This window comes from Aeromicrobium sp. A1-2 (assembly GCF_003443875.1).
Classification (GTDB): Bacteria; Actinomycetota; Actinomycetes; order Propionibacteriales; family Nocardioidaceae; genus Aeromicrobium.
Genome location: NZ_CP027482.1, coordinates 1,135,115 through 2,050,429 on the forward strand (window position 1 = coordinate 1,135,115; position 915,315 = coordinate 2,050,429).

Below are 915,315 nucleotides of genomic sequence, written 5' to 3' on the forward strand. Positions count from 1 at the left end.
ACAGCAGCAGGAACTCGATCAGCTCGGGCTCGCTGAGCTGCGCACTGAGGGCGGACCAGGTCGCGTCGTCGATGAACTTGTCGTCGACGAACTGGTCGGCTGCCGCAAACAGCGCCTGGTCGCGAACGGACCACCCCGACCAGCTCTCGTCGGCCAAGTGGTCGATCTGCGCCGGTGTGACCCCGACCTTGCGTCCGATGCGGACATGGTGTCGTCGCTCGTACTCGCACTCACGGATCGTCGCGATGCGCAGGATCACGAGCTCGCTGTCGCGGCGGGGGAGCCGACCGCCCGGCATGAGCCTGCCGCTGTAGTAGAGCCAGCCGCGGAACAGTCTGCGGTTCCGGCCCAGTGTCGTGAACACATTGGGTCGTTGGCCTCCGATGACGCGACCGGCCAACGTGCTGAATCCGTAGTTGAGGAGTCCCAGCTCCTTGAGCCCACCGGGCGGGATGCGGGGTTGTTCCATCGGATCAGTCTAGGGGAATTTGGACAGGTGTCTCAGAACGCCCGGATGTCTCGGCCAGCACCATTGCGGTCAGCACGAAGGACCCGCCGAGCAGCAGCCTCCAGCTGACTCCCTCGGTGCCCAAGGTGATCGCAAATGTTGCGGCGAACACGGGTTCCATCGTCATCAGCAGCGCCGAGCGAGCGGCGTCCAGCTGGCTCTGCGCCCACGTCTGCAGGACCATCGCGAGGGCCCCGGCTGCGAGCGCCATGTACACGACCGCGATCCAGTCGTCGGAACGATGGGGGATCGTCACCCCGCCGGGCGCCGCGGCGACGAGACACAGCGCGGCGATGACACCCATCTGGATCGTCGCCATGGCGTAGGCATCGGCCGCGGTCGACCACCGGGACAGAACGATGATGTGCACCGCGTAGAGGATCGCGCAGACGAAGGTGATGCTCTCGCCGAAACCGACAGAGAAGCCGCGGAGGGAGAGGATCGCCAGGCCCACCGTGGACAGTCCCACAGCGATCCACACGGTCCGGGACACGCGTTGTCGGAAGGCCAGCGACGCAAGCACAGGTGTCGCGACGACGTACAGACCCGTGATGAACCCCGACACGCTCGCGTCGGTATGCCCGAGGCCCACGGTCTGCAGGATCTGTGCGACGCCGTAGATGCCGCCGGCGTACGCGCTGCGGCGCCGCACCTCGGGGCTGAGCCGAGAGATCGCCTGCGGCGCCAGAAGGAACATCGCCGCGAAGGCGATCGCAAATCGCACCGCCAGGAAGTCGGTCGCCGGAATCCGATCGAGCAGATCCTTGATCAGGAAGAACGTGGAGCCCCACACCGCCGTGACGGCGAGCAGTGCGGCTGCGGCAAGCCGGGTCCGCATCAGGGGAAGGGCACCTGCGAGATGGTGATGGTCGAGCCCTTGGACTTCTTCGTGCCGCCGCCAGGGTTCTGACCGCGGACCGTGAAGTTGCCACCTCCGAGCGACAGCGCCTGGACCTTGAAGCCGGCCTTCTCGAGGATCTTCTCGGCGTCGTCCCGCTTCTCGCCCACGACGTCGGGGACCTTGACCTGCTCGGGGCCCTTCGACACCGTCAGCGTGATCGTGTCGCCGCGGAACTGGGTGCCGTCGTTGGGTGTCTGGGAAACGACATTGCCCTCGTCGATCTTGACGCTGAACACCTCGCTCGAGCTGACCTTGAACCCGACGTCCTCGAGCCCGGCCTTTGCCTCGGCGAGCGGGGTGTCACGGTAGTCCTTGACCTTGATCGGCTTGCGGCCCTTGCTCACGGCGAGCACGACGGTCGATCCGCGCTTGAGCTGGTCCTTGACCGTGTAGTTGGTGGCCCCGACGACTCGGTCCTTGGCGACATTCTCGTCAAAGACGCTCTTCTGCTCCGGGTCGACCTTGAGGTCGATCTCGGCGAGGGCCTCCGTGGCCGCGGCGAGCGTCATGCCCTTGAGGTCCTTGGGGATCTGGACGCGGTCGGGGCCCTTGGAGATGTCGGCGTTGATCGTGGCGCCCGGCAGGATCTTGTCGCCGGGCCCTGGATCGGTCTGGATGACGGCGCCGAGCGGCGCAGTCTCCGAGAACGATCGCTTCTGGACCTTGAAGCCGAAGCCGAGCTTCTCGGCGTTGTCCTTGGCCACGGTCTCGGACTGGCCGATGAGGACCGGGGTGTCGGTGTAGCGCCCGACGCTGAGGTAGTAGCCGATTCCAAAGGCCAGGAGGGCCATCACGATGGCCATGATCAGCAGGTTGCGTCCGCGGCGCGAGGTCTTCGAACCGCCCTTGGCCGTCTTGTAGTCGGTCGGCGACATCAAGGGGTGCAGGCCGGACGGGCGATCCGAGCCCTCGACGAGTGCCGGCGGCCCGCCGTCGGACGACACAGTGCCGGGCCCGGCTCCGTCCGGTCGGGAGGACCACTGCATTGTGGCTTCGGGAATGCTGACCGCCTCGGTCCGGGCGGACGCGGACGCGGACGCGCCGAACGCGGCGCGTGGCACCGACACCGTCGGTGCGTCGTCGTCATCGGCGACCCGCCCGCCGGGACGGAGGTCCGAAACCAGGTCCGGATCGTCAACGAGCCCCGCATCGAGCGCGTGCCGTACCGAACGCACCTGCTGGAGCATGACTCGAGCGTCGGTCGACCGCTGGTCCCGGTCGCGGACCGTCGCCCGTGCGACGAGCGCGTCGACGTACGGCGGGATGCCCGGCCGCACTTCAGAAGGGGCTCCGATGTCCTCGTGCACGTGCTTGTAGGCGACCTGGATCGGCGACTCGCCGGAGTGCGGCTTGAGCCCGGTGAGCATCTCGTAGAGCATCGCGCCGCATGCGTAGACGTCGGACCGGGCGTCGGCGCCATCGTTCGTCACGATCTCGGGTGCCAGGTAGGAGACTGTCCCGATCAGCGTGCCCCCGGTCGCGGTCGTCGCTGCGCTCACAGCGCGCGCGAGGCCGAAGTCGGCAACCTTGACCTCGCCGTCGGGTGTGATCAGGACATTCTCGGGCTTGACGTCGCGGTGGATGATGTTTGCTGCGTGCGCTGCAGAGAGCGCGACGAGCACCTGCTCCAACAGCTCCAGTGCGCGGTGTGGCGGCATCGGCGCCTCTTCGCGCATGACGTCGCGCAGGGTGTGTCCTGGGACGAACTCCATGACGAGGTACGTGACCTCGCCGTCCTTGCCCTGGTCGAAGACCGACACGACACTGCGGTGGTTGAGCTTGGCGGCCGACTTGGCCTCACGGACGAAGCGGGCGGTGAACTGCTCGTCGTCGCCCAGTCCGTGGTGCATGACCTTGACCGCGACCTCGCGATCGAGTCGGCGGTCGGTGGCCCGGAACACGCTTGCCATGCCGCCGCGCGCGATGCGTTCGCCGATCAGGTAGCGGTCGCTGAGGACACGCCCGACCAGGGCTTCGTCGCGCGTCAGTGCCACGCCACCCTCCTCGACCTGCGCGGATCCTTGTGACCCGTGGGTTGATTCTAGTGACTGTTGCACAGGCTGGAGGCCACGCCGGGGCGTGTCCCGCGACAGTCGTGACGTTCGCCACGCCGTCGATGCGTCACGATGGGGTCATGCATCGGCGTAGTTGGGTCGGCTTCCTGCTGCTGCTGGGCGTGTTCCTTGCAGTGCTGAGCATCACGGATCGCGAGGCGTCGCAAGCGCCGGGCGCGGGATCGACGAGCCAGGTTCCGAGCGAGACAGGACGACCCACCGCGAGCCCCAGCGATTCCGTCCGTGCGGACCAGGGCCTGCCACGCGAGGCGCTCGAGACAATCGACCTGATCGAGGCGGGGGGACCGTTCCCGTACGACCGCGATGGCTCGGTCTTCATGAATCGTGAGCGATTGCTCCCGCAGCACCCGCGTGGCTACTGGCGCGAGTACACGGTGCCAACGCCGGGCGCGTCCGATCGGGGCGCGCGTCGTCTCGTCGCCGGGCAGGGTGGCGAGCTCTACTACACCGGCGACCACTATCGATCGTTCACACGGGTGGAGGTGGCATCAGGGTGACCGCAACGTACGACTCCCTCCTGACCGGCGAGACGGCACCGGGCCTGTTCAGCTGGCGCGGACGAACCGACCGCGACCTCGGCGGCGCTGCCGCGGAGGCCGGCTGGCTGGCGCTGCCGCTCGACACTCGACACGTGATGTCGGTGGATGCATTCTGGGACGAGGTCGTGACCTCGTGGAGTCTGCCGGAGTGGTTCGGTCGCAATCTGGACGCGCTTTTCGACACCCTCGCAGAGCTGGCTTCCCGGCCGACCGTGGTCCTCTGGGAGGGCCTGGTCCAGTTGGCTGACGTCGACCCCATCCACACGAGCGCGGTCGTTGACGTGTTCCGTGATGCCGTCGGTCAAGCGCCTGCACTGGCCGTGATCGTGCGGGACGACCTCGGGGTCAGCGGTTTCGACGGGTTGTTGTAAGCGCGAGAGGTCCCAGCACGACTCGGGCCTGCGGGCCGAGACGGTCGATCGCGGAGTCGGCCTGGTCCTCGAGGCGGGCGATGTCGTCCTCGACCGCCGCGAGCGCGCCCGAGTCGACGATCAGCTCACGCACCGCCATGACCCCGTCGGAGGTCCCGAGAGACGTGCCGAGCAGTGCCCTGCCGGCGTCGTCAGTGAGCTCGGCCGCGCGGGCCACCAGAACGGTGCGCTTGCCCTCACGGAGGTCATCGCCGGCCGGCTTCCCGGTGAGCGCGGGATCGCCGAACACGCCGAGCACGTCGTCGCGCAGCTGGAAGGCCTCACCCAGTGGCAGGGCTACCTGCGACAGTGCGGCGATCAGGTCGGCATCTGCGCCAGCAAGCGACGCGCCGATGTGGAGCGGGCGCTCGACGGTGTACTTGGCCGACTTGTAGCGCACGACGGTCATGGCCTGGTCGACCGAGAGGGACGCGCGGGTCTGTCCCGTGACGTCGAGGAACTGTCCGGCGACGACCTCGGTCTTGCACCGATCAAGGAAGTGCCGAGCGGCCATGACGTGGGGGCGCATGGATTCGGATCCGAGGACCGCGGCGGTGAACATCTCGTCGCACCACGACAACAGCAGGTCGCCCAGCAGGACGGCCGTGGAGGCGCCGAAGCCGACGGCGTCGCCGTGCCGCGACTCGCGCCGGTGCCGGGACTCGAAGTCGCGATGCACGCTGGGCCGCCCACGCCGGGTGTCCGAGCCATCCATCAGGTCGTCGTGCACGAGGGCGCTGGCCTGCAGCCACTCCAGGGCGGCCGCGGCCGTCACGATGCCACGGTCCTGCGGGTCACCTCCCGCGATGAGCCACCCGGCGTAGCAGAACTGCGGGCGGAGTCGTTTGCCCCCGCCGACGAACGCCACCGAGACGTCGGCGAGATCCTCCACCTCGGGCCCCAGCTCGGCGAGAACTGGACGTTGGTCGTCGACGAAGGCGACCAGACTGTGATCAACACGTGTCCGGAAGTCTGGATCATCGGCACGTGAGGTCACGATCTGGACGATACCGTTGACCCATGCCTCCCGATCACCAGTCCCTCGTCGACGCCCTTCGCGGGTCGGTGCCGAGCTACTCGTTCGAGTTCTTCCCGCCCAAGGACGACGCGGGAGAGGCCGTCCTGTGGCAGACGATCGCGGATCTCGAGCCGCTGGAACCGACCTTCGTCTCGGTGACCTACGGCGCGGGCGGCACGAGCCAGGAACGCACGGTCCGCATCACGGCTCGGATTGCCGAGCAGACCAGGATGCGGCCGGTCGGCCACCTGACGCTCGTCGCGCAGACCCGGGGCGAGATCGAGTCGGTGCTCAAGCAGTACGCCGCCTCAGGGGTCGACAACGTCCTGGCGCTCCGCGGCGATCCCAAGGGCGGCCCGCGCGCGCCGTGGGAGTCACATCCTGACGGGATGGACCACGCGCTAGATCTGGTCGAGCTCGCGAGCGGCCTGGGCGGATTCCGGATCGGTGTCGCCGCGTTCCCAGAGGGGCACCCTGACGCCAAAAGCCTCCAGCACGACGCCGAGGTGCTGGTCGCCAAGGCCGAGGCGGGTGCCGAGTACGCCATCACACAGCTGTTCTTCCGCGCGACGGACTACTTCTCGTTGGTCGAGCGTGTCCGAGCGATGGGCTGCGACATGCCGATCGTTCCGGGAATCATGCCGATCCTGAACTTCGCCCAGGTCGCCCGGATGGCTGAGCTGTCCGGCGCCGAGTTGCCACGCGAGGTGCTCGACGAGGTTGAGCCCATCCAGGACGACCAAGCCGCGGTGCGCTCGAAGGGCATCGAGCTGGCCACCACCTTGTGCCGGGACCTGCTTGCCGGTGGCGCGCCAGGCCTGCACTTCATCACCTTGAACCGCTCGAAGGCGACTCGGGAGATCTTCGACTCGCTCCGTTCGGACGGCTTGGTCTAGCGAGGCGCCGGCCCGATCGCCTCGGCGATCGCGGCAGTGGCCATGCCGATGGCCTCGAGTGACGCGCCGGAATGCGCGTGCGCCCCGGCGAAGTGGACCCCGCCACGTGGTGCGACACCGGGCAGCTCGAACGCGCTGGTCCAGCCGCGCCAGGCCCAGCCCCAATGGCCCAGACCGACGAGATCGCTCGGGCTCAGGTCAGTCCGATCCACGACGTAGGGCCGTAGGTCGATCCCGAACCTCACCAGCGCCCGGAGTGGATCCTCGCCGCTGCGGTGCTCGATCGTCCAGACACCGCCGCCCCCACTCCACAAGCGGATCGGGGGGTTGGCGTGGACCAGGATCTCATCAGGCATCGTAGGAGTGTCCGCCGAAAGTGCGACCAGGGTCCGCGACGCCGGAATGACCGGCATGAGCCGGACCGGCGGCAGGGGAGCGGGCCAAGTGGGTGCGCACCACACCACGAAGTCGGCAGGGAGCGTGCGTCGTGCCGTCACGACACCCCGGAGCTCGCCGTGCTCCAGCACGAGCTCGTGGGCGGACTCGGCCAGCTCGATCGTGACGCCACGCTCGTCGAGGCGAGACTCCAGGGCTGACGCGAGCGCGGGGAGGCCGCCGGCGAATCGCCAACGACCGAAGGAGCGTTCGACGTAGTGCGAGACCGCGACGAACCCCGGCGTGGCCTGCCGGTCCTGCCCGGCGAGCCGCGGTGGGTCGAGCACGAGCTTGCGCAGCCGGTCGTCGTCGAGATCCTTCTCGGCGAGTCGGGCAAGGGTGCGGCGTGGCTGCAACGATGCACGCACAGCACGGTCGACGGCCGGACGACCGGCGAACACCTGGTCGAGCGCGAGGCGGCGGACGAGGTCCCAGGTGTCGGCGAAGGTGTCCACCCACGGCGACCACTCGTCCGCTCCGAATGCGTCCAGCACCGCTGTGTGCTGGTCGCCCCGATTGCCCAGCGGCAGGTCGAGAACCGACTTGTCCTTGTACACGTGTCGTCGACCCTCGGTCATCGTGAGGTCGAGGACACGGTCGAGTGGTCGACCGGTCTTGTGGAACAAATCGCGAAACACTCCTGGAAGTGTCACGCTGTCCAGCTCGGTCGACCAGGTGCGACCACCGGAGGTCACGCCGTTGAGACGGCCACCGACCCGGTCGGAGGCCTCGAGGATCGTGACGTCGTGCCGGAGCTTCGCAAGCCGCGCCGCGACCGACATCCCGGCAAAGCCGCCACCCACGACCACGACCTTCGCCATGCGCGCAGACTACGGGGTGCCCGACTCGACCCGGTCCCGCGCCCCACGGGTCGGCAGGGCGAGGGTGCGGTCGAGGAGAGGCGACCCGCGCTGTGGCACAGTGTCCGTCATGGGTCCGGTCCGCACCGAGTTGATGTGGCAGTCCGTCGTCGATGCCGTGGATCTGACCGGTTCAGGCGATCGACTCGACGTGCTGGACCTCGGCGGTGGCACGGGAGGTGACGCCGTACGCCTTGCGGCACTCGGTCACCGGGTCACGGTCGTCGACCCCAGCCCCGACGCGCTTGCGTCCCTGCATCGACGTGGAGTCGACGCCGGGCTCGCCGAGGGCGTCACTGGCGTGCTGGGCGACGCGGACGACCTGCTTGATCACCTCTCACCGGCCTCGTTCGATCTGGTCGTGTGCCACGGCGTCATTGAGTACGTCGACGACCCCGGCCAGGCCTTGTCGATGATCGCCACGGTGCTCCGGCCAGGAGGCCACGTCAGCGTCGTGGCAGCCGGCCGCAATGCGGCTGTCGCGGCCCGCGCACTGGCTGGTGACTTCGTGACAGCGCAGGCGCTTCTGGGTCGCACGTCCGACACGTGGGACGTGCGTACGATGGGCCCGCGCCGCTTCGTCGTGGCCGAGCTGGCCGACCTCCTGACCGCTCACGGATTCGCGCCGGTGTCGACGACGGGCCTGCGGATCTTTGCCGATCTTGTGCCCAGTGCGCTGGTCGACACCGAGCCCGGCGCGAGGGATGCGCTGTACGCCCTCGAGCGCCTCCTGAGCACCTCAGCGGACTTCACAGCACTTTCGGCTGGTCTGCACACGATCGCGCGCCTAGACTTGTCATCAGCAACATCCGATCCAGGAGGCAAACGTGCCGCTATCTGACGAAGAGGCCAGGCTGCTGCACCAGCTCGAGCAGTCGTTGGCAGCCGAAGACCCCGACTTTGCGTCGACCCTTCGCGGGTCCAAGTTCATGGCACGCAACCGGCGCGTCGCAGTGCTGGCCATCCTCGGCTTCCTCGGCGGGATCGTTCTGCTGTTTGCCGGCGCGGTGTCGGCGATGACCTGGCTCGGTGTCGTGGGATTTGTCGCGATGCTCGGCGCGGCCTACTTGTTCATGAATGCCTGGAAGCGCGGCATCGGCGGGCGCGACGAAGAACCAGCCGCTAGCTCACCGAGCAAGCCCGGCAGCAGCAAGCAGGCCGGGACGTTCGTCGATCGCATGGAAGAGCGCTGGCAGCGTCGCCAGGACGGCGACGACCGCTAGATCTGCCCCACTTCCCTCCACTTCCACCTGAACCGCCCCCTCGGGGGCGGTTTTTCTTTGCCCTGACGGGGATTCCTCGCTCCTCCATGTCGTGGGGCGCCGGCATCATATTCGGCCGAATCGTGCTCATTTGGCGTGCCAAGTGGGGGATCGTGGGGTATGGTGGGGCGAAATGGAGGACCTGACCGGCGGTGAGGAGAAGCGAGGTGAACCCGGATGTCTCAAATTTCTTCGGCACCTACACCCCGCGCCTGGACGACAAGAGTCGGTTGTTCCTCCCGGCCAAGTTCAGGCCGCGCCTCGAGAACGGCATCGTGCTCACCCGTGGGCAGGAGAACTGCATCTACGGCTGGACGACCGAGAGCTTCAACGCCTTCACCGACCGGGTGCGCGACACGCCGTTCACCAACCAGGCGGCTCGCAACTTCACTCGCATGTTCTTCTCCGGCGCCTCGTCGGAGGTGCCGGACAAGCAGGGCCGAATCTCGATCCCGCCGGTTCTGCGGGACTGGGCCCAGCTCGACCGCGACTGCACGGTCGTCGGGGCGATGGACCGCATCGAGATTTGGGACTCGGGCCGATGGACCGAGTTCTCGAATGCACAAGAGGGTCCGTTCGCGGACATGTCAGAGGAAGTGATGCCCGGCATCTTCTGACGTTCGTGCGGCGAGATCTGCGCCCGCACGGTTCTGACATCACTTCCCCGGTGTCAGACCCGGCGGTCGCGGATCTGGCCACACGACACCAGCCGGGCACCAACACGATGAGGACGAGGGACATGACGATCGACACGAGCCGCAGGCGCGTACGGCACGAGGTTGCCGACGGCATCGCGCTCATGGCGTTCTCACTCGGCACGTCGATCGCCCTGGCCGTCGTGACAGCGCTCGTCCTGGGCCTGCTGTGAACGAGGCAAGTCACGTCCCGGTGCTGCTGGATCGAGTCCTTGACGTCCTCGCGCCAGCCGTCACGGTCGAGCGGCCCGTCGTGGTCGACGCAACTCTTGGCCTGGGTGGGCACGCCGAGGCCATGCTGGAACGGTTTCCCGACCTGCACGTCATCGGCATCGATCGCGATCCGGAGGCGCTTGCCCGTGCCGCCGCGCGCCTGGCTCCCTACGGGGATCGGGTGACCTTCGCCCACGCCGTCTACGACGAGATCACCGAGGTCGTGGCCGATGCCGGCTTCCGGCGCGTCTCGGCAGTCCTGTTCGACCTCGGGGTCTCCTCGATGCAGCTCGACCTCGCCGATCGTGGCTTTGCCTACTCCCAGGACGCACCGCTGGACATGCGGATGAACCCGGAGGACGAGCTCACGGCCGCAGGCATTCTCAACACCTACACGTCACGGGAGATCTCGAAGGTCCTGCGGGAGTACGGCGAGGAGAAGTTCGCCAAGCGCATCGCCGATGCCGTGGTCGCCGAGCGTGCACGCGAGCCGTTCACCAACAGCGCCCGACTCGTGGACCTGATTCGTACGTCGATTCCGGCCGCTGCTCGTCGCACTGGCGGCAATCCTGCCAAGCGGACGTTCCAGGCGCTGCGCATCGAGGTCAATGACGAGCTTGGTGTCTACCGGCGTGCACTGCCTGCTGCCTTGGAGGTGCTGGCTCCCGGCGGACGAGTCGTCGTGCTGGCCTACCACTCGCTCGAGGATCGGATCACCAAGCGTGCGCTCACCGAGATCACAACGACCGATGTGCCACGCGACCTGCCGTTCGTGCCCGAGGGGCACGAGGCCCGCTACCGGCTCGTGACCCGCGGGGCCGAGATGGCCACCGAGGCCGAGATCGAAGCCAACTCCCGCGCCCGGTCGGTCCGGCTGCGTGTCGCCGAACGGATCACGCTATGAACGTCCCTTCGAACAGTGAGAGGGACGGGGCATGAGCCCACAGCTGGCCCGTACGGCCACCACCTCAGCAGCCCCGCGCTTCTCTCCCGAGAGCGCGAAGCAGGCCGGCCTCCGACTGGTGCGGCCGGTCCGCAGTCGGGCCCGCAAGGCCCCGTTCGTCGTCGTGGTCCTGGCGATCTTGTCGGCGGGGCTGGTCGGTCTCATCCTCATGAGCACGGTCCTGCAGGCACAGTCGTTCGAGGCCCAGAAGCTCAATCGCCAGGCCGCCGAGCTGGAGACCCAGCAGCAGGCCCTGTCTCGTGAGGTCGACAAGTTGCAGAGCCCGGCGAATGTCGCACGGCGCGCCATCCAGCAGGGGATGGTGCCCAACACCAACCCCGCATTCATCCGACTCTCTGACGGCAAGGTGCTCGGCAAGCCCGTGCCGGCCGCGGCAGGCAGCAGCAACATCAGGAGCGTGACGCCGTGAGCCCCAGCAAGTCCGTGTCCCGACGTCGCCTCCGGGTGTGTCTGGCCATGGTGATCGGTGTCTTCGGTGTCTTCGGGGCCCGGCTCTTCCAGATCCAGGGGCTCGACGCGAGCGCGTACGCGGCGATGTCGGTCGCGGCCGGCACGGCCAAGAGCACGGTGCCGGCGCCGCGCGGAGCGATCCTCGACCGCAACGGTGCCGAGCTGGCATCGAGCGTCGACGGCCTGACGTTGACCGCGGACCCCAAGATGACTGCCGAGAACGCTCCACAGATCGCACGGATACTGAGCCAGAAGCTCGGCACCGAGATCGACTACTTCGACACGATCGACAAGCTGCGCACCCCCGACTCCCGGTTCGTCTACCTGGCGCGCGATCTTCCGGCCTGGACCGGGAAGAAGGCGCTGACAGCGATCTCCGACGCTGGACTGACGGGTGTCTTCAGCGAGAAGGAGACGCTCCGGACCTACCCGGGCGGCCGCCTCGCAGCGAACCTCCTCGGCTACGTCAACGGCGCGGGCACGGGTGTTGCCGGCGTCGAGGCGAAGTACGACAAGACCCTGACCGGTACCGACGGCTCCAGCACGTACGAGGTCTCTCCCAGCGGCCAGCGGATCCCGATGGCCGACAGCGCCGTGACCGAGATGGTGCCCGGCAAGGACGTCACGACCACGATCGACCGCGACCTGCAGTGGTACGCCGACCAGCGGCTGGCCGACGCGGTACGCGAGTCGAGCTCGGACTGGGGGCTGGCGCTCACGATGGACACCAAGACCTGCCAGATCGTGCAGATGTCCCAGGCGCCAACGTTCAACCCCGACGACCGCACCGACATGCAGGACTCGAAGACCGTGTCGCGGGCCGTGCAGACCGTCTTCGAGCCCGGCAGCGTCATGAAGACCATCACGATGGCCGCGCTCGCAGACCAGGGCAAAATCACCTCGGACACTCCGATCGTCGTGCCGTCGGGCATGAAGATCGACAACTTCAACATCGGCGACTACTGGGAGCACGGGACGCTGCACCTCACGGCCGCCGGCGTCATCGCGAAGTCCTCCAACCTCGGCACGATCGTCGCGGCCCAGCAGATGAGTGACTCGACGATGTACGACTACCTGCGCAAGTTCGGCTTCGGGGAGACCTCGGGCGTCAGCCTTCCGGGCGAGTCCAAGGGCATCCTCAGCAACGGCAAGGACTGGACCAAGGCCAATCACGCGACGATCTCCTTTGGTCAGGGCATCTCGGTCACCGCGATGCAGATGATGCGGTCCGTCGGGGCGATCGCGAATGCCGGCAAGATGTGCGAGCCATCGGTCGTCAGCGGCACGGTCGACGCCGACGGTGACACGACTTCCGTGCCCAGTGCGCCGAGCAAGCGGGTCGTCTCCGAGGACGCCGCATCGACCGTGACCCGCATGATGGAGGCCGTGACGGCACCCGACGGCACCGCACCCGCGGCGGCCATCGAGGGCTACCGGGTGGCCGGCAAGACCGGAACCGCGTGGCGGGTGGACCCGGCGACCGGGCGCTACATCCGCGGCCAGAACACGGTGTCGTTCATGGGCTTCGCCCCCGCCGACAACCCGCGGTTCCTGACCTACATCGTGCTCGACAAGCCGTACAGCAACGCCGGTGGTGGCTCGACCGCCGCGCCGGTCTTCCACGACATCATGTCGATGGCACTGGAGCGTTTCGGCGTGGCGCCGACCGGTTCCAAGAGCCCCAAGGTCGAACAGACCTGGTAAGAGGTGCGTGCTTCGCACGCGCGCGGACTCGTTCCTCGTCCGCTTCCGCGGCTTCGCCGCGGTCTCTTGTCCGGCTGCGCCGGACCTGTGGTCGCGAAACATCCGGCGGCCGGGTCGCTAGGGGTTTCTGGGTCGGTAGGGTCGGGGGGTGACCGAGCAGATGCGCGTACGCCCGACGCAGACCCCACGGTGGACGCTGACCGCACTGGCCGCAGAGCTCGATGCGACGGCCACGGCGGAGGCCACGGTCACGGGGATCTCGCTCAACACCCGACACCTCGAGCCGGGTGACCTCTATGCGGCGCTGCCGGGCGCCACGGCACACGGAGCATCGTTCGCCGGGGTCGCCCGCGAGCTCGGCGCCAGCGCGGTCCTGACCGATCCCGAGGGTGCTGCGATCGCCGAGGGGCTCCCCACGATCGTCGTCGAGGACCCGCGTCGAGCCCTGGCCAGGCTCAGCAGCACGTTCTACGACGATCCCAGCAGTTCCTTCACGACGCTGGGGGTCACCGGCACGCAAGGCAAGACGACCACGACGTACCTCGCCGAGGCGGCGCTGGGTGAGCACGTGTCGGCGATCGTCGGCACGATCGGCACCCGGATCGGTCGGGTCCCTGCCGCATCGACGCTCACGACGCCGGAGTCTCCGCAGCTCCAGGCGCTGTTCGCGGTCATGCGGGAGGAGGCCGTCGAGCTGTGCGCCATGGAGGTCTCGAGCCATGCCCTGGTGCAGGGCCGGGTCGACGGCTTCCTGTTCGACGTCGCAGTGTTCCTCAATCTCGGGCGTGACCACCTCGACTTCCACCACGATCTCGAGGACTACTTCCTGGCCAAGGCCGCCCTGTTCACGACCGAGCACGCCCGGCAGGCTGTCATCAACGTCGACGACGCCCACGGACGACGCCTGCGTGAGCTGACGCCGCTGCCCGTCACGACGTTCTCGACCGATGGCAACGCGGCCGACTGGCGAGCGGTCAACATCCGCCCGCACCGCCTCGGCACGGATCTGGAGGTCCTGGGGCCCGGTGACCTGGCGCTCGAGCTCTCGGTGCCGTTGCCCGGCGTCTTCAACGTCTCGAATGCCCTGGCCGTGATCGCCGGGCTCTCCGCGGCTGGCTACGACCCCGTGGACCTGGCGGCCGGCATCGCGGCAAGCACCGGAGTCCCGGGACGCATGGAGCGAGTCGAGGCCGGACAGGCGTTCACCGCCATCATCGACTACGCACACAAGCCTGACGCCGTCACCGCGGTCCTGAGTGCCCTGCGGCCGGTCACCGCCGGACGACTGATCGTCGTGATCGGCGCCGGGGGCGACCGCGACCACGGCAAGCGTCCGCTGATGGGTCAGGCCGCAGCCCTGCACGCCGATGTCGTGATCGTGACGGACGACAATCCCCGCACCGAGCCGCCCGCTGCGATCCGCGCAGCGGTCCTCGAGGGCGCTGCGGCCGGTCCGGGAGTCGCCATCGAGGTGCCGGGACGCCGTGAGGCCATCGCGCACGCTGTTGCCATGGCCCATCTCGGTGACACCGTCGTGGTGGCGGGCAAGGGCCATGAGCTCGGCCAGGAGGCTGACGGAGTCGTCGCGCCATTCGACGACCGCGAGGTCCTCGTCGGGCTGATTGGTGAGTCGGCATGATCCCGCTCTCGCTCCGGGACATCGCCGTCGCGACGGGCGGCGTCGTGAGCGGCGACGAACGCATTGTCGTCGACGCACCCGCGACGGTCGACTCGCGTGCGATCGAGGTCGGCGGCCTGTTCGTCGCGGTGGCCGGAGACCGCGTCGACGGTCACGACTACGTCGAGCAGGCCATGGCAGCGGGCGCCGCAGCCGTTCTCAGCAGTCGTGAGGTCGGGGTTCCATCGGTCGTCGTCGCCAACGTCACCGAGGCCCTGGGCCGCCTGGCCCGTCACGTGCTCGACCTGGCCGAGGACATCACGGTGGTCGCGATCACCGGCTCCAGCGGCAAGACCAGCACCAAGGACCTGTTGGCACAGGTGCTCGAGCCCGAGGGGAGCACCATCGCGACGGTCGGCAACTTCAACAACGAGCTGGGAGTGCCCCTCACAGTCCTGCACGTCGACGAGCTGACCCGATTCCTGGTCGTGGAGATGGGCGCTCGTGGCATCGGTGACATCGCGGCGCTGTGCCGCATCGCCCCGCCGTCCGTCGGGGTCGTGCTCAACGTCGGTCGCGCGCACATCGGCGAGTTCGGCTCGGCGGAGGCCATCGCGCGCACCAAGGGCGAGCTGGTGGAGGCCGTCAACCAGGACGGCGTCGCGGTGCTCAATGCCGACGATGCGCTGGTGCTGGCGATGGCGGAGCGCACCGATGGCGCGATCATGACCTTTGGTGTCGCAGGTGACGTCGAGGTGGCCGATGTCCGCGTCGACGAGTCCGGCTCCCCGCACTTCACTTTGCGCCACGGCGGGCGCAGCGTCGGGGTCCAGGTTCCGTTGATCGGGGAGTACCACGTCGCGAATGCGGCTGCCGCCGCGACGGTCGCGCTGGCCCTGGGGGTCGGGCTGGCCACGATCGCCGGACGCTTCGCCACAGCGCTCCCGCGATCGTCGATGCGGATGGAACGTCATGTGCGCGAGGACGGCGTCGTGATCGTCAACGACGCGTACAACGCCAATCCGGAGTCGATGGCCGCAGCGCTGAGGGCCGTGGCCGCGATCGGCAACGGGCGGGCGGTCGCTGTCCTGGGGGAGATGCTCGAGCTGGGGGACGGCAGCCATGAGGCGCACCGGCAGATCGGCCTTCTCGCCGCCGAGCTCGGTTTTCTCCGTGTCGTGGCGGTTGGCGAGGGAGCTCGGGGGATCGTCGAGGGGGCTGGCGGGATCGCCGTCTCGGTCGACACGGTCGATGTGGCCGTCCACACACTGTCCGCGAGCCTTTCCGGGGACGAGGTCGTACTTGTGAAAGCATCGAGGGGCGGCCGGCTCGAGCGGGTCGCGGACGCCCTGCTGGAGGGCTGACGGCATACTCGTCCGAGCATGCCGAACTGCCCGGGGAAAGGACTCGCGACCCGATGAAGGCCATCCTGATCGCTGGAGCGCTCTCGCTGCTGGGGACCCTGATCGGCACCCGTTTCGCGATCTCGGTGCTGGTGAAGAAGAACTACGGACAGCTGATCCGCGACGACGGACCGACGTCGCACCACACCAAACGCGGCACGCCCACGATGGGCGGACTGGTCATCATCGTGTCGGTGCTGGCGGCGTACTTCATCGCCAAGCTCGCCACACAGACGCAACCCAGCGCCTCGGCGCTGCTGCTGCTGTTCCTGTTCACAGGTCTGGGCGCGATCGGCTTCCTGGACGACTACATCAAGGTCTCCAAGCAACGCAATCTCGGCCTGCGCTCCAAAGCCAAGCTCATCGGTCAGACCCTGGTCGGCCTGATTTTCGCCTGGCTCGCGATCGGCTGGGAGGACGGCACCGGGCGAACGCCGATCACGAACGCGATCTCGTTCACCCGTGACCTCGGGGGCTGGGAGCTGCCGACCTACCTGCTCGTGGTCTGGGTGCTCCTCATGATCGCGGGTGCCAGCAACGGTGTGAACCTGACCGATGGCCTCGACGGACTGGCCACCGGCGCATCGGTCATGGTGTTCGGCGCGTTCGTCATCATCAACATCTGGCAGAGCGGCCAGAACTGTTCCTTCAACCCGGGTCCCAAGTGCTACGAGGTGCGCGATCCGCTCGATCTCGCCGTCGTCGCCTCAGCGTTGACGGGTGCTTGCTTCGGCTTCCTGTGGTGGAACGCCTCGCCGGCCAAGATCTTCATGGGCGACACCGGCTCGTTGTCCCTCGGCGGTGCGATGGCTGGCTTCGCGCTGATGACTCGCACCGAGCTGCTGCTGGTCGTGATCGGTGGCCTGTTCGTCGTGATCACCGCCTCGGTGATCCTGCAGGTCGGCTTCTTCAAGCTCAGCGGGGGCAGGCGTATCTTCCGCATGGCACCCCTTCAGCACCACTTCGAGCTCCTTGGCTGGGCGGAGATCACGATCGTGGTCCGGTTCTGGATCATCGGTGGACTGTGCGTCGCGGCAGGGCTGGGCATCTTCTACGCCGAATGGGTCACCGGAACATGACCCGTCCTGATCCGTTCGCCCTCGGCCGCGAGTCGTCCTGGGCGGGCGTGCGAGCCGTCGTCGGCGGACTCGGCGTGAGTGGCTTCGCCGCCGCGGACACCCTCCAGCATCTCGGCGCCGAGGTCGTCGCGCTCGACGACGGCGACGACGACGCGTTGCAGGAGAAGGCGACCCTGCTCGAGATCCTCGGGGTCGACGTCCGCCTGGGCCCCGGCTCGACGGCCACGCTTCCTGACGGCATCGACCTGCTGGTGACGTCGCCGGGCTGGTCACCCAGCACGCCGATATTGACCGAGGCGATGCTGCGCGGCACGCCGGTGTGGGGTGAGGTCGAGCTCGCCTGGCGCCTGCGCGGCGAGGGCGCGGCCCCATGGCTCGCGGTCACGGGCACGAACGGCAAGACCACGACCGTGCAGATGCTCGAGGCGATCCTGCGTTCGGAGGGTCTCAACGCGCTAGCTGTCGGTAACGTCGGCACGCCCGTGCTCGAGGCAGTCATGAACCCCGACCCCTTCGACGTCCTCGCGGTCGAGCTGTCGAGCTACCAGCTGCACTGGAGCTCGTCGATCTCCGCGCAGGCGAGCGTCGTGCTCAACGTGGCTCCCGACCACCTCGACTGGCACGGTGGTCTGGAGGCATACACCTCGGACAAGGCACGGATCTACGACCGCACGCAGCTCGCGTGCATCTACAACGTGCAGGATCCGGTGACCGAGCACCTGGTCGAGGAGGCTGAGGTCATCGAGGGGTGCCGGGCCATCGGCTTCACGGTCGGCATCCCCGCGCCCGGCATGATCGGGCTGGTCGACGATGCGATCGCCGACCGGGCGTTCATCGCCGGCCGCATCTCCAATGCCGCCGAGCTCGGCAGCATCCACGACCTCTCGCAGGTCGACGGCGAGCTGCCCGCACCCCACACCGTCGCCAACGCGCTTGCCGCTGCGGCGTTGGCCCGGACCCATGGGGTGTCCCCGCGGGCGGTGCGCGACGGGCTTCGCTCGTTCCGTCCCGACGCGCACCGCATCGCCGACGTGGCCTGCGTCGGTGGTGTCCGATGGGTCGACGACTCCAAGGCGACGAACCCGCATGCGGCGACCGCTTCCATCCAGGGCTTCGAGCGCGTTGTCTGGGTTGCCGGTGGACTCGTCAAGGGCGCAGCCTTCGACGAGCTCGTCCTGGCGGTCCGCGACCGGTTGCGGGCCGTGGTGCTGATCGGTGCCGACCGAGCAGTCATCGCCGAGGCGTTGGCGCGACACGCGCCTGACATCCCCGTCGTCGAGGTCGACACCGGGGACACTGATCCCATGGATCGCGTCGTCGAGACTGCCGCATCGCTCGCCTGTGAGGGCGACACCGTGCTGCTGGCTCCCGGTGCCGCGTCCATGGACCAGTTTCGCAACTATGCGGCGCGAGGCGACAGCTTCGCCGCGGCGGTGCACCGGTTGCGCGACGGGGCCTAGACCTTCCTTCCCCGAGGCAGAGGACGACCCATGACGCGGACCGCGACATGACGGCAACCGCCGAGCGACGCTCGCCGGCGATAGTCGAGGCCGCTCGCCGTACGCTCGAGCGCCCGCTGGCGTCGTACCAGCTGGTCCTCGGCACCACTGCGCTCCTGCTCGGACTCGGCCTGATCATGGTGCTCAGCGCGAGCTCGGTGTTCGCGCTGACCAACTACGACAACTCGTTCGCGATCGTCGAGCGGCAGTTGTTCTTCGCCGTGCTCGGTCTGATCGGTGCGTACATCGCTTCTCGGATCCCGCTCAAGCTCCTGCGCAAGCTGATTCTGCCGTTCCTCCTGATCTCGGTGGCGCTGATCGCCGCGACCTTCGTCATCGGCGTCGACGTCAACGGCAACCGCAACTGGCTCGCCCTTCCGGGCGGTTTCCAGCTGCAGCCCTCGGAGTTCGCCAAGCTCGCAGTGGTGCTGTGGATTGCTGACCTCTACGCACGTCGGCAGAAATACCTCGGCACTCCGCGCTTCATCCTGACCCCGATGGTGCCGATCGCTGGTGCCGTGGCGGCGCTGGTCGTCGCGCAGCACGATCTCGGCACGGCCCTGGTGCTCTTCGCGCTGATCGTGGGGATGCTCTGGGTCGCCGGGCTGCCGGCCAAGCAGATGAGCGCGGTCGTCGCGGGCATCTTCGTCGTCCTCGTGTTCTTCGTCGCGACGGCCCCGCACCGCGTTGCCCGGTTGCTCAACTTCACCAACCCGTTGGCCGATCCTGACAATGCCGGTTTCCAGTCGATCCACGCCAGCATGGCGCTGGCCCGGGGCGGCTTCTGGGGTGTGGGCCTGGGCGGCAGCCGACAGAAGTGGGGATCGCTCCCCGAGGCGCACACTGACTTCATCCTCGCGGTGATCGGCGAGGAGCTGGGGCTGCTTGGCACCTTCGTCGTGCTGATCCTGTTCGTCGTGCTGGCTTTCGCGGGCATCCGCATCGCGAGCCGCACGAGGGATCCCTTCGTCCGGTACACCGCGGCCGGCATCACGATCTGGCTCATGGTCCAGGCGGTCATCAACATCGGCATGGTGCTGGGACTGCTTCCGGTGATCGGCCTCCCGCTTCCGCTGATCTCGTACGGCGGCTCAAGCCTGCTGGTGACCCTCGTCGCCTTGGGCGTTCTGATTAACTGTGCCAAGACCGAACCCGGAGCCCGACGCGCACTTGCCGCCGGACGCGCCAGCCGCGCACGGGGCCGGGTCCTACGGAGGAGCTGAAGGTGCGCGCGTTGCTTGCCGGCGGCGGGACCGCGGGGCATACGTCGCCCCTGCTGGCCACTGCCGCAGTCCTGAGCGAGGCCGGGGTCGAGATCACGTGTCTCGGAACCCCCCGGGGCCTCGAGGTGACCCTGATTCCTCAGGCCGGCTACCGGCTGGAGCTGGTGCCGCCGGTCCCACTGCCGCGCCGGCCGGGCAAGGCGCTCGTCCAGGTTCCGGGCAAGCTGCGGGCCGCAGTCAGGGCGACCGGCGAGGTGATCGACCGGGTACGTCCCGACGTCATCGTGGGTTTCGGTGGATACGTGTCCGTCCCGGCCTACCTCGTGGCACGGCGTCGCCACATCCCGCTCGTCGTGCACGAGGGCAATGCCATCCCTGGCATCGCCAACAAGCTTGGCGCGCGATTCACCCAGCACGTGGCGACCAGCTTCCCCGACACCGACCTGCCGCACGCGCGCTACATCGGCCTGCCGATCCGGCGTGAGATCTCCGGGCTCGATCGGGCCGCGCTGCGTGCCGAGGCCCGAGCCCACTTCGGGCTGGATCCCGACCGCCCCACCGTCCTCGTCACAGGTGGGTCGCAAGGCGCACGTCGGATCAACCAGACGCTTTCTGCCGCCGCTCGCGACCTTGCCGAGGCCGGGGTGCAGGTCCTGCACGCTGCCGGTCGGCCCGATGAGGTCGCGCTGCACCCGCGCGCCGGCGATCCGCCGTACGTCGTGCTGCAGTACATCGACCGGATGGACCTTGCGTATGCCGCGGCCGACCTGATCGTCTGCCGGGCCGGCGCCAACACCGTGACGGAGGCCGCAGCCGTCGGGCTGCCGGCCGCCTTCGTGCCCCTACCGATCGGCAACGGTGAGCAGGCCCACAACGCGCACGCTGTCGTGCAGGCCGGGGGAGCGCTGCTGATCGACGACGCCGCGTTGACCCCGGCGTGGATCGACAACGTCGTGATCCCGTTGGTCTGCCACCCGGGTCGGCTCGCCGCGATGTCGAGAGCCGCCGCTGGCATCGTCCCGCGGAACGCCGACGAGCTGCTCGCCGAGATGGTTCAGAAGGCGGCGCGATCGTGAGGATTCCATTCCCCGATGACGTGCCACCGGCCCGATCGCTGGGCTCGGTGCACTTCATCGGCGTCGGCGGGGCAGGGCTGTCGGCCATCGCCCGCATCATGGCCCAGCAGGGGATCGCCGTCAGTGGCAGCGATGCCGCCGAGTCCGCGGTCGTCGAGGCGCTCCGCGCCGAAGGCATCACGTGCTTCGTCGGACATGACGCCGCACACCTGGCCGGCATCGACACCGTGATCGCCTCGACAGCAGTCCGCGAGGACAACCCCGAGGTGGTCGAGGCGCAGCGCCGCGGCCTGCGGCTCTGGCCACGATCTGCCGGGATGCGGTCGCTCATGGCGGACCGACGCACCATCGCTGTTGCCGGCACGCACGGCAAGACAACGACGACCGCGATGCTCGCGTGCGCCCTCATCGCCGCCGGCGCCGAGCCGTCCTTCGCGATCGGGGCCGAGGTCGCCAGCCTGGGCGCCAATGCCCGGCTCGGACGCAGCGACCTCTTCGTTGCCGAGGCGGACGAGAGCGACGGTGCGTTCCTGCACTATTCGCCCCACGCGGCGATCGTCACGAACGTCGATGCGGACCACCTCGACAACTACGGCACCGTCGAGGCGTATGCCGCCGCATTTGATGAGTTCGTGACCTCGATCGACGGCTTCCTCGTCCTGGACGCCGACGACCCGGGCGCTCGGGCGCTGATCGAGCCGGCGCGGGCCCGAGGGATCGAGGTCCTGCGCGTCGGCTTCGGCGAGGACGCCGATCTGAGAGGACGCGACCTGGTCGTCGAGGGCTCCTCCTCGACCTTCTCGGCGTCCCTCCATGGTGTCGACCTCGGACCGGTGCGGCTGGCCGTTCCCGGTGCGCACTATGCCAAGGATGCGTTGCTGGCCCTGGGTGCTGGACTGCTCGACGGCCATCATGGCGACCTGCTCGTGGCCGGGCTTGCGGCCTACTCCGGCGCCAACCGGCGCATGCAGCCCCTCGGCACCGCCGCGGGCGTACGGATCTACGACTCCTACGCCCATCACCCGACCGAGATTCGCGCAGACCTGGCCGCGGCAAGGTCGATCGCGGCGGGGGACCGGCTCGTCGTCGCCTACCAGCCGCACCTGGTCAGTCGGACCCGGCTCTACGGGGTCGAGATGGGCAAGGCCCTGTCGACAGCAGACCGCGTCTTCGTTGCGGACATCTACCTGGCTCGCGAGGATGCCGACCCGGCGGTCACGGCGGCGCTGATCGTCGATGCAGTCGACGGGCCGCCAGCGACCCTGGGTGGTCCCGTGAGCGGCTTGGCGCAGGTTCTCGTGCCGGAGCTGCGATCGGGTGACCTGCTGCTGACCCTCGGGGCCGGTGACATCACGACGGTCGGACCCGCCGTTCTGGCAGCGCTGGGCGACGCCGGGTGAGCGATCAACGCTTCGTGGCTCGTGCCACGGCGCTGCGACAGCGACGCTGGAAACAGGCGGCGATCGCGGTCCTGGGTCTCATAGTCGTCGGGACCCTGGTCTGGATCGTGATGTTCTCGAGCGTCCTCTCGGTGCACAGGGTCGCGGTGGACGGCGAGACCTCGCTGGCGGAGGCCGACATCCGTCGAAAGGCCGATGTGCAGATCGGCCAACCGCTTGCCCGCATCGATGTCGCGACGATCGAGGCCCGCGTGGCGTCGATGGAGCGCGTCCGCACCGTGACGGTGTCCCGTTCGTGGCTGCACACCGTCAAGATCACCGTGGTGGAGCGCAAGCCGGTCGCCTGGATCGCCGTAGGTGGCGCGATCAGGGGGCTGGACCGAGACGGGATCGACTTCCGCACGTACGACAAGGCGCCCAAGGGACTCATCGAGGCGACCGTCACCGAGACCGACACGCGCGGCCGCCAGCAGACCCTGGAGGCCGTCGCGAGCGTCGTCGAGGTCATCGACTCCGAGGAGCCGGCGCTGCGCAAGGTCATGCAGGGCATCAGTGCCGCCAGCAAGGACTCGATCGAGCTTGACCTGACCAAGGGACGCACGGTCGTCTGGGGGAGTCGGGCCGATCCGGGCCACAAGCTCAGCGTCCTCCGGGCGCTGCTGCGCATCGACGCGGTTCGCTACGACGTCAGTGCACCCGACCAGCCGACGACCCGGAAGTAGTCCGCGGTGACGCGCGGCGTGTCGGACCGGGAAGCCCGGCCCGCGCGCGTACCGTTTCACATGAGTCACAGGTTGACATAACTATAAACCTCCACCTCAGGGTTAGAGTTTCCAAATCCCCGGAAAGGGACACACGATGGCGGTACAGAACTACCTCGCCGTGATCAAGGTCGTCGGCATCGGCGGAGGCGGCGTCAACGCCGTCAACCGCATGATCGAGGTGGGGCTCAAGGGTGTCGAGTTCATTGCGATCAACACCGATGCTCAGGCGCTCCTGATGAGCGATGCGGACGTCAAGCTCGATGTTGGGCGCGACTCCACCAGGGGGCTCGGCGCAGGCGCCAACCCCGAGATCGGCAAGCGTGCAGCAGAAGACCACGCCGAGGAGATCGAGGCGGCCATCAAGGGCGCCGACATGGTCTTCGTGACGGCAGGTGAAGGCGGCGGCACAGGCACCGGCGGCGCGCCCGTCGTGGCACGTATCGCCCGCTCGCTGGGCGCGCTGACGATCGGTGTCGTGACCAGGCCGTTCAAGTTTGAGGGCCGCAACCGCTCGGGCCAGGCCGACGCCGGCATCCAGGCGCTGCGCGACGAGGTCGACACCCTCATCGTGATCCCCAACGACCGACTGCTGTCGATCAGTGATCCGAACGTCAGCCTCCTCGACTCCTTCCGACAGGCCGACCAGGTCCTGCACTCGGGCGTCTCGGGCATCACTGACCTGATCACGACTCCCGGCCTGATCAACCTCGATTTCGCCGACGTCAAGTCGGTCATGTCCGACGCCGGGTCCGCACTGATGGGCATCGGCTCGGCCCGCGGTGAGCACCGTGCCGCGGTCGCGGCGGAGAGCGCGGTTTCCAGCCCCCTCCTGGAGGCCTCGATCGAGGGTGCCCGCGGAGTGCTGCTGTCGATCGCCGGCGGCTCTGACCTCGGACTGTTCGAGATCAATGAGGCTGCCGGTCTCGTCGCCGACGCGGTGCATCCGGACGCCAACATCATCTTCGGAGCGGTCATCGACGATGCGCTCGGCGATGAGGTCCGCGTGACTGTCATCGCGGCCGGCTTCGATGGTGGCGAGCCGATGTTGCGTGACGCGACCAAGCCCGCGTTGCTCAAGGAGGTCGAGCGGCCGGCACCTCCCGCTGCCGCTCCGCCGACTGCGCAGACGTTCCTCGCGCCCGATCCGCACCTGGACGGACCGAGGCGGCCCGAGGACGGAGCCGGCAACGTCACGATCCCGCCCGACCCGGTGTCGACCGGATACGGCGACGACCTCGACGTGCCCGACTTCCTCCGCTGAGTTGCTTCACCGTGAGGCGGTCGGGCGGGTCGAGCTGGCCTTCACCGACCGTGAGGGAGGGTTGAGCGAAGGACCGTGGTCCTCGCTCAACCTCGGGACGTCCAACGGCGACGACGCCGAGGTGGTCCAACGCAATCTGGCCCGGGTGGCCGAAGAGATCGGTGTCGACCGGCTGGTTCGGATGACCCAGGTCCACGGTGCGGACGTCGTCTGGGTCGACGAGGTGGCCGAGGGGGAGATCCCGCGGGCCGATGCGCTCCTGAGCGATCAACCCGGTGTGGGCCTGCTGGTGCGGGTCGCCGACTGTGTGCCGATCGTGCTGGTCGACCGGGACAAAGCCATGGCGGGAGTCGTTCACTGCGGCCGAGAGGGACTGGTCAAGGGAATCGTCCCGGCGGCGGTCGCCGCCCTCCGTCAGCGTGGCGCCGAGTCGCTCGAGGCCCGGGTCGGCCCTCGGGCGTGCGGGCGCTGCTACGAGTTGCCGGTCGAGATGGCGGACGCAGTCGGTGCCCTCGTGCCCGAGGCGCGCTCGACGACGTCGTGGGGGACGCCCGCCGTGGATGTGGGTGCTGGCGTCCTGGCACAGCTGCGGACGCTCGGCGTCCCGGCGACCGATCTCGGCGCTGGCGAGTGCACGATCGAGGACGAGCGCTACTTCTCCTACCGCCGGCAGGGGCAGAACTCCGGCCGGTTCGGCGCAGTGGCGGTGGTCAGATGAGCCGCCGAGACGAGATCGCTGCTGGGCTGGCGGAGACCGAGCAGCGCATCGCCGCGGCCTGCGAGGCCGCCGGCCGGGACCGGTCGGAAATCACACTAATCGCCGTCACCAAGACCTATCCGGCCTCCGACGTCGAGCTGTTGACCGGACTCGGGATCACCGACATGGGGGAGAACCGCCACCCGGAGGCAGAGTTGAAGCTCGATGAGCTGCGGGCCGGACGCCAGACTGGCGCCCCGCCGCTGCCGAGGTGCCATTTCCTGGGCGGGCTGCAGACCAACAAGGCCGGCGCCGTCGCGCGGTATGCCGACGTCGTGCACAGCGTCGACCGGGTCAAGCTCGCGAACTCTCTCGCCCGAGGAGCCGAGGCCGCCGGTCGCACCCTGACCTGTCTGGTCCAGGTCGACTTCTCCGCGACGGACCCAGGCCGCTCGGGTGTCGTGCCCGCGGGCATCGCCGATGTGGCGTCGGCCATCGCCGGATCCGCGCACCTCGAGCTGGGTGGCCTGATGACCGTCGCGCCGCTCGGCGAGGACCCCGCGCCACACTTCGCGCACCTCGTGCGGCTGTCCCAGGACCTGCGCGCAGAGCACCCCGAGGCCACGATCATCTCCGCCGGGATGAGCGGGGACTTCGGGGCGGCGATCGACGCCGGCGCGACACACCTGCGTATCGGGCGTTCGATACTCGGTGAGCGTCCTCCGGCGGGGTAATCTCAGTCCTGTCACAACCGATTCACACGACGGAGTTCTCATGGCTGGCGCAATGCGGAAGGTCGGCGAATATCTCGGCCTCGTAGAACAGGCTGACTTCGACGACGAGTTCGATGATGAGATCGACGACCCCACGCCCGTGAGCCGGCAGCCTACTGTCGTGCGCCCGGCGCCCGTGGCGAGCATCGACGACCACCGCCGTTCCGAGCGTCGGCCCGAGCGTCGCGCGTCGACCGCCTCCGACCTCGCGCGCATCGAGACCGTGACCCCGCGCACCTACAACGACGCCCGCACGGTTGGCGAGCACTATCGCTCGGGTGTGCCGGTCATCATGAACCTCTCGGAGATCGATGACGACGACGCCAAGCGCCTGGTCGACTTCGCTGCCGGGCTCGTATTTGCCGTCCACGGGTCGATCAACCGTGTCACCGCCAAGGTCTTCCTCCTGTCGCCCGAGAACATCTCGGTGACGGACGAGGACAAGCAGCGCATCGCTGCCGGCGGCTTCTTCAACCAGAGCTGACGCATGGAGCTGGTTGGCGGCATTCTCGACTTCATCCTCCTGCTCGCCATCATCTTCCTGATTGCCAGGTTCGTCCTGGACTGGGTGCAGATGCTGGCCCGCAGCTGGCGTCCCCGAGGGCTGGTGCTCGTGTTCTGCGAGGGCCTGTACTCGGTGACCGACCCGCCGTTGCGCTCCGTGCGCCGGCTGATGCCGCCGTTGCGCCTCGGCGCGGTCATGCTCGACCTGTCGCCGATGATCCTGTTGATCGCGATCTACATCCTGCGCGCGATCGTCCGAGCCATCTTCTTCTGAGAGTCCGCCAAGAGTGTTCGGCGCCACCCGCAGACTTGGGGGACTCCTGTGGCAGAAGTGATGATCGGCAGAGTACGGTGGAGACTCAAAGTCCCTAGGACTAACCCCAACCCCGAGGTGTACTCATGCCATTGACGCCAGAGGACGTGCGTAACAAGCGTTTTACGCCTGTCCGTCTTCGCGAGGGCTATGACATGGGCGAAGTGGATCAGTTCCTCGACGAGGTCGAGGCAGAACTCGAGCGTCTGACGGTCGAGAACGAAGAACTTCGCGCCAAGGTAGCTGCCGCATCAACCGGTGAACCCACTGGTCTCATCCCTGCAGTCTCGGCGGCCGCCCCGGCCCCGCAGCCCGCTCCGACCCCTGCCGTGCAGGAGCCTGTGCAGCAGTACACGCCCCCGCCTGCACCCGAGCCCGAGCCTGAGCCCGTCCAGGTTGCGCCTGTCGTCGCCCCGGTCCCTGTGCGCGCCTCGATGGGCGATGCCTCGTCCGCTGCGGCGCGTCTGCTCGAGATCGCTTCCACCAACGCCGACCAGCTCATGGACGCGGCCAAGGAAGAGGCCGACCGCATCGTGGGTGAGGCTCGCGCCAAGGCTGAGCGTCTGACCAACGAGTCCCGCGGCAAGGCCGATCGCCTCGAGACCGATGCTCGCATCCGCGCGCAGAAGCTCGACGACGAGACCAACGAGCGCCGCCAGCAGGCTGTCGCGACCATCGAGCGGGATCGCTACGAGATCCAGCGCGAGGTCGAGCACCTGCGGGCCTACGAGCGTGAATACCGCGCCCGGCTCAAGAACTACTTCCAGAGCCAGCTCGACCAGCTCGCGGCCAACGAGAGCACGTCCAGCTCGCAGCCGGTCCAGACACCTGCGGAGGCTGGCCCGCGCCGTCTTCGTTCGCTGCTGGGCGACGACGAGACCTACTGATCGTCAGGCAGCACCCGCAGACAGCTTTGACAGAACGGCCCGCCTCCCAGGAGGCGGGCCGTTCTGTCGTGTCTCACCCAGCCAAGTGTGCACTCGGCGGGAGGTGAAGCTCAGACCTTGGCGAGGTCGAAGGCCAGGCCTAGGTCGGTGTCGACCGACTGAGCCGCGCCGGCCGTCTCGGCGATCGAGGTCGCCAGGACCTCGTCGGCGATCAGCGTTTCGTGGGTTCGCAGGGCCTCGGCCAGCGGCCCGGTGGCCGACCACGCAAGCGTGATGCGGTCGCCGACGTCAAGGCCTGAGCTCTTGCGTGCCTCCTGGATGACCCGGATGGCCTCGCGTGCGAGACCAGCCATCCGCAGGGCATCGTCGAGCTCGAGATCGAGCGCGACGGTCTCACCCTGGTCGTTGACGACCGACCAACCCTCACGGGGCCGCTCGGAGATGATCACGTCGTCCGGCCCGATGTCGACCGGCGAGCCGTCGACGTCGACCGTGGTCGTGCCGCTGTCCGCCAACGCGGTGGCGATCGCGCCAGCGTCTGCGCCGGCGATCGCTGCCGCGACCTGCGGGGTGTCCTTGCCAAAACGCTTGCCGAGATTGCGGAAGTTGGCCTTGGCCGAGTGTTCGACGAGTTCAGCTCCGGCGTCGGCCATCGACTCCAGGGTGCCGACGTTGAGCTCTTCGCACACCTGACCGCGCAGGTCCTCGCCGAGCTCGTGCCAGGCGCCGGAGGCAACCAGGGCGCGCCGCAGCGGCTGGCGGGTGCGGACCTTGGCCTCAGCACGTGCTGCCCGGCCGAGCTCGGTCACCCGGCGAGCCAGATCGACACGCGCTCCCAGCCCCGTGACGATCAGTGACTCGTCGGCGACCGGCCACTGCGCGAGGTGCACGGATGCCGCGGCACCCGGGGTGACCGGCACGATGACGTCTTGCCACACCCGCTCGGCTATGAACGGCGTCAGGGGAGCGAGCAGCCTGGTCAGCACCTCGAGGGTCTCGTGCAGCGTCGCGAAGGCCGCGGTGTCGCCGCGCCAGAACCGACGGCGGGAGCGACGGACGTACCAGTTGGACATGTCGTCGATGAAGCTCGCGAGCCGGGCGCCGGCGACCTGGGTGTCGAACCTCTCAAGGGCAGCCGTGACGTCGCGGGTCAGCGTGTGGAGCTCGGAGAGCAGCCACTGGTCGAGGACCTCACGCTCCGCGACGGGCGGCACCTCTCCGGTCGTGGGCGTCCAGCCCTCGGTGCCGGCATAGAGCACGTGGAAGGCCGTCGTGTTCCAGTACGTCAGCAGGACCTTGCGCACGATCTCGCTGAGGGCCGTGTGCCCGATCCGGCGAGGTGACCACGGCGAGCCAGAGCACGCCATGAACCAGCGCAGCGCGTCGGCGCCGTGCTCCTCCATGAGTGGCATCGGCAACAGGATGTTGCCGAGGTGCTTGCTCATCTTCTTGCCGTCCTCGGCCAGGATGTGGCCGAGGCAGACGACGTTCTCGTACGAGCTCTCGTCGAACACCAGGGTGCCGACGGCCATCAGCGAGTAGAACCAGCCACGGGTCTGGTCGATCGCCTCACAGATGTATTGCGCAGGGTAGGCCTGCTCGAACTTCTCCTTCGAACCAGGCGCGTGGGGGTAGCCCCACTGTGCGAAGGGCATCGAGCCGGAGTCGAACCACGCGTCGATGACATCGGGCACCCTGCGGTAGGTGCCGTCCTCGCCGTCCTTGGTGAACGTGACGTCGTCGATGTACGGGCGGTGCGGGTCGAGGTCGGCCAGGTCGCGGCCGGTCAGCTCCGAAAGCTCGGCAAGGGAGGCGACGCACACGAGCCGGCTGGGATCGGCGTCATTGCGCCAGATCGGCAGCGGTGTTCCCCAGTAGCGGCTGCGTGACAGCGACCAGTCGATGTTGTTCGTGAGCCAGTCGCCGAAGCGTCCGTTCTTGATCGTCTCGGGGAACCAGTTGGTGTCGGCATTTTCGGCCAGCAGCCGGTCCTTGACGGCTGTCGTCCGGATGTACCAGGCCGGCAGGGCGTAGTACATCAGCGGCGTGTGGCAGCGCCAGCAGTGCGGGTATGAGTGCTCGTACGCCAGCTCGTTGAACATCAGGCCGCGGGCCGTGAGGTCGTCGGCCAGCACTCGGTCGGCGGTCTTGAAGAACTGTCCGCCGACGAGCGGCACATCGGCCTCGAAGTGCCCGTCCGCCGTGATCGGGTTGACCACCGGCAGGTCGTACGCCTTGCAGACGGTCATGTCGTCCGCGCCGAATGCAGGGGACTGGTGCACCAGCCCGGTGCCATCCTCGGTCGTCACGTAGTCGCCGAGGACCACGATGTGCGCGGGCGACGGGAACTCGATGAGCTCGAATGGGCGCTGGTAGGTCCAACGTTCCATGTCACGGCCGATGAAGGACTCGCCTGTCGCGGTCCACGCCTCGCCGAGGGCCTCGGCCAGCAGGGGCTCGGCGACGATCAGGGTCTCGTTGCCGTCGGTCGCCAGGACGTACGTGACGTCGGGGTTGACCGCGACCGCGGTGTTGGAGACCAACGTCCACGGCGTCGTGGTCCACACCAGCATCGACGCCCGGCCCGCGTAGGGGCCCGAGGTCAGCGGGAAACGTACGTAGACGGACGGATCGGTGATGGTCTCGTAGCCCTGGGCCAGCTCGTGGTCGGACAGCGTCGTGCCACAGCGCGGGCAGTAGGGGGCGACCCGGAAGTCCTCGGTCAGCAGGCCCTTGTCAAAGATCGTGGACAGTGCCCACCAGACGCTCTCGACGTACGACGGCTCCATCGTGCGGTAGGGGTGGGCCATGTCGACCCAGTAGCCCATCCGGTCGGTCATCTCCTCGAACAGGTCCACGTTGCGGACGACTGCTTCGCGGCACTTCTCGTTGAACGCCGCGATGCCGTACGCCTCGATGTCGGGCTTGCCGTTGAAGCCCAGCTCCTTCTCGACCGCGATCTCGACCGGCAGGCCGTGGCAGTCCCAGCCGGCCTTGCGGTCGACGTGATAGCCCTGCATGGTCTTGAACCGTGGGAACACGTCCTTGAAGACTCGAGCCTCGACGTGGTGCGTCCCGGGCGTGCCATTGGCCGTCGGGGGGCCCTCGTAGAACGTCCAGCGGGGGGCATCTGCCGGGGTGTCGAGGCTCGCGGCGAAGGTGCCCTGCTCGGACCAGAGCTCGAGGATCTGGTGCTCCAACGCCGGTAGATCGACATGGGCAGGTACGGGGCGATAGGACGCGTGCGAAGTCACACGCTCAATTCTACGGGTGAGGTTGGTCCGGCCCGCGGCGGTGCGAGTTGTCTTTGACCCACGGGGGGTCTAATCTCCCTGCATGCCAAACACGAAGCTCGCCGTACGAGCTGACGAGACCCCTTGGACCGCCGCCGAGACCAAGGCGGTGCGGGTCGAGCTCGAGGCTGACCTGACCCGCCTGCGCGGAGAGCTCGACCAGTCCGCCCGTGAGCTGCAGGACTTGCTGCGCGACGGTGTCGACGGAGCCGGCAACGACCAGGCCGATGTGGGCTCGAAAGGACTCGAGCGTGACTCGGAGATGTCGCTCCGGGCCAACCAGAGCGAGCTGCTGCGGCAGACCGAGAAGGCCCTCGACCGGCTCGACAAGGGCAGCTACGGGCAGTGCGAGGTGTGCAGCGAGGCGATCGGCAAGAATCGTTTGATGGCGTTCCCGCGTGCGACACTGTGCATGACATGCAAGCAGCGCGAGGAGCGTCGCTGAGCCCTGGCGACGACCACGGCGCGGCCGCCACACACACATACGTCCGTCTGTTCACGGTCGTGGCGGCGGTGACTCTTCTGGCCGATCAGGTCACGAAGGTGCTCGCGGTCGAGAAGCTGCAGGGTCGTGAGTCGATCGAGCTCATCCCGCACGTGCTGTCGTTGACGTTCTTGCGCAACGGTGGTGCTGCCTTGGGCACGGGTGCCGGATTCACGATTGTGCTGACCGCGATCGCGGTGGCTGTGGCGATCGGCGTCATCCGGGTCGCGCGCCGCCTGCGCGACCGGTGGTGGGCTGTGGGTCTGGGACTGTTGCTAGCGGGCGCCGCGGGCAACCTCATCGACCGCATCCTCCGTGAGCCCGCGCCGCTACGGGGCCACGTCGTCGACTTCATCGACTACGGCGTGTTCGTGGGCAATGTCGCCGACATCGCCTTGACCCTCGCCGCCGTGCTGATCGTGTGGCGCACGTGGCGCGGTGTCGGACTTGACGGAACACGCCAGGAGAAGACATGACCACCGGTGAGACCGAGCTCGAGCACAAGGTGCTCCAGGTACCCGAGGGGCTGGCTGGCGAACGCGTCGACAGCGCACTCGCACGACTCCTGGGCCTGTCCCGTACCCGAGCCAGCGAGCTCGTCGCCGAGGGGCTCGTCATGCTCGACGGCGCTCCGCCGGCGAAGTCCGACCGGGTCACCCCCGGCTCGATCCTCGAGGCCTCGATCCCTGCGCCACGTCGCGCCGTGGTCGTCGCGAACGAGGTCGCGGGCATGCGCATCGTGTTTCAGGACGATGACTTCGTCGTGGTCGACAAGCCAGTCGGCGTCGCCGCGCATCCCAGCGTCGGCTGGTACGGACCGACCGTGCTCGATCACCTCGCTGGCGCCGGCATCCGGATCTCGACCTCAGGAGCGCCCGAGCGACGAGGCATCGTGCACCGTCTCGACGTCGGCACCAGCGGACTGATGGCGGTCGCCAAGTCCGAGCACGCCTACACGGTCCTCAAGCAGGCCTTCCGCGACCGCACGGTCGACAAGACGTACCACGCACTCGTGCAGGGCCACCCTGACCCGCACATGGGAACGATCGACGCTCCGATCGCGCGCCATCCCAAGCACGACTTCAAGTTCACGGTCAAGGACGGCGGGCGCGAGAGCGTCACGCACTACGACACGCTCGAGGCGCACCACTACGCGAGTCTGCTGACGATCAAGCTCGAGACGGGCCGCACTCACCAGATCCGTGTCCACATGAGTGCGCTCCATCATCCCTGCGTGGGTGACCTGATGTACGGCGCCGATCCGACGCTTGCCAAGAAGGTCGGGCTCGACCGGCAGTGGCTGCACGCCAAGAAGCTTGGCTTCATCCACCCGCGCACCGGATCGTACGTCGAGTTCGACTCGGACTACCCCGACGACCTCACCGAGGCGCTCGAGGTCATCCGCGCCCTCGACTGACTCACTCTCAGCGGGTTCGGTGGGGACGGGGCGGGTGAAGTTCGGCGTCGTGGACAATGTGCGCATGAGTCGTGTCGTGCGTCAGTCCGAGAAGCTGAGAGATGTCCTGTACGACATCCGCGGTCCCGTCAGCACTCGTGCAGCGGCACTGGAGGCCGAGGGACACCGCATCCTCAAGCTCAACATCGGCAACCCGCAACCCTTCGGTTTCGACGCGCCCGCCGAGATCCTGCAGGACGTGATCGCTGCGCTGCCCGGCTCCGCCGGCTACTCCGACTCCCGGGGGATCCAGTCCGCCCGGCGCGCCGTCGTGCACCACTATCAGCTGCAGGAGGGCTTCCCGACGATCGACATCGACGACGTGTGGATCGGCAACGGCGTCTCTGAGCTGATCCAGATCGCGCTGCAGGCTCTCCTGGACAACGGCGACGAGGTGCTCGTCCCGATCCCGGACTACCCACTGTGGACCGCCGTGACCAACCTCGCCGGGGGAGTGCCGGTGCACTACCGCTGCGACGAGGACAACGGCTGGGACCCCGATCTGGAGGACCTGGAGTCCAAGATCACCGACCGCACGCGGGTCATTGTCGTGATCAACCCCAACAACCCGACCGGCGCGGTCTACTCGCGCGAGACCCTGGCTGGCATCGCTGATCTCGCGCGCAAGCACGATCTGGTCCTGATGGCTGACGAGATCTACGACAAGATCCTGTACGACGACGCGGTGCACATCCCGATGGCCAGCGTCGCGCCGGACGTCCTGACGCTGACCTTCAACGGTTTGTCCAAGGCGTACCGGGTGTGCGGCTACCGCGCGGGCTGGCTGGTCGTCACCGGACCGCTGGAGCGCGCCGGTGACTACCTCGAGGGCATCACCCTGCTCGCCTCGATGCGGTTGTGCCCCAACGTCCCGGCGCAGAACGCGATCCAGGTGGCGCTGGGTGGCTACCAGTCGATCAAGGAGCTCATCCTGCCCGGCGGCCGGCTGCTGGAGCAGCGCGACACCGCGGTCGACGAGCTGCGCAAGATCCCCGGAGTCAGCGTCGTGACCCCGAAGGGCGCGCTGTACGCATTCCCGCGGCTCGATCCCGAGGTGCACCCGATCAAGGACGATCAGCAGCTCGTGCTCGACCTGCTCCTGCAGGAGAAGATCCTGCTGACCCAGGGCACGGGTTTCAACTGGCCCGAACCCGACCACCTGCGCATCGTCACGCTCCCGTGGGCGCGTGATCTGGCCGAGGCGATCCAGCGGCTCGGCAACTTCCTCAGCACCTACCGACAGGTCTGAATCCGGCCTCGACGAGCGCGCCGCAGATCCGCCGGGTAGCCTGCCTCCGAGACTGAGGGTTCGGGGGAATCGGTGAACGGTATGGATCGGCGCACGCTGCTGCTCGGCACGGCAGGACTTCTCGTGGCCGGGTGCGGTGGCGGGGGCACAGCAGGGCCCGAGGCGACGACCAGCGGGCCCAACATCGTCAAGCCCCGTACGGGGACAGTTGTCACCGAGGCCGACATCGCTGCCCTGCGGGGTCGCCTCAATCGGGCCATGGGCACGGGTGACGTCACAGAGCTCCTCAAGGTCATCGACCCCGGGGACTTCGACCGCGAGACGTTCGAGAAGCGCTGGAGCCGGCGACTCGAGAACTTCGAACGACTCGGATTCATCGACGGTGAGTGGTACGTCGGCCTGCCGGGGGGCCGCACCCGCAACGCCGCCGGCGGCAAGGTCGAGTACACCGGGGAGCTCGTCTTCGCACACACCGTCAAGGGCTGCGACGGCCAGCAGGTCGTCGAGAGCATGCGGTCAGCGTTTCGCAAGAAGTCCCAGGACGCCCCGCTCGAGCTGATGCACGTCGGCGATGTCGACGAGAGCTTTGACCCGTCGATCTGGGATGTTGCCGATGTCGACGCGATCGAGACCAAGAGGGCCTGGATCGTCTTTCGCAAGGAAGACGCCAAGCGCGCGAAAGCACATGCGGCCAGGATCGAGGCCGGCGCGAAGCGGGCATTTGAGGTGATGCCGAAGCCTCAGGGTGTCGACAAGATCTTCTACGCTCTCACGTGGCCCGCGATCGACGGGAAGCTGTGGGGAGGTGTGGCTCTCGGCGACGCGGATGCCCATGCGTACTACCACCCGTTCCTGGACCCCGACGAGCTGGCCCGGGGCCAGAAAACCCCATCGGGGAAGAAGGGGCTCCCGCTCGCGACCGGGCGGGTCGGTCTGCATCAGGAGTCGTTCTCGCGGCCAGATTTCCAGACGGTGGCGGCCCACGAGGGCGTGCACGTCCTGGCAGATCAGTGGTTGGTACGCGGTGGGACGCCCACGTGGGTAGTCGAGGGACTGGCCGAGTGGGGGGCAGTCGGATCGAAGACGCTCATGGCACGCAACGGCGCACGCATCCGCTCGGCGTTCGGCGAGTTCTCGTCGGTGGCGCTGAAGGACTACGACGCGTTCCATTCATCGCCCAGGGAGTACGACTTCTATCAGTGCTCGGCAGCGGTCTACGCGTACCTCGAGGACCAGAAGGGTCGGGACGCGGTTCACGAGACGGCTGAGGCGTTCTACTCCGCGGAGTCCCGCAAGGACGGTGGGTTGAAACTGGGGCGCAGCGAGAAGGACCTGCTGGCCGCGACACGGAAGTGGCTGGGCGTATGAGGCGGACAGCGGCATTGCTCCTCGCCGTCGGCGTCGTCCTTGCTGGATGCAGTGGTGGAGGCGAGTCCAAGAAGGACGGCCCTTCTCTGCCCCTGCCGGCGAAGGCGCCGACCGCTCGAGGGCCGGCCCTCGGTCCGGCGATGGCGCCCAAGGTGCTGCTCGCGTCCTCCGACGAGCTGGAGGAGACCACCGGCTCGCTCGACACGTCACAGGTGCAGCGGCGGTCCGGGGCGTTCGTGAGCGGCAAGACCGTGGTCGGCTACTCCGTCGACGACATCTCCGGCTACGACGTCGGCTCCGGCAAGCAGCTGTGGACCGCCAAGCTCGACCTCGGAGGCGGCACTGTCTGCTATGTGTCGCAGCCCGACCGGGCAGTCAAGACGTTCACGGTCGCGCACGGGGAGCGCGGCTACTGCCCCAACCTCGCCACGATCCGGGTGTCGGACGGCAAGGTCATGGCGAAGTCCGACAAGCTCAACGACCCGGAGAAGTACGAGGGCGGGAGCGCCGGTGGCACCGTCAACCACTTGTTCACGGTCAAGGGCAAGGACTACCTCGTGGACATGAATGGCGTGGTCTGGAAGATGGTCAAGGGTGAGCCCGAGCCGGTCGCCCGGCTCGAGACCAGGACCTACTTCGACCTGTACGCCGCACCCGAGGGCGACGTCCTGATCGGATCGCGGCATGGCGACGGGAAGCGTTGCCGGGTCGACGGGTACGCGTTGCCGTCGTTCAAGAAGGTCTGGACGCAGGACACCGAGGCGCTGTTCCCGGACGTACGCGAGGACTGCATCATCTCTGCGTCAGAGGGCAACTCAGCCTGGCTGAAGCAGGAGACCGCGGACAAGTACTACATGGTCCAGGTCGATCCGGCCACCGGCGAGGTGCTGGGCCGTGCCGATGCGGCGAAGGACTCCGGTGGGCAGGCCGACGTCGGGGAGTTCGACCTCGCGAGTGCGTCAAACCAGTTCGACCGTGCCCTTGGCATGCCGGGTGGGGACACTGTCTTCGCGCAGGTGCGCGGCATGACCCGCTACTCGCTGGAGTCCGGCAAGGTGATGTGGGACCTCGATCTCAGTCAGATCCAGCTCGACTCGGACGAGGAGTATCCGCTGACGACCGTTTTGCCCCAGGGCGTCACGGACGACGGATACCTGGTTGCCACGGTGAGCAACGACACGTCGGCAGAGATCCTCGCGGTGGAAGCCAAGACCGGCAAGCTGGTGGCCCGATGGGGCCTGCCGGAGGAATATCGCAACGGTTTTCAGGTGGAGCCCGGCATGACGCTGTTCGGTGACGGTGTCGTCCTGACCCGCAACTTCAAGATGTGGGAGTTCACGTTCGCCGACTACAAGGACCTCAAGGAGCCGAAGGGCGACCGCTACGACATCGGGGTCTTCACGTTCCCCGAGCCCGGCAAGTCGACGCCGGCGGCCGTCCCGACCGCCGGACCTGCTGCTGCCGAGACGAAGTCGATCGGCGGCCTCAAGACCCCCAAAGGATCCGACGAAGACCGCCGCGCAGGCGCCTTCAGCACCGGCGGTCAGGTCATCGCCTACGCCGGCAACGCGGTCACGGGGATCGATCCGAAGTCCGGCAAGGAGCTGTGGTCGACCGACCTCGACGATGACGCAGGCGCCCGGGTCTGTGCGGCCCCCGAGCCGGACCAGAAGGTCAAGACCTTCACGATCGCCTATCGCGGCGGCGCGAAGGACGACGGGTGCAACACCCTGCTCCGGGTCAATGCGTCCAAGGGCACGGTGATGGACCGGGTCGAGCTGTCCAAGACGGCCCGTACGGTGTCGCGCATCGAGGTCCACCAGGGCGCGGTGCTCGTCATCACGGGTGATCAGAAGGTCAGTCGCCTCACGGACGGAGCGCTCGTCGAGCAGGCCGAGCTGGCGCGCCGGCCCTACTACCTGGAGCACACGCCTCAGGACCCGTCGTTGGTGATCAGCGCGGCCCCGGTCAAGGACGGCCGCGACTGGGCGATCGACGCCTACCGGCTGCCCTCGTTCGAGCGGGTCTGGTCGACGACCGCCAGCAAGGTGCTCTCGAAGGTCGAGCGCTCCAGCCCGGTCACGGTGTGGCGCGGCAACGGCCTGTGGATCTCGACGTCGTACGGCGATTCGTCCGACCCCGAGGCCCAGGTCAAGGACTCGCTCGTGCAGCTCGATCCCGAGGACGGGCGGGTGGTGGCACGGACCGGTGCCGTCAAGCGGGACTATCTCGCGAACGACCTGGGTCAGTTCGCACTGACCGGTGCGATCTCCGCGGCGCACGTCACGGTCGGGTTCGACGACGGCGACGTCGTCCTGCCGCAGTCGACGGGCGTCATGCGGTACTCGCTCACTGACGAGAAGGTCCGCTGGGCCGTGGACACCAAGTCGATCGAGGACTCCATGGAGCGTGACCGCAAGGCCTCCACGGTCTCCCAGAGCTTCGACCTGGTTGACGGCGGCAAGACCGTGCTGGTCACGCTGAGCAACGGCATCTCGTTGGAGGTGATGACGCTGAATGCTTCGAGCGGCAAGATCACGGGCCGGTGGAACGTGCCGGCGAAGTCTCGCAACGGGCTCCAGGCCATACCCGCGGTAACGCCCTTCGCCGGCGGCGTCGCTCTGTCGCACGACGACTACGGGTGGGACTACGCCTTCAATCAGACCGGCCGGAAGGTGCCTTCGACGCAACGGCACGACGTCGGCGTGTTCAGGCTGGTCAAGCCGGCCGCCTGACGGCGCAGGCTGCGCCTACTTCCCCGAGTGCTTACGGGCCGCGTACTCGGCGGCTTCCTTGGCGCGGAAGGCGGTGATGGCCGTGATCAACTCGGTCGGGAGGGGCTCGTCGAGCGGGAACCTGACTGCCGACTTGCTCGTCCGGTAGGGCGTGAGCTCATCGGAGAACTTCGCGAAGGTTGCGCCGGAGGGGAAGAAGTTGAGCGAGGTGTGCTCGGAGTAGCCCGCGAACTGGACCACGACGACGCCGTCCTGCTTGTACGCCGGGATGTTGTAGCTGATCGTCTCCTCGGCGCCGGGGATCGCCTCACGGATCGCGCGACGCGTCTCGACGAGCCGTGGCTCGACGTCGTACAGCGCGGCCTCGAGGTACTCCTCGACCGTGCTGAACTTCTGTGGGTCGCCGTCTTCGCTCGCTGGGGTCATGTGCCCAGTAGAGCCGATCATGGTGCCGATGGGCCAGCCGGTGCCGGTGTGCCGGCGGTTTGGTCCCGGTGTCTCGACGACACGGGGTCGATTGGTTCGATGAGTCGGAGCCCTCGACTAGGCTGAGGCCCTTCCCCCCAGATCGTGCCGAGGAGGCCATTTTTCGATGTCGAGCGACTCACCATTCGTGCACTTGCACGTGCACACGGAGTACTCGATGCTCGATGGTGCGGCCCTGCTTGACGGGCTCTTCGACCGGACCTCTGAGCTCGGCATGCCTGCCATTGCGATGACCGATCACGGCAACCTGCACGGCGCCTTCGACTTCTACAGCAAGGCCAAGGCGCACGGGGTCAAGCCGATCATCGGCATGGAGGCCTACCTCACGCCCAACATCCCTCGCACCGAGAAGAAGGCCGTGCAGTGGAACAAGGGCGCCAAGGATGCCGATGTGGCCGGGCGGGGTGCCTACACCCACATGACGCTGCTGTCGGAGACGACCGAGGGCATGCACAACCTGTTCCGTATCGGCTCCTATGCGAGCCTCGAGGGGCAGTACCGCAAGCCGCGTGCCGACCGTGACCTGCTGCAGCGATTCGGCAAGGGGCTCATCGCGACGACGGGCTGCCCGTCCGGCGAGATCCAGACCTGGCTGCGCATCGGCAACTACGAGAAGGCGCGGGCTTCGGCCGCCGAGTTCCAGGACATCTTCGGCAAGGAAAACTTCTTCCTCGAGCTGATGGACCACGGGCTCGCGATCGAGACGCAGGTCCGCGATGGCCTGTTGCGGCTCATGAAGGATCTCGACCTGCCACCGATCGCGACCAACGACTCGCACTACACCGCCCCCGAGGACGCCGAGGCGCACTCGGCACTGCTGTGCGTGCAGTCGGGCAGCACCATGACCGACCCCAACCGGTTCAAGTTCGACTCCAACGACTTCTACATCAAGTCGGCCAAGGAGATGCGTGACCTGTGGGAGGACCGATTCGACCTCAAGGCCGCCTGCGACAACACGCTGCTGATCGCGGAGCGTTGCGAGGTCGAGTTCGCCGAGTCCAACGGCGGATACATGGCCCGCGCCGACGTCCCCCCGGGCGAGACCGAGGACTCCTGGTTCACCAAGGAGGTCTGGCGAGGCGTCGAGTCCCGATACCCGGGTGAGGCGTTGACCGACGCGGTGCGCGAGCGGACCGAGATGGAGCTCGGCGTCGTCCGGAGCAAGGGCTACTGCGGCTACTACCTCGTGGTCGCCGACTTCATCAACTGGGCCAAGGACAACGGCATCCGGGTCGGGCCGGGGCGTGGCTCGGGAGCCGGGTCGATCGCGGCGTACGCGCTGCGCATCACGGACCTGTGCCCCCTGACACACGGCCTGATCTTCGAGCGTTTCCTCAACCCCGAACGTCCGTCGATGCCCGACTTCGACATCGACTTCGACGAGCGTCGACGCGGCGAGGTCATCCGCTACGTCAGCAACAAGTACGGCGAGGAGCGGGTCGCGATGATCGCGACCTTCGGCCGGCTCAAGTCCAAGGCCGCGATCAAGGACGCCGCGCGGGTCATGGACTACCCGTTCACCCACGGCGAGCGCATCACCAAGGCGCTGCCGGCCGACGTCATGGGCAAGGGCGTCACGCTCAAGGGCCTGTTCGACAAGGACGACAAGCGCTACGGCGACGGCGCCGACTTCCGCAAGATGCATGACGAGGACGCCGACGTCCGCAAGATCTACCAGACCGCCCTGGGGCTCGAGGGCCAGATCCGGCAGTGGGGTGTGCACGCGGCTGGCGTCATCATGTCGAGCGACCCGTTGATCGACATCGTCCCGATCATGAAGCGCGAGCAGGACGGCGCGATCATCACGCAGTTCGACTACCCGATGTGCGAGGCGCTCGGGCTGGTCAAGATGGACTTCCTCGGCCTGCGCAACCTCACGGTGCTCGATGACACCTTGATCAACATCAAGCGCAACCGGGACATCGAGCTGGTCCTGGAGGATCTGACGTTCGACGATCCGGCGACGTACGACCTGCTGGCGCGCGGCGACACCCTCGGGGTGTTCCAGCTCGACGGTGGCCCGATGCGGGCCCTGCTGCGCAGCATGAAGCCCGACAAGTTCGAGGACATCTCGGCCGTCGGCGCGCTCTATCGCCCGGGGCCCATGGGTGCGGACTCGCACAACAAGTACGCCCGGCGCAAGAACGGCCGCGAGCCGATCGACCCGATCCACCCCGAGCTGGAGAAGCCGCTGGAGACGGTGCTGGGGGAGACCTACGGCCTGATCGTCTACCAGGAGCAGGTCATGGAGATCGCCCAGGTGCTGGCCGGGTTCTCACTCGGACAGGCTGACAACCTGCGGCGCGCGATGGGCAAGAAGAAGAAGTCCGAGCTCGACAAGCAGTACGCCGGGTTCCAGGGCGGCATGCTCGAGCGCGGCTATTCGCAAAAGGCCATCACGACACTGTGGGAAGTTCTGCTCCCGTTCTCGGACTACGCCTTCAACAAGGCGCACTCCGCTGCCTATGGCGTCATCTCCTACTGGACGGCCTACCTCAAGGCCAACTTCCCGGCCGAGTACATGGCTGCGCTGCTGACCAGCACCCGCGGTGACAAGGACAAATCGGCGATCTACCTCAACGAGTGCCGACGAATGGGCATCAAGGTGCTGCCGCCGGACGTCAACGAGTCGGTCTCCAACTTCGCCTCGGTCGGAGCCGACATCCGCTTCGGACTCGGTGCGATCCGCAACATCGGTGAGAACGTCGTGGCCGGCGTCGTGGAGGGGCGCACCAACAATGGCCCTTACACCGACTTCAACGACTTCCTCGACAAGGTGCCGACGCTGGTGTGCAACAAGCGGGTGCTCGACTCCTTGATCAAGGCCGGCGCCTTCGACTCGATGGGTCACCGCCGTCGAGCGCTGACGACGGTCGCCGAGGAGGGCGTCGATCTCTACATCGACCTCAAGCGGCAGGCCGCGATCGGGCAGGACTCGCTGTTCGGAGGCGCGGACGACGCGTTCACCGGCGGCAAGGTCGAGGTGCCCGTGTCGATGCCCGAGTGGGAGAAGACCCAGCTGCTGGCGTTCGAACGCGACATGCTGGGCCTGTACGTCTCGGACCACCCCCTGCAGGGACTCGAGCACGTGCTCCGCGCGAGCAGCGACAGCACGGTCGGCGAGCTGCTCACCAACACCGACATCCCCGACGGCACCACGATCCGCATCTGCGGGCTCATCACCGGCGTGCAGCGCCGGATGAGCAAAAAGGGCGACAGCTGGGCCTCGATCACGATCGAGGACCTCGAGGGCGGCATCGAGGTCATGGTCTTCCCGGGGGCCTATCAGCTCGCGGTGCCGGTCCTGATTCCCGACACGATCGTCGTGGTCAAGGGCCGGGTCCGCCGCAAGGACGACGGCATCGAGCTCAATGCGCTCGAGGTCACGATGCCGGCCATGAGCACGGGGGGCCCAGATCGCCCGCTGGTCGTGAGCCTGCCCGTGGCTCGCTGTACGGCAGACACGATCGGCACGTTCAAGCAGGTCCTGGCCACCCACCCGGGTGTCTCCGAGGTGCACCTACGACTGATCGGCAATGGATCGACCAAGGTCATGCGACTCGACGACAGCCACCGTGTGGCACAGTCGTCCTCGCTGATCGCCGACCTGAAAGAGCTGTTGGGCCCACATTGCCTCTCCTGAGACGAGCACTCCTGTCCACCGCCGCGATGCTCCTCCTGGGCATCGCGGCTGGCGTCGTGTGGCAGCAGCTCGCGAGCCCCGCGCAGTGGCAGGTCCGTGAGACCGGCATCGTCCTGACCGAAGCCGCCTCGACCGGCAGCTTCTCCGTGATCGTCACGTTTGTCGCGGTGGGTGCTGTGGCCTCGCTGCTGCTCGGCTGCTTCCTTGCGGTGACGCTGCGAGAGCTGGGCTGGGTCACGACGCCTGTCCTGATCGCAGCGACTTTGGTCGCGGGTGTCGTGGCCTGGCGGGTCGGCGTGCAGCTCGGCCCACCCGACCCCGCCACGGTGCGCGGTCTGTCCGTCGGCGACCGCGTCCCCTCTGAGCTGGCCGTCGACACCGTGTGGCCCTTCCTGATCTGGCCGATCTTCGGACTCGTCGGACTGATCGTCACGACGATGCTTGCCGCGGCGCGCGACGAGCAGCACCCACGGGAGTGATCTGCCCGCGGAGCGTCAGCGGGCGATGCGGGCCACGACGGCGCTCGTGACGATGACGAGGTCGCTGGGGTGGAGCTCGGCTTCCAGGCCGCGACGACCGCCCGAAACGAAAATCGTGGGCCACTGCTGCGAAGACCGGTCGATCACGGTCGGATGCCTTTTTTTCTGGCCCAGCGGGGAGATCCCGCCGATGACATAGCCAGTCGCGCGCTGGGCCTGGGCCGCATCGGCCATCTGGGCACGTTTGCCGCCGAGTGCGTCGGCCAGCGCCTTGAGGTCCAGCGAGCCCATGACGGGGACGACACCCACGCACAGGGCGCCGTCGACCTCGGCCATCAAGGTCTTGAAGACGCGTCCCGGCTCGACGCCGAGCGCCTCGGCCGCCTCCATGCCGAACGACTCCGCGCGGGGGTCGTGGACGTACGAGTGCGGTGTGAAGGGGACGTTGGCCCGATGCAGCGCGATGAAGGCGGGAGTCGCGTCGGTGGACTTCTTGTTGGCGGCCACCTGTCCACCGTAGTGCGTCCGTAGACTTGCCGTTGTGATGCGACGACTTGACCTGACAAATCTGCAGCCCGCTGAGCACGATCTGCAGCGCGTCTACGGCGCGGCGGTCCCGCGCGCCGAAGTCGACGTCGAGCAGGCGATGGCCGCAGTTCGACCGATCTGCGAGGACGTCCGATCCCGCGGTGTCGAGGCGGTCCTGGATGCCGGTGAGCGGTTCGACGGCGTACGCCCCGCCGAGCTGCGGGTGCCGACTGCCGCGATCGCGGCTGCGCTGGCTGATCTCGCCCCCGACATCCGGGCCGGGCTCGAGGAGTCCATCCGCCGGCTGCGGCACACCAGCCAGGCCGAGCTGGAGCACACGCTGGTCACCGATGTGGCTCCCGGTGCCACGGTCGAGCGGCGCATCGTTCCGATGCAGCGGGTCGGACTGTACGTGCCGGGCGGCCTCGCGCCCCTGGTCAGCACCGTCATCATGAACGCCGTGCCGGCCCAGGTTGCCGGGGTGCCGGGCATCGCCCTCGCGAGCCCACCCAACGCGGAGTTTGGCGGCCTGCCCCATCCGACGATCCTCGCCGCGTGCGGCCTGCTCGGCATCGACGAGGTCTATTCGGTGGGTGGCGCCCAGGCGTTGGCGATGTTCGCGTACGGCGCAGGGGAGTGCCGTCCGGTCAACCTGATCACCGGACCGGGCAACATCTACGTCGCGGCCGCCAAGCGCTACCTGCAGGGCACAGTCAGCATCGACTCCGAGGCCGGTCCGACCGAGATCGCGATCATTGCGGACGACACCGCCGATGCCGGGTTCGTTGCGGCCGACCTGATCAGCCAGGCCGAGCACGACCCCATGGCTGCCAGCGTCCTGATCACCGACAGCGCGGCTCTGGCTGACGCGGTCGACACCGCGCTCGATGACCAGATCGGCTCGGCCAAGCATGCCGAGCGCATCCGCACCGCGCTCGAGGGCCGGCAGTCCGCCACGGTCCTGGTCCGCGACATCGACCAGGCTGTCCAAGTCGCCAACGGCTATGCCGCCGAGCACCTGGAGGTCCAGACCGCCGACTCGGCCGCCGTTGCGGCGCGGATCGTCAACGCCGGAGCCATCTTTGTCGGACCGCACACCCCGGTGTCCCTGGGTGACTACGCGGCGGGGTCCAACCACGTCCTGCCGACGGCGGGATGCGCGTGCCACTCCTCCGGACTCTCGGTCCGCGCATTCTGCAAGAACATGCATGTCGTGACCTACGACGAGGCTGCCCTGCGCGAGGTCGGGGGCCACGTCGTGACTCTCGCCGAGGCCGAGAACCTGCCTTCGCACGGAGCCGCGGTGTCGATCCGGACGTCCCGCTGATGCCGCTGCCCTCCTGGGTGCCGATCCGCGAGGACCTGCGCGGCTTCGAGCCGTACGGTGCACCCCAGATCCCGGACGTCATCAATCTCAACGTCAACGAGAATCCCTACGGCCCCAGCGATGGCGTGGCGGCGGACATCGCCGAGGCCGTGCGTCTCGCGGCGACGACGCTCAACCGCTACCCGGATCGCGAGGCACTCGTCCTGCGGGCCGGGCTGGCGGATTATCTGGGCCACGACCTCACGGCAGAGCGGGTCTGGGCGGCCAACGGGTCCAACGAGGTCATGCTGCAGATCCTGCAGGCCTTCGGCGGTCCGGGCCGGACTGCGCTGTCGTTCGCTCCGACGTACTCGATGTATCCCGAGTACGCGCGGGACACTCACACCCGATGGGTTGCGGGCCGGCGAGAGCAGGACTTCTCGGTGGACCTCGAGCGGGCGCTTGCGCTGATCGAGGTGGAGCAGCCCGATGTCGTGCTTCTGACCTCGCCCAACAACCCGACCGGAACGGCGCTGCCGCTGGAGACCGTGCGGGCCGTCGTCGAGGCGGCTCCCGGCGTCGTCGTTGTCGACGAGGCCTATGCGGAGTTCCGCCGACAGGGCACGCCGAGCGCCCTCGATGTGCTCGACGAGTTCCCTCGCCTGCTGGTGACTCGCACGATGAGCAAGGCGTTCGCGCTGGCCGGCGGCCGTCTTGGCTATGTCGCCGCAGATGCCGCGATCATCGATGCGCTGCGCATCGTGCGACTTCCCTACCATCTGTCCGCCGTGACGCAGGCCGCCGCGAGCGCCGCGCTGCGCCACCGCGACGAGCTGCTGGCCCGGGTCGATGAGCTGCGCGCCACCCGCGACGACCTGGCGGCCTGGTTGAAGGAGCAGGGCTTCGAGGTCGCGGACTCGGACGCAAACTTCGTCCTGTTCGGCCGTTTCGACGACCGACACGCGATCTGGCAGGGCCTCGTCGACCGCGGTGTGCTGATACGGGAGACTGGACCCGACGGATGGCTCCGCGTCTCGGTCGGGACCCCCGATGAGATGCAGGCTTTCTACACATCACTCCTGGAGGTGACCCGATGACCCGTAGCGCCCGCATCGAGCGAAAGACCTCGGAGTCCCATGTCGTCGTCGAGATCGATCTTGACGGCACCGGAGCCAACGACATCTCCACGGGAGTTGGCTTCTACGACCACATGCTGACGGCGTTCTCCCGGCACTCGCTGATCGACCTCACAGTCCGGTCCGAGGGCGATCTGCACATCGACGCGCACCACACGGTCGAGGACACCGCGATCTGCCTCGGCGAGGCGATCCGCGAGGCGCTGGGTGACAAGGTCGGCATCCGCCGGTACGGCGATGCGCTGGTGCCGCTCGACGAGTCGATCGCGCAGGCCGTCGTCGACGTGTCCGGCCGTCCCTACTTCGTGCACTCCGGCGAGCCCGAGCGGCAGATCACCGCGATCATCGGCGGGCAGTACTCCGGCTCACTGACCAGCCACGTGTTCGAGTCGATCGCGCACCACGCAGGGATCACGATGCACGTACGCCTGCTGGACGGCCGCGACCCGCACCACATTGCCGAGGCCCAGTTCAAGGCGGTCGCGCGGGCACTGCGCGACGCCGTCGCGATCGATCCGCGTGAGTCAGGTATTCCCAGCACGAAGGGTGCTCTGTGACCCGACCCCGCGTTGCGGTGCTGGACTACGGCTCGGGCAACCTGCGCTCGGCAGTGCGCGCGATCGAGCGTGCGGGCGCCGATGCCGAGCTGACGAGTGACGCGAAGGTCGCTGCGGAGGCTGACGGGCTGCTGGTGCCCGGCGTCGGCGCGTTCGAGTCCTGCATGCGCGGTCTGGTGGACGTCGATGGCGTGCGCATCATCGAGCGCCGGCTCATCGCCAACCGGCCCGTGCTCGGCATCTGTGTCGGCATGCAGATTCTGTTCGGCGAGGGCATCGAGCATGGCGTGCGCACCGAGGGCTGCGGTGAGTGGCCCGGCGTCATCGAGCGACTGCAAGCCCCGATCGTGCCGCACATAGGTTGGAACACCGTCGAGGCCGGCGAGGATTCGAAGATGTTCGCCGGGATCGAGGAGGAGCGGTTCTACTTCGTGCACTCCTACGGTCTGCGTAGCTGGGAGCTGTCCCGGCCTCCCGCCCTGCCTTCTCCGGCCGTCACCTGGACCGACTACGGCGGCGACCGCTTCGTCTCGGCCGTCGAGGACGGTCCGTTGTGGGCGACCCAGTTCCACCCTGAGAAGTCTGGCGACGTCGGCATCGCGCTGCTGCGCAACTGGCTCGCCACGCTGTAGCGCACGGCCGTGGGGTGACCCAGATCGCCCCGCGGGGTGACCCGGGCCGGACCGGCGACAGATACGATCGGCTGCGTGACCCTAGAACTTCTCCCCGCCGTCGACGTCGCCGATGGACAGGCCGTGCGCCTCGTCCAGGGTGAGCTCGGCAGCGAGACCACATACGGCTCCCCGCTCGATGCTGCCCTGCAGTGGCAGACCGACGGTGCGGAGTGGATCCACCTCGTCGATCTCGACGCGGCATTCGGCAAGGGCAGCAACCGCGAGCTGCTCGCCGAGGTCGTCGGCCGGCTCGACGTCAAGGTCGAGCTGTCCGGCGGCATCCGCGACGACGCCTCGCTCGAGGCCGCTCTGGCGACCGGCTGCACCCGGGTCAACCTGGGCACTGCGGCGCTGGAGAACCCGGCCTGGTGCGCCAAGGTCGTCGCTGAGTACGGCGACCAGATCGCCGTCGGCCTCGACGTTCGCGGCCGGACCCTTGCGGCCCGCGGCTGGACGCAGGAAGGTGGTGACCTGTTCGAGGTCCTCGACCGGCTCGAGCGCGACGGCTGCGCCCGCTACGTCCTGACCGACGTCACGAAGGACGGCACGCTGACCGGTCCCAACCTCGAGCTGCTGCGGGAAGTCTGCGCGATCACCAAGAAGCCTGTCGTGGCCTCGGGTGGCGTCTCGAGCCTGCAGGACCTGCGCGACATCGCGACCCTGACCGGGATCGGCGTCGAGGGCGCGATCGTCGGCAAGGCGCTGTACGCAGACGCCTTCACGCTCCCCGAAGCACTGGCCGCCGTCCGCGAGATCTGACCGTCGGTCGTCGAGCCCGGCGCGGAACGGCCTCCAGCTCGACGGTTTACCAGGATCTCCTGGTATCGCGCACTTACCCGGGCAAATTCGCCCGGGTAAGTGACCGCTTGCCTGGGTCTCCTGGTAAACCGCGAGATCGGTGGGCGCCGCAGGAAGCGGCCTCTCGGCAGGCAGAAGGGGCGGCACGGGATGGGCGCCGAGGAGCATTCCTCTAGGCTCGTGCGGTGAGCCTTTGCGTGCGTGTCATCCCATGCCTGGACGTCGATGCCGGACGGGTCGTCAAGGGTGTCAACTTCGTCGACCTGCGTGACGCGGGGGATCCGGTCGAGATGGCCACGGTCTACGACGCCGAGGGCGCCGACGAGTTGACCTTCCTTGATATCACGGCGTCCTCGGACAGCCGTGCGACGACGTTCGACGTCGTCGGTCGCACCGCGGACCAGGTGTTCATCCCGCTGACCGTCGGCGGCGGTGTCCGCACGCCCGAGGACGTCGACCGGCTGCTCCGGGCAGGAGCCGACAAGGTCGGCATCAACACCGCGGCGATCGCCCGGCCCGAGGTCATCGCCGAGATCGCCCAGCGGTTCGGCAACCAGGTGCTGGTGCTGAGCGTCGACGCTCGGCGCAACCCGAACCAGCCGAGCGGCTTCGAGGTCACGACCCACGGTGGCCGCACGTCGTCGGGTCTGGACGCCGTCGCGTGGGCGCGGACCGCGACGGAGCTCGGGGCGGGGGAGATCCTGCTCAACTCGATGGACGCCGACGGCACTCGCGACGGATTCGACCTGGAAATGATTCGGGCGGTCCGTGACGTTACACAGGTGCCGCTCATTGCGAGTGGCGGCGCCGGCCGGCTGGAGCACTTCCCGCAGGCCATCGAGGCCGGAGCCGACGCGGTGCTCGCCGCCAGCGTCTTCCACTTCGGCGACATGACCATCGGACAGGTGAAAGAGACCTTGCGAGCAGCTGGACACAGTGTCAGGTAGCCCCGTCGTGGAGGAGCAGGACGACCGCGACCTCGGCACGATGAACACTGCCCGGATCACGCGGCGCGGTTTCACCCTGCTCGGACGCGGCATCCGCGAGCAGCGCCTGCTGTTCTGGATCTCGGTCATCGGGAGCGTCCTGTTCGGCTTCATGACCGTCGCCGACGCCCGTGTCCTGGGCTGGGCGACCGATCACGTCATTCGCCCGTCGTTCCAGAGCGGCGAGGTCACGAAGGGAGCGCTGGTCGGTGCCGTCCTGCTCTTCCTGGCGGTCGCGTTGCTGCGTGCGCTCGGCATCGTGGCTCGCCGGCTGATCGGCGGCATCGTCTACTACCGGCTCGTTGCGGACTACCGTCGCCGGGTCACCCGCCAGTACCTCTCGCTGCCCATGGCGTGGCACCACCGGCACCCGACCGGACAGTTGCTGTCCAATGCCAACGCAGACGTCGAGGGTGCGTGGGCGGTCTTCATGCCGTTGCCCATGGCGATCGGCGTCATCGCGATGCTGGTCGCAGCGATCTTCGAGATGGTGCGGGCCGATCTCGTCCTGACCCTGGTCGGTCTGGTCGTCTTCCCCGCGCTGTTCGGCATCAACGTGTTCTACCAGCGTTGGCTGTCGCCCAGGGTCGCCCACGCGCAGTCCCTGCGCGGCTCCGTCAGCGCCGTGGCGCACGAGTCGTTCGACGGAGCACTCGTCGTCAAGTCGCTGGGTCGCGAGGCCGACGAGACGGATCGTTTCCGCGACGTCGCCGAGGAGCTTCGCGACGCCAACATCGCGGTTGGCCGCATCCGCAGCATGTTCGACCCGCTGCTCGAGGCGCTGCCCAACTTCGGCATCCTGCTGGTGATCCTGCTCGGCATCGGTCGGGTCAGCAGCGGAGCCGCAGATCCCGGTGATGTCGTCTCGGTCGCCTACCTCTTCACGGTCGTGGCATTCCCGGTCCGGGCGATCGGCTGGGTGTTGGGCGAGCTGCCACGCAGTGTCGTGACGTGGGACCGGGTTGCGTCGGTCCTGGACGAGCGCGGCTCGATGCCGTACGGCACCGCTACGCTGCCGGGTGCCGGTCCAGTGCGGCTCGACGTGGACGACCTGACCTTCGGCTACTCCGGCTCGGACGTGGACGTGCTGCGCGGCATCGACCTCAGGGTTGCCCCCGGCCGGGTCGTCGCGGTGGTGGGTGCGACGGGCAGTGGCAAGAGCACACTGACCTCGCTGCTGACCCGCCTGGTCGACCCCCAGACCGGGGCGATCCGCGTGGATGGCGTCGACATTCGCGAGCTGACCCATGACGAGCTGGCCCGGGCGATCGCGGTCGTGCCGCAGGGCACCTTCCTGTTCGACGACAGCGTGCGCGAGAACGTCACGCTGGGTGGCGACTTCACCGACGACGATGTGTGGGCCGCCCTGCACACGGTCCAGGCCGATGAGTTCGTCGCCAACCTCCCGGGCGGACTCGATGCAGAGCTTGGCGAGCGCGGCACGACCCTGTCGGGCGGCCAGCGTCAGCGTCTGTCGCTGGCGCGAGCCCTCGTGCGTAGGCCCCGCCTGCTGGTCATGGACGACGCGACCAGTGCGGTCGATCCTGAGGTCGAGCAACGCATCCTCAAGGCACTCGCGGCGCACACCTCGGATGATGACGGGCCGACCGTCATGGTCGTCGCGTATCGCAAGGCCACGATCGCACTGGCGGACGAGGTCGTATTCCTCGACGAGGGAGCGATCGCCGACCGGGGCAGCCACGGGGAGCTCGTCGAGCGCTCCCCGGACTATCGCAACCTGGTCAACGCCTACGACCAGGCGAGGGAGGCGCTGTCATGAGTGAGCAGGTCGAGGACGACGCACGCCTGGGCGGCATCGCGATCATCCGCCGCGGCCTGTCGATGTCCCCGGCGATCAAGGACGGGATCGGTCTGACGATCCTGTTGGCGGTCCTCAGCACGCTCGGCGGTTCCGCTGTGCCGATCCTGATCCAGAAGACCGTCGACTCCGGGCTGGGCGACGGGCGACGGACGACGGTGTCGGACATCGCGACCTTCCTGGCCATCGCGACGGCGCTGATCGTCATCACCGCCGGCATCGGCTACTGGATGCGGATCCGGTTGTTCGTCGCCAGCGAGACCGGGCTCGCCCAGATGCGGGTCAATGCGTTCCGGCACGTCCATGACCTGTCAATGCTGACGCAGAACTCCGAACGGCGTGGCGTCCTGGTCTCCCGAGTGACATCCGACATCGATCAGGTGTCGCAGTTCCTGCAGTTCACCGGCATCCAGATCGTCGTGAGTATGGGGCAGATAGTGGTGGCGACGCTGATCATGAGCTACTACTCGTGGCAGCTCACGCTGGTCGTGCTGATCTGCTTCCTGCCGCTGTTCATCAGCCTGCGCTTCTTCGCGCAGCGCCTCAGTGATGCCTACGACATCGTGCGGCGCACGGTCGGCGAGATGATCGCGGTCATCGCCGAGCCCGTCGTCGGCGCATCGGTCGTCCGCGCCTACGCCGTCGAGCGCCGCACGCAGGCACGGGTCGACGCTGGCATCACCCGCAATCTTGACGCCAACGTCAGTGCCCAGAAGCTCGTGGCGGTGACCTTCGCGGCTGCAGGGATTGCTGGCGGTCTGGCCAATGCCGGAGTCATCACGTTCGGCGTCATCATCGGGGTGGCCGGGGGGCTGTCGATGGGCACCGTGATCGCCTTCGCCTTCCTCGTCGGGCTGTTCGTGGGGCCCGTGCAGACCGCGACCCAGGTGCTGACCGATGCGCAGAACGCAATCGCCTCGTGGCGCCGGGTCATCGACCTGCTCGACACCCCGGCGGACGTCATCGACCCCGGGGTGGGCGGCACGAAGTTGCCCGAGGGCAACCTCGGCGCCCGATTCGACCATGTGACGTTCGCCTATCCCGGCGGTCCTGACGTGCTCAAGGACATCGACATCAAGCTCGCTCCACGCCAGCGGGTCGCGGTGGTCGGCGAGACCGGCTCGGGCAAGACGACCTTCGCCAAGCTCCTGACCAGGCTCATGGACCCGACTGACGGCGTCGTCCGGCTCGGCGACACCGACATCAGCACGGTGCCGTTCGACGACCTACGCCGGCACGTCCTGATGGTCCCGCAGGAGGGATTCCTGTTCGACGCGACACTGCGGGACAACCTGCTCTACGGCAAGAAGGACGCGACCGACGCCGAGCTCATGGAGGTGTTCGACCGGCTCGCGCTGAAGGACTGGTACGCAGCGCTGCCCCGCGGCCTGGACTCGCAGGTCGGCCAGCGTGGCGAGTCGCTGTCGGCAGGGGAGCGCCAGCTCGTGGCGCTCGTGCGCTCGGCGCTCGCCGACCCGGAGTTCATCGTGCTCGACGAGGCGACCAGCGCGGTCGATCCGCAGACGGAGCTGCGGGCCACCCGCGCACTGGACCGGCTGCTCGACGGGCGATCGAGCGTCACGATCGCGCACCGACTGTCGACCGCGGAGAATGCCGATCGGGTGCTGGTCTTCGACGCGGGCCGGCTCGCCGAAGACGGAACGCATGCCGAGCTGGTCGAGCTCGGTGGCGTCTACGCGCGGCTGCACGCGAGCTGGGTCGCTCAGGCCTCCTTGTCGAGCCATCAGGCCATCGTCGATCCGGCGTGAACGGGCCTGAGACAATGGATCCCGTGAGCTCCCTTGATTCCGCCATCGCGACCCGTCTCAAGCACGATGCGGAGGGTCTCGTGCCTGCGGTGGTCCAGGACGCGCAGAGTCACGACGTGCTGATGGTCGGCTGGATGGACGACGAGGCCCTGCACCGCACCCTCACGACGGGTCGGGGGACCTTCTGGAGCCGCAGCCGGCAGGAGTACTGGGTCAAGGGCGAGACGTCTGGCCACACCCAGGCGGTGCGCGAGGTTCGGCTCGACTGCGACGGTGACACACTGCTCGTGCTGGTCGACCAGACCGGACCGGCCTGCCACACCGGCGCCCGCACGTGCTTCGACGCGGATCGACTGTTGTGAACACCCGCCGTCTGCTGGCCCCGACCGTGCTGGGCACCGTGGCGGCCGGCGGGCTGGCCTTCTTTGCCGCGTCCCGGACCTGGGCGCACGTCCGGGTCGCGACCGACGGCCTGCCGTCCGACTCGGTCGACGTGACCGGCACCGACGCCCAACCGCTGGTCTCCGCGCTCGCACTGGTCGTGCTGACGGCGGCTCTCGCGGTGCTGGCGGCCTCCCCGCGCGTGCGTAGGGTCGTCGGCGGATTCACGGTGCTGGTGGCCGCCGCGGGCGTCGGGATCGTGCTGTTCGGCTCCTCGGCGCTCGACGACGCGGTCGGCCGGGCGGTCGAGGCATCGCCGGCGTTCACCGGTAGCACCGCCCCAGACTTCTCGACCTCGCCGTGGGCCTACGTCACGGTCCTTGGATTCGTTCTCGCCGCCGTCCTGGGTGGAATCACCGCGAAGTTCGGGGCGACCTGGCCGACGATGAGCAGCCGCTACGATGCCCCGGCGGCTCGTCCGGTGGTCGTCACACCGCAGTCCGACAGCGACATGTGGAAGGCACTGGACGAAGGTCGCGATCCGACCCAGTAGTCTGAGCGGAGTTCGCCACCCCGAGGAGACATCACCCCATGCACGGATCATCGCCAGCCGCCTGGACCGCCGTACTGCTGTGCCTGACCGGCATCACGATCGGTGGCGTTGCACTGATCCCCAACCCGAACTGGGTGTGGTTCACGGTCGGATGCGTCGTCGCGCTGGCCTCGGGCCTGGTCGGCCGGGTCATGTCGTCGGCCGGCATGGGCGCCAACTCCGCCGAGCACTGAGTCGTTCCTCGCGATGAGCGATCAGCCGCAGTACCCCAGCTATCCGGACTCCGGCGAGCCGCACAACCAGCAGCCGCCGGCCTACGGCCAGCCCGCGTACGGCCAGCAGCCGCCGCCGGGCTACGGCCAGCAGCCGCCGCCGGGCTACGGCCAGCAGCCGCCGCCGGGCTACGGCCAGCAGCCCCATGGCTATGGCTACCCGCCGCCGCGCACCAATGGCAAGGCCATGTGGGGCATGATCGCGGGCATCGTCTCGATCGCCTTCTGCTACTTGGGACTTCTGATCGGACCGGTGGCGATCGTGCTGTCGATCCTGGGCAAGAAGGACATCGCCCGCAGCAATGGCACGCAGACCGGAGGCGGCATGGCGACCGCGGGCCTGATCACGGGGATCGCCGGCACCGTGGTCTGGGCCGGTGTGATCGCGCTGATCATCGTCGGGACCGCGACGGGATGGTGACGATGCTGCCGGGGCTGGAGCCAGTGCGCCGCGTGACCGCGGCAGACCTGTACGCCCCCGCTGCAGTCGGGGCGGCCGGCCTGGCCGCAGCGACCCTGCTGCACCTGTACGACCCGCACCAGTCGGGTTCGTACGGTTTCTGCCCGTTCCTGGTCATGACCGGCCTGCCCTGCCCGGGTTGTGGCGGCCTGCGCGCCGTCAACGACCTGAGTCGCGGCGACCTCGTGGGCGCGATCAGCAGCAATGCGCTGGCAGTTGCGCTGGTCGGCGTCCTGGCCGTGGCATGGGTGCTGTGGATCGGCCGCCGGCTGCGCGGCACCCGTGGCCAGATGATCGTGCTCAGCTCACGGGTCGGCTTCGGTGCGATCGGCGTCCTGATCGTGTTCGGCGTCCTCCGCAACACCCCCTGGGGCGCCTGGCTCGCTCCCTGAGCCGCCCGGCCCTCAGCCCGTGAGCCCGCTCAGGGCCCACGAGGCGAGCGCAGTGATGATCGCTGCGACACCGATCATCATCCCGATGACGGCGGCCGAGTCGCCCCCCTCGGCGCCTTGCGAGGCCGCGATCTCCCTTCGGCCGTGCACCCCGGTCGTGACCGACGGAACGCCGAGGATCGCACCGAAGGGGAACACAAAGACGCAGGCGAACGCGGCAATGCCGAACAGCACGCTGTAGATCGCGTTGCGGTTCGTCGGGGCCGCGGAGCCGTCGCTCACTCGATCGTCGGGCGACGACTCCGGACCCGGGCTCATGGTGCGACCGGTAGGTTCTGGAACCGCTTGTAGGCGTACGCCGCTGCGAGCGTGACGATCGGGATCGCGGCGAGCAGACCAACGAAGCACAGCAGCAGTCCGGCCATCAGGACCAGGAAGGCCAGCAGGCCGGTCAGCAGGCCATTGCCGAAGTTGCGGCCGACCAGGCCAAAGCTGGACCCCAGTGCCTGGGTCGGCGACTGATCGGTGTCGACGACGAAGTAGATCGTGAAAACCGAGAAGACCAGGAACACCAGGCCGGGCAGGACGCACAGCAGGATCCCGACGGTGCTGAGAACGCTCAGCAGCAGTCCGGTGAGCAGCACACGGGTCAGGTCGAGCTTGCCGAAGGCCACGCCGATGTCGAACCGCTGGCCCTCGGTCACGTCGAGGGCGCCTCGGGCCAACATCGCCGTGAGGATGTAGCCCACGGTGCCGGCGATGGTCTGGGCGATCAGTGAGGCCACGATCCCGGAGCCGTCGAACACGAACGAGCCGCCCGATGTCATGAAGGACGGTGACGGCGCGACGATCTCAGAGATCGCGCCGAGTGCGAACGTGGCCACGGCAACGATCAGGGTCGCCAGGATCAGGGCCCCGGCGTTCTCCTTGAACTTGCGCCAGCCATAGCTGATCGCATCGGCCGCGCTGTAGGGCGCTGCGTAGCCGCCCGGTGCTCCGGGTGGCGGATATCCACCCGGCGGCGGTGGTGGGTAGTCACCCTGTGGCGGTGGAGGAAAGCCACCCTGCGGCGGCGGGACCGATCCATAGGCGGGGAGGTCGTTGGTGTTCGGCTGGTCATCACCGGGATACGGCGGCGGCTCGTTCGTCGTCATCCGGCGAGCATAGTGATTTGTGCCACCGGGGGAACCCCCGCGGGGGACACACGTTCGCCGGGATACCCTTGAATCAGACCATTGTGCGTGAGGGGAGGAGTGTCCGTGTCCGTGCTCGACGAGATTCTTGCTGGTGCAGCCGCTGACCTCCAGGACCGCATGGCGCAGACGCCCCTCGACGACCTGAAGGCCCAGGCCGCTCGCCAGGACCCGGCGCTCGATCCGATGCCGGCATTCCGCGCTGACGGGGTGTCGGTCATCGCCGAGGTCAAGCGTTCCAGCCCCAGCAAGGGCGAGCTTGCCGCGATCAAGGATCCCGCCGCACTCGCCGAGGACTACGCCGCCGGTGGAGCCGCCGCGATCAGCGTCCTGACCGAGCAGCGACGTTTCGGCGGCACGCTCGACGACCTGCGGGCCGTACGTGCCACGGTCGACGTCCCGGTGCTCCGCAAGGACTTCATCACGACTTCCTACCAGCTCTGGGAGGCCCGGGCCGCTGGGGCCGACATGGCGCTGCTGATCGTCGCTGCGCTGGAGCAGATCGTGCTCGAGAGCCTGATCGAGCGAGCCAGGTCGATCGGCCTGACCCCGCTCGTCGAGGTGCACGACGAGGAGGAAGTCCGTCGCGCGGTCGGCGCCGGAGCCGACCTGATCGGTGTCAATGCCCGCAACCTCAAGACGCTGGAGGTCGACCGCGGCACGTTTCAGCGGTTGTCGCCCGGTATCCCCGACGGAGTCGTCAAGGTCGCCGAATCCGGTGTGCGTGGGCCGCATGATGTCATCGAGTACGCCAAGTCCGGCGCGCACGTGGTCCTCGTCGGCGAGACGCTCGTCCGTGGCGACGATCCGCGCGCGACCGTTGCCGACCTCGTCGCAGCCGGTGCCCATCCGGCACTGCAGCACCGCTGGTAGTGGCGTCATCGTCCGCACGGTGACGCGCCCCGCCCCTGTCGCTTCCACCTCCTGAGGACCCATGACGTACGCCCAGCCCGACCCAACCGGCCACTTCGGACGCTTTGGCGGCCGTTTCATGCCCGAGGCGCTGATCGCCCCGCTCGACGAGCTCGATCATGCGTGGACCGACGCCAAGGCCGATCCGACCTTCATGGCCGAGCTCGACCGCATGCTGCGCGAGTACGCCAACGTGCCCAGCCCGCTCTACGAGGCGCACAGATTCTCCGAGGTCGCCGGCGCTCGAATCCTGCTCAAGCGCGAGGACCTCAACCACACGGGTGCCCACAAGATCCGCAACGTCATCGGCCAGGCCCTGCTGGCCAAGCGGATCGGCAAGCCGCGCGCGATCGCCGAGACCGGTGCCGGACAGCACGGTGTGGCCGCTGCCACGGCATGCGCCTATCTCGATCTCGACTGCGTCGTCTACATGGGTGAGGTCGACACCGAGCGGCAGGCACTCAACGTCGCCAGGATGAAGATGCTGGGCGCCGAGGTCGTGCCGGTCACGACCGGCAGCCGCACCCTGAAGGACGCGATCAACGAGGCGTTGCGCGACTGGGTCTCCAGTGTCGACACGACCTCCTACCTGTTCGGCACCGCGGCGGGGCCACACCCGTTCCCGACGATGGTCCGCGACCTGACCCGCGGCATCGGTGACGAGGCGCGCCGCCAGGTGCTCGAGCTCACCGGGTCGCTGCCCGATGCGGCCGTCGCCTGTGTCGGTGGCGGGTCCAATGCGATCGGCCTGTTCACGGCGTTCATCGACGATGCCGACGTCATGCTCCGCGGCATCGAGGCCGGTGGTGACGGCGTCGGAACCGGCCGGCACGCCGCGACGATCACGGGTGGTGAGGTCGGGGTGCTGCATGGCGCACGCTCGTTCCTGTTGCAGGACGAGGATGGCCAGACGTTGGAGTCGCACTCGATCTCGGCGGGGCTGGACTATCCCGGCGTCGGACCTGAACACTCGTTCCTGGCCGATATCGGCCGTGCGACGTACGTGCCAGCGACCGATGACGAGGCGATGTCTGCCTTCGACCTGCTGTGCAAGACCGAGGGGATCATCCCCGCGATCGAGTCGGCGCACGCCCTGGCCGGGGCGCTCGAACTGGCCAAGGAGCTCGGGCCGGACTCGACGATCCTGGTCAACCTCTCGGGGCGCGGCGACAAGGACGTGCACACCGCGGCTGAGTACTTCGGACTGATCGACGGGCCCGTCGTCCTCGACCAGGGGGTGGAGGAATGACCGAGCGTCAGCACACCACCCATGCCGGTCTGACCCGCATTGACGAGCTCTTCGTCCGCACACGCGCAGAGAACCGTGCGGCCCTGGTCGGCTACCTGCCAGCGGGCTTCCCGACCAAGGAGCTGTCGATCAAGGCGATCGAGGCGATGGTCGAGGGCGGGGTCGATCTCGTCGAGGTGGGACTCCCGTACAGCGATCCGGTCATGGACGGCCCCACGATCCAGGCCGCCGCCGAGCAGGCCCTGCGTGCTGGCACCCGGACGACCGATGTGTTCGACGTGGTCCGCGCCAGCGCGGCGACCGGAGCCCCGACCGTCGTCATGACCTACTGGAACCCGGTCGAGCGGTTCGGCGTCAACCGGTTCGCCGAGGCCCTGGCCGACGCCGGCGGCGCTGGCCTCATCACCCCCGACTTGATCCCCGACGAGGCGACCGAGTGGGTGGCCGCGTCGGAGCAGTACGGCCTCGACCGGATCTTCCTGGTCGCGCCCTCCTCGACCGACGCACGCCTGGCGATGACGGCCGAGGCAGCCAGCGGCTTCGTCTACGCGACCGCCGTGATGGGCGTGACCGGGGCGCGTGAGCAGACCAGCTCGCTGGGCCCTGAGCTCGTCGCCCGGTTGCGCCAGGTCACCGACAAGCCAGTCGGTGTGGGTCTTGGCGTCAGCAACGGAGAGCAGGCTCGGGAGGTCGCCGAATTCGCCGATGCTGTCATCGTGGGGTCCGCCCTCGTACGCTGTCTGCTGGATGCGCCGGACGAGTCGTCCGGACTCGAGGCCATTCGCCGGCTGGCGCAGGACCTGCGTGCCGGCGTCGAGAGGAACCAGACCACGTGAACATCACGACCTTCATCCCCAGCCCCTCCCAGGGCGTGTGGGAGCTCGGACCCATCCCTTTGCGGGCGTACGCGCTCGGCATCATCATCGGCGCGCTCGTCGCGATCTGGATCGGTGAGAAGCGCTTCCAGGCTCGCGGCGGCCGTGAGGGCCTGATCGGCGACGTCGCCATCTGGGCGATCCCGTTCGGCATCGTGGGTGCCCGCATCTATCACGTCGCGACCGATCCCGAGCTGTATTTCGGCGAGGGCAGGCACGTCGTCGACGCGCTCAAGGTCTGGCAGGGCGGTCTCGGCATCTGGGGCGCGGTCGCCGGCGGAGCGGTCGGTGCGTACATCGCCTGTCGCCGCTACGGTGTCTCGTTCTCGGCGGTCGCGGACGCACTGGCCCCCGGGCTGCTGGTCGCGCAGGCGATCGGTCGAATCGGCAACTACTTCAACCAGGAGCTGTTCGGCCGGCCGACGACCAAGCCGTGGGGCCTGGAGATCGCGATGGAGAACCGCCCGGACGGCTACGCGCAGTTCGCGACGTTCCACCCGACGTTCCTCTACGAGTTGCTGTGGAACCTCGCCGCGGCGGCGCTGATCATCGCGATCGACCGCCGGGTCAAGCTGACCGGCGGGCGGGCCTTCGCCCTCTACGCGATGCTCTACACGTCGGGGCGAGTCTGGATCGAGGCCCTGCGGATCGACACGGCCAACCACATCGGCCCGTTCCGTCTGAACGTCTGGACCTCGATCATCGTGTTCGCGGTGGCCGCGACGTACTTCTTCGTCAGCCGCAGACGGGCGAGGGTCGCAGGGTCGACCGAGCTGCCGGTGTCGGACGACCCGGCGGAGCCGGCAGATGCGGCTGACTCCGACCCGGCGTAGGAAAGCCAATCCTTCGATGACGAAATCGGCCGGTCGACGTACCTTCTGATCATGACCGAAGCTGTCGACCGTAGTGAGCCCCTGCCCGATCCCGACGCGGTCGAGCACGAGCACCCCGACGTCACGGGTGGTTGGCTGCGCCCCGCCGTGTTCGGCGCGATGGATGGTCTGGTGTCGAACTTCGCCCTGATCATGGGCGTGGTCGGCGGCACCAGCGCCAACGACACCAAGCCCATCGTGCTGGCTGGGCTGGCGGGCTTGGCCGCCGGAGCGTTCTCGATGGCAGCGGGGGAGTACACCTCGGTGGCCAGCCAGAGCGAGTTCGCCCTCGCCCAGGTCGAGATCGAGCGCGAGGAGATCCTCCGCAACAAGGCGGGCGAGGAGGCTGAACTCGCGGTGATGTTCGTCGAGAAGGGCGTCGACGAGGATGTCGCGCGCGAGGTTTCGGCACAGATCCATCGCGATCCGGAGAACGCCGTGCGGGTCCATGCACGTGAGGAGTTCGGCGTCGACGTCGACGATCTGGCGTCACCGATGCTGGCAGCGTTGTCGTCGTTCTTCGCCTTCGGGCTGGGCGCGATCATCCCCGTGCTGCCCTACCTGCTGGGCGTGGAGTCGCCCTGGACCGCAATCGCGCTGTCCCTCATTGGCCTGTTCGCCTGCGGTGCGATCGTCACGCGCATCACCGCCCGGTCGTGGTTGTTCGGCGGCGTGCGTCAGCTCGCGCTGGGCGGGGCCGCGGCTGGACTGACGTATCTCGTGGGCGACGCGGTCGGCGGTGTGATCGGCTGATGCGGCACCACGGCTTCCCGCCGTGTAACCTTGACTCGCTGTCCGAGGCCAATGTCGTCCCCGGTACGAACTACTCGTAATCCCAGATGACATGAAGGCAGGCACCTCGTGCGCAGTCCCAAGTTCTCGACCCAGCCTCCTGCTCAGGGTCTGTACGACCCGCAGAACGAGCACGACGCGTGCGGGGTCGCCTTCGTCGCGACGTTGACCGGCATCCCGAGCAACGACATCGTCGTCAAGGGGCTCACGGCGTTGCGCAACCTGGACCACCGCGGAGCGGTCGGCGGCGAGCCCGACACCGGCGACGGCGCCGGCATCCTGCTGCAGATCCCCGACACCTTCCTGCGCGCGGTCGCCGGCGTCACGCTGCCCGAGCTGGGTTCGTACGCCGCGGGCATGGCATTCCTGCCGATCGACGAGTCCGAGGCGGCTGAGGCGCGCACCCACATCGAGGCGATGGCGCTCGAGGAGGGCCTGAAGGTCCTGGGTTGGCGTGACGTGCCGGTCGACCCGGAGATCCTCGGCTCGATGTCCCGCGGCGCGATGCCGTCGTTCTCGCTGATGTTCGTGACCTCCGCGGGGGAGCCGCAGACCGGCATCGTGCTCGATCGCACGGCGTTCTGTCTGCGCAAGCGTGCCGAGCACGAGCTGCAGGTCTACTTCCCGTCGCTGTCGAGCCGCACCCTGATCTACAAGGGCATGCTGACGACCGAGCAGCTGGAGAACTTCTTCCCCGACCTGAGCGACCCGCGCATGGAGTCGGCGATGGCGATCGTGCACAGCCGGTTCTCGACCAACACCTTCCCGAGCTGGCCACTGGCCCACCCGTTCCGGTTCATCGCGCACAACGGCGAGATCAACACGGCCCGGGGCAACCGCAACTGGATGCGTGCTCGGGAGGCGCTGCTCGAGAGTGACCTGATCCCCGGCGACATGCGGCGGCTGTTCCCGATCTGCGATCCGCTCGGCAGTGACACCGCCTCATTCGACGAGGTCCTCGAGCTGCTGCACCTGGGCGGACGCAGCCTGCCCCACGCCGTCATGATGATGATCCCCGAGGCGTGGGAGAACGACGCCGACATGGACCCCGCCCGCCGGGCCTTCTATGAGTTCCACTCCTCGGTCATGGAGCCGTGGGACGGCCCTGCCGCCGTGTGCTTCACCGACGGCAACCAGATCGGCGCGGTCCTGGATCGCAACGGACTGCGTCCCGGCCGCTACTGGGTCACCGAGGACGGTCTCGTCGTGCTCGCGTCGGAGGCCGGCGTGCTCGACCTCGACCAGAAGAGCATCACCCGCAAGGGTCGTCTCGAGCCGGGCAAGATGTTCCTGCTCGACCTCGACCAGCACCGCATCATCGAGGACCACGAGATCAAGAACTCGCTGGCCGCGGAGAACCCGTACGACGAGTGGCTCTACTCCGGCCTGGTGCGCTTCGAGGACCTGCCCGACCTGGAGCACATCGTCCACACGCACGCCTCGGTGACGCGTCGCCAGCAGGTGTTCGGCTACACCGAGGAGGAGCTCCGCATCCTGATCGCCCCGATAGCGCGCTCCGGCGCCGAGGCGATCGGCTCGATGGGAACCGACACGCCCATCGCCGCGATCTCGGACCGTCCCCGGCAGCTCTTCGACTACTTCTCGCAGCTGTTCGCGCAGGTCACCAACCCGCCGCTGGACGCGATCCGTGAAGAGGTCGTGACCTCATTGGCCGGCACGATCGGGCCCGAGCGCAACCTGCTGGCCCCCAGCCCGGCGTCGTGCCGGATGCTGCAACTGCCGTTCCCGGTGCTCGACAACGACGAGCTCGCCAAGATCCGGCACATGAACAAGGACGGCGACATGCCGGGCTTCTCGGTGCACGTCGTCCGCGGGCTCTACGCCGTCGCGGGGGGTGGGGCGGCGCTCAAGGCCAAGCTCGACTCGATCTGTGCCGAGGTGTCGACCGCGATCGCCAAGGGCGCCCGCATCATCGTGCTGTCCGACCGGCACTCCAACGCCGATCTCGCCCCGATCCCGTCGCTGCTCCTGACCGGCGCGGTGCACCACCACATGGTTCGCGAGAAGCTCCGCACCCAGGCCGGACTGATCATCGAGTGTGGTGACGTCCGCGAGGTGCACCACGTGGCCCTGCTGATCGGCTACGGCGCGACCGCGGTCAACCCCTATCTGGTGCTCGAGTCCGCCGAGGACCTCGCCCGCGAGAAGATCTTCGTCGAGGGTGTCGCACCCGCCAAGGCACTGCGCAACGTCGCACACGGCCTGGGCAAGGGTGTCCTCAAGGTCATGAGCAAGATGGGTGTCTCGACCGTCGCGTCCTACACCGGAGCGCAAATCTTCGAGGCGGTCGGCCTGTCCCACGAGATCGTCGACGCCTACTTCACCGGCACGTCGTCCAAGCTCGGTGGCGTCGGCCTGGACGTGCTCGCCCAGGAGGTTCGTTCGCGACACCTCAAGGCGTATCCGACCAGTGGCATCGCGGGCCCGCGTCGTCACCTCGACGTCGGTGGGGAGTACCAGTGGCGTCGCGAGGGTCCGGAGCACCTGTTCGACCCCGAGACGATCTTCCGTCTGCAGCACTCGACCCGTACGGGCAGCTACGAGATCTTCAAGCAGTACACCTCCCGCGTCGACGACCAGTCCGAGCGGCTCATGACGTTGCGCGGCCTGTTCGACCTGCGCGAGGGCGAGCGACCGGCCGTCCCGATCGACGAGGTCGAGCCTGTCTCGGCCATCGTCAAGCGGTTCTCGACCGGGGCGATGTCGTACGGCTCGATCAGCCAGGAGGCGCACGAGACCCTCGCGATCGCGATGAACCGTCTCGGCGGCAAGTCCAACACCGGCGAGGGTGGCGAGGACCCCGATCGTCTGTACGACCCCGAGCGTCGCTCCTCGATCAAGCAGGTCGCGTCCGGACGGTTCGGCGTCACCTCGGAGTACCTCACGAACGCCGACGACATCCAGATCAAGATGGCGCAGGGCGCCAAGCCCGGTGAGGGCGGCCAGCTGCCCGGACCCAAGGTCTACCCGTGGGTCGCCAAGACACGCCATTCGACGCCGGGTGTCGGCCTGATTTCCCCGCCGCCGCACCACGACATCTACTCGATCGAGGACCTCAAGCAGCTCATCCACGACCTCAAGAACGCCAACCCGTCGGCGCGGGTGCACGTCAAACTCGTGTCGGAGGTCGGGGTCGGCACCGTCGCGGCCGGCGTCGCGAAGGCCAAGGCAGACGTCGTCCTGATCTCCGGTCACGACGGCGGCACCGGAGCATCTCCGCTGACGTCGCTCAAGCACGCGGGCGGCCCGTGGGAACTCGGCCTGGCCGAGACGCAGCAGACGTTGCTGATCAACGGGCTGCGCGACCGCATCGTCGTGCAGTGCGACGGCCAGCTCAAGACCGGCCGGGATGTCGTCATCGCGGCGTTGCTGGGCGCCGAGGAGTTCGGCTTCGCCACGGCACCGCTGGTGGTCAGCGGCTGCATCATGATGCGGGTCTGTCACCTGGACACCTGCCCCGTCGGAGTCGCGACGCAGAACAAGGCGTTGCGGGAGAAGTACTCCGGCAAGGCCGAGTACATCGTCAACTTCTTCGAGTTCATCGCCCAGGAGGTCCGTGAGATCCTCGCGAGCCTGGGCTTCCGCTCGATCGTGGAGGCCGTCGGTCACGCCGAGGTCATCAACGTCGCGCAGGCAGTCGATCACTGGAAGGCCGATGGTCTCGACCTGACGCCGATCCTCTACGTCCCGGAGCTGCCCGAGGGCGCCGCGCTCCACAACACGACGGGCCAGGACCACAGCCTCGACCGGGCGCTGGACAACGAGCTGATTGCGCTCAGCGCCGATGCGCTCGAGCGTGCCGAACCGGTCCGGGCGCAGCTGGAGATCCGCAACGTCAACCGCACCGTCGGCACGATGCTGGGACACGAGGTTACCAAGCGCTACCGCGGTGAGGGACTGCCGGACGACACGATCGACCTCACGTTCCTGGGCTCGGCCGGTCAGTCGTTCGGAGCTTTCGTGCCCAGGGGCATCACCCTGCGCCTCGAGGGTGATGGCAACGACTATGTCGGCAAGGGCCTGTCGGGTGGCCGGATCATCGTGCGGCCGCCGCGGGACGTCCTGTTCACCGCCGAGGCGCAGATCGTGGCCGGCAACGTCATTGGCTTCGGCGCGACCGGTGGCCAGATCTTCCTGCGCGGCAAGGCGGGCGAGCGTTTTTGCGTGCGCAACTCCGGTGCCAGCGCGGTCGTTGAGGGCGTGGGAGATCACGCCTGCGAGTACATGACCGGCGGACGCGTCGTGATTCTCGGCCGCACCGGCCGCAACGTCGCGGCCGGTATGAGTGGCGGATCGGCGTACATCTTGGATCTGGACGAGAGCCTCGTCAACCGGGACATGGTCGAGACGCGCCCCGTCGAGGGAGACGCCGCGACGGTCCTCCACGACCTGGTCCGCATGCACCGCGACGAGACCGGCTCCGCAGTCGCCGAGCAGCTGCTGGGCAACTGGGAGCAGTCGCTGGGCCGCTTCACCGAGATCATGCCGGTCAACTACCGGCTGGTGCTTGAGGCCCGCGAGGCCGCCGAGTCCGAAGGCTTGTCCGAAGAAGATACAACCGCACGCATGATGGAGGTGGCTGCACGTGGCTGATCCCAGAGGTTTCATCACAACGCCCCGCGAGGTCGCCGAACGGCGTCCTGTCGAGGAGCGGATCCACGACTGGAACGAGGTCTACCCGGGCGGTCCCGGTCGGGCCCTCCTGCCGATCATCACCAAGCAGGCCGGTCGTTGCATGGACTGCGGCATCCCGTTCTGCCACTCGGGTTGCCCTTTGGGCAACCTGATCCCGGAGTGGAACGACCTGGTCTGGCGCGAGGACTGGGACGAGGCACTCGACCGGCTCCACGCGACCAACAACTTCCCGGAGTTCACCGGGCGGCTGTGCCCCGCACCGTGCGAGACGGCGTGCGTCGTCGGTATCAACCGGGACGCGGTGACGATCAAGAACGTCGAGGTCGCGATCATCGACAAGGCCTGGGACGACCGCCAGGTCCGCCCCGAGCCGCCCGAGTGGCTGACCGGCAAGACCGTTGCCGTCGTCGGATCGGGACCGGCCGGACTCGCCGCGGCGCAACAGCTGACTAGGGCCGGGCACACCGTCGCGGTCTACGAGCGCGACGACAAGCCCGGCGGGCTGCTCCGCTACGGCATCCCCGAGTTCAAGATGGAAAAGGTCCAGGTCGAGCGTCGGATCAACCAGATGGAGCGCGAGGGCACGGTGTTCCGCACCGGGATCCAGGTCGGCGACACACTGACCGGTCATCAGCTCCGCGACCGCTACGACGCCGTCGTGCTGGCGATCGGCGCCACCGTGCCTCGTGACCTGCCGGTGCCGGGTCGCGAGCTCGGAGGCATCCACCAGGCCATGGACTTCCTGCCGCAGGCCAACCGGGTCGCACTGGGTGAAGAGGTCGATGACCAGATCGTCGCGACCGACAAGGACGTCATCATCATCGGCGGTGGCGACACCGGCGCCGACTGCCTCGGCACGTCGATCCGTCAGGGCGCCCGCTCGATCACCCAGCTCGAGATCATGCCGAACCCCGGCACGGATCGTCCCGAGGCGCAGCCATGGCCGACCTACCCGATGATCTACCGCGTCTCCTCGGCCCATGAGGAGGCGGGGGAGCGGGTCTACTCGATGTCCACCAAGGAGTTCCTCGGTGAGGGCGGACACGTCAGTGGTCTGCGCCTGGTCGAGGTCGAGATGGTGGACGGCAAGTTCACCGAGATCGAAGGCTCCGAGAAGGTCATCCCCGCGCAGCTCGTGCTGTTCGCGATGGGCTTCACGGGCCCTGAGGCCGAGGGGCTCGTCGACCAGCTCGGCGTCGACCTGGACGAGCGCGGCAACGTCAAGCGCGACAAGGCCTACATGTCCAGCGTCGAGGGCGTCTTCGTCGCCGGCGATGCAGGACGCGGCCAGTCGCTCATCGTCTGGGCGATCGCCGAGGGCCGCTCGGCAGCTGCGGGAGTCGACAAGTTCCTGACCGGCTCGACGACGTTGCCGGCGCCGATCCCGCCCCATGCGCGACCGTTGACGGCCTGACGACATCTCATCAAGGAATTTGTTGCACCAAACCACATAAGTGACTCGCCGGTAGGGGAAGCACTGGATAGGGTCGACACGTGAGAAGAGCCAAGATCGTCTGCACCCTCGGCCCGGCCGTGGGGAGTGCCCACAAGATCCTGCAACTGGCCGAGGCTGGGATGGACGTCGCGCGACTCAACATGAGTCACGGCGAACAGTCCGACCACGAGCAGAACTATGCCTGGGTGCGGGAGGCAGGTGACAAGGTCGGCAAGGCCATTGCGGTGCTCGCCGACCTGCAGGGCCCCAAGATCCGACTCGGCCGGTTCGCCGACGGTCCGGTGCACCTCGAGGCCGGATCGACGTTCACGATCACGGTCGACGACATCCTGGGCGACGTCACACGGTGCTCGACGACGTACAAGGGCCTCCCGGGCGATGTCTCGGTGGGCGACGAGATCCTGATCGACGACGGGCGCATGCGCCTGCGGGCCACCGAGGTCACCGCGACCGACGTCACGTGCCTGGTCGAGACCAGCGGTCCGGTCAGCAACAACAAGGGCATCAACCTGCCGGGTGTCATGGTCAGCGTCCCCGCGATGAGCGAGAAGGACATCGACGACCTGCGGTTCGCGCTGCGCCTGGGCGCAGACTTCATCGCGCTGTCGTTCGTGCGCTCGGCCGACGACTACGACGACGTCCGCAGGATCATGGACGAGGAAGGCATCGTCCGCCCGGTCATCGCCAAGATCGAGAAGCCCCAGGCGGTCGACAACCTCGATGGGATCATGGACGCGTTCGACGGAGTCATGGTTGCCCGCGGAGACCTCGGCGTTGAGATGCCGCTCGAGGACGTCCCGATCGTGCAGAAGCTCATCGTCGAGAAGGCCCGCCGCAACGCCAAGCCAGCCATCGTCGCGACGCAGATGCTGGAATCGATGATCTCGGCCCCGCGGCCGACCCGCGCCGAGGCGTCCGACGTCGCCAACGCCGTTCTCGACGGAGCCGATGCGGTGATGCTGTCGGGCGAGACCAGCGTGGGGGAGTACCCCATCCACACCGTCACCACGATGGCCCGCATCATCGAGTCCACCGAGGACCACGGACTGCCCCGCATGGCGGCGTTCACCTGGCAGGCCAAGACCAAGAGCGGCATCATCTGCCGCGCCGCGGCGGACGTCGCGGAGTCGGTCGATGCAAGCTTCGTGTGTGCCTTCACGACCAGCGGTGACTCCGCGCGGCGGATGACCCGATACCGCTCGCGCGTGCCCGTGGTCGCGTTCACTCCCAATCAGCTCGTGCGTTCGCAGCTGGCGCTGAGCTGGGGCATCGAGACCTTCCTCGTGCCCGAGGTGACCCACACCGACGAGATGGTGCTGCAGGTCGACAAGGCGCTGCTCGAGCGCGGCCACTGTGCCGAGGGTCAGCAGGTCGTCATCGTCGCCGGGAGCCCTCCGGGCATCCCCGGCTCGACCAACGCGCTGCGCATCCACAACATGGGCGATGCGATCAACGGAGTCGTCCCGGCGTACAAGGACACCCACGAGTAGGTCCTGAGAGCTGCCGGCACGGCGGCCGTCGGCCGGCAAGCCAGCACGGCGGCCTTCGGCCGGGGGTTCCTACGACGCGAGGGCGGCTCACCTTCATGTGTCGTCGAGATCCCGTGCCGGCAAGCCAGCACGGCGGCCTTCGGCCGGGGGTTCCTACGACGCGAGGGCGGCTCACCTTCATGTGTCGTCCAGTTCCCGTGCCGGGTGCGGGACTCGAACCCGCACGCCCTTGCGGACAACGGTTTTTGAGACCGTCGCGTCTACCATTCCGCCAACCCGGCTCGCGCTGCAGCGCGCCTGTGCCGGACCGGTCGAGCCAAGCCTGCACCAACGCGCGGGATAACCTTCTCACGTGACTGACCAGGCACTGGAATCGGGACGGCCCGCACCGCGTGTGGTGATCGCTGAGGACGAGGCGCTGATCCGCCTCGATCTCGCCGAGATGCTCGCGGAGGAGGGCTACGTCGTCGTAGGACAGGCGTCCGACGGGGAACAGGCCATCGAGCTGGCGATGCAGCATCGCCCCGACCTGGTCGTGATGGACGTCAAGATGCCCAAGCTGGACGGCATCGCTGCCGCGGCCCAGATCGCCCAGGCGCGCATCGCGCCGGTCGTGATGCTGACGGCCTTCAGCCAGCGCGAGCTGGTCGAGCGGGCTCGTGACTCCGGCGCGATGGCCTATCTCGTCAAGCCGTTCACCAAGTCCGATCTCGTGCCGGCGATCGAGATGGCGATGAGTCGATTCGCCGAGCTCAAGATGTTGGAGCACGAGGTCGGTGACCTCACCGCCCAGTTGGCCGCCCGCAAGACGACCGAGCGGGCCAAAGGCCTGCTCCAGGAGGCGCTCGGTATCACTGAGCCCGAGGCCTTCCGCTGGATTCAGCGCACCGCGATGGACCTGCGCCTGACGATGCATCAGGTGGCGCAGGGCGTCATCGACCATGGCCCGCAGCTCGGCTCATCGATGGGCCAGGACCCGTCCTGACCGCTGGGTTACAACTTGGCTACGTTACGGCCCTGCATGGCAACGTTGACCCAAATGACCCCGGGAAAGACTAGGTTCGGTCGTACGTACACGCCCCCTGGCTCGCGCCATGGGCTTTCTACATATCCGGAGGATTGATGAAACGCAGTACCCAGACGATCCGCATCGGGGCCGTTGTGGCCGCGAGCGCGCTTGTTCTCGCTGCTTGTGGCGGCGGCAGCGACAGCGACGGCGAAACCGCCAGTGGCTCCACGTCCAAGGGCGATGGTGTCCTGACGATCGGCTCGCTCCTTCCCCAGACCGGCAGCCTTGCGTTCCTCGGCCCCCCGGAGTTCGCGGGAGTCGACCTCGCTGTCAAGGACATCAACGAGGCAGGCGGCGTCCTCGGAAAGGACGTCGTGCACGTCCGTGGTGACTCCGGCGACACCGACTCGGGCATCGCCCCGGCGGAGACCGACAAGCTGCTCAAGGCCAAGTCCGACGTCATCATCGGCGCGGCCTCCTCGGGCGTCTCTCTGACCGTGATCGACAAGATCATGTCGGCCGGCGCGATCCAGTTCTCGCCCGCCAACACGTCGACCTCCTTCGACGAGGGTGACTACTCCAAGCCTGACCTCTACTTCCGCACGGCGCCGTCCGACATCCTCCAGGGTGCCGTTCTCGCCAACCTGCTGATCGAGGAAGGCCGACAGAACGTCGCCATCCTCGCCCGCCAGGACGCCTATGGCGAGACGCTGGCCACCGAGATCTCCAAGAACCTCGAGGCTGCCGGCTCCAAGATCGCCGCCAAGGTGCTCTACAGCGAGAAGACCGGTCCGGGCGACTCACAGATCACCGAGATCAAGAACGCCAAGGCCGACGCCGTCGTGCTGATTGCGTTCGAGGAGACCACGACGGTCATCCCGAAGCTCATCCAGGCCGGCACCGGTCCGCAGGATGTCGCGACGTACTTCGTCGATGGCAATACGGCCAACTACGGCAAGGGTGACTCGGCTTCGCTGCCCGACGGCACGCTTGAGGGCACCAAGGGAACCATCCCGGGCGCCGACGCGGGTGACGCGTTCAAGGATCGTCTGAAGACCGTCGACCCGAAGCTCAAGGACTACTCCTACTCGGCTGAGTCCTACGACGCAGTGATCGTCTCGGCGCTCGGCGCCATCGCGGCCAAGGACGACTCGGGCGCGGCCATCGCCAAGGAGATCCCGGGCGTGACCAAGGACGGCGAGAAGTGCACGACGTTCAAGGATTGCGCTGCTCTGCTCGCGGACGGCAAGGACATCGACTACAACGGTGTCTCCGGCCCGATCGAGCTCGGCGAGACGGGTAGCCCGACGGCTGCCTCGATCGGCATCTACGAGTACGACGCCAAGAACAAGATCTCGCCGGTTGACTACATCAGCGGCACGATCTGATCAACGCTGATCTGATCAGCTGATCGCGAGAGGGCCCCGGTGCTTCGGCACCGGGGCCCTTTTCTGCGCGCAGCATCTGGTCCACGGAGCAGCGGCGCCGAACGAGTGACCGGCCACATGGGTGCAGTGCCGTGATGGCCCCGGATGCAGGAACGCCCGGCACCGAGTGGGTGCCGGGCGTTCGTGAAGGTGGGGTCGTCAGTCGTCCTGCTGGCCCAGCGTGCCGAGGTAGAGCTGGATGACCTTGGGATCGTCGGCGAGTGACTTGCCCGTGCCGGAGTACGCGTTGCGTCCCTGGTCCAGGACGTAGCCTCGGTCGCAGATCTGCAGGCAGCGACGTGCGTTCTGCTCGACCATGATGACCGAGACGCCCGCCTTGTTGATGTTGCGTGTCTGCACGAAGACCTCGTCCTGGAGGACGGGGGACAGTCCGGCTGATGGCTCGTCGAGCAGCAACACCGACGGGTCCATCATGAGCGCCCGGCCCATCGCGACCATCTGACGCTCACCACCGGACAGCTGTCCGGCACGCTGCTTGCGCCGCTCGCCCAGACGGGGAAAGAGGTCGGTGACGAAGGCGAAGCGTTCGGTGAACCGCTTGGGATCCTGGTAGCAGCCCATCTCGAGGTTCTCCTCGATCGTGAGGCTCGGGAACACGTTGTTGTTCTGCGGGACGAAGCCGATCCCCTTGGAGACAAGCTGGTCGGCCCGCTGGTTGGTGATCTCCTTGTCCTTCAGCAGGACAGTCCCGGTGTGCACCTTGACCAGCCCGAACAGGGCCTTGAGCAGGGTCGATTTGCCAGCTCCGTTGGGGCCGATGATGCCGACGAGCTCGCCGGGCTGGCAGTAGAGGTCAGCGCCGTTGAGGATGTTGACCCCCGGCAGGTAGCCGGCGATCAGGTTGTCGGCCCGCAGCACCGCGCCGTCGGCGTTCGCCAGGTGGGTCTCGCGCTCGGTGTTCTGCTCGGTCTCGGTCATGACTTCTTCCCCTCGTCGAGCTCGGCCTCGGCCTCGGCATCGAGCTCCGCCGTGTCGACCTCGCTGATGTCGGTGTCGTGATGAGCACCCAGATAGGCGTCGATGACTGCCTGGTCGGCCATGACGGCCTGCGGAGTGCCCTCGGCCACGATCTTGCCCTGGGCCATCACGATGACCCAGTCCGAGATGTCCCGGACCATGTCCATGTCGTGCTCGACGAACAGGACGGTCCGACCCTCGTCGCGCAGTGACTTGACGTGTCCGAGCAGGGACTGCTTGAGCGCGGGGTTGACGCCGGCCATGGGCTCGTCGAGCATGATCAGTTCAGGATCGACCATCAGGGCGCGAGCCATCTCGAGGAGCTTGCGCTGGCCGCCCGAGAGCGATCCGGCGAAGTCCTCCCGCTTGGCGTCGAGCTTGAACCGCGCGAGCAGGTCGTCGGCCCGCTTGGTGTTCGCGGCCTCCTGCGCGCCCCATAGGGACTTGAACGGCGCAGACCAGAACTTCTCGCCGCGTTGTCCGGTCGCACCGAGCAGCATGTTCTGGATCACGGTGAGCTTGGACAGCACCTTGGTCAGCTGAAAGGTGCGGACCATCCCGAGGCGCGCGACCTTGTAGGCCGGCACCTTGCCGAGCGAGGTGCCGTTGAAGGCCCACTTGCCGTCGTCCGGCACGTCGAAACCGGTCAACAGGTTGAACAGCGTCGTCTTGCCGGCACCATTGGGACCGATCAATGCCGTGATCACACCGCGTTGGATCTCGATGTGATCGACGTCGACGGCCTTGAGACCGCCGAACGTCCGGACGATGTTGCTGCCCTTGACGATCGGATCGGGCTTGGGTGCGCCTGGTGTGTTGGGTACGTCCGCGAGCGCCGCGCGGGCATCACTGAGTTCAGCGGCCATCGATCGCAATCTCCCTTCGATCGCCGAAGATCCCCTGAGGTCGGTAGATCATCAGCAGCATGAGGCCCAGGCCGAGCAGGATGAAGCGCACGAGACTGGCCTGGGTGTTGGACATGATCCAGTCCGGGATGACGGGATCGCTTCCCTTGGTCGCCTGGCTGAAGAACGATCCGATGCCTGAGATCAGGAACCAGAACAGCATCGAGCCGACGACCGGCCCGAGCACCCGAGCGGCTCCGCCGATCAGCAGGGCAGCGTAGGCGTAGAAGGTGAACGTTGTGTTGAAGTCTGTCGGCACTGCCGAACCTTGCTTGAGGATGTGGAAGATACCGGCGACGCCGCCGAACATGCCGCCGAGCACGAGCGCCTGCATCTTGTAGGCGAAGACGTTCTTGCCCAGCGAACGGACGGCGTCCTCATCTTCACGGATCGACTTGAGGACGCGGCCCCAAGGGCTGCGCATGAGTGACCACACGATGAGGCAGCCCAGTGCGACAAGCGTCCATCCGACCGTGACCGACCAGAGATCGTTTCGACTGAACGAGAAGATCTTGAAGTCGATGCCCGAGTTGTACGGGTTGAGCTTCTGGTAGGGCCCCACGAATCCGTTGAGACCGTTGGAGCCGCCGAAGGTGTCCTTGAACTCGACCGCGCCGAAGATCAGGCGCACGATCTCCGCGGCCGCGATCGTCACGATCGCGAGGTAGTCCGCGCGAAGCCGGAGCGTCGGTGCGCCGAGCACGAGCCCGAGCAGCACCGCCGCGGACATGCCGACGATGATGCCGAGCCAGAAGGGAAGATCCCAGGTGACCACGGTGACCGCGAGGCCGAAGGCCGCGACTGCCATGAAGCCGGCCTGACCGAAGTTCAGCAGGCCCGTGTAGCCGAAGTGGATGTTGAGGCCGATCGCTGCGATCGCGAACACGATGGCCTGAGGGCCGAGTGCCTGTGACAACGCTGCGTCGAGAATTGTTCCGAAGTCCATGATCTGCCCCTATCCGATCCGCTGGGCTTTGCCGAGGATGCCTTGCGGCCTGACGAGCAGGATGAGGATCAGCACCATAAGCGCGCCGACCTCCTTGATCGACGCCGGCACACCGAACACCGGCCCGAGCTCGACCATCAGTCCGATGATCAATGAGCCGACCAGGGCGCCCCAGATCGTGCCGAGCCCGCCCAGCGTGACGCCGGCGAAGATCAGCAGCAAGATCTTGAACCCCATTTGGAAGTTGACCTGGTCCTGCACGGCGAGGAGCACGCCCGAGAGCCCGGTCAGCGCCGTGCCGAGGATCCAGACCGACGAGATCACGCCGTCTACCCGCATGCCGGACGAGGCCGAGAGCGCCGGGTTGTCGGACACCGCGCGCATGGCCTTGCCGAGTCGCGACTTCATCAGCAGGACGCACGTGACGGTGAGCGTGATGATCGAGATTGCGAAGACCGCGATCTCCTTGTCGGACAGGCCCACGGGTCCGTAGACCGTGCGGCTCTGGGCGACGTACTGCGATAGGGTCCGCGTCGAGCCACCGAAGCCGTACTGGAACAGGCTGCGCAGCAGGAGGGCGAAGCCGATCGAGACGATCATCATTGCGATCAAGCCCGTGCCGCGATTGCGCAGCGGCCTCCACAGCGCGCGGTCCTGGGCCCAGCCGAAGGCCGCCGAGAGCACCACTGCGAGGATGCCCGCCGCGATGACCGGCAGGCCGAAGCCACGGTTGAAGACGTAGGTGGCGATCCCACCAAAGGTGACCAGATCGCCATGCGCGAAGTTGGTGAGCCCGGTCGTGCCGAAGATCAGTGAAAGGCCGAGGGCGGCCAGCGCGATGATCAGGCCGGTCCTGAGACCGTCACGTGTGCCGGCGACGATCTTGCTGGACAGCGATGCCTTCTCGACGATGACTGCGCCGATCTGGTACTGCACGAAGTTGGACGAGGCGAGCTTGACCGCGACGGTCTTGTCGGTCTCGCCCTTGCCGCTGAGCTTGACGCCTTCGGGCAGGGTCTTGGGATCGAGGACCACGACGTAGGTGCCGTTGCTGGGGATCGCGATGCTGATGCGCCCCATCTCGTCGGTCACCTGGGTGCCGAGGGCCTGGCCGTCCTTGTTGTCCTTGTAGACGGTGAGTGTGACGCCGGGAATCGATTCCGGCTCGCCTTCACCGCCATTGAGGTTTCTGAGCGTGACCGTGATGTTCTGGCCCTTGACGATCGGGTTCGCGGTGGGCGTCCCGGGGCTGGCAGCAGTCGGGCTGGGGGTCGGGGTCGTCGCGGCGTTCGCGGCGGCCGGGCCCATCAGGATCAGACCGGCCAGGATCGCCATCAAGAGCGTCGCTGGTCGCAGGTGCACGGAGTCTCCTGTCGAGGTTCAACGGCCGACGGTGGTTCGACCTCCTGTGGACTATAACCACATGCGGGAGTCACGGGTGGGTCAAAAGCGATCCGTAGGTAACAGTTCGGTTTCGTTTGTTCGGACCGCGCTCAGTGCATCGCAATCGCGAGCTGGCAGAGCACCGGCGCGATGACGAGAGCCGGCAGAAGGTCCGCGACGGGAATCGCCTTGAGGTCGAGCAATCGGAACGCGACGCCGATCAGGATCAGTCCTCCGGTGGCGGTCAGGGCGGCCAGATGGGCGTCCGGCAGGAACGACCCGACGAGGACCCCGACCACCGTCAGCGAACCCTGGATGACCGCGACCGAGATCGCCGATGCCATGACGCCGATGCCAAATGATGCGGCGAAGGCGAGTGCTGCGAAGCCGTCGAGGGTGGCCTTGAGCAGCAACTGGTCGGCACCGTTGCCGAGTCCTTCGTTGAGCGAGCCGAGGATCGTCAACGGTCCGATGCAGAACACCAGCGAGCTGATCACGAAGCCCTCGATGAACCGCTCGCGCGACGCCCCGACACCGCCGCGGGTCAGCCGCCGTTGCAGCCAGCCGCCGAACTCCTCGAGCCGGTCCTCCAACCGAGCCCACGAGCCGATGATGCCGCCGATCACGAGTGATCCGAGCACGATCAGCGTCGGAGCCCCGCGGTCAACCGCACTGACCAACGCCGAGTCGCTGACCGCCATGGCCGCATCGGCCGCGATCAGCAGCGTGACGAGGCCCAGCGCAGCCGTCACGGTCGTGCGGATGCGCAGGTTCAAGCGGTGGCCGATCAACAGTCCCAGGCCGGACCCCGCGACGACCGTCGCGACATTCGTGGCTGTTCCGAAACCGACGAACATGTAGGGTCTCCTTGGACTATTGAGGATTCAACCGGGTACGTCTCCACGGCCAGCGCGTAGTGTGTCATTCCCACACTTTTGCGCCGTGCAGAGGAGTGTTCCGGACCGGAGACAGGAACCACATGTCGGGTCGACCGCACATCGTCCTCAGGGATGCCGACCGCGAGGACGCCCACGCGCTCGTCGCCTTGTGGAACGAGTGCGCAGGCGCCGGTCAGGACGAAGGCTCCGAGGCATTCACGCAGCAGTCGCTGTGGCGCGAGCCCGGAGTCGCGGAGGCCGCGTCGGCGCTTGAGCTCAACCTCGGTCGGCCGGACAAGCGCATTATCGTGGCGCTGATCGATGGCGAGATCGTGGGTGCGACGGTGTGCGACATCGGCACCCTCACTCCCATCACCCTGACCCGAGTCCTGATCGTCACCGAGATCCAGGTCTCGCCGCGGTTCCGTCGCAAGTCGGTCGCCTCGACTCTGCTGTCCGCGGCCGCGACGTACGGCGAGGAGCACAACTGCGAGATCGTCGTCGCGGCGATCCCCGTGCACTCACGTGAGCCGCACCGCTACCTGACCAAGATCGGGTTCACCCAGATCGCTGTCCTGCGGGCTATCCAGTCCAGCAAGCTGCGGTCCCGACTGACGACCAAGGCCACGAACTCCCGCGACACCGGCAAGCTCATCGCCGTGCGCCGCACGCTGCGCCGCCGCACCGAGGCGCGGGGCGCCACGCAGATCTGACGTCGGCGGATGCCCTCGCGGTTCGTCCGACCCGCCGACTAGAGTCGACCGGGTGGACCGCCTCCTGCTGATCGACGGTCATTCCGTCGCCTATCGCGCCTTCTTTGCCCTCCCTGTGGAGAACTTCTCGACCACGACGGGCCAGAGCACCAATGCGGTGTTCGGCTTCACGTCGATGCTGATCAACGTGCTGCGTGACGAGAAGCCGACGCATGTCGCGGTCGCCTTCGACGTCTCCCGCCAGACGTTCCGGCTCGAGCAGTACCCCGAGTACAAGGGCAACCGGGCCAAGTCCCCGCCGGAGTTCACGGGTCAGATCCCGCTGATCAAGCAGATCCTCGACGCCCTGCACATCGTGACGTTCGAGAAGGACGGCTTCGAGGCCGATGACATCATCGGCACGCTGGCGACCCGCGCCGAGTCTGCCGGGATGGACGTGCTGATCTGCACCGGCGACCGCGACGCACTGCAGCTCGTGACTGACAAGACGACGGTGCTCTACCCCCGCAAGGGAGTCTCGGACCTCGCGAGGATGACGCCCACGGCGGTCCAGGAAAAATATGGCGTCGCGCCGGTCAACTATCCCGACATCGCCGCGATGGTCGGCGAAACCAGCGACAACCTGCCGGGCGTTCCGGGCGTGGGCCCCAAGACCGCGGCCAAATGGCTGGGGCAGTTCGGCTCGCTCGACGAGATCATCTCCAAGGTCGACCAGATCCCGGGCAAGGCGGGCGAGTCGATGCGCGCCCACCTCGACGACGTCATCCGCAACCGCAGCATCAACGCGCTGATCCGCGATCTCGACCTTCCCGCAGGACCTGCCGACCTGGCCTTCGACACGGTCTGGGACCGCGAGGCGATCCACGCGGTCTTCGACGCGCTGGAGTTCAACGCGCTGCGGGTCCGGCTCTTCGAGGCGTTCGGCGCCGTCGAGCCGCAGGCCGAGGAGGGCTTCGACCTCGAGGGCGCCACGCTGGCGCCCGGTGAGATCTCGACCTGGCTCGCAGCCCAGTCGGCCTCCGGCGCCCGCCTGGGCCTGCACGTGCAGGGATCCTGGGGGCGCGGCACGGGTGATGTCGTCGGACTGGGGATCGCCTCGGAGGAGTCGGCTGCGTGGATCGACACTGACGACATCACGCCCGAGGACGATGCCGCGATCACCGCGTGGCTGGCCGATCCTGACCGGCCCAAAGTCCTGCACGACGCCAAGGGCCCGATGCTGGCCCTCCACGCCAAGGGTTGGCCTTTGCGCGGCGTCGCGGCCGACACGGCCCTGTCGGCGTACGTCGTCCGACCTGACCAGCGCTCCTACGATCTTGGCGACCTGTCGCTGCGCTACCTCAAGCGCGAGCTGCGCGACGAGTCCGACCATGCCGGCCAGCTGACCCTCGAGACCGACAACCTCGGTGCCGAGTCGGGCATGCTGCGTGCCCGCGCGACGCTCGACCTGGCGGTCGTGCTCGACGAGGAGGTCGAGCAGGCCAGCGGCACGGCGCTGATCGCCGATGTCGAGCTGCCCCTCGTGGCGACGCTCGCCCGGATGGAGCGCACCGGCATCGCGATCGACGACGACCACCTGATCGCGCTGGAGTCCGAGTTCGCGGCACGCGCCCAGAACGCCGCCTCGGAGGCATTCGCGGCGATCGGCGGCAAGGAGATCAATCTCGGCTCGCCCAAGCAGCTGCAGGTTGTGCTGTTCGACGAGCTCGGTATGCCCAAGACCAAGAAGACCAAGACGGGCTACACGACCGACGCAGACGCACTGCAACAGCTCTATGCCAAGACCGAGCACCCTTTCCTGCAGCACCTGCTCGACCACCGCGACGTGACCAGGCTCCGGCAGACCGTCGAGGGGCTGCGCAAGTCGATCTCCGACGACGGCCGCATCCACACGACCTACGCCCAGACGATCGCTGCGACGGGGCGTCTGAGCTCCAACGACCCCAACCTGCAGAACATCCCGATCCGCACGGCCTCGGGTAGACGCATCCGTGAGGCGTTCTGCGTCGGAGCGGGCTTCGACACGCTCGTCACGGCCGACTACAGCCAGATCGAGATGCGCATCATGGCGCACCTGTCGGAGGATGCCGACCTGATCGCGGCGTTCAACTCGGGCGAGGACTTCCACACGGTCATGGCGGCCAAGGTCTTCTCCAAGGATCCCGGCGACATCGACGGCGAGCTGCGGGCCCGGATCAAGGCGATGAACTACGGCTTGGCCTACGGGCTGTCGTCCTATGGTCTGAGTCAGCAGCTCAACATCACGACCGGCGAGGCGCAGGGCCTGATGGACGACTACTTCGAGCGATTCGGTGGCGTGCGCGACTATCTCCGCGGACTGGTCGACGAGGCTCGGCAGACCGGCTTCACCGAGACCATCATGGGCCGGCGGCGCTACCTGCCAGATCTGCAGAGCGACAACCGGCAGCGCCGTGAGATGGCCGAGCGGATGGCCCTCAACGCGCCCATCCAGGGTTCGGCCGCCGACATCATCAAGGTCGCGATGCTCGGCGTCGAGCGGGCGCTCGACGCCGCTGGCCTGACCTCACGGATGCTGCTGCAGGTGCACGACGAGCTCGTGCTCGAGGTCGTCGCGGGGGAGCGGGAGCAGGTCGAGCAGCTGGTCCGTGACCAGATGGCGTCGGCCGCCGACCTCTCGGTGCCGCTGGACGTGTCGGTCGGCGTGGGCCGCACCTGGCACGAAGCCGGCCACTGAACCCGGCCGGGCCGACCAGCTCAGACCACGGTCTCCGCGGGTCGTCCTGAGGGGGAGAAGAAGAACACGACGGTCGCGAGCGCGGCGGCGACCAGAGCCATCGTGAGCACGAGCCCGGTGATGCCGACCCCGATGCCGTACGCCACGGCGAGCACGGCGGCCACCGCGGCCCAGATCATCACGACGACGCCGTGGGCGTGCCGGGCGAGGGCGTCGAACACCAGCAGGTGGACGATCGCGAGGACCGAGCCGGCAATCGCGAACAGCCACAGCCGTCCGGTGATCTCGCTGTACTTGTCGCCGCCGACCAGGATCAGCGCGAGGTGGGGCAGCACGGCGGTCGCGAGCACGGCGACGGCGCCGAGGCCGGCGACCAGCGACACGGCCCGCAGGCGGGCGTGGTGGGTCGTGGCGCGGGCCAGGTCGGGGAACAGCACGACGCTGATGAACTGCGGGAAGAACAGCGCGGCCTTGGCCAGGATCAGACCCGAGGCGTAGAGGCCGCTCTCGTGGACGTCGAAACGGTTGCGGGCGATCAGCGAGTCCATGTTGCTGAGCACGAAGTACGCGAGCAGGGCATGGGTCGAGAACAAGGCCTCGGTCAGCAGCGGGCGACGGCTGATCGGGGTGCCCGTGCCGTGTCCGATCAGGAGGCGAGCACCCGCGAGCGCCGGAAGCCACGAGCCGATCGCGATGCCGATCATCGCGGAGTTGACGGTGGGCGAGATCAACAGCGCTATCGAGCCGCCGGTCAGTCGGCCGACGCCGTTGCCGATGTAGACAGCCGTCAGGGCGCCCCAGCGGGATGTGCCCTGCGCGATCCCGCACTCGGCGCCCATGACGGTCAGCGGGACCAGGGTCGCGCCGCACAGGATCACGGGCCAGTAGCTGTCGAGCTTGAGTGCGGGGGTCAGCACGACGGTCGAGGCTGCCACCACGAGCCCGACGAAGGATGCGACGAGCACCGTGACCCGTACCGTCGCGCTGATGATGTCGTCGCGGTGCACGGGATCGACCGCGAGCCGTCGCGCGGTCACCGCCTGCAGACCGAGCGAGGCGACGGCCCCGACGAGCAGGATGCCGAACAGTGCCGTGAGGGCGCCGAACTCGCGGGGGACCAGGATGCGTGCCGAGACGACGTTGAAGCCGTAGACCGTGATGTTCATGGTCATCATGCCGGCCGCCACGAGGGTTCCGCCGGTCATCGTCGCGCGCGTGGACCTCACCACGGCACAATAGCCGTGGGTGGGACCGATCAGGAGCAGGGGCGAACATGCGGCGTTTGCGCGAGATCGATCTTTACCATGCCCTCGTACCGGCGTGGTCGGCACTTCTGGTCCTCGCGATCGGGCTGCCTTGGCTGCGCGGCGGCTATCTGCTGTCGTACGACATGGTCTGGGTCCCGCACCTGGATCTTGACCGGCCCGAGATGTGGGGCCTGGGTTCGGGTCTGCCGCGGGCCGTGCCGTCCGATGCAGTGGTCGGCCTGCTCGGCACTGCGCTGCCGGCTGCGCTCGTGCAGCGCCTGTTGTTGCTGGGCGCCTTGTTCCTGCTCGCACTGGGGGCCGCGCGCCTCGTGAAGCAGCGGTTCATGATCGCGCAGCTGGCCGCCGCGACCTTCGCGGTGTGGAACCCCTACGTCGCCGAGCGGCTGGTGCTGGGGCAGTGGCCGGTGCTGATCGCGCTGGCCGGTGTCGTATGGCTCGTGGCAGCCCTTCACAGCACGGATGAGCCGCGCTGGGCGGTCGTCACGTTGGCGCTGGCTGCGACGGGGATCTCGCCGGTGACTGGTGTCATGGGCGTCGTCCTGGCGCTGGCCGTCGGGTGGCGGCACGGCCCGGTGCGACTCGTGCTGCTGGCCGGTGTGCTCAACGGTCCGTGGATCGTCGCGGGCATCCTGCACGCGTCGATCGCCCGCACCGATCCGGCGGCGGTCCGGCTGTTCGACGTGCAGTCCGAGGGATGGTTCGGCCGCCTCGGGTCGGCGCTGAGCCTGGGCGGCATCTGGAACACCGAGGTCGTCCCCACGTCCCGCACCCTCCCGATCGCGATGCTGATCGGTGTCGTGCTGGCGGGCGTGATGATCGTGGGCCTGTTCGCGCTGTGGCACGACGACCGCCGGTTGTTGTCCGGGCTCGCCCTCGCCGGCGCGATCGGACTGGCCGTGGCGCTGGCCGGCTGGCTCGCGCCGGACCAGGTCGCGCGAGTGATCGCGGACGTCCCGGGCGGAGGCGTCCTCCGCGACGGCACCCGCTGGCTCGCGCTGCTCCTCCCGCTCGAGGCGGTGGCCTTCGGTGCGGGCGCAGGCGCGCTGTTCGAGCGTGCCGAGTTCACGTCATGGGAGTATCCGACGATCGTGCTGGCCCTGATCGTGCCGTTGGCGGCCCTTCCGGACCTGGCGTGGGGCGTCGGTGGCCGGGTGGAGCCCGCGACGTACCCAGCGTCGTGGACCGACGCCCGGCGAGTCATCGCCAGGACTCCGGTGACCGGGGACGTCCTGGTCCTGCCGTTCTCGTCCTACCGGCGGCCTGCGTGGAATGACGACGTGCCGGTCCTGGACCCGGCTGGCCGGTTCTTCGACCGCACCACGGTCACGAATGACGCCCTGGAGGTCTCGGGGAGCACGATCGCGGGGGAGGACCCGCGTGCCGCACGCATCGCGCGCATCCTTGCCGACGGCAAAAAGGTCCCGGCCCAGCTGGTCGGCGCCGGGATCGGCATCGTGGTGGTCCAGATGGACGCGCCAGGTGCGAAACAGGCCGTCAAGCCGTTCCGGGACGCCCGCGAGCAGAAGGTCGTGGGCAACGACCTGCGCGTCTTCGCGCTCGAGGACGCGCGTCCGTTGCCGGTCGAGGAGCTGGACCGCAAGATCATGATCGGGACCTGGTCGGCGCTGGGCCTTGCGCTGCTGCTCGCCGGCCTGAGCCTCGTGCGCTCGGGGGTCGCGCGGCTACATCGGAAGGCGTCGAAAGACCGAACGCGGCAGGTGTCGAAGCCCTGACATGACTGCGCGCATCGTGCCGGGGACCCAGATCTGCTCCTTGCCGTCGCGCACCGCCTCCACGACCGCCTCGGCCACGGCCTCGGGTGTCGTGGCCAGGGGGGCTGCCTCCAGACCTTCGGTCATCTTGGACCGCACGAAGCCCGGTCGGACGACCAGAACTCGACCACCCAGCTCACGCACGGCCTCGCCGAGACCGGTGTAGAAGGCGTCCATGCCAGCCTTGGTCGAGCCGTAGACGAAGTTCGAGCGGCGGGGGCGTTCGCCGGCGACGCTCGACAGCGCGACGACCACGCCATGTCCCTGGGTCCTGATGCGGGCCCCGAGGGCGACGCCGGTCGTGACCGCTCCGACGAAGTTGACCTCGGCCAGCTCGCGGGCGACGTCGACGTCAGTCCAGGCCTGCTCCGGATCGCCGAGCAGGCCGAAGGCGACGACGGCGATGTCGATGTCGCCCGGGACGCTGTTGACGACGGAAGCGTGCGCCGCGGTGTCGGTCGCGTCGAAGTCCACGGCATCGGTGCTGCAGCCCAGCGCGTCGAGGCGGGCCACGGCCGCATCACGGCGTGGGCCGGGTCGGGCCGCGAGCGTGACGTGGAGACCCGGCGACCGGCCGGCGTACGCCTCGGCGATCGCCAGCGCGATGTCCGAGGTGCCGCCGAGCAGCAGCAGGTTCTGGGGGATGCCGAGGGCGTTGATCATCGGTGGGGCCTCACAGGTCGAGTCGTCGGGACAGGTCGGATCGGAACACGCCGTCGGGGTCGACTCGTCGGCGTACGGCAAGGAAGTCCTCGAGACGGGGGTACATCCTGCGCAGCGTGTCGGCGGTCGTGCGGGAGTCCTTGGCGAGGTAGATCCGACCCCCCGCGGCAACGACGAGAGCGTCCAGATGGGACAGCAGCTCGTCGAGGCCGGGTCGCACCGGCAGGTCCACGGCGAGCGTCCAGCCGGGCAACGGGAATGACAGGGGAGCGGCGTTGCCGGGACCGAATCGCTTGAGCACGTTGAGTGACGACACATGGCCCGACGCAGCGATGTGCTCGACGGCCTCCGTGAAGGCCGCCTCCTGGCCGTCCGGCACGACGAACTGGTACTGGCAGAAGCCGCGTGGCCCGTACAGCCGGTTCCACCGACCGATGACGTCCAGCGGATGGAAGAACTGGGTGATGTCCTGCACCTCACCGGTGCGGTGACGCGGCGACTTGGCGTACCAGAGCGCGTTGAACGCGCGGGCGGTCAGTCCGTTGACCATGCTGAGCGGCAGGTCCAGCGGCACCCGGCCGATCTGCCGGGCCGAGAAGTCCAGCGCACCGGGCCGCTGCGCGGGCTCGAGGTCGTCCAGGGTCGCGGAGTTGCCGCGGGTGATGACCGCCCGTCCCAGCGACGATCCGGTGCTCGCGGTGTCGAACCACGCGACTGAGTAGTCGTAGTCGGCATCGCCGGTCACTAGTCGGTCCAGCAGGGTCGCGAGATCGGGCGTGCGCTCCGTATCGACGACGAAGAACGACGTCTCGACGGTCTTGAGCCGGATCGTGGCCTCGAGCACGACGCCGGTCAGGCCCATCCCGCCGATCGTCGCCCAGAACAGTGGTGAGTCGTCGCCGTGGGGCGTCAGCGTGACGACCTCGCCGGACGCCAGCATCAGGTCCATCGACAGGATGTGATTGCCGAAGCTGCCGTCGACGTGGTGGTTCTTGCCGTGGACGTCCGCCGCGATCGCGCCGCCGATCGTGACCTGCCGGGTGCCGGGGACGACCGGCAGCCAGAGACCGTGGGGGAGCAGCTCGCGCAGGAGCTGGTCGAGGCTCGCGCCGGCCTGGACTCGGAGTGAGGGTGTATCAGGGTCGAGGGCGAGGATCCCGGCCCAGCTGGTCAGGTCGACGACCGATCCGCCGGCGTTCTGGGCTGGGTCTCCATAGCTGCGGCCCAGGCCGCGGGTGATGACGCCGCGGGGCCCGGCGCCGGTCACCTGGGCGCGCAGTGCCGCGATGTCGAGCGGTCGGCCGATCTGGGACACCGACGGACTCGTACCGCCCCAACCTGACAGGTGGCTGCGGCTCACGACGAGTACACCCCGATCGCGAAGATGGTGAGCCACAGCAGCCCGATGATCTGCAGCACTGGATCACGGAGCACCGCCTCCTCCGGTTCACCGGCCAGCCCGCGGTCGACGTCGACGGCATACCGCAGGAGTCCCATCACGAACGGCGCGATGGACACGGCCTGCCAGTTGATGCCCGAGCCGTCGGAGATCTCGAACGCCCACAGGCTGTAGGCCGTGATCGTGATGGCCGCGGCGAGGCTCCAGACGAATCGCAGGTAGGACTCGGAGTAGACCTCGAGCGTCCGGCGGGTGCGGGCTGCGGCTCCGACGCTGCGCAGCTCGGAATAGCGCTTGCCGGCGACCATGAACAACGAGCCGAACGATGCGACCAGCAGGAACCACTGGGACAACGGCACATCGACCGCGACTCCACCGGCGATCGCCCGCAGCAGGAAGCCCGCAGCCACGATCGACAGGTCGATCACGGGCTGCTCCTTGAGCCAAAGGGCGTACAGGACCTGGATCACGACGTAGACCGCGAGCGTCGCGGCGAGATCTGGGTCGATCAGCCAGCCGAGGCTCAACGCCAGGCCCGCACAGACAGCCGAGGCGAAGATCGCCACCGCCGGGGTGAGCTGCCCGGCGGCCACGGGACGCAGGCGCTTGCGGGGGTGGCGCCGATCGTCCTCGGCGTCGATAACGTCGTTGAAAAGGTAGATCGACGACGCCGCGAGCGTGAACGCGACGAAGGTGCCGAGCACCGCGAGGATCGTGCTGCCGTCCCACACGACGCCGGCGGCAAGCGGGGCCGCGATGACCAGGACATTCTTGGTCCACTGCCTCGGGCGGGTCGTCCGGAGGACGGCGTACGCAGTACGGGCGAGGCTGCTCATGGTGCGGCCCAGCGTAGCTGCGCGGGGGTGCGTCGGTGGTCCGCCGAGCACGCCGACGATGATGCAGCAATGACCCTGACTCGCTGGTAACCTAGGGGAGTATTGAGGGAGGGACTCAACGTGGGAACAATCACTGGCGGCATCGTCGCTTTCATCGCAGGCCTTGGTCTGGCCGGAGCCACCGTCGTGGGTGTCGTGCAGTCGCAGCAGAGTGCTGGCGAGCAGCCGATCACCACGACGAATGTGAGCTACGGCTCGAACAACTGACGATCGGCGCCCGGGCGCCAACATCAGACGAGGGCGGACTCCGTGTGGAGTCCGCCCTCGTGCTGTGTCCTCGGGTTGCTACCGCGCGGACAAGATCTGCTCGAACTGACGCTGGGACTCGGCCCAGCTAAAGGTGTGTGACTTCGTCAGGGCGCCGTCGCCGAGGAACCCGCGCCACTGGTCGTCCTCCACGAGCTGACGCAATGCGGCAGTGAACTCAGCGGGAGTATCGACCAGGACCCCGCTGTCCTTGTGGTCGATCGACTCGGTCGTGCCGCCGGCCGACTGATAGGCAACCGTCGGAACTGCATGGCCACCAGCCTCGCCTATGACGATGCCCCAGCCCTCCTTGAGCGATGGCAGGGCCATGACCCATGACTGCGCCAGCAGTTCGTGCTTGGTCGTGTCGTCGACGTAGCCGTGGAACACCACGCGGTCCGCGACCCCGCGATCGAGTGCGTAGGCCCGGAGCTGCTCGTCCCACCAGCCAGCGCCGATGATGTCGAGCACCAGGTCTGGATGACCGACGGCCATCTCGGCGACGGCGTCGATCGCGTGCTCGACCTGCTTGTGGGGGACGAGACGACCGACAACGCTGATCCTCGGCGTCGTAGAACGAACGGTCGACACCACCGGGGCCGGGTCGTTGCCGTTGTGGACGATGCTGATGCGATCTCGTTCGACGCCCAGGTCGATCAGCTCGAGCTTGGTCGCCATCGAGACCGCGACGTACTGGCTGTGCCGATACAGGCGCGGCGAGAGTCGGCTCTCGATCCACCAGCCCACCCGACCGATCAGGCCGGGGTAGACGACGGGCCACTGCTCGCGGTGCACGTGATGCACGAGCACGACGACCGGCTTGCGGGTCGCGAGGCGGGTGAAGAACGGCAAACCGTTCTGCACGTCGACGATGACGTCGAGCTTGCCGTAGCGTCCCAGCAGGAGTGCCAGGAAGGTGCGCACGTAGATGTCGAGCTTGGTGCCGCGCCGCACGAAACGGACGCCGTCGACGATCTCCTCGCGGGGGGCGTTGTCGTGCTCGGCACACGCGATCGTGACGGTGTGACCGTCCGCTACGAGCCCACGGGCCATGCTCTCGACATAGCGCTCGGAACCGCCGCCCTCGGGGTTCTGGGTGTCGCGCCAGTTGCAGAAAAGTATGTTCATGGTGCTGGCCGGCTGACGCCGACGCCTCCCTCATGTGCCGGCTTCGCGAGCCGGCTGCTCCCTCGTCACGTCCCTCAACGTGTCGATGCCGAGTCCCTCAACCCGGCACCCCCAGGATATCAGGGGAGCGGTCCACCCCTCGGGTATCGTGCACGCGTGCCTGCCACTCCCTTCCGTCCGACGTTGCGGCGATCGTGGCGGCTCTTCCAGGCATTCCGGGTCGAGCAGAGCGATCCCGACCACTTCTACGGCATGCTCGCGCAGGACTCAGTCGATCAGATCGGGAGCTATCAGGAGCTCGATGGGCGCCGGGTCATGGACGTCGGCGGTGGGCCCGGCTACTTCGCGAATGCATTCCGTGCAGCCGGTGCCACGTACGGCTCCCTCGACGCCGATCTGGGCGAGCTCTCCGGGCTCGGTGACCCTGAGCCGGGCACCGTGCTGGGCAGCGGTATGCAGCTCCCTTTCCGCGATGAGAGCTTCGACGTCACCTATTCGTCCAACGTGCTCGAGCATGTCAGCCAGCCATGGACGATGGCGGACGAGATGGTGCGAGTGACCAAGCCCGGAGGCCTGGTCTTCCTTTCCTACACGCTCTGGTTCGGCCCGTGGGGCGGTCACGAGACAGCGCCGTGGCACTTCCTCGGCGGCCACCGCGCTGCACGTCGTTACGAGGCGAAGCACGGGCACGAGCCCAAGAACCTCTTCGGCACATCACTCTTCGTGATCACCGCCGGGGGTGGCATCGCGTGGGCGGGGCGACAGGCTGACGCTGACATCGTCGCCGTCATCCCGCGCTACCTGCCACGCTGGTCGTGGTGGGTTCTGAAGGTCCCCGGTCTACGGGAGCTGGTGACGTGGAATCTTGCGATCGTGCTGAGGAAGCGGTGACCGGCGAGACCATCGAGATCGACCCGGTTCGCCGCGCGAGACTCCAATGGCGATTCCGGCTGGGTGTCTGCTCGCTGCTGCTGGGCGCAGTCGCCTTTGTCCAGTCCCCGGGACGCATCGTCACCGACACCAAGCTCGATCTTGCGGTTGATCCCGGTGGCTTCCTGGCCCGGTCGATGCATCTGTGGGACGGTCTGGGGGCCTTCGGCCAGGTGCAGAACCAAGCCTATGGCTACCTGTTCCCGATGGGCTCGTTCTTCTGGGTCGGCGATCTCCTGACGTTGCCGCCCTGGGTCGTTCAGCGGCTGTGGTGGTCGGTCGTGCTGATCGTCGCCTTCCTGGGCTTCGTCAAGCTGTGCTCGGCGCTGAACCTGGGAGCGCCGTGGGTGCGGGTGCTGGGAGGTTTTGCGTTCGCCCTGTCACCGCGCTTCCTGACGGTCATCGGCCCGTCCTCGATCGAGTTGTGGCCTTCAGCGGTCGCGCCGTGGGTCCTGGTGCCACTGGTCATAGGGCTGCGTCGCGGTAGCCCCCGCCGGATGGCGGCGATGAGCGCAGTGGCGGTTGCCTGCATCGGCGGCGTCAACGCGGCCGCGACCTTTGCCGTGATCCCGTTGGGAGCATTGTGGTTGCTGTTGGCCGCGCCGAGCCCGCGCCGCAAGCAGCTCATGCTGTGGTGGCCGCTGTCGGTGCTGCTAGCGACGGCATGGTGGCTTGTGCCGCTGTTCCTGCTGGGGCGCTACAGCCCCCCGTTCCTCGACTACATCGAGAGTGCGGCGAACACGACGATCGCGACCGATCTGTTCGATACGGTCCGCGGCACGAGCAACTGGCTCCCGTACATCGACTCGTATGCCAACGCCGGCAATCTGCTGCTGACCCAGCCTGTTCTCATCGCGAACGGGCTGGTCGTCCTGACTTTAGGTGTCCTCGGCCTGGCTCGGCGGGACCTGCCGCACCGGCAGTTCCTGGTCGGGGGGCTCTTCGTCGGTGTCCTGATGGTCTCCATGGGGCACGTGGGAGCCGTGAGCGGCATCGGTTCCGAGGCGGTGCAACACCTGCTCGACGGTGTGCTGGCTCCTTTGCGGAACACCCACAAGTTCGACGTCGTGCTCCGGTTGCCGTTGGTCCTGGGCCTGGTGCACGCCGTGAGCGTCCTCGTTCGAGATCCCAAGAGCCCGTATGGCCCCTCTGCGGTGCGCGCCACCGCGACAGGCATGGGCGTCGCTGTGCTGGCCTCAGTTGCGGTGCTCGGTGCGACGGTCCCTGCCTGGACGGCCGCCCTGGCCAACCGAGCCAGCTTCACCGAGGTGCCGGGCTACTGGAAGGACACGGCGGACTGGCTTGGCAGTCACCCCAACGGGACGGCCCTGCTTGCACCTGCGACCCCGTTCGGTGACTACGTCTGGGGCAAGACAGGTGATGAACCGATGCAGCCGTTGGCCACGACGCCGTGGGCGGTCCGCAACCTCATCCCGCTGGCACCGGGGGGCAACATCGAGATGCTCGACACGATCTCGCGACGATTCGCGACGGGGCAGGGGAGCGAAGGGTTCGGCGACTTTCTTCGGCGTGCCGGGATCGGATACGTGGTGGTCCGCAACGACATCAAGCGGGACCAGGACGTCGTCGACCCGGCACTGGTTTATGCGACGTTGACGAGCACACCCGGCGTCAGATCGGTCAAGCGTCTCGGCCCACTCGTCGGAGGGGGGCCGACGCTGACGAACGACGCGGGAAAAGAGGTGTTCGTCAACGGGGGTCGTCAGGTCTCTCGGCCCGCGGTCGAGGTGTTCGAGATCGGCGATGTGCGCTCCGGCGTCACTGCCCAGGACCGGGCGGGCACCCCCGTCGTGGTCGGCAGCACCGACTCCCTCCTGAGCCTTGACGACGCTGGCACGACGGCAAACGGTTCGACGATCTTCGCCCAGGACGCCGACCCGAAGAAGCGGCCCGAGCACCTCATCCTCACCGACGGCATCCGGAGGCAGGAGGCCTCTTTCGGTTCGGTCAACCACTCGCGGTCAGCCTCCATGACCGTGGACGAGCCCTACAGCTCCAACCGGCCGGTCAGCCGCTACGACCAGGATGCGGTCGAGCCGTGGACGTCTGCGCCGGTTCTGGACGGCGCCGACCACATCCGCGCTTCGTCCTCGCAGTCGGAAGTCGGATCGCTTCCACGCATCGAGCAATCGGCACAGCCATGGTCGGCGTTCGATCGAGACGATGAGACGACGTGGCGTGCCGACTACGCCGACGCAGGAGAGACCTCCTGGGTCGAGATCGGGTTCGCGGGCCGCCGGCTCGTCGGCACGGCCAGCATCACGTTGGGGCTTCCGCGCGGGCAGCAGCGAGCGCTCACGATCACGACCGAGAGCGGTGACCGGACCGTGCAGGCGACCGGCGGGCGCCCGGTCACGGTCGACGTGGGTCGGGTCCGCACACTGAGAGTCTCCGGACCGTCCACGGGGGCCCAACCGCTGGCGATCTCGGACATCACCCTGAGTGAGGTCCAGGTCAGCCGACCGCTTCGACTGCCGACGCTGCCGACGGCATGGGGCAACCCGGAGCAGATCCTGCTCGACTCGGGATCCGGCTACGACGATGGCTGTCTCGCCTATGACGGAGTCATGCGCTGCTCGGCCGCCGATCACGCGCAGGGAGATGACGGACGCAGCATCGATCGAATCGTTCCCCTTCAGGGTGCCGGTCGGTTCGAGGCCGACCTGGTAGTCGCCCCGCGCGGAGGTGCATCGCTGACTTCACTCGTGCAACAGGGCCAGGTGTCGACGATCGCGGCTAGCTCGCAGATCGTCGACAGTCCGCGGGCGAGCGCAGTGCGAGCGATCGACGGCGATGATCGCACCGGGTGGGTGGCCGAGGCCGAGGATCCTGACCCGACCCTGAGCTTGAACTGGGTTGGCGAACGGCGGATCTCACGACTGGCAATCAGGACGGACGCCGATCTGGCCGCCACCCCTCCGACCAAGGTGCTGCTGCGATTCCCCGATGGCACCTCCCAGCAGGTGGGCATCCGTGCCGGTATGGCGCGCTTCGACCCGGTTCGTACCTCGTCGGTCGAGGTGCACCTGCTGGGTGGGCCACGCCGCTTCTCGGTGGGATTCTCAGGAGGCGTCAGCGAGCTGCCGGTGGGCGTCAGTGAGATGTCGGTGCCCGGAACCGGGCTGTACCCCACAAGCCTGTCCTCCGAGAGTCTTCGCCTCCCGTGCGGATCGGGTCCCGACATCGTGATCGACGGCTCGGTCCACCGCACCGCGGTTCGGACCACCGCGAGCCGGCTTCTGGCCGGTGAGGAGGTGCCGGCCCGGACCTGTGGCTCCGATTCGCAGTACCTCGGGACTGGCGAGCATCGGGTCACTGTCGCGGGAAATGGCGCATTCCGGGCAGCTCGGCTGGTCCTGACCGAGGCAGACGCAGCCGCGCCCACCGCCCGATATGTCGGGGTCGACGGGGGCACCGTCGCGGTCCCTCCCTCACCGACCGATGCGTCGCAGCTCGTCGTGATGGGCCACAACCAGAACGTCGGCTGGCGGGCCAGTGTCGGAGGCCAGGACGTTCGGTCCGTTGTCGTCAACGGGTGGCAGCAGGGCTGGGTCGTGGGACCGGGCGGCGGGACGCTGAAGATGACCTTCGCTCCCGATCGTCTCTACCGTGGTGGGCTCGCTCTCGGGGCATTCCTCGTCGTGGCGCTGATCAGCATCGTGATCCGGCGAGGTCGTGAGTGGCCGGAGATCGCGGCGGCACCCCGGGTCGCTCCGCGCTGGGGCGGTTGGGCAACCCTGGGGGTCGGCATCGTGGCGATATCGCTGGTCGGTGGGGGAGTCGGCGTCGTTGCTGCGTTGCTCGGGTTCGTGGTGGGTCGGTGGGCCCACACGCGCATTCCTGCCCTGACCGGTGCGCTGGCCCCCGCGGCGGTCGCGGTGGCCGGGCTCTATTTCCTCGTCGAGCCGTGGGGCGGAATCTCCGGTTGGGCCGGCGTGCGTTCCACGCCAGCCTTGCTGGTCGCACTCGCGCTCGGATCGCTGCTCGAACGCCTGGTCGGCCAACGGGTGTCCTTCAAGCGCATTAAGGGCTTCTCGACCAGCTGATACAGCGCCTCGGACACCACGAGGCCGATGCCGAGAGTCAGAGCGAACAGCTCGATCCCGTGTCCGCGGAAGAGCCCGTAGCCGGTCCAGTCGGAGACGAGCTCGAGCACGATGAGATGGCAGCAGAACAAGCTGTACGAGATGTGACCGATGTGCCGCAGCGCGGGCAGCGCCATGATCTGGGCGTACGTCGAGCCCGGGTCCCCGAAGATGCTCGGCAGCACGACGAGCGTTGCGACGCCGGTATACAGCGCGGTGCGGACGACCGACTCATGCGGCGCCAACAGGAAGAGCCCTGCTGGACCGGCCAGGGGCGTGCTGGCGATCGCGTACAGCGCTATGGCTGCGGTCCAACACGTCGCCGGGCTGGAGGCGAACACCATGAGTGGCCGGGTCACCCGGGAGGCGCCCGTGCGCAGGTCGACCGCAACGACAGCCAGTGCCAGTCCGGCAGCGAACCAGATCAGGTACGACACGAGCCAGCGGTTGGCCCACCCGTCAAAATCCTTGAGGTGGCCCGTCGCAAGCCCGGCCCACATCAGCGAGACCAGGCCCAGGCCCGACAGCGCCAGCAGGATCCGGTCGGGCCGCCAGGTGCGTCGGCCCACGACGGACAGGAGGAACCACATGAGCGCGGGGAGCACGATATAGAACGAGGCCTCGGTCGTGAGGCTCCACATCTGGGTCAGGCCGTGCGGCAGATCCGGGGCCGTGTAGAGATCGATCAGCAGCAGGTTCGTGAGCCACCGGTGGAACGGTTCCCCGCGGTTCTCGCTCAACAGGAGGAAGGCCGCCACCACAACGATCCAATAGACCGGCAGGATGCGTAGGGCTCGCTTCCAGAAGTAGCGCCCGATCGAGTCGTGGGGCTGACCGGTCCGAACCGCCGCGACATAGGGGAAGCCGAGCAGGAAGCCGGACAGGACGAAGAAGATCGCGACCCCGACCTCCAGGCGTTGGGTCGCAGCGCCGAGTGTGCCGTTCCCGTAGTAGCCGGCCCAAAACGAGGTGTGCGTGCCGACGACGGCGATCGAGGCCACCGCGCGTAGCGTGTCGAGCCCGGGGAAGCGGGGGGTGAGGCGCTCGCTGGGCGTTGTCATCCGACCGGCACGATCTCGCCCACGGCGACCGTGTCGAGGCACACCGTCAGGTCAGGTGTTCGGGACGTGAACCTCATGGTCGCGAATTTCCCCTCGCCCTGCAGGTAGTAGGTATGGATACCACTTTGCACGCGGATCGTCCGGATGTCCTGCCCGGGGATCGTCAATGACAGTGACCCGTCCCCTGATGCGAGGTAGGAGATTGACGCCCACCAGAAGGGCGGGCCCCCGCTGACGTCGATCGTCGTCGCAGTGTCCCTCACCTGATAGCCGCACCCCTCGACCGGGCCGGGGCGTGACGTGGCCGCCGCTCGGATTCCGGCCTGTCGGTGCACACCCTGGTCATCGAGGATCCTGAGATCATTTCCATAGGTGGACGTCGTGAGGCTCGTCCCAAGCGGCCGCAGGAGCCGTGAGGGCAGGTTGTTCGGATAGCTGAGGCCGGACTGGACAAGCTCAGGCACCGGGACGTCGGCGATCACCGCCGGGTCGCGCTCGAGGCTGGATCGGGCGTTCTGCACAAACTCCCGGGCGGGATACGCGCCATGCCAGGGACGTATGAACTGTACGGTGCTGACGAGGCAGCCGGCTGCCGCAGCAGCCACGAGGACACGAGAGATCCGGATCATCCACGGGCGAGCTGGGCGGCTCGGCACGCGGGCCTGGAGCGTGCTGCCGACCATCGGAAGAACTGCGAGCCCCATGGCGAGGGCCGTGACCGGCAGTGAGTCGGCCAGGAATCGCATGAGCTCGCCGGCGTACGCACCCAGCTCGAGTCCACGCCCGAAGACCAGCCCGAGGTAGGCCACCGCGAGCTGCGAGAGCAGGACCACGGCGGCCGCGACCGTCGTGCGGGGTGATCGAAGCAGCGCCCAGGTGACCAGCCCGACGACAACGACCACGGCAGCGACGTGCAGTCCGACCGGCACGTCGGTGGCACCCATCGGGGGGTTGTCGGTAGTCCATCGCCATGGCCCGCCGACGAGACTGGTGACCCACGATGTGCCGAGCATCGTCCGCGCCACACCCACCGGATCCGGAGTGCCGCCGGAGGTGACCGGGGACGGTGTCCGAACGGCGTACACGACGAGGTAGCCGATCGAGAGCACAGCAGCCGGGAGCACCAGTCGCCAAGCGCGGGTGGACAGGTTCCACGGGCGGCGCCACAGGCTGCCGGGCACAAAGAAGAGCAAAAGAGTCATCCCGAGCACCAGCGCAATCTGCAGGCCGCGCGGATCCGCGGCGAGTCCGAGCGCGTAGCTCCCGGTGGCGGCAGCAGCGTTTCGCCAGCCAGGCTCTCGAAGATGCCGGACGGCGAACGTGACGGTGAGGAAGAACGCGATGTGCAGTGGCAGGACGTTGAGCGCCGCCGACCACCAGACGACGCCGTCAAGGTCCATGGTGGAGAAGAGGTAGAGCGCGAGCGGCAGGAGGATCGCCCACCGGCATCCGAACAGCGTGCGCAGCATCAGCAGGCAGCAGGCTGATGCGATGGCCTGGAGGACGACGACCGAGCCGCCAGCGACCAGCCAGTTGTACGCGCCGCTGTGCGCAACACCCCAGCTGATCAGGTTGCCCAGCGGCATCAAGTGGCTGTCGTGCGGGGTGAACAGATACGCCAGTCCAAGCCGGTGGTCCAGTGCGTCCTGCAGAAAGACGAAGTCATCGCTGTAGAACCACGCCGGGAGCACTGCCCAGGCCCGCCCGACGACCTGTAGGCCTATCAGCGTCCACGCCACCGTCAGGATCTCCTGCTGCCGCGAGAGTCCCGCGGGGAGGAGCCACCGCATCGACGGTGGCCGGCTGTCGGCTGTCACAACGTCCGATCATGGCACATCCGGGGGTCGTCTCGGCCCGGACGATTGCCTGGCGATATCGGTGTCAAACGGGACCAAATGAGCACAGATGTACTGCAGGGAGAGTGACCCTCTGCGGTGTTACGGTCAGGTGTTCACGAGGTGGAGGGAGCCCACTGTGGGAAAGAAATTGGGGACAGTCGCGCTGTTCCTGGGCGCATTTTTGCTGGCACTTGCCGCATTGTCCAAGTTTTACATGTACGACCAGCTGGCCGTCGTGCCATACAACACCGAGACGACCAACACGTCGTCGACGGCACCCGGCAACGACGCCGAGTACCTCGATGCCGCGGCCGGGCTCAAGATCACGACAGGACCGCTGAAGAACACCAAGGTGTTGAGCGGCAACGTCGAGCTCAGCAAGAAGGCCAGCAAGGATCTCGGCAAGGACGTCGCGGTGTGGGACTACATCAACTGCACGGCACCGGTCGACTTCAACTGTGGCAGTGGAGACACGCCGTTGAGTCTCAACGTTGATCGGGTCCCGTTCGACCGCAACACCGGCCAGACGGTCAGGTGGGACGGCAGCTACAGCGAGACGGGTGGCGAGAAGACCGAGCCCGCGAATTTCGAGGGGCTGTACTTCAAGTTCCCGTTCGACACCCAGAAGAAGACGTACAAGTTCTGGGACGACACGTTGCTCACGTCGACCGACGCCAAGTTCGTCGGCGAGGGCAAGGTCGAGGGACTCAAGGTGTACAAGTTCGAGCAGACCATCGCACCGATCAGCACCGGCACGATCGACGTGCCGGGCGATCTGGTCGGGTCGGACGAGTCAACCGTGACAGCCGATCAGATCTACTCGAGCACGTCCTACTACAGCGTCGAGCCGGTGACGGGTGTCATCATCGTCGGCCGGACGTCGCAGGACAGCTACCTCGAGGTCGACGGTGTCCGCAAGGTCACGACGACCAAGGCTGATCTGCAGTACTCGGACGCGACGATCAAGGACACCGCGGATGAGTACAAGTCCAAGGCAACGCTGCTGACGACGGTCAAGACGACCGTCCCGCTCGGCGGGGCGCTCATCGGCATCCTGCTGATCGCCGCGGGTCTGTGGACGCGGCGGGGTGGCGACACCTCGGGCAGCCGCAAGGCAGACAAGGACGAACTCATCGGCTCGCACTGATCTGTCACCCACGCACAGCGCGACGCCGCAGCCCTGCCGGGGTGCGGCGTCGCGCTGTTCTAAGGTGAGGGTCCTATGACCATCGCCTCCGCAGCCGATCTCTGCACCTTCGTCGACAGCTCGCCGACACCGTTCCACGCGTGCGCAACTGCCGCCGCCGAGCTCGACTCCGCCGGCTATCGCCGCATCCACGAGTCCGACGCCTGGCCGACCCGACCGGGACGACACTATGTCGTCCGAGGCGGATCGCTCGTGGCGTGGTCGACCGAGTCGAGCAGTGCAGCTACCGACCCGTTCCGTGTCGTCGGCGGACACACCGACAGCCCCAACCTGCGCCTGAAGCAGCACCACGACCTGGCAACGGAGGGTCTGGGCGTCGTCGCCCTCGAGCCGTACGGGGGAGCCTGGCTGCATTCCTGGCTCGATCGCGACCTGGGCATCGCTGGGCGCCTCGCGATGCGCGACGGCAGCGAGATCCTGGTCCACGTCGACGAGCCCGTGCTGCGGGTGCCGCAGCTCGCGATCCACCTGTCCGACCGCAAGCCGCTGGAGGTCGACCCGCAACGGCACCTCAACGGCATCTGGGCGACGAGCCCCGGCAGGTTCATGGAGCACGTCGCGCACCGAGCCGGAGTGGACGTCGCAGCGGTGCTCGGATTCGACCTGATGACGCACGACACGCAGCCGAGTGCCCTCACCGGCGCCCGCAACGAGCTCGTGTCAGCGCCTCGCCTCGACAACCAGGCCACCTGCTTCGCCGGTCTGCGTGCACTCCTCGCGGCCGAGTCGGTGCCGGGAATCCGTCCGGTGCTCGCGCTGTTCGATCACGAGGAGGTCGGCAGCACCTCGGAGCGCGGTGCTCAGTCCGACCTGCTCCTGACGGTGCTCGAGCGCATCGTGCTGGCCGCCGGCGGAACGCGCGATGACTACCACCGCGCGATCGCGGCATCGGTCTGCGCGTCCGGCGACATGGCGCACGCGACGCACCCCAACCATCCTGAGCGGCACGAGCCTCTGCACCACATCGCGATGGGCGGGGGACCGGTGCTCAAGGTCAACGTCAATCTGCGCTATGCCACCGACGCCGTCGGCGCGGCGCACTTCCAGCGGGCGTGCGACCAGGCAGGTGTCCCGTTGCAGCGCTACGAGCACCGTGCAGATCTGCCGTGCGGCTCGACGATCGGGCCGCTGAGCGCCGCTCGTACCGGCATGTTGACCGTCGACGTCGGCGCTCCGCAGCTCGCGATGCACTCCGCCCGTGAGGTCATGGCGGCGGCCGATGTCGCGCCCTACGCGCTCGCGCTGTCGGCGTTCCTCGCACCCGCCTAGCAGCCGCGCGACCCGGCTATCCCGCAAAGCGGGGTGTCCCGTACGATTGAGACTGCGCTGATGGCCTGTACGTACCTCGGACAGAGCAGGCCCGTGCTCGTGCTCGGTCGGGTGAATCTTCCCGGCACACGTCACGATCCAAGGGCCGTCAGGCGTGCCCGACAATTCCACCCATCCATCGGAGCAACTCCTATATGACAAGCAGCATCGCCCACGTGGCACCCCAGGTAGCGATCAATGACATCGGCTCTGAGGCAGACTTCCTCGCCGCCATTGACCTCACCATCAAGTACTTCAACGACGGCGACATCGTCGAAGGCATCATCGTCAAGGTTGATCGTGACGAGGTCCTCCTCGACATCGGTTACAAGACCGAAGGTGTCATCCCGTCCCGCGAGCTCTCCATCAAGCACGACGTCGACCCCAACGAGGTCGTTTCCGTCGGAGACAGCGTCGAAGCCCTCGTCCTCCAGAAGGAGGACAAGGAAGGTCGGCTCATCCTGTCCAAGAAGCGTGCGCAGTACGAGCGCGCGTGGGGCGACATCGAGAAGATCAAGGCCGAGGACGGAGTCGTCGAGGGCACCGTCATCGAGGTCGTCAAGGGCGGCCTGATCATGGACATCGGTCTGCGCGGCTTCCTGCCGGCGTCGCTGGTCGAGATGCGCCGTGTGCGCGACCTCGACCCGTACATCGGTCAGAAGATCGAGGCCAAGATCATCGAGCTCGACAAGAACCGCAACAACGTGGTCCTGTCGCGCCGTGCCTGGCTCGAGCAGACTCAGTCGGCCGTTCGCCAGAACTTCCTCACCGAGCTCCAGAAGGGGCAGGTCCGCAAGGGCGTCATCTCCTCGATCGTCAACTTCGGTGCGTTCGTGGACCTCGGCGGCGTCGACGGTCTCGTCCACGTGTCCGAGCTGTCGTGGAAGCACATCGACCACCCGAACGAGGTCGTTCAGGTCGGCGACGAGGTCACCGTCGAGGTGCTCGACGTCGACATGGACCGCGAGCGCGTCTCGCTGTCGCTCAAGGCCACGCAGGAAGATCCTTGGCAGCACTTCGCTCGCACCCACCAGATCGGCCAGATCGTGCCGGGCAAGGCGACCAAGCTGGTCCCCTTCGGTGCGTTCGTCCGCGTCGAGGAGGGCATCGAGGGCCTGGTGCACATCTCCGAGCTCGCCGAGCGTCACGTCGAGATCCCCGAGCAGGTCGTCCAGATCGGCGACTCGGTCATGGTCAAGATCATCGACATCGACCTCGAGCGTCGTCGGATCTCGCTGTCGCTCAAGCAGGCCAACGAGACCGAGGCCGCAGTCAGCGATGACTTCGACCCGACGCTCTACGGCATGACGTCGTCCTACGACGCCGATGGCAACTACATCTACCCCGACGGTTTCGATCCCGAGACCGGCGAGTGGCAGGAAGGCTTCGACGAAGCCCGCGCCACCTGGGAGAAGCAGTACGCGCAGGCGCACGAGCGCTGGGAAGCTCACAAGCAGCAGATCGTCGATGCCGAGAAGTCGAGCATCGAGGCTTCTGAGGCCGCGAACTACTCCTCCGACACCGCCGGCAGCGAGGGCGGCGACGCCCCGCAGCAGGAGGGCTCGCTCGCCTCGGACGAGGCGCTGCAGGCGCTTCGCGAGAAGCTCACGGGCGGCGAGGCGTAACAACCCGCAGCTCCAACAGAACCCTCGGTCCTTCTGGACCGGGGGTTCTGTGCGTCGGTGCAACCTGCGGACGGCGTCACATGACGCCGTGATGTGAAGTCGTGCTGGTCCTGACGCAAACCGACAACGGGCGATACAGTCACACGGTGCGTAGATCGGGCCTGGAGTTCAGCTCCGCGATCGCCGTGGCCACCGTGATCGCGGCGCTTGTCATGGCCGAGTCACTCGGTCTGGGCTTCCACGACCCCGACGGATCGACCGGCCCCACGTACATCCGGCTGCCCGTCATCGTGCTGCTCGCGCTGGTCCTGGACATCGTCCCGAGGGCCGCCTACCGCGCTCGGGCATGGCGGCCTCTTGGCGGAGCGGTCGTCGATGTCGTGCGCGAGCGGTGGACTCCGGCCAACCTTCGATTCATGCTGATCGGCCTCGTCGGGTGGTACGCGACGTACGCCTCGGTCCGCAACCTCAAGGGCTTCGTGCCCTTCGCCAATCATCACCTGTACGACGCCGACCTGACCCGGATCGACCGGGCGATGTTCGGCGGCCACTCACCCGCGGTGCTGCTTCACGAGCTGCTCGGCAGCGATGTCGCCGCGCAGGTCCTGTCGCTCTTCTACCTCGCCTGGATCGCTGCGCTGCCGGCTTCTCTGGCGATCGCCCTGGTGTGGGCGCGGCGCGACCGGATCAGCTCGTGGTGGGTGACTGCGGTGTCGGTCGACTGGGTCATCGGTGTCGCGCTCAACTACGCCTTGCCGACCCTCGGCCCGGTCTACGACCGACCGGGCGACTTCGCGAACCTCACGTCCACGACCACCTCGGCCCTCCAGCAGTCGATGTGGATCGAGCGCCTGCAGGTCCTGGCCGATCCGGCCAACACGCAGACCGTGCAGAACATCGCCGCCTTCGCCTCCCTGCACGTCGCGATCGCCACGACGGCGTGCCTGGTCGCCCACCGCGCGGGGCTGCATCGCGCGATCGTGTGGTCCTTGCGCGCCTTCCTCGCGATCACGATGGTCGCGACGGTCTACTTCGGTTGGCACTACGTGTCGGACGTCATCGTCGGGCTGCTGCTCGGCTTCGTCGGTGCGTGGGTGGGGGAGCAGTTTGCGGCGCCGGACACCGAACGGGATCGCTCGGCCGGTGCGGCGTCCGACGCCGAGGCGTCACAGCTCGGTTCGGCGGACCTTGCCGGTCGCGGTTCGCGGCAATGACGCCAACCGCTCGTACGTCTTGGGGCGTTTGGGCGGGGTGAGCCGCTCGGTGGCGAGATCGCGCAGGACCTGCTCGTCGACTTCTCCGACGTACGCGGCACACACCCGCTGCCCCCACTGCGGGTCGTCCCGGCCGAAGACAGCCAGATCGACCAGTCCCCGGGCCCCTTCGAGAGCGGCCTCGACCTCGGCCGGGTAGACGTTGACCCCGCCGCTGATGATCAGGTCCTCGCGACGCGAGTCCAGGAAGACCAGTCCGTCCGCGACCCGACCAAGATCGCCGACCGTGAACGCGGGGCCGGCGGGAGTCTCGCGCCAGACCTCCCGCGTCTTTTCGGGGGCGTTCCAGTAGACGAATCGGGCCCACTCCGGGACGGCGCACCACAGCTGCCCGTCGGCATCCGCCGTGACGACGCGGCCGGGTCGGGCGCGGCCCACCGTGCCCGGGTGTGCAATCCACTCCGAAGCCGGACACGCGGTGAACTGTCCCTCGGTCGAGCCGTAGAACTCCCAGACCGCATCAGTGCCGAACTGGTCATGCGCGCGGAGACGGATCGGCTCGGGGCACGTCGCCCCGGCGTGGGCGACGAGTCGCAAGCACGAGGTGTCCAGCGTGCGGCCCTCGTCATCGAGCCGAGCGAAGAGCCGTTGCAGATGTGCGGGCACGCAGAACATCGAGGTGGGACGTAGCACGTCGATCGCCTCGACGAGATGGCCGGCGTCGAATGACGGCAGCGCCGCGATCGAACCACCGGCCAGCAGCGTGCCCATTGCGAACCGCAGAGGCGCGGAGTGATAGATCGGAGACACGACCAGGTTGAGGTCGCCGGCGTGGAATCCCCAGAGGTCGCGCTCCTCCCGCACCAGTGACTCCGCGTGCGACTCGGTCAGCAGGCCCGACCACACGCCCTTGGGTCGTCCGGTCGTGCCGGAGGTGAAGTGCATCGGGCGGCACCGGGGCCAGGGGTCGAGATCGACCGGGTCTCCGCGCAGCAGGTCGGCGAGCGCCTCGGGCCCGTCGATGACCATGATCGGCTCGACGTCCGCGATGATCACGTCCCGCTCGTACGCCGTGAGTCGCGGATCCAGCGGCACTGGCACGACGCCGCTCCGGATTGCCCCGAGCACGGCGCTGACATAGTCCGCCGAGCCTGCGACGGACAGCACCACGCGGTCTCCGGGCCGTGCGCCACCCGCGGAAAGGGCGCCGGCGACAGCTGCCTGGTCGATCGCGCTGTCTGCCGCGGTGAGGACCTTCAGCACCCGAATCCTTCCAGATCGTGAGACTTCGGTCACAAGCCGCCGGGGGGACCCGGTTCTTCGACGTGATCCGACGTGCAAAGTATGCTTGACTCGAACGCTGAGACAGACAGCCGTCTACGCAACAAGGTGGTCCATTCGTGGCACACAGTCGCCACAGGCAAGTCCGCAAGGCGCCCCGCAGCCTCCGCGCGACGCACGCGATCCTTCCGGTCGCAGGTCTGTTGACCGTCGCCGCAGCCGGCGCCCTGGTCATCACCGACCAGGATGCGCAGCCCGCGGCGGTCGTATCGGCAGTCGCAGCCCCCAAGCAGGATCTGTTCGCAGCCTCCGCCGAGGAGCTGCCCACCGAGGTCAACCGCAGCGCCGAGCGTGCTCCACTGACCAACGAGGCAGCCGCCGAGGACAAGATCGAGGGCACCAGGTTCGCGGTCGTCCAGGTCGAGGTCCACGCGGCAGCCAAGGGATCCTCACCGGTCCTCGCCGAGGTCGCCTCCGGCAAGACTGTCGACATCACCGGCAAGACGTCCGGTGACTGGTCGCAGATCATCCACAAGGGACTCCCTCGCTGGGTCCCGACCGCGAGCCTGGCCAAGGAGATGCCGCTCGGCTCGTCGCCGTGCGCCTCCGGCTCGGGCTCGGAGAGCGGGCTCCGTCCCGACACCGTCAAGGTGCACCGGGCGGTCTGCGCCAAGTTCCCGTCGATCGTCCGTTACGGCGGCGTTGCCGGCCGCGGCGAGCACGCCACGGGTCAGGCGCTCGACATCATGGTCTCGAGCGACGTCGGCAACGAGGTCGCCGCATTCCTGATGGAGCACCGCGCCGAGCTCGGCGTGGAGTACATCATCTGGCGCCAGCGCATCTGGCGCCCGGCCACGTCGCCCAACTGGCGCGGCATGTCCGATCGTGGCGGTGCGACGGCCAATCACATGGACCACGTGCACGTCACGACCTACGGCAACGCCGCTCAGTAGGCGTCGGAGTGCTGCGCGTCGGACTCACCGGCGGTATCGGCTCGGGCAAGAGCAGCGTCAGTGCCCTGCTGGCTGGCCACGGGGCGGTGGTCATCGACTACGACCTGCTCGCTCGTCAGGCCGTCGACATCGGCAGCCCTGCGCTCGTCGAGATCGCGGCCCGCTTCGGTGACGCCGTGATCGCAGCGGACGGATCGTTGGACCGACCGGCACTCGGAGCTCTGGTGTTCGCGGACCCTGCCGCCCTGAGCGACCTCAACGCGATCACACATCCCGAGATCGGTCGGCTGGCGGCCGCCCGTGAGGCCGGGGCCGCCGCCGACGCGATCGTCGTCCACGACAATCCGCTGCTGGTCGAGATGGGCGCCGCGGACCGCTGTGACGTCGTCGTGGTGGTCGACGTGCCCGAGGACGTCCAGGTGCAGCGCCTCGTCAGCGACCGGGGCATGTCGGAGACGGATGCCCGAGCCCGGATCTCTGCTCAGGCGTCCCGACAGCAACGAACCGATGTCGCCGATCTGATGATCGACAACACCGGTCCGTTGGATGAGCTCGCCCGCATCGTCGGGGGCATCTGGGACGAGCTCGAGTCCCGGGCAGGCTAGGCAGCCAGGTCCGGATCCGCGATGCGGCGCAGGGTGGCCAGCGCCTCGCGTTCCAGCTGGCGAACGCGCTCCGCCGAGATGCCGTGCCGCTTGCCGATGTCAGCAAGCTTCTGCTGACGACCGTCGAGCAGCCCGTAGCGGGCGCGCACGATGTCGGCCTCGCGCTCACCGAGGTTGTCGACGAGGTTCGAGATCAGGTGCCGTGACTCGTCGTCGATCACTGCGAGGTCCGGGCCCGGCAGCGTCTCGCGGGCGATCAGGTCACCCAGCGAGGTGTCGCCGTCCTCGTCGACGGGGGAGTCGAGACTGACGTGGTCGCGTCCCCACGCCATCAGATCGATGACCCGGTCGACGTCCATCCCGAGCTCCAGGCCGATCTCGGCCGGCTCCGGGTCGTAACCCAGCTGCCGCTCCAGATTGCGGCGCGCGGCCGTCACCTGGTTGAGCTCCTCGACGACGTGGACCGGGAGGCGTACGACCCTGGCCTGCTGCGCGATGCCGCGGGTGATCGCCTGACGCACCCACCAGGTGGCGTACGTGGAGAACTTGAAGCCCTTGACGTAGTCAAACTTCTCGACGGCGCGGATCAGGCCCGTGTTGCCCTCCTGGACCAGGTCGAGCATCGGCATGGCCGAGCGACCGTACTTGCGGGCGATCGAGACCACGAGTCGCAGGTTGGCCTGGATGAACTCCTGGACCGCCTGGTCGCCCTCCTCGGCGAGCCACGTGAGCTCCTCCTCGGTGGCCGACTTCGGCGCTCCGCCCTTGCGACGGCCGATCCGGCCTTCCGCGAGGAGGTGCCGGGCGAACAGCCCAGCCTCCACGGACTTGCTCAGCTCGACCTCTCGCTCGGCGTCGAGCAGGGGAGTGCGGGCAATCTCGGCCAAGTACATGCCGACGCTGTCCTTGCCTTCGATGTTGGTGCTGCCGTTTCGTGCGCTCACCATGCGCCTCCCATCAGTGTCTGTACTGATGAGAACGCACGCGGTGCCCCAAGGATTCCGCTCTCAGACGCTTCTTAGGTGGTGCGTGCTACATCGATGATCCAGGCGAGCTCCCACGCCCGCTCCTTCCACGACGCGTAGCGACCGCTGACTCCGCCGTGGCCAGCGTGCATCTCGGTCTTGAGCAGGATCGGTGCGTTGCCGGTCGAGGTCGCACGGAGTCGGGCGACCCACTTGGCCGGCTCGACGAACATCACCCGGGTGTCGTGCAGGCTCGTGACCGCCAGGATCGCGGGGTAGTCGTGCGCGCCGACATTCTCGTAGGGCGCGTAGGACTTCATGTACGCGTAGACCTCCGGGTCGTCCAGCGGATTGCCCCACTCGTCCCACTCGATCACCGTGAGCGGCAGGCTCGGGTCCAGGATCGTGGTCAGGTTGTCGACGAACGGGACGCTGGCGATGACGCCGGCGAATGCGTCGGGTGCAAGATTGGCGATCGCGCCCATCAGCAGCCCGCCAGCACTGCCTCCCTCGGCAACCAGCCGATCGGGCGACGTCCAGCCCTCGGTGACGAGGTGCCGGGCGCTGGCGATGAAGTCCGTGAAGGTGTTGCGCTTGCGCAGCATCTTGCCGTCGTCGTACCAGTGACGGCCGAGCTCGCCGCCACCACGCACGTGGGCGATCGCGAACACGAAGCCACGGTCGAGCAGCGACAGCCGCATGACCGAGAAGCCCGGATCCATGCTGGCCTCGTACGACCCGTAGCCGTAGATCAGGCACGGCGCACTGCCGTCACGCGGCGTGTCCTTGCGGCACACGATCGAGACCGGCACCCGGACGCCGTCGTCGGCGATCGCCCAGCTGCGGTGCTGCTCGTACTGTTCGGGGTCGTAGCCGCCGAGCACGGGCGCCTGCTTGCGCAGGATCAGCTCGCCGGTCGCGACGACGTAGTCGTAGATCGATGCTGGCGTGATGAAGGAGCCGACTCCGACCCTGATCAGCGGCTGGTCCCACTCGGCGTTGGCGCCGACGCCGCTGGTGAACAGCTCTTCGTCGAACTCGATCTCGCGGAGCTCGCCGATGCCAGCGTCGTCGATCGGCATGATCCCGATGCGGGAGAGCGCGTCGCGCCGGTACGAGACGACGAGCTGGCTGGCGAAGACGTCGACGTCCTCGAGGCGGGTCGTGTCGCTGCCGGCGATCACGACACGGCGGTCCGTGACGTCGTCGACCGGAACCACCATGAGCTCGAAGTTCAGCGCGCCCTCGTTGTGCAGGACGACGAAGTGGTCGACACCGCCGATCACGGCATGCTCCAGCGCGTACTCCACACCATCCTTGCGGGGCAGGACGACCTGGAACTCTCCCTCCGGGTCGTCGGCGGCAAGCACCCGCACCTCGCTGGTGACCTTGGACGACAGGCCGATGACGAGATACTTGTCGGACTGTGTACGTCCGACGCCGACGAAATAGCTCTCGTCCGTCTCCTCGAGCACCAGGACGTCGGCGTCGCTGGAGCCGAGGGTGTGCCGCCACACCCGGTGAGGACGCCAGGCCCCGTCGACCGTCGTGTAGAACAGGTGCGTCGCGCCGGCGGACCAGGTGGCTCCGCCGCTGGTTGCGGGGATCTCGTCCGGCAGCACCTCTCCGGTGCGCAGGTCCTTGACCCGGATCGTGTAGCGCTCGTCGCCCTGTGTGTCGACCGACCAGGCCAACAGGGTCTCGTCGTCGTTGATGCTGAACGCTCCGAGCGAGAAGAACTCGTGGCCCTCGGCCTCGACGTTGGAGTCCAGCAGAATCTCCTCGCCGGCGATCTCGGTGCCGGCCTCGAGCGCCGGCGGATCCCAGTCGTCGGGGTCACCGATCGGGCATCTGCAACGGATCGCGTACTGCTGGCCCTCGACGGTGCGGGCGTAGTACCACCAGGCGCCCCGTCGCACCGGCACCGAGAGATCCGTCTCGAGGGTGCGGGCCTTGATCTCGTCGAAGATCTGCCGGCGCAACGGCTCCAGGTGAGCAGTCGCTGCGTCGGTGTGGACGTTCTCGGCCTCGAGATAGGCCAGCGTCGCGGGATCCTCCTTGTCGCGCATCCACTCGTAGTCGTCGACGAACTCGTCTCCGTGGTGGCTGCGGACGATGGGCCGGCGCTCGGCGATCGGAGGAACAGTCATACCCCGAACGTACCGGTGTGCCCAGTGCCGAGGGCAGGGTCGTCGGTGCGGAAGGTGTGCACAGGCCCCGGGGGAGTCCACCGGGTCTCGAACCGCACCGTGACCCGTCCCAGTCCCGAGCCCCAGACCCAGCCGTCGCCATGGTGCTCGTGGTGCACGTCCATGCCGGGATACCAGCGGACGGCGCGGCTCACGTCCTCCTCGACCGGATCCTCGTCGAGGTCATCATCGTCTTCGGAAGCGAACAGATCGTCCTGCACCCAGTCGGCCAGGCCGCTCACGCCGACGCCGAGCAGGCGCAGGCCGTTGCTGATGTCCTCGCCGGCCAGCAGACCGCAGGCAATCGTGGCGAGGATCCGGGCGTTGTCGGTGGGATTGGGCAGTGTCGAGGACCGGGTGTGGGTCTCGAAGTCGTGGTGCCGCATCTTGAGTGTCACGGTGCGCCCCGAGAGCCCGTTCTTGCGTAGCCGTGCCGAGACCGATCGGGCCATCCGATCGACGATGGTCTCGAGCTGGACCCGGTCGGAGATGTCCTGCTCGAAGGTGTCCTCGACGCTGACCGACTTGGTTTCTCGCGATGCCACGACAGGGCGGTCGTCGTCGGCACGGGCCATCCGGTGCAGCGAGCGGCCGGAGGCCTGGCCCAGCAGGCGCACCAACTCGTCCTCGCTGGGGGTGCGCAGGTCATCGACGGTCAGGATGCCGACCCGGCGCAGGCGTTCGGCTGTCGCGGGTCCGACGCCAGGGAGTGCCGTGGCCTGCATCGGGCCCAGGACCGCGGCCTCGGTGCCCGGCTGCACGACGAAGACCCCGTCGGGCTTGTTGATCTCGCTGGCGATCTTGGCCATGAGCTTGGACGACGCGACCCCCACCGACGCGGTCAGTCCGCCGGTGAGATCGGCGATGTCGGCGCGGATGCGGGCCACGACCTGCTCGACCTCCTGCGAGTCGAAGTCCGGGGCGGCCGCCAGGTCGACGAATGCCTCGTCGAGGGACAGCGGCTCGATCAGCTCGGACTCCTCGCGCAACCGCTCCATGACGAGCCGGCTGGCCTCTCGGTAGGCGTCGAAGCGACCGCCCAGGAACGCTGCGTGTGGGCAGCGGGCGCGAGCCTCGGCGGTGCGCATCGCCGAGCGGACGCCATGCACCCGGGCTTCGTACGACGCAGTCGCCACGACGCCGCGTGGGCCGATGCCGCCGACGATGACCGGACGGCCGCGCAGCGATGGCTTGTCGCGCTGCTCGACCGACGCGAAGAACGCATCGAGATCCAGGTGCATGATCGTCGCCGTGGACCGCATGGCACCAGTCTCTCGTGCCCGGCGGCCACGTCTTCATGCACACCCGCGGCCCGGGTCCCGGGTGTCCACAGTCGCCGAGAGGGAGGCTGACCGGCGGCTCCCCGGCGGCCAGCGTGGAGGCATGACACAGACCCCTTCGATCTACACGGCTCACGACATCCCCGACCTGCTGAATGCCCTGCCAACCCTGTTCGGCTTCCGACCGGCGGAGTCGCTCGTCGCCGTGGCAACCCACGGACCGCGGCGCCGATTCGGCTTCCGGCTCCGTGTCGACATCCCGGCCGGCGAGGACGTGCAGACACTCGCACGGGTCGTCGTGGGCCACCTGCGACACCAGGGTGCTGAGGGCGCGATCGTCCTGGCGGTGACCCGACAGCAGGAAGTTGCTCGCGACCTGCTGGCCGCGATCGAGCGCGAGCTCGACCAGATCGACGTCATCGTCTGTGCCCGGGCCGACGGGGAGCGCTACTGGTCCGACGAGCCGGGCTTCCCCGTAGCGGGCATCGCGTACGAGTCGTCGGATCATCACCTTTCGATCGTCCAGGCGGTCGCCGCCGGCCAACAGATCCTGCCGGACCGGGACGCCCTCGTGCAGCGCTATCGCGCCGTCGAGCAGCCCCGCCGAGCGTGGATGGATCGCACGACGGCCGAGGTGCTCGACGAGGTCGTCCGGGTGGTCAGCCGGACCCCGGACGAAGACCTCGCCGAGGTCGGGATGGGGCAGGTTCAGCCCATCCTCGCCCGCGGCCTCGCGGGGGAGCGGCTGACGGACGACGACTTGGCTCGGCTCTCGATCTGGGTCTCGGGAATCGCGGTGCGCGACCAGGTGTGGAGCCAGATCACGACCGAGACGGCCGACGGCATGCTCCGGGTGCTCGCCGAGGTGTCGCGCAGCGTCGTGCCACCGTTCGAGCCGGGAGTGTTGAGCCTCACGGCGTTCGCGGCCTGGCTGACCGGTGACGGCACGCAGTCGCTGATTGCGGTCGAGCGCGCCTTGGCGGCTGATCCGGCGTACTCGATGGCCGGGCTCATGCTGCAGATGCTCGAAGGGGGAGTGCCGCCATCTCAATGGAGCGCAATTCGCGCCGTTGGGCCTGCCTCGGCCTAGGGTGTGTGCATGGGACAGGATGTCGACGCCCGCGAGTTCAGCCGCGAGGACCGCACGCTCTATCGCGCCAAGGTGCGCCGGTGCCTGGATGTCTTCGCCCGGATGCTCAGCGAATACGACCTGTCGTTCGAGCACACGCACGTCGGCATCGAGATCGAGTTCAACCTGGTCGACGACCAGGGCGATCCGGCGCTCAAGAACGCCGAGGCGCTCGAGGCCATCGCGGACGAGGACTTCCAGACCGAGCTCGGTCTGTTCAACATCGAGATCAACGTGCCACCGGCCCGGATCGAGGGCACGGGACTCGACACCCTGCAGGAGTCCCTGCGCGACGATCTGAACGCCGCCCAGAGCAAGGCAGCCGAGGTTGGCGCGCACCTGGTCATGATCGGTATCCTGCCGACGCTGCAGGACGGCCACTTCAGCCGCGACTCGATCTCGGCGAACCCGCGCTACCACCTGTTGTCCGAGCAGATCCTCGCGGCACGCGGCGAGGACATCGAGATCGTGATCGACGGCGTCGACCGGCTCGACACGACAGCCGACACAATCGTCCCCGAGGCCGCCTGCACGAGCACCCAGCTGCACCTACAGGTCGAGCCCGACGAGTTCGCACCCATGTGGAACGCCGCGCAGGCGATCGCCGCAGTCCAGGTGGCGGTCGGGGCCAACTCGCCCTTCCTGCTGGGACGGCAGCTCTGGCACGAGACCAGGATCGCCCTGTTCGAGCAGGCGACCGACACCCGCAGCGAGGAGCTCAAGGCGCAAGGGGTGCGACCCCGCGTGTTCTTCGGCGAGCGGTGGATCACGTCGGTGTTTGACCTGTTCGAGGAGAATGTCCGCTTCTTCCCGGCGCTGCTGCCGATCGTCGACGACGAGGATCCGCTGGTCGAGCTCGAGGCTGGCCGCGTCCCCAACCTGTCCGAGCTCCGGCTCCACAACGGCACGGTCTACCGGTGGAACCGGCCGATCTACGACGTCGCCGAGGGGCGCCCGCACCTGCGGATCGAGAACCGGCTGCTGCCCGCCGGGCCGACGGTCGTCGACACGATGGCCAATGCGGCGCTGTTCTACGGCCTGGTCAAGGTCCTGGGCTCGAGCGATCGTCCGGTGTGGTCGCAGCTCTCGTTCCGCGCGGCCGAGGACAACTTCCATCAGGCCGCCCGGTCCGGCATCGACACCGACATCTACTGGCCGTCCGTCGGCACGGTCTCGGTGCGCGAGCTCGTGCTGCGCCAGCTCCTGCCGCTGGCGCATGCCGGCCTCGAGGAGATGGGCGTCGACACCGCGGTCCGTGACCGCCTCCTCGGCATCATCGAGCAGCGCTGCATCGCCGGACGCAATGGTGCGACCTGGCTGATCGGTGAGCTCGGGCACCAGCTGGGCGTGACGAACGACCGAACGGCTGCGATGCGCGCGACCACGCAGGCGTACGAGGAGCACATGCACGGTGGTGAACCGGTCCACACCTGGCCGATCCGCTCCTGAGAGGATGCCGACACGGGCCTGAGAAGACCCTGAATGGAACGCCTTGGCGTGGCGTGGCACACTTGAGCCAGAGGTTGACCACAGGCCTCATTGTTGCGCCCATCTACCGTTTGCGAGGTTGACGTGCCGGTGAATCCCGCATCTGCGAACCCCCTCAAGGCAGTCACAAAGGTCTTGGCGGCAGCAACAAAGGATGATCCTGCAGCACCCAGCAAGGCTTCGGCCGCCAAGGCCAGCACACCGTCCAGTTCCCCGGCGAAGACAGAAGCGACAGTGACCAACACCGCATCAGGCACGACCAAGAAGACCCCCGCCAAGAAGGCTCCGGCTGCGAAGAAGGCCCCGGCCAAGAAGGCAGCGCCCAAGAAGGGCGCTGAGAGCCAGGAGGGGTCGAACATCCCAGCGAACATCGACATCGCCAAGGTCCTTGAGGTCCCGGCCGTGCAGGTCGACGCGCAGGGCAAGAAGACCCTTCCGGACATTCCCGACGAGGAGTTCGAGAAGGACCTGGCGACGGACCCGACGCTCAAGGAGGACGAGAAGTCGTCCTACACGATCTCGGCGGCCGACGAGAGCGACGAGCCGGTCCAGCAGGTCATGGTGGCGGGCGCCACCGCCGACCCGGTCAAGGACTACCTCAAGCAGATCGGCAAGGTCTCGCTGCTGACCGCCGGTCAGGAGGTCGAGCTGGCCAAGCGCATCGAGGCCGGGCTGTTTGCCGAGGAGAAGCTCGCCAAGGGCGGTCGTATCTCGCCGAAGATGCTCGAAGAGCTCGAGTGGATCACGGTCGACGGCCGTCGGGCCAAGAACCACCTGCTCGAGGCCAACCTGCGCCTCGTGGTCTCGCTGGCCAAGCGCTACACGGGTCGCGGCATGTTGTTCCTGGACCTGATCCAGGAGGGCAACCTCGGTCTGATCCGCGCGGTCGAGAAGTTCGACTACACCAAGGGCTTCAAGTTCTCGACCTACGCGACGTGGTGGATCCGCCAGGCGATCACCCGTGCGATGGCCGACCAGGCCCGCACGATCCGCATCCCGGTCCACATGGTCGAGGTCATCAACAAGCTGGCCCGCGTGCAGCGCCAGATGCTGCAGGACCTGGGCCGCGAGCCCACGCCCGAAGAGCTCGCGATCGAGCTCGACATGACTCCGGAAAAGGTCGTCGAGGTCCAGAAGTACGGCCGCGAGCCGATCAGCCTGCACACGCCCCTGGGCGAGGACGGCGACTCCGAGTTCGGCGACCTGATCGAGGACTCGGAGGCCATCGTCCCGGCCGACGCGGTCTCCTTCACACTCCTGCAGGAGCAGCTTCACGCGGTGCTCGACACACTCTCCGAGCGTGAGTCCGGCGTCGTCTCGATGCGTTTTGGCCTGACCGATGGACAGCCCAAGACGCTTGACGAGATCGGCAAGGTCTACGGCGTCACGCGCGAGCGGATCCGTCAGATCGAGTCCAAGACCATGAGCAAGCTGCGGCACCCGTCGCGCTCGCAGGTTCTGCGCGACTACCTCGACTGAGGATCACGACCAGATACGAAAGAGCCGGCCAGATGATCTGGCCGGCTCTTTCGTTGTTGTGGTGCGGGTAGGCCTCAGACCTCGTCGTCGATGAGCGGCGAGCTGGGCTTGGCCAGTCGCTCGCTCTCGTCGTGGATCGAGGCGGACATCTCGCGGAGCTTGTCCTCGTGCTGCCGTGCGTGGTGAGCGCAGAACATCAGCTCACCACCGCCGCCGAGCGTCACGCGTACGTATGCCTGGGCGCCGCAACGGTCGCAGCGGTCGAGGGAGCTCAGCATGGGGGCTGTCAGTGTTGTCACGGTGACCTTCTCTCTGAGCGTTCGGCGGATCTGTTGTGGTCAACATCCAATCACGAGGCGGTATTCCTCGTAGCCGTTCGTGACCTACGACATACATACTCCCCGACCGACACAAATGGACGCAGGCGCGCGGCGGGCCGCGTGTCACGAGGAGAGCGCTCGGCTTCTCTCGATAGTCTTGGCGGAGGCCGAACAGCTCGAAAGGCACCTCATCATCGACAGCACGTACGACGCCCGCAACCTCCTGGTCCTCGAAGGACTCGAGGCCGTTCGCAAGCGACCCGGGATGTATGTCGGCTCGACCGACACCCGCGGTCTGATGCACTGCCTGTGGGAGATCATCGACAACTCGGTCGACGAGGCGCTCTCGGGCTACGGCACCCACATCAGGGTGGCCCTCAATGACGACGGCTCGGTCGAGGTGCAGGACGACGGCCGCGGCGTCCCGGTCGACATCGAGAAGAAGACCGGTCTGACCGGCGTCGAGGTCGTCTACACCAAGCTGCATGCCGGCGGTAAGTTCGGCGGCGGCTCCTATGTGGCGACCGGCGGCCTGCATGGTGTCGGCGCTTCGGTCGTCAACGCCCTGTCGGCACGGCTCGACGTTGAGGTCGACAAGGGCGGCGCGACGTGGGCCATGTCGTTCCGTCGGGGGGAGCCCGGCGTGTTCGCCGACGATCGGCCCGAGTCGGACTTCACCCCGACCAACGAGCTGCGCAAGATCGGCAAGGTTCCCAAGGCCAGGACCGGCACCCGGGTTCGCTACTGGGCGGATCCGCAGATCTTCATCAAGGGTGCCCGCTTCGCCTACGAGGAGCTCGTGGCCCGGGCCCGGCAGACCTCGTTCCTGGTGCCGGGCCTCGAGATCGTGATCAGCGATCGCCGCGGAGACGAGCCGCACGAGGAGAAGTTCCGGCACGACGGCGGCATCACCGAGTTCTGCGAGTTCCTGGCTCCCGATGCACCCGTCACGGATGTGCTGCGGCTGCAGGGCGAGGACGTGTTCACCGAGACCGTGCCGCTGCTGGACGACAAGGGGCACATGACCCCGCAGGACATCGAACGCACGCTCGGGGTCGACGTCGCGCTGCGCTGGGGCACCGACTACGGCACCGAGGTGCAGTCATTCGTCAACATCATCGCCACGCCCAAGGGCGGCACCCACCTGGGTGGCTTCGAGCGGGGCGTGACCAAGACCTTCAACGACGTCCTCAGGAACACCAGGCTGCTCAAGGCGGGTGATCCGGACATCATCAAGGACGACATCCTCGAGGGCATGACCGCGGTGGTGACCGTCCGCCTGGCCGAGCCGCAGTTCGAGGGTCAGACCAAGGAGGTCCTCGGCACGCCGGCGGTGACCAAGATCGTCAACCAGGTTGTCAGTCGCGAGCTCAAGGCGTTCCTGACCTCCACCAAGACCGCTCACAAGGCCAAGGCGCGCCAGGTCATGGAAAAGGTCGTCGGCGCGTCCCGTACGCGCCTGATGGCCCGTCAGCAGCGTGACACCCAGCGCCGCAAGAACGCGCTCGAGTCCAGCGCTCTGCCGGCCAAGCTCGCCGACTGCCGCAGCAACGACGTCGAACGCTCCGAGCTGTTCATCGTCGAGGGCGACTCGGCGCTCGGCACCGCCAAATCGGCCCGAGATTCCGAGTTCCAGGCCCTGCTGCCGATTCGCGGCAAGATCCTCAACGTGCAAAAGGCCAGCATCGGCGACATGCTCAAGAATGCCGAGTGCTCCTCGATCATCCAGGTCGTCGGGGCCGGTTCGGGCCGGACGTTCGACGTCGACGCGGCCCGCTATGGCCGGATCATCTTCATGGCTGACGCCGACTCGGACGGAGCGCACATCCGTTGCCTGCTGGCGACGTTGTTCTTCCGCTACATGCGCGAGCTGGTCGACGCCGGACGTGTCTACACCGCGGTGCCGCCGCTGCACCGGGTTGAACTGTCCAACCCCAAGAAGGGGCAGGACAAGTACGTCTACACGTACTCCGACGCCGAGCTGCAGCGCAAGCTCGCCGAGCTGCAGCGCAAGAACATCAAGTGGAAGGACCCGGTCCAGCGCTACAAGGGACTGGGCGAGATGGACGCCGGTCAGCTGGCCGAGACCACGATGGACCCACGGCACCGCACGTTGCGCCGGCTCACGGTCGACGACGGTGAGGAGGCCTCGTCGGTCTTTGAGCTGTTGATGGGCAATGACGTTCCGCCGCGCAAGGAGTTCATCGTGCAGGGCGCCTACGAGATCGACGCGGACAAGATCGACGCCTGAGCATGGACCCGGAGCAGGCTCGGACGATCGCGCTGGCGTTGGCTGGTGCGACCGAGCGGGACCATCACGGCTTCCCCTCCTTCCGGGCCCGGACGATCTTCGCGACGATGCCTGACCCCCGGACGCTGCGGATCATGCTGCCGGAGCCGAGCATCCGCGAGGCGGTCGCCGAGTTTCCGGCGTGGGCCTCGGTCGCGATGTGGGGCAAGCAGGTGGCAGCCATCGCCGTCGACCTGCCGAGCGCCGATGCGCGGGTCGTGGCCGAGTGGCTCGACGAGGCGCACCGGCACCACGGCTGACGGGGACGATCAGTCGACGCGGTTGAGCAGGCCCGTGTCGACGTCGTAGAGGAATCCGCCGACCAGGATGTCGTCGCCGATCAGTGGGTGGCTGCGGACCCGCAGCACATCAGCACGGACCGTGCTCCTCTGGTCGACGATTGCGCCCAGCGTCATCCACGAGGCGTCGGCGCCGGCGCTCGCTCCGATCTGCTTCTTGAGCTCGTCCTCGGTGGAGGTGGCCATGGCGCACCGGGTGTGCTCGACGACCAGGATGCGGTTGACCTTGAGCAGGTTGACGCCCAGCACGAGCGCGACGAGTGCCTGGTCGGTGACACGTCCGCCGGGATTGCGCATGATCTTGGCGTCGCCGGGCTCGAGCCCGATCATCTTGAGCGGGTCGATCCGCGAGTCCATGCAGGTCACCATGGCAATGCCGGCATGGGCGATGCCATCGAAACCGGACAAGCCGAAGTCGGCGGAATAGTCACTGTTGGCGGCCAGCAGGTCGTCGAATTCGGGCATGGGGCCGATACTAGCCAGCCTCCGCTCGGTCTCCGTCGGCGGTTGGGTACGACCTGCTGCCGGTGGCCGGTTCACGCAGCAGCACGGCTGCGAGCACCGCTGCGATCAGTGCGCAGACCGCCGCACCGACGAACACGGTGTGCAGCTGGGTGATGCCCGCGTCGCGGACCGCATCCTTGTACGCCTGACAGAGCGTCGACTCCCCGTTGCACAGCGTCGCTGCCGGAGGGATCTTGTCCGACGCGGTGTAGAACGCCCGCAGGCCGATCGTGGTCAGGGCCGAGATGCCCAACAGCATGCCGACCATGCGCGCGACGATCAGCAGGGCCGAGGTGACGCCGTGCACGGCGTCAGCGGTGTGGGCAAGCAGGGCAGCGTTGACCGGTGCGATCGCCAACCCGAAACCCAGACCGCCCAGGATCAGGGAGAGAGTCTCGGTCTGGTTGTCGAGGGACTGCGCGTCCCACGTCGACATGTGCCAGAACGCGACCGCACTCATCAGCATCGCGACGCTGGTCAGCGCTGACGCCGGCACCCTGCGCAGGAGCCAGCCACCGAGCAAGGCCCCGATCGGCAGCGCGACCAGGAAGCGGACGAGCACGAGTGCCGCGTCGAGCTGGGAGTCGCGATGCACGGTCAGACGGGCGAAGAACGGGATGTCGACCAAAGCCGCGATGAGTGAGGCGCCGACGAAGAACGACACAATCAGGGCGCCCCACGCGGGACGGGCCGACAGCGCGCCGCGCGGGATCAGGGGGCGGGCGGCGCGACGCTGCCGGACCGTGAATCCCGCGAAGGCGGCGATGGCGATCGGGACCAGCCACGGCGCCTGCTCCGAGACCGCGCCCTGCTCAGGCTGGGCGGAGGCGAAGGTGACGATGACGGCGCCCAGGCCCGCGGTCAGCAGCAGGGCGCCCCAGATGTCGGTCTCCCGGGCGAGGGCCGGCCAATCCCGCCAGCCGACGAGCGGCCGGGGGGCAGTGACCTGGCGAGCGAGGAACAGCACCAGGAACAGGGCCGTTGCCAGCGCGAGCGGGGACAGCCAACGAGATTCGCCGGTGACCGGCAGGTAGGCGCGACCGAGCTGGACGTCCTGCACCAGCGCGGTGGGTGCCGCCATCACGAGGGTCAGCCCGGTGAGGGTCAGGACCGCCAGCGCGGCACCGGAGGTGTCGAAGCGGCCGGCCCGGGCCGGCTCGACGGACTGCGCCTGGACGGCGTCACGTTGCGCGAACATCGCCGCGGTCAGGACAAGACCGATCGAGCAGTTGAGCCAGAAGATCAGGCGCCAGTCGCCGAACGCCAGCACCGCGGCACCGTAGAGCGGGCCCAGAACGCTGCCCAGCTCCTGGACGGCGCCGACGATGCCGAGCGGGAGCCCGCGCTTCTTGGGCGGCCACAGGTCCGCAACCAGGGCCAGGGTCGGCGGGATGAGCCCTCCGCCGCCGATGCCCTGCACCAGCCGTCCGAGCACGACGGTCTCGAGGTTGTACGCCGCTGCCGTGACCAGTGAGCCGATCGCGAACACGATGAGTGAGCCGAGCAACACCGGCACTCGGCCCCGCAGGTCGGAGATCCGGCCGATCAGGGGCAGGACCCCGACATAGCCGAGCAGAAATCCCGACACGATCGGGGCGGCTCGCTGGAGCTCGTCGAGCTCCAGCCCGGTCGAGGTCATCATGTCCGGCAACGCGAGCACCACGACGTACGTGTCTGCGGCGGCGAACGAGATCGCGACGGCTGCCAGGCCGAGCAGGATCTTGGACGCCGGGCTGATCGCCTCCCGGGTGGCCATCAGCGGCGTGCGGGCTTCTCGATCGTGACGGGTGTGTCGGAGGTGGTGAGCTTGACGGTGTACGTGACGTCTCCACCCTCGGGATAGAACGGCCCCTTGAGGGTCGCGTCGCGCAGGACGTCGTCGTCATCGAGCCGGTAGGAGACCGTGAACGTCTTGTCGGCCGCGGCGGACGGGATGATGTCGCGCACCAGGCTGCCGGGCAACGTACCCGTGATCGTCGTCAGGACGTCCTTGCCGTCGCGTGACTTGTCGCCCTGGGCGAGCTTTTCGGTCTTGGCGAGGATCTGGGTGATCCCGGTGTCCCGGGCCAGCAGGGATGCCGGATCAGGTGCCTTGAGCGTCGCCGGATCGATCGACAGGAAGACCGGTGCGAAGCTGGTCTTGGCAAAGACCTGCCCGCCGACCGCGATGACTTCGGCGCCGAGGCTCGTGCCCCCGGTCAGGACCGTGACCTTGCCGTCGAACGCGGGGGAGTGGTTTCCCTGGCCCTTGGCGGACAACAGGCCTGTGACGCCCGAGGGGAGACCCTTGGTCACCAACGAGATCGTGATCGTCTCGGCGTCGTCGATGGTCTTCTTGGCGGCCGTGAGCCGAGCCTGCAGCGCGGCGGGGTCGACCGTGTCGTCCGAGGAGCCGGAGCAACCGCCCAGGACCAGGGCCGCGGCGATCAGGGGAAGGATCAGGTGTCGGATACGCACGGAATCAGTCTCGCACGATTGTTGTCTCAGTCTTGGTTGGTTCCGGCCGGACCGGACACCGCGAGGATCGGCTGCGCAGCAGGGACACCGGAGCCGTCCCGACGGTCGGTCGGCTCGGGCAGGTCCACCGGCGATCCGCTCGTCGCGCAGGCCATCGGCCGCCCGTCGCCCACCCAGGCCAGCAGGAGGGCATCCTCGCCCTTGAGCAGGCGCTGGCAGCGGACGCCACCCGTCGCGCGACCCTTGGCCGGGTAGATCGCGAGTGGGCTGACCTTGACCGCACCGTTCTGGGTGCCGGGCAGGGCGTCGCCCGATCCCGCGATCGTCACGATGTGGGCGGTCTGGATGTCGCGCACGGCGCCGAAGGACACCGCCCGCTCGCCTGCCGCCACCTTGATGCCCGCGACACCACCGCCGGATCGACCCTGCGGGCGCACCAACGATGCCGCAAAGTGCAGGAGCTGCGCGTCCGACGTGACGAAGGCGAGTTCCTCGTCGCCCGATGTGAGCTCGACCGCGCCGACCAGGACATCGCCCTCGTCGAGCGAGATGATGTCCCAGGAGTCGCGGGAGAGCAGCTCGGGTTTGACCCGCTTGACGACCCCCGCACGGGTGCCGAGCGCGAGGCCGGGACCTGCGTCTCCGAGGCCAGTCAGAGCCAGCGCTGTGCCCTCCAGGCCGGGGATCTCGCGCAACGGCACGCCGCCCTGCAGGTTGGGGGACTGTGCCGTGGGCGGCAACGCCGGCAGCTCGAGGACCGAGACACGCTGGATGCGCCCGTCAGCCGTCACGACGCCGATGTCACCGCGTGCCGTCGTGCGGACGACCGACACGATCGTGTCGTGCTTGACCCGTTGGTCGACTTCGCCGAGCGGTGAGTCGTCGGAGGTGCGTGCCAGCAGGCCGGTGGCGGAGAGCAACGCCCAGCAGGGGTCGTCGGCAATCTCGAGCGGCGACGCGGCAGTGGCGGTCTGTCCGGAGGACTCCAGCAGCACGGTCCGCCGCGGGGTGCCGAAGGTCTGGGACATGACGTTGAGCTCGTCACCGACGACCTTGCGGAGCAGCTGGTCGTCCGCGAGGATCGCGTCCAGCCCCTCGATCAGCTCGCGGAGCTCGGCGATCTCCTTCTCGACCTCGATCCGGTCGTACTTCGTCAACCGGCCCAGGGTCAGGTCCAGGATGTAGGTCGCCTGGATGTCCGACAGATCGAAGACCGTCATGAGACGTTCCTTGGCAGCGCTGCGGTTGTCGCTGGCCCGGATGAGCTGGATGACCTCGTCGATGTCGACCAGGGCCAGCATCAGGCCGTCGAGCAGGTGCAGGCGGTCGGCGGCCTTGCCACGGCGGAACTGGGTGCGCCGCTTGACCACCTCGAGCCGGTGCCCGAGATAGACCTCGAGCAGCTCCTTGAGGCCCAGGGTGCGTGGCTGGCCGTCGACCAGCGCGACCGCGTTGATGCCGAACGACGTCTCCATCGGTGTGCTCTTGTAGAGCTGCTCGAGGATCGTCTCGGGAATGAAGCCGTTCTTGATCTCGATGACCAGGTTGAGGCCCTTGTGCCGGTCAGTGAGGTTCTTGATGTCGGAGATGCCCTGCAGCTTCTTGGCCTGCACGAGCTTCTTGATCGCCTCGATGACCTTCTCGGGACCGACGTTGTACGGCAGCTCCGTCACGACGATGCCCTTGCGGCGGGGCGTGACGCTCTCGATGCGCGCCGACGCTCGCATGCGGAACGAGCCGTTGCCCGTGGCGTACGCGTCGCGGATGCCCTCGAGCCCGACGATCTTGCCGCCGGTGGGCAGATCTGGGCCCGGAATGAACCGCATGAGGTCGTCGAGATCGGCCTTCGGCTTGGCGATCAGGTGACGCAGGGCCTGGACGACCTCGATGAGGTTGTGTGGGGCGATGTTGGTCGCCATGCCCACGGCAATGCCGCTGGCGCCGTTGACCAGCAGGTTGGGGAGTGCGGCGGGCAGCACGACGGGCTCTGTCTCGCGACCGTCGTAGTTGGGGCGGAAGTCGACGGTGTCCTCGTTGATCGAGGCAGTCATGGCCTCCGCGGCACCGTGCATGCGGACCTCGGTGTAACGCATTGCGGCCGGGGGATCGTCCTGCGAGCCGAAGTTGCCGTGACCATCGGCGAGCGGCAGACGCAGGGACCAGGGCTGGATCAGCCGGACCAGCGCGTCGTAGATCGAGCTGTCGCCGTGGGGGTGCAGCCGACCCATGACCTCACCGACGACGCGGGCGCTCTTGACGTGCCCACGATCGGGACGCAGGTTGAGGTCGTCCATCGTGTAGAGGATGCGGCGCTGCACGGGCTTGAGCCCGTCGCGGGCATCGGGAAGTGCGCGCGCGTAGATGACCGAGTAGGCGTACTCGAGAAAGCTCGAACGCATCTCGTCGCTCACGTCGGTATCGACGATGTGCTCCTCGAAATCCTCTTCGGGAGCCTGCTTGCTGCTGCGGGCCATGCATCCTCTCCTGATCTGCGGGTCGTGCGGGTCCATTCTCCCGGTCTGACCTGCGGTCTTCCCGCGCCACGCCGTGGACCACCCGATAGGTTGGTGACGTGACGAGTGAAGTGCATCCGGTCCAGCACTGGGAGGCCGATGTCCTGCTCAAGGACGGCGGCGTCGCCCAGCTCCGACCAATTCTCGCCAAGGACGCCGAACGGCTCGTCGAGTTCTACTCCCGAGTCTCGGAGCAGTCCAAGTACTTCCGCTTCTTCGCGCCCTACCCGACGCTCTCGGACAAGGATGTCACGAGGTTCACGACCGTCGATCACGATCGACGGGTCGCTTTCGTCGTGACGCTGCACTCGACGATCATCGGGGTCGGCCGGTACGACGCCGTGACCGACGACGAGGCCGAGGTCGCCTTCCTCGTGGAGGACGCCCAACAAGGCCGGGGCGTGGGCCAGCTGCTCCTGGAGCACCTCGCCCAGGCCGGCCGCGAGCGCGGCATCCGGACCTTCGTCGCTGACGTTCTGCCGTCCAACATGCGAATGCAGCAGATCTTCCGCGAGATGGGCTATCAGGTCGACGGCATGATCGACGGTGGCGTCACCCGGTTGACCTTCCGCATCGAGCCGACCGACCTCGCCGTCGGTGTCATGCGAGCGCGCGAGCAGCGTGCCGAGGCCGCGTCGATCGAGCGCATCTTCCGCGCCCGCAGCATCGCGGTCATCGGCGCCAGCCGCCGACAGAACTCGATCGGCCAGGCCATGGTCCGCAACCTTGTCCTGGGGGACTTCAGCGGCAGTGTCTATGCCGTCAACTCCCAGGCCGAGGCCGTGTCGGGTCTGCCGGCGTACAAGACCGTGCAGGACATCCCCGGTGAGGTCGACGTCGCGATCGTGGCGGTGCCGGCCGACTCGGTCAACGACGTCGTCCTCGACTGCGCGGCCAAGGGCGTGCACGGTCTGATTGTGATCTCGGCCGGATTCGCCGAGGAGGGCACTGAGGGCCGCCAGCGCCAACGCGCTCTGCTGGGCCTCAGCCGGTCCTACGGTCTGCGGCTGATCGGTCCCAACTGTCTCGGCATCATCAATACCGCCCCGGATCTGCAGCTCAACGCCTCGCTGTCACCCGCGATGCCCCCGCAGGGGCGGGTGGGATTCTTCTGCCAGTCCGGCGCCCTTGGCACTGCGATCCTGGAGTCGGTGTCACGGCGAGGCCTGGGCCTCTCGACTTTCGTCTCGGCCGGCAACCGCGCCGATGTGTCCGGCAACGACCTGCTCCAGTACTGGCAGGAGGACGACTCGACCGAGGTCATCCTGCTCTACCTGGAGTCGATCGGTAACCCGCGCAAGTTCTCCCGCATCGCCCGTCGGGTGTCCCGCACCAAGCCGATCGTCGCGGTCAAGTCCGGGCGCTCGACGCAGGGCGTCCCGGTCGGCCACACCGTCAAGCGCACCTCGGCGCCCCAGTCGGCCGTCGACGCGATGTTCCGGCAGGCCGGGGTGATCCAGGTCGACACGTTGGACGAGATGTTCGACGTCGCGCAGCTGCTGGCCCACCAGCCGTTGCCGCGCGGCAACCGTGTCTCGATCGTGGGCAACTCCGACGCCGTGGCGCTGATCGTCGCCGATGCGGCCTCGGCGGCCGGTCTGCAGGTCAACGAGCCGGTCTCGTTGGGCGCCGATGCCAACGCCGACGACTTCGAGGCCGCGATCGAGACCGCGATCGCCAGTCCCGACACCGATGCGCTCGTCGCGGTCTACATCCCGCCGCTCAACACCAGCGGTGAGGAGGTCGCCAACGTCCTCGCGGCAGTCGGGGAGCAGTCGGACAAGCCGATCGTCTCGACCTTCCTGGGCAGCGAGGGCGTCCCGGTCCTCCTGCGGGTGCCCGACCTCCTGGGCGGCTCCGCCGGCCGTGGTTCTGTACCGTCCTACGCGGCTCCGGAGTCGGCCGTGCGCGCCCTGGCCCGGGTCGTCAACTATGCCGAGTGGGCCGCTCGTGACCACGGCGAGTTCCACATCGCCCTGGACCACCGCACGGGCGACGCGCGTGCATTGGTCCGCCAGGTGCTCCTCGCGGCGCCTCGCGGTGCGATCCTGTCGACCGAGCAGGTGCATGCGCTCCTGGCTTGCTACGGCATCGACCTGTGGACCTGGATCAATGTCCACGACAGGGACGAGGCGATCGCGGCCGGGGAGAAGCTCGGCGGCGACGTTGTGCTCAAGGCCGGCAGTGAGCACCTGCGCAGCCGACCCGACCTGGCCCATGTGTGGCGCAACATCCGCGGAGCCGAGGAGATGGGCCGCGCGTGGGACGAGCTGACGAGCTGGACCGGCATGCGCAAGGACACCAAGTTCTTCGTCCAGCGCGCCGCCGCCGACGGCATCCACGTGTCGTTCAGCGTCACGGAGGACCCGTTGTTCGGCCCGCTCGTCTCGTTCGGCCTCGCCGGAGCACCGAGCGAGCTCCTGGGCGACCGTTCGTACGGCATCCCTCCGCTGACCGACCTCGATGCCGAGTCGATGATCCGCAACCTGCGCTCGGCGCCGTTGCTGTACGGCTATCGCGGTTCCGACGCGGTCGACGTCGATGTCCTGCAGGACATCATTGTGCGGCTGGCCGCGATGAAGGACGACCTGCCAGAGATCGCCGAGCTCGACCTCGAGCCAGTGCTCGTGCACGGCAAGGGATACACCGCGTTGAGCGCTCGTGCCAAGGTCATCCCGTCGGCGGATCGGCGTGGCGAGTGGTACGTCCGACGCCTGAGTCAGCCCGACTCGATGGGGGATACGCTGGCGTGATGACCACTGACGACACGAAGGCGCTGTTCGACGAGGTCTCCACCAGCGGCTACTACCCCGAGATCGTTGCCGAGGGTCTCAGCGACGCGTTGGCCGGGGAGCCGGTCGCGGCCTATGTCCTGCACCACGAGCCAACCTTTGACCACGACGAGATCCGCCGGCACATGACGGTGCTGGCCCTGACCCCGAGCAGGCTGGTGCTGGTCCACACCGACGAGCACCCCGGCGACGATCTGCTGCCCAAGCCGTACACCTCGACGACGTCGGAGGCGGTTGCGCTAGCGCAGGTGCGCTCGGTCGTCGTGACCCGCATGGTGACCTCGAAGTCCAAGCAGCTAGAGGAAGCCTTGATGACGGTCGGCTGGGGCGCGGTGTCGCGAGTTGACCTCGAGCCCGCTCGCTGCGCAGATCCAGAGTGCGACGCCGATCACGGCTATACGGGCTCCTTGACCGGCGACGACTTCTCGCTGCGTCTGGCTGCTGCTGCCGACGGTGGCACGGCGGTGGAGCGTCTGCTCGGCTTCGCCCGCACCCTCTCGGCTGCAACCGCCGGCCGCACCGCATGACCCTGGCCGGACTGGGCGGTCGCGCGACGATCGACCAGATCATGCCGTCGGTTGCGGCCGCGCTGGGGGCCCCCGGTTTCGCCAACAGCCTGGGCCTGCCCGAAGCGCCGCGCTACGTGGTGTTCCTGGTCGACGGACTGGGCCTGGACCTGCTGCGCGAGCACGCCGATGCCGCGCCGTTCCTGTCCTCGCTGCTGAACGTCGACGACGTGGTCTGCGGCGTGCCCTCGACGACCGCCACGAGTCTGACCTCGCTCGGCACCGGTGTCCAGGCCGGCTCGCACGGCATCGTCGGCTACACCTCCCGGGTTCCCGGGAGCGGGCAGCGGCTCAACTCCCTGAAGTGGGACCAGCCGATCGACCCGGTGATCTGGCAACCGCACCCCACCGTGCTGGAGCAGCTCCAGGCTGCCGGTGTCGCAGCTTCGTCGGTCAACGACGCGAAGTTCGTCGGGACGGGTCTGACGCTGTGCAGTCAGCGGGGGGTGCCGTTCCACGGCATCAACTCGGTCTGGGAGCGCCTCGACGTCGTCCTGGATGTCATCGAGTCGGCGCCCCGGTCCGTGACTTACGCCTATGAGTCACGCCTGGACCACACAGGCCACGGCAAGGGCTGCACATCACCGGAGTGGCGGGAGATGCTCACGACGATCGACGCAGAGCTCGCAGACCTGCGCGAGGAGCTGCCGCGCGACGCGGTCCTGCTGGTGACTGCCGACCACGGCATGATCGACCTGCCGATGGCGGACAGGTTCGACGTCGACTCGCTCCCGCAGCTGCTGGACGATGTGACGCTGCTGGCCGGTGAAGCCAGGTTCCGTCACCTTTACACTCGGGCCGGCGCCTCCGCCGACGTCGCGGCACGCTGGCAGGCCGAGCTCGGCGAGCGTGCCATCGTCCGGACCCAGGATGGCCTCGAGGATTGGTTCGGGCCGATCGCGCCGGACGTCCGCGGCCGCATTGGTGATGTCGTCGTGGCATCGCTCGGCGACTTCGCGGTGTTCTCGTCCCGTGAGTTCGGCATCGAGCTCAAGATGACCGGCTTCCACGGCTCGGTCACCGAGGCCGAGCTGCGCATCCCGGTCCTCGTCGCACCCTAGGCCGCCAAGCCGCGATCAGTCGGACGGTGGTGCCGCGCTCATCGAGGTGTCGGCCCACGCAGCCTCGGCGCCGCTGTGTCCGATGCGGGCCACCTGGACGGCGGTGCCCGCCGCGGCTGCGATCGCGAGCACCGCGACGGCCATCGTGAAGGCCCGGCGCACACTGCCCTCGCGCGCCGAGCGCCAGTACAGGGCGTATCCGATCGAAGCCACGACCGTCAGGCCGATCATCCACGGGAGCAGACCGTCTGCCAGGTGTGTGTGCTCACGCAGCTGTGCGGAGCGCTCCACGTGTCGCTCCAGTGTCTCGCCGGTCGACGTGGAGAGCGGCACCAGGATCAGGCCCACGAGGCTCGTCGCGACCGGCAGCGGACCGGCCCACTGCCGGAAGCGCGGCCAGAGCGCGGCCAGTAGGACCACGACGGCGGCGGTGGGGATGATGACCACGGTCGCGTGCACGATCAGCGGGTGCAGGGGCAGGCCGTAGAAGTCGTTGGGCATCGGGCTCCGATCAGAACGGGCTCCTACGCGGATTCGCGCAGGAGGCTCGAGCCTGAGACTAGGTTCGCCAACCTGACTGCCACCTGATCGGCCGTCGCCGGGGGAGCGCACCGACAAGAACGGCCTCGACTAGCCTTGTGCGGTGGCTGATCTGAACTTCTACTCCGGCACGATGGACTGCGGCAAGAGCACCCTGGCGCTGCAGATGGACCACAACCACCGCGCGCGTGGACGCGTGGGGCTGGTGTTCACATCGCACGACCGCGCGGGCACCGCGACGCTCTCGAGTCGGCTCGGCCTGGCGGTCCCGGCGATCGAGGTGGACGACGCGTTCAGCTTCTGGCAGCACACCGTCGACCAGCTGACCCAGGGCGGGCGCATCGACTACTTCGTGTGCGACGAGGCACAGTTCTACACCGTCGAGCAGGTCGACCAGCTCGCCAAGATCACCGACGAGCTGTCGATCGACGTCTTTGCCTTCGGTATCCTCACGGACTTCCGCACGCAGCTGTTCCCCGGCTCCCTGCGCCTGGTCGAGCTGGCCGACCACGTGCACACCCTCCAGGTCGAGGCGTTGTGCTGGTGTGGCGAACGGGCCACGCACAACGCGCGGACCGAGGACGGGGTCATGGTGACCGAGGGCGATGTCATCGTGGTCGGCGACGTTGAGGAGATCGGCCGGCCGACGCCGACGGTCGGCTACGAGGTGCTGTGCCGACGTCACCATCGGCGCAGGATGACCGTTGCGACGGCCAAGGCCGCCGCGATGTCGCCGGACGTCCTGCCGTTCGGCTGAGCCGAACGCGCTCAGTCGCGCTCAGTCGCGCTCAGTCGTTCTTGTCGCCGAACATGATCTCGTCCCAGCTCGGGACGCGACGGCGTTCGTGTCGCTTCTTGCGTGGGCCCATCGTGTCGGGCACCGCGACGTCGTGCTCGAGGGAGTCCTCGAAGTCGTCCGCCTCGTGCTCGACCTCCGTAGTGGTCTCGGAGTCCTCGGTCTCCTCGGCGTCGCCGATCGCGAGCTGCTCGAGCGCTTTGCGGTCTCGCGCGGCCTTGAGTGACGAGACGCCGGTCCGCACCTCGGGCTCGGCCTCGGGCTCCGCCTCGTGGAGCGTGTCGAGGACCTCGGCGGGTGTGGTCGGCCGTGCAGCTTCCGGCTCGGCGCGACGCTCGGAGCGCACGGCATCAGCGATCGCCATGTCGGCCGAGTCCGGCAGCGCCACATCGCCGACCAGGTCGTGCGCGAACTCGTCCGCGGGCACGACGTAGCGACTCTTGACGTCGAACAGGAAGGTGGCTGGATACTTGGCGGCATGGGGAGTCACCAGCACGGTCCAGCGGCCGTCCTCGCGACGCCAGGAGTCCCACGTGGCCGACTCGGGCACGCCGCCGTCAGCGAGAATGTTCTCGGAGACCAGGGTGCCGAGCAGGACGCCTGCCCCGCCGACGTGCTTGCGCCGGATCGAAGTCTTGCGGGCCTGCTCGCACATGAACTCGCGCTCGGCGAGGACCGGGCCGGCGAATCCGTTGATCTGCTCGACCGGCACGCCGGCCGAATCGGCAACCGACTGGGGCGACTCGCCGCGGCGGATGCGGGTCTGGATGTCGCGCGGGCTGAGAGAGCTTTCCATGCGGATCTCCAACTGGCCGGAGGTGTTCCCAGAGTGGGACGGCTTGCCGATCAGGGAAGTGAGGCGGTGATCAGCGGGGATGCGGAACTTCTCACCGGTGGCACTGTCGTGCGCGATGAGGAACCGTCTGTCCTCGCTCAGTCGGTCCAGACCGAGATCACGCATGTCATCGCCTCCAATGTGATGCCGGCTCCGCGTGGGCGTTCACCCGAAGCGTGTTCTCATCCTAGGCGGGCGAGCCCCGAACCTGCGGTGACGCGCCGACACCCGATAGCGTCGTCGCCGTGTCCGACACCCTTCTTCTGGTCCTCGATCTGGCCGGCATCGCAGTATTCGCCTCCACCGGCGCCCTGGTCGGGGTGCGCAAGGAGCTCGATGTGTTCGGGGTCATAGTCCTCGCGCTCATCACGGGCCTCGGCGGAGGCGTGCTGCGGGACGTGATGATCGGGGCCGTCCCGCCGGCGGCTCTCGACGACTGGCGCTACCTGGTGGTGCCGGCAGTCACGGCGATCGCGGTGTTCGTGTTCCATCCGACGTTCGGCCGGATGGAGCGGCAGATCCTGGTGCTCGATGCGGTCGGTCTGGCGCTGTTCTGCGTGACGGGCGCGGTCAAGGCAGACGCGGCCGGACTCGGAGTGCTGGCCGCCGCAGCCCTTGGGATGCTGACCGGCATCGGAGGCGGCATGATGCGTGACGTCGCAGCCGGCCGCGTGCCGGTGATCTTCGGCGGTGAGCTGTACGCCACCCCGGCCTTTGCGGGTGCACTGATCGCGACGCTCGTGCACCACCTCGAGCTCAATGAGTGGTGGTACGCGTTGGCCTTCGTCGTGTGCCTGGGCTGGCGGCTGCTGGCACTCAAGCGAGGCTGGACCGCGCCGCTGCCTCCCGGAATGGCACACGGTTGAACCGTTCGACGCTCAGTGCGGGCGGGGGAGGACCTGCTCGAACTCGGCGTCGTGGTTGCCGAACCGGTGGTTCGTGATCGAGATGGCCTGCTCCTGCAGGAACGGCAGCGCCTCGACCCGTCCCGAGGGCGTGACCTGCCCGCTGTAGATGGCCACATCAGGATCGCCGTCGACCGCATTGGCGACCTCACGCGGATCGGGCCCGATCAGGCGCAGCCGGGCCGGGCGGTTGGCCGAGACGTCCGCGAGCCACTCCTGGTGCGTCTGGACCGTGGCGTGGGGCGCGAGGCCGTCCGGCAGGGCGCTGCGTGAGCTGACCGTGATCGGGGCGTCGGTACGCGCAGCGACCAGCAGGACACGGACGAGCTCGGGCAGGAAGCCCTCGAACCGGATCGAGACCGGCACTGGCACGTAGCGGAAGACATTCCGCTCGACACCGAGCTTGGAGACGTCCTTCAGCACGCCGTACTCCCGCGTCCAGGCCGTCTGGTCAGAGCCGGCAGCTGCGATGAGCGCGCGGTGCTCCGCGGCGGTGACGTGACGTTCGCAGGCGTCGAGGATCTTGCTCACCGCAGGTGAGAGATCGGGGATCTCGGTCGGCCTGAGGGGGCGTGGACGCCACGTGCCCAGGTGAGTCAGGTAGTTGGGTCCGCCAGCCTTGGCCGTGGTGCCGACCGAGGATCGCTTCCAGCCGCCGAACGGCTGCCGCTGCACAATCGCGCCGGTGATGCCGCGGTTGACGTAGAGGTTGCCGGCCTGCACCTTGCTGATCCAGCTGTTGACCTCGTGCGGGTCGAGCGAGTGGATGCCCGCCGTCAGCCCGTAGTGGGTGGCGTTCTGCCACTCGATGGCCTGGTCGAGTGAGCGGGCACTCATGATGCCGAGGATCGGCCCGAAATACTCCGTCGTGTGGAACCGGCTGCCGGGACGAACTCCGGTGCGGACCCCGGGCGACCAGAGCCGGGAGTCGGAACCGAGCTGCTGCGGCGCGATGAGCCACTCCTCGTGATCACCGAGCGTCGTGAGGCCCTCGGCGAGCTTGCCGAGCGGCGGCTCGATGATCGGGCCCATCGTGACCTCGGGGTCCTCGGGGAAGCCGACCTTGAGCGAGGACACTGCGTCGACGAGCTGCCGGTGGAACCGCTCGGAGTCCGCGACGGAGCCGACAAGGATCGCCAGGCTCGCGGCCGAACACTTCTGACCCGCGTGGCCGAAGGCACTGCGGACGATGTCGGCGACGGCGAGGTCGATGTCAGCGCTGGGCGTCACGATGATGGCGTTCTTGCCACTTGTTTCGGCGAGCAGAGGCAGGTCGGGGCGCCACGAGCGGAACAGGTTGGCCGTCTCCCAACCGCCGGTCAGGATGACCCGGTCGACGTCGGAGTGCGCGATGAGGGTCTTGCTGAGCGGACCTTCGTCGATCGTGGCGTAGCGGAGGACGTCCCGAGGAACACCCGCCTGCCAGAGCGCCTCGACCATCACGGCCGCGCAACGGCGGGTCTGCGGAGCGGCCTTGATGATGACTCCGCTGCCGGCGGCGAGAGCGGCGAGCACGGAGCCGGCCGGGATCGCGACCGGGAAGTTCCACGGGGGCGTCACGACGGTGAGGGTGTCCGGGACGAACTCTGCCCCGTCGACCGCGTCGAGACGGCGGGCGGCCTCGGCGTAGTAGTGCGCGAAGTCGATCGCCTCGCTGACCTCGACATCACCCTCGGCGATCGTCTTGCCGGCTTCGGCTGCCATGACCGAGGCGAGATCGCCGCGACGGGCGCCGAGCGCGTTGCCAGCCTGGTGCAGGATCCAGGCCCGGACCTCCGAGCCCCGGGCCTGCCACTCGCGGGCGGCCTTGCGGGTGTCCTGCACGACGCTCTCGAGGCTGGCCGGCCCCGGGATCTTGTTGTTGCGGACCGTCTCGGCACCGAGCTGGGTGTACGACGAGCGGGACAGGACCAACCGGCCCCATTCGCGGTTGCCGGCGGTCGAGGGATCGGTGTCGGGGGTGTTGGCGAACGACCCTGAGCGCACGGGCGCGATCTCGGTCAGTCGGTTCTGTACACGGTGCGGCGCGGGGACTTCGTCGTCGAGGTCGTCGACGGCAGCGAAGAACCGCCGGATCTCGCGATTCAGCAGATCGGGCTCGTCTGCGAGCTCGAACGCCGCGGACATGAAATTGTCGCTGCTGGCGTTCTCCTCGAGGCGTCGTACGAGGTAGGAGATCGCGACGTCGAACTCGTCCGGGTGGACGACCGGCGTGTAGAGCAGCAGCTGTCCGATGTCGCCGCGCACGGCGTCGACCGGCCCGCTGTCCATCCCGAGCAGCATCTCGAAGTCCACGCCGTCGCGCACACCGCGATCGCCCGCGAGCAGCCAGGCGTACGCGATGTCGAACAGGTTCTGGCCGGCAACGCCGATCCGCACCGCGTCGGTGCGCTCGGTCGTCAGCGCCCAGTCGAGCACGCGCTTGTAGTTGGTGTCGGTCTCCTGCTTGCTGCCCCACGTCGCGAGTGGCCACCCGTGGACCGTGGCATCGACGCGTTCCATCGCGAGGTTGGCGCCCTTGACGACGCGCACCTTGATCGCGGCGCCGCCGTTGGCGCGCCGTGTGGTCGCCCACCCCTGCAGGTTCTGCATCGCACCGAGGGCGTCGGGGAGGTAGGCCTGCAGCACGATGCCGGCCTCGAGATCGGGGAACGACTCCAGGATCGTGGTGAACACCGCCACCGTGAGATCCAGGTCGTGGTACTCCTCCATGTCGAGGTTGATGAAGGTCGGCTCTCCGCTGGACGCCCGTTCATACAAGGGGGTGAGCTGCTTGACGACCCGAGCCACCGACTCGTCGAACGCCCACATCGAGAGCTGGCTGGCGACCGAGGAGACCTTGACCGACACGTAGTCGACGTCATCGCGCTCGAGGAGCTCCATCGTGCCGTCCCGGCGCCGGGCGGCCTCACCCTCGCCGAGGACCGCCTCGCCGAGCAGGTTGAGGTTGAGCCGGTCGCCGCCTGATCGCAGACGCTTGATCGTGCGACCGAGCTGCTTGGGCCGGGCGTCGACGACGAGGTGCCCGACCATCCGGCGCAACGTCCGGCGGGCGATCGCCACCACGGTGCCGGGAAGGACCACGGCGACGACTGCTCCGAGCTTGAGCAGAAGCCGCTGGCTCAGCGGCAGGAACGATGGCGTGTGCAGGGCGAGCGTACGCAGGTTGCGAGCGGCGACCCGGTGGTCGTCCGGACGGACGACACGGTCGACGAAGCCGATCGTGAACTCGAGCCCTTGGGGATCCTTCAACAGCATCGCCAGTCGTGCGGCGGCGGCATCGGTGTGCCGGCCCTGGGTACGTGTGGGAGCGATCCAGCGCCGCACGAGTTCGACGCTGCGCTCGGCCAAGGTGAGTTCGGTCATGTCGTGCCCAAGGTTAGTGCCACTTCGGCTCGAAGTTCACCTTGCGGCACGGTCTGTCTTCTTGCCGATCGTCCAGGCCACGACGGCGCCTGCGAGTCCCGCCACCAGGGGAACCAGGAACCCCGCCGCGGCGCCGTGCCCGTCGACGACCCATCCGGCGACCGCGGCGCCCGGCGCGACCCCGACGGCCATGCCCGTGCCGGTCCACGTCAGGGCCTCGGTGAGTCGAGACGGGGGCACCCCCAGCTCGATCAGGTTGACCATCGAGATCAGCGCAGGGGAGATCATGGCGCCGGCGAAGAACAATCCGGCGGCAAGCCACAGCGAGCTCGGGAGGAATCCGAGGGGGGCGAACAGCAGAGCCAGCACCAGCACGGCGATCCTGAATCGGCGCAGGGGGTTGCGGGTCTCGGGGAGAGCCCCGACCACGACGCCGGCCAGCAGGCTCCCGGCGGCCCAGACCGCGAGCACGGCCCCGGCGGCACCGGGGCGACCCTCCTCCTTCGTGAAAGCCACCACGATGACCTCGGTCGATCCGAAGAGGACACCCAGACCCACCGAGACTGCGACCAGCGGACCCAGCAGGCCCCAGCCGATGGGGATCCGTGGGGCCCCGGTCTGCTCGATACGCGGGGGAGCGGTGCCCCGCTGCAGCGCAAGCGCCCACGACCCCAGTGTCGCCGCCGCGCCGGCGAAGATCAGACCTGAGACGTCGGCGACCTGCAGGGTCAGGAAGGTCACCAGCACCGGCCCGACGACGAACACGACCTCGTCGATGACGGCCTCGATCGAGAACGCGGTGTTGAGCTGGCTGCGGTCGGAGACCGCGTGGGTCCACCGGGCGCGCACCATGCTGCCGGTCTGCGGGGTCGCGACGCCTGCGACGGCCGCGCACAGGTGAGGTAGCGGCGACGACCAGTCGAGGTCGATCGCGAGGATCGTCAGAGCGATCCCCACGGCGTAGAGGGCACCGACTGCCCACAGCACTCGGGACTGACCCAGACGATCGGCCAGACGGCCCTGCAGCGGTCCGAGAGCGGCGGCCGCCAGCACGTACGCCGCTGCCACGACGCCCGCTCGGCCGTACGAACCGGTGCGCTCCGACACCAGCAGCACGATGCCCAGCCCGGCCATCGACAACGGCAGGCGGGACCACAGGGCTGTGAATGAGAACAGCGCGGCGCCCGGGCGCGACAGCACAGCGCGATACGTCGTGATCATCCATGGCCTCCCAGCCTGAGCACCTTATCGACCTCGGTGAGAGAATGGAGCCATGGATGCCAGACCCTTCGACGCCCTGCTGCTCGTGTCGTTCGGGGGGCCGGAACATCCCGACGACGTCGTCCCGTTCCTCGAGAACGTGACCGCCGGACGCGGCATCCCGCGGGAGCGCCTCGAGGAGGTGGGCCAGCACTACTTCCTGTTCGGTGGCAAGTCGCCCATCAACGAGCTCAACCTCGAGCTGCTCGACGCGATGCGCAAGGATTTTGCCGACCATGGCGTGGACCTGCCGATCTACTGGGGCAACCGCAACTGGGACCCCTACCTGCGTGACGCGGCCCGTCAGATGGCCGCCGACGGCATCAAACGGGCGGCTTGCTTTGTGACCAGCGCCTACTCGTCCTACTCCGGCTGCCGGCAGTACCGCGAGGACCTCCACGACGCGGTCAGCGGACTCGACATCCAGCTCAGCCGGCTGCGCCACTACTTCAACCACCCGGGGTTCGTCGGTCCGTTCACCGAGGCCACCGCCGAGGCGCTCGCATCGGCGCCCGACGGTGCGCACGTGGTCTTCGTGACGCACTCGATCCCGGAGTCGATGAACGCGGCCAGCGGCGGGCCGGGGCGAGAGATGTACGTCCGGCAGCACCGGAGCGCTGCGGCGGCGGTTGCCGAGGGTGCCGGGGCGCAGAACTGGTCGCTGGCGTTCTGCTCGCGATCGGGATCGCCGCACGTGCCGTGGCTCGAGCCCGACATCAACGACCACCTGCGCGAGCTGCACGAGTCCGGCGTCTCCTCCGTCATCGTCGTGCCGATCGGGTTCATCTCCGACCACATGGAGGTCATCTACGACCTCGACACGGAGGCCAAGATGACCGCCGACGGCCTCGGGCTCCGCTACGACCGCGTCGACACTCCCGGCGCCCACCCGGACTTCGTCGCGATGGTGCGCGATCTGCTGCTCGAACGTGCCGCGATCGAGCGCGGTGAGGGGTTCGAGCGATGCTCGGTGGGCGACCTCGGACCTTCGCACGACGTGTGCCCGACGGACTGCTGCCTCAACCCGCGCTCGCCGCTGCCGACGATCTCATGAGCGAGTCGCTGCTGAGCCTGGCTCGGACGGTGGGTCGCGAGGCTGCCGCCTTCGTCGCGGATCGGCGTCCCGCGGGACGCGTCGACGTCGCGGCGACCAAGTCAAGCCCGACCGATGTCGTCACCGAGATCGACGAGGCCTGCGAGCGACTGATCCGCGAGCGCATCTTCGCAGCGCGACCCGATGACGGCTTCGTCGGCGAGGAGGGCAACGACGTGGCCGGCTCCTCGGGAGTCGAGTGGGTCGTCGACCCGATCGACGGCACGGTCAACTTCGTCTACGGCATCCCGACGTACGGCGTCTCGATCGCTGCGCGCCGGGACGGCGAGGTCGTCGCGGGGTACGTCATCAACATCGCCTCGGGCGCCGAGTGGGGCTCGGTCCGCGGTACGGGCTCGTGGCGCTACGACGGTGACGAGCGGCGAGTGCTCTTCGCCCCGGTCCCCGAGTCGGTCGCCCACGCGCTCGTGGCGACCGGCTTCAACTATGTCCCCGAGATCCGTGCCGCCCAGGCTGCGGCGATGGCGACTTTCCTTCCGCAGGTCCGCGACATCCGCCGGATCGGCTCTGCGGCGCTCGACCTGTGCGGTCTCGCCGAGGGCCAGTTCGACGCGTACCTCGAGCAGGGGCTGAAGCCCTGGGACCTGGCGGCGGGTGGTCTGATCGCCGCCGAGGCCGGACTGGTCCTGAGCGGTCTGGACGGACCCCCGGGTGAGCGTATGGTCATGGCAGCACATCCCGCGGTCGCGGAGGAATATTTTGCCCTCGTTCGCGCTTGTGGGTTCTGACTGTGAGCGCTACTTGAAGATGTGGCACAATCACGCCGGTTGTTCCGCACAGAGGGAGATTTGATGGCTACCGACTACGACGCACCACGCAAGACCGAGGAAGAGCAGTCCGAGGACAGCATCGAGGAGCTCAAGGCGCGTCGGCACGAGAAGAACTCGGGCAAGGTCGACGAGGACGAGACCGAAGCAGCTGAATCGTTCGAGCTGCCCGGAGCCGACCTCTCCCACGAGGAGCTGGCCGTCCAGGTCGTGCCCAAGCAGCTCGACGAGTTCACCTGCTCGTCATGCTTCCTGGTGCACCACCGCAGCCAGCTTGCTTCGGAGAAGAACGGCGCGCTCATCTGCCGCGATTGCGCCTACTGACCTTTTTCTTGGTCGACGCACGTTCGGGAGCCGGGTCCGCAAGGACCGGCTCCTTTTCGTTTCCCTTGGGCACCGTGACGATCGGCTTCATGCCCGGCGGCAGGTTTCCGGTCGAGCGAACCCAGTAGGTGGCCGTGCCGCGGCGCACGGCGACCTTGACGAGCTCGATGATCGCGCCACCTACGACGGCCCAGGCCACGGCCTCGCCGGTCGTGACCTCGGGGTGGCGACCGCTGGTGGGAGGCTTCTTGCCTGTGACCGCGCGCCAGGCGATGACCGACGCGCGTTGGGCGAGCAGGCCGGCGACGATGGCCGAGCCCTTGTCCATGAGTCGCCATGCGCCCTTGCCGGGTGACTTGGTCGCGGGTGTGGCTGCTGCCTCCGCCGCAAGCTTGTCGGCGTGCTCAGACTGCTTCTTCTTCTTCGCCACGGGGCGCCTCTCGTGTGGTCTCGTGCGCCGACGGCTGTGGCGCGCTCCCAGTGTGGCCCAACGCTGCCGCCAGCGCGTCCGGGCGTCGGCTCGACACCAGCCAGTACGGTGCCGGATCGCTGGTGTCGTCGATCGGCACCAGGACACCGCGGCCGAGGTAGGGCCGGGTGGCGAGGTACGCCCGGGCGTCGGCACCGATGCCGAGCCGGTGGCGGTAGGCCTCGTGGTGCAGCGGCTCGACGGCGCCGACGTGCGCCAGGTCGATCGACGCGCGGCCGACCTGGAGCCGGTCCGGCCCGACCGAGACAAGCAGCGATCCGTAGCGCCACACGGCGTAGACATCGGCAGCCGCAACAATGAGAAAGGCCGTGATCGCGATCGGCCAGGTGGTCACGACCAGCACGACCCAACCCCAGACTGCGGCGAAGGCCAGGGCGGCCATCCACCAGGAGATGGGGGCGGTCAGGCGCTCGCGGTAGGTGGTCACAGTTCAACCTTGCCTCATGCCGCCCCACATCGGGACGCAGGTAGGGTCGCAGCCATGTTCGAGGTGACCATCACACGGCTGGATCCGGATGTCCCGCTTCCGGGGTACGCACACCCCGGTGACGCCGGCGCCGATCTCGTCACGACGATCGACGTCGAGCTCGCGCCCGGGGCCCGAGTGCTGGTGCCGACGGGGGTGGCGATCGCGCTGCCGGACGGTCTGGCCGGGTTCATCCACCCCCGGTCGGGGCTCGCGCTCCGTCACGGCCTGTCGATCGTCAACACCCCGGGCACGATCGATGCCGGTTACCGTGGAGAGATCAAGGTCCTCCTGGTCAACCACGACCCGCACACGTCAGTGACACTGTCGCGGGGTGACCGGATCGCGCAGCTCGTGATCCAGCGGGTCGAGCGGGTCTCGTTCGTCGAGGCTGACACGCTTCCCGACTCGGCGCGGGGTGCCGGGGGATACGGTTCAACCGGTGGCCATGCGGCCGCTGTGACGCAGGGGGAGACGAGCTGATGGCACTTCGACGCAAGAAGGTCCACGCGGACGACCAGGCCGAGGAGCATCACGACCCGGTCGAGACTCCGCCCGCCTTGCGCGCGAACGGCCCGTGGGATGTCTCGGAGAAGGTCCCTGGCGCCGATGAGCCATACGTCGACCTGGGACCTCTGATCGTCCGCGGGCACGACGACTACGCGATCCAGCTGCCGACCGAGGGCGACAGCGAGGACATTGGTTCGGTCGTACTCGTCACGGCCGACGCCGCCCTGGAGCTGCGTGCCTTCGCCGCGACGCGATCGGGTGGATTGTGGGACGACGTGCGCGACGACCTGATCATCGAGGTCGAGCGCCTGGGCGGCCAGAGCGAGCAGATCTCCGGACCGTTCGGGCCCGAGCTGCACATCCGGGTACCGGTCGAGCTGCCCGATGGCGAGGAGGGCTTCCAGCCCAGCCGCATCGTCGGCATCGAAGGTCCCCGCTGGTTGCTCCGCGGCACGTTCCTGGGCGACGCTGGCCTCAACCCCAGCGACGAAGGTGTCCTGATGGACGCCCTCAAGAACGTCATCGTGGCGCGCGGCGACGAGCCCCGGATCCCGCGCGAGGCTTTGTTGCTGACACTGCCCGCGGACGCGGTCATGACATCGGAGCAGGAGTAGAATTCAGGCATGGGACGTTTCAGCAGGACGCTCGAGAGGCTCTCCACCGAGAACATCGAGGCCGGGGAGCTCAAGAGCGAAGCCGTCAAGGCAGGCTGCAAGCTCATCGTCTCCCACCAAGACCGTTCGTTCGTCACGATCCACGGAGTGCTTCGCTCGGTGACGCTGCGTCCCGTCGGTGAGGTCACAGCCCTTGAGGCCGAGCTCTACGACGGCTCAGACTGTGTCACGCTGATCTGGCTCGGACGCCGCAAGATCGAGGGTGTGTCGGCCGGTCGACAGCTCAAGGCCTACGGGCGCATCGGCATGCGGACGGGCGATCGGGTCATCTACAACCCGCGCTACGAACTCGAGGCATGACCGCCCCCGACGGCCCGCCGACCACCGACGCACATGACACCGTCGAACAGCTGGTCCGTGCCCAGCTGGCCAAGGCGCTCGGTGGGCGCCGAGGCATCGTCGAGAGCGCTGTCCCGACGATCCTGTTCACGTTGTCGTGGATCATCTCGCACGACCTGCGGGCGTCGCTGGTCCTGAGCTTTGTCGTGACCGTCGGGCTCCTGGTCCTCCGCCTCGCGCAGCGCTCGACCGTGCAGTTCGTGGTCAATGCCTTGTTCGGCATCGGCATCGCTGCCCTGTTCGCATCCCGGTCCGGCGAGGCCCGTGACGTGTTCCTGCCCGGCATCCTCTACAACGGTGGCTACGCGGTCGTCTTCATCGTCTCGATCGTGGTCGGCTGGCCGTTGCTGGGATTCATGATCGGCAGCGTCATGGGCGATCCGACGGCGTGGCACGGCGACCGCGGTCTGGTGAGGCTCTGCTCGCAGCTGACCTGGATCATGGCCCTTCCATGCATCCTGCGGGTCGTCGTGCAGTACCCGCTGTACGCCACCGACCACGTCGCGCTGTTGGGTACGTCCAAGATCGTCCTGGGCTGGCCACTGCAGATTGCCTCGTTCGCGATCATGGCGTGGCTCCTGGGCCGCAATCACACGCCGATCGATCCGATCGAGCCCCAGCAGGCCTGACCCGCACCTCCCCAGTCAGTGGGAAGGTGGCCGGCTCAGTGCTTGGGGGACAGGAGCTCGCCGAGGTTGTCCTCGGCGTCCTCGGGGGTCACGAACAGCAGCTCGTCGCCCGCCTCCAGCGAGCGATCGGCGTCGGGCGTCTCGATCGAGTTGTCCCGCAGGATCGCGACCAGCACGACGTCACCGGGCCACGGCACCTCGCTGACGCGCTTGCCGACGAACGGCGAGTCCTCGGGCATCGTCAGCTCGACCAGGGTCGTGTTGCTCTGGCGGAACGTGAACAGGCGCACCAGGTCACCCACCGTCACGGCTTCCTCGACCAGGGCTGACATCAGGCGCGGGGTCGACACCGAGACGTCGACGCCCCACGACTCGCTGAACAGCCACTCATTGCTGGGGTGGTTGACCCGACCGACCGTGCGGGGGACCGAGAACTCGGTCTTCGCCAGCAGCGAGCAGACCAGGTTGACTTTGTCGTCGCCGGTCGCCGAGATGACGACATCGCAGGACTCCAGCTGGGCCTCCTCGAGCGAGGACAGCTCGCACGCGTCGGCGAGCAGCCACTGGGCATCGGGCACGGCGTCAGAACGGATGGCTGAGGGCGACTTGTCGATCAGCAGGACGGTGTGGCCGTTGTCGATGAGTTCCTGGGCGATCGAGCGGCCGACCGCTCCGGCTCCGGCGATCACGACGCGCATCAGTCGGCCTCCGGCCCGGACTCGAGAACGGCATGCGCCTGCTGGGCGTTGTCTTCACGCATGAACACGCTCAAGTAGTCGCCCTCTTGCATCACGGTGTCGGGACGGGGGATGACGCCGCTGCCGAGCCGTCGCAAGAAGGCCACGCGAACGCTGGCGGCCTCCTCGAGCTCGGCGACCCGGCGACCGATCCACGCAAACGGGGCGTAGACCTGGTCAAGGCGTACCTCGCCGGACTGGTCGCGCCAGGCCGACTCGGAGCCGGCCGGCAGCAGCCGGCGGAGCACCTGGTCGGCGGCCCAGGGCACTGTGGCAACCGTGGGCACGCCGAGCCGCTCATAGACCTCGGCGCGGCCCGGATCGTAGATGCGGGCGACGACATTGTCGATCTTGAACTGCTCGCGCGCGACACGTGCCGAGATGATGTTGGAGTTGTCGCCGCTGGAGACCGCGGCGAAGGCGTCGGCGCGCTCGATGCCGGCCTTCTTCAACACCTCGCGGTCGAAGCCCACGCCGGTCACGGCGATCCCGGTGAAACCGGGGCCGAGCCGCCGGAATGCGTCAGGGTTGGAATCGATCACGGCGGTGGAGTGACCGCGCTCCTCGAGGCTCCGGCTGAGGGCCGAACCGACACGGCCGCAGCCCATGATCACGATGTGCACGCAGGCGACGCTACACCGCAGGCGCAGTCGTCGCGCACGGAAGGACCCCCCAGGTCTAGCATCGTCTCTCGTGGGTATCACCGAGGTTGCCAAACGTGCGTTGGTCGGCCGTAAGCTCCGCAGCACGCAGCTCGGCGAGACCCTTCTCCCCAAGCGGATCGCGTTGCCGGTCTTCGCCAGCGATGCGCTCTCGTCGGTGGCGTACGCGCCGGACGAGATCTTCCTGACCCTGTCGCTCGGCGGCCTGTCGGCGTACGCGTTCAACTGGAAGATCGGCATCGCCGTGGCACTGGTGCTGGCCGTCGTCATCGCGTCCTACCGGCAGAACGTCCACGCGTACCCCAGCGGTGGCGGCGACTACGAGGTCGCGACGGTCAATCTCGGACCCACGGCCGGACTGACGGTCGGTAGCGCGTTGCTGGTCGACTACGTCCTGACCGTGGCGGTGTCGATCTCCTCGGGTGTGCAGAATGCGAGCTCGGCCCTGCCGTGGCTTGACGGCCACGAGGCAACGGCCGCCAGTGCACTGGTGCTGCTGTTGATGGCGATGAACCTGCGCGGGACCAAGGAGTCCGGCAAGGCGTTCGCGGTCCCGACCTATCTGTTCATGTTCGCGATCCTGATGATGGGGCTGTGGGGCTACGCCCGCTACCTGACCGGCAACCTCCCCGAGGCGCCCAGCGCAGGGTTCACGATCGCCCCCGAGGACCAGTACGAGAACGGTGTCACCGGCATCGCGATGGTGCTCCTGCTGGCCCGTGCGTTCTCCTCCGGCTGCGCGGCCCTGACCGGTGTCGAGGCGATCAGCAACGGCGTCCCCGCGTTCACGAAGCCCAAGAGCAAGAACGCCGCCACGACGCTCCTGCTGCTCGGCACGCTGTCGGTCACGATGCTGATGAGCATCGTGGTGCTCGCGGACCTGATGAAGCTGCGCTACGTCGAGGACCCGGCCACCCAGCTGCTCAAGAACGGGAAGCCGATCGGTGCGGCGTACGAGCAGGACACCGTGATCGGCCAGCTCGCCAAGACGCTCTACAGCGACTTCACGCCACTGTTCTACTTCACGATCGCGTGCACCGGCGTGATCCTGGTGCTGGCCGCCAACACGGCCTTCAACGGCTTCCCGGTGCTCGGGTCGATCCTGGCCCGTGACGGATTTCTCCCGCGCCAGCTCGACACCCGCGGCGACCGGCTGACCTTCAGCAATGGCATCATCCTGCTCGCCGTCGCAGCGATCGTCCTGATCCAGGCATTCGACGCCGAGGTCACCAAGCTCATCCAGCTCTACATCGTCGGTGTGTTCGTGTCGTTCGTGCTCAGCCAGCTCGGGATGATCCGGCACTGGAACCGGCACCTGAGGTCCGAGACCGATCCCGACGCCCGACGTCGCATGCAGCGGTCGCGCATCGTCAACACGATCGGCCTGGGCATGACGTTCGCGGTCCTGATCATCGTGCTGGTCACGAAGTTCCTCGCCGGCGCGTGGATCGCGATCGTGGCCATGGTTGCGGTGTTCATGCTGATGCGCAGCATCGGTCGCCACTACGACCGGGTCTCGACCGAGCTCGAGATCGACGACACCGACGTCACGCTCCCGTCGCGGGTCCACGCGATCGTCCTGGTCAGCAGGTTGCACAAGCCGACGATGCGGGCCCTGGCGTACGCCCGTGTCTCCCGTCCGAACACGATCGAGGCGCTCACGGTGGAGTTCGACCCCGCCGCGACCGAGGCGCTGATGGCGAAGTGGGACGAGCTCGCGATCCCGATCCCGCTGAAGGTCATCGACTCCCCCTACCGGGAGCTCGTCCGCCCCGTCATCCGGTACGTCAAGGAGCTCCGCAAGCAGAGCCCCCGCGACATCATCACGGTCTACATCCCCGAGTACGTCGTCGGGCGTTGGTGGGAGCAGCTCCTGCACAACCAGACCGCTTTGCGGCTCAAGGGCAGACTGTTGTTCATGCCCGGCGTGATGGTGACCAGCGTGCCCTACCAGCTCAGCTCTGCGGGTCGGGCCAAGCAACGACTCGGCCGCAACCGACCGGCGCCCGGCGACGTGCGCCGTGGATACCGGGACCGCGGATGAGCGCCGACCCGATCGTCGACGTCGGCCCGATCGCGCACGGAGGCCACTGCGTCGCTCGCCTGGACGGCCAGGTCGTCTTCGTGCGGCACACGCTGCCCGGCGAGCGGGTCCGGATCCGCATCACGGACCGGTCGAAGTCGTTCCTGCGCGCCGACGCGATCGAGATCATCGAGCCGGCCGCGGGCCGGGTCGAGGCTCCGTGCGCGTACGCCGGGCAGTGCGGCGGGTGTGACTTCCAGCATGTCGACCCCGCGGTCCAGCGGGCGCTGCTCGGTGATGTCGTGCGCGAACAGCTGCGCCGACTCGCCAACATCGCATGGGACGGGGAGGTTGAGGCGGTCGAGCCTGCCGCGACGGGCTGGCGGACCCGCATGCAGTTCGCGGTCGACGAGCAGGGCCGTCCCGGTCTCCGGCGACACCGCTCGCACGAGATCATCCCGGTCGATCGTTGCCTGATCGCGCACCCCGAGCTGCCCCAGGTGCTCGGACGCACGTGGGACGCGGAGTCGGTCGAGGCCATCGTGTCGTCGACGGGCGACCGGCTCCTGGTCACTGACGCGAGCATCCCCGATGACGTCGAGGACGCGGTCGACGGTGTCGTCGCGGTCGACGGCACGGTCCGCGGTGGCAAGGGCTCGGTCGTCGAGCAGGTGCTCGCCGCCGACTTCCGGGTCTCGGGCTCGGGCTTCTGGCAGGTGCACCCCGATGCCGCGGCGACGCTCGTTGAGGCCGTCATCGAGGGTGCCCAGGTCGGGGCGGGGGACACCGTGCTGGATCTGTACGCCGGCGTCGGCCTGTTCACGACCTTCCTGGCCGACGAGGCCGGCGAGGACGGAGCAGTGCTGAGCGTCGAGTCGGATCGGGGCGCCTCACGCGACGCTCGACGCAACCTGCACGACCTGCCGCAGGTCCGGCTCGTCGGTGAGACGGTCGAGCGAGCGCTGGGCCAGCGGTTGCTGGGGGTCACGGCCGATGTCGTCGTGCTCGACCCGCCACGTACCGGTGCCAAGAAGGCAGTCCGCGGAATCGTCGACCTCGCGCCCCGGCGCATCGTCTACGTCGCGTGCGATCCCGCAGCGCTCGCACGCGACCTGGCGGCCTTCGGCGCGCACGGCTATCGACTCGACAGCCTTCGCGCGTTCGCACTCTTTCCCATGACGCATCACGTCGAGTGCGTGGCGGTCCTTGTGCAGCGGTGACGGCCAGTCCACAGTGAGGCCATGCGCTTCGCTAATCCTCATGCCTGCCCGGATTGTCGAGGCGCCATCGCCGGCCAGTCCTTCTGTCCGCACTGCGGCCTCGACCTGACCTCTCCGGAGGTGCGCCAGCTGTGGCAGACCCTCCTGCAGGCCGATGAGCTGCTGGTCAGCGCGACGCGCCAACGGGACGCAGCGGCCGCCGCGCAGGCCCCTCCAGGCTCGCCGCAGACTCCGACAGCGCCGGTCGCGGCGCCGGCGACACCACCGGTCGGCCCCCACGTCACGGTGCCGCAGCAGGACCCACCGGCCGCCCCGACAGCGGCCGCTGCGTACGTGAACTATCCGCAGACCGCGGGTCAGGTTCCCATTGCGCGCCCCGAGCGCCGCTGGTCGGTCGGGACCGTCCTGCTGGTCCTCGGCGCATTCGGCCTGATCGTGGCCGGGCTGATCTTCGTGACCCGCTCCTGGGGCGATCTCGGGCTGGCTGGTCGCACCGGGGTCCTCCTGGGCGTCACGGTGGTCATCGGTGCGCTCGGCGTGTGGGTCACGGCGCGCCCGCTCCGCGCCTCGGCCGAGGCGGTCTGGACAATCTTCCTTGCCCTCTTGACGCTCGACTTCTTCGCCGCTCGTCACGAGGGCCTCGCTGGCCTTGGCGGCATGGACGTCCCGTGGGCGTGGATCGTCTGGGGCGTGGTGGCGCTCGGTCTGGGGATGGCCATCGCGTTGTGGGCGCGACCTCACGTCAAGGCCGACCTGATAGCGCCGGCGATTTGCGGTGGACTCGGCATCACGCTCTCCGGGCTCGGTGCAGGCGCCGTGCCGGACGACCTCGATTTCGGCTGGCGAGCGATCGTGGCGCTCATCGTCGCAGGGCTCCTAGCCCTGGCGACCAGGCCTGCACGTCTGCGCCCCATGACCTTGCTGGCCCGTATCGTGTTCGCAGGGTTCTTCATCGCGGCCTATGTCGCGGCGTTCGTCGAGCTTGCCGACCACGCGTCCCTGCGCCAGCTCACCGTGGACGGGCACGGCTACGCCATGATCGTGATGGCGCTGGCCGCGTTGGTCGTTGCCCGTCTCGTCGAGCCCTTGCGGTTGCCAGCAGTCGCGCTCGCCGTGCTCGGAGCGGCAGCTCTGGTCATCGCACCGGCGTGGGAGGCGTGGGATCCCGAAGGTGGGTGGCTCGCTGTCGCCGCCGTGGCCACGGCCCTGACGCTCGGCGCGACGAACGGCACCGGCGCCTGGGTCCGGGGAGTGCGGCTCGGAGCCGTGCCGATCGTCGTCGCGGCGTTGGCCGTCCAGGTCGCGCTCCTGGGCGAGGCGTTCGCCACGATCGGCCCGATCCTCGAAAATCCGTGGAGAGCGAACGGGAGCAGCCGGCTGGACATCGCCTCTGTCGTCGACCACGCCGCGTGGGTCGCGCCCGTCCTGCTGGTCGCCTTCCTGCTCGTGACCTGGCTCGTGCTGCGCTGGCCCGAGCTGGACGGCGTTCGTCAGCACGGCCCGACGACGCTGGCTGCAGTCATCGCGCTCGGCTCGGCGGGTGCGGTCGTCGCGACCCGGCCACCGGTCTGGACCGCGGCGCTCGCGCTGCTGGTCGTCGCGGCAGGTCTGGCCGCCGCGCAGGTCCGCGGCCTGGCGCGTCTTGCCGGACCGTCCGCCGTGATCGCCATCATCGGCGCCTCCGGGGTGGCCGCGGCCTCCCAGGGTGTCTCGGGCGCCACGTGGCTCACCGGTGCGGCCATCCTCGGTGTCCTGGCCTTCGGTCGGGGAGAGGTGCCCGTGCGCCAGGTCCACGCGGCGCTCGCGGTCCTGCTCGGACTGAGCGGCGTCGCGACGATCGTGGACCTGCTCGATGTCGACGATGCCGTGCCGGCCCTGGTGACTCTCGTGGTCGCGCTCGGCCTGATCGCGATCGCGGGCCTGCGTACGGATGATGCCCTGCGGCTGCCGATCGAGGTATCCGCCGCGCTGGCGGGAGCCGTGGCGCTCCTAGTTCCCGGCTCGACCTCCGAGCTGGCGGTGCGATGGACGATCGTCGGCGTCGCGCTGATCGCCCTGAGCTTCGCGGTCCGGGACCGGCGCTGGTATCTCTGGCCCGGCGCCCTGGCGCTGGTCGTGGCGTACATCCTGCTGATCGTCGACAGCGGCTTCTCATTCGTCGAGGCGTACACGCTCCCGCTCGGGGCTATTGCGCTGTCCGCCGGCCTCTACGCCGCGCACCGCAAGCCTGACGCCGGGACCTGGCTGCTGCTGGGGCCGGGCCTGGCGCTGGCGCTCCTGCCGAGCCTCCCGCAGGCCTTGGTCGATCCGACCGACCTGCGTGCCCTACTGCTGGGTCTTGGTGCGGTCGTCGTGCTGGCCCTTGGTGTGCGGATGGGCTGGCAGGCGCCGTTCGTGACAGGCGTCGTGATCGCGACGTTGCTCGTGCTGTTCAACATCGGCCCGTACGCCAACGCGGCACCCCGAGTCGTGCTGATCGCAGTCGTCAGCGCGATCCTGCTGGGGTTCGGCATCACCTGGGAGGACCGGGTGCGCGATGGACGCCGACTCGTCGGCTACGTTCGATCGATGCGGTAGGAGGCAGCCCATGGCGAGTTACCGGACGATCAAGCAACTGAGACGAGCGGCTCTCGGGCACGACGCGCTGCTGTTCAGCGCCGCGTTCACCGCCGGCGCGCTGGCCTTCGCCGTGGTCGGGCTCATCGGCGAGCTCGCGACCGACAGCGCCAACAGGGACTTCTGGTCGATCAGCCTGTCCGACAACCTGATCCTGAGCGGACTGGTCGCCGGCGAGCTCTTCGTCATCTGGAACAACGGGCTGCGACAGGGCCTGCGGGGCCACAGCCTGGGCAAGCACCGGGTCGGCATCGCCGTCGTCGACGTCGGGGACGGTGCGCCCACCGGTGCGCTCCGTGGGGTGCTGCGCGGCGCGATCATGGCTGTCCTGCTGGATCTCGCGGCCGCCGCGATCCCGATCGGGCTGCCGACCGTGCTCCGGAGCTCGACCCCCGAGAGCTGGCACTTCGGCGGCGCCGCCTACCTCGCGCTGCTGGTCCTGCTCGTGCCCCTGGTGCTGTCGTCCGATCGTGGATTCGCAGACCGGATCGCGCGGACCAAGGTCGTCCGAGCAAGCGGTTCGGACGCCGTCACGTCGGTCCGCCGCAGCCGGGTGCTGGTCGCGATCGACGTGCTCGGAGTCGTGGGTCTGCTGGCAGTCGCGATCTCGTACATCGCCTACTTCTCGCCGCTCCTGCGCTTCCCCCAGCCGTTCTGACCCGTTGCGGCGGGGGAGTGGGCAATCTTCTCGATATCATGTATCTTGATGTCAAGAGACATTCGCCCAAGGTTAGGCCTACCTGACCGTGCGTCCCACAGCGATGCTGGGCAGGATGGAAGACGACGCGAAGGAGAAGACGATGGCCGTCGACAGCTTTGGATCCAAGGACTCCCTCACAGTCGGGGACTCCACCTATGACTACTACCGCCTGGACGCGGTGACCGGCGACGGGCTCGACGTGTCGAGCCTCCCGTTCAGCCTCAAGGTCCTGCTCGAGTCGCTCCTGCGCACCGAGGACGGCGCCGACATCACGAAGGGCGACATCGAGGCGCTGGCCGGTTGGGATGCCGACGCGCAGCCCAGCAAGGAGATCCAGTTCACGCCCGCCCGCGTGATCATGCAGGACTTCACCGGCGTGCCGTGCATCGTCGACCTCGCCACGATGCGCGAGGCGATGGCCGACCTTGGTGGCGACGCGACCAAGATCAACCCGCTGGCCCCGGCCGAGATGGTCATCGACCACTCCGTCGTCGCCGACGTCTTCGGCACCCCCGAGGCGTTCGCCCGCAACGTCGAGATCGAGTACGAGCGCAACAACGAGCGCTACCAGTTCCTCCGTTGGGGCCAAGGCGCCTTCGACGACTTCAAGGTCGTCCCGCCCGGCACCGGCATCGTCCACCAGGTCAACATCGAGCACCTGGCCCGCGTCGCCTTCACGCGCGACGCCGATGGAGGCACGGTCGTCTACCCCGACTCGTGCGTCGGCACCGACTCGCACACCACGATGGTCAACGGCCTGGGCGTCGTCGGCTGGGGTGTGGGTGGCATCGAGGCCGAGGCCGCGATGCTCGGCCAGCCGATCAGCATGCTGATCCCGCGGGTCGTCGGCTTCAAGCTGTCCGGCGAGCTGCCCCAGGGCGCCACCGCGACCGACTTGGTGCTGGTCATCACCGAGCAGCTTCGCAAGCACGGCGTCGTCGGCAAGTTCGTCGAGTTCTACGGACCGGGCGTCGCCGCTGTTCCGCTGGCCAACCGCGCCACGATCGGCAACATGAGCCCCGAGTACGGCTCGACCATCGCGGTCTTCCCGATCGACGACGAGACCACCAAGTACCTGCGCCTGACGGGCCGCAGCGAGGAGCAGATCGCCCTGGTCGAGGCGTACGCCAAGGCCCAGGGGCTGTGGCACGACGCCGACCGCGAGCCTCGCTTCTCGGAGTACCTCGAGCTCGACCTCGGCGATGTGGTCCCCTCGATCGCCGGCCCGAAGCGCCCGCAGGACCGGGTCTCGCTCGTCGACAGCAAACAGTCGTTCCGGGGTGCTCTGGCGGCCTACGTGACCCACGAGGGTGAAGCGAGCTCGGGCGAATGGGACGAATCGCTGGAGGAGTCCTTCCCGGCGTCCGACCCGCCGTCCAACGACTCGGCCGACGGGCAGACCCCGGCGCGCGACTACCTCAGCTGCGCCCCCGCCGATGGCGGACGTCCGAGCAACCCGCAGCACGTGACCCTCGAGGACGGCACCGAGTTCGATCTCGACCACGGCGCCGTCACGATCGCCGCGATCACGTCCTGCACCAACACGTCCAACCCCTCGGTCATGATCGGGGCGGCGCTGCTGGCCAAGAAGGCCGTCGAGAAGGGCCTGCAGCGCAAGCCGTGGGTCAAGACAACCCTTGCGCCCGGCTCCAAGGTCGTGACGGACTACTACGACAAGTCCGGCCTGACGCCCTACCTCGACAAGCTCGGCTTCAACCTGGTCGGCTACGGCTGCACGACGTGCATCGGCAACTCCGGCCCGCTGATCCCCGAGGTCAGCAAGGCCGTCAACGACGGCGATCTCGCGGTCACCGCGGTGCTCTCGGGCAACCGCAACTTCGAGGGTCGGATCAACCCCGACATCAAGATGAACTACCTCGCGTCGCCGCCGTTGGTCATCGCGTACGCGCTGGCCGGATCCATGGACGTCGACCTCTACACCGAGCCCCTGGGTCAGGACACCGACGGCAACGACGTGTTCATGAAGGACATCTGGCCGACCCCCCAGGAGGTAGAGGACGTCATCGCGCAGTGCATCGACTCGTCGACGTTCATCAAGGAGTACGCCGACGTCTTCGCCGGCGACGAGCGTTGGCAGAACCTGTCGACGCCCGACGGTGACGTGTTCGAGTGGGATCCCGACTCGACGTACGTCCGCAAGGCGCCGTACTTCGACGGCATGCAGATCGAGCCCTCGCCGGTCGAGGAGGTCAGCGGTGCCCGCGTCCTGCTCAAGCTCGGCGACTCGGTCACGACCGATCACATCAGCCCCGCCGGTGCGATCAAGAAGGACAGCCCCGCCGGGACGTACCTCTCCGAGCACGGCATCGCGCCGCGTGACTTCAACTCCTACGGCTCGCGTCGTGGCAACCACGAGGTCATGATCCGTGGGACGTTCGCCAACATCCGGCTCCGCAACCAGATGGCACCGGGGACCGAAGGCGGATACACCCGCAACCTGATCGACGGCGGCGAGGTCACCTCGGTGTTCGAGGCGTCGGAGGCCTATCAGGCAGCCGGCATCCCGCTGGTCGTCCTGTCGGGCAAGGAGTACGGCTCGGGCTCGTCGCGTGACTGGGCAGCCAAGGGCACGGCTCTGCTGGGCGTCAAGGTCGTCATCGCCGAGTCCTACGAGCGCATCCACCGGTCGAACCTGATCGGCATGGGCGTCCTACCGCTGCAGTACCCCGACGGCGAGAGCGCCGAGTCGCTCGGACTGACGGGGGAGGAGACGTTCGACTTCTCCGGCATCACGCGGCTCAATGATGGCGAGACGCCCGAGACCGTCCACGTCAAGGCTCTCCAGGCGGACGGAACCGCTGTCGAGTTCGACGCTGTGGTCCGGATCGACACGCCGGGTGAGGCGAACTACTACCGCAACGGCGGCATCATGCAGTACGTCCTGCGTAGCCTTCTCGGCTGACATCACCGCAGGTCAGGGGCATCACCGATTCGGTGGTGCCCCTTCTGCTGTCTCCAGGCCCGCACAAAGTTGTCCCAAACCACAATTTGTTGTCTGAAGCGCTGGACGTGACCCCGGTCACGCTATACGTTGTGTCAAACAACAAACGCGTCACGTGGACGAAACAATGTCGGCCGCGGCGCACTACTGGAGGATTAGGAGGCGGTCTGTGTGAAGCGGACACGCAATCTCGTACTTGCAACACTCATGGGTGCGACCCTCGCACTCAGTGCCTGCGGCAGCAGTGACAGCAGCGGTGGAAGCGACGGCGGCGGCGACAAGGCCAGCGGCAAGATCGGCGTCATCCTGCCCGACACGAAGTCCTCGGTTCGCTGGGAGAGCGCGGATCGTCCGGCGCTCGAGAAGGCGTTCAAGGCGGCCGGTGTCGACTACGACATCCAGAACGCCGAGGGCAACGCCGACAAGATGGCCACGATCGCCGACGGCATGATCACGGGTGGCGTGACGGTCCTGGCAATCGTCAACCTCGACTCTGACTCGGGTGCCGCAATCGAGGAGAAGGCCGCCAAGCAGGGCGTCAAGACGATCGACTACGACCGTCTGACCCTCGGTGGCTCGGCCGACGTCTACATCTCCTACGACAACGGCAAGGTCGGCGCCCTGCAGGGCGAGGGCCTGGAGAAGTGCCTCGGAGACAAGGACGCCAACATCGTCTACCTCAACGGCTCGCCGACCGACAACAACGCGACGCTGTTCTCGCAGGGCGCGCACAGCGTCCTCGACAAGCAGACGAAGTACAAGAACGTCGCCGAGCAGGCCGTTCCTGACTGGGACAACGACAAGGCCGTCACGATCTTCGAGCAGCTGTACACCAAGGTCGACGGCAAGGTCGACGGCGTCTACGCGGCCAACGATGGTCTCGCCGGCGGTGTCATCTCGATCCTGAAGAAGAACGGTCAGAACGGCAAGGTCCCGGTCACGGGTCAGGACGCCACGATCGAGGGTCTGCAGAACATCCTCGCGGGTGACCAGTGCATGACGATCCAGAAGTCCGCCACGGGACAGGCCGGCGCGCTCGCGGAGGCTGCGATCGCCATGGTCAAGGGCGGCAAGGCCGACACGACCGGAACCGTCACGGACGACACGGGCAAGCGTGACGTCCCGGCGATCCTGCTGGACCCCGTCGCGATCGACAAGTCGAACGTCAAGGCTGTCATCGACTCGGGTGACATGAAGGCTGCCGATCTGTGCACCGGCGACTACGCCAAGCTGTGCACTGACGCTGGTATCAGCTGATTGCCGCGGGTGCGGTCCTCCGGGCAGTCTCCGGCGGGCCGCGCCCGATGCTGTTGTGCATCATCGCCACACCGCACGATCCCTGGAGGGCCCCATGAGTCAGACCGCACCACTCCTCGAGCTGCGAGGAGTCAACAAGAGCTTCGGTGTCGTCCACGTCCTGCACGACGTGAACCTCGCCATCTACCCCGGACAGGTCACCGCTCTCGTCGGCGACAACGGCGCCGGGAAGTCGACCCTCGTCAAGTGCCTGGCCGGTATCTACCCGGCCGACAACGGTGAGTACGTGTTCGACGGCAAGTCCGTCAGCGTCCACGGCCCCAAAGATGCGTCGGCGCTCGGCATTGAGGTCGTCTACCAGGACCTCGCCCTGTGCGAGAACCTCGACATCGTCGAGAACATGTTCCTCGGACGTGAGAAGACCAATGGCATCGTCCTTGACGAGACGACGATGGAGTCCAAGGCCCGCGAGGCATTGACGTCGCTGTCGGTCCGCACCGTCAAGTCGGTGCGGCAGAGCGTCGCGAGTCTCTCCGGCGGACAGCGGCAGACCGTTGCGATCGCCAAGTCGGTCCTGTGGAACTCCCGAGTCGTGCTGCTCGATGAGCCGACCGCGGCCCTCGGCGTCGCCCAGACCCGTCAGGTCCTCGACCTCGTGCGTCGCCTTGCCGACTCCGGCGTCGGCGTGCTGCTGATCTCGCACAACCTGACCGACGTCTTCGAGGTCGCCGATCGCATCACGGCGCTGTACCTCGGACGTGTTGCGGCCGACGTGGCCACGAAGGACGTCACCTCGCGCCAGGTCGTGGAGCTCATCACGACCGGCCACTCATCCGACCTCGACGGGGCTGCAGCCCCGTCCACCACGGCCTGACACCGGAGACATCATGACCGACATCATCACCGACGCGGAGGAAGCGGGCTTCTCGTCCGACCTTACGCAGACAAGCACCCTCAGCTCGTCCATCCAGGGATACATCCGCCGGGTCCGGGGCGGTGACATGGGAGCCCTGCCGTCCGTCTTCGGACTCGTCGTGCTCTTCATCGTCTTCGGACTCGCGAACGACCGGTTCCTGTCGAACCTGAACATGGCGAACCTGGCCACGCAGTCCGGCTCGATCATAATCCTCGCGATGGCGCTCGTGCCGGTCCTGCTGCTGGGCGACATCGACCTGTCCGCCGGCGTGGCGGGCGGCGTCGCGGCCTGTGTCATGGGCGTGACGATGGTCGAGCACGGTCAGGCGTGGGGGCTGGCCGTCCTCGCCGCCCTGGCCACAGGAGCCTTCATCGGGCTGATTATCGGCTCGCTCGTGGCCAAGCTCGGCATCCCGTCGTTCGTCGTGACGCTGGCGTTCTTCCTCGGCCTGCAGGGCGTGACCCTCAAGCTGATCGGCGAGGGCGGCTCAGTGCGCATCAACCAGCCGGTCATCAGCGGGATAGCCAACACCAACATGAGCGTCATGTGGGGCTGGATCGCCGCGATCACGATCGCTGCTAGCTTCGCGGTCCTGAGCCTGCTTCGGCACCGGCGCAAGGTCGCCAAGAACCTGCAGCACCCGCCGATGTCCGTCGTGATCGCGCACATCGCCGCGGTCGCCGCGATCCTGCTGGTCGTGACGTACATCCTCAACCAGAACCGCAGCGTCAACCCCGACTTCCCGATCTCGGGCATCCCGTACGTCATCCCGATGGTCATCATCCTGTTGATCATCTGGACGTTCCTGCTGGGCCGCACGACCTGGGGCCGGCACGTCTACGCCGTCGGCGGCAACCCCGAGGCGGCTCGTCGCGCCGGCATCAACGTCGACCGCATCCGCATCTCGGTCTTCATGGCTTGCTCCAGCATGGCGGCGCTGAGCGGCATCGTGGCCGCCTCCTACGGCGGCAAGGTCTCGACGTCCTCGGGCGGCGGCAACGTGCTGCTGTATGCGGTCGGCGCGGCCGTGATCGGCGGCACGAGCCTGTTCGGCGGCAAGGGCAAGGCCAGCGATGCCGTCATCGGCGGCCTGGTCATCGCGACGATCGCCAACGGCCTGGGCCTGCTGGCCCGCGCGTCGTACATCAACTTCCTGGTGACCGGAGGCGTGCTGCTGCTGGCGGCGAGCGTCGACGCGATCTCACGCAGGCGGCGCTCCGCGACAGGCCTCTGACCATGGCATCAGCCGGGCGCACGGGTGTCGGCACCAACCAGGAGGACGTTCGCCGGCACAATCTCGGGACCGCGCTCGGTCAGGTGCACCGGGCCGGCCGGATCTCACGCGCCGAGCTGACCGCTCGGATGGGCCTCAACCGCAGCACGATCGCCGGTCTGGTCGCCGAGCTGGAGTCGCTGGGACTCGCCGACCAGGTGAAACCCTCCGGCACCCGCGTTGGCGCCGGGCGTCCGTCGGTCGACGTCAAGGCGCGCACGGGGGCGTACGTCCTGGCGGTCGACCTGCGGGTCGACGGCCTGACGGTCGCGCGGGTCGGCCTGGGCGGAGTCGTCCAGGCGAGAGCGACCGGTCCGGTGCCGGCCGATCACGACCCGCACGCCACGGGCGACTACGTCGTCGACCTGATGAAGCTCGTCGTCAAGGACGTCGAGCCGCGCGCTGCACTGGTCGGCGTCGGGGTGGGCGTTCCGGGCATCGTCCGCGCCGAGGACGGCCTCGTCCGGCTGGCCCCCAACCTGGGCTGGCGCGACGTGCCGTTCGCGCAGATCCTCGCGGACCGCATCGGCACCGCCGCGATGCCGGTGCTCGGCAACGATGCCGACCTTGGCGCGCTCGCCGAGCACCTGCGCGGCGCCGGCGTCGGCGTCCAGGACCTGGTCTATCTCTCGGGTGAGGTGGGTGTGGGTGCGGGCGTGATCGTCGCGGGCCGCAAGCTCGACGGCGCCGGGGGATATGCCGGCGAGATCGGGCACATGCCCTTCGTGCCCGACGGAAAGCTCTGCCACTGCGGTGCACGCGGCTGCTGGGAGACCGAGATCGGCGCTCCGGCCATCGCCCTGGCGATCGGTTGCCCGCCTGAGCGGATCGGTGCGCTCGGCGAGTTTCTTGAGGGTGTCCACGAGGCGACACCCGAGCTGCGCGCGGTGGGCCGCCACCTGGGTCGCGGACTGGCTGGCGCGGTCAACCTGCTCAACCCGCGGGTCGTCGTCCTGGGTGGCTACCTGCGCTCGTTGTTCCCGCTCGTGCACGAGGACGTCGACAGCGAGCTCGCGGTGCATGCCCTCACGGCCCCGCGGGAGCAGGTCCTGGTGACGTTGCCGGGACTGGGTGGCGACTCGGTGCTCCACGGCGCGGCGGAGCTGGCGTTCGAGCCGCTCCTGGCCGATCCGGTCGGGCGTCTGACCGCCGCCTGCCACGACGTCGAGGCCTCGTTGCTCGCGGGCTGACCACGAGGCCGCTGGATCACCCGGGCAGCGAGCCCGCGTAGACGTCCGCGAGGGCCTGCTCCGCGGCGCCCAGTGCCGCGCCGTGGATGCCCAGCGAGCTGAGCCTGATCTGTGGCAGGTGGATCGAGGCGGAGGGGAGGCGCTCGGCCAGGACCGCTTCGGCCGCCGGCACGACGTACGCACCGAGCGGGACGAAGTAGCCGCCCAGCACGATGGCGGCCGGGTCCAGCACGGCCGCGAGCGTCGCGACTCCCGTCCCCAGCGCCGTGCCGAGTCTTGCGAGCGCGGCGCGCACTTCGGCGTCCGTCGCTGCCCGAGCGGCCACGGTGAGGGCGGTCTGCACGGGGGTGGTGCCCTCTTCCATCCCGACGGCGGAGAGCATCGCCCGGAGGCCGACCGATGCCTCCCAGCACCCGGTGCGTCCGCATCCACAGATCGCCTCGGGGTCACCGATGGGCATGTGCCCGACCTCGCCGGCGAATCCGGCGCCACCGCGCAGCAGTGACCCGGCCTGCACGATTCCGGCGCCGATCCCGATCGTGCCGGTGATGTAGAGGGAGTGCTGCACGTCGGTCGTCACCCCGTGCGCAGCCTCGGCCAGCGCGGCGCAGTTGGCGTCGTTGTCGATCGTGGTCGGGCAGCTGCCGCCGAACGCGGCTTCGAGCTCGGTTGCCAGCTCGCGGCCGGTCCAGCCGAGGTTGGGCGCCCACGACACGGTCCGGTTGTCCTGTGCGACGAGTCCCGGCACGGCGACCGTCGCCCCGACCACGGTGTGACCCCCGTCGATCAGGGCGGTCCGCACGTCGGTCGCGAGCTCGACGAGCTCCCGTGTGCTCGGTGGGGTGCCGGCCGTGGCGAGCGCGCGGGTCTCGACGACCCGGACCGTGCCGGCGAGGTCGAGCCCGACGGCCGCGACGTAGTCGACGTTGACCTCCAGGCCGAGTCCGATGATGGCCTGCCCGGTCAAGGTGATCGGTCGCCCGGGGCGGCCGCGTCCCGAGGGGGTCGAGTCGTCCTCGTGGACGGCCTCGATCGCCTCGAGCTCACCGATGATGGTGCCGACCGTGGCCTTCGCGAGACCCGTTCGTCTGGCCAGCTCGGTGCGCGTCGCCGAGCCCTGCGCCCGCAACGAGCGCAGCACGAGCCCGGTGTTCTGGCGCCGGACGAACTCGGTCCCGGTCGGGACTCCGGTCAACGTCAAGCTCCGCGCACCCCGTACAGGTACTCGAGCGCGAGCTGGTCGAGGTGCTCGAATGCTGCACCGCGGGCGGCCAGCTGATCCGGGTCGGCGAGCGGCGCCTTCTCCAGCTCGGCCCAGCCCTCTCCTTCGGCCAGCGTCGGTACGGACAGCTCGGGCAGTTTGGCGGCGACCAGCGCCTCCTGGACCTCCGGATCTGCCCGGAACGCCTGCACCTTGTCCCGCAGGATGAGGTAGTTGGTCATGCACGCCTCGGCGGCGACCCAGACGCCCTTGTCGTCCTCGGTGCGGGGCGTCTTGAAGTCGAAGTGGACCGGTCCGTCATATCCACCCGACAGGATCGTGTCGACGACCCAGAACGAGCCTCGGACGTTGCCCGCGCCGAAGCGGAAGTCCTGGTCGTAGCGCGGACCGTTCTGGCCGTTGAGGTCGATGTGGAAGAGCTTGCCCTGCCACAACGCCTGCGCGTAGCCGTGGGCGGCGTTGAGGCCAGCCATCTCCTCGTGCCCGATCTCGGGGTTGACGCCGACGTTCTCGGAGCGGTCCAGGGTGTTGATGAACGCCAGTGCGTGCCCGATCGTCGGCAGCAGGATGTCGCCGCGCGGCTCGTTGGGCTTGGGCTCGATCGCGAACTTCATGTCGTAGCCCTTGTCGTGGACGAACTCGCCCAGGACGTTGAACGCCTCGCGGTAGCGGTCGAGCGCCGCCGCGACGTCCTTGGCGGCTCCGGACTCGGCACCTTCGCGCCCGCCCCAGCAGACGTAGACCTTGGCGCCGAGCTCGGCTGCCAGGTCGATGTTGCGCATGACCTTGCGGATCGCGAACCGGCGTACCTCGCGGTCGTTCGACGTGAAGCCGCCGTCCTTGAACATCGGGTGCGTGAAGAGGTTGGTCGTCGCGGTCGTCACGGCGAGGCCGGTGTCGGCGAGACCCTGCTTCCAGCGTTGGATGATCGCGTCGCGAGCGCTGTCGTCGGATCCGAACGGGATCAGATCGTCATCGTGGAAGTTGACGCCGTACGCGCCGAGGCGGGCCAGGTTCTCAAGTGCGTAGATGGGGTCCATGTCGGCGCGGGTCGGCTCGCCGAACGGGTCGCGGCCGGGATACGCGACGGTCCATAGGCCGAAGGAGAACTTGTCGGAGGGGGCAGGGGTCGGGATGCTCATCGTGAGCCTTTCGTCGGAGTCCAGTCGGAGGTGCGGTGGCGCAGCTGTGCGTAGGCCTCACGCACGAGAGGTGTCGAGGGTGCGTCGTAGGTCTCGGCGGTGGCCGTGGCCCACGTGGGGGGATCGGGGGTGCCCGCGAGTGCCCACGCCGCCTGGCGCGCTGCGCCCAGTGCGACGTACTCGCCGGGCGCCGGCACGCTGACCGGTGTTCCGAAGATCGCCGGGGCCAGGGCGTGGACCGCGGCGTTGCCGGCCGCGCCGCCGACCAGCAGGATGCGTCCCGGCGTGATGCCGGTGCGCTCGACCAGGTGGTCGACGGCATCGGCGAGGGAGCAGAGCAGTGCCTCGAACGCTGCACGGGCCAGGTCCTCGCGAGTCGTCGAGGAGGTCAGGCCGGTCCAGGTGCCGGTCGCGCCCGGTCGGTTGGGGGTGCGTTCGCCGTCGTAGTACGGCAGCAGGGTCAGCCCGTTGGCTCCGGCCGGGGCGGCGAGGGCGAGCCGGCCGAGCTCGTCGTGGTCGACGCCGAGCAGTCGAGCCTGCAGGTCCAGGATCCGAGCGGCGTTCATCGTCGTCGCCATCGGGAGGAAACGTCCGGTCGCGTCGGCGAACCCGGTGACCGACCCCGAGCCGTCCGAGATGCGGTGGGGGCTGACCGCGGAGGCGACTCCGGAGGTGCCGATCGACACCACGACGTCGCCGGGGCCCAGGTCGAGGGCCAGCGCCGCGGCCATGTTGTCGCCGGTCCCTGCGGCCACGACTGTGCCATCGGCCACCGTGGCGGCAACCTGCGAGGACGGCACGATGCGAGGGAGGTCCACGGCATGGCCGAGCGCCGACTCGGCGAGATCGGGCCGCCAGGCGTCGTCCGCCGTGGAGAAGTAGCCGGTCCCCGAGGCGTCACCGCGGTCGGTGAACGGATCACCGCCCGTGAGGTGGCGCGAGACGTAGTCGTGGGGGAGCAGGACCTGGGTCGTGCGGGCCGCAGCCTCTGGCTCGTGGTCGCGCAACCAGCGCAGCTTGGTCGATGTGAACGAGGCCACGAGCACGCTCCCGACCGCCTCGGCGCACGCGTCGGGGCCGCCGAGCTCGGCGATCAGGTCAAGAGCCTCGGCACTCGAGCGCGTGTCGTTCCAGAGAATCGCGTCGTGCACAGGTGTGTCAGTGGCGTCGAGCGCAACCATGCCGTGCTGTTGGCCGCCCACCGAGACCGCATCGGCGCGAGCCAGCAGCCCGTCGGTGGCCGCGTCGAAGGCGTCCAGCCAGGCCCGGGGATCGACCGACGTGCCCTGCGGGTGCCGTGCTGACTGCTGTGCCACGACCCGTCCGGTCGCAGCATCCACCAGCAGGGCCTTGGTCGACTGCGTTGACGAGTCCACACCGAGGACCAGGCTTGTCCTGCTGTCGTTGGCTCCCATGGTTCAGGTTTAGTACGAGTCTTGAATTAAGTCAAGGGCGCCGCGCTACGCTGGCGACGTGACGATTCATTCGGACCACCCGTTCGTGCCGGCCGAGGGCGACCGCGACCAGCTGCGCCGCATACGCGGCCGCATGCCGGCGCCCGTGACGGTGTGGACCGCCGGGGCCGGCCGTGACCGGCGCGGCCTGACGATGTCGTCCGTCCTGATCGCCGGCGGAGAACCGGGACGGGTCGTGGGGCTGGTCGACGCGGACTCCGACTTCTGGGAGTCGGTCCCGACCTCGTGGGTCGTGAACATCGTGGGGGTCGAGCACAGGTTCCTGGCCGATGCGTTCGCCGGCACTGCCCCGGCACCTGGCGGCCCATTCACCCTGGGCGAGTGGAGCGACAGCGAGTGGGGGCCTGTCCTGGCCGGGAGCGCAGGATGGATCGGCGTGCGCCTGGAGCCGGACAGGACCCGCTCGGTGGGGTGGAGCCTGTTGGTCGAGGGCGTCGTCGAGTCGGTCGAGGTGGGATCGGCCGAGACCCTCGCGCACCTGCGCGGTCGCTACCTCGAACTGGGCCAGAGTGACTAGTGGGCCTGCCGACTCGGCGTCTGCCAATGTCCTCGATAGACTGACCCTCATGGCTGATGAGGGTAGGAGGTATCGATGAGCGTTCTCGCGAACCTGACCGGACCCTCGGAGCTGCGAGACCTGGGTGAAGACCAGCTGATCGAGCTCGCGGCCGAGATCCGTGAGCTCCTGATCGCCTCGGTCGCGTCCAACGGCGGCCACCTCGGTCCCAACCTCGGTGTCGTCGAGCTCGCGATGGCGATCCACCGGGTGTTCGACTCACCGGTCGATCGTGTCGTCTGGGACACCGGCCACCAGGCGTACGTCCACAAGATGCTGACTGGCCGCGCAGGCCAGTTCGACAAGCTGCGCAAGGAGGGTGGCCTGTCGGGCTACCCCAGCCGCGCCGAGTCCGAGCACGACTGGGTCGAGAACTCGCACGCTTCGACGAGCCTGTCCTACGCCGATGGCATGGCCAAGGCCAATCACATCCTGGGCAAGGACGACCATGTCGTCGCGGTGATCGGTGACGGTGCGCTGACCGGCGGCATGGCCTGGGAGGCGCTCAACAACATCGCGGCGGACAACGACCGACGACTCGTCGTGATCGTCAATGACAATGGTCGCTCCTACACCCCCACCGTCGGCGGCCTGGCCAACCGGCTGACCGAGATCCGCACCAACCCGCGCTACGAGCCGGCGCTGGGCGCGATCAAGGATCGGCTCAATCGGACGCGTCGGGTCGGACCCGTCGCCTACGAGGCGCTGCACGCGATCAAGAAGGGCGTCAAGGACGTCCTGGCGCCGCAGGGCATGTTCGAGGACCTCGGGCTCAAGTACATCGGCCCCGTCGACGGGCACGACCGGCCCGCCCTCGAGCGGGCGTTGACGCAGGCCAAGAAGTTCGGCGGTCCCGTGATGGTCCACGTCCTGACCACCAAGGGTCAGGGCTATGACATCGCGGTCGCCAACGAGAACGACCAGATGCACCAGGCAAACCCCTTCATCCGGGAGACCGGCGAAGCGGTTGCCGTGCCGCCGGCGGGCTGGACCTCGGTGTTCCGCGACGAGATCGTTCGGATCGCCGACGAGCGTCCCGACGTCGTGGGCATCACTGCGGCGATGCTCTACCCGGTCGGCCTGGACGCCTTCGCGGACAAGTTCCCCGATCGGGTGTTCGACGTCGGCATCGCCGAGCAGCACGCTGTCACGAGTGCTGCCGGGCTGGCGATGGGTGGGCTGCACCCCGTCGTCGCGGTCTATGCCACGTTCATCAACCGGGCCTTCGACCAGGTGCTGCTGGACGTCGCCCTGCACCGCTGCGGCGTGACGTTCGTGCTGGACCGCGCCGGGGTCACCGGAGACGATGGTGCCAGCCACAACGGCATGTGGGACATGTCGTTGCTGCAGATCGTCCCGACCCTGCGCATCGCCGCACCCCGCGACGGCTCGCAGCTGCGCGAGCTCCTGCGCGAGGCGGTCGAGGTCTCGGACGCACCCACTGTCGTCAGGTTCGCCAAGGGCGCGGTGTGCGACGACCTGCCCGCGATCGAGCGGATCGGCACGACCGACATCCTGTCCCGCGACGACGACCGCGATGTGCTGGTCGTCGCGATCGGCTCCTTCGGGCATCTTGGTGCCGAGGTCGGCGATCTGCTGCGTGCTGCGGGGCACGGCGTCACGGTCGTCGACCCGCGCTGGGTCAAGCCGGTCGATCCCGCCCTTGTCGAGCTGGCTTCCGGATTCGGGTTGGTCGTCACGATCGAGGACAACGGGCGTCACGGCGGTGTCGGCGCTGCGATCACGCAGGCCGTGAGGGACGCCGGCAGCGACGTGCCGATCCGGGTGCACGGGGTCAAGCAGGAGTTCCTCGACCATGCCAAGCGCGACGTCATCCTCGAACGCCTCGGACTGACACCACAGGCCGTCGCCGAAGACACCCTGGCGACCCTCGCCCGGAATAGCGCTGCGCAGTGAGTGGTTGACCATGGCGATGAAGTGGATACCGAAACGCAAGGAAGAACCCGCCGACCGTGAGCGCAACGGGCCGGTGCTGATCCATGCCCTCGATGGCTTCCTGGGCGCCGGATCGGCCGCTCGGCTCGCCTCCGACCAGCTGCGTTCGGGCGAAGGTCAGATCGTGCACGAGTTCGACGTCGACGCGATGTTCGACTATCGGGCCCGCCGCCCGATGATCGCCTTTCGCGAGGACCACTACGCCGAGTACGACGATCCCCGCTTACAGGTCCTCCTCGAGCACGATCTCAACGGGACCCCTTACTTCCTGCTGGCCGGCCCGGAGCCGGACTTCCAGTGGGAGCGGTTCATCGCTGAGGTGCATGACGTCATCGAGGAGCACGACGTCCCGTTGACGCTGGGGCTCGGCGCCGTGCCGATGGGCGTGCCTCACACGCGGCCCGCGATGATCACGGCCCACGGCACACGTCCCGACCTCGTCGACCGGCAGAACCTGTGGTCCGCGCAGGTCACGGTGCCGTCCTCGGCCCAGTCCCTGTTGGAGTACCGCCTGGGCCAGTGGGGCCATGACGCGGCCGGCTATGTCGTCCACGTGCCGCACTACCTCGCCCAGATCGACTACCCGACTGCCTCGTTGGCCCTGATCGACGCATTGGTCGACCGCACGGGCCTCAGCATCGATCTGGACGGTCTCCGCGCCCGCCAGGGCGAGGCGCTGGCTGCGATCGAGGAACAGATCGAGGAGCAGGGTGGAGCGAGCCTGCTCGGTGGCCTGGAGGAGCAGTACGACGCCTTCACACGCGGCGCGGCCCAGTCATTGCTGGCCAGCGACGCGGACCTCCCCAGCGGAGACGAGCTGGCCGACCAGTTCGAGCAGTTTCTCGCCCGGCAGCGCAAGAACGACCAGGGCTGATCCGTCGTCCTGCCGCCCGCAGCGGCGGAGCGTGCTCACGACGATAGGCTGACCTCGTGCCCGCATCCCTTGACGAAGTCGTCGGCCTGCTCGATCTCGAACGCCTCGAGGTGGGGCTCTACCGCGGTTCGCAGCCCGAGGGCTCGTCGCTCACACGCGTGTTCGGCGGGCAGGTTGCGGCGCAGGCCCTGATGGCAGCACAGCTGACGGTCCCCGACGACCGCTTCGTGCACTCGATGCACTTGTACTTCATCCTGGGCGGCGACCCGAGCATCCCGATCGTCTACGACGTCGAGAACGTCCGCGACGGTCGGTCCTTCACGACGCGTCGCGTCGCGGCCCGCCAGCATGGCGAGATCATCTTCTACATGACTGCGTCGTTCCAGGTCGTCGAGGACGGCTGGGAGCACCAGGACCAGATGCCAACCGTGCCATCGCCCGACGAGGCGACGCCGATGCGCGACATCGTCGGGATGCAGGGTGAGGAGGCCAAGGAGCACTGGGAACGTGAGTGGTCCTCGTTCGACGCGCGATACATCGGCGACAACCGCGCCGCCGACGATCCGCAGCGGGCGCTGGTGCCCGCGGTCCAGCGACTGTGGTTCAAGGCCGATGGGACACTCCCGGAATCGCGGATCGTGCACAACGCCGCGTTCACCTACATCAGCGACCTGAGCCTGCTCGGCGCGAGTTTGGTCCCGCACGGCCAGTTCATCGGCTCCGCCGAGGTCCAGCCGGCCTCGTTGGACCACACGATCTGGTTCCACCGCCCGGTCGCCGCCGACCAGTGGCTGCTGTACGACCAGACGTCACCGTCAGCGTCGGGCGCCCGCGGGCTCGCGACGGCCCGGGTCTTCTCCGAGGACGGCACCCTCGTCGCGACCGTCGCGCAAGAAGGTCTGATCCGCCACATCAAGCCGCGGGACTGACTACCTGACGGTCGGCAGCGTCCCGACGCTGGGGAAGTTGATCGTCGACGGGTTCTTCGCGGACGTGTGCACTCGCATCACGGTGACGGTCCCGAGCAGGTCCGGCAGCGTCGGCAGCAGGTGGGGGACATCGAAGGCCTGGATCGCGATCCGCAGCCGGTGACCCGGCAGGATCTTGGCCCGGGTCGGGAAGATCTCGACGTCGATCGGCGCGATCTCGCCGGACGCGAGGTTCTTCTTCGCGGCCTTCGTGAACGGGTGGAATGGCTGGATCAGCACGCCGTCGAGGTAGCGCGAGCGGGCGGTGTCGAGCGACCGGTGCGAGATGACCTGCCAGCCGCCGGTGAGCCGGCTGACCGTCCCGTCAGGTGCCTCGTCCTCCAGCGTGACCGAGAGCATGCCGTCGCCGCTGACGCTCGACGTGAACAGGTGTGCGTTGATCGGGCCCTGCAGAGTCACGGCCTTGGTCAGCGGCTGGGTCGAGAAGACTGCGCCGGACGCATCGTTGAGGGCGTTGTTGGTGAAGCACGGCAGCGTCGGTGCGACGGTGTTGGCGATGCCGGCAGTCCACTGGTTGGCAGATCGGGTGCACAGGCCGGCGGCGGGGATCGGCAGGATGGCCGATGTGCCGCTCGTGACGGCGCCGTCGGTCAGTCCGCCCGCGGCGCCGAGCGGTGCCGAAGCGCCGCTGAGGCTGAGCTTGGAGCCCTTCAGCGACGAGCCGATCCACTTCGAGTCGGTGCGCCAGGCGTCCGTGCCCTGCTCGTAGTACGTCAGGTTGGGGATGTCAGACCCGAGCCGTGAGTCCTTGGCGCCCTTGAGGTAGCGGTCGAACCAGCGCAGCTGCAGTTCGGCGAGCGATCCGTATCCCGCGCGGCCGACCTCGGCGCCGCTGGAGCCCTGCAGGTGGTCCCACGGGCCGACGATCATCTTGGCCGGGATGCCGCGCTTGTTGAGGTTCTCGAACAGCAGGGGAGTGCCGCGCTGGAACAGGTCGTACTCGCCCGCGATGAAGAACGCCGGGACCTTGACCTTGTCGATGACGTTGATGACCGACCGCTCGGTGTAGAACGGTCCGTCGTGCGCCGGCTCGCCGCCCAGCAGGGCGTTGAGCAGGAGGGGAGCGGTGAAGGTCGCGGCGCCGTCCAGGTGCTGGAGCAGCGTGACGACAGCCGACTGCGGGTCCGAGCTGGCGACCGCCGGCGGGATCAGCCCGGTGCCGGTCACCAGTCCGAGCCACAGTGGGATGAAGCCCACGTCGAGCTGGCCGCCCGACGCCACGACGTCGCGATAGACGTCCGCGCCGGGAACCTGCGGGAAGATCGCCTTGAGGCCCGGCGGCTGTGCTGCGGCCGCCCAGAGCTGCGCGATGCCCATGTACGAGGGCCCGGTCATGCCGGTGCTGCCATTGCTCCATGGACGCTTCGACGAGTGCGCCCAGGTCATGATCTCGCCGCCGTCCTTGTTCTCCCGGGCGTCGAAGGCCCTCCACGAGCCCTCGGAGCTGCCGGTGCCTCGTGCGTCGACCGTGAGCTGGACGTAGCCGCGCTTGACCAGGTACGACGGGTTGGCGCCACCGAGCCCACCCGCCGAGCCGAGGATCGACTTGTTGTAGGCCGTGATCGTGACGATGACCGGAAGTCGCTTCGCGATGGCCTTGCCGCTGGCATCCGCCGGACGCATCACGTCACCGCGCAGGATGGTCCCGTCGGACATCGGGATCGCGACGTCCCGCTCGGTCACGGTGCCGGCGTACTGCTCGGCACGCGGCTGCCAGGTCGTGGCGGCCGAGACCGTGCTGAGCGAGAGCGAGGCACCGACGAGTCCCATGACGAGACCGACGACGGTGACCAGCCGGATGAGCGCGTGGCGAGTGTTCACGAGTTCCTTCCAGGGTCGTTGCTGGGGACAACGACGCCCGGTAACTCGAAGTTACGGTTGCGTGAGGACTCGCCCGACGAGGTGTGTCACGGGCTTCTTGGCACCCTTGACCCCGAAAACCAGATCGGCTCCCTTGGTTCGCGACCCGAAGACGACGGTTCCCGGCAGCAGGATTGGCTTGCGGAACTCGGCATCGACCGTGAACGCCCCGGGGAGCTTGTTCTGGATCGCCGAGAGGCTCCGCGCGAGCGTCCACATGCCGTGTGCGATGTTGCTCGGGAAGCCGAACGCCTTCGCGGTCAGCGGGTAGAGGTGGATCGGGTTGCGGTCGCCCGACACCGCGCCGTAGCGGCGGCCGAGGTCACCTCCGAGCTTCCAGTGCACGACGCCGTCCGGAGCCTCGATGCCGACCAGCGGCGCCGGTGAGGTCTCCGCCGAGCCGCCCTTGTGGCGGGAGAACAGCGTCGTGACCTCGTCCCAGACGAGCTCGCCGGCGATCGAGATCTCCGTGACGACGTCGACCAGCGAGCCCTTGGGGAAGGGGCGCAGGTCAGCGGCGCGGACCGACACGTCGAAGGACTCATCGACCCCGATCGGCCGGTGCTGCGTGATGGTGTTGCGCAGGTGGACCAGGCCCATGGGAGCGAACGGGAAGGCTGTGTCGGTCATCAGAGCCAGGTGGAGCCCGAATGCGGCCATGTGCGGGTACGTCGCCGGCAGGGTGTCGCCGCGCGGGAACCCGCAGACCTCGTTGTACGTCTCAAGGTGTGCGCGGTCGGTCTGGACACCCTTGCGCTCGAGCACGATCTCCGGGACCGAACCCTTGGCGTGCCGGACCCCCGGCAGACCCCCGACGAGGGGGATCGCCGGGAGGACGGCCTTGAGCATCAGCGGCGCGGTGGACGGCGCCTTGTCGAACGTTCGGGTGACCATGTCAGGCTCCGATCAGTGCCTGGCCGCAGACCCGCACGACATTGCCGGAGATCGCGGACGAGCCGGGGTTGGCGTACCAGGCGATGGCCTCGGCCACGTCGATCGGCTGGCCACCCTGCGACAACGAGCTGAGTCGGCGGCCCGCCTCGCGGATGCCGAGGGGCATGGTGTTGACCATGTCGGTCTCGATGAAGCCCGGCGCGATCGCGTTGACCGTGATGCCGTCCTTCGCGACCCGCTTGGACAGATCCTCCACGAAGCCGATCACGCCGGCCTTGGCGGTGCCGTAGCTCGTCTGCCCGTTGTTGCCGGCGATGCCGGCGATCGAGGAGATGCCGATGACGCGTCCACCCTTGCGGAGGAGCTTCTGGTCGAGCAGCTCGGCGGTGATGCGCTGCGGGGCGCCGACGCTGATGTCGATGACCAGGTTCCAGTTTTCGGTCAACATGTTCTTGAGCCGCTTGTCGCGGGTGATCCCGGCGTTGTGCACGACGATGTCGACACCGCCGTGGGCATCCTTGAGCGCCTTGGCGATGACCTTGGGTGCGTCCTCGGCGGTGATGTCCGCGGCGATCGCCGTGCCACCCAGCTCGGCCATGACGGCGTCGAGCTCGGCGGACAGCTGCGGGACGTCGAGACCGACGATCTGCGCGCCGTCACGGTGCAACGTGCGGGCCATGGCCTCGCCGAGTCCGCGCGAGGCGCCCGTGATCAGGGCGACCTTGCCGGCCAGCGGCTTGGCCCGGTCGGCCACGGGGTCGGCGGAGACCAGGTCGGTCAGGCCCAGTCGGATGACCTGACCGCCGACGAAGGCCGACTTGGGGGAGAGCAGGAACTCCAGCGTCGAGCCGAGCGCGTCCTCGGCGCCGGCGCCGACATAGACCAGGTTGGCGGTGCTGCCGTTGCCGCCGACCTCCTTGCCCGCCGAGCGCACGAAGCCCTCGAGTGCACGCTGCGCTATCGCGGCAGTCTCGGAGGTGGCCTGCTCGGGGAGGGTGCCGATCACGACGAGCCGGCCCGAGGCCGCCAGGCTGCGCAGCGCGGGGGTGAAGAACTGTTGCATGTCGGCGAGGCCCGCGGTGTCGGAGATGCCGGTCGCGTCGAACACGAGGCCCTTGTAGCGCTTGCCATCGGCGCGCACGCCGACCGCCGTGATGCCACTGGACTTCAGGGTGCTGTTGAGCTTCTTGCCTAGCGTGCCGCCCGTGGCTGCGCCGATCAGGACCGTGCCCTTGACCAGCGGCGCGCCTTCGGTCCAGCGCTCGAGCACGGGAGGGTTGGGCAGACCCAGGTTCTTGATGAGGAACTTGCCGATCGGGTTGTGAGCAAGGGACTGATAGCGATCTGCCATGACTTGGGTGTGTCCTATCTCTCGGATACCATTGGTATCTGGAATGCTGCTGAAACTGTAGCCTCATCAAACGGCACCAGTCCACCATCGTGGATGCGGTGCTCATCACGTTCAGAATCATCGTTCACGAAGATCGAGGAGACCGCCATGGCGGACACCACCCCAGCCAAGAAGACTGTCAAGAAGGCGCCGTCCAAGAGGGCCGCAGCTGCAGCCTCGCCGCAGCAGGTGCGCCGAGTCGCCGTCATCGGCGGCAACCGCATCCCGTTCGCGCGCTCCAACTCCGTCTACCTCAACGCGTCCAACCAGGACATGCTGACCGCGGCAGTCGACGGGCTCGTCGACCGGTTCGGTCTCGAGGGTGAGCGGGTCGGCGAGCTCGCCGCCGGTGCGGTCCTCAAGCACAGTCGCGACTTCAACCTGGCCCGCGAGACGGTCCTGGGCTCCAAGCTGTCGCCCGACACCCCGGCGTTCGACGTCCAGCAGGCCTGCGACACCGGCATCCAGGCGGCGGTGCTGGTCGCCAACAAGATCGCGCTCGGCAAGATCGAGTCCGGCATCGCCGGCGGGTCGGACACGACGTCCGACGCGCCGCTCGCCGTGGGCGACAAGCTCCGCAAGATCCTGCTCGACGCCAACCGCGCCAAGGACACCAAGGGTCGCCTCAAGGCGCTGGCTCGGATCCGACCGGCGGACCTGGCACCCGACCAGCCGCGCAACGCCGAGCCGCGCACCGGGCTCTCGATGGGCGACAGTCAGGCCTTGACGACCAAGGAGTGGGGCATCACCCGTGAGGCGCAGGACGAGCTCACCGTGGCGTCGCACCTCAACCTCGCCAAGTCGTACGACGAGGGCTGGCAGGACGACCTGGTCACTCCGTTCATGGGAGTCACGAAGGACAACAACCTGCGTCCGGACTCAAGCATCGAAAAGCTCGCGAAGCTCAAGCCGGTGTTCGGCAAGGGTGACGGCGCCACGATGACCGCGGCCAACTCGACTCCACTGTCCGACGGCGCGTCCGTCGTGCTGCTGGCGTCCGAGGACGAGGCCAAGAAGCATGGCTGGACCCCCGAGGCGTACCTCGTCGACTACGAGACCGCTGCGGTCGACTACGTGTCCGGCGCCGAGGGCCTGCTGATGGCTCCCGTCTACGCCGTGCCGCGGATGCTCGCGCGCCAGGGTCTGACGCTGCAGGACTTTGACTTCTACGAGATCCACGAGGCGTTCGCGGGCCAGGTCCTGACGACCCTCGCGGCATGGGAGGACCCGACCTTCTGCAAGGAGCGTCTCGGTCTGGACCTGCCGCTGGGCTCGATCGACCGCAGCAAGCTCAACGTCAAGGGCTCGTCCCTCGCCGCGGCGCACCCGTTCGCCGCGACGGGTGGTCGCATCATCGCCAACCTGGCCAAGCTGCTGCACGAGAAGGGATCGGGCCGTGGCCTGATCTCGATCTGCGCCGCTGGCGGTCAGGGTGTCGTCGCGATCCTCGAGGCGTGACCCCACGAAGCAGCTGAGCCACCCCTCCCGCTGAGCCTGACGCTTCTGTTGCGACACACCGGTGTCGCTCGACAGAGACGTCAGGCTCAGCGCGTTGGGGAGCTACAGGGCTGAGCCTGAGGCGTGCAGGACGTCCAGGCGGTCGCTGTGCGGCTCCTCGGCAGGTCGGTTGCCGCCGAGCGCCTGGTCCACCGCGGGATGGATGCGCTGGTCGAATGCATCGGCGCACTTCTGCTCGGACTCCCACACGTCGATATAGCGCAAGCCGCCATCGACCCGGCGGACGCAGAGGTGCAGGATGCATCCCTCCAACGGATCCGGGCCGAGGTTGGCGATGATCTTCTCGTACGTGGGTAGGTCGATCGGCACGTCCTGGGTGAATGCGTGAACCATGATGAACACTCTCCTGAATTGACCCGAACCATATTCGGATTAATTCTGGTAGCGTCGCACCGATGGACGAACCAGTCAAGACCCGCAGCTACACCTCGACGGTGCGCGCCGAGCAGGCAGAGAAGACCCGCGGCGCGATCCTGGCTGCCGCCCGAGCGCTGTTTGTTGAGCGGGGCTATCGCCGTACGACGGTGCAGCTGATCGCCCAGCAGGCCGGCGTCAACGTCGACACGATCTACCAGGCGATCGGGCGTAAGCCTGATCTGATGCGTGAGCTTGTTGAGACGTCGCTGTCGGGTCGCGCCGTAGCGGTGCCGGCCCGGCAACGGGAGTACGTCCGCCTGATCAGGGAGGCGCCTGCCGCGACGGACAAGATCGACATCTACGCCCGCGCGATCACCGACATCCACGAGCGGATGGCGCCAATCTTCATCGCGCTGCGGGATGCGGCGTCCACCGACGAGCCGTGCCGCGCCCTGTGGAGGGACATCAGTGCCCGGAGGGCACGCAACATGCTGGAGTTTGCGGCCGACCTGCGAGCGACGGGAGAGCTTCGGGATGACCTCGGCGACCAGCGCGTGGCAGACGTCATCTGGAGCATGAATGCCGCGGAGTACTGGGTCCTGCTCGTGCAGGAGCGAGGCTGGGCAGCGACAGAGTTCGAGCGCTGGATCTCCGATGCGTGGCGCCGCCTGCTGCTACGGGCGGACTAGACGGCGGCGCGGTGGCGGATCAGACCGTGCCGCGGGCCATCGCGACGGCGGCGAGGGTCACGAGGTGCTTGACCTCATCGAACGGGACGGCATCGACGGCGGGGAGGCCGGGGTTCTGCTCACGGACCGAGAGCTGCAACGTCGCCAGGTTCATGACTCCGAGCGACTGGGTGTAGAGCACGTTGGCCAGCAGGTAAGGATCGCGGACATGGAACTCGCCGGTCGCGGTCCCCGCCTCGAGCACCGTCACGACGTGCGACAGGCAGGCGGCCATGGCCCGTCCCAGGTCAAACATGACCCGCTCGCTGACCTCCTCCATGAGCTCCTCGCCGCGCCGCCGCAGGAGCGCCTGGGCGCAGTCGACGAACGCCGGCAGGCCGGCGCCGAAGTCGAGGAAGGTGTCGGACAGGGTCTGTAGCCGGTCGACCGGCTCGCAGGACGCGTCGTCGGCCGAGGCGAGGGCCGTGTCGAGCTCGTCGAGGTAGCCCACGAGAGTCTGGGCGAACAGCTCCTCCTTGCCGGAGAAGTGTCGATAGATGATGGCGCGGTTGATCCCCACCGCGCGTGCGATGTCCTCAATCTGGGCGTCGCTCACGCCACGTTCATCGAACAGGGACCTGGTGGCGTCCAGGATCTCCCTCTTGCGCTCTGCGCGGCGTTCAGAGACGGGCATGAGACCACTTTAAGGCCCTTTGTCGGAGGCGGGACGTAGGCTCGTCGTATGAGGTCAGTGTCCGAGCTGCAGCGCCAGGTGGCTCCCATCGAGGTCGTCTCCGAATACCAGCCCGCAGGTGATCAGCCGGCCGCGATCGCCGAGCTCGAACGCCGCATCAACTCGGGCGCGGTCGACAACGTCCTGCTCGGCGCGACCGGCACCGGCAAGACCGCGACGACGGCGTGGTTGGCCGAGCGGCTGCAGCGGCCGATGCTCGTGATGATGCCCAACAAGCTGTTGGCTGCGCAGTTCGCCAACGAGCTCCGCGAGCTGCTGCCCAACAATGCCGTCGAGTACTTCGTCTCCTACTACGACTACTACCAACCAGAGGCGTACATCGCGCAGAGCGACACCTACATCGAGAAGGACTCCTCGATCAACGAGGAGGTCGAGCGGCTGCGCCACTCTGCGACGTGGTCACTCCTGACCCGCCGCGACGTCATCGTGGTCGCGACGGTGTCATGCATCTATGGTCTCGGTTCGGCACAGGAGTACCTCGAGCGGATGATCGGGTTCAAGGTCGGTGAGGAGCAGCCTCGTGACGAGCTGCTTCGCACCCTCGTGCAGGCCCAGTACGTCCGCAACGACGTCAGCTCGACCCGTGGCACGTTCCGGGTCAAGGGCGACACGATCGAGATCTTCCCGGTCTACCAGGAGCACGCCGTACGGGTCGAGTTCTTCGGCGACGAGATCGAGCGGCTCATGACCCTGCACCCGCTGACCGGTGAGGTCCTGAGCGATGACCAGGAGCTCTACGTCGGCGCCGCGACGCACTACGCCGCCGGCCAGGAGACCATGAACCGGGCGATGCGCACGATCGAGGTCGAGCTGGAGGAGCGGCTCGCCGAGCTCGAGGGCGAGGGCAAGCTGCTCGAGGCGCAGCGACTGCGCATGCGCACGACGTACGACCTGGAGATGATGCAGCAGGTCGGCACGTGCGCCGGCATCGAAAACTACTCCCGCCACATGGACGGGCGCGGCCCCGGCACCCCCGGCCACTGCCTGCTCGACTACTTCCCCGACGACTTCGTGCTGGTCGTCGACGAGTCGCACGTGACGATCCCGCAGATCGGCGCCATGTACGAGGGCGACATGTCCCGCAAGCGCTCGCTGGTCGAGCACGGATTCCGGCTCCCGAGCGCGATGGACAACCGGCCGCTGAAGTGGCCCGAGTTCCTCGACCGCATCGGTCAGACGCTCTACCTGTCGGCGACGCCCGGCAAGTACGAGCTCGAGAAGGTGCAGGGCGACGTCGTCGAGCAGATCATCCGTCCCACCGGGCTGATCGACCCCGAGGTCATCGTCAAGCCGACCAAGGGCCAGATCGACGACCTGATCACCCAGATCCGCATCCGCACGGAGCGCCAGGAGCGCGTCCTGGTCACGACGCTGACCAAGAAAATGTCCGAAGACCTGACCGACTACCTCCTCGAGGCCGGCATCCGCACGCGCTACCTGCACAGTGAGGTCGACACCCTGCGGCGCGTCGAGCTGCTGCGTGAGCTGCGGATGGGCGAGTACGACGTGCTGGTCGGCATCAACCTGCTGCGTGAGGGGCTCGACCTGCCCGAGGTGAGCCTGGTCGCGATCCTCGATGCCGACAAGGAGGGCTTCCTGCGCTCGGGGCGCTCGCTGATCCAGACGATCGGCCGGGCCGCCCGCAACGTGTCGGGTCAGGTCATTATGTACGCCGATCGGATCACCGACTCGATGGGCTGGGCGATCGAGGAGACCAACCGTCGTCGGGAGAAGCAGGTTGCCTACAACACGGCCAACGGCATCGACCCGACCCCCCTGCGCAAGAAGATCGGCGACATCACCGACATGCTGGCCCGTGAGGACGCCGACACCGCCTCGCTGCTCGCCGCGACGGGTGACAAGCGCCGCAAGGGCGCCCCGGTCCCGCTGGGGAAGCACACCACTTCGCTGGCCGACCTGCCCTCGGGTGAGCTCGCCGATCTGATCGAGCAGCTCAGCGAGCAGATGCGAGGTGCCGCAGCAGAGCTGCAGTTCGAGGTCGCGGCCCGGCTGCGCGACGAGATCGGCGACCTCAAGAAGGAGCTCCGCAGCATGCTCCAGGCGGGTGTCTGACCCGCTGGTCCAGACTGGCGGGGTGACCGACGTCCTGGAGAACGACCGTGTTCGTGCCGTCATCGACCCGGGCCGGGGGGCTCGACTCGTGAGCCTCGAGCTCGACGGTCACGAGGTCCTCGGCCGAGCCACCGACCCGTCGGTCGATCCGGCCATCGCCGACGGCTGCTTCCCGATGGTCCCGTGGGCGGGCCGGATCCGCGATGGTGTCCTGCTCGTCGGGGGAGCGGAGCACCAGCTGCCCCTGGCTGACGATGGCAACGCCCTACACGGCCTGGCCCACGCCGCCGCCTGGCAGTCACTGGGCGAGGGCGCGTACGAGCTCGCGATCGGGCCGCCGTGGCCCACTGAAGGTGTCGCGACCCTGACCTACGCGCTGCTCGATGACGGCCTCCGCATCGAGCTGAGCTGGGACGACGACAGCGAATCGCCGTGCTCGGTCGGGCTGCACCCCTGGTTCCGACGTCAGCTCGATGTCGGTGAGCCCGCAGTGTGGCCACTGGACGCCGGGGCCATGGTCGAGCGCGGGAACGACGGTCTGCCGACCGGACGGCTCACGGCGCCACACCCCGGGCCGTGGGACGACTGCTTCCGACTTTCCTCGGCGCCGGTCATCACCTGGCCAGGCGCGTTGGAGCTGACGCTGAGCGCATCGACCCCGTGGTGGGTCGTCTACGACGTTCCGGAGACCACGGTCTGCCTCGAGCCGCAGACCGCGCCGCCGGATGCCTTCGGTCACCCCGGACTGCAGCCCACTGGCGGATGGCCCCGCGGGGTGTGGCTGGAGCTGCGCGGGCGAGCGCTCTAGCCAGCACTGACAACCGACGAGGCAGAACAGGGCTCCACCTGCAAGAATGGGTCGTGGAGGGGAGTATTCCCCGATCGCAACGTCGTCATCACGGTGGCTCCCAGCAGTCTCCCGGTGTTGCGGGCCGCTCGATGCGGCGGAAGAGACCTCCGGCGCCCTGACGACCGGAGATACACGCCGTGATGCTTCCCCTGGCCGAGAGGGCCGCCGACACCGTGAGCATGTCGGTCTCGCAGACCGAGTGGTTCGTGACGATCGGCGTGACGATCGCCGTCCTGCTGTTCGACGTCGTGATCGTGGCCCGGCGCCCGCACGAGCCGACGATCAAGGAATGCACGGTCTATCTGGCCGGCTACGTCGGTCTGGCGATCGCCTTCGGCATCTGGGTCATGGTCCACCACGACGTGCCCGAGAAGGGTGGCGATTTCGGGCTGCAGTTCTTCGCCGGCTGGCTGACCGAGTACAGCCTCTCGATCGACAACCTGTTCATCTTCCTGATCATCATGGCGAGCTTCAAGGTCCCGCGAAAGCTGCAGCAGGAGGCCCTGCTGGTCGGCATCATCATCGCGCTGATCTTCCGCGGCATCTTCATCGCGATCGGTGCCGTCGCGATCAACAACTTCTCGTGGATCTTCTACATCTTCGGCGCGTTCCTGCTGTGGACCGCGTGGACGCTGGTCAAGGACACCGACCACGACGACGACGGCGAGAACGGTGTCGTCCGGTTGGCCAAGCGCTATCTCAACACCAAGGACGAGTGGCACGGGCTGACGCTGTTCATTAAGGAGAACGGCAAGACATTCATCACGCCGATGTTCCTGGTGATCCTGTCGCTCGGCACGACCGACCTGCTGTTCGCGCTCGACTCGATCCCGGCGATCTACGGCCTGACCAAGGAGCCCTACCTGGTGTTCACGGCCAACGTGTTCGCCCTGATGGGTCTGCGCCAGCTCTACTTCCTGCTCGGTGACCTGCTCAAGAAGCTGATCTACCTCTCGCAGGGACTCGCCATCCTGCTGGCCTTCATCGGGGTCAAGCTCGTGCTGCACGCGCTCCACACCAACGAGCTGCCGTTCGTCAACGGTGGCAAGCCGTTCGACGTGCCCGAGATCCCGACGCTGCTGAGCCTCGGGGTGATCGTCGTGATCCTCGCGGTCACCGCCGTGGTCAGCCTCACGGTGTCATCGCGCCGCGAGTCGGCCGGCTGACCTCAGTCGGCGTCCTCGGGGTCGGACATCGTCATGTCCTCGCCGTGGGCCCGACGGTGCAGGTAGATCGGCACCGACAGGACGAGGCCAATCGCCAGCAACAGCCCACCCACGACGTACTGGTCGCCGCTGCGTCCCGAGAGTGGAGTCACCAGGTACAGGCACGCGAGCGCCCCGGTCACGGCGACGCCTGTGCGGGTGCGAAAGTGCGCGTGATCGACCCGATCGCGCCGGAGCACGAGGACTGCGACGTTGACCACGGCGAAGACCCCGAGCAGCAGCAGTGACGTCGTGCCGCCGAGGACTGTGACGACGTTCTCGCTGGCGTTGGCGACGTACGCGATCAGGACCAGCGCCAGCGCGGTCGTGAACGTGATCGCGGCCCACGGCGTCTGGTTCCGGCTGTGCACCTTCGAGAGGCTCTCGGGCAGGACCCCCTGCCTCGCCATCCCGTAGAGCAGCCGGCTGGCCATCATCATGTTGATCAACGCCGAGTTGGCGACCGCGAACATGGAGATGAACGGAAGGATGTCGTCGGCCGGCAAATTCGGTGCACCGGCGGCGACGACCTGCACCAGGGGTGGCGCGTTGTCGGGATCGGCCAGGTCGCCGACAGGGACCAGCGCGACGGCGCAGATCGAGACCAGGACGTAGATCACCGCGGCAATCCCGAGCCCGGTCAGCATCATCTTGGGGAAGATCCGGCTGGGCTCGTGGCACTCCTCGGCCATGTTGACCGAGTCCTCGAAGCCGACCATGGCGAAGAACGCGAGCGAGGTCGCCGTCGTGACCGCCAGGAAGACGTTCTTGTCGTCCGGGGTGTCGAATGCCGTGATCCGGCTGAAGTCGGCATCGCCACCGGCCATGGCGTAGAAGCCGATGACGATCACCAGCACGAGGCCGGAGATCTCTACCAGCGTCAGGACCACATTGGTCTTGACGCTCTCGCTGGCTCCGCGGAAGTTGACCGCGGCGACCAGCAGCATGAAACCCATCGCGGTCAGCATGATCTGGCTGTCGGAGGCGGACCAGCCGATGCCGGCCGCCAGATTGTCGGCGAACGCGTTCGACGCCGTCGCCGCAGACGTGATTCCCGAGCTCATGACGGTGAAGGCGACGATGAAGGTGACGAAGTGCACGCCGAAGGCCTTGTGGACGTACAGCGCCGCGCCGGCCGCCTGCGGATACTTCGTCACGAGCTCGAGATAGGACAGCGCCGTCAGCAGGGCTACGGCGAAGGCCACGATGAACGGCAGCCATGCTGCCCCGCCCACCTCGGCGGCGACCTGCCCGGTCAGGGCGTAGATCCCGGTGCCGAGGATGTCGCCCACGATGAACAGCAGGAGCAACCTCGGCCCCATGACTCGTTTGAGCGTCGTGCCCGATCTCGAGTTTGCAGCGTCCGTCGCCATGAGTCCCCCTCCATATGGGCCGATTTGAAGCGCCATCTTGCCTCAGCCTCAACCGAGTGGCTGAACCCCGCAACCGATCGGTGTAGTTTCGACCCGTGGTTGATGTGAGAGCGAGGATTTCTGGGTGGGCCGGCAAGCTGGTCATGCGACGCATCCAGCGGAAGGGCATCGATCTTTCCCGGATCTCGTTCATCCCCGAACCGACCAAGGTGCCACTGCAACGCCACGGCCTGGATCCGGTCCCGCGGCTCGCCGAGATCAGGGCGACCCAGCCCATGCACAAGCTGGACCTCCCGTTCAACTTTCGCGCTTACCTCGTGACGGGCCATGACGAGGCGCGGCAGATCCTGACCGACCGGGACTCGTACTCCAACGACATCCGGCACATGTTCCACGGCGACGGCCCAGCCACCTCTGATGACATCGGTGGGTTGGGCTTCACGGATGCTCCGCTGCACACGCGGTTGCGCAAGATCGTGACCCCCGAGTTCACGATGCGACGGCTGGCTCGGCTCGAGCCGATGATCAGCGACATCGTGGACCGCCAGCTCGATGCTCTCGCGATCGAGGGCACCGGTGCTGACCTGGCCAAGCATCTGGCCTTCCCGGTGCCGTTCCAGACCATCTGCGCGTTGCTGGGGCTCGACTACGAGGATCGCGACGCGTTCGAAAAGCTCGGCAGCGCACGCTTCGACGCGACCAACGGTGGTGCCGCGGCCTTCGGTGCGGTCTCCGAGCAGCGCGAGTTCCTGTTTGCAGCCGTGGCGAAACAGCGCAAGGAACCGGGCCCGGGCCTGATCGGGCAGATCCTGCGTGATGAGGGCGACTTGATCTCCGACGTCGACCTCGCCGGGCTCGCCGACGGAGTGTTCACGGGTGGATACGAGACCACCGCCGGGATGATCGCACTCGGCACGATCGTGCTGCTGCGTGATCCGGCGTACGCCGAGCTGATCCGTCGCGGCGAGCCGGCCGATGTCGAGCGGATCGTCGAGGAGCTCCTGCGCTACCTGTCGGTCGTGCAGGTCGCGTTCCCGCGATTCGCCAAGCGCGACATGGAGCTGTTCGGTCAGCGGATCAAGGCCGGCGACGTCGTGCTGGCCTCGCTCAGCGGCGCCAACCGTGATCCGCGGTCAGCTGGGGACCACCCCGACGAGTTCGACCCGTACCGCATCCCAGCCAGCGGACACCTGGCCTTCGGGCACGGCATCCACCGTTGCATCGGCGCCGAGCTCGCCCGCATGGAGCTGCGTATCGCCTTGCCCAAGCTGTTCCAGAAGTTCCCCGACCTCGCCCTCGCCAAGCCACAGGAGGAGCTGAGGTTCCGCGAGCTGTCCTTCGTGTACGGCGTCGACGAGCTCCCGGTCAGATTCTGACCGTGACAGACCACGCCGGCACGGCGGATGCGGTCAATGCCATGGACGTCATGCTGCCGCGGGTCGCCGAGGACTCCTAGGTCGGAGTGCCGGCCGATGTGCCATCTGATGCGCACTGGTTGAGCGTGATGGCCTTGTTGCGGGCGAAGTTCTCGGATGTCCGCGCGGCCTCGGGGTAGTCCGCGGGCGCGAGGTTGGCGTAGTACTCCACCGCATCCAGCAACGCGTCAGCCTCGGGCTCCTCGCTGATCGTGGCGTAGACCTTCGCGGTGACCTTGGCCTTCTCGAAGCTCGCAACGGTGCCCGCGTAGTCCTTCGCGTTGAACAGGTCGATCCCGGTGCGCACCTCGGCACACGTCTTGGTCTGGGCCTCGACGATCGACAGGGGAGAGGTCGTGGTCTCGTCCCCGGTCTGCTCGGAGCCGCCAGCGCAGGCAGACAGCGCGCCCAGCAGCACAACGGCCGCGATGATCCTCACCCTTCGAACAGTAGGCGCTGCTCGAGGGACCGCCACTCGAATCAGCTGTCGCTCACCAGCCCCGCTCGCGCCACTCCGTGAGGTGCGGACGCTCGACACCGAGCGTCGTGTCGGTCCCGTGGCCGGGATAGACGTGGGTGTCGTCTCCGAAGCGTCCGAAGATCTTGGACTCGACCTGATCGATCAGGGTCACGAAGTCCTCCGGTGCCCAGGTCTTGCCGACCCCACCGGGGAACAGCGAGTCGCCGGTGAACAGGTGCACGATGCCGTCGGGGTCGTCGTACGCCAGCACGATCGAGCCGGGAGTGTGGCCGGCGACCTCGATGACTTCGAGCTCGCACGATCCGACCCGGACACGGGCCCCCGTGCGGACGCGGGTCGTGACGGTGACCGGCAGCTCGTCGGCGTCGTCCTCGCCGGCGACAGTCTCGGCGCCGGTGCGCTCGACGATCGTCGGCAGCGCCTGCCAGTGGTCTCCATGTCGGTGGGTTGTCACGACGCGGGCCAGCCCGTCGCCCCCGATCAGGCCGAGCAGGGTGTCGGCCTCGTTGGCGGCGTCGATCAGCACCTGCTCTCCGGTCAGCACGCAGCGCAGCAGGTACGCGTTGTTGTTCATGTCGCCGACCGCGACCTTGGTGATCAGCAGGTCGCCTGCGGGCTGCACGTCGGCAGGACCGCCGACCTCGACTTCTCCGGTGTACGTCATGGAGGTCAGCCTGCCAGACCCGGACGGCGCCGGGTGTGACGAGCCCGACCACGCTCCCGGGAGGAAACTGTCGCACCCCGTCGTTACGATGAAGTGGGCGCGAGCTGTGCCCAAAACCACCACTCATTTCAGGGGAGCCTTGTGACCGACCGCCTCGTCATCCGCGGTGCACGAGAGCACAATCTCAAGGACGTCTCGCTCGACCTGCCGCGAGATTCGCTGATCGTGTTCACGGGCCTGTCCGGATCCGGCAAGTCCTCGTTGGCGTTCGACACGATCTTCGCCGAGGGTCAACGTCGCTACGTCGAGTCGCTGTCGGCGTACGCCCGCCAGTTCCTGGGCCAGATGGACAAGCCTGACGTCGACTTCATCGAGGGGCTCTCCCCGGCCGTCTCGATCGACCAGAAGTCGACCTCACGCAACCCGCGATCGACGGTCGGCACGATCACCGAGGTCTACGACTACCTCCGCCTGCTCTACGCCCGCGCCGGCCGCCCGCACTGCCCGGTGTGCGGCGAGCTCATCGCCAAGCAGACCCCGCAGCAGATCGTTGACCGCATCATGGCCGGCGAGCAGGGCGCCCGGTTCCAGGTCCTCGCCCCGATCATCCGCGGGCGCAAGGGCGAGTACGGCGAGCTGTTCCGCCAGCTGCAGTCCCAGGGGTTCAGCCGTACGATCGTCGACGGCGAGACGCACATGCTGTCCGACGAGCCGCCCAAGCTCGCGAAGCAGAAGAAGCACACGATCGACGTCGTGGTCGACCGCCTGCAGGTCAAGGACAGCGCCAAGCAGCGGCTGACCGAGTCGGTCGAGACCGCGCTCGGCCTGGCCGACGGCCTCGTGATCGTCGACTACGTCGACCTGCCGGAGGGCGACGAGCAGCGCACCCGCCGGTTCTCCGAGAAGCTCGCCTGCCCCAACGACCACCCGCTCGAGGTCGACGAGCTCGAGCCCCGATCGTTCTCGTTCAACGCTCCGTTCGGCGCGTGCCCCGAGTGTCACGGGCTCGGCACCCGCATGGAGGTCGACCCCGAGCTCGTGGTCCCCGACGACGCCAAGTCACTCAACGAGGGCGCCGTCGTCCCGTGGGCGTCGGCACATGTGTCGGACTACTTCTCCCGGCTCATCGGCGCGCTCGCCGACGAGCTCGGTTTCAGCGCCGACACCCCGTGGGGTGATCTGTCCGAGGAGGTGCAGGAGGCGATCCTGCGCGGCCACGCGACCAAGGTCCACGTGCGCTACAAGAACCGATATGGTCGCGAACGGTCCTACTACACCGAGTTCGAGGGCGCGATCACCTACCTCGAGCGCCGGCACGACGAGACCGAGTCGGACACCAGTCGCGAACGCCTCGAAGGGTTCATGCGCGAGGTTCCGTGCCGGGTCTGCCAGGGCACCCGGCTCAAGCCGGTGATCCTCGCTGTGACCCTGGAGTCCGAAAAGTTCGGCCCCAAGAACATCGCCGAGGTCTGCGCCCTGTCGATCAGCGAGGCGTCCGAATATCTCCAGACCCTCGAGATGAGCGACCGCGAGCTCCAGATCGGCGAGCGGGTCCTCAAGGAGATCAACGAACGACTGCGCTTCCTGCTGGACGTCGGCCTGGACTACCTCGCGCTCGACCGCGCGGCCGGCTCGCTGTCCGGCGGCGAAGCCCAGCGGATTCGGCTCGCGACCCAGATCGGCGCCGGCCTCGTCGGCGTGCTGTACGTCCTGGACGAACCGTCGATCGGCCTGCACCAGCGCGACAACCACCGGCTGATCGACACCTTGCTCCGTCTGCGCGATCTCGGCAACACCCTGATCGTCGTCGAGCACGACGAGGACACCATCCGCGCGGCCGACTGGGCAGTCGACATCGGCCCCGGAGCCGGTGAGCACGGGGGACAGGTCATCGTCTCGGGCCCGGTCGAGGAACTGTTCGCCAGCGAGGACTCGCTGACCGGTCAATACCTCTCCGGACGCAAGTCGATCCCGCTTCCGGAGTCACGGCGCGAGCGGGTCCCGGGCCGAGAGCTCACGGTGCACGGCGCCAAGGAGCACAACCTGCGCGACATCGACGTGACGTTCCCGCTGGGCATGTTCGTCGCCGTGACGGGCGTGTCCGGCTCGGGCAAGTCGACGCTGGTCAACGACATCCTCTACACCCAGCTCGCGCGTACGGTCTACGGCGCACGGACGATCCCCGGCCGGCACCGCACGATCACGGGACTCGAGGAGGTCGACAAGGTCATTCATGTCGACCAGTCCCCGATCGGCCGCACCCCACGGTCCAACCCCGCGACCTACACCGGCGTCTTCGACCACGTCCGCAAGCTGTTCTCGCAGACGCCCGAGGCCAAGATGCGCGGCTACCTGCAGGGCCGGTTCTCGTTCAACGTCAAGGGCGGACGCTGTGAGGCGTGCTCGGGCGATGGCACGATCAAGATCGAGATGAACTTCCTGCCCGACGTCTACGTCGCGTGCGAGGTCTGCCACGGCGCCCGCTACAACCGCGAGACGCTCGAGGTCCACTACAAGGGCAAGACCATCGCCGAGGTGCTCGAGATGCCGATCGAGGAGGCAGTCGAGTTCTTCGAAGCCATCCCCGCGATTGCACGCCACCTGCGCACCCTGGTCGACGTGGGACTGGGCTACGTACGCCTGGGCCAGTCCGCCCCGACGCTGTCCGGTGGCGAGGCGCAGCGGGTCAAGCTGTCCGCCGAGCTGCAGAAGCGGTCGACCGGCCGCACGGTCTACGTCCTCGACGAGCCCACGACGGGCCTGCACTTCGAAGACATCCGCAAGCTCCTCGGCGTCCTGCAACGCATCGTCGACACCGGCAACTCGGTCATCGTCATCGAGCACAACCTCGATGTCATCAAGACTGCCGACTGGGTCATCGACATGGGTCCCGAGGGCGGAAGCGGCGGCGGCCTGTTGATTGCGGAGGGCACTCCCGAGGACATCGCCAACAGCCCCGACAGCCACACCGGCACGTACCTCAAGCCGCTCCTGGTCACCTCGTAGGCTGGCTCGGTGGCAGATCCTGCAAGCTATCGGCCGGCCCCGGGCGAGATCCCGGCCGAGCCCGGCGTCTATCGGTTCCGTGATGCCGATCGCCGAGTCATCTACGTCGGCAAGGCCAAGTCGCTGCGACCTCGACTGAGCTCGTACTTCCAGGACATCTCGGGCCTGCACCCCCGCACGCAGCAGATGGTGCTGACGGGTGCCTCGGTCGACTGGACCGTCGTCAGCACCGAGGTCGAGGCGTTGGCGTTGGAGTACTCCTGGATCAAGGAGTTCGATCCGCGGTTCAACGTCAAGTACCGCGACGACAAGTCCTACCCGTGGCTCGCGGTGACCGTCGGTGAGGAGTTCCCGCGGGTCACGGTCATGCGCGGTGCACAGCGCAAGGGCGTCCGCTACTTCGGCCCGTACGGCCACGCGTGGGCGATCCGCGACACCGTCGACACGTTGCTGCGGGTCTTTCCGATGCGCTCGTGCTCGGCCGGCGTGTTCCGCCGGTCCAAGGCGATCGGGCGCCCGTGCCTGCTGGGGGACATCGGCAAGTGCGCCGCCCCGTGCGTGGGTCGGGTCAGCCCCGAGGAGCACCGGGCAATCGTCAACGACTTCCTCGCATTCATGGGCGGTCAGACGGCCGGGTTCACCAAGCGCATTGAGCAGCGCATGCGCGACGCCTCCGACAACCAGGAGTACGAGCTCGCTGCCAAGCTCCGCGACGACCTCGGCGCGCTGCGCCGGGTGCTGGAGAAGCAGACCGTCGTGCTCGGCGACGGCACGGATGCCGACGTCCTGGGCTTCGTCGATGACCCGCTCGAGATCGCGGTGCAGATCTTTTCAGTGCGCGGCGGCCGGATCCGCGGGCAGCGCGGCTGGGTCGCCGAGAAGGCCGACGAGGCCGACTTCCCCGAGCTCGTACAGCGGGCGCTGATGACGCTCTACCAGGACGCCAACGCCGCGGCGATCCCACGCGAGGTGCTGGTCCCGACGATGCCGGCGGACTCCGCGACCGTGACCGAGCTGCTGGCAGAGCGGCGCGAGGGGCCCGTCACGATCCGCGTACCCCGACGAGGGGACAAGCGCGCACTGATGGCGACCGTCGAGCAGAACGCCAAGCAATCGCTGATGCGGCACAAGATGAAGCGTTCCTCGGACCTGACGGCGCGCAGTCTCGCACTCGAGGAGATCCAGGAGGCGCTCGACCTGGAGACCGCGCCGCTTCGGATCGAGTGCTACGACATCTCCAACCTCGGGGCGACCGAGACCGTCGCGTCGATGGTCGTCTTCGAGGACGGTCTGCCCCGCAAGTCCGAGTACCGCCGCTTCACGATCCGCAACGAGGGCCAGAGCGATGTCGCCGCGATGCACGAGGTCATCACCCGACGCTTCAGCCAGCTGCTCAAGGCGCGCGAGGGCAACCATGATGAGGGCCCCGGTATCGACCCGGAGACCGGCAAGCCCCGACGCTTCGCGTACACACCTGCGCTCGTGGTCGTCGATGGTGGGCCGCCCCAGGTCGCCGCGGCGCACGCGGCGATGCAGCAGCTCGGCATCACCGACATCGCTCTGGTGGGTCTGGCCAAGCGACTCGAGGAGGTCTGGCTGCCGGAGGACGAGGATCCGGTGATCCTGCCCCGCACGAGCGAAGGCCTCTACCTGCTGCAGCGGCTTCGCGACGAGGCGCACCGCTTTGCCATCACCCACCACCGGGGTCGCCGCAGCAAGTCGATGATCGAGAGCGTGCTCGATCCCGTGCAGGGTCTCGGTCCGACCCGGCGCAAGGCCCTGCTCAAGTCGTTCGGCTCGGTCAAGAAGCTGCGTGCCGCGACGGCCGAGGAGATCGCCTCCGTGCCCGGGATCGGCGCGGCTACGGCACAATCCATCGTGGAGGCGCTCGCGACTGGCGAGCAGACCCCCGCCATCAACACCGCAACCGGCGAAATCCTGGAGGACCGTTGACGACCTTGACGCAGCTCGTGCTCATCACCGGCATGACCGGAGCCGGGCGGGGTACGGCCGCCAAGGTGCTCGAGAAGCTCGGCTACTACGTCATCGACAACCTTCCGCCGGGGCTCCTGTCCCAGGCCGTGTCGACGATCCGGCAGTCCGAGGACATCGATCGACTCGCGGTCGTGGTTGACGCACGCTCGCGGCACTTCTTCGGCGGCCTGGTCGACGCGCTGGAAGACCTGCGTGACTCCGGGGTGAACACCCGGATCCTTTACCTCGAGGCGGCCGACGAGGTCCTGGTCCGCCGACAGGAAGCAGCGCGGCGCCCGCATCCGCTGAGCCTCGAGGGGCGTCTGATGGACGGTCTCGACCGCGAGCGTGAGCTCCTCCGCCGGATCCGTGGTCGCGCCGACATCGTCGTCGACACCTCCAACCTCAACGTCAACCAGCTGGCCCAGCGGGTCCGCGGCGCGTTCGAGGACGCTGACACCGGCGGGCTGCGGGCCTCGGTGGTGTCATTCGGGTTCAAGTACGGCCTGCCGATCGACGCCGACATGGTCGCCGATCTGCGATTCCTGCCAAACCCGTTCTGGGTCGAGGAGCTGCGACCCCTGAGCGGGCTCGACGCGCCGGTACGCGATTTCGTTCTGCGGCAACCACGTTCCGCGGAGTTCCTCGAGCAGTACGAGTCGCTCGTCGAGCTCCTGACTGGCGGATATCTCAACGAGGACAAGCACTTCCTGACCATCGCGATCGGTTGCACGGGAGGTCGCCACCGCAGCGTGGCGATGTCGGAGGCGTTCGCGGAGCGGCTGCGGATGCAGGGTGTCCGGACCCTCGTGGTCCACCGCGACCTGGGTCGGGAGTAGTCGTGGCGACGATGCGACCCACGCACGTCGCCGGACGCGCCGAGGGGGATCTCAAGGTCGTGTCCCTCGGGGGCGGCCACGGCCTCGCCGCGAGCCTGTCGGCGTTGCGGCGCATCTCGACCAACCTGACGGGCGTCGTGACGGTCGCCGACAACGGTGGTTCGTCCGGCCGGATCCGCGCTGAGCTCGGCGGACTGCCTCCCGGCGACCTGCGCATGGCGCTGGCGGCCCTGTGCGGTGACGACGACTGGGGACGGCAGTGGGCGGCGATCCTGCAGCACCGGTTCTCGGGTACAGGGGAGCTCAGGGACCATGCCGTGGGCAATCTGCTGATCGCGGCGATATGGGACCAGGTGGGTGACCATGTCGCGGGTCTCGACCTGGTCGGGGAGCTGCTGGGTGCGCAGGGCCGGGTCCTGCCGATGGCTTCGGTACCGCTGGACATCGAGGCCGACGTCCACCTGCGCTCGGCGCCGGACCGGCTGACGCTCGTACGAGGCCAGGTCGAGGTGTCCAAGACCGATGGACAGGTCGTCACGGTGCGGCTCGACCCGATCGACCCACCCGCCTGCCCCGAGGCCGTGACCGCAGTCGAGGACGCCGACTGGGTCGTCGTCGGACCCGGGTCATGGTTCACCAGCGTCATGCCGACGTTGCTGGTGCCGGACCTGCGAGATGCGCTGACGACCACGTCCGCCAAGCGCATCCTGGTGCTCAACCTGATGGAGCAGGAGGGCGAGACCGAGGGCCTGACCCCGACCGACCACCTCGAGGTCCTGGCGGCGCACGCGCCCGAGCTTCGGCTCGATGCCGTGATCGCGGACAGCAGCCTCGTTGACACGCGTGGCACGCTGGAGTCGACCGCACGCGGACTCGGCGCCCGGTTGCATGTCGCGGACATCGCGGCCAGCCCAGGATCGGACCAGCACGACCCGGGGCGGCTCGCGGCCGCTTTCGGTCGAGTCATGAGACAGGCATAGAGTGACCACATTCTCGACACAAAGGGGTTCGGCCGAATGGCGATGACGGCTCAGGTGAAGGCGGAACTCGCCAACACCACCATCACGAAGTCGTGTTGCCGCAAGGCCGAGGTCTCCTCGATCCTGCGCTTCGCCGGTGGTCTGCACATCGTCTCGGGGCGCATCGTGATCGAGGCGGAGCTCGACACCGGTGCGGCTGCCCGGCGTCTCCGCAAGGACATCGCGGAGATCTATGGGCACGACAGCGAGGTGCTCGTGATGCAGAACGCAGGCATCCGCAAGGACACCCACTACGTCGTCCGGGTCTCCAAGGACGGCGAGGCACTGGCTCGCCAGACCGGGCTCATCGACGGAAGCGGTCGTCCCATCCGTGGGCTCCCACCGCAGGTCGTCTCGGGTTCGTCGTGCGACGCTGTCGCTGCGTGGCGCGGATCGTTCCTGGCCCACGGCTCGCTCACCGAGCCCGGCCGGTCCTCGGCACTTGAGGTCAGCTGCCCGGGACCGGAGGCTGCTCTTGCGCTGGTCGGCGCGGCCCGACGACTCGGCATCAGCGCCAAGGCTCGCGAGGTCCGGGGGATCGACCGCGTCGTGATTCGTGACGGCGAGGCGATCGGTGCCCTGCTGACCCGGCTCGGTGCGCACGAGTCGTTGCTGGCGTGGGAAGAACGCCGCATGCGGCGCGAGGTGCGCGCCACCGCCAACCGGCTGGCCAACTTCGACGACGCCAACCTGCGTCGATCGGCGCGGGCAGCGGTCGCGGCAGGCGCCCGCGCACAGCGTGCCCTGGAGATCCTCGGCGATGAGGTCCCCGATCACCTCAAGATGGCCGGCAGCCTGCGGGTCGAGCATCGGCAGGCCAGCCTCGAAGAGCTGGGCCAGCTGCACGAGCCCGCGTTGACGAAGGACGCCATCGCCGGACGCATACGGCGCCTGCTCGCGATGGCCGACAAACGGGCCGAGGAGCTGGGCGTGCCGGACACCGAGTCCACCCTCGGCGACGAGCGTCTCGCGGAGGGCTGATCCCACCGGGTGAGGTGACTCGCCGGTAGCGCCAGCAACTCGGTAGGGTGAACATGCCACCCACCCCGATCCAGCAGGAGACAGTCCCCGTGACCGTACGCGTAGGCATCAACGGATTTGGCCGCATCGGCCGCAACTTCTTTCGCGCGGCTCGTGCCGCCGGGGCAGACATCGAGATCGTCGCCGTCAACGACCTGACGGACAACAAGACCCTCGCGCACCTGCTCAAGTACGACTCGATCCTCGGCCGCCTCGACGCCGACGTGTCCTACGACGACAGTTCGATCACTGTCGGCGACCAGCGGATCGCCGCATTCGCCGAGCGCGACCCGGCAAACCTCGACTGGGCCAGCGTCGGAGTCGACATCGTCATCGAGTCCACGGGCTTCTTCACCGACGCGACCAAGGCCAAGGCCCACATCGACGGCGGCGCCAAGAAGGTCATCATTTCCGCCCCGGCGAAGAACGAGGACGTCACGATCGTCATGGGCGTCAACCACGACACCTACGACGCTGCGGCCCACACCATCATCTCCAACGCCTCGTGCACCACGAACTGCCTGGCGCCGATGGCCAAGGCCCTCAACGATGCCCTTGGCATCGAGCGCGGCCTGATGACCACGATCCACGCGTACACGCAGGACCAGAACCTGCAGGACGCTCCGCACTCGGATCTGCGCCGGGCGCGCGCCGCGGCGATCAACATCGTCCCGACCTCGACGGGCGCGGCCAAGGCCGTGAGCCTCGTGCTCCCCGAGCTCAAGGGCAAGCTCGACGGCTTCGCGCTTCGCGTCCCCGTGCCGACCGGATCGGCAACCGACCTGACGTTCACGGCATCGCGTGAGACGACGGTCGAAGAGGTCAACCAGATCGTCAAGGACGCGGCCGAAGGCGCGCTCAAGGGCTTCCTGACCTACACCGAGGACCCCATCGTCTCGTCCGACATTGTCACCGACCCGTCATCCTGCGTCTTCGACTCGGGTCTGACCAAGGTCATCGGCGACCAGGTCAAGGTCGTCGGCTGGTACGACAACGAGTGGGGCTACTCCAACCGCCTCGCCGACCTGGTCGTCCACGTCGGATCGTCGCTCTGAGCCGTGAAGACGGTCTCAGATCTGGGTGACCTGCGCGGCAGGCGCGTACTCGTCCGCAGCGACCTCAACGTGCCGCTCGACGGCTCGAGGATCACCGATGACGGTCGCGTTCGCGCGAGCGTCCCGACGATCAAGGCGCTCGCCGACGCAGGAGCCCGCGTCCTCGTGACGGCCCACCTGGGTCGTCCCGATGGCGTACCCAACCCGACGTACTCCCTCGCGCCGGTCGCCGAGCGGCTCGCAGAGCTCTTGGGCGCCCCTGTGCTGTTCGCGAACGACACGGTCGGCCCGGAGGCCCAGCGCATCTCTGCGGCGCTCCAGGACGGTCAGGTCGCGGTGCTGCAGAACGTTCGGTTCAACCCGGGCGAGACCAGCAAGGACGACGCCGAGCGCGGCGCCTTCGCCGACGATCTGGCAGCCCTGGCCGACGTGTTCGTCTCGGACGGATTCGGGGTCGTGCACCGCAAGCAGGCCAGCGTCTACGACATCGCGAGCCGTCTGCCGTCGGCTGTCGGTGGACTGGTCGAGGCCGAGGTTACGGTCCTCAAGCGGCTCACGGACGACCCAGAGCGCCCCTACGCCGTGGTGCTGGGTGGCTCGAAGGTGTCCGACAAGCTCGGTGTCATCGACAACCTGCTCGACAAGGCCGACAGCCTGCTGATCGGTGGAGGCATGGTCTTCACGTTCCTCAAGGCCCAGGGCCACGAGGTCGGCAAGTCGCTGCTCGAGGAAGATCAGCTCGACATCGCGCGTCGCTACATCCAGCAGGCGGCCGCCAAGGGCGTGGATCTGGTGCTGCCGACCGACATCGTCGTGGCTCCGGAGTTCAACGCCGACTCACCCGCCACGACTGTCGCTGCCGACGCGATGCCAGCCGACCAGCTCGGCCTGGACATCGGCCCCGACTCGGCGGCTCGCTTCGCCGAGATCATTCGTGGGTCCAGGACCGTGTTCTGGAACGGTCCCATGGGCGTTTTTGAGATGGCGGCCTTCGCTGCCGGCACCAAGGCGGTGGCGCAGGCATTGACCGAAGTCGATGGACTTTCGGTCGTCGGCGGGGGAGACTCGGCCGCGGCGGTACGTCAGCTGGGCTTCGCCGATTCGGACTTCGGTCACATCTCGACCGGCGGCGGCGCCAGCCTGGAGTACCTCGAGGGCAAGACGCTCCCGGGCCTCGACATCTTGGACCAGCTCGATCAACAGCGCCTCGAAGGGAACTGACATGGCCTCCGCACGCAAGCCACTGATGGCCGGCAACTGGAAGTCCAACCTCAATCACCAGGAGGCCGTGGTCCTCGTCCAGAAGCTCGCGTGGACGCTGCAGGACAAGAAGCACGACTTCGACAAGTCCGAGGTCGTCGTGATCCCGCCGTTCACCGACCTGCGCAGCGTGCAGACGCTCGTCGACGGTGACCACCTGGCGATCGGCTACGGGGCGCAAGACGTCTCCGAGCACGACGGCGGCGCCTACACCGGTGAGATCCCGGCGTCGATGCTGTCCAAGCTGGGCTGCTCGTACGTCGTGGTCGGACACTCCGAGCGTCGTGAGCACCACGCCGAGAGCGATGCGCTCGTCAACGTCAAGGCCGGCAAGGCGCTCGACGCAGGCATGAGCCCGATCGTTTGCGTCGGCGAGGGTCTGGAGATCCGCCAGGCCGGTGACCACGTCGCCTACACGCTCGCTCAGCTCGACGGCTCGCTCGCTGGTTTCACCGCCGAGCAGCTCGCTTCTGTCGTCGTCGCCTACGAGCCGGTCTGGGCGATCGGCACGGGCGAGGTTGCCACACCCGAGGACGCGCAGGAGGTCTGTGCGGCCATCCGTGCGCGGGTCGAGGAGACCTGGTCGCCGGAGGTCGCTGCGGCATTGCGTATCCTTTACGGCGGATCGGTGAAAGCGGCGAACATCGCCGCCATCATGGCGAAGTCGGATGTCGACGGTGCCCTGGTCGGCGGAGCAAGCCTCCAAGCGGAGGAGTTCGCCGGGATCGCCCGGTTCTACGCCATGCCGGACCTGTCCGGCGCCTGACAACGAAGGCCCAACGTGATCTTGACGTTCTCGCTACTTTTGACGATCAGCAGCCTGCTGATGATCGTCCTCGTCCTCATGCACAAGGGGCGCGGGGGCGGCCTCTCCGACATGTTCGGTGGCGGGGTCTCCAGCTCGCTCGGCGGCTCCTCGGTCGCCGAGCGCAACCTCGACCGGATCACGGTCGGAATCGCCGTCGTCTGGGTCGTGTGCATCTTTGCGCTCGGTCTGCTCCTGAAGGTGAGCAACTAGTGGCAGCAGGTGCCATCCGGGGCAGCCGTATCGGCTCGGGCCCCATGGGCGAGGCAGAGCGTGGTCAGGCCGCGCCTCGGCAGTTCGTGACGTTCTTCTGCATCAACAACCACACGACCGAGCTGCAGTTCGCTATCGAGGCGGAGGTGCCGGAGGCGTGGGACTGCCCGCGTTGCGGCATGCCAGCCAGCGTCGACGCTGACAACCGGCCGACGGCCAAGAAGATCGCGCCGTACAAGACCCATCTCGCCTACGTCAAGGAGCGCCGCTCCGAGACCGAGGCCACCGAGATCCTCAAAGAGGCCATCGACATGCTGCGCACCAAGCGAAAGTCCGGCGAAGTCATCTTCTGACGCTGGTGCGAACCGGCATCAGGTGTCGCGTCAGCGGGTGAGGTGCGAAGCGGCGGCCTCGTCGAGCAGCCAGGTCGTCTCGGTCAGCCCGTGGGCGCCACTCGCCGGGGTGTCCTCGAGCGTTCCGTCACCCAGCGCCCGGGCCACTGCCTCGGCCTTGCCCTCGCCGGCGACGATCAACCAGATCGCCTCGCTGTGGTTGATCGCGGGGAAGGTCAGCGAGATGCGGACCGGCGGCGGCTTGGGGGAGTCGAATACCTGGACTGCGCGCCGCTGCGACTCGTGCAGCTGCGCGAAGCCCGGGAACAACGAGGCGATGTGCCCATCGGGCCCGACACCCAGCAGCACGAGGTCGAACGGCTCGGCCGGCAGCGCCGCGGCGTAGTGGTCAGCGGCCTCGGCCGTGCTCACGTCGCACCCGTGCGCCGGCATGGCGTGCACGCTCTCCGCGGGCACTCCCAGGCGATCGAGGAAGGCCTCACGGGCCTGCCGGTCGTTACGATCGGCGTGACCCGCGGGGACGTAGCGTTCGTCGCCCCAGTAGAAGTCGACCTGGGTCCAGTCGACGAGCTCACTCTCGACCAGCCGGTATGCGTCGATCGCGATGGTCCCGCCGGTCAGCACGATCCGTGGGCGGCGCCCCTGGGCCTGGATCAGCGCGATGCGTCCGCTCAGTCGCTCCGCGATCGTCGCAGCCAGGGACGGAGCGTCGGGGTAGACCTCGATGTTCACGACTCGCCCAGCATGTGCGCGATAGTGGCGGCATAGACGTCGTCTGCGTCAAGCCGCCGCAAGTCCTCGGCGAGCAGCTCGGCCAGCGTTCGAGGGCCGAGCGGGACCTCACGGGGCGATGAGCCGGGCACGCTGAAGTGACAGGAGTGGGCCGTGATCCGCTCGATCAGCACGTCGCCCTCGGGCGTGTGGAGCGCGACGGAATGGATCTGCGGCGTGTCGCTGTGCTTCGTGGTGATGGAGACCTTGAGCCGGCTCTCGAGCCATGCCACCAGCAGAGTCGCGGCCGGGTTGCCCTTGCCCGCCACGACGGTGCCGCTGGTGACCTTGCCGTCGGACTGGTCGAGCGCGGCGGCCAGCAGGGCGCGCCACGGCGTGAGTCGTGTCCACGACAGGTCTGTGTCGCCGGGCTCGTAGTGCCGAGCGACGGCCTTGAGGGCCCGGATGGGTGAGTCCGTAGCCTCGGCATCGGTCAGTCGCCTGCGGGCCAGCCGGCCGATCGCGTCTTCGGACGGACTCGCGGGCGCCTTGCCCGGCCACCACACGACGACGGGGGAGTCGGGCAGCAGGAGTGGGAGCACGACGGACTCGGCGTGCTTGGTCAGCTCGCCGGAGATCCGCAGCAGGATCGACTCGCCGGAGGAGTTGACCCCGACCCGGACCTTGGCGTTGAGCCGCGCCGCCCCGCGGCCGTCGCCGAGGATCACACCGATGACCCGTGACGGATGCTCGCGCGACAGTATGGTCGCGGTCTTGAGCGCCTCCGCGACGTTGTCGTCGTCGGTCACGACCAGCAGCGTCAGCACCATGTCCATCGCCGGGCTGCCTGCGGCCATCCGGGCCTTGACCATCGCGCGGGCGATGCTCGACGAGTTGGTCTTCTCGAGTGCGATCTCCATTACGGGCGTCTCCAGGCTCTGCCGTCACGGGCGAGCATCTTGTCGGCCGTCTCCGGACCCCAGGTGCCGGACGGGTAGGTGTCGATGGTCTTCTGCCGGTCCCAGTGCTCGATGACGGGATCGAGGATCTTCCACGCCAGCTCGACCTCCTCGTGCTGCGGGAACAGCGGAGGATCGCCGAGCAGGACGTCCAGGATCAACCGCTCGTACGCCTCGGGGCTGCTCTCGACGAACGCACCGCCGTACGCGAAGTCCATGTTGACGTCGCGGATCTCCATCGTCGTGCCAGGCACCTTGGCGCCGAATCGCAGCGTCACACCCTCATCGGGCTGAATCCGCATGACGAGTGCGTTCTGGCCGAGCTCCTCGATGTCGTTCTTGCTGAACGGCTGGTGGGGGGCGCGCTTGAACACGACGGCGACCTCGGTGACGCGTCGGCCGAGGCGCTTGCCAGCCCGAAGGTAGAACGGGGTGCCGGCCCACCGCCGGGTGAGCACATCGATCCGCATCGCGGCGTACGTCTCGGTCATCGAGGACTGCGGGATGCCGTCTTCCTCCTTGTAGCCCAGCACGTGCTCGCCGCCGGCCCAGCCGCCGACGTACTGGGCGCGGGCCGTGTGGAGGTCCATGCGGGCCGGGGGACGGGCATTGGCCAGGATCTTCTGCTTCTCGATGCGCAGCGAGGAGGCGTTGAATGACACCGGCTCCTCCATGGCGATCAGCGCCATGAGCTGCAGCAAGTGGTTCTGGACGACGTCGCGGGCCGCACCGATGCCGTCGTAGTAGCCGGCCCGCGATCCGATGCCGATGTCCTCGGCCATCGTGATCTGCACGTGGTCGACGTAGTGGTTGTTCCAGATCGGCTCGAACATCCCGTTGGCGAAGCGGAACGCCAAGATGTTCTGGACGGTCTCCTTGCCGAGGTAGTGGTCGATGCGGAACACCGACTGCCGCGGGAACACCTCGGCCACGATCCGGTTGAGCTCCTCGGCGGACTTCAGGTCGTGGCCGAAGGGCTTCTCGATGACGACGCGGCGCCAGCCCTCGGACGACTCGGCCAGGCCGTGCTTCTTGATCTGCGAGACCACGACGGGGAACAGCCCCGGTGGAATCGACAGGTAGAACGCGTGGTTGCCACCTGTGCCCTGCTGCTCGTCGAGCTCGGCCATGGTCTGTCCGAGCCGCTCCCAGGCTGCGTCGTCGTCGAACTCGCCCGGTACGAACCGGATGCCTGCGGCCAGCTGCTTCCAGACCGTCTCACTCCACGACGTACGTGCGCCGTCCTTGGCCGCCTGCTTGATCATGCTGGCGAACTCGGTCGTGCCGAAGTCGTGCCGCGCGAAGCCGACCAGCGCGAAGCCGGGCGGCAGCAGGCCACGATTGGCCAGGTCGTAGATCGCAGGGACGAGCTTCTTCTTGGCCAGGTCGCCGGTCACACCGAACAGGATCAGGCTGCACGGCCCGGCGATGCGGGGGAGTCGGCGGTCCTTCGGATCTCTCAGCGGGTTGTCGGTCAGGCTCATCGGCCGGTCCCCAGAACCGCGCGCAGGGTCTCCAGACCACGCGGGACGTCACACAGGTGCAGACGCAGCACGGGACGGCCGTGCTCCCTCAGCACGGCGGCGTCGCCGGCGGCCTGGGAGTCGATGAACGATCCGAAGGTGAAGTCGCGACCCGGAACGACAAGGTCCTCGGCGGGGTCGCCGGTGATCTGCAGGAAGACACCATTGGGCGTGCCGCCCTTGTGGTACTGCCCGGTCGAGTGAAGGAATCGGGGCGCCCATCCGAACGTCACAGGGCGTCCGACGCGCTCGGCGAGCGTTTCACGGACGGCGGCGAAGTCTGCGTGTGCAACCCGGTCCAGGTAGACCTGCACCGCGAGGTAGCCGTGCTGGAGGTCGATCTGATCGAGGAGGGATCGCACGGCACCGTCGACCGTGGTTCCTTCGCCGAAGATGTCGATGCCGTCATCGGTCGCGTCCGCTGCCGGCGGCTCACCGCCACCGGAAAGCAGCTCGCGGGCCGCAGCCTTCGCGCTCTCGACATCGGGCTGGTCGAACGGGTTGATCCCGATGATGCGACCGGCGACCACGACGGCGACCTCCCACAGCAGCATCTGGGCGCCGAGATCGGACTCGATTGCCGCGGCGTAGCCTGACTGGGCCTCGGGCGCGCTGTCGCCGCCGACCGAGACCAGGATCGAGTCGGCCGTGCTGGGGTTGAAGTTGACCGCGTTCTCGAATGGCACGACGACCGGCAGGACACCCCGGCCGTGCTTGCCGGTCGACTCCGCGACGAGCTGCTCGATCCAGTCGCCGACGCCGTGCCGGGTCTGGTCGACGATCACGAGCTTGTCGACCTGGTGCCGATTGGCTGCGCCCATCAGGACGCCGAGCCGCAGGGCCGGGTTGTCGGGATCGTCGGCGAAGAGCGCCGCCGAGGCGGCTTCCGCAGAGTCCAGCAGAGCGCCGATGTCAGCACCCGCGAGGCCACTGGGCACCAGGCCGAAGGCCGTCAGCGCCGAGTAGCGGCCGCCGACGTGGGCATCGGCTCGGAAGACCCGGTAACCGGCTCCAGCCGCTTCCTCGTCCAGCGGTGAGCCCGGGTCCGTGACCACGACGATGCGGCCGGCGGGATCGATCCCGGCGTCCCTGAACGCCTGCTCGTACGCCCGACGCTGGCTGTCGGTCTCGACTGTGCCTCCGGACTTGCTGGAGACCACGACGACCGTGCGGTCGAGCTGGTCGGTGATCGCCGAGCGGACCATGTCGGGCTGCGAGGAGTCCAGGACGGTCAGTGGGACGCCGGCGTGGTCGCAGATGACCTCAGGAGCAAGCGACGAACCGCCCATGCCGCACAGGACGACGTGATCGAGGCCCTGCGCCGCGAGCTGCTCCCGCAGCTCGGCGATCTCGGCCACGAGGGGCCGTGAAGCGGTGGCGAGCTGTGTCCAGCTGAGTCGTACGCTCGCCTCGGGCTCCGCCGCAGGACCCCACAGCGTGGGGTCCTGCGCGGCGATCCGCGAGGCGACGCGGTCCTGGATCGCGTCCTGGAGCAGCGAGTCGAACTCGTTCTGGTCCGGGATGTTGAGCGCCAGCGCGATCACGGGTCAGGCCTTGTCGAGCTCGGCGTTGACGGTCTGGAGCAGCTCGTCCCACGACTTCTCGAACTTCTCCAGGCCCTCGACCTCGAGCTGCGCGACGACCTCGTCGTAGGAGATGCCCTGCGCTTCGAGGTCCGCAATGATCTGGCGCGCCGCGTCATACGTGCCGCTGACCGCGTCGCCGGTGACCTCACCGTGATCGGCGAACGCCTCGAGGGTCTTCTCCGGCATGGTGTTGACGGTGTCGGAGACAACGAGCTCGCTGACGTACATCGTGTCGGGGTAGGCCGGGTCCTTGATTCCGGTCGAGGCCCACAGCGGGCGCTGCGTGTTGGCACCCTTGGCCGCGAGGGCCTTGAAGCGCTCGGACCCGAAAATCTCTTCGTACGCCTCGTAGGCCAGGCGCGCGTTGGCGATGGCCGCCTTGCCGCGCAGCGGACTGTCGGCGTCGAGGCGGCCGTCGATCTCGGAGTCGACCCGGCTCACGAAGAACGAGGCGACGGAGTAGATCGACGACAGGTCGTGGCCGTTCGCTGCGGCCTGCTCGAGGCCGTAGAGGTACGCGTCCATGACGCCGCGGTAGCGATCCAGCGAGAAGATCAGCGTGACGTTGACGCTGATGCCGTCGGCAATCGTGGCGGCGATGGCCGGCAAGCCCTCGACGGTCGCGGGGATCTTGATCAGCAGGTTGGGCCGGTCGACCCGTTCCCACAGCCGCTTGGCCAGCGCCAGAGTCGCGTCGGTGTCCTTCGCAAGATCGGGATCGACCTCGATCGACACGCGTCCATCGACTCCGCCGGTGGCGTCGTAGACCGGTCGGAGGATGTCACAGCCCAGCTGCACGTCGGTCGTCGTGAGCTCGAAGACCGTGGTCGCCAGATCGGCGCCGGATGCCTTGAGGGTCTTGACCTGGTCGGAGTAGCGCTCGCCCTGGGCGATCGCCGAGGCGAAGATCGTGGGGTTCGTGGTGACCCCGACGACGCCCGAGTCCGCGACCAGCGCGGCGAGGTTGCCGGTCTCGATGCGCTCGCGCGACAGGTCGTCGAGCCAGATCGATACGCCTGCGTCGGCGAGGGCCTGCAGTCGGTCATTCATGGGTGTCTCCTCAGGAGGTTGGGTCGTGATGCGGTCAGTGGGTCTTCGGCGCGTCGGCGTTGTCGCCGGGGCCGACGGGCCCGGCAGGCCGGGCGTGGAACGGTGCGAGAGGCTCGCCCGCAGCGGCAGCGATCGAGTCCTTCGCGGCCGCGACGACGGCCTCAGCGGTGATCCCGAACTTGTCGTACAGCGTCATGTAGTCCGCCGAGGCGCCGTAGTGCTCCAGGCTCACGATGCGACCGGCGTCGCCCACGACATCGCGCCAACCGAGGGCGATGGCCGCTTCGACCGCGACGCGGGCCCGGAGTGCGGGCGGGATGACGCTGTCGCGGTAGGCGACGTCCTGCTGCTCGAACCACTCGCGACACGGCATCGACACGACCCGGGCGGAGATGCCTTCGGCCGCGAGCTGTTCACGCGCGGTGACCGCGAGCTGGACCTCGGATCCGGTGCTGACCAGGATCACGTCGGGATCACCGTCGGTGTCCAGCAGGATGTAGGCACCCTTGGCCGTGAGGTCCGCCGAGGCGTAGCCGTCGGTGTCACGAGGGAACGTCGGCAGGTTCTGCCGGCTCAGCGCGAGGGCGGAGGGCCGGTCGGTCAGACCGAGGACCGTCTTCCACGCCACGATCGTCTCGTTGGCGTCGGCGGGACGGATTACGTCGAGTCCGGGGATCGCCCGCAGGGCCGCGAGGTGCTCGACCGGCTGGTGCGTGGGTCCGTCCTCGCCCAGGCCGATGGAGTCGTGCGTCCACACGTACGTGACCGGCAGCTCCTGAAGAGCGGCGAGCCGCACGGCGGGGCGCATGTAGTCGCTGAACACCAGAAACGTTCCGCCGTACGGGCGGGTGAGTCCGTGCTGGACCATGCCGTTCATGATGGCGCCCATCGCGTGCTCGCGGATGCCGAAGTGCAGCACCCGGCCGTACCAAGTGCCGGTGAACTTCTCGGTCGAGTGCCCCGGCGGGAGGAACGAAGGCTCACCCTTGGGGGTTGTGTTGTTCGACCCCGCGAGGTCGGCCGAGCCGCCCCACAGCTCGGGCAGGTGCGGGGCCGCGGCCGACAGGAACGCACCCGACGCGACGCGTGTGGCAACACCCTTGGCATCGGCCTCGTACGTCGGCAGGTCGGCGTCCCAGCCAGCCGGGAGCTCACGCTTGGTCAGCCGCGCGAACAGCGCAGCGCCGTCCGGCGAGGCGGTGGCCCACGCGTCGAAGGCCTTCTGCCACGCAGCATGCGCCTCGGCGCCACGCTCACGCGCCCGGTGGGTGTGCTCGATGACGTCGTCGTCGACGATGAACGTCTTGTCGGGGTCGAAGCCGAGCAGCTCCTTGGTGGCGCGGATCTCGTCCTCGCCGAGCGCCGAGCCGTGCGAGCCGCCGGTGCCCTGGGCCGTCGGTGCCGGCCACGCGATGATGGTGCGAAGCTTGATGAAGCTCGGCTTGTCGGTGACCGCGGCAGCGGCCTGGTATGCCGCCCACAGGGCCGGGACGTCCTCGGCGTAGCCCGTGCCGCCATCGGTCCAGTCGACGGTCTGGACGTGCCAGCCGTATGCCTCGTAGCGGGCCGCGACGTCTTCGGAGAATGCGACGTCGGTGTCGTCCTCGATCGAGATCCGGTTGTCGTCCCACAGGACCGTCAGGTTGCCGAGCTCCTGGTGGCCCGCGAGGGACGAGGCCTCGCCCGATACGCCCTCCTGCAGATCGCCGTCGGAGCAGATGACGAAGACGCGGTGGTCGAACGGGCTCTCGCCGGCTGCGGTGGCGGGGTCGAGCAGGCCGCGCTCACGCCGAGCTGCCATCGCCATGCCGACGGCATTGGCGACGCCCTGGCCCAGCGGGCCGGTGGTGACCTCGACACCGGGTGTGTGGTTGTACTCAGGGTGCCCAGGCGTCTGGCTGCCCCAGGTGCGGAGACTCTTCAGGTCGTCGAGCGTCATGGGGTAGCCCGCGAGGTACAGCTGGATGTACTGAGTCAGGCTCGAGTGGCCGCACGAGAGCACGAAGCGGTCGCGGCCGGACCAGTGCGGATCAGCCGGATCGTGGCGCAGCAGGTGCTGGTAGTGCAGATAGGCCACGGGAGCCAGGCTCATCGCGGTGCCGGGGTGTCCGTTGCCGACCTTCTGGACGGCGTCGGCGGCCAACAGGCGGACCGTGTCCACGGCCTTCTTGTCAAGGTCTGTCCACACCAGGGCGGGGGATTCTGACGTCACAGTCGTGACTCCTGATCATCGTTCGTGGGTCGGGTTCCGGCGCCTTCGCAGGCCGCCACGTCGAGCCTACCCGCGTCCCTTAGACTGATGCATGTGACCGCCGTGGATGTGAAGACCTCCAGCACTGCTGACGTACCCACTTCGCCCAGCTTGACCGATGTCGTGAAGTCGTATGTCGCGCTGACCAAGCCGCGCATCATCGAGCTGCTGCTGCTCACCACCGTCCCGATCATGTTCCTGGCGGAGCAGGGCGTGCCCTCGGGCTGGCTCGTCGTCGCCACGGTGGTCGGCGGCACGCTGTCTGCTGGCAGCGCGAACGCGCTGAACTGTGTCGTCGACGCCGACATCGACCAGCTCATGCGGCGCACCGCGCGGCGCCCACTGCCGCGACACCAGGTCGGCAGCCGCGGAGCCCTGATCTTCGGACTCGTGCTCGGCGTCGTCTCGACGGTGTGGCTGTGGGCGCTGGTCAACCCGCTGTCGTCGATGCTGGCGCTGGCGGCCAACGTCTTCTACGTCGTCGGCTACACCATGATCCTCAAGCGCCGCACGTCGCAGAACATCGTGTGGGGTGGAGCGGCCGGCTGCTTCCCGGCTCTGATCGGCTGGACCGCCGTGACCAACGAGCTGGCCTGGGCGCCGGTCGTGATGTTCATGGTCGTGTTCTTCTGGACACCGCCGCACTTCTGGGCCCTCGCGATGCGCTACCGCGAGGACTACTCCGCGGCGAGCGTCCCGATGCTCCCGTCGGTCGCGACCTCGGCCGAGGTCGCCAAGCAGATCGTCATCTACTCCTGGGTCATGTTCGGCACCTCGCTGCTGCTGTGGCCCATCACGCCGACCGGCTGGTTCTACCCGGCCGTCGCGATCACATTGGGCATCGTGTTCCTCATCGAGGCGTACGACCTGAAGTCGCGGGCGCTGGACACCGAGGACCTCGCGGTCATCAAGCCCATGCGGCTGTTCCACTTCTCGAACGCCTATCTCGCCCTGCTGTTCGTCGCTGCGGCGGTCGATCCCTTCCTCCGGTGATCCGGGCCCCGTCGGTGCGCCGGGTCGGCTCCGACGACTGGGCTGACTGGAGGCTCCTGCGGCAGCGATCGCTGAGCGAGGACCCCGACGCCTTCTCGAGCTCCACCACGATGTGGACCGGGGACCTCGACACCGAGCAGCGGTGGCGTGACCTGCTCGAGCACGGTTCATGCTTCATCGCGTACGTCGACGGGGCTCCGGTCGGCATGGTGGCGGGCCGGCTCATCGGCACGGCGGCCGAGCTGATCTCGATGTGGATCGCGCCGGAGGCCAGGCGCCGTCACCTCGGTGCGGCGCTGATCGAGACGGTCGTCGCCTGGAGCGACGGACGGGCGCTGAGCCTGCGGGTCATGGCCGGCAACGTGCCGGCGATCGAGGCGTATCAGCGGCACGGCTTCGTGCTGCAGGATGGCTGCGTCGACGAGGAGGGCTGCCAGCGGATGCTCCGCCCCGCCTGAGTGCGTACGCTGGCCAGGTGACCGCCGCGGCCTACCGACTCGTCGCGGCAGTGCCCCGTCAACGGCTCGCCGATCGATTCTTCCGCCGATTCAAACGCGTCGGTCTGGGTGGGGTGCTGGCCGATCTCAACCGGACCGGCTCGCTGGCCGACGTTCCCGGCGAAGCGCCGGTCACCGGCATGGCCTGGCGCGCCGACGACCAGAGCACGAAGCGATGGTTCCCGCAGGGCATCACGACGTCCGCCGACGCGTACGGCGCCGAGCCCAGTGGGGGCATGTTCGAGGGCCGCAACGTCGTGATGGTCAGCTGGTACGGCCACGGCTGGTGGGGCTGGCTCACCCTGGGCGCCCGGATCTCGGTGATCGACTGGACCGACGAGGCACCGAAATATCGACACGTCCTGCTGGCCGACCCGCAGCGCGTCGGCTGGATCCACCGACTACGCCCCGTGCGCGTCCATGCCGGTGGGATCGTCTGGTACGGCGAGCACCTGTTCGTGGCGGGCAGCTCGCAGGGCATCCGGGTGTTCCGCCTCGACGACATCGTCCGGGTCCGCAACCGGCTCCGCACCAAGGGCTATCGCTACGTCCTGCCGCAGCACACGGTCTACCACGCCGAGCAGGACGAGGGCTCGGGTCGTATGACGTACTCGTTTATGTCGCTCGACCGGGCGGGGGAGGACCACCTCGTCGCCGGGGAGTACGGGCGCAAGGACGGCAGCCACCGGCTGATCCGATACCCCATCGACCGGGACACCCAGCTGCTCCGCACCGACGACCGGGGCTGGTCGGTCCCCACCGACCTGCACGACCGGCAGATCGCCCGCATGCAGGGTGCCGTCATCGCAGACGGCACGTGGTTCGTGACGTCCAGCAACGGCGAGGACGTACCGGGGGACCTCTGGGCTGGTCAACCGGGCCAATACACTCGGCACCGCCACGTGTTGCCGACCGGCCCAGAGGACATCACCTACCTGCCCCAGCGCCGACAGCTGTGGTCGCTCACCGAGTGGCCCGGGCGTCGATGGGTCTACGCCATGGACGCCGACCGCTGGCTCACCGACCGAAAGGACCAGACATGAGCATCAATCCCACCGGGGCCGACCTCAAGCGATACCTCCAGGAGGATCCCGGCGGGCCCGTCGTGATGCTCAACCTGGTGAAGTTCGTCGAGGGCGGGCAGCTGTCGTACAAGGAGTACGGCGAGAAGTTCGTCCCGTTCCTGGAGAAGGTCGGGGGTCATGTCATCTATCTGGGCGACACCTCGACGACCCTCGTTGCTCCGGACTCCCACGACTGGGACGCCGTGCTGCTGGTGAGCTATCCGAATCGGGCTGCGTTCAGCCAGATGGTCGCCGATCCGGAGTACCAGAAGATCACTCACCTGCGGACCGAGGCGCTGTCCGAGGCCGTGCTGCAGGCCACGACGCCCACCGGCTCCTAGACGATTCGCCAGCCGGCGACGTCGATCAGGAAGTGGGCCAGCACGAGGGCCCCGAGGTAGAACGTCGAGACGGCCAGTGCCGCGGCGATGCGGGTCGGCACACCACTCGTGCGCGTCGCGATGAAGGCCGTCGCGGCGGCCCAGCCGAGCGCGGCCTCGGCCGGCAGGACGTAGATCGCGACGCCCAGCAGCCGGTGGGTGTCACCGGCCGGCTCCCAGAGTCCGACGTACGGGGCGAGGATCTCGCTGCCGAGGAAGATGACCGCCGCCAGACCAGCGGCGCGAGCGGGCCGGTTGCCGCTCAGGGCCACTGCTGCGAACAGCGGAGCGATCCACATGCCTGCCATCGCCAGCGGGATGACGTCATCGACCCGCAGCCCGCCGGTGTCAGGGAAGCGCAGGGTCCCGACCAGGTCGGCGAGCACCCAGTCCGGCAGCACCTGGAAGACCGAGACCGCGGCGAGGAAGCCCGCCAGCGCGACCAGGTCGGGCCGACCGGCCCGGTGGCAGGCCCAGGGGAGGGCGACGGCGTACGCAAGGACGGTCGCCAGCACCGCCCAGCCCTTGGCCGGCGGGTCGAGCGACAGCGCTGCCACACCCGCGACGAGCAGTCCGACGTGGACGCCCACGACGGGTACGAGCACTGCGGGCACTCGGGCGGACGGGGTCACGGTGTCGACAGGCATCCGGACAACCTAGGGGCGGAGCGGGTCCGAGGCAACGACCTGATCCGTGTCAGCGGCTGCGGGATGCGTCTGAACTGTGCGATGTCGACGGAGTATCCCGGCGCGAGGGGTCCGACACGATGACGACCAGCAGCCAGGTGCCCGCCGCTACCAGCACCGAGGCGCCGACGAGGTGGACCGCAACGAGCGCGATCGGCAGGTCGGTGAAGTACTGGACGAAGCCGATCGTGCCCTGGGCCAGCTCGGCGACCAGCAGCACGACGGCCGCCGCCGCGGCAGGCGTGCCGCGCAGCCGCAGGCAGCACGCGATGGTCAGGGCCACCAATACGTAGACCGAGACGGCGTGTACATGGCTCATGACGTGCGGATCGAGCCCGTTGCGGGGTGCCGAGACATCGCCGGCGTGCGGGCCGCTCCCGGTCACGACAGTGCCGAGGTAGACCACGGCCCACAGGACGACGTACGTCGCGATCACGAGCTGCCTGGTCAGGGCGGGCCAGCTGGCGTGCGCGAATCCGCGTACACGCAGGACCAGCAGCACCGACGCCGAGACCAGCAGCATCGACAGGATCAGGTGCAGCGACACGATCCACGGGTTGAGGTCGGTCAGCACCGTGATACCTCCGATGACGCCCTGGAAAGGCACGCCGAGGGCGATCAGGAGCGCAAGGCGGCGCAGCTCGCGCGTCGTGCCGGACCAGCGCCAGACCGCGACGAGCGTTGCGATGACGACGGCGATCAGGACGTACGTCAGCATCCGGTTGCCGAACTCGATGACTCCGTGCACGCCCAGGGCGCGGTGCGGCACGAACGAGTCGTCGGTGCAGCGCGGCCAGGTCGGGCAGCCGAGGCCCGAGCCGGTCAGGCGGACGAGTCCGCCGGTCAGCACGATCACGGTGTTGGCCACGACAGCCGCCCAGGCCCACCGCTCGACGGCGGTGCGGCTGGGGGTCCGCAGGCTGGTCATCATTCCCACTTGAACGTCCTAGAGACTCCGAGGCCGCAGACCGCGGCCCATATGATCAGCACGACGATCGGCAGTACGCCGGGACCGTCACCGGCAAAGGTGTCCCGCAACCCCTGGCCCAGGGCACCCGAGGGCAGCAGCTCGAGAACGTTGCTGGCAGCCGCGGGATAGCGGCTCAGCGGTACGAGCAGGCCTCCGCCGACGAGCAGCAGGACGTAGACGAGGTTGGCGACCGCCAGGGTCGCCTCGGCCCGGAGCGTGCCGGCGATCAGCAGCCCGAGTGACCCGAAGGCGGCTGTGCCGAGCACTGCGAGCAGGGCCATCTGGCCGAAAGCGGTGACGCCGCCCTGCGGGTCCCAGCCCAGCCAGAGGCCCACGACCGACAGGAGCGTCAGCTGCGCGATCTCGACGATCGCGATCGCGCCAATCTTGCCGAGCATCAGGCCCCACCGTGGCAAGGGTGAGGCGCCGAGACGCTTGATGACGCCGTAGCGACGTTCGAAGCCGGTCGCGATCGCGAGCGAGGTGAACGACGTCGACAGGACCGCGAGCGCCAGGATGCCCGGCGTGATGATGTCGATCGACCGGCCGGGGCCCAGGTCCACGACTTTGTTGGAGTGGGTGCCGAGGACCAGCAGGAGCAGGGGGATCACGAGGGTCAGCAGGAGCTGCTCACCATTGCGGGTCAGCAGTCGCAGCTCCATCGAGATCTGCGAGCGAAGCATGGCCGTCGGGGGCGCTGCGCCGGGCCTGGGGGACAGGTCGAGGGGCGCGGTCATCGCAGGGCCCTTCCGGTCAGCTCGAGGAAGCGGTCCTCGAGGGTCTGCCGCTCGACCAGGACCGACTCGGTCAGGACGCCCTGGGCGGCGCACCAGGTCGACAGGGTCGCGAGCAGGGCGGGATCGACGTGGCCCGCGATGACGTAGGCGCCGGGGCTGACCTCGTCGACCTTGGCGTCTTGCGGGAGGGCCAGCATCAGGCTCTCCAGGTCTAGCCCCGCGCGAGCCGCGAAGCGGACGGTGTTCTTGGCGCCGGTCGCGGCGAGCGCCTGCGGCGTACCGGATGCTATGACGCGCCCCGCGTCGACGATGTGGACCTGGTCCGAGAGCGTCTCGGCCTCGTCCATGAAGTGAGTCGTGAGGACCGTCGTGACGCCGCTGTCGCGCAGCTCGGAGATCAGGTCCCACGTGCCGCGGCGGGCCTGCGGGTCGAGCCCGGCAGTCGGCTCGTCGAGGAACAGCAGCTCAGGACGTCCGACGACTGCCATGGCGAGGCTCAGACGCTGCTGCTGACCGCCGGACAGCCGTCGATAGGGCGTGGAGCCGTAGTTCTGCATGCCCAGGCGTTCGACCAGCGCGTCGATGTCCAGCGGGTGCGCGTGCAGCGAGGCGATGTGCCGCAGCATCTCGTACGCCCGGGCGCCGGACCACGCGCCACCGGACTGCAGCATGACGCCGACCCGCGGCTTGAGGAGTGTGCCGTCGGCGACGGGGTCGAGACCCAGCACACGGACCGATCCGCCCTGGGGGGAGCGGAAGCCCTCACAGGTCTCGATCGTGGTGGTCTTGCCGGCGCCGTTGGGGCCGAGGATCGCGGTGACAGTGCCGGGCTCGACCGTCAGGCTGAGCCCGTCCACGGCGGTGACTGAGCCATATCGCATGACGAGATCGACGACCTCGACGGCGGGCTGATTCACCAGATCAGTGTAGGTGGCGACGTTTAAGGTGTTCACCATGGATCTGCCCGTCATGCCCCCGCTGCGACCCATGCTGGCGAAGTCGGTCAAGGGCGTGCCCGCCGCCGACTCCGTCGAAGGGGGGCTCTCCTACGAACCGAAATGGGACGGCTTCCGCTGCATCGTGTTCCGAGACGGCGACGAGATCGAGCTCGCGAGCCGGTCGGCCAAGTCGCTGACGCGCTACTTCCCCGAGATCGTCGAGGCCATCCGCGCCGAGACGCCGCCGCGGTGCGTGCTGGACGGCGAGATCTTCCTGGCGATCGACGGGCGGCTCGACTTCGACGCGCTCTCCCAGCGCATTCACCCGGCAGCGTCCCGTGTCACGATGCTGTCGGTCGAGACGCCGGCCTCGTTCGTCGCGTTCGACCTGCTGGCCCTGGGCGACGAGTCCTACGTCGATGCACCGTTCTCCCAGCGACGTGCGGCGTTGGAGCGGGCCCTGGCGTCGGCCGCCGACCCGATACACGTCACCCGCACGACGACCGATGCGAGCCTCGCGGAGGAGTGGTTCGGGATCTTCGAGGGCGCCGGGCTCGACGGCGTCGTCGCCAAGCCGCTCGCCCGGGCCTACGTGCCCAACGGCCGGACGATGCTCAAGATCAAGCACTCGCGCACCGCGGACGTCGTCGTGGCCGGCTACCGGCTGCACAAGACCTCGACCGACGAGCGGCCGCTGCTCGGCTCCCTGCTCCTGGGGCTCTACGCCGACGACGGCCAGCTGCAGCATGTCGGCGTCGCGGCATCCTTCACCGAGGCGCGCCGGGCCGAGCTCATCGCCGAGCTTGCCCCGCTTGTCGTCGAGGCTTCCGACCACCCGTGGGGCCGGTGGCAGGAGGCCCAGGCGCAGGCCGGCTCCCGGCTGCCGGGTGGCCAGAGCCGCTGGACCGGCACCAAGGACCTGTCGTTCGTCACGCTGGCGCCGACCAGGGTCGCCGAGGTCGGCTACGAGCACATGGAGGGCGACAGATTCCGGCACACCGCCCAGTTCAAGCGCTGGCGCGATGACCGCGAGCCCGAGTCGTGCACGTACGAGCAGCTCGAGGAGGTCGCCAAGTACGACCTGGGGCAGGTGCTGACCTGACCCGTGTGGGTCAGAGGTTGAGGTGGCGGAGGCGTTCGACGAAGTCCGCGTCGGGTATCGCGCTGGTGTGGTTGGTCAGCTCGTCCTTCAGTGCATCGGGGAGCTCGCCGGCGGTCTTGACCTCGGTGTGCAGGCGTTCCATCGTGGCGTCGAGCTCGCCCGCGGTCTCGGCGGCTTGCTTGAGCCCGTCGAGGAGCGACTGGGGCACGTCCTCGCGATACTTGTAGTGGATTTTGTGCTCGAGGCTCGCCCAGAAGTCCATCGCGATAGTGCGCATCTGCACCTCGACGAGGACGGGCACCTCGCCGTCGCTGAGGAACACCGGCACCTCGATCAGGGCGTGCAGGCTGCGATAGCCATTGGGCTTGGGAGCGGCGATGTAGTCGCGCACCTCGACGACCCGTACGTCGGACTGGCCGGCCAGCAGGTCAAAGATCGTGTAGACGTCCGACACGAAGCTGCACGTGACGCGCACGCCGGCGATATCTGTGATCCGCTCACCGATCGAGGCGAACGTCGGCTCGCACTGCTTGCGGGACATCTTCTCGACGATCGACTCGGGATTCTTCAGCCGGGACGACACGTGCTCGATCGGGTTGCTGTCGTGCAGGTGGGCGAACTCATCACGCAGGATCGACAGCTTGGTGACGATCTCCTCCATGCCGAACTTGTAACGCATCATGAAACGGGTGAAGTCGTGACGCAGCTGCTGGGCGTCCTCCGGGGGGTCGTCGCCCACCGGACGCTCGAGAAGTCGTCCGAGATCCATCCGTGTCGGCGTCGGGTCCACGGAACCACTGTAGGCAGACGTCACCGATCCGCTCCTCGACCCTGTCCGCTGGAGCGGTGACTCAGTGGCTTGTCGAGCGACCGAGCGGTGGGCTGTTCGGCTTTCCGACGCCGGAAGGCCGAGTTACGCACCGCCACCTCCGGCGGGCTAGGACTTCTTGGCCTTGCTGGGCTGTACGCGTTTTGGCTCGCCCGGCATCTTGGGGTACTCGGGCGGATACGGCATCTCGGTGGGATCGGCCCGCCACAGGTCCAGCAGCGGCCCGAGTGAGTGGTGCACGTTGTCGATCTCGGCCCACGGGTCTCCGTGATCGGCGAGGCGCCGCGGCACGGTGTGCAGCGTGAACACCCGCGGGTCGTCGAGCCCCGCGAGCTCGTCCCACGTCACGGGTGTGGAGACCGTGGCGCCGGGGGAGGGGCGCAGGCTGTAGGCCGCGGCGATCGTGCGATCGCGGCAGTTCTGGTTGAAGTCGACAAAGATGTTGTCGCCGCGCTCCTCCTTCCACCACTTGGTGGTGACGCCTTCGGTACGTCGCTCGAGCTCGCGGGCGAAGGCGATCGCCGCGTGCCGGACGTCGGTGAAGGTCCAGCGCGGCTCGATCCGGGCGTACACATGGATGCCGCGCTTGCCGCTGGTCTTGGCGAACGCCCGTATGCCGAGCTCGGCGAACAGCTCGCGAGCCACGTCAGCGATCCGTACCGCATCGCCGAACGTCGCCGAGCCGAATGGATCCAGATCGATGCGCAGCTCGTCAGGGCGGTCGTTGTCGGCGCGACGGGTCGGCCACGGATGGAACGTGATGGCGCCCATGTGCGCGGCCCACGCAGCGACGGCGATCTCGGTCATGCAGATCTCGTCGGCGACCCGGCCCGAGGGGAACAGGATGCGCGTGCTTTCGACGTACGGGGGTGCGCCGCGCATCATCCGCTTCTGGTAGAACGCATCGCCGTGGCTGTCGGCGCGGGTCGCCATGACCATGCCTTCGCGCACGCCCTTGGGCCAACGCTCCAGGGCGACCGGCCGCTCGCGCAGCGCGCGCATCAGGCCGTCCTCGACCGCGACGTAGTACTCCGCGACCATGATCTTGCTGACCTCGGCGGAGAAGTCCGTTGCTTCGTAGATGACCCTCGTCGGGCTGGAGACCCGCACCGAACGCCCGCCGGCCTCGATCTCGACCGCATCACTCGCCATGACGCCACTCTAGGACTGCGGACGGCGCTCGACGCGATGTCGGCACCGGTTGCAAGGATGGCGGCATGGGACAGAACAGTCGGGAGCGGCGCGAGGCCAGGAGGCGATCGCATCCCCGCACGGCACATGTCGAGCCGCGCCCGAGCGCGGGAGCAGCCCGGGCCGAGATCAGTCGGGACGAGATCCTCGCGCTGATCGACCAGGCGTTGCGATATGCCGTGGCCGCTCCTCGTTCGGCCGGGCTGCGCATCGACCTGCTCAACGAGATCGGGGCGGCTGCGCCAAGACGCGAGCAAGACCCGGCGGGGCACGTCGTCGACGAGGTGCTCGCGAGGATCGGCGGCGCCTGGGAAAACGGCTGGCAGCCGCAGGACCTGGTACACGTCGCGCGGCGACGCGCGTCGGTGGCGGTCTCGACGTGGATTCGCCGCGCGGTCATCGTAGAGGCCGGTCGTGCGGGCGCGCCCGCACGAGCGCCCGAGGCATGGTCCGACCAGATCGCTGCGCTGACGAAACGGCGCGATCGGGTCGACGGTCCGGACGCGCTCCTGTCGCCTGGTGGCCGTGCCACGGTCCCCGACTGGACGATCGCGCTCATCGCCCTCGACCTGTTGCGCGGCCTGCCCCGCTCCCAGGTGCTGGTGCCGCCACCGTCCCTGTGGGGGCAGGCGCAACCGCCGAGGTCCACGACGCCGCGGCCCGGCGGCCCGGCCAGCAAGACGCTCACCAAGATCCGAGCGCTGCTGGCCAAGGCCGAGTCGACCGAGTTCACCGCCGAGGCGGAGGCGTTCACGGCGAAGGCGCAGGACCTCATGACCCGCCACGCGATCGACGAGGCCCTGCTCGCGGACGGGGCGGGCGGGTCGGTCGAGGTCCGGGGCGTCAGGGTGCTGATCCACCATCCCTACGCGCTGGAGAAGGCCGGTCTGCTCAATGTCATCGCCAAAGCCAACCGGACCCGCGCGGTGTGGTTCGAGTTCGGCTCCTCGGTGACCCTGGTCGGTGTGCCGACGGACGTCGAGCAGGTCGAGATGCTCTTCACCTCGATGTTGGTGCAGGCGACCAAGGCGCTGACCAGGGCAGGGGATGGCCCCGGCAGCCGCGGATCGGATCGTTCGTCGGCATTCCGTCGGGCCTTCCTCAGCGCCTACGCTGCCCGGATCGGTGAGCGACTCACGGCCTCGACCGAAGAGGCAGCCGCGACGTACGGCACCGACCTGGTCCCGGTCTTCCAGCGTCAGGGCGAGGCGGTCGAGGGAGAGTTCGAGCGACTCTTCCCACACGTCGCCGAGGGATCCCGCCGCGTCCAGCTGGATCTCCGGGGCTGGGAGGCCGGCACCGCCGCAGCCGAAGAGGCAATCCTTCCTGCGGGAATGGTCGAGTCCTGACGACTAAGGATGACCTTCGTTGTATGCCTTTGGCGATTAAAGGCACACTTGTCTTGTGAAATACGCCGGGTCGCCTGATGCGCCCACTGTGGAACCCACAGTGGACGATGCCCCGACCCGTGAGCGGGTGGCCACGACGATCCTCGAGAACGGCCCTTCGACCGCGGCAGACCTGGCGGTGCTGCTCAAGGTGACCCCGGCAGCAGTGCGTCGACACCTGGACCAGCTCCTCGCCGACGGAGTCCTTGAGGCACGTGACCAGCGGGTCACCGGCCAGCGCGGTCGCGGTCGTCCGGCCAAGGTGTTCGTCATCACCGACGCGGGTCGCGATCACTTCGCCCACGCGTACGACGAGCTTGCCGCCGGTGCCCTTCGCTACCTTTCCGAGACCGGTGGCGACGCGGCCGTCATGGCTTTCGCCCGACACCGCCTGACCGATCTCGAGGACCGCTACCGGCCACTGCTGGCCACGGTCGACCCGGCACAGCGCCCGCAGGCGCTCGCCGAGGCGCTCAGCGCCGACGGATACGCCGCCTCGGTCGGTTCCACCCCCGCAGGCGCCCAGATGTGCCAGCACCACTGCCCGGTCGCCCACGTGGCCGAGGAGTTCCCCCAGATGTGCGAGGCCGAGACTGAGATGTTTGCTCGTCTCCTCGGCACCCACGTGCAGCGACTCGCGACCATCGCCCACGGCGATGGCGTCTGCACGACTCACCTTCCCACGATCCCACCAGCAGAGAGGTTGCCCTCATGACCACCACGTCAGAGACCAACGCACCCAATGCCATCGAAGAGGCCAATCCGGGTCTCAAGGATGTCGGCCGCTACGAGTTCGGCTGGTCCGACAAGACCGACGCCGGCGCCACCTCCAAGCGTGGACTGAGCGAGGACGTCGTCCGCAACATCTCGGCGCTCAAGGACGAGCCGCAGTGGATGCTCGACATGCGCCTCAAGGGCCTCAAGCTGTTCGGTCGCAAGCCCATGCCGACGTGGGGCTCCGACCTCAGCGGCATCGACTTCGACAACATCAAGTACTTCGTCCGCTCGACCGAGAAGCAGGCGGCGACGTGGGACGACCTGCCCGAGGACATCAAGAACACGTATGACCGTCTCGGCATCCCCGAGGCCGAGAAGCAGCGTCTCGTCTCCGGTGTCGCGGCACAGTACGAGTCCGAGGTCGTCTACCACTCGATCCGTGAGGACCTCGAGGAGCAGGGCGTCCTGTTCCTGGACACCGACACCGCGCTCAAGGAGCACCCCGAGCTGTTCCGTGAGTACTTCGCGACGATCATCCCGGTCGGCGACAACAAGTTCTCCGCGCTCAACACGTCGGTGTGGTCCGGTGGATCGTTCATCTACGTCCCCAAGGGTGTCCACGTCGACATCCCGCTGCAGGCCTACTTCCGCATCAACACCGAGAACATGGGTCAGTTCGAGCGCACCCTGATCATCGCCGACGAGGACTCGTACGTTCACTACGTCGAGGGCTGCACGGCGCCGATCTACTCCAGCGACTCGTTGCACTCCGCAGTCGTCGAGATCGTCGTCAAGAAGGGCGCCCGCGTCCGCTACACGACGATCCAGAACTGGTCGAACAACGTCTACAACCTGGTCACCAAGCGCGCCGTCTGCGAAGAGGGCGCGACGATGGAGTGGGTCGACGGCAACATCGGCTCCAAGGTCACCATGAAGTACCCCGCGGTCTACCTCATGGGCGAGCACGCCCGTGGCGAGACGCTCTCGATCGCCTTCGCCGGCGAGGGCCAGCACCAGGATGCCGGCGCCAAGATGGTGCACGCTGCGCCCAACACGTCGAGCTCGATCCTGAGCAAGTCCGTCGCGCGCAACGGTGGACGTACGTCCTACCGGGGCCTGCTTCAGGTGCTCGAGGGCGCCGAGGGCTCGGCCAGCACGGTCAAGTGCGACGCGCTGCTGGTCGACCAGATCAGCCGCTCGGACACCTACCCGTACGTCGACGTCCGCGAGGACGATGTGACGCTGGGCCACGAGGCGACCGTGTCCAAGCTCAGCGACGACCAGCTCTTCTACTTCATGTCACGTGGCATGGAGGAGGACGAGGCCATGGCGATGATCGTGCGCGGATTCGTCGAGCCGATCGCGCGCGAGCTGCCGATGGAGTACGCGCTCGAGCTGAACCGCCTGATCGAGCTCCAGATGGAGGGCGCTGTCGGATGACCATCGCACCCGAAACTTCCAAGACCAGCTTCCAGGACCTGTCCCAGGCTCTTGAGCTGGCTCCCGTCGAGTCGCACCTGCACCCGGAGGGGTCCTTCGACCTCGCCGATCACGCGGTGCCGACCGGTCTCGAGGAGATCTGGCGCTTCACCCCGCTCAAGCGTCTCCGCGGACTGCACCAGGACACCCCGCTGGACGGTGACGACTTCACGATCGAGGTCGAGGCCGCCGAGGGCGTCACCGCTGTCTCGGTGCCTGCTGCCGACTCCGCACGTGGCGCGTCGGGTTACATCCCGGTTGACCGCGTGTCGGCCCGCGCCTGGGAGGCCACTCGCTCGGTCTTCGAGGTGACGATCCCGGCCAACGTCGAGGTCGACGAGCCGACGACGATCCGGCTGCACGGCGGCGGGTTGGAGAAGGCCGCGGCCGGGCACCTGCTCGTCCGCGCCGGCCAGTTCTCCAAGGCCGTCGTGATCGTCGACTACGACGGGTCCGCAACGTGGGCTGAGAACATCGAGGTCGTGCTCGAGGACGGCGCACAGCTGACCTTCGTGACGATCCAGGACTGGAACGACGACAGTGTCCACGTCGTCACCCAGCACGCGCGGGTCGGTCGTGATGCCCAGCTGCGGCACATCGCCGTCTCGCTCGGCGGTGACGTCGTTCGCGCCAGCACCTCGGCGGACTACCACGGCACCGGCGGCAGCGTCGAGATGCTCGGCGTCTACTTCGCTGATGCCGGCCAGCACATCGAGCACCGCTTGTTCGTCGACCACACGGCACCGCGCACCAAGAGCAACGTCGAGTACAAGGGCGCCCTGCAGGGCAAGGACGCCCACACGGTCTGGATCGGCAACGTCCTGATCCGCAAGGAGGCCGAGGGCATCCTGACGTACGAGAGCAATGACAACCTCGTGCTGACCGATGGCGCCAAGGCCGACTCGGTGCCCAACCTCGAGATCGAGACCGGTGAGATCGAGGGCGCGGGACACGCGTCCACGACCGGCCGCTTCGACGACGAGCACCTGTTCTACCTGCAGAGCCGCGGAATCGAGGAGGAGGACGCCCGACGCCTCGTCGTCCACGGCTTCTTCAACGACATCATCCGGCGCATCGGCGTCCCGTCCCTCCAGGAGCGCCTGATCGCCTCCATCGAGGAGGAGCTCGCCGAGCACGTAGGACGACTCGCATGAGCTTCGTCGCTGCCGCCGCCCTCGCGGACGTTCCCCAGGGCGGTGTGCTGGCGGTCGAGATCGACGGCACCGAAGTCGCGCTGATCCGCGACGGCGACGACGTCTATGCCCTGCATGATGAGTGCTCGCACGCCTCGATCCCGCTCTCGGAGGGTGACGTCGAAGGTTGCGAGATCGAGTGCTGGCTGCACGGATCACGCTTCGATGCCCGCACCGGCAAGCCGGTCAACCTACCTGCCACACAACCCGTACCCACTTACACGACACAGATCGAGGGAGACACCGTCATGGTCGACCTCTCGACACCCAGGAGCTGAAGACACATGGCAACACTTGAGATCAAGGACCTGCACGTCTCGGTCAAGACCGAGGAGGGCGACAAGGAGATCCTCAAGGGGGTCAACCTGACGGTCCGCTCCGGTGAGGTGCACGCCATCATGGGGCCCAACGGCTCCGGCAAGTCGACACTGGCCTACTCCATCGCCGGCCACCCCAAGTACGACGTCACCAGCGGGTCGGTGACCCTCGACGGCGTCGACATCTTGTCGATGACTGTCGACCAGCGTGCCCGTGCCGGACTGTTCCTCGCGATGCAGTACCCCGTCGAGGTTCCCGGGGTCTCGGTCGCCAACTTCCTGCGCACCGCGAAGACCGCGATCGACGGCGAGGCTCCCAAGCTGCGCACGTGGATCAAGGACGTCAACGAGGCGCTCGAGCGTGTGACGCTGGGCAAGGAGTTCGCTCAGCGCAGCGTCAACGAGGGCTTCTCCGGTGGCGAGAAGAAGCGTCACGAGGTCGCCCAGCTCGAGCTGCTCAACCCCACGTTCGCGGTGCTCGACGAGACCGACTCGGGTCTGGACATCGACGCGCTCCGCGTCGTCTCCGACGGCGTCAACCGCTACAGCGAGCAGGGCGATCGTGGAGTGCTGCTGATCACGCACTACACGCGCATCCTGCAGTACATCAAGCCCGACTACGTCCACGTGTTCGTTGCGGGCCGTCTGGCCGAGAGCGGTGGGCGTGAGCTCGCCGACCAGCTCGAGGCTGAGGGCTACGACAAGTACGTCAAGGCCGCGGCTCAGGCATGACCGTTGTCGAGGGCACCCAGACGTACGACGTCGCCAGGATCCGGGAGGACTTCCCGATCCTGGGGCGTCACCTGGCCGGCGACCTCCCGTTGGTCTACCTCGACAGTGCCAACACTTCGCAGAAGCCGCGCCAGGTCATTGACGCGATCGACGACCACTACCGGCTGCACAACGCCAATGTGGCTCGCGCGATGCACCAGCTCGGCACCGAGGCAAGCGCGGCCTTTGAGCTGGGTCGCGACAAGGTCGCGGCATTCATCGGCGCTCCGAGCCGCGACGAGGTCATCTTCACCAAGAACGCCTCCGAGGCGCTCAACCTGGTCGCCCGCACGCTGGGCGACTCGGGTCGGATCGGCGCGGACCACCAGATCGTGATCAGCGAGATGGAGCACCACTCCAACATCGTGCCGTGGCAGCAGCTCAGCCAGCGCACCGGCGCGAGCCTGCGCTGGTTCGGCGTCACGGACGAGGGTCGGCTCGACCTCGACGACATCGACACGCTGATCACCGAGCAGACCGCCGTCGTCTCGGTCACGTGGGTCTCCAACATGCTGGGCACGATCAACCCGCTCGACGAGATCATCGCCAAGGCGCACGCTGTCGGCGCCCTGGTCGTCGTCGATGCATCGCAGGCCGTGCCACAGATGCCGGTCGACGTGGCCGCGCTCGGTGCGGACTTCGTGGCGTTCACGGGCCACAAGATGGTCGGCCCGACCGGCATCGGAGTCCTGTGGGGTCGCTACGACCTGCTCGCCGAGCTGCCGCCGTTCCTCGGTGGTGGCGAGATGATCGAGACCGTCACGATGGCCGGCTCGACGTACGCTGCGCCACCCTCACGCTTCGAGGCCGGCACCCCGCCGATCGCGCAGGCCGTGGGCCTCGGCGCGGCAGCCGACTACCTGACGGCGGTCGGCATGGATGCCATCGCGGCGCACGAGCAGGAGATCACCGCCTACGCCCTCGGCGCGATGCAGGAGATCGACGGCCTGCGGATCGTCGGGCCCACCGATGCTGTCGCACGCGGGGGAGCGATCAGCTTCACGCTGGGCGACATCCATCCGCACGACGTGTCGCAGCTGCTGGACTCCCGCGGCGTCGCGGTGCGCGCCGGTCACCACTGCGCCAAGCCGGTGCACCAGAGGTTCGGCGTGCAGTCCACGACCCGCGCGTCCTTCTACCTCTACACGACCCGCGAGGAGATCGATGTGATGGTCGAGGCGTTGCACCACACGAAGAAGTACTTCGGAGGTTGAGACATGACTGATGCCACCAACGTCGATGCGCTGTACCAGGAGATCATCCTGGACCACTACAAGCGACCCCACGGCGCCGGACTTCGCGAGCCTTTCGAAGCCGAGGTCCACCACGTCAATCCGTCCTGCGGCGACGAGATCACCCTCCGCGTCCACCTCGATGGCGAGACCGTCGCGGACGTTTCCTACGACGCCCAGGGCTGCTCGATCAGCCGGGCATCGACCTCGGTGCTCAACGACCTGATCGTCGGCAAGAGCATCACCGAGGGCATGGCCGTCCTGGACGAGTTCAACACCTTGATGCACGGCAAGGGCAAGATCGAGCCCGATGAGGACATCCTCGAGGACGGCATCGCCTTCGCCGGCGTCGCCCAGTTCCCGGGGCGCATCAAGTGCGCCCTGCTGGGCTGGATGGCCTGGAAGGATGCCGTTTCACAGGCACTCGTCACGACTTCTTCGACCACCACAGCGTCAACCACAGGAGAGACCCCATGACCACTGATCACTCCGACTTCCCGAACGTCGACCTCGAGGCGGCGGTCCAGCCCAAGGGCGCCACCACGAAGGAAGACATCATCGAGGCCATGAAGGATGTCGTCGACCCCGAGCTCGGCATCAATGTCGTCGACCTCGGCCTGGTCTACGGCGCGGACGTCGACGAGCACAGCAACACCGTGCTGTCGATGACCTTGACCTCGGCGGCCTGCCCGTTGACCGACGTCATCGAGGACCAGACGCGCGCTGCCCTCGACGGCCTGGTCAACGACTTCCGGATCGAGTGGGTCTGGATGCCGCCGTGGGGCCCGGACAAGATCACCGACGACGGTCGCGAGATGTTGCGGGCGCTCGGCTTCAACATCGGCTGACCACCCGGCTCTGGAGCTTGTCGAAAAAATTCGTCGGCACTCGGCGCCCTTTCGACAGGCTCGAGGGCCGGTGTGTGCGGACGCACAGTCGATGCGGTCGGGAACAGGCCGGGCAGCCCGTACAGTGGAGGGGTGCCTTTCTATCAGCGGGAGTGACGCAGGCGTCTGTTCGCCTGCCCATTCGCACACCCTGATCTGAAGGAAATTCCCACCATGCTCACCATCTCCAATGTGGAGCTGCGCTTCGGCGCCCGCGTCCTGATGTCCGATGTCTCGTTCCGCGTGGACAAGGGCGACAAGGTCGGCCTCGTCGGCCGCAATGGTGCTGGCAAGACGACGTTGACCCGGATGCTCTCGGGCGATGGATTGCCTGCCGCCGGCTCGATTACGTCGTCGGGAAAGATCGGCTACCTGCCGCAGGACCCCAAGTCCGGCGATCTGGCCACGACCGCCCGCGACCGCATCCTCGGGGCCCGAGGGCTCGACGAGGCGCTGACCGCGATGCGCAAGGCCGAGATCGACATGGGCTCGCCCGACCCCGAGATCGCCGAGAAGGCCATGCGTGCCTACACCCGCGCGGACGCGACCTTCGGCGCTGGCGGTGGCTACGCGGCCGAGTCCGAGGCCGCGACGATCGCGAAGGCGCTCGGCCTGCCGGACCGGGTGCTGGATCAGCCGCTGTCGACTTTGTCGGGTGGCCAGAGACGACGCATTGAGCTGGCTCGCATCCTGTTCTCCGATGCCGACACGCTGCTGCTCGACGAGCCCACCAACCACCTGGACGCCGACTCCGTGGTCTGGCTGAGGGGCTTCCTCAAGACCTTCTCCGGCGGCATCGTGATCATCAGCCACGATGTCGAGCTGATCGAGGAGACCGTCAACAAGGTCCTCTACCTCGACGCGAACCGCGCCACCATCGACATCTACAACATGGGCTGGAAGTCGTACGTCAAGCAGCGCGAGGCCGACGAGCACCGTCGCAAGCGCGAGCGGACGCTCGCGGTCAAGAAGGCTGACCAGCTCACGAGCCAGGCCAACAAGTTCCGCGCCAAGGCGTCCAAGGCCGCAACTGCCCAGCAGATGCTGCGCCGGGCCGAGCAGCTCGTCTCGGGCCTCGAGGGCGAGCGCGTGCAGGACAAGGTCGCGAACATCAAGTTCCCCAAGCCCGCCCCCTGCGGCAAGACCCCGCTCATGGCGGAAGGTCTGTCCAAGTCTTACGGCTCGCTGGAAATCTTTACCGACGTCGACCTGGCGATCGACAAGGGCAGCCGGGTTGTCGTGCTGGGACTCAACGGTGCTGGCAAGACGACGCTGCTGCGCATCCTCGCTGGCACGCTCGAGGCCGACACGGGTGACATCCTGCCGGGCCACGGGCTCAAGATCGGATACTTCGCGCAGGAGCACGAGACCCTCGACACCTCGCGCACTGTGCTGGAGAACATGCAGGCGAACGCACCCCAGCTCACCGACACCGAGGCGCGCAGTGTGCTCGGCTCGTTCCTGTTCAGCGGCGATGACACGTCCAAGCCGGCCGGCGTGTTGTCCGGCGGCGAGAAGACCCGGCTGGCGTTGGCCAGCCTGATCGTGTCGAGCGCCAACGTCCTGATCCTCGATGAGCCCACCAACAACCTGGACCCTGCGTCCCGCGCGGAGGTCCTGCGTGCCATCCGGACGTACGAGGGTGCCATCGTGCTCGTCTCGCACGATGAGGGCGCCGTGCTGGCTCTGGAGCCCGACCGTGTGCTGCTGCTGCCCGACGGCGACGAGGATCTCTGGTCCGACGACTACGCCGACCTGGTCAGCCTCGCGTAGCGACTCCTGACGGGGAGCCAGCGCGGGTCGGTGGGCTATTCGGCGGTGTCTCGGTTCCACTGTGGGCCGGCTGCGGAGAAGAACAGCAGGACGGATCCGGCGGCGACTCCGGTCGAGGCAGCCGCAGTGGCGCTGTCAGAGGCCAGCGCAGGGATCGCGCCGACGACCGAGATGACGATCATGCTTGTCGCCAGCCACCGGAAGACCGGCATCGTGAATGCGCGGGCAAACGGCAGGAAGTGGGCGCCGACGACGAAGACCACCCAGACAAGGACTGTGTCAGGTCGGTCGAGGACGTTGCTGATGAATGCCGCACCGAGGGGGATCGCGACGATCATCACCGAAACCGCAACCCCATACGTGCGCAACGCCGAGCGGCTGGGTAGCGCCTGTTGCACCTCGGGGCCACGTAGGACGACGAACCAGATGATGACGGCGAACGCCGCGGCCGCACCGATGCGCCAGACCAGCGATGCGGGCACCTGTCCAGCGTTGGCGAGCACGAACACCAGACCGGCAATCGCGCCGATGATCGAGCCGATGGGTCGTGTGCGCATTGAGTCGAGTCAACACCATGGGTGTCGCCCACGCCACGCGTGACAGGTCTCGCCGGCCGGGGGTGGCTGGTCCGTGCGGTGGTGTCGAGAACCGCCCTTGTGGTTCGCTGGGCACGTGCCTGAGGATCGTCCGAACAGTGAAGCGCGCGCCCTCGGTGACGCGGATGACAGCCTGGCCGAGATCGTCGATGCCATCAAGGTGTTGGCCAGGCTGCATCCCGACGTGACCAGTATCAGTGTGACCAGCGGTCAGCGGTCGATCACGGTCGCCAGACCAGAGCACACGGCGCCGGTTGGCGGGCAGAGCCCAGCGGCCCGCGAGACCCCGACCCGCACTCAACCAGGCGCGACCACGGCACCTCCGGCCGAGGACGATCAACCCGCTGCGCGACACAGACGCGCCCCGTAGCCGGATCCGTCCCGCGGTCGGTGGGTCGGTTCTAGCGCGGGACCGTGACCTCGAGAGCTGCGCCGCCGAACCCGTTCTCGGTGTCCCTGCCCTCGACAGTCACGACATCGACGTCGTCGGGGATCTCAAGGTTGCTCTGGGTGCGTGTCACAGGCTGCTCGTCGGCGTGATCGTGGTCCAGCGTGTGCTCGCCGAGCACATTCCCGCTCGCATCCATGACCCGCCAGCCGTCGGCGTACCGCTGCGGGCTGTCGTACTCCGAGCTGAGGGTCACGTCCAGCGACCAGGATCCGTTGCTATCGCGCTCGAGCACGGCGCGGAGGACGTCTGGGTGGTCGGCGTTCTTGGTGTCGGGTTCCAGATCCGTGGACGCGCTGGCCGAAGCACCCGATGGTGCGCTGGCCTCGGAATCCGACGAGCTCGCACCACAGCCAGCCAGCATCAAGGCCAGACCCAGGGCAGCGCCCACGGCCAGCGCGACTCGATGCGGGATTTTGTGGTCGGCGTTCGCGGTGCGAGTCATGTCCTCAATCGTGCCAGCCGACCGGTCACCGGGCCCGTTTGGAATCCCCCGGATAGGCAGCAGATCGGCCACTGGCCGGGTCGTCAGCCTGGCTTGACAGGCTTGGACTGCTCGGCGAAACCGTCGATCCGGGTCGGACTGAGCCGTTCCTTGGCCTCGGCCCGGGCAAACCAGAAATAGCCGACGACGGCCAGCAACGCGAAGAACCACCACTGCAGCGCATAGAAGAAGTGCGGCCCCTGGCCCCGCTCAGGAGTGGGTTCGGCCGCGAGGGGTGTCGACGGCGCCGGACTTTCGGTCCGCAGGTTCAGGTAGCCATTGAGCAACGGCTGTGGGACCAATGAGGACATGGCATCGCTCGAGATCGCTCGGACCTGACCGTCGAGTGGTTTGACCGCGTTGCCGCCAGCCCCATTGTTCTGACGCAGCCAGCCCACGATCGTCACCTCGCCGCTGGGCGGTGGTGGCACGACCGGGTGTGCGACGTTGTTGGCAGTTTCCTGCCAGCCGCGGTCGACCAGGATCGCTCGGCCGGATGGCAGCACGAGTGGGGTCACTACGTCGACGCCGGGCGCCCCGTCGCGGGTCGTGAACTTGACCGTGACCTGGTGCTCGACGTCGTACGTTCCGGTGGCCCGCACCCGGGTGAACTCGGTGTCACCATTGACCACGTCGCCCGGCTCGAGTGCTGTCTCGATGTCGATCGGATCGGTCTTGAGGTGCGTCGTGATGATCTTGTTCTGGTCCAACCGATGCTCGAGTCGATGGAACTGCCACAACCCCAGACGGGTGCAGACGGCGGCGAGCAGGATGACGAAGATCGCGAATCCGATCCAGCGTCCACTCAACAGGAAGCGGTACACAGGTCGAAGGTAGTTGTCAGCACCAACTCCACCGCTGCCGGGTTGGTCGAACGCGCCTAGGATGGGCGACATGGAGTTGATCGATGGACATGGCCGGGTCGCCACAGACCTGCGCGTCTCGCTGACCGATCGCTGCAACCTCCGCTGCCAGTACTGCATGCCTGCCGAGGGTCTGGACTGGATGCCGACCGAGGAGACGCTCACTGACACCGAGCTCATGCGCCTGATTCGCATCGGTGTCGAGATCTTGGGCATCCAGGACGTCCGATTCACAGGTGGTGAGCCGCTGCTGCGTCGCAGCCTGCCCGACCTCGTCGCCGCGACCAAGGCGCTGCCTTCCAAGCCGCGCACGGCCATGACGTCGAACGGGCTCGGCCTCAAGCACACTGCCAAGGCGCTGGCCGCGGCCGGACTTGATCGGGTCAACATCAGCCTCGACACGACCGATCCGGCGACCTTCGAGAAGATCACCCGCCGCAACCGCCTGCACGACGTCATCGATGGCCTGGCCGCCGCTCGCGACGCCGGTCTCGTACCGGTCAAGGTCAACGCTGTGCTGCTGCGCGGGATCAATGATGGCGAAGCGCCCGATCTGCTGCGCTGGTGCATGAAGCACGACTACGAGCTGCGCTTCATCGAGCAGATGCCGCTCGACGCGCAGCACGGCTGGAACCGCGAGGCCATGGTCACGGCAGAGGAGACCCTGACCCTGCTGGGTCAGCACTTTGAGCTGACTGGTCTCGATGGCCGTGGTTCGGCCCCGGCTGAGAAGTTCCTCGTCGATGCCGGACCCCATACGGTCGGGATCATCGGATCGGTCACGCGGCCGTTCTGCGGCGACTGCAACCGCGTACGCCTGACCGCCGACGGCCAGATCCTCAACTGTCTGTTCGCCCGCGAGGAGTCCGACCTGCGTGCCGCGCTGCGTACCGGGGCCTCCGACGAGGAGATCGCCCGACACTGGGCGGCCGCGATGATGACCAAACTGCCCGGGCACGGCATCGACGACCCCGCATTCCTGCAGTCATCGCGCCCGATGTCGTCCATCGGCGGCTAGGCGGCCCTCAGGCCCTGTTCAGGGGCCTGCGGGATCGGGGGAGGGCGTGGTCTCCTTCCAGAAGCCACGGGCCGACAGGAACGCTCGGAGCGTCTTCTCGTGCTCGTCGCACGCCAGCCAGATCTTGCGCCGCTCGGGCGTGTGGATCTTCGGGTTGTTCCACAGCACCTGGTGCCGCGCCTGCTCGGTGCAGTCCTTGGCCGAGCAGGTCAGGCCATCACTCACGATCGAGCGGCGGGGTCTGCGGCGCCTCGATCTGGCCCTTGGCCTCGGGACCGAACGGCGACGGCCCGGAGCCCTTCTTGCGCACGCCTGCATTGGCCAGGATCACCGAGGTGTAGGGCAGGAACACCGCGCCGGCGAAAAGGATCCAACCGATGCGTGACCACGGGGATGGGACGGCGGTCAGCAGGATCACGCCACCGACGAAGCACAAGGTGCGGATCGCCATCGAGATTGCGTAACGCTTCTCACGGCGACCTCGGTCCTCACTCTGGGACTCGGCGGCCGTCGTGATCGAAAAGACCTGCTGCTTGCGCGGTTCGTTCGGCACAACTCCATGGTACGTCGCATGTCGCGACCTGTCGGATCGGAACGGGGTGCTCGCGGCCTGACGGGGGATGGTCGTACGCTCTGGACATGACTGATCGCACCTACCGAGTCACCGAGATCGTCGGGACCTCACCGGACGGCATCACCGAAGCCGTCGACAACGGGATCAAACGGGCCTCCAAGACCCTGCGCCACCTCGACTGGTTCGAGGTCACCGACATCCGGGGACAGGTCACCGACACCGACGTCTCGCACTACCAGGTCACGATGAAGCTGGGCTTCCGGCTCGAGGACGACGAGTGATCTAGTCGGTCGAGCCGAACCGGCGCAGCAGCGCCGCGCCACCCGACAGTGCGACGACCAGCCCGCCGTAGACGTACGTCGTCGCGGCCAGGCCGATGTGTGGGGCGGCGACGCCCGCAGCCACGGCCGGGACGCCGAACGCCACGTAGCTGACCACGAACACCGCGGCGAACAGCTCGGCGCGCTCGTGGGGGCCCACGGTCGACGTGATCGACCGCATGATGCCCAGGAACGCCGTGCCGAACCCGGCCCCAGTGACCACGGCCGCCGCGATGAAGCCCCACAGCGTCCCGCCGGCCAGCGCGGCGAGGGTCAGGGCCGTGCCGATCGACAGTGCGCTGGTCCCGAAGATCGTGATCCGCCGGGCGGACTGGTGGCGCGCCACGAAGCAGGCCAATGATCCGACTCCGGTCAGGACCGCGACCACGAGCCCCTGCTCGACGTGGTTGGTGCCGCCCAGCTCGATCGCGACGATGGGTGCGCCCAGGGACAGGTACAGCCCGCCGGTGGCCCAGCCGGCAACCAGGGCGGGGCTGCTGCGCAAGAACGCCGCTCGCGCTGGCGGAGGAACTCCCACCCGGGGACGGAGCGATCCGAGCACCCCCTCGTGTCGGGGGGACGTCTCGGGAAGCAGCCAGACGGCGGCCGCCAGCACGGCGTACAGCGCGGACAGCGACCCGAACACCACGACGAGTGGGGCGGAGACGTACTCGAGCGCGACGCCGGCTAGCAGCGCGCCCACCGCCAGCCCACCGAGCGGTGCGACGCTGTTGAACGTCGCGGCGGCGCCTGGCCTGCGCTCGGGCTCCAGATCGACGACCGCTGCCGTGAGCGACGACAGCAGCAGACCGCTTGCGACACCCTGCACGATCCTGGCCAGGAACAGCAGCCCGACTGAGTCGGCGTGCCAGAACGCGACCATGCTGGCGGCCAGCAGGACGAAGCCGACCGAGATGACCGGGCGCCGCCCGATGTGGTCCGACAGCGAGCCCACGAGCAGCAGCGCCACCAGGAGCGCGATCGCGTAGACCGCGAAGATCCCGGTCAGTGTTGCCGAGGAGAATCCCAGCTGCTCCTTGAGCACCGGATAGAACGGCGACGGTGCGCTGGCCCCGGTCATCATCGCGACCAGCGCAGCGAGTGCCAGCACGAACCCGCCGCCGCGGATCCGGCTTCGCCCGGGGGAGGCCGCCAGCGCGGTCGCAGTCATGTCGGTCCTAGATCGGATGAGTTCGGCAAGTTCGGAACTGTCAATGTACGTTCCCGCGCCTACCCGACCACGTCCTCGGCGCAGACGACATGGCTGCTGCCTAGTCGGCAGCGTCGGCGGCCTCGACCTCTTCGCGGGTGATGCCGAGCAGGTAGACGATGGCATCCAGGTACGGCACGTTGACCGAGGTCCGGGCCTGGTCGCGGACCAGAGGTTTGGCGTTGAACGCGATGCCCAGCCCGGCCGCCGCGAGCATGTCCAGATCGTTGGCGCCGTCACCGATCGCGACGGTGTTGCGGACCGGGATGCGGGCCTGATCGGCGAAGCGACGCAGCGCCTCGGCCTTGCCGGCGCGGTCGACGATCTCGCCGACGATTCGGCCGGTCAGTCGACCGTCGACGACCTCGAGCTGGTTGGCGGCGAAATAGTCGATGTCGAGCTCGGTCGCGATCCGCTCGATGATCTGCGTGAATCCGCCGCTGACCAGTGCGAATCGATAGCCGAGCCGCTTGAGGGTTCGGATCATGGTCCGTGCGCCCGGCGCATAGGTCAACGACTCGTACACCTCGTCGAGCGCGGACTCCTGGACACCGGCGAGCAGTGCCACGCGGGCGATCAGCGACTCGGAGAAGTCGATCTCTCCGCGCATCGCCGACTCAGTGACGGCGGCGACCTCGGCCTCGAAGCCGGCATGGGCCGCGATCATCTCGATGACCTCGCCCTGTATCAAGGTCGAGTCGACGTCCATCACGACCAGGCGCTGGGCGTGGCGGAGGATGCCGTTCTCCTGCACCGCGACGTCGACACCCTGCTCGTGTGCCACCGCGGCCAGGTCGGACTGCAGCAGGTCGGGATCTGCGCCGGAGACCTCCATCCGGATCGCAGTGACCGGATAGCGCGCCATCCGGACGATGCGGTCGATGTTGCCACCGTCGTCCTTGATGCGCTGTGCCAGCGCTGCCATCGCCGCGGGCCGCAGCGGCGCGCCGAGCACGACGACCTGCGAGCGACCGATCCGGCGGGGCCGGTTGTCGCCCGTGCCGTGCTCGACCGTGACCTCCAGGCCGAAGTCGGCACCCACGGCGCGCACGGTGCCGTCTAGTCCGGGCTGGTCCTCCGGGACGGTCAGCAGGGCACTCAGAATGAGCCGTCCACGGACGACGAGCTGTTCGATGTCGATGACTTCGACCCCGAACGGCTCGAGCGCGGAGAACAGGCGCGTCGTGACACCGCTCTGGTCAGGACCCGTGAGGGTCACCAGGACGGTGGGGTCGGTGAAGTGCAGGGTCGGCACAGGTTCGGTCATCGCACCCGAGGCTATCGCTGACCGCATCCGGCTCCGCGATAGGTTGACACCACCGCCACCAAAACACCACCTGGAGGGTGCATGCCTGCGGCTTTCGAGCTCTCGAAGGTGAGTGTCGTACGTCCCGGCAAGGTCCTGCTCGACCATGTCAGCTGGACCGTCGAGGAAGACCAGCGCTGGGTCGTGCTCGGCCCAAACGGCGCCGGCAAGACGACACTCATGCAGATCATCAGCGCGACGGCTCATCCGTCGAGCGGCAAGGTACGGATCCTGGGCAGCAAGCTCGGCAAGGTCGACGTCTTCGAGCTGCGCACCCGGATCGGGCACACCAGCACCGCGGTCGCCGACCGCATCCCCCCGGGCGAGTCCGTCAGCAACACGATCATGTCCGCCGCGCACGCCGTGCTGGGGCGTTGGCAGGAGCAGTACGACGACGAGGACCGCGCCCGGGCCAGGCAGATGATGGGCGAGATGGGCATCACGGCACTGGCGGACCGTACCTTCGGGACGCTGTCCGAAGGAGAGCGCAAACGCGTCCTGATTGCTCGCGCGCTGATGACGGACCCCGAGCTGCTGCTGCTCGACGAGCCCGCCGCCGGACTCGACCTGGGCGCTCGTGAGGACCTGATGAGCAGCCTCGAGATGCTGTCCAACTCGCCCGAGGCCCCGGTCCTGGTCATGGTGTCGCACCACGTCGAAGAGATCCCGGTCGGTTTCACCCACGTGTTGTTGCTGCGGGATGGCAAGGTGGTCAGCCAGGGTCCGATCGAGTCGACGCTGACAGGCGAGACGCTCAGCGCGACCTTCGGGTCGCGCATCCAGTTGACGCGGGACGGTGGACGCTACGCCGCTCGTCGGGCAGCATACGGACACCGGGCCGACAACACAGGGGAGGCACGATGATCGACTGGATGCAGGATCACGCGTGGGCCACATGGCTTGGCATTGCCGTAGTGCTGGCGTTGGTCGAGCTGCTCAGCCTCGACCTCGTGCTGTTGATGTTTGCCCTCGGGGCACTCGCAGCCGCCGTCGTGACCGGCCTCGGCGGTCCGCTGTGGCTCGCCATCGTGGTGTTCATCCTTGTCACGGTTGCCCTCGTGCTGCTGGTACGCCCGCCGCTCGTCGCGCGGCTGCACGATGGACCCACTCTCATGACGGGCCACCAGGCGCTGGTCGGCCACACCGCGATCGTGGTCGAGCCGGTCGACCACCGTCAGGGCCGGGTCCAGCTGTCCGGCGAGCTGTGGTCGGCGCGGACCCAGCTCGACGCTGAGTCGTTCGACACCGGAACCGAAGTACTTGTCACGCGGATCGATGGCGCCACCGTCATCGTCACCGCAGCAGCCACCACCAAGGAGTCCTGATGTCCGCAGCACTTGTCGTGCTCATCCTTCTAGCCGTCCTGGCGATCTCGGTCGTCTCGATGACGGTCAAGATCGTCCCGCAAGCCAGATCCGGCATCGTCGAACGTTTCGGCAAGTACCGCACGACGCTGTCGGCGGGCCTGAACATCGTGGTGCCGTTCATCGACAAGGTGCGCTACGTCATCGACCTGCGCGAGCAGGTCGTCTCGTTCCCCCCGCAGCCCGTCATCACCGAGGACAACCTGGTCGTCTCGATCGACACGGTCATCTACTTCCAGGTCACCGACCCGGTCGCGGCGACGTACGAGATCGCCAACTACATCCAGGCGATCGAGCAGCTGACCATGACGACGCTGCGCAACATCACGGGTGGCATGAGCCTGGAGCATGCGCTGACCAGCCGAGACCAGATCAACTCGGGCCTGCGCGGCGAGCTCGACAGCGCGACCGGCAAGTGGGGCATCCGCGTCAACCGGGTCGAGCTCAAGGGCATCGACCCGCCGCCCTCGATCATCGACGCGATGGAGCAGCAGATGCGCGCCGAGCGCAACAAGCGCGCGGCAATCCTGACCGCCGAGGGCGAGCGTCAGTCGGCAATCCTCATGGCTGAAGGTCGCAAGCAGTCCGCGATCCTGACCGCCGAGGGCGACCGCCAGGCACAGATCCTCACGGCGCAGGCTGACCGGCAGGCGCAGATCCTGCGCTCGCAGGGCGAGGCACAGGCCATCCAGACCGTCTTCCAGGCGATCCACGACGGCAACCCCGATCAGAAGCTGCTGTCATACCAGTACCTCCAGATGCTGCCGAAGATCGCCGAGGGCAACAACGCCACGACGTGGATCATCCCGGCAGAGCTGACCAAGGCACTCGGCACGCTGGGTGGCACGCTCGGCACGATCCCGGTCGACGGCGGCGGCAGCAAGACCCGAATCGACTTCGACGAGCCGATCGAGGACGACCTCCAGCCGGACGCCGCGACCAATGAAGCGGTCCAGGAGGCCCTGAACGCCGCCAAGGCCGCCGAGACGACCATGAGCAAGCCGCCGGCGGCGCCCGAGAGCGGGACCCCGGAGCCTCCTCAGGCGTGACCTAGGCAGAACGAAGGGCGGGTCGGGACCACAGTCCCGACCCGCCCTTCGTCGTCTCCGTGCAGGTGACCCTGCGCGGAGTCAGTCCTGCTCGTCCTGCGTGGCTTCCTCGACCGTCAGCTCGGCGGCCGGGTCAAACTCGAGCCGCTCCTCGGGGATCGGTTCGCCGCTGCGCACGGATACGCCGTACGTGCCGTCGGCGAGCCGCTGCTCGGCCCGCTTCACTGCCTCCAGGCGCAGCCGGAAACCCTCCGCCAAGGCGTCGTCGACACCCTCGGCGGTCAGCTGCTCGGCGCTGTCGTCCGACTCCAGGTCGTCGTCCTGGGCCTCGCGGTTCTGTCGGCCGTCGGACTCCGTCGAGCGCAGGAGCGCGGTGAGTCGTTCGGTCTCGGCCTTCAACAGTTCTTTGGCTCGCTGGGCGTCCATGTGGGTCCTCGTCTCGTGGTGCGTGTGGCTCACTGTCCTCCGTCGGACTGCGAGCGACACAGCGGGGTCAGTGAGCGTACGTACCGCTGATGATGGCGCGGCCCAGCGTCTTGAACGCGAGGTTGAATCCCACGACGGCGGGAGAGGCCGAGCCATCCACGCCGAGCCGGTCCTCGCCGACAGCGTGCACGACGAACATGTAGCGGTGGATCTGGTCGCCCGGCGGGGGAGCGGCGCCCATGAAGCCCATCCCGCCACCGTCATTGCGTACGTGAAAGGCGTCGCCGGGCAGCGTGTCGTCGGAGGCGCCAGCTCCGGTGGCCAGCTCCGTGACGTCGGCCGGGATGTCGACGGCGACCCAGTGCCAGAACCCCGACACGATCGGCGCGTCCGGATCGAAGCAGGTCACGACGAACGACTTGGTGCCCTCAGGTGCCCCGCTCCAGGTCAGGTGCGGAGAGGTGTCACCGAACTCGTTGACCTGGTTGTCGTTCAACGGCTGCCCCTCCGAGACGTCCGAGCTCGTCACGGTGAACGAGGCGGTGGACGGCAGCAATGGATAGGGATCGGGTGCGACGGGACGATCAAGGCTCATGCTGGCTAGGCTAGCCCGGTGGCCGAGATCGTACGACTTGACGACCTCGAGGATCCTCGACTCCGCGACTACGTCGACCTGAGGGACGTCCAGCTCCGTCTGCGGCTGGAGGCCGATCGCGGGCTGTTCCTCGCTGAGGGCGAGAAAGTCGTCAGGCGGGCGATCGAGTCGGGCCACCAGCCTCGCTCGTTCCTGATGTCGCCCCGGTGGCTCGAGGGCCTGGGAGACCTGCTGGCCATGACTGAGGCGCCGTGCTTCGTGCTCGACGACGCCTCGATCGAGCGGCTCACCGGATTTCACGTGCACCGTGGTGCGCTGGCCGCGCTCGAGCGACCCGTGGCGCGGTCCGCCAGCGACGTGCTCGCCGCGGCCACCCGCGTCGTCGTGGTCGAGGACCTGGCCGACCACACCAATGTGGGTGCGACGTTCCGTGCCGTCGCGGCCCTTGGCTTCGACGCGGTCCTGCTGTCTCCGCGCTGCGCCGACCCGCTGTATCGCCGGGCAATCAAGGTGTCGATGGGGTCGGTGTTCTGGCTCCCGTACGCCCGGGTGGACGACTGGTACGAGGCGCCCGCGCTGCTGCGTGAGGCAGGCTTCACGACGTACGCCATGACGCTGTCCGACGATGCCGTCCCGATCGACACCGTCCCGCACGACACACCTAGGCTCGCGCTCGTGGTCGGGTCGGAGGGGCACGGGCTGAGCCGGCACTGGGAGCAGTCCGCCGATCATCGAGTGACGATCCCGATGGCGGCGGACATCGACTCGCTCAACGTGGCGTCGTCCGTCGCCGTGGCCTGCTGGGAGCTGCGCAGACGATAGCGCCGGTCTACGCGAGGGTCAGCTGCCTCAGCCGCTCGGACCACGTCAGGACGGAATCGAGATAGCGTTCGGTGTCGTGGCGGGACGGTCGGAACGCGGTCGGGTGCGCAGCGGCGTCCCGGAGCCGCATCAGGCGCGCGACGTCAACCTCGTCGCTCACACTGAGCAGGTCGGCCTCGACGAGCAGGTCGATGAGCTTGCGACCGGGCGTCTGCAGAGCCAAGTCTGCGACGGTCCGACCGCGCCATCTGGGTCTGACAGCCCGGACGGCCGCAAAGTCGTCAACCGCCAGCCGCATCAGGGCCAGTGCGACATAGCCATTCCACGCCGAGACATGGGCCGGGCGCAGGGCACCGGCGTCAAAGCAGACGTGTGCGGCCTCCAGCTCGAAGGTTGCGGTCGACAGCAGATCTGACATCTCCTGGATCACGACATAACTGCGTCCGGCGATGAATCCGTCGTGCTCGAGCCGCTCCTCCTCCGCTGGCATCTCCAGGTGCGCGACCGCACACAAGGACAGGTAGCTCGCAACGGTCTGCCGGCTGGTCCGCTCGGGGTAGCCGGTGGCTCGCTCAACGAGAGACTCCAGGATCCGCATGTCATGAAGCTGCGGCTCGAGGAACGTCTCGTAGAGCGGCGCATATGCCTTGCGGAGCAACTGGTGCAGGATCCGGTTGCCGGCCTCGCTCATCTCATACATCGTCCACGCGGCGGTGGGGTGCCGCAGGTCGTCAAGGAATCCCACGGCGCGCAGGAATCGGACGAGCTGCGGGGCTTCTGGCCCGAAACCATTGGTCAACAGGTGATCCGCGGTGAACTTGCTGGGAGGGATCGTCGTCTGGACCAGTCGCAGCACGCGAGGAATCCACGCGACGTCCGACACGAATGGCATGTGTTGCTGCGGCACGGCCCCCCCTGCTCACCGATGAATGCTCATCAGAATCTAGCCCGTCCCGGGACGCTTGGCGACCCTTCGCGGGCTAGCGTTCGATGGCGGGATCGTCCACCAGGATCGTGATCGGCCAGTCGTCCGGATAGTTGTCAGCCAGGTCCTGGTGCTGCTTGTACAGCTTCTTGCGTGCCCTTTCGGGCAGTCTGTCTCCAAACACCGTACCGAACAGGTGGTCGGTCTCGTGCTGCAGGCATCGCGCGAGCAGGCCGTCGCCGACGAAGTCGACAGGTTGGCCGGACTCGTCGAATCCCGACACGTGGGCGCGGTCGGGACGTGCACAGCCGGTGAAGGCGCCCGGGAGCGACAGACAACCCTCGTCCTCGTCCTCCAGGTTGCGCTCCTTGCCCTCAGGCAGGTGCAGGACCGGGTTGCAGACCACTCCGGTCACCTGGTTGTTGTCATCGTCGGGGCAGTCGAACACGAAGACCTTGAGGTCCACGCCGACCTGGTTCGCGGCGAGGCCCACGCCCTTGGCGGCGTACATTGTGGCGACCATGTCGGCGACCAAGGTCGCGAGCTCGTCGTCGAAGACCGTGACGTCCTCGAGCTCTCGGTGCATGACGGGCGCGCCCCACCGGGTGATGGGACGCACGGATCCGCCTTCCGGCAGCGGACGGGACTGTGAATCGGACACGCTCTGGGCTCCTTCGCTCAGGACCTGCCACAGGTTACCGATCGGCCGACACGCGGCAACTGCTGGTCCTGCGATGTGAGGTCGAATACCATTGGTATGTCAAACTGCAACTCACAGTTACAGTTGGCAATGGGTGGGCACCTCAGTCCAACCCCAGACCTTCGAGGAGTTTCCTGTGGCCAGTCGCCGAGATCCCATGGGCATCGGACTGGCGGTGCTGAACCGCATCGCCAGCTCGCCGACCATCGACAAGCTCAAGCTGCGCAAGACGACCGAGCGGGCCGTGTACGAAGGCACCAAGGGCGGCTTCCGGGTCGCTGGTGCGACCGGCCGCGCGTTCAAGCGGGTCCAGGGCTCCGGTCGGCCCACACGGCTGTCCAGCACTTCAGACAGCGGCGTCTTCGACCTCGAGCCGACCGAGGACCAGCAGATGATCGTCGGCGTCATCCGGGAGTTCGCCGCCGAGGTGCTGCGTCCGGGCGCCACGGAGGCCGAGAATGCCAACGACACGTCCAAGGAGGTCCTCGCGCAGACCAGCGAGTTCGGACTGACGCTGCTCAACATCCCCGAGTCGCTCGGAGGCCTGTCCGAAGATCGGTCCGCCGTCACGGGTGTCCTGGTCGCCGAGGCGTTGGCCGACGGCGACATGGGTCAGGCCGTCGCGTGCCTGGCGCCCGCGGCGGTCGCCACGGCGATCTCGCTGTGGGGCTCGGACATGCAGCAACAGACCTACCTCCCGGCGTTCGCCGGCGACGACGTGCCCGCGGCGGCGCTCGCCGTCGCGGAGCCGCGTGCGCTGTTCGATCCGTTCGACCTCAGGACCACTGCGGTGAAGACCGACGAGGGCTACGTCCTCAACGGTCTGAAGTCCGCCGTCGTGCGTGGCAGCGAGGCAGAGGTGTTCATCGTCGCTGCCGACCTGGAGGGAAGTGGTCCGACGCTGTTCCTGTTCGAGTCCAGCGTCCCGGGTGTCACGATCGAGGCAGACCCCAGCATGGGTCTGCGTGCGGCGGGCCTGAGCCGTCTTGTGCTCAACGACGTGCATGTCCCGACCGATGCGGTCCTGGGCGACGGTGCGGCAGACGACTATCGCGAGTGCATCCGGCTCTCCCGTCTGGCGTGGGCCGGACTCGCGTTGGGTGCCGCCAAGGCAGTTTTGGACTACACCAAGGACTACGTCAAGACCCGATCTGCGTTCGGTGAGCCGATCGCACACCGGCAGGCCGTTGCGTTCATGGTCGCCAACATCGCGATCGAGCTCGAGGGCATGCGCCTGGTCACGCTCAAGGCCGCGTCGCGTGCCGAGCAGGGCATGGACTTCTCCCGCGAGGTCGCGCTGGCGCGCCGACTCACGGCCGAGTACGGCATGAAGATCGGCACCGACGGCGTCCAGCTGCTCGGTGGGCACGGCTTCGTCAAGGAGCACCCCGTGGAGCGGTGGTACCGCGACCTGCGGGCCGTCGGCCTGATGGAAGGAGCAGTCCTCGTCTGAGGGCGGAAAACACCATGATCAATCTCGAGACCCCCCGCAAGTTCCGGCCGTTCGTCAAGCAAGCGCACCAGGTCGCCGAGGAGTTCCTCCGGGCCAACTCCCGCAAGTACGACCTCGCCGAGCACGCGTACCCCAAGGAGCTCGACCTGCTCGCGTCACTCGTGGACGGCATGGGCGACTCCGGTCAGGGCCAGGGCGCCGGCGCTGCCGGTGTCGGCCGAGATGATGACGAAGCCGGCTCCAAGAAGGTCAGGAACGGCACCAACCTGTCATCGGTGCTCTCGATCATCGAGATGTGCTGGGCCGATGTGGGCCTGCTGCTCTCGATGCCCCGCCAGGGACTCGGCAACTCGGCGATCGCCGCAGTGGCCAATGAGGAGCAGCTCGAGCGGTTCAAGGGCACCTGGGCCTCGATGGCGATCACCGAGCCGAGCTTCGGCTCCGACTCCGCGGCCGTCACGACGACCGCGGTCAAGGACGGCGATGCCTACGTCCTGAACGGCGAGAAGATCTTCGTCACGGCAGGGGAGCGATCCGACTCCGTCGTCGTGTGGGCGACCCTCGACAAGGACCTGGGTCGCGCTGCGATCAAGTCCTTCCTGGTGCCCAAGAGCCTGCCCGGCATCCGGGTCGAGCGGCTCGAGCACAAGCTCGGCATCCGGTCGTCCGACACGGCCGTCATCGTCCTCGAGGACTGCCGGGTGCCAGCAGAGAACCTGCTGGGCAACGCCGAGATCGACACCAAGCAGGGCTTCGCCGGTGCCATGGCGACCTTCGACAACACTCGTCCGCTGGTCGCCGGCATGGCGGTCGGATGCGCGCGTGCGGCGCTGGAGGACACCCGGCGCCTGCTCGAGGAGGCCGGGGTCGTCATCGACTACGACCGCCCCGTCCAGTCACAGTCGTACGCTGCCGCAACCTTCATCGCGATGGAGGCCGACTGGGAGGCGGCGTTGCTGCTGACGCTCGAGGCGGCCTGGCTCGCCGACAACCGCAAACCCAACTCGATGGAAGCCTCGATGGCCAAGGCCAAGGCCGGTCGGGTCGGCAACGAGATCACGCTGCGGTGCGTCGAGCTCGTCGGCACGCTGGGCTACAGCGAGCACGAGCTGGTCGAGAAGTGGTCGAGGGACTCCAAGATTCTGGACATCTTCGAAGGCACGCAGCAGATCCAGCAGCTCATCGTTGCTCGGCGCCTGCTCGATCTCACCTCGTCACAACTGCGGTGATGCAGCGGGCGACCTGGCCGGTTCGTTAGGGTTCTGGCATGACCAGCGACCTGCCCAACGATCTCACCATCGACTACGAGCTGGCCAGGTTCCTGCGGCGAGTGCGTGCTCGGTCCATGCGGCAGCTTCCTGAGATTCATCCTGCGATGGACTACGGCATGTTGTTGTTCCTGCTGGCGATCTGTGACGCGCCCGACGGGATCCGGGGCTCGGAGCTGGCCGAGAGCCTTGACGTGCACAAGTCGACCGCAAGCCGGGCCGTTGCGGCTCTGGAGAAGATCGGGCTGGTCGCACGGGTGCCCGATCCCGACGATGGTCGCGCGCAGCTGCTGGTGGCCGAGCCGGCCGCGATCGCGAAGGTCGAGGCCTTTCGGCTGCGCGGGAGCGAGCGGCTGTCGACGCTGCTGTCCGACTGGACCCCGGACGAGGTCAAGGCGTTCGCGCGTAGCATGGCGCGGCTCAACGACACCGCTGACCAAATGCCGTGAGGATCTTCCACCTCGCCGTCGAGGAGGTCTGGTGGGCCGCCGAGGCCGCCGGGACGTACACCGTCTCGACGCTGGGCCTGGACCTGGCGGACGTGGGATTCATCCACTGCTCCCAGGCCGAGCAGGTGGCTGGCGTCCACCGTCGCCACTACTCCGCCGTCGTTGAGCCGCTGGTTCTGCTGACGATCGACACGGACCTGCTGACGTCGCCGTGGCAGCTGGACCCCGTCGAGGGTCAGGAGTTCCCGTTCCCGCACGTCTACGGCCCGATCAACACCGCTGCGGTCGTGGCGGCCGAGCCGTTCAGCTCAGCAGCATCGACTTGATCGCACGACGCTCGTCCATCGCCCGGTAGCCCTCGGCGACCTGGTCCAGCGGCAGGGTGAGGTCGAAGACGTCGCCGGGGGAGACGGTTCCGGCCAGCACGTCCGGCAGAAGCTCCTCGAGGTAGGCCCGGACAGGAGCGACGCCACCCGCGATGCCGATGTTGCGGCCGAACATCGACGGCAGATCGACGACCGCGTCGTGCGGGATGCCGACGTAGCCAATACGTCCTCCGGGACGGACACTGCGCATCGCCTGGTCCATGCTGTCCTTCGTGCCGACGCACTCCAGGACGTAGTCGGCACCGATGCCGTCGAAGATCTCACGCACGAGCGCGGCTCCGTCGCGGCCCCGCTCGGCCACGATCTCGTCGGCGCCGAAACGCTTCGCCACGGCCTGTCGGTCCTCGTGGCGCGACATCGCGACGACCTTGGCTGCCCCGAGTCGCTTCGCTGCGAGGACCGCGCTCAGACCGACTGCGCCGTCACCCACGACGACGACGTTGCTGCCGGGCGTGACACCGGCGGAGACCGCGGCGTGGTGTCCGGTCGGGAAGACATCGGAGAGCGTCAGAAGGTGGGCGACCATGGCCTGGTCAGGCTGGCTCGGCGTCGCCACGAGGGTGCCGTCGGCCTGTGGCACCCGGACGATCTCGCCCTGGCCGCCGTCGTTCTCGACACCCTGACGGTCCGAACGACCCCAGATCCCGCCGCTGGGGCAGGAGGTGTGGACGCCATGGCGGCACAGCAGGCAGGTGTTGTCGGAGTACATGAACGGGGCGATGACGAAGTCGCCGGTCTGGACTGTTGTGACCGAGGACCCGACCTGCTCGACGACACCGACGAACTCGTGGCCGATGCGTACGGGGCCGCCGCTCTTCTGGATTCCGCGATAGGGCCACAGGTCGGAGCCGCACACGCACGAGGCGACGACGCGGACGACCGCATCGGTGTCATGCAGCAGCTGCGGGTCGGGGGCGTTGTCGAGGCGGATGTCACGGGGGGCGTGGAGAACGGTTGCGCGCATGCACCCCATTGTGACAGCGACCCCATGTGACAGGATCGTTCGCATGACTGACAAGCCTGAGATCGACTTCATCGAGGGTCCTGCACCCACCGAGCTCCAGATCACCGACCTGATCGTCGGCGACGGCGCCGAGGCGGTGCCCGGCGGACTCGTCGACGTGCACTACGTCGGCGTCGAGTTCGACACGGGCGAGCAGTTCGACGCCTCCTGGGACCGCGGCCAGTCCGCGAAGTTCCCCCTCCCGCAGCTCATCGGGGCGTGGCAGCAGGGCATCCCCGGCATGAAGGTCGGCGGACGCCGCCAGCTCGTGTGCCCGCCCGAGCTCGCCTACGGCCCCGCCGGCGGAGGCCACCGCCTCTCCGGCAAGACGCTCGTCTTCGTGATCGACCTGCTCGGCGTCTAACCCCGTCCGTGGTTTACCAGGAGAACCAGGTAAACCTCACTTCTCCAGGCAAATTCGCCTGGAGAGCTGAGGGTCTACCTGGTTCTCCTGGTAAACCGTCGTGGGCTTGGGAGACCCCTCTCAGAGGGTGTCGACGAGCGCGGTGACGCGCTTGACCGAGACAGGGAACGCGGTCCGAAACTGTTGGGCGAGCAGACCCAGGCGGAGTTCCTCGAGTGCCCAGCGCACGTGCTGGACCTCGGGGGTCAGACGCGCCCAGGTCGACAACCCAGCCGTACGCTCGTGGAATTGCGCCTCGAGCTCCTGGGTCGCGAGCAGATCATCGGTCAGAGGTGTCGTGAGTCTGCGTCGCGAGGCCTCGAGGTACATCGGCAGTCGTCGCAGCTGCGCAACACCGGCGTCGCGAATGTAGCCGCGATAGACCAGCCACGACAACTGGACCCGGACGTCCTCGCCGGCCTCGGTCGGCGGCGTCGGCGTGACCTCGCCCCACGCTCGCAGCACTTCGACCACCGAGCGCACGGCTTGCTCGGTCTCCGCGTAGACATCGGCCCGGAGGGCCTCGCGCAGCGCCTCGAAGGACTCCTCGTCCCACGCTGGTCCGCCGTGCCGCACGACCAGCGCCTCGATTGCCGCCAGCCAACACTCCTCGATCACGGCCGCCGCATCCTTGTGCGGCCCGGTCGAGAGCAACAGCTTGGCGTGCAGGTCCAGCGCCCGCCCGAGCTGCGGCACGGGGGTCGGTAGCACGAACGACAGCAGCCGGGCCTGCCCCTTGATCATCGCCACGGCCTGCTCGGCGGGTGTGTCGAGGACTCGCAGCGCGACCGAGGCGCCCTCATCGACCAGCGCCGGGTAGCCCGTGACCTGGCCCGCGGTGATCGAGCGATCGATCTGGCCAACAGTCCAGGCCAGCAGGCCACCGCGTTCTTCCTCGCGAGCAGCGCGGGTGAGATCTGCGCGCAGATGGCTCGTCAGCTCCGAGCGCAACGCGGCGAGGTCCTTGCCGCGGGCCAGCTCGACGCCGTCTTCGACGACCCGGAAGGTCACGCGCAGGTGGCCGGGCAGCGAGGCGAAGTCGAAGTCTTCGGGCTGCACAACGGTGCCGTTGAGCAGCCGCATCTGCCGCGCCAGCTCACCGCTCAGATCGGCCGCGCCGGCGTCCATCGCCTCGACCAGCCGGGGCGCGAACTGGCCAGCTGGCACGAACTCTCGCCGCAACCGCTTGGGCAGCGAGCGGATCAGCTCGGTCACGAGCTCGACCCGGTGGCCCGGCACATGCCAGTCGAAGGCCCGGTCGTCGACGCTCAACAGCCTCTCGACCGGCAGATCGATCGTCACACCGTCGTCGTCCATGCCCGGTTCGAAGGCGTACGTCAGCGGGAACGCCTCACCATCGGAGTGCCACTCGCGCGGATACTCCTCGTCGGCTCCGTCCGCTCCATGGCTCAGCATCGACGGGTCGAAGGTCAAGAGCTCGGGCTCGGTCTGCCGTGCCTTCTTCCACCACGAGTCGAAGTGGCGAACTGATACGACATCGGCGGGCACCCGTTCGTCGTAGAACGAGTGCAGGGTGTCGTCGTCAACCCGCAGGTCGCGTCGGCGCAGCCGTTCCTCGAGTTCCTCGACGCCCTCGATCATCTCCTTGTTGCGGGCAAAGAACTTGTGGTGCGTCCGCCACTCGCCCTGCACCAGGGCGTGCCGGATGAACAGGTCGCGCGACACCACCGGATCGACCCGGCTGTACGGCACGAGCCGGTCGACGATCAGCGGGATGCCGTAGAGCAGGACCTTCTCGCGGGCCATGACCGCGCCACGCTTGGTCGACCAGTGCGGCTCGCTGTACGACCGGTTGATCAGGTGCTCGCCAGCGGCCTCGACCCACTCGGGGTGAATCTTGGCGGCCGAACGGCCCCATAGACGGCTGGTCTCGACCAGCTCGCCGACCATGACCATGCGCGGGGGCTTCCGAGCCAGGCCGGATCCGGGGAACACCATGAACTTGGCCTGCCGTGCGCCCAGGAATTCCCGCCCGTCGAGGTCGCGAAGACCCACGTGCGACAGCAGCCCGGTCAGCAGGGCCTGATGCACCAGATCGGGGTCTGCGCCGGGCGCGCCGGCCTTCATGCCGAGCTCCTTGGCGGTCCGTCGGAGCTGGGAGTGGACGTCCTGCCACTCGCGAATGCGTAGATAGTGCAGGTACTCGTCGCGGCACATGCGACGGAACGCCGAGCTCGAGAGGTTGTCGCGCTGCTCGCGGATGTACTTCCACAGCGTCAGCCATGACAGGAAGTCCGAGTCCGGCTCCACGAACCGGCGGTGCTTCTCGTCGGCGGCCTGTTGGTGCTCCAGCGGCCGCTCCCGCGGATCCTGGATCGACATCGCCGACACGATCACGAGGACGTCGGCGAGGCAGCCCAGGCGGTCGGCGGCCAGCAACATGCGGCCCAGCCGCGGATCGGTCGGCAGCGTCGACATCGACCGACCGACCTTCGTGAGCCGACGGCCGTGCATCGCGCCGAGCTCATAGAGCAGGTTGAGGCCGTCGGTCACAGCGCGGGAGTCGGGCGGGTCCAGGAACGGGAAGCTGCTGATCTCGCCGAGATCAAGGGAGGCCATCTGCAGCAGCACCGAGGCAAGATTGGTCCGCTGGATCTCCGGGTCGGTGAACTCAGGCCGACCGTCGTGGTCCCCCTCGGAGTAGAGCCGGATGCAGATGCCGTCCGCAACGCGCCCGCAGCGGCCGGCCCGCTGGGAGGCGCTGGCCTGCGAGACCGGCTCGATCGGCAGTCGCTGCACCTTGAGTCGCTGGCTGAACCGCGAGATCCGGGCAAACCCGGGGTCGATGACGTAGCGGATGCCCGGCACCGTCAACGAGGTCTCTGCGACGTTGGTGGCCAGCACGATCCGCCGTCCGCTGTGATTGCTGAAGATCTTCTGCTGGTCCCCGGCAGCGAGCCGTCCGAACAGCGGCAGGATCTCGGTGCGGGGGTACTTCTTGCCGAGCAGGTAGTCGGTCGCGTCACGGATCTCCCGCTCCCCGGACATGAACACCAAGATGTCGCCGTCGCGCGGCAGCTCGGAGATCGCCGACGCGATTGCGTCGAGCTGGTCGTCTGCGCCGGTCTCGGCCAGTGGACGGTAGCGGAGCTCGACGGGGAACGTCCGTCCGCTGACCTCGATCACGGGGGCGTCGAACATCTCGGCAAACCGCTCGACGTCGATCGTGGCTGAGGTGATGATGACCTTGAGGTCGCGGCGGCGGGGGAGCAGCTGCTTGAGGTAACCCAGCAGGAAGTCGATCGACAGCGAGCGCTCGTGCGCCTCGTCGATGATGATCGTGTCGTACCGCGACAGCAGGCGGTCGCGCTGCAGCTCGGCCAGCAGCAGGCCGTCGGTGACGAGCTTGATCGCGGTGTCGGACCCGGTCTGGTCGTCGAATCGCACGGCGTAGCCGACCTCGGCGCCCAGCTCGACGTCACATTCGTCTGCGATGCGCTTGGCGACCGAACGGGCCGCGATGCGGCGCGGCTGGGTGTGAGCGATCGATCGGCGGCCCAGCTCGTACGCGATCTTGGGCAGCTGCGTGGTCTTGCCCGAGCCGGTCTCGCCAGCGACCACGACGACCTGGTGGTCGCGGATCGCCGCCGCGATGTCGTCGTGGCGCGCCGAGATCGGCAGCGCCGGGTCGTAGGAGATCCTCATGTCAGTCCCAACGCATCGCCGAGCACGAGGTATCCCACGAACGCGACAAGATCGAGCAACGTGTGGGCAATCACCAAGGGTAGGACCCGCTTGGTCCGGTGGAACCAGTAGCCGAACACCAGGCCCATGACGAAGTTGCCGATTCCCGGACCGACGCCTTGGTACAGGTGGTAGCTGCCGCGCAGGGCCGCGGCGGTGACGATCGTGGCCCAGGTCGTCCAGCCGAAGCCCTTGAGGCGGGTCATCAGGTAGCCGACGACGATGACCTCCTCCACGATGGCGTTCTGCAGAGCGGCCAGGATCAGCACCGGGATGGTCCACCAGTACGACGTGTCGGGCGCTGGGATGATCTGGGTCGTGATGCCGAGCAGGCGTCCCAGGCCGTACAGCCCCAGCCCTGGGATGCCGATCGCCAGGAACAGCAGCACACCCCAGCCAAGATCGAGGCGCGGACGTCGTGCGTCGAGGCCCAGACGGCGCAGCACCGACTCCTTGACCGGGTCGAGCGACAGCAGGTAGAGCGCCAGCAGGACCGGCACGAGGGCAAATCCGATGCCGAGCACCTGGTAGATGAAGTCGAACGCCTCCCGGGTGTCTCGCGACCCGTTCAGTGTCGCGGTCTGCTCACGGAGCCCGCCCGGCTCGGTCGCCTTGCGGATCAGGCTGACCAGCGAGTAGACGCCTGACGCACCCAGCGACAGCCCCAGGACGATCCACGTCTCGGCCTTCAGCCTGCGGTCGGACACCACTCAGAGGTCGTCGGTGCTGAAGGTGTCGCACTGGTTGACGTTGCCGCCGCGGTAGCCGGCCAGGAACCACCTCTGGCGTGAGTCGCTCGAACCGTGGGTCCACGTCTCCCGGTTGACCCGACCGGTGGAGGCCTTCTGGATCCGGTCGTCGCCGACCGCCGAGGCCGCCGACAGCGCCGACAGGATGTCGTCGTCGGTGAGGGGCTTGAGCAGGGTGTTGCCGTCGGCGTCCTTGGTCGTGGCGGCATGATTGGCCCACACGCCAGCCATGCAGTCAGCCATCAGCTCGATGCGGACGCCGCCGCTCAGCGGGCCGGTCTTGCCGTCCTGCCCCTGGGCCAGGAAGCCGAGGATGTTCTCGACGTGGTGGCCGTACTCGTGCGCGATGACGTACTCCTGTGCGAGAGCACCGTCGTCCGCACCGTACTGGCTCGTCAGCTCGTCGAAGAAGGTCGCGTCGATGTAGATGCGCTGGTCGGACGGGCAGTAGAACGGTCCGGTCGCATTCGAGGCCGTACCGCAGGCGGACTGGGTCGATCCGGAGTAGATCACGGTCTTGGCTTCCTGGTACTGCCGGCTGACATCGGCCGGGAGGGCCTCGGTCCAGTACGCCTGGACGCTGTTGACCGTCCCGATGATCCGGCAGGTCGTGTCAGTGTTGGCGTCGGCGCCGGTCTTGCACTGCGAGAAGTCGGTGGCCGATGTGTCGCCGCCGCCTTGGATCTGCGAGCTGTCGAACGGGTTGGTGCCGCCACCGGTGAAGTTCTGGCCGAAGACCAGGCTCAGGATCAGCAGCACGATGCCGCCGGCGCCACCGCCGATGATCGCGCCGCCACGTCCGCTGCCGCCACCGGTGACCTGGCTCGTGTCGAGCGAGGCGCCCTCGTTGAAGCTCATGACGTCTTCTCCACGACAAACCCACGTTCGCTCATGGCCAGAAGTGTACGCAGGCGGGAGCGCCCGGTCGCGGATAGTGTCATGCCGTGACCTCGACAGATGCCAGCCAGAGCTTCCAGATGCCGGAGGGCCTCTCGACCGGGGACGCAGCACGTCTGCGGGGCCTGCGGCGCATGCGCGCGATCGCGCTGTCGCTGCTGCTTCTGGCCGCCGTCGTCTGGTTCTTGACCCGCGAACAGGACGGCTGGGTGGCGTACGTCAATGCTGGCGCAGAGGCGGCCATGGTGGGCGCGATCGCCGACTGGTTCGCGGTCACCGCGCTCTTCCGTCACCCGCTCGGGCTGCCGATCCCGCACACCGCGATCATCCCGAACCGCAAGGAGTCGCTGGGCGAGAGTCTGCAGGAGTTCGTCACGGACAACTTCTTGCGCGAGGACGTCGTCCGCGAGCGCATCCAGTCCGCCGGCGTCAGCAGACGTGTGGGGGAGTGGCTGGTCTTTGAAGGCCATGGCGAACGTCTGGTGGCCGAAGGATCCAGGGTGCTCGCGGACGCGTTGCAGCACGTCAAGGAGTCCGATGTTGCTGCAGTGGTTCAGGAAGCCCTGATCCCGCGACTTCAGGAGGAGGAGCTCAGCCCCGTCGTGGGTCAGCTGCTTGAGGAGGTTCTCCGTGACGACGCGCACCGCGGCCTGGTTGACCTCGCTGTCGACGAGCTCGCGCGGTGGCTCTCCCACAACGAGGGGGAGGTCGCGGCGCTGATCGAGAACCGCGCGCCGTCCTGGACTCCGCAGTGGCTCGACAAGCGGGTGGCCGGCTGGGTGCACGAGCAGGTCGTCGAGTGGGTCGAGGAGATTGGCCGGACTCCGGAGCACAACGCCCGCATTGCCTTGAACAGGTGGCTCAAGGAGCTCGCGCAGGACCTGCAGACCGATCCCGCCACCCGCGTCCGATTCGAACGGCTCAAGGTGCGAATGCTGTCCCAGCCGCGGGTGAGCGTGACCTCGGTGCAGCTGTGGGACGCCCTGCGTCGCGCCTTGATCGGCTCGCTGGGCGACGAGGCCGGCCTGCTGCGTCGTCGAGCGCTTGAAGAGATCGAACGGCTCGGTCAACGCCTGATTGACGAGCCCGAGCTGAGCCAGCGCATCGACGCAACGATCTCGGACGTGGCGGCGTACGCGGTCAACCACTACGGCAGTGAGGTCGCGACGATCATCTCTGCCACCGTCAAGCGATGGGACGGCAAGGAGACCGCCGATCGCATCGAGCTGCACGTTGGTCGGGATCTGCAGTTCATCCGCATCAATGGCACGGTGGTCGGCGGTCTGGCCGGCGTTGTCATCCACGCTGTCTCAACCATCCTCTGACCGGATTCGCGAACGCCGAACCGGGCTGACGTGTGGAAAACCTGTGCACAACAGGGGACGCCCTGTGGGTGACCTGGGTCACACTGTGGGTAACCTCGCCAATTGCCAAGAATGACCGACAAACTTCCAGAAAGCCCTTGCGCGGGCTGCCATCGGAGGCATACAAATGACCTACGCACTCCTTCGGGAGAGCAGGAAAGAATCCAGATTCGATTCCATGGTCAAAGGCGCAAGCCGGAGGCAGCCAGCCAGTGATGTGGCAGGTGGGAGAGCAGAAGGATTCTGGATGAGGGAGAGCATCACGCTCGCTCACCAAGAGGCCCCGGAAACTCATACTTTCCGGGGCCTCGACTAATTGTGCCAACGAATTCGCCGTGGTGCCAGCGCGGGCCCGGCCAGTTGCTCGGATGGATGGCCTACCCGATTCGGAACGCTGGCCGAGGTTTGCTAAAGTTCAGTGCTGCACCGCACCCCGTCTTGGGGCGCATGTCCGGGTGGCGGAATGGTAGACGCGCTAGCTTGAGGTGCTAGTGCCCTGTAAGGGGCGTGGGGGTTCAAGTCCCCCCTCGGACACGTTCGGTTCCCCCATGACCTTCGGGTTGTGGGGGTTCTGCGTTTCCCCTCGTATTTCAGCGATTGCTTGCAACGTCGCATCGTTTGAGGCAACGACCAGGCCGAGTGTCTTCGCCGAGTGTCTTCAAACAGAAGGTTCACGTCGCCGGGCTCCGCGTTAAGTCGTCGTACGCAACGTTGAGTCTCCGAACGCAGGGCGGGATTCACCCTGCTGGGGATGCGGGTGCGCTATCCGTGAAACCACGTGCGCGCAGCTGCGGGTTTGGCCGACGAGCCTGACCTTCAAGGTCACCTCAGAAGGCGTGCTGCCCAACTTCTTGACCGTCACAACGAATGTGCCTTTCAGAAAGTTGTTCTCCTTCGCGGCATCAAAAATGAAGCCGCCGCCGTCGTCGTCCGGTCTCATTTGAACGGTGTCGACGAGCCGCTTGGTTCCGTCGGCCGAGACCCGGGAGAGACTCAGTTCCACCGTCCCGGCGTGGGGTTGTCTCCTGGGCGGCCAGCGTTCGGCTCATCGTCGGACTGGCCGAAGAACAACGTCTGCTTGGTCTGGCTCGTCTGGAAGATGGACTATCCCTCTTCGGTCTGCGCGCCCGTGCCGCCGCAACCAGCGAGCATGACGAGCGCGAGCACGCACAGTATGGCGGGTCGGAAGACTTTCATGCTCGTCCTATGCGCGTGGAAGTGGTGACTGCTGTTGACGAGGGCACCCAGGGACTCGAACCCTGATCTGAGAGATCAAGAATCCCTCGCCCTGTCCGGTTGTGCTCAATGCCTGTGGAAGCGAAAAGCGCCTAACCACAATTGTGACCCGTCGTGCGTGCTTTCGGATCGGATCGCCGCACCGCGAGATTCGGCGAGACCGGCACGACGATCACAAGCGGCGGACGCGCGAATCAACTCGCCTGAAGGTCTCCGACGCCCGCCTCGGTGATTCGGAGCACCGGGAGATGCTGGCGCGCCGTCCTACCGTCTAGCCTGACTAGGACTGGAACCCACGCTTTCAGCGGAGCCGGACGAAGGAAGGCCACGATGCTGATAGCCGACGCTCAAGGCGACGTGCGCCGGCTCTATGTGGGCGGCTTCTACGGACAACTGGTGTCTGCTGTCGTGTGGCTACTGGCAGCGTCAGTGGCCCAGTGGGTCTCCACCGAGGGTGCCGTTATCGCGCTCTTTTTCGGCGGCAGCCTGATCTTCCCGCTCACCTGGCTCACGATTCGACTCACGGGACGCCCCGCGTCGCTGCCACCCGGGCATCCCATGGCGGCGCTGGCGATGCAGATCGCGTTCACCGTGCCCATCGGCCTCGTGGTGGTCCTGGCCATGCTTGCAGGCCGCGGCGAGCTATTCTTCCCCGCCAGCATGGTGATCGTGGGTGCGCACTACCTCCCTTTCGTCTTTCTCTACGGCATGCGGATGTTCGCCTACCTGTCAGCGGCCCTGGTGCTGCCCGGCATCAGCATCTTGTTGTGGATCCCCGTTCCTGTTGCTCTGGTCGGATGGGCCACCGGGGCAATCCTGGTGATATTTGCCTTCCTCCTGCGGGCAGCCGCTGACTCCCTGAACGACAACGGGCCTGCAGCAGCGCGCTGACTCGAGGTCTTCGGCACCGCGCCTCAGCCGGGCCCAGCGCTGAGTGCACCACCACAGCTAGGGCGGTCCAGAGGTTCCCCACGCTGTCGTCCAGGAGCGAACACCTGCGGGGGTACAACTCAGGTCGGTTCTGGGAGCGCAGCCGGGCTTGCTATCACCAAGTCAGTGGACGGTGAGATACTCGGCGAACTGGACACCAGAAAGCCGACTTATCCACCTCCGCCGGTGGGGTGTACAGAGTTGGCGGGAAGATCGGGGCGGCTGCCGGGCTCGAGCTCTCGGCATATGGAGCGGACGCGAGGATTTGAACCTCGACCCATTCCCTGGAAGGGAAGCGTGCTGCAACTACACCACGTCCGCGAAGCCAGCCTCAGTCGAGCCTGACCAGTTCGTAGTATGCACCACCAGCAGGCCTATCCGGGCGACCCACCGACTGGTGTCCCGGTTGCATTGTGTTCGCGGACAGCTGTCGTGTCGAGGCAACTGACTGAGGCGTCGGCGAAGTCGGCACCTGAACCGGCTCAGCCTCGGGGAGAGTCGGAAGACTTTGAATTGCGCTGCGTTCGAATCGACTTCTTCCGTAGGATGGGAGCCCGGTTTCCCTAGTGTCTAGGGTTCTACTTCTACCTCTGAGGGTTCCGGCATGGTGTTGGGTTCACGGATCAAGCTGTTGGCGAGGCCGATGGTGCCCGCTGCCGTGGGCGGTCAGCCTGCTGGCTCTTTGCCGGCGGCGGTTTCCACTCCGAGTGCAACGACACGTGGCTGACCACGTGGCACGGCGATTGGTTGTCGATGCCCACGCGCACGGCACGAAGCTACTGCCCCGGCCGGTCAAGTCGCTGCATCGAAGGCTCACTCGTGACCAACCTGCCGAGGTTGACTTCGGCCAACTGGCTGCGGCCGGAGTCGACGTCCTCGTGGCGGCTGCGGTGGGCGACGGCCTGGTGACCAGGTTCCGCCGGCCGTTGACGCCCTGGCGGGCCGTCGTCCGTCAGCTGGAACAGATCAAGGCGGAGGCCAGTGCGGGAGGTTGTGGGCTCCTGCTCACGAGAGAAGAGCTTCGTTCCGCCGGATCTGGACAACCGGCGATCATCCTCGGTCTGGAGGGAGCCGACCCGGTCGGTGATGATCTGAGTCGGGTGGAGGAGCTCGGCGCGCTGGGCGTGCGAGTTGTCGGGATCATGCACTACGCCGACAACAAGCTCGGCACCATTTGTATGAACTTCAGAGGTGGAGAGTCGGGGCACGAGGTCGCGGCGGGCCGGTCACGCGGCCTGACCGCTCTAGGGCGCGAGTGCGTCGGTGAATTGAACGCTAGAGGCATGTTGATCGATGTGGCTCACGCAGATGCCGAGACCATCGACGGCATTTGTGAGTACTCAGATGCGCCGGTCATCAGCTCCCACACGGGTGCGCGAGCATTGGACGACTTCGGCCGGTACCTTCCCGATCATTCGATACGATCCATCGCCGACACTGGTGGAATGATCGGATTGTGGCCCTATCGTGGCCCCGAACACGGCATGCCCACCTTCGACGATTTTGCCCGACATGCCGAACACATCGCCAACATCGTCGGTCCTGAGCGGCTCTGCATCGGCACCGACATGAACGGCGTAACGTCGTTGATCGAAGGCTATGACGGTCCTCACGACATCGGAAAGCTCTGGGACGCCTTGACGCGAATCGGATTCTCCAGCACTGACATCGATGGCATAAGCGGCACCAATGTTGCCCAACTTCTTTGACCCGTTTCGAAACGTTGGTGCGGCACCGGATGTCGGTCAGACCCCAGCTCCGGGTCGAGTCGCCAGCGACACGGCCTCGGAAGCGTTCTCCACAGTCCCGTCAGCCCGCGATTCAGCGTCGACAAGACCCAGCGCACGGCAAGTCACGCGCAGACACTCAGGTGCCCAGCATCTTTCGCCTTTGCTGGTGCAGCGGAACGTGACCGAGTATCTTCAGCGTCAGGCGCACCGGGGGATGTCGTCGCACGTCCACCTCTCGGAATCCACATGGAGCGCCCCATGACCTTCTCCACGGCAGACTGGGTCGGCTCCGAGACCATCGACGACGTTCTGGAACGCATGGACCAGATCGACAAGTCGCTGCCTTCGGCTGACGGGATCGCGACGTTCAATCGGATGTATCAGCACGTGACTGAACTGGTCGCGGAGTCCGTCGACTCGCGACTGTTCCTGGCCGGTGAGTTCCTCGAGCGACTCGACGTCCACTTCGCCAATCTCTACTTCTCGGCATACGCCGCATCGTTGGACGGCTCCGAGATCCCCCGAGCCTGGGCGCCGCTGTTCCAGGCTCGGAACAAGCCCGACACCGTGCCGATCCAGTTCGCACTCGCGGGAATGAACGCCCACATCTCGCACGACCTCCCTCTGGCAGTGGTCAGCACCTGCCGAGAGCTGGTCGTCGTGCCGAGCGAGGGCACTCCGCAGCACACGGACTACACCACGACCAACGAGCTCCTTGCCGAGGCCGCCGAGACCATCAAGGAGTGGTTCATGACCGGAAGCCTCGCGCGGATCGACCAGCTGGGCGGCCGGGTTGACGATGCCCTGGAGATGTTCGGACTGCACCTGGCGCGGATGGTTGCCTGGGACAGTGCTGAGATGCTCTGGAACCTCGCGGACAACCCCCGACTTGACCGGATCTTCCGGTCCGGGCTCAGCCGTACGGTCGAGCTCGCGAACCGAGGAATTCTGCTCTGAGGTGGTTCGGGCCGCGTCGTCAGCGCTTGATCGTGAACTGGTCGATCAGTCCGCCAGTGTGGTTGATGGCCCGGACTTCCACCCGGTCGTCGTACACAAGCAGATCCACGAAGTGCAGCGTGGAGGTGCTGACAGCAGTGAAGTCCGACCGGCCCACCGGCCGCAACTTGGCACCGGCACCTGACACGACGTAGGTCACCCCGAGCTGTGGGGTCGACCGCTCATAGTCGTGATCATGACCGGACATGACCAGAGGGACGCGCGCCTCGGCGAATAGCGGCACCCAAGCCTTCTGGACGCCCTTGTCTGAGCCGTGACTACCCGACGAGTACGCAGAGTGGTGCAGCGCGACGATCGTCCACGTGTTGCGAGGCTGTTTCTCGGCAAGCACTCCGCGCAGCCAGGCCGTCTGCTGCTCGTCGTCCACCCGCGTGGAGTCCAGGACGATAACCCTCAGCGGGCCGACCTCCTGGACGTACCACGAGGAGTCGCGGCCCAGCTCGCTCATGATCTGTTTCTCTTCGCCGGACTTGACGTCGTGATTGCCCACCACAGGAATCAGCGTCGCGTGCTCAAGGATCCGCGAGAACGGTTCCGTGACGACCTGGCTGGTGAGGGAGGAATCGCCATCTTCATAGACCAGGTCCCCGAGCAGTAGCAGCGCGTCGAACCGGTGGCCGGTCCGTTCGGATTCCAGCCGCATCCGCTCAGCTGTCGCAGCCTCGGCTGCGTCTCCGGTCCCGGTGTCTCCTGCCACCGCGATGCGTGCCAACGGTGTGTCTGAGATCGTCGGGACCGATTGACCCAAGCTGGTCGCTGGCTTTTCGTCGGATGAGGAGCGGATCAGCGACGAAGAATTGAGTCCGACGAAGACCAGGATGCTGAGAACCAGCAGCAGACCGGCGATAACGAAGAGCTTGCGTGAACCTCGGCCTCGACTGCGCTCGGCAGCGTGGGCGGGAGCTCCTCGATTGATCACTTCGTCCCATTCTGTCGGCGGGGGTCAACGTGAAACGGCTGCTTGGTTCCATCGGTCACGGAGAGGGTATACGTCGGAGTCGCGACGTCTGCGCGGTACTGGCGCGGGGTTCTTCCGAACCAGCGTCGGCACGAGCGGTTGAGGCTGCTCTGTTCGGAGTAGCCGATCAGACCCGTCACCTGGTTGAGGTGGAGGCGAGGCTCCGCGAGATATCTGATTGCGAGCTGCTGTCGCTCCTTGTCGATGAGTTCCTGGCAGGTGGCGCCCTCGACAGCCAATAGTCTCTGCAGGGTTCGGGGGTGGAGAGCAAGTTCCTCGGCGATCGCGTCGGCCGAACATTGCCCGGTCGGGATCAGTCGACGCGCGAGGTTCGCGACCTGTTGAAGCAGGCGTGCGTCGGGCGCTGGGAACTCCGTCTCGAGGTACCTGGTGGCTAACCGCCGGGTCTCCGGGTCAGCGGCGTCAATCCGTTTGGAGGCAAGCGACAGGGGGATGTCAAAGCCGCACCAGTCCTGCTCGAACCGGACTTCACAACCAAGCACGTCGGCGTACGCCGCGTCGGGTCCAACTTGGGCGTGCAGGAACGACACGGACAGGGGGCCGTCCCCACCGGTGAGCAGCCGGATGATCTGCGCAGCGTTGGCGAGGCTCAGCTCGTACGACTGCTGGAGCTTGATCAGGGGGAGTTCTGCGATCGCGAAGGTGAAGCGCACCACACCCGGGACGGTCGATGGCCCAACTGTCATGTTCAGCGCAGGGGAGTGCAGGTAGAGGTAGCGGGCAATGGCGCCAAGGCCCTCCTGCACGGTCTGGGCGTTTCGAGCGATCACGGCCACTGGGCCAAGGATGTCGAGTCCCTGCCATTGCGAGATCTGCATCCCGAAATCAGGGCATCCCAGCTCCTCAGCGCTGACCCTGAGCAAGCCGGCCACCGCCTCAAACGATATCAACGCATCGGGCTCACTCTCGACCTCGAGCGGGAGGTGGAACCGAGACAGGAGGGGCTCCGACTCGCCGCCAAGCTCCTTCACGAGCTGGTGGTAGCCGCGCAGGTTCGTGGCCCGAATCAGACTGTTCATCGTCACCACCTGTCGGGAAATGCCAAAACCCTGTCGGGTTCTGCCAAGACTATCGTCGTCCGGCGCTGTCACGCTGAAGTTATGAGCACTCAACATTTCGATGTCCTGATCGTCGGTGCCGGCCTCTCTGGCATCGGTACGGCCTGCCAGATCAGTAACGAGCATCCGGACCGCTCCATCGCAGTCCTCGAACGCCGCGAACGACTTGGCGGAACCTGGGACCTGTTCCGCTATCCGGGCATCCGCTCGGACTCGGACATGTTTACGTTCGGATACAAGTTCCGGCCCTGGCACGATCTCAAGGTGCTCGCCGATGGCGGCTCGATCCGCCGGTACATCGCCGATACTGCGACGGAGTTTGGGATCGACGAGAAGATTCAGTACGGCATCAAGATCGTGACGGCCGACTGGTCGAGCGCAGAGCAGCATTGGACTGTCACGGCTGAGCATGAGGCTAGCGGCGATGTGCGGACGTACACCTGCTCGTTCCTGATCAGCTGCACCGGCTACTACAACTACGACAACGGCTACCTCCCCGAGTTCCCGGGTGAGGAGACCTTCGAGGGCCAGTGTGTGCACCCGCAGCACTGGCCTGAGGACCTCGACTACGCCGGCAAGAAGGTCGTCGTGATCGGCAGCGGCGCCACCGCGGTGACCTTGGTTCCCTCCATGGCTGGCACCGCCGACCACGTGACCATGCTTCAGCGGTCACCGTCCTATGTCATGTCCGTGCCGGGGCTGGACAAGATCTCGAAGGGACTCGCCAAGGTGCTGCCGGACTCCCCGGTCTACCGATTCGCGCGGTGGCGCAACATCGCGATCCAGCGCGGCCTGTACATCGCGTGCCGCCGCTGGCCCAGGACCATGCGCAAGTTCCTGCTCAGCCAGGTGCGTCGCAAGGTCGGGCCGGACTTCGACATGAGCCACTTCACGCCGGCGTACATGCCGTGGGACGAGCGGCTCTGCGCCGTGCCCGACGGTGATCTCTTCAGGGCTCTTGCCGCCGGAGAGGCCTCGGTGTCCACCGGTCAGATCGACACCTTCACACCGAGCGGGATCAGGCTGACCTCGGGCGAAGAGCTTGAGGCCGACATCATCGTCACGGCCACCGGCCTGCGTGTCCAGATGCTCGGCGGGATGAAGCTGTCGATCGACGGTACGCGTTGCGAGCTGCATGACCAGATGACCTACAAGGGCGTGCTGATCGAAGGCATCCCCAACCTTGCGTGGGTCTTCGGCTACACCAACGCGCCGTGGACCCTCAAGTCCGACATCGCCGGCAAGTACGTCTGCCGGCTCCTGCAGCACATGGACGACAACGGTCACGCGGTCGCAACTCCTCGCGACACGGAGGGCAGCGCGCTAGACATGGGCATGCTCGACCAGCTGCAGTCCGGCTACGTCCAACGCGCCAAGGAGACCTTGCCGAGGCAGGGCTCCTCAGGGCCGTGGAAGGTCCTCATGCACTACGGCAAGGACTCGAAGATGCTGCTCGAGGAGCCGATCGGCGACAGGCACCTGGAGCTGAAGGGCCCTGTCCCGGCGAACCGGTACGTGGCATCGTGACCACGCATCAGCAGGTCACCTTCTTGAGTGACGGAGCTCGCTGCGCAGCAACGCACGTGGTTGGTTCGGGCACCGCCTTCCTGGGTGACCGCGGGCGACCCTGCGTCGTGATGGCTCACGGCTTCGGTGGAACTCGAGACACCGGGCTCGATGACTATGTCGAGGGTTTCGCAGCTGCCGGGCTCGACGTGTTCGTGTTCGACTACCGCGGCTTCGGTGACTCCGACGGCAGCCCGCGTCAACGAGTGTCGTACAGGGACCAACGTGACGACTACCGCGCGGCAATCGCGGCCGCACGGGACATCTCGGGGGTCGATCCAGAACGAATCGTGCTGTGGGGCACCTCCTATTCGGGAGGTCATGTCGTCCCGGTCGCGGCCCACGACCCTCGGGTAGCGGCGGTACTCTCGCTGACACCCGCCATGGACGGCCTGGCAGCACTCGGTGCGATCGCTCGCCGGCATCCGCGGATGCTGCTTGCGCTGGTCGGGCATGGTTTGCGCGACGGGTTCCGTGCGATCACGCGGCGTCGACCGCACCTGATGCCCATCGTGGGGATGCCGGGTACGACGTCGATGATCAGCGCTGCCGGTGCGTTCGAGGGGTATCACGAGCTGGCCGGTCCCACGTGGCGCAACGAGGTCTGCGCGCGGGCCGCCCTCGCGGTCGCGTTCAACCGCCCCATCCGCTCGGCATCAAGATTGCGCGTCCCCATGCTGGTCCAGATTGGTGAAACTGACGCCGTCGCGCCGCCAGCTGCTGCTCATCGCGCGGCGCAGCAGGCAGACGGGTTCGCCAACGTCTTGACGTACCCGGTCGACCACTTCGACGTCTATCAAGGTGTTTGGCAACAACAGATCCTCGCCGACCAGATCAAGTTCCTGTCCCAGCATGCTTCAACTCATCGATCGAGAGAAAGGTTGGCCCGCTGATGGCCCGCTACGACATCAAGGACAAGGTGGCGCTCGTGACCGGCGCTGCTCGCGGGATCGGTTTCGAGACCGCGAGGCGGCTGCATGAACGGGGCGCGTACGTCGTGCTGGTCGACCTCGATGCCGAGGCGACGATCCTCGCGGCCAAGCAGGTTGGCACCCGCGCGATCGGCATCGCTGCCGATGTCACGGACGCAGAGCAGATGCGCGGCGCGGTGGCTCAGGCCGTCACCAGGTTCGGACGCCTCGACGTCGTCATGGCCAATGCCGGAATCGCGCCGCAGCCAGCGACGATCAGGGCGATGGATCGGGTCACGTTCGAGCGGGTGCTGGAGGTCAATACCGTCGGTGTCTACCGCACGGTCCACGCAGCTCTGCCCGAGATCACCAGGAACAGCGGGCACGTCGTCGTCGTGGCCTCGGTCTATGCCTTCGTCAACGGTGCGATGCTGGCGCCGTACGCGATGTCCAAGGCTGCCGTTGAACAATTCGGTCGAGCCCTGCGTGGCGAGCTCGCTCTGCACGGTGCATCCGCCACCGTCGCCTACTTCGGGTTCATCGACACGGCGATGGTCCAGGAAGGCTTCGCCAGCTCGATCGCCCAGCGATTTGAGCGCACGTTCCCGGCCTTCCTGCGTGACCGCCTGCAGCCAGCCGACGCCGGCCGTGCTGTTGTCGCAGGGATCGAGGCACGTGCTCCCCGGGTCGTTGCGCCCAAGCGCTGGACGACCTACTCGATGCTCCGGGGGATCGTGAACCCAGTTCTCGACCGCAGGACCGCACGCAACAAGACCATCCAGGAGATCCTTCGCGACGCGGACATGCCAACCGCCGAGCGAGCTGAAGTCCTGCCCGAGTCGCGATCCCGGTAGCGCGAGCGAGGATTGCCGATGCGGACCCGGTCTCAGGTGAGCTTCTTGCGCGAGTCCAGCAGGGCGGTCCGCAGCTCCTTGTAGGCATTCTCGACGCCGGTGCGGAGGGTCTCTGCGACGGCAGACGTGGTGCTGCTCGCGTCCTCCATCTGCCGGCGAGCCTTGCTCCAGCGAGTCTGGAGTTCCGAGGTCAGCGCCTCGAGTCGGTCGGTGGCTTCGGTGGCGCCCAGATGGACCTGCAGCTCGAGATCGTCGATCCGTCCCTGCCACTGGTCAACATGCGCCTGGGCGAGCTGGCGGGTCACGGCCGCGTGGTCCTCGGAGAGCTTGTTGAGCCGTGATTCGAGTTGGGCAATTCGTTCGTCGGTAGTCATGCGTGGAGTCTGACCACTGTTTCGGCGGGACGATAGAGCCGAACGTCCCACCCTCGAGCATCGGTTGAGTCCCGGGGGTGCCGCGTGGGTGGGCAGCTACGCAATTGCCGTGCCGAACATCGCGCCGATGCCGTAGGTGAGTGCCATTCCGGCCGCCCCGCCGGCGACGATACGGATCACGGCGCGGCGCACGCTGCTCCCACCGATCCGCGCGCTGAGACCACCGGTGATCGCCAGAGCCACGAGCACGGCAAGGAAGGTGATCGGCACCCGGATGCCTGAGGGAAGCAAGAGGATCGACAAGAATGGCAGGAGAGAACCGAGCAGGAAGGCCGTGGCAGACGCCAGACCTGCGTGGGTCGGGCTCGCCAGCTCGTTGGGATTCAGGTGCAGCTCTGCCTCCGCGTGTGCGCCGAGCGGGTCCTGCGCCGTGAGCTCGACGGCGACCTGGTGCGCGGTGGTCTGGCTGAGCCCCTTGGACCGATAAATCATCGTCAGCTCGTGCAGCTCGGCGTCGGGCTCCTCGGCCAGTTCCCGGCGTTCCTTGTCGAGCAAGGCTGACTCGCTGTCGCGTTGGCTGCTGACGGAGACGTACTCGCCGAGTGCCATTGACACGGCGCCTGCCACGATGCCCGCCATCCCGGCCGTGAATATCGGTCCGCGGCCTGAGGTGGCCCCGGCCACGCCGATCACGAGTCCGGCGACTGACACGATCCCGTCGTTCGCGCCGAGGACACCGGCCCTCAGCCAGTTGAGGCGGCCTGCCTGACCCGGTTGGTGCGGCTCGTCGTGCAGGGGAGCGATGGAGCTTGGATCCTCGCGGCCACCCCGACGCCGTGCTGCCGGGTCCGGCGGGCTGTCTGACACTTCAATCTCCTTGGCGATGGCTTTGGCCGGTCATGGTGCTGTCGGTCTCGCGAACGCCGCGGCGAGAGCCGCCATGGCGGCGAGCTGGCGCGTGTGACGACGGCGGGCGACGAGAACGCGTTGCGCGTGGTGGGACATGGGGCTCCTGCAGGTCGGCGCGGGGTGCGGCACCGGTGAGTCCGGTGCCCTCGGGTGGTTAGGAGACGACAATCCGGATCTGGTTCGTGACTGACGTGACGTGGGGAGACGACCAAGCGGCGTGGCCAGCCTGCTGCTTCTCGGACCACGACGTGACGGTTCCCTTGAGAGTGACGTTCGTGCCATCGACCGTTGCGGTGATGGAGTTGGCATCCCGGGTCGCCTTGCGGACGACGGCTCGGCGCACGAGCGCCTCCGTGCCGTGAGCGGTGGGACGCTCCTTGAGCAGGATGTGGTTCTCGACGTGTGCGACGCCATCGATGTGCTCGACCAGGCGGTGCGCCGAGTGTCGTTGGTAGTCCCAATCCACCAGCCCGGTCAGTGTCACGACGTGATCCTTGACCTCGGCACGTACCTGGCCGGCTGGGACCACCGAGCTCCAGCGCAGTGAGTTGGACACGGCCTCCGCAACGTCGCTGTCGGTGTGGGCGGCCCCGACGAGGTGGACTGTCAGCTCGTTCGCGATCGCGATCACGCCATGAACGCTGAGGGCAGCCTTGGCTGCCGCGGTCCGCTCTGCCAAGGTGCGCACGTCGCCCGAAAGCGTGGCCACACCCTGGTGGACCGAGACACCCACATTCTCCGCGTGCACCTGTGGGGTCCAGTCCAACTCTTCGGTAACTGCCTTCTGGACGTCATGATCCGTGGTGAAGAAAGTAGGCGCAGGCATGTGTCGGCTCTCGTTCGGCTCGGAGGCAGATCCTCCTGGTCGTGAGCCTGCCGCGTGGTCCGTCTTCATGGCACTGGCATAGGCCACCACTTGGCGGGACTGAAGTCCTTCCTCGCCTCGGGGCCGACACGAGGCATGCCTCGCGTCAGGAGGGACGTTCGTCCCACAGGGTCCGGCCCTCGGCCCCTGGTGCGAGACGGGTGAAATGGCGATCATGGAGACATCATCGGGACATCAGGAGGCTCCATGAATTCGCCGCTCAATCCTGTCGTGGTTGGTGTGGTGGGCCAACAGCCCTACGCGCTGCAGTTTGCCGCCGACGAGGCACATCTTCGCCAGACCGCCCTGCGAGTCGTGCATTCGGCAGGGAACTCGGCGCAGGTCGCCGACTTCTACGCCGGCAACGAGATCTATGACGCGCTCCAGCAGGCTGGGCGCGAGATCCTTCAGGAAGCTCAGGAGGCCGTGGACGCCGATGGGCGGCTCAGCGGGACGACATACTCGCTGTCCGCACGCACACCGGTGGATTTGCTGGAGAGCGAGTCGCTCGAAGCTGCTCTCCTGATTGTCGGGTCGGACGAGATCAATTGGCTCGACCGTCTCCTGGGTGGGTCGGTCACGGGCCGCCTGGCATTCCACGCGCACTGTCCGCTCGTCGTCGTGCAGGAGCCCAACTTCACCCCCACGCCCACCGAGACTGTGGTCGTGGCCCTGGACGGCGAGGAGGCGGATGCGGCTCTGCTGACCTTTGCCTTCGAATGGGCCGACCTGCACCACCTGGATCTTCGGGTCCTGCATGCGACCGATCCCCGCTGGCTACCTGCCGATCTGCGGATCATGCGGGCCAACATCAGCGAGGTCCTCGCCGGGTGGCGGGAGATGTACCCCGAGGTGACGGTCCACCTGGAGTTCGCCTCGGCCGATCCCGAGGACGCGTGCGTCCGCGCCACAGGGACAGCGGACCTGATCGTGATGGGGAGGCCCAGTCGGCGGAGCCTGCCGTTCCTGTCCGCCGGCTCCATCGTGCCGCACGTCATCAGTGCGGCTCACTGTCCCATCGCCATCATTCCGGGAGCCTGACCCGTGGTCGGTCCGAACAGGCACCAACGTGTCGTGGTCGGAATCGCTGATACCGAGGACGGCGCGCTCGGCCTCGCGCTGCGTCGGGCCGAGCAGCACAAGTGCGGCCTGCGCGTCGTCCACGCCTTCGACGTGCCGGGATCGGGGCTTCACTCCACCTACACTCCGGCAGTCGTCGCGGGCTTCGAAGAGGGCGGGCAAGCGGTGCTGGACCGTGCTCGAGAGGTGATCAGCAGCCTCGACCCGAAGGTCGACGTCGAGTATGCGCTCGTGCGCGGGCGGGCCTCACTGATCCTGCTTGACGAGAGCTCGTCGGCGAGAGAGATCGTCATCGGTCCTGATGACTCCCCGTGGTACGTCCAGCTGTTCCAAGGACGCGTCGCGAAGTCGCTGGCCGCGCATGGCCGGTGCCCCGTCACGGTGGTGCCGGATGGCTGGTCGTCGGAAGGGTCGCCCGAGCTCGTGATCGTCGCGCTCGACGGGGAGTCCAATGCGCACGGCCCGGTCAGTTACGCGTTCGACGTCGCGCAGCTCGAGGGTCGGTCGCTGGAGATGCTGCATGTCGTCGAGCCGGACAAGAGCGGGGCCGCGGTGATGCAACGTTGGGGGGAGATGTCGCACCTGCTCGAGTCTTGGCGCCGACGCTTCCCACAGGTTCGCGTCAGGACCGTGGTCGTGCCGGGAGGGGCCGTGGCGGTGAGCCGGGAAGGCTCTGCCGAAGCTTCGCTGCTCGTGGCCGGCCGTTCGTCTACGCACGGCGTGGATCTTTTCGCGCGGCCCTTTGCCCAAGAGGTGATCCGCTCGTCCCACTGCCCCGTCGTCGTCGTGCCGACGGATTACCGCGCGTAGTACCGCAACTGCGAGGGAAGCAGAGCATGCCGCGATGCTCCGACCTATCGGGGCTCGACGACGGCGATCCGCTGACGGCTCTGGTGCGCCAACCCACGGAGGGCGACCAGTTCGTGAAGCAGTCGTCGGATCATCGTCCTGATTGCCACAAACTTGCCGTTGACGCGCTGATGGTCGGGCCGTAGGTAGCAACGCCGTGCTCGCGAATTGACGCACACCACAACGGCTGTGTCAGCGCGCGACGCGGGCCTGGTCCGAAGCGCGGCGTCCGGGGCTGCCGCCTCGACGCTCGACGGAGGCCGCCGGACGGCTGTCGCCTACCACCCGGGAGGGGCCGTCGCCGATCCGCTCGACCAGGCGAGTGCGCAGAGATGGCCGGAGCCAGAGCTCGAACAGGTCCTGGGTAGCCCGGTCCCGAAACACGTACCCGAGCTCGCTCGGGCAAAGGATGCCGCGGTCGGCCAAGAAGTCCATGCGGTCCTGGATGTGGAGGCGCCGCCGCTCGGTCCGTCGCTCGCTGCCCAGTAGGTCCATCACATCGGCGGGCAGGGCTGGCCGATCGGCGACCGCGAGGACCTGGCAGATCTCCATGTCCTCCGGGGCCAGCTGTTCGGCGAGGACGCGGAACGTCGCCGATGCCGCCGCCTGGGCTGCCGGTGCGGCTGATGCGTTCGCGAGCTCGAGACCCCGCGGCGTCGAGATGATCTGCCCGGTTGACACCCAAGCCTGCAGCGTGTCGACCGCTGCGCCGGCCAGACCGTCACAACGGCTCCTGAGCACGCCCATGAGTCGGGGGGAAGGCCGACCAGCGAGGATCGCCTCGGCGAGAGCGAACAGATCCTCGTCGTCGACCGGCGGCGAGTCCACGACGTGCACCCGGTAGCGCGCGTCGTCGTCCGCTTCCTCGGCGAGCAGTGAGGCGGCTTCTGGTGAGGTGATGAAGACCAGGACACGACCGATCTGTGGGTCGATCGTGGCGAGGACCTCGGCCATGGCGGCCCGCGCCCTGGCCGGGGTCAGGTCCACCGGCCCCATGACGGCGATGTCAGTGGCCGCCGACTCACTGGTGGCTCGCTGGATGGGTGCTCGCCGCGCGACCTCCACGGGTCGAACTGGGCGCAGGCGAACAGCGAGCTGGTCCGTCGCGGCGCGCAGCAGGGCCTGCCGACCCGAGGCAGTTGGTCCGATGAGACAGACGACATCACTGCCGTCGCCGTCGATGCAGTCCTGGATGGCCGTGGCCAAGGCCTTCAGGGGTGCGGTGCGACCGACGAACGACGGAGGTGCAGTCTCGTTCTCGGGCTCCCACGACAAGAGCTGGCGGTGCAGCGCCCGAGTCTGCGTCGACGGGGATGCGCCAAGATCTGCGAACAGGTTGCGTCTGCAACGGTCGTACGACCGCAGCGCGGACTCGATCTCACCGATCCCGGCGTACGCACGCATCAACGAACGGTGGGCACGTTCAAGGCACGGGTCGAGGCTGATCGACAGGGTCGACATGTCGATCGAGTCGCGCATCCACCCCAGCTCGAGCGCGCTGTCAGCGGCCTCGGCGAGCAGCGTGGTGCGCAGGGCGACCAATCCGGCGCGGACGTCGACGGCCCAGGTGCTGTCGTCGTCGTGAGCATGGAAGTCGTCGACGTAGAGCGCTTCGGCCTCCTTGACCAGCGCGACCACCCGGGCATGATCACGGGACTGGACGGCCGCGGCGGCCTGATGCGCAAGATCCTGATGTGCCTGGACATCGACCCAGCTGGCTGCGAGTCGCAGACCGTCGCCCTGCCTGGTCACGGCCTCCCGTCCGAGTGCGCGGCGGATGTTTGCCGTGGCCGTCCGGAGGCTCGCGACCGCCCGCGCCTCGTCGACTCCCGGCCACAGCCGATCCATCAGGCTCTGGCTGCTGACCGACTGTCCGGACGTGATGGCCAGGATGCGCAACAAGTCAGTCGTCTTTCCGGTCGTCCACCGGGACGACGGCACGATCTGCCCGTCGGCTGAACGCACCCAGAGGCGTCCGAACAGGCGAATCTCGATCTGTTCGTCCATGAGTTCTCCCGAGTTCCTCGCGACTGCCTGCCGAACAACGTACGGGACGCAGGGTCAGGCCGTCCTGCTGTCTAACCCTTCGAACCCGTCCACACCGACCCGGGTGCCGTGCGCCACACTGTGCCGAGGGTCGTGGCAGGCGGCTCGTCGAGGACCATCAGGAGCGCTTGTGACACTGGCCAGGAATCACACCGACGTGACCGGACTTGCGGGCGCGGTGATCGTCGGCACCGACGGATCGTGTGTGACGAATCCCGGCCCGACCGGTTGGGCGTACGTGGCCGACGACGGAACCTCGGCGTGTGGTGGGCTGCTCGAGGGCACCAACAACATCGGTGAGCTGCTTGCGGTCGTGAACGCCCTGCGGGACTTCGCCGACCGTCCGTTGGTCATCCAGGCCGACTCGTCGTACACGATCGGCTGCTCGACGACATGGGCTGCCGGATGGGCTCGCAACGGGTGGAAGAACTCCAAGAAGGAGGTCGTCGCGAACCTCGAGATCGTCCAGTCGATCTACGCGCTGATGCAGGCGCGGCGCGACACAGGCGCTCCGGTGTTCTTCCAGAAGGTCAAAGCGCACCTGGTGGACCTGTCGGTGTGGCCCCTCAACGTCGCGGCCGACGAGCTGGCCGGCCGAGCGTCTGCCCGCGCAGCCCGCGGTGACGTTGCCGAGCTGCGCACTGCTGCACGCCCCTGAGGTAGTCGGGTGGTCCCAGCAGGAACTACCGTCGGGTCATGACTGTCTCGAAAAAGATCGACGTGCATGGCGGTGTTCTGGTGGCGCACGACGGATCGCCGCACTCGCAGGCCGCCCTGCGGACCGCCGTACGGATGGCAGAGGCGCTGGGCCTGGATGTGACGGTCGTGCGCGCCTGGAGCCTCAGCACCGCCCCCCGTCCGGAGAGCTGGTCGGCGGGATACGTGCCGCCGATCGAGGAGTTCGCGGCCGCGACCGCCAGTGAGCTGGAACGGGATGTCGCATCCGCGCGTGCGGCGGCCCCTGGAGTCACGATCCGGACCACCGTGGTCCACGAAAGCCCGGCTCGCGCGCTGCTCGAGGCATCGGCCGATGTCGACCTCTTGGTCGTCGGCAGCCGTGGCCGCGGAGGGTTCACCGGGCTCATGCTGGGCTCGGTCAGCGAGCAGGTCGTGCGCTACGCCGCGTGCCCCGTGCTGGTCGATCGCGACCGCGGCGACCGACAGCGCGATGGCGGCAGCGATCGGGAGCAGATGGAAGGCGCGCTTGCGAGCGAGCTCAAGCTGGACTGACACCCTGCGCGCGTTGCGGAAGGTCCCGGCGTTCCCGTGCGTTGGCGCCCAAACGGCATGGGGGAGGGGTAGCATGGTTGACGTACCAACCCCTGCACTGCCGCTGACTGGCCGCGTTCTACTCGGCTGAAGGCGACGTGACATCTGGCCGAAGGTCGGTGTCGAGCGCGATGCAGGCGTTGCGATGTGTGTCCACCGCGTTGATCGGGTGGTCGATCGGTCGTACGGCATGCGTCGTGGAGCGGCTTCCAGGACCCGCTCCGTGGGGGCGCATTGACGTATGGGCTGTCGGCCGGGCCCGGCGTCACGGCACCGCCTCGGCCTTGTGCCGGGCACTTCAGAGGAGGAACACGTGGCCAAACGAGGCCAGAGCCCGTCGAGCACCACCCGCACGTCGCCGCGGCGGGTCCGCAACGACGGCATCATGTCGGTGCTCGCGCGCGCAGTTCGTGAAGTTGAGGCCGGCGCGCAACGCGGTCGTCTGACACCGTCAGCGCGCACCAAGTTCCAGGTCGTGGCGCTGCTGGCTCGTGAAGAGCGCTTGCGGGTCAAGGCCGACGCCACCAGCACCGAGTCCCACCGTGCGGAGCAGCTCAAGCGCCTTGACGGGATCGGCACGATCCTCGCCCAGACTGCTGCCCGCGACACCTCCCTGCTGTCACTCCTCGCCGAGGACTCCGAGGTCACCGACGCCGCGACGATCCTGAAGTCGGACATGATGCGGGCCGCCGGACGCGAGGAGGAGGTCAAGCCGACCGCCGCTCCTCCCGTGTCGACAACGATCGCGCCCGCCAGCGAGCGTCAGGTCGTGCCCAAGTCCGTCGTGGCCCGCCAGCTCGCCAATCCATTCCTCACGCCCGATTTCGCCGCCGTGGAGCGACGGGAACCGCAGTCGCGCCGACTCGCGACCTGGGAGCTGCTGGGACCGCTGTTCTCCTCGTTCGAGCGGGCCGCCGGCGGATCGTCGGCCTGCATGACTCTCCCTGAGCCTGCCGACACCAAGGTGCCGAAGGGACTCACCCTGATGCGACACCAGGCCGAGCTCGTCGCGGCCGCCGAGGACGGGCACCGGACCTTCCTTCTCGCCGACGAGCCTGGCCTGGGCAAGACCGCCGAGGCGTTGCTCGCGGCGCAGGCCGCCAACGCGTATCCGCTGCTGGTCGTCGTGCCGAACGTCGTCAAGACCAACTGGGCCCGCGAAGCCGAGCTGTGGACACCCGGGCGTCCGGCCACCGTGATCCACGGCAACGGTGACGCGATCGACGGCTTCGCCGACATCGTCATCGTCAACTATGAAGTGCTCGACCGGCACGTCGGCTGGCTGGGCGACCTGGGCTTCCGCGGCATGGTGCTCGACGAGGCGCACTTCATCAAGAACAAGAAGTCGCAGCGCTCCCAGCACGTGCTCCAGCTTTCCGAGCGCATCCGCGCGCGGACGCCGCGACCACTGTTGATGGCGCTCACCGGCACGCCACTGATCAACGACATCGATGACTTCCGGGCGATCTGGCAGTTCCTTGGATGGATCGACGACAAGAAGCCGCTGGCCGAGCTCATGCACTCGCTCGAGGACACCGGGCTCACCCCGGTCGACAACGGCTTCTACTCGGCCGCCCGCGGCCGGGTCATCGAGATGGGCATCGTGCGACGTCGCAAGGTCGACGTGGCTTCGGACATCCCTGCCCGCCGCATCGCGGACCTGCCCGTCGAGCTCGATGACGAGGTCGGCCGGTCCATCCGGGAGGCCGAGCGCGAGCTGGCTCGCCGACTGGTGTCGCGCTACGACAAGGCCCTCGAGACCCGATCAGCCGGGGTTGTGGTTGACGGCATCGACCACGAGCTCGTACGCCGGGTCGCGACGTGGGAGCGCGAGGACTCCTCGAGCAAGACCGACGAGAACGTATTCAGCATGATGCGCCGCATCGGCCAGGCCAAGGCAGGACTCGCCGCCGACTACACCGCCCAGCTGGCCCACAGCGTCGGCAAGGTCGTGTTCTTCGCCAAGCATGTCGACGTCATGGACACCGCCGAGGAGACCTTCAAGGCTCGCGGTATCCGCTACGCCTCGATCCGGGGCGATCAGACGACAGCGGTCAGGCAGCGCAATATCGACGCATTCGTCGACGACCCAGAGGTCGCGGTTGCGGTCTGCTCCCTGACGGCCGCTGGCGTCGGCATCAACCTCCAGGTTGCCTCCAACATCGTGCTGGCCGAGCTTTCGTGGACCGATGCCGAGCAGACACAGGCCATCGACCGGGTCCACCGCATCGGCCAGGCCGAGCCCGTCACCGCTTGGCGGATCATCGCCTCGCAGACGATCGACACCAAGATCGTCGAGCTGATCGACAGCAAGGCCGGCCTCGCCGCACGCGCGCTCGACGGTTCGGACGAGGAAATCGCGTCGAGCTCGGACATGCAGCTTGAGGCACTCGTACTGCTGTTGACCGAGGCGCTGGGGGAGAGGATCGCCGACTGACCTCAGGTCAGGTGGTCGAAGTCGCCGTTGACCCAGCCGGCATGGCGCTCGGCGAACCACAGCGTGATCTGCTTGGCGTCTGACGCGATGACGTTGTCGAAGTTGCCGTAGAGACGGTCGAACTCGAAGCGGTCGACGTGCGCCGCGATGCGGCGGACCACAGCTGCTGACAAGGGCAGCCGGTTGGGATAGCTCCGCATGAAGCTCACCGATGTTCGATCCGGATTGGCGAAGATCGTGTCGCCGCTGAGCAGGACGCCGCGACCGTCGGCGCCCGCGGCCCAGTGCGCCACGGCACTCCCGGCGAAGTGCCCGCCGGGCTGGCTGAGCGTCACGCCCGGCAGGATCTCCTGGTCGCCGGCCCACATCCGGATGACCGGGTCGGGCCGCGCCACCCACTCCCGGTCTGCCTCGGCGACGAGGACCGGCACCCCACCGAGCCGGCGGCTCCACTCGACCTGTACCCCGTACATGTGCGGATGGCTCGCGACCACGAATCGTACCTCGCCCAGCTCCAGAACCTGTCGGGCGATGTCGTTGTCGACGTAGCCGACCGGATCCCACAGCAGGTTGCCGGCCGGGGTGCGCAGGAGCTTGGACTGCTGCCCGATGCCCGTGCCGGGTGTCGTCGTGATGGCGAAGAGATCCGGCTCCAGCTCGGCGATCTCGGCCTGGTGCCCATCGGCGGAGAGCTCCTCCAGAGTGGTCCACTGCTGGCCGTGGGACGGCACCCACTGCCGTTCGTCGGCACAGATTGCGCACATTTCGATGCGCTCGGCGTGCTCGACGGCGCAGGTCCGGCAGATCCAGAAGGTCTCGTGCGAGGTGCTCACCAGCATCACGCTAGAACAACTGGAGGAGCGACGAAACCCCGATCTACACGCCTTCAGGAACCTTGAGCGCCACGAGGGCGAGGTCGTCGGTGGTGCGACCACGCTGGAAGTCAAGGACGTCCGCGAGGAGGCCGGCGACGACGGCGGCAGCGCTGACACGATGCGTTTCGATCGACGCGTGCATGCGCTCCTCGCCGAAGAAGTCCGTGTCCCGTCGCCCCTCGGTCACCCCGTCGGTGTAGAGCAGGAGCAGATCGCCAGGCGCAAGCTCGAGGTGAGCGTCGACGAAGACCGGGTCGTCCAGCACGCCGACCAGCGAGCTGATGGCCTGCTCGGCGTGCGGTGCCTGGCCCGGTTGCACGAGTACAGGGGCTGGGTGGCCTGCGGTGCACACGTCGGCGACCCATCCGCGGTCGGACTGGCGCAGGTACATCAGGACGATGGTGCAGAACCGATCCGTGTCGTGGTCAAGCACGATCCGATTGAGCAGGTCCATGGCGGCGGCGGGTGACTCGCGCTCGACGACGGCGGCACGCAGCGAGTAGCGGACCAAGGCGGTGACGACGGCGGCGTCAACTCCCTTGCCGCACACATCGCCGAGCACTACGACCCACTCGCCTGCGCGGCGCTGGAAAACCTCGTAGAAGTCCCCACCGACTTCCTCGCCATCGCCTGCCGGTCGGTAGGCCGCGGCGATCTCCAGCCCGGGAACCTGCGGAGGGCTAGGAGGGATCAAGGTGTCCTGGAGGGTCCTGGCCAACAGCCGGGCGTGCGCCTCGGATGCCTCGGCCCGCTCCTTGGCGCGGAACAGCTCCCGTTCGTAGGCTCGTCGCTCGCTCGCGTCGAACACGACGACCCGCATGACCTCGGGCTCCCCGTTGTCGGCCCGCTCCAGTGAGGCATTCAGGAGGACCGCTAGCCGCGAACCGTCCGCACAGACTAGCTCGAGGGCGATCTCCCGCACGCTGCTGCCCATCAGGAGCATCGGCCGCAGGTGCGTCTCGCTGTAGACCGCTGTGGCGCGACTCAGCAGATCGACGAAGGTCCGCACGCCGACAAGCGACTCCGCGGTGTATCCGGTCCACTGCAAGAACGTGCGGTTGACGGCCAGGATCGTCCCCGACCAAGCAACGGTCACATATCCGCACGGTGCCATGTCGTACATCCGCTGGGCGTCGGTGACCGACGAGAAGCCGGACTCCGGCGTCGTCATGCGCGATGCAGGAAGGCTGTCATCGCCGCGATGGTTTCCTGCGGAGCACTGAGGTGGGGGATGTGGCCGGTGGCGTTCATCTGCACGAAAGTGCTGTCCGGGATCGACTCGTGGACCAGTCGGCCCGCACCGAGCGGTGCGATCGCGTCGTCGCGGCACTGCATCACCAGCGTGGGGGCGCTGACCTGGGGTAGGTCGGCTCGGTTGTCGGAGGTGAACGTCACCCGCGCGAACTGCCTGGCGATCTCGGGGTCGGTCCGGCAGAAGCTCTCGGTGAGCTCCTGGCCCAGCTCGGGCTGCTCAGGGTTGGCCATGATGAGCGGTGCCATCGTGCTGGACCAGCCAAGGTAGTTGTCGTCGATGACAGCCAGCAGCTCCTCAATGTCCCGCTCGCTGAACCCACCGACGTAGTCGTCCTCGGGGTGATCGACGTAGCAGGCCGACGGCCCCACGAGCAGGAGGCCGGAGAACAGCCCTGGCTGCGAGATGTCGGCCAGGACACCAACCATCGCCGAGACTGAGTGACCCACGAAGATCGTGTCCCGGGTGTCGAGCTCGCGGCACAGCTCGACGACGTCGTGCGCGTAGGCCGATAGGTCCGCGTAGCGGTGGGGGTCGTAGGCCGAGAGGTCGGAGGCGCCGGCCCCGACGTGGTCGAAGCAGATGACGTCGAACTCGTCCTCGAAGGCGGGCGCGACATGACGCCACATGTGCTGGTCGCAACCGAATCCGTGCGCAAACACCAAGGACGGTCCGCCGCTCACGCCGGTCCGTGTCACGTGGTGTCTAGAGGCGGCGTCCATCCGGCAAATTCTAGTGCCATTCGGGTGCAGGCGTGGCTTTCGCGGTTGACTGGCGGGCCCGAGGTGATGAATCCGTCATCCCAAGCCGGGGAGAGTGCTTCCGGTCAGGACACCGGCACCAGTGCCCGTCGTCGCGCGAACCGGGCGCGCACATAGCTGTCTGCCCGCAGCGACAGCCACAACAAACCGATCGCGACGAAACCGTCGAGCCACCAGTGGTGACCTGTCGCGGCCACGACGAAAATCGTGATGGGCAGATGGAGCACCACGATCCACCGCCATCTGCTCGTGCTGACCGCGAAGACGCCCAGAGCGACCACGGCCGCCCATCCCACGTGGATCGACGGCATGGCCGCGAACTGGTCCGAGATGCCGGTGCCGACGTCGCCGTAGACGTCGAAACCGTGCTTGTCCGACAGGTCCAGGAATCCCAGCTCCTGGATGAATCGTGGTGGCGCGACCCGGACGAAGCGGATGACGAGGCAGAACGCTGTCAGCCCGGCCAGGCCGTTGCGCCAGTGTGGATAGGCATCACGGTGCCGCACGAACATCCAGATCATGAAGATGATCAGCGCCGGGACGTGCAGCGTCGCGTAGTAGTCGTTGACCAGAGCCCCAAGAGGGTCGTGATCCACGACGAAGTGCTGCATCGAGATCTCCGTCGGCAGCCGGAAGAACTGCTGCACGTCATCGATGTCGCGGGCCCGCTGCAACGCGCCGTCGGTGTGCGTCAGCGGCAGCTCGCGGGCGAGGCGCCAGATCGAGTACAACGCCGAGATCAACGCGAACTCGTAGAACGCGGGCAGCAGGGCGTCGCGCAGGCGCCCCGGACGCAGCCGGCTCAGCGCCAGGAAGCACGCGATGCTCAACCCAGCCGCGATCGCCGCTTGGTCCCAGGTCGCCCAGCTCATATGCGTGAGGGCATCGGGTCGCGGTCCACGGCATGATCCTACGGAGAACGGTCGACAGATGCCGCCCCACTCCGAAACCAGTCCCGGCCGAACCGATAACGTGCAGCAGTGTTCGCCAGCCCAGCCGCAGAGAAGGACAAGACATGGATGTCAAGAACTCCGTAGCCCTCGTGACAGGCGGGGCCTCGGGCCTCGGACTGGCCACCGTCGAGGCGCTGCTCGCCGACGGTGCCAAGGTCGTCATCGTGGACCTGCCCGGCTCGCCCGGCGAAGAGGTCGCGGCCCGACTGGGTGACTCGGTGCGTTTCGCCGCTGCGGACGTGCGGGACGAGGACGCTGTCAACGCGGCTCTCGACGTCGCCCAGGAGCTCGGCGAGTTGCGGGTCGTGGTCAACTGTGCCGGAGTCGGCAACGCCGTCAAGACGACCGGCAAGAAAGGCCCCTTCCCGCTCGACGCGTTCAAGCGGGTCATCGAGATCAACCTGGTCGGATCGTTCAACGTCCTGCGCCTCGGCGCGACCCGCATGGCCGAGCTCGACCTGATCGGCGAGGAGCGCGGTGTCATCATCAACACCGCCTCGGTCGCCGCCTTCGACGGTCAGATCGGGCAGGCGGCATACTCCGCTTCGAAGGGCGGCATCGTGGGCATGACGCTTCCGATCGCTCGTGACCTCGCCTCGCTCGGCATCCGGGTCATGACGATCGCGCCCGGCCTGTTCAACACGCCGCTGCTCGCCTCGCTGCCCGATGACGCCAAGGCCTCGCTCGGCCAGCAGGTGCCGCACCCGAGCCGACTCGGCGAACCGGCGGAGTACGGCTCGCTCGCCGCACACATCGTGGCCAACCCGATGCTCAACGGAGAGACGATCCGTCTCGATGGCGCGATCCGCATGGCACCCCGATGAGCGCCGGACTGAAGACGAAGTTCACCGAAGCGTTCGGGATCGAGCACCCGATCGTTCAAGGCGGCATGCAGTGGGTCGGCCGGGCCGAGCTCGTCGCGGCAGTCGCCAACGCCGGCGCACTCGGGATGATTACGGCTCTGACCCAGCCCACCCCTGAAGACCTGGTCAAGGAGATCGCCCGCACCCGCGACCTCACCGACAAGCCGTTCGGGATCAACTTGACGATCCTGCCGTCGATCACGCCGCCTCCGTACGACGAGTACCGCCAGGTCATCGTCGAGTCCGGCGTCAAGATCGTGGAGACCGCCGGCTCGAACCCCGGTCCGCACCTCCCGCAGTTCCATGCCGCCGGCATCAAGGTGCTGCACAAGTGCACCAGCGTCCGGCACGCGATCAAGGCACAGGACCTCGGCGTCGACGGCATCAGCATCGATGGCTTCGAGTGCGCGGGTCACCCGGGGGAGGACGACATCCCCGGACTCGTGCTGATCCCCGCGGCGGCCAAGCACATCACGATCCCGATGATCGCCTCCGGCGGATTCGCTGATGGGCGTGGTCTGGTGGCAGCACTCGCGCTCGGCGCCGACGGCGTCAACATGGGCACGCGCTTCATGTGCACCGAGGAGTCACCAATCCACCGGAACATCAAGCAGTCGATCGTGGACTCGACCGAGCGGGACACCGAGCTGATCTTCCGTACGCTCCGCAACACCGCACGTGTCGCGAGCAACACCGTCAGCCGTGAGGTCGTGGAGATCCTCAACGATGGCGGACAGTTCGAGCAGGTCCGTGACCTGGTCTCGGGTGCCCGTGGCAAGACCGTCTACGAGCTGGGAGACCCCGAGGCGGGGATCTGGAGCGTCGGCACGTGCCAGGGCCTGATCGACGACATCCCATCAGCCGGCGCGCTGGTCGAGCGCATGGTGCGTGACGCCCGCGAGATCATCACCGGCAAGCTCGCTGGCATGGTCGCCTGACAGGTCAGATGTCCCGGCCCTGATGCACCCGCACCCAGTCGACCTTGTAGTGGAACTCCGGGCGGGTGTGGGTGTCGTCGGCCTTGCCCCAGTAGTCCGAGCCCACCTGCATGTTGAGCCGGATGTGGAAGGTGTCGTCGAATGACTCGCCGGTGAAATACGGCTTGGACGACAGCGGGACGGTGCCGACGGTGCGACCGTCGTAGGTGTACCGCAAGCAGGTGGGCGACCAGTTGACGCCGTAGGTGTGCCAGTCCTGCCAGATCGGCTCGTGCGCCTCGTCGTCGTGGGCGCGGCCCATCGTGTGCGCGTACGTCGACTTCTGGCTCGTGTCGGACCACGAGTTCCAGTAGTACGAGCTGGACGGGTCGTAGCTGCGGGTCGTCGGACCGCCGTAGGACTCCATCGGGTCGATCTCACCGAGCCGGTGGTCTGCTCGCAGCCAGAATGCGGGCCACACCCCGCGTGACATCGTGCTGCGGCTCGGGACCAAGGCCCTGATCTCGAAATGGCCGTACTTCTGCCCAAACCGGTCGCCTGCGGCGTTGCCGTAGCCGGCCTCGTCGATCGTGTCGACGTAGCCGGTCGAGTAGTCGCGGGTCGTGTTCCAGGTGTAGCGAGACCCGGCGGCCATCTGCCACTGCGACTCCGGGAGCTTCCTTCCGACGATGTCCAGGCTGCCGTCGTGGACCGTGACGTTCTCGGTGCGAATCTGCGCCTGGTCGAACGACAGATAGGTGTCATCGCGGACTCGCCACTTCGTCCGGTCGATCGCGCGGCCGTCGAAGTCCTCCGCGAAGGTCAGCCGCCCCTGGGCCGGGTCCGAGTAGTCGATGTCCTCACACGCAGGTGCCGACGTCCCGGGACGCAGGGGGCCGAGGCCGGCCAGCAGCCCAGCGACGACCGCAGCGCAGGCGGCCGACCAGACGATCCGTCGACGCCTGGGTCGGTCCGGTCGCTCATGCACCCGTCCACGGTAGGTCCACCGACCACCACGCCGTGGCGAGACCTGTGACAATTCGTGATCACACGGGCAGGAGCCGTGTGATGAACCGGGTCAGCTGGTCGACGTTGCAGCACTCGTGCATCTCGACGACCTCGGCGTACGTCGGTGCGACCGAGTCGCCGAGTCCCCACCGCATCTCGTGCTCGGGATTGAGCCAGAACGTGCGACGTGCGCGTTGGCTGATGTCGTGGAGCGCGCCGAGGTTGGGGTCCTGGTTGTTGTTGCGCGCATCGCCGAGGATCAGGACCGCGGTCCGTGGTCCGATCGCACGCATGAAGTCGGCGTGGAAGTCAGCGAAGGCCTCGCCGTAGTCGCTGCTGGTGTGCCACTTCGTGATGTGCGCCTCCCGCGCGATGCGCCCCGCGAGGTCGTCGCCGCCCTCCTTGACCATCGCGGTCACCTCGTCCATGGCATTGACGAATGCGAACACCCGGACCTTGCTGAACTGACCGCTGAGGGCCTGCACGAGGTGCATCGTGAAGTTGGAGAACCCAGAGACCGATCCGGACACATCGCACAGCAGGACCAGCTCAGGACGGGAGGGGTGAGGCCTCGCATGCACGGGGTGCATCGGGACCCCGCCGGTCGACATCGACCTGCGCAGGGTGCGACGGATGTCGATCCGGCCGCGGGTGGCCTTGCGCCGCCGGGCGGACAGTCGGGTCGCGAGCTTGCGCGCGAGCGGACGCACGGTCCGGCCGAGCTCCTCGAGCTGCTGCTTGTTGGCGCTGAGGAAGTCGATCCGGTCGGTCCCGGTGCGCACGGCGTGCCGGGTGACGGTGTCCCGACCTCTCAGCTCGGCGGTGCGACGGCGGGCCTCGCTGGCGACCAACGCGCGGAACCTCTCGATATTCTGTCGGATCTCGTCCCGCTCGAGCCGTTGGGTGAACTCACCGCCCGCCTGGCCCCCGCCCTGCCCCTGACCCTGGCCCTGACCGCCGCCACCTTGTCCACGCTGCTCCAGCGCCTGGACCAGCAACGTCTGGGGCCGCAGACGCTCGAGCGTCTGGTAGGCCGACCAGCCTCCGGTTGGTGTGCCCTGCGTGCCGACAGCGCCGAGCAGGTCGACCGCGATCTCGGCGACCTGCTCGAGGGCACGCAGATCGTTCTCGGCCAGGGCCATCGCCAGCAGGTCTCGCAGATCGTCGAGATCGAGCACCTCATCGAGGTCACGAGCGGCCTGGGGGACACCGACTCCAGCGGGGAAGTACAGGTCGAACGTCATGTCGAAGACGTCACGCTGGCCGCCGCGACGCACGAGCGCCGATGCGAGACCCTCGCGGAGCTGGTCGCGGTCACTCATCCCGAGCACCTCGACGACCGATGCGGCATCGACCGTCTCGCTGGTGCCGGCCGGGATGCCCTTGCTGCGCAGGGCCGTGACGAACTCGACGAGACGTCCTGCCACGTCCTGCGAGTCCGCCGGACCAGCAGCGTCGGCTGTGCGGGCCGGTGGAGGGGTCATGGAGCGGCCAGGACCTCGTCGAGATCGAGCCGGTTGCGTGCCTTCTCCAGATCGTCCTGGTGCTTCAGGATCACACCGAGGCTCTCCTTGACCACCTCGTCGTCGAGGATGTCGGCGCCGAGAGCGACGAGCGTGCGCGCCCAGTCGATCGTCTCCGAGACCGACGGCGCCTTGCGCAGCGGCATGGCCCGCAAGGCGTTGATGACCCGGACCAGCGAGTCACCGAGGGTCTGGTCGAGAGCCGGCACCTTGAGCCGCACGATCTCCTGCTCGAGCTCGGCGTCCGGAAAGTCGATGTGCAGGAACAGGCAGCGGCGGCGAAGTGCCTCGGACAGCTCGCGGGTCGCGTTGGAGGTCAGCACGACGAACGGCCGGGTCTTTGCGGTGATGGTGCCGAGCTCGGGCACCGTGATCTGGAAGTCGCCGAGCACCTCGAGCAGCAGGCCCTCGATCTCGACGTCGGCCTTGTCGGTCTCGTCGATGAGCAGGACCGTCGGCCCGTCGTTGCGGATCGCGGTCAGGAGCGGACGGGCCAGCAGGAATTCCTCGCTGAAGATGTCGTTGCGTGCCTCGTCCCAGGTCTCGTCCTTGCCGGCCGTGATCCGGAGAAGCTGTTTGGCGTGGTTCCACTCGTAGATTGCCCGCGCCTCGTCGACCCCCTCGTAGCACTGCAGCCGAACCAGCTCTGCCCCGCAGGACTCGGCGACGGCGGTCGACAGCGCGGTCTTGCCGACCCCGGCAGGCCCCTCCACGAGCAGTGGTTTGCCGAGCTCGCTGGCCAGGAAGACGGTGGTCGCGACGGCGTCGGATGCGAGGTAGCCCGCGGAGGCGAGCTTGACCTTGACGTCGGCGATCGAGGTGAACGGCATGGTGGGCATGCCTACGATGATGCCGTGACCCTGATCGAGATCGTGCGCGAGGTGCCCCTGACAGCCCAGGAGTCGTGGGACCGGCTCACCGACTGGGAACGACACGGCGAGTTCGTGCCGCTCACCCGGATCAGCCGGACCGACCTCGGATTCGTGGCGAGAACTGGGCTCGGCAGGATCGGTTTTGACGACCCGATGGACGTCGTGGAGTCCCGCGAGCCGTCGTTCTGCCGGTTGGTCAAGCGCGGCCGGGTCGTGACGGGCTGGGCGGAGCTGAGTGTCGAGGCAACCGACGACGGCAGTCGGGTGACGTGGCGCGAGGACATCCACGTGCGCGGCACGCCACGGATGCTCGACGGGCTCACCCGCGCCTCGAGCACCAAGCTCTTCTCCCGGGTCATCGACGGACTGCTGGCCTGATCCGGCTGGTAGGTCGGTCCTTGGGCTTGTGCGCAGCGGTGCCACACGTACGATCGGCGCATGGGGTACTCGCCGGAAGCTGAAGCACTCGACATCTGCCGTGATCTGATCCGGATCGACACGTCGAACTACGGTGATGACTCGGGCCCGGGGGAGCGCAAGGCCGCGGAGTACGTCGCCAGCTCGCTCGCCGAGGTCGGCATCGAGTCACAGATCTTCGAATCGGTGACCGGTCGGGCGAGCGTCGTGGCGCGGTGGGGCAACCAGGACTCGCCGAAGCCAGGGCTGCTGATCCACGGCCATCTCGACGTCGTGCCGGCACAGGCATCGGACTGGCGGGTCGACCCGTTCGCGGCCGAGGTTGTCGACGGCTACCTGTTCGGCCGCGGCGCAGTCGACATGAAGGATTTCGACGCCATGCTGCTGTCGGTCGTCCGGGCCCGCCAGCGTGCGGGAGTCATCCCGGACCGGCCGATCACGCTGGTCTTCACCGCCGACGAGGAGGCAGGTGGCCGGCTTGGTGCGCACTGGCTCGTGGAGCATCATCCCGATCTGTTCGAAGGGTGCACCGAGGCGATCGGCGAGGTCGGCGGATTTTCCACCGAGGTCGGCGGCAAGAGGCTGTATCTCATCGAGTCCGGCGAAAAGGGCATCGCGTGGATGCGACTGCGGGCCCACGGCACGGCCGGTCATGGCTCGATGCGCAACGACGACAACGCCGTGACCCACCTGGCTCGCGCTCTGGCTGCGCTCGGGGAGCACACGTGGCCGCCCGAGCCCGGGCCGTCGATGCAGCTCCTGCTCTCGAAGGTGCGCGAGCTCTCCGGCACGGACGGATCGCCCGATGAGCTGCTCGAGCAGTTCGGCCCTGCAGTCCGGATGATCGGCGCGGGCATCCGCAACACGACCAACGCGACGATGCTGGAGGCGGGCTACAAGCACAATGTCGTGCCCGGTGAGGCCATCGCATACGTCGACGGCCGCTACCTGCCCGGCCATGCCGACACGTTCCTGCCGACGGTCCAGGAGGTCGTCGGCGATCACGTCACGGTCGAGCCGTACATCTCCGACGCCGCCCTGGAGTACGGCTTCGAGGGCGATCTGGTCGACCACATGACGGTTGCGCTGCACAGTCAGGACCCCGAGGCTCACATTGCGCCGTTCCTGATGTCCGGCGGCACCGACGCCAAGGCCTGGCACAAGCTCGGCATCACGTCCTACGGGTTCACCCCGTTGCGGTTGCCGGCCGACCTGGACTTCACGGCGTTGTTCCACGGCGTCGACGAGCGCGTGCCGGTGGAAGCGTTGGAGTTCGGCTCCCGGGTGTTCGACGAGTTCCTGAACCTGGTGTAGCCGCTACAGGGTGCTGCGCATCCGGATGATCTTTCGGCGCAGGACGACAGTGCGCTGCCCCGTCCCATCCCTGCGCAGTCGGTCGAGCTCCCAGCCCTGGTACTCCGCCGCATCGGTTAACATGCGGCACACGGCCGTCCGCGACTTGGTGCGGTCGATCGTGAGCTTCCAGAACTCGTACTCGATCATCGATTCGCCTCTCATCGAGCGCCGCCTGAGACATCGTCGAGCGCCTGGACTATCTCGGCCGGCAGGTCGAGATCTTCCGAAGCGAGGTTCTCCTGGAGCTGGGAGGTCGTGCGGGCACCGACGATTGCGGCGGAGACCTGCGGCCGGCCGAGCAGCCACGCCAGAGCCACATGCGCGATCGTGACGCCGAGACCCTCCGAAGCGCGGGCCAATGCCTCCACCACGGCGGCCTTGCCCGGTGTGAGGTGGGGCGACACGAAGTCCGTCCACGCGGGATCAGCGGCGCGCGAGTCGACCGGGACGCCGCTGCGGTACTTGCCGGTCAGCACGCCCCGACCCAATGGGGACCAGGCGAGGACGCCGAGGCCCAGATGCTGTGCTGCGGGGATCTGCTGGTCCTCGGGCTCGCGCTGGACCAGTGAGTACTCGACCTGGGTGCTGATCAGGGGGAGGGCATCGGCGCGGCCGCGCAACCAGGTCTGCGCGAGCGCGGACTGCCAGGCAGTGAAGTTCGAGATGCCGACGTAGCGGGTCCGGCCGGTGCGTACCGCGTGCTCGAGGGCACCGAGGGTCTCCTCGATCGGCGTGTGCGGATCCCACGTGTGTACCTGCCACACGTCGAGATGATCCGTGCCGAAGTGACGCAGCGACTGGTCGAGCTGGTCCAGCAGGGTCCCGCGCGAGCCGTCACGGATGACACCGTCAGCGCGACGGACGAATCCGGCCTTGCCGGCCAGCACGATGTGTTCACGCACTCCGGCCTTGGCGATCAACGTTCCGAGGAGCTCTTCGCAGGCGCCCTCACCGTAGATCGGGGCGGTGTCGACCATCGTGCCGCCTGCGTCGAGGAAAGTTGCAAGCTGCTCCTCAGCCTCGTAGGCGTCGACCGTCGATCCCCACGTCATCGTGCCGAGCGCGAGTCGAGAGACCTCCAGCCCCGAGTGACCGACACGGCGATACTGCATGGCGCAAGGCTAGTCGGACGACCGAAGACCGGCGGGTAGGCTCGCACAGTGGATTTTCTTCGTGCCGTGATCCTTGGCGTCGTGCAGGGCCTGACCGAGTTCCTCCCGATCTCCAGCAGCGCCCATCTGGCGATCTTCCCCAAGTTCTTCGGTTGGGAGGATCCGGGGGCCGCCTACACCGCGGTCATCCAGATCGGCACTGAGCTGGCAGTACTTCTGTACTTCTGGAAGGACATCTGGACGATCGGGTCTGGGTGGGTGCGCGGCGTGTTCTCCCGCGCGGCCCGCTCGGAGCCGGAGTGGCGGATGGGCTGGTTCGTCATCATCGGCTCGCTGCCGATCGTCGCATTCGGCCTCCTGCTGCAGGACGCCATCGACCGCGAGTTCCGCAACCTGTGGGTCATCGGCACGACCCTAATCGTGCTGGGAGTGGTGCTCGGGATCGCCGAGCGGGTGGGCCGCAAGACCAGCCCCATTGCCGATCTGACCATGAAGCACGCGATCTTGCTCGGTCTGGCGCAGGCTGGTGCGCTCGTGCCGGGTGTCTCGCGTTCCGGCGCAACCATCAGCATGGGCCTTTTCCTCGGCTACGAGCGTGCCGCGGCCACCCGCTACGCATTCCTGCTCGCGATCCCCGCCGTCGTCGGCGCGGGCCTCTACAAGCTCAAGGACATCGGTGGCGACAACGCGTACGGCACCGGCCCGACCATCGTCGGCACGGTAGTGTCGTTTGTCGTCGGCCTCGCTGTCATCCACTGGCTGCTCAAGTACGTCAGCACGCACTCCTACACGCCGTTCGTGATCTACCGGGTAGGCCTCGGGGCGATCGTCCTGGTGCTGGTCGGCGCGGGTGTCATCACCGCTGGCACAACCGTCGGCTGACCACTCCTACAGCCAGCCGGAACGTTTGAACCGGTAGTAGATGTACAGGCACAGCCCGCCGATCACGGTGAGGCAGGCCGGATAGCCGTACGTCCAGGTCAGCTCGGGCATGTGCGCGAAGTTCATGCCGTAGATGCCGGCGATCGCGGTCGGGACGGCGAATATCGTCGCTCCTGCTGTCAACTTGCGCATGTCCTCGTTCTGCTGGACGCTCAGCTGGGCCAGGTGCGCCTGCAGTGCGTTGTCCAGCAGATGGTCGATCGAGTCGATGGCCTCGGCGGCGCGGGTCAGGTGGTCGCCGATGTCGCGGAAGTATGGCCGGGAGTCCTCCGGCATCGAGCCGTGTGCGAATCGCATGATGGGCTCCTTGAGCGGCAGCACGGCCCGCCGGAACTCCAGGGTCTCGCGTTTGAGCCGATAGATCCGGGACGAGTCGTTGGATCGCTCGGTCGAGAACACCGACGTCTCGACCTCCTGCACATCGACCTCGAGCTCGGCGGCGACGTTCTCGTAGTGGTCCACGATGCTGTCGACCACGGCGTACAGCGCGGCAGTGGGCCCGTGCGACAACGGCTCGATCATCGCCTCGGCCGCCCGGCGGGCCTCCTTGAGCGATGGTCCACCGTGCCGGACGGTCAGCAGGAAGTTGCTCCCGAGGAAGATGTTGACCTCGTGCGTCGTGATGTCGTCATCGCTGTAGGAGACCGTGCGGATCGACATGAACAGGTGGTCCTGGTACTGCTCGACCTTGGGGCGCTGATGGGCTTCAAGGGCGTCCTCGACTGCCAGCGGATGCAGGGACAGCGACTCGGCGACCCGGTGCAGCTCGTCCTTCGTGGGGTTGCCGATGCCGACCCAGACGAAGTCGTCCTCGCCCAGACCGGCGAGCGCCGCGTCGAGCGAGTCGGTGTCGTGGGCCGTGTCCTCCCGGACACCGTCGCGGTAGACCGCACAGTCGATGATCACGACGTCATTCTGCCCCTGACAACGCAGACGACGCCGCAGACTGGCCGCAACCGACCTCCCGATACGCTCGGCTCATGCGTAGCTGGTCGAGTCCTGATGTCCCGTCCCTCGCGGAGCTCGGGCTCGGTGTGGGTCCTGTCGTGCGTGTCCACGACACCGCAACCCGCGACCTGCGGCCCAGCGACCCGGCCGAGACCGCACGCCTCTACGTCTGTGGCATCACGCCGTACGACGCCACCCACATGGGGCACGCCGCGACGTACCTCGCTTTCGACCTGCTGCAGCGGGCGTGGCGTGACCACGGGCTGGACGTCGACTACACCCAGAACGTCACGGATGTCGATGACCCACTGCTCGAGCGGGCTCTGGCTACCGGCGTCGACTGGATGGACCTGGCCGCGCGTGAGATTGAGCTGTTCCGCGAAGACATGACGGCGCTGCGCATCATCCCGCCAGCCAACTACGTCGGTGCGGTCGAAACCATCGATCTCGTGGTCGGCCTGATCGACCGGCTTGACCAGGCCGGCTCGGTCTATCGGGTCGACGAAGACCTGTACTTCGACGTCCACGCCGATGCGGGTTTCGGGGCGGTCTCCGGCCTCACTGAGGAGCAGATGCTGCGGATCTTCCCGGAGCGCGGAGGAGACCCGGATCGGCCCGGAAAGAAGCATCCGCTGGACTGTCTGCTGTGGCAGGCCGAACGACCGGGCGAGCCTTCGTGGGAGACCCGCCTCGGCAAGGGACGCCCGGGCTGGCACGTCGAGTGCGCTGCCATCGCGCTTGAGCACCTCGGCACGGACTTCGACGTGCAGGGTGGCGGTTCCGACTTGGTCTTCCCGCACCACGAGATGTCCGCCTCAGAGGCAACCGTCGCGACGCACGAACCTTTCGCCCAGTCATATGTCCACGCCGGCATGGTGGGCTTCGAGGGCGAAAAGATGTCCAAGTCCAAGGGCAACCTGGTGCTCGTCTCCAAGCTCCGCGCTGCTGGCCACGATCCCATGGCGATCCGGCTGGCGCTGCTCGCACACCACTACCGCAGCGACTGGGAGTGGTTCGGTGAGGAAATCACAGCGGCCGAGAAGCGGCTTGCTGTCTGGCGAGCCGCGGTGAGCCGGACGGTCGCGCCGTCCGGGCCTGACCTCGTCACGGTGATCCGGACTGCCATGACCAACGATCTCGACGCACCGTCGGCTCTGGACGCGATCGACGCGTGGGCCGCAGATGACTCGGCTGCCGATCCGCAGGCCGGCCGCACCGTGCGCACGGCGATCGACACGCTGCTCGGCGTCAAGCTCTAGTCGTCCTGCATCCCGGCGAGGAGCGCGGGCCACTCCTCGAGCGTGACGCTGATCGGTGTCTGAAGCACTCGGACACCGCACTCTGCAACCTCTGAGCGGGCCGGTGAACCAGCGTGGCGGGAGGTCCTAGAAGCCCGGTCCAGGTCGGTTGGCGGGCCGCGGCTGGGTGCGCTGATGGCCGAGCTCCCCACCGATTCGTCCTCCGTAGGGCCGCCCGTGGTCCGCGTACTCGTCTCTGACATAGGACAGGCGCCAGTGACCCAGCTGGATCCTGGCACCTGTGCGCAGGAGCTGTCGCGGTAGTTGTTGGCCCGCGACTGTGCTCCGGATGTGTGGGCTCCTTGCCACCAGCACGTACTCGTCGTCGTCGGTCCGGATGATCTCGGCCTGCAGCGCGTCGGTCCCGTCGAGACGCAGGTCGACGTCGTCGCCGCTGCCGATCGTGGTTCCGCTGGCCGACAGGGGGTAGACCCCCAGGACCTGGGGCATGTCGGGATCTGAGGCGTCGGCGATGTACAGACGAGGATTGCCGCCACCGGCAGGGTCGTGCGTCGTCGTCACGATGCGGGGAAGGCCGCGAACAGTCGGCAGGGGCGGCCACGGAGTGCCGGGCGGCAGACCTGCTGATGTCAGCTCGACCCCGGCGTGAGTCGGTCGGCGTGCCCACCCGGCGACGAGTGCCTGGCTCCAACGTCCCAGCCGCATATATCGCGAGCGTGTCACCAGCCGGTGCAGTGAGCTCGGCCTGACATCGCCGAGGACGACAATCACACCGGTGGGTCCCGAGATCTCGACCGCGAGTCCCAAGCCCGCGAGCGCCGCCGCCAGCCGTCGGACCTCCGCCCGCGATGGCTGACCGACGACCGCGAGGATGTCGTCGCTGCTGATCGCGATCTTGTTGCCGCGCGCGGTCACCGTTCCTTGCAGGTGCCCGCCCTGCCTAGCGCCGTCGGGCGGGACGAGGACGTCAAAGGTCAGGTCGGCGGTGAGGTGCACCACCGCGGCCACCGCTACTCCCGGTGCTGGTCGGAGCCGGCCAGCTCGTCGTCGCTGGTCGTGATGCGCAGCGTGCCGTCGAGCTTCCAGATCGCACGGGGCGCGTCGGCTCCGGTGTCTCGAGGAACCTCGACAGCCATGTCGATGAATTCGTAGCTGACCGCAGCGCCCTTGCCGGTGAGGTAGTCCCAGACCTCACGGCCGAGGTCCGACCAGTCGGTCACCGGCTGGATCGTGGGGCGCATCGCCGCGTCGTCAGGTGTCGTCATGTCGGACCTCCAGGGTCTGCGGTGGCAGTTCCACCTCTGTCTTGAGAATGACACGCGCGCTCCCAACCGCAACCTCAATCGCACCGGGCGGAGGAGGTTCGTCGCGGGTCTACTCAGACTCGTCGGTGCGCCGGCGCAGATAGCGCTCGAACTCGCGGGCGATCGCGTCCCCGGAAGCTTCGGGCAGGTCGCTGGTGTCGCGCTCTTTCTCCAACGCTTCGACGTACTCGGCGATCTCCTCGTCACGCGAGGTCAGGTCTTCGGCACCGCGTTGCCACGCATCGGTCATCTCGACCAGCACGCCTTGGGGGAGCGGCAGACCCATGGCGTCCTCGATCGCGCCCAGGAGGGCCAGCGTGGCCTTGGGACACGGGGGTTCGGCGATGTAGTGCGGGACCGCGGCCCACAGGGATGCCGCTGCAATGCCCTCGTGTGATGCCATCTCGTTGAGGATCGAGGTGATTCCGACTGGTCCGGAGTACGTCGAGGGCAGCAGCGACATCCGCCGCATCAGGACCGGGTCCGTGGTCGATCCGCTGACCGGCACGGGTCGGGTGTGTGGGGAGTCGGCGAGCAGAGCACCGAGGGTGATGAGCTCGGTCACCCCGGCGAGCTTGGCAACTCCCAGGACTGTGGAGCAGAACGCCTTCCAGTGGAAGTTCGGCTCGGGGGCCCGCAGGAGGAGGACGTCGCGATCGCTACGGCGCGGGCGCGCATGGAAGATCTTCGGCGCCGGCCAGGTGATGACCCGATCGCCGTCCTCGTGGTTGTGGACCTGGGGTCGGTGCATCTGGAAGTCGTAGTAGTCCTCGGGGTCGAGCTCGATCAGGAGCTCGGCGTCCCACTCGTCGATCAGGTGGTCGACCGTGCCCGAAGCCGCGTCCGCCGCATCGTTCCAGCCCTCGAACGCGGCAACCATCCAGGGGTCGCGCAGCTGCGGAACGTCAGAGCCAGAAGTCACCCGATCACCCTAACCGCCACCTCCCCCGGGGGAGGGCGAAGCCCGGCCAGGGGCTCGGGTCGAGCGCCAGCAACCAGCGGAAGTGAGCGGCGACGGAGGAGCCGCACCCGGGCTACTCGTTCTCGGTCCGGTACCCGAGGTTCGGTGACAGCCACCTCTCGGCCTCGTCGACCGACCAGCCCTTCCGCTCGGCATAGTCCTCGACCTGGTCGCGGCCGACTCGGCCCAGCACGAAGTACTGCGACTGCGGGTGTGAGAAGTACAGGCCGCTGACCGAAGCGCCGGGCCACATCGCCATGCTCTCGGTCAGCTGGATGCCGGTGTTGGCCTCGACGTCCAGCAGCTCCCAGATCGTGCTCTTCTCGGTGTGCTCGGGGCAGGCCGGATAGCCCGGGGCCGGACGGATGCCGTCGTACTTCTCCTTGATGAGGTCTTCACTGCTGAACGTCTCGTTGGGGGAGTGCGCCCAGAACTCCTTGCGTACCCGCTCGTGCATGCGCTCGGCGAAGGCCTCGGCGAGTCGGTCCGCGAGGGACTCCAGCAGGATCGCGCTGTAGTCGTCGAGCTCCTTCTTGAACTGCAGGATGCGGTCGGTGATGCCGGTGCCTGCCGTGACGGCGAAGGCACCGACGTAGTCGTGCAGTCCGGTCTCCTTGGGCGCCACGAAGTCCGCGAGCGACTTGCGGGCCGTGCCCTCGCGTCCCTCCCCCTGCTGGCGGAGCTGGTGCAGGACAGTCTTGACCTCGCTGCGTGTCTCGTCGGTGTAGACCTCGATGTCGTCGCCGCCGACCTGGCTGGCCGGGAACAGGCCGAATACACCGTTGGCCTGGATCCACTTCTCGTCGATCAGGCGATCCAGCATGACCTGTGCATCTTCGTAGAGCTTGCGCGCTGTCTCGCCGTACGTCGGGCTGTTCAGGATGTCAGGGAAACGTCCCTTCATCTCCCACGAGCTGAAGAATGGCTGCCAGTCGATGTAGCCGCGGAGCTCCTCGAGCGAGTAGTCCTTGAAGGTCTTGACGAACTGCGTGGCGGCGCCGTGCCGGTGGTCGCAACTGGGCCCCGAGCAGAGGTCCCTCGCCTGCTGCAGCAGCATCCGCGGCCGTGGCGGCTGGTAGTCGGACCACTCGATCGGGGTGCGCTGCGCACGTGCGGCGGCGATCGTCAACAGCGTACGAGTGTCCTGGCGGGCCGCGTGACGCTCTCGCAGCGCGGCGTAGTCCTCCAGGGTGTCGGCAAGCAGCTTGGGTCGCTGCTCGTCCGACAGCAACGCGGCGACGACCGGGACGGACCTCGATGCATCCTTCACCCAGATGACGGGACCGTGATACTTCTGGGCGACCTTGACCGCGGTGTGCGCGCGGGAGGTCGTCGCCCCGCCGATCATCAGCGGGATCTCGAAGCCCTGACGTTCCATCTCGACGGCGAAGTTGACCATCTCGTCGAGGGACGGCGTGATCAGGCCCGACAGGCCGATGACGTCCGCACCCTCTGCCTTGGCGGCGTCGAGGATCTTCTGCGCGGGAACCATGACGCCCAGATCGACGACGTCGTAGTTGTTGCACTGCAGCACGACGCCGACGATGTTCTTGCCGATGTCGTGGACGTCGCCCTTGACCGTCGCCATGACGACCTTGCCGTTGCTGCGCTCGGCGTCACCGGGCTGCTTCTCCGCCTCGATGAACGGCAGCAGGTAGGCGACGGCCTTCTTCATGACACGGGCCGACTTCACGACCTGAGGGAGGAACATCTTGCCGTCACCGAACAGGTCGCCCACGACGTTCATGCCGTCCATCAGCGGGCCCTCGATGACCTCGATGGGCCGTCCACCACGGTCGGAGATGATCTGCCGCAGCTCTTCGGTGTCGGACTCGGCGAACTCATCGATGCCCTTGACCAGCGCGTGTGTGATGCGTTCGGTCACGGGCAGCGAGCGCCACTCCTCGGTCGCGACCTCCTTGACCGAACCGTCGCCGGCGAAGTCTGCGGCGATCTCGAGCAACCGCTCGGTCGAGTCGGCGCGGCGGTTGAGGATGACGTCCTCAATCCGGTCCCGCAGGATCTCGGGGACCTGGTCGTAGACCTCCAGGGCTCCGGCGTTGACGATTCCCATGTCCATCCCGGCCGAGATCGCGTGGTAGAGGAAGACCGCGTGGATCGCCTCGCGTACGGGGTTGTTCCCTCGGAACGAGAACGACACGTTGGAAACACCACCGGAGACCAGCGCTCCGGGCAAGTTCTCCTTGATCCACCGGGTCGCCTCGATGTAGTCCAGGCCGTAGTTGGCGTGCTCCTCGATACCGGTCGCGACAGCGAAGCAGTTGGGGTCGAAGATGATGTCCTCGGCTGGGAAGCCGACCTGGTCGACCAGGATGTCGTACGCCCGGCGGCAGATCTCCTTGCGGCGCTGGAGGTTGTCGGCCTGGCCGTCCTCGTCGAAGGCCATCACGACGACCGCGGCACCGTACTTGCGGCACAGCCGGGCCTCGCGGACGAACTTCTCCTCGCCCTCCTTGAGGGAGATCGAGTTGACGATCGACTTGCCCTGGACGCACTTGAGCCCGGCCTCGATGACGTCCCACTTCGAGGAGTCGATCATGGTCGGCACCCGGCAGATGTCGGGCTCCGTCGCGACGAGCTTCATGAAGCGGTCCATCGCCTCGATGCCGTCGATCATGCCCTCGTCCATGTTGACGTCGATGACCTGGGCGCCGGCCTCGACCTGCTGACGTGCCACGGCCAGCGCGGTCGTGTAGTCGCCGGCCTTGATCAGGTTGCGGAAGCGAGCCGATCCGGTGATGTTGGTGCGCTCACCGACGTTGACGAACAGGGTGTCCTCGACGACCGTGACCGGCTCCAGCCCCGAAAGCCGCAGTGCTGGGGTGGTCTCCGGAAGCGTGCGGGGGACCAGACCCGCCACGTCGCGCGCGATCGACGCGATGTGCGCCGGCGTCGTGCCGCAGCACCCGCCGACGAGGTTGACGAAGCCGCTCTCGGCGAACTCCGCGACGATGGCCGAGGTCTCGTCCGGGGCCTCGTCGTACTCGCCGAAGGCATTCGGCAGGCCCGCGTTGGGATAGCAGGACACGAAGGTGTCGGCGACCCGCGAGATCTCGGCGATGTAGGGACGCATCTCCTTGGCACCCAGAGCGCAGTTGAGCCCGACGAGCAGCGGCTTCGCGTGGCGCACGGAGTGCCAGAAGGCTTCGGACACCTGACCGGACAGTGTGCGTCCGGAGGCGTCGGTGATCGTGCCGGAGATGATGACGGGCCAGCGTCGGTCGCGCTGCTCGAAGAGGGTCTCGAGCGCGAAGATCGCCGCCTTGGCGTTGAGCGTGTCGAAAATCGTCTCGATCATCAGGACGTCCGAGCCGCCGTCGACCAGGCCGTTGGCCTGCTCGAGGTAGGCCGTGACGAGCTGGTCGAAGGTCACGTTCCGGGCGCCCGGGTCGTTGACATCGGGTGAGATCGAAGCGGTTCGACTCGTGGGGCCAATCGCGCCGACGACGTAACGCGGCTTGTCAGGGGTGCGCTCGGTCATGGCGTCGCACTCGTGCCGCGCCAGGCGCGCCGACTCGAAGTTGAGCTCGTACGCCAGTTCCTCCATGCCGTAGTCGCTCAGCGACATCGTCGTCGCGTTGAAGGTGTTGGTCTCGATCATGTCGGCGCCGGCTTCGAGATACTCGCGGTGGATCGCGGCGATGATCTCAGGCTGCGTCAGCGACAGCAGGTCGTTGTTGCCCTGGACGTCCGACGGCCAGTCGGCAAACCGCTCGCCGCGATAGCCGGCCTCGTCGGGTCTGTCCCGCTGGATCGCAGTGCCCATCGCGCCGTCCAGGACCATGATGCGGCTCTGCAGCATCTCGGTCAGGGCGGACGTGGCGTCAGGACGAAGGTTCTGGGTGTCGGACACAAGCAATCCTCGGAAGTGCGATCGGCAGGAATGCTGGGGATCTCCAGCCGGCGGCGGGCTCGCCTGGGCCTCGGGAGTCCCGAACTCGGATATCAGTATCTCACGGACGGCAAGGTCGGTCGGGAGCCTCGCGCCATATGGACAACGCGTCGAAGTGGCCACAAGTCACGGCTCGACTACGGTTGACCGGTGACCGCATACGCCGCCGTCCTGTGGGACCTCGACGGCACCATCGTCGACACCGAGCCGCTCTGGATGGCCGCCGAGCACACATTGGCCGAGGAGCACGGCAAGATCTGGACCGAGGAGGACGGGCTCGCGCTGGTCGGCAACTCCTTGCTCACCTCGGGTCGGTACATCCGCGACAAGCTCGAGAGCTCGATGACTCCCGAGGAGATCGTCGCCTTTCTCGTGGGTCGGCTCACTGCTGCGCTCGGCGAGCACATCGACTGGCGGCCTGGTGCCCGCGAGATGATCGCGGCGTTCGAGGCAGAGGGAGTGCCCCAGTCGCTGGTCACGATGTCGTACACCTCGATCGCGGAGATCGTCGCGGCCTCGCTGCCGTTCAAGGCCGTCGTCACGGGCGACAGCGTCTCGCGACCCAAGCCGCACCCCGACCCGTACCTCCTGGCAGCCGAGCTGCTGGGTGTCGACGCCAGCCAGTGCCTCGCGATCGAGGACTCCGGCACGGGCGCAGCCTCGGCCAATGCCGCGGGGTGTGACGTGATCGTCGTGCCGCACTTCGTCAACGTGCCGGAGGCCGACCGGCGGGTGCAGATCCCGACCCTAGCCGGCCTGACGCCGGACGACCTGCGAGAGCTGTTCGCCTAGGGAGCCGTGGCGCGCAGCGAGCCGATGTCGACGATCTCCAGCAGCGGGAGCGCGGGGGGAGTCCCGCCGAACTCCGGGCACAGTTTCTGGTGCGCGCACCAGGCACAGAGACCGCTCTTGCGTGGCGGGAAGTCGCGCAGCTCGATCGCCCGTTCAATCGCCGACCACAAGGCCCCGATCTTGCGCTCGGTCGCCAGCAGCTCGTCCTCGTCCGGCTCGTAGGTCAGGAACGAGCCGTCGCCGAGATACATCAGCTGCAACAGCGTCGGCAGGACACCCCGGGTCCGCCAGATGACCAGCGCGTAGAACCGCATCTGGAACATCGCCTTGTCCTCGAACCGGGGGCTGGGGGAGCGGCCGGTCTTGTAGTCGACCACCCGGATGCGGCCGTCCGGGGCCACGTCGACGCGGTCGATGATGCCGGACAATGTCAGGCCCGACTCGAGCTCGTAGGACACCCGCTCCTCGCGGGCGGCCGGCTCGAGGTAGCGCGGGTCCTCCATGCCGAAGTAGGTGCCGAGCAGGTCGACACACGATGCGAGCCACGCGGTCTCCTCGACGGCCTGCCCGGCGCTGAACAGCTCAGCGAGCCGCGGCTCCTCGGCGCGGAGCGTCTCCCACTCGCCGGGCAACAGATCGACGGCGCGATCCAGCGTGCGCCCTGCGGATGCCTCGTCGAACAGGTCCTCGAGGACGGCATGCACGAGCGTGCCCCGCACCATGGCCGGATCGGGAGACTCGGGCAGCCGATCGATCGTGCGGAAGCGATATAGCAACGGACAGTTCTGGAAGTCGCCGGCTCGGCTGGGCGACAACGACCGGCGAATGATCTGCGGATCGGCGGTGTCGTCCATGCGGAGCACACTAGTTCGACCCACCGACGCATCAGGCGACGGTGCGCTACCCGATAGGTTGACTCGGTGAGTTCTCCCGCGCATCCCGGCACCTGGCGCATCGGCCGTGTCGTTGGTGTAGACCTCTTGATCAAGCCGTCACTGCTGCTGATGGGCGCCGCCCTGGTCCTGCTGTTCGCTCCTCGGTTCGATGGGCGGGTCGACTCCAATCCGTACGTCATTGCGACGGCCTTCGTCCTGGGCCTCTACGTTTCGGTGCTGATCCACGAGATCGCCCACGTGCTCGTGGCCCGTCGCTTCGGCATGCGGGTGCACTCGGTCACGCTGCACCTGCTCGGCGGCGAGACCCTGATCGAGGGGGAGAGCCGCACGCCGTGGCAGGAGCTCGCGGTCTCGATAGCCGGCCCACTGGCCTCGCTCGCGATCGGCGGCGCGAGCTTCGCGATCGAGCCTTCCCTGAGCGGCACGGCGTCCGACGTCGTCTACGCCGTGGCGCAGGTCAACATCCTTGTCGCGATTTTCAACATGCTCCCCGGCCTGCCGCTGGACGGCGGTCGGGTGTTCCGGGCCATCATCTGGCAGCTGACGGGTCGCGAGGAGCTCGGTATCCGGGTCGCTGCCTGGATTGGACGCCTCACTGCGATCGCGATCGTCGCTCTCGTCCTGCTCCGCGACAGCAGTGGTCGCGACTTCTCGATCGACCTGCTGATCGCGGCGCTGGTGGGCTGGTTCCTCTGGCAGGGGGCCGGTGACGCGCTCCGCAACGCCAGCCGTGCCGCCCGGGTCAAGCTCCTCGTCGCGAGGGCTCTCGCGGACACGTCCCAGATCCCACCGGCCGGCATCCCTCACCTGCCGGCAGACCTCAACGGTGCCGCACTCCTGCGCGCCATGGCGGCGATGCCTGCCGAAAGCTATGTCCTGACCGAACCCGACGGCAGCGTCTACGGCATACTCACCGCCCACGCTGTCGACGAGGCCTACAGATCGAGCCGACGATGACCTCTTTCATGCGCAGTGGACCCCTCCAACCCGGGGAGTGGGTGCGACTCACCGACCCCAAGGGCCGCAAGCACAACGTGCAGCTCGAGACCGGACGGGAGTTTTCCACCAAGAAGGGCCAGATCCGGCACGACGACATGATCGGCCAGCCTGAAGGCATCGTGATCGAGTCGTCCCTCGAGGCGCCCTACCAGGTGTTCCGGCCGCTGCTGTTCGAGTACGTCGTGTCGATGCCGCGCGGCGCCGCGATCATCTATCCCAAGGATGCTGCGCAGATCGTCGCGCAGGCCGACATCTATCCCGGCGCTCGCGTCGTCGAGGCGGGGGCGGGCTCGGGCAGCCTGACGTCCTATCTCCTGCGGGCGATCGGGCCGACCGGCACCCTGGGTTCGTACGAGCTGCGCGAGGAGTTCGCCGACAACGTCCGCAAGAACGTCCACCAGGTGGCAGGCACCGACCTGCCCGGCTGGACGTTGACCGTCGGTGACGTGCGTGACGTCGTGACCGAGACCGAGATCGACCGGCTGATCCTCGACATGGTCGACCCCTGGACGTGCATCCCCCTGGCCGCCGAGCGGCTCGTGCCCGGCGGGATCATCTGCGCGTACGTCGCCACCACGACGCAGCTGTCGCTGTTCGTCGAGACCGTGCGCGCCGACGGTGGCTTCACCGAGCCGCGAGCGTGGGAGACGCTGGAGCGCGACTGGCACCTCGAGGGTCTTTCGGTACGGCCGCAGCACAAGATGAACGGTCATACGGCCTTTCTCGTCACAGCCCGCCGGATGGCTCCCGGTCACCGGTCGATGGGCACGTCCCGTCGGCCCGCCCCGGGCGCGTACGGCCCTGACTACAAGGGACCGCGGCCGGCTGGCTCCGAGACCGAGTAGCGACCTTCCCGCAACGTCACCGGAATGACACTTGGCGGGTGTCTGAGTTGAGAGTCCCAGACGTGACACAGGCAGGTAGGGTCGTGCTACGAGTAGTGAGGTGGCTGATGACGGACAACGGCATGAGTAGTCAAAGCAGCGGCTCCGAGCAGGAGATCGCCTACTTGCGCGCGGAGGTCGAGCATCTTCGCCGCCGACTCGGCTCGGAAGGATCCACCGACTCGCGGCTGACCGAGCTCGAGGCCCGGTTGTCCGCCACGAGCTCGCAGAACGAACGGCTCACCTCGACGCTGCACGAGGCGCGCGACCAGATCGTGTCCCTCAAGGAAGAGGTTGACCGGTTGGCTCAGCCGCCGACCGGCTTCGGAACGTTCCTGCAGCGCAATGACGACGAGTCCGTCGACGTGTTCACCGGTGGCCGCAAGCTGCGCGTCAACGTCAGTCCTGCGGTCGACAAGCTGGCCCTGCGCAAGGGCCAGGAGGTCATCCTCAACGAGGCGATGAACGTCGTCACGGCGCTGGACTTCGAGCTCACCGGCGAGGTCGTCTCGCTCAAGGAGATCCTGGCCGACAACGAGCGGGCCCTGGTCATGGGCAATGCCGACGAGGAGCGCATCGTGCGGCTCGCCGAGTCGCTCGATGGCATCAAGCTGCGGCCTGGCGACTCGCTGCTGCTGGACTCGCGCTCGGGCTACGTCTACGAGCGCATCCCCAAGAGCGAGGTCGAAGACCTGGTCCTCGAGGAGGTCCCCGACATCGACTACGAGTCGATCGGCGGTCTCCGTGCCCAGATCGAGTCGATCCGCGACGCGGTCGAGCTGCCCTACCTGCACCCCGAGATCTTCATCGAGCACGAGCTCAAGCCGCCCAAGGGGGTGCTGCTCTACGGCCCGCCGGGTTGCGGCAAGACCATGATCGCCAAGGCTGTTGCGGCGTCGCTGGCCAAGAAGGTCTCCGAGCGCACCGGCGAGGAGGGGCGTTCGTTCTTCCTCAACATCAAGGGTCCCGAACTGCTCAACAAGTACGTCGGTGAGACCGAACGGCACATCCGACTGGTCTTCCAGCGGGCTCGCGAGAAGGCCAGCGAGGGCACCCCCGTCATTGTGTTCTTCGACGAGATGGACTCCCTGTTCCGCACCCGCGGATCGGGGGTCTCCTCCGATGTCGAGAACACCATCGTCCCGCAGCTGCTGAGCGAGATCGATGGCGTCGAGGGACTCGAGAACGTCCTCGTGATCGGCGCGTCCAACCGTGAGGACATGATCGACCCCGCGATCCTGCGGCCCGGCCGACTCGACGTCAAGATCAAGATCGAGCGTCCGGACGCGGAGTCGGCGACCGACATCTTCAGCAAGTACCTCACTGCCGGGCTGCCGCTGCACCCCGATGATCTGGGGGAGTGGAACGGCGACCGTCAGGCCTGCGTGACCGGCATGATTCAGCGCACCGTCGAGCGGATGTACACCGAGTCCGAGGACAACCAGTTCCTCGAGGTCACGTACGCCAATGGCGACAAGGAGGTCCTGTACTTCAAGGACTTCAACTCCGGCGCAATGATCCAGAACATCGTCGACCGAGCCAAGAAGATGGCGATCAAGGATCTCCTTGAGAGCGGCCAGCGCGGCCTGCGGATCCAGCACATGCTGCAGGCGTGCCTCGACGAGTTCAAGGAGAACGAGGACCTGCCCAACACGACCAACCCCGACGACTGGGCACGGATCTCGGGCAAGAAGGGTGAGCGCATCGTCTTCATCCGCACCCTCATCTCCGGCAAGAGCGGCAATGAGCCCGGCCGCTCGATCGACACGGTGGCCAACACCGGTCAGTACCTCTGACCCTGCAACACGTGAGCATCGAGCTGCGCGTCGGCACCTACGACAGTGCCGACGCGCAACTGCTCACGGCCGAGGTCCAGCAGGAGTACGTCCAGCGCTACGGCGGTGAGGGCGACGTCGCGCCGGTCGACACGTCAGAGTTCGACGGGCCCGGCGGCCGGTTCTTCCTGGTCCACGTCGACGGCGTTGCTGCCGCGATGGGCGGCTGGCGGCGGCACGGCGACGACGCGGAGATCAAGCGGATGTACGTCCGCCCGGCCTTTCAGCGCCGTGGACTCGCCCGCCTGGTGCTGGCCGAGCTCGAGCGCACCGCCGCCGCGGTGGGCATCACCCGGTTGATCCTCGAGACCGGGCTCGGCCAGCCCGAGGCGATCGCGCTCTACCGATCCGTGGGCTATGTCGACATCCCCTCGTTCGGCTTCTACGCGGACTACGACGACAGCGTCCACCTCGGCAAGGTGCTGCCGGGGCATAGGCTCACGTCATGACAGTCAGGCGGGTTCAGGGCAGCGAGGTCGAGTACGGCATCGCTGTGCAGGGACAGCCGCACGCCAACCCCATGGTGGCCTCGACCCACGTGGTCAACTCCTACGCCGCGGCGCACGGTCTCACCCGGCGCGCCAGGTGGGACTTCGAGGAGGAGAACCCACTGCGCGACGCCCGCGGCTTCGACCTCAGCCGCGAGGTTGCCGACCCCTCGCAGCTCACCGACGAGGACATGGGCCTGGCCAACATCATCTTGACCAACGGCGCCCGGCTGTACGTCGACCATGCGCACCCGGAGTACTCCAGCCCTGAGGTCACCAACCCGCTCGACGTCGTGCTGTGGGAAAAGGCCGGGGAGAACGTCATGCGGCTGGGTGCCGAGCTTGCGGCCACGATCCCCGGCACGCAGCCGATCGTTCTCTACAAGAACAACATCGACAACAAGGGCTCGTCCTACGGCTCCCATGAGAACTACCTGATGCGTCGGGACGTCCCGTTCGACCAGATCGTCGAGCACCTCACGCCATTCTTCGTGACCCGACAGGTCTTCACCGGAGCCGGGCGGGTGGGACAGAAGCAGGACGGCAGCGTCGACGCGTTCCAGATCAGCCAGCGGGCCGACTACTTCGAGGTCGGGGTGGGCCTGGAGACGACGCTCAAGCGCCCGATCATCAACACGCGAGACGAGCCGCACGCCGATCCGAAGAAGTACCGTCGCCTGCACGTCATCATCGGTGACGCGAACTGCTCGGAAACGGCGATCTACCTCAAGCACGGCACGACCTCGCTCGTGCTGGCCATGATCGAGGCCGGTTTCCTGCAGCGCAGTCTCGCGTTGATCAGGCCGGTCCGCGCGCTGCACGCCATCTCGTGCGACCCGACGCTGACGCACAAGGTCGAGCTCGAGGACGGGCGCACCGTCACGGCGCTGGAGCTGCAGGGGGAGTACCTCCAGCTCGCCAAGGAGTTCGTGGCCCAGGAGGGCTCGGACGAGCAGACCGACGACATCCTCCGCCGTTGGGAGGACGTCCTGGTGCGACTGGCTCGCGATCCGATGGAGTGCGTCCGTGAGCTCGACTGGGTCGCCAAGCTGGCCCTGCTCGAGCGCTACCGCGAGCGTGACGGCCTTGACTGGTCGCACGCCAAGCTGCACCTGGTCGATGTGCAGTATCACGACATCCGACTGCACAAGGGGCTCTACCACCAGCTCGTCCGCACGGGTCGCATGGACAGGTTGCTGACCGAGGACCAGATCGCGGCCGCCGTGACCGACCCTCCGCAGGACACCCGGGCTTACTTCCGGGGCATGTGCCTGGCCCGATTCTCCAAGGACATCGCCGCCGCCTCGTGGGACTCGGTGATCTTCGACCTGCCAGGCCAGGACTCGCTGCAACGGATCCCCACGATGGAACCTTTGCGCGGCACCGCCGAGCACGTCGGCGGGCTGTTCGAGTCCAGCGCGACGGCGAGTGAGCTGTTCGCCGCGATCACCGGCCGCTGACCTGTCGCTGGGTGGAGCGTGTCGAAACCCGTTGCACCCTTTCGACTCGCTCAAGGACCTGGTGAGGCTTTCCGCTATAGGGTGAAGGCATGGCCGAGCAGCAGCACAAGAGCACCCGCAAGTCCAGCGAGCCCGAGGCTCAGGTCGAGACCACCGAGGTCGACACCGAGCGCAAGGAAAAGCTTGACGACGACGTCGACTCGATCCTCGACGAGATCGATGACGTGCTCGAGGAGAACGCCGAGGAGTTCGTCCGCAGCTTCGTCCAGAAGGGCGGCCAGTGATGCTGCCTGACGGCACTCGACTGTCCGAAACCTCCTCCTTCGCCGACTACCTCGCCATCCGGGCTCCGGATCTGTTGCCTTCGGCCCGTCCGAGCGATGCGGGCAGCCTCGTGGGAGTCGCGCACGGCACGACGATCGTCGCCGCAACGTTCGATGGTGGTGTCGTCATGGCAGGTGACCGGCGCGCCACCATGGGCAACGTCATCGCGCAGCGCGACATCCAGAAGGTGTTCCCCACCGACGAGTACTCCTGCGTCGGCATCGCCGGCACCGCGGGCCTCGCGGTCGAGATGACCCGGTTGTTCCAGGTCGAGCTCGAGCACTACGAAAAGATCGAGGGCATCGTACTGTCGACCGACGGCAAGGCCAATCGGCTCTCTGCCCTGATCCGCAACAACCTCGGCATGGCAATGCAGGGTCTCGCGGTGGTGCCGCTGTTCGCGGCGTACGACCTCAATGCCCAGGTCGGCCGCATCTTTGCCTTCGACGTCACCGGCAATCGCAACGAGGAGCGCGCGTTCCACTCCGTCGGCTCCGGCTCGACCTTCGCCCGCGGTTCGCTCAAGAAGCTCTACCGCGAGGGTCTGACCGAGCGCGAGGCGGTCACCGCCACGATCCAGGCGCTCTACGACGCCGCGGACGACGACACCGCGACCGGCGGTCCCGACCTGGCCCGACGGATCTTCCCGATGGTCGGCGCCATCACGGCCGACGGTTACCGTGCCTATCCCGAGGACGAGACCGCGGCGATCGCCGACGAGGTCATCTCCGCCCGCATGGACCGCCCCGACGGCCCCTCGGCCCCCCTGACGTGAGAGGACCGACCCGATGACGCAACCCTTCTACGTCTCGCCCGAGCAGCTGATGAAGGACCGGGCGGACTTCGCCCGCAAGGGCATCAGCCGGGGCCGCAGCGTTGCCGTTGTGCAGTACGACGACGGCATCGTGTTCGTGGCCGAGAACCCGTCGCAGGCCCTGCACAAGATCAGCGAGATCTACGACCGCATCGGCTTTGCCGCGGTGGGCCGCTACAACGAGTTCGAGAACCTGCGGATCGCCGGCGTTCGCCTTGCCGACCTGCGGGGCTACTCCTACGACCGTCGCGACGTCACGGCCCGTGGACTCGCCAACGCGTACGCCCAGACGCTCGGCACGATCTTCTCCTCCGGCGGCGAGAAGCCGTACGAGGTCGAGATCTTCGTGGGCGAGCTCGGTGACGAGGCTTCGCAGGATCAGGTGTACCGGCTGATGTACGACGGCTCGGTCGCCGACGTGCAGGGATTCGGTGTCATGGGTGGCCAGAGCGAGCTCGTCGAGACGTACCTGGGTGAGCACTTCACGCCCGGGATGGTCCTGACGGACGCGATCCGCGTCGCGGTCACGGCGCTGGGTCAGGACGTCGATCCTGCCCGGACCGTCGAGGCCACTTCGCTCGAGGTCGCGGTGCTGACCCGCACGCGCACCCAGCCGCGCAAGTTCCGCCGCCTCAGCGACACCGACGTGCTCGCCGCCCTCGCCACCTGACCCGGCTCTCGGCACAGCAGTCGGTGGCTGAGCGGCCTCTGCCTGCCGGGACAGGCCACTGAGTAACCGATCACGGGCCGGCGTCGCCGCAGTGACAGCGGGTCGGGGGCTTTATCCCGCGCGGTGGACCAGCCCGGACTAGTCTGAACGCATGGACCGGCGGATCTTCGGTATCGAGAACGAGTACGGCGTCACGTGCTCATTCAAGGGCCAGCGCCGACTGTCGCCCGATGAGGTGGCCCGCTACCTGTTCCGCCGCGTCGTGTCGTGGGGTCGCAGCAGCAATGTCTTCCTGCGCAACGGCGCCCGCCTGTACCTCGACGTCGGCAGCCACCCCGAGTACGCCACGCCTGAGTGCGATGACCTGGTCGACCTGGTGACGCACGACCGCGCGGGGGAGCGAATCCTCGAAGGTCTGATGATCGACGCGCAGCAGCGCCTCGCCGACGATGGCGTCGAGGGCGACATCTATCTGTTCAAGAACAACACCGACTCGGCCGGCAACTCCTACGGCTGCCACGAGAACTACCTCGTCAGCAGGCAGGGCGAGTTCAGCAAACTGGCCGACGTCCTGATCCCGTTCCTCGTGTCCCGTCAGATCATCTGCGGCGCGGGCAAGATCCAGCAGACGCCGCGCGGCACGATCTTCTCAGTCAGTCAGCGCGCGGAGCACATCTGGGAGGGCGTCTCGAGCGCTACGACCCGTTCCCGCCCGATCATCAACACCCGCGACGAGCCGCACGCTGACGCCGAACGTTTCCGCCGGCTGCACGTCATTGTTGGCGACTCCAACATGAGCGAGACGACGACTCTGCTCAAGGTCGCGACGACCGATCTCGTGCTGCGCATGATCGAGGGCGGCGTCACGATGCGCGACATGACGCTCGACAACCCGATCCGGGCCATCCGCGAGATCGCCCACGACATGACCGGACGGCGCAAGGTGCAGCTCGCCAACGGCCGGGAGCTGTCCGCGCTGGAGATCCAGGCCGAGTACTTCGGCAAGGCGGCCGAGTTCGTCGACAAGCACGGGCTGCACACGCCGACGATCACCCGGGCTCTGGACCTGTGGGAGCGGACGCTCAAGGCCGTCGAGTCCGAGGACCTGTCGCTCGTCGAGCGCGAGGTCGACTGGGTCATCAAGTACAAGCTGCTCGACCGCTACCGCACGGTGCACGGCCTGAGCTGGGCTGATCCACGCATCGCCCAACTCGATCTGGCCTATCACGACATCCGGCGCGACCGCGGCATCTTCTACCTGCTGGAGAACAAGGGCGCCGTCGCGCGCGTGACGAACGATCTGGACGTCTTCGCGGCCAAGTCCATCCCGCCGCAGACCACCAGAGCCCGCCTGCGCGGAGACTTCATCAAGCGGGCGCAGGAACGCCGCCGCGACTTCACGGTCGACTGGGTCCACCTCAAGCTCAACGATCAGGCGCAGCGCACCGTGCTCTGCAAGGATCCTTTCCGCTCGCACGATGAGCGGGTGCAGCGGCTCATTGACGGGATGTGATGGCCGCGGCCTTGTCCGCTGTCGTTAGGATGATCGACGATCTGTCTCTCCGTCCCTGAAGGTCGTTTCCTGTGCGTCGAATTCTCATCGCAGCTGTTGCTGCTTCCAGCCTCATCCTCGCCGGATGCGGTGGCAGTGACTCCGGAAACGATGGCCTGGACGCCATCAAGGTCAGCTCCGCGAAGAGCCCCAAGGTCACCGTCGCGAAGGGTTACACCGCGACCAAGACCGAGAGCAAGGTCCTCAAGGCCGGCGGCGGCGACAAGCTCGCCAGCGGCGACGCCGTGAAGGTCAACTATGTCGCGGTCAACGGCCGCACGGGCAAGCAGTTCGACAGCTCGTTCAAGACCGAGAAGCCGCTCACGCTGACGCTGGACAAGAACGCCGTGCTGCCGGGATTCGTGGCCGGCCTCGAGGGTCAGACCGTCGGCAGCCGCGTGCTCGTCGCGATCTCGCCCAAGGATGGCTTCGGTCAAGACCAGGACCAGCTGGACATCAAGAAGGACGACACCATGGTGTTCCTCTTCGACATCGTCTCGAAGGTCCCCACGGAGGTCACCGGCACGGCCAAGAAGCTTCCGGCCGACGTGCCGAAGCTCGTGCTCGACGATGACAAGCACCCGTCGAAGTTCACCAAGACCAGCAAGACCGCCAAGAAGATCACCAAGGAGAGCGCGCACATCGTGATCCAGGGCGACGGCGCCGAGATCACCGAGGGCCAGACCCTGACCGCGCAGTACGTCGGCCAGGTCTACCCCGACGGCGAGATCTTCGACGAGTCCTGGTCCAGCTCATCCCGTTCCTTCCAGGTCGGTGCAGGCCAGCTCATCAAGTGCTGGGACGACCAGCTGGTCGGCCAGAAGCTCGGCAGCCGAGTCGTCCTGATCTGCCCGGGCGACAAGGCGTACGGAGACTCCCCGCCGGCTGGCAGCAAGATCGGCAAGGACGACACGCTGATCTTCGCCATCGACTTGCTCGACGCTTCCTGACATCCTCCTGACATGGCCGAGCGCAAGACCGAGAGGTTGATGAACCTCATCTTCGCGTTGCTGGTCAGTCGCCAGTACCTCACGAAGGAGCAGATCCGCGAGTCGATCGCCGACTACCGCGACTCGACGCCCCAGGCGTTCGACCGCAAGTTCGAGCGCGACAAGGAGGAGCTGCGTGAGCTCGGCATCAACGTCGAGATGGGTTCGATCGACAAGTACTTCAGCGACGAGCCGGGATATCGGATTCGGCGCGACGAGGCGGAGCTGCCCGATCTGGAGCTGACTCGCGAAGAGGCCGCCGTGATCGGGCTCGCGACCCAGGTGTGGGAGCACGCAGGACTCGCGAGCGAGTCGACGACCGCGCTGGTCAAGCTCAAGTCGATCGGTGTCGACGTCGACACCAGTGTGCTCCGCATGGCCGAGCCCAAGCTCTCGGCCGACGAGCCGTCGTTCGACGCGATGTGGGACGCCGTCACGCGGCGAATCCCGGTCACGTTCGTCTACGCCCGGCCGAACCGCGAACCCATGACCCGGCACCTCGAGCCATGGGGGATCATCTCGTGGCACGACCGCTGGTATGTCGGTGGATTCGATCTCGACCGCGGCGAGGCCCGAATCTTCCGACTGTCGCGGGTCATCGGCGACGTCGAGAATCAGGGCGCACCGGGCTCGTACGAAGTCCCCGAGGGCACCGACATGAAGGACGTCGCCCGCTCGCTGTTCCCGCCGGCGCCCGAGGAGGCCGCAGTCCTGCGCATCCGCACGGGCCGTGGCCAGTCGTTGCGCCGCCTCGCCGAGAAGGTCACGCCACTGGGCGATGACCTCGACGAGGTCGAGATCCGTTACTCGTCTGCCTGGGAACTTGCCTCCGAGGTCGCCTCGTACGGTCCTGACGTCATGGTCGTGTCCCCGCCCGACGTCCGCGCCGCCGTGATCCACCGGCTCCAGACAGCGGTCCGCGGAACCCTCGAGGCGCCCGCATGAGCCGGTCCAGGCAGCAGGTCATCCGTATGCTCGCGCTCGTGCCCTACCTCCAGGGCAATGACGGTGTCCCGGTCAACGAGGTTGCCGCCGAGTTCGGGGTCACGCCGAAGGTCATCCGAGACGATCTCCGTCTGCTGATGTACACCGGCACGGGCGAGTACGCCGGCGAGCTCATCGACTTCGACCTCACGGCCCTCGAGGTCGACGGAATCGTGCACATCCGCGACGCGGAGTTCATGACGCGGCCGCTGCGGATCAGCACCCGTGAGGGTGTTGCCCTGATCGTGGCGCTGCGCACGCTGCGCGCCTCGGCGAGTGGTTCGGAGCTCACGGTCGTCGACAGCGCGTTGGCCAAGCTCGAGAGCGCGGTCGGCGACACCGTCTCTGCGCCCGTCGACGTCCTGATGGATGAGGTCGATCCCACGATCCACTCCGCGATCGTGCACGCTCTGGCCCAGGGCAAGCGTCTTCAGCTGACGTACGCGACGGTCTCCCGCGACGAGCAGTCCGATCGCGCGGTCGACCCGCGCAGGCTGTTTACCGAGCAGGGCAGGCTTTACCTCGAGGCGTGGTGCCTCAAGGCCGAGGACCTCAGGTTCTTCCGCCTCGACCGGGTCGTCGACGCCCAGCTCACCGATGTCGACGCTCAGGACCACGACGTCAACGAGCGGGACATGTCCGACGGCATCTTCACAGTGGGGGAGGCGACCCCGTACGCGCTGGTCGACCTGCACCCGCGGGCGCACTGGCTGACCGAGTACTACCAGGTCGAGCTCCTCGAGCAGAGCGCCGCGGGCATCTGGCGGGCCAAGCTGTTCGGCGCGGACTGGGCGTGGCTTCGTCGTCTGGTGCTGCGCAATGCCGGATCTGTCACGGTCATCGAGCCCGACACTCTTCGCGCTCACGTGGTTGACGACGCTCGTCTAGCCTTGCAGGCGTACGATGAACGTGAATCGTCCACCAAGGAGTAGCCATGTTCCGCCAGATCGGCCCGACCGAGATCTTGATCGTCCTCGGAGTCGTCCTGCTCCTGTTCGGTGGCAAGAAGCTCCCTGAGCTCGCCCGCGGATCAGGCAAGGCGCTGCGCATCTTCAAGACCGAGGTCAAGGCCCTGCACGACGACGATGACGATGACATCAAGCCTGCGTCGCTCGAGAGCGTCCAGGCCTCGGAGCAGGACAAGAAGCCAGAACAGGGCTGACGCTTGGCGCTTCGGCGCGGCAAGCCCCCGGCATCGGGCGGCACGATGCCGCTCATGGAACATCTGCGTGAGCTGAGACGGCGACTCACGATCGCTACCCTTTCGATCCTGCTCGGCACGATCGTCGGCTGGTATTTCTTCGACCCGATCTTCGATATTCTCAAGGAGCCGTACGAGACCGGCATCGCGAGCCTGCTGACCAGCAAGGACGTCGACGCCAAGATCGTGATCAGCGGCGGCATCGGCACGGCGTTCAGTTTTCGGCTCAAGCTCGCCCTGGTCATCGGCCTGATCCTGGCCAGCCCCGTGTGGATCAACCAGATCTGGCGGTTCGTGCTTCCGGCGCTGCACCGCAGCGAGAAGCGCTGGGCGTACCTGCTGACCGCGACCGGCGTGCCGCTGTTCCTCGCCGGCATCTACGTCGGCTATCTCGTCCTCCCCAAGGGCATCGAGGTCCTGATCGGTTTCGTGCCGAGCTCGATCGATTCGTTGACCTCGCTCAGCGACTACCTCAACTTCGTGCTGCGCACCCTGCTGGTGTTCGGCATCGCCGCCGAGATCCCCCTTGTCGTGGTCATGCTCAACCGGCTCGGTATCGTCAGCGCCGCCCAGCTCGCGCGGGCGCGGCCGTGGACCATCATTGGCATCTTCGTCTTCGCTGCCATCGCGACTCCGAGCACCGACCCCCTGACGATGCTGTTCCTCGCGATTCCGATGGTGATCCTGTACCTGCTGTCCGAGATCATCGCCAAGCTCACGGACCGTCGACGCGGGAAGGCCAAACGCCGCGAGCTCGCCGATGACGAGCTGTCCTCATTGGACGACTGACTCTCTCGAAGCAGCCTCTGGCCCTAGAGTTCTCGCATGCACTACGCGCTCGTCGTCAACCCTGCGTCCGGAAATCGGCGTGGAGTGGCGATTGCCGCGCAGGCCGCTGACCGCCTCGGCAGCGCCGGGCACGTCACGACGAGGATCCAGGGCGAGAACGCTGCGGGGGCTCGCGACCAGCTCAAGCATGCGATCGACACAGGCCTGGACGGGGTCATCGTCGTGGGTGGTGACGGGGCGCTGCACGACGTGCTCGACCACGTCGCCGACACCGACCTCGCCTTCGGGCTGATCCCGGCCGGATCCGGCAATGACACGGCTCGATCCCTCGGAATCCCGGTCAACGACACCGATGCGGCAGTCGATCTGATCGTCGCCGGCCATGTCCGCAGGGTGGACCTCGCACGCACGGGCGAGGCCTATGTAGCCACCGTGATCGCGTCAGGGTTCGACTCCAAGGTCAACGAGCGGGCGAACGCCATGACCTGGCCGCGCGGCAACATGCGCTACAACATCGCCATCCTCACCGAGCTGCGCTCCTTCCAGCCGCTGGAGTTCACACTGACGCTCGACGGCGAGAGGATCCAGCGCGAGGCGATGCTCGTGGCGGTCGGCAACGGTCCGTCGTTCGGCGGTGGACTGCGCATCTGCGAGGGAGCCTCGATCGATGACGGGCTGCTGGACGTCGTGATCATCAACCCGGTCAGCAAGGCCAAGCTCCTGCGGGTGTTCCCGATGCTCTACAAGGGCACCCACACAACCCTGCCCGAGTTCGAGCGTCACCTCGTGCGCGAGGTGACCCTGGCGTCGGCCGGCATCGTGGCGTACGGCGACGGGGAGCGCCTGGGACCGCTGCCGATCACCGCAACCGTCCAGCCCGGTGCACTGCGGGTCTTCGCCCCACCCGTGGCGTGACCGGCGACTCACGGTCTCCCGCGTAGTGTTGCGGCATGAGCTCCCCGGCTGAGAAGTACGCACAATCGCGCGCCAGCAGGGCCTATCCGCACCTCGCCGCGTTCCGCGGCCACTACGACTTCGATCTCGACAGCTTCCAGGTCGAGGCCTGCAAGGTCGTCGAGGACGGTCATGGGGTCCTGGTCGCGGCACCCACAGGGTCGGGCAAGACCCTGGTCGGCGAGTTCGCCGTTCACCTCGCGCTCGAGACCGGTCGCAAGTGCTTCTACACGACGCCGATCAAGGCTCTCTCCAACCAGAAGTTCGCCGATCTGGTCGCGCGCCACGGGGCCGACAACGTCGGCCTGCTGACGGGTGACAACACGATCAACGGCGAGGCACCGATCGTGGTCATGACGACCGAGGTGCTGCGCAACATGCTGTACGCCGGATCGCGCACCCTCAACACGCTTGGGTTCGTCGTGATGGACGAGGTTCACTACCTTGCCGACCGCATGCGTGGTGCGGTCTGGGAAGAGGTCATCATCCACCTGCCCGAGTCGGTGTCGGTGATCTCGCTGTCGGCGACGGTGTCGAACGCCGAGGAGTTCGGCGACTGGCTCACCGAGGTCCGCGGCGACACCCAGACGATCGTCGAGGAGCGTCGGCCGGTGCCGCTGCACCAGCACGTGCTGGTCGGCCGCAAGATGTTCCCGCTGTTCGCCCCGAGCCCCGACGGTGAAGGTGTCGAGGTCAATCCGGCGCTGACCCGCATCGCCCGCGACGACTGGCAGTTCACCCGCATGCACAAGGGCCGCCCGGGCAAGGGCAGCAAGCGTCCGCGCAGCCGCCACCACACCGCGAACCGGATCGAGCTCGTCGGGCGACTCGAGGCCGAAGGGCTGCTGCCCGCCATCTGCTTCGTGTTCAGCCGCGCAGGATGCGCTGCCGCAGTCAAGCAGTGCCTCGACGCGCGGATCACCCTCACGACCCCCGAGGAGCAGGCCGAGATCGGCGCTGTCGTCGACGCCACGTGCTCGCACCTCCCGGAGGACGACCTGCACGTGCTGGGCTTCTATGACTTCCGTGACGCACTGGTCCGGGGGATCGCCTCGCACCACGCCGGCATGCTGCCGACCTTCAAGGAGTGCGTCGAGATCCTGTTCAGCGAAGGTCTGTGCAAGATCATCTTCGCGACCGAAACCCTGGCGCTCGGCATCAACATGCCCGCCCGCTCCGTCGTGATCGAGAAGCTGTCGAAGTGGAATGGCGAGACACATGCCAACATCACGCCGGGGGAGTACACCCAGCTGACCGGGCGCGCCGGCCGCCGTGGGATCGACGTCGAGGGGCACGGCGTCGTGCTGTGGCAGCCCGGCCTCGACCCCAAGCAGGTCGCGGGGCTCGCCAGCACCCGCACCTATCCGCTCAACTCCTCGTTCCAGCCGTCCTACAACATGGCGGTCAACCTCGTGGGCCAGGTGGGTCGCACGATCGCCCGCGAGCTGTTGGAGCAGTCGTTCGCGCAGTTCCAGGCTGATCGTGCCGTGGTCGGGCTGTCCCGTCAGATCCGCAAGGCCGAGGAGGCTCTCGACGGCTATCGCGAGTCCGCCGAGTGCGACCAGGGCGACTTCATGGAGTACGCCTCGTTGCGCCGCGAGCTCAGCGACATCGAGGCCTCGGGCTCGAAGGCCCGCCGAGCCGCAGACCGCGAAGGCATCGTCCAGTCGCTGGTCAAGCTGCGGCCCGGTGATGTGATCGACGTGCCGGTCGGCCGTTGGTCCGGGATCGCCGTGGTCCTGGATCCGGGCCGGACGAGCGACAACGATGGCCCCCGTCCGATGGTGCTGACGGCCAATCGGCACGCTCGCCGGCTGGCGATGGTCGACTTCAACGTGCCCGTCTCACCCATCACGACGATGCGGATCCCCAAGTCGTTCAACCCCCGCAATCCGCAGTCGCGTCGCGATCTGGCCGCCCAGCTCCGGAGCCGCTCGGACGGGGTGGCGTACCAGCATGACAAGGCTCAGCGGAGCCAGGTCTCGAGCGAGGATCCACGGATTGCGGCAATCCGGGAGAAGCTGCGCGACCACCCGTGCCACAGTTGTCCCGATCGTGAGTCACACGCCCGGTGGGCCGAGCGCTATCTCAAGCTCGAGCGCGACACGACCAACCAGCGCAATCGCATCGAGTCCCGCACCAACACCGTCGCCCGCCAGTTCGACCGGGTCTGCGAGGTGCTCGACGTCCTGGGCTACCTCGACGGCGACGAGGTTACGGTCGACGGCAAGAAGCTGCAGCGGCTGTACAGCGAGCTCGACCTGTTGGTCAGCGAGTGCCTGCGTGGGGGCGTGTGGGACGGTCTGGACGCGTCCGAGCTGGCGGCCGCGATCAGCGGTCTGACCTTCGAGTCGCGCAATGCCGATGATGCTCCGGCCCCGCGGCTGCCGACCAAGGAGGTCCGCGCCGTCGCAGGCACCATGACCGACCTGTGCACCGGGCTGCAGCAGCTCGAGCGCGAGCACCGGGTCAAGTTCTTGCACCAGCCCGACTTCGGCTTCGCCCAGGCGGTCTGGCAGTGGAGCAATGGCGCATCGCTGGACGACGTGCTCGGTGAGATGGAGCTTGCCGCCGGTGACTTCGTGCGGGCGATGAAGCAGCTCATCGATGTCGTCGCGCAGGTCGCCGACGCAGCCGGTCCCGGCCCCCTGCGCGACACCGCCCGAGAAGCCCTGGACAACCTCCGCCACGGCGTCGTGGCGTACACCAGCATCGCCGGCTAGCGCTGGGACTGAAGCGCAGTCAGGATGCGGTCGACCGCCCCGCCGAGTCCCCACGTCTCGCCGAACGTACGGAAGGCCTGCTCCTGCACGGGGCCGGTCCGCACTTCGAGGTCGCACGCGTCGCGCTTGACCGCCACGACGGTGCGGGCGGCCTCGACGTAGTCGAGTGAGTCCAGCAACGACTGTCGCACCCGCGGCTTGATCGAGGAGGTGGGGTCGGCGGCCGCGCGCAGGATCCCGTCGATGTCACCGAACTCGGCCAGCAGCACGGCCGCGGTCTTGTCGCCGATGCCGGCGACGCCGGGCAGGCCGTCGGATGCATCGCCGCGCATCACGGCGAAGTCGACGTAGCTTGCGGCGTCGATCGCGTACTTGGCGCGGATCCACGCGTTGTCGACGACGTCGTGGTTGGACACGCCGCGGGCGACATAGAGCACCCGCACATCGCGTTCGTCATCGACGAGCTGGAACAGGTCGCGGTCGCCCGTCACGATGTCGACCGGTCCGTCCCACGTCGATGCGAAGGTGCCGATGATGTCGTCTGCCTCAGCGCCGGCGGCCCCCACGACAGGAACGCCCAGAAGCCCCATGGCCTCCGCGATCAGTGGAACCTGCGGACCGAGCAGACCACCCGTGGTGTCCGCCTCCGCACCGGCGTCGTCGAGCCGTTGCGTCTTGTAGGTGGGGATCAGGTCGACCCGCCACTGCGGACGCCAGTCGTTGTCCCAGCACGCCACGATCGCATCGGACTCGTACTGGGTGGACAGCGTGGAGGTGAAGTCCAAGATGCCGCGCAGCGCATTCACGACCGTGCCGTCGGGTGCCTTGAGCGTGTCGGGGAGACCGAAGAAGGCCCGAAAGTACAGGCTCGCAGAATCCAGCAGGAGCAGTCGACCAGATGCCATGGCCATGAGCCTAGACCGTGCGGCCGACATGGTCGGATCGGCGCCACCGTGTCCAGGGCATGGTGGCGCCGATCCTTTCCAGGGGGTCAGCGGATGTGCGCGTGCCCGTTGGACTCCACCTTGGCCCGGGCGGACTTGCCCATCGCCTTGCGGCTGCCATCGGGGAACAACCCGGTCTTCGACATCGTCAGGACCGCCGTGGCGTGAGCCGCGGCATCACCCAGCTCGTACAGAGCCTTGATGCTGAGGTTGGTGATGGTGTCGCAGGCCTGGTGGTAGCAGGCATCGAACGCATCGCCTGCGGTTCCGCCGAACGTGGCGGCCTGCTCATCGGTCTTGACACCCTCGGCACCACTGAACAGTCCGCCTGCTGGGATGCCTGCCTCGATGAATGGCCCGTAGTCGGAGCGACCGTCGAACGCCGTCGGCTCCGTGGCCAGGTGCTTGGCGTCGAAGTAGTCCGTGAAGACCTGCTCGATCTCACCGGACCCCGGAGGACCGCTCACACCGTCCTCGGACCCGTCGCCGTCGTAGACGAAGCGCGCGTAGTTGGGCGAACCCAGCATGTCGAAGTTCAAGTTGGCGTAGATCTTCGAACGCTGGCTCGTCGAGAGGGCATCGACATAGTGCGTCGAGCCCAGGAGTCCGGCCTCCTCGGCTCCCCAGAACGCGAACCGCACGGGGCGTTCGAGCTTCTTGGTGAGCTTGAGGTGAGACATCTGCTCGGCGATCTCGAGTATCGTCGCCGAGCCCGAGCCGTTGTCGTTGATGCCGGGCCCGACAGCAACGCTGTCGAGGTGGGCGCCCACGACGACGACCTGATCGGCGTTCTTGACCTTCTTGCCGGTCGCGGGAAGGTCAGCGATGACGTTCTCGGTCTCGCGGTTGAGATCAACCTCGGTCGAGGTCGTGACACGTACCGTGAACGTGCCATCGGCCAGTGCCGCGCCGTCGGCGTAGGACACACCGACCACGGGGATCGTGGCGGGCGTACCGAGCGTGCCGGTCAGCAGCTCGTCGCGCCCGGGCTGTCCCTCGTTGAAGATGATCACAGCGTCGTAGCCCGCGGCGGCAGCACTGCTCGCCTTGGTCTCGAACGTGCAGGTGCCACGCTGGATCAGCGCGACTGCCGGTTCAGTCGGTGCGGGCGTGAAGTCCGAGGCCTCGCAGCCTGAGGTGCTGCCGGGCGTGGGACTCGGCGGGATCACCAGGTCGTTCGTGGCCACGACCTGGCCCGTGACGTCACCGGAGCCGGAGTAGTCGAACGTCGCGGTCTCGATGTCGCGTTCGGTGGGCTCGAGCTGCGTCAGCGTTGCGGGCTCGAGCTCGCGGGCGAACGGGAAGGTGAACTTCTGGCGCTTCACCCGGTAGCCGGCCTGGCGCAGCTTCTTGGCCACGTAGTCGGCCGAGGCCGTGTGACCCGGCAGGCCTGAGGCCCTGTTGCCATCGTTGCGATTGGCGATGACCTGCAGCGCGCGCTCGTGCTGCAGGATGCCATTGACCGTGACAGCCTTGGTCAGCTTGCTGGTGTCGACCGGCTTCGGCTTGTGCGGCTTGGCGGTTGCTGGTGATGCAGTGACGAGGCCGGCCGCCAGGGCGACGGCAGCGATCGTCGGCAGAATTCTGCGCATGGGATCCCCCGATCCAGAGTTGGTCCACTCACAGTAGGTCGGGCCGGACGACCTGTCACGCAGTGGTTGCAGCGCGCACACGGTCGACGACTGCTGGTGGCGCGCAGGTATCGTCGTCCCGTGAGCAGATGGCGCAAGGCACAGGAACTGGCCGCTTCGCGGGGCATCGATGCCCTGCTCGTCACGCCGGGAGCGGATCTCCGCTACCTCACGGGGTATGTCGCGCTCCCGCTGGAGCGATTGACCTGCTTGGTGCTGCCCGCCCAGGGCGACCCGACGCTCGTCGTGCCTGCGCTGGAAAGATCTGCGGCGGTTGCCTCGGGCGTTGACGTGCAGATCGAGTCGTGGGGCGAGCTGGACGACCCGTTCGCGCTCGTGGCCTCGCTCGTCGGAGACGCCGCGACCGTCGGTGTCGACGACCACATGTGGGCCTCACGCGTCTTTGCGCTCCGATCTGCCCTCCCGCAGGCGCGGCAGGTGCTGGGCGGCGAGCTGGTGCAGGAGCTTCGCATCCGCAAGGAGGCCGACGAGGTCGAGGCGCTCCGGGAGGCAGGCCTCGCGATCGACCGGGTGCACTCCCGCATGGGGGAGTGGCTGCGGCACGGCCGCACCGAGCGCGAGGTGGGCGCGGACATCGCCCGCGCGATCATCGACGAAGGTCACGTGACGGTCGACTTCGTCATTGTGGGCTCGGGACCCAATGGCGCGTCGCCGCACCACGAGTTGTCCGACCGAGTCATCCAGGAGGGTGACCCCGTCGTCGTCGACATCGGCGGCACGACGTCGGCCGGCTACTGCTCGGACTCCACCCGCAACTATCTCGCCGGCGGCACGGTGCCCGGTCTGTACGCCGAGGCGTACGCGGTCCTGGAGGCGGCCCAGCAGGCGCAACGCGAGCACGCGCGGCCCGGGGTGACGGCAGCATCCGTCGACGCCGTGGGGCGTGGCATCATCGGCGACGCGGGCTACGGCGACCTGTTCATCCACCGTACGGGGCACGGCATCGGTCAGGAGACCCACGAGGAGCCCTATATCGTCGAGGGCAGCGACCTGGTGCTCGAAGAAGGCATGGCCTTCTCGATCGAGCCCGGCATCTACTTCGAGGGCCAGTTCGGCGCCCGCATCGAGGACATCGCGGTCTGCACCGCGGACGGGCTCGAGGTGCTCAACAACACCCCCCGCCAGCTCTCCGTCCTGTGACACGGGGCATCGGTGGGCGGACTGCCTGGCCGGCAGCCACCGCACTGGGAGTGCTGTCGTCGCTGGCCTTTGACCCGGTCGGACTGCCGTACGCGATGGTCGTCTCGGTCGCCGGACTGATCTGGCTGGCCCACGGGCTGCGGGACGCCCGCAAGCGGACCGTCGCTGTGACCGGGCTGCTCTACGGCCTGTCGTTCATGGGTCCGCTGATCTGGTGGATGAACGCGGTCAGCCACGGCGCCTACATCGGCCTGGTCATCGCCGAGTCGCTGTTCTTCGTGCCGATCATGCTGGCCCTTCGGGCTTCATCCCGGTTGCGGTGGTGGCCTGTGTGGGGCGCCGGAGTCTGGGTGCTCGGTGAGTGGGCCCGCGGACGGTTCCCGTTCACCGGGTTGCCCTGGGGCCGGCTGGCGCACACCTCGATCGATACTCCGTTCTCGGCGTACGTACGTCTCGTGGCGATGCCGGGCACCAGCGCCGTCCTGTTCCTCGTGGCCAGCCTGCTGGTGGTGCTGATCACCTCATCGACCTGGCGGCCACGAGGAGTGGCACTGGCCGGGATCGTGGCCGTTGCGGGCCTTGGTTCGGTCCTGCCGACCGGCATAGCCGGAGCGGACGGCACGAGGCAGGTCGCCCTTGTGCAGGGAGATGTGCCTGGCGTGTTCCTGACCTGGCCGCTCGGCGAGATATTCAAGCTGCATGCCGCCGAGACCGAGCGGCTTGCCGACCGGATCGACGCAGGCGAGGTCCCGCGGCCCGACATGGTCCTGTGGCCGGAGAACTCGACCGACACCGATCCGTCCTTCGACCTGCCGGTTCGACAGCGCATCATGCAGCTGTCCGGGCGCATCGGCGCGCCGATCCTGGTCGGTGGAATCCTGGACGGGCCCACCGTCACGACGGCGTACAACGCCGGACAGGTTTGGACCGCGGCTGGCCCGGGGGAGCGATACGTCAAGCTCAAGCCCGTGCCGTTCGGCGAGTACGTCCCGTTCCGCGACGAAGCATCCGTCGTCGTGGACCGGCTGGCCCGCGACATCCCGCGCGACATGCTGGCCGGAGATGAGCCGGGGGCTCTCCAGATCGGGGACACCCTGATCGGAGACACGATCTGTTACGACATCGCGTACGACTCCGTGATCCGGCGCGCGGTAGACGGCGGTGCACAGATGATCGTCGTGCAGACCAGCAACGCGGCCTTCACGGGCACTTCCCAGCCGTCACAGCAGTGGGACATCTCCCGGCTCCGGGCGATCGAGACCGGTCGGTGGGTCGTGGTCCCGTCGACCAACGGCATCACCGGCGTCGTCGACCCGAGTGGGCGCAGCGTGGAGCAGGCGCCGCTGCACGAACCGGCGACGGTCAACGCGCAGGTCACTCTGGCGTCGGGCACGACCCCGGCGCTCGAGATCGGGGTTCCGCTGGAGTACGCCCTGGTGATCCTCGGTCTGGGAGCATGGTGGCTCGGCACTCGACGGAAGGACCGCTGAACCCATGCGCACACTGGTCGTCATACCGACCTACAACGAGGCGCAGAACCTGGCGTGGATCGTCGAGCAGGTGCGGTTGCACCAGCCTGAGGTAGACATCTTGGTTGCCGACGATGGCTCGCCCGACGGCACCGGCGAGATTGCCGATGCATTGGCCGTGGCCCATTCCGGAGTGCATGTGATGCACCGAGGCAGCAAGCAAGGGCTGGGCTCGGCCTATCGCGCCGGCTTCGCCTGGGGCATCGAGCGCGACTACGACGTCCTGGTCGAGATGGATGCCGACGGATCGCACCGCGCTGAGGATCTCGGTCGGCTGCTCGAGGCCAGCGCCGACGGGGCGGACCTGGTGCTGGGCTCCCGGTGGGTCCCGGGCGGCGGCGTCGTCAACTGGCCCTGGTACCGACGCCTGATCTCGCGTGGCGGCACCTTCTATGCCCGACTCATGCTGGGCATCCCGATCAAGGATGCAACCGGCGGGTTCCGGGCGTTCCGGCGGGCCACCCTCGAACGTCTGCCCCTTGACGAGGTCGCCTCACAGGGCTATTGCTTCCAGATCGACATGACCCGTCGCGTGCTTGGTGCCGGCATGGCGATCGTGGAGGTCCCCATCACGTTCGTCGAGCGCGAGCGCGGCGAGTCGAAGATGAGTGCGGGAATCGTTCGCGAGGCGCTGTGGCGCGTCACGATGTGGGGACTGGCCCGGATGGTGCCCGAGCGCTTCCGCCGGATGCATGACAAAAGGACCCCGGCGTAAGCCGGGGTCCCGTCATCTAGCCGTTGGCTGCGTGAGCCTCAGGCGGTCTTCTTCGGTGCTGCCTTTTTAGCAGCGCGCTTCTTGGCCGGCCGGTGGAGGTGCGGCGGACCGATCTCTCCACCTCGCAGCAGCTCCAGGCGCTCGGTGAGGATCTCCTCGAGCTCGGCCTCGGACCTGCGCTCGAGCAGCATGTCCCAGTGCGTGCGGATCGGCTTCTCGGCCTTGCCCTCGGGCCTGACGCCGTGGGTCAGGTGACCCATCTGCCCTGTCTTGGGGTCTTCCCAGTCGAACGGGATCTCGGCCTCGTCCGCCATCGTCACAAAGAATGTGTGCCCATCCGGGCAGACATACTCGACCTGCTGACGGGGAGCCATTTCCACGCCGCGCTCGTCCTCAAAACTCTGAGTCCCGAGTCGAGCGCCTCGCAATGCACGTTCAGCCATGTGCGTCCCCTCTCGTGTCGCTTATCGGTTACAACGTAATTCACGCGTGTGAGATTCCCCTGAACGCGCATGAGTATTCGCGCGCACGGTCACACGATCGCCGGCGCCTCGTTGCCGGCCTCGATGATGCCCTGTCGGGCGTCCAACTTCCACAGCAGCCCTCCGCCGACCACGAAGAAGATGATCAGCGCCAGGATCGCCGGACGGTAGGAATCGGTCATCTGGTGCACGATGCCGAAGACCAGCGTACCGAGCCAGCTCGTCCCGCGTTCGCAGGCCTGGTAGAGGCTGAAGTACTCCGCCTCCCGACCCCGGGGAATGAGCTGGGAGAAGAATGCGCGTGACAGGGCCTGCGTGCCGCCGAGCACCAGGCCGATCGCCACCGCGAGGACCAGGAACGGCAGGATCTGCTTCTCGGGCAGGACGTAGCCGAAGCACACGACCAGGATCCAGACCCCCAGTCCGTACAGGATCGTGCGATGGCTGCCGATCCGCGCGGCAACTCGGCCGAACACCAGAGCGCCGGCGACACCCACGAACTGCACGATCAGGATCGTGGCGATCAGCGTGCTGGTGCCGAACCCAAGCTGCTTGTCGCCGTAGACCGATGCGGAGTAGATCACGGTCTGGATGCCATCGTTGTAGAACAGGTAGGCGACCAGGAACAGCAGCGTCTGGGGATAGTTGCGGAGCTCGCGGAGCGTCCGGAAGAGCTGGCCGAAGCTGCGTTGCATCAGAGTCGCGCCGTCAACCTGCACGACCCCGCGTGGCGCTCGGTCCTTGATGCCGCGATACGGGATGAAGGTGAAGTAGGCCCACCAGATCGCGGCCGACAGCAGGCTGAGCCGCACCGCCATCTCGGTCGACAGTCCGAACGGGAGGATCGTCACCAGTGCCAGGTTGATCGCCAGCAGGAGGCCGCCACCGAGATAGCCCAGTGCCCACCCGTGCGAGGAGATGCGGTCGCGCTCGTCGGGGGCGGCAACATCGATCAGGATCGCGTCATAGACCACGATCGAGGAGGCATAGAACAGGTTGGCCACGATCAGCAGACCCGCACCGAGCTGCCAGTTGGTGCCGGTCACGAAGAACATCAGCGCTGCGACGGCGGCACCACACCACGCGAGCCGTGCCATGAGGGTCTTCTTGGACTGGACCCGGTCTGCGATCGCGCCGACGATCGGCAGCACGAAGGCCGACAGGACCGTCGCGAGAGTCACGACGTAGAACACCAATGAGCCCGCTGAGACCGACAGTCCCAACACCGAGAGGTGCTCGGTGCACTTGGTCTCCTCGTCGCCGACGAAACCGCACGCAGCTCGTTCGGCAACGCTGGTCAGGTAGGGCGCGTAGAGCACCGTGCCGATCGTCGTGATGTATGCCGAGTTGGCCCAGTCGTAGAAGAACCATGCCTTCTGCTCGGGATTTGCCTTGACCTTCATGCTGGTTGCCTCCAGGAGCCACGGGCCACGAGCACGTCCTTGAGCAGGTCCGTGCGGTCGGTGATGATGCCGTCGACCCCGAGGTCGAGGAGCTCGTGCATCTGATCGGTCTCGTCGATCGTCCAGACGTGGACCTGCAGGCCCAGACCGTGCGCCTTGCTGATGAAGTGCGGCGTCACAACCCGCAGACGCCCGTGCACGGCAGGAACCTGCAGGCACACCGGGCCCGGCCCGCGTCGTAGGCGGAGCAGCGCGGACGGAAGTAGCTTGACCAGCGCGACCTCGAGGCTCGAGGCGGACGTCGCGACGCCTGGTAGTCGTCGTCGTGCCCGACGCAGTCGGCGGTGCGAGAAGGACGCCAGCAGAGTCCGGGCCGTGGCGTCGTGGGTCTCGACGACACGGCACGTCGGTTCGAGCGAGTCGTCGGACTTGATGTCGATGTTGAGTCGGGCGTCCGGGAACCTGTCGTACAGCGTGCCGAGCCGGGCGAACGGCTCACGCTGGTCGAGGCGCTGCTGGTCGAGCGACTCAGCGGTCGACAGGGCAACAACCTCCGCGGAGCCGGTCAAGCGCTCCAGCGACTCGTCATGGATCGCATAGACCACGCCATCGGACGAGGTCCGTACGTCGGTCTCGAAGTAGCGGAAGCCCATCGCGTAGGCGTCAGCGAAGGCCGCGACGGAGTTCTCGATACCGAGATTGCCGGCCGTCCCCGAGCCGCCACGGTGCGCAAGCGCGACCGGGGGAGGGGTGTCCAGGTAGGGGTGCCGTATGCCGTCAAGTCCAGCCACAACCGCACCCTACCCACGGTCCGGGTCAGACCGTGGGCGAAAGGCCATCACCGGACTGTGGTCACCGGCGAGCTGTGACCGTCGCTCTCACCAGCGGTGATGCCGGACAGCTGGATCGCGAGGATCAGCACCCCGAGGGCCAGCAGGCCCCAGCGGGGCAGCGGCTTTGCGCCGCGCATCTTGGTGAGGGCCAACACGGCGCCGATCACGATGCCGAGACCGGGTAGGACCAGGCTCCCGGCCGTCAGGGCGACCGCCCACACGGCGTACTCCCGGGGCCGCATCGTGGAGTGCTTCACCATTGCCGAGATGCTCATGATTTCCTCCCCCGAGGGCACCGCCGCCAATCGGCGATGTGAATCACGATGCAACCACCGCGCCAGACAGGCTGTCAACTGTCGACGGTCAGCTTGTACGTCAGATGTCGCGGAAGGTCTCGATCTGCGCACCGAGAGCGTTGAGGCGCTCGGCCAGGTCCTCGTAGCCGCGGTTGATGACGTAGACGCTGCGGAGCACCGAGGTGCCCTTGGCGGCGAGCATCGCGAGCAGGATCACGACCGCCGGGCGCAGTGCCGGGGGACAGATCAGCTCGGCGCCGCTCCAGTGTGTCGGGCCTTCGATCAGGACTCGGTGCGGATCGAGCAGCTTGACCTGGGCGCCGAGCTTGTTGAGCTCGGTCAGATAGATCGCGCGGTTCTCATAGACCCAGTCATGCAGCATCGTCTGGCCCTCGGCCGTCGCCGCGATGACCGCGAAGAATGGCAGGTTGTCGATGTTGAGGCCCGGGAACGGCATGGGGTGAATCTTGTCGATCGGGGCGTGCAGCGCCGAGGGGTGCGTCGTGATGTCGACAAGCCGGGTGTGGCCGTTCTCGGCTGGGTACTCGTCGGTGCGGTCGTACTCGAAGCCCATCTCCTCAAGCAGCGCGAGCTCGATCTCCATGAACTCGATCGGGACGCGGCGGACCGTGATGCTGGACTTGGTGACGATCGCTGCGGCGATCAGGCTCATCGCCTCGATGGGGTCCTCGCTGGGCGCGTACTCGACATCACAGTTGATGATCGGCGCACCCGTGACCCGGAGCGTGGTGGTGCCGATGCCCTCGATGCCGACGCCGAGCTTGACCAGAAAGAAGCACAGGTCCTGGACCATGTAGTTGGGGCTGGCGTTGCGAATCACGGTCACGCCGTCGACCCGCGCGGCCGCGAGCAGGGCGTTCTCCGTGACCGTGTCGCCGCGCTCGGTCAGCACGATCGGCCGCTCCGGTCCGACTCCGGCGGCCGTGGTCGCGTGATAGCTGCCCTCGGTCGCGACGACCTTGAGTCCGAACGGGCGGAGCGCGGTCATGTGCGGCTCAACCGTGCGGGTGCCGAGATCACAGCCACCGGCGTACGGCAGCTCGAAGTCGTCATAGCGGTGCATCAGTGGGCCAAGAAACATAATGATGCTGCGGGTGCGGCGAGCGGCATCGGCGTCCATCGCGTCCAGGTCGAGCTCGGCCGGGACGACCAGCTCAAGGTCGTTTTCGTCGTTGAGCCACGTGGCCTTGACCCCGATCGAGGTCAACACCTCGAGAAGGCGGTTGACCTCCTCAATACGGGCGACCTTGCGCAGGGTTGTGGTGCCAGCGTTGAGCAGCGACGCGCACAGCAGGGCGACGCCGGCGTTCTTGCTGGACTTGACGTCGATCGCGCCCGAGAGCTTGGTGCCGCCGGCGACCCGCAGGTGGCTGGGGCCGGAGGTGCCGACCGTCACAAGTTCCGAGTCGAGCGCGCTGCCGATGCGGGCCAACATGTCCAGCGTCAAGTTCTGCTGCCCCTTCTCGATGCGGTTGATGGCACTCTGGCTCGTCTTGAGCTCGACGGCCAGCTCGGCCTGGGTCAGGCCACTGTGCTGACGAGCGTCACGGATGAGTGCCCCGATGCGGGCCAGGTAGTCGTCACGAACAGTCATGATTTCACCTTATCTCAGATATGAGATAACTCAATTGTCGCGGTTTGCCGCCGTGACGGGTGACCCGCGAGCGGTTTCAGACCGTCATGCGATCGCCCTGGCCGAGCTTTCGGGCGTCCTCGACATCGCCGAAGTTGCCGACGTGCTGCCAGTAGATGCCGTACGCGGCCTCGGCGATCGTGCAGTCGTGGATCGGGAAGACCGTCGTCGGCGCGACCCGGCGGACGAAGTCGACCGTCTCGCTGATCTTGCCCCACGGCGCGGCAAGGGGGAGTGCGAGCACCTGCACGCCGTCGGGGACGTACTCATAGGTGTCGCCGGGGTGGAACAGCACGGGCTCACCCTCCGCGTGCAACGTCACACCGACGTTGGCGACCCGCGGCATCTCGGGCACGATGACGGCATGCTGCGCACCGACGCCTCGCACCGTGAGGCCGCTGACGATGGTTTCGAGACCGTCGGAGTTCATGGTCCACGCGCCGAAGTCGACCAGCGAAGCGGTCTCGGGATCGCACAGCAGCAGTGCGTCGGGGTTGTGCTCCACGAGCCGCGTGGCCCGCACTCGATCGAGGTGGTCGGGGTGCTGATGGGTCACGATGATCGCGTCCAGCTCGACGAGCTCGAACGTCGCATCGAGGCTGAAGGTGCCGGGATCGATCAGGATCCGGGTGTCGGCCGCTTCGACGAGGATCGCGGCGTGACCGAAACGGGTGATCTGCATGACTCCCATCTTGCACCTGCACCCAGCAGCGGGTCGATCGGCGTCGAACAACCTGCATGGGACTGACCGCCGACCTCACGGCTCTGATGATGCAGGCGACGGCACGGTTCACCGTCCAGCACGGAGCCGCGTTGCAGTACGCCGGGCAGGACCTGCCGAAGCCGGTCTCGCACCGGGTCCGGACGCGTCACGGCCGCGTCAAGGTCGACCTCTACCTGCCGCCGGCACCGGCTTCGGGAGCGGTTCCGGCGTACGTCCACCTTCATGGCGGCGGATTCATCATGCGGTATCCGCGGATGGACGACTTCTTCTGCCGCTTCGTGGTCGCCACGGTGGGAGTTGCCGTGGTGAACGTCGACTACGACGTGGCACCGCAGGCTCGCTACCCGGTCGCCCAGGAGCAGGCGCACGATGTGTTCGTCTGGCTGACCGAGCACGGATCGGACTGGGGCATCGACGGTGGGAACCTCGCGATCGGCGGATTCAGCGCGGGGGGAAACCTGGCCGCATCTGCCTGTCTGCAGATCCGGGACCGTGGCGGCATCGCTCCGCGGCTCCAGCTGCTCGGAGTGCCATCGCTCGACGTCGCCGGCGACGCTGCGGCCAAGACGTCGACCACAGCGCACCCCATGGTCGGGCCGGGACTGCTCAGGCTGGTGCGCGCGACGTACTTCAAGGACGTCGGGCGCCGCTCCGAGCCGTACGCCTCTCCGTTGCTGGCCAGCGACCTGACCGGTGTCGCGCCTGCGGTCGTCGTCACGGCAGAGCACGACTCGCTGCGGGCCGAGGGCGACGCGTACGCCGCAGCGCTCGATCGCGCGGGGCTCCTGACCGAGCACATCGTGGTGCCGGGTCGTGACCACTACTTCCTGGATCCCGACGCCCCAGCCCAGGCGCGCGACCTGATGCGCCGGATGGCCGATCGGCTCCGGGAGGCGCTGCGACCCGTCGGGTGAGTCAGCCGAGATACTTCTCCACGACGTCCGGAGTGCGCTCGGCGGCGTCATCGGGGGACTCGCCGTACTGCCGCTTCGCGCTGCGCTGGCGCAGCAGGTCCCAGGCCTGGTCCAGCTCGACCTCGAGCCGGCGGAGCCGCTCGTGCTCCTCGGACGGTTTCACCTCGTGCCGGGCCAGCCGCTCGCGCAGCGCCTTTTCCTCTGCAACGAGTGCGGAAATGTGCTCGTGGATACCCTGATCTGTCGTCATGGCAGGAGTCTACGACCGCCGAACCGGTCGGCACAGAGTCGTCTTCAGGCGCCAGGCAGCTTCGCGACATCGGGTTCGTCGGTCCCGAAGTAGCGGAACATCACAGTGTCCCGCGCGCTTGCCGCGCTGCGGTGCAGGCTCCGCTCACCCCATGCCGTTCGACCCAAAACGTGGTGACGCACGACGTTGAGCGGGACGATGCCCAGCGCGGCCCAAGGGAGCCGAACCGGCAGGCCCAGGTCACGCATGCCCTGCTTGCCGAGGAACAGCCGCAGCATGCTGAGCAGTCGCGCGCGGGTCCACGCACGACCGAGCCGGGGGAGCCGGGCGAAGTGGAGCGTGCTCTGGGCATCCAGGATGCCTCGGGCCAGCTCGGCGCCGGCCGGCGTGACATCGGCCTGCGCCAGGAGGACGTGATAGCTGAACCGGTGCTGCTCGCGCTCGGTGTCAAACAGCCAGTCCTCGTCGACGCCCATCAGCCATCCGACGTACTTCCACAGGTGCATGACCGCACGGGAGTCATCACGTGTCACCCGCACACCGAGGGCGCGGACGCCGAGCAGGAGTGCGCCGTTGAACAGGCCCAGGGTCGCGGCCTGGTCGGAGCGGTTGATCGGCAGGCCCCACGTCTGCGTGTCCCACCTGTCCTTGGCCTCGAAGTGGTGGTTGACCATCGCGTGCATCAGCCGAACGTGCACCGTGAGCGCGAAGGCCTCGCCGCCACGGCGCATCGAGTCGTGCTCGGAGACTGCGACGCCCCACTTCTGGGTCTCGCCGAGCCGGCGCATCGTGCTGTTGCCGGCCAGCGCTCCGGTCGCGATCAGCAAGTCGCTGGGGCCCCCGAATCGGTAGCCGCCGAGCAGCGACAGCTGGAGCAGGACGTCGGCGGCGTTCTTGCCGTAGCGGCGGTACGCCCTGGCTCCCCGGTTCACCAGGTCGAAGTCGACCCAGTCCGGCACGGCGTCGACCACCGCGAAGAAGTCACGCAGCGCTGGGGGAGCGCCCCCGACGGAGTCGATGCCACCCGCCAGCGCCTGCTGGAACTGACGCATCGTGGGGCTGTTGCCGTCCTTGGCGCGCATCGCCTGTACCAGCGCGGCACCCACCTCGTCACGCTGCATGAATCGGCGGCCGATCTGGTCGAGCAGGTCGTCGTCCACGGCTCCCACACGGCCGACGACCCTGAGGACCCGGCCGATCTTGGCGCCGCGCTCCTCACCGGAGCGGAAACGAGTGGGTGGTTGCAGGTCGATTGTCACGCCGTGAGAGTGACACGAGCAATTGCTCGCATACAATTCGCGTCATGGCTCGCCCTCGTACGCCCCCCGAACTGCGTCGCACACCGCAGCAGGACCGCTCCCGGATGATGGTCGAGCGGATCATCGCCGCGGGCCAGACAGTTCTGCTGCGCGACGGCTATGAGAAGGCGTCGACCAACCGGGTGGCACAGGAGGCCGGCATCAGTCCGGGCTCGCTGTACCAGTACTTCCCTGACAAGGACTCGATCCTGAACGCTGTGATCGACCGCTATTCCGATGAATTGTCGGCCAGGCTGACCAAGGTCCTGGCCGATCGGCTCGATCTGCCGGGGCCCGAGCTCGTCCGCGCAACCCTGGAGGGACTGCTGGAGGCGCTGGCCGAGAACGTGGAGTTCCTGCGGCTGGTCGTGGAGCAGCTGCCTCGTGCTCAGTTCGGCGACAAGGCCGCCGCCACGGAACAACGAGTCAGCGATCTGGTGTCGACGTACTTGGTGCTGCAGCCCTCCGCGCGGGTGCAGGACCCCGCGGCTGCGGCCTGGCTCCTGGTCCGGCTCGTGGAGCATGTGACGGTGCAGTACGTGCTGGAACGGCCTGCTATCGCAGAGCATCTATTCATCGACGAGCTCACCAGGATTGTCACGTCGTACCTCGGGCCCACGACCAGGCCGCGGTAGGCGAACGAATGCGAGCAGTGCTCGCGAACGGCGGTCGGTAAGTCAGGCAGGCGCGGGCGCGGTGACGCGCGGTTCGAGCTGCGGCGCAGCCGAGGCGAACCGGCCCCGTTGCCACATGCCGTGCACCACGAACGCCGCGACGATCGTCCCGATCGTGCCGAGTGCGAGGTCGCCCAGGGTGTCGGTGTAGGCACCTCGACGCTCCGAGGACTTGCTGATGAAGGCGAAGTACTCGGCCATCTCCCAGCTGACGGCGGCCGTGACACCGAAGGCCAGCGCACGCTCGAGCGTGGCGGAGAGCGTCGCGCTGCGGTGCAGGGTCAGGAGGATCACACCCGCGGTGAGCAGGCCGGTGTTCATGAAGTGCATCCAGTCGTCGAACCAGGAGATCGTGTCGTACAGGTTCATCCGGTTGCCGAGGGTGTCGGTGAAGCAGGTGACTGTCACGAGGAGGTCGGCGACCCACGGGAACGACGCGCGATCGCGCCAGAACGTGTACCAGAGCGCCGGAATCGTGAACGCCAGCAGGGGATAGGTGACGGCACGCAGCCCGGCAGCCTTCTCCTTCATGTTCCCCAGATCAGGGAACAGCAGCGCCGTCACCAGCAGCAGGATCAGCAAGGCTTTGGCGCTCAGGTCGAGGCTACGAACCACGGGGGGAGCGACGTGACGTGTCGCCACCTCCGAGTCAGTCATGCGCCCACGGTACTTGCCGAGGGTGGGTCATTGCACAATCGCGGGGGTGCCCAGCCGCTTTCGGTACGCCCGGCTCGCCGGGCGACTTGCGTTCCGTGGCAGGTCTGGCAGTGTGGATGTTTGGCCACGTCACTGACGAACAGGAGAACGACCATGCTCACCCTGACCGACAATGCAGCCGACATCGTGAAGAAGATCAGCGAAGGCGTCGCAGACCCGGAGCAGTCCGGACTTCGCATCAGCGAGGCCGAGGACGGCACCGAGGCCGGTCTCACGCTCGCCCCGGTCGAGTCGCCCGAGCCGGGAGACCAGGTCGTCGACGCCGACGGCGCACGCGTCTTCCTGGACAAGGCTGCCGCCGAGCTCCTTGGTGACAAGGTGCTCGACGCGCAGGTCGACCCCGACGGATCCGTCCAGTTCGGACTCGGCCAGCAGGCCTAGTACCACCGCTTCACTGACCGCCCCGGATGTACGCCACGTGCGTACGTCCGGGGCGGTCCAGTGTTTCCGGGCTATGCAGGGAGCAGAACGGCGCCGCCGTTCTAGCGAGCGGGGCTGGTGATGATGTAGCGGTCGTCCTGGATCGATCGTCCCCAGTACACCGGGTCGGCGAGCCGGGTGAGGTCCGCGGTGCGTCCAGTAGCCCCGACCAGCGAGACGGACTGGTCGGAGGACAGGCCGGCATCGTTGGACCACCGGCCCTCCACGAGCAGCATGATCCCGCCGGGCTTCAGCAGGCCGACCCATCTGGTCAACGCGATCGACGGGTCGGGCATGGCCCACAGCACGTGGCGACAGAGCACCACGTCGTACGCCCCGGCAGCGAGCGGTGGCTGGTACGCGTCACCGAGGACGAATCGGACATCGGGCCTGTCACCCAGCTTTGCCTCCGCTCGTTCGAGCATCCTGGGGGAGAAGTCGACACCGTCGACCTGATAGCCCTCGTCGGCGAGCAGCAACGACAACGTGCCGGTCCCACAGCCCAGATCGGCGACCGCGGCCGGGGCTTGGGGGAGCCGGTCCAGCAACAACTGCCGCCAGGCCTGGCGCACGGCCGGATCGAGCAACCCGTGGTCGGCAGGCTCGTCGAAGGCGTCGGCCTCGGCATCCCAGGTCCTGATCTCGGCATCAGTTGGCATGCACTCGAACGTACGTGTCCGGTCTGCGACGGTTCAACCCTCGTGATCGGGTCGGACGAGCTCGGCCATCGCTGCCTCCACGGCCTCGGCGGCAGTGCCAGAATCAACTGAGGCGGTGTCGATCACGAGGCGGCCGCGGCTCCACGGTTCGTATTCGCGAGCACTGATCTCGTCCCAGGTCGGGCGCGACCCGCCAGGTAGCCGGGCGGCGACTCCCAACCGTTCGTGGTCTCGTGGACGCCTTCTGACGCAGCAATCGCCGCCTCGAGCGTGTCCACCCGGACGTATGCGGCTCGTCGGTGCGACGCCACGAGTCGGGAAACTGTCGTGTTGTCGGTCGCCGGCAATCCGCCGATGGAGATGAGTACCGGTCGCGGGCAGGTCGATGTGGCAGGTTCGTCCATGCCGAAACACTACGGCGCCGATGAACCCGTACAACTAGGTGTTTCAGCCCCGTTGCCTCCGCTTTCCGGCTCACCGCTGATTGTCCGATAATGCACATTATGTCAACTCGCATGGATATTCACGCTCTCGCTTCATCCGAGCGAAGATCGAGCCGCCCCCGCGGAGATCTTCGGCATGGCCTGAATTGCGCCGCTCCGATAGCGTTCGAGACATGACATGTGCGCAGAGACCACCGACACCACGCGGGCCCAGCCGATGACCGGCGACATGACTGGCAGCGCTGACTGGAACGTGTTCTACGCCGAGCGATCGACGATCTGGAGCGGTGAGCCCAACGCCCAATTGGTGGCGGAAGCCACGGGTCTCTCCCCTGGGTCCGCGCTCGATGTCGGCTGCGGCGAGGGCGCCGACGCGGTGTGGTTGGCGCAGCACGGTTGGGACGTCACGGCCGTCGATGTCTCCGACGTCGCACTCAAGCGTGCGCGTGAGCATGCCGCCACACTCGGGTGCGAGATCGAATTCGTGCACCTCGATGTGGTCGCCACTCCCCCTCAGCCCAAAACGTATGACTTGGTCTCGGCCCAGTTCTTCCAGCTCGAGGATCCGCCGCGCAGCCAGGCGATGCGCTCGCTCGGCGCCTCGGTCGCTCTCGGAGGCCACCTCCTGGTCGTCGGCCACTATCCGGCTGGCCACGCCGGGGCGAACCACCCGGAGCGACTGTTCACCCTCGACGAGATCATCGGGCTGTTCTCCCCCGACGACTGGGCGGTCGTGACATCGGAGACTCGTGAACGCACTGCGATGCATCACGGTGAGATAACCGACCTGGTCGACGGGGTCGTGCTGCTCCGGCGCACTGGCCAGGCTTGAAGCAGTCCTGAAGGAGTGATCCTGATGGGCGTCGCATCGCGTGACACCTGTCGGCCCCACCGGGCACACTGGCGTCATGGCGGTTGCTCCCGAGGTCTCGCTACGACGCGATCTGAGGATGGACCAATCCGTCAATGTCCAGTTGACGTTGGCGGGTCTGCAGCGCGGATCTGGAGACCCGACGACCCGCCGCGACGGGTCATGGCTCTGGCGCACGAGCCGCATGGAAACCGGCCCCGTGACGTACGTCCTTCGGCAGGTCGAACCGGATCTGGTCGACGCCCAAGCGTGGGGTGATGGTGCGGCGGAGCTGCTCGACGGGCTTCCCGCCCTCGTGGGCGCCGAGGACGACGTGTCCGGGTTCAGGCCCGAGCACCCCGTCCTGCTCGACGCCCATCGCCGTTTCCCCGGCCTGCGGGTGCCACGGACTGGCCGGGTCCTCGAGGCATTGCTCGGTGCGGTGATCGAGCAGAAGGTCGTCGGGCTGGACGCCTTCGCCGCCTGGCGGCGACTGCACCAGCGGTTTGGCGAACCGGCACCCGGACCGGCTCCCGATGGCATGCGGGTCTTCCCCACCGCCGAGACGTGGGCATCGATCCCCTCGTGGGAGTGGCACCGAGCGGGAGTCGATCCGCAACGAGCACGGACGGCGCAGGCCTGCGCGCGGGTCGGTCGCCAGATCGATCAGCTCGTGTCGACGCACGACCACGACCACGCGCAGGTCTATCGAGGGCTTCGCAGCATTCCCGGAGTCGGGGTCTGGACCGCGGCCGAGGTCGGATCTCGTGCGCTGGGCGATGCCGACGCGGTCCCGTTCGGCGACTATCACGTCGCGAAGGACGTCGGCACTGCGTTGGTCGGCCACCGGCTCGATGACGACGGGCTCGCTGACCTGCTCGAGCCGTGGCGCCCGCACCGGTTGCGCGTCGTGACCCTGGTGCGGCTCAGCCCGCACGCGCAGCCCGAACGACGCGGTCCCCGCATGCCTCGAGTCGACCACCGGCTGATCTGAGCAGGTGGGGATGGATCCATCTCCAGAAAGGGTTGAATCTGACATGACGACGACTGTGACTGCATTGAATCGCAAGCAGGTCGACACCACGGTGCGCGACTCGCTCGCCTCGGTCTACCTCGCCGCCTACGGCGATGCCTCGTTGCCGGAGAGCCGGCTCGACGCCCAGAACTTCGCGACGTCGACGGTCCCCCGCCATGCCCGCCGCGACGGCTTTCGCCTTGTCGTCGCGACGACCGACGGCGCGGTGTCCGGCTACGGCTACGGCTTCACCGGCAAGCGCGGGCAGTTCTGGAGCGACTGGCTGGCCGGCGCCGCTCCGTCGGACATCGTCGAGACCTGGGTTGGCGACCACTTCGAGCTCGTCGACATCGTCGTCGACCCGGCCCACCGAGGTCAGGGCATCGCTGGTCAGGTGCACGACCTCCTGGTCGAAGGCCTGCCGCAGGAGCGGGCCCTGCTCGCCACGGCCCCCGACGACGGCGCCGCCGCGCGCCTCTACGGCGGTCGGGGCTGGCAGGTGCTGGTCCCCGAGATCGACGGGGCAAAGGCGCTCTACGGCCTACACCTCGACGGCCGCAGCATCTGACCCGGCGCCTACAGTGGCGCAGTGACACCGATGACGCGGATACCCGCCTGGCTGCGGGTGGCCGCGGCGCTGTTCGCGGTCGGATGGGGCGCCAACCAGTTCGCCGCGATGCTCCTGGTCTACCGGCAGGAGGACGGAGCCTCGAGCGAGGCCGTCACAGCACTCTTCGGGGCGTATGCCCTCGGACTGATCCCCGCGTTGCTGATCGTCGCCCCTATCTCGGACCGGATCGGCCGTCGCCGTGTCATGCGCCCCGTGCTCGTGCTGTCGGTCATCGCCACGGTCATCCTGCTCATCGGTGGAGACAACATCGCTGTGCTGTTGCTCGGCCGCTTGGCGGCAGGCATCGCCTCGGGTGCGGCGTTCGCCCCGGGCACGGCGTGGGTCAAGGAACTCTCCGGTGACGGTCCGGCCGGCACCGGGGCACGCCGCGCGACCTGGGCGCTGTCGGCGGGGTTCGGCTCCGGACCCCTGGTTGCCGGCGTGATCGCGCAATGGCTCCCCGGTCCGACGGTCCTGCCGTACGTCCCGCACCTCGTGCTGATGATCGGCGTCATCGCGATCGCGTGGAACGCGCCCGAGCCGTCGGTCCCCCGGAGCAAGGACGAGCCACGTCGACGCTCGGACGCCTGGCAGGCGCTGCGGTCGCGCCGGTTCCTGCTCGGCATCGCCCTGACTGCTCCGTGGGTGTTCGGCACCGCCTCGATCAGTTTCGCCACGCTGCCGAACTTCGTGGACATCGGTTTCGCCCCGATCGCCGTGACCGGGGCGCTGACGGGGCTGACGCTGTGGACCGGCGTCGCGGTGCAGCCACTCGGTCGGCGCTTGCACGACCCGCGCCTGATCATCCTGACCGGCCTGGCCGCAGCGACCGGCGGACTGGCGATGGGTGCGCTGCTCGCGACGTCCGGCATCGCGTGGCTCGTCGTGCTCGCCGCGATCCTGCTCGGTGCGGCGTACGGCCTGATCCTGGTCGGTGGCCTGACCACCGTCGAGGGACTGGCCCGGCCGGACGACCTCGGCACTCTCAACGCAGTTTTCTACAGCCTGACCTACGTCGGGTTCGCCGCTCCCCTGCTCAGCACACTGGCGCTCAAGGCACTGTCACCGGCGGGGTTGATGCTGGTCGGTATCGGTGCCATCGCGCTCACCGTGCCGCTGGTCCTGCTGTCGCAGCGTCGGGAGCCGATCAAGGTCTGAGCCTCGGCTCAAGCCGCTGAGACGACCGCGTCGGCGATCTCGACGGGGTGGCTCAGCGCGGTCAGGTGGCCGCCAGGCACCTGCACCACATCCAGGCCGAGTCGCTCGCGGGCTACTCGTTGCTGGAACGCGAACGGGAAGAACCGGTCGTTTCGTGCGGCCAGCACCGTGGTCGGCACCTCCGGCCAGGCCGGAAGTCCCCATGGCGCGGCGAACACCGTGTCGCTCTGGTCGCGCGATTGCTCGTCGGTCCGCAGCGCGTGAGCGGGTATGTCGTGCAGGAAGTACACGTCGAGGTCGAGGTCTGCGTCGGGATCACGCCCTTCGCGCAGATCGTTCTCGCGCCGGGCCTGCGAGGACCCGGTGTCCTCCCACCACTGGCCGGCCGTCTCGTGCGGCAGGGGAATCATGGCGTTGAGCAGCACGATCCGCGACGTCGGCAGCCGGGCCGCGGCCCATGATGCGCTGAAGCCGCCAAGTGACTGTCCGACCAGGACGACGTCGTCAAGCCCCGCGGCAGCCTCGGTGATGAGGTCGACGTACTCGGGCAGCCCTGCCTGCGGGTCATCACCCGGCAGGTCGACCGCGAGGTTGGCGACGCCGCGGTCGTCGAGCTCTCTACGCACGAGGTCCCAGTACGACGCCATGCCGCCCGCACCGGGCACAAGGACGTAGGTCGGATGGCTCATTCGAAAGGCGTGGGGTCGCCTGCCCCGACGCGGAGGACCTCGGCCGACCCGTCGGTGAAGTCGATCACCGTCGTCGGCTCTGCGAGGACCTCGGCGCCGGACTCGATCACCACGTCGATCTGGCCGTCGAGCGCCTCGGCGATCTCCCATGCCGTCGACATCGGCTCGACGGTGCCGGGAAGGATCAGCGTGGTCGAGAGAATCGGCTCCCCCAGGGCGGCCAGCAGGGCTCCGACAATCTTGCTGTCGGGGATCCGTACGCCAACGGTCTTCTTCTTGGGATGGAGCAGTCGGCGCGGGACCTCACGCGTGGCGGGAAGGATGAACGTGTAGGGACCAGGAGTCGCGGACTTCACCGCCCGAAAGATCGAGTTGTCGACATGCACGAACTGACCCAGCTGGGCGAAGTCGCGGCACACCAGCGTGAAGTGGTGCTTGTCGTCGAGCTGCCGGATCGTGCGGATGCGATCGAGCGCTTCCTTGTTGCCGAGCTGGGCACCGAGCGCATAGCCGGAGTCGGTCGGATAGGCGATGAGCCCCCCGTCCTGAATCACCGCGGCAGCTTGGTCGACGGATCGCTGTTGAGGGTTGTCGGGGTGAATCTCGATGTATCGGACCATGCACCGAGGATAGTCCGAGCAAGGCCGTCTGGACATGACGAAGGGCCGCGCATCTGCTGCGCGGCCCTTCGCCCGATCTCATTTGAAGATGCTGTACCCACCGGGTCCGACGAGCGCCGCAACGATCAGCAGCACGATGCCCATCAGGATGTCGCCGCGCACGAGGCGCAGGATGCCGTAGATCGCAATCGCGACCGCAATGATCCACAAGATGAAAGCCATGTTTCTCCCTCTCTTCATGGGTGACTGTGGCCACCGGATGATGCCTTACCCCGTCCGTGGAAGGACAAACCTCGGCACATGAGCCGCCGGTACATGTCGTTGTCCCGCCATACGGACATCGCTCCACATGCTGAAATACGCGACCTACCGTGGGGCCACCCAGGTCCTTCAGCAGCAGTAGAACGAGGTGAGACGCATGACCGAACGGGCACTGTCACTTGCCGAACGCCGGGCGCAGCAGATCGCGCACGGTGATGAACGCGCCGCTCACCTCGCGGCCCGCAAACAACCAGCCCGACGCTCAGCAGACGATCTTCAGCGCATCGCGGAAGCAGCCGAGGAGCGGTTCGTCGGCTCCGACACGACCGAGGTGCTCGCCTGGGTCGCTGAGGAGTTCGGCCACCGCACAGCCGTGGCCTGCTCGATGGCCGATGCCGTCCTCCCCCATGTCGTCGCCACCCACCTGCCGTGGGTCGACACACTGTTCCTCGAGACGGGCTACCACTTCGCCGAGACGATCGGCACCCGCGACGCCGTCGAGTCGACCATGCGACTCACGATCGTCGACGTCAAGCCAGCGCGCAGTGTCGGTGAGCAGGATGCCGAGTTCGGCCGCCGGCTCTACGAGCGGGACCCGGGCCTGTGCTGCGAGATGCGTAAGGTCCAGCCGCTGCACGACTCGCTGCAGGGCTATGAGGCCTGGATCACCGGCGTACGTCGTGACGAGGGGCCGACCCGCACAGGCTCGCCATTCGTCACGTGGGACGCCAAGAACCGACTCGTCAAGATCAACCCGCTCGCTGCCTGGACCTTCGACCAGCTGCTTGCCTACGCCGACGAGCACGACGTGATCGTCAACCCCCTGGTCAACGATGGCTATCCGTCGATCGGGTGCTCCACCTGCACCCGTCGCGTCGCGCCCGGTGAAGATCCGCGCGCCGGTCGGTGGGCCGGGCTCGACAAGACCGAGTGCGGGCTGCACTCATGATCTGGCCGTCCAGCATCCCCCAACCTCCCAGCACTCTGACAGGGCTCCGATGACCCAGACTGCCGAACGCCGTCTCACCCAGCTGCAGTGGCTGGAGTCCGAAGCTATCCACATCATTCGGGAGGTCGCCGCCGAGTTCGACAAGCCCGTGCTCTTGTTCTCAGGCGGCAAGGACTCAGTCGTCATGCTGCACCTGGCGACCAAGGCTTTCTGGCCCTCCCCCGTGCCGTTCCCCGTCATGCACGTCGACACGGGCCACAACTTCCCCGAGGTGCTGGCCTTCCGGGACGCCACGGTCGAGCGTCTCGGGCTGCGGCTCGAAGTCGCCAGCGTGCAGGACTACATCGACGACGCGCGCTTGCGTGAGCGCAGCGACGGGACCCGCAACCAGCTGCAGACCCAACCGCTGCTCGACGGCATCGCGAAGGGCCGGTTCGATGCAGTATTTGGCGGCGGACGCCGCGACGAGGAGAAGGCGCGGGCCAAGGAGCGGGTGTTCTCGCTACGTGACGAATTCGGACAGTGGGACCCACGCAACCAGCGGCCCGAGCTGTGGAACCTTTACAACGGTCTGCACCGGCCCGGCGAGCACGTCCGGGTCTTCCCGCTGAGCAACTGGACCGAGCTCGACGTCTGGCAGTACATCGGTGCCGAGGGCATCGCCCTGCCCGAGCTGTACTACGCCCACCAGCGTGAGGTGTTCGAGCGCGACGGAATGCTCGTGGCGGTCAGCGACGTGTCGCCGCCACGCGAGGGCGAGGCCGTCCGGACGCGCCAGGTCCGCTATCGGACCGTCGGTGACATGTCGTGCACCGGCGCCGTGGAGAGCGACGCTGTCACGGTCGAGGACGTCATCGTCGAGGTCGCCGCCACACGGATCACCGAGCGTGGGGCGACTCGTGCCGATGATCGGGCCTCCGAGGCCGCCATGGAGGATCGCAAGAAGGAAGGCTACTTCTGATGAGGACACTGCTGCGGCTGGCGACCGCCGGCTCGGTCGACGACGGCAAGTCGACGCTGGTAGGTCGCCTGTTGTACGACTCCAAGTCGGTGCTCGCCGACCAGTTCGACGCGGTCGAGCGGGTCAGCCGTGATCGCGGGTTGGCGTCGGCCGACCTCGCGCTGCTGACCGACGGCTTGCGATCGGAGCGGGAGCAGGGCATCACGATCGACGTGGCGTACCGCTACTTCGCGACGCCTGAGCGGTCGTTCATCCTGGCCGACTGCCCCGGGCACGTGCAATACACCCGCAACACCGTGACGGGCGCCAGCACGGCCGATGTTGTCGTGCTGCTGGTCGACGTGCGGCACGGCATCCAGGAGCAGACTCGGCGACACCTGGCCGTAGCGTCGCTGCTGCGGGTCCCCCACGTCATCGTCGTGGTCAACAAGATCGACCTCGTCGAGTTCGATCAACAGACCTACGAGCGGGTCTCCGACGAAGTGCTGGCATCGGCCCGGAGCCTGGGCCTCCACGACGTCGCGACGGTCCCGGTCTCGGCGTTGGACGGCGACAACGTGGTCGAGCCGTCGTCGCGCACGCCCTGGTATGAGGGGCCGACCCTGCTGTCGCACCTCGAGCAGCTCGCCCCCATCGGCGATCCGCACTCCGAGCCGCTGCGGTTCCCGGTCCAGCTCGTGGTCCGGCCCCAGTCGGCCGCGGCCGATGAGTTCCGCGACTATCGAGGCTATGCCGGTCAGATTGCCTCCGGACTCGTCCGGGTCGGTGACGCGGTGACGGTCCAACCGAGCGGGCGCACCAGCACCATTGCGGGCATCGACTTTGCCGGCCGCGAGCTGACCGAGGCGTTTGCACCGCAGTCGGTCACGCTCCGCCTCACCGACGACATCGACATCTCCCGCGGTGACCTGATCGTCACGTCACGCAGCGTCCCGACTGTCACGCAGGACATCGATGGCACGGTCGCGTGGCTCGCCGACCGGACGTTGCAGCCCGGGGCGAAGGTGCTGCTCAAGCACGGGACCCGCACTGTGCAGGCGGTTGTCCGGGCGATCGGCGGCAAGCTCGACCTCGACGACGCCCGGCTGTTGCCGGCGGAGTTGTTGGGGCTCAACGACATCGGCCACGTGACGCTGCGGTTGGCCTCGCCCATCCCCGCCGAGGAGTACCTGCACTCCCGCGCGACCGGCGCCTTCCTGCTGATCGACGCTCAGGACGGTGGCACCCTCGCGGCAGGCATGGTCGGCGACGCCCTGCTCGACACCAGGGGCGCGGCGGACGCTCCGGTCGGGACGGCATGAGCAGCGAGCAGAGCTTCCCGCTCACCCTGCGTGTGGCCGGCCGTCGGGTCGTCGTGGTCGGCGGTGGGCACGTCGCAACCCGGCGCACGCTGTCGCTGCTGGATGCCGGTGCGCTCGTCGTCGTCATCTCCCCCACGGTCGCTAGCTCCTTGGCGTCGTCGATCGGCCGCGGAGACGTCACGTGGATCGCGAGGACGTACCGCTCCGGTGACCTCGACGGTGCGTGGCTCGTGCAGACCGCGACGGCCGACGCGCTCGTCGACGAACGGGTTGCGGCGGACGCGGAGGCGAGCCAGATCTGGTGCCTCAAGGGCGGCGATCCGGCTGGTGCCACGGCATGGGCTCCGGCCGTGGCCCGTGTCGATGACGTGACGGTTGCAGTCAGCGGGGGCGGCGACGCAGGGCGAGCAGCGGCCCTCCGCGATGCAGTCGCGACGGCGCTGCAGTCCGGCGACCTGCCACTTCGGCATCGCACCCACCGCCCGGACGGATTCGTGGCGCTGGTCGGTGGCGGGCCCGGCGACCCGGGACTCATCACGACCCGCGGCAGACGGCTGCTCGCGGAGGCCGACGTCGTCGTCATTGACAGGCTCGCTCCACATGGCGTGCTGGCCGAGCTGGCACCCGACGTCGAGGTCATCGACGTCGGCAAGATGCCCGATCACCACCCGATCCCCCAGCACGAGATCAACGCGATCCTGATCGACCGGGCCAGGCAGGGCAAGATCGTGGTCCGGCTCAAGGGCGGCGACCCGTACGTCTTCGGACGCGGCGGCGAGGAGCTCATCGCCTGCCGCGACGCCGGTATCCCCGTCGAGGTCGTGCCGGGTGTGACCAGCGCCATCGGTGTCGCTGCGGCGGCCGGCATCCCGGTGACGCACCGCGGTGTTGCGCGCGGATTCAGCGTCGTCACGGGTCACGAGTCGCTGGCGGCGCTGCCGCACGACCGGGCGCACACCATCGTGATGCTGATGGGGGTCAAACGGCTTGCCGAGACCGCGGGCGAGCTCATCGCGGCCGGCCATGACCCTGAGACCCCATCTGCTCTGGTCGAGAATGGATGCAGCGTTGACCAGCGCGTCACGGTCGGCACGCTGTCGACGATCGCTGACCGCGCGGCGGCTGTTGGCGCGAAGTCACCTGCCATCACCGTGATCGGCGATGTCGTGACCCTTGCGCCGAGCTGGCCCCCGACGTAGTCGACCCGGGTCGGCCGCAGTCGGTACGTCAGGGGAGGACGTCGACGACCAGAGGGAGTCAGGCCGTCGACGCATCCGCTGCGCCCCGAGTAACAGACACGTTGTCCATTCTCTAGTTCGGACAGGCCGTCCGCTATCCCCCATCCGGCCCATGGCGATGGCTCGTTCGGGCCATGTCGAGCGCTCCGCGGGGTGGTGCGCCTGGGCGTCGGAGCACCACAATGGGCACATGTTCCGTGGCGCGGGCCTTGCCGTGCTGGCGGTCGTGCTGGGCAGCACGATCGCCTGCGGGGGCCGCGTCGATCAGGTTGCGCTGCCCGACGGGGTTGTGGTCCACATCGACCAGTCGCGGGTCGAACGCAAGGGTCGCATCGTGTTCCTCCGCGTCGAGAACAACACCAGTCGGGATTTCACGATCCACCAGTACGTCTTGTCGTCGCCGCGGTTCGAGACAGTGCGCTGGTCGGGCGAGGAGGAGGTCGGCGCAAGCTACGACGCCGATCTGGAGTTCACGATGCCCACGGGACGTTGCGGGACCAGCATCGACGCGACGGTGCGTTTCACCTACCGCGTCGCCGGCGGGGGGGCTACGGGAGTCGACGGTGCCGACCGACGACCGATATGGCAATGCCGCGGACCTTGCGGACCGCGACTGCGCGCGCTCGACCCTGGAGGAGGCCGCCCGGATCGTCGTCGGCGACCCGGAGGTCTCCGGCAAGGGCAGCACGTCGGTGCTGCGGCTGCCCGTCACGATGACACCGACGGGACGAAGGGACGAAGGGACGATGTCAGGTTCACTGGCTTCGGTTCGACGGTGCTGTTCCGTCAGGCACCGGGATCGGCCGCCGACGTCGACGTCCGGCTGGGGCCGGGCGATCCACCAGCCGGACTGGTGATGACGGTCGTGCCGGCTCGTTGCGATCCGCACGCCCTCGCTGAGGACAAGGTCGGGCGACTTTTCCCAGTCACGGTCAAGGCCGACGACGTCGGCGCGGGCGCGTCGTTCTTCCTCCCGCTGAACCGCTCGCAGCAGACCGCGTTCTTCGACTACTTCCGGTCGCGCTGCGGCCTGGACTGAACCGCCGAGGGCTCCTGCGTCCGAAGCCAGGCGTTGAGTCGCCTCTCGCCCTGCCGCATCACGGTGTGGTGACCCACCACGAACACAGGCCGCAGCAACCAGCCGGTCCAACGCATCCACCGACGATCGGTCGCCACCCGCCAGTCGATCTCCATGACCGAGCGGTCCGGTCCGAGCTCGGTGAACGTGACCTCTCCCCTGCCGCGCAGGTCCCCCTCCGACCCGAACGCGAGGCGGCAAGGCCGCTCGATCTCCAGCTCGACCAGCCGGAACCGGACGGAGTACCCCAGGCCGCTGGACGCCCGCAGGTCGAGGCTGTCGCCGTCATAGCCGGTGACCTGCACCGCTGGCCACCACGGCAGCGGGTCCGATGCCGCCAGCAGCCGCTCCAGCACGTCCCACAGCGCGTCACGGCTGTGCTCGACGGTCCAGCGCGAGACCAGCACGTATTGCGAATTCATCCAGGCTTCTCCGTGTCGCTACCGATCCCGAGGAGGGCTCCGGGTTTGAATGGAACCGGCCCTACGCCGTATGAGTGCGTAGGGCCTTAGTCATGCCCCGACGAGGCCGTGCGGCGCAGCCACCACATCCCGACGAGCGGCAGCGCGAGCGGCACATAGACGTATCCCGCGCCGAAGCTCGACCACACGGTCTGGTCGGGGAACAGTGCGTCATCGGCCAGTGAGAGCACGCCGGTCACGAGCACGCCGACCAGCTCGATGCTGATCGTCACCAGGGCCAGGGTGCGCATGCTCCGCGCCAGGGCCACCGTGGCCACGACATAGACGATGCCGGCGAACGCTGACAGCGAGTACGCGAAGGGTGCGTCTCCGGCCTTGCTCGTGAGCTGGAAGATCGACCGTGCTGAGGCCGCCACGGCAAACACCGCGTAGATCGCGACGAGGGCACGACCAAAGCCGTGCGAGGTGTCAGACATAGGTGCCCTTCCAGATGCCCAGCAGCCGAATGATCAGCACGGCGGTCGTCACCATCGCCACGACGACGACGCCCGTGCCCCAGCGGGACTTCTCCGCAATGCCCCACAGCACGGCCGCTGGTGGAATGACCACGATCGTCACGAGGTACGACACGAACAGGACGCCGTCGACGTCCCGCGACGTCGTCCCGAGCGCGATTGATCCACCGACCAGCAGCGCGACGAGCAGGATCTCGAGCCCACCGACCGCGTAGAACAGCGGATCACTGAATGGCCGGTCGCGGGCCGTGTGCCAGGCGGCGTATGCGGCAACCAGCATCGCGACACCTCCGAGGAGATACGCCACGAGATCGGTCACGCAAGGCCTTTGTTCGGCGCCCCCTCGTGCGAGGTGGCGGTGTCGAGGATGTCTGTGAGCGAGTCTTCCACGAAGCGCCGCCACGCCGACGAGCGGCGGAACATGAAGTGACCCGCGCCGGGCAGCGACGTCCACGTGGCGCTGGTCGCGATGCTCCGACTGCGCTCGACATAGTCCCTGCTGGCTGCCGCTGAGGTCCACCGGTCCGCAGTGCCGTGCAGGATCCGCAGGTGGCGGCGCGCCGTCGAGCGGTTGGGTTCGCCGGGCGGGAGCCACGGCGCGAGACCAACAACTCCGACGACTGCGGGATGGTCGGCGACCCGACAGGCCGTGCGACCACCCATCGAGTGACCCACGAGAAGGACCGGCACGTCGTGGCTGCCACTGAGCTGGTCGAGGGCCCACATGGCATCCACCACAGGTGCGGGCTGTGTCTCGGAGTTCCAGCCGCGTTGGCCGTACTGCAGGAGGCTCAGCGCGATGTCGTGGCGCTTGGCGAAGCCGCGCAAGGAGCGCGCCATCAGCGCCATGCGCCACCAACTGGCGTGTTTGTTCTCGACCGGGTCGGTGCTTTGCTGCTGACCGCCGTGCAGCAACAGCACGATCGCTCGAGGGTTCTCGAGCGCTGTGTGATGGTCGAGTCGTGGGCCGGACATCTTTCGATGTTTACACGCGTCCTGACCGATTGCGCGCTGAACTCGTGCGGCATTCATCACGTACCGCGGGGAGCCGGGAAAGGCCGTGATGCCCGACTACGATGACAGCGAGGACTCCCCAAAACTTCTCGCGATCTCCACCCATCCACAGGCAAGGCGGCATCGAATGGTTCGTAGGAAGCTACTAGGACGGGAGAACGACGTGTCATCGAGCGCAGCGCACCTCAGTCTCGCCACGACCGGGGCGCCGGAGACCCCCGCGGACCTCAGTGACCTCCTCGTCCGCGTCGCTCGAGGCGACGAGAGCGCTTTCGCGAGCCTGTACGACGCCCTTGGCGCCTCGGTCTACGGTCTGGCCCGACGGGTGGTCCGCGATCCGTCCCGGGCCGAGGAGATCTCGCAGGAGGTCTTTATCCAGGTGTGGCAGTCTGCGGTCAAGTTCGACCCCGCGCGAGGAAGCGCGAAGAGCTGGATCCTGACCCTGGCGCACCGCCGTGCCGTCGACGCCGTACGTCACGACCAGGCGGCGACGAATCGCGAGAACAAGTACGACTGGTCCAACGGACCCGACTACGACGAAGTCGAGGAAACCGTGACGATCAGCCTCGAGCACGAACAGGTCCGTCGTTGCATGGACGGCCTGACCGAGCTCCAGCGAGAGGCCGTGACTTTGGCGTTCTACCAGGGCTACACCTACGCGGAGGTGGCCGACACGCTCAAGGCCAACCCCGCCACGATCAAGACCCGAATGCGCGACGGAATCGTCCGCCTGCGCGACTGCATGGGAGTGGAAGCATGACCACGACGGACCTGCACTCACTTATCGCACCGTACGCACTCGACGCGCTCGATGCTGACGAGCGCGCACGTTTCGAGTCTCACCTCGAGCAGTGCGCGACATGTCGCTCCGAGCTCGCCGGGTTCCAGGAGACGACGGCACTGCTCGGCGAGAGCGTCAGCCACGCGCCGCCTGCCGCCCTGCGTGAACGGCTGCTCGCCGAGATCTCGGGCACGCGGCAGGAGCGTCCCGTTGTCACGTCGCTCGCTGAGCGACGCGGAGTCCGCCGCACGCTCCCCCGCCTCGCGATGGCGGCTGCGTTCCTGGTCGGCACGGTCGGTGTCGGCGGCTACGCCGTCGAGCGCAACCAGGCCAACGATGCCCGCGACGAGTACGCAGCGGTCTCCTCTGTGCTTGCGGCCGCCGATGCCAACACCTCAGCGAAGGATTTCCCGGGCGGCGGCAACGTCCGGATGATCTCCTCGGCCGAGCAGGACACCGCGGTGATCTTCGCCCACGACCTGCCCAGCCCCGGCGCGGACAAGGTCTACCAGGTGTGGATGGTCGATGCATCCGGCGCCACGTCACAGGGCACGTTCGTCACCGACGGGCAGATGATCATGGAAGGCGTGTCCGGCGCCAAGACTGTCGCCGTGACGGTCGAGCCCAAGGGCGGCTCGAAGCAGCCCACGACTGAGCCGGTAGCGACGATCCCGGTCTGATCCGGCGGTCTTCGCCCGCAGGCGTACTGGCATTCTGTCGGTATGCCTGCGCCCCTGGTCCTGATCTCCGCCGCGATGGCAGTCCCGTCCGGCTTCTACCGCACGCTGGTCGCGGATTTCCACGACCGCGGATGGGACGCCAAGGCACTGCCGAACCGCGGGTTCGAACGAGGTGAGCCGATCGCCTCCCGGTCGTACGACTGGAGCTATGCCGACGAGATGGCCGCGATCGCGGCTGAGGTCGCGCTCGCTCGGGCCGAGCAGCCGGACCGCCCGGTGATCCTGCTCGGTCACAGCCTCGGCTCCCAGATCGGGGCGGGTCACGAGCTGCACCACCCGCCGAGCGACGGATTCGTGACCGTCGGCGCCTCCGCGCCGTACTTTCGCGCCTACCCGCGTGGCGGACTTCCGGTCCTGTTCATGGGCACCTGCGTGCCATTGGTGACTCGCCTGCTGGGCTATTTGCCGAAGCCGTTCTTCGGTGCCCCCGGTGCACGCACGCTGATGCGTGAATGGGCCCGATTCATCCGTACCGGCAAGCCGCCGTTCGAGGTCGCACATCCCATCACGACGCCATCCCTCGTCGTGCAGCTGCAGGGTGACGCGTACTCGGTCTCAGCGGCCAACAAGCTGTTCGTCGAGACGTTCCTCGACCCCGCGAGCACGACCCGCTGGGTCTACACCAAGGCCGCCGCACCCGATGGCGGGACGACCGACCACGTCCTGTGGGCGCGTACCCCCGGTCCCGTCGTCGACCAGATCATCGCCTGGTGGCCCCCACCCACCCCCCGCTAGTTGGCGAAGGCTTCGATCGGGGGGCAGGAGCAGGCCAGGTTGCGGTCGCCGTATGCCTGGTCGATGCGGCCCACCGGCGGCCAGTACTTGTCGTCGACCGATCCGGCCGGGAAGGCGCCGGTCTCGATCGAGTACGCGTGCGGCCAGTCCAGCAGGTCACGCATCGTGTGCGGAGCGTGTGCCAACGGGTTGTCGCCATCGGGGTACTCCCCCGCAGTCACGGCGTCGATCTCGGCGCGAATCGCCAGCATCGCGTCGCAGAACCGGTCGAGCTCGGCCAGGTCCTCGGACTCCGTCGGCTCGACCATCAACGTGCCGGGCACCGGGAAGCTCATCGTCGGCGCGTGGAAGCCGTAGTCGATGAGCCGCTTCGCGACATCGTCGATGCTCAGCCCCGACGCCTTCGTGAGCGGCCGCAGGTCCAGGATGCACTCGTGTGCCACGAGTCCGTCGTCGCCGCTGTAGAGCACCGGGAACGCGCTCTCGAGCCGCTTGGCGATGTAGTTGGCCGACAGCACCGCGACCGAGGTGGCATCGGTGAGACCCTTCGCGCCCATCATCGCAATGTACGCGTACGGGATCGGCAGGATGCCGGCCGAGCCGTACGGTGCCGCGCTGATCGCTCCGACGCCCTCCCGCTTGCTCTCGATGGGGTGCAACGGGTGGGTCGGCAGGAACGGCACCAGGTGCTCCGCGACCGCGACAGGGCCGACACCTGGTCCGCCGCCGCCGTGCGGGATGCAGAAAGTCTTGTGCAGGTTGAGGTGCGAGACGTCGCCACCGAACTGGCCCGGGGCGGCATGTCCGAGCAGTGCGTTGAGGTTGGCGCCGTCGACGTAGACCTGCCCGCCGTGGCCGTGCACGATCTCGCACAGCTCGGTGATGCCGTGCTCGTAGACGCCGTGCGTCGACGGGTACGTCACCATGATCGCGGCAAGGTCGTCGGCGTGCGCGTCACACTGCGCGCGCAGGTCGGCCAGATCGACCTCCCCCTGGTCGGTCGACTTGACGATCACGACCCGCATGCCGGCCATGACGGCCGAGGCGGCGTTCGTGCCGTGCGCCGAGCTCGGGATCAGGCACACGTCGCGGTGCTCGTCACCACGGCTCAGGTGGTAGGCCCGGATTGCCAACAGCCCGGCGAACTCGCCCTGCGAGCCGGCATTGGGCTGGATCGAGACCGCGGCATAGCCGGTGACCTCCGCGAGCCACGACTCCAGCGTCTCGACCAGCTCGATCATGCCGCCGGCGTCCTCGGCCGGGACGAACGGGTGCAGCTCGGCGAAGCCGGGCCAGCTGATCGGTTCCATCTCGGCGGTCGCGTTGAGCTTCATGGTGCACGAACCGAGCGGGATCATTCCCCGATCGAGGGCGTAGTCGCGGTCACTGAGCTTGCGGAGGTAGCGCAGCATCTGGGTCTCGCTGTGGTGCTCGTGGAACACCGGATGCGTCAGGATCTCGTCGGTGCGGAGCAGATCGGCGGGGAGCGACTCGGGTGCCTCGTCGACCGCGGGGACGCCAAAGGCGTTCCACACCGTGTCCAGGTGTGCGCGGGTCGTGGCCTCGTTGGTCGCGACGCCCACATGGTCGGCATCGACGAGCCGCAGGTGAACGCCTGCCTCTCGCGCCTTGGCGACGATGCCGGCCGCCTGACCGGGGACCTCGGCGACGACAGTGTCGAAGAAGCCGCTCCCGGCCACTGCTACTCCCCCGGCCCGCAGTCCGGCAGCGAGCAGCCGTGCTGACCGGTTGACCTCAGACGCGATCTGCCGCAGCCCGTCGGGACCGTGGTAGACCGCGTACATCGACGCGGCCACGGCCAGCAGGACCTGTGCGGTGCAGATGTTGGAGGTCGCTTTCTCGCGACGGATGTGCTGCTCGCGGGTCTGCAGGGCCAGCCGGTACGCGGGACGTCCGGCCTTGTCGACCGAGACGCCGACCAGGCGCCCGGGCAGGTGTCGCTCGAGTCCTGCGCGCACCGCCATGAACCCGGCGTGGGGTCCGCCGTAGAACATCGGCACCCCGAACCGCTGGCTCGAGCCCACGACGACGTCGGCGCCCAGCGAGCCGGGCGAGGCGAGGAGCACCAGCGCCAATGGGTCGGCTACGACGACGGCCAGCCCCCCGGAGGCGTGAGCCGCCTCGATCGCGGGCCGCGGGTCGATGATCTGCCCGTCGGCGCGGGGGTACGCGATGATCGTTCCTGCTGCGTCGATGTCGGGGACGCCGGCGGCGAGGTCGACCTCGACCAGCTCGATGCCGAGCGCATCAGCGCGGGTGTGGGTCACGGCCAGGGTCTGCGGCAGCAGCGCTGAGTCGATGATGATCGGCAGCGCGTCCTTGCCCTTGGTCGCACGACGGATCAGCGTCATCGCCTCGGCGACCGCCGTGCCCTCGTCCAGAAGCGAGGAATTGGCGGTCGGGAGACCGGTCAGGTCGGCGATGACAGTCTGGAAGTTGATCAGCGCCTCGAGCCGGCCCTGCGAGATCTCCGGCTGGTACGGCGTGTACGCGGTGTACCAGGACGGGTCCTCCAGCACGTTGCGCCGGATCACGGCGGGCGTGACCGTGGGGTGGTAGCCAAGCCCGATCATCGCGATGCCGGGGTTGTTGCGCTCCGCGAGCGCGCGCAGGCTCGCGAGGGCCTCGGTCTCGGTCTGGGCGGCGGGGAGTCGGAGCGCCTCGGCACTACGGATGCCAGACGGCACTGCGGCCTGCATCAGGGCGTCGAGGGAGTCGTAGCCGACCCGTCGCACCATGGCGTCCTGGTCGGTCGCGGTGGGGCCGATGTGGCGGCTGGAGAAGGCTGATGGCACGAAGTGCTCCCGGAGGTAGAGGCGTCGTCGAACTACGCCCCCCCTTCTGTCACACCGACCGATACGGACGAGGCTCCAGAATTGCCTCGGTCGCGTGGTCCTTGGTGCCTGAGAGGTTCCGGGGAGGAATTGCCCCTTCGGCGCCGCCTGGGCGAACTCTCCCACGCGCGGTCGACAGCAGCCTCAGCCTACCAAGGCTCACACGTTCTGAGGGCGGTACTCAGGTGATGTCGCGCACTCCGTCAGCTGGACAGGCGCGCACGGCGACGTGCTGCGAGCTCGTCGTCGGCCACCGAGATCTGGACCGCGCGCTCGCTCGGGAGCGTGTGCAGCGAGCCCTCGATCTCCTTCCACACACCGCCGATCGCAATGCCGAAGACACCCTGGCCACCCTGCAGCAGGTCAATGACCTCATCGGCAGACCGGCACTCGTAGACGCTGGCGCCATCGCTCATCAGTGTGACCTGGGTCAGGTCGGCGGTGCCACGGGCACGCAGGTGGTCGATGGCGATACGGATCTGCTGCAACGAGACTCCGGCGTCCAGAAGGCGCTTGATGATCTTGAGCAGCAGGATGTCCTTGAACGAGTACAGCCGCTGCGTGCCCGAGCCGGTTGCCGAGCGCACGGTCGGATCGACGAGTCCGGTGCGGGCCCAGTAGTCGAGCTGGCGGTACGTGATGCCGGCCGCGCTGCAGGCGGTAGGGCCGCGGAATCCGGCGTCCTCCGGGAGCGGGGAGACATCATCGTTGAACAGCAGGCCCTGGTCGCTGGCTGCTGCCTGCGCTGCCGTGGCGGCTGTGACGTCGTCGTCGCGTGACTCGATCATCCGAAATGCCTTCCGAAGCTGTATGGGGGAAGACTACCTCCACGGAACTACATCCGTGTACCTTCGGTAGTTCTCTCAAGGTAAGGGTGAGAGTTTGCCGGGTCAACGACCCAGCGTGAGCCTCGGCGTGTCGCAACCCTCAAGTCTGACGTGAGAGTTGAGATTTTCACGCTCACATCGCCTCCTGGGGCTCAGCCGAAGTCCTCCGGGCTGACGTCGTCAAGAAACTCGCGAAACTTCTCGATCTCTTGGTCCTCGTCCGTGGTCGACTGGATTCCCGCCTCGTCGAGGACGTCCTCGGTGCACACGATTCGCGCTCCGGCCCGCAACGCCAACGCGATCGAGTCCGACGGACGTGCCTCGACCTCGACACCCGAGGAGAACACCAGCAGGGCGAAGAAGATGCCGTCACGCACGTCGACGATGCGCACCTCGTCGAGCTCATCGCCCAACGCCTCCACCAGGTGCTGCATGAGCTCGTGAGTCAGAGGCCGGACCGTCGCGGTGCCCTGCTGGGCGTAGGCGATCGCGGACGCCTCGACCGCGCCGATCCAGATCGGCAGATACCGTCCCCCGTCCGTCTCGCGCAGAAGCACCAGCGGCTGGTTGGTCGGCATCTCGACCCGCACGCCCACGACCTCGACCTCACGCATGGGTCTAGCCCCGCAGCCGGCTTCTGACGAGGACGGCCTGGAGCCGGACCGAGAGTGCGGCCAGCGCGGACACAGTGTGCTCGGCGGCATCCTTGTCGAGCCGGCGCGCCCGAGGCGTCACGACCTGCTCGAACAGCGCGATCTCACGATCGGCCGCGGCACGGAACATCCGCAGGTGTCGCGGCTCGAGACCCAGCTCGGCGAACTGCCCGACCAGCGCGGCCACCTGGAGCGCCTCGCCGTCGTAGTACGTCTGGGACGGGCGGCGCACGATCAGCCCGTGCTCCTCGATCGCGTCGAGCGTCGCCGAGTCGATGCCGGCCGACTCCAACAGGTCCCCGCGGGAGAGCCTGGCGTTGCTGCTGGGCTCGGCGAAGGTCTCGGCGGTCGGCAGACCGTCCGCAGCCAGACTCAGGTGTGGCACCCGCGTCGTGCTCCCCTGCTGGGTGTCGGGGACCACGCCACGGTCCATGTCGTCCAGGACCTGGCGGATGTGATTGAGCGGCCAGAACTTGTCACGCTGCTGACGCAGGATGAATCGCAGTCGCTCGACGTCGCCGAAGGAGAACTTCCGATATCCCGAGGAGGTGCGTTCCGGCTCGAGGAGCCCCTCGGACTCCAGGTAGCGGATCTTGGTGATCGTCAAGTCCGGGAACTCCGGCAGGAGCTCGTCGAGCACCTTGCCGATGCCGAGCCGGGAAAGCTCCGGCAGAGGTTCGGTCACGCGATGGCCTCCGGGTGCGAGGCCATCAGACCTGCCCCTTCAGCGCTCCGGCGAAGTAGATCAGGCGGTATTTGCCGATCTGCACCTCATCGCCGCCGGTCAGCGTCACCTCGCTGTCGATGCGGTCCCGATTGACGTAGCTGCCGTTGAGGCTGCCCAGATCGGCGATGGCGTAGCCGACCTCGCTGCGGGTGAACGTCGCGTGCCGGCGAGACACGCTGATGTCGTCCAGGAAGATGTCGCTGTCGGGGTGACGGCCGACCGTCACGACGTCGCTGTCGAGCAGGAATCGGGCACCCGAGTCAGGTCCGCGCTGGACCAGCAACATCGCGCTGCCGGCAGGCAGGTTCTCGACCGCTGAGACGTCCGACGCGGACATCTCTTCGGTGTCGGCGTCGATGATCGGAATGTGTGTCGTGTCGTCGCTCGGAGGCTGCGGCGCCGATGCGGGGGGCCCGACCGTGCGTCCGGTCTCATCGGGCTCGTGGTCCGGCGTTGACATCGGTTCACTCCTGAAATTCGGGGGGTTGAGTGCGGGTTGAGACTTCACGCCCAAACTTAGCACCCGGAAGTTCACGGGACGCCAGGATGCGGACGCCCGTTCAGTCGGGGATGAGAGCCTTGTAGGCCTCGGCCTCGAGCAGCGATGCCTTCGGGTCCTCGTCGCTCGGGCGCACCCGGATGAGCCAGCCCTCTCCGTACGGATCGGAGTTGATGACCTCCGGTCCGCCGTCGAGTGCTTCGTTGCGCGCGACGACCTCGCCCGACAGCGGCGAGAAGATGTCGGAGACCGACTTGGTCGACTCCAGCTCGCCGATGACCGATCCGGCCTGCACGACGTCGCCAACCGCGGGAAGCTCGACGTAGACGATGTCTCCGAGCTGGTCCTGGGCGAAGTCTGTGATGCCGATCGTGGCGATGTCCTCGTCGAGGCGCACCCACTCGTGCTCTTCGCTGTAGTACAGGTCCTCAGGGATCACCGCGTGCTCCTAGCCAGGTCAGGATGTTGGACGAGCGTACTCCGGGGTCTTGACGTCGGCCAGAGCCGTGATCGTGACCACGTCCTTCTCGGTCACGGTCGCCGTTCCGCCGCGCGTCGCGACCCGATCGATGAGTCCGCCGCGAAAGCGTACCGCCCCGGCCAACGTCGACGAGTCACCGATCGCCTCGATCCGGTACGGCTGCTTGATCTCGCGACCGCCGACCCGGATCTTTTCGGCGTCGTCGAGGAAGTATGTCTGCGCCACGACGCGGGCAACATCGTTGATCACGATGGCTTCGGCGCCGGAGTCGCGGAGCTCTTCGACGGCGTCCAGGAGCGCCGACGCGTCGATGGTCTTGTTCGGGTCGTTGATCACCAGCTCGATGCCTGGCCCGGTGGCACCGGTCGTACCGGCGAGGATGCCGAGCTGCTCGGCCCGCAGCTTGGCCTGCTTCTCGGCCTTCTCGGACAGCTGCGTACTGCTGAGGAGGCCGTTGCGGGTCGCGGTCAGGTCATCAATCTGTGTGTCGAGCCGCCGGTTGGCCGAGTCGAGCGACTTGAGCAGCTCGACCAGGTCGTCGCCGCGGACGCTGGAGTAGTCCTCGGTCCCGTCGTCTCGTACCTGCACCGTGATCGCGAAGGCCAGCGCGCCGATCAGGAGCCCGACCAGGACCTGGGAGGCGGTGGGCCTCAGGAGCGCGCGCCAACCTCGCTCACGCATGGAAGATCCTTCGCCGGATGGCCGCCGCGTTGGCGAAGATGCGGATGCCGAGAACGACAACCACACCGGTCGACAACTGTGATCCGACGCCGAGCTGGTCACCGAGATAGACCATGAACGAGGCGATCAGGACGTTGGAGATGAACGACACGACGAACACCCGGTCGTTGAACCGCCGCTCCCCCAGCGCTCGCAGTGCGCCGACCACGGCGTCGAGCGCCGCGACGATCGCAATCGGCAGGTAGGGCTGCAGTCCGGTGGGCACGGTCGGTTGCAGGAAAACACCCACCACGATGCCGACCGCGAGCCCGATGACCGGAATCATTGTTCCCCCTCGATGGCTTTTGCGTTGCGGATCGCCGAGCGGCCTCGCTGTGTGGCGCTGACGGACAGGTCCGACGATGGTGTCATGGTGAGCTGGACTCCTGCGTTCTTTTTCCGTTCGGCCCAGTAGCGGCCGGCCGGATTGTCGTCGAAACGTTGCATGATCGACTTCCCGTCACCGATCGCGAGCACCGTGAAGGGCGCACCGATGTCGTTGTAGTTGACGTTGATGATCCCGTCGACCGAATGGATCGCGGTCAGGCTGCCGATGCGCTGACCATTGATCGAGATGGCCTCCGCGCCGGCGTACCAGAGCCCATTGACCAGTCGCTGCATGTCCGTGTCGGTAATCCGGCCCGCCTCGGTGAACCGATCGTTGTCGACGCCGACCTCGCTGTGCGTCGCCACGACACGCACGCCGGGTCCCTGCGCGGCCTGGTCTGCGGCGAGAAGACGAAGGCTGACATACGCCGGATCGGACCGGTCGACAGAAGCCGACAGCGTCTCGACCTGGCCGCGCAGCTTGGCGGCGGCGGCCTCACGGCTGGACAACAGCGACTTGCGGGCCGCCACATCGTTGATCAGGCCGTTGCGCTCGCGCTCGGTCGCAGGACGGTCGCTGCGGGTCTGCAGCGCCGCCATCGAGACCATCACGGCAAACACCCCGAGCACGATCGCGGTCAGCACGGTGTTGAACTCCCGCGACTGCGCATAAGTGCCGGTGCGGACGACGTAGTAGTCGTCATCGAGCGCGGTGTCGGCGATCTGCTCCAGCAGGCCTTCGGCCTGGGTCGGTGCGTCCTGCTCGACCATGTCAGCTCCGGACGACTCGAGGTGTCGAGGCCATCAGCCGCCGCACCTGGAAGGCGTAGAGGACCCCACCCCACCAGTAGAGCGCCACGCCCCACACCGTGAACGCCCAGCCAAAGACGTTGGCGAGATCGGCGACAGTGCTCGGCTCGCCGTTGGGGTCTCCCAGCAACAGGAGCGGGAAGGCGTACAACAGGCTTGCGGTGGCGGCCTTGCCAAGGAAGTGAACTGGCAGTGAGCTGTAGCCGCGGGTGCGCAGGAAAGGCACCAGGCTGAACAGGAACACGTCACGCAGCGGCAGGATGATCGCGAGCCACCACGGGATGATGTCGCGGTAGCCCAGACCAATGACCACGGCGAGGATGAAGAACCGATCCGCAACGGGGTCCAGGATCGCGCCGATCTTGGACGTCTGGTTGAGCCGGCGGGCGAGCTTGCCGTCGAGGTAGTCGGTGATGCCCGACAACATCAAGACGGCGAGTGCGAGCTCATCGTGCTTGGGACCCAGGACGAGCCACAGGAACACCGGGACGAGCAGCAGGCGCACGAAACTCAGCGCATTGGGGATCGTCAGGACACGTTCCTCGATCTTGATCGCCTCCTGCACTGGTCGTCCCCGGATTGTCCACAGACAGACTAGGACATGGGACCCCACGACGTGGCCGCGGACACGAGCATCAGCCCCGTCGGTCGGGCGCTGCCGTTGCGTCACCGAACAGGCCTGACAGACTGGGGTCGAAAGTCCACAACACACGGGCACACGCGTGCCCACGTCCCGAGGAGGATCGTGGCTGACTACACACTTCCGGATCTGCCGTACGACTACGGCGCACTGGATCCGCACATTTCGGGCAAGATCATGGAGCTTCACCACTCGAAGCATCATCAGAACTACGTCAACGGCCTGAACACCGCGCTCGAGAAGCTCGAAGAGGCTCGTTCGAACGAGGCCCACGACACGATCAACCTGCTGGAGAAGAACCTCGCGTTCAACCTCGGCGGTCACATCAACCACTCGATCTTCTGGAAGAACCTCTCCCCCGAGGGCGGCGACAAGCCCACCGGTGAGCTCGGGGCCGCGATCGACGACAACTTCGGCTCGTTCGATGCGTTCCGCGCACAGTTCGAGGCGTCGGCGCTGGGCCTGCAGGGCTCGGGCTGGGCGATCCTCGCCTGGGACACGCTGGGCCAGCGGCTCATCAACGTGCAGCTGTTCGACCAGCAGAACAACGTCCCAGCCACGCTGATCCCGATCATCCAGCTGGACATGTGGGAGCACGCGTTCTACCTCGACTACCTCAACGTCAAGGGCGACTACGTCAAGGCGTGGTGGAACATCGCGAACTGGGCCGATGCCCAGCTGCGCTTCGCTGCGGCAACGTCCGGCGGCCAGATCATCTTCTGATCACGGCACCGGACGAACGGCGGGATCCCTCAGGGGTCCCGCCGTTTTCCGTGCGCGGCCAGATCGCGAAGACGTGCGTTGTACGCCTCGAGCTGCTCGTCGCCGGTCCGGCTCTCCGACCGGTCGAACCGGGCAGCGTCGCGGGCGTCCGAGCGGTACCAGGCCACCGCGATCGCGAGCATGACCAGGACCAGGGGAATCTCGCCCATCGCCCAGGTGATGCCACCGCCGAGATACTGGTCGGCCAGCAGGTCGGTGCGGAACGGCCGCTCGATCGCCTGGTAGTAGCCGCTGGCGATGATCGAGTTGTCGGACATGATCCCGATCGCGAAGAACGCGTGGAACGGCACCGTGACGAGCAGGAGACCGAACCGTACGATCGGCGCGAGTCGACGCGGTGCGGGGTCGATGCCGATCAGGACGTAGTAATACAGGGTGCCGACGCCGATGAAGTGCAGCTGCATCGCGGCGTGACCCCAGTGGCTGCCCATCAGGCCCTCGAACGCCCCGGTGAAGTACAGGCCGTAGAGGCTTCCGGTGAACAGGACCGGACCGACCAGCGGGTTGGTCACGAAGCGCGAGAACCGTGAATGCAGGAAGGTCAGGAGCATCGCGCGGGGCGACACCTCCCCCGGTCGACGGGGCCCCGGCAGCGTGCGCAGCGCCAGCGTCATGGGCGCTCCGAGCACGAGGAAGATCGGCGCGACCATCGAGAGCATCATGTGCGCCACCATGTGGGCGCTGAACAGGACGTGCGAGTACTCCGCCAGTCCCCCGATTGCAGCCCAGTAGATGACGACCATGCCGATGGCCCACGAGATCGAGCGGCCGACCGGCCAGCCGACGCCGCGCGAGCGGAGGACAAGTACGCCCTTGATGTAGAGCGCCGTGCCAAGCCCCACGACAGCCAGACCGACACCGGTCGGCGCCCAGCCCCAGATCAGGTTCATGACGTCCGGAGGAGGTGGCATCGGACCGCCGATCAGGTCCTCGGCCCGCGAGACGACCTTGTCGCTGGCCGGCGTGGCCGTGCGTGAGAGCGCCACGGCGAGACCGATCGTGGCGGCCATGACCATCAGCTCGCTGATCGCGAGTGGCAGGAACCTACCGCCGGCGGAAACGATGCGGCGGCGCTGGAACCAGCCGAAGACGCCGAGGAGCACGATCGCTGCGGTCTTCGCGACGACCAGCCGGCCGTATGACGAGCCGAAGACGTCCGACCAGCCGAGGAGCCGCACTGACGCGTTGGCCAGGCCCGAGGCGGCCACGACGACGTACGCCCACAGCGCGAGCGTCGAGTAACGGCCGACGGCCTCGTCGAGCCGCTTGCTGCCGCGGGCAGCGACCCAGGCCAGCGCCGCGAGCCCCCCGACCCACACCGTGACGCCCGTGACGTGGAGGAACAGGCTCGTGGTGGCCAGGTCGTGCGAGCCAGCCGATGATGCGTGCCCCGTGAGTGCGACTGGGATCAGTGAGCCGATCGACGCTCCGAGGATCAGTGCCAGGGGACGCACCGACAGGGTCCACCCCAGCGCCAGGGCGAGGAGCGCAGCCGCGAGAGCCTGGATCAGCAGCGCTCGTCCCAGCGAGGTCTCGAGCGCGAGCGAGGAGATGAACGTCCAGTTGAGCGAGCCGAGCGGGCGCCCGAAGACGTCCGAAACGGTCAGCATGAACAGCGCCACACTGGCCAATGACCAGACGACCGCCCAGCGACGAGCCACTCGCACGGCGTCGACGGCGAGCCCTTGCACGTCGTCCTTGCCGCCCGGCAGCAGGAACACGGCGACGATCAGGAAGCCCACCAGAGCGACAACCGAGATCTCGGTCAGGACTGTGACCGATGGCACCGCCCAACCGACGAACCGGCCGGGGTCGGGAATGTTGGGTGGCGCCTTGGTCGGTGCGCTGCCGCCGAGCTGCAGCGCCGCAAACATGGTCAGGCCGGCGATCAGGAAGCCGACCAGGACGTCACGTGTGGTCCGGGTCATCGCGTCTCCTCAGAGGCATCAGGAGGAGCGCGATGGCGACAGCCGCCGCGAGGACTCCCCACAGGACGTGGGCGCTGTGCCGGTGCAGGAAAGTGTCCTGCTCGGGCTGGGCGACCTGGGCAACGGATCGCCCCGTCGTCACGGTGAACGCCACGGTGCCGGCGATGGGGTGCCCGTCGGAGGACACCACACGGTAGGACGCGGTGTATCGGCCCTTCATGTCCACCGCCGCCACCTGCGCCGTGACGGCGTTGTCAACGGCGCTGAGCTCCGAGAGCTTGACCGACGAGCCGTCCGGCGCGGTCACCGCGACGGCGGCGTTGCCGACGTTCTCGTTGAAGGTGAAAGTCACGCTGCTGGGAGCGGTGGCGCGGGTGGAACCGTCGTCGGGGTCGGTGCCGACCAACGACGCATGCGCGCTGGCCGGCGCTGACCCCAGGGCCAGGAGCCCCAGGGTCAGCAGGCTCGGAAGAGCCAGACGGAGGACGACGTTACGCACGACGTCGATTCTGTCGGAGGGTGCCAACCAACGCACTGGTCGCTACGACCAGGGCTGCTGCTCCGAGAGCGACGGCCACGAATGCCGTGGTGTTCGACGACTCATCGGCGGCGCCCTTGGCATCGTCCGTGTCGGCGCTGCCCGCACCGTGGTGGTCTCCCGTGGACTCAACCAGCGTCAGCGTCGGAGCGGGGTGCTCAGGCTCAGTGTCACCCTTTTGCAGCTCGTCCCAGCTGACGATCTCGCCGTCGTCGTAGGTCTGCTCGGCCGAGAATGCGATCGACGCGACCTCAGGGAACGGGCCTCCGGAGATCGCGAACTCGTCGAACTGCGAGGGCTGGATGCCATCGCCCGTCGTGGTCCAGGTCACCGTGCGCACGACCTCGGTGACGTCGAAGTCGCCGGCCTTGGCTGGCTCGTCAAGCTTTTCCTTCTTGATCGAAACCTTCCAGCCTGGCTTGGCGCCGGCCGTGACGAAGGCGAACGGGGTGTCGTCCGGGAAGGTGATGACAAGTTTGGTCGTGGATGCGGTGTCCGACTCGTTCGGGACCCGGAACACGGCCTTGCCGAACCCGCCCTGGGAGGCATCGGTCGACGACACCCCGACGTGGGCGTAGGCAGGACCGGCCAGCCCGATGAGGGCGGTCGTGAAGAGCACAGCGGACAGCCGCGTGATGGTGCGATTCATGATGGTGCTTTCTGTGAAAGGAGCTGCGGAGCGGGGATTCAGGACCCGTTCGGCGGTCCTCTCTCGGCTCGTGAGTACGCCAGGCGTAGGTCGGCGAGTGTGCGGGCCGAGGCGATCGGGGTTGCCGGGCGCCACGACGGGACCGCGAGTGCCTTGAGGTCGTGAGGAGCAACGCGCAGACCCAGTCGCTCGGCGAGCTGCCACACGAAGGCCTCACTGCGTGCCAGCGCGGCCGCGCTGACCGCGGTGGCAACGAGGTGGGCCACCAGCATCGACAGCGGCATCGTCATCTCCCCGGACGAGGACCCGAAGTGGACCCCGACCTGGCACAGGATCAGGAGTCCGACGAGCTGTCCCGGTGTCACCCGATGCGACGAGAGCAGCCAGGCGACGAGGGTCGCGCCGACGAAGACCACTGCGACAGCGCCGCTGGGAATCGTGCCCCCGACGCTCGCGTGCCCCACGCCGGCGGTCACGGTGCACAGCAGCGCGACGGCGAGCGAGCGGATCATGCGGACCGCACCGGAGGCCGGGCTCAGCACGGCTGCAGGGGCGGATCGTGGCACCCGCTCATCGTACCGAGGCGTCTAAGGAGTCTGCCCGGCGCGTTCGCGGTCGAGCGCCTCCCCCGTGGCGGCGTCCGACCCGGGGTTGGGCACGGTGGGCTTGTACCGTGGACACATGGCAGCAACCGGACTCGACACCGCATCGTTCATCACACTCGACGAGCGGTGGGGCGCACACAACTACCACCCGCTTCCGGTCGTGATCTCCGAGGCCGAGGGCGCCTGGGTCACCGACGTCGACGGCCATCGCTACCTGGACTTCCTCTCGGGCTACTCGGCCCTCAACTTCGGCCACCGCCACCCGGTCCTGCTCGAGGCGGCGCACACCCAGCTCGATCGTCTGACGCTGACCTCACGGGCCTTCCACAACGACCAGTTCGGCGCATTCTGCCGCGAGCTGGCAGCGCTGACCGGCACCGAGATGGTGCTGACGATGAACACCGGCGCCGAGGCGGTCGAGTCCGCCATCAAGGTCGCTCGCAAGTGGGCGTACGAGGTCAAGGGCGTCGAGTTCGACCGGGCCGAGATCATCGTGGCAGGCGGCAACTTCCACGGGCGCACCACGACGATCGTCTCGTTCTCGGACGATCCCGCCGCCCACGACAACTACGGGCCGTTCACTCCCGGTTTCGTCACGGTGCCGTTCGGCGACCTCGACGCCGTGCGTGCCGCAATCACCCCCAACACCGCCGCGATCCTGATCGAGCCGATCCAGGGTGAGGCCGGCGTCATCGTGCCGCCGGAGGGATTTTTCGCTGGCGTCCGATCCCTGTGCGACGACAACGACGTGCTGCTGATCGCCGACGAGATCCAATCCGGGCTCGCCCGGACCGGCAAGTTGTTCGCGCTTGACCACGACGACGTACGCGCCGACCTCTACACGCTCGGCAAGGCGCTCGGCGGCGGGATCATCCCGGTGTCCGCGGTCGTCGGTCGCGCGGACGTGCTGGGCGTGCTCAAGCCCGGCCAGCACGGCTCGACGTTCGGCGGCTACCCCGTCGCCTGCGCAGTCGGCCGCGCGGTGGTCGGGCTGCTGGAGACCGGCGAGTTCCAGGAACGGTCGCGCGATCTCGGTGAGCACCTGCACAACCGGCTCAACGCGCTGGTCGGCAAGGGTCTCGTCGCGGTGCGCGGACGGGGCCTGTGGGCCGGCATCGACATCGATCCGGCGGCCAAGACCGGCCGCGAGGTCTCGATGGCGCTGCGCGACCGTGGTGTGCTCTGCAAGGAGACGCATGAGCGCACGCTGCGCATGGCTCCTCCGCTGGTCATCACCCGAGAGGAGATCGACGTCGCGATCGACGCACTGACCGAGGCTCTGCACGCCTGATCCACGCCTGCGACGTCAGCGGAAGAACGCCACTCCGCCGGGAGGCGCCGGCGAACGCTCGGCGTCGGCGTCCGTGAAGGGCGACCTTGCCGCGAAGCCCTCGACGACGTCGCGATAGGGAAGCACGCGATACGGGAACGGCGAGCTCGCCGCTCGTCTGGCCAGTCCCTCCCACGGCAGGGGACGTTGCGACGCCGTGACCAGTACGTTGCCGAATCTGCGGCCCTTGAGGGTCGCGGGCTCCGCGCTCAGCATGACCTGCGCGAAGCTGTCCCGCACTCCTCGCACGACCCTGCGGACGTAGGGGAACGGTGCCTTGTCGGCGAGGTTGAGCAGGACCACCCCGCCGTCGACAGTGACCCGGGCCATCTCGGCGAAGAACTCCGTCGTGGTCAGACCCGCCGGGATGCGGGCGCCGTCAAAGGCATCTAGGATCACGACGTCGGCGAAGTCGGGTCGCAGTGCCGCAACGCCCGTCCTGCCGTCGACTGGTCGCACCTTGATTCCACTCTGGCGCGGCAGGGGTAGCTGTTCGCGGACCAGCGTGGTCACCCGTTCGTCCGGCTCCAGCACAACCTGCGCCGAGGTCGGGCGGGTTGCCGCGACGTAGCGGGGAATCGTCATAGCTGCCCCGCCGATGTGGAGGAACCGCAACGGCTCGCCAGGCGATCCCAACGCGTCGATCACATCCGCGATGCGCTGCATGTAGTCGAACTCGAGCCGGGTCGGGTCGTCGACGTCGACGTGGGACTGGTCGGTTCCATCGATCCGCAGCGTGTAGCCAGATGGGCGGTCCCGGTCCTGGACTATCTCGATCACGGGCTCGGTCACCGGGCCACTGTAGGTGAGATCCGGCTCGCGCTGGACCCCGCGCCGCGCTAGCGTCGTGGCTTCGACTTGGGGAGGATGAAGCGGTGCCCAGACGTCTGTTGTCGCTGGCCGTGCTGCTGGTCGCCCTCGCCGGCGCCGTATGGGCTGGCACGCTCGTACGCGACCGACTGGACGGCCCCGGACCGATTCCCACGGTGCGCGCCGCGACCATGGCGTACGCGACCGGCAACTGCCAGGCCCTGCGAGATGTCTCGGAGAGCCCCCAGTCGGTGGACTGTGCCGAGGTCGCGCAGGTGCAGCGCGCCTATCACGACGAGGGGCTGGAGCCCGACCGCTTCACGTATGCCGTGGTCTCGCAGAGCGGCAGCACCGCCACGGTCCGGGTGTCGTACGTCAAAGGCAGCACGCCGTTCGACGAGATGATCCCGGTCGAGAAGGATGGCAGCGAGTGGAAGATCGCGTCCGTGGCCGCTCACCTGGACTGACTGCCCGGGTCAGGTCAGGTCAGCCGACCTTGGCCGCCAGGGTTGTGCCGGGGAGCTGCACCTCGATCAGCATGCCCTTGGCGAGCTGGCGTCCGCGCCGGGTCTCGACCTCCCCGTCGACCTTGACGTCGCCGCCCTGGATCAGATCACCGGCAGCGGCCCCCGAGTCGGCGATGTTGGCGAACTTGAGGAACTGACCCAAGCGGATCATGTCGCCAGTGATCGGAACGATGTCGATGTCGTCGGAAGCCATGTGGCCAGCCTGCCACGACGGGCTCCCCGATGCGTGCGAGGATCGGTGACATGGTGGTCACGCAGGCCCGCGCCGACGTATGGGTTTCTTCCGTACGGCTCTACAGGACGCGCTCGATCGCATCGGCGGAGTGCAAGGCGGGCCATGTACGCATCAACGGCGCGAAGGCCAAGCCGGCGCAGCCGATCAAGATCGGCGACCGGGTCGAGGCGCTGACCGAGGGCGGCATGCGTACGGTCGTCGTCAAACGGGTCATCGTCAAACGGGTCGGCGCATCCGTGGCCGTTGAGTGCTACGAGGACCACACTCCCCCGCCTCCGCCCAAGGAAGAGGTCCCGATCGCGCCCCGCCGCGACCGCGGAGCGGGTCGCCCGACCAAGCGGGACCGCCGCGCCCTGGACCGGCTGCGTGGTCGCTAGCGCGCGAGCAGCGGCAGCAGCGCGCGTGTGCTCAACGGTGCCAGATCGATGTCGCCGGGTTCGGCCGGGTCAACCCAGATGCTCTCGGCAATCTCCGCCGCTGCGACTGGCGCAGTGGCGTCGACCGTCACGCTGAAAACCTCCGCGAGGACGCGGTGGCCGGGCTCGTTGGCGGCGTCCTCCTCGAAGGTCCCGACCCACGTGAACGCCTCGGCGGGCAGGTCGATTCCCACCTCCTCGAGCAGCTCACGGCGCAGGCAGGTCAGCGGGCTCTCCCCCGGCTCGATCTTGCCACCGGGTTGCATGAAGACGGTCGTGCCGTGCTTGCGCACCATCAGCGCCCGGCCGTCGACGTCGGTGGTCAGCGCGGCTGCCACATGGATGACGGGTTCGGTCACGGGCTGAGGACCTCGCCGGGGTCGTGCCCCCACTTGTCGGTCCAGCTCGGCGGCAGCTGGAGCATCCGGAGCAGCTCGTCCAGATCATCGGAGAATGACACGATGCGGGACTGCTCGGGCTGAACGAACCCGGTCTCGACCATTTGGGTCACGAGCTGCCGCATCGGCGCCCAGAATCCCAGCACGTCGAGGAAGCCTGAAGGCTTGGCGTGGATGCTGAGCTGCGCCCAGGTCCACTGCTCGGCGATCTCTTCGAGGGTGCCTGCGCCACCGGGGAGGGCGATGAACGCGTCGGACAGCTCGGCCATCATGAGCTTGCGGGCGTGCATCGAGTCGACGACGTGGAGCTCGGTGAGACCGTGGTGCGCGAGCTCGCGATCGTCCAGCGCGCTCGGGATGACCCCGATGACCCGGCCGCCTGCCTGGATCGCGGCGTCGGCCACGACACCCATCAGGCCGACGTGGCCCCCGCCGTACACGACGTCGATCCCCCGCTCGGCCAGCGTGCGTCCGGTCAGCCGGGCCGCATCGGCGTAGGCCGGATCGTGGCCGAAGCTGGATCCACAGAAGACTGCCACTGAACGCAGTGCCATCAAGGTCCTTCCATCGGGGACCTCCATCGTGGCGTACGGGACCGTCGTGCCGGCACCACGGTCGCCTGACAACCACCGGACACGCCAAGACGCCCCGAGCTCAGCGAGCGGACGAGCCGATGAGGGACGTCTCAGGGTGGAACACGACCCACGCGAACCAGAACGTGTCGAGGTGTCGAACGGCGTCAAGAACAGATCCCTTCAACTTGCCGGCCGTCGCCCGGCCCAGGATGTTCCACTCGCTGCCGGTCTCGCGATCCACGAATCCGTCCGAGCCAGCCTTGAAATGCAGCTCTTGCCCGTCGAGGACGGGGCTGAAGACACCGACCGTTCCGATCTCATCTCCGCCGGCGATGGTGTCGGCGTCGAGTGCCGAGGTCTGACCCGGCAGGTGCCACAGAACGACCTCACGCTCACCGACCGTCACCTCGAGGGGTGCCTCGCCGACCAGCGAGCTGCGAAGGACGGCGACATGCGCGGCGTCGTCACTGATGCCGATGACCCGCTCCTTCACCGGGAGCCGGGTGTCGACCTCCCCGGGAAGTCCGAACAGCAACTCGCCTGACGGGTCGTCATACCCGGCATACGGATTGGTGCCATACGGGCGGTCGAATCCGGTGTCTCGTGACAGCACCTTGGCAGCGGGCGCGGCTGCCACGAAGTCGCCCCAGGCGACCGTGCCCATGGGGATGGCCTCGAGCTGCGTTCCAGTGAGTACGCCCACCGACGCCTGCCCGGTCAGCTGCGGCCACAGTGACTCCGTCTGCCGGTCGTACATCACCAAGTTGTCGGCGAACAGCATGCCGGAGGTGCCGAAGCTCAGAACCCCACGATCGGGCACCGTGCGAAGAAATGCGACGCCGGAGTTGCACAAAGGGCAGTACGTCACCGCAACAGGCTCACCGCCGACCTCGTCGTTGACGATCTCGTGCCACGTCATCACCCGCAACGGATACGCCCGTGTCTCGCCTCCCACAGTCAGCGAGAGCACGGGCTCCTCGTCCTCGAGCCAGTCCACATCCGCCGCGGACTCGAACTTCGGCTCGTCAATCGGCGGGATTCCGTCAGGCGCCGGGCCACCGGACTTCAGTTCGGCAACGTCGATCAACGCGGTCGGAAAGGCAGCATTGGTCGGATCCTTCAGAGCCGAGGGGACATCCTCACGATCGGCAGCGTCTGTGTCAGCGCTCGAGCAGGCCGTGACAAGCGTCAAGAACACCGTGGTCAGCAGTAGGGGCAGTCGATGACGGGCCATGAGCACGGTCTCCTTTGACGGGCTGCCTCGAGTTTTCTTCATCAGATCGGCTCGTTCCGTAAGCGCGGTCACGGAAGCATCGCTCACGTTTCTGCAGAGTGATCACGTTCCACGACAAGGAGACGGTGTGAAACTCAAGACGATCGTCGGTCTGCTGACCGCACTTCTGGCACTCAGCGGGTGCGCGGGAAGCGCCGGCCAGACACTGCCAGGGGCATCCGATTCCGGGGCGGCAGCTGTCAGCTTCTCCTTCACAGGCGAGTCGTTGGACGGTGCGACGTACGACGGTCGTCAGCTCGCGGCGAAACCCACCGTCCTGTGGTTCTGGGCACCGTGGTGTCCCACCTGCCGCGCCCAGGCCGGGAGCGTTGCTTCCCTCGCCAAGCAGTACGCCGGACAGGTGAACATCGTCGGCGTCGGTGGCCTGGCCGATCAGGACGACATTCGGGCCTTCGCGCGTCAGGTCGTCGGTCCGATCCATCTCATCGATGAGGACGGCGAGATCTGGCGACACTTCGGTGTCACGGCGCAGAGCACCTACCTGATCGTGGATGCGCAGGGCAGGACGGTCAGCTCAGGCTTCCTCGACAACGTCCAGCTGGCCGACCTGGTGGCGGAGCTCGTGGGCTGACGTGCTTTCGGCCACTGGAGCCCTGGCACTCGGTGCGGGCATGCTCGCCGCGCTGAACCCGTGCGGCTTCGCACTGCTGCCCGCCTATCTGACGATGCTGGTCACCGACAACCAACCGAGCCGTCTGGTCGCCGTGGCACGGGCACTCAAGATGACCGCAGCCATGACGACCGGCTTCACCGTGGTGTTCGCCGTCTTTGGTCTGATCGTCGCACCCGTGGCCAGCTCGGCACAGCGATTTCTCCCGTGGTTCAGCCTGCTGGTCGGCCTCGCCATCTTCGGCGCGGGCCTGTGGCTCCTGGCGGGCCGCAGCATCACATTCCCGAAGGGGCGGCCGCGGTCGGGCGCACCCATCACGCGTTCGGTCGGATCGATGTTTGGGTTTGGTGTCTCGTACGCACTTGCCAGCCTGACCTGCACAATCGCTCCGTTCCTGGCTGTTGTCGTGTCCGCGTTCCGCGCCGACTCCGTGCTAGCGGGGTCGGGTCTGTTCCTCCTCTACGCCGCCGGAATGGGTCTGGTGGTGGGCACTGCGGCGTTGGCGGTGGCGCTGGCCCAGCAGTCGCTGATCCGCGGCGCCAGACAGCTGGGACGGGCTGTACCGCTGTCCGGCGGCGGTGTCGTGCTTCTGCTGGTTGGCGCCTACGTCGCCTACTACGGTTGGTGGGAGATTCGGGTCCTGCGTGGAGCGGCTCCGGGCGACCCGATCATCGAGTCCGCCGCGTCCGTCCAACATTTGTTGGCGAACACGACGGCCTCGATCGGACCTGGCGGGTTCGGCCTCGCGATGATCGGGTCTCTGCTTGTCGTCGGCGGTGCGCACTGGGTTCGACACCTGCTGAGTCGTTCAGACGCGTCCGCTGACCACGCGAAGGGCAGGTGAGTGTCCGATGACTCGACCGTTTGACACAAATATCCATGAGGCAGTTCCCGAGACGTACTGTTTGGTGCAACGACTTGAGGACCTCGAAGTCTGCGGCGCGAGGCCGTGGGCGTCCGGTCGTCGTGAGGAGCTTGCCGACGTGGAACGTCGCGGACAGCGCTCCGAGGACCTTTGGTGCATGGCCGAGGTCGATATCTTCAGCGATCTCAACGAGCGGGAGATTGGGGCCATCGCCGCAGCGGCACCCATGCGTCAGTTTGCCCCCGGAGAGATCTTGTTCTCGCCGCCCCAACCGATGGAGTCGCTCTTCATCCTCAAGCAGGGTCGGGTGAGGATCTTCCGGGTGGCGCTCGATGGCCGTGTCCTGACCACAGCCATCCTGACCCCCGGCACGATCTTCGGGGAGATGCTCCTGCTCGGACAGCAGATGCACGAGAATTTCGCCGAGGCGCTCGACGAGATCACCGTGTGCGTGATGAGCAGAACGGACGTGCAGCGGTTCCTCCTTTCCGACGCGCGTATTGCGGCGCGCATTTCGGAGTTCCTCGGCAAGCGCGTCTCCCTGCTCGAACGTCGACTTGCCGACACCGTGTTCAAGAGCGTCCCCCAACGTATTGCCGGGACGTTGTGCCTGCTGGCCGATCAAGCACCCCGTCGGACCCTGGGCCGTGGAATCCAGATTCAGCTCACGCACGAGCAGGTTGCGGCCTTGTCTGGTACGTCACGCGAAACCGCGACGAAGATCCTCAACGAGTACGCGGTCCAAGGAATGGTGCATCTCGGCCGCGGCCGCATCACCATCACCGACCTGGCCCGATTGGCCGCCGAAGCCGGCGAGTAGAACACTTCACGCCGACGACGAACCTCGTGGCGGCCCGCTACGGTCTTGAGCGAAGGCCCCACACGACCCAGCCCCCGTGGACCTCTTCGAGGACGCCGCACACCGTCGGCGTCCCAGATGAGGTCAGGCTCAAGACCTGTGTCGGGCTGGGCGATGAGATCGAGATCATGTGCTGCTCTGCCACGTCTGCGCATTGGTGGCGAGGTGACCAGCCAGGCGACCGACGTTGCGCGGGGAAGCTCGCGCTCGGGCGGCGACTGCTAGGGACAGGCTTCGCTCAGCTTCACGGCTGTGAGGACGACCAGCCGGTCGGTCGGCACGCTGGTTCCTGCGGAGGGCTCTTGTTGGCACACCTTCCAGTTCGAGTCCAGCACCTGGAAACGACCTGCGCCGGTCGCGTCGTCCTGGCGGAGCACGTAGCTCCCGAGTGACTGCAGCTCGTCCTGTGCATCCTGCAGAACATCTCCGACGAGCTTCGGCATCGTGAAGACCTCAGCAGGCGCTTCCTCGGCGGGTTCTTCGTTCGTCGCTGTGGCTGCTGGGCTCGGCGTGGCAGGCGCCTCTGGCTCGTCGCAAGTGCGCTCGACGGTCAGGGATATCCCGCCGGTCAGCGGCTCGCCGGCGGACGGCTTCTGGGCGCAGACGACCCAGTTGGACTCGTCGATGACCCCCAAGACCCCACCACCTATCACGTCGATGTCACCCTCCGGGACTTCAGCGTCCTGCAGCAACGTCATGGCCACGTCGAGCTTCTTGCTCTCCATTGCCGGAGTCAGGACTACCGCTTCGCTGCCACCAGAGCATCCGGACAACGCAAAGACACACATCCCTGCAGCCAACAGATATTTCACAAGTTGCCTCTGTTCCGAGGTGAAACGCGAGGCTCGGGCGCTCACGTGAGCAAAAGGTAACAGGCTTTCACGCACACCACGCGGATGCTCTGACATTCGTGGACGGACGGGACTACGACAGACGATCCAGCGGCTCGGCGCCGACGTGTCACGCACCCACGCCCACATCCCAAACGCCTACGCTGACGGGATGCGTTCCCCGATCCCGGACTACTTGCTCGAGGTGCTTGATTCCTGCGGTGAGGATGGCGGGGCCGTAGCCGACTACATCCCCGAACTGGCCGCAGCAGACCCCGACCGGTTCGGCATCTGCGTGGCCACTGTGGACGGCACGATCTACACTGCCGGCGACGCCGACGTCGAGTTCACCATCCAGTCGATGTCGAAGCCCTTCACCTACGCGATCGCGCTCGCCGATCGAGGCATCGACGCCCTCAACGAACGTGTCGGCGTGGAGCCATCGGGCGAAGCATTCAACGAGATCTCCGTCGAGCGGGGAACAGGTCGCCCGAAGAATGCGATGATCAATGCTGGCGCCCTCCTCACCCACTCCTTGGTCGACGGTGACGACAGCGCGGCACAGTCCGAGCGGGTTCGCGCAGGATTCAGTCGTTTCGCTGGGCGTGATCTGGTCGTCGACGAGCAGGCCTTCGTCTCCGAGCTGGCGTCGGCCCACCGCAACCTCGGCATGGCTCACCTGCTGAAAGCCGCCAAGACACTCGACTGCGACCCGGTCGAGATCGTTAGGGGCTACACCCGTCAGTGCTCGGTCAAGGTGTCGTGCCAGGATCTCGCGATCATGGCCGCGACCCTGGCCAATGCCGGCGTCCACCCCCTGACACATGAGACTTTGCTGAGCCGACCTGTGGTGCGCCAGGTCCTGAGCGTGATGATGACCTGCGGCATGTACGACGCGGCGGGCGACTGGATGACCGACGTCGGGATTCCCGCCAAGAGCGGAGTCTCCGGCGGCGTGATCGGCGCGCTGCCCGGGCAGGTCGGGATCGCGGTCTTCTCACCCCGGCTCGATTCGCACGGCAGCAGCGTGCGCGGCGTCGAAGCATTCGAGCGGCTCTCGCGCGACATGGGCATGCACCTGATGGACGTCGCCCAGGAGGGACGCTCGGCGCTCCGCGGGGCCTATGTCACCGAGGGTGACGACCCCATGACGGTCTACGAAGTGCAAGGAGACCTTCGCTTCGCCGGCGCCGAGACCATCGTCCGGGCGATCGCAGAGGGTGAGCACGAGACCCGGCGGGTCGCGCTGGACCTGACCCGCGTCTATCGTCTGCACGACGTCGGCCGACGCATGCTGCTGGAAAGCGTGCGGCGCCTCGGGGAGGACGGTCTGGAAGTCGTGCTGGTCGACCCCGAATGCGCCCTGCCCGAAGCCGCAGATGTCGGCTCGGAACGTCTCACGGTCGTCGACTCGCTCGCCGACGGGACGGCGTCTACGTAGCCACGATGAGGCTGCCCGCGGAGGTCGAACGCTGGTGTCGCCCCGTCAGCCAGTCACCCGGTCGGCCGGAGCGCATCCAGGACCTGCTGGATCGCCCCCGCTGACGTCAGCAGCGCCGCACGCCAAGAACGCACCGAGGAAGATCGCGCCCAGGCTCTGGCAGGAGGCCCGGATCGAGTCGACAAGCGTCGTGGAGACCGCGAAGACCGCTCCCGGTGGCACGTAGTGCGCGTACGTCTCGGCTGCGCGGCCCAGCGGCAGCACGACGAGCCACGCCAGGCTTGCGGCGGCCTTCGCGCCGTGGGCAGCCTCGGCCAACGGGCCCCCATCCCCGTACATCCAGACTCCTGGCAACCGGCATGCGCCACGTGTGCCCGTCAGGCGCAGTCCATCCTGCACAGAGTTCCTTGCGCCATGTCTCGCCGCTCACAGTTGCTTGAAGACTTCTTCAAGTCGTGAAATGATCACACTGTGAACCAAATCGTGCGCACGTGAGTATGTCCACCACACACGCCGCCTCAAGTCTTCGCCTCGCAGGCTCGCGCGTCATTGCCCTGCTGCCGCAGCGATCCGACTGGGACGCCGTCCGCAGGTCGCCCCGTCGCGATCTCGTGGCGGGTGTCACGGTCGCGATCATCGCACTGCCCTTGGCTCTGGCCTTCGGCGTCACCTCAGGTCTTGGCGCCCAGGCCGGCCTGGTCACGGCCATCGTGGCCGGCATGATCGCTGCGGTGTTCGGCGGCTCCAATCTCCAGGTTTCGGGCCCCACCGGCGCCATGACGGTCGTTCTTGTGCCGGTCGTCCACGACTTCGGCGCGTCGGGCGTCCTGATGGTCGGGCTCATGGCCGGAGTCGTCCTGATCGTCCTGGCGTTCGCTCGTCTCGGCCGATACGTCCGCTTCCTCCCGATGCCGGTCGTCGAGGGATTCACCGCCGGCATCGCGGTCGTGATCGCGATGCAACAGCTTCCTGCAGCGCTCGGCGTCACGGCCGGTGATCAGGAGAAGGTTTGGGCCGTCGCGGCAGATGCGGTCACCCGCTACGTGTCACAGCCCGATCCCGCTCCCCTGCTGATGGCCATCGGTGTGGCCGCCATCATGCTGGTCGGTGCTCGGTGGCGCCCCACGATCCCGTTCTCCCTCGTGGGTGTCGTCGGCGCGACGATCGTCGCCCAGGTCACCACGCTCGGGCTCACGCCCCTCGGCGCGATTCCCTCCGGACTTCCTGTCCCTTCGCTCGGATTCTTCGATGCAGGCTCGCTGATGCTCCTGCTCCCGTCGGCCCTGGCCGTGGCGACCCTCGCCGCGCTGGAGAGCCTGCTCTCGGCAACCGTCGCGGACGGCATGAGCGTCGACGAGCATCATGACCCCGATCGGGAACTCTTTGGCCAGGGGCTGGCCAACCTCGCAGTGCCGCTGTTCGGGGGAATACCCGCAACTGCCGCGATCGCTCGCACGGCCGTCAATGTCCGCTCGGGCGCCGGCTCCAAGCTGGCGGCGTTCTTCCACGCGATCGTCCTGCTGGCCTTCGTGCTCGTGGCCGCTCCCCTGGTGGCCGAGATCCCGCTGGCCGCTCTCGCCGGGGTATTGCTCGCGACCACCATTCGGATGGTCGAGGTCAGCTCACTGCTGGCCCTGGCACGGTCGACACGATCGGATGCTGCGGTGCTGACTCTGACGTTCGTCGTCACGGTCGCCTTCGACCTGGTGACCGCGGTCGGGGTCGGACTCGGCCTCGCAATCATCCTCGCGCTTCGCTCGATCGCCCTGAGCTCACGGCTCGACCGCGTGCCGCTGGAGTCGACGGACCACTCGGCCGAGGAGCACGCCCTGATGTCGGAGCACATCGTGGCGTACCGGATCGATGGACCACTGTTCTTCGGCGCGGCCCATCGCTTCCTGCTCGAGCTCACCGAGGTCTCCGACGTGCGGGTCATCATCCTGCGCATGTCACGGATCTCCACCGTTGATGCGACCGGCGCCCAGGTCCTGGGTGATGCAATCACCCGGCTCGAGAAGCGTGGAATCACCGTCCTGCTCTCGGGGATCTCCGACGAGCACCACCAGATCCTCGCCGCCCTGGGGGTTGCGCCCCACCACCTCGACGGACACACCTTCGCCGACACCCCCGCCGCGATTGAGCATGCCCGAGCCCTCCTGGGGATCGCGCCGACTCAGAACGGACACCATGTGACCGCCGATCCGCAGCCTTCCCGTTCCACCGGCTACCCGCAGACCGATCCCCTTCGTCACCGCATTCGTAGCGAACACGCCGATGTCGCGGTCGATGCCGCCCATGCGCTGCTCGAGCTGCACGAGCCGGAGTCGCTCACCGCCGCGCTGACCGTGGCGTTCCCCGAGGGCGACGCCGACAGCTCGTCGACCGAGGCGGTCCATCGCGCCTGGAACGGCTTCCAGCACGATCGCTATCGCAGCATCAACTGACCTGCGGGCCGGCCACCGGTACGATCATGCGCCGGCCCTCTCCTGGCCCGCGACGGTGCGGCACGATCGCCTCGAGCGTCATGGAGCGGAATCTCGTGGCGTGGTCCGGGGACGGAGGAGCAGACGCGGGGGCGGCATTCGGGCCAGCAGCGGACCCAGGACCGCGAGCACGATGACGTAGGCCGTCACCAGGTCGCCCAGCGATTCGTGCTGGGTCCCAACCAGGCCGATGATGACCAGCGAGAACTCGCCGCGGGCCGTCAGAGCTGTTCCTGCGCGCCACCGTCCGGGACGGCCGGCTCCTTCTCGGCCGGCCGCGTACCACCCGGTGGCGATCTTGCTGACGACCGTGACGACGGCCAACAAGGCGGCCGCGGGGAGGGCAGGAAGCAGGTCGCTGGGGTCGACGGCCAGGCCGATCGCGAGGAAGAACACGGCTGCGAACAGGTCCCGCAGGGGTGAAAGGACGGCTCTGGCCCGGTCCGCGACCGCGCCCGTCAGCGTGAGGCCGACGAGGAAGGCTCCAACCGCGGCTGAGGCGTGCACGAATTCGGCAAAAGCAGCGACGACGAGTGTGAGCCCCAGAACCCGCAGCAGCAGCTGTTCGGGATCCGGGTGGGAGACCAGCTGACCCACTCGGTGTCCGTAGCGCTGGGAGGCCACGAGCGCGCCGCTCAGTGCGCCCACCGCGACGGCGGCGCCGATGAGCGCCTGCCACCAGGTTCCTCCGGAGGCGAGCACGGCCAGGACCGGGAGGTAGGCGGCCATGACGAAATCCTCAAGAACGAGGACCGAGAGCACCGCAGGGGTCTCCCGGTTGCCCAGTCGCTGCAGATCCCCCAGGACTCGCGCGATGATGCCGGACGACGAGATGTAGGTCGCGCCTGCGAGCGCCACGATGCCCACGGTGTCCAGTCCGAGCAACCACCCGGCCAGCGCCCCGGGCGTCGCGTTGAGGACGAGGTCGACGACCGCTGATCCGAGGTGACGGCGAAGACTGGTCGTGAACTCGTCGATCGTGAACTCGAGTCCCAGGACGAGCAGCAGCAGCACCAGACCTATCGTGGCCCCGGCCTCGATGAAGTCGTTGGCCTCCGGCACTGTCGCGATCCCACCGCGGCCGAGGAACAGCCCCGCCAGGAGGTAGAGCGGGATCGGTGACAGGCCCAGCCTGCGAGCACCGGAGCCGAGGACCGTCAGGACTAGCAGCAGCAGTCCGAGCTCGAGGAGCAGCCCTGTCGATACCTCCACGTCAGTCGGAGGCGATCAGGCTCGCGACCCCCGACAGACCGTCGCTGGTTCCGATGACCACAAGGACGTCACCCGCCCGCAGGATCTCCTCAGGTCCGGGCGAGGCGAACACCTGCTCGCCCCGGACGATCGCGACGATCGACGCTCCGGTGCGGGTACGGGCGCGGGTGTCTCCGAGTGGGCGGTCGACGTACGCGGCACCCGCCTTGATCTCGACTTGACCCGAGGACAGCCCGGGCACCTCACGAGTCAGGTCGGCGAACCGCTCGGAAATCCGGGGCGCTCCCAAGATCTGGGCCAGCGCGTCGGCTTCCTGGGTGTCCAGATGGAACGTCGCCGAGGCCAGATCAGGATCGCTGCTCTCGTAGAGCGAGAGCTCGAACCCGCCACTGCGGAGCGCGACCACCCCCACCCGGGCACCACGATGGTTGACGAACTCGTAGCGCAGGCCGACCCCGGGGAGCAGCAGTTCCTCGATTTCCATACGCCTCAACCTAGCGCAGCCCCCCGCTACGGTAAGGGCCCAATGGCCCCCTGAGCAGGGCGGTCCGGCACTGACCCAGGTGCACGTCATCCGGTGTGATGAAGAAGCCCAGCGTGATCTTCGAGAGGAATAACGTCCATGTACGCCCTTGAGTTCGAGAACGTCACCAAGCGCTACGGCAAGGACGTCGTCGTCGACGACCTGACCTTCACCGTGGAGCCCGGACGAGTCACAGGGTTCCTCGGGCCAAACGGTGCCGGGAAGTCAACAGTCATGAAGATCCTGCTCGATCTTGCCCGGGCGAATCACGGTCACGCCACGATCGGCGGATTGCGTTACCGCGAGATGGCCGACCCGGCACGCACCGTCGGGGTCGTGCTCGAGCCCAACGCCTTCCACCCCGGGCGCAGCGGGCGCAACCACCTGCGCGTCATCGCTGACGGTGCAGGCATTGACACCACACGCGTCGAGGAGATGCTGGAGTCCGTGGGTCTGACCCACGCAGCAGACCGCCACGTGGGTGGCTACTCACTGGGGATGCGGCAGCGCCTCGGGTTGGCCGCGGCCCTCCTCGGAGACCCCCCTGTGCTGGTCCTCGACGAGCCCGGCAACGGTCTGGACCCCCAGGGCATCCGATGGCTCCGCGACCTGCTGCGGGAGCGGGCCTCCGGTGGAGGCACGGTATTCGTGTCGAGCCACATCCTGGCTGAGGTGGAGCACATGGCCGACGAGATCGTGGTCCTGAGCCACGGGCAGCTGGTCACCACCGGGACTCTCGCCGCGCTTCAGTCGGCCGGCACCTCTGTCCGTACGGACGCAGGTCAGCGGCTGAGCCAGCTGCTCACCGCGGCAGGCGCCGCAGTTCACGTCGGCACCGAGGGTGAGCTCGTCGTCCGCGACATGGGGATCGCCGAAATCGGGGATCGCGCCTGCGCCGCAGGCATCGCCCTGCACGAGCTCAGTCCGCAGGCGGGTTCCTTGGAGGAGCTCTTCCTGGACTGGACGAGCATCGAGCCGGACGCCGGTGCCGGTGCCGCCGACGCTTCGATCGCGACCGAGCCCGAGGGGCAGGCGCGACGGCTGTGACGAGAGTTCTCCGGCTTGTCCGCGCCGAGATCCGCAAGCTCACCAGCACGAATCTGCCGGCGGGATTCCTGGCCTTCCTGGTCGTCATTGCGGGGCTGGACGCTGCGATCGTTGCCTTCGCCACCGACATGGACGGCAGCAAGGCGTTTGTTGCCACAGCCGCGGACCAAGGATCCCTGATGGCCTTCGCGTCCAACGCCATGATTGGCACCAGCCTTTTCGGCGCCATAGCCGTGGCCCGGGAATACGGACACCACACCGCCATCCCGATGTTCCTGACCTCCCCGAACCGCGCACGTGCCGCTCTCGCGCAGATCATCGCTGTGCTGCTGGGTGGCGCCTGCCTGGCGGTCGTCGGACAGGCCCTGGTCGTGCTCGGAATCGCCCTGGCGCTGCCAAGCACCGACTACGGCTTCCTCGTCCCGGCCAGCGATCTCGTCCGGATCTTCGCAGCCACCGCGCTCGCAGGGGCGATCGGTGCCACCTTGGGGGCCGGGCTCGGAGCACTCATCCGCAACACCGGCGGCGCAGTCACCACCGCGGTCCTGGCACTCTTCGTGATTCCTCCGTTGGCCGTTCAACTCATTCCCGAAGCCGCATCCTGGATCCCTCAATCCCTGTATGCGGTCATCTCCGGGGTGGGTTCCGGTACCAGCCTGTGGGCCGCCCTGCTGGCCGTCGCCGCCTGGGGCCTCGTCCCCGCTGCCGCCGGTCTTGTAGCGATCCAACGGCGAGATGTCGCATGAGCCCCCACCGATGAGCCTCGCGGAGCATCCGTGAAGACCGTCAGGGTCGACGTCACGGGGGCGGTCCCTTCGTCCGTCGACCACCACTCAGCCTTGGAGGTCACGGTCGACGGCAACCGCTACGTGATCGAGATGACGCCTGCGTGGGGCGGAGCCCACGACACCGGCGCGGTCGTGGCAGGTGGGCCTGTGGGTTCCCGCGCGCTGGGTCGGTTCCGTGCTTTCCGCTACGAGATACACCTCGACAGGATTGGCGTCATTCCCGACGTCGAGCTCGCCGTAGACAGTCCGCGCCGCCTGAGCAACGACGGTGAGCGCGCGCAGCGGGTGCTCGATCTCGCCGCCACCTTCCCGGCCGCCACCTGGGGCCGCGACGAGTTCGGCGCGGGTGACATGTGGAACTCCAACTCCCTCACCGCGTGGCTCCTGACGCAGAGCGGTCATGCCGTGGACGACATCACCCCACCGGCCGGGGGTCGGACACCCGGCTGGTCCGCTGGTGTGGTCGTCGCGAACCGGCAGGCGCCGTCCGAGCTCCCCCCGGTCCAGCGACGTCCCGGAGGAGTCTGGTGAGCTCAGCTAGGAGCCCTGCTTCTCCGAGTCGGGCGGGACGATGTGCAGGACGCGCTGGGGGAAGGCGATCTCGATGCCCTCGGCGTCCAGCGCGGCCTTGATCCCGACGGCCACCTCGCTGCGCACCTGCCACATCGTGGCCACCGGTGCCTCGTGCCAGAACCGCGCCGCGATGTTGATCGTGCTGTCCCCGAACTCGAAGACCCAGGCTTCCGGCGCAGGCTCGGTCTGCACGCCGGGAACGGAGTTCATCGCCTCGAGGATCGTGCGGCAGGCCAGCTCGAGATCGGTGGCATAGTCGACACCGACGTCGAGCTGGGTACGCCGGGTGGCGCGTCTCGTCCAGTTGGTGATGGGTGCGTCCAGCACCATCGCGGCCGGGACGAGCATGTCGTTGCCATCGAAGGTCAGCAGTCGCACAGTGCGCAGATCGATGTCGAGCACCTTGCCGGCGATGTCGTTCGTGACGATCTGGTCACCGATCCTGAACGGTCGACGCACCTGCAGCAGCACCGACGCCACGGCGTTGGAGAGCATCGACTGCACCGCCAGCGCGAGAGCGATGCCACCGATGCCGAGGGCGCCCAGCAGCGGCGTGATTCGCACGCCGAGCGTGTTCAGCACATAGATCAACGCGGCCGCGATGATCACCAGCTGGATCAGCCGGGCGATGAGGCGGGCAGCGCCCGGCGACGAGTCGGAGCCGCGAAACCTGCGGACCACCAGGCGATGCACGGCCAGCGCGAGCCCGATGCCAACCGCGAGCACGACCAGCGCGGTGACGATCTGCGTCAACGAGATGCCAGTTCCAGCGACGTCGTCCATCTGTCCAGTCTGCCCGACCACCCAGGTCATGCCGAGCCGGTTCCGGCGTCGGCCCCCTTCAGGGCATCGTCGTCCGGGACCGACTGCGATCGGTTCCGGTCAGGAACGGCTCGCCCGGTGGAACGCGGCGATCGTCTCGGTTCGCGCGGTCGTGACGGCGACCTCGTCGGCAAAATCCTTGCGGCGCTGCTCGATCTCAGGGCTGGTCGAGTCGAGCAGGCCGCGGTGGTCCGCCAGACGCAGGGCAGTCTTGAACAGCTCGAGCGACACCGACTCGTCGTTGGCGATCCGTCCCTGCAACATCCACTGCTTGCCGACCTGCACGCAGTCGTCGAGGAAGACCTTCTCGTCATACGGCAGGTCGAGAGCCGCGAGCCGATCGGCGACGACGTGATACGCGTCGAGATACGGCCTCAGGACCAGATGAGCCACGTGCGGGCGCGCCGCGGCGATGTGACCCCTGAGCTCATCTGTGTCCCTCGTCCCACGGCTCCGGTCGGCGCTGCCCAGACCCGCCAGCTCAGCATCGATGTCGGACCCGAACTCGTGACGGCCGGAGAAGAAGAAGTCGAACTTGAGCAGTTCTCGCAACCGCAGCGCCTCCGCCTCCGCGACGGCGGCGGTGTCATCACCGTCGGACTCCAGGGCTGCCAGCAGCGCAAGCTCACCGATGGCACGATCGACCAGAGCGTGGATCGCGGTGTTGCGATAGAACGCCGCGACGAGGTGTCGATCCGGCGCGATGCTCCACACCGTCTCGGTGCCGCCGTCGAAAGCCGTGAGCACACCGGAGGTGACCAGCTCTTCCAGTGTGCGCCGCAAGGTCGCGCGATCGGTCAGGTTGAACCCACCAGCCACTCGCCAGCCCCGCTCCTGCAGGTACCCAGCCAGCGGCGCCACCGTCTCCTCGACCTGGGTGAGGGAGAGCGCGCGATCTTCACCCAGGATGGCCATACTGACTACAGCCGTCGCTGTCACGGGGGTGGCGCGGTTGATCCGGTGGCACGTCTCCAGGGCAAGCCTTTCGATCGCGTAGGGCGCCGATGCCTCGTCCGCCTCGAGCTCGCCCATCCGCTTCCGCAGTGAGATCGGCTCGCCGAAGTCGACGTACGCGCGGCCGAGACGGTTCTTCTGCTCACGGGCGAACTTGTACATCCAGCGGAGATTCTCCGGATTCTTGGCGCCGCCGCGTGCCTCCTTGGTCATCATGGCGACCTCGTGGAGCTGGTCGTACACGATCGAGACCGGCACGATCAGCGCGTCGGTGTCCTCCCGCTGATCGACCGCGTCCGCGACGTAGCGCAGGATGCCGTAGGTCGGCGGACGGAGCTTGCCGGTGCGGGTTCGGCCACCTTCGATCGACCACGCCAGATTGGCGCGATTGGCCAGCAACCTTGAGATGTACGAACGAAGCGCCAGCCGATAGATCGGGATCTCGCCTGTGTTGCGACGGATGAAGATGATCCCGGACCTGCTGGCCAGCTGCCCGGCCGGGAAGAAGTTCAGGTTCGCTCCCCCGAACAGGTACGGCGTGGTGATGCGTCGAGACCCCACGACCTCGGGCACGAGCATTCCATCGAGGTAGGAACGGTGGGAGAACACGAACAGCAAGGAGTGCTGGCTGTCGAGCGCCCTCAGCCGGGCCACGGAGTCCTCATCGATGTAGACATCGTGGGCACGACCCATCCAGTGCAAGAACTTGCGAAAGGCCGCTCCGGTGCGCTCGGTGTGGATGGCCGACATCTCCCGCAGGTTGGCTGCTGCCTCGACCCGGGCAGCCGCGGGATCCTGGCCGATGCTCGACGCGACCTCGGTGACCTTGTCGGCGAACAGCGGGTCGTCCAGGACCTGCACGACTTCACGCGGATCGGTGGGAAGCGGTTCGCCGTCACCGGGCAGGATCCCCGCGGCCTGCAGCAGCTGTTTGGGCCGTGCGCGATTCAGCGCGCGGCCGACGGGCGAGTGTGGACGAGGATCGGGGTTCACCATCGGAGTCTCGGGCGCCCACCGCCGCACGTCAAGCACTTTGGCGGTCAGCGCACGGCAGCGGTCCGGCGACATCTGAGCCGGCCGGGACGCCCGGTGGCCGACCTACATCTTGCCGAGCTCGTAGATGCGCGTGCTGTGGATCATGGGAAGACCGTCGAGCAGTGCCTGCGCAGCGTCCATGTTCTCGGCGTTGACGATCGTGTAGCCGGTCATCGGCACCCCCGAGTAGTCGAGCTCGGTGCTCGCGCCGTCCTTGCCGATCTCGCGTCCGGCCACGAACGGATTGCCCATGTCGACGGTGTGGGGTGCGATCTTCTCGAACCACGCCATCCAACCAGCACCGATCTCGGGGGTCGGCGTCTCGAACCCTTGGTGCAACAGCAGGAACTTCTTCATGATCGATCCTTCATTGAGGAGTGCCCGGCCCGGTTGAGTCGAGATGGAGCTGATAGTTCTCCAGCGACGCGCCGTCGGCGCCCCACCAGGTGTGAAACTGGCCCAGCCAGTCCTGCAGACCGCGAAGACCGCTCGCATCCAGCGTGAGGGTGTTGGTGCGGCCGACCTTGCGTCGCGAGACCAACCCTGACTGCTCAAGCACGGCAACATGCTTGTGCATGGCCGGCAACGACAGGTCCCTCATCTTCGCGAGCTGACTGATCGTGCAGGGTTGGAGGCCGAGCACTCGCACCATCTCGCGCCGATGGCTGTTCGCCAGCGCGAAGATCACGCCGTCCAATTCACTTTGATGCATACCAATAGTTAACCAATCAGTGAATGTTTGGTCAAGGATCGGGCGCGGCACGGGTCTGCGACAGCCAGTCGTGATTTCCACCGCGTCCACGTCCGACCGCTGACGAGTTTCCGCAGGTCAGATCACCTGTCCATGCCCGACCCGAAGCCCTGACAGCGGCCGTCGACTCAACTAGGGTGCGCGCGGAGCGTGCGCCCCGCACGCCATGAAATAGGAGCGCGATGAGCGAACAGAACAGCCCAGATACGAGCCAACTCTCCCCCACCGGTGGGGGCACGCCCGAGCCACCGGAGAAGAAGTCGGTCACCTTCAGCTTCAGTGGGCTGATCAAGATCTTGATCGCAGTGCTCCTCGCGATCACCGTGGCGGTGTTTCTGACGTTCTGCCAGAGCACCAAGGCCGACGCCACGGTCACACCCGTCACCGCCACCTCCGAGGAAGCGCTCAAGGCGCAGGAGAAGTGCTTCGAGGCCGAGCTGTTCTACGACGCGACCGGCATCTGCTACTCCCAGGACATCTCGACGATGCCCGATCTGGACCGACCGCCCTTCGTCGTTCCAGCGAGTGCCGATCCCGAGCCGGGAGCCAAGCCGGTCGCACCTGCACCCGTTGCCGTGGCCGGCAAGCCCGTCGCTCCGACCGCTGTCGCAACCCCGACGACGACCACGACCACCACCCCCACGACGAGCACCGACTCGCTGCCGTCGGTCCCCAACCACGAGTGGGTCCTGCGACTGCGCCCCGACCCGGACCCGACGACCGGCGAGCCGGACCAGAACGCCGACAGCGGCAGTTACAACCTGAGGTTCACCGTCAACAAGGGCGGCGTCTCGGGGTCGCAGTTCGTGTACCAGCTCGAGACCACGGTGACCATGACCGGGTCCTTCGACGCCAAGCGTCACAGCACGAATCTCCAGGCGTCGGCGGGCAACAAGGGCACCTACTCGTTCACGAGCGCACAGATGAACGCGGCCTCTAACTCGATCACGGGGCGCTACACCCAGCGCATCGGCACGCACGTCAAGTCCGGCAACTTCACGATGACTCGCAACTGATCTCTCGTCATCGACGGACAGAAGGGCTGGAACGCCGACGCGTTCCAGCCCTTCTGCATTGCCTGCCCCTAACATCAAGACAGGTCGCGACGGGTGGGCAGCTCGGGCACCGAGCGGTTCTCGGCCACGGCATCGTGCCTGAGCGCGATCCGGTTGCCGAGCCGCCCCGCCCACCAGCTGGCGGTCAGGCCGTGGGCGAAGATGCTGAGGAGCACGGTCCAGACGGCGATGTCGAGGATCGTCTCCGCCCCACCCCCCTCGAGCTCCTGGGAGACGAGCAGGGCGAACAGGATTGAGGCCAGTCCACGGGGTCCGAACCAGCCCACGAAGAGCCGGGTCTCCAGCAGGGTCCCCGACCGGGCGAGCGCGATCAGCACCGGGACGACCCGCACCACGGTCAGCGAAGCCACGGCGTACAGGCCGATCTGCCAGGTCAGGTGGCCGAGGCGGGGAGCGGCCAGCGCCGCGCCGAAGATCAGGAACGTCAGCGCCGTCAGCAGTTCTCCCTCGTCCTCGGTGAAGTCACGGACGTTTGCGCACTCGGCAGCCGCGACCCGAGCGAAGGCAAGGCCAGCCACGAAGGCAGCGATGAAGCCGTTGCCGCCGAGCACCTCGGCGCCGGCGAAGGCTCCGACCGCCACGGACAGTGCCGCCAGCTGCCGGTAGGTGCCCTCCACTGCGTCGGAGGAAGCGCGGCGATGCAGCAGCCACCCACCCCCGGCACCGGCAAGCACCCCGATCGTCAGGCCGAAGCCCAGCTGGCGGGCAACGAACTCACCCCAGGCCTCCGTGCCGGTGGAGCCGGCCTCGGCCACCGAGAGCGCCAGCAGGACCGTGACGACCGGGACCATGATTCCGTCGTTCAGACCGCTCTCCACGTTGAGGGTCTGCCTGATCCTGACGGGGAGTCGCCTGTCGCTGACCACGGCCTGCCCGAGGGCTGCGTCGGTGGGGGCCAGGACCGCTGCGACCAGGCCCGCCTCGACCAACGTCAGCTCGCGGAAGAGCACCGCAGCCAGCGCCGCACCGGCGATGATCGTCAGCGGAAGCCCGATCCCGAGCAACCTGCTCGGGAGAGCCGCTTCGGTCCGCAGGGCCCGCAGGTCGATGCGCGCGGCATCGGTGAACAGCACCAGCACCAGCGTGCCCTCGACCAGCACCGAGACGACCTCGCGGTCCAGGGTCAGGTCGAACAAGTCCACGCCCACCGTCCCCATCAGGAGGCCGACAGCCGCGAAGACCATCGGTGCCGTCACCGGCGACAGCGAGAACCGTTGCGAGAACATCGCAAACACGAACAGGGATAGTGCGACGACCAGGAGTTCGACCATGATTCATCGTGGCACGACCAGTTGGCCCGTCTCCCCCGGCTGCCAGCCCGCCCGGGTCAGACCGCGGCAGCCACCGGATCCCACTCGAACTTGCGGAACGGTGCGTCGATCGGCGTGCGGGCGAGGTGGTTGGTGTAGTTCGACATTACCTTTTGCGAGACGCCGAGGACGACCTCGAGCACCTGGCGCTTGGTGAAGCCGGCGTCCAGGAAGGACTGCACTGCAAGGTCGTCGACCCCGCCCCGCTCGCGGACCATGGCCAGGGTGAAGGCGCGAAGGGCCTCCAGACGGTCATCGGGCAGAGGCGTGCCATTGCGCAACGCATCGGTGATCGAGTCGTCCACCTTCATGCCCTTGGCGATGGCGGTGTGGGCCGGTACGCAGTAGTGGCACGCGTGTTCGACATTTACCGACTGCCAGACCACCGTGAGCTCGTCCTTGTCGAAGCTCGAGTCCAGGAAGAGCTGACCCACGACCTGGTAGCCCTCGAGCAGCCCGGGAGCCTCGGCCATGGTGGCGTGCAGCCCGGGGATCATCCCGTTCTGCTTCTTGGACTTGGCGAGCAACGCCTTGCTGCCCTCGGGAGCGGTGGTCTCGTCATGCAGCGGGAAGTCAATCATTCGGGGCTCCAGTTCGTTGTGGATGGACGTTTCAACCTCGAGAATCCGTTCAGTACCAGACGGTACTTTATGGCTCCACACTTTGCTACCGCATGGTTGCAAACGCCGGTGGGCGGCGTATCATCTACCCATGCACACCAGCGAAAAGGCGACTATCGGCCGGCCGAGACTGTTCGACGAGGAAGCAGTGCTCGCTGAGCTGACTGGACTGTTCTGGCGCCAGGGCTACGGCCAGACATCGATGGCGGACATCGTCCAGGCCAGCGGTGTCCACAAGCCCAGCCTCTACCGCATCTTCGGCACCAAGGAAGAGCTCTTCGCGATCGTCCTTCGGCGCTACCTGGCCGAACGCATCGCGATGTTCGCTGCGCTGATCGAACAGTCCGGCCCGGGGGTCGCGGGGATCCACCGATTCCTCGATGGATTCGAGCTCGACGCCACTTCACCGCACGGGCGCAATGGGTGCCTGATGGTCATGGCCTCGAACGAACTGCACGGGAAGCTGCCCGACTACGACTTCGCCGCCGACTACCGTCAACAGATGCGCGAACAGATCGCCACGCTCGTCGCCCGCGCCGTACCCGAGGGCAGTGCTGACACGGAGCTCACGCAGGCCCGGACAGACCTCTTCACGGCCTACCTGCTGGGACTCCAGGTGATCATGCGGTCAGACGCCCGCGCCGACGAGATCCACCAGTACCTCCACGCCATGCACGTCACCATCGACACCTGGTGACGCCTGCGACAGCGGTTCACGCCACGAGCGCGAGCCGCTCGTTCGGAAACCTGCCGGCCAGTCAACCTAGTGGTTCGTCAGCGCGGACCCGAGTGCGACGCAAGCCGAGGCCGTGAGCATGGCCAGCATCCCGGCGCGGAAGCGGACAGGGTTGAGCCGATCGAAAACCAACCCACCCAAGGACCAGCCGATCGGGAGGGCCACGAGCGAGACTACCCAGAGCGCGAGGGTCTGACCGGTCACGAGACCGGCGAGCGCGAAGAACAACAGGGCCGCAATGTCCTGGACGACGAAGATGACCTGCGTCGTCGCGCGAAACTGCTTTGACGAGAGCCTCAGCCCGTCGAGACCGATCACGATCGGTGGTCCGTTCATGCCCGTGGAACTGAGCAGCGCACCTCCCAGCACGCCGGCCCCAAACTGCCACTGCGGCCCCGATGCCCGGAAGCGGAGCAGCATCGCCAGCACCGCAGCCAGCACGACGACGCCAATGAGACCGGTCAGGACCGACTCGTTGACCGCGAGCAGAACCACCAGACCGAACGGAATGCCCAGCAGCCCCGTCCAGATGTAACGGAAGGCGACTTTCCTCTTGACGTCAGCGCGGTGGCGCAACGCTGCCCCCCCGGTCAGTGCCGCCCCGGCCGCTGTGACCGTGACGATGGCCTGCTCGGGTTCGATGAAGAGGACCAACAACGGGATTGCGACCAAGGCAAAGCCGAATCCGGTCGTCGCCTGCGCGAAGGCCGCCAAGACGAAGATGAGTCCCGCGGCCACCAACTCGACCTCAGTCATGAGCCTGTCTCCGCCTCGACAGTCTTGACAAGCTAGACCTCCAAGTCGTCGGTGCGGGTCATCGTGAACGCAGCCAGAGGTGTTCGCTTGCTGCCCCTCAACCGTACGGTGCGAGGCTGGCACGTGGCGGACTGCGCAGATCGCCATCGCGCGCCTGTCAGGCCATGTTGGTCAGGACGCAAGGGAACCCGGTGGTGGCGTCTCCCATCGCCAGCATTGCGCTGCTGAACTCTTGAGCGCCTCACCGTCAGCTGGTGCGCAGCAATCCGGTCTGTCTGGCGGCGTTGACGGCGGCTGTACGTGAGCCGACACCGAGCTTCTCGAATATGTGCACGAGGTGGGTCTTGACGGTGGTCTCTCCGAGGAACAGTTCGGCGGCGACCTCGGCATTGGACTTGCCGTCGGCGACCAGGGTCAACACCTCGAGCTCGCGGGCGCTCAGGCTGATGGATGGGGTGCGTACGCGTTGCAGGAGGCGGGACGTGATGGCAGGAGCGAGGGCGCTCTGGCCCGCGGCCGCCGCACGGACCGCAGCCAGGAGCTCGTCCGGCGGTGCGTCCTTGAGGAGGTACCCCGAGGCGCCGGCCTCGACCGCGCCGAGGATGTCGGCGTCAGTGTCGTAGTTGGTCAGGATCAGCACATGGGGTGCGTTGTCGGCGGCGAGGATCTGCCGGGTCGCCTCGGCACCGTCGAGCCTGCCGCCGAACTGCAGGTCCATCAGCACCAGGTCGGACCGGGTGGATCCAACGACTCGGATGGCCTCCTCGGCCGAGGTCGCCTCGCCAACCACCTGGATGTCGGCCTCGACGGTCAGGACGGCGCGGAGCCCCGCTCGTACGACGGGGTGGTCGTCACACAGGATCAGCCTGATCATGCGATCTGCTCGATCGTCGCGATGACCCGGACGCCTTCGCCGACGGCGGACTCCACGGTCAAGGTGCCGTCCAGGTCGCGCATTCGCCGGCGCATCACCGCGAAGCCGAAGGAGTCCTCGGCCGCTTCGTCCTGGATCGTGGCGGGATCGAAGCCCACGCCGTGATCGCTGACCTCCATGCGTACGCCCTCCCCGACGAAGACCAGGGAGATCGTCGCGATGTCGGTGCCGGCGTGCTTGTCGACGTTGGCGATCGCGCCCTGGGCGATCCGCAGGAGGGCGGTCGCGATCGGCATCGGCAGGGTGCGGACCGTTCCATGAGTGCTGACCGCCACCTGAAGGTGGGTGCTGCTCAACCGGCGCAGTGCGGCGGTCAGGCCGGAGTCAGCCAGGGTTGGTGGGGTGAGCTCGCGGACGAACCTGCGCGCCTCTGCCAGGTTGTCGGCCGCGGTCCCGCGAGCGAGGCGGATGTGCTCGATACCGGGTCCTGTCGGATCGGCTCGCTCGGCGGCGTGGAGAAGCATCTGGATGCTGGACAGCCCTTGGGCCACGGTGTCGTGGATCTCGCCGGCAAGCCGGGTCCGTTCGCTGAGCACTCCCTTGTCGTGCTCGCTGGAGGTGAGCTGACGTTGCGTCTCGAGGAGCTCGTCGATCAGGCGCTGGCGTTCCCTCGACTCGATGTAGAGCGCACGGTAGCCCAGGCCGATGGCGATCGCGACGAACGCGGCGATCATGGGCCCGACAACTCCGCCGACGGTGAAGCCGTCGTGCGCACCGATGCCAACCACCGCGAGGATGGCCGAGCAGATCACCGCCGCCGGACCGACCCTCGGGGACAACGCGTGGAGGTAGAGGAAGAACAGCGGGAAGACCAGGTAGCCGGCCTCTGGGGTGAGCCAGACCAACCCGAACCACTCGAGCGTCAGCAGCACCAGCCACCACTCGGCCGAGGCACGCCGCAGCATCAAGCCACCCAGCGCATACGTGATCAGGAAAACGATCGCGAGGACCAGCACAGCGAAGGCGTCGCCCTCGTCGACCACGAAGACCCGCACGACGGCCAGCACGGTCAACCCCACCAGCAGCAGGTGCAGGCCCGTGCGCAGGCCCGTGAACGTGGCCGAGGGCAGCGGAACTGGCGTCACGTCTTGACCCTAGCCGTGCTGCGGGTGCCGGGGATCCATCAAAAGGTGGAGGCCGACATCCATCGGGCGGCTCGACGGGTCGATCTCGCGAACGATGGTTTCGACTCCGCATCGGGCCACAGTGGACCCATCGGACCATCCACCACCAAAGGATCTTCATGTTTGTTGCCTGGCGAGACATTCGCTTCGCTCGCGGACGCTTCCTCCTGATCGGAGCAGTCGTCACCCTGACCACCGTCCTGGTCGGTTTCCTCAGCGGGCTGACCGGCGGTCTCGCCCAACAGAACATCTCCGCGATCACGGGCCTCGACGCCGACCGTGTCGTGTTCTCGGCACCTGACGCTGGCAACCAGAAGTCGTACGGCGACTCCGCGGTGACCTCCGCGGACGAGCAGACCTGGTCGGGTCAGGCTGGTGTCACCGACGTGCAGCCGCTCGGCATCTCGCAGGCGAAGGCCACCGGCACGCGGGCGGCAAGCGTCGCCTTCTTCGGCGTCTCAGCGCGCTACCGCAACCTCGACCTCGAGCCGGGGACCGTGGCGCTCTCCACCCCAGCCGCCAAGAGCCTCGGGGCGGCAGTCGGCCAGCGTGTCACCGTCGGGGACGTGTCGCTGCAGGTCACATCCATCGGAGGCGACGACTGGTACAGCCACACCCCCGTCGTCTGGATGAACCTGTCCGACTGGCAGGCACATGCCCAGGCAGCCGGCCAGCCCGACGCGTTCGCCAGCGTGCTCCTCGTGCACGGGACATCGGACGACGCTGTCTCCGGCACCGCGCCACCCGGCACCGTTTCGTCCGGCGTGTTCGGGTCCCTGACAGCCATCGGCGCGTTCCGGTCCGAGATAGGGTCGCTGTTGACCATGGTGGTGATGCTGTTCGGGATCTCCGCACTGGTGATCGGCGCGTTCTTCACGGTGTGGACCATCCAGCGCAAGGACGACATCGCCATCCTCAAGGCACTCGGCGCCTCCAACCGCATGCTGGTGCTCGATGCCCTCGGACAGGCGTTGTTCGTCCTGACCACCGGGGTACTCCTTGGGTTCGCCCTGACCGCCGCGGCAGGCGCCCTCGCCGGACGAGTCCTTCCGTTCATGCTCAGCCCTCTGACGACCCTGCTGCCGGCCACGATCCTGATCGTCCTGGGACTGGCTGGCGCAGCGTTCGCCCTGCGCACCGTGACCAAGGCCGACCCCCTCTCCGCCCTCGGGAGCAACCGATGATCGAGCTGTCCGATGTCACCCTCACCTTCCCCGACGGTGACCGCCGCGTCACCGCGGTCGACCACGCCTCGCTGACCGTCGAACCCGGCACCATCACCGCAATCACCGGCCCCTCCGGCTCGGGCAAGTCCAGCCTGCTGGCAGTCGCCTCGACCCTGATCTCGCCCGACTCGGGCAGCGTGCGCATCGACGGCATCGACGTGACGGCGATGAATCGCAAGGAGACTGCTGAGCTGCGCAGGTCCACGATCGGCATCGTGTTCCAACAGTCCAACCTGTTGCCGTCGCTGACCGCACTCGATCAGCTCCTCGTGATGAAGGAGCTGGGCCAGGGCCACGGCGACCGTAGCGAAACAGCGACCCGAGCCGAAGCCCTGCTCGAGTCGATGGGTCTCGGTCACGACCTGGGCAAGCGACCCCACCAGTTGTCCGGAGGCGAACGGCAACGCGTCAACATCGCCCGGGCCCTCATGAACGAACCCAGCGCCTTGATCGTGGACGAACCGACCAGCGCGCTCGACCAGGAGCGCGGAGCCGAGATCATCGACCTCATCCTCAAGCTCACCGTCGAGCGCGGGACGGCAACCCTGCTGGTCACCCATGACCAGTCGCACCTGCTGCGGATGGACGCCGTGCACATCATGATCGACGGGCGCCTCTCCATCCAGCCCCGGACGGGCCAAGAGTTCCGCTGACCCAGCCGTCATCATGGGCTTCCACTTCTCGACGTGTTCATCGGATCACGGGCTATGGCCCGGTGTCAGCCTCGGACAGAAATGCGGTGTCAGCGGCCGGCCGAGCCTAAACGCGTCGCTGCGGACATGGCCGCATTTGGTCACATGTGCCGTCGCTCAGGCGTCAGATGGGAAACGGCCAATTGTGGAAGGGTCAATCCATGGACGCGACGCAGATCTTCGAGGCTGAGAGACCTCGGCTCCTGGGTATCGCCAACCGAGTGCTGAATGATCGCGCCGAGGCAGAAGACATCGTTCAACAGGCATGGCTCCGTCTGTATCGCTGCGATGCGGTCATCGAGAGCGTGCCCGCATGGCTCACCACAGTTACGACCCGTCTGTGCCTCGACCGGCTCCGAGCGCGGACACCGGTCCCGCACGCCGAGATCGTGCCGGTGGACGCCGCACCAGATCCGGCGGACGACGTCGTGCTCGCCGACACTGTCGGGGTTGCGCTTCAGGCAGTCCTGGACCGGCTCTCGCCCCAAGAACGAGTCTCGTTCGTGCTGCATGACAGCTTCGGCTTCCAGTTCTCCACGATCGCCGCAGTCCTTGGCACCACCCCGGTGGCCGCGCGCAAGCTCGCGTCACGCGCTCGCGCGAAGGTCGGCCAACCCGGCCCCGACGACCAGCTTGCCGACTGGGAGGTCGTCGACGCGTTCATGGCAGCGGCCAGGGGCGGCCAGTTCAACCGGCTCATGCGGCTTCTCGCTCCGGATACCGCCGTCACCGCCGACGCTGCCGCGATCCTCGCTGGCACTCCGCAACGGATCGATGGACGACACGATGTCGCAACCTTCTTCGACGGCTCAGCGCAGGCCACGCTCCCCGTCTTCGTCGACGAGCGCCCTGCCTCCGCATGGTTTCACCGGGGCAAGGCCATGGTTCTGTTCGACTTCACCGTCATCGACGGCCTCGTGCACCACATCACGTTTCGCGCTGAACCCGAGGCGCTCGCAAGGGTGGAGCGGCGTACCGGTGGCGAGAAGCGCAACTAGCTTTCAGCGCCGGTCACGTTTGTGGCATGCCGTTCGTCAGACAAACGAACACCCTGCAATGCTCGCTCAGAAGTAAGGATGCCGAACATGAAGACCATGAGCTGCCGCCAACTCGGAGGACCCTGCGATCTGGATCACCACGGAGAAAGCGCCGATGACGTCATCAAGGCCCAAGACCGCCATCTGAAGGATGTGGTGGCTGCTGGGGACAGCGTGCACCAAGCCGCCCGCGACAACATGAAGGGACGGTGGCGGCATCCAAAGAAGTCCATGGACTGGTACCGCGACACCAAGAAGGCCTTCAGCGATCTTCCCGACGACTGACGATCGCCTGGTGATGGCTCGGAACTCGACCGCCGAGCTCCGCTAGGTTCAGGATGTGCCCGTTGCCCGATATCCCGGTCCTGTGGTCGCGACTCTCACGACAGCGATGGTGTCGATCGGCCTGCTCGTCCTGGCCGTGCGCTTCGGCTGGCTCGGCGCCGATGTCGGTCGCGGGGCAAACTTCTGCGAGGCCGCTCGCGGCGGCTGGGTCAAGCAGCCAGCCAACGCGCTCTCCAACCTGGGGTTCGTCGTCGCTGGTCTGGCAGTCGCGTGGCGGACTCGTCTCCCCCAGTGCCTGGGCGACACACTGCCGCGGTTCCCCGGGCTCGCGACCGGCTACGCGTGCCTCGTGGTGCTCCTCGGTCCGGCGAGTGCTGCGATGCACGCAACCCAGTCGTCACTGGGGGGTCTGCTCGACATGACCTCGATGTACTTGGTCGCGAGCTTCGCCGCGGCATACGCCGTGACCCGCTGGCGGAGTCGAGATTCGACGTTCTTCTGGCTGGCGTTCCTGCTGCTCGTTGCCGCGTGCGAGCTGATCGGTCTCTGGGACCGGGAGATCCCGGTGGTGCACTCCGCCGGCAACGCCACGTTCGGCCTCCTGCTCGTGGTCGCTGTTGTCGTGGAGACAACGATGTGGCGCGGTGGTCGTGCGCGTGCAGATCTGAGGTACGGTGCCGCTGCGCTGGCATCCATGCTGGTCGCCTTCGCGATCTGGAACCTGTCCCAGCACAGCTGGTGCGACCCGGACTCGTTCGTCCAGGGCCACGCAGCCTGGCACCTTCTGGACGCCGTCGCGGCGTACCTGCTGTTCCGCTTGTATGCGAGCGAACGAGCCGTCGCGCGCCAAGGGATCTTTCCGTAGTCGGCAGACTCAGACCGCGCTTGCACCCCTGGGACTGGAACTCCAAGCACCAGGTGACATTCCGCCGCCCCCGAACGGAGGCTTGACCCGCGGTAATCGTTGTCCGAACGGCCTCTCGCGGACCGACGCCAAGGCTGTGGCTACTGCAGCGGGGAAGCGTCGACCGCGTCCGATCCGTGTCCCCGGCGCTCGACCTCGGCCCGGGCGCGGGCGATGCCGCCGTGCTCGAGAGCGGCCAGGCTCGACTCGCCTTCCCAGACGACCCGACCTCTGCGACGCACCGTGACCCGCATGTTCGCACCGAGATGCTCGATTGCACCGGGCACGTTGCGTCGCTCAGCCGGCAGTGGCACCGGAAGCACATGGGCCGTGTCCAGGCTCCCTGATCCCTCGATCTCGACACTCCACTGGGCGCTGCGGCCGCGCAGAGACCAGCGCTCGTCGCTGACCTCGGCGTGGACCGGTGACACCAGCGGGTCGCCCAGGCGGATGAGCTTGCCGTCGGGCAGGAGCACGACGACGGCCGTCACGGTGGTGCGTATCGGCCCGGCGGTGACCTCGCCGCCGGCGAAGGCGACGCACGCCGACGGCTCCGCGAAGCCCTGGGCCTGCCCCCACCACCACGACTCGGGAAAGCCGCCCCTCCCCCAGTTCTTCTCGGCATAGACCGACCAACCATCCAGGTCCCAGGTTTCCGCCCCTACGACAGCTTGTCCGTGAGCCGAACCACCCAGGAGCCACGGATGCCAGTACTGGTTCAGCGCTGGAATCGCCTGGAAGACGCTCGATCCGCCGAAGCTCCTGCGCGGCCAGGGAACCGGATTCGTGATGGCGACGTCGACTCGTGCATCCGGCGCGAGATCGACCTGCAGTCGATCCGCCGTGCCGTGAAAGGCTGCTCCGGCAGATGCCCCCAGTCCGGCTGTGGAAGCCGACCCCGTCGGGCTGACCGAGGTGTGCAGGAAGCCGTGGGGATGTGCCGCGAGGCCGAGAGTCGACCAGATCCCGTCGTCGGCCCTATTCACCCCGTTGAGAGCAATCACGACGCGGCCGGTCGCGGGGTCGGTGAACCGCCAGAAATAGCCCTCCATCGCCACCCCGTGCGCGGGCAGCGGATCGCCGAATGGTCGGTCCGCGCCGCTGGCCCGGTACGCCTGAGCTACGGCTGCAATGGTCCTGCGCCCCAAGGAAGTCATCCGGACACTATGGCAGTTGGGTCGGAGAGCCGCACGCCCTGTCGCAGTCGCCGGTGGGGCTGCCAGCCGCCCGGTTTGCGACGCACGCAACCCGCGCGCAATCCGGGCTTCTCGTCGGTGGTTCACCACAGCCGCGACGAGGACATCTACTCCGGGCGAAGCCGGTGGTCCGAAGTCGACACCGGCGGCTGGTCACGAGTGAGCCTGCGATGCAGCGACTTGATCGACCGGGGTAGCAGGCGCGTTCCGTGCGCACCGGCATCGACAACCAATCGCTGTCCCACGTGGTCAGCCACGTGAGTTTGTCTTCGAAGTGGAAGCCGCTGCCGGCAAAGTGCCAGCGGGCTGACGGCGGGCTCGATCAGTCCAGTGTTGATGATGAAAGCGCTTCGGGAGTCGGCGGACATCGCCCTCGCTGACACAGCCGGCCGCCCGCCGCGACGATCGTGTCCCTCGGTCGGGCGACCTAGACACAGGCGTCTCGTCTACCAATCGGATCGGGCGAGATCTTCCGTTCAGCTGTCAGCTTGGAGGTCCGGTGCCGCGCGTTTCGCGCTGCCGAGACCGTCGAACAGGGTGCGACAGAGCAGATCCGCGGTGCGCTCGACATCCAGGGAGCCCGATGAGGCCACTCGGACCGCTGCCACCAACAATGCGGGCAGTGCTGCGGCGATCCACACGGGATCAACCTGAGCGTCTAGTTCGTCGTTGCCAATCGCCCGGGCGATCAGCCCCATGAGCGGCTGGAGCACTTGTTCTCGCGCAGCCACGAACTCCGCGTCCCCGTCGACACCTCCGTACAGGATGACCCTGAACCGCATGCCCAGCGGCAGCAGGGCAAGGACCACTCGATGAACCGCCTCGCGAGCTGGACCTTCTTCGACGGCCGCGGCCTCGAGGGCAGATGCGGCCCGATCGAGGGCCTCGCTCCGGATCGCGGCCCCCAGCGCCTCCCTGTTCTCGAAGTGACGGTAGAGGGTGGCCCGGCCCAGGCCGGCCCGCTTGGCAATCTCGGCCAGCGAGGCCGTCGGGGTATCAGCAAGCACCTCGACGGCGGCGTCGAGGATCGCGCCTCGGTTGCGCACGGCATCGACGCGGTTGGCCGCCAAGGACTCACTCATGAACACGACGCTACCGGTTGTGTTCAGGTCAAGACCGAGTACGCTGAATGTATCTGAGACGTGAATGTCTCGTTTTGGGTGCCGAACTCACCACATGCGAGGAGAAGTGATGTTGCGCAGGCTCGCCTCCCTATCGGTCCGGTTTCGGTGGCTCGTGATCCTGACTTGGCTCTTGCTGGTCATCAGCGTCGGCGTCCTCGGTCAGAGCATCGGCGGTTCGTTCAGCAACAACCTGTCGGTGGACAACACCGACTCCCAAGCCGCCTACGCGACACTGACCACGAAGTTCCCCGAAATGTCTGGCGACGGGATGCAGGTGGTGCTCCACACCCCCGAGGGGCTCACCGATCCGTCCGTGCGCGACCAGGTGGAGGACGCGCTGGCCGATGTACGCAAGGTGGACGGCGTGGCCTCGGTCCAGTCCCCGTACAGCCCCGCCCAGGAGATGGTCTCCGAAGACGGCACTACTGCTATGGCCACCATCCGGTTCACCGAGCGTGCCGCTGACCTGCAGACCGCGCAGATCGAGGCCGTCAAGTCGGCATTTGGGTCGATCCGCGACACCGGTGTCGAGATTGAGTACGGCGGCGCCGCGCTGAACGCCGAGTCGGGACCTTCAGGCAGCGAGGTGATCGGGCTCGCTGCAGCCGTGCTGGTGCTACTGCTCGCTTTCGGGTCAGTGTTCGCGATGACGGTGCCGTTGATCACCGCGGTGATGGCACTCGCGCTCGGGTTGGGAGTGATCCAGCTGTTGGCCGAATGGGTCACGATTGGCACCTCGGGCCCAATCGTGGCCGCGATGATCGGCCTTGGCGTCGGCATCGACTACGCACTCCTGGTGGTCACTCGGCATCGCGAGGGACTGGCCAGCGGTCACACCGCCGGCGAATCGATCCCACTCGCGTTGTCGACCGCCGGGAGGTCGGTGCTGGTGGCAGGCAGCACAGTGATCGTCGCGATCCTGTCTCTCTACCTCATCGGCATCCCTTTCGTCGCCACGCTCGGGCTCGCCAGCGCCATCACCGTCGCCACCACACTGCTGGCGGCGGTGACCCTACTTCCGGCGCTTCTCGCAGTATTCGGCGACAACCTCGACCGGTTCACGATCCACCGCAACCGGTCCGAGCAAGGTCCGAAGTCGCCCAATGGCTGGCACCGATGGACCCGGCAGGTCCAGCGCCGCCCCTGGCCGTACTTCGTGGCCTCGAGCGCGCTGCTCCTGACCCTGGCTGCTCCCTTGCTCGACCTGCAGCTGGGTACCGCTGATGACGGCTCGGCGGCAACGGGGAGCACCGAGCGCAAGGCCTACGACCTCGTTGCCAGTTCATTCGGAGCTGGCTGGGCCGGTCCGCTACTGGTGATCGCGGAGTACCAAGGCGGTTCCGCCGCCAACATTGCATCAGCAGGCGGCCTCCGCGAGACGCTGGCCTCCACAGAAGGGGTAGCGCAGGTGCCCGCGCCGCGGTTCAACAAGTCCGGCGACACCGCCGTCTTCACCGTCGTCCCCGACTCCTCCCCCGACGACAAGCAGACCGAGGATCTGGTTCACCACATCCGCGACACGGTGGTCCCGGAGACCACCAACACCACCATCCACGTCGGTGGCGCAACCGCAACGGCCATCGACCTCGCGGACCGCCTGGCAGCGCGCATCCTGTGGTTCATGGCCTTCGTGGTCGGGCTCAGCTCCTTGCTCCTGCTGGTCGAGTTCCGATCGATCTTCGTGCCGATCAAGGCGGCCGTCATGAACCTGCTCTCGGTTGGCGCCGCCTACGGAGCCGTGGTCGCGGTCTTTCAATGGGGTTGGCTTGCCGACCTGTTCGGCGCACAACCGGGCCCGATCGAGTCCTTCGCGCCAATGATGCTGTTTGCCGTCCTGTTCGGACTGTCCATGGACTACGAAGTCTTCCTTCTCAGCAGGGTCCGCGAGGAGTACGTCCGTACCGGCGACCCCGGACGCTCGGTCGCCGACGGTGTCGCCGCCACTGCACGAGTGATCACAGCCGCAGCCGCGGTGATGGTCGTGGTGTTCGCCAGCTTCCTGCTCAACGACCAGCGGGTCGTCAACCTGTTCGGATTCGGCCTGGCAGTCGCCATCGCGATCGACGCCACCATCGTACGAATGGTGTTGGTGCCTGCAGCGATGTCGATCGCCGGTCGGTGGGCCTGGTATCTCCCGGCTTGGCTCGATCGGCTGCTGCCGCGGTTTGGTCTGGAGCCTCAGGCAGACAAAGAATCCCCCGCCGGACACTGACATGAGCGGCACTGCCGCACGATCCGCCTCGCAGTCTGCAATCGTGCGTCCTGCTAGCTTGCTTGCACGATCCGTCAACCATCGGGAGATGACATGGCCACCGGCCAGTTCGAGTACGCCGTTCGCGAGTGCGCACCCAAGGCACCAGTCCGCGAGACCCTGCTCAATCAGATGGCCGGCGAGGGGTGGGAGCCGGTCGGGCTGAGGGTTGGAAGCGTGTGGGACTGGAACTCCAAGGACCAAGTCACATTCCGCCGTCCACGCTGAGCGGCGTTGGGTCGTTGAGTCTCACGACCGGATCCTTGCGTCATGGGAGCATCCGGACCTGACCCTGGCGAGGCTAGGGTCTGACCATGAGCATCGAAGACATCGGCCCCCGTCCGCAAGCGTTCGACCTCGAGACCGAGACGATCGAGAACCCGAGCTACCGCACGGTGGCCTGGAGCGGAAGCTACCTGCAGGTCACCCTCATGTCGATTCCGGTCAACGGTGACATCGGACTGGAGAAGCACGCCCAGACCGACCAGTTCATTCGGCTCGACCGTGGCCGCGGTCGAGCCCAGATGGGACCCGGCAAGGACGAGCTGACCTTCGACCAGGAGGTGACCGACGGTTGGTGCGTCATCGTTCCGGCCGGCAGCTGGCACAACGTCACCAACATCGGCGACGAGCCGATGCAGGTCTACACCGTCTACGCACCGCAGCACCACCAGCCGGGCAAGGTCCAGGAGACCAAGGCAATCGCCGACAGCGACACCGACGACGAACCCGCCGACTGGTCCGTACAGCCGGACCGCGTCGCGGACCAGCACGCCTGATCAGACTCGTTCAACCCGGACGCCTGCCGCCACGCGTGCGGCCGTCCACCAGGTTCAGCCTCGTCGCCGCCCATGAGTGACTGGCTCAGCGGACGTGGGTGCTGTGCCGGCCCGTCGACAGGCGCGCCATTCCTCCAGATCCTCGGCCCTACCGACGCCCCCTGGCGAAGTACGCCAGCGGACCGACGGGCTGCACGAAGAGCGCGAGCGCCCACGCGACCTTCGGACCACGGACCCTGTCCGCAGGACGACGGGCTAGATCCCGCAACGCCACGGTGGCGAGGACTGCCTCCACCGCACCCACGACGCAAATCGCTCGCTGCTGACCGGTCGTGAGGTCGGACCACTTCTTCTTCGCCATGACGCAACGCTACCGGTTGGTCACTCCAGCCGTGCTCGGGTGCCTCAGCGCTCTGCGGCTGCGTGCTCGCGCGCACACGCAACCACCGCAGCCAGGTCGAGCCCGTACGCCGGACCGTGGCCCGACTCGTACTCCTCGACCCGGGCCGCACCCCGCTCGAGAAGCCGGGCGGCTCCGGTGCGGTTGCCGCGGGCTGCATGGGTCAGACCGACACAGACCTGCGCGAGTCCTTGCCACAGGCCACGTTCTTCAACCGGACCAGCCTTCCAACGCGCCTCCAGAACTTCGTGCGCGGCGAACGGCCGACCTTCCTGCACCAGCTCCTGGGCGAAGGCAACCGTCTCCACGGCCGGCAGGGCCTCCTCGGGAACCGGCTCGACCCCGGCAGCGCCATACGGCAGGGGGCGACCGAGAGCATCGCGAGGGCGTGCCTGACGTGGCCGACCGGCTTGGTCGCGGTCTCGACTGTGGTCCCCGGTCACCGTGGGCTCCGATCCACAGGGATCTGGACACGTCGCTTCACCATGTATCGAGGATAGGCGCGGCTCGCTCCGCAAGGGCAACGGCCGTGATTCCGAGAACCGCGGCGAACAGGGCGTCCACCCGCCGAGGATGTCCTCGCAGACGACTGACCGAGATCGCTACGAGACACGGTCCCAGCCGCGTCGCGGCCGGTGGCTACCCAGCTGGTCATCGCGGCTGCGGTAGACGATGTAGGGCCGGGTCACGTAGCCCACGGGCGCACTGAAGACGTGCACGAGCCGGGTGAACGGCCATACCGCAAAGAGCCCGAAGGCGACCAGCGCGTGCAGCTGGAAGCCGAGCGGGGCGGCGGCCATCAGGTTGGCGTCAGGCTGGAAGGCCAGGAACGAGCGATACCAGACCGAGACCCCCTCGCGGTAGTTGTACTCGCCCCCGATCGTCATGATCGAGCCGGCAATGGTGTTCCACATGCCCAGGCCGATCGCCGCGGCGAGAAACGCATACATGACCTTGTCCATGACCGTGGTCGCGGAGAAGACCGGTCCGACGGTGCGACGACGGTAGATCAGGATCACCATGCCGACCAGGGCCACGATGCCTGCAAGCAGACCACCCGTGACGGCCACCACGTGATACATGTGCTCGCTGATCCCGACCGCGTCGGTCCACGACTGCGGCACCAGAAGTCCGATGATGTGGCCACCCACGACGCCGAGCATCCCGAAGTGGAACATCGGGCTGCCGATGCGCAGCAGCCGGTTCTCGTAGAGCTGGGACGAGCGCGTGGTCCAGCCGAACTTGTCGTAGCGGTAGCGCCACGCGTGCCCGACGACAAAGCTGGTCAGGCAGATGTACGGAAAGACGACGAAGAGGAACTCACTCATGTGCGGGCCCCCGGGAACGACGGCATGGGCAGCAGGGTCGCCTCGGGCGCGGCACCGGAGGCTGCGCCGGGGCTGAACTGGGGGTTGGCGAAGGGCGCGAGCCCGACCTCCTCCTCGGGCGGGCCTTCGGCGGCCAGCCGGCGTACCGCATCGCGCTCGTCGCCGCGCAGTGGCGGCAGGGTGGCCGTGATCGCATCGATCAGGCCAGCCCAGGGTGACTTCATGTCCCGCAACGACAGGCGCAGCAGTTCCAGACCGGCCCGGTGGTCCAGCATCAGCTCCCGGCCGCGATCGCGGTCGATCGTGGCCGCGAACTCGAGCACGACGCACAGGTGGTCGGGCAGCTCCGCGTCATCGAGCTCGAAACCGGCCTGCAGGTAGGTCTGCTTGAAGCGCAGCAGCGCCATCCCCCCCTTGCGGGTGTCGCCGTGGGCGAAATAGGTCAGGAACAGGTTGCAGCGCCTGCGGTTGTCGAACGTCTCGACGTAGTCGGCCTGCAGGTCCGGCAGCGGCGTCGACTCCAGGTGCACCAGGAAGTCTCGGATCGAATCACCGATCGCGGCGGGTAGCTCACAGGAGGCTGACCTGACCAGATCGGCGTGCCCGAGCACCCGCTCGTCGGGATAGTCCAGGAGCAGCGAGACCGACTGCCACACGGCGCTCAGCTGTCCAGGTGACAACGCAGTCCTGGCTCGACGGCCGCTCACGAGTCCGGGCCCTTCGGTGGGAACATCCCGGGCGGAGCCACTTTGCCGTCCCAGTTGAGCAGGTTGACCCGACCACTCTTGTGGTCCGGCCCTGCCAGCGAGTCGGAGGTCTGCCGCTCCTGCAGCATCTGGAAGTTCTCGACCGCGATCGGGGTCGGCGTGCCGGAGCCCTCGCCGAAGACGTCCTGCTGGCCGCCGCCGTACTCCGAGACCGAGCACTCGGTGGACAGCTCCTCCAGGGAGTGCGCCTGCTCGAGGTGGGCGGGGGGGATGACGTAGCGCTCGTCGTACTTCGCGATCGCCAGGAGGCGATACATGTCGTACATCTCCTCCTCGGTCATCCCGACCGCGGCCGGGATCGAGGCGTCGGGATCGCGGCCCATGTTGATGTCGCGCATGTAGCAGCGCATCGCGGCCAACTTCTTGAGGACGGCGTCGACCGGCTCGACCTCCCCGGCCGTGAACAGCTCGGCGAGATACTCGACCGGGATCCGCAGGGCGTCGATGGCGGCGAACAGGTTGCCCTTGTCCTCGGCGTCCTCACCCGTCTCCTGGACGACGTCTACCACCGGCGACAACGGGGGGATGTACCAGACCATGGGCATCGTGCGGTACTCCGGATGCAACGGCAGCGCGACCTTGAACGTGTTGATGAGCGCGTAGATCGGGGACCGCTGGGCGGCGTCGATCCAGTCCCGGGAGATGCCTGCCGCTTCTGCCTCGCGCATGACCTCGGGGTCGAAGGGGTCGAGGAACACGTCGCGCTGGGCCTCGTAGAGCCCGTGCTCGTCCTCGGTGGAGGCGGCCTCGAGCACCTTGTCGGCGTCGTACAGCATCAGACCGATGTAGCGCAGGCGGCCCACGCAGGTCTCGGCGCACACGGTCGGCAGGCCGACCTCGATGCGCGGGAAGCAGAACGTGCACTTCTCGGCCTTGCCCGTGCGGTGGTTGAAGTAGATCTTCTTGTAGGGGCAACCCGAGACACATTTGCGCCAACCACGGCACGCTTCCTGGTCGACCAGCACGATGCCGTCCTCTTCGCGCTTGTAGATCGCGCCGCTGGGGCACGAGGCCGCGCACGACGGGTTGAGGCAGTGCTCGCAGATGCGTGGGAGGTAGAACATGAAGGTCTGCTCGAACTCGAACTTCACCTTGTCGGCGATCTTCGCCAGCATCGGGTCGCGGTGCGCGGTCTCGGTGGAGCCACCGAGGTCGTCGTCCCAGTTGGCCGACCACTCGATCTTCATGTCCTTGCCGCTGATCAGCGACTTGGGCCGGGCGACCGGGGTGTGCTCCTGGGCAGGCGCATCGGTCAACGTGGAGTAGTCGTAGGTCCACGGCTCGTAGTACTCGCCGATCGAGGGCAGCTTGGGGTTGGAGAAGATCGTCATCAGGTTCTTGAACCGACCACCCGCCTTGAGCTTGAGCCGGGCCCGCTTGTTGAGCTCCCAGCCGCCCTTCCACGTGTCCTGGTCCTCGTAGGTGCGCGGGTAGCCGAGCCCGGGCCGGGTCTCGACGTTGTTGAACCAGATGTACTCCGTCCCCGTCCGGTTGGTCCACGCCTGCTTGCAGGTCACCGAGCAGGTGTGGCAGCCGATGCACTTGTCGAGGTTCATCACCATCGCCATCTGCGCCATGACCTTCATCAGTACGTCACCTCCTGGGAACGTTTGCGAATGATGGTGACCTCGTCACGCTGATTGCCCGTGGGACCGAGGTAGTTGAATGCGAACGTCAGCTGGGCGTAGCCGCCGATCAGGTGCGATGGCTTCACCAGCAGTCGGGTCAGCGAGTTGTGGATGCCGCCACGCTTGCCCGACGTCTCGGCCAGCGGTACGTCGATCAGCCGGTCCTGTGCGTGGTACATGTACACCGTTCCCTCGGGCATGCGGTGCGAGACGATGGCCCGCGCCACCACGACACCGTTGCGGTTGACCGCCTCGATCCAGTCGTTGTCCTTGATGCCGACCTTGACGGCGTCTCGGTCGCTCACCCAGATGTTCTGCCCACCACGGGACAGCGACAGCATGAACAGGTTGTCCTGGTACTCGGAGTGGATCGACCACTTGTTGTGGGGGGTCAGGTAGCGCACCGCCAGTCCCTCGACCTGTCCGCCCGAGCCGTCCGAGACGCTGCCGAGCTCGGGCTCGGCGAACAGCGCCGCCATGTTCAGCGGCGGCCGGTAGACCGGCAGACCCTCGCCGAGCTCGGTCATCCAGTCGTGGTCGAGGTAGAAGTGCATGCGGCCGGTCAGCGTGTGCCAGGGCTTCTTGCGCTCGACGTTGATCGTGAACGGCGAGTAACGGCGACCGCCGGTTTCGGACCCCGACCACTCCGGTGAGGTGATCACCGGAACGGGCGGGCCCTGGGTGTCGGCGAAGGTGATCTGCTTGCCCTGGTGCTCCTCGGCCAGGTCGGCCAGCTTCACGCCCGTGCGCGTCTCGAGGGTCTTGAAGCCCTGGGTCGCCAGCTGGCCGTTCGTCGTGCCGGACAGGGCGAGGATCGCCTCGCACACGTTGACGTCCCTCTTGAGCGACGGCCGGCCGTCGGCCACCCCACCGCGGACGGCACCGTTCTTGTGCCGCAGGTACTCGACCTGCTTGCCGAGCTCGAAGGTCACGCCCTTGGTCGTCGCGCCGAGGGTGTCCAGCAGTGGCCCGAGGGCGTTCATCTTCTGCGCCACGGCACCGTAGTCCCGCTCGACCTCGACCAGCTTGGGCATCGTGACTCCGGGGATCGGCTCGCACTCGCCCTTCTTCCAGTCCCGGACGACGCCGTGCGGGGTGGCCATCGCGTCAGGGGTGTCGTGGGTGAGGGGCACAGCCACGACGTCCTTGCGCACTCCTAGGTGTGTGGCCGCCAGCTCGCTGAACTTCTCCGCGATGGTCTGCCACGCGTCCCAGTCGGTGCGGGTCTGCCACGGGGGCGCGATCGCGGGATTGAAGGAGTGCACGAACGGATGCATGTCGGTCGTGTTGAGGTCGTGCTTCTCGTACCAGGTCGCGGCCGGGAGGACGACGTCGGAGAAGATCGTGGTGCTGGTCTGTCGGAAGTCGATCGTCATCAACAGGTCGAGCTTGCCCTCGGGCGCCTTGTCTCGCCACTTGACGTCGACCGGGCGCTGGTCCTGGGGCGTCTCGGTCGCCCGCACCGACGAGTCAGTGCCGAGCAGGTGCTTGAGGAAGTACTCGTTGCCCTTGCCGGACGAGCCGAGCAGGTTGGCCCGCCAGATGGACAGGATCCGGGGGTAGTTTTGTGGCGCATCGGGATCCTCACCCGCGAACTCGAGCCCACCGGACTTGAGCTGGTCGACGACGTACTCCCCCACGGGCTTGCCGGCGGCCGCCGCGTCGTCGCTCAGATCCAGCGGGTTGCGGTCGAATGTGGGATAGGACGGCATCCAGCCCATCCGGGCACTCTGCGCGATCACGTCGGCGGTGGACTTGCCTGCCAGCTGACCGGAGCCGGTGGTGGCCGAGAGCGTGTCGGCGCCGAACTGGTCGTAGCGGAACTGGTTGCTGTGCAGGTACCAGTAGGCGGTCTGGATCATGTTGCGCGGCGGGCGGTTCCAGTCCAGCGCGTTGGCCACCTGGTTGTAGCCCGTGAGCGGGCGCACCTTCTCCTGCCCGACGTAGTGCGCCCATCCGCCGCCGTTGACCCCCTGGCAGCCGGTGAGGTTGGTCAGGGTCAGGAACGCGCGATAGATCGTGTCCGAGTGGAACCAGTGGTTGGTGCCGGCGCCCATCACGATCATCGAGCGGCCGCGCGACTCCTCCGCGTTGGCGGCGAACTCCCGACCGATCCGGGCTGCCGTCGCGGCGGGGACTCCGGTGATGACTTCCTGCCACGCGGGCGTGTAGGGCGACTCGGCGTCGTCGTAGCCGCTGGCCCACTCCCCCGGCAACCCGTCACGCGCGACGCCGTACTGGGCGAGCAGCAGGTCGAAGACCGTGGTCACCAGGTGTCCGTCGACCCGGCGGACCGGTACACCGCGCGGGAGGTCGGCGGCGGCGCCGTCGGGGGTGTCGAAACGCGGCATCCGCACCAGCACGGAGTCCTGCGCGCCGTCCAGCAGCGACAGCTGGGGATCGACGTCACCGAGCTCGAGGTTCCACTTGCCCACACCGGTCTCGCCATAGCGGTGACCCAGCGAGCCGTTCGGCACGACCGGCTTCCCGGTACGCGCATCGATCAGGACGGTCTTGAAGGCCGCGTTCTCCTCTGCCGGGTTGGTCGAGGCCAGGTCCGAGGCGGTCAGGAACTTGCCCGCGGTGAAGGCACCGTCGCCGATGTCGTCGAGCTTCACCAGGTAGGGCAGGTCGGTGTAGGTCTTGACGTACTCGGTGAAGTACGGAGTCTGCCGGTCGACGAAGAACTCCTTGAGCACGACGTGCCCCATCGACATCGCCAGCGCCGCGTCGGTGCCCGGCCTGGCGGGCAGCCACTCATCGGCGAACTTCACATTGTCGGCGTAGTCGGGGGCGACCGCGACGACCTTCTGGCCGCGGTAGCGCGCCTCGGTCATCCAGTGCGCATCAGGCGTGCGAGTGACCGGCAGGTTGGAACCCCACATGATCAGGTAACCCGCATTCCACCAGTCCCCCGACTCCGGCACATCGGTCTGGTCGCCGAAGACCTGCGGAGAGGCGACGGGCAGGTCGGCGTACCAGTCGTAGAAGCTCAGCATCGAGCCACCGATCAGGTTCATGAACCGTGCGCCCGAAGCGTGCGAGACCATCGACATCGCCGGGATCGGCGAGAAGCCGGCGACCCGGTCGGGCCCGTACTGCTTGATCGTGTGGACGTGCGCCGCCGCGACGATCTCGCTGGCCTCCTCCCACGTCGCGCGCACCAGGCCACCCTTGCCGCGGGCGGACTTGTAGGCCTTTGCGCGTTGCGGGTTCTCCACGATGTGCTCCCACGCGCGCACCGGATCGCCGTCGTGCTGGGACTTGGCCTCCCGGAACATCTGCAGCAGGACACCGCGCACGTATGGATAGCGGACGCGGGTCGGTGAGTAGGTGTACCAGGAGAACGCCGCGCCCCGCGGGCAGCCGCGAGGCTCGTACTCCGGGGAGTCCGGCCCGACCGAGGGATAGTCGGTCTGCTGGGTCTCCCAGGTGATGATCCCGTCCTTGACGTAGACCTTCCACGAGCAGGAACCCGTGCAGTTGACCCCATGAGTGGAACGCACGACCTTGTCATGGCTCCACCGGTCGCGGTAGAAGTCGTCCGCCTGGCGGCCGCCCACCTTCGACAGCGTCCGGAGGTCGTCCGAGACCGTTCCACGGGTGAAGAACCGGCGGCTGCGCACCAGCGCATCGCTCAGCGGGCCATCCAGACCCGGCGGACCGGAGCGGCCTGAGCTGTTGCCGGTGCCGGGGCGATCCTGGGCAGTCGTCATGCGCCGGCCATCTCCTCGTCGTGTCGACGCGCGGTCCCGCGCACCGTGGTCAGGGTCAGCAGCAGCGTCAGGGCCGCGGTCACCGCGAGCAGCCCCAACCCGATGGCGTACGAATCAGTGCGGCCGTAGATGTAGCCCATGACCAACGGTGGGACGAATCCGCCCAGGCCGCCGGCGGCTCCGACCAGACCGGTCACGCCACCGACCCGGGTCGGATTGGTCACCCTGGCGATCAACGCGAAGGTCGCGCCCGTGCCAGAGCCCAGGGCCATTGCCATGACCAGGAAGGCGATCGCTCCGACCGGTTCGAGGACTGGTGTCGTGGACGCGATCGCAGCGCCAACCACGACGACGGAGTAGCCGACAGCCAGCACCGGGATCGGACCCATCCGGTCCGCAAGCCAGCCCCCGACCGGCCGCATGATGACCGCGAGCACCACGAATCCGGCCATCCGGTTGGCCGCGTCGGCGGGGGTGAGGTCATAGGCCGTCTTGAGATAGGCGGGCAGGTAGACCGAGAACGCCACGTAGCCACCGAACGCAACCGCGTACAGGATGCTGGCCTGCCAGGTGATCGGCAGGCGCGCATTCGCCTTCAGTCGCGAGCCCAAGGACGAGGTCGGCGCCTGTCGACCCGGCGCGTCCTCGAGCAGCAACCACGCCACACCGGCGAAGATCGCCAGGGCCACTGCCGCGAACAGGAACGGCGCCTTGTCGCCGACGTTCGAGTAGAGCCGGACCGTCGTGAGAGCACTGATCGCGGTGCCGCCCATACCTGCCCCGAAAATCCCCACGGCCAGCCCTCGCCGTTCCGGGGGAAACCAGGCGTTGACGAACGGCACGCCGACCGCGAAGGAGGTCCCCGAGATGCCGAGGAAGAATCCCCCGAACAGCAGCGCCGCGTAGTTGGTTTGCCCGTAGAAACCGATGAACAGCACCGGCACGATCGTCGCGATCGAGACGATCACGAACATTTCGCGACCGCCGTACTTGTCGGTCAGAGCTCCGACCGGGATCCGTCCGAGCGATCCGACGATCACCGGCACGGCCACCAACAGGGAGATCTGTGACTCACTGAGGTCGCCCAGGGTGCCGCTGTCACCGAACACGGGGCCCAGCGGGCTGAGCAGCGCCCACGCCCAGAAGTTGACCGCGAACCCGACCGTGGCGAGGACAAGCATCAGCCATGGGGACCTGTCCGGTGCTACCCCGTCAGAAACTGCTGCTCTGCCCATGGCGGACCGCCTCGACTCATCACGACTGGCGCTGCCGGTGAGGTGGCAACCCCTGGTTGGCACCATGGCACAACCAAGGGTCAAAGACGACCCCCGTGCCACCGGTCAGTCCGTCAGACCTGCGACGAGAATAGGCAACCAGCAGTCGGCCACGCGTCAGGCCAGCAGCGCGATGCTGTGGTCGGAGCCGAGCGTGAACGCCGCGCCGTTCAGGTCATCGTGCCGGTGCGTCCGCGTAGCGCAGGTACGGCTTGACCTCGACGACATCCTTGAAGAGCTTGACGGCATCCTCGGTGCTCACGCTCGTGGACACGATGACTCGCTCGCCCGGCTTCCAGTCCGCAGGAGTGGCGATCGGGTCGCGATCGGTGGCCTGCAGGGCATCGATCACCCGCACGATCTCGTCGAAGTTGCGCCCCACTGACTTGGGATAGGTCAGCATGAGCCGCAGCTTGTTGTCCGGGTCGATGATGAAGACCGAACGGACAGTCGACGTGTCGCCCTCGCCGGGGTGGATCATGTCGTACAGCTCGGCAACCTTGCGGTCCGGATCGGCGACGATCGGGAAGTTCAGCGGTGTTCCGGTGACTTCGCTGATGTCGGGCGCCCAGGCGCGGTGCTCCTCGACCGGATCGACCGAGAGGGCCAACGCCTTTGTGTTTCGCTTGGCGAACTCGCTGTGCAGGGCTGCGGTGCGACCAAGCTCGGTCGTGCAGACCGGGGTGAAGTCGGCGGGGTGGCTGAAGAACACCACCCAGGAGCCGGCCTTCCAGTCATGGAAGGACAGCACGCCGTCGGTCGTGTCCGCAGTGAAGTCTGGGGCTATGTCGCCCAGGTGAAGACTCATGATGATGGTTCTCCTCTGATGGTTGATGTCACGTGCGTGATGTGGGCGTCTCAGGCCGGGGAGTGGGTCGCCGCCCATGCGGCGTAGCCACCGGTGAGGTCCGAGACGTCGGTGTAGCCCTGGGTGAGCAGGTAGGACGCCGCCACGCTCGAGCGCCAGCCACCGGCGCAGTTCACGACGACCGAACCCTCGCGAGGCACCTCGCTGAGTCGGCTGCGCAGCTGGGCGAGCGGCACGTTGACCGAGCCGGGAATCGCGCCGTCCTCAACCTCGCCGGCATTGCGGACATCGATGACGCTGACGCTTTGCGAGGCGTCGGCAAGGACCTCGTCCAGCTGGGACGGGGTGATCCGGCTGCCGTGGCTCACACCGGTTGCCTCGCGGGAGAGGAGCACTTCCTCGATCTCGGGGAGGTAGCCGACCACCTGGTCGAAGCCGATGCGGGCCAGGCGGGTGACACCTTCGACCTCGTGTCCCTCGGGCGCAACCAGGACGATGGTGTCGGCCGGGTCCAGGAGCATGCCCGCGGTCTCGGCGAAGCGACCGTCGAGCGGGACGCTCAGGGAGCCCTTGAGATGACCTGCGACGAAGTCGACCTGGTCTCGCGCGTCCAGCAGGATCGCTCCGTCCGCAACGGCAGAGAACGCACTGTCCGAGTCGAGCTCGAGAGCCGATCCATCGTCGAAGGTGTCGTGGACCTGGCGGTTGAGCGTCGCATCGTGGATGAAGTAGGCGGGTGCCGGTGGCTGGCCTGCTGTCACGAGGGCGACGAAGGACGCCTCGTCCATCGGCTGGCAGGCATAGTTGAACCGGCGCTGCTCTCCGATCGTCGACTGCTTCTCGGTCGACAGGTTCTTGCCGCACGCAGAGCCTGCGCCGTGGGCGGGGAAAACACGGACAGCGTCATCGAGTCCCATGAGCCGGTGCTGGACCGAGTCGTAGAGCTGGTGGCCGAGCTCGGCCGCCGTGACCCCGACGGAGGCGAGCAGGTCCGGGCGACCGACGTCACCGATGAAGAGTGCGTCACCGGTGAGGACACCGTAGGGAGTCCCGTCGTCGGCGTGCTCGCGGACCAGGATGCTGATCGACTCGGGGGTGTGACCGGGCGTGTGCATGATTTCCAACGTCACGCCACTGCCATCGCCCAGGTCGATCCGCTCGCCGTCGGCCAGGTGACGGAACTCGTAGTCGGCCTCCGCCGCGTCGCCGTAGCCGATCCAGGCACCGGTGGCTGCGGCCATCTCGAGGTGGCCGGCCAGGAAGTCTGCGTGGAAGTGGGTGTTGATGACTCCGACGATCTCCAGCCCGTTGGCGGCGGCCTCGTCGAGGTACTCCTGCACGTCACGTCGTGGGTCGACGACCACGGCTCGGCCGGTCGTGGTGTCACCGATGAGGTACGACGCCTGCGACAAGCAGTCCAGGTAGTGCTGGACGAAGTGCATTCCCGGTCGGCTTGCGGATTCGGTGCTGTCCGCTGCTGCGGTGGCTGCCTGTGTGTTCATGCGGTGCTACCTCTCTCGTAGCCGGCCTGGAAGAGGTCCAGCAAATGTACGTACATCTTGTATTCAGACTAGCACCTAACCCCCCGCGGGGTTAGACCCCTCGCTGTGTCAAGCCTCTCTTGCGCTCGCGCTGGAATGTACGTACATTAAGGAGTGCCCCGATTCTCGATGCGACAGAGAGGCTGCACCCGACATGAGCGTTTCCTCTCCCGGCGCATCGATCGTCCCCGTCGACCGCCACAGCTCCGAGCCCCTCTGGGCGCAGGTTCAGTCCGATATCGAGCGTCGACTCCACACTGGGGAGTTCCACCACTCCTTTCCCGGCGAGATGGCACTCGTGGACCAGTACGGCGTCAGCCGCCACACGGTACGCAAGGCATTGCGTCGCCTTCGGGAGTCCGGCATGGTCGAGGCCTCTCGTGGTCGCTCGCCCAAGGTTGCCGACAACGAGATCGCCCAGCCGCAGGGAGCGCTCTACAGCCTCTTCGCCTCGGTGGAATCGGCCGGCCACCAGCAACGCAGCATCGTCCGAGCGCTCGACACCCGCGCCGACGGGACGGTCGCGACGCGTCTGGGTCTTGAGGAATCGACTCCCCTGATCTATCTCGAGCGGATTCGGCTCAGTGACGACGAGCCGCTCGCGATGGACCGAGTCTGGCTACCCGCGCGGATCGCCGCGCCCCTCTTGGACGCAGACTTCGCCCAGACCTCGCTGTACGCCGAGCTCGACACCCGATGCGACGTACGGCTGACCGGCGGCCGCGAGCAGGTACGCGCCGTGATGCCGACACCTGCCGAGCGTCTGCTGCTCGAGATCCCCGACGGCGTCGCGGCCCTGGCGATCGAGCGCACCGGCGAGCTGCGCGGTCGCCCGGTCGAGTGGCGCCAGACCGTGGTGCGCGGCGACAGATTCAGCCTGGTCACCGACGTCAGCCGTCCTGATCAGCCATCCGTGACGGTGTTCAACCGCGTACCCGCCCACCCACCGAAGGAAGCCTCATGACATCGATCCACGACGTGTCCATCGCCCGCGCTGCTGAGCTGGCCGCCGAGGGCGCGCTGATGCTCGACGTGCGCGAGCCCGATGAGTGGCAGGCCGGGCACATGGCCGGCGCGGTCCACGTGCCCCTGGGCCAGCTGGATCCGTCAACGATCCCCGTCGGCACTCCCATCGTGGCGGTCTGCCGGTCCGGCAACCGATCCGGCAAGGCAGCCATCCTGTTGGCCGACGCTGGACACGAGGTCGTCAACATGGACGGCGGGATGCTTGCGTGGAGCGAGGCTGGCCTGCCGGTGGTCACCACTGAACAAGACCCCGGCGCCATGTGATGGATCTGCTGTGGATCGTCCTGCTGGGCCTCCTGATCGGAGCCGTGCTCGGCGGCCTCGGCGGCGGAGGTGCCATCCTCACCGTCCCGGTGCTGGTCTACATCGTCGGCCAGTCCGGCCAAGCCGCCACCACCAGCAGCCTTGTCATCGTCGGTCTCAGCGCTGCGGTCGGTGTGCTCTCCTACCTGTCCGCCAGGCGAGTGCGATGGGGCCTCGGCCTGGCGTTCGGCCTGATCGGCCTCCCTGCCACCTTCCTCGGCAGCTTCCTCAACCAACGGGTCGACGAGAACGTCCTCCTGCTGGGCTTTTCGGGCCTCATGGTCGTCGCGGCGCTAGCCATGGTCGTCGACAACGCGCGGACTCACGAGTCGGACACCACGGACGGGGTCACGACAGAGCCCGGTGCGACCCCGGCCGCACGCCCGTCGCCGGCTGTCGTGGTCGCCGTCGCGCTTGCCGTTGGGCTGCTCACGGGCTTCTTCGGCGTCGGCGGTGGATTCGTCATCGTGCCGGCCCTCGTGCTCGCACTGCGTCTGCCGATCCAGCAAGCTGTGGGCACCTCGCTGATGATCGTCGCGCTCAACTCGGCGACGGCGCTGGTCTCGCGCGCCGGCACCGCACACTTCGACTGGGCCGTGATCATCCCGTTCACACTCGCCGCGATGGTGGCCACGCTGATCGGCAAGCGCGTGGCCGACAGGCTCCCGGCAGCCCACGTCAAGCACGGCTTCGCCGCGCTGCTGCTTCTGGTCGCGGGCTACACGGCTTGGCAGAGCGTCGACGGTCTGACCAGCGACTCGGCGCCCACTGCGACTTCTGCGGTCTCCTCGGCGACCTTGGCCGACGCGGCAGATCAGCTGCCTGCAATCGATCGTAGGCGCACCACGATCCTCTGATCGGGCTCCAGGCGGAGATCGTTGGGATCGCCCTCGACGCTCCCTCCATTGCTGGTGACCTCCACACTCTCCCCCGCCACTGCACTGATCTCGCCGATCTGCGTCGGTGTCAGCGTGACGCCCCACTGCGTGAACAGCTGCCCCAGCGTGAATCTCTCGCCCACTGTGCTGGCTTCAATGTGGATCAAGCCGTCTGCCTCGTGCGTGTGCACCGCAGACATGGCGCCACTGACCGGATCAACGCCGATGTTGGGCGGGATCGGCACGGCCTCCCCATCGATCATCACGATGAGGTGCGGGTGGTAGTGCTCAGCCATACCCATGGGGCCCATGTCGAGACCCGCGAGGGCCGCCCGCTCGGCCACATTCGTCGGTGCCGACCATCGGGACTCGGCCACTGGTTGACCGGACGACTCCTGCGTGCTGGCGCATCCGGCCAGCACGCCGGCGAGCAGCAGCCCCGTCGTGGGCCAGGTGGCTCGTCTCACTGGGTCCCGTCCCCGTTCTGGCGCTTCCGTACCGCTCGTCGCGACGGGCGCATCGTCCACCTGGCCAACAAGGCCAGTACGAGGACTATCGCGAACGCGACGATCCACGACGTGTAGCCAGCGATCCCGTGGCCGAAGCCGCCGAGCCCTCCGACGCCCAGTTGAAAGGTCACGCGGTTCCACGGAGGACGGCCTTGCGCGCTTCGTACTCCTCGCGGTCCACCTCGCCGCGGGCGAACCGATCGTCGAGGATCTCAAGAGCCGTACGATCCTGGGTCCGATCGCCACCGCGGCTCCGATCGCTGCCCCGGAAGATCATCACGCCGGCAAGGATCACCAAGCCCCAGAAGGCGGCCATCACCGCGATCATGACGACCCAGCTTCCTGCGCCCATCCCATTCCCGTACCAATCCATCATCTTGAACAACTCCTTCGCGTGTCTTGCTCCCTCCATGCTCACCCGCCCGCGGGGCTCGTCCGGTCGAGGTTGTGTGAAGGTTCGTTGAAGAAGTCGCGCAGAGGTCCCTGACCAGCGTCGTCGCGCAGCCCAGGCTGGCACCATGAGTGTCATGTCCTCCGCGAGCCCCGGTTCCCCACCAGGCGTTCAGACTGTCGCAGCGACGCCAGCACCGGAGAAACCCCGCTCGGGCATGCGCGCGCTGATCGTCGAGGACGAGGAGGCGCTGGCCGGGCTGCTCGTCAGCTACTTCGAGCGCGACGGGTTCGACGTTTCATCGACCGGCGACGGGCTGATGGCTGTCGACCTCGCACGCCAGGTCGATCCCGATGTCGTCGTCCTGGACCTCGGACTGCCGGGACTGGACGGTGTCGAGGTCTGCCGGCAGCTGCGCACCTTCTCGGATGCCTACCTGGTCATGGTGACCGCACGCAGCGACGAGGTGGACACCCTGATCGGACTCTCGGTCGGCGCCGACGACTACCTCACCAAGCCCTTCAGCCCCCGTGAGCTGATGGCCCGCGTGCAGGCGATGTTGCGCCGCCCACGACTGCTGGCGCACGAGGGCAGCGCGTTGGCACGAGCAGACTCCTTCGGGAAGCTGACCATCGACCGAGCCGGCCGTGACGTCTGGCTCGACGGCGAGCCCGTGGCACTGACCCGTACCGAGTTCGACCTGTTGGCCGCGCTGTCCGAACGGCCGAAGATCGTCTTGACCCGACGCCAGCTCATCAACCACGTGTGGGGGCCTACCTGGGTCGGCGACGAGCACCTCGTCGACGTTCACATCGGGCACCTACGTCGCAAGCTCGACGACGGAGCTGCTGACAGCCGTTTCATCCGAACGGTCCGCGGCGTGGGCTACCGGATGGGTGCCGGCGCATGACCCTCCGCGAACGTCTGGGCAGCGGCTTCGGAGTCCGGCTGCTCGGCGCCCAGGCGTTGGTCCTGCTCGCCGGCGCCGCGACGACCTGGATCGTCGCCACAATCGTCGGCCCCGGCATCTTCCGCGACCATCTGCACCGGGCGGGTGTCCCGCACACCGCAGCGGAGGAACAGCACGTGGAGCGGGCCTTCACCTCGTCCCTTGCCATCGCGATCTCGATCGCATTGGTCGCTGCGACCGTCACGGCCCTGGCTGTGACGTGGTACTTCTCGCGTCGGGTCCAACGATCCATCGCGCAGGTGTCCACTGCAACGGCGCACGTGGCCGCCGGACAGTACGACGTACGCGTCAACGACCCCGGGCTGGGCCGGGAGTTCTCGGTCCTCGCGTCCACCAGCAACACGCTCGCGGAACGGCTGGAGACCGCCGAGACCACTCGCCGTCGGATGCTCGCGGACCTGGCCCACGAGATGCGCACCCCGCTGGCCACCGTCGACGCGCACCTGGAGGCGATCGAGGATGGCATCCGAGACCTCGACGCCGACACTCTCGGCGTGATCCGCCTGAGCACCCAGCGGCTGAAGCGGCTCGCGGAAGACATCTCGGCAGTCTCGCGCGCCGAGGAGGGAATCCTGGACATCACTCGAACGCCGATAGCGGCGGCCGGCCTGGTGAGCGCCGCCGCCCGCACGGCCGACGGCCGCATCGCCGCCGCAGGCATCAACCTCCAGATCGACCTGATGACCGACGCGCAGGTGCTGGTCGATCCTGATCGCATCGGCCAGGTGCTCACCAACCTGCTCGACAACGCGCTGCGCCACACCCCGCCCGGCGGCACCGTCCGGATCTCCTGCTCCCTGCGTGGGCGATGGGTCCAGTACGTCGTGGCCGACACCGGCGACGGCATCGCGCCCGAACACCTCAGTCACGTCTTCGAGCGCTTCTATCGCGCGGACGCCGCACGGGCTCGCGCCCACGGGGGTTCGGGAATCGGACTCAGCATCGCCAAGGCGCTGGTCGAGGCCCACGGCGGTGAGATCACCGCGTCCAGTCCAGGACCAGGACGTGGGGCGGAGTTCTCGGTCCGCCTGCGGGTGATCTGAGACTCGATCGCCAACCACCGGCGATCTTCGTCAAACCTTCATCGAACCCGCGCCGGAACTCCGTACCGACGCGGCAGGCTCAAGGTTGGCCGCCCAGAAGCGGCTTTGCCTGACCCGACTCGGATGAGGATTCATGCCTGAACTATCGCGTCGCGGCCTGCTGCTCGGCGGACTGGCCATCGCCGCCACGGGCGCACTCGGCGCCTGTACGTCGCCATCAAGCAACCGGGTCACGTCGACGTTCGGGCCTCCCACTCGTCTGTCCGCGGCTCCCGGGCAGAGCGTGGTCGAGCGCACCCTGGTTGCGAAGCCAGCGACCCTGGACCTCGGCGGCACCGCCGTCGAGACCTGGGCGTTCGGCGACACGGCACCCGGTCCGCTGATCCGCGCGAACGCGGGCGACCTGCTCAGGATCCGTTTCGAGAACCAACTCCCGGCAGACACCACTGTGCACTGGCACGGCATCGCACTGCGCAACGAGGCTGACGGTGTCCCGGGCCTGACCCAGAACCCGATCACGTCCGGCGACTCATTCCTCTACGAGTTCACCGCGCCTGATCCGGGCACGTACTTCTACCACCCACACGTGGGAGTGCAGCTCGACCGAGGCCTCTACGCACCCCTGATCATCGACGACCCACGCGAGACCGGCGGCTACGACTCGGAATGGGTCCTCGTCCTGGACGACTGGGTCGACGGCACGGGTCGCACCCCCGACGACGTGCTGGCCGAGCTCAGCGCCGCCGACGGGGAGGACTCCGGCGGCATGGGCGGCATGGACATGGGCGGCAAAAGCATGGGTGATCCCCCGTTCGGGGATGCCGGCGACGTGGCCTATCCCCACTACCTGATCAACGGCCGCGTCCCGACAGCCCCCGACGTACTTCGCGGCAAGCCGGGCGAGCGCGTCCGGCTCCGCATCATCAACGCCGGCTCCGACACCCTGTTCACCGTTGCTCTTGGCGGGCACCGACTCACGATCACCCACACCGATGGCTATGCCGTGCAGCCCCGTGAGACCGACGCGCTCTACATCGGGATGGGCGAACGCTACGACGCCATCGTGACACTCGAGGACGGGGTCTTTCCCCTCGTCGCCGCACCATACGGGAAGAAGGGCCAGGCCATGGCCCTGGTTCGCACCGGCGCCGGCAGTGCACCGGCACCGACCGTCCACCTGACTGAGCTCGACGGTGCGATCCTCGAGGCCAACGACCTGCAACCGGCTGAGTCGACTCGACTTCCCTCCCGGAAGCCCGATGCCACCGAGATGGTCCATCTGAGCGGCCAGATGGCGCCCTACCGGTGGGCCATCAACGGCGCTGCCTACGGCAAGAACGATCCCATCCTGATCGACCAGGGCGACCGGGTACGTCTGCAACTGATGAACATGACGCAGATGACCCACCCCATGCACGTCCACGGCCACACCTTCGCCCTGCCCAACGGCCTTCGGAAGGACACCGTGCTCGTCAAGCCGATGTCATCCCTGTCGGTCGACCTGCAGGCCGACAACCCTGGTTCCTGGATGACGCACTGCCACAACATCTACCACGGCGAGGCCGGGATGATGATCGCCCTCAACTACCGGACCTGACGCTCAGCGGATCGCTCGGTTCAGCCGAGGATGGACCAGCGCCCGACGGTGACATCAACCACGACGTCACCGTGCGGGGTGACCCGCAGGAGCACAGCGATGCGTTGCATCACGATGATCTGCTCGCGCCACCGCGGTGTGGCATTATGCGATCGGCATCGGGCCGCCCCGAATCGCGCGCACCGACTGGTGGTGTCACTCCCTCTGCACCCCTGACCCGAAAGGACCCTGTTCCGTGAACCGTGTGGTCGTGGCTCTCAGCTGTGAACCGGTGGGCCTGATCTCGGCGCGTAGCGTGCCGCCTCGCTCGCCACACCATTCGGCTCGAGCAATCGGCGGGTCCCCGTGTTCGTAGCGTTCAAGGAGATCCGCCGGTCTCTCGGCCGGTTCTCACTGCTGACCTCCGCAGTGGCACTGCTGGTGCTGCTGCTCCTGTTCTTCCAAGCGGTGGCCGGCACCTTAACGAGCGGTCTGACCGGTGGGCTGGAGTCGAGCTCGGCCGATGTCCTGGTCTACGACGCGCAGGCCCGCCGCAACCCGGCGACGAGCATCGTGCCGTCGTCGGTGCAGGCAGAAGTCGCGGCGGCGACCGATGTGGTGGCCACGTCGCAGATCGGGCTGAGCGTGTTCACCGGGACGACCGCTGGGACGGAGATCGACGTCCAGCTGGTGGGTGGCGACATGTCAGGGCCGTCCGTGCCGACCGATGTCGCGGACGGCCGACTCCCGCGCGCTCGTGGCGAGGCGTTGCTCAGTGGCTCGTCGTTCGACACCCCCATCAAGATCGGCCAGCTCGTCACCGTGGAAGGCGTGAAGCTCAAGGTCGTGGGGACCGCCGACGACGCCGCCTTCAACGTGCTCCCCACCTTGTACGTCCCGTTCGCGGACTACGTCGCCGCGGCGCAGGAAAGAGCGGGCGCACCAATCGACGTGGCGCCCTCCCTGATCGGCGTCAAGGTCGCCGACGGCGTTGACCCGGAGGTCGTCGCCCGCTCACTGACCGCGTCGATCGACGGGATCGAGGCACTGGACCGGTCGGCGGCCGTCGACGCGCTCCCCGGAGTCAGCTCGATCACCCAGTCGTTCTCGATCCTCTACCTGCTGCTGTACCTGGTCGTTGCGATCGTCACCGGCGTGTTCTTCCTGATCCTCACGGTCCAGAAGCAGGATGCACTCGTGCTGCTGCGCGCCGTGGGTGCCAGCAGTCGTGACCTGATCGGCTCGGTCCTGATGCAGGCGCTCGTGGTGGTGGGGCTCGGCGCGCTGCTGGGCTCGGCAGTCACCGCGGCACTGCTGGCCCTGACCCAGGACGTCTTCGGTGCGACCCTCAGCGTGGGCGGGACGGCAAGGACCGTGGGTCTGATCATTGCGCTGGGCCTCGTGGCCTCGGTCGGCGCAGTACGTCGCGTGCTGGCCGTCGACCCGGTCGAAGCGACCACCACCGGAGGCATCTGACCCATGAGAATCGCGTTCAAGGAGCTGGTCCGTCAGCCCGGTCGATTCCTCTCGGTCGGCGGGGCGCTCACCATGTTGGTCGTGCTCCTGGTCGTGCTGGGCGGCTTCCTGGACGGTCTGGAGCTCAACCAGACCGGTCCCTACCGAGCTCATGAGGGCCGACTGCTCGTCTTCTCCGATCAGAGCAAGCTGCTGATCCAGAGGTCACAGGTGGATGCCGAGGAGGCTGCGCAGCTGGGCGCCACCGACGGGGTCGCGGCGGTCGGAGCGCTCAACCAGATCCAGTCGACGGCCAGTGACGATCAGGGCGACATCATCGACATCGTCCTGTTCGGGTACGACCTGTCGACCGACGTGCTCCCCTCTCCCCCGGCTGACGGTGGCGCCATCATCGACCAGGCGCTGGCCGACCGCAACGACGTCGCCGTGGGCGACACCCTCCTGGTCGGCGCGACAGCGGAGCCGGTCGAGGTCGCCGGGGTCGTCGACGACCTCAGTCAGGGCTCACCCACGATCTGGATCTCGACCGAGCGTTGGCGGGCGATCGTCAAGGCAGGAAATCCGGCTGCCCTGCCACCGGAGGGGTTCAACCAGGCGTTGGTCATCGAGCCGAGCGGCGGCGCCGACACCAAGGCGCTCATCGGCAGCCTGGCTGCCGTCGACGGCGTCGCCGCGGTCCCCCCGAAGCAGGCGATCGACGCCCTGCCCGTTGTGCAGCAGCAGTCATCGACCTTCCAGGGCATCATCGGGGTCACCTTCGTCGTCACGCTGCTGGTCGTGGCGCTGTTCTTCACCCTCATCACTTTGGAACGGGTCGATCTCTACGCGGTGCTCAAGGCACTGGGCGCCCGGACCGGCAACCTGATGGCCGGGATCTCGACCCAGGCCCTGGGCGTGAGCCTGGTGGCGCTTGCCCTCGGCTTCGGGCTGAGCGTGGGCTTCGTCGGCCTGCTGCCGGCCGAGCTGCCAGTACGGCTGGAGGCAGCCCGGATGCTCCAGACCGCGGTCGGCGTGCTTGCGAGCGCGCTCCTCGGGAGCCTGTTCACCCTGCGCCGAATCTTGCGTATCGACCCTGCCGAAGCGATTGGATAGCACCATGCCCGCACTTGAGCTGGACAAGGTCCGGAAGGTCTACGGAGCCGGTGAACAGCAGGTTGTCGCCCTGAACGACGTCAGCCTGACGGTCGAGGACGACGAGATGATGGTCCTCGTCGGCCCGTCCGGGTCGGGCAAGACCACCCTGCTCACCGTGGCCGGAGCACTCCTCCGCCCGACGTCGGGCAGTGTGCGGGTCGGCGGGACGGAGATCACCGACCTCGACGACAAGCAGCTGGCCCGGTTTCGACGGGACCAGGTGGGATTCGTCTTCCAGTCCGTCAATCTGGTCTCGTTCCTGACTGCCAAGGAGAACCTGCTCGTCGTCAGGCAGTTCGGCGGCTCCCGGATCGACGCTGCGGCCAGGAAGCGGGCCGATCAGCTGCTCGACGAACTGGGCCTCGGTGGACGTGGCAACAACCTGCCGGGCCAGCTCTCCGGTGGCGAGAAGCAGCGGGTGGCCATCGGCCGGGCGCTGATGAACGACCCCTCGCTGGTGCTGGTCGACGAGCCGACATCGGCACTGGACTCCGAGCTCGGCAAGCAGGTGATGGACCTGCTCCAACGGGAGATCAAGGGGCGCGGCGTCTCGGCGATCATCGTCACGCACGACGACCGGGTTCTGCACTACGGCGACCGCACCGTGCGGATCGTCGACGGCGCCCTCGAGGCGACGGACGTGTCCCGCGCGTGACCCTCGGTGGGACAGACCCCCGTCGCCGCTAGGTCTTCTTCTGAGTTCTCCGGACTGCCGTGACGGTGCCGTGCACCTCGCACACGGCTGCCAGCGTGTTGTAGACGGTCCCAAACTTGCGAAGGTTGGTGTGGACGAGCTCGACACGTCGTTCGGGTTCGTCGGTGCTGATCCGCAGGGCGTACTCGATGTGGGTGAACTTGGGCGGCGCGTCCTGCCGGTGAAGCACGACCTCGAGGTGGGCATCGTCGTACTCAAAGCCCAGCAGGGCACCCGAACGGGCCAGGTTCTTGAGCATGCAAGCGGCGAAGGCGCTGCCCAACAGGTCCGCCGGACCAGGTGCTCCGGTCGACGGGGTCGCCCACCCTGCGTCGATCGGGACGACGGCCTGAGCGGCGGTGACCTCCGCCACGTCGCCGTGAACAGCCCGGGCTGTGACCTTGTACTCCAGTGGTGCGGCCGCAGTCGTCATGAGGAGGACGCGACCGTGAGGAGCTGCTTCACATCAGTGGATCTCGACACGACCATGCATGAAGCGTACGACCGTGGGGTCATCTGCCACCGGGCGCGGGATCCATGGAGCGGGCCTCGTGTCACTGCCGTGGTCTCGGTGGGCGCGGCGACGACCGGGGGACGTCGCTCGCCGCACCCGGCTCAGACCCGGACCACCTGTCAGTTGGTCAGCTGGTTGCGGCGCTCTTGTCTGCAGCCGCGCGGCGACCGTGCCCCTTGCCGTTGCCCTCGGCCTTTCGGTCCGCGGCTAGCGAGTCCATGGCTTCGGTGACCTTCTGCTCCGAGATGCCCAGTTCGTCCGCAAGGGCCGAAGCCATCTCCGCCCGGCGAGCTTCTCGCTGGGCCTCGGTGGGCCTCGTCCGGGTCCCGTCCTCGGCCGACTTGGGCTCGCGGTCATCGCGGACCGCCTTCAGCGCGGCCGTCACGTCTGACTCGTCGAGGTCGAGCGCCGTGGCGAGTTCCGCGGCGCGCTCGCCCGATCCCCCACGGTGACCCCGACCGTGGCCGCGCCCCTCATCGGTCGAGGACGCGTCCGCAGCCGATGCGGTGTTCTGCGTTGCCGAGTCCTGCGCAGAGGTGCCGTCCTCGGAGGCAGAGGCCATGCCGATTCCACCGAGAGCGATGCCTGCTCCGGCCACCGAGATGACCGCAGTCGTGCCTGCTTTGCGAAGAATGCTCATGGGATTACTCCTCGTGCCGGTCTCCCGGCGCCGGACCTCGTTGGTCGAGGTCGTCTGAAGCCACATTGCTGAGGAGAACTGGCAGCGACGTCAGCACGCCTTGTGAATCAGGTGTGAAAGGCGAACCGGTTGCGGGGTCAGAGCTTCTGGAGCAGTTCCGCGACCTCGCGGCGAAGCACCTTGCCCATCGCGTTGGCGGGCAGCGCCTCGAGCGCGAAGACGCGGCGAGGGACCTTGTAGGGGGTCAGCTCTCCGCGGACGTGCGTACGCAGCGCATCGGAGTCGACCTGCTGGCCCTCGACGGCCACCACGGCGGCGACCACTTCCTCGGCACCGTCGGCACTGCGGATTCCGACCACCGCGGCGTCGGCGACAGAGGCGTGTAGGCGCAGGGCCGCCTCGACCTCGGACGGATAGACGTTGAAGCCGCCGGTGATGATGACTTCCTTGATCCGGTCGACGATCGTGATGAAGCCGTCCGGCGCCATCGTCACGATGTCACCGGTGCGGAACCAGCCATCGTGGAAGGCGGCTCGGGTCTCCTCTGGCAGGTCGCGGTAGCCGTCGAAGACCTGCGGTCCACGCACCAGCAGCTCGCCGCGATCTCCGAGAGCAACCTCGCGGTCGAGATCCTCAGGATCGACTATGCGCACCTGGGTGTCAGGGAACGGGACCCCGATCGAGCCGGGGCGCCTGGCCTTGGACATCGGGTTGCCGACGATGACCGGGGAGGTCTCGGTGAGGCCGTAGCCCTCGACCAGCAGGCCTCCGGTGGCGGCCTCCCAACGCTCGACCAGCGGGGCCTGGAGTGCCATCGCGCCGGAGAGCGACCACTTGATCCCCCGGATCGAAATGCCCCGCTTCTCCGCCTCGTCGACGATCTTCGCGTACAGCGGTGGGACCGCCGGAAGGAACGAGGGCACATCGCGCTTGATCGCATCCATGATCAGACCGATGTCGGGCTTGGGGAGCAGCACCAGCTTGGACCCCAACGAGAGGCCCAGGAGCACGCTCACGGTCACGCCGTACGCGTGGAAGAGCGGGAGCGCGACCATGACGGTCTCGCGACCGGGCTCCATTGCGGGGACCCACGCCTGGCCCTGCAGCACGTTGGCCACGAGATTGCGGTGACGCAGGGGCACGCCCTTCGGCTGACCGGTGGTGCCGGACGTGTAGAGCATCAGGGCGACGTCGTCGGCGACCGGACGCGGGTGCGCGTCGTCGATCGGGTCGTTGGCCAGCAGGATCTTCCACGGCATCGCGTCGGGTGCCGGCGTGTGCAACGTGTCGCGGGCCGCGCGGGCCTTGGCAATCGGGAGTCGCAGGGCCAGGCGCTTGGCGAGGGGAAGCTCGGCGGTGAGGTCGACCGCGATGACGTGCTCGAGTGCGGTGCTGGTCCGCAGCGACTCGACCACCGGGACGACCTTGTCCCAGACGATCGCGACGCGGGCCGCGTGGTCCACGAAGGGTGCTCGCAGCTCACCGGCCGTGTAGAGCGGGTTGTGCTCGACGACCGTGGCGCCAAGGCGTACGACCGCCAGGAAGGCGATCACGTTCTGGGGGCAGTTGGGCATCGCCAGCGCGACGTTGTCGCCGGCCTTGACGCCGAGGCCGCGCAGGCCTTCGGCGACCCGGCACACGGCGTCAGCGGTCTCGGCGTACGTCGTCACCCGGCCCATGAAGTCCAGTGCCGGCCGCCCGGCGTGGTCGCGCGCGGCCCCCTCGAAGAGGTCGAGCACCGTCGTGTCGCCGTACACAAGCGAGAGCGGGACTCCGGGGGCGTAGGACTCCGCCCAGATGGGGGGCTGAGCTGACATGGACAGGCCTTTCCGGCACAGAATGAGTGGAACAGGACTACACCCTCAAACTACATCCGGGCGGTATCGCCGGCTGCGCAGGACGACCGAGGCCCTGGTCGTGGTCATGCTCGACCGGATCCATTCGCACTCGGGCCCCTAGGCGCGGTCTGCCAGCTCAAGCAGGCGCCCCACGGATGTGGCCGCTGCCCCAATGGGATCTCTGTCACCGGTCAACCCCGCGTACAACAAGGATGCGTCGATCATCTGTGCCAACAGGTCCACGTCGGGACCGTCCGCGACCGCCGCGCGTCCCGATCGGTCCAGCACGACACGGAGCGCGGCCAGGTGCCCCGGACGGAACTCGGCCATCGTGGCCCGCAGGTCCGGATCCCGATACGCCGCGAGCATCGGCTCCAGCCGGATAGCCACCACGTTCGCGTTCAGCGCCGGGGCATAGAACGTCTCGATCAGCCGTCGCGCGGTCTCCTCGGGAGTTCGGTCACATTCGGGGATCGCCAACGCGTACGCCATCGCGCTGTCCCGTCGAAGCTCCTCCGCGCCGCGTACCGCCGCCTGGTACAGACCTGCCTTGGACGGGAAGTAGTAGTTGGCGGACCCGGCCGGGACACCGGCCGCCTCGGCGACCCTGCGGTGCGTGACAGCGTCGGGACCATGCTGGATCAGCAGGGTCGCGGCGGCTTCGCCGAGTGCCCTCTGCCGAGTGCTGCTGCGTTCTTGTGTGGTTGCCCTCACCCGAGGTGTCGTCATACGCCGAATCGTATCTACCCCCCACCGGGAATAACCCATACATCTGTATAGGTTGGCATGTGTGTGAAGCCAGAGCGGCTTCCTGACATCGAGGTGTGACGTGAACACAACGCAACTGGCCCAGCAAGGGCTCACGATCGACTGGGCGAACATGCCCACGTACAACACGATCATGTCGATTGCCGCAGGCGCCGGCCTGCTCGGCATCGTCATACTCGTCAAGCAACTGATGACCAAGCCGAGCGACGTGAGCGCGGAAGGCTGGTCGCTCGCCTTCGGCGTCCTGGGCACGATCCTGACGACCACGGGCCTGCACATGACGCTGACCTGGCCGCTGGCCGCCGGCGGGTTCCCGTTCGACAACATCATCTTCGGTGAGACCAGTCTGGGATTCGGTGTGCTGCTGCTCGCCGCCTCGGTCTACATGTGGCGCCGCGGGGCCGAGGCGTTGACCCAACCCGAACCGCTGGTCGCGCTGGCCAAGGTCGCCCAACCGATCTCGGTGTTCATCGGCGGACTGGGTCTCGCGCTGTTCGGCATCGCCGTCGCTGGCGTGAAGTACCAGCTGTTTGCAGCTCCGCCGCAGGAGCCGATCTCCGGCGAGTTTGCGCAATGGCCGCTGGTCGAGGCGATCTTCATGTCGGGCCTGTTCGCCCTGGTCGGCGTCGGCGCTGTACTGTTCCCGTTCGTCGTCAAGAGCATCAAGAACGCTGCGACAAAGGCCACACTGCCGATCAGGATCACCGGCATCGTGTGGGCCGTGACCGGTGTCGCGTTCATCCTGTTCGGCGCGCTGAACTACTTCACCCACATCGGCCTGATCGTCAACACCATGTGACCCCTTGGCAGCGGCGGTCCACGATGTGGGGTCACAGGAGGCCGAACGAGGCCCCCTGGCATCGGACCGCCCTGCAGGCGTCCGGTCCGAGCCCTACCGGATCAGAACCTTGAGCGCGTCGTTGTCGGCGGCGTGGCCGAAGACCTCGTAGGCCTCGATCACCTGGTCGAACGAGAAGGTGTGGGTGACGAACTTGTCCGCCGGCAGCTTGTGCTCCGAGACGAGCTTGAGCAGCATCCCGAGGGTATTGGTGTTGACCAAGCCCATGGAGATGTTGATGTTCCTGATCCAGAGCTCGTCCAGCCGCAGCTCGACAGGTTTGCCGTGCACCCCGACGTTGGCCACGTTGCCGCCCGGTCGTACGAGCTCGGTCGCCATCGTGAACGTCAGCGGGACGCCGACCGCCTCGATGGCCACATCGACCCCTGCGCCATCGGTCAGGGCAAATACCTGCTCCTTCCAGTCCTTGTCACCTGAGTTGACGGTGTCGGACGCGCCGAAGTCCTTGGCCCGCTTGAGGCGTGCGTCGTCGAGGTCAATCGCGATGATCCTGGACGGCCCGTACAACCGCGCGGTCATGACGGCGGAGAGGCCGACGGGTCCGGATCCGATGACGGCGACGATGTCGCCGGGGTGCACCTGTCCGTATTGCACGCCGATCTCGAATCCGGTGGGCAGGATGTCGGAGAGCAGGATGCCCTCGGCATCGGTCATCCCCTCAGGGACCTTGTAGACCGAGTTCTCGGCGAACGGCACGCGAACGTACTCGGCCTGCGTGCCTTCGATCATGTAGCCGAAGATCCAGCCGATCCCGGGCGTTCCCTCGGGGTCGAGGCAGTGGCTGAAGAGTCCCTCGCGGCAGTTCAAGCACTTTCCGCACGAGCTGACGCACGAGAGGATGACCCGGTCCCCCACGGCGAGCTGGGTCACCCCGGCACCGAGCTCGGTGATGACACCGATGCCCTCGTGACCCAGGATGCGACCGATCTCCACTTCTGGGACGTCTCCCTTGAGGATGTGCAGATCGGTGCCACAGATCGTGGTGGCCACCATCTTCACGATCACGTCCGTGGGGCGCTGGATGACCGGATCCGGTACCTCTTCCCAGCTCTTGTGTCCTGGACCTTTGTAGACGAGCGCCTTCATGGTGGACCTTCCTCAGGGTCGAACCACGACGGCCGACCGGCTACGGCCAGTTCACGGCGACCGTCACGTCCATGCCAGTGCCATAGGTCCCCGGGATCAAAATCGTGCGGTCACCAGCAGCCGAACGTCAGTCCGGAGCAGGACCTACGGCTCTGCCCACGATGCGTCGCCGGTAGCAGGCTGGGCGACAACCACATGCGCCAGCCCGACGACAGGAGCAGTCACATGCCCACCAGTGAACTCAAGGCCAAGATCGCCGAGCTCATGCCCCAGTGCAAGACAGATCTCAGCGACCTCGTCGCCTTCAGATCTGTTGCGGATCCGGCCTCGCAACCGATCTCCGAGTGCCACCAGGCAGCCGACTGGATCGTGCAGAAGTTCACCGAAGCGGGCCTGCAGGAGATGACTCGCCATCGGACCTCCGACGGCAGCGACTGCGTCACCGGCCACGCGACCGGACCAGAAGGTGCCCCGACCGTCCTGCTGTACTGCCACTACGACGTCCAGCCGCCGCTGGGCGAGGACAACTGGCGCACGCCGGTGTGGCAGCTGACCGACGGTGATGACGGACGCTGGTATGGGCGAGGCACCGCCGATTCCAAGGGCAACATCGTGGCCCACCTGACTGCACTTCGCGCTCTCAGGGCCCCCGACGGGTCATTCCCGATCACCGTGAAGTTTCTCGCCGAGGGCTCCGAGGAGCAAGGCACTGGCGGCGTGGAGGACTTCGTCCCAGAACACGCCGACCTCCTGCGCGCCGACGCGATCTGCGTCGTCGACGTCGGCAACGAGGCGATCGGCCAGCCCACGCTCACGACCTCGCTGCGCGGCATGGCCACCGTCGACATCACGCTCTCCGCGCTCGTCGGCCCGTTGCACTCCGGCGTCTTCGGCGGAGCCGCACCCGATGCGCTGACCGGTCTCATCCAGGTCCTCGCCTCGCTCAACGACGGGGAGGGCAACACCACGATCGACGGACTGGACAACAACGGCGTGTGGCCGGGCTCCGAGTACTCCGCCGAGCAGTTTCGCACCGATGCGAACGTTCTGGACGAAGTCGAGCTCGTCGGGAGCGGATGCGTCGCCGACATGCTCTGGTCACGCCTCGTCGCGACGGTTCTGGGCATCGACGTGCCAGCCGTGGAGGGCTCGGTCAGCGCGATCCAGGCATCAGTTCGCGCCCGCATCTCTCTGCGCGTGCCGCCTCTCATCGACGCGCATCAAGCGCAGGACGCGCTCGTTTCCCATCTCGAGGCGCGCGTGCCGTGGCACCTTCGGGCTCTCATCGAAAGGATCGATGCGAGCGAACCCTTCAGCGGCTCGCTCGCCGGCCCGGCATTCGAAGCCATGAGGGCCGCCATGGAGGAGTCCTACGGTCGACCCATCGCGACCCAGGGCCAGGGCGGATCAATCCCCCTGTGCAATGTCTTCCAGACGACCTTCCCGGACGCGGAAATCATGCTCTACGGCGTGGAAGAACCGCAGTGCCTCATCCACGCTCCCAATGAGAGCGTTGCCCCGTCGGAGATCGAGCACATCGCGCTCACCGAAGCCCTCTTCATGCGCAACTACAGCGCAGCCCAGCGATGACCGCGCGACTCATGCAGGTCAGCACACTGCACCGCGCCGGCGAGGCGACGGCTGGTGGCCCGTCCTCCGCTCTCCGCTTGATCGCCTGACAACTGCGGGAGAGATGGTGCCGCCCCTCTACTCTTCAGCCGAAGAATTGGAGGGGCGGGCTTTGGGTAGACCATACGCGCGCACCCGTCAGATGCAAGGGGTTTCGCCGTTTGATCCGAAGTTCGCCGACCTGTCAGGCGACCGATCTGCAGGCCGTGATGACCAAGCGGGTGTCATGCGCGTAGCCGGCCTGGGGGTCGAGCCAGGTGCCAGATCCCACGGGAGCATCCGACACACCAACATTGCGCGAGGCGGACTCGGGGCGCCACGCGTCGGCGTGGGTGTCAATCACTTCTTGCTCTTGGATTTGCCCTTCGCCTTGCCCTTCGCCTTGCCTTCTCCTTGGGCCTTCGTGTCGGAGCTACTGCCCGAGCTCGCGGACGTCGAGATCGGTGTGCCGTCGCCTGCGGACACGCTTGGCGCGGGTATTTGCGCGAGCGCAACCGAAAGCGTGATGGTGGACCCGTCCGTGAGACGGCCCGACCTGTCGAGTGCGACGACCGCACCGACGTCGGCCTCGCTTGGAATGTCCTTGCGCTTGACCACGAAGCCCAACTTCTCCAGGTCGGCTGCCGCCCGGGCATATGGCGTACCGATCAGGTCCTTGGCAGAGACGGCGACCTTTCCAGACACCACCGCAAGGCGGACAACACCGTTGTCGGGCACGGGCGCACCACTCTCGGGCGACTGTCGGAGCACCTCACCCTTCGTCTTGCCGGCGACGTCCACAACTTCTGCCGTCGCGGTCATTCCGGCCTCGCGCAGCTCGGCCGCAGCCGTATCGGCGTCCATGCCCACAACCGAAGGCACGGCGACAACTGCTCCGAAATAGGAGCGTTCGAGGATCAGTCCCGCGAGGATAGCGGCAAGCAGCGCAACTCCCAGGAAGGCCTTTCGCGGCCGCCGGGGTCCAGCACTGGCGGTCGCAACAGGCGTCTGGGCCGGCGCGGCACGTGCGGATTCAGGGAGTGCTGGAAGCGCGTGCTTGAGTGTCGCGGGCAGCTCGACGGCTGCCGAGGCGCCGATCGTCGAGGCCAGCGCCGCGACGGCGGCCGCCGTCTGTGGCCGATCGCTCGGATTCTTGGCAGTCAGCGAGGCTATGAGCTGCTTGACCTCGGGCGCCACATCATCTGCTAGCGGTGGGAGCTCGTCGTTGAGCTGAGCCAAAGCCGTGGCGATCTGCGACTCACGCCGGAAGGGCGAAGTCCCCGTCAGGCAGTGGTGAGCGACCAGACCCAAGGCGTACAGGTCGGACTGAGCGGTGGCGGAGCGGCCGCCTGCCTGTTCGGGACTGAGGTACTCGACCGTTCCCAGCAGGACGCCGGTGTGGGTGAGCGGATCGCTTGTCGCACCGCGGGCGATTCCAAAGTCGACCAGCACCGTCCGCCCGGACGCCGTGAACATGATGTTGGCTGGCTTGAGGTCACGGTGCACGACTCCACTGGAGTGGGTGGCTTGCAGGCCCTCGGCCACCTGGACCACGATCGACATCACCTGTTCGACCGGCATCGGTCCTTCAGATCGTAGGAGCTGGGCCAGTGAATATCCCTCGACGTACTCCATGGCGATGAATGAGACGCCCTCATGGGACAACGTGTTCTCGCCGTAGTCGTAGACCTCCGCCACGCCGGGATGATGGATCGAGGCGGCAAGCTGCGCTTCGCTGCGCATGCGAGACCGTGCGACGTCATCTGCGAGCGCACCACCCCGGAGGACCTTGACGGCCACCGTTCGGTCGAGCCTGACGTCGTGGGCCCGATAGACCGCTCCCATGCCGCCCGAGCCAACGATGTCGTCCAGCTCGTAGCGGTCGTTCAGAAGCTCGCCCATGCGTAGGCCACTTTCCTTTCTAGCTCGTCAGAACCGCGCAACTGGTCCGCCGCCCGGTTGGCGCGGCGCGGGCGGCGAACGAGTTGGCCGAAGCTACGCGCGCGTCCCGCGTCGGCTGAAGATGGTCCATCCCCCCGGGCCGACGGCCAGACCGACGACAATCAGGATGATGCCCAGAAGCACGCTGCCGCTGAACAGCGTGATGATCCCGTAGATCACGAGGGCGACGGCGATAATCCAAAGTAGAAATCCCATGATGCTTCCTTTCATTTGATCGGGTGCCGCGGGCGCGACGCCCGAGCTGTTGACCGAGCGTGACGGTTTGTGAGCTCAGCGCGGAGGTAGCTCGTCTCGGCGTGCGCCGCGGTCCCTCTGCCCGTTGATGACGAGGCTCAGGACGATGCCAAGCGCTCCAGCAGCCATGCAGATGTAGCCGACGGCGACCAGATCAACACCTGCCAGTCGATCCTGGACGGCGAACGCCAAGATGGCGCCGAGTGCGATGAGTCCGATTGATCCACCGAAGTACATGTCAGTTCCTTCCCTCGTACCAACGCGTGAGATGGGCCTCGCGCGATGTCGCGCCAACCCGATGCATCAGGCCGAGCGCACCACTCGCCGAGCGGTGCCGGCTGGGTACCCCACCGCTGACGCGCCAAACCCGAGAAGACGCGTCAGCACTCGTCCGGGGCTCCGCGGGTGATGCCGCCTACGCAGCGATCAGTCGGGGTGCGAGGGTCGCGATGCGCCGATACAGCTCGGCGTAGGCGATGTCGAAGGCGGCGTCCTCGCCCTGGGCGACGGGGTCGGGGATCGACCAGTGCAGCGACACGGACGATCCCAGCTCCTCGTAAGCGTTGTCGCACACGGCGATGACGAAGTCGCCGCCGTCGAGGATCGTCGCGAGCTGCTGGGGGGCGGCCGCGATGAGCTTTAAGGCATGCCGTTCGGCGACGGCCTTCGCGCCCAACGCGATCTGCTCCGCGGGGTGGGTGCCTGCCGACGCCACGGGAATGTCGCTGGTCTGGGCCCACAGCGCAGCTGCGAGCTGGGACCGTGCGGAGTTGGCGGAGCACACGAACACCACTCGACTGACAGCCAACGGAATGGGCTCGCCCTCCCCCGTGGTCATGTCGGCCAGCGTCAGATAGGTGCGGCGCTTGTCGCCCTCGGACCGGCGCCTCGCCACCAGGCCTGCATCCTCCAGCACCTTGAGATGGTGTGCGACGAGGTTGGACGGCAGACCGAGCACGGCCTGCAGCTCGCTGGGCGAACGGTCGCCGAGCGCGAGCTCGTCAACCACGGTGATGCGCGCGACCTCCGCGAGCGCTGCATGCCGGGCCGCCCGCTCGTCAGGAGTCATTCGCTCAATGTTCATTGAGTCGAGTTTGACTGAGCGACGCCTGAACGTCAAGATGGAACCGACGCAATCGTGTTCCGACGCAGGAGGAGCTCCCGTGGAGTCCGCATCACCCCAGAGCAACCGCACGACCGAGCCGGACGTCATCGCCGGACTGTCCCGACTCGACCGCTTCCTCCCGGTGTGGATCATCGTCGCGATGGCCGTGGGCCTCATCCTGGGCAGGTCCGTCGACGGACTGGACGATGCTCTTGACTCGGTCAAGATCGGTTCGGTGTCCCTGCCGATCGCGATCGGACTGCTGGTCATGATGTATCCGGTGCTCGCCAAGGTCCGCTACAACGAGACCCAGCGGGTCACCGGCGACCGCAAGCTCCTCGGCGCCTCGCTGTTCATGAACTGGATCCTCGGACCCGCCCTGATGTTCGCCCTGGCCTGGCTGCTGCTGCCCGATCTGCCCGAGTTCCGCACCGGCCTGATCATCGTCGGCCTGGCCCGGTGCATCGCGATGGTCCTCATCTGGAATGACCTGGCGTGCGGAGATCGCGAGGCGGCGGCCGTCCTGGTGGCCATCAACTCGGTCTTCCAGGTGTTTGCCTTCGCGGCCCTGGGTTGGTTCTACCTGCAGACGCTGCCGGGCTGGCTCGGGCTCGAGACCACCTCGGCCGACTTCTCGATCTGGGCCATCACCGCCAGCGTCCTGGTCTTCCTCGGCATCCCGCTGGTCGCCGGATTCCTGACTCGCACGATCGGCGAGAAGGTCAAGGGCCGCGAGTGGTATGAGGGAACGTTCCTGCCGCGGCTCGGACCGTGGGCCCTGTACGGGCTGCTGTTCACGATCGTCGTGCTGTTCGCCCTGCAGGGCGACGCCATCACCAACCAGCCCTTCGACGTCGTGCGCATCGCGGCGCCCCTGCTGGTCTACTTCGCCGTCACCTTCGGCCTCGGAATGCTCATCGGGCACTGGCTCGACCTCGGCTACGCCAAGACCGCGACGCTGGCGTTCACCGCGGCCGGAAACAACTTCGAGCTCGCCATTGCGGTGGCGATCGGAACCTTCGGCGTCACGTCCGGACAGGCTCTAGCCGGCGTCGTCGGACCCCTCATCGAGGTCCCGGTCCTCGTCGGTCTGGTCTACGTCTCGCTGTGGGCCCGCAAGTTCTTCACTGATCCCACCGCCACCCTTCCCACCCAAGGAGCAAAGAATGTCTGAGCGTCCGTCCGTCCTGTTCGTGTGCGTCCACAACGCCGGCCGGTCGCAGATGGCCGCAGGCTTCCTGCAGTCATTGGGCGAAGGCCGCATCGACGTCCTGTCGGCGGGGTCGATGCCCGGCGACCAGATCAATCCGACTGCTGTCGAGGCCATGGCCGAGGTCGGCATCGACATCGCCGGCGAGCAGCCCAAGAAGCTCACCGAGGACGCAGTCGTCGCTTCCGACGTCGTCATCACGATGGGCTGCGGCGACGAATGCCCCTACTTCCGGGGCAAGCGCTACGAGGACTGGGTCCTGGACGACCCGGCTGGTCAGGGCATCGAGTCCGTACGCCCGATCCGCGACGAGATCAGGACTCGCGTCGAGGCGCTCATCGCCTCTCTCGAGCCGGCGACCGCATGACCGAGACCGTACGCAATCTCATCATCATTGGTTCGGGCCCGTCGGGCTACACCGCGGCGGTCTACGCTGCTCGCGCGAACCTCGAGCCACTCGTCTTCGAGGGCTCGGTCACCGCCGGCGGCGCGCTGATGACCACGACCGATGTCGAGAACTTCCCCGGCTTCCCGACGGCGTCATGGGCCCGGAGCTGATGGACAAGCTCCGCGCCCAGGCCGAACGCTTCGGTGCCGAGCTGATCACCGACGACGTCACCTCGGTCGATCTCGAGGGTGACATCAAGACCGTGACCCTCGCCGACGGCACCACCTACTCGGCCAAGGCTGTCGTGCTCGCGATGGGATCGGGCTACCGCAAGCTCGACGTCGACGGCGAGGACCGGCTGTCCGGCCACGGAGTCTCCTGGTGTGCCACGTGTGACGGATTCTTCTTCCGCGAGCAGAACATCATCGTCGTCGGCGGTGGCGACTCTGCCTCGAGGAAGCGACGTTCCTGACCCGGTTCGCCAGCAAGGTCACGATGGTCCACCGCCGCGGTGAGCTGCGTGGCTCCAAGATCATGCAGGACCGTGCCTTCGCGAACGACAAGATCGACTTCGCGTGGAACTCCGAGGTCGCTGAGATCATCGGCGCCGACAAGCTCGAGGGTGTCGTCCTTCGCGACACGGTGACCGGCCAGACCCGCCGCCTCGACGCGACCGGCCTGTTCATTGCGATCGGTCACGACCCGCGCTCAGAGCTGCTCAAGGGCCAGGTCGAGCTCGACGACGAGGGCTACGTCCTGGTCCAGGCCGGCTCCACCGCGACCAACGTCCCGGCGTCTTCGCCGCCGGCGACCTCGTCGACCACACCTACCGCCAGGCCATCACCGCGGCCGGAACCGGCTGCGCGGCCTCCCTCGACGCCGAACGGTTCCTCGCGGACATGGAGGCCGCGGGCCAGCCCGCTCCCCCGGCTGCCCTGATCTCCGAGGACTGATCGTCGACCTCGGACAGGCCAGGCTGAGTGCGTCACCCAGCAGATAGCAACCGAGCCGGCTCGGATGGAGCAGGTAGCCTCGGCATCGTGAGGGCAGCTGTGCGACGCGATCCGGGGACCGATAGTCGACTCCGCTCCGAGCACGCCCTCGACGTGTCACGCGCACCGGTTCGGACCGCCGGCCCATGATCACGCCGACCCACATCGTCCTCAACGTGGGCCTGGCCAAGTGGTTCAGAGCCCGCCCGATCTTTGCGGACCGCTCGACGCGTCGCCTGTTCATCCTCGGCGGCCTGGCCCCCGACGTGGGCCTGTTCGCCGCGGCAACGGGTGCGACGGCCTACCTCGTGATCAGTAGGGGCTGGAGCGTGCGCGAGTCGTTCCAGGTGATCTTCGACGACTACTTCTACGCCGAGCCGGTGTTCGTGATCGCGCACAACCTGCTGCATGCTCCGCTGGTGATCGTCGGCCTGTACGCCGTCGCGCTCGTGGCGGCAGGCCGCGGCCGTCCGCGTCTGGGCAATGGGCTGAAGGCCTTTGCGCTGGGGTGCGCGGTGCACACCGCCGTGGACATCCCGGTCCACCACAACGACGGGCCTCTCCTGCTCTTCCCGTTCGAGTGGTCTTTGCGGTTCAACAGCCCAGTGAGCTATTACGACCCCGACCACTTTGGATCGGTCCTCGCCCCGATCGATGCCGCGATCACCGTCGTCGGAGGGCTGCTGATCGTGGTCGTCTGGGCGATGCGACGCCGTCGCGACACGTCGTCCGGTCGACCCACGGTCCGGCAGTGAGGAACCCGACGTCGGCGCCGGTCAGGCGTCGTAGTCCAGCCGGAGGGTTTCGCTCGTCGGGTGCGCCTGACAGGTGAGCACATAGCCTGCGGCCAGCTCGGCGTCGTCGAGCGCATGATTCTGGTCCATCACGACGTTGCCCAGCAGCACCTTGGCACGACACGTCCCGCAGGCACCACCGGCGCACGAGTACGGCGGATCGATGCCCTGCTGCAGAGCGGCGTCGAGCACGGTGTCACCGGTCGAACGCAGCGAGAAGGTGGTCTCCTGACCGCCGACGCTGACCGTCACCGAGCTCTCGACGTCCAGCTCGATCGACTGGACGGTGTCCTCGGTGTGGAACACCTCCGACAGCACCCGCTCGCCGCGCGACTCCAGGGCACCCCGCACGTCGTCGACGAGCTGCTCGGGGCCGCACAGGAACCATGCGTCAACCTGCTCCGGGGCCAGCTCGGTGACGAGGGTCGGTGTGATCCGCCCCGGCAGGCCAGCTCCCGGCTCCTGGGACAGTGCGTGGTGCACGACAAGACGACCTGCGAAACGCTCGACCATCGACGCGAGCTCGCCGTGGAACATCGTCGAGGCGTGGGTCCGATTGCCGTACAGCAGGGTGAACGTGCTGCCCGGTTCTGTCTCCAGGGCGGCCGCCGCGATGGACAGCACCGGGGTGATGCCGGAGCCTGCGGCGACGGCGGCGTAAGACCGCGAGGACGACGGGTCGAGATCCGCACCGAACCGGCCGGCCGGCGTCATGACGTCGAGGATGTCGTCGGACTGCAGGTCCTGGTGGACGTACGTCGAGAAGAATCCGTCGTCGATGCGCTTGACCGCGACCCGCAGGGTGCCATCGCTCGTCGCGGGAATGATCGAGTACGACCGGCGCACGTCCTGCCCGTCGATCATTGCGCGCAGGGTGACGTGCTGGCCGGGCCGGTAGCGGTACGCGTCGGCCAGGTCCGCGGGCACCGTGAAGGTGACCACGGTGCTGTCGGCGGTCAGCGCCTCGACCGAGGCGACACGCAGCGGATGGAACAGCGGTCGGGTCCTCTGCGCACCCTCGGCGGTCGACGAGCCGTCGACGCCGAGGCTGTCGGTCAGACGGCGCCAAGTGCGGTATTCCGACGGCGTGAGGGAACGCCCGAAGATCGTCGAGATGGCAGCGTTGCGGTCGAGGTAGGCCTGCTCGTTGCGACGCCAGGCGCGCACGTACCGGTAGAACGGCACGCTCGGGTGGAGGTGATGCACCAGGTGGTAGTTCTGGTAGACGAACAGCGGGGTCGCCCAGGCCTCACCGCCGACCCGGATCCGGGTGGCACGGTACTTGTCCTGGCGGCCGGTGAACGGGAGCCCGTGGTGGGGCAGGTAGTCGAACCACCACGACAGCAGCGTCAGCCCGATCCGCTGCGGGATCAGGAAGGCCACGGTCAGCTCCCAGCCATACCCGGTCGCGAAGAGGCCAGCAAAGATCGAGAGCGTGGCCACGGCGAACATCACGGTCGCCACGAGCTCGCCGCGCGGTCGTTGCGGGGCCCGACGCACATAGAAGACGACGTACCAGAGGTCAAGCGTCATCCAGCGGAACGGCAGCTGCCACCACGGGCCGTCGCTGGTCCACGCATCGGGATCAACCGACTTCTGCTCATTGGTGTTCCGGTGGTGCTCGATGTGGAGGAACCGGAACATCGCGTAGCCGGCATAGGGCGCGACGAGCGGGACCGCGATGTGCCCCATGAGGTCGTTCAGCCGATCGTTGGTGCTCACGGCGTGGTGGGTTGCCTCGTGCAGCACGCTGAACATCAAGAACGTGACAGCGGCGCCCATGGGGATGGTCACCCACGGCGTCCATCCCGCACCGAACACGCCGAACATCTCCAGGGCGAACAGGGCCAGGGTCCCGACATACAGCGCCATCGTCGGCCACGCGACCGCGGGAACGCCCTCTCCCGGATCGGGCAGTCCCGACACGGGCTGAGCTGACTCGGTTCGCTCGACGGACAGAGGGGACGGTTGCATCTGGGGGCCTATTCGTCAGGGACTTCGGTCGCAGCGCGGTCCGACCCATACTTTACAAACAGTGCCCGCTTGTCAAGGACGTGTGCCGGAGTGTCACGCGTAGCTTCGACCCTCGAGCTCGCGAATGGCCAGCAGGGACAGGCATCTTCGAGCCCTGGTCGGGAGGTGCATCGAACTCACCATCGGCGCAAACCGCTCACCCATAGGCGTACCGGACTCGTTGCCCGTCAAGGCCGCCCGCCTTCAGCGGCTGAGGTCGCGACTCATCACGAGATCGTCTGCCACCGCCTCCGGGACTTCATCGTCGGTCATCGTCCTACAGATTGCCCCCCGCAGAGGTTGAGCGCCGTTCAAACGTAGGGGGTCCGAGGCGTCCAACACAGCGGGACGGTGCGGTTGACGGGGCGAGACGAGCGTGTTCAGACGGCGTGCTCAGCGCTGCGCGTAGGCAACGAAGACCGGCACGCCCCCCACCTGAGCGCCGGGGAACTTGTCCGTCACGTGCTCAGTGTCTGCCTCCACGCATCCCTCCCAATAGGCGGAGCCAGCGGCGATGTCCTTTCCAACCTGCTCGGAGGTCCGCTCGTTGCATGCCGTGGTTGAGACGCCCTACGGCGGCTACCCGACCTGTATGGCCGCCATCTTGGGCGGCTTGGCCCTCGCGGTCTGGGACCTGATCCGTCACGAGCACGATCACGCCGAGGACTTCCACCGCGACCTGTGAGCGTGACACTCCCGCCTGGTGTTGCGGTGTCCACCAGAACCACGGAAAACCGGCGCTGAACCGGTGGATACCGCTGCCGCCACATTCATTCGGGCCCCAGCAGCCCGCGCCACCGATATGGTGGGCACCGTTCTTTTCAGAGATGGCAGAGGGGCACCCATGGGACTCATTCAGGCAGCGACCGGCGCACTCGGGGGGACCCTCGCGGACCAGTGGAAGGACTTCTTCACGGTTCCTGAAGGCCTGACGCCCACTGCGGCCATCTTCTCGGCCGTGCCGCGGGGCACCAATGCCGGCCGCGGTTCCAACACGAAGGCCTCTGACGGAGTCATCACCAACGGCAGCAAGATCCTCGTACCCGAGGGCTATGGCCTGATCCTGATGCAGGACGGCGCGATCACGGGCTTCGCGGCCGAGGCAGGAGCGTATGAGTGGAACTCTGAGGCCCAAGAATCCCAGTCGATCTTCGCCGGGAACGGCATCGTGAGCCCGATGGTCACCACGTCGTGGGAGCGCTTCAAATTCGGCGGCCGACCCAGCTCCCAGCAGCGCGCTTACTTCGTCACGCTCAAGGAGCTGCCGAACAACAAGTTCGGGACGCAGTCTGAGATCTACTGGGACGACGCCTACATGAACGCCCAGGTCGGCGCGGTCACGCGCGGCACCTACACGATGAAGATCACCGACCCAATCCTGTTCATCAAGGCATTCGTGCCCGCCGCCTACCTCGAGCCAGGGCGGGCCTTCGACTTCACCGACATCGAGAACGACGCCGCCTCCCAGCTCTTCAACGAGGTCGTCGGCTCCTTGGCGCCAGCCTTCTCGATGTACACGAACGACCCCTCGAAGGGCAACCGGATCACCAAGATCCAGCAGGACTCGATCGGCTTCGCCCAGAGCCTCTCGGCCGCCGTCGAGCAGAACTACACGTGGAGTTCAGGACGCGGCCTGGAGATCATCTCGGTCGCGCTCATCTCCATCGAATACGACGAGAACACCCGCGAGCTGCTGCGCAACGTGCAGCGTGCCGACGCACTGTCCGGTGCCCGTGGGAACTCCAACCTGCAGGCCTCGGTCGCCGCGGGCTTCGAGTCGGCCGGTGAGAACGCCGGCCCCGGCGGCCTGATCGGCATGGGCATGGCCGCCGGCGCCACCGGGATCGGCGGTCTGCAGCAGCCGGTGCCGGGAGTCGGCGCTCAGTCCACTCCACAGGCTCCCGCTGCTCCAGCCGCCGCGCCCGCGGCCGCAGCACCCGCCGCCGATGACCCGATGGCGGTGCTCACCAAGGCGAAGCAGATGCTGGACGCCGGCCTGATCACGCAGGAGGACTACGACGCCGCGAAGGCGAAGGCTCTCGGCCTGTGACCCCCGAGACACCGATGGGCGAGGGCCTGCCAGGACCTACGGCTCCACACCCCGGCGACTCCCCAGACCCCCAGCTGGTGGAGTTGGCTCCTGAAGATCCGACGATCAACACCGCCAACCAGCAACTGGAGGACGGCGTCAATCGCTGTCCCACGTGTGGATCAACCGACATCCAGTTGCGGGTCTCGAGCTCGATGCTGATCTGCCTGTTCTGCCGTCACGAATGGGCCGAAGCCTTGGTGGAACCGTTGGTCAGCGGTCAGGAGTCGCTTCGCGACCTCACTGGCACGACGCTGGCCTCGGGCGCTGCTGACATCGACAACGATGCAGACGCGGGGATGCTGACCCTGAAGTGCGCTGGCTGTGGCTCGGAAGTGGTGGTGAATACCTCCGAGGTCATGTCGTCGCGGTGCCACTGGTGCCGACATGTGCTCACGGTCAACGAGCAGATGCCCAACGGGGCGGTGCCCGACGCCGTGCTGCCGTTCACGGTCACGCGCGACCAAGCGGTGGCACACATCAAGGAGTTCGCTGGCAAACGGAAGATGTTCGCCGACCGCCAGTTCGTCGCTGAGTTCACGCCGGAGAACGTGGTGGGCGTCTACCTGCCCTACATGGTCGTCGACAGCAACGCCCGTGGGACGGTGGAAGGTGTCGGGGAAGTGCAGACCCGGAAATACACCCGTGGCAGCGGTGACAACAAGGAAACCGTCTATGACGCCGACATCTACCGCATCGACCGGCACCTCGACTTCACGGTCGATGACCTGACGTTGGAGTCCTCGACGGAGCGCTCTGACATGAACGCGTTCGTCAACACCAATAACGTGATCAACACGATCCTGCCGTTCGACACGAAGAACGCTGTGCAGTGGAACGCCAACTATCTGGTCGGTTACACCTCCGAGCGCCGCGACACTGACGTATCGGCACTGATGCCTGCGCTGGAGGACCAACTACTCTCGATCGTCCGGTCCGAGGTGCGCAGCTCCGTCACGAAGTATGACCGCGGCGTGCGCTGGGAGTCCGAGGGGGTTGCCGTGCATGGGACAAGGTGGGTCTCGATGTACCTCCCCGTGTGGCTCTACTCCTACTACCACGAAGATCGAGGACGGGCCATGGTGCACTACATCGCCGTCAACGGACGCACTGGCGAGACCATGGGCAGCGTGCCGGTCTCCCACAAGCGGCTCGCGGTGGCGGCGCTGACCGCCGGAACCGTGCTTGAAACCATCGCCATCACAATCTTGGCGGTCTCATGAGCGACCTCGCCCTGCAGCTGTCCCACGCCGCCGTGGCGACGCTCGAGACATCATCGGACTCCGGCGCCCCGTTGGTGCTGCTGCTCCTGGGGCCGGCCGGCGCCGCCGGCGTCTACTGGGTGCTCTACCGCTACTACCGCAACACCGACAAGTCGCATGACTTCGAAAAGGAAACCATCATCGAGTCGCAGCCCGCGACCGGGAGTGACCACAAGGTGGACACTGTGAGCGGGACGAAGCGGACCCAGATCAACGGCAACAACGTCACCCAATATCGCAAGCGAGTGCAGCGCTCGGGCTGACTGCTGCATGCGTGGTGCACTCGCTGCGGCGCTGGAACGTCGGATCGAAGGAACGGTGAGTTCGCCGGAAACCGACAAACCCCGCCAGCGGGCCAGCATTTCCCGTCAGCCACCAAAAACGGGCGCAGGTACGCGCGCAAAGCGGGGTCACACACGTGGACGTACGTGCCCAGCATTCCCCGTGTCAGCAGACCCAGGCCTCGAAGTACGCATCGTGAATGCGGTGACCGGGCGAACTCCTCAGGGAGCTGACCATCAACCCAGACCGTGACTACCAAGGCCAATGAAAAAACTCCCGAACCTGCAAAATGCAGGTCCGGGAGTTTCCGATGTCCTGAGACATCACAACGTCGGGCTGACAGTGTGCTGGTTCAGGACATAGGCGACACATCTCTCAAGACATAGGAGACACCTCGGCTGCTGGTGATGCTCGAGCATGTCGAAGGCTCGTCTGGTCATCACCGCCCTGTTCGTCGAGCACCAGTCACCGTCGGAGGTCGCTGCCCGCTACGGCGTCCACCGCTCCTGGGTCTACAAACTCAAAGCCCGCTACGAGACCGAGGGCGACGCCGCACTCGAACCCCGATCGCGGCGGCCCAAGACATCACCCACAGCGATCAGCGACCACACCGCAGACCTGGTCGTCCGTCTGCGCAAACAGCTGTCCGAGGTTGGTCTGGACGCCGGACCCGACACCATCGCCTGGCACCTCCAGCAGCACCACGACGTCACTGTCTCGGCCGCCACGATCAGCCGACACCTGGCCAAAGCCGGCCTCGTCGTCCCCGAACCGAAGAAGCGACCTAAGTCGTCCTACATCCGCTTCGAAGCGCAGATGCCCAACGAGACCTGGCAATCAGACTTTCCCCAAGCACTTCGTGCAGGGAGGTGCCCCACCCACTACCCCTCGCCGACGGCACCGACACCGACACCGAGATCCTGACCTGGCTCGACGACTGCACCCGCATGGCGATCCGCGTCACCGCCCACCACCGGGTCACCACGCCCATCGTCCTCGCCGAGTTCCGTGCCGCGATCAAAACCGTTGGAATCCCCGCCTCAACCCTCGCCGACAACGGCATGGTCTACACCGTCCGCCTCGCCGGCATCGGCCGCCAAGGCGGACGCAACAGCTTCGAGCACGAACTCCGCCGACTGCACGTGATCCAGAAGAACGGCCGACCGAACCACCCACGACTCAGGGCAAAGTCGAGAGATTCCAACAGACCTTCAAGAAGTGGCTCCGCGCTCAGTCGGTCCAACCCGCGACGATTGTCGAGCTGCAGGCACTACTCGATGAGTTCGTCGACGAATACAACCACCGCCGCCCCACCGGTCGTTGCCACACCGAGCAACACCGGCAACGCTCTATGACTCGATGCCCAAAGCCTTGCCAGGCAACTCCCGCGACACCGACACCCACGACCGGATCCGCCACGACCGCATCGACAAAACAGGGGCCGTGACGCTCCGCGTCAACGGCAAACTCCACCACATCGGCATCGGCCGAACCCACGCCCGAACCCACGTCATCCTGCTCATCCAAGACCTCAACGTCAGGGTCGTGAACGCCGTCACTGGGGAGCTACTCAGAGACCTAGAAATAGACCCAGAACGCGACTACCAACCGCGCAAATGAAGAACACCCGAACCTGCTTCCGCAGGTTCGGGTGTCTCTTATCTCTTGCGAGATCACACGGTCGGGCTGACAGGATTTGAACCTGCGACCCCCTGTTCTGGAACGGCCCAGTCGCGACCTTTGCTCGATCTTGTCAAAACATGCTCTGATCTGCACCGATGTCGTCGCGGACCGTCCGCGCGTGCGACCGAGCATGCGGCGCTTTGCCCGAATATTCGGGGTTAAAGTGCGGACCGCAGCAGGCTCTCCATGACCCGGAACCCAGGGATCGAGAGGCCCCATACTTGTCCGAAAATGAACCGAGGCCCCGCGTCCATCAATACCTGCCGGAGCCGGATACTGATCGGCGATAGGTCACTTCCACGATCTGCGGGCCCACTTCGTGGTTTAGCCGTCGTCGATGACGGGTGACGAACCGGCGTAGATCGACACATCGGATACTAAGCAACGAAGTCCGTACGTGACCCCGACCGGATCGACGTCATGCGCAGGCAGCGGGAGGTTCTCTGGAACCGCCGCCATCAATTAATCATCGGCGCCTTCATGCGACCGGGAGCGACCTCGTTGACGCGGATCTTGTCTTCGGTCAGCACGATCGTCGATCGTACCGCGTCACGTTGAAACGACGCCCTTCGAAGCGCCGTACGCAACCGAACCCGCGTCGACAACGCTTCCTCGCATTTCCCGTCGGGCATGGAATGTTGATGTTCAGCCTCTGTCCAGCCACCTGAATCGCTGGGATGACAACGATGATTCCGGGGGTGCGCCATTCTGGCTCATCACAATCAATCGATTCGAGCCCTCGAGGGTCTCGGTTCTGACCGTATCGCCCATGTCGACAGTGACCGCGTCATTCACGAGAACTGGGACGCTTCAGTAGATTTCTCGAACGTATTCACGACGACCCGATCCGATCACCCTGATGAGTCCAGGCGGCCCGACTTCGGATCTTGGCCGGTCTAAACCTAAGACTTGGTGAGGGCCGATGACACGCCTCGACACAGGTCGAGTGCCTTCCCATGTCCTTTGCGTGCTCTTGCCGAGAGATGCGCTGACCCTGCACGGAATCCCCACCGGTCCGGAGTCACATGACGGATTCTCGGATGACAGAATGCCAGGCATGTCAGAGTCCTTGCGCCTACTCGGGTCCTGCGCGACCCTGCCCACCGAGTACTGGTACCACGTCGCCGCCCAAGACGAGATGCCGCTTGCAGGGGTGGCTCGGGCTGCACGCGTGCTCGACGAACTTGATAAGAAGTTTCCGACGGCCGACGACTATGCACCTGGCGCTCTCGCGGTCGAGACCATTGCCCAATGGCTATACGCGGACCCGGACATCGCCCACGAGCTTCGCCTCGTTCTATCACTCTCCGACAAGCGCTTCTACCTTGATCTCAGCTATCGACTGAGTCGAGAGATCTACGAAGTCGACGGTGCCGCGAGGACTCTGTGCGGATGCTCTCCGAGCGGGATGAAGAGGCACACGACAAGCGCTATCCTCGGTTTTCTCAAGAAGGGTGGGGATGCTCGCCGACTGCGTGTATCCCAAGTCATTGCTGAATATTTGGTGGGTCGCAGATTGCTTATTGTGCTGGACCTCTACTTTGGACTCAGCCAGGTGATGCGCAGCGCCGTCAATGACCTTTGGCTTGCTCCTCACGACGTTCAGCAGAACGAAACGAAACGAAGGGGTCACGGCGCGGAGGCGGAGATCGCATTGGCACTCCAAGATGCGGGATTAAGCATCTTGCCAGCCAATAAGGGGACGGAACCCATGGGAGCTGCAGATCCGAATATCAGCCTCGAAACGTTTGAGGTATCGCCGCGAGACCCCAAGAAAACGGTCAGCGCGGATATTGCCCTGACGGACAGTCGAGGTGCACTTCAAGCAATGATCATGGGGTTGGTCCAGTCATCCGACCCAGGCCAATTCGGCGTGGATAAGGCGGCAACCAACGGAACGATTCGCACTCGTCTAGACGAACACCGGACAGAAACAGGATCCAACCTAGAAATCTGGGGAATCGTCGATGGGATCGGATATGCCGAAAATCCTAATGGGACGATCATTCCGATGCTTGGACACTTTCATGAGTTCATCCAGCACAACTCTGCATACAAAGCGGTCCTTGCGGCCTCGCGACTTGGGCTTTGCAAAGTCGTCGCGGTTAGGTACGACCCAGACTTCTACTCCATCGAAACGGCAACGCAGATGCACACTCGGTATGGCGGTTCAGCCGCGATGCTTGTCGGGCAGGAAGCGCCGCCGGCAGGTCCGCGCCCGCTCGTGGCTGGACGAGCAACAATTTGGCTCCATTAGTCACCCGAGCCGCTGCCTCGCCGCGCGCGCTTCCGCACTTGAAACATCCCAGAGCGATGCCACGAGGTCGTCCAACTCATCGAGAAGTGAAGTCACGTCATCCTCAGCCGCCACTCGCCTATGGCCCTCTGCGCAGACTTCAGAAATCTGACGATGCACGCTACTCGAAGGATCCCACCGGGGCACACCGATCTTGGCTACGATGCTGGGTGAGATCTGCGTCGAGACCATCCGACTGTGCACGTGCTCGACTACGACAGAGCCTGCCAACACGCCGCCGACGTAGTAGGCCTCTTCAGGCGATGAGCATGCGATTAGCATCAACTTCTCGTTGGGTATCGCCGGTTGAGGAGCACAATTTGCGTCGATTGTCACCGGCCCCACAACGGCCGTAGTGAAGACCTTTGCAATATATCGCCACACCACCTTCCAGTCCGCGAACGTGTACTCTCCAACACGCTGGCATGCATAGAAGTCGGTTGCTCGGTATTTCTCTTCCCATGCCGAGAAGCCTTTACGCTCACCGAGAATTCCCCTGAACTGTTCCAGGTACGCCAACGTCCGCGGGGCCGATTCGCGAAGGTCAGAAATCGACACCGCCGCCATTTTGCTGTCAGCGGTATGGGGAAGCAAGACCGCTAACTCGGCTTGCGATCGCCACTGCGATACGTCTCGCCCACGGAGGAAGGGATAGACATGTCTTGGCTCGATTACGGCTTCAACCTGTGGCACCACACGACGCGCCCTTTCGACCACGTTCTCGACTTTAAGTAGGCCATCCTCGCGGCGGCCATTGAGCCGAAGGTGGAAGACTGCATTGGCCCCCCCTGTAAAAAGCCCGGTTCGCGCCTTGTAGGCGTTAGCGCCGTCTAGGCGCCGATGAACTTCCATCCCCGCCGCGGCTCCAGTAGACCAGCTACTGGAGGCGTCATCAGCGCTCGCAAGTTGCGCCATGCCTTCGCTGACTGGTCCATTCAACGCACCAGAACCTGTAGTCGGCTGAAGCATACGATCGAGTTTTCCCCATTTCCGGAACGGGACAGGAAAAGCCGTCCGGAGCCCATTCTGACCCAGAATGACTATTGTGCGATTCGATACACCCTCGAATGGCTTCGCTTCCACGAAATCCTCCACCAAGGAGACCTGAAATGGTTCCTTCAGTTGCCCCAGCTCGAAGCGCCGGAAGTCACGATGGTTCGAGGCCGACTTCAGCAGGGACTCCGGAAGCACAAACCCGAAAGAACCGTCGCCGGCGAGCCGAAAATGTATGGCATGCGCAACGAAAAGCGCCGAGATGTCTTCCTTGCTATACCCCATCACTCGGCCCGTTGCACCGAAGATACCGAGCGCGGGCCAAAGAGCACTGTGTTTTTTCCTGTACTCAGCTGGCATGTACTCCCAATTGACCCAGGGCGGATTTCCCACGACTAGATCGACACGCGTAGCGCCTTCCCGCTCTTCCAGCGAGTCTGCGTGCGAGATCCCCCGTGGAATTGTCGGTGGAGTAACGCGACCCTCGCGCCGCAGCCGCGAGCTGGCGAAGGTCAAAGAAGCAATTGTCAGGAGGCAGGGAACAAGTTCCACATCTATGCCGTGGATCTTGGTGTCAATTATGTGGATCGCTTCGTGAGAATCGATCGATCCAGCGACTACCGCCTGACGAATCTCCTCGGCCGCGGCTACCAAAAAAACACCCGACCCACAAGCCGGATCGATAATTGACTTTCGCAGGCTTTCAGCGTCCTCACAGCGATATCCGGCGGATCGGATGACATGGCGAGCCAGCCACTGGGGCGTATAATAGGAACCGATCGCGTGTCTCACTTGGCGAGGTACCAAGTGCATGAACTCAGATTGAAACAGATCAGCGAAGGGTCCGTCCTCGCTTAGGAGAGCAGCGATTTCCAGCGCCTCTGCCTTCTGCGCCCCAGGGACTAGGCGGTCCAACAGCGCATCGATCTCTCTGACAATCGGAGCTGCCTTCTCCACAACCGGTGGGGCAGCGTGATCCAACGGGTCGTCTCCCCCAACGCAGCAAACAATCAGTCGATACGCACGCGCCAGCATGTAGCGCTCAACCGAGTAGACAAACCTGCTCAAGTCAGGCTCATCTACGGCGCCGAGAACACTCTTCAGTTGCGCTGGCGGGACCTTTTTCTTTCGGTCCAGTTCGCCCCGCACCGCTGCGACCTCATGGGCCCACTGGTCAAAGTCAGCCCGAAGTGCCCCGCCATCGTCCGAGGACGCTTCATAGAGCGCGCAAATGATGTCACCTTGATGCGGTCTCATGCGCCACCGATCGCGATCATAGTGGGCGCCTGACGCTGAGTGCTCATGTCCAGACACTTTAGTCGCGCTCGAACGAAGGTCGAAGTCACGGCCACAGCCTTCAGCACACTGGCCGCTCATGGTCGAAACGACCCAACAGCGAACTCGCACACTCTGACTACGTCCCGTGTCGCGAACAAGCCGTATTTGATGGCGTTCCATGCGCAGGTGAGAACCACCAGGTTTAGCCAGCCAGGGCCACCGGAATCGAGGATCACGGTGAGTCCAACTGTGGCCGCGAGGTAGCCGGCGGTGAGTGCGGACGAGACTGGGAATGCCCACCTACGACCAGCTGGCCTCCGCAGGTGACGAATCAGGATGTTGCTGGGGGCATACGCGTTGAGGTATCGGTGGATGCTTCCGGCTACGCGGAACGAGAGTGCAAGGATCACGGCGATCACCCTTTCGAGGAACAGACACCCGGCGGTGTCTCGCTCTCAGGAGTAGCCGGGCCTCGGTCCGCTGCGCTCTTCAGGTTCGATCACTGTGGACAACCGCGACCTGCGTGTCCCTGTGGAGAACTCAGCGACCGACGCCTGGCTCCAGGGCTGGTGCGGTTGAACACGAAGTTGCCTCCCCATCACGAGTGATCTCTGTGGCTCTCCTCAATGCGGCTTGGGCGCGGGCTCGATCGGATCGCTGGCTCTCGTTGGCCGGCCGAGGGCCCAGCGCATCTGAACCAGTGATGCCGTGACGGTCACGGTAGGCGGCAACTATCGTCACCTCAGAAATCCAGCGGTTGACGTCCGATGGACTCTCTGGGCGGGAACCGAGGCCGCGCAGCCACGACTCGCTGCCCAGGGCGGCTTGATCGACCAGCGCGACGGCACGCTTTTCCATGTCGTGCTGGCGCTCGTCGAGCGCTCGGCGATCCTTCGGGTTCAGCGTCCCAGTCGCGACTGGGACGAGTCCGACGATGAGTTTGGACTCGATCCGACGTCGCCCGATCCTTCGGGGCTGTGCGGTTGCATGGTGGAGACGGGTGATGAGGACCGCGCCGACGTCCGCTGCGTCCGCCAGTCCTCGGCTCGCGACCAGCCTGGGTAGCAACGTCTCGAGGTCGTAGCCGTTGGCTTCGGCTCGCCGGAGCTCGGCGGTCAGCGGTCCGAAGGCCTCGGACTCAATGACTCGTTCGATGTCGGCATCGCCGAGGCCACAGTCGCTGACCAGGGCAACCCAGCGCGAGCGCTGCGCGCCTGCGGCTATCGTTTCGTACTCCGCAGCCAGTTGTTCGATGGAGAACCATTGGTCCTGCTCGGCCTTGATCGTCTGGTGGGCGGAGAGTTCGGCTCCGGACCGTTGGAGTATCCCGTAAAAAACAGTGCGGGCGTTGATCTCGCCTTCCTGTGGCGGGGTATGGGTGTCGTCGGGGTCGTCGAGGGCGACGTAGACGGTGTTGGACTTCCGACCACGGGTCATGGAGACGTAGAGGTTCTCGCGGTTGGTGGCGCCGGAGGCGACGACGTGGGCGGTATCCACGGTGGAGCCCTGGGCCCGGTGAGCGGTGATGGCGTAGCCGAGATCGATGTGTTCACGTACGTAGCCGGCGGGCAGGACGACCGTCCCTGTAGCCTTCTGGCCGATGCGTGCGGCGATCACTGATCCGTCGGGTGTGACGTCTGTGATGCGCCAGCGGTCGCCGTTGTGCACCCAGCCGCCGCGAAGCGAACGCAGGTGGCGTTGGTTCCGTCGGGTGACAATCAAGTCGCCAACCGAGGCGCGGTTGCCATCGGCCAACGCGACCTCGCGGCCTGCTTCGGTTTCACCGGAGAGGATGCGTTCAGCGCGGGCTCGCTGGTTGAGTTTGCTGACGGTGGCTTTGGCTTCGGTCACCAGCACGCTGGACAGTCCGGCCTGGATGTCGTGGCGCCAGGCGTGGTAAGCGGCATCGGTCATGGCGTCGGTGTCGCCTTCACGGACTCTGTCGTTGCGGACGTAGGTGCTGATCACGTCAGTGGCGCCATTCCGTAAGGCTGCGGTGGCGTCTGCTTCCCAGTCCTGGTCGAAGCGGAGGATCTCGATCAATTCGGGGGTGTCGTCGCGCGCTTCGGCGAGCATTGAGAACGCTCCACCTGCATCGACGGATTGCAGTTGTGCCCAGTCCCCCACCAGCAGGACTTTCGCGCCTGCCTCGGTGGCGATTCCGGTGATTTTGTCCAGGGTGTGGGTGCCGGCGAGAGTTGCTTCGTCGATGATCACGAGCTGGCCTCGTTTGAACTCAGCCCGACCCTGGTCGTACTCGTGGAGCCACTTCGCGGTGTTCTCGCACGAAATGCCGAGGTCATCGGCCAGGACCTGTGCTGCCGCGGCGGACGGCGCGAGGCCGATCACCGAGTCCGCGCCGCGCGCAGTTGTCCATGCTGAGTGAAGGGCGCGCATGGCGGCGGTTTTGCCTGCCCCGGCTGGTCCGACGAGAAGGTCGATCTGACGGCCGGATTCGGCGATCTTGCCGAGTGCCTGGGCCTGTCCTTCGGTGAGTTGATGACCGAGCAGAGCGTGGCTGCTGGCGTCCTCGATCAGCTTCGGCTTGACGACGGGTGCGATCAGGGTGTTTGCCCGTACGAGCAGTCGGTCTTCCGCCGCGAGCAGGCTGGCTGAGCTGAACACGGTGGAATGTTGGGGACGGAACCGGCTCGAACCATCCTCCCGTCGAAACGCGTCGGGACTGATCGCCAACTCCGGAGGTGTCAGACGCAGCGAAGCTTGAGTTGCTGCGTCGACGATCATGCCCACGACGGCTTCACGATCCTGCGGGGTTGCGAAGCGCCAATCCATCGTCTGTCGCGATGCCTCGGCCCACAGGTTCCAATGTCGCCAGGTTGAGCGCTTCTCCCCCACGACCGCGACAACTTGCCTGCCGGTGGTCGCCACGAGGTCGAGGGGCACGTCTTCGGCACGCAACGCCGCGGAAGGCCTGCCTGTCGTGATGCCTCGAGCCCACTCCGTGGACCCCGCAGGAAGGAGGTCTTCTGCACGATGGCGCCAGCCGTCGGTGAGTTCCGCAAGTGAGTGCAGTTCCTTCTCTGGTCGGGTGGCAATGGTGGCGGTCGCGCGAAGTTCCACGATGGTCTTCGGCGACGGTCGGCGTCTGTAGGAAGCGGCGTACTCCTCGATCAGGCGGTCGGTTTCGATATCGATCTCGCGCGATCGGCTGGAGAACTCGCGGATCAGTTCCTCACTGACTCCAGCGATCTCCAACGCTTGGTTGCGGTCGGCGCCGCGGTCACGTCTGTCCCACTGCACACCGAAACGTTGGGTCAGGATGTCGGCGAGAACTGCGTTGTAGTGCTCCGAGATCGCGACCACGCAGCGGTGGATCGGGACGCTGTCCAGGCTGCGCCATTTCTGGTCGTATACGGTGCGGACCTTGTTGGACACGACGACATGGGTGTGGAGCTGCGGATCACCGGCCCGCGAGTCCCAGTGGTCATAGGCGGTGGCCGCGACGCCCACTACCTCGTGCTGAGCAACGGCGCCGTTGCGGGCGTTCACCCCTGCCCGGGTGACTGCGACCTCTCGCTCGAAGAAGGCCAGCACCTCCGCGACCGCCTCATGGTGAGCTTCGACGATCTGCGCTTGGGTGCCTGCGTCGGCGAGGCCCCAAAGCACGGACACGGACTTGGGCACACTGAATGTCAGGTCGAAACCGGACACTGCGGTCTTTGGTCCGCCGGCTTCCTCTTCGTGATTGATCCGAGCAACCTCTGCGGCGCGCGCCTCGCCGTCGAGTGACTCATCGAGTGCCTCGATTCGCTTGTCGATCCGCTCCTGAACCGAGAGATACGTCGGGTACCCCCGGCCGAGTTGGTCTCCCGTTACCGGGTCACGTCCATGGACGAGAAGCAATTCAAGTTGCGCGGGTGTCACGACATCGCCGGATGTCAACTGGCCGTCGCCGAACTCTGCTACCCCAGACCCCATCCACACGCCGGGCGGTGTCCCGGCCTCGGCGTAGTACCGCGTCATCGGCGCTCTCAAGGAACGGTTGCCGTCGCCAACCACGACGCTCTTAAGCAGGTAGTTGCACCCGTGTCCCGGGGTCATCTTCCGCATGGACACCGTCACGCGATCCACCTCCTCGCAAACAAGGTGCGCCAGCCGCTCCCCCTCGCTGTGCCAGAGGTGTGACCGGATTGAGGGTGGGGGTGAAATCGGCGACCGAGTGGGCGACTCAGGGGCGGGAAACTGCGGTGCACCTTGTCTGGTGAGGTGCGAGAGGAGAACCATCGATGTTGCGTAGATCACATTTCAATGGCTCAATAGTTGCAGGCGGTGAATTCGGTGGACCCGCCATCGGGGCACCGTCTGTTGCTCCCACCGGGAGGTTTCGGTGGCGGCGGACGGACTTGGCCATGACCAAATCGCAAGGAGCTTTTTCGGTAGCGACAGCAGTTCTACTGCTCGCCGTCATGACCGCTTGCGGCTCAGACTCCGAACCAGACTCGGCTCCGACGCCATCGCCGAGCGTCAGCCAAACAGTCATGTCACCCAGCCCGACTCCGGCCTCACCCGAGGATGAAGCCTCTGCGTCCGCGGTCGAGGCAGTGACCGTGTACTACTCCACGATCGACAAGATCCGCCAGGATCCCAAGGCTCCGATCAGCAATCTCGACGCCGTGGCAGTAAGCACGCAACTCTCGGCACAGGAGAAGTTCCTCTCGAACCAACGGAGCGACGGGCTCCATCAAGTTGGCGACACCAAGGTCATCGAGACGAAGGTCCAGTTGGTCAGCTTGGACAACTCAGACCCGTCAGCGGGTCGGGTTCCATCGGTGACCATTGACGTGTGCTGGGACGTCAGCGGCGCCGACCTTCTGGACGCTGACGGTAAGTCGGTCGTGCCAGCAGATCGGGCAGACCGTGGCTGGACGCGTCTGACCGTGGCGAACTACTCCTGGGATACCGATCCCGAGGGCGGTTGGCGTGTTGCCGGCGGCAAGGACGTGGAGAAGTCGCCGTGCACCGCGTAGGTTTGCGGCTCTTTGCATTCTCAGCCCTACTCGCTGGGTGCATGATCGGCGCCGGGACATCAACCGCGACGGCAGGCAGCAAGACCGTGTGTCAGCAGCAAGACCCGTTATCGGGCGTCTGTGTGGTGTGGGTCGTCGTCGACGTGCCCGGGACCGCGAAGGTCGATGACGGCCCGAAGGACACGGGCACGGGTCAGACTTGCTATTGGGACGGGACGAAGCAGGGCATCAGCAAGCCACCTCCTGGTCCGGTGCCGTGTTCGTCGGAGTACGGCTATTGGTCGAACGCCTACCACTGCTACATACGAGTATTCGCACCGCAACCGCCGGCCGGTGATCCAAGTTGGCAGGGGCACGAACCCGGCGATGGCGCGGTGTACGACTGCTATCAACCGCAGACTGGCCTGCTGATCCACATATGGTCTGCGGACGCACCGGAGAACTCCGGTGCCGGCCCCAGCCCACGCGATGTCGCACAACTGGCGATCGACGACATGGCGCTGCGTGCGATCGACATCGGCATCACGCCATCCCCGGCCGCGGGCCGCATTGGCCTTGTGGGCATGCCGGTGTGGATGTGGGCGCAGGGTCCCGACGACCACACCTATGGCCCGATCACCGCGACAGCGAGCGCGGGCGGCATCACCATCACCGCGACTGCGACGGTCCGACGAGTGACGTGGGAGATGGGTGACGGCACCACTGTGGTGTGCGACTCGGCGGGGACGCCGTACCAGGCGAAATACGCCAAGCAACCTTCCCCGGACTGCGGGCACATCTACGAAACCTCAAGTGCAGGCGAGCCCGGTGACACCTACACAGTGACGGCGACTTCCGCGTGGGTGATCACGTGGGCGGGCGCTGGCCAGACCGGAACCATCCGCCTTGACGGGCTTCAGCGGTCCGTCGAGATCACCGTCGGCGAGGCACAGGTGCTCGTGGAGTAAACGGGCACGAACGAGAGGCGAATCAACGATGAGCAGCACGGCGACACGAAACGGGCGACTGCCCGCTCACGATTCAGCCCCGACCGCGTCTCCGATGGGGCCGCCTCCGAAACTGCGTCGGCGTCCGGCGATGGTGGCTGGCGCCGTCATTGCGATCTGTCTGGGCGCGCTCATCGGGGGTTGGGCCTGGACCACGACCACCAACACCCACGAGGTACTTGCAGCGCGTGCTGACATCGAGCGGGGCGCAGTCATCGAGGCCGACGATCTCGTCCGGGTCCGCATCAACACCGACCCTGCCTTGAAACCCGTGTCGGCCAGCTCCCTCGAATCCGTTGTGGGGCAGCGTGCCGCCGTCGACATCGCAGCCGGCTCGCTTCTGACGCCAAGCACGTACGCCGAAACCGTCCTGCCGAGCAGCGATATGTCCGTCGTTGGTGTCGCTCTCACCCCGGCGCAGGCTCCTGGCATGGATCTTCGGGCTGGGGATCGTGTCCGTGTTGTCGTTACCCCAGCAGAGGGAAGCGATGCTCCGGCGGGTGCTCCGCCGTTCAGTGAGGCCGAGGTAGTCGGTGCTCGGGTCTCTGATACGACCGGCGAACTGATTGTGGATCTCTTGGTCCCCCACGGGGAGGCGGCACAGCTCGCCTCTCGGGTGGCCACCGGGAACGTGGCGATCGTCCTGGATTCCAGGGAGCGCTGAGGGTCATGGCTGTCATCGCGCTCTGCTCAGCTTCTGGTTCACCTGGTGTCACGACGACGGCGCTCGGGTTCGCGTTGCTGTGGCCCCGGCCAGTTCTCTTGGTCGAGGCTGATCCGACCGGTGGCTCCGGGATCCTCGCCGGCTACTTTCGCGGAATTCGTGCCTATGACCAGGGCCTGATCGAGCTCGCTCTGTCGTTGACCGAGGTCGCTGACTTGTTGCCACGGATCGCTCAGCCCATCGGTACCTCCACTGCCGGCTTCATCGCGGGACCACGCGCACATACCCAAGCAGCGGCGCTCCCCGGGCTCTGGTCTCCCCTGTCTGATGCGTTACATGAACTCGAGTCGACCGGTCAAGACGTCCTCGTGGACTGCGGCCGCCTCGGTCTTGCCGGGTGGCCTGAACCGATTCTCGCCGAAGCGGATCTCGCGCTCCTGATGTCCCGCACACACTTGCCGTCAATCTCAGCTGCGAGGTCGTGGGCGGACACCGCCCAACGCGGTAGCCCAGCGTGGTCTCACCCCGGGGTGCTTCTCGTCCGCGAGAGCCAGCCCTATTCAGCGAAGGAAGTGGGCGGCGTGCTCAGCCTCCCGGTCCTCGGCGTACTTGCTGACGACTCCGACTCTGCTGCGGTCCTGCACCGGGGTAGGTCGATCCCGCCTGGTTTCGATCGCAGCCCGTTGGTGCGCAGTCTTCAGGCCGCGATCTCGGCCATCCACGCGACAGTGTCCGCACATCGCAGCGAGCTCGCTTCGGAGGTGTACTCAGGTGTCCAGTGACCATCTTGTGCGACCGACGAATGCCGACCCGCATCTCATCGATCTCCCACTCTTCACTCAACCGTTGCCGAACGGCACGGCGGACATCTCGTCGATGTCTTTTGAGTCGATCTCGACCTCGGCGCTCCCCCGACAGGAGGTCGACTGGACGTTGGTTGCCTCGCTTCGATCCTTGGCCTCCAAGCAGTTGAGCCAGGCGATGGCGGCAGCGACCGCGCGCCTGGACAAGACCGCGCAGTCGGAGTTGGGTCGGGCGATCGTACTGGATCTCATCGAGTCAGCCACGGCCGAACGAGTCGACGCGGGCGCGGGGGCGTGGACGGCTGCGGAGCAGACGGCGCTCGCACAGGCAGTGTTCGATTCACTGTTCCGGCTGGGACGCCTCCAGCCGCTGGTCGATGACGACAGGGTCGAGAACATCATCATCGCCGGGCACGACAACGTGCATCTGGAGCTGACCGATGGCTCCCTCATCGACGGCCCTCCCGTCGCAGACTCCGACGCTGAACTCATCGACTTCCTCGTGTTCCTCGCCTCCCGCAGCGAGGTCAACGCCCGCGGCTTCTCCGAAGCACAACCCAGGCTCCATCTGCGCCTCGATGGCGGATCCCGGTTGGCTGCTGCCGCGTGGGTGACGCCACGGCCATCGGTGGTGATCCGTCGCCACCGGCTCATGCATGTCACGCTCGATGATCTCGTCGAACGCGGGATGCTCTCGGCGCTCCTCGCTTCGTTCCTGCGTGCCGCTGTCCGGGCCCGCAAGTCCATTGTTGTCGCGGGGTGTCAGGGCGCCGGTAAGACGACTCTAGTCCGCGCCCTGTGCTGTGAGATCGATGAGCATGAGGCCATCGGCACTTTCGAGACCGAATACGAGCTTCATCTCGATCAGCTGGGACGTCACAAGATCGTGCATCCGTGGGAAGCCCGGCCGGGATCGGGTGAACGCGGTGCGGATGGCCGATTGGCTGGCGAGTTCACACTCGACGAGGCACTCGTCGACTCCTTCCGCTTCAACCTGTCGCGTCAGATTGTCGGGGAGGTTCGCGGCCGGGAGATCTGGGCGATGATCAAGGCGATGGAGTCCGGCACCGGCTCCATCTCGACAACGCACGCCTCCGATGCCGTCGCCGCGATCCGCAAACTGGTGACCTGCGCGATGGAAGCCGGCGCCCACGTCACCCATGACTTGGCCGCCAGCAAGCTGGCCTCCACTATCGATCTGGTCGTCCAGCTCGATCTAACGACCGAGCGGATTCCAAGCGGGTTCCGACGCCAGCGCTCGGTCTGTGAGGTCATCGCGGTCGCTCCGGGTGAGCGCGAGACCGGGTATGCCACGACACACCTGTTCTCCCCTGATGCCGCTGGCAATGCCAGGGCGGATGTCTTGCCCGACGAATACCGGGCACTTGCCTCGTTCGGGTTCGACCTCGGCGCGTTCCTCAGCGAGCAGCAGGTGTTGTCGTGATCGCGCTCGCGCCGGCAGCGGCAGGCGCACTCATCGTTGCGGGAGTCATAGGCCTGTTCCTCGGGCTGAAACCGTCTCCGCCTCCTCCGCCTCGCTCACGGCCGACCCGGTTGAAGCCCTTGAGCCAGCGGAGCAAGCGACTTGTGCTGGTGGGCGTGGTCGGTGGCGTAGTCGCCTGGCTCATCACGGGATGGGCCCTTGCGCTGCTCGCAATTCCGGCCGCTGTTGTCGGTGTCCCCGTCCTGCTGTCCAACTCTGGCGCCGAGGCGAGCATTGCCCGGCTGGAAGCAATGGAGGAATGGACTCGCTCGTTATCGGGCGTTCTGACGGTTGGGATCGGGCTGGAGCAGGCGCTGGTGGCCACACAGCGTTCCACGCCGGCCGCCATCGAGCCTGAGGTTGGCCGTCTGGTTGCGCGCCTTCGGTCGCGTTGGGACACCGAGGACGCCGTACGCGCGTTCGCCGACGAACTCGATGACGCCACCGGGGATCTGGTCGCTGCCAACCTGATCCTTGCCGCGCGACGTCGTGGCGCCGGTCTCGCACACGTGTTGGAGAGCCTCGCGGACTCGGTGTCTGCCGACGTGCGCGCTCGTCGACAGATCGAGGCCGACCGGGCGAAACCTCGGGCGACCGCACGGTGGGTCACCATCATCAGCGTCGGCGTACTGGTCGTGCTCGCAATCTCGGGCACCTACGTCGAGCCGTACCGCAGCCCCTTGGGTCAGGTGATTCTCGTGACGCTGCTGACGGCGTACGTCGCCACCTTGGTTTGGATGAAGCGAATGGCGATCGGTAAGCCACTCGCACGATTCTTATCGCAGGCGCCACGTGCTGCTGGGGGTACGTCGTGATCGCGGGATTGCCGTTGGCGATGGCGATGGCGGCGGGTGCTCTGGTGATGCTCGGCGGCGTGTTGCTGGTGGCCCGACTTCTGCCAGCCCAGGTCGACTTGGCCGACGCGCTGGTACGACTAACACCATCGCGACATCAGACCTCCGCAGAGGCAACTGATCGGGCCGCGACCGGCAAGGAACGCCTTGGCGTGTGGGCGATCCGGGTGCTGCCGCCGGGCATGTGGGTGCGTACGCCGGTGCGTGAACTGGCGCTGCTGCGCATCTCGCTCGCGAAGTTCTATGGCGACAAACTCACCTTCGCTGTCATCGGGCTTGTTTCTCCGTCGTTGCTCGCGGTGTTCTTCGAGGTCCTGGGCATCGGGTTCCCGTTGGTCGTACCGGCCTTTGCCTCGGTGGCGCTGGCCGTCGTCATGTTCTTCATGCCCAACTACAACGCAGTCGATGAGGCGAAGAAGGCGCGGGTGGAGTTCGCCCGGGCACTGGGTGCCTACATCGACCTCGTCGCGCTGGAGCGCAACAACGGTTCCGGCGTACGGCAAGCGATGGAAGCAGCAGCCGACGTCGGAGACTCCTGGGTGTTCCAGCGGCTCAGCGAGGAACTCGGCCGCTCCAGATGGTCCGGCCTGCCGCCGTGGGATGCGCTGCACGCGCTCGCCGAGGAACTCGGACTCCCCGAGCTCGACGACTTCGCCGACATCATGCGCCTATCCGGAGAAGAAGGTGCTGCGGTCTACACCAACCTGCGTGCGAGATCAGCGGCCATGCGGACCGCGATGCTCAACGCCGAGGTCGCACAAGCCAACGCGGTTGGCGAGCGCATGACCATTCCAGGGTCCCTGCTGGGAGTGATCTTCATGGCGCTGCTGGTCGCGCCGTCGCTGCTGCGGATGTTCAGCGGCACCTGAATAGCGAAGGAAGGAAGGAGACGATGAGGAAATTGTTCGCGGTGGTGATGGTGTGGGCGTTCTCGTGGAGCGACCCACCCCGACGTGACGAGCGCGGCTCGGTGACAACCGAGCACGTGCTGTGGGCGGTGGCGGTGATCGCCATCGTCGGCATCGTGGTTGCGGCGGTGAAGACCTATGTCGAGATCCAAGCCGGGAAAATCAACTGACCGCCGGCGACGGGATCAGCGAGGCTCGGTCTCCATCGAGCTGGTGATCTTGTTGCCGGCACTCTTCGCGGTTCTCTTCGTCGGAATGCAGGCCGCGCTCTTTTACCACGCCCGGACCGTGGCTATCGCTGCTGCACAAGAGGGCGCCCGTGCCGCTGGAGCCGAGGGCGGCAGCGAGTCACGTGGCGTCAACGCGGCCGAGGACTTCATCGCCGACGTTGGCGACGACGTACTGCAAGGACCCACCGCGGCCGCAGCACGAACGGCGACGACGGCAACCGTGGTGATTGAGGCACGAAGCCTGAGCGTGATTCCCGGCTGGAATCCCACCATCCGCCAAAGCGCCACTGTCCCCATCGAACGGCTCACGACACCGTGAACAATCGGCGAGGTGAACGCGGCTCTGCCTCGATCGAGGCAGCGATCGCCATACCGGCGTTCGGGCTGTTGGTGGGACTCATCATCTTCGGCGGACGGACCGCCATCACCCAACAGTCGGTCGAATCCGCGGCCTCTGATTTAGCCCGCTCGGCCTCAATTCTGCGCACTGACGCGGAGGCCAGGTCAGCAGCGCAGAAGGCAGCGTCGACCAGTTTGAACAACCAGGGGGTCAACTGTCTCCGCGTCGATGTCGCCGTCGACACCGAACAGTTCAGCCGCAGCGTCGGTGAACAGGCCCAGGTGGAGGTGACGGTGTCGTGCCTCCTTGACCTCTCGGACCTGTCAGTGCCCGGCGTACCCGGCACTCGCACGATTTCGGCGACCATGACCAGCCCCCTCGATACATGGCGGGAGCGATCTCGATGACGCAACAAGGCATGCGTGATGAGCGGGGGTCGATCAGCATCTGGGTGATCACCGCAACGCTGGCGATGATGATCCTCGTCGGGCTTGCCGTGGACCTTGGCGGCCAGGTTCACGCCCAACAGCGCGCACACGACGTCGCTGCTCAGGCCGCGCGCACGGGCGGCCAACAGGTCCAAGCCGCGCCCGCCGTCGAAGGCCGCTACGTCGCGCTCGATACCGCCGCAGCGCGACAAACAGCCGAGGAGTATCTCGCTGCCGCCGGCGTTGAGGGCACCATCACCGTGACCGGCGGAAGCACCCTCACCGTCAACGTGACGGACATCTACGAGCCGACGTTCCTGTCGCTCATCGGCGTTGGAGATCTCAAGGTCACCGGCGACGCGTCGGCGCGGCTGATCAGAACTACCGGAGGAGTCGAGCGATGACCCGAATCAATCCCCGTATTCGCGGTCTTGCCGCTGTCGCACTCATCCTCGTCGTGCTGATCGGCACTCCCCCGCTGCTGATCTTCATCGGCGCCACACCGTGGAACGTCGATTGGTCCCAACTGCGGATGCTGCTACTCAGCCCCGATGACGGAACAGTCGCCCTGATCATCATCGGGATCGTCGCGTGGATGGCGTGGGCCGTGATGGCGTTCTGCTTGATCAGCGAGGTCATCGCCGCCGCCCGTGGGATCCGTACGCCGCGACTACCCCTCATCGGGTCTGGTCAGCACCTCGCAGCCCAACTCGTGGCCACGGCCGCTCTCCTGTTCACGGTGGCACAGCCTCTCGCAATCACCTTTACTGCGATGCCGGCACATGCCCAGGATCAGACGCCGCACGATGTTCGGCCCGCGCAGGCGCCGGTCGAACATGTTGTGCCGTCTGCCGAGCCACCGCAGACCGGTGCCACTGCTCGGGTCGAGCCAGCCCCAGTCTCCTACACGACCCGGCCTCACGACAGCCTCTGGAAGATCGCCGAAACCCAACTCGGAGACGGCGCACGCTTCACCGAGATCGTCGCCCTCAACCCAGGCCAGTTCCCGAACGGACCCGAGTTCCTCACGACCGGAGTCGTGCTTCAACTGCCAGCAACTGCGACTGATCCCGACGACCGCACACTTGCCGCTGACGATGTGCCGTACGTCGTCGAGGATGGGGACACCCTGTGGGACATCGCCGACGAAGAGCTCGGCGACCCGACTCGGTACGACGAGATCTTCGACGCCTCCCGCAACACGACTCAGCCAGACGGTCAGCGACTCACGGACCCCGACCTGATCCGGCCCGGCTGGGAATTGAACATCCCCGACGATGCGCCGCCGCCGGAGGCGGCACCCAAGCGGGAGGAAGTGCCGCCGCCTGTCGCTGAAGAACCCACCGAGGTCGCCCCGCCACGGTCGAGCCAGCGCCTCCGGAAGTGAGCGCAGCACCGCAGCATGATTCCGCCGACAGTCTCGCCTCTGACACCACTGATGCACCGACGAGCGAAGCTCCTGGCTGGCTACTGCCCGGGCTCGCCGGCGCTGGATCCGTGCTGGCAGGCTCCCTGTTCCTCGTCCTGCGGGGACATCGACGCCGACAACTGCGCTACCGGTACCCCGGCGAAGTCCTCGAAGCATCGCCAGCTGAGTTGGTCGACGTCGAGAAGTCCGCACGCCATGCAGAGGCTGTCACGGTGCCACGACTCGAAGATCTCGATCAGCTACTGCGCCATCTCGCCGAAGGCTTGGAATTGACCGGACAACCACTGCCCCGGATCCAGACCGTCGAAATGGCAAACGACCAAGTGACCCTCCACCTCGCCGAAGATGTGCCGGCTCCACCCGGCTGGACGGAGGACGACAAGTCATGGTCGTTCACCATCGAACAGCGTCTCCCCGATTCCGATAGATCAGCTCCCTTTCCGCTGCTCTGCGCAGTCGGGCAGACCTGGTCTGGGCACCTCCTTCTGGCCAACCTTGAAGAGCTTGGCTGCGTGAGACTCACCGGTGACGACAGGGCTGCGAACGCCCTCGCTCGATCGATCACCGCTGAGCTGACCCTCAGCCCTTGGTCTGTGCTGGCAGACATCGACACAATCGGAATCGCTGAAGAACTGGCCGACCTCGACCCCGTGCGGCTTCACCACCACACCAGCGACGAGACCGTCTTCCTTAATCAACTAACCGAGGAACTGGCACAACTTGGTGACCGCGAACCCGAGACCTTCCACGCAGTCATCACGATCTCAGCGATGGACACGGGCGAATTCGCGCTGTCCATCGCTAACCATCACGACTGCGTGGGAGCCGCTCTCGTCATCGCCGGCGGCCGCGAGCATGAGCGCGACGTCGTCTTCAGTCTCACTGACGACGGCCGGCTGCAGATCCCTACCCTCGACCTGGATCTCTTGCCTGCAGGACTCACGGCTGAGGAAGCCACCGCCACTGCTGCACTCGTGTCGGCCACCAGAGATGCCGTGACCGTTCCAGTTCCGCGCAACCATGCGTCGGAGCCCGCGTGGCGTGCGGCGACAGACCGTTCAGGTGCCCTGACGATGGCGTACGCCGATGCCTTGTCAGCCCCCTGCACCACCGTGGCTACCGAAAACCCACCGTCCGCAACGCCTGCGGATGCCGCCGCGGGCGTCGGCGAGCCCGACCTCAGCGAGACATCACAAGACGAGGCCGCACCTGAACCCTTGGATCCCCAGCTAGATGCGGACCTGAAGGCATGGTTTGACGACGACTGCCGCCTCCCGCGGCTTCATCTTCTCGGCCCTGTCCGTGCTCAGGCACATGGCAACCCTGCAGCCGTCTCACGCCGCAAGCCGCATTACGTCGAGTTGCTCGCGTACCTCTCACTCCACCCCGAGGGCGTCACAACCAAGCAGATCATCGAAGCCTTCTCGATTCGCAAGGAGCGGGTCCGCAACGACATCGTCATCGTCCGCAAGTGGCTCGGGTTCAATGAGCGCACAGGGCACCCGCACCTTCCTCCTGCTGCACAGTCGCGAGCGGCCAGCGAGTCGGGAGTCTGGACTTACCAAGTCGACGACGTACTCGTCGACGCAGACCTTTTCCGACGGCTGCGCGCCCGTGGGCAGACCCGCGGCGAACAAGGGCAAGACGACTTCGACACCGCCCTGCGACTCGTGAAGGGCGCGCCCTTCTCAGACCTTCGAGAGAACGGGTGGAGTTGGCTCCTTGACGCCGACTCCCGAGACGACGAGATCCTCGCCTGCGCCATCGTCGATATAGCCCACGACGTCGTCACCGCAGCACTCGCCGACGACGACCTCGACCGGGCCTTCAGAGCCGTCGAGATCGCCCGAACCGCCGCGCCGTACGACGAAATCGCACGCGTCGACCTCGCCGCAGTTCTCGTTGCTCAGGGCCACGAAGAGGCAGCACGAGAATTCCTCATGGACGCGGTCCACAACCGGTCGGATGACCACATGGGACCAATCGACCTCCCATCGCATACAGCCAACCGCCTCACTCGAATCGCGAAGGAGCAGCGAACCCACCGATGAGCCGTGACCGTCTTCGCGGAAACTTCCGCCGTCTTGATGCGGTTCGTCTCCAACTGTCGGGGCCTTACGACAAGATTGTGGCGTGTCTGAACGCGTTAAGCCGCCCCGTCGTCCGTGGCTGCCGGCTGCTCTACCCGCATTTTTCGGTAGCGAGCCGACGGTGACGGACCCGTGGGCCGGGCTGCTCGACGTCATCGCGAAGTTCGATTCCCTCACCACTGACCTCCGCATCGATGCACTCGGTGCCGCAGCAGAACTTGAGGAGGTCGACACCAAGTTCCTTCAGCGCACTGCAGGCCCAACTGATAGGCGGTCCATGAGCGCCGAAGATCTTCGGTCGCCGATGCGTGTAGTCCTCATGGGCCGAACAATGGCGGGTAAGTCTTCACTGCTCGCCGCGTTGACCGGAGCCCACGTCAATCGCATTGGCGACGGCGGACAGCGGTTCTCGCGCGATGTGTTCAGCGCTGCAACCACCGCCTCGGACCGCATCGAGATTGTGGACACGCCCGGAGTTGGGGCCCACGGTGGGACCGACGACACGCAGATAGCATTACGAGCCGCTCTGGAGGCAGACCTGATCATCTGGGTCAACAGCAGCGATTCGATCCAGGAAGAATCAGCCGGGGCGCTCCGGCTACTCGGAGCGGTTGGCAAGCCAATCATCGTTGCCCTCAACTGTCGCCAGTCGCTCGAAGGTGTCGGCAGGCTTAACTTGCTCAGGTTTCCCGACCGCGTATTCGGAAACCGTGACGGCCTCGTTGAGGAAATCAAGCGGCACATGGCAGAAGTGGGAGTAGCGCCGCAGGATGTCGTCCACGTTCATGCCCTAGCGGCCACTAAAGCCCTGGCACGCGGTGCACTCGATGCTGAGCTACACCAGGCAAGTCGAATTGAAGCCCTCGTCGCTTCCCTGCTCCGTGAGCAAGCAGTCAACAGTGAGAACCGGCGAGCGATTCGAATTGTCGACGGCCCACGTCAAAGTGGCGAGGAACTGGCCACGGCGCTTCGCACGGGTTCGATAAGCCTTCTCGCACAGGCTGAACGAGATCTCAACCAGACCGCAGATCTGCACACGCGTCTGGCGAGAACCGTGCGCTTGAGCGGCGAGGCGATGCGGTCAGACATCCAAGCCACGGTGGGCAAACGACGCGATTGGCACCTGAACCTCACCGACTTCGGAACGTCGCTCCAGTCGGAGTGGCAGAAGGAGCTGACCTCGTTACAGGAGGACCTAAAAACAGCGTTGGGACTGCGACTGTCGGGGTTGACGACGGACGTTGACACGACACTCGCAGACACCGAGTCCGAGTGGGCAGCCGTCTCACCTGACCAGTTCGAGCTACGCGATCTCTCCGGCTTCAACGCGATTTGGGGCAACCGGCTCCTACGAGCAGGGGTTGGAGTCGGAGGCAGCGCAGCAGGGCTCTGGGGAGGCGCCATCCTTGGTGCCAAGATCGGCGGGGTTCTCGGATTGGAGACTGGCCCCGGCGCCATCGTCACAGCCACGGTCGGCGCGATCGTGGGCGGCGTTGTTGGGATCTCCCTAGGCCCGATCAAGAATCTGTCTGACCGCATCATCCTTGGCAAGGACGGAGTCTTACGCAAGCGAAGCAGCGAGGTGGCGGAACAGGTCGGGCCCCTGCTCGACCAGATATCGCTGGAGTACGATTCCCGCGTTTCTGCTCAACTAGACGAAATCCAGAAGCATTTAGCGGCCGAACGAGTGCGAAGCGATGACCGATCCATGTCCCTCCAACGACTGGCTCGACGCTGGGAGCAGACCTCCGAAACCTTTCGGCACCTGATCGGCGAACTCGACAGAGAGACAACCGCGGCGCTGTTGCGCCTTGACGGGCGAGAGCGGCTCGCACGTTCAGTCAACCGGGCGACCCGAGTGCCCGGCGTTACCGTGCTTGCCGAGTTCAGCGACCCCTCCTTCTGGGAGGCGTGGCTCTTCCCACCAGACATCGGGGAACCGCTCGCCGCGGGAAAAACGCCGGCGCAAGGCGGCGAAGCGGTAAGTGCGCTGACGTACGCTCTCGGTCTCGTTGATGCTCCTGCCACTCTCGGACAAGCGAACGCAGAGTCGGCCACGATCCATATCGAAGCTGCTGTCCCCGACGCGATCACAGTGACATGGGCTGAGACTTTGAGTGCCCACACCCGCAAGGACATCCGAATTGTGTCGCCAGGAAAGGCCACCAACACATGACAGCCAACTTGTTCAAAGAGATGTCAGCATCGGCACGAGAACTGGGAGACGAACTACGCGCCGTCCTCGGTGACCACGACCCTGCCGTCGCACGGCCTCTGCTTGAGCGGCTCTCTACTGAGCCCCATGAAAGTCCATTGTTGGTTTTCACGGGCCTGCATAGCAGCGGCAAGTCAACACTGATCGAGGCGCTTACGAACCGGGTGTTCAAGGTGGCGATCGGTTCGGGTGTTACGACGAACGACGTAGCCGAATACGACTGGGACGGTGACGTCACGCTCGTAGATACGCCCGGTGTCCATGCAGGCCGCCCGCACCACGACGAGCGCGCGGAACAGGCGCTCCAGTCTGCAGATCTGGTTCTGTTCGCGGTTCCCGTCGAGCTCTTCGACGACGTGTTGGTCGCACACCTCAGGGATGTCTTAGGACGGCTCGACAAAGCCCACCAGACACTCATCGTGATCACCAAGACCGGAACCATGCCACCTCCAGCTCCCGGCAAGAGGGAGGACGCGATCGAAAAGGCGCTCGGACCTTTCGAGCAGGTTCCGTGGGTGGAGTGCGACGCTCAGTACTATCTCGACGGACTGGACCTTGCAGACTCCCACCGGGATGACTCCGTGGCATTCATCGAGGCCTCCGGCATGGAGAACGTGGCCGCCCTCATCGACCAGTTCGCCAGCGAACAAGGGATGCAGGCCAGGTTGAGCCAACCGTTGCAGCATATTCTCGCCATCGCTCTTGCTGCGTCGGCGACTCTCACCGATGATCCCCATGAGCAAGCTGCACTGCAGGTTCTAGCCCGGCAGAGGGCAGCGCTGTCCAAGAAGCGCATCCACCTGGACGACCTCCTAGCAGCCCGGGCAGCTGACTTCCGCGGTGACGCGGTGCGAGCTGCCGCACGGTTCGCCGACAGTATCGAACGAACCGAACAAGACAGTCATGAACCGGATGCCGTACTGGCCACCGAGATGTCCGCACTGAACGGCGACCTCAGTTCCTCGTTGGATCGCTTCGAGACCGCGGTGCGCCAGGTTCTCGAAGTTCAGTTTGAGGACCTGGCATCGGAAGTTCTGCAGATCGAGGCGTCCCCATACGGACGTGTCGCGGTTCAGCTCGGCGATGTGGATGCACCAACTTTTGACGGTCCCAGTGTCACGGTCACGCCGATTGGTGGCCCACTCCCGGCACCGCCTCAGTGGGCGGGCGATCTCACCAAGCACGTCAAGAAGTTCAGCAAACTCTGGGGCGCTGGCGACGGGATAAAGGCCGCAGCGGGCAGCAACGGTCACCAGATCGTTCTGAAGGTCGGGCACGCATTCAACAAGAAATTCAAGCCGTGGGAAGCCGTGAAGACCGCGAATACGATCGGCAGGGTCGCGAAGGTAGGTGGAGCTGTCGTTGCCGTAGGGCTGGAGGCCTACGGCGTCCTCGCCGACGAACGTGCGGCTGTGAAGGCAGAACAAGCGCGAGCAGACCGTCGCCGCACAATCACCCAGGAAGTTTTGGCTCAAGCCGACGGGATTATCCGTGATGGACTGGACGCGATCGGAGCCGATCTGAACAGCATGTTCAAACCCGAGTTTGAGCAGATTGACGCAATGGCAAGAGTAGTCCGGGGGGCACGTGTGACGCGCTCTGAGCTCCGCGCACAGCTGGAATCTGTCCAGCAGCGAGCCGAAGCGTCATTGGAATACCTGGCGAAGCAAGCACCCGAACTCTGAAACTCTGCCAAATGGGGTACGCCCGTTGACCTGCGGAAACATCGCAGGAAGGGGGCGTACCCCCACCCTTACTGGCAAGTAGGGGGTGCGTAGTCGGATACGGGTGCTGAGCAGCATCGGATGTATGACCGACTCGTCAGAGCCCAGGACACCGACCCCACGGTGGTCGCCCACGCTGGTCGCCCAACTTCGTGAGGCGTCCCAGCCGCGAGAGGCCGCCGAGTGCCTCGCTGCAGCCGGCGTTCCGGTATTCCCCTGCGTGGCCCTGGAAAAGCGCCCTCTCACCACCCACGGGTTCCACGACGCGTCGGTCGACCCCGACCAGATCGCCGGCTGGTGGAGCCGCTGGCCGGACGCGAACGTGGCGATGCCCACCGGCATCGCGTCGGGGATCGACGTCGTGGACGTTGATATTCACGCCGAAGGCAACGGCTACGACGCGATCCGCAGCGCACGCTCCTCGGGCTTGCTCGGTGATCCCGCATGGATGGTGACGACGCCCTCGTCCGGGCTCCACCTCTGCTTCCTGCACGCCGATGATGTGAGCCAGCCTTCTTGGCAGGTGCCCACCCGGCACGTCGACTTCCGCGGCGACGGCGGTTACGTCGTGCTGCCTCCGTCTCGGGTGAGCCAGGCTGACGACACGGTCGGCCGGTACGAAGTCGTCGACATCGCCACACATCAGCCCGACTCTGTTGACGCTGGCGCACTGCGCCGGTTCCTCGAACCCAAACCTCCATCCCGTCTGCCCGCGGACCTCCCTGTGGTCGGGGCGCGTCCGGATCGGCTCGCAGCGTGGGTCGCGTCCCTGTCGGAAGGTGAGCGCAACCATGGCCTGTTCTGGGCATCGTGCCGAATGGCAGAGGCCGGGGAACGCTTCGACGTCACCGCCAATGTGCTCGGCGGTGCCGCGCAATCAGCTGGTCTGTCCGACCGCGAGTCGCTGACGACCATCCAGTCCGCCTATCGCATCGCCACTCGCCTCGGCACCGACTCCACGGGGAGTCGATGCCCGCGCCCTACGCAGGCGGTTGAGGGGGTTCGCCTATGACGATGCCACGCACCCAGCACTTGTCCCGCTTTCCTTTCGACTTCTTCAAACGAGGTAATCCCATGAACGGCCACGACCCTTACGAACGCCAACTCGACCGCATGCCTGACGCCGCGCCTCCGGAGGCTCCGGAGCAGGACGTGTCGCCTCTTGCGGTGCGACGGGACCCGTCTCAGCAGGCCATCCCGGTCGAGGCGTCCGCCGCTTCGTCTCGGGGTGTCGCGTGGGTCCGGCCCACCGAGCTTGGGATGAGGTTCAGTTCCTCGGCCGCCGGTCGTGGGATTGATCTACAGACCGCGCTTTCGGATCGGGCCCGGCGGGCTCCGGCGGCAATCGTCCGTGCGTCACGGCGTACGACGCGTTCGTCGATCGCTCGGCCGCAAGCGGCCGCACCTGAAGGGCTAGGCCTGTGAAGGCGCCGGCGTTCACGACGCCTCAGGGACTGCGGCTGCTGCTCGTGCGGTTGCAGTACTCCCCCGCTGGGACGTGGCAGCACGACCCGGATGCCGAAGAGCTGATGCGGTTCGTGACAGCGAAGTACGCCGGGCTGGCGCGCAAGTACGATCTGCCGCCCGAGGACGCCGCGGTCGCAGCGTTCGAGGCAATGCGCACCCGAGCGGTTCGTACCGCCATCGACCCGTGGGCGGTGGTGACCCGAGCCGTGCAAGTCACCTTGATCTACGACGCCCGCGCCCAAGGTCTGCTGTGCTCGAACCATCAGGCACGTCGTACTGAGATCTCCGCACACCACGACGCGGAACGATTCTGTGACCACGACCAAGGCCTGGCCGACTACCACCCCGCGTTCCATGTACCTGCCGAGCAGGAACTTCACGATTGGGACGACGCACCGGCGCCCTCGGTCATCGAGGAACCGACGAACGCGTGGGTGGCCGCCGAACAGGCCGCCCACATCATGGTCGACAACGGCTGGCCGGAGGCGTCCGCGCATTGGTGCATCGAGTACGTGTGCGGACAGGTGATCCGCTCTGGATACCGCCAGACGGCATACGCGCGTCTGACGCGCGATCACCATGCCGAGGCGCTATTGGACTTATCGCATCCGGCCTGGGTCGGGGTGTTGCAGGCGCTGCTGGGCATCGATGACCCGGTTCTTGAACGCACCCGTGAAGGCCGGGGACTCCTCCAGCTCCTGATGATGGGATATCTGCCGGCCGAGCTCAGCTCCCTGGTGTGTTTCGCGGACGTCTTCGAAGCCACTGCTCCAAGGCACGAGGGGGCATCCCATGTCTGAAGCGACCGGACACATCGAGCTGGAACGACGCGTCAACTCCATCACCGTCGGCGTACGCCACCGCACCGATCCTGAGCGCGATCTCGCGCCGCTGATGCGCTCTATCGACCGGCTCGGTCTCCTCCAGCCGGTCACGATCACACCGGACGGGGTCCTGATCTGCGGACACCGCCGCTTGAAGGCCGTGAAGGAACTCGGGTGGCCCACCCTGCGGGTGTGGGTGCGCACCGGGATCTCTGACCCGTTGACGAAGTTGCTGGCCGAGCAGGACGAGAACACCCTGCACCGACCACTCTCGCCGCTCGATGCCGCGAAACTCTACCGAGAGTTGAAGGACCTCTTGACCGAGGACGCCCTGCGACGCCAACGCGCGACGCGGTTCGGTGCCGTCGACGGGGAAGAAGGCGACGGTGGTGCCGATTCGGCACCACCGCACGGTGCCCCAGGAAAGTCACGCAATCAAGCAGCGCAACTGATCAGCAACTCGGCTTCACACACGCGACTTGAGCAGATCTGCACGATCGAGGCCATTGCTGCCGATGGCGCCGTACCCGCTGACGTGCGCAAGATTGCCGAAGAGGAACTCGAGCGGATCCGCGAAGGCGGAGCGGTCGACCCAAGTTTCCAACGAGTGCGAGCTGCGCTGAAAGTCGCCGAGGAGCATGAGCCCGACGACGACACGGCCGAAGAGTTGGAGGAACTCGCGGCCAAAGCCCTGGCCCAGGCGAGGGCCGATCGCGCCTCCCGCATTGCTGCGAATCGGCGCAAGCGTGAAGCTGCAGCCGAAGCCGCGCGGCGTTCAGTTCACTCCTTCGTTCTCATGTGGGAAGACTTGGAGGGCTGGGCTGGCCGTTACGACCCGGTCGAGGTTGGACAGGAACTGACCGACGCTCAGTGGTCGGCCTTCGAACAGACCTTCACTGCCTCGGTGGAGTTCGTCGATGCTGCGCGAGCCGCACGCGAGCACCGCCCGTGCGACGCCATGGCGAGCGCGTGAAGGGGCGGCTGGCCATGTTCGGTTCCTCCTCCTACGACCCGGAGTTGCGTCGCCGCCGCCTGATCGTGGCAGCCGCCACCGCCGTGGTGCTGCTGGCCGCGGCGATCACCTACGTCCTGCTCACTCGCAACCAGGCTGCTGCTCCCCCACCGGCCGACCCCACGACGGCCACCGCGCCGCAGATGCCGGTCGGTCCGCCGGCGGAACCGGACGACGGAACCCTCCCCAAACTCCCCTCGGTTGCGGATCCAGTTGAGTTCGCGGACCTCGTCGCGCACGCGATCTTCGACTGGGACACCAACGCGCTGGCTCCACGGGCGGCGTACGTCGAACGCATCGCGACCATCGCCGACCCCACGGGTGAGGAAACACCGGGGTTGATCAGCGACGTCGATGCCTACCTGCCGCCGGAGACCACCTGGATCGATCTGCGGGAGTACGAAACCCGCCAATGGATCGGAGTCGAGTCTGTCGAGGTACCCGCCAAGTGGGCGACCGCGCTCGAACAGGGCAGCGCAACGCTCGCTCCAGGCACCACGGCGTACACGATCACCGCCGTCCGTCACCGCGACGGAATCTGGGACGACAAGCCAGTCAGCAGCCGCCACGACGTGACGTTCACCGTCTTCATCATCTGCGCACCGACGTACGACGCGTGCCGCCTCCTGCGGCTGTCGCTGCTCGACGAGCCACTGGAGTAGGTGAGCCCCGTGATGTCGAAAGTCCTCATCGGTGGACTCGTCATGCTATTCCTTGGCCCGGCCGCGGTCCTGCTGTCGCTGGCGGCCATTCTGAATCCCTCTGCGGAAGCATCGTGCCTGCCGTCAACATCGGTGAACTTCATGTTCCCCGTTCTCAACGCTGCGAACACGCCGGCAGTCGGTGAGTCCGCGCGCGTCGTGTTCCCTCTCCCCAAGGGGACGTGGCTCGAGACCAGCGAGTTCGGGATGCGGCGCCACCCCATCACCGGCATCTACAAGCTGCACAGCGGTACCGACTTCGCCGCCCCCTCCGGGACACCGATCCTGGCCGCGGCTGACGGGCAGGTCGCGGCAGCAGGCCCATCGGCCGGGTACGGGAATCTGATCCTGATCGAGCACACCGTCGCGGGTCAGCGCGTGGCCACGGGCTACGCCCACATGACGGCGGCGAGCGTCATGGTCAAGGTTGGCGACCGCGTCAGTGCTGGGCAGCAGATTGCTTCGGTCGGCGCCACCGGTTACGCCACCGGGCCCCACTTGCACTTCGAGCTGCGCCTCGGCAGCGCGAGCGGGGCACCCGTCGATCCCGCGCCATGGCTCGCAGCGCAAGGAGCCGTCGACCTGGCAAAGGGATCACCAAGCAAGACCAGTAGTTGCGGCCCCGAAGGTGATGCGACGCCGTACGACGGGACGAACCCCAACGGCATGGTCGACGATCCCACCACCGACGGGAAGATCACCGAACGGACCGCGGCAGTGCTCGCGCAGGTCCGTCAACAATTCCCCAGCACGTCGTGGTCCTGTCACTCCCCTCGGCCGGGCCAGCCGTCCGAACACTCACTCGGCCGGGCGTGCGACGGAACGTTCGGCAACTCCATCGGCACCAGAGCCACCGGCCCTGCCCTCGACCTGGGTTGGAAGGTCACCAACTGGATGAAGACCAACGCGAAGACACTCGGCGTCCAATACCTCATCTGGCAAGGGAAGATCTGGTCCGTTGCCAGATCGGCCGAAGGGTGGCGCGCATACGACGGCGGCGGCATGTACGACCCCACTGATGTCACCGGAGGGCACTTCGACCACCTGCACTTCACTGTGATCTCATAAAGTCGGAACTTACATCTAACGTACGCATTTTGCCTTAGATGTAGCCGTGGATTCGTAGGTCCGCGCTCCTGCTAGGCGGTAGCGATGTCTGCAGCGCACCGAAAGCCGGTGTCGTCGTCCAACATGGTTTTCGATGCGTCGTTCGCGTGGCCTGGGGCGCACGTAGCAAAAGGGCTGTTGAAGGAGCCCCCCCGAAGTGGGGCTCGTCGGGCTTCGGGGTCAGCCGAGCACCACTCCCAAACGTTGCCTGCCATATCGAAGACGCCGAATGGGCTCACCCCGCTTCGGTACCTCGCAACAGCGCTGGTCTCGCCAATGCCGCTCTCTCTGCAGTTGCACTTGGCTGGCGTGGGTGCATTGCCCCACGGGAAGTCACGGCCGTCATCACCCCGAGCGGCGCGCTCCCATTCAATCTCGGTTGGTAAGCGTTTCCCCGCCCACGATGCATATGCTTCGGCGTCCGCATGCGTCACATGTGTGACCGGGCGTTGGGCCGCATCGTCGCCATCAGGTTGCGGTGGCTCTGGATGCCCGGTCGCATTGCAGAACACCTGAAAGTCGGCGACTGTGACTGGGTAGGTGTCAATGAAGTAGCCGCCGACGTCTGTCACCTCAGGAACCTCGGCACCGAGCAAAGCCTGGCCCGTCGGGACACGGCGCATCTTACGCTGGTCACCGTCCCACGTGATCTCCGAGAACTCTTTGCGGGGGTTCTTGCTTATGAACAACTCCCCGGACAGGTCCGAGCCCCACATCGTCGGTTCCTGATCTGCACGGCTGCTGACGAACGTGTAGATGTGGCGGAACAACTCCGAATGCCCAATCACTCCGTCTGCATCGACGTCTGCCTCGCCGGTGCGGATGCCGTCCAGTAGTCCGGCGGTGAAAACGCCGTGACCCAGCGCTTCGAATTCCCTGCTCTCCTGATCCTTGCTGGTAGCCGAGATCACGACCCGACCACGTCCGGACAATGCCTCAAGTAACAAGTCTGGTGAACGAGCCGAACGCCTTCTCGAACTCGACGCGATTCCCGAGTAGCAACAGTCGAGGAGGAGAGCAGCAGACGCCACGTCGTTCTCGTCGAGCACGCTGTCGACGAAGCTCATCGGGATGGCCGTCGATAGCGGAAGTCGGTGATCGTAGCCGACAGGTGCCAAGAGCAACTCACCGCCCGTCGAGGCGAGCGCGTGGCCGGCGTAGAAGAACAGGACGGTGTCTCCAAGTTGCAATCTGCGTACGAGAGACTCGACCGTAGTCTCGAGGGCTGACCTATCCGGATCTATCAGCAGCCGCGACACTTCTGGATCACACGCGCCGTAGTTGCCGTCGGTGAGAATCTCGAACACGGCTTTCGCGTCTGCCGCGGCATAGGCCAGGTCGGGCAGGGAGCCGTTGTAGCTCCCGACGCCAATGCATAGAGCTGCCCGAGTCACAGTCAGACGGTCTCGGGTCGTAGGTCGTTGAACGTCGCAGCGATGGAGCCGAGAAGCGAACCGTCCACAGCAAGGCCAACGCCATCAATCTGGCTGACCGCCCGTGCAGGGTTATTGACGTTCACCCCCAACACCAAATCGGCTCCCCGGAGATCGGATCGCGTCAATGAGCCGAATTCGAAATTCCAGTGAAGGGCGGTGGCGACTTGCTCCAACTGTGCCACTGTGACGCTGGCGAGCACGTTGGACTCGGGGGTCACCACCCGCCCGTCCTTCCAAACAAGGATGCTCCAGGTCGCACCTTCCAGGACCGAGTCGCCATTCAGCAGAAGAGCGTCGTCGTAGCCTGCGATTCGCGCAGCACGCCGAAGCCCAATCTGTGTGAACAAGTCTGTTGATTTCAGGTGGGCAAGCCGGCGGGTGTGCTGCACCGATTGGACAGCGAATGACTCACGCGGGGCGAACGGAAGGTCTGCTGGCCCCGATGAGACCAGGAAGCTGCACCCCTCGGCCTCGTCAGGCGCAGCTAGGCTAAACGTGTCGGGGAAGATGGTGATGCGGACCGACGCCGGAGATCCCCCCTGGATGGCGAAGTGGCTTCGAACCGCATCGCGGAGTCGTTGGGGGTCGAGCTCGTGACCCCAAAGCTCCCTAGCCCCGGCTGCGAGCCGTTCGAGGTGCTGCTGCCAACCGAGAACTGCACCGTCTGCCGCAACGAAGGAGGTGAATGCTCCGTACGGATACAGCGCGAAGCCTGGCGGTATGGCCTCAACGCGAGCCCCGTCGAGCGTGTAGATGTGCGCCACCTTCTTACCGTCCCTTCTAGACATCAGAAGGCGATTCTGGCAGCCAGGACGAGCAGCGGGCACGCGAGCCCACCGATAAGGGAGCCCCAGAACAACTTTCGCTTGCCGATGGTTCGACGCGAGAGCAGGATGCCCAGGATAAACGTGAGCGCCCCGGACGCCACGATCACCAACGGCGTCTCGCGGTTCACAGCTTCGGAGACGTGGACGTTGGGGAGCGCGAGCACCTGGACCACCGTGAACGCAATTCCAACAGCGGCGAAGAGGGCCCCCTGGATCGCGCCCGCTGCCTCTCGCGCGACGTCGATGATGTAACGGCTTCGCTCGAAAAGTTGGGTGGTGCGCGCTTGGGTCGCTTCGAGTTGGTCAATCGCGTAACCGAGAAGCGTCAGATCGTGGTCATGCTGGGCGCGTTCACGAGTGACATTCGCGAGGAGTTGTTCTGCGACGGTTGCATGGTGGTCGCCGATGAGTGCCCGGAGATTCGCGGAGCCAACAGCCGACGTATGGCTGATCAGGTTGCCGCGCATCCTTAGATCTCGCAGCAGCGCCAGTGCGTCAACCATCGCAGCATCTGATCCCAACAACCTCTGCACATCTGCTTCGGTCATGGGACGCTGCGATCGCACCGAGCGGCTTGCCGAGTCCAGCGCGGAGGCCGAACTGCTCACCAGCTTCGCGTTGGACTGCAGTGCTGACGCGAGCTCCGCGGGCCATCCAAGGTGGCCGTTCAGTTCGTCGAGCTCTGACATCGCGCGCACGAGTCGCACTGCCGCGTCGCCTTCGGCGTCGTACCAAACGAGGTCATCGATAAGCTTTTCCGGGCAGCGGAGCTCGGTATTGATCCCCGCGGGGCTGGTTACCCTGATCAGGGCACTCTCGTCAGACTCGACGTCGACCGCCAACTGCCAGTGGTGGGTGCCGCTTTTCGGGTCGAATCCGGTCGCCGGCGCCTTGGTGCAGCACAGCAGCGCGTTCGGCACCTCGACGATCATGTGAGAGGCAGAACCTGTGATCTGGTGCGCGCGAATCTGGCCGGAAGGCGCGATCGCGCCCGTTCCGGCGACGGCGTCCCACCAAGCCTGTGCTGCATCAGCGCCGCCCGGAGCAAACTCGTACCTCACGCTCGGCTTACAAGGAGCTCAACTAGCAAGTTTCGGAGATCGACAACATGCGGAGGAGTTGCCGACGGACGTGCCATCGCAGCGGCTGTTGGCTCGCCCCGGCCGGTGCCGTTCTGAAGTGCCGCAGCCTCGACGGGCAACTCATCCAGCAGCTCGAGCAGCCGAGCGCTGTTACCGTCTTGGAACGCAGAGGTCGCGTGTTGGACGAGGACCGTCGCAATGCGCCTTTGTTGCGCGGAGAGTGCTTCCCACGGCACCGCATCAAGACGATCGATCGCCGCCGACATTTGGTTGTTGCACATGGTCTACCGCCTGGCTGGATGGGTTGCTCCTACGCTAGTTGGAGCGACGCCGCCTCGCAGCCGATTCGCCGGAACCAGGGCCATTCAGTCCCCCGATGTGGACGAGCATTCGTGATGCCGTTCGCTTTGTCGTAGCCCTGATCGTCCCGCCCACGGTGGTCGGTCACCGCCCGAACAGTTCGTGAGCCAGTTGCTGGGTGACGATGTCGCGCACAGCGCCCCTCAGAGCCGCAGCGACATCACCATGGTCGGGCTCGACGACGCGGCACGCCAGAACCTCAGTTGGGCTCGGAGGCGGACGGGGAGATCACACGTGAGCACCAAATGATCGCTGGGAGCGTGGTCCCGGTCCCGCGCCGTAGACTGCGACATCGTCGGGTCCTTCCGGTTTGAGCGGCTTAGTCACTGCCGATCGTCGAAGGCCTTACAGCGGTTCCGGGTCAGACGCCCGCACCGTGCCCCTCACCGCCGGTAGGAAGATCCCGCTTGATGCAAACCTCGGGCACCCCACCGCACCTTGCAGGCATGACAACTATCGAGTTGATCCAACGTGCCGCCGGCCCCGACTTCGGGGCCGTGGGCGGGTCTGCTGACATGCGCAAGGTCATCGGCGCACTGCTGACCTACGGGCTGCTGTTCGCATGCCTGATGCTCATCATCTCCGCCGTGGCCTGGGCCATCGCTTCCTCGAACGGCAGCTGGCAGTCCGCCTCGAAAGCGAAGGCCGGAGTCTTCGTAGCCCTCGGAGGAGCAGGCCTCACGGGTGGCGCGCTCGCGTGGGCCAACTGGCTCCTCGATGTCGGAGCCGCGCTCTGACCTGCGCCGGTGTGCGCACCTCTCGAACAGATACACCCATCGACTTCAGGAGGAATCGTGTTTCACCTTGACCTACTCCCCGCCTTTGTCCAGGTTCTGCCGATGGACATCACCATCGACCCGAACTCCAACGGGCTGCCCGGCATCGGGCAGCTCCGCAAGATCGTCGGCGCGTCCATGACCGTCGGTCTGATCCTGGCCGTCCTCGCGTTGATCATCTCGGCCGTTGTATGGGCGATGGGCTCGAACTCGTCCAACCCCCATCTGGCGGGCCGCGGCAAGTTGGGGGTCGTTGTCGCTCTCGGCGCCGCGATCGTGACCGGCGCTGCTGTTGCGTTGGTGAACTTCTTCTGGAACGTCGGCCAAGCGGTCTGAGCTGCAGCGAGCGACGGGAGCAACGACGATGGGTGTCTGCGATGTACCGGTGATCTCCACCGTCTGCGACAAAGCCGGAGACGTGGCAGCGAGTCTGGTCACCGCGCCGTTCGACTGGCTCGCCGAGGGCATGGGCAACGCGGCCGAGTGGATGTTCACCTCCGTGTGGTCAGTCTTCGACTCCACCACCTCGGTCGACATCACCACCGACGAATACATGAAGGTCTACAACATCCTGTTCGGGGTCGCCGTGTTCGTGATGCTCGGCTTCTTCATGCTCCAGGTCATCGGCGGCATGATCCGACGCGAACCAGCCGCGCTGACCAGAGCCGCGACCGGGTTGGCCAAGTCGATCCTCGGGTCCTTCGTCGCCATCACACTCCTAGCGTTGGCTCTTGAGATCACCGACCAGCTCACCATCGGGATCGTCGATGCCGCCGGTACCAACATGGACGAGATGGGCGACCGGGTCGCGCTGCTCGCTGTCGGCATCGGGGGACTCAGCCTCAAAGCCCCCGGCGCTGCCGCGATTCTCACGATCTTCCTCGCTGGGATGGCAATCAGCGCTGCGGTGATCGTATGGATCAGCCTGCTGGTCCGCAAAGCTCTCCTGCTGGTCGCCATCGTGTTCGCACCCATCGCCCTGGCCGGTGCCTCGTGGGACCAGACCCGCGGCTGGATCGGGAAGTGGGCGACGTTCGTGATCGCGCTGATCTTGTCCAAACTCGTGCTCGTCGTGATCTTCCTGCTCGCGACCGCCCAAGTATCCGCACCGATCGATGCCGACCTGCAATCGGTAGGTGAACCGATCGCTGGCGTCGTGTTGATGCTCATGGCCGGGTTCGCGCCCTACATGACCTACAAGGCGATCAGCTTCATGGGCTTCGACATGTACCACGCAATGTCAGCCGAACAGGAGACCAAGTCTGCGTTGAACCGGCCGCTGCCGATCCCCACTGGCGGAGGAGGAGGCGGTGCCAGCGTGCCGAAGATCCTCGGCGGCGGTGACGGGTCTGGTGGCTCAGGCAGCGGTGCGACCCCGGCCGCCGCACCCGCCGCTGGAGGATCAAGTGGCGCAAGCGCGGGATCAGGCGGCGGCGGGGCAGCTGCCGGAGGCGCTGTCGCGGCAGGTGCCGTCGTCGCCAAGGAAGCCGCGAGCACTGGTCCGCGGTTGGGGAACTTCGTCGCCAGCCAGGCCTCTGGCCAGGCTGATCAGGCCGCTGCTCCGACCGGCGCTTCGGGCACGGTCCCGGCCCACACCGCAGATCCCACTCCCCCGATGTCGACTCGCGGATCCACCAACACTGGAGGCAAGTCGTGAACGCCGCCGCCTCGTCGAAGTCCGGCGACTACGAACTCCAGCCGGTGAAGTTCTCTCGCCTGAGCCGACGCGGTGTCCTGTTCGGGTTGACCGCCTCCCAACTCGTCGTCGTCGGGATCGGCGCCATCACACTCGTGTTCTCGCTGTACGTCGGCGGCGGAGCCAACCTGATCGTCGCCTTCCCCGTCATTCTCTTTTGCGCTGCGCTCGCGTTTGTCGGAGTCGGTGGGCGCAAGTTGATCCAGTGGCTCCCCATCGCCGCCGTCTGGTTGTTGCGATCCACCGGCGGCCAACTCATCTACCGGCGACGGGTCGTAGCTCCACGACCTGTCGGCACGCTTGCATTGCCCGGTGATGCCGCCTGCTTGCGGCAATGGCTCAATCCCGAGACCGGCGCCGTGATGGTGCACGACCCGCACCGCAACACCCTGACCGCGATCGTCGCGGTCGCGCACCCGGCATTCATACTGCTTGACCCCCTCGAACAACAACGCCGCGTCACCGGGTGGGGACGCGTCCTGGCCACCGCATGTCGCTCCGGACGCATCGCATCGCTGCAGATCATGGAGCGGACGCTGCCCGACTCCGGGAAGGGACTGGCCGAGTGGTGGCACCAGCACGGCACCGGGGACAACTCCTTTGCCGCAACGACGTACGGCGAACTCATCGACCGCGCCGGACCTGCCGGCGAACGGCACGCCTCAACCATCTCGCTATCGCTGGACCTCAAGACCGCTGGCAGGGCGATCCGTGCCGCTGGGGGTGGCAACCGTGGTGCAGCTGCCGTGTTGCGCCAAGAGATGTCGAATATCGTGGCCGCGCTGCGCTCTGCTGATCTCTCCCCCTCTGAGTGGCTTGAACCCGGCGATCTGGCTGTGATCCTGCGCGGCGCCTACGACCCCGATGTCGGAGCTGCATTGGAGCGTCACGGCAACGTCGGCCGTGACCTTGCCACTGCCGGCCCGGTCGCGGTCACCGAGAACTGGTCGTCATTGCGGTCAGACTCCGCGTACCACTGCGTGCTGTGGATCAGCGAATGGCCCAGATCATTGGTGTTTCCGGGCTTCCTGGCCCCCGTGCTGCTGTCGTCGGGGATCCGACGCACCTTCACCGTGCTCTACACCCCAATGCGCACCGACCAGGCCGCCCGTGACATTCGAAAGAAGAAGACCGAGTACGTCTCCGATGCAGCGCAACGGCAACGAATCGGGCAGATCGAGGACGCGCAACACAGCGCCGAGTACAACGACGTCCTGCAGCAAGAGGCCGATCTCACTGCCGGGCACGGGATCCTCCGGGTCACCGGGCTGATCGCTATAACCGCAGGCGATCCCGACGAACTCGAACGAGCCATCGCCGACATCGAGCAAGCAGCCATCCAGGCTTCTTGTGAGACCAGACGGCTCTGGGGCCAACAAGCACAGTCGTTCACTGCCGCGGCTCTTCCCCTGTCTCGATCGGTTTGACCGTGCGCCCGGCCTACATACGGCCGAGAACCTCTTGCTGCTTGGCGGCGTACTGCTCAGCGGTGATGAGACCTTGGTCGAGCATCGCCTTCAACTGTCCCAAGACGGCTACAGGGTCACCCTGTCCACTGCTCGACGGGCTCGTGGGTTGAACCATGCCGGCCACGGTGCCACCCACCGCCCCCATGCCCATCGCGAACCCCATCATGTCGCCGCCACTTGCGCCGTTCTCGCCCATCGCAAAGGCGGCGTCAGCGACCGTGGTCTGCGAGTAGGCGTTGCCGATCGCGCCGCCCAGCATGAGGCCCTTGTTGTACTTATCCATCAACTCGCGCGACGCAGCGTCGTACTCGATTGCTGACACGGCGACCGCGACAACCTCAAGCCCGAAGCGTTCGATCCACGATCCCTCGGGGGCCTGTTCGTTCGTCAGGGCGGTGGCAAGTTCGGGTCCATGCGCTGCGAGGGAGGCGATGTCAATGGTCCGCGAGAGCGCCTGGACTGCTGCCTGGAATGCGGTCACGAACTCCTGCGTCAATTGCGAACTGGCGGCCTGATCCGCAAGTGAGTAGGTCTGCAAGTTGGATGGTAGCAAGTTACGGAACAGCCGAATCGGGTCTATGACCCTCACCGAGAACTGGCCCCGTGCCTTCAAACGGAGAACCGGAGCTTGGACCGATCCCGGCGGAACCAACGAGAAATCTTTGTAGGGCAGAGGCCCGGGTGTCCCGAAACGCAGGCTGCGGATCTCACGGAGATTGACGAAATAGATGCGCTGTTCTCGACCGGCCACGCCACCGAACTTGAATCGCTCCCATGATTGAGCGACCAAGGACCTGCCGACGCCCGCCCCCTCGAAGATCGAGGGCTGACCATCGTTCCGAAACACGAAGTAGCCCGGCTCGGTCGCGACACTGGCAATTTCACCGCCATCGGTGATGATCGCGGCCGCGTTCTCAGGAACGGCGATGCGTGATCCGTCCGAGACGACATTGTTCGAGCCGTGCTTGTTGGTCCCGCGGCCATTGTTTTGACGCTGAAGGGTCCCAGGCGCAACAAGGGTCTGCTCATCGAAGTTCGGCGCGGTGTAGAAGTCGCGCCATTGGTCGGCGAGGGTGCCGCCGACAGCCCCGACTCCGGCACTGATCAGTCCCATAGGTTGCCTACCTTCTTCGTGTTCAGAATTGGCCGCGGGGGTCGAGGAGCAGCGGTTCCCCGCAGTGGCTGCAGTTCCTCGTGATGCCCAGGATGATTTCATTGTTCGCCGAGCACTCGGCGCACTTCACGACTGTCTTGCGAGAGGCGTCCGGGATGTACCGCTTGCTGACAACCCGCTCGTTGCCGTAGTCGACGTACAGGTCATCGATCATGTGACCGTTGATCAGCGTCTGAAGGTCTCGATACACGGTCGCCCTGCTTGAGCCAGTGATGTCCACGATCTGCTGGATATTCATCGTCTCAATGCCCTTCAGGATGGGCAGGTACTTCTTCAATCGTCCTTGGGTTGTGACCAGCTTCAGAGCGGCCAGCAAGCAGAACGCTGCGATAGCGAAGAGCACCACCGCGGTGACCACGTAGGGGGTGCTGTCCCGCGGGATATCGACGCACTCCTTGGCCCACAGGTGACCTTTGCACTTCTGCTCCGGCGGATCCGTAAGAATCGCTAGCGACAGCGCACCGGCTAGCGTGGCCACGCCAGCGACGGCGAGCATCCCACTGGCGACCGGCTTCTGAAGCTGGGTGGGGATCCTGGACAGGGCGTTCAGCATGCTCGCCTTCGGTAACGGTGGGTTCCAACGGTGCAAGCGAGAGCCTAGTGCTTCCGGCGCGCGATCGGTCGCGAAGCTAGATTTAGCGGGCTCGCCTGCACATCACTGGGGACGGCCACCCCGACACTTGCCTCGACCCGCCCGGCACACCTCCTTCTTGACCAGATCAAGAAGGAGGTCCCGATGCCCACGTTCGAAAACCCGGCTGTAGATGCGACTGAAGCCGAGCAAGCGTTGCGCGGTCTCGTGCACGCCACCCGACGTATCGACGCCCCCTCGCAGATCTACGGCGTGCTCGGGTCGTTGTCACAAGCAGTCGCGTCCTTGAGCCAAGCCCTGCATCAGATCGGGTCGTTTCATGACGAGCATGGAGCCCGCACTGACGCGACGATCATCGACCCGCGACAGACCGGCGCCGCGTACCGCGCATCCTGGGACTTGCACCGTGCCGCAGAGATGCTGACCAGTGTCGGCAAGTCCATCGACAGCGCCCACACGTCCGAAGCGACGATCATCTACCAGCCACGCCACCTCGCAGCACCGAGCCATGGGCACGCCACCAACGAGTTCTCGCTGTGATCGACCGGGACGGGTCGCGACTGCACAGCACGGTGCTGGTTGCCCCGAAGCGTGAGCGACGTCGCGACCGCAAGGCCCGCAAGCTCGCTGCCCGTGACTTGTTGGCTCGTGACCGCACGGAGCACAAGTCGGTAGCAAAGGCGAAGGCCGATGCCTTGGTCGCCGAACGGAAGGCGACCGTCTCGCTACCCAAGGCCGGTGAAGCCGGGCCCGCGTCGTTGCGATCACCTGGCAGACTGCGACTGCCCCGTCACCAAGACACCTCAGCAACCCTTGCGGGGGCCTACCCGTTTCTCGCCGAGGGAGGGCTCGGCAGTGACGGCGTCTTCGTCGGCCAAGACATGTACTCGGGCAGCTCGTTCGTCTACGACCCGTGGGTGCTCTACGCCCGCGGCCTCATCACCGCCCCCAACGTCGTGTTGACCGGCATCGTCGGATCCGGGAAGTCGTCGCTGGCCAAGAGCCTCTATACCCGGTCGATCCCGTTCGGGCGGCGCGTCTACATCCCCGGCGACCCGAAGGGGGAACACACTGCAGTCGCTGACGCCGTGGGCGGTCGAGCAATCGCACTCGGCCACGGGATGGCCACCAGGTTGAACCCCCTCGACGAGGGACACCGCCCGGGCGGCATCGACGACGCACAGTGGATCGCGCAAGTCACCGCACGTCGCCGCGACCTACTCGGCGCTCTCGCCGAGACTGTGCTGGACCGTCGGCTCTCACCTTTGGAGCACACCGCGATCGACATCGCACTCGCCGACGTCGTACGCACCGCAGAGGTACCGGTGCTGCCGCTGGTCGTGGATCGACTTCTCGAGCCCGACCCTGCAACGAAACCGGACAGCAGGCTTGCCGAAGACGGACGCCTTCCCGGACACGCGCTGCGCCGGTTGGTTGCCGGCGACCTTGCCGGGCTGTTCGATGGCCCCTCGACCGTGCGGTTTGATCCGACGCTGCCGATGATCTCCCTTGACCTCTCGCGCGTCACCGAGAACGCAACCCTGGTCTCGGTGCTGATGACGTGCGCGTCGGCGTGGATGGAATCCGCGCTCCTGGACCCCAACGGCGGACAACGCTGGGTCGTGTACGACGAAGCATGGCGACTCATGTCGCACCCCTCGCTGCTGCGACGCATGGACGCCCACTGGCGCCTCGCACGGCACTACGGGATCGCAAACATGCTGGTGCTCCACAAACTGTCCGACTTCGAAAATGTCGGCGACTCCAGCTCCGCGATGCGAGCCTTGGCGTCCTCGCTGCTGGCGAACGCCGAGACACGAGTGGTCTACCGCCAGGAATCCGACCAACTCGGAAGCACTGCATCCGCCCTAGGACTCACCGGCACCGAACAGTCCCTGCTGCCCACGCTCGGCACCGGGCAGGGGCTGTGGCGGATCAAGCACCGCTCCTTCGTTGTACAACATCAACTGCATCCCGCCGAGTTGGAATTGTTCGATACGGCGGGCCGAATGACCGGAGTCGCCCCGAACGCTGCTGCGCACCTGACTGAAGACACGTCAGGGAGGTGAGCCGCGATGCGGCACCAGACACGCGAGGCGCAGGAAGTCCGGGAGGCGAAGCTCGATGCGCTCCACACGAAGCTGACCGAGTCGGTCGGCGCGTTGGTCAGCGGTGAGGACTGGCGCCGTGCGTTGGAGTTCGCGGCACGGTTCCGTTCCCGGTCGTTCAACAACACGATGCTGATCTACATCCAGCACAACGAAGCGTTCCAGCTCGGGCGCGTACCGGCGCCGATTCCGACGTACGTGGCGGGGTTCAAGCAGTGGCAGACGCTTGGGCGCCAGGTGATGAAGGGCCAGTCCGGGTACGGGATCCTCGCCCCAGTCACCGCTCGGTTCGCCTCCCGCACCCCACGCAACAACGATTCATGGCGCCGCCTCGGTCGCGGGGAACGCCCACAACCCGGCGAGGCCACCCGAACAAAGATGATCGGCTTGCGGCCGGCCTACGTGTGGGACGTGTCCCAGACCGACGGCGAACCGCTGCCCGAGCAACCGGCGCCCACACCGTTGTCCGGACGTGCTCCCGCCGGTTTTTGGGATGGACTCGCAGCCCAGGTCGAAGCCCACGGGTTCACCCTTCAGCAGGTCTCTAATGCTGGGTCGATCGGTGGCGCGAACGGGCTCACCGACTTCACAACCCGACAGGTGTCGGTACGTATCGACATGGACGACGCTGCACGGGTCAAGACGCTGGCCCACGAACTGGGGCACGTCATGCTCCACTCCCCCGACGCCCGTGGCGCGACCTACGACGCGGCGGTCGATGCTGCCCTGCACCGTGGCATCGCCGAGGTAGAGGCCGAGTCCGTGGCTCTCATGATCGGCGCTGCTCACGGACTCGACACCACCTCCTACACCGTCCCGTACGTATCGAGTTGGGCCAGCAGCGTCCCAGGCACCGATCCCGTCGAGGTTGTACAAGCAACCGCTGAGCGGGTCCGTACGACGTCCCTGCGCATGCTCGACAAACTCGACACCGCCCAAGTCGGCGACGGCGACCCTCCCGGACTCGTCCGGGAAACGTCGCAGCGCCAGGCACCCGCCCGTCAGGCTCCGACTCGCGGCACGGATACGCCCGCGGTGCGTCCGGCCGACGAACAGACCCAGCAGGTGGTCGGACTATGAGCCTGCTCAACCCCGCGACCGCGTACCGGCGATCCACCAACAGGCCGCGGATCCCCGTCGTCCTGCCGTTGGTCCGCGTCGACGTAGACAAGGACGGCCTGCTCGACGTCGCGGTCGACGAGGTCCCGTTCCTCAGCCAGGACGCAGGCGGGGAGTCTCAGCTCTCTCGTGCTGGACTCCGTCCGCTGCTCGACCAGATCGCAACCGAGCACGACTCGGCCTTGCGGGTCGAGATCCACGAACCTGGCGGCAAGGTATTCACCGACTTCCACACCCCTGACCCAGCACCCGGTAGCAGCACTCCGATCCCTACGGTCACGTCGCCTGCCCACATCGAGGACGCAGCCGGTCGTCGTACGACGTTGACGGCCAAGATCGGGTCGAGCGAGGTGATCGGAACTGGATTCGCCGGTGGCGAGGAGATCACGATCGCGGTCGTGATCTATCGCCAGCAGGCCAAGGCGGACGGAACCATCGAACTGAACCTGCCCGTCGCGCTTCTCGAACGACACAGCGCTGACGTGGTGTTGGTCGGCGCCACCTCCGGAGCCGTCAACGTCACTCAACGCAAAGTACCCGAGTCTGTCCGTGAGGCGTCATGAACGGCGGCGCGCGACCACTTGATGACACCCTGGTCAACCTTGCGCTCATCGCGATCGCAGGACTCGGCGTGGCGGCCGCGGTCCTGCGGCTCGCCGGCACCGTGGCTGCATGGGTGATCGGGGCTGAACAACCCGATGCTGGCTGGTCGGCAGGCTTCCGTGTCCTCGGCCATCCAAGCGACCCCGGCCGAGCGCTCGGAGCCGAGATCTCCGCGTGGTCCTACTGGGCCGTACTCGTCCTCATGCTCGCCGTCGGCTCGACGTGCGCCATCGTGATGTGGCGCCGCATCGCGGCCCTTCGGCACACGTCGCAGCATGACCCACGCCGGCTGATCGGGACCGCTACCCGCCACGACGTCGTGAGCACGGCATCGAAGAAAGCCCTCCTACGACGCAGTTTGACGCTGCGACCGAGCCTCGACCACGCAGACGCTGGCGACGTCGGCTATCTGCTCGGGCGATCTCGAGGCATGGAGATCTGGGCCTCAGTCGAAGACTCGATCCTGGTGCTCGGCCCACCCCGTTCTGGCAAGGGCCTGCACGTGGTCATCAACGCCATCCTCGATGCCCCCGGCGCAGTCGTGACCACAGCAACCCGACCCGACAACGTCGCCGCCACCATCACCGCCCGCCAAGAACACGGCCCCGTGGCCGTGTTCGACCCCCAACGTCTGGCCGAAGGACTCCCCGCCGGGCTGCGCTGGTCGCCAGTCCGAGGCTGTGAAGACCCGCTGACCGCAATGATCCGCGCCACCGGCCTCGCCTCAGCTACGGGCCTATCCGCCGGTGGCGTCGAGTCCGGTGGGTTCTGGGAAGGCAAGACCCGCACCGCACTCCAGGCACTGCTGCACGCAGCGGCACTCGATCACCGAAGCCCGGCCGAACTGTTTGCCTGGACGCTGTCACCGTCTTCCGCGGCAGATGCCGTGGCGATCCTGGCTTCCCACTCGGGCGCCGCGACCGGGTGGGGAGATTCGCTGGATTCGATGATCCATGCCGACGCACGTACCCGCGACTCCATTTGGATGGGCGTCTCTCTCGCACTGTCCTGCCTTGCGGATCCTCGTGTGCTCGACGCCGTCACCCCACGGGCCGGCGAACAATTCGACCCAACTGAGTTCCTCAGGGGAAACGGCACCCTCTACCTGCTGGCCACCGGCGCCGGTGCTGGTGCCTCGTGGTCACTGGTCGCCGCGTTCATCGAAGACCTCGTCGAGACCGCACGCCGACTCGCGGCCCAATCCCCTGGCGCACGCCTCGATCCACCGCTGCTGCTGGCGCTCGACGAGATCGGCAACCTGTCACCGCTGCCCTCACTGCCGGTGCTGATGGCCGAAGGCGGCGGCACCGGGATCACGACGATGCCCGTCCTCCAGTCCCTGTCCCAGGTACGGGACAAATGGGGCGACCACGCCGCCGGCGCGATCTGGGACGCATCCATCGTCAAGATCATCCTCGGCGGCACCTCGTCGGCACGGGACCTCCAGGACCTCTCCGCACTCATCGGCGAACGAGACGAAAGGACCGACACCATCTCCGTCGGCGACTACGGCTCCCGATCGCTACAACGCTCCACCCGCCGAGTCCCGGTCATGCCACCCGAAACCATCCGGACCCTGCCGTTCGGGGCTGGTCTCATCCTGCTGCGAAGCTCACCACCGCTCGTCACCGATCTGCGGCCGTGGACGGTCCGCAAGAACAGCGAGCGACTCAAGAAGCAGCGCAACAGTGTCGAGGACGCTTTGCGCCGAGCCTGACCGAAGTTTCAGCTGAGGATGCCGGCCCCGACAAGATCAGACCGCAGGATCTCCACCATCTCACTGTCGTGCTGGCGGATTGAATCACGAGTCCATTCCCCCGCAGTTCGGACTGTGGTGGCCATCAACTCGAGCTTCTTACTCTGACGGATGACCTCCGTCTTGTCCGCCTTGTGCCTTGGAAGCGCGTTACTGAACTTCGAGTTGGCGCTCACGCTCACGAGTGCGAGGTTTCCGAACATGTTCAATTCTGGGTGGTCCGGCAAGACTGCGTCCCATCCCAGATCGTCGCGGTTGGCATGCTGAGGAAAGAAGTGCTCTACGGAGGTTCTGAAGACGAAGGCGAAGGCAGGATCCTTCTGAAGCTGTGGGCTCGCGCCCTGAGCAAGCAGGTAGTCCAAGTAGGTGTAGACGATCCGCTCGATCTTGAATCCTGTCGGGCCACCTTGTCCAGGAAGTCCGTGGCTGACCTTGAGCCTGATGTACGCGCGGAGTTCTCGCACGATGATCTGCGCCCCCTCGACTCGGGACGTCTCAAGAACACCTGCACTGAGAACTCGGGTGATCCAATGCATCGTGCGAGGCGACGTATACGTGACTCGGAGGAGCGACTGAAGAAGCAGCACGTCCCGCGTTGCGTCGTCGGACGGTCCGCCGTCTGCCTCGTCTTGAGACTGAGCAAATGCAGGTGGGAAGCGCGCGTTGACCTTCGCCCGCCGGGCATGTCGAGAGACTGACTCACCACGAGTCAAGCGCTTCAGCGACCAAGCGCCGTCTTCCCCATTTGTTGCAGTGAACTCCCGCTTCAGGACGTAGTTGTCGAGTATGAACTTGCAGCTCAGCAGGGTCTCCGCGAATTGCTCTGCCTTCACCGATCGCTCGAACTCAGTCAGACTCCGGAACTCGTCTCCGAACTGCTTAATGAGTTTGCTGTCATCGAGGTGGCCGTCGACCTCTAGGTCGTCGATTCCGGCCGTTCGCATGACCTTGAGTGCGTGGAGCAGCAAATTCGGAAACCTGATCGTTGACTCGAACCGGCCGGCTTCGTCCTCATCGTCCAACGGGGGCTCGGGTGCCTGGGCATAGACCCGGAGAGCATCCCTGAGCACGAGCCCCTCGCTCCGGACTGCGACCTGATTATCTGCATCCGGACGCAGTGATGCAAGCTCGGTGAACGACCTGACTTTGAGCAGGTCCCACTCCGCGCCGAAGATGGCCTCGCGAAGCTCCGTGCTGCCCCGTGCGAGTGCCATCTGGATGTATGAGTCCATGTCCGCGCATGCATCCCAGATCCAGGCGAAACACGCTCGCTTCTCATCCACGTCCCCAGCATCAGATCGCAGGTAGCTCATCAGTCGCGCCTTGACGATGTCGACCTGCTCAAGCTGCTGCCCGCGCGTGTTCATGATCTCGAAGTACTTGTTGAGGTCGGTGTCGTCGGGGAGCGCGGCTCGGACGAGTTGGACCCCCTCCACCAAGAACGTTTTGAAGGTGTTGCGTTGATCGACGGAGAACCGGCGGATCCGCGCATCTATGATCTTGTAACCCGTCAGGATGCCCGAGCCCTCGTCGTCCTCCGAGTCGGAAATTCGTGCCAGCGCGTCGGTGGCTGATCGGCGCGAGGCGTAGATCAACTTCGCCTTGGTACCAACGTCAAGTCGCGAAAGAAGCATGAAGAGGGTCGTCAATCGCTGCTGACCGTCGACGACCTCGTAGGTGACATTCTTCGTCTCTGGCGATGCTGGCTTGGGAGCAACGATGAGGTTCCCCAAGAAGTACTCGGCGACGGTGTCGTCTTGAGCTGCCGTCCACACGTCGTCGATGAGTTGGTCGATCTGCTCATTCCGCCAGGAGTAGTTGCGTTGGTAGATCGGGATTTCGTAGTGCGCCCCCGCCTCCGAGAAGAGGTCTTCGACAGTGAAGAGCGTCGCGTCGAGTTGAGTGCCCATCATCCCCCCAGTCCGTTGAGGAAGGTCAAGAGGTCTTTCATATGGCCGGGGTCTTTGTCCCGTTCCATTACCTCCGTGTCTAGTTTGCGAAGGTGCGCTGGAACGTCTGCGTTTCGGATGAGGACGAAGGCGGACTTGCCGTCTCCGAGTTCCCTGGCGTGGTTGTTGATGGACACCATCTGAACCCGGCGAAGTTCCGTTCGAAGGGAGTAAGCCCAACGAACGAGAAGCCGCCTGGCCTCCTCGACGTCGCCGTCGCCGAACTTGTTGGTGTAGTAGAGCAGCGAGGCGAGATAGAGCTCGGAAACGTAGCGGAACTGCGACTTGGACGACTGTTCCTTGAAATTGGCGTCACTCGAGGCGTAAGTCTCCCATCCGTCACCGGCGTATCCCTCCCTCCGCAGTCGTTTGAGCTCCGATAGCATGAACGTCACCATCTCGAAGAAGGAGCCACCCGCCTGCACCGGCGCGTCGAGCTGGAAGCGAGTTCGCGCGGCCTCTCGGCCTGTATCATCTGACTGAGGCGACCACGCCGAAAGCAGCGGAACGGCCGCTTGGGCGGCCAAGTGGTACTTGGAAGCAGGAGTGGTTGCGCCTCGTGTCGTGATCCCCTTGAACACGTCCACATGACGCGGAGCGAACGCGGGTGCGGCCAGGCCTCGCGACCACTGCCGGATACGCCACAGGTAAGCAGAGAACAGTCGATCGAGATCGGCCTCGGCGACAGACTCCCAAGTCTCAACGAGGGCGGCTTTCATGGATTCGGTCTCCGAGCGCATCTCACGGAGGTGGTAGGCCTTCAACAAATCGTGCGGCAGAAGTGCCTTGCCGCGGTAGTTCTGCGAGTCGAAGACGCGAAAAGCCTCGTCAGGGTCATTCGTCTCGATCCGGATCAGCTCGCACCTCCCACGGATGAAGGCAGCGATTTCTCCTGGTTGCTCCAGGAGCCTGACCCTCGCAGCGAGCCGTTGACGGACTACAACGATCGGCGCTTTGGCGTCCTCGCCCGGTGCCGCAGCGGCATCGAGATCACGCCCAGCATGGGCGTCGTCCAGCAAGTCGAGCAAAATCGTGAGCGTCAGTAAGCGTTGCTGTCCATCGACAACGTTGAGTCGTTGCTCGTCCCCGTCCCAATGGAGAATCACGGCTCCCAGGACGTACGACGAAACAGATCGCGTCTCGCCAATGACCCGTGCGTCATCTGGACCCTTGCACGCCTCGCGGATGTCATCAAGGAGTTGCACGGCTGTCGCCGGCTCCCATCTGAACGGGCGCTGGTAAGAGGGAATGTAGAGAACCTCATCAAGCAGCTCGCCCACCGCGGCGCTGCGCACGCCCTTCTCACGCTCAATCGCCACGCCAAGCTCCTTCTCTCTGATTATGCCCTCTGAACAGCACCCATGACCAAACGTAGTGCGAGGCACCGACGCTGGAGCCGAAACTGGCTGCTACCGGTCGCAATCAGACGGACGGACCCGCACACCTGACTCCTGAGAGCGATCGCCGACCACGGCGTCGCGTGAGGTCAGGAGTCGACCATGACGATCCCAACGCAGATGAGCCTGCATGGCTTCATCGCCACCGCCCCCGAGTTGACGTACGGCAAGAGTGACGTCGCCAGGTTTCGTGCACGGGTCGGTATCGAGCAGTGGCATAAGGAATACGATGGTGCGTTCGCCAAGCTCGACCCGCAGTTCTGCGACATGGTGCTGTTCAAGCCATCCGCCGAACGTGCCTACGCGAGGTTCCGTGTCGGAGACCAGTTCGTCGCCTCGGGTTACGTCCACGAGTACGAGTTCGACCGCGACGGCACCACGATCCAGCACGAAGAGTTCGTTGCTCGCCGCATCGGGCACGACGCTGCTCGCACACGCTACGACGTCGACCGCCCCACTCCAGCCGTCGAACGCGAGGCCAGGCTCGAGTCTGGGCGTGAACCTGGCCGCCCCGTCGCGCCGCCTGCCCCGGTCGGACTCTGAGCCATGGCGTCGAAGTCGTCTGACGACTGGACGCAGCCCTCGGCGCTCGATCCGGGACGCCATCCGGTGTTCGACACCTGGGCAACGCTCGACACCCTCGACCAGGCCTCGGCCTCGACCGATGCCGCCGAGTGGTCAGAGCCCTTCGAGTCCTCGTCGCCGTTGGCCGAACCGCTGGGCCCGATCAACTGGAACACCCTCGGCGCCGACGAAGCCGAAGCCGAATGGCTCGACCTCAACGCCTGGGTGAACTGGCTCCGCGGCACCTACGGTCTCGCCCCGAGCGTGCTGCCGCCGATGTGGCACCGACACGACGAACTCGTGTGGGAGCTTTCCGCCCTGCACCTGCACTGGCTGAACTGCTACGGCCTCGATGCCTCGCCCTCCTCGCCGATGGGTTGGCATCGCGACTTCGCCGATGCTCGCAACCGGCTGCGTGACTGGGTCGCGGCCTGCGGCACCCGGCTGGACCGCGATCGCCCGACCCGGCAGACCAATTGGCCCGGCGAACCGGCCTTCGAGACCGGGTCCGAGTCCGAGGTGACCGACCGGGATGCCGACTTCGCCCAATTCGTCATGGAAGACGTCACCGCCCGCCGTCAGATCGAGGCCCACGTTGCACGACGGGCGTCCTGAGCACCCACGCCAGCGCAGGGGTTGTGGACAACCGCCGGTTCTCCACAACCCCACCAACCGGCACGGCGTCGCAGGGCCGGCACGGCGCACGGTGACGGTCTGCGCACCTGTTCTTCAACGAAAGAAACCCGCCATGCTGCTTGCTCACGCGGTCACTCTGGCCGAGGCCCGCTCCTACATCGCGGCCCTGGCCGACGAGGCAGCGACATTCGATGGATCGGTCGAGTACGAGCACGCGTTGCTTTACCTGGACCTCATCCACGGCGACGACATCCCCGCGCTCGACACCAGCGGATTGGCCGACAACCGCGCGATCCTGCACGCAATCGCCGTCAGTGCGGTCAAGGAACTCACCGACCACGGCGTCGACAAACTGCAGATCGAGCTGCTCCTCGACATGCTCGCCGTGGCCCAGGATCGCGACGATCCATGTGCGGACATCAGTGAGTTCTGATGTACGGCGACAACACTGCCCAACTCCGGGACGCGCTCACCTCTCTGATGCAACTGGGCCGCAACAGCCGCGGATCGGACGACCTGCCTGCCGATGCCATCCAGTTAGTCGGGTCATTCCGGCACAGCATCACCGTGTGGTGCCAACACGGCGTGCGAGCATCGAACCCCAGTACTGAACTCGGCGAGACAACACCGCGCACCCGCGGCCCGGCCGAGGAACTCCGCGTCCGGCTCGCAGAAGCGCGCGTCGGCTACACCGCTCCCCTGCCGACCGTGGAGCAGTTGGCCACGCCGCACCCGCATCACGTCGTCGACCTGTGGCGCCAAGCAGCCAGAGGTGCCGCTCTCGGCGAGCATGACTTTCCCGCCGGCCTCAGCTACGGCGATGTGACCGACGATCAGGCGATGACAGTCCTCAAGGACGCCGCCGAGACCACCCGAGCCCTGACCGGGCTCGACCGTCGCTACGCCACTGCCGTTTCCGGTTGGGAACCGATCGTCGAGGTAAATTTGCTCGGCCGGGCGGCCGTTGTCTGCGCCGCGCACGCCGGTTACGGCGAGCCTGACTACGCCGTCGACCGCCGCGGCTGGCGCCCACCCGTGCGCCTGGCCGACGGGCCGACTCTTCCCTTGCTGGGCGGGGTTCTTCAGGCCGAGAACAACCTCCTCGTGCGGCTCGGGTATCAACCCGACGGCCACAGCCTGCGGCTGATTTTGGACTCGCAGCGCATCGTCTCCCACCATGCTTCCAACCTCGCCCAAGCCGTGAGCGGCGGTGGTGAACTCGCCGCGAGGTGGGTCGAACGAGCCGAGACCTACACCTTGTTGGTCGACCAGACGCGCAACCTGCGCGGCCTCGTCGGCCACGGCGTTGCCGCCGCACAAGGCGCTCTGGCCGCAGCCCGCGTTCAGAACCTCAGCCCAAACACGCCGATCGAAGCGCGGGCACTGCGGCACCTCGACGCCCTCTTTACCCACATCGACCGACGCATCGCCGACACCATCGCGGCCGGCGCCGACGACCGCAGCTACCTCATGCGGATCGGAATCCCCCGCGCTGACCTGTCCGCCGGCGGCGCGGTTAAGCAACAGCGATCCCGCCACATCCCTCTCGAGGTACCGCCCGGCGCCCCGGTGTTGGACACGGCCAAAACCCGTCTGAGGCCGGAACCTGCTGAGCCGCATGTTCCGGTCGGTTCAGCACAGTCACGTGCGTCCTTCACCCGGAGCATCGATCCGAGCCAACGCCAGACGCTGCATCCGCTCTCAGAGTTGTCGCTCTGAGCGCGGAGACACCTCAGGCGATCTGGTAGGTCTCATCCCCCACGGTGACCTCAACCTTGAGGCTGCCGCCGAGAGCGTCGGCGTAGCGGCGCAGGGTGTCGACCTTGGTGAAGTCGACCTGGCCACGCTCGATCTCCGAGATCCGCTTCTGGCTGACCGAGAGCGTCTCAGCGACATCGGTCTGGGTAAGCGCCATCATCTCGCGCAGCTCACGGAGCTTGTAGGCACGGACCTCGGCGAGCATCCGCTTCATGTGTGCTTCCTGTACCTCAGGGTTGCCCGGCCGCTCTACGAGCAGGTCCTCCAACGTCTTGCCCATCTCAGTTCCAACCCTTCTACTTCTTCACCTGCGCCAGATGCGCGTCGTACCGGTCATCAGCGACTGGGATGTTCTTGCGGTACCACTTGTCCCAGCGCCCTTGCTTGTCTCCAGCCAGGAGCATGATCGCGTGCCGCTTCGGGTCGAAGGCGAACAGGATCCGCACCTCGCTCCGTCCGGACGAACCCGGCCGTAGTTCCTTCATGTTGTTGCGTCGCGATCCCACGAGGTTGTCCACCAGCGGTCTTCCCAGTCCCGGGCCAACGGTGGCCAGGATCCGGATCGCCGCAATGATCTGGTCGTAGGTGTCGTCGTCTGCCCCCTTGAGCCAGTCTTCGATCAACTCCAGGTCGACAACCCAAGAATACCCTTTTCCATCTACAAGGAAAAGGGTATGACGTTCGTCATTCATCATCCACCTTCCCTGCACGCGGTGCGAGCGATTCAAGGATCTCCGCGGTCACCGGATTCACCTTCTCGTCCGGCTGGATGTAGTAGGTCTTGGTAATCTCGGACGACGTGTGGCCAAGCATCTCGGCCGCAAGTTCCGCTCCGCCCGCCCGGTCCAGCACTGTCGCGACGGTGCGCCGGAAGGAGTGCGGCGTGACGCCCGTGATCCCCACTCCGTCGAGGATGCTGCGCAGCCGTCGCCGCACGTTATTGGTCGTCAGCGGCGTGTGGTTTCGACTGAAGAAGATCAGGTGCTCAGGATCCTCCTCAGCGATCAACACGAGCCGGTCCCGCAGTACTTCAGCAGTGAAGCTCGGCACCGAGATGGTCCGGTTCGACCTCATAGTCTTGGGATGGTCCTGGCGGTGGGTGGCCCTCCCGTTGGGCGACACGATCGTCCCGCAGAGTCGAACCGTCGCTGGTGTGCCGGTGACATCGACATCGGTCTTGCGGATGGCGAGCACCTCACCGATCCGGGCCGATGTTCCGAGCATCACCTCAATGATCTGCTCCAACTGTCCATCTGGCTTTGGGCCGTTGAGACCTTCCTCGCGGCGCCAGGATCGGACGGCATGCCTGATCGCCTCCACCTGCGGAGCCGTCAAGGCCAGCGCCTGTGACGGAGGCGGCCTCAGACGCGATATTTCCCGCACCGGGTTCTCTCTCAGCGCGTCGTACCTGACGGCCAGGCCAAACGCGAGACTCAGCACCGTCCTGGCGTGCTTGGCTTTGCTGTAGCTCTGGGCAGATGCGAGCCGTTTGATGAACTGATCCACTCGACGTACCGAGATCTCCCTCAGTGCGAAGTTCGCGAACGCGGGCAGCACCAGATCACGCATGTCGCGCTCATAGAGTTCCCGCGTGCTCGGCGCGAGTCTCCCTTCGAGGTCGAGATCCTCCAGCCAGACCTCCACCAATGTCGTGAACGAGCTGTCGGCGGCGAGTTCGCCACTGCCGACGGTGTGATCCGCGCGGGCCGCGACGTTCTCCTTCAGCCGATGCTCGGCCATCTTCCGCGTGGGCGCCGTCGCCTCGACGCGACGCAGTTGACCGTCGTAGTCGCGGAAGCGGGTGCGCGCCCGTACATCGCCATTCGGCAACGCCGTGAACTCGATGTCACCAAAGGTCCCGACCGGGGTCCGCGGCCTAGCCATGGTGGTTCACCCGGCTCACGGCTCGGAACATGCAGAGGCATCGCGCTGGGCCTCGACCCACTGGGTCACGTCGCTCATCATGAACTTCAGATGGCGACCAATCCTGAGACCCCGTGGGCCATGTCCGCTCTGGCGCCAGTCGTAGATCGTCCGCACGGGTACGCCCAGATACTCGGCGAGTTCGCCGACGCTCAGCAGCGGTTCCAGACCGCTCAATGCCGTCTCGTGGGTGTTCATACCCATCAGGTGCGCTAGTCGCGCCGTAGCGGCCGGGGACATCCAGTAACAGTCGGCACCAGCCGCCGTGCCATTGTGTCTGCGCTCCGCAAGAAGGAGCAAAGTGGAGGGTTTCTGGGTGGTTGATCAAATCTCTAACGCTTTCAGGCCCGGAAATCCACTGGATTTCCGGGCCTGATCGGTCGGGCTGACAGTGTGCTGGTTCAGGACATAGGAAACCCATGTCTCGGGTCATAGGAAACTGCTGTCTCAAGACATAGGAGACACTTCGCTGGTCGGATTCGGCCATGTCGAAAGCCCGCCTGATCATCACCGCCGTCGTCCTCGAGGGCCGCACCCAAGCCGACGTCGCCGCGACCTACGGGGTGTCGAAAGGGTGGGTCTCCAAGCTCGTGGCCCGCTACCGCACTGAAGACGAGGCGGCCTTTGAGCCACACTCTCGACGGCCCAAAACAACACCGAACGCGACACCGGCCGAGACGGTCGAGCTGATCTGGACGCTCCGCCGCAAGCTGGTCGACGCCGGTCTGGACGCCGGCCCAGACACGATCGGCTGGCACCTGGCACAAGATCACGATGTGACGGTCTCTAGGGCCACGATCGCCCGACAGCTGGCCAAGGGCGGACTGGTTGTCCCGAGCCGAAGAAGCGACCAAAGTCCTCCTACATCCGTTTCCAGGCCCAGATGCCAAACGAGACCTGGCAGTCCGATTTCACCCACTACCCGCTGACCGACATCAAGGCCTATCCCAAAGGTGTCGAGATCATCACCTGGCTCGACGACTGCACCCGCTACGCCCTCCACGTGTCCGCCCACCGGGCGATCACCACGACAATCGTGAAGGCCACCTTCCGCAAAACCGCAGGCCAGCACGGCATTCCCGCCTCAACGCTGACCGACAACGGCATGGTCTACACCGTCCGACTCGCTGGCATCGGCAGGCAAGGCGGACGCAACAGCTTCGAGCAACAACTCCGCGACTGGGACGTGGTCCAAAAGAACGGCCGCCCCAACCACCCCACGACCCAGGGCAAGGTCGAACGCTTCCAGCAGACGCTCAAGAAGTGGCTCCGCGCCCAACCGGTCCAACCCGCCACCATCGACGAACTCCAAGCTGTGCTCGACGTCTTCGTCGACGAATACAACAGCCGCCGCCCCACCGATCCCTGCCCCACCAGGCAACACCGGCCGCCTTGTTCGAGACCATGCCGAAAGCTCTGCCCGGCAACAGCCGGGACGCCGACACGCATGACCGTGTCCGTCACGACCGCATCGACAAAACAGGTGCCGTGACGCTGCGCGTCAACGGCAAACTGCACCACATCGGAGTCGGACGAACCCACGCCCGAACCCACGTCATCCTGCTCATCCAGGACCTGCACGTCCGCATCGCCAACGCCGTCACCGGAGAGCTTTTGCGCGAGCTCACCATCAACCCAGAACGCGACTACCAAGGCCAATGAAAAAACTCCCGAACCTGCAAAATGCAGGTCCGGGAGTTTCCGATGTCCTGAGACATCACACGGTCGGGCTGACAGTGTGCTGGTTCAGGACATAGGCGACACATCTCTCAAGACATAGGAGACACCTCGGCTGCTGGTGATGCTCGAGCATGTCGAAGGCTCGTCTGGTCATCACCGCCCTGTTCGTCGAGCACCAGTCACCGTCGGAGGTCGCTGCCCGCTACGGCGTCCACCGCTCCTGGGTCTACAAACTCAAAGCCCGCTACGAGACCGAGGGCGACGCCGCACTCGAACCCCGATCGCGGCGGCCCAAGACATCACCCACAGCGATCAGCGACCACACCGCAGACCTGGTCGTCCGTCTGCGCAAACAGCTGTCCGAGGTTGGTCTGGACGCCGGACCCGACACCATCGCCTGGCACCTCCAGCAGCACCACGACGTCACTGTCTCGGCCGCCACGATCAGCCGACACCTGGCCAAAGCCGGCCTCGTCGTCCCGAACCACGGAAGCGACCGAAGTCGTCCTACATCCGCTTCGAAGCGCAGATGCCCAACGAGACCTGGCAATCAGACTTCACCCACTACCGCCTCAGCACCGGACATGACACCGAGATCCTGACCTGGCTCGACGACTGCACCCGCATGGCGATCCGCGTCACCGCCCACCACCGGGTCACCACGCCCATCGTCCTCGCCGAGTTCCGTGCCGCGATCAAAACCGTTGGAATCCCCGCCTCAACCCTCGCCGACAACGGCATGGTCTACACCGTCCGCCTCGCCGGCATCGGCCGCCAAGGCGGACGCAACAGCTTCGAGCACGAACTCCGCCGACTGCACGTGATCCAGAAGAACGGCCGACCGAACCACCCCACGACTCAGGGCAAAGTCGAGAGATTCCAACAGACCTTCAAGAAGTGGCTCCGCGCTCAGCCGGTCCAACCCGCGACGATTGTCGAGCTGCAGGCACTACTCGATGAGTTCGTCGACGAATACAACCACCGCCGCCCCCACCGGTCGTTGCCACACCGAGCAACACCGGCAACGCTCTATGACTCGATGCCAAAGCCTTGCCAGGCAACTCCCGCGACACCGACACCCACGACCGGATCCGCCACGACCGCATCGACAAAACAGGGGCCGTGACGCTCCGCGTCAACGGCAAACTCCACCACATCGGCATCGGCCGAACCCACGCCCGAACCCACGTCATCCTGCTCATCCAAGACCTCAACGTCAGGGTCGTGAACGCCGTCACTGGGGAGCTACTCAGAGACCTAGAAATAGACCCAGAACGCGACTACCAACCGCGCAAATGAAGAACACCCGAACCTGCTTCCGCAGGTTCGGGTGTCTCTTATCTCTTGCGAGATCACACGGTCGGGCTGACAGGATTTGAACCTGCGACCCCCTGACCCCCAGTCAGGTGCGCTACCAAGCTGCGCTACAGCCCGTCGTTCCGAGGGGAAACTTTACCGCAGCCGGTCGGCACTTCTTGCATCGGTCGGACCCGGCCGAGATTTGGGCAGGAGCGCAGGAGATTGTCTCCAGAGAGTGCCCATCCCCCGCCCACCAGATCTTCCCTGCGCCGCCGGTCGAAGATGGCCTCGACGCGGTTCCGCGCGTGGGAAGGTATCGCCATGACGACACTCCGGAACCGCGGTCTTCTCGCCGCAGCAGCCATCTTTGCCCTCACAGTCGTCCAGCTCACGGTCGGGGCGTTTGGCGGCCTGGAGCAGTTCGACGGCAAGGGATTCGGCTACCGCCTGATCGTCTATCCGGTGCTGATGCTGATCATCCCGGCCACCTGGTGGTGGCGCACCCGCGGGCGGACCACGGTCGGCGAGCTCCCGTGGGGGGCGTCCGCGCTGATCATGTCACCGTTCCTCGTCGACGTCACCGGCAACACGATCGACCTCTACGACCGGGTCGAGTGGTGGGACAACGCCAACCACTTCGTCAACTGGGTGTTGCTGCTGTGGGGCTGCGGCCTGCTGCTCCGGCTCGTCTGGACCGGACCGACCTGGACCCTCGTGCTGACCATCACGGGCCTCGGCGCCGTGCTGGCGATCGGCTGGGAGATCGGCGAGTGGTACACCTTCATCCGCCGCGGCACCGAGCTCGACGGCGCGTACGAGGACACCCTCAGCGACGAGCTGCTGGGCACGCTCGGCGCCCTGCTGGCCGGTCTGATCGTCGGCCGGACACGAAGGGACGACCGCTAGGCCGACGCAGACCATCGGGCCGGCACGGCGCGCTCAGCCCGGGGGAAAGGACTCGCCGTGAATGCCCACGCGTTGCTGTTGGTTCCTGATCCAGATGGTGGCGGCGGCGACACGGTTGGCTGCGCCGAGCTTTCGCAAGATCCGCTTGACGTGCGACTTGGCTGTGTCCTCGGTGATGAACAGTCGCGCTGCGATGCTCGCGTTGGAGGCGCCACCACCCAGGAGCGCCAGCACTTCCAACTCTCGTTTGGACAGGTCCGCAAGCTCGCCGTTGCCGAACGCCGGCACGATTGCGGAGGCGACTCGCGACGCTCCGGAACCATCAGAGCCCCCCGTCACAAGTTCGACCTCTGCATCGAGGTACTCAGCGACGACCGCCTCGGTCCGCTGGAGCAACCGGCGCAGCTCCTGGCCCTGCGCCCGGAGCCGGTCAGTGAGTTGGGATCGTTCGACCGCGAATCCAAATCCTTCCGCGAAGGCCCACAAACTGTCGCGATCGAAGTCGTCCACCCGACGTGGCTTCAGCCGGTGATCGGCGTGGAGGAAACCGATCACCCGACCTTCGGGCATGATCGGGGCAGCCACGTACGACCGGGTGTCATAGGCCTCGGCAAGCTCGGCGAAGATCCGCGGATTGCCGACGACCTGTTGGATCGCCATGGGCCTACGGCGGCGCACCATCTCAGTTTCGAGAACTCGTGAGGCGAGCAGAGCCGGGTGCTCCCGGCTGAACGCCAACATGCGGTCCGAGCCCTCCGGGTCATCCCTCACCCAGATGGATTCGGCAACCAGCTCCCGGCCCCGGACCCGGTAGAGCACCGCGCGGTCGAAGCCGCAGGACTCCCCGGCATGCCGGGGAGCTGCCGCGATCATCGAGTCGGTGTCCGGCATCTTTCGCAGGTTGGCGAGCGCCTCGTGCACTCGCGCGAGGACCTCCAGACGGTCACGGAGCAACGACTCAGTCGCGCGATGGCGCCGTTCGTGGAGGTTGCCCAGGTCGCTGAGGGCCCCCGCCAGGGCTGGGTCAGCGTCATCGGCGAGCTGCCCGATGCGCTCTTCGAGATCAGCGAGCTCGTCATCCAGGGCAGCCCGGGCCGTCGACGCGGGGCTGTCCGGAGGGTTGGCGGGCCACGCCGGCAGATTTCCGGCAATCGACCCGGACGTCGATTCGCCAGAAGTCTGTTCCACGGCACCACGGTAGTCCCACCATCCTGCGCTTCCGACGCCCCGCACAGCATCACCCGATCGGCGGAGCCACGTCGGCTGGCGTATACGCCGGGAGGTCAGTGCTGGGCGACCAGGAGTGGAGCCCCAGCGCCTTCATCGCGCGATACTTCAACACTCCATGCGCATTCCCCGCGTACCAGACCAGGTGCACCGAGACCGGGAGCGGCGCATTCCAGAACAGGTCCGGAATCGGATCGCGCGGGGCAGGCTCGGTGATGGTCACGTCTGCGCACACGTATCCCTCGCCGTCCCCGTATGACAACCGCTCCAGGACGACGCCGTCGGCATCGCAGATGGTCGTCTCCCCCAGCATCCGGGACGGCCACTTCACCCCGGGCAGGAGGGGCGTCTCCATCGTGAACGGGCCGACGTGTGATGCGTGGACCGCGGGTACGCCGAGCATGCGAGCCATCCGCGGAGGCGTTTCGCGGCAGTACTGCTCCAAGATCGCCTCATCGCGCTCGATGAACAGCTTGTGGGTCAACGGCCAGGTCGGGAAGGACGGAAAGTGCATCCCACCGGCCAGCAGCTGTACGCGGCCCACAAGTCGCTTCGCCGTGCGCACCCGGCCCCACTCGAACCCGTTGGCAACACCAATCGAGCCGAGCGACGTCTTCATGACGCCATCATCACTTCCACCGGCGTAGTAGTTGTTCTCCCAGAACGATGGCTGGTCCTTGTCGTGAAGATGGATTGCACCATCAGGCTCACAGAGTGCGTAGGTGCCACGGGTCTCGTCACCACGGACGGCAATGAAGCCGCCACCAACAACGCAGTCGAGCTCGCGGGCGAGTGACCGCAGCGTCTGCAACGGGGCGCCCATGAGCGGCCGGGCCACCGATCGCAACCGGCGGTCGTAGGCGTTCGGGGGGGTGATCGCCTCGGGAAGGAAGATCGCCTCCGGTGAGTGTTCCCGTGCAGCCGCGCGCACCAGCTCGGCACACCGGTGCAGGTTGCCCTCAACGTCCCCGATCTGCAGCGCCGGCTGGACGGCCACCACGCGCGTCATCGGGCGATCCCGTGACGCGCGACGATTGCGTGGGCGTCGATGCCGTACGGCAAGGTGCCCAGGACTCCCCCACCGTCCTCCAGCTTGGCCGCGCAGTACGCGTCGGCGATGAAGCTGGGTGCAAAACGCACGAGCAGCGATGCCTGCAGACAGCGCGCCATCCGGCCGGTCAGCTCCCGGGCCCTAGCCTCGTCGACCCCGCCTGCCACCATCTCGCGCAGCTGCAGCACCGCGGTGTCGAGGCGCCGGTTCTCCCCGGCCGCGAGGTCGAGCTCGTCGAAGAAGGCCACGATCGCCTCCGGCTCGCTGCGCATGGCGCGCAGGACGTCGAGTACCTGCACGTTGCCCGATCCTTCCCAGACAGACATCAAGGGCGCCTCGCGGTAGTTGCGAGGCAGTCGCGACTCCTCAACGAAGCCATATCCCCCTTGGCACTCCAGCGCCTCGACCGCGTGGATCGGCGCCCGCTTGCACACCCAGAACTTCAACACCGGCGCTGCGAGGCGACGGAAGGCCATCGCCGTCCGATCGCCATCTGAAGCCTCCTGCGTTGCCCGCGCGAGCCTGAGCGCCGCCCAGGTGGCAGCCTCGCTCTCGAGCGCGAGGTCAGCCAGGACACCGGTCATCGCGGGCTGCTCGGCCAACGGCCGACCGAAGGCCGAACGATGCGAAGCCCAGTGGATCGCCTCGATCGTTCCGGTGCGCATGACGGCAGTCGAACCGAGGACGCAGTCCTGACGCGTTCCACCGATCATCGACATGATGGCCCGCACGCCGTGCCCCGGTTCACCGACGAGCTGCGCTGCCGAGGAGTCGAACCGGACCTCCGCAGTCGGGTTCGATCGGTTGCCGAGCTTGTCCTTCAACCTGTCCAGCGTCCACCCGTTGTCGCTCCCGTCCTCCAGCCGACGCGGAACGAGCAAGCAGGTCATGCCCTCCGGCGTGTGTGCCAGCACGAACATGCCGTCGGAGTGGACAGCAGACACGAACCACTTCTCGCCCGTCACTCGATACCAGCCATCCTGGCCATCGGGCACGGCTGTGGTCGTGTTGATGCTCAAGTCCGAGCCGCCCTGCTTCTCTGTGAGCGCCATCCCGATCAGCGCACCCCGCTTCTGCTCGATCGGGAGCGAACGCGAGTCGTAGACCCCCGAGGTGACCAGACCCTCCCACCGTTCGGCGACTGTCGGCGTCAGACGCAGGGCAGGCACACACGCGTAGGTCATCGCGAGAGGGCATCCGACCCCCGCCTCGATCTGGGTGACGCCGATGAACTTGGCTGCCCGGGCCACTTGCGCCGCGGAATCGGCGTCGGCCCACACCCGGCCAGCGACTCCGTGCTCGACCGCCAGTCCCAGGATGTGGTGCCACGACGGGTCGAAGCGGATCCGGTCGACGCGCCTGCCCGATCGGTCGTACGGCTGATGGACGGGAGGGTGCTCGTTCGCTGCGAATCCGGCCTCCAGCAGGTCGGCCGATCCGAGGGCTCGACCGAGGACGGAGGCCTCGGCGATCCGATGGCCTGCCCCGAACGCCTCCATGGCCTCGACGAGTGCCCTGTCGTCACCGATCACATCGAAGTCCTGCAGACGCGGAGGCGTGTTGACCGAGGAACGGTTGGACCTCGAGTCGCTGGTTGCGGCAGCTGGGGGGTTCGGTTTCAGCGAGATTGATTGGCTCATGGATGCCATGCAAACGGCATTGCAGACCGATGGGAAGCGAGTTCCCCCCGAAGGGTACTGAGGTGCACCCCGAATGGTGACGCGCTGGCCTTCGGCACCGATCTACGTTGTTGAAGGCCAAGGAGCAGCGGCTCCACATCTGCCGATCGCCGACACATCGGTGAGGAACGAGTACCGCAATGCCGACACACCATGTGGAGACCGACTACCTGATTCTTGGGGCAGGTGCCATGAGCATGGGGTTCGCGGACGTGATCCTCACCGAGGACCCGACTGCGCGCATCGTGATGGTCGATCGCCATGCAAATCCCGGTGGCCATTGGAACGATGCCTACCCGTTCGTCAGGCTCCACCAACCCGCCGCCTTCTATGGACTCAACTCGACGCCCCTCGGGCACGGCGGCGAGGACTTGAGCGGCGGCGCAGACCTGGTGGCCTACTACCGCCAAGCCATGGACCGCTTCATTCGCACCGGTCGGTTGCAGTTCCTGCCCATGAGTGAGTACGAGGGGGACGGACGGATCGTCTCAACGGTCGACCCCGACCGGGTCACCACGGTCACCGCCCACCGCAGGATCGTCGACGGGACCTACATGCAGGTGAGGGTCCCCTCGGTCTGCGCGCCGAAATACACCATCGACCCCGGCGTCACGGTGATCCCGCCCAATGGCCTGGCCCAGGTCCGACGGCCCTGGGAGCGGTACGTGATCATCGGTGCCGGCAAGACCGCGATCGACGCGATCCTGTTCCTGCTGGGCAACCAGGTCAACCCTGATCGCATCCAGTGGATAGCGCCCAACGAGGCGTGGCTGCTGGATCGAGCCCACATGCAGCCGAGCATCGTGCTGGACTCTGTGGTGTCCATGGTGGAGAGCATCGCCGACTCCACCACGATCGATGAAGCCTTCCTCGAGCTGGAGCAGAAGGGAATCGTCTTCCGGCTCGACGATCAGACCTTGCCGACCAAGTGGCGCTGCGCCACCGTGGACCGGGGTGAGCTTGCCACCTTGAGACGGGTCGAGGACGTCGTCCGACTGGGTCGGGTGCAGGACATCGGCAGCGAAGAGATCCGCCTGGACCGCGGCACCATCCCCACGGTCACCGACACCCTGTTCGTTGACTGCTCAGCCAACGGGCTCGTGCAGGTCGACCCTCATCCGCTGTTCTCCGCGGGGAGGGTGACCCTGCAGTCGGTGTTCATGTGTCAACAGACCTTCAGCGCAGCGCTGCTGGCCCACATGGAACTGCTCGATCTCAGCGACGAGCGACGCAACAAGATCTGCGTGCCTGTGCCGCACCCGGAGCTCACGCACGACCTGGCCAGCACGCTGGTCGCCACGACGCAAAACATGCTCAGCTGCAATCGACACATGGCTCTGTGGCTGCGACGCAGCCGCTTGTACCTGGGACACCACTCGGCACCACACCGCTACCTGCTCGGATCGGGCAAGCTTGCCGTGATCAACCGTCGGGCCCGAGTCGCCATGAAGGGGATGCTCCACAAGGCGAGCGCAACCTGACCCGTCATGCGAGGCGCGCGTCTCAGGCCGACGCAGACCCGGCACCCGCGGAACGTCCGGCCTCCAACCGGGCGACCGGCACGCGATAGGGCGAGCACGACACGTAGTCGAGCCCGACCTCGTCGAAGAAGTGGATCGAGGCGGGGTCTCCCCCGTGCTCGCCGCAGACGCCGAGGTGCAGGTCGGGGCGCGCCTCACGCCCCGTGCGCACCGCCTGGGCGACGAGCTGCCCGACGCCCTCGGTGTCCAGCGACTCGAATGGTGAGACCGCGAAGATGCCCTTGTCCAGGTACGTCGAGAAGAACGACGCCTCGACGTCGTCGCGGGAGAACCCCCACGTCATCTGGGTCAGGTCGTTGGTGCCGAAGGAGAAGAACTCCGCCGACGCGGCGATCTGGTCGGCCACCATGACCGCTCGGGGCAGCTCGATCATGGTGCCGACCAGGAACGACAGCTTCGTGCCGGTCTCCTGCTCGACCTCGGCTGCGACCGCGATGATCTCGGCCTTCATGAGCTCCAGCTCCTGCGGGGCGGCGACCAGCGGGATCATGATCTCCGGTCGGGGGTCTCCCCCGGCAGCCGTACGCGCGGCGGTGGCCTCGAGAATCGCCCGAGCCTGCATCGTGAACAGGCCGGGGATCACGATGCCCAGCCGCACCCCACGCAGCCCCAGCATGGGGTTCTCCTCGTGCAGTCGCTTGACCGCGGCGAGCAGCCGGTGGGTGCGCGGCTGGTCCTCACCGTGCTCCTGCTCGATTGCGAGCCGCACCGCGAGCTCGGTGTAGTCGGGCAGGAATTCGTGCAGTGGCGGGTCCAGCAACCGGATCGTAACCGGCAGCCCGTCCATCGCCTCCAGGATCCCGGTGAAGTCCTCACGCTGCAGCGGCAGCAGCGCATCGAGCGCCACCCGCTGCTGCTCGGCGTCCTCGGCCAGGATCAGGTGCTCGACGAGCTCGCGGCGGTCACCCAGGAACATGTGCTCGGTGCGGCACAGCCCGATGCCCTGCGCGCCGAAGCGTCGGGCCCGGGTCGCGTCCTCGGGCGTGTCGGCGTTGGCCCGCACACCGAGCCTGCGCACCGAGTCGGCGTGATCCATCAGCCGGGTCACCGCGCGGACGAGCTCGTCGTCGCCGGCGGCCTCGTCGCCCTCGAAGTGGCGGACGACCAGCGAGTCGACGACCTCGACGGCGCCGGCGAAGATCTCACCCGTCGTGCCGTCGATCGAGATCGTGTCGCCCTCGGCGATGACGGTGCCGTCGGCCGCGGTGAAGCGACCCGCCGCGATGTCGACGTCGAGACCGTCGGCCCCGCACACGCACGTGCGACCCATGCCGCGGGCCACGACGGCGGCGTGCGACGTCTTGCCGCCACGGCTGGTCAGGATGCCTTTGGCGGCGACCATGCCGGACAGGTCGTCGGGGGTCGTCGTCCGTCGTACGAGGATGACGTCGTCACCGCGGGCGGCCCGCTCGACGGCGGTCGGTGAGTCGAACACGACCTTGCCGACGGCCGCACCGGGCGAGGCGTTCATGCCGGTGCCGATCAGGTGCCGCTCGGAGTCAGTGTCGAACCGGGGGAACATCAGCTGCGCGAGCTGGGCCCCGGTGACCCGGTCGACCGCCTCGTCGAAGTCGATGATGCCCTCGTCGGCCAGCGAGTGGGCGATGCGGAACGCCGCCTCGGCCGTCCGCTTGCCGACCCGCGTCTGCAGCATCCACAGCTTGCCCTGCTCGACCGTGAACTCGATGTCGCACAGGTCGCGGTAGTGCGACTCCAGTCGCGCCATGATCGCCAACAGCTCGTCGTACGCCGCCTTGTCGATCTGCTCCAGGTCGGCCAGCGGCACGGTGTTGCGGATGCCGGCGACGACGTCCTCGCCCTGCGCGTTGACCAGGTAGTCGCCGTAGACCCCCTGTCGACCGGTCGCCGGGTCACGGGTGAACGCGACCCCCGTGCCGGAGCCCTCTCCCCCGTTGCCGAACACCATCGAGCAGATGTTGACCGCGGTGCCCAGGTCGTCGGGGATCTGCTCCTGTCGGCGATAGAGGGCGGCCCGCTCGGTGTTCCACGAGTCGAACACCGCGAGCACCGCGAGGTCGAGCTGCTCGCGGGGGTCCTGCGGGAAGTCGCGTCCGCTGTGCTCGCGAATCAGGTCCTGGTACGTCCGGACGAGACCGCGTAGGTCGTCGGCGGTCAGGTCGAGATCGTCCTCGCTGCCCCGCTCGGCCTTGAGCGCGTCCAATGCGTCGGCGAAGATGCTGGCCTCGATGCCGAGCACGGTGCTGCCGAACATCTGCAGGAGCCGGCGGTAGGAGTCGTACGCGAACCGCTCGTCACCACCGGCGACTCGGGCCAGGCCCTGCACCGAGACGTCGTTGAGGCCCACGTTGAGGACGGTCTCCATCATCCCGGGCATCGAGAACTTCGCGCCCGAGCGCACCGACACCAGCAGCGGGTCGTCCGGATCGCCCAGCCGCTTGCCACGCGCCTGCTCCAGCGCCGTCAGGTGCGTCGTGACCTCCTCGGCTAGGCCGTCGGGCTGCTGGCCCTCGGCGAGGTAGGCCCGGCACGCATCGGTGCTGATCGTGAAGCCCGGCGGCACCGGCATGCCGAGCCCGGTCATCTCGGCGAGGTTGGCGCCCTTGCCCCCCAACAGGTCCTTCTGGTCCATCCCACCCTGGCTGAAGTCGTACACATACGAGGTCATCACGCGATCTTGCCTCGCGACCGTCGCCACGTACAGGGCCAAAGGCCCCCGATCACCCGCCGCGAGCCTTGTCGACCGCGACCGTGAGCCGCTCCGCGAGGCCGCTGGCGCGCTGCACCCGGGTGTCGATCGCAGCGCGCACGGCGTCCTCGGTGCCGATCAGGGTCACCGAGGTCTGTGCGCGGGTCAGCGCGGTGTAGAGCAGCTCGCGGGTCAGCAGCCGCGAGTCGTCGCCGGGCAGCAGCACCGAGACCCGGTCGAACTGGCTTCCCTGGCTGCGGTGCACCGTCATGGCGTACGCCGTGTGAACCATGCCGAGCCGCGACGGTGCGAATCGTCGCCGGGCCTCCTCCGCGATGACGACCGCGAGTCCGTCGCCGGCCGGCACCGTGATGCCGGTGTCACCGTTGTAGAGGCGCAGCCCCCGGTCGTTCTCGGTCACCAGCACCGGTCGGCCGGCGAACCACGGCCGTCCAAGGGTGTGGCCCGCGTCCTCGTCGAGCCAGTGCACGACCTGGTCGTTCCACGTTGTTGCGCCGAACGGACCCTCGCGGTGGGCGCACAGCAGTCGGTGGGAGTCGAGCACCGCGAGGGCGTCGTCGACCCGGCCGTCGCGCGCGGCGTCGAGCATCGCGCGGGCGTCGGGAAGCAGCAGGTCGCGCATCGTCGATGGCAGCCGGTCGGCGGCGACGAGCCGCACGGTGTCGTGGCCGGCCCGGAGCACTGCGATCGCTCCCTCGGCGTCGCCGTCGCGGACGGCGTCGGCGAGCGCGCTGATCTCACTGCCGAAGCGGTGCCCCGACACGAGGTGCGACACCGGCGACGCGGGCCCGCTGCCCCAGCCACCGACGAGGTCGCGCAGGACCGTGCCCGCCTCGATCGAGGCGAGCTGGTCGGGGTCACCGACCAGGATCAACCGGCTGTCGGGCCGTACGGCCTCGACCAGGCGCGCCATCAGGGTCAGCGAGACCATCGAGCTCTCGTCGACGACCACGACGTCGTGTGACAGGCGGTGGTCGCGGTCCTGACGGAACCTCGTGCCGTTGTCGGGACGTACGCCGAGCAGCCGGTGCAGCGTCGAAGCGGCGAGCCCCTTGAGCCACGCGCGCTCTTCGGCCGTGAACGCCTCGGCGTCGGCGACCGCGGCCACAGCCTCCTTCATGCGGGCCGCGGCCTTGCCGGTCGGGGCAGCGAGCGCGACCCGCAGCGGCGGCCGTCCTGCTGACGTGGCCTGCGACGCCAGCACCGCGAGCAGCCGGGCCAGGGCCGTGGTCTTGCCGGTGCCGGGGCCGCCGGTGAGGATCGACGTCCAGCCGCGTGCGGCGCTCTCGGCGGCCGCACGCTGCTCGGCGTAGCCCTCGCCGGGAAACAACCGGGCCAGGTCCGCCGCGAGTAGTGCCTCGTCAGGCTCCGGCGGCGGGCGGGTGCCGCGCTCGACAAGGTCGCGGCACAGGTCGCGCTCGAGCTCGGCATAACGGTCCAGATAGATCAGCCGGCCCTCGACCCGCAGCACCGGCACGTCGGCCTCGACGAGGGGGCTGGCGGCGACCTCGGCGTGCCATGCCTGCGGTGCGGGCCACGGCAGCTCGGGAGTCTTGCCGCCGAGGCTCTCGGTCAGCTCGGACAGCTCGACGCAGGTCGATCCGTGCCGCACCGAGCGCACCGCCAGGGCGAGGGCCAGCGCGACGGTCGACGACTCCTCCCCCGCGAGCGCCGCAACCCGGAGCGCGATCCGTACGTCGGCGGCGGTCAGCACACCGGCGCGGTTGAACTCGCCGAGCAGCCCGTCGACACCCAGCGCGAGGCGCCGGTCGTACGGATCGTCGAACGTCATCAGCTCGGTCATGGTGCGACTCCGTCCAGCAGGTCCGACAGCGCCTCGATCAGCGCAGCGGGCGGCCGCCAGGCGAACACGCCGTACGTCTGACCGTCCGCACGTGGCGTCTCAGGACCGGCCATGCCGCGGACGTAGAGATAGAGGATGCCGCCGAGATGGCGCTGGGGGTCGTAGCCGGGCTGGCGCCAGCGCAGGTAGCGGTGCATCACGACGCTGTAGAGCAAAGCCTGCAGCGGGTACGTGCCGGAGTTCATCGCCGCCGCGAGTCCCGTCGCGCTGTAACCGTCCAGCGTCAGGGGGGTCTCGAAGTCGCCGAGCCAGTTGGTCTTGTAGTCCACGACCAGGCAGCGACCGTCCGGGAGCCGGAGCCCCAGGTCGATCGAGCCGGACAGATATCCGCGCAGCGACTGGCCCGCGAGCCCCGGCGCCCGGAGCCGGTCGGCGAACGCCCGCATTGGGTCGCCGGCGTCGAGGTGGCGCTCCAGCAGCGGTGCGAGATCGCCCAGGTGCGGCTCACCGCCCGCCGAGCCCCGGGCGGCGGGGCTGTCGCCACCGGCAAGTGGGATCTCGAAGTCGAGCTCGCGCAGCTGCCGGTCCGCCAGCAGCGTCTCCAGCGTCAGGTCGTCGGCCAGCGGTCCCAAGGGAGTGCGGCACACTGCGACGAGCGCATCGGCCAGGTCTCCCGGGTCGGCGTCGACCCCCCAGTATCCGAGCTCGCCACGGACCAGCTCGGCGAGGTGTTCACGCAGGTCGTCGGTCGTGACGTCGAGGTGCTCCAGCACGCCGTGCACCAGGCTGCCGAAGGCGGCGCCGGTGGGCAGGTCGGCCATCGGCGACAGGACGTCGACCGTGGTCTCCCCCGCGACGGTCAGCTCCTCGGTGTCCTCATCGATCGTGCCGATGTCGGGCGCCTCGCTGCCGACCGTCGGTGACGGGTCGTCGACCCGGGTCAACGCGGTGTACGACGTGCGCCGCCAGGACGCGTCGACGAGCCGGTCGAACGTGCGCACGGCGAGATCGCCGGTCTGCGGCTCGTCCGGCACCACGAGACGCTCCCGCGGGAGCACCCGCTCCACGACGGGTCCGCCGAGCGACTGCCACTCGCCGAGGATGCGCACGGCCTCCTCGTCGGTGGGCGCGGGGGTCGAGCTCGGCACGGTGGCCTCGCCGGGCCGGCGGCCGAACAGCAGCCGGGTCAGGCCCGCGTTGTTGGCGTTCGTGGTCGGCGCCCACCACGCGATGACCTGCGACTGGGCCCGGGTCGCTGCGACGTACAGCAACCGCAGCTGCTCGCCGCTGTCCTCGAGCTTGGCGGCGGTCTCGCTGGCCCGCCACGAGCCAGCGCTCCTGCCGCCGATGTCGAGCACGCGATCGCCGCCCACGTGGAAGCGTGGCACGTCCTCGGGTGGGATCCACCGGTCGTACAGGAACGGCAGATAGACGATGGGGTACTGCAGGCCCTTGCTGGCGTGCACCGTGACGACCTGCACCGCGGCGGCGTCGCTGTCGAGCCGGCGCGTACGTTCGGCGGCCCCGTCGGCCGAGTCGTCGCGCTGCGACCGCAGCCAGGCCAGCAGCGCGGCCGGGCCGAGCCGGTCGCGCTCGGCGATCTCGTGCAGGCTCTGCGCGACGTGCCGCAGGTCGGTCATCCGGCGCCGACCGTCGGGCCGCTCCAGCACCCGTCGGGCGAGCTCGCCGTGGCCCGAGGTGGCCTCGAAGACCGCGGCGATCCCCCGGTCGCGGAGCAGATCGGCCAGATCACGCACCCGGGTCGCGACGGCATCGGTCAGGGCGTCGCCGGACGAGGCCAGCTCGGTCGCGGAGTGCCCGAAGAAGTCGGTCAACGCGGCCGCGCGGACGCGGGGGCTGCTCTGCGGCCGCTCCATCGCCTCCAGCAGGGTCAGCCAGGCGTCGCCGGCAGCGCTGCGGAAGACGTTGGTGCCCCCCGCCAGCACGGCGGTGATGCCGTGCCCGGCGAGCGCGGCCTGGACCAGCGCGGCGTGCGGGTGGGAGTAGACCAGCACCGCGATGTCACCGGCGGCCAGCGGCCGGTGGTCGAAGGTTGTGCCGCCTGCGAGCGTCGCGGCGATGTCGGCGGCCAGGTCGTCGGCGATCCGCTCACGGGCGCGCGGGGCGCTGATCTTGGCGCCCGGTGCGGCGCCGAAGTCGAAGCGGGTCAGCACCCTCAGGCGGAACGGCGGCATCGGTGCGGGGCCGGCGAGCCGTGAACCGGCGTGATCGGCACCGACGGGGTGCACGACGATCCGTGGGTCGCCCAGCGCAGCCCCTCCGAACGGGACCAGCAGCGACTCGACCAGAGGTGCGTCGCTGCGCCAGTTGGTCGCCAGGGTCGCCTGCTCCCCCGCCGTCGCGGCCGCCTCGAGATAGGTCACGACGTCACCGCCGCGGAAGGCATAGATCGCCTGCTTGGGGTCGCCGATCAGGATCAGGGCTGCGTGGCCACCGAACGCTCGTTCCAGGACCTGCCACTGCACCGGGTCGGTGTCCTGGAACTCATCAACCAGCACGACCTGCCAGCGGCGGCGCATCTGGTCGCGGGCCGGGGCGTCGTCACCCTCCAGGGCGACTGCCAGCCGGCTCAGCAGGTCGTCGTATCCCAGCAGACCCAGAGCCCGTTTGCGCCGGTCGAGCTCGTCGCGGACGGCCAGGGCGAAGCCGACGCGGACACCGGCGGGAGAGCCCGGGTCGGCGTCGTCGGGCAGCAGTTGGGCCTGCGGGTCGCCGACCGCCCGGCGGGCCAGCGCCAGCGCGTCGTCGATGGTGAACGGCGGGTCGTCGAGCCGGTAGCGCGCGAGGTAGAGGTCGTGGACGATCTCTACCACGACCTCGTCGAGGCTCTCGACGAGCTCTTCGCCCGCGTCGGCGTCGCCCGCGGTGCCGAGGCTGCGGAGCACGAGCTGGCAGAACTGGTGCGTCGTCGCGATCGTGGCTCCGTCGAAGTCCGCCAACGCCGCGCGCAGGCGTTCGCGCCGCTGCGCCACGACGGCCGCGTCGCCCTCGGCGAGGAGCACGATCAGCTCGTTGCGGTGACCCGCGGCCGCTGCAGGGTCGGCCAGCTCGCGCTCGGCCTCGACGAGCTGCTCGCGGACCCGTTCGCGCAGCTCGCGGCTGGCCGCGCGGCCGAAGGTGATGATCAGCAGCTCGTCGAGGCTCGCGACCCCCTCGGCGACGTACCGGGTCACCAGGGCGCCGACGGTCCACGTCTTGCCGGTGCCGGCGCTGGCCTCGAGCAGGGTCGTCCCGGTGGGCAACGGGTCGCGGATGCCGAACGCCCTCACAACGAGTCCAGCCGTTCGATCGCCAGCAGCGGGTCCCACAGCCGGTGCGCGAGGCTTGCGAACTGCGAGCCGGCGTCGCCGCGGTCCAGCAACGCCTCCAGCGGCGCACCGGGGCCCCAGACCAGGCCGTGGTGGGCGTCGTCGCTCTCACCGGGGATGCGCACGTTGTTGCGCAGGGTCCGTTCGTCCCACTCGCCGCGGGCGGCCGCGAGCGCGGCGGTGTGCAGGGTGCCCTGACTGCGCTCGGCGTACGCCAGCGACGTCTTGAGCGGCAGCGGCAGCGGGGCGCACAGGCCGAGGTCACGCAGGGCGACCAGGTCGGCCAGGTGGGTGCGGGCGATCTCGTTGATCGGGCCGACCTCGGCGTGCCGACCGCCCTTGCCTCGGCCGATCGCGTGCGCGACCCACGGCACCGCAGGCTCGGAGGCGGCCAGCGCAAGCAGGTCGAGCCAGGACTTCAGCCGGTGCTTGGCCGCGAGGGTCGAATAGGTGACCGCCACGACCCGGTCGTCGTGCACGTCGGCGACGCTGCCGAGGATCCGGCGGCCGTCGTCGAGGGTGATGTCGACGTCGACCGCGCGGGCCATGCCGCTGCGCAGCCCACCGGTCCGCTGCACCAACGGCGTGACGGCCTCGATGACGTCGTCGAGGAGCTTGCGGCCGAGCTGTCCGGGCGGCAGGACGCCGCGGCGGTACTCCGCCTGCCGGGCCTCGTGTGGGTCGGCACCGGCCAGCGCGTCGCGCAGCACCCGGTCGCCGACCGACCAGCGTTGCAGCGCGTCGAGCTCGATCGGGATGTCGTCGCGCACGGCCTCGGCCTCGCTGAGCACGCCAACATCGAGCCGCTGGCGCAGGAACGCCTTGACCGGGTGGGCCAGGAAGTCGGCCAGGTCGCGCAACGACACGTCCTCGGTCGGCCGGGCGTCGAGCCGGCCGGGCAGGAACTCCTCGGGCGCGGCCGGGCGGGCCGTGGCCGTCGCGAGGGCTCCGGCCAGAGCTGCCGGGTCGAAGCTGAACGGCTTCCGGGGCACCAACGCGCCGGGCAGGACGTTGCGCCGGTCGAACGGCTGCAGCGGGTGGTGCACGACGACCTGCTGTCGTGTGTCGGCGTCGACGGTCCGCTCGAGCTGGTCGATCAGCTCGCCGAGCGGCACGGCGGGGGGTCGTGACTGGCCCGTACGTTCGTCGGCGCCGGTGTAGGTCACGACGAGGGTTTCGGTCGCGGCGAGGATCGCGTCGAGGAACAGCTGTCGGTCCTCGCTGCGGACGTCACGCTCACCCGTCATGGGTTCACGGGCCAGCACGTCGTCGCCGTGCACCGCGCCGACCCGCGGGAACTCCCCGTCGTCGAGGCCGATCATGCAGACCACGCGGTGCGGCACCGACCGCATCGGCACCATCGTGCAGACCGTCAGGGTGCCGGTGCGGAAGCCCGCGCGGGTGGGTCGTGAGCCGAGCCGGCCGATCAGCATCTCGCTGACCTCGGCCAGGTGCAGGGGTGTCGTGGAGCCGGCGCCGCTGTCGGCGAGCCGGCCGAGCTCGCGCTCGAGCTGGGCGGTCTGCCACTCGTCGCGATAGGGCACCGAGGCGAGCGAACCGATGCCGTCGCGGAGCGTCTGGACCCACACCGCCAGGGGCTGCTCGGTCAGCATCGCGTCGATCGTCGTCCGCAGCCGCTCGATGATCTCGGCGAACCGGCCCGCCAGGTCGAGGTCGCCGCTGCTGACGTCGTCGATCGGCAGCACGGTGTCGACCCAGCCGCCGCGGTGCTCGGCCACGGCCGCACCGAGCAGCACCCGGTCGAGGCCGAACTGCCACGTGTTGGGCTTGAGGTCGCCCAGCCCGAAGGGTTCGCGGTGGTCGGCGTCGAAGCCCCACCGCACACCGGAGCGTTCGACCCAACCGGTGAGCTGCTGCAGGTCGTCGTCCGAGAGTCCGAACCGGTGCCGCACGGGGGCCATCGCGACCAGGTCGAGCACCTCGGTCGCGGTGACCCGTCCGGTCGTGGCGAGGTCGAGCAGCGCGCGGACGACGCCGACAAGGGGGTTGCCGCCGGCGCTGCCGCGGTCGGCCAGGCGTACGCGCAGGTGGTGGGCCGGGTGACCACCCTCGACGACCCCGATCAGCCCGAAGGCGGCGCTGATCAGCGGGGCGTACGTGTCGATGTCGGGACACATCACCAGGATGTCGCGCGGCTCGAGGGTCGGATCGTCCTCGAGCAGGCCGACCAGCACCTCGCGGAGCACGTCGACCTGGCGGGCCTTGCCGTGGCACGCGTGCACCTGCACGCTGCGGTCGGTGTCGGCCAGCGTGCGACCCGTGGTCTGGCTGTGGTCGCGGACCAGGTCGTCCTGCAGCCAGCCCAGCAGTGTCGTGGGTGGCTGCGGATCGACCGCCGGCAAGTGCTCGTGCTGCACGTCAGGCAGACCCGAGAGCGTGCGCTGCATCTCGCGGACATCCCGGCCCAGCGAGATCAGCAACGGGTTGGGCGCGTCGGTCGGCGCGGGGTCATCGCTGCGGCGGACCGCGCCGGTGGCCGCGCGCCCGGCGAGTGCGTCCCACAGCGCGGGCGAGGGGTGCGGCACCCACAGGTACACGTCGCGGTGCGCTCCCAGCGCGTCGAGCAGGCGCGCCTCCCCCGCCGAGATGCGGGTGTGGCCGAACAGGGAGATCCGCGGCGGCAGGTCGACCGACGCAGGGTCGTCGCGCAGGGTGGCCACGGTCTCGATCAGGCGTACGTCGGGGGTCGGCGCGTCGATCGTCGCGACGAGCCGCCGCCACAGCTCCGCCTGCCACTGAATGTCGGCGTCCAGGGCCGATGTTGCTGAGCCTGTCGACAGGACACCGTCCACGTCCTGCCCCGCACCCCAGGCAGCGATCATGTCGGGCCGCTGCACGGCGTAGGACGCGAACAGCCCGGCCACCCGTCGGGCGACGCCGTAGCGCCGGCTCTGCCGCAGCTCGCGCTCGATGCCAGTGTGCTCATGACCCAGGTGACGCGACAGGGAGCGGCACCACGGCTCCCCCATCGACGCGTCGATGACGTCCAGCAGCGGCCAGACCAGCCGGTCGGGGTCCCACGCGTCGTCGTCGCGGGTGCCGAGCAGCTCGGCGACCAACGAGTGCGGTGAGGCGAACCGAATGCCCGCACACACCCCGTCCTGACGCCCCGCGCTCGCGCCGAGCCGGTGCCCGAGCTGCTGCGCGAGCCACCGCTCGACACCACGCGCCGGCACGACCACGAGCTCCTCGGCGAACGGGTCCGCGAGCGGTTCAGCCAGCACCTCCGCCAGTCCGACGACGAGCCGGTCGGCCCGCTCGGCGCGGTGGATCTGGAGGGTCACGCCCCCATCATGGTCGTCCGGTCACCTGGGCGTGGCGATTGACCCGATTCGAGCCGTCGCGTCCCCGACAACCACTCGAAGGAGCCAGCTCGATGGCTCGCTGTGGCCATCAGTTGGCCATCGGGGCAGATTCGGCCCGCCGGGCGCCAATGCTGGCAGTCGGGGGTGGCAGAGCAGTCGCCCATGACGAGAGGAAGTCTCATGTCCGATCAGCAGCCGCCCAGCGGCAGTGGCACACCCGCCGGGTTCTATCCCGACTCCACCGGGAGCATGCGGTGGTGGGATGGCGCGGCGTGGACCGAGCAGACTCAGCAGCCCGCACCCGGACAGGTCGCGATGGCAGCCCCACCGAAGAAGAAGCACACCGTCCGCAACGTGCTGCTCGGCCTTGTGGCCGTCTTCGTGCTGTTCGTCGGCGGCTGCATGGCCCTGATCGGCTCGGCCGCCAACGAGGTCAGCAAGTCGATCGACAAGGAGGTCGCCAAGGACAGCGAGCCCGGCGGCCCCGACAACCCGCTCACGATCTCCGAGGGCAAGGCGTTCTCGGTGTCGGGCTTTGACTATGCGGCTGGCTGGAAGGTCGTCGACAACGAGTTCGGGTTCGACATCACCAAGCTCAAGGTGACGAACAACCGGGACGACAAGGACTCGGCGCTGGTGGAGATCAAGTTCATGAAGGGCTCCGAGGTGCTGGCCCTCACCGACTGCACCACCGAGCCCGTCGCCGTTGGTCAGACGACGACCTTGTCGTGCCTCAGCGGCGACGACCTGCCCGCCAAGTACGACAAGATCACGATCAACGACACGTTCTGACAAGACCGGTCGGTGGTGGCGGTCCAGGGGCCGTCGTCACCGACCACATCGGGGGCGATGTCCGTGGGAATCCTTGACGTGAGGACCGTGAGTGGAGTTGGGAGTGTGAATCGAGTGCGTGCGCTGCCCGCCCGGCTCGCGGCTCCGGCGCGCAGCCTCCGCCTGCCCGAGGAGTCGGGACGCATCCGGTTGCACACCCTGCAGCATGCGGCAGTCCTCCGGGATCTCGAGACCAAAGGTGTGCACCGTCCCCCGCGCTGGCCGGCCGACCACGACTTCGCCGAGAGCTACAGCTGGATGCACGAACAGATGGCCCGGCGACTCCCCACGACGGGCGAAGGGATCATCTGGTCGTGGGCCCAGATCCGCCGCCGCGATCTCACGCCCGACTGCCCGGAAGCGCGTGGCGAAGTGCTCCTGTCCGTCGACCTGCCCCGCGACCGCGTGCTGCTCTCCCACTTCGGTGACTGGCACTGTGTGCTCAACCGGATGATCCACGTCGAGGGACGTCCGGGCGAGGATGACGACGCGTACGACCGTCGAGTCGACCCGATCTACGACGCCTTCTTCGATCGTCGCGAGGCGGCGGGCCTCACACACGAGCCGGTCAAGGTCTGGCCCGACGACCTCCGTCAGCAGGCGGAGTCTTCGTGGACCGCGATTTTCGACCAGTCCTCATGGCCGCCGCGGGACGCGATCCAGGCCACGGTGCACGAGATTCGCGCCGAAGATGTCGTCCGGGCGGTGCGCATCTGCTGAGGTTTGTTCGGCCCTACGGCTGCATGTCGTCGTGGCGGACGACGCGCGAAAGCTCGATCGACGACCCGGCGCAGCGCCAGAAGTGCAGCCTTGCTGCCGAGGGCGTGTTGCGTTGAACCGCCACGCGCCAACAGACTGCCCCGTCCGCTCGCTTGGTCACCGCGTCCTCCCCACCCATCCCGACCCGCAACCGGTGCAGCTCGCGCCCAGCCGACCGCTCGGCGATTCCCAGCAAGATTTCGACCACCACGACTGGAACCTTCTCCTGCACATCAGCCGGCATCTGAGCACGAGACGCGTAAAAATCGGGCCCAACTTGCCAGTCGACTGGCAAAGGCTGCGCGGCCTTCTCCCCGGCGGGGATCTTGGCCACCCAGGCAAGATAGACCTCATGCCGGAGCTGCTGCTCAGGATCAGCGAACTGCTCTGCTTGGTGCGTCGGAGTGTCCGCCCCATGTCTGCGAGCCTTCTTGAGGATCTCGCGCTGGCGGGTCTTGAGCTGCTCGATGGTGCGTCGCGAGCGGACTACTTCGGCGTCGAGCGCCTCCATGGTGCGGCTGATCTGGTCGATCTCCCCGCGCAGGGAGTCGACCATGCGGCGCTCGCGTTGGTAGGCCTCGTTGAGAACCGTGGTCCGATGCGCATTGGGACCGGGCGCCACCGGGACCTGGGGTTCTGGCTCCCGCATCACTGGCACGGCAGGAGGTGGGTCCGGCGGGACCGCGTTCGCGCGCGCATCGGCCTGGTCGGCCAGCTCGTCGCCCTGCTCCACGGCCTGGGCCGGCTCCAGCCACCCAGGTCCACCCTCGATCAAGCCACACGCGACCGCGACGGTTTCCTCGGCGATGTCCAGCATCGAAAGCTGCCAAGGACTGGTGTGCTCGACCCTGGCGACGACAACCTCTCCGACGCTCATCAGGTCGTGGAGATCGTCACTCGATTCACCAGTGACCTGGCCGACCCGGATTTCAACCACCTTCTCGGGGTGAATCTCCACGGCGACAATTCTGCGACCGACTGTCCGGACGCGGGCCAGAATGACATCGCCGATCGCGAAGTCAGCCAGCGCAACATCGGCTTCTCGCACGGAGGGGCTGATGTCGAGCAACTTGTCCCGCGTGTCGAGGCGACCGGAGACGACCATGCCGATCTCGAGCAGCCGTTCGATGGACACCCCGCCCGGGACGAGCTCGGATCGGATGGTGGCAAAGCCGAAGTCACCGCGCACCATCGCCCGGCCTGGCGCAGGGAAGCCCCTGACCGTCCCGGACACGATGCGCGACTCAGCGGTGCGAGCGGTGAGCAGACCGGCCCGGGCTGCAGAGGCCATCGCGTCGGTGACCAAGTCCTCCTCGATCTGACGCGCACGCGCTTGTGTCCCGCACATGTACAGCTTGGACGCGTATGGGTTCGTCTGCCAGCTCTCATCCAGCGAGTAGACCCGTGCGGCATCGCCGAAGACCTGGGTGAGGTCCGGCATCACTGCTGTGAATGCCCACGTGGCATCGCCTGTCGGCATCCACCAGACCTCGGCAAGCTCGCCGACGTCGTCGGCGACCGCCTCGGCCGAGATCAGGCCCTCGGCCGCACCGCTGCCCGCAGTGACCACGACGCTCGGCAGCTTCCGTGCGCTGCTCAGCAGGTGCTCGGCGAGACGTCGAGCATCGTCCGGGGTGGTGACCTTGCGGACGGTCGCCATCAGATCACGCTCACTTCTTCCCGCGCAGCCGCTTCAGCACATCGGGACCCGCCGCGGCTTCGACGTGCTCGGGGTCGCCGCACACGACCAACAGGTCGCGCGCCCGGGACAGTCCGACGTACAGCCGCTCGGTGGCCCGGTCACGACCCGGCTGCTCGTTGACGGCGAGGATCACCGCGGGGCGTTCGAGGCCCTTGAAACCCGAGACGTGGCCATAGAAGACCTGGTCCTTGTCCCAGAACGAGTCCCAGTACGCCTCCCAGCCGGCCTCCTGCCGCGCCTTCTGCTCGGGGTGACGCGGCCCGGTCGTCAGCACCGCGATGTCGGACGGCTGCCAGCCCTCGTCGATCAGCCGGTCGACCATGTCGTCGGCGCGGTCGAGCGCGACGTCGTGCTCGCACTCGACGAAACGCACGTCCTCGCCCTCGTGCTGGCTGACCCGGAGCCGGTTGGGTGCCATCGGTGAGAACGCCTGAGAGATCTGCTTGGTGTTGCGCAGGTTGCGGTCCAGGATCAGCGGCACGAGCCCGGCGGGTGAGTCGCCGAAGCGCTGGAAGATGCGCTGCCCCTCGTCGGTGAAGACGTAGAGGCCGCTGTCCTCATACTTGAGCGCCTCCAGCACGACGGGCCACCAGGAGTCGGCGAAGTCCTGCGCCTCATCGATGACGATCGCGTCGAACAGGTCGCCCCACTCGCGGCCGCGGACCAGCTCGAGCATCTCCAGCGGCAGGCGGTTCTCCCAGAAGTCCGAGTCGTTGTCGCTGCCCTCGGTCGCGCCCCACTCGGCGCCGAGTCCGTGGAACGTCCCGACGTACGCCGGCTGCTCCTTGTGCCCGAACGTGCTGAGCCGGCGCTTCATCCACACCGACAGGCCACGCGAATAGCTCATCAGTGCGACCCGTTGGCCATCTTTGGCGAGGCGGCGCGCCTGCTCGACCGCGAGCCAGGTCTTTCCGCTGCCGGCTCCCCCGCGGATCTCGACCTGGTCGACGTTGGCGATGAAGTCCAGGATGCGTGACTGCTCGAGGCTGAGTCGCTCGATGACGTCGTCGTGCTCGGCGACCAGGTCGGTGACGCTGTCGGCCGGCACGGTCACGGAGATGCGCTGCGGCAGGAACCGTCCCTGCAACGCTTCATAGATCGCGACGATGTCGTTGCCGTCGCACGCCCTCGCCTCGCGCTCCTGCATCGTCAGCATGTTGCGCAGGCGGCTGACGATGTCGGCCATGTCGTCGCGGTCGACCGCCATCCAGCGGTGGCAGTCGGGCATGTCGAACTGCGGCTCGAGCCTCACATTGGGCAGCACGATGCCGTGCGCCCACAGGATGGGCCGCTTGCCCGCCCACGCCATCGAGTCCTCGACCCAGCGCTTGAGGATGTGCTTGGCCTTCATGGCCTGCTCGACCGGGTCGCGCCGCTTGATGCCCTCGGGCAGCCGCTGGAACCAGGACCCGTTCTCGACCCACACCTGGCCGCCCTTGATCTCCAGCACCACGACGCCCAGACCGTCGAAGACGACCGCGATGTCGAGCTCATAGTCGCGCTCGTGGTCGGTGAAGCGCTGGTTGGCGATCAGCAGGTCGTCGTCGCCGAGCTGATCGCGCAGGGCGGTCCAGACCCGCTGCTCGGCGCCGCTGGCGAACTTGGGCTGCTCGGGCCACAACATGGGAGTCGGCATGTCACAGATCCTGTCAGGGTTGGTCGTCGATCGCGTGCGTACAGGCGGCGCGCCGCGGCTCATGACGCAGATTCCTGGACCTGGGCCGCATCCATTGCGTCGCCGAGGGCGCGCATGACGCGTTGCCAGCGGCACTTGGCTCGGTAGTGCAGCCGGCCGAGCTCGAGCTCGTCGGCGTTCTCCGCGACCTCACAGGCCCGGGCGGACATGGCGTACGACCGGGCGGCGATGTTCTTCCACCGGTCGAGTTGGTCGGCGTCGCGGTCGGACAATGTCACGGCCAGCGCGACCAGGCCGGCCGCGTCGAGGTCGGTCGCGGTCAACATCGCCGTCAGGACCGGATCCACACGGATGGGTCGAGGAGCGGGCACCCGCGGTGCTTTGCGCACCGTCTCATGGGGGGCGAGCTCGCGAGTGAGCTCGGGTCCGAGGGTGCGCGACAACGCAGCAGCCCTCATCGCCGTACGTGTGAGGTGCCGCGGTGCGAAGGGTGCGGCCTGGACCGTCGCGACGGCGTAAAGGCGGTCCTTCTGGATGAGGAAACGGAAGTAGCGGTGCTCCGCGGCCAGCCCGGCCAGTCGGGCGTGCGCCTTGGCCAGGTCGATGCCGGAGGCCAGGTGCGCCCACACCTCCACGACCGGGTCGGTCGTCGCAACCCGCACCCAGGCCTGGACCCCCTTGCCGCGCAGCGGGATGAAGGCGCCGCGCTCCCGCTCGCCGTCCTGCGCCATCGGCAGGAGCACGCGGTCGACCCAGTCGCACAGCTCGTCGTATGACCCGGGCTCGACGACCGTGGGCATCTCCCCGTCGAACGCCGTCGGCGGCCGGGGCGCGACGAGCTGCCGGGGCGGATCGACCAGCACCAGACCGGCCGGGTCGTGGACCTCCACGAATGCGGGATGCACCACCGCCAGCGCGTCGCGCAGCAGCGAGGTGATCGCCAGGGCGATCGCGTCGACCTCGGCGTTGTCGACGCGTAGCGCTCCCCCGCGGAAGCCGGCGCGGGAGAAGCCGGGCGCCGAGTATCGCTTGAGGCTGCCGGTCACGTCCTGCTTGACCTGCACCTGCGTCTCGTCGGTGCGCTTGGAGAGCACGATGTGCGTCGAGTAGGCGCCGGCGTGCCGGTCGACGACCAGGGAGAACGCGTGGCCCACGGGCAGGGCCGCGAGGTGATCGGCGAGCCGCACCCGCAGCTGCAGCCAGGCGGCGTCGACGCTGCGGTCGACCACCTCTTCCTCGTACGTGCCCATGTGCCCGTCCTCCCCATCGCGTGTCATGGAGGTCGACGCTACGGATCAAGTCGGACATTTTTATACAAACAGCATTGATTTGGTGAGTGGTGATCAGCGATCGCGCTGGTCCATCATGCGCTGCATCGCGCGCTTTTGGACCTCGGCCAGGACGTCCAACCGATCGGCGGAGTCAAACTCCTCGAGCAGGTCGATCATGTCGCCGATCAGCTCGTCGCGAGACCCCGGAGCACCCCCGCCATCGGCCACCATGGCCAGTGGCATGGGCTGCGCACCGTCGGCTCTCGATCGAGAGCCCCCGCTCAACAAGGAGTCCGAAAACGCCTCGGCTTGCCGCACTTCTTCGAGATTCTTGGTGTCCCCCGGGATCGTCCGTTCGAGGTCCTCGACGCTGATCCCGAGCGCGCCGGCGATCGCGCGGGCGGCATTGCGGGACGGCTTGCGCAGACCGGTCTCCAACTGGGAGATGTAGGGGTAGGACAGCTCGGCCGCCTCGGCCAGCTGTGAGCGGGACATGTGCAGCCGGTCGCGCTGCTCCTTGATGACTCTCGCGAACGGTGGAAGCGAGTTCATGGAAGATTCTCCTTGCATAATCTATGCTTGATGCATTATGCTGCTTGCACAAGCCTAGACGAAAGGAGCCGAGAATGGAACTCAACACTCGCCTCGACCGGGACCGCTTCACCTGGATGTCCCGCGACCTCACCTCATCCGACCGCGCGTCGATGCTGGTGGAGGTCACCGCCCCCGCTCTCCCCCACCAGGAGCGCACCGTCCCCACCAACCTCGTGGTCGTCCTCGACCGCAGCGGTTCGATGGGAGGCGCGCGCATCGAACAGGCCAAGAAGGCACTGTGTGCCGTCGTCGACCAGCTGGCGCCCGGTGACACCTTCGGTCTCGTGACGTTCGACGACCAGGTCGAGGTGCCGGTGCCCGCCGGACCCGTCATCGACCGCGATGCCGTCAAGCGCCGCATCAACGCCGTCGCGGCCCGCGGCATGACCGACCTGTCGGCCGGCCTGGTCCGCGGCCTCAAGGAGGCGCGTCGGATCGAGGCGCTGGAGGGTGTCCGGGTGCTGCTGGTCAGCGACGGCCATGCCAACGCGGGCGTCACCGATCCTGTCGTGCTGGGCCGTCGCACCGCCGAGTTCCTCGAACACCGCATCACGACCTCGACGCTGGGCATGGGTCTGGGCTACGACGAGACCGTGCTCGACGAGATCGCCCGCCAGGGCTCCGGCAACGAGCACTTCGCCCAGGAGGCCGACGCCGCCGCCGCTGCGATCGGCGCCGAGTGCGGCGAGCTGCTCGGACAGCGTTTTCTGTCCTGCCGGCTCACCGTGGCGCTCGGCAACGGCGTCCGCGAGGTCCGCGTCCTCAACGAGGTCGCCAGCCGCGAGGTCGAGGGCGGCGTGCAGATCGAGCTCGGCAGCTTCTCACCCGAGCAGACCAAGAGCCTGGTCCTGCAGTTCGACCCCAAGCGGGCCCCCAAGCCCGGTCGCCGCAAGGTCGCCGGGGTGCGCTTCACGTACGTGCTGGCCGACGACCTGACCGATCACGCCGTGTCGCACACCGTCTGGGCGCACATCGCCGGCCCCGACGACCGGCCCGGCAAGGTCGACCGCGACGTCATGGCCGAGGTCGTGTTCCAGGGGGTCCAGCGGCACAAGCGTCGCGCCACCGACGCGCTGCAGTACGGCGACCTCGAGGCCGCACGTCGCCGCTACGCCCGGGCGCTGCGCACCATCCGGCGCCATCTGCCGGAGGTGCCGCGCAACCGGCGTTCGGAGTTCGAGGCGGATCTGGCGTTCATCGGGGACGCGCTCGCCCGGCTGGACGCGCCCACGTCCGACGGCGTCGCGTTCATCGGCAAGTCGATGACCGCGAGCCTGGCCCACAACTCCCGCACCCGCGACCGGCGTCGGCCGTCCGCGTGAGCGCCACATGTGCGCCGACACCACCCGCGAGAAGATCCTCATGACCGGCCCCATCCACGACCTCGACGGCCTGCTGGCGGCCTTCGGCGTCACGTCGATCCAAGACCTCGCGTGGGCCATCGACGAAGCGGCCGACATCGACGACGGCCGCAGCGTGACCATCGATGACCGGGGCCCTGACGAGACGTTCCTGGTCGTCGACACCGTCGGCATCGCCATCACCTTCCCGACGGACGTCACGACGGTGCTGCGGCTCGCCGCAGAAGCCGAGAAGGAGCTGCGCCAGCAGCACGTCAGCGTCTACCCCGGTCACGAGTGGTCCGGCGTCATCATCCACGTCCCCCACGCGTCACGGCTCATCCCCGCGGAGGTCCGGGACCAGATCCTCCTGAACGACGCCGCGCTGGAGCGCGAGCTCGACGCCATGACCGACGCCTTCACCGACTTCATCGCCCAGCGGATCGCCGACACGACTCTCCATCGGCCGTGGATCGTCGTCAACGAGCTGTCCCGGCTGGTCATCGACCCCGAACGCTCCCCCGACGCCCGCGAGGAGATGAACGCGGTCGGCATGGGCGCGGTCTACACCCGCACCTCGGACGGCTCACCGCTGCGGGACGACGACGAGCTGGAGGCCGACGAGCTGATCCGCACGTATTTCGACCCGTACGCGACCGCGCTCACCGATCTCGTCGACGAGCGACTCGCCAAGGTCGGTTCGGCCCTGATCATCGACCTGCACTCCTACCCACTGGTCGCCAATCCGTACGAGCTGCACACCGACGGGCCACGCCCGGAGATCTGCATCGGCACCGACCCGTTCCACACGCCCGAATCGCTCGTCGAAATCGTCCGCGAGGGCCTCGGCGGCTTCGACGTCGGCCTCGACTCGCCGTTCGCCGGTTGCTATGTGCCGCTCAAGCACTACGGCGCGAGCCACGGGGTGCGGGCCTTCATGGTCGAGCTCAGGCGTGACCTGTACGTCGACGACTCCGGCGCACTGGTGGAGGCAGCCGTCACGCCGATCGCCGAGGCTCTGGCCCAACTCATCTCGATGCTCGACCTCGAACCGCTGACGACCTGCCGCGGGATGGGCAACTTCATGGGTGACGCGCATTTCGACGAGCCTGCACCATGAGCACACCGGTCTGGTTCCTCGTCATTGACGGCGTGATCCGCCGAGACTCGCTCGCTCATCACGTGGTGACCTTGCGACAGCACACAATGCCCCCCCAAGGGAAGAGCGGAGGCAATGCAGGTGAGCAAACGGATACGCGAGTGGTGGGTCTATGTCGTCGAGCTCGAGCCAGAGGCATCGAGGAGGGTCTCCGCCAAGGGCGTGGTGTACGTCGGCGAGACGTCACTCCTGTCCGAATTACGCTTTGCGAAGCACATGTCCGGTCACAAGGCCGCACGCAAAGTGCACCAGTACGGACGGCACTTGCGTCCCGACCTTGCCCCGAAGTCGGCCTTCCTGAGCAGGGAGAATTCCTTGAAGGCCGAACGACGCACCGCCACAAGGCTGCGCAACCAGGGCTACATCGTCTTCGGCGGCCAGGGAATCCCGTTCATGGTGGATTCAGCAACGCTCCTGGCGAGCAAGCTGACCCGCGGCTAGGACGCGGGGCCACGACAGGGGCACAGCGTTGGGAGCCCGACGCATGACAACGCCCATCTGGTTCCTCGACATCGATGGTGTCGTCAACGCAGCCGGCATCGATCTGCCGACCCATCTCACGCGCACGGAAGCGACGACCGCCGGGACAACCTGGCCGATCCACTACTCCTCTGAGATCGTCGACTTCATCAACATGGTTCACCGCGGTGGCCTCGCGGAGATTCGCTGGCTCACGACATGGGGCCCGGACGCTCGTACGTCGTTCGCACCGGCGGTGGGCCTTGACGACTTCACCGCATATGAGATGTACGACAGTGAGGGTTGGTGGAAGGCGGAGATCGTCGCCGCCTGCATCGCTAGAGAGTCACGTCCGATCATCTGGACGGACGACGACATCACCGAGATCCAAGCCGCTTGGCTCCACGACTCAGTTAGTTCACCCTCGCTGGCCATCTCGCCGTGTACCGAATCAGGCCTCCGCTCGATCGATCTGCGGCGGATCGCGGGCTTCGCTGCCGATCCTCGCGGCGGTCCGCAGTGCAACGCTAGGACCGGCGGCTGATGGCGCGGCGGACTAGCCGAGCGGAACTCCTGCAAGGACCGCGACCGAGTGGCATCGTTCAAGCGTCTGCGCGCCTGCCATCGACGCACCTATCAACGGTTCGTGATGCCCCAGGAAAGCGAGGCGGTCGCATCATGACTGTGAATGCTCTCAATATTCGCGACTTCGACTCTGTGCGGGACTCCAGCGGCACGGCACTCCAGCGAGACATCTCGGACAATGTCCTCGACGAAAGCCGGTTTGTCGAACGCGGCCATTGTGACCGCGCGTTCGTCTGGGCGCTTGATCAGCGGAAACACAGGACTGGAGCCGGAGCGACGGATCAATGCAAAAGCCTGACTGACCGTAAGGGGGTACGGCGAGTCCCCGGTCCCTTCGACGAGCAGCGCAATTACACTTCGCTGATTGTGTGCGCCGTAGTCACTAATCGCCTTGCTGCACGGACAAAGGCTCGTCACTGCTGTCGTGACAGTCGACATCGTTGTCACTGCGTCCTCGGACACCTCGGCCGCCAACAGGATATCGAACGGCTGCCAACTAGTGCGCCTCGTCGCAGGAGAGACGACCTCGATTGCCAGAGCCATCGATGCCTCAATCCGCGCTGACCTGACGTCGAGCTTCCCGGATGCCTCCTTCAAGAAGACCGGCAATCCGCGCGGATCTAGGACACTTAGGTGATCGGCGACCAACTCCACCATCCGGCTCATGTGGGTCCCGCGGCGATCTTCAGGTAGCCCCACGTGAATCGAGAACGTGCCCATTCCAAACTGTTCGATCTCGCCGTCGCGAAAGGACGTTGGATGCCGAAGTTCAGAAATGCCAACGCGGTCGATCGCGACCCCCCGGAGATCGGCCTGGTCCTGGATGTCAATCAATGACGACTCATTCGCCACGGTAGACGCACCCGGATGTGCATGTTTCGCGAACTTGAATCGCAGAAAGATCAGGCAACTCGACAACGAGGCGGTCCCAAATCCACTTAGCAAGGACCTCGCTGGTTGGGTTCTCTAGACCATCGAGTTCGTTGAGGTAGTAGTGATCCAGGCAATCTTCAAGCGGTTTGAAGGCGGCCTTGATTTCACCAAAATCACGAACCCAGCCGGTCTCCGGACCCACTGGACCGGTGACGTGAACCTGCACGCGGTAGGAATGCCCGTGCAACCTCGAACACTTATGACCCTCGGGAACATTGGGCAACCTGTGCGCTGCTTCAAATGTGAACTCGCGGAAGATCTCGGACACTGCCATTAAGGTATTCCCATCATCTTGTGCGTCTGAAGACTGATCTGCCAGCGAGGGTTGTCTAGGCAGTATTGGACAGCCAGTTCCGTGTTGCGGGCGGATTCAGGATTGTCCATCGGTTGCAGTCGCCAGTTTGCAAAGGCGAGCGATTCGAAGTCTTTCGGATCCACCCCGCCCTGCGGGTAGACGAACTTGATCTCGTCGCCCCCGGTGACCACCAGGTCCGCCCCAACCTTCGGACTCACACATAGCCAGTCGATGCCCGTCGGCGGGACCTGGGTTCCGTTGGTTTCGACGGCTACATAGAACCCGCGCGCGTGCAACGCACCCACGGCGGCCTCATCCAACTGCAGGAGCGGTTCTCCTCCGGTGCATACGACCATCCGATAGTCGCGCTCGGTGCTAGGCCATGCTTGTTCAACGGCGTCTGCAAGATCATCTGCCGTCTCGAAACGCCCTCCCCCAGGTCCGTCTGTTCCGACAAAGTCGGTATCGCAGAACTGGCAGATGGCGCGATGACGATCTTTCTCATGCCCTGTCCAGAGGTTGCAGAGGCTAAACCGACAGAACACGGCCGGTCGGCCAGCATGGCTACCCTCGCCCTGGAGTGTGTAGAAGATCTCTTTCACCTTGTAGGTCATCTAGTCACCGATACACGAGGGGGGCTTTAAGGCCGAGTTCTTCAAAACCCTTGATTCGAAGATGGCACGAGTCGCATTGGCCGCAGGGCGTGCCGTCTGCGGCGGGGTCGTAGCAAGTAGAAGTCAGTGAGTAGTCGACCCCGAGGCGCAGACCCATCTCGACCGTCTGTGCCTTGGTCAAATTGATCAATGGTGTCTTGATCCGGATGCCGCTACCCTCAACGCCGGCTTTGGTTGCAAGGTTCGCCATACGTTCGAAGGCCTCAATGAACTCAGGACGGCAGTCGGGGTAGCCGGAATAGTCGAGTGCGCTGACGCCGATGAAGATGTCGTTGGCCCCGGACACCTCCGCGAAGGCGAGAGCAAACGACAGAAATACCGTGTTGCGCGCCGGCACGTAAGTCACAGGGATGTCGCTATTGAGTTCCTCAGCACTCTCGTGCTTTGGAACCTCGATATCTGCAGTGAGTGCTGACCCACCGAACACACCAAGATCGATGTCGCACACGACATGCTCCGTCACTTCAAAGGCCTTCGCGACGCGTTCTGCCGCCTTCAACTCGATCGCGTGACGTTGCCCGTAGCGGAAACTCAGCGCCTTCACGTCGTAGCCTTCGTTCAATGCGTGAGCAAGGACAGTGGACGAGTCAAGGCCACCGCTCAGAAGAACGATTGCTTTGGGCTTCATGAGGCTCCTAATTCGGACGGCGGTCGAGCGTTTCGGCTTGCCTGAAGCCTATGTCGAAACTGCAGGCTAGAGTAACCACGACACACTGACAGTTTTTGCCACGGAGGGGTGACGATGCTCGAGACCCTGACAGTTGTCGTCACCTGCACGGATCGCAAGGCCATGAAGCCCAGCCCCGAACTGACCGTCCAGAGTCTCACCGGCTCCTCAATGGGAGAGCGTGTCGGTCAGTGGGTCGATCGTATCGATTCGACGCCTCCGCGCTTCAGGCTGCGCGACCTCTACCGCGGAGACAGTTGGCGTCAGGCATTGAGCCTTGAGGCGTCGGCACTCAGGACCGCCCAAAGGGTTCGAGTGCTCGTTGCGTCAGCCGGACTGGGTTTGCGGGACATTGACAGCAGTGCCGCACCCTACTCAGCCACATTCAGTTCGGGAAACGTCGACACGGTCGGTACCGACTCCACCCAGTTGGCGGAATGGTGGAGCGGCCTACAGGCGTCGACTTCCGCTCTTTCTATCGATGCAGCCCTTGATGGTCCCACTCTTCTGGTCCTCTCGAATGCCTACGCACGCGCAATGGGCCCGAGCCTCGCGGCACTTCGTAGCCGTGACAACGTCCTGACGTTCGGGGGCCACGACGCAGCAAGCATTGGGCCCCGGATTGCAGCCGACATGACGCTCCGTTCAGCCCTGGGCGGCACCGCGATGACCCTAAACCTCCGGTCGGCGATCAAATGGGTGGAACTGTGCGACCGGGAAGACATCTTCAGCGAGCAATCCCAAGTTCGATGGCAGGAATGGTCGAGGGCCGCTTCGAAACTCGAAACCTACGACCGAACTCCGCAGAGCGACAACGAGATCAAGGGATGGATAGCGAAGGTGATTCGCAATGAGCCGCTCATTTCGCGCACAGCCGCACTTCGTACGCTAAGGCGGGCAGGCTTGGCGTGTGAGCAGAACCGGTTCGCCAGGTTATTCGCTTTGGTCGGAGGCGCACGATGACTCAAGACATGATCGAACGTCGCGCGCTGAGAATCCTCCAGTCCGACACGATGCCGCTCTATCTCTTCGCTCTCGCTGCTGAAGAAATCGACCTCATAGCGGATGTGGCACGGATCAGCCGAGATGCGGCCGGAAAGCTGCTCGGCTATCAGCGGCCGGAGAAGCAGCGCCACGTGAAGCAGATCCAGGACTATTTGGACAGTGCGGATGTCCTCTTTCCCAACGGCCTGATCTTGGCGCTCCCATCCGATGTCCGATTCCGGTCAAGCCGGGGGCCGGGCGCTAGCGACGGCCTGGCCGTTTCAGGCACCCTTGAGATACCGCTAGCCCACGGACCGAACGGTGCACGGCCGGCCTGGATCGTCGACGGCCAGCAGCGAAGCCTCGCTCTGGCGAGGACAAAGAACCGGCGACTACCAGTTCCGATTGCCGGCTTCGTGGCGAACTCCCTTGAGTTGCAACGTGAGCAATTCCTGAGGGTCAACACGGTCTCCCCTTTACCGTCCAATCTGGTGACAGAGCTTCTACCTGAGATCGTGAACGTACCGTCCATCAAGATGTCTACTCGCAAGCTGCCTTCGGCGCTCGTCGACATGTTGAATCAGGACCAAGAGTCGCCCTTTTTCAGTCTCGTCAAACGCGCATCATCGGACCAAGAGCAGCGGAGGAGGGCAGTCGTAACCGACACAGGGCTGGTAGAGGCTCTGAAAGAATCGCTTGAGTCGCCTTCAGGCGTCCTGTTCCCGTACCGAAATATTGCCGCTGGCACGACCGACACCGAGGGCATCCGCGCCGTCCTCCTCACCTACTGGAAGGCTGTCGAGCAAACTTTCCCGCATGCCTGGGGACAGCCGGCGGGCAAGTCCAAACTCATGGGCGGCGTGGGAATCCGCGCGATGGGCCGCCTCATGGAGCGAGTCATGGCGCATGTCGACGCTCGAGCGGACGGCGCGGTCGATGCCGCTGCGGCCGAACTGAAACTCGTCGCCGGAGAATGCCATTGGACTGAAGGAACGTGGGAAGAATTGCATCTCCCCTGGAACGAACTGCAGAATACGCCGCGACATATCAGTGCGTTATCGAACTTACTTGCCCGCATCTACGTGACAAACCGGGCGGCAAGGAGTTGAAGTTCTACTTCCCTGACAGCCAGGATCTCGTCAGCCCGACCTACGACTTTCTGCGCGACGAATACTCCCCGCTGAGAGTGCGTCAGCGGGACGATCTGTACGCACACGAGGTGCTCGGAACGACTCCCTACCACGGGATTCTCGTGAGCAAATCAATTGTCGACGGCTCGATTGCTGGCTCCGGAAAGTACACGACCGCTCAGCGCGCGCGACTCCATCGTCTCGGTGTCCGCGGGTTTTTTCGCCTCCCCGACACCACTCTCACTTTGGGAGACAACGGCGCTTTCAACTACGTCGACGAAGAGATTCCGCCGGTCACTCCCGCCGAGACTCTCGACTTTTACGAGGAGTGCGGCTTCGACGCCGGCATCAGTGTTGACCACATCATTTTTGGCTATGAGAAGGAATTGGCCGAAGCCGATGCGAATCCTGCATGGGCGGCCCGGCGCCAACTGACCCTGTCACTTGCCGAGGAGTTCCTTGAAATTTGCATTCGCCGAAAGTCGCGAGTGGCTCCAGTTGGTGCTGCACAGGGTTGGAGCCCCGCAAGCTACGCGGACAGCGTTGCCCGCCTCCAATCGATGGGCTATACCCGAATCGCCCTCGGCGGAATGGTCCCATTGAAGACCCACGAGATCTTGGACTGCTTATCGGCGATCGATGAGATTCGAATTCCAACAACCGAGTTGCACCTCCTCGGGATCACTCGAATCGATTCGATGAATGAATTCGAAGAGCACGGCGTCACAAGTTTCGATAGCACTTCTGCGTTTCGGCAATCCTTCATGGATAGCCGGAAGAATTTCCATACCGTCAGTGACACCTTCGTGGCGATTCGTGTACCTCAAGTCGATGGCAATCCGAGCCTCAAACGCGCCATCCTTGCGGGCAAGGTCAATCAGCGCGAAGCCGTGCGTTCTGAACGCGAGTGCCTTGCGGCACTACGGGCGTACGACGGTTCCGAAGTATCCCTCGAACTGGTACTGAGCCGTCTCTCGGACTACGACTCACTCTGCAACGCAAAGCCTGGATACCTCGAGCAGTATGAGCGCACGCTACGCGCCGCGCCGTGGGCCACGTGTCCCTGCTCACTCTGCAAAGATCTCGGCATCGAGATCGCGATTTTCCGCGGGACAGAACGCAACAAGCGCCGGGGCTTCCACAACCTGTCGGTCCTGGCGAAGAAGATGGAATCTCTCGCATCGCACGAACGTGAAAGGTAAGACATGGCCGACCGCTACGTTCTTCAACTCCCGGCAGTTCGGATCCGGCAAGGGTCACAGTATGTGTACTGCTTCGGAGTAGATGGCAAGCGCGTCCATGACTTTGCTTCCATATCTCGAGTACACCGAGAAGGCGAGAAACTCCAGGGATACCAACGCCCAGAAGTGTTGAGCCACATCAAGGCGATTCGCAGCTACCTGGAGTCTGATCAACCTCTGCTCCCGAACGCGATCGTGTTGGCATTCGATTCTCGTGTTCGATTCGAGCCAACCTCGGATGTATCTAGCGTTGCCTATTCAACGTTCGGCCAACTCATCATCCCAGTCGACGAATCTGAGGATGAGGCGGACAAACCTGCCTGGTTGGTCGATGGGCAGCAGCGTAGTGCGGCGATCAGGGACGCCGACCTCGGCGAGTTTCCAATGGCGGCGGTTGGCTTCATCGCTAGGAACGAGGAAGAACAACGTTCCCAATTCATCCTGGTCAACAACACAAAGCCACTCCCCAAAGGGTTGATTCACGAACTTCTTCCCGACACGATCGGCCATCTCCCTGCGGCCTACGCGAAGAAGCAATTGCCAGCGGCCGTGATGATCGCATTGAACTCTGGTCACGGACTTGACGGGCCCGGCCCATTCGCTGGTCGGGTAGCCACGCCGACGATGCCTGATGGCTACATCAAAGACAACAGCGTCATCAAGATGATCGAGAACAGCCTCTACGACGGCGCCCTATACCAATATCGCGACCCCATGACGGGAACTGGGGACGTCGAGCAGATGGTCGCGCATCTGAACTACTACTGGGCGCAAGTCCGTAGTGTGTTCCCAGAGGCCTGGGAACTTGCCCCACGGAAGTCGCGACTGACCCACGGCGTTGGTATCCAATCGCTTGGATACATCATGGACTCGCTGACGGACGGGTTGCCGGTCGCCGAACTTGCCGGTTTGGACATTCGGCGGAGAATCATGGCACTCGCACCGACCTGCGCGTGGACCACTGGCACGTGGAACTTTGGTGAGGACGACCGTCGCCGGTGGAACGGTCTCCAGAACACCCCGAGCGACATCCGAATGCTGACCAACTATTTGGTTCGGCTTCTCTGACCTCGGTCAGGATCTAATTTGGTCAAGCGCGCTCACAGCAGCGCGCAAGAGCGAGGCTGACCCAGCGCCGTCGGCCTCGAATAGAGCAGAATCAGCGCGCCTGTGTGTCTGGATGAATCCCGTCGCTGCGTGCTTTGCGCATCTCGTTGCCATTGCAACTGCATCGGCGCTTCGGCACCAGGCTCGAAGTCGCTCGCTACCCACCTTGTCGTGGCTCGTTCGAATAGTGACTCCCGGCGCAAGTACTTCAACCTGCGCCTTCGTACGGCGAAGCACTGCTTCGTCCAGAGAATAGATGAGAAGAGTGCCCGTCCCTCCGAGTACCTCGTTGGTTGAAGCGTCCTCGTCAGCCCGGGTTGGCCACTCCAGGGCCACGCTCAGTTCCGAAGAAAGCGATAGTGCGAAGCGCGCAAGGTCGTCATCGAGCCTGACCGCGTGTGCGTTGAGCGGAGCTAGTATCGACCAGGCGCACGCTGTTCTCGCATGGGTGTCGGGCGACGACGAGCGGGCGAGAACGTCTACGAGATCAAGGGCTAGCACTGCTCGCTCCGCACCGACCCATCGAGGCGCCTCCGCCGCGATAGCACTCAGCAATCCACCGTAGTCACGGGCGCTGGGAGCACCTCGTAGGTAGATATCGAGCAGTGCGGTGATCCCGCTGAGATCTGCCGGTCTGAAGAACTCGAAGAGCAAACCCATCTCGATCAGCGCGCGCGCGGACCTCCAAGCGGGTTGTCCATAGTCGTCTGAGTCGACGAGTGGTCCGACGAGGCGCCAAATCATCTCCGACTCAGCATCGGTCAGGCCACCTAGCAATTGGGCAATCTGTTCGTCGGACTCCGCTGGAGGAGTCCACTCCTGCCACTCAAGAGACCCGAACACGTTGCGCGCCCCCCCGAGGCGCAGTGCGTGAATCCAGTCAGTCCAGCTGGCGACAACGGATTCGCTCGTCTCGACTACTTCATCCTGGGCAGGCGACGCCGGTTCGCACTTCTCCGACTCGACGCTTGCGACCTCCGGGCTGGGCGTCCTCTCAGAGGCGTCGTTTAGACCAAACAAGGCCGCGTACGCGACTTCGTCTGCTTCCCACTTGATAGCAGTGAGGCTTCGCGAGTCTCCACGATGGTGCGCGAGGAGACCAGCGAGAAGTCTGCCGCTCGGCGAGAAGTTGACGTCTCCGTGCCAGAACAGGCGCTGGAGGTCTAATTCTGATTGTTCAATCTTGGCGAGCGCGTCGGGGAGGGTGTCGGCATTCAGATTCTCGGGCAGGTCAGTTGTGCGGAAAGCGTGCGTGACGTCCGCGCACACTGCCAATGGAGCGTTCGATGAGACCACGTCGATGATCTCGGGAAGGCGTCGCAACTCATCCATCCTCCCCAGACGACTCAGCCGATCGATCTTCAGGTAGCTCAGATTGAAGCCCGACAACCCACCCAGCGCCCCGATCTCCTCGAGCAATAGTCCGGATTCCGACGAGAGTCCGGACGCTAAAGCAACCTGAAAGTCTGTGAGGAGACGGGCGACACCGCGTTGTTGCTGCTGACCCTCCCTGGACTGCGATTCGGTAAGCAACGCAGCCAATCGTCTAAGTTGCGTCCAGCCCGCAGCCTGTCGGTCGCGACGGAAGCGAAGAATGAACACGCGCGCGAGAGGGTCGAACTCGAGGATCGCCTTTTGTGACGGATCGTCGCCTCTGAGCGTGGAGACCTTCCCGTCGAACGCCCCGAAACTCGAACCGACGAATGAACGAAGATACGTCGCCGTCTTCGTAGTCTCAGAACGAGGACACATGACGTACGCATCCACTGGTTGCCCGCTGCCCGCTTGATAGGGGAGAATCACCGTCTGCTCGACCCGCTCGTCCCCTAGGGCACTGAGGTACATTGCAATTCTTTGGCCGGCCGGCGAACTGGGATCGAGGCCCTCCCAAGCGACATTTCTCCCGCTGAAGAACCGTTCCACGAACTCTGGCTTACTGAGCATCAACGGCCCCATCGTTGACGGAACTCGAGGCGCGCACTCGCCGCCGTCGGAACGTCCCAAGTAAATGTCGTGGCCTCGTCGTTGCGGAGGAGTCCGTTGTATGTAAAGTTCATCGATCCGGAGATGACCCAATCTTCGCCGCACATTGTTTTCTCGTGAAGATCATCATGACGCGTGACCCGCAAATCGAAGGCCGTGCAGCCCCGCTCCAACTGACTGACGAAGGTATCGTTGTGCTCGTCGTTCCGAGTCACGACGCGCAGTCTTGTCCCTCGAGTCGCCAGCATCGAGAGTATCTCTGACAGGCGATACCCTCTGCTTGCCGGGTCAAGTAGGAAATCGTCGAAGGCTCGCGCGCTGTTGTCAAGCACTCGCACGTCTGAGATCCAGGGCGAAATTAGCCAGATCTCCTCACTCGCCTCAAGTAGTTCCGATGTCAACACGGCCTCGACTAGCCCGACGACCCCTGTGTTTTGGCGGCTGGACCGAATCGATCGTATCAATCTAGTCATGCGACTACCTCACCCAGAACAATCCGGATGATGATTTCATCGCCGCTTCGTTCAACTCTCGAAACGGACGGATAGAGGCGAAGGGCGCCTCGGTCGACGGCCGTCGCGAGCAGTCGCCTCAGCGCTGCAGCACCGTCCCTGCGAGCGCTCGTGCTGCAGGCAATATCGACCTCCGCGAACTGGGCCAACGCTTCCGTCACAGAGTCCACCCAGCCGACCGTGTCGACGCGAATTCGTCGAACGTCCTCTCCGAGGATGCTCGCTGCGAGGAGTCTGTCGATCAGGACGTCCTTGGCGTATGGGTTGTAGTGGTCGAGGGCTTTGGATCTCGAGTAGGAACCGCGCTCCCACAATAGAGAGTAGATCTGATCGAGGCTTAGCCCGGACGACCCGGGCACAGTCACTTTGTTGGTTGCGACGAGGTAGGCGAAAGTTCGCGCTTCGACGTCGATGCTCCATCGCTCCTCCAGAGCGGCCCACCTCGTGACTAGTTCAAAGAGAAGGAGATCTGTATCCCGGTTGCCACCTGCCCGGTTTAGTCGGGAATTGAAGGCCGCTACGGCACCATGACGCGGCGGCCCGTCAAGCCGCTCCCAGGCCGCTAGGAACCCGTCAAATCGAGTAGACAATGATAAGGACGACTGCTGGTCTCTCAACACTGTCAATGCAGAAGCTATGTCGCCTCCGGGCCGTGATGCGATATCGCTTAGCACTCTGCGAAGGGTGCTGTCGTTCGCCTCGTTCTCGGTAGGCCCAAAGGCGCTTCTCAAAAGCGCCCAGAACCTGTTCTGATCGACAGAAACCGATGTCGCCACTGCTTCAATGACCCCAAGGCCGCCACTAGAAGTCTCAGACACCACGATCTGGAACGACTCAGAAAGCGGATCGTTTTGGTCGACGTCGACGACCAGGTCCCCGTCCATCGCCGTCGGCACAGTTCCCATAACTGCAGCCTTGAACGCCGCCGCCACCGTGTCCCTGAATGCTTTTCGTACGAGTGGATCTGTGGCAGGGCGATCCACCCAAAGTACCTCGGCCGCCTCGTCTACTGCAGTCCGAACGATCGGTATCGACGCAAGGGTTTGCAATCGATCGATCAAAACGCCTTGCGGGGTCTCGGTTGAGTCGTCCTCAGTCGACCGATAGAGGCCGCCGATCGTCTCGGCGAGGTTGCGTGCCCACTTTCCGTCTGCCAGTGCCGCAGCAGCACCTGCCGGAGTCGCAGTCGATCCCGACATCTCAACGGCCATGAGCGTCAGAAACACTTGCCGTATCCACTCTCGCTGGAAGTCGTCGACGTCTTGCTCCAGCCGTTCGTCAGTCGCGATCAGGTAGCCGAAGACCGCGGTTCGCCACCGCCCGGATGTTGCATAGGTCAGGAACCCGGTATCACCTAGGTCTGGCATGGTGACCGTCGCTACAAGGGCGTCCGCTTCGAGCGAGAAGCCGAGAGCAGCAGGCTCGCCATCAGCCGTAAACCCAATCGTTCGACGGGTCCTACCTCCTCCACTGCGGAGATTGATCTGATAGCGCGAGCCAATCGCGAATCGCCGAACAAGAACCGGTGAGCCTGCGGCGTGAGTGTCGAACGCTAACTTCGAGATGCATCTCAGCCAGTCTTGTTCAGGGACAACTGCTGATAGTTTGCTGTGCTCACCCCGCTCAATCGCAGTGCGCCATACCGGACTCCCGTTCGACGAATCGAGTACGTCTCCATCAGGTTCGACCAACTCGACGTCGAGTGGCCGCAACACTTGATACAGGTTGCCGTCGACCGTCCACTCGCCTTCGGGTCTGCCTGCCGTGACGAATGTTTCCAAAGCCAGCAGATCGTGTTCGCCCGGGTCGACCCAGGCACGCTCATACGCCGAACCGAATCCAAAGCGTCGGCTCACACGCCCCGGGGCACACTCGCGCAGCGCGCCAGCAATGTCCATCACAGGTTGTCTGTCGCCGAACGGCAGGTGAAGTGACACATCGGGGACGCTGAGCGGTCCGAACAATGCCTCGGTGATGAATTCCGGGAGAAGCGCGCCCGGTCGCGCGCTGGGGTCCTGCTCGACAGGCAACCAGTTGGTCTTGAGCCTCCGAACCATGGTCGGTATCAAACTGAGAAACAACGATCGCGGCTCAGACCACAGGATCTCAGTGGCCTCAGATTGGGTGATTTGGAGTCGCTCAACTAGGTAGTTGGCGAGTCGATCCTGTTCGGATTCCTCGTCAAGAAGGCGCTCCAGGAGTCCGACGATAACCCTCTGACCCGTAGAAATCGTGGTCGCCGCGCTGCGTGGCACTTTGAGAACGGATCGACTATCGACCGTCATCGAGGCGTTCAGCGAGAGCCAATCCAGCAGTGCGTGCGCTCCTTGAATTTTCAGCACATACAGATTACCTAGCGGTAGGTGCTTTGCTGCGACGTACGGATCAAACAGATCTTCGTAGGCCATGTACGCCTGACGGTCTCGACCGAAGTCGGAGAGCGTCACAACGGTGACGGGCCTCATTTCCGCCGTTCGCCCCGCGCGTCCCATCCGCTGGATGAAGCCCGCTCCGTTGTTGGGCGCTTTGTGTTGCAGGACCAGTCCGAGTTGGCGATCGTTGAAGCCGACTTCCAACGCCGAGGTGGCAACGATGAGGCTTGCGCTCTCATTCACGCCGGTGTCCTGCGAACTGGTTCTTCCAATACGCAGAGCCGTGCCCGGTTGTGCTTCATCCAACCGATGTCCGATCTCTTCGACGAGATCCCAGGATTGGCCGGCTCGATATCGAGATAAATGCAAACTTGCCGATCGAGATCTGAGGGACGCCAACGGGGCTACCCGTTGCAGTCCGCTACGGCTCTTTTGTTGCTCGCCCTCGGCATCCCGCAGATCGTTGAACAGTCGATTGGTGACGTCGAGATCGTCTGTGAAGACGAATCCTCTGGAACCGAAGATGCCGCCGTCGCCTAGCGGTTGCATGATTCGGCCCCACAACATCGCGGCCTGAATAGTTGTAGACAGGACGCCCGCTCCGGAGGTGGCACTGCTTCGCACAACAACTGAATACTGCCGCCCCCGGGCCTCAAGTTCAGTCGCGGAAGGCTCAATGTACTCGACCAGGTTCTCAGGAACACCGGTCAGAGATGAGAAGAAGCGCGGCGCGTCTTGGAGGGTGGCGCTGAGGCCAACAAAAACGGGGGCGCGCTGACCCCGCGACCGAAGCGCCTGAGTCCAACGTCGAATCATCAGGGCCACCTGGGCCCCGTGGACGTCACTGTACGTGTGGGCCTCATCGAACAAGACAAACCTCGGCGCCTTGGAGTCTGTCCAGGACAGCAACTTTCCAAGATCTCGACTGGTCGAATTGAGACTCATCATCTCAGTTGTCGTGAACAGGAAGTCTGGCGGAGTTGCGGCCATCGTCCTGCGAGTCAGCGCGACTGTGGTGACTTCGTGCGAACACTCCAAACAGTACAAGATTTCGGTGCCGACCAATCGATCCTGATCGCGCCAAACGAGGTCACTGCCGCAGTTTGTGCACGGGAAGTACGGGACCACATGACCCGCACCAACACGCCGCCAACTGCCGTTGCCCGGTTTCGCGTCGAAATGGAATCGACTCTTTGAATCCCACGGCGTGGATCCGTAGAGAACTCCCAAACGGAGCTCCCTTCTACCGCTTCTCGAGAGGACTGGATTGATGCGCTCAACGGCATTCAGAGCCTCAAAGGCTTGGTCTCTGAGGAGTTCGTTTCTCGGATAGATCGCGAGACAGGCGGTAGACGTCGATCCGGTGCCTGTCTCAGACGCCACGATCGAGAACGCTGGCAAGAAGAATGCCACCGTCTTTCCGCTACCCGTGCCTGCTCCGATGACAACAGCTCGAGATACGCGGGCGCGACTCGCTCCGTAGATCGCTCGCAATGAGTCTTCCTGAAATTTGGAGAGTCTGAACTCACCGATCAAGGCGTCGGCCACCTGACGTTCAACATCCGACAACTCGTACTTCTCATTGAGTCGTGTCATCACCTCCTGAAGGTTGAGATTGCGTTTCGGGTACAGGCGCGATCGCACGTCGAGTCTGAAGTCACTGACAAGTTCCTTCCCCGAGTTCCACCAGCCTTCGGCCGTCGCAGATCTTGGAAAGAGTTGACGCAATGAGACCGTCAGCCGGAGTGCTTCAGCGAGGCGGGAACGAAAGAAGCGAGGGGTCGTTGCCGGGACGTGGTGGACATATCCGCGTTCCGTCAACCATTCGAGCGCCTCGTCAGCGCTGAGGCCGAACTCATTCCGAGACACAAGGCACTGGTCAAGGGTGTCGAGGACGTCACTCTCTGGGGTCGACACATCAGTCATACCCCACTGCAAGAGAGGAAGTTCGAGGTCCTCGACGGCGCTTAGCAAAACATTCGCGAGGTCGGACCCAATCTCAGTACTCATGATGCGCCCCACACGAGGGTCACCTGGCGGGCAATCTCAGCAGAGGAGCGAAGGGTCTCAACTTCTTGTGTGGAGAGGTCCGCCAAATGAATCCCGCCTAGTGACAAACGTTCAACCAGTTCGAGGACGTCGTCATCACCATCCGGGAGCGCGTCGAGACTCTCGAGGATTCGATCGTGAGCCCGTTTGAACAGACTGATGTCTGACAGGCTTGGCGGCTTCTGCCTCCTCAGTTGGCGAAGTTGCTCAATACTTCTGTTGACGTCCGTACGATCTGCAGCCTCGAGGAAGGCCACCTTCGCAATCGGCAGTTCATCGATCCGGGAACTTGCCCAAGCGTCCCAATTGCGCAGAAGGTCCTCAACGGCCCTACTTCGGATGCCTTGAAGTCTGCGATCTGCATGTCTGATCGTCAGCGCCGAGGGCAAGCCTGCGCTTGCATTTGACTCGAACCTGGAAAACTCCGCAGCGATCGCCGAACCGAAACTGATGTCAATTCCTCCAACATTCCTTAGAGCACGCAAAGACCTTTGGACATTCTTCATCTCCGCAATGGTCACTCTGATCTCATCGATTCGCTGCTGCGCTGCTGAGGTCTCGTTGTTGGCCTGTGACGCTGCTGCGATCTCGCGAGAGTCGGCCGCCAGACGACGAGCGAGATGAAGGATCGACTCGGATTCAGGCATCTGAGACACCTTTCGCAAGTGCACGCCAGTCGTTGAGCAAATGTTCCAAATCCGACGTCGCAGAACTTCCGGATCCCCCAAGACCTTGCCGGGCGCGATCCAGGCCGTTGTGCAGCCACCCAGAACTGCGTCCGAGCGCTGACTCCAGTTCGATCAGGTCCATCCCACGGTCCACACATGCGACTGAGAAGGCTGCCGATGGGTCGTCGCGGGCAGTAGAGAGGTCCCGCTCCAGTCGCGTGATACTGGCGCCGTCGACCTTGGACAATCGACTGATGTCGTTCTCGATCAAATCCGGAGCGGCAGCTAGTAGTCCACCTGGCACAGCGGCGGTGTAGGCACCGTTTAGAGCAGCGACCACCTCACTCAGGGTCTCACCCTGATGGAACATCGTTCGGATGGAACTCGCCATCGTCTCTAGTGACCGCAACTGATCATCAACGGTGGCCTCGATCGTGCGGATACTTGCAGCGGCCTTGCGTGCCCAAAGCGGGATACTCTCTTGTGACCATTCCGAGAGTTGGTTCTTCGCAATGCGTCGCACGAGCGGCAGTACGCGCGCCGCATCGATCGCTTGAACCCTGCCAGTCTTTCCTTGGCTTATGCCTACTCTGTCGCGCAGATCAGAAATGAAGGCAGGCCGTTCTTGAAGATGCCTGGCAGACTGCGCTTGCCACGCAGGAATTCGGAGGTTGGCATCCGCCCGGCGCCAGCCGATTCCATCGTCGAATACGGCGCTGAGAATGTCATCGGTCGAAGGCTTCAACCCCAGTCGACCTGCGATCATCGCGCCTCTGAACGAGACCTCCACAGCCGCCTGGAGTTGACTCTCTTCAGCGGATCTCTCGCGAACCACCATCTGTTGAAGAGCGGCCGCGTGCTGTTGAGCAAGGTGGTCCAGACGCGCGAGCGACTCCACGCTGACGCCATCAATGCCCTCGTTCACTCTAAGGAGATCTTGGAAGAACTGTGCGTTAGTGCCGTTTCGCTTGAACTCGATGAGGGCTTTGTGTCCTTCTCCCAACTGGTCCGCTCCCCGCGAACCTTCGATCAGGATCGTCAGAGAGTTGGTCTTGGGCCACGCACGGTCAAGCACAGCGACAGCCGGCTCTTTGGCCAGCGGATCCGTCCACCGTGCCTGCTCGATGACTGCGGCGCGGACGATGATCCTGATTCTGGCTTCAATATCTTGGGGAAGGGCACCGCCTCGTGACGCCCAGTCCTCCACGACCTGCAACTTTTTCTGTAGCGCGTTCGGTACCGGAGAGTCTGGTTCGTCTACCAGCCCCGGAGCGGGAGGTGGCGGATTCGGATTGGTGGTTTCTACATCCAGTTGCGAAAGAGTAAACGCTTGATGGATCCCTCGTGCGAGATTCGTCAACTCGTTTGGCCCGTTGCCCCAAAACTCTAGGAGCAGTTTGCGCCGGTCCGGTTCTTCATGATCAAGTTCCTCAATCTGCGTTTGCACACTGGTCGAGAGTCCCGAGACGTGATTTGAAGTAGGAAAGTCCTCGCGGAACCGAGTACTGGGGAAGTCGCCCGATTCGATCTCGTCGTGGAACTCGACAAGAACGTGGCGGAGTACCCCACCAAGCGCAGTCCTCGGATTAAACGCACGTCCTTGCCCATTTGACGTGCGAGAGCGGACGCTTCGGATCAGTGCCGAGGCGTTGAACGGGTAGAGGCCAAACCCTTCAGTTGAGGTGCCGAACGATGTGTGACACACGTCCTCGAACCGGCACGCGCCGCAGGCATTCGGGACGCTGCCGTTCCTCTCCCCGAGTTCCAGCGCATGGCGTCCCGTCCTAGCCGCGTTCAGGTAGCGTCCCACAAAGTCTGAAATCGCAGCGTCCGATACGTCCTCGCCAAATTGAATGTCGAGGTCGTACGCGTGGGGAACGCTGGCCGCTACTCGCGTGCGGACTGTGTCCTCAAGGCGATCGAAGTAGCCACTGGTAACCGCCATGATGGTCCGGATCGGAGCATAAATGGCTTGGCCATCCTTGACACCGGTTTCGGTGATGGCGTCAAGCAAGTCCCTCTGGACACCCTGGATCAGTGCGAAATCTTCAATCAGCAGGATGATCTCTTCACCACGGGCCTGCAAAATCTCCCGAATGCGAAGCATCGCCCTCTGGAGGCGGCCAATACCAAGATTCGCGGCCTCCATCACTGCGATGTCAAGGTTATCGTTGAGAAGGCGGACTGCTGCGTCCTGAAGGCCTGCATTCGCCGCCAGCACGCGGTAGATCTTTTGACTGGCAGCCGAAGCGTGAGTCACATCGGTGACATCAAGTGGCAGATCCTCGAGTCGAAATTCAAGAGGGATCTCAGACTCGTCCTGGCCCTTTCCTTCAAGGAGGTGCTTGGCCCGACGTGGAACGAGCGCGCCCGGTCGGAGCAAGTGCCCGCGGAAGAATGGATCGTGCATGAGCAGGTACAACCCGCGTACGTCCCCAACCAGCGCTCGCTCACTAGGAGTCTTCGGCGCTGCTCGCACCAACGCCTCCGCAAGGCTGTCGAGTAGGCGCCGTTCGAGCTGTTCCTGAGAGAAGTTCGTGTCAAGTCCTTCGGAAGATCGCCGCAAGTCGTCGAATTCTTCCCCCTCACTCCCGAGCAGCAACCTTGAGACGACGTCCGCAAGGCTAGTAGCCGTTTTAGGAAGGTAGATGACCTTCATCTGAGGAGAGGCTTCCAGCTTTTCGTGGATCCACCTCACGAGATGAGACTTACCAGTTCCCGATTGGCCGATGACCGGAAGGAGCAGCACGCCGTTGTTTGTCGCCCGCGACACAAAGTCCGCGAGCACATCAGCCTCAGTCACGTACGAACCTCTACCGCTGGACCCGCCGTCCACCAAGGCCCTTCTCCGAATTGCCAACGGCGCATGGGTGGCAAGAAAGACGCCTCGTGAGGGGCTGACTGCCTCGGTGCTAATCGTCTGCTGTGCACTCTCGACGGACCAGCATGTGAAGCGCGTGAATTCATCCATTGGATGCCTTGCCGATCGATACCGAGGAAATGCGGCGGAACGAAGGAGTGCCGCGCCGTTCGAAATCCAATAGAACTGAACTGCCAGCGTCGGACTTATCCGTAAACGAGATGAGCGACCCCATCGAGTTGACCAGCATTGCGTAGCTCAGGGTGATCGAGACTGCCGATGCTTCGTCAACTCGTCCGGATGCAGGAGAAATCCTGCCTCCTGGGAGCACTGGTATGAAGGCCAGAATCTGACCACAGAAATCCGTTGCCGCCACCTCGGTGCCAGGCGCCCAGAGGACTGCGATTGCATCAGCCACTGCGCGCGCGGGGTTAGAAATGAGCCCGGCTCCGCTGATCGATCGGAGACCCCTGCCTACTGTCCATCGCTCAGCGAATCCCAGATATTGCGCCCAGTGGACGAACATGTTCCATCTGTTGTCGTTCACAATCATTCTGCCGTCGACACCGCGAAGTGTTGGCCCCGTGCCTCTATCCGGAGCACCCCGCGACTGGGCCGTCTCCCAGGTCCAGACAGTGTCAAGAGGGCTCTGGGCAAGCAACCAACATAGGCCCCGGACCAGGTCGACGCCGCGTTCCTGCACTGAAACGTCCAGAAGACCTTCGTTGGCGCGATCGCTGAGAAGAGCAAGCCTTAATCCCCGCTTGAAAGCTGTTTCTGTTTTAGGCGGCGCTTCCGCGAATGCACCGCTGAATCTCAAAGCACCCTTCTCGTCATCCACAAGGAGACCCAAACCGACCATCCACTGCAGGGTCGACTGGGACCCGTCGCGCATTTGAAGTGAGGCCGGACTTATCCGCTCGAGTAGTTGCTCACGAGAACAACTTTGAGTGCCAGACAGGTATCGAGTTATCGCCCACATGATTTCGGGAAGCACCAACTGCCCTACACCTGCGTTCAACATCGCCATTACAACCTCCCGAGTGCTGTGCGTAACGACATTTGGTTGGACACCAAATCAACATGATTGAAGTCGGGGTTGTCGATTCCCCTGAGGTTCTCGCCGAAGCAATAGACGGTTGGCAGACCGTCTTGGAATCTATCGACGAGGCCGTCCGGAAGCGGGGCGCCCTCCGCCGAGTGTACGTAGACGAGTGGCCCTTCCTGCGTCCACAGCGACTCACCACTCTCGTTGAAGATCATCGGACGTCCGGGGGCCAATCGCTGAATCTTGCGGACCTCCTCGGCATCGAGCGCACCTATGAATGCGGGTATGCAACGCCGCAGGATCGATGCCAGCAGAGTGGGCAGATTGATGCGACGATCGGCAACGTCTTTCCACCACACGCCCATCGAAGTTTCGGGTCTCGACAGCAGGGGGAGCATCCCTGACCCGAGGAGTCCGTTGATGTTCGGATCCGGGTCAGGAGGCCGAGCATAGAAGCCGTCAGTGATCAGTTGATGATTACTTCGACACCAGGAACATCCGCGACACGCCCGTTCTGTAAGAAGGCCGCGTCGAGGACTGTAATGCGCCGCGAGCGTCGAACCAATGCACTCGCTTGCGTTGGTCATTCGAATCAACTTTGCGAACCCCTCCTCCTCCAGGCGCCGGAGCACGTCCGTTGCGGCCGCTACACGTTCGCGCCAGTGGCCCTCGTCGCCGGCGAGGCCATCGAGAAGGGTCACGTCCAGACGGGACCATGCGTCCTTGTAGAAGGTCTGCAATGCCTCTTCCCGTTCGGTCCTTGACTGCCCCGGCACCGCATCGGGAGGGCCCGCCTGGCTAAGTCTGATCAACTTCGCACGTGCCATGAGGTTGAGAGTTCTCAGATTCCACTGAGCACTCTGCATAAAGCCTTCGGAAAGATAGGGCGGCAAACTGTTCAGATCCAACGAAAGAACTCGGGCACTCTTTTGAGTTGCGTTCGAGCGCATCACATCCCAACGCTTCCAACCCTTCTTCGGCGAGATGAGAGTGGTGCGCGACATGCTTCGTGCCGTGCGGAAGTCTTGGTCAGTCCAATAGGCGATCCCCATCGAGGGAAGACCGTCGCGCCCAGAGCGGCCAACTTCCTGGTAGAAACGATCCAGGGTTTCGGGCACGCAGGCATGTATCACCGTTCGTACCTCGGAGAAGTCCAACCCAAGGCCGAACGCAGACGTCCCGACTACAACGTCATACGACGTATCGATCAAGCGACCATCTGAAGCCTGTCCGCGCCAACCTTCGATAGCCGCGCGCCTATCACTCTCCGTGGACTCTCCGGTGACTAGGGCGACGCGACTCAAACCCCGCTCACGAAGCATCGAAGCCATAGCCGCAGCGTCGCGGACCTTAGTTGTGTAAACGATAAGCGGTCGTGGAGCACACATGACCGCCTCAAGAACCCTCCCGTCTCGTTCCGAGTCGTCCAGACACGAATTCGCGAAGAACGCCGGTTCGGTCCGAAGCGCTGACCCCCAGATGACCCCCAGCGCACCATCGCTGCCGGCAAATAGTGTCTCGAGAGTCAGAAGGTGGCGCTCGCCGATCGTCGCGCTGAGCATCAACGTGACCGGTGCATTGGCGCCGGCCCGCTGAAGAAGCACCTGCCTAAGCCCGGCCAGGCTCTGGAACTCCGGTCGAAACTCACTCCCCCAGTCCTCGACCAAATGGGCCTCATCGATCACGAGTGTCCCGAGTACACCGTCTTCTGCTGCAGCGATGAGTGACGCGCTCAGTCCAGTCACGACCGCTTCGGGCGACGCGAAGACGATCCTTTGTGTGCCTTCGCGAATATCGCGCCGAATCGACTCTTTGACCGCGCTATCGAGGGCACCTGTATAGGCGTAGCGGCCCGAAGGGCTGCCATCTCGCCTTCCACGGAAGAAGCCTTTGGTGCGACGCTCCATGTCGAGCGCAAGAATCACCGTCGGGACAACCACGACAGTGACCGAGGCGGGCGATTGCAACATTCGAATCCAAGCGATTGCCGTCTTGCCGTGGCCCGTCGGGAGGACTACCAAAAGGCTATCGCCCGGCGAACTAGATGCGACGGCACGTGCTGCCTGCTTTTGTGCGGATGATTGGTAAGCCGAGAATCCGAGTAGGTCGGACCAGAACGGATCGGCCGGGACACTTTCCAATCTTCTCCTGGACGAGGACTGGCCTAGTCGGTATACGTCGTCCAACTGATCAGTGGCTTCCGTCCGCGACTCGTCCGGAGCGATTCCTGGCAACCACGCATCCGCGACAATCTCAAAGTGGTCGCCCGTCCTAGCTACCCGACAATGGGCTTCGGACCATTCCTGAGACGAGGGGAACGGAATCGCCCGTTGAACTCGCATCGACATTGCGCGGCCCTGCACCAGCGATTCCTCGAGAAGAACCTGACGAGCGAGCGATACGAAGTCGGTTGACGTTGCCGACCCGGATATGAGCCCCCCCAGACATGTCCGGGAACGACGCTGCGCCCCGGTGCCTAGTCCATTTTCGGGGGCGATCTCTGGCCATCGCAGGATTCGATCCTGCAGATCCGCGAAACCGTCGAAGTTAATCAAATGACTGACCTAGCGCTACCGGAGAACGAACTATGCAGGACACAGCAAGCACTCGAACCGTGGGTTGCTCGATTCCTTCCCGAAGCGCTGAAAGCAACCTATGGTCGAGGACCAGCCCTTCCGTATCGCTCACCAGCCTTCCGGCGGCAATTCGGCTTTGCGCCTGTGCACGCAATACGACGGTCTCCGAAACCGCACGATCCGACGCCTCAGATAGTGCAGTCTGGATCTCGTCTCGTTTGATCAGTGCGTCGTTGGCCGAACTTGCGGCCGACTCGAGAACCGAAGGAAGTGCGTCCTCCCCTCCGACTATCGACGCTAGCTCGTCGAAGCGACTACCGCTCAGATTCCGATCCCCCGGCGAGTTTCTGTACGGCGCTTCAAGCCAACGAAGACGACGAGGATCGAGGACCTCGGCTCCAGAAAGTGCGTTAACCCAAACTGTTGCGTGGATGGGAGCGAACGCTTGGTTGGCTCGCCGCTCGACCGCTCGCAGGGCTAGGTCGGACCCGTCAGTGAGAGCCACAGCAGTTTCCGTGTCCGCCTCGATGAGAAAATCCATCCCGAGGTAAACCTCGGGGTCAGTGCCAACAGTCGAATCAACACGCCAGTGCGCCGAAGCCTGGCCCCGGTCTTCAATTCTGAGGACATCCCACAATCGATCAATCAGGGGATTCCCAACACGGAATACACGGGCACCCACCTGCTTCATTGCCGCCCACCGATCAAACGTCCCGCGTCGCGTTTCTGGCACGACGGTTTTGATCCGATTGAGCAGGATCGGACTGATCAGCGGCTCAGCCCTGGAGTCGCCTATTTCGATCACTCCCCCGCGTTTCTGAACTACGCCCAGACGTAGGCCTTGCTTCGAGGCCACGAACTCCATCGTCGGAGACTCGATCGACCGCCACTCCAAGTCAACCCGGAGGAGGTCCCTGAGAATATTCCGACGACCGGACGCGAATGCGGCGCTCTGCTCGAGAGCATCCATGAGTTCGTTGTCTCTTGTCGCCTCAACCAGCGCACTACTGATCTCGTCCTGGACGACGGTGGCCGCCTGTGTTCGATCCTGAAGCGCGGCTCGCCAAGCCACCTGTGTCAACCCATCGGCCGAGTCTTGCAGTGCAGATATTGATTGACTGAAGACGCCAAAGGCATCCCGAAGGAATAGAAACCACACGTCAAGCGCAGACACGAGTTCTTCTGGATTCGAGCCTACAAAGTGCTGTGTGGCAGCGGAACCAGAACCGTAGCGATCGACTCGGCCTATGCGTTGCTCCATCGCGTTCGCGGTCCTAGGGAGTCGAAGGTGGACTACAGCATCCGCCACCTGGAGGTTGCGACCGTCCTCGGCCGACGAGTCCGCGATCAGCACACCACCGTCCCGCCACTCGGCGATCGCTTGCTCGGACGCCTCAGACCCTTGCAGAACTGAATGCAAATAGAACTTCGCTCTTGGGAAACGGCCGCGAAGAACCGCCGCCAAGTCGGGCGCCAACACCCCGGTGCCACAAAAGATGATTGCTCGCCTACTCGCACGGAGCACAGGAATCATCGCCGCCACGTGGTCCTCCAGGCCATCGGTCGAAGCGACGGCACGAAGTTGCTCAAGGAACACCATTTCCCCGTCAAGTAACGGAGCCCGGAGAAGAATCTCCTGTTCGCGCAAGTCCGGAACCGCTTCCGCCCTTCCGGTCGGCAGTCGCAATCGCGTCTCCAGGCACGCCACGAGATCGTCGATCGGCCCGCCCACCTTGGAAGTCAGGACTGAAAGCAGATCCACGTAGGGCAGCAGATCCTCGATGTAACCATTGTCGGCAGCGGCAACGGCGAGATCTGCCCACTCTCCAAGTACCTCTCGCCCAACTGAGTGCTCATGGCCAGTTGATTCAATCAGTTCAACACTTGCTCGACCAGTCACCTCGAACACTGACTCGAGACCTTCGACGTCGGCGGTTTCCGTAAGCACCACGCTTCTTCTACTGCGGATTACACGGCGGTGTAGCCGATAGGTCTCGGAAAGGTGACCCTTAAAGGCTTCGACATCGCAATTGAGGTCTGCCGGCAAATACCCTGGCCTGAGGTCCCCCGCTGCATCCAGTCGGAGCAAGATTTTATCGGCTAGAGCAGCTGCCCGGGCATCCTCCGGAAGCAGCGCAAGTACACCTCCGATCGCGTCCGGAAGTAGAAACGGAAGATCGGAATCTATCGAAAAGGCTGCCCTGCCCAGTTCTTTTCGAATGGCCAGCTTGGCGCGGAAGCCTTCGAGGTCTTGCCACCGGTAGACGTGTGGATCCAAGAGATGAAGCAGTCCGAGATGAGTACTCTCGCGGCGCATGATGGGGGTCGCGCTCAGGAGCAGCACGGACTCTGACGAATGACACAGGGACGCGAGTTCTCGGTAGGGCGACGCCGACTCGGTGACGCCATCAATCAATTGATGCGCCTCGTCGACTACGACAAGGTCAAAGCCGGCGTATTCTGCCCATCGCTCAGGGGTCTCATGGGCGGAGATCCGCAGTGTCTTCTTCGGAAAATCTCCCACGAAGAACTTGTCGGTAAGTTCGGCGTCCCACTGGCGTCGTAGGACATCAGGTGCAATGACAGCAATCCGAGAATTCGGCTTGTCGATAAGACGTTGCCGAATGACGAATCCCGCCTCAATTGTCTTGCCCAACCCCACCTCGTCAGCCAACAGATACCGCTGGACAGGGTCGGCGAGCACGGTCATGGCTGCAGCAACCTGATGGGAATGGAGCTCCACACCTGATGACAACAGCGATGTTGCCCCTGCGCACGCGGACCATTGATCGACGAGCGACCTCATCAGTGGCGCTCTCGCATCGCGGAAGTAAGGTGACTCGTTCCCACGCGCGATGAGTACATCGAGCGGGCTCAAGACGGGCCTAGTCCATCTCACAAACAATCGGTCTTCCGAGACCTTTAAGTCGTAGTCCGAGTTTGGTAGTCGCACGAAATATAGCGGCGGATCGCCACCGACGACTCGGCCAGCACGCCAATGTCCAAGCCCGTCCTTAAAAAAGACTCTAGTCTGGACGGCAAGTCGAAGCCGTTTGCACTCGCTGGCTTCAACCCACTCTGACGCGGCAACTGGCTGGGCGATCGACTCAAAACTGTCTACTCGAACTCGCGAATCCGTCACGGCGCCTACACGACCGTAGCCATCTACGCAAGGATGTCCGACGACGTTGCCAACCTGAAAGCTAGTGCCCACACCCATTCATGCCCCCACCCCGACGGAAGTTCCTTCCGCACCATAGCTGTGTGGAGCCGCCTATGTGAGATGTTTTCACCACTTCAGTGACTAGGGTCGTGAGACACAGCAATTCGGCACTTGGGACGATGGCACTTACAGCAGGATCATTGTCCGTTGTATCTGCGAACGGGTGAGCCTCTTAGACGTTCATCTGCCGTTTTCACCACCCGGCCTACAAGAGTCAGCCACCGGTCCTCGCAACAACCCCACAGCTACGCTCACGTCATGACACGCATCCTCCTCGTCGAGGACGACGACGACATCCGTGAGGCGCTGACCCGCGCGCTGGGTGCCCAAGGGGTGACGGTCGCGGCGGTGGCGCGCGGGTCAGATGCGTTGGGGCGGCTGACGGAGTTCGCGCCCGATGCGGTGATCCTCGACCTGGGCCTGCCCGATCTGGACGGGTCGGACGTGCTGGCGATGATCCGGTCGCTGAGCGACGTGCCGGTTTTGGTGGCGACGGCGCGGGACGACGAGCGGCAGATCGTACGGCTGCTCGACGCCGGCGCAGACGACTACATCATCAAGCCCTATTCCGCGGCCCAGGTGCTGGCACGCGTCCGGGCAGTCCTGCGGCGGCAGGGCCCCGGAGCAGACGAGGCGCCGACCGCGCTGCGCATCGCCGACCTGGTCATCGACCCGCAAGGTCGCGAAGTGCGCCTGGCTGGCGAGCTGCTGGTGCTGACCCGCAAGGAGTTCGACCTGCTGCTCTATCTCGCGCAACGACCCGGGCAGGTCGTGTCCAAGGACAACCTGTTGGCCGACGTGTGGAACCTGCCGTGGGGCGGCGGCGACCGCACCGTCGACGTCCACGTGTCGTGGCTGCGGCGCAAGCTGGGTGAGTCGGCGGCCGAGCCGCGGTTCCTGCACAGCGTCCGCGGTGTCGGCATCAAGCTGGTGGACCCGTCATGACGCTCAGACGCCGCATCCTGCTGCTCGCGACTGGTCTGACCGCGCTCGTGCTGATCCTGTTCGCGGTGCCGCTGGCGATCGCGCTCAAGCAGTCCGCCTCGGACCGCGTGGTCCGCGAGACGCAATACATCGCGCAGGGCGTCGCCGACTATCTCAGCACCAACTCCTACACCGCGGCGCAGACCGCCAACTACGTCACCCGGGTCAACTCGCGCACCGACACCGCGATCACGGTGCTGCTGCCGGACGGCACGTCGATCGGCGCGAACCTGCCCGACGACGCCCCCAAGCCACCTGACGGCGACGGCGACGGCGACGGCCCCGCCGACAAGGACGATGACGGTCCCGACAAACTCGGCGCGGTGTCCGCGGCCAGCGTCTCGCGCACGAGCGATGGCTGGATCGTCGACATCCAGGCGTCCAACTCCTCAGGCCGCGCGCTCGTGCGGGCGTACGTCGACGACGACGCCGTCGACCACGAAATCTATGAACGGTGGTCCATCATCGCTGGCGGGGCCCTGCTGCTCCTGCTGCTCGCCGCCCTCGGCGCCGAGATCGTGTCCCGCCGGTTGACCCGTCCGCTGGTCGCGACGGCGCACACCGCCGGGGAGCTCGGCGCCGGCCGGCTCGACGCCCGCGCACCCGTCAGCGGCGCACGCGAGATCGCCGAGGTCTCGGTCGCGCTCAACGTGCTCGCCGACCGCATCGAGGGCCTGCTGGAGTCCGAGCGCGAGACCATCGCCGACCTGTCCCACCGCCTGCGTACGCCGATGACCGCGATCCGGCTCGACGTCGAGGCGCTGCCCGACTCCGAACGCTCGCGCGAGCTGGCCCGGCACGTCGCGGTGCTCGAGCGCACGCTGACCGCGGTCATCAACCACGCACGTCTGCCCCAGGCCGATCGGGACGACAGGCGCTGCGACGCCCACACGGTGGTGTCCGACCGGGTCGCTTTCTGGACCCCGCTCGCCGAGGACCAGGGCCGCGAGGTCACCCTCGACCTGGATGCCGGTCCGGTCGAGGTCGCCTGCACCCCCGAGGAGCTGACCGCCGCCCTCGACGCCCTGATCGAGAACGTCATCGCCCACACCCCCGAGGGCACTCCCCTGCACGTCGTGCTGACGCACACCGAGTCCGGATGTCGGCTCGACGTCATCGACCACGGCACCGGCATACCGCTGGGCGCGACCCGGCGCGGACGCAGCGACCGCGGCTCGACCGGCCTGGGCCTGGACATCGCCCGCAGCTGCGCGGAGTCGACCGGCGGACGCATGGACGTGCTGTCCAACGAGGACGGCACGCACACCGTACGGCTGGACCTTCAGGCTCCGCACAGCGCGATTTGACCTGCATTTGATCTTGCGCTGAGGCGCCCGTGATGCGCCGGCGACGAGGCTGGAGCCATGAAGAACTCCACCTCAGGATCTCGCGCCAACCTCGTCACCAGGTCACGCAAGCAGTTCGCTGCGATCGCCGCATCCGGCGTCGTCCTGGCCGGCGCCCTCACCGTCGGCGCCGCCCAGGCCGACACCCCCACGACGACCGACACCGGCACCTCCACCGGCAGCTCGAACGACGACTCGACGTCGACGGGCACGACCAGCACGCCGGACAGCTCGAGCTCGTCGGTGGACTCGTCGCCCTCCACCAGCTCACGGAGCTCGGGCGTCACCAGCCCCGACAGCTCCAGCAGCTCCACCGACGGCTCGAGCAACGCATCATGAGCGCCTCGGCCATCTGGGACGACTGGTCCTGCCGGGTGCGGCTCACCGTGACCCGCGATGACGCACTCACGCCCGCCACCCAGCACCTGCGGTCCCTCATGGCCGAGGTGTCGGTCTGCGCCGACCGTTTCGCACCGCACTCCGACGTCTCCCGCATCAACGACGCCGCCGGACGACTCGTGCCGGTCAGCCGGCGCACCGTCGCCCTGATGGACATCGCGCTGGACGCCGCCGAGGAGACCGGCGGCGCGGTCGACCCGACGATCGGCGCCCACCTGATCCAGGCCGGCTACGAGGCCGACATCGAGCGCATCCGCGGCCGCCTGGTCATCCCCGGCCACACGCCGCCGCTGCCCCAGGCCGACTGGACCCGGGTGCGCGTCGACCACGAGCTGTCCCGCATCGGCGTCCCGGCCGGCATGCGGATCGACCTCGGCGCCACCGCCAAGGCACGCACCGCCGACCTTGCCGCGCGGACCATCGCCCGCAGCCTCGGCACCGGCGTGCTGGTCGAGATCGGCGGCGACGTCAGCGTCGCCGGCGACAAGGCCACCCCGTGGCAGGTGCTCGTCAGCGAGCAGGCCGGACAGCCGGGGCAGCGCATCGGCCTGGAGCACGGAGGCCTCGCGACCTCCTCGTCGGCGGGCCGTCAATGGCGTACGCCCGCGGGTGCCGCGCACCACGTCATCGACCCCCGCACCGGACGACCGACCACCGGCCCCTGGCGCACCATCACGGTGTGGGATCACAGCGCGGTGGCGGCCAACACCGCCAGCACGGCAGCGCTTGTCCTCGGTGACGAGGCCGTGCCGTACCTCACCGAGCAAGGACTCGCCGCGCGCCTGGTCGACCACCATGGCTCGGTCCGGGTCGTCGGATCGTGGCCCGCCGCTTCCCAGGCGGCGTGATGACGATCTGGTATCTCGCTCGCGCCGCCGGACTGGTCGCGCTGATCGCGTTCACCGCCTCGACGGTGCTCGGTGCCCTGGGATCACGCATTCCAGCCGGCACCGACACCGTCCGCCTCGATCGGCGCTTCCTGACCCAGATGGCGCACCGCTCGGCGGCCGTCACCGGGTTGCTGATGCTGCTGACGCACGTGACCCTGATCGTCCTCGACACGTACGTCGCGGTGTCGGTCGGCGGCGCGCTGATCCCGTTCACGGCGGGCTTCCGTCCGCTCGCGCTCGGCGCCGGCACCATCGCGGTCTACCTGTTCGTGCTGGTCGCGATGTCCGGTGCCCTGCGCGGACGGCTCGCGACCTCGGCCGCGGCGGCCCGCCGCTGGCGTGTCGTGCACCTGTCGGCGTACGCGGGCTGGGCACTGTCGATGGGCCACGGGATCTTCTCCGGCACCGACACCGGCACGTGGTGGTCGACCGCGATCTATGTCGCCTGCGGACTGGCCGTCGCCATCGCCCTGGTCGTCCGGTTGCGCTCCGAGCGCACCCAGCGCTCCCTCCCGCTCACCGCCGCCCGCAGTCTTGTCAGGAGCTCCTCATGACCGTCATCGCGATCCACCCCGACGTCGCCGCGAACCCCGGCATCCACGTCATCGGCACGCCCCGGCTGCTCGCCGGCGTCATCGAGCTCGGCCGGGTCGATCACCGCCACCACCTCGCGCTGCACGGCGCGCCGCCGTTCCGGCGTCGCATCTGGCTGTCCGACGCGATGCGCGAGGTCAACCTGCTGGGCCGCGGGGGCGCCGGGTTCCCGGTGTCCACCAAGCTCGACGCGATGCCCGGCCGCGCGCATGCCACGGTGCTCGTCAACGGCAGCGAGAGCGAGCCGGCGAGCCACAAGGACCGTGTGCTGATGACCCACGCCCCGCACCTGGTGATCGACGGCGCGCTGGTCATGGCCCATGCGCTGGGGTCGCGACACATCGTCATCACGGTTCACGACCCTGGCGCGGCCGACTCGCTGACCGCCGCCTGCCTGGAGCGCACCGATGCCGACGACGTGCAGGTCGTCCGCACGTCCGACAGCTTTGTCGGCGGTGAGATCCGTGCCGTCATCAACGGCCTCGGCGGCAAGCCCGCCGTCCCCAGCGGTCGAAAGGTCCTCCCCCACGTCCACGGTGTCGACGGCCGGTCGACCTTCGCCTCGAACGTCGAGACCTTCGCGCACATCGCGCTGCTGGCCCGCCTCGGCGTGGCCGAGTACGCCTCCGTCGGCGCGACCACCGAGCCCGGCACGAGCCTGCTGACCGTGATCGGCGACGTCCCGCACGCCGGTGTGGTCGAGGTCCCGAACGGCATGCCGCTCGAGGTCCTGCTGCCGGGTCCCTGGACGCCGGTGCTGGTCGGCGGCTATCACGGCACGTGGGTCGCCGACCTCGCCGGACTGGCGGTCGACCGGGGGGCCCTGCGCGGAGCCGGCTCGCCGCTCGGCGCCGGTGTGATCGCCCGCCCCCATCCCGGCACCTGCATCGTCGAGGAAGTCGTGCGGGTCGCGCGCTGGCTCGCCGCGGAGTCCGCCGGTCAGTGCGGGCCGTGCTTCTTCGGCCTCCCCGCCCTGGCCGACGACCTCGCCGCGATCGCCGCCGGAGCCGGATCTGCCCGCGTCGCCGGCGCCCACCGCCGGCTCGACCTCGTGCGGGGCCGCGGTGCGTGTGCACATCCCGACGGCTCGGCACAGTTCATCGGCTCGGCGCTCGACGCGCTCGCGCCCGAGCTCGCCATCCACGCCCTGCACGGCCGGTGCGGACTGCCCGCGTCGGACGTCCTGCCCCTGCCAGGAGGAATCTCATGACCACGATCGACCTCGACTGGACCCGCTGCGACGCCCACGGCCTGTGCTCGCGGCTGCTGCCGGAGAAGATCACTCTCGACGAGTGGGGCTTCCCGATCCTCGACGGCCGCGAGCTCGACCCCGAGCTCGTCCGCCCGGCCCGCGCCGCCGCCCTGGCCTGCCCGGCCCTCGCGCTGCGGGTCAGCCGCAAGGCCTGAGGTCAGGCCGCCAGCGGATAGACGGCGAACAGCAGGACGGCGGCCGCGGCACCCACCGCGTACGTCGTGGACTTCAGCGCCGCACCGAACCGCGGTCGCAGCCGCGTGATCGCCCGGAAGCCGAGCATCGCCGCCGCGAGCGGCATCAGCAGCCAGGCCACTCCCCACGCCGAGAACACGTCGTCGGGCCACTTGATGCCCGACGCCTCGGCGATGCCGGCCACGAGCAGGACGTACCACGGGGCCAGCATCGGGATCGATCCGCGCAGGCCCGCGCCGGCGGCCATCCGCAGCCCGGACCGCATGGGCCGGTCGACCCGACGTGGAGACATCGCGGTGCCCTTGTCCGGCCCACTGATCGCAGCGAAGAACCCGCGCCGGCGCACCAGCAGGTGGATCACCGCAATCACGGCGGCCACCGCCCACCAGTCCCCCGCGTGGGTGTCGTCCCACGCCGACGGGCGGTAGTCCAGCGGCACGAAGGCGAGCGTGACCCACACCAGTCCGGGCAGCAGCGCGATGATGAACGCACTCAGCGCGAGGCCCGTGGCGTACGACTGGAGCCGGTCCCACCCCGTCGCGAGCGGCCCTGCCGGGGTGGCGGCAGCCGGCGCGATAGCCGGACCGGGGGCCGGGGCAGCCGGGGCGGCCGCGGGGCTGAGGTCGGCGGCGGCCAGGCCATCGAGCATCTGCGCAACACCCTGGTAGCGCTGATCCGGGTCGATCGCCATGGCGCGCTGCACGACAGCGGAGAGGGACGGCGAGACCTCCGGCGCGTACGCCCGGGGGTCGGGGCGCGGCTCGTTGCGGTGAGCCATGAGCTGGGTGGCCATCGTGCCCGCGAACGGAGGCCGGCCGGTCAGGCTTTCGTACAGCAGGCAGCCCACGGAGTAGATGTCGCTGCGCTCGTCGGACCGGCCGTCGAACTGCTCCGGTGCCATGTAGTGCGGGGTGCCGGCGACAGTCGCGGTCGCGTCGGACGCAGCCCGGGCGATGCCGAAGTCGACGATCTTGATCGCACCGCCGGGCGTCACCAGGACGTTGGCGGGCTTGATGTCCAGGTGCAGGATGCCGGCCTGGTGGCACGCAGCGAGTCCTTCGAGCACGCCGCGGACGACGATGACCGAGCGCAGGCTCGGCCCCTGCGTCGCGAGCAGGTCACGCAACGACGTGCCCTCGACGAGCTCCATCACCAGGTGCGGCGTGACCTCACCGTCGCCGTCGGCCATGTGCACGAGGTCGTGCACCGTCACGACGTGCGGGTGCGAGACCCGGGCGAGCGTCGCGACCTCGCGGGTGATGCGGCGCATCGCGCGCGGGTCGTCGGCGACGAAGTGCGAGAACCGCTTGATCGCTACCTCGCGCTGCAGCTGCCGGTCACGGGCCCGGAACACAACACCGTGGTTGCCCGCACCGATCCGCTTCAGCAGCTCGAAGCGCTGTCCGACCGGCACGGTCGCCGGCGGCACCGGGGACGCTGCACGAGGATCTGGCATGTGACTGATCCTCCTGCTCGGGGTCCGCAAAAACGTCACCATGACGTTACGTCGTGCAGGTCCATTGTTCCTAGTGGCGCGAAACGTCCTGCGGGTGCACCGTGCCTGCGGTGTCCAGCGAGACGATCACGCGTACGCCGGCGAGCCCCACGACCGAGCCCGGGTGCACCGTCGTCCACGCGTCGCCATCGATGCGATGACCGTCGACGGTCGTGCCGTTGGTGCTGCCGAGGTCCTTGATCTGCCATTGAACGCCCTGCGCCCGCACCGCCGCGTGGCGGTACGACACCTCAGGCTCATCGAAGGGCACAGCGCTCTCGGGCAGGCGACCGAGCACCGCGCCGGAACGTCCGATGGTGTGCGGCGTGCCGTCGCGCTCCAGCCGCAGTCCGCTGGCGACATTCATGGTCGGTGCGGAGTCGGCGAGGTCGGGCACCAGCGCAGGGAAGTTCATCGTCGCGTCGGGCCGGACCGCAGCGGGCGGGACCTTGGCCGACCGAAGTGAAGGGTGCTGGACCGCTGCGGGGGGCGCGGCCGCGTCGGGCACGGCCTCCCAACCCACCGCGGGGGTCGACGTGCGCTGCCCCGGAGCGGCTCGGCCGCTGCCCCGGGCCGGCGGGATCCAGCCGGAGCGCAGGCCCGGGTCGACCTCGACCGTGACGGTGACCCGGTCCGGCACCGCCCAGCCTGCGCGCTCGGCGTGTGCGGCGTAGAGCCGGGCGCCGTCGTCACCGAGGCGCTCGAGGTCGCCGTCGGGGTCGAGCCGCTCGAGGTCCTCCGGGGCGACCCGCACGGTCAGGTCGCCAAAGGCCAGGCGCTCGCCGCTGGGCATCACGACGTGCTGCGCGGTCAGGGCCTTGACGAACCGGCGCCGCAGCACCGCCGACGACCCCGTGGGGTACGACACGAGCTTGGCGGCGACCTCGGTCGCGGCGGCCTTCTTCGAGCTCGTGCCGAAGATGCTCTGCGCGACCCGCAGCGCGACGTACACGGCCGCGACGAACACGACCAGGATCAGGAAGTTGAAGGTCAACGACGAAAGAGTGCCCATGGCATCATCGTCAGGGTCATGGCGGCTCAGGTCGAGCCGCCGCGGAACGCATTCCACCGAGGAGCCCCGGTTGCTGCACATCGCCTGGTCGGCCGGCGATCAGTACGCCGGTGAGGCCGTGGTCGAGCCGGGGTCGGCCTTCATCCTCGCGCGGCGGATGAACCTGCCGGAGCAGCAGCGCCTCGTCGCCGAGACGATCGACGGCACGACGTACGTCTTCGTGCGCCTCCCGTACGTCAGCGACCCGGCACTGGTCGTCACCGCGACGGCCGGGCAGCCGGTCGTCCACCGCGGCCAGCGGGACAACGGCGCGGTCGTCGAGCTGACGTCCCCGTTCGGCGGCTCCACGACACCTGCGCCTGGGCAGAAGATCTCTTTGACCGACAGCGGCTCGCGGATCGAGCTGCGCTTCCCCGATCTGACCTTCACCGCCGTCGTGACCTTCGCCCTGCCGCATGCCGCTGCCCCGGACTCCGGCACGGTCCAGCTCGGCGTCGACTCCCTGCAGGACAGCGATGCGTGGCTCGTCGGCGCGATTGCGGTCGCGCTCTCCCCCGAGCACGGCGTTGTGGCGCACGGTGATCTCAAGCGGGCCTTCGCCCTGTGGCGCGGCATCGACGAGCCCAGCGACGGCGGCTTCGACCGCAACGTCCTGCGCCCGGCGATCGAGTCACGTGGGCTCGAGCTGCCCGGCCCCCGGCTCAACAAGATCGTCTACCTCGTCGACCGCTGTCGCCGTACGTCGGAGTTCCCGGCCCGGCTGCTCGACGACGTACGGCAGCGCCTCCAGACCCTCTGAGCGGTGCAGATCAGATCGCGACCGGGTTGACCCAGCGCAATTCGCTGAAACGAGCAAAGTCTGTGTCGGCCGAGGCCAGCGGAACACTGTGCTCGATCGCATACGCGGCCAGGTGTGCATCCGGAACGAGATTGCTGTGGATCTGGTACTTGTCGACCAGCGCGGAGAAGATCTCGACGTGGTGCGGTGTCGTGGCAGGTATCCACGCGACCGGCGACGCGAGCCACGACTGCACGATTGCCCAGGCCTGCTGGCCAGAGATGGGGAAGCGGGACATGCGTGGGCTCGTCGTGAGTCTCATGAAAGCCAATAGCGAAGGCCACGGCAGACCAACCCGGACTTCACCGTTGAGCTGATCCTCCAACCATTGCCTGGCTGGCTCATGTGCGCTCGCCGAGGTGTTGGCTGCGTAGATCAAGATGTTCGCGTCAACGATCATCGTTCGCCTCCGCCAGCTCCAGCGCTTCGGCCACATTGGACACGTCTGTCATCTGGCCCAGATCTACCGTCGGCTGCACGAAGGCAGGCCGTTCGACGTCGGCACCCACCACCGAGGCACCGGCCCGAGCGAGCCGATTCACTGCCTCGCTGAAGCCCAGTTGCTCCAGGGCTCTCAGCCTTTCCACCACCGCGATGACATCGTCATCGAAATTCACCGTGCTCCTCATCTCCTGAGTGTACGTCGCGATGCGGGTCTCAACGCATCTTGATGCGCCGCTGTTGTTGCTACCAACTCGGTCGGTCATACTCGCGTCCCCACTCGGGCTCCATCCACACGGTCGTCGGCACAGGGTTGAGTCGCGCAGCAACCGCCGCGTCGAAGGACTCCTGTCGGCCATCCGTGACGTCTTCGAGAAGCCGGTCGACGAGATGCTCAACCAGGTCGAGCGTGACCGTGCAGGTGGTGTAGCCGCTCCTGTTCGCCACGGGCTCAGATCGGTCGTAGCGGTTGGCGCTGCCAAGCGCCTTGTCGATCGCCTCGAAGTCCGCGCGGCGCAGGCATCCATGCGCTCGTGCTTGGAGCCGCAGGAATGTCATCAGGTAGCGAACTGCAGCGCGGTGTGTCCGTCGTTGGGCGCCCGGCGGGGAAAGCCACGGCTCCCCCACGAACGCCGGCAGTACCCGGATGAATGAACTCAGTCCGAGTGAGCGCAGCAGAGCATCGGCACCCAGGGTCGCCCGTTGCTGGGCGAGGTACGCGGCCAGTTCTGCGCCCAGCCAAGGCGCGACGTCAACCTCGGCAAGGAACACGGTCAGGTCGTCTGCGACCTGCACATAACGTCTCCGCGTCTCGTGCGACCGGGCCTCGCCCTGGTCGACGATGAATTGCCGCATACCGACCGTCAGGTCGTCCTTGCGCGGTGCCGTCGCTTCCGGTTCCATGAGCACCCTCTCCTCGTTGATGCTCAACGCTGGCACGCGGCTGTCCCGACGGGCACCAGCACATTCAGGGCTGTGGATGAGGCGCGCTCTGCCGCGTGCTGTTGACGACGACAGCAAGCAGACCGCCTCTGTCGTGCGGGTCGCGGGCTGACAGACTCGACGTCATGGACTGGGACACGCTGGGCAACGCGCTGGACGAGATCAGCGGCACGCCGGACCGGGCCCCGCGGCTCGATGCGTACCGCGAGCTCCTGGCCGACCTCTCCCCCGGCGACGAGGGCTGGGCCGAGGTGCAGATGTGCCTGGCCGACGACCTGTTGACCGACGGGCACGTCGACGACGCGCGCACGGCGTACCAACTGGCGCTGGAGGACGGCGGGCGCACGGTTCTCGCGCCGGAGACCGGCCTGCTGGTGGTGGCCCTGACCGAGGGCGACAGCGCGCAAGTCGACGAGCTGCTCGCGTTGCTCCTGACCCGCAGCCGCGCCGAGGGACTCGTGGTCGGCGACTACGCGTGGATCGGTGAGTCGCTCGAGGAGTCGGGTCGCCTGCGTGCCGCCCTGCGCTGGTTCACGATCCCGCTGCGGGACATCCAGCCCGGTGACATCGACCTCATGCCCATCGTGTGCCTCACCGGGCGCTGGCGGGTGCGGCGGGCGCTCGACCTGCCTGTCGACGCGTACGACGAGGCATACGACGTGTGGCACGAGGTCGACGCCGCCGCACCCTGAAGGTCAGTCGACCGTGATGACGATCTTGCCGCGGGTGTGTCCCTGCTGGCTCAGCTCCCACGCCTGACGCGTGTCGGCAAGGGCGAAGGTCGCGGCGATCTCGACCGTGAGGGTGCCGTCGTCAAAGAGACCGGCGAGCTCCTCGAGGTCGTGGAAGTCCGGGCTGACGAAGACGTACTGCCCGCCCATCTCCTTGACGCCCGGATCGATGACCGACGCGATCCGGCCAGCTGACGTCTCGGACAGCAGGTACGGGCTGACGGCGAGGTCTGCGCCGTTGAAGTCAAGCACCGCGGTCACCCCCTCGGGGATCGCTGACCGGACCCGGTCGACCAGGCCCTCGCCGTAGACGAACGGCTCGGCGCCGAGGCCGCGCAGGTAGTCGTGGTTGGCCTCCGAGGCTGTGCCCAGCACCCGTGCGCCCAGTGACGCGGCGATCTGCACCGCGAACGAGCCGACGCCGCCGGACGCGCCGTGGATCAGCACAGTGTCGGAGGGGCCGATGTCGAGGGCGTGCACGACGGTCTGGAACGCCGTCAGGCCCGCCAGTGGGATCGCGGCGGCCTCGGCAAAGCTCGCATTGCGCGGCTTCCGTGCCAGCGTGCGGATTGGCGCCGAGACCTTCTCGGCATACGTGCCGCCGTGCACAGCGTCCTTGCGGACGTAGCCGAAGACCTCGTCCCCGGGCTCGAGCGTCGTGACAGCGGGCCCCACCTGCTCGACGACTCCCGCGACGTCCCAGCCCGGCGTGACCGGGAAGAACGTGTCGAGTGCGCCATCCATGCCGCCGGTGGCGAGCTTCCAGTCGACCGGGTTGACCGAGCTCGCCCTGACCGCGACCTTGACCCAGTCGGGGCCGATCTTGGGCTCGTCGACATCGGTGAGCTCCAGGATGCCGACGCTGTCGCCGTACGAGCTGTAGGTGATGGCCTTCATGCGTTGTCCTCGCGCTGGACGAAGGGCTGCTCGTCGGTGTCGGTGTCGGCGAGCTCGTCAATGGTCTCCTCGACGTCCGGCCCGGAGCTGTAGACGACCTCATCGTTGTCGACCTGGCCCTCGCCCATCGGCGGAGCCTCGGCCCCTCCGTGGGTGGACGCGCTGAAACGATCGGTGGTCTCGCGCACGAGGTCCTCCGTCTTGGCGGTCGCCTGCTGCACGCGCGGGTCCTGCTTGACCTGCGTCGCGGCGTTGCGAATCTGCTCGTACCGCTCACGGCCCGCCTTGGCGCCCAAAATGTAGCCGCCACCGAAGGCAGCGAGGATGGTCAGCTTCTTGATCGGGTGACTGAAGATACGCATACCTTCAAACGTACCCACGCCGCCTGAACGCAACCGCCACCTCCGCCCCAACCCATCCCATCCCTTACCGTGGCGGCATGGCCAACTCTTCTGGACTCAGCTTGATGGATGCGAACCAGATCGCGCGGCGAGCACATGCAGGGCAGGTCGACAAGCTCGGCGTCGACTACATCCATCATGTGGAAGCAGTGGCTGACGGCCTCGCGGCGTTCGATCTGGACCTGCAGATCGCCGGCATGCTGCACGATGTCGTCGAAGATTCCGACATCACGTTGGACGACTTGCGGAGCGCTGGTGTTTCGGAACGAACATTGCGCGCAATCGAGTTGGTCTCGCGCAACCTGCATCCCGAGCTCGACTATCTCCAAGGCATCGAACGCGTCTGTGAGTCCTACGATGCGACGCTCGTGAAGATCTCCGACAACGCACACAACTCATTGCCCGCGCGGATCGAAGCTCTCGGCGGGCCACCTCATCCGAGGTACGCCGCAGCCCGAAGCCTGCTCTACACCGCCGTGCGGCGAGAGGATGTCGAACTCATCCTGCGCCGAGCCAATCCCGCGCTGATGGCAGAGTTGACCTGACCCAGGACACCCCCTAGCAACAATGCCGGGGTAGGAGCTCGCGGCGACACCCGTGGTGATCGCGGCACCCATGCCCCACTGCTGGAGATGGCGGTGCCCGCGGCCCAGAAGTCCGACATACTTCCCGGATTTGGGATCACCCGCGGCCCGGACTGTCGGCGTGACCTTCGACGATCTGCTCGAACGACTCGCTGCACCATTGGAGCGGGTCATCCGGCAATGACAACAGCTGGCCCAGATACGGAAAGGGACGAAGCCAATCGGCTCCGTCCCTTTCCTTCCCGTTCAGCAGGCTGAATCGAGTCTCACCAGTGTGAGTCCAACCATCAGCTGCAGCCGCTGGTGCTGCCGCATCCTTCGCAGACGTGGCAGGAGCCGGCGGGACGCATCTTGGTGCCACAGGTCATGCACAGCGGGGAGTCGACCGCGGATCCGGTGAAGGACTCCAGCAGCTCGGCGCTCGTGTGGGCGCCAGCCGGGGCGGGCTTGGCCGTCTCGGCCTGGACCTCGGCTGCTGCCTTGGTCGTCTCGACAGGTGCGACGAGCGCAAGCTCGTCGACCGGGGTGTCGATCAGCTCGGCGGCAGTGGAGCCGTCCTTGACCGGCTGGTGGGAGCCCGTGTCGAGGTAACGCTGACGTTCGTCGGCCGAATGGATGCCCTGCGCCGAGCGCGTGTCGAAGTCCAGGTAGTCCAGGGCCAGACGACGGAACGTGTAGTCCATGATCGACTGGCTCATGCGGACGTCCGGGTCGTCAGTCAGACCGGCGGGCTCGAACTTCATGTTTGTGAACTTCGAGACGAAGGTCTCCAGCGGCACGCCGTACTGCAGCGAGATGCTGATCGCGATCGAGAAGGCGTCCATCATGCCGGCCAGGGTCGAGCCCTGCTTGCCGAGCTTGAGGAAGATCTCGCCGAGCGAGCCGTCCTCGTGGGCGCCCGAGGTCATGTAGCCCTCGGCTCCACCGACGGAGAACGACGTCGTGATGGCCTGGCGCGACTTCGGCAGGCGACGACGGATCGGCTTCTCGACGATGACTTCCTTGACCTCAACCTTCGTCGAGCCGGACTCCTTGGCGCCCTTGCCGTCCGAGAGCGGCTGGCCGACCTTGCAGTTGTCGCGGTAGACCGCGAGCGCCTTGAGGCCGAGCTTCCAACCCTGGAAGTAGACGTACTCGATCTCTTCGACCGTGGCCGACTCCGGCAGGTTGACGGTCTTGGAGATGGCACCGGACAGGAACGGCTGGCACGCGGCCATCATGTTGACGTGGCCCATCGGCGCGATCGAGCGCTGGCCCATCGCGGTGTCGAAGATCGAGTAGTGCTCGGTCTTGAGACCCGGCGCGTCGACGACGTGACCGTTCTCGGCGATGAACTCGACGATCGCCTCGATCGTCTCGCCCGTGTAGCCGAGCTTCTTGAGCGCCGCCGGGATCGTCTGGTTGACGATCTGCATCGAGCCGCCACCAACGAGCTTCTTGAACTTGACCAGCGAGAAGTCCGGCTCGATGCCGGTCGTGTCGCAGTCCATCATGAAGCCGATCGTGCCGGTCGGTGCGAGCACCGACGCCTGGCTGTTGCGCCACCCGTTGGTCTGACCGACCTCGAGGTTGAGCTTCCACTGCTTGGCGGCCTCACGGTGCACCGCGATGTCGATCGCGTGCAACGTGCGGATCTCGTCGTTGGCGGCCTGGTGCTTGCGCATGACGCGCTCGTGCGCCGAGGCGTTCTGGGCGAATACGTCGTACGGTCCGACGACCCCGGCGAGCTCGGCCGAGCGGCGGTAGGAGGTGCCGGTCATCAGCGAGGTGATCGAGCCGGCCAGCGCGCGGCCGCCATCGGAGTCGTACGCCAGGCCCGACGCCATCAGCAGCGCACCGAGGTTGGCGAAACCGATGCCGAGCTGGCGGTAGGCGCGAGTCGTGTCGCCGATCGCCTCGGTCGGGAAATCTGCGAAGCAGATCGAGATGTCCATCGCGGTGATGATGAACTCGGTCGCCTTGACGAACGTCTCGGTGTCGAACGAGCCGTCGTCCTTGAGGAACTTCAGCAGGTTGAGGCTCGCAAGGTTGCACGAGGAGTTGTCCAGGTGCATGTACTCCGAGCACGGGTTGGACGCCGTGATGCGGCCGGCCTCCGGTGAGGTGTGCCAGTCGTTGATCGTGCCGTCGTACTGGATGCCGGGGTCGGCGCACGCCCAGGCAGCCTGCGCGATGTCCTCCCACAGCTTCTTGGCGTCGACGGTCTCGATGATCTCGCCGTTGGTGCGAGCGCGGAGGCCGAACTCGCCGCCGTTCTCGACCGCCTGCATGAACTCGTCGTTGACGCGGATCGAGTTGTTGGCGTTCTGGTACTGCACCGAGGTGATGTCGGCGCCGCCGAGATCCATGTCATAGCCGGCGTCGCGGAGGACGCGAATCTTGTCCTCCTCCTTGGCCTTGGTCTCGACGAACTCCTGGATGTCGGGGTGGTCGACGTCCAGCACGACCATCTTGGCCGCGCGACGCGTGGCGCCGCCGGACTTGATCGTGCCGGCGGACGCGTCGGCGCCGCGCATGAACGAGACCGGGCCGGACGCCGTGCCGCCCGAGGAGCGCAGCAGCTCCTTGGACGAACGGATGCGGCTCAGGTTGAGGCCGGCGCCGGAGCCGCCCTTGAAGATCAGACCCTCTTCCTTGTACCAGTTGAGGATCGAGTCCATCGAGTCATCCACCGCGAGGATGAAGCAGGCGCTGACCTGCTGGGGGCTCGACGTGCCGACGTTGAACCACACCGGGCTGTTGAAGCTGAAGACCTGGTGCAGGAGCATGTGCGTGAGCTCGTGCTCGAAGATCGTGGCGTCGTCCTCGTTGACGAAGTAGCCGTGGTCGCGACCGGCCTGCGTGTACGTCAGGACGACACGGTCGAGCAGCTGGCGCAGGCTCTGCTCACGCTCGGTCGAGCCGACGGCGCCGCGGAAGTACTTGGTCGTGACGATCGTGGAGGCGTTGACGCTCCAGAAGTCAGGGAACTCGACGCCGCGCTGCTCGAAGACGTTCTCGCCGGTCTTCCAGTTGGTCTGGACGACGTCGCGACGCTCCCACGTGACGTTGTCGTACGGGTGCACTCCCTCGGTCGTGTAGACGCGCTGGATCTTCAGGCCTGCGCCCTTCTTGCCAGCCGTCTTGCGCGAGGACCCCGAGTGTCCGCTGACCGTTTCCGTCATGTGCGTGCTCCTTGTATATGTGTGCGCGTATAGGTGTTCGTGGTGATGCGTGGTGCGTCGTGCGTCGTGCGTCGAACTGGTGCCTTGGTGGCCCGGGGCGGTGCGGCCGGACTCAGGTCTGGTGGTGATCGGTGTGTCGCGCGGCCTGCTCGGCGAGCTCGCCATCGGCACCAGCAGCCATCAGGCTGGCGATCTCCTCGGCGAAGTCGTCAGCGGACTCGAACTGCTTGTAGACGCTCGCGAAGCGCAGATAGGCAACCTCGTCGAGGCTCTTGAGCGGTTCGAGGATCGCGAGGCCAACCTCGTGGGCCGGGACCTCTGCGCTGCCTGAGTCGCGCAGCGTGTCCTCGACCTGCTGGCCGAGTCGCGCCAGGTCGTCGTCGGAGACCGGCCGGCCCTTGCAGGCCTTGCGGACGCCGGAGATGGCCTTGTCGCGGATGAACGGCTCGGTGGTGCCGGACCGCTTGACCACGGTGAGCTGCATCTGCTCGATCGTGGTGAACCGCTTCTCGCAGGCGGAGCAGACCCGGCGACGGCGGATGGCTCCACCCTCGTCGGCGACGCGACTGTCCAGGACTCGGGTGTCGGTGTTCTTGCAGAACGGGCAGTGCATGACGGCTACTCCTCTCATACCGAAGCGGTTTTGACCCCGTTTTGGGGACAAAGGTGTGGAAACGATGTGGACAACCCCGGATTTCGGTGGGTAACCCCCGACATCCTGTGCAACTAGATGTGGACGAACAACATCGGTGTAACTACTAGATCTAGTGCCACTGTACGCCGGTGATCCGGCCCGTGCAACACAATTGCAGGAGGTCCGGACACTTTCTCCAGACGTCCGCATCTGCGCAGGTCAGAGCCAATGAGGACGCAGGAATCGCGGCGTGTCGGAACCCCACGAGCCCCACGCGTTGCATGAATCCGCGCCTTCCGCGGATGCCCCGGACAGCCGCGGGCACTAGGCGGCGGGCTGGTCCTCGGCCCACCGCAGGAACGCCACAGCGTGCCGCATGTCGGTGAATCCTGCGCCCAGCAGCTCGACAAGCAGGTCGTTGCTCCACACCGCCAACCGGCCGATCGTCCACGACGTGGGGTCCACCTTGGGCAGCTCGAGCCCGTAGACCGCGGCGAGGGTGGCCCGCTTGGTGTCATATGTCACGAGCGGCAGGAACCGCTCGGGCTGCACCACGGCGAGCACCTTGGTGAGCGCTGGCTCCCCCACACCGGGCATCGTGTTCGACCGGTGTCCCTCGACCAGATCGGTCAGCCGGTCCTCGACGGCGCCGGTACCGCGAATGAGGTGCGCGATCATCGCCCGGATCCGCCTCGCGCTCTCGAACTCCCCCAGCAGCAGCCAGGCCTTGTCGAGCTCGGTCGTGTCACCGAGCGCAGCCCCCGTCGGATCGGTCACGAACAGCTTGAGGTCGGAGATCACGGCCTTGTCGATGCCGGCCTCGGAGAACACCCAGGCAAACTTCGCCCAGTAGGACGCGACCTGCGCGTCGTCCGCCGGCGGCACCGTCGCGAGGAACTGCTGGGTCAGGTCGAAGGCCCGTCGCTCGGCCTCGGGCGTCACGTCCGCTGCAGTTGGGAATCGCTTCTGCACCACCACAGCCGGCACGACCGTCGGCTTCGACGGCTTGGCCGCGCTGCTCGCCCGCTTGCGCGGGGCGGGCTTCTTCTCCACGACCGGCGCTCCGTAGACGAAGGTGAAGTTGCAGTCGTCGCAGCGAGCCTCCTTCCGGCCGTCGGGCAGGGTGCTCACGAGGAACACATCGTCTTCGCGGACGCACAACGGACAGACGATCAAAGCCATGGGTCAAACGTATGCCCCGACCATGCACGGCCGCCCCTCCACCACGAGGTGAAGGGGCGGCCGGACGTGCTAGAGGTCAGGAGACCTTCTTGCGACCCGTCATCGCGTTGTACGCGATCAGGGCGACGATCGCGCCGATGATCGACCCGATGATGCCGGCCGCGCCGAGCTCCATGGGTCCGTCCGAGAACAGCGAGCCGAGCAGTCCGCCGACGAACGAGCCGACCATGCCGAGCACGATCGTGCCGATGATGCCGAAGTCGTCCTTGCCCGGCACGACGGCGCGAGCGATGAAGCCGGCAACCAGGCCGACGATGATGAATCCGATGATGCCCATGGGGTTCCTCCCTTGGAGACGTCGCCATCGCGGATGCGCCTGTGGGCGCGCGACAGCAGCCAATCACGCTATCGGGTCCGGCCCGGTTCGGCATCTCCAAGGATGGACGTGTGAACGGGACCCAGGTGGGTACCGAGGGGTCATGGCTACTTCAACTCCGCAATTCACGATTCCCGGACTGACGAACGCCGAGGGCGAGAAGCTCGCCGGCATCCTGCAGGCCCGGTTGAACGCTCTCAACGACCTTCACCTCACGCTCAAGCACGTGCACTGGAACGTCGTCGGACCCCACTTCATCGCCGTCCACGAGATGATCGACCCTCACGTCGACGAGGTCATCGCGATGGTCGACGAGACCGCTGAGCGCATCGCGACGCTCGGCGTCTCCCCGCTCGGCACTCCGGGCGCGATCGTCGACGGCCGTACGTGGGACGACTACTCGCTCGGTCGCGCCACGACCAACGAGCACCTCGGTGCTCTCGACGCGGTCTACATCAACCTGCTCGAGGACCACCGCAAGGCGCAGGCCGCCATCGCGGACCTCGACCCCGTCACCGAGGACATGATCATCGGCCAGTTGCGCCAGCTCGAGCTGTTCCACTGGTTCGTCCGTGCACACCTGGAGAGCACGGGCGGGCAGTTGTCCACCGATGGCGCCACCTCCGAGCAGGCTGCTGCCAAGGACGCGCACGACGCGGCCGACCTCACCGACTGACTCTCTCCCTCAGCCCGGAGCCCCGACCCACGCGCTGAGTCGGGGCTCCGTCATGTCCGGTGCGCGGCGCCGATCTGCTGCACCCATACCGATGCACCGCAGCACGCACCGGTGTCGATAAAGCGCAGCGCCGTTCGTCTAGGTGGTGAGAGGCTGGCATCAGGCCGGCCGCGCAGCCAGGAGGCACCACCATGACGAACTACCTGCTGAATGTCATCGAGCCCGTGATGGGGCCGGGCGAGACACCCCCTCCGGAGTTCCTCGAGCCGATCATGCGTGAGGTCAACGCGGTGGCCGAGCAGATCCAGGCCGCAGGCGAATGGATCTTCGCCGGCGGCCTGTTCGGTCCCGAGGCCACGACCGTCGTCCGGCACCTCGACGGCGAGGCACTCATGACCGACGGGCCGTACGTCGAGGGCAAGGAGCACATCGGCGGGTTCACGGTCGTGGACTCGCCCGATCTGGATGCCGCACTGGCGTGGGCCGAGCTCTACTCAAAGGCGACCGGCGGCCTGCCGATCGAAGTGCGGCCGTTCAGGCGTTGACTGCATGAGTCCGGAGACCGACATCGCGCACGTGTTCCGCCTGGAGCACGATCGCGCGGTGGCGGTCCTGGCGCGGGCCTTCGGCGATCTGGACATCGCCGAGGACGCAGTCCAGGAGGCATTCACCGTGGCCGTGGAACGTTGGCCCCGCGAGGGCACGCCGCCCAGTCCTGCGGGCTGGATCATCACGACGGCCCGCAACCGGGCGATCGACCGCCTCCGCCGCGAGTCCGCCCGCGACGACAAGCACGCCCAGGCCGCCCTGCTCTTGGAGCGGGACCCACCACCGCAGGAGAGCCCGGTGTCCGACGACCGGCTGCGGCTGATCTTCACCTGCTGTCACCCCGCGCTCGCCCCGACCGCCAGGGTCGCTCTGACGCTACGGCTGCTGGGTGGACTGACGACCTCCGAGATCGCGCGGGCCTTCCTCGTGCCGGAGTCGACCATGGCGCAGCGCCTCGTCCGCGCGAAGGCCAAGATCCGGGCCGCCGGAATCCCCTACCGGATACCGCACGACGCCGACCTGCCCGACCGGCTGCGCGGGGTGCTCTCGGTCCTCTACTTGGTGTTCAACGAGGGGTACACCGCCACCGCGGGAGACGAGCTGGTGCGGGAGGACCTGTGCGCGGAGGCGATCCGACTCACCCGGCTCGTGGTCGAGCTAATGCCGAACGAGTCCGAGGCCGCCGGCCTGCTTGCCCTGATGCTGCTCAACCACTCCCGCAGTTCTGCGCGCACCGCCAGGGGCGCGCTGGTGTTGCTGGCCGACCAGGACCGGTCACGGTGGAACCGCGAGCTGATCGACGAGGGCCAGGAACTCGTACGCCGATGCATCCGACGCGGGGAGCCCGGGCCCTACCAGCTGCAGGCCGCCATCGCCGCGGTGCACAGCGAGGCGCCGACCACCGTCGGGACCGACTGGGCGCAGATCGTCCGGCTCTACGATCACCTGCTGCAGATCGCGCCGAGCCCGGTCGCTGCCCTCAACCGCGCGGTGGCGGTCGCCGAGCTCGACGGGCCGGCGGCGGGGCTGCTCCTGATCGACGATCTGGCGCTGCAGAACTTCGGCCTGTTCCACGCGATCCGCGCCGACATGTTGCGCCGCGCGGGTCGCACCACCGAGGCCGCCGCGGCGTACGAGCACGCGCTGGAGCTGACCGACAACGTTGCCGAACGGACCTTCATGCACGGCCGGTTGGCCGGGCTCGGTCCCCGCTGAGCCTGACGTTTCTGTTGCAACACGCCGGTCTGCCCCCGCAGAAACGTCAGGCTCAGCGGGGAGGTGGGGTGTGGCTACGCCGCTGGATCGGCGAGACGCCGCTTCCGGCCCATCGGTCGTCAGCCAGGCGGACGGGACGAGGCCGACGAGCGCGGGCAGAATGCCTCCCGCGCGGACCCCGTGTGGATCTCTTCCGGCAGCACGACCGTGACGTCCTTGTCGACGACTCCGAGCCGCGATGTACGCAGCCGGACCTCGGAGGCGAAGCTGCCGGCGCGGGCGGAGAGTCGCTCGCACGCTGACATCAGCACCGACAGACGCACGACCGCGCTGTCGCCGGCGCCGATCGTGAAGTGCGAGTCATCTCGCTCGTCGACCAATCGCTTGTACGTGAACAGCGTCGCCTTGGTCGACATCGGCGCCAGCCCGTCGATCGTCATCGGCAGCGCCCCGTCGTTGGCGAGGGTGAACGTGTAGACGAGCGTCCCCCGATCGACGTAGCGGACCTGGCGTACGGTCCGGTCACCGATGTTGAACACCGCCGACGCCGAGGTGCCCTCGACGCCGGTCGGCCCTTCGGCGGTCAGCGGCGAGGTCAACGCGGCGTACGTGGGCACCGCTCCCAGCAGCAGCACCATGGCGATGAGCCCTGCGACGAGGATCCTGCGCACGGGTCAGCCCTTCGGCGGTCCGAACAGGCCACCGAGCAGGCCTTCCACCCGCGTGTTGGTGGGTTTGGTCGGGCTGTCGAACCAGTTGCACAGGGGCGGGTGGCGCCAGATCGGGTCGGCCCGGTCGTACTGGCTGCAAGTCAAGAAGCCGGCATCCTTGACCACCAGGCCCGGGAGCAGGCCTGATCCGCCGCCGGCGCACGCGCCGGGATCGATCAGGAAGTTGTTGGTGGGCTTGCCGCGGGAGGACGTGTTGTTCTCCCAGCAGTTGCCGATGCCCTGGTCGTCCCACCAGTGGTCCATGCCGTTGTGCGCGACCGTGCCGTCCGGCTTGATGCCCATGACGTTCTTGAACACCTGGTTGCCGTGCGACGTGTCGAACAGCTTGCCGGGGTCGAACTCGTCACGCAACGGGGCGGGCACCCAGAACTGCATCGTCCCGAACCGCCAGTTGTCGTAGATGTGGTTGTTGTCGGTCAGGTTGTAGTTGCCGCCAGCGATCAGCGTGCCGGTCCCGACCGGCGTCGGGACCACAGGACAGACCGTCCCGTTGATGTAGCCGCGATCCTTCATCGGCTTGGCGCAGATGCCGGTGTCGACGAACCTGGTGTAGAAGTTCTCGTTGTTCCTGAACACCTCGTTGTTCGACCAGCGCGCGTGGTCCTGTGGCAGACCCGGGTGGCCCGGGAAGAGCGAGTCCGTCGCGATGCCGGTGGCGTTGTCGTAGAACTGGTTGTGGTGGGCGTAGACCGAGTTGCCGGCGGTGCCGGAGTAGCCCAGCGTGTTGTGGTGGCTCTTGCTGTTGCGGATCTCGACGGCATACCGCTTGACCGCGGTCGTCTTGCTGTCGGCGTTGAGGTCCGAGGCCGAGCCGGGGTAGATGCCGGAGTCGCCGTTGAAGTAGGCGTCGACGTCCTGGATCAGTCCGTGATCGCTCGCGAAGGCGAGGATGCCGTACTCGTCGTTGCCGCGGGCCACGATCTTGTCGACCACGAAGCCATCGGTCTCCAGCACGTACACCGAGTTGAACTCAGCCTGCTGGATCGTGAAGTTGCGCAGGTAGATGCCGCTGACCCGGTCGGCGCGGATGCCGTTGAGCTTGCTGAACTTGTTGTCGATCACGACGTCCTTGGGCGTGCGGCCGGTGCCGACGATCTGGGTGCCGCACATCGCGTTGTTGCAATGGATCGAGTCGTCCTGGGGCGTGGAGTCGCCGAGCAGCGCGATCAGGTTGAGGTTGTGCGGGCAGCGGTACTGGTCGGGGTAGGACAGCGCGATGGGGCCGTCGCCGTACTCCGGCGGCTGCTCGCCGGTCAGGCTGCCGATGTACTGACCGACACCCAACGGGTCCTTGGATGCGGTCTTGATCGTGGCGCAGTAGCCCGTGGGCTTGCTGTTGGCGTACTTCGTCTCGTAGTACGTGCCGGGGAGGACGTAGATCGAGGTGTTGGACTTCTTGATCGCGTTGACTGCGTCCTGGATCGAGGAGTACCCGCAGGTCTTCAACAGCTTCTGGTTGCGGGTCTTGAGCGAGCCCTGGGGCATCGCGGCGATGAGCTTCTTGCTCGACGGTGTGCACACCACCTTGTTGCGGGCGTTGGTCAGACCCAGGTAGGCCGGCACCTTGCCCTTGCCGTCGGGGAACCCCGCGGCCCGTTCCTCGTGGGCCGAGGCCGGAGCGGCGAGCAGCGCACCACCGATGACCGTAGACAGCACCAGCGCGAGTGAGGCAAGGAATGTGTGGACCGTACGCATGTGGACCTCCGGAGACGTTGCACAGTGAAACGACCCGGTGTGACTCAGGTTACGCTCAGGTAACCAACAGCGTCGGCAATAATTCCCTGCCGCCCCGGCAGCAGCCGACGGCTCAGCGTCCGCGGGGGCGTGGCTTCGGGCCCGTGCGGCGCTCCCCCGGCGCCTTGTAGGTGCCGCCGGCGACCCGGGCCATCAGCAGCTGGGCGTCGCCCTTCTCGGCCTCGCGGACGAACTGGTGCGCCTGCGGGCCGCTCAGCACCGCGGCCTCGGTGCCGTGGTGCGAGATCACGACCTCCTTGCCACGGACGGTCCACTCGTAGCCGCTGGGCCGGCCCTTCATGCGACACCCAGGTAGGTCAGCGCATGGTCGGTCAGGGTGTGCGCGAGGTTGCGGCTCGCCGCGGCGTGAGCATGGGCCTGGCGGATCAGGTCCTTGGTGTCGACGCCCGGAGCGCCGTAGTAGCCCTCGTGGACCCACCGCTCGTACGTCGCGGCGGTGACCTCGGGGTGGAACTGCCACGCGATGGACCGGGCACCGAGCGAGTCGTCGATGAAGCACTGCGGACCGCGCCACGACGTGCCGATCACCTGTGCGGTGGGCGGGGGTGCGAACACGTCGCTGTGCATCTGCGCCCACGGACCCTCGGGGCACAGCACGGTGTCGACGGTGTCGACCCGCTGCCAACCCAGCTCGGGCACGTCCGCTCGCCAGGAGGTGCCCCCAAGCGCCCGAGCCATCAGCTGGGCGCCGTAGCAGATGCCCATCACGGGGGTGCCGACCTGCAGCGCGGTGCGGACGAAGGTCGACTCGGCCTCGACGACGGACTTCCACTTCGGCTCGTGCGCCGACCTGTCGGATCCGAGCAGGAAGACCAGGTCGGTCTGGCCGATGCTCGCGTACGACGGGAGGTCGTCACGGTCGAGCGCGACGAGCTCGGCGCCGCGCTGCAGCAGCCGCTCGTGGAAGTGCCCACCGTCCTTGTCAGCCTGGTCGGCAATCACATGAATCCGCATGTGCCCATTGTGCCGGGTCACCGGAGCCAATCGTTCATCCGGCGTTTCATAACCTCGGGGCATCGCGCGACGTTGGACGGTCGTGACCCAGACCTCCCGTCGTACCTTCATCGCCTCCGGCACCGCTGTCGCTGCCGGAGCCGTCGCCGCCGGCCTCCCGCTGCTGCCCGCCGAGGCCGCCACGAGCACGTACTTCCGGCACGGCGTCGCCTCGGGCGATCCGCTCCCCGGCAGCGTCATCCTCTGGACCCGAGTCACGCCCACCAGTAGCGCGGCACCCGGCTCCGGCAAGGGTGCCAAGGCCGCCGTGGTGTGGCAGGTCGCGACGGACGCGACGTTCCGCCGGATCGTGCGACACGGGACGTTCACGACCTCCGCCGCCCGCGACCACACCGTCAAGATCGACGTCACGGGCCTCACGGCTGCAACGACGTACTTCTACCGGTTCTCGTACAAAGGCAGATTCTCCCCCGTCGGGCGCACTCGCACGGCGCCCGCGGTCGGCGCCGACGTCCAGCGCATGCGGCTCGGCATCGTGTCCTGCGCCAACCTGCAGGCCGGCTGGTTCAGCAGCTATCGGCACCTCGCCGCCCGAGACGACCTCGACGCGATCCTCCACCTCGGCGACTACCTGTACGAGTACGGGCCCGGCGAGTTCGGCTACGGCAACAAGAACGTCGACATCCGGCCGCACGTCCCTGCCCACGAGACCGTGACGCTGCGCGACTATCGGCAGCGCCACGCCCAGTACAAGCAGGACAAGGATCTCGCAGCGCTGCACGCACGGCATCCCTTCATCAACACGTGGGACGACCACGAGACCGCGAACGACACGTGGACCGAGGGTGCCGAGAACCACGACGAGACCGAGGGAGACTTCCCCGTGCGCCGGGCGGCCTCGCTCAAGGCCTACGACGAGTGGATGCCGATCCGTCTCGGTGGCACCGCTGATCTCGGCGACGCCACGACGATCTTCCGCAAGTTCCGCTTCGGCCGACTCATCGAGCTGTCCCTGCTGGACCTACGCAGCTATCGCAATGCCCCCGGTGAGGAGTTCAGCCTCGAGATCGGGGTGACCGGCGACCCCCGGCGGGTCATCGCCGGTGATGCCCAGCTCGGCTGGCTCAAGAACAACCTCTCGACCTCCCCCGCGACCTGGAATCTGGTCGGGAACCCCGTCATGATCACACCGGTGCTCGTGCCGCCGTTGCCAAACCTGGTCAGCGACGCGATCGGCGGCTTCGCCGGGATCCTGCCAACCGAGGGCGTGCCCTACAACACCGACCAATGGGACGGCTACGCCGTCGAGCGCAAGAAGCTGACCGACCACATCAGGGACAACCGGATCAAGAATGTCGTCTTCCTCACCGGCGACATTCACTCCGGCTGGGCCTGCGACATCCCCGTCGACAAGGGGCTGTATCCACTGGGTGGCTCGATCGCGACCGAGCTGGTCACGTCGTCGGTCACCAGCAACAACCTCGATGACATCGTCGGCGCGCCATCCAGGTCGGCCTCGATCGTCGTGGAGACTGCATTCCAGGTGCTCAACCGGTACATCAAGTACGTCAACCTCGACGACCACGGGTATTCGGTGCTCGACGTGACACCTGCTCGGGTGCAGATCGACTACTTCGTGATCAGTGACCGGGCGGACCCGCGTGCCACGTCGGCGCGGACCCGGTCGTACGTCGTCGCGTCCGGCACCCAGCGGGTCGAGCCGAGCGCCACCGGCATCGTCTGAGGTGTCGGGACACCCCCGTCAGGACGCGTCGTGGAGGAATTTCTCCAGCAGTGGTCCGGCGGTCTGTGACCCCGAGTCCCCATCGGCGACGAACACGGCAACCGCAAGATCGTCCTGCGTGGCGATCATCCAGGCGTGGGTGCGCTGCGGCGGCTCAGCCGCCTCCTCTCCCGCCCGCCCCGGGGAGTCGGCCAGCATCGTGGGCGTCACGCTTGATCCTTTGCTGACAGATGCTGCGACGACAGCCACCGCAAGCGGCGAGGCCTCGATGCGGCCCTGGCCGATCATCGAGGCGGCCCGCGCGGAGTCCGAGTGCGGCGGCCGCGCCCGCGAGCCCGTCCTGCGGCGCCTTGTCGCGCATCGCGATCATCGCGGTGTTGCACGAGTTGGCGATCGCCGTGCGGAGCGGGATATCGCCAATCGCGCGACTCGGGTAGTCCGAGTAGTTCGTGAACCGGCGACCGTCGACCGTGATCGTGCTGGTGCACGGCACGACAGACGACCGCTTGAGGCCCGATCGCAGGAACGCCAGCGCTGTGACCAGCTTGAAGGTCGAACCCGGGGCGTAGTGTCCCGCTGCGGCCGTGTCGGCACCCTCGCCTCCGGGGCCACTGGCGAGCGCCACGATCTGGCCGGACGAGGGCCTAATCGCAACGATCGCGCTCGCCGGGCCGACGTCCGCGAGGATCTTGTCAGCGGCCCCCTGCAGGTCGACGTCGATCGTCGTACGCAATGGCTTGCCCGCCTGGGCCTTGCTCGTGAACATCTCGGTGGGCTCCGCGCCCTCCTCGAACGACACCGCCTCGACGGCGATGCCAGGCGCTCCCCTCAGCTGGCTGTCGTGGCGCAGCTGGAGGCCCGACAGGCCAACCTGGTCCCCTGCCTGCACCGTCCCCTTGGATTTCGCGATGATCTCCGCGGTTGCCTCCCCGACGCTGCCCAGCAACGGCCGACCGAACTCCCGACTGGGCGCCAGCGGAACCTCGGCCCCGAGCTGAACTGCGCCCGGGATCGCTCCGAGCTCCGCGTCGCTGAGGGCGTCGCCGGAGTCGGCCCGCACGACCAGCCCCACGACGAAGGCTTGGGCGCCGGCGCCCTTGACACTCGTGACGTACTGGCCCGCGTCGATGTCGAGGCGCTTGGCCAGCGTCCTGGCCGAACTGACGGCTTCGGCAGCTTTGACAAGGGACTTGTCGATGCCGATTCGCTTGACCGGCCGCTCGATCACGAGCCCCTCGTCTTCCGCGCCGAGGATGTCGCCACGGTCGGCCGACGAAGTGCGAAGCCTCAGTCGATTGTCGGCGGTGAGGCCAAGAGCGACGATCGCCGGCACCCACTTCACCGCCCACACGCCTTCGGCGTACGACAACGTCGCAGGGGTCGAATAGCTCCAGTCGTCACCCTTGAACGCCCAGGTGGTCTGCAGCGTCGCGGTCGCTCTGTCGCCATCCTGCTCGATCTCGCCGACAGTGACCTTCGCCCTGGCGCCACCCATGCCTTCGACGATCCGTTTGAAGTCCGCCTGGGACACGCGGCCACCCTGGGCAGTGACCACCTGGGAGAGATCCTGCGTGGTCAGCCCCTCGGCCAGGATCTCAGCGGCGTTACGGGGATCGGCTCGGCCGGACGAACAGGCTGTCAGCAGCGCCCCGGTCACGATCGCGGCGCACGCCGCGGCAAAGGTGCGACGACGTGTCACAGAGACCGAGCTCATGTCGACTCTCCCCGAGAAGGTGTCAGCCTGTTCCTACAGGCCAGTGGCGAAGTGAAACAGGTGACGTTTGCGCGTGTCAACGACGACGAACACCACGGCCGTGTCGAGACGGAGGCCACCGGATCGAACCCACCCAACGAGCCCCGTCAGACCCAGTGGCCCCAACTACGGTTTTCGTCGGGAACTTCAATCATTTTCTCGGGATGACTACCCATTGACACGCCTGCTTGCCAGCCAATAGCCTTCGCTCACTTTATGCGGTTTCGACGACACACACTCCCAGGAGCCACCGTGCGCCAACCTGTCCGACTCATGACGATCTTCGCCGTCATCGCCACCACACTGGCACTACCTGTCCCGGCCGACGCGGCTCTCAAGAGCACCACCAGCAAATGCTCGAGCCTTGTCATCATCGGGGCCAGGGGGTCCGGACAGTCCATGTCATCCGGATCGATCAGCGGATTCGGGCCGGAGGTCACCGGTTCAGTCAAGAACATGGTGTCCCGCATCAAGCGGACCGGTACGTACCGCTACGTCGGCGTGAGCTACCCGGCAATTCCCGTGGACCGCAACTGGACCACATCCAAATACTTCGCCAGCGTCGGGAAGGGCGCCAAGTTCACGATGGACACGGTCAAGAGCATCGGCAAGTCGTGCTCGAGCACCAAGTTCGCCTTGATCGGCTACAGCCAGGGTGCCTCGGTCATGCGGTGGGCCATCCGAGACCTGCCCTCGACCCTCCAGGCCCGAGTTCTGCTGGTCGGCATGATTGCCGACCCCGAGCGACGCGGATTCAACACCTCCCCGTCGGACATCGGCTTCGTCGAGAACTACGACTCCGGCACGCTCTATGGGAGCGGCTTGCTCGGCGCAGGCCCGAAGATGCCCTCCGGAAGGTCGCGCGCAGTCGTCCAGTTCTGCCACAAGAACGACAACGTGTGCAATCGCCCGGGCAACAGTGGTGTAGCCGTCGGCGACTGGGGCAAAGTCGACACCAAGACCCACGGGTCCTTCTACAAGACCAGCTCGACGTACCCGAAGACGGGACTGATGCTCTACGTCCCGCTCGCGAACTACGGCGGATTCCGTTAGCAGAGTGTCATCAACGATGACGTCCGCGGCGCGTCTTCCCCAAGCTGCGCCGCGGACGTCGTGATGATGCGTCGGTGTGCCTACTGGTAGACCGGCACCGCGATCTCCGAACCCATCTGCAGTGCTGATGCGTTCGGAAGGGAGTTGAGCCGGACGATCTGGTCGACGGTCTGGCGGATGTCCCCATTGGGGTTGGCCTCGGCGGCGATCTCCCACAGCGTGTGGCCGGGCAGCACCCGGACCGTCGTGGTCTCCGGCGCGGGCCCGGCCGCGTCGCCGGCGACCGACGATGAGCCGAACATCACGACGGCCATCGCGACGGCTGCGACGGCTGCAGACAGGACGACGGCCTTGCCGCGGCGAGTCAGCCGGAGGTGGGACGCCGTGCGGGCATCAGGGACGGCGCGCAGGTGGCGGACCGGGCGGGTGTTGGCGTGCGGAGAGAGATGATCGGTGTGGCCGAATGCGATGCTGCTCATGAGTGCCTCCGTGGGGGAAGTGAGACGGTGATCCTGACGTGTGGTGTGCCGATCAAACGCTGCTCTCGATGTCATTCGAATGGTGCGAACAGGCGTTCGATCGAACACATGTACGACAATAGGGGCCGCCTCTGACAAAAGGAAGGACCTTTCGAACACAATTTCGACTGGCGGTCCTCAACTGCTGCAATGGCGGGCTCGAATTGCCGACGGAAATGTTGCATGTCACATCGTCGGCAGGTCCTGGGGAGGCGATGAACCGGCGAGACGGCTACGTTCGACACATGGCTTCCACGCGTTCGAACGTCCTCACGGCCTGGAAGCAGGCCTCCGCTCAGCAGGCGCCGCTGCTGGCTGCCGGTGTCGCGTTCTACGCGTTCCTGTCGCTCTTCCCAGCTTTGATCGCCGGCGTCCTCGCCTATGGTCTGGTCGCATCTCCCGAGACTGTGCAGCGACAGTCCACCCAGATCGCCGACGCGCTCCCCGCCGATGCCGCCTCGCTGGTCACCGGCCAGCTCGACTCGCTGACCTCGACACCCAGCGACTCGCTCGGAATCGGACTGGCCATCGCGATCCTGCTGGCGATCTACAGCGCCTCCGGCGGCGTCGGCAACCTGGTGACGGCGGTCAACTCGATGTTCGGCCTGGCCGAGACCCGCAACTTCATCAAGCGCAAGCTGCTCGCCCTGGGGCTCACGGCCGGCGCGATCATCTTCCTCGTCGTGGTCATCGGGCTCGTCGCGGCAGCGCCCGCGGTCTTCGACGCCATCGACATCGTCCCGGGCCTTCGAGCCGGACTGGAGGCCGCGCGCTGGATCCTGCTGATCGGCTCGGTCATCCTGGCGATCGGGGTCCTGTTCCGCCTCGCCCCCAACCGCACCAGCACGTCCGGGCTGATGACCAAGGGTGTCGTAGTGGCCAGCACCCTGTGGGTCCTGGTGTCGGTCGGCTTCTCGCTGTATGTGGACAACTTCGGCAGCTATGGCAAGACGTACGGTGCGCTGGCCGGTGTCGTGGTGCTGCTCCTGTGGCTCTGGATCGGCATCTACGCGATCCTGCTCGGCGCCTGCATCGAGGCGGTCCGCGAGAAGGTCGTGACCCCCGAGACCGTCGACGAGGACAAGGAGATCGCCGAGTGGCGCACGGCCGAGGCCGATTCCGAGGAGGAGCTCGTGCCGGTCACCGTCGTCGACGAGCCTGATCCGGCCGAGTCCAACGATGAGAAGTCCCGACGCCGTCTGCGCCTGCCATTCGGCAGGAAGCGCGCCGCTCGCCGCTGAGTGAGAAGTGCCGGGAGATTGAGGGACCAGCGTCGCACTGCGGGCCTGCAGGCCCCCACCTCACGCGCTCCCAGGAGAACCCATGGCCGGCTTCATCCCCAAAGATCCCGCGCAGCAGCACCCTGACGGCCGCCGGCGCGACCCTCGACGAGATTCACGCTCTCGTGACGCAGCTGGCCTCCGCCGACTAGAACAAGCGGCCCACGACGAACGCGAGGACTCCCACCACCACGACGAGTGCGATGACGCCGCTGACCAGGGCGACGTTCGGCCCCCGAGAGCCCGGTAGGGTGCGCTCGCCGAGGTCGACCTCGAAGTCGGGCAGCAGCAGCTGGAGATCGACGTCAGCGGCATCGGACTTGCCGGACGCCGCCAGCAGCGCGCGGGCGGCGGCCTCGACGCCGGACAGCTCGAGTGCCGAGGTGGTGCCGACGTCGCGGACCTCGATCGACCACCCGTCCGCGGCGCGGGTGCCCACGACCAGATAGCTCATCGCGCACCGGCCTTCTTGAGTCGGCGCGCTCCGAGGCGGCGCATCATCGGATCCGCGTACATGAATCCGGCGGGCGACAGTGTCCCGATCCGGCCGAGCACACCACGCCAGGCCGGGAGCGTCCGGTAGACGCGTCGGGTGCCGAACATGTCGACGAGCTCGCGTGCCACGTGGGCGGGAGTCAGCATGACTCCCGCGGCCAAGGCTTCGCGCGCTCCACCGTCGACGTCGAATCCGTCGACCATCGCGGTGTCGGTGCCATCGGGACACACCGCGTGCACCCCAATCTTGTCACCGCGCAGTTCGGCGGCCACGGAGGTTGCCAGCGAAAGCACGGCAGCCTTGGTCGCTGCGTAGACGCTCAGGCCCGGGACCGGTGCGTGCGAGCTGAGCGACGCGAGGATGCCGATCTCGCCACCCTTGACGCCACCCACGGCCTGTCCGCGGAACGTGTCGGCCGCGGCGCGTACGCCCCACATGACGCCCAGCACGTTGACGTCGACCATCGTGCGAACCTGGCTGATCGACAGTGCGGTCAGCTCGCCGTCGATGCCGACACCGGCATTGCAGACCCACGCCCCCAGTGGTGCGATCTCGCAGGCGCGGGCTGCAACGTCGCGGTTGGCCTCAGGGTCCGTGACATCGAGCACGAGACCCAGCGCTGCGCCGATCTCGAGGGCGGTCTGCTCGGCCGCAGCGCCGTCGACATCGGTCACGACGACGTCGTACCCGCGGCCCATGAGCTCGACGGCGATGGCCCTACCTATCCCCCGTCCGGCTCCGGTCACGACGGCTGATCTGGGACTTCCGGGCTTCACGAGGGGCTTCGACACTGCACCAACCTAGATGCGCCGCCCGCGACACGCCATCGAACATATGTTTGAACTGGGGGCGTGTTCGGGGTTAGTCTTCGATCATGAGTGATGACCGCAACGCCGAAGTCACCGAGCTCCCGGACGGGCCGGCCGACTCGACCGGGCTGACCGCCCGCCAGCGCAAGGTGCTGGAGTTCCTGCGCGACGAGATCGAGACCCGAGGCTACCCGCCCAGCATGCGTGAGATCGGCGCAGCCGTCGGTCTGACCAGCACGTCTTCGGTCGCGCACCAGCTGCGCGCGCTCGAGGCACTCGGCTACGTCAAGCGCGATCCCAACCGGCCGCGGGCGCTGGAGATCTTCCTGCCGGACGTCATGGCCGCTCGCCGCTCGATGAGCAGCTCACCCGAGAGCACCTTCGACGAGACCGGCATCGGCGATGCCATGCCGATCGCAACCAATGTGCCGCTGGTCGGTCGCATAGCGGCCGGTGGTCCGATCCTGGCCGAGGAGCGGGTCGAGGAGATCTTCCCGCTGCCCAAGTCGCTCGTGGGCGACGGCACCCTGTTCCTGCTCGAGGTCTCCGGCGACTCGATGATCGACGCAGCGATCTGCAGCGGCGACTATGTCGTGATCCGCCAGCAGCCCGACGCCGAGAACGGCGAGATCGTCGCAGCGATGCTCGACGGCGAGGCGACGGTCAAGACGCTGCAGCGCAAGGACGGCCAGGTCTGGCTGCTTCCGCACAATGCCGACTACTCCCCCATCGACGGCACCCACGCCACGATCCTCGGCAAGGTCACCGCGGTCCTGCGCCGCGTCTGACCCTGTTCGTCACGCGGTGGGACGAGTACGGGCGTCCCACGCACTACGGACCATCTCGATCAGCGAGTGGCGCATCTGCCAGTCGAGGTCGCGCGCCGCGATCTCCCCGGACGCCACGATCCGCGCGGGGTCACCCGGCCGACGGTCGCCAACCTCAGGCTCGAACGGGATGCCGCTCGCCTGGGCCACCGCGTCCATGATCTCGCGCACCGACACACCGTCGCCGCTGCCGAGGTTGTAGACCGGCTCGAGCCCGACGCCCGCGAGCAGCTTCTTCGCCGCCACGACGTGCGCCTCGGCCAGATCGGCCACATGGATGTAGTCGCGCTCACAGGTGCCGTCCGGTGTCGGGTAGTCAGTGCCGTTGATGCGCGGCGTCCGCCCCTCCACCAGCGCCTCGATGACCAGTGGGAACAAGTTGTGCGGGCTGGTGTCGTAGAGCTCAGGCACCGCCGAGCCGACGACGTTGAAGTAGCGCAGCGATGTGTGATGCAACGGGAAGGCACGCGCCGCGTCTCGCAGCAGCCACTCGCCGATCAGCTTGCTCTCGCCATACGGTGACTCAGGCGCGGTCGGCGTCGCCTCAGTGACGATGTCGACGTCGGGCGTGCCGTAGACCGCCGCGCTCGAGGAGAACACGATCTTGTCGACGTCGGACTCGTGCATCGCCTGCAACAGGCTCACGGTGCCCTGCACGTTCTGCTCGTACGTGTGCAGGGGACGCTGCACCGACACCCCGGCGTACTTGAACCCCGCGAGGTGGACGACGGCCTCGATCTCGCGCTCGACCATGACCTTGGCCATCAAGGTGCTGTCGAGGATCGTCGTGTCGACGAAATCGACCTCCGCCGGGACGAACTCGCGGTGCCCGCTCGAGAGGTCGTCGACCACGACACACTCGAGCCCGGCCATGCTCAGTGCCCGCACGACGTGCGAACCGATGTATCCGGCACCGCCGGTGACGAGGACGCTCATTTCACCAGCGTGCCAGCAAGGCGGCCGGCCTGTGAAGCGAGGGTCTGCCGGGGTCGCCGAGCCTCACGCGTCAGCACGAGCGGCCTCGTCAAGGCGGCGTAGTGCGGCGAGGGCGATCTCACGATCGGTCGTCCGCCACATGTCCGGAAGGGAGGCGGCCAGGAACGAGCCGTATCGGGCCGTCACGATGCGGGGATCGAGGATCGCGACAACACCCTTGTCGGTCGCGCGCCGGATCAGCCGCCCCGTGCCCTGCGCCAGCAGCAGTGCCGCGTGACTGGCGGCGACGCTCATGAACCCGTTGCCGCCACGCTTCTCGACCAACCGTTGGCGGGCGCTCATCAGCGGGTCGTCAGGGCGGGGGAACGGGATCCGATCGATGATGACCAGCTGACAGGTGTCGCCCGGCAGGTCGACGCCCTGCCACAGGCTCAGCGTGCCGAACAGGCACGTGCTCGGCGTCTCGGCGAAGCGTCTGGCGAGCTCGGGCAGCTGGGCGTCGCCTTGGCACCAGATGTCGATGTCGGGCAGTCGTTCGCGCACCTCTTCGGCCGCCTTCTCCGCGGCCCGACGCGACGAGAACAGGCCGAGAGTGCGGCCGCCGGCTGCCTCGACCAGTGAGGTGATCTCGGCGAGCTGTGCCTCCTCCAACCCGTCGCGGCCCGGCAGCGGCAGGCCCTTGGCGACGTAGAGCATGCCCTGCTTGCGATAGTCGAATGGCGATCCGACGTCGAGTGAGCTCCACGTGTCGGCCCCCGGCTCGAGTCCCAACGAACGGGCCACGGGGTCGAAGCCGCCGCCGAGTTGGAGGGTCGCGCTGGTCAGCACCACGGTCTTGCCGCCGAAGAGCTTGTCGCGCAGGCTTGCCGAGACGTCGATCGGCGCAATGTGCAGCTGCTTGTTGCCGCGGTTGTCGCTCATCCAGAGCACTTCGGTCTCGCCCTTGGCAGCCATCCGTTCGGCGATCTTGCGGACGTCGTCGACCATGCCCCGCGCCTGCTGGCGGGCCGCATCGGGCTCGCCCTTTTCTTTGTCCTTGGGGAACGCCGACAGGCACGCGCGAGCGGTGTCCCGGACGAAGGCCAGCACCTCGCGCAGCGGCTGAGGCGGATCGTCGATGCGGCCCTCCTCGGTGCGGGCCAGCACGTCGGCGAGCGCGTCGGAAGCATCAGTGAGGTCGTCGGCCTCGCGCCCGTCAACCTGCCCACGGGCACGGCGCGCTGCGCGCTCGACCACGACAGGGTCCAGCTCGTCGGTCGATGCCTGGGTCACCCGCGCGGCCAGCTCGTGCGCCTCGTCGACGATGACCGCGTCGTACTCCGGGAGCATCGGCACGCCGTCGATCGCGTCGATCGCCAGCAGCGCGTGGTTCGTCACGACTACCTGGGCGGTCTGCGCATCCTCCCGGGCCAGCTCGGCGAAGCACTCCTTGGCATGGGCGCAGCGCGAGGCACCGAGGCATTCCCGGTGGTTGACGCTGACCTGGCGCCAGGCCCGTTCGGTGTGCGACGGGGCGGAGTCGCGGTCGGCGATCTGGCGAGACACGGACTGTTCCTCGGCCCACTCACGCAGCTCGAGGACCTCGGCTCCCAGCGAGCCCTCGGGCACGTCGACCAACGTGCCCTGGTCGTCCGGGGCGCCCTCGCGCACGCGGTGCAGGCAGGCGTAGTTGCCACGCCCCTTGACCACGGCGTGATGCGGCACCACGTCGAGGGTCGCCTTCGCGGCGTCCTTGAGCGCGGGAATGTCGCGCTCGACGAGCTGATGCTGCAGGTTGAGCGTCGCCGTGGCGACCACGACCCGCTTGCCGTGCAGCAGGCTCGGCACGAGATAGCCGAGCGACTTGCCGGTGCCTGTGCCGGCCTGGACCAGCAGGTGCTGACCGCTCTCGAGGGCGTGCTGGACGGCCTCGGCCATCTGAATCTGGCCCGGGCGGTCCTCTCCCCCGACGGCCTCCACGGCGGCATGCAGGACTGCGCGGACGTCAGGCTCGGAAGGCATGGCGCAAGGCTAGTCGCGGCACGGCTGGTCTCCCGACGTGCGTCCACAACCCACCCGGCGCCGAGCGACGGACCACGTCAGACGGCGTAGGGCTCGAGCTCGCTGGCGAGCTGACCGTGGACCCGCGCAACCACGTGGGTGCCGTCGGACTCGTGGTCGAGCGACTCGATCTCGCCCTGCGTGTGGATCTGGTTGAGCAGGTCTCCGCGGGCGTACGGCAGCACGACGTCGACCAGGCTCGCGGGCTGCGGCAGGTCGGCCTCGATCGCGCTGAGCAGCTCGTCGATGCCCTCGCCGGTGCGGGCGCTGACCACGACGGCATGCGGCTCGCGGGCCAGCAGGGACTTCAGCACCAGCGGATCGGCGGCATCGGCCTTGTTGATGACGATGATCTCGGGCACGTCGAGCGCGTCGACGTCGGCCAGCACGGCACGGACGGCTGCGATCTGGCCCTCGGGGTCGGGATGAGACCCGTCGACGACGTGCAGGATCAGGTCGGACTCGGCGATCTCCTCCAGCGTGGAGCGGAACGCCTCGACGAGCTGGTGCGGAAGGTTGCGGACCAGCCCCACGGTGTCGGACATCGTGTAGACCCGGCCGTCCGAGGTCTGGGTGCGGCGCGTGGTCGGGTCGAGGGTCGCGAACAGCGCGTCCTCGACCAGGACACCTGCGTCGGTCAGCCGGTTGAGCAGGCTGGACTTGCCGGCGTTGGTGTAGCCCGCGATCGACACCGACGGGATGTCGTGGCGCCGCCGGTTGGCCTTCTTGGTCCCCCGAGCTTTGCCGAGGTCCTTGAGCTCGCGACGAAGCTTGGTCATCTTCATCTGGATGCGACGGCGATCCGTCTCGAGCTTGGTCTCGCCGGGTCCACGACCACCGATCCCCTCGCCGCCGGCGGCCTGTCCACCGGCCTGGCGGGACAGGTTGCCGCCCCAGCCGCGTAGGCGTTGCGTCTGGTATTGCAGCTGGGCGAGCTCGACCTGCGCCTTGCCCTCCTTGGACTTGGCGTGCTGGGCAAAGATGTCCAGGATCAGCGCGGTGCGGTCGACGACCTTGACCTTGCAGCGGTCTTCGAGGTTGCGCAGCTGGCTGGGTGCAAGCGCTCCGTCACAGATGATCGTGTCGGCGCCGGTCGCCTCGACCGCGGCGCGGAGGTCCTCGACCTTGCCGCTCCCGATGTAGGTCGCGGGATCGGGCTTCTGACGCCGCTGGATCAGCGCATCGAGGACCTCGGAGCCTGCGGTCTCGGCGAGCAGCTTGAGCTCGGCCATCGAGTTGTCGGCATCCTCGGCGGTGCCCTCGGTCCACACACCGACCAGGACGACCCGCTCGAGCCGTAGCTTGCGGTACTCGACCTCGGTGATGTCCTCGAGCTCGGTCCGAAGACTCGCGACGCGTCTGAGCGAGTTGCGCTCTTCCAGTTCGAGGCCCTCGGTGTTGCCGTGGCCGGTGTCCGTCGGGTCCGTGCCCGCGTCCGTCGAGCCGGTCGAAGCATCCTCGTTCATCGGGTCTGTTCCCGCGTCTGTCGAGCCGGTCGAAGCGTCTGTCATGCGATCCATTCCATGTCGCCACGTGCGACGATCTCGGCGGGGCCAGTCAGGATGAGGTGGTCGTCGGCGCGCCAGGTCACGTGGACCGTGCCGCCGGGTACGTCGACTCGATAGGTGGTGGGGCGGATCGCCCCGTCGGCGACGGCCGCGGCAACCGCAACGGCGCACGCGCCAGTGCCGCAGGAACGGGTCTCCCCGGATCCACGCTCGTGGACCCGCATCGAGACGTGCTCGGCGGCTTCGCGGACGACGAACTCGATGTTGACGCCGTCCGGATAGACGGTGTGGTCGAAGTCCGGCTGGGTCAACAGCGTGCCGGCATCGCTGAGGCGTTCGACGAAGGCGATGGCGTGCGGGTTGCCGGTGCGTACGTCCTGGGCTTCCCAGGTGCGACCGTCGGCGCCGACCTTGGACACGCCCCGTACCTCGGGGGTGCCCATGTCGACCGAGATCGCGTCACCCAGCGCCGCTCCTTGCGCACGTGGAATCGTGATCGTCTTGTCACCGTCGCGGGTGCCGATCACGATAGGGCCGGACGCGTCGGCAAGCCCCTCCTGCACGAGGTGCAGTGCGAAGACCCGGATGCCGTTGCCGCACATCTCGCTGACCGATCCATCCGCGTTGCGGTAGTCCATGAACCACTCGCCGTCGGACTGCCGGCCGAGCGCGGCCGAGCGGATGACACGCATGATGCCGTCGGCGCCGATGCCCCGGCGTCGGTGGCACACAGCCGCCACGAAGCTATCGTCCAGATCGCCGTGGATCGTGCCGTCATGGTCCGGGAGCAGCACGAAATCGTTCTCGGTGCCGTGTCCCTTGAGCCATGCAAATGCCATACCCACGAGTCTACCGGTGGCGTCCTTGCTCACCGGTAGACGAGCTCACGGAGCAGAGATGAGCTCGAGGGCCGATCCCACCAGGTCTGCGGAGTCGTACGGCAACCAGTGGATGCGTGGGTCCTTGCGAAACAGCCGGTCCTGCCGGCGGGCGAACTTGCGCGTGCCCACGACTGTCGCGGTCCGGGCCTCGTCCTCGGTCGTCTCGTCGCGCAGAAAGGCCAGGATCTGCTGGTACCCCAGCGCCCGGCTCGCCGTCAGTCCGTCCTCGAGGCCGTCCTCTCGCAGTGCACCCACCTCCTGCACGAATCCGTCGGCCCACATCTGGTCGACGCGCGCGGCAAGACGTCCGTCGAGCACGTCCCGTGGCACGTCCAGCCCGAGCATCACCAGGCTGTCGAAGACCGACTCGTGGGCCGGCATCGTCGCGGTGAACGGTCTGCCCGTGAGCTCGATGACCTCCAGGGCGCGAACGATGCGCCGATCGTTGGTCGGCAGGATCTGCGCCGCCGCGGCGGGGTCGCGGTCGGCCAATTCGGTGTGCAGGGCCGCGGGCCCGCGAGCAGCCAGCTCGGCGGCCCACCGGGCACGGACCACCGGATCCGTGCCCGGGAACTCGAGCCGATCCAGGATCGCCCGGACGTACAGCGCCGATCCGCCGACAACGATCGGCGTGACACCGCGGGCCAGGCAGTCCGCGATCGCCGCTCGTGCCCAGGTCTGGAACTCCGCGACGCTTGCCGTCTCGGTCACCCCGAGCACGTCGAACAGGTGATGGCGGATGCCCCCGCGTTCAGCTTCGGACGGCTTGGCGGTGCCGATGTCCATGCCGCGATAAAGCTGCATCGAGTCGGCGTTCACGATCTCGGCACCGATGCGTTGAGCCAGTGCGACCGCGAGCGAGGACTTCCCCGACGCGGTGGGACCGACCACGGTCACGATGCGATCGGTCACAGACACGCCGAAATTCTCGCAGTAGTGTGTTGAGCGAATGGGGGGCGGCTGCCTCCACACCTGCTATCTAGGAGCGAGACATGGGTTTCCTCGACAAGCTCAAGAAGAAGGCACCCGAGCTCAAGGACAAGGCTGCCGACCTCGCCGCGAGCCAGAACGACAAGATCGACAGCGGCATCGACAAGGCCGCCGATGCGATCAACAAGGCCACCAAGGGCAAGTTCGACGACAAGATCGACGGAGCGGCCGACAAGGCCAAGGACGGCATCGACAAGCTCGCCGATGATGACAAGTAGCTAGCGAAGCACCCAGTCGGCCACCCAGTAGCCGACGCCGAAGGGCGCCACGTCGACGCGCAGACGCGCGATGATGTTGGCGCCCTCGGTCATCTCCCCCAACGTCCTTAGTGCCGGCACACCCGCGGCCCACAGCTCGGCGCCCAGGTCGAGATCGAGCGCGAGCAGAGCCGAGGAGTCGCCCGTGCCCAGCGCCGTCGCGATCACCGCGTCATGTGTCTCGGCCCGGTTGTCGAGGAAGCCCGGCGCCGATGTCGACCGCTTTGCGCTGCCGTCGGCCATCACGAGCAGCGCGACCCGATCGCTCACGGCAGGCGTACCCGTCGAGTACGTCCGTGGCCCCTCCCACCCTGCGCGATCCAGCAGCCACGCCCCAACCGCGAGACTCAACGGGAGGTCGGTTCCGGGTCCACCGACGTGAAGGTCCACGCCGTACGCCGCGAAGGTGCCACCGGCCGTCTCGTCGCGATCGGCACCCGAGCCACCCGCGCCCAGCACGACGACACGGTCGGGTCGCGTATCGATCAGGGCTGCTACGGCCTCATCGCAGGCCTGTCGCACCTCGGTCAGCTCACCTGACGCGCCTGCCGCAACCTCGGGAATGATCATCGGCGGGTGGGGGCACACGGCTGCGGCAAGGATCACGGGTCAGAGGCTACCGGGGCGTGACACGATGGAGCGGTGTTCGAGTCTCGGGGGCTGCCCGACTACCCACCGCCACGCAATGCGTGGGAGTACCCGCCGCCACCGATCTCGCGCCGCTGGAAGTGGGTCGCGATCCTCGCCGGCCTCGCGGGGCTGGCCGGCGGCTCCTCACTGCTGGTCACCGCGATCGTTCTGGGCACCTCCGGAGCGCCGGGGATCATCGACGACGAGGACCTCATCCGGGTCATCGAGCGCGAGTGCCGGACCATGACCGAGTCGGTCGAGTCGACGCGACTGATCGGATCGCTCCCCCAGCAGGCGCGAGCGATCCAGCAGCAGAACCGCGCGGTCAGCCGCATGGTGTCCGCGATCGAACGCGGACGTGCGCAAGCCATCCGCGAGGACCGCCCGACCGAGCAGTGGCTGGCCGACTGGCGGGCGATCGTCGAGGCTCGCAACCGTTTCGTCCTCGAACTGGTCGAGAACGGAGCGGCGTCGTTCGACATGCCACTCGATCCCGACGGCGTCCCGGTCAACGTACGCATGGAGGACGCGTGGCTGGCGGAGTCGTCGTGCGACGTGCCGAGCGTGCTGGTCAGTCCCTATCCGGACGATTCTTCTGACGTCTGACGCGCGGCAGCCTTTTTTTCCTGCTTGAATGCTCGCACCTTGGCCAGCGACTCGGCGTCCACCACGTCGGCCACCGACCGATAGCCCTTGCGCCCGTAGTCGCCTACGACCGTCGTCCAGCCGGCCGGCTTCACCCCGAGCTGCTTGGCCACCAGGGCCGTGAAGATCTTGGCCTTCTGCTCGCCGAATCCGGGCAGTGCCCGCAGCCGCGTCATCAACTCCTTGCCGGTCCGGGCCTCGGACCAGATACGTGACGCGTCGCCGTCGTAGTCATCGACGACGACCCGGGCCAGAGCCTGCATGCGGCCGGCCATCGATCGGCCATAGCGGTGGACCGCCGGTGGCGTCGCGCACAGGTCGGCGAACGCCTCCGGCTCGGTATCGGCGATCGCGGCCGGATCGAGCGTGCCGAACCGGTCGAGCACCTTCGCAGGCCCGGCGAAGGCCCGTTCCATCGGAAACTGCTGGTCGAGCATCATGCCGATCAGCAGGGCGAACGGATCAGCGTTCAACACCTCGTCGGCGTGCGGGTCCTGAGCGATCTGGATGGCCATGTGGCCATCTTGCCACTCGGCTCCGGCCCGTCCCCACGACCAGTCCAGGCCGGTCGGAAGGCGTGTTCAGACTGCGCACGTCGGGGCGGGCGGAAGCGGTGCCGGGGCGCCCAGCGATGGCATCCCGAGGCCTACCGAACGGACCTCGGTGCGGCCCTCGCGCGCGGCCCAGGCGTCGCCCGATGTCGTACGACGGACGCTGATCGGATCGTCGTCGCTGACCAGGTGGTGGGGTGCGGCGTACGTGATGCGGACCTCGACCATGTCGCCCGGGCGGACCTCGTGGTCCCCCGGCGCGAAGTGCACGAGGCGGTTGTCGCGGGCCCGGCCGGTCAGGCGGTGCGTCGCTCCGTCCTTCTTGCCTTCGTGATCGGCGACCAGCAGCTCGATGACCCGGCCCTCCTGCTTCTTCGCCTCGGTCCACGCAACCTCGTTGACCACCTCGATCAGCCGGTCGTAGCGCTCCTGCACAACTTCCTTGGGCACCTGGTCGGGCAGGTCGGCAGCGGGCGTTCCGGGTCGTTTGGAGTACTGGAAGGTGTAGGCGCCGGTGAAACGCGCCCTGCGAACCACGTCGATCGTGTCGAGGAAGTCCTCCTCGGTCTCGCCGGGGAAGCCCACAATGATGTCGGTCGTGATCGCGGCGTCGGGCATGGCCTCGCGGACGCGGTCGATGATGCCAAGGAACTTGCTCTGCCGGTATGACCGGCGCATCGCCTTGAGGACGCGGTCCGAGCCTGACTGCAGCGGCATGTGCAGCTGCGGCATGACGTTGGGCGTCTCGGCCATCGCGACGATGACGTCGTCGGTGAAGTCCTTGGGGTGCGGGCTCGTGAAACGTACGCGTTCCAGTCCGTCGATCTCGCCGCAGGCACGCAGCAGCTTGGCGAAGGCCTGCTTGTCACCGAACTCGACCCCGTACGCGTTGACGTTCTGCCCCAGCAGCGTCACCTCGACGACACCGTCGTCGACGAGCGCCTGGATCTCGGCGAGGATGTCGCCCGCCCGTCGGTCCTTCTCCTTGCCGCGCAGCGCCGGGACGATGCAGAACGTGCAGGTGTTGTTACAACCCACGCTGATCGAGACCCACGCCGCGAACACCGAGTCGCGCTTGGTCGGCAGGGTGGACGGGAAGACCTCGAGCGACTCGAGGATCTCGACCTGCGACTCCTCCGCGATGCGGGCCCGCTCCAACAACACCGGCAGCGAGCCGATGTTGTGAGTGCCGAAGACAACGTCGACGTACGGCGCTTTCTTGGTGATGGTGTCGCGGTCCTTCTGTGCCAGGCAGCCGCCCACGGCGATCTGCATGCCGGGGTTCTTGGCCTTGACGCTCGCGATGTGCCCGAGGTTGCCGTAGAGCTTGTTGTCGGCGTTCTCCCGGACGGCACACGTGTTGAACACGACCAGGTCAGGCGTGGTGCCGTCCGCGGCCGGGACGTAGCCATCGGTCTCGAGCAGACCGCCCAGCCGTTCGGAGTCGTGGACGTTCATCTGGCAGCCGTAGGTGCGCACTTCATAGGTCTTGGTCATGACCCGTCAATGGTACGTCGAGGTTCACCCGTGAAGATTCGCGTACGGAACTGCCCTCAGACCTGCCGTGGGGTCCGGCCCGCCTCTCGGATGCTGATCAACAGCGTCAGCGCACGATCGGCTGCCTCAGTCCCACCCTTCTGGTTCTGGGCAGTCACGATGCGATGCTCCTCGTCGACCACGACGTGGTCGTTGAACAGCTCGACGAGACGGGAGCTGTTGTTGCGGTAGTCGGCCCCGGCCTTGCGCAGCTCCGTCTCGGGATGCTTGGGAGTGCGTTTGATCCGCAGCTGGCTGACCTGGCGGTTGGTGACCGACGTCATCTTGACGCCTTCGACCAGCGGCCTCCCGTCCGGCTTGACGGCACCGATGAACCCGAGAGGGCCGTGGCAGACCCCGCCGAGAACCTTTTCGGCCGCGTAGGCCTGGGACAGCTTCTCGCTGAGGATGTCCGACTGGGCCAGGTCGTAGGACGCACCCCACCCCCCGGCCAGGAAGATCACGTCGTAGTCGTGGAAGTCCAGATCCGCGATCGCCAGGGACTCTTGGGCCTTGGTCTGGAACGACGGGTCCTTGAGGAAGCGCTCGTCGTCCGCCGTGCGCACGACCGGTCGCAGCGAGAGCGCCTCGATGGGGATCGCCCCACCCTTGACGCTGGCGACGTCGACATCCATGCCCGCATCGAGGAAGACGTAGTACGGCTCCGTCATCTCCGAGGCGTAGACGCCGGTGCCGCGACCACGCTTGACCACCTCGCCGGTGGCCGGGTCGATCGCGTCGAGAGTCCCGTGACTGGTCGTGATCACCAGAGCCCGAGAACCCGTGAGATCGATGTCGGTCCTGGCTCGGTACGTCGACTTGCTGGGCAGCGTGGCCATGTCGGGCCTTTCTGGATGGGGTACGTACGGGGGCGATCACGACTCGCGGAGTTCCCAAAGGACTATTAGCCCACCGGCGTATCCGCCGGACGATAGCCTTGGCTGCACAAAATGGTGCGACTGAGTCCACCAGTAGCAACGGCTAACGTGAGGAAACGTCATGGCACGAAGGGTCCAGATCATCGAGAAGGCAGAGATCTTCGACGACTTCGACGGCGCGCTGCTCGACCCGGAGACCCGTAGCCAGCGCTACCAGCTGAACGGCAAGACGTACGACCTCTACCTGTCCGCAGCCAGCAAGGCCACGGTGGACGCGTTCATCGCCGATCTGGTCGACGGCGCCGAAGAGGTCAAGGGCCAGCGTCAGGCCCGGGCCACCAAGGGGACATCACTGGGTGTCGATGAGAAGAAGCGTCGCGTCGAGGCGTACAACACGGCGAACCCCGACAACACCTACACCCGCTACACCGCTCACGTCCAAAGCTGGTGGGCTGCCAACGGCCGGTAGGTTCCCGCCGTCGCTCGGCACGCAAAGTGCGCGATCCTGCACCGTCCTGAGCTGCTGAAACGGGCAGGATCGCACAATTTGTGAAGCAAACCAGGCCTAGCCCAGCAGCCGCTTGGCAAAGCCCCGGTTGACCTCCGAAGCGCGCTGCTGCTCACCCGCGAACGCACTGACCACGACGAGTGCTCCGGTGACCGCCGGGAGAGCCCACTGGAGCATCTGCAGCTGGCGCTGGGCGTCGGCCACCTCAGGCGGTGTGCCGAACGTCGGCTCGGTGCCGGACTTCACGGCCACCTTGTCGTGCGCGGAGACCTTCTGCCCGAGCACCCGGCTGTACGCCGTCACGCCCAGCGCTGCAGCGGTCAGGGCAGTCTTGGCCACTGCCATCGACGTGACGCCCTTCTGACCTGCGAGACGAGACTTGTTGCCCTGAATCTGGCCCAGGCTGCCGACGAGGTGCGCGCCGATCGCTGCGGCGTTCATCGGGGTCCAGCGGTCCCACCCGGCATTCGCCACCGCGCCGACGTCCTCGGGGCTGGACGCCTGGGCGGCGGCGGGGTTGAGAGCGACGGCATTGGCGAGAGTGCCACCGAACCAGGCCGACAGGCCGAGATCGTGGAGCGAGCGGGAGACGGTGTTGCGGGCCACGGGAATCCTCCAGTTGGTTGTCACCGGGAGCGGTCTCCCGACGTCATGGACACTGGATACCCGTTCGGCCGAGCCGACAAACCTCCCCGCGTGCAGCCTCCGGCTACGAGTCGCCCTGCACTGCCGCACGACTCGTGGAGGAGAGGCTCTCCAGGGCGACGACGGCCCGGTCGGCGTCATCCTCGGGCACGAACAAGTGATCGTGGAAGGCCGCGGCCACCACGTTGCAGCTGATGTCGACTTCGGTCAACGCACGGCTGACGGCAGCGGTCAGCCCGACCGCGTCGAGCGCGCTGTGCACCGTCAGCGTGATCCACGCAGCGACGAACTCGTACGTCAGGCCGAGCGCGTCGGCCCGTTCCGCCTGGAGGATCAGTGTGACTCCCTCGTCCTCGACGAAAGACATGACAGGTCCGTCGATCGTGGCTGCAACCTCGGCGTCGACGCTGACGAACACGTACCGGCCGGCCCGGAGCTCAGGAGTCATCTCAGCGAGAAGCTGAGACAGGTCGGTGATGGCGTTCATGGCGTCGGTGCCTCCGATCGGGCCGCCGTCCGCCGGCGCAGCAGGCCCCTCGCGACCACCACGAGCATAAGCGCCCCCCCGGTCAGCCAGATCCAGGTGTCCAGCTCGTCGACGAACCGCGTCACCTTGGCCTGGATCGTCGCGAACCCGTCGACGATCGGGTCCGAGCCGGTCGCCCCAGCGAAGTTCTCCCGCAGCTCGATGACCCCGTAGTAGGCGACGTAGACGCCCATCAGCACCACGACGACGCCGCCGATGCGGCCGATGACCGGCATCAACGAACGGAACCGGCCGACAGCCTCGGTGCTGGCCAGCGCCGCAGATACCGCCAGCACCCCGACGAGCACCGTCATGCCCGCCGCGTAGGCGACGTACGCCAGCACACCACCCGCGATCGAGTCGCTCCGGAACGTCGAGAACGTCACAGCAAGGAACGGCCCGATCGTGCACGACAACGAGGCGACGGCGTAGGCGATGCCGTAGCCGAACATCGACCCCAGCGCCTCGGACGGCGACGAGGAGACCTTCGGGATCAGGAAGCGGATCTCCCGGCCCGCGACCATCGCGAGCCCCATGATCGCCAGGACGACGCCGATCACGACGGTGGCGTACGGAAGGTACTTCTGCACCGAGAGGCTGATCGGCGCGACGACCAGGGCGAACACGCCGAACACCAGCAGGAAGCCGACCGCCATGACGGCCGTCGCGGTGAGGGCACGCAACAGCGCGGCCGAACGGGAGCGTTCGTGCCCGCCGACGACCACCAGCGCAAGATAGCCCGGCAGCATCGCGAATCCGCACGGGTTCAGGGCCGCGACTAGTCCTGCGGCGAAGGCCAGCGAGACGATCGACCAGTCCATGGTCAGCCGGCGATCTTGGCGATTCTCGAGTCGAGCTCGGACGCTGAGAGCGCACCCGCGACGACATCGACGTCACCATCGGCGGAGATGAACGCGTACGACGGCTGCGACGTGACCCCGAACCGCGCCCACACGGCGGCCTTGGTGTCGGCGAGGTTCGGGAAGTCCAGGTCGAACTCCTCGACGAACCCCTTCATGGGCTCCACGTCGTCCAATGCGGCAACGCCCAGGAAGCTGACGCCCGAGGACTTCGCAGCGTCACGTACGCGGGGGGCCTCGCCCTTGCAGATGTGGCACCACGGCGCCCAGAACCACACGACGGCCGGCTTGCCGGCGAGGCTCGCACCCTCGAACGTCGCGCCGGCGGTCGTCTTCGACGTGAACTGCAGCTGCTTGGGCACGCTCACGGCTTCGGCCTCGCCCTGCGGTGCGTCCGACGACGCGGCAGCGGTCGGAGCGGTCGATGTGGAGGTAGTTGCCGAGGACGACGTCGTCTCGCCCGAGCCGCACGCGGCCAAGGTGAGCATCGCGGCGGCGGCGAGGCCGATGATCGTGGATCTTCTCATGTGACTGGTCCTGGACCTGGGGGACGTGGACTCCCGACGCTACCGTCCTGAGCCTGATCCCCACGGTCCGAAGGCGTGACGAGGTGGTGACGTCACCCTCAACAGCCGCGACAGCCGGGCTCAGCAGCCCTTGGCGCTGGTGTAGCAGCGCAGCTTCGGCTCGGCTGACGCCTGCTCGACACCGACCAGGTTGACGAATGGCAGCGGCACGCTGGCCAGGCCCGGCGCCCCGGACAGGACCTGCAGCACGTTCTGCAGGTTCAGCGGGTCGACGCCCGGGTGGTACAGCTGCAGGCACACCGATCGATTGATCCGCGAGACCTTGGCGGGCCCCTTGTGGTCGAGCGCATCCATCGCCAGCGCGTACGCCGTCGGGTCGATCGTGCCGACAGTCAGGTGCTCGTAGACGTCGAGTGGGCAGACGTCCTGCGTCGCGACGTTGGTGATTGCCCCCTGGCCCGTGTGCAGCGCCGAGGATGCCGTCGCGTTGGTGTCGCTCGGAGTCACGACCTCGTCGGTGCGGGTGTAGATCTGTGTGTAGGAGATGCCCTTGAAGGTCTCGGCACGACTGTTCAATGCGGCGATGAACTTCGCCGTGGCCTGCTGCTGCCAGACCGCCGGCAGGCAGGTCGTGACTCCCTCGATACAGGTCGGCAAGCCGGCCGTGCCGTGGTTGGAGCCCGCCATGCCGATCACGTCGTCGACCATGGCGCGGGTGTCTGGCCAGAAGCGCAGCGCCCATCGCATCGACATACCGCCCTGGCTGTGACCCATGATCGCAATGTCCCTCGTCGACATCGCCCGCATCGTGCGGATCGCGTAGACGAGGTACTCCCCCGAGACCTGGATGTCGCCCAGCGTGTGCGCCGGCATGTCGATCGCACACCACGGGCGTTGCTGCGCCGTGAATGCCCGCTCGTAGTTCCACGAGTAGTTCTCGCGGACCGTCACGCCTGTCGCCGGGTTGAGCAGGATCGGCTGGAGCGTGGACGTCTTGAAGTTGCCGCTGCACTGGAGCGCGGCCTTGAGGGTCGCGGCCTTGACGGTCAGTCGTGGACCTGGGCGGTCGACCGGGGCGTACGGAGATGCGGTCGCGGCAGAGGCCGGGACGGCACTCATCACCGACGCGGCAACGAACGCAGTGGTGCACAACAGAGTGGAAAGGACGGAACGGCGCATGGATGACTCCCTCATCGGTCGGGTGGACCAACGAGCCGGTGTGACCCACGTTACGTCTGCAATCGCGGGCCAGACGCTCGATCGAGAGCATCAGCCGTCAGGATGCGCCTGCCCAACTACTCCAATTCGTCATGCAACCAGTCCCATGAACCACGAAATTCGGGCTAGGTTGAAGCGCATGGCAGACCAGACACCGATGGTTTCGATGCACGGCGTCCAGAAGTGGTTCGGGCAGCTGCACGTACTCCAGGACATCGAGCTCACCGTCGCCCCGGGCGAAGTCGTCGTCGTGATCGGTCCATCCGGGTCCGGCAAGTCGACTCTGTGCCGGGCGATCAACCGGCTCGAGACGATCGACGAGGGAACGATCCAGATCGATGGAAAGACGCTTCCCGAGGAGGGCAAGGGTCTGGCCCAGCTCCGAGCCGACGTCGGCATGGTCTTCCAGTCGTTCAACCTGTTCGCGCACAAGTCGGTCCTCGAGAACGTGACCCTCGGCCCGATGAAGGTCCGCGGCGTCAAGAAGGCCGATGCCGAGACGCGGGGGCACGAGCTGCTCGAACGTGTCGGCATCGACAGCCAGGCCGACAAATATCCGGCTCAGCTCTCCGGCGGGCAGCAGCAGCGGGTCGCCATCGCCCGCGCGCTCGCGATGGAGCCCAAGGTCATGCTCTTCGACGAGCCCACCTCGGCGCTCGATCCGGAGATGATCAAAGAAGTCCTCGACACCATGGTCGACCTCGCCAAGGGCGGCATGACGATGATCGTCGTGACGCACGAGATGGGGTTCGCCCGCACGGCTGCCGACCGGGTGCTGTTCATGGCCGACGGCCAGATCATCGAGGAAAACACCCCCGAAGAGTTCTTCACCAACCCCACGTCGGATCGAGCCAAGGACTTCCTCGGCAAGATCCTGAAGCACTAGAGAGGGAACGATATGAAACGCGTACAATTTGCCGTCCTCGCAGCTACCGCTGCCCTGATCCTGGGAGCCTGCGGAAGCGCCGGCGATGACGAGAACCCGGTCGACACCAAGGTCGACGACAACGCCGCGAGCCAGTTCGAGGACGGCACCGCGATGAAGGCGATCGCCGAGTCGGGCAAGGTCCGCATCGGCGTCAAGTTCGACCAGCCCGGCCTCGGATTCAAGAGCGCCGGCGACGACCAGCCCGCCGGCTTCGACGTCGAGATGGCCAAGATCGTTGCGGCCAAGCTGGGCATCTCGGCCGACAAGGTCGAGTGGGTCGAGACCATCTCGGACAACCGCGAGCCGTTCCTGCAGAAGGGCACGGTCGACTTCGTCTTCGCGTCCTACTCGATCACCGATGACCGTCGCAAGGTCGTCGGACAGGCCGGACCGTACTTCCTGACCGGCCAGCAGTTGCTGGTCAAGAAGGGCAGCGACATCAAGGGCGTCGATGACATCAAGGGCAAGGAAGTCTGCTCGGTCACCGGTTCGACCTCGCTCAAGCAGGTCGAGGAGAAGGGCGCCAAGGCGCGCGGCTTCGAGACGTACTCGCAGTGCCGCGACCAGGTGCTCGACGGTGGCGTCGACTCGATGACCACGGACGGCTCGATCCTGCTCGGCTACGCCGCCCTCAACCCCGACGAGCTCGAAGTCGTCGGAGAGCCGTTCTCCGAGGAGCGCATCGGCATGGGCTACAGCCAGGACAAGCCTGAGCTGTGCCAGTTCCTGACCGACACGATCCAGGAAGCCATGGACAACGGCGACTGGGCCAAGGCCTTCGAGGGCACCCTCGGCAAGTCCGGTGCGGAGACGCCCACACCGCCGACGATGGACGCCTGCGCCTGATCCCTGCCCGAGCCGGGACCGCCTCACGGCGGTCCCGGCCCGGCTCGACTTCCCACCCAGCACAGAGAGGACGGTGACGCCGTGCAGGTCCTGATCGACAACTTCGACAAGCTGCTCGACGCGTTTGGCAAGACGTTTCAGCTGTTCGTGGTCGCCGGCTTCCTCTCGCTGATCTTCGGAACGATGCTGGCGGCCATGCGGGTCGGACCTGTCAAGGTCCTCGACCGGGCCGCAGCGTTGTACGTCACGATCTTCCGCAACACGCCTCTGCTGGTTCTCCTGCTGCTGGTGGTCTTCGGCTTCCCCAAGCTCGACATCCGGCTGGGATTCTTCTGGATGAACATCCTGGCGCTGACGATGTACACGTCGACGTTCGTGTGCGAGGCGCTCCGATCGGGCGTCAACTCGATCCCGCTGGGCCAGGCCGAGGCCGCCCGCTCCATCGGCCTGGGCTTCACCCAGACGATGCGCAACGTCGTTCTTCCGCAGTCGTTCCGCGCTGTCGTACCGCCGCTCGCCAGCGTGCTGATCGCACTGACCAAGAACACGTCGCTGTGCTCGATCTTCGGCATCGCCGAGGGCACCGCGGCGATGAAGGCCCTGCTCAACGACAACACGGCCGACCTGTGGCCGATCGTGATCGGGATCGCGCTGGGCTACATCATCATCGTCGAGCTCATCTCCGGCGCAGCGGCGCTGCTCGAACGCCATTGGAGGATTGCCTGATGGCCGCATCCGTGCTCTTCGACGCACCCGGACCCAAGACCAAGAGGCGGCACCGTCTCTACACGGTCATCTCCTCGCTCGGCCTGCTGGGCGTGCTAGGTCTGATCGTCTTCCAGCTCGAGCGCAAGGGTCAGTTCGCCTACGCGCTCTGGGAGCCCTTCGTGACCCCCAAGATCATCAACATCATCATCGAGGGCACCGGCAAGACGCTGCAGGCAGCAGTCTTCGCGATCATCGGGGCGCTGCTCCTCGGGATGATCCTCGGCGTGGGCAAGCTGTCCGAACACCGTGTGCTCCGCTGGCCTGCGTGGCTCGTGGTGGAGTTCTTCCGCGCCACGCCTTTGCTGCTGGTCATCATCGCGACCTGGTTCTACATCGGACCGGAGCCGGGGGCGAGTGCGTTCCTGGCCTTGGTCATGGGACTGATCCTCTACAACGGAGCGGTCTTCGCCGAGATCTTCCGCGCCGGGATCAACGCCGTCCCGAAGGGGCAGGCAGAGGCCGCGTACGCGATCGGCATGCGCAAGTCACTCGTGATGCGCATCGTGCTGATCCCGCAGGCGGTCAAGATCATGCTTCCCTCCCTCATCAGCCAGGCCATCGTCGCGCTCAAGGACACGAGTCTCGGCTACGCCGTGCTCGCTCCCGGTCTGACGTACACCGGCAAGCAGATCTTCGGCACGTTCCGCAACACGATCCAGACCGCGTTCGTCATTGCCCTGATCTACATCACGCTCAACCTGCTGCTGACGTGGCTCGCCACCTGGGTGCAGAAGCGCTACGTCGGCGAGAAGACCTTCACGGCCGACGCCGTCGGCGGCATCGTGCAGTCACAGCCCGATGCGGGCGCATCCGGGGCCGGCGGCGCCGGCATCCGCTAGCGCTTCGGGGTGACCCAAAGGTGGATCGTGCCGGCGACCGTGACAGTGCCATCGGGCAGCACGGCCTGGACAGTGATCGGCACGTCGGGGCCGGCGGCCCAGTCAGCTTCAGTGCTCGTGGCGGTGCAGGTCAGCGGTCCGGCCGACTTGGCCAGATAGCTGACGTCCATCCCCTTGGGCAGCCAACGCATGTCATCGGGGCAGGTCGCCTCGGCGAGCAGGCCCATCGCCGCCTCGAGCCCGTTGCACGCGGCAATCGCGTGGATCGTGCCGATGTGGTTCTGGACCGAGCGGCGCTTCGGGATCTTGACCTGACCCAGGTGCGGCTGCATCTCCTGCACCTGCAGGTGGATCGATGCAAAGTACGGTGCCTTCTGGCTGAACGCGATCGAGAAGAGCCGCTTGCCCTGGGGCAGCGCGGTGACCTTCTTGTACAGGGCGAGAGTCGATGACATACCCGAAGGTTACCGGCAAGTAACTGTTGGATCGCAGGAAACGAGTCTCAGATCACGGCGGCGCGTACGCACAGCACGTCGGGCAGGTTGCTGCGGATCTCCGCCCACGACCCACCCTCGTCGTTGCTGGCCCAGATCGCACCGTGCCGGGTGCCGAGGTAGAGCCCGACCGGGTCGGCACTGTCGGAGACGAAGGCGTCGCGCAGGACCACGGTGTGGGACTCCTCGGGCAGGCCGGCACCTGTCTCCTGCCAGGTCTCCCCCGCGTCGTCGGACCGCCATACCGCTGGCCTGCCGTCGGGCGGGAAGCGCTCAATGCCGGCAACCAGCGGGAAGACGAAGATCGCTCCGGCACGATGCGGGTGCGCGACGATCGGGAAACCGAAGTCGGCCGGCAGACCGTCGGCGATCGAGTGCCACGAACGACCGGCGTCGTCGGAGCGGAAGACCCCGCCATGGTTCTGCGCATAGAGCCGATCGGGATCGCCCGCATCGACCGCGACCTTGTGGACGCACTGACCGTACTCGGGCGACTCCCCCGGGATGAATTCCGCGCCGATCCCCCGGTTGTACGGCGTCCAGGTGTCTCCGGCGTCCTCGGTGCGATAGACACCACCGGTCGACATCGCGATCGTCACGGTGTCGGAGTCGGTCGGGTGCGGCACGACGGTGTGGACCGCCTGACCTCCGCCGCCGGGCTGCCAGTTGGGCCGGTGCGGGTGGTCCCAGAGGCTCCGCACGAGGTCGAAGGTCTCGCCGCGGTCGGTCGAGCGGAACAACGCCGAGGGCTCAGTGCCGGCGTAGACGACCCCCTCCTGGTCCTCCGGCGCCGGACGGAGCTGCCACACGCGTTCGAGGGCCGCCCCGGTGTCCTCGGGGAATCGCACCGCACCGCCGGCCGTCTCGTCCCACGAGCGACCCAGGTCATCCGAGCGGAAGATCTGCGGGCCCCAGTGCGGACTGGTCGCTCCGACCATCAGGCGAGTCTCACCGCTGCGGGTGTCGATCGCGGCGGAGTAGATCTCCTCCATGGGGAACAGCGGCTTGTCCCAGCTCCACGACGACCGGTCGGCGTCGGAGCGGCCGATGAACAAACCTTTGCGGGTGCCTGCCAACAGAACTGTCTCGGACACGTGTGGCTCCGTCTCTCGGTATATTCCTAATTGGAACAGTACGCTAGGACGGTGACCAGCTCCCTGTCAACGACTTCCTTCGCCCTGCTGGGCCTCCTGGTGTTCGACGGACAGACGTCCGAGGAGGGGATGACCGGCTACGAGCTCAAGCAGCGCGCCGATCGCACGCTGCGGTTCTACTGGGTGTCCCCCGCCATGAGCCAGATCTACACCGAGCTGGACCGGTTGAGTCGCCACGGATTCGTCGAAGCCCTCGACGACACCGCCGGCAAGCGGACCACCCGCCGGTTTCGGATCACGACCGAGGGGCGCGAGTCGCTGGAGACGTGGTTGCACACCTCGGAGCACGACTTCCCGATCCTCAAGCACCCCATCGCGCTGCGACTGCTGATGGGCGCGCTGATGGGACCGGGCGAGGTCGAGTCGATGCTGGAGGGCTACATCGATGCCCTCGCGGAGCGGAGGACCGAGCTCGAGGCGGTCCGCGAGCTGCTGGGCGACAACCCTGCGGTCGCCTATCCGGCCCGGGTCGCCGAGTGGGGTCTGGCCTACTACGACGCCGAGGTCGAGATCGTCGAGAAGCTGCGCAAGACCCTCTGACTCACTCGAACAGCTCCCGTGGCGCCGTGCAGACGATCTCGGGGTACTGCACCGCCTCGGGCTGGATCCACAGCCCCGGAGTGAAGCCGCACTTCTCCAGCACCCGGATCGAGCGCTTGTTGCGGACGTCCGGGCTCGCGACGAACCGGGGCGCAGCGGGGTGGTCCGGGCACAGCACGTCGCGGCAGAACGCAGCAATCATCCGCGTGCCGATGCCACGGTCGATCAGCTCCGGATCGCCGATCAGGTAGTCGAAGGCAACGGCGCCGGGGTCCTGCACGCGCACCGCATAGTCGTCGTACGCGATGACGGGATAGTCCTGCGCATAGCCAATCGGTCGTCCGTCGAGCTGGACGATCCACATCCGGGTCGCGCTCGTCCCGTCGAGCTCACCGGCGTAGTGCTCACGTGCGAGCTCGACGGTGCGCGGCTCATCACCGAACCACGGCTGAGCGTGCTCGACCGCCATCCACCCGACGAGGGCAGACATGTCGTCGTCGGTCAGCCGGCGAAAGGTGATCTCGTGCATCGCCAAGCACGATATCGCTCACATGCTGTCGAGTGCCTGTTTGTCGGCGCCCAGCTCCTGCCGGACCACCTCGAAGCACATCTGCGAGGAGTAGCCCTTGCGGGCCAGCATGCCGGTCAGCCGGCGGAGCTTGGTCGCTTCGTCGAACCGTGAGAGCGACCTCAGCCGGGACCTGACCAGCCGGTGGGCGGCCTCGACCTCCGCATCGGGGTCGAGCTCGGCGATGACCTCCTTGGAGATCTCGTCGTCGACACCCTTGCGGCGCAGCTCCATCGCCAGGGCACGGGAGGACAACCCCTTGCCCCGTTGCCGGGACTGCACCCACGACCGCGCGAACTCCTCATCATCGATCAGCCCGGCGGTCTCGAACTTGTCGAGAGTCGCCTCGACGACCCCCTCAGGCACCAGCTTCCTGGCCAGTGCCTGAGCGAGGTCGCTGCGGCTGTGCGCCCGCTCGCTGAGCTTGCGCACCACGATCTCCTTGGCGAAGCTCGCGAGCTCGGCGGGAGTCATCTCCTCGACCGGCGTCCTCTTCATGTCGAGCGACCGCTCAGAACTCGATGTCGCTCGGAGGCACCTCGACGACCTCGAGCGCGGGCTTATCGGCCTGTGCGCCGATGCCCATGTGCTCGAAGATGCGCTTTTCGAGCTCGTTGGCAAGATCCGGGTTGTCCTTGAGGAACTGGCGGGACTTTTCCTTGCCCTGGCCCAGCTGATCGCCGTCGTACGTGTACCAGGCGCCGGCCTTGCGGACCAGGCCTGCGTCGACACCCACGTCGATCAGGCTGCCTTCGCGGCTGATGCCCAGGCCGTACATGATGTCGAACTCGGCCTGCTTGAACGGCGGGGCCAGCTTGTTCTTGACGACCTTGACGCGGGTGCGGTTGCCGACCATGTCGGTGCCGTCCTTGAGTGTCTCGATGCGACGGACGTCGAGGCGAACCGAGGCGTAGAACTTGAGCGCCTTGCCTCCGGTCGTCGTCTCGGGCGAGCCGAACATGACGCCGATCTTCTCGCGCAGCTGGTTGATGAAGATCGCGGTCGTGCCCGAGCCGTTGATCGCACCGGTCATCTTGCGCAGCGCCTGGCTCATGAGCCGCGCCTGCAGACCCACGTGGCTGTCGCCCATCTCGCCGTCGATCTCCGCGCGGGGCACGAGGGCAGCCACGGAGTCGATCACGATGATGTCGAGGGCACCCGAGCGGATCAGCATGTCGGCGATCTCGAGCGCCTGCTCACCGCTGTGGGGCTGGGAGATCAGCAGCGCATCGGTGTCGACACCGAGCTTGCGGGCGTAGTCCGGGTCGAGCGCGTGCTCGGCGTCGATGAAGGCAGCGACCCCGCCGGCCTTCTGCGCGTTGGCCACCGCGTGCAGGGCGACCGTCGTCTTGCCGGAGGACTCCGGGCCGTAGATCTCCACGACCCTGCCGCGGGGCAGCCCGCCAATGCCGAGGGCCACGTCCAGCGCGGTCGCTCCGGTGGGGATGACCTCGATCGGGGCACGGGCCTGGTCACCCAGTCGCATGACGGCGCCCTTGCCGTGGGCGCGGTCGATCTGGGCCATCGCGTTCTCGAGGGACTTGTCCTTGTCCTTCGCAGTGGCGAGGGAGCTGTTGGGCTGGGCCATGGTGGGCTTCCGTTTCTGTTCGTGGGCGGCGGGTCATCGACGACGGTAGAAGGACCCTCAGACATATATGAGCCTCGTCGACCCGTCTGTGGATGTCGTCCTTCGAACGTCCAACCTGTGCACGAGATTACCCGAACATCTGTTCGATGCGAAGCGACACGCCGAGTGGTGCGGCGAGTCGCGTTCGTTCCCCACCGAAGTGGTGCCCTGGCCGGCTATCCGAGTCGGAGCAGGTGGCTCAGCCACCGTCGATGTGGGTGGTCTGGGTCCGGATCAGCGTTCGGAGGCAGGCAGGCCGAGATTGGCGTGCACCGCACGCCAGACCGTCTTGGGCTGCTCACCCGCGTCGAGCGCCTCGGACGCCGTGCGCCCACCGAGCTCACGCATCACGTGGCCATCGGCCCACACCCGCGCGTAGCCGCGGCCGAACTGACGGTCCATGCGGACCCAGAACTCGCTGTGCCTCAACGTCAGGCGGCCGACGCCGACACGCCACCGGGCGCGATCGACGAAATGCTGGCGATCTGGGCCTCGGCGGCCTCTTCGATCTCGAGCAGCGAGCTGACGTCCAGCAACACCTTGGACAGCGGCACCTCAAGGGCCGAGGCGAGAGCGGCGAGCAACTCGGAGCTGGCCTCCTTCTGTCCCCGCTCGACCTCGGAGATGTAGCCGAGGCTGACGCGGGCCTTGCCCGACACGTCTCGCAGAGTGAGCCCCTCGGAGATGCGGCGCGCGCGGAGCACCTCGCCGACGAGCTGTCGCATCGCGGTCATCGGGTGCCTCCGTCCTGGCCTGCCATATGAGTGTCAACCTCGATCGGACCGAGATTCTTCCCCCAGCCTAGCGACCAGCCATGACAACAGCGCGGCGACCGTCTCCGAGCGGATCGTGTCCCGGTCCCCTGACAGCTCCAGCCGGCGCGTCTCGACGCCGCCGGGACCGGCCACGGCGACGTGCACCGTCCCCACCGGCTTGCCCTCGCTGGGGTCCGGACCAGCGACGCCGGTCGTCGCCAGTCCGTACGTCGCACCGAAGCGGTCCCGGGCTCCCGAGGCCATCGCGGCGGCCACGTCGGCATCGACCGTGCCACGCTCAGCGATGAGTCCTTCGGCGACTCCGAGCAGGTCGGTCTTGGCTGTCGGGGCGTAGGCCACGATGCCGCCGAGCACGACGTCGGACGCACCGGCGACCCCGACCAGGGTTGCGCAGACCAGGCCCCCGGTCAGGGACTCGGCGGTGGCCACCGTCGCGCGCGCGGACCGCAGCGCATCGACGGCGTCGGCCGCCGAGGTCACGGCTGAGCCGCGGCCTTGGACTCGCGTCGCAACGTGATGGCGTCGCGGACGTACTGCACAGCAGTGCTGAGCGTGACGGCCAGCGCCGCCGCCATCAGGACGTTGGTCACCCAGATCATGATGTCGCTGGGGGTGTCCTTCCAGTCGGCCGGCGCGTTGTTCCACAGGTCGAACGGCAACAGGTAGCCGGCGATCGCGACGGCCTGCAGAGTCGTCTTGACCTTGCCGCCCTGGCTGGCCGGCATGACACCGTGCTTCTTGACCACGAATCGCATCAGCGTGATGCCCCACTCGCGCACCAGGATGATGATCGCGACGGGCCAGAAGATCGGGTGGATGATCGCGATGCCGACGAACGCCATTCCGGTCAGCGCCTTGTCGGCGATCGGGTCGGCAAGCTTGCCGAAGTTCGTGACGAGGTTGTGCTTGCGCGCGAGATCCCCGTCGATCTTGTCGGTGATCATCAGCAACCCGAACGCGACCCACGCAGCGAGCCGATAGCCCACGGACTGACCGTCCTGGGTCAGCAGAAGCCACCCGAAGAGCGGTACTCCGGCGATGCGGAGCACCGTCAGGGCGTTCGCGATGTTCAGGTTGCTCGGCGCTTCTGCCGCTGCCATGTGTCCCTCTCGGTGGCGCTGGTCGAACGTCTCAGTATGCGGCAGCGGACCGTCGCCGCGCCAACTGGACCTCGGCCTCGCCAGGTGAGACGTTCGTCGCAAGCCCCAACGGGGCCGTGTAGAACTTGGTGCCGTCGTTGCTGACGACCTTGACCCGCGGGTCGAACCGGACCCCGATGCGGCGCTCGACGCGAATCTCGCCCATCTCGCTCCACAGCAGTCCGACCCAGCCCTCACGGGCCAGCATACGTACGCCGTGGTCGTCTGCCACGAACAGCGGCGTGCGGGCGTCGCGCAGTCCGCGCAGCAGATTGAGGCCGATCAGCAGCAGGACCGCGAGCGAGCCGTACAACAGGGGCTCCTCACGGTCATACGCGAACCAGCCGAAGCCCGCGGCCAGCGCAAAACAGATCACGGCGAGCAGAAGGTAGAGCCCGGTGCGGCGCCGGATCTCGAAGGAATCGGGCATCGTCTAGCCGCTCTGGATGCTGGCAAGGACTTGTTCAAGGTCGTCGGCCTTGACCAGCACGTCGCGCGCCTTGGACCCCTCGCTCGGGCCAACGATGCCGCGGCTCTCGAGGATGTCCATCAGGCGACCGGCCTTGGCGAACCCGACCCGCAGCTTGCGCTGCAGCATCGAGGTCGAGCCGAACTGCGTCGCCACGCACAGCTCGATGGCCTGCAGCACCAGGTCCATGTCGTCGCCGATGTCATTGTCGATCTCGCGCTTGGCGGCGGCCGCGACCGTGACGTCCTCGCGATAGATCGGCTTGAGCTGCGTCTTGCAGTGCTCCACGATCGTGTGGATCTCGGCCTCGGTGATCCAGGCACCCTGCATGCGCATCGACTTGTTCGCGCCCATCGGCAGGAACAGCCCATCACCCTGTCCCACGAGCTTTTCGGCACCGGGCTGGTCGAGGATGACCCGGCTGTCGGTGACCGAGGAGGTCGCGAAGGCCAGCCGGCTGGGAACGTTGGCCTTGATCAGGCCCGTCACGACGTCGACCGAGGGTCGCTGCGTCGCGAGCACGAGGTGGATACCTGCTGCTCGTGCCAACTGGGTGATGCGAACGATCGAGTCCTCCACATCGCGGGGAGCAACCATCATCAGGTCGGCGAGCTCATCCACCACGACCAGCAGGTAGGGGTAGGGAGCCAGCACGCGCTCGCTCCCGGCCGGCAGATGCACCTTGCCCGCGTTGACTGCCTTGTTGAAGTCGTCGATGTGCCGGTAGCCGAAGTTGGCCAGGTCGTCGTAGCGCATGTCCATCTCGCGCACGACCCACTGCAGCGCCTCGGCGGCCTTCTTGGGGTTCGTGATGATCGGGGTGATCAGGTGCGGGACACCTTCGTACGCCGTGAGCTCGACCCGCTTGGGGTCGACCAGGATCATCCGGACCTCTTCGGGCGTCGAGCGCATCAGCAGCGAGGCGATCATGGAGTTGACGAACGATGACTTGCCCGAGCCCGTCGCACCGGCGACGAGGAGGTGCGGCATCTTCGCGAGGTTGGCGACGACATAGCCGCCCTCGACGTCCTTGCCCAGGCCGATCACCATGGGGTGGTGGTCGCTGCGCGCCTTGGCTGACCGGAGGACGTCACCCAGCGACACCATCTCCTTGTCGATGTTGGGGATCTCGACACCGATCGCGGACTTGCCCGGGATCGGCGACAAGATGCGGACCTCGTTGGACGCCACGGCGTACGAGATGTTCTTGGACAGCGCCGTGACCTTCTCGACCTTGACGGGGGGCCCGAGCTCGACCTCGTAGCGGGTCACGGTCGGGCCTCTGGTGTAGCCCGTCACGGTGGCATCGATCTGGAACTGCTCGAGGACCTCGGTCAGGCGCTCGACGACGGCGTCAGATGCCTTCGAGCGCGCCTTGTGCGGCGAGCCCTCGCGCAGCATCGTGCTGTCGGGCAGGGAGTAGACGACGTCGCCGGACAGGGCGAGCTGCTCGGCGCGCGCCGGGATCGGCTCCATCGGCGGCCGTCCGGCCGCACTGCTGCCGTCGGCCTCCGCCTCGTCCTCCACGACGTCGAAGACCCGCGCAGGGACCTGGTGGTCCTCGTCGGGCCCGTCGACCAGGGGGTTGTCGAACGGTTCCTCGTCGGTGGCGACGGAGGTGCGGGGGTGCTTGCGCTTCTTGGGCTCCTCGACGGGAGCTTCTTCCTGTGTACGTCCGAGAGCGCGGTCGCGCAGCTCGCGCAGCCGCGTCGGCACAGCGTAGACGGGAGTATTCGTGACGACCAACAGCCCGAACACGACCACGAGCACGAGCAGCGGCACGACGACGTAGGGGCTCTTGAGCAGGTCCACCAGGATCGCGGAGAACAGGAAGCCGATCGCTCCGCCCGCCTCCCGCATCGCGTCGGGATCGGTGTCGCCGGGCCGCGGCACGCCGTGCGCCACGTGCACGAGACCGAGGATGCCACCGCTGATCGCGGCCCAGCCGATGGCCTGACGACCCGCGGGGCCGTTGCGATCGGGGTGACGAAGCGTCCGCCAGGCGACGACGACCAGCAGGATCGGCACGGCCCAGGCCAGGAGGCCCACACTGCCGGCGCAGATCTCACGGATCACGTTGCCGACGGCACCGGGCAGGTTCCACCAGACCGAGGCGGCCACGATGATGCCCAGACCGAGCACGCCGAAGCCGACGCCGTCACGGCGCTGGTCCGGTTCGAGATCCTTCGCGCTGTGACCGATGCTGCGCACAATCGCGCCCACCAGCCCGGCGATGCCGAGCCACATGGCTGTCGACGCGCGCAGCAGCGCGTTGAAGACAGCAGCAATCGGACCAGGTCCGCTACGCCGGGCCACGGGCTTGCGAGCTGCAGGTTTACGGGCCTGTGGCTTGCGTTTCGCGGCTGGCTTCTTGCGGGCCTGGCTGCCGGACGGCCGCTTGCGCGGCGGGGAAGACGTTCGGGTCGCCATGCACAAAGGCTAAAGCACGGGTCGAAGGTTTGTGTGGACCTGTGCCGCGTGCCCCGTCATGAATTGACGTCGCCGCTCCCCCACCGTCGCCTCCTCGGTGGGCCGGTGGGGGCCCAGATCCATGCCGACGGGTGGTGCGGGCTGGTGGGAGCGAACCCGCTCCAGGACCAGATTGACGACGCGGGGGTCCGGCTGGCCGCCGTCGAGCAGCGGGGCCGTGACGACGTCGGCGCCCGCCGCGCAAATGTCGTCGTGCACCGAGCCGGGGGTCAACAGGTACGTCGACACCACGACACGTCGGCCGTAGGCCCTGGCGACGTCGATGGCGTCCGCGAGCGGCGTGTCCGGGCCTCCGAGCGTCCCGACGTGCACTCGCCCGCCCCACACTGCGCTGAGAAGCTGGGCGGCCCTGCCGATGTCGGCGACGGCACGGTCGTCCGTCGCGACATCGGCCGCCAGCACGATGGTGTCGTCGGAGCGCGCGCCAGCCTGGATGAGTCGTTGTGCCCCGATCTCGGCCAGCGCCCAGTCCGGTCCGAGCGGCACGGTGACCGTGACGGCGGGGTCCAGGTGGGCCGCCTTCACGATGTCCACGCTGACCGGCCGGTCGTACGCCAGCATCAGTGGCACCACGATTCGCGGTCCCGACGTCTTCCCGAGCACCACGGCGATCGAGGGTTCCTGCACATCGACGAAGGCGTCGACGACCTCGAGGTCCGGCGCCTCGCGGCGCACCGCGTTGACCAGCCCCGCGAGGGTGCTGCGCCCGTGGACGCTCTGCGCACCGTGTGCGCAGAGGATCAGCGTGCGCTTCACCCGCGGCCCCGACCGCCACCGACCGAGGCGCCCGAGATGCCCGCGGTCGATCCGCCGAGGCGCCGGTTCGCCCCCGTCGTTGCGTGAACAACGGAGGCTACCGAGCCTGGTTCCGATGGTTGGTTCCGACGCGATCTCGTGGTGGAGCTGACTCGCATGCCCCACCTCCCGATCGGCGACGGGGTCTCCCCCACCAGCACCTCAAGCATCGGCGGTGCCTGTTTCGTGATGGTTAACGCACAGGCGATGTTGGGTTACATCTGGATGGCTAGGCCTCGATGACGACCGGGAGGATCATCGGCCGGCGACGCAGGCGCCGTCCGACGTACGATCCCAGGACCCGGCGCACGACCTGCTGGAGCTGGCGCGAGTCATGGTTGCCCTCGGCCATGGCCTCCTCGATGGCGCTGACGATCTTGGGCAGGATCTCGTCGAAGGCCGAGTCGTCCTCGGCGATGCCGCGGGCGTGGATCTCCGGGCCGGTCACGACCTTGCCGTTGGTGGAGTCCACTACCAGGACGACCGAGATGAAGCCTTCCTCGCTCAGCACGCGACGGTCCTTGAGCTCCGAGTCCGTCAGGTCGCCGACCGAGGAGCCGTCGACGTAGACGTAGCCACAGTCGACGGCACCTGTGATCGAGGCGTGTCCGTCGACGAGGTCGATGACGTAGCCGTCCTCGGCGAGCAGGACGTTGGGGACACCGGTGGCCGTGGCCAGCTTGGCATTGGCGTGCAGGTGCCGGATCTCGCCGTGGACCGGCAGGACGTTGGTCGGCTTGACGATGTTGTAGCAGTAGAGCAGCTCGCCGGCCGATGCGTGACCCGAGACGTGCACCAGGGCGTTGCCCTTGTGGACCACGTTGGCGCCGAGCTTGGTCAGACCGTCGATGACGCGGTAGATCGCGTTCTCGTTGCCGGGGATCAACGACGAGGCGAGCAGCACGGTGTCGCCGGGCTCGAGGCTGACCTGCTGGTGGCTGTTGTTGGCCATGCGCGACAGCGCCGCCATCGGCTCGCCCTGCGAACCGGTCGACATCAGCACCATCTTGTTGGCGGGCGCGGCGTCGATCTTTTCCACGACGACCCCGTCGGGGACGTGCAAGTAGCCCAGCTCGCGCGCGATCTGCATGTTGCGGACCATTGAGCGGCCGACGTACGCGACCTTTCGGCCATGCTTGTGCGCTGCGTCGATGACCTGCTGGACGCGGTGGATGTGCGACGCGAACGACGCCACGATGATGCGCTTCTCGCTGCTGGCGAACACCGCGTCGATCGCCGGGGTGATGTTGCGCTCGGAGGTCGTGAATCCGGGGACCTCGGCGTTGGTCGAGTCGGTCAGGAACAGGTCGACGCCCTCCTCGCCGAGACGCGCGAACGCCCGCAGGTCGGTGATGCGGCCGTCGAGCGGCAGCTGGTCCATCTTGAAGTCGCCGGTGTGGAGAGCTACCCCGGCCGGCGTCTTGATAGCGACGGCGAGCGCGTCGGGGATCGAGTGGTTGACCGCGATGAACTCCAGCTCGAACGGACCAAAGGTCTCGACGTCGCCCTCGGTGACGGTGTACTTCGGCGCGTCCTTGAGGCGGTGCTCCTTGAGCTTGGGCTCGACGAACGCCAGCGTCAGCTTGGACCCGATGATCGGGATGTTGCCCCGCTCGCGGAGCAGGTACGGCACGCCACCGATGTGGTCCTCGTGGCCGTGGGTCAGGACGATGCCGACAACGTCCTTGAGCCGGTCGCGGATCGGACCGAAGTCCGGGAGGATCAGGTCGACGCCGGGCTGCGTCTCCTCGGGGAACAGCACACCGCAGTCGACGATCAGGAGCTTGCCGTCGTACTCGAAGACCGTCATGTTGCGACCGATCTCACCGAGCCCGCCGAGCGGGATGACGCGGAGCGCGCCCTCCGGAAGTGCGGGGGGCGGATCGAGCTCGAGGTGCATGTGGCTCATGTGGCCTGGCTTTCAGAGAAGGCCCGATGCCACCAGGCCGTCGCGAACGATCGCGACTTCCTCGTCAGTGGCTTCGGGGAGCGGAGCACGCATGGTGCGGTGATCGAGGACTCCGAGCAGCTGCAGAGCAGCCTTGGAGGTGATCGCACCCTGCGTGTGGGTCATCATCGCCTGGACGGCGGGAAGCAGTTGGTCGTTGATCGATCGTGCTGTGAGCAGGTCTCCGGCATCGACTGCCGCCACCATGTCGGCGTAGCGGCGCGCTGCCACGTGCGACACGACGCTGACGATTCCGCTGGCGCCCATCGCGAGCCACGGCAGGTTGACCGGGTCGTCGCCGGAGTAGATCTTGATGCCGGTCTGGTGCATCAGCCAGGCACCGCGATTGAGATCGCCGACGGCGTCCTTCATCGCGATGACCAGCGGGTTGTCGGCCAGCTTGTCGTACGTCTCCAGCGCGATCTGCACGCCGGTCCGGCCCGGGATGTCGTAAAGCATCACCGGGGTGTCGTCGCCTGCTCGGGCGACTTCCTCGATGTGCGCCAAGATGCCCGACTGCGGGGGCTTGCTGTAGTAAGGCGTCACGAGCAGCAGACCGTGCGCGCCGGCCTTCTTGGCCTGCTCGGCCAGCTCGACGGAGTGCCTCGTGTCGTTGGTGCCGACACCGGCCACAACCGTGGCGCGTAGTCCCACGGCTTCGAGCACGGCGCGCAGCAGCCGGCCGTCCTCGTCCACCGTGGTGGTGGGCGACTCGCCGGTCGTGCCGCTGACGACGATTCCGTCGCTGCCCTGGTCGACGAGGTGTGCCGCGACCTTCTGGGCCGCATCCAGATCGAGCTCACCCTCGCGGGTGAACGGCGTGACCATGGCGGTCAGCACGCGCCCGAAGGGCGCAGCCTCAGTGGCGAGCGGCGACGTCATACCCCCGAGGCTACCGCTTGCGGCGGGCGCGACGGCGACCGGCAGGATGGGTAGGTGAGCGAAGACATCTACGACCTTGACACGACGTCCCACCCCCGCGGCGACGGCGTGCGTGACCTGACCCTGACCGATCGGTGGAACACACCTCTCGGCAAGCCCAATGGCGGCTACATTCTGGCTGCGATGTTGCGCGGCCTCGGAGAAGAGATCAAGGGGTCGGACCCATTGGTCGCAGCGATCACCTACCTCGCTTCCCCGGAGACCGGCCCGGCTGAGCTTCGTACCTCTGCTCTGCGCCGGGGCCGCAGGGTGCAGACCGGTGAAGCCGCGTTGTGGGAGGGCGATCGGCACATCGCCCAGCTGGTCGCGAGCTTCGCCGGCCGTGACGGCGGGCGCACCCATGAGCTCGGCACGCCCCCGCAGCTGCCCGCGCCGGACGACTGTGTCGACCCCCGCGGGCAGGGACTGCCGGACGATGGCATCTTCGACCGCGTCGACTACCGGCTCGCTGCCCGACCCGGCTGGGCCGACGGTGCGCCCAACGGCGATCCGACGGTCGAGCTCTGGCAACGCCTCGCGGGTGGACGGGAAATTGACCTGCCCGCCCTGGCGCTGCTGTGCGACTCGTACGCTCCACCAGTCATGGAGCTCGGTGAGCTCGCATCGATGACGGTCCAGCTCACGGTTCACCTGCACCGCAGGCCCGAGCCCGGCTGGATCGCGACCCGGCTGACGACCCGGCACGTCGTCAACGGCTTCCACGAGGAGGATTGCGAGCTCTGGGACGAGGCCGGCAACCTCGTGGCTCAGAGCCGCCAGCTCGCGATCCTGCTCTAGTCTCGCGGGCCGCCAGGGGTTGTGGCTGATTGGCCCCCAGTCCCGAAAGTGTGCGCGTCTGCCCGGCGTGGGTCAGAAATCGTGCGAGTCTGCCCCGGTTCGCGTGCCGATCCGGTGCAGGCGCGCACAGTTTGGTGTGGTGCACAGGCCCAGCGGGGGGCTCGGAATTTCCACACCCGGTGTGAGAGTCCTGTCACCCGCGGCAGCGCCAGGCCTTGGCTGGACGCATGCTGCCGCCACCACTGCCCACTGACCGCCCGTTCACCCTGGAGTACGCGCACCGCCACGGCCACTCGCGAAGGGCGGTCCAGGGCCGCAGGTTCCAGATCATCTTCCCCCTGGTCTACGCCGCGGCAGACCTGGAGATCACCCCGCGGGTGCTTGTCCAGGCCGCGCTGCTGGCCGCTCCCGCCGGGTGCGCCGCAAGCCACCACAGCGGGCTGCTGCTCCACGGCGTCGCGGTGGGGGCCGAGCTGACCCCACACCTGTCCACGCTCGACTCCGAGCCGATCCGCATCCGTGGCGTCACGATGCACCGACTCGCCCTGATGAGCGCGCGCTCCGTCAACGGCTGGCGGGTGCTGTCCCCCGAACTCTGCCTCTCCACCGCCGCGACACAGGTCAACCTGGTGGATCTGGTCATCGCCGCCGACGCGATGTACGCCCAGCGGCTCGTCACTCCGGGGCGGCTGGACCACTTCCTGCACCACCACCACGGGGCTGGGGTGCGCAAGGCCCGCCGCGCGATGCATCTGGCCCGCCGCGGCTCGGAGTCACCTCGCGAGACGTACGTCCGGGTCATGCTCGAGCTCGCTGGCCTCCCGCCCCTGGAGTGCAACCGGTCCTTCGGCGACGACGGCGGTCCCGTGGCCCGGCTCGACCTGTCGTGGAGTCGGTGGAAGATCGCGATCGAGTACGACGGCAGGCAGCACGGGCTAAGCCTCGCCCAGCGGGAGCGCGACGTCCAGCGGCGGGAGCGGATGGAGCGGCTCGGCTGGGTGTTCATCGTCGTGACCGCGGCGCAGCTCGCCCGCCCGCGAAAGATCGTGCTGCGCGTCTGCGAGGTCCTGGCCGCACGCCAGGGCTGGGCGCCGCTCCCCCGCTTCGACGTCGAGTGGTGCGCGCTGTTCGAGTGATCCGCAGCGCGCCCCGGCCACAAAGTGTGCGCGTCTGCCCTGGACCAGGTGACGAATCGGGGCAGACGCGCACACTCTCCACCGGACGCGGTGCAGACTCGCACGATTTCGCGCTCGGGTGGGGACGGGCGCGATGCGGTGGTCAGGTGCGGTGGTAGGTCGCGATGTCGTAGCCGTCGTACGACTCGCGGTCGAGCTCGGTCCACGCCGCCCAGTCGATGTCGGGAAACCAGGCATCGCCTTCCGGCGAGAGATGCACGTGCGTCACGACCATGGCGTCGACCAGGCCCTCGGCGAGCGCCTCGGCGTAGACCTGCGCGCCACCGATCAGGAAGACCTCGTCGTCGCGACCGAGTGCCAGCGCCAGTCCATCGGTCAGCGAGTGGGCGACCTCGACGCCGTCGGCATGCCATCGGGGATCTCGGGTCAGCACGATCGACGTACGCCCCGGCAGCGGCCGTCCGATCGACTCATAAGTCGCCCGGCCCATCACGATGGGGTGACCCATCGTGAGTGCCTTGAACTGCTGCTGGTCACCCGTCCGCGGCCACGGCATCTCGCCGTCCAGGCCGATGACCCCGTTCGCCCCGATCGCCACCACGATCGTGACGGTCATATCGCGATCGGCGCCTTGATCCCCGGGAGCGGGTCGTAGCCGGTGACCTTGATCGAGTCGAGGGTGAATCCGTCGATCGACGTGACGGCCGGGTCGAGCCACAGCTCTGGCAGCGCGCGCGGCTCACGAGTCAGCTGCTCACGGGCCTGGTCAAGGTGGTTGACGTAGAGATGGGCGTCTCCGAGGGTGTGGACGAAGTCACCCACCTCGAGCCCGGTCACCTGCGCCACCATGTGGGTCAGCAGCGCGTAGGACGCGATGTTGAACGGCACACCGAGGAAGACATCGGCGGAGCGTTGGTACATCTGGCACGACAGCTTGCCGTCGGCGACGTAGAACTGGAAGAACGCGTGGCACGGCATCAGGGCCATGGCATCCAGGTCGGCGACGTTCCAGGCGCTCACGACGTGGCGCCGCGAGTCCGGGTTGGTGCGAATCTGCTCGATGACCTCGGCGAGCTGGTCGATGTGCCCACCGCCGGGCGTCGGCCACGAACGCCACTGGTGGCCGTAGACCGGGCCGAGGTCGCCGTTGGCGTCGGCCCACTCGTCCCAGATCGAGACACCGTTGTCGCGCAGGTAGGAGGTGTTGGTATCGCCCGCGACGAACCACAGCAGCTCGGCGACGACCGACTTCAGGTGGACCTTCTTGGTCGTCACCAGGGGGAAACCGTCGGCCAGTGGGAACCGCATCTGGTGGCCGAACACGCTGCGCGTGCCGGTGCCGGTGCGGTCACCCTTGGCGACGCCTTCGTCGAGGATCCGTTGGACGAGATCGAGGTAGGCCCGCATGACCGAAGACTATCAATCGTCGGTGAGTGGCCATGTGCGAAACTCTGACCATGCCGAGTGCTGAGTACGATGCCAACCCCCGGGAGATCCGCAACTTCTCGTTGCTGCAGGTCGGGCTCACCGGCGGCTTCTTCGTGCTGCTGTTCTTCATGCTCGGCGGGTCGGACGCGGACTACCCGCCAATCTGGCTCGCTGTGCTGCTCGTCGTCCTGATCGGCGTCGGCGCATTCTTCGCCGAACGGGTGTGGCTGTCCGCGTCGCCACTGTCGCCCGAGGCCGATCCGCGCGACGTCCGCGGGGAGGCGATCGGTGTGTTCGCGGGGCAGACCGTTCGCAAGCTCGCGTACTGCGAGGCACCGCTGCTCTTCGCGGTGCTCGTGGCCTTCGTCGGCGACTTCGGCGGGTGGCCGTTGGTCATCGCCGGCTTCCCGGGACTGGCGGTGCTGGCCTGGGAGACCTGGCCCGGACTGCGCAACACCTCGATGACCGCAGCGATGCTCGATTCGCAAGGTGCCGAGTCGCACCTCGTCGAAAGCTTCCTCGAAGCATGAGCGCCGATGTCAGCGCACGTCTCGCCTGGCCCGACGACGGTGCCGCGATCGCCCGGGTCCAGCTCGCCAGCTGGCGAGCCACCTATCAGGACCTGATCCCGGCCGAGACCCTCGACGCACTCGACCCGGACGAGATCGCACAGCGGTGGGCCGCCACTGTCAGCACGCCGAAGGAGGCCCGCATGCGGGTGCTCGTGGCCCTCGAGCGAGCGAACCTCCGCGGATTCGCCCTCGTCCACCCGTGCTACGACCCCGACAGCGACCAGATCGCCGATGGAGAGGTCGGTGAGTTCGTGATCGACCCCGACCACCAGCGTGTGGGTCACGGATCGCGGCTCCTGCAGGCTGCGATCGACACCCTCGCGGCCGACAAGTTCACCCGGGCGCTGTGGTGGGTCGACTCGACCGACGACGTCCTGCGCTCCTTCGTCACCGAGTCCGGCTGGGAGGCCGACGGCGCACACCGAGAGCTGGCCGCTGAGACCGGTGGCTCGCTCAAGCAGATTCGGCTGCACACCACGATCGGATGACGACAGACCGCTCGGTCGTCATCGACTCGCTCGGAGTCGGGCTGGCGACCGGCGTGTACGGCGTCTCGTTCGGGACGATCTCGACGGCCTCGGGGCTCAGCATCATGCAGACCTGCGCGCTCTCGCTGCTGGTCTTCACGGGCGCCTCGCAGTTCGCGTTCATCGGGATCATCGCCTCGGGCGGCAACCCCATCACCGGAGCGCTCACCGCAGTGCTGCTCGGCAGTCGAAACATGTTCTACGGGCTGAGCCTGGCCCGGCTCCTGGACCTCGGCGGTCGACAACGGCTCGCATCGGCCCACATCGTGATCGACGAGTCGACTGCGATGGCCGCCAGTCGACCCACCCGCCGGCAGGCGAGGCTCGGCTTCTACTGGACCGGGATCTCGATCTTCATCCTGTGGAACCTGACAACCTTCCTGGGCGCTCTTGCCGGCCAGGCGATCGGGCAGCCCGAGACGTACGGGCTGGACGCCGCCGTCGGTGCCGCATTCCTTGGCCTGCTGTGGTCCCGCCTGACGTCTTGGCACGCCCGGACCGTCGCAGTGTTCGGCGCAGCCGTCGCACTGGGACTCGTGCCGCTCACGGCCGCGGGTCTGCCGATCATCCTGGGTGGCGGAGCGGCCGTCGTGCTCGGCATGGTGTGGCGTCCCCGGAGTCGCGCGTGAGCTCGGTGTGGGTCGGGATCGTCATCATGGTCGTGGGATGCTTCGCATTGAAGTACGCCGGCCTGTCGGTGCCAGAGCGGGTGCTCGACCATCCCTCGACGAAGCGGGCCGCCGATCTGATCCCCGTGGCCCTGTTGGGTGCGTTGATCGCGGTCCAGGTCGTCGCCGACGGCGACGCCCTGCGCATCGATGCGCGTCTGCTGGGCCTCGTCGTGGCTGCGGTCCTGCTGGCGTTGCGGGTGCCGTTCCTGCCGATGGTCTTCGCAGCCGCCCTGGTCGCGGCGCTCGCCCGTCAGCTCTGAGTGGACCCGGAGTCCTCACCGAGGATCGCGTCGAGGCCCACCGTGACGCCCGGACGTCCCGTCACCGCGCGCACGGCTGCCACAACTCCGGGCATGAACGACGAGCGGTCGATCGAGTCGTGGCGGATCGAGAAGATCTCGCCGGCACCGCCGAACAGCACTTCCTGCGAGGCCGTGAAGCCCCTGGCGCGTACGGCGTGCACCGGGATGCCGGCGACCTTCGCCCCCCTGGCTCCGGTCGGATCCGTCGTGGTGGCATCGGGCAGCGCCGGCGAGCCCGCGGCATCACGTGCCGCCGCGATCATCTCGGCGGTGCGCGTCGCGGTGCCCGACGGCGCGTCGACCTTGTTGGGGTGGTGCATCTCGATGACCTCGACCGACTCGAAGTACGGCGCGGCGGCGGCGGCGAAACGCATCATCAGCACCGCGCCGATCGAGAAGTTGGGAACAACCAGGACGCCCGTCGCTGGCTCGTCGCCGAGCAGCGCGCGCACCTCGGCGATCTTGGTCTCGTCGAAGCCCGACGTGCCAACCACCACGTCGATGCCGTGCCGGATGCACCACGCCACGTTGTCGAGCGCGACGCCGGGCTGGGTGAAGTCGAGCGCGACCTCGGCGCCGGACTCGGCCAGCAGGTCGAGCGAGTCGTCGACGTCGATCTCCGCGACGACCTCGAGCCCGTCCGTGGCATGGAGCGCACGGACCGACTCCGAACCCATTCGACCCTTGGCACCCAGCACCGCGACACGTGTCATGCCGGTCAGCCTATCGGCGTGGCCCGGCCAGCTCGACCAGGACGGCGACGCCTGCGGCCGCCTCGGCGAACGACGTCGCGAGCGGCGACAGACCCAGCCGGATCAGATCAGGCTCACGGAAGTCCGGCACGACTCCCTGCTGGGTCATCTCCACGCTGACGCGGCGGGCGTCCGGGTGACGCACCGTGACGTGGCTTCCCCGCAGAGCGGGCTCGCGCGGGGTCACGATCTCCATCCCGGCCTCGTCGAGAAGCTCCACGACGTACGCCGTGAGCTGCTCGGACTTGCGTCTGATCGCCGCCAGACCAGCCTCGGCGACGAGGCGGACGCCCTCCTGGACCGCCAGGATGCCCGGGACCGACGGAGTGCCGCTCAACATCTTCCTGATCGAGGGCGCGGCCTCGTAGGTTTCGGACATCGCGAACAGGTCTGCCGCGCTCCACCACCCCGCGATCGGTTGACTGCTCGCGGCCAGGTGTCGTGCCGCGACGTACATGAACGCCGGCGCTCCGGGACCACCGTTGAGGTACTTGTACGTGCAGCCGACCGCGAAGTCGACCGAGTCGCGGTCCAGCTCGATCGGCACGACTCCCACGGAGTGGCACAGGTCCCAGATCACGACCGCCCCCGCAGCGTGGATCCGGGTGGTGAGCGCCGGCAGGTCCAGCAGCGTGCCCGACCGGTAGTCGACCTGGCTCAGGACGACCACGGCCGTGCGATCGCTCAACGCGCCGCCCAGCAACTCCACCGTCACGTTCTCGACCAGATCGGGCTCGAGCCAACGGACCGTCATGCCGCGCGACGCGGCGACCGACTCCACCAGATAGCGGTCGGTGGGGAAGTTGGTCGCATCAATCAGGATCTCGTCGCGATCAGGACGCACTCCCGCCGCGGCGTGCAGCAGCTTGTAGATGTTGACCGACGTCGAGTCCGCGATGACCGTTTGGCCGGCTGCCGCTCCGAGCAGAGCGGCCCCCAGCTCGTCACCGACCGTCACGGGCAGCGCGACCCACGACTCCTCCCAGCCGCGGATCAGCCGCCCGCCCCACTCCTCGCGCACGAAGCTCGCCAACCGGTCGGCCGTCGCCGCAGGCAGTCGTCCGAGGGAGTTTCCGTCAAGGTACGCGACGAGATCGTCGTCGATCAGGAAGCGTTCGCGGAACCCTGCCAGCGGGTCGGCACGGTCCAGGACGTCAGAGGGTGTGGCCATCGGGTGATGCTCTCATGGATCACGCGGTACGTTGACGCCCATGTCGAACCTGTCTCAGCTCCGTGTCGGTCGTGGTGTGGCCGACATCACCGGCGAGCCCTGGGGCGCGGGGATGATGGGCTACGGCATGCCGGAGCAGCGCACCGAGGGCATCCTGACCCGTCAGTACGCCCGGGCGTTCGTGTTCGACGATGGCGCGCAGCAGGTGGTCCTGGTCGTCGCGGACATCGCGATGTTCTTCCAGGCCACGACCGCCGCGGTGCTCGAGCGGCTCGCCGAGGTGCACGGCGAGACGCTCTCCGCCACCAACGTCGTCCTGACCGCAACGCACACGCATTGCGGGCCCGGCGGCCACGGCCACCACTTGCTCTACAACATCACGACCGGAGGATTCCACCGGCGGACGTTCGACCGCATCGTGTCAGGCGTCGTGCAGGCGATCTCGCGGGCGGTGGACGATCTCGCCCCCTCGACGCTCGTGCTCAACCGCGGCGAGCTCACCACGGCCAGCGCCAACCGCAGCCAGTCGGCGTTCGACCGCGACCCGGACGATGACCGGGCCCACTTCCCGGGCTCGGTCGATCCCATGACGACTCTCCTGCGGATCGAGCGGGACGACACGTTGGTCGGTGCGATCAACTGGTTCGCGGTGCACAACACATCGATGACCAATCGCAACCGGCTGATCAGCTCGGACAACAAGGGCTGGGCTGCGTACGCGTGGGAGAGCGAGGGCGCTGCGCCCCGCACCGCCGAGGCGGCACTGGTCACGGCCTTCGCGCAGACCAATGCGGGCGACATCTCCCCCAACCTGGACCTCAAGCCCGGCACAGGCCCAACTGATGACGAGCGTGAGAACACCCGGATCATCGCGGAGCGGCAGCTCGCCGCGGCCCGCGATCTGGCGGCCGAGGGTGGCGAGGTCCTCGAGCCGGTCGTCGACGCCCGGCTCGTCCACCTCGACATGGCCCGGCAGGTCACGCCGCACGGCCGCACCAGCCCCGGCATCCTGGGCGCAAGCTTCGCGGCCGGCAAGCTGACCGACGGGCCGGGTTCACCGCTGTTCGACGAGGGCAAGAACAACCCGTTCTTCGACCGGATCAGTCGCCGGCTCTACCGCAGGTCCCCCGCGCTCGCCGCGAGCCAGGCACCCAAGGACCTGGCGATCCCGGTGGGCCTGATGCGTTGGGCCCAGGACCGTTTCCCGGTGCAGATCGTGCGCATCGGCAGCCTGTACCTGGTGTGCCTCCCGTTCGAGGTCACGATCGTGTCGGGGCTGCGCATCCGCCGCCGGGTCGCCGAGGTCCTCGGTACCGACCTGGACCACGTGTTGTGCCAGGGATATGCCAACGGATTCGGGCACTACGTCACGACGCCCGAGGAGTACGCAGTCCAGCGGTACGAGGGTGGCAGCACGATCTTCGGCCGGCACGAGCTCGACGCGTTGATCGGCGCCGCCGTGGGGCTGGCCGAAGCGATGAGTGACGGCACCCCCGTGGAGTCCGGCGAGCCGCCGCGGCCGCACCGCCTGCGAGTCCCCTCCCCCATGGGACACCCCGTCCTGGAGCGCCAGCAGCCCATCACGGTGCTCGATGCGCCCGCGTCAGTCGCCGGAGGTCAGATCGCGACCGTGCGATTCGCCGCCGACCACCCCAATGCCGAGATCCGCCCGACGTACCTGCTCGTCGAACGGTTGACCCACGACGTGTGGTTTCCGGTCGCCGACGACAGCTCGCTGACCACGACGATCCGGTGGCATCGTGACCGGCGGCTCCACTGGACCGCAACCGTCACGTGGGAGACCACGGAGCCCGGGACCTACCGGGTGACGTATCTCGGTCGCGCCACCGCGACGACCGAGCCGTTCACGGTCGACTGAGCCGGCGGGGAACGCAGAAGGGCCCGGCCGCCGAGGCGACCGGACCCTTCTCAGACCATGTGGTCAGGCGTTGGCAGGCTCCTCGGCGGGAGCAGGCTCGCCCTTGTCCTCGACGACCGGGATCAGCGAGAGCTTGCCGCGATCGCCGAGCTCGGCGATCTCGACCTGAATCTTCTGACCGACCGAGACGACGTCCTCGACGTTGTTGACCCGCTGGCCACCGTTGAGGTCACGGAGCTTGCTGATGTGCAGCAACCCGTCGCGACCCGGTGACAGCGACACGAACGCGCCGAAGTCGACAACCTTGACGACCGTACCGAGGTAGCGCTCGCCGACCTCGGGCATCGTCGGGTTGGCGATCGCGTTGATCGCATCCCGAGCAGCCTCGGCAGCCTCACCACTCTCGGCGCCGACGTAGACCGTGCCATCGTCCTCGAGGGAGATGTTGGCGCCGGTCTCGTCCTGGATCTGGTTGATGATCTTGCCCTTCGGGCCGATGACCTCACCGATCTTGTCCACGGGGATCTTGATCGTGATGATCCGCGGGGCGTAGGGGCTCATCTCGTCGGGCTCGTCGATGGCCTCGGCCATGACGTCGAGGATCGCGACACGAGCACCATAGGCCTGCGTCAGCGCGCCGGCCAGGATGTCGGCCGGAATGCCGTCGAGCTTGGTGTCCAGCTGAAGCGCCGTGACGAACTCGCGGGTGCCGGCGACCTTGAAGTCCATGTCGCCGAAGGCGTCCTCGGCTCCCAGGATGTCGGTCAGCGTGACGAACGTCTGCTTGCCGTCGACCTCACCGGAGATCAGACCCATCGCGATGCCGGCGACCGGCGCGCGCAGCGGCACACCGGCGTTGAGCAGGCCCAGCGTCGAGGCGCAGACCGAGCCCATCGACGTCGAGCCGTTGGAGCTCAGCGCCTCAGACACCTGACGGATCGCGTACGGGAACTCCTCGCGCGTCGGCAGGACCGGGAGCAGCGCGCGGCCCGCGAGGGCGCCGTGACCGATCTCGCGGCGCTTGGGCGAACCGACCCGGCCGGTCTCACCGGTCGAGTAGGGCGGGAAGTTGTAGTTGTGCATGTAGCGGCGCGACGTCTCCGGGGAGAGCGTGTCGAGCTTCTGCTCCAGGCCCAGCATGTTGAGCGTCGTGATGCCCATGATCTGGGTCTCGCCACGCTGGAACAGGGCCGAGCCGTGCACACGCGGGACGATGCCGACCTCGGCGCTGAGCGCACGGATGTCCGCGAGACCGCGGCCATCGATGCGGACGTGGTCGCGCAGGACGCGATCGCGGACGACGGCCTTGGTGACCGCGCGGACTGCCGCGCCGATCTCCTTCTCGCGTCCCTCGAACTGCGCGCCGAGCTTGTCGACGACGTCAGCCTTGATCTCGGACTCACGCTCTTCGCGGTCGGCCTTGCTGACGATCGTCAGCGACTGCGCCAGGTCGGCCTTGGCAGCGGACTCGACAGCGGTGTAGACGTCGTCCTCGAAGTCGAGGAAGATCGGGAAGTCGCGGACCGGCTTGGCCGAAGCGCTCGCGAGCTCCATCTGGGCCTCGCACAGCTGCTTGATGAAGACCTTGGCAGCCTCGAGGCCACCGGCGACGACCTCTTCGGTCGGCGCCTGGACACCGCTCTGGACGAGGTCCCAGGTCGACTCGGTCGACTCGGCCTCGACCATCATGATGGCGACGTCGTCACCGGCGATGCGGCCGGCGACGACCATGTCGAAGACGGCGTTCTCGAGCTGGCTGTGCGTCGGGAAGCCGACCCACTGACCATCGATCAGGGCGACGCGAGTGGCGCCGATCGGACCAGTGAACGGCAGACCCGAGATCTGCGTCGACGCGGAGGCCGCGTTGATCGCCAGGACGTCGTACGGGGTGTCAGGGTTGAGCGCCAAGACCGTGATGACGACCTGGACCTCGTTGCGCAGACCCTTCTTGAAGGTCGGGCGCAGCGGGCGGTCGATCAGACGGCAGGTGAGGATCGCGTCTTCGCTGGGGCGACCTTCACGACGGAAGAACGAGCCCGGGATGCGACCCGCGGCGTACATGCGCTCCTCGACGTCGATCGTCAGCGGGAAGAAGTCGAAGTGGTCCTTGGGGTGCTTGCCAGCCGTGGTGGCCGACAGCAGCATCGTGTCGTCGTCGAGGAACGCAGAGACCGAACCTGCGGCCTGCTGGGCGAGGACGCCCGTCTCGAAGCGGATCGTGCGGGTGCCGAAGCTGCCGTTGTCGATGACTGTTTCGGCGGTGTGAAGTGTGGATTCCGACATGGAAGTCCCTTCCGCAGGCGTGTGCCTGCCTGTTGGGACGAGAGTCCGATCAGGCGGTGAAACCTTGCCGGTCTTCGATCGAGGCCTGCGGGGAGTCCGTCTTGCCTGGATTCTCCCGAGGGCCACTACCGAGGACCGAGCACGTCGGCCTGGGGACTCTCGTCATGGGTGGTGCGGTGTGCAGTTGTGGGAGAGGCGGCCACTTCACGGGAAGTGACCGCCTCAGGCGTTCTAGCGGCGCAGGCCGAGACGCTCGATGAGCGAGCGGTAGCGCTCGATGTCGGTGTTCTGCAGGTAGTTGAGCAGACGACGACGCTGTCCGACCAGGAGCAGCAGTCCGCGACGGCTGTGGTGGTCGTGCTTGTGGTCCTGCAGGTGTCCGGTCAGGTGCGAGATGCGACCGGTCAGCAGGGCGATCTGGACCTCAGGAGATCCGGTGTCGCCTTCGCTGAGTGCATACTGCTTGATGATCTCGTCCTTGGACTGGCCCGCAACTGTGGGCGCAGCAGTCTTCTTCGACACTTTTCTCCTCTGAGGGTTTGTTGCACGGCGCGCCCGGGCTTGTCCACCGGGGCACTATCGATCCGTGGCCGATCACACGGCACTCTTCAGACTATCAGCGCCGGTCGTGACGGGGCGAATCGCCCTTGCAGCCCGCTCGGGATGTCTATCCTCGGGTCATGGCACCCCGACTTGGCGTGGCGTCCCTCCTGGTCGTCCTCTCGCTCACCGGCTGCCAGGCCTCCAGCGAGGACGGACTCACTGTCGGCAGTGTCAGGTCGTACGTCGCGATGGGCGACTCGTTCGTCAGCGGACCCGGCATCCTTCCGCACGACCCTGACGGTGGAGCGTGTCTGCGCTCCGACCGTGACTACCCGAGCCTGCTCGCCAAGGAACTGCGGGTCGCTGAGTTCACCGACGTGAGCTGTGGTGGCGCGACGACCGATCACCTCATCGGCCCGGCGCAGACTGCCTCCGGACTGCTCCCCGCACAGCTCGACGCACTCTCCGCGGACACCACCCTGGTCACCGTGGGGATTGGCGGCAACGACGGAAACTTCTACGAGGGGTTGTTCAACAGCTGTGTCTTTCCGGCGTACAGGACCGACAGTGGGTGCACCTACTTCGCGGAGACCCAGTCCGAGTCGATCCTCGCCACCACCAAGACGAAGGTGACCCGAGCACTGCAGGCGATCCAGGAGGCGGCACCGCGGGCCAAGGTCGTCCTGGTCGGCTACCTGCGGATCGTGCCCGACTCGGGAGCATGCGAGTCGATGACGATGGGTGCGGAGCAGATCGCGGAGGCTGCATCAGTGACTCGTGACGTCGACAGGATGCAGCGAGATGCCGCCCGTGATGCCGGCATGACGTACATCTCGCTGCGCGCCCTGTCCGCGGGGCACGACGCCTGCGCGGGAGATGCGGCGTGGGTCAACGGGCTGACCAGCACCGCTACCGATGGGATCTACCTGCACCCGCGCTCGGCGGGCATGCGGGCGGCGGCTGCGCACCTGGCCGATCGGCTGACGTCGCGCTGATCGTCTCACCGCCGTCGACCTAGGCTGGCGTCATGCCCTCAGCGCGAACACCGAGCCGCGCCGTCGTGAGCGCGCTCGCCGCAGTCCTGGTGCTGTCGGGGTGCGCCGGTGGGGCAGCCTCCCGACCGGCCAGTGCGTCTGCAACCGCCACACCGTCCCCCACCGCGACCGCTGCTGCTGTTCCTTCGGTCGGTTCGTACGTGGCGCTGGGTGACTCCTTCACCAGCGGGCCGGGGCTCGCGAACCTGCGGGACGACTCGGGCTTCTGCCTGCGTTCGGACCACAACTGGCCGACCCTGCTGGCCACCACGCTCGGCGCGACGCGGTTCGCGGATGTCAGCTGCGCCGGCGCGGAGACCCACGACATCGGCCAGCCGGCGTCCGGGCTGACCGGCGCCCCACCCCAGATTGCCGCGGTTTCACGCGACACCGATCTGGTCACCCTCGGGATCGGCGGCAACGACAGCGGGCTGTTCGCCTCGCTGATTGCGGCCTGCACGCGCGACGACAGCACCTGCGGGTCGTACGCCCGCGACACGGTTCCGTCGATCCTCGACCAGACCGTCCCCGCCGTCGTGGACGCCTTGCAGGACATCACCGCGGCCGCCCCGGACGCCACCGTCGTCCTCGTGGGCTACCTGCGGATCATGCCGGAGTCCGGTACCTGCCGGTCGATCGGCATCTCCGCGGCGGATGCCTCCGCGCTGGTCAGGGCGGAGGAAGCGCTCGACGGCGCGCTCCAGCTCGCCGCACGCGACGCGGGAGTCGACTTCGTGTCGCTTCGGGCCGCTTCTCGCGGTCATGACGCGTGCGCCGGCGCCGAGGCCTGGACCAACGGGGCCGCGCCTGCGGACCGCGATGGCATCGCGTTCCATCCCCGGCTGGCCGGGATGCGCGCCGTCGCCCGGACGGTCGCCGCGACGCTCTAGAGGTCGAGAACGCTGCGCGTCTGCGCGACGTCGTGGTGCATCTGTGCCACCAGCGGGTCGATGCCCTCGTACGCCACCATGTCCCGCAACCGGTCGACGAGCTCGACCCAAATCGCCTCGCCGTAGAGCTCGAGGTCGGTGCGGTCCAGGACGTACGACTCGACGCGGCGCTGCACACCCTCGAACGTGGGGTTGGTGCCGATCGAGATCGCCGCCGGCAGCCGCTCGCCGTCGCTGCGGACGACCCAGCCGGCGTACACGCCGTCCGGTGGCACGGCATAGGCCTCGTCGACCGGCACGTTGGCGGTCGGGAAGCCAAGCTCGCGACCGCGCTGGTCTCCCTTGACGACGATGCCCGAGACCTCGTGGGGCCGGCCGAGCACGGCGGCGGCTTCCCGCAGCCGCCCGTCGGCGACCAGTGCGCGGACGAGGGTCGAGGAATAGGGCTCCGCTCCACCGTCGAGGGCCAGCCCGTCGACCGTGAACCCGGCCCGCTCCCCCGCCTCACGCAGGAACGAGGTGTCGCCCTGGGCGCGGCGTCCGAACCGGAAGTTGTCACCCACCGCAACGAGCGAGGCACGCAGCTGCTCGACCAGGACCCGGTCGACGAACTCCTGCGGGCTCCACGCAGCCATCTCGTGGGTGAAGTCCAGGATCCGCACCTCGTCGGCGCCGGCGGCCCGCAGCAGCTCGACGCGTCGCTCTATCGTCGTGAGCCGCGTCGGGGCGTGATCGGGTGCGACGACGGCCAACGGATGTGGCACGAAGGTCACCGCGATGACCGGCAGGTCGCCGGCGAGCTGACGGGTGCGCGCGAGCACATGCTGGTGACCGCGGTGGACGCCGTCGAAGTTGCCCACCGTGACGGCCGACGGTTCGGTGCGGGGAGCCGTGGCTGCGCCTCGGAAGTCACGCCAGATCATCACGGGAAAACTGTGCCACACGCCGTTGAGGTCACAGCAGCGGTCCCAATGGCTTGAGGATCCACTCGTACACCCGGGCGGTCACGGGGCGACGCATCCACTCGTCGAGGTTGAGCCGCTCGGACTTCTCGCAGTCGTTGTCGAACACTGCCCGCATGCCGGCGGCCAGGCCCGGATCGAGGATCTCCAGATTGATCTCGTAGTTTCCCATCAGACTCAGCCGGTCAATGTTGGCTGTGCCGATCGTGGTCCACTCGTCGTCGATCGTTGCGGTCTTGGCATGCACCATGTGCCCGGTGTAGCGGTGAATCTCGACCCCGCCACGCAGCAGCCGGCCGTAGAACCCCCCGGACAGCCAGTCGGTCACGACGTGATTGGACACCTTCGGCACCAGGATGCGCACTCGCACGCCTCGCCGCCGCGCGTCGAGCAGCCCGCGCAGGATGTCGTGGTCGGGGATGAAGTAGGCCGCCGTGATGTCGATGCTGGTCTGCGCGCGATCGATCGCCTCGAGATACATCCCTCGGATCGGGTACATGAGCTGCCGCGGGACGTTGCGGTGGGCCCGGATCTGCGGGTACCAACCGGCGCGGCCAAGCTGCTCGAGCCGGTCGCCTCGCCGTTTGGGATGCATGTTCCAGAAGTCGATGAACGCGTTGTCCAGGTCCCAGACCGCCGGGCCCTCGATCTTGAGGTGCGTGTCCCGCCACTCCGTCGCGTACGCCGAGCCGATGTTGTAGCCACCTACGAAGGCCGCGGAGTCGTCGATCACCAGGATCTTGCGGTGGTCGCGGCCCAGCTGGCGCGGGCTGAGGAACCGCCACCCCTTCGTGAAGAACGGGTACGGCAGCACCTGCACGGGGCTCGGGAACGCCAGGAAGCTCGGGCGGACGACGAGGTTCGCGAACCGGTCGAAGATCACGTGCACCTCGACGCCGCGCTGCGCGGCCTCGACGAGGGCGGTCTTGAACCGCTGGCCCATCGCATCGCCCTTGATGATGTACGTCTCCAGCAGGATGCGTCGCTTGGCTCCTGCGATCGCCTCGAGCATGTCCTCGAACAGCACCTCGCCGTACGTGTACGTCGTCGCGGTGCTGCCGTCACCGATCGCGTGCGACACCGGCTGGGCGGGTGCGAGCTGCTCGACGTGGCGCCCACGGACGAGCTTGCGGATCTTGGTCGCGGTCATCAACGACGCGATCACGGCGGCCTGCGCCGCGATCATCGCGAGCAGACTTTTTCGAAGGATTCGTCGGGTCGACAGGCGAAGGCTCATGGTGCTGTCACCTTAGCGAGTCCCCACCCTCCCGCTGAGCCTGACGTTTTTGCTCGGTACTGACGGCGATTCGCCGCAGACACGTCAGGCTCAGCGGGGAAGGGAGTCAGACGAAGACCGCGACGGGCTTGGCGTCGGGACCGCGCTGCTCGTAGAGGGCCAGAAACTCTCCGGTCGCAGTGAAAAGTGCCACGACACCTACGGCACACAGGTCGGTGTCGGGCAGCGACCGGCCGAAGCGCACGTCACGGGTCTGGTCCTCGTCGAGCTCGTACGACGTGAAACTCGCCCGGGCCACGTCGTCCAGACCCGCAACCACGAGGTCCTGCTCGAGCTGTTCAAGCGTGTGGGCATCGTCGAGCGAGAAGGCGCCGACACGAGTCCGCCGCAGCATCGTCAGGTGACCGCCCACGCCGAGGTCGGCGCCGACGTCACGGGCCAGGGCACGAACGTAGGTGCCGCTCGTGCACACGACCCGGACGTCGATGTCCACGAACTCGCCCTCGACCCGCAAGGCCTGCAGGTCGAAGACCGACACCGTGACGGGTCGAGCAGCCAGGACAACCTCGTCGCCCGATCGCACCCGCGCGTACGACCGCACGCCGTCGACCTTGATCGCAGAGACCGACGAGGGCACCTGCTGAATGTCTCCGGTGTACGCCGGGAGCACGGCCCGCACGGCCGCTTCGTCGAGGTGAGCCGCGGGTGCGGACGACACGACATCGCCCTCGGCGTCGTCGGTCACGGTCGCCTGACCGAGCCGAATTGTGGCGAGGTATTCCTTGTCGGCCAGCGTCAGGTGACCCAGCAGGCGGGTCGCCCGGTTGACTCCGAGCACCAGAACCCCGGTGGCCATGGGGTCGAGCGTGCCCGAGTGGCCGACCTTGCGGGTGCCGGCCAACCGCCGCATGCGCCCGACGACGTCGTGCGAGGTCCAGCCAGCGGGCTTGTCGACGATGACCAGCCCGTTGTGTGCCCGCTCCCGGCCGTTGCCCGTCCCAGGAACCGTCTCCGGCTCAGTCATCGAGCTCGTCGTCGTCTTCCGGCTTCTTCTTGTACGGATCGGCCTCGCCGGCGTAGGTTGCCCCGGCCGAGCGCGAGGCGACGTCCTCGTCAGAGGCCTTGACCTTGGCGAGCAGGTCCTCGATCTCCTTGGCGGTCTCGGGAACCGCGTCGAGGAAGAACTGGATCGACGGCGTGATCCGGGTGCCGAGCTGCTTGCCGACCTCCGAACGGATCAGTCCCGTGGCGCTGCGCAGCGCGGCGGCCGTCTCGGCCCGCGCGGTCTCGTCACCCATGACGGTGTAGAAGACCGATGCCTGCTGACCGTCGCCGGTCATGCGTACGTCGGTGATCGTCACGAAGCCGAGCCTCGGGTCCTTGACCCGGCGCTCGAGCATCTGCGCGACGATGACCTTGATCCGGTCGCCGACCTTGTGGATGCGGGGTCCGGCCATGATGTTTCTCCTCTGTTCTTGCTGAAGTACGTTTCTTGCTGAAATACGTTCCGGCCCGAGCCCAGGAGGCTCGGGCCGGAACATGGTTCCACGTGCTGCCAATCAGGCGCGAGGCTTCTCGCGCATCTCGAACGTCTCGATCGTGTCGCCGACCTTGATGTCGTTGTAGCCCTTGAGCACGAGACCGCACTCGAAGCCCTCACGCACCTCGGACACATCGTCCTTCTCGCGGCGCAGGCTGCCGAAGTCGAGGTTGTCCGCGACCACGGAGCCATCGCGAAGCAGACGTGCCTTCGCGTTGCGCTTGATGACACCGCTGGTGACCATGCAACCGGCGATGTTGCCGATCTTGCTGGAGCGGAAGATGTCGCGAATCTCGGCGGTGCCGAGCTGCGCCTCTTCGAACTCCGGCTTGAGCAGGCCCTTGAGCGATGCCTCGATCTCCTCGATCGCGTTGTAGATGACCGAGTAGTACTTGATCTCGACACCTTCGCGATCGGCCAGCTCCGTCGCCTTGCCCTGCGGGCGGACGTTGAAGCCGATGATCACGGCGTTGGACGCCGCGGCCAGCATGACGTTGGTCTCGGTGATCGCACCGACACCGCGGTCAATGACCCGGAGTGCGACCTCCTCGCCGACGTCGATCTGAGCCAGTGCATCCTCGAGCGCCTCGACCGAACCGGAACCGTCACCCTTGAGGATGAGCAGCAACTCGTCGGCCTCGCCCTTCTCCATTGAGGACATGAAGTCCTCGAGCGTACGACGACCCGTGCGCTGTGCCAGGAGGGCGTTGCGCTCGCGCGCCTCGCGCTTCTCGGCAATCTGGCGCGCCAGCCGGTCGTCGGAGACGACCATGAAGTTGTCGCCCGCACCGGGAACAGCGGTCAGACCCAGCACGAGTGCCGGACGCGACGGAGTTGCTTCCTCGATGTTCTCGCCGTGCTCGTCGAGCATGGCGCGGACGCGGCCGAAGGCCGGACCGGCGACGATCGAGTCGCCGACCTTGAGAGTGCCTCGGTGGACGAGGACCGTCGCAACCGGACCGCGACCACGGTCGAGGTGCGCCTCGATGACGAGGCCCTCGGCGTTCTGGTCGGGGTTGGCGCGCAGGTCGAGCGAGGCATCCGCCGTGAGGACGACCGCCTCGAGCAGCTCGTCCAGACCCGTGCCAGCCTTGGCCGACACGTCGACGAACATCGTGTCTCCGCCGTACTCCTCGGGCACGAGTCCGTACTCGGCCAGCTGTCCGCGGGCCTTGACCGGGTCGGCGTCAGGCTTGTCGACCTTGTTGACCGCGACCACGATCGGGACACCGGCGGCCTTGGCGTGGTTGAGCGCCTCGACCGTCTGCGGCATCACGCCGTCGTCGGCCGCGACCACCAGGATCGCGATGTCGGTCGCCTGCGCACCGCGGGCACGCATGGCGGTGAACGCCTCGTGGCCCGGTGTGTCGATCAGGGTGATGCGACGGTCCGTGCCGTCGACGACCGTCGCGACCTGGTAGGCGCCGATGGTCTGCGTGATGCCACCGGCCTCCTTGTCCACGACATTGCTGCTGCGCAAAGCGTCGAGGAGCTTGGTCTTTCCGTGGTCGACGTGACCCATGACCGTGACGACGGGCGGGCGTGGGGCCAGATCGGCCTCATCGCCCTCGTCTTCACCGAACTCGATGTCGAACGACTCGAGCAGCTCGCGGTCCTCGTCCTCCGGGGAGATGACCTCAACCTTGTAGTTGAGCTCCTCGCCCAGCAGCAGGAGGGTCTCGTCGTTGGCCGACTGGGTGGCCGTGACGATCTCACCGAGGTGGAACAGCACCTCGACGAGCGATGCGGCGTCTCCGCCGATCTTCTCGGCGAAGTCACTCAGCGAGGAACCGCGGGTCAGGCGTACCGACTCGCCGTTGCCCTTGCGGACGCGCACGCCGCCAATGGCGGGCGCCTGCATCTGGTCGAATTCCTGACGCTTCGCGCGCTTGCTCTTGCGTCCACGTCGGACCGGTCCACCGGCGCGACCGAACGCACCCTGCGTACCTCCGCGAGTGTTGCGACCGCCGGGTCCACCGGAGCGCGGAGGACCGCTGAAGCCGCCACCGGGCGCACCGCGACCGGGAGCACCGCCGCCAGGACGACCGGCGAAACCGCCGCCACCGGCACCGGGAGCGCCACGACCGGGCGCACCGCCGGGTCCACCGCGACCGGGAGCACCGCCGCCAGGACGACCCGGCGCACCACGACCCGCCGAAGGACCGGAGAGGCCCGACTGGCGCGGCATCATGGCCGGGTTGGGACGAGGCATGCCGCCAGCGGCAGGAGGAGCTCCGTCAGCACGAGCGGCCGGCGGGCGAGGGGCCCGCTGCATGCCCTGCGTGGATGAGAACGGGTTGTTGCCGGGACGAGCACCGGGTGCCTTGGGACCAGGACGCGGGCCCGGAGTGGCCGCCGGCGGAGCCGTGGACTCCGCTGCCGCGGCCGGAGCCTCGACCTCGGGTGCCGCCGCAGGTGCGGGGGCCGGGGCCTCCGCGACGGGAGCAGGCTCAGGCACGGGTGCGGCCTTGGGGACACGCGGACCAGGCATGGGACCGGTCGGGCGCGCCGGTGCCGCCGGTGCGGCGGGGGCAGCTTCGGCTGCCGGAGCAGCCTCGGCGGGCGCAGCGGGGGCGGCTTCGGCTGCCGGAGCAGCCGATGCCGATGCCGGAGCGGGAACGGCTGCCTCGGCGGGTGCGTCCTTCTTGGGCGCAGCCTTGGCGGCCTTCTTGGCGCCCTGCGCGCGCAGGGCTTCACCGTGCACCTCGTTGAGGCGACGGACGACGGGGGCTTCTACGGTCGAGGAGGCCGACTTCACGTACTCACCCATGTCTTTCAGGGTGGACAGGACGACCTTGCTCTCAACGCCGAACTCGCGTGCGAGTTCGTGGACTCTTACAGCCACTCTTCTCCTTCTGGGGGGTCCGACCCTGAAGGAGGATCAGACCACTAGTTGACGGACGTGCTCATTGCGAAGTACTCATCGGGTTTCCATGAGCGAGTGCTCCGATTCGTGTCGGGGAACGCACCGTGCGTTCCTTGTGGTCAAGCTGATGGACCCGGGCGCTCGATCAGCGCCACCAGGGCGTCGAGGTCAAGCGGCCCTTCGGTTCGAAGGGCCCTACCGAACGCCTTGCGGCGGACGGCAAGCTCCAGGCACCGGGTCGTGGGGTGCAGGTGCGCCCCTCGTCCCGGCAGCGTCCCGCACTGATCAGGTGTCACGACAACTGTCGTGGGCCCCTGAACTGCAACGATACGCACCAGAGTGGTCTTGTCCGCACGATGCCTGCAACCGATGCACGTCCGGACGACCTCGGCCAGTCTACCCGTTTCGCGAAGCGACTGCGCCATCGGTTCAGCTGCCGTCGCCGCGGGGGGCCTCGGTGTCGGAGCGGATGTCGATGCGCCAACCGGTGAGCTTGGCTGCGAGCCGGGCATTCTGGCCCTCCTTGCCGATCGCCAGCGAGAGCTGGAAGTCGGGTACGACGACGCGCGCCGAGCGTGTTGCGGGGTCGACCAGCGTCACGCTCTTGACCTGGGACGGTGACAGCGCGTGCGCGATGAACTCGGCCGGGTCGTCGCTGTAGTCGACGATGTCGATCTTCTCGCCATGCAGCTCGTGCATGACGTTGCGGACGCGCTGACCCATGGGCCCGATGCACGATCCCTTCGCATTGACGCCGGGCACATTGGCACGAACCGCGATCTTGCTGCGGTGGCCCGCCTCACGGGCGATCGCGATGATCTCGACGGAGCCGTCGGCGATCTCGGGCGCCTCGAGGGCGAACAGCAGCTTGACCAGGTTGGGGTGCGTTCGGGAGATCTTGACCCGCGGGCCACGCATACCCTTCTCGACCTCGTAGACGTACGCCTTGAGACGCTCACCGTGGGCGTACTTCTCCTCGGGCACGCGTTCCGAGGCGATCAGGACCGCCTCGATGCGCCCAAGGTCGAGCATGACGTCGCCGGGGTTGCGGCCCTGCTGGATGACTCCCGAGACGATGTCGCCGACCTTGCCGGCGAACTCGCCGTACTTGGACTCGTCCTCGGCGTCGCGGATGCGCTGCATGATGAGCTGGCGCGCGATCGTCGCGGCGAACCGGCCGAAGTCATCGGGGGTGTCGTCGAACTCCGCCGTGAACTGCGGCACCGGTCTCGGCGCGGGCTCGGCGGGGGCCTCTGCCGACTCGTCCACCTCGGCGGCCTCGGGTGTCGGCACCTCGAGACGCTCCTTGGCCCACACCGTGACGTGCCCGCTCTTGCGGTCGAGCTCGACCCGTGCGTGTGAGTGGTCGCCGCCGTTCTTGTGGTACGCGGACAGCAGCGCCGTCTCGATGGCCTCGACGACCACATCGAGAGAGATGTCCTTCTCGTGCTCCAGGGCGCGCAGTGCGGCCATGTCGATGTCCATCAGGCGTCCTTCCGGTTGAGCTCGATCTGTACGAGCGCGTTGGCAATCTGGTCGTACGTGAACCGCTGGTTCGCGGTGCGGCCCTGGATCTCGACCCCGGCGTCGTCGCTGTCGCCGATGCGACCATCGATCGACGAGTCGTCGCCGAGGCGCAGGCGCACGAGCCGACCGGCGTTGCGACGCCAGTGCCGCGGCTCGGTCAGGGGTCGGTCGACACCGCGCGAGGTGACCTCGAGCGTGTAGGGCTGTGGACCCATGACGTCGGAGGCGTCCAGCGCCTCCGAGAGCGCCCGAGTGGCATCGATGATGTGATCGATCCCGACTCCGCCGTCGCGGTCGACCGCGATGCAGAGCACCCGCTTGTTGCCCGCGGGGGTCAGGTCGATGGCCTCGAGATCCAGCTCGAGCGCCGACACAGTTTGGTCCACGAGGGTTGCCAACCGTTCGTCCATGGCTCGTCCTCCGTGTTCTGTTGTCGGCACCGGCATCAGTGTCGAGCACAGCCTACCGAACCATCGGCGCTCCGGTGAACGCCACACGTCGGCTAGCCTGCCGTGGTGATCAGCCGACGCGCACTCCTTGGCACCGGGGCTGCAACCGCAGCGGCCGCTGCTGGCCTCGGCATCGCGGCGTACGCGCATCAGCTCGACGACCTCGCCCGCCTCGTGGGCCTCGAGCCGAAACCAGAGCCGGACCCGGGCGACGACCGGCTCATCGTCTCTGCGGCCGCGGACCAGAACGCGCTGCTGGCAATCGTCGAGGCCACGGCGGCCACACACACGGGGCTGCGACTCGCCCGGTTCGTCCAGATCAGCACGGAACACGCGAAGGCCGTCGGCGTCGCGGGACGAATCCCCGAGGTCCCGATCCCGCCCTCGGACCAGGCCAAGGCCGCCAGTGCGCTCGCCGCTGCGTACGCCACCGCGGCCACGGCGCGAGCCGCCGACGCTGGCCGGGCCTCCTCCCCCGATCTCGCCCGAGTCCTGGCCTCCATGTCAGCCGGGCTCGACCAGTGCGCGCGGGCCGTGGGTGAGCTGGCATGACCCCGACCGAGGCGATGCAGTCCTGGCTCAGGCTCGAGCACGAGGGCATCTGGCTCTACCCCCTGATCGGCGCACGCTTCGACGACCTCGCCGCGCAGGCCCGAAGTTCGTACGCCGCGCACCGCACCCGACGCGATCAGCTGCTCTCCCGCCTGAATGCCGCGGGCGTCGAACCGGCGCCAACGGCGCTGGCCTATGACGAGGGCGAGCTGCGCACCATCAAGCAGGCGCGCGCGGCGGCCCAGCGGGTCGAGCGCAACATCGCCGCGACCTGCCTGCTGCTGGCCGGCGTGACCGATGGTGACGAGCGGACGCACGCCGTGACCGAGCTGCGGCGTGCCGCTCTGGCCGAGCTCACCTGGGGCGCAGAACCCACCGCATTTCCCGGCCTCCGCTAGGCGCTCGGGTCAGTCGCGGAGCGTGGCGAGCAGATCAGCAAGGGGGACGTCCTGGCGCTCCCCCGACGCCCGGTCCTTGACCTCGACGACGCCGTCCACGAATCCCTTGCCCACGACCACGATCGTCGGCACGCCGATGAGCTCGGCGTCCTTGAACTTGACGCCGGGCGAGACCTTGCCGAGACGGTCGTCGTACAGGACCTCGAGACCCGCACCGATCAGCTCGTCGTAGACCTGCTCGGCACCGGCGACGACGGTCTCGTCCTTGCCGGCGACGATCAGGTGGACGTCGAACGGCGAGAGCTCCTTGGGCCACACGAGACCGAGATCGTCGTGGGCGTACTCCGCGACAGCGGCGACCGCGCGGGACACCCCGACGCCGTACGAGCCCATCGTGACAGTCACGAGCTTGCCGTTCTGGTCGAGGACCTTGAGGTCCAGCGCATCGGCATACTTGCGACCGAGCTGGAAGATGTGTCCCATCTCGATGCCACGGGCCAGCTCGAGCGGACCCGATCCGTCCGGTGCGGGATCGCCCGCGCGGACCTCCGCGGCCTCGATCGTGCCGTCGGCGGTGAAGTCACGCCCGGCGACCAGGTCGAGGACGTGCGAGCCCTGCTCGTTGGCGCCTGTGACCCATCGGCTGCCGTCGACCACGCGGGGGTCGAGCAGGTAGCGGATGCCGGTCTCGCCCTCGGTGCCCAGCGCGCCGGGTCCGATGTAGCCCTTGACGAGGCCGGGGTGAGCGGCGAACTCCTTGTCGTCGAATGGTTCGACCTCGGCCGGCGACACGACCGCCTCGAGCCGCTTGGCGTCGACCTCGCGGTCGCCCGGAAGCCCGATTGCGAGCGGCTCGCGGGTGCCGTCGGGATTCCGCAGCATGACCAGGACGTTCTTGAGCGTGTCGGCGGCATGCCAGGGACGATCGGCTCGCGGGAACGCCTCGTCGAGGTGCGCGACAAGAGAGTCGATCGTCGGCGTGTCAGGGGTCTGCTCGGCGTGAGACGCCGGCGCCTCGCCGTAGGGGATCGCGTCGGGTACGACGGTCGTCACGGCCTCGACGTTGGCGGCATAGCCACCGGCCGAGCGCACGAACGTGTCCTCCCCGGTCTCGGACACCGCGAGGAATTCCTCGCTGGCCGATCCACCCATCGCGCCGGACTGCGCACGCACGATGACGTACTCGAAGCCGAGCCGGTCGAAGATCCTGACGTACGCCTCACGGTGCGCCTGGTAGGAGGCCTCGAGTCCTGCATCGTCGATGTCGAAGGAGTAGGAGTCCTTCATGATGAACTCGCGCCCGCGCAGGATGCCCGCACGGGGTCGCGCCTCGTCGCGGTACTTCGTCTGGATCTGGTAGAGGCTCAGCGGGAGGTCCTTGTAGGACGAGTACAGGTCCTTGACCAGCAGCGTGAAGAACTCCTCGTGCGTCGGGCCGAGCATCATGTCGTTGCCCTTGCGGTCCTTGACCCGGAACACGTTGGGGCCGTACTCGGTCCACCGACCGGACGCCTCGTAGGGCTCGCGCGGCAGGAGTGCGGGGAACCGCACCTCCTGCGAGCCGATCGACTCCATCTCCTCGCGGATGACCTTCTCGACCTTCGCCAGGACCTTCAGTCCGAGCGGCAGCCACGAGTAGATACCCGGGGCGACACGACGCACGTAGCCGGCCCGGACCAGCAACTTGTGGCTCGGCACCTCCGCGTCTGCCGGATCGTCGCGGAGGGTACGCAGGAAGAGCCGGGACATACGCATGAGCCCGAGCCTATCGGGGTGGTGTCGGCGCCCGTGGCGCGGAGCGACCGTTAGCCGCGCGCTGCCCTCATGGCAGTGCGGATCATCGGCACCTGCAGCGGGAGCCGGAGGATCGTGCCGACCGTGAACCACCACGGTTTGCGCCCATCGCGTGCGCTGTCGATCGACATCTGGACGTTGGCCGGGAAGACCGCTGTCAGGAGAGCTGCCGACGCGAGCCCGCCGACACGGCGCGTGCGCGGGTGCAGCATCAGGCCCGCGCAGGCCACCTCGACGGCCCCGGAGGCAAGTACGAGCTCGCGCTTGTACGGCAACGGCTTGGGCACGATCGCCTCGTACGTGCGAGGGCTCACGAAGTGCAGCACTCCCGACACCGTGAAGATGGCGGCCAACACGTTGATCTCGCGACTCATGGGGTGAGCGTAGCGGCGGGTCTGACGACCGGCTCGATGAGCGCCCGCACGGCTGCTTCCCACTGCGCGTCGTCCGCGATCGTCACGGCGACGCTCCTCGTCCCGATGCGGAGGCCGCGGGGCTGGTCCAGCCGGAGGCTCAGGGTCTTGGCCTGGTTCGGCTTCGGGTCGCCGTAGATCCGCAGCCGGATCTCGGCGGTCGTCTGCCCCCGATGGACCGCGACCCGCCGGTCTACTGCCCGGAAGTCGATGCCCTCCTGGGCCGACCCGGACACCGCGCGGACCCGGAAGGAGCCGTTGCGTTGAGCCGGGCCGTCCATCTCAAAGGTGATCTTGACGAGTCGGGACGGCTTGTCGCCCGCCTCGACGGTCCTGCTCGGGGCGCTCACCGTGCCGAGCGGCATCATCGACTCCAGCGGCGCCAGACAGTAGCCCTGCCTGCGGAGGCGCTTGATGATCGACGGGACCGCCTTGAGCGTCGCCGGCGAGTTGCCGACGTTGTCGTGCATCAGGATCACGTTGGACCGGTGCGGTCGCAGCCCCCGCAGTGCCGCCGCACGGATCTTGGACTTGCTGAGTCCCGACCAGTCGCGGGTGTCGATGGTCCAGAGCTGCTGGCGGAGCTCGAGTCGCTTGCCGATCGCTCGGACCCCGGCGTCGGTGTCGCCGTACGGCGGACGGAACAGGCCGGGCTTCCGCCCGATCGCCTTCTCAATCGCTGTCTGCGTCGACTCAAGCTGTCGCTCGACACTGCGGTCCGAACGCGTGGTCAGCTCAGGGTGGTTCCAGGAATGGTTCTCGACCGCATGCCCGTCCCGGACCATCTGGCGCAGGATCTCGGGGTACTTCTTGGCGAAGCGGCCCTGCACGAAGAACGTCGCCTGGGCGTCATTCGCCCGTAGGATCTTGAGCAGCCTGGGGGTCTGCTCCTTGCTCGGACCGTCATCGAAGGTCAGGGCCACCGTGCCGGTGCGACAGCGTGTGTCTGGCGGGATCAGGGCCGAGGCGGGCGCAGCGGATCCGAGCACGATTCCCGCCACGATCGCCGGCAGGAGTCGTCGAAGCACGCGGCCATCCTAGGGGCCGAGATGCGGGGATCAGAGCAGGATCGACGCGAACGTCGCGATGTGCTCGAAGCCGACCCGTTCGTACGCCCGACGTGCCGCGAGATTGTGATCATTGACATACAGAGTCACGATCGGCGCGACCGTGGCGCGCACCTCGCGGACGACTGCGGCGAGCGCCGGTGCCGCCAGGCCTCGGCCGCGAAGGTCAGGTCGGACGTAGACGCCCTGGAGCTGGCATGCATAGGGGGTCGCGGCGCCGACCTCGGCCTTGAACAGCACTTCGCCGTCCTCGATGATCGCGAACGACCAACCCTGCGAGATCAGCTGGGCGACCCGGGCCCGATAGCCGCTGCGGTTGCCGGCCTCGGGATCGACCCCGACCTCCTCAGTGAACATCGCGACGCAGGCCGGATAAACCGTGTCGAACTCGTCCAGCACCACGCGCCGCACCCGCGGGTCCGCCCGCAGTGGACTGTCCTGCTCGATCGACATGAACGGCTGGTCCAGGCGCGGCGACCGGGCCGGGCCCCAGTGCGGCTCGAGCCGCTTCCACAGCGGCAGGACGGCCTCGCGTGGACCCACGATCGACGACGGCCTGACGTTGTCCCTGATGGCCCGGTCGGCAAATGCTTCGATCGCGGCGGGCGTCGCCTGGACCGGCACGACGTTGGCGCCGGCGTGGCAGGCCGAGACCAGAGTGCCGTCCTCGAAGTAGCCCCATATCTGTCCCCCGAGCCAGCGGGCCTGCAGCCTGGTGGCGTCAACCCGATTGCGGACGAACAGGTTGACCAGCCGATCGCGATCCAGCAGCACGTACAGCTCGGCGAGGTCGGGCGTCGTCAGCGGACGGACGTGCGTCGTCGTCTTGAGCACTGCGCCTCCCAGAGTGGTACGCCCAGCGTACTTGCGGCGGGGTCCGGCCGCTGGCACGCATTCGACACGATCTTGCTCGATCGTCACAATCTCCCTAATTCACAGGGTTTTCCACTGGTGATCGAACATTTGTTCGAGTATTCTTGACGTATGAACCCGCTGCTCACCATCGACGCGATGCGTACTGCCGCGCGGGCGCTGCAGGCGGGTGATCCGCGCGAGCAGGTGCGGGCGATCCAGGCGGCACAGGACTCCCTGGACGCGGCGAAGGCCGAGTGCCTGGCGGCAGTGGAGTCGTCCAAGGACTACGAGCTCGACGGGTCCTCGACCCTCAACGCGTGGGTGCGCAACGAGCTGCGTCTAGACGCCCCGGACGCCGCGACCCTGGTCTCCGCGTCGGGGACCTTCGCCGCGTTGCCTGCGGTCGCGGCCGCTGCGGCGGCCGGACAGATCCGCACCGACCACGTCGCTTTGTTCAGCTATGGGCTCAAGCACATCGGTCCCGAGATCATGGCCTCCTCCCAGGACTGGCTGCTGGACGTCGCCTGCCTCAACCCACCATCGAAGCTGCGCACCGTGATCCGGGGGCTGCGCGAGGCCTACTTCCCCGACGACCTCGAGGATGCCTGGGTCAAAGGCCAGGACAAACAGGACATCCAGGTCAACCCTGTCGTCGGCGGCTGGCATGTGACGGGGTTCCTCGACGTGACCGCTGGCGCGAAGTTCAAGAAGGTTCTCGACTCCGTGTCCGCGCCACGCAACAAGGATGACGACCGCCCCGGGTCCGAGCGCCGCTGCCAAGGGTTTGAGGACCTCCTGGACTCAGTCCTCAACAACGGACTCCCGTCAGACCAGGGATTTCGTCCCCATGTCTCGGTGTTCGTCGACGCCGACAAGTTCGAAGCTGCCATGAGACAGCCCAGGACCGACGAGACCGCACCTGACGCTGATCCCGAGCCCGCGGCCGACCCGACGTCGAAGCCCGCTGAGCTTGCCGGCTACGGCGCGATCAGCCGCAAGGCCCTTGCCCTGATCGCCTGCGGCGCCGACGTGACCCCGTTCCTGACCCGCAGCGGCGTCGACTTCTCCCAAGACAGTGTCCTCAACGTTGGCCGCACCCGCTACGCCCCCACGCTCAAGCAACGCCGGGCCGTGATCGCCCGTCAGCGTGGCGTCTGTGCCGCGCCCGGTTGTCGCCACACCCACCTCGAGGTCCACCACACGATTTGGTGGTCTCGCGGCGGCACCACCGACGTCGACCTCCTCATCGGCCTGTGCGTCAGATGCCATCATCTGATCCACCGCGAGCTCCTCAACGTCTCCGGCAACTCCCGCGATGGGTTCGCCTTCACCAACCGGCACGCCCAGCCCCTCAGCCGAAGGCGTCGCAGGCCCTACTCCCGCGCCGCCTAAGCCACTCGGCGCGGGAGGATCCCCGCAGCCAGCAGGTAGACCCACGCGGGCTTGCCCCGCCGAGCCGTCCCTTCGCGGCGAAGTGACGCGCCTCCGGGGCGTGCCGTCACCCGCTCAGCGAACTAGGTCGCGCACGAATTCGAGCCGCGGTTGCCATCGCGGCCGCGTCGGATGACGCGATGCGGGCGGTTGGCCGATGAGCACGTGGCGACCCATGACCGGGGTGCGGGGCGTCGCAGCTCCAGGATCGTGTTGACGACAGCCCACTCGGGGTCTCGGCGTACGGGCCCTTTTGGGATACTCGGCCTCATGGTCACCTTGCTGCGACGGACTCCGACCGAGCGCGAGCGCTGGGCCGATGAGGTGCTGGACCGGCTCAGCCCTGTTATGGCTGCGCTGGGCGTCCTCTTCCTGCTCGTCGTCCTCGGCGAGAACGTCGCCCGCGAGGGGACCTCGGTGGCGGATGCGCTCACGGTGCTTGGGTGGGGGCTGTGGCTGGTCTTCGTGGTCGAATTCGCGGCACGATTGGTGGTGGCCCCGGACACACGCCGCTTCCTACGCCGCAACTGGTGGCAGCTGCTCTTCCTGGTCCTGCCGTTCCTACGCGTGTTGAGGGTGGTGCGAGCGGCCAGGTTCCTGCGGACCGGGCGCGTCCTCTCCTCCACCGTCCGGTCCTCCCGATCGGCACACCAGGTGCTGGGAGGCCGGATCGGGTGGTTGGGCGTCGTCTGGGCGATCACCGTGATGGGAAGCAGCCAGCTGCTTTTCCAGTTCTCCAACTACACCCAGTACGCGGACGCCCTGCACGCCGCCGCGATGGCGACCATCACCGGTGAGCCGCTGGGTCGACCCGACGGCTTCTCCCGAACCTTCGAGGTGGTACTCGCCGTGTTCTCGGTAGTCGTGTTCGCCACCCTCGCGGGCAGCCTGGGCGCCTTCTTCCTCGAGCGCCGGGAGATCGAGCACACCGACGCCGCAGCGTCGGAGCAGGAGTCGACGAAAGGCTGAGCCGGAGGACGCAGCACTCATGCGGGATCCGCCTCGCGACTCCAACTACCCAGTCGGCTTCGAGCTTGACTCCCATGATGGCCTCTGGCTCGACGATGGCAGGGGCACCTAGGATCAGCGACGCGCGCGGTGCACCCTTCTGCGCAACTGCTTCACACGGCGGCGAGATGACGCGTGCTCTGCTGACTCCGTGGCAGGGCACCAGGTGAACACAGGCAGGCTTGCCTAGTCGCGCCGTCCTTCTTGCGGTGGTATCCCACGCCCCAGACCCGCCCTCCGCGCGGCATGATCGGGCGGGAGCCCCACTGACGGAATGAACGCGGCCTCCGAGTCGGAATGCGCGAACCAGATCAGCCTTTGGGCAGAAACCGACTACTGGGAGTGTGGGGACATGACGACAAACCTAGAGCGAAACAAGGAGAACGTGAAAGCGTTCTACGACCTGATGTTCAACCAGTGCCGCCCCCGCGAGGCCATCGAGCGGTACGCAGGTGCTGAGTACCGGCAGCACAACTCGCATGTCGCGGACGGCAAAGACGCCTTCGTGACCTACTTCGAGCGTATGGCCGAGGGATACCCGGGCAAGCATGTGGATTTCGTTCGAGCTTTCGCTGAGGGTGACCACGTCATCCTGCATTGCCACCAGACTTGGCCCGGCTCGGAAGACTATGCGGGAATCGACATCTTCCGACTCGACACCGACGGCAAGGTCGTTGAGCACTGGGACGTACTGCAGGTGATTCCTGAGACATCCGCCAACGAGAATGGGATGTTCTAACCGATGAAGCGGGCCAATGAGCGCCCTCGTGCGAGAGGTCCGGATGTGCTTAGAAGGATCTTGTCGCCTGTTACGGCTGCGGCGCCCCGGGACCTGGCCCTGCGAGGCCCTCGAAAGCCATAACGATCTCGGCCGAGGTGCGACGAGCCCCTGTCTGCGGAAAGCTCCGACGGGGTGATTCGGACGACCCCAGATCCGGCTGTCGCCAACGATCAGAACTCGCGACAACGGACTTGCAGCGCGCAGGCGGCCTGCACTCGGGATCTAACGGTTCTCCAGGACGACGCAGCAGCGACCCTCGCGGGGTTCGAGGTGGCAGGTGAGCCGATCGGCATCAACGGTCTCAACCAGTGCGTCGATCAGGGCTAGGTTCATGCCGCAGACCATGTCGGTATGGGTGTGGGCGAGGGCGTGAAACGGGCAGTTGGCCAACTCGATGCGCTTGGCAACTGTGTGCGGCTCGTACCCGTGGGCGGCCAGCGCCGAACCGGCCAACTCGAGTGCCGCGGCCTTGGACCGCGGGGCACCGGACTCTTCGAGCAGGGCAGCTCCGATCGTCCGGCCGCGTTCGGCCGCCGCCCGGTTGAGCGCCTCGATCGCCGGGACACCGGTCGCGGAGGACTCGGCGATAGCTTCGGCCATGAGCCGACCGGCCAGTTCGTACTCCCGGCCGGGCAGGGACACTGCTATCTCCCGGTCGGCGCGCCGGTAGAGCTTCGATGGTCGACCTGCGCCGGGTCCTGTCTTGCCGCTCAGGCGGGCGAACTCGGTGACGAGCATGCCCTCAGCCTCGAGTCGATCGAGGTGGAACTTCGCCTTGTGCAGCGGAATGCCGACCGCCTCAGCCGCTTCATCCCGGCCGACCGGATCAGGCTGCCCGCACACGTACAGATAGAGGTCGCGGCGAACCGGCTCGGCGAGTGCGCCGATGCCGGACACGTTCTCGGCGAAGTCGCTCACAAGCTCCCCATTTCTAAAAGATAAAAGACTTGACATAAGAGATTTCATCCCTCTAAGGTCCATCGTAATGTGTTTTAGAAATAGAGACAAGTCGTGGCGACTTGTTCGAGCATCTTAGATAGGACCATCATGAGTACTCAGAAGAAGCCGATGTGGCGCTCCTCCATCGCGGGGGGGGATTGCAATCATGGCCTTGGCTGGCGGTTCCCTTGCTGCCTGCAGCTCCAATAGCGACGCATCAGCGCCGCCCTCGTCATCCAGCGCGAGCCAGCCGGCGACGAATCAGGCGAAGCAGGTCGTGCTCAACAGTGCGATGCGCGGGTTGTGGGCTGATCACATGCAGTGGACGTGGTCGTCTGTCGATGCGTTCTTCCACAACCCGAAGGGTCTACAGGCTCAACTTGACCGGCTCCTTCAGAACCAGAAGGACATCGGTGCAGCGATCGTGCCGTACTACGGCCAGGATGCCGCTACGCAACTCACCGACCTGCTCACTACCCACATCAAGGATGCCGTTCCGGTTCTCACAGCCGCACAAAAGGGCGACAACGCTGCCCTAGAGAAGGCCAGCGACGAGTGGTACCGCAACGCCAAGGAGATTGCTGACTTCCTGACCAAGGCCAACCCCGACAACTGGCCGACCTCAGCGACCGAGCCGATGATGAAGACCCATATCGACCAGACGATCGCCTATTCGGTTGATCTACTCAAGGGCAACTATGCCCAGGCAGTCAAGGACTACGACGCCGCCGAGCTGCACATGTTGATGATGGGCGACACCCTGGCCCAGGGCATCATCGCGCAGTTCCCAGACAAGTTCTGATCCTGGGCAATGTCGGGCGCATCCCATCGTGGTTGCGCCCGGCTACACCCCGAAAATCAAGGAGCCCCCGGTGTCTCAACCGTTGACTCAGTCCGTGAACTCGAAGTTTCGGTGGCCTGTCATGGTGTGCCTCTTCGCCAATGCTGCCATCCATGTGTATCTCGCACCGATGCACCTTAGGGAAGCCCCGTACATCGGCGCTTCGTTCCTAGCACTTTCGATCGCCTGCATTGCCCTGGCATTGGCGCTTGCACTCTTCGACAACTTGCTGACCTGGTGCAGTGCTGGCGTCGTGAATCTGCTTGGCTTCGTCGCATTCATAGCTTCTCGCACCGTTGGCCTTCCCCAAATCGGCGACGACATCGGCAACTGGAGCGAGCCGCTGGGATTCCCCACGCTCGCGGTCGAGTTGCTGACCGTGGGCTTTGGTGCCGTAGTGCTGCACCGCACTAGCCATGGCGGTGCATGGACAGGAACGCCTCCGGATGTGGCCGGTTGAGCCCGCCGTCATCGATCCAGGCCACCGAGTCAGCATGGGCTCGTTTGATCAGTTCATCTGCGTGACTGAAGTCGATCGCGGACACGGCAAGTGGACATAGCGGCGGTAGGACATTGAGATCGATTCGATTGGCGTAGTAGGCGACATCGGTGATCAACCTTTGCTGGATGAGTAGGGTCACCGCATGCATCGCGACGTCCAACGCGCCCTTCGGCGGTGCGGCGAGTGCGCACGCGTAGCCGGTGGGCAGCACGGATATCCGATCAGCGCCGGCATCTACTGCTACGGAAATGGCTGCATTGTCGGCGAGTCCACCGTCGACAAGCGACGTATCTTCCCACTTGACCGGGGACAACAAGCCCGGGATAGCTGTGCTGGCAAGAACTGCATCGGTGGCATCGCCCTTGGACAGTACGACTTCGTTCCCCGACAGCAGGTCGGTCGCGACCACATGCAACTCGATGGTCGCATTCTCGAGTTTATCGAAGTTGAGATTGCCTTCGATCATCTGTCGCAGGCCGCGGCTGGAGAACATGGAGGATCGGCGGCCCAGCAACGCCAAGGTGTGTCTGATCGGGTCCACTGGGAAGAGGTTGGTACGACGGGCCGAGCGCCAGGTGTCAGCGAGGCCGACCAAGCTGGCCTCAGTCAAGCCATGACTCGCTAGGTAGGCCGAGTTGAGGGCTCCTGCGGAGGTTCCGACCAGCAGGTCGGGGACGATGCCCCGTTCCTGCAATGCCTGCAGCATCCCGACTTGGACTGCGCCTAAGCTTCCTCCGCCAGAGAGAACGAACGCGGTTCTATGTGCCATCGGAGCACCACACCCTATTTCTAAAAGATAAACAGATGCATCTTACTAATGCATTCCGAGGCAGTCAACATCTCGGCGTAGACCGGCATCGCACAGCAAATCGGCCAATTCAACGCCGAAAGTCACGCCGCGGCTGACGATCCCGTTGCAGCGATCAATCCGACTCGCAGCCAACCGATGCGGCGTGGTGGCTCATCCGGTCGAATCGCACCCCTCCCACAATTCGCAAGCGACTCCTTCGGTGGCCACCGGCGGAAATGGTGGCCGCTGTTCAGTTCAAAATCGCGGCGCACACGTACAGGTAGAAATCGGGGCAAATCGGCCCAGCGAGTGCGCCGATGCGTTCTCGGCGAAGTCGCTCACAGACTCCCATTTCTAAAAGATAAAAGACTTGACGTAAGGATCTCGATCGCTCTAAGGTCAGTCGTAGTATCTTTTAGAAATGGAGACAAGTCATGAGTATCACCAAAGTAGATGTGCCGAGGCTCAAGTCTGACCCCGGATACCAGGCCTTCACCCTGTTACGCACGGTGTTCACCGTCGCACCGATCCTGTTCGGCCTGGACAAGTTCAGCAACAACTCGGTCCTGGTCCGCGGCGATCACTGGTCGATCTACCTGGCCGGCTGGATCAACGACATCGTCCCTGGCGATGCCCATGCTGCCATGGTCATGGTGGGCATCATCGAGGTCGTTGCGGGCATCTTGGTATTCATTGCGCCTCGCTATGCGGCCTACGTCGTGGTTCTGTGGCTCGGCGGCATCATCGTCAGCCTGTTGACGGTCGCGGGTCAGAAGTACGGCGATATCGCACTTCGTGACTTCGGCCTTCTGGTCGCAGCACTCGCGTTGGCCCGACTCTCGGTGACGTACGACCGCCCCGGAGCAGCTTCGAAATGACGAACATCGCCGACCTCCCGGCCGCGCTCCACGGTGACACCCTGCCGGGCGAGCGCGACCTCGAGGCTGCGACCCGGGCCGCGGAGGACTTCCTCCGCGCGCTCGGGGTTGCGTGCGGTTCGGAGAGCATGGCGAAGAGCCCGCGCCGGATGGCCGAGGCGTACGCGGAGCTGTTCACGCCGCGGCTGTTCGAGATGACAACGTTCCCGAACGATGAGAACTACGACGAACTGGTGGTCGTGGGCTCAATCCCGGTCCAGTCAGTGTGCGAACACCATTTTCTGCCGTTCACGGGCGTGGCCCACGTGGGCTACCTCCCAGACGACCGCATCGTCGGGCTGTCCAAGCTCGCGCGCGTCGTCGAGATGTTCGCCCGCCGGCCCCAAACCCAGGAGCGACTGACCCAGCAGGTGGCCAACTTCCTCGACGCCCACCTCTCACCCAAGGGGGTCGGTGTCGTGATCGAGGCCGAGCACACCTGCATGACGCTGCGAGGCGTCCGGGTCACCGGCACCACGACCAGCACCTCGGCGCTCAAAGGGGTACTGCGTGAACGCCCGCAATCACGGGCCGAGTTCTTCGCGTGCATCCCAACCGGTGCATGAATGCCTAGCAAACCTCAGTCAAGGAGCATCACATGACCGACGCACCCGGAATTGTCGTCGTTGGCGCCGGACTCGCCGCCGCCAAAGCCATCGAGACCCTGCGAGACGAGAGCTTCGAGGGGCCCATCACGCTGATCGGCGACGAGATCGAACGCCCCTACGAGCGCCCGGCCCTGTCAAAGGACTACCTCCAGGGCAAAATGTCGACCGAGGACCTCTTCGTCCATCCTGCCGACTGGTACGCCGACCACAAGGTCGACACCCATTTGGGCGACGCCGCCGTCTCGCTCGATCGCCAAGCTCGCAGCGTCACGCTGGTCTCGGGCGAGACCGTCCCATACAAGCAACTACTGATCGCGACCGGTTCGCGGCCCAACACTCTCTCGATCCCCGGCGCCGACCTCGGCGGGGTCTTCTCGCTGCGCCGTGTCGTCGACAGCGACCAGATCCGCGCCGGATTCGCCGAGGCAAGCAACCTCGTCGTGATCGGCGCCGGCTGGATCGGCCTCGAGACCGCCGCTGCGGCCCGCGCCGCCGGACTCGACGTCACAGTCCTGGAGTATGCGCCGCTGCCCCTGCAGCGTGTCCTCGGCGACGAGTTGGCGACCTACTTCGCCGAGCTGCACCGTGCCAATGGTGTCGACCTGCGCACCTCGGTCTCGGTCACCGCACTCGAAGGCACCGATGGACGGGTCACTGCGGTCCGCGTCGGCGACGAGTCGATCCCGGCCGACATGGTCATCGTCGGCATCGGCATCACCCCCAACACCGAGATCGCCGCAGAAGCCGGCATCACGGTCGACAACGGCATCACCGTAGACGAACGGCTACGCACCTCCGATCCGACCGTGTACGCCGCCGGCGACGTCGCCCGAGCCCACAACACCGCCCTCGAAGCCAGCATCCGGGTCGAGCACTGGGACAACGCCATACGACAGGGACAGCTCGCGGCCAAGTCGATGCTCGGCCAACAGGTCGCCTACGACTGGCAGCCCTACTTCTACACCGATCAGTTCGACCTCGGCATGGAATATGTCGGCTGTGCCTCCGCCGAAGACCATGTCGTAATCCGTGGCGACAAGGCTACCGGCGAGTTCATCGCATTCTGGCTGTCTGGCGGCATCCTCAAGGCCGGAATGAACGTCAACGTCTGGGACGTGAACGACGACATCCGCATCCTGATCGGCAAGACCGTCGATCCGATAGATCTCGCCGACTCCACCATTGCGCTGACCGACATATCTTGAAGTCGTGGGCACCGACTCGGTCCAAGGAATTCGCGAACCTGCTGAAGCGTGAGGAGCTGATCGCTTCGGTCGACAGACGCTCCGTCGCGGACGCGACGGACAGCGCGACTGACACGATCCTCGACGAGTGGCCTTCACCAGTCCCAAATCCGTTGGAGGCGGCCTAAACCTGCGCCGAACTCGAGGTCAAGCACCGACGAGCACGGCCCTACCGGCCCCAGACCAACGGCAAGATCAAACGGTTCCACCGCACCCTGGCGGGGGGCTGGGCCTTCAAGAGTTCTACAGCTCCGAATCAGCCCGACTCGCAGCGCTGCCATCATGGATCCACGAGTACAAGCACCGCCGGCCCCACTCAGCAGTCGGGCGGAAGGCGCCCATCACCAGATTGGACAGCCTGGCTGGGCATCACAGCTAGTCGAGGTCAATCTGTTCGATAGAACGACGACACCCCCTGGCCTGTGGATCGACTTTCACCAGGTCTATCGGGAGTTTGCGGCCTTGGCCACCAACAACTCCATGGGCGGCGAGTTGATCGGCCTTCAGATGACCTCGCGGTGAGATGGTCGGCAGACCGGACACGTGTAAGCCGACTCATCCACCTTCGCCAGCTGTGTTTCGAGTTGGCAGGCTTGGCCACAGATCGTCGGTTGTTCAGTCCCCGACAAGCGAGCCGCGCAGAGGGTTGGTCAGCTCACCGAGACAGCTGGCGATCCGCCCTCAACGGGCTCCATGCCCTCGGCGATCCGCATGGCTTCCTCGATCAGGGTCTCGACGATCTTGGACTCCGGGACCGTCTTGATGACCTCGCCCTTGACGAAGATCTGGCCCTTGCCGTTGCCCGAGGCCACGCCGAGATCTGCCTCACGGGCCTCCCCCGGTCCGTTGACGACACAGCCCATGACCGCGACGCGCAGCGGCACCTCCATGCCCTCCAGACCAGCGGTGACCTGCTCGGCGAGCGTGTAGACGTCAACCTGGGCTCGGCCGCACGACGGGCACGAGACGATCTCGAGCTTGCGCTCGCGCAGATTGAGCGACTGCAGGATCTGCAGGCCGACCTTGACCTCCTCGACCGGGGGCGCCGACAGCGACACCCGGATCGTGTCACCGATGCCCTGGCTGAGCAGCGCACCGAACGCCGTGGCGCTCTTGATCGTGCCCTGGAAGGCGGGGCCGGCCTCGGTCACGCCGAGGTGCAGCGGCCAGTCGCCCCGCTCGGACAGCATCTCGTAGGCCTGGACCATCACGACCGGGTCGTTGTGCTTGACCGAGATCTTGAAGTCGTGGAAGTCGTGCTCCTCGAACAACGAGGCCTCCCAGACGGCGGACTCGACGAGCGCCTCGGCCGTGGCCTTGCCGTACTTGTCGTAGATGCGCTTGTCGAGCGAACCGGCGTTGACACCGATACGGATCGAGACGCCGGCGTCCTTGGCGGCCCTGGCGATCGCGCCGACCTGGTCGTCGAACTTGCGGATGTTGCCGGGATTGACCCGCACCGCGGCGCAGCCGGCGTCGATCGCGGCGAAGACGTACTTGGGCTGGAAGTGGATGTCCGCGATGACCGGGAGCTGCGAGTGCTCTGCGATCTCCTTCAGGGCATCGGCGTCGTCCTGGCTGGGGCACGCGACCCGCACGATGTCGCAGCCCGCCGCGGTGAGCTCGGCGATCTGCTGCAGCGTCGTGTTGACGTCCGACGTCAGGGTCGTGGTCATCGACTGGACCGAGATCTGGGCGTCACCGCCGACGTCGACCTTGCCGACCTTGATCTTGCGCGTCTTGCGCCGCGGAGCGAGGACCGGCGGCGGCATGGCAGGAAGCCCGAGGTCGGTCACGTGATGCTCACAGGGTTGACGATGTCGACATAAATCAGGATCACACTCATCAGCATAAGGAGGCCACCCACGGCGTACGCGACCGGCAACATCCGGGCGACGTCGACGTAGCCCGGATCGGGCCGTCCACGGAGCTTGGCGAACGCCCTACGGACCGCCTCGTACAGCGCCCCCGCGATGTGGCCGCCGTCGAGCGGGAGCAGCGGAATGAAGTTGAACAGCGCGAGGAACAGGTTGAGTCCGGCCAGCAGGACCAGCACCCGCTGGATCCGCTCGGGCCAGGTCGGGTCGTCGACCGTGACGATCTCGCCGGCGACCCGGCTGGCCCCGACCACACTGATCGGACCGTTGGAGTCACGTTCGGCGCCAAATGCCGCCTTCGTGACGCCCACCATGCGCTGCGGTAGGTGCACGATCGCCTCTGCCGTGCCCTTGACGTAGTCGCCCATGACGGAGGCGACGTAGACCGGGCCCTGTCGGACGTACGTCTGCGTCGGAGTCACGCCGAGGAAGCCGACATCGACGGTCTTGGTCGGGTCGTTGACGTCGGCGCGGGCCAGCACCGAGGTGGCGACGTTGACCTCGCGGGCCTGGCCGTCGCGCTCGAAGCCGATCGAGGCCTCGCGCGAGCCGTTGGCACGGATCAGCTTGGTGAGCCCCTCCCACGACGTGACCTCGGTGCCGTTGAACGAGGTGAACTGGTCGCCGGGAGCCAGGCCAGCCTTGCGTGCCGGCGTGATCGGGTCGTCCGCATTGCAGGTGCGGCCCGCCTGGGCGTCGCTGATGGCGCAGTCCGACACCGACTGGACCGTCGTCGAGGGGGTCAGCGCCCCGAAGCCCATGAAGACGATCATGAACAAGAAGATCGCGATCAGGATGTTGACCGTCGGCCCGCCCGCCATCACGATGAGCTTCTGCCACCACGGCTTGCGATAGAACATGCGGTCGAGATCTTCGTCGGAGACGTGCTCGTACTCCGCGGTGCGGGCGTCCGAGATCAGCTGCGTGAACATGCCGGTGTTGGTCTTGCGCACCTCGTGCGGGTCGGCATCCTTGGCCGGCGGCAGCATGCCGACGAGCTTGACGTAGCCGCCCAACGGGATCGACTTGAAGCCGTACTCGGTCTCGCCGCGCTTGGTCGACCAGACGGTATTGCCGAAGCCCACGAAGAACTGGGTGACCTTGATGCCGAACTTCTTGGCGGGATACATGTGACCGAACTCGTGCAGCCCGATCGACACCGCCACGCCGACGATGAAGGCCACGACACCCAGCGTGTAGATCAGTGCGTTCATCGTTTCTCCACCAGCTCCGCGGCCCGGGTGCGAGCCCATGCGTCGGCGCCGAGCACGCCGTCCAGGGTCATGTCCTGGCGGGCCGAGTCCGGATCGTCGAGATGCTCGCCGAGGACCAGACCCACCGTGTCAACAATGCCGAGGAAGTCCAAATGTCCCGCGACGAACGCGTCGACGCAGACCTCGTTAGCGGCGTTGAAGACCGCCGGGCCGGTGCGTCCGAACGTGCCTGCGCGGCGGGCGAGGGAGACAGCTGGGAACGCCTCGTTGTCGAGCGGGAAGAACTCCCAGGTCGCCGGCCGGGTCCAGTCGCACCCGGCCGCCGCGTCCGGCACCCGGTCGGGCCAGGCCAGGCCCAGCGCGATCGGCAGCTTCATGTCCGGCGGCGAGGCCTGCACCATCGTGGCCCCGTCGACGAACTCCACCATCGAGTGGACGATCGACGGTGGGTGCACGACAACCTCGATCCGGTCGAAGCCGATGTCGAACAGCAGATTGGCCTCGATGACCTCCAGACCCTTGTTGACCAGGGTCGCGGAGTTGATCGTGATGACCGGGCCCATGTCCCATGTCGGGTGCGCCATGGCCTGTTCGGGCGTGACGTCGGACAGCTGGGCGCGGGTTCGACCACGGAACGGACCACCGCTGGCGGTGACGATCAGCTTGCGGACGTCGTCGCGGCGTTCACCACGCATGGCCTGGGCGAGAGCGGAGTGCTCGGAGTCGACCGGCACGAGCTGACCGGGCTTCGCGGCACCGGTCACCAGCTCCCCGCCGATGATCAACGACTCCTTGTTGGCCAGCGCGAGCGTCGTGCCCGCCTCGAGTGCCGCCAGCGTGGGAAGAAGGCCCACGGCGCCCGTCATCCCGTTGAGCACGACGTCGCACTCGGTCCGCGCGACCTCGACTGCGGCGTCGGGGCCAGCCAGCAACCGCGGCACCCGGTGGTCGCCATGCGCGTAGCCGCGCTTCTGCGCCTCGGCGTACAACGCGAGCTGGACGTCCTCGGCCGCGCTCGCGCGAGCCACGGCGACCAGCGGCACATTGAACGCGATGGCCTGCTCGGCCAACAGTCGCGGATTGCTGCCGCCTGCGGCCAGCGCGACGACCTCGAACCGGTCGGCGTGGGCGGCGATGACCTCGAGGGCCTGCGTCCCGATGGAACCTGTTGACCCGAGGATCGCCACACGTTTGCGCATGGAGCCATTCTCCCCGATTCGGCGTCCCCGGCCTAGCCAGCCCGTACACACCGCTGGCGGCACCTCCGAAGAGGTGCCGCCAGCGGGTCGTGCCCCGGGTCGGGCGGACGAAGAGATGTCCTGTCGCCGCGCCCCCTCCGTCCCGGGAGTCTGCTATTTGACCTCGGACCTCAAGACACCCCAGACGCCGATCGCCAGCGGGATGACGAGCCACGGAAGGCTCGACACGGCGAGCTGTGACCATTGCTCGCCGGTCAGGCTGCCTTCGAACAGTGGAGTCGTCGAGAAGTTGAAGTCGACCCACGGCTGGATCTTCTCGAACCAGTCCTGACTGAAGGCCAGGAAACCCAGGATCGATGGGATCACGAAGGAGTAAACGAAGTAACCGACGATCGCGCCCGCTGAGTTGCGGATCAGCACCCCGAGCATGAATCCGATCAACAGACCCAGGATGTTGGCCAGCACGATGTACAGCATCTGCGGCACGCTGGTGTTCCATTGCGCATCGATGCCATTGACGGCGGCGCCGATGACATTGCCGACCGCTCCGATCGCGAACGAGAAGATCATCGAGACGACGCCCACAAGGACTGCCGAGATGGCCTTGGCCAGGATGACCTGACCTCGGTGCGGGGCCAACGTGAACGTGATGAGTCCGGTGCGCTGACTCCACTCGCTCGTCACCGACAAGATCGCGACAACGGGCAGGAGGATCGCGAAGGGGACGCCGATCGCCGTACCGAACGATCCATACGTGAGGCTGGTGTCGGGCGCGAAGATGATGACGGCGGCAGCTGCCAGGAATCCGATGATGAGGATGCTGAGCATGAGCCAGAAGCCTGACCTGGTGTCGAACATCTTGCGGAGCTCGACCTTGATCAGCCGGCCCAACGGGACGGCGGGCGCGTTGGTGTCGACCGTGACGGGTGCGGTGGCGGTGCTCATGCGGTGGCTCCTTCGGCAGTGACGGCTTCACGTTGGGTGTCGGAGGTGAGCTCGAGGAACATCTCCTCGAGGCCCGCCCCTTCAGCAGGTCGCAGCTCGACGAGCGCGACGCCCGCTGCGGCCGCGGCCTTGCCGACCGTGGCCGGATCGGTCTCGGTGCGCAGCCCCCCGTCGCCCGACGGCCCGGCCGTGATGCCAGCCGCGGTCAGCGCGTTGGCCAGAGCCGAGGCGTCCCCGGCCTTGACGAACGTCCCGGCGGTCTGCAGCAGCTCGGCCTTGGTGCCCTGGGCCACGATCTTGCCGTGCCCGATCACGATGATCTCGTCGGCGATGACCTCGATCTCGTGCAGGAGGTGCGACGACAGCAGCACCGTCCCGCCCCGGTTGGCGTACTCCCGCAGGAGGATGCGCATCCAGTGGATACCGGCAGGGTCGAGGCCGTTGGCGGGCTCGTCGAGGATCAGGATCTTGGGATCGCCGAGCAGCGCATTGGCGATGCCGAGACGCTGGCGCATGCCGAGCGAATAGTTCTTGACCCGACGCTTGGACTCGGCGGGCGTCAGGCTGACGAGGGCCAGCATCTCGTCGACGCGCGACATCGGCAGACCCATCGTGAGGGCGCTCAGGGTGAGGATCTCCCGCCCGGTCCGACCGGCGTGCTGCGCTGACGCGTCCAGCAGGACACCGACCTGGGTGCCGGGATTCGGGATGTCGCGGTAGAGCGCGCCACCGACGCGGGCGCTGCCGGACGTCGCCGGCGTCAATCCCGCCATGACGCGCATCGCGGTCGACTTGCCGGCGCCGTTGGGGCCGAGGAAGCCCGTGACGGCTCCTGGCCGGCACTCGAATGAGACATTGTCGACGGCGGTGAACCCGCCGTACGTCTTGGTGAGTCCTTGAACTGAGATCATGCCGACCAGTCTGGTGCGTTACCCAGGATGACGGCATCGGTCGAGCGGCCATGATCGCTAGCCGAAAGTATGAGCCGCCTAGGCCGTTCGGCAGTCGTCGTCCCACCCGAAAGCCCCTAGCCTTGGGGCGTGCAGCTCGCCGCCGTCGACTACCAGCCCCCACTCAAGCGGTGGAACCACATCTGGCGCTACGCCCTGATGTTCGCGCTCTCGATGGCCGGCTGGATCGAGATGGGCCTGTGGCAGTGGAACCACGACCGCGCCTGGTTCGCCCTCGACCTCGCCCTGGGCGCCGCCTGCTTCGTCCTGATCGCGTGGCGCCGCCGCTTCCCGCTGCAGATCGCGTTGCTGACCGCGGCACTGTCCTCGATCTCGGGATTCGTCGCCGGACCGGCCACCCTGGCGCTGGTGTCGCTCGCGACCCGCCGGCGCTGGCGGGAGATCATCCCGGCCGCGCTCACGAGCCTCGCGGCCGCGGTCGTCCTGGACTGGTACAGCCCCACCTCCAACGACGGCCGCCTGATCACCTGGCCGATCATCGTCGCGGCCATCGCCGTCACGGTCGGCTGGGGCATGTACATCGGGTCCAGACGAGAGCTCCTGGCGACGCTGCGCGACCGGGCCCACACTGCCGAGTCGGACCAGGCCACGCGGGTCGTCCAGGCGCGTGCCGCCGAGCGGGCCCGCATCGCCCGTGAGATGCACGACGTGCTGGCCCACCGCATCTCGCTCGTGACGATGCACGCCGGCGCGTTGACGTATCGCAAGGATCTGAGCGCCGACGAGATGCGAGCCACCGCCGCCGTGATCCAGGAGAGCTCGCACCAGGCACTCGTCGAGCTGCGCGACGTGCTGGGCATCCTGCGTGACGATCCGGGCGATGCGACGCCAGAGCTCCCCCAGCCGTCCGCGGTCGACCTGCCGGGCCTGCTGGACGAGACCCGGCGATCGGGCATTCACATCGAGGTCGTCGAGCTGGTGCCGCTGGAAGGCATCCCCGACACGCTCGGCCGCACGCTGTACCGGGTCGTGCAGGAGAGCCTGACCAATGTGCGCAAGCACGCTCCCAACACGCTCGTGCGGGTCTCGGTGTCGGGCGGTCCCTCGATCGGGCTCACGATCACGGTCTGCAACCCCCTGGAGATCGGGTCCCGGGGTCCCGGATCGCCCGAGTCGGGTCTGGGGCTCATCGGGCTGTCAGAACGCACGGCCCTGGTCGGGGGGCACCTGAGTCACCGCATCACGACCAGGCGCGAGTTCATCGTCGAGGCATGGCTACCGTGGCCCGCATGATCCGAGTCCTGCTGGTCGACGACGACGCCCTGGTGCGCGCGGGCCTCGCACTGATTCTCGGCGGAGCAGATCACATCGCCGTGGTGGGCGAGGTCGGGGACGGCCAGCGCGCCGTCACTGCCGTACGCGGCGGCGGCGTGGATCTGGTCCTGATGGACATCCGCATGCCGGTCATGGACGGAATCGCCGCGACCTCAGCGATCCTGGCCCTCCCCGATCCGCCCAAGGTCATCGTCCTGACGACCTTCGACGCCGATGAGTACGTCGTACGCGCACTGGCCGCGGGTGCGAACGGCTTCCTGCTCAAGGACACCTCTCCCGCCGAGATCGTCGCTGCCATCGGCAAGGTCGTCGGTGGGGAGCCGATGCTGTCCCCGACCATCACCCAACAGCTCATCCGACAGGTCACGGATGCCGCGCCGGATGCCCGTGACGATGCCGCGGCGACCCGCGTCGGTTGCCTGACCGAGCGTGAGCTCGAGGTGGCTCGCGCCGTGGGGGGCGGTTCCTCGAACGCCGAGATCGCTGTCAGCCTGCACCTGAGCATCGCGACGGTCAAGGCACACATCGCGCACATCTTCACCAAGCTCGATGCTACGAACCGGGTGCAGGTCGCCATCGCGATGCACGAGGCCGACCTGCTCTGAGCCGTCGGACGGCGCAGGCTGGGTGGGCCATCTACCGTGGGAGCATGCCCCGATCGCCCGTCGCCCTCCTCACCTCCGCCCTCGACATCGCAATGGACAAGTCCTTGGTGCTGGGCTACTCCCGGATCGGTATCGCGGCACGCGGCTGCTGGTGGCCCGCGGATCCCGCCCCCGACTCGCTCGCTGGCCAGCACGTCATCGTGACCGGCGCCAGCAGCGGGCTCGGCCGCGCGACCGCTGCGGGCCTGGCCCGGCTCGGCGCCACGGTCCACCTCGTCGGCCGGTCGCAGCAGCGGCTGGAGGAGTCGGCGGAACTGATTCGCGCAGACGTGCCGCACGCTGACCTGCTGAGCGAGGTGTGCGACATCAGTGACCTGGACGCGGTCCGCGCGTACGCCGCGAAGCTGCGGGAGCGGGGCGGCGCGCTGCACGCGATCGTGCACGACGCCGGGCTGATGCCCCCCGAGCGGGCCGAGAGCGCACAGGGCCACGAGCTGACCCTCGCGACGCACGTCCTCGGCCCGCTGCTCCTGACCGAGGAGCTGCGGGACATGCTGGCCGCCGCAGCCTCACCCAGGGTCATCATCGTCTCCTCCGGAGGGATGTACTCCGCGCCGCTCGACGACTCGATCGGCGATGACATCGAGTACGAGCAGTCGGCCTACGACCCGGTGCGGGCCTATGCCCGGACCAAACGCATCCAGGTCACCCTCGCCGAGCAGCTTGCTCACCGGTTGCGCAGCCAGGGCATCGCGGTGCACAGCATGCACCCCGGCTGGGCCGACACCCCCGGTGTCACCGACTCGCTGCCGCGTTTCGCGAAGATCGCTGCTCCGATCCTGCGCACGCCTGCACAGGGCGCCGACACCATCGTGTGGCTCACTGCCGCGGAAGAGGCGGCTCGCAGCACCGGCGAGTTCTGGTGCGACCGCCGCCCGCGCCCGACCTACTACCTGTCGTGGCAGTCCGACGACCCATCCGCCCGACGCAGGGTCTGGACGTATGCGGCGCGGGCGACCGGGATCGCGCAGACGCCGGGCTAGCCGCAGTCTCAGGCCGGATCGAGCTCTTGGATCCCCCAGGGGCTGCCATAGGCCGTGAGCAGCTCGAGGAACGGCACCGCGTCGAATGCCTCCGGACCCAGGACCCCGACCCCGGCCCAGGTGCCATTGGCCAGCAGCTCGAGCGCGACGACGGGGTTGACCGCGGTCTGCCACACGACGCACTGGTGGCCGTACTCCCGCATCGACCAGTCGTTGTCGACGACGTGGAACAGGTACGTCGACCGTGGGCGGCCCGCTTTGTCCTTGCCCGTGACCCACAAGACGGCGCAGGTCTTGCCGTGCATGCGGTCGCCGAGCATCGCGGGGTTCGGCAGGCACGCAGCCACGACGTCCCGGGGGCTGACTGCCACCACAGTCGGTTTGCCGCCGACCGTTGCCGTCACGTTGACCTTCTCGGTCGAGTCCAGGCCGAGCTTGTGCAGCGTGCGCAACACCTCGATGAACTCGTTGCCCAGTCCGTACTTGAAGGTCGCCCGCTTGGTCTCGACCCACCGAGGCATCAGCAGGACCTCCTCGTGCTCCACGTTGACGCACTCCACCGGTCCGATCCCCTCGGGGAAGTCGAACACCTCGGGCTCGCTGAACGGCTCGGTCGTCGTCCACTGGCCGTCCTGCCAGATGACCGGCGGGTTGAGGCACTCCTCGATCGTGGTCCAGATCGAGAACGACGGTGCGAACTCGTAGCCGTCGACCGTCAGGTTCGCGCCGTCGCGGGTGCCGAGCTCATCGATCTCGCTGAACAGGTGATCGGCGGCATAGCGAGCGAAGACGTCCGACAACCCGGGCTCGACGCCGATGCCGCACAGGGCCAGGCGTCCGGCCGCCTCCCACTCCCCCGCGACCGCGAACTGCTCATCGCCGAGCTTGACCCCGCATTCTTCGTACGGGTTGGTCGGGTGCGGCTTCGACAGGCTCATCGCCATGTCGAGGTAGTCCGCTCCGGCTGCGATGGCGCCCTCGAAGATCGGCATCACGAACCGCGGGTCGACGGCGTTCATGACGTGGGTGGCCCCGCACTGGCGAGCCAGCGCCTCGACCGAAGCGGCGTTCGATGCGTCGACCCGGGCGGCTGTGAACCGTGGGTCCGAGAGCGGGTCGACAGCGCGCTCGGCGCTTGTCAGCACATAGTCCGCGACCGTGACCGACTCGAAGAAGTCACGCCGGGCTGCGATGGCGCAGAATGCCGAGCCGACTCCACCGGCTCCGACGAGCAGGATCTTCATGATGTGATCAGGCCTCCAGGTTGGTCATGACGTGTTTGATACGGGTGTAGTCCTCGAGGCCGTACATCGACAGGTCCTTGCCGTAGCCGGAGTGCTTGAAACCGCCGTGCGGCATCTCCGCCACGATCGGGATGTGCGTGTTGATCCACACGCAACCGAAGTCGAGACGCCGGGCCATCCGCATCGCGCGGCCATGGTCCTTGGTCCAGACCGATGACGACAGCCCGTAGTCGACACCATTGGCCCACTGAACGGCCTGGTCCTCGTCGGTGAACTCCTGCACCGTGATGACCGGTCCGAAGATCTCGTCCTGGCTCGCGTGGTCGTCCTGGCGCAATCCGGAGAGCACAGTCGGCTCGTAGAAGTAGCCGCCGCCCAGTGTCTCGACGCGATGACCGCCGGTCTCGAGGCGCGCATGGTCCGGCAGCGTGTCGAGGAACTCCGCAACGTGGGCGAGCTGGTTGGCATTGTTGACCGGCCCGAAGTACGTGTCGGGGTCGTCCGGCATCCCGACCCGGGTCGCCCTCGCGGCGCCGGTCAGCGCGGCGGTGAAGTCTGCCGCGACGCGCGGGTGCACCAGCACCCGGGTCGCCGCGGTGCAGTCCTGCCCGGCGTTGAAGTAACCCGCGGCGGCGATGGCCTCGGCAGCGGCGGCCAGATCGGCATCGTCGAACACAACGACGGGTGCCTTGCCGCCGAGCTCGAGGTGTGGCTTCTTCAGACCCGCGGCCGCGGCGGCCGCAACCTCCATGCCGGCCCGCACCGAACCTGTGATCGCGACCATCTGCGGCGTCGGATGCGTCACCAGGGCCTTCCCGGTCTCCCGGTCACCGCACACGACGTTGAACACGCCGGGTGGGAAGAACTCCTGGGCGATCTCGGCGAGCAGGGATGTGGAGGCCGGGGTCGTGTCACTCGGCTTGAGCACGATCGTGTTGCCGGCCGCGAGCGCGGGAGCAATCTTCCAGATCGCCATGACGAACGGGTAGTTCCACGGCGTCACCTGACCCACGACCCCGATCGGCTCCCGACGGATCATCGAGGTGTGCCCGCGCAGGTACTCCCCCGCCGACCTGCCCTCCAGCACCCTCGCGGCGCCGGCGAAGAAGGTGACCGCATCCATCGCCTGCCCGTGGATCTCCTCGCTCAGCGTCAAGGCCTTGGGCTTGCCTGTGTCGCGGGACTCGACATCGACGATCTCCTCGGCTCGGGCCTCGATAGCGCCGGCCAGCTTGAGGAGCATCTTCGAGCGTTCCCACGGAGTTGTGTCGCGCCACGTCTGGAATGCCTCCCCGGCAGCCCGGAACGCACGATCGACATCCTCTGCGCCCGACAGCGGCGCGGCGGCGTACACCTGGCCGGTCGACGGATCGATGACGTCGTAGGTCGCGCCGCTTGCCGCGGGGACGAGCTCACCGTTGATGACATTAGTGATGGCACGCTGCATGTGCCCATCCAACCTCATCGACTCACCGCTGGCAACGGATTCCGAAGTAAATGGCAGATCGCACGACGAATTCCCTTGTCTTTACCCCGTCCCTCTTGCGATCATGGCAACATGAGCTACTCCGATGAGGACTACGACCGCCTGCAGAAGGCCGGCAAGCGCCATCTGTGGATGCATTTCTCCCGCCACGGGAGCTATGACGACTCCCATGACATCCCGATCATCACCAAGGGCGACGGGATGTACATCTGGGATGCCAAGGGTCGGCGATATCTCGACGGTCTCGCGGGGCTGTTCGTCGTGCAGGCCGGCCACGGTCGTGAAGAGCTGGCCGAGGCCGCCGCCAAGCAGGCCAAGGAGCTGTCCTTCTTTCCGATCTGGACCTTCGCCCACCCCAACGCGATCATGCTCGCCGAACGCATCGCGTCGTACACCCCCGGAGATCTCAACCGGGTCTTCTTCACGACCGGTGGCGGCGAGGCCGTCGAGACCGCGTGGAAGCTCGCGAAGCAGTACTTCAAGCTGACCGGCAAGCCGCTCAAGACCAAGGTCATCAGCCGCCAGGTCGCCTATCACGGCACACCCCACGGAGCTCTGTCGATCACCGGCATCCCGGCGCTGAAGCAGATGTTCGAGCCGCTGGTCCCGTCGACGGTCCACGTGCCCAACACGAACTTCTACCGCGCTCCAGAGCACGGCGACAACATCGACGACTTCTCGATCTGGGCTGCCGACCGGATCGAGGACGCGATCCTCGCCGAGGGCCCGGACACGGTTGCCGCGGTGTTCCTCGAGCCGGTGCAGAACGCCGGCGGGTGCTTCCCGCCCCCACCCGGCTACTTCCAGCGGGTCCGCGAGATCTGCGACCGCCATGACGTCCTGCTGGTCTCCGACGAGGTCATCTGCGCGTTTGGCCGCCTCGGCGAGATGTTCGGTGCCACCAAGTACGACTACGTGCCCGACATGATCACCTGCGCCAAGGGCCTGACGTCCGGCTACTCACCGCTTGGCGCCATGATCGCGTCCGATCGGCTCATGGAGCCGTTCCTGCAGGGCGACAACAGCTTCGCCCATGGCTACACGTTTGGCGGTCACCCGGTCTCGGCCGCCGTCGCGATGACCAACTTGGACATCTTCGAGCGCGAGGACCTCAACGGCAACGTGCGTCGCAACGAGGGCGCATTCCGCGCGACCCTGGAGAAGCTGCTCGACCTCGACATCGTCGGCGACGTGCGCGGCGACGGATTTTTCTACGGCATCGAGCTGGTCAAGGACAAGTCCACCAAGGAGACCTTCAGCGACGAGGAGTCCGAGAAGCTCCTGCGCGGGTTCTTGTCCAAGGCACTGTTCGACAACGGCCTGTACTGCCGTGCCGACGACCGCGGCGACCCTGTCATCCAGCTCTCCCCGCCGCTGATCGCCGATCAGAGCCACTTCGACGAGATGGAGCAGATCCTCCGCTCGGTGCTCACCGAGGCGCAGACTCTGCTCTGACCCTCGGCCTGGGCCGGTCGAAAGGCCAGGTCCTTGGGCTTGTCAAGAGTCATCCTCTCGACAAGCTCAAGGACCTTTTCGACGTCCCGTCGACAGGCTCGAGGACCGGACCGGACCGCTACGAGGCGATGGCCTTCTCCTGGCGGCGGCGGAACACTTCGCCGGACAGCACGATCGAGATCGCGATCACGAACATCAGGGTGCCGATGACGTTGACCTGCATCGGGACACCGCGCTGGTTCGCGCCGTAGACGAACATCGGGAAGGTCACGCGCTGCCCCGAGTTGAGGTTCGTGATGATGAAGTCATCGAATGACAGCGAGAAGCTCAGTAGCGCCGCAGCAATGATGCCGGGCAGGACCAGTGGGAAGGTGACTCGCCAGAACGTCTGGGCCTCGTTGGCGTACAGGTCCATCGCCGCCTGCTCCAGATTGTCGTCCAGTCCCGTGAGACGCGCCTTGACCGTCACGATGACAAATGACAGGCAGAACATGATGTGCGCTATCAGAATCGTCCAGAAGCCGAGCTGGCCACCGAATCCGCGAGAGACGAACAGGGCCAGCAGCGATGAGCCCATTACGATCTCGGGCGATGCCATCGGCAGGAAGATGATCAGGTTGGCAGCCTTGCGGCCGGCGAAGCGGTGTCGCACGAGGGCGAACGCTGCGAGCGTGCCGAGGATCGTCGCGACGAGCGTCGCGGCCAGCGCGATCTCGATGCTCAGGATCACCGACTCCTGCATGCCGCCCGGCTTGAACGGGTGCAACCAGTTCTGGAAGGTGAAGTCCTGGAACTTGTAGACGTTCTTGGACTTGCTGCTGTCGTTGAAGCTCATCAGCACGACGACAGCGATCGGGATGAACGTGTAGACCAGCACCAGGAGGCCCAGCCCGAGGATCAGGTGGTCGCCGATCCAGCGCCGAACCCGGAAGAGGGGGGTCATACGAGGTCCTCCGTTCCTGCGGTGCGAACCCACATCAGGACCGCCGCGACGATGATCAGCATCAGGGTCACCGACAGCGCGCCGGCCGCCGCATAGTCGCCCTGTGTCGTGAACAGGCTCTGGATGACGTTGCCGACCATACGGGTGTTGGGGCTTCCCAGCAGCTGGGCGTTGATGTAGTCGCCCGCGGCCGGGATGAAGGTCAGCAGCGTGCCGGCCACGACGCCTGGCATCGACAGCGGGAACGTCACCTTGAAGAAGCCACGGATCGGTGAGGCGTACAGATCGCTGGATGCCTCGATGAGCCGGATGTCGATCTTCTCCAGGCTCGCGTACAACGGCAGCACCATGAAGGGCAGGAAATTGTAGGTCAGGCCAGCGATCACCGCGAACGGCGTCGCGAGGAGTCGGTCGTTGGCACCCAGGATGTGCATCCATTGCAGCGAGTCCACGATGAAGCCGTCATCGGCCAGGATCAGCTTCCACGACAGCGTCCGCAGCAGAAAGCTGGTGAAGAACGGAGCGATCACCAGGATCAGCATGAGGTTCTTCCACCGGCCCGCCTTGAACGCGATCGCGTAGGCCAGGACGTAGCCGATGACCAGGCAGAAGCCCGTCGCCAGTCCGGCGTACCAGAGCGAGCGCCACAGCTGCACCTTGTACTGGTCTATCGCATCGAAGTAGTTCTGGATGTGCCACGTCATCGAGTAACCCGTGAGCACCGAACCGTTTGGGTCGAACAGGCTCGTGGAGATCAACGAGTAGAACGGCACGACGAAGAACAGCCCGAGCCAGATCGCGCCCGGAGCGATCAGCCAGTAGCCGGTCAGCTTCCGCTTCGTCTTCGGCCCTTCGTGCACGGGGCCGTGTGCGACGTCGTCGAGGGTCGCCATGGCTAGTTGGCCTCGATCCCGGCCTTGGCGTCCTGGCTTGCGTCCAGCAGGAACGCGAACTCCGGCCGCCACGAGATGTCGACCTTGGTGCCGACAGGCAGCATGCGCCGCGACCCGGTGTTCTGCTCGAACACCATGAGTTCCTGGCCCCACGGCATCCGGACCATGTACTGCGTGCTGACGCCCACGAAGCTGACATCGGTGATGTAGCCGCCGGTGATGACGTCGCCCGGGGCGTCGATCGTCTGGCCGGCCTCGGCGATCAGCACCTTCTCCGGTCGGATCCCCAGCCAGCCGTTGCCGGACTCGGAGTGTGCCCGCTCGGCCGGGATCGAGGCGAGCGCACCCTGCACCCGCACCTTGACGTGGTCACCGTCCCGGCCTTCGATCTCTCCGGAGATCAGGTTGGACTGGCCCAGGAAGTTGGCGACGAATGTGGTCCGTGGATTCTCGTAGAGCTCACTGGGGGCACCCATCTGCTCGATCACGCCGTGGTTCATGACCGCGATGGTGTCGGCCATCGTCATGGCCTCCTCCTGGTCGTGCGTCACGTGCACAAAGGTCAGGCCGACCTCGGTCTGGATCCGCTTGAGCTCCAGCTGCATCCCACGGCGCAGCTTGAGGTCGAGCGCTCCCAGCGGCTCGTCCAGCAGCAGGACCTCGGGCTTGTTGATCAATGCGCGCGCCAGCGCGACCCGCTGCTGCTGTCCACCGGACATCTGCGCCGGCTTCTTGTGCGCCTGCGAGGTCAGCTCGACGAGCTCCAACATCTCGGCGACCTGCTTCTGGACGTCCTTGACCCCCCGACGTTCCAGTCCGAACGCGACGTTCTTGGAGATGTTGAGGTGCGGGAAGAGCGCGTAGTTCTGGAACACCGTGTTGACCGGCCGCTTGTACGGCTTCTGGTACGTCACCTCGGTCTCGCCGAGATGGATCGTGCCCGAGGTCGGCGTCTCAAGGCCTGCGACCATCCGCAACGTCGTGGTCTTGCCGCAGCCCGAGGGACCGAGCAGGGCAAAGAAGCTGCCCTGCGGCACAATCAGGTCCAGCGCCTTGACGGCGGTGAAGGTCGCATACTCCTTGGTCAGGCCCGTGAGCCGCAGATCCCTCGATCCGGGGGCTGCAGCGGTCTGGGCCGGCACCTCATGCACCTGTGACATCAGCAAAATCCCCTTCGTAGGTTCGCATCTCGGCCTCGTCGAGCGCCATGAAGCGGTGGGTCTGGGAGAGCGTCTGCTCGGACGGGAAGATCAGCTCGTTGTCGACCTGCTCGGGATCGACCTTCTCCATCGCAGCCTGGCCGCCCTTGACGGGGCAGATGTAGCTGTTGTACGCCGCGAGCTTCGCCGCGACCTCGGGCTCGTAGTAGTAGTCGATCCACTTCTCGGCGTTGGCCTGGTGCCTCGCCAGGTTGGGGACGAGCATGTTGTCGGCCCAGATCATGATCCCCTCCTCCGGCGGCAGCCAGACCAGGTTCTCGTCGCCGGCGTTGGCAATGTCGCCTGACCACGCCTCGCACGCCACGACGTTGCCAGCCGCGAGGTCCTGGACGTAGTCGTTGCCCGTGAACGACCTGAACTGGCCGTCGTTGCGGGCCTTGGCCAGACGATCGATCGCGACCTGCCACTGCGCCTCGGTGAAGTTCTCCGGATCAGCGCCGTCGATCAGCAGCATGAAGCCCATCGTGTCGCGCATCTCGCTCAGGAGGGACACCCTGCCCTTGAGGTCCTTCCGGCTGACCAGTTCGGCGAATGACTTGACCTCGCCGACCTTCGACTTGTTGTACGCGATGCCGGTCAGCCCGCTCTGCCACGGGGCGGAGTACTCGCGCTTCTTGTCCCACTCGGGCGACTTCAGCGACTCGATGATGTTGTTGTGCAGATTGGGAACCTTCGACGCGTCGAGCTTCTGGATCCACCCCACCTGGATCATGCGCGCGGCCATCCAGTCGGTCAGCGCGAACAGATCACGCTTGGACGAGCTGCAGGAGCCCAGCTGGTTGGACACCTTGGCGAAGAACTCGTTGTTGTCGTTGACATCGGCGGTGTAGGTCACCTTGATGCCGGTGTCCTTCTCGAACTGGGTCAGCGTCGAGACGTAGCCGTCCTCGTCCTCATCGATGTACTCGGGCCAGTTGGAGTAGATCAGCCGCTTGTCCGATTCCGAGACATCAGTCGCCTGGCAGTCAGCTGGATCCTGCTCGCGATCGGGGGTGTTGAACAGGGTCAGCGCTCCCGCGCTGGCGCCCAGGGCAGTGAGGCCACCCATGCCCTTGAGCAGTGTTCGTCTCTCGAGTCCAGCCATGTCCCACCCTCGCGTCGGCCCTGACCACGAATACTCGCAAGATTGGGGGTCCAGCACAAGGGATTCCGCAGTTAAGACTATGTTCCGCTCCGGAAAGCGTCACGCGAGGTGGAACCGACGCGGACCATTCGGCGGTTCGTGCGGCATGATGGCGGTCATGACCGAGCGCAAACCGGTGGAGAGCCGCAGCCCGAATCTCGACGACACCTCCAAGCAGATCATCGAGCTGCTGCAGGACGACGGACGGTTGTCCTACTCCGCGATCGCCAAGCAGGTCGGACTGTCCGAGGCCGCCGTGCGGCACCGGGTGCAGAAGCTCATCGAGAGCGGCGTCATGCAGGTCGTGGCGGTGACCGATCCGATGCAGATGGGCTTCGCCCGGCAGGCCATGATCGGCATCAAGGTGGCCGGCAACGTCCGCGAGGTCGCCGCCGAGCTGGCCACGATGGACAAGCTCGACTACATCGTCATCACGACCGGTCGCTTCGACATCCTCGCCGAGATCGTGGCCGAGAGCGATGACGAGCTGCTCGACATCGTGTCGGCACAGATCAGCGCGATCGACAAGGTCGTGACCACCGAGACGTTCGTGTACCTCCGCCTGGAGAAACAGACCTACGCGTGGGGCGTCCGCTAAGTCAGGTGGGCTCGGCTCAGCCGATCGTCCCGCCGGCCTCGAGGGTCGAGAAGATGTCGGCGTACGCCTGACGCATCAGCACCTCGTAGCCGTCAGGGTCGACATCTGGCGCGGGCGCCGGGTCCGTGCGACCGGCGCGGATCATCAGTCCCCACGGGACCTCGGTGTCCGGCGTGTGCAGGACCGGAGGAGTGCCGACGATGCGGAAGTCCGCCTCAGACCGTGGGAGGACACCGATCCGGGCGCTGGCCAGGACTGCAACCGTCAGCTCACGCGGGTGCGGCAGGTCCAGGCTGATCGGCGCGCCCGGAACCAGCCCGAGGTTGCGCAACGCGCCCGCGATCGAGGCCGACTCGTGCAGCAGCTCGGCGTACGACATCGCGCCGCGCTCGTCCAGGATGGCGATCTCGTCGGCGAGCCCGTGGATCACATGCCGGTCGAGAACCCGGAAGACCAGGCTCATTCAGCGGCCCTCGAAGACCGGAGTGCGCTTCTCGGACCTGGCCGCAGCCGCCTCGCGCACGTCGGCGCTGGCCCAGACCGCGGTGAAGCTCGCGTCGATCGCGTCGTCGTCGGCGGTCGAGCCGTTGAGCACGAGCTTGTTGTGCGCCAGTGCCAACGGTGCCAGGGCGGCGATCTCGTGTGCCCAGGCCAGCGCGTCGTCCAGCGTTCCCGGCCGATCGGCCAGGCCCATGCCGAGCGCAGCCTGCCGGTCGAAGGTCTCCGCGGCAAGCATCAGCCGGCGCGCCGGGCCGGCCCCGGCGAGTGCGCTGAGCGTGCGGATCGTCCAGGCGTCGACCGCCATGCCGTTGCGCGCGGTCGGGACGGCGAACTTCGCGGTCTCGTCGACGACCCGCAGGTCGCAGGCGATCGCGAGCTGGGTGCCGGCACCGATCGCGGGTCCGTTGACCGCCGCGATCAATGGGACCGGGAGCTTCGCGAGACGGTGCAGCATGGCATAGAGCGCCTCGAGGAACTCCGGGCCGTAGACCCCGCCGAGGTCGGCGCCGGAGCAGAACGCGCTGCCCTGCCCGGTCACGACGATCGCGCGCGCTCCCCCGGCGACGGCATCGTCGACAGCACCGTGGATCGCTTGGCAGAGCTCGAGGTTGAGCGCATTGCGCCGGTCCTCGCGCTGGAGTTCGAGGACGGCGACGGGGCCATCCGTGGTCACACCGAGCATGGGTCTCCTTGAGGTTCGCGACCACGGTATCGGGCGGCCGGCCGCGTCTCGGGCCGCACCCTGAGCGACCCATATGACTTGTGAGTAACGTCACCCTGTCCGGATCGTTGACACTGCATGAAGATCTCCCGGCGCGACCTCATCCGTTCCACCGCCGTCGTGGGAGGTGCCGTAGCGATCGGCATCCCGACCACGGCGCGCGCGACACCGGCCGTGGTCGCCCCCCAGTTCACGACCCTCGACCAGTGCTTCCGGCGCGGGGCGGCCGGAGCCGGCGGCTACACCCCCGTCGTGACGTCCGGGGGCGAGGCCCACACCGTGCGCGCCGGGCTCGGTGCGACGCCTCTGCCGGGCCGCCTCACGACCCGCACCCCGGTCCTGAGCTTCGCCCACCTGACCGACGTACACATCATCGATGCGCAGTCGCCGGCTCGCGTCGAGTACATCGACCGGCTCGAGGACTCGTACGGCGGAGCGCCAACCCTGGGCGGTCTGCTCTCATCGAGCTACCGACCGCAGGAGATGCTGACGCCACAGACCGCCGATGCCATGGTGCGGGCGGTCAAGCGGGTGGGTCGTGGCCCCGTGACGGGGCAGCCCCTCGCATTCGCGATCCAGACCGGAGACAACTCCGACAACTGCCAGTACAACGAGGTCCGCTGGAACATCGACATCCTCGACGGCAAGCGGATCACGCCTGACTCGGGCAACCGGAGCAAGTACGAAGGTGTCGCCGACAACACGGTGTGGGATGCGCACTACTGGCACCCCGAAGGACCCAAGCCCGGCGTCGCCGAAGACATCCACACATCCACATTCGGCTTCCCCCGAGTGCCGGGTCTACTCAAGGCCGCCCGCCGGGCGTTCAACCCCGAAGGACTCGGCATCCCGTGGTACTCGGTGTTCGGCAACCACGACGGGCTCGTGCAGGGCAACTTCCCGCACACCCTCCCGTTGTCGATCCTGGGCACCGGACCACTCAAGGCCACCGCGCTGCCGCCCGGCCTGTCCCAGGCAGACGTCATCTCGAACCTTGCCTCGGCCAATGCGACGGGCCTGCTCGGCGTCGTGTCCCTCACGTCGGCGACCTTCGTCACGGCGGACGGCGATCGACGCTCGTTGACGCGACCACAGGTCGTGGAGGAGCACTTCAAGACGACCGGCACGCCGGTCGGGCACGGGTTCACCGCGGCCAACCGGCAGAAGGGCACGGCGTACTACACGTTCGACCGCGGCTCGGTCCGCTGCATCGTGCTGGACAGCGTCAACCCCAACGGGTACGCGGACGGCTCCCTGGACAAGCCGCAGCACGAGTGGCTCAAGAGCGTGCTGGCCGGCTCGGCGGGCAAGTACGTGTTCATCTTCAGCCATCACACGTCGGCGACGATGACCAATCCGCTGGTGCTGACCGGTCTCGATCTCAACCAACGTGTCCTCGGCGACGAGGTCGTGGCGACGTTGCTGGCCAGCAAGAACGTCATCGCGTGGGTCAACGGCCACACCCACCGCAACCAGATCACGGCACACGCCGGTGCAGACGGCACCAGCGGCTTCTGGGAGATCAACACCGCGTCGCACGTCGATTTCCCCCAGCAGTCCCGGCTCATCGAGCTGGCCGACAACCATGACGGCACGCTGTCGATCTTCACCACGATGGTCGACCACACCGGGCCGGCCTCGTACGGTGGTTCGCTCGCCGACTCGGTGCACCTGGCCTCGCTGGCGCGTGAGCTGTCCGCGAACGATCCGCAGCAGCGCACGTCGGCTCAGGAGGGCGCTGTCGCCGACCGCAATGCCGAGCTGCTGGTCAAGAACCCACTGGTCTGACCGACCGCGGGCCTGATCGCGACCCCGAGGTCACGATCAGGTCGGTCAGCGGCGCTCGCGCTTCTTGCGCGGGCGCTGCTGCAGGTGGATCGGCGTGCCGACGAAGCCGAACTCCTCGCGGAGCCGGCGCTCGATGTAACGCATGTAGGACGCCTCAAGCTTGCCGGTCGTGAAGAGCACGAAGGTCGGCGGAGCCGTCGATGCCTGCGTGCCGAACATGATCCTGGACTGCTTGCCACCGCGTACGGGGTGCGGGTGCTCGGCGACCAGGCGACCGAGGAACGCATTGAGCGCGCCCGTGGTCACGCGGGTCTCCCAGCCCTCGAGGGCTGCGTCCAGCGCCCGGACGAGCCGGTCGATGTGCCAGCCGGTGCGCGCCGTGATGTTGATCGTCGGCGCCCAGGGCACCTGAACGAGCTCACGCTCGATCTCCCGGTCAAGGTAGAAACGACGCTCGTCGTCGACCAGGTCCCACTTGTTGAAGGCGATGATCAGCGCGCGGCCGGCCTCGGCGACAGTGCTGATGATGCGGGTGTCCTGCTCGGTCAGCGGCATGCTGCCGTCGATGATGACGACGGCGACCTCGGCACGGTCGATCGCCGAGCTGGTGCGCAGACTCGCGTAGTACTCGTGACCGGAGGCATCACGGACGCGGCGTCGGATGCCCGCGGTGTCGATGAAGTTCCAGGTGCGGCCGCCCAGGGTCACGATCTCGTCGACCGGGTCGACCGTCGTGCCGGACGCATCGTCCACCACGACCCGCTCCTCGCCGGCGAGCCGGTTGAGCAGGCTGGACTTGCCGACATTGGGCTTGCCGACGATTGCGACGCGACGTGGCCCCTGGGGTGCGTCAAAGTCCTCCGGCGGCGGATCCGGCAGTGCGTCGATCACGGCGTCGAGCATGTCGCCGCTCCCGCGCCCGTGCAGGGCCGAGACGGGGTAGGGCTCGCCCAGCCCGAGGTTCCACAGTCCGGCGGCCTCGGCCTCGGCACGCTGGTCGTCAACCTTGTTGGCGGCAAGCACGACGGGCTTCTTGGCGGCACGGAGAAGCCGGACGACCTTTTCGTCGACATCGGTGATGCCGACCGTGGCATCAACGACGAACAGGACGGCATCGGCGACCTGGATCGCGATCTCGGCCTGGGCGGCAATGCGCTCGGCGAGCCCGCGGGCGTCGGGGTCCCAGCCGCCGGTGTCGACCACCGTGAACGCGCGACCGTTCCAGACCGCGTCATAGGACACGCGGTCGCGAGTCACGCCGGGGACGTCCTCGACGACAGCCTCCCGGCGACCGATGATGCGGTTGACCAGGGTGGACTTGCCGACGTTGGGGCGCCCGATCACTGCGAGAACGGGTACGGCCTCAGCCATCGAAGGATCCTGTCGGAAGGGGGCCCGGAAGCTCGCGCTTGAGCACGGCCATGGACCGGGAGACATGGGCACGCAGGTGATCGTGGATCTGATCACCCGCGTCTGCCATCATCCCACGATCTCGCGGCCAAACCTGCATCGGCAGCCGGATCGGGGTTCCGTACGACACATCCAGCCGCGCGCCCTTCGCCGGACGGGCCTCTGTGGCCTCCCCCGGAAGCCGGGTGCCGATGATCGCGACGGGCACGACCGGGGCGCCTGAGACCAGCGCGAGGTAGGCCACGCCGCCCTTGAACCGAGCGAAGTCACCCGCTCCCCGCGTGGCTTCGGGATAGATCAGGACCGCCTGGCCGGCTGCCAGGACCTCGACTGCACGACGCACCGCGCCGGCGTCGGTGCGGGTCCGGCTGACCTTGATCTGGCCGACGAAGCGCAGCAGACGTCCGGTCCGTCCGACGAACTCCTCCTCCTTGACCAGCGCATGCGCAGGTCGCGATGAGGTCACGAACAGGAGCGGACCGTCGAGCCAGCCGATGTGATTGCTTGCCAAGATCACCGGACCGGAGGTCGGCACGTGGTCAGCACCGTGGATGCGGATGTCCCAGCGACGGGTGAAGTAGGGCCGTACGAGGCGTCGCATGAGGCGCAGTCCACCTTCGGGCAGGCCGGTGGCAGCGGTCATCGTGCGTCGGCGACGATTCCGGCGATCGCAGTGATGACCTCTTCCAGGGTCATGTACGTGCTGTCCACAACGACAGCGCCTTCGGGTTTGGACAACGGCGAAGCGGCCCTGGTCGAATCGATCTCGTCGCGGCGGGCCAGGGCCAGCTCGGTCGCGGCGGTGTCCGCTGCGCCGGTCTCGGCCGCCCGTCGGGCCGCGCGCGCCGCCGGATCGGCGACCAGATAGATCTTCACCTGGGCGTCCGGCGCGACGGTGGAGCCGATGTCGCGCCCCTCCACCACGATCCCCTCGCTCGCGCCGATCACGGCCCGCTGCAGGTCGACGAGCAGCTCACGGACCCGCGGCACCGCCGCCACGAGACTGACCGAGCCGGTGACATCCTCGCTCCGGATCGGCTCGGCGACGTCGGTCGCGTCGACGTGGATCGTCGGCGCTTCCGGGTCTGTGCCCGAGGTGAGCCGTACGTCCTCGGCCGCACGGGCGATCGCATCGGCGTCGAGCAGGTCGACGCCGCGCTCGAGCAACGCCCAGGTCATGGCGCGATACATCGCGCCGGTGTCGAGGTAGTCCAGCGACAGCCGCTGAGCGACACCTCTGGACGTGCTGGACTTGCCCGAACCCGAAGGTCCGTCGATCGCCACGACCAGGCTCTTGCTCACGTGTCCCACTCCTTGGTGCTCATCTATCGGTATGCGGACCAGCCGCGTGCGGTCAGTGCCTCGACGAGCGTATCGGCCGACGCCGCCACGACCGCGATCTCGACCTGACCCACGGGACGCCCGAGCTCGTGATCAATGCGGATGTCCTCGATGTTGACCGCCGACTCCCCCGTGTGGGCCATGAGCCGGGACAGCTCGCCGGGATGATCTGGCACCGAGACGAACACCGTCGCCAGGTCGGCAACCTTGGTCCCGTGCTTGCCCGGAATCAATCTGGTCCCGTCCTGGCCGGACTGCAGCACCCGGCCGAGGCGATCGGCGTCCGCGCCGATCGAGTCGATGACCCGGTCGAGATCTTCCCGCACGTGTTGCAGCACGGCGCGTACCTGGTCGGCATTGGAGCCCAGGATGTCCTGCCACAGGGCGGTGTCGCTGCCGGCGATCCGTGTCACGTCGCGTAGGCCGGGGCCGGCGAGGGCCAGGTGCTCCTCGGGTGCGCCTTCGAGCCGGGCTGCCGCCAGCACCGACAGCACGTGCGGGACGTGCGACACGAGGGCGACGGCCCTATCGTGCGCCGATGCGTCCATCACGAGTGGGACGCCGCCAACGATCCCCGCGACGGCAACGACCCGGGCCGTGGCCTGCGGATCGGTGCCGGGAGCAGTCGTGACCGCCCAGGGCCGACCCTCGAACAGACGGGAGGAGGCGGCCATCGGGCCGGATCGCTCGCTGCCTGCCATGGGGTGGCTGCCGACGTAACGAGAGCTGCCCACCAAGTCGGTGATGCGGGTCTGGAGCTCGGCCTTGACGCTCGCGACATCCGTGACGGTTGCGTCCGGCCATGTCTCGAGGGCCCGCTTGACCGTGGCCACGACGCCGGCAGGTGGCACCGCGACAATCACGAGCGCCGGCGCCGCGACCGGATCTGCCGTGCCTGCGCCGCGGGACACTGCCAGCTCGAGATTGGACGAGCGGATGTCCTCGAGGTGCACCTCGACACCCGCCTCGGTCAGTGCGAGTGCCGCCGACGTACCGATGAGTCCGCAGCCGATCACGAGGACCGGTCCGGGAGGGGCTGAGGTCATGCGTCGACGCTGTCGAAGAGTGCGCCGAGCTCGTCGCGGGTCAGGTCCCGCATCGCCCCGGCGGACAGTCCACCGAGGTGCAGCGGGCCGAAGGCGGTGCGGGTCAGCTCTCGGACCGGGTGGCCCGCGGCGTCAAGCAGCCGGCGGACGATGCGGTTGCGGCCCATGTGGATGTCGAGCTCGACCAGCGAGCGCCCGCGCGACGTGTCCTTGACCTGGAAACGGTCGACCTGAGCGGGTCCGTCGTCGAGCTCGATCCCGGCCTTCAGCCTGGCCGCGAGCCCATCGGGCACGGTGCCGTCGACCAGCGCGATGTAGGTCTTGGTGATCTCGAACGAGGGGTGGGCCAGCTTGTGTGCGAGATCTCCGTCGTTCGTCAGGATCAGCAGGCCCGAGGTGTCGGTGTCGAGCCGTCCGACGTGGAACAGGCGGTCCTCACGGCCGGCCAGGATCCCCGACAGGTCGGGTCGCCCTCGCTCGTCCGCCATCGAAGTCACGACGCCGCGCGGCTTGTTGAGCAGCACGTAGGCGTGGTCGTTGGGTGCCGGGATGCGCTTGCCGTCGACCCGGATGACGTCGGTCATGGCGTCGACCCGCGCGCCCATCGTGTCGATGATCTCGCCGTTGACCTCGACTCGCCCGCCCGCAATCATGTCGTCACAGCGTCGTCGACTGCCCAGACCTGCCTGGGCGAGGACCTTCTGCAGCCTGATCTCAGCCATGAGCGTCACCCTCCGGGGCGTCTACGTCCTGCTGGCCGGGCGCCGCGTCGGCGCCGGCCTCCGAGTCGTGGGATGTCTCTTCGCCAATCGGGTCCTGACCGGCCAGCTGGCCGAGGACCTCCTCGGCGCCGGCGAGTCCCTCGTCCTCCATGTCCGCGAGGTCCGGCAGGTGACCGGCGATGTCGGGCAGCTCGCTGAGGCTGCCCAAGCCCATCCGCTCGAGGAAGTAGCTCGTCGTGCGGTAGAGGATCGCGCCGCTCTCGGCGTCGGTCCCGTCCTCCTCGATCAGGCCGCGGGTGACCAAGGTACGGACGACCCCATCGACGTTGACGCCGCGGATCGCTGAGATGCGAGAGCGGCTGATCGGCTGTCGGTACGCCACGACCGCCATGGTCTCGAGTGCTGCCTGGGTCAACCGCGCCTGCTGCCCGTCGAGGATGAACCGCTCGACTGCTCCGGCGAACTCCTCACGGGTGAAGAACCGCCAGCCGCCGGCGATGTTGCGCAGCTCGAACCCCCGGCCCTGCTCGGAATACTCCTCGGCCAGCTCCGCAAGCGTCTGCACAACGTCACTCGGCGGGTGCCCGACCGCCTGCGCGAGGGTCAGGTGGTCCAGGGGCTGGTCGGCCACCATGAGCACCGCCTCGAGCGCGGGTCGGATGTCAAGCATCTCCAGCTCGAGCTCGTGCGGGCCGGTGGGAACGTGCTGGTCAGTCATCAAGGCTCTCAGGTTGGTCAACGGTCTCGGCGTAGATCTGGTTATCGGGCTCGTCCGGCTCGGGAACGACGGCAAGGGGCACGTCGCCGGGCGAGCCCATCGGCTCGTCAAACTCCTCGCCGACGTCGATATCGCCGTCATCAGTGCCGGTCCAGCGTACGTGCAGGTCACCCAGCGGAGTCGCCTGCTCGAAGGCGATGACGCCTTCGCGGAACAGCTCGAGAACGGCAAGGAATCTGGCGACCTTGGTCATGAGGTCCGGTGCGTCAGCGGTCAGCGCACGGAACGTCATCTCGCCACGACGGCGGAGCTGATCGACCACGAGGTGCGCCTGCTCCCGGACGCTGACCTGCGGCGCATGCAGGTGGGTCAGGGACAGGATCGGGACCGGCTTGGCCTCGAAGGCCGCCGCGGCCAGGTGGGCCAGCTCCTGCGGCCCGACCGAGATCAGGACCTCCGGGAGCAGATCGGCGAATCGCGGCTCGAGCGAGACGATCCGTGGGAAGCGCTTCTGCTCGTGCGCGAGTCGCGCGGCGATGACTCCAGCCACCTGCTTGAACGCGCGATACTGCATCAGCCGGGCGAACAACAGGTCTCGAGCCTCGAGAAGCGCGAGATCCTCCTCGTCCTCGACCTCGGCCTGCGGCAGCAGCCGGGCCGTCTTGAGGTCGAGCAGTGTCGAGGCGACCAGCAGGAAGTTCGTGGTCTGCTCCAGGTCGTCACCCAGCGCCTTGATGTACGCGATGAAGTCACCCGTCACCTTGGACAGCGCGACCTCGGTGATGTCGAGCTGGTGCTTGGAGATCAGCTGGAGCAGCAGGTCGAAAGGGCCTTCGAAGTTCGTGAGGTCAACCGAGAAGCCGGCCGGCGCGGACTCGTCGACGTCCGCGATCGTCACGACTCGCTCAATCGCCGGGCGATGTCGCTCTGCGTGCCACGGTCCTCGAGGTCGGCGAGAGCCAGGGCCAGAGCCGCGCGGACGAAGCGTCCCCGATCGACGCTGCGACCCAGGTCGCTGCGGAGCTGGAGCCGGGCCTGCTCGACCGCGAGCAGCTCGGCGGCGGTGACGTAGACCGTCATCTTCTCGTCGTGCTTGACCCGACCGCTGGAGGGCTGAGCGGCTTCGACACCCTCAGGATCGGCCGGCTTCGGTGCGGAGGACGGTGCGGTGGCACGGAAGAGCTCGTCCGCTCCCGGCATGTTCACGCGTCGGGACATCGAACAAGGACCTCCCTCGCTAGCTGGCGGTAGGACTCGGCGCCCGGGGACGTCGGGGCGTACTCCGTGATCGGTTCGCCGGCGACGGTGGAGTCCGAGAACTTCACGGTCCGCCGGATCACGGTGTGGAACACCAGATCGCCCCAGCCCTCGACGAGGGTCGCCAGGACTTCCTTGCCGTGCAACGTTCGGCTGTCGTACATCGTGCCGAGCAGCCCGATGATCTGCAGCTCGTCGTTGGTGCGGTCACGCACCTTCTCGATCGTGTCCTTGAGCAGGGCGACGCCACGCAGCGCGAAGTACTCGCACTCCAGCGGAACCAGGACCCCGTCCGCGGCAGTCAGCGCGTTGACCGTCAGGAGTCCGAGCGAGGGCTGGCAGTCGATCAGGATGACGTCGTAGTCCATCCGGATCGGCTTGAGCACGCGGGCGAGCACCTGCTCGCGGCCGACCTCGGTGACCAGCCGCATCTCGGCGGCCGACAGGTCGATGTTGGACGGCACCAGGTCGAGTCCGTCGACCGCGGTCGACATGATCAGGTCCTTGATCGAGATCTCACGGTCCATCAGCACGTGATAGATGCTCTGCTCGAGCTCGTGCGCGCTGATGCCCAGGCCCACCGTCATCGAGCCCTGCGGGTCGAAGTCGACGAGCAGCACCTTGCGGCCGGTCTCAACGAGTGCGGCGCCCAGGTTGATCGTCGTCGTGGTCTTGCCGACGCCGCCCTTCTGGTTGCACATCGCGATGATCGTCGCGGGCTTGCCGGGCGAACGCGGCTTGGGCGTCGGAAACTCCGGCAGTGGTCGTCCGGTCGGTCCCAGCTCGTTGCTCATCAGCTACCCCTGCACTCGACCGTCGGACGACCGCCACTCTACCGTCACAAGTCGACTTGTCGTGACGCCCTCGGATGGGCTGTCGCGTAAATTTCGCGAAGCTTCTCGACCGTGACCAAGGTGTAGATCTGGGTCGTGGTGACGGACGCGTGTCCCAGCAGCTCCTGCACGACCCGCACATCGGCCCCACCATCGAGAAGATGTGTCGCAAAGGAGTGGCGCAACGTGTGCGGAGACACGTCGACGGTCAGCCCGGCGCGCTTCGCCGCCCGGGTCAGCACGGTCCATGCGCTTTGTCGGGAGAGCCGCCCTCCGCGCGCATTGAGGAACACCGCCGGTGCGCCGGTGTGGACCGACACCAGCGCGGGGCGAGAGGCAGTGAGGTAGTCCTCGAGGGACTGACGGGCATACGAGCCCAGCGGCACAATCCGCTGCTTGCCGCCCTTGCCCCGCAGCAGCACCGTCGACTCCTCGAGATCAAGGTCGTCGATGTCCAGGCCGACCGCCTCGGAGATCCGCGCGCCGGTGCCGTAGAGGACCTCGAGCAGCGACCGGTCACGGGCGGACAGCGTCGTGCCGGGTGCGCCGGCCGCGTCCAGAAGCGCCTCGATGTCGGACAGCGGGAGCGCCTTGGGCAGGCGGGCGGCCGGGCGCGGCGGCTTGATCGCGGTCGTGACGTCGATCGACACGATCTGCTCGCGCAGCAGGAAGCGATGCAGCCCCCGCACCGCCACGATCGTGCGGGCGGCACTTGCGGTGCCCAATGGCACGTGCTCGGCGTTGCCGATCCGCAGGGACCCGAGAAAGGCTCCGATGTCGGCCTCGCCGATCTCTGTCGGCGACGTCAGCTCGCGCGCGTGCAGGAACTCGAGGTAGCGGCGCAGGTCGCGACGATACGACCGCAGGGTGTTGTCGGCCAGACCGCGCTCGACCCCGAGGTGACTCAGGTAATCGTGGACGGCCCGCTCCACATCGGTCGTCATCTGTTGCGCAGCACCTGCACCGCGAGCACACCCGCGACGGTCAGGGAGTCGGTGATGCGGCCGGCGAGGATCGCCGTCACGACATCGTCGAATGGCAGCCACCACTGCACCATGTCGGCCTCCTCCGCCTCGCGTGTCGTGCGCTCGGCGGGCGGCACCGCGCTGAGCCCGGTCGCCTGGAACACCTCCCAGGCCTCGGTGGAGTAGCCAGGCGTCGCGAGCAGGTGAACGATCGACTCCCAGTGCTCGGCGACGATGTCGGCCTCCTCGGCCAGCTCCCGAGCGGCGGCGTCAATGCTGGACTCGCCCTCGACGTCGAGGGTGCCCGCGGGCAGCTCGAGCAGGCGGCGCCCCACAGGGTGGCGATACTGCTCGACCAGCAGGACCCGATCCTCGTCGTCGATCGCCAGCACCGCGATGGCGCCGTTGGGCTGCACGACGGCACGCCCGTGCTCGCCGCCGGCAGGGTCGACGATCGTGTCGACCCGCAACGAGACGTACGGGCTCTCGTACTTGATGTCGCTCGAGCTCACCGGCCACGCATGCCGCGAGTCACTCAGCGTGGCCGGATCGGCGAGCTCACCCGGCAGTACCGGGTGAGCTGTCATGCCTCGGCCTTCTGCTGCTCCTCGACCGGCAACCGGAGCTCGAGCTGACGGGTCAGTGCCGCGCCGATCAGCCCGGCGAACAGCGGGTGCGACCGGGTCGGGCGCGACTGCAGCTCGGGGTGCGCCTGGGTTGCGACGTAGAAGGGGTGAACCTCACGCGGCAGCTCGACGAACTCGACCAGGTTGGCGTCCGGAGACGTGCCGCTGAACACCAGACCGGCCTCTTCGAGCTGCGCCCGGTAGGCGTTGTTGACCTCGTAGCGGTGGCGGTGACGTTCCTCGACCTTGTCGGCGCCGTACAGCTCGGCGATGATGCTGCCCGGCTTGAGCTGCGCGGGGTAGAGCCCCAGCCGCATTGTGCCGCCGAGGTCACCCTCGCCGTCGACGATCGTCAGCTGCTCGGCCATCGTCGCGATGACCGGGTCGGACGTCTCCGGGTCGAACTCCGTGGAGCTCGCCCCGGCGATGCCGGCGACGTTGCGGGCGTACTCGATGACCATGCACTGCAGGCCGAGGCACAGGCCCAGGACGGGGATCCCCCGTTCGCGGGCGTAGGTCAGTGCGCCCAGCTTGCCTTCGATGCCGCGGATGCCGAAACCACCCGGGACACAGATCCCGTCGACGTCGTGCAGGTTCTGGGCAGCGCCCGCTGCCGTCTCGCAGTCGTCGGACGGAACCCAGCGCAGGTTGATCCGTGCATCGTGCGCGAAACCGCCGGAACGCAGCGCCTCACCGACGGACAGGTACGCATCGGGCAGGTCGACGTACTTGCCGACCAGAGCAATCGTGAGCTCCTCGGCCGGGTGGTGAACGCGTCGCAGCAGCTCGTCCCACTGGGTCCAGTCGACATCGCGGAACGGTAGATCGAGTCGTCGCACGACATAGGCGTCGAGGCCCTGGCTGTGCAGGACCTTCGGGATGTCGTAGATCGAGGGCGCATCGCTGGCGGTCACGACGGCTTCCTCGTCGACGTCGCACATCAGCGAGATCTTGCGCTTCATGCTGTCGGGGATGTCCCGGTCGGCCCGGCACACGATGGCATCGGGCTGGATGCCGATCGAGCGCAGTGCTGCGACCGAGTGCTGCGTCGGCTTGGTCTTGAGCTCGGCCGACGGGCCGATGTAGGGCACGAGCGACACGTGCAGGAAAAACACGTTGCCGCGGCCCACGTCGTGACGGACCTGCCGGGCGGCCTCGAGGAACGGGAGGGACTCGATGTCACCGACCGTGCCCCCGATCTCGGTGATCACGACGTCGATGTCCGGGCCGGCCATCGCCCGGATGCGCGACTTGATCTCGTTGGTGATGTGCGGAATGACCTGCACCGTGTCGCCGAGGTAGTCGCCCCGACGCTCCTTGGCGATGACCTCGGAGTAGACCTGTCCGGTCGTGACATTGGCCTTGCCTGACAGGTCGACGTCCAGGAACCGCTCATAGTGGCCGACGTCGAGGTCGGTCTCCGCGCCATCGGCGGTCACGAAGACCTCGCCGTGCTGGAACGGGTTCATCGTTCCGGGATCGACGTTGAGATAGGGGTCGAGCTTTTGCATCGTGACCCGAAGGCCACGTGACTTGAGCAGTCGTCCCAGGCTCGAGGCGGTCAGTCCCTTGCCGAGTGAGGATGCCACTCCGCCGGTGACGAATACATGCTTGGTAACCGTGCTGCCTGCCAAGGTGACTCCCGTGGTCGAATACCGATGTCGAGCGCTCACGATGCCGAATGGCAACAGGCCTCCACGGGATTTCAGCCTACCAACACGAAGCCGGTTATGGACAACGACACACGTGTTGGCTCCATTACACCGGTGTGCTGGCTAGTTGGGCACTGCGCCGCTTGAGCTGCGACTCGTGCCCCACGAACCGGGCTGTCCGCCTGCCTGGGCGGCGGCGGCGAGGGCTGTGATGACCCTTCCGGCAGCGCTGTCGGTGACGTCGACCGTCGTGATCTCGGAGGACGAGTCCCCCTCGCGGACGGCCTTGACGGCTCCCCCGTCGGTGCTCGAGGACGACGGACCGGCCACCACGATGCCCTTGCCGCTCTCCTTGAGCGCGGCGGCGAGGGCGGCGATGACGCTGCTCTGGTCGGCGGAGTCGGCCTTCTTGGGACCCGCGACCAAAACGGCGAGCGTCGCGATCTTCTTGGGATTGGCAGGCGTCGTGACGAGCCGTCCTTCGGTGAACGCCGAACGGATCGTGCTCGCGGTCTGGTCCGGAGCGGCGGCCTTGTCTCCGAGGTAGGCACGGCCCAGCGCCGCACCGATGCGTCCGTAGCTGTCGCCGGCCTCACTGACACCCGCCACGCCCTCGGCGGACTGCTGGGCCACGCCTTCGGCGAACTGTCGGCCCGACGAGTCGAGCATCTTGCCGGTCAGGTTGACCTGCCCCGCCAGCTCCGCGCCGGCCTGCTTGAGAGTTGCAGCCAGATCCTTGACCTCAAGGGCACTCGTGCCCGGAACCGTCAGCACCAGGACGGTCTGACCCTTGAGCTTGTCCTTGAGCAGTCCCGATGACGTGCGGCCCGCATAGGCGGACTCGAACGCGGCCAGGGCGGGGTCCGCGGCCTGCTGCTGCGAGTCGCCGCTGCCAAGCAGCGAGTCGCCGGTCTCGTCGAGCGGGCCCGAGCCCAGCGCGACACCCGCCGCAAGGGCGATCAGGATCGCCGCGATCGAGACGATGTGGAAACGGAAGTTAATCACGAAAAGAATCCTTTGATCCAGGTGCCGAGATCGGCGAGCTGGCCACCGAGTGAGTCGTACCAGCCGCCGCCGACCGGGGTCACGGCGACGGCTATGGCCACCGCGACGAGTCCTGCGGCGAGAAGCAGCAGGGCCGGCCACAGGGAGTAGCGCTGTGAGGTGAAGTGGTGCACGGACTTGGCGTCGACGATCTTGGCGCCTGCACGCAAGCGGGCCACGAACATCCGGGCGACCTCGGCCGGTGGGCGCTCGAGGAACGTCGACAATGTCGGCGGTGAGCCGACGTGCACGATGACCGCTGCCTCATTGGTGTCGGCCAGCAGGATCGCCAGGTCGTCGTCCGAGCCGGTCGACACGAACTTGACGATTTCCTTGCCGTGCCGCTCGAGCCGCTCGGGTCGATCGACCGCACCCGATGCGGTCGACACGACGACCTCGCCCGCGGCCCGGATCGCAGCGTCGGACAGGGAGTCGAGACGACCGACCACGACGGCGGGCACGTAGCCCGCCTTCAGCAGCACGTCGGCGCCAGGTCCGGCACCGATCAGGATAGGGTCGTTGTCGTTGATGTAGCGACGCAGCCCGCGCAGGTCTGCGGCGTCGTCATAGGCACGCGAGACGACCACGACGGCGCGGCCGCGCAGCTTGGTGCGCAGCCGCGGAACGTTGGCCCCCGCCAGCAGCATCGACTGCTCACGCTGGATGTGGTCGCTGGCGTTGGCGGCCAGCGAGTCGAGCTTGGTGGCGAGCCCGGATTCGGCCTGAGCCAGGTCGGAGGTCGCGCGGGCCTCATCGAGCTCCGTGCCGGTGACCACGACGATCTCGTTCCGCAGCACGCGACCGTCCTCGATCCGTACCTGCTCACCGTTCTTGAGCTTGCCCCACACCTGTTCGGTCGCGACATCGACCAGCAGGATGCCGGCCCGCGACAGCATCTGCGGTCCGACGTTGGGAACCCGTCCGCTGCTGGACCGCGATGCGTTGATCACGGCTCGCACGCGTTGGTCGATCAGCTGCTGCGCCTCGCGGGCATCGAGCTCGGGAAGGTCGACGATCGCGATGTCGCCTTCGCGCAGCGCAGCGATCTTCCGCTCGCTGCGGGCGAGTCGTACGGTGCCGACGACCCCGCTCACGTCCGGTGACATGGGAGTCTTGCGTCTTCTGATGGCCATCGTGGTCCATGCTTCCCGGTCAGGGTGGCCGATTTGTGCGCAGCGTCGGCGTGTCGGCCAGTTCCGCTCGGACCGGCTGGTGGGTCAGATCAGGATCGGGCCAGCTCCAACAGCTCGCGGGCGTGCGCCTGGGCCGTCGCGGAGTCCTCCTGGCCGGCGAGCATCCGGGCGAGCTCATCGACCCGGCTGTGCTCGTCGAGCCGGATGACCGAGCTGCTCGTGACGGTGCCGTCGTCGTCCTTGGACACCACGAAGTGGTGATCGGCGAATGCCGCTACCTGCGGCAGGTGTGTCACCGCGATGACCTGGGCGTGCTCGGCCAGTCGGGCGAGCCGACGACCTACCTCGACCGCCGCTTTGCCGCCGATCCCGGCGTCGACCTCGTCGAAGACCAAGGTCGGCACCGTCGTGCGATCCGCGAGGACAACCTCCAGCGCTAGCATCAGCCGGGAGAGCTCGCCACCGCTGGCCCCCTTGTGCAGAGGTCGCAGCCCCGTGCCGCTGTTGGCCGCGAACAGGAGCTCGACCTCGTCGAGGCCGTGGGGACCGGGGACTGCGTCCGGAGTGCTCGTGACCTGCACCTCAAGTCGTGCCGAGGGCATCGAAAGCTGCGCGATCTCCTCGTCGACCAGGTCCGACAGGCGCCCGGCCGATGCGGTGCGGATCGCCGACATCTCACCGGCGAGACGCTGGACCTCGGGCCCGAGCTCGGCCTGCTCGGCTTCGAGTGCGGAGATGGACTGATCGTCGCTGCCCAGCTCGCCGAGTCGGGCAGCACCCTTCTCGGCCCAGGCCAGGACGTCGTCAAGGGTCGGTCCGTACTTGCGCTGAAGTCCGGCCAGCGCCGCACGGCGCTCCTGGAGGGTCGCCAGCCGTTCGGGGTCGAGCTCGACGCCGGCGGAGTAGGCGCCGAGCTCGACCCCGACGTCGTCCAGCAGGATGCCGAGCTCGAGCACTCGCTCACCGAGCTCGTCGAGCGCCGGATCGTGCCCGGAGGCCTCGCGCAACGCGGTCGACGCGGCGGCGACCTGGGTGCGAGCGACATCCGGGTCAGCCTCGCCGACCAGGACGCGGTGCGCCCGGTCGGCGGCGCGGGCCAAGGCCTCGGAGTGCGCCAGTCTGCCTTCCTCGATCTTGAGCTGCTCATCCTCGCCGGCCTGCGGATCGACGGCCTGGATCTCGTCGAGACCGAACTGGAGGACATCGAGCTCGCGCGCCCGCTCCTGCGCATGGGTCCGCAGTTCCTCCAGCGTGCGCTCGACCGCACGCCACCTGGCGTAGACCGGCGCATAGGCCTCAACCGCCACCGCGAAGTCGGGGCCGGCGAACCGGTCCAATGCTGCGCGCTGCTCGGCCGCACGCAGCAGACGATGCTGGTCAGACTGACCGTGCACTGCGACGAGCTCATCGGTGACCTCGGCGAGCAGCGCTGCCGGGACCGTCGCACCACCGGCGAGGGCTCGAGAGCGGCCCTGCGCGGACAACACCCGACCGAGGATTACGACATCGTCGTCGATCCGTCCCCCTGCCTCCTCGACCGCGGCCGCGGCGCGGGCCCCGGACGGAACCCCGATGCTGGCCTCGACGCGTGCCTGGTCGGCGCCGCGCCGTACCAGGCCAAGATCAGCCCGGTCACCTCGCAACAGTCCGAGCGCCGTCACGACCATGGTCTTGCCGGCACCGGTCTCGCCCGTGATGACCGTGAAGCCGTCGGAGAGCTCGAGCTCCGCGGAGTCGATGACGCCAAGGGACGACAGCCGCAGGTGCTGCCACATCAGGCGCGCTCCTCTCGCTGACGCTCGGCCGCGCCACGCCACCCGTTGACCGGCAGGTCGAACTTGCGCACCAGCCGGTCGGTGAACGAGGCGGGGCGCAGACGGGCCAGACGAACCGGCGTACGACCCCTGACGACCTCGACCCGGGCCCCCACCGGGAGCTCGGCAGCCCGTCGCCCGTCGCACCACAGCACGCCGGTCGAGTACTCCCCCACGATCTCGATGGCCAGGGTCGAGTCCGGCGACACAACCAGTGGTCGGGCGAACAGGGCGTGGGCACTGATCGGAACCATCAGCAGCGCGGAGACCCCGGGCCACACGATGGGTCCTCCCGCGCTGAAGTTGTAGGCCGTCGAGCCTGTGGGCGTGGCGCACACCACGCCGTCACAGCCCCAGCGGGACACCGGCCGCTCGTCGATCTCGACGACGATCTCAAGCATCCGTTCACGCGCGGCCTTCTCCACCGAGGCCTCGTTGAGCGCCCAGTTGGTCGCGACGACCTCGCCCCGCACCGTGACCGAGACGTCAACGGTCAGGCGCTCCTCGACGGTGTAGCTGCCGTCGACGACACCGCGCACGACGTCCTGCAGGTCCTCGACGTCGGCCTCGGCCAGGAATCCCACGTGGCCGAGGTTGACACCCAGGACGGGGGTGTCGGTGCCGCGGCACATCTCGGCCGCGCGCAGGATCGTGCCGTCCCCGCCGAACACCACTGCGAGCTCGCAGCCCGCTGCGGCGCCCGGGGCAGAGGCGACGATGCCCGGATTCTCGAGTCCGGCCAGCAGGAGCGCCTCGGCCTCGGCGTCGAGCACGGACACATCGACCCCCTCGGCGCGCAGGTCGGCGGCGAACGCCGTGGCGACCTTGGCGGCCTCCTCGCGGGCGATGTGGACGATCAGCAGGACGCGTCGGCTCACGGTCGGGGCTCCTGGGCTTGAGGTGTCAGAGGTCCAGCGGCGACGACCGCATGGGCAGCGTCCTCGCTGGGTGGATCAGCGTCGCTGCGCAGCCAACAGAAGTACTCGACGTTGCCTGCCGGCCCGGGCAGCGGACTGGGGGCCAACGCCCTGGTGCCCCAACCGAGCTCGTGGGCCGAGCGGCAGACCCGGTGCACGGCGTCGGCGTGGAGCAGCGGGTCGCGGACCACACCGTTCTTGCCAAGGTTGCTGCGGCCGACCTCGAACTGCGGCTTGATCATCAGCACGATGTCACCTCCGCCTTGTGGACTGCTCGGTTCGCACACCCGCGTCAGCGCAGGCATCACCACGGTAAGGGAGATGAACGACAGATCCGAGACGATCAGCTCGACCGGCCCACCGATATCGTCCGGCTCGAGATTGCGGACGTTGGTGCGGTCCAGGACGACGACCCGCTCGTCGGACTGCAGCGCCCACACGAGCTGCCCGTAGCCGACATCCACCGCAACGACCTGACGCGCGCCCTTGCGCAGCAGCACGTCGGTGAAGCCGCCAGTGGACGCCCCGGCGTCGAGACAACGCCGGCCGTCGACGCGGAGACCCAGCGGCTCGAACACCCCCAACGCGCCCAGCAGCTTGTGCGCCCCACGCGAGGCGTAGGTCGGCTGGTCGTTCGCCCGCACGACGATGGCCTGATCGGTCGTCACGCCGGTCGCAGCCTTGGTCGCGACCGAGCCTGCGACCTTGACCTGACCCTCCTGGATCAGCGACGCGGCATGCTCACGCGATCGGGCGATCCCACGGCGCACAAGCTCGGCGTCGAGTCTCAGCCTGCGGCTCATTGTCGGCCACCGGGTGGCGTCACGGTCATGGTGACTCCGGGACGTCCTCGTCGCGGCCGGCATGGGCGAGCGACTCACGAAGCACCCGATGGATCGCGTCGAACTCGTCGGGGTGTGTCGTGATGTCGCGTCCCGCGATGCCATCGAGCCGCCCGAGCGCCTCGTCGATCCTTGGGTGGCCGGTCGGCTCGATCGCCGGGCCCGGATCGACGACCTCCACCGGGTCTGCGGGGTCGATCTGGCTCTCGTCGCCAAAGATCTGGCTCATGCGGTCTGCCTCATGGTGCCAGTGTCCCATCCACGGTCACCCGCAGGTCAGAGCGATCCCGCAACGACCAGCTGAGTGCGACAACCGCGCGCAGTGCATTGGTGCTGCGCCCATCCGCGCCGCTGACCGCGATGGTGCCCTCGCGCTCCGTCGCGCGAGCGTCACCGCATCGCGCCCGGTCTCGGTCGACGGTGACGTCGGCATGGACCACGTTGAGCCCCGCGAGATCCGCCGACACGAAGGTCGGTCGATGTCCCGGTGCAGCGTCGACGATGTCCTGCAGCGAGCTGACTCCGGTCAGCACCGCAAGGCTGTCCACACCGGCGTTGATCGCACCGTCGATATCGGTGTCGAGTCGATCGCCGACCATGAGGGGGCGTCCCCCGCCGACGCGTTCGACTGTCTCGTCGAAGAGCGCCTGCTCGGGCTTGCCCGCCACAATCGGCTCCGCTCCTGTCGCGTTGCGGATCGTCTGCACGAGCGAGCCGTTGCCCGGCGCGATCCCTCGCGGGGTCGGAATCGTCATGTCGGTGTTGCTGACGAACCACGGCAGTCCGGCCTGGATCGCGAACGACGCCTCGGCCAGCTGGCGCCATCCGACGTCGGGGTGGAATCCCTGCACTACCGCGACGGGATCATCGTCGATCGTCGTCACGCACCGCAACCCGCGCTCCTCCAGCGGGACGCGGAGCCCGTCACCACCCACCAGCAGGACCACCGAACCGGCCGGGACGGCGTCCGCGACAAGGTGGGCAACGGCCTGCGCCGACGTCACCACGTCGTGGTCCTCGACGTCGGGCATCGACAGCGCCCGGAGGTGCTCGGCAACTTCGCGGGGTGTCCGTGATGCATTGTTCGTGATGTACGCCAGACGCATCCCGTTGCCGCGCGCGGATCTCAAGGACTCGGCCGCGCCTGCCACGGCGTCAGGGCCCACATAGACCACGCCGTCAAGGTCAAGCATCGCCAGATCGTAGGCCGAGCTCAACGGTGCGGAGGTCGAGCCCAGTCCCGATGTCATGCACCCGAGGCTACCGCCGGGTCCGGAACCGTCCGGCACGAGTCGAGCTCGACCGTCACGAAGCTCATGACACCCGAACTGCCGCGGGTGAATCGCCGGCGTAGCTCTCCGGTCACCGCGACATGCGTCCCCGCACTCAACCGGGCCGCCGATCGCCGCAGTGCGAACCTCCACGCCGTGCACTCGAAGGTGTCCACGACCTGCTTGGAACGTCGGCGTGCGGCCGCGCTGCGCCGGACGACCAGGCGGAAGGTCACGACTTCGTCACCGCTGGGCAGGACTCGCGCCTCCGGAGGCGCAGAGACCCGGCCGGTCAGGTGGACGAGGTTGTGGTCGGTCATGGACATGACGATGCCCCCCGTCCAGGACGAGGGGCATCAGTCAGAGCGTGCGGTGTGGACAGCGCGACGCCAGGTTCAGGCCTGTGGACGCTTCTCGAGAGCAGCGACCCGCTCCTCGGCGTCGGTCAGCTTGTTCCCGTCGACCGCGACAGCACGGTGGAACCACTCGATCGCCTCGTCCCGACGGCCCGCGTCAAGCAGGGCATCGGCATATGCGTAGCGCAGACGTGGGACCCAGTCCGAGCGGCCCTTGGTGTGCAACGGCTCGGTCTCGAGCAGACGAATCGCGGCGTCGTACTGTCCCTGGTCACGACGAGCGCCGGCGACCACGATCGACAGCTCGATCTGACCGGAGTCATCGAGGTGGCCGCGGATCTCGGTGGTGTCGTACGCAATGGCCTTGTCCGGCCGCTTCAGCGCGCGTTCGCAATCGGCCATCATCGGGGCGTACAGGTATCCACCGGTCATCCGGCGAGCTGCCCGGAACTCCGAGAGAGCTTCGGCGAACTTGCCCGCGGCATACGCCGTCTCGCCACACGCCTCGCGGACCAGACCAGTCCGGGTGGCGCGAGCCTTGGCCGCCAGGGCGTGCAGGTGCGCGGTCTCAGGATCCTCGACCATCAACAGACCGGCCATCACCAGGTGACGGGCGACCTTGTCGGCGAGCTTTTCCGGGAGCGCCTGGAGCGCCTGACGGGCATGCTTGTCCAGGTCCTTGGCGCTGACGTCGTCCGGGATCGGAGGGCCGTCGTAGATGCGCTGGGCGGCCGTACGGTCGCCTTCCTCCTGGCGTCGGTCGCGGCGTGCCTCATAGGGCTTGCCGTCGCGACGCGGGTTCGACGGCTTGCCGTCTCGACGCACCGGGGCACCACTGCCGCGCTGATCGCGTCCGCCCTGGCCCGTGGGCTTGCCATCACGACGATCCGTGGGCTTGCCATCACGACGCACTGGGTCTCCGCTGCCGCGCTGATCGCGTCCGCCCTGGCCCGTGGGCTTGCCGCCACGGCCACTTCCACCGGCACCTCGGCCGGCGGGCTTTCCGCCATCACGGCGGGGGTTTCTCGACTCTGCCATGAGCCGTTCCTTCCATCAAACTTGCTGGTGAAATGCAGCAAGGCCGCTCCCGTTAGGGAGCGGCCTCGCGCAAAATTTGTCCGGCGACGTCCTACTCTCCCACACAGTCTCCCGTGCAGTACCATCGGCGCTGAAAGGCTTAACTTCCGGGTTCGGAATGTTACCGGGTGTTTCCCTTTCGCCATGGTCGCCGAAACTCTATTGAGATATCAACAAAACCTTGGAGCCCTTGCGGGCTTTCCGGTTCCCGAAACATATCTCGGGAACCTCACAGTGGACGCGGTGTACATCTTTGTAAGAAACAAGCCCTCGGCCTATTAGTACCGGTCGGCTCCACACATTGCTGTGCTTCCACCTCCGGCCTATCAACCCAGTGGTCTGCTGGGGCCTTACCTGGTAAACCAGTGGGAAACCTCATCTTGAAACACGCTTCCCGCTTAGATGCTTTCAGCGGTTATCGCTTCCGAACGTAGCTAACCAGCAGTGCTCCTGGCGGAACAACTGGCACACCAGAGGTTCGTCCATCCCGGTCCTCTCGTACTAGGGACAGATTTTCTCAAGTTTCCTACGCGCGCGGCGGATAGGGACCGAACTGTCTCACGACGTTCTAAACCCAGCTCGCGTGCCGCTTTAATGGGCGAACAGCCCAACCCTTGGGACCTGCTACGGCCCAGGATGCGACGAGCCGACATCGAGGTGCCAAACCATCCCGTCGATATGGACTCTTGGGGAAGATCAGCCTGTTATCCCGGGGTACCTTTTATCCGTTGAGCGACGCCGCTTCCACTTGCCAGCGCCGGATCACTAGTTCCGACTTTCGTCCCTGCTCGAGCTGTCACTCTCACAGTCAAGCTCCCTTGTGCACTTACACTCGAAACCTGATTGCCAACCAGGCTGAGGGAACCTTTGAGCGCCTCCGTTACATTTTAGGAGGCAACCGCCCCAGTTAAACTACCCATCAGGCACTGTCCCTGATCCAGATAATGGACCTAGGTTAGATATCTAGTACAGCCAGAGTGGTATTTCAACGTTGACTCCACCTGAACTGGCGTCCAAGCTTCACAGTCTCCCACCTATCCTACACAAACTGAACCAAACACCAATACCAAACTATAGTAAAGGTCCCGGGGTCTTTCCGTCCTGCCGCGCGTAACGAGCATCTTTACTCGTAGTGCAATTTCGCCGAGTCCATGGTTGAGACAGCGCCCAAGTCGTTACTCCATTCGTGCAGGTCGGAACTTACCCGACAAGGAATTTCGCTACCTTAGGATGGTTATAGTTACCACCGCCGTTTACTGGGCTTAAGTTCTGTGCTTCGCTTGCGCTGACACGTCCCCTTAACCTTCCAGCACCGGGCAGGAGTCAGTCCGTATACGGCGTCTTTCGACTTAGCACGGACCTGTGTTTTTAGTAAACAGTCGCTTGGGCCTGGTCTCTGCGGCCTTCAACGCTTCTCGGAGCAAGTCCGATAACGCATCCGGCCCCCTTCTCCCGAAGTTACGGGGGCATTTTGCCGAGTTCCTTAACCATGGTTCACTCGATCACCTTAGTATTCTCTACCTGACCACCTGAGTCGGTTTGGGGTACGGGCGGCTCTAGATCTCGCTAGATGCTTTTCTCGGCAGCATAGGATCACTCACTTCGACTAAAACGTCTCCCCATCAGATCTCAGGCATGTGAATGACGGATTTGCCTATCATTCGCCCTACGTCCTTGGCCCGGGACTACCATCGCCCGGGATGAGCTACCTTCCTGCGTCACACCATTGCTTGCTTACTACCAGATCGGGTCGTGCGCAGCGCCGGCTTCGCTCCGAAGAGTCCCGCCAGTTTTGGGCACTTAGCATTTCTGGGTTCTGCATGGGCGATCTAATGCCGGTACGGGAATATCAGCCCGTTGTCCATCGACTACGCCTGTCGGCCTCGCCTTAGGTCCCGACTTACCCAGGGAAGATTAGCTTGACCCTGGAACCCTTGGTCATTCGGTGGAGGAGTTTCTCACTCCTCATTCGCTACTCATGCCTGCATTCTCACTCGTGTAGCCTCCACGGCTGGATCACTCCGCCGCTTCGCTGGCCACACGACGCTCCCCTACCGATCCATGCGCCTGGACCACGAAGGCCTGGCTATTGCATAAATCCCATAGCTTCGGTGGATAACTTGAGCCCCGCTAAATTGTCGGCGCGGAATTACTTGACCAGTGAGCTATTACGCACTCTTTAAAGGTGGCTGCTTCTAAGCCAACCTCCTGGTTGTCACTGCGACTCCACATCCTTTTCCACTTAGTTATCGCTTTGGGACCTTAGCTGATGGTCTGGGCTGTTTCCCTCTCGACAATGGAGCTTATCCCCCACTGTCTCACTGCTGCGCTCTCACTTACCGGCATTCGGAGTTTGGCTGAATTCGGTAAGCTTGTAGGCCCCTAGTCCATCCAGTGCTCTACCTCCGGCAAGAAACACGCAACGCTGCACCTAAATGCATTTCGGGGAGAACCAGCTATCACGGAGTTTGATTGGCCTTTCACCCCTATCCACAGGTCATCCCCCAGTTTTTAACCTAGGTGGGTTCGGTCCTCCACGCGGTCTTACCCGCGCTTCAACCTGCCCATGGATAGATCACTCCGCTTCGGGTCTAGATCCTGCAACTATGGTCGCCCTATTCGGACTCGCTTTCGCTACGGCTACGGCTCGACGCCTTAACCTCGCTACAGAACGCTAACTCGCAGGCTCATTCTTCAAAAGGCACGCTGTCACCCTTCACAAGTGAAGAGCTCCAACGGATTGTATGCACATGGTTTCAGGTACTATTTCACTCCCCTCCCGGGGTACTTTTCACCTTTCCCTCACGGTACTAGTCCGCTATCGGTCATCGAGGAGTATTTAGGCTTAACGGGTGGTCCCGCTAGATTCACACCGAATTTCAGGGGTTCGGTGTTACTTGGGATGACACAAAAGAGCCATGAGCTTACGTGTACGGGGGTATCACCCTCTATGCCGCGACTTTCCAGTCGGCTTTCACTTCACTCATGGTTTATGACTCTTTGTCTGATCGGCAGAACAGACCATGTGGTCCACAACACCCAGTGACAACGCCTGCCGGCTATCACATCACTGAGGTTTAGCCTGATCCGGTTTCGCTCGCCACTACTACCGGAATCACTTTTGTTTTCTCTTCCTGTGGGTACTGAGATGTTTCACTTCCCCACGTTCCCTCCTGCTGCCCTATGTGTTCAGACAGAGGTACCTGGACTTTACTCCAGGTGGGTTTCCCCATTCGGACACCCCCGGATCACAGGTCGGTTGTCACCTTCCCGGGGCTTTTCGCAGACTCCAACGTCCTTCATCGGCTCTCGATGCCAAGGCATCCACCATGTGCACTTAGTAGCTTGTTGTTACTACAAAGATGCTCGCGTCCACTGTGAAGTTCTCAAAATACGTTCGGTCCCGCATAAAATTCCACGCCTACCAGAAACGCCCTCACGGGTCGAACCTGGTGGTTCGTGGTATATGCGGTCCGAGAAACCAACTCTTCCGAGCTGATCCCTCAGGACCCAACAGTGTGCCTGATCTGATGACTACTTCCCAACGACTTTCCACGCTCCGAAGAGCAGTACTGACGCTGCTGGCTGTCACCAAGCCAAATAATCGACGATCCACTAGTGAGCTGAAGCGCATCAACACATTCGGTTGATAAACGCCTCATGGACAGCCACCACGATGGGCGACTGCCAGATGCTCCTTAGAAAGGAGGTGATCCAGCCGCACCTTCCGGTACGGCTACCTTGTTACGACTTCGTCCCAATCGCCAGCCCCCTTCGACAGCTCCCTCCGTAAACGGTTGGGCCACTGGCTTCGGGTGTTGCCGACTTTCATGACGTGACGGGCGGTGTGTACAAGGCCCGGGAACGTATTCACCGCAGCGTTGCTGATCTGCGATTACTAGCGACTCCGACTTCATGGGTCGAGTTGCAGACCCCAATCCGAACTGAGACCGGCTTTTTGGGATTCGCTCCACCTTGCGGTTTCGCAGCCCTTTGTACCGGCCATTGTAGCATGCTTGAAGCCCTGGACATAAGGGGCATGAAGACTTGACGTCATCCCCACCTTCCTCCGAGTTGACCCCGGCAGTCTCCTATGAGTCCCCACCATTACGTGCTGGCAACATAGAACGAGGGTTGCGCTCGTTGCGGGACTTAACCCAACATCTCACGACACGAGCTGACGACAGCCATGCACCACCTGTAAACCGACCACAAGGGGGGCCGTATCTCTACGGCTTTCCGGCATATGTCAAACCCAGGTAAGGTTCTTCGCGTTGCATCGAATTAATCAGCATGCTCCGCCGCTTGTGCGGGCCCCGTCAATTCCTTTGAGTTTTAGCCTTGCGGCCGTACTCCCCAGGCGGGGCGCTTAATGCGTTAGCTGCGGCACGGAGACCGTGGAAGGTCCCCACACCTAGCGCCCAACGTTTACGGCATGGACTACCAGGGTATCTAATCCTGTTCGCCCCATGCTTTCGCTCCTCAGCGTCAGGTAATGCCCAGAGAACCGCCTTCGCCACCGGTGTTCCTCCTGATATCTGCGCATTCCACCGCTACACCAGGAATTCCGTTCTCCCCTGCATACCTCTAGTCTGCCCGTATCGGAAGCACGCTCAGGGTTGAGCCCTGAGTTTTCACTCCCGACGCGACAAACCGCCTACGAGCCCTTTACGCCCAATAATTCCGGACAACGCTCGGACCCTACGTATTACCGCGGCTGCTGGCACGTAGTTGGCCGGTCCTTCTTCTGCAGGTACCGTCACTTTCGCTTCGTCCCTGCTGAAAGAGGTTTACAACCCGAAGGCCGTCATCCCTCACGCGGCGTTGCTGGATCAGGCTTTCGCCCATTGTCCAATATTCCCCACTGCTGCCTCCCGTAGGAGTCTGGGCCGTGTCTCAGTCCCAGTGTGGCCGGTCACCCTCTCAGGCCGGCTACCCGTCAATGCCTTGGTGAGCCATTACCTCACCAACAAGCTGATAGGCCGCGAGCTCATCCTTCTCCGCCGGAGCTTTCCACTCCAGACCATGCGGTCCGAAGTCATATTCGGCATTAGCCATCGTTTCCAATGGTTATTCCAAAGAGAAGGGCAGATTGCTCACGTGTTACTCACCCGTTCGCCGCTCGTGTACTCCCGAAGGAGCCTTACCGCTCGACTTGCATGTGTTAAGCACGCCGCCAGCGTTCGTCCTGAGCCAGGATCAAACTCTCCGTTGAAACAGCTAAAGCGCTGTCAAACTTCAGTTCGACTCTGACAAACTATTTGCTGACAAATAAATTGTCCGAATTAATCCATCGACCATCACAGCAAACCCGAAGGCTCACCGATCAATCTCGACGGGGTACTACTAATTAATCTCGTCGACTTTTGGCACACTGTTGAGTTCTCAAGGATCAGACGCACACCTAGCCACAACCAAACGGTCACAGCCTCGGGGCAACTCGTCTAACTTACACGGTTCGTTTTCACCGGTCAAACCCGGGTCGGTCACCATGTCAGCTCTGTCTGTCAGCGATCCGTCTCCGGGAGCCTGTAAAGACGCCGTGCCGTTGATCGTTTCGGTTGAGCCGGCTGGAAGCTGGAAACAACTTGCCTTTCGGCCTGTCATCCCGCTGCGCTGTCCAACAAGAAGAACATTACGGGCACGTTTCCCCGCTCGTCAAATCGCTCGGCTGTGGCCCACGCCACATTCGCCGGGGCCCCTGAAATGACGGGGTTCAGCGGATCGCGACGCCCGAGATCGACCGTTTGCCTTTGCGGATGACAGCCCACGTGTTGTAGAGAAGCAGCTCGCTGGTCAGCTCGAGATCTGGGTCGGAAACCCGTTCGTTGTTGAGGTACGCGCCCCCCTCAGCGACAGCCCGACGGGCAGCCGACTTGCTGTCAGCGAGTCCGGACGCGACCAGGGCGTCGACGATCGTCGGACGGTCGGACGCGGAAAGGTCGACCGCGCCGGCTTCTCTCAGAGCGGCGGCCAGGGTCTGCTCAGGCAGATCGGCCAGGTCGGCCCGCCCGAACAGGGCACGCGACGCGAGCTCGGCCGCACCGGCCTCCTCGACTCCGTGGACGATCGTCGTCATCTCGGCTGCCAGACGCCGCTGTGCGCCCCGCGCGCCCGGCTTCTCGATGTGCTCGGCCTCGATCTGGGCTATCTCCTCGAGCCCGAGGAACGTGAACTGGCGGAGGTACTCGACGACCTTGGAGTCCTCGGCCTGGATCCATGACTGGTAGAAGGCGTACGGGCTCGTGAGGTCCGGGTCCAGCCACACCGTGCCGGACTCGGTCTTGCCGAACTTGGTGCCATCGGCCTTGGTGATGAGGGGCGTCGCGAGCGCATGCACCTTGGCGCCGTCCGCACGCCGGACGAGCTCCACACCAGCGGTGATGTTGCCCCATTGGTCGCTGCCGCCGGTCTGCAGGACACATCCGTGCCTGCGGTGCAGCTCGAGGTAGTCCATCGACTGCAGCAGGACGTAGCTGAACTCGGTGTAGCTGATGCCTGACTCGAGCCGGCTGCTGACGACGTCGCGCGCCAGCATGCGGTTGACCGGGAAGTGCTTGCCGATGTCACGCAGGAAGTCGATCGTGCTGAGGCCGGCGGTCCAGTCCAGGTTGTTGACCACGGTCGCACCGTTGTCACCGCCGAACTCGACGAATCGGGACACCTGAGCGCGGATCCTCTCGACCCACTCCCCCACGGTCTCCTTGGTATTCATGATCCGCTCGCCGGCTTCCTTGGGGTCACCGACCATGCCTGTCGATCCTCCGACCAGCATCAGCGGCCGGTGCCCGGCCAGCTGGAGTCGCCTGGCGGTGAGGATCTGCAGCAGGTTGCCGATGTGCAGGCTCGGTGCGGTCGGATCGAACCCCACGTAGTAGGTGATCGGCCCCGCTGACAGCTCCGCGCGCAGCGCGTCACGGTCCGTCGAGTGCGCGATGAGTCCTCGCGCGTCGAGGTCGTCCAGTACGTGGGTCACAGGCCAGTCCTTCGGGTCGGGGATTCACCGCGACTTTAGCGCGGCCCCCGCGTCCGTCAGGGCTTGACCGCGACGACCGGCACCGTCGCGTCGAGCAGGATCTGCTGCGCGACGCTGCCCATCAGGATCTTGCCGACCGGGCTGCGCGGCCGTACGCCGATGACGACGAGCGAAGCCGAAGCCTGCTCGGCCTCGAACAGGACCGTCCCGGAGACGTTCTCGCCCTCGACCTGGCGGACCTCGAACGGAACCTTGTCGATGGCGAGCGACTCCGTGATCGCCTGGATGTGCCGCCCCCGGGCATGGCCGGGGTCCAACCGCGGTTCGACCCGGTGGACGTTGATGATGAGCAGCGACTCGCCCTTGGTGCGCGCCTCTGCGGCGGCCCAGTCGAGGGCGGCGCGCCCGAACTCGTCGGGACGATAAGCAACGGCAATTGTCATGACAAAAGCCTACCGCCGTTCTCCTGCCGGTGGGAAATGGAATACGACTAGTGCGTGATGACGTTGAACACGTCGTGAAACCGACTGTGAAAGTAGACATCTGGTCCGACATCGCCTGCCCCTGGTGCTTCGTGGGCAAGCGGCGCTTCGAGGCCGCAGCGGCACAGTTCGCCGAGACCGGCGGACAGGTCGAGGTCGAGTACCACTCCTTCGAGCTCGCGCCGGACACACCGGTCGACTTCAACGGCACCGAGGTCGACTTTCTGGTGCGTCACAAGGGCATGCCGGCCGAGCAGGTCACCACGATGCTCGGCCAGATGACCGAGCTCGCGAGTGCAGAGGGCTTGGCGTACGACTTCGACGCGCTGCAGCACACCAACACCGTCAAGGCCCACGAGCTGCTGCACCACGCCAAGGCCAAGGGACGCCAGCTCGACATGAAGGAGCGCCTGCTTGCGGCGTACTTCGAGGAGGGCCGGCACGTCGGCCGCATCGACGACCTGGCCGACCTCGCCGCCGAGATCGGCCTGGACCGCGCCGAAGCTCTCGAGGCGCTGAAGTCCGGAGAGTTCCTCCCGGCGGTCGAGGCCGATCGCGATCAGGCGTACGACTATGGCATCGCCGGCGTGCCGTTCTTCGTCATCGACGGGAAGTTCGGTGTATCGGGCGCGCAGGAGCCGGCCGCTTTCGTCGAGGTGCTCCGCAAGGCAGCGGCCGCCGTATGACCGGGCCGTTGGAGATCGTGGGCGACGACGGACCGAGTTGTCAGAACGGCGTCTGCGACGTGCCTGCCGCCGACGTCGAGGATGGCTCGAGCAACTGAGTCTGTTCTGAGCAGCGTGCTCAGGCCTTTTTGACGACGCTCGACTTCAGTTGCATCTGGCCGAAACCGTCGACCTTGCAGTCGATGTCGTGGTCGCCCACACCATCAACGAGTCGGATGTTTCGCACCTTCGTGCCGACCTTGATCGATGTGGGGCTGCCCTTGACCTTGAGGTCCTTGATGATGCTCACGGTGTCACCATCGGTGAGCGGGGTCCCGAACGCGTCCTTGATGACCGCAGCATCCTGCTCGGCCTCGGCGTCGGCAGCCGCCTCGCTCGGCGACCACTCGTGCGCACACATCGGGCACACGAGGAGCGCGCCCATCTCGTAGGCCAGATCGCTGGAACAGTTCGGGCAGAGCGGTAGGGCGTCAGGCATCGGTCACTTTCGGGTAGGTGCGCGAACTTGCGGCGGCACCCAAACTACTCCTCGGTTGACCGGCCCCGCTCAGGCGACGCACTTGGGGCGCGAGGACTGCGCCGGTAGGCCGACACCGTCGGGTCGCCCGTGATCCAGAATCGCCACGGCACGTCAGCGGCCCGGGACACCCCCACTCGCGGCCCCGCGCTCAGGGCCACCGTCTCAGCGGTGGGACCCAGCCGAACTCCCTCGTCGACGAGCAGGTCCGTCCCCAGGTCGTCGAGGGTGAGCCCGAGGGCGCGAGCCAGGTTGCCCGGGCCGCGGGCCAGCCCTACGTCCTTGACCGCGGGCCGCCGCTGCCGCGCGCACTCGACCCCGTGCACGACCTCGCCCGCTCGGACCAGGACTGCAGAGGCGGTCTCGGTGGGCCCCGTCACGACGTTGGCACACAGGTGGATGCCGTACGACCGGTAGACGTACAGCCTCCATGGGTCGCCGTACATGATCTCCGAGCGCGCAGTCCGGGTGAAGGCGTGAGAGGCCGGGTCGTGGATGCCGCCGTACGCCTCGACCTCGGTGATGCGCACGGCTACTCCGTGCCCGTGCAGGACGCGACCCAGGAGACCCCGGGCGAGCAGGTCCACGGTCGGGCCGGTCGTGTCCGGGGTGCTCATGCCGGCAAGCCTAGGTCGTGGGAGTCAGCCGAGCTCGAGGCAGCAGACGCCCCGGCTCTCAGGCGTCAGTCCGCAGCGAGCCGCGTGCGCAGCTCGACGAGCTGCTCGGCCACCCGCGCGAGCGCAGTGCCGCCACGGGAGTCTCGTGACGACAGCGAGCCCTCGACCGTGAGCACCTCGCGTACGGCGGGAGTCAGGGCCGGTGAGATGGCCGAGAAGTCCTCGTCGCTGAGGTCCCAGAGCTCGATGCCGCGCTGCTCGCACGCCTGGACGCACGCACCCGACAGCTCGTGGGCATCGCGGAACGGCACGCCCTGGCGGACGAGCCACTCGGCGATGTCGGTGGCCAGCGCAAAGCCCTGCGGCGCCAGCGACTCCATCCGCTCGGTGTTGAACGTGACGGTTGCCATCATGCCGGCGAATGCGGGCAGCAGGACCTCGAGCGTGTCGATCGAGTCGAACACCGGCTCCTTGTCCTCCTGGAGGTCCCGGTTGTACGCCAGCGGAAGCGCCTTGAGCGTCGCGAGCAGACCCGTCAGGTTGCCGATCAGACGACCGGCCTTGCCGCGGGCCAGCTCGGCGATGTCGGGATTCTTCTTCTGCGGCATGATGCTCGACCCGGTGGAGTAGCCGTCGTGCAGCGTCACGAAGTCGAACTCCTTGGTGTTCCAGATGATGATCTCCTCGGCCAGCCGGGAGACATCGATGCCGATCTGGGCGGTCACGAAGGCGAACTCGGCCACGAAGTCGCGCGAGGCGGTGCCGTCGATCGAGTTCGGCGTCGAGCCGATGAACCCGAGTTCGGTGGCAACCCGCTCGGGGTCCAGGCCCAGCGAGGAGCCTGCGAGCGCGCCCGAGCCGTAGGGCGAGTCCGCTGCGACCCGGGCATCCCAGTCCGCGAGCCGGTCCAGGTCACGCACCAGTGGCCAGGCGTGCGCCAGCAGGTGGTGCGACAGGAGCACGGGCTGCGCATGCTGCAGGTGCGTACGGCCGGGCATCGCTACACCCAGGTGCTGCTCGGCCTGTGCGGCGAGCACCTCGACCAGCTGGGTCACGAGTCCGGCGACGATCCTGCCGTGGTCGCGCAGGTACATCTTGAACAGCGTCGCGACCTGGTCATTGCGGGAGCGGCCGGCACGCAGTCGCCCACCCAAGTCGGGTCCGAGGCGCTCGAGCAGCCCGCGCTCGAGGGCCGAGTGGACGTCCTCGTCGTCAGGCTGCGCGACGAACTCGCCGGACTCCACGTCGGCCGCGAGGGCGTCGATGCCGGAGATCAGGGCGGTCAGGTCATCGCGGCTCAGCAGGCCGGCAGCCTGCAGCACGCCCGCGTGGGCACGGGAGCCAGCCAGGTCGTACGGAGCGAGCCGCCAGTCGAAGTGGGTCGAGCGGGACAGCTCGACCAGCTCGGGCGACGGACCCGACGCGAATCGGCCGCCCCAGAGTCCGGTGTGGGAAGAAGACGTCTCGGGGACAGTCATGTCGTGGGCTCCTTGGGAGTCGATGCGGCAAGGGTCGCGAACCGTTGGGCGAGGTTCTCGCCGCCGAGCGGGTCGCGGCAGATCAGCATGACGGTGTCATCGCCGGCGATCGTGCCGAGCAGGTCGTGCTGAGCTGCATGGTCGATGGATGAGGCGAGGTACTGCGCAGCACCCGGTGGTGTGCGCAGCACGACCAGGTTGGCCGAGGCCTCGGCCGTCACCAGCAGCTCGCGGACGATGCGGGCCAGCCGGGCCTGCGCCGAGGCGCTGTCCTCAGCCGGTCGGGGGGTGCGGTCGCCGCCCTCGGCCGGGACGGCATAGACCAGCCCTCCGTCAGGGTGCCGGACGCGGACCGCGTCGAGGTCGACCAGGTCGCGCGAGATCGTCGACGGCGTCGCATTGACCCCGTGCGAGTCGAGCAGATCGGCCAGGTCGCCCTGCGAGCGGACGAGCTGACGGCCGAGCAGCTCGACGATGAGCTGCTGGCGCGCTGCCTTGGTGGCCGGGATGGTCACGCCGGCTCCCCGGCCTTGGCCAACAGCCAGACCAGCAGGGCCTTCTGCGCATGCAGGCGGTTCTCGGCTTCGTCCCAGACGACGCTCTGCGGGCCGTCAAGGACCTCCGAGGAGATCTCCAGTCCCCGGTGGGCCGGCAGGCAGTGCAGCACGATGGCATCCGGCGCGGCTGCCGTGAGCGCCTTCGTCGTGATCGAGAAGTCACCGAACAGCGCGAGCCGCTGCTCCTTCTCGCTCTCCTGGCCCATTGAGATCCAGGTGTCGGTGATGACGATGTCCGCGCCGTCGAGTGCCTCGACGGGGTCGGCGGTGATCGCGATCGACCCTCCGGTCTCCCCCGCGATTCTCTCCGCGTCGGCGACGATCGCCGGGTCGGGCTGGTAGCCGACCGGCGCCCCGATGCGAACGTGCATCCCGGCCGTGGCTCCGCCGAGCAGGTAGGAGTGGCCCATGTTGTTGGCCCCGTCGCCGAGATAGGCAACCGTCAGGCCCGCGAGACGACCCTTGTGCTCGATCACGGTCTGCCAGTCCGCGAGGATCTGGCACGGGTGGAAGTCGTCGCTCAGGGCGTTGACGACCGGGACACCGGCATGCGTCGCCATCTGCTCCAGCCCGGCCTGGGCGTACGTCCGCCAGACGATCGCGCTGGTCATGCGACCCAGGACCCGCGCGGTGTCCGGGACGGACTCGCCGCGCGCTCCCTGGGTCGCCGCGGTGTCGAGGATCAGCGGGTTGCCGCCCAGGTCGGCGATGCCGACGGCGAACGACACCCGGGTACGGGTCGAGGCCTTGTCGAAGATCACCGCGACGGTCTGTGGGCCGGCCAGCGGCTTGCGCCCGTAGGGATCGGCCTTGATCTCGGCCGCGAGGGCCAGCACCTCGGCCTGCTCTGCCGGGCTGAGGTCGTCATCGCGCAGGAAGTGCCTGGTCGTCATGCCCCGACCTCGTCCAAGACGCCCCGCAGTGCAGTCACGGCCTCCGCGGCCTCTTCCTCGCTCAGGATCAGCGGGGGCGCCAGTCGGAGCCGGTCGGGCGTCGGGTTGTTCAGGATCAGGCCCGCCGCGAGGGCGGCCTTCTGAGCCTCGGCGGCCACGGGCTGACGCAGGACGATGCCGAGCAGAAGCCCCCGGCCGGTGGTGCCGGCGACAAGCGGGTGATCGGCCAGTCCGCGACGGATCTGCTCACCGATCGTCGTCACGTGCTCCAGCAGGTCCTCGGACTCGATCGTGGCGATGACCGCAAGAGCCGCCGCCGCCGCGACGGCGTTGCCGCCGAACGTCGTGCCGTGGTTGCCGGGCTGCAGCAGGGTCGCCGCATCACCGATCGCGATGCAGGCGCCGATCGGGATACCACCGCCCAGACCCTTGGCAAGTGTCATGAGGTCCGGCACGACTCCGGACTCGGTGTGAGCGAACCAGGCGCCGGTCCGGCCCATGCCGGTCTGCACCTCGTCGAGCCACAGCAGCGCTCCGTGCTTGGTCGCGATGTCCCGCGCGGCCTGCAGGTAGCCGTCCGGCGGCACGATGACGCCGGCCTCGCCCTGGATCGGCTCGAGCAGGATCGCTGCGACGGTGTCGTCGACGGCAGCCTCGAGTGCTGCGACGTCGCCGTACGGAACCCAGCTGACGTCACCCGGCAGCGGCTCGAACGGTGCGCGGTAGGCCTCCTTGGAGGTCAGGGCCAGCGCCCCCATCGTGCGGCCGTGGAACGAGCCCTCAGCGGCGACGATCCTGGTGCGACCGGTACGGCGCGTGGCCTTGAACGCTGCTTCGTTGGCCTCGGCACCGGAGTTGGCGAAGAACACCCGAGCGTCGTGGCCGACCAGCTCGATGAGCTTCTCGGCCAGCTTGATCTGCGGCTCGGTCGCGAAGAAGTTGGAAGTGTGGCCGATGGTCGACAGCTGGGTCGTGACGGCCTCGATGATCGCGGGATGGGCGTGCCCCAGCGCATTGACCGCGATGCCCGACAGCAGGTCGAGGTACTTGGTGCCCTCGTCGTCCCACACGTAGACGCCCTGACCCTTGACCAGCAGCCGCGACGGCGTGCCGAAGGTGTTCATGACGGCCCCCTCGTAGCGTGAGGTCCAGGCGGTCATGACTTGTCCTTCTTGTCGACGCTCGTGGCATAGAGCGCGGTGCGGATGCGCGTCTCGACGCCCGGCACGACCTGGGTGCCGACGCCCTCATCGGTGAAGATCTCCAGGAGCACCGCGTGCGGCTCACGGCCGTCGATCACGGTGGCCCGCTTGACGCCCTCCTGGACGGCCTTGAGGCAGGCCGTCATCTTGGGGATCATCCCGGTCGACAGGTTCGGGATGATCTCCGCGAGCGACTCGGGGCTGATCTCGCCGATCACGTCCGAGCTGTTGGGCCAGTCGGCGTAGAGGCCCTCCACATCGGTCAGGACCAGGAGCTTCTCGGCTCCCAGCGCGACCGCGAGCGCGGCTGCTGCGGTGTCGGCGTTGACGTTGTGGACCTGGCCGGAGGCGTCGGGCGCAACCGTCGAGACGACCGGGATGCGGCCGGCGTCGATCAGGTCACGGACAGCCTCCGGGCGTACGCCCACGACCTCGCCGACGAGACCGATGTCGGTCTGGACGCCGTCGATGATCGGCATGGTCTTCTGGGCGGTGAACAGTCCACCGTCCTCGCCGGACAGGCCCACGGCCAGCTCGCCGTGCTGGTTGAGCAGGCCGACGAGCTCGCGGCCGACCTGACCGGTCAACACCATCCGGACGACGTCCATGGTCTCGGGCGTCGTGACTCGCAAGCCACCCCGGAACTCCGACTGGATGTTGAGCTTGTCGAGCATCGCACTGATCTGGGGGCCGCCGCCGTGCACGACGACGGGCTTGAAGCCGGCCATCCGAAGGAAGACGATGTCCTCCGCAAAGGCGTGCTTGAGCGTCTCGTCGGTCATGGCGTTGCCGCCGTACTTCACCACGACGACCTTGCCGTGGTACTTCTTCAGCCACGGCAGGGCCTGGGCGAGCGTGGCGGCCTTGTCGGTCGCCTTCTTCCAGTCAGCGGGATGCCACTCTTCGGGGCTGGTCACGTCTTCTGTCATGAGGAGTACGCCGAGTTCTCGTGGACGTAGGCCTGGGTCAGGTCGTTGGTCCAGATGGTGCCCGTCGCCGGGCCTGACTTGAGGTCGATCGTGACCGAGACGGCCCGATCCGAGAGGTCTATGCCGTCGGCCGACTCCCCCGGGCCGCTCTGGCGGCAGACCCAGACCCCGTTGAGGGCCACGTCCAGGTCGGCGGGGTCGAATGCCGCCTGCGTCGTGCCGACCGAGGCCAAGATTCGTCCCCAGTTGGGGTCCTTGCCGAAGATCGCACACTTGAACAAGTTGCTGCGCGCCACGGAACGTCCGACCTCGAGGGCGTCGTCGACGCTTGCCGCGTTGAGGACCTCGATCGCGATCTCGTGCTCGGCACCCTCGGCATCGGCCAGCAGCTGCATCGCGAGGTCACGGCAGACCGTCGTCACCGCGTCGGTGAAAGCCTGGGCGTCGGGGCTGGTGCCGGAGGCGCCGCTAGCCATCAGCAGGACCGTGTCGTTGGTGGACTGGCAACCGTCGGAGTCCAGCCGGTCGAAGGTCTGCGCCGTCGCTGCACGCAGCGCGGCGTCGGCCGTGGCCGCGTCCACATCGGCATCGGTCGTGATCACCACGAGCATCGTCGCGAGGGCCGGGGCGAGCATTCCTGCACCCTTGGCCATGCCGCCGACGGTCCAGCCGTCACCCTGGGTCACGGCCTCCTTGGACACCGAGTCGGTTGTCATGATCGCCGTCGCTGCGGCGTGTCCGCCGTCGGCACTGGGGGCGTCCAGTGCCGAACGCACGCCGGAGAGCAGTGCCTCGCGATCGTTGAGCAGGCCGATCAGTCCGGTCGAGCAGACCTGGACGTCGATCGCGCCTGCACCCAGGGCTGTCGCGACTGTCTCGGCCGTCTGGTGGGTCGTGGTGAATCCTTCGGCGCCGGTGTAGCAGTTGGCGCCACCAGAGTTGATCGCCACGGCAACGGCCGAGCCGGTCTTGATCGCCTGCTCGCTCCAGAGCACGGGGTTGGCCTTGCACCGGTTGCTCGTGAAGACTGCGGCGGCAGTCGACAACGGTCCGGTGTTGACGACCACGGCGACATCGGGGGCTCCGGTGCCCTTGAGGCCGGCTGCAACGCCGCCGGCGGTGAATCCCTGGGCTGCTGTCACGCTCATGGTGCAGTTCCGATCGTGGAGAGCCCCGTGGTCTCGTCGAGCCCCAGGGCGAGGTTCATGGACTGGATCGCTCCGCCGGCCGTGCCCTTGACCAGGTTGTCGATCGCGGAGACCACGACCAACCGCTTGGCCCGGGCATCGATTGCGAGCTGGATCTGCGCGGAGTTCGCGCCGAGCGTCGCGGCCGTCGTCGGCCACTGCCCCTCGGGAAGCATGTGGATGAAGGGCTCGTCGGCGTACACCGTGTCGTAGACGGCGCGCACCGCGGCGAGATCGACGCCGTCGACGATCCGTGCGGTCGTCGTGGCGAGGATGCCGCGCGCCATCGGCACGAGGGTCGGGGTGAACGAGATCGAGACCTCATCCGCACCGGCCGCCTGCAGGTTCTGCATGATCTCCGGGACGTGGCGGTGCGTGCCGCCGACGCCATACGCCGAAGCCGCACCGAGGCCCTCGGCGGCCATCAGGTGTGTCTTCGCCGCCTTGCCCGCACCGGAGAAGCCGTTCGCCAGCACCGCCACGAGGTCGGTCGACTCGACCAGACCGGCGGCGACAGCCGGCTGGATGCCCAGCGTGATGGCCGTGACGTTGCAGCCCGGCACGGCGATGCGCTTGACACCCCGGAGGACGTCGCGCTGCTGTCCGGGACCAACCATGAGCTCGGGAAGTCCGTACGGCCAGGTGCCGGCGTGCTCGCCCCCGTAGAACTCGGTCCAGTCCGCCGCGGACGTCAGTCGGAAGTCGGCTCCGCAGTCAATCACGAGGACATCGTCGCCAAGCTCGGCCGCGACGGCACCGGACTGGCCGTGCGGGAGGCCCAGGAACACGACGTCGTGTCCTGCGAGGGTCTCGTTGGTCGTGGGCTGCAGGATTCGGTCGGCGAGCGGCAGGAGGTGGGGATGATGCGCGCCGAGCGCCGTCCCCGCGCTCGAGTTCGCGGTGAGCGCCCCGATCTCGATGTCGGGGTGGGACAGCAACAGGCGAAGCACCTCGCCACCGGCGTATCCGCTCGCGCCGGCCACGGCTGCGGTGATCTTGGTCATCTCTCCACCTTTGCAGAGTTGTGGTGTGTGGGTCTGCCCCGGTCCGGGATCAGTCGGTGCCGAACTCCATCGCGGCGAGGTCGAGTGCCTGCTCCTCCTCGTCCGGCGATGCGCCACGAGACGCGATCGCCTCGGCCCCTCCGGCCTCCATGGCACCGATCAGCTCGGTGTGCGAGGCGCCGATCATGCCCAGTGCTGCGTACTGCTCGAGCTTGGCGCGCGAGTCGGCGATGTCGAGGTTGCGCATCGTCAACTGGCCGATCCTGTCGCCGGGGCCGAAGGCCGAGTCGACCGTCCGCTCCATCGACAGCTTGTCGGGGTGGTAGCTGAAGCCTGTGCCCTGCGTGTCGAGGATCGAGTAGTCCTCGCCACGGCGCAGCCGCAGCGTGACCGAGCCGGTGACCGCCGAGCCGACCCAACGCTGCAGCGACTCGCGGATCATCAGGGCCTGCGGGTCCAGCCAACGTCCTTCGTACATCAGCCGGCCGAGGCGACGTCCGTCGTGGTGATAGCTCGCGAGGGTGTCCTCGTTGTGGATCGCGTTGACGAGTCGTTCGTACGCGATGTGCAGCAGGGCTAGTCCCGGCGCCTCGTAGATGCCCCGGCTCTTGGCCTCGATGATGCGGTTCTCGATCTGGTCGGACATGCCCAGTCCGTGGCGTCCGCCGATCGTGTTGGCCTCGTGGACCAGCGACACGTCAGAGCCGAACGAGCGACCGTTGATCGAGATCGGCCAACCCCGCTCGAAGGCGATCGTGACGTCCTCGGTCGCGATCTCGACCTCGGGATCCCAGAACTTGACGCCCATGATCGGCTCGACGGACTCCAGGCTCGTGTCGAGGTGCTCGAGGGTCTTCGCCTCGTGCGTCGCGCCCCAGATGTTGGCGTCGGTCGAGTACGCCTTCTCGGCGCTGTCGCGGTACGGCAGCTTGTGGGCGACGAGCCACTCGCTCATCTCGGTGCGGCCACCCAGCTCGTGCACGAAGTCGGCGTCGAGCCACGGCTTGTAGATCCGCAGGTGCGGGTTGGCCAGCAGACCGTAGCGGTAGAACCGCTCGATGTCGTTGCCCTTGAAGGTCGATCCGTCACCCCAGATCTGCACATCGTCCTCGAGCATCGCGCGGACCAGCAGGGTGCCGGTCACGGCGCGACCCAGCGGAGTTGTGTTGAAGTAGGCGCGTCCGCCCGAGCGGATATGGAAGGCGCCGCAGGTCACCGCGGCGAGCCCCTCCTCGACGAGCGCGGCGCGGCAGTCGATCAGCCGGGCGATCTCGGCGCCGTACTCCACGGCGCGACTCGGCACCGACGCGATGTCCGGCTCGTCGTACTGGCCGATGTCGGCGGTGTAGGTGCAGGGGACGGCGCCCTTGTCGCGCATCCACGCGACAGCGACAGAGGTGTCGAGGCCGCCGGAAAAGGCGATGCCGACGCGTTCGCCGGAGGGCAGGCTGGTGAGAACTTTGGACATGTCTCTCATTCTTGCACACCACTGCAATTTCTTGCACGCGGGGCTCTGACCCGATAGTGGATCTTCGGGCTGTTGGACACCCCTAGGATGCAGCCATGAAACGGATCGGCCTGCGCGTCGTGGCACTGCTCGTGGCCGCAGGGGTCCTGTTGGTTCCCGCCGTCCTGGCACTGGTGCCACCGACCGCTACCACGACCGGCCCCGACCCGGTCCGCATCACGGACTACTCCGCGACCTACACGCTGCTGGGCAACGGCGACCTGGTCGCCAAGGAGGAGATCACTACCCAGTTCCCGATCGGGCGGCACGGCATCTTCCGCTTCTGGGACCTCGCCGACCCGACCGACGAGCACGTCCGGCTCCGCCCGCGGAACATCAAGGTCGAGCTGGACGGTCGCAGCGTCCCGTACGAACTCGAGTGGCAGATGGGACGGCACTTCCGGGTGGCCAAGATCGGCGACCCGGACTCGTTCGTCTCCGCCGGCACACACGTCTACACGATCGTCTACCAGATCGATGGCGCGATCGCGCCCAGCAGCGTCGGGCAGGGCTCGTCCACCTCATCGAGCTGGACCGACGACGACTCCACCGGCTCGGCGTTCTACTGGAACGTCGTGGCACAGGGCTGGCAGATGGACATCGATCGGTCGAGCGTCACGATCAACCTGCCGGTCGAGTCCGGCACGGTCCAGTGCACGTCGGGATTCAACGGCAACGGCGCCTGCGACATCGCCGGCGAAGGAACCGATCAGGTCACGGTGGAGACCGGCCACCTGGCGCCCCGCACCCCCGTCACGGTGCGGATCGGCCTGCCGATCAAGACCCCGGACCGGGTGACCGTGCCATGGTCGATCGGCGCGGACCCCGCGCTGGGTAGCAGCGCGCCCATCATCGGCGTGATCCTCGTGATCTCTCTCGGTGCGCTGCTCCTCGGCTACCAGCTCGATCGCAGGTCACGCGAGGCGAAGCCGGGCTATCCCGTGATGTACGAGCCGCCACCGGGCCTCGGACCGGTGCAGACGGCGTACATCATCAACGAGTCGGTCCCCAGCCGCGGACTCGTGGCGACGTTGCTCCATCAGGCCGAGCAAGGCCTCACGACCCTGACGGACAACGGCGGCAGGTCGTGGACCATCACGGGAGTCGGCGACGCCGACGCGTGGGCCCGGGCCGATGACGTCACGCGCTTCGTGGGCGAGTCGCTCGGGGTGACCCAGCCCGGCGCGGCCTTCACGTCGAGCCCCAAGTCAGTCGCTTCCGGGCAGACGCTGCAAACTCTCCGAGCCGGACTGACGGCGCGGGCCAGTGCGTGGGCCGAAGGGGTCGGGGCGCAACGCCGGGCCAGCTCGGAGACCCTCGCACGCCTGGCCGTCATCGGGACGGCGATCCTGTTCGGCGTCGCCGCGGTCTTCCTCCAGCTCCCGGGGTCGATGTACGTCCTGCCCCTCGGGGCCTTCGTGATCGGCGGCATCGGCCTGCTCAGCGCCGGCGTCGGCACGCGTCGCACGACATTGGGTCGTGACCTGTGGTCACGCGCGGGTGGCTTCGAACGCCTGCTCTCCACGGACTCCGCCGAGGACCGGTTCGACTTCAGCGGCAAGCGCGACCTCTACACGGCCTTCATCCCGTACGCCGTCGTGTTTGACTGCGCCGACCGGTGGGCCAGGAAGTACGAGATCGCGACCGGCTCGGCTGCACCCGTACCGCTCTGGTACGGCGGCGCGGGCGGTTCCGCCGCATCGGGCCACGGATTGGCTCACACCGACGCATTCTCCGGATTTGAATCTTCGCTGGCGTCATCGATCAGCGCCTACTCCGCCACCCAGGCTTCGTCATCGTCAGGTGGCGGCGGAGGAGGGGGCGGCGGCGGTGGCGGTGGCGGTGGTTCCTGGTAGTCCCGCAACACCCCACAACCGTCCCAACGAGGAGAACTCATGCTCTGGATCATCCTGGCCGTCCTGGCCGCGGTCGCTCTGTTCACGATCTACGCGTTCAACCGCCTGCGCCGCGTCGACATCGGCGCGCAGGAGGCACTGGGCGGCATCGACGTCCAGCTGACTCGCCGCGCCGACCTGATCCCCAACCTGGTCAACACCGTGAAGGGGTACGCCGAGCACGAGAAGGGCGTCTTCGAGGCAGTGACCGAGGCACGGGCTGGTGCCGCCAAGGCAGCCAAGGGCGGCACGGTGGGCGAGAAGGCGGCCGCCGAGGCTGTGCTCGACAAGGCGATCATCGACGTCCTCGCCGTCGCCGAGGCGTATCCCGACCTCAAGGCGTCCGCCAACTTCCAGGCACTGCAGGTCGAGCTGTCCGACACCGAGAACAAGATCTCGTTTGCCCGCCAGTTCTACAACGACGCGGTGTCGACCCTGAACTCGCTGGTCAAGACCATCCCCTGGATGTTCTTCAGCGGCATCGCCGGCGTCCACGCGCGTGAGTTCTATGCCGCGCCGGAGGGTCAGCAGACCCCGCCCACCGTCACCTTCTGACCCGCCGTCGACGGGAGACCAGGTCTCCCGTCGACGGGTTTCAGGCGCGGAGCGTGGCGTCGTGCCGGGTGCCCACTGCTGCCACGGCTGCCTCACGGGCCGTCCTGATCTCGTCGTCGGTCAGGGTACGGTCCGGAGCGCGCAGACGCAGCGCGAACGCGAGCGACTTCTTGCCAGCGGGGACCTGGTCGCCGACGTACACGTCGAACAACCGCACCGACTCGATCAGCGGGCTCGCGCCGGCCAGCGTGTCGTGCACTGCCGCGGCCGACACAGCCTCGTCGATGGTCAGGGCCAGATCTTCCTTGGCGACCGGGAAGGCGGAGAACTCCGGGCGTGGACCCACCTCAGGTGACGCATCGATCAGCGCGTCGAGGTCGACCTCCGCCGCGACGACACGGGCGGGAAGCCCGTACGCCTTGAGCACCTGCGGGTGCAGCTCGCCAGCGTGACCGATGATGCGGCCACCCAGGACGACAGCAGCACAGCGACCGGGATGCCAGGGCATGGTCTGCGCCGGCTGGATCTCGATCTTGACGTGCAGGACGTCGGCAAGTCGCTGGACGACCGCGATCGCGTCGCCCCACGTCGCAGATCGGCCCGGGCCTGCCCAGCCCGATCGGACCCACTCGCCGCTCATGACCAGGCCCACGTGGTGCGGCTGATCCGGCAGAGCCGCCTCGAGGGCGGCGATCTCCTCGATCGTCGGCCGACGATCGACCCCGTAGATCGGCGCCTCGACACCATCAGCGCGGGGCAGGAAGACCCGCCCGCTCTCGACGAGGTGCACATCGGCGTGGCCGCGCCCGATGTTGAGGACCAGGCTTCGGAGCAGCCCGGTCAGCAGCGTCGTGGTCATGCCCGGCTCCTCGGCGGACAGGGGATTCTCCAAGAGCACCTGACGGCGTCTGGCGTCGTCGGCCGGGAGGCCGAGACGGTCGAAGTCGGCCGTGCCCGCGAACGGGAACGTCAGGACCTCGATCAGACCCTCGCCGGCCAGCACCGTGCCCGCTCTGCGCCGCAGCTTCTGGGCGACCGTCAGGCCCCGACCCGCCGGTGCGACCGGAAGGATCGACGGCACCTGGTCGTAGCCCACGACGCGAAGGACCTCCTCGACGAGGTCGTTGGGGTCGTTGATGTCGAAGCGCCAGCTCGGCGGCGTCACCGCGAGCGACTCGTGATCGAGCGCGACCTCACACCCATTGCCCTCGAGGGCTTCCACCACGGCGGCAGCGTCGATGTCGACCCCAGACACGCGGGTCGGCAGGTCGATCGTCATCTCTACGGCGGCACGACCGGTCGCAGCGCCGATGACGGTCAGTCCGTCTTCGATCACGCCTCCACCGTGCTCGACGAGCAGCTCGGCCACGCGTTGCGTCGCACGGGCGGGCAGCGCAGGATCCACACCCCGTTCGTAGCGCTTGGACGCCTCAGACGGCAGCTTGTGGAGCCGGGCCGTGCGGGCAATCATGGGCGCCTTCCAGTGCGCCGCCTCGATCAGGATGTCGGTCGTCGATTCCGAGAGCTCGGTCTCCTCGCCGCCCATGACTCCGGCGAGGCCGATCGGTCCGCGATCGTCGACGATCACGGTGTCGGCGGCGGACAGCGAGCGGACGACGCCGTCGAGCGTGGTCAGCTTCTCGCCGTCCGTGGCTCTCCGCACGACTATCGTCCCCTGCAGCCTGGCCCGGTCGTAGCCGTGGATGGGGTGCCCGAGCTCGAGCATGACGTAGTTGGTGACGTCGACGGCCAGCGAGATCGACCGCATGCCGGCCTGCTCGATGCGCTGGGCCATCCAACGTGGGGTGGGTAGCGTCGGGTCGAAGCCCGTGACGGCGCGGGCCGCGAACACGGGGCACGCCTCGGAATCGTCGACCCGGATCGGGTAGCCGCCACCGCTGCTCGGCACCTGGATGTCGGCCGGATCGGCAAACTCCAGCCCGTAGGCCAGGGCCGTGTCCCGCCCGACGCCACGCAACGACAGCGCATAGCCACGGTCCGGGTTGACCTCGAGGTCCAGCACCTCGGCACCCAGGCCGAGCAGCTCGATCGCATCGTCGCCGGGCTGCGCCGAGCCAGGATCCAGCACGATGATGCCGTCGGCGTCGCCCGGCACGCCGAGCTCGGCACCCGAGCAGATCATTCCGTCGGACACGTGGCCGTAGGTCTTGCGTGCGGCGATCGCAAATCCACCGGGCAGCACGGCACCCGGCAACGAGACGACCACCAGGTCGCCCTCGACGAAGTTGTGCGCACCGCACACGATTCCGCGGCCGCCGTCCTCGTCGTTGTGCTCAGTGCCAACGTCGACGCGGCACCAGTTGATCGTCTTGCCGTTCTTCTGCGGCTCCTTGTCCAGCGACACCACCCGACCCGCGACCAAGGGACCCGTGACGGCGTCGCCGATGATCTCCTCGAGCTTGAGGTCGAACTGGGTCAGCCGGGCAGCGAGCTGCTCGGTCGTGATCGAGTCAGGGAGGGCCACGATCTCGCGCAGCCATTCGACGGGTACGCGCATCAGAGCTCAACTCCGAACGGCTGGGTGAAGCGGATGTCGCCGTCGTAGAGGTCGCGCAGGTCGGCGATGTCGTAGCGGGACGTGATGGTGCGGTCCAGACCGATGCCGAAGGCGAATCCGGAGTAGCGGTCGGGGTCGACACCGCAGGCGATCAGGACCCGCGGGTTGACCACCCCGCAGCCGCCCCACTCGACCCAGCCCTCGCCCTTGCAGGTGCGGCACTCCGCGACGGTTTCGGGCTCGTTGTGGCACACGTAGCACAGCAGGTCCATCTCGGCGCTGGGCTCGGTGAACGGGAAGTAGGAGGGGCGGAATCGCGTCGTCATGCCGTCTCCGTAGATTGCCCGGGCGAAGTGGTCGAGAGTGCCTTTGAGGTGCGCCATCGACAGACCCTCGTCGATCGCCAGTCCCTCGACCTGGTGAAAGACCGGCGAGTGCGTCGCGTCGAGCTCGTCGGTGCGATAGACCCGTCCAGGACACACGACGTAGATCGGGGGCTCACGGGTCAGCATCGTGCGGGCCTGGACCGGGGATGTGTGCGTCCGCAGCACCATCGCAGCCCGCTCCGGAGTGACCCAAAAGGTGTCCTGCATCGTCCGGGCGGGATGGTCCGGGCCCAGGTTGAGCGCGTCGAAGTTGAGCCACTCGGCCTCGACCTCAGGCCCCTCGGCGACCTCCCAGCCCATCGCGACGAAGATGTCGCCCACATGCTCCTGGATCATCGTCACGGGGTGCCTCGCACCGACCGGATCGACGTCCCACGGAAGGGTCACGTCGACCGTCTCGGTGACGAGCGCCCGCTCCTGCTCGTCGGCCTCGACCTGGCTGGTCCTGGCAGCGAGGGCCTGGTTGATGGCCCCGCGGGCCTGACCGACGCGCTGTCCGGCCTCTTTGCGTGCCTGCGGGGGCAGTGCACCGATCTCACGGTTGGCCAGCGCCAACGGCGACCGGTCCCCGACATGGTCGAGGCGCGCCTGCTTGAGGCTCTCGAGCGTATCTGCGGCGGCGATAGCGGCCAGGGCCTCGTCCCGCATGCGTTCGACCTCGTCGGCGCGCAAGGGAGTGACCTCCACTGGGTCGTACGAGGAGTTGGGCGCGGACATGCGGACCTTCCGGAGAGCTCGGGTGGGATGTTGAGCCGAGTTTATCGGTCCCGGCTGAGCCGAATCAGTCGGTCATCGAGTCGGGCTCGTTGATCGGGAACCAGACCCGGATCTGCGCCCCACCACCCACGGCGTCGTGGATGTCGATGCTGCCGCCGTGCTCCTCCACGATGCCGCGCACGATGTACATGCCCAGGCCGCTGCCCGCACCCGGTCCAGAGCGCCAGAACCGGCTGAACACCCGCTGCCGCATCTCCTCGGGGATGCCAGGACCGTGGTCGTGAATCTCCAGCGACACCCCGCCCTGGCGCTCGGGCCGCCGGGCGTTCTGCACGACGACCTCACGGAGCCCGAAGCCATGGCGCAGCGCGTTCTCGACCAGGTTCGTCACGACCTGGGTGATCCGGTCGCTGTCACCCCAGATGAGGTCCAGATCGTCGCCGATGCTGATCTCGAACGGCTCGGACGATCCGCCCGACACGTTGGTGAGGACCTGCCGGACGACCTCGTCGAGCTTGACCGGCCCGCGCCTCAACGTCAGTCGGCCGGCGTCGATGCGGGCCGCGTCCAGCAGCTCGGTGATGAGCCGGCTCAGTCGGTCGGCATCGGAGTCGACGGTCTCGAGCATGAGCTGGCGCTGCTCGTCGGAGAACTTGTCCCACTTGGTCAGCAGGGTCGAGGTGAATCCCTTGATGCCGGTCAGTGGAGAACGCAGCTCGTGCGCCACGGTCGCCACCAGGTCCGACCGCTCGCGGTCGCGCTGGTTGCGCACGCGGGCGTTGCGGACGCTGACCACCACGCGGCGTACGGGGCCGGCCGGGCGGTCACGGACCAGAGCGGCGGTGATGAGGTACTCGCTGCCCTTGGGCGACCACCAGGCCTGCTCGGAGATGCGGGTCCGGGTCGCGATGCCTTCGTAGGGGCGGGTGCTGTCGTACCACGAGTTGCCGTTGAGATCGTCGAACGGCACGGCCTTGTTGAGGTGCATGCCGAGCATCTCGTCGCCCTCGGCGCGCGCCATGACCCGGATCCGCTCGTTGACGTACTCGACGGTCCCGTCAGCACCGGCGATGATCACGCCATCGGGGAAGTCGTCGAGATCCATGGGTCCTGAACCTAGTACGTCTGGGCCGCTCGGACGACCCCTGGCCGGCCGAGTCTCACGAAGTCAGGCGGGCGCGAGCCGTGGCGTAGAGGCACACCGCAGCCGCAGTCGCCAGGTTGAGGCTCTCAGCCCGTCCGTAGATCGGGACGGCAACAACCTCGTCGGCCAGCTCACGGGTCTCAGCCGGAAGGCCCCAGGCCTCGTTGCCCATGAGCCAGGCCGTCGGAGTGGACAGGTCGAGGGCCTCGTCGAACAGGCCGAGGTCTCCCCCACCATCCGCAGCGAGCACCTGGAGCCCGGCTTCCTGCAGCGCCGCCAGCGCGTGCGCCGTGTCGCGCTCGATCGCGAGCGGCACGTGGAAGATGCTGCCGACCGTCGCCCGCACGGACTTGGGGTTGTAGGGGTCGACGCTGTCGCCCACGAACACCACGCCATCGGCGCCTGCCCCGTCCGCACAGCGGATAACCGCCCCGGCATTGCCGGGATCGCGGATGTCGGCGCACACCACCACGAAGGTCGGGCTGCGGTCGAGCAGGACGCCCAGGGGTCGGTCGAGCATCGAGCAGCGGGCCACGACGCCCTGCGGCTGGACGGTGTCGGCAATCGCCTCGACGACATCGTCGGTCACGACATGCCACGTGACGCCGGCAGATGCGGCGGCAGACACGAGGTCGGTGTGCTGGTCGGTCGCCGCAACACTCGCGAACACCTCGAGCGTCGCGCCGGCCGTCGTGAGTGCCTCGCGGACTGCCTGCGGGCCCTCGGCGAGGAACTCTCGCTCGTCGACCCGGAACGCACGAGTGGCGAGCCGCTTGGCGTGCTTCACACGTCCTGAACGGACGGTGAGCTCACCAGGCGTGCTCGCCACTGCGTAACGGTTGCCGCGGTCAGGCCGCGGCGCCGTCCTTCGGTGCGTTGACGTCGGCCGGAAGGTTGTCCTTCGCGGTCTTCACGAGCGCCGAGAACGCTGCCGGCTCGTTGACTGCAAGCTCGGCAAGGATCTTGCGATCGACCTCGACACCCGCGGCCTTGAGGCCCTGGATGAAGCGGTTGTAGGTCATGCCCTCGGCGCGGACAGCAGCGTTGATGCGCTGGATCCAGAGCCGACGGAAGTCGCCCTTCCGTGCCTTGCGGTCACGGTACGAGTAGACCAGCGAGTGCGTGACCTGCTCTTTGGCCTTGCGGTAGAGCCGCGAACGCTGACCGCGGTAACCCGCGGCGCGCTCCAGTGTCTGGCGGCGCTTCTTCTGTGCATTGACAGAGCGCTTGACGCGTGCCATCTCAGTTCTCCTTCAAGTTTTCGGTAAGTCGGGGGGCGCCGCGGTCAGAGACCGAGCATCTTCTTCACGCGCGGGACGTCAGCCTTGGAGACGTCGGTCGAACCTTCCAGGCGACGCTTCCGCGACGAGGACTTGACCTCGAGCAGGTGGCGACGGTTGGTCTGCTCACGACGCAGCTTGCCGCTGCCGGTGACCTTCACACGCTTCTTCATCCCCGAGTGGGGCTTGAACTTCGGCATTTATGCCTCCATGTCTGGGTCGAGGTTCTCGGAACGCCGACGTGGTTTCTTGGGTGTTGCGGTCTTCTGGACGGCTTCGCGATGCGCCTTGACCTCGGCGGCCTCGGCGTCCTTCTCGGCTGCCTTGGCGGCGGTGGTCTTGACCTTCTCGGCCTTGACCTCAGCCTGTGCCTCGGACTTCTTCTTGAGCGGGCCGAGCACCATGGTCATGTTGCGGCCGTCCTGGCGGGCGTTGGACTCGATGAAACCGAGGTCCTCGACGTCAGCGGCAAGGCGCTGCAGCAGGCGGTAGCCCAGCTCGGGACGGTGCTGCTCACGACCGCGGAACATGATCGTGATCTTGACCTTGTCGCCGGCCTTCAAGAATCGGACGACGTGACCCTTTTTGGTGTCGTAGTCGTGCTGGTCGATCTTGGGACGCAACTTCATCTCTTTGATGACGGTGTTGGTCTGGTTGCGACGGGACTCGCGTGCCTTCTGAGCCGTCTCGTACTTGAACTTGCCATAGTCCATGAGTCGGCAGACGGGCGGACGAGCTGTCGGAGCCACCTCGACAAGATCGAGATCGGCTTCCGCAGCCAGTCGCAGGGCATCCTCAATGCGGACGATGCCTACCTGTTCACCGCCAGGACCGACGAGGCGTACTTCGGGGACGCGGATTCGATCGTTGACGCGCAGCTCTGTGGTGATGGATCCTCCTGAGATCGTGTGGGAGGCCAAGAAAAAATGGCCCCCGTTCGAAACGGAAGCCACCAGTGGCGTATTCCCGCAGGACTACGCCGTCGGCCGATCATGACCGTCCCGAGATGCTTCCAGGACGCTGCTGACCGGCGTAACCCCGAGGTCAAGGACCAAGCAGGTGGGAGGTGGACCTCCACTTCGCAGACAAGGCTATCAGCGGTGACGTTCCCTTGTGAAATCGAGCGAATGTTGCACGCCCGAAACACCCACGACGCCACACCGAAAACTGCAGACACCAGGCTGGCAGCATGCTGTGGCGCGTACGCACGACCCTCGTCGACCGGCCGGGAAACCTGGCCGAGATCACGTCCGCCTGCGGTGATGCGGGCGTCAACATCGTGGGGCTGCAGATCTTCTCCACACCGGAGCGGGTGACCGACGAGTTCCTCGTCTCCGGTCCCCCCGGTTGGGCCGACGTGGCGCTCGCGGAGTTGTTCGAGCGGGCCGGGGGCGCCGAGGTCGCAGTGACCCGGGTCGCCGACGACACCGTCATCGACCCCCCGACGCGCTACCTGCAGGGCGTCCGCGCCGTGATCGAGGGCGGGCGCGACGTCGAGTCGGTCCTGCGTGAGCTGTTGGAGACCGAGCCTCCCGATGTCGCCGACTACGCCGGCCACGACGTGCTCGACCTGACCCGCAGGGACGGCTCGGTGCTGCGGATCAGCCGGGCCGTGCCATTCACCGCGGTCGAGCGGAGCCGGGCACAGGCGTTGCTCTCACTCGTCAGTGATGCCGGCAGTGACACCCCGCTGATCTCGCCGTCCCCCCGTCACCCGGTGCCGATCGTGCGGGAGGCAACTTTGTCCGATCTCGAAGGTGTGGCGGCCCTGCACGAGCGGTGCAGCGTCCAGACGCTCTACCACCGTTACCAGGTGCCGCTGCGGATGCCGATGACGACGCGGATGGCACGTCGGCTGGTTGCTCCGGACTCGGGCCAGTCCCTGGTCGTGCAGGTCGGGCTCGATCTGGTCGGTCACGGAGCGCTGGAGCAGGTGGACTCGGCGTGGACCTTCCAGCTGCTCGTCGAGGACGCCTGGCAGGGGCAGGGACTCGGCACCCTCCTGGTCAAGCAGGCCGCCGCGCGCGCGAAGGCCGGCGGAGCCGTCCGACTGACCTTCGTGACTGCCGGATCGAACGACACACTGCTGCGGACGGTCGGCAACGCCGGCTTCGTCGCGCGGGTCGAGCGGCACGAAGGCAACGTGCACATCACCGTGCTGCTGACGGCCGTGCGGTCGTACGCTGCCGGTTGAGCGCCCGGGCGCTCAGGTGAGCCAGGCTGGCCCGGCCTCGCTGCGTACGAGGCGGTGGCCGGCCGCAAGATGCTGCACGTCGTCGGCCTCTACGACCGTGAACGAGTCACTGGCCAGATCCAGAAGGATCGCTGCGGCGTCCTCGTCGAGCGTCGCTCGCGCTGCGTCCCGCCCCAGGATCGGCACGGGTCGCGCCGCAGGGTCCCATACCGCCATGGTGTCGATGCTGCTGAAGGCCAGCAGCGCGCGGCGGCCGTCCGAACCCGTCATCAGCACCGCGGCCATGTCGGCATTCTTGTCACCGGTCGCCGGGGTGTCCCCCAGCAGCGCAATGATCGGGACGAACACCCGGGCCTCGGCGAGCGCGGCCACAACCTCGAGGCCATCGCCGAAGGCAGCGGCCAGCGCAGGATCGACGGCGCCGTCGTCGCCGGGGAACTGCGGACTTGCCAGTGTGCGGTCGTGCGTCATGCGGCCAGCCGGCCGCGCAGGTAGTCGACGGCCTCCTTGGCGTACGACCCGTCGGATCCCTGGATCCCGAACATCATGACCCGCTCGTCGTCGTTCGTCACGAGCGTCGGCCATGGCGCACCCGAGTTCAACGCGAACCCTTGGATGTCGGCCCACGCGATCTGGTGCCGACGGTAGCCATTGAGCACCTCGACGCCGTCGTCGTCCGCACGGACGTAGCTGCGACCGACCCCGTGCAGCAGCGCCAGCACGAATCCGATGATGAGCCACAGCGTGCCGGTCTCCGCGGGGGTGAACGAGATGTCCTCCGGGAGCGACAGCCCGACGACGGCCGTGAGCACGAGCATCAGCACCGACACGCCGTACGCCACGACCCGGGTGGCGCCGGGCCGAAAGGTCTTCAGATCCGACACGCGAGAATGTCCGTCACGAGGATCCCTCGGGCACCGAGCCCGAACAACAGGTCCATGACCTTCTGGGCCGACTCGCGCGGCACCATCGAGCGGACCGCGACCCACCCTTCGCGATGCAGGGGAGAGACCGTCGGTGACTCGATTCCCGGTGTCAGCTCGACGGCCTTCTCGACCTGGTCGACCCGGATGTCGTAGTCCATCATGACGTAGGTCCGCGCGACGATGACGCTGTCGAGCCGGCGCTTGAACACCGCGAAACCATCGGGCTCGGGTGCGTCCTGACGGGTGATAAGCACCGCCTCGGAGGACAGAATCGGGTCACCGAAGACCTCGAGGTCCGCCTGACGCAACGTGCTGCCGGTCTCGACGACATCCGCGATGGCGTCCGCGACACCCAGCCGAACGGACGACTCGACGGCGCCGTCCAGGCGTACGACGTCGGCGGAGATGCCGCGCTCCGCGAGGTAGGTCTCGACGATCCCCTCGTACGACGTCGCGATCCGGGCTCCCTCCAGATCGCTGATGGTGGACATCGTGCCGATCGGAGCGGCGAACCGGAAGGTCGAGGCACCGAAGCCCAGGGCGATGTTCTCGGTGGCGTGCGCCCTGGAGTCCAGGAGCAGATCGCGGCCCGTCACACCGACGTCGAGCGTGCCCTCCCCCACGTAGATCGCGATGTCCCGGGGGCGGAGGTAGAAGAACTCGACGTCGTTGTCGGGATCGAGGGTGACCAGGTCCTTGGGGTTGCGACGCTGGCGGTAGCCGGCCTCGGCGAGCATCTGTGCGGCCGACTCGGCCAGCGCGCCCTTGTTGGGTACGGCGATCTTGAGCATGGGGTCTCTTCTCAGGAGTTCTGTGACGGGAATGGGGCACGGACAGGCGCCGAGGGGCCGTCCGTCACAGATGCGCGTAGACGTCGTCGAGGGTGATTCCGCTCGCGATCATCATGACTTGGGCGTGGTAGAGGAGCTGGCTGAGCTCCTCGGCGGCACGCTCGGCGCCCTCGTGCTCGGCGGCCATCCACGATTCGGCGGCCTCCTCGACGAGCTTCTTGCCGATCGCGTGCACGCCGGCATCGAGCTCAGCGACGGTGCGCGAGCCCTCGGGGCGGTTGGCTGCCTTGTCGGACAGCTCGGCGAACAGTGCATCGAAGGTCTTCATCGGCATGGAGTCTATCGGTGCTCTCTTCGCCTCCCCGCTGAGCCTGACGTTTCTGTCGTCCGGCACCGGCGTGTCGCTGCAGAAACGTCAGGCTCAGCGAGGGGTCAGGCGAGGGCTCGCAGGAGGTTCCGGGTCGTCAGGGCGGCTTCGACGGCCTCGCGGCCCTTGTTCTCGTGGCTGTCCGGCAGGCCGGCCCGGTCGAGCGCCTGGGCGTCGTCGTCACACGTCAGGAGCCCGAAGCCGATCGGTACGCCGGTGTCGAGCGCGACCCTGTTGAGGCCGTCTGTCGCGGCCGCCGAGACGTACTCGAAGTGCGGTGTGCCGCCACGGATGATGACGCCGAGCGCGATGACCGCGTCGAAGCCCTGGCGGGCGTACGCCTGGCAGATGATCGGCAGCTCGAACGAGCCCGGCGCACGAACCAGCGTGACATCGGTGACGCCGGCATCGGCGAGTGCGCGCTGCGCGCCACCGATCAGGCCGTCCATGACCTCGGTGTGCCAGCTCGATGCCACGATCGCGACCCGGGCCCCCGCTGCCGCGACCGAGAGGTCCGGGGCCCCCCCGCCGCTCACGACGGATCTCCCAGCCCGGGCAGGTCGTGACCCATCCGCTGGGCCTTGGTCTGCAGGTAGCGCAGGCTGTCCGCATTGGGCTCGATCCGCAGCGGAACGCGCTCGCTGATCTTGACGCCGTACGCCTCCAGCGCAATGGTTTTGTCCGGATTGTTGGTCAGCAGCCGGGCCGAGGTCACGCCGAGGTCGCGCAGGATCTGCGCCCCCGCCGCGTAGTCGCGCTCGTCCTCGCCGAAGCCGAGCTCGAGGTTGGCATCGACGGTGTCGCTGCCGGTGTCCTGGAGCGAGTACGCCTGCAGCTTGTGCAGCAGGCCGATACCGCGGCCCTCGTGGCCGCGCAGGTAGACCACGATGCCCGCGCCCGCCTTCGTGATCTCGGTCAGCGACAGCTCGAGCTGCGGGCCGCAGTCGCAGCGCCGGGATCCGAACACGTCACCCGTGAGGCACTCGGAGTGGATGCGGGTCAGGACGTCCTCGGTACCGGGGTCGCCGTAGACCAGGGCGATGTGTTCCGAGCCCTCGATCATGTCGCGGTAGCCGTGCGCCTGGAACTCGCCGAACTCGGTCGGCAGGCGGGTCGTGGCGAGCCGCTGCACCTGCGATTCGTGGAGCCGGCGATATATCTGCAGGTCCTCGATCGACACCAGCGCGATGTCGTGCTCGTCGGCGAACACCCGCAGCTCCGGGGCCCGCATGAGGGTGCCGTCGTCATGGAGCACCTCGCCGATCACGCCGGCTGGGGTGAGCCCTGCGAGACGGGCGAAGTCGACGGCCGCCTCGGTGTGGCCGGCGCGGGCGAGCACGCCGCCGGGCTTGGCACGCAGCGGAAGGATGTGTCCCGGCTGGTTGAGCTCGAACGGCTCGGTCGCGGAGTCCGCGAGCACGCGGCAGGTGCGGGCCCGGTCGGCCGCCGAGATCCCGGTCGTGATCCCGTCGCGAGCATCGATCGACACGGTGTAGGCCGTGCGCATCATTTCGCGGTTGTGCGGGGTCATGAGCGGGATCGCGAGTCGATCGAGGATGTCGCCGGTGATGGGGGCGCAGACCAGCCCGCTCGAATAGCGGACCAAGAACGCCATGAGCTCGGGCGTCGCCTTGCTGGCGGCGAAGATGATGTCGCCCTCGTTCTCGCGGCCCTCGTCGTCGACCACGACGATGGCCTTGCCGTCGCGGAAGTCCGCGACGGCCCGCTCGATGCTGTCGAGCCTGACGTTCTCGTGCTCACTCATGCGCTTCTCCTTGGGGGTGCTGATCACGGTGGGGGGCGGCGCCCAGCAGGCGCTCGACGTACTTGGCGAGGATGTCGACCTCAAGATTGACCCGGTCACCGGGAGCCTTGCCGCCCAACGTCGTCTCGACGAGCGTCGTCGGGATCAACGAGATCGAGAACCACGGCTCCGGCCCGTCGACGACGTCGACGACCGTCAGCGAGGTGCCGTCGACCGTGACCGATCCCTTGGCGACGAGGTACTTCGCGAGATCGGCAGGCAGCCCGACCCGGACGACCTCCCAGTGCTCGCTGGGCGTGCGATCGATGATCCGTCCGGTGCCGTCGACGTGGCCCTGCACGATGTGCCCGCCCAAACGCGCGCCGGCCTTGGTGGCACGCTCGAGATTGACCTCGTCGCCGACCTGCAGGTCGCCCAGCGACGTCCGCTCGAGCGACTCCCGCATGACGTCGGCAGCGAAGGTGTCCGCCCCCTGAGCCATGACGGTCAGACACACTCCGCTGACAGCGATCGAATCGCCGTGCCGCGCGTCCGACGTGACCAGCGGTCCACGGATCGTCAGGCGAACCGAGTCGCCCAGGTCCTCGAGCGCGGCGATCGCGCCCTTTTCCTCGATGAGTCCGGTGAACATCAGTCGATGTCCTCTCGTTGCATGCGTCCGGGGGTCCCGATGATGCGGATGTCGGGGCCGATCATGGTCAGGTCCTGCAGGTTGATCGGACGCAGATCGGCCAGCGTCGTGGCTTCGCCCTCGAGGGCCGCGCGGCCGGAGCCGAGCATCGCCGGCGCGATGTAGCCGATGACGCGGTCGATCAGGCCGGCGGTCCAGAACGCGCCTGCGAGCCGCGGGCCACCTTCGAGCCACACGTGGCGGATCTCCCGATCGGCGAGATGCTTCAGGACCATGGCCGGATCGCGGGACGGGACCACCAGCGTCGGTGCGACCCGATCGAACACGCGGTAGTGGCTGGGGATCGTGGTCTCGCCGACAACCACACGCAGCGCCTGCTGCTCGTGCGGGAGGGGAACGTCAGCAGCATCTCGAACCGTCAGCCGAGGGTCGTCGGCCAGGACCGTCCCGGTGCCGGCCACGATGGCATCGGCCTCCGCACGGAACGTCTGGACGTCCCGGCGGGCCTCTTCGCCGGTGATCCATTTGCTGCTGCCGTCAGGCGCCGCGCTGAGCCCGTCGAGGGTCGCGGCGTACTTCCAAGTCACGAATGGACGGCCTGCCGTCAGCGCGAAGGTCCACTCGACGTTGAGATCGGTCGCCTCCTCGGCCATGACGCCGGCCTCGACCTCGATGCCGGCCGCTCGCAGGGTCGCCGCGCCTCCTGCTGCGGAGCGATTCGGGTCGATCTGGGCGAACACCACCCGAACCACGCCCGCATCGATCAGCGCTTGTGAGCACGGACCAGTGCGGCCGGTGTGGTTGCACGGCTCCAGGGTCACGACCGCGGTGGCACCGCGAGCCGCGGCGCCGGCCCGGCTCAGCGCATCGACTTCTGCATGGGGTGTGCCGGCGCCGTGGTGAGCCCCGACGGCGAGCTGGGTGCCGTCCGCAGACAGCAGCACACAGCCGACGCGCGGATTGGGCAGCGTGCGAGCGACGCCGTCGGCCGCATCGAGCGCGCGACGCATCGCGCTGATCTCGATCTCGCTGGCCATGGATCCTCCGGGTCGTGGGTCCTCACGCGTCCGGGGTCTTGGGGTGGGCAGGTGTCACCCATGCGGTCCTGGCGCAACGCACCAGGACGCGCGTGCCCCTCCCATCCGGACTTTCACCGTCGGCGCCGGAATTTCACCGGCTCAACCGTGGTCTCAACACACAAAAGACCGCGGGTCGCGGACTATCACCGCCGGCTCGGAATTACACCGACCCCGGAGCACGCGAGCGATGTTGCTGCTCGTTGCGCCAAGTCTAGCCCCTGCGTCCCGTCAGTGGATGTGACGTCCGGCATGCTCGCGCAGCTCGGCGATCATGGCATCGGGATCGTCGGCGTTGAACACCGCGGAGCCGGCCACGAAGACGTCGGCTCCGGCTTCGGCGCACCGCTCGATCGTCTCGACCGAGACTCCCCCGTCAACCTGCAACCAGATGTCCCCGCCGTGCTTGTCGATCAGGGTGCGGGCGCGAGCGATCTTCGGGAGGCACACGTCGAGGAACTTCTGGCCACCGAAGCCAGGCTCCACCGTCATGATCAGCACCATGTCAAGCTCGGAGAGCATGTCTTCGTATGGCTCGATCGGCGTGGCCGGCTTGAGCGCCATCGAGGCGCGTGCACCCTTGGCCCGGATCTCGCGGGCCAGACGGATCGGGGCTGCCGCCGCCTCGACGTGGAACGTGACGCTGCCTGCGCCGGCCTCGACATAGGCAGGAGCCCAGCGGTCGGGGTCCTCGATCATCAGGTGCGCGTCGATGGGCTGCTTGGCAACCTTGGCCAGTGCCTCGATGACGGGCAGACCCAACGTCAGGTTGGGCACGAAGTGGTTGTCCATGACGTCCATGTGGAGCCAGTCCGCGCTCGGGATGCGAGCGGCCTCGCCCGCAAGGTTCGCGAAGTCCGACGCCAGCATGCTCGGGGTGATCTGCAGACTCATTCGGCCAGCGTAGTGGTGCGGTCAGGAACGTGCGGAACCGCTCAGGATGCCGTCGACGATGATGCGCAGCATTGGCCCGACCTGCCCGGGGTCCATCCCGCTCTGGTCCGCCACGCTGGCCACGCCGCTGACCAGGCGCATGACCTCTCGTGGGTCGACGCCTTCGCGCAGCGCACCGAGCGAGGCCACGTGGTCGATGACTTTGCTGTTGGCGCCGATCAGCACCTGACATTTGTGGAAGATCGGCGAGGCCGGATCATCCATCGCCGCCGTGAGCTTGGCCGCCGCGCCGTTGTAGATGCCGACGCTCTCGACGAACCGCCCAAACCATGCCGCCAGCGCCGCGTCGGCCGGCAGGCCCGAGTGCACGATCTCCTCGCTGTCGGCGTCGACCCGCGCGGCCCACTCCCGCATGACCGCGTCGATCAGGTCCTCCCGGGTCGGGAAGTGTCGGTACAGCGTGCCGGATCCAACACCTGCACACTTGGCGATGTCGTCGAGCGATGCCTGGACCCCGTGCTCACGGAAGGCATCCCGCGCCGCATCGACCAACTTGTCGTAGTTGCGCTGCGCATCGGCCCGCAGCGGCTTGACCACTGCTTCACTCATATCGCCCTCGACCGGCAGGGTGGACTCGACACACACCCCTCCATGGTAACCGGAGTGGTTCTCCGTCTAGTACGTTCAGCGGGAGCTCAGCCGGCGGGACTTCCTGGGCTGGTCAGCCGGCACGACGCAGGACGGCGCAGAACATCGCGTCGGTCCCGTCGATGTGCGGCCACCACTGGTGGCTGGACTCGACCTTGACATCGTGGCCGTCGCCCACGACGGCGTCCACCACCTCCGTGGTCTCGCGGACGTGCGGCGAGCACGTCGCGTAGACCACGACTCCGCCGGGCCGGACCAGCTCCAGAGCGCGACCCAGCAGCGCCCGCTGCAGCGGCACCAGATCATCGAGGTCGGCCTCCGTGCGACGCCAGCGGGACTCGGGGCGTCGGCGCAGGGCGCCGAGGCCGGTGCAGGGGGCATCGACCAGCACGCGGTCGAAGGAACCGAGCTTCCACGGGCCCGACCGGCCGTCGGCCGTGGTCACCTCGACGTTGTCGAGCTGGCGTACACCCTTGCGCACGAGCGTCGCCCGATGCTCCAGCACCTCGTTGGCGACCAGGTGGGCCCCACGCTGAGCGGCCAGGGCGCCCAGCAGGGCGGCTTTGCCACCCGGGCCGGCGCACAGGTCCAACCACCGGTCGTCCTGCCCCTCGACGTGGGCGTCGGCGAGCGCGATGGCCACGAGCTGCGAGCCCTCGTCCTGCACACCGGCCCGACCGTCGCGCACCTCGGGTATCGCTCCGGGGTCGCCGCCGTCCTCGAGGACTCGGGCGTACGGGGAGAGCTTGCCGCTCACGCCGGGCAGGTCCTCCGGCGCGCAAAGCCCCGGCCGGGCCACCAGGGTGACCCGAGGAGGTGCGTTGTCGGCAGCGAGCAGCTTGTCGATCTGAGCGGCGTGTCCGCCCAGCGCCTTGCGCATCGCCGCCACGATCCACAGCGGGTGCGACGTACGTACCGCCCGGGCCTCATCGCCCTCAAGTCCGGCCGAGATGATCTCGAGCCAACCGTCGAGGTCCTTCTGGCCGATCTTGCGCAGCAGTGCGTTGGTGAAGTGGACCGGCTTGTGACCGATCTCGCGGCGCACCACGTCGACCGTGGTCGAGACTGCGGCGTGCGCCGGGACCCGCATGTTCAGCAGTTGGTGGGCGCCGAGCCGCAAGGCGTCGAGGACCGGTGGGTCGATCGACGCGAGACCCTTGCTCGCGACGTGCCCGATGATCGCGTCGTAGGTGCCCTGACGGCGGATCGTGCCGTGGACGAGCTCGGTCGCGAAGGCCGCGTCACGCCCCTCGATGTGGTGCTCGGCGAGCATGTCGGGCAGCACCAGGTTGACGTAGGCGTCGCGTTCGGCGACGGCTCGCAGCACGTGGAAGGCGATCGCGCGGGACGGGTCAGTCATGTCCCGACCTCCTGACGTGCTCGTGGGTGGGTCATTCGAAAATCGCGTCGTCGGCGAACGTCGTGCCACGAGCCCAGTCCGGAGCCGGCATCCGCTTCTTGCCGATGGCCTGCACCTCGCCCAGCACCAGGTCGGTCGTGGTCGTCCCCACGCGGATCTCCCGCTTGCCGATGTGAAGCTGGCCCGGGACGAGAGTGCGCTCGTCGGCAACCGTCGCGGGTCCGATCTTGACCCGGTCTGACCCGCCGTCCGACAGGGCGGACGGGAGCACGGTCCAGGCTCCCGGAGCGGGGGTGCAGCCGCGAATGTGCCGATCGATCGCGAAGGCGGGCCGACGCCAGTCGATCCGTCCCTCCTCGGTCGTCAGCTTCGGGGCGTAGGAGATGTTGTCCTCGGGCTGCGGGACCGCGGCGATATCGCCGTCCTCGATGTGGTCCACGACGTCGACCAGGAGCTTGCTGCCCCAGTCGGCCAGCCGTGCCAGGAGATCCGCCGAGGTGTCCTCCTCGCGGATGCGCTCGGTGATCGAGCCGAGCACGGGGCCGGCGTCCAGCGCCTCGACCAGGCTGAACACCGTTGCACCGGTGACCTCGTCACCGGCCATGATCGCGCGCTGCACCGGGGCAGCACCGCGCCAGGCCGGCAGCACCGAGAAGTGCAGGTTGATCCAGCCGTACGCAGGGATGTCGAGGGCTTCGCGACGGATCAGTGCGCCGTAGGCGACGATCGGGATGCAGTCCGGCGCGATCTCGCGGAGCCGGGCGACGAACTCCGGATCCGAGGGCTTGACCGGCTTGAGCACCTCGATGCCGTGCGCGGCCGCAGCAAGCGCCACGGGCGACGGGGTCAGGGTCCGGCCCCGGCCTGACGGCGCATCAGGTCGGGTGATCACGGCGACCACGTCATGCCGGCTCGCGATCAGTGCGTCGAGGGTCGGCAAAGCCGTTTCGGGCGTACCAGCGAACACGAGTCTCACGGCAGCGAGTCTAGGTGGCGTCCGGTTGCCTCCCGGTCGGCGGTGACCCGGCAACCGGCCGGACCCCGGTGAAACGAGCCGGATCAGAGTGTCGGCGGATCGACCTGGATGCGTAGACCGGGCAGCTTGGCAGCGCTGCGCTCGGCAGCAAGCTCGGACAAGGCCCGGGCGAGCGCGGCCCCCTCGCGGCGCGGGGCCCGCAGGATCATCCGTTCACCCGCCTCGGGCGACCGTTGATCGACCGGGACCGGCCCGAGGATCTCTGTGCTGGGTGTCCACAGCCGGTCGACCATGCCCAGGAGCGCGTCGTCGGGACCGGCAACCGTGGCGAGACGAGCCGCGGGTGGCAGATGGGTCTCGACCCGACCGGCCAGCTCGCGGACGGCGAATCCGGCCGGATCGGCCCGCACCAGTGCCTGCAGGGTCTGCGCATCGCCCACCGCGATCGCCTTGCCACCCGGACGCGCGAGCGCCAGGGCGTTGAACCATCGCCGATGCGACTCCTCCTCGACGCGCACGTCCTCCCTGCCGAGCATGAGCCAGGTGTCGAGCAGGATCACGACGTCGTAGCCACCCTCGACGTGCGGCTCGGCGCCCGGCGTCGCCAGGACCAGCCGGCGCCCCGGCTCGATCCGGTCGAGGATCGTCTGGCCGCCTGATGTCACGACCTCACGGTCGGGGAAGGTCCGAGCGAACTCCTCGGCCGTGCGCAACGCGCCGACGACCGGCGAGCGCAGATCGGTCCCGTGACAGTGCGGGCAGGCCCACGGGGACGCGCCGCGACCGCACCAGCGACACGCGATCGGTGCCGATGCCGATGGTTGCCCCAGCGGACCTTGGCAGGTCGTGCAACGGGCCGGCTGCCGACAGGTCTGGCAGGACAAGGAGTCGCGGTAGCCGCGCCGGGGCACCTGCACGAGCACCGCACCATCGGCCGCGCGGATGGCCCTGAACGCCTCCTGCGGGAGCCGGACCGGGGCGGCGCCTGCGGTCGACCCATCCGTGACCGTCAGGCGGGGCCACGCTCGGCGGCGTTCGCTCTGCTCGGCCGCCAGCTCGACGCACCACCTGCTGTCGATCAGCGACTGTCCCTCGGCCGTGCGGGCGTATCCACCGAGCAGCAGGGCCGTGCCCTGCGCCGAGGCCCGCAGCAGCAGCACCTCCCGGGCGTGCGGGTAGGGCGATCGTGGCTCGGCGTAGAGATCGTCGCCGTCGTCCCAGAGCGCGACGAGGCCCAGGTCGCCGACCGGCGCGAATGCCGCCGCCCGCGTGCCGAGCACGACCCGGACCTCGCCCCGGGACAAGGCCAGGAACGAACGGTAGCGCCGTTCCGCAGGCTGGCCGGCCGTCAGGGCAACATGCCGGCCCGGGCCGAGGACCTCGGTGAAGACCGCATCCCACCGCTCCACGTCCCGCACGTCAGGCACGCACACGACGGCACCGCGACCCGATCCGATCGTGGCCAGTACCGCCTCGGCCACGACCTGCGCCGGATCATCACCCGGCACCGCCGTCCAGATAGCCCGTGGGCTCTCCCCAGCCCGGAGGGCGGCGACAAAGCTCAGCCCGTGCACATAGCGCTGCCAACCGGCCGCCGTGCCGACCGGAGCCTCTCCGACTGCCGCTGCCCCCCGCGCTGATTCGGCTCGGGCGTGCCGTGGTGGGATCGCGAGCCGCAGGACGTCACCGAGTGTGCCGGCATAGCGATCTGCGACCGCCCGGGCGAGGGCCAGCACCTCGGGGCACAGCACCGGCTCGGCGGACACGACCTTGTCGAGGAAGGCCAGACGCCCAGCGTGCTCGCTGCCCGCGACCCGCTCCACCACGAACCCGTCGACCGGACGCCCGGCGAACCGCACCTTGACCCGGCATCCCACGACGGCCTGCTCATCGAGCGCCACCGGGACGAGGTAGTCGAACGGACGATCGAGGTGGGCCAGTCCGGTGTCGGCCACGACCCGCGCGACCGGCAGGTGTGCAGCGGCCTCGCGAGCGGGCTTCGCCCGGGGCTTTCGAGCGCCCGCCGGAGACGACGAAGGGACCAGAGCAAGCTGCTCGGGTCCCTCGTCGTCAGTCACGGTGCTGTTCTACCAGCAGCCGCGGACAGCTACTTCGATGCGGCGGCCTTGAGCGCCTCGGCACGGTCCGTGGTCTCCCAGATGAGGCCCGGGAGCTCGCGGCCGAAGTGGCCGTACGCGGCGGTCTGCGCGTAGATCGGGCGCAGCAGGTCGAGGTCGCGGATGATCGCGGCCGGACGCAGGTCGAAGACCTCCAGGACGGCCTCGCGGATCTTGTCGACCGGGACCGTCTCGGTGCCGAAGGTCTCGACATAGAAGCCCACGGGGTGCGCCTTGCCGATCGCGTAGGCGACCTGGACCTCGACCTTGCTGGCCAGGCCCGCAGCGACGATGTTCTTGGCGACCCAGCGCATCGCGTAGGCGGCAGAGCGGTCGACCTTGCTGGGATCCTTGCCCGAGAAGGCTCCACCGCCGTGACGGGCGTATCCGCCGTAGGTGTCGACGATGATCTTGCGACCGGTCAGGCCGACATCACCCATCGGGCCACCGATGACGAACTTGCCGGTCGGGTTGACCAGCAGGCGGTAGTCGGAGATGTCGACGTCGAAGTTGGCCAGGATGACGTCGACGACATGCTTCTTGATGTCGGCGGTCAGCTGCGTGTCGAGGTCGATACCGTCCTCGTGCTGCGTCGACAGCACGACGGTGTCGACCCGCACGGGCTTGTCGTTGTCGTCGTACTCGACCGTGACCTGGGTCTTGCCGTCCGGACGCAGGTAGGGAAGCGTGCCGTCCTTGCGGACCAGCGTGAGCTGCTCGGCGAGCCGGTGCGCGATCGTGATCGGCAGGGGCATGAACTCGGGCGTCTCGTCACACGCGAAGCCGAACATCAGGCCCTGGTCGCCGGCACCCTGCAGGTCGAGCGGATCGGCCGACCCCTCCGAACGTCCCTCAAACGCGGTGTTGACGCCCTGAGCGATGTCCGGGGACTGCGCGTCGAGGGTGATCTGGACGCCGCATGACGCGCCGTCGAAACCCTTGACGGAGGAGTCGTAGCCGATCTCCAGCACGCGGTCACGCGCGATCTTCGCGATGTCGGCGTACGCCTCGGTGGTGACCTCGCCACCGACGATGATCAGGCCGGTCGTGATGAAGGTCTCGCAGGCCACGCGGCTCTTGGGGTCCTGCTCGAGCAGTGCGTCGAGGACGCTGTCGCTGATCTGGTCGGCGATCTTGTCCGGGTGACCTTCGGTCACGGACTCGGACGTGAAGAAGCGGCTCACTAATTTCTCCTGGGTAGGTCGGCTGTACTGAATCTTAACGAGCGAGATGGCCGGTGGTCCCGGTCAGTCCACGCGCTGGACCACGGCATCCCAGATGACGTGGGCCAAGGTGATCTTGGGTCCGTGCGAAATCTCCTCGACCGTGCCGTCGGAACCGAGGATCACGGCCTCGTTTTCGTCGCTGCCGAAAACCTTCCCGGCGCTGACATCGTTGACCACCAGCAGGTCACACCCCTTGCGGGCCAGCTTGGCGCGTGCGTGCTCAATCACGGTCGAGTGGGCGTCACCCGTCTCGGCGGCGAATCCGACGATGACCGGCCGCTTGCTGGTGCGCGCAGCGACGAGCTCGGCGAGGATGTCCGGGTTCTCGAGCAGCCTGATCTCCGGTGCGACACCGTCTGCGGTCTTCTTGATCTTGGCATCCACGAACTCGGCGGGTCGGAAGTCCGCGGGCGCTGCCGCCATCACAATGGCGTCCGCATCCGCTGCCGCCAGATGCATCGATCGGCGCAGGTCCTCGGTGCTGATGACGCGGACTAGCTCTGCTCCGGCCGGATCCGGCAGGGAAACGTTCGCCGCGACCACGGTCACCCGCGCACCGCGAGACACCGCGGCCTCTGCGAGCGCGTAGCCCTGACGCCCCGACGATCGGTTGCCCAGGTAGCGGACCGGGTCGAGGAACTCGCGAGTCCCGCCGGCCGAGATCACGACATGTTTGCCGGCCAGGTCCTGCGAGCGACCTTCCAGGACCTGCAGGGCGGCCGCGTAGATCTGGGTGGGATCTGGCAGACGCCCCTTGCCGGTGTCGCTGCCGGTCAGGCGACCCACCGCCGGCTCCAGGACGACGATGCCCCGGGACCGCAGGGTTGCCACATTGGCCTGCGTGGCCGCGTTCTCCCACATCTCGGTGTGCATGGCAGGCGCGAAGATGACCGGGCACCGCGCGGTCAGCAAGGTGTTGGTCAGCAGGTCGTCGGCCAGACCCTGCGCGGCCTTGGCCACGATGTTGGCGGTCGCCGGGGCGACGAGCACGAGGTCGGCGCCCTGTCCGATCCGTACGTGCGCGACCTCGTCGACGTGCTCGAACACATCGGTCTGCGCCGGCTTGTGGCTCAGCGCCTCCCACGTGGCAGCACCGACGAAGTTGAGTGACGACGCCGTGGGAATCACCCGGACGCTGTGGCCCGCCTCGGTGAACAGGCGAAGCAGCTCGGCGGCCTTGTAGGAAGCGATGCCACCGGACACACCGAGAACGATCTCGCTCATGCCAACACCCCGTCCCACGCCGGGAGGGTCAGGCCTTCTCGGCTGCTGCGGCTTCGGCCTCGGGGTCGATGTCAACGGCAGTCAACAGGTCCGCGTTGATCTCTCGCAGCGCGATCGAGAGCGGCTTCTCCTGGACGCCCGTCTCGAGGAGCGGTCCGACGTACTCCAGCAGGCCCTCACCGAGCTGCGAGTAGTACGCGTTGATCTGACGCGCACGCTTGGCGCTGTAGAGGACGAGCTTGTACTTGCTGTCCGCCTTCTCGAGCAGGTCGTCGAGCGGCGGGTTGGTGATGCCGATGGCGACCGAGCGTGTCGTTGACACAGAAAGCCTCACAGAAAAAGTCTAGGAATGTATCCGGCTCGTGCCGGATCTGAACAAGTCTACCAATTCTTGGCAAGCGGTCTCGACATCGGTGTTCACGATCGTCACATCGAACTCCGACTCGGCTGCCAGCTCGGTCCGGGCGGTGACAAGCCGCCGCTCACGCTCCTCGGGGCCTTCCGTGCCGCGGCCGACGAGTCGGCGCTCCAGCTCCTGCCACGTCGGAGGCGCGAGGAAGCACATCAGCGCCTCAGGCATCCGCTCGCGCACCTGTCGCGCGCCCTGCAGATCGATCTCGAGCAGGGCCGGTCTGCCCGCGGCCAGCTGCTGCTCGACTGCCGCGCGAGGCGTCCCGTAGCGGGCCGCACTGTGAACGACGGCCCACTCCAGCAGCCCGTCCTCGGCGATCAGCCGGTCGAAGTCCTCGTCGGAGATGAAGTGGTAGTGCAGGCCGTCGATCTCGCCGGGGCGCGCAGGCCGGGTCGTGACCGAGACCGAGATCCAGATGTCCGGGTGCTGGTCACGCACGCACGCGGCGACGGTTCCCTTGCCGACGGCCGTGGGGCCGGCCAGCACGACGAGCCGCGATCGCTCGGGAGCGACGGCATTGGCCGACTGCTCAGGCACGGCCAGATCGGCCTGTCCTGTCAGCGAACTCGGCAATCAAGGCCTTGACCTGGTTGGCTCCGAGCCCGCGCAGCCGACGGCTGTCGGCTATGCCGATCCGGTGCATGATCTCCTGCGCACGAACCTTGCCGACGCCGGGCATCGACTGCAACAGGTCGATGACCTTGAGCTTGGCGATGGTCTCGTTGGCCCTGGCTTCCTGAATGACCTCGGTGAGGCTGGCACGAGAGTTCTTGAGGCGGTTCTTGACCTCGGCACGCAGCTGCCGCGCGGCGGCGGCCTTCTCCAGCGCCGCCTTGCGCTGTTCAGGCGTCAATATCGGGAGTGCCACTTGCCTCACCTCATCTGTCGGACGAACGGGTTCACTTGAGCTTGATGTCGCATTCCTGCAGGACGTTCTTGACCACCGCGTTGCGCTGGGCGGTCGTGGCGTTGAACTTCTTGTACGCGGTGTTGAGCTTGGTGAGCTGACCCGAGTCGATCTTCTTGACCTTCGCGGCGTCGGTCATGTCCTCGAGCTTGAGGCCGGCGTCCTTCTGCGCGGTGATGATCCCCTGGGTGACCGTCGACAGCGTCATCCAGTCCTTCTTGATCGAGGAGGGGGCGTCCTTGGCAACAGCCTTGAACGTCGCGGCGTACTTCGCGTAGTCCGCGTCGGTGCGCTTCTGCCCGAAGGTGTTGAGGGTGTCCTGGTCCTTCTTGACCACATCGCAGTAGGGGTTGCTGCCCCCGCAGCCGGCGAGTGTCGTGGCCCCGACGATCGTCGAGATCAGCACAACGGCGGTCTTCTTCATGCAGTGGCTCCTCAGGCGCGGGTCAACGTTGAACGCTATGACCCTACAAGTTGGGCGTTCACCCGGGCGACAGAATCGCGGAGCGCCCCGACATCCGGCCCGGCGGACAGGACGCCGCGGGACGTCGAAGGGATGACGTTGTCGATGACCGCGCCGAACAACCGACGGATGTCGTCGACGGTCCCGCCCTGCGCCCCGAATCCCGGAACGAGCAAGGGCCCGTTGATGGCCAGGTCCTCGGCCGCCTCACCGATCGTCGCTCCCACCACCGCACCGAAGGCACCCATCGGCTGTGCGTCGGCGTTGAGCGCCGCGAGCTGGGCCAGGATCCCGCCGGCCACCGTGACGTCACCGTTGCGGGCGTGCTGCACCTCGGGACCCTCCGGGTTGGAGGTCAGCGCGAGCACGAACACGCCCGCGTCGTTCTTGTCCGCGACGTCGAAGAAGGGCTGCAAGGAACCGAACCCGAGGTAGGGGCTGACCGTGATCGCATCCGCCGCCATCGGTGCGTCATCGTCGAGATACGCATCGGCGTACGCCGCGGCGGTCGACCCGATGTCGCCGCGCTTGACGTCCAGGACGACCAGTGAGCCGGTGTGTCGAAGATCCTGGATCGTGCGCTCGAGCACCACGACGCCCCGGGCACCGAAGCGCTCGAAGAAGGCCGACTGCGGCTTGACGAAGCCGACATGACCGGCGAACGCCTCGACGCAGATCGAGGCGAAGCGGTCGAGCCCTTCGACGTCGTCGGGCAGGCCCCACTCCTCGAGCAGCGACGCATGCGGGTCGATCCCGACGCAGGCCGGGCCGTACGCCGACATGGCCGCACGGGCGCGTGACCCGAAGCTCATCGGGGCTCCCGCCCCGCGTGGACCAGTCGGCCCCACTCCTGCAACGACGTGACACCGATCCGACCCTCGATCAGCGCCTCGATCCCCTGCACCGCGGCGGCCAGGCCCTGCACCGTCGTGATGCACGGGATGCCCTCGGCGACAGCAGCGGTCCGGATCTCGTAGCCATCGATGCGCGGGCTGCCGCCGGAGGTCACACCGTGCGGCGTGTTGATGATGAGCTGGACATCCTGCGCGTGGATCTTCTCGACGATGGTTGAGCGGGACTGGCCCGGCAGCGGCTCCTCGTTGAGCTTGCGGATGACCGTTGCCTTGACCCCGTTGCGTGCCAGCACGACAGCCGTCCCGCTGGTCGCCAGGATCTCGAAGCCCAGGTCCGCGAGTCGCTTGACCGGGAAGATCATGTGCCGTTTGTCGCGGTTGGCGACCGACACAAAGACCTGGCCCGAGGTCGGCAGCCCGTTCTGTGCGCCAGCCTGGCTCTTGGCGAAGGCCGTGCCGAAGCCGACATCCATGCCCATGACCTCGCCGGTCGATCGCATCTCGGGACCAAGCAGCGTGTCGACGTAGCGTCCCTCGAACGTGCGGAAGCGGTTGAACGGCATGACGGCTTCCTTGACCGCGATCGGCGCGTTGTCGGGAAGCTGGCCACCGTCACCCGTCGCCGGCAGGACGCCGGCCGTGCGCAGATCGGCGATCGACCCCCCCAGCATGACCCGGGCCGCAGCCTTGGCCAGCTGCGTCGCGGTTGCCTTCGACACGAACGGCACGGTGCGCGAGGCCCGCGGGTTCGCCTCGATGACGTAGAGGATGTCCGAGGACAGCGCGAACTGGATGTTGATGAGTCCGCGGACACCGACGCCCTTGGCGATCGCCTCGGTCGACTCGCGGATCCGCTCGATCTCGAGCTGGCCCAGCGTGATCGGTGGCAGCGCGCAGGCCGAGTCGCCCGAGTGGACCCCGGCCTCCTCGATGTGCTCCATCACGCCACCCAGGAACAGGTCGGTGCCGTCGTACAGCGCGTCGACGTCGATCTCGATCGCATCGTCGAGGAACCGGTCGACCAGCACGGGATGCTCCGGCGAGATCTCGGTGGCCCGGTCGATGTAGTCCTTGAGGGTGCCCTCGTCGTAGACGATCTCCATGCCACGGCCGCCCAGGACGTATGACGGGCGCACGAGCACGGGATAGCCGATCTCATCGGCCACGGACTTGGCCTGGGCGAAGGTCGTCGCCATGCCGTGCTTGGGAGCCGGCAGTCCCGCAGCCTCCAGCACCAGGCCGAAGGCCCCGCGCTCCTCGGCGAGGTCGATCGCGGCCGGTTGCGTGCCGACGATCGTCACCCCGGCCCGCTCCAGGCCCGCCGCGAGCCCGAGCGGCGTCTGACCGCCGAGCTGGACGATGACTCCCACGACGGGACCGGCCTGCTTCTCGGCGTGCACGATCTCGAGGACATCCTCGAGCGTCAACGGCTCGAAGTAGAGCCGGTCTGAGGTGTCGTAGTCGGTCGAGACGGTCTCGGGGTTGCAGTTGACCATGATGGTCTCGTAGCCGACCTCCGACAGCGCCATCGCGGCGTGGACGCACGAGTAGTCGAACTCGATGCCCTGCCCGATCCGGTTGGGTCCGCTGCCCAGGATCAGCACGGCGGGCTTGGTGCGTGGCTCGACCTCGGTCTCCTCGTCGTACGAGGAGTAGTGGTACGGCGTCTTCGCGGCGAACTCGGCCGCGCACGTGTCGACGGTCTTGTAGACCGGGCGGACGCCGAGCGCGTGGCGCACTCCCCTGACGACGTCCTCCGACATGCCACGGATCTTGCCGATCTGCGCGTCGGAGAAACCGTGCCGCTTGGCCCGGCGCAGCAGCACCGGCGACAGCTCCTTGGCCCCGGTCAGCTCGACCGCGACCTCGTTGATCAGCGCGAGCTGATCGACGAACCACGGGTCGATCTTGGTCGCGTCGAAGATCTCCTCGGGGGTGGCCCCGGCTCGGATCGCGTCCATGACCTTCTTGAGCCGGCCGTCGTGCGGGACCTTGATCTGGTCCAGCAGCGCGTCCTTGTCCAGGTCGATCCAGTCCTTGTGCCAGTCGAAGACCGCATCGGGCCGCTCGAGGGACCGCAGCGCCTTCTGGAGCGCCTCGGTGAAGTTGCGGCCGATCGCCATCGCCTCTCCGACCGACTTCATGTGGGTCGTGAGGGTCGCATCGGCGGCCGGGAACTTCTCGAACGCGAACCGCGGCACCTTGACGACGACGTAGTCGAGCGTGGGCTCGAACGACGCCGGGGTCTCCTGGGTGATGTCGTTGGGGATCTCGTCCAGGGTGTAGCCAATTGCGACCTTGGCGGCGATCTTGGCGATCGGGAAACCCGTGGCCTTGGACGCCAGTGCGGACGACCGTGAGACGCGCGGGTTCATCTCGATCACGACGATGCGGCCGTCCTCGGGGTTGACCGCGAACTGGATGTTGCAGCCGCCTGTGTCGACGCCGACCTCACGAATGATGCCGATCGAGATGTCCCGCAGGCGCTGGTACTCGACATCGGTCAGGGTCATGGCGGGGGCCACCGTGATCGAGTCACCGGTGTGCACGCCCATGGGGTCGAGGTTCTCGATCGAGCACACGATCACGACGTTGTCGGCGGTGTCCCGCATGACCTCGAGCTCGTACTCCTTCCAGCCGAGGATCGACTCCTCCAGGAGAACCTCGGTCGTGGGGCTGAGCGCCAGTCCGGATCCCGCGATCCGGTGCAGGTCCGTGGCGTTGTATGCCAGGCCCGATCCGGAGCCGCCCATCGTGAATGACGGCCGTACGACGACGGGATAGCCGCCCAGGCCCTCGACGCCGTCGAGGCACTCCTGCATCGTGTGACAGATGACCGACTCAGCGGACTCGGCGCCCCACTCGGGGGGAAGGGTCGCGACGACGGCCTTGAAGGACTCGCGGTTCTCGCCCTTCTCGATCGCCTCGATCGACGCACCGATCAGCTCGACGTTGTACTTCTCGAGCACGCCGGCCTCATGCATCTGGATCGCGGCGTTGAGCGCGGTCTGGCCGCCCAGCGTCGCGAGCAGCGCATCGGGGCGTTCCTTGGCGATGACCTTCTCTACGAACTCCGGGGTGATGGGCTCGATGTAGGTCGCGTCGGCGAACTCCGGATCGGTCATGATCGTCGCCGGGTTGGAGTTGATCAAGATGACGCGAATGCCCTCCTCACGGAGGACGCGGCAGGCCTGGGTGCCGGAGTAGTCGAACTCGCAGGCCTGACCGATGACGATCGGGCCGGAGCCGATGACGAGGACTGACTTGATGTCTTCGCGCTTTGGCATCAGACACCTGCCTTTGCGCTGCTCATGAGATCCACGAATCTGTCGAAGAGATAGGCCGCGTCGTGCGGGCCGGCCGCGGCCTCCGGGTGGTACTGCACGCTGAAGGCAGGCTGGTTCAGCAACGCGAGTCCCTCGACGACCTGGTCGTTGAGGCACACGTGCGTCACTCGCCCGGCGCCGTAGGGCGTCTCGAAGGTGCCCTCGATCGGTGCGTCGACGGCGAAGCCGTGGTTGTGTGCGGTGATCTCGACCTTGCCGGTCGTGAGGTCCTGGACCGGCTGATTGATGCCGCGGTGTCCGTAGACGAGCTTGTAGGTGCCCAGGCCCAGCGCCCGGCCGAAGATCTGGTTGCCCAGGCAGATGCCGAAGTACGGGATCCGCGCCTCGAGCACCTGCTTGAGTGTCGTGACGGCACGATCCGCTGCGGCGGGATCGCCCGGGCCATTGGACATGAACACACCATCAGGCCCGATCGCGGCGATCTGCTCGAACGTCGTGGACGCCGGCAGGACGTGCACCTCGATGCCGCGCTCAGCCATGCGGCGCGGGGTCATGCCCTTGATGCCGAGGTCGATCGCGGCGACGGTGAAGCGCTTCTCGCCGACCGCCGGGACGACGTAGGCCTGCTCGGTCGTGACGTCGTCGATGAAGCTGGCACCGGTCATGACCGGCGCGGCATTGACCCGAGCGAGGAGGCTCTCGACGTCGGTCGACACCGAGCTGATGCCACCGCGCATCGAGCCGCGGTCCCGCAGGTGCCGGGTCAGTGCACGGGTGTCGACGCCGGCGATCCCGACGACGCCCTGATGTTCCAGCGCCTCGTCGAGCGTCGCGTTGGAGCGCCAGTTGGAGCGCACCCGTGCGGCATCGCGGACGACGTAGCCGTCGACCCAGATCCGGCTCGACTCGAAGTCCTCGTCGTTGACGCCGGTGTTGCCGATGTGCGGCGCCGTCATTGCCACGATCTGGCCCTTGTACGACGGATCGGTCAATGTCTCCTGGTAGCCGGTCATGCCGGTCGAGAACACGATCTCGCCGATCGTCTCGCCGATTGCCCCGTAGGACTCGCCGCGGAACACCCGGCCGTCCTCGAGCACCAGGATCGCCTCGGTGCTGCTCATACGGTCACGCCTTCCACGAGAGCACGGTCACGGACGGTGGCTCTGCCGCGCAGGAAGGTCGCGACGACCTCACCGGGCAGGGTCAGTCCGGCGTACGGGTTGTTGCGCGACAACGAAGCGGTGTCGCGGGCATCGATCAGCCGGGTGGCGGCCGGGTCGACCAGCACGATGTTGGCCGGCTCCCCCACTGCGATCGGGCGGCCCTGGTTGTGGACACGACCGATGTCGGCCGGCTTGACCGACATCTTGTCGGCGACCTGCGCCCAGGTCAGCAACCCGGTGTCGACCATGGTCTGCTGCACGACCGAGAGCGCGGTCTCGAGCCCCAGCATCCCGAAGGCTGCCGCGGACCACTCGCACTCCTTGTCCTCCATCGGGTGCGGTGCGTGATCCGTGGCCACGATGTCGATCGTGCCGTCCGCGAGCCCTTCCCGGACCGCGGACACGTCGTCGTTGGAGCGCAGCGGCGGGTTGACCTTGTAGATCGGGTCGTAGCTGCGGACGAGGTCGTCGCTCAGCAGCAGGTGGTGCGGCGTGACCTCGGCCGTGACGTCGATGCCGCGGCCCTTGGCCCAGCGGATGATCTCGACTGAACCGCGGGTCGACAGGTGGCACACGTGCAGCCGCGAACCGACATGCTCGGCGAGCAGGACGTCCCGGGCGATGATCGCCTCCTCGGCGACGGCCGGCCAGCCGGTCAGGCCGAGCTCGCCGGACAACGGGCCCTCGTTCATCTGCGCACCCTCGGTGAGCCGGGGCTCCTGGGCATGCTGGGCGATGACCCCGTCGAACGCCTTGACGTACTCCAGGGCGCGGCGCATGATCACGGCGTCCGACACGCACTTGCCATCGTCGGAGAACACTCGTACGCCGGCCGCGGAGTCGGCCATCGCGCCGAGCTCGGCAAGTCGCTCGCCGCCGAGCCCGATCGTCACGGCGCCGATCGGCTGCACGTCGCAGTAGCCGCCCTCGCGGCCCAGGCGCCACACCTGCTCGACGACTCCGGCGGTGTCCGCGACCGGATCGGTGTTGGCCATCGCGTGCACGCAGGTGAATCCGCCGCGCGCGGCCGCCCGGGAACCGGTCAGGACGGTCTCAGCGTCCTCGCGTCCGGGTTCACGGACGTGGGTGTGCAGGTCGACGAGACCCGGCAGGGCCACGAGCCCTGCCGCGTCGATCGTCTCGTCGCCCACGAGGTCGGTGCCGATCGCAGTGATCACACCGTCCTCGAAGGCGATGTCGGCGACGGTCTCACCGAGGATGTTGGCTCCCCGGATCACGTACGAGGTCATGAGGTGCCTTCTTCGCTGGTGGGTTCCTCGGCGGCGCCGCCGAGGAGGAGGTAGAGGACGGCCATGCGAACAGCAACACCGTTGGTGACCTGCTCGACGATGACCGACCGGACGTGGTCGGCGACATCGGCGGTGATCTCCATGCCGCGGTTCATCGGCCCCGGATGCATCACGATCGCGTGCTCAGGCAGGAGCCGGAGTCGGGGCATGTCGAGACCGTAACGGCGGCTGTACTCCCTGGCGCTGGGGAAGAACGCGGCGTTCATGCGCTCGGCCTGCACTCGCAGCATCATGACTGCGTCGGCCTTCTCCAGCGAGCTGTCCAGGTTGTACGACGTCTCGACCGGCCAGTGCTCCACCCCGACCGGCAGCAAAGTCGGCGGCGCGACGAGCGTGACGTGCGCCCCGAGGGTGTGCAGCAGGAGCGCATTGGAGCGGGCGACGCGACTGTGCAGCACGTCGCCGACGATCGTGATCCGCTTGCCGACCAGGTCGCCGAGGTGCTTGCGCATCGTGAAGGCGTCGAGCAGCGCCTGGGTCGGGTGCTCATGCGTCCCGTCTCCGGCGTTGATGACCGCGCCGCTGGTCCACTGGGCGTTCGCGAGCCGGTGCGGCGCCCCAGAGTGCTGGTGTCGGATGATGACGGCGTCCGCACCCATGGCCTGCAGTGTCAGGGCGGTGTCCTTGAGGCTCTCGCCCTTCGAGACGCTCGAGCCCTTGGCGGAGAACGTGATGACGTCGGCACTCAGTCGCTTGGCGGCGGCCTCGAACGAGATGCGGGTGCGGGTCGAGTCCTCGAAGAACAGGTTGACGACTGTGCGGCCGCGCAGCGTCGGCAGCTTCTTGATCGGCCGGCTCGCGACCCCGAGCAACTCCTCGGCGGTGTCCAGGATGCGGATCGCGTCGGTGCGGTTCAGGTCGCCGGCACTGAGCAGGTTCTTGATCATGCCGCTCCCCCCATGATGTCGACGCCGTCTCGATCGTCGGACTCCGACAACGCGACCTTGACCTTCTCGGCGAGCGAGGTCGGCAGGTTCTTGCCCACGTAGTCGGCCCGGATCGGCAGCTCACGGTGGCCACGGTCGATCAGCACAGCCAGCTGCACCGAGCGCGGCCTGCCCAGCTCGGTCAGGGCGTCCAGGGCGGCGCGGATCGTCCGGCCCGAGAACAGCACGTCGTCGATCAGCACGACGATCTTGTCGTCGATGTCCTGGGGGATCTCGGTGTGCTCGAGTGCTCGCGCGGGCTTGAGCCGCAGGTCGTCGCGGTACATCGTGATGTCCAGCGCTCCGGCGGTGATGGCGCGACCCTCGACCTCGGACATCCTTTTGGCGATGCGACGGGCGAGGTGGACTCCGCGGGTAGGGATGCCCAGCAGCAGGATGTCCGACGCGTCCCGGTTGCGCTCGAGGATCTCGTGCGTGATGCGGGTCAGTGCGCGGGAAATGTCCCGGTCGTCAAGGACGGTTCGTACGGGTGTGTGCGAGCTGTCAGCACGGGGGGCGCCATCGGACGCGGCCATGTCTGACCTCCTTCTCCGCCTCTCGGGACGGCCGTTAAAGGATGTCGGTTGTTCGGGGCGAGCCTAGCAGGACCGGTGACGAGGTCCTGCGCGAGGACGGATCTCCCGGAACGCGCGGCCAAGGGCTGCACGAATGCCGGGAGATCCGTCCTGCGGGGGTGCTACTTGATGAAGCCCTCGCTCTTGAGGAAGTCCTCGGCGACCTTCGACGGCCGCAGGCCCTCGGCGCTCACCTTGGAGTTGAGCTCGGCCATCGTCTCGGTCGTCAGCGTGGCGCTGAGCGGCGCCATCACCTCGAGGATCGCGGGGAACTCCGTGGCGGTGTCCTCGCGCAGCACGACCGCGCCGTTGTACAGCGGGAAGAACGCCTCGTCGTCGACCAGCGGCTTCAGATCGAGCGCGGCGATACGTCCGTCGGTCGTGAAGATCTCGCCGAAGTCACAGCCGCCCTTGTCGACCTGGGTGTAGATGACGCCGGTGCCGAGCGTCTGGGTCTTGTCCTTGACGTCCATGTCGTACGCCTTGGCGAATCCCGGGTAGCCGTCGGGACGGCCCGCGAACTCGCTCTCGACACACACCGTCGCGTCGTCGTTCTTGTTGACGTAGTCAGCCATGTCCGAGTGCGTCTCGATGTTGTTCTCGGCCGCGAACTCCGTGGTCGTGGCGAACGCATAGGTGTTGTTGAAGGGAGCCGGCGCGCCCCAGACGAGGCCGTTCTTCTCCAGGTCTTCCTTCTTGACCGCCTCGAACTGCTCGACCGGGTCCTGGATCGGGTCGTCGTGGCCCAGGTAGTTGATCCAACCGGTGCCGTTGTAGTCCCAGTAGATGTCGGTCTTGCCCGACGTCAGGGCGTTGCGGGTCGCGGTGCTGCCCTGGATGTTGGTCTTGTCGCTGACGTCGGCGCCCGCGGCCTTCAGCATCTGGATCGTGAGCTGGCCGAGCAGCAGCTGCTCGTCGAACTCTTTGGAGCCGACCGCGAGCGACACGCCCTTCAGCGCGTCGGGGTCGACAGATCCTGCCTCGACCTCGGTGCTGGAGCCGCCGCCGTCACCGCCGCCGAGTCCACACGCTCCCAGGGTCAGGGCGATTGCTGCTGCACCGGCGATCATGGATGTCTTGCGTCGAAGTGTCTTCATTCTGTGCCTTTCGGTTGTGCGAATGTGACGGGAAAATTGTTAGCGGATGCCGCGGGGCGTGAACGAGCGTTGGACCAGCCCGCCGGCCCAGTCGACGAGCAGCGCGAGCACCGCGATCAGCAGGCTGGCAAGCACGAGGACCTCGTTGCGGCCGAGCTTGATGCTGCCGAACAGCAGCCCGCCGAGCCCGCCCGCGCCGACGAAGTCACCGAAGGCGACCGTCGCGACGGCCAGCACGAGCGCGGTGCGCGCGCCGGCGCCGATGATCGGGACAGCCAGCGGCAGCTCGACGCGGAACAGGACTCCCATGGGCGACATGCCCATGCCGCGGGCGGCGTCCTTGACGCCTGCGTCGACCTGTTGGAGGCCGACGATCGTGTTGCGCAAGACAGGCAGGACGCTGTACGCCGTGAGGACGCCGACGACGGCCCACAGACCGATGTAGAAGATGCCGATGATCGCGAGCAGGCCGATGCTGGGCGCCGCCTGGCCGGCGTTGGCAACTGCCAGGATCCCCGGCGACAGCCAGGAGAACCGGCGACGGGTCACCAGGACACCCAGCGGCACCGCGATCGCCATGACGAACATCGTGATCAGGAAGCTGATCTTGATGTGGTCCAGCGTCTGCCGGGTCACGGACGCGGGGTCGACCGCGCGGCGGACGATCGAGTCGAGGTCGGCATTCGCGAGGTAGAGCACGTCGGCCCCGATCGCCAGGACGCAGAACACCGGCACGAGCAGATCGGTCCACTTCAGGACCGGTCGGCGGGTCGTGCGCGCGTCGGGCTGCGCCTCCATGTCAGGAGCCGCCGGCGTGCGTGACTCGGTCGCCGTCTTGTCGCTCATGCAGGCGCCTCCTGGGCGTCGCCGGCTGCCGCAGCATCCTCGCCCTCGGCGGCGGCGGCAGCAGCAGCGGCAGCAGTGGCCGCAGCCGTCGCGTCGGACTCCTCGCGAAGCTCCCGGACCCGTGACAGCAGGTCGTCCAGGGTGATCGCGCCGACTGTCTGACCGCGACGCACGACGGCGAGGCGTTCCTCGCCGTCGGCGAGCATCGTGTCGAGCACGTCGCTGAGCGTCGCCTTGATCGAGATCGTCGACGGGTCCTTGCCGGCCTCGGACGCCGGTCGCAGGTCGATCCCGGACAACCGCTCCAGGGCGAGGCGCTTCAGCGTCGCGCCCCGTCCGATGAACCCCTCGACGAACTCATCGGCCGGATTGGCCAGGATCTCCTCGGGAGTGCCGTACTGCGCGATGGCCGAGCCCTCGCGCAGGATCGCGATCCGGTCGCCCATCTTGATGGCCTCGTCGAAGTCGTGGGTCACGAAGACGATGGTCTTGCCCAGGTCCTCCTGCAGCGACAGGAACTCGTCCTGCAGGCGACCGCGGGTGATGGGGTCGACGGCGCCGAACGGCTCGTCCATCAGCATGATCGGCGGGTCCGCGGCGAGCGCCCGGGCGACACCGACGCGCTGCTGCTGCCCGCCGGAGAGCTGGCGCGGGTAGCGGTCCCGGTAGGTGCCGGGCTCGAGCCCGACCAGGTGCAGCATCTCGTCGACGCGCTCCTTGGTCTGGTCCTTGGGGTGCTTGAGCATCTTCGGCACCAGCGCGACGTTCTGCGCGATCGTCAGGTGCGGGAAGAGTCCGACCTGCTGGATGACGTAGCCGATCGTGCGCCGCAGCTTGACGTCGTTGAGCGAGAGCACGTCCTCGCCGTCGATCGTGATGCTGCCCGACGTCGGCTCGATCAGCCGGTTGATCATGCGCATCGTCGTCGTCTTGCCGCAGCCGGACGGGCCGACCAGCACGACGATCTCGCCGGCCGGGATCTCCAGGTCGAGCGAGTTCACCGCGGGCTTGGTCGCGTCGGGGTAGGACTTGGTGACGTTCTTGAGCACGATCGGCACGCCGCGCGCACGCGACGGGGAGGTGGTTGTGGCGAGATTCGGGTCAGACACGGAGCCCCCTGGGGGTGGTCAGTCGGCGGACGAGTACGAAGACGAGGTCGAGCGCAAGAGCCAGCAGCACGACGAGCAACGTGCCTGCGAGCGCCTCGTTGAAGGTGTTGACCGAGCCCAGCGCCGACAGCGCATGCAGGATGCCGGTGCCGAGGCCGGGACCGCGGACGTACGCGGCGATCACGACGAGACCGACTGTGAGCTGCCCGGCGACGCGGATGCCGGTCAGGATGACGGGCCACGCGATCGGTAGCTCGATCTGCAGCAGGATGCGCGAGCGCGCCATGCCGAGTCCTCGAGCGGCATCGACCATGTCGGCGTCGACGCTCTGCAGCCCGACCACGGCGTTGCGGATGATCGGCAGCAGCGCGTACAGCACGAGGATCGGGAACGCCGTCGCGAGCCCGAGGCCCGTGATCGGCACCATCAGGCCGAACAGTGCGATGGACGGCAGCGTGAAGAGGACCGACGAGAAGTTGACGGCGGCATTGGAGAAGATCGTCGATCGGTAGGTGAGAATCGCGATGCCGAGGCCGAGGACGGCGGCACACGCGAGCACCTGCACCGAGAGCAGGATGTGCTGCTGAGAGTCGAAGATCAGCTCAGAACGGAAGGTCTTGAGGTACTCGAAGAACGGTAGTCCGCCCATAGGCATCCTGACGTCGTGGTGAGTGAAGTGCTCTGACGACCTTCCACACTACGACACGTGGAGGTCTTCGACGGATGGGATCGAGTGCGCCCATGCCCCCAGGGGCTGCGGAGGCACTGCCCCGGCTCGCTGGATCGGAGCCGTGGTAGCCGGTTTGCGGTGGAGCCGCACAATCGCTCTCGTAGCAGCGATAAGCTCAGTGTCGGTTGCGGTGGAGGTAGCTCGGCAGAACGACCCTGAGAAAGACCGGCAGGCACTCGACGAAATAGCGGCGGAAAAGACGTCGCGGCTCCTGCGCGAGGCGGTAGAACCACTCGATCTTGGTCGCTCGCACCCATCCCGGAGCCATCGTGGCGTTGCCGGTGGCCATGTTGACCGCGCCACCGACGTTGATGACGACACCGGTGAATCCGGCCCTCCGCACCTCCTCACCGATCATGTCGCCGAACGGAGGGGTGACGGCGACGATCAGCAGGTCGACGCCGTACTTCTGCAGCTTCTTGGCGAGCGGCTTGGGCTTCCAGTCACCCCGGTTGCCGTGCTCGCGGAAGACAACGTGCAGCCCCGAGTCGTGCAGCTGGCCGCGGAAGTCGTAGCCAACATGCCGGTCCGCACCCAGGATCGCGGCCTTCTTGCCGTGGAACCGCCGGCCTGCCAGCATCCGCTCGATGAACTCCGAACCCGTGACCCGGGCCGGGTCGATGCCACGCGAGCGCATCAGCGAGACGATGGGCCAGCCATCGGCGGTGATGTAGTCGGCCTTCTCGATCGTTTTCGCGAAGTCCTCGGACCTCGACGCCAGCGCCAAGTGGTGCAGGTTGACCGTCTGGATGCGCTTGGGCCGGAGGTCGAGCACCGCGGCATCGAAGTCGTCGTCGTTCAGGATGCACTTGTCGGCCATGCGATCGATGAGTTCTTCGGTGATCACAGATGTCCCCCGATTTTCCCCGGTGGGACCTGTAGGTCCCACCTCCCCGAATGAGGCCTGTGGGCCTCACCAGAGGAGAGGAGGTCGGCACCCGCTCATGACGCCACTCGGGTGCCGAGGACGAATGATGCAGATCACGTGCCGCGATGTGCCCCTACGGCGTGAGGGTCGGCTTGAGCTCGACGATGCGGCTCAGCAGCCCGTTGACGAACGACGGCGACTCGTCGGTCGACAGCTCGCCGGCCAGGCCGACGGCCTCGCTGACCGCGACGGCGTCCGGCACGTCGTCGACGTAGAGGATCTCGTAGGCGCCGATCCGCAGCAGGTTGCGATCGACCGCAGGCATGCGGTCCAGCGTCCAGTCCTTGGCGTTCTCCGCGATGATCTCGTCGAGTCGGTCACGGTGCATTACGACGCCCTCGATCAGGGCGACGGCGTAGGCATTGACCGGATAGTCGCCCTCGGCGATCCGGTCGGCCATGCTGCCGCCCGGCGGGAGGTTCTGCGCCTCGGACTCGAAGAGGATGTCGAGGGCACGCTTGCGCGACTTGGAACGAGCACCCATCAGGACTGCACGCGACCGAGGTAGCCGCCGTCCCGCGTGTCGACCTTGATCTTCTCGCCGTTGACGATGAACAGCGGGACGTGGATCTCCTTGCCGGTCTCCAGGCGGGCCGGCTTGGTGCCACCACTCGAGCGGTCGCCCTGCAGGCCAGGCTCGGTGTACTCCACGAGCAGCTCGACCGAGGCCGGTAGCTCGATGTACAGCGGGATGCCGTCGTGCATCGCGACCATCGCGTCCTGGTTGTCCAGCATGTAGTCCTTGGCGTCGCCGACGACCGCATCACTGATGTTGACCTGGTCGAAGGTCGTCTTGTCCATGAAGACGTACGAGTCGCCATCGTGGTAGAGGTACTGGAAGTCGCGCTTGTCGACGTTGGCGGTCTCGATCTTGAGACCTGCGTTGAACGTCTTGTCCACGGTCTTGCCGCTCATGATGTTCTTGAGGGTCGTCTTGACCATGGCGCCGCCCTTGCCGGGCTTGTGGTGCTGGAACCAGACAACGGACCAGAGCTGTCCGTCCAGGTCGAGGACCATGCCGTTCTTGATGTCGTTAGTGGTGGCCATCAGCCGATCTCCAGGAGGTCTTTGGTCATCGTGGTGAGCACCTCAGGGGCGCCCGAGGTCACGAGGACGGTGTCTTCGATACGCACTCCCCCGCGACCCGGGACATATATGCCCGGCTCCATCGTCAGGACGGTGCGACTGCTCAGTTTACCTGCGTGTGAGGGTCCGACGAACGGGTCCTCGTGGATCTGCAGCCCGACGCCGTGCCCGAGGCCCGTCGTGAAGGCGTGCAGCCACCCTGACTCGTCCAGGGATGAGGTTGCCGCAGCGTACGAATCGGCCACCGCGGCGCCCTCGCGGAAAAGCTCCAGACCAGCCGCCTGGGCCTCGCGGACGGCGGCGTGGATCTCGCGCTGCCAGTCGTCGGCTCGTCCCAGCACGAAGGTTCGGGTGCAGTCCGCGTGATAGCCGTCGACCCGCGCGCCGAAGTCGACCTTGACCAGGTCTCCGTGGGCCAGGACTCGATCGGTGGGGCTGTGGTGCGGGATCGCGGAGTTCTCACCCGCGGCCAGGATCGTGTCGAACGCGATTGCCTCCGCGCCCAGCTCCAGCATCCTGTGCTCGAGATCGCGCGCGACCGCCCGCTCCGTGCGCCCCCCGAGCCGCTGGCCCACGAGTGCCTCGAGGGCACGGGTCGAGATGTCGCAGGCACTCCGCAGCGCCGCGACCTCGTCGTCGTCCTTGACCTCGCGCAATGATTCGACGAGTCGGCCCGCAGGCGAGAGCGACACCTGGCCGACCAGGTCGTCGAGCCGGCCGTGCCCGTCGACGCTCAGGACATGGGTCTCGACGCCCCACCCACCGTGGGTCATGAGCTCAGCGGCACCGGCGAGCAGATCACGACCGATCACATGGGCGAGGTCCGGGAGCTCCTCGGCCGCCTGGTCGCGATATCGGCCATCGGTCAAGAACACGGCCGCACCCTCGCGGGGCACGACCAACGCACCGTTGGACCCGGTGAATCTGGTGAGGTAACGGACGTTGACGAGCGTCGTGACGACTATGCCGTCGAGGCCGTGATCGCCCAGCGCGGCGACGAGACGACCGCGGCGCTCGGCCGCGCTCACGAGGAGATGGCCCGGTAGGCGTCCAGGATCAGGCTCTCGTCGGGCCCGGCCAGGATCGCCGGCTGCGCGAGGCCGTCGAGGACGACGAATCGGAGTCGGTCGCCGCGGGTCTTCTTGTCCAGCCGCATCGTGGCCGCGAGGGCCTCCCAGATGCCCGGCCGATAGGTCATGGGAAGGCCGATCGTGCCGAGGATCGACCGGTGGCGGTCGAGCAGGTCCTGGTCGATGCGGCCGGACCTGTGCGCGATCTCCGCGACGTAGACCATGCCGATCGAGATCGCCTCGCCGTGCCGGATGCGATAGTTCTCGAACTTCTCGACTGCGTGACCGAAGGTGTGGCCGTAGTTGAGGGCCTCGCGGCCGACGGAGCCGTCCGCTCCGGTCTCGCGCAGGTCACCCGCGACGGTTCGCGCCTTGACCGCGATGCCCTTGGTGATGAGCTCGGCGACGATCGGCGACAGCGGGTCGGAGATGCGCTCCGGTGCGGCCTCGATCAGGTCGAGAATCGTCGGATCGGCGATGAACCCACACTTGGCGACCTCGGCCAGGCCGCTGCGCAGCTCTCGGGCCGGCAGGTCCCGCAGGACGTCAAGGTCGCACAGCACACCGACCGGTTCGTGGAACGCGCCGACCAGGTTCTTGCCCTCGGCGGTGTTGATGCCGGTCTTGCCGCCGACCGCCGCATCGACCATGCCCAGCACGGTCGTGGGGACGTTGACGAATCGCACTCCACGCAGCCAGCTTGCCGCCACGAAGCCAGCCAGGTCGGTCGTCGCGCCGCCACCCAGGCCGACGATGACATCTGACCTGGTGAAGCCGGTCTGGCCGAGGATCTTCCAGCAGAAGGCCAGGACCTCGGCGGTCTTGGCCTGCTCGCTGTCTGGCACCTCGATCAGGTGGACCTCGAGCGAGTCGGACACCAGAGGCTCACGCAGGACCTCGGCCTGCCTGGCCATCGACGGAGGATGGATGATCGCGACCCGCATGACGCCGAGACCGAACCCGACCAGTCCGCGCAACTGCTCGTGGACGCCGTTGCCGATCACCACGTCGTACGGGCGGGCGGTCGGCACCGTCAATCGGGTCGTCATCGGTCCTCCTCGATCAGGGCCAGGGCGCGGTCGCTCACCTGGCTGGCGTCCAGATCGTCGGTGACGATCGTGAATCGTGCGACCTGGGCGTAGAGCGGGCGGCGCCGATCCATCAGGTTCTTGAGCTGTGACCGGACGTTCCCGAGCAGCAGCGGCCGGTTGCCGTTCATCCCGACGCGGGAGACCGCAGCTGGGAGGCCGACGTCCAGGAAGACGACCCGGTGCTCGGCCAGCAGGGCGCGGGTGGCCTCGCTCAGCACGGCCCCGCCGCCCAGTGCCAGCACTCCGTCGTGCTCCAGCAGGGCGGCCGCGACGGCCTCTTCCTCCAGGACACGGAAGTGGGCCTCGCCGTGGTCGACGAAGATCTCCTGGACCGTCGCGCCCTCGCGTGTCTCGATGTCGTGGTCAGTGTCCCGGAAGGACGCACCCAGCCGCCTGGCCAGGTCCTCCGCGACCGTCGTCTTGCCCGCTCCGGGCGGACCGATCAGGACCGCAATGGGACTCAACGGTGCCTCAGGTTGGCGAGGTAGCCGTCGACGTTGCGGCGAGTCTCCTCGACCGCGTCACCTGCGAACTTCTCGAGGATCGCGTCGGCCACGACCAGCGCCACCATCGCCTCGGCCACGATGCCGGCCGCAGGGACCGCGCACACGTCCGAGCGCTGGTGATGCGCGCGTGCCTCCTCGCCGGTCTCGACGTCGACCGTACGCAGGGCGCGGGGCACCGTCGCGATGGGCTTCATCGCGGCCCGCACGCGCAATATCTCTCCGGTCGTCATGCCACCCTCAGTGCCACCGGCGCGCCCGGAAACGCGACGGATGCCCTCGGGCGTCGGGATGATCTCGTCGTGCGCGAGCGAGCCGCGGGTGCGTGCCAGCTCGAAGCCATCGCCGAGCTCAACGCCCTTGATCGCCTGGATGCCCATCAGCGCCTGCGCGAGTCTGCCGTCGAGCCGCTTGTCCCAGTGAGTGTGTGAGCCCAGCCCCGGGGGCAGCCCTTCGACCACGACCTCGACGACCCCGCCGAGGGTGTCGCCGTCCTTGTGCGCCTGGTCGATCTCGGCAACCATCGCCACGCTGGTCTCGGCGTCGAAGCAACGCACGGGATCGGCGTCGAGGGCCTCCACGTCGTGGTGGGACGGGATCACGCCGGCCGGGGCGCGCACCGTGCCGAGCTCAACGACGTGTGACACGAGCGTCGCGCCGGTCGTCTGCCGGATGAACTGCGCAGCGATCTCGCCGAGCGCGACGCGGGCGGCGGTCTCCCGGGCGCTGGCCCGCTCGAGGATCGGCCGGGCCTCATCGAAGCCGTACTTCTGCATGCCGGCCAGATCGGCGTGGCCGGGGCGGGGGCGGGTCAGGGGCGCATTGCGCTTGAGCCCGTCGAGGACCTCAGGGTCGACCGGATCAGCCGACATGACCTGGTCCCACTTGGGCCACTCACTGTTGCCGATGCGCAGCGCGATCGGGCTGCCCATCGTCAGGCCGTGCCGCAGTCCGCCGACGATCTCGAGCTCATCGGCCTCGAACGCCATGCGGGCGCCCCGGCCATAGCCCAGACGGCGGCGCGCGAGGGCGGCCTGGATGTCCTTGCTGGTCACCTGCACCCCCGCCGGCAGTCCCTCGAGCACGGCGACGAGAGCGGGGCCGTGCGACTCACCTGCGGTCAACCAACGAAGCATGTGGACGATTCTCCCACGCCCCACCCGCACCAGCCGAACGCGTCCCACGTGACACCATGGGTGAGCGCCGCGCGGACGGTGTCCGGACGAGGGTGCCGTACCCGGCCAGCGACAAGACGGCACGGAGGAGTCTCGTCATGGCATGGTCGATCCTGGTCCTTTCCGGCGTCCTGGAAGCGGTGTGGGCCACGGCCCTGGGCCGTTCCGCGGGACTGAGCCGGCTGGCGCCCACCGTGGTCTTCCTGCTGGCGTTGGTGGCCAGCATGGCCGGACTCGCGTACGCGATGCGCACACTGCCGATCGGCACGGCATACGCCGTGTGGGTCGGTATCGGCGCAGTGCTCACAGCCACGGTCTCGATGACCTCCGGCGGTGAGACTGTGTCGCTCGCCAAGATCCTGTGCCTGCTGGCGATCGTCGGCGGCGTCGTGGGTCTCAAGCTGGCCCACTGAGCCCCACCCCGGGTCAGACGGCGTAGATCGCCGGTCCCCACGCTGCGCCGAGCACCGCACCCACGATCATGTACGGCCCGAAGGCGTAGGCCTTCGGGTCGACGAGCTTGAGTCGGGCCAGGCCCAGCCCGAAGACCGCGCCAAGGATGAATCCGGCGTACATCCCGACGAACACCTCGCTCGCCCCCAGTGCACCGAGCGCCAGGGCGAGGACGCCGGACAGGCGCACGTCGCCGAAGCCGAAGGCCCCCCTCGCGATCCAGAAGAGGACGCGGAAGATGACGTAGACGACGACATTGGCGACCACGGCACGGACCAGCACCTGCGCGTCCTGCAGCAGCACGGCACCCAGCACGACCAGGACCAGGGTCAGCAGGTAGGTCGGGGCCACGATGAAGAACGGGAGCAGCCGGGTGTGCCAGTCGATGAACGCCAGCCACGAGCCGACCCCGGCGACCAGGACCCAGACCGGCAGCAGCTCGGAGTCGTCTATCCGCCACGCCACCAGCCCGGCCATCAGCGCCGAGGAGAGCGCCAGGCCCACCCTGAGCCCACGAAACTCCGCCAGCACGGCGTAGGGAAGCTTGTCGTCATCGCCTCCGGCCGGCTCCGGGATGCGTCGCAGCACGAGGGGCCCGGCAGCGCCCAGGAGAGCCGCTGCGAGGGCCGTGAGGACGATGGTCACGCGAGAGAACCTAGCGGGTTGCGAGCTCACCCATTGCGGCATTGAGCAAGATCTGTGGATCGACGGTGCTTCCTGTCATCAGCTCGACCTGAAGCGCGGCCTGGTGTGCCAGCAGGTCGAGCCCGCTCACGGTCGGCAGGCCAGACTCCGCGGCGGCGGCCAGCAGCGTGGTCGGCCACGGGTCGTAGACGATGTCGAACACGGCCCGCGCCGCCGCGGTGAGCTCGCGCGAGCGGGCACCCGCAACGTCCTCGGGCACGGTCGAGATGAGGAGGTCAACGGTCTCGGTCAGCGGCTCGTCGATGCCGCGGACCACGACCTCGACCCCGCGCCGTTCAGCCACCTGCTGGGTCTCCCGAGCGCGAGCCGGGTCGCGGACGACGAGCTCGAGTCGGCTGAGCCCGTGGGTCGACAAGGCGTACGCCATGGAGGTCGCCGTGGCGCCCGCCCCCAGGATGCGTGCCGTGCGGATGCCGCTCAGCAGACCGCGCTCCTGCATGGCCGCCAGTGCGCCGGTGACGTCGGTGTTGTGGGCCGAGAGCATGCCGTCGTCGACAACCAGGGTGTTTGCGACGCCGAGCAGCTCGACGTGCTCGCTGCGCTGGTGAGCCTCCTGGGCGGCTGCCCGCTTGAGCGGCGCCGTCACCGACAGCCCCCGGACGTCGTCTCCGAGCGACCTCAGGAACAGCGGGAGCTCATGCTCCTCGACCGCCACCGCGTCGTACGTCCAGTCCAGCCCCAGCTCGGCGTACGCCGCACGGTGCATGGCAGGCGAGAGCGAGTGAGCGATCGGCGAGCCCAGGACGGCGCAGCGCATCAGCAGATCTTGTCGTCGGCGGCAGCACAGTACGCCTGCAGCTTCTTGACCGCCTGGTTGTGCTCGGCCAGCGTGTTGGAGAACACCGTCTCGCCAGTCTCCAGGTTGACCGCGACGAAGTAGAGCCAGTCACCCTCTGCGGGGTTGAGCGCGGCCTCGATGGTCTTCTGCCCGGGCGACCCGATCGGCCCCGGGGGCAGACCCGCGACCTTGTAGGTGTTGTACGGCGAGTCGGAGTTGCGCTCCTCGGGCGTCGTGAAGACATCGCCCTCACGGCCGCTGGCGAACGACACCGTGGAGTCGAGCTGGAGCTGCATGCCGCGATCGATGCGGTTGTAGAGCACCCGCGCGACCTTGGCGTAGTCCTCATCCTTCTTGGCCTCGAACTCCAGGATGCTCGCGACAGTCAGGACCTGCTCTGCATTGAGTCCAAGCGCCTCGGCACGGGTGCCGATGTCGAGGTCCTTGGTGACCGACACCGTCTTGGCGACCATCTCCTTGATCAGCTCGACCGCCGTGGTCTTGGAGCCGACGGCGTACGTCGCGGGATACAGGTAGCCTTCCGCGTTGCCCTTGGCGACCGCCGGCAGCCCGATCGCGTCCGCGTCGGCGAGCGCGGCCTTGACGTCGGCCGCGGAGATCTTGGTCTTGGCCACGATGATCTTGCTGATCGACTTCAGCCGGGAGCCTTCGGGGATCGTGACCCGCGACTCTCCCGGTGCGCCGACGATGTTGTCCTTGTCAACCATCGCGCGCATCGCGTACTCGGCGGACATCTGCTTGGGAAGCTTGTAGAACCCGGCCTGGATCCCCTGGAACCGGGAGTCGTTGATCGCGAGCTGGTAGAACGCCTCGGCGCTCTTGACGACATCGTTCTTGGCCAGGATGTCCGCAATCTGCTGGCCGCTCGAACCTGTCGGGATCTCAACGACGACCGAGCCTGTTCCGGCACTGGTGTAGTCGTCCGGACCGCTCAGGAAACCGGAGATCTTGCCGAAGGCGAGGTATCCGCCGAAGACGACTGCGAGGACCACCACGAGCGCCACGATGCGGCGACCCCAAGGCTTGCGGGCCGGCTTCGCCGCACGTCGTCGGCCCGGACCCGAGGGTCCTCCGGTCATCAGGTCCAGCCCACTGTCGCTCATCGCTGCCTCACAAGCCTTCTCCTGGTGCGGACCCGCGGGTTCGCTCTGAATCGAGTGCCGTCTGCAGGATGACGGTAGCGGCAGCTTGGTCGATCACCGTGCGCCTGGCCGCTCCCGAGCGGCCGCTGTGCCTCAGGTTGCTGTCGGCCGTCATGGTCGACATCCTCTCGTCGAACAAGCGGATCGGCACGGGGAAGATCGCCGGCGACAGCTCTGCGCAGAAGGCCCGGACCTTGATCGAGGCCGGCCCTTCGCGGCCGGAGAGCCCGACCGGCAGGCCCACGACGCACTCGAGCGCCTCGTACTCCGCGATCAGCTCGGCGAGCCGCCCGATCGCCTTCGGACCGGCAGGCACGGTCTCGACCGGTGTCGCGAGGATGCCGTCGGGATCGCTCACGGCGACGCCGATCCGCACGTCACCGACATCGACACCCACCCGCCGACCGCGCCGCATCGTCACGCGCTCAGCGCCGCCTCGACCGCAGCGAGCGCAGCCGGAATCGCGGACACGTCTGTGCCGCCGCCCTGCGCGACGTCGGCCTTGCCGCCGCCGCGGCCGCCGATCTTGTCGCCCACGACGCCGATCAGCTGGTTGGCCGAGAGCCCTCGCTCCTGGGCCAGGTCGTTGAGGGCCACCACGGCGGCCGGCTTGTCACCGGCATCACCGATCACGACCACGACGGCGGGACGCTCGCGCAGACGGTTGCGGATGTCGAGGGCCAGCGTGCGCACGTCTCCCCCACCGGCTCCCGCGGCATGGTGTCCGACGTAGGCGATGCCGGCGATGTCCTTGGCCGCGGCCGCGATGTCGCCGGCCGCGCCGATCAGCTGTGCGGCCTTGATGCGCTCGGCTGCCTTGTCCGCGGCCTTGAGCCGCTCGACCAGGTCCTTGACCCGGCCCGGGACGTCGTCGGCCTGCGTCTTGAGGATCTCGGTGAGCTGGCGGACGACGTCACGCTCGCGGGCGAGGTATTCGAAGCCCTCGATTCCCGTGAGTGCCTCGATGCGCCGGTTGCCTGCTCCGACCGAGCCGTCCGACGTGATGACCAGGGTGCCGATCTGCGAGGACCGCTCGACGTGCGTGCCACCGCACAGCTCACGCGACCACGGGCCGCCGATTTCGACGACACGCACGTCTTCGCCGTAGGTCTCGCCGAACAGCGCGAGCGCGCCGAAGTCGCGCGCCTCGGGCAGCGACATGGTCTGGGCCCGAACAGCCAGGTCTGCACGAAGCGCTCGGTTGGACGCCGCTTCGACGCCGTGCAGCTGATCGGGCGACAGAGCCCCGTTCCAGCCGAAGTCGAGTCGGAGGTAGCCGGGGCGGTTGAACGAGCCGGACTGCAGAGCCGTGGGACCGAGCACCTCGCGCAGCGCGGCGTGCACGACGTGCGTGCCCGAATGGGCCTGGCGCGCGCCGAGCCGCCAGTCCGGGTCGACGGCAGCCTCGAGCTCCTGGTCGAGCGTCAGCTCACCCTCCAGCACCCGCACCTGGTGGACCACGAGTCCACGGACCGGGCGCTGGACGTCGAGCACCTCGGCCCGGCCCCCGTCCCACGTCAACGTGCCCGCGTCGGCGTGCTGTCCGCCGGACTCGGCGTAGAACGGTGTGCGGTCGAGCACGACCTCGCCGAGCGCGCCGACGGAGAGCGCTGGAACGCCCGACCCCTCGGCGATCAGGGCGAGGACGCGCGACTCGGTCGTCAGGTCGGTGTACGCCAGCCAGTCGGTCGGGCCGTTGGCGTCCAACGCGGCACGGTAGACCGTGGTGTCCGCGTGGCTGCCCTTCTTGGACTTGGCGTCGGCCTTGGCGCGCGAGCGCTGCTCGGCCATCAGGGCGCGGAAGCCTTCCTCGTCGACCGTCAGGCCCTGCTCGGAGGCCATCTCCAGGGTCAGGTCGATCGGGAAGCCGTAGGTGTCGTGCAGGGCGAACGCCTGCTTGCCCGGCAGCGTCGTGCCACCGCCGTCCTTGAGCGCGATCGCAGCGCTCTCGAAGATCTGCGTGCCCTTGCCGAGGGTCTGGCGGAAGGCTTCCTCCTCGGCGTACGCGATCTGCGAGATGCGGGGGAAGTCGGCCTCAAGCTCGGGGTAGGACGCCTTCATCCGGTCCAGGCTGACCGGGAGCAGTGCCGGCAGGGCCGGATCCTCGTAGCCCAGCAGTCGCATCGAGCGCACGGCCCGACGGAGCAGGCGGCGCAGGACGTAGCCGCGGGCCTCGTTGCCGGGCGTGACGCCGTCGCCCATCAGCATCAGTCCGCTGCGGACGTGGTCGGCGATGACTCGGAACCGGACGTCGTCGCCATGGTCCTTGCCGTACGTGCGCCCGGTGATCTCCGAGGCCTTCTCGATGACCGGGAACACCTCGTCGATCTCGTAGAGGTTGCCCTTCTCCTGCAGGAGGTAGGCGACCCGCTCGAGCCCCATGCCGGTGTCGATGTTCTTGTTCGGCAGGTCACCGATGACGTCGAACTGGTCCTTGGCCCGGACGTTGGTGATCTCCTCCTGCATGAACACCAGGTTCCAGATCTCCAGGAACCGATCCTCGTCGACGACTGGCCCGCCGTCTGGCCCGAACTCGGGCCCGCGGTCGACATAGATCTCGCTCGCGGGACCGCCGGGCCCGGCGACACCCATGTGCCAGTAGTTGTCGAGCAGCCCACGGCTCTGGATCCGCTCGTCGGGCAGGCCGGCGATCTGCTTCCAGAGCTGACGCGCCTCGTCGTCGGAGTGCAGCACCGTGACCCAGATCGTCTCGGGGTCGAAGCCCAGCCCACCATCGGCGACGGAGCCGGTGATGAGCTTCCAGGCGTGCGTGATGGCGCCTTCCTTGAAGTAGTCACCGAACGAGAAGTTGCCGTTCATCTGAAAGAACGTGCCGTGCCGGGTGGTCTTGCCGACCTCTTCGATGTCTTGCGTACGCACGCACTTCTGCACCGACGTGGCCCGGTCCCACGGCGGAGTCTCCTGGCCCAGGAAGTACGGCTTGAACGGCACCATGCCGGCGTTGACGAACAGCAGGTTGGGATCGTCGAACAGCAACGGCGCCGAGGGGACGACGGTGTGTCCGGCGTTCTCGAAGTGCGCGAGGAATCGGCGGCGGATCTCCGCGGTCAGCATCAGGTTCGGTCCTTGTCGGTGTGCTCGGCCTGGAGGCGAAGCAGATCGGAGTGGTCGTGGGTGGCGCCGGACAGTTGGTGGACGATCTCGTCCTCGCGAGTCTCCATGCCGTCTCGCACCTCGGCGCTGAAAGCACGCCAGCCGGACCCGAGGGCCGCGGCCTGGTCGACGAGACCCGGCACCGAGAGCCGGTAGGCGGCTCGGCGGGCCTTGGCGGTGGCGTAGACGCCGGCGGCCGAGCCGGCGACGAACCAGACGATCCGCGACCTCATGAGCTGAGCCACCGATCGGCGGGCTCCGTCGGCTGGGCCGCACGTACGGCACGACGTCCGGCCTGGAGTCGCTCCCGGCGGCGGCTGCGGTACTCGCGGCGCATCAGGGCCATGACCCGGTCGCGGCTCTCGGCGCGCAGCGCGTGAGCCAGCCCGTGAGCCAGCACCGACAGACGTACCCCAGGGCGACCCAGCGCCGTGTTGACGACCTGCAGCTCGGACGGGGGCACGATGAGCCTGCCCTCGACGATCCGCGGCTCGAGCTCACGGTCAGCGACCTCTGGCTGGGACGCCACATGGGCGATCTCGGTCGACAACCGTGGCGGTGCGGGTAGCGGCTCGGGTGCGGGCGGCACAGCGACCGAGAGCCGGCGGGCGGCACGGACCGCGATGACTGCAGCGCTGATCGCCACGACAGCGAGGAGCGCCGTCGCGGCGAGGATCCCCACCTCCGTTGACATGGGGTCGAGCCTAACGCCTCAGCGATCGCGGAGGATCGCCCGGATCCGCGCCAGCCGCTCGGCGATCGCCGCCTCGGCTCCGTGCCCGCCGGGCTCGTAGTACGTCGCACCGTCGACCTCGTCGGGCGCGTACTGCTGGCTCACGACGCCACGCGGATCGCTGTGCGCATAGAGGTAGTCATGGCCGTGGCCGAGCTTCTTGGCACCCGAGTAGTGCGCATCGCGCAGCGCGGGTGGCACAGCGCCGACCTTGCCGGCGCGCACATCGGCGATCGCGGCATCGATGGCTTTGTAGGCGGCATTGGACTTGGGGGCCGTGGCGAGCGCGATGACCGCCTGGGACAACGTGATGCGTGCCTCGGGGAATCCGATCATTGCGACGGCCTGAGCCGCGGCCACCGCCGTCGTCAACGCGGTCGGATCGGCCAGGCCGATGTCCTCGCTCGCCGAGATCATCAGCCGTCGCGCGATGAACTTCGGGTCCTCGCCGGCCTCGATCATGCGAGCGAGGTAGTGCAGCGCGGCATCGACGTCCGAGCCCCGGATCGACTTGATGAGCGCACTGGTGACGTCATAGTGCTGGTCGCCCTGCCGGTCGTAGCGAACTGCGGCCCTGTCGACCGCGAGTGCGGCGTCCTCCACGTCGATCTGCGACTTGCCCTGGCTCGTGGCGGCGCCCGCAGCGGCCTCGAGGTATGTCAGGACGCGTCGACCGTCGCCACCGGCCAGGCGTACGAGGTGGCTGCGGGCCTCGTCGGACAACGTGACGGCGCCGCCGAGCCCGCGATCGTCCGTGAGCGCCCGGTCGAGGATCACGCCAATGTCGTCGTCGGTCAGCGACTCGAGCGTCAGGAGCAGCGAGCGCGACAACAGCGGGGAGATGACACTGAAGTGCGGGTTCTCGGTCGTCGCCGCGACCAGGGACACCCAGCGGTTCTCGACCCCGGGCAGCAGGGCGTCCTGCTGAGACTTGCTGAAGCGGTGGACCTCATCGACGAACAGGACCGTCTCGACACCGCTCTGCGACAGCGCGCGGCGTGCTCCGACGATAGTCTCGCGCACCTCCTTGACGCCGGCCGAGACCGCTGAGACCTCGACGAATCGGCGGTCGGTGTGAGCGCTCAGCAGGCTTGCGATGGTCGTCTTGCCGGTGCCGGGTGGGCCCCACAGCAGGATCGTGAGCGGCTGGTTGCCGTCGATCATCTGGCGCAGCGGCGAGCCGGGAGCCAACAGGTGCTGCTGACCCACGAGCTCTTCAAGCGACCGCGGGCGCATGCGGACCGCGAGCGGCGCGTTGGCCGAGGTGTTTCCGCTCAGGCTTCCCCCACCTGTGCCGGTCGTCGGCGGTGCGTCGGGCAGGTCGAACAGCCCGTCGGTGCTCATGCCTCAGCGCCCCGGCGTCGTCCTGCGCTGGTCACCGCGTGCGCTCGCGCAGCCGGAAAGGCATCAGCTCTTGGCGTCATCCTGGGGTTTCCAATCGACTCCGGCGTCCTTGCGCTGCTCCGGGGTGATGGGTGCGGGTGCCGCCGTCAGGGGGTCGAAGCCGCCGCCGGACTTCGGGAACGCGATGACGTCGCGGATCGAGTCGGAGCCGCTGAGCATCGCGCAGATGCGGTCCATGCCGACCGCGATGCCGCCGTGCGGCGGAGCGCCGAAGCTGAACGCGTCGAGCAGGAAGCCGAACTTCTCCTGCGCCTCCTCCTCACCGATGCCCATCAGTGCGAACACCCGCTTCTGGACGTCCTCACGATGGATTCGGATCGACCCACCACCGAGCTCGCTGCCGTTGCAGACGATGTCGTACGCCCACGCGAGCGCCGAGCCGGGATCACTGTCGAATGCCTCGATGTCCTGCGGCGAGGTGAAGGCGTGGTGCACCGCGGTCCATGCTCCGCTGCCGACGGCGACGTCGCCGGATGCCACCGCGTCACCCGAGGGCTCGAGCAGTGGCGCATCCACGACCCAGACGAACTCCCAGGCGTCCTTGTCGATCAGGCCGCCGCGCTCACCGATCTCGAGCCGGGCAGCGCCGAGCAGGCCGCGAGTCGACTTGGTCGCTCCGGCACCGAAGAAGATGCAGTCCCCCGGCTTGGCGCCGACGTGCTCGGCCAGACCGGCACGCTCGACGTCGCTGAGGTTCTTGGCCACCGGACCGCCGAGCTCGCCGTCGTCCTGGATCGTGACGTAGGCCAGTCCCTTGGCGCCACGCTGCTTGGCCCACTCCTGCCACGCGTCGAACTGGCGACGGGGCTGCGAGGCACCGCCGGGCATCACGACCGCGCCGACGTACTCGGCCTGGAAGACGCGGAACTGTGTGTCCTTGAAGAACTCTGTGCACTCCACGAGCTCCTGGCCCATGCGCAGGTCGGGTTTGTCCGAACCGAATCGGCGCATCGCCTCGGCGTACGTCATGTGCGGGATCGGGAGCGGGACGTCATATCCGATCAGTGCCCACATGGCTTGGATGATTCTTTCCATCAGCTCAAGGACGTCGGCCTGGTCGACGAAGCTCATCTCGATGTCGAGCTGCGTGAACTCGGGCTGGCGATCGGCGCGGAAGTCTTCGTCGCGGTAACAGCGCGCAATCTGGTAGTAACGCTCCATGCCGCCGACCATCAGGAGCTGCTTGAACAGTTGCGGGCTCTGCGGCAGGGCGTACCAGCTGCCGGGCTTGAGGCGTGCCGGCACGAGGAAGTCGCGAGCACCCTCGGGAGTCGAACGGGTCAGTGTCGGCGTCTCGATCTCGACGAAGTCCCGCTCACCGAGGACCTGACGGGCAGCGGCGTTGACCTTGCTGCGCAAGCGGATCGCGGCGGCCGGACCGGAACGGCGCAGGTCGAGGTAGCGGTACTTCAGCCGGGCCTCCTCGCCCACGTCGACATGGTCGTCGATCGGGAACGGCAGGGGCGCCGCGGCGCTGAGGATCTCGACGTCGTCGGCGATGACCTCGATGTCACCGGTCGGGATGCCGGCGTTCTCGTTACCCTCAGGCCGCTTCTGTACCGTGCCGACGATCTTGAGGCAGTACTCGGCGCGCAGCTGGTGGGCAACCTCCTCGCGGACGACGACCTGGACGACACCCGAGGCCTCGCGGAGGTCGATGAACGCAACTCCGCCGTGATCTCGACGACGGGCGACCCATCCAGCGAGGGTGACCTGCTGACCGATGTGTTCGGTGCGCAGGCTTCCGGCGTCGTGGGTGCGGATCACGTGTTCTGCTCCTTGATTCGAGGCGAGAGGTCTTCTGCGGGCGGGGCCCAGGTGGTCGGATCGGCGTTGCCCTGCTCACCGATCCGGATGTCCCGCACCTGGTGCGAGCCCTCGGTCTGCGGTGAGGCGGGGAACCACACATACGGTATGCCCCGCCGCTCGGCGTACCGAATCTGCTTGCCGAACTTCTGCGCCGTCGCGGCGACCTCGGTCGGGATGCCGCGGGCGCGCAGCGCCGAGGCGACCTCCACGCTGGCCGGCCGGGACTCCTCGTCGACCAGTGCGACCAGGACCGCACTGGGGACGGAGCGGTCGGCCGACAGCCCGTCGGCGACCAGCGGGACCAGCAGGCGGGACACACCCAACGAGATGCCGACACCCGGATAGGTCGTGCGGCCGTCCGTGGCGAGCTGGTCGTAGCGTCCGCCCGAGCAGATCGAGCCGAGGTGCTCGTAGCCCGCCATCCGGGTCTCGAACACCGTGCCGGTGTAGTAGTCGAGGCCACGCGCAATGCGCAGGTCAGCGACGACCTCGACGCCGTCGGCACCTGCCGCGCCGACGACCACCAGACGGAGCTCTTCGAGCCCTTCGTCGAGCAGCGGGTCCTCGACACCGAGGGCGCGGACCGCAGCGACGAAGGAGTCGTCGGTCGTACGGATCTCGGCGAGCGAAAGGCACTGCGCGGCCTGGTCGGCGCTCAGGCCGGCGTCGGTCTGCAGGAGCTGCGCGATCTTGTCAGCCGGCACCTTGTCGAGCTTGTCGACGATCGGCATCACCGTCGTCGGCTCGGCGATGCCGAGACCTCGGTAGAAGCCCTCGAGTACCTTGCGATTGCTGACCTGGAGCGTCAGCTGCGGCACGGGAAGGCCCGACAGCGCCTCGGCCATGACCTGGGCGACCTCGACGTCGAAGTGGAAGGCCAGCTCGTCCTTGGCGACAATGTCGATGTCGGCCTGGGTGAACTCGCGGAACCGTCCCTGCTGGGGGCGTTCCCCACGCCACACCTTCTGGATCTGGTAGCGGCGGAACGGGAACTCGAGCTTGCCGGCGTTCTCCAGGACGTACCGCGCGAAGGGCACCGTCAGGTCGAAGTGCAGCCCCATGCCGGAGTCGCTGTCGCCCTCGCCGGCCTGCAGCCGGCGCAGGACGTAGACCTCCTTGTCGATCTCGCCCTTGCGCAGCAGCTGGTCCATCGTCTCGACCGCGCGGGTCTCGATCGACGCGAAGCCGTGCAGCTCGAAGACCGAGCGGAGGTGGTCGAGCACGATCAGCTCGACATTGCGCTCGGCCGGGAGGAACTCGGGGAACCCGCTCAGCTTGGTCATGCCATCAGCTCCGCGAGGAACGGGTTGGTGCCACGCTCGCGGCCGACCGACGTCTGTCCGCCGTGGCCCGGCAGCACGACGATGTCGTCGGCCAGCGGCAGGACGCGGTCGCGCAGGCTGTCGAGCATCTGCGGGTGCGAGCCGCCGGTCAGGTCGGTGCGTCCGATCGATCCGGCGAACAGGAAGTCACCGGAGAACATGACTTGTGAGACGTCCTCGGGTCCGTCGTAGTCGACCCGGTAGAAAACGGTGCCGGGAGTGTGACCGGGCACGTGGTCGACCTGGAACGTCAACCCGTCGACCTCGATCCGGGCGCCGTCGACCGCATCACGTACGTCTGCGGGCTCGGCGAAGTCCGGCACGTCGGTCATGCCGAGCTGGGCCCGCAGCATCCCGGCGGACTCGCTGGAGATCGCGGCCATGGGGTCGCTCAGGAGGTGCCGGTCCGCGGGGTGGATCCAGACCGGGCAGTCGTACTCCTCGGCGACGTCCTGCGCGCACCACATGTGGTCGAAGTGACCGTGCGTGATGAGAACTGCGGCGGGTCGCAGGTTGTGCTCGGAGACGACCGAATGGATGCCGTCCATCGACTCCATGCCCGGGTCGATGATGGCGCAACCGGCGCCAGGACCCCGGGAGACGAAGTAGCAGTTGGCCTGCAACGGACCGGCCGGAAATGACGTGAGAAGCACGTGCGACAGGGTACGCGAGACGCGCCGACACCCCGGAGGCTGGCCGACGCTTAGACTGTGGCCCATGAGTTCTGCGCCGACGAATACCTGGGGCCGTGTCGACGACGAAGGCAACGTCTACGTTCGCACTGCTGACGGTGAAAGGCTGATCGGCCAGTGGCCGGGCGGCGACCCCGCCGAAGCGATGTCGTTGTACGTCCGCCGCTTCGAAGGACTTGAGGTCGAGGTCGACCTCCTGGAGAAGCGACTAGAGGGCGGCGCGCTGTCCCCCGACGACGCCGGCAAGGCCGTGACGAAGGCCCGCGCGCAGATCACCGACGCGCAGGCGCTCGGCGATCTCGACTCGTTGCTCAAGCGTCTGGACGCCCTGCAGCCCGCAATCGACAAGCACCGCGAGCAGCGCAAGGTCGAGCGCGCTGCCAAGGTCGCCGAGGCACAGACCGAGAAGGCTCGTATCTCCGAGGCGGCAGAGAAGATCGCGGCCGGCACCGACTGGAAGGCCGGCGCAGACAAGCTGCGCGCCCTACTCGACGAGTGGAAGGCGCTCCCCCGGCTCAGCAAGTCCGCCGACGACGAGCTGTGGCACCGGTTCAGCACGGCACGTACTGCGTACACGCGCCGCCGCAAGACCCACTTCGGCGAGCAGTCGACGCTGCGCGATGCCGCGAAGGTCGTCAAGGAAAAGCTCATCGTCGAGGCCGAGTCGCTGTCGACCTCGACCGAGTGGGGTCCGACGGCCGGCAAGTACCGCGACCTGATGACCGAGTGGAAGAAGGCCGGTTCGGCGCCGCGCAACGTCGAGGACAAGCTCTGGAAGCGGTTCCGCAACGCCCAGGACGCGTTCTTCAACGCCCGCGATGAGGCGAACTCGCTGCTCGACGCCGAGTACGAGGTCAACGCCGAGAAGAAGCTGGTGATCCTCGCCGAGGCCGAGAAGCTGCTGCCGATCACGAACCCCGACGCCGCCCGCAAGGCATGGCTCGACATCGCCGATCGCTGGGAAGAGGCCGGCAAGGTGCCGCGCGCCAAAATCGGCGACTTCGAGGCACGCATCCGCAAGATCGAGGAAGCTGTGCGCGACGCCAACGAGGTCAAGTGGAAGAAGACCGATCCGGAGAAGTCCGCCCGAGCCGACGACATGATCGGCAAGCTGCAGCGCGCAATCGACGAGGTGGCCGCCAAGATCGCGGCCGCCGAGGCCAAGGGCGACGCCAAGAAGGCCAAGGACCTGAAAGCCGACAAATCTTCCAAGGAGGCCTTCCTCGACATGGCGAAGAAGGCCCAGGCCGACTACTCCTGACATGACAGTCTGGTCCACGTCATGAACGTCCTCCTGATTGGCGACATCGGTTGGTCCGGGCTCTATCACCTTGGAGACGAGGCCATGAGCGAAGCAGCCATCGACATGCTTCGCCAACGCGGCATCCACGACATCACTCTGATAGCCGGTGAGCCATCGGTCGCAACCCAGATGTATGGCCTGCCGGCCGTTCCCCGCATTGGCTACAAATGGGGATGGTCGCGCGCGCGGATGGAGGGCCACCTCTCCAGCCTGACGGCCTCGCTGGGTGGCCGCGTGGACGTGACCGGGCCGGCGAGCCCGGTGATCGAGGCCGTCGCGGCCTGCGACGCGATCGTCATCGCTGGCGGCGGCAACCTCAATTCCAAGCATGTGCACCATCTGTTCGAACGTGTCTCGCTGGTGAGGATCGCGCGGCACTACGGGCGACCCGTGTTCGTCACCAGCCAGACGATGGGGCCGACCTTCAGGCCCAGCGATGCGACGCTGGCACGCGAGATCATCGAGTACGCAACCTGCTTCGGAGCCCGCGAGGCATCGACTCACGCGCTAGCCATTGAACTCGGCGGTGACCCCGATCGCGTGGTCCACGGATTGGACGACGCCGCAATGCTGACTCCACGGGAAGCCGATCGCGCAGCCATCCGTGACCTCAGACTGCCCCCTAGGTACATCATCGGAAGCTTGACCGGCTATGCCACCTCCCTGGGAGTGACGAGAGCTGAGTACCACCGACTGATGGCCGACACGCTCAACCGGCTTTCGGACGGACACGATGCCGAGGTCGTTCTGGTACCGCATCTCGGATCGTTCGATCAAGACCGCCGAACCCACGATCTGCTGGCCCACGACGCTATCGTCGATGCCACTGAGAACGCACGCATCACGAGTCTCCCGACGATGCCTGCACGTCAGGTTGTCGCCCTGACCGAGGGCGCGATGCTTTCACTCTCGACCCGATATCATCCCACCGTGTTCGGACCCGTTCTCGGCACGCCCACGGTGGCGATCACGTCGAGCTACTACTCGGCGGTGCGCATGGCGGGTGCCCTGAGCAATGTCGGACTCGGCAAATACGCCATGCCGGCCGACGCCTGGGTGCACGGACCGTTCGAGGATGTCGTCGACAACCTCGTCGAACGCGCACCTGAATTCGCTGCGCACATGTCAACCGTGGTACCCCTGCGGATGAGCGAGCAGTCAGCGTGGTGGGACGCGATCGCCGCATCAATCAAGGGGTCGGAGTGGGTCCGGCCCGGCGATCTCTCTCCGGTCGCCGAGTTCGGGATACCAGCACCGTGGGCGGAGCGGCTCGCTGTGCAGACCCGGCTCTCCAATGAGCTAGGCAGGGCCCAGTTCGATGTCTTGCTGCACAAGCAGGACCTCAAGGTCAAGGATTCACAACTCGAACGGACCAAGGGCCGGTTGGTGGCCGCCAGGCGAAGCATCGCGGCGCTCCGCGCGCGCCGCACCGTGCGCGCCGTCGATAGAATCAAGCGGGAGCTAGCTCGTTACTGGGTGAGGCGGTAGACGTCGAAGACGCCTTCGACGGTACGCACGGCCGATAGCACGTGGCCGAGATGCTTGGGGTCGGCCATCTCAAAGGTGAACTTCGACTTGGCGACCCGGTCGCGTCCGGTCGACAGCGATGCCGACAAGATGTTGACGTGCTGGTCGGACATGACCCTCGTGATGTCGCTGAGCAGCCGCGGCCGGTCAAGCCCCTCGACCTGCACCGCGACGAGGAACGTGCTGGTGCCCGTCGGCGCCCAATGCACCGGGACGAGCCGCTCGGGCTGGCTGCGGAGCGAGAGCAGGTTGACGCAGTCCGTGCGGTGCACCGAGACTCCGTCACCGCGGGTCACGAATCCCTGGATCGTGTCGCCCGGCACCGGTGTGCAGCAGCGCGCCAGCTTGATCATGATGTCGCCGTCGAGCCCATCGACCACGACACCGGCATCGCGGTTCTCGTTGCGCGGAAGCCTGCTTCCGACCCCCGGAAGCTGGGTCGCCTCGGCGAGATCCTCCTGCGCACCCTCCCGACCGCCGGCCAGGTCGATGACCCGGTCGACGACGTTCTGGGCCCCCACGTTGCCTTCGCCGACCGACGCATAGAGCGTCGACACGTCAGCCAGGTGCAGCTCCTTGGCGACGGCGTCGAGCGTCTCGTGCCGGAACAGCCGGTGCAGCGCGAGGCCTTCCTTGCGCATCTGCTTGGCGATCTGGTCCTTGCCGCGCTCGATGGCCTCGTCGCGACGTTCCTTGGTGAACCACTGCCGGATCTTGTTGCGGGCGCGAGGGCTCGCAACGAAGTCCAGCCAGTCCCGGCTCGGGCCGGCATCCGGCGACTTCGAGGTGAAGACCTCGACCACGTCACCGCTCTCGAGCTCTGATTCCAGAGACACGAGCCGGCCGTTGACGCGGGCGCCGATGCAGGCGTGTCCGACCTCGGTGTGCACGGCGTATGCGAAGTCGACCGGCGTTGACTTCGTCGGCAACTGGATCAGGTCTCCCCGTGGCGTGTACGCGTAGACCCCGGCATTGCTGATCTCGAACCGCAGGGAGTCCAGGAAGTCCACCGAGTCAGAGGTCTCGGACTGCCAGTCCAGCAGCTCACGCAGCCACAGCATGTCGTTGTTGTCGGGTGCCTTGCCGGACTTGCCGGCAGTGCCGTCCTCCTTGTACTTCCAGTGCGCAGCGACACCGTACTCCGCGCGCCGGTGCATCGCGTTGGTGCGGATCTGCAGCTCGACCGGCTTACCCTGCGGACCGATCACGGTGGTGTGCAGCGACTGGTACATGTTGAACTTCGGGACCGAGATGTAGTCCTTGAATCGACCCGGAATCGGGTTCCACCGCGCGTGCAGCACGCCCAGGACGCCATAGCAGTCGGCCACCGAGTCGACCAGGATCCGCACGCCGACCAGATCGAAGATGTCGGCGAACTCGCGGCCGCCGACCAGCATCTTCTGATAGATCGAGTAGTAGTGCTTGGGCCGGCCAGAGACCTTCGCCTTGAGCTTGACGTGACGCAGGTCCGACTCGACGTCGTTGACGACCCGCTCGAGAAACTGCTCGCGCGACGGGGCCCGGTCGGCGACCAGGCGGACGATCTCGTCGTAGACCTTGGGGTGCAACGTGGCGAAGCCGAGGTCCTCCAGCTCCCACTTGATCGTGTTCATGCCGAGCCGGTGCGCCAACGGAGCGAAGATCTCGATCGTCTCGCGGGCGATCCGCTCCTGCTTGTCCTGACGGAGGTAGCGCAGGGTGCGCATGTTGTGCAGGCGGTCCGCGAGCTTGATGACCAGCACCCGGATGTCCCGGCTCATGGCCACGACCATCTTGCGGATCGTCTCGGACTGCGCCGAGTCGCCGTACTTGACCTTGTCGAGCTTGGTCACGCCGTCGACGAGCTGGCGGACCTCGTCACCAAAGTCGGCCTTCAGCTCGTCGAGCGTGTACGGGGTGTCCTCGACGGTGTCGTGCAGCAGCGCCGCGCACAGCGTCGGCGCAGTCATGCCCAGCTCGGCGAGGATCGTGGCGACCGCCAGCGGGTGGGTGATGTACGGATCGCCGCTCTTGCGCTTCTGACCCTCGTGCATCCGCTCGGCGATTGCGTAGGCCTTCTGGATCGCAGCAACCTCGCCCTTGGGGTGGGTCGCACGGTAGACCTTGATCAACGGGTCGAGCACAGCGTCGGAGGATCCCGACTTGCCGCCGATGCGGGCCAGGCGGGTGCGAACCCGCGCAGAAGCAGGCGCCGAGTCGGTGTTCTTCGACTCGGCGGGCGGTGCCTCGATGCGCTCAGCCACTAATGCTCCTCACTGTGCCCTCCATCGTATGCCAGCGGGACACGCGGCGAGGTCGGTCAGGTGAGCAACCCGTCAATCAAGGTCGCCGCTGCGCCGAGCACGAGGATCGCGACGAGGACGAGTGCAACGACTCGGACCTGATGGGGGTTCATGGGGCTCGATTCTGTGGAGGGTTCAGTAGGACCGCAGGGCGGCGCAGCCGAGCGGCTCGAGCCGGTCACAACCGCCCAGTGCGATCAGTTCGATCAGCACGAGGTTGCCGGCGACGGTCGCCCCGGCCTGCCGGACGAGATCGGCCGCAGCGAGCATCGTGCCGCCCGTCGCGAGGACGTCGTCGACGACGAGCACGCGGGCTCCCTGGGGCAGGGCGTCGACGTGCATCTCCAGCACCGCCGAGCCGTACTCCAGCTCGTACGACGTCGACAGCGAGTCCGCCGGCAGCTTGCCAGCCTTGCGCACGGGCACGAATCCAGCCCCCAACCGCAGGGCGATGCTGGGGCCGAACAGGAACCCCCGCGCCTCGATGCCCAGCACCGCGTCGACGGGGCCCATGGCCTGGGCCATCTCGACGAGTCCGTCGATCACCGCGCCGAGCGCCATTGCGTCGGCCAGCAGCGGGGTGATGTCACGGAACGTGACGCCTGCCTGCGGCCAGTCCTCGATCGGGCGGACGAGCCGGTCGATCGTCTCGGTCAGCTCGTGGCTCATGACCGAACCTCGGGCCTGGCTTGCTGGCAGTCGCGCACGTGCTCTCCTTGGGGTGGGGTGATGCTTGCATTCACGTCAGCAGGTCCCGCGGGCGATGCCCGCGGGACCTGCTGACGTCAGTGACTACGACGCGTTGAGGTCAACCTTGCAGACGTCCTTGGCGTGCGTCTCGATCGCATCGGACGCCTTGGTGAAGTCCGCGCCGCCGAGCTTGGTCATCTCACCGGCGAGACCCTGCAGCTTGGCCAGGTCGACGCCCTCGGGCACCTTGCCGCTCTGCATCTCGCTCAGGTCGGAGAACTTCAGTCCGGCATCCTTGAGGGCCTTCTCGACCGTCGTGATGGCGCCGTCGAGCTTCTTCCAGTCGCCCTTGATGTCGCTCGGGGGCTCGTCGGCCAGCGTGTGGAACGTCGCGAAGGCCTCATCGAGCTGCGCGATGTCGCCGGACGAGACGCTGCCGAAGGTCTTGGAGGCCTTCTTGATGTCCTTGCAGTAGTCGCTGCCCGTTCCGCCGCTGCCGCCATCCCCGCCGCCGCAGGCGACCAGGGTGCTGCCGAGCAGGATCGCGCCGGCAAAAGCCATAGAGATCTTCATGTGGTGTGTTCTCCTCCGTGTGCGTCATCGGGACGGTCCCGCATCGCGGTCGGTGCGATCAGCATGGCATGCCGATCAGACGTTCTAGGCGTTTCCCTTGCCCCGCTTGGAACGAGGCTGACGAGTTGGCTGCGCACGCTTGGCTGCGCCTGAGGTCGTGACCGGACGGTGGGTCGCCGCTGCCACCACCTCGACCGGCGCTTCGGCCTGCTTTGCTCGGCGCGCCATGACCCGGGCGGTCTGCGCCTTGATCGCCGGCTCGCGCTCCTTGAGCTGCGACGCGAACGGTGTCGCGATGAAGATCGACGAGTAGGTGCCGGCGAGCATTCCGACGAACAAGGCCAGCGCGAGGTCCTTGAGCGGACCCGTGCCGAGGATCGCGGCGCCCGCGAACAGCAGCGCGGCAACCGGCAACAACGCTGTCACCGAGGTGTTGATCGATCGAACCAAGGTCTGGTTGAGCGCCAGGTTGGCCTGCTCGGGGTACGTCCTGGTCGTCGACGTCGCGATGCCCTTGGTGTTTTCTCGGACCTTGTCGAACACCACCACGGTGTCGTACAGCGAGTACCCCAGGATCGTCAGAAGTCCGGTCACGGTCGCGGGTGTGACCTCGAACCCGGACAGTGCGTAGACACCTGCCGTGATGATCAGGTCGTGCGCCAGCGCCACGATCGCCGCGACGGACATTCGCCACTCGCGGAAGTAGGCCCAGATGAAGATGATCACGAGCACCAAGAACACGATGAGACCCGTGAGCGCCTTGGTGGCGACCTGCTTGCCGTAGGTCGGCCCGATCAGGTTCTGGCTGACCTCGGTTGCGCCCGCCTTCTCCAACGACTTGGTGATCGTCGTCGCCTGGTCCTGCGTCAGCGCCCGGGTCTGGATGCGGATCGAGTCGCTGCCCGAGGTCTGCACCGTCGGGTCACCGGCTTCGGGCACATTGGCGTCGTTGACCGCACGGGTCAGATCGTCGGAGGTCTGGGAGTTGGCGGTCTGCACCTTGGCGGTGAACTCCACCCCGCCCTTGAACTCGACCCCGTAGTTGAAGCCACGGAACACGAAGGCGAGCGCAGCCACCAGGACGATGATCGCCGAGATCGCGTAGAAGACCTTGCGCCGGCCGACGAAGTCGAACGAGACACGTCCCTCGTAGAGATTTTGTCCAAATGAACTGATGCGGCCCATCAGGCTTCTCCTCCAGCGGTGCGGGAAATCTCGGAGACCTTGCGGCCCGTGATGCCCAGGTGGCCGGCGTCGAGTCCGGAGAGCTTGTGGCCCTGGCCGAAGAACTTGGTGCGCGCCAGCAGCGAGACCAGGGGCTTGGTGAACAGGAACACGACGAACACGTCGATCAGGGTTGTCAGGCCGAGCGCGAACGCGAACCCACGGACCACCCCGATCGCGAAGATGAACAACGTCACAGCCGCCATGATCGACACCGCGTCGGCGGCCAGGATCGTGCCGCGTGCACGGACCCAGCCCGCTTCGACCGCGAGCCGCAGGGACTTGCCGTCGCGCACCTCATCTCGTATTCGTTCGAAGAACACGATGAACGAGTCGGCGGTGATGCCGATCGCCACGATCAGTCCGGCGATGCCCGGCAGGGTCAGGGTGAAGCCGACCGCTTGCCCGAGCAGCAGGACCATGACGTACGTCAGGGCGGCGGCCACGAGCAGCGAGCCGATGATGACCAGGCCAAGACCGCGGTAGTAGAACAGGCAGTAGAACACCACGAGGATCAGGCCGATGATGCCGGCAATCACGCCGGCGTTGAGCTGGGAACCGGCCAGCGAGGGCCCGATCTCCTCACTGCCGTTGACGCCGAACGTCAGGGGCAGTGCGCCGAACTTGAGCTGGTTTGCCAGTTCCTTGGCGCTGGTCGCGGTGAAGTTGCCCTGGATCTGGGACGAGCCGTTGGTGAAGTGCCCGTTGGTGGTCGGGGCGCTCAGGACCTCGCCGTCCAGCACGATCGCGAAGCGACTTGCCTGGTCGTTGCCGGCCAGATTCTGTTTGTACAGCGCATCCGTGACGGTGTCGAAGACCTTCTTGCCGCCGCCCTTGATGTCGATCGCGACGACCCAGTTGACCTGCTGCTGCGGCAGCTCGGCATCTGCGCTCTTGACGTCGGTGCCCTCGATGATCGTGGGGCTGAGGATCTGCACCTCGCCGCTCGCACGGTCGCAGGTGACCAGTGGCTTGCTGGAGACATCGTCGACGTCGACCCCGGTGCTGGAGCACGTGAACCCAGCTGCCTGCGTCTGGAGGGCCTCGATACCGGCCTTGTACTCGGTCGGAAGGGTGTCCAGACCGCCGGTCTCGGCCTCGATCAGCTGGTCCAGTGACAGCTTGGACCAGTCGATGCCGTCGATGGTCTTCTGGGCGTCAGAAGTGTCGGTCTTCGTGGTCGCGCCGGTCAGGTTGCCAGCCCACACGAGCCGGAACCGCATCTGCGCGGTCTTGCCGACCTGGTCGACGATGTCGGCACGCTTCTGGCCAGGAATCTCGATGATGATCTGGTTGCCGCCCTGGGTCGTCACCTCGGCCTCGGTCACGCCGGTGGCGTTGACGCGCTGGTCGATGATGTTGCGAGCCTGGTCGAGCTTGTCCTTGGCGACGTTGCCGGTCTCGGACTTGGCTTCCAGTGTGATCCGCGTGCCACCCTCAAGATCGAGCCCGAGCTTGGGCTTCCACGCGCTGTCGTCGCCCTTCTTGGTGTCGAGACCGATCACCGCGACGAGGCCGTACAGGGCCACGATCACCGCGAGGAACAGGAACAACGTGCGCCGCGGACGAGGCAGGTTGGAGCTGGCCCCGCGGGGCCGGCGGGTGGAAGCGGTCGCCATCAGTCCTCGATGCTCGATTCGGTGTCGGTCGTCTCGGCCGGGATGACCCGCGCTACGGCCTGCCGGTTGACGGTCACGACCGTGTTCTCCGCGATGCGCAGCTCGATCGTGTCGTCGCTGAGAGCGACGATGTCGCCGAAGAGACCGCTCGCGATCATGATCCGAACGCCGGGGGCCAGCTCGCTCTGCGTCTGGAGGAATGCGCGCTGACGGGCCCGGGCAGGTCGAACCACCAAGAAGAAGAAGGCGACGACCAGCAGGATGAGAGGCAGCACTGCGCCCAGATCTTTCACCGTTAGAGCTCCGTACGAATGTGAGATGCGCCGCCGGGGCGGCATGGCCGTGACCGCCACACGGGGTCGTGCGGAGGCCATCGGGAAGTTTAGCCCCACGCCCCCACGATCGTGACGTGCCTCATGCTCGGCGCGTCATCCCGGCTCGCCGGCGAGCGGCAACTGGTCCAGCCCGGGCGGCGGGGCGAGGCCCAGATGGCGCCAGGCGCGCGCCGTCGCGACCCGCCCGCGCGGCGTGCGCGCGAGAAATCCCAGACGTACGAGGAACGGCTCGGCGAGCTCCTCGACGGTCTCGCGCTCCTCGCCGACCGCGACGGCGAGGGTCGAGGCGCCGACGGGCCCGCCGCCGAAGCTGCGGCACAGTGCGTCGAGCACGGCCCGGTCGAGTCGGTCCAGCCCCAGCTCGTCGACCTCGTAGAGGGCCAGGGCGTCGCGCGCCACGGCATGGTCGACGACGCCCCCGGCTCGGACCTCCGCGAAGTCGCGGACCCTGCGAAGCAGCCGGTTGGCGATGCGTGGTGTGCCACGGGAACGCGAGGCGATCTCCCGGCCGCCGTCGTCGGTGACCTCAAGCGCGAGCAGTCCCGCCGATCGCGAGACGATGCGATGCAGCTCGGCCGGGTCGTAGTAGTCCAGCTGAGCGGTGAAGCCGAAGCGGTCGCGCAGGGGGCTGGGCAGCAGGCCGGCCCGAGTGGTCGCACCGACCACGGTGAACGGTGGGATCTCCAGCGGGATCGCGGTCGCACCCGGACCCTTCCCGACGATGACGTCGACCCGGAAGTCTTCCATTGCCATGTAGAGCAGCTCCTCGGCGGGACGCGACATGCGGTGGATCTCGTCGATGAACAGGACGTCTCCCTCGTTGACGCCCGACAGGATGGCCGCGAGGTCGCCGGCGTGCTGGATCGCAGGGCCGCTGGTAATCCGCAATGGCGCGGAAAGCTGGTGGGCGATGATCATCGCGATCGTGGTCTTGCCGAGACCCGGAGGGCCCGACAGCAGCACATGGTCGGGAGTCCGTCCGCGGGCCACAGCTGCCTCGAGCATCAGGGACAGCTGCTCCCGCACGCGCTCCTGCCCGATCAGCTCGTCGAGAGTGCGAGGCCGCAGCGCTGCCTCGAAGGCGCGGTCCTCCGGACCTGCCTCGGCGACGATCGCGTCGAACTCGTCGTCGTGCATCAGCGCGCCTTCGCCAGCGCGCGCAGCGCGTCACGCAGCACGGTCGAGACATCGGGAGTGGCGCGGGGATCGAGCGATCCCACGACCTGCTCGAGAGCAGCATCGGCGTCACGCGTCGACCAGCCGAGGCCCAGCAGTGCCTCGTGGACCTGGGCGCGCCAGGCGGGGGCGCCACCGGTCGCCGCGAGCGTTGTGACGCCGACCCGGTCCTTGAGCTCGACGACAATCCGTTCTGCGCCCTTGCGCCCGATGCCGGGCACGGTCGTGAGAGTCGCGAGGTCGCCCTGGCCGATCGCCTGCCGGAGCCGGTCGGGGTCGAGCACCGCGAGCATCGCCTGGGCGACCTTGGGGCCGACTCCGCTGGCGGTCTGGACGAGCTCGAACATGTCGCGCTCGTCGGTGTTGGCGAAGCCGAAGATCGTCAGGGAGTCCTCACGCACGACCATCGAGGTGGAGAGCTGAACCTCACGGCCGATACGCAGCGAGGCGATCGTGCCGGGAGTGCACATGACCTGCATGCCCACGCCTCCGACGTCGATCACGGCGGACGTCAGGGTGACTGCGGCCACTGGCCCGCGCACGTGCGCGATCATCGGGCGGCCTGCGCGTCGACTGCCGCCTGGATGCGCGACTGCGCACCGCCGCGCCAGATGTGACAGATCGCCAACGCCAACGCGTCAGCCGCGTCAGCCGGCTTCGGCGCCTCGGTCAGCCTCAGCAGACGAGTCACCATCTGCGTGACCTGGGCCTTGTCGGCACGGCCGCTTCCGGTCACCGACGCCTTGACCTCGCTCGGCGTGTGCAGCTGCACCGGGATGCCGTGGCGCGCCGCAACGACCATGGCGATGCCGCTGGCCTGCGCCGTGCCCATCACGGTGCGGACGTTGTGCTGGCTGAAGACCCGCTCGACCGCGACCACGTCGGGGCGGTGCTCCAAGACGCTGGCCTCGATCTGCTGCTCGAGCTGGTGTAGCCGGCGCGCGGTGTCGAGGTCCGGCGGAGTGCGAAAGACACCCACGTGCACCATCGTCAACGGCCGGCCGACGGTGCCGTCGACCACTCCGACGCCACATCGGGTCAGACCGGGATCGATCCCGAGCACCCTCATCGGCCCGACTCGCAGATAGAACGCATGTTCGACAGCGTAGACGGCCGGCGAGTCAGCCGGAAGGCGACGCGCCGGTCCGGATCAGGCCTGGACCTGGGCCATGACCTCGTCGGAGGCGTCGAAGTTGGCAAACACGTTCTGCACGTCGTCGCTGTCCTCGAGCGCGTCGATCAACCGCATGATCTTGGTCGCCGCGTCGACGTCGACCTCGACCGTCACGGTCGGCACGAACGAGGCGTCGGCCGAGTCGTAGTCGAGGCCGGCTCCCTGCAGCGCCGTGCGCACAGCCACCAGATCGGTCGCTTCGCTGATGACCTCGAACGTGCCGTCGAGGTCGTTGACCTCCTCGGCGCCGGCGTCCAGGACAGCCATCAGGACGTCGTCCTCGTTGGTCTCGCCCTCGGCCTGCTCGGCCGGCACCATGATGACGCCCTTGCGGTGGAACATGTACGACACCGAGCCCGGATCGGCCATCGTGCCGCCGTTGCGGGTCATCGCAGTGCGCACCTCCATCGCGGCGCGGTTGCGGTTGTCGGTCAGGCACTCGACCAGCAGCGCGACGCCGCCGGGGGCATACCCCTCGTACATGATCGTGATGTAGTCGACCGCGTCGTCGCCGACGCCGCCGCCGCGCTTGACCGCACGGTCGATGTGGTCCTTGGGGACCGAGGCCTTCTTGGCCTTCTGGACCGCGTCGTACAACGTCGGGTTGCCCTCGAGATCGGCGCCGCCCATCCGGGCAGCGACCTCGATGTTCTTGACCATCTTGGCGAACATCTTGCCGCGCTTGGCATCGACGATGGCCTTCTTGTGCTTCGTGGTCGCCCACTTGGAGTGGCCTGACATGAGGAACGCCTTTCTACGACTGCTTGACGAGGTCGACGAAGTAACGGTGGATGCGATCGTCGCTCCCGACTTCGGGATGGAACGAGGTCGCCATCCGGCTGCCCTGTCGAACAGCGACGATTCTACCGGCCGCCGGTCCGGTCGGGACCGTGGCAAGCACGTCGACCTCGGGGCCGACCGCCTCGACCCAGGGGGCACGGATGAACACCGCGTGGACGGGGTCGGCGAATCCGTCGAATGCGATGTCGCCCTCGAACGAGTCGACCTGGCGTCCGAACGCGTTGCGCCGCACCGTGATGTCGAGACCCCCAAGGGTCTCCTGACCCACGATGCCGTCCTCGATCCGGTCGGCCAGCATGATCATCCCGGCGCAGGTGCCGAAGGTCGGCATGCCGCCGTGGATACGCTCCGCCAGCGGGTCGAACAGATCGAAGGTGCGTGCCAGCTTGTACATCGTGGTGGACTCGCCGCCGGGAAGCACGAGGGCGTCACATCGCGCGAGCTCCTCGGGCCGCCGAACCGTGAACGCGGGAACGCCGAGCTGGTCGAGCGCACGCAGGTGCTCACGGACGTCACCTTGCAGCGCAAAGACGCCGATCGCGGGAGAAGACACGCAGCAACCTTACGCAGGCCCCTGCGGGTGCTCCGCGTGTGGCGACGACGGCGACGTGAGAGACGAATCTCCAGGGGATACGCCGCCGCCGCCGCTCCCTCTCGGAAATACATCCGATCGGGCTTACGGAGCGAGCGACCCACCACGACGACAAGCGTGTGGTGGATCGAACTCCCTCTGAGCCAGCACGCGATTCGAGGCACTCCCATACCCCTCACGCACCGACACAAGAAATGATACCTGTCCGGTGTCCATCGGCACCATCGTGAAATTCGGCGAGAGGCCGATCAGGACCGTCTCGTCCCCCGCACACGGCGGCGTGGAGTGACGACGACGAAGGCCAGGCACGCCACGAGTGCGCCGCCGGCCACGATCGCAATAAGCCCGTGGAAGGGCCCGACGAGGAACCCGAGCAGCGGGACTGCGAACAGGACACGGTCGACCCTGGTGACCTCGTAGGTCTCGGCGTCCGGCACCGACGAGTCGTCGGCCTTGAGCGTCAGCCGGACGCTGCCGCCGTAGGGCTCCACCTCGACGATGCGGTGCGTCACGCGACCACCGGCACGGTCGGTCACGCTCACGACATCGCCGGGCCCGACGTCGCCAACCGGGGCCCCCCGCGCGATGGCCAGGTCTCCGGACGAGATCGCGGGCGCCATCGAGTCGGAGCGGAACGAGATCGGGATGATCCCCAGCGACGCGCACAGGACGGCGGCCACGAGGCTGACAGCGCCCAGCACGGCCCCGATCCGGAGCAGGACGGACTGCCAGAACCAGCTGGTTCGTACGGGTGCCGCCGCCCGACGTCGACCGCGCTGTTCCATGGATCCCTCTCGAGGTGTCCCTCCCTCGCTCGGCACTCTATCGGCGCTTTAGTTGCAACTGCTGGCGAGTCCGAGGAAGAGCACCGACAAGAGCTTCCCGGTCGCAGTCGTCGACCCGTTGCTCACCCAGGTTGGCGAGCCGGCAAGCCTCGACCTGACCCTGATAGTGATGGTGGCCGGCAAACCCAGGATGCCGTTGAGGAGCAGGAACGAGTAGGTGACGGACTGACTCGTGACGAGGCTTCCGCTGTTGCTGATGACATCGGTCCGCCGGACCGTGCCGCCCGAGTCCTCGACCGTCACGACGTATTCGTAGCGGAGGTCCGAATTGGGCCAGGTGAACGTGAGGCTGGCCAGCAGACCTCCTCCGCTGCAGGTCACCGACGCCGGCTCGAGGACGGTGTGCGCACCGAATGTTGTGCCGGAGATGACGACGGGATCGGTCCAGGGTGCCGCGGAGGCGGCCGATCCAAGCGTCAGCGAGACGGCTGCCCCGAGGGCCACGCTCATGCGGAACGCTGCCTTGGACCGTTTCGATCTCGCCGCTTTGCGTGATCCGCCGGGAGGCAGCACCAGCGCCCGGTCCTCGGGCCCGTCCGGTGGCCTACGCCGGAAGACCAGAGCCAGCATCCCGGCGACGTACAGACCCAGCAGGAAGAGACCGACCGGACTTGTCGCGGCGTCGACGGCGTACCCCGCCTTTGGTATGTCGAAGAGGACCTTCTCGGCCGTCGTGACGGTGTAGAGCTCCGCGTCGGGACTTCTGTTCGCATCTCCGCGCAGGGTGAGCTGTCGCGCATCGCCCTGCGCCGCGGTGCTGACGAGACGGTGGGTGACTCGATTTCCGCCGGAGTTGACCACCGAGACGATGTCCCCGCGCCGAAGTGTCGATGCATCGACCGTCCGCGACACGCCCAGGTCGCCGGTGTGGATCGCCGGTGACATCGATCCGGAACGGAACACCAACGGCTTGACGTCGAACGCTGCCCCCGCGATGGTCGCAAGGATGCAGACGACGCCGAGCAGCGCCCCGAAGGTCAAGAAGACCTCCCGGGTCGCGCGCACGACGCCTCGTCCGGTCATGACAGGTCGGACGTTCCGGTCGCAGTGAACGTGGCCGACACAGCCTTGCCCTGCAAGCCGGTCGGCGCGGCAGCGTCGAACGAGACCTGGAAGCACAACAGCTCGGCGGCACTCGTCGGGCTCCCGGCCAGGGGGCCACGTGACGGGATGAGGATCGTGGTGGTGCTCGTCAGCGCAACGGCGTTGACGAGGGTCGCGGTCCCGGCCGTGCACGTGCTCGCACTTCCTGTGCCGCTTTTCGTGCCACCAAGAGTGACAGTCAGCCGGAGCGCGGAGTTGGTGGAGTACACCGCGACGTCGGTGCCGCTCAGCACGCCGGAGATCGAGTACTTCAGCGCGGCGGTGCCGCCATTCTTGACCGTGAGGACCTCGGCCGACGTGTTGCCCGGGACCATGGCGGTCATCGACAACGTCGTGGTGGCGTAGGCGTCGGCGTTGTTGACCTTGAGGTCGAGGGTTCCGGCGGTGAACGTCGAGCCCGAGATCACGACGTCGTCGGTCCAGTACGCAAACGTCCCGGTCGCGCCTATCCCGAGTGCCACGCCGAGGCTCAGCAACGCCCGCGCGCGCACCGACCCCAGCAGCTTGCGCCCGGCCCGGTTCGGCCCGTCTCTATGACTGGACATCGGTGCCTGCTTCCTCCCGGCGCTTGTGCACCAGGATGGTTCCGGCGCCCACGAGCGTGAGACCGATGATGAACGACCACGACGCGGGTGCGCCGGTGTCGGGGAGGAGACCGTCGCGGTCGGGAGCGACGGCGGCCTCGACATCCTGACTGAGCAGGATGCGGAACGCGAGAGCCAGATTCTGCGTCTGCGACGGATTGGTCGCCTCCGGTGCGAACGCCACCGAGACATCGATCCTGGCGCTGTCACCCGTCCCGACCCCGATCTCGGACACCAGGCGATGGGTCCCGGTGGCCGATGTCTCGCGCCAACGGCCTCCTCCCCCTCGGACCGAGATCGTCAGATAACCGGTCTCGAGCAGCGAGTCGATGTGCGTGCCGACGACGTCCACCGAGAGCGTCGCAGGCTCGTCGGCCTGGTTCCGCACGTAGAACGTCGCCGTCCGGGAGTCTCCTGGCACCCAGCGCAGGTCCGGATCGAACAGTGTCGAGGACAGCGTCGGCGCGAAGGTCACACCATCGCGGCTCAGGCCGATCCGTGCGTCCGCAAACGCCGGCGCGACCACGACCGGCACGAGTGCCAACGCCGCGAGCAGGCACATGATTGCGCGCATGATCACTTCACCGGCTCCTTCGGCTCGTCTGGTGTCTTCCAACGGTCCCTCATGGCTCCGAGAATCATCGCTGCGGCGTAGCCCAGCAGACCGACCGCCACGATGGTGACCGCCATCTGCCGCTGCGAGCTCTCGATCACGTTGGTCACCCTCCCCAGCTGGCGGACGTGGTACCACCGCGCTCCCACGATCTGCACCGGCCTCACGGTCTTTGCGTCTGCCACCTTGTTCGCGTCGCCCTGGGTCCGGAAGACCAGCCGACCCTTCGCGTCGTAGCCCTGCCCGACGACCCGGTGGGTCACCACGGCCGGCTTTCCGGACTCCAGCTGGTACGTCACGACCATCCCGATGCGGATGTCCTGCGCATCGATCGGCTTGACGACCACGAGGGTCCCCGGCGGCATTCCGGGGCGCATCGAGTCGGTCAGGATCGTGTACGGACGCGCGCCGGCAAGTCGTGGGACCAGGACCGCGACGGCAAGCACCAGCACCACCGCGACGATGACGAACCAGGCCAGGACCTGGGTCAGCCATCCGCGGATGCGGGTGCCCTCGGCTCGACGCTTCGACATGATCATCTCGACCTCCGCCTGCGGCCGGGTGGCGCGGAGTCCTCGTGGGACCCGACGTCACCCGGCCGATTCAGGACGCGAGATCGGGTCAGGCGGAGACTTGGGTCAGCGTCACGGTGAGCTCGTCGAGCGTCGCCGTGATGCCCTGCATGTCGTTCGCGTTGATCTGCGGCGTACCGGTCTCATCGGTGCCGAACGGGACCGTGACCGTGAAGGTCGCGGTGATCGTGTCTCCGTCGTTCGCCGAGGTGACGAAGCCGCCGTCGACGATCGGGGTTCCACCGACGTCGAAGGTCGTGGCTGCGGTCAGGTCGAGCGACGTCGACGCGGTGCTCGGTGTGTAGCTGACCGACGCAGGCGCGCCGATCTCGGCCTTGAGGTTGTCTCCGGTCGCGGACAGCGTGAAGGTGCAGTCCTTGGTGATGACGTCACCGGGCACGATCAGGACAACTGGGTCGCCGGCGCCGGGGTTGCCCGTGGCGTAGGCCCAATCGGTATCGCACGTGCCGTCCGTGAGCGTCAGCGTGCCGGCCGTGATGTCGCCACCATCGGCGGTGCCATCGGCCGTCCAGTAGGCCAACGAGCCCGCTCCGCCAAGCAGCAGGACAGCTGCTGCTGATGCCGCGATGGCACCCTTCATCGACTTCTTCATGAGTTCTCCCTTGCGACGTCCCAGACGACCATCCCGGTCGTACGGATGAGACGCGCTCCCACGCTCATTGTGACGCCAAAAAGTCGACGGACTTCCCAAAGGGGAGAAATAAAACCATCTGTGCCCTGTGTGTCGCCTCACACGCAAAAAACCGTGCACCCCGGCTGAGCCGGGATGCACGGTCGTGCGGCAGGAGATACCCGCGCGAAAGACCTACCAGCCACGCTCGGAGAGGCGGTGCGGCTCGGGGATCTCGTCGACGTTGATGCCGACCATGGCCTCGCCCAGTCCGCGGGAGACCTTGGCGATGACGTCGGGGTCGTCGAAGAACGTGGTGGCCTTGACGATCGCCTCGGCACGCTGCGCCGGGTTGCCGGACTTGAAGATGCCCGAGCCGACGAAAACGCCCTCGGCGCCCAGCTGCATCATCATGGCCGCATCGGCCGGGGTCGCAATGCCGCCAGCGGTGAACAGCACGACCGGGAGCTTGCCCTTCTCGGCGATCTCCTTGACCAGCTCGTACGGTGCCTGCAGCTCCTTGGCCGCGACGAACAGCTCGTCCTCGGACAACGATCCGAGACGGCGAATCTCGCCACCGATCTTGCGCATGTGCATCGTGGCGTTCGAGACGTCACCGGTGCCGGCCTCGCCCTTGGAGCGGATCATCGCGGCACCCTCGGTGATGCGACGCAGCGCCTCACCCAGGTTGGTCGCACCACACACGAAGGGGACCGTGAAGTTCCACTTGTCGATGTGGTTGGCGTAGTCGGCCGGGGTCAGGACCTCGGACTCGTCGATGTAGTCGACACCGAGGGACTGCAGCACCTGGGCCTCGACGAAGTGTCCGATGCGGGCCTTGGCCATCACCGGGATCGAGACCTGCTCGATGATTCCGTCGATCAGGTCGGGGTCCGACATCCGCGCCACGCCACCCTGCGAACGGATGTCGGCGGGCACCCGCTCCAGCGCCATGACGGCGACCGCTCCGGCGTCCTCGGCGATCTTCGCCTGCTCGGCGTTGACCACATCCATGATCACGCCGCCCTTGAGCATCTCCGCCATGCCGCGCTTGACGCGGGAGGTGCCGACCGTGGTTGCTTCGTTGCTCACTGCTGTGTCCTTCGTGATGTGGCCGATGATCGGCTCAAGTCTACTCCGGGCGAGCTGGACCGTACGCGCCGGACACACTGCGGACACGGGGGCTAGCGACGAGCCAGACCACGCAGCCTGCGCCGGGGCCTCGGTGCCGGTCGGGACGCGTCCAACAGCTCATCGAACCGGGTCAGCTTGCGGCGCGGGCGACCCTGCTGGGCGCCCCCTTGGCGCTCGGCACGATCGATCGCCCGCCACCCGTCGACATCGATCGCCCCGGGCCGCCGCTCGCGGACCAGCGCCGCAAGGTCGCGCCTCGAGCCGACCGGCTCCGCGAGCAGTCCGGCGTTGAAGTCAGCGACCAGATGTTCGACGGTCTCGTGCGCACACGACTTGTTGGTGCCGATGAACCCGCTGGCCCCCCGCTTGATCCAGCCGACGGCGTACGCGCCGCGGATGCCGTCGACGCGACCGCGGACATTCGGGACGACACCGGCTCGCTCGTCGAACGGCATGTCCGCCAGTGCCACGCCGCGATAGCCGATCGAGCGAAGCACCAGGCCTGTCTCGATGACCTCGGAGTCCTCGGTCGGCTCGGCCAGCAGGGCGCCTCCTCGCTCGACCACCCGGTTGCGCACCACCCGGACGCCGGTCACGGCTTCCTCACCGAGGATCTCAACCGGCGAGGACGTGAAGCGGAGGACGATGCGGCGGTTGCCCGGCCGGGCGGGACGGGCGGCAGCGGCACGAAGGGCCGACAGCTTCTGACCCACCACGACGTCGTCGACGACCTCGGTCAGATCCGTCCCCTCGACCGTGACGTCGATGTCGTCGCGACCCAGCAGGCCGATCAGCTCGGGGAGCGTGAACGCTGCCTGGGCCGCGCCGCGGCGGCCCAGAACGACGACTTCGCGTACCCGACTCCCCCGCAGCGCTTCGAGTGCATGTTCGGCGATGTCGGTGGTCTCCAGGCGAGCCGGGTCGGTGGCCAGGATGCGGGCCACGTCCAGGGCCACATTCCCGTTGCCGACGATCACGGCACGCTCGGCGCTCAGGTCTATCTGTTGGTCAGCGTGATCGGGATGGCCGTTGTACCAAGCCACAAAAGCCGTCGCCGTGCCACTTCCGGGCAGCTGCTCCCCCGGAATGCCCAGGCTGCGGTCCTGCGAGGCGCCGGTGGCGTACACGACGGCATGGTGGTGCTCGGCGAGGTCCGCGTGCGTGAGGTCGGTGCCCACCTCGACGTTGAGCACGTAGTCGAAGCCCGGCTGGTCCTCGATCTGACGAAACAGTCCGTCGATCGACTTGGTGCTCTGGTGGTCCGGAGCCACCCCAGCCCGTACGAGACCGTGGGGTGTGGGGAGCCGTTCGAAGACGTTGACCTCTACGTCGGGCCGTTTGAGCAGCTCGTCCGCGGCGTAGAGCGCTGCCGGCCCCGAGCCGACGATTGCGACTCGCAGCTCTCCCGGAACCTTGGCCAGCACCGGCGCGACGGGAGCCTGGCTGGGGTGCTCCCGACCAGCACCCAGGTGGAACAGCGCATTGACGTCGACGAACGGCAGCTGCTGCTCTTGCAGCTTGGTGTCGGGCACGATCGCGCCGACGGGGCAGGCGCCGACACATGCGCCGCAGTCGACGCACGAGACGGGGTCGATGTAGAGCATCTCGGCCAGGCCGAAGTCATCCTCGTCGGGGGTCGGGTGGATCGCGTTGACGGGGCAGGCGAAGACGCACGACGCGTCGCCGCAGCAGGCCTGGGTGACGACGTGCGCCATCGGTCAGCCCTGCGAGAACGCGACGGGCGGCTCGCTGCGGTAGCGGGACGGGCGCCCGTCGATGCGGCACAGGCGCCACATCAGCCGAGCGAGGCGACCCTGCCGGAGCCCGGACTGCTCGGCGAGCATGCGGACGTCACCGAACAGCTCCTGCAGGCGCTGACGGGACTCCGGCGCCCGCCAGTAGAGGTCCTTCATGACCTCGCGCGGGATGCCGAACTCCTTGCGGAACGCCTTGGACGGCACCATGATCACGTCGCACAGCACCCGCATGATGACGGGGAACAGCAGCGAGACCACGAGCTTTTCGACCCGGCCCAGTCGCGGCGCATTGCGGCGGATGTAGTGGTGCGCGAACGAGATGTGGCGCGCCTCCTCGGCAACGTGGATCTCCATGATGCGCGAGAGCACGGGCGGGAGATTCTTGCCGCTGCGGAGGATGCCCTTCTGCGTGTGGTCGATCGGCTCCTCGCCGGCCAACACCCCGATGAAGAACGCGAACGGAGTGGCCGAGGCCGCCCACGGCAGGATCCCGGCGACCTTGCGCATGAGCCACGGCATGCCCACGACGTCAACCCCGATGCGATTGACGGCCTGCTGGAACATCTGCGTGTGGTGGCACTCCTCGGTCGCCTCGTGTGTGAGGTAGCGATACTCCGCCGAGCCGTTGGGGAGCGTGAAGACGTACTGCATGATGCCGCGGATCAGCATGTTCTCGAACTGCAGCCCGACCTTGAGGATGTTGGCCTGGCGCCACTGCCCGATCTCGATCTGCCGGGCCAGCGGCTGCGCCTGGTACCAGGGATGCGCCCCGAGTGGGTCGACGTCCGCCGGCAGGACCCAACGAGGATCGTCGGGGCGCACCTGGAAGTCCTCGTGGTCCCACGGCACGTCGATGAAGGCGTCGAAGTGCCGGTCGACCGAGGCCTGCGAGAGGCCCTCCAGGATTTCGGCGTACATCTCCGGGGAGACATCGACCGGAATCTCGGGCAGTTCGCCAGTGGGCTGATCGATCGTCTGCGACATCGTGGGCTCCTCGCGCATCGGGTTGTACCGTCAGCATGCGCCATACCCAGGGTATGTGTCAATGACAATGACACATAGAGCGTGTCACATAGATCTACCGGTTCACCCGACTCACAGCTCGGGCTTGATCACAGCCTGCTTGCGGACGATCAGCATGCGCTGCGCCACGGTGATCCCGCTGGCCACCGCGAGTGCCCACAGCGTGATCTCGCGCAGGAACGGGGCGTCGAACAGACCCGAGAGTCCGGTCATCACCAAGATGGCGACGAGCCGGTCCGCCCGTTCGGCGATGCCACCCTTCGCCGTCATGCCGAGGCCCTCGGCCCGGGCCCGGGTGTACGAGGTCAGGTTGCCCAGCACGAGGCAAGCGAGGCTCAGCGCGAGGTAGAGATCCGCACCGCCGAGATCGGTCTCTGCTCCGTCGCGGGAGTAGTAGATCACCAGGCCGGCGAAGATCGCGGCGTCCGCAACCCGGTCGAGGCTCGAGTCGAGGAAGGCACCCCACTTGGACGACTGGCCGGACTTGCGCGCCATGTAGCCATCGATGATGTCGCTGAACACGAAAGCCGTGATGACGAGCACGCCGACGAAGAATTGTCCGCGGGGGAAGAACCACAGGGCGCCGGCGCTCACGCCGATCGTGCCGACCCAGGTCACCCAGTCGGGCTTGACCCCGAGCCGCAGCAGCAGGTCGCCGAGCGGCGCCCACACGTTGGACCAGAACTGACGAAATCGTTCGAGCATGGTTTTACTCCTTGGGCCAGGCGGCCGCGAGCAGCTCGCGGGTCTCGCCCAGCAGTTGCGGCATGATCTTGGTCTGGCCGATGACCGGCATGAAGTTCGCGTCGCCACCCCAGCGGGGGACGACATGCTGGTGCAGGTGCGCCGCGATACCGGCCCCGGCAACGTTGCCCTGGTTCATCCCGAGGTTGAAGCCCTGCGGGCTCGTCACCTCACGCACGGTGCGCATCGCCTGCTGCGTCATCGCGGCGACCTCGGCGGTCTCGGCAGCGGTGAGGTCGGTGTAGTCGGCGACATGTCGAAACGGGCACACCAGGAGGTGCCCGGCGTTGTACGGATACAGGTTGAGCACGGCGTACGCCGTCTCGCCACGGTGCACGATGAGCCCCTCGACGTCATCCATCGCCGGGATGAGGCAGAACGGGCAGTCGGCCTCGTCGCCGGTCGCGGGCTTGCCCTCACCCTTGATGTAGACGATCCGGTGAGGGGTCCACAACCGCTCGAAGGCATCGTGCTCCCCCACACCGTCCTGCTCGTCCTCGGAAGGCGGCGTCACACCTGGACCCGCGCCTTGACCGCCTCGACGATGCGCGCCACGGCGTCATCGATTGCCACACCGTTCTCCTGCTCACCGCTGCGGTAGCGGAACGACACGGCACCACCCTCGATGTCGTCGTCGCCGGCGATCAGCATGAATGGCACCTTCTGGAGCTGCGCGTTGCGGATCTTCTTCTGCATGCGCTCGTCGGAGTTGTCGACCTCGACCCGGATGCCCTCAGCCTTGAGTCGCTTCGCCAACTCCTCGAGGTAGTCCGCGTGCCGCTCGGCGACCGGGATCCCGACAACCTGGACCGGGGCGAGCCACGGCGGGAATGCTCCGGCGTAGTGCTCGACGAGCACCCCCATGAACCGTTCGATCGAACCGAACTTGGCCGAGTGGATCATGACCGGTTGCTGCCGGGTGCCATCCGCGGCGACGTACTCGAGGTTGAAACGCTCGGCCGACGGCTGGTTGAAGTCGTACTGGATCGTCGACATCTGCCACGACCGGCCGATCGCATCGCGGGCCTGCACCGAGACCTTCGGTCCGTAGTAGGCCGCTCCGCCCGGGTCGGGGACGAGCTCGAGACCGGTCTCGAGACACACGTCTTCCAGGACCTTCGTCGCGATGGCCCAGTCCTCATCCGAACCGATGAACTTGTCCTTCGAGGCATCGCGGGTCGACAGCTCGAGATAGAAGTCGTCCAGACCGAAGTCACGCAGCAGGCTCAGCACGAACTTGAGCAGGTGGCGGATCTCCTCAGGCGCCTGCTCGGGCGTGACGTACGAGTGAGAATCGTCCTGGGCGAATCCGCGGACGCGCGTGAGGCCGTGGATCACGCCGGACTTCTCGTGCCGGTAGACGTGCCCGAACTCGAACAGACGCAGCGGCAGCTCGCGATACGACCGGCCACGCGAGCGGTAGATCAGGTTGTGCATGGGGCAGTTCATGGCCTTGAGGCGGTAGTCGTTGCCGTCGACGTCGAGCGCCGGGAACATGCCGTCGCCGTAGTACGGCAGGTGGCCCGAGGTGTAGAACAGCTCCTCCTTGGCGATGTGCGGCGTACCGACGTACTCGAAGCCCTCCTCGATGTGCCGGCGGCGGACGTAGTCCTCCATCTCGCGCTTGATCACACCACCCTTGGGGTGGAAGACCGGCAGGCCTGAGCCGATCTCATCAGGAAAGCTGAACAGGTCGAGCTCGGTGCCGAGGCGACGGTGGTCGCGCCGCTGCGCCTCCTCGATGCGGTGCAGGTGCTCGTCGAGGGCCTCCTTGGTCTCCCAAGCGGTTCCATAGATCCGCTGCAGCTGCTTGTTCTTCTCGTTGCCCCGCCAATAGGCCGCGGCGCTCCGCATGAGCTTGAACGCCGGGATGCGCTTGGTCGTTGGGAGGTGCGGTCCACGGCACAGGTCACTCCACACGACCGAGCCGTCGCGCTTGAGGTTGTCGTAGATCGTGAGGCCGCCGTCACCGACCTCGACGCTCGCGCCCTCGGCTGCGTCGCCGGCGGAGCTCTTGAGCCCGATCAGCTCAAGCTTGTACGGCTCGTCGGCCAGCTCGGTGCGGGCGTCGTCGTCGGCGATCTCGCGCCGATCGAACTTCTGCCCCTCCTTGACGATCTTGCGCATCCGCGACTCGATCTTGTCGAGGTCTTCGGGGACGAACGGATCGGCGACGTCGAAGTCGTAGTAGAAGCCGTCGGTGATCGGCGGGCCGATCCCGAGCTTGGCGTCGGGGAAGAGCTCCTGCACGGCCTGCGCCATGACGTGCGCGGTGGAGTGGCGCAGGATGTCCCGACCATCCTTGGAGTCGATCGCCACGCTGTCGACCCGGTCGCCCTCACCGAGCTCGTACGCCAGGTCCTTGAGCTCGCCATTGACGCGTGCCGCGATGATGTCGGCGGTATCGGCGAACAGCTGCCACGCCTTCGTGCCCGTCTCGACAGCTCGTGCCTCGTCACCCGCATCGGGCTGGGAAGTCAGGACGATCTGGATCTCGGACATGGTGCACCTCAGTTCGGTTCGACGCGCCCTACGGATGGCGCGTTCTGCTTGCCACCACACTAGGGCAGCCCCGTGGCGGTCTGGGCGCTGCCCGCTGCGCTCGCGCATCCGGCCCCAGCGCGCCATGATTGCCTCCATGGAGAAGTTCGCTCCGACTGTGGTCGTGATCGATGATTCGGCCGAGGTGCGGGCGCTGATCAAGACTCATATCAGGCTTTCCGGGTTGCTGACCGTCGTCGATGACGGTGCAGACGGAACGGAGGCGATCGGTCTGGCTCACCGGCACCAGCCTGAGCTCGTGCTGCTCGACATGTCGATGCCCACGCTCGACGCACTCGACGCGCTGCCCGGGATCCTGGCCGTGTCGCCGCACACCCGGGTCGTGATCTATTCGGGGTTCGAGCGAGAGGGCCTCGCGGATCGCGCCCGCGAGCTCGGCGCCACGGCATTCTTCGAGAAGTCAATGCCGGTCGCTCGTCTGCCGATCGAGCTGCGTGCCCTCCTGGACGCGGAGCCATTCGCTCCCGCGCCGCCCGCTCCCGCGCCGGACCAACCGACCGAGGGACGCAACGTCCTCGACGAGCACCTCGAACGGTTCCTCGAGGTCTTCGACGAGGCCGCGATCGGCATGGCGACGATGACCCTCACAGGCGGGATCGTGCGGGCGAACAGGGCTCTCGCTCGGCTGCTGATGCACCCGCAAGACGATCTGGTCGGCGTTGACTACGCGACGCTCACTGCCGGCCGGGCCGAGAGCCTGGAGGGTGCCCTCGAGCAGATCAACTCCGCCGCAGCCGACCTGGTCCACATCGAGCACGACGTGGCCGGCGCTCCCGGGCCGCGTACCGTCCTGGTTGCCCTCGCCGCCGTACGTGACAGTGGCGGGCAGGCGCTCTACATCTTCGTCCAGGCGCAGGACATCACCGCCCAACGAGCCGCCGAGGGCGAGCTGCGCCGCAGCGAGGACCGGTTTCGGCTGCTGGTCGAGGCTGTCGACGACTACGCGATCTTCATGCTGTCGCCCGAGGGCATTGTCGCCAGCTGGAACCCCGGCGCGCAGCGCAGCAAGGGCTACACCGGCCAGGAGATCATCGGGCAGCACTTCCGGATCTTCTATCCCGCCGATCGGCAGGCAGCGCGCCATCCGGAGCACGAGCTGGCAGTTGCCCTCCAACAGGGCCGCTACCAGGAGGAGGGGTGGCGGGTCCGTCAGGACGGGACGCAGTTCTGGGCCCACGTCCTCATCTCCGCAGTCTTCAACGATCGCGGAGAACACATCGGGTTCGCCAAGGTCACTCGCGACATCACCGAGCGTCGCGCCTACGAACAGGAGCGCGATGGAGCGGCAGCGGCGCTCGCTGAGGCCAATGTCGAGCTGGAGTCGCTCAACGGGCGGCTCCAGCAAGCTCTGACAGACCAGGCCCAGTTCCTCGCCGTCACCTCCCACGAACTGCGCACCCCCGCAGCCGTGCTCGGTGGCTCAGCCGACACCCTGGCACGGCACTGGACCGAGCTGACCGAGGGCGAGCGGGCCACCCTGCTCGAGGGGATGAGCACGAGCGCGGCCCGGCTGCGGCGGCTCCTCTCGGACCTGCTGACCGCGTCACGGCTCGACGCCAACGCGCTCGCGCTGCACCCCGAACGCCTCCGGGTGAGCCAGCTGCTCGAGACCGCTGTTCGTACGGCCCAAACAACACTGGCCGATCCGGGAATTCGCATCGCGCCGGGCCCTGAGATCGAGGTCATGGCCGATCCGTACCGGATCGGCCAGGCCATCGACAACCTGGTCGACAACGCCCTGACCCACGGCGGCGCACCTGTCGGTCTCAGCGCCAACCTCGCCGGCACGATGGCCGAGATCCGGGTCACCGACTCCGGCGACGGCGTCGACCCCGGCATCGTGCCGCGGCTGTTCGAGCGATTCGCCACGGGTGACAGCATCGGCGGGACCGGTCTTGGCCTGTTCATCGTGCGCGAGCTGGCCCGCGCCAATGGTGGCGACGCCAGGTACGAGCCGGAGGGCCCTGGCCACGCCTCTGGCGCGTTCGTGCTGACCGTCCCGCTGGCCTGACCGTCAGGCTGGCGGCACCTGGGGTATCGGGAGCAGTAGCGCTGCGGGCGCATGGGCCGGGACGGCAGGTGACCGCGGCGCGACGGTCGCCACCCGGACGTACGGCTCGCCGAGCGGCGGACGCGCGTCCGACTCTCCATTGTTGGGCCACAGCGCCATGGCGCGCTCGGCCTGGGCCGTGATCGTCAGGGACGGGTTGACACCCAGGTTCGCGGTGATCGCCGAACCATCCGTCACGTGCAGACCGTCATAGCCGAACACCCGCTGGTAGGGATCGATCACTCCGGTTTCGGCGGACTCGCCGATGACACAGCCACCGATGAAGTGGGCTGTCATCGGGATGCCGGCCAGGTCGGCGGTCGAGCTGCCGGCGCTGCCGCCGATGCTTTCGGCAAGATCGCGAGTGACCCGGTTGGCCATCGGGATCCAGCTGGGGTTTGGATCGCCGACACCCTGCTTGCTGGTCATCCGGCGGCCGAACAGTCCACGCTTGAGGTAGGTCGTGATCGAGTTGTCGAGCGTCTGCATGACCAGCACCACGATCGACTGCTCGGCCCAGCGGCGCGGATTGTGGATCGCGATCGCCCGGCGTATGCCCAGCGTTCGATAGGCCCGCCACACCGCCTTGATCTGCGAGCCACCGTGGCCACCGTCGACCAGCGGTGCGTTGATCAATCCCAGGGCGCTCGAGCCACGTCCATAGCGGCAGACCTCGACGTGGGTGTGGTCATCGGGATGGAATGACGCCGTGATGGCGACGCCCGGCGTGAAGTCGGCGTCCCTGCGCATCGACCGGGCGGTCAGGACCGCCTCGGAGTTGGTCCGGCTCAGCTCACCGATGCGCGGTGAGAGATCCGGCAGCGCACCGGCCCTGAGGCGGTGCAAGAGCTGTTGGGTGTTGAGCGCATTGCCCGCGAAGACCACGTGCTCGGCGGTGTAGGTCCGGCGACGCAGCGGGTTGCCGGTACGTCGGGTCCGTACGGCGTACCCGCCGCGACTCCCGCCATCGGCCCCGGGCGACAGCGGTCGCACGTCGGTCACGGTGGTCATCGGGTGCACCACTGCGCCGGCGCCCTCCGCCAGGTGCAGATAGTTCTTGACGAGGGTGTTCTTGGCGTTGTGCCGGCAGCCGGTCATGCAGGCGCCACAGTCGATGCAGGCACGGCGATCCGGGCCGGCCCCGCCGAAGAACGGGTCGGCGACGGCATCGCCCGGCTGCACTCCGTGAGCCGCACCGAAAAGCACGCCGACCTCGGTCGGGTGGAACGTCTCCTCGACGCCATAGTCACGAGCGATCGCGCGGAGTCGATCGTCGGCAGGGCTGGTCCCCGGGTAGGTCGTGACGCCGAGCATCTTCTTGGCCTGCGCGTAGTGCGGAGCGAGCTCGTCCTTCCAGTCCGTGACGTGCGCCCACTGGCGATCGCGGTAGAACGCGTCGAGCGGTTCGTAGAGCGTATTGGCGTAGACCAGGGAGCCACCGCCGACGCCTGCCCCGCTCGCGATCAGGACGTCCCGCAGCAAGGTGATGCGCATGATCCCAAAGCAACGGGCCCACGGAGCCCAGAGATAGCGCGTGGCGCGCCAGTTGTTCTTGGGCAGCTGGTCGTCGGCGAAGCGGCGTCCGGCCTCCATCACGCCGACCCGATAGCCCTTCTCGGTGAGGCGGAGCGCAGCCACGCTGCCTCCGAAACCGGAACCGACCACCAGGACGTCATAGTCATGCTTGCTCATGACTGCACCTTACGACCCTTGTTGACACTCTGCCAATAGGACGCGAAACTTGTCCCATGACCGCGACCCGCCAACGCCTCGCTCCGGCCGAGCGACGGCAGCAGATCCTTGACGCGGCGCGCGTTCTCTATTCCGACCGCCCGTACGACGAGGTGTCGACCGGCGAGCTGGCCGAGGCTGCCGGGGTTGCCCGTGGCCTGATCAACCACTATTTCGGTGACAAGCGTGAACTGTTTTTACAGGTCATGCGCGACTCGGTCCTGATGCCCGAGCGGCCGCTCGACGGACTCGACGGCAAGCCGATCCAGGAACGGGCCCGGCTCACGATGGACTGGATCCTCGACGCGGCCACGACGTACGGCCAGGCGTGGATCGCCGCCAGTGGTGCCGCCAACTTGCACGGCAGCTCCGACATCCAAGCCATCGTCGACGAGGCGGACGACCGTGCCGCCCGGCTGGTCCTCGACGCCCTGGGACTACCCGACGACGCGCACCTGCGTGCCCGCCTGCGGCCCACCGCAGCCCTCACCAAGTCAGTCTGCCGAGAGTGGCTCCAGCGCGGTACGTTCACGCGTGACGAGGCGCTCGACCTGCTCACCACGTCCGTCCTGCTCTTCGTCCAGAAGGATCCCCCCATGAAGGAACCCCGCCCATGACATCCATCGGCATCATCGGCTCCGGTTTCGGCGCGATCGCCGTCGCGGTCGAGCTCAAGCGCTCGGGCCACACCGACATCCGGCTCTGGGAGCGCTCGACCGATCTCGGCGGAGTGTGGCGGGACAACACCTATCCGGGTGCCGGCTGCGACGTCCCGTCGCCGCTCTACTCGTTCTCCTACGAGCCCAACCCGCGATGGACGCGCAGGTACGCGCTGCAGGAGGAGATCCACGCCTACATCAGGTCCGTCGCGGACAAGTACGGCATCTCTCCGCTCGTGCGCTTCGGCGCCGAGGTCGTCGCCGCCACATGGGACGAGGACTCCTCGACGTGGTCGGTCCGATTCGACGACGAGACCGTCGAGACCGTCGACGTCCTGGTCAGCGCGGTCGGGCAGCTGTCTCGACCCGCGCTGCCGGGCATCGAGGGCGTCGACTCGTTCACCGGCACGTCATTCCACTCCGCGGAGTGGGACCACACCTTTGACGCGACCGGCAAGTCCATCGCGGTCGTCGGAGCCGGTGCCAGTGCCGTGCAGTTCATCCCGCACCTGGCCCGCGACGCCAGCCGGCTCGTGGTGTTCCAGCGCTCCCCCAACTACCTGATGCCCAAGCCCGACAAGCCCTACAAGCCGTTCCACAAGACCTTGTTCAAGTTCCTGCCGATCAGCCAGCGGATCGAGCGTGGTGGCATCTGGGCCATCATGGAGCAGTTCGCGCGGGGGCTCGATGCGCAGTCGCGCGTCGGCCGGATCAACGGGGTCATCGCCCGGCGTCACCTGCGCAAGCAGGTCAAGGACCCGTCGCTGCAGGCATTGCTCACCCCGGACTACCCGATCGGGTGCAAGCGCATCCTGTTCTCCAACGAGTTCTACCCCGCTCTCGCGCAGGACAACGTCCAGGTCGTGCCGCACCGGGTCACGCGCGTGACACCCACAGGGGTCGTCGACGCCGACGGTGTCGAGCACGAGGTCGACGCGATCATCTACGCCACCGGATTCGACAGCCAGGACTTCCTCGAGTCGATCGACATCACCGGGGTCGGCGGCCAAAAGCTCGCGACCCAATGGGCCGATGGCGCGCATGCGTACCTCGGGATGTACGTCCCCAACTTCCCCAACCTGTTCGTCACGTACGGGCCCAACACCAACCTCGGCGGAGGATCGGTCATCTACATGCTCGAAGCCCAGGCCAGGCACATGAGGCAGGCCGTCGACCGGCTCGAGGCCGGCAGCTACGCCTCGGTCGAGGTCACCCAAGCCGCTGAGCAGGCGTACGACCAGGAGCTTTCGCACAAGCTCGACCACTCGGTGTGGGGCAGTTGCGACAACTGGTACCGCCACCCATCGGGCCGCATCACCTCGAACTGGCCCGGCGCGACGTTGCCGTTCGCCCAGGCCACCAAGGTCCTCGAGCCGACTGCGTTCCACTGGTCATGACGATCTATCCAGCAGAGCCTTGGGACCTGCACGGTCACGCCTACATCGGGATGTGGTTGGTGCCGCGCAGCAGCGCGCCTGCGCCGCACTCGCCCGCGACCCGGACCGTCACGATCTTCGGCCGCGCGATCGTGGCCGCAGCGTTCTTCGTCTACGAGGAGCCGAGCCCACTGACGTACGACGAGATCATGACGACGGTGCTCGTGCGACAAGGCTGGCGTCCGCGGGTGTCGATCACGCATATCTGGGTCAACAGCCCGGCGTCGCGCGACGGCGGAAGAGACCTGTGGGCCATCCCCAAGGATCTCGCGGACTTCGAGGTTGCGCCGCACTCGTCCTATGCCGCCCAAGGCATCGGATCGCTGACGATCGGCCGCGTGCGTCGACTTCCGTGGGCGATCCCGTCCGGCTTCCGCATCGCGCAGGATCGCGACGGATCGCTGCTGGTCTCCCGCGTCACGGGACGGATCCGACTAGGGGCCGGACACGGCCGATGGTCGTTCGCTGCGGACGGACCGCTGGGTTTCCTGGCCGGCCGCAAGCCGCTGCTGACCCTGGCGGCGAAGCCGTTCCGTCTGATCTTCGGCCAGCGATGACGTGCCGTCGCCTGAGGCCGTCAGTCCCGGTCCGGTAGGGCGAGCAGACCCGTCGCGCCCTTGACGGCGTCCGGGAGCACACGTTCGATCTCGGCGCCTGCCGCAGCAACCACACTGGTGTCGACCGCGACGCCGCCCGAACCGACCTGGACCTTGGCCGCACCGACGTCGACCGCCACGCCGTCGGTCCGGCGCACGGCAACCAGCGGCGTGGATGCCGCCTCTCTCGCGCTTGGAGCCACGGACGTCGTGGGCTTGGATCGCGTGCTGGCCGGCTTCGACTCGGCCCGGGCTGACACGACCGGGGCTCGAGGAGCGTCGGCGACCACGGCGGGTGCCGAGGTCGCGGGGCTCTTCGGCGGCTCTGCCCTCGTCGTCACCATCGTCGGCGCGGCGAGGACCACGATCGCGGCGATGGCCGCCTCGGCCGCAGGCGTTGCGGCGGTGAACAGGATGCCCTTCACGGCCGCAGCCAGTTTGACCACACCGAGACCGCCTCCGTGCGCCGCCGCCAGGCCTCCACCTGCCGCTATCACCGTGGCTGCTGCTGGCACGCCGATGGACCCGATCTCGCGGTTGACCTCCTCGAGGTCGAGGTAGATGGCCATGCAGTCCTGACACGCCGAGAGGTGCGCGTGCACCTTTTCCTGATCTCGGCTGCCGGCGGTCCTCCGCACGACGCCCGCCAGCGACTTCCGGGTTGCGCGGCACGCAGATGCTCCGGTCCGGTCGTCGGTCTTGACGTGCTGCTGCAGGTACGCCTCGCGCAAACCTGAGCGGGCGCGGTAGACCAGCGCCGAGACACTGTTGGGTTTCAGGCCGAGGATCGGCGCCAGCTCGTTGGGCTGGCGGCCCTCGACGTCCAGGTGCCACAGCACGGTCCGCCAGCGCTCGGGCAGCGACTCGTAGGCGGCGCGGATCGTGGACGTCTCGAAGCCGTCGAGATTTCCCCCGCCGAACGGAGCCACCGAGTCGATGGCCGACTCGTCGTCGGTCGGCATGACCCGCTTGTTGGCCTTGGCGCGCCGACCGGACTCATGCCGGATCGTCGTAAAGAGATACGCACGGAAGGCCCGGTCTGGCCCCTTGCCACGATTGAGCAGGTCGAGGACCTGCGCGAACGACTCCGACACGACGTCATCGGCCTCCTCGCGCTGGCCCAGGTGGCGCGCCAGTCGGCGGGCTGCGAAAACGTAGCGGTCGTACAGCACCGCGTAGGCCTCGACCGAGGAACCTCGGGTCAGTTCGAGCAGCTCGACGTCTTCGAGCTCGACGAGCGTCGACATCGGAATCGTGCCTGTTTTTTTTCGAGTGGACATTGGTCGTACTCCCCTGGATCAGTACGGGACATATCTGAGGTGACAGCTTCGGTCCCGGTTGAAAATTCAACCCTCACACCCAGCATGCCGACACATGTGCGCGCCCGCTCACTGGGAACTCGTGAGATAACTCACCAGTAACATACGCCAAGATCGACCATTGCGACAAGGCGTTCCGATTAACACGGCACCTCCCGGATGCCAGAACGATCACAACCCGCCACTCTCGACGATCCCAGGCCCCACAACATTCTTGTGCTGTAATTCCAGTCATAAGTCGCCAGTGCGCCTGGTGTCGGCAAGGCGATCTAGAGGGGAGGTCATCGAATCTTCCGCCAGGCGGTGCACGATCTCCCGCTAGGCATCATCTGCACCACACGTCCCACATCTGACGTTCGAGTTGGCCGCTGGTCTGGGCCATTCCCGAGCCACCGCCGGCGGCCAGTCAGGCCCGTCGCACGGCCTACGCCGTCCCGCGAACCTCCCGTCTCGGTACGATACCGGCAGCACCGGAGCTAGAGGCATCCCATGGTCACGGCGGAAATCTGGGAACACACCCTTCGCGCTGACGCACGCGTGGAAGCCTTCGTAGCGCGATGCCTCGCCCCGGAGTGCCACTGGCGGATATCCCAACCCGGCTCGGCGATCGACCAGGATCTCGTCCTTGCCGACTGGGACATTCACGTCGACCAGGTGCGGACCGAACTCGAGACGGACGGCCCGCTCGCGTCGCCGGCCATGATCCATGGCCGCAGAGATCCCGCCGCGATCATCGCCCACCGGTTGAGCCTCAAACGAAGGCGCGCGGCGACCACGCAGAAACGACTTGCCGCCAGGACGGTGGGTCGCGAGTTGCGACGCCGCCGTCAGAAGTCGGCGCGCGACCGTCGCGCGAACCGCTGGAAGGACCGGAGTAACGTGTGGTGGGCCTGGAGCCGGACGAACTGGGCCACGCGGATGGTGTGGATCTTCGGCCACGTCCTGGTAGTCGTGCTCGCGCTCCTGGGCGTGCTCGTGCTGATTGCTCTGATCCTGCGCGCAATCCTTCCGGTTGTGCTTGGCCTGGCCATCATCTACGGCGCGTTCCTCCTGGTTCGCCGGATGCTGACCTCGCAGTAGCGCAGGTCGGGACTGGCTCCGGGTCACTCGCAGGCGATTCCGTCGCCGTCGCGGTCGAGCTTTCGTGAATAGCCGGCCTGTCCCCTGCGGATGGGAGCCGCGCCCGCCGCCCGCACGGCAGTGCAATTGGCGTAGAAGGTGCTGGCGGGCGCCTCGGGCGTACTCGCCAGTTTGCGAGCCGGCGCAGGTGTCGTGGGCTTGGGCTTGCTCTTGGGCAGGGCCGCCGCAGTGGGCGCTGGGCCGGGGGCTGGCGCAAGCATGTCAACGCAGCTTGACAGCACGCGGACCATCGCGTCGAGCTCTGCGGAGGTGACCCAGACGTCGTACTTGCTCTTCACCGCCACCTGCCGCGCGACGTACTCGCACCGGTAGGGCTTGTTGGGGGGCAGCCAAGTCGCGGCGTCCCCGTCACCCTTGGCGCGGTTGGCTCCGGCGTCGACGGCGAGCAGGTTCAGCGGATCGTTGGCGAACGCGAGACGCTTCTCGGCGGCCCACTTCCCGGCCCCCTTCTGCCACGCGTCGCTGAGCGCGACGACGTGGTCGATGTCGACCTCGCTGGCACCCCCGTACTGGAAGCGAATCATCGTGCCGGTGTACGGGTCGGGGTCAAGGGTGCCCGCGAGCGCCTTGCAGTAGTTCTCCATGTCCCGATCGGTCAGATCCCTGCGCAGGATGTCGTTGCGGGTGTCGCAGCCGTTCCGGTCGGCGTCGAACCAGGCCTGACCGAACGCGTCCCTTGAGTAGCCGGTCTTGGGTGCCCGGCCCTTCACCGCGAGGGATGCCACGGCGGCCAGCGCGGTCCCCTGGCCTGCCGTCTTGGGGCTGACGGTCGGCTTCGTGGCTGACGGGGCGGGAGCGGGGGTGGGGGTCGGCGTAGGGGTGGTCGTGGAAGCTGGCGCGGTGACCGGCGGGTCGGCCGGTGGGTCTGCGGTCGCACCGCCGGCGATGAACAGCCCCAGCGCTGCCGCGAGAGCAATACCTCCGGCGGCACGTCCACGTAGGCGCGCCCACCCGACGCGGCCGCGGATCAGGGCGACCACCGCGACGACCAGGACGTACAGGCCCGACAAGATGAACAAGCCACTTGCTCCTGAGGATGCACCCCCCAGGACGGCCACAAGGATCAGTCCGCCCCAACCAAAGATGATTGCCAGCGCCGAGCGGACCCTGCCGACTCGATGCGGGTCAGGGCTGAGGTCCGCGCGACCGGCGGCATCGGCTGCTTGCGACGGTGTGGCCGGCGAGGAGACAGGAGCGAAGTGCTCGGTCCAACGTGACCCGTCCCAGTAGCGCACGCCGTCATCAGTGGGATACCAACCGGCCGGATGGCTCATGCCCATCCCTTCGGTCAGAACGTCGAATGACCGGCCCTATGCGACAGACCGTTGCGAAAGTGACGGTAGCGAACTCTCGGCACTCACGCCGGTGATTGGCCAGACGACTTCCTGGGGCTTCTTCACCCCACGCGACCCGACCTCGGGGCAGGGGCAGACCAACGTTCGAGGGACGTGCAGTTTCACGTACGCGCTCGGCAGGAAGAGCCTAGGATTCGGCCGACAGCACTTCACTCTTCGTCCAAGGAACGTCATGACTCGACACCCGTTCACCGCGGCGCTCTGCTCCGCCGCCCTGTGCAGCACCGCGCTCTTCGTCGTGGCATCGCCCGCCGAGGCGGCGAACAAGACCTACAAGAACTGCACGGCCCTGAACAAGGACTACAAGCACGGCATCGGTAAGTCCGGGGCACGGGACAAGACGTCCGGCAAGCCAGTCACCAACTTCAAGCGCAGCAACACCATCTATGCCAAGAACAAGAAGTCCGATCGCGACAAGGACGGCATCGCCTGCGAGAAGCGCTGACACTCCTCTCACATCGCGCTGCGGACCACCTGCCAGGTGGTCCGCAGATTCGTCGCGCATCTGGTCAATCAGAAAAACCCTCCGTTGGGAGGGTGAATCTGGGTGGGCGATACTGGGTTCGAACCAGTGACCTCTTCGGTGTGAACGAAGCGCGCTACCACTGCGCCAATCGCCCTCGTGCGTCAGAGACTCTAACCTACCGGCCGCGGAGCCCCCGCAGGAGGCCGTCCTACGGATCCGAAGTCTTCGCGGCTTCCCGCGCCCAGATCGCCTGCGCCTGTTGCGTGACGGGGCCGGGCGCCTCGAGCTCGCGGTCGTCGACCTTGCTGATGGCCTGGACGTCTCGCGTGGTGCCGACGAGGATCACCTCGTCGGCGGTCTGGAGCACCTCGATCGGCGCATCGCGCTCGATCACGTCGAGCTCACCCGCGCACCACTCCAGCACCAGGGCACGGGTGATGCCCGCCAGCGGGCCGGCCTGCAGGGTCGGGGTGATGAGCTGCCCGTCTACGACGTAGAAGATGTTCGACCCGGTCCCCTCGCACAGCAACCCGACCGTGTTGGGCATGACGGACTCGGAGGCCCCTCGGGCGAGAGCGTGCTCGATCATCAGGGCGTTCTCGGCGTACGACGTCGTCTTGAGCCCAGAGACGGCCCCTCGCTCGTTGCGCGGCCACGGGACCGTCACGATGCCCGCTACGCCCGGCGGCCTGGTGGAAGGCTCGGAGATGACGATATTGGTCAGGCCGGCGCTACCCCGCGGCGAGCCGAGCGGCCCGGTCCCCGAGGTGACCGTGACGCGGATGCGTCCAAACGGGATGTCCTGTCCATCCATCGTCGCGGCGACGCCCTCACGGATCGCGCCGATGTCCGGCCTGCCGATCCCGAGGCCCTCGGCGGACCTCACGAGGCGGTCGAGGTGTCGCGTCAGCGCGAACGGTTCGTTGCGGCTGATTTGGACGGTTTCGAAGACTCCGTCGCCGACAATCATCCCGTGATCGAGCGGGCTGATGACCGGTTCGCCCGGAGATTGCAGCACGTGGCCGTTGACCCATGTCCTCATGCGGCAACGCTACCCCCACCCCAATTTGGGATACCTCCATCGGATCGGCTAAAGTCTCGTGTCGCCTCAATTTGAGGCATTGCGGACATAGCTCAGTGGTAGAGCATCACCTTGCCAAGGTGAGGGTCGCGAGTTCGAATCTCGTTGTCCGCTCGGAGGGTCTCCATACCCATCCAACGGTGGGTTGGCCGAGAGGCGAGGCAACGGACTGCAAATCCGTTTACACGGGTTCAAATCCCGTACCCACCTCGAAAGTCACAATTGAATACGCACGGGCGATTGGCGCAGCGGTAGCGCGCTTCCCTGACACGGAAGAGGTCACTGGTTCAAACCCAGTATCGCCCACCATGAGAATCCCTCCCCACCGGAGGGATTTTCTCATTTACTCGGCAGTGCGGTCCTTCCACGACCGAACCACCCAGGGAGACGACATGACCGGCCAGAACCCACGCGCGACCAGGCCGCCGGGCCGGGTCCACACGATCGTCGGCGGCGTCTTCGGAGTCATGGCCATCCTGTTCTTCCCCATCCTGTTCGGCCCACTCGGAGCCATTTTGGGATTCATGGGTCACCGCAAGGGCGACAGGCCGCTGGGCACGTACGTCGGCGCCGGCTCGATCATGACCACGATCATCGGCATCACCCTGGGCGCCATCGCTAGCTCGGTGAGCTAGCACCACTCCTCGGGGCGGTCGTAGCCCTTCGCCGGCACCAACAGGTCAGCCTCGATCCAGCTGACTCCGAGGTGGTTGCCCACGCCTCCGGACACGACCGCGACCAAGGCAAACCATTTGCCCCCGCTGTCGCGACGCCACTCGATCAGCAGGCCCGGCCATGGCGTCAGGCTGCCGTACTCCTTGGACTGCTTGACCCACACGTGGCGGTGCGGCTGCCTGGCAGGGTCGCGCCGATCCCCCTCGGATCGGTCCACGAATCCCATCCGGCCATGATAGAACACCTGTTCGACTGGATGCGCCATAGGCCATCCGTGCGAGCAACTCCCCCGCCCGGAAGAACTGAATGAGGATCCGTCTTGTCAGATGCTCGAAACCGTCCTAATATCTTGTCGAAAATCTCTGTGATGTGACGGTTGTGGGGAGGCCTGGCATGACACGACGACGCAGGAGTTCAGGGTACGAATCACCGATTGCCGAGGACGAACTGAGCTGGCGGATGGGGTCCAGCGCGGGTCGTCGGCTCGAGGAACGACTCAGGTCGACTGGCTGGACGCGAGGCCGCACTCTCCCGGTGGAGGAGATCGCCGCAGAGGACTGACCTCGCGGTGCGGCGGAGTTGAGGGGCCCCGCGGTCGGCGATGCCCAGGGAGTGGGCCAGCGCCGGCGGCGGGGCTGCGTCCGTGCTGCATTTGGGAGTGGCTCGCTCGGACATCGGCAACGCTAGGCACGTCGTATTGACTTTTCCAGCGGAACCACATGAAACAATTCACCGCAATGATTTTGCAGTGCGCGGCAGCCAGTGGCCGTCAGGACCAAGCGGGCGCTCACGTCTCGACCCGTGCGCTTCGATGACCCCAGTGCGAATCCTCGAGACCCTGCTCGATCGCAACGTTGATCGCCGCCCCGATCAGCACCGCGATCGACAGGACGTACAACCACAACAGCACCGCGATGGGTGCGGCGAGCGGTCCATAGATCGACGTGCCGCCCGTCGAGAAGCCGAGAGCCCAGCGGACGAAGTAGCTGCCGAAGATCCACAGCAGCAACGTGAACACTGCCCCGGGCAGGCCAACCCGCCACTGCTTCCGCACCGGCACCGCCAGGTGGTAGAGCGTGGTGAGGAATCCGACCGACAACAGGAGCACCGCTGGCCAGTAGAAGTAGCGCAGGAAGGCGAACCTGTCGGTCAGGATGTCGGCCGCAACCTGCGGACCGGCCAGCACGAGCGGCACCAGGATGATCCCGACCAGCAACGCGATGATGTAGAGCGCGAACGACAGCGCCCGAGTCTTGACGATGCCGCGGTGTCCGCCGAGGCCGTAGATGATCGAGATCGTGTCGATGAAGACGTTGAGAGCACGCGAGCCGGACCACAGGGCGAGCACGAAACCAATCGAGATCACGTCGATGCGACCGGCCCCCAGCACGTCGTTGAGCGTCGGCGCTATGACCTGGTCGACGGTGTCGGGCGTCAGCGCCTGGGAAGCCAGTTCGATGACCCGGTCCTTGAGCACGTCGACCTTGGCCACGTCGTAGCGCTCCGCGACGAAGCCGATCGTGCCGGCCAGGCCGAAGACCAACGGCGGAAGCGACAGGATCGCGAAGAACGCCGCTTCGGCGGCCAGGCCCGTCACGCGATAGCGGAAGCAGCTGCTCACGGTGCGGGCGACAACCCTCTTGCCCGACTGGGCGACCCCCGGTCGGTCTACCGGTTCCACCACCATGGCTCTACCGTAGCGACATGGATCCCCTCCAGCGTGCACCTTCCAATCAGGCGATCCCGCTGGTCGGCTACAACGTCGCGACCGCCGACCGGGCCTTGATGGATTCCGTCGCTGCTTTCGGTGGCGTCCACGCCGCGGAGATCGCCGATGCGATCGAGCCGATGGGGCGCCTGGCCGGATCCGCCGAGACGCGCGAGCACTGGCACCTGGCCAACGAGAACGAGCCGGTCCTGCGTACCAACGACCGGTTCGGCAACCGCATAGACGAGGTCGACTTCCACCCGTCGTGGCACTGGCTGATGACACAGGGCGTCGGCTTCGGCTTGACCGCCGAGCCCTGGACGTCGGACTCCCCCGTCGCCCACCTGAAGCGTGCCGCCGGCTTCTTCACGTGGGGCCAGTCCGAGGCCGGGCACATGTGCCCGATCACCATGACATACGCCGTCGTGCCGGCTCTTCGAGCCGATGACGCACTCGCCAAGCAGTGGACCTCCGGGCTGGCGTCCCGCACGTACGACTTCGGGCTTCGCCCCCCAGAGGGCAAGGCTGGCCTGCTCGCCGGCATGGGAATGACTGAAAAGCAGGGCGGCTCGGACCTGCGCACCAACAGCACGATCGCCCGCCCCACCGAGACACACGGCGAATACCTGCTCACGGGCCACAAGTGGTTCACCTCGGCGCCCATGAATGACGTGATCCTCGTGTTGGCGCAGGCCACTGAAGGCATGACGTGCTTCGTGGTGCCGCGAGTGCGCCCGGACGGCACCCGCAACGCGCTGTCGATCGTGCGACTCAAGGACAAGCTCGGCAACCGGTCCAACGCATCCAGCGAGCTTGAGTTCAACGACGCGTACGCGACCCGGCTCGGCGACGAGGGCCGCGGCATCCGCACGATCATCGAGATGGTCTCGGCCACGCGGATGGATTGCATCCTCGGCTCGGCCGGCATCATGCGCAAGGCACTCGCCGAGGCGACGTGGCACGCGAGCCACCGGGCCGCCTTCGGCGCGACGCTGGCTGACCAGCCGGCGATGACCAACGTCCTCGCCGACCTGGCGGTCGAGAGCGAGGCGGCCACGATGGTGGCGCTGCGGCTGGCCTCCGCCGTCGACCGACCGGATGACCCGCACGAGCAGGCGCTGCGTCGGATCGGCCTGGCGCTGGAGAAGTTCTGGGTCTGCAAACGGACGCCATTCATGGTCGCCGAGGCGCTGGAGTGCCTGGGCGGCAACGGCTACGTCGAGGAGTCGGGGATGCCCCTGCTGTTCCGCGAGTCGCCGCTCAACTCGATCTGGGAAGGCAGCGGGAACGTCAACGCGCTCGACGTGCTGCGCGCGCTCGGGCGGGAGCCCGAGACTCTGGACGCGTGGATCACCGAGGTCGGCTCGGTCCGGGGTGAGGACAGGCGCCTGGACGCCGTCGTCGACGAGGTGCTGACCGAGCTCGCAGACCTGACCGACATCGAAGTGCGTGCGCGCCGCATCGCCGGCCGGATGGCCACGGCACTGCAGGGCACCGTCCTACTGAAGCACGGCGACCCGGCGGTCGCCGACGCCTTCTGCGCCTCGCGCCTCGGCGGCGACTGGGGCGGTACGTTCGGCACCCTCCCGCGCGGTCTCGATCTCGCGGGCATTGTTGCCCGCGCCATCCCTCACCTGGAGAGCTGAATGCGCCTTTTGTCCATGGCGGCCGCACTGGCCGCCACGATCACCCTTGTCTCGGCTCTGGCACTGCGCGCCGCAGATCCGATGCTCGCCGTCGCGGCCGTCGCGGCCGTCGCTGTGCTGTTCACCTGGTACGCCCAGCTGCACAGCACCGACGAGAGCTCGGGGCTCTGGCTGGCCAATCCGGCATCGGCTGTCACGCTCGCCATCGTGCGCCGCGGCTCGTGGTCGACGCTCCTGCCCGTCCTCGCTGCGCACACCGTCGGCGCGGTGCTCGGCGGGCTCGCCGCGCTCGCTCTGGATGACCGGCTTGGCCAGACCATTGTCTTCACCCAGCCGAGCCTCGTCGTGACCGCGGTGGGTGCCGCACTCGTCGGTCTCGTCGGCGCCTGGGCGACGCTCACGATCGACGGCGGCGGCCATGAGTCGTACGCCGCCGTGCCGGCGATCGTCGGAGGCGCGGTCCTGCCGCTCGGCCTGATCGCGGTGTTCCACCCGGCTGCCGTCGTCGGTCTGGCGACTGCCGGGCTCGTGCCGTGGGACGTGGCCCTGGTCGCTGCCGGGACGACGCTCGTCGCGTCGATCGTGGGTGCGTACGCCGTCGCGGTCCTCGTCCCGGCGGAGTGACACAGGTCACATCAGCAGCCGTTTCCCCGCGTGCGCTAGTCACGCCGTCTCACATTACGGACGGTCGTCTCAAATCATGAGATGATTGGTTGTCACCCCGGACGCATGTCCGCAGACTGGTCACATGATCGCTGCACAGACCCTCCGGCTCGTGGTACGCCTCCACGTTGACCTCGGTCGAGTGCACAACATGATGTGTCGCTGATCAACGCGCGACCTCTGTTCTGATCTCCAGTCTCGATCACACCAGGCGTGCGGCGACCTCGTCCGTGACGAAACCGGGTGATCGCCGTGTGCCCTGTCCAAGGGAATCCTCATGGCAACAGCCACCGAAACGGAAACACCCACACGTCAGGCGCGACCCCGACGCGGCGAGGGCCAGTGGGCGCTGGGCTACCGCGAACCACTGAACGCGAACGAGCAGTCCAAGAAGGACGACAACCCACTCAACGTCCGGGCCCGCATCGAGAGCATCTACTCCCAGCGCGGCTTCGACTCGATCGACCCGGGCGACATGCGCGGACGCTTCCGCTGGTGGGGCCTCTACACGCAGCGCAAGGCTGGCATCGACGGCGGCCGAACCGCGACCCTCGAGCCCGAAGAGCTCGAGGACAAGTACTTCATGCTCCGGGTCCGCGTCGACGGCGGACAGCTGAACCTTGCTCAGCTGCGGACGATCGCCGACCTTTCGCAGGCCTATGGTCGCGACTCCGCTGACCTGACAGACCGGCAGAACGTCCAATACCACTGGATCGACATCCGGGATGTCCCGACGATCTGGGAGCGCCTCGAGGCCGTCGGCCTCTCGACCCAGGAGGCGTGCGGTGACTGCCCGCGAGTCATTCTCGGCAGCCCCGTTGCCGGGGTGTCGCTGGATGAGATCATCGACGGCACGCCAGCGATCGAGCAGATCGAGCGCGAGTTCATCGGCGACCAGGCGTTCTCCAACCTCCCGCGCAAGTTCAAGACCGCGATCAGCGGCCACCCCGGCCACGACGTCGTCCCGCAGATCAACGACATCGCCTTTGCCGGCGCGGTGCACCCCCAGCATGGACCCGGCTTCGACCTCTGGGTGGGCGGCGGCCTCTCGACCAACCCCATGTTGGCGCAGCGGGTCGGCGTGTGGGTGCCGCTCGACGAGGTGGCCGACGTCTGGAAGGGCGTCACGAGCATCTTTCGCGACTACGGCTACCGGCGCCTGCGCACCCGTGCGCGGCTGAAGTTCCTGATTGCCGACTGGGGCGTCGAGAAGTTCCGCGAAGTGCTCGAGACCGAGTACCTCGGACGTACGCTCGTCCACCTCGACGCGCCCGAGGCGCCCGAGGCGCCCGCCACCCCGGCGGATCACGTCGGCGTGTTCCGGCAGACCGACGGCAAGTATTTCGTGGGCGCCGCGCCCACGGTCGGCCGCATCTCCGGCACGCTGCTGCACCAGGTCGCCGACATCGTCGAGGCCCACGGCAGCGACAGAATCCGCACGACGCCGATGCAGAAGCTGCTGGTCCTGGATGTCGAGGAGCATCGGGTCGAGTCACTCGTGGCCGCCCTCGCTGAGATCGGCCTCCACGCTCGCCCGTCGCAGTGGCGTCGCAACACGATGGCGTGCACGGGCATCGAGTTCTGCAAGCTCGCGATCGTCAACACCAAGGATCGCGCCAAGGACCTGATCGCCGAGCTCGAGCAGAGGGTGCCCGAGCTCGACTCCCCCATCACGGTCAACGTCAACGGCTGCCCCAACTCGTGCGCCCGCATCCAGACCGCCGACATCGGCCTCAAGGGCATGTTGGTCAACGACGCCGACGGCAACACCGTGGAGGGCTTCCAGGTGCACCTCGGTGGCGCGCTCGGGCTCGAGGCTGGCTTCGGTCGCAAGTTGCGGGCGCACAAGGTCGCCGGGGACCGCCTTCCCGACTACATCGAGAAGCTCTCCCGGACGTACCTCGAGCAGCGTGAGCACGGCGAGCCCTTCGCCCGGTGGGTCGCCCGAGCCGACGACGAGGTGCTGCGATGACCGCCCGCGCTGTGCCGTTTCACTGCCCCTACTGCGCCGACGAGGACCTGCGTCCCCACGGCGAGAAGCACGGCGAGTGGGAGTGCCGCTCCTGCCTCAGGGCATTCCGCCTCGGCTTCATCGGACAGCTCGCCCCCACCAACCTGACCACCCACGAGACACCCACTGCAGCACCAAACGGAAGGAGGACAGCATCATGACCGCACCAGCACTCATTGCTCTTGCGCATGGCAGCCGCGATCCGCGTTCTGCCCAGACGATCACAGCCCTGACGGAGTTGGTGGCGTGCATGCGTCCCGACCTCCGGATCGAGCCAGCTTTTCTCGACCTCGCCGAGCCCGACTTCGACGCCGCCGTCAACCGGCTGGTGGCCGAGGGACACCAGGAGATCGTGGTGGTGCCGTTGCTGCTCACCGAGGCGTTCCACGCCAACATCGACGTGCCGAGCGTCATCGCGGCCGCTCTGGCGCGGCACAACGGCATCTTGATCGAGGCCACGAAGGTGCTCGGCATCGAGAATGCGTTCTTCCACATCCTCGACAAGCGTCTGCGCGACGCGCTCTCGCTCAACAAGGTGCGTGAGCTCGATGCCCTCGTGCTCGCGGGCGCCGGCTCGTCCGACCCGCTGGCCAACGCGGCCATCTCCCGGGCTGCCCGGGCCTGGGGCGCGCACCACAAGCTGCCGACGATCGCGGCGTTCGCCTCGAGCGTTCCGCCGGCCGCCGGTGAGGCAGTCCGCGCCCACCGGGCGGACGGACGCCGACACATCGCGGTTGGCCAGCTGTTCCTCGCACCTGGCGTCCTGCCGGACCGGGTGACCGAGCTGGCGTACGAGGCCGGGGCCGTCGCGGTGGCCGAGCCGCTGGGCGTCGACGACGAGATCGCCCGGGTCATCCTGGCGCGGTACGCCGTCGGTGCGGTCGACCTCGTCCCGCTGGAACCGCTGTCGGCCTGAGCCGCGTGGGTCGAGCGCGCTACATCGTCGCGAGACGTGCGCGCTCGGCCTCGACGGCGAAGTCGGCGACCGGCCACTCCAGGTCGAGGGCGCGCAGCTGTTCCAGCAGCAGCGCTGCCACGGCCCAGTTGCGGTACCACTTGCGACCACTCGGCACGATGTGCCACGGGGCGTGCGCGGTCGAGCAGCGCTCGAGCGCCAAGGCGTACGCCCGCTGGTAGTCGCCCCACAGCATGCGCTCGTCGAGGTCGCCGGTGTTGTACTTCCAGTGCTTGCTGGGGTCATCCAGCCGGGCGGCCAGTCGTTCCGCCTGATCGTCGGCGGTGATGTGCAGGAAGCACTTGATGATGACCCCACCGGAGTCCGTGAATGCCTGCTCGAAGTCGTTGATCGCGCTGTAGCGACGCTCGATCTCCTCGGGGGGCGCGAGCTGGCGGACCCGGCCGATCAGCACGTCCTCGTAGTGCGACCGGTCGAAAACGCCGATCATCCCCGGGCCGGGCAGCGCCCGCTCGACCCGCCACAGGAAGTCGTGCTCGAGTTCTTCGGGTGATGGCTTCTTGAACGAGGTGATGGTCAGTCCCTGGGGATCGACCAGGCCCGCGACGTGGCGGATGATGCCGCCCTTGCCCGAGGTGTCCATGCCCTGCAGGACGACCAGCACCCGTGCGTTGCTCGACTCGGCCCGACCACCGGCGAACAGCTTTTCTTGCAGGTCGCTGAGCTCCTTCCCCATCTCGGCGAGGTGCTTCGCGGCGTCGTCCTTCTTGCCAGAGAAGCCCGTAGTGGCCCGCGAGTCGTATGCCGAGAGGTCGACCGGCGCTGTGATGGTGAGCTGGGCATCGAGAGACTTGGCCATGTCGGCAGTATGCCCGACGGGTGGCGCAGCACGCATGACGTACGAGCGCCGTAGACTCCTGCACATGTATGACGTCGCACTCCTCATCGAACGCCAGCTCAACGAACTCGACGCAGATCAGATCATCGCGCTGCACGAAGGTCTCGACGACACGATCGGCTACCACCTGCTGCTGCCGGTGGAGAGCTCGCAGGCGATCCTGACGTCCTCGATGAGCGCCCTCGGCTCGGGGCAGATCACGCCGATCACCGAGCCCGACGCGATCGAAGAGGTGCAGCAGCAGATCGTCAAGGCCGGCCAGTCCGAGCTCGACGCGAGCGCGGCCCTGCTCCGTGAGCGAGGCCAGCAGGTCTCGGCGGTGCTGACCGAGGGCGACCCAATCGACGCACTCCTCGAGCTCGTGACGTCCAGCGGGTCTTCGGAGGTCATCATCCTCACTGAGCCGCACATCGTGCGCGAGTTCCTGCAGCTGGACTGGACGTCGCGGGCGCAGCGCAAGCTCGACGTGCCCAGCGTCCACCTGCTCGAGCACGTGCCGTTCGACGCCCAGCGCTGATCCGGCGCCGGCTGGCCCTGCCACGTAGGCTTGAGACATGGCTTACGACGTGGAAAAGACCGACCAAGAGTGGAAGGCCGAGCTGAGCGCGGCCGAGTTCGATGTGCTGCGCAAGGCTGGCACGGAACGTCCGTTCAGCTCGTCGTACGAGACGGATCCGACGGTCGGCGTCTACGAGTGCCGCGCCTGCAGCGCCGAGCTGTTTCGCAGCGATACCAAGTTCGATGCGCACTGCGGCTGGCCGGCGTTCTACTCCCCGCTCGCCGAGGACCGCGTCGAGTACATCGAGGACCGCTCGATGTTCGGCGGCGTACGCACCGAGGTGCGCTGCGCCCGATGCGGCTCGCACCTCGGCCACGTGTTCAAGGGCGAAGGCTTCCCGACTCCCACCGACGAGCGCTTCTGCATCAACGGCGTGAGCCTGCAGCTCCGCGCCGACTCCTGAGTCACCTCGCCTTCCCGCTGAGCCTGACGTTTGTGTCGTGTCCGTCCGGCGATTCGCGACAAAAAGGTCAGGCTCAGCGGGGTCAGGGCCAGAGTTCGGTGAGCTCGGTGACGGTGTGCGCGCGGCCCGTGTAGAACGGGACCTCTTCGCGTACGTGGCGACGGGCCTGGCTGGCCCGCAGCTCGCGCATCAGGTCGACGATGCGGTGCAGCTCGTCGGCCTCGAACGCGAGCATCCACTCGTAGTCGCCCAGTGCGAACGAGGCGACCGTGTTGGCCCGCACGTCGGGATAGTCCCGGGCCTGCATGCCGTGCTCGCGCAGCATCTCGCGACGCTCCTCGTCGGGCAGCAAGTACCACTCGTACGACCGGACGAACGGATAGACGCAGACGTACGGGTGGGTCTCATCCTCGGCCATGAACGCCGGGATGTGCGACCGGTTGAACTCCGCCGGCCGGTGCAACGCCATCTGCGACCACACCGGCGCCATGCGGGCGCCCAGGGCCGTACGTCGGAACGCGTTGTAGGCGGCCTGCAGCGCGTCGCTGGTCGGCGCGTGCCACCAGATCATCAGGTCGGCGTCGGCCCGCAGGCCACTCACGTCGTAGGTGCCACGCACGATGACGTCGTCAGCCGCGAGCTTGGCGATCAGCTCGTCGACCTCGGCCGCGATCTCGGCGCGTGGAGCGTCGCCCAGGACCTTCTCGATCCGGAACACCGACCACATCGTGTAGCGGATCGTGTCGTTGATCTCCTTGGCCAGTTTGCCCTTGTTCGCGATGGTGCTCATGCGTCTATTGTCCCAGCGTCCAGAAGTCGCCGTGCGGCCGCCCGACCCGAGGCGATGACCGCCGGGATGCCGACGCCGCGATAGGCCGCACCGCAGACCTCGAGCCCACGCACCGAGGCGACAGAACGCTCGATGGTGGCGACCCTGTCGAGGTGACCGACGTCGTACTGCGGCAGCGCCCCTCCCCAGCGCTGCACCACCGCGTCGACCGGTTCCGCAAGTCCGCCGAACGCCGCACGCAGGTCGGCCAGTGCGCCCGCGGTGATGGCGCGATCGTCGTGCTGGAGGAGCGTCGCCTCGCCCGCACGCCCGACCGAGGCGCGGATGACCGTACGTCCGGTGTCCGCGACCCAGCCCCACTTGTTGGACGACACGGTCGCCGCCTTGATGAACTTCCCGTCGACGGGCGGGACCAGGAAGCCGGATCCTTCGAACGCCGGCGGCTCGTCGAGCACGTACGTGACGATCGCCATGCTGGCGTAGTCGATCGCGGCGAGCGCGAAGGCGGCATCGGGTGCATCCTCGGCGATCAGTCGCGCGGCGGCCGGTGCCGGGGCCGCCACCACGACGGCATCCACGTCAAGATGCTCGACGCCGGTCGTCGGCCCGACCGAGAGACGCCAGCCGTCCGTCGTCCGAGTGATCGCGCGGACCGTCGAGTCGAGCCGGACCTCCAGGCCGGGGGTCGCCGCGACAGCGGCCGGCAGCTGGCCCACTCCCCCGACAAGTCCGGCGAACACCGGGCCGCTCGCCGTCGCAGCGGCCCGAGCCGCGGTGGCGCCGGCGAGCAGGTCGGGGCCCAAGGCGGCTATCTGAGGGGTCGTGGCACGCAGCGACAAGGCCTCGGTGTGACCGGCATAGACACCGCCCAGCAATGGCTCTACGAGACGGTCAAGTACGTCCCGACCGAGCCGCGTGGCGACGAAGTCCGCAACGGAGACGTCCTCGTCCGGCACCGGAAGCACATGCGGATCGTCGACCCGGGCGATACCGGAGGCAGCCAGCTCGGTCAGATCGGCGGGGATGCCCATAACCGTGGCAGGCATGGGTCGCAGCTCGCCATGGGTCCAGATGGACGCCGTGATGGTGTGCGGGTTGACCATCTTGCCGTCGAGTCCGACTGCCGCGATCAGGTCCAAGCCTTCGGGTCGGCGAGCCAGGATCGACTCGGCCCCGAGGTCCAGCGTCAGATCGCCGACCGAGCCCAGCCGGAGCTTGCCACCGAGTCGGTCCGAGCCCTCCAGAATGACGACGTCCGCGCCGCTGGAGGCCAGCTCGTACGCCGCGGCCAGCCCGGCCATGCCACCACCGACGACTGCGACACGCATGTCAGGAGGCGGTGGACTCGTAGCCGTGCACGAAGTCGACCAGGCGCGCCAGCGAGTCCGGATCGGTGGCGGGAAGCACCCCGTGGCCCAGGTTGAAGACATGCCCTTCGGCCGCGCTTGCGGCATCGATGATCTGCGCGGCGCGGGAGTGCACGAACTCGGTCGGCGCGAACAGCGTCGTGGGATCGAGGTTGCCCTGGACCGCGCGCCCAGGCCCGACCCGCCGGACGGCCTCGTCCATCGGCACCCGCCAGTCGACGCCGACGACGTCAGCGCCCGCGTCGCCCATCGAGTGCAGCAGCTCGCCGGTGCCCACGCCGAAGTGAATGCGCGGCACACCGAGGTCAGCCACCGAGTCCAGCACGGCGGCCGAGTGTGGCTTGACGTACGTCTCGTAGTCCGCGAGCGACAGCGTGCCAGCCCACGAGTCGAACAGCTGGACCGCAGAGGCGCCGGCCTCGACCTGCAGTCGGAGGAACTGACCGGCAATCGCGGCCATCCGGCCCAGCAGGGCGTGCCACAGATCTGGCTCGGAGTACATCAGCTGCTTGGTCAGTCGGTGGTCACGCGAGGGCCCGCCCTCGACGAGGTAGGACGCCAGGGTGAACGGTGCGCCCGCGAAGCCAATCAGCGGTGTCGTGCCCAGCTCGCCGACCAGGGCCGTGACGGCGTCGGTGATCGGGCTGACGTCGTCCGGCTCGATGTCGCGGAACTGCGTGAGTTGTGCGGCCGAGCGGATCGGATCCGCGACGACCGGTCCGACGCCCGGCACGATGTCCAGATCGACGCCGATCGCCTTGAGCGGCACGACGATGTCAGAGAAGAAGATCGCCGCATCGACGCCGTAGCGGCGTACGGGCTGCATCGTGATCTCGACGACCATGTCGGTCCGAAAGCACGACTCGAGCATCGCGGTGCCCTCGCGCAGTGCGAGGTACTCAGGGAGCGAGCGGCCAGCCTGGCGCATGAACCACACCGGCGTGTGATCGGGTCGCTCCCCTCGGCAGGCTTGGAGGAAAGCGCTGTCGGTCATCGTCGAGGTCACTCGCCCAGTGTCTCAGGTCGTGCGGAGTGTCGGGGCTGTGGCCTGACCCTTCCGCGCCTACCATCACAGGGTGGGAGCCCGAAGCGAGATCGACCGCACCCCCGCACGATTCACGGCTGCGGTAGAGCAGGTACGCCAGGCAGTCCTCCGACCTGAGGTCGTGGTGGACGAGATGCCTGCGCCCCAACGCATCGCGCCGCACGCCTTCGCGATGAGCGGAGACGTCCTTGTCGGCGAGGACGAGCTGGCGACGGGCCGCTTCATTCTGCTGCACGATCCGGCCGGCAACGACGCGTGGGGCGGCACATTCCGCTGTGTCACGTTCGCACGTGCCGACATCGACGCAGACATGGCCGCCGATCCTGTGCTCCCGAGCGTCGGGTGGAGCTGGCTGACCGAGGCCCTCGAGGCGTACGGCAGCGAATACACCGCGGCCAGTGGCAGCGTCACGGTCGTGAGGTCCGAAGGCTTCGGCGAGATGGAGGCCGACGGTTCGGACGCACAGATCGAGGTGCGCGCCTCATGGACGCCGCTGGCCGACGAATCGACCGCCGGCATGGACTCACATGCCGCCGCGTGGTCCAACCTGTTGTGTGCCATCGCCGGCCTGCCACCCTTGGCGCCCGGCGTGATCCCGTTGCAGCGCAGGCGTGGTGTGCGTTGACCGTCTCCGAACCGACCACCCCCGACGAGACCCCCACCGACGAGACCCCCACCGACGATGTGGCGCCAGCGCCGGTCGTGCCCGAGGCCCCTCGGCTGGAGCTGCGAGACCCGTTGCCGCCCGTCGTCAACACTCCCGAGCTGCTGCAGCAGACCTGCGAGCGCATCATGGCGGGCACCGGGCCGATCGCCCTGGACGCCGAGCGGGCGTCGGGCTACCGCTATTCCCAGCGCGCCTATCTCGTGCAGGTCCGTCGCGAGGGGTCCGGCACCCACCTGATCGATCCCATCGCCTTCGACAGCCTGGTGCCGCTCGACACGGCATTCGACGGCAACGAGTGGATCCTGCACGCTGCCAACCAGGACCTGATGTGTCTGGCCGAGGTCGGCCTCTACCCCGAGTCGCTGTTCGACACCGAGCTCGCCGGACGCCTGCTCAACCTCCCCCGCGTCGGCCTGGCCGCGCTCGTCGAGCACTACCTCGGACTGAGCCTGGCCAAGGAGTTCTCCGCGGCCGACTGGTCCACCCGACCCCTGCCTGAGCCCTGGCAGGTCTACGCAGCCCTGGACGTCGAGGTGCTCGTCGAGCTCCGCGACCTGATCGACGCCGACCTGCAGAAGGCCGGCAAGCGCGAATGGGCCGCCGAGGAGTTCGAGGCCCTGCTGTCGTTCCAGGGCCCGCCTGAGCGCAAGGAGCCCTGGCGGCGCACCTCCCACCTTCACAAGGCCCGCGGGCGCCGTGCCCTGGCGCTGGTCCGCGAGCTCTGGGAGGCCCGCAACGCGATCGCTGAGGCCCGCGACACGACCCCGGGTCGGATCCTCCCGGACGCCTCGATCCTCGAGATCGCGATCACGCCCCCGGAGAGCATCGCGGCCCTCAAGAGCATGCGGATCATGCGCAATCGTGGGCCTCGCCGATTCGCCGCGGAGTGGTTCGAAGCCGTCGAGCGCGGACTCACACTGCCCGAGGCCAAGTTGCCGACCGCGAGCCAGCGCGTCGACGGTCCCCCGCCTCCGCGGTCGTGGGCCGACAAAAATCCTCCTGCAGCGGGCCGTCTGGCCCGTAGCCGCGAGGTCGTCGTCGGACTGGCCGGCCAGCATGACCTCCCCACCGAGAACCTGATCAGCCCCCAACTCGTCCGCAACCTCGCGTGGGAGCCGCCCGCCGAGATCACGGCCGGCGCCGTGAGCGCGGCGCTGACGGCTGATGGTGCGCGGGCCTGGCAGATCGGCCTGATCGTCGAGCCGATCACCATGGCCCTGCAGGAGCCGACCAGCTGAGAGCCGGTCACCGGCAAGGTCACACCATTTTGCTGTACAAGGTTAGCCACTCCTAAGTTACGATCATGGAGTGTTCGGAAACTTCCTGATCGGGCTGCGCGAGGGCCTCGAAGCCAGCCTTATCGTGAGCATCCTGATCGCCTACCTCGTCAAGACAGGTCGGCGGCACGAGATCCGGTTCGTGTGGGCCGGCGTCGCCGCCGCCCTGGCCCTGGTCGTGGTCGCCTTCACGATCATCACCGTCGTGTTCGACCAGCTGTCCTTCACCGCCCAGGAGATCGTCGGCGGCACGCTGTCGATCCTGGCGGCCGCGCTGGTCACGTGGATGATCTTCTGGATGCGTCGCACCGCCCGCGGGCTCAAGCGTGAGCTCGAGGGCCAGATGGCTGATGCGCTCGCGCTCGGCCCCATCGCCCTGGGCAGCGTCGCCTTCCTCACGGTCGGACGCGAGGGCCTCGAGACGGCCGCGATCCTGTGGTCCACGATCGTCGGCAGCACGACCAGCACGCCGTTCGTCGGTGCCGCGGCCGGCATCCTTGTCGCGGTCGGCCTCGGGTTCCTGATCTACCGGGGAGCGATCAAGGTCAACCTCGGCAAGTTCTTCACGGTCACCGGCGCCCTCCTGATCGTCGTGGCCGCCGGCGTCCTGGCCTACGGCATCTTCGACCTCCAGGAGGCCGGGGTCCTGCCCGGGTTCACCAGCCGCGCCTTTGACATCAGCTCGACGATCCCACCGGACAGCTGGTACGGCACGCTGCTCAAGGGCACGGTCAACTTCCAGCCCGACCCGTCCTGGCTGCAGGTCGTGGCCTGGACCGCGTACGTCATCCCGGTCCTGTGGCTCTACCTGCGCCAGCCCAAGCCAGTCGCTGCACCGCCGGTCGAGCAGCCTGCACGCACGGTCTGATCTGGCCCACCCGGCTAACGTGGGGTCATGACTGCGGCACTTGGCCACCGGGCCCGCGGATGAGCGACTTCAAGAAGCCTTCCTTGCCCGGATCCGCGCTGTTCGAGGCGCAGGCCGACGGAGCAGATCCCGCCGAGATGACCGCGGCCGGCCACCGCATCGCCAACCTGCTGGTGCGCGGACCCCGGTCCGACGACGACCAGGGGCTCGTCGATCGGGTGCTGCACCTGGCCGACGCGGAGGGCCTCGGCGCGATCGCCGACCTCTGGTCGCACGCCGCTGCCGACAGCCTGGCCGGAGCGCTCTGGCGGCTCTACCTGTTGCGCACGTGGGTCTACCGTCAGCCCGAGCAGGCTGCGCGCGAGTTCTCGTCCGGCAAGGCGTACGCACCCGTGCACGAGGTGCTCGCCGGGGTCGTCGACCCGCCTGGTCCCGAAGAGGTCATCGAGCTCGTCGACACCGTCGTGCGCGGGATCGTCGGTCCCGACTTCGACGTGACACTGGATCGCGCCGCGTCCTTCGCGCACATCGTGGGCGTCGGTCGGGCACAGCTTGAGAGCGGCGATCCGCAGAGCGCCGCCAAGCTCGTCGACACCGCCCTTCACCTGCGCCGGGCCGCCGTCCTGGAGCGCGCGTCGCAGCTGCACTGAACTCGCGACTCGGCGTCCTTGAGTTGCGCCGATGCTCGGTTAGGCTGGTGCACGCGTCGGGCTGTGGTAGCCCCGGGTCCCAAAATTAGCCGCCTAGAGCGGCCACGCGCCGTGAGGCGCTTCCCAGCCCGACGTGACCCTCACCCTCGTGGCGCGAACGTCGTGTAGGACTGCGTCGGCCGGCCGATCAGCGCGAGCTCGTCGAGGTCCTCCGGCGACGGGATCCACCCGCCGGCCTTGGCGTTCGCCGCGACCTGCTCGGGCCGGGTCGCGCCCGCGATGACGCTCGTGACCGCCGGTTGCGCCGCGAGGCCACCGATCGCGAGGTCGAGGATCGAGATGTCTCGTGCGAGGGCGTACGCCTCGAGCGCCTCGATGCGTTCCCAGTCGGCATCCTGCAGCCGCTGGGACTGAACGGCGAGACGCGTCCCCTCGGGCGCCCCCTCCCCGCGTCGGTACTTGCCGGTCAACAGCCCGTAGGCGAGCGGGAAGTACGGCAGGAGGCCGACACCCAGCGAGAGACACGCCGGCGCCAGCTCGACCTCGGCGGTGCGGTTGTAGAGGGAGTACTCATTCTGCGCGGTGACGAAGGACTCCAGCCCGGCCGTGCGCGCGACCCAGTCGGCATCCACGACCTGCCAGGCCTGCAGGTTGGAGCAGCCGATGGCCCGCACCTTGCCCTCGACCACCAGCTCGGACATCGCGCCCAACGTCTCCACGATTGGAGTCGATGGATCGGGCGTGTGCAGCTGGTAGAGATCGATGTAGTCGGTGTCGAGCCGCCGCAGGCTCGCCTCGACGGCCGTTCGGACGTACTCCGCTGTGCCGCGGCGACCACCGTCGTCCCCGTTGGCACCTTGCATGTCCATGCCGAACTTCGTCCCGATGAGGACCTGGTCGCGGCGCACCCCGAGAGCCTGCCCCCGCAGCTCCTCGCTCTGCCCGATGCCGTACGTGTCGGCGGTGTCGAAGAAGTCGATGCCGTGCTCGAAGGCCGCGTCGACCACGGCCCTGGTCTGGTCGGCATCGATCCGGCTGCCGAAGGCATTGCAGCCGAGTCCCACGGTCGAAACGGTCAGGTCGCTGGTGCCGAGCGGTCGTCGTGTCGTCATCACGCCAGCCTAGGCATGGACGTGAGTATGCCGTGGCTCACACCCGCTGTTCCGTCATGTCGTGGCCACCCACGCGTCTCCACCTCAGTTGTCCCACCGGCTCCTCCAGGGGATCGGTGGGACGACGCTGGGTTGTCTTCACCGTCGCACGCCCGGTTAGACTCACCCGATGTCCAGGATGCCCGCGGTGCGCAGGAGTGCCGCCGGGCTGGCTGCCGCACTCATTGCTGCCATGCTCGTGACCTTCGGCGGTCACCCTGGGATGTCGGCATCGCGGCCCATGACTGGCTCCACACACGCTGGGGTCTTGGTCAAGCCGGGGCGACTCCCACCGTCCGTCACCGCCAACCAGCACGCTCATGTGCTCCCGCACCTCGACCTCGCAGCGACGCTGCAGGTCGTGACACCGCACGTGCCACAGGTCGGGACAGTCACTGCTCCAGGCGCGGTCGTGACACGACCAGGACGTGACCTCGTCGTCGCAACCGGACGGGCACCGCCGGCTGCGTGAGCCGCGCCGCCTCCCGTCCATCCGCGCCCTCGCCGGCGTACTTCCGTGAAAGTCATCCATGTTGTCCCGTGCTCCCGTGTGGCGTGCCGTCGCTGCCTTCTTCGTCATCGCCATCTCCCTGATCTTCGCGCTCACCAGCTCGGCCAAGCTCGGCCTTGACCTGCGTGGCGGGACCCAGATCGTGCTCCAGACCAAGGACTCCGACCGAGTCAAGGCTGATGCCGAGTCAACCGATCGGGCGCTCAGCGTGCTGCGCGGCCGCGTCGACGCGCTGGGCGTCGCCGAGCCGACCCTGGCGCGCTCCGGCGAGACTCGCATCATCATCGAGCTTCCCGGCCTGCAGGACCCTCGCGAGGCAGCCAAGATCATCGGCCAGACAGCGCAGCTGTCGTTCCACGAGGTCCTCGGCACTCCCGCGGCAGGCGACGAGCCGGGCGAGGGCGAGCAAGTCCTCAACGATGAGAGCGGTCAGCCCATCCTGGTCGGCGAGCCGCTCCTGGACGGCAACGGCGTCTCGGACGCAGTGGCCCAGACCGAGCAGCAAGGTCTCGGCGAGTGGCTGGTCAACGTCGACTTCAACGGCCAGGGCCGGGACGGATGGAAGCAGCTCGTGTCCGACGCCTGCGCCAACCCGGCAGCCGGCAACCGGGTCGCGATCGTGCTGGACGACGAGGTCATCTCGTCCCCCGGCGTGGTTCCCGCGCTGTGCGCCTCGGGCGGCGGCAACAGCACCAGCATCAGCGGCAGCTTCACCCAGGCCTCGTCCAAGGACCTGGCCCTGCTGATCAAGGGCGGCGCCCTCCCGGTGCCGGTCGAGACCATCGAGCAGAGGACCGTCGGGCCAACGCTCGGCAAGGTCGCGATCGACGCGTCGATCGAGGCAGCGATCATCGGCATCGTTCTCACCGGCTTGTTCATCATGTTCATCTACCGGCTTGTCGGCTTTCTGGCCACCATCGCGCTGGGGTCGTACGCCCTCATCTCCTACGGACTGCTGGTCTGGCTCGGAGCCACCCTCACCCTGCCCGGGCTCGCGGGCTTCGTGCTTGCCGTCGGACTGGCGATCGACGCCAACGTGCTGGTGTTCGAGCGCGCACGCGAGGAGTACGCCGAGCGGATGGCCGGAGGTCTCTCACCCGCGCTCAACACCGGTTTCAGCAAGGCATGGTCGGCAATCATCGACTCCAACGTGACGACGCTGCTGGCCGCTGCCCTGCTGTTCTTCTTCGCTTCGGGGCCGGTCAAGGGATTCGGCGTCACGCTCTCGATCGGTGTTGTGGCCTCGATGTTCTCGGCCCTCGTGGTCGCGCGGGTACTGAGCGAGTGGGCCATGCGGCGGTCCTACGTCCGCGGACACCCGCAGCTCAGCGGCATCGCCGGGACGGGGCGCATCCGCAAGTGGCTGACCGAGAGCGGCCCCGACCTGATGAAGCGCAGCGGGACCTGGATCGCTGCCACCGTGGTCGTGGCGATGTTATCGATCGGTGGCATCGCGCTGCGTGGTCTCGACCTCGGTGTCGAGTTCACCGGCGGCCGCCTGCTGGAGTACTCGACCTCGCAGACCGTCGAGGTCGAGAAGGCGCGTGAAGCCGTCGGTGAGGCGGGGTTCCCGAAGGCCGTCGTGCAGTCGTCGTCGGGCGACGGCGGCGCCGAGAACATCACCGTCCGCGTCGACGACATCACCAACGATGAGGCGTTCAAGATCGAGACCGCTCTCGCGGGGGTCGCGGGAGACGTCGAGAAGGAGCGCGACGAGCTGATCGGCCCGAGCCTCGGCAAGGAGCTGCGCGACAAGGCCCTGATCGCGTTCGCGATCGCGATCGCAGCACAGATGATCTACCTGGCCTGGCGGTTCAGGTGGACGTACGCAGCTGCGGCCGTCCTGTCGATGACATCGGTCGTGCTGACCGTGGTCGGCACGTTCGCATGGTGGGGCAAGCCGATCGACGGGGTCTTCCTCGCGGCGGTCCTGTCGATCATCGGTCTGGCGGTCAACGACACGATCGTGGTGTTCGACCGGATCCGTGAGCACACTGCGGCGAACCGCAGCCGTCCGCTGCGCGATGTGGTCAACGAGGCGATCCTGCAGACCATCCCCCGCACGATCAACACCGGGCTGGGTGCAATGTTCATCCTCGCGGCGCTTGCGTTGCTTGGCGGCGACTCCTTGACCGACTTCGCGATCGCACTGTTGATGGGTCTGTCGTTCGGCATCCTGTCGACGATCTTCACCGCGTCGGCCTTTGCGGTCGTGCTCGAGGAGCGCTGGCCGTTCGACCCGTCGAACCCGCGCAAGCGAGTCGTCGACCCGTACGCGAATGTCGACGACGGCCGATCCACCGGTGCGGTCATATGAGCGCGCCAGCGAGCCCTAGGGTGTGGGGATGACGTCGACACCGCCGGAGTCCGGACAGCCAGACGAGCCGACCCAGTCGTTCGCGAGCGAGGGCGGCGAACCCGACTACGGCCGGGTCGCCCCGCCTCCCGGTGGACAGCCGCCGCCTGGCGCCTATCCCCCGCCGCCGCCCGGCTACGGACCGCCACCCGGCGGGATGCCGCCTCCGGGTCAGGCGTACGGCGCGAACCCAGCTGCGCCGTGGGGTGTCCACCCGGTGACCGGGATCCCCTACTCCGACAAGCAGAAGCTCATCGCCGGCCTGCTGCAGATCTTGGTGCCGTTTGGCATCGGCCGGTTCTACATCGGTGACACGGGGCTCGGTATCGCACAGCTCCTGGTCACGATCTTCACCTGCGGGATCGGCGCGTTGTGGCCGTTCATCGACGGCATCGTGATGCTCGTCGGCGATCCGAACGACGCCCAGGGTCGGCCGCTGCGTCCCTGAACAGGCGTGCGGACATCCACAGCTGGGACATCCGGGGGCTGACAAAAGCCGGTGCTCTTCGGTAGTTTTTTGCCATGCGATTCGGGGGAATTGTCCTGGTGGTGCTGCTGACCCTGGCGGCGTGCTCGTCAGACCCTGCTCCCAGGGAGCCCGCCTCCGGCGCGTCATCAGCCACGCCGACCACGACGCCGCCGACCATGCCAGCGCAGGCCAAGCTGGACTCTCCCGAAGGCGCTGCGGCCTTCGTCAAGCACTACATCGATGTCTTCAACTACGCCGCCGCAACGGGTGACGTCGATGAACTGAGCCGGCTGTCCGATCCGGATTGCGAAGGCTGCCAGCGCTACATCACGCTCTACCGCGACACCTATGAAGCCGGCGGCTACTTCAAAGGTGGCGAGTGGAACCTGAGCGAGCTTCGGATGCGGTATCGACTACCCCAGACTCTCGCCACAACAACCGTGACTACCGACGAAAGCAGATATCGCGACACTGGATCGAGCGAGGAGAAAATCGATCCTCCCGACAAAGCGAAGGTCAGTTTCGGTCTCTCCCGAGACGACAACCTGTGGAGCATCTTGCAACTCGGCCTTGGAGCGGTTTCATGATTCGCAGCAACGTCGCGCTCACAGCGATGCTCATTCTGCTCGTGGCTCCAACATCGTCCGGGATCGACGTTGATCCATCAGATCACGGGCCTTCTGTTGGCCTTAAAGCCATCCGCGTCTACGGCGGAAACATGGAGATCGTTCAGCGCCCTTTGAGAGGACCCGTGATTCATCGGGATCCGGTGGACACGGTGTGCCAGGTGGATGCCGTCGAGGAGATCCAGTGCTACGCGCAGACGCCGGACTCGGAGGCGGCTGGTGATCCGGAGGGGCGTGACCTGACCGAGGGCGACATCGTCCGGGCCGTGCGGGAGATCGGGCTGCCGAGTCTCGCGGTGCGCATCCAACCAGGCGACGAGACCCTCGTGAACATTCCGACGATCTTCTACACGCTGCCTCAGGAGTTCGCTCGCAACATCAACCTGCTGGGCTTCAACATCGACCTGACCGCCGACCCCGTGAGCTATCGCTGGGTCCACGGCGACGGGACGACCTCGACGACCAGCCGCCCGGGCGCCCCATATCCCGCTCTGGACGTGACGCACCGCTACCGCGTTCCGGCCAAAGCCGTGCGCCCGCGCGTCGACGTCACCTACCGCGTGCACTACCGCGTCGACGGGGGTGGGTGGCAGACGGTCGGGCAGACCCTCGAGGCCTCGGGGCCAGCCGCCGCGCTCGACGTTGATGAGGCTGCGCCGGTCCTCACCAAGCCGTGACGCCGCCCCGCTCGAGGTAGCCAGAGGAATGCAAGAATGGGCCGTATGCCCATTGCGAATCACATTGTTGACCTGATCGGCAACACCCCGCTGGTCCGACTCAACTCGGTCACCTCCGCCGGATCGGCGACCGTGGCCGCCAAGATCGAGTACATGAACCCCGGCGGCAGCGCCAAGGACCGCATCGCGGTCAAGATGGTCGACGCCGCCGAAGCCTCCGGAGCCCTCAAGCCCGGCGGCACGATCGTCGAGCCGACCTCCGGCAACACCGGCGTCGGTCTCGCGCTGGTCGCCCAGCAGCGCGGCTACGAATGCATCTTCGTGTGCCCCGACAAGGTCAGCGAGGACAAGCGCAACACGATGCGCGCGTATGGCGCCACCGTCGTCGTGTGTCCGACCTCGGTCCCGCCCGAGCATCCCGACAGCTACTACAACGTGTCCGACCGACTGGTCCGCGAGACCGAGGGTGCGTGGAAGCCCGACCAGTACTCCAACCCCGCGGGTCCGCAGAGTCACTACGAGACGACCGCCCCCGAGATCTGGGCTGACACCGACGGCAAGGTGACGCACTTCGTGGCTGGCGTCGGCACGGGCGGCACCATCACGGGCGTCGGTCGCTATCTCAAGGAGGTGTCCGGCGGCAAGGTCAAGGTCATCGGCGCCGACCCCGAGGGATCGGTGTACTCCGGCGGCACAGGCCGCCCCTACCTGGTTGAGGGCGTCGGTGAGGACTTCTGGCCCAGCGCCTACGACCCGTCGATCCCTGACGAGATCATCGCGGTCTCGGACGCCGACTCGTTCGAGATGACTCGCAGGCTCGCCCGCGAGGAAGGACTGCTCGTTGGCGGATCCTGCGGCATGGCCACGGTGGCCGCGCTCAAGGTCGCCGAGACGGCCGGGCCCGACGCCCTGATCGTGGTGCTGCTGCCCGACGGCGGCCGCGGCTACATGTCCAAGATCTTCAACGATGACTGGATGTCGTCCTATGGCTTCCTGCGCGAGCCGCTCGACGGTCAACCAGACCAGATGACTGTCGGCGATCTGCTGCTCAGCAAGTCCGGCGGAATGCCGGCGCTGGTGCACACGCACCCCGCGGAGACGATTCGCGACGCGATCGAGATCCTGCGCGAGTACAACGTCTCGCAGATGCCCGTCGTCGGTGCCGAGCCACCCGTCGTGATCGGCGAGGTTGCCGGCAGCGTCAACGAGCGCGCGCTGATCAGCGCGGTGTTCGAGGGACGCGCACAGCTGACCGACCCGGTGTCCAAGCACATGGAGCCGGCCCTGCCGCTGCTCGGCTCGGGTGAGAGCCTCGACGCCGCCCTCAAGGCGCTCAGCGTCAGCGATGCCGTCATGGTCATCGAGGACGGCAAGCCCTTGGGCGTCCTGACCCGCCACGACCTGTTGGGAGTACACGTATGACCGAGACACCTGGTTTCGCGACCCGAGCGATCCACGCCGGATATGAGCCCAATGCCGAGAACGGCGCGGTCAACGTGCCGATCTACGCCAGCTCGACGTTCCAGCAGGACGGCGTGGGCGGCATGCGCGGCGGCTATGAGTACGCCCGCACCGGCAACCCCACCCGTACGGCCCTCGAGGCCAACCTCGCGTCGCTCGAAGGTGGAGCACACGGCCGGGCGTTCAGCTCGGGCATGGCGGCCACAGACTGCGCCCTCCGCTCGCTGCTGCGCCCCGGCGATCACCTGGTGATCCCCGACGACGCATACGGCGGCACGTTCCGGCTGATCGACAAGGTGTTCACCCAGTGGGGCATCACCTACTCCGTCGCGGCGGTCAACGACCTCGACGCAATCCGGGCCGCGGTCACACCGACCACCAAGGCCATCTGGATCGAGACGCCCACCAATCCTCTGCTGAACGTCGGAGACATCGCTGCGATCAGCCAGATCGCGGCTGATGCCGGCGCCAAGCTCGTCGTCGACAACACCTTCGCCTCGCCCTACCTCCAGCAGCCGCTGGCGCTCGGCGCGGATGTCGTGCTGCACTCGACCACGAAGTACATCGGCGGACACTCCGACGTCGTCGGCGGCGTCCTGGTCACCAACGATCCTGAGCTCGATGCCGCCTTCGCCTTCCTGCAGAACGGTGCCGGCGGCGTTCCCAGCCCGTTCGACGCCTTCCTCACCATGCGGGGAGCCAAGACACTCGCGGTCCGCATGGACAAGCACTGCGACAACGCCGAGGCCGTGGTCGAACTGCTGCTGGGCCACCCTGCGATCACGTCCGTGCTGTATCCGGGTCTGCCGGGTCATCCCGGCCATGAGGTTGCCGCCAAGCAGATGAGCCGCTTCGGCGGCATGATCTCCGTGCGCGTCGCGGGCGGCAGCAAGGCAGCGCAGGACTTCTGCTCGCGGACCAAGGTGTTCACCCTCGCGGAAAGCCTCGGTGGCATCGAGTCGCTGATCGAGCACCCCGCCGCGATGACGCACGCCTCCACGGCCGGCTCTCAGCTCGAGGTGCCCGACGACCTCGTACGGCTGTCGGTCGGCATCGAGGACATTGCGGACCTGCTGGCCGACCTCGAGCAGGCACTGCGCTGAGACTGGGCCGCGGCGCACTGCTCGGCGCGACCGCGTGGACGCTGCAGCCGCTCTACATCCTCCTGGAGATCGTCGTCGGCCTGCAGGCGTCCGCGGACTACCGGTTTGCGAGCAGCACGATCAGCGATCTGGGCAACACGTCGTGCCGCGCGGTCCGGGGTGACGTGTTGTGCTCTCCGTGGCATGGGCTCATGAACGTCGGGTTCGCCTACTTCGGCTGCACCTTGGCAATCGGCGCGCTGCTGCTGGGCCGCCGCGTGCTGCCCGGACGGGCCGGCATGGCTGCCGTGGCCCTGTGGTGTGTCTCCGGGCTGGGGTCGATCGGAGTCGGCCTGGTGCCGGTCAACGAGGACGGCGGCCTGCACGGCATGGTCGCGCTGCCGGTCTTCCTGGCCCAGCCGACGGCCCTGTTGTTGACCGGCGTGAGCCTGTGGGCGACCCGTCGAAGCCTCGCCCGGGCGACCCTCGCCGTCGCGAGCCTGTCCGCGATCGGTGTGCTGGGCTTCGCCGCACTACTGTCGGTCGGAGGGGACGCCGGAGTGGGTGGATTCGAACGGCTCGCGCTGTGGCCGGGCTACGCCTGGGTGTCCGCCGTGGCGCTGACCAGCATGGCCTCGCGCACGAGGTCAACCAGCACCTAGCCGAGCCGCACCGTGCGGGCCGAGCCGATGTCGGCAAACCGCTCGGGCTCACAGGTCAAGATGATGATCTGTGAGGTCGCGCCGACCCGGTTGAGCACGGCGGCGAGCCTGCGTCGCCGGTCAGCGTCGGTGAATCCGAGTGAGTCGTCGAGGATCACGGGTGCGCCGTCGTCGGCACTCACCAGCTGCGCCGTCGCCAGTCGTCCGATCAGGGCGAGCTGTTCTTTGGCTCCACCAGAGAGCGAGTCGAATGGCACCGTGACGCCGTCGACCGTGCGGCTGACGATCGACAGGTCATCACCGATGTCGACCGCGAACCCCGACCCGAAGACGATCGACCCCAACGACTCGACGGCGTGGCGAAATGGTGCGACGTAGCGCTGCTGCGCGGAGTCACGGTGCGTGCGCATCGTGTCGCGCAGCAGCCGGGCCGCACCTGCACGCGACTCGAGCGAGTCATGCACCCGGCGGGTGTCGGCCAATCGGGCCCGAGCGATGTCGAGTCGGTCGCGCAACCCGTCGCGCCCGCGCACCTCGAGCTCGGTGGACGACGCTGCGAGGTCAGCATCCTGCTGGGCCAGATCGTCAACGAGCCGCTTGGCCAGCTCGTGCGCATTGGAGGCGAGAATCTCGAGCCCGTCGGCGTCTTGGTCGAGCAGTGCCGTCCGGGTCGCCTCGAGCGCAGCCGCGTGCAGCCCGTGCTGGGCCCGGCCGTCGGTCAGCGCCTCGGCAAGCGCGACGTCGGTGTGGACGTCACGATCGGACGCCAGCCTGACCACCGCTCGATGGGCCTCGTCGGCCGCACTGCCGGAGACAGTCTCGGCCTTGAGTCGGCGTTCGTTGGCGGAGTTGAGCGACAGCAGGATGCGTTCGCGCTCCTGCAGCGAGTCTGTGACGGCTGCCTCGCTCTCGGCCAGCTGGTCGGTCAGCTCGTCCAGTGTCGAGCGGGCATCCGCGAGCTCGGTCGGTCCCGGCGCAGGCCCCGTCGTGGTCGCTGCAGCCGCCAGTCTTGCGCGTACGGCCTCGACCGTCTCTCCCGCGAGCAACGTCTCCCGCTCGACCCTGGCGGCGTCGGCGCGCCGCTCGGAGTCCTCGCGCTCGCCGCTGCGTCGACGAGCCTCGGCCAGGTCGGCGACCTCCAGCTCTGCCAGCAGCGCCTTGACCTGGTGCTCCCGCTCCTCGATCTCTCGGCTGCGGCGAACCGCGTTGTCGTCCGGCGTGATGCGGACACGCACGACACCAACCACCTCGACCGTCGCGGCGGCGGTCAGGTCTCGGGTGACGCTGCCGTCGACCTCGGCGTCGTCGACCGTCACAGCACCCGGGCCGAGCCGCTCCACGGTGAATCGGGCCGCGCCTGCCGCGGCGGCATCACGATCGGCGTGCGTGCGGGCCAGCAGGTCGGCCAGCCGCTGGACGGTCTCGGCGTCGACCAGATTGTCAGCGATCTCGGTCTCGGCCGTTTCCAACCGGGCGGTGGCTGCATCGATGCCGGCCAGCCGCTCACAGATGACCTGGGCGTCGATCCTGGCCTGCACCGAGCGCACGGCGCGGTCTGCCTCGACGACCCGGGCACGGAGATCACGGACGTCAGCTGTGACATCCTCACGGGCCGCATCGAACTCGGTCAGGCACGCGACCGCTGCCTTGTGCTCGACCGCTGCCGCCTCCCACGCCTCGGTGGCCATGACCGACTGCGCAGTGCGCTGCTCGGCCTCGGTGACGCGTTCGGCCCGAGCGGTGACGGCAGCCTCTGCGGCCGCGAGCGCGATCTCGGACTGGTTGAGGCGCACGGTCGCCTCGTCCTGCCGGCGACGCAGGTCGGTCAGCTCACCCTCGCGCTCAGCGAGCTCATCGGCATCGGCTCGGGCGGCACCAACCCGTTCGGCCAGTCTGCCCCGTTCGGCGGTCAGGCGTTCATGCCGATCGACGACGTCGTCGACAGCCCGGACGGCCTGCTCGGCCACTCCGACGGCGTCGGTGCGCTCAGTGAGCTCACGGATCGTCGCGGCGTAGATATCGGTCGGCCTGCCGGTCGCGGTGAAGTAGCGACGGAACTCCCGCTCGATGCGATCGATCAGGTCCTCGTGCGAGGTGCTGCTTGCATCGTCGTCGGCCAATGTCGACAGCGCCGACTGCAAGGGCACGACCCGCGCCAGCCGCGCCTGCTGAAGTGACTCGCCCTGCACCTGCTGGAGCGCCATCCACAGGTCGTCGTCCATCGTGGAGTCGAAGATCTGCTCGACCTTGTCGTGTGCCGCATCGCCAGTGAGCTGCTCGGCCGTCGGGGCGGAGAGAGTCAGCTCGGTCATCGGCTTGCGGAGCCATCGCTTGGTGTAGACGAACCGGTAGGGACCACTGGAGGCCTCGATCGTCACCTCGGGGCCGACATCCCGGTTGGTCGGCTGGATCGCACGGATCGACGAGTGCTGCGAGGAGGACTTGAACTCACGGATCAGCCGGAGCGCCTCGGCCAGTGAGGACTTGCCGACCTCGTTCGGGCCGACCACCACTGTGACCCCGGGCGCCTCGAAGTCGACGTCGCTGCTGGTGACACCCCGAAAGTCGGTCAGCGCGATCCGGTGCAGCTTCACGCCGCTCCCCCACTGCTGAAGCGAAAGAGCAGACCCAGGGCGTCACGAGCAGCCCGCGCCTCGTCGCCCTCCAGGCGCCGGGTGAGGTCATCAACGGCATCGCGGGCAAACCCGGTCAGCCCCAGGTCGCCGAACTCGCCGTCGGCAGGAGTCACCACGAGATCGCTGTGGCGCTCCCACAGGTCGACCAGGGCGAACAGGTCGCGCGCCGCATCGAGGATCGTGTCGAGTCGCGCCTTTTCGCCGATGCTGAGCGCGCCGGTCAGCGACAACCACACCGCCGTGCGGTGCTTGGCCGGCAGCTCGGCCAGCTGTCGCTCGAGTGCGTCGACATCGGCCGTACTCGTGAGCTCCGCGCGGTGGTGGACATAGGCCCAGGTGCCGACCGCGACGGACTCAACGGTGACCGAGGGTCCGTCGATGTCCACTACCAGCACGTTGCCGGGATCGTCCTCGCGGCGGCTGGTCACCTCGGGCGCACCGGGATACCAGATGCGATCGGTGACGCGGGTCGTCGAGTGCCTGTCGCCGAGCACCGCGAAGTCGGCCCGACCGGCCTCGATCGCGCGGGTCAGGTCGTCCTCGCTGATCCCAGCAGGGTTGTCGCGGTCGATGCCCAGCACGGTGCCGTGGCCGGCGACGATGCGCACGATGCCGTCGGTGGGCTCGACGTCGGCCAGCGCCGCTGCCACCAGATCGGTCAGCGGCGCCTTGCTGAACCACGGAGCGGCGACGATCTCGACGCCGTCGGCCACCCGGTGGATGCCAGGGGTGTCCAGGACGTGCACGTGCTCCGGGCAGCCCTCCACGAACTCACGGGACCGGTAGATCGAAGCCGCGTCGAGCGGATCGTGGTTGCCCGGGAGCAGCCAGACCGGCACCGTCACGTCAACCAGCGCGTCGAAGGTCCGTGCGACGACGGCCCGGTCGAGCTGATTGGACTCGAACACGTCACCACACACCAGGACGAATGCCGCATCGTGCTCGGCGGCGACCCGCCCGATGCTGCGAATCGCGTCGATGCGCGCCTGAGCGAACCGGGGGCGCGCCTCATCACCGAGGTAGTGCGCGGTCATCCCCAGCTGCCAGTCAGCCGTCGCCACGAATCGCATGTCCTGACGGTATCCGTCGCCACCGTCAGTCCTTCGGATCACACGCCATCCACCCCTGGATGCTGCCAGAATCACTCCATGTCCACCGTCATGCTGCTGCTGGCCCATCCCCGGCCGACCAGCTTCTGCCACGGCATCGCCGAGCGGATCGGCGAGCGACTGCTGGCGTTGGGCCATGAGGTCCGCTCCCACGACCTGTATGCCGAACGGTTCGACCCGCTGCTGAGTGCCGCCGAGTCGCACACCAGCGGCGCGACGGTCGAGTCGATCCTCGCGCGGGAGCCCGATCCCGTCGTGGCACTGCACCGTGAAGAGCTCCGCCGAACGGAGGCCCTGGTCGTGGTCCACCCCAACTGGTGGGGAATGCCCCCGGCGATCCTGAGCGGCTGGATCGACCGGGTCATCGTGCCGGGCGTCGCGTACCGGCTGGCCGAGGCCACCGGTCACCCCGAACCGCTCGCGCCGATCTCCGAGCTGTTCGTCGTCAACACCTCGGACACGACCGACGAGCGTGAGCGCGACCTCTACGGCGATCCGCTAGCGTCGATCTGGGGCCGGTGCGTGGCGCCCTACCTCGGGGGACCGCGGGTCACCCGACGCGTTCTACGGCCGGTGGCCGACTCGACGGATGCGCAGCGGGCATCCTGGCTCGACGAGATCGACGCCTTGGTCGACCGGACCTTCGACACCGCCCTCTAGGCTGGTTCGCATGTCACGACGTCACGGAATCCTGGGCGAGGTGTCGTGGTTCCAGGTGATCGCCAGCGTGATGGCCGCTGTCACCGCCGCCTTCATCGCCTCGAGGCTCGGTGTCGCGGGGACCCTGGTCGGCACAGCCGTCGGCAGCGCCGTCCTCACGATCAGTTCAGCCCTGTACGGGCGGACGCTCGACAAGGGGCGCACGCTGTTGGTCACCACGGCCAGCGGCACCGTGATCCAGCGCCGGGTCGAGGACGACGACGACATCGCCGAGACGATCGAGCAGGCCGCCGAGGTCGACTCCCCCGTCCGTCGGGGCGCGATTGTCACGGACACGCCCAGCCTGCACTGGAAGACCATCATCGCGACGACCGTCGTCGTCATGGCCCTCGCGCTCGCGGCCATCACGACGTACGAGCTGGCGACCGGGAGCTCCCTGGACGGGTCCGGCGGCACGACGCTGGGCGACACGTTCGGTGGGGAGCGAGGCCCTGCGCAGCCCAACGACCCTGCGACGACGCCCACCCCCACCGCGACCGCGTCGACACCCGTCACGACGCCGACGCCCACACCGACAGCCACGACCCCGACACCCACCACACCGACGGACACGCCTACCCCGACTCCGACTGCGACGACACCCCCAGCGGAATGACCGGACCGCGCGCAGTGTTGAAGCGTCCGAGCTCTCGGAAAGGAGCGCATCATGACGATCCACCTGACCCCCAACATCACTGACCAGACCATCGCCGAGATGGAGGTCTTCGACGCCTTCCGGACCGGCGAGGAGCTACTCGAATCGCGCTTCCCCCGGGATGCCGTGCGGGTGCTGCGCAAGGTCGTTGACGAGGAGCCGAAGCACAGCGCGAGCTGGGAGCTGCTGGGGCGGGCGCACTTCGCCGCCGCGCAGCTCAAGCCCGCCGAGGAGGCGTTCCGGCGTCTCGTCGAGCTCGAGCCGACCAGCGCCTGGGCACAGACTGCGCTCGGGCTGAGCCTCGACCGTCAGAGCCGGCACCGCGAGGGCGCCGTGCACCACCGGATCGCTGCTGCGATGGGCGCGTCCGACCGCGACGCCACCCGCGTCAAGCTCATCGACCAGCAGACCGGCTGACGGCCCTGGACACCTCCTGGCTGGACACCTCCTGGGCGGCCACGGCGACGGCCGTCGTGCTGGTCGTCGTGCCGCCCATCTGGTCCCTCACCCGGCATCTTGTGACGCTGGTGCACGAAGCCGGTCACGCCTTGGTCGCCGTCCTGACCGGCCGTCGGCTCAACGGGATCCGGCTGCACACCGACACCTCAGGGCTGACCGTCTCGAGCGGCAAGCCGCGGGGGCCGGGCATGATCGCGACCGCTGCTGCCGGCTATCTCGCCCCCGCCGGACTCGGGCTGGGCTCGGTGCTGCTGGTCGAGCACGACCACACGCCTTGGGCGCTGTATGCGGGCCTCGCAACCCTGGCGGTGATGCTGGCGTTCATCCGCAACTGGTTCGGGCTGGTCGTCGTGGCACTGACGGGTGCCGGGGTCGGTGTCCTGATCTGGCGGGCGCCCGAACGGGTCCAGGACTTCGCCGCCCTGACGTTCGCGTGGTTCATGCTGGTCGCCGCACCGCGCACGGTCGTCGACCTGTGGCGGCACCGTCGACAGGCACGAACCAGGACTAGCGACGCCGACGTGCTGGCCCGACTGACCTTCCTGCCCGCCACGGTGTGGAACATCGTGTTCCTCCTGCTGACCCTCGCTGCCCTCGCCGGCGCCGTCCGGCTGACCGGTCTGGTCAGCTGACCCACTCACCGCCTGATTAGATGGCGGGCGTGTTCACCGCCGAGCAGGACCTCCCGCACGCCCTTGGACGTACCGGCACGATCACGACACCGCACGGGGACATCCGGACACCGGCATTCATCCCCGTCGGTACCCGCGCCACGGTCAAGGCCGTGCTGCCGGAGTCGATGGCCGACCTCGGCGCCCAGGCGCTGCTGGCCAACGCGTACCACCTGTACCTGCAGCCCGGCGCCGACATCATCGACGAGGCCGGCGGGCTCGGCCGGTTCATGAACTGGCCCGGCCCGACGTTCACCGACTCCGGCGGCTTCCAGGTGCTGTCGCTCGGAGCCGGGTTCAAGAAGACCCTGTCGATGGACTCGCACACCCTCCTGCCCGACGACGTCATCGCGGAGGGCAAGGAGCGACTGGCCCTGGTCGACGACGACGGCGTGACGTTCAAGTCCCACCTCGACGGCACGAAGCACCGGTTCACCCCCGAGGTGTCGATGCAGATCCAGCACCAGCTCGGCGCCGACATCATGTTCGCGTTCGACGAGCTGACGACGCTGATGAACTCGCGCGGCTATCAGGAGGAGTCCCTTGCCCGTACGCAGGCGTGGGCCGAACGTTGCGTCGCCGAGCACCAGCGGCTGTCGGCCGAACGCTCCGACAAGCCGGTCCAGGCCTTGTTCGGCGTCGTGCAGGGCGCGCAGCACGAAGACCTCCGGCGACGCGCGGCCCGAGGTCTGGTGGCACTGGACTTCGACGGCTACGGCGTCGGCGGTGCGATCGAGAAGGAGAACCTCGGCTCGATCGTCCGCTGGGTCAACGAGGAGCTGCCCGACGACAAGCCGCGGCACCTGCTCGGGATCAGCGAGCCCGACGACCTGTTCACGGCGGTCGAGAACGGCTGCGACACGTTCGACTGCGTGTCGCCGTCCCGGGTGGCCCGCTCGTCGCGGGTCTACGCCATGACAGGTCGCTACAACCTCAACGTCGCGGCGTCACGGCGCGACTTCGGTCCGATCGACTCGGAGTGCGACTGCTACACCTGCACGCACTACTCCAAGGCGTACCTGCACCACATGTTCAAGACCAAGGAGTACGTCGCTGCGACGCTCGCGACGATCCACAACGAACGATTCACGGTGCGGCTCGTCGACGAAATGCGGAGGCACATCGAGTCCGGCACGTTCGCGGACTTCAAGACAGACTTCCTGGCCCGTTTCTACGCCCAGTAGGACGGCTCACGCGATTTGAGCTGACGGATGACCAGCATCGTGACCGGGCTGACGAGGATCTCGACGGTGACCTTGAAGACGAAGCCGACGACGAAGTAGTTGACGAACTGTCCACCGGTCGTGATGCCGATCGCCCCTGCCGCGATCGCACAGAAGATGAACGTGTCGGCGGCCTCGCCGACGCCGGTCGAGCCGATCAGGCGACGCCACAGCCCCGGCTCCGAGGACCGCGCCTTCATCCGCACCAGGACGTACGAGTTGAGGAACTGACCCGTGAGGTAGGCCACCATCGATGCACCCACGATGCGGACGCCGGACCAGACGACGCTCTCGAACGCGTCCTGGTTCTCGTAGAAGCTCGCCGAAGGAAGCTTCATCGCGATCAGGAACGTCGCGAACGCGATCAGGGCCGTGCCGAAGCCGACGAGGATCGCGCGGCGCGCGGCGCGGAAGCCGTAGACCTCCGAGATCACGTCGCCGAGGATGTACGCCAGCGGGAACAGGATCGCGCCGCCGTCGGAGTAGATCGGCAGGATCGTGACGGGACCGATCGTCAGGTCTCCGGAGAAGAACTGGGTGCCCTTGGTCGCCGCAATGTTGGACACGACGAGCACGACACAGAACAGCGCCAGGATGACGTCAAAGTACGACGAACCCCTCGACGCGTAGTGGATCTCGCGGTCCGGCTGGGCCGCTGCGGTCGACGAACTCATGGCCGCATTCTGCCAGTCGCCCACCCCTCTGGGAGAATCGACGCATGACCGCAGAGCTGCCGACCCGTACCGACGTGCTCGTGGTCGGCGCAGGCCCCGCCGGAGCCGCAGCCGCAGCCTGGACGGCGCGATTCGGGATGGACACCATCCTCGCCGATGCGGCGACCTTCCCCCGCGACAAGACCTGCGGTGACGGGCTCACACCGCGCGCCATCGCCGAGCTGTCCCACCTGGGTCTGGAGGACTGGGTCCGCAGCCACGGCACCAACCGTGGCCTGCGGGCGGCGGGATTCGGCCAGGAGCTGTTGCTCCCGTGGCCCGGCGGATCGCTGCCCGACTGGGGCTCGGCGGTCCCGCGCACCGAGCTGGACGACAAGATCTTCCGGGTCGCGATCGAGTCCGGCGCGACGCCACTCGAGGGTGCCCGCGCGGTCGACGCTCTCCGCGACGCCAGCGGGCGGGTCACCGCTGTGACATTCCTGCTCGGCAAGGAGCGCACGCCCCACACGATCCACTGCGACCGGTTGATCGTCGCCGACGGCGTACGGTCGTCGCTCGGACGGGTCCTGGGCCGCGAGTGGCACCGCGACACGGCCTACGGCGTGGCCGGCCGTTCGTACGTCAAGTCCGGTCGCAGCGACGACCCGTGGATCTCCTCGCACCTGGAGCTGCGCGGCGAGGACGACGAGCTGCTGCCCGGCTACGGCTGGATCTTCCCGCTCAGCGACGGCGAGGTCAATCTGGGTGTCGGCGCCCTGGCCACCGCGAAGCGTCCTGCCGAGCTGCAGATTCGTCCACTGATGGAGTACTACGCGACCCTGCGCCGCGAGGAGTGGGACCTCAGTGGTGAGCTGCGGCTGCCCACCAGCGCCCTGCTCCCGATGGGTGGCGCGGTCTCCGGTGTCGCCGGCCCCAACTGGATCCTCGTCGGCGACGCCGCCGGCTGTGTCAACCCGCTCAACGGCGAGGGCATCGACTACGGCCTTGAGACCGGGCGGGTCGGTGCCGAGCTGATGCGCGCACAGACTGACCTGCAGGACGCGTGGCCGGCGCTGCTCACGACCCACTACGGCGAGGCTTTCTCGATCGCCCGCCGCCTCGCCGGCCTCATCACGGTCCCCCGGCTGCTGCCCACCGCCGGACCGATCGGCATGCGGTCGCACCGACTCATGACGTTCGCACTGCGGGTCATGGGCAACTTCGTCACCGACGAGGACCGCGACATGACCGCTCGGCTGTGGCGCTGGGCCGGTCGCCAGTCCGTGCGCCTGGACGATCGCCCGCCGTTCACGTCCTGACCCCGGACGCACGAAGAGCCCGGCCGAAGCCGGGCCCCGCGTGTCGTCGACGGATCAAGCGGCCGGCGGAGTGTCCTTCTTGTTGATCTCCGGCATCTTCTCGCCCGACTCCCGGAAGGAGAGGACCGTGAAGGCCGTGAGGGCGATGCAAGCGATCCACAGCAGGTAGCCCGACCAGCCCGGACCGACCGAGAGACCCGAGAAGCTTCCCCCACCCGGGAACAGCGCGCGGAGGATCAGCAGCAGGGTGCCGAGTGCGGCGGTGCCGGCGGCGGCCAGACTCCACGGCACACCATCGGGCAGGTTGTCCTTGGCGAACGCCTTGACCGCCACGATCGCGGTCGACGCAATGATCAGCAGAACACCCAGGGTCGCGTAGCTCGTCCACGCGTTGGTGCCGGAGGAGGCGCTGATCGCGCCGGCTCCCGGCCCGTCGTAGGACGCCGTGACGTAGCTGCCGAAGAACGACAGGATGATGGCAAGACCGCCTGCGATGAGTGCGCCTTGTTCGTACTTGCCCAGTGACTTGAAGTCAACGGCCATGGTGATTTCTCCCAACGATGAAGGTGTACCCATCGAACCTAGTGCCAGAGACGCCTCGCGAGCAGCCATTTGCGGCCCCAATCGCATGACAATCTCGATTGGTCCCCACACGACGGCGACTCGGAGTGCGACACAATCAGTGACATGGATGCAGATGTCATTGTCGTTGGAGCAGGTCTCGCCGGTCTGGTCGCCACCGCGGAGCTCGTCGAAGCCGGTCGCTCGGTGATCCTCCTCGATCAGGAGGGTGAGCAGAACATCGGAGGGCAGGCGTTCTGGTCGTTCGGCGGGCTGTTCCTCGTCGACTCACCCCAGCAACGCCGCATGGGCATCAAGGACTCGGTCGAGCTCGCGATGCAGGACTGGATGGGCAGCGCACAGTTCGATCGCGACGAGGACCACTGGCCGCGCCGATGGGCCGAGGCATACGTCAACTTCGCCGCGGGTGAGAAGCGGAGCTGGCTCAAGGAGAAGGGCCACGGCCTGTTCCCCGTCGTCGGCTGGGCGGAGCGTGGCGGCGGTCTGGCCGGGGGCCACGGCAACTCCGTCCCCCGCTTCCACATCACGTGGGGCACCGGTCCCGGGATCGTCGAGCCGTTCGAGAAGATCGTTCGCCAGGGTCACGAGCGGGGCCTCGTCACGTTCGCCTTCCGCCACCAGGTCGATGAGCTGATCGTCGACGAGGGAGCCGTCACCGGAGTGCGCGGCCAAGTGCTCGAGCCGAGCGACGCCGAGCGAGCCGCGCCGACGTCACGGACGCCCATCGCCGAGTTCGAGCTGTCCGCCCAGGCAGTCATCGTCACGTCGGGCGGCATCGGCGGCAACCACGACCTGGTCCGCGCCAGCTGGCCCGAGCGTCTCGGCACCCCACCTGAGCACATGATCACTGGGGTCCCGGCGCACGTCGACGGTCGGATGCTCGGCATCGCCGAGCAGGCCGGCGCGAGCCACATCAACCGCGACCGCATGTGGCACTACGTCGAGGGCATCAAGAACTGGGACCCGATCTGGCCCCTGCACGGCATCCGGATCCTCCCCGGTCCCTCGTCGATCTGGCTCGACGGCGCCGGCAACCGGCTGCCCATCCCCGGCCTGCCGGGCTTCGACACGCTCGGCACGCTCAAGCTGCTGCGGAACACGGGCCACGACCACTCATGGTTCGTGCTCAGCCAGGCGATCATCGAGAAGGAGTTCGCCCTCTCCGGGCAGGAGCAGAATCCCGACCTGACCGGTAGAAGCGTCCGCGAGCTGCTCAAGCAGAGACTCTCCAAGGGTGCGACCGGACCCGTCGAGGCATTCAAGGACAAGGGCGAGGACTTCGTCGTCGCCGACACGATCGAGCAGCTCGTCGCCGGCATGAACGCGCTGACGCCGGACTCGCCGGTCGACCTCGACCACGTGCGGCGCCAGGTCGTCGAGCGGGACCGCGAGCTCGACAACGACTTCACCAAGGACCTCCAGATAGCGGCGATGCGACAGGCGCGGGCCTACCGGGGCGACAAGCTCATCCGGGTCGCGACGCCACACAAGATCCTCGACCCGAGGAAGGGGCCGCTGATCGCCGTGCGCCTGCACATCCTGACCCGCAAGTCGCTGGGTGGTCTCGAGACCAACCTGGACTCCCAGGTGCTCGGTGCCGACGGGCGGCCGCTGGACGGGTTGTACGCCGCGGGTGAGGTCGCCGGCTTCGGCGGCGGCGGGGTGCACGGCTACAACAGCCTCGAAGGCACCTTCCTGGGCGGATGCCTGTTCAGCGGACGCGCCGCCGGACGGGCCGCCGCGCAGCAAGTGCAGTAGGCCCCGGTCCGGCCCCTTTTCAAACGGCCCAAGGAGCATCTGGTCCTTGAGCCCGACGAAGGGACACCCGTACCGTTGACGGCATGACTGCGCCACTGATCGACCTCAACGACGGGTGCCGGATGCCGGTGCTGGGCTTCGGCACGTACTCGATCGATGACCCGGACACCTTCGTCCAGGCGATCGACGCAGGCTACCGCCTGCTCGACACCGCTACGCGCTACGAGAACGAGAGCCAGGTGGGCCGTGGCATCGCCGAGTCACCGGTCGCGCGCGACGAGCTGTTCGTCACCACCAAGCTGCCCGGTGATGCACACGGTTCTCGGGGTCCACGTCGTGAGCTGAGCGCCTCGCTCGAGCGACTGGGCCTCGACCACGTCGACCTCTACCTGATCCACTGGCCGCTCCCCCGAATCGACCGGTACGTCGAGACCTGGCAGGCTTTGATCGCGCTGCGGGACGAGGGGCTTGCGACGTCGATCGGCGTGTCCAACTTCCTGCCCGAACACCTCGACCGGCTGGTCGCTGAGACCGGGGTGGCGCCTGCGGTCAACCAGGTCGAGCTGCATCCGTACCTCCAACAGGCCGAGCAGCGCGCCGCCGATGAGCGCCACGGCATCGTCACCCAGAGCTGGACGCCGCTCGGACGCAAGAGCAATCTGCTCGACCACCCGGTCCTCGCCGAGATCGGCGCCCGACACGGAGTCACCGCTGCACAGGTCGTGCTGCGCTGGCACACCCAGATCGGTGCCGCCCCGATCCCCAAGTCTGCGACGCCCGAACGGTTCCGAAGCAATCTCGCCATCTTCTCGTTCGAGCTCGGCCAGGACGACCTCGATCGCATCGCGGGCCTGGAGACAGGGCACCGGATCGGCGGCGACCCACGAACCCACGAGGAGTTCTGAGTCGACGGAGTTACCCAGTCCGGACGTCAGGCGAACTTGAAACCGCTGGCGGCCTCGGCCAGCTCCCCGGCTGGGACGGCGCGGCTGTAGCGGTAGCCCTGGACCTCATCGCAACCGCGTCCCCGCAGGTACGCCTCTTGCGGCTCGGTCTCCACGCCCTCACCGACGACCGACATGCCCAGGGTGTGCGCCATGACGATGATCGTGTCGACGATCGCCGCATCGGCGGCGTCGACCGCAACGTTCGCGATGAACGAGCGGTCGATCTTGATCTTGTCGATCGGGAAGCGGGTCAGGTAGGCCAGGCTCGAGAATCCCGTCCCGAAGTCGTCGACGACGATGGCGACTCCGAGCGCTCGCACCGTGTGCAGTACGTCGACAACTCCCCGCGGATCCTCCATGAAGATGCCTTCGGTGATCTCCAGCTCGAGCCGATCGGCCGGCAGACCCGACTCGGCGAGGGCACGCTGCAGCACCTCGAGCCACCCCTTGTCGTGGAACTGCCTGGGCGACACGTTGACTGCCACCTTGAGCGGGATGCCGAGCTGTGCGGACATCGTCACCACGTCGAGGCAGGCGCGACAGAGCACCCACTCGCCCAGCCGGATGATCAGGCCATTGTCCTCAGCCACCGGGATGAATCGGTCTGGCGGGACGTCGACGCCGTCAGCGGTGCGCCAGCGGGCCAGCGCCTCCACTCCCACGATGTCTCCGGTGGTCAGGCACACCTGCATCTGATAGGACACCGAGATCTCGCCACGATCCAGAGCGTGCCGCAGCGCCGCCGCCATCTCGAGCTTGTCGTTGGTCTCGTCGAGCATCGAGCCCTCGAACCACTGGAAGGAGTTCCGCGCGGTGGACTTGGCGTGGTACATCGCGGTGTCGGCATGCTTGAGCAGCGTCGTGGCGTCGCGGCCCGCATCCGGGAACAGGGCTACGCCGATGCTCGCCGTCACGAACAGCTCGTGCCCGTTGCAGACGAACGGCTCCGGCACGGCAGCAAGCATCTCGGTGATCCGCTGCTCGAGCTGGTCCTGCCCGTCGACCGAGGTGAAGACCAGGACGAACTCATCGCCACCAAGGCGGGCGACCATGTCGTCGGCCCGGACCTGGGACCGAAGGCGCTCGGCCATCTTGATCAGCAGCTCATCGCCCACGTGGTGCCCCAGTGAGTCGTTGACCCGCTTGAAGTGATCGAGGTCGAGCAGGGCGACGGCCAGGCTGCGTCCGGTGCGGGCGGCGGCCTCCAGGTCAGCGTCGAGTCGCTCGAACAGCTTGGTCCGGTTGGGCAGATCGGTCAGGAAGTCGAAGTGGGCCATGTGGCGGATGAACGCCTCGGCCTCGCGGCGCTGCGTGATGTCGTACGCGACCGAGAGCATGCCACTGACGTCACCGTCCTCGCTGGCGATCCGGGCACTGGCCTCGTTGACCGGGATGGTCGTACCGTCCTTGCGGTTGTAGTCCACCTCGCGTTCGTCGACCTGGTCCGACCGCGGCGCCAGGACGGATGGCGTCTGGCTGGTCGCCGCGCGAAGTGCTGCCATCGGAGAGCCGATGAGCTCGTCCCGGTCGAAGCCCAGGAGCCGCTCGGCCGCCGGATTGGCCGTGACGATCGTGCCGTCGGGCTCCGACGCGATGATGCTGAAGGGCAGGCTGTCGAGGATCGACCGCCTGAGCAGGTCGGCTCGCTTGGCGATCTCGATGGCCTGCACCGCCAGACGTTCGGTGATGTCGATGACCGAGGCGAGCACGTGCTGCTCGTCCATGATCTGGATCGGGTTCAGACCGATCTCGATCGGGATCTCGCTGCCGTCCTTGCGCCGACCGAACAGATCGCGTCCGGTCCCCATCTCCCGACGGTCGGGACGCTGGAAGAAGCCGTCGCGATAGCCGTCGTGCCGGGGACGGAAGCGTTCCGGGATGAGGTCCTCGATGTTCATAGTGAGGAGCTCCGCTCGGGAGTAGTCGAAGGATCGCTCGGTCTGTGAGTTCACGAGCACGATGCCGCCGGCAGCATTGATCATGATCATCGCGTTAGGGGCCGCTTCGACAACCTGGTGGAGGCGCTCCTCGGCCCGTTTGCGCTCAGTGATGTCGATGATCGAGGCGAGGACCTGGGTGTCCTCGCCGATGCGAACAGGGTTCAGGCCGATCTCGATCGGGAACTCGTGCCCACTGCGGTGCAGGCCGAACAGATCTCGTCCCGCACCCATCGCGCGGGTGTCCGGGTGTTTGAAGAACTCTGTCCGATAGCTCCCGTGCCTGCCACGGAACCGGTCGGGAATCAGTCGCTCCACATGCATCACGACCAGGTCGCTCCGGGCGTGCCCGAACAGGATCTCGGTCTGCGAGTTGACCATCGTGATGCGACCTCGGTCGTCAACCATCACCATCGCATTGGGTGTCGCCTCGATGATCTGGCGCAGCATCGCGCTGTCGTCGTCGGGGATTGCGAAGACCACCGTGAACCACGTCTCCCTCGTGTCGGCCGTCCCCCCGGAGCAGAGCCTAGGTCAGTGAAGGTTCACCTCACCGAGGCCGACGACCACTAGGCTCCCGTCCATGACCGCACTCGCGCTGACCCTGGCCACCGTCGCCGCACTCCTGCACGTCCTGTTCTTCAAGCTCGAGTCGCTCGACTGGCGCAAGCCCGCGACCTGGAAGACCTTCGGGATGGCGTCACAAGCCGACGCCGACATCGCAGCACCGTTGGCGTTCAACCAAGGGTTCTACAACCTGTTCCTCGCGCTCGGCACCTTCACGGGCATCATTGTGGTCGCGGCATCCGACACCCACGACTCGATCGGCTGGACCTTGATCGTGTTTGCCTGCGGGAGCATGCTCGCTGCAGCCGTCGTCCTGATCGCCAGTGGCGGCAAGCCGTTCGCCCGTGCCGCTTCGATCCAAGGCCTTCCTGCGCTCACCGCCGTCGTCGCGAGCCTCGTCGCCGCCGGCTGACGACGGGCCGCAAGACCGTCGGCCCCGCTCGTTAGGGTAGGGCCGTGCTTCGAATCGCCACGGTCAACGTCAACGGAATCCGCGCCGCCTACAACAAGACCCGGGGCCAGTCCTCGGGTCTGAGCGAGTGGCTCGCGACGCGTGGCGCCGACATCGTGACCCTGCAGGAGGTCCGTGCACCGGACGCCATCGTGCACGAGATCACCGCCGAGGCCGGCTACCACGTCGTGCACGCCGAAGCGGCTGCCAAGGGCCGGGCGGGAGTGGCGGTGCTGAGCCGCGCCGAACCGACCGCCGTTCGCAGTGGCAACGGCGACGGCTACTTCGACGACTCCGGACGCTGGATCGAGTCCGACGTGCCGCTTGCCGATGGGTCGACGCTGACCGTCGTGTCTGCCTACGTCCACTCCGGCGAGGTGGGCACGCCGCGCCAGGACGACAAGTACCGCTTCCTGGAGCAGATGGCGACCCGGCTCACCGAAATCCGCGCGAGTGGCAATCACGGCGTCGTCACCGGCGACCTCAATGTCGGTCACACCGAGCGGGACATCAAGAACTGGAAGGGCAACCGCAAGAAGGCGGGCTTCCTGCCTGAGGAGCGCGCCTATTTCGACCGCTTCTTCGGCGACCTCGGCTGGGTCGATGTGCACCGCGCCGTCGCCGGTGACGTCGACGGACCCTACACCTGGTGGTCGATGCGAGGTCAGGCGTTCGACACCGACACCGGGTGGCGAATCGACTACCAGATCGCCACACCCGAGCTGGCCGCCACGGCCACAACGGCCACGGTGGATCGTGCCGAGAGCTGGGCGGAGCGCTGGTCCGACCACGCTCCCCTCGTCGTCGACTACGCCGTGTGACGCGCTGCGCCTGGTCCGGGATGCCCCACAGAGCTCGCTGAGTCGCGCCGCGGCGGCGCTCTCGGCGCTCGAGCCCCTCGAGGCGTCCGGCCTGGTGTCGCGGTAGGCCGGTCCCGCCGACGGACGCGCGAAGGAGGGGCGCGCACCCCCTGATGCGCACCCCTCCGACTGTGGTTCAGGTCAGTTGAACTTGACCTTCAGCGTTGTCCCCTTCTCCTTCAGGACCCGCACCTTGACACCTGCGGCTGGCAGCTTCACGCCGTGGTTGGGCAGCTCGGCGAACCAGTACTTCTTGGTGTCGTTGAACAGCGGCTGGGCCGCCTGACCGCGGACGTAGCTCGCGACACCATTGGTGTGCAGCGTCATCGAGTCGGCCTTGTGCTTCGAGAACGGCGCGTCGTACATCTGGATCCGTGCGCGCCACGGTGCACCCGTCGCAATGTTGATGATCGGCGTCGGGTTGGCGTCGATCGGCAGGTTGCGACCCGATCCCGGGTGCTGAGACGTGTTGTTGTCCAGCACCGAGGTGTCCCAGTAGGAGATCAGTAGGCCGTGACCGTACTTGTAGTGCTCGACGAAGTCCGGCTTGGTGTTGGTGAAACCGAAGTTGTACGGGCCGGTCAGCAAGTACTTGTCGTAGGACACGTAGGAGCGGTGACCCATGACGTAGTAGTTGTCATACAGCTGCGTCGTGGTCGCACCGACGATCGAGAAGCCGTCGAAGGTCCAGGCCGGACCCCCGTCCTCGGCGCCATCGGTCAGCAGCGTCTCGCTACCAGCCTTGATCGCGATGTCATCCATGAAGAGGCCGGGCAGGGCCAGACCACCATCGGTCTTGTAGTAGAAGCGGAGCTTGATCTTCTGACCGTCGTACGCACCGAGTGGGACCTTCAGGTCAGCCCACGCCGTCTGATCGCCGTCGATCGCCGGATTGCCCGACGTGTCGTCGCCGATCGGCGTGCCACCGATCGTGCCGTCGAGGGACGTCCAGCTGGCGCCGCCATTGGTGGAGGCCTGGATGTACGCGTAGTCGTAGTCTTCCTCGATCGAGTAGCGGACCTTGGCGGTCAGCTCCCCTCCGGACTTGCCGGTGAGGTCGACGTCGGTCGTCTGCGAGTTGGCCAGGTCGTCACCGGATCCGGAGAAGAACTGCTTGGATCCCGACGCCGGCGCACCGTTGTCGCTGGTGACTTCCTTCTTCGGCAAGACCACGACCGCACCCTGGGCATTCTTGGTGTTGTACTCCTGTGGGCCCATCGTGATGGTCTTCTTCTGGTGCGTGCTGAGCGCCTCGTAGTCGAGCCAGCCGAGCTGCAGCTTCTCCCACGCTCCGAGATCGCCGGGACGGGTGCCGAGCGGCTCGTTCTTGGCGTTGAGTCGGCTCTGCGCCATCAGCGTCCAGTACTCGTTGGAGTTGTCACCGCCACCGCTGGTGTCATACGCATCCGGCAGGCCCAGGTCGTGTCCGTACTCGTGGACGAAGACCGACAGGCCACCGTTCTCGGGCTGGACCGTGTAGTCGCCGACCCACAGGCCGGTGTCGCCGATCTGCGTGCCGCCGAGCGGGTTCTGCGCCGGTCCGGTGATACCGGCATCGGTCAAGAAGGCGTACCAGCGGTGCGACCAGATGGCATCCTCACCCTGCTGCGGATCGCCGTCGGCCTCGTCGCCGCCCGCGTGGACGATCTGGAAGTGGTCGAGGTAGCCGTCGGGCTCGTTGAAGTTGCCGTCGCCGTCGAAGTCGTAGCGGTCGTACTGATCGTAGGCCTGCAGCGCCGTCTTGATCTGCGCGTCGGTCTTGCCAGCGGCGTGCTGCTGGGCGATCCACGACGTGATGGCGTCCTGGATCAGGAACCACGTGCCGGAGTCCTCCCGGCCGTAGCGGGCCTCGTTGTAGGGCACCTTGACCCAGTCCGAGACCGTGCCGTCGACCGAATATCGGCCCGAGGACTGAGTCGCGTAGTAGGTAGACAGGGACTCCGTGGTCTTGCCCTTGCCGAAGTAGAGGTCCTGGTAGTGCTTGCTGTTGTAGTCCGCCTGCCAGACCGTGGAGTTGTCCTTGGAGCGGTCCGGCTCGGGAATCTTGTTGTGCAGCGGACCCTCGAAAGTCGTCGGGCCGGGCGTGTCGGGATCGGTGTCCACGTCGGGGTAGCTGGGGTGACGCTGGTTGCCGAACTCGGCGAGGATCACGAAGATCTTGTCGTCGCGCTCCTGCTTGAGCTCGACGTACTGATCCTGCTTCTTGCCGGCCTTGGCATTGGCCTTGAAGTCCTTGCGGGCCTTCTTGTTGCCCTTGCGCGCCGCCTCGGCCGGGCTGGCGCCCTCGCCAACCTTGACGACCGAGCTTCCACCCTTCTGAACGGCCTTGAGGTCACCGTTGATGACGCCGGATACGGCAGTCTCACGCAGCGAGCGCCGCTTGGCCTCGAGCTGGTTGGGCAGCTCGTCCCCGATCTTGTCCGCTCGGTCGTTGCCGCTGACCGGTGGTGCTGGTGCTGCGGTGCCAGGAGAGGCATAAGCCAGTCCGAGCGATACCGCGAGTGCGAGGCCGACGAGGCCTGAGGTCACGCGCTTCACTGTTCCCCCTTGTTCGATACTTCAGTGAGCAGACGGCGGTTGCCAGGACTGCCTGATGCGCGCACCCTCGTGAGGTGCGCGCGGCACAACGAAGTCAACTTAGGGAACTTTCAGGAAGAAGTGCAGTCTTGACTTTGGTCGGATAGGACTATACGGACGTAGTTCTATCTGACTAGTCCTTGTCATCCATTCTGGATTTCCGTCCGCCTGACCCAAGATTGTTTTACGGTGTGTCCGGGAAGGGAGACCCAATGAAAAAAATTGCGCCCGTGCGCGTCTTCGCCGGGATTCTGCTGACCGCACTGGTCTTCACGTTCACGCCGGCCTCGGCGGTGTCCTCAGGGACGTACGAGAACCAAATCATCAGCAGCTCGAACGTGCAGCGCACCAAGCAGCACCTGGTCGAGCTCAAGAAGCAGTCGTGCGTCGACAAGTACGCCGAGCGACAGGCCCGGTGGATGGCGTCTCACCGCAAGCTCCAGCACCAGAGCATGCGAACTGTTCTGAAGGCCTGCAAACTGACCGGGGTGGCCGAGAACATCGCCTACGGGTACTCATCCGGCAGCAAGACCGTCACGGCGTGGATGCGTTCCTCCGGCCACCGCCGCAACCTGCTCACGTCCAAGATGCGCTACATCGGCGTGGGCGCGTACAAGGACAGCCGCGGAGTCTGGTGGGTGTCACAAGTCTTCGGCACCAAGAAGTAACCGTTTGGTCGCCAGAGGTCGCGGATCTCGCCGGCTCGAACACGTTCCTTGGACCGTAGGCATCGCGACGAAGCCCCGGAGCAGATGCTCCGGGGCCTCGTCGTCGGGTCGATCAGAGGTGACCGGCTTCGTCCCACGCGTGCCGACCGAACTCGGCACCGGGCGTGGTGGCCAGATAACTGACATCCGCACGGGCGCCGGGGTGACGTGGTGCGAGTCGGTGCGCAGGGAAGCGCCTCGAGGCCTCGGCGATCTGCGCAGAGTCGATCTCGAATGACGACTCGTCCATGGGTTCTCCTCTGCCAACGGGTGCTTTACCTGAGGATATCCTCATGTTTACCATCGGCGGAAGCCTTACCCAGCAGTAGGTTCACTACAGCGTCACCCGCAGGATGCGATCGTCGCCCTTGCGCAGGTCGCCCCGGCCATCGGTGTTGCTCGTGGTGACCCACAACGCCCCGTCGGGCGCAACCGAGATGCTCCGGATGCGACCGTGATCGTCACCGAGATAGCGCACGGGCTTGCCGGCATCGGTCCCGTCCAGCGGGACGCCGAACACGCACTCGCCCTGCAAGGCCCCGAGGAAGGCCATCGAGCGGGTGATGGCCAGACCGGCTGGCGAGCACTCGTCCGTGCCCCAGGTGACCTTGGGGTTGACCAGCCCGGGCTCGTCGGAGGTGCCTTCGACGCCGGGCCAGCCATAGTTGCCGCCCGCCTCGATCAGGTTGAGCTCGTCGGCCGCCTTCTCGCCGAACTCGGTCGCCCAGAGCCGACCCTCCGCGTCGAACGCGAGGCCCTCGATGTTGCGATGACCGTAGGTCCAGGTGCGGTTGCCGAACGGGTTGCCGTCGGCAGGCCCGCCGTCTTGGGTGATGCGCAGGATCTTGCCATTCAGCGAGTCCTTGTCCTGAGCCAGACGAGCATCGCCGGCATCGCCGGTGGAGACGAACAAGGTCCCGTCACCCTGGAACAACAGTCGCCCGCCGTGGTGGCGAGATCCCACTGTGATTCCGGTCAGGATGGGTCGCTGTTCCCTGATTGAGTCGCCGTCGAGCCGCAGGCGAACGACCCGGTCTTCCGCGGAGGTCGTGACGTACGCGAACAAGGTCTTGTCGTCGTCAGGGGCCAGAGCAAGGCCCAGGAGCCCACCCTCTCCCCCGCCGGACGCGCCGTCGACCTCACCGACAGTGGTCACCTCACCGTCCGGCGTGATCCGGACGATCGACCCTTCGTCACGCTGAGACACCAGGGCGTCACCGGATCGGAGGAAGGCAATGCCCCATGGCACGTTGAGCCCGGTGGCGATCGTCGAGGCGAGCCTCAGGTCGACCGCGTCCGACGTGCCGGTCACGGCGGGCATCGTGGGCGTACGCCGCAGTGTCGGCCCATCGCTCTCGCTCCCGCAACCCAGAAGCGTGAAGGCACCCACGGCCGCAAATCCGGTCAACAGCGTTCGACGCTCCATGTGTCGATAATGCCTGCCATCGCCAAGTTCGCGCGGTGAAGATCTCTTCGACAGGAGAACCCCGCAGACCCCGATTAGGCTGAAGGGATGTCCCGGATACTCATCGGTCGCTACCGACTCGACAGACTCATCGGTGGCGGAGGCATGGGTGAGGTCTGGCAGGCACACGACGGGGTGCTGGGCCGCACCGTCGCGATCAAGATCATCCGTCGACACCTCGCCGACGACCCCAACGTTCGCGCCCGACTGCGGGTCGAGGCACAACTGGCTGGATCGCTGCACCATCCCGGCATCGTCGAGGTCTACGACTACGGCGAGGACGAGCAGGATGGCCACTCCGTGCCGTTCATCGTGATGCCGCTGATCGACGGCGCGCCGTTGTCAGCGCTGCTCGCCGAGCGCGGCACCGTGTCGACCGGCGAGACCATGGCGATCGTCGCCGAGATCGCCGCCGCGCTGGGTGCTGCCCACGATGCCGGCATCGTGCACCGCGACCTCAAGCCGGGCAACATCCTGGTCACCCCCGCGGACCGGGTCATGCTGGTGGACTTCGGCATCGCCCACTCCCCGGGCGGCGAGCCCCTGACCCAGACCGGTGCGCTGATCGGGACGGCGGACTACCTGAGCCCGGAGCAGGCGGCAGGACGCTCGGCAACCTTCGCGTCCGACCTGTACTCGCTGGGAGTCGTGGCTCATGTCTGCCTGGCTGGTTCGGCACCATTTCATCGCGACAGCGACATCGCGACGGCGCTGGCGCACATCCAGGACGAACCACCCGGCCTGCCCGACACGACGCCGCCGGAGGCAGTTGCCTTGGTGCTCGGGCTGCTGGCCAAGGATCCCGCCGACCGCCCCTCGTCGGCCGCTGCCGTCGTGGACGCCGCGCGCGCCCTCGCGACCTCGGTCCCGCGCCCGCCGGGAGCGTCCGCTGCCAGCGCCGTGCCCGTCGCAGTGACCGACCGACCCGAGACCCACGACGACACGTCGCCCGGCCAGACCTCCGTCCTCCTGACCTCCGATCCCTCGAGGCCGACCGGTGGCAGCCTCATCGCTGCCGAGCACAGCCGCGTACCCAGGCGACTCGTGGTCCTCAGCTCGGCACTGATCGTCCTCGTCGCCGTCGCTCTGGGCTGGCTCCTGGTTCGCGACGACGCCGTTGTCGCGCCGGATCTGGACGGCACGACCCAGACCGTCGCGACCGCCCGGCTCAAGAGCCTGGGGCTCAGCGTCAGGGTGGACAAGGTCGACGTCGCCGGCCACGAGGCCGGCGAGGTCGTCGGCCAGGATCCCAAACCCGGCGAGGAGATCGCCTCGGGGTCGACCGTCTCGATCCAGGTGGCGAGCGGGCGCGTCGACATACCCGTCGACGATCTTCTCGGGGCCAGCTACGAGACCGCCGCTGCTCGCTTGGAAGAGCTCGGGCTCAGGCCTGCGCGTGTTGATGCTCCGTCCAGCGCACCCGCCGGAACTGTCTCGGACGTGGCCCCGTCGACGACGGCGAAGATCGGGGGCACCGTCACGCTGACGGTTGCCGCCACCGCGGCCCCAGTCACCCAGTCCGACAGCACGTCGAGCAAGGACCAGAAGGCCCCCACCAAGCCCAAGAAGGACAAGAAGAAGGGCAAGAAGTAGGCCTCGTGCCCAGCGATGGACCCTGCTCAGGCCAACGCGCTGCGCATCTGGCTGAGTCGATCGCGATACTCGCTGGCTGGCAGGTGGTCGACGTTGAGCGGAGGGTCCAGCTCACTCAGGACGATCTGCTCGACCTCGCGAAGCTCACCGAAGTTCTCACTGGGCCATGCAGAGACCGACAGGTGCTCAAGCATCCAGCGGGTCAGGGCCGGGTCCTCCAGGGACTCCATGCGGAGGTGATCGCTCAGCACGGTCGCCAGCGTCATCCGGAAAGTGGAGGCACGCGCACGCCCGTGGAGCTGAATGCGTTGAACGTGGTCGCGAAGGTTCAGGACAGGGTCGGCGAGCGAGTGCCAGCTGGAGCCGCCGACCTGACCGACGAAGATCAGGCCAGGACGCACCGGAAGCATCAGGCACCGGTTGAGCTCGCGCGCACCCTCGGAGTCGACGAACCAGCCGTACAACCCGGGTGACGCAGGAAGGCCGCTGACGTCGGTGGCCGGAACCGCATGCGACGGGTCGGCGATCAGGCGGCTGATCGGTGAGGAGTTGTCGGCGTTCGTACGGGGCACATGGACTTGCTGCGGGCCCTCCGACGGCAGGGCCGGCGCCACGGCACCTTCATGACTGACCGGCGCGTCCGTCCACTGCGCATCCAGGCGCTTCGCCCGGCCCGTACCGCTGACAGACCCCGAGGAGATCACCGCGCCGGCGTCACGCAGATCAGCGAACAACGGGCCGATGAAGGCATCCGGCGCATCGACACGCACCAGCATTCCGTCGAGTGAACCCACCAGCGACTGCAGGCGGGCCACGACCCAGCTGGCCCACACCAGGCGGTAGTCCGGGTGCATGTCGGCGAGCGTGCGTGAGTCCGGTGACATCCACTCGTCAGGAGCCACCAGACCGTGCTCGGCGGACAGGATGAACCACTCGCCGCCGGACAGCTCGGCGTCGAGTCGGCTCAGCTGGAAGGAGAAGTCCCGGAACACCTCCTTGGCCGGGGCCGGCACGTTGGCCCGATCACCGACACTGCCCAGCAAGATGATGTCGGGAGTACGGGGCTCGTCGTCCGTGACCTGTTCGGGGGCGGACCCCGCGGCAGTCTCGGCAGCCGCACCGTCATCACTCGCGCCCCGGGCCACCGTCCCGGGCTCGTCAGCACGGCCCATCGGCCCGGCGGCCTTCTTGCTCTTGGTCTTCGGCTTCTTCGTACGGGCCTTGGACTTGGCAGCCGAAAGCGGCTTCCTGCTCGGGCCCGGCGGTTCAGGCCGCATCTTGAGCTTGCTGGACGAGGAGGACAGGTCGGCGGTCGGTTCTTCTCCGCGCTCACTAATCGGGATCGCGGCGTACTCGCCACGTGCAACCCGCCTGAACACCGGCGAGCGGTGCGCAAACTGGACGTGCTTGGCCCGCCCACCCTCGGTGAGCCCGATCAGGTGCGCGCGGATCGTGGCCTCGTTGACCTCCGGGAAGTGGTCCTCGAACCAGGCGCGAACATCGTCGTATCGGAAGATCTCGGGCATCGCGTCCGCGCACGCGTGCATGATCTGCCAGACAGGTCTGTCGTATTTCATGCCGTCTCCCCAACATCCCGAGATCAACCGGCACGCAAACCCCCCGCAGGTTCCTCGTGCGCCTTCCACTGACAAAGAGATGCTCCCGCCTCAGATATGACGAGGTTTGACACAGGTGAATTTTCGGCACCGGACAAGTGCCGGGAATGTCCGCTCCGGTTGATCGGTTGAACCAGACGCAAGGATTTCTCCAGAAAGGCAGCCCATGAGCACCGTCACCCTGACCAAGGACACCATCGACGACATCATCGGCGGCGAGGGCATCACGCTCGTCGACTGGTGGGCCGAGTGGTGCGGCCCGTGTAAGCAGTTCGGTCCGGTCTTCGAGGCCGCCAGCGAGCAGCACAGCGATGTTGTCTTCGGCAAGATCGACACCGAGGACCAGCAGGAGCTGGCCGCCGCCGCCCAGATCACCTCGATCCCGACCCTGATGGCATTCCGCGATGGGGTTCTCGTCTTCTCACAGCCCGGCGCCCTCCCGGCCGCTGGTCTCGAGGAGATCATCACCGCGGTCAAGGCTCTGGATATGGATGATGTGCGTCGTCGGATGGACGAGCAGGACTCACCCGAGGCGCAGCAGGCCTAATCGGCCACAGAACCCGCCGACCCCGCGTGGTCGGCGGGTTCTGTCGCGCTCGGCTAGCGTGAAGGCATGATCTTGATCGTCGTGAAGTTCCGAACGTTGCCGGACTGGACCGAGCGCTGGCTCGAGCTGGTCGCGCCATTCACCGCGGCGACGCGCGCTGAGCCCGGCAACAAGTGGTTCGAGTGGTCGCGCAGCGTGGACGACCCCTGCGAGTTCGTCCTCGTGGAGGCCTTCGAGGACGACGCAGCGGAGGCACACGTGACGAGCGATCACTTCTCCGCCGGGCTCGAGGCCATGCGGCCGGCGCTTGCCGAGACACCTCACATCGTCAGTCAGGGCATCGACCAGGACGACTGGAACCTGATGGGCGAGCTGCAGATCGGCTGACTCGGCCTCAGACCTCGATCGACGTCGACTCCCCCCGGTCCAGCCACCGCAGGCGATCGGCGTGGGGCGAGGACGAGAGCACCTTCTCCGCGGCCGACCTGCCCTGCTGGAAGTGTGACCAGCCTTCGTAGTGCACCGGGATCACGGTGGACGGCTGCACCAGGTCCAGCAGCTCGACACCTTCCCGGGCATCCATCGTGTAACGCAGCCACCCCGAGAGGTAGCGGAAGCGCACCGACCCCAGGTGGAGCAGCATCGTGCCGATGTCCAGCCGGGAGGCCACGTCCTTCAGACCGGGGTACAGCACGGTGTCTCCGGTCATCCAGAGCTGGCCGTTGGTCTGGCCCACCCAGTGCAGAGCAAATCCCACGACCGGCCCGGTGATCGGGTCGCTGCCGGCCGGGCCGTGGCGACACGGTGTGGCGGTCACCGTGATCGTCTCCTTGCCCGGTGCCCGGAGGGTATGTGTGTCCCACCCGGCCATGCCGATCGCGCCGCCGCCGATCTTGGCCGCGCCCTTCGTCGTGGTCAACACCGTCCCCAGCTGCGGGAGCATCGCCAGACCGGTCGGGTCGAGGTTGTCCCCGTGGTGGTGGTGACTGATCAGCACCGCGTCGATCGGGCCCAGCTCGGCGGGAGCGATCGAGGGGCCGGCGAGCTTGCGCGACATCGTGCCCCAGCCGAAGAAGTACCGCCTGCCGGGCGGATCGAAGGTCGGGTCGGTGAGGATGCGCCATCCGCCGACCTCGACCAAGGTCGTGGGTCCACCGATGTGCGTGATGGTCGCTGCAGTCATGCGCAGAAACGTAGCAGCGACGCACCTCGGCCTGGCGGGGCCCGACTCAGACCGTGATGAACGACCGCATGCCGATCGCACCCATGTCGATCTCGTCGTTGAAGAACCGCATGTCCTCGTGGTCCTCGAGCAGGCTCAGCGCGGCCACCATTGGCCTGTAGTGGTCGTCTGTCGGGACCGCTATGCGCGCCTCGGACCAGGTGCCGTAGGGGTCCAGCAGCTTGCCGACGTCGCGATCGCGAAGTGCGGTGGCAGTGTCCGCATCGAACTGCTGCGCCCAGTCCCATGCCGGGCCACCGTCCCACTTCACCCGTCCGAGCGCGTGGACGATGTTGCCGCTGCCGATGAACACGACCCCGCGCCGGCGCATCGCCCGAAGCTGACCGTAGAGCCGGTAGAGCTCGGGCAACGGCATTTCGTAGTCGACGCTGATCTGCAGGACCGGAATCTCCGGCGCGGGGGCCAGGTGCGCCAGCACGCTCCATGTCCCGTGGTCCAGGCCCCACTGCTGGTCGAGCTCAGCCTCGTAGTCAACGAACTGTCGGGCGATCGCGGCGGCGACGGCCGGGTCGCCGACGCTGTCGTAGTGGACGCGGGACAGCTCGTCGGGGAAGCCGCCGAAGTCGTAGATGATCCGATTGCGTGGGGCGTCGGTGATGTGGGTGCTGCCGGGGGTCAGCCAGTGCGCGCTGATGACAACGATGGCCTGCGCCTCGGGAAGGTCTGCGCCCACCGCGGACCAGGCGCGCGTGTAAGCGTTGTCGGAGATGGCGTTCATGGGACTCCCATGGCCCACAAACAGGACCGGCATGAGCGGGCTCGGGCGCAGTCGGTCATCCAGCTGCGCAACGGAATAGGCCACCATGTAACCCTCGAATCACCTAGTTGATGATTCAACCATAGCATTCACCACTGTGGCCCCGGCTCCTGCCGGAACCGTCCCGGCATCTCGCTGGCCCAGTCGTCAGGCTTGCGCGCAGCGGACCGCCTGGCGAAGTCGACCCGCGCCTGCTTGATTGCGGCCTCGGCATCCCAGTAGGCACACCGGAACACCGAGAGATCGAGCAACTGCTGGCGGCTCAGGTGGCTCAGCAACCGCGACATCAGGCTGATCTGGGTGCGTGACTCACCCAGGCCCTCAGGCAGCCACGGCGGCCGCAAGAAACCGGGAATCACACACATCAGCTCGTTGGGGCCGAACAGCTGCCAGAACGCTCCTCGGTCATGGAACTCGCGCTCGGCCGACAGCAATGTGGCCGACTGCGCGCCGAGCCAGTCGCCCATCTCAGCGGTGTCGAGGAAGTAGGTCAGCCGCCCACGGACACGGACATAGCGACGCACTGTCGGGATCGCTCGATCGGCCGCCTCCGCGATGAAGAAGTCGTCCAGGAGGTGCCAACCGGGTTCGTCCAGTTCCATGGTTCGACCCAACCACCAGGGTCGGACAGTCAGAACGCACCGACGAGCGCGCCCGCGAGCAGAGGGTTGGAGGCAACCGGCGCGGCTGAACTGACACACACCCAAGCCGGATCAGGAGGTTGCCAGCGCATCGAGGACTCCCGCGGTGAACGTGTCGAAGGTGATCCGGTCGGGCGTCGCTGGCCGCGCACCCAGGCGCACGGCAACGACGCCCGCCGACGGCACGACCGCGATGTATTGGTTGCCGTAGCCGAACGCCCAGAAGGCGTCAGCGGGGACGTTCGGAGCGAGTCGCCCCTCGTACGCCGGCTTGTCCTGGGTGAAGCCGGCCTGACGCAGCACCTCGACCACGCGACCCTGGCCGTTGACCCACCACATCAGCCCGTAGGCCGCGTTGAGCCTCGACGACGGGCGTGTCGCCTCGGCCACGAAGTCCGGCGAGACGATCCGTTGACCGTCCCACTCCCCCTCGTGCAGCATCAGGTGGCCGACGCGGGCGAGATCAAGGCACGTCGACTCGATGCCCGAGTAGGTCAACGCGTTGCCGGCGGCATCCCGACCCCAGGTCGTGTCGCGCATGCCGAGGGGCTCGAGCAGGCGATCCTGCGCCATGCCGACGACATCATCGCCCTCGGCCACGTCGTCGAGGACCGACTCGAGCGCCTGGGCGGCCGCGTTGTCGTACACCCAGTTCTTGCCGGGAGCCCGGCCCTGCGCGGCTCGCACGGCGAACGATGTCTGGTCGGTCTCGACGCGAATCATCCGGCGATCCGCGGCCTCGTCCCAGCGACGCCCCGAGGTCATCGACAGTAGATCGCGCGCCGTGACCTCCTGCGCCGCCCCCGTCCGCCACTCGTCGACCTGCTTGGAGGCCGAGTCGTCGAGGTCCAGCGTGCCGTCGTCGACCTGCATTCCGACCAGCAGCGAGGTGAGCGACTTGGTGATCGAATAGGCTCGCCGCCCGGAGCGCTCCGCACCACCGTTCCAGTACGCGTCGTGGACCAGCAGCCCGTCGTGCACGACCGCCACACAGGTCGACCCGTCCAGCGCCAGCCCGGCGTCGAGGTCAGCCCAGTCGCCCTGCTCTTCACGCTGCCAGCTGTGGCCCGGAAACACCTCCGGCTCGGCGGAGATCGTCGGGAGCGTCACCGGAGTCACCCGGGGGACATCGTCCGACCCACCCCGGGAGCACGCCGCGGCCGCGAGCAACGCCCCGATCGCCAGAGCCGACGTGACCTTCACCCTTCCCACGATGTCAGAGTCGACCCGGATGACCGCCGCTGCCGGGCCCGAACCCGCTCACCAGCCACTCGTCCCAGCCAAAAGTTGCATACGTAGTACCTTTGCGGAACACTGGCTGCGACCTAGTGACCCACCTCACAACCAGGAGTCGATCGTGGATCCCATTGATCCTGCCTACGGGACAACAACGCTGCTGCTCATCGCGGCAGCCGCTGTGGCCTTCTTGCTGTTCCTCATCATCAAGCTGCGCCTGCACGCCTTCATCGCGCTCGTCCTCGTCAGCGTCCTGACCGCCGTCGCGGCGGGCATACCCCTCGTGGACGTCCCCACGGCACTCACGTCGGGATTCGGCAGCACCCTGGCCTCCGTGGCTCTGCTGGTCGGCTTCGGCGTCATGATTGGCCGACTGCTCGAAGTCACCGGCGGAGCGCAGGTCCTCGCCGACACCCTGGTCGGTCGATTCGGCGAGAAGCGAGCACCGCTGGCTCTTGGCGTGGCCGCCCTGATCTTCGGCTTCCCGATCTTCTTCGATGCCGGGCTCGTCGTGTTCCTGCCGATCATCCTGACCGTCGCCCGGCGGTTCGGTGGTTCGGTCCTCTACTACGCACTCCCCGCCGCAGGCGCGTTCGCGGCGATGCATGCACTCGTCCCCCCGCACCCCGGCCCGGTCGCGGCTGGCACGGTCCTCGGCGGTGACATCGGCGTCATCCTGCTCGTCAACCTGCCAATCGTGCTGATCTCCTGGTACGTCGGCGTCTTCCTGGTCTCCCGGGCTCTCGGTGCACGGTTCGACGTGCCCGTTCCCGACCTGCTGTTCGGCGAGGTCAACGATGGAACCGGTGACACGGCCACCAAGACGATCGCCCCGAGCTTCCCGACCGTCATCAGCCTGCTGGCGATCCCCCTGGTGCTGATCTCGTTCAACACCGTTCTGACGACGCTGATCACCAACGGCACGATCGCCGAGGGCAACAATCTCGTCGAGCTTCTCGTGCTGCTGGGCAATACGCCGATCGCCCTCCTCATCACCCTGCTCGTGACGATCGCGGTGCTCGGGACGCGCGACCGGACCCTCAGCGAGACGACCGACCTGCTGGACAAGTCGCTCGGCCCGATCTGCTCGATCATCCTCATCACCGGCGCCGGCGGCATGTTCGGTGGTGTCCTGCGAGCCAGCGGCATCGGCGGCGCGCTGACCTCGTCGCTGTCCGATCTCGGCATCCCACTGCTGCTCCAGGCATTCCTCATCGCCACGGCGCTGCGCGTGGCCCAGGGTTCGGCGACAGTCGCCCTGACGACCACCGCCGGGCTGATCGCGACCCAGGCCGGCGACCTCAGTGATCTGCGAGTCGCTCTCCTGGTCACGGCCATCGCGGCCGGCGCGACGGTCCTGTCCCATGTCAACGACTCGGGCTTCTGGCTGGTCAGCCGCTTCTTCGGCATGGACGAGAAGACCACGCTGAAGACGTGGACCGTCATGGAGACGACACTCGGGCTCTCGGCATTCGCGGTGGCCGCCGTGCTCTGGCCGATCGTCGGCTGAGGATGAGTCGGTCAGCGGCGACGCTGCATCTCGGAGACGACCTCGACGCATATCGCGTGCATCGCGGCGTGTGCGACGTCGGCGTCGCCGCCGGCCACCGCCTCGGCAACCATGAGGTGCAGACGGCGGGCCTCGGGTTTGGGGACCGGGGGCATGAGGTGATGGTCGGTGCGCCCGCGCAGCACCTCCTCCACGACGTCGCCCAGGGCAGCGAACATGACATTGCCCGACGACCGGAGCAGCAGCCGGTGGAAGGCCACGTCGAGGTCGAGGAACGTCACGAGGTCCCCGGCCGCCCCTGCGGTCTCCATGGCATGGGCCAGGCGGACGATCTCCACCCTCGCTGCGTCGCCGGCGTGAGCTGCCGCCAGGCCCGCGGAAGGTGGTTCGACCGCTGCCCGCAGCTGCGAGAGCTCGTGCAGGCAGCCCGCCCGGTTGCCGCCCTCGAGCCGCCACCGGATCACCGCCGGGTCGTAGTGGTCCCACTCGTTCTCCGGACAGACCCGAATTCCCACCCGCCGGCGGCTCTCGACCATTCCCATCGACGCCAGCACCTGGACCACCTCACGGGCGATCGTGCGGGAGACCGCGTACTCGGTCTGCATCCAGTCCAGGGTCAACATCGAGCCCGGCGCGAGTCGCCCGTCGACGATGCGGGGACCCAGCTCGGCCAGCACACCGGCATAGACGTTGGACATGCGGGTCAGCCTAGCCACGTACGTGGCACACGATGGCGCGCCGCGTGAGCGCCGCGCGACAGATCGTCGTAATGGGGGTGTCAGGCACCGGCAAGAGCGTGATCGGCCAGGCACTCGCCGAAAGCCTCGGTCTGACGTTCATCGAGGGGGACGCATTCCACCCGACGGCGAACATCGCGAAGATGTCTGCCGGCACACCACTCGACGATGACGACCGACGGCCGTGGCTCACGGTCCTGGCCGGCAAGCTGGACGCCAATCGGCAAGCCGGGATCGGTTCGGTGCTGGCCTGCTCCGCGCTCAAGCGCGACTATCGGGACATCCTGCGTCACGAGGCTCCCGATGCGTTCTTCCTGCACCTGGACCTCCCGTTCGATGTACTGCGCGACCGGATGGAAAAGCGCGAGCACTTCATGCCGACCTCGTTGCTGCAGTCCCAGTTCGACACCTTGGAGCGGCTGGGAGCTGACGAACGCGGCCACGTGCTGGATTTCGACGCCCCGTTGCCCGAGGTCATCGCCGCAGCCACGGCCGCGGCGGCCGCAGCCTGAGCAGGCGCCTCGCCCACGGTGGACCTCGACGACCGGTTGTTGGACCGGTGCGCGACAATGGAGGGATGCCCACCACCACGGATCTGCGCCGGTTGCTGCGCCATCCCGTGGAGTTCGTGGCGGCCGAGGATCCGGCCGCATCGCGCTTCGTGTTTCATGCCCCTGACGGCGACCAAGCGGCCACAGCCAACGAGGCGATCGGTGTCCTGAGCCAGGGCATTCGGGTCATGGCGGCCGACCCCACCGTGCGTGCTTGGGCGACTCCCGCGATCCTCGCTCTGCGCATCATGGCGCGCGGCGCACTGGGCTCGCCGGACTCCACCGAGCTCAACCAGCTGCAGAACGCAGCCATCGGCATCGACACCAACGTCGGCCGGGGCCAGGCCACGATCAACGCGTTCCTCAAGGCATTGGCCGTCGATGCGCCGGCCGCTGCCTCAACACCGCAGCGCACGGCGTACGTCTCGCCGCATGCCGCTCAGCCGCGCAAGCGTGAGACGACGTTCTCGTGGTCGCTCATCGTGTCATTCCTCGAGGAGCCCACGGCAGATCAGGCTGCGGTCGTGCGCCTGAGAGTCCACCCCCGGTCCGGGTCCTGGGCTGCCTTCGACGCCAATGATCTGTTCAACGGCTCGTCCCACCCGCTCGCGACCGACGCGGCCGAGCCCACGACCGCGATGCTCCGCCGGGTCGAGAGCTGGTGGCCGGCTGCCGAGCGGCTCCGTGACCCACACTCCCGTGGCGCGGTGACTGTCGGTCCGGACGAGCTGGCCCGTCTCGGCGACCGATCGCTGGCGCCGACGCTGATGGCCAACCGCATCGAGGTCCGTTGGCCGCCGGAGCTCGTGCGCGAGCTCACGACGACCGCCGTCGTCCGTCGCGAGGAGACCCCCCGATCGGATCGGCCCTCGGCGTTCACCCAGGGTCAGCTCTTCTCGTTCGACTGGCAGGTCGCGCTCGGCGACGACGTCCTCTCCGCCACGGAGCTCGACCAGCTCGCCGGCTCGCAGAGCGGGCTGCTGCGCCTGCGGGACCGCTGGATCTTCGTCGACAAGAGCCGCTTGCAGAAGGTGCTCGACGAGCGATCGAGGGAGATTTCACCGCTCGAGGCGTTGCGCGCCACCGTCACCGGCGAGCTCGAGATCGACGGACGTATGACCGAGGTCGACACGGTCGGCTGGCTCGAGGACGTGCGCCGGCGGCTCGCAGTCCAGGATCGCGACATCGTGCCGGGAGTGCAGCCCGAGGGCCTCGACGGCACGCTGCGCGACTACCAGCTCCAGGGCCTGCGCTGGATGACGCAGCTCGTCGACCTTGGCCTCGGCGGCATCCTCGCCGACGACATGGGACTCGGCAAGACCGTCATGCTCATCGCGCTGCACCTGCAGCGCTCGGTCGACTCCACCGCACCGACGCTCGTGGTGTGCCCGGCCTCGGTGCTGGGCAACTGGGTGCGGGAGATCGAACGATTTGCGCCGGGGGTCAACGTCCGTCGCTATCACGGACCCAAGCGACGCCTCGACGACGTGAAGGACGGGTTCCTCGTCACGACGTACGCCACGATGCGCTCCGACGTCGTCGAGCTGTCCGAGCACGAGCCTGGTTGGGGCCTGGTCGTCGCCGACGAGGCGCAGAACATCAAGAACCCGCACGCACGCACCGCGCAGGCCATTCGCGACATCCCCGCCGAGGCGAGGCTCGCGCTGACCGGTACACCGGTCGAGAACAATCTCTCCGAGTTGTGGGCGATCCTGGACTGGACGACACCTGGTTTGCTCGGGACCTACCAGCAGTTCCGCAACACGTGGTCGCGGGCGATCGAGTCACGCCGCGACTCGGGCAAGGCGTCCGGGTTGTCCCAGCTCATCCGCCCGTTCGTCCTGCGGCGCCGCAAGTCAGACCCGGGCATCGCCCCCGAGCTGCCGCCGAAGATCGAGACCGATCACCGGATCAACCTGACCCGCGAGCAGGTGGGGTTGTACGAAGCGGTCGTCCGCAGCACGATGAGCCAGATCGAGAGCGCACAGGGCATCCAGCGTCGGGGCCTGGTGGTCAAGCTGCTGACCCAGCTCAAGCAGATCTGCAACCACCCGGCACAGTTCCTCCGCGAGCCCGAAGCGCGGCTCACCGGTCGGTCCGGCAAGCTCGGGGTGTTCGACGAGCTGGTCGAGGAGATCGTCGCCGAGGACGGCGCCACACTGGTGTTCACGCAGTACGCCCAGATGGGCAAGCTGCTCACCCGGCATCTCGCGGACAAGAAGATCGCCCACCAGTTCCTGCACGGCGGCACGACGGTGCGAGCGCGGGAAAAGATGGTGCACACGTTCCAGAGCGGCCAGGTCCCGGTCTTCGTGCTGTCCCTCAAGGCCGCTGGCGTGGGCCTCAACCTGACCCGCGCCGACCACGTCATCCACTACGACCGCTGGTGGAATCCCGCCGTCGAGGACCAGGCCACTGACCGGGCGCACCGCATCGGCCAGACCAAGAACGTCCAGGTCCATCGACTCATCAGCGAGGGCACGATCGAGGAGTCGATCGACGAGCTGATCCGCTCCAAGCGTTCCCTCGCCGATGCCGTCGTCAATGGTGGAGAAGGCGCGCTGACCGAGCTCTCCGATGCCGCGCTGGCCGACCTGGTGCGACTGCGGAAGTAGGCGCTCTCGGTCCTACACCTGGTCGACCGTGAAGTGGACCGTGAAGAAGTCGGCTCGGTCGATCGTCACGGCGACGTCGATCTTGCGGCCGTCCTCGGCCGTGACGACGCAGTCAACCGATGCACCCACGGTGCCCTCGAGTTCGTCGGGGCACGCGACCGCGTCGATGCCAGACGCGATCTGACCGCTCAGCAGGCTCGCAACCTGCGCCTCCAGCGTCGTGACCGGGACGACGGCCGGCGGCGGGACCTTGATGCTGAAGGGCACGTTGGTGTCGGTGACGTCGTGGGCCGTGAGAGTCGCGACGTACTTGAGGTCGTTCGCGATCAACGTGCACGAGGCGATGGCGCCGTCTCGCGCGGGCAGCCCCTCGGGGCAGTTGACATCGGACGGAGTCAGGCGCTGCTCTGACGCCTTGGTCCTGACCTGCTGCTGCAACAGATCGGGCCCGACCGAGACGATCGACTCCTTGAGTCCGAACTTCAAGGTGTCGCCCTCCACCGAGCTCGTGGTCGCGGTGACCTCGTACGTCAGTCCCTCCGCCACGAACGCGCAGGTCGTCGTCGCGTCGACCTTGGCCGGTAGTGACTTGGGGCAGTCCAGTCCCGTCGGGTCGATGCCGAGCTTGACGAGACGCTCGGAGACCTTGGCCGCCAGGTCGTCGGCGCTCAGCGACCCACCGCCGGACGAGGCGGAGAACGAGCAGGCGCTCAGCACGAAAACGATTCCGAGGAGAAGGATGCGCATGCTCTCAGCGTCGCAGGCAATCGTCGCTGGGAACGTTGCTTTGACGCACTCGGTCGATCGCGACCCTTGGTGCGCCCTCAGCCGAGGCAGCGCCTGAGGACCTCTATCTCGTAGAAGTACTCGCCCTCGCTCGATGCCCGGCAGGTGCTGCTGAACTTTGCCGGCTGCTCGTTGTAGCGCATCGTGACCAACCCCTTTCCGCCGGCATTCTGATACACCGCCCACTCGATGCTGCCGACCATCCGGCCTGCGACGATGCCGCGCCACGGGTTGGAGCCGTAGGAGTAGGTCTCGCTCGACGGCACCTGGATCTCGCTGCCCGGCGCCTTGATCAGCGCCGCGAACGGCATCGTCGTCTCGCCGTGCGCGAGGCGGAACACCGCAGCGGTCCGGCCCCCGGCGAGTCGGTCGTCGATCTGTGCGAAGGAGTCCTCCAGCAGCGGTCGGGCCTGACGGTGCGAGCCGGTTTCCCCGTCACGGCGGGGCCGTATCAGTAGAAGTACTGCGCATCCTTGAGCTAGTTGAGCACCGCGGCGTCCGCGATCGGCACGTAGCGCTCGAACGTCGAAGCCGTCTCTCCCCGCATCCCCGGCGCGATGACATACATCGAGTAGATGTCGAGCGCCCTGTCGAGCGCATCGCTGAGGCTGTCGACGTGCTCACGGCTGTAGAGACGGCGCAGCACGTTGTCCGCGGCTTCGCGGACAGCACCGGAGCGCTGGATCCTCTTGATCGCGGCCCGTCCGGCCGAGGTCGAGCCGCTGGTGAACACCAGCCCGGAGTCCGTGGTGCGCCGCTCGAGCCGGAGGTGCGGCTCGGCGGCGACCGTCCGGTCCCAGAAGTCCTGGTAGTTCGCCGCAGTGCGTCGGCCGATCCCGAACCACTCGAGGGCGCCGACCATGCTGAGTCGTCCGTAGCCGATCCGCTCCTCGGCCTCCTGGAGCGCCAGCACGTCATCGTAGAAACGCACGCCGATCTCGGTCAGCGCGTCCTGCTGCGATGCGGCCTGCCAGTCCTTGAGCGCACGCTTCTCACGGCTGTCCTTGGTCTGGCTCCGCGAGCCGTGCCGGCCGATCGTCTCCTGGAAGATCTGCTCGTACCCGGCCGGCGGCTCGCCGATCGAGGTCCGCTCCGGATTGCCACAAGGCGTCTGGTTCCCGTAGTGGAGCGCACTGTCGGCCAGGTCCGCCTGAGGAGTCGTTCTCGATCCGAAGTGTGAAGTCGGCACAGTCTAAGCGAGCGAAGCCGCACGCGAACGGAGAAAGTCCACCTGCTCGGTCAGATTTGATCATCGTGACCGCCGACTTCTCGGCCAGGGACGGCGCGGCCTCAGCTCCGCGGGTTCACTCCGCGGCGGCGAGCTGGCCGCAGGCTCCGTCGATGTCACTGCCGCGGGTGTCGCGCACCGTCGTCGGGATGCCCTTGGCGATCAGCCGGCGGACGAACTCACGCTCGTCCTCGGGCCGCGAGGCGGTCCACTTGGAGCCGGGTGTCGGGTTGAGCGGGATCAGGTTGACGTGCACCCAACCCCAGTCGCCGTACGACTGCAGGACGTCGCCGAGCATGTCCGCACGCCATGCCTGGTCGTTGATGTCCTTGATCATGGCGTACTCGATCGAGACGCGACGCTTGGTCTTGTGGGCGTACTCCCACGCGGCCTCGACTGCCTCGTGCACCGACCAGCGGGTGTTGATCGGGACCAGCTCGTTGCGGAGCTCGTCATCAGGGGCGTGCAGCGACAGCGCGAGCGTCACCGGGATGCCCTCGTCGGCCAGCTGCTTCATGCGCGGCACCAGACCGACTGTGCTGACCGTGATGTTGCGGGCGGACATACCGAGTCCATCGGGAGCCGGCGCCACCATGCGGCGCACGGCACCGATCACGGCCTTGTAGTTGGCCATCGGCTCGCCCATGCCCATGAACACGACGTTGGACAGGCGACCCGGGCCACCGGCGACCTTGCCGGTCGCCATGGCGCTGGCACCGTCGACGACCTGGTCGACGATCTCGGCGGCACTCATGTTGCGCTCCAGACCGCCCTGTCCGGTGGCGCAGAACGGGCAGGCCATGCCGCAGCCGGCCTGGCTGGAGACGCAGATCGTGGCCCGGTCGGCGTAGCGCATCAGGACCGACTCGACGAGCGCTCCGTCGAACAGTCGCCACAGCGTCTTGCGGGTCGTGCCCTTGTCGGCCTCCATCGTGCGCACCGGATTGAGCAGGGTCGGCAGCAGCTCGGCGACGATGCGGTCTCGGCTCGCGGCCGGCAGGTCCGTCATGTTGGCCGGATCGCGTTCGAGGCGGCCGTAGTAGTGCTGCGCGACCTGCTTGACGCGGAAGGCGGGCTCGCCGAGCGTCTCGGCGACAGCCGTACGCTCCTCGGCGGTCAGATCGGCGAGGTGGCGCGGGGGCTTCTTGCGTCCCCGCGGCTGCTCGAAGACGAGCGGAAGATTCTTCGGGGACTCAGACACCACCCCATTCTCGCATCCAAGTCCACAAGGCCCGAAATCGTTGCCCTACAACCGCGCGAGACGAGCGACGAACTCGAGCTTGTCGAGCACCGGCGAGGGGATCACGAACGGGTACAGGGGCCCCTTGCCCATGCTGCGGTTGATCTGGTTGAGCGCGATGCTCAGCGGGATCCACACCCCGTTCACGAGATCGCGGAATGACGTGAACGCCGACGGCGCGGACACCGTGGCCAGGCCGTGGGCCGACGCCGTCTCGATCGTGTCGCAGATGTGCAGGTAGTGCGCGAAGGTCTCGGCGAAGTCCTCCCACGGGTGCATCGTGGCGTACTGGCTGATGAAGTCGTCGCGCCACTCCGGCGGGGCGCCTTCGCCGTAGTGCCGCTCGACCGCTTCGGCATAGCTCTGGCGATCATCGCCGAACAGCTCACGGAACTCCTCGAGCAGATCACCCCGCACCAGCTGCTGCCAGTAGAAGTGCCCGATCTCGTGCCTGAAGTGGCCCAGCATCGTGCGGTACGGCTCGTCCATCGACACCCGCAGGCGTTCGCGGTGCACATCATTGCCCTCGGCCAGGTCGACTGTGATGACGCCGTCAGCGTGTCCCGTGACGACCTTCTCCTGAACACTCGACAGCAGGTCGAACGCGAGGCCGGTCTCCGGATCGTCCTCCCGAGTGCGGATCGCGAAGCCGAGTCCGTCGAGCTCCACGATCAGCCGCCGCTTGGCGGTCTCGGCAATCGAGTACTCGCTCAGGCCCTTGACGTCGTCGTCGGACGGCCGGGTGCGGGTCAGGTTGCAGCTGAAGCAGCGCCCACCGGGCGCGTCCGAGAGCCACGTGCACCCCGACAGCGAGGAATTGGCGCAGACGTGCCAGACGCTGCCTGTCGCGTCGACGTACTGCCCGTGCTGGTCGACCGGCACGATCGCCTTCTCCTCGCGGGAGAAGCCGAGATGGGACGAGCACGACATGCAGATCGAGTTCTCGAAGTAGAGGGCGTTGCCACACACGCGGCAGGAGAAGGCTTTCACCGGGCAAGTCTGTCAGGGTCGCCTGAAATGGCCAGTCGCACGGCCGTGGGTCATGTCACGCGTGGCCTACTGAGGCGCAACGTCGACCTCGACGTGGAGCGACGACGTCTTGGCTTCGGTGAAGATCACGCCCTTCACCGGTGGCACGTCGGCATAGTCCCGGCCCCATGCCAGGGTGACGTAGCGGTCGTTGGCCCACTGGTCGTTGGTCGGGTCGATCGCGAGCCATCCCCCGTCAGGCACCCACACCGCGGCCCACGCGTGCGTCGCGTCGGCGCCGACAATCCGCTCCTTGCCCGGAGGCGGGGTCGTCGCGAGATAGCCGCTGACGTAGCGCACCGCCAGACCGTGCGAACGCAGGCAGGCCAGGGTGAGGTGGGCGAAGTCCTGACACACCCCGGCCCGTTGCTCAAAGATGTCGTCGACCGTCGTCGTGACGGTCGTGGCGGTCTTGTCGTACGCGAAATCGGTGTGGATCCGGTGCATGAGGTCCGTGGCGGCCTCCCCGATCGGACGACCTGGTGACAACGACTCTGCGGCGTAGGCATGGGCGGCGGCGGTCTGGTCGGCCAGAGCGGATGCGAGGACGAAGTCCTGGGCGCGCCACGCGTCGTCGATGTCCGAGCGCCCCATCGGGCGCGCCGACTCCCACGGGGTGGCGAGCGCGATGTCGTCGTACTGGGGGAGCTGGACCTCCACCTCGCTCGTCGCGAGTATCCCGAGCACCCGATGTGGCGACGTGACCTGGAAGTACGTGGCGGTGTTGCCGTAGTAGTCCTGGTCGTCCGTGCAGTCGACCGTCACCGGATCGAGGGTCAGGCCGTGCGAGACGACGTGCTGCCACGGCAGCTCGCGCGGCACCAGGTAGGCGATGCCCAGGCTGTCGGTGACGTCATCGTCGTAGGAGTACGTAGTGCGGTGCGACACCCGGTAGCGCCGGGTCTCGCGCGATCCGGTGCTCATTCCTGCACCCCCGCCGCAAAACCGAACGACCGTGCCGTGGGGCTGGCCGCGAAGTGCACGTGGCCGACCGCGTCGGCGAACCTGGTGAGCTGCCCGACGTAGCCGTCCAGGAACCGCTCGAGGTTGGGCCGGTTCTCGCCCTCGATCGCGGTCAGAGCGGCGATGTCCGCCCGGTCCAGCTCCTCGGCGAGGTCGTCGAGCAGGCGCTCAGGCCGCGTCGAGCCGGTCGATCCCGGCATCGCCGCGAGGTGCTCCCTCAGCTCACCGATCCCGAACGCCAGGGATCGCGGGTTGTCGGCATCGGTCAACAGCAGCTCGAGCACGCCCGCAAGACGGACATAGCCGCGGTAGCGTCGCCGGTGCGTCACAGCGCTCTCGGCGGCCGCCAGCACGGCGTTGTTGAGGTCACGGTCGACGTCGATACCCCGCCGCACCGTCGTGGTCGAGCGGAGCAGGTGGCACAGCTGCAGACCACGCTCGATAGCCCGTCCGGCGCCGATCAGGTGCCAGCCCGGGTCACGCATCATGTTGGCGGTGACGCCCTGCAACGACAGGACGCCGGTCAGCATGCGTCCAGCGCTCTCGGCGACCTGATGACTGTAGTGATAGCTCACCAGCGCCGACGCGGCGCGATCGGTCGAGCCGAACGCCTGCCATGTGTCGGGCGAGAACTGGTCACGCATGCTTTGAGCGGTCTCCCGCAGGGCGCTGACGGACTGGGCCACCGAACCCGCGCGGTGTGCGTCCAGCAGCAGCGAGCGGAAATTGTCGTCGAACCGGTCAGGATCGTCCGGCGAGCCGGCGAGCCGGGCGATGGCACCCATCAGCACCGCGAGACTCGCGCCACCCGCGCTGCGCGGGCGGGACCCGAAGTCGTCGGCACTCGCGTGCGCCGTCAGGACGAGCCGCAGCATGTCCTCCGCCCGCTCGGCGTAGCGGCCGAACCAGAACATGTCCTCCAGGACGCGGGGAACCATCGCCGCGGGCGCGCGCACGTTCGTGACCGGCAGGACTTCGGTCAGACCCTGGTCCGGGTCGTCGGGGCTGTCCTTGAGCACCCAGACGTCCTTGCTGGACGCTGGCAGGCCTGCCTCGAAGACCGTGGCCAGCCCGCCGACCAGTGGCCGGTAGGTCGAGCCGTAGCGGAGCGTGAATGAGCGCAGCGTCAGCACTCGGGGGCGTACGCCTCGCGCGTGGAGAGTCGGCGACTGCGACAGAGCCAGCGGCTCCTGTCCGACGTAGCGGTGTGGGGCGGCGAGAATCGCCGCGCGCACCTGATCGACCGGCCGGTCCCCGAGGTCGTCCGGGTGGTCGATCGACCTGACGATCAGGTCGTCGAGATGCTCCAAGACGTAGGCACGGGAACGTGGGTCGCCGGTCCAGTACGTCTGCACCGACGGTAGGCGCAACGGCTCGTCGAGCAGCATCTCGCACATCGCCGACATGAACGGCAGCAGGCCGGGATTCTCCAACACGCCAGCGCCGAGACCGTTGACGACGCGGACGGTGCCACGGCGGACCGCCTCGGAGAGCCCGGCAACACCCAGCTGGGAGTTCTTGCGGAGCTCGAGCGCGTCGCTCCACGCGGCATCGACCCGGCGCAGGATCACGTCGACCCGCTCCAGCCGGTCGAACACCCGCATCCAGACGGCGCCGTCGCGCATCACCAGGTCGCTGCCCTCGACCAGCGGGAAGCCCAGGCTCGACGCCACGAAGGCCTGGTCGTACGCCGTCTCGGACTGCGTGCCCGGCGAGAGCACCACGACCCGCGGGTTGGGACTGTCGTTGGGCGCCGACTCGATCAACGTCGAGCGGAGCGCCTGGAAGAACGGCGCCATGCGGTGCAGTCCGGCCTGGCGGTAGAGCTCGGGGAGGACCCGCGAGATCACGCGGCGGTTTTCCATCGCGTAGCCGATGCCCGACGGTGCCTGTGCCCGGTCGGCAAGCACCTGCCACTCCCCGGCCGTGTTGCGGCCCAGATCAGCGGCGGCCAGGAGCAGGGGGCGTGGATCGTGCGCGGATGCGCGGGCGGAGACCCGCAGGAAGCCCTCGTGCCCGAACACCACCGAGGGTGGCAGCACGCCCGAGGACAACAGCCGCTGCGGGCCGTAGAGGTCCACCAGGATCGCGTTCAGCAGCTCGGTGCGCTGCGCCAGGCCCACCGCGAGCGGGGCCCACTCGGCCGCCCCGATGATCAGCGGGAACGGGTCGAGACGCCATGGCCCTGAGCTCTGCTCGGGCGGCGTGTACGTCACGCCATCGTTGGCCAGGAACCGCTCGATGTCACCGCCGACCCGGCGCAGGTCGCCCTCGGTCAGCTGCACGGCGCTCTCGGCCAGCATCTTCCAGCCGGGCCGCAGGCTGCCGTCGGGCGCCACGACCTCGTCGTAGCGGGCCGGACCGTCCGACAGCGTGGGTTGGGTCACCGCCGCGGAGTAGTCGCGAAGCGCCGTCATCGACGGGCCGGCCTCATCGTCAGGTGACCGGGACCAGTGCGTGCAGGATCAGCCACGCGATCGGGGCGACCGCGATCAGCGAGTCGAGACGATCCATCAGGCCACCGTGGCCGGGCAGGAGGTCGCCCATGTCCTTGATGCCGAGGTCACGCTTGATCAGCGACTCCGACAAGTCACCCAGCGTCGCGAAGACCACGCCCGCGACGCCCAGGATGATGCCGACCCACCAGTCGCCATCAAGGGCGTACGTGATCGTGACGATGCCCGCGGCGATGCCGAAGAACAACGAACCGGCGAAGCCCTCCCAGGACTTCTTGGGGCTGATGGTCGGAGCCATCGGGTGCTTGCCGAACAGCACGCCGGCGATGTAGCCACCGATGTCCGAGGCGATCGTGGCCACGATGAACGCGACGATGCGCCACGGGCCGTCGTCCTCGACCAGCATCAGGATGACGAACGTGCCCATCAGGAACAGGTAGCCCAGCACGAAGACGCCGGCGCTGCTGTCGCGGACGAAACCCTCGGCGCCGTCGGAGAGGCGCCAGACGAGCGTCCCGATGACGGTCAGCGCCAGGGCAACCGACGCAGTCTCCATCCCACCGAGGTAGGTGCCGACCAGCATGATCGTCCCGCCGACCAGGACCGGCGCGACGGGGATTCGAATCCGGGCGGTGGAGAAGGCCCGGCTCAGCTCGAACAGGCCGATCCCCAAGGCGATCGCGACGACCCCGATGAAGACCTGCTTCTGGATGAACAGCGCCGCCAGAACCATCCCGACGAGGCCGAGGCCCACCGCGATCGAGGCAGGCAGATTGCGCCCTGCCCGGCTGGTCTTCTCCGCGGCGACGGGGGGCTCCGGTCTCTCCGCAGGAGACTCAGATGTCAAGGAGTTCTGCCTCTTTGTTCTTGAGCATCTCGTCGATCGTCTCGACGTACTTCTTGGTCAGGCCGTCGAGGCGCTTCTCCGCACCGACGTTCTCGTCCTTGCTGATCTCGGAGTCCTTCTCGGCCCGGTCCATCGCCTGCTTGGCGTTGCGGCGCTGGTTACGCACGGCGACGCGGCCCTCCTCGGCCTTGCTCTTGGCAAGCTTGATGTACTCCTTGCGGCGCTCCTCGGTGAGCTCGGGAAGCGTCACGCGCAGGACCTTGCCGTCGTCGCTGGGGTTGACCCCGAGGTCGGACTCACGGATGGCCTTCTCGATCGCGGCCTTGGCACCCACGTCGTACGGCTGGATGATGACGGTGCGTGGCTCGGGGACCTGGAAGCCCGCGAGCTGGTTCAGCGGGGTCTGCTGACCGTAGTACTCGGCCGTGATCTGGGCGAACATCGCCGGGGGGGCGCGTCCGGTGCGGATCGCGGCAAACTCGTCGCGGGTGTGCTCGACGGCCTTGGCCATCTTGGTGTCCGCTTCACGCAGGGTCTGGTCAATCACGATGTCTCCATCCGGTTCTGGCGGGTCCGACGCCTAGGCGGCGTGGACAAGCGTTCCGATCTTCTCACCACGAAGGACACGGGCGATGTTCCCCTCGCCCTCCATGCCGAACACGATCATGGGCAGGTCGTTCTCCATGCACAACGCAAAGGCGGCGGCGTCGACGACCTTGAGCCCGAGACGCAGCGCATCGTCGAAGGTGATCTCGTCGAACTTGTGAGCGGTCGGGTCGGTCCGCGGGTCGGCGGAGTAGACCCCGTCGACACCACTCTTGGACATCAGCACGGCATCCGCACCGATCTCGAGCGCGCGCTGGGCCGAGACCGTGTCGGTCGAGAAGTACGGCATGCCAGCACCGGCACCGAAGATCACGACGCGACCCTTCTCGAGGTGGCGGATCGCCCGGCGCGGGATGTACGGCTCGGCGACCTGACCCATCGTGATGGCCGACTGCACGCGGGTCTCGATGCCCTGCTTCTCGCAGAAGTCCTGCAGTGCGAGGCAGTTCATCACGGTGCCCAGCATGCCGATGTAGTCGGCCCGCGAGCGGTCCATACCCCGCTGGCTCAGCTCGGCGCCGCGGAAGAAGTTGCCTCCTCCGACAACGATCGCGACCTCGACCCCCTCCGCGACTGCCTCGGCGACCTGCTTGGCGATGCCGTTGACGACGTCCGGATCGATGCCGATCTTGCCACCGCCGAACACCTCTCCCGAGAGCTTCAGCAGGACGCGCTTGAGCGCATGACCAGAGGCCGGACCATCGACTTCCTGAGCGGTGTCAGTGTCCATGTTCCGGCCTCCGATGTTGGTCGTGCGAACGGGGTGTCAGGCGCCGATCTCGATGTGCGCGAAACGCTTGAGCGTGACGCCTGCCTCATCGAGGAGAGCCTTGACGGTCTTCTTGCTGTCCTGCACCGAGGACTGGTCGAGCAGCACGGTGTCCTTGAAGAACCCGTTGAGGCGTCCTTCGGTGATCTTGACGATGGCCTGCTCGGGCTTGCCCTCTTCGCGTGCCGTGGCCTCGGCGATCTCGCGCTCCTTGGCGACGATCTCGGCGGGGACCTCCTCACGTGTGAGGTAGCGCGGACGCATCGCCGCGATCTGCATCGCGACGCCGCGGGCGACCTCGTGACCGGCTTCGTCACCCTCGAACTCCACCAGCACGCCGACGGCGTGCGGCAGGTCGCTGGCGCGACGGTGCATGTAGATCGCCACGTTGCCGTCGAAGCTGGCAACCCGGCCCAGCTCGATCTTCTCGCCGATGACGACGGCCAGGTCGGCCACGGCTTCGGTAACGGTCTTGCCGCTAGCGAGCTTCGCCGGGGCGAACGCTGCTGCATCGGCCGGCTTGAGCTCGTCGGCCAGAACCGCAAGCTCCTCGGCCAGCGCGATGAACTGCTCGTTCTTGGCAACGAAGTCGGTCTCGGAGTTGAGCTCGACGATCGCGCTACCGAAGTTGGCGACGAGCCCGGCCGAAGCCTCACGCTCGGCGCCACGCTTGGCAGCCTTGGCGGCGCCCGAGATGCGGAGCACCTCGATCGCCTTGTCAAAGTCGCCGTCGGCCTCGGTGAGCGCCTTCTTGGCGTCCATCATGCCCGCGCCTGTGGCGTCGCGGAGCCTCTTGACCTCTGTGGCAGTGATAGCCATGGTTGTCTTCTCGCTTCTCAGTTAGTCGTGTGCCTGAGTCACTCGGCAGTCTTGGCCGGTGCCTTCTTGGCGGCGGGAGCCTTCTTGGCCGGAGCCTCGTCAGCGGCGGCTTCGTCAGCAGCAGCGGCCTTCTTGGCCGGTGCCTTCTTGGCGGCGGGAGCCTTCTTGGCCGGAGCCTCGTCAGCGGCAGGCGCCTCAGCAGCAGAAGCCTCGTCAGCGGCAGCGGCCTTCTTGGCAGCCGGGGCCTTCTTGGCCGGAGCAGTAGCTTCGGCGGCGGGCGCCTCGGCAGCCGGTGCCTCGACCTTGGAGTCGGCAGCTGCAGCATCGGCAGCCGGCTTCTCGGCCGCAGCGGCCTCAGCAGCCTTGGACTCCAGGAGCTCGCGCTCCCAGTCGGCCAGGGGCTCCTCGGCGCCAAGCTCGGCGCCGGGCTCCTCTTCACCGGTCTTGCTGCCACCGCGGGCGATGAGACCCTCGGCAACTGCGTCGGCGATGACACGGGTCAGCAGGCCGACCGAGCGGATCGCGTCGTCGTTGCCCGGGATCGGGAAGTCAACGTCGTCGGGATCGCAGTTCGTGTCGAGAATCGCGATGATCGGGATACCGAGCTTCTTGCACTCGTCGACCGCGAGGTGCTCCTTCTTGGTGTCGACGATCCACGCGGCGGCCGGCGTGCGGCCCATGTCGCGGATGCCGCCGAGGGTGCGCGAGAGCTTCGCGTACTCGCGGCTCATGTGGAGGAGCTCCTTCTTCGTGCGGTTCGATCCCGCAACGTCGTCGAAGTCGATCTCCTCAAGCTCCTTCATACGCTGAAGGCGCTGGTGCATCGTCTGGAAGTTGGTGAGCATTCCGCCGAGCCAACGCTGGTTGACGAACGGCATGCCGACACGCTTGGCCTGCTCCTCGATCGGCTCCTGCGCCTGACGCTTGGTGCCGACGAACAGGATCGTGCCGCCGCGGGCCACGGTGGTCTTGACGAAGTCGTAGCCGGCATCGATGTAGGCCAACGACTGCTGGAGGTCGATGATGTAGATGCCGTTGCGCTCGGTGAAGATGAAGCGCTTCATCTTGGGGTTCCAACGACGGGTCTGGTGCCCGAAGTGGACGCCGCTCTCGAGCAGCTGGCGCATGGTGACGACTGCCATGGTCGTAATCTCCTTGTGGCACACGTGTGCCATTCCTGGTTGACTCACCGCCGGTCGGCGATGACCTGGCGCCTGCCGCGTGCAGCCCACTCCCTGAGGGAGACCAGGACCGCATCCGTATTCGGCTCTCACGTCATACGGAAGAACAGGCGCGCGAATTCCACCTCCGAAGAAGTGGTTGTCGACAGTCTAGGGCACCGAGCCGTCCCGGAGGAAATCCACAACCGCCGCGTTGTGAGAGCGGCTTCCACAGCCGGACCCGGGGGTGGTGCGCGGTCGACCTCGGCTGCGTTGGCTGGTCCCATGATCCCCCGATTCACGGCCCTCGCAGTCCTCCTACTGCTCGGCGCCTCGCCGGCAGGTGCGGCCACATCGCAGCCCTGGGCGTGGCCGCTCCAGCACCACACTGTGGACGAGCGCTTCGACCCACCCGCCAGCCCGTACGGAGCCGGCCATCGGGGCGTCGACATCGCAGCCAACGCCGGCGATGCGGTCCGCGCCGTGGCCGCTGGCCGGGTTTCGTTCGCGGGCCAGGTCGGCGGCACCGGGGTGCTGACGATCGATCACGGCAGTGAGCGATCCACCTATCAGCCGGTCCGGGCCCGCGTCTCGGTCGGTGATGCGGTCCGCCGCGGTCAGGTCGTCGGGACTCTGCTCGGCACGCCGAGTCACTGCGTGGACGCCTGCCTGCACCTCGGCCGGCTGATCGGCGAGGACTACCGCGATCCGCTCGACCTGCTCGGCGGTGGACGCTTCCGGCTGATCAGCCCGCACGGCACGCCACCTCCTCCGCCGGTCGGGACCGGCGGCGACCTGGTGCGGCCGGTCGGTGGGCCGATCACCTCGCCATACGGGATGCGGGTGCACCCCGTCACGCGGGCGCGCAAGCTGCACGACGGCACGGACTTCGGAGTGCCCTGCGGCACGCCGGTGCACGCGGCGGCCAGTGGCACCGTGGTGGCTCGGTCGTACCGCGGCGCATACGGCCGACAAATTGTGATCCGTCACCGGTCCGGCTTCGAGACCTCCTACAGTCATCTGAGCGTCCAGTCGGTCGCGATGGGCGCTCGGGTCACTTCGGGCGAGGTCATCGGCCGATCCGGCACGACGGGCCTGTCGACCGGCTGCCACCTGCACTTCATGGTCGTCCGGTCCGGAAAACCCGTGAATCCCCAGGACTTTCTCTAGCCGCCTTGCATCTGCCCCGCAGCCTCAGGCGCGCGGATGTGCGAGCTTGTAGGCGGAGCGCAGCCGTTCGGTGCTGACGTGGGTGTAGATCTGCGTCGTGCCGAGCGAGGAGTGACCCAGGATCTCCTGCACGCTGCGCAGGTCGGCGCCACCTTCGAGCAGGTGGGTCGCCGCTGTGTGCCGCAGACCGTGCGGACCGATGTCTGGTGCCCCGTCAACCGCGGCGAGCCTCTCGTGGACGACCCGACGAACGGCTCGCTGGTCCATCCGTCCCCCGCGAGTCCCCAGGAACATCGCCGCACCGCTCAGATCTACTGCCAGCTCAGGCCGGCCTCGTTCGAGCCAGAGCTCGACGGCCTCAGAGGCCGGCAGACCGTAGGGCACGGATCGCTCCTTGCTGCCCTTGCCGAGCACCCGGACGACCCGTCGGCCGCGATCAAGGTCATCGATGTCGAGCCCGACGAGCTCCCCGACCCGGATGCCGGTTGCGTAGAGCAGCTCGAGGATCGCCAGGTCACGCAGCCCACGCGCACCCTCGTCGACGAGCGAAGCAACGGTCGTGTCGAGCAGCGCCCTGACCTCGGCCTGGCTCAGCGCCACCGGGAGCTCTCGATGCGCCTTGGGGCTGGCCAGGAGTGCGCCTGCGTCGGTCGGCGCCTGCCCCGTTCGGGTCAGCCATGCGGTGAAGACCCGCGCCGACGTCGCCCGGCGGGCGATCGTGGTCCTGGCCCGGCCCAGGGTCTGCAGGTTGGCCAGCCAGCTGCGCAGCGCACGAAGGGACAGATCGGCCGGATCAGTCACGCCGAGCCGCTCGGCGTGGGTCGCGAGACTCTCCAGATCGGTCAGGTAGGCGCGGACCGTGTGCGTCGCGAGGCCGCGCTCAGCCTGCAGGTGTTGCTCGTACGCGGCCAGGATCGCCGACCACGACTCACCGAGGCCCTCCAACTGTGCTGTCATCGACTCCAGTGTCCGCCGGTCGATGGCTCACACCGCGTCGGCGCGCCGGGCGAGCATCCATGCGGAGCCGACCCTGGCCGCGAGCCCGCGCAGCTCCAGCAAGTCCAGTGCAGCGCGCACGTCCTTGGTCGTGAGTTGCACGGCCGAGGCAATCTCGGCAACCTGGTGGGCCGTGCCCCAGTCGAGGCCCTCCAACGTGCTGCGTGCCGCCGTGGGCAACCGGTCGAGCTCGGTCATCGGCAATGTCGGCTGCTCCTCGCTGCCGGCGCCCAGCCCGGACAGCTCCGCGACGGCCTCGCGCCCAGTCGTGACCAGCACTGCCTTGCCTGCTCGGACTGCCGCATGGGTGCCTGCCGACTGACGCGACGTCACCGGGCCCGGGAGTGCCATCGTCGTGCGGCCGAGCTGGTCAGCCCAGTTGAGCGTGTTGAGCGATCCGCTGCGCACCGCTGCCTCGACCACCAGAGTCCCGCGGGTCGCGGCAGCGATGATCCGGTTGCGCGACAGGAACCGCTGCTTGAGGGGCCGCTCCCCCGGCGCCTGCTCGCTCAGGACGACCCCGGCCTCGGCGATCCGGCCGAGCAGCGCCGAATGCGATGCGGGGTAGTCCAGGTCAGCGCCGCACGCCAGCACCGCGGCGGTCGGAGAGCCCATCAGGAGCGCACCCCGATGGGCGCAACCGTCGACGCCGTAGGCCGCACCGCTGATCACGGTCCAGCGCGCATCGGCGCAGTCCGCTGCGAGATCGGATGTGCACTCCGCGCCGTAGGTCGTGCAGTCACGCGCTCCGACGATCGCCACGCTTCGCTCGCACATCTCCCCCAGGTGTCCGGCGCCCCGCAGCCAGAGCCCGACCGGCGCCCCGGTCGCGCCGTGCAAGGGCTCGACGTGATCGAGGTCGGACAATCCCGGCGGCCATTCCTTGTCGCCCGGCGTGATCCACCGCAGTCCTGCCGCCCTGGCTCGGCCCGCGGCGGCTTCGGCCAGGGGCTCGATCTGACGCCCCCGCTCGATCCATGCGCTCGGGATCACGGCATCGGACAGCCGATGGCGCCCGACGACTGCGGCGAGGATCTCGGCCGGCTCGTGGGCCAGCAGGAGGTCACGCAGCCGCGGATCACCCGGCTCGACGACCAGGCTCAGACCGAGCCGGTCCTGCCGGGTCACGAGGCCTGCACCAGGTCACGCAGGGCACTACCCAGCGGGGTCCCGCGTCGTAGCGACAGAGCCGTGTCGACGTCGTCGGCCGTGGGCACCGCGTGACCGTGCAGGTCCGCGACGCTCCACGACAGGCGAAGGATCCGGTCGGCCGAACGCGGGTTGAGCTTTGCGGTGCGCAGCTGCTGATCGACCAGGGCGCGACCCGGGTCGCTGACCGGCCATCGTTTGCGCAGCTCGACTCCCGGCACCTCGCTGTTGAGCCGCCACGACGTCTCTCGCAGCCTGTGCCGCTGCCGCTCGCGAGCCTCGGCAACGTCGATCGCAAGCGCGGCGGTCGAGCGCGCTCCCGAGAGGGCCGAGACCAGCTCGGGTCGCGAAAGTGGCGACAGGCTGCGGTGGATGTCGATGCGGTCGCGGATCGGTCCGGACAACCGATCGCCATAGCGACGCCGCATCAGCGGGGTGCACCGGCATTGGTCACTGACCGCTGAGCTCAGCCCGCACGGGCACGGATTGGCGGCCAGGACGAGCTGGAAGTGTGCGGGGTAGGCCGCGGTCATTGCAGCCCGGGAAACCACGACGCGACCGCTCTCCAGCGGCTGCCGCAACGCCTCGAGCACATTGGACGCGAACTCCGGCGCCTCGTCCAGGAACAGCACGCCGTGATGAGCCAACGAAAGCGCACCGGGACGGATGGACCGGCTGCCCCCGCCGACGATCGACACGGCACTCGCCGTGTGGTGCGGATCCAGGAACGGCGGCCTCCTCAGCAGCGGTGCATCGCTGGGCAGAACCCCGGCGACCGAGTGGACAGCGCTCACCGCGAGAGCTTGCTCGTGCGTCAGGTCGGGGAGCAGTCCGGGCAGCCGCTGCGCGAGCATCGTCTTGCCGATGCCGGGAGGTCCGGTCATGAGCAGGTGGTGACCTCCGGCTGCCGCCACCACGAGCGCCATGCGGGAGTCCTCCTGGCCCGCGATGTCGGCCAGGTCGAGATGGCTCAAACGATCCGCCGACGTCCACGACATGCTCGGGACCTCGTCAAGTGGCGGCACGGGTGGATCGTCCGGCTCCTCGCCACCGGTCAGCAGGGCGACGACTTGCCGGAGGGACCGGACGCCGATGACCGACACGCCGCCGACCAGCTCGGCCTCGGGCGCATTGACCTCGGGCACGAAGATTCGATCGAATCCGGCCTCGACCGCCGCGAGGGTTGCCGGCAGCACCCCCCGGATGGCGCGCAGCCGGCCGTCCAGAGCAAGCTCGCCGAGAAACACGGCGCCGGCCAGCCGATCGGCCGGCACCAAGGACTTGGCCGCGAACACCGCCAGCGCGATGGCCAGGTCGTAGTGCGAGCCGGTCTTGGGCAGCGTCGACGGTGCCAGGTTGATCGTGACCCGCTGATCGGGCCAGGTGGTGCCCGAGTTGGACACCGCCGAGCGGCACCGGTCGCGGGCCTCGCTGACCATGGTGTCGGCCAGGCCTACCAGCACCGTGGCGGGCAGCCCGCCGGAGATGTCGACCTCGACCTCGATTGGCCGTCCCGACATGCCGTCGAGAGTCACCGAGTGCGTCGCGGCAGCCATCAGGCGACCCCGGCGATGCGCGCGACGACGGGCGCCCCACGCGGTGGCACGACGACCGACACCACATCGATGCGGACGCTGGGCGGATCGACGTCGTGGACCTCCAACCAGTGCATAGCGAGGCGTCTGAGCCGAGCCGCCTTGTGACCCGTCACGGCCTCGAACGGACCGCCGTGGCGCGTGGAGGTGCGGGTCTTGACCTCACAGATGACCAACGTCGCCCCGTCGCGGGCCACGATGTCGACCTCACCGAACCGGCATGTCCAGTTGCGGGCCAGCACCACCATCCCGAGCGACTCGAGGTGGTCGGCGGCGATCCGCTCGCCGAAGGTGCCAAGGGCCTTGTTGCGCGCGTACGTCATGGTCCCAGCGTCGTCCGAGTCGTCCCGGCATGGCAGGCTCGATCGACGAGACTGTGGATGGTGACCCGCGCGCCACCCGGTGTGGAAACTCAGCTTCCAGAGACGGGCACTCCGTCCTGGAGAGACGCACGCAGGAGCGCCCGCGCCGCCCACCGCATCTGGGTGGCTGCCTCGGCCCGAGACAGGCCGCCGACGTCAGTCAGCCATACCAGAGCTTCAATCCCGGTAGCACTGCGAATCGCTCGGGCCAGGCTCTGCACCCCGGCGTCGGTCAGCTGCGTACGTACGGGCTCCAACGCCTCGACGATCCAACCAATGGCGCGTCCCTGCCGCAGCGGCAGGTCCTGTCGATTGGGAACGTCATCGGCGAGCGAGAGGCGGAGCATCGTGCGCTGTTGACTCTCGGTCTCGATGATCAGGGACGTGAACGCCTGGATCACTGCGTCGAGTCGCGGCTCCGGATCTTCAGGTGCGTCATCCCCGAGCAGAGAGCGAGCGTCGGTCTCCGGGTGGGCCGCTGCCAACAACCCATGCTGGCTTGTGAAGTAGCGGTACGCCGTAGTGCGCGAGACGGCTGCCGCGTCGGCCACCTCGGGGATCGTGGGCGTCAACCCCTGGGCGACCATCTGACGGGCCGCCGACACCAAGGCAGCACGGGTGCGGTTCTTCTGATCGGTACGTCCTCCGGCTTCATAACCTGTTGACATACACGAAATGGTACTGCAGTCTCTTTATGGGACACGTATCCCATAAAGAGTCGAGGCAAACATGAGCACCCAGACCACCCCACACGCAGTCGTCCGCGCTGACATGGACGGGGAGCGCCGATGGTTCGCCGGCGGCGGCATGCACACGTGGAAGGTGCACAGCGAGGAGACCGGCGGGGCCTTCATGCTTTTCGAGCACCGGATGGAGCAGGGCAAGCAGACTCCGCTGCACACGCACCCCGATTCGGACGAGACCATGATCGTCCTCGAGGGCGAGATCGTGATGCACATGGACGGCGTGGATCACCGTGTCGGCCGTGATGGCGTGGCAGTCGCGACACGCGGGCTCCCCCACGCATTCATGGTCACCTCGCCGTTCGCGCGCCTGCTGTGCCTGCACACGCCGGGGTGCTGCGAGGCGTTCTACCGTGACGCCAGCGACCTCGCGGTCGACGGCGAACCCGGCGGCGCCGTGGACTTCGATCGGGTTCGCTCCTCCGCCGCCCGCAACGGCGGGATCGAGCTGCTGGGTCCGCCACCGTTCACGCAGTCCTGACTCAGTCCGTGACGGGCACCTTGAAGTCCGAGCCCTGCAGCTCCTCGACGTTGACGTCCTTGAAGGTCAGGACCTTGACGTTCTTGGCGAACCGCGCGGGGCGGTAGATGTCCCACACCCAGGCGTCGTTCATCGAGACCTCGAAGTAGGCGTCGCCGGTCTCGGACCGCACCTTCACATCGACTTGATTGCACAAGTAGAAGCGGCGATCGGTCTCGACAACGTACTTGAAGATCGACACAACGTCGCGATACTCACGATAGAGCGCGAGCTCCATCTCCGACTCGTAACGATCGAGATCCTCAGAGCTCATGGCAGACCTGCATCACTGTTCGCTCGCTCATGCGGTGCGCCCTTCCATTGCTGCTCGTACGTTGACATATCGCCTGCGGTGCTCGGGGCACGGGCCGTTGAGCTCCAACGCCCGCTGGTGGACCGGCGTGCTGTAGCCCTTGTGCGTGGCGAACTCGTACGCCGGATAGTCCTCGTGCAGCCGCACCATCATCCGGTCGCGCGTCACCTTGGCGATGACCGAGGCGGCCGAGATCGATGCCGCCACCCGATCACCCTTCCACATCGCCAAGCCCGGAGCACCCAGGCCATCGACGGGAAAACCGTCGGTCAGGACATAGCCCGGACGCACCGACAACCGAGCCAGGGCTCGGCGCAGCGCCGCGATGTTGGCGACGTGCAGGCCCATGCGATCGCACTCGCCTGCCGGGACCACGACGACCGATACGTCGACGGCTCGATCCATGATCAGCTCGAAGCAGGCCTCACGGCGCTTCTCGGTGAGCAGCTTGGAGTCCGCCAGGCCCCTGATGGGGCGGTCGAGGATCACAGCGGCGGCCACCAATGGCCCCGCACACGCGCCACGGCCGGCCTCGTCGACGCCGGCAACCGGATGCAGGCCCTGCCGGGCGAGCGCACGCTCGAACCCGTAGAGCCCGGCATCACGCCGGATCGTCGAACCCTTGGCCAGCCGTGTCACGCAGTGAGCCTAGCCGCAACTGATGACGCTGCGGCGACGGACGCGCAGACGCTCAGATGTCGCGCTTTTCCTTGATCTTGGCGGCCTTGCCGCGCAGGCTGCGGAGGTAGTAGAGCTTGGCGCGGCGCACGTCGCCGCGGATCGCGACCTCGATCTTCTCGATCACGGGGGTGTGCAGCGGGAACGTACGCTCCACGCCGACGCCGAAGCTGACCTTGCGGACCGTGAACGTACGGCCGACGCCCGAGCCCTGCACCTTGATGCAGACGCCCTTGAACACCTGGACGCGCGAGCGGGTGCCCTCGATGACCTTGACGTGCACGTCGAGCGTGTCGCCGGCGCGGAAGTCAGGAAGATCGGTGCGCAGTGCTGCGTTGCCGACCTGATCGACGATGTTGGTCATGGTGTTCTCCTCGCTGGTGCCACAGGTCACCGACGGATAGCTTGCGAAAATGAGGGGGGTCGTGCGGCGGTCATCACGATTCCCCTGAGGCAGAATCGTCAGCGCCAAGGGTCAATGTTGCCACATGCGGCCGGTCCGGAGGAAATCGGCCGTCCGGCTCAGGTCAGCAGATCGGGGCGGCGCTGCCGCGTACGTTCCAGCGCCTGCTCCCGGCGCCATGTGGCGATCGCTGCATGATTGCCCGAGAGCAGGATCTCCGGCACGTCCAGACCCCGCCAGCTGGACGGTTTGGTGTAGACGGGGTACTCCAGCAGGCCGTCGTCGCCGTGCGACTCCTCGACCAGGGACTCGGGGTTGCCCATGAAGCCGGGGATCAGGCGGACGATCGCCTCGATCATCGCCAGCGCGGCGACCTCTCCCCCGTTGAGCACGAAGTCGCCCAACGACACCTCTTCGACCCGCCAGCGGTCTGCGGCATGGTCGATGACGCGTTGGTCGATGCCCTCGTAGCGACCGCAGGCGAAAACCAGATGGCCCTCACGGCTGAGCCGGTCAGCACCACGCTGCGTGAACGGGACGCCCGACGGCGTCGGGACGACGATGACGCTCTCAGGGGTGCTCAGCGCGTCGAGTGCCTCACCCCACGGCTCGGCCTTCATGACCATGCCGGCCCCGCCGCCGTACGGCGTGTCGTCGACGCTGCGGTGCTTGTCGGTCGTGAAGTCGCGCAGGTCGTGAGTCGTGACCTGCAGCAGGCCCGACGCCTGGGCCTTGCCCGCCAGCGACAACTGGAGGGCATCCAGGTAGGCCGGGAAGATGGACAGGACGTCGATCTGCACGGTCAGTCGCTCGTCTCGGCCCGGGTCGGGTCGAGCAGCCCCTCGATCTCGTTGATCGTGACGAAGCCTCCCGCGACATCGACGACAGGCACGATCTCGGTGACGAACGGCACGAACACCTCGCGGTCGTCGATCTTGACCGCCAACGTGTCCTGGTGAGGTCCGTGGACGATGCCGGTGACAGTACCCACGACGGTGTCGCCGGTGCGCGCCTCGAGGCCGACCAGCTGGTGGTCGTAGAACTCTTCCGGATCCGCCGGCACGTCCAGCGGATCGACGAACGCCTCGAGGATCGTGCCGTGGATGGCCTCAGCCGCATTGCGGTCCGGGATCTCCTTGAACGCGACGACCAGCCGGCCGCTGTGGTGCCGGGCGGAGGCAACCGTGAGGGTGCGCTTGCCGCACACGACCGACGAGCCCGGAGCGAAACGTCGCTCGGGCTCGTCGGTGCGGATGTCGACGTTCAGCTCGCCGCGAATTCCGTGGGCCCGGCCGATACGACCGATGACGACCTGCACGGGATCAGCTCCGGCGATCGACGTCCACGAAGTCGATGCGCGCACCGCCACGTCCGGCGATCGCGCCCGCGACCTTGCGGATGGCGGTGGCCGTGCGGCCCTGTCGGCCGATGACCTTGCCGAGGTCGTCGGGATTGACCCGGACCTCGAACAGCTCGCCGTTGCGCGTCTGCTTGGCACGAACCTCGACGTCGTCAGGACTGTCGACGATGCCGGCGACGAGATGCTCGATGACCTCGATGATGGGTGCCACGGTCAGGCCTTGGCCTCGTCGGCGGCCTTGGGCTCTTCAGCCTTCGGCTCGTCGGCCTTGGGCTTGTCAGCCTTCGGCTCTTCAGCCTTCGGCTCTTCAGCCTTCGGCTTGTCAGCCTTCGGCTCGTCGGCCTTCGGCTCGTCGGCCTTCGGCTCTTCAGCCTTGGGCTCGTCGGCCTTGGCAGCAGCCTTCTTGGCAGCGGCGGCCTTCTTGGTCGTCGCGTCGGCCTTGGCCTCGCTGTGGAGCTCCTTGAGGGCGTCCTGGAAGATGTCTTCCTTCGAGCGCTTCTCCTCGGCGAACTTCATGGTGTTCTTGCCACCGATGTCGCCGGTGATCTTGAGCAGCGCAGCGACGGCCTCGGTCGGCTGAGCGCCGACTCCGAGCCAGTACTGGGCGCGCTCGCCATCGACCTTGATGATCGACGGGTCGGCCTTGGGGTTGTACGTACCGATCTCCTCGATGACGCGTCCGTCGCGCTTGGTGCGCGAGTCGGCGATGACGATGCGGTAGAACGGCGTACGAATCTTGCCCATGCGCTTCAGGCGAATCTTGACTGCCACGAGTGTGGTGTCTCCTCAGATGTATGAATGTGGTGATCTGCCGGTGTCGCGTGGGGACACGGCCGACGAGATCGGTGAGCCGGAGTGCACGGAGATGAGAGGGTCCCCGATGCGTACCGGACGCAAGGAGTCATTCTGCCAGAACACCCGCCGTGGCTCCAATTCGGTGCTGCGCTCGGATCAGACGAGCGGCTTGCCAGCCCGGATCCGGCGACGCACGTCCCACATGTAGATGTTGAACGGGAACTCTCGCACGGGCCGTGGTGAGAACCGCGAGACCCACCCGCACGCACGGAAGAACCGGTCGAACCGCCGCTGCTGACCTGAGCTCCACGTCGCCTGCATCTGGTCGCGCAGAACCTGCGGCAGGAAGCCGATCGTGAAGAACCGACTCGACGGCGCGAACGGCCACCGCAGCCAGGCGGGCAGCTGTTCGAGGTTGGTCAGCGACCACAGGTACTTGCGGGTCATGTCGTCGATCTCGCACCGCGCCAGCCCTTGCTCCCAGTACACCGCGAAGGCCGCGCGATCGGTCGGCCACTGGTCGCGGGTGACCTGCAACGAGGTGCCGAGCGTGGCCGCCTCTTGGTAGAGGTGGTCCGCCACGTCTTCGTCGAGCGGGCCGTGCAGCGCCTCGTGGCCCAGGACGAATCCCATGTAGAGGCAAGCGGCGACCCACAGCTGGAGGTCCTTGTTGAACGCGTTGAACTTCACCTCCGCACCCGGTGCGGATTGCACCTGACGGTGCACCCGGTTGACCGCCTCGCGATACGCGTCGATCTCGGCATCGGTGCCCAGCGTCGCGACGGCCAGATAGCTCAGCGTCGTCCGCAGCCGCTTCATTGGGTGTTTGAAGACGTTCCCGCTCTCCACCGAGCCGTGGATCACGCCATGCCCGACAGGCCGCAACGCCAGCTGCATGATGACGTTGGCGGTCGCCCCCTGCAGCATGATCGGGTCGAACGTGTAGCGCAGACGGTGATCGTCCGGGAGGACGGTGGTGGCTGGCATCGCAGCTCCAATTGTGAGAACAGATGTTCTCACATATCGAACCGGTTGAGCTCGCCCATGTCAAGATGTAGCCATGACTCCCTCGTCCTCCGCACGCCCGTACGGGGGCATCGACGCTGCCCAGCGCGTCGCCGAGCGCCGTGAGCGACTACTCGAGGCGGGGCTCGACCTGCTCGGATCGGCTGACGAAGGCTCGGCACTGACGGTGCGCGGCGTGTGCACCCGGGCTGGGCTCGTGGCCCGCTACTTCTACGAGGGATTCGCCGACAGCGACGCGCTCGCCGTCGCCGTCTACGAGCAGGTCGTGCAGGACCTGGTCGAGGATGCGCTCGCCGCCCTGACAGATGCGCCCGCCGACGATCGCGAGCAGATCCGGTTCGGACTCTCAGCGATCATCGACCACCTGGCCGACGACCCACGGCGCGGCAGGCTCATGTTCACCACCGCGGTGACACACCCTGCCCTTGCGGCCAAGCGGCTCGAGATGATGCGGATGTTTGCTGGCCTGCTCGCGACCCAGGCCCAGTCGTTCTACGACACCGATCCCAGCAGTCGACTCGACGCCGTGGCGCGTTTCCTGGTGGGCGGGTTCGGCGAGACCCTGACTGCGTGGCAGCACGGCGATCTCGACCTCAGCCAGGAAGACCTCGTCGAGGTCTGTCTCGAGCTGTTCGCTGCCTCCTTCACGTCGCTGGGAGCCTGAGCCGGTCAGAACGTGCCGTGCCTCCCCTCGCCATCGGCGAACCGCTGGGCGCCGTCCGCGCCCTCGGAGCGAACCATCGGCACGCCGTTCGCGCCCTCGGAGCGAAGGGCCGCATCGAGCGGCAGGTCCCACTGGCGGTAGGCCGAGGCCCGGTCGACCTTCATGCACTCCGCCGGAAAGGCGGCGATCTGCTCGGCGATGTGGTGCGCCACGGCGAGCGACTCCCCCACCGGCACGACCCGGTTCGCGAGTCCCATCTGCAGGGCCTCGTGCGCGCCGACCGGTCGGCCGGTCAGGATCATGTCCAGGGCCCGCCCCTGGCCCACGATGCGCGGGAGACGCACAGTGCCGCCGTCGATCAGCGGGACGCCCCAGCGCCGGCAGAACACACCGAAGATCGCGTCCTCCTCGACGACCCGCAGGTCCGCGAGCAGCGCAAGCTCCAGGCCGCCCGCCACGGCGTGCCCGGACACCGCCGCGATGACAGGCTTGCCGATTTCCATCCGACTGGGGCCCATCGGACCACTGCCCAGGCCATCGGGGTCGAGCTGGTTGCGTCGCTCCGGATCACCGACCGCGCTCAGGTCGGCGCCGGCGCAGAACGTGCCGCCCGCACCGGTCAGGACTGCGACGGCCAGTGTGTCGTCCTCGCCGAAACGCAGGAAGGCCTCGTGCAGCTCGGCGGCCATCGGCCCGTCGACCGCGTTGCGCACCTCGGGCCGATCCATTGTGATGGTGCAGATGCCTTCGTCGACATCGAAACGAACATGACTCATGCCGCCATTCTTGCCGCCCGGCCACTGGCTCCCCACCCGACCGCGCCTTTCGCAGCAGGAAGGTGCGGAAGTCGTGTCACGGAACGCTAGTGCCGCGTCCTGCCGGGCGAGCCTAGTTCCGCCCCGGCGCCCAGCCGGGCGGGGCCAGGACGTAGCCCAGCTTGTCGCGCAGGCGTCGCGTTCGCCTGACGTCGTCCCAGATCTTGACGTACTCGCCGTACTGCAGGGTCCACACGTTGTAGGTGCCGACGGGATAGGTCAGTCCGTACGTGGGTCGGTGCTGCTCGACCTGGAAGCTGCCGAAGAGCCGGTCCCACACGATCAGGATGCCGCCGTAGTTGCGGTCGAGATAGATCGGGTCCGAGCCGTGGTGCACCCGGTGGTGCGACGGCGTGTTGAACACGGCCTCCCACCAACGGGGGAATCGATCGATCCGCTCGGTGTGCAGGTGGAACTGCCAGATCAGGTTGAGTGAGAAGACGAAGTAGATCATCCACGGCGGCACGCCCAGCAGTGGGAGGGGCAGCCAGATCAGCACCTCGAACCACTGGTTCCACTTCTGCCGCAGTGCGGTGGAGAAGTTGAAGTAGACACTCGAGTGGTGAGCCTGGTGTCCCGCCCAGCCGATGCGGACCCGGTGCGCGAACCGGTGGTACGTGTACCAGAGCAGGTCGACACCGATGATGACCCCGACCCACGTCCACGGGTTGCTCGCCGAGAGGTGCCACGGCGCCAGGTGGACGTAGATCACGGTGTAGAGCAGGAACGCAGCGGTGCGGAACACCACCGAGAACCCCAGCGAACCGAGGAACATCGTCAGACTCGTCCGGGTGTCCTCCTTGAGGTAGCCCATTCCGGGCCGGTCCCCACTCGCTTCGGCCTCCTGCTTGTCGTGCGCATCCTCGCGGCGCACGGCCGCCATCTCGATGACCATGAACAGCAGGAAGAACGGCACCGCGGCACCAGCCGGGTCACTCAGGTTGTGCTTGAAGGCTTCCCACATCGGGCCATCGTGGCACGCGGGCGGGTCTAAGGTCGTCGTATGCTCACGACATGTCCGACCTGACGATCCTTCACCACACCGGATGCTCGACATCCCGCCACGCGGTCGAGGCAGTTGATGCCATCGGTCTCGATGCCGCCGTCGTGACCTACCTCAGCCACCCGCTGGACCGAGCGGCGCTGCTCGACCTGATCGGCAAGCTCGAGGATCCTCCTGCCGACTTGGTCCGCAAGGACGCCTTCTTCCAGGGGCTCGGCCTCGACCCCGGCGACCACCAGACCCCCGAGGCCGTGGCGGACCTGCTGGTCAAGCACCCTCGCCTGATGCAGCGACCGGTCCTGGTCCGCGGTGACCGCGCCATCATCGGTCGCCCCAAGGATCGGGTCGCCGACTTCCTGGCGTGACGCGCTAGACCGCGGGCGCGGCGAACTGCGCCGCGTAGAGCCGTTCGTACGCTCCCCCAGCGGCTCGCAACGAGTTGTGGGTGCCCTGCTCGACGATCTGACCGCTTTCCATCACCACGATGTGGTCAGCGTCGCGAATCGTCGACAGCCGATGCGCGATGACGAAGGACGTCCGCCCCGACCGCAGCTGCTCCATCGCACCCTGGACGAGCGCCTCGGTCCGGGTGTCGACCGAGCTGGTCGCCTCATCCAGCACCAGGATCGCCGGGTCGGCGAGGAAGGCACGAGCGATCGTCAGGAGCTGCCGCTGGCCGGCGCTGACATTGGCGCCCTCGTCCTCGATCACGGTGTCGTAGCCATCGGGCAGAGTCCGCACGAAGTGGTCGACGAAGGCCGCCTCGGCTGCCTCGATCACCCGCTCCTCGGAGGCTCGGTGAGCGCCGTACGCGATGTTGTCGCGGATTGAGCCCTTGAACAGCCAAGTGTCCTGAAGGACCACGCCGAAATTCTCCCGCAGGGGACCTCGATCCATCCGGGCGATGTCGATGCCGTCGAGCGTGATGCGCCCCGACTGGACGTCGTAGAACCGGAGCACAAGATTGGTCAGTGTCGTCTTGCCGGCGCCGGTCGGCCCGACGATGGCCACGGTCTGACCGGGCTCGGCGACCAGGTCGAGGTGCTCGATCAACGGCTGCTCGGGGTTGTAGGAGAACGAGACGTCCTCGAAGACGACCCGTCCGCGAACGGGATCGGGGAACGGCGCGTCGGCCTCGTCGGGCCGCTCCTCCTCCTCGTCGAGCAGGGCGAACACCCGCTCGGCCGAGGCGACACCCGACTGCAGCAGGTTGACCATTGCCGCGACCTGCGTCAGCGGCTGGGTGAACTGCCGGGAGTACTGGATGAACGCCTGTACCTCGCCGATGCTGAGCGACCCGGACGCGACCCGCAGGCCCCCGATCACGGCCACCAGCACGTAGTTGATGTTGGCGACGAACATCATGACGGGCTGGATCACGCCCGAGATGAACTGTGCCCTGAATGATGCCGCGAACACCGCCTCGTTGCGAGCGTCGAACTCGTGCCGCGCCTCCTGCTGACGACCGAACACCTTGACGACCTCGTGACCCGTGAAGACCTCCTCGATGTGGCCGTTGAGGCGTCCCGTCGCGCCCCACTGCTTCATGAACTCGGGCTGCGATCGCTTGGTGACGCTCTTGGTGATCATGAACGCCAACGGCAGGGTCAGCAGAGCCACGATCGCGAGCAGCGGCGAGATGACCATCATCATCACGAGCGTGCCGATGACCATCAACACCGAGGTGAGCAGCTGGCTCATGGTCTGCTGGAACGACTGCGCGATGTTGTCGATGTCATTGGTCGTGCGCGACAGGACCTCGCCGCGGTCGGTGCGATCGAAGTACGCCAGCGGGAGCCGGTTGACCTTGGCCTCGACGTCGTCACGCAGATCGGCGACGGTGCGCTGCACGACGATCGTCGTGAGCCGCCCCTGGAACCACTGCAGCAGGGATGCGAAGACGTACAGGACCAGGACCCCGCCGAGCACCCAGGACAGGCTCGTGAAGTCGATGCCGGACCCCGGCTGCAGGTCGACCGAGGAGATCAGCGACGCCAGCTTGTCGTTGCCGTCTGCGCGAAGCTGCGCGACGACCTCCGCCTTGGTGGCGCCGGCAGGGAACTGGTCGGACAGGTAGCCCGTGAAGACGATGTCCGTCGCATGGCCAAGCACCCGCGGTCCGACGACCGACAGCGACGTCGCGATGACCCCGAACGCCACGACTCCCCACACCACGACGGGATCGCGCCACAGTCGATCGGCCATGCGCCGCAGGGAGCCCTTGAAGTCCCTGGCGCGCGCCGGCGGCATGCCCATCCCCGCCAGCGCCGGTCCGCCCGGTCCCCGGCCGCTCATGCCGTCCCCGTCGTCGGGAAACCACGATACGAAGCCGACGGCATGATCGCTGCCTCACAACTCGCTCGCTGCCGCTCGCTCATGCTCCCGCCTCCTCGAGCGTGAGCTGGGACAGCACGATCTCGCGGTAGACCTCGCAGGTCTGCATCAAGCCCAGGTGCGTCCCGGTGCCGACCACGCGGCCCTCGTCAAGGACGACGATGCGGTCGGCTCCTCGGATCGTCGAGACCCGCTGCGCGACGACCACGACCGCAGCATCGGCGGTCACGGTGCGCAACGAGGCGCGAAGGGCAGCGTCCGTCCCATAGTCCAATGCCGAGAACGAGTCGTCGAACAGGTAGATGCTCGGCTTCTTGATGATCGCGCGCGCGATCGCCAGCCGCTGGCGTTGCCCGCCGGACACGTTGGTGCCGCCCTGGGAGATCGGCGCGTCGAGCCGCTCCGGCATCGCGGTCACGAAGTCGGTGGCCTGTGCGATCTCGAGCGCGGCCCAGACCTCATCGTCGGTGGCGTCCGGCCGGCCGTAGCGAAGATTGGAGCCGACCGTTCCGGAGAACAGAAACGGTCGCTGCGGCACCAGCCCGATCGAAGCCCACACATCCTCGGGGTGCATCGAGCGTACGTCGCGGCCGTCGATCGAGACCGACCCCGCGGTGACGTCGAACAGGCGCGGGATGAGGCCCAGCAGCGTCGACTTGCCGCTGCCGGTCGAACCGATGATCGCGGTCATTTCACCGGGCCGGGCCATCAGGTCGATCTCGTGGAGGACGTCGTGCTCCGCGCCGGGAAACGCGAACGACGCCGCCGTGATGTCGATCCGTCCCCCGTCGAGGACTACTGGCCGCGCGTCGTCGGGTGCGCGAACGCTGGGTTCGGTCTCGAGGACCTCGGTGATCCGCTCGGCGGACACCTCGGCGCGCGGCCACAGCATCAGCATGAAGGTCGCCATCATGACCGCCATGAGGATCTGGACAAGGTAGTTCTGGAACGCCGTGAGGGTGCCGACGTCCAGATCTCCGCTGCCGACGCGATAGCCGCCCAACCAGGTCGCGAGCACGACCGAGACGTTCATGATCAGCATGACGATCGGGAACATCATCGACATCAGCCGGCCGACGGCGATCGCGACCTCCATGTTGGCGCGGTTGGCGTCGCCGAAGCGCTCCGCCTCGTGCTCCTCCTTGACGAATGCCCGGATGACACGGATGCCCATGATCTGCTCACGCATCACGCCGTTGATCCCGTCGATCTTGACCTGCATCAGTCCGAACAACGGCCGCATCTGGCGGATCACCAGTCCGACGCTGATGATCAGGGCCGGGATCACGAGGAGCAGCAGCCCGGACAGCTCAACGTCCTGCCGCAGCGCCATGAAAATGCCGCCGATGGACATGATGGGCGCCGTGACGAGCAGCGTGAGCGCCATGAACACGATGAGCTGCACCTGCTGGACGTCGTTGGTCGAGCGGGTGATCAGGGTCGGCGCACCGAGCTCGGCCATCTCACGGGCCGCAAAGGTCTCGACCTTGCCGAAGACGCCGGCCCGCAGGTCCCGCCCGAGCGCCATGGCGGTCCGTGCGCCGAAGTAGACCGCGACGACCGTGCACACGACCTGCACGACCGTGATCGCGAGCATGATGATCCCCGTACGGATGATGAATCCGGTGTCGCCGGCCACGACGCCCTTGTCGATGATGTCGGCGTTGAGTCCGGGGAGATAGAGGTTGGCGAGCGTCTGGATCAGCTGGAAGAGCAGGACCAGGGCGATGGGCCGCTTGTAGGGCGCGAGGTACGTCCTCAACAGCGGAATCAGCATTGCCTCAGGCTATCTCGCGCCAGAACGCCCTGAGTCTGACGTGCGCGGGGTCGCTGAGCTGGATTCCGGACCGTAGACGTCACGGTCAGTGGGTTGGGGGGAGGTCGGCTAGCGACACGAAGGCTTCCACAATCTCGGCCGGGGTGGGGGTGATGTCAAAGGCCCAACCGTTCTCGTCCTCCTCGAGCGGTTCGAGGGTCCGCTCCTGCGACTCCAGCAGCGACGACGGCATGAAGTGCTCGCGGTGCTCCATGCGGGACTTGATCAGGTCGTGATCGCCCACCAGGTGCAGGAAGTGTGTGCGAGGCGCAGCATCGACCAGCACCTCGCGGTACGCGCGACGGAGCGCGGAGCAGCTGATCACTCCCCCCGAGGCACCGCGCGCGGCAAGCCAGCGACCGATCTCGGCGAGCCACGGCCAGCGGTCCTCGTCGGTCAAGGGCGCCCCCGCCGACATCTTGGCGATGTTGGCCTCGGAGTGGAAATCGTCTCCGTCGGCGTAGTCCAGCGAGAAGCGATCGGCCAGCTCGTGCCCGACCACCGACTTGCCGACGCCCGAGATGCCCATGACCACGACGAGTGGAGGTGACTTCATCTCTTGACGCTAAGCCTTGCGGCGCCGCGGCGCACTCCCTGGGGGATCATCCCACCAGGGTCACATCAGGTCCTTGAGCTCCTTGGGCAGCTCGAAGTCCTGACTGCCGCCGGCGGGGAATCCGAACGCATTGGCGCCGTCGTCCTTGGGCGCCGCTCCGGTCGCTGCGGCCGCTCGCTTGGCCGGATTGCCCGACACCCGTTTGCCCTTCTTCTTCTGCTGCGGCTTCTGCTTGGCGGCGGTGCGCTGGCCCGCACCCGGGATCCCCGGCATGCCGGGCATCCCGCCACCCTTGGCCATCTGCTGCATCATCTTGCGGGCGTCGAAGAACCGGTCGACGAGACCGTTGACGTCCTTGACCTGGGTGCCCGAACCCTTCGAGATGCGGATCCGGCGCGAACCGTCGATCATCTTGGGGTTGGTGCGCTCGGCCGGGGTCATCGACAAGATGATCGCCTTGATCCGATCGACCTCGCGCTCGTCGAAGTTGGCGAGCTGGTCCTTGTACTGGCCCATTCCCGGGATCAGGCCCATGATCTTGGACATCGAGCCCATCTTGGAGATGGCTTCCATCTGCTTGAGGAAGTCGTCGAGCGTGAACGACCCGCCCATGAGCTTCTCGGCGTCCTTGGCCGCCTGCTCGGAGTCCATGACCTTCTCGGCCTGCTCGATCAGGGTCAGCATGTCGCCCATGTCGAGGATGCGCCCGGCCATGCGGTCGGGGTGGAACGCATCGAAGTCGGTCAGCTTTTCACCGGTCGACGCGAACATGATGGGTCGGCCGGTGACCGAGCGGACCGACAGTGCGGCACCGCCTCGGGCGTCACCGTCGAGCTTGGTCAGCACGACACCCGTGAAGTCGACCCCCTCAAGGAAGGCCTGCGCCGTGACGACGGCGTCCTGACCGATCATCGAGTCGATCACGAACAGGACCTCGTCCGGATCGACCGCCGCACGGATGTCGGCGGCCTGCTGCATCAGCTCGGTGTCGATGCCCAGTCGTCCGGCGGTGTCTACGATGACGACGTCGTGCAACGTGCGACGGGCCTCGGCCAGACCGCTCGTGGCGACTTCGACCGGATCGCCGACGCCATTGCCCGGCTCTGGCGCAAAGACCGTGACACCGGCCTGGTCGCCGACGACCTGAAGCTGCGTGACGGCGTTGGGGCGCTGGAGGTCAGCCGCGACGAGCATCGGCGACTTGCCCTGGGACTTGAGCCACAGCCCGAGCTTGCCGGCCAGCGTCGTCTTGCCGGCGCCCTGGAGGCCGGCCAGCATGATGACGGTAGGACCGTTCTTGGCGTATCGGATCCGGCGAGTCTCGCCACCGAGGATCGTGATGAGCTCGTCGTTGACGATCTTGATGACCTGCTGAGCGGGGTTGAGCGCCTGGCTCACCTCGGCGCCACGGGCCCGCTCCTTGACGTTCGCAATGAAGTCGCGCACCACCGGGACGGCGACATCGGCGTCGAGCAGCGCGATCCGGATCTCGCGTGCGACGGCATCGATGTCGGCCTCGGAGAGTCGACCCTTGCCGCGCAGGTTCTTGAACGCTGACTGCAGGCGGTCTTGCAGGGTGTCGAACATACGTCGGTCGTCGTCCTTGGATGGAAGAATGGGGTCTGGTCAACTCTAACCGAGAGGCCTGCGTACCTCGTCCGTGTGGGCCGTCATCACCGCGGTGGTCCCCTGGTCAGGCCAGCGCCGTCGCAAGGCCGTCCCGCAGTGAGGTTGCGGTCGTGTCGTCGAGCGGGTGCCCTTCCACGTCGACGACGTAGAAGACATCGCGGACCTCTTCGCCGTAGGTCGACATGTGCGCCGACCGGATCGAGAGTCCCAACGAGGCGATCTGGTCGCACACGGTCCAGACCAGGCCGCGCCGGTCCTGCGCCCGCACCTCCAGCAGCGTGGCGGTGTCGGACAGCTGGTCGAGCACCCGGACTCTGGCGTCCGGAGCATCGGCGATCGAGGTCAGCTCCAGCCGACCCGCGAGGTCGAGCTCACCGGCCATCGCCGGGCGCAGGCGATCGGTCAGCCGGGCGGTGTCCAGATCGGGCCGCGAGACCTCCCACAGCGACACCGCTGCATCGCCCCGGGTCACGGTGCGGGCGGACCGGATTGCCAGGCCGGCCAGGGCCAGCCCACCGGCAAGATCTGCCATGACACCGCGGCGGTTCGAGGTGAGGATCGTCAGCAGGGACCCACCCTGGTGGGGCTCGACCGTTAGCACGAAGTCAGCCGGACCCAACGTCCCGTGGTCGGGGATCGGTACGGTCGCGGGCCACCCCTCGTACTCCTCGGCGGGCACCACCACGGTGCCGTCCAGGACACCGCGGACCTTCTCGACAAGCCCGCGGACCAGGCCCCTGCGCCACGCTGTCCAGGCTGTCGGGCCAGTGGCCTGGGCATCAGATGCGGTCAGTGCGGCGAGCAGGTCGAGGAAGTCCTCGGTCTCGACGATCTCGGCGACGTTGGCCGCGGTCGACGGGTCCTCGATGTCGCGCCGCGTCGCGATCGTCGGCAGCAGCAGGTGCCACCGCACGAGCCGGCCGATGACGATCGAGTCCGCGCTGCTGAATCCCCACCGCCGGGCGATGTCGGCGGCTATCGGCTGGCCGACCTCGGAGTGGTCTCCCTCGACGCCCTTGCCGATGTCGTGCAGGAGCGCCGCGACGGCCAGGAGGTCGGGACGTGCCACGTCGCGCTTGACCGCCGCGGCGAAGACGCAGGTCTCGAGGCTGTGCCGGTCGACCGTGAAGCGGTGGACCGGCGATGACGAGCCGCGCAGGCGAATCGCCTCCCACTCCGGCAGCAGCCGATCCACGACACCCGCGAAGTCCAGCTCGTCCCACACCCGAACGAGACCCGCACCCGAAGTCAGCAGGTCGACCATGAGCCGCGAGGACGACGGCGGCCACGGGTCCGGGAACATGCCCATCGAACGCGCCAACCGGGCGGCCGAGCCTGGGCTGAGCGGCATGCGGCCGCGGGCGGCTGCGGCCGCCGCACGGAGCGCAACCTCCGGATCGGCGCTCGGATCGGCCTTGGCCGTCACGATGACCTCGCCGTCGAGCACCCCGACACCATCGGACAACGGCGCGACCAGCGGGCCGGTCGCCGTGATCGCCCGACGCCGGGCCGGGGTCAGGGCCCTGTCGATCTTGTGCCACGACAGTGCGGCGAGGTGCGCAATGCGTCGACCGATCTCCCGCGTGTGCAGATCGAGCTCCTCTGCACCCATGCCGAGATAGCGGGCGACGTCCGGGATGCTGTCGGCGTTGAGTCGATCGACCCGTCGACCGGCGGTCTCGTGCAGCGCATCGCGCACGTCGAGCAGGTCCGAGCGCAGCGACTCGGACTCGCCGTGGGGCACATCGATCAGCCAGGTCGCGACCAACGCCCGCAAGATGACGCTGTCGCGCAGGCCGCCGCCGGACTCCTTGAGATCGGGCACCGCCGCGTGCGCTAGCCAGCCCGCACGCTCGATGCGGTCGTTGCGGGCCTGACGTACCTGGTCGACCCGGGCCCGCGCATCGCGCCTCCAGTCCGCCAGGACCTGGGAGCGGAGCGTCAGGACGAGTCCGGCGTCGCCGGCCACGGTCCGGGCGTCGAGCATGCCCATCGCTGCACGGTGGTCAGTCGCTGCGGTCTCGCGCATCTGTGTCGCGTCGCGGACCGAGTGGTCGAGCGCAACGCCGTCGTTCCACAACGGGTACCAGATCGCCTCCGCGACCTGGCGCACGACGGCCTCGTCGATCGTCGGGTCGTGCAGCAGGACGACGTCGAGATCGCTGAACGGGGACAGCTCGGAGCGGCCGTAGCCACCCACCGCGACCAGAGCGAGCTTCGGGCCTTCGCGCGGGTCGGTGCCGTCCGCCGGCACCGCGGCGGAGAACAGCCCGCGCAACCGGCGGTCGGCAGCCAGCGCCCGGTCGCTGCGCCGCTGGGCCAGCTCATGCGGGCCGGGGACGATGTGGTCGGACACGGCCTAGCGCGCGGACCGGTCGACCGGCACGCGAATCGATCCCCGCGAACGCGGCTGGGCGGCCGCCGTGTGGAGCTTCATGATCGGACTCCTTGCCGAGGTGCGGGTCGCCGAGCGACGATCCCGTGATCGTAGGCGGTCTCGAGGCGCTGGATCTGGTCGATCATCGCCCGGACCGGGCGATGGCGCGGCACCGTGTCGGCGCCGCGCCATCGCTGGGTCATGCTGTGCGGCTAGAGGGCCGCCTCGTCGGTCTCGCCCGTGCGCACGCGCACAACCGAGTCGACCGGGATGACCCAGACCTTGCCGTCACCGATCTTGCCGGTCTGCGCTGCTCCGGTGATCGTGCTGACCACGCTCGCGACGTCTGCGTCGTCGACGACGACCTCGAGGCGGATCTTGGGGACCAGCGAGACGTCGTACTCGGCACCGCGGTAGACCTCGGTATGTCCCTTCTGCTGGCCGTAGCCGCTCGCTTCGGTCACCGTCATGCCGGCGACACCGGCTGCGGCGAGAGCCTCGCGGACCTCTTCCCACTTGTGCGGCTTGATGACCGCGGTTACCAGCTTCATGTTTCAGACTCCCGTCTTCAGAGCGGACCCGCCGAGGATTCCGGCTTCGTCGTACGCGGTCTCGAGGTGCTCGACCTGGTCGATGCCGAGGACTTCGTCCTCTTCACTGATGCGGAACCCGATCGTCATGTCGATCAACTTACCGATGATGTACGTCAGCACGAAGGAGTAGCCCAGCACCACGAACGCGGCGACGGCCTGCTTGCCGAGCTGGCTCAGGTCTCCACCGTAGAAGAGGCCGATGTCACCCGTCGCGAGGAAACCGATCAGCAGCGTGCCGATCAGACCACCCACGAGGTGGACACCCACGACGTCGAGCGAGTCGTCATAGCCGAACTTGTACTTGAGGCCGACTGCCAGAGCACACAGCGCTCCGGCGATGACGCCGAGGGCGATCGAGCCGACCGGTGACAGCGCCCCGGCGGCCGGGGTGATCGCCACAAGTCCGGCGATGGCACCGGACGCGCCGCCAAGGCTGGTGGCCTTCTTGTCGCGAATCGCCTCCACCAGGAGCCAGCCCAGGATTGCCGCGCCGGTGGCAACTGTCGTGTTGACCAGAGCCAGCCCTGCCAGTCCGTTCGCGCCAACTGCCGAGCCGGCGTTGAAGCCGATCCAGCCGAACCAGAGGAGTCCCGCACCCAGCAGGACGAACGGCAGGTTGTGCGGGCGCATGGGGTCACGCTTCCACCCCGTGCGCTTGCCCAGGACCAGCGCTAGCGCGAGACCGGCTGCACCGGCGTTGATGTGGACCGCGGTACCGCCGGCGAAGTCGAGTGCCTCGAGCTTGGTCGCGATCCAGCCGCCGTTGTCGCCGAAGTCGAAGACCCAGTGCGCGACCGGGAAGTAGACGACCGAGACCCAGATGACGATGAACAGCGCCCACGCGCCGAACTTCGCACGGTCAGCGATCGCACCGCTGATCAGCGCGACCGTGATGATTGCGAACATCAGCTGGAAGCCGACGAAGACGTACTCGGGGATCGTCCCGTACGCCGTGTCGACGGCGATGTTGTTCAGGCCGAGGCGCTCGAAGCCGCCCAGCAGACCGTTGCCGCCGGGGCTGAATGCGAACGAGTAGCCGTACAGGACCCACAGCACCGGCACGATGGCCAGACCCATGAAGCTCATCATCATCATGTTGAGGACGGTCTTGGAGCGGACCATGCCGCCATAGAAGAACGCCAGTCCTGGCGTCATGAGTAGAACCAAGGCCGAGCTGGCCAGGATCCATGCAGTATCGCCGGTATCCATGAAACCTCCGGTTGAAAGTGTGTGTTGCCGCAGGCAGAGGAACTGCCTACCGGGCTACACACTGGGTGCCGGGGGTTTCAGGGTGCGGGCCGTGATGTTGCCCTCAGGTCACAAATGCCGCTGTCGTGTAAACAGCGTGTTACGCAGGCGGGGCTACTCGAGCAGGGCGTCGACGAACTCTGCTGGATCGAATGGTGCGAGGTCATCGGCTCCCTCGCCGAGCCCCACGAACTTGACCGGGACACCGAGCTCGCGCTGCACAGCGATCACGATGCCACCCTTGGCGGTGCCGTCGAGCTTGGTCAGCACGATGCCTGTGACATCGACGACCTCGCCGAACACCCGTGCCTGGGTCAGCCCGTTCTGCCCCGTCGTCGCGTCGATGACGAGCAGGACCTCGGTGACCGGCGCCTGCTTCTCGATGACCCGCTTGACCTTGCCGAGCTCGTCCATCAGTCCGGCCTTGGTGTGCAGCCGCCCAGCGGTGTCGACCAGCACGACGTCGGTGCCGTCGGCGATGCCACGCTGGACCGCCTCGAAGCCGACGCTGGCCGGGTCGCCGCCCTCAGGGCCGCGGACCGTCGGTACGCCGACCCGCTCGCCCCAGGTCTGCAGCTGGTCGGCCGCAGCGGCGCGGAACGTGTCCGCAGCGCCGAGCACGACGGACTTGTCCTCGGCAACCAGGACGCGGGCGAGTCGGCCGACCGTAGTGGTCTTGCCGGTGCCGTTGACACCGACGACCAGCACGACACCGGGCTTGCCGTCCGTGCCGGTCGAGATCAACGTGCGGTCCAACGAAGGGCCGATCAGTCCGATGAGTTCCTCCCGGAGCGCGGCCTTGGCCCGGGCCGGGTCGTCGATGCCCTCGACCTGCATGCGGGTCCTGAGGTTGGTGACCAGCTGGTCGGTCGCCGTCACGCCGACGTCGGCGGCGAGCAGGGTGTCCTCGATCTCCTCCCACGCGGCATCGTCCAGGGTCGAGCGGCTGAGCACCGCCAGCAAACCTTTGCCGAGCGAGCCCTGGGAGCGGGCCAGCCGGGCACGCAGCCGGACGAGGCGTCCCTGCGTCGACTCGGGGCGCTCGATCGTGTCGACGGCCGTGTCGGAGGCCGAGTCGGAGGCCGGGGACTCCTCCGGCGCGAGCTCGTCCTCGAGGTGCGGCTCGGGGTGCTCGGGATGCTCGATGACCTCCTCGGTCACCCGATCCAACTCGGATGGCGGCGGCAGCTCCTTACGGCCGCGGCCGATGACGAGGGCGGCACCGGCACCGAGCACGACGACGGCGACGAGAATGATCAGGAGCAGCACAGTCAGGGTCACCCGACGATCCTATGCAGAATGTGGTGCTGGACCAGCTCACCCGCCCGCGCGCCCGGCGGAAGTTCGGCCGCGTGCCTCGTCAGCTGGCGGAGGATTCGCCGATCGCGGACGCCTGTCGGACCACCAGAGGTCCAACCGCCGCCCGGATCGCCTCGGGGATCGGGGTCACGGCCCGTGTCGTGGCGTCGACGTAGACATGCACGAATCGTCCGATCGCCGCGGGCTCGTCCGAATCGCCCTGGAACAGGCCGATCCGGTAGACGATGCTCGAGGTACCGATCCGGGTGATCGCGAGCCCAGCGTGCACGTCCCCCGGAAAGCCCAGCTCGCGCAGGAACTCGCACTGCGTCTCGGCGACCAGTCCCACGGCGTCGAGCCGTCGGATGTCGCTGCCGGTGGCCTCGATCAGGAAGCCGTTGACCGCGGTGTCGAAGAACGAGTAGTAGACGACATTGTTGATGTGCCCGTAGACGTCCTCGTCCTCCCACCGCGTCGTGATCGTGCGGAGCACGTCGAACTCCGAGCGCCGGAAAGGAATCTGCTCACCACGACCCTGCCCGACCATCAGGCGGTGTCTTCCTCGCGGAGCCGCTGGCTGATGACCGCCGAGACGCCATCGCCTCGCATCGAAACGCCATAGAGCGCGTCGGCGACCTCCATCGTGCGCTTCTGGTGGGTGATGACGATGAGCTGGGAGTTGGCCCGCAGCTCCTCGTAGAGGTCCAGGAGGCGACCCAGGTTGGCATCGTCGAGCGCGGCCTCGACCTCGTCGAGGATGTAGAACGGGCTGGGGCGCGCCTTGAACAGCGCGACCAGGAACGCCACAGCAACCAGTGACCGCTCGCCTCCGGACAGCAGCGACAGTCGCTTGACCTTCTTGCCCGGCGGACGCGCCTCGACGTCGATGCCGGTGGTCAGCATGTTCTGCGGATCGGTGAGGATCAGCGCGCCCTCGCCCCCGGGGAAAAGCCTGGAGAAGACGTCCTGGAATTCCCGCTCGACGTCGTACCACGCCTCGGTGAAGACCTGCTCGACCTTGGCGTCGACCTCATCGACGATCTCCAGCAGGTCCTGCCGGGTCTTGCGGAGGTCGTCGAGCTGCTCGGAGAGGAACTGGTGACGTTCCTCGAGCGCGGTGAACTCCTCCAGCGCGAGTGGGTTGACCTTGCCGAGCATCGCCATCGAGCGCTCCGCCGAGCGCAGTCGCTTGACCTGCGCATCGCGCTCGTACGGCACGGGCTCGCCGGGCTCGGCGCCGTCCTCGGCGATCGGGGGCACGAGCTGCTCAGGGCCGTAGTCGGCCACCAGAGTGTCGACCTCGAGCCCCAGCTCGTCCAGCGCCCTTCCTTCGAGTCCCTCGAGGCGTAGCCGCAGCTCGGCGCGCGCCATCTCGTCCTTGTGCACCGAGTCGGTCAGTCCGTCGAGCTCGGCGATCTGCTCCCGCAGCTGGGCGCGGACATTGCGGAGCGTCTCCTCCCGACCTGTGCGGGACTGCTCGATCTCGGCACGCAGCGCTGCCGCCCGGGTCACAGACTGCTCGAGGTGCACCAGAACCTGGTCGCTCGCGGCGATCACGGCCCTGGCTGTCTCCGCCTCGCGCAGCTGGCGCTCGCGCCGTTCCTTGGCCTTGATTCGCGCCTCACGCTCAGCCTCGGCCGCCTCGAACAGGGCCGTGACCTGTCCCGCCAGGGCCCGCACACGTTCTTCGTTGGTGCGCAGAGACAAGCGGGCGTCGGTCTCGGATCGGCGCAGGGTCGATGCGGCTTCGGCGAGCTCCTCGAGCAGGGCCGTGTCCGGCTCCTCCTCGGGAGCTGACTCGGCCTGGGTCAGCCGGTCCTCGAGCTCAGTCAGCCCGGACAGATCGCCGGCCTGCGACTCCTCGGCCTTGGTGATCGCGACGGCCAGCCGCTCGGCCTCGCCGCGGGCGGCACGTGCCGTCGCACCCAGGTGCCCGAGGTTCTCCGCGACTGCCGCCATTGTCGCGTCGGACTCGTGCAGGCGGCCGAGCGCAGCGTCGACACGTTCCTGCGCCGCGGCGCGCGTGGTCTCGGCGGTCTCCTGCTCGAATCGCAGGCGCTCCAGCGTGTGGACCGCCCGGCCGAGATCGTCCGCGGCCTGGGTGATCGCGGCCTGGACCTCGATCAGGCTCTGCTTGGACGTCGACCCGCCGGCGGCAAAGTGTGCGCCGAGCACGTCGCCGTCCTGCGTCACCGCTGTGACGTCCGGCGCGTGCCGGATGAGCTCCTGGGACTGCTCGAGGCTCTCGACGACCGCGACCTTGAACAGCAGCCGACGCAGGGCACCCTGCAGGGCAACGGGCCCGTCGACGACGTCGATCGCGTACGTCGCGAAGTCCGGCAGGCCGGGCCACGTCGAGTCATCGACCTCGCCGCCGCCCAGCAGCATGCCAGCGCGACCGAGGTCCTCGGACTTGAGCTTCTCCATCGCGGACACCGCGGTGTCCAGGTGATCGACCGCGACGGCGTCGGCCGCGGACCCCAGCGCCGAGGCGATCGCGGTCTCGTATCCGGCCCGGACAGTCAGCAGCGCGGCCACCGAACCCAGCAACCCGCTGATCTCGTCGGTTGCGGCCAGCAGAGCGCCGGCGCCGTCCTTGCGAGAAAGGCCCAGCTCAAGCGCCTCCTTGCGGGCGGCCAGGGCTGCCTGCTGACGCTCGGCCTCTTGTGACTGCGCTCCCAGCGAGGCCAGCCGCTCAGTGATCTCGGCCAAGGTGTCCTCGGCGCCTTCGAGCTCCTCGTCGAGGCCCGACTCCCCCGCGTTGAGCCCCGCTATCCTGTTCTCCAGGGCCGTGAACTCGCGCTGCGCCTCGACGGCCCGGGACTCGGCCTCCTCACGCGCTGCGGTCAGCCGGCCGATCTCCTCACCGGCCGCCGTGGAACGGCTCTTGAGGGCGTTGACCTGCCCGTGCAGACGGGCCAGTCCCTCGCGCTGGTCGGCCGCCGCACGGAGGAGACCAGCGACGCGCCGCTCCTCCGCGGTATAGGCGGTCTCGGCGTCCTTGCGCTCGGTGATGACCGTCTCGAGCGCGCGGGTCGACTCGTCGACGCCGGCACTCAGCTGCTCGAGCTGCTCCTGGGCGCGACGCGCGTCGGCCTCGAGCTCTTCGGGCTCCCGACCGACGCGGCGATCCTCGGCCTCGACGGCGGCCAGGCGGACACGCTCGTTGGCGAGTCCAGCGGTGCCCCGGATGCGTTCCCGCAGGCCCGACAGGCTGTACCACGTCTCCTGGGCGGCGGACAGACGCGGCGAGTCCTCCCGGAGCTGGTCCTCCAGCATGGTTTCCTGCTCGCGGGCCGTGGCGATCGACTGCTCGACGGCCTGGCGACGGTCCTTGAGTGCGGTCTCATCGGCTAGTTCCTCGGCGATGACCGAGCGTGCGCTGACGATGTCGTCGGCGAGGATGCGGGCGCGGGCATCCCGGACGTCGGCCTGGATGACGGCGGCGCGGCGGGCGACCTCGGCCTGCCGGCCCAACGGCTTGAGCTGGCGTCTCAGCTCGGTCAGGACGTCGTTGAGCCTGGTCAGGTTGCCTTGTGTCGCATCGAGCTTGCGGAGCGCCTTCTCCTTGCGCTTGCGGTGCTTGAGGACCCCCGCGGCTTCCTCGATGAAGCCGCGACGCTCCTCCGGCGTGGCCCGCAGGACCCCGTCGAGCTGACCCTGGCCGACGATGACATGCATCTCGCGGCCGATGCCCGAGTCACTCAGCAGCTCCTGGACGTCGAGCAGGCGGCAGGTGCTGCCGTTGATCGCATACTCCGAGCCGCCGTTGCGGAACATCGTGCGCGAGATCGTGACCTCGGTGTACTCGATCGGCAGCGCGCCGTCGGTGTTGTCGATCGTCAGCACGACCTCGGCGCGACCGAGCGGCGGACGCCCCGACGTGCCGGCGAAGATGACGTCCTCCATCTTGCCGCCGCGCAGCGACTTGGCGCCCTGCTCGCCCATGACCCAGGACAGCGCGTCGACGACATTGGACTTGCCCGAACCATTGGGTCCGACGACGCAGGTGATGCCCGGCTCGAGCTGAAGGGTCGTCGACGACGCGAACGACTTGAACCCACGCAAGGTGAGGCTCTTGAGGTACAACGCTGACTCCTACGACGGACGACCGTTTGGGAGCCACCCTAGACCGATGGGACGCTAGTGGGTCGCAGGCTCCATCAAGTCGCCAGCAGTCACGCTGTCGACCCGCTCCCGGATCGTCAGGAGCAGTCCGTCGTTCTCGACCTTGAGGCGCATGATCTCGTCCTCGAGGTCGAGGATCCGACGTTGGAGCGAGGCGGTTTCGCGCAGCTGACCGGTGGTGGGGCCACCGATGAAGCCGACAAGTGCTTTGGCCATGAAAAATCTCCGCGGGATGGAACTGAGGGAAGGGCAGATGAGGCTGATCTGCGTCTGCCAGTCTCCCACCGCGGGACGTCCGGGGTCAACTTTCGGACTGCGCCTGCGGGCCTTCGACGCCACGGGAGGACCACACCCGCCGAGATGCGGAGCGCCCGCCACGGTCGGGTGGATCGGACGCTCCGCGTAGGGTCGCGACGTGGACGATCTCTTCAGGCCCCCTGCCGGGCAGTGGCAGCCCGTGTCGCCGCGGCTCGCGACAATCCGCCGCATCCTGATTGCTGTCCCGGCCGCGGTCCTGGCCATCGTGGGTGTCGTGCTGCTCCTCGCCCTCCCCCGGCTGCAGTGGATCGGCGCCCTCCTCGCAGCGCTGGCCGCCGCCGGCTACGTTTGGGGGTGGTTCTGGGCCGCCCGCAACCAGCGCAACTGGGGCTATGCCGAGAACGACGACGACCTTCTGGTGACCAGCGGCGTGATGTTCAAACGGCTCGTCGCGATCCCCTACGGTCGGATGCAGTTCGTCGACGTCGAGGCCGGCCCGCTGGCCCGGGCGTTCGGCGTCGCGACCGTCACACTGCACACCGCGAGCGTCGAGACCGCGGCCGACATCCCCGGCCTTCCCGCGGCGGAGGCAACCCGGCTTCGCAACCGGCTCACGGAGCTGGGCGAGGCCCATGGCGCCGGTGTCTGAGTCGGCGCCCGAGGCGATCGGTCTCCGTACCCATCCGCTGACGGGTCTGGTCCAGGGCGCCCTGTGGGCGGCCGCCGCATCGGTGGGGCTGGTCGGCTCGGTGTTCTCCGGCGACGGTTGGGGCACCATGGGCCCGCTGCTGAGCCTGCTGGTCGCCCTGGTCGGCGGGCTCCTCGTGGGCATGGGCTTCGGCTTTCTGACCTGGGCCTTCACGCGATATGTCATCGACGGCGCCGAGCTGCGGATCAACACCGGCGTGATCACCAAGGCCTCGCGACGCATCCCGTACGAACGACTGCAGTCGGTCGACATCGCCGAGCCCCTGGTCGCGCGCCTGTTCGGTCTGGCCGAGCTCCGGATCGAGATGGCCGGCGGCAAGGACTCACGGACGTCACTCCGCTTCCTCACACTCGCCGACGCCCAGGACCTACGGCGCGTCCTGCTGGCCAAGGCCCATGGCGAGACCGACACTGCCGTCGCGCTCGACGAGCAGCGCACCATCATCACGGTCGTCCCCCCGCAGCGGGTCGTGATCGGCACCCTGCTGTCGCTGGACTTCCTGTTCGCCGCGGTCGGCTCTCTCGTCCTGCTCGGCGGCGCGCTCTGGTTCGACCAGGTCATTGTGCTGCTGGGCGGCATCATCCCGCTCGGGACATGGCTGGTCCAGATCGTCGGCAAGCGGGTGCTCCAGCAGTGGGACTTCACCCTGTCCCGTGGCGCGAACGGGTTGCGGATCGAGCGCGGCCTGTTGTCCCGCACCTCCCAGACCATCCCGTTCGCACGGGTGCAGGGCATCGCGGTCAAGGAGCCGTTCGTGTGGCGGAGGTTCGGCTGGCAGCGGCTCGAGGTCGATGTCGCCGGATTCGCCGCACACGGCGATGACGACGGCACCGACTCGTCCTCGACCCTGCTGCCGATCAGCGATGGCCCACTGGCCGATGCGATCATCGCCGAACTGATCCCCGGGTCCGCCGTCGAGTCCGTGTCACGGATCCGAGCACCCCGCCGGTCGTGGCTGTTCGCACCGATCGGCTGGCGCTATCGCTGGGTCGGCGCCAACCAGAGCACCTTTGTGGCTCGTGAGGGCTGGATCGAGCGCACGACCGACATCGTGCCGCACCGCAAGACCCAGTCGGTCGAGCTGCGCCAGGGCCCGATCCAACGGCGACGGCACGTCGCGACGGTCGAGGTGCACACCCCGCAGGGCCCGGTCGACGCCGACGGCCAGCATCTCGACGAGCTCGACGCCAGGTCGATCCTGCTCGACCAGCTCGAGCGCGCCCGCGTCGCGCGGGGCTAGGCAGCCGCGTCGCTGCGGAGCCGCTCGACCGTCGTCATGACATGGAACACCACGACCGCCGCGATCGTGCCGAGCGCGATCCCGGTGAAGACCAGATCGCCCAAGGTGATCGTCAGGTTGCCGATGCCGATGACCAGGGCGACCGCCGCCGTGAACTGGTTGACCGGGCGGGAGAAGTCAACCCGGTTGTCGATCCAGATCTTGACGCCGATGATGCCGATCAGGCCGTACAGAGCTGTCGTGATGCCACCCAGCACACCGATCGGGATCGTGTTGATCAGTGCGCCGATCTTGGGTGAGAGACCCAGCAGGATCGCCACGACGCCCGCGACCCAGTAGGCGGCCGTCGAGTAGACCCGGGTCGCAGCCATGACACCGATGTTCTCGCCGTAGGTCGTGGTGCCTGATCCGCCGCCGGCGCCGGCCAGCGTCGTGGCGAGTCCATCGGCCAGCAGGGCGCGGCCCGTGCGCCGGTTGAGCGACTCATCGCCGGTGAGGTGCGCGACGCTGCGCACGTGTCCCACGTTCTCGGCCACCAGCACCAGGACCACCGGAAGGAACGTCGGCAGCACCGACCAGGCCGCGGTCGGCGTGTGGAACTCAGGAAGGCCGATCCATGCGGCCTGTCCAACCGCCGTGAAGTCGATGTTGCCGGCGACCAGCGCGAAGACGTAGCCGATCACGACGCCCGCCACGATCGACAGCCGCGCCGTCAGACCCCGGAACGCCACCGCGATGAGCAGCACCGCGGACAGCGTCACGAGCGCGGTCCACGGCGCCTTGCCGAAGTTGTCCGTCGCGACGGGCGCAAGGTTGAGCCCGATCAGCGCCACGATCGCACCCGACACGACCGGTGGCATCAGCGCATCGATCCAGCCTGTGCCGGTGATCATGACGATGCCGCCGACCACCGCCAGCAGGATGCCGATGACCATGATCCCGAACAGCGCGCCGCCCATGCCATCGGTCGCCGTCGCGGCGCCGATCGGGGCGATGAAGGCGAAGGACGAGCCGAGGTAGCTCGGCAGCCGGTTGCCCGTGATGATCAGGAACAGCAGCGTGCCGACGCCGGAGAAGAACAACGTCGCCGAAGGCGGGAACCCGGTCAGCAGCGGCACGAGGAACGTGGCGCCGAACATCGCGACGACGTGCTGTGCGCCGAATCCGATCGTACGGGGCCACGTCAGGCGCTCGGCCGGGCCGACGATCTCGCCGTCGGTGATCGTGCGGCCGTCGGCGTGCAGGGTCCAGGGCAGGGGCATGTCGATCCTTCGAACGGGTCAGGGGTGCGAGGTGACGCTATCCCCCGCTGGTGCCGTCCTCCGCCGCGGGATCCATCGGCGCGACGATGTCACGCGAATCCAGCCAGCCGTCCGGTACCGAGACCTTCTTGGGTGTGCCCTGCCGCCCCCGCGGCGTGCCCAGCTCGGCGACCGGATAGGGCTCGGTCGGGTCGAGCCTGGACAGCAGGTCGTCGAGATCGGCGAGTGACGACACCATCCCCAGCCTGTTGCGGACGTCCTTGCCCGCGGCGAATCCCTTGAGGTACCACGCGATGTGCTTGCGGAACTCGATGCAACCCCGCTCCTCACCCAGGATCCCACTGAGCAGCTCGGTGTGACGCCGCATGACCGCGGCCACCTCGCCGAGCGTCGGCAGCCCGACGACGTGCTCGGAGGAGAAAGCCGCCGCGAGGTCACGGAACAGCCAGGGCCGGCCCAGGCAGCCGCGGCCGACGACGACGCCGTCGCAGCCCGTGTGCTCGACCATGCGGATCGCGTCGGCGGCCTCCCAGATGTCGCCGTTGCCCAGCACCGGGATGTCGACCGCCGCCTTGAGCTCGCCGATCGCGTCCCAGTCAGCCTGACCCGAGTAGTGCTGCACCGCCGTACGGCCATGCAATGCGATCGCAGCACACCCGGTCTCCTGCGCGATGCGCCCGGAGTCGAGATAGGTCAGGTGGTCGTCGTCGATGCCCTTGCGGGTCTTCATCGTGACCGGGACGCCATACGGCTGGGCGGCCGACACCGCTGCAGTGAGGATCTCGCCGAGCAGGGTGTCCTTCCACGGCAGCGCCGCCCCGCCGCCCTTGCGCGTCACCTTGGGAACGGGGCAGCCGAAGTTGAGGTCGACGTGGTCGACGCCGTGGTCGGCGCACAGGATCTCGACCGCGCGGCCCACATGGATCGGGTCGATGCCGTAGAGCTGTACCGATCGCACGGTCTCGTTGGGGGCGAACGTCAGCATCGACAACGACGTCTTGTCACCCTCGACGATGCCGCGGGACGTGATCATCTCGCACACGTACAGTCCTGCGCCCTGCTCGGCGCAGAGCTGTCGGAACGCCGCATTCGTGACGCCCGCCATCGGCGCGAGCACGACGGGCACGGGGACCTCGAGGTCTCCGAGCCGGAGGGATCGCGGCAACGTGGCGGTGGGCATGCCCACCATTGTCCCCGACGCCCCTCAGGGTTGTCGAAAGCAGGGACCTACGGGGTCCAGGTGATGGCGTCCTTGGCGGAGCCGGTCTGCAGGTCGACCGACTGCAGGGCCCTGCCCTTGGGCACCAGGTAGACCAGGCACAGCTTCGCGGTCGCCCCGGGCAGGAAGCTCTTGGGCAGTGTCGAGTTCTGGCAGGGCAGGAGCGTCCCGACAATGTCGTTGGCCGGCAGGTTGGTGTTGCTGGAGTCGTGCGCGAAGATCGGCAGCGCCGCGCCGCCCAGACCCGCCGGGCCCTCGTTCGTGACCGTGATGTCGACGTAGAACGGTGTCGCGGCCTTGGTCTCGTCGTCGAGGGAGAAGAACGTGAAGTCCTCCTTGATCGATCCCTTGCGGACGGCCGAGACCGTGACCGTGATGGCGCTCGTGGCTTTGGTGCCGACCTGGTAGATGACGCTGGCCGGCTTGTCCTCGGTCAGCGTCGTGCCGCCCTTGGTCAGCGTCACTCCCGCCGGTACGTCGAATCCCTGGGGGACCGGCACCGCATCGGACTTCTTCTCGGGCGTTGACGAGCATCCGCCGACGAGGGCCAGCGACACGGCCGCCGCGATCCAGAAACGCTTCACCGGCCGATTGTCGCCTACGAGCCGATCAGCACCCCGGCAGGCGCGCCGCGAGCCACGACGTCACCTGGTCGAGGGCGATGCGCTCCTGCGTCATCGAGTCGCGCTCGCGGATCGTCACGGCCTGGTCGTCGAGGGTCTCGAAGTCGACCGTGATGCAGTACGGCGTGCCGATCTCGTCCTGGCGGCGGTAGCGCTTGCCGATCGCCTGGGCATCATCGAAGTCGACGTTCCAGAATCCGCGCAGCTCGGCAGCCAGCGCCCGCGCCTTGGGCGAGAGGTCCTCGTTGCGAGACAGCGGCAGGACAGCGGCCTTGACCGGCGCCAGGCGGTGGTCGAGCTTGAGCACGGTGCGCTTGTCGGTCCCGCCCTTGGCGTTGGGGATCTCCTCCTCGACGTACGCGTCGATCAGGAACGCCATCATCGAGCGGTTGACGCCCGCGGCAGGCTCGATGACGTAGGGCGTCCAGCGCTCGTTGTTGGGCTGGTCGAAGTACGAAAGGTCCTTGCCCGAGTGCTCGCTGTGCGTCTTGAGGTCGAAGTCGGTGCGGTTGGCGACGCCCTCGAGCTCGCCCCACTCCGAGCCGGCGAACTCGAACTTGTACTCGATGTCGACGGTGCGCTTGGAGTAGTGCGAGAGCTTCTCGGCTGCGTGCTCGTAGAGGCGCAGGTTGTCGGGGCTGATGCCCAGACCGACGTACCAGTCCATGCGGTTCTTGATCCAGGTCTCGTGCCACTCCTCGTCCGTGCCCGGCTCGACGAAGAATTCCATCTCCATCTGCTCGAACTCGCGGGTGCGGAAGATGAAGTTGCCCGGCGTGATCTCGTTGCGGAAGCTCTTGCCGATCTGGGCGATGCCGAACGGAGGCTTCCTGCGCGAGGTGCCCATGACGTTCGCGAAGTTGATGAAGATCCCCTGGGCCGTCTCGGGGCGCAGGTAATGCATGCCCTCCTCGGACTCGACCGGGCCGAGGAAGGTCTTGAGCAGGCCATTGAACATCCTGGGCTCGGTCCACTGTCCACGGGTGCCGCAGTTCGCGCAGACGATGAGCTCCATGCCGACAGCGTCCGGGTCGTCGAGACCCTTCTTCTCGGCGTAGGCCTCCTGCAGGTGGTCCTGGCGGTAGCGCTTGTGGCAGTTCTGGCACTCGACCAGGGGGTCGACGAACGCCGACAGGTGGCCCGAGGCCTGCCAGACAGGCGTGGGGAGGATGACCGACGAGTCCAGGCCGACGACATCGTCCCGGCCCTGCACCATCGAGCGCCACCACTGGCGCTTGATGTTGTCCTTGAGCTCGACGCCGAGCGGGCCGTAGTCCCACGCGGATCTGGTGCCGCCGTAGATCTCTCCACACTGGTAGACGAAGCCTCGGCGCTTGCTGAGGCTGATGACGTTGTCAACGGTCGATGCCATGGGAGATTTTCCAATCCGGCTGGGTGTCGGCGGGCCAGTGGACGCGGTCGTGACCGCGTGCGCCCGAGGGTCGTTCCATGTTAGTCCGTACGGCCCACCACCTACCGTGCCGCCCCGCGCTGCCCCACCCCAATGCGACCGTGAAGTTGACAACGGTTCCCAACTACTTGAGAATGATTGTCATGAAGAAGTCACTAGCCCTGCTCGGCTCGCTGCCGCTCGTCCTGATCCTCGCCGGCTGCGGCGACTCCCCCCAGGACGGCGGTGACACGACCGAGGTCATCGCGTCCTTCTATCCGTTCGCGTACGTCGCGGAGCAGGTCGGCGGCTCGTTCGTCGACGTCTCCAACCTCACCTCACCCGGCGTCGAGCCGCACGACCTCGAACTCAAGCCCAAGCAGGTCGCCGCGGTTCAGGAAGCCGACCTCGTCGTCTACGAGCAGCACTTCCAGGCCGCCGTCGACGAAGCGATCGACCAGGCCGGCCGCTCGTCCGAGGGCACCCTCGACATCGCGAAGACCCTGACCCTCAAGCCGGCTCAGGACGGCGCCGACGAAGACGGGCACGACGATGGGCATGACCACGACGAGGCGGACGAAGATCCGCACACCTGGCTCGACCCTCGCAACATGATCACCGTGACCGAGGCGGTCGAGCAGAAGCTCGCGGCCATCGACCCCGACCACGCTTCGGCCTACGCCGCCAACGCTGCCCGGTTCACCGCCGAGCTCACCGCGCTGGACCAGAATTTCGAGGCGGGCCTGAAGTCGTGCCGCACCGACACGATCGTGACGAGCCACGCCGCCTTCCAGTACCTCGCCGACCGCTACGGGCTGACGCAGGTGCCGATCGCCGGGATCGATCCTTCCAACGAGCCCTCCCCCTCCCAACTGGCTGACATCACCCGGCTGGTCCGGGCGCAGAACATCACGACGATCTTCACCGAGGAGCTGGTGAGCCCGGCGATCGCCGACACCATCGCGGCCGAGACCGGGGCTCGCACCGCTACGCTCGACCCCATCGAGGGGCTGTCGGACGCGACCAAGGACGAGACGTACCTGACCCTGATGCGCAAGAACCTCCAAACCCTGCGGAAGGCGAACTCCTGCTCATGAGCATTGTGCTCCAGGCCCGCGGCGTGACCGTGGCACTTGACGGTCGACAGGTCCTGCGCCAGGTCGATCTCGATGTGTCCAGCGGCGAGTTCGTGGCTCTGCTCGGCGCCAACGGCTCCGGCAAGTCGACGCTCGTGCGCGCCGTGACCGGGCTGACCCCGATGACCGGTGGCACGGTCGAGCTGTTCGGCATCCCGCTCGCTGACTTCCACGACCGGCACCGGCTCGGCTACGTCCCGCAACGCTCACGAGCCGTCGCCGGTGTGCCCGCAACGGTGCACGAGGTCGTGATGAGCGGACGCCTGGCCCGCCGACGGTTCTTCGGCTGGAGCAACAAGGCCGACGCGTCGGCGGTCGCCGCCGCCATCGCCCGGGTCGGTCTGGCCGACCGCACCCGCTCCGCGCTCAGCGACCTGTCCGGCGGGCAGCAGCAGCGGGTCTTGATTGCCCGTGCGCTGGCCACCGAGGCCGAGCTGCTGATCATGGACGAGCCCACGGCAGGGGTCGACCACGACAACCAGGAGTCCCTCGCCGAGCTGCTCGGCGGCCTGGTGCATGACGGCTCCTCGGTGCTGCTGGTTGCCCACGAGCTCGGACCGCTGCGTCCGTTGATCGACCGCGCGGTCGTGCTGCACGCAGGCCGGGTCGCGTACGACGGACCCGTCGAGGGCCTGACCGGCGAGGATCACGCGCACGTCCACATGCACACGGGCGCTCCCCCACTCCCCGAGGGACTCACCGGGGAAGGGGTGTGGCGATGATCGACCTGCTCAGCTACGAGTTCATGCGCACGGCCCTCATCGCGGCGACCTTCACCGGACTCGCGGCCCCGGCGATCGGCACGTTCCTCGTCCAGCGCCGGCTCGCCCTGCTGGGGGACGGCATCGGCCACGTGGCACTGACCGGAGTCGCGCTCGGACTGCTCACCGGCGTCGCGCCGATCCTCACGGCGGTCGTCGTGGCAACCCTCGGCGCGATCGTGATCGAGCTGCTGCGCATGTACGGGCGGACCAGCGGCGACGTCGCGCTCGCGATGCTGTTCTACGGCGGCATCGCGGGTGGAGTCCTGCTCACCAACCTCGCGGGTGAGAGCGCCTCGACCCTCAACAGCTATCTGTTCGGCTCCATCCTGACCGTGTCATCGGCCGATCTGGTGTTGGTGGCTGGGCTTGGTGTCCTCGTGATCATCCTGGCCGTAGGCCTCTCGCCACAGCTGTTCGCGGTGTGTCAGGACGAGGAGCACGCCAAGGTCAGCGGGGTCCCGGTCCGCGCGTACAGCATCCTGATCGCGATCCTGGCCGCCGTCACGATCACGGTCGCGATGCGCACCGTGGGACTGCTGCTGGTCTCGGCCCTGATGGTCGTGCCGGTCGCGGCATCCCAGCAGCTGACCCGCAGCTTCCGCACGACGCACATGGCGGCGATGGCCATCGGCCTCGTCGCGGCGCTTGGGGGAGTCGTCGCGAGCTACCAGATCAACACCCAGCCCGGTCCCACGATCGTGATGCTCGCGCTGGCGATCTTCGCCGTCTCCGCGCTCGTCGGAGTCGCCGCCAGACGTCTGCGCAATCACCGTCGTCCAGCAGAATTCGCCTAGGGAGAGTCATGGTCGAAGCACTCCGCAACACCCGCCAGCGCCGCGCAGTCGTGGCGATCCTCGAGGACCTCGACGGGTTCGCGAGCGCGCAGGAGATCCACGACATCCTCAAGCAGCGCGGCGAGTCGGTCGGCCTGTCGACGGTCTATCGCAGCCTGCAGGTCCTGGCCGATGCGGCCGAGGTCGACGCTCTCCGCAACGACGACGGCGAGGTGCTCTACCGCCAGTGCAGCGCGGGTCACCACCACCACCTGGTGTGCCGCTCGTGCGGACGCACCGTCGAGGTCGAGGGCCCCACCGTCGAGCGGTGGGCCGACAAGATTGCCGAGGAGAACGGCTTCCGGGACATCTCCCACACCCTGGAGATCTTCGGCACATGCCAAGGATGCGGTCGATGATCCGCACGATTGCCGGCGCCGACCTCACCGCCCAGGACGTCTATGACATCTGGCGGATCCGCGATGCGGTCTTCGCAGTCGAGCAGCAGGTCGAGGAGGAGGACGTCGATGGACGGGATCTCCTGTCCACCACGACACACCTGTGGTTCACCGACACAGACGGTCCGACGAGCTATCTGCGGGTGTACGTCGGCAGCGACGGCATCCGACACATCGGCCGGGTCTGCACCCGCAAGGATCAACGCGGCCAGGGACTCTCGGGCCGGCTGATGGCCGAGGTCACCGGGCTGTGGGGCGACGGTGAGCTGCAGCTCAACGCACAGGCCTACCTCGAGCAGTGGTACGCCTCGTTCGGCTACGTCCGGTCGGGCGACAACTACCTCGAGGCCGGCATCGTCCACGTGCCGATGACCCGCCGTGCCGGTGGCTGACTCTACGCCTCGCCCACCGCGTTGAGTGCCTCGGCGACGTCGCCCTTGAGCTGCGTCGCGTAGTCGCTGACGGCGTCGGCCGCCGCCTGGAACTGGTCCTGGTAGGAGAATGAGAAGCTCTGCCTGCTGTCGATCCGCTGCGCGAGCACCGCCGCCTGATCAATGACGTACTGGACCGCGCCGCTGACCTTGTCGGCAAGCTCCTGCTGACCCGACGGCACCTTGACCTGGGCGAACTCGTCGCGCGCCCTGGTGAATGCCGGAATCAGCGAAGAGCGAACCAGCTCGCTGCTCGACACGTCCGTACTGATGTAGTCAGTCGCTCGCAGCGCGAGCACCGTCCGCGCCGATGCGATGAAGTCCACCCCCGTGTCGGCCCGTTTCAGCGTCTTGCTGAGGCTCGTGAACGGCTCGAGGACGGTCGCCTGTGTCTGCTCAGCCTCGGCGTACACCGTGGAATGCTCCCGACCGTACTTCGGGGCATCCGCGAGCTTCGGCGGTTCGGCGATCCCGCGCTCGACGATCTTGCGCAGCGCCCCAGGATCGGTCTCCTTGGCCGCCGAGACCTGCTTGACGACCGCAGCGCGGAACGAGGCGACCGCCGCGAGGTAGTCCTGGGCGATCAGGTCAGCCCTAGCCACCTGCTCGGTCTGCCGCTGGTTCTGCACCACCACGAGCGCGCCGATGACCCCGGCGATCACCAGGGTCAGGACGACCGGCAGGGCGACCACGAGCCTGCGAGCACGGACATTCACGAGATCACGTTCCCAGCGCCCCGGTCGCCGGTCAAACCGAAGCCGATCAGTCGTTGATCCGTGGCACCACCGCGTGCCGGCGCAGACCATAGGTCAACGCGTCCACGAGCGCCTCCCACGACGCCTCGATGATGTTGGCGCCGACACCCACCGTGACCCAGGCGTCCTTGCCGTCAGACGTCTCGATCAGGACCCTGGTGATGGCGTCCGTGCCGTGTCCCTGGTCGAGGATGCGCACCCGAAAGTCGATCAGGTGGAAGCGGGCGACATCGGGATAGACCTGCTCGATCGCCTGACGCAGCGCGTGGTCGAGGGCGTTGACCGGGCCATTACCCTCGCCGATCACCGCGAGCCGCACGCCACCGGCAGTCAGCTTGACGGTCGCCTCGGCCACAGCGTCGTCGCCGCGCGCCGATTCGGCCAGGACTCGCCACGACTCGACGTCGAAGTACGACGGACGTACGCCATCGACCTCTTCGGCGAGGAGCAGCTCGAACGAGGCGTCGGCCGCCTCAAACGTGTAGCCGGACTGCTCCATCGACTTGACCCGGTCGGTGACCCGGCTCAGCAGCACCGCGTCGTTGGCGAGGTCGAAGCCCAGCTCCTTGCCCTTGAGCTCGATCGTCGCGCGACCGGCCATCTCGGAGACCAGGAGCCGCATGTCGTTGCCGACCAGGGTCGGTTCGATGTGCTGGTAGAGGTTGGGATCGACCCGGATCGCGCTGGCATGTAGACCCGCCTTGTGGGCAAACGCCGAGACACCCGTGTAGGGCTGGCGCGCCGACGGCGGATAGTTGGTGATCTCGGCGATCGCGTGCGAGATCCGGGACGCCTCGGCGAGGGCACCCTCGGGCAGCACCGTCATGCCGAGCTTGAGCTCGAGATTGGCCACGCACGTGACCAGGTCGGCGTTGCCCGTGCGCTCGCCATAGCCGTTGATGCACCCCTGGACGTGGGTCACTCCGGCCTGGACTGCGGCCATCGAGTTGGCGACGGCACATCCGGTGTCGTTGTGGGCATGGATGCCCAGTCGTACGCCGGTCTGCGCCACGTCGGTGACGATCTCGGAGACCCAGTGCGGGAGCATGCCCCCGTTGGTGTCGCACAGGATCACGACCTCGGCGCCGGCCTCGCCCGCAGCACGGACGACCTCGAGCGCATAGTCGCGGTTGGCGCGGTAGCCGTCGAAGAAGTGCTCGAGGTCCACGAACACCCGCTGTCCCTCGTCCCGGAGGTACGTCACGGTGTCCCGCACCATCGCGAGGTTCTCCTCCAGCGTCGTGCGCAATGCCTCGGTGACGTGCCGGTCGTGACTCTTGGCCACGAGCGTCACGACGGAGGCGCCCGAGTCACGCAGCGCCTGGATCAGTGGGTCGGCGGCAGCAGCGACGCCGGCCCGCCGGGTCGCCCCGAACGCCGCGAGCGTCGCGTGCTTGAGGTCGAGCTCCTTGGCCGCCAGCGCGAAGAACTCGGTGTCCTTGGGGTTCGAGCCCGGCCAGCCGCCCTCGATGTAGCCGACGCCCAGATCGTCGAGGTGACGCGCAATGTGCATCTTGTCCTGCACGGAGAGGTTGAGTCCCTCCTGCTGCGCGCCGTCACGCATCGTGGTGTCGTAGACGTGGAAGTCGCTCACGCTCTGGTGTCCTGCGTTCACTGCGGTGTCCTTCGTTCCGGTCGGCATCTCGGTCGGGCAACAAAAAAGCCCCCCACGACATGGGAGGCAGCGCGTCGGGGGCTTGAAATCAGTGCCCGGCGCGCCTGTCGATAATGATCGAGATGCTCTGCATGAGGCCCAGTCTAGACTGATCGACCTATGACCGCCAGACCCGTTCCCGTCAACGTGGACCCGACGGTGATGTATGCGGTCATGACCCCGCGGCCACTGGAGTCCAAGGACCTGATCCCGCCGCCCTCCCCCGAGCTGCTGCGGCACTACGGTTCGTCCGATCTCGCGATGCGCCGGCTGCGATCCCGACCGCACCAGCACCTGATCCTGCGGCAGGCCACACTGGAGGACGTCGCCTTCATGACCCGCGACGCCCGGATCGACGCCCTGCTGCTGGCCGAGCAGCACGACGGCCTCGTGATCGACCTGAGCATCCCTCGCGTCGTCGAGCACCGCTCCGACGAGGTCTCGCTCGCCCACGCGACCCAGTGGTACGTCGTGAGCTACGACGATCTTGCCGAGGGCCGCCTGCGGACGATCGGTCTGACGTCGTTCGGCCTGCCAGAGGCGATCGTGCTCGGCGTCGACGAGCAGACCCACGCGATGTTCAGCGCCGTGCTGGCCGGTCTGGTGCATCGGTTGCTCGCCGAGTGGCCCGCCAACGACCCGGTCGGGAGCGCGACCGTGACCCTCCGCGACATCGCGTACGGGCTCGGTGATGCCGAGGCCGCGTCGACGCCACGGGATCGCGCGATCGACATCGACGTGGCGTACGACGCCGACGACAACCTGCTGCTGATCACTCTCCAGGCCGATCCGGCAGAGACGCTTTTCGCACCCTGACCGGTCAGGACACGGTGGGTGGCGTCGCGCGCGGCGCCAGGTTGGCCAGTGTCTCGGGGCGCAGGATCGCCTCAAGCTTCTCCGGCGGGAGCAGCCCGCGTTCGAGCACGATCTCGGCGACGCCGCGTCCGGTGGCCAGCGCCTCCTGGGCGACATCGGTCGCCGCGGCATAGCCGATGTAGGGATTGAGGGCCGTGACCAGACCGATCGAGTTCTCCACCTCGGCGCGCAGCAGCTCGACGTTCGCCGTGATGCCATCGACACACCTGGTCGCCAGCACCAGGATCGCCTCGCGCAGTCGGGAGATGCCGGCCGACAGTGAGTAACAGATGATCGGCTCGAAGGCATTGAGCTGGAGCTGGCCACCCTCGGCCGCCATCGTGACGGTGAGGTCGTGACCGATGACCTGGAACGCGACCTGATTGACGACCTCGGGGATCACCGGGTTGACCTTGCCGGGCATGATGCTCGACCCGGCCTGCACTGCCGGGAGGTTGATCTCGTTGAACCCGGCGCGCGGGCCCGAGGAGAGCAGTCGCAGGTCGTTGCAGATCTTCGACAGCTTGACCGCGACCCGCTTGAGCGTGCCCGACAGCTGGACGAACGCGCCGCAGTCCTGCGTCGCCTCGATCAGGTCGACGGCACTTTGCAATGGCAGGCCGGTGAGCCGCGAGAGATGCTCACAGGCCGCCGGGACGTAGCCCGCCGCGGCGTTGAGCTGGGTGCCGATCGCCGTTGCACCCAGGTTGATCTCGTGCAGCAGCATGACGGCCTCGGACAGCCGGCTGCGGTCCTCGCCGATCATCAGCGAGTAGGTCCGGAACTCCTGGCCCAACGTCATCGGCACAGCGTCCTGCAGCTGCGTTCGTCCCATCTTGAGGACGTCGTGGAACTCGTCGGCCTTGGCGGCGAACGAGTTCTCGAGCACCTCCATCGCCTCGAGCAGGGCGTGCGTCGCCAGAATGATGGCGATCTTGACCGCCGTCGGGTAGACGTCATTGGTCGACTGGCTCAGGTTGACGTGCTCATTGGGGTGGATGACGTGATAGTCACCCTTCTTGTGGCCCATCAGCTCGAGCGCCCGGTTGGCGATCACCTCGTTGGCGTTCATGTTCGTCGACGTGCCCGCGCCGCCCTGGATCACGTCGACGACGAACTCGTCCCGCAGGCTGCCGGCGCGGATCTCCTCGCAGGCCGTGCGAATCGCGCCGAAGCGTTCGTCATCCAGCAGACCGAGGTCGTGGTTGGCCGTCGCCGCCGCCTCCTTGACCGCAGCGAGCGCCTCGACCAGATAGGGACTGATGCCGATCGGGATGCCGGTGATCGGGAAGTTCTCGAGGGCCCGGAGCGTGTGGACCCCCCAGTAGGCCTCGATCGGGACGTCACGGTTGCCGATCAGATCGTGCTCGGAGCGCGTGGCATTGGTCATGGTGATCCTCCAGTTTCGAGGCACGACGTTGGGCCTCGCACACCGACCATAGAACACGCGACCGGTCCGGTGTGGGAGACGTCACTGTACTGGCCGGTACAGTGCCACGCTCCGTCCGAGACAGGGATCAGCCGGGCAGGACCTGGGTCATCCAGCCGTGTCGGTCGGCCGCACGACCGTACTGGATGTCGACCAGTGCAGAGCGGATGTCCGTCGTGACCTTGCCGGCCTCGCCGTCGCCGCTGACGGCCTCGCCACCGTCCCACTTGAGCGATGCCACCGGCGTCACCACGGCCGCTGTGCCGCACGCAAAGACCTCGGTGATCGTGCCGTCCGAAGTCCCGTTGCGCCACTCATCGATGCTGACCCGACGCTCGACGACCTCGTGGCCCAGATCCCGGGCGATCGCCATGATCGAGTCACGCGTGACGCCCTCGAGGATCGACCCGGACAGCGCCGGCGTCACGATCGAGCCATCGGACTGGACGAAGTACAGGTTCATGCCGCCGAGCTCCTCGACCCACTTGTGCTCGGTCGAGTCCAGGAAGGCGACCTGGGCGCAACCGTGATCGGCGGCCTCCTGCTGCGGCAGCAGGCTCGCTGCGTAGTTGCCGCCGCACTTGGCCGCGCCCGTGCCACCGGCACCCGCGCGCGAATAGTCGGCAGACAACCAGATCGAGACGGCCTGCACTCCCCCGGCGAAGTACGCACCTGCGGGTGAGGCGATGACCGAGTAGGTCACGTGTTGGCTCGGGCGGACGCCCAGGAAAACCTCCGACGCGAACATGAACGGCCGCAGGTAGAGGCTCTTCTCGCCGCCGGCCGGCACCCAGTCACGATCGGCTTCGATCAGCGCGCGGACCGACCCGAGGAACCAGTCCACCGGCAGCTCCGGGAGCGCCAGGCGATGCGCCGAGCGCTGCATGCGCGCCGCGTTGGCCTCCGGGCGGAACAGCCAGACCGAGCCGTCCGCGTGGACGTACGCCTTGAGACCCTCGAAGATCTCCTGCGCGTAGTGCAGAACAGCCGTCGCGGGATCCAGCATCAGCGGCCCGTACGGCACGACCCGCGCATCGGCCCAGCCGGTTGCCGGGGTCCACTCGGCCAGGAACATGTGGTCGGTGAAGTGGTTGCCGAAGCCGGGATCGGCCAGGATGGCGTCGCGCAGCTCAGCGGTCCGCGCAGCGGGATTTGGTTCGAACCTGCTCGCGAATTGCTTGGAAGTCATAGTAATCACGGTAATACTTTCTCGGGTCAAAGGTAAGCGGGCATCAGCTCACCGATACACCCTCGGCCACGCGTGACGTGATGGCCTCCCCCACCTCCTCGGTGGTCCGGACGGTCGCGTCGCGCTCGGCGATGTCGGCCTCGACCGCCGACGTGATGCGGGCCGCGGCCTCGGGCAGTCCGAGGTGGTCCAGCAGCAGGGCACCCGACAGGATCGCCGCGGTGGGATCGGCCTTGTGCTGGCCGGCGATGTCAGGCGCAGATCCGTGCACGGGCTCGAACATGCTGGGCGCGGTCCGGTCGGGGTTGATGTTGCCGCTGGCGGCCAGGCCGATGCCACCGGTGATCGCCGCGGCGAGATCGGTCAGGATGTCGCCGAACAGGTTGTCGGTCACGATGACGTCGAACCGGGCCGGATCGGTGACCAGGAAGATCGTCGCGGCGTCGACGTGCAGGTAGTCAACCGTGACATCGGGGAACTCGGTCGCGACGGCGTCGACCGTGCGCGTCCACAGGTGTCCCGCATGGACCAGCACATTGTTCTTGTGGACCAGCGTGAGCTTGCGCCGCGGCCGCGCCTGCGCACGGGCGAAGGCGTCGCGGACGACACGCTCCACGCCGTACGCCGTGTTGATGCTGACCTCGGTCGCCATCTCGTGCGGCGTGCCGACCCGGATTGCCCCGCCGTTGCCGACGTACGGCCCCTCGGTGCCCTCACGGACCACGACGAAGTCGATGGCGCCGGGATCGGCCAGTGGCGTGGCGACGCCGGGGAACAGCTTCGACGGGCGCAGGTTGACGTAGTGGTCGAGCGCGAAGCGGAGCTTGAGCAGCAGCCCGCGCTCCAGGATGCCCCAGGGCACGCTGGGATCGCCGACTGCGCCGAGCAGGATCGCGTCGTGTCCGCGAATCTCCTCCAGCACCGAGTCCGGCAGCGTCTCGCCGGTCGCGTGCCAACGCTTGGCACCCAGGTCGTACTGGGTGCGACTGAAGGCGACGTCGTGATCAGCTGCGACGACGTCGAGGACCTGGAGGGCCTGGGCCGTCACTTCGGGACCGATGCCATCTCCGGGCACCACTGCAAGCGAAAACGTACGAGTCATGTGTCTCATCCTAGGCAGCACATCTCAGAATGTGAAACCCGCATCTTGATATGTGGTCAGTTGTCGTCAGGCCGGTCGGACAGCTCGAGCGGCTTGGCCTCGTCGCGCAGGTGCGCGGGGCCCCACTCCATCAGCTGGGGTTCCATGATGTCTCCTTCGATTGGACGGGAGCGGGGATCGGCGAAGGGTCCGCCGTTCCACCAGACACATGTCCGGAGATCATCCGAGGAGAGTACGAAAGCGAGCGATCAGATCATGATCAGCAACCCTGCGGCGAAACGGCGGGCCAACGCCGAAACTCCGCGGCAGGGTGTAGCCCTAAGAGGCCCTGCCGCGGCAAGCGATTACTACGAGCTGCTTCCGCATGATGCGGCCACGCTACTCCTGTCCACCAGGATCCGTGCAGACAGCCCCAAGATGTCTCACCTGGTGGGCTCACGGCGACACAGAGCCACACGTGCGGCCTGCTGCCGGGCCTCGTGACAGACTGACCGCGTGAGCGCACCCGCCGAAGTCCCTGAGCTCGTCTCGAGGACGCTCGATCTCTCGCGTCAGCGCGGATTCATCACCTCGATCCGCAACGAGACCGGCCGACTGCTGGCCTCCCTCGCCGCGTCCCGCACGGGGACCCTGGCCGAGCTCGGAACCGGCTGTGGTGTTGGGTCCGCGTGGCTGTCGAGCGGATCGCCTGCGGACGCTCGAGTCGTCAGCGCCGAGCTTGATCCGGCCTTGGCCGGCGACGTCCAGAAGATCTTCGCCGACACCGACAACGTCGACGTCATCGCGGGCGACTGGTCGACTCTGGAGAAATATGCCCCCTTCTCGCTGCTGTTCGTCGACGTGCGCGAGGTCATGGAGAGCATCGATGTCATCGCCGGCCTGCTGGAGCCCGGGGGCATCGCGGTGCTTGACGACTTCGTGCCCTCGGCCTTCTGGCCACCCATCGTCGAGGGCAGGGTCGACACGGTGCGCGAGCGCTGGCTGACCGACGAGCGCTTCGCCGCGGTTGAGATGTTGATCGACGTAGACGCCTCGCTGATCATCGCGACCCTTCGCTAGCGGTATCCGGCCCGGTGCGCCCCCGGCTGCCTCTCGCTCACGGCGGCCCCGTCCGTGGCGTCCTCGGGAGCAGGCGGCAGCTCCTCACGGTTGCCCAGCGCGCTGTGGCCCCGCCCGTACAGCCCGTAGACCAACAGGCCCACGATCATCCAGATGACGAAGTTGCGCCACGTGGTCCAGCTCAGGTTGAACGACAGCCAGATCGTGGCCACCAACGACACGATCGGCAGAAATGGCACCATCGGCACCATGAAGCCGCGCTCGAGGTCGGGTTGTGACTTCCGCAGCCGGATGACGCCCACGGCGCAGAACCCGAAGGCGAACAACGTGCCGAGCACCAAAAGCTGCTCGCGGTTGGCAGTGCCCGGATCCAGTGCCAGCAGGGCCGCAGCGAGTCCGGCGACCAGCGCAGCCCGCGCCGGTGCGGAGCCGGTGCCGACGTGCGAGAGGCTGCGCGGCAGCAGACCGTCGCGACCCATCGCGAACAGCACGCGACTCTGGGCGATCAGCACGACCAGGACCACCGTCGTCAGGCCGAACAGGGCACCGATGTTGATGACGTCGGAGCTCCAGCCCGGGCCGATCGACCGCAGCGCATCGGAGACCGGCGCGTCGGTGCCCAGCTCCTGATACGGACGCAGGCCGACCAGCACGGTCGCCATCACGACGTAGAGCACCGTGACGATGCCGATCGCGCCCAGCATCGCCCGCGGGATCGAGCGCCGCGGGTTGCGGGTGTCCTCCGCGGCCGTGGCAATCAGGTCGAAGCCGATGAAGGCGAACACGATGACACCCGCGGCGGTGAAGATCCCGGTCAGGCCGAAGGCGTCTCCCGTGCCGCCCGTGAGGCTCTGGAGGACGCTGCCGCGCGCACCGGCACCGGTGACGACGTCGGGCACGAACGGGGCGTAGTTGGAGGCCTTGACGTGGCCTGCTCCGATCACGATGACCAGGGCGACTGCGATGAGCTTGGCGGCGACAATCCCCGTGAGCACGCGGCCGGAGAGCTTGGTGCCGGCCGCGACCAGCAGGGCGAGGACGATGACCAGCAGCGCCGCGATCCACCCCGTCCCCTCGGTCACGGATGAATGGTCAGCCACGAAGGCCGGAACGCCGATGCCCAGACCGCCGAGCGTCGAGGTGAAGTACGCCGCCCAGACCCGCGACACCAGTGCGGCCGCGACGACCAGCTCGAGGACCAGAGCCCAGCCCACGATCCACGCCCACACCTCGCCGAATGCGACGTAGGCGAACGTATAGACACCACCCGCGGTCGGCAGCGTCGAGGAGAGCTCGGCGTACGACAACGCCGCGAGCACGCACACCACCGCAGCGATCAGGAACGAGATGATCACTGCTGGACCTGCCATGGAGGCGGCCTGCTGGCCGGCCAGCGAGAAGATGCCTGCGCCGATCATGACCCCCAGAGCGAGCACGATCAGGAGCCCCGTGCCGAACACGGCCGGCAGGCGGTGGCGGGCATTCGTGATGCGCAGCATCGCGAGCTCCGGTGGCAGGCGTCTAGCCCTTGTGATCTGTGCATCAACCATGGCGAATCCCCCGGCGTACGGGCGGGACATCCTGTGGGACGATCCCGCTTTGACCGAAACCTACCGGCGGACGGCGACGGCGGCCAGTGCAGGCGCACCCGCGGCGCCGAGATACCCGTCTGACGATGTGCGGCGGGACAGCGCGGGTCAAGATCGCCCCACGTGGTCCAAGATGGGGTCAGCATCGCCGAGCCGAGGAGGGGCATGACCAAGGCCTACGTCATCCTCGGCGCCCTCGTGATGGCGATCTACCTCGTCGTCCCCCGGACAGCCAGCGACGTGCTGTACGTACTCGTCGGGCTGTCGTGCGTCGCAGCCATCGTCGTGGGCGTTCGGGTCAACCGGCCGCTCAAGCGCACACCGTGGCTGCTCCTCGCGGCAGGCCAGGCCGCCGCCGTCACGGGTGACATCCTGTTCGCGACGGTCGGCACGGATCGTCGCACGCCGTCGGCGGCCGACATCGCATTCCTGGTCAGCTACCTTCTCCTCGCCGCCGGCATCGGAGCACTGATCCGTGACCGCCGTCCTCGTCACGATGTCCCCGGGCTCGTGGACAGCGCGATCGTCACGATCGGCTTCGGGCTGCTGCTGTGGGTGTTCGTGGCGAGTCCGATCCTCGAAAACGGCGAGGTACCGGCGATCGAGCGGGCCGTCGATGTGGCCTATCCGGTCTGCGACATCCTGCTCCTGGCGATGGCGCTCCGCCTGATGACCGTCCCCGGCACGCGTTCCGCGTCGTTCCGTCTCATGATCGGCGCGATCGTTCCGCTCATCGTCGCCGATGCGGTCTGGGCCGCGACCGCCACTGACGCCGGGGCGCTTCGCCAGCTCGACCTGCTCTGGATCGCCAGCTACGTCCTGCGGGGGGCCGCGGCTCTGCACCCGACGATGGCCCAGCTTTCCAGCCCGACAAACGTCCGGGTCGCCCCGTTCACGTCTCGCCGCCTTGTGGCGCTGACCTGTGCGGTCCTGATCGGACCCCTGTTGATGGTCGCGCAGTGGGCGTTCGGGCTCCGCGTAGAGGTGTGGGTCGTCGTGCTGGCGGCCAGCGCGGTGTCCCTCCTGGTCGTGTGGCGGATGGCCTATAACATCGAGGAGATCCGCGCGACGGTCCTCCAGCGCGACCGGCTGCAGGCAGACCTGTGCGAACAATCCTCACGTGACTTGCTGACGGGCCTGTCCAACGGTCCGCACATGCGCGAGTTGATCGGCGCTGCCCTGCGCCGAAGCCGGACCGAGGGCCCCCCGGTCAGCCTGCTGCTCGTCGGTTTGGACGACTTCACGCAGGTCAACGATCAATTCGGCCACGGCGTCGGAGATGCGGCGCTCAGCGAGGTGGGTCATCGGTTCCAGGAGGAAGTGCGCGACTCCGGCTCGGTCGGACGCATGGGCGGCGTTCAGTACGTCGTCCTGATCGACCCGGGAGAGTCCGAACGCGATGCGGTGGCGCTCGCGGGGCGCCTGCTGGCCGCGGTCCAGCGCCCCATCAGGGTGGGTGGCCAGCGGATCTCGGCGACCGCTTGCGTCGGAGTGGCGACCAGCCTGGACGGCGGGACCGACCCCGACGCGCTCCTGCACCAGGGGGGGATCGCGCTGCGACGGGCCCACGACGCCGGGCGCGGTCAGATCGAGCTCTTCGGTCAGGCGCTGCGGAGCGAGATCGGCGAGCTGGCAAAGGTCGAGGCGGCCCTGGCGGCCGGAATGTCTAATGGCGATCTGGAAATCTGGTATCGACCCGTCGTGGCCGTGCGGACCGAGATCCTCGACGGATACGAGGCTCAGATCGTGTGGCGTCACCCGTCCCACGGGGTGCAGGATCCAGACAGCTTCCTGGCCCTCGCAGCAGCGTCGGACCTGATCTGCCAGCTCGACCGCTGGCTGCTCAGCCGGGCGACGGGCGCCATGGCCGACCTCACGGCAGCCGATCCGGCCCGGTTCGAGGACCTGACGATCTCGGTGACGATCTCGGGGCGGACGCTGGCTGACCCCGGCATGGTCGACCACGTCCGCGCGGTCCTGCACAGCTCCGGACTGGAGCCGCACCGGTTGACGATCGGCGTCACCGAGATGGTGCTCGTCGACGTGCCGAACGTCGCTCTCCCTCTCGCTGCGCTGCGCCGCGCTGGTGTGTTCGTCTGCATCGAGGACTTCGGCACCGGACGCACCCCGATCGCACAGCTGCAGCACCTCCCGGCTGACGCCCTGAAGATCGATCGGGAGCTGCTCACATCGACACATCCGGGTGCCGACGACCTGCTCAGGTTGCTGGTCGACGCCGCGCACGGGTGTGGGCTCCTGGTCGTGGCAGATGGTGTCGACGGGCTGGACGGGCTGGACTCCTTGAGGACGCTCGCCTGCGACTCGGCTCTCGGGATGTATGCCGCCACGCCACGCCCCTCGGACGGCCTCGTCGCCACGAGTCCAGTTGACCCGAAGGGGCGTCAGCTCTGGATCGTGCCCGAGGATACGTGAGACCGCCCCACGGCGCCTGATGCCAGGCGCACCTCGGTGTACGGCAGGAAGAACTGCACGATCGGTCCGATAGCCAGGGCATACAGCACCGTGCCCAGACCCACTGTGCCGCCGAGCAGGAAGCCGGCCACGACCACAGAGACTTCGATGACGGTCCGCCAGACCCGGACGCTGTGTCCCGTGCGTCGAACCAGTCCGAGCCACAAACCGTCCCGAGGTCCGGGACCCAGCTGCGCACCGATGTAGAGCGCGCCGGCGAAGCCGTTGCCAACCACGCCACCGATCAGCAGGAGCGCCCGCAGCCAGAGTGCATCGGGCTGGGCGATGACCGCGATCCCGAAGTCGGCGGCCAGCCCGATCACGATGACGTTGAGCACGGTGCCGACGCCGGGCATCTGCCGCAGCGGGATCCACAGCAGCAGCACTGCGGCCCCGACCATGATGACGACCTGGCCGAAGGTCAGCGGCACGTGGTGGGCCAGACCCTCGTGGAACACGTCCCACGGATCCAGGCCGAGGGTCGACTCGACCAACATGGCCATCGTGAAGCCGTAGAGGAACAAGCCCAGCAGGAGCCTCGCCAGGCGCGCGGTCATCCCGCTCATCGCTGGAGCTCCTGAACGAGCCATGACCCGGCCTCCGCGACGTGGCTGCTTGGAGCATGGCGCGATCCATGGCCGTCCCACGCGACAGGACGCGCGAGGGAGCCGCACGCACCCAGCAGGAGCGCGAAGAGCGTCACGACGGTGAGGATGTCCATGCATCCATTCTGACCACGATTGGCCCTTGATCACATAGCCAATAGTGGGATAGTGGCCATGTGGCTATCACCGTCTCCCCGCGCCGACTTGCCGACCTGCTCGGACCCTCGAGCGGGAGCGGCCCTGCGTACCGCGAGATTGCTGACGGGATCCGGCTGCTCGTGGTCGACGGCCGGGTGCCCGATGGATCGCGACTCCCGAGCGAGCGCGAGCTGGCCGTCGCCCTCGGGGTGAGCCGCACGACCACGACCCGGGTCTACGCCGAGCTCCGCGACTCGGGGCTGCTCCGGTCGCGCCGGGGCTCGGGCAGCGTCGTCAACGTACCGATCGCGGCGTCCAGCGCCAGCAGTCTGATCATCACTCCCGACGATGCCGACACGATCGCCCTGACCTATTCGGCGCCGGTCGGGCCCCCCGGCCTCGCCCGGGCGTTCGAGGCGGCCGTGAGCCGACTGCCGGGGCTCCTGTCGACGACCGGATACCTGCCGGACGGGCTCCCTGCGCTGCGCCAGATCCTGGCGCAGCGCTACACCGACGAAGGTCTGCCGACCGACCCCGACCAGATCATCGTGACTAGCGGGGCGATGGGCGCGGTCTCACTCCTGGCCCGCACGCTGCTGACCCGCGGGCAGCGGATCGTCGTTGAGGGCGCGAGCTATCCGCACGCCCACGAGTCGCTCGCCGCGGCGGGCGGACGTCTCACCGCCTTGCCGATCGACGATCGGCCCTGGTCTCCCGATGCGGTGCGCGCTGCGCTGGCCGGCGCGCCGCACCGCGCGGCGTACATCGTCCCGGACTTCCACAATCCGACCGCTGCGGTGATGGACCACGAGGAGCGGTTGGCCTGGGCGCACGCGTTGCGCCGCCACGATGTCGTCCCGGTGATCGACGAGTCGCTGCGCGAGATCAACCTCGACGGGATCGAGATGCCGCCGGTCTTTGCGACCTACGACCCGCGGGCGCTGCTGATCGGCTCATCATCGAAGTCCTACTGGGGCGGGCTGCGGGTCGGTTGGATCCGGGCACCACGTAGCGCGATCATGCCGATCATCCAGGCCCGCATGATGGACGACCTAGGGTCGTCGGCGTTCGACCAGCTGGTGCTTGCCGAACTGTTGACCGAGGGCGGGCAAACCGCCGCGGCCGGACGGGCGAGGCTGCGAGCGGCCCGAGACCACCTGCTTGCCGAACTGGCCCAGGAGATGCCCGAGATCGTCGCGCCGTGCCCGGCCGGCGGCCTCAGCCTGTGGGTCACGCTGCCGAGCCGGATGTCTTCGCGCCTGACGACGGCGGCCGAACGGCACGGGCTGCTGCTGACCCCCGGGCCACGCTTCTTCGCCTCGGCGGGCGCCACCGGCGAACGGCACCTGCGGCTTCCGTACACCCAGTCGCACGAGACCCTCACCGAGGCGGTCCGTCGACTGCGTCGGGCGTACGACGACGTCGTCAACAACACCGCGACGACGTCCCGGCGGGATCACCACGACACGCTCGAGCTCATTGCCTGACCCGACCTCACGCCGCCTCCAGGTCAAGACACCGCTGGGCCTGACGTTTCTGCTGTGCCGACACGGTGTGTCGGCACAGAAACGTCAGGCCCAGCGGGGAGGTGAGGTCAGCGGGCGGCCTGACCGTCGACGTAATCCGTGTCCTGCTGCTTCCACGAGAAGTGCGACCGCAAGATCTTGCCAGTCTTCTCGATCGAGTGACCGGCTTCCTTCTCACGAAGCTCGAGGAACTCCTTCGCGCCGTTGTCCTGGTCATCGATGAAGCGCTTGGCGAACGTTCCGTCCTGGATGTCGGCCAGCACAGCCTGCATGCGCTCCTTGACACCAGCATCGATGATCCGCGGGCCGGAAACGTAGTCGCCGTACTCGGCCGTGTCGGAGATGCTCCAACGCTGCTTGGCGATGCCGCCCTCCCACATCAGGTCGACAATGAGCTTGAGCTCGTGCAGCACCTCGAAGTACGCGATCTCGGGCTGGTAGCCAGCCTCGGTCAGCGTCTCGAAGCCTGCCTGCACCAGGTGGGACACGCCGCCGCACAGCACGGCCTGCTCGCCGAAGAGATCGGTCTCGGTCTCCTCGGTGAAGGTCGTCTTGATGACGCCGGCGCGGGTGCCACCGATGGCCTTGGCGTATGACAGCGCGAGGTCCCACGCCTTGCCGGTCGCGTCCTGCTCGACCGCGATGATGTCGGGGATGCCGCGACCGTCGACGAACTCACGGCGGACCGTGTGGCCGGGAGCCTTGGGCGCGACCAGCACGACGTCGACGCCCTCGGGGGCGGAGATGTAGCCGAAGCGGATGTTGAAGCCGTGGCCGAAGACCAGGGCGTCACCGCTGACCAGGTTGGGCTCGATCGATTCGGTGTAGACGTGGCGCTGGACCTGGTCGGGCGCGAGGACGACGATGACGTCGGCCTCCTCGACCGCCTCGGCGACCGAGCGGACCCGGAGGCCCTCCGCCTCGGCCTTGGCGCGGCTCTTGGAGCCTTCGGGCAGACCGACGCGGACGTCGACGCCCGAGTCGCGCAGGTTCAGCGCATGCGCGTGTCCCTGGCTGCCGTATCCGATGACCGCCACGTGGCGGCCCTGGATGATGCTCAGATCTGCGTCGTCGTCGTAGAACAGTTCAGCCACGGGGTGTTTCTCCTTGGATCTAGCTTGCTTGCGTGCCGGGAACGGCGCGAAGTGTGCGGTCTGTGATGGAACGGGATCCGCGGCCGATGGCCACGCGTCCCGACTGGGCAATCTCGCGGATGCCGAACGGCTCGAGGACGTTCAGCATCGCGGTGAGCTTGCCCGCGTCGCCGGTTGCCTCGATCGTCACGGCATCGGTGGCAACATCAACCACTTTAGCCCTGAAGAGCTGGACGGTCTCGAGCACCTGTCCCCTGGTCTGGGCGTCGGTCTTGACCTTGATCAGCATGAGCTCTCGCTCAACCGCGCTGTGCGAGTCGAGCTCGACGATCTTGAGGACGTTGACGAGCTTGTTGAGCTGCTTGGTGACCTGCTCGAGCGGCAGCTCGTCGACGTTGACGACGATCGTCATCCGGGAGATCTCGGGGATCTCGGTCGGGCCGACCGCCAAGGAGTCGATGTTGAACCCGCGGCGCATGAACAGGCTCGAGACCCGAGCCAGCACACCCGGGGTGTTCTCCACAAGCACGGACAGTGTGTGTGCAGTCATCAGAGGTCCTCCTCATCCCACTCTGGCGCGAGGTCTCGCGCGATCTGGATGGCATCGTTGCTGGCGCCGCCGTGGACCATGGGCCACACCATGGCGTCCCGCTCGACCACGAAGTCGATCACGACCGGACGATCGGTGATCGCCATGGCCTTCTCGATCGTCGCGTCGAGGTCGGCCTCGCTGTCACACCGCAGGCCCACGCAGCCGTAGGCATCGGCGAGCTTGACGAAGTCGGGGATGCGGCGGGCGCCGATCGACTCCGGCCCGGTGTTGAGGTCGGTGTTGGAGTAGCGACCCTCGTAGAGCAGCGTCTGCCACTGGCGCACCATGCCGAGCGAGGAGTTGTTGATGACCGCGACCTTGATCGGGATGCCCTCGATCGCGCACGTGGCGAGCTCCTGGTTGGTCATCTGGAAGCAGCCATCGCCATCGATGGCCCAGACGACGCTGCCCGGCAGACCCACCTGGGCGCCCATCGCGGCGGGAACCGCGTAGCCCATCGTGCCGGCGCCACCGGAGTTGAGCCACTGGCGCGGACGTTCGTAGTCGACGTAGTGCGCGGCCCACATCTGGTGCTGGCCGACACCCGCGACGTACGTGGCCTCCGAGCCGGCGATCGCGCTGATGCGCTCAATGACGGTCTGCGGCGCCAGGCCCGTGTCGGGCTTGTCGTAGCCGACGGGGTACTTCGCCTTGACGCCCAGCATCTGCGACTTCCAGGCGGAGTAGTCGCCCTCGACGCCATCTTCGGCGGCCTGCTTGCGCAGCGTCGAGACCAGATCGGCGATGACCTCACGGCAGTCGCCCACGATCGGGACGTCCGCGGTGCGGTTCTTGGAGATCTCGGCCGGGTCGATGTCGGCGTGGATGATCTTGGCGAGCGGCGCGAACGACGACAGCTGGCCGGTGACGCGATCGTCGAACCGCGCACCCAGCGTGATCAGGAGATCACTCTTCTGCAGCGCGGACACTGCGGCGACGGTTCCGTGCATCCCGGGCATGCCCAGGTGCAGCTCGTGCGAGTCGGGGAACGCTCCGCGCGCCATCAGGGTCGTGACGACCGGGATCTGCGTCATCTCAGCGAGGATCTTGAGCTCTTCGGCCGCGTCCGCCTTGATGACACCGCCGCCGACGTACAGGACCGGACGCTCCGACGCCGCGATGAGGCGCGCCGCCTCACGGACCTGCTTGCCGTGGGGGCGGGTCGTCGGACGGTAGCCGGGCAGCGCCAGCTCGGTCGGCCACGCGAACGTCGTCATGGCCTGCAGGACGTCCTTGGGGACGTCGACCAGGACCGGTCCGGGACGACCTGTGCTGGCGATGTGGAACGCCTCGGCGATCACCAGCGGGATCTCGTCGGCGTCGGTCACCAGGAAGCTGTGCTTGGTGATCGGCATCGTGATGCCGCGGATGTCGGCCTCCTGGAAGCCGTCCGTGCCGATCAGGTGGGTCGCGACCTGGCCCGTGATCGCGACGATCGGGACCGAGTCCATGTACGCATCGGCGATCGCAGTCACGAGGTTCGTCGCGCCCGGGCCGGAGGTCGCCATGCAGACGCCGACCTTGCCGGTGACCATCGCGTAGCCCTGCGCTGCGTGCCCGGCACCCTGTTCGTGACGGACCAGGATGTGGCGGATCTTCTCGGAGTCGAAGAGGGGGGCGTACGCGGGCAGGATCGCACCGCCCGGAATGCCGAAGATGGTGTCAACGTCGGCGTGCTCCAGCGCCCGCACGAGGCTCTGTGCCCCCGTGAGCTGCTCGGTCATGATGTCGTCCTTTGTTTCGGTCAATCGTATGTCGTCAAGTGACCCGGCTGTTCGCATAAAAAAATCCCTCGGCCCGAGGGCTATCGAGGGAGACGCGGGGCCGGATCAGGCCATCACGTCAAACGCGTACTACGAGAATCTCTGCATGCACGACTCCAGTGTCGTCCGCGGACCCGCCGTGGTCAAGTGGTGAGACGACTCGTACCAACATGTGGACGCACGATCGAAGCTCACGGCAGCGGGGGTCGTCGATCGCGGGTCCGTGACCAGCGACCTCGGCGTACGCTCCTGGTTGCTCACCACGGCGACGCCTCGTAGTCCTTGAGGAACACCCCGTGGACGTCGTCGCCCGCCTCGCCGCGCACGATGGGGTCGTAGACGCGCGCGGCCCCGTCAACCAGGTCCAGCGGAGCCTTGAACCCCTCTTCGGCGAGCCGCAGCTTCGTCGGGTGCGGACGCTCGTCGGTGATCCAGCCGGTGTCGACGGCCGTCATGAGGATGCCGTCCTGCTCCAGCATCTCCCCCGCGCTGGTGCGGGTCAGCATGTTGAGCGCGGCCTTGGCCATGTTGGTGTGCGGATGCCCCGGCCCCTTGTAGCGGCGGCTGAACTGGCCCTCCATCGCCGAGACGTTGACGACATACGTCCGCTCGGCTGCTGCTGCGGCCATCGACGGTCGGAGCCGGCTGACGAGGATGAACGGAGCGGTCGTGTTGCACAACTGCACCTCGAGCAGCTCCAACGCGTCGACCTCGTGGACCCGCTGGGTCCAGCTGTTGACGTCGACGGTGTCCGGCACGAGCCCACCCGCGTCGATCCGCTCGAGATCGGCCGAGCCCGCCGACAGCGCCAGCGACGTCAGCTCCTCCGCGGTGTGCGCGTCACCCGCGAGCACCGGGTGTGCGGCGACGGACCCGACCAGCGCCGCGGGGTGCGCATCGCTGGTGTGCCCGAAGGTCAACAGCTCAGGCAGCGGGCCATCCGGCAGCGGCGCCGACTCGGCCTCGGCCAGCGGAGCGTAGGCGCCGGGGGTGCGCCGCACGGTCTGCGCAGCGTTGTTGATCAGGATGTCGAGCGGACCTTGTGCGGCGACCGCGTCCGCCAGCCCCACGACCTGGGCAGGATCACGCAGATCGATGCCGACGATCCGCAGACGATGGATCCAGTCCGCGCTGTCGTGCATCGCGGTGAACCGGCGCACCGCATCGTGCGGGAACCGGGTCGTGATCGTGGTGTGCGCGCCGTCCCGAAGCAGTCGCAGGGCGATGTACATCCCGATCTTGGCGCGTCCTCCGGTCAGGAGTGCACGGCGACCTGTGAGGTCTGTGCGGGCGTCGCGCTTCGACCGGTTCAACGCGGCGCAGGCCGGGCACAGCTGGTGGTAGAACGCGTCCACCGCGGTGTACTTCTGCTTGCAGATGTAGCAGGGGCGCGCAACCAGCAGCGTGCCCGCCGACGCACCGGCGGCATTCGAGACCAGCGGGATGCCCTCGGTCTCGTCGTCGATGCGGGTCGGCGATCCGGTCGCGGTCGCGGCAACGACCGCGCGATCGGCGGCGGCGACCTCGGCACGCTTGGCGAGCCTGCGGTGCTTCTTGACGTTCTTGTAGAACGTCCCGCAGGCGCGTCGGAGCGCGACGTAGTCGGGATCCTCCTCGTCGAGTCGCTCGGCGGCAGCGAGCACCTTCAGCGCGACCGCAAGCTCGTCGGGATCGATCAGGTCCGTCACGACCTCAGCCGCACACTGCGCCATCGGCCGCGGAGCTCACGAGCTTGCGGTACTTCGCCAGGACGCCGGTCGTGTACTTCGGCGGCATGGGCTCCCAACCGACCTTGCGGGCCTCGAGCTCGTCGGCATCGACCTCGACCTCGAGCGTGCGGTTGGCCATGTCGAGCACGATCGGGTCACCGTCCTTGACGAAGGCAATCGGTCCGCCGTCGACGGCCTCGGGTGCAACGTGACCGACGCACAGGCCGGTCGTACCGCCGGAGAACCGTCCATCGGTCAGGAGCAGGACGTCCTTGCCCAGCCCGGCGCCCTTGATGGCTCCGGTGATCGCGAGCATCTCGCGCATGCCGGGCCCACCCTTGGGGCCTTCGTTCCGGATCACCACAACATCGCCCGCGACGATCGTGCCGTCCTCGAGTGCGTCCATCGCAGCGCGCTCCCCGTCGAACACCCGGGCTGAGCCACGGAACACGTCGGAGTCGAAGCCGGCGCTCTTGACGACAGCACCGTCCGGAGCGAGCGATCCGTGCAGGATCGTCAGCCCGCCGGTCTTGTGGATCGGTCGGTCGAGCGTACGGATCACGTCGCCGTCGAGCTTCTCGGTGATGCCGGCGAGGTTCTCGGCCATGGTCTTGCCCGTGACCGTCAGGCAGTCACCGTGAAGCAGCCCGGCGTCGAGCAGCGCCTTCATGATGACCGTGGTGCCGCCGGCCTTGTCGACGTCGTTCATGACGTAGCGTCCGAACGGCTTGAGGTCGCCGAGGTGTGGGACCTTGTCGCCGACCCGGTTGAAGTCGGCGAGAGTCAGGTCAACCTCCGCCTCGCGTGCTATCGCCAGCAGGTGCAGCACGGCGTTGGTCGAGCCGCCGAGCGCCATCGTGACGGTGATGGCGTTCTCGAAGGCCTCCTTCGTCATGATCTGTCGTGCCGTGATGCCCTGGCGGAGCAACCCGACGACAGCCTCGCCGGACGCGACCGCGAACTCGTCGCGGCGGCTGTCGATCGCCGGCGGGGCAGCCGATCCCGGCAGGCTCATGCCGAGGGCCTCGGCAGCAGTCGCCATCGTGTTGGCGGTGAACATGCCGCCGCAGGCTCCCTCGCCGGGGCAGATGGCGCGCTCGATCTTGTCGACCTGCTCGCGGCTGATGAGCCCCTTGATGCAGGCGCCGACCGCTTCGAAGGCGTCGATGATCGTGACGTCCTTGCCGTCGACGCTGCCCGGCATGATCGAGCCGGCGTAGAGGAACACGCTGGCGAGGTCGAGACGCGCCGCAGCCATCAACATGCCGGGCAGGCTCTTGTCGCAGCCGGCCAGCAGCACCGAGCCGTCAAGGCGCTCGGCCATCATGACGGTCTCGACCGAGTCGGCGATGACCTCGCGGCTGACCAGGGAGAAGTGCATGCCCTCGTGGCCCATCGAGATGCCGTCGGAGACCGAGATGGTGCCGAACTCCAGCGGATAGCCGCCACCGGCGTGCACACCGGTCTTGACCGCCTTGGCGAGTCGGTCGAGCGAAAGATTGCAGGGAGTGATCTCATTCCAGCTGGACGCGACGCCGATCTGGGGCTTCACCCAGTCGTCGTCGCCCATGCCGACGGCACGCAGCATGCCTCGCGACGCGGTGGCCTCCAGGCCATCGGTGACAGTGCGGCTGCGGGGCTTGATGTCGATCTCGTTCTCGGAGGGCATGGGAAAAGATTACGACTCAGGCCGCGACGACCCGCCAGCAGGGATGCCAAGTGAGCATTAGCTGTGAACTTATTTTGACTAGATATAAGTTCTTGACTAAATGAGAGGGACGAACACGAGGGCGATCGACCAGCTCACGAAGCTACCCACCAGGACGTACTCGGCCTTGCGCCCCGCGACGTCGCGGGAGATCTCGGGGAAGCGGAGGATGCCTTTCGCGGCGACCACGGCAGTCAGCGCCACGTAGGCGCCCGACAATGCCATCGAGAAGATCAGGATGCGCTCGATCGGGCCCAGGACGCGACCACCCTTGAGCGTCTGCTCGCTGGCCATGACGCCGGCGTCGGTGCCGGCCAGGACCATCCGCACGATGATGTTGGCCGACTCGACCAGGAACACCAGGCAGCCGGCGGCCAGGGCGAACCGCTCGAAGGCGACACCGTCCAACGCGGCGATGCGCAGTGAGTCGTACCAGGACGTCAGCCAGCCGTCGGCGACCGGCGCGTGCGCGCTGCCGGCGAGGATCGCCAGTGCGGCACCACCCAGCGCGACGATCGGCCACGGGTGCGTCCGGTCCCTGGGCGTCGAGATGACCCAGCCCGCGAGCAGGCCGGCTCCCAGCAGCACCCACCACACCGAGAGGCCACAACCCCAGCCCCCGAACGCCAGCACTGCCGTGCCGGTCGCCACCGCCCGGGCCAGCTGGGGGCGGGTCGCCGCGCGATCCTGCGGCCGCACGAGGTCCGCCGTGCCGAGGGTCGCGAGCAGCAGCGCGAGCAGGATCATGCGGTGCCCTCCCCCGCCGTCAGCCCGAGACCACCGAGCACGGCGTAGGCGCCGCTGCGCTGGAGGTTTTGGGACACGGCCGACTGCGTGATGTCCTCGGTGTGTGCCAGATCCACCTGGGTCCTCCCGTCGAGCAGCCCCAGCAGAAGCCGGCGGCTGCGTGCATTCATCCCGC

General features: G+C 67.2%; 884 protein-coding genes, 9 tRNA genes, 3 rRNA genes, 4 pseudogenes and 3 riboswitches (2 of these 903 only partly in view). Of the genes and pseudogenes, 407 read left to right on the forward strand and 493 right to left on the reverse strand.

The window, feature by feature from the left end; genetic code table 11:
- The 3 genes in view from C6I20_RS05600 to pknB are tightly spaced (at most 4 nt apart) and all read right to left on the reverse strand, a layout consistent with a single transcriptional unit that may run on beyond the window.
- Positions 1–469, reverse strand: partial view of a carboxymuconolactone decarboxylase family protein gene (locus tag C6I20_RS05600; protein WP_118395060.1) — the 5' portion only. The gene continues 62 nt to the left of window position 1, outside the view; the window shows 469 of its 531 coding nt (coding positions 1–469); the start codon lies at positions 467–469; the stop codon falls past the left edge of the window.
- 4 nt (positions 470–473) lie between these two features.
- A complete protein-coding gene (locus C6I20_RS05605; RefSeq protein WP_118395061.1) occupies positions 474–1,346 on the reverse strand; it encodes a DMT family transporter in 873 nt (290 codons plus the stop codon).
- Positions 1,346–3,403, reverse strand: a complete 2,058-nt coding sequence (gene pknB, locus C6I20_RS05610; protein WP_162891148.1) for a Stk1 family PASTA domain-containing Ser/Thr kinase — start codon at positions 3,401–3,403, stop codon at positions 1,346–1,348. The genes C6I20_RS05605 and pknB overlap by 1 nt, the downstream gene beginning before the upstream one ends.
- A gap of 140 nt (positions 3,404–3,543) precedes the next feature.
- Here pknB and C6I20_RS05615 point away from each other — a divergent pair, with 140 nt between their 5' ends.
- Together C6I20_RS05615 and C6I20_RS05620 are read left to right on the forward strand one after the other, a co-directional pair.
- Positions 3,544–3,981, forward strand: a complete 438-nt coding sequence (locus tag C6I20_RS05615; protein WP_118398625.1) for a ribonuclease domain-containing protein — start codon at positions 3,544–3,546, stop codon at positions 3,979–3,981.
- Positions 3,978–4,394 (forward strand): barstar family protein, encoded by a 417-nt coding sequence (locus C6I20_RS05620; protein ID WP_118395063.1) that lies wholly within the window; start codon positions 3,978–3,980, stop codon positions 4,392–4,394. The genes C6I20_RS05615 and C6I20_RS05620 overlap by 4 nt, the downstream gene beginning before the upstream one ends.
- Here C6I20_RS05620 and C6I20_RS05625 read toward each other — a convergent pair.
- Entirely contained in the window at positions 4,369–5,430 is a 1,062-nt protein-coding gene (locus C6I20_RS05625; protein ID WP_216822996.1) for a polyprenyl synthetase family protein, read from the reverse strand. The genes C6I20_RS05620 and C6I20_RS05625 overlap by 26 nt on opposite strands.
- Before the next feature lie 23 nt (positions 5,431–5,453).
- Here C6I20_RS05625 and metF point away from each other — a divergent pair, with 23 nt between their 5' ends.
- The gene (metF, locus tag C6I20_RS05630) at positions 5,454–6,347 is read left to right on the forward strand and encodes a methylenetetrahydrofolate reductase [NAD(P)H] (protein ID WP_118395065.1); all 894 of its coding nucleotides are present in this window, start codon (positions 5,454–5,456) and stop codon (positions 6,345–6,347) included.
- Here the strand turns inward: metF and C6I20_RS05635 are convergent.
- Complete coding sequence (locus C6I20_RS05635; protein WP_118395066.1) at positions 6,344–7,603, reverse strand: NAD(P)/FAD-dependent oxidoreductase; 1,260 nt, start codon at positions 7,601–7,603, stop codon at positions 6,344–6,346. The genes metF and C6I20_RS05635 overlap by 4 nt on opposite strands.
- 109 nt (positions 7,604–7,712) lie before the next feature.
- Here C6I20_RS05635 and C6I20_RS05640 point away from each other — a divergent pair, with 109 nt between their 5' ends.
- The 21 genes from C6I20_RS05640 to C6I20_RS05735 all read left to right on the forward strand — a co-directional run bounded on the left by C6I20_RS05640 (position 7,713) and on the right by C6I20_RS05735 (position 27,427).
- Positions 7,713–8,483 carry a bifunctional 2-polyprenyl-6-hydroxyphenol methylase/3-demethylubiquinol 3-O-methyltransferase UbiG gene (locus tag C6I20_RS05640; RefSeq protein ID WP_162891149.1) on the forward strand — a complete coding sequence of 257 codons (771 nt, stop codon included), beginning with the start codon at positions 7,713–7,715 and terminating at the stop codon, positions 8,481–8,483.
- Positions 8,470–8,865: a DUF3040 domain-containing protein gene (locus C6I20_RS05645; protein WP_118395068.1), complete on the forward strand. Its 396-nt coding sequence runs from the start codon at positions 8,470–8,472 to the stop codon at positions 8,863–8,865. Before C6I20_RS05640 ends, C6I20_RS05645 begins: the two co-directional genes overlap by 14 nt.
- Before the next feature lie 206 nt (positions 8,866–9,071).
- Positions 9,072–9,521, forward strand: coding sequence for a division/cell wall cluster transcriptional repressor MraZ (gene mraZ, locus C6I20_RS05650; RefSeq protein WP_118395069.1), 450 nt, complete (start codon positions 9,072–9,074; stop codon positions 9,519–9,521).
- A 122-nt stretch (positions 9,522–9,643) separates the two neighbouring features.
- Positions 9,644–9,772, forward strand: coding sequence for a hypothetical protein (locus C6I20_RS17715; RefSeq protein WP_256372166.1), 129 nt, complete (start codon positions 9,644–9,646; stop codon positions 9,770–9,772).
- Entirely contained in the window at positions 9,769–10,716 is a 948-nt protein-coding gene (rsmH, locus tag C6I20_RS05655) for a 16S rRNA (cytosine(1402)-N(4))-methyltransferase RsmH (RefSeq protein WP_118395070.1), read from the forward strand. The genes C6I20_RS17715 and rsmH overlap by 4 nt, the downstream gene beginning before the upstream one ends.
- A gap of 31 nt (positions 10,717–10,747) precedes the next feature.
- Complete coding sequence (locus C6I20_RS05660; RefSeq protein WP_118395071.1) at positions 10,748–11,185, forward strand: hypothetical protein; 438 nt, start codon at positions 10,748–10,750, stop codon at positions 11,183–11,185.
- Complete coding sequence (locus C6I20_RS05665; RefSeq protein WP_162891150.1) at positions 11,182–12,930, forward strand: penicillin-binding protein 2; 1,749 nt, start codon at positions 11,182–11,184, stop codon at positions 12,928–12,930. The genes C6I20_RS05660 and C6I20_RS05665 overlap by 4 nt, the downstream gene beginning before the upstream one ends.
- A gap of 160 nt (positions 12,931–13,090) precedes the next feature.
- Entirely contained in the window at positions 13,091–14,569 is a 1,479-nt protein-coding gene (locus C6I20_RS05670) for a UDP-N-acetylmuramoyl-L-alanyl-D-glutamate--2,6-diaminopimelate ligase (RefSeq protein ID WP_118398627.1), read from the forward strand.
- Positions 14,566–15,912 (forward strand): UDP-N-acetylmuramoyl-tripeptide--D-alanyl-D-alanine ligase, encoded by a 1,347-nt coding sequence (murF, locus tag C6I20_RS05675; RefSeq protein WP_118395073.1) that lies wholly within the window; start codon positions 14,566–14,568, stop codon positions 15,910–15,912. The genes C6I20_RS05670 and murF overlap by 4 nt, the downstream gene beginning before the upstream one ends.
- Before the next feature lie 53 nt (positions 15,913–15,965).
- Entirely contained in the window at positions 15,966–17,030 is a 1,065-nt protein-coding gene (gene mraY, locus C6I20_RS05680; RefSeq protein ID WP_118395074.1) for a phospho-N-acetylmuramoyl-pentapeptide-transferase, read from the forward strand.
- Positions 17,027–18,490, forward strand: a complete 1,464-nt coding sequence (murD, locus tag C6I20_RS05685; protein WP_118395075.1) for a UDP-N-acetylmuramoyl-L-alanine--D-glutamate ligase — start codon at positions 17,027–17,029, stop codon at positions 18,488–18,490. The genes mraY and murD overlap by 4 nt, the downstream gene beginning before the upstream one ends.
- 47 nt (positions 18,491–18,537) lie before the next feature.
- Positions 18,538–19,752 (forward strand): putative lipid II flippase FtsW, encoded by a 1,215-nt coding sequence (ftsW, locus tag C6I20_RS05690; protein WP_118395076.1) that lies wholly within the window; start codon positions 18,538–18,540, stop codon positions 19,750–19,752.
- Between the two features lie 2 nt (positions 19,753–19,754).
- Entirely contained in the window at positions 19,755–20,828 is a 1,074-nt protein-coding gene (gene murG / locus C6I20_RS05695; protein WP_118395077.1) for an undecaprenyldiphospho-muramoylpentapeptide beta-N-acetylglucosaminyltransferase, read from the forward strand.
- Positions 20,825–22,228 (forward strand): UDP-N-acetylmuramate--L-alanine ligase, encoded by a 1,404-nt coding sequence (gene murC, locus C6I20_RS05700; protein WP_118395078.1) that lies wholly within the window; start codon positions 20,825–20,827, stop codon positions 22,226–22,228. The genes murG and murC overlap by 4 nt, the downstream gene beginning before the upstream one ends.
- Complete coding sequence (locus C6I20_RS05705) at positions 22,225–22,950, forward strand: cell division protein FtsQ/DivIB (protein WP_118395079.1); 726 nt, start codon at positions 22,225–22,227, stop codon at positions 22,948–22,950. Before murC ends, C6I20_RS05705 begins: the two co-directional genes overlap by 4 nt.
- Positions 22,951–23,086: 136 nt before the next feature.
- Positions 23,087–24,253, forward strand: a complete 1,167-nt coding sequence (gene ftsZ / locus C6I20_RS05710; RefSeq protein ID WP_118395080.1) for a cell division protein FtsZ — start codon at positions 23,087–23,089, stop codon at positions 24,251–24,253.
- 1 nt (position 24,254) lies between these two features.
- Positions 24,255–24,971 (forward strand): polyphenol oxidase family protein, encoded by a 717-nt coding sequence (locus C6I20_RS05715; protein ID WP_118395081.1) that lies wholly within the window; start codon positions 24,255–24,257, stop codon positions 24,969–24,971.
- Positions 24,968–25,684: a YggS family pyridoxal phosphate-dependent enzyme gene (locus C6I20_RS05720; RefSeq protein ID WP_118395082.1), complete on the forward strand. Its 717-nt coding sequence runs from the start codon at positions 24,968–24,970 to the stop codon at positions 25,682–25,684. Before C6I20_RS05715 ends, C6I20_RS05720 begins: the two co-directional genes overlap by 4 nt.
- 40 nt (positions 25,685–25,724) lie before the next feature.
- The gene (locus C6I20_RS05725) at positions 25,725–26,207 is read left to right on the forward strand and encodes a cell division protein SepF (protein WP_118395083.1); all 483 of its coding nucleotides are present in this window, start codon (positions 25,725–25,727) and stop codon (positions 26,205–26,207) included.
- A 3-nt stretch (positions 26,208–26,210) separates the two neighbouring features.
- Positions 26,211–26,501, forward strand: a complete 291-nt coding sequence (locus tag C6I20_RS05730) for a YggT family protein (protein ID WP_118395084.1) — start codon at positions 26,211–26,213, stop codon at positions 26,499–26,501.
- A gap of 125 nt (positions 26,502–26,626) precedes the next feature.
- Complete coding sequence (locus tag C6I20_RS05735) at positions 26,627–27,427, forward strand: DivIVA domain-containing protein (protein ID WP_118395085.1); 801 nt, start codon at positions 26,627–26,629, stop codon at positions 27,425–27,427.
- Between the two features lie 110 nt (positions 27,428–27,537).
- Here the strand turns inward: C6I20_RS05735 and ileS are convergent, their stop codons facing one another.
- Positions 27,538–30,681, reverse strand: coding sequence for an isoleucine--tRNA ligase (gene ileS / locus C6I20_RS05740; protein ID WP_118395086.1), 3,144 nt, complete (start codon positions 30,679–30,681; stop codon positions 27,538–27,540).
- Positions 30,682–30,763: 82 nt separating this feature from the next.
- Here ileS and C6I20_RS05745 point away from each other — a divergent pair, with 82 nt between their 5' ends.
- From C6I20_RS05745 to C6I20_RS05770, 6 genes are all read left to right on the forward strand, one after another.
- On the forward strand, positions 30,764–31,165 hold the full coding sequence (locus C6I20_RS05745) for a TraR/DksA C4-type zinc finger protein (RefSeq protein WP_118395087.1): 402 nt from the start codon (positions 30,764–30,766) through the stop codon (positions 31,163–31,165).
- On the forward strand, positions 31,138–31,680 hold the full coding sequence (locus C6I20_RS05750) for a signal peptidase II (RefSeq protein WP_118395088.1): 543 nt from the start codon (positions 31,138–31,140) through the stop codon (positions 31,678–31,680). The genes C6I20_RS05745 and C6I20_RS05750 overlap by 28 nt, the downstream gene beginning before the upstream one ends.
- Complete coding sequence (locus C6I20_RS05755; protein WP_118395089.1) at positions 31,677–32,621, forward strand: RluA family pseudouridine synthase; 945 nt, start codon at positions 31,677–31,679, stop codon at positions 32,619–32,621. The genes C6I20_RS05750 and C6I20_RS05755 overlap by 4 nt, the downstream gene beginning before the upstream one ends.
- 64 nt (positions 32,622–32,685) lie before the next feature.
- Positions 32,686–33,909 carry a pyridoxal phosphate-dependent aminotransferase gene (locus tag C6I20_RS05760; RefSeq protein WP_118398628.1) on the forward strand — a complete coding sequence of 408 codons (1,224 nt, stop codon included), beginning with the start codon at positions 32,686–32,688 and terminating at the stop codon, positions 33,907–33,909.
- Between the two features lie 81 nt (positions 33,910–33,990).
- On the forward strand, positions 33,991–35,277 hold the full coding sequence (locus C6I20_RS05765) for a hypothetical protein (protein ID WP_118395090.1): 1,287 nt from the start codon (positions 33,991–33,993) through the stop codon (positions 35,275–35,277).
- Positions 35,274–38,012, forward strand: coding sequence for a PQQ-binding-like beta-propeller repeat protein (locus C6I20_RS05770; protein ID WP_118395091.1), 2,739 nt, complete (start codon positions 35,274–35,276; stop codon positions 38,010–38,012). Before C6I20_RS05765 ends, C6I20_RS05770 begins: the two co-directional genes overlap by 4 nt.
- Positions 38,013–38,027: 15 nt before the next feature.
- Here the strand turns inward: C6I20_RS05770 and C6I20_RS05775 are convergent, their stop codons facing one another.
- A complete protein-coding gene (locus C6I20_RS05775) occupies positions 38,028–38,438 on the reverse strand; it encodes an iron chaperone (RefSeq protein WP_162891151.1) in 411 nt (136 codons plus the stop codon).
- A gap of 166 nt (positions 38,439–38,604) precedes the next feature.
- Here C6I20_RS05775 and dnaE point away from each other — a divergent pair, with 166 nt between their 5' ends.
- Both dnaE and C6I20_RS05785 read left to right on the forward strand, forming a co-directional pair.
- Positions 38,605–42,141 carry a DNA polymerase III subunit alpha gene (dnaE, locus tag C6I20_RS05780; protein WP_118395093.1) on the forward strand — a complete coding sequence of 1,179 codons (3,537 nt, stop codon included), beginning with the start codon at positions 38,605–38,607 and terminating at the stop codon, positions 42,139–42,141.
- Positions 42,142–42,167: 26 nt separating this feature from the next.
- Positions 42,168–42,620, forward strand: a complete 453-nt coding sequence (locus C6I20_RS05785) for a hypothetical protein (protein ID WP_118395094.1) — start codon at positions 42,168–42,170, stop codon at positions 42,618–42,620.
- Positions 42,621–42,635: 15 nt separating this feature from the next.
- On the opposite strand, the gene ybaK is transcribed toward C6I20_RS05785, so the two are convergent.
- Positions 42,636–43,127: a Cys-tRNA(Pro) deacylase gene (ybaK, locus tag C6I20_RS05790; protein WP_162891152.1), complete on the reverse strand. Its 492-nt coding sequence runs from the start codon at positions 43,125–43,127 to the stop codon at positions 42,636–42,638.
- A gap of 34 nt (positions 43,128–43,161) precedes the next feature.
- On the opposite strand from ybaK, the gene hisD reads away from it, so the two are divergent.
- The 13 genes from hisD (at position 43,162) to C6I20_RS05855 (ending at position 54,251) form a co-directional block, all read left to right on the forward strand.
- Entirely contained in the window at positions 43,162–44,475 is a 1,314-nt protein-coding gene (gene hisD, locus C6I20_RS05795; RefSeq protein ID WP_371682661.1) for a histidinol dehydrogenase, read from the forward strand.
- Positions 44,475–45,551: a histidinol-phosphate transaminase gene (locus tag C6I20_RS05800; protein WP_118395096.1), complete on the forward strand. Its 1,077-nt coding sequence runs from the start codon at positions 44,475–44,477 to the stop codon at positions 45,549–45,551. Before hisD ends, C6I20_RS05800 begins: the two co-directional genes overlap by 1 nt.
- Positions 45,548–46,147, forward strand: a complete 600-nt coding sequence (gene hisB, locus C6I20_RS05805) for an imidazoleglycerol-phosphate dehydratase HisB (RefSeq protein WP_118395097.1) — start codon at positions 45,548–45,550, stop codon at positions 46,145–46,147. Before C6I20_RS05800 ends, hisB begins: the two co-directional genes overlap by 4 nt.
- On the forward strand, positions 46,144–46,779 hold the full coding sequence (gene hisH / locus C6I20_RS05810) for an imidazole glycerol phosphate synthase subunit HisH (RefSeq protein WP_118395098.1): 636 nt from the start codon (positions 46,144–46,146) through the stop codon (positions 46,777–46,779). Before hisB ends, hisH begins: the two co-directional genes overlap by 4 nt.
- Positions 46,780–46,854: 75 nt before the next feature.
- Positions 46,855–47,580 (forward strand): bifunctional 1-(5-phosphoribosyl)-5-((5-phosphoribosylamino)methylideneamino)imidazole-4-carboxamide isomerase/phosphoribosylanthranilate isomerase PriA, encoded by a 726-nt coding sequence (gene priA / locus C6I20_RS05815; protein ID WP_118395099.1) that lies wholly within the window; start codon positions 46,855–46,857, stop codon positions 47,578–47,580.
- A 224-nt stretch (positions 47,581–47,804) separates the two neighbouring features.
- The gene (hisF, locus tag C6I20_RS05820) at positions 47,805–48,566 is read left to right on the forward strand and encodes an imidazole glycerol phosphate synthase subunit HisF (RefSeq protein WP_118395100.1); all 762 of its coding nucleotides are present in this window, start codon (positions 47,805–47,807) and stop codon (positions 48,564–48,566) included.
- Positions 48,556–50,385, forward strand: a complete 1,830-nt coding sequence (locus tag C6I20_RS05825) for an ABC transporter ATP-binding protein (protein WP_371682662.1) — start codon at positions 48,556–48,558, stop codon at positions 50,383–50,385. The genes hisF and C6I20_RS05825 overlap by 11 nt, the downstream gene beginning before the upstream one ends.
- Entirely contained in the window at positions 50,382–52,193 is a 1,812-nt protein-coding gene (locus C6I20_RS05830) for an ABC transporter ATP-binding protein (RefSeq protein WP_118395101.1), read from the forward strand. The genes C6I20_RS05825 and C6I20_RS05830 overlap by 4 nt, the downstream gene beginning before the upstream one ends.
- A gap of 14 nt (positions 52,194–52,207) precedes the next feature.
- Positions 52,208–52,555, forward strand: a complete 348-nt coding sequence (gene hisI / locus C6I20_RS05835) for a phosphoribosyl-AMP cyclohydrolase (RefSeq protein ID WP_118395102.1) — start codon at positions 52,208–52,210, stop codon at positions 52,553–52,555.
- Positions 52,552–53,127 (forward strand): Trp biosynthesis-associated membrane protein, encoded by a 576-nt coding sequence (locus tag C6I20_RS05840; RefSeq protein WP_162891153.1) that lies wholly within the window; start codon positions 52,552–52,554, stop codon positions 53,125–53,127. Before hisI ends, C6I20_RS05840 begins: the two co-directional genes overlap by 4 nt.
- Positions 53,128–53,165: 38 nt before the next feature.
- Complete coding sequence (locus tag C6I20_RS05845; RefSeq protein ID WP_118395104.1) at positions 53,166–53,360, forward strand: HGxxPAAW family protein; 195 nt, start codon at positions 53,166–53,168, stop codon at positions 53,358–53,360.
- 13 nt (positions 53,361–53,373) lie between these two features.
- The gene (locus C6I20_RS05850) at positions 53,374–53,820 is read left to right on the forward strand and encodes a DUF4190 domain-containing protein (protein WP_118395105.1); all 447 of its coding nucleotides are present in this window, start codon (positions 53,374–53,376) and stop codon (positions 53,818–53,820) included.
- A 2-nt stretch (positions 53,821–53,822) separates the two neighbouring features.
- On the forward strand, positions 53,823–54,251 hold the full coding sequence (locus C6I20_RS05855; RefSeq protein WP_118398634.1) for a DUF2752 domain-containing protein: 429 nt from the start codon (positions 53,823–53,825) through the stop codon (positions 54,249–54,251).
- A 12-nt stretch (positions 54,252–54,263) separates the two neighbouring features.
- On the opposite strand, the gene C6I20_RS05860 is transcribed toward C6I20_RS05855, so the two are convergent.
- Together C6I20_RS05860 and C6I20_RS17330 are read right to left on the reverse strand one after the other, a co-directional pair.
- On the reverse strand, positions 54,264–54,569 hold the full coding sequence (locus tag C6I20_RS05860; protein ID WP_162891154.1) for a hypothetical protein: 306 nt from the start codon (positions 54,567–54,569) through the stop codon (positions 54,264–54,266).
- The gene (locus tag C6I20_RS17330) at positions 54,566–55,405 is read right to left on the reverse strand and encodes a hypothetical protein (protein WP_118395107.1); all 840 of its coding nucleotides are present in this window, start codon (positions 55,403–55,405) and stop codon (positions 54,566–54,568) included. The genes C6I20_RS05860 and C6I20_RS17330 overlap by 4 nt, the downstream gene beginning before the upstream one ends.
- Positions 55,406–55,510: 105 nt before the next feature.
- Here C6I20_RS17330 and trpC point away from each other — a divergent pair, with 105 nt between their 5' ends.
- The 8 genes from trpC (at position 55,511) to pyk (ending at position 67,746) form a co-directional block, all read left to right on the forward strand.
- The gene (gene trpC / locus C6I20_RS05870) at positions 55,511–56,317 is read left to right on the forward strand and encodes an indole-3-glycerol phosphate synthase TrpC (protein ID WP_118398636.1); all 807 of its coding nucleotides are present in this window, start codon (positions 55,511–55,513) and stop codon (positions 56,315–56,317) included.
- Positions 56,318–56,378: 61 nt separating this feature from the next.
- Positions 56,379–57,605 (forward strand): tryptophan synthase subunit beta, encoded by a 1,227-nt coding sequence (gene trpB, locus C6I20_RS05875; RefSeq protein ID WP_118395108.1) that lies wholly within the window; start codon positions 56,379–56,381, stop codon positions 57,603–57,605.
- A complete protein-coding gene (trpA, locus tag C6I20_RS05880) occupies positions 57,602–58,441 on the forward strand; it encodes a tryptophan synthase subunit alpha (RefSeq protein ID WP_216822997.1) in 840 nt (279 codons plus the stop codon). The genes trpB and trpA overlap by 4 nt, the downstream gene beginning before the upstream one ends.
- Positions 58,438–59,313 (forward strand): prolipoprotein diacylglyceryl transferase, encoded by an 876-nt coding sequence (lgt, locus tag C6I20_RS05885; protein WP_118395109.1) that lies wholly within the window; start codon positions 58,438–58,440, stop codon positions 59,311–59,313. Before trpA ends, lgt begins: the two co-directional genes overlap by 4 nt.
- Positions 59,314–59,364: 51 nt before the next feature.
- Entirely contained in the window at positions 59,365–60,105 is a 741-nt protein-coding gene (locus C6I20_RS05890; RefSeq protein WP_118395110.1) for a VIT1/CCC1 transporter family protein, read from the forward strand.
- A 108-nt stretch (positions 60,106–60,213) separates the two neighbouring features.
- The gene (gene gltB / locus C6I20_RS05895; RefSeq protein ID WP_118395111.1) at positions 60,214–64,758 is read left to right on the forward strand and encodes a glutamate synthase large subunit; all 4,545 of its coding nucleotides are present in this window, start codon (positions 60,214–60,216) and stop codon (positions 64,756–64,758) included.
- Positions 64,751–66,214: a glutamate synthase subunit beta gene (locus C6I20_RS05900; RefSeq protein WP_118395112.1), complete on the forward strand. Its 1,464-nt coding sequence runs from the start codon at positions 64,751–64,753 to the stop codon at positions 66,212–66,214. Before gltB ends, C6I20_RS05900 begins: the two co-directional genes overlap by 8 nt.
- A gap of 80 nt (positions 66,215–66,294) precedes the next feature.
- Positions 66,295–67,746 (forward strand): pyruvate kinase, encoded by a 1,452-nt coding sequence (pyk, locus tag C6I20_RS05905; RefSeq protein ID WP_118395113.1) that lies wholly within the window; start codon positions 66,295–66,297, stop codon positions 67,744–67,746.
- Positions 67,747–67,944: 198 nt separating this feature from the next.
- Here pyk and C6I20_RS05910 read toward each other — a convergent pair.
- A tRNA-Leu gene (locus C6I20_RS05910) sits at positions 67,945–68,027 on the reverse strand.
- A 71-nt stretch (positions 68,028–68,098) separates the two neighbouring features.
- Here C6I20_RS05910 and C6I20_RS05915 point away from each other — a divergent pair.
- Both C6I20_RS05915 and C6I20_RS05920 read left to right on the forward strand, forming a co-directional pair.
- Positions 68,099–68,731, forward strand: a complete 633-nt coding sequence (locus C6I20_RS05915) for an ANTAR domain-containing response regulator (protein ID WP_118395114.1) — start codon at positions 68,099–68,101, stop codon at positions 68,729–68,731.
- A 137-nt stretch (positions 68,732–68,868) separates the two neighbouring features.
- A complete protein-coding gene (locus C6I20_RS05920) occupies positions 68,869–70,143 on the forward strand; it encodes an ABC transporter substrate-binding protein (RefSeq protein WP_118395115.1) in 1,275 nt (424 codons plus the stop codon).
- 198 nt (positions 70,144–70,341) lie between these two features.
- On the opposite strand, the gene C6I20_RS05925 is transcribed toward C6I20_RS05920, so the two are convergent.
- The 5 genes from C6I20_RS05925 to C6I20_RS05945 all read right to left on the reverse strand — a co-directional run bounded on the left by C6I20_RS05925 (position 70,342) and on the right by C6I20_RS05945 (position 75,251).
- Positions 70,342–71,121 carry an ABC transporter ATP-binding protein gene (locus C6I20_RS05925; RefSeq protein WP_118395116.1) on the reverse strand — a complete coding sequence of 260 codons (780 nt, stop codon included), beginning with the start codon at positions 71,119–71,121 and terminating at the stop codon, positions 70,342–70,344.
- Complete coding sequence (locus C6I20_RS05930) at positions 71,118–72,026, reverse strand: ABC transporter ATP-binding protein (RefSeq protein WP_118395117.1); 909 nt, start codon at positions 72,024–72,026, stop codon at positions 71,118–71,120. The genes C6I20_RS05925 and C6I20_RS05930 overlap by 4 nt, the downstream gene beginning before the upstream one ends.
- A complete protein-coding gene (locus C6I20_RS05935; RefSeq protein WP_118395118.1) occupies positions 72,016–73,011 on the reverse strand; it encodes a branched-chain amino acid ABC transporter permease in 996 nt (331 codons plus the stop codon). The genes C6I20_RS05930 and C6I20_RS05935 overlap by 11 nt, the downstream gene beginning before the upstream one ends.
- Positions 73,012–73,020: 9 nt before the next feature.
- Positions 73,021–74,373 carry a branched-chain amino acid ABC transporter permease gene (locus tag C6I20_RS05940; RefSeq protein ID WP_162891155.1) on the reverse strand — a complete coding sequence of 451 codons (1,353 nt, stop codon included), beginning with the start codon at positions 74,371–74,373 and terminating at the stop codon, positions 73,021–73,023.
- 131 nt (positions 74,374–74,504) lie between these two features.
- On the reverse strand, positions 74,505–75,251 hold the full coding sequence (locus C6I20_RS05945) for a DUF554 domain-containing protein (RefSeq protein WP_118395120.1): 747 nt from the start codon (positions 75,249–75,251) through the stop codon (positions 74,505–74,507).
- A gap of 122 nt (positions 75,252–75,373) precedes the next feature.
- On the opposite strand from C6I20_RS05945, the gene C6I20_RS05950 reads away from it, so the two are divergent.
- Together C6I20_RS05950 and polA are read left to right on the forward strand one after the other, a co-directional pair.
- Positions 75,374–75,985: a GNAT family N-acetyltransferase gene (locus C6I20_RS05950; protein WP_118395121.1), complete on the forward strand. Its 612-nt coding sequence runs from the start codon at positions 75,374–75,376 to the stop codon at positions 75,983–75,985.
- 52 nt (positions 75,986–76,037) lie between these two features.
- Entirely contained in the window at positions 76,038–78,701 is a 2,664-nt protein-coding gene (polA, locus tag C6I20_RS05955) for a DNA polymerase I (RefSeq protein WP_118395122.1), read from the forward strand.
- Positions 78,702–78,721: 20 nt separating this feature from the next.
- On the opposite strand, the gene C6I20_RS05960 is transcribed toward polA, so the two are convergent.
- Positions 78,722–79,927 (reverse strand): polysaccharide biosynthesis protein, encoded by a 1,206-nt coding sequence (locus C6I20_RS05960; RefSeq protein ID WP_162891156.1) that lies wholly within the window; start codon positions 79,925–79,927, stop codon positions 78,722–78,724.
- Between the two features lie 47 nt (positions 79,928–79,974).
- Here C6I20_RS05960 and C6I20_RS05965 point away from each other — a divergent pair, with 47 nt between their 5' ends.
- Positions 79,975–81,702: a hypothetical protein gene (locus tag C6I20_RS05965; RefSeq protein ID WP_118395124.1), complete on the forward strand. Its 1,728-nt coding sequence runs from the start codon at positions 79,975–79,977 to the stop codon at positions 81,700–81,702.
- Here the strand turns inward: C6I20_RS05965 and C6I20_RS05970 are convergent.
- From C6I20_RS05970 to C6I20_RS05980, 3 genes are read right to left on the reverse strand one after another with little or no spacing between them, the layout of a single operon-like run.
- Positions 81,652–82,404, reverse strand: coding sequence for a decaprenylphospho-beta-D-erythro-pentofuranosid-2-ulose 2-reductase (locus tag C6I20_RS05970; RefSeq protein WP_118395125.1), 753 nt, complete (start codon positions 82,402–82,404; stop codon positions 81,652–81,654). The two genes, C6I20_RS05965 and C6I20_RS05970, sit on opposite strands and share 51 nt — an antisense overlap.
- A gap of 10 nt (positions 82,405–82,414) precedes the next feature.
- Positions 82,415–83,719: an FAD-binding oxidoreductase gene (locus tag C6I20_RS05975; RefSeq protein WP_254052262.1), complete on the reverse strand. Its 1,305-nt coding sequence runs from the start codon at positions 83,717–83,719 to the stop codon at positions 82,415–82,417.
- Positions 83,720–83,760: 41 nt separating this feature from the next.
- Positions 83,761–84,639, reverse strand: a complete 879-nt coding sequence (locus C6I20_RS05980) for a decaprenyl-phosphate phosphoribosyltransferase (protein ID WP_118395127.1) — start codon at positions 84,637–84,639, stop codon at positions 83,761–83,763.
- 120 nt (positions 84,640–84,759) lie between these two features.
- Here C6I20_RS05980 and C6I20_RS17035 point away from each other — a divergent pair, with 120 nt between their 5' ends.
- Positions 84,760–84,906, forward strand: a complete 147-nt coding sequence (locus C6I20_RS17035; protein WP_162891157.1) for a hypothetical protein — start codon at positions 84,760–84,762, stop codon at positions 84,904–84,906.
- A gap of 78 nt (positions 84,907–84,984) precedes the next feature.
- On the opposite strand, the gene C6I20_RS05985 is transcribed toward C6I20_RS17035, so the two are convergent.
- Positions 84,985–86,073, reverse strand: a complete 1,089-nt coding sequence (locus C6I20_RS05985; protein WP_118395128.1) for a glycosyltransferase family 4 protein — start codon at positions 86,071–86,073, stop codon at positions 84,985–84,987.
- 156 nt (positions 86,074–86,229) lie between these two features.
- Between C6I20_RS05985 and C6I20_RS05990 the strand changes: the two genes are divergently transcribed.
- Both C6I20_RS05990 and C6I20_RS05995 read left to right on the forward strand, forming a co-directional pair.
- Positions 86,230–86,964: a class I SAM-dependent methyltransferase gene (locus C6I20_RS05990; protein ID WP_254052263.1), complete on the forward strand. Its 735-nt coding sequence runs from the start codon at positions 86,230–86,232 to the stop codon at positions 86,962–86,964.
- Positions 86,961–91,070 carry a DUF3367 domain-containing protein gene (locus C6I20_RS05995; protein ID WP_162891158.1) on the forward strand — a complete coding sequence of 1,370 codons (4,110 nt, stop codon included), beginning with the start codon at positions 86,961–86,963 and terminating at the stop codon, positions 91,068–91,070. The genes C6I20_RS05990 and C6I20_RS05995 overlap by 4 nt, the downstream gene beginning before the upstream one ends.
- A 26-nt stretch (positions 91,071–91,096) precedes the next feature.
- Here C6I20_RS05995 and C6I20_RS17600 read toward each other — a convergent pair.
- A pseudogene (locus C6I20_RS17600) lies at positions 91,097–92,170 on the reverse strand (acyltransferase family protein); the annotation flags it as partial.
- Positions 92,167–93,987: a hypothetical protein gene (locus C6I20_RS06005; protein WP_118395131.1), complete on the reverse strand. Its 1,821-nt coding sequence runs from the start codon at positions 93,985–93,987 to the stop codon at positions 92,167–92,169. The pseudogene C6I20_RS17600 and the gene C6I20_RS06005, both read right to left, overlap by 4 nt.
- A 157-nt stretch (positions 93,988–94,144) precedes the next feature.
- Here C6I20_RS06005 and C6I20_RS06010 point away from each other — a divergent pair, with 157 nt between their 5' ends.
- The 4 genes from C6I20_RS06010 (at position 94,145) to C6I20_RS06025 (ending at position 99,362) form a co-directional block, all read left to right on the forward strand.
- Entirely contained in the window at positions 94,145–95,155 is a 1,011-nt protein-coding gene (locus C6I20_RS06010; RefSeq protein WP_162891159.1) for a DUF3068 domain-containing protein, read from the forward strand.
- Between the two features lie 75 nt (positions 95,156–95,230).
- The gene (locus C6I20_RS06015) at positions 95,231–96,484 is read left to right on the forward strand and encodes a M18 family aminopeptidase (protein ID WP_118395133.1); all 1,254 of its coding nucleotides are present in this window, start codon (positions 95,231–95,233) and stop codon (positions 96,482–96,484) included.
- Between the two features lie 194 nt (positions 96,485–96,678).
- On the forward strand, positions 96,679–98,148 hold the full coding sequence (gene rpsA / locus C6I20_RS06020) for a 30S ribosomal protein S1 (RefSeq protein WP_118395134.1): 1,470 nt from the start codon (positions 96,679–96,681) through the stop codon (positions 98,146–98,148).
- 146 nt (positions 98,149–98,294) lie between these two features.
- Positions 98,295–99,362: a phosphatase PAP2 family protein gene (locus C6I20_RS06025; protein WP_162891160.1), complete on the forward strand. Its 1,068-nt coding sequence runs from the start codon at positions 98,295–98,297 to the stop codon at positions 99,360–99,362.
- On the opposite strand, the gene C6I20_RS06030 is transcribed toward C6I20_RS06025, so the two are convergent.
- Positions 99,315–100,625 (reverse strand): class I adenylate-forming enzyme family protein, encoded by a 1,311-nt coding sequence (locus C6I20_RS06030; RefSeq protein WP_216822998.1) that lies wholly within the window; start codon positions 100,623–100,625, stop codon positions 99,315–99,317. The genes C6I20_RS06025 and C6I20_RS06030 overlap by 48 nt on opposite strands.
- Positions 100,626–100,762: 137 nt before the next feature.
- On the opposite strand from C6I20_RS06030, the gene C6I20_RS06035 reads away from it, so the two are divergent.
- Together C6I20_RS06035 and coaE are read left to right on the forward strand one after the other, a co-directional pair.
- The gene (locus C6I20_RS06035) at positions 100,763–101,596 is read left to right on the forward strand and encodes an SH3 domain-containing protein (RefSeq protein ID WP_118395136.1); all 834 of its coding nucleotides are present in this window, start codon (positions 100,763–100,765) and stop codon (positions 101,594–101,596) included.
- Between the two features lie 8 nt (positions 101,597–101,604).
- Positions 101,605–102,201, forward strand: coding sequence for a dephospho-CoA kinase (coaE, locus tag C6I20_RS06040; protein WP_118395137.1), 597 nt, complete (start codon positions 101,605–101,607; stop codon positions 102,199–102,201).
- Here the strand turns inward: coaE and C6I20_RS06045 are convergent.
- The 3 genes from C6I20_RS06045 to C6I20_RS06055 form a co-directional block, all read right to left on the reverse strand.
- Complete coding sequence (locus tag C6I20_RS06045; RefSeq protein WP_118395138.1) at positions 102,198–103,148, reverse strand: RNA polymerase sigma factor RpoD/SigA; 951 nt, start codon at positions 103,146–103,148, stop codon at positions 102,198–102,200. The two genes, coaE and C6I20_RS06045, sit on opposite strands and share 4 nt — an antisense overlap.
- Positions 103,149–103,219: 71 nt before the next feature.
- Entirely contained in the window at positions 103,220–105,316 is a 2,097-nt protein-coding gene (locus C6I20_RS06050; RefSeq protein ID WP_118395139.1) for a S9 family peptidase, read from the reverse strand.
- Positions 105,313–106,617: a DNA polymerase IV gene (locus C6I20_RS06055; protein WP_118395140.1), complete on the reverse strand. Its 1,305-nt coding sequence runs from the start codon at positions 106,615–106,617 to the stop codon at positions 105,313–105,315. Before C6I20_RS06055 ends, C6I20_RS06050 begins: the two co-directional genes overlap by 4 nt.
- Before the next feature lie 121 nt (positions 106,618–106,738).
- Between C6I20_RS06055 and C6I20_RS06060 the strand changes: the two genes are divergently transcribed.
- From C6I20_RS06060 to C6I20_RS06070, 3 genes are all read left to right on the forward strand, one after another.
- Positions 106,739–107,725, forward strand: coding sequence for a DUF4192 domain-containing protein (locus C6I20_RS06060; RefSeq protein ID WP_162891161.1), 987 nt, complete (start codon positions 106,739–106,741; stop codon positions 107,723–107,725).
- 9 nt (positions 107,726–107,734) lie between these two features.
- Positions 107,735–109,213: a glutamate-cysteine ligase family protein gene (locus C6I20_RS06065; RefSeq protein WP_118395141.1), complete on the forward strand. Its 1,479-nt coding sequence runs from the start codon at positions 107,735–107,737 to the stop codon at positions 109,211–109,213.
- Positions 109,214–109,336: 123 nt separating this feature from the next.
- Positions 109,337–110,731, forward strand: a complete 1,395-nt coding sequence (locus C6I20_RS06070) for an RNA polymerase sigma factor (RefSeq protein WP_371682663.1) — start codon at positions 109,337–109,339, stop codon at positions 110,729–110,731.
- Positions 110,732–110,805: 74 nt separating this feature from the next.
- Here C6I20_RS06070 and C6I20_RS06075 read toward each other — a convergent pair whose 3' ends face one another.
- Entirely contained in the window at positions 110,806–111,009 is a 204-nt protein-coding gene (locus C6I20_RS06075) for a hypothetical protein (RefSeq protein ID WP_118395142.1), read from the reverse strand.
- 199 nt (positions 111,010–111,208) lie between these two features.
- On the opposite strand from C6I20_RS06075, the gene C6I20_RS06080 reads away from it, so the two are divergent.
- A complete protein-coding gene (locus C6I20_RS06080) occupies positions 111,209–113,302 on the forward strand; it encodes a type IIA DNA topoisomerase subunit B (protein ID WP_254052265.1) in 2,094 nt (697 codons plus the stop codon).
- A 2-nt stretch (positions 113,303–113,304) separates the two neighbouring features.
- A complete protein-coding gene (locus tag C6I20_RS06085; protein WP_118395144.1) occupies positions 113,305–113,601 on the forward strand; it encodes an MmcQ/YjbR family DNA-binding protein in 297 nt (98 codons plus the stop codon).
- 9 nt (positions 113,602–113,610) lie between these two features.
- On the opposite strand, the gene C6I20_RS06090 is transcribed toward C6I20_RS06085, so the two are convergent.
- Genes C6I20_RS06090 through C6I20_RS06105 form a run of 4 tightly spaced genes read right to left on the reverse strand, consistent with a single transcriptional unit; the run spans position 113,611 to position 119,075 of the window.
- The gene (locus C6I20_RS06090; protein WP_118395145.1) at positions 113,611–114,105 is read right to left on the reverse strand and encodes a carbonic anhydrase; all 495 of its coding nucleotides are present in this window, start codon (positions 114,103–114,105) and stop codon (positions 113,611–113,613) included.
- Between the two features lie 10 nt (positions 114,106–114,115).
- The gene (locus tag C6I20_RS06095) at positions 114,116–115,900 is read right to left on the reverse strand and encodes an MFS transporter (RefSeq protein WP_162891162.1); all 1,785 of its coding nucleotides are present in this window, start codon (positions 115,898–115,900) and stop codon (positions 114,116–114,118) included.
- Positions 115,900–116,601, reverse strand: coding sequence for an LppX_LprAFG lipoprotein (locus tag C6I20_RS06100; protein WP_162891163.1), 702 nt, complete (start codon positions 116,599–116,601; stop codon positions 115,900–115,902). The genes C6I20_RS06095 and C6I20_RS06100 overlap by 1 nt, the downstream gene beginning before the upstream one ends.
- Before the next feature lie 26 nt (positions 116,602–116,627).
- Entirely contained in the window at positions 116,628–119,075 is a 2,448-nt protein-coding gene (locus C6I20_RS06105) for a DNA topoisomerase (ATP-hydrolyzing) subunit A (protein ID WP_118395147.1), read from the reverse strand.
- Between the two features lie 98 nt (positions 119,076–119,173).
- Between C6I20_RS06105 and C6I20_RS06110 the strand changes: the two genes are divergently transcribed.
- From C6I20_RS06110 to C6I20_RS06120, 3 genes are read left to right on the forward strand one after another with little or no spacing between them, the layout of a single operon-like run.
- On the forward strand, positions 119,174–121,867 hold the full coding sequence (locus C6I20_RS06110; RefSeq protein WP_118395148.1) for a bifunctional GNAT family N-acetyltransferase/acetate--CoA ligase family protein: 2,694 nt from the start codon (positions 119,174–119,176) through the stop codon (positions 121,865–121,867).
- Positions 121,867–122,433, forward strand: a complete 567-nt coding sequence (locus C6I20_RS06115; RefSeq protein ID WP_118395149.1) for a DUF5998 family protein — start codon at positions 121,867–121,869, stop codon at positions 122,431–122,433. Before C6I20_RS06110 ends, C6I20_RS06115 begins: the two co-directional genes overlap by 1 nt.
- A complete protein-coding gene (locus C6I20_RS06120; protein ID WP_118395150.1) occupies positions 122,430–123,533 on the forward strand; it encodes an alkaline phosphatase family protein in 1,104 nt (367 codons plus the stop codon). The genes C6I20_RS06115 and C6I20_RS06120 overlap by 4 nt, the downstream gene beginning before the upstream one ends.
- 15 nt (positions 123,534–123,548) lie before the next feature.
- Here C6I20_RS06120 and C6I20_RS06125 read toward each other — a convergent pair whose 3' ends face one another.
- Entirely contained in the window at positions 123,549–124,034 is a 486-nt protein-coding gene (locus tag C6I20_RS06125; RefSeq protein ID WP_118395151.1) for a DUF2231 domain-containing protein, read from the reverse strand.
- 142 nt (positions 124,035–124,176) lie between these two features.
- On the opposite strand from C6I20_RS06125, the gene C6I20_RS06130 reads away from it, so the two are divergent.
- Positions 124,177–124,830: a thymidine kinase gene (locus tag C6I20_RS06130; protein WP_118395152.1), complete on the forward strand. Its 654-nt coding sequence runs from the start codon at positions 124,177–124,179 to the stop codon at positions 124,828–124,830.
- Between the two features lie 31 nt (positions 124,831–124,861).
- Here the strand turns inward: C6I20_RS06130 and sepH are convergent, their stop codons facing one another.
- Complete coding sequence (gene sepH, locus C6I20_RS06135) at positions 124,862–125,830, reverse strand: septation protein SepH (RefSeq protein WP_118395153.1); 969 nt, start codon at positions 125,828–125,830, stop codon at positions 124,862–124,864.
- 119 nt (positions 125,831–125,949) lie between these two features.
- Here sepH and C6I20_RS06140 point away from each other — a divergent pair, with 119 nt between their 5' ends.
- Positions 125,950–126,570 (forward strand): trimeric intracellular cation channel family protein, encoded by a 621-nt coding sequence (locus tag C6I20_RS06140; RefSeq protein ID WP_118395154.1) that lies wholly within the window; start codon positions 125,950–125,952, stop codon positions 126,568–126,570.
- 12 nt (positions 126,571–126,582) lie between these two features.
- Here C6I20_RS06140 and C6I20_RS06145 read toward each other — a convergent pair whose 3' ends face one another.
- Both C6I20_RS06145 and C6I20_RS06150 read right to left on the reverse strand, forming a co-directional pair.
- Positions 126,583–129,975 (reverse strand): bifunctional proline dehydrogenase/L-glutamate gamma-semialdehyde dehydrogenase, encoded by a 3,393-nt coding sequence (locus C6I20_RS06145; RefSeq protein WP_118395155.1) that lies wholly within the window; start codon positions 129,973–129,975, stop codon positions 126,583–126,585.
- Between the two features lie 36 nt (positions 129,976–130,011).
- A complete protein-coding gene (locus C6I20_RS06150) occupies positions 130,012–131,196 on the reverse strand; it encodes an MFS transporter (protein ID WP_118395156.1) in 1,185 nt (394 codons plus the stop codon).
- Between the two features lie 52 nt (positions 131,197–131,248).
- Here C6I20_RS06150 and C6I20_RS06155 point away from each other — a divergent pair, with 52 nt between their 5' ends.
- From C6I20_RS06155 to C6I20_RS06165, 3 genes are all read left to right on the forward strand, one after another.
- On the forward strand, positions 131,249–132,289 hold the full coding sequence (locus C6I20_RS06155) for a ferrochelatase (RefSeq protein ID WP_118395157.1): 1,041 nt from the start codon (positions 131,249–131,251) through the stop codon (positions 132,287–132,289).
- Positions 132,286–133,077 carry an inositol monophosphatase family protein gene (locus tag C6I20_RS06160; protein WP_118398650.1) on the forward strand — a complete coding sequence of 264 codons (792 nt, stop codon included), beginning with the start codon at positions 132,286–132,288 and terminating at the stop codon, positions 133,075–133,077. The genes C6I20_RS06155 and C6I20_RS06160 overlap by 4 nt, the downstream gene beginning before the upstream one ends.
- Positions 133,078–133,140: 63 nt before the next feature.
- Complete coding sequence (locus C6I20_RS06165; RefSeq protein WP_118395158.1) at positions 133,141–133,440, forward strand: DUF4193 domain-containing protein; 300 nt, start codon at positions 133,141–133,143, stop codon at positions 133,438–133,440.
- Here C6I20_RS06165 and C6I20_RS06170 read toward each other — a convergent pair.
- Together C6I20_RS06170 and C6I20_RS06175 are read right to left on the reverse strand one after the other, a co-directional pair.
- The gene (locus tag C6I20_RS06170; protein WP_118395159.1) at positions 133,415–133,870 is read right to left on the reverse strand and encodes a DUF4235 domain-containing protein; all 456 of its coding nucleotides are present in this window, start codon (positions 133,868–133,870) and stop codon (positions 133,415–133,417) included. The two genes, C6I20_RS06165 and C6I20_RS06170, sit on opposite strands and share 26 nt — an antisense overlap.
- Positions 133,845–134,357: a DUF3093 domain-containing protein gene (locus C6I20_RS06175; RefSeq protein ID WP_118395160.1), complete on the reverse strand. Its 513-nt coding sequence runs from the start codon at positions 134,355–134,357 to the stop codon at positions 133,845–133,847. Before C6I20_RS06175 ends, C6I20_RS06170 begins: the two co-directional genes overlap by 26 nt.
- Positions 134,358–134,411: 54 nt before the next feature.
- On the opposite strand from C6I20_RS06175, the gene dut reads away from it, so the two are divergent.
- Genes dut through C6I20_RS06195 form a run of 4 tightly spaced genes read left to right on the forward strand, consistent with a single transcriptional unit; the run spans position 134,412 to position 136,548 of the window.
- Positions 134,412–134,879: a dUTP diphosphatase gene (dut, locus tag C6I20_RS06180; protein WP_118395161.1), complete on the forward strand. Its 468-nt coding sequence runs from the start codon at positions 134,412–134,414 to the stop codon at positions 134,877–134,879.
- Positions 134,879–135,520, forward strand: coding sequence for a DUF3710 domain-containing protein (locus C6I20_RS06185; protein ID WP_118395162.1), 642 nt, complete (start codon positions 134,879–134,881; stop codon positions 135,518–135,520). The genes dut and C6I20_RS06185 overlap by 1 nt, the downstream gene beginning before the upstream one ends.
- Positions 135,521–135,529: 9 nt before the next feature.
- Positions 135,530–135,880: an OB-fold nucleic acid binding domain-containing protein gene (locus C6I20_RS06190; RefSeq protein ID WP_118395163.1), complete on the forward strand. Its 351-nt coding sequence runs from the start codon at positions 135,530–135,532 to the stop codon at positions 135,878–135,880.
- The gene (locus C6I20_RS06195; RefSeq protein ID WP_118395164.1) at positions 135,877–136,548 is read left to right on the forward strand and encodes a DUF3159 domain-containing protein; all 672 of its coding nucleotides are present in this window, start codon (positions 135,877–135,879) and stop codon (positions 136,546–136,548) included. The genes C6I20_RS06190 and C6I20_RS06195 overlap by 4 nt, the downstream gene beginning before the upstream one ends.
- A 35-nt stretch (positions 136,549–136,583) precedes the next feature.
- Here C6I20_RS06195 and C6I20_RS06200 read toward each other — a convergent pair whose 3' ends face one another.
- Both C6I20_RS06200 and C6I20_RS06205 read right to left on the reverse strand, forming a co-directional pair.
- The gene (locus C6I20_RS06200) at positions 136,584–137,246 is read right to left on the reverse strand and encodes a TrkA family potassium uptake protein (protein ID WP_118395165.1); all 663 of its coding nucleotides are present in this window, start codon (positions 137,244–137,246) and stop codon (positions 136,584–136,586) included.
- Entirely contained in the window at positions 137,246–137,908 is a 663-nt protein-coding gene (locus C6I20_RS06205) for a TrkA family potassium uptake protein (protein ID WP_118395166.1), read from the reverse strand. Before C6I20_RS06205 ends, C6I20_RS06200 begins: the two co-directional genes overlap by 1 nt.
- 70 nt (positions 137,909–137,978) lie before the next feature.
- Between C6I20_RS06205 and C6I20_RS06210 the strand changes: the two genes are divergently transcribed.
- From C6I20_RS06210 to C6I20_RS06250, 9 genes are all read left to right on the forward strand, one after another.
- Positions 137,979–139,991, forward strand: a complete 2,013-nt coding sequence (locus C6I20_RS06210; RefSeq protein WP_254052266.1) for an APC family permease — start codon at positions 137,979–137,981, stop codon at positions 139,989–139,991.
- Entirely contained in the window at positions 139,988–141,190 is a 1,203-nt protein-coding gene (locus C6I20_RS06215) for a class I SAM-dependent RNA methyltransferase (RefSeq protein ID WP_118395168.1), read from the forward strand. The genes C6I20_RS06210 and C6I20_RS06215 overlap by 4 nt, the downstream gene beginning before the upstream one ends.
- Before the next feature lie 21 nt (positions 141,191–141,211).
- Positions 141,212–143,767 (forward strand): DUF2157 domain-containing protein, encoded by a 2,556-nt coding sequence (locus tag C6I20_RS06220; RefSeq protein ID WP_162891164.1) that lies wholly within the window; start codon positions 141,212–141,214, stop codon positions 143,765–143,767.
- 10 nt (positions 143,768–143,777) lie between these two features.
- Complete coding sequence (locus tag C6I20_RS06225) at positions 143,778–144,464, forward strand: RDD family protein (RefSeq protein WP_162891165.1); 687 nt, start codon at positions 143,778–143,780, stop codon at positions 144,462–144,464.
- A 142-nt stretch (positions 144,465–144,606) separates the two neighbouring features.
- A complete protein-coding gene (locus C6I20_RS06230) occupies positions 144,607–147,429 on the forward strand; it encodes an aconitate hydratase (protein WP_118398652.1) in 2,823 nt (940 codons plus the stop codon).
- Between the two features lie 210 nt (positions 147,430–147,639).
- The gene (locus C6I20_RS06235) at positions 147,640–148,725 is read left to right on the forward strand and encodes a sugar ABC transporter substrate-binding protein (RefSeq protein ID WP_118395171.1); all 1,086 of its coding nucleotides are present in this window, start codon (positions 147,640–147,642) and stop codon (positions 148,723–148,725) included.
- A 94-nt stretch (positions 148,726–148,819) separates the two neighbouring features.
- Entirely contained in the window at positions 148,820–149,599 is a 780-nt protein-coding gene (locus tag C6I20_RS06240; protein ID WP_118395172.1) for an ATP-binding cassette domain-containing protein, read from the forward strand.
- 13 nt (positions 149,600–149,612) lie between these two features.
- The gene (locus C6I20_RS06245) at positions 149,613–150,875 is read left to right on the forward strand and encodes a sugar ABC transporter permease (RefSeq protein ID WP_118395173.1); all 1,263 of its coding nucleotides are present in this window, start codon (positions 149,613–149,615) and stop codon (positions 150,873–150,875) included.
- Between the two features lie 2 nt (positions 150,876–150,877).
- Positions 150,878–152,104, forward strand: a complete 1,227-nt coding sequence (locus C6I20_RS06250; protein ID WP_118395174.1) for an ROK family transcriptional regulator — start codon at positions 150,878–150,880, stop codon at positions 152,102–152,104.
- A 16-nt stretch (positions 152,105–152,120) separates the two neighbouring features.
- Here the strand turns inward: C6I20_RS06250 and C6I20_RS06255 are convergent, their stop codons facing one another.
- The 3 genes from C6I20_RS06255 to xylB are packed head-to-tail and all read right to left on the reverse strand — an operon-like array spanning position 152,121 to position 155,883.
- Complete coding sequence (locus tag C6I20_RS06255) at positions 152,121–153,299, reverse strand: ROK family transcriptional regulator (RefSeq protein WP_162891166.1); 1,179 nt, start codon at positions 153,297–153,299, stop codon at positions 152,121–152,123.
- 2 nt (positions 153,300–153,301) lie between these two features.
- A complete protein-coding gene (gene xylA, locus C6I20_RS06260; RefSeq protein WP_118395176.1) occupies positions 153,302–154,468 on the reverse strand; it encodes a xylose isomerase in 1,167 nt (388 codons plus the stop codon).
- On the reverse strand, positions 154,465–155,883 hold the full coding sequence (xylB, locus tag C6I20_RS06265; RefSeq protein WP_118395177.1) for a xylulokinase: 1,419 nt from the start codon (positions 155,881–155,883) through the stop codon (positions 154,465–154,467). Before xylB ends, xylA begins: the two co-directional genes overlap by 4 nt.
- A 58-nt stretch (positions 155,884–155,941) precedes the next feature.
- Between xylB and C6I20_RS06270 the strand changes: the two genes are divergently transcribed.
- The 4 genes from C6I20_RS06270 to C6I20_RS06285 all read left to right on the forward strand — a co-directional run bounded on the left by C6I20_RS06270 (position 155,942) and on the right by C6I20_RS06285 (position 160,258).
- On the forward strand, positions 155,942–156,460 hold the full coding sequence (locus C6I20_RS06270) for a flavin reductase family protein (protein WP_254052267.1): 519 nt from the start codon (positions 155,942–155,944) through the stop codon (positions 156,458–156,460).
- Between the two features lie 75 nt (positions 156,461–156,535).
- Positions 156,536–158,416 (forward strand): 1-deoxy-D-xylulose-5-phosphate synthase, encoded by a 1,881-nt coding sequence (gene dxs / locus C6I20_RS06275; protein WP_118395178.1) that lies wholly within the window; start codon positions 156,536–156,538, stop codon positions 158,414–158,416.
- A gap of 16 nt (positions 158,417–158,432) precedes the next feature.
- Positions 158,433–159,329: a PAC2 family protein gene (locus C6I20_RS06280; RefSeq protein WP_118395179.1), complete on the forward strand. Its 897-nt coding sequence runs from the start codon at positions 158,433–158,435 to the stop codon at positions 159,327–159,329.
- Between the two features lie 56 nt (positions 159,330–159,385).
- Positions 159,386–160,258 carry an acyl-CoA thioesterase II gene (locus C6I20_RS06285; protein ID WP_118395180.1) on the forward strand — a complete coding sequence of 291 codons (873 nt, stop codon included), beginning with the start codon at positions 159,386–159,388 and terminating at the stop codon, positions 160,256–160,258.
- Here C6I20_RS06285 and C6I20_RS06290 read toward each other — a convergent pair whose 3' ends face one another.
- Genes C6I20_RS06290 through C6I20_RS06300 form a run of 3 tightly spaced genes read right to left on the reverse strand, consistent with a single transcriptional unit; the run spans position 160,259 to position 164,423 of the window.
- Positions 160,259–162,139, reverse strand: a complete 1,881-nt coding sequence (locus C6I20_RS06290) for a CocE/NonD family hydrolase (RefSeq protein ID WP_118395181.1) — start codon at positions 162,137–162,139, stop codon at positions 160,259–160,261. It abuts the gene before it with no gap.
- Between the two features lie 51 nt (positions 162,140–162,190).
- Entirely contained in the window at positions 162,191–163,072 is an 882-nt protein-coding gene (locus C6I20_RS06295; RefSeq protein ID WP_118395182.1) for a MaoC family dehydratase, read from the reverse strand.
- 1 nt (position 163,073) lies between these two features.
- A complete protein-coding gene (locus C6I20_RS06300) occupies positions 163,074–164,423 on the reverse strand; it encodes a 3-oxoacyl-ACP reductase (protein ID WP_118395183.1) in 1,350 nt (449 codons plus the stop codon).
- Between the two features lie 147 nt (positions 164,424–164,570).
- Here C6I20_RS06300 and C6I20_RS06305 point away from each other — a divergent pair, with 147 nt between their 5' ends.
- The gene (locus tag C6I20_RS06305) at positions 164,571–165,920 is read left to right on the forward strand and encodes an acetyl-CoA C-acetyltransferase (protein ID WP_216823000.1); all 1,350 of its coding nucleotides are present in this window, start codon (positions 164,571–164,573) and stop codon (positions 165,918–165,920) included.
- A 102-nt stretch (positions 165,921–166,022) separates the two neighbouring features.
- Here C6I20_RS06305 and C6I20_RS06310 read toward each other — a convergent pair whose 3' ends face one another.
- Positions 166,023–166,313, reverse strand: a complete 291-nt coding sequence (locus C6I20_RS06310) for a hypothetical protein (RefSeq protein WP_118398657.1) — start codon at positions 166,311–166,313, stop codon at positions 166,023–166,025.
- Positions 166,314–166,375: 62 nt separating this feature from the next.
- Here C6I20_RS06310 and C6I20_RS06315 point away from each other — a divergent pair, with 62 nt between their 5' ends.
- Positions 166,376–167,026: a TetR/AcrR family transcriptional regulator gene (locus C6I20_RS06315; protein WP_118395185.1), complete on the forward strand. Its 651-nt coding sequence runs from the start codon at positions 166,376–166,378 to the stop codon at positions 167,024–167,026.
- Positions 167,027–167,045: 19 nt separating this feature from the next.
- On the opposite strand, the gene C6I20_RS06320 is transcribed toward C6I20_RS06315, so the two are convergent.
- Positions 167,046–167,699, reverse strand: a complete 654-nt coding sequence (locus tag C6I20_RS06320) for a TetR/AcrR family transcriptional regulator (RefSeq protein WP_118395186.1) — start codon at positions 167,697–167,699, stop codon at positions 167,046–167,048.
- Positions 167,700–167,747: 48 nt separating this feature from the next.
- Between C6I20_RS06320 and uvrB the strand changes: the two genes are divergently transcribed.
- The 3 genes from uvrB (at position 167,748) to C6I20_RS06335 (ending at position 171,848) form a co-directional block, all read left to right on the forward strand.
- Positions 167,748–169,832, forward strand: a complete 2,085-nt coding sequence (gene uvrB / locus C6I20_RS06325; protein ID WP_118395187.1) for an excinuclease ABC subunit UvrB — start codon at positions 167,748–167,750, stop codon at positions 169,830–169,832.
- 22 nt (positions 169,833–169,854) lie between these two features.
- Complete coding sequence (locus C6I20_RS06330) at positions 169,855–170,640, forward strand: aldose 1-epimerase (protein WP_162891167.1); 786 nt, start codon at positions 169,855–169,857, stop codon at positions 170,638–170,640.
- A gap of 182 nt (positions 170,641–170,822) precedes the next feature.
- A complete protein-coding gene (locus tag C6I20_RS06335) occupies positions 170,823–171,848 on the forward strand; it encodes a TerC family protein (RefSeq protein WP_254052314.1) in 1,026 nt (341 codons plus the stop codon).
- Between the two features lie 2 nt (positions 171,849–171,850).
- Here C6I20_RS06335 and C6I20_RS06340 read toward each other — a convergent pair whose 3' ends face one another.
- On the reverse strand, positions 171,851–173,260 hold the full coding sequence (locus C6I20_RS06340) for an APC family permease (RefSeq protein WP_118395189.1): 1,410 nt from the start codon (positions 173,258–173,260) through the stop codon (positions 171,851–171,853).
- Between the two features lie 95 nt (positions 173,261–173,355).
- Here C6I20_RS06340 and C6I20_RS06345 point away from each other — a divergent pair, with 95 nt between their 5' ends.
- A complete protein-coding gene (locus C6I20_RS06345) occupies positions 173,356–174,636 on the forward strand; it encodes a cytochrome P450 (RefSeq protein ID WP_118395190.1) in 1,281 nt (426 codons plus the stop codon).
- A gap of 76 nt (positions 174,637–174,712) precedes the next feature.
- Here C6I20_RS06345 and C6I20_RS06350 read toward each other — a convergent pair whose 3' ends face one another.
- Positions 174,713–175,114 (reverse strand): hypothetical protein, encoded by a 402-nt coding sequence (locus C6I20_RS06350; RefSeq protein WP_118395191.1) that lies wholly within the window; start codon positions 175,112–175,114, stop codon positions 174,713–174,715.
- 52 nt (positions 175,115–175,166) lie between these two features.
- A complete protein-coding gene (locus tag C6I20_RS06355) occupies positions 175,167–175,820 on the reverse strand; it encodes an MBL fold metallo-hydrolase (protein WP_118395192.1) in 654 nt (217 codons plus the stop codon).
- Between the two features lie 141 nt (positions 175,821–175,961).
- Between C6I20_RS06355 and uvrA the strand changes: the two genes are divergently transcribed.
- From uvrA to C6I20_RS06405, 10 genes are all read left to right on the forward strand, one after another.
- A complete protein-coding gene (gene uvrA, locus C6I20_RS06360; RefSeq protein WP_118395193.1) occupies positions 175,962–178,826 on the forward strand; it encodes an excinuclease ABC subunit UvrA in 2,865 nt (954 codons plus the stop codon).
- 9 nt (positions 178,827–178,835) lie between these two features.
- Positions 178,836–180,779 (forward strand): excinuclease ABC subunit UvrC, encoded by a 1,944-nt coding sequence (uvrC, locus tag C6I20_RS06365; protein ID WP_118395194.1) that lies wholly within the window; start codon positions 178,836–178,838, stop codon positions 180,777–180,779.
- Complete coding sequence (rapZ, locus tag C6I20_RS06370; RefSeq protein WP_118395195.1) at positions 180,776–181,639, forward strand: RNase adapter RapZ; 864 nt, start codon at positions 180,776–180,778, stop codon at positions 181,637–181,639. The genes uvrC and rapZ overlap by 4 nt, the downstream gene beginning before the upstream one ends.
- Positions 181,640–181,650: 11 nt before the next feature.
- The gene (yvcK, locus tag C6I20_RS06375; protein WP_118398661.1) at positions 181,651–182,619 is read left to right on the forward strand and encodes a uridine diphosphate-N-acetylglucosamine-binding protein YvcK; all 969 of its coding nucleotides are present in this window, start codon (positions 181,651–181,653) and stop codon (positions 182,617–182,619) included.
- Between the two features lie 36 nt (positions 182,620–182,655).
- Positions 182,656–183,639, forward strand: a complete 984-nt coding sequence (whiA, locus tag C6I20_RS06380) for a DNA-binding protein WhiA (RefSeq protein WP_118395196.1) — start codon at positions 182,656–182,658, stop codon at positions 183,637–183,639.
- A gap of 89 nt (positions 183,640–183,728) precedes the next feature.
- Complete coding sequence (gene gap / locus C6I20_RS06385) at positions 183,729–184,733, forward strand: type I glyceraldehyde-3-phosphate dehydrogenase (RefSeq protein WP_118395197.1); 1,005 nt, start codon at positions 183,729–183,731, stop codon at positions 184,731–184,733.
- Positions 184,734–184,736: 3 nt separating this feature from the next.
- Entirely contained in the window at positions 184,737–185,954 is a 1,218-nt protein-coding gene (pgk, locus tag C6I20_RS06390; protein ID WP_118395198.1) for a phosphoglycerate kinase, read from the forward strand.
- 1 nt (position 185,955) lies between these two features.
- Positions 185,956–186,759: a triose-phosphate isomerase gene (gene tpiA, locus C6I20_RS06395; protein WP_118395199.1), complete on the forward strand. Its 804-nt coding sequence runs from the start codon at positions 185,956–185,958 to the stop codon at positions 186,757–186,759.
- 15 nt (positions 186,760–186,774) lie between these two features.
- Complete coding sequence (secG, locus tag C6I20_RS06400; protein WP_118395200.1) at positions 186,775–187,011, forward strand: preprotein translocase subunit SecG; 237 nt, start codon at positions 186,775–186,777, stop codon at positions 187,009–187,011.
- Positions 187,011–187,364, forward strand: a complete 354-nt coding sequence (locus tag C6I20_RS06405) for an RNA polymerase-binding protein RbpA (RefSeq protein ID WP_118395201.1) — start codon at positions 187,011–187,013, stop codon at positions 187,362–187,364. The genes secG and C6I20_RS06405 overlap by 1 nt, the downstream gene beginning before the upstream one ends.
- A 30-nt stretch (positions 187,365–187,394) precedes the next feature.
- Here the strand turns inward: C6I20_RS06405 and pgl are convergent, their stop codons facing one another.
- Genes pgl through tkt form a run of 6 tightly spaced genes read right to left on the reverse strand, consistent with a single transcriptional unit; the run spans position 187,395 to position 195,384 of the window.
- Complete coding sequence (gene pgl, locus C6I20_RS06410) at positions 187,395–188,096, reverse strand: 6-phosphogluconolactonase (RefSeq protein WP_118395202.1); 702 nt, start codon at positions 188,094–188,096, stop codon at positions 187,395–187,397.
- On the reverse strand, positions 188,093–188,995 hold the full coding sequence (locus C6I20_RS06415) for a glucose-6-phosphate dehydrogenase assembly protein OpcA (protein WP_118395203.1): 903 nt from the start codon (positions 188,993–188,995) through the stop codon (positions 188,093–188,095). Before C6I20_RS06415 ends, pgl begins: the two co-directional genes overlap by 4 nt.
- The gene (zwf, locus tag C6I20_RS06420; protein ID WP_118395204.1) at positions 188,995–190,518 is read right to left on the reverse strand and encodes a glucose-6-phosphate dehydrogenase; all 1,524 of its coding nucleotides are present in this window, start codon (positions 190,516–190,518) and stop codon (positions 188,995–188,997) included. Before zwf ends, C6I20_RS06415 begins: the two co-directional genes overlap by 1 nt.
- Positions 190,515–192,101 (reverse strand): glucose-6-phosphate isomerase, encoded by a 1,587-nt coding sequence (locus C6I20_RS06425; protein ID WP_118395205.1) that lies wholly within the window; start codon positions 192,099–192,101, stop codon positions 190,515–190,517. Before C6I20_RS06425 ends, zwf begins: the two co-directional genes overlap by 4 nt.
- A 3-nt stretch (positions 192,102–192,104) precedes the next feature.
- Complete coding sequence (gene tal / locus C6I20_RS06430) at positions 192,105–193,193, reverse strand: transaldolase (protein ID WP_118395206.1); 1,089 nt, start codon at positions 193,191–193,193, stop codon at positions 192,105–192,107.
- Positions 193,194–193,227: 34 nt separating this feature from the next.
- Entirely contained in the window at positions 193,228–195,384 is a 2,157-nt protein-coding gene (tkt, locus tag C6I20_RS06435) for a transketolase (protein WP_254052315.1), read from the reverse strand.
- Between the two features lie 108 nt (positions 195,385–195,492).
- Here tkt and C6I20_RS06440 point away from each other — a divergent pair, with 108 nt between their 5' ends.
- The 4 genes from C6I20_RS06440 to C6I20_RS06455 are packed head-to-tail and all read left to right on the forward strand — an operon-like array spanning position 195,493 to position 198,339.
- The gene (locus C6I20_RS06440) at positions 195,493–196,437 is read left to right on the forward strand and encodes a heme o synthase (RefSeq protein ID WP_118395208.1); all 945 of its coding nucleotides are present in this window, start codon (positions 195,493–195,495) and stop codon (positions 196,435–196,437) included.
- On the forward strand, positions 196,434–196,895 hold the full coding sequence (locus C6I20_RS06445; RefSeq protein ID WP_216823001.1) for a GNAT family N-acetyltransferase: 462 nt from the start codon (positions 196,434–196,436) through the stop codon (positions 196,893–196,895). Before C6I20_RS06440 ends, C6I20_RS06445 begins: the two co-directional genes overlap by 4 nt.
- A 17-nt stretch (positions 196,896–196,912) precedes the next feature.
- Entirely contained in the window at positions 196,913–197,977 is a 1,065-nt protein-coding gene (locus C6I20_RS06450) for a hypothetical protein (protein ID WP_118395209.1), read from the forward strand.
- Positions 197,974–198,339, forward strand: a complete 366-nt coding sequence (locus C6I20_RS06455; RefSeq protein WP_118395210.1) for a DUF1330 domain-containing protein — start codon at positions 197,974–197,976, stop codon at positions 198,337–198,339. Before C6I20_RS06450 ends, C6I20_RS06455 begins: the two co-directional genes overlap by 4 nt.
- On the opposite strand, the gene C6I20_RS06460 is transcribed toward C6I20_RS06455, so the two are convergent.
- The 4 genes from C6I20_RS06460 to C6I20_RS06475 are packed head-to-tail and all read right to left on the reverse strand — an operon-like array spanning position 198,336 to position 201,688.
- Positions 198,336–199,025 carry a hypothetical protein gene (locus C6I20_RS06460; protein ID WP_118395211.1) on the reverse strand — a complete coding sequence of 230 codons (690 nt, stop codon included), beginning with the start codon at positions 199,023–199,025 and terminating at the stop codon, positions 198,336–198,338. The two genes, C6I20_RS06455 and C6I20_RS06460, sit on opposite strands and share 4 nt — an antisense overlap.
- 49 nt (positions 199,026–199,074) lie before the next feature.
- Positions 199,075–199,995: a heme A synthase gene (locus tag C6I20_RS06465; protein WP_118395212.1), complete on the reverse strand. Its 921-nt coding sequence runs from the start codon at positions 199,993–199,995 to the stop codon at positions 199,075–199,077.
- Positions 199,992–200,771 carry an ABC transporter permease gene (locus C6I20_RS06470; protein WP_118395213.1) on the reverse strand — a complete coding sequence of 260 codons (780 nt, stop codon included), beginning with the start codon at positions 200,769–200,771 and terminating at the stop codon, positions 199,992–199,994. Before C6I20_RS06470 ends, C6I20_RS06465 begins: the two co-directional genes overlap by 4 nt.
- Positions 200,768–201,688, reverse strand: a complete 921-nt coding sequence (locus C6I20_RS06475) for an ABC transporter ATP-binding protein (protein ID WP_254052269.1) — start codon at positions 201,686–201,688, stop codon at positions 200,768–200,770. Before C6I20_RS06475 ends, C6I20_RS06470 begins: the two co-directional genes overlap by 4 nt.
- A gap of 37 nt (positions 201,689–201,725) precedes the next feature.
- Here C6I20_RS06475 and C6I20_RS06480 point away from each other — a divergent pair, with 37 nt between their 5' ends.
- Positions 201,726–202,811 (forward strand): ATP-dependent DNA ligase, encoded by a 1,086-nt coding sequence (locus tag C6I20_RS06480; RefSeq protein ID WP_118395214.1) that lies wholly within the window; start codon positions 201,726–201,728, stop codon positions 202,809–202,811.
- A gap of 10 nt (positions 202,812–202,821) precedes the next feature.
- Here C6I20_RS06480 and C6I20_RS06485 read toward each other — a convergent pair whose 3' ends face one another.
- The gene (locus C6I20_RS06485) at positions 202,822–203,601 is read right to left on the reverse strand and encodes a GTP pyrophosphokinase family protein (RefSeq protein WP_254052270.1); all 780 of its coding nucleotides are present in this window, start codon (positions 203,599–203,601) and stop codon (positions 202,822–202,824) included.
- A 147-nt stretch (positions 203,602–203,748) separates the two neighbouring features.
- On the reverse strand, positions 203,749–204,792 hold the full coding sequence (locus C6I20_RS06490) for a DNA polymerase domain-containing protein (RefSeq protein ID WP_118395216.1): 1,044 nt from the start codon (positions 204,790–204,792) through the stop codon (positions 203,749–203,751).
- A gap of 65 nt (positions 204,793–204,857) precedes the next feature.
- Between C6I20_RS06490 and C6I20_RS06495 the strand changes: the two genes are divergently transcribed.
- The 10 genes from C6I20_RS06495 to C6I20_RS06540 all read left to right on the forward strand — a co-directional run bounded on the left by C6I20_RS06495 (position 204,858) and on the right by C6I20_RS06540 (position 214,588).
- Complete coding sequence (locus tag C6I20_RS06495; protein ID WP_118395217.1) at positions 204,858–206,180, forward strand: DUF2786 domain-containing protein; 1,323 nt, start codon at positions 204,858–204,860, stop codon at positions 206,178–206,180.
- An 88-nt stretch (positions 206,181–206,268) separates the two neighbouring features.
- Positions 206,269–206,934, forward strand: a complete 666-nt coding sequence (locus C6I20_RS06500) for a metalloregulator ArsR/SmtB family transcription factor (RefSeq protein ID WP_216823002.1) — start codon at positions 206,269–206,271, stop codon at positions 206,932–206,934.
- A complete protein-coding gene (sufB, locus tag C6I20_RS06505; protein WP_118395219.1) occupies positions 206,931–208,376 on the forward strand; it encodes a Fe-S cluster assembly protein SufB in 1,446 nt (481 codons plus the stop codon). Before C6I20_RS06500 ends, sufB begins: the two co-directional genes overlap by 4 nt.
- Positions 208,373–209,569: a Fe-S cluster assembly protein SufD gene (gene sufD, locus C6I20_RS06510; RefSeq protein ID WP_118395220.1), complete on the forward strand. Its 1,197-nt coding sequence runs from the start codon at positions 208,373–208,375 to the stop codon at positions 209,567–209,569. Before sufB ends, sufD begins: the two co-directional genes overlap by 4 nt.
- Positions 209,566–209,886, forward strand: a complete 321-nt coding sequence (locus C6I20_RS06515) for a non-heme iron oxygenase ferredoxin subunit (protein WP_118395221.1) — start codon at positions 209,566–209,568, stop codon at positions 209,884–209,886. The genes sufD and C6I20_RS06515 overlap by 4 nt, the downstream gene beginning before the upstream one ends.
- A 6-nt stretch (positions 209,887–209,892) precedes the next feature.
- Entirely contained in the window at positions 209,893–210,657 is a 765-nt protein-coding gene (gene sufC / locus C6I20_RS06520; RefSeq protein ID WP_118395222.1) for a Fe-S cluster assembly ATPase SufC, read from the forward strand.
- Positions 210,654–211,910 (forward strand): cysteine desulfurase, encoded by a 1,257-nt coding sequence (locus C6I20_RS06525; protein WP_118395223.1) that lies wholly within the window; start codon positions 210,654–210,656, stop codon positions 211,908–211,910. Before sufC ends, C6I20_RS06525 begins: the two co-directional genes overlap by 4 nt.
- A 3-nt stretch (positions 211,911–211,913) precedes the next feature.
- A complete protein-coding gene (sufU, locus tag C6I20_RS06530) occupies positions 211,914–212,405 on the forward strand; it encodes a Fe-S cluster assembly sulfur transfer protein SufU (protein WP_118395224.1) in 492 nt (163 codons plus the stop codon).
- Positions 212,402–212,776 carry a metal-sulfur cluster assembly factor gene (locus C6I20_RS06535; protein WP_118395225.1) on the forward strand — a complete coding sequence of 125 codons (375 nt, stop codon included), beginning with the start codon at positions 212,402–212,404 and terminating at the stop codon, positions 212,774–212,776. The genes sufU and C6I20_RS06535 overlap by 4 nt, the downstream gene beginning before the upstream one ends.
- A 213-nt stretch (positions 212,777–212,989) precedes the next feature.
- On the forward strand, positions 212,990–214,588 hold the full coding sequence (locus tag C6I20_RS06540) for an ABC-F family ATP-binding cassette domain-containing protein (protein WP_118395226.1): 1,599 nt from the start codon (positions 212,990–212,992) through the stop codon (positions 214,586–214,588).
- A 35-nt stretch (positions 214,589–214,623) separates the two neighbouring features.
- On the opposite strand, the gene C6I20_RS06545 is transcribed toward C6I20_RS06540, so the two are convergent.
- From C6I20_RS06545 to C6I20_RS06560, 3 genes are all read right to left on the reverse strand, one after another.
- A complete protein-coding gene (locus tag C6I20_RS06545; protein ID WP_118395227.1) occupies positions 214,624–215,145 on the reverse strand; it encodes a hypothetical protein in 522 nt (173 codons plus the stop codon).
- A gap of 440 nt (positions 215,146–215,585) precedes the next feature.
- The gene (locus C6I20_RS06555; protein ID WP_118395229.1) at positions 215,586–216,077 is read right to left on the reverse strand and encodes a hypothetical protein; all 492 of its coding nucleotides are present in this window, start codon (positions 216,075–216,077) and stop codon (positions 215,586–215,588) included.
- A gap of 83 nt (positions 216,078–216,160) precedes the next feature.
- The gene (locus tag C6I20_RS06560) at positions 216,161–217,012 is read right to left on the reverse strand and encodes an SURF1 family protein (RefSeq protein ID WP_118395230.1); all 852 of its coding nucleotides are present in this window, start codon (positions 217,010–217,012) and stop codon (positions 216,161–216,163) included.
- Between C6I20_RS06560 and moaA the strand changes: the two genes are divergently transcribed.
- Positions 217,011–217,997: a GTP 3',8-cyclase MoaA gene (moaA, locus tag C6I20_RS06565; protein WP_216823003.1), complete on the forward strand. Its 987-nt coding sequence runs from the start codon at positions 217,011–217,013 to the stop codon at positions 217,995–217,997. The genes C6I20_RS06560 and moaA overlap by 2 nt on opposite strands.
- An 18-nt stretch (positions 217,998–218,015) precedes the next feature.
- Here moaA and C6I20_RS06570 read toward each other — a convergent pair whose 3' ends face one another.
- Positions 218,016–218,222, reverse strand: a complete 207-nt coding sequence (locus C6I20_RS06570; protein ID WP_254052271.1) for an acetone carboxylase — start codon at positions 218,220–218,222, stop codon at positions 218,016–218,018.
- The gene (locus C6I20_RS06575) at positions 218,215–218,550 is read right to left on the reverse strand and encodes a DUF3099 domain-containing protein (protein ID WP_118395232.1); all 336 of its coding nucleotides are present in this window, start codon (positions 218,548–218,550) and stop codon (positions 218,215–218,217) included. The genes C6I20_RS06570 and C6I20_RS06575 overlap by 8 nt, the downstream gene beginning before the upstream one ends.
- 86 nt (positions 218,551–218,636) lie before the next feature.
- Between C6I20_RS06575 and C6I20_RS06580 the strand changes: the two genes are divergently transcribed.
- Positions 218,637–218,852, forward strand: coding sequence for a dodecin (locus tag C6I20_RS06580; RefSeq protein ID WP_118395233.1), 216 nt, complete (start codon positions 218,637–218,639; stop codon positions 218,850–218,852).
- A gap of 1 nt (position 218,853) precedes the next feature.
- Here C6I20_RS06580 and C6I20_RS06585 read toward each other — a convergent pair whose 3' ends face one another.
- Positions 218,854–220,062: an MFS transporter gene (locus C6I20_RS06585; RefSeq protein ID WP_118395234.1), complete on the reverse strand. Its 1,209-nt coding sequence runs from the start codon at positions 220,060–220,062 to the stop codon at positions 218,854–218,856.
- A 100-nt stretch (positions 220,063–220,162) separates the two neighbouring features.
- Complete coding sequence (gene serB, locus C6I20_RS06590; protein WP_254052272.1) at positions 220,163–221,368, reverse strand: phosphoserine phosphatase SerB; 1,206 nt, start codon at positions 221,366–221,368, stop codon at positions 220,163–220,165.
- 81 nt (positions 221,369–221,449) lie between these two features.
- On the opposite strand from serB, the gene C6I20_RS06595 reads away from it, so the two are divergent.
- The 3 genes from C6I20_RS06595 to C6I20_RS06605 are packed head-to-tail and all read left to right on the forward strand — an operon-like array spanning position 221,450 to position 223,820.
- Positions 221,450–222,271, forward strand: a complete 822-nt coding sequence (locus tag C6I20_RS06595; protein WP_118395236.1) for an ABC transporter ATP-binding protein — start codon at positions 221,450–221,452, stop codon at positions 222,269–222,271.
- Complete coding sequence (locus tag C6I20_RS06600) at positions 222,268–222,732, forward strand: NfeD family protein (RefSeq protein WP_216823004.1); 465 nt, start codon at positions 222,268–222,270, stop codon at positions 222,730–222,732. Before C6I20_RS06595 ends, C6I20_RS06600 begins: the two co-directional genes overlap by 4 nt.
- The gene (locus C6I20_RS06605) at positions 222,732–223,820 is read left to right on the forward strand and encodes an SPFH domain-containing protein (protein ID WP_118395237.1); all 1,089 of its coding nucleotides are present in this window, start codon (positions 222,732–222,734) and stop codon (positions 223,818–223,820) included. Before C6I20_RS06600 ends, C6I20_RS06605 begins: the two co-directional genes overlap by 1 nt.
- 81 nt (positions 223,821–223,901) lie before the next feature.
- Here C6I20_RS06605 and C6I20_RS06610 read toward each other — a convergent pair whose 3' ends face one another.
- Both C6I20_RS06610 and C6I20_RS06615 read right to left on the reverse strand, forming a co-directional pair.
- Positions 223,902–224,246 (reverse strand): hypothetical protein, encoded by a 345-nt coding sequence (locus tag C6I20_RS06610; RefSeq protein ID WP_118395238.1) that lies wholly within the window; start codon positions 224,244–224,246, stop codon positions 223,902–223,904.
- A 67-nt stretch (positions 224,247–224,313) separates the two neighbouring features.
- Positions 224,314–224,841, reverse strand: coding sequence for a YbhB/YbcL family Raf kinase inhibitor-like protein (locus C6I20_RS06615; protein WP_118395239.1), 528 nt, complete (start codon positions 224,839–224,841; stop codon positions 224,314–224,316).
- Positions 224,842–224,859: 18 nt separating this feature from the next.
- Between C6I20_RS06615 and C6I20_RS06620 the strand changes: the two genes are divergently transcribed.
- Positions 224,860–225,663: an RNA methyltransferase gene (locus C6I20_RS06620; RefSeq protein WP_118395240.1), complete on the forward strand. Its 804-nt coding sequence runs from the start codon at positions 224,860–224,862 to the stop codon at positions 225,661–225,663.
- 7 nt (positions 225,664–225,670) lie between these two features.
- On the opposite strand, the gene C6I20_RS06625 is transcribed toward C6I20_RS06620, so the two are convergent.
- Both C6I20_RS06625 and def read right to left on the reverse strand, forming a co-directional pair.
- Entirely contained in the window at positions 225,671–226,555 is an 885-nt protein-coding gene (locus tag C6I20_RS06625) for a DUF5343 domain-containing protein (RefSeq protein WP_162891168.1), read from the reverse strand.
- Between the two features lie 88 nt (positions 226,556–226,643).
- Entirely contained in the window at positions 226,644–227,207 is a 564-nt protein-coding gene (gene def / locus C6I20_RS06630) for a peptide deformylase (RefSeq protein ID WP_256372167.1), read from the reverse strand.
- Between the two features lie 217 nt (positions 227,208–227,424).
- Here def and C6I20_RS06635 point away from each other — a divergent pair, with 217 nt between their 5' ends.
- From C6I20_RS06635 to C6I20_RS06650, 4 genes are read left to right on the forward strand one after another with little or no spacing between them, the layout of a single operon-like run.
- Entirely contained in the window at positions 227,425–228,741 is a 1,317-nt protein-coding gene (locus C6I20_RS06635) for an acyl-CoA dehydrogenase family protein (protein ID WP_254052273.1), read from the forward strand.
- A gap of 14 nt (positions 228,742–228,755) precedes the next feature.
- On the forward strand, positions 228,756–229,970 hold the full coding sequence (locus C6I20_RS06640) for an acyl-CoA dehydrogenase family protein (protein WP_118395244.1): 1,215 nt from the start codon (positions 228,756–228,758) through the stop codon (positions 229,968–229,970).
- Between the two features lie 38 nt (positions 229,971–230,008).
- Positions 230,009–230,458, forward strand: a complete 450-nt coding sequence (locus C6I20_RS06645) for a MarR family winged helix-turn-helix transcriptional regulator (protein ID WP_118395245.1) — start codon at positions 230,009–230,011, stop codon at positions 230,456–230,458.
- The gene (locus tag C6I20_RS06650; RefSeq protein WP_216823005.1) at positions 230,455–230,784 is read left to right on the forward strand and encodes a DUF952 domain-containing protein; all 330 of its coding nucleotides are present in this window, start codon (positions 230,455–230,457) and stop codon (positions 230,782–230,784) included. The genes C6I20_RS06645 and C6I20_RS06650 overlap by 4 nt, the downstream gene beginning before the upstream one ends.
- Here the strand turns inward: C6I20_RS06650 and C6I20_RS06655 are convergent.
- The gene (locus C6I20_RS06655) at positions 230,762–231,808 is read right to left on the reverse strand and encodes a zinc-dependent alcohol dehydrogenase family protein (protein ID WP_118395246.1); all 1,047 of its coding nucleotides are present in this window, start codon (positions 231,806–231,808) and stop codon (positions 230,762–230,764) included. The genes C6I20_RS06650 and C6I20_RS06655 overlap by 23 nt on opposite strands.
- Before the next feature lie 43 nt (positions 231,809–231,851).
- Between C6I20_RS06655 and C6I20_RS06660 the strand changes: the two genes are divergently transcribed.
- Positions 231,852–232,211, forward strand: coding sequence for an FKBP-type peptidyl-prolyl cis-trans isomerase (locus C6I20_RS06660; protein WP_118395247.1), 360 nt, complete (start codon positions 231,852–231,854; stop codon positions 232,209–232,211).
- A gap of 120 nt (positions 232,212–232,331) precedes the next feature.
- On the opposite strand, the gene hrpA is transcribed toward C6I20_RS06660, so the two are convergent.
- The 3 genes from hrpA to C6I20_RS17335 are packed head-to-tail and all read right to left on the reverse strand — an operon-like array spanning position 232,332 to position 237,562.
- Positions 232,332–235,916, reverse strand: coding sequence for an ATP-dependent RNA helicase HrpA (gene hrpA / locus C6I20_RS06665; RefSeq protein ID WP_118395248.1), 3,585 nt, complete (start codon positions 235,914–235,916; stop codon positions 232,332–232,334).
- Positions 235,913–236,662, reverse strand: coding sequence for a CPBP family intramembrane glutamic endopeptidase (locus C6I20_RS17220; protein ID WP_254052274.1), 750 nt, complete (start codon positions 236,660–236,662; stop codon positions 235,913–235,915). Before C6I20_RS17220 ends, hrpA begins: the two co-directional genes overlap by 4 nt.
- A gap of 3 nt (positions 236,663–236,665) precedes the next feature.
- The gene (locus C6I20_RS17335) at positions 236,666–237,562 is read right to left on the reverse strand and encodes a neutral zinc metallopeptidase (protein ID WP_216823007.1); all 897 of its coding nucleotides are present in this window, start codon (positions 237,560–237,562) and stop codon (positions 236,666–236,668) included.
- Positions 237,563–237,648: 86 nt separating this feature from the next.
- On the opposite strand from C6I20_RS17335, the gene C6I20_RS06675 reads away from it, so the two are divergent.
- Complete coding sequence (locus C6I20_RS06675; RefSeq protein ID WP_254052275.1) at positions 237,649–238,926, forward strand: DUF445 domain-containing protein; 1,278 nt, start codon at positions 237,649–237,651, stop codon at positions 238,924–238,926.
- 488 nt (positions 238,927–239,414) lie between these two features.
- A tRNA-Leu gene (locus tag C6I20_RS06680) sits at positions 239,415–239,499 on the forward strand.
- Between the two features lie 157 nt (positions 239,500–239,656).
- Here C6I20_RS06680 and C6I20_RS06685 read toward each other — a convergent pair.
- Positions 239,657–239,968: a hypothetical protein gene (locus tag C6I20_RS06685; protein WP_118395249.1), complete on the reverse strand. Its 312-nt coding sequence runs from the start codon at positions 239,966–239,968 to the stop codon at positions 239,657–239,659.
- A 234-nt stretch (positions 239,969–240,202) separates the two neighbouring features.
- Positions 240,203–240,275, reverse strand: a tRNA-Lys gene (locus tag C6I20_RS06690).
- Positions 240,276–240,531: 256 nt separating this feature from the next.
- Here C6I20_RS06690 and C6I20_RS06695 point away from each other — a divergent pair.
- The gene (locus tag C6I20_RS06695; RefSeq protein ID WP_118395250.1) at positions 240,532–241,092 is read left to right on the forward strand and encodes a hypothetical protein; all 561 of its coding nucleotides are present in this window, start codon (positions 240,532–240,534) and stop codon (positions 241,090–241,092) included.
- Between the two features lie 286 nt (positions 241,093–241,378).
- On the opposite strand, the gene C6I20_RS06700 is transcribed toward C6I20_RS06695, so the two are convergent.
- A tRNA-Gly gene (locus C6I20_RS06700) sits at positions 241,379–241,452 on the reverse strand.
- 410 nt (positions 241,453–241,862) lie between these two features.
- Between C6I20_RS06700 and C6I20_RS06705 the strand changes: the two genes are divergently transcribed.
- On the forward strand, positions 241,863–242,840 hold the full coding sequence (locus C6I20_RS06705) for a dipeptidase (protein ID WP_162891169.1): 978 nt from the start codon (positions 241,863–241,865) through the stop codon (positions 242,838–242,840).
- Between the two features lie 279 nt (positions 242,841–243,119).
- Positions 243,120–243,818, forward strand: coding sequence for a DUF5995 family protein (locus C6I20_RS06710; protein ID WP_118395252.1), 699 nt, complete (start codon positions 243,120–243,122; stop codon positions 243,816–243,818).
- Positions 243,819–243,837: 19 nt separating this feature from the next.
- Here C6I20_RS06710 and C6I20_RS06715 read toward each other — a convergent pair whose 3' ends face one another.
- Together C6I20_RS06715 and C6I20_RS06720 are read right to left on the reverse strand one after the other, a co-directional pair.
- Positions 243,838–244,797 carry a metallophosphoesterase gene (locus C6I20_RS06715; RefSeq protein WP_118395253.1) on the reverse strand — a complete coding sequence of 320 codons (960 nt, stop codon included), beginning with the start codon at positions 244,795–244,797 and terminating at the stop codon, positions 243,838–243,840.
- Entirely contained in the window at positions 244,794–245,948 is a 1,155-nt protein-coding gene (locus C6I20_RS06720; protein ID WP_216823008.1) for an AraC family transcriptional regulator, read from the reverse strand. Before C6I20_RS06720 ends, C6I20_RS06715 begins: the two co-directional genes overlap by 4 nt.
- Before the next feature lie 9 nt (positions 245,949–245,957).
- Here C6I20_RS06720 and C6I20_RS06725 point away from each other — a divergent pair, with 9 nt between their 5' ends.
- The 3 genes from C6I20_RS06725 to C6I20_RS06735 are packed head-to-tail and all read left to right on the forward strand — an operon-like array spanning position 245,958 to position 249,246.
- Complete coding sequence (locus C6I20_RS06725; RefSeq protein WP_118395255.1) at positions 245,958–247,442, forward strand: NAD(P)/FAD-dependent oxidoreductase; 1,485 nt, start codon at positions 245,958–245,960, stop codon at positions 247,440–247,442.
- Positions 247,439–248,374, forward strand: a complete 936-nt coding sequence (locus C6I20_RS06730) for an alpha/beta hydrolase (protein WP_118395256.1) — start codon at positions 247,439–247,441, stop codon at positions 248,372–248,374. The genes C6I20_RS06725 and C6I20_RS06730 overlap by 4 nt, the downstream gene beginning before the upstream one ends.
- On the forward strand, positions 248,374–249,246 hold the full coding sequence (locus C6I20_RS06735; RefSeq protein WP_118395257.1) for a short-chain dehydrogenase/reductase: 873 nt from the start codon (positions 248,374–248,376) through the stop codon (positions 249,244–249,246). Before C6I20_RS06730 ends, C6I20_RS06735 begins: the two co-directional genes overlap by 1 nt.
- Before the next feature lie 32 nt (positions 249,247–249,278).
- Here C6I20_RS06735 and C6I20_RS06740 read toward each other — a convergent pair whose 3' ends face one another.
- The 3 genes from C6I20_RS06740 to C6I20_RS06750 form a co-directional block, all read right to left on the reverse strand.
- Complete coding sequence (locus tag C6I20_RS06740) at positions 249,279–249,620, reverse strand: hypothetical protein (RefSeq protein WP_118395258.1); 342 nt, start codon at positions 249,618–249,620, stop codon at positions 249,279–249,281.
- A 96-nt stretch (positions 249,621–249,716) separates the two neighbouring features.
- Positions 249,717–250,487, reverse strand: a complete 771-nt coding sequence (locus tag C6I20_RS06745; RefSeq protein WP_254052276.1) for a VIT family protein — start codon at positions 250,485–250,487, stop codon at positions 249,717–249,719.
- A 196-nt stretch (positions 250,488–250,683) separates the two neighbouring features.
- Positions 250,684–251,355 (reverse strand): BON domain-containing protein, encoded by a 672-nt coding sequence (locus C6I20_RS06750; protein WP_162891170.1) that lies wholly within the window; start codon positions 251,353–251,355, stop codon positions 250,684–250,686.
- Between the two features lie 246 nt (positions 251,356–251,601).
- On the opposite strand from C6I20_RS06750, the gene C6I20_RS06755 reads away from it, so the two are divergent.
- Together C6I20_RS06755 and C6I20_RS06760 are read left to right on the forward strand one after the other, a co-directional pair.
- Complete coding sequence (locus C6I20_RS06755; protein ID WP_118395260.1) at positions 251,602–252,435, forward strand: universal stress protein; 834 nt, start codon at positions 251,602–251,604, stop codon at positions 252,433–252,435.
- Between the two features lie 33 nt (positions 252,436–252,468).
- Positions 252,469–253,284 carry a universal stress protein gene (locus C6I20_RS06760; protein ID WP_162891171.1) on the forward strand — a complete coding sequence of 272 codons (816 nt, stop codon included), beginning with the start codon at positions 252,469–252,471 and terminating at the stop codon, positions 253,282–253,284.
- Between the two features lie 231 nt (positions 253,285–253,515).
- On the opposite strand, the gene C6I20_RS06765 is transcribed toward C6I20_RS06760, so the two are convergent.
- The gene (locus tag C6I20_RS06765; RefSeq protein WP_118395262.1) at positions 253,516–255,330 is read right to left on the reverse strand and encodes a BTAD domain-containing putative transcriptional regulator; all 1,815 of its coding nucleotides are present in this window, start codon (positions 255,328–255,330) and stop codon (positions 253,516–253,518) included.
- A gap of 169 nt (positions 255,331–255,499) precedes the next feature.
- Here C6I20_RS06765 and C6I20_RS17040 point away from each other — a divergent pair, with 169 nt between their 5' ends.
- The 3 genes from C6I20_RS17040 (at position 255,500) to C6I20_RS06780 (ending at position 259,075) form a co-directional block, all read left to right on the forward strand.
- A complete protein-coding gene (locus C6I20_RS17040) occupies positions 255,500–256,027 on the forward strand; it encodes a ribonuclease H (RefSeq protein WP_162891172.1) in 528 nt (175 codons plus the stop codon).
- 38 nt (positions 256,028–256,065) lie between these two features.
- A complete protein-coding gene (locus C6I20_RS06775) occupies positions 256,066–256,599 on the forward strand; it encodes a universal stress protein (protein WP_118395263.1) in 534 nt (177 codons plus the stop codon).
- Between the two features lie 352 nt (positions 256,600–256,951).
- The gene (locus tag C6I20_RS06780; protein ID WP_254052277.1) at positions 256,952–259,075 is read left to right on the forward strand and encodes a DEAD/DEAH box helicase; all 2,124 of its coding nucleotides are present in this window, start codon (positions 256,952–256,954) and stop codon (positions 259,073–259,075) included.
- A gap of 2 nt (positions 259,076–259,077) precedes the next feature.
- Here C6I20_RS06780 and C6I20_RS06785 read toward each other — a convergent pair whose 3' ends face one another.
- From C6I20_RS06785 to C6I20_RS06800, 4 genes are all read right to left on the reverse strand, one after another.
- Positions 259,078–259,908: an MBL fold metallo-hydrolase gene (locus C6I20_RS06785; protein WP_254052278.1), complete on the reverse strand. Its 831-nt coding sequence runs from the start codon at positions 259,906–259,908 to the stop codon at positions 259,078–259,080.
- A gap of 43 nt (positions 259,909–259,951) precedes the next feature.
- Entirely contained in the window at positions 259,952–261,121 is a 1,170-nt protein-coding gene (locus tag C6I20_RS06790) for a PP2C family protein-serine/threonine phosphatase (RefSeq protein WP_118395265.1), read from the reverse strand.
- A complete protein-coding gene (locus tag C6I20_RS06795; RefSeq protein WP_118395266.1) occupies positions 261,118–261,924 on the reverse strand; it encodes an alpha/beta fold hydrolase in 807 nt (268 codons plus the stop codon). Before C6I20_RS06795 ends, C6I20_RS06790 begins: the two co-directional genes overlap by 4 nt.
- A gap of 104 nt (positions 261,925–262,028) precedes the next feature.
- Positions 262,029–262,835 (reverse strand): phosphatase PAP2 family protein, encoded by an 807-nt coding sequence (locus C6I20_RS06800; RefSeq protein ID WP_118395267.1) that lies wholly within the window; start codon positions 262,833–262,835, stop codon positions 262,029–262,031.
- Between the two features lie 143 nt (positions 262,836–262,978).
- Between C6I20_RS06800 and C6I20_RS06805 the strand changes: the two genes are divergently transcribed.
- Positions 262,979–263,740, forward strand: a complete 762-nt coding sequence (locus C6I20_RS06805) for a 3-hydroxyacyl-CoA dehydrogenase (RefSeq protein ID WP_118395268.1) — start codon at positions 262,979–262,981, stop codon at positions 263,738–263,740.
- Positions 263,737–264,717 (forward strand): nitronate monooxygenase family protein, encoded by a 981-nt coding sequence (locus C6I20_RS06810; protein WP_118395269.1) that lies wholly within the window; start codon positions 263,737–263,739, stop codon positions 264,715–264,717. Before C6I20_RS06805 ends, C6I20_RS06810 begins: the two co-directional genes overlap by 4 nt.
- Before the next feature lie 4 nt (positions 264,718–264,721).
- Here the strand turns inward: C6I20_RS06810 and C6I20_RS06815 are convergent, their stop codons facing one another.
- From C6I20_RS06815 to C6I20_RS06825, 3 genes are read right to left on the reverse strand one after another with little or no spacing between them, the layout of a single operon-like run.
- Positions 264,722–265,684 carry a family 16 glycosylhydrolase gene (locus C6I20_RS06815; protein ID WP_118395270.1) on the reverse strand — a complete coding sequence of 321 codons (963 nt, stop codon included), beginning with the start codon at positions 265,682–265,684 and terminating at the stop codon, positions 264,722–264,724.
- Positions 265,685–265,742: 58 nt separating this feature from the next.
- The gene (locus tag C6I20_RS06820; RefSeq protein WP_118395271.1) at positions 265,743–267,188 is read right to left on the reverse strand and encodes a VWA domain-containing protein; all 1,446 of its coding nucleotides are present in this window, start codon (positions 267,186–267,188) and stop codon (positions 265,743–265,745) included.
- On the reverse strand, positions 267,185–268,066 hold the full coding sequence (locus C6I20_RS06825; RefSeq protein ID WP_216823009.1) for a MoxR family ATPase: 882 nt from the start codon (positions 268,064–268,066) through the stop codon (positions 267,185–267,187). The genes C6I20_RS06820 and C6I20_RS06825 overlap by 4 nt, the downstream gene beginning before the upstream one ends.
- A 15-nt stretch (positions 268,067–268,081) precedes the next feature.
- Here C6I20_RS06825 and C6I20_RS06830 point away from each other — a divergent pair, with 15 nt between their 5' ends.
- Positions 268,082–268,477 (forward strand): SRPBCC family protein, encoded by a 396-nt coding sequence (locus C6I20_RS06830; RefSeq protein ID WP_118395272.1) that lies wholly within the window; start codon positions 268,082–268,084, stop codon positions 268,475–268,477.
- A 60-nt stretch (positions 268,478–268,537) separates the two neighbouring features.
- Positions 268,538–269,830 carry a M20/M25/M40 family metallo-hydrolase gene (locus C6I20_RS06835; RefSeq protein ID WP_118395273.1) on the forward strand — a complete coding sequence of 431 codons (1,293 nt, stop codon included), beginning with the start codon at positions 268,538–268,540 and terminating at the stop codon, positions 269,828–269,830.
- Positions 269,831–269,833: 3 nt separating this feature from the next.
- Here the strand turns inward: C6I20_RS06835 and C6I20_RS06840 are convergent, their stop codons facing one another.
- Both C6I20_RS06840 and C6I20_RS06845 read right to left on the reverse strand, forming a co-directional pair.
- Positions 269,834–270,019 carry a DUF5703 family protein gene (locus C6I20_RS06840; protein ID WP_118395274.1) on the reverse strand — a complete coding sequence of 62 codons (186 nt, stop codon included), beginning with the start codon at positions 270,017–270,019 and terminating at the stop codon, positions 269,834–269,836.
- Between the two features lie 11 nt (positions 270,020–270,030).
- Entirely contained in the window at positions 270,031–270,984 is a 954-nt protein-coding gene (locus C6I20_RS06845; RefSeq protein ID WP_118395275.1) for an aldo/keto reductase, read from the reverse strand.
- Positions 270,985–271,032: 48 nt separating this feature from the next.
- On the opposite strand from C6I20_RS06845, the gene C6I20_RS06850 reads away from it, so the two are divergent.
- Complete coding sequence (locus C6I20_RS06850; RefSeq protein WP_118395276.1) at positions 271,033–271,866, forward strand: undecaprenyl-diphosphate phosphatase; 834 nt, start codon at positions 271,033–271,035, stop codon at positions 271,864–271,866.
- A 6-nt stretch (positions 271,867–271,872) separates the two neighbouring features.
- Here C6I20_RS06850 and corA read toward each other — a convergent pair whose 3' ends face one another.
- Entirely contained in the window at positions 271,873–272,832 is a 960-nt protein-coding gene (corA, locus tag C6I20_RS06855; RefSeq protein ID WP_118395277.1) for a magnesium/cobalt transporter CorA, read from the reverse strand.
- A 74-nt stretch (positions 272,833–272,906) separates the two neighbouring features.
- Here corA and mshC point away from each other — a divergent pair, with 74 nt between their 5' ends.
- Complete coding sequence (gene mshC, locus C6I20_RS06860; protein WP_118395278.1) at positions 272,907–274,133, forward strand: cysteine--1-D-myo-inosityl 2-amino-2-deoxy-alpha-D-glucopyranoside ligase; 1,227 nt, start codon at positions 272,907–272,909, stop codon at positions 274,131–274,133.
- Between the two features lie 126 nt (positions 274,134–274,259).
- Here the strand turns inward: mshC and C6I20_RS06865 are convergent, their stop codons facing one another.
- The 4 genes from C6I20_RS06865 to metH all read right to left on the reverse strand — a co-directional run bounded on the left by C6I20_RS06865 (position 274,260) and on the right by metH (position 280,272).
- Positions 274,260–275,141, reverse strand: a complete 882-nt coding sequence (locus tag C6I20_RS06865) for an FHA domain-containing protein (RefSeq protein WP_216823010.1) — start codon at positions 275,139–275,141, stop codon at positions 274,260–274,262.
- A gap of 2 nt (positions 275,142–275,143) precedes the next feature.
- Positions 275,144–275,398, reverse strand: a complete 255-nt coding sequence (locus C6I20_RS06870; RefSeq protein WP_118395279.1) for a hypothetical protein — start codon at positions 275,396–275,398, stop codon at positions 275,144–275,146.
- Positions 275,399–275,507: 109 nt separating this feature from the next.
- The gene (locus C6I20_RS06875) at positions 275,508–276,359 is read right to left on the reverse strand and encodes a PAC2 family protein (protein WP_254052279.1); all 852 of its coding nucleotides are present in this window, start codon (positions 276,357–276,359) and stop codon (positions 275,508–275,510) included.
- A gap of 112 nt (positions 276,360–276,471) precedes the next feature.
- Complete coding sequence (gene metH / locus C6I20_RS06880) at positions 276,472–280,272, reverse strand: methionine synthase (protein WP_162891173.1); 3,801 nt, start codon at positions 280,270–280,272, stop codon at positions 276,472–276,474.
- A 189-nt stretch (positions 280,273–280,461) separates the two neighbouring features.
- Here metH and C6I20_RS06885 point away from each other — a divergent pair, with 189 nt between their 5' ends.
- The gene (locus C6I20_RS06885) at positions 280,462–281,103 is read left to right on the forward strand and encodes an HAD family phosphatase (RefSeq protein WP_118395281.1); all 642 of its coding nucleotides are present in this window, start codon (positions 280,462–280,464) and stop codon (positions 281,101–281,103) included.
- On the opposite strand, the gene C6I20_RS06890 is transcribed toward C6I20_RS06885, so the two are convergent.
- A complete protein-coding gene (locus tag C6I20_RS06890; protein WP_118395282.1) occupies positions 281,100–281,957 on the reverse strand; it encodes a RecB family exonuclease in 858 nt (285 codons plus the stop codon). The genes C6I20_RS06885 and C6I20_RS06890 overlap by 4 nt on opposite strands.
- A 66-nt stretch (positions 281,958–282,023) precedes the next feature.
- Here C6I20_RS06890 and C6I20_RS06895 point away from each other — a divergent pair, with 66 nt between their 5' ends.
- The 16 genes from C6I20_RS06895 (at position 282,024) to C6I20_RS06970 (ending at position 298,665) form a co-directional block, all read left to right on the forward strand.
- Positions 282,024–282,956, forward strand: a complete 933-nt coding sequence (locus tag C6I20_RS06895; protein ID WP_118395283.1) for a site-2 protease family protein — start codon at positions 282,024–282,026, stop codon at positions 282,954–282,956.
- Between the two features lie 8 nt (positions 282,957–282,964).
- Positions 282,965–283,843 (forward strand): tRNA (adenine-N1)-methyltransferase, encoded by an 879-nt coding sequence (locus tag C6I20_RS06900; protein ID WP_254052280.1) that lies wholly within the window; start codon positions 282,965–282,967, stop codon positions 283,841–283,843.
- 122 nt (positions 283,844–283,965) lie between these two features.
- Positions 283,966–285,678 (forward strand): proteasome ATPase, encoded by a 1,713-nt coding sequence (gene arc / locus C6I20_RS06905; protein WP_216823011.1) that lies wholly within the window; start codon positions 283,966–283,968, stop codon positions 285,676–285,678.
- 11 nt (positions 285,679–285,689) lie between these two features.
- Entirely contained in the window at positions 285,690–286,166 is a 477-nt protein-coding gene (locus C6I20_RS06910) for a GNAT family N-acetyltransferase (RefSeq protein WP_254052281.1), read from the forward strand.
- Positions 286,163–287,665, forward strand: a complete 1,503-nt coding sequence (gene dop / locus C6I20_RS06915) for a depupylase/deamidase Dop (protein ID WP_118395286.1) — start codon at positions 286,163–286,165, stop codon at positions 287,663–287,665. The genes C6I20_RS06910 and dop overlap by 4 nt, the downstream gene beginning before the upstream one ends.
- Before the next feature lie 89 nt (positions 287,666–287,754).
- On the forward strand, positions 287,755–287,949 hold the full coding sequence (locus C6I20_RS06920) for a ubiquitin-like protein Pup (protein WP_118395287.1): 195 nt from the start codon (positions 287,755–287,757) through the stop codon (positions 287,947–287,949).
- Positions 287,949–288,764: a proteasome subunit beta gene (gene prcB / locus C6I20_RS06925; RefSeq protein WP_118398690.1), complete on the forward strand. Its 816-nt coding sequence runs from the start codon at positions 287,949–287,951 to the stop codon at positions 288,762–288,764. Before C6I20_RS06920 ends, prcB begins: the two co-directional genes overlap by 1 nt.
- A gap of 13 nt (positions 288,765–288,777) precedes the next feature.
- Positions 288,778–289,473 (forward strand): proteasome subunit alpha, encoded by a 696-nt coding sequence (gene prcA, locus C6I20_RS06930; protein ID WP_118395288.1) that lies wholly within the window; start codon positions 288,778–288,780, stop codon positions 289,471–289,473.
- A gap of 151 nt (positions 289,474–289,624) precedes the next feature.
- A complete protein-coding gene (pafA, locus tag C6I20_RS06935; protein ID WP_118395289.1) occupies positions 289,625–290,986 on the forward strand; it encodes a Pup--protein ligase in 1,362 nt (453 codons plus the stop codon).
- Positions 290,987–291,057: 71 nt separating this feature from the next.
- Positions 291,058–291,975 (forward strand): FKBP-type peptidyl-prolyl cis-trans isomerase, encoded by a 918-nt coding sequence (locus C6I20_RS06940; protein ID WP_118395290.1) that lies wholly within the window; start codon positions 291,058–291,060, stop codon positions 291,973–291,975.
- A gap of 12 nt (positions 291,976–291,987) precedes the next feature.
- On the forward strand, positions 291,988–292,959 hold the full coding sequence (locus C6I20_RS06945) for a YafY family protein (protein WP_118395291.1): 972 nt from the start codon (positions 291,988–291,990) through the stop codon (positions 292,957–292,959).
- Positions 292,956–293,930, forward strand: a complete 975-nt coding sequence (locus C6I20_RS06950) for a YafY family protein (protein ID WP_118395292.1) — start codon at positions 292,956–292,958, stop codon at positions 293,928–293,930. Before C6I20_RS06945 ends, C6I20_RS06950 begins: the two co-directional genes overlap by 4 nt.
- 2 nt (positions 293,931–293,932) lie before the next feature.
- Positions 293,933–294,160: a twin-arginine translocase TatA/TatE family subunit gene (gene tatA, locus C6I20_RS17605; protein ID WP_118395293.1), complete on the forward strand. Its 228-nt coding sequence runs from the start codon at positions 293,933–293,935 to the stop codon at positions 294,158–294,160.
- Between the two features lie 54 nt (positions 294,161–294,214).
- On the forward strand, positions 294,215–294,988 hold the full coding sequence (gene tatC, locus C6I20_RS06960) for a twin-arginine translocase subunit TatC (protein WP_254052282.1): 774 nt from the start codon (positions 294,215–294,217) through the stop codon (positions 294,986–294,988).
- Positions 294,989–295,024: 36 nt separating this feature from the next.
- Positions 295,025–295,903 carry a diacylglycerol kinase family protein gene (locus C6I20_RS06965; RefSeq protein ID WP_118395294.1) on the forward strand — a complete coding sequence of 293 codons (879 nt, stop codon included), beginning with the start codon at positions 295,025–295,027 and terminating at the stop codon, positions 295,901–295,903.
- A gap of 35 nt (positions 295,904–295,938) precedes the next feature.
- Entirely contained in the window at positions 295,939–298,665 is a 2,727-nt protein-coding gene (locus C6I20_RS06970) for an RNA helicase (RefSeq protein ID WP_118395295.1), read from the forward strand.
- Here the strand turns inward: C6I20_RS06970 and C6I20_RS06975 are convergent.
- Together C6I20_RS06975 and C6I20_RS06980 are read right to left on the reverse strand one after the other, a co-directional pair.
- Complete coding sequence (locus C6I20_RS06975; protein WP_118398694.1) at positions 298,662–299,570, reverse strand: 5'-3' exonuclease; 909 nt, start codon at positions 299,568–299,570, stop codon at positions 298,662–298,664. The two genes, C6I20_RS06970 and C6I20_RS06975, sit on opposite strands and share 4 nt — an antisense overlap.
- An 86-nt stretch (positions 299,571–299,656) precedes the next feature.
- Entirely contained in the window at positions 299,657–301,201 is a 1,545-nt protein-coding gene (locus C6I20_RS06980; protein ID WP_118395296.1) for a M28 family peptidase, read from the reverse strand.
- 120 nt (positions 301,202–301,321) lie between these two features.
- Between C6I20_RS06980 and C6I20_RS06985 the strand changes: the two genes are divergently transcribed.
- The 3 genes from C6I20_RS06985 to C6I20_RS06995 are packed head-to-tail and all read left to right on the forward strand — an operon-like array spanning position 301,322 to position 304,645.
- Positions 301,322–302,401 carry a Xaa-Pro peptidase family protein gene (locus C6I20_RS06985; protein ID WP_118395297.1) on the forward strand — a complete coding sequence of 360 codons (1,080 nt, stop codon included), beginning with the start codon at positions 301,322–301,324 and terminating at the stop codon, positions 302,399–302,401.
- Positions 302,398–303,891: an apolipoprotein N-acyltransferase gene (lnt, locus tag C6I20_RS06990; protein ID WP_118395298.1), complete on the forward strand. Its 1,494-nt coding sequence runs from the start codon at positions 302,398–302,400 to the stop codon at positions 303,889–303,891. The genes C6I20_RS06985 and lnt overlap by 4 nt, the downstream gene beginning before the upstream one ends.
- Positions 303,892–303,895: 4 nt before the next feature.
- On the forward strand, positions 303,896–304,645 hold the full coding sequence (locus C6I20_RS06995) for a polyprenol monophosphomannose synthase (protein WP_118395299.1): 750 nt from the start codon (positions 303,896–303,898) through the stop codon (positions 304,643–304,645).
- A gap of 38 nt (positions 304,646–304,683) precedes the next feature.
- On the opposite strand, the gene C6I20_RS07000 is transcribed toward C6I20_RS06995, so the two are convergent.
- The 6 genes from C6I20_RS07000 to C6I20_RS07025 form a co-directional block, all read right to left on the reverse strand.
- Positions 304,684–305,088, reverse strand: a complete 405-nt coding sequence (locus C6I20_RS07000; RefSeq protein ID WP_118395300.1) for an RNA polymerase-binding protein RbpA — start codon at positions 305,086–305,088, stop codon at positions 304,684–304,686.
- A gap of 89 nt (positions 305,089–305,177) precedes the next feature.
- Entirely contained in the window at positions 305,178–306,530 is a 1,353-nt protein-coding gene (locus C6I20_RS07005; RefSeq protein ID WP_118395301.1) for an MFS transporter, read from the reverse strand.
- Positions 306,527–307,321, reverse strand: coding sequence for a glycerophosphodiester phosphodiesterase family protein (locus C6I20_RS07010; RefSeq protein WP_118395302.1), 795 nt, complete (start codon positions 307,319–307,321; stop codon positions 306,527–306,529). Before C6I20_RS07010 ends, C6I20_RS07005 begins: the two co-directional genes overlap by 4 nt.
- Before the next feature lie 47 nt (positions 307,322–307,368).
- Positions 307,369–307,638, reverse strand: coding sequence for a hypothetical protein (locus C6I20_RS07015; protein WP_118395303.1), 270 nt, complete (start codon positions 307,636–307,638; stop codon positions 307,369–307,371).
- Positions 307,639–307,738: 100 nt separating this feature from the next.
- A complete protein-coding gene (locus C6I20_RS07020; RefSeq protein ID WP_118395304.1) occupies positions 307,739–309,274 on the reverse strand; it encodes a UDP-N-acetylglucosamine 1-carboxyvinyltransferase in 1,536 nt (511 codons plus the stop codon).
- Positions 309,275–309,350: 76 nt separating this feature from the next.
- Positions 309,351–309,995, reverse strand: coding sequence for an MBL fold metallo-hydrolase (locus C6I20_RS07025; RefSeq protein ID WP_118398696.1), 645 nt, complete (start codon positions 309,993–309,995; stop codon positions 309,351–309,353).
- A gap of 56 nt (positions 309,996–310,051) precedes the next feature.
- Here C6I20_RS07025 and C6I20_RS07030 point away from each other — a divergent pair, with 56 nt between their 5' ends.
- The gene (locus C6I20_RS07030) at positions 310,052–310,951 is read left to right on the forward strand and encodes an alpha/beta hydrolase (RefSeq protein ID WP_216823012.1); all 900 of its coding nucleotides are present in this window, start codon (positions 310,052–310,054) and stop codon (positions 310,949–310,951) included.
- A gap of 1 nt (position 310,952) precedes the next feature.
- Here the strand turns inward: C6I20_RS07030 and C6I20_RS07035 are convergent, their stop codons facing one another.
- Together C6I20_RS07035 and C6I20_RS07040 are read right to left on the reverse strand one after the other, a co-directional pair.
- Positions 310,953–311,201 carry a DUF2630 family protein gene (locus C6I20_RS07035; RefSeq protein WP_118395305.1) on the reverse strand — a complete coding sequence of 83 codons (249 nt, stop codon included), beginning with the start codon at positions 311,199–311,201 and terminating at the stop codon, positions 310,953–310,955.
- A gap of 44 nt (positions 311,202–311,245) precedes the next feature.
- A complete protein-coding gene (locus C6I20_RS07040) occupies positions 311,246–312,460 on the reverse strand; it encodes an oxygenase MpaB family protein (RefSeq protein ID WP_118395306.1) in 1,215 nt (404 codons plus the stop codon).
- 44 nt (positions 312,461–312,504) lie between these two features.
- Here C6I20_RS07040 and C6I20_RS07045 point away from each other — a divergent pair, with 44 nt between their 5' ends.
- A complete protein-coding gene (locus C6I20_RS07045; protein WP_216823013.1) occupies positions 312,505–313,134 on the forward strand; it encodes a TetR/AcrR family transcriptional regulator in 630 nt (209 codons plus the stop codon).
- 42 nt (positions 313,135–313,176) lie between these two features.
- On the opposite strand, the gene C6I20_RS07050 is transcribed toward C6I20_RS07045, so the two are convergent.
- Positions 313,177–313,830, reverse strand: coding sequence for a hypothetical protein (locus C6I20_RS07050; protein ID WP_118395307.1), 654 nt, complete (start codon positions 313,828–313,830; stop codon positions 313,177–313,179).
- Between the two features lie 153 nt (positions 313,831–313,983).
- Here C6I20_RS07050 and C6I20_RS07055 point away from each other — a divergent pair, with 153 nt between their 5' ends.
- Positions 313,984–314,271, forward strand: a complete 288-nt coding sequence (locus C6I20_RS07055) for an iron-sulfur cluster assembly accessory protein (protein WP_118395308.1) — start codon at positions 313,984–313,986, stop codon at positions 314,269–314,271.
- A gap of 101 nt (positions 314,272–314,372) precedes the next feature.
- Here C6I20_RS07055 and C6I20_RS07060 read toward each other — a convergent pair whose 3' ends face one another.
- The gene (locus C6I20_RS07060; RefSeq protein WP_118395309.1) at positions 314,373–314,969 is read right to left on the reverse strand and encodes a class I SAM-dependent methyltransferase; all 597 of its coding nucleotides are present in this window, start codon (positions 314,967–314,969) and stop codon (positions 314,373–314,375) included.
- A 122-nt stretch (positions 314,970–315,091) separates the two neighbouring features.
- Complete coding sequence (locus C6I20_RS17045; RefSeq protein WP_162891174.1) at positions 315,092–315,373, reverse strand: hypothetical protein; 282 nt, start codon at positions 315,371–315,373, stop codon at positions 315,092–315,094.
- A 217-nt stretch (positions 315,374–315,590) separates the two neighbouring features.
- On the opposite strand from C6I20_RS17045, the gene C6I20_RS07065 reads away from it, so the two are divergent.
- The 4 genes from C6I20_RS07065 to C6I20_RS07080 all read left to right on the forward strand — a co-directional run bounded on the left by C6I20_RS07065 (position 315,591) and on the right by C6I20_RS07080 (position 319,045).
- A complete protein-coding gene (locus C6I20_RS07065; protein WP_118395310.1) occupies positions 315,591–316,244 on the forward strand; it encodes a bifunctional 2-polyprenyl-6-hydroxyphenol methylase/3-demethylubiquinol 3-O-methyltransferase UbiG in 654 nt (217 codons plus the stop codon).
- A gap of 76 nt (positions 316,245–316,320) precedes the next feature.
- Positions 316,321–317,256, forward strand: coding sequence for a DNA-3-methyladenine glycosylase (locus C6I20_RS07070; protein WP_118395311.1), 936 nt, complete (start codon positions 316,321–316,323; stop codon positions 317,254–317,256).
- Positions 317,257–317,299: 43 nt separating this feature from the next.
- Positions 317,300–317,845, forward strand: a complete 546-nt coding sequence (locus C6I20_RS07075; protein WP_162891175.1) for a GNAT family N-acetyltransferase — start codon at positions 317,300–317,302, stop codon at positions 317,843–317,845.
- Positions 317,846–317,875: 30 nt separating this feature from the next.
- Positions 317,876–319,045 carry an MFS transporter gene (locus C6I20_RS07080; protein WP_118395313.1) on the forward strand — a complete coding sequence of 390 codons (1,170 nt, stop codon included), beginning with the start codon at positions 317,876–317,878 and terminating at the stop codon, positions 319,043–319,045.
- Between the two features lie 8 nt (positions 319,046–319,053).
- Here C6I20_RS07080 and C6I20_RS07085 read toward each other — a convergent pair whose 3' ends face one another.
- The 3 genes from C6I20_RS07085 to C6I20_RS17050 form a co-directional block, all read right to left on the reverse strand.
- Entirely contained in the window at positions 319,054–319,734 is a 681-nt protein-coding gene (locus C6I20_RS07085; protein WP_118395314.1) for an alpha/beta fold hydrolase, read from the reverse strand.
- Positions 319,731–320,354, reverse strand: a complete 624-nt coding sequence (locus tag C6I20_RS07090) for an L-threonylcarbamoyladenylate synthase (protein WP_118395315.1) — start codon at positions 320,352–320,354, stop codon at positions 319,731–319,733. Before C6I20_RS07090 ends, C6I20_RS07085 begins: the two co-directional genes overlap by 4 nt.
- Before the next feature lie 78 nt (positions 320,355–320,432).
- The gene (locus C6I20_RS17050) at positions 320,433–320,576 is read right to left on the reverse strand and encodes a GPGG-motif small membrane protein (protein WP_162891176.1); all 144 of its coding nucleotides are present in this window, start codon (positions 320,574–320,576) and stop codon (positions 320,433–320,435) included.
- Between the two features lie 196 nt (positions 320,577–320,772).
- Here C6I20_RS17050 and C6I20_RS07095 point away from each other — a divergent pair, with 196 nt between their 5' ends.
- The 5 genes from C6I20_RS07095 (at position 320,773) to C6I20_RS07115 (ending at position 326,103) form a co-directional block, all read left to right on the forward strand.
- Positions 320,773–321,564, forward strand: coding sequence for a phosphoadenylyl-sulfate reductase (locus tag C6I20_RS07095; RefSeq protein ID WP_118395316.1), 792 nt, complete (start codon positions 320,773–320,775; stop codon positions 321,562–321,564).
- A gap of 49 nt (positions 321,565–321,613) precedes the next feature.
- Positions 321,614–322,525 (forward strand): sulfate adenylyltransferase subunit CysD, encoded by a 912-nt coding sequence (gene cysD / locus C6I20_RS07100; protein WP_118395317.1) that lies wholly within the window; start codon positions 321,614–321,616, stop codon positions 322,523–322,525.
- Entirely contained in the window at positions 322,525–323,826 is a 1,302-nt protein-coding gene (locus C6I20_RS07105; protein WP_118395318.1) for a sulfate adenylyltransferase subunit 1, read from the forward strand. Before cysD ends, C6I20_RS07105 begins: the two co-directional genes overlap by 1 nt.
- Entirely contained in the window at positions 323,823–325,025 is a 1,203-nt protein-coding gene (gene cobA, locus C6I20_RS07110; RefSeq protein WP_118395319.1) for a uroporphyrinogen-III C-methyltransferase, read from the forward strand. The genes C6I20_RS07105 and cobA overlap by 4 nt, the downstream gene beginning before the upstream one ends.
- A 229-nt stretch (positions 325,026–325,254) precedes the next feature.
- Positions 325,255–326,103 carry a hypothetical protein gene (locus tag C6I20_RS07115; protein WP_118395320.1) on the forward strand — a complete coding sequence of 283 codons (849 nt, stop codon included), beginning with the start codon at positions 325,255–325,257 and terminating at the stop codon, positions 326,101–326,103.
- Here C6I20_RS07115 and C6I20_RS07120 read toward each other — a convergent pair.
- The 4 genes from C6I20_RS07120 to C6I20_RS07135 all read right to left on the reverse strand — a co-directional run bounded on the left by C6I20_RS07120 (position 326,073) and on the right by C6I20_RS07135 (position 328,054).
- Positions 326,073–326,564 (reverse strand): hypothetical protein, encoded by a 492-nt coding sequence (locus C6I20_RS07120; RefSeq protein WP_162891177.1) that lies wholly within the window; start codon positions 326,562–326,564, stop codon positions 326,073–326,075. The two genes, C6I20_RS07115 and C6I20_RS07120, sit on opposite strands and share 31 nt — an antisense overlap.
- A gap of 86 nt (positions 326,565–326,650) precedes the next feature.
- Positions 326,651–327,040: a hypothetical protein gene (locus tag C6I20_RS07125; RefSeq protein WP_118395322.1), complete on the reverse strand. Its 390-nt coding sequence runs from the start codon at positions 327,038–327,040 to the stop codon at positions 326,651–326,653.
- Positions 327,033–327,398 (reverse strand): hypothetical protein, encoded by a 366-nt coding sequence (locus tag C6I20_RS07130; protein ID WP_118395323.1) that lies wholly within the window; start codon positions 327,396–327,398, stop codon positions 327,033–327,035. The genes C6I20_RS07125 and C6I20_RS07130 overlap by 8 nt, the downstream gene beginning before the upstream one ends.
- On the reverse strand, positions 327,395–328,054 hold the full coding sequence (locus tag C6I20_RS07135; RefSeq protein ID WP_162891178.1) for an alpha/beta hydrolase: 660 nt from the start codon (positions 328,052–328,054) through the stop codon (positions 327,395–327,397). Before C6I20_RS07135 ends, C6I20_RS07130 begins: the two co-directional genes overlap by 4 nt.
- A gap of 202 nt (positions 328,055–328,256) precedes the next feature.
- Here C6I20_RS07135 and sigK point away from each other — a divergent pair, with 202 nt between their 5' ends.
- From sigK to C6I20_RS07150, 3 genes are read left to right on the forward strand one after another with little or no spacing between them, the layout of a single operon-like run.
- Positions 328,257–328,853 (forward strand): ECF RNA polymerase sigma factor SigK, encoded by a 597-nt coding sequence (gene sigK / locus C6I20_RS07140; protein ID WP_254052283.1) that lies wholly within the window; start codon positions 328,257–328,259, stop codon positions 328,851–328,853.
- Entirely contained in the window at positions 328,850–329,554 is a 705-nt protein-coding gene (locus C6I20_RS07145) for an anti-sigma factor domain-containing protein (RefSeq protein WP_118398702.1), read from the forward strand. The genes sigK and C6I20_RS07145 overlap by 4 nt, the downstream gene beginning before the upstream one ends.
- Before the next feature lie 42 nt (positions 329,555–329,596).
- Complete coding sequence (locus tag C6I20_RS07150; RefSeq protein ID WP_118395326.1) at positions 329,597–330,349, forward strand: serine aminopeptidase domain-containing protein; 753 nt, start codon at positions 329,597–329,599, stop codon at positions 330,347–330,349.
- On the opposite strand, the gene gcvP is transcribed toward C6I20_RS07150, so the two are convergent.
- From gcvP to C6I20_RS07200, 10 genes are all read right to left on the reverse strand, one after another.
- Positions 330,346–333,165 (reverse strand): aminomethyl-transferring glycine dehydrogenase, encoded by a 2,820-nt coding sequence (gene gcvP, locus C6I20_RS07155; RefSeq protein WP_118395327.1) that lies wholly within the window; start codon positions 333,163–333,165, stop codon positions 330,346–330,348. The genes C6I20_RS07150 and gcvP overlap by 4 nt on opposite strands.
- An 85-nt stretch (positions 333,166–333,250) precedes the next feature.
- Positions 333,251–333,339: riboswitch (glycine riboswitch) on the reverse strand.
- A 68-nt stretch (positions 333,340–333,407) separates the two neighbouring features.
- Positions 333,408–333,992 (reverse strand): MerR family transcriptional regulator, encoded by a 585-nt coding sequence (locus C6I20_RS07160; RefSeq protein WP_118395328.1) that lies wholly within the window; start codon positions 333,990–333,992, stop codon positions 333,408–333,410.
- Between the two features lie 191 nt (positions 333,993–334,183).
- Positions 334,184–334,645 (reverse strand): bifunctional nuclease family protein, encoded by a 462-nt coding sequence (locus C6I20_RS07165; protein ID WP_118395329.1) that lies wholly within the window; start codon positions 334,643–334,645, stop codon positions 334,184–334,186.
- Between the two features lie 4 nt (positions 334,646–334,649).
- Positions 334,650–335,369: a MerR family transcriptional regulator gene (locus tag C6I20_RS07170; protein ID WP_118395330.1), complete on the reverse strand. Its 720-nt coding sequence runs from the start codon at positions 335,367–335,369 to the stop codon at positions 334,650–334,652.
- 25 nt (positions 335,370–335,394) lie between these two features.
- Positions 335,395–335,871, reverse strand: a complete 477-nt coding sequence (locus C6I20_RS07175) for an FHA domain-containing protein (RefSeq protein WP_118395331.1) — start codon at positions 335,869–335,871, stop codon at positions 335,395–335,397.
- Positions 335,872–335,971: 100 nt separating this feature from the next.
- The gene (gene gcvH, locus C6I20_RS07180) at positions 335,972–336,349 is read right to left on the reverse strand and encodes a glycine cleavage system protein GcvH (RefSeq protein ID WP_118395332.1); all 378 of its coding nucleotides are present in this window, start codon (positions 336,347–336,349) and stop codon (positions 335,972–335,974) included.
- A gap of 18 nt (positions 336,350–336,367) precedes the next feature.
- Entirely contained in the window at positions 336,368–337,072 is a 705-nt protein-coding gene (locus C6I20_RS07185; protein ID WP_118395333.1) for a DUF881 domain-containing protein, read from the reverse strand.
- The gene (locus C6I20_RS07190; protein ID WP_118395334.1) at positions 337,065–337,397 is read right to left on the reverse strand and encodes a small basic family protein; all 333 of its coding nucleotides are present in this window, start codon (positions 337,395–337,397) and stop codon (positions 337,065–337,067) included. The genes C6I20_RS07185 and C6I20_RS07190 overlap by 8 nt, the downstream gene beginning before the upstream one ends.
- The gene (locus C6I20_RS07195) at positions 337,394–338,209 is read right to left on the reverse strand and encodes a DUF881 domain-containing protein (protein ID WP_118395335.1); all 816 of its coding nucleotides are present in this window, start codon (positions 338,207–338,209) and stop codon (positions 337,394–337,396) included. The genes C6I20_RS07190 and C6I20_RS07195 overlap by 4 nt, the downstream gene beginning before the upstream one ends.
- Position 338,210: 1 nt before the next feature.
- Positions 338,211–338,813 (reverse strand): CDP-alcohol phosphatidyltransferase family protein, encoded by a 603-nt coding sequence (locus C6I20_RS07200; protein WP_216823015.1) that lies wholly within the window; start codon positions 338,811–338,813, stop codon positions 338,211–338,213.
- Positions 338,814–338,993: 180 nt separating this feature from the next.
- Between C6I20_RS07200 and C6I20_RS07205 the strand changes: the two genes are divergently transcribed.
- Positions 338,994–339,611: a superoxide dismutase gene (locus C6I20_RS07205; RefSeq protein ID WP_118395336.1), complete on the forward strand. Its 618-nt coding sequence runs from the start codon at positions 338,994–338,996 to the stop codon at positions 339,609–339,611.
- Between the two features lie 29 nt (positions 339,612–339,640).
- Here the strand turns inward: C6I20_RS07205 and C6I20_RS07210 are convergent, their stop codons facing one another.
- The 4 genes from C6I20_RS07210 to C6I20_RS07225 are packed head-to-tail and all read right to left on the reverse strand — an operon-like array spanning position 339,641 to position 343,352.
- Positions 339,641–341,599, reverse strand: a complete 1,959-nt coding sequence (locus C6I20_RS07210; RefSeq protein ID WP_118395337.1) for a cytochrome c oxidase assembly protein — start codon at positions 341,597–341,599, stop codon at positions 339,641–339,643.
- Positions 341,580–342,098 carry a copper resistance CopC family protein gene (locus C6I20_RS07215; RefSeq protein WP_162891179.1) on the reverse strand — a complete coding sequence of 173 codons (519 nt, stop codon included), beginning with the start codon at positions 342,096–342,098 and terminating at the stop codon, positions 341,580–341,582. The genes C6I20_RS07210 and C6I20_RS07215 overlap by 20 nt, the downstream gene beginning before the upstream one ends.
- Complete coding sequence (locus C6I20_RS07220; RefSeq protein ID WP_118395339.1) at positions 342,091–342,786, reverse strand: YcnI family protein; 696 nt, start codon at positions 342,784–342,786, stop codon at positions 342,091–342,093. The genes C6I20_RS07215 and C6I20_RS07220 overlap by 8 nt, the downstream gene beginning before the upstream one ends.
- 38 nt (positions 342,787–342,824) lie before the next feature.
- Positions 342,825–343,352: a hypothetical protein gene (locus tag C6I20_RS07225; RefSeq protein WP_162891180.1), complete on the reverse strand. Its 528-nt coding sequence runs from the start codon at positions 343,350–343,352 to the stop codon at positions 342,825–342,827.
- Between the two features lie 115 nt (positions 343,353–343,467).
- On the opposite strand from C6I20_RS07225, the gene rocD reads away from it, so the two are divergent.
- Complete coding sequence (gene rocD, locus C6I20_RS07230; protein WP_118395341.1) at positions 343,468–344,682, forward strand: ornithine--oxo-acid transaminase; 1,215 nt, start codon at positions 343,468–343,470, stop codon at positions 344,680–344,682.
- A gap of 15 nt (positions 344,683–344,697) precedes the next feature.
- On the opposite strand, the gene C6I20_RS07235 is transcribed toward rocD, so the two are convergent.
- A complete protein-coding gene (locus C6I20_RS07235; protein ID WP_118398706.1) occupies positions 344,698–345,501 on the reverse strand; it encodes a spermidine synthase in 804 nt (267 codons plus the stop codon).
- Positions 345,502–345,596: 95 nt separating this feature from the next.
- Here C6I20_RS07235 and C6I20_RS07240 point away from each other — a divergent pair, with 95 nt between their 5' ends.
- The gene (locus C6I20_RS07240; protein WP_118395342.1) at positions 345,597–345,998 is read left to right on the forward strand and encodes a hypothetical protein; all 402 of its coding nucleotides are present in this window, start codon (positions 345,597–345,599) and stop codon (positions 345,996–345,998) included.
- Positions 345,999–346,017: 19 nt separating this feature from the next.
- Here C6I20_RS07240 and C6I20_RS07245 read toward each other — a convergent pair whose 3' ends face one another.
- Positions 346,018–346,251, reverse strand: coding sequence for an RNA-binding S4 domain-containing protein (locus C6I20_RS07245; RefSeq protein ID WP_118395343.1), 234 nt, complete (start codon positions 346,249–346,251; stop codon positions 346,018–346,020).
- A 50-nt stretch (positions 346,252–346,301) separates the two neighbouring features.
- Between C6I20_RS07245 and C6I20_RS07250 the strand changes: the two genes are divergently transcribed.
- Positions 346,302–346,670 carry an RNA-binding S4 domain-containing protein gene (locus C6I20_RS07250; protein ID WP_118398708.1) on the forward strand — a complete coding sequence of 123 codons (369 nt, stop codon included), beginning with the start codon at positions 346,302–346,304 and terminating at the stop codon, positions 346,668–346,670.
- Here the strand turns inward: C6I20_RS07250 and C6I20_RS07255 are convergent.
- The 3 genes from C6I20_RS07255 to C6I20_RS07265 all read right to left on the reverse strand — a co-directional run bounded on the left by C6I20_RS07255 (position 346,667) and on the right by C6I20_RS07265 (position 348,916).
- On the reverse strand, positions 346,667–347,068 hold the full coding sequence (locus C6I20_RS07255; protein WP_118395344.1) for an NUDIX domain-containing protein: 402 nt from the start codon (positions 347,066–347,068) through the stop codon (positions 346,667–346,669). The two genes, C6I20_RS07250 and C6I20_RS07255, sit on opposite strands and share 4 nt — an antisense overlap.
- A complete protein-coding gene (locus C6I20_RS07260; RefSeq protein ID WP_118395345.1) occupies positions 347,065–347,661 on the reverse strand; it encodes a TIGR00730 family Rossman fold protein in 597 nt (198 codons plus the stop codon). Before C6I20_RS07260 ends, C6I20_RS07255 begins: the two co-directional genes overlap by 4 nt.
- 100 nt (positions 347,662–347,761) lie before the next feature.
- Positions 347,762–348,916, reverse strand: a complete 1,155-nt coding sequence (locus C6I20_RS07265; protein WP_118398710.1) for a DUF3179 domain-containing protein — start codon at positions 348,914–348,916, stop codon at positions 347,762–347,764.
- Positions 348,917–349,043: 127 nt separating this feature from the next.
- Here C6I20_RS07265 and C6I20_RS07270 point away from each other — a divergent pair, with 127 nt between their 5' ends.
- The 3 genes from C6I20_RS07270 to C6I20_RS07280 all read left to right on the forward strand — a co-directional run bounded on the left by C6I20_RS07270 (position 349,044) and on the right by C6I20_RS07280 (position 351,271).
- Positions 349,044–349,547, forward strand: coding sequence for a redoxin family protein (locus tag C6I20_RS07270; protein ID WP_162891181.1), 504 nt, complete (start codon positions 349,044–349,046; stop codon positions 349,545–349,547).
- 40 nt (positions 349,548–349,587) lie between these two features.
- Complete coding sequence (locus C6I20_RS07275) at positions 349,588–350,430, forward strand: cytochrome c biogenesis CcdA family protein (RefSeq protein ID WP_254052284.1); 843 nt, start codon at positions 349,588–349,590, stop codon at positions 350,428–350,430.
- A 178-nt stretch (positions 350,431–350,608) separates the two neighbouring features.
- Positions 350,609–351,271: a Crp/Fnr family transcriptional regulator gene (locus tag C6I20_RS07280; protein ID WP_254052285.1), complete on the forward strand. Its 663-nt coding sequence runs from the start codon at positions 350,609–350,611 to the stop codon at positions 351,269–351,271.
- 260 nt (positions 351,272–351,531) lie between these two features.
- On the opposite strand, the gene C6I20_RS07285 is transcribed toward C6I20_RS07280, so the two are convergent.
- A complete protein-coding gene (locus tag C6I20_RS07285) occupies positions 351,532–352,035 on the reverse strand; it encodes a PASTA domain-containing protein (protein ID WP_118395349.1) in 504 nt (167 codons plus the stop codon).
- 277 nt (positions 352,036–352,312) lie between these two features.
- Here C6I20_RS07285 and C6I20_RS07290 point away from each other — a divergent pair, with 277 nt between their 5' ends.
- Positions 352,313–353,581, forward strand: a complete 1,269-nt coding sequence (locus C6I20_RS07290; protein ID WP_118395350.1) for a glutaminase — start codon at positions 352,313–352,315, stop codon at positions 353,579–353,581.
- Positions 353,582–353,626: 45 nt separating this feature from the next.
- Here the strand turns inward: C6I20_RS07290 and C6I20_RS07295 are convergent, their stop codons facing one another.
- Positions 353,627–353,920, reverse strand: a complete 294-nt coding sequence (locus C6I20_RS07295) for a hypothetical protein (protein ID WP_118395351.1) — start codon at positions 353,918–353,920, stop codon at positions 353,627–353,629.
- A 158-nt stretch (positions 353,921–354,078) separates the two neighbouring features.
- Between C6I20_RS07295 and C6I20_RS07300 the strand changes: the two genes are divergently transcribed.
- On the forward strand, positions 354,079–356,025 hold the full coding sequence (locus C6I20_RS07300; protein WP_118395352.1) for a SulP family inorganic anion transporter: 1,947 nt from the start codon (positions 354,079–354,081) through the stop codon (positions 356,023–356,025).
- Between the two features lie 78 nt (positions 356,026–356,103).
- Here the strand turns inward: C6I20_RS07300 and C6I20_RS07305 are convergent, their stop codons facing one another.
- Together C6I20_RS07305 and C6I20_RS07310 are read right to left on the reverse strand one after the other, a co-directional pair.
- Entirely contained in the window at positions 356,104–357,276 is a 1,173-nt protein-coding gene (locus C6I20_RS07305; RefSeq protein WP_118395353.1) for a cation:proton antiporter, read from the reverse strand.
- A gap of 1 nt (position 357,277) precedes the next feature.
- Entirely contained in the window at positions 357,278–357,760 is a 483-nt protein-coding gene (locus tag C6I20_RS07310; protein ID WP_118395354.1) for a cation:proton antiporter regulatory subunit, read from the reverse strand.
- Positions 357,761–357,898: 138 nt separating this feature from the next.
- On the opposite strand from C6I20_RS07310, the gene C6I20_RS07315 reads away from it, so the two are divergent.
- Genes C6I20_RS07315 through C6I20_RS07325 form a run of 3 tightly spaced genes read left to right on the forward strand, consistent with a single transcriptional unit; the run spans position 357,899 to position 360,165 of the window.
- A complete protein-coding gene (locus C6I20_RS07315) occupies positions 357,899–358,846 on the forward strand; it encodes an ABC transporter ATP-binding protein (RefSeq protein WP_118395355.1) in 948 nt (315 codons plus the stop codon).
- On the forward strand, positions 358,843–359,592 hold the full coding sequence (locus tag C6I20_RS07320) for a hypothetical protein (protein WP_118395356.1): 750 nt from the start codon (positions 358,843–358,845) through the stop codon (positions 359,590–359,592). Before C6I20_RS07315 ends, C6I20_RS07320 begins: the two co-directional genes overlap by 4 nt.
- Positions 359,593–359,622: 30 nt before the next feature.
- Positions 359,623–360,165 carry a hypothetical protein gene (locus C6I20_RS07325; protein ID WP_118395357.1) on the forward strand — a complete coding sequence of 181 codons (543 nt, stop codon included), beginning with the start codon at positions 359,623–359,625 and terminating at the stop codon, positions 360,163–360,165.
- 6 nt (positions 360,166–360,171) lie between these two features.
- Here C6I20_RS07325 and C6I20_RS07330 read toward each other — a convergent pair whose 3' ends face one another.
- The 4 genes from C6I20_RS07330 to C6I20_RS07345 all read right to left on the reverse strand — a co-directional run bounded on the left by C6I20_RS07330 (position 360,172) and on the right by C6I20_RS07345 (position 363,820).
- Positions 360,172–360,990, reverse strand: a complete 819-nt coding sequence (locus C6I20_RS07330; protein ID WP_162891182.1) for a mechanosensitive ion channel family protein — start codon at positions 360,988–360,990, stop codon at positions 360,172–360,174.
- A gap of 99 nt (positions 360,991–361,089) precedes the next feature.
- Positions 361,090–362,976 (reverse strand): lysophospholipid acyltransferase, encoded by a 1,887-nt coding sequence (locus C6I20_RS07335; protein ID WP_216823017.1) that lies wholly within the window; start codon positions 362,974–362,976, stop codon positions 361,090–361,092.
- A 105-nt stretch (positions 362,977–363,081) separates the two neighbouring features.
- Positions 363,082–363,375, reverse strand: coding sequence for a hypothetical protein (locus C6I20_RS07340; RefSeq protein WP_118395360.1), 294 nt, complete (start codon positions 363,373–363,375; stop codon positions 363,082–363,084).
- 10 nt (positions 363,376–363,385) lie between these two features.
- Entirely contained in the window at positions 363,386–363,820 is a 435-nt protein-coding gene (locus tag C6I20_RS07345) for a winged helix-turn-helix domain-containing protein (protein WP_162891183.1), read from the reverse strand.
- 131 nt (positions 363,821–363,951) lie between these two features.
- Between C6I20_RS07345 and C6I20_RS07350 the strand changes: the two genes are divergently transcribed.
- The gene (locus tag C6I20_RS07350; RefSeq protein ID WP_118395362.1) at positions 363,952–364,785 is read left to right on the forward strand and encodes a hypothetical protein; all 834 of its coding nucleotides are present in this window, start codon (positions 363,952–363,954) and stop codon (positions 364,783–364,785) included.
- Between the two features lie 74 nt (positions 364,786–364,859).
- Here C6I20_RS07350 and C6I20_RS07355 read toward each other — a convergent pair whose 3' ends face one another.
- Entirely contained in the window at positions 364,860–366,116 is a 1,257-nt protein-coding gene (locus tag C6I20_RS07355) for a sodium:proton antiporter (protein WP_118395363.1), read from the reverse strand.
- A gap of 56 nt (positions 366,117–366,172) precedes the next feature.
- Complete coding sequence (locus C6I20_RS07360; protein ID WP_118395364.1) at positions 366,173–366,736, reverse strand: carboxymuconolactone decarboxylase family protein; 564 nt, start codon at positions 366,734–366,736, stop codon at positions 366,173–366,175.
- Positions 366,737–366,866: 130 nt separating this feature from the next.
- Here C6I20_RS07360 and C6I20_RS07365 point away from each other — a divergent pair, with 130 nt between their 5' ends.
- Positions 366,867–367,472, forward strand: a complete 606-nt coding sequence (locus tag C6I20_RS07365; RefSeq protein WP_118395365.1) for a TetR/AcrR family transcriptional regulator — start codon at positions 366,867–366,869, stop codon at positions 367,470–367,472.
- Between the two features lie 66 nt (positions 367,473–367,538).
- On the opposite strand, the gene C6I20_RS07370 is transcribed toward C6I20_RS07365, so the two are convergent.
- From C6I20_RS07370 to C6I20_RS07380, 3 genes are all read right to left on the reverse strand, one after another.
- Entirely contained in the window at positions 367,539–368,267 is a 729-nt protein-coding gene (locus C6I20_RS07370; protein WP_162891184.1) for a sulfite exporter TauE/SafE family protein, read from the reverse strand.
- Between the two features lie 247 nt (positions 368,268–368,514).
- Positions 368,515–369,141 carry a response regulator transcription factor gene (locus C6I20_RS07375; protein WP_118395367.1) on the reverse strand — a complete coding sequence of 209 codons (627 nt, stop codon included), beginning with the start codon at positions 369,139–369,141 and terminating at the stop codon, positions 368,515–368,517.
- Positions 369,138–370,286: a sensor histidine kinase gene (locus C6I20_RS07380; RefSeq protein WP_216823018.1), complete on the reverse strand. Its 1,149-nt coding sequence runs from the start codon at positions 370,284–370,286 to the stop codon at positions 369,138–369,140. The genes C6I20_RS07375 and C6I20_RS07380 overlap by 4 nt, the downstream gene beginning before the upstream one ends.
- Before the next feature lie 158 nt (positions 370,287–370,444).
- On the opposite strand from C6I20_RS07380, the gene C6I20_RS07385 reads away from it, so the two are divergent.
- The 5 genes from C6I20_RS07385 (at position 370,445) to C6I20_RS07405 (ending at position 374,430) form a co-directional block, all read left to right on the forward strand.
- Positions 370,445–371,509, forward strand: coding sequence for an ABC transporter permease (locus C6I20_RS07385; protein ID WP_118395368.1), 1,065 nt, complete (start codon positions 370,445–370,447; stop codon positions 371,507–371,509).
- Complete coding sequence (locus C6I20_RS07390; protein ID WP_118395369.1) at positions 371,506–372,204, forward strand: ABC transporter ATP-binding protein; 699 nt, start codon at positions 371,506–371,508, stop codon at positions 372,202–372,204. The genes C6I20_RS07385 and C6I20_RS07390 overlap by 4 nt, the downstream gene beginning before the upstream one ends.
- Before the next feature lie 200 nt (positions 372,205–372,404).
- The gene (locus C6I20_RS07395; protein WP_118395370.1) at positions 372,405–373,241 is read left to right on the forward strand and encodes a sigma-70 family RNA polymerase sigma factor; all 837 of its coding nucleotides are present in this window, start codon (positions 372,405–372,407) and stop codon (positions 373,239–373,241) included.
- A gap of 87 nt (positions 373,242–373,328) precedes the next feature.
- Positions 373,329–373,565: a hypothetical protein gene (locus C6I20_RS07400; protein ID WP_118395371.1), complete on the forward strand. Its 237-nt coding sequence runs from the start codon at positions 373,329–373,331 to the stop codon at positions 373,563–373,565.
- Between the two features lie 55 nt (positions 373,566–373,620).
- Complete coding sequence (locus C6I20_RS07405) at positions 373,621–374,430, forward strand: ceramidase domain-containing protein (RefSeq protein WP_254052286.1); 810 nt, start codon at positions 373,621–373,623, stop codon at positions 374,428–374,430.
- Positions 374,431–374,570: 140 nt separating this feature from the next.
- Here C6I20_RS07405 and C6I20_RS07410 read toward each other — a convergent pair whose 3' ends face one another.
- Complete coding sequence (locus C6I20_RS07410; protein WP_118395372.1) at positions 374,571–375,626, reverse strand: tocopherol cyclase family protein; 1,056 nt, start codon at positions 375,624–375,626, stop codon at positions 374,571–374,573.
- A gap of 515 nt (positions 375,627–376,141) precedes the next feature.
- On the reverse strand, positions 376,142–376,747 hold the full coding sequence (locus tag C6I20_RS07415) for a TetR/AcrR family transcriptional regulator (protein ID WP_162891185.1): 606 nt from the start codon (positions 376,745–376,747) through the stop codon (positions 376,142–376,144).
- A gap of 109 nt (positions 376,748–376,856) precedes the next feature.
- Between C6I20_RS07415 and C6I20_RS07420 the strand changes: the two genes are divergently transcribed.
- From C6I20_RS07420 to C6I20_RS07425, 3 genes are all read left to right on the forward strand, one after another.
- The gene (locus C6I20_RS07420; RefSeq protein ID WP_162891186.1) at positions 376,857–379,001 is read left to right on the forward strand and encodes an MMPL family transporter; all 2,145 of its coding nucleotides are present in this window, start codon (positions 376,857–376,859) and stop codon (positions 378,999–379,001) included.
- A 93-nt stretch (positions 379,002–379,094) separates the two neighbouring features.
- Complete coding sequence (locus tag C6I20_RS17055; protein ID WP_162891187.1) at positions 379,095–379,268, forward strand: hypothetical protein; 174 nt, start codon at positions 379,095–379,097, stop codon at positions 379,266–379,268.
- 86 nt (positions 379,269–379,354) lie between these two features.
- On the forward strand, positions 379,355–379,819 hold the full coding sequence (locus tag C6I20_RS07425) for a cupin domain-containing protein (RefSeq protein WP_118395375.1): 465 nt from the start codon (positions 379,355–379,357) through the stop codon (positions 379,817–379,819).
- Positions 379,820–379,967: 148 nt separating this feature from the next.
- On the opposite strand, the gene C6I20_RS07430 is transcribed toward C6I20_RS07425, so the two are convergent.
- The 9 genes from C6I20_RS07430 to C6I20_RS07470 all read right to left on the reverse strand — a co-directional run bounded on the left by C6I20_RS07430 (position 379,968) and on the right by C6I20_RS07470 (position 391,242).
- A complete protein-coding gene (locus C6I20_RS07430; RefSeq protein WP_118395376.1) occupies positions 379,968–380,180 on the reverse strand; it encodes a PLD nuclease N-terminal domain-containing protein in 213 nt (70 codons plus the stop codon).
- A 44-nt stretch (positions 380,181–380,224) separates the two neighbouring features.
- Entirely contained in the window at positions 380,225–380,662 is a 438-nt protein-coding gene (locus tag C6I20_RS07435) for a DUF309 domain-containing protein (RefSeq protein WP_118395377.1), read from the reverse strand.
- Between the two features lie 159 nt (positions 380,663–380,821).
- On the reverse strand, positions 380,822–381,547 hold the full coding sequence (gene narI / locus C6I20_RS07440) for a respiratory nitrate reductase subunit gamma (protein ID WP_118395378.1): 726 nt from the start codon (positions 381,545–381,547) through the stop codon (positions 380,822–380,824).
- Positions 381,544–382,254 carry a nitrate reductase molybdenum cofactor assembly chaperone gene (gene narJ / locus C6I20_RS07445; protein WP_118395379.1) on the reverse strand — a complete coding sequence of 237 codons (711 nt, stop codon included), beginning with the start codon at positions 382,252–382,254 and terminating at the stop codon, positions 381,544–381,546. The genes narI and narJ overlap by 4 nt, the downstream gene beginning before the upstream one ends.
- Entirely contained in the window at positions 382,251–383,900 is a 1,650-nt protein-coding gene (narH, locus tag C6I20_RS07450; protein WP_118395380.1) for a nitrate reductase subunit beta, read from the reverse strand. Before narH ends, narJ begins: the two co-directional genes overlap by 4 nt.
- Positions 383,900–387,658 (reverse strand): nitrate reductase subunit alpha, encoded by a 3,759-nt coding sequence (locus C6I20_RS07455; protein WP_118395381.1) that lies wholly within the window; start codon positions 387,656–387,658, stop codon positions 383,900–383,902. The genes narH and C6I20_RS07455 overlap by 1 nt, the downstream gene beginning before the upstream one ends.
- Complete coding sequence (locus tag C6I20_RS07460) at positions 387,655–388,839, reverse strand: NarK/NasA family nitrate transporter (RefSeq protein ID WP_118395382.1); 1,185 nt, start codon at positions 388,837–388,839, stop codon at positions 387,655–387,657. The genes C6I20_RS07455 and C6I20_RS07460 overlap by 4 nt, the downstream gene beginning before the upstream one ends.
- 268 nt (positions 388,840–389,107) lie before the next feature.
- A complete protein-coding gene (locus tag C6I20_RS07465; RefSeq protein WP_118395383.1) occupies positions 389,108–389,740 on the reverse strand; it encodes a peroxiredoxin in 633 nt (210 codons plus the stop codon).
- A gap of 50 nt (positions 389,741–389,790) precedes the next feature.
- The gene (locus tag C6I20_RS07470; protein WP_216823020.1) at positions 389,791–391,242 is read right to left on the reverse strand and encodes a rhodanese-like domain-containing protein; all 1,452 of its coding nucleotides are present in this window, start codon (positions 391,240–391,242) and stop codon (positions 389,791–389,793) included.
- Positions 391,243–391,435: 193 nt separating this feature from the next.
- Here C6I20_RS07470 and C6I20_RS07475 point away from each other — a divergent pair, with 193 nt between their 5' ends.
- The 3 genes from C6I20_RS07475 to C6I20_RS07485 are packed head-to-tail and all read left to right on the forward strand — an operon-like array spanning position 391,436 to position 393,467.
- Positions 391,436–392,245 carry a GntR family transcriptional regulator gene (locus C6I20_RS07475; RefSeq protein ID WP_118395385.1) on the forward strand — a complete coding sequence of 270 codons (810 nt, stop codon included), beginning with the start codon at positions 391,436–391,438 and terminating at the stop codon, positions 392,243–392,245.
- Positions 392,242–392,571, forward strand: a complete 330-nt coding sequence (locus C6I20_RS07480) for a rhodanese-like domain-containing protein (protein ID WP_118395386.1) — start codon at positions 392,242–392,244, stop codon at positions 392,569–392,571. Before C6I20_RS07475 ends, C6I20_RS07480 begins: the two co-directional genes overlap by 4 nt.
- A complete protein-coding gene (locus C6I20_RS07485) occupies positions 392,571–393,467 on the forward strand; it encodes a sulfite exporter TauE/SafE family protein (protein ID WP_118395387.1) in 897 nt (298 codons plus the stop codon). Before C6I20_RS07480 ends, C6I20_RS07485 begins: the two co-directional genes overlap by 1 nt.
- Here C6I20_RS07485 and C6I20_RS07490 read toward each other — a convergent pair.
- Genes C6I20_RS07490 through C6I20_RS07495 form a run of 3 tightly spaced genes read right to left on the reverse strand, consistent with a single transcriptional unit; the run spans position 393,425 to position 394,349 of the window.
- A complete protein-coding gene (locus C6I20_RS07490; protein WP_216823021.1) occupies positions 393,425–393,955 on the reverse strand; it encodes a hypothetical protein in 531 nt (176 codons plus the stop codon). The two genes, C6I20_RS07485 and C6I20_RS07490, sit on opposite strands and share 43 nt — an antisense overlap.
- A complete protein-coding gene (locus tag C6I20_RS17060) occupies positions 393,952–394,128 on the reverse strand; it encodes a hypothetical protein (protein WP_162891188.1) in 177 nt (58 codons plus the stop codon). Before C6I20_RS17060 ends, C6I20_RS07490 begins: the two co-directional genes overlap by 4 nt.
- Positions 394,125–394,349, reverse strand: coding sequence for an SHOCT domain-containing protein (locus C6I20_RS07495; protein WP_216823022.1), 225 nt, complete (start codon positions 394,347–394,349; stop codon positions 394,125–394,127). The genes C6I20_RS17060 and C6I20_RS07495 overlap by 4 nt, the downstream gene beginning before the upstream one ends.
- Before the next feature lie 256 nt (positions 394,350–394,605).
- On the opposite strand from C6I20_RS07495, the gene C6I20_RS07500 reads away from it, so the two are divergent.
- The 6 genes from C6I20_RS07500 to C6I20_RS07525 all read left to right on the forward strand — a co-directional run bounded on the left by C6I20_RS07500 (position 394,606) and on the right by C6I20_RS07525 (position 401,242).
- Positions 394,606–395,298: a response regulator transcription factor gene (locus C6I20_RS07500; protein WP_254052318.1), complete on the forward strand. Its 693-nt coding sequence runs from the start codon at positions 394,606–394,608 to the stop codon at positions 395,296–395,298.
- Positions 395,295–396,401, forward strand: a complete 1,107-nt coding sequence (locus tag C6I20_RS07505; protein ID WP_118395388.1) for a cell wall metabolism sensor histidine kinase WalK — start codon at positions 395,295–395,297, stop codon at positions 396,399–396,401. Before C6I20_RS07500 ends, C6I20_RS07505 begins: the two co-directional genes overlap by 4 nt.
- Before the next feature lie 133 nt (positions 396,402–396,534).
- A complete protein-coding gene (locus C6I20_RS07510) occupies positions 396,535–397,998 on the forward strand; it encodes a multicopper oxidase family protein (protein ID WP_118395389.1) in 1,464 nt (487 codons plus the stop codon).
- A gap of 345 nt (positions 397,999–398,343) precedes the next feature.
- A complete protein-coding gene (locus C6I20_RS07515) occupies positions 398,344–399,453 on the forward strand; it encodes an FtsX-like permease family protein (RefSeq protein ID WP_118395390.1) in 1,110 nt (369 codons plus the stop codon).
- A gap of 3 nt (positions 399,454–399,456) precedes the next feature.
- Entirely contained in the window at positions 399,457–400,545 is a 1,089-nt protein-coding gene (locus C6I20_RS07520; protein ID WP_118395391.1) for an ABC transporter permease, read from the forward strand.
- 4 nt (positions 400,546–400,549) lie between these two features.
- A complete protein-coding gene (locus C6I20_RS07525) occupies positions 400,550–401,242 on the forward strand; it encodes an ABC transporter ATP-binding protein (protein WP_118395392.1) in 693 nt (230 codons plus the stop codon).
- 28 nt (positions 401,243–401,270) lie between these two features.
- Here C6I20_RS07525 and C6I20_RS07530 read toward each other — a convergent pair whose 3' ends face one another.
- The 4 genes from C6I20_RS07530 to C6I20_RS07545 form a co-directional block, all read right to left on the reverse strand.
- On the reverse strand, positions 401,271–401,714 hold the full coding sequence (locus tag C6I20_RS07530) for an OsmC family protein (protein WP_118395393.1): 444 nt from the start codon (positions 401,712–401,714) through the stop codon (positions 401,271–401,273).
- A gap of 208 nt (positions 401,715–401,922) precedes the next feature.
- Complete coding sequence (locus C6I20_RS07535; RefSeq protein ID WP_118395394.1) at positions 401,923–402,435, reverse strand: hypothetical protein; 513 nt, start codon at positions 402,433–402,435, stop codon at positions 401,923–401,925.
- A 137-nt stretch (positions 402,436–402,572) separates the two neighbouring features.
- Positions 402,573–404,252 carry a long-chain-fatty-acid--CoA ligase gene (locus C6I20_RS07540; RefSeq protein WP_174232947.1) on the reverse strand — a complete coding sequence of 560 codons (1,680 nt, stop codon included), beginning with the start codon at positions 404,250–404,252 and terminating at the stop codon, positions 402,573–402,575.
- Positions 404,253–404,390: 138 nt separating this feature from the next.
- Entirely contained in the window at positions 404,391–405,002 is a 612-nt protein-coding gene (locus C6I20_RS07545) for a TetR/AcrR family transcriptional regulator (protein ID WP_162891189.1), read from the reverse strand.
- A gap of 100 nt (positions 405,003–405,102) precedes the next feature.
- On the opposite strand from C6I20_RS07545, the gene C6I20_RS07550 reads away from it, so the two are divergent.
- The gene (locus C6I20_RS07550) at positions 405,103–405,840 is read left to right on the forward strand and encodes a DUF981 family protein (protein ID WP_254052287.1); all 738 of its coding nucleotides are present in this window, start codon (positions 405,103–405,105) and stop codon (positions 405,838–405,840) included.
- Positions 405,841–405,933: 93 nt separating this feature from the next.
- Here the strand turns inward: C6I20_RS07550 and C6I20_RS07555 are convergent, their stop codons facing one another.
- On the reverse strand, positions 405,934–406,986 hold the full coding sequence (locus C6I20_RS07555) for a zinc-dependent alcohol dehydrogenase family protein (protein WP_118395398.1): 1,053 nt from the start codon (positions 406,984–406,986) through the stop codon (positions 405,934–405,936).
- A gap of 225 nt (positions 406,987–407,211) precedes the next feature.
- Between C6I20_RS07555 and C6I20_RS07560 the strand changes: the two genes are divergently transcribed.
- Positions 407,212–408,576: a dipeptidase gene (locus C6I20_RS07560; protein WP_118395399.1), complete on the forward strand. Its 1,365-nt coding sequence runs from the start codon at positions 407,212–407,214 to the stop codon at positions 408,574–408,576.
- A gap of 378 nt (positions 408,577–408,954) precedes the next feature.
- On the opposite strand, the gene C6I20_RS07565 is transcribed toward C6I20_RS07560, so the two are convergent.
- The 4 genes from C6I20_RS07565 to C6I20_RS07575 all read right to left on the reverse strand — a co-directional run bounded on the left by C6I20_RS07565 (position 408,955) and on the right by C6I20_RS07575 (position 411,874).
- Positions 408,955–410,496 carry a protein kinase gene (locus C6I20_RS07565; protein ID WP_118395400.1) on the reverse strand — a complete coding sequence of 514 codons (1,542 nt, stop codon included), beginning with the start codon at positions 410,494–410,496 and terminating at the stop codon, positions 408,955–408,957.
- A gap of 93 nt (positions 410,497–410,589) precedes the next feature.
- Positions 410,590–410,751, reverse strand: coding sequence for a GPGG-motif small membrane protein (locus C6I20_RS17065; RefSeq protein ID WP_162891190.1), 162 nt, complete (start codon positions 410,749–410,751; stop codon positions 410,590–410,592).
- Positions 410,752–410,826: 75 nt separating this feature from the next.
- On the reverse strand, positions 410,827–411,027 hold the full coding sequence (locus tag C6I20_RS07570; RefSeq protein ID WP_118395401.1) for a DUF6458 family protein: 201 nt from the start codon (positions 411,025–411,027) through the stop codon (positions 410,827–410,829).
- A 178-nt stretch (positions 411,028–411,205) separates the two neighbouring features.
- Positions 411,206–411,874, reverse strand: a complete 669-nt coding sequence (locus C6I20_RS07575; protein WP_118395402.1) for a MarR family transcriptional regulator — start codon at positions 411,872–411,874, stop codon at positions 411,206–411,208.
- A gap of 79 nt (positions 411,875–411,953) precedes the next feature.
- Here C6I20_RS07575 and arsB point away from each other — a divergent pair, with 79 nt between their 5' ends.
- From arsB to C6I20_RS07595, 4 genes and pseudogenes are all read left to right on the forward strand, one after another.
- Complete coding sequence (gene arsB / locus C6I20_RS07580; protein ID WP_305765016.1) at positions 411,954–413,069, forward strand: ACR3 family arsenite efflux transporter; 1,116 nt, start codon at positions 411,954–411,956, stop codon at positions 413,067–413,069.
- Positions 413,062–413,472, forward strand: coding sequence for an arsenate reductase ArsC (locus C6I20_RS07585; RefSeq protein WP_118395403.1), 411 nt, complete (start codon positions 413,062–413,064; stop codon positions 413,470–413,472). The genes arsB and C6I20_RS07585 overlap by 8 nt, the downstream gene beginning before the upstream one ends.
- Positions 413,469–414,446: pseudogene (trxB, locus tag C6I20_RS07590) on the forward strand (thioredoxin-disulfide reductase). The gene C6I20_RS07585 and the pseudogene trxB overlap by 4 nt, the downstream one beginning before the upstream one ends.
- A 185-nt stretch (positions 414,447–414,631) precedes the next feature.
- Positions 414,632–415,240 carry a hypothetical protein gene (locus C6I20_RS07595; RefSeq protein ID WP_118395404.1) on the forward strand — a complete coding sequence of 203 codons (609 nt, stop codon included), beginning with the start codon at positions 414,632–414,634 and terminating at the stop codon, positions 415,238–415,240.
- A 21-nt stretch (positions 415,241–415,261) separates the two neighbouring features.
- Here C6I20_RS07595 and C6I20_RS07600 read toward each other — a convergent pair whose 3' ends face one another.
- Positions 415,262–417,205, reverse strand: coding sequence for a fatty acid desaturase (locus C6I20_RS07600; protein WP_254052288.1), 1,944 nt, complete (start codon positions 417,203–417,205; stop codon positions 415,262–415,264).
- A gap of 601 nt (positions 417,206–417,806) precedes the next feature.
- Between C6I20_RS07600 and C6I20_RS17070 the strand changes: the two genes are divergently transcribed.
- From C6I20_RS17070 to C6I20_RS07625, 8 genes are all read left to right on the forward strand, one after another.
- On the forward strand, positions 417,807–417,977 hold the full coding sequence (locus tag C6I20_RS17070; protein ID WP_162891191.1) for a hypothetical protein: 171 nt from the start codon (positions 417,807–417,809) through the stop codon (positions 417,975–417,977).
- Positions 417,978–418,136: 159 nt separating this feature from the next.
- Positions 418,137–419,342 (forward strand): SHOCT domain-containing protein, encoded by a 1,206-nt coding sequence (locus C6I20_RS07605; protein WP_118395406.1) that lies wholly within the window; start codon positions 418,137–418,139, stop codon positions 419,340–419,342.
- Positions 419,339–420,604 carry a TFIIB-type zinc ribbon-containing protein gene (locus C6I20_RS07610; protein WP_162891192.1) on the forward strand — a complete coding sequence of 422 codons (1,266 nt, stop codon included), beginning with the start codon at positions 419,339–419,341 and terminating at the stop codon, positions 420,602–420,604. The genes C6I20_RS07605 and C6I20_RS07610 overlap by 4 nt, the downstream gene beginning before the upstream one ends.
- Positions 420,601–420,906, forward strand: a complete 306-nt coding sequence (locus tag C6I20_RS07615; protein ID WP_118395408.1) for a hypothetical protein — start codon at positions 420,601–420,603, stop codon at positions 420,904–420,906. The genes C6I20_RS07610 and C6I20_RS07615 overlap by 4 nt, the downstream gene beginning before the upstream one ends.
- Positions 420,907–421,342: 436 nt before the next feature.
- Complete coding sequence (locus C6I20_RS17340) at positions 421,343–421,849, forward strand: helix-turn-helix domain-containing protein (RefSeq protein ID WP_216823024.1); 507 nt, start codon at positions 421,343–421,345, stop codon at positions 421,847–421,849.
- On the forward strand, positions 421,785–422,372 hold the full coding sequence (locus C6I20_RS17345) for an integrase core domain-containing protein (RefSeq protein ID WP_216823025.1): 588 nt from the start codon (positions 421,785–421,787) through the stop codon (positions 422,370–422,372). The genes C6I20_RS17340 and C6I20_RS17345 overlap by 65 nt, the downstream gene beginning before the upstream one ends.
- Positions 422,285–422,545: a hypothetical protein gene (locus C6I20_RS17350; RefSeq protein ID WP_216823126.1), complete on the forward strand. Its 261-nt coding sequence runs from the start codon at positions 422,285–422,287 to the stop codon at positions 422,543–422,545. The genes C6I20_RS17345 and C6I20_RS17350 overlap by 88 nt, the downstream gene beginning before the upstream one ends.
- A gap of 1,120 nt (positions 422,546–423,665) precedes the next feature.
- Positions 423,666–424,865, forward strand: coding sequence for a hypothetical protein (locus C6I20_RS07625; RefSeq protein ID WP_118395409.1), 1,200 nt, complete (start codon positions 423,666–423,668; stop codon positions 424,863–424,865).
- Here the strand turns inward: C6I20_RS07625 and C6I20_RS07630 are convergent, their stop codons facing one another.
- The gene (locus C6I20_RS07630; protein WP_162891193.1) at positions 424,866–427,154 is read right to left on the reverse strand and encodes an N-6 DNA methylase; all 2,289 of its coding nucleotides are present in this window, start codon (positions 427,152–427,154) and stop codon (positions 424,866–424,868) included. It abuts the gene before it with no gap.
- Between the two features lie 561 nt (positions 427,155–427,715).
- Complete coding sequence (mobF, locus tag C6I20_RS07635) at positions 427,716–431,258, reverse strand: MobF family relaxase (protein WP_118398722.1); 3,543 nt, start codon at positions 431,256–431,258, stop codon at positions 427,716–427,718.
- 485 nt (positions 431,259–431,743) lie between these two features.
- Here mobF and C6I20_RS07640 point away from each other — a divergent pair, with 485 nt between their 5' ends.
- The 3 genes from C6I20_RS07640 (at position 431,744) to C6I20_RS07650 (ending at position 433,813) form a co-directional block, all read left to right on the forward strand.
- Positions 431,744–432,163, forward strand: coding sequence for a hypothetical protein (locus C6I20_RS07640; protein ID WP_162891194.1), 420 nt, complete (start codon positions 431,744–431,746; stop codon positions 432,161–432,163).
- A gap of 41 nt (positions 432,164–432,204) precedes the next feature.
- Complete coding sequence (locus C6I20_RS17075; RefSeq protein ID WP_162891195.1) at positions 432,205–433,110, forward strand: hypothetical protein; 906 nt, start codon at positions 432,205–432,207, stop codon at positions 433,108–433,110.
- A gap of 130 nt (positions 433,111–433,240) precedes the next feature.
- Positions 433,241–433,813 (forward strand): SAF domain-containing protein, encoded by a 573-nt coding sequence (locus tag C6I20_RS07650; protein WP_254052290.1) that lies wholly within the window; start codon positions 433,241–433,243, stop codon positions 433,811–433,813.
- Positions 433,814–434,652: 839 nt separating this feature from the next.
- On the opposite strand, the gene C6I20_RS17610 is transcribed toward C6I20_RS07650, so the two are convergent.
- Complete coding sequence (locus tag C6I20_RS17610; protein WP_254052291.1) at positions 434,653–434,868, reverse strand: hypothetical protein; 216 nt, start codon at positions 434,866–434,868, stop codon at positions 434,653–434,655.
- On the opposite strand from C6I20_RS17610, the gene C6I20_RS07660 reads away from it, so the two are divergent.
- The 16 genes from C6I20_RS07660 (at position 434,795) to C6I20_RS07730 (ending at position 451,389) form a co-directional block, all read left to right on the forward strand.
- The gene (locus tag C6I20_RS07660; protein WP_371682680.1) at positions 434,795–436,060 is read left to right on the forward strand and encodes a CpaF family protein; all 1,266 of its coding nucleotides are present in this window, start codon (positions 434,795–434,797) and stop codon (positions 436,058–436,060) included. The two genes, C6I20_RS17610 and C6I20_RS07660, sit on opposite strands and share 74 nt — an antisense overlap.
- Entirely contained in the window at positions 436,057–436,914 is an 858-nt protein-coding gene (locus tag C6I20_RS07665; protein ID WP_118395415.1) for a type II secretion system F family protein, read from the forward strand. The genes C6I20_RS07660 and C6I20_RS07665 overlap by 4 nt, the downstream gene beginning before the upstream one ends.
- Complete coding sequence (locus C6I20_RS07670; RefSeq protein ID WP_254052294.1) at positions 436,911–437,822, forward strand: type II secretion system F family protein; 912 nt, start codon at positions 436,911–436,913, stop codon at positions 437,820–437,822. Before C6I20_RS07665 ends, C6I20_RS07670 begins: the two co-directional genes overlap by 4 nt.
- A 32-nt stretch (positions 437,823–437,854) precedes the next feature.
- On the forward strand, positions 437,855–438,031 hold the full coding sequence (locus C6I20_RS17080) for a hypothetical protein (RefSeq protein WP_162891032.1): 177 nt from the start codon (positions 437,855–437,857) through the stop codon (positions 438,029–438,031).
- The gene (locus C6I20_RS07675; RefSeq protein ID WP_118395416.1) at positions 438,000–438,410 is read left to right on the forward strand and encodes a TadE/TadG family type IV pilus assembly protein; all 411 of its coding nucleotides are present in this window, start codon (positions 438,000–438,002) and stop codon (positions 438,408–438,410) included. The genes C6I20_RS17080 and C6I20_RS07675 overlap by 32 nt, the downstream gene beginning before the upstream one ends.
- On the forward strand, positions 438,407–438,838 hold the full coding sequence (locus C6I20_RS07680; RefSeq protein ID WP_118395417.1) for a TadE/TadG family type IV pilus assembly protein: 432 nt from the start codon (positions 438,407–438,409) through the stop codon (positions 438,836–438,838). Before C6I20_RS07675 ends, C6I20_RS07680 begins: the two co-directional genes overlap by 4 nt.
- Positions 438,817–439,263 carry a pilus assembly protein TadG-related protein gene (locus C6I20_RS07685; protein WP_118395418.1) on the forward strand — a complete coding sequence of 149 codons (447 nt, stop codon included), beginning with the start codon at positions 438,817–438,819 and terminating at the stop codon, positions 439,261–439,263. The genes C6I20_RS07680 and C6I20_RS07685 overlap by 22 nt, the downstream gene beginning before the upstream one ends.
- Complete coding sequence (locus C6I20_RS07690; protein ID WP_118395419.1) at positions 439,260–440,246, forward strand: LysM peptidoglycan-binding domain-containing protein; 987 nt, start codon at positions 439,260–439,262, stop codon at positions 440,244–440,246. Before C6I20_RS07685 ends, C6I20_RS07690 begins: the two co-directional genes overlap by 4 nt.
- Before the next feature lie 110 nt (positions 440,247–440,356).
- Entirely contained in the window at positions 440,357–442,339 is a 1,983-nt protein-coding gene (locus C6I20_RS07695) for a bacterial transcriptional activator domain-containing protein (RefSeq protein ID WP_118395420.1), read from the forward strand.
- 82 nt (positions 442,340–442,421) lie between these two features.
- Positions 442,422–444,554 (forward strand): GTPase, encoded by a 2,133-nt coding sequence (locus tag C6I20_RS07700; protein WP_162891196.1) that lies wholly within the window; start codon positions 442,422–442,424, stop codon positions 444,552–444,554.
- Positions 444,551–446,278 carry a GTPase gene (locus C6I20_RS07705; protein WP_118395422.1) on the forward strand — a complete coding sequence of 576 codons (1,728 nt, stop codon included), beginning with the start codon at positions 444,551–444,553 and terminating at the stop codon, positions 446,276–446,278. The genes C6I20_RS07700 and C6I20_RS07705 overlap by 4 nt, the downstream gene beginning before the upstream one ends.
- A 124-nt stretch (positions 446,279–446,402) precedes the next feature.
- Positions 446,403–447,329 carry a bifunctional DNA primase/polymerase gene (locus C6I20_RS07710; RefSeq protein ID WP_118395423.1) on the forward strand — a complete coding sequence of 309 codons (927 nt, stop codon included), beginning with the start codon at positions 446,403–446,405 and terminating at the stop codon, positions 447,327–447,329.
- 409 nt (positions 447,330–447,738) lie between these two features.
- The gene (locus C6I20_RS07715; RefSeq protein ID WP_118395424.1) at positions 447,739–448,584 is read left to right on the forward strand and encodes a hypothetical protein; all 846 of its coding nucleotides are present in this window, start codon (positions 447,739–447,741) and stop codon (positions 448,582–448,584) included.
- Positions 448,577–449,581, forward strand: coding sequence for a ParB N-terminal domain-containing protein (locus C6I20_RS07720; RefSeq protein WP_118395425.1), 1,005 nt, complete (start codon positions 448,577–448,579; stop codon positions 449,579–449,581). The genes C6I20_RS07715 and C6I20_RS07720 overlap by 8 nt, the downstream gene beginning before the upstream one ends.
- Positions 449,582–449,595: 14 nt before the next feature.
- Positions 449,596–450,282: a hypothetical protein gene (locus tag C6I20_RS07725; protein ID WP_162891198.1), complete on the forward strand. Its 687-nt coding sequence runs from the start codon at positions 449,596–449,598 to the stop codon at positions 450,280–450,282.
- 12 nt (positions 450,283–450,294) lie between these two features.
- A complete protein-coding gene (locus C6I20_RS07730) occupies positions 450,295–451,389 on the forward strand; it encodes a M23 family metallopeptidase (RefSeq protein ID WP_118395427.1) in 1,095 nt (364 codons plus the stop codon).
- 71 nt (positions 451,390–451,460) lie between these two features.
- Here the strand turns inward: C6I20_RS07730 and C6I20_RS17085 are convergent, their stop codons facing one another.
- From C6I20_RS17085 to C6I20_RS07745, 3 genes are read right to left on the reverse strand one after another with little or no spacing between them, the layout of a single operon-like run.
- Positions 451,461–452,822: an SUMF1/EgtB/PvdO family nonheme iron enzyme gene (locus C6I20_RS17085; protein ID WP_162891199.1), complete on the reverse strand. Its 1,362-nt coding sequence runs from the start codon at positions 452,820–452,822 to the stop codon at positions 451,461–451,463.
- A gap of 2 nt (positions 452,823–452,824) precedes the next feature.
- A complete protein-coding gene (locus tag C6I20_RS07740; RefSeq protein WP_118395428.1) occupies positions 452,825–453,652 on the reverse strand; it encodes an aminotransferase class IV in 828 nt (275 codons plus the stop codon).
- Entirely contained in the window at positions 453,652–454,752 is a 1,101-nt protein-coding gene (locus C6I20_RS07745) for a hypothetical protein (protein WP_118395429.1), read from the reverse strand. Before C6I20_RS07745 ends, C6I20_RS07740 begins: the two co-directional genes overlap by 1 nt.
- A gap of 827 nt (positions 454,753–455,579) precedes the next feature.
- Between C6I20_RS07745 and C6I20_RS07750 the strand changes: the two genes are divergently transcribed.
- The 4 genes from C6I20_RS07750 (at position 455,580) to C6I20_RS07765 (ending at position 459,032) form a co-directional block, all read left to right on the forward strand.
- Positions 455,580–455,870 carry a DUF6112 family protein gene (locus tag C6I20_RS07750; RefSeq protein WP_118395430.1) on the forward strand — a complete coding sequence of 97 codons (291 nt, stop codon included), beginning with the start codon at positions 455,580–455,582 and terminating at the stop codon, positions 455,868–455,870.
- 102 nt (positions 455,871–455,972) lie between these two features.
- The gene (locus tag C6I20_RS07755) at positions 455,973–456,245 is read left to right on the forward strand and encodes a DUF6112 family protein (RefSeq protein WP_118395431.1); all 273 of its coding nucleotides are present in this window, start codon (positions 455,973–455,975) and stop codon (positions 456,243–456,245) included.
- Positions 456,246–456,294: 49 nt separating this feature from the next.
- The gene (locus C6I20_RS07760) at positions 456,295–457,566 is read left to right on the forward strand and encodes a type IV secretion system protein (protein ID WP_162891200.1); all 1,272 of its coding nucleotides are present in this window, start codon (positions 456,295–456,297) and stop codon (positions 457,564–457,566) included.
- Positions 457,563–459,032, forward strand: a complete 1,470-nt coding sequence (locus tag C6I20_RS07765; protein WP_162891201.1) for an SCO6880 family protein — start codon at positions 457,563–457,565, stop codon at positions 459,030–459,032. Before C6I20_RS07760 ends, C6I20_RS07765 begins: the two co-directional genes overlap by 4 nt.
- A 13-nt stretch (positions 459,033–459,045) precedes the next feature.
- Here the strand turns inward: C6I20_RS07765 and C6I20_RS07770 are convergent, their stop codons facing one another.
- Positions 459,046–460,188, reverse strand: a complete 1,143-nt coding sequence (locus C6I20_RS07770; protein ID WP_162891202.1) for an SPFH domain-containing protein — start codon at positions 460,186–460,188, stop codon at positions 459,046–459,048.
- A gap of 22 nt (positions 460,189–460,210) precedes the next feature.
- On the reverse strand, positions 460,211–460,801 hold the full coding sequence (locus tag C6I20_RS07775; protein ID WP_118395434.1) for a hypothetical protein: 591 nt from the start codon (positions 460,799–460,801) through the stop codon (positions 460,211–460,213).
- Positions 460,802–460,984: 183 nt separating this feature from the next.
- Between C6I20_RS07775 and C6I20_RS07780 the strand changes: the two genes are divergently transcribed.
- Genes C6I20_RS07780 through C6I20_RS07800 form a run of 5 tightly spaced genes read left to right on the forward strand, consistent with a single transcriptional unit; the run spans position 460,985 to position 466,387 of the window.
- Complete coding sequence (locus C6I20_RS07780; RefSeq protein WP_118395435.1) at positions 460,985–461,380, forward strand: hypothetical protein; 396 nt, start codon at positions 460,985–460,987, stop codon at positions 461,378–461,380.
- Positions 461,377–462,909 (forward strand): ATP-binding protein, encoded by a 1,533-nt coding sequence (locus C6I20_RS07785; RefSeq protein ID WP_118395436.1) that lies wholly within the window; start codon positions 461,377–461,379, stop codon positions 462,907–462,909. Before C6I20_RS07780 ends, C6I20_RS07785 begins: the two co-directional genes overlap by 4 nt.
- 6 nt (positions 462,910–462,915) lie before the next feature.
- Positions 462,916–464,028: an ArdC family protein gene (locus tag C6I20_RS07790; RefSeq protein ID WP_118395437.1), complete on the forward strand. Its 1,113-nt coding sequence runs from the start codon at positions 462,916–462,918 to the stop codon at positions 464,026–464,028.
- Positions 464,025–464,630 (forward strand): hypothetical protein, encoded by a 606-nt coding sequence (locus tag C6I20_RS07795; RefSeq protein WP_118395438.1) that lies wholly within the window; start codon positions 464,025–464,027, stop codon positions 464,628–464,630. Before C6I20_RS07790 ends, C6I20_RS07795 begins: the two co-directional genes overlap by 4 nt.
- Positions 464,627–466,387 (forward strand): type IV secretory system conjugative DNA transfer family protein, encoded by a 1,761-nt coding sequence (locus C6I20_RS07800; protein ID WP_118395439.1) that lies wholly within the window; start codon positions 464,627–464,629, stop codon positions 466,385–466,387. Before C6I20_RS07795 ends, C6I20_RS07800 begins: the two co-directional genes overlap by 4 nt.
- Before the next feature lie 8 nt (positions 466,388–466,395).
- Here C6I20_RS07800 and C6I20_RS07805 read toward each other — a convergent pair whose 3' ends face one another.
- Positions 466,396–468,339, reverse strand: coding sequence for a DUF262 domain-containing protein (locus C6I20_RS07805; protein WP_118395440.1), 1,944 nt, complete (start codon positions 468,337–468,339; stop codon positions 466,396–466,398).
- Positions 468,336–469,694: a DUF262 domain-containing protein gene (locus tag C6I20_RS07810; protein WP_162891203.1), complete on the reverse strand. Its 1,359-nt coding sequence runs from the start codon at positions 469,692–469,694 to the stop codon at positions 468,336–468,338. The genes C6I20_RS07805 and C6I20_RS07810 overlap by 4 nt, the downstream gene beginning before the upstream one ends.
- Positions 469,695–469,874: 180 nt before the next feature.
- Here C6I20_RS07810 and C6I20_RS07815 point away from each other — a divergent pair, with 180 nt between their 5' ends.
- From C6I20_RS07815 to C6I20_RS07830, 4 genes are all read left to right on the forward strand, one after another.
- Positions 469,875–470,315 carry a single-stranded DNA-binding protein gene (locus tag C6I20_RS07815; protein ID WP_118395442.1) on the forward strand — a complete coding sequence of 147 codons (441 nt, stop codon included), beginning with the start codon at positions 469,875–469,877 and terminating at the stop codon, positions 470,313–470,315.
- 3 nt (positions 470,316–470,318) lie between these two features.
- Positions 470,319–470,951 carry a hypothetical protein gene (locus tag C6I20_RS07820; protein WP_216823026.1) on the forward strand — a complete coding sequence of 211 codons (633 nt, stop codon included), beginning with the start codon at positions 470,319–470,321 and terminating at the stop codon, positions 470,949–470,951.
- Between the two features lie 133 nt (positions 470,952–471,084).
- Positions 471,085–471,405, forward strand: a complete 321-nt coding sequence (locus tag C6I20_RS07825; RefSeq protein WP_118395443.1) for a hypothetical protein — start codon at positions 471,085–471,087, stop codon at positions 471,403–471,405.
- The gene (locus tag C6I20_RS07830; RefSeq protein WP_118395444.1) at positions 471,405–472,691 is read left to right on the forward strand and encodes a hypothetical protein; all 1,287 of its coding nucleotides are present in this window, start codon (positions 471,405–471,407) and stop codon (positions 472,689–472,691) included. The genes C6I20_RS07825 and C6I20_RS07830 overlap by 1 nt, the downstream gene beginning before the upstream one ends.
- Positions 472,692–472,704: 13 nt before the next feature.
- Here C6I20_RS07830 and C6I20_RS07835 read toward each other — a convergent pair whose 3' ends face one another.
- From C6I20_RS07835 to C6I20_RS07850, 4 genes are read right to left on the reverse strand one after another with little or no spacing between them, the layout of a single operon-like run.
- The gene (locus C6I20_RS07835; RefSeq protein ID WP_118395445.1) at positions 472,705–473,010 is read right to left on the reverse strand and encodes a helix-turn-helix transcriptional regulator; all 306 of its coding nucleotides are present in this window, start codon (positions 473,008–473,010) and stop codon (positions 472,705–472,707) included.
- A gap of 16 nt (positions 473,011–473,026) precedes the next feature.
- On the reverse strand, positions 473,027–473,425 hold the full coding sequence (locus C6I20_RS07840; RefSeq protein ID WP_254052296.1) for a type II toxin-antitoxin system RelE/ParE family toxin: 399 nt from the start codon (positions 473,423–473,425) through the stop codon (positions 473,027–473,029).
- Positions 473,415–474,614, reverse strand: coding sequence for a site-specific integrase (locus C6I20_RS07845; RefSeq protein WP_118395447.1), 1,200 nt, complete (start codon positions 474,612–474,614; stop codon positions 473,415–473,417). Before C6I20_RS07845 ends, C6I20_RS07840 begins: the two co-directional genes overlap by 11 nt.
- 15 nt (positions 474,615–474,629) lie before the next feature.
- Positions 474,630–474,893, reverse strand: a complete 264-nt coding sequence (locus C6I20_RS07850; RefSeq protein ID WP_254052297.1) for an AlpA family transcriptional regulator — start codon at positions 474,891–474,893, stop codon at positions 474,630–474,632.
- Positions 474,894–475,138: 245 nt separating this feature from the next.
- On the opposite strand from C6I20_RS07850, the gene C6I20_RS17355 reads away from it, so the two are divergent.
- The 6 genes from C6I20_RS17355 (at position 475,139) to C6I20_RS17380 (ending at position 477,632) form a co-directional block, all read left to right on the forward strand.
- A complete protein-coding gene (locus tag C6I20_RS17355; RefSeq protein ID WP_216822862.1) occupies positions 475,139–475,582 on the forward strand; it encodes a leucine zipper domain-containing protein in 444 nt (147 codons plus the stop codon).
- Positions 475,537–476,145 (forward strand): DDE-type integrase/transposase/recombinase, encoded by a 609-nt coding sequence (locus C6I20_RS17360; RefSeq protein WP_216823027.1) that lies wholly within the window; start codon positions 475,537–475,539, stop codon positions 476,143–476,145. Before C6I20_RS17355 ends, C6I20_RS17360 begins: the two co-directional genes overlap by 46 nt.
- Entirely contained in the window at positions 476,142–476,315 is a 174-nt protein-coding gene (locus C6I20_RS17365) for a hypothetical protein (RefSeq protein WP_216822860.1), read from the forward strand. Before C6I20_RS17360 ends, C6I20_RS17365 begins: the two co-directional genes overlap by 4 nt.
- Before the next feature lie 149 nt (positions 476,316–476,464).
- The gene (locus tag C6I20_RS17370) at positions 476,465–476,935 is read left to right on the forward strand and encodes a helix-turn-helix domain-containing protein (RefSeq protein ID WP_216823028.1); all 471 of its coding nucleotides are present in this window, start codon (positions 476,465–476,467) and stop codon (positions 476,933–476,935) included.
- Entirely contained in the window at positions 476,863–477,459 is a 597-nt protein-coding gene (locus tag C6I20_RS17375) for an integrase core domain-containing protein (protein ID WP_216823029.1), read from the forward strand. The genes C6I20_RS17370 and C6I20_RS17375 overlap by 73 nt, the downstream gene beginning before the upstream one ends.
- On the forward strand, positions 477,456–477,632 hold the full coding sequence (locus tag C6I20_RS17380; RefSeq protein WP_216823030.1) for a hypothetical protein: 177 nt from the start codon (positions 477,456–477,458) through the stop codon (positions 477,630–477,632). The genes C6I20_RS17375 and C6I20_RS17380 overlap by 4 nt, the downstream gene beginning before the upstream one ends.
- Before the next feature lie 61 nt (positions 477,633–477,693).
- Here the strand turns inward: C6I20_RS17380 and C6I20_RS07865 are convergent.
- A tRNA-Pro gene (locus tag C6I20_RS07865) sits at positions 477,694–477,767 on the reverse strand.
- Between the two features lie 186 nt (positions 477,768–477,953).
- On the opposite strand from C6I20_RS07865, the gene C6I20_RS07870 reads away from it, so the two are divergent.
- A complete protein-coding gene (locus tag C6I20_RS07870; protein ID WP_118395449.1) occupies positions 477,954–478,538 on the forward strand; it encodes a hypothetical protein in 585 nt (194 codons plus the stop codon).
- A 33-nt stretch (positions 478,539–478,571) separates the two neighbouring features.
- Here the strand turns inward: C6I20_RS07870 and C6I20_RS07875 are convergent, their stop codons facing one another.
- From C6I20_RS07875 to C6I20_RS07885, 3 genes are read right to left on the reverse strand one after another with little or no spacing between them, the layout of a single operon-like run.
- On the reverse strand, positions 478,572–479,726 hold the full coding sequence (locus tag C6I20_RS07875; RefSeq protein ID WP_118395450.1) for a LuxR C-terminal-related transcriptional regulator: 1,155 nt from the start codon (positions 479,724–479,726) through the stop codon (positions 478,572–478,574).
- A gap of 49 nt (positions 479,727–479,775) precedes the next feature.
- Entirely contained in the window at positions 479,776–480,774 is a 999-nt protein-coding gene (locus C6I20_RS07880; RefSeq protein WP_118395451.1) for a carbon-nitrogen hydrolase family protein, read from the reverse strand.
- Positions 480,771–482,456 carry an acyl-CoA dehydrogenase family protein gene (locus C6I20_RS07885; RefSeq protein WP_216823031.1) on the reverse strand — a complete coding sequence of 562 codons (1,686 nt, stop codon included), beginning with the start codon at positions 482,454–482,456 and terminating at the stop codon, positions 480,771–480,773. The genes C6I20_RS07880 and C6I20_RS07885 overlap by 4 nt, the downstream gene beginning before the upstream one ends.
- A 179-nt stretch (positions 482,457–482,635) precedes the next feature.
- Here C6I20_RS07885 and C6I20_RS07890 point away from each other — a divergent pair, with 179 nt between their 5' ends.
- Positions 482,636–483,976, forward strand: a complete 1,341-nt coding sequence (locus C6I20_RS07890) for an NAD(P)/FAD-dependent oxidoreductase (protein WP_162891204.1) — start codon at positions 482,636–482,638, stop codon at positions 483,974–483,976.
- Between the two features lie 22 nt (positions 483,977–483,998).
- On the opposite strand, the gene ppdK is transcribed toward C6I20_RS07890, so the two are convergent.
- Genes ppdK through recC form a run of 4 tightly spaced genes read right to left on the reverse strand, consistent with a single transcriptional unit; the run spans position 483,999 to position 495,163 of the window.
- Complete coding sequence (gene ppdK, locus C6I20_RS07895; protein ID WP_118398733.1) at positions 483,999–486,683, reverse strand: pyruvate, phosphate dikinase; 2,685 nt, start codon at positions 486,681–486,683, stop codon at positions 483,999–484,001.
- Positions 486,684–486,735: 52 nt separating this feature from the next.
- The gene (recD, locus tag C6I20_RS07900) at positions 486,736–488,529 is read right to left on the reverse strand and encodes an exodeoxyribonuclease V subunit alpha (RefSeq protein WP_118395454.1); all 1,794 of its coding nucleotides are present in this window, start codon (positions 488,527–488,529) and stop codon (positions 486,736–486,738) included.
- On the reverse strand, positions 488,526–491,819 hold the full coding sequence (locus C6I20_RS07905; protein ID WP_118395455.1) for a UvrD-helicase domain-containing protein: 3,294 nt from the start codon (positions 491,817–491,819) through the stop codon (positions 488,526–488,528). The genes recD and C6I20_RS07905 overlap by 4 nt, the downstream gene beginning before the upstream one ends.
- Positions 491,816–495,163, reverse strand: coding sequence for an exodeoxyribonuclease V subunit gamma (recC, locus tag C6I20_RS07910; protein ID WP_118395456.1), 3,348 nt, complete (start codon positions 495,161–495,163; stop codon positions 491,816–491,818). The genes C6I20_RS07905 and recC overlap by 4 nt, the downstream gene beginning before the upstream one ends.
- 201 nt (positions 495,164–495,364) lie before the next feature.
- On the opposite strand from recC, the gene C6I20_RS17385 reads away from it, so the two are divergent.
- Positions 495,365–495,976 (forward strand): DUF2510 domain-containing protein, encoded by a 612-nt coding sequence (locus C6I20_RS17385; protein WP_216823032.1) that lies wholly within the window; start codon positions 495,365–495,367, stop codon positions 495,974–495,976.
- Positions 495,977–496,081: 105 nt separating this feature from the next.
- The gene (locus C6I20_RS07920; protein WP_162891205.1) at positions 496,082–496,735 is read left to right on the forward strand and encodes a DUF3841 domain-containing protein; all 654 of its coding nucleotides are present in this window, start codon (positions 496,082–496,084) and stop codon (positions 496,733–496,735) included.
- 13 nt (positions 496,736–496,748) lie between these two features.
- Here the strand turns inward: C6I20_RS07920 and C6I20_RS07925 are convergent, their stop codons facing one another.
- From C6I20_RS07925 to C6I20_RS07940, 4 genes are all read right to left on the reverse strand, one after another.
- Positions 496,749–498,434 (reverse strand): hypothetical protein, encoded by a 1,686-nt coding sequence (locus C6I20_RS07925; protein WP_118395458.1) that lies wholly within the window; start codon positions 498,432–498,434, stop codon positions 496,749–496,751.
- A 10-nt stretch (positions 498,435–498,444) separates the two neighbouring features.
- Entirely contained in the window at positions 498,445–500,112 is a 1,668-nt protein-coding gene (locus C6I20_RS07930) for a nuclease-related domain-containing DEAD/DEAH box helicase (protein WP_118395459.1), read from the reverse strand.
- Positions 500,113–500,171: 59 nt separating this feature from the next.
- Entirely contained in the window at positions 500,172–501,389 is a 1,218-nt protein-coding gene (locus tag C6I20_RS07935; protein ID WP_162891206.1) for a hypothetical protein, read from the reverse strand.
- A 66-nt stretch (positions 501,390–501,455) separates the two neighbouring features.
- Positions 501,456–501,935, reverse strand: a complete 480-nt coding sequence (locus C6I20_RS07940) for a helix-turn-helix domain-containing protein (protein ID WP_162891207.1) — start codon at positions 501,933–501,935, stop codon at positions 501,456–501,458.
- Positions 501,936–502,009: 74 nt separating this feature from the next.
- Here C6I20_RS07940 and C6I20_RS07945 point away from each other — a divergent pair, with 74 nt between their 5' ends.
- From C6I20_RS07945 to C6I20_RS07960, 4 genes are all read left to right on the forward strand, one after another.
- On the forward strand, positions 502,010–503,299 hold the full coding sequence (locus C6I20_RS07945; protein ID WP_162891208.1) for a VWA domain-containing protein: 1,290 nt from the start codon (positions 502,010–502,012) through the stop codon (positions 503,297–503,299).
- Positions 503,300–503,339: 40 nt separating this feature from the next.
- A complete protein-coding gene (locus C6I20_RS07950) occupies positions 503,340–504,437 on the forward strand; it encodes an N-formylglutamate amidohydrolase (RefSeq protein ID WP_118398736.1) in 1,098 nt (365 codons plus the stop codon).
- A gap of 120 nt (positions 504,438–504,557) precedes the next feature.
- Positions 504,558–504,917 (forward strand): hypothetical protein, encoded by a 360-nt coding sequence (locus tag C6I20_RS07955; protein WP_162891209.1) that lies wholly within the window; start codon positions 504,558–504,560, stop codon positions 504,915–504,917.
- Positions 504,918–504,960: 43 nt separating this feature from the next.
- Positions 504,961–505,479, forward strand: a complete 519-nt coding sequence (locus C6I20_RS07960; protein WP_118395464.1) for a hypothetical protein — start codon at positions 504,961–504,963, stop codon at positions 505,477–505,479.
- A gap of 92 nt (positions 505,480–505,571) precedes the next feature.
- Here the strand turns inward: C6I20_RS07960 and C6I20_RS07965 are convergent, their stop codons facing one another.
- Genes C6I20_RS07965 through queC form a run of 4 tightly spaced genes read right to left on the reverse strand, consistent with a single transcriptional unit; the run spans position 505,572 to position 508,062 of the window.
- Positions 505,572–506,354 (reverse strand): GTP cyclohydrolase I FolE2, encoded by a 783-nt coding sequence (locus tag C6I20_RS07965; protein ID WP_118395465.1) that lies wholly within the window; start codon positions 506,352–506,354, stop codon positions 505,572–505,574.
- A 7-nt stretch (positions 506,355–506,361) separates the two neighbouring features.
- Positions 506,362–506,727: a 6-carboxytetrahydropterin synthase QueD gene (queD, locus tag C6I20_RS07970; protein ID WP_118395466.1), complete on the reverse strand. Its 366-nt coding sequence runs from the start codon at positions 506,725–506,727 to the stop codon at positions 506,362–506,364.
- Positions 506,727–507,362, reverse strand: coding sequence for a 7-carboxy-7-deazaguanine synthase (queE, locus tag C6I20_RS07975; protein WP_118395467.1), 636 nt, complete (start codon positions 507,360–507,362; stop codon positions 506,727–506,729). Before queE ends, queD begins: the two co-directional genes overlap by 1 nt.
- Before the next feature lie 4 nt (positions 507,363–507,366).
- A complete protein-coding gene (queC, locus tag C6I20_RS07980; protein ID WP_256372171.1) occupies positions 507,367–508,062 on the reverse strand; it encodes a 7-cyano-7-deazaguanine synthase QueC in 696 nt (231 codons plus the stop codon).
- A 102-nt stretch (positions 508,063–508,164) separates the two neighbouring features.
- Between queC and C6I20_RS07985 the strand changes: the two genes are divergently transcribed.
- Genes C6I20_RS07985 through dbpB (C6I20_RS08000) form a run of 4 tightly spaced genes read left to right on the forward strand, consistent with a single transcriptional unit; the run spans position 508,165 to position 512,512 of the window.
- Positions 508,165–509,052, forward strand: coding sequence for a hypothetical protein (locus C6I20_RS07985; protein WP_162891210.1), 888 nt, complete (start codon positions 508,165–508,167; stop codon positions 509,050–509,052).
- A gap of 8 nt (positions 509,053–509,060) precedes the next feature.
- Entirely contained in the window at positions 509,061–510,182 is a 1,122-nt protein-coding gene (gene dbpB, locus C6I20_RS07990) for a DGQHR domain-containing protein DpdB (protein ID WP_254052298.1), read from the forward strand.
- The gene (gene dpdA / locus C6I20_RS07995; RefSeq protein ID WP_118395471.1) at positions 510,179–511,405 is read left to right on the forward strand and encodes a tRNA-guanine transglycosylase DpdA; all 1,227 of its coding nucleotides are present in this window, start codon (positions 510,179–510,181) and stop codon (positions 511,403–511,405) included. Before dbpB (C6I20_RS07990) ends, dpdA begins: the two co-directional genes overlap by 4 nt.
- A 3-nt stretch (positions 511,406–511,408) precedes the next feature.
- The gene (gene dbpB, locus C6I20_RS08000; RefSeq protein WP_118395472.1) at positions 511,409–512,512 is read left to right on the forward strand and encodes a DGQHR domain-containing protein DpdB; all 1,104 of its coding nucleotides are present in this window, start codon (positions 511,409–511,411) and stop codon (positions 512,510–512,512) included.
- 6 nt (positions 512,513–512,518) lie between these two features.
- On the opposite strand, the gene dpdD is transcribed toward dbpB (C6I20_RS08000), so the two are convergent.
- Genes dpdD through dpdE form a run of 8 tightly spaced genes read right to left on the reverse strand, consistent with a single transcriptional unit; the run spans position 512,519 to position 529,839 of the window.
- Positions 512,519–514,495 carry a protein DpdD gene (gene dpdD / locus C6I20_RS08005; protein ID WP_162891211.1) on the reverse strand — a complete coding sequence of 659 codons (1,977 nt, stop codon included), beginning with the start codon at positions 514,493–514,495 and terminating at the stop codon, positions 512,519–512,521.
- Positions 514,495–515,007, reverse strand: coding sequence for a phospholipase D-like domain-containing protein DpdK (gene dpdK / locus C6I20_RS08010; RefSeq protein WP_118395474.1), 513 nt, complete (start codon positions 515,005–515,007; stop codon positions 514,495–514,497). The genes dpdD and dpdK overlap by 1 nt, the downstream gene beginning before the upstream one ends.
- The gene (dpdJ, locus tag C6I20_RS08015; RefSeq protein ID WP_162891213.1) at positions 515,004–519,428 is read right to left on the reverse strand and encodes a protein DpdJ; all 4,425 of its coding nucleotides are present in this window, start codon (positions 519,426–519,428) and stop codon (positions 515,004–515,006) included. Before dpdJ ends, dpdK begins: the two co-directional genes overlap by 4 nt.
- Positions 519,425–520,114, reverse strand: coding sequence for a hypothetical protein (locus tag C6I20_RS08020; RefSeq protein ID WP_118395476.1), 690 nt, complete (start codon positions 520,112–520,114; stop codon positions 519,425–519,427). Before C6I20_RS08020 ends, dpdJ begins: the two co-directional genes overlap by 4 nt.
- Complete coding sequence (gene dpdH / locus C6I20_RS08025; RefSeq protein WP_118395477.1) at positions 520,107–523,106, reverse strand: protein DpdH; 3,000 nt, start codon at positions 523,104–523,106, stop codon at positions 520,107–520,109. Before dpdH ends, C6I20_RS08020 begins: the two co-directional genes overlap by 8 nt.
- Positions 523,099–524,025 (reverse strand): protein DpdG, encoded by a 927-nt coding sequence (gene dpdG, locus C6I20_RS17090; protein ID WP_371682664.1) that lies wholly within the window; start codon positions 524,023–524,025, stop codon positions 523,099–523,101. Before dpdG ends, dpdH begins: the two co-directional genes overlap by 8 nt.
- Positions 524,025–526,598: a protein DpdF gene (gene dpdF, locus C6I20_RS08030; protein ID WP_305765017.1), complete on the reverse strand. Its 2,574-nt coding sequence runs from the start codon at positions 526,596–526,598 to the stop codon at positions 524,025–524,027. The genes dpdG and dpdF overlap by 1 nt, the downstream gene beginning before the upstream one ends.
- Entirely contained in the window at positions 526,591–529,839 is a 3,249-nt protein-coding gene (gene dpdE, locus C6I20_RS08035) for a protein DpdE (protein ID WP_118395479.1), read from the reverse strand. The genes dpdF and dpdE overlap by 8 nt, the downstream gene beginning before the upstream one ends.
- A 261-nt stretch (positions 529,840–530,100) precedes the next feature.
- On the opposite strand from dpdE, the gene C6I20_RS08040 reads away from it, so the two are divergent.
- The 7 genes from C6I20_RS08040 to C6I20_RS08065 are packed head-to-tail and all read left to right on the forward strand — an operon-like array spanning position 530,101 to position 535,462.
- Positions 530,101–530,787 (forward strand): response regulator transcription factor, encoded by a 687-nt coding sequence (locus C6I20_RS08040; RefSeq protein WP_118395480.1) that lies wholly within the window; start codon positions 530,101–530,103, stop codon positions 530,785–530,787.
- Positions 530,784–532,133 carry a HAMP domain-containing sensor histidine kinase gene (locus tag C6I20_RS08045; protein WP_118395481.1) on the forward strand — a complete coding sequence of 450 codons (1,350 nt, stop codon included), beginning with the start codon at positions 530,784–530,786 and terminating at the stop codon, positions 532,131–532,133. The genes C6I20_RS08040 and C6I20_RS08045 overlap by 4 nt, the downstream gene beginning before the upstream one ends.
- A 57-nt stretch (positions 532,134–532,190) precedes the next feature.
- Positions 532,191–532,511, forward strand: coding sequence for a hypothetical protein (locus C6I20_RS08050; protein WP_118395482.1), 321 nt, complete (start codon positions 532,191–532,193; stop codon positions 532,509–532,511).
- On the forward strand, positions 532,508–533,419 hold the full coding sequence (locus tag C6I20_RS08055; RefSeq protein ID WP_118395483.1) for an FAD:protein FMN transferase: 912 nt from the start codon (positions 532,508–532,510) through the stop codon (positions 533,417–533,419). Before C6I20_RS08050 ends, C6I20_RS08055 begins: the two co-directional genes overlap by 4 nt.
- Complete coding sequence (locus C6I20_RS17095) at positions 533,419–534,015, forward strand: ferric reductase (RefSeq protein ID WP_162891218.1); 597 nt, start codon at positions 533,419–533,421, stop codon at positions 534,013–534,015. The genes C6I20_RS08055 and C6I20_RS17095 overlap by 1 nt, the downstream gene beginning before the upstream one ends.
- Positions 534,012–535,265, forward strand: a complete 1,254-nt coding sequence (locus C6I20_RS08060) for an NADH-ubiquinone oxidoreductase-F iron-sulfur binding region domain-containing protein (RefSeq protein WP_162891219.1) — start codon at positions 534,012–534,014, stop codon at positions 535,263–535,265. The genes C6I20_RS17095 and C6I20_RS08060 overlap by 4 nt, the downstream gene beginning before the upstream one ends.
- Entirely contained in the window at positions 535,262–535,462 is a 201-nt protein-coding gene (locus C6I20_RS08065; RefSeq protein ID WP_118395485.1) for a ferredoxin, read from the forward strand. Before C6I20_RS08060 ends, C6I20_RS08065 begins: the two co-directional genes overlap by 4 nt.
- 2 nt (positions 535,463–535,464) lie before the next feature.
- Here C6I20_RS08065 and C6I20_RS08070 read toward each other — a convergent pair whose 3' ends face one another.
- Both C6I20_RS08070 and C6I20_RS08075 read right to left on the reverse strand, forming a co-directional pair.
- Complete coding sequence (locus C6I20_RS08070; RefSeq protein WP_162891220.1) at positions 535,465–536,958, reverse strand: serine/threonine-protein kinase; 1,494 nt, start codon at positions 536,956–536,958, stop codon at positions 535,465–535,467.
- Positions 536,959–537,028: 70 nt separating this feature from the next.
- The gene (locus tag C6I20_RS08075; RefSeq protein ID WP_162891221.1) at positions 537,029–538,009 is read right to left on the reverse strand and encodes an FhaA domain-containing protein; all 981 of its coding nucleotides are present in this window, start codon (positions 538,007–538,009) and stop codon (positions 537,029–537,031) included.
- A 70-nt stretch (positions 538,010–538,079) separates the two neighbouring features.
- Between C6I20_RS08075 and C6I20_RS08080 the strand changes: the two genes are divergently transcribed.
- A complete protein-coding gene (locus C6I20_RS08080; RefSeq protein ID WP_162891222.1) occupies positions 538,080–538,808 on the forward strand; it encodes a hypothetical protein in 729 nt (242 codons plus the stop codon).
- 10 nt (positions 538,809–538,818) lie between these two features.
- Here the strand turns inward: C6I20_RS08080 and C6I20_RS08085 are convergent, their stop codons facing one another.
- The 3 genes from C6I20_RS08085 to C6I20_RS08095 are packed head-to-tail and all read right to left on the reverse strand — an operon-like array spanning position 538,819 to position 540,191.
- The gene (locus tag C6I20_RS08085) at positions 538,819–539,283 is read right to left on the reverse strand and encodes a TA system VapC family ribonuclease toxin (protein WP_371682665.1); all 465 of its coding nucleotides are present in this window, start codon (positions 539,281–539,283) and stop codon (positions 538,819–538,821) included.
- A complete protein-coding gene (locus C6I20_RS08090; RefSeq protein WP_118395490.1) occupies positions 539,237–539,476 on the reverse strand; it encodes a CopG family transcriptional regulator in 240 nt (79 codons plus the stop codon). Before C6I20_RS08090 ends, C6I20_RS08085 begins: the two co-directional genes overlap by 47 nt.
- Positions 539,477–539,534: 58 nt before the next feature.
- Complete coding sequence (locus C6I20_RS08095) at positions 539,535–540,191, reverse strand: hypothetical protein (protein ID WP_162891223.1); 657 nt, start codon at positions 540,189–540,191, stop codon at positions 539,535–539,537.
- A gap of 164 nt (positions 540,192–540,355) precedes the next feature.
- Here C6I20_RS08095 and C6I20_RS08100 point away from each other — a divergent pair, with 164 nt between their 5' ends.
- Entirely contained in the window at positions 540,356–540,922 is a 567-nt protein-coding gene (locus tag C6I20_RS08100) for a hypothetical protein (RefSeq protein WP_118395492.1), read from the forward strand.
- Positions 540,923–540,925: 3 nt separating this feature from the next.
- Here the strand turns inward: C6I20_RS08100 and C6I20_RS08105 are convergent, their stop codons facing one another.
- Positions 540,926–541,858: an NADP-dependent oxidoreductase gene (locus tag C6I20_RS08105; RefSeq protein WP_118395493.1), complete on the reverse strand. Its 933-nt coding sequence runs from the start codon at positions 541,856–541,858 to the stop codon at positions 540,926–540,928.
- Positions 541,855–542,220 carry a hypothetical protein gene (locus C6I20_RS08110; RefSeq protein ID WP_118395494.1) on the reverse strand — a complete coding sequence of 122 codons (366 nt, stop codon included), beginning with the start codon at positions 542,218–542,220 and terminating at the stop codon, positions 541,855–541,857. The genes C6I20_RS08105 and C6I20_RS08110 overlap by 4 nt, the downstream gene beginning before the upstream one ends.
- A 77-nt stretch (positions 542,221–542,297) precedes the next feature.
- Between C6I20_RS08110 and C6I20_RS08115 the strand changes: the two genes are divergently transcribed.
- The gene (locus tag C6I20_RS08115; RefSeq protein ID WP_216823033.1) at positions 542,298–542,804 is read left to right on the forward strand and encodes an HD domain-containing protein; all 507 of its coding nucleotides are present in this window, start codon (positions 542,298–542,300) and stop codon (positions 542,802–542,804) included.
- 326 nt (positions 542,805–543,130) lie between these two features.
- Here C6I20_RS08115 and C6I20_RS08120 read toward each other — a convergent pair whose 3' ends face one another.
- The 4 genes from C6I20_RS08120 to C6I20_RS08135 all read right to left on the reverse strand — a co-directional run bounded on the left by C6I20_RS08120 (position 543,131) and on the right by C6I20_RS08135 (position 548,160).
- Positions 543,131–546,007, reverse strand: a complete 2,877-nt coding sequence (locus C6I20_RS08120) for a vitamin B12-dependent ribonucleotide reductase (protein WP_118395496.1) — start codon at positions 546,005–546,007, stop codon at positions 543,131–543,133.
- 112 nt (positions 546,008–546,119) lie between these two features.
- Positions 546,120–546,620 (reverse strand): transcriptional regulator NrdR, encoded by a 501-nt coding sequence (gene nrdR / locus C6I20_RS08125; protein ID WP_118395497.1) that lies wholly within the window; start codon positions 546,618–546,620, stop codon positions 546,120–546,122.
- A gap of 345 nt (positions 546,621–546,965) precedes the next feature.
- Positions 546,966–547,823 (reverse strand): hypothetical protein, encoded by an 858-nt coding sequence (locus C6I20_RS08130; protein WP_118395498.1) that lies wholly within the window; start codon positions 547,821–547,823, stop codon positions 546,966–546,968.
- A gap of 76 nt (positions 547,824–547,899) precedes the next feature.
- On the reverse strand, positions 547,900–548,160 hold the full coding sequence (locus C6I20_RS08135) for a GlsB/YeaQ/YmgE family stress response membrane protein (RefSeq protein WP_118395499.1): 261 nt from the start codon (positions 548,158–548,160) through the stop codon (positions 547,900–547,902).
- Between the two features lie 142 nt (positions 548,161–548,302).
- Here C6I20_RS08135 and C6I20_RS08140 point away from each other — a divergent pair, with 142 nt between their 5' ends.
- The 3 genes from C6I20_RS08140 to C6I20_RS08150 all read left to right on the forward strand — a co-directional run bounded on the left by C6I20_RS08140 (position 548,303) and on the right by C6I20_RS08150 (position 550,639).
- The gene (locus C6I20_RS08140) at positions 548,303–548,875 is read left to right on the forward strand and encodes a Dps family protein (protein WP_118395500.1); all 573 of its coding nucleotides are present in this window, start codon (positions 548,303–548,305) and stop codon (positions 548,873–548,875) included.
- A 191-nt stretch (positions 548,876–549,066) separates the two neighbouring features.
- The gene (locus C6I20_RS08145; RefSeq protein ID WP_118395501.1) at positions 549,067–549,420 is read left to right on the forward strand and encodes a YciI family protein; all 354 of its coding nucleotides are present in this window, start codon (positions 549,067–549,069) and stop codon (positions 549,418–549,420) included.
- A gap of 4 nt (positions 549,421–549,424) precedes the next feature.
- The gene (locus C6I20_RS08150) at positions 549,425–550,639 is read left to right on the forward strand and encodes an RNA polymerase sigma factor (RefSeq protein ID WP_118395502.1); all 1,215 of its coding nucleotides are present in this window, start codon (positions 549,425–549,427) and stop codon (positions 550,637–550,639) included.
- A 119-nt stretch (positions 550,640–550,758) separates the two neighbouring features.
- Here the strand turns inward: C6I20_RS08150 and C6I20_RS08155 are convergent, their stop codons facing one another.
- The 4 genes from C6I20_RS08155 to C6I20_RS08170 all read right to left on the reverse strand — a co-directional run bounded on the left by C6I20_RS08155 (position 550,759) and on the right by C6I20_RS08170 (position 554,079).
- Positions 550,759–551,310 carry a hypothetical protein gene (locus C6I20_RS08155; protein WP_118395503.1) on the reverse strand — a complete coding sequence of 184 codons (552 nt, stop codon included), beginning with the start codon at positions 551,308–551,310 and terminating at the stop codon, positions 550,759–550,761.
- 3 nt (positions 551,311–551,313) lie between these two features.
- On the reverse strand, positions 551,314–553,065 hold the full coding sequence (locus C6I20_RS08160) for a right-handed parallel beta-helix repeat-containing protein (protein ID WP_118395504.1): 1,752 nt from the start codon (positions 553,063–553,065) through the stop codon (positions 551,314–551,316).
- 112 nt (positions 553,066–553,177) lie between these two features.
- Positions 553,178–553,405 carry a hypothetical protein gene (locus C6I20_RS08165; protein ID WP_118395505.1) on the reverse strand — a complete coding sequence of 76 codons (228 nt, stop codon included), beginning with the start codon at positions 553,403–553,405 and terminating at the stop codon, positions 553,178–553,180.
- Positions 553,402–554,079: a type 1 glutamine amidotransferase gene (locus C6I20_RS08170; protein ID WP_162891224.1), complete on the reverse strand. Its 678-nt coding sequence runs from the start codon at positions 554,077–554,079 to the stop codon at positions 553,402–553,404. The genes C6I20_RS08165 and C6I20_RS08170 overlap by 4 nt, the downstream gene beginning before the upstream one ends.
- Positions 554,080–554,161: 82 nt before the next feature.
- On the opposite strand from C6I20_RS08170, the gene C6I20_RS08175 reads away from it, so the two are divergent.
- On the forward strand, positions 554,162–555,823 hold the full coding sequence (locus C6I20_RS08175) for an alkaline phosphatase (protein WP_118395506.1): 1,662 nt from the start codon (positions 554,162–554,164) through the stop codon (positions 555,821–555,823).
- A gap of 18 nt (positions 555,824–555,841) precedes the next feature.
- Here the strand turns inward: C6I20_RS08175 and C6I20_RS08180 are convergent, their stop codons facing one another.
- Both C6I20_RS08180 and C6I20_RS08185 read right to left on the reverse strand, forming a co-directional pair.
- A complete protein-coding gene (locus C6I20_RS08180; RefSeq protein ID WP_162891033.1) occupies positions 555,842–556,033 on the reverse strand; it encodes a hypothetical protein in 192 nt (63 codons plus the stop codon).
- The gene (locus C6I20_RS08185; RefSeq protein WP_118395508.1) at positions 555,978–557,537 is read right to left on the reverse strand and encodes a penicillin-binding transpeptidase domain-containing protein; all 1,560 of its coding nucleotides are present in this window, start codon (positions 557,535–557,537) and stop codon (positions 555,978–555,980) included. Before C6I20_RS08185 ends, C6I20_RS08180 begins: the two co-directional genes overlap by 56 nt.
- A 291-nt stretch (positions 557,538–557,828) precedes the next feature.
- Here C6I20_RS08185 and C6I20_RS08190 point away from each other — a divergent pair, with 291 nt between their 5' ends.
- Positions 557,829–558,629 (forward strand): cutinase family protein, encoded by an 801-nt coding sequence (locus C6I20_RS08190; RefSeq protein ID WP_162891225.1) that lies wholly within the window; start codon positions 557,829–557,831, stop codon positions 558,627–558,629.
- Positions 558,630–558,709: 80 nt separating this feature from the next.
- On the opposite strand, the gene C6I20_RS08195 is transcribed toward C6I20_RS08190, so the two are convergent.
- Positions 558,710–559,108, reverse strand: coding sequence for a LysM domain-containing protein (locus tag C6I20_RS08195; RefSeq protein WP_118395510.1), 399 nt, complete (start codon positions 559,106–559,108; stop codon positions 558,710–558,712).
- Between the two features lie 284 nt (positions 559,109–559,392).
- On the opposite strand from C6I20_RS08195, the gene C6I20_RS08200 reads away from it, so the two are divergent.
- Positions 559,393–560,388: a YihY/virulence factor BrkB family protein gene (locus C6I20_RS08200; RefSeq protein WP_162891226.1), complete on the forward strand. Its 996-nt coding sequence runs from the start codon at positions 559,393–559,395 to the stop codon at positions 560,386–560,388.
- 187 nt (positions 560,389–560,575) lie between these two features.
- On the opposite strand, the gene C6I20_RS08205 is transcribed toward C6I20_RS08200, so the two are convergent.
- Positions 560,576–560,881 carry a hypothetical protein gene (locus tag C6I20_RS08205; protein WP_118395512.1) on the reverse strand — a complete coding sequence of 102 codons (306 nt, stop codon included), beginning with the start codon at positions 560,879–560,881 and terminating at the stop codon, positions 560,576–560,578.
- Positions 560,878–561,714 (reverse strand): SDR family oxidoreductase, encoded by an 837-nt coding sequence (locus C6I20_RS08210; protein ID WP_118395513.1) that lies wholly within the window; start codon positions 561,712–561,714, stop codon positions 560,878–560,880. The genes C6I20_RS08205 and C6I20_RS08210 overlap by 4 nt, the downstream gene beginning before the upstream one ends.
- An 83-nt stretch (positions 561,715–561,797) precedes the next feature.
- On the opposite strand from C6I20_RS08210, the gene lexA reads away from it, so the two are divergent.
- Positions 561,798–562,520 carry a transcriptional repressor LexA gene (lexA, locus tag C6I20_RS08215; RefSeq protein WP_118395514.1) on the forward strand — a complete coding sequence of 241 codons (723 nt, stop codon included), beginning with the start codon at positions 561,798–561,800 and terminating at the stop codon, positions 562,518–562,520.
- 9 nt (positions 562,521–562,529) lie between these two features.
- Here the strand turns inward: lexA and galE are convergent, their stop codons facing one another.
- From galE to miaA, 5 genes are all read right to left on the reverse strand, one after another.
- Positions 562,530–563,495: a UDP-glucose 4-epimerase GalE gene (gene galE, locus C6I20_RS08220; RefSeq protein ID WP_118395515.1), complete on the reverse strand. Its 966-nt coding sequence runs from the start codon at positions 563,493–563,495 to the stop codon at positions 562,530–562,532.
- A gap of 63 nt (positions 563,496–563,558) precedes the next feature.
- Positions 563,559–565,496, reverse strand: a complete 1,938-nt coding sequence (locus tag C6I20_RS08225) for an ATP-dependent DNA helicase (protein ID WP_118395516.1) — start codon at positions 565,494–565,496, stop codon at positions 563,559–563,561.
- Between the two features lie 77 nt (positions 565,497–565,573).
- Positions 565,574–567,055 (reverse strand): GTPase HflX, encoded by a 1,482-nt coding sequence (gene hflX, locus C6I20_RS08230; RefSeq protein WP_118395517.1) that lies wholly within the window; start codon positions 567,053–567,055, stop codon positions 565,574–565,576.
- A complete protein-coding gene (gene dapF, locus C6I20_RS08235; protein ID WP_118395518.1) occupies positions 567,043–567,882 on the reverse strand; it encodes a diaminopimelate epimerase in 840 nt (279 codons plus the stop codon). The genes hflX and dapF overlap by 13 nt, the downstream gene beginning before the upstream one ends.
- 45 nt (positions 567,883–567,927) lie before the next feature.
- Entirely contained in the window at positions 567,928–568,842 is a 915-nt protein-coding gene (miaA, locus tag C6I20_RS08240; RefSeq protein WP_118395519.1) for a tRNA (adenosine(37)-N6)-dimethylallyltransferase MiaA, read from the reverse strand.
- 74 nt (positions 568,843–568,916) lie between these two features.
- Between miaA and C6I20_RS08245 the strand changes: the two genes are divergently transcribed.
- Positions 568,917–569,132, forward strand: coding sequence for an antitoxin (locus C6I20_RS08245; protein ID WP_118395520.1), 216 nt, complete (start codon positions 568,917–568,919; stop codon positions 569,130–569,132).
- Here C6I20_RS08245 and C6I20_RS08250 read toward each other — a convergent pair whose 3' ends face one another.
- The gene (locus tag C6I20_RS08250) at positions 569,133–569,777 is read right to left on the reverse strand and encodes a hypothetical protein (RefSeq protein ID WP_118395521.1); all 645 of its coding nucleotides are present in this window, start codon (positions 569,775–569,777) and stop codon (positions 569,133–569,135) included.
- Positions 569,778–569,813: 36 nt separating this feature from the next.
- Between C6I20_RS08250 and C6I20_RS08255 the strand changes: the two genes are divergently transcribed.
- On the forward strand, positions 569,814–570,407 hold the full coding sequence (locus C6I20_RS08255) for a hypothetical protein (protein WP_118395522.1): 594 nt from the start codon (positions 569,814–569,816) through the stop codon (positions 570,405–570,407).
- On the opposite strand, the gene C6I20_RS08260 is transcribed toward C6I20_RS08255, so the two are convergent.
- The 3 genes from C6I20_RS08260 to C6I20_RS08270 form a co-directional block, all read right to left on the reverse strand.
- Positions 570,380–570,961, reverse strand: coding sequence for an HhH-GPD-type base excision DNA repair protein (locus C6I20_RS08260; RefSeq protein ID WP_118395523.1), 582 nt, complete (start codon positions 570,959–570,961; stop codon positions 570,380–570,382). The genes C6I20_RS08255 and C6I20_RS08260 overlap by 28 nt on opposite strands.
- A 66-nt stretch (positions 570,962–571,027) precedes the next feature.
- The gene (miaB, locus tag C6I20_RS08265) at positions 571,028–572,494 is read right to left on the reverse strand and encodes a tRNA (N6-isopentenyl adenosine(37)-C2)-methylthiotransferase MiaB (RefSeq protein ID WP_118395524.1); all 1,467 of its coding nucleotides are present in this window, start codon (positions 572,492–572,494) and stop codon (positions 571,028–571,030) included.
- Between the two features lie 56 nt (positions 572,495–572,550).
- Positions 572,551–573,372, reverse strand: coding sequence for a type 1 glutamine amidotransferase domain-containing protein (locus C6I20_RS08270; protein ID WP_118395525.1), 822 nt, complete (start codon positions 573,370–573,372; stop codon positions 572,551–572,553).
- 160 nt (positions 573,373–573,532) lie between these two features.
- Between C6I20_RS08270 and C6I20_RS08275 the strand changes: the two genes are divergently transcribed.
- The gene (locus tag C6I20_RS08275; RefSeq protein ID WP_118395526.1) at positions 573,533–573,880 is read left to right on the forward strand and encodes an Lsr2 family protein; all 348 of its coding nucleotides are present in this window, start codon (positions 573,533–573,535) and stop codon (positions 573,878–573,880) included.
- Between the two features lie 96 nt (positions 573,881–573,976).
- Here the strand turns inward: C6I20_RS08275 and C6I20_RS08280 are convergent, their stop codons facing one another.
- The 5 genes from C6I20_RS08280 to C6I20_RS08300 form a co-directional block, all read right to left on the reverse strand.
- Positions 573,977–574,525: a hypothetical protein gene (locus C6I20_RS08280; RefSeq protein ID WP_118395527.1), complete on the reverse strand. Its 549-nt coding sequence runs from the start codon at positions 574,523–574,525 to the stop codon at positions 573,977–573,979.
- A gap of 103 nt (positions 574,526–574,628) precedes the next feature.
- Positions 574,629–575,051 (reverse strand): ACT domain-containing protein, encoded by a 423-nt coding sequence (locus C6I20_RS08285; protein ID WP_118395528.1) that lies wholly within the window; start codon positions 575,049–575,051, stop codon positions 574,629–574,631.
- Complete coding sequence (locus tag C6I20_RS08290; RefSeq protein ID WP_118395529.1) at positions 575,048–575,911, reverse strand: cytochrome c biogenesis CcdA family protein; 864 nt, start codon at positions 575,909–575,911, stop codon at positions 575,048–575,050. The genes C6I20_RS08285 and C6I20_RS08290 overlap by 4 nt, the downstream gene beginning before the upstream one ends.
- A gap of 2 nt (positions 575,912–575,913) precedes the next feature.
- A complete protein-coding gene (locus C6I20_RS08295) occupies positions 575,914–576,477 on the reverse strand; it encodes a redoxin domain-containing protein (protein ID WP_118395530.1) in 564 nt (187 codons plus the stop codon).
- Between the two features lie 120 nt (positions 576,478–576,597).
- A complete protein-coding gene (locus tag C6I20_RS08300) occupies positions 576,598–577,656 on the reverse strand; it encodes a lipase (RefSeq protein ID WP_118395531.1) in 1,059 nt (352 codons plus the stop codon).
- A gap of 196 nt (positions 577,657–577,852) precedes the next feature.
- On the opposite strand from C6I20_RS08300, the gene C6I20_RS08305 reads away from it, so the two are divergent.
- The 4 genes from C6I20_RS08305 (at position 577,853) to C6I20_RS08320 (ending at position 581,076) form a co-directional block, all read left to right on the forward strand.
- On the forward strand, positions 577,853–578,581 hold the full coding sequence (locus C6I20_RS08305) for an amino acid ABC transporter ATP-binding protein (protein ID WP_162891408.1): 729 nt from the start codon (positions 577,853–577,855) through the stop codon (positions 578,579–578,581).
- Between the two features lie 12 nt (positions 578,582–578,593).
- Positions 578,594–579,469 carry a glutamate ABC transporter substrate-binding protein gene (locus tag C6I20_RS08310; RefSeq protein WP_118395533.1) on the forward strand — a complete coding sequence of 292 codons (876 nt, stop codon included), beginning with the start codon at positions 578,594–578,596 and terminating at the stop codon, positions 579,467–579,469.
- 81 nt (positions 579,470–579,550) lie between these two features.
- Positions 579,551–580,195 carry an amino acid ABC transporter permease gene (locus tag C6I20_RS08315; RefSeq protein WP_118395534.1) on the forward strand — a complete coding sequence of 215 codons (645 nt, stop codon included), beginning with the start codon at positions 579,551–579,553 and terminating at the stop codon, positions 580,193–580,195.
- Positions 580,195–581,076, forward strand: coding sequence for an amino acid ABC transporter permease (locus C6I20_RS08320; RefSeq protein ID WP_118395535.1), 882 nt, complete (start codon positions 580,195–580,197; stop codon positions 581,074–581,076). Before C6I20_RS08315 ends, C6I20_RS08320 begins: the two co-directional genes overlap by 1 nt.
- Here the strand turns inward: C6I20_RS08320 and C6I20_RS08325 are convergent.
- Together C6I20_RS08325 and C6I20_RS08330 are read right to left on the reverse strand one after the other, a co-directional pair.
- The gene (locus tag C6I20_RS08325) at positions 581,073–581,531 is read right to left on the reverse strand and encodes a hotdog fold domain-containing protein (protein WP_118395536.1); all 459 of its coding nucleotides are present in this window, start codon (positions 581,529–581,531) and stop codon (positions 581,073–581,075) included. The two genes, C6I20_RS08320 and C6I20_RS08325, sit on opposite strands and share 4 nt — an antisense overlap.
- Before the next feature lie 47 nt (positions 581,532–581,578).
- Positions 581,579–582,664 carry an exo-alpha-sialidase gene (locus C6I20_RS08330; protein ID WP_118395537.1) on the reverse strand — a complete coding sequence of 362 codons (1,086 nt, stop codon included), beginning with the start codon at positions 582,662–582,664 and terminating at the stop codon, positions 581,579–581,581.
- Between the two features lie 51 nt (positions 582,665–582,715).
- Here C6I20_RS08330 and C6I20_RS08335 point away from each other — a divergent pair, with 51 nt between their 5' ends.
- Complete coding sequence (locus C6I20_RS08335; RefSeq protein WP_118395538.1) at positions 582,716–583,264, forward strand: PadR family transcriptional regulator; 549 nt, start codon at positions 582,716–582,718, stop codon at positions 583,262–583,264.
- 1 nt (position 583,265) lies between these two features.
- On the opposite strand, the gene C6I20_RS08340 is transcribed toward C6I20_RS08335, so the two are convergent.
- The 12 genes from C6I20_RS08340 to dapA form a co-directional block, all read right to left on the reverse strand.
- The gene (locus tag C6I20_RS08340; protein ID WP_118395539.1) at positions 583,266–583,793 is read right to left on the reverse strand and encodes a GNAT family N-acetyltransferase; all 528 of its coding nucleotides are present in this window, start codon (positions 583,791–583,793) and stop codon (positions 583,266–583,268) included.
- An 18-nt stretch (positions 583,794–583,811) separates the two neighbouring features.
- The gene (locus C6I20_RS08345; protein ID WP_254052299.1) at positions 583,812–584,330 is read right to left on the reverse strand and encodes a regulatory protein RecX; all 519 of its coding nucleotides are present in this window, start codon (positions 584,328–584,330) and stop codon (positions 583,812–583,814) included.
- 13 nt (positions 584,331–584,343) lie between these two features.
- Positions 584,344–585,420, reverse strand: coding sequence for a recombinase RecA (gene recA / locus C6I20_RS08350; RefSeq protein ID WP_118395540.1), 1,077 nt, complete (start codon positions 585,418–585,420; stop codon positions 584,344–584,346).
- A gap of 273 nt (positions 585,421–585,693) precedes the next feature.
- Positions 585,694–585,888 (reverse strand): DUF3046 domain-containing protein, encoded by a 195-nt coding sequence (locus C6I20_RS08355; protein WP_118395541.1) that lies wholly within the window; start codon positions 585,886–585,888, stop codon positions 585,694–585,696.
- A 2-nt stretch (positions 585,889–585,890) separates the two neighbouring features.
- Positions 585,891–586,193: a helix-turn-helix domain-containing protein gene (locus tag C6I20_RS08360; protein ID WP_118395542.1), complete on the reverse strand. Its 303-nt coding sequence runs from the start codon at positions 586,191–586,193 to the stop codon at positions 585,891–585,893.
- Positions 586,194–586,226: 33 nt separating this feature from the next.
- Positions 586,227–586,715, reverse strand: coding sequence for a CinA family protein (locus tag C6I20_RS08365; protein ID WP_118395543.1), 489 nt, complete (start codon positions 586,713–586,715; stop codon positions 586,227–586,229).
- Positions 586,712–587,335, reverse strand: a complete 624-nt coding sequence (gene pgsA, locus C6I20_RS08370; RefSeq protein WP_118395544.1) for a CDP-diacylglycerol--glycerol-3-phosphate 3-phosphatidyltransferase — start codon at positions 587,333–587,335, stop codon at positions 586,712–586,714. Before pgsA (C6I20_RS08370) ends, C6I20_RS08365 begins: the two co-directional genes overlap by 4 nt.
- 31 nt (positions 587,336–587,366) lie before the next feature.
- Positions 587,367–587,804, reverse strand: a complete 438-nt coding sequence (locus tag C6I20_RS08375; RefSeq protein ID WP_118395545.1) for a hypothetical protein — start codon at positions 587,802–587,804, stop codon at positions 587,367–587,369.
- A gap of 3 nt (positions 587,805–587,807) precedes the next feature.
- Positions 587,808–590,273, reverse strand: coding sequence for a DNA translocase FtsK (locus tag C6I20_RS08380; protein ID WP_174232949.1), 2,466 nt, complete (start codon positions 590,271–590,273; stop codon positions 587,808–587,810).
- Positions 590,274–590,282: 9 nt separating this feature from the next.
- Positions 590,283–591,089 (reverse strand): sirohydrochlorin chelatase, encoded by an 807-nt coding sequence (locus C6I20_RS08385; protein ID WP_118395547.1) that lies wholly within the window; start codon positions 591,087–591,089, stop codon positions 590,283–590,285.
- A gap of 268 nt (positions 591,090–591,357) precedes the next feature.
- On the reverse strand, positions 591,358–593,037 hold the full coding sequence (locus C6I20_RS08390; protein ID WP_118395548.1) for a ribonuclease J: 1,680 nt from the start codon (positions 593,035–593,037) through the stop codon (positions 591,358–591,360).
- 12 nt (positions 593,038–593,049) lie between these two features.
- The gene (dapA, locus tag C6I20_RS08395) at positions 593,050–593,958 is read right to left on the reverse strand and encodes a 4-hydroxy-tetrahydrodipicolinate synthase (protein WP_118395549.1); all 909 of its coding nucleotides are present in this window, start codon (positions 593,956–593,958) and stop codon (positions 593,050–593,052) included.
- 54 nt (positions 593,959–594,012) lie between these two features.
- Between dapA and C6I20_RS08400 the strand changes: the two genes are divergently transcribed.
- Positions 594,013–594,795 carry a thioesterase family protein gene (locus tag C6I20_RS08400; protein WP_216822837.1) on the forward strand — a complete coding sequence of 261 codons (783 nt, stop codon included), beginning with the start codon at positions 594,013–594,015 and terminating at the stop codon, positions 594,793–594,795.
- Between the two features lie 227 nt (positions 594,796–595,022).
- The gene (locus C6I20_RS08405; RefSeq protein WP_118395550.1) at positions 595,023–595,931 is read left to right on the forward strand and encodes an endonuclease domain-containing protein; all 909 of its coding nucleotides are present in this window, start codon (positions 595,023–595,025) and stop codon (positions 595,929–595,931) included.
- A gap of 142 nt (positions 595,932–596,073) precedes the next feature.
- On the opposite strand, the gene C6I20_RS08410 is transcribed toward C6I20_RS08405, so the two are convergent.
- Both C6I20_RS08410 and C6I20_RS08415 read right to left on the reverse strand, forming a co-directional pair.
- Complete coding sequence (locus C6I20_RS08410; protein WP_118395551.1) at positions 596,074–596,547, reverse strand: dihydrofolate reductase; 474 nt, start codon at positions 596,545–596,547, stop codon at positions 596,074–596,076.
- Positions 596,544–597,338 (reverse strand): thymidylate synthase, encoded by a 795-nt coding sequence (locus C6I20_RS08415; protein WP_118395552.1) that lies wholly within the window; start codon positions 597,336–597,338, stop codon positions 596,544–596,546. Before C6I20_RS08415 ends, C6I20_RS08410 begins: the two co-directional genes overlap by 4 nt.
- A 50-nt stretch (positions 597,339–597,388) precedes the next feature.
- Between C6I20_RS08415 and C6I20_RS08420 the strand changes: the two genes are divergently transcribed.
- From C6I20_RS08420 to C6I20_RS08435, 4 genes are read left to right on the forward strand one after another with little or no spacing between them, the layout of a single operon-like run.
- Entirely contained in the window at positions 597,389–597,889 is a 501-nt protein-coding gene (locus C6I20_RS08420; RefSeq protein WP_162891227.1) for a hypothetical protein, read from the forward strand.
- Positions 597,886–598,419: a GNAT family N-acetyltransferase gene (locus C6I20_RS08425; protein ID WP_118395554.1), complete on the forward strand. Its 534-nt coding sequence runs from the start codon at positions 597,886–597,888 to the stop codon at positions 598,417–598,419. The genes C6I20_RS08420 and C6I20_RS08425 overlap by 4 nt, the downstream gene beginning before the upstream one ends.
- Entirely contained in the window at positions 598,416–599,087 is a 672-nt protein-coding gene (locus C6I20_RS08430; protein ID WP_118395555.1) for an AzlC family ABC transporter permease, read from the forward strand. Before C6I20_RS08425 ends, C6I20_RS08430 begins: the two co-directional genes overlap by 4 nt.
- A complete protein-coding gene (locus C6I20_RS08435; RefSeq protein ID WP_118395556.1) occupies positions 599,084–599,389 on the forward strand; it encodes an AzlD domain-containing protein in 306 nt (101 codons plus the stop codon). The genes C6I20_RS08430 and C6I20_RS08435 overlap by 4 nt, the downstream gene beginning before the upstream one ends.
- Here the strand turns inward: C6I20_RS08435 and dapB are convergent.
- Together dapB and kynU are read right to left on the reverse strand one after the other, a co-directional pair.
- A complete protein-coding gene (gene dapB, locus C6I20_RS08440) occupies positions 599,380–600,144 on the reverse strand; it encodes a 4-hydroxy-tetrahydrodipicolinate reductase (protein ID WP_118395557.1) in 765 nt (254 codons plus the stop codon). The two genes, C6I20_RS08435 and dapB, sit on opposite strands and share 10 nt — an antisense overlap.
- A 10-nt stretch (positions 600,145–600,154) precedes the next feature.
- Entirely contained in the window at positions 600,155–601,354 is a 1,200-nt protein-coding gene (kynU, locus tag C6I20_RS08445; RefSeq protein ID WP_118395558.1) for a kynureninase, read from the reverse strand.
- Between the two features lie 40 nt (positions 601,355–601,394).
- On the opposite strand from kynU, the gene C6I20_RS08450 reads away from it, so the two are divergent.
- On the forward strand, positions 601,395–603,233 hold the full coding sequence (locus tag C6I20_RS08450; protein WP_118395559.1) for a neutral/alkaline non-lysosomal ceramidase N-terminal domain-containing protein: 1,839 nt from the start codon (positions 601,395–601,397) through the stop codon (positions 603,231–603,233).
- A 63-nt stretch (positions 603,234–603,296) separates the two neighbouring features.
- Here C6I20_RS08450 and C6I20_RS08455 read toward each other — a convergent pair whose 3' ends face one another.
- Complete coding sequence (locus tag C6I20_RS08455) at positions 603,297–605,516, reverse strand: polyribonucleotide nucleotidyltransferase (protein WP_118395560.1); 2,220 nt, start codon at positions 605,514–605,516, stop codon at positions 603,297–603,299.
- A 231-nt stretch (positions 605,517–605,747) separates the two neighbouring features.
- A complete protein-coding gene (gene rpsO, locus C6I20_RS08460; protein ID WP_118395561.1) occupies positions 605,748–606,038 on the reverse strand; it encodes a 30S ribosomal protein S15 in 291 nt (96 codons plus the stop codon).
- Positions 606,039–606,196: 158 nt separating this feature from the next.
- Here rpsO and C6I20_RS08465 point away from each other — a divergent pair, with 158 nt between their 5' ends.
- Entirely contained in the window at positions 606,197–607,054 is an 858-nt protein-coding gene (locus C6I20_RS08465) for an SGNH/GDSL hydrolase family protein (RefSeq protein ID WP_118395562.1), read from the forward strand.
- Positions 607,055–607,086: 32 nt separating this feature from the next.
- Positions 607,087–607,983: an SGNH/GDSL hydrolase family protein gene (locus tag C6I20_RS08470; RefSeq protein ID WP_162891228.1), complete on the forward strand. Its 897-nt coding sequence runs from the start codon at positions 607,087–607,089 to the stop codon at positions 607,981–607,983.
- On the opposite strand, the gene C6I20_RS08475 is transcribed toward C6I20_RS08470, so the two are convergent.
- The 8 genes from C6I20_RS08475 to rimP form a co-directional block, all read right to left on the reverse strand.
- A complete protein-coding gene (locus C6I20_RS08475; protein ID WP_118395564.1) occupies positions 607,980–608,906 on the reverse strand; it encodes a bifunctional riboflavin kinase/FAD synthetase in 927 nt (308 codons plus the stop codon). The two genes, C6I20_RS08470 and C6I20_RS08475, sit on opposite strands and share 4 nt — an antisense overlap.
- A 31-nt stretch (positions 608,907–608,937) precedes the next feature.
- Positions 608,938–610,182 (reverse strand): phosphatidylserine/phosphatidylglycerophosphate/cardiolipin synthase family protein, encoded by a 1,245-nt coding sequence (locus tag C6I20_RS08480; protein ID WP_118395565.1) that lies wholly within the window; start codon positions 610,180–610,182, stop codon positions 608,938–608,940.
- A 106-nt stretch (positions 610,183–610,288) separates the two neighbouring features.
- Positions 610,289–611,206, reverse strand: a complete 918-nt coding sequence (truB, locus tag C6I20_RS08485) for a tRNA pseudouridine(55) synthase TruB (protein WP_118395566.1) — start codon at positions 611,204–611,206, stop codon at positions 610,289–610,291.
- Positions 611,199–611,639 carry a 30S ribosome-binding factor RbfA gene (gene rbfA / locus C6I20_RS08490; protein WP_118395567.1) on the reverse strand — a complete coding sequence of 147 codons (441 nt, stop codon included), beginning with the start codon at positions 611,637–611,639 and terminating at the stop codon, positions 611,199–611,201. The genes truB and rbfA overlap by 8 nt, the downstream gene beginning before the upstream one ends.
- Before the next feature lie 102 nt (positions 611,640–611,741).
- A complete protein-coding gene (gene infB / locus C6I20_RS08495; protein ID WP_118395568.1) occupies positions 611,742–614,567 on the reverse strand; it encodes a translation initiation factor IF-2 in 2,826 nt (941 codons plus the stop codon).
- Positions 614,568–614,707: 140 nt separating this feature from the next.
- A complete protein-coding gene (locus tag C6I20_RS08500; RefSeq protein WP_371682629.1) occupies positions 614,708–615,100 on the reverse strand; it encodes a YlxR family protein in 393 nt (130 codons plus the stop codon).
- Positions 615,018–616,073: a transcription termination factor NusA gene (gene nusA / locus C6I20_RS08505; protein WP_118395570.1), complete on the reverse strand. Its 1,056-nt coding sequence runs from the start codon at positions 616,071–616,073 to the stop codon at positions 615,018–615,020. The genes C6I20_RS08500 and nusA overlap by 83 nt, the downstream gene beginning before the upstream one ends.
- Positions 616,073–616,525 carry a ribosome maturation factor RimP gene (rimP, locus tag C6I20_RS08510; RefSeq protein ID WP_216822838.1) on the reverse strand — a complete coding sequence of 151 codons (453 nt, stop codon included), beginning with the start codon at positions 616,523–616,525 and terminating at the stop codon, positions 616,073–616,075. Before rimP ends, nusA begins: the two co-directional genes overlap by 1 nt.
- A 105-nt stretch (positions 616,526–616,630) precedes the next feature.
- On the opposite strand from rimP, the gene C6I20_RS08515 reads away from it, so the two are divergent.
- Positions 616,631–617,116: a hypothetical protein gene (locus C6I20_RS08515; RefSeq protein WP_162891229.1), complete on the forward strand. Its 486-nt coding sequence runs from the start codon at positions 616,631–616,633 to the stop codon at positions 617,114–617,116.
- Positions 617,113–617,514: a DUF4439 domain-containing protein gene (locus C6I20_RS08520; protein WP_118395573.1), complete on the forward strand. Its 402-nt coding sequence runs from the start codon at positions 617,113–617,115 to the stop codon at positions 617,512–617,514. Before C6I20_RS08515 ends, C6I20_RS08520 begins: the two co-directional genes overlap by 4 nt.
- A 9-nt stretch (positions 617,515–617,523) precedes the next feature.
- Here C6I20_RS08520 and C6I20_RS08525 read toward each other — a convergent pair whose 3' ends face one another.
- From C6I20_RS08525 to C6I20_RS08540, 4 genes are read right to left on the reverse strand one after another with little or no spacing between them, the layout of a single operon-like run.
- Positions 617,524–619,263 carry a proline--tRNA ligase gene (locus C6I20_RS08525; protein ID WP_174232971.1) on the reverse strand — a complete coding sequence of 580 codons (1,740 nt, stop codon included), beginning with the start codon at positions 619,261–619,263 and terminating at the stop codon, positions 617,524–617,526.
- A 56-nt stretch (positions 619,264–619,319) separates the two neighbouring features.
- Entirely contained in the window at positions 619,320–619,682 is a 363-nt protein-coding gene (locus C6I20_RS08530) for a MauE/DoxX family redox-associated membrane protein (protein ID WP_118395575.1), read from the reverse strand.
- The gene (locus C6I20_RS08535) at positions 619,679–620,749 is read right to left on the reverse strand and encodes a polysaccharide deacetylase family protein (protein WP_118395576.1); all 1,071 of its coding nucleotides are present in this window, start codon (positions 620,747–620,749) and stop codon (positions 619,679–619,681) included. The genes C6I20_RS08530 and C6I20_RS08535 overlap by 4 nt, the downstream gene beginning before the upstream one ends.
- A gap of 30 nt (positions 620,750–620,779) precedes the next feature.
- Positions 620,780–621,622: a GNAT family N-acetyltransferase gene (locus tag C6I20_RS08540; RefSeq protein ID WP_118398744.1), complete on the reverse strand. Its 843-nt coding sequence runs from the start codon at positions 621,620–621,622 to the stop codon at positions 620,780–620,782.
- Positions 621,623–621,772: 150 nt separating this feature from the next.
- Between C6I20_RS08540 and C6I20_RS08545 the strand changes: the two genes are divergently transcribed.
- The 3 genes from C6I20_RS08545 to C6I20_RS08555 all read left to right on the forward strand — a co-directional run bounded on the left by C6I20_RS08545 (position 621,773) and on the right by C6I20_RS08555 (position 624,821).
- Positions 621,773–623,035, forward strand: coding sequence for an HNH endonuclease (locus C6I20_RS08545; RefSeq protein WP_118395577.1), 1,263 nt, complete (start codon positions 621,773–621,775; stop codon positions 623,033–623,035).
- Positions 623,036–623,344: 309 nt separating this feature from the next.
- Positions 623,345–624,043 carry an ion transporter gene (locus C6I20_RS08550; protein ID WP_216822839.1) on the forward strand — a complete coding sequence of 233 codons (699 nt, stop codon included), beginning with the start codon at positions 623,345–623,347 and terminating at the stop codon, positions 624,041–624,043.
- Positions 624,044–624,356: 313 nt separating this feature from the next.
- Positions 624,357–624,821, forward strand: a complete 465-nt coding sequence (locus C6I20_RS08555; protein ID WP_216822840.1) for a nuclear transport factor 2 family protein — start codon at positions 624,357–624,359, stop codon at positions 624,819–624,821.
- A 264-nt stretch (positions 624,822–625,085) separates the two neighbouring features.
- Here C6I20_RS08555 and C6I20_RS08560 read toward each other — a convergent pair whose 3' ends face one another.
- Positions 625,086–625,781 carry a metalloregulator ArsR/SmtB family transcription factor gene (locus C6I20_RS08560; RefSeq protein WP_254052086.1) on the reverse strand — a complete coding sequence of 232 codons (696 nt, stop codon included), beginning with the start codon at positions 625,779–625,781 and terminating at the stop codon, positions 625,086–625,088.
- Positions 625,782–625,968: 187 nt separating this feature from the next.
- Here C6I20_RS08560 and C6I20_RS08565 point away from each other — a divergent pair, with 187 nt between their 5' ends.
- Together C6I20_RS08565 and C6I20_RS08570 are read left to right on the forward strand one after the other, a co-directional pair.
- Positions 625,969–626,604, forward strand: coding sequence for a hypothetical protein (locus tag C6I20_RS08565; RefSeq protein WP_162891230.1), 636 nt, complete (start codon positions 625,969–625,971; stop codon positions 626,602–626,604).
- Between the two features lie 94 nt (positions 626,605–626,698).
- Entirely contained in the window at positions 626,699–627,103 is a 405-nt protein-coding gene (locus C6I20_RS08570; RefSeq protein WP_162891231.1) for a hypothetical protein, read from the forward strand.
- Here C6I20_RS08570 and C6I20_RS08575 read toward each other — a convergent pair.
- Positions 627,054–627,914, reverse strand: coding sequence for a patatin-like phospholipase family protein (locus C6I20_RS08575; RefSeq protein ID WP_118395581.1), 861 nt, complete (start codon positions 627,912–627,914; stop codon positions 627,054–627,056). The two genes, C6I20_RS08570 and C6I20_RS08575, sit on opposite strands and share 50 nt — an antisense overlap.
- 455 nt (positions 627,915–628,369) lie before the next feature.
- On the opposite strand from C6I20_RS08575, the gene C6I20_RS08580 reads away from it, so the two are divergent.
- From C6I20_RS08580 to C6I20_RS08595, 4 genes and pseudogenes are all read left to right on the forward strand, one after another.
- Entirely contained in the window at positions 628,370–628,813 is a 444-nt protein-coding gene (locus C6I20_RS08580; protein ID WP_118395582.1) for a hypothetical protein, read from the forward strand.
- Entirely contained in the window at positions 628,810–629,418 is a 609-nt protein-coding gene (gene folE, locus C6I20_RS08585) for a GTP cyclohydrolase I FolE (protein ID WP_118395583.1), read from the forward strand. The genes C6I20_RS08580 and folE overlap by 4 nt, the downstream gene beginning before the upstream one ends.
- 32 nt (positions 629,419–629,450) lie before the next feature.
- Positions 629,451–630,665, forward strand: coding sequence for an NAD(P)/FAD-dependent oxidoreductase (locus C6I20_RS08590; protein ID WP_118395584.1), 1,215 nt, complete (start codon positions 629,451–629,453; stop codon positions 630,663–630,665).
- 170 nt (positions 630,666–630,835) lie between these two features.
- Positions 630,836–631,083, forward strand: a pseudogene (locus tag C6I20_RS08595) (integrase core domain-containing protein); the annotation flags it as partial.
- Positions 631,084–631,354: 271 nt separating this feature from the next.
- On the opposite strand, the gene ispG reads toward C6I20_RS08595, so the two are convergent.
- The 5 genes from ispG to C6I20_RS08620 form a co-directional block, all read right to left on the reverse strand.
- Positions 631,355–632,476 (reverse strand): flavodoxin-dependent (E)-4-hydroxy-3-methylbut-2-enyl-diphosphate synthase, encoded by a 1,122-nt coding sequence (gene ispG / locus C6I20_RS08600; protein WP_118398750.1) that lies wholly within the window; start codon positions 632,474–632,476, stop codon positions 631,355–631,357.
- Between the two features lie 20 nt (positions 632,477–632,496).
- Positions 632,497–633,795 carry an RIP metalloprotease gene (locus tag C6I20_RS08605; RefSeq protein ID WP_118395585.1) on the reverse strand — a complete coding sequence of 433 codons (1,299 nt, stop codon included), beginning with the start codon at positions 633,793–633,795 and terminating at the stop codon, positions 632,497–632,499.
- Complete coding sequence (gene dxr / locus C6I20_RS08610; protein WP_118395586.1) at positions 633,792–634,994, reverse strand: 1-deoxy-D-xylulose-5-phosphate reductoisomerase; 1,203 nt, start codon at positions 634,992–634,994, stop codon at positions 633,792–633,794. The genes C6I20_RS08605 and dxr overlap by 4 nt, the downstream gene beginning before the upstream one ends.
- Positions 634,995–635,147: 153 nt before the next feature.
- Entirely contained in the window at positions 635,148–635,939 is a 792-nt protein-coding gene (locus tag C6I20_RS08615) for an ABC transporter permease (RefSeq protein ID WP_118395587.1), read from the reverse strand.
- On the reverse strand, positions 635,936–636,850 hold the full coding sequence (locus C6I20_RS08620; protein WP_118395588.1) for an ABC transporter ATP-binding protein: 915 nt from the start codon (positions 636,848–636,850) through the stop codon (positions 635,936–635,938). The genes C6I20_RS08615 and C6I20_RS08620 overlap by 4 nt, the downstream gene beginning before the upstream one ends.
- Before the next feature lie 129 nt (positions 636,851–636,979).
- On the opposite strand from C6I20_RS08620, the gene C6I20_RS08625 reads away from it, so the two are divergent.
- The 3 genes from C6I20_RS08625 to C6I20_RS08635 are packed head-to-tail and all read left to right on the forward strand — an operon-like array spanning position 636,980 to position 639,833.
- Complete coding sequence (locus C6I20_RS08625; RefSeq protein WP_254052088.1) at positions 636,980–638,143, forward strand: sensor histidine kinase; 1,164 nt, start codon at positions 636,980–636,982, stop codon at positions 638,141–638,143.
- Complete coding sequence (locus C6I20_RS08630) at positions 638,122–638,790, forward strand: response regulator transcription factor (protein WP_254052089.1); 669 nt, start codon at positions 638,122–638,124, stop codon at positions 638,788–638,790. Before C6I20_RS08625 ends, C6I20_RS08630 begins: the two co-directional genes overlap by 22 nt.
- Positions 638,791–638,834: 44 nt before the next feature.
- A complete protein-coding gene (locus C6I20_RS08635; protein WP_118395589.1) occupies positions 638,835–639,833 on the forward strand; it encodes an SDR family NAD(P)-dependent oxidoreductase in 999 nt (332 codons plus the stop codon).
- 8 nt (positions 639,834–639,841) lie between these two features.
- Here C6I20_RS08635 and C6I20_RS08640 read toward each other — a convergent pair whose 3' ends face one another.
- Positions 639,842–641,077: a saccharopine dehydrogenase family protein gene (locus tag C6I20_RS08640; RefSeq protein WP_118395590.1), complete on the reverse strand. Its 1,236-nt coding sequence runs from the start codon at positions 641,075–641,077 to the stop codon at positions 639,842–639,844.
- Positions 641,078–641,084: 7 nt separating this feature from the next.
- The gene (locus C6I20_RS08645) at positions 641,085–642,524 is read right to left on the reverse strand and encodes a gamma-aminobutyraldehyde dehydrogenase (protein WP_118395591.1); all 1,440 of its coding nucleotides are present in this window, start codon (positions 642,522–642,524) and stop codon (positions 641,085–641,087) included.
- Positions 642,525–642,635: 111 nt separating this feature from the next.
- Between C6I20_RS08645 and C6I20_RS08650 the strand changes: the two genes are divergently transcribed.
- Positions 642,636–644,018: an aspartate aminotransferase family protein gene (locus C6I20_RS08650; RefSeq protein ID WP_118395592.1), complete on the forward strand. Its 1,383-nt coding sequence runs from the start codon at positions 642,636–642,638 to the stop codon at positions 644,016–644,018.
- A 118-nt stretch (positions 644,019–644,136) separates the two neighbouring features.
- Here the strand turns inward: C6I20_RS08650 and C6I20_RS08655 are convergent, their stop codons facing one another.
- The 4 genes from C6I20_RS08655 to C6I20_RS08670 are packed head-to-tail and all read right to left on the reverse strand — an operon-like array spanning position 644,137 to position 648,158.
- A complete protein-coding gene (locus C6I20_RS08655; protein ID WP_118395593.1) occupies positions 644,137–644,961 on the reverse strand; it encodes an ABC transporter permease in 825 nt (274 codons plus the stop codon).
- Positions 644,958–645,854 (reverse strand): ABC transporter permease, encoded by an 897-nt coding sequence (locus tag C6I20_RS08660; protein WP_118395594.1) that lies wholly within the window; start codon positions 645,852–645,854, stop codon positions 644,958–644,960. The genes C6I20_RS08655 and C6I20_RS08660 overlap by 4 nt, the downstream gene beginning before the upstream one ends.
- 2 nt (positions 645,855–645,856) lie before the next feature.
- A complete protein-coding gene (locus tag C6I20_RS08665; RefSeq protein ID WP_118395595.1) occupies positions 645,857–647,014 on the reverse strand; it encodes an ABC transporter ATP-binding protein in 1,158 nt (385 codons plus the stop codon).
- The gene (locus C6I20_RS08670) at positions 646,998–648,158 is read right to left on the reverse strand and encodes a spermidine/putrescine ABC transporter substrate-binding protein (protein ID WP_118395596.1); all 1,161 of its coding nucleotides are present in this window, start codon (positions 648,156–648,158) and stop codon (positions 646,998–647,000) included. Before C6I20_RS08670 ends, C6I20_RS08665 begins: the two co-directional genes overlap by 17 nt.
- 157 nt (positions 648,159–648,315) lie before the next feature.
- Between C6I20_RS08670 and C6I20_RS08675 the strand changes: the two genes are divergently transcribed.
- Entirely contained in the window at positions 648,316–648,795 is a 480-nt protein-coding gene (locus tag C6I20_RS08675) for an Lrp/AsnC family transcriptional regulator (RefSeq protein WP_174232950.1), read from the forward strand.
- 16 nt (positions 648,796–648,811) lie between these two features.
- Here the strand turns inward: C6I20_RS08675 and C6I20_RS08680 are convergent, their stop codons facing one another.
- Positions 648,812–649,258 carry an AMP-binding protein gene (locus C6I20_RS08680; RefSeq protein ID WP_118395597.1) on the reverse strand — a complete coding sequence of 149 codons (447 nt, stop codon included), beginning with the start codon at positions 649,256–649,258 and terminating at the stop codon, positions 648,812–648,814.
- Positions 649,259–649,978: an enoyl-CoA hydratase gene (locus C6I20_RS08685; protein ID WP_118395598.1), complete on the reverse strand. Its 720-nt coding sequence runs from the start codon at positions 649,976–649,978 to the stop codon at positions 649,259–649,261.
- A gap of 117 nt (positions 649,979–650,095) precedes the next feature.
- Here C6I20_RS08685 and C6I20_RS08690 point away from each other — a divergent pair, with 117 nt between their 5' ends.
- Positions 650,096–651,805: a TIGR03767 family metallophosphoesterase gene (locus C6I20_RS08690; RefSeq protein ID WP_118395599.1), complete on the forward strand. Its 1,710-nt coding sequence runs from the start codon at positions 650,096–650,098 to the stop codon at positions 651,803–651,805.
- A 45-nt stretch (positions 651,806–651,850) separates the two neighbouring features.
- On the opposite strand, the gene der is transcribed toward C6I20_RS08690, so the two are convergent.
- The 26 genes from der to C6I20_RS08820 all read right to left on the reverse strand — a co-directional run bounded on the left by der (position 651,851) and on the right by C6I20_RS08820 (position 678,248).
- A complete protein-coding gene (der, locus tag C6I20_RS08695) occupies positions 651,851–653,176 on the reverse strand; it encodes a ribosome biogenesis GTPase Der (RefSeq protein WP_118395600.1) in 1,326 nt (441 codons plus the stop codon).
- Positions 653,169–653,858, reverse strand: a complete 690-nt coding sequence (locus C6I20_RS08700) for a 1-acyl-sn-glycerol-3-phosphate acyltransferase (protein ID WP_118395601.1) — start codon at positions 653,856–653,858, stop codon at positions 653,169–653,171. Before C6I20_RS08700 ends, der begins: the two co-directional genes overlap by 8 nt.
- Positions 653,855–654,517 (reverse strand): (d)CMP kinase, encoded by a 663-nt coding sequence (gene cmk, locus C6I20_RS08705; RefSeq protein WP_118395602.1) that lies wholly within the window; start codon positions 654,515–654,517, stop codon positions 653,855–653,857. The genes C6I20_RS08700 and cmk overlap by 4 nt, the downstream gene beginning before the upstream one ends.
- A 23-nt stretch (positions 654,518–654,540) precedes the next feature.
- Positions 654,541–655,602: a prephenate dehydrogenase gene (locus C6I20_RS08710; protein ID WP_118395603.1), complete on the reverse strand. Its 1,062-nt coding sequence runs from the start codon at positions 655,600–655,602 to the stop codon at positions 654,541–654,543.
- Entirely contained in the window at positions 655,599–656,324 is a 726-nt protein-coding gene (locus tag C6I20_RS08715; protein WP_118395604.1) for a pseudouridine synthase, read from the reverse strand. The genes C6I20_RS08710 and C6I20_RS08715 overlap by 4 nt, the downstream gene beginning before the upstream one ends.
- A complete protein-coding gene (gene scpB, locus C6I20_RS08720) occupies positions 656,317–657,042 on the reverse strand; it encodes an SMC-Scp complex subunit ScpB (RefSeq protein WP_162891232.1) in 726 nt (241 codons plus the stop codon). Before scpB ends, C6I20_RS08715 begins: the two co-directional genes overlap by 8 nt.
- A complete protein-coding gene (locus C6I20_RS08725) occupies positions 657,035–657,940 on the reverse strand; it encodes a ScpA family protein (RefSeq protein ID WP_118395605.1) in 906 nt (301 codons plus the stop codon). The genes scpB and C6I20_RS08725 overlap by 8 nt, the downstream gene beginning before the upstream one ends.
- Positions 657,937–658,260, reverse strand: coding sequence for a hypothetical protein (locus tag C6I20_RS08730; RefSeq protein ID WP_118395606.1), 324 nt, complete (start codon positions 658,258–658,260; stop codon positions 657,937–657,939). The genes C6I20_RS08725 and C6I20_RS08730 overlap by 4 nt, the downstream gene beginning before the upstream one ends.
- Complete coding sequence (locus tag C6I20_RS08735; RefSeq protein WP_118395607.1) at positions 658,245–659,093, reverse strand: ParA family protein; 849 nt, start codon at positions 659,091–659,093, stop codon at positions 658,245–658,247. Before C6I20_RS08735 ends, C6I20_RS08730 begins: the two co-directional genes overlap by 16 nt.
- Before the next feature lie 44 nt (positions 659,094–659,137).
- Positions 659,138–660,076, reverse strand: a complete 939-nt coding sequence (gene xerD / locus C6I20_RS08740; protein WP_118395608.1) for a site-specific tyrosine recombinase XerD — start codon at positions 660,074–660,076, stop codon at positions 659,138–659,140.
- The gene (locus C6I20_RS08745) at positions 660,073–660,684 is read right to left on the reverse strand and encodes an NUDIX domain-containing protein (RefSeq protein WP_118395609.1); all 612 of its coding nucleotides are present in this window, start codon (positions 660,682–660,684) and stop codon (positions 660,073–660,075) included. Before C6I20_RS08745 ends, xerD begins: the two co-directional genes overlap by 4 nt.
- Positions 660,681–662,357, reverse strand: coding sequence for a CTP synthase (locus tag C6I20_RS08750; protein ID WP_118395610.1), 1,677 nt, complete (start codon positions 662,355–662,357; stop codon positions 660,681–660,683). The genes C6I20_RS08745 and C6I20_RS08750 overlap by 4 nt, the downstream gene beginning before the upstream one ends.
- 141 nt (positions 662,358–662,498) lie before the next feature.
- Positions 662,499–663,380: a copper transporter gene (locus C6I20_RS08755; RefSeq protein WP_162891233.1), complete on the reverse strand. Its 882-nt coding sequence runs from the start codon at positions 663,378–663,380 to the stop codon at positions 662,499–662,501.
- Positions 663,377–664,552 carry a putative cytokinetic ring protein SteA gene (steA, locus tag C6I20_RS08760; protein WP_118395612.1) on the reverse strand — a complete coding sequence of 392 codons (1,176 nt, stop codon included), beginning with the start codon at positions 664,550–664,552 and terminating at the stop codon, positions 663,377–663,379. The genes C6I20_RS08755 and steA overlap by 4 nt, the downstream gene beginning before the upstream one ends.
- Positions 664,553–664,641: 89 nt before the next feature.
- Entirely contained in the window at positions 664,642–666,327 is a 1,686-nt protein-coding gene (gene recN / locus C6I20_RS08765; RefSeq protein ID WP_118395613.1) for a DNA repair protein RecN, read from the reverse strand.
- On the reverse strand, positions 666,327–667,244 hold the full coding sequence (locus C6I20_RS08770; protein WP_118395614.1) for an NAD kinase: 918 nt from the start codon (positions 667,242–667,244) through the stop codon (positions 666,327–666,329). The genes recN and C6I20_RS08770 overlap by 1 nt, the downstream gene beginning before the upstream one ends.
- Positions 667,241–668,086 (reverse strand): TlyA family RNA methyltransferase, encoded by an 846-nt coding sequence (locus tag C6I20_RS08775; RefSeq protein WP_118395615.1) that lies wholly within the window; start codon positions 668,084–668,086, stop codon positions 667,241–667,243. Before C6I20_RS08775 ends, C6I20_RS08770 begins: the two co-directional genes overlap by 4 nt.
- A 25-nt stretch (positions 668,087–668,111) precedes the next feature.
- Complete coding sequence (locus tag C6I20_RS08780) at positions 668,112–668,354, reverse strand: hypothetical protein (protein WP_118395616.1); 243 nt, start codon at positions 668,352–668,354, stop codon at positions 668,112–668,114.
- Between the two features lie 10 nt (positions 668,355–668,364).
- The gene (locus C6I20_RS08785) at positions 668,365–669,375 is read right to left on the reverse strand and encodes an HAD-IIA family hydrolase (protein WP_118395617.1); all 1,011 of its coding nucleotides are present in this window, start codon (positions 669,373–669,375) and stop codon (positions 668,365–668,367) included.
- On the reverse strand, positions 669,372–669,716 hold the full coding sequence (locus C6I20_RS08790; RefSeq protein ID WP_118398760.1) for a single-stranded DNA-binding protein: 345 nt from the start codon (positions 669,714–669,716) through the stop codon (positions 669,372–669,374). Before C6I20_RS08790 ends, C6I20_RS08785 begins: the two co-directional genes overlap by 4 nt.
- A 75-nt stretch (positions 669,717–669,791) precedes the next feature.
- Positions 669,792–670,790: a tetratricopeptide repeat protein gene (locus C6I20_RS08795; RefSeq protein WP_118395618.1), complete on the reverse strand. Its 999-nt coding sequence runs from the start codon at positions 670,788–670,790 to the stop codon at positions 669,792–669,794.
- A gap of 78 nt (positions 670,791–670,868) precedes the next feature.
- Positions 670,869–670,985: ribosomal RNA gene (gene rrf / locus C6I20_RS08800) — 5S ribosomal RNA — on the reverse strand.
- A 102-nt stretch (positions 670,986–671,087) separates the two neighbouring features.
- A 23S ribosomal RNA gene (locus tag C6I20_RS08805) occupies positions 671,088–674,180 on the reverse strand.
- 351 nt (positions 674,181–674,531) lie between these two features.
- Positions 674,532–676,044, reverse strand: a 16S ribosomal RNA gene (locus C6I20_RS08810).
- The 16S, 23S and 5S rRNA genes sit together here, the layout of an rRNA operon.
- 501 nt (positions 676,045–676,545) lie before the next feature.
- A complete protein-coding gene (gene tyrS, locus C6I20_RS08815; RefSeq protein WP_118395619.1) occupies positions 676,546–677,805 on the reverse strand; it encodes a tyrosine--tRNA ligase in 1,260 nt (419 codons plus the stop codon).
- Between the two features lie 56 nt (positions 677,806–677,861).
- Entirely contained in the window at positions 677,862–678,248 is a 387-nt protein-coding gene (locus tag C6I20_RS08820) for a universal stress protein (protein ID WP_118395620.1), read from the reverse strand.
- Between the two features lie 74 nt (positions 678,249–678,322).
- Here C6I20_RS08820 and C6I20_RS08825 point away from each other — a divergent pair, with 74 nt between their 5' ends.
- The gene (locus C6I20_RS08825; RefSeq protein ID WP_118398762.1) at positions 678,323–678,973 is read left to right on the forward strand and encodes a DsbA family protein; all 651 of its coding nucleotides are present in this window, start codon (positions 678,323–678,325) and stop codon (positions 678,971–678,973) included.
- 118 nt (positions 678,974–679,091) lie between these two features.
- Here the strand turns inward: C6I20_RS08825 and C6I20_RS08830 are convergent, their stop codons facing one another.
- The 10 genes from C6I20_RS08830 to argG form a co-directional block, all read right to left on the reverse strand.
- Positions 679,092–679,451: a zinc ribbon domain-containing protein YjdM gene (locus C6I20_RS08830; RefSeq protein ID WP_118395621.1), complete on the reverse strand. Its 360-nt coding sequence runs from the start codon at positions 679,449–679,451 to the stop codon at positions 679,092–679,094.
- Between the two features lie 44 nt (positions 679,452–679,495).
- A complete protein-coding gene (locus C6I20_RS08835; RefSeq protein ID WP_118395622.1) occupies positions 679,496–680,107 on the reverse strand; it encodes a DNA-3-methyladenine glycosylase in 612 nt (203 codons plus the stop codon).
- A gap of 65 nt (positions 680,108–680,172) precedes the next feature.
- A complete protein-coding gene (argH, locus tag C6I20_RS08840) occupies positions 680,173–681,585 on the reverse strand; it encodes an argininosuccinate lyase (RefSeq protein WP_118395623.1) in 1,413 nt (470 codons plus the stop codon).
- Positions 681,582–682,100, reverse strand: a complete 519-nt coding sequence (locus tag C6I20_RS08845; protein WP_118395624.1) for an arginine repressor — start codon at positions 682,098–682,100, stop codon at positions 681,582–681,584. Before C6I20_RS08845 ends, argH begins: the two co-directional genes overlap by 4 nt.
- Positions 682,097–683,035 carry an ornithine carbamoyltransferase gene (argF, locus tag C6I20_RS08850; protein ID WP_118395625.1) on the reverse strand — a complete coding sequence of 313 codons (939 nt, stop codon included), beginning with the start codon at positions 683,033–683,035 and terminating at the stop codon, positions 682,097–682,099. Before argF ends, C6I20_RS08845 begins: the two co-directional genes overlap by 4 nt.
- Positions 683,032–684,195, reverse strand: a complete 1,164-nt coding sequence (locus C6I20_RS08855; RefSeq protein ID WP_118395626.1) for an acetylornithine transaminase — start codon at positions 684,193–684,195, stop codon at positions 683,032–683,034. The genes argF and C6I20_RS08855 overlap by 4 nt, the downstream gene beginning before the upstream one ends.
- Positions 684,192–685,154 (reverse strand): acetylglutamate kinase, encoded by a 963-nt coding sequence (argB, locus tag C6I20_RS08860; RefSeq protein WP_371682630.1) that lies wholly within the window; start codon positions 685,152–685,154, stop codon positions 684,192–684,194. Before argB ends, C6I20_RS08855 begins: the two co-directional genes overlap by 4 nt.
- Positions 685,155–685,162: 8 nt before the next feature.
- Positions 685,163–686,314 carry a bifunctional glutamate N-acetyltransferase/amino-acid acetyltransferase ArgJ gene (gene argJ / locus C6I20_RS08865; protein WP_118395628.1) on the reverse strand — a complete coding sequence of 384 codons (1,152 nt, stop codon included), beginning with the start codon at positions 686,312–686,314 and terminating at the stop codon, positions 685,163–685,165.
- Entirely contained in the window at positions 686,311–687,357 is a 1,047-nt protein-coding gene (gene argC / locus C6I20_RS08870; protein ID WP_118395629.1) for an N-acetyl-gamma-glutamyl-phosphate reductase, read from the reverse strand. Before argC ends, argJ begins: the two co-directional genes overlap by 4 nt.
- Positions 687,358–687,406: 49 nt before the next feature.
- Positions 687,407–688,825, reverse strand: coding sequence for an argininosuccinate synthase (gene argG / locus C6I20_RS08875; RefSeq protein ID WP_118395630.1), 1,419 nt, complete (start codon positions 688,823–688,825; stop codon positions 687,407–687,409).
- A gap of 95 nt (positions 688,826–688,920) precedes the next feature.
- Here argG and C6I20_RS08880 point away from each other — a divergent pair, with 95 nt between their 5' ends.
- Entirely contained in the window at positions 688,921–690,720 is a 1,800-nt protein-coding gene (locus C6I20_RS08880; RefSeq protein ID WP_118395631.1) for a DUF2207 domain-containing protein, read from the forward strand.
- A 39-nt stretch (positions 690,721–690,759) separates the two neighbouring features.
- On the forward strand, positions 690,760–691,314 hold the full coding sequence (locus C6I20_RS08885) for a LemA family protein (RefSeq protein ID WP_118395632.1): 555 nt from the start codon (positions 690,760–690,762) through the stop codon (positions 691,312–691,314).
- Positions 691,315–691,354: 40 nt separating this feature from the next.
- Here C6I20_RS08885 and pheT read toward each other — a convergent pair whose 3' ends face one another.
- The 7 genes from pheT to infC form a co-directional block, all read right to left on the reverse strand.
- Positions 691,355–693,832 carry a phenylalanine--tRNA ligase subunit beta gene (gene pheT / locus C6I20_RS08890; RefSeq protein WP_118395633.1) on the reverse strand — a complete coding sequence of 826 codons (2,478 nt, stop codon included), beginning with the start codon at positions 693,830–693,832 and terminating at the stop codon, positions 691,355–691,357.
- A complete protein-coding gene (pheS, locus tag C6I20_RS08895) occupies positions 693,832–694,935 on the reverse strand; it encodes a phenylalanine--tRNA ligase subunit alpha (RefSeq protein WP_118395634.1) in 1,104 nt (367 codons plus the stop codon). The genes pheT and pheS overlap by 1 nt, the downstream gene beginning before the upstream one ends.
- A gap of 64 nt (positions 694,936–694,999) precedes the next feature.
- Positions 695,000–696,040: an ATP-binding protein gene (locus C6I20_RS08900; protein ID WP_118395635.1), complete on the reverse strand. Its 1,041-nt coding sequence runs from the start codon at positions 696,038–696,040 to the stop codon at positions 695,000–695,002.
- Positions 696,041–696,095: 55 nt separating this feature from the next.
- Positions 696,096–696,908 carry an RNA methyltransferase gene (locus C6I20_RS08905; protein WP_118395636.1) on the reverse strand — a complete coding sequence of 271 codons (813 nt, stop codon included), beginning with the start codon at positions 696,906–696,908 and terminating at the stop codon, positions 696,096–696,098.
- A gap of 19 nt (positions 696,909–696,927) precedes the next feature.
- A complete protein-coding gene (gene rplT / locus C6I20_RS08910; protein ID WP_118395637.1) occupies positions 696,928–697,320 on the reverse strand; it encodes a 50S ribosomal protein L20 in 393 nt (130 codons plus the stop codon).
- Between the two features lie 44 nt (positions 697,321–697,364).
- Positions 697,365–697,559 (reverse strand): 50S ribosomal protein L35, encoded by a 195-nt coding sequence (gene rpmI, locus C6I20_RS08915; protein WP_118395638.1) that lies wholly within the window; start codon positions 697,557–697,559, stop codon positions 697,365–697,367.
- Positions 697,560–698,279: a translation initiation factor IF-3 gene (gene infC / locus C6I20_RS08920; RefSeq protein WP_216822841.1), complete on the reverse strand. Its 720-nt coding sequence runs from the start codon at positions 698,277–698,279 to the stop codon at positions 697,560–697,562.
- Between the two features lie 269 nt (positions 698,280–698,548).
- Between infC and C6I20_RS08925 the strand changes: the two genes are divergently transcribed.
- Positions 698,549–699,553 (forward strand): GNAT family N-acetyltransferase, encoded by a 1,005-nt coding sequence (locus tag C6I20_RS08925; RefSeq protein WP_118395639.1) that lies wholly within the window; start codon positions 698,549–698,551, stop codon positions 699,551–699,553.
- 12 nt (positions 699,554–699,565) lie between these two features.
- On the opposite strand, the gene C6I20_RS08930 is transcribed toward C6I20_RS08925, so the two are convergent.
- The 36 genes from C6I20_RS08930 to aroC all read right to left on the reverse strand — a co-directional run bounded on the left by C6I20_RS08930 (position 699,566) and on the right by aroC (position 733,047).
- Positions 699,566–700,024: an SseB family protein gene (locus C6I20_RS08930; protein WP_162891234.1), complete on the reverse strand. Its 459-nt coding sequence runs from the start codon at positions 700,022–700,024 to the stop codon at positions 699,566–699,568.
- The gene (locus C6I20_RS08935) at positions 700,021–700,437 is read right to left on the reverse strand and encodes a PH domain-containing protein (RefSeq protein ID WP_118395641.1); all 417 of its coding nucleotides are present in this window, start codon (positions 700,435–700,437) and stop codon (positions 700,021–700,023) included. Before C6I20_RS08935 ends, C6I20_RS08930 begins: the two co-directional genes overlap by 4 nt.
- The gene (gene hisG / locus C6I20_RS08940; protein WP_118395642.1) at positions 700,425–701,270 is read right to left on the reverse strand and encodes an ATP phosphoribosyltransferase; all 846 of its coding nucleotides are present in this window, start codon (positions 701,268–701,270) and stop codon (positions 700,425–700,427) included. Before hisG ends, C6I20_RS08935 begins: the two co-directional genes overlap by 13 nt.
- Before the next feature lie 64 nt (positions 701,271–701,334).
- Positions 701,335–701,604 carry a phosphoribosyl-ATP diphosphatase gene (locus tag C6I20_RS08945; RefSeq protein WP_305764998.1) on the reverse strand — a complete coding sequence of 90 codons (270 nt, stop codon included), beginning with the start codon at positions 701,602–701,604 and terminating at the stop codon, positions 701,335–701,337.
- A gap of 98 nt (positions 701,605–701,702) precedes the next feature.
- On the reverse strand, positions 701,703–702,173 hold the full coding sequence (gene ribH / locus C6I20_RS08950; RefSeq protein WP_118395643.1) for a 6,7-dimethyl-8-ribityllumazine synthase: 471 nt from the start codon (positions 702,171–702,173) through the stop codon (positions 701,703–701,705).
- Positions 702,170–703,402: a bifunctional 3,4-dihydroxy-2-butanone-4-phosphate synthase/GTP cyclohydrolase II gene (locus C6I20_RS08955; RefSeq protein ID WP_118395644.1), complete on the reverse strand. Its 1,233-nt coding sequence runs from the start codon at positions 703,400–703,402 to the stop codon at positions 702,170–702,172. Before C6I20_RS08955 ends, ribH begins: the two co-directional genes overlap by 4 nt.
- A complete protein-coding gene (locus tag C6I20_RS08960; RefSeq protein WP_118395645.1) occupies positions 703,395–704,033 on the reverse strand; it encodes a riboflavin synthase in 639 nt (212 codons plus the stop codon). The genes C6I20_RS08955 and C6I20_RS08960 overlap by 8 nt, the downstream gene beginning before the upstream one ends.
- Positions 704,033–705,070, reverse strand: a complete 1,038-nt coding sequence (gene ribD / locus C6I20_RS08965) for a bifunctional diaminohydroxyphosphoribosylaminopyrimidine deaminase/5-amino-6-(5-phosphoribosylamino)uracil reductase RibD (RefSeq protein WP_118395646.1) — start codon at positions 705,068–705,070, stop codon at positions 704,033–704,035. The genes C6I20_RS08960 and ribD overlap by 1 nt, the downstream gene beginning before the upstream one ends.
- Before the next feature lie 89 nt (positions 705,071–705,159).
- Positions 705,160–705,295, reverse strand: a riboswitch (FMN riboswitch).
- A gap of 45 nt (positions 705,296–705,340) precedes the next feature.
- Complete coding sequence (gene rpe / locus C6I20_RS08970; protein ID WP_118395647.1) at positions 705,341–706,003, reverse strand: ribulose-phosphate 3-epimerase; 663 nt, start codon at positions 706,001–706,003, stop codon at positions 705,341–705,343.
- A gap of 21 nt (positions 706,004–706,024) precedes the next feature.
- Entirely contained in the window at positions 706,025–706,612 is a 588-nt protein-coding gene (locus C6I20_RS08975; protein ID WP_254052090.1) for a TetR/AcrR family transcriptional regulator, read from the reverse strand.
- A 112-nt stretch (positions 706,613–706,724) separates the two neighbouring features.
- Positions 706,725–708,011: an RsmB/NOP family class I SAM-dependent RNA methyltransferase gene (locus C6I20_RS08980; protein WP_118395648.1), complete on the reverse strand. Its 1,287-nt coding sequence runs from the start codon at positions 708,009–708,011 to the stop codon at positions 706,725–706,727.
- Positions 708,012–708,042: 31 nt separating this feature from the next.
- Positions 708,043–708,987, reverse strand: a complete 945-nt coding sequence (gene fmt, locus C6I20_RS08985) for a methionyl-tRNA formyltransferase (protein ID WP_118395649.1) — start codon at positions 708,985–708,987, stop codon at positions 708,043–708,045.
- An 83-nt stretch (positions 708,988–709,070) separates the two neighbouring features.
- Positions 709,071–711,065: a primosomal protein N' gene (locus C6I20_RS08990; protein WP_162891235.1), complete on the reverse strand. Its 1,995-nt coding sequence runs from the start codon at positions 711,063–711,065 to the stop codon at positions 709,071–709,073.
- A gap of 29 nt (positions 711,066–711,094) precedes the next feature.
- The gene (gene metK, locus C6I20_RS08995) at positions 711,095–712,288 is read right to left on the reverse strand and encodes a methionine adenosyltransferase (RefSeq protein ID WP_118395650.1); all 1,194 of its coding nucleotides are present in this window, start codon (positions 712,286–712,288) and stop codon (positions 711,095–711,097) included.
- Positions 712,289–712,351: 63 nt separating this feature from the next.
- A complete protein-coding gene (gene coaBC / locus C6I20_RS09000) occupies positions 712,352–713,554 on the reverse strand; it encodes a bifunctional phosphopantothenoylcysteine decarboxylase/phosphopantothenate--cysteine ligase CoaBC (RefSeq protein WP_118395651.1) in 1,203 nt (400 codons plus the stop codon).
- A gap of 28 nt (positions 713,555–713,582) precedes the next feature.
- Entirely contained in the window at positions 713,583–713,888 is a 306-nt protein-coding gene (gene rpoZ, locus C6I20_RS09005; protein ID WP_371682631.1) for a DNA-directed RNA polymerase subunit omega, read from the reverse strand.
- Positions 713,889–713,897: 9 nt separating this feature from the next.
- The gene (gene gmk / locus C6I20_RS09010) at positions 713,898–714,503 is read right to left on the reverse strand and encodes a guanylate kinase (RefSeq protein WP_216822842.1); all 606 of its coding nucleotides are present in this window, start codon (positions 714,501–714,503) and stop codon (positions 713,898–713,900) included.
- On the reverse strand, positions 714,496–714,834 hold the full coding sequence (mihF, locus tag C6I20_RS09015) for an integration host factor, actinobacterial type (protein ID WP_118395653.1): 339 nt from the start codon (positions 714,832–714,834) through the stop codon (positions 714,496–714,498). Before mihF ends, gmk begins: the two co-directional genes overlap by 8 nt.
- A gap of 31 nt (positions 714,835–714,865) precedes the next feature.
- Positions 714,866–715,297, reverse strand: a complete 432-nt coding sequence (locus C6I20_RS09020) for a hypothetical protein (protein ID WP_118395654.1) — start codon at positions 715,295–715,297, stop codon at positions 714,866–714,868.
- Positions 715,298–715,332: 35 nt separating this feature from the next.
- The gene (gene pyrF / locus C6I20_RS09025) at positions 715,333–716,148 is read right to left on the reverse strand and encodes an orotidine-5'-phosphate decarboxylase (protein WP_118395655.1); all 816 of its coding nucleotides are present in this window, start codon (positions 716,146–716,148) and stop codon (positions 715,333–715,335) included.
- Positions 716,145–719,477, reverse strand: a complete 3,333-nt coding sequence (gene carB / locus C6I20_RS09030; protein ID WP_118395656.1) for a carbamoyl-phosphate synthase large subunit — start codon at positions 719,475–719,477, stop codon at positions 716,145–716,147. Before carB ends, pyrF begins: the two co-directional genes overlap by 4 nt.
- Complete coding sequence (gene carA, locus C6I20_RS09035; protein ID WP_118395657.1) at positions 719,477–720,598, reverse strand: glutamine-hydrolyzing carbamoyl-phosphate synthase small subunit; 1,122 nt, start codon at positions 720,596–720,598, stop codon at positions 719,477–719,479. Before carA ends, carB begins: the two co-directional genes overlap by 1 nt.
- Positions 720,595–721,890: a dihydroorotase gene (locus C6I20_RS09040; protein ID WP_118395658.1), complete on the reverse strand. Its 1,296-nt coding sequence runs from the start codon at positions 721,888–721,890 to the stop codon at positions 720,595–720,597. The genes carA and C6I20_RS09040 overlap by 4 nt, the downstream gene beginning before the upstream one ends.
- The gene (locus tag C6I20_RS09045; protein ID WP_305765021.1) at positions 721,887–722,834 is read right to left on the reverse strand and encodes an aspartate carbamoyltransferase catalytic subunit; all 948 of its coding nucleotides are present in this window, start codon (positions 722,832–722,834) and stop codon (positions 721,887–721,889) included. The genes C6I20_RS09040 and C6I20_RS09045 overlap by 4 nt, the downstream gene beginning before the upstream one ends.
- Positions 722,834–723,412: a bifunctional pyr operon transcriptional regulator/uracil phosphoribosyltransferase PyrR gene (pyrR, locus tag C6I20_RS09050; protein ID WP_118395660.1), complete on the reverse strand. Its 579-nt coding sequence runs from the start codon at positions 723,410–723,412 to the stop codon at positions 722,834–722,836. The genes C6I20_RS09045 and pyrR overlap by 1 nt, the downstream gene beginning before the upstream one ends.
- Before the next feature lie 161 nt (positions 723,413–723,573).
- Positions 723,574–724,548 carry a glycine betaine ABC transporter substrate-binding protein gene (locus tag C6I20_RS09055; RefSeq protein WP_118395661.1) on the reverse strand — a complete coding sequence of 325 codons (975 nt, stop codon included), beginning with the start codon at positions 724,546–724,548 and terminating at the stop codon, positions 723,574–723,576.
- A gap of 39 nt (positions 724,549–724,587) precedes the next feature.
- On the reverse strand, positions 724,588–725,394 hold the full coding sequence (locus tag C6I20_RS09060) for an ABC transporter permease (protein ID WP_118395662.1): 807 nt from the start codon (positions 725,392–725,394) through the stop codon (positions 724,588–724,590).
- On the reverse strand, positions 725,391–726,503 hold the full coding sequence (locus C6I20_RS09065) for an ABC transporter ATP-binding protein (RefSeq protein ID WP_118395663.1): 1,113 nt from the start codon (positions 726,501–726,503) through the stop codon (positions 725,391–725,393). Before C6I20_RS09065 ends, C6I20_RS09060 begins: the two co-directional genes overlap by 4 nt.
- Complete coding sequence (locus tag C6I20_RS09070) at positions 726,496–727,152, reverse strand: ABC transporter permease (RefSeq protein ID WP_118395664.1); 657 nt, start codon at positions 727,150–727,152, stop codon at positions 726,496–726,498. Before C6I20_RS09070 ends, C6I20_RS09065 begins: the two co-directional genes overlap by 8 nt.
- A gap of 196 nt (positions 727,153–727,348) precedes the next feature.
- Entirely contained in the window at positions 727,349–728,080 is a 732-nt protein-coding gene (locus tag C6I20_RS09075) for a WecB/TagA/CpsF family glycosyltransferase (protein ID WP_118395665.1), read from the reverse strand.
- A 154-nt stretch (positions 728,081–728,234) separates the two neighbouring features.
- Entirely contained in the window at positions 728,235–728,645 is a 411-nt protein-coding gene (gene nusB / locus C6I20_RS09080) for a transcription antitermination factor NusB (RefSeq protein WP_118395666.1), read from the reverse strand.
- Positions 728,645–729,211, reverse strand: coding sequence for an elongation factor P (gene efp / locus C6I20_RS09085; protein WP_174232974.1), 567 nt, complete (start codon positions 729,209–729,211; stop codon positions 728,645–728,647). Before efp ends, nusB begins: the two co-directional genes overlap by 1 nt.
- Positions 729,208–730,275 (reverse strand): Xaa-Pro peptidase family protein, encoded by a 1,068-nt coding sequence (locus C6I20_RS09090; protein ID WP_118395668.1) that lies wholly within the window; start codon positions 730,273–730,275, stop codon positions 729,208–729,210. Before C6I20_RS09090 ends, efp begins: the two co-directional genes overlap by 4 nt.
- Entirely contained in the window at positions 730,272–731,366 is a 1,095-nt protein-coding gene (gene aroB, locus C6I20_RS09095; protein WP_118395669.1) for a 3-dehydroquinate synthase, read from the reverse strand. Before aroB ends, C6I20_RS09090 begins: the two co-directional genes overlap by 4 nt.
- Positions 731,363–731,872: a shikimate kinase gene (locus tag C6I20_RS09100; RefSeq protein WP_118395670.1), complete on the reverse strand. Its 510-nt coding sequence runs from the start codon at positions 731,870–731,872 to the stop codon at positions 731,363–731,365. Before C6I20_RS09100 ends, aroB begins: the two co-directional genes overlap by 4 nt.
- A complete protein-coding gene (aroC, locus tag C6I20_RS09105) occupies positions 731,869–733,047 on the reverse strand; it encodes a chorismate synthase (protein ID WP_118395671.1) in 1,179 nt (392 codons plus the stop codon). Before aroC ends, C6I20_RS09100 begins: the two co-directional genes overlap by 4 nt.
- A 60-nt stretch (positions 733,048–733,107) precedes the next feature.
- Positions 733,108–733,173, forward strand: a riboswitch (guanidine-III (ykkC-III) riboswitch).
- An 11-nt stretch (positions 733,174–733,184) separates the two neighbouring features.
- Here aroC and C6I20_RS09110 point away from each other — a divergent pair.
- A complete protein-coding gene (locus tag C6I20_RS09110) occupies positions 733,185–733,499 on the forward strand; it encodes a multidrug efflux SMR transporter (RefSeq protein WP_216822843.1) in 315 nt (104 codons plus the stop codon).
- A gap of 13 nt (positions 733,500–733,512) precedes the next feature.
- Here C6I20_RS09110 and C6I20_RS09115 read toward each other — a convergent pair whose 3' ends face one another.
- The 11 genes from C6I20_RS09115 to C6I20_RS09165 all read right to left on the reverse strand — a co-directional run bounded on the left by C6I20_RS09115 (position 733,513) and on the right by C6I20_RS09165 (position 745,220).
- Positions 733,513–734,184: a prepilin peptidase gene (locus C6I20_RS09115; RefSeq protein ID WP_162891236.1), complete on the reverse strand. Its 672-nt coding sequence runs from the start codon at positions 734,182–734,184 to the stop codon at positions 733,513–733,515.
- A 10-nt stretch (positions 734,185–734,194) separates the two neighbouring features.
- Positions 734,195–735,001 carry a shikimate dehydrogenase gene (locus C6I20_RS09120; RefSeq protein WP_254052091.1) on the reverse strand — a complete coding sequence of 269 codons (807 nt, stop codon included), beginning with the start codon at positions 734,999–735,001 and terminating at the stop codon, positions 734,195–734,197.
- A complete protein-coding gene (gene mltG, locus C6I20_RS09125) occupies positions 735,001–736,146 on the reverse strand; it encodes an endolytic transglycosylase MltG (RefSeq protein ID WP_118395674.1) in 1,146 nt (381 codons plus the stop codon). Before mltG ends, C6I20_RS09120 begins: the two co-directional genes overlap by 1 nt.
- Before the next feature lie 7 nt (positions 736,147–736,153).
- Positions 736,154–736,600: a Holliday junction resolvase RuvX gene (gene ruvX, locus C6I20_RS09130; protein ID WP_118395675.1), complete on the reverse strand. Its 447-nt coding sequence runs from the start codon at positions 736,598–736,600 to the stop codon at positions 736,154–736,156.
- Positions 736,601–736,602: 2 nt separating this feature from the next.
- Complete coding sequence (gene alaS, locus C6I20_RS09135; protein ID WP_118395676.1) at positions 736,603–739,260, reverse strand: alanine--tRNA ligase; 2,658 nt, start codon at positions 739,258–739,260, stop codon at positions 736,603–736,605.
- A complete protein-coding gene (locus C6I20_RS09140) occupies positions 739,260–739,532 on the reverse strand; it encodes a DUF6167 family protein (RefSeq protein ID WP_118395677.1) in 273 nt (90 codons plus the stop codon). Before C6I20_RS09140 ends, alaS begins: the two co-directional genes overlap by 1 nt.
- The gene (locus C6I20_RS09145) at positions 739,529–739,993 is read right to left on the reverse strand and encodes a hypothetical protein (RefSeq protein ID WP_118395678.1); all 465 of its coding nucleotides are present in this window, start codon (positions 739,991–739,993) and stop codon (positions 739,529–739,531) included. The genes C6I20_RS09140 and C6I20_RS09145 overlap by 4 nt, the downstream gene beginning before the upstream one ends.
- A gap of 18 nt (positions 739,994–740,011) precedes the next feature.
- Complete coding sequence (locus C6I20_RS09150; protein ID WP_118395679.1) at positions 740,012–741,376, reverse strand: replication-associated recombination protein A; 1,365 nt, start codon at positions 741,374–741,376, stop codon at positions 740,012–740,014.
- 63 nt (positions 741,377–741,439) lie between these two features.
- Positions 741,440–743,203, reverse strand: coding sequence for an aspartate--tRNA ligase (gene aspS, locus C6I20_RS09155; RefSeq protein WP_118395680.1), 1,764 nt, complete (start codon positions 743,201–743,203; stop codon positions 741,440–741,442).
- Positions 743,200–744,528, reverse strand: coding sequence for a histidine--tRNA ligase (hisS, locus tag C6I20_RS09160; RefSeq protein WP_118395681.1), 1,329 nt, complete (start codon positions 744,526–744,528; stop codon positions 743,200–743,202). The genes aspS and hisS overlap by 4 nt, the downstream gene beginning before the upstream one ends.
- Complete coding sequence (locus C6I20_RS09165; protein WP_118395682.1) at positions 744,525–745,220, reverse strand: MBL fold metallo-hydrolase; 696 nt, start codon at positions 745,218–745,220, stop codon at positions 744,525–744,527. The genes hisS and C6I20_RS09165 overlap by 4 nt, the downstream gene beginning before the upstream one ends.
- A gap of 64 nt (positions 745,221–745,284) precedes the next feature.
- Here C6I20_RS09165 and C6I20_RS09170 point away from each other — a divergent pair, with 64 nt between their 5' ends.
- Entirely contained in the window at positions 745,285–746,520 is a 1,236-nt protein-coding gene (locus C6I20_RS09170; RefSeq protein ID WP_118395683.1) for a DUF349 domain-containing protein, read from the forward strand.
- A gap of 21 nt (positions 746,521–746,541) precedes the next feature.
- The gene (locus C6I20_RS09175) at positions 746,542–748,050 is read left to right on the forward strand and encodes a polysaccharide pyruvyl transferase family protein (protein ID WP_118395684.1); all 1,509 of its coding nucleotides are present in this window, start codon (positions 746,542–746,544) and stop codon (positions 748,048–748,050) included.
- Here C6I20_RS09175 and C6I20_RS09180 read toward each other — a convergent pair.
- From C6I20_RS09180 to thrS, 23 genes are all read right to left on the reverse strand, one after another.
- Positions 748,032–750,320: a bifunctional (p)ppGpp synthetase/guanosine-3',5'-bis(diphosphate) 3'-pyrophosphohydrolase gene (locus C6I20_RS09180; RefSeq protein WP_216823083.1), complete on the reverse strand. Its 2,289-nt coding sequence runs from the start codon at positions 750,318–750,320 to the stop codon at positions 748,032–748,034. The two genes, C6I20_RS09175 and C6I20_RS09180, sit on opposite strands and share 19 nt — an antisense overlap.
- Positions 750,321–750,506: 186 nt before the next feature.
- Positions 750,507–751,040, reverse strand: a complete 534-nt coding sequence (locus C6I20_RS09185; RefSeq protein ID WP_118395686.1) for an adenine phosphoribosyltransferase — start codon at positions 751,038–751,040, stop codon at positions 750,507–750,509.
- A gap of 123 nt (positions 751,041–751,163) precedes the next feature.
- Positions 751,164–751,634 (reverse strand): hypothetical protein, encoded by a 471-nt coding sequence (locus C6I20_RS09190; RefSeq protein WP_162891237.1) that lies wholly within the window; start codon positions 751,632–751,634, stop codon positions 751,164–751,166.
- A gap of 84 nt (positions 751,635–751,718) precedes the next feature.
- Positions 751,719–752,819 carry a protein translocase subunit SecF gene (gene secF, locus C6I20_RS09195; protein WP_118395688.1) on the reverse strand — a complete coding sequence of 367 codons (1,101 nt, stop codon included), beginning with the start codon at positions 752,817–752,819 and terminating at the stop codon, positions 751,719–751,721.
- Positions 752,819–754,477 carry a protein translocase subunit SecD gene (secD, locus tag C6I20_RS09200; protein WP_118395689.1) on the reverse strand — a complete coding sequence of 553 codons (1,659 nt, stop codon included), beginning with the start codon at positions 754,475–754,477 and terminating at the stop codon, positions 752,819–752,821. The genes secF and secD (C6I20_RS09200) overlap by 1 nt, the downstream gene beginning before the upstream one ends.
- Positions 754,477–754,770 carry a preprotein translocase subunit YajC gene (gene yajC, locus C6I20_RS09205; RefSeq protein ID WP_162891238.1) on the reverse strand — a complete coding sequence of 98 codons (294 nt, stop codon included), beginning with the start codon at positions 754,768–754,770 and terminating at the stop codon, positions 754,477–754,479. The genes secD (C6I20_RS09200) and yajC overlap by 1 nt, the downstream gene beginning before the upstream one ends.
- A gap of 135 nt (positions 754,771–754,905) precedes the next feature.
- Positions 754,906–755,949, reverse strand: coding sequence for a Holliday junction branch migration DNA helicase RuvB (gene ruvB, locus C6I20_RS09210; RefSeq protein WP_118395691.1), 1,044 nt, complete (start codon positions 755,947–755,949; stop codon positions 754,906–754,908).
- Positions 755,949–756,542 (reverse strand): Holliday junction branch migration protein RuvA, encoded by a 594-nt coding sequence (ruvA, locus tag C6I20_RS09215; RefSeq protein ID WP_118395692.1) that lies wholly within the window; start codon positions 756,540–756,542, stop codon positions 755,949–755,951. Before ruvA ends, ruvB begins: the two co-directional genes overlap by 1 nt.
- Positions 756,539–757,057 (reverse strand): crossover junction endodeoxyribonuclease RuvC, encoded by a 519-nt coding sequence (gene ruvC / locus C6I20_RS09220; protein WP_118395693.1) that lies wholly within the window; start codon positions 757,055–757,057, stop codon positions 756,539–756,541. Before ruvC ends, ruvA begins: the two co-directional genes overlap by 4 nt.
- A gap of 81 nt (positions 757,058–757,138) precedes the next feature.
- Positions 757,139–757,903, reverse strand: a complete 765-nt coding sequence (locus tag C6I20_RS09225) for a YebC/PmpR family DNA-binding transcriptional regulator (RefSeq protein WP_118395694.1) — start codon at positions 757,901–757,903, stop codon at positions 757,139–757,141.
- 13 nt (positions 757,904–757,916) lie between these two features.
- Entirely contained in the window at positions 757,917–758,516 is a 600-nt protein-coding gene (pdxT, locus tag C6I20_RS09230; RefSeq protein WP_118395695.1) for a pyridoxal 5'-phosphate synthase glutaminase subunit PdxT, read from the reverse strand.
- Between the two features lie 287 nt (positions 758,517–758,803).
- Entirely contained in the window at positions 758,804–759,340 is a 537-nt protein-coding gene (locus C6I20_RS09235; RefSeq protein ID WP_118395696.1) for a signal peptidase I, read from the reverse strand.
- Positions 759,341–759,388: 48 nt separating this feature from the next.
- Positions 759,389–760,405, reverse strand: a complete 1,017-nt coding sequence (locus tag C6I20_RS09240) for a signal peptidase I (RefSeq protein WP_162891239.1) — start codon at positions 760,403–760,405, stop codon at positions 759,389–759,391.
- Positions 760,406–760,419: 14 nt separating this feature from the next.
- Entirely contained in the window at positions 760,420–761,049 is a 630-nt protein-coding gene (locus tag C6I20_RS09245; RefSeq protein ID WP_118395698.1) for a TasA family protein, read from the reverse strand.
- Positions 761,036–761,662 (reverse strand): LPXTG cell wall anchor domain-containing protein, encoded by a 627-nt coding sequence (locus C6I20_RS09250; protein WP_254052321.1) that lies wholly within the window; start codon positions 761,660–761,662, stop codon positions 761,036–761,038. Before C6I20_RS09250 ends, C6I20_RS09245 begins: the two co-directional genes overlap by 14 nt.
- Positions 761,663–761,664: 2 nt before the next feature.
- A complete protein-coding gene (locus C6I20_RS09255) occupies positions 761,665–762,234 on the reverse strand; it encodes a signal peptidase I (protein ID WP_118398776.1) in 570 nt (189 codons plus the stop codon).
- An 88-nt stretch (positions 762,235–762,322) separates the two neighbouring features.
- Positions 762,323–762,886, reverse strand: a complete 564-nt coding sequence (locus C6I20_RS09260; protein WP_118395700.1) for an alternate-type signal peptide domain-containing protein — start codon at positions 762,884–762,886, stop codon at positions 762,323–762,325.
- A gap of 213 nt (positions 762,887–763,099) precedes the next feature.
- Complete coding sequence (gene pdxS, locus C6I20_RS09265; protein WP_216822844.1) at positions 763,100–763,996, reverse strand: pyridoxal 5'-phosphate synthase lyase subunit PdxS; 897 nt, start codon at positions 763,994–763,996, stop codon at positions 763,100–763,102.
- 92 nt (positions 763,997–764,088) lie between these two features.
- A complete protein-coding gene (locus C6I20_RS09270) occupies positions 764,089–765,753 on the reverse strand; it encodes an FAD-dependent oxidoreductase (RefSeq protein ID WP_118395701.1) in 1,665 nt (554 codons plus the stop codon).
- A 3-nt stretch (positions 765,754–765,756) separates the two neighbouring features.
- Positions 765,757–766,779 (reverse strand): diiron oxygenase, encoded by a 1,023-nt coding sequence (locus C6I20_RS09275; protein ID WP_118398780.1) that lies wholly within the window; start codon positions 766,777–766,779, stop codon positions 765,757–765,759.
- A 111-nt stretch (positions 766,780–766,890) separates the two neighbouring features.
- Positions 766,891–767,523 (reverse strand): phosphatidylinositol phosphate synthase, encoded by a 633-nt coding sequence (gene pgsA, locus C6I20_RS09280; protein WP_118395702.1) that lies wholly within the window; start codon positions 767,521–767,523, stop codon positions 766,891–766,893.
- A gap of 4 nt (positions 767,524–767,527) precedes the next feature.
- Positions 767,528–768,076: an HIT domain-containing protein gene (locus C6I20_RS09285; protein WP_118395703.1), complete on the reverse strand. Its 549-nt coding sequence runs from the start codon at positions 768,074–768,076 to the stop codon at positions 767,528–767,530.
- Entirely contained in the window at positions 768,073–770,064 is a 1,992-nt protein-coding gene (thrS, locus tag C6I20_RS09290) for a threonine--tRNA ligase (protein ID WP_118395704.1), read from the reverse strand. The genes C6I20_RS09285 and thrS overlap by 4 nt, the downstream gene beginning before the upstream one ends.
- Positions 770,065–770,200: 136 nt before the next feature.
- On the opposite strand from thrS, the gene C6I20_RS09295 reads away from it, so the two are divergent.
- Positions 770,201–772,135: a PAS domain S-box protein gene (locus tag C6I20_RS09295; protein WP_254052092.1), complete on the forward strand. Its 1,935-nt coding sequence runs from the start codon at positions 770,201–770,203 to the stop codon at positions 772,133–772,135.
- A 3-nt stretch (positions 772,136–772,138) separates the two neighbouring features.
- Here C6I20_RS09295 and C6I20_RS09300 read toward each other — a convergent pair whose 3' ends face one another.
- Complete coding sequence (locus C6I20_RS09300; protein ID WP_118395706.1) at positions 772,139–773,866, reverse strand: GMC oxidoreductase; 1,728 nt, start codon at positions 773,864–773,866, stop codon at positions 772,139–772,141.
- Between the two features lie 56 nt (positions 773,867–773,922).
- On the opposite strand from C6I20_RS09300, the gene C6I20_RS09305 reads away from it, so the two are divergent.
- The 3 genes from C6I20_RS09305 to C6I20_RS09315 are packed head-to-tail and all read left to right on the forward strand — an operon-like array spanning position 773,923 to position 776,557.
- Positions 773,923–774,522 (forward strand): TetR/AcrR family transcriptional regulator, encoded by a 600-nt coding sequence (locus C6I20_RS09305; RefSeq protein WP_118395707.1) that lies wholly within the window; start codon positions 773,923–773,925, stop codon positions 774,520–774,522.
- Complete coding sequence (locus C6I20_RS09310; RefSeq protein ID WP_118395708.1) at positions 774,519–775,961, forward strand: NAD(P)/FAD-dependent oxidoreductase; 1,443 nt, start codon at positions 774,519–774,521, stop codon at positions 775,959–775,961. Before C6I20_RS09305 ends, C6I20_RS09310 begins: the two co-directional genes overlap by 4 nt.
- Positions 775,958–776,557 carry an acetoacetate decarboxylase family protein gene (locus C6I20_RS09315; protein ID WP_118395709.1) on the forward strand — a complete coding sequence of 200 codons (600 nt, stop codon included), beginning with the start codon at positions 775,958–775,960 and terminating at the stop codon, positions 776,555–776,557. The genes C6I20_RS09310 and C6I20_RS09315 overlap by 4 nt, the downstream gene beginning before the upstream one ends.
- Before the next feature lie 20 nt (positions 776,558–776,577).
- Here the strand turns inward: C6I20_RS09315 and C6I20_RS09320 are convergent, their stop codons facing one another.
- The gene (locus C6I20_RS09320) at positions 776,578–777,843 is read right to left on the reverse strand and encodes an RNA polymerase sigma factor (protein WP_162891240.1); all 1,266 of its coding nucleotides are present in this window, start codon (positions 777,841–777,843) and stop codon (positions 776,578–776,580) included.
- A gap of 561 nt (positions 777,844–778,404) precedes the next feature.
- On the opposite strand from C6I20_RS09320, the gene C6I20_RS09325 reads away from it, so the two are divergent.
- Entirely contained in the window at positions 778,405–778,995 is a 591-nt protein-coding gene (locus C6I20_RS09325; protein ID WP_118395711.1) for a hypothetical protein, read from the forward strand.
- Between the two features lie 23 nt (positions 778,996–779,018).
- Here C6I20_RS09325 and C6I20_RS09330 read toward each other — a convergent pair whose 3' ends face one another.
- Positions 779,019–780,329, reverse strand: a complete 1,311-nt coding sequence (locus C6I20_RS09330; RefSeq protein WP_118398781.1) for a DUF1524 domain-containing protein — start codon at positions 780,327–780,329, stop codon at positions 779,019–779,021.
- Between the two features lie 253 nt (positions 780,330–780,582).
- On the opposite strand from C6I20_RS09330, the gene C6I20_RS09335 reads away from it, so the two are divergent.
- Positions 780,583–780,855 (forward strand): excalibur calcium-binding domain-containing protein, encoded by a 273-nt coding sequence (locus tag C6I20_RS09335; RefSeq protein ID WP_118395712.1) that lies wholly within the window; start codon positions 780,583–780,585, stop codon positions 780,853–780,855.
- A 103-nt stretch (positions 780,856–780,958) separates the two neighbouring features.
- On the opposite strand, the gene C6I20_RS09340 is transcribed toward C6I20_RS09335, so the two are convergent.
- Both C6I20_RS09340 and C6I20_RS09345 read right to left on the reverse strand, forming a co-directional pair.
- Positions 780,959–781,030: transfer RNA gene (locus C6I20_RS09340), tRNA-Val, on the reverse strand.
- A gap of 54 nt (positions 781,031–781,084) precedes the next feature.
- Positions 781,085–781,918, reverse strand: coding sequence for an aminotransferase class IV (locus C6I20_RS09345; RefSeq protein ID WP_118395713.1), 834 nt, complete (start codon positions 781,916–781,918; stop codon positions 781,085–781,087).
- 81 nt (positions 781,919–781,999) lie between these two features.
- On the opposite strand from C6I20_RS09345, the gene C6I20_RS09350 reads away from it, so the two are divergent.
- The 4 genes from C6I20_RS09350 to C6I20_RS09365 all read left to right on the forward strand — a co-directional run bounded on the left by C6I20_RS09350 (position 782,000) and on the right by C6I20_RS09365 (position 782,592).
- A tRNA-Gly gene (locus C6I20_RS09350) sits at positions 782,000–782,071 on the forward strand.
- A 25-nt stretch (positions 782,072–782,096) separates the two neighbouring features.
- Positions 782,097–782,167, forward strand: a tRNA-Cys gene (locus C6I20_RS09355).
- Positions 782,168–782,191: 24 nt separating this feature from the next.
- A tRNA-Val gene (locus C6I20_RS09360) sits at positions 782,192–782,266 on the forward strand.
- Between the two features lie 83 nt (positions 782,267–782,349).
- On the forward strand, positions 782,350–782,592 hold the full coding sequence (locus C6I20_RS09365; protein WP_118395714.1) for a hypothetical protein: 243 nt from the start codon (positions 782,350–782,352) through the stop codon (positions 782,590–782,592).
- Here C6I20_RS09365 and C6I20_RS09370 read toward each other — a convergent pair.
- Both C6I20_RS09370 and C6I20_RS09375 read right to left on the reverse strand, forming a co-directional pair.
- A complete protein-coding gene (locus C6I20_RS09370; RefSeq protein ID WP_162891241.1) occupies positions 782,589–782,858 on the reverse strand; it encodes a hypothetical protein in 270 nt (89 codons plus the stop codon). The two genes, C6I20_RS09365 and C6I20_RS09370, sit on opposite strands and share 4 nt — an antisense overlap.
- A 561-nt stretch (positions 782,859–783,419) precedes the next feature.
- Positions 783,420–784,319 carry a YihY/virulence factor BrkB family protein gene (locus tag C6I20_RS09375; protein ID WP_118395716.1) on the reverse strand — a complete coding sequence of 300 codons (900 nt, stop codon included), beginning with the start codon at positions 784,317–784,319 and terminating at the stop codon, positions 783,420–783,422.
- A 17-nt stretch (positions 784,320–784,336) separates the two neighbouring features.
- On the opposite strand from C6I20_RS09375, the gene C6I20_RS09380 reads away from it, so the two are divergent.
- From C6I20_RS09380 to C6I20_RS09400, 5 genes are all read left to right on the forward strand, one after another.
- Entirely contained in the window at positions 784,337–785,986 is a 1,650-nt protein-coding gene (locus C6I20_RS09380; protein WP_118395717.1) for an acyl-CoA dehydrogenase family protein, read from the forward strand.
- Positions 785,987–786,610: a hypothetical protein gene (locus tag C6I20_RS09385; RefSeq protein WP_118395718.1), complete on the forward strand. Its 624-nt coding sequence runs from the start codon at positions 785,987–785,989 to the stop codon at positions 786,608–786,610. It begins immediately after the preceding gene.
- 316 nt (positions 786,611–786,926) lie between these two features.
- The gene (locus C6I20_RS09390; RefSeq protein ID WP_118395719.1) at positions 786,927–788,621 is read left to right on the forward strand and encodes a nitrite/sulfite reductase; all 1,695 of its coding nucleotides are present in this window, start codon (positions 786,927–786,929) and stop codon (positions 788,619–788,621) included.
- Positions 788,618–788,821, forward strand: coding sequence for a hypothetical protein (locus tag C6I20_RS09395; RefSeq protein WP_118395720.1), 204 nt, complete (start codon positions 788,618–788,620; stop codon positions 788,819–788,821). The genes C6I20_RS09390 and C6I20_RS09395 overlap by 4 nt, the downstream gene beginning before the upstream one ends.
- Positions 788,818–789,576: a sirohydrochlorin chelatase gene (locus tag C6I20_RS09400; RefSeq protein ID WP_118395721.1), complete on the forward strand. Its 759-nt coding sequence runs from the start codon at positions 788,818–788,820 to the stop codon at positions 789,574–789,576. Before C6I20_RS09395 ends, C6I20_RS09400 begins: the two co-directional genes overlap by 4 nt.
- A 19-nt stretch (positions 789,577–789,595) precedes the next feature.
- Here C6I20_RS09400 and C6I20_RS09405 read toward each other — a convergent pair whose 3' ends face one another.
- On the reverse strand, positions 789,596–790,435 hold the full coding sequence (locus tag C6I20_RS09405; protein WP_118395722.1) for a PPK2 family polyphosphate kinase: 840 nt from the start codon (positions 790,433–790,435) through the stop codon (positions 789,596–789,598).
- Positions 790,436–790,499: 64 nt separating this feature from the next.
- Here C6I20_RS09405 and C6I20_RS09410 point away from each other — a divergent pair, with 64 nt between their 5' ends.
- Together C6I20_RS09410 and msrB are read left to right on the forward strand one after the other, a co-directional pair.
- The gene (locus tag C6I20_RS09410) at positions 790,500–790,991 is read left to right on the forward strand and encodes a hypothetical protein (protein WP_118395723.1); all 492 of its coding nucleotides are present in this window, start codon (positions 790,500–790,502) and stop codon (positions 790,989–790,991) included.
- A 37-nt stretch (positions 790,992–791,028) separates the two neighbouring features.
- On the forward strand, positions 791,029–791,436 hold the full coding sequence (msrB, locus tag C6I20_RS09415) for a peptide-methionine (R)-S-oxide reductase MsrB (protein WP_118395724.1): 408 nt from the start codon (positions 791,029–791,031) through the stop codon (positions 791,434–791,436).
- Positions 791,437–791,518: 82 nt separating this feature from the next.
- Here msrB and hemQ read toward each other — a convergent pair whose 3' ends face one another.
- The 3 genes from hemQ to hemE are packed head-to-tail and all read right to left on the reverse strand — an operon-like array spanning position 791,519 to position 794,599.
- On the reverse strand, positions 791,519–792,226 hold the full coding sequence (gene hemQ, locus C6I20_RS09420; RefSeq protein WP_118395725.1) for a hydrogen peroxide-dependent heme synthase: 708 nt from the start codon (positions 792,224–792,226) through the stop codon (positions 791,519–791,521).
- Positions 792,223–793,554: a protoporphyrinogen oxidase gene (gene hemG / locus C6I20_RS09425; protein ID WP_118395726.1), complete on the reverse strand. Its 1,332-nt coding sequence runs from the start codon at positions 793,552–793,554 to the stop codon at positions 792,223–792,225. Before hemG ends, hemQ begins: the two co-directional genes overlap by 4 nt.
- Before the next feature lies 1 nt (position 793,555).
- Positions 793,556–794,599: a uroporphyrinogen decarboxylase gene (hemE, locus tag C6I20_RS09430; protein ID WP_254052093.1), complete on the reverse strand. Its 1,044-nt coding sequence runs from the start codon at positions 794,597–794,599 to the stop codon at positions 793,556–793,558.
- A gap of 70 nt (positions 794,600–794,669) precedes the next feature.
- Here hemE and C6I20_RS09435 point away from each other — a divergent pair, with 70 nt between their 5' ends.
- The 4 genes from C6I20_RS09435 to C6I20_RS09450 all read left to right on the forward strand — a co-directional run bounded on the left by C6I20_RS09435 (position 794,670) and on the right by C6I20_RS09450 (position 798,100).
- Positions 794,670–795,263: a DUF3000 domain-containing protein gene (locus C6I20_RS09435; RefSeq protein WP_118395727.1), complete on the forward strand. Its 594-nt coding sequence runs from the start codon at positions 794,670–794,672 to the stop codon at positions 795,261–795,263.
- Complete coding sequence (locus tag C6I20_RS09440; RefSeq protein WP_118395728.1) at positions 795,260–796,543, forward strand: HRDC domain-containing protein; 1,284 nt, start codon at positions 795,260–795,262, stop codon at positions 796,541–796,543. Before C6I20_RS09435 ends, C6I20_RS09440 begins: the two co-directional genes overlap by 4 nt.
- Positions 796,544–796,613: 70 nt before the next feature.
- Positions 796,614–797,450 (forward strand): iron uptake transporter permease EfeU, encoded by an 837-nt coding sequence (efeU, locus tag C6I20_RS09445; RefSeq protein WP_118395729.1) that lies wholly within the window; start codon positions 796,614–796,616, stop codon positions 797,448–797,450.
- Positions 797,451–797,533: 83 nt separating this feature from the next.
- Positions 797,534–798,100: a hypothetical protein gene (locus C6I20_RS09450; RefSeq protein ID WP_254052094.1), complete on the forward strand. Its 567-nt coding sequence runs from the start codon at positions 797,534–797,536 to the stop codon at positions 798,098–798,100.
- 140 nt (positions 798,101–798,240) lie between these two features.
- On the opposite strand, the gene C6I20_RS09455 is transcribed toward C6I20_RS09450, so the two are convergent.
- Positions 798,241–799,212 (reverse strand): aldo/keto reductase, encoded by a 972-nt coding sequence (locus C6I20_RS09455; protein WP_118395731.1) that lies wholly within the window; start codon positions 799,210–799,212, stop codon positions 798,241–798,243.
- Positions 799,213–799,381: 169 nt separating this feature from the next.
- Between C6I20_RS09455 and C6I20_RS09460 the strand changes: the two genes are divergently transcribed.
- The 8 genes from C6I20_RS09460 to C6I20_RS09495 all read left to right on the forward strand — a co-directional run bounded on the left by C6I20_RS09460 (position 799,382) and on the right by C6I20_RS09495 (position 807,095).
- On the forward strand, positions 799,382–799,723 hold the full coding sequence (locus C6I20_RS09460; RefSeq protein WP_162891242.1) for a hypothetical protein: 342 nt from the start codon (positions 799,382–799,384) through the stop codon (positions 799,721–799,723).
- A 76-nt stretch (positions 799,724–799,799) separates the two neighbouring features.
- Positions 799,800–802,079: a protein translocase subunit SecD gene (gene secD / locus C6I20_RS09465; RefSeq protein WP_254052095.1), complete on the forward strand. Its 2,280-nt coding sequence runs from the start codon at positions 799,800–799,802 to the stop codon at positions 802,077–802,079.
- A gap of 28 nt (positions 802,080–802,107) precedes the next feature.
- Positions 802,108–802,566, forward strand: coding sequence for a TM2 domain-containing protein (locus C6I20_RS09470; RefSeq protein ID WP_118395734.1), 459 nt, complete (start codon positions 802,108–802,110; stop codon positions 802,564–802,566).
- A 74-nt stretch (positions 802,567–802,640) separates the two neighbouring features.
- Positions 802,641–803,174 carry a DUF6318 family protein gene (locus tag C6I20_RS09475; protein ID WP_118395735.1) on the forward strand — a complete coding sequence of 178 codons (534 nt, stop codon included), beginning with the start codon at positions 802,641–802,643 and terminating at the stop codon, positions 803,172–803,174.
- The gene (locus C6I20_RS09480; RefSeq protein WP_162891243.1) at positions 803,171–803,890 is read left to right on the forward strand and encodes a hypothetical protein; all 720 of its coding nucleotides are present in this window, start codon (positions 803,171–803,173) and stop codon (positions 803,888–803,890) included. The genes C6I20_RS09475 and C6I20_RS09480 overlap by 4 nt, the downstream gene beginning before the upstream one ends.
- 45 nt (positions 803,891–803,935) lie before the next feature.
- Complete coding sequence (locus tag C6I20_RS09485) at positions 803,936–805,312, forward strand: cystathionine beta-synthase (protein WP_118395737.1); 1,377 nt, start codon at positions 803,936–803,938, stop codon at positions 805,310–805,312.
- Positions 805,309–806,454 (forward strand): cystathionine gamma-synthase, encoded by a 1,146-nt coding sequence (locus C6I20_RS09490; protein WP_118395738.1) that lies wholly within the window; start codon positions 805,309–805,311, stop codon positions 806,452–806,454. The genes C6I20_RS09485 and C6I20_RS09490 overlap by 4 nt, the downstream gene beginning before the upstream one ends.
- 68 nt (positions 806,455–806,522) lie before the next feature.
- Complete coding sequence (locus C6I20_RS09495) at positions 806,523–807,095, forward strand: DUF998 domain-containing protein (protein ID WP_371682681.1); 573 nt, start codon at positions 806,523–806,525, stop codon at positions 807,093–807,095.
- On the opposite strand, the gene C6I20_RS09500 is transcribed toward C6I20_RS09495, so the two are convergent.
- Positions 807,092–809,689, reverse strand: coding sequence for an AAA family ATPase (locus C6I20_RS09500; RefSeq protein ID WP_118395740.1), 2,598 nt, complete (start codon positions 809,687–809,689; stop codon positions 807,092–807,094). The genes C6I20_RS09495 and C6I20_RS09500 overlap by 4 nt on opposite strands.
- A complete protein-coding gene (locus C6I20_RS09505) occupies positions 809,686–810,801 on the reverse strand; it encodes an exonuclease SbcCD subunit D (protein WP_118395741.1) in 1,116 nt (371 codons plus the stop codon). Before C6I20_RS09505 ends, C6I20_RS09500 begins: the two co-directional genes overlap by 4 nt.
- Before the next feature lie 78 nt (positions 810,802–810,879).
- On the opposite strand from C6I20_RS09505, the gene C6I20_RS09510 reads away from it, so the two are divergent.
- The 5 genes from C6I20_RS09510 to tgt are packed head-to-tail and all read left to right on the forward strand — an operon-like array spanning position 810,880 to position 814,508.
- A complete protein-coding gene (locus C6I20_RS09510) occupies positions 810,880–811,500 on the forward strand; it encodes an NAD(P)H-dependent oxidoreductase (protein WP_118395742.1) in 621 nt (206 codons plus the stop codon).
- A gap of 10 nt (positions 811,501–811,510) precedes the next feature.
- Complete coding sequence (locus C6I20_RS17100; RefSeq protein WP_162891244.1) at positions 811,511–812,155, forward strand: hypothetical protein; 645 nt, start codon at positions 811,511–811,513, stop codon at positions 812,153–812,155.
- Between the two features lie 51 nt (positions 812,156–812,206).
- The gene (locus tag C6I20_RS09520; RefSeq protein ID WP_118395744.1) at positions 812,207–812,611 is read left to right on the forward strand and encodes a tetratricopeptide repeat protein; all 405 of its coding nucleotides are present in this window, start codon (positions 812,207–812,209) and stop codon (positions 812,609–812,611) included.
- Positions 812,612–812,631: 20 nt separating this feature from the next.
- Positions 812,632–813,285, forward strand: a complete 654-nt coding sequence (locus C6I20_RS09525) for a M50 family metallopeptidase (protein WP_256372174.1) — start codon at positions 812,632–812,634, stop codon at positions 813,283–813,285.
- Positions 813,286–813,305: 20 nt separating this feature from the next.
- Complete coding sequence (gene tgt, locus C6I20_RS09530) at positions 813,306–814,508, forward strand: tRNA guanosine(34) transglycosylase Tgt (RefSeq protein WP_118395746.1); 1,203 nt, start codon at positions 813,306–813,308, stop codon at positions 814,506–814,508.
- On the opposite strand, the gene C6I20_RS09535 is transcribed toward tgt, so the two are convergent.
- Positions 814,496–815,221 (reverse strand): queuosine precursor transporter, encoded by a 726-nt coding sequence (locus tag C6I20_RS09535; RefSeq protein ID WP_118398785.1) that lies wholly within the window; start codon positions 815,219–815,221, stop codon positions 814,496–814,498. The two genes, tgt and C6I20_RS09535, sit on opposite strands and share 13 nt — an antisense overlap.
- A 44-nt stretch (positions 815,222–815,265) precedes the next feature.
- On the opposite strand from C6I20_RS09535, the gene C6I20_RS09540 reads away from it, so the two are divergent.
- Positions 815,266–816,519 (forward strand): geranylgeranyl reductase family protein, encoded by a 1,254-nt coding sequence (locus tag C6I20_RS09540; RefSeq protein ID WP_118395747.1) that lies wholly within the window; start codon positions 815,266–815,268, stop codon positions 816,517–816,519.
- A 54-nt stretch (positions 816,520–816,573) separates the two neighbouring features.
- Here C6I20_RS09540 and C6I20_RS09545 read toward each other — a convergent pair whose 3' ends face one another.
- Entirely contained in the window at positions 816,574–817,062 is a 489-nt protein-coding gene (locus C6I20_RS09545) for a hypothetical protein (RefSeq protein ID WP_118395748.1), read from the reverse strand.
- A gap of 144 nt (positions 817,063–817,206) precedes the next feature.
- On the opposite strand from C6I20_RS09545, the gene C6I20_RS09550 reads away from it, so the two are divergent.
- Both C6I20_RS09550 and C6I20_RS09555 read left to right on the forward strand, forming a co-directional pair.
- Complete coding sequence (locus C6I20_RS09550; protein WP_118395749.1) at positions 817,207–818,859, forward strand: FAD-binding dehydrogenase; 1,653 nt, start codon at positions 817,207–817,209, stop codon at positions 818,857–818,859.
- A gap of 83 nt (positions 818,860–818,942) precedes the next feature.
- Positions 818,943–819,764 carry an aldo/keto reductase gene (locus C6I20_RS09555; RefSeq protein WP_118395750.1) on the forward strand — a complete coding sequence of 274 codons (822 nt, stop codon included), beginning with the start codon at positions 818,943–818,945 and terminating at the stop codon, positions 819,762–819,764.
- A 26-nt stretch (positions 819,765–819,790) separates the two neighbouring features.
- Here C6I20_RS09555 and C6I20_RS09560 read toward each other — a convergent pair whose 3' ends face one another.
- The gene (locus C6I20_RS09560) at positions 819,791–822,226 is read right to left on the reverse strand and encodes an EAL domain-containing protein (protein ID WP_118395751.1); all 2,436 of its coding nucleotides are present in this window, start codon (positions 822,224–822,226) and stop codon (positions 819,791–819,793) included.
- Between the two features lie 100 nt (positions 822,227–822,326).
- Here C6I20_RS09560 and C6I20_RS09565 point away from each other — a divergent pair, with 100 nt between their 5' ends.
- Positions 822,327–822,722, forward strand: a complete 396-nt coding sequence (locus C6I20_RS09565) for a DUF1304 domain-containing protein (RefSeq protein ID WP_118395752.1) — start codon at positions 822,327–822,329, stop codon at positions 822,720–822,722.
- Positions 822,723–822,766: 44 nt separating this feature from the next.
- The gene (locus tag C6I20_RS09570) at positions 822,767–823,582 is read left to right on the forward strand and encodes an exodeoxyribonuclease III (RefSeq protein ID WP_118395753.1); all 816 of its coding nucleotides are present in this window, start codon (positions 822,767–822,769) and stop codon (positions 823,580–823,582) included.
- A gap of 180 nt (positions 823,583–823,762) precedes the next feature.
- Here C6I20_RS09570 and C6I20_RS09575 read toward each other — a convergent pair whose 3' ends face one another.
- Positions 823,763–826,150: an immune inhibitor A domain-containing protein gene (locus C6I20_RS09575; protein WP_254052097.1), complete on the reverse strand. Its 2,388-nt coding sequence runs from the start codon at positions 826,148–826,150 to the stop codon at positions 823,763–823,765.
- A 260-nt stretch (positions 826,151–826,410) separates the two neighbouring features.
- Between C6I20_RS09575 and C6I20_RS09580 the strand changes: the two genes are divergently transcribed.
- Positions 826,411–826,866 (forward strand): CAP domain-containing protein, encoded by a 456-nt coding sequence (locus C6I20_RS09580; RefSeq protein WP_118395755.1) that lies wholly within the window; start codon positions 826,411–826,413, stop codon positions 826,864–826,866.
- A gap of 112 nt (positions 826,867–826,978) precedes the next feature.
- Here the strand turns inward: C6I20_RS09580 and C6I20_RS17105 are convergent, their stop codons facing one another.
- Complete coding sequence (locus C6I20_RS17105; protein ID WP_162891245.1) at positions 826,979–827,155, reverse strand: hypothetical protein; 177 nt, start codon at positions 827,153–827,155, stop codon at positions 826,979–826,981.
- A gap of 84 nt (positions 827,156–827,239) precedes the next feature.
- The gene (locus C6I20_RS09585) at positions 827,240–828,331 is read right to left on the reverse strand and encodes a sorbosone dehydrogenase family protein (RefSeq protein ID WP_118395756.1); all 1,092 of its coding nucleotides are present in this window, start codon (positions 828,329–828,331) and stop codon (positions 827,240–827,242) included.
- Between the two features lie 87 nt (positions 828,332–828,418).
- Here C6I20_RS09585 and C6I20_RS09590 point away from each other — a divergent pair, with 87 nt between their 5' ends.
- Complete coding sequence (locus C6I20_RS09590; protein WP_118395757.1) at positions 828,419–829,963, forward strand: protein kinase; 1,545 nt, start codon at positions 828,419–828,421, stop codon at positions 829,961–829,963.
- Between the two features lie 26 nt (positions 829,964–829,989).
- Here the strand turns inward: C6I20_RS09590 and C6I20_RS09595 are convergent, their stop codons facing one another.
- Positions 829,990–831,540, reverse strand: coding sequence for a DUF6884 domain-containing protein (locus C6I20_RS09595; RefSeq protein WP_162891246.1), 1,551 nt, complete (start codon positions 831,538–831,540; stop codon positions 829,990–829,992).
- Positions 831,541–831,745: 205 nt separating this feature from the next.
- On the opposite strand from C6I20_RS09595, the gene C6I20_RS09600 reads away from it, so the two are divergent.
- Together C6I20_RS09600 and C6I20_RS09605 are read left to right on the forward strand one after the other, a co-directional pair.
- On the forward strand, positions 831,746–832,126 hold the full coding sequence (locus C6I20_RS09600; protein WP_118395759.1) for a co-chaperone YbbN: 381 nt from the start codon (positions 831,746–831,748) through the stop codon (positions 832,124–832,126).
- 66 nt (positions 832,127–832,192) lie between these two features.
- Entirely contained in the window at positions 832,193–832,513 is a 321-nt protein-coding gene (locus C6I20_RS09605) for a putative quinol monooxygenase (RefSeq protein WP_118395760.1), read from the forward strand.
- A gap of 7 nt (positions 832,514–832,520) precedes the next feature.
- Here the strand turns inward: C6I20_RS09605 and C6I20_RS09610 are convergent, their stop codons facing one another.
- The 4 genes from C6I20_RS09610 to C6I20_RS09625 form a co-directional block, all read right to left on the reverse strand.
- On the reverse strand, positions 832,521–833,309 hold the full coding sequence (locus tag C6I20_RS09610) for an MBL fold metallo-hydrolase (protein ID WP_118395761.1): 789 nt from the start codon (positions 833,307–833,309) through the stop codon (positions 832,521–832,523).
- A 46-nt stretch (positions 833,310–833,355) separates the two neighbouring features.
- The gene (locus tag C6I20_RS09615) at positions 833,356–834,087 is read right to left on the reverse strand and encodes a class III extradiol ring-cleavage dioxygenase (protein WP_162891247.1); all 732 of its coding nucleotides are present in this window, start codon (positions 834,085–834,087) and stop codon (positions 833,356–833,358) included.
- Positions 834,088–834,215: 128 nt separating this feature from the next.
- Complete coding sequence (locus C6I20_RS09620) at positions 834,216–834,728, reverse strand: hypothetical protein (protein WP_118395763.1); 513 nt, start codon at positions 834,726–834,728, stop codon at positions 834,216–834,218.
- Between the two features lie 111 nt (positions 834,729–834,839).
- A complete protein-coding gene (locus C6I20_RS09625; protein ID WP_162891248.1) occupies positions 834,840–835,979 on the reverse strand; it encodes a serine hydrolase in 1,140 nt (379 codons plus the stop codon).
- Between the two features lie 145 nt (positions 835,980–836,124).
- On the opposite strand from C6I20_RS09625, the gene C6I20_RS09630 reads away from it, so the two are divergent.
- Positions 836,125–837,513, forward strand: a complete 1,389-nt coding sequence (locus C6I20_RS09630) for a GntP family permease (RefSeq protein ID WP_118395765.1) — start codon at positions 836,125–836,127, stop codon at positions 837,511–837,513.
- An 11-nt stretch (positions 837,514–837,524) separates the two neighbouring features.
- On the opposite strand, the gene C6I20_RS09635 is transcribed toward C6I20_RS09630, so the two are convergent.
- The gene (locus tag C6I20_RS09635) at positions 837,525–838,211 is read right to left on the reverse strand and encodes a FadR/GntR family transcriptional regulator (protein ID WP_118395766.1); all 687 of its coding nucleotides are present in this window, start codon (positions 838,209–838,211) and stop codon (positions 837,525–837,527) included.
- Between the two features lie 44 nt (positions 838,212–838,255).
- Between C6I20_RS09635 and C6I20_RS09640 the strand changes: the two genes are divergently transcribed.
- The gene (locus C6I20_RS09640; protein ID WP_254052098.1) at positions 838,256–838,762 is read left to right on the forward strand and encodes a gluconokinase; all 507 of its coding nucleotides are present in this window, start codon (positions 838,256–838,258) and stop codon (positions 838,760–838,762) included.
- Positions 838,763–838,827: 65 nt separating this feature from the next.
- Complete coding sequence (locus C6I20_RS09645) at positions 838,828–841,416, forward strand: DEAD/DEAH box helicase (protein WP_118395768.1); 2,589 nt, start codon at positions 838,828–838,830, stop codon at positions 841,414–841,416.
- A gap of 12 nt (positions 841,417–841,428) precedes the next feature.
- Here C6I20_RS09645 and C6I20_RS09650 read toward each other — a convergent pair whose 3' ends face one another.
- From C6I20_RS09650 to rpsB, 12 genes are all read right to left on the reverse strand, one after another.
- Positions 841,429–842,163, reverse strand: coding sequence for a DUF4333 domain-containing protein (locus C6I20_RS09650; protein WP_118395769.1), 735 nt, complete (start codon positions 842,161–842,163; stop codon positions 841,429–841,431).
- A 77-nt stretch (positions 842,164–842,240) separates the two neighbouring features.
- A complete protein-coding gene (locus tag C6I20_RS09655) occupies positions 842,241–842,543 on the reverse strand; it encodes a hypothetical protein (RefSeq protein WP_118395770.1) in 303 nt (100 codons plus the stop codon).
- A 137-nt stretch (positions 842,544–842,680) separates the two neighbouring features.
- Positions 842,681–843,391, reverse strand: a complete 711-nt coding sequence (locus C6I20_RS09660; RefSeq protein ID WP_118395771.1) for a hypothetical protein — start codon at positions 843,389–843,391, stop codon at positions 842,681–842,683.
- A gap of 115 nt (positions 843,392–843,506) precedes the next feature.
- Entirely contained in the window at positions 843,507–844,631 is a 1,125-nt protein-coding gene (gene rlmN / locus C6I20_RS09665) for a 23S rRNA (adenine(2503)-C(2))-methyltransferase RlmN (protein WP_118398787.1), read from the reverse strand.
- Between the two features lie 45 nt (positions 844,632–844,676).
- Positions 844,677–845,660 carry a putative zinc-binding metallopeptidase gene (locus C6I20_RS09670; protein ID WP_118395772.1) on the reverse strand — a complete coding sequence of 328 codons (984 nt, stop codon included), beginning with the start codon at positions 845,658–845,660 and terminating at the stop codon, positions 844,677–844,679.
- Between the two features lie 66 nt (positions 845,661–845,726).
- The gene (locus C6I20_RS09675; RefSeq protein ID WP_118395773.1) at positions 845,727–846,623 is read right to left on the reverse strand and encodes a transglutaminase family protein; all 897 of its coding nucleotides are present in this window, start codon (positions 846,621–846,623) and stop codon (positions 845,727–845,729) included.
- Positions 846,620–849,079, reverse strand: coding sequence for a circularly permuted type 2 ATP-grasp protein (locus tag C6I20_RS09680; RefSeq protein WP_118395774.1), 2,460 nt, complete (start codon positions 849,077–849,079; stop codon positions 846,620–846,622). Before C6I20_RS09680 ends, C6I20_RS09675 begins: the two co-directional genes overlap by 4 nt.
- A 19-nt stretch (positions 849,080–849,098) precedes the next feature.
- Entirely contained in the window at positions 849,099–849,965 is an 867-nt protein-coding gene (locus C6I20_RS09685; RefSeq protein ID WP_118395775.1) for a phosphatidate cytidylyltransferase, read from the reverse strand.
- Positions 849,955–850,509, reverse strand: a complete 555-nt coding sequence (gene frr / locus C6I20_RS09690; protein WP_174232975.1) for a ribosome recycling factor — start codon at positions 850,507–850,509, stop codon at positions 849,955–849,957. The genes C6I20_RS09685 and frr overlap by 11 nt, the downstream gene beginning before the upstream one ends.
- Before the next feature lie 36 nt (positions 850,510–850,545).
- A complete protein-coding gene (gene pyrH, locus C6I20_RS09695; RefSeq protein WP_118395777.1) occupies positions 850,546–851,301 on the reverse strand; it encodes a UMP kinase in 756 nt (251 codons plus the stop codon).
- Between the two features lie 36 nt (positions 851,302–851,337).
- Positions 851,338–852,159 (reverse strand): translation elongation factor Ts, encoded by an 822-nt coding sequence (gene tsf / locus C6I20_RS09700; RefSeq protein ID WP_118395778.1) that lies wholly within the window; start codon positions 852,157–852,159, stop codon positions 851,338–851,340.
- Positions 852,160–852,197: 38 nt separating this feature from the next.
- A complete protein-coding gene (rpsB, locus tag C6I20_RS09705; RefSeq protein WP_118395779.1) occupies positions 852,198–853,301 on the reverse strand; it encodes a 30S ribosomal protein S2 in 1,104 nt (367 codons plus the stop codon).
- A 303-nt stretch (positions 853,302–853,604) separates the two neighbouring features.
- Here rpsB and C6I20_RS09710 point away from each other — a divergent pair, with 303 nt between their 5' ends.
- Positions 853,605–854,489, forward strand: a complete 885-nt coding sequence (locus tag C6I20_RS09710) for a peptidoglycan DD-metalloendopeptidase family protein (protein WP_118395780.1) — start codon at positions 853,605–853,607, stop codon at positions 854,487–854,489.
- 24 nt (positions 854,490–854,513) lie between these two features.
- On the opposite strand, the gene C6I20_RS09715 is transcribed toward C6I20_RS09710, so the two are convergent.
- From C6I20_RS09715 to C6I20_RS09735, 5 genes are all read right to left on the reverse strand, one after another.
- On the reverse strand, positions 854,514–855,446 hold the full coding sequence (locus C6I20_RS09715; RefSeq protein WP_118395781.1) for a tyrosine recombinase XerC: 933 nt from the start codon (positions 855,444–855,446) through the stop codon (positions 854,514–854,516).
- Between the two features lie 27 nt (positions 855,447–855,473).
- Complete coding sequence (locus tag C6I20_RS09720) at positions 855,474–856,613, reverse strand: DNA-processing protein DprA (protein WP_118395782.1); 1,140 nt, start codon at positions 856,611–856,613, stop codon at positions 855,474–855,476.
- Positions 856,610–858,190: a YifB family Mg chelatase-like AAA ATPase gene (locus C6I20_RS09725; protein ID WP_118395783.1), complete on the reverse strand. Its 1,581-nt coding sequence runs from the start codon at positions 858,188–858,190 to the stop codon at positions 856,610–856,612. Before C6I20_RS09725 ends, C6I20_RS09720 begins: the two co-directional genes overlap by 4 nt.
- Positions 858,190–858,552 carry a YraN family protein gene (locus C6I20_RS09730; protein ID WP_118395784.1) on the reverse strand — a complete coding sequence of 121 codons (363 nt, stop codon included), beginning with the start codon at positions 858,550–858,552 and terminating at the stop codon, positions 858,190–858,192. Before C6I20_RS09730 ends, C6I20_RS09725 begins: the two co-directional genes overlap by 1 nt.
- A gap of 89 nt (positions 858,553–858,641) precedes the next feature.
- Positions 858,642–859,259 carry a TetR/AcrR family transcriptional regulator gene (locus C6I20_RS09735; protein WP_118395785.1) on the reverse strand — a complete coding sequence of 206 codons (618 nt, stop codon included), beginning with the start codon at positions 859,257–859,259 and terminating at the stop codon, positions 858,642–858,644.
- A gap of 61 nt (positions 859,260–859,320) precedes the next feature.
- On the opposite strand from C6I20_RS09735, the gene C6I20_RS09740 reads away from it, so the two are divergent.
- Complete coding sequence (locus C6I20_RS09740) at positions 859,321–859,815, forward strand: cupin domain-containing protein (protein WP_118395786.1); 495 nt, start codon at positions 859,321–859,323, stop codon at positions 859,813–859,815.
- A 1-nt stretch (position 859,816) separates the two neighbouring features.
- Here C6I20_RS09740 and C6I20_RS09745 read toward each other — a convergent pair whose 3' ends face one another.
- The 8 genes and pseudogenes from C6I20_RS09745 to C6I20_RS09780 form a co-directional block, all read right to left on the reverse strand.
- The gene (locus C6I20_RS09745) at positions 859,817–860,128 is read right to left on the reverse strand and encodes a DUF2469 domain-containing protein (RefSeq protein WP_118395787.1); all 312 of its coding nucleotides are present in this window, start codon (positions 860,126–860,128) and stop codon (positions 859,817–859,819) included.
- Between the two features lie 27 nt (positions 860,129–860,155).
- On the reverse strand, positions 860,156–860,806 hold the full coding sequence (locus C6I20_RS09750; protein WP_118395788.1) for a ribonuclease HII: 651 nt from the start codon (positions 860,804–860,806) through the stop codon (positions 860,156–860,158).
- A gap of 52 nt (positions 860,807–860,858) precedes the next feature.
- A complete protein-coding gene (gene rplS, locus C6I20_RS09755; RefSeq protein ID WP_118398789.1) occupies positions 860,859–861,209 on the reverse strand; it encodes a 50S ribosomal protein L19 in 351 nt (116 codons plus the stop codon).
- A 158-nt stretch (positions 861,210–861,367) separates the two neighbouring features.
- The gene (gene trmD / locus C6I20_RS09760) at positions 861,368–862,048 is read right to left on the reverse strand and encodes a tRNA (guanosine(37)-N1)-methyltransferase TrmD (RefSeq protein ID WP_118395789.1); all 681 of its coding nucleotides are present in this window, start codon (positions 862,046–862,048) and stop codon (positions 861,368–861,370) included.
- Positions 862,049–862,050: 2 nt separating this feature from the next.
- Positions 862,051–862,566, reverse strand: coding sequence for a ribosome maturation factor RimM (gene rimM, locus C6I20_RS09765; RefSeq protein WP_118395790.1), 516 nt, complete (start codon positions 862,564–862,566; stop codon positions 862,051–862,053).
- A gap of 4 nt (positions 862,567–862,570) precedes the next feature.
- Positions 862,571–862,819 carry an RNA-binding protein gene (locus C6I20_RS09770; RefSeq protein ID WP_371682632.1) on the reverse strand — a complete coding sequence of 83 codons (249 nt, stop codon included), beginning with the start codon at positions 862,817–862,819 and terminating at the stop codon, positions 862,571–862,573.
- 128 nt (positions 862,820–862,947) lie between these two features.
- A pseudogene (gene rpsP, locus C6I20_RS09775) lies at positions 862,948–863,379 on the reverse strand (30S ribosomal protein S16); the annotation flags it as partial.
- Positions 863,380–863,559: 180 nt separating this feature from the next.
- Positions 863,560–864,390 carry an oxygenase MpaB family protein gene (locus tag C6I20_RS09780; RefSeq protein WP_216822845.1) on the reverse strand — a complete coding sequence of 277 codons (831 nt, stop codon included), beginning with the start codon at positions 864,388–864,390 and terminating at the stop codon, positions 863,560–863,562.
- A gap of 73 nt (positions 864,391–864,463) precedes the next feature.
- Between C6I20_RS09780 and C6I20_RS09785 the strand changes: the two genes are divergently transcribed.
- Positions 864,464–865,093 (forward strand): TetR/AcrR family transcriptional regulator, encoded by a 630-nt coding sequence (locus C6I20_RS09785; RefSeq protein ID WP_118395792.1) that lies wholly within the window; start codon positions 864,464–864,466, stop codon positions 865,091–865,093.
- A gap of 5 nt (positions 865,094–865,098) precedes the next feature.
- On the opposite strand, the gene C6I20_RS09790 is transcribed toward C6I20_RS09785, so the two are convergent.
- Positions 865,099–865,869, reverse strand: a complete 771-nt coding sequence (locus tag C6I20_RS09790) for a crotonase/enoyl-CoA hydratase family protein (RefSeq protein WP_118398795.1) — start codon at positions 865,867–865,869, stop codon at positions 865,099–865,101.
- Between the two features lie 112 nt (positions 865,870–865,981).
- Positions 865,982–866,872: a sterol desaturase family protein gene (locus C6I20_RS09795; protein WP_118395793.1), complete on the reverse strand. Its 891-nt coding sequence runs from the start codon at positions 866,870–866,872 to the stop codon at positions 865,982–865,984.
- Between the two features lie 50 nt (positions 866,873–866,922).
- Between C6I20_RS09795 and C6I20_RS09800 the strand changes: the two genes are divergently transcribed.
- A complete protein-coding gene (locus C6I20_RS09800; RefSeq protein ID WP_118395794.1) occupies positions 866,923–867,276 on the forward strand; it encodes an ArsC/Spx/MgsR family protein in 354 nt (117 codons plus the stop codon).
- 4 nt (positions 867,277–867,280) lie between these two features.
- On the opposite strand, the gene C6I20_RS09805 is transcribed toward C6I20_RS09800, so the two are convergent.
- The 11 genes from C6I20_RS09805 to C6I20_RS09855 all read right to left on the reverse strand — a co-directional run bounded on the left by C6I20_RS09805 (position 867,281) and on the right by C6I20_RS09855 (position 883,107).
- Positions 867,281–869,206 carry an ABC transporter ATP-binding protein gene (locus C6I20_RS09805; protein ID WP_254052100.1) on the reverse strand — a complete coding sequence of 642 codons (1,926 nt, stop codon included), beginning with the start codon at positions 869,204–869,206 and terminating at the stop codon, positions 867,281–867,283.
- Positions 869,207–869,285: 79 nt separating this feature from the next.
- Positions 869,286–871,022: an ABC transporter ATP-binding protein gene (locus C6I20_RS09810; protein WP_118395795.1), complete on the reverse strand. Its 1,737-nt coding sequence runs from the start codon at positions 871,020–871,022 to the stop codon at positions 869,286–869,288.
- Between the two features lie 85 nt (positions 871,023–871,107).
- The gene (locus C6I20_RS09815) at positions 871,108–871,617 is read right to left on the reverse strand and encodes a gluconokinase (RefSeq protein WP_118395796.1); all 510 of its coding nucleotides are present in this window, start codon (positions 871,615–871,617) and stop codon (positions 871,108–871,110) included.
- Between the two features lie 60 nt (positions 871,618–871,677).
- Positions 871,678–873,204 (reverse strand): signal recognition particle protein, encoded by a 1,527-nt coding sequence (gene ffh / locus C6I20_RS09820; protein WP_118395797.1) that lies wholly within the window; start codon positions 873,202–873,204, stop codon positions 871,678–871,680.
- 106 nt (positions 873,205–873,310) lie between these two features.
- A complete protein-coding gene (locus C6I20_RS09825) occupies positions 873,311–875,602 on the reverse strand; it encodes a [protein-PII] uridylyltransferase (protein ID WP_118395798.1) in 2,292 nt (763 codons plus the stop codon).
- A gap of 233 nt (positions 875,603–875,835) precedes the next feature.
- A complete protein-coding gene (locus tag C6I20_RS09830) occupies positions 875,836–876,174 on the reverse strand; it encodes a P-II family nitrogen regulator (protein WP_118395799.1) in 339 nt (112 codons plus the stop codon).
- A 3-nt stretch (positions 876,175–876,177) separates the two neighbouring features.
- Positions 876,178–877,425, reverse strand: coding sequence for an ammonium transporter (locus C6I20_RS09835; protein WP_118395800.1), 1,248 nt, complete (start codon positions 877,423–877,425; stop codon positions 876,178–876,180).
- A 153-nt stretch (positions 877,426–877,578) separates the two neighbouring features.
- Positions 877,579–878,745 carry a signal recognition particle-docking protein FtsY gene (gene ftsY, locus C6I20_RS09840; RefSeq protein ID WP_216822846.1) on the reverse strand — a complete coding sequence of 389 codons (1,167 nt, stop codon included), beginning with the start codon at positions 878,743–878,745 and terminating at the stop codon, positions 877,579–877,581.
- A gap of 79 nt (positions 878,746–878,824) precedes the next feature.
- Entirely contained in the window at positions 878,825–879,310 is a 486-nt protein-coding gene (locus C6I20_RS09845; protein ID WP_118395801.1) for a thioesterase family protein, read from the reverse strand.
- The gene (smc, locus tag C6I20_RS09850; RefSeq protein ID WP_118395802.1) at positions 879,310–882,852 is read right to left on the reverse strand and encodes a chromosome segregation protein SMC; all 3,543 of its coding nucleotides are present in this window, start codon (positions 882,850–882,852) and stop codon (positions 879,310–879,312) included. The genes C6I20_RS09845 and smc overlap by 1 nt, the downstream gene beginning before the upstream one ends.
- A 54-nt stretch (positions 882,853–882,906) precedes the next feature.
- A complete protein-coding gene (locus tag C6I20_RS09855) occupies positions 882,907–883,107 on the reverse strand; it encodes a hypothetical protein (protein WP_118395803.1) in 201 nt (66 codons plus the stop codon).
- A gap of 199 nt (positions 883,108–883,306) precedes the next feature.
- On the opposite strand from C6I20_RS09855, the gene C6I20_RS09860 reads away from it, so the two are divergent.
- Together C6I20_RS09860 and C6I20_RS09865 are read left to right on the forward strand one after the other, a co-directional pair.
- Complete coding sequence (locus tag C6I20_RS09860) at positions 883,307–883,798, forward strand: PH domain-containing protein (RefSeq protein ID WP_118395804.1); 492 nt, start codon at positions 883,307–883,309, stop codon at positions 883,796–883,798.
- Entirely contained in the window at positions 883,782–885,098 is a 1,317-nt protein-coding gene (locus C6I20_RS09865) for a PH domain-containing protein (protein WP_118395805.1), read from the forward strand. Before C6I20_RS09860 ends, C6I20_RS09865 begins: the two co-directional genes overlap by 17 nt.
- On the opposite strand, the gene C6I20_RS09870 is transcribed toward C6I20_RS09865, so the two are convergent.
- Genes C6I20_RS09870 through C6I20_RS09885 form a run of 4 tightly spaced genes read right to left on the reverse strand, consistent with a single transcriptional unit; the run spans position 885,095 to position 889,574 of the window.
- Entirely contained in the window at positions 885,095–886,360 is a 1,266-nt protein-coding gene (locus C6I20_RS09870; RefSeq protein ID WP_118395806.1) for a uracil-xanthine permease family protein, read from the reverse strand. The genes C6I20_RS09865 and C6I20_RS09870 overlap by 4 nt on opposite strands.
- 37 nt (positions 886,361–886,397) lie before the next feature.
- Positions 886,398–887,540: a tRNA dihydrouridine synthase DusB gene (dusB, locus tag C6I20_RS09875; protein WP_254052101.1), complete on the reverse strand. Its 1,143-nt coding sequence runs from the start codon at positions 887,538–887,540 to the stop codon at positions 886,398–886,400.
- A gap of 47 nt (positions 887,541–887,587) precedes the next feature.
- On the reverse strand, positions 887,588–888,163 hold the full coding sequence (locus C6I20_RS09880; RefSeq protein WP_118395808.1) for a hypothetical protein: 576 nt from the start codon (positions 888,161–888,163) through the stop codon (positions 887,588–887,590).
- 25 nt (positions 888,164–888,188) lie between these two features.
- Positions 888,189–889,574: a glycine--tRNA ligase gene (locus C6I20_RS09885; RefSeq protein WP_118395809.1), complete on the reverse strand. Its 1,386-nt coding sequence runs from the start codon at positions 889,572–889,574 to the stop codon at positions 888,189–888,191.
- Between the two features lie 182 nt (positions 889,575–889,756).
- Here C6I20_RS09885 and C6I20_RS09890 point away from each other — a divergent pair, with 182 nt between their 5' ends.
- The 5 genes from C6I20_RS09890 to C6I20_RS09910 are packed head-to-tail and all read left to right on the forward strand — an operon-like array spanning position 889,757 to position 893,115.
- The gene (locus tag C6I20_RS09890; RefSeq protein ID WP_118395810.1) at positions 889,757–890,689 is read left to right on the forward strand and encodes a metal ABC transporter substrate-binding protein; all 933 of its coding nucleotides are present in this window, start codon (positions 889,757–889,759) and stop codon (positions 890,687–890,689) included.
- The gene (locus tag C6I20_RS09895) at positions 890,686–891,450 is read left to right on the forward strand and encodes a metal ABC transporter ATP-binding protein (RefSeq protein ID WP_118395811.1); all 765 of its coding nucleotides are present in this window, start codon (positions 890,686–890,688) and stop codon (positions 891,448–891,450) included. Before C6I20_RS09890 ends, C6I20_RS09895 begins: the two co-directional genes overlap by 4 nt.
- Positions 891,447–892,286, forward strand: a complete 840-nt coding sequence (locus C6I20_RS09900) for a metal ABC transporter permease (RefSeq protein ID WP_118398801.1) — start codon at positions 891,447–891,449, stop codon at positions 892,284–892,286. Before C6I20_RS09895 ends, C6I20_RS09900 begins: the two co-directional genes overlap by 4 nt.
- Positions 892,287–892,294: 8 nt before the next feature.
- Positions 892,295–892,684: a Fur family transcriptional regulator gene (locus C6I20_RS09905; RefSeq protein ID WP_118395812.1), complete on the forward strand. Its 390-nt coding sequence runs from the start codon at positions 892,295–892,297 to the stop codon at positions 892,682–892,684.
- On the forward strand, positions 892,681–893,115 hold the full coding sequence (locus tag C6I20_RS09910) for a GNAT family N-acetyltransferase (protein ID WP_216822847.1): 435 nt from the start codon (positions 892,681–892,683) through the stop codon (positions 893,113–893,115). Before C6I20_RS09905 ends, C6I20_RS09910 begins: the two co-directional genes overlap by 4 nt.
- Before the next feature lie 2 nt (positions 893,116–893,117).
- Here the strand turns inward: C6I20_RS09910 and C6I20_RS09915 are convergent, their stop codons facing one another.
- Positions 893,118–893,870, reverse strand: coding sequence for a hypothetical protein (locus C6I20_RS09915; protein ID WP_162891249.1), 753 nt, complete (start codon positions 893,868–893,870; stop codon positions 893,118–893,120).
- Positions 893,871–893,916: 46 nt separating this feature from the next.
- A complete protein-coding gene (cimA, locus tag C6I20_RS09920) occupies positions 893,917–895,551 on the reverse strand; it encodes a citramalate synthase (protein WP_118395815.1) in 1,635 nt (544 codons plus the stop codon).
- A gap of 132 nt (positions 895,552–895,683) precedes the next feature.
- On the opposite strand from cimA, the gene C6I20_RS09925 reads away from it, so the two are divergent.
- On the forward strand, positions 895,684–896,379 hold the full coding sequence (locus C6I20_RS09925) for a hypothetical protein (protein WP_118395816.1): 696 nt from the start codon (positions 895,684–895,686) through the stop codon (positions 896,377–896,379).
- A gap of 4 nt (positions 896,380–896,383) precedes the next feature.
- Here the strand turns inward: C6I20_RS09925 and C6I20_RS09930 are convergent, their stop codons facing one another.
- The 3 genes from C6I20_RS09930 to C6I20_RS09940 all read right to left on the reverse strand — a co-directional run bounded on the left by C6I20_RS09930 (position 896,384) and on the right by C6I20_RS09940 (position 900,147).
- The gene (locus C6I20_RS09930) at positions 896,384–897,808 is read right to left on the reverse strand and encodes an aspartate ammonia-lyase (RefSeq protein ID WP_118395817.1); all 1,425 of its coding nucleotides are present in this window, start codon (positions 897,806–897,808) and stop codon (positions 896,384–896,386) included.
- A 127-nt stretch (positions 897,809–897,935) separates the two neighbouring features.
- Positions 897,936–899,036: a branched-chain amino acid aminotransferase gene (locus C6I20_RS09935; protein WP_118395818.1), complete on the reverse strand. Its 1,101-nt coding sequence runs from the start codon at positions 899,034–899,036 to the stop codon at positions 897,936–897,938.
- A 43-nt stretch (positions 899,037–899,079) separates the two neighbouring features.
- On the reverse strand, positions 899,080–900,147 hold the full coding sequence (locus C6I20_RS09940) for a 3-isopropylmalate dehydrogenase (protein ID WP_371682633.1): 1,068 nt from the start codon (positions 900,145–900,147) through the stop codon (positions 899,080–899,082).
- 486 nt (positions 900,148–900,633) lie between these two features.
- Here C6I20_RS09940 and C6I20_RS09945 point away from each other — a divergent pair, with 486 nt between their 5' ends.
- Positions 900,634–901,197 carry an O-methyltransferase gene (locus C6I20_RS09945; protein ID WP_118395820.1) on the forward strand — a complete coding sequence of 188 codons (564 nt, stop codon included), beginning with the start codon at positions 900,634–900,636 and terminating at the stop codon, positions 901,195–901,197.
- Here C6I20_RS09945 and C6I20_RS09950 read toward each other — a convergent pair.
- Positions 901,194–902,696 (reverse strand): amino acid permease, encoded by a 1,503-nt coding sequence (locus C6I20_RS09950; RefSeq protein WP_162891250.1) that lies wholly within the window; start codon positions 902,694–902,696, stop codon positions 901,194–901,196. The genes C6I20_RS09945 and C6I20_RS09950 overlap by 4 nt on opposite strands.
- Before the next feature lie 255 nt (positions 902,697–902,951).
- Between C6I20_RS09950 and C6I20_RS09955 the strand changes: the two genes are divergently transcribed.
- Positions 902,952–905,219, forward strand: a complete 2,268-nt coding sequence (locus tag C6I20_RS09955; RefSeq protein ID WP_118395822.1) for a bifunctional diguanylate cyclase/phosphodiesterase — start codon at positions 902,952–902,954, stop codon at positions 905,217–905,219.
- On the opposite strand, the gene C6I20_RS09960 is transcribed toward C6I20_RS09955, so the two are convergent.
- Together C6I20_RS09960 and C6I20_RS17110 are read right to left on the reverse strand one after the other, a co-directional pair.
- The gene (locus C6I20_RS09960; RefSeq protein ID WP_216822848.1) at positions 905,189–905,824 is read right to left on the reverse strand and encodes a YitT family protein; all 636 of its coding nucleotides are present in this window, start codon (positions 905,822–905,824) and stop codon (positions 905,189–905,191) included. The genes C6I20_RS09955 and C6I20_RS09960 overlap by 31 nt on opposite strands.
- Complete coding sequence (locus C6I20_RS17110) at positions 905,821–905,979, reverse strand: hypothetical protein (RefSeq protein ID WP_162891251.1); 159 nt, start codon at positions 905,977–905,979, stop codon at positions 905,821–905,823. The genes C6I20_RS09960 and C6I20_RS17110 overlap by 4 nt, the downstream gene beginning before the upstream one ends.
- Before the next feature lie 60 nt (positions 905,980–906,039).
- Here C6I20_RS17110 and C6I20_RS09965 point away from each other — a divergent pair, with 60 nt between their 5' ends.
- Entirely contained in the window at positions 906,040–907,488 is a 1,449-nt protein-coding gene (locus C6I20_RS09965) for a PLP-dependent aminotransferase family protein (RefSeq protein ID WP_118395823.1), read from the forward strand.
- Between the two features lie 107 nt (positions 907,489–907,595).
- On the opposite strand, the gene ilvC is transcribed toward C6I20_RS09965, so the two are convergent.
- The 7 genes from ilvC to C6I20_RS10000 all read right to left on the reverse strand — a co-directional run.
- Positions 907,596–908,621: a ketol-acid reductoisomerase gene (gene ilvC / locus C6I20_RS09970; RefSeq protein ID WP_118395824.1), complete on the reverse strand. Its 1,026-nt coding sequence runs from the start codon at positions 908,619–908,621 to the stop codon at positions 907,596–907,598.
- A 19-nt stretch (positions 908,622–908,640) separates the two neighbouring features.
- Positions 908,641–909,171: an acetolactate synthase small subunit gene (gene ilvN, locus C6I20_RS09975; RefSeq protein ID WP_118395825.1), complete on the reverse strand. Its 531-nt coding sequence runs from the start codon at positions 909,169–909,171 to the stop codon at positions 908,641–908,643.
- Positions 909,171–910,937 carry an acetolactate synthase large subunit gene (locus C6I20_RS09980; protein WP_254052102.1) on the reverse strand — a complete coding sequence of 589 codons (1,767 nt, stop codon included), beginning with the start codon at positions 910,935–910,937 and terminating at the stop codon, positions 909,171–909,173. Before C6I20_RS09980 ends, ilvN begins: the two co-directional genes overlap by 1 nt.
- A gap of 296 nt (positions 910,938–911,233) precedes the next feature.
- Positions 911,234–912,664: an SDR family NAD(P)-dependent oxidoreductase gene (locus tag C6I20_RS09985; RefSeq protein WP_254052103.1), complete on the reverse strand. Its 1,431-nt coding sequence runs from the start codon at positions 912,662–912,664 to the stop codon at positions 911,234–911,236.
- Between the two features lie 4 nt (positions 912,665–912,668).
- Complete coding sequence (gene ilvD / locus C6I20_RS09990) at positions 912,669–914,354, reverse strand: dihydroxy-acid dehydratase (protein ID WP_118395828.1); 1,686 nt, start codon at positions 914,352–914,354, stop codon at positions 912,669–912,671.
- A 96-nt stretch (positions 914,355–914,450) separates the two neighbouring features.
- Positions 914,451–915,140 (reverse strand): hypothetical protein, encoded by a 690-nt coding sequence (locus C6I20_RS09995; RefSeq protein WP_118395829.1) that lies wholly within the window; start codon positions 915,138–915,140, stop codon positions 914,451–914,453.
- Positions 915,137–915,315, reverse strand: partial view of a SatD family protein gene (locus C6I20_RS10000; RefSeq protein ID WP_118395830.1) — the 3' end only. 490 nt of this gene lie beyond the right edge of the window; the window shows 179 of its 669 coding nt (coding positions 491–669); the start codon falls outside the window, past its right edge — the gene reads right to left on this strand; its stop codon occupies positions 915,137–915,139. Before C6I20_RS10000 ends, C6I20_RS09995 begins: the two co-directional genes overlap by 4 nt.

Coding starts and splice junctions, on each gene's coding strand:
- C6I20_RS05605 (WP_118395061.1), bottom strand. CDS start 1,346: ATGCGGACCCGGCTTGCCGCAGCCGCACTGCTCGCCGTCACGGCGGTG.
- C6I20_RS05615 (WP_118398625.1), top strand. CDS start 3,544: ATGCATCGGCGTAGTTGGGTCGGCTTCCTGCTGCTGCTGGGCGTGTTC.
- metF (WP_118395065.1), top strand. CDS start 5,454: ATGCCTCCCGATCACCAGTCCCTCGTCGACGCCCTTCGCGGGTCGGTG.
- C6I20_RS05635 (WP_118395066.1), bottom strand. CDS start 7,603: ATGGCGAAGGTCGTGGTCGTGGGTGGCGGCTTTGCCGGGATGTCGGTC.
- C6I20_RS05640 (WP_162891149.1), top strand. CDS start 7,713: ATGGGTCCGGTCCGCACCGAGTTGATGTGGCAGTCCGTCGTCGATGCC.
- C6I20_RS17715 (WP_256372166.1), top strand. CDS start 9,644: ATGACGATCGACACGAGCCGCAGGCGCGTACGGCACGAGGTTGCCGAC.
- C6I20_RS05660 (WP_118395071.1), top strand. CDS start 10,748: ATGAGCCCACAGCTGGCCCGTACGGCCACCACCTCAGCAGCCCCGCGC.
- C6I20_RS05670 (WP_118398627.1), top strand. CDS start 13,091: ATGCGCGTACGCCCGACGCAGACCCCACGGTGGACGCTGACCGCACTG.
- murF (WP_118395073.1), top strand. CDS start 14,566: ATGATCCCGCTCTCGCTCCGGGACATCGCCGTCGCGACGGGCGGCGTC.
- mraY (WP_118395074.1), top strand. CDS start 15,966: ATGAAGGCCATCCTGATCGCTGGAGCGCTCTCGCTGCTGGGGACCCTG.
- murD (WP_118395075.1), top strand. CDS start 17,027: ATGACCCGTCCTGATCCGTTCGCCCTCGGCCGCGAGTCGTCCTGGGCG.
- ftsW (WP_118395076.1), top strand. CDS start 18,538: ATGACGGCAACCGCCGAGCGACGCTCGCCGGCGATAGTCGAGGCCGCT.
- ftsZ (WP_118395080.1), top strand. CDS start 23,087: ATGGCGGTACAGAACTACCTCGCCGTGATCAAGGTCGTCGGCATCGGC.
- C6I20_RS05720 (WP_118395082.1), top strand. CDS start 24,968: ATGAGCCGCCGAGACGAGATCGCTGCTGGGCTGGCGGAGACCGAGCAG.
- C6I20_RS05725 (WP_118395083.1), top strand. CDS start 25,725: ATGGCTGGCGCAATGCGGAAGGTCGGCGAATATCTCGGCCTCGTAGAA.
- C6I20_RS05730 (WP_118395084.1), top strand. CDS start 26,211: ATGGAGCTGGTTGGCGGCATTCTCGACTTCATCCTCCTGCTCGCCATC.
- C6I20_RS05735 (WP_118395085.1), top strand. CDS start 26,627: ATGCCATTGACGCCAGAGGACGTGCGTAACAAGCGTTTTACGCCTGTC.
- C6I20_RS05745 (WP_118395087.1), top strand. CDS start 30,764: ATGCCAAACACGAAGCTCGCCGTACGAGCTGACGAGACCCCTTGGACC.
- C6I20_RS05750 (WP_118395088.1), top strand. CDS start 31,138: ATGCAAGCAGCGCGAGGAGCGTCGCTGAGCCCTGGCGACGACCACGGC.
- C6I20_RS05755 (WP_118395089.1), top strand. CDS start 31,677: ATGACCACCGGTGAGACCGAGCTCGAGCACAAGGTGCTCCAGGTACCC.
- C6I20_RS05760 (WP_118398628.1), top strand. CDS start 32,686: ATGAGTCGTGTCGTGCGTCAGTCCGAGAAGCTGAGAGATGTCCTGTAC.
- C6I20_RS05765 (WP_118395090.1), top strand. CDS start 33,991: ATGGATCGGCGCACGCTGCTGCTCGGCACGGCAGGACTTCTCGTGGCC.
- C6I20_RS05770 (WP_118395091.1), top strand. CDS start 35,274: ATGAGGCGGACAGCGGCATTGCTCCTCGCCGTCGGCGTCGTCCTTGCT.
- C6I20_RS05775 (WP_162891151.1), bottom strand. CDS start 38,438: ATGACCCCAGCGAGCGAAGACGGCGACCCACAGAAGTTCAGCACGGTC.
- dnaE (WP_118395093.1), top strand. CDS start 38,605: ATGTCGAGCGACTCACCATTCGTGCACTTGCACGTGCACACGGAGTAC.
- C6I20_RS05785 (WP_118395094.1), top strand. CDS start 42,168: ATGCTCCTCCTGGGCATCGCGGCTGGCGTCGTGTGGCAGCAGCTCGCG.
- C6I20_RS05800 (WP_118395096.1), top strand. CDS start 44,475: ATGCCGCTGCCCTCCTGGGTGCCGATCCGCGAGGACCTGCGCGGCTTC.
- hisB (WP_118395097.1), top strand. CDS start 45,548: ATGACCCGTAGCGCCCGCATCGAGCGAAAGACCTCGGAGTCCCATGTC.
- C6I20_RS05830 (WP_118395101.1), top strand. CDS start 50,382: ATGAGTGAGCAGGTCGAGGACGACGCACGCCTGGGCGGCATCGCGATC.
- hisI (WP_118395102.1), top strand. CDS start 52,208: ATGGATCCCGTGAGCTCCCTTGATTCCGCCATCGCGACCCGTCTCAAG.
- C6I20_RS05845 (WP_118395104.1), top strand. CDS start 53,166: ATGCACGGATCATCGCCAGCCGCCTGGACCGCCGTACTGCTGTGCCTG.
- C6I20_RS05850 (WP_118395105.1), top strand. CDS start 53,374: ATGAGCGATCAGCCGCAGTACCCCAGCTATCCGGACTCCGGCGAGCCG.
- C6I20_RS05855 (WP_118398634.1), top strand. CDS start 53,823: ATGCTGCCGGGGCTGGAGCCAGTGCGCCGCGTGACCGCGGCAGACCTG.
- C6I20_RS05860 (WP_162891154.1), bottom strand. CDS start 54,569: ATGAGCCCGGGTCCGGAGTCGTCGCCCGACGATCGAGTGAGCGACGGC.
- C6I20_RS17330 (WP_118395107.1), bottom strand. CDS start 55,405: ATGACGACGAACGAGCCGCCGCCGTATCCCGGTGATGACCAGCCGAAC.
- trpB (WP_118395108.1), top strand. CDS start 56,379: ATGACGTACGCCCAGCCCGACCCAACCGGCCACTTCGGACGCTTTGGC.
- trpA (WP_216822997.1), top strand. CDS start 57,602: ATGACCGAGCGTCAGCACACCACCCATGCCGGTCTGACCCGCATTGAC.
- C6I20_RS05890 (WP_118395110.1), top strand. CDS start 59,365: ATGACCGAAGCTGTCGACCGTAGTGAGCCCCTGCCCGATCCCGACGCG.
- C6I20_RS05920 (WP_118395115.1), top strand. CDS start 68,869: ATGAAACGCAGTACCCAGACGATCCGCATCGGGGCCGTTGTGGCCGCG.
- C6I20_RS05925 (WP_118395116.1), bottom strand. CDS start 71,121: ATGACCGAGACCGAGCAGAACACCGAGCGCGAGACCCACCTGGCGAAC.
- C6I20_RS05930 (WP_118395117.1), bottom strand. CDS start 72,026: ATGGCCGCTGAACTCAGTGATGCCCGCGCGGCGCTCGCGGACGTACCC.
- C6I20_RS05935 (WP_118395118.1), bottom strand. CDS start 73,011: ATGGACTTCGGAACAATTCTCGACGCAGCGTTGTCACAGGCACTCGGC.
- C6I20_RS05945 (WP_118395120.1), bottom strand. CDS start 75,251: ATGTTCGTCGGTTTCGGAACAGCCACGAATGTCGCGACGGTCGTCGCG.
- C6I20_RS05950 (WP_118395121.1), top strand. CDS start 75,374: ATGTCGGGTCGACCGCACATCGTCCTCAGGGATGCCGACCGCGAGGAC.
- C6I20_RS05965 (WP_118395124.1), top strand. CDS start 79,975: ATGCGGCGTTTGCGCGAGATCGATCTTTACCATGCCCTCGTACCGGCG.
- C6I20_RS05970 (WP_118395125.1), bottom strand. CDS start 82,404: ATGATCAACGCCCTCGGCATCCCCCAGAACCTGCTGCTGCTCGGCGGC.
- C6I20_RS05980 (WP_118395127.1), bottom strand. CDS start 84,639: ATGAGCAGCCTCGCCCGTACTGCGTACGCCGTCCTCCGGACGACCCGC.
- C6I20_RS05985 (WP_118395128.1), bottom strand. CDS start 86,073: ATGAACATACTTTTCTGCAACTGGCGCGACACCCAGAACCCCGAGGGC.
- C6I20_RS06015 (WP_118395133.1), top strand. CDS start 95,231: ATGACCATCGCCTCCGCAGCCGATCTCTGCACCTTCGTCGACAGCTCG.
- rpsA (WP_118395134.1), top strand. CDS start 96,679: ATGACAAGCAGCATCGCCCACGTGGCACCCCAGGTAGCGATCAATGAC.
- C6I20_RS06045 (WP_118395138.1), bottom strand. CDS start 103,148: ATGGTGAGCGCACGAAACGGCAGCACCAACATCGAAGGCAAGGACAGC.
- C6I20_RS06050 (WP_118395139.1), bottom strand. CDS start 105,316: ATGACTGTTCCTCCGATCGCCGAGCGCCGGCCCATCGTCCGCAGCCAC.
- C6I20_RS06055 (WP_118395140.1), bottom strand. CDS start 106,617: ATGCGGTCCACGGCGACGATCATGCACCTGGATCTCGATGCGTTCTTC.
- C6I20_RS06060 (WP_162891161.1), top strand. CDS start 106,739: ATGACACAGACCCCTTCGATCTACACGGCTCACGACATCCCCGACCTG.
- C6I20_RS06065 (WP_118395141.1), top strand. CDS start 107,735: ATGGGACAGGATGTCGACGCCCGCGAGTTCAGCCGCGAGGACCGCACG.
- C6I20_RS06075 (WP_118395142.1), bottom strand. CDS start 111,009: ATGCTGAGCTCCCTCGACCGCTGCGACCGTTGCGGCGCCCAGGCATAC.
- C6I20_RS06085 (WP_118395144.1), top strand. CDS start 113,305: ATGGACCCGGAGCAGGCTCGGACGATCGCGCTGGCGTTGGCTGGTGCG.
- C6I20_RS06090 (WP_118395145.1), bottom strand. CDS start 114,105: ATGCCCGAATTCGACGACCTGCTGGCCGCCAACAGTGACTATTCCGCC.
- C6I20_RS06095 (WP_162891162.1), bottom strand. CDS start 115,900: ATGGCCACCCGGGAGGCGATCAGCCCGGCGTCCAAGATCCTGCTCGGC.
- C6I20_RS06105 (WP_118395147.1), bottom strand. CDS start 119,075: ATGGCCCGCAGCAGCAAGCAGGCTCCCGAAGAGGATTTCGAGGAGCAC.
- C6I20_RS06115 (WP_118395149.1), top strand. CDS start 121,867: ATGACCACTGACGACACGAAGGCGCTGTTCGACGAGGTCTCCACCAGC.
- C6I20_RS06120 (WP_118395150.1), top strand. CDS start 122,430: ATGACCCTGGCCGGACTGGGCGGTCGCGCGACGATCGACCAGATCATG.
- C6I20_RS06125 (WP_118395151.1), bottom strand. CDS start 124,034: ATGCCCAACGACTTCTACGGCCTGCCCCTGCACCCGCTGATCGTGCAC.
- sepH (WP_118395153.1), bottom strand. CDS start 125,830: ATGCGTGATCTCGGTCTGGACCGACTGAGCGAGGACAGACGGTTCCTC.
- C6I20_RS06145 (WP_118395155.1), bottom strand. CDS start 129,975: ATGACCGAACTCACCTTGGCCGAGCGCAGCGTCGAACTCGTGCGGCGC.
- C6I20_RS06150 (WP_118395156.1), bottom strand. CDS start 131,196: ATGATCACGACGTATCGCGCTGTGCTGTCGCGCCCGGGCGCCGCGCTG.
- C6I20_RS06155 (WP_118395157.1), top strand. CDS start 131,249: ATGGATGCCAGACCCTTCGACGCCCTGCTGCTCGTGTCGTTCGGGGGG.
- C6I20_RS06160 (WP_118398650.1), top strand. CDS start 132,286: ATGAGCGAGTCGCTGCTGAGCCTGGCTCGGACGGTGGGTCGCGAGGCT.
- C6I20_RS06165 (WP_118395158.1), top strand. CDS start 133,141: ATGGCTACCGACTACGACGCACCACGCAAGACCGAGGAAGAGCAGTCC.
- dut (WP_118395161.1), top strand. CDS start 134,412: ATGTTCGAGGTGACCATCACACGGCTGGATCCGGATGTCCCGCTTCCG.
- C6I20_RS06185 (WP_118395162.1), top strand. CDS start 134,879: ATGGCACTTCGACGCAAGAAGGTCCACGCGGACGACCAGGCCGAGGAG.
- C6I20_RS06190 (WP_118395163.1), top strand. CDS start 135,530: ATGGGACGTTTCAGCAGGACGCTCGAGAGGCTCTCCACCGAGAACATC.
- C6I20_RS06195 (WP_118395164.1), top strand. CDS start 135,877: ATGACCGCCCCCGACGGCCCGCCGACCACCGACGCACATGACACCGTC.
- C6I20_RS06200 (WP_118395165.1), bottom strand. CDS start 137,246: ATGCGCGTCGTGATCGCCGGAGCCGGAGCGGTCGGCCGCTCGATCGCC.
- C6I20_RS06215 (WP_118395168.1), top strand. CDS start 139,988: ATGAGCGCCGACCCGATCGTCGACGTCGGCCCGATCGCGCACGGAGGC.
- C6I20_RS06220 (WP_162891164.1), top strand. CDS start 141,212: ATGCGCTTCGCTAATCCTCATGCCTGCCCGGATTGTCGAGGCGCCATC.
- C6I20_RS06225 (WP_162891165.1), top strand. CDS start 143,778: ATGGCGAGTTACCGGACGATCAAGCAACTGAGACGAGCGGCTCTCGGG.
- C6I20_RS06230 (WP_118398652.1), top strand. CDS start 144,607: ATGGCCGTCGACAGCTTTGGATCCAAGGACTCCCTCACAGTCGGGGAC.
- C6I20_RS06240 (WP_118395172.1), top strand. CDS start 148,820: ATGAGTCAGACCGCACCACTCCTCGAGCTGCGAGGAGTCAACAAGAGC.
- C6I20_RS06245 (WP_118395173.1), top strand. CDS start 149,613: ATGACCGACATCATCACCGACGCGGAGGAAGCGGGCTTCTCGTCCGAC.
- C6I20_RS06250 (WP_118395174.1), top strand. CDS start 150,878: ATGGCATCAGCCGGGCGCACGGGTGTCGGCACCAACCAGGAGGACGTT.
- xylA (WP_118395176.1), bottom strand. CDS start 154,468: ATGAGCATCCCGACCCCTGCCCCCTCCGACAAGTTCTCCTTCGGCCTA.
- xylB (WP_118395177.1), bottom strand. CDS start 155,883: ATGGGAGCCAACGACAGCAGGACAAGCCTGGTCCTCGGTGTGGACTCG.
- dxs (WP_118395178.1), top strand. CDS start 156,536: ATGAGCGTTCTCGCGAACCTGACCGGACCCTCGGAGCTGCGAGACCTG.
- C6I20_RS06280 (WP_118395179.1), top strand. CDS start 158,433: ATGAAGTGGATACCGAAACGCAAGGAAGAACCCGCCGACCGTGAGCGC.
- C6I20_RS06295 (WP_118395182.1), bottom strand. CDS start 163,072: ATGGTCACCCGAACGTTCGACAAGGCGCCGTCCACCGCGCCGCTGATG.
- C6I20_RS06300 (WP_118395183.1), bottom strand. CDS start 164,423: ATGGCAGATCGCTATCAGTCCCTTGCTCACAACCCGATCGGCAAGTTC.
- C6I20_RS06305 (WP_216823000.1), top strand. CDS start 164,571: ATGGCGGACACCACCCCAGCCAAGAAGACTGTCAAGAAGGCGCCGTCC.
- C6I20_RS06310 (WP_118398657.1), bottom strand. CDS start 166,313: ATGGTTCACGCATTCACCCAGGACGTGCCGATCGACCTACCCACGTAC.
- C6I20_RS06315 (WP_118395185.1), top strand. CDS start 166,376: ATGGACGAACCAGTCAAGACCCGCAGCTACACCTCGACGGTGCGCGCC.
- C6I20_RS06320 (WP_118395186.1), bottom strand. CDS start 167,699: ATGCCCGTCTCTGAACGCCGCGCAGAGCGCAAGAGGGAGATCCTGGAC.
- uvrB (WP_118395187.1), top strand. CDS start 167,748: ATGAGGTCAGTGTCCGAGCTGCAGCGCCAGGTGGCTCCCATCGAGGTC.
- C6I20_RS06335 (WP_254052314.1), top strand. CDS start 170,823: ATGCTTCCCCTGGCCGAGAGGGCCGCCGACACCGTGAGCATGTCGGTC.
- C6I20_RS06340 (WP_118395189.1), bottom strand. CDS start 173,260: ATGGCGACGGACGCTGCAAACTCGAGATCGGGCACGACGCTCAAACGA.
- C6I20_RS06355 (WP_118395192.1), bottom strand. CDS start 175,820: ATGACGTACACCGGAGAAGTCGAGGTCGGCGGTCCTGCCGACGTGCAG.
- yvcK (WP_118398661.1), top strand. CDS start 181,651: ATGCGACCCACGCACGTCGCCGGACGCGCCGAGGGGGATCTCAAGGTC.
- whiA (WP_118395196.1), top strand. CDS start 182,656: ATGGCGATGACGGCTCAGGTGAAGGCGGAACTCGCCAACACCACCATC.
- tpiA (WP_118395199.1), top strand. CDS start 185,956: ATGGCCTCCGCACGCAAGCCACTGATGGCCGGCAACTGGAAGTCCAAC.
- C6I20_RS06415 (WP_118395203.1), bottom strand. CDS start 188,995: ATGGAGATCGCACTCGAGAAGACCAACTCGTCGAGCATCGCCCGCGCG.
- zwf (WP_118395204.1), bottom strand. CDS start 190,518: ATGAGCCTGACCGACAACCCGCTGAGAGATCCGAAGGACCGCCGACTC.
- tal (WP_118395206.1), bottom strand. CDS start 193,193: ATGAATGACCGACTGCAGGCCCTCGCCGACGCAGGCGTATCGATCTGG.
- C6I20_RS06440 (WP_118395208.1), top strand. CDS start 195,493: ATGCATGTGACCGCCGTGGATGTGAAGACCTCCAGCACTGCTGACGTA.
- C6I20_RS06455 (WP_118395210.1), top strand. CDS start 197,974: ATGAGCATCAATCCCACCGGGGCCGACCTCAAGCGATACCTCCAGGAG.
- C6I20_RS06460 (WP_118395211.1), bottom strand. CDS start 199,025: ATGCCTGTCGACACCGTGACCCCGTCCGCCCGAGTGCCCGCAGTGCTC.
- C6I20_RS06465 (WP_118395212.1), bottom strand. CDS start 199,995: ATGATGACCAGCCTGCGGACCCCCAGCCGCACCGCCGTCGAGCGGTGG.
- C6I20_RS06470 (WP_118395213.1), bottom strand. CDS start 200,771: ATGACCGCGCCCCTCGACCTGTCCCCCAGGCCCGGCGCAGCGCCCCCG.
- C6I20_RS06480 (WP_118395214.1), top strand. CDS start 201,726: ATGGATCTGCCCGTCATGCCCCCGCTGCGACCCATGCTGGCGAAGTCG.
- C6I20_RS06490 (WP_118395216.1), bottom strand. CDS start 204,792: ATGGCGAGTGATGCGGTCGAGATCGAGGCCGGCGGGCGTTCGGTGCGG.
- C6I20_RS06495 (WP_118395217.1), top strand. CDS start 204,858: ATGGGACAGAACAGTCGGGAGCGGCGCGAGGCCAGGAGGCGATCGCAT.
- sufB (WP_118395219.1), top strand. CDS start 206,931: ATGACCACCACGTCAGAGACCAACGCACCCAATGCCATCGAAGAGGCC.
- sufD (WP_118395220.1), top strand. CDS start 208,373: ATGACCATCGCACCCGAAACTTCCAAGACCAGCTTCCAGGACCTGTCC.
- C6I20_RS06515 (WP_118395221.1), top strand. CDS start 209,566: ATGAGCTTCGTCGCTGCCGCCGCCCTCGCGGACGTTCCCCAGGGCGGT.
- sufC (WP_118395222.1), top strand. CDS start 209,893: ATGGCAACACTTGAGATCAAGGACCTGCACGTCTCGGTCAAGACCGAG.
- C6I20_RS06525 (WP_118395223.1), top strand. CDS start 210,654: ATGACCGTTGTCGAGGGCACCCAGACGTACGACGTCGCCAGGATCCGG.
- sufU (WP_118395224.1), top strand. CDS start 211,914: ATGACTGATGCCACCAACGTCGATGCGCTGTACCAGGAGATCATCCTG.
- C6I20_RS06535 (WP_118395225.1), top strand. CDS start 212,402: ATGACCACTGATCACTCCGACTTCCCGAACGTCGACCTCGAGGCGGCG.
- C6I20_RS06540 (WP_118395226.1), top strand. CDS start 212,990: ATGCTCACCATCTCCAATGTGGAGCTGCGCTTCGGCGCCCGCGTCCTG.
- C6I20_RS06545 (WP_118395227.1), bottom strand. CDS start 215,145: ATGCGCACACGACCCATCGGCTCGATCATCGGCGCGATTGCCGGTCTG.
- C6I20_RS06555 (WP_118395229.1), bottom strand. CDS start 216,077: ATGACTCGCACCGCGAACGCCGACCACAAAATCCCGCATCGAGTCGCG.
- moaA (WP_216823003.1), top strand. CDS start 217,011: ATGGAGTTGATCGATGGACATGGCCGGGTCGCCACAGACCTGCGCGTC.
- C6I20_RS06560 (WP_118395230.1), bottom strand. CDS start 217,012: ATGTCGCCCATCCTAGGCGCGTTCGACCAACCCGGCAGCGGTGGAGTT.
- C6I20_RS06580 (WP_118395233.1), top strand. CDS start 218,637: ATGACTGATCGCACCTACCGAGTCACCGAGATCGTCGGGACCTCACCG.
- C6I20_RS06585 (WP_118395234.1), bottom strand. CDS start 220,062: ATGACTGCGACCGCGCTGGCGGCCTCCCCCGGGCGAAGCCGGATCCGC.
- serB (WP_254052272.1), bottom strand. CDS start 221,368: ATGACCGAACCTGTGCCGACCCTGCACTTCACCGACCCCACCGTCCTG.
- C6I20_RS06595 (WP_118395236.1), top strand. CDS start 221,450: ATGCCTGCGGCTTTCGAGCTCTCGAAGGTGAGTGTCGTACGTCCCGGC.
- C6I20_RS06600 (WP_216823004.1), top strand. CDS start 222,268: ATGATCGACTGGATGCAGGATCACGCGTGGGCCACATGGCTTGGCATT.
- C6I20_RS06605 (WP_118395237.1), top strand. CDS start 222,732: ATGTCCGCAGCACTTGTCGTGCTCATCCTTCTAGCCGTCCTGGCGATC.
- C6I20_RS06610 (WP_118395238.1), bottom strand. CDS start 224,246: ATGGACGCCCAGCGAGCCAAAGAACTGTTGAAGGCCGAGACCGAACGA.
- C6I20_RS06615 (WP_118395239.1), bottom strand. CDS start 224,841: ATGAGCCTTGATCGTCCCGTCGCACCCGATCCCTATCCATTGCTGCCG.
- C6I20_RS06625 (WP_162891168.1), bottom strand. CDS start 226,555: ATGCCATTCGTGTCGGACGTCGCGTGGATTCCTCGCGTGCTGCGACTG.
- C6I20_RS06640 (WP_118395244.1), top strand. CDS start 228,756: ATGATCAATCTCGAGACCCCCCGCAAGTTCCGGCCGTTCGTCAAGCAA.
- C6I20_RS06645 (WP_118395245.1), top strand. CDS start 230,009: ATGACCAGCGACCTGCCCAACGATCTCACCATCGACTACGAGCTGGCC.
- C6I20_RS06655 (WP_118395246.1), bottom strand. CDS start 231,808: ATGCGCGCAACCGTTCTCCACGCCCCCCGTGACATCCGCCTCGACAAC.
- C6I20_RS06660 (WP_118395247.1), top strand. CDS start 231,852: ATGACTGACAAGCCTGAGATCGACTTCATCGAGGGTCCTGCACCCACC.
- hrpA (WP_118395248.1), bottom strand. CDS start 235,916: ATGAGGATCTCCTACGACCCGGCGCTGCCGATCTCGGCGCGCCACGAC.
- C6I20_RS17335 (WP_216823007.1), bottom strand. CDS start 237,562: ATGAGCTTCAACGAGGGCGCCTCGCTCGACACGAGCCAGGTCACCGGT.
- C6I20_RS06695 (WP_118395250.1), top strand. CDS start 240,532: ATGCTGATAGCCGACGCTCAAGGCGACGTGCGCCGGCTCTATGTGGGC.
- C6I20_RS06710 (WP_118395252.1), top strand. CDS start 243,120: ATGACCTTCTCCACGGCAGACTGGGTCGGCTCCGAGACCATCGACGAC.
- C6I20_RS06725 (WP_118395255.1), top strand. CDS start 245,958: ATGAGCACTCAACATTTCGATGTCCTGATCGTCGGTGCCGGCCTCTCT.
- C6I20_RS06735 (WP_118395257.1), top strand. CDS start 248,374: ATGGCCCGCTACGACATCAAGGACAAGGTGGCGCTCGTGACCGGCGCT.
- C6I20_RS06740 (WP_118395258.1), bottom strand. CDS start 249,620: ATGACTACCGACGAACGAATTGCCCAACTCGAATCACGGCTCAACAAG.
- C6I20_RS06750 (WP_162891170.1), bottom strand. CDS start 251,355: ATGCCTGCGCCTACTTTCTTCACCACGGATCATGACGTCCAGAAGGCA.
- C6I20_RS06755 (WP_118395260.1), top strand. CDS start 251,602: ATGAATTCGCCGCTCAATCCTGTCGTGGTTGGTGTGGTGGGCCAACAG.
- C6I20_RS06765 (WP_118395262.1), bottom strand. CDS start 255,330: ATGGACGAACAGATCGAGATTCGCCTGTTCGGACGCCTCTGGGTGCGT.
- C6I20_RS06775 (WP_118395263.1), top strand. CDS start 256,066: ATGACTGTCTCGAAAAAGATCGACGTGCATGGCGGTGTTCTGGTGGCG.
- C6I20_RS06790 (WP_118395265.1), bottom strand. CDS start 261,121: ATGACGACGCCGGAGTCCGGCTTCTCGTCGGTCACCGACGCCCAGCGG.
- C6I20_RS06795 (WP_118395266.1), bottom strand. CDS start 261,924: ATGGACGCCGCCTCTAGACACCACGTGACACGGACCGGCGTGAGCGGC.
- C6I20_RS06800 (WP_118395267.1), bottom strand. CDS start 262,835: ATGAGCTGGGCGACCTGGGACCAAGCGGCGATCGCGGCTGGGTTGAGC.
- C6I20_RS06805 (WP_118395268.1), top strand. CDS start 262,979: ATGGATGTCAAGAACTCCGTAGCCCTCGTGACAGGCGGGGCCTCGGGC.
- C6I20_RS06810 (WP_118395269.1), top strand. CDS start 263,737: ATGAGCGCCGGACTGAAGACGAAGTTCACCGAAGCGTTCGGGATCGAG.
- C6I20_RS06820 (WP_118395271.1), bottom strand. CDS start 267,188: ATGACCCCTCCACCGGCCCGCACAGCCGACGCTGCTGGTCCGGCGGAC.
- C6I20_RS06825 (WP_216823009.1), bottom strand. CDS start 268,066: ATGCCCACCATGCCGTTCACCTCGATCGCCGACGTCAAGGTCAAGCTC.
- C6I20_RS06835 (WP_118395273.1), top strand. CDS start 268,538: ATGGGGTACTCGCCGGAAGCTGAAGCACTCGACATCTGCCGTGATCTG.
- C6I20_RS06840 (WP_118395274.1), bottom strand. CDS start 270,019: ATGATCGAGTACGAGTTCTGGAAGCTCACGATCGACCGCACCAAGTCG.
- C6I20_RS06845 (WP_118395275.1), bottom strand. CDS start 270,984: ATGCAGTATCGCCGTGTCGGTCACTCGGGGCTGGAGGTCTCTCGACTC.
- mshC (WP_118395278.1), top strand. CDS start 272,907: ATGCGTAGCTGGTCGAGTCCTGATGTCCCGTCCCTCGCGGAGCTCGGG.
- C6I20_RS06870 (WP_118395279.1), bottom strand. CDS start 275,398: ATGACGACACCTGACGACGCGGCGATGCGCCCCACGATCCAGCCGGTG.
- C6I20_RS06890 (WP_118395282.1), bottom strand. CDS start 281,957: ATGGACGACACCGCCGATCCGCAGATCATTCGCCGGTCGTTGTCGCCC.
- C6I20_RS06900 (WP_254052280.1), top strand. CDS start 282,965: ATGCGCAGTGGACCCCTCCAACCCGGGGAGTGGGTGCGACTCACCGAC.
- arc (WP_216823011.1), top strand. CDS start 283,966: ATGAGTAGTCAAAGCAGCGGCTCCGAGCAGGAGATCGCCTACTTGCGC.
- dop (WP_118395286.1), top strand. CDS start 286,163: ATGACAGTCAGGCGGGTTCAGGGCAGCGAGGTCGAGTACGGCATCGCT.
- C6I20_RS06920 (WP_118395287.1), top strand. CDS start 287,755: ATGGCCGAGCAGCAGCACAAGAGCACCCGCAAGTCCAGCGAGCCCGAG.
- prcB (WP_118398690.1), top strand. CDS start 287,949: ATGCTGCCTGACGGCACTCGACTGTCCGAAACCTCCTCCTTCGCCGAC.
- prcA (WP_118395288.1), top strand. CDS start 288,778: ATGACGCAACCCTTCTACGTCTCGCCCGAGCAGCTGATGAAGGACCGG.
- pafA (WP_118395289.1), top strand. CDS start 289,625: ATGGACCGGCGGATCTTCGGTATCGAGAACGAGTACGGCGTCACGTGC.
- C6I20_RS06945 (WP_118395291.1), top strand. CDS start 291,988: ATGGCCGAGCGCAAGACCGAGAGGTTGATGAACCTCATCTTCGCGTTG.
- C6I20_RS06950 (WP_118395292.1), top strand. CDS start 292,956: ATGAGCCGGTCCAGGCAGCAGGTCATCCGTATGCTCGCGCTCGTGCCC.
- tatA (WP_118395293.1), top strand. CDS start 293,933: ATGTTCCGCCAGATCGGCCCGACCGAGATCTTGATCGTCCTCGGAGTC.
- tatC (WP_254052282.1), top strand. CDS start 294,215: ATGGAACATCTGCGTGAGCTGAGACGGCGACTCACGATCGCTACCCTT.
- C6I20_RS06965 (WP_118395294.1), top strand. CDS start 295,025: ATGCACTACGCGCTCGTCGTCAACCCTGCGTCCGGAAATCGGCGTGGA.
- C6I20_RS06970 (WP_118395295.1), top strand. CDS start 295,939: ATGAGCTCCCCGGCTGAGAAGTACGCACAATCGCGCGCCAGCAGGGCC.
- C6I20_RS06975 (WP_118398694.1), bottom strand. CDS start 299,570: ATGGCATCTGGTCGACTGCTCCTGCTGGATTCTGCGAGCCTGTACTTT.
- C6I20_RS06980 (WP_118395296.1), bottom strand. CDS start 301,201: ATGCGCAGAATTCTGCCGACGATCGCTGCCGTCGCCCTGGCGGCCGGC.
- C6I20_RS06995 (WP_118395299.1), top strand. CDS start 303,896: ATGCGCACACTGGTCGTCATACCGACCTACAACGAGGCGCAGAACCTG.
- C6I20_RS07000 (WP_118395300.1), bottom strand. CDS start 305,088: ATGGCTGAACGTGCATTGCGAGGCGCTCGACTCGGGACTCAGAGTTTT.
- C6I20_RS07005 (WP_118395301.1), bottom strand. CDS start 306,530: ATGAAGGTCAAGGCAAATCCCGAGCAGAAGGCATGGTTCTTCTACGAC.
- C6I20_RS07015 (WP_118395303.1), bottom strand. CDS start 307,638: ATGAGCATCTCGGCAATGGTGAAGCACTCCACGATGCGGCCCCGGGAG.
- C6I20_RS07020 (WP_118395304.1), bottom strand. CDS start 309,274: ATGACTGTTCGTGACGACTACCTGGCCCGCATCGGGGCACTCATCCGT.
- C6I20_RS07025 (WP_118398696.1), bottom strand. CDS start 309,995: ATGCAGATCACCCGTTTCGGTCACGCCGCGATCCTCGTCGAAGCGGCC.
- C6I20_RS07030 (WP_216823012.1), top strand. CDS start 310,052: ATGGGACTGACCGCCGACCTCACGGCTCTGATGATGCAGGCGACGGCA.
- C6I20_RS07035 (WP_118395305.1), bottom strand. CDS start 311,201: ATGACGACAGATCAGGGTATCCACGAGCACATTTCCGCACTCGTTGCA.
- C6I20_RS07045 (WP_216823013.1), top strand. CDS start 312,505: ATGGCTCGCCCTCGTACGCCCCCCGAACTGCGTCGCACACCGCAGCAG.
- C6I20_RS07050 (WP_118395307.1), bottom strand. CDS start 313,830: ATGACTGACTCGGAGGTGGCGACACGTCACGTCGCTCCCCCCGTGGTT.
- C6I20_RS07055 (WP_118395308.1), top strand. CDS start 313,984: ATGCTCACCCTGACCGACAATGCAGCCGACATCGTGAAGAAGATCAGC.
- C6I20_RS07060 (WP_118395309.1), bottom strand. CDS start 314,969: ATGCCAACTGATGCCGAGATCAGGACCTGGGATGCCGAGGCCGACGCC.
- C6I20_RS17045 (WP_162891174.1), bottom strand. CDS start 315,373: ATGGACGAACCTGCCACATCGACCTGCCCGCGACCGGTACTCATCTCC.
- C6I20_RS07065 (WP_118395310.1), top strand. CDS start 315,591: ATGTGCGCAGAGACCACCGACACCACGCGGGCCCAGCCGATGACCGGC.
- C6I20_RS07070 (WP_118395311.1), top strand. CDS start 316,321: ATGGCGGTTGCTCCCGAGGTCTCGCTACGACGCGATCTGAGGATGGAC.
- C6I20_RS07075 (WP_162891175.1), top strand. CDS start 317,300: ATGACGACGACTGTGACTGCATTGAATCGCAAGCAGGTCGACACCACG.
- C6I20_RS07080 (WP_118395313.1), top strand. CDS start 317,876: ATGACGCGGATACCCGCCTGGCTGCGGGTGGCCGCGGCGCTGTTCGCG.
- C6I20_RS07085 (WP_118395314.1), bottom strand. CDS start 319,734: ATGAGCCATCCGACCTACGTCCTTGTGCCCGGTGCGGGCGGCATGGCG.
- C6I20_RS07090 (WP_118395315.1), bottom strand. CDS start 320,354: ATGGTCCGATACATCGAGATTCACCCCGACAACCCTCAACAGCGATCC.
- C6I20_RS17050 (WP_162891176.1), bottom strand. CDS start 320,576: ATGGCTTTCATCTTGTGGATCATTGCGGTCGCGATTGCGATCTACGGC.
- C6I20_RS07095 (WP_118395316.1), top strand. CDS start 320,773: ATGACCGAACGGGCACTGTCACTTGCCGAACGCCGGGCGCAGCAGATC.
- cysD (WP_118395317.1), top strand. CDS start 321,614: ATGACCCAGACTGCCGAACGCCGTCTCACCCAGCTGCAGTGGCTGGAG.
- C6I20_RS07105 (WP_118395318.1), top strand. CDS start 322,525: ATGAGGACACTGCTGCGGCTGGCGACCGCCGGCTCGGTCGACGACGGC.
- cobA (WP_118395319.1), top strand. CDS start 323,823: ATGAGCAGCGAGCAGAGCTTCCCGCTCACCCTGCGTGTGGCCGGCCGT.
- C6I20_RS07115 (WP_118395320.1), top strand. CDS start 325,255: ATGTTCCGTGGCGCGGGCCTTGCCGTGCTGGCGGTCGTGCTGGGCAGC.
- C6I20_RS07120 (WP_162891177.1), bottom strand. CDS start 326,564: ATGAATTCGCAATACGTGCTGGTCTCGCGCTGGACCGTCGAGCACAGC.
- C6I20_RS07125 (WP_118395322.1), bottom strand. CDS start 327,040: ATGTCTGACACCTCGCACGGCTTTGGTCGTGCCCTCGTCGCGATCTAC.
- C6I20_RS07135 (WP_162891178.1), bottom strand. CDS start 328,054: ATGTCCGGCCCACGACTCGACCATCACACAGCGCTCGAGAACCCTCGA.
- C6I20_RS07145 (WP_118398702.1), top strand. CDS start 328,850: ATGACCACGACGGACCTGCACTCACTTATCGCACCGTACGCACTCGAC.
- C6I20_RS07150 (WP_118395326.1), top strand. CDS start 329,597: ATGCCTGCGCCCCTGGTCCTGATCTCCGCCGCGATGGCAGTCCCGTCC.
- C6I20_RS07160 (WP_118395328.1), bottom strand. CDS start 333,992: ATGATCGAGTCACGCGACGACGACGTCACAGCCGCCACGGCAGCGCAG.
- C6I20_RS07165 (WP_118395329.1), bottom strand. CDS start 334,645: ATGCGTGAGGTCGAGGTCGTGGGCGTGCGGGTCGAGATGCCGACCAAC.
- C6I20_RS07175 (WP_118395331.1), bottom strand. CDS start 335,871: ATGTCAACGCCGGACCACGAGCCCGATGAGACCGGACGCACGGTCGGG.
- C6I20_RS07185 (WP_118395333.1), bottom strand. CDS start 337,072: ATGCGTGAGCGAGGTTGGCGCGCGCTCCTGAGGCCCACCGCCTCCCAG.
- C6I20_RS07190 (WP_118395334.1), bottom strand. CDS start 337,397: ATGATTCCGGTCATCGGGCTCGCGGTCGGCATCGTGGTGGGTGTTTTC.
- C6I20_RS07195 (WP_118395335.1), bottom strand. CDS start 338,209: ATGGTCGAGCAGGACGCACCGACCCAGGCCGAAGGCCTGCTGGAGCAG.
- C6I20_RS07210 (WP_118395337.1), bottom strand. CDS start 341,599: ATGACCCGGACCACACGTGACGTCCTGGTCGGCTTCCTGATCGCCGGC.
- C6I20_RS07220 (WP_118395339.1), bottom strand. CDS start 342,786: ATGAATCGCACCATCACGCGGCTGTCCGCTGTGCTCTTCACGACCGCC.
- rocD (WP_118395341.1), top strand. CDS start 343,468: ATGGCAGCAACCGGACTCGACACCGCATCGTTCATCACACTCGACGAG.
- C6I20_RS07245 (WP_118395343.1), bottom strand. CDS start 346,251: ATGGCTTCCGACGACATCGACATCGTTCCGATCACTGGCGACATGATC.
- C6I20_RS07250 (WP_118398708.1), top strand. CDS start 346,302: ATGGTGGTCACGCAGGCCCGCGCCGACGTATGGGTTTCTTCCGTACGG.
- C6I20_RS07260 (WP_118395345.1), bottom strand. CDS start 347,661: ATGGCACTGCGTTCAGTGGCAGTCTTCTGTGGATCCAGCTTCGGCCAC.
- C6I20_RS07265 (WP_118398710.1), bottom strand. CDS start 348,916: ATGGCCCGTCATCGACTGCCCCTACTGCTGACCACGGTGTTCTTGACG.
- C6I20_RS07275 (WP_254052284.1), top strand. CDS start 349,588: ATGCTCGCCGCGCTGAACCCGTGCGGCTTCGCACTGCTGCCCGCCTAT.
- C6I20_RS07280 (WP_254052285.1), top strand. CDS start 350,609: ATGGCCGAGGTCGATATCTTCAGCGATCTCAACGAGCGGGAGATTGGG.
- C6I20_RS07285 (WP_118395349.1), bottom strand. CDS start 352,035: ATGGAGAGCAAGAAGCTCGACGTGGCCATGACGTTGCTGCAGGACGCT.
- C6I20_RS07290 (WP_118395350.1), top strand. CDS start 352,313: ATGCGTTCCCCGATCCCGGACTACTTGCTCGAGGTGCTTGATTCCTGC.
- C6I20_RS07295 (WP_118395351.1), bottom strand. CDS start 353,920: ATGTACGGGGATGGGGGCCCGTTGGCCGAGGCTGCCCACGGCGCGAAG.
- C6I20_RS07300 (WP_118395352.1), top strand. CDS start 354,079: ATGTCCACCACACACGCCGCCTCAAGTCTTCGCCTCGCAGGCTCGCGC.
- C6I20_RS07310 (WP_118395354.1), bottom strand. CDS start 357,760: ATGGAAATCGAGGAACTGCTGCTCCCCGGGGTCGGCCTGCGCTACGAG.
- C6I20_RS07315 (WP_118395355.1), top strand. CDS start 357,899: ATGTACGCCCTTGAGTTCGAGAACGTCACCAAGCGCTACGGCAAGGAC.
- C6I20_RS07330 (WP_162891182.1), bottom strand. CDS start 360,990: ATGGACGACGTCGCTGGAACTGGCATCTCGTTGACGCAGATCGTCACC.
- C6I20_RS07340 (WP_118395360.1), bottom strand. CDS start 363,375: ATGAAGAAGTTCCTGCTGTTGCACCAAGGGTTCGAGACGCCGACCCCC.
- C6I20_RS07350 (WP_118395362.1), top strand. CDS start 363,952: ATGAGCGAACAGAACAGCCCAGATACGAGCCAACTCTCCCCCACCGGT.
- C6I20_RS07355 (WP_118395363.1), bottom strand. CDS start 366,116: ATGGTCGAACTCCTGGTCGTCGCACTATCCCTGTTCGTGTTTGCGATG.
- C6I20_RS07360 (WP_118395364.1), bottom strand. CDS start 366,736: ATGATTGACTTCCCGCTGCATGACGAGACCACCGCTCCCGAGGGCAGC.
- C6I20_RS07365 (WP_118395365.1), top strand. CDS start 366,867: ATGCACACCAGCGAAAAGGCGACTATCGGCCGGCCGAGACTGTTCGAC.
- C6I20_RS07370 (WP_162891184.1), bottom strand. CDS start 368,267: ATGACTGAGGTCGAGTTGGTGGCCGCGGGACTCATCTTCGTCTTGGCG.
- C6I20_RS07375 (WP_118395367.1), bottom strand. CDS start 369,141: ATGATCAGGCTGATCCTGTGTGACGACCACCCCGTCGTACGAGCGGGG.
- C6I20_RS07385 (WP_118395368.1), top strand. CDS start 370,445: ATGTTTGTTGCCTGGCGAGACATTCGCTTCGCTCGCGGACGCTTCCTC.
- C6I20_RS07390 (WP_118395369.1), top strand. CDS start 371,506: ATGATCGAGCTGTCCGATGTCACCCTCACCTTCCCCGACGGTGACCGC.
- C6I20_RS07395 (WP_118395370.1), top strand. CDS start 372,405: ATGGACGCGACGCAGATCTTCGAGGCTGAGAGACCTCGGCTCCTGGGT.
- C6I20_RS07400 (WP_118395371.1), top strand. CDS start 373,329: ATGAAGACCATGAGCTGCCGCCAACTCGGAGGACCCTGCGATCTGGAT.
- C6I20_RS07410 (WP_118395372.1), bottom strand. CDS start 375,626: ATGACTTCCTTGGGGCGCAGGACCATTGCAGCCGTAGCTCAGGCGTAC.
- C6I20_RS07415 (WP_162891185.1), bottom strand. CDS start 376,747: ATGAGTGAGTCCTTGGCGGCCAACCGCGTCGATGCCGTGCGCAACCGA.
- C6I20_RS07420 (WP_162891186.1), top strand. CDS start 376,857: ATGTTGCGCAGGCTCGCCTCCCTATCGGTCCGGTTTCGGTGGCTCGTG.
- C6I20_RS17055 (WP_162891187.1), top strand. CDS start 379,095: ATGGCCACCGGCCAGTTCGAGTACGCCGTTCGCGAGTGCGCACCCAAG.
- C6I20_RS07425 (WP_118395375.1), top strand. CDS start 379,355: ATGAGCATCGAAGACATCGGCCCCCGTCCGCAAGCGTTCGACCTCGAG.
- C6I20_RS07430 (WP_118395376.1), bottom strand. CDS start 380,180: ATGGCGAAGAAGAAGTGGTCCGACCTCACGACCGGTCAGCAGCGAGCG.
- narI (WP_118395378.1), bottom strand. CDS start 381,547: ATGAGTGAGTTCCTCTTCGTCGTCTTTCCGTACATCTGCCTGACCAGC.
- narH (WP_118395380.1), bottom strand. CDS start 383,900: ATGAAGGTCATGGCGCAGATGGCGATGGTGATGAACCTCGACAAGTGC.
- C6I20_RS07455 (WP_118395381.1), bottom strand. CDS start 387,658: ATGACGACTGCCCAGGATCGCCCCGGCACCGGCAACAGCTCAGGCCGC.
- C6I20_RS07460 (WP_118395382.1), bottom strand. CDS start 388,839: ATGCTTGTCCTCGCCACGGTCGGGTTCGCGGTCAACTTCTGGGCGTGG.
- C6I20_RS07465 (WP_118395383.1), bottom strand. CDS start 389,740: ATGAGTCTTCACCTGGGCGACATAGCCCCAGACTTCACTGCGGACACG.
- C6I20_RS07470 (WP_216823020.1), bottom strand. CDS start 391,242: ATGAACACACAGGCAGCCACCGCAGCAGCGGACAGCACCGAATCCGCA.
- C6I20_RS07475 (WP_118395385.1), top strand. CDS start 391,436: ATGAGCGTTTCCTCTCCCGGCGCATCGATCGTCCCCGTCGACCGCCAC.
- C6I20_RS07480 (WP_118395386.1), top strand. CDS start 392,242: ATGACATCGATCCACGACGTGTCCATCGCCCGCGCTGCTGAGCTGGCC.
- C6I20_RS07485 (WP_118395387.1), top strand. CDS start 392,571: ATGGATCTGCTGTGGATCGTCCTGCTGGGCCTCCTGATCGGAGCCGTG.
- C6I20_RS07495 (WP_216823022.1), bottom strand. CDS start 394,349: ATGGGCGCAGGAAGCTGGGTCGTCATGATCGCGGTGATGGCCGCCTTC.
- C6I20_RS07500 (WP_254052318.1), top strand. CDS start 394,606: ATGCGCGCGCTGATCGTCGAGGACGAGGAGGCGCTGGCCGGGCTGCTC.
- C6I20_RS07505 (WP_118395388.1), top strand. CDS start 395,295: ATGACCCTCCGCGAACGTCTGGGCAGCGGCTTCGGAGTCCGGCTGCTC.
- C6I20_RS07510 (WP_118395389.1), top strand. CDS start 396,535: ATGCCTGAACTATCGCGTCGCGGCCTGCTGCTCGGCGGACTGGCCATC.
- C6I20_RS07520 (WP_118395391.1), top strand. CDS start 399,457: ATGAGAATCGCGTTCAAGGAGCTGGTCCGTCAGCCCGGTCGATTCCTC.
- C6I20_RS07525 (WP_118395392.1), top strand. CDS start 400,550: ATGCCCGCACTTGAGCTGGACAAGGTCCGGAAGGTCTACGGAGCCGGT.
- C6I20_RS07530 (WP_118395393.1), bottom strand. CDS start 401,714: ATGACGACTGCGGCCGCACCACTGGAGTACAAGGTCACAGCCCGGGCT.
- C6I20_RS07535 (WP_118395394.1), bottom strand. CDS start 402,435: ATGAGCATTCTTCGCAAAGCAGGCACGACTGCGGTCATCTCGGTGGCC.
- C6I20_RS07540 (WP_174232947.1), bottom strand. CDS start 404,252: ATGTCAGCTCAGCCCCCCATCTGGGCGGAGTCCTACGCCCCCGGAGTC.
- C6I20_RS07545 (WP_162891189.1), bottom strand. CDS start 405,002: ATGACGACACCTCGGGTGAGGGCAACCACACAAGAACGCAGCAGCACT.
- C6I20_RS07555 (WP_118395398.1), bottom strand. CDS start 406,986: ATGAAGGCGCTCGTCTACAAAGGTCCAGGACACAAGAGCTGGGAAGAG.
- C6I20_RS07560 (WP_118395399.1), top strand. CDS start 407,212: ATGCCCACCAGTGAACTCAAGGCCAAGATCGCCGAGCTCATGCCCCAG.
- C6I20_RS07565 (WP_118395400.1), bottom strand. CDS start 410,496: ATGGGCGAGCTTCTGAACGACCGCTACGAGCTGGACGACATCGTTGGC.
- C6I20_RS17065 (WP_162891190.1), bottom strand. CDS start 410,751: ATGGGATTTCTACTTTGGATTATCGCCGTCGCCCTCGTGATCTACGGG.
- C6I20_RS07570 (WP_118395401.1), bottom strand. CDS start 411,027: ATGTACTTCGGTGGATCAATCGGACTCATCGCACTCGGCGCCATCTTG.
- C6I20_RS07575 (WP_118395402.1), bottom strand. CDS start 411,874: ATGAACATTGAGCGAATGACTCCTGACGAGCGGGCGGCCCGGCATGCA.
- C6I20_RS07585 (WP_118395403.1), top strand. CDS start 413,062: ATGTCTGAGCGTCCGTCCGTCCTGTTCGTGTGCGTCCACAACGCCGGC.
- C6I20_RS07595 (WP_118395404.1), top strand. CDS start 414,632: ATGATCACGCCGACCCACATCGTCCTCAACGTGGGCCTGGCCAAGTGG.
- C6I20_RS17070 (WP_162891191.1), top strand. CDS start 417,807: ATGTCCTTTCCAACCTGCTCGGAGGTCCGCTCGTTGCATGCCGTGGTT.
- C6I20_RS07605 (WP_118395406.1), top strand. CDS start 418,137: ATGGGACTCATTCAGGCAGCGACCGGCGCACTCGGGGGGACCCTCGCG.
- C6I20_RS07615 (WP_118395408.1), top strand. CDS start 420,601: ATGAGCGACCTCGCCCTGCAGCTGTCCCACGCCGCCGTGGCGACGCTC.
- C6I20_RS17340 (WP_216823024.1), top strand. CDS start 421,343: ATGTCGAAGGCTCGTCTGGTCATCACCGCCCTGTTCGTCGAGCACCAG.
- C6I20_RS17350 (WP_216823126.1), top strand. CDS start 422,285: ATGCCCAAAGCCTTGCCAGGCAACTCCCGCGACACCGACACCCACGAC.
- C6I20_RS07625 (WP_118395409.1), top strand. CDS start 423,666: ATGTCAGAGTCCTTGCGCCTACTCGGGTCCTGCGCGACCCTGCCCACC.
- C6I20_RS07630 (WP_162891193.1), bottom strand. CDS start 427,154: ATGAGACCGCATCAAGGTGACATCATTTGCGCGCTCTATGAAGCGTCC.
- C6I20_RS17075 (WP_162891195.1), top strand. CDS start 432,205: ATGATCGGCGCCGGGACATCAACCGCGACGGCAGGCAGCAAGACCGTG.
- C6I20_RS07650 (WP_254052290.1), top strand. CDS start 433,241: ATGGTGGCTGGCGCCGTCATTGCGATCTGTCTGGGCGCGCTCATCGGG.
- C6I20_RS07660 (WP_371682680.1), top strand. CDS start 434,795: ATGGCGGCAGCGACCGCGCGCCTGGACAAGACCGCGCAGTCGGAGTTG.
- C6I20_RS17610 (WP_254052291.1), bottom strand. CDS start 434,868: ATGAGATCCAGTACGATCGCCCGACCCAACTCCGACTGCGCGGTCTTG.
- C6I20_RS07675 (WP_118395416.1), top strand. CDS start 438,000: ATGTCGAGATCCAAGCCGGGAAAATCAACTGACCGCCGGCGACGGGAT.
- C6I20_RS07685 (WP_118395418.1), top strand. CDS start 438,817: ATGGCGGGAGCGATCTCGATGACGCAACAAGGCATGCGTGATGAGCGG.
- C6I20_RS07690 (WP_118395419.1), top strand. CDS start 439,260: ATGACCCGAATCAATCCCCGTATTCGCGGTCTTGCCGCTGTCGCACTC.
- C6I20_RS07705 (WP_118395422.1), top strand. CDS start 444,551: ATGACAGCCAACTTGTTCAAAGAGATGTCAGCATCGGCACGAGAACTG.
- C6I20_RS07710 (WP_118395423.1), top strand. CDS start 446,403: ATGACCGACTCGTCAGAGCCCAGGACACCGACCCCACGGTGGTCGCCC.
- C6I20_RS07720 (WP_118395425.1), top strand. CDS start 448,577: ATGTCTGAAGCGACCGGACACATCGAGCTGGAACGACGCGTCAACTCC.
- C6I20_RS07725 (WP_162891198.1), top strand. CDS start 449,596: ATGTTCGGTTCCTCCTCCTACGACCCGGAGTTGCGTCGCCGCCGCCTG.
- C6I20_RS07730 (WP_118395427.1), top strand. CDS start 450,295: ATGTCGAAAGTCCTCATCGGTGGACTCGTCATGCTATTCCTTGGCCCG.
- C6I20_RS07740 (WP_118395428.1), bottom strand. CDS start 453,652: ATGTCTAGAAGGGACGGTAAGAAGGTGGCGCACATCTACACGCTCGAC.
- C6I20_RS07750 (WP_118395430.1), top strand. CDS start 455,580: ATGACAACTATCGAGTTGATCCAACGTGCCGCCGGCCCCGACTTCGGG.
- C6I20_RS07755 (WP_118395431.1), top strand. CDS start 455,973: ATGGACATCACCATCGACCCGAACTCCAACGGGCTGCCCGGCATCGGG.
- C6I20_RS07770 (WP_162891202.1), bottom strand. CDS start 460,188: ATGGGACTGATCAGTGCCGGAGTCGGGGCTGTCGGCGGCACCCTCGCC.
- C6I20_RS07775 (WP_118395434.1), bottom strand. CDS start 460,801: ATGCTGAACGCCCTGTCCAGGATCCCCACCCAGCTTCAGAAGCCGGTC.
- C6I20_RS07780 (WP_118395435.1), top strand. CDS start 460,985: ATGCCCACGTTCGAAAACCCGGCTGTAGATGCGACTGAAGCCGAGCAA.
- C6I20_RS07790 (WP_118395437.1), top strand. CDS start 462,916: ATGCGGCACCAGACACGCGAGGCGCAGGAAGTCCGGGAGGCGAAGCTC.
- C6I20_RS07795 (WP_118395438.1), top strand. CDS start 464,025: ATGAGCCTGCTCAACCCCGCGACCGCGTACCGGCGATCCACCAACAGG.
- C6I20_RS07800 (WP_118395439.1), top strand. CDS start 464,627: ATGAACGGCGGCGCGCGACCACTTGATGACACCCTGGTCAACCTTGCG.
- C6I20_RS07805 (WP_118395440.1), bottom strand. CDS start 468,339: ATGATGGGCACTCAACTCGACGCGACGCTCTTCACTGTCGAAGACCTC.
- C6I20_RS07815 (WP_118395442.1), top strand. CDS start 469,875: ATGACGATCCCAACGCAGATGAGCCTGCATGGCTTCATCGCCACCGCC.
- C6I20_RS07820 (WP_216823026.1), top strand. CDS start 470,319: ATGGCGTCGAAGTCGTCTGACGACTGGACGCAGCCCTCGGCGCTCGAT.
- C6I20_RS07825 (WP_118395443.1), top strand. CDS start 471,085: ATGCTGCTTGCTCACGCGGTCACTCTGGCCGAGGCCCGCTCCTACATC.
- C6I20_RS07830 (WP_118395444.1), top strand. CDS start 471,405: ATGTACGGCGACAACACTGCCCAACTCCGGGACGCGCTCACCTCTCTG.
- C6I20_RS07835 (WP_118395445.1), bottom strand. CDS start 473,010: ATGGGCAAGACGTTGGAGGACCTGCTCGTAGAGCGGCCGGGCAACCCT.
- C6I20_RS07840 (WP_254052296.1), bottom strand. CDS start 473,425: ATGATGAATGACGAACGTCATACCCTTTTCCTTGTAGATGGAAAAGGG.
- C6I20_RS07845 (WP_118395447.1), bottom strand. CDS start 474,614: ATGGCTAGGCCGCGGACCCCGGTCGGGACCTTTGGTGACATCGAGTTC.
- C6I20_RS07850 (WP_254052297.1), bottom strand. CDS start 474,893: ATGTCCCCGGCCGCTACGGCGCGACTAGCGCACCTGATGGGTATGAAC.
- C6I20_RS17355 (WP_216822862.1), top strand. CDS start 475,139: ATGTCGAAAGCCCGCCTGATCATCACCGCCGTCGTCCTCGAGGGCCGC.
- C6I20_RS17360 (WP_216823027.1), top strand. CDS start 475,537: ATGCCAAACGAGACCTGGCAGTCCGATTTCACCCACTACCCGCTGACC.
- C6I20_RS17370 (WP_216823028.1), top strand. CDS start 476,465: ATGTCGAAGGCTCGTCTGGTCATCACCGCCCTGTTCGTCGAGCACCAG.
- C6I20_RS17375 (WP_216823029.1), top strand. CDS start 476,863: ATGCCCAACGAGACCTGGCAATCAGACTTCACCCACTACCGCCTCAGC.
- C6I20_RS07870 (WP_118395449.1), top strand. CDS start 477,954: ATGACGACACTCCGGAACCGCGGTCTTCTCGCCGCAGCAGCCATCTTT.
- C6I20_RS07880 (WP_118395451.1), bottom strand. CDS start 480,774: ATGACGCGCGTGGTGGCCGTCCAGCCGGCGCTGCAGATCGGGGACGTT.
- C6I20_RS07885 (WP_216823031.1), bottom strand. CDS start 482,456: ATGAGCCAATCAATCTCGCTGAAACCGAACCCCCCAGCTGCCGCAACC.
- C6I20_RS07890 (WP_162891204.1), top strand. CDS start 482,636: ATGCCGACACACCATGTGGAGACCGACTACCTGATTCTTGGGGCAGGT.
- ppdK (WP_118398733.1), bottom strand. CDS start 486,683: ATGACCTCGTATGTGTACGACTTCAGCCAGGGTGGGATGGACCAGAAG.
- recD (WP_118395454.1), bottom strand. CDS start 488,529: ATGACCGAGCTGATGACGTTCGACGATCCGTACGACCGGCGCCTCGCG.
- C6I20_RS17385 (WP_216823032.1), top strand. CDS start 495,365: ATGTCCGATCAGCAGCCGCCCAGCGGCAGTGGCACACCCGCCGGGTTC.
- C6I20_RS07925 (WP_118395458.1), bottom strand. CDS start 498,434: ATGGCGACCGTCCGCAAGGTCACCACCCCGGACGATGCTCGACGTCTC.
- C6I20_RS07930 (WP_118395459.1), bottom strand. CDS start 500,112: ATGCCGACTCCCATGTTGTGGCCCGAGCAGCCCAAGTTCGCCAGCGGC.
- C6I20_RS07935 (WP_162891206.1), bottom strand. CDS start 501,389: ATGACACGCGATGGGGAGGACGGGCACATGGGCACGTACGAGGAAGAG.
- C6I20_RS07940 (WP_162891207.1), bottom strand. CDS start 501,935: ATGAACTCGCTTCCACCGTTCGCGAGAGTCATCAAGGAGCAGCGCGAC.
- C6I20_RS07945 (WP_162891208.1), top strand. CDS start 502,010: ATGGAACTCAACACTCGCCTCGACCGGGACCGCTTCACCTGGATGTCC.
- C6I20_RS07950 (WP_118398736.1), top strand. CDS start 503,340: ATGACCGGCCCCATCCACGACCTCGACGGCCTGCTGGCGGCCTTCGGC.
- C6I20_RS07960 (WP_118395464.1), top strand. CDS start 504,961: ATGACAACGCCCATCTGGTTCCTCGACATCGATGGTGTCGTCAACGCA.
- queD (WP_118395466.1), bottom strand. CDS start 506,727: ATGGCAGTGTCCGAGATCTTCCGCGAGTTCACATTTGAAGCAGCGCAC.
- queE (WP_118395467.1), bottom strand. CDS start 507,362: ATGACCTACAAGGTGAAAGAGATCTTCTACACACTCCAGGGCGAGGGT.
- C6I20_RS07985 (WP_162891210.1), top strand. CDS start 508,165: ATGCTCGAGACCCTGACAGTTGTCGTCACCTGCACGGATCGCAAGGCC.
- dbpB (WP_254052298.1), top strand. CDS start 509,061: ATGATCGAACGTCGCGCGCTGAGAATCCTCCAGTCCGACACGATGCCG.
- dbpB (WP_118395472.1), top strand. CDS start 511,409: ATGGCCGACCGCTACGTTCTTCAACTCCCGGCAGTTCGGATCCGGCAA.
- dpdD (WP_162891211.1), bottom strand. CDS start 514,495: ATGCTCAGTAAGCCAGAGTTCGTGGAACGGTTCTTCAGCGGGAGAAAT.
- dpdK (WP_118395474.1), bottom strand. CDS start 515,007: ATGACTAGATTGATACGATCGATTCGGTCCAGCCGCCAAAACACAGGG.
- dpdJ (WP_162891213.1), bottom strand. CDS start 519,428: ATGAGTACTGAGATTGGGTCCGACCTCGCGAATGTTTTGCTAAGCGCC.
- C6I20_RS08020 (WP_118395476.1), bottom strand. CDS start 520,114: ATGCCTGAATCCGAGTCGATCCTTCATCTCGCTCGTCGTCTGGCGGCC.
- dpdH (WP_118395477.1), bottom strand. CDS start 523,106: ATGGATGAATTCACGCGCTTCACATGCTGGTCCGTCGAGAGTGCACAG.
- dpdG (WP_371682664.1), bottom strand. CDS start 524,025: ATGGCGATGTTGAACGCAGGTGTAGGGCAGTTGGTGCTTCCCGAAATC.
- dpdE (WP_118395479.1), bottom strand. CDS start 529,839: ATGGGTGTGGGCACTAGCTTTCAGGTTGGCAACGTCGTCGGACATCCT.
- C6I20_RS08040 (WP_118395480.1), top strand. CDS start 530,101: ATGACACGCATCCTCCTCGTCGAGGACGACGACGACATCCGTGAGGCG.
- C6I20_RS08045 (WP_118395481.1), top strand. CDS start 530,784: ATGACGCTCAGACGCCGCATCCTGCTGCTCGCGACTGGTCTGACCGCG.
- C6I20_RS08050 (WP_118395482.1), top strand. CDS start 532,191: ATGAAGAACTCCACCTCAGGATCTCGCGCCAACCTCGTCACCAGGTCA.
- C6I20_RS08055 (WP_118395483.1), top strand. CDS start 532,508: ATGAGCGCCTCGGCCATCTGGGACGACTGGTCCTGCCGGGTGCGGCTC.
- C6I20_RS17095 (WP_162891218.1), top strand. CDS start 533,419: ATGACGATCTGGTATCTCGCTCGCGCCGCCGGACTGGTCGCGCTGATC.
- C6I20_RS08060 (WP_162891219.1), top strand. CDS start 534,012: ATGACCGTCATCGCGATCCACCCCGACGTCGCCGCGAACCCCGGCATC.
- C6I20_RS08065 (WP_118395485.1), top strand. CDS start 535,262: ATGACCACGATCGACCTCGACTGGACCCGCTGCGACGCCCACGGCCTG.
- C6I20_RS08070 (WP_162891220.1), bottom strand. CDS start 536,958: ATGCCAGATCCTCGTGCAGCGTCCCCGGTGCCGCCGGCGACCGTGCCG.
- C6I20_RS08075 (WP_162891221.1), bottom strand. CDS start 538,009: ATGGGCACTCTTTCGTCGTTGACCTTCAACTTCCTGATCCTGGTCGTG.
- C6I20_RS08085 (WP_371682665.1), bottom strand. CDS start 539,283: ATGTGGCCGAAGCGCTGGAGCTGGCGGAGGCGAACGATGATCGTTGAC.
- C6I20_RS08090 (WP_118395490.1), bottom strand. CDS start 539,476: ATGAGGAGCACGGTGAATTTCGATGACGATGTCATCGCGGTGGTGGAA.
- C6I20_RS08095 (WP_162891223.1), bottom strand. CDS start 540,191: ATGGAACCGGAAGCGACGGCACCGCGCAAGGACGACCTGACGGTCGGT.
- C6I20_RS08100 (WP_118395492.1), top strand. CDS start 540,356: ATGGACTGGGACACGCTGGGCAACGCGCTGGACGAGATCAGCGGCACG.
- C6I20_RS08105 (WP_118395493.1), bottom strand. CDS start 541,858: ATGAAGGCCATCACCTACAGCTCGTACGGCGACAGCGTCGGCATCCTG.
- C6I20_RS08110 (WP_118395494.1), bottom strand. CDS start 542,220: ATGCGTATCTTCAGTCACCCGATCAAGAAGCTGACCATCCTCGCTGCC.
- C6I20_RS08115 (WP_216823033.1), top strand. CDS start 542,298: ATGGCCAACTCTTCTGGACTCAGCTTGATGGATGCGAACCAGATCGCG.
- C6I20_RS08120 (WP_118395496.1), bottom strand. CDS start 546,007: ATGACGGAAACGGTCAGCGGACACTCGGGGTCCTCGCGCAAGACGGCT.
- nrdR (WP_118395497.1), bottom strand. CDS start 546,620: ATGCACTGCCCGTTCTGCAAGAACACCGACACCCGAGTCCTGGACAGT.
- C6I20_RS08130 (WP_118395498.1), bottom strand. CDS start 547,823: ATGGCTTTGATCGTCTGTCCGTTGTGCGTCCGCGAAGACGATGTGTTC.
- C6I20_RS08135 (WP_118395499.1), bottom strand. CDS start 548,160: ATGGGCATCATCGGATTCATCATCGTCGGCCTGGTTGCCGGCTTCATC.
- C6I20_RS08140 (WP_118395500.1), top strand. CDS start 548,303: ATGGCTACTTCAACTCCGCAATTCACGATTCCCGGACTGACGAACGCC.
- C6I20_RS08145 (WP_118395501.1), top strand. CDS start 549,067: ATGACGAACTACCTGCTGAATGTCATCGAGCCCGTGATGGGGCCGGGC.
- C6I20_RS08150 (WP_118395502.1), top strand. CDS start 549,425: ATGAGTCCGGAGACCGACATCGCGCACGTGTTCCGCCTGGAGCACGAT.
- C6I20_RS08160 (WP_118395504.1), bottom strand. CDS start 553,065: ATGCGTACGGTCCACACATTCCTTGCCTCACTCGCGCTGGTGCTGTCT.
- C6I20_RS08165 (WP_118395505.1), bottom strand. CDS start 553,405: ATGAAGGGCCGGCCCAGCGGCTACGAGTGGACCGTCCGTGGCAAGGAG.
- C6I20_RS08170 (WP_162891224.1), bottom strand. CDS start 554,079: ATGCGGATTCATGTGATTGCCGACCAGGCTGACAAGGACGGTGGGCAC.
- C6I20_RS08185 (WP_118395508.1), bottom strand. CDS start 557,537: ATGAGCTCGGTCTCTGTGACACGTCGTCGCACCTTTGCCGCGGCGTGC.
- C6I20_RS08195 (WP_118395510.1), bottom strand. CDS start 559,108: ATGAGCAGCATCGCATTCGGCCACACCGATCATCTCTCTCCGCACGCC.
- C6I20_RS08200 (WP_162891226.1), top strand. CDS start 559,393: ATGGCTTCCACGCGTTCGAACGTCCTCACGGCCTGGAAGCAGGCCTCC.
- C6I20_RS08205 (WP_118395512.1), bottom strand. CDS start 560,881: ATGAGCTATCTGGTCGTGGGCACCCGCGCCGCGGACGGGTGGTCGATC.
- lexA (WP_118395514.1), top strand. CDS start 561,798: ATGAGTGATGACCGCAACGCCGAAGTCACCGAGCTCCCGGACGGGCCG.
- galE (WP_118395515.1), bottom strand. CDS start 563,495: ATGAGCGTCCTCGTCACCGGCGGTGCCGGATACATCGGTTCGCACGTC.
- C6I20_RS08225 (WP_118395516.1), bottom strand. CDS start 565,496: ATGCCTTCCGAGCCTGACGTCCGCGCAGTCCTGCATGCCGCCGTGGAG.
- hflX (WP_118395517.1), bottom strand. CDS start 567,055: ATGGATCGCATGACAGACGCTTCGACCGGCTCGACAGACGCGGGAACA.
- dapF (WP_118395518.1), bottom strand. CDS start 567,882: ATGGCATTTGCATGGCTCAAGGGACACGGCACCGAGAACGATTTCGTG.
- C6I20_RS08245 (WP_118395520.1), top strand. CDS start 568,917: ATGGGTTTCCTCGACAAGCTCAAGAAGAAGGCACCCGAGCTCAAGGAC.
- C6I20_RS08260 (WP_118395523.1), bottom strand. CDS start 570,961: ATGGCCATCCAGATCGCTCAGGACCCGCACGCCGACGAGGTGTTGAAC.
- miaB (WP_118395524.1), bottom strand. CDS start 572,494: ATGACCAAGACCTATGAAGTGCGCACCTACGGCTGCCAGATGAACGTC.
- C6I20_RS08270 (WP_118395525.1), bottom strand. CDS start 573,372: ATGGCCACGCTGCCCAGCAAGTCGACGTACCGAGCCAGGACCGACATC.
- C6I20_RS08275 (WP_118395526.1), top strand. CDS start 573,533: ATGGCACGAAGGGTCCAGATCATCGAGAAGGCAGAGATCTTCGACGAC.
- C6I20_RS08285 (WP_118395528.1), bottom strand. CDS start 575,051: ATGAACGCCATCACCGACCTGTCTCAGCTTCTCGCTGAGATGACTCCT.
- C6I20_RS08290 (WP_118395529.1), bottom strand. CDS start 575,911: ATGGACTGGTCGATCGTCTCGCTGGCCTTCGCCGCAGGACTAGTCGCG.
- C6I20_RS08295 (WP_118395530.1), bottom strand. CDS start 576,477: ATGAGAAGATCCACGATCATCGGCCTCGCCGCCGCCGCGATGCTCACC.
- C6I20_RS08300 (WP_118395531.1), bottom strand. CDS start 577,656: ATGCGCCGTTCCGTCCTTTCCACTCTGTTGTGCACCACTGCGTTCGTT.
- C6I20_RS08305 (WP_162891408.1), top strand. CDS start 577,853: ATGGTTTCGATGCACGGCGTCCAGAAGTGGTTCGGGCAGCTGCACGTA.
- C6I20_RS08310 (WP_118395533.1), top strand. CDS start 578,594: ATGAAACGCGTACAATTTGCCGTCCTCGCAGCTACCGCTGCCCTGATC.
- C6I20_RS08320 (WP_118395535.1), top strand. CDS start 580,195: ATGGCCGCATCCGTGCTCTTCGACGCACCCGGACCCAAGACCAAGAGG.
- C6I20_RS08325 (WP_118395536.1), bottom strand. CDS start 581,531: ATGTCATCGACTCTCGCCCTGTACAAGAAGGTCACCGCGCTGCCCCAG.
- C6I20_RS08340 (WP_118395539.1), bottom strand. CDS start 583,793: ATGCACGAGATCACCTTTCGCCGGCTGACCGACGACGACATGTCTGCC.
- C6I20_RS08345 (WP_254052299.1), bottom strand. CDS start 584,330: ATGAAGAGGACGCCGGTCGAGGAGATGACTCCCGCCGAGCTCGCGAGC.
- recA (WP_118395540.1), bottom strand. CDS start 585,420: ATGGCCCAGCCCAACAGCTCCCTCGCCACTGCGAAGGACAAGGACAAG.
- C6I20_RS08360 (WP_118395542.1), bottom strand. CDS start 586,193: ATGACCGCGATGCGACAGCTCGTCGGCGAGGTGCTCCGCGCGCGCCGC.
- pgsA (WP_118395544.1), bottom strand. CDS start 587,335: ATGGCAGCGGCAGAAGCGCCGAGCAACCTGAACATCGCGAACGCCCTG.
- C6I20_RS08375 (WP_118395545.1), bottom strand. CDS start 587,804: ATGCCCGATTCCTTCGAGATCCGGCGCCGCACCGGGCTCTACCTTCTG.
- C6I20_RS08380 (WP_174232949.1), bottom strand. CDS start 590,273: ATGGCGACCCGAACGTCTTCCCCGCCGCGCAAGCGGCCGTCCGGCAGC.
- C6I20_RS08390 (WP_118395548.1), bottom strand. CDS start 593,037: ATGAGCCACATGCACCTCGAGCTCGATCCGCCCCCCGCACTTCCGGAG.
- dapA (WP_118395549.1), bottom strand. CDS start 593,958: ATGACGTCGCCGCTCGCCACTGAGGCTGCGCCCTTCGGGCGCGTGCTG.
- C6I20_RS08405 (WP_118395550.1), top strand. CDS start 595,023: ATGCTGCCGCCACCACTGCCCACTGACCGCCCGTTCACCCTGGAGTAC.
- C6I20_RS08410 (WP_118395551.1), bottom strand. CDS start 596,547: ATGACCGTCACGATCGTGGTGGCGATCGGGGCGAACGGGGTCATCGGC.
- C6I20_RS08415 (WP_118395552.1), bottom strand. CDS start 597,338: ATGCGGGCCTACCTCGATCTCGTCCAACGGATCCTCGACGAAGGCGTC.
- C6I20_RS08420 (WP_162891227.1), top strand. CDS start 597,389: ATGCCGAGTGCTGAGTACGATGCCAACCCCCGGGAGATCCGCAACTTC.
- C6I20_RS08425 (WP_118395554.1), top strand. CDS start 597,886: ATGAGCGCCGATGTCAGCGCACGTCTCGCCTGGCCCGACGACGGTGCC.
- C6I20_RS08430 (WP_118395555.1), top strand. CDS start 598,416: ATGACGACAGACCGCTCGGTCGTCATCGACTCGCTCGGAGTCGGGCTG.
- dapB (WP_118395557.1), bottom strand. CDS start 600,144: ATGACACGTGTCGCGGTGCTGGGTGCCAAGGGTCGAATGGGTTCGGAG.
- kynU (WP_118395558.1), bottom strand. CDS start 601,354: ATGGCCACACCCTCTGACGTCCTGGACCGTGCCGACCCGCTGGCAGGG.
- C6I20_RS08450 (WP_118395559.1), top strand. CDS start 601,395: ATGTCGAACCTGTCTCAGCTCCGTGTCGGTCGTGGTGTGGCCGACATC.
- C6I20_RS08455 (WP_118395560.1), bottom strand. CDS start 605,516: ATGTCGGAATCCACACTTCACACCGCCGAAACAGTCATCGACAACGGC.
- C6I20_RS08465 (WP_118395562.1), top strand. CDS start 606,197: ATGGCACCCCGACTTGGCGTGGCGTCCCTCCTGGTCGTCCTCTCGCTC.
- C6I20_RS08470 (WP_162891228.1), top strand. CDS start 607,087: ATGCCCTCAGCGCGAACACCGAGCCGCGCCGTCGTGAGCGCGCTCGCC.
- C6I20_RS08475 (WP_118395564.1), bottom strand. CDS start 608,906: ATGATCTGGCGTGACTTCCGAGGCGCAGCCACGGCTCCCCGCACCGAA.
- C6I20_RS08480 (WP_118395565.1), bottom strand. CDS start 610,182: ATGAGCCTTCGCCTGTCGACCCGACGAATCCTTCGAAAAAGTCTGCTC.
- truB (WP_118395566.1), bottom strand. CDS start 611,206: ATGACTGAGCCGGAGACGGTTCCTGGGACGGGCAACGGCCGGGAGCGG.
- rbfA (WP_118395567.1), bottom strand. CDS start 611,639: ATGGCCGGACCCCGCATCCACAAGGTCGGCGACCGGATCAAGGTCATC.
- C6I20_RS08500 (WP_371682629.1), bottom strand. CDS start 615,100: ATGCCCGGCTCGCAGCCAAGCTCACCGGTTGGCGCATCGACATCCGCT.
- nusA (WP_118395570.1), bottom strand. CDS start 616,073: ATGGACATCGACATGGCCGCACTGCGCGCCCTGGAGCACGAGAAGGAC.
- rimP (WP_216822838.1), bottom strand. CDS start 616,525: ATGGACGAACGGTTGGCAACCCTCGTGGACCAAACTGTGTCGGCGCTC.
- C6I20_RS08520 (WP_118395573.1), top strand. CDS start 617,113: ATGACCCCGACCGAGGCGATGCAGTCCTGGCTCAGGCTCGAGCACGAG.
- C6I20_RS08525 (WP_174232971.1), bottom strand. CDS start 619,263: ATGTCCCGGCTCTTCCTGCGTACCCTCCGCGACGATCCGGCAGACGCG.
- C6I20_RS08530 (WP_118395575.1), bottom strand. CDS start 619,682: ATGAGTCGCGAGATCAACGTGTTGGCCGCCATCTTCACGGTGTCGGGA.
- C6I20_RS08545 (WP_118395577.1), top strand. CDS start 621,773: ATGAACCCGCTGCTCACCATCGACGCGATGCGTACTGCCGCGCGGGCG.
- C6I20_RS08550 (WP_216822839.1), top strand. CDS start 623,345: ATGGTCACCTTGCTGCGACGGACTCCGACCGAGCGCGAGCGCTGGGCC.
- C6I20_RS08555 (WP_216822840.1), top strand. CDS start 624,357: ATGAACGCGGCCTCCGAGTCGGAATGCGCGAACCAGATCAGCCTTTGG.
- C6I20_RS08565 (WP_162891230.1), top strand. CDS start 625,969: ATGGCCTTGGCTGGCGGTTCCCTTGCTGCCTGCAGCTCCAATAGCGAC.
- C6I20_RS08575 (WP_118395581.1), bottom strand. CDS start 627,914: ATGGCACATAGAACCGCGTTCGTTCTCTCTGGCGGAGGAAGCTTAGGC.
- C6I20_RS08580 (WP_118395582.1), top strand. CDS start 628,370: ATGAGTATCACCAAAGTAGATGTGCCGAGGCTCAAGTCTGACCCCGGA.
- folE (WP_118395583.1), top strand. CDS start 628,810: ATGACGAACATCGCCGACCTCCCGGCCGCGCTCCACGGTGACACCCTG.
- C6I20_RS08590 (WP_118395584.1), top strand. CDS start 629,451: ATGACCGACGCACCCGGAATTGTCGTCGTTGGCGCCGGACTCGCCGCC.
- ispG (WP_118398750.1), bottom strand. CDS start 632,476: ATGCCGCCGCCGGTCCTCGCTCCGCGGCGCAAGACGCGCAAGATCAAG.
- C6I20_RS08605 (WP_118395585.1), bottom strand. CDS start 633,795: ATGAACGCACTGATCTACACGCTGGGTGTCGTGGCCTTCATCGTCGGC.
- dxr (WP_118395586.1), bottom strand. CDS start 634,994: ATGCGCAAACGTGTGGCGATCCTCGGGTCAACAGGTTCCATCGGGACG.
- C6I20_RS08615 (WP_118395587.1), bottom strand. CDS start 635,939: ATGAGCACCGCCACCGCACCCGTCACGGTCGACACCAACGCGCCCGCC.
- C6I20_RS08620 (WP_118395588.1), bottom strand. CDS start 636,850: ATGATCTCAGTTCAAGGACTCACCAAGACGTACGGCGGGTTCACCGCC.
- C6I20_RS08630 (WP_254052089.1), top strand. CDS start 638,122: ATGGCTACCGTGGCCCGCATGATCCGAGTCCTGCTGGTCGACGACGAC.
- C6I20_RS08635 (WP_118395589.1), top strand. CDS start 638,835: ATGCCCCGATCGCCCGTCGCCCTCCTCACCTCCGCCCTCGACATCGCA.
- C6I20_RS08640 (WP_118395590.1), bottom strand. CDS start 641,077: ATGAAGATCCTGCTCGTCGGAGCCGGTGGAGTCGGCTCGGCATTCTGC.
- C6I20_RS08645 (WP_118395591.1), bottom strand. CDS start 642,524: ATGCAGCGTGCCATCACTAATGTCATCAACGGTGAGCTCGTCCCCGCG.
- C6I20_RS08650 (WP_118395592.1), top strand. CDS start 642,636: ATGAGCTACTCCGATGAGGACTACGACCGCCTGCAGAAGGCCGGCAAG.
- C6I20_RS08655 (WP_118395593.1), bottom strand. CDS start 644,961: ATGACCCCCCTCTTCCGGGTTCGGCGCTGGATCGGCGACCACCTGATC.
- C6I20_RS08660 (WP_118395594.1), bottom strand. CDS start 645,854: ATGGCGACCCTCGACGACGTCGCACACGGCCCCGTGCACGAAGGGCCG.
- C6I20_RS08665 (WP_118395595.1), bottom strand. CDS start 647,014: ATGTCACAGGTGCATGAGGTGCCGGCCCAGACCGCTGCAGCCCCCGGA.
- C6I20_RS08670 (WP_118395596.1), bottom strand. CDS start 648,158: ATGGCTGGACTCGAGAGACGAACACTGCTCAAGGGCATGGGTGGCCTC.
- C6I20_RS08675 (WP_174232950.1), top strand. CDS start 648,316: ATGACCGAGCGCAAACCGGTGGAGAGCCGCAGCCCGAATCTCGACGAC.
- C6I20_RS08680 (WP_118395597.1), bottom strand. CDS start 649,258: ATGAGCCTGGTCTTCCGGGTTCTCGACCGGCATGTGATCCACGGGCTC.
- C6I20_RS08685 (WP_118395598.1), bottom strand. CDS start 649,978: ATGCTCGGTGTGACCACGGATGGCCCCGTCGCCGTCCTCGAACTCCAG.
- C6I20_RS08690 (WP_118395599.1), top strand. CDS start 650,096: ATGAAGATCTCCCGGCGCGACCTCATCCGTTCCACCGCCGTCGTGGGA.
- der (WP_118395600.1), bottom strand. CDS start 653,176: ATGGCTGAGGCCGTACCCGTTCTCGCAGTGATCGGGCGCCCCAACGTC.
- C6I20_RS08700 (WP_118395601.1), bottom strand. CDS start 653,858: ATGACCGCTGCCACCGGCCTGCCCGAAGGTGGACTGCGCCTCATGCGA.
- C6I20_RS08710 (WP_118395603.1), bottom strand. CDS start 655,602: ATGACCTCAGCCCCTCCCGGACCGGTCCTCGTGATCGGCTGCGGACTC.
- C6I20_RS08715 (WP_118395604.1), bottom strand. CDS start 656,324: ATGGCTGAGATCAGGCTGCAGAAGGTCCTCGCCCAGGCAGGTCTGGGC.
- scpB (WP_162891232.1), bottom strand. CDS start 657,042: ATGACTGACCAGCACGTTCCCACCGGCCCGCACGAGCTCGAGCTGGAG.
- C6I20_RS08730 (WP_118395606.1), bottom strand. CDS start 658,260: ATGTCCCGACGCGTGAACATGCCGGGAGCGGACGAGCTCTTCCGTGCC.
- C6I20_RS08735 (WP_118395607.1), bottom strand. CDS start 659,093: ATGAGCAACGAGCTGGGACCGACCGGACGACCACTGCCGGAGTTTCCG.
- xerD (WP_118395608.1), bottom strand. CDS start 660,076: ATGACGACCGATGTGGAGCGGGCCGTCCACGATTACCTGAGTCACCTC.
- C6I20_RS08745 (WP_118395609.1), bottom strand. CDS start 660,684: ATGACAGCTCACCCGGTACTGCCGGGTGAGCTCGCCGATCCGGCCACG.
- steA (WP_118395612.1), bottom strand. CDS start 664,552: ATGGCCATCAGAAGACGCAAGACTCCCATGTCACCGGACGTGAGCGGG.
- recN (WP_118395613.1), bottom strand. CDS start 666,327: ATGTGGCAGCACCTGCGGCTGTCGTCCCTTGGCGTCATCGACTCCGCG.
- C6I20_RS08775 (WP_118395615.1), bottom strand. CDS start 668,086: ATGAGCCGCAGGCTGAGACTCGACGCCGAGCTTGTGCGCCGTGGGATC.
- C6I20_RS08780 (WP_118395616.1), bottom strand. CDS start 668,354: ATGAGCCAGATCTTTGGCGACGAGAGCCAGATCGACCCCGCAGACCCG.
- C6I20_RS08785 (WP_118395617.1), bottom strand. CDS start 669,375: ATGACATCGGGACTGGGCTCGACCTCCGCACCGTTGAGCTCGGCCTAC.
- C6I20_RS08790 (WP_118398760.1), bottom strand. CDS start 669,716: ATGACCGACCACAACCTCGTCCACCTGACCGGCCGGGTCTCTGCGCCT.
- C6I20_RS08795 (WP_118395618.1), bottom strand. CDS start 670,790: ATGGCAGAGTCGAGAAACCCCCGCCGTGATGGCGGAAAGCCCGCCGGC.
- C6I20_RS08820 (WP_118395620.1), bottom strand. CDS start 678,248: ATGACAATTGCCGTTGCTTATCGTCCCGACGAGTTCGGGCGCGCCGCC.
- C6I20_RS08830 (WP_118395621.1), bottom strand. CDS start 679,451: ATGCCTGACGCCCTACCGCTCTGCCCGAACTGTTCCAGCGATCTGGCC.
- C6I20_RS08835 (WP_118395622.1), bottom strand. CDS start 680,107: ATGAGCACCCCGGACACGACCGGCCCGACCGTGGACCTGCTCGCCCGG.
- argH (WP_118395623.1), bottom strand. CDS start 681,585: ATGACTGTCCCCGAGACGTCTTCTTCCCACACCGGACTCTGGGGCGGC.
- argF (WP_118395625.1), bottom strand. CDS start 683,035: ATGACGACCAGGCACTTCCTGCGCGATGACGACCTCAGCCCGGCAGAG.
- C6I20_RS08855 (WP_118395626.1), bottom strand. CDS start 684,195: ATGACCGCCTGGACCTCACGCTACGAGGGGGCCGTCATGAACACCTTC.
- argJ (WP_118395628.1), bottom strand. CDS start 686,314: ATGAGCGTGACAGCAGCCCAGGGATTCACCGCCGGCGGCGTTGCAGCC.
- argC (WP_118395629.1), bottom strand. CDS start 687,357: ATGACCAAGATCACCGCAGCCGTGGCCGGCGCGAGCGGATACGCCGGT.
- argG (WP_118395630.1), bottom strand. CDS start 688,825: ATGTCCAAAGTTCTCACCAGCCTGCCCTCCGGCGAACGCGTCGGCATC.
- C6I20_RS08880 (WP_118395631.1), top strand. CDS start 688,921: ATGAAACGGATCGGCCTGCGCGTCGTGGCACTGCTCGTGGCCGCAGGG.
- C6I20_RS08885 (WP_118395632.1), top strand. CDS start 690,760: ATGCTCTGGATCATCCTGGCCGTCCTGGCCGCGGTCGCTCTGTTCACG.
- pheT (WP_118395633.1), bottom strand. CDS start 693,832: ATGCGCGTACCCGTCGAATGGCTGCGCGAGATCGTGGCCCTCCCTGAC.
- pheS (WP_118395634.1), bottom strand. CDS start 694,935: ATGTCCGCGCCCAACTCCTCGTACGACCCAGTGGAGGTCACTCCCTTG.
- C6I20_RS08900 (WP_118395635.1), bottom strand. CDS start 696,040: ATGGATCTCGACGACTTCCCCGATGGCGTGATCATCGCCGGTGCTGAC.
- rplT (WP_118395637.1), bottom strand. CDS start 697,320: ATGGCACGCGTCAAGCGCTCTGTCAATGCACAGAAGAAGCGCCGCCAG.
- rpmI (WP_118395638.1), bottom strand. CDS start 697,559: ATGCCGAAGTTCAAGCCCCACTCGGGGATGAAGAAGCGTGTGAAGGTC.
- C6I20_RS08925 (WP_118395639.1), top strand. CDS start 698,549: ATGCTGTGGCGCGTACGCACGACCCTCGTCGACCGGCCGGGAAACCTG.
- C6I20_RS08930 (WP_162891234.1), bottom strand. CDS start 700,024: ATGACGCACGACCGCACACTGGCAAGTCCGCAGTTCCCCGGCGACGAC.
- hisG (WP_118395642.1), bottom strand. CDS start 701,270: ATGCTCAAGATCGCCGTACCCAACAAGGGCGCGCTGGCCGAGTCGGCC.
- C6I20_RS08945 (WP_305764998.1), bottom strand. CDS start 701,604: ATGCCGATGAAGACCTTCGATGCACTGTTCGCCGAGCTGTCCGACAAG.
- C6I20_RS08955 (WP_118395644.1), bottom strand. CDS start 703,402: ATGAGTGAGCACGAGAACGTCAGGCTCGACAGCATCGAGCGGGCCGTC.
- C6I20_RS08960 (WP_118395645.1), bottom strand. CDS start 704,033: ATGTTCACCGGACTCATCGAGGAAAAGGGCGCGATCGCCGCGCTCGAG.
- ribD (WP_118395646.1), bottom strand. CDS start 705,070: ATGGCCAGCGAGATCGAGATCAGCGCGATGCGTCGCGCGCTCGATGCG.
- rpe (WP_118395647.1), bottom strand. CDS start 706,003: ATGAGTCTGCAGATCACCCCGAGCATGCTGGCGTCGGACTTCGCGAAC.
- C6I20_RS08975 (WP_254052090.1), bottom strand. CDS start 706,612: ATGAGTGAAGCAGTGGTCAAGCCGCTGCGGGCCGATGCGCAGCGCAAC.
- C6I20_RS08980 (WP_118395648.1), bottom strand. CDS start 708,011: ATGACTGACCCGTCCCGCGCGATCGCCTTCCACGTGCTGCGAGCCGTC.
- coaBC (WP_118395651.1), bottom strand. CDS start 713,554: ATGAGCGAGATCGTTCTCGGTGTGTCCGGTGGCATCGCTTCCTACAAG.
- C6I20_RS09020 (WP_118395654.1), bottom strand. CDS start 715,297: ATGAAGAAGACCGCCGTTGTGCTGATCTCGACGATCGTCGGGGCCACG.
- pyrF (WP_118395655.1), bottom strand. CDS start 716,148: ATGAGCTTCGGGTCACGCGCCCGTGCGGCCATGTCGGCGTACGGCCCG.
- carB (WP_118395656.1), bottom strand. CDS start 719,477: ATGCCAAAGCGCGAAGACATCAAGTCAGTCCTCGTCATCGGCTCCGGC.
- carA (WP_118395657.1), bottom strand. CDS start 720,598: ATGAGCAGCACCGAGGCGATCCTGGTGCTCGAGGACGGCCGGGTGTTC.
- C6I20_RS09040 (WP_118395658.1), bottom strand. CDS start 721,890: ATGACCTCGTACGTGATCCGGGGAGCCAACATCCTCGGTGAGACCGTC.
- pyrR (WP_118395660.1), bottom strand. CDS start 723,412: ATGGCCGCGTCCGATGGCGCCCCCCGTGCTGACAGCTCGCACACACCC.
- C6I20_RS09055 (WP_118395661.1), bottom strand. CDS start 724,548: ATGAAGACACTTCGACGCAAGACATCCATGATCGCCGGTGCAGCAGCA.
- C6I20_RS09060 (WP_118395662.1), bottom strand. CDS start 725,394: ATGAGCGACAAGACGGCGACCGAGTCACGCACGCCGGCGGCTCCTGAC.
- C6I20_RS09070 (WP_118395664.1), bottom strand. CDS start 727,152: ATGGGCGGACTACCGTTCTTCGAGTACCTCAAGACCTTCCGTTCTGAG.
- nusB (WP_118395666.1), bottom strand. CDS start 728,645: ATGGGTGCTCGTTCCAAGTCGCGCAAGCGTGCCCTCGACATCCTCTTC.
- aroB (WP_118395669.1), bottom strand. CDS start 731,366: ATGACGACCCGATTGACGGTGCCGACCGCCCGCCCGTACGACGTGGTG.
- aroC (WP_118395671.1), bottom strand. CDS start 733,047: ATGCTTCGTTGGTTGACCGCAGGTGAGTCGCACGGCCCCGCTCTCGTC.
- C6I20_RS09110 (WP_216822843.1), top strand. CDS start 733,185: ATGGCATGGTCGATCCTGGTCCTTTCCGGCGTCCTGGAAGCGGTGTGG.
- C6I20_RS09120 (WP_254052091.1), bottom strand. CDS start 735,001: ATGCGCTGCGCCGTCCTGGGCTCGCCGATCGCTCACTCGCTCTCGCCT.
- mltG (WP_118395674.1), bottom strand. CDS start 736,146: ATGAGCGACAGTGGGCTGGACCTGATGACCGGAGGACCCTCGGGTCCG.
- ruvX (WP_118395675.1), bottom strand. CDS start 736,600: ATGCGGCGCGGTCGGCGGGTGGGTGTCGATGTCGGTGACGTGCGGATC.
- alaS (WP_118395676.1), bottom strand. CDS start 739,260: ATGCTGACCGCGGAGATCCGCCGCCGATTCCTCGCGCACTTCGAGAAC.
- C6I20_RS09140 (WP_118395677.1), bottom strand. CDS start 739,532: ATGAGGTCGCGGATCGTCTGGTTCGTCGCCGGCTCGGCCGCCGGCGTC.
- C6I20_RS09145 (WP_118395678.1), bottom strand. CDS start 739,993: ATGTCAACGGAGGTGGGGATCCTCGCCGCGACGGCGCTCCTCGCTGTC.
- C6I20_RS09150 (WP_118395679.1), bottom strand. CDS start 741,376: ATGAGCACCGACGGGCTGTTCGACCTGCCCGACGCACCGCCGACGACC.
- hisS (WP_118395681.1), bottom strand. CDS start 744,528: ATGACCAAGCTGAGCGGGTTCCCCGAGTTCCTCCCGGCCGAGCGCAAT.
- C6I20_RS09170 (WP_118395683.1), top strand. CDS start 745,285: ATGAGTTCTGCGCCGACGAATACCTGGGGCCGTGTCGACGACGAAGGC.
- C6I20_RS09175 (WP_118395684.1), top strand. CDS start 746,542: ATGAACGTCCTCCTGATTGGCGACATCGGTTGGTCCGGGCTCTATCAC.
- C6I20_RS09185 (WP_118395686.1), bottom strand. CDS start 751,040: ATGAGCCACGAGCTGACCGAGACGATCGACCGGCTCGTCCGCCCGATC.
- C6I20_RS09190 (WP_162891237.1), bottom strand. CDS start 751,634: ATGAAGATCTCTATGGCTTTTGCCGGCGCGATCCTGCTCGGCAGCACC.
- secF (WP_118395688.1), bottom strand. CDS start 752,819: ATGGGCCGCATCAGTTCATTTGGACAAAATCTCTACGAGGGACGTGTC.
- secD (WP_118395689.1), bottom strand. CDS start 754,477: ATGGCGACCGCTTCCACCCGCCGGCCCCGCGGGGCCAGCTCCAACCTG.
- ruvB (WP_118395691.1), bottom strand. CDS start 755,949: ATGCACGACGACGAGTTCGACGCGATCGTCGCCGAGGCAGGTCCGGAG.
- ruvA (WP_118395692.1), bottom strand. CDS start 756,542: ATGATCGCGCACGTGCGCGGGCCAGTGGCCGCAGTCACCCTGACGTCC.
- ruvC (WP_118395693.1), bottom strand. CDS start 757,057: ATGAGGGTGCTCGGGATCGATCCCGGTCTGACCCGATGTGGCGTCGGA.
- C6I20_RS09225 (WP_118395694.1), bottom strand. CDS start 757,903: ATGTCAGGCCACTCCAAGTGGGCGACCACGAAGCACAAGAAGGCCATC.
- C6I20_RS09235 (WP_118395696.1), bottom strand. CDS start 759,340: ATGGAACAGCGCGGTCGACGTCGGGCGGCGGCACCCGTACGAACCAGC.
- C6I20_RS09245 (WP_118395698.1), bottom strand. CDS start 761,049: ATGTCCAGTCATAGAGACGGGCCGAACCGGGCCGGGCGCAAGCTGCTG.
- C6I20_RS09250 (WP_254052321.1), bottom strand. CDS start 761,662: ATGCGCGCAATCATGTGCCTGCTCGCGGCGTTGGCACTCGTGCCGGTC.
- C6I20_RS09255 (WP_118398776.1), bottom strand. CDS start 762,234: ATGTCGAAGCGTCGAGCCGAGGGCACCCGCATCCGCGGATGGCTGACC.
- C6I20_RS09260 (WP_118395700.1), bottom strand. CDS start 762,886: ATGAAGAAGTCGATGAAGGGTGCCATCGCGGCATCAGCAGCAGCTGTC.
- C6I20_RS09270 (WP_118395701.1), bottom strand. CDS start 765,753: ATGGCGCACGTCGTCACCCAGGCCTGCTGCGGCGACGCGTCGTGCGTC.
- C6I20_RS09275 (WP_118398780.1), bottom strand. CDS start 766,779: ATGTCGCAGACGATCGATCAGCCCACTGGCGAACTGCCCGAGATTCCG.
- pgsA (WP_118395702.1), bottom strand. CDS start 767,523: ATGCTCGAACGATTTCGTCAGTTCTGGTCCAACGTGTGGGCGCCGCTC.
- thrS (WP_118395704.1), bottom strand. CDS start 770,064: ATGTCCGAGATCCAGATCGTCCTGACTTCCCAGCCCGATGCGGGTGAC.
- C6I20_RS09295 (WP_254052092.1), top strand. CDS start 770,201: ATGGAGAAGTTCGCTCCGACTGTGGTCGTGATCGATGATTCGGCCGAG.
- C6I20_RS09300 (WP_118395706.1), bottom strand. CDS start 773,866: ATGAGCAAGCATGACTATGACGTCCTGGTGGTCGGTTCCGGTTTCGGA.
- C6I20_RS09305 (WP_118395707.1), top strand. CDS start 773,923: ATGACCGCGACCCGCCAACGCCTCGCTCCGGCCGAGCGACGGCAGCAG.
- C6I20_RS09310 (WP_118395708.1), top strand. CDS start 774,519: ATGACATCCATCGGCATCATCGGCTCCGGTTTCGGCGCGATCGCCGTC.
- C6I20_RS09315 (WP_118395709.1), top strand. CDS start 775,958: ATGACGATCTATCCAGCAGAGCCTTGGGACCTGCACGGTCACGCCTAC.
- C6I20_RS09320 (WP_162891240.1), bottom strand. CDS start 777,843: ATGTCGACGCTCGTCGAGCTCGAAGACGTCGAGCTGCTCGAACTGACC.
- C6I20_RS09325 (WP_118395711.1), top strand. CDS start 778,405: ATGGTCACGGCGGAAATCTGGGAACACACCCTTCGCGCTGACGCACGC.
- C6I20_RS09330 (WP_118398781.1), bottom strand. CDS start 780,329: ATGAGCCATCCGGCCGGTTGGTATCCCACTGATGACGGCGTGCGCTAC.
- C6I20_RS09335 (WP_118395712.1), top strand. CDS start 780,583: ATGACTCGACACCCGTTCACCGCGGCGCTCTGCTCCGCCGCCCTGTGC.
- C6I20_RS09345 (WP_118395713.1), bottom strand. CDS start 781,918: ATGAGGACATGGGTCAACGGCCACGTGCTGCAATCTCCGGGCGAACCG.
- C6I20_RS09365 (WP_118395714.1), top strand. CDS start 782,350: ATGACCGGCCAGAACCCACGCGCGACCAGGCCGCCGGGCCGGGTCCAC.
- C6I20_RS09370 (WP_162891241.1), bottom strand. CDS start 782,858: ATGGGATTCGTGGACCGATCCGAGGGGGATCGGCGCGACCCTGCCAGG.
- C6I20_RS09375 (WP_118395716.1), bottom strand. CDS start 784,319: ATGGTGGTGGAACCGGTAGACCGACCGGGGGTCGCCCAGTCGGGCAAG.
- C6I20_RS09380 (WP_118395717.1), top strand. CDS start 784,337: ATGGATCCCCTCCAGCGTGCACCTTCCAATCAGGCGATCCCGCTGGTC.
- C6I20_RS09385 (WP_118395718.1), top strand. CDS start 785,987: ATGCGCCTTTTGTCCATGGCGGCCGCACTGGCCGCCACGATCACCCTT.
- C6I20_RS09390 (WP_118395719.1), top strand. CDS start 786,927: ATGGCAACAGCCACCGAAACGGAAACACCCACACGTCAGGCGCGACCC.
- C6I20_RS09395 (WP_118395720.1), top strand. CDS start 788,618: ATGACCGCCCGCGCTGTGCCGTTTCACTGCCCCTACTGCGCCGACGAG.
- C6I20_RS09400 (WP_118395721.1), top strand. CDS start 788,818: ATGACCGCACCAGCACTCATTGCTCTTGCGCATGGCAGCCGCGATCCG.
- C6I20_RS09405 (WP_118395722.1), bottom strand. CDS start 790,435: ATGGCCAAGTCTCTCGATGCCCAGCTCACCATCACAGCGCCGGTCGAC.
- C6I20_RS09410 (WP_118395723.1), top strand. CDS start 790,500: ATGTATGACGTCGCACTCCTCATCGAACGCCAGCTCAACGAACTCGAC.
- msrB (WP_118395724.1), top strand. CDS start 791,029: ATGGCTTACGACGTGGAAAAGACCGACCAAGAGTGGAAGGCCGAGCTG.
- hemQ (WP_118395725.1), bottom strand. CDS start 792,226: ATGAGCACCATCGCGAACAAGGGCAAACTGGCCAAGGAGATCAACGAC.
- hemG (WP_118395726.1), bottom strand. CDS start 793,554: ATGCGTGTCGCAGTCGTCGGTGGTGGCATGGCCGGGCTGGCCGCGGCG.
- C6I20_RS09455 (WP_118395731.1), bottom strand. CDS start 799,212: ATGACGACACGACGACCGCTCGGCACCAGCGACCTGACCGTTTCGACC.
- C6I20_RS09460 (WP_162891242.1), top strand. CDS start 799,382: ATGTCCAGGATGCCCGCGGTGCGCAGGAGTGCCGCCGGGCTGGCTGCC.
- C6I20_RS09470 (WP_118395734.1), top strand. CDS start 802,108: ATGACGTCGACACCGCCGGAGTCCGGACAGCCAGACGAGCCGACCCAG.
- C6I20_RS09475 (WP_118395735.1), top strand. CDS start 802,641: ATGCGATTCGGGGGAATTGTCCTGGTGGTGCTGCTGACCCTGGCGGCG.
- C6I20_RS09480 (WP_162891243.1), top strand. CDS start 803,171: ATGATTCGCAGCAACGTCGCGCTCACAGCGATGCTCATTCTGCTCGTG.
- C6I20_RS09485 (WP_118395737.1), top strand. CDS start 803,936: ATGCCCATTGCGAATCACATTGTTGACCTGATCGGCAACACCCCGCTG.
- C6I20_RS09490 (WP_118395738.1), top strand. CDS start 805,309: ATGACCGAGACACCTGGTTTCGCGACCCGAGCGATCCACGCCGGATAT.
- C6I20_RS09505 (WP_118395741.1), bottom strand. CDS start 810,801: ATGCGATTCGTGGCGACGGCTGACTGGCAGCTGGGGATGACCGCGCAC.
- C6I20_RS09510 (WP_118395742.1), top strand. CDS start 810,880: ATGTCCACCGTCATGCTGCTGCTGGCCCATCCCCGGCCGACCAGCTTC.
- C6I20_RS17100 (WP_162891244.1), top strand. CDS start 811,511: ATGTCACGACGTCACGGAATCCTGGGCGAGGTGTCGTGGTTCCAGGTG.
- C6I20_RS09520 (WP_118395744.1), top strand. CDS start 812,207: ATGACGATCCACCTGACCCCCAACATCACTGACCAGACCATCGCCGAG.
- tgt (WP_118395746.1), top strand. CDS start 813,306: ATGGCGGGCGTGTTCACCGCCGAGCAGGACCTCCCGCACGCCCTTGGA.
- C6I20_RS09535 (WP_118398785.1), bottom strand. CDS start 815,221: ATGAGTTCGTCGACCGCAGCGGCCCAGCCGGACCGCGAGATCCACTAC.
- C6I20_RS09540 (WP_118395747.1), top strand. CDS start 815,266: ATGACCGCAGAGCTGCCGACCCGTACCGACGTGCTCGTGGTCGGCGCA.
- C6I20_RS09545 (WP_118395748.1), bottom strand. CDS start 817,062: ATGGCCGTTGACTTCAAGTCACTGGGCAAGTACGAACAAGGCGCACTC.
- C6I20_RS09550 (WP_118395749.1), top strand. CDS start 817,207: ATGGATGCAGATGTCATTGTCGTTGGAGCAGGTCTCGCCGGTCTGGTC.
- C6I20_RS09555 (WP_118395750.1), top strand. CDS start 818,943: ATGACTGCGCCACTGATCGACCTCAACGACGGGTGCCGGATGCCGGTG.
- C6I20_RS09565 (WP_118395752.1), top strand. CDS start 822,327: ATGACCGCACTCGCGCTGACCCTGGCCACCGTCGCCGCACTCCTGCAC.
- C6I20_RS09580 (WP_118395755.1), top strand. CDS start 826,411: ATGAAAAAAATTGCGCCCGTGCGCGTCTTCGCCGGGATTCTGCTGACC.
- C6I20_RS17105 (WP_162891245.1), bottom strand. CDS start 827,155: ATGGACGAGTCGTCATTCGAGATCGACTCTGCGCAGATCGCCGAGGCC.
- C6I20_RS09585 (WP_118395756.1), bottom strand. CDS start 828,331: ATGGAGCGTCGAACGCTGTTGACCGGATTTGCGGCCGTGGGTGCCTTC.
- C6I20_RS09590 (WP_118395757.1), top strand. CDS start 828,419: ATGTCCCGGATACTCATCGGTCGCTACCGACTCGACAGACTCATCGGT.
- C6I20_RS09595 (WP_162891246.1), bottom strand. CDS start 831,540: ATGAAATACGACAGACCTGTCTGGCAGATCATGCACGCGTGCGCGGAC.
- C6I20_RS09600 (WP_118395759.1), top strand. CDS start 831,746: ATGAGCACCGTCACCCTGACCAAGGACACCATCGACGACATCATCGGC.
- C6I20_RS09605 (WP_118395760.1), top strand. CDS start 832,193: ATGATCTTGATCGTCGTGAAGTTCCGAACGTTGCCGGACTGGACCGAG.
- C6I20_RS09610 (WP_118395761.1), bottom strand. CDS start 833,309: ATGACTGCAGCGACCATCACGCACATCGGTGGACCCACGACCTTGGTC.
- C6I20_RS09615 (WP_162891247.1), bottom strand. CDS start 834,087: ATGAACGCCATCTCCGACAACGCTTACACGCGCGCCTGGTCCGCGGTG.
- C6I20_RS09620 (WP_118395763.1), bottom strand. CDS start 834,728: ATGGAACTGGACGAACCCGGTTGGCACCTCCTGGACGACTTCTTCATC.
- C6I20_RS09635 (WP_118395766.1), bottom strand. CDS start 838,211: ATGTCCAACGTCTATGCCGGTGTGCTGGCCGAGCTGGGTCCCCGCATC.
- C6I20_RS09645 (WP_118395768.1), top strand. CDS start 838,828: ATGCCCACCACCACGGATCTGCGCCGGTTGCTGCGCCATCCCGTGGAG.
- C6I20_RS09650 (WP_118395769.1), bottom strand. CDS start 842,163: ATGCGCATCCTTCTCCTCGGAATCGTTTTCGTGCTGAGCGCCTGCTCG.
- C6I20_RS09675 (WP_118395773.1), bottom strand. CDS start 846,623: ATGAGCACCGGATCGCGCGAGACCCGGCGCTACCGGGTGTCGCACCGC.
- C6I20_RS09680 (WP_118395774.1), bottom strand. CDS start 849,079: ATGACGGCGCTTCGCGACTACTCCGCGGCGGTGACCCAACCCACGCTG.
- pyrH (WP_118395777.1), bottom strand. CDS start 851,301: ATGGACACTGACACCGCTCAGGAAGTCGATGGTCCGGCCTCTGGTCAT.
- tsf (WP_118395778.1), bottom strand. CDS start 852,159: ATGGCTATCACTGCCACAGAGGTCAAGAGGCTCCGCGACGCCACAGGC.
- rpsB (WP_118395779.1), bottom strand. CDS start 853,301: ATGGCAGTCGTCACCATGCGCCAGCTGCTCGAGAGCGGCGTCCACTTC.
- C6I20_RS09710 (WP_118395780.1), top strand. CDS start 853,605: ATGATCCCCCGATTCACGGCCCTCGCAGTCCTCCTACTGCTCGGCGCC.
- C6I20_RS09715 (WP_118395781.1), bottom strand. CDS start 855,446: ATGACAGCACAGTTGGAGGGCCTCGGTGAGTCGTGGTCGGCGATCCTG.
- C6I20_RS09725 (WP_118395783.1), bottom strand. CDS start 858,190: ATGGCTGCCGCGACGCACTCGGTGACTCTCGACGGCATGTCGGGACGG.
- C6I20_RS09730 (WP_118395784.1), bottom strand. CDS start 858,552: ATGACGTACGCGCGCAACAAGGCCCTTGGCACCTTCGGCGAGCGGATC.
- C6I20_RS09735 (WP_118395785.1), bottom strand. CDS start 859,259: ATGTCAACAGGTTATGAAGCCGGAGGACGTACCGATCAGAAGAACCGC.
- C6I20_RS09740 (WP_118395786.1), top strand. CDS start 859,321: ATGAGCACCCAGACCACCCCACACGCAGTCGTCCGCGCTGACATGGAC.
- C6I20_RS09745 (WP_118395787.1), bottom strand. CDS start 860,128: ATGAGCTCTGAGGATCTCGATCGTTACGAGTCGGAGATGGAGCTCGCG.
- rplS (WP_118398789.1), bottom strand. CDS start 861,209: ATGACCAACATCGTCGATCAGGTCGGCAACGCAGCACTGCGCACCGAT.
- C6I20_RS09780 (WP_216822845.1), bottom strand. CDS start 864,390: ATGCCAGCCACCACCGTCCTCCCGGACGATCACCGTCTGCGCTACACG.
- C6I20_RS09785 (WP_118395792.1), top strand. CDS start 864,464: ATGACTCCCTCGTCCTCCGCACGCCCGTACGGGGGCATCGACGCTGCC.
- C6I20_RS09790 (WP_118398795.1), bottom strand. CDS start 865,869: ATGAGTCATGTTCGTTTCGATGTCGACGAAGGCATCTGCACCATCACA.
- C6I20_RS09795 (WP_118395793.1), bottom strand. CDS start 866,872: ATGTGGGAAGCCTTCAAGCACAACCTGAGTGACCCGGCTGGTGCCGCG.
- C6I20_RS09800 (WP_118395794.1), top strand. CDS start 866,923: ATGTCCGACCTGACGATCCTTCACCACACCGGATGCTCGACATCCCGC.
- C6I20_RS09805 (WP_254052100.1), bottom strand. CDS start 869,206: ATGAGCGGCCGGGGACCGGGCGGACCGGCGCTGGCGGGGATGGGCATG.
- C6I20_RS09810 (WP_118395795.1), bottom strand. CDS start 871,022: ATGCTGATTCCGCTGTTGAGGACGTACCTCGCGCCCTACAAGCGGCCC.
- C6I20_RS09815 (WP_118395796.1), bottom strand. CDS start 871,617: ATGAAGTCACCTCCACTCGTCGTGGTCATGGGCATCTCGGGCGTCGGC.
- ffh (WP_118395797.1), bottom strand. CDS start 873,204: ATGTTCGACACCCTGCAAGACCGCCTGCAGTCAGCGTTCAAGAACCTG.
- C6I20_RS09830 (WP_118395799.1), bottom strand. CDS start 876,174: ATGAAGCTGGTAACCGCGGTCATCAAGCCGCACAAGTGGGAAGAGGTC.
- C6I20_RS09835 (WP_118395800.1), bottom strand. CDS start 877,425: ATGGATACCGGCGATACTGCATGGATCCTGGCCAGCTCGGCCTTGGTT.
- C6I20_RS09845 (WP_118395801.1), bottom strand. CDS start 879,310: ATGGTCGGGCAGGGTCGTGGTGAGCAGATTCCTTTCCGGCGCTCGGAG.
- C6I20_RS09855 (WP_118395803.1), bottom strand. CDS start 883,107: ATGGCCAAAGCACTTGTCGGCTTCATCGGTGGCCCCACCACCGGTCAG.
- C6I20_RS09865 (WP_118395805.1), top strand. CDS start 883,782: ATGGCGCCGGTGTCTGAGTCGGCGCCCGAGGCGATCGGTCTCCGTACC.
- C6I20_RS09870 (WP_118395806.1), bottom strand. CDS start 886,360: ATGCCCCTGCCCTGGACCCTGCACGCCGACGGCCGCACGATCACCGAC.
- dusB (WP_254052101.1), bottom strand. CDS start 887,540: ATGCCCACCGCCACGTTGCCGCGATCCCTCCGGCTCGGAGACCTCGAG.
- C6I20_RS09885 (WP_118395809.1), bottom strand. CDS start 889,574: ATGGCATCGACCGTTGACAACGTCATCAGCCTCAGCAAGCGCCGAGGC.
- C6I20_RS09890 (WP_118395810.1), top strand. CDS start 889,757: ATGAAGAAGTCACTAGCCCTGCTCGGCTCGCTGCCGCTCGTCCTGATC.
- C6I20_RS09895 (WP_118395811.1), top strand. CDS start 890,686: ATGAGCATTGTGCTCCAGGCCCGCGGCGTGACCGTGGCACTTGACGGT.
- C6I20_RS09900 (WP_118398801.1), top strand. CDS start 891,447: ATGATCGACCTGCTCAGCTACGAGTTCATGCGCACGGCCCTCATCGCG.
- C6I20_RS09905 (WP_118395812.1), top strand. CDS start 892,295: ATGGTCGAAGCACTCCGCAACACCCGCCAGCGCCGCGCAGTCGTGGCG.
- C6I20_RS09910 (WP_216822847.1), top strand. CDS start 892,681: ATGATCCGCACGATTGCCGGCGCCGACCTCACCGCCCAGGACGTCTAT.
- cimA (WP_118395815.1), bottom strand. CDS start 895,551: ATGCCGACCGGAACGAAGGACACCGCAGTGAACGCAGGACACCAGAGC.
- C6I20_RS09925 (WP_118395816.1), top strand. CDS start 895,684: ATGACCGCCAGACCCGTTCCCGTCAACGTGGACCCGACGGTGATGTAT.
- C6I20_RS09930 (WP_118395817.1), bottom strand. CDS start 897,808: ATGACCAATGCCACGCGCTCCGAGCACGATCTGATCGGCAACCGTGAC.
- C6I20_RS09935 (WP_118395818.1), bottom strand. CDS start 899,036: ATGACTTCCAAGCAATTCGCGAGCAGGTTCGAACCAAATCCCGCTGCG.
- C6I20_RS09940 (WP_371682633.1), bottom strand. CDS start 900,147: ATGAGACACATGACTCGTACGTTTTCGCTTGCAGTGGTGCCCGGAGAT.
- C6I20_RS09950 (WP_162891250.1), bottom strand. CDS start 902,696: ATGCTGCGCATCACGAATGCCCGCCACCGCCTGCCGGCCGTGTTCGGC.
- C6I20_RS09955 (WP_118395822.1), top strand. CDS start 902,952: ATGACCAAGGCCTACGTCATCCTCGGCGCCCTCGTGATGGCGATCTAC.
- C6I20_RS09960 (WP_216822848.1), bottom strand. CDS start 905,824: ATGAGCGGGATGACCGCGCGCCTGGCGAGGCTCCTGCTGGGCTTGTTC.
- C6I20_RS17110 (WP_162891251.1), bottom strand. CDS start 905,979: ATGGACATCCTCACCGTCGTGACGCTCTTCGCGCTCCTGCTGGGTGCG.
- ilvN (WP_118395825.1), bottom strand. CDS start 909,171: ATGACTGCACACACACTGTCCGTGCTTGTGGAGAACACCCCGGGTGTG.
- C6I20_RS09980 (WP_254052102.1), bottom strand. CDS start 910,937: ATGACCGAGCAGCTCACGGGGGCACAGAGCCTCGTGCGGGCGCTGGAG.
- ilvD (WP_118395828.1), bottom strand. CDS start 914,354: ATGCCCTCCGAGAACGAGATCGACATCAAGCCCCGCAGCCGCACTGTC.
- C6I20_RS09995 (WP_118395829.1), bottom strand. CDS start 915,140: ATGATCCTGCTCGCGCTGCTGCTCGCGACCCTCGGCACGGCGGACCTC.